Source organism: Acinetobacter sp. AG3, assembly GCF_022343575.1.
Classification (GTDB): domain Bacteria; phylum Pseudomonadota; class Gammaproteobacteria; order Pseudomonadales; family Moraxellaceae; genus Acinetobacter; species Acinetobacter guillouiae.
The window spans coordinates 1-922,746 of sequence record NZ_JAKQZD010000001.1 but is presented as its reverse complement, the minus strand read 5'-3'; the positions used below and the strand labels follow the sequence as shown (position 1 = coordinate 922,746).

The 922,746-nt window shown below is 39.0% G+C and carries 851 protein-coding genes, 32 tRNA genes, 12 rRNA genes, 3 pseudogenes and 2 riboswitches (1 of these 900 only partly in view); of the genes and pseudogenes, 312 read left to right on the top strand and 586 right to left on the bottom strand.

The genetic code is table 11. From position 1 onward, the window contains the following. A protein-coding gene (locus tag L3V46_RS04490) for a sulfite exporter TauE/SafE family protein (protein ID WP_239045022.1) crosses the window boundary here: on the top strand, positions 1 to 728 show its 3' portion. 4 nt of this gene lie to the left of the window's left edge; only the last 728 of its 732 coding nucleotides appear in the window; the start codon falls outside the window, past its left edge; its stop codon occupies positions 726 to 728. 144 nt (positions 729 to 872) lie between these two features. Then, positions 873 to 1,214 (top strand): hypothetical protein, encoded by a 342-nt coding sequence (locus L3V46_RS04485; RefSeq protein WP_004723637.1) that lies wholly within the window; start codon positions 873 to 875, stop codon positions 1,212 to 1,214. A gap of 300 nt (positions 1,215 to 1,514) precedes the next feature. On the opposite strand, the gene L3V46_RS04480 is transcribed toward L3V46_RS04485, so the two are convergent. The 5 genes from L3V46_RS04480 to L3V46_RS04460 all read right to left on the bottom strand — a co-directional run bounded on the left by L3V46_RS04480 (position 1,515) and on the right by L3V46_RS04460 (position 7,139). Beyond that, the gene (locus L3V46_RS04480) at positions 1,515 to 2,906 is read right to left on the bottom strand and encodes a cytosine permease (protein WP_239045021.1); all 1,392 of its coding nucleotides are present in this window, start codon (positions 2,904 to 2,906) and stop codon (positions 1,515 to 1,517) included. A 127-nt stretch (positions 2,907 to 3,033) separates the two neighbouring features. Beyond that, the gene (locus tag L3V46_RS04475; protein WP_239045020.1) at positions 3,034 to 4,041 is read right to left on the bottom strand and encodes a GTP-binding protein; all 1,008 of its coding nucleotides are present in this window, start codon (positions 4,039 to 4,041) and stop codon (positions 3,034 to 3,036) included. Between the two features lie 45 nt (positions 4,042 to 4,086). After that, positions 4,087 to 5,661 carry an amidohydrolase gene (locus tag L3V46_RS04470; RefSeq protein ID WP_239045019.1) on the bottom strand — a complete coding sequence of 525 codons (1,575 nt, stop codon included), beginning with the start codon at positions 5,659 to 5,661 and terminating at the stop codon, positions 4,087 to 4,089. Positions 5,662 to 6,015: 354 nt separating this feature from the next. Beyond that, positions 6,016 to 6,609: a 1-acyl-sn-glycerol-3-phosphate acyltransferase gene (locus L3V46_RS04465; RefSeq protein ID WP_004817539.1), complete on the bottom strand. Its 594-nt coding sequence runs from the start codon at positions 6,607 to 6,609 to the stop codon at positions 6,016 to 6,018. A gap of 176 nt (positions 6,610 to 6,785) precedes the next feature. Further along, the gene (locus L3V46_RS04460) at positions 6,786 to 7,139 is read right to left on the bottom strand and encodes a hypothetical protein (RefSeq protein WP_239045018.1); all 354 of its coding nucleotides are present in this window, start codon (positions 7,137 to 7,139) and stop codon (positions 6,786 to 6,788) included. Positions 7,140 to 7,315: 176 nt separating this feature from the next. On the opposite strand from L3V46_RS04460, the gene L3V46_RS04455 reads away from it, so the two are divergent. Then, complete coding sequence (locus tag L3V46_RS04455) at positions 7,316 to 7,807, top strand: copper resistance protein NlpE (protein ID WP_004817543.1); 492 nt, start codon at positions 7,316 to 7,318, stop codon at positions 7,805 to 7,807. A 73-nt stretch (positions 7,808 to 7,880) separates the two neighbouring features. On the opposite strand, the gene rhtC is transcribed toward L3V46_RS04455, so the two are convergent. Beyond that, on the bottom strand, positions 7,881 to 8,501 hold the full coding sequence (gene rhtC / locus L3V46_RS04450; RefSeq protein WP_004817545.1) for a threonine export protein RhtC: 621 nt from the start codon (positions 8,499 to 8,501) through the stop codon (positions 7,881 to 7,883). 219 nt (positions 8,502 to 8,720) lie between these two features. On the opposite strand from rhtC, the gene L3V46_RS04445 reads away from it, so the two are divergent. Beyond that, on the top strand, positions 8,721 to 9,263 hold the full coding sequence (locus tag L3V46_RS04445) for a hypothetical protein (RefSeq protein WP_239045017.1): 543 nt from the start codon (positions 8,721 to 8,723) through the stop codon (positions 9,261 to 9,263). Between the two features lie 36 nt (positions 9,264 to 9,299). On the opposite strand, the gene L3V46_RS04440 is transcribed toward L3V46_RS04445, so the two are convergent. Beyond that, positions 9,300 to 12,422: a DNA translocase FtsK gene (locus tag L3V46_RS04440; protein WP_239045016.1), complete on the bottom strand. Its 3,123-nt coding sequence runs from the start codon at positions 12,420 to 12,422 to the stop codon at positions 9,300 to 9,302. Positions 12,423 to 12,734: 312 nt separating this feature from the next. Between L3V46_RS04440 and trxB the strand changes: the two genes are divergently transcribed. The 4 genes from trxB to L3V46_RS04420 all read left to right on the top strand — a co-directional run bounded on the left by trxB (position 12,735) and on the right by L3V46_RS04420 (position 16,988). After that, a complete protein-coding gene (gene trxB / locus L3V46_RS04435) occupies positions 12,735 to 13,688 on the top strand; it encodes a thioredoxin-disulfide reductase (protein WP_004723647.1) in 954 nt (317 codons plus the stop codon). A gap of 110 nt (positions 13,689 to 13,798) precedes the next feature. Beyond that, positions 13,799 to 15,349, top strand: coding sequence for a class I SAM-dependent methyltransferase (locus tag L3V46_RS04430; protein ID WP_234623079.1), 1,551 nt, complete (start codon positions 13,799 to 13,801; stop codon positions 15,347 to 15,349). Between the two features lie 68 nt (positions 15,350 to 15,417). Continuing rightward, a complete protein-coding gene (aat, locus tag L3V46_RS04425) occupies positions 15,418 to 16,149 on the top strand; it encodes a leucyl/phenylalanyl-tRNA--protein transferase (RefSeq protein WP_239045015.1) in 732 nt (243 codons plus the stop codon). Positions 16,150 to 16,172: 23 nt separating this feature from the next. Further along, positions 16,173 to 16,988, top strand: a complete 816-nt coding sequence (locus L3V46_RS04420) for an arginyltransferase (protein WP_004723650.1) — start codon at positions 16,173 to 16,175, stop codon at positions 16,986 to 16,988. 38 nt (positions 16,989 to 17,026) lie between these two features. On the opposite strand, the gene rimI is transcribed toward L3V46_RS04420, so the two are convergent. The 7 genes from rimI to L3V46_RS04385 all read right to left on the bottom strand — a co-directional run bounded on the left by rimI (position 17,027) and on the right by L3V46_RS04385 (position 24,961). Continuing rightward, the gene (gene rimI / locus L3V46_RS04415; RefSeq protein WP_239045014.1) at positions 17,027 to 17,485 is read right to left on the bottom strand and encodes a ribosomal protein S18-alanine N-acetyltransferase; all 459 of its coding nucleotides are present in this window, start codon (positions 17,483 to 17,485) and stop codon (positions 17,027 to 17,029) included. Between the two features lie 110 nt (positions 17,486 to 17,595). Then, positions 17,596 to 18,477 carry a metal-dependent hydrolase gene (locus tag L3V46_RS04410; RefSeq protein WP_239045013.1) on the bottom strand — a complete coding sequence of 294 codons (882 nt, stop codon included), beginning with the start codon at positions 18,475 to 18,477 and terminating at the stop codon, positions 17,596 to 17,598. Between the two features lie 220 nt (positions 18,478 to 18,697). After that, on the bottom strand, positions 18,698 to 19,888 hold the full coding sequence (tuf, locus tag L3V46_RS04405) for an elongation factor Tu (RefSeq protein WP_004723653.1): 1,191 nt from the start codon (positions 19,886 to 19,888) through the stop codon (positions 18,698 to 18,700). A gap of 93 nt (positions 19,889 to 19,981) precedes the next feature. Then, the gene (fusA, locus tag L3V46_RS04400) at positions 19,982 to 22,120 is read right to left on the bottom strand and encodes an elongation factor G (protein ID WP_004723654.1); all 2,139 of its coding nucleotides are present in this window, start codon (positions 22,118 to 22,120) and stop codon (positions 19,982 to 19,984) included. A gap of 187 nt (positions 22,121 to 22,307) precedes the next feature. Next, positions 22,308 to 22,778: a 30S ribosomal protein S7 gene (gene rpsG / locus L3V46_RS04395; RefSeq protein WP_004655203.1), complete on the bottom strand. Its 471-nt coding sequence runs from the start codon at positions 22,776 to 22,778 to the stop codon at positions 22,308 to 22,310. Between the two features lie 179 nt (positions 22,779 to 22,957). After that, a complete protein-coding gene (rpsL, locus tag L3V46_RS04390) occupies positions 22,958 to 23,332 on the bottom strand; it encodes a 30S ribosomal protein S12 (RefSeq protein WP_004648013.1) in 375 nt (124 codons plus the stop codon). A 147-nt stretch (positions 23,333 to 23,479) separates the two neighbouring features. After that, positions 23,480 to 24,961: an EcsC family protein gene (locus L3V46_RS04385; protein WP_239045012.1), complete on the bottom strand. Its 1,482-nt coding sequence runs from the start codon at positions 24,959 to 24,961 to the stop codon at positions 23,480 to 23,482. Positions 24,962 to 25,274: 313 nt separating this feature from the next. Between L3V46_RS04385 and L3V46_RS04380 the strand changes: the two genes are divergently transcribed. From L3V46_RS04380 to hemJ, 7 genes are all read left to right on the top strand, one after another. Beyond that, on the top strand, positions 25,275 to 26,366 hold the full coding sequence (locus L3V46_RS04380; protein WP_004817563.1) for an AAA family ATPase: 1,092 nt from the start codon (positions 25,275 to 25,277) through the stop codon (positions 26,364 to 26,366). 2 nt (positions 26,367 to 26,368) lie between these two features. Beyond that, positions 26,369 to 28,996 (top strand): DUF5682 family protein, encoded by a 2,628-nt coding sequence (locus L3V46_RS04375; protein ID WP_239045011.1) that lies wholly within the window; start codon positions 26,369 to 26,371, stop codon positions 28,994 to 28,996. After that, positions 28,993 to 30,177, top strand: coding sequence for a VWA domain-containing protein (locus L3V46_RS04370; protein WP_151956472.1), 1,185 nt, complete (start codon positions 28,993 to 28,995; stop codon positions 30,175 to 30,177). The genes L3V46_RS04375 and L3V46_RS04370 overlap by 4 nt, the downstream gene beginning before the upstream one ends. Beyond that, positions 30,174 to 32,327 carry a hypothetical protein gene (locus L3V46_RS04365; RefSeq protein WP_239045010.1) on the top strand — a complete coding sequence of 718 codons (2,154 nt, stop codon included), beginning with the start codon at positions 30,174 to 30,176 and terminating at the stop codon, positions 32,325 to 32,327. The genes L3V46_RS04370 and L3V46_RS04365 overlap by 4 nt, the downstream gene beginning before the upstream one ends. Positions 32,328 to 32,456: 129 nt before the next feature. After that, positions 32,457 to 36,299, top strand: coding sequence for a DUF4132 domain-containing protein (locus L3V46_RS04360; protein WP_239045009.1), 3,843 nt, complete (start codon positions 32,457 to 32,459; stop codon positions 36,297 to 36,299). A gap of 448 nt (positions 36,300 to 36,747) precedes the next feature. Then, positions 36,748 to 37,980, top strand: a complete 1,233-nt coding sequence (locus L3V46_RS04355) for a beta-ketoacyl synthase N-terminal-like domain-containing protein (protein WP_004723663.1) — start codon at positions 36,748 to 36,750, stop codon at positions 37,978 to 37,980. 81 nt (positions 37,981 to 38,061) lie between these two features. Further along, positions 38,062 to 38,514 (top strand): protoporphyrinogen oxidase HemJ, encoded by a 453-nt coding sequence (hemJ, locus tag L3V46_RS04350; RefSeq protein ID WP_004723664.1) that lies wholly within the window; start codon positions 38,062 to 38,064, stop codon positions 38,512 to 38,514. A 34-nt stretch (positions 38,515 to 38,548) separates the two neighbouring features. On the opposite strand, the gene L3V46_RS04345 is transcribed toward hemJ, so the two are convergent. The 6 genes from L3V46_RS04345 to L3V46_RS04320 form a co-directional block, all read right to left on the bottom strand. After that, complete coding sequence (locus tag L3V46_RS04345) at positions 38,549 to 39,070, bottom strand: SMI1/KNR4 family protein (protein ID WP_239045008.1); 522 nt, start codon at positions 39,068 to 39,070, stop codon at positions 38,549 to 38,551. Between the two features lie 5 nt (positions 39,071 to 39,075). Next, positions 39,076 to 40,185 carry an acyltransferase gene (locus tag L3V46_RS04340; RefSeq protein WP_239045007.1) on the bottom strand — a complete coding sequence of 370 codons (1,110 nt, stop codon included), beginning with the start codon at positions 40,183 to 40,185 and terminating at the stop codon, positions 39,076 to 39,078. Positions 40,186 to 40,437: 252 nt separating this feature from the next. Next, positions 40,438 to 41,868 carry an amino acid permease gene (locus tag L3V46_RS04335; RefSeq protein WP_239045006.1) on the bottom strand — a complete coding sequence of 477 codons (1,431 nt, stop codon included), beginning with the start codon at positions 41,866 to 41,868 and terminating at the stop codon, positions 40,438 to 40,440. 185 nt (positions 41,869 to 42,053) lie between these two features. Continuing rightward, positions 42,054 to 42,425, bottom strand: a complete 372-nt coding sequence (locus tag L3V46_RS04330; protein WP_004723667.1) for a RidA family protein — start codon at positions 42,423 to 42,425, stop codon at positions 42,054 to 42,056. Between the two features lie 10 nt (positions 42,426 to 42,435). Further along, positions 42,436 to 43,560: an alanine racemase gene (alr, locus tag L3V46_RS04325; protein WP_239045005.1), complete on the bottom strand. Its 1,125-nt coding sequence runs from the start codon at positions 43,558 to 43,560 to the stop codon at positions 42,436 to 42,438. A gap of 84 nt (positions 43,561 to 43,644) precedes the next feature. Further along, positions 43,645 to 44,904: a D-amino acid dehydrogenase gene (locus L3V46_RS04320; RefSeq protein WP_004723669.1), complete on the bottom strand. Its 1,260-nt coding sequence runs from the start codon at positions 44,902 to 44,904 to the stop codon at positions 43,645 to 43,647. A gap of 139 nt (positions 44,905 to 45,043) precedes the next feature. Here L3V46_RS04320 and L3V46_RS04315 point away from each other — a divergent pair, with 139 nt between their 5' ends. Further along, complete coding sequence (locus L3V46_RS04315; protein ID WP_004723670.1) at positions 45,044 to 45,508, top strand: Lrp/AsnC ligand binding domain-containing protein; 465 nt, start codon at positions 45,044 to 45,046, stop codon at positions 45,506 to 45,508. Positions 45,509 to 45,841: 333 nt separating this feature from the next. On the opposite strand, the gene L3V46_RS04310 is transcribed toward L3V46_RS04315, so the two are convergent. Next, the gene (locus L3V46_RS04310; protein WP_239045004.1) at positions 45,842 to 46,486 is read right to left on the bottom strand and encodes an HAD-IA family hydrolase; all 645 of its coding nucleotides are present in this window, start codon (positions 46,484 to 46,486) and stop codon (positions 45,842 to 45,844) included. Between the two features lie 105 nt (positions 46,487 to 46,591). Between L3V46_RS04310 and L3V46_RS04305 the strand changes: the two genes are divergently transcribed. Together L3V46_RS04305 and L3V46_RS04300 are read left to right on the top strand one after the other, a co-directional pair. Next, positions 46,592 to 47,359 (top strand): hydroxymethylpyrimidine/phosphomethylpyrimidine kinase, encoded by a 768-nt coding sequence (locus tag L3V46_RS04305; protein WP_004723672.1) that lies wholly within the window; start codon positions 46,592 to 46,594, stop codon positions 47,357 to 47,359. Between the two features lie 104 nt (positions 47,360 to 47,463). After that, entirely contained in the window at positions 47,464 to 48,012 is a 549-nt protein-coding gene (locus L3V46_RS04300) for a hypothetical protein (RefSeq protein ID WP_239045003.1), read from the top strand. Positions 48,013 to 48,120: 108 nt separating this feature from the next. Here the strand turns inward: L3V46_RS04300 and L3V46_RS04295 are convergent, their stop codons facing one another. The 4 genes from L3V46_RS04295 to L3V46_RS04280 all read right to left on the bottom strand — a co-directional run bounded on the left by L3V46_RS04295 (position 48,121) and on the right by L3V46_RS04280 (position 50,076). Continuing rightward, positions 48,121 to 48,777 carry a nuclease-related domain-containing protein gene (locus L3V46_RS04295; protein WP_239045002.1) on the bottom strand — a complete coding sequence of 219 codons (657 nt, stop codon included), beginning with the start codon at positions 48,775 to 48,777 and terminating at the stop codon, positions 48,121 to 48,123. Positions 48,778 to 48,812: 35 nt separating this feature from the next. Further along, positions 48,813 to 49,295 carry a methylated-DNA--[protein]-cysteine S-methyltransferase gene (locus tag L3V46_RS04290; RefSeq protein WP_239045001.1) on the bottom strand — a complete coding sequence of 161 codons (483 nt, stop codon included), beginning with the start codon at positions 49,293 to 49,295 and terminating at the stop codon, positions 48,813 to 48,815. 36 nt (positions 49,296 to 49,331) lie between these two features. Beyond that, positions 49,332 to 49,649, bottom strand: coding sequence for a quaternary ammonium compound efflux SMR transporter SugE (gene sugE, locus L3V46_RS04285; RefSeq protein WP_239045000.1), 318 nt, complete (start codon positions 49,647 to 49,649; stop codon positions 49,332 to 49,334). Between the two features lie 109 nt (positions 49,650 to 49,758). Beyond that, positions 49,759 to 50,076 carry a multidrug efflux SMR transporter gene (locus L3V46_RS04280; protein ID WP_004723678.1) on the bottom strand — a complete coding sequence of 106 codons (318 nt, stop codon included), beginning with the start codon at positions 50,074 to 50,076 and terminating at the stop codon, positions 49,759 to 49,761. Positions 50,077 to 50,294: 218 nt separating this feature from the next. Between L3V46_RS04280 and L3V46_RS04275 the strand changes: the two genes are divergently transcribed. Next, positions 50,295 to 50,786 (top strand): hypothetical protein, encoded by a 492-nt coding sequence (locus L3V46_RS04275; protein ID WP_034617607.1) that lies wholly within the window; start codon positions 50,295 to 50,297, stop codon positions 50,784 to 50,786. Between the two features lie 50 nt (positions 50,787 to 50,836). On the opposite strand, the gene L3V46_RS04270 is transcribed toward L3V46_RS04275, so the two are convergent. The 13 genes from L3V46_RS04270 to L3V46_RS04210 form a co-directional block, all read right to left on the bottom strand. After that, positions 50,837 to 51,763: a copper resistance protein B gene (locus L3V46_RS04270; RefSeq protein WP_239044999.1), complete on the bottom strand. Its 927-nt coding sequence runs from the start codon at positions 51,761 to 51,763 to the stop codon at positions 50,837 to 50,839. Further along, positions 51,750 to 53,768 (bottom strand): multicopper oxidase domain-containing protein, encoded by a 2,019-nt coding sequence (locus L3V46_RS04265; RefSeq protein WP_239044998.1) that lies wholly within the window; start codon positions 53,766 to 53,768, stop codon positions 51,750 to 51,752. Before L3V46_RS04265 ends, L3V46_RS04270 begins: the two co-directional genes overlap by 14 nt. 55 nt (positions 53,769 to 53,823) lie before the next feature. Next, the gene (locus L3V46_RS04260; RefSeq protein ID WP_239044997.1) at positions 53,824 to 54,234 is read right to left on the bottom strand and encodes a hypothetical protein; all 411 of its coding nucleotides are present in this window, start codon (positions 54,232 to 54,234) and stop codon (positions 53,824 to 53,826) included. Between the two features lie 409 nt (positions 54,235 to 54,643). Beyond that, on the bottom strand, positions 54,644 to 55,330 hold the full coding sequence (rpe, locus tag L3V46_RS04255) for a ribulose-phosphate 3-epimerase (RefSeq protein ID WP_034613857.1): 687 nt from the start codon (positions 55,328 to 55,330) through the stop codon (positions 54,644 to 54,646). Positions 55,331 to 55,605: 275 nt separating this feature from the next. Continuing rightward, complete coding sequence (locus L3V46_RS04250; RefSeq protein WP_096735028.1) at positions 55,606 to 56,730, bottom strand: M48 family metallopeptidase; 1,125 nt, start codon at positions 56,728 to 56,730, stop codon at positions 55,606 to 55,608. A gap of 20 nt (positions 56,731 to 56,750) precedes the next feature. Next, positions 56,751 to 57,857, bottom strand: a complete 1,107-nt coding sequence (locus tag L3V46_RS04245; RefSeq protein WP_004723692.1) for a YjgN family protein — start codon at positions 57,855 to 57,857, stop codon at positions 56,751 to 56,753. Positions 57,858 to 58,016: 159 nt separating this feature from the next. Beyond that, positions 58,017 to 58,853: an S-formylglutathione hydrolase gene (fghA, locus tag L3V46_RS04240; RefSeq protein WP_239044996.1), complete on the bottom strand. Its 837-nt coding sequence runs from the start codon at positions 58,851 to 58,853 to the stop codon at positions 58,017 to 58,019. A gap of 122 nt (positions 58,854 to 58,975) precedes the next feature. Then, entirely contained in the window at positions 58,976 to 60,394 is a 1,419-nt protein-coding gene (locus L3V46_RS04235) for a C13 family peptidase (RefSeq protein WP_151956456.1), read from the bottom strand. A 121-nt stretch (positions 60,395 to 60,515) separates the two neighbouring features. Further along, positions 60,516 to 61,322 (bottom strand): class I SAM-dependent methyltransferase, encoded by an 807-nt coding sequence (locus L3V46_RS04230; protein WP_239046747.1) that lies wholly within the window; start codon positions 61,320 to 61,322, stop codon positions 60,516 to 60,518. Between the two features lie 5 nt (positions 61,323 to 61,327). Beyond that, positions 61,328 to 62,152, bottom strand: coding sequence for an undecaprenyl-diphosphate phosphatase (locus L3V46_RS04225; RefSeq protein WP_004817618.1), 825 nt, complete (start codon positions 62,150 to 62,152; stop codon positions 61,328 to 61,330). Positions 62,153 to 62,184: 32 nt separating this feature from the next. Beyond that, positions 62,185 to 62,850 carry a tRNA (adenosine(37)-N6)-threonylcarbamoyltransferase complex dimerization subunit type 1 TsaB gene (tsaB, locus tag L3V46_RS04220; RefSeq protein ID WP_004817620.1) on the bottom strand — a complete coding sequence of 222 codons (666 nt, stop codon included), beginning with the start codon at positions 62,848 to 62,850 and terminating at the stop codon, positions 62,185 to 62,187. Between the two features lie 168 nt (positions 62,851 to 63,018). After that, entirely contained in the window at positions 63,019 to 63,552 is a 534-nt protein-coding gene (locus L3V46_RS04215; RefSeq protein WP_239044995.1) for a gamma carbonic anhydrase family protein, read from the bottom strand. Positions 63,553 to 63,611: 59 nt separating this feature from the next. Then, entirely contained in the window at positions 63,612 to 64,226 is a 615-nt protein-coding gene (locus L3V46_RS04210) for a CoA pyrophosphatase (protein ID WP_004817626.1), read from the bottom strand. Between the two features lie 125 nt (positions 64,227 to 64,351). On the opposite strand from L3V46_RS04210, the gene L3V46_RS04205 reads away from it, so the two are divergent. Further along, entirely contained in the window at positions 64,352 to 64,900 is a 549-nt protein-coding gene (locus tag L3V46_RS04205; protein ID WP_034613876.1) for an NUDIX hydrolase, read from the top strand. Between the two features lie 105 nt (positions 64,901 to 65,005). Here L3V46_RS04205 and L3V46_RS04200 read toward each other — a convergent pair whose 3' ends face one another. The 6 genes from L3V46_RS04200 to L3V46_RS04175 all read right to left on the bottom strand — a co-directional run bounded on the left by L3V46_RS04200 (position 65,006) and on the right by L3V46_RS04175 (position 73,180). Beyond that, positions 65,006 to 66,952 (bottom strand): hypothetical protein, encoded by a 1,947-nt coding sequence (locus L3V46_RS04200; RefSeq protein ID WP_096735031.1) that lies wholly within the window; start codon positions 66,950 to 66,952, stop codon positions 65,006 to 65,008. Positions 66,953 to 66,962: 10 nt separating this feature from the next. After that, the gene (gene filE, locus L3V46_RS04195; protein WP_239044994.1) at positions 66,963 to 68,252 is read right to left on the bottom strand and encodes a putative pilus assembly protein FilE; all 1,290 of its coding nucleotides are present in this window, start codon (positions 68,250 to 68,252) and stop codon (positions 66,963 to 66,965) included. Further along, positions 68,252 to 69,916, bottom strand: coding sequence for an outer membrane protein transport protein (locus L3V46_RS04190; protein ID WP_004817633.1), 1,665 nt, complete (start codon positions 69,914 to 69,916; stop codon positions 68,252 to 68,254). Before L3V46_RS04190 ends, filE begins: the two co-directional genes overlap by 1 nt. Before the next feature lie 13 nt (positions 69,917 to 69,929). After that, positions 69,930 to 71,156 carry a hypothetical protein gene (locus tag L3V46_RS04185; protein ID WP_004723711.1) on the bottom strand — a complete coding sequence of 409 codons (1,227 nt, stop codon included), beginning with the start codon at positions 71,154 to 71,156 and terminating at the stop codon, positions 69,930 to 69,932. Positions 71,157 to 71,210: 54 nt separating this feature from the next. Beyond that, positions 71,211 to 72,044 carry a C39 family peptidase gene (locus L3V46_RS04180; RefSeq protein WP_034613839.1) on the bottom strand — a complete coding sequence of 278 codons (834 nt, stop codon included), beginning with the start codon at positions 72,042 to 72,044 and terminating at the stop codon, positions 71,211 to 71,213. 209 nt (positions 72,045 to 72,253) lie between these two features. Beyond that, on the bottom strand, positions 72,254 to 73,180 hold the full coding sequence (locus L3V46_RS04175) for a DUF6160 family protein (RefSeq protein ID WP_239044993.1): 927 nt from the start codon (positions 73,178 to 73,180) through the stop codon (positions 72,254 to 72,256). A gap of 264 nt (positions 73,181 to 73,444) precedes the next feature. On the opposite strand from L3V46_RS04175, the gene L3V46_RS04170 reads away from it, so the two are divergent. Further along, on the top strand, positions 73,445 to 74,788 hold the full coding sequence (locus tag L3V46_RS04170) for an anthranilate synthase component I family protein (RefSeq protein WP_239044992.1): 1,344 nt from the start codon (positions 73,445 to 73,447) through the stop codon (positions 74,786 to 74,788). Here L3V46_RS04170 and hisC read toward each other — a convergent pair. The 8 genes from hisC to L3V46_RS04130 all read right to left on the bottom strand — a co-directional run bounded on the left by hisC (position 74,785) and on the right by L3V46_RS04130 (position 82,577). Beyond that, positions 74,785 to 75,882 (bottom strand): histidinol-phosphate transaminase, encoded by a 1,098-nt coding sequence (gene hisC / locus L3V46_RS04165; RefSeq protein WP_004817640.1) that lies wholly within the window; start codon positions 75,880 to 75,882, stop codon positions 74,785 to 74,787. The two genes, L3V46_RS04170 and hisC, sit on opposite strands and share 4 nt — an antisense overlap. Before the next feature lie 175 nt (positions 75,883 to 76,057). Then, entirely contained in the window at positions 76,058 to 77,359 is a 1,302-nt protein-coding gene (gene hisD / locus L3V46_RS04160; RefSeq protein WP_167321150.1) for a histidinol dehydrogenase, read from the bottom strand. A gap of 128 nt (positions 77,360 to 77,487) precedes the next feature. Continuing rightward, a complete protein-coding gene (locus L3V46_RS04155; protein ID WP_239044991.1) occupies positions 77,488 to 78,150 on the bottom strand; it encodes a DUF4272 domain-containing protein in 663 nt (220 codons plus the stop codon). A gap of 102 nt (positions 78,151 to 78,252) precedes the next feature. Continuing rightward, positions 78,253 to 78,948 (bottom strand): ATP phosphoribosyltransferase, encoded by a 696-nt coding sequence (gene hisG, locus L3V46_RS04150; protein WP_004723724.1) that lies wholly within the window; start codon positions 78,946 to 78,948, stop codon positions 78,253 to 78,255. A gap of 4 nt (positions 78,949 to 78,952) precedes the next feature. Next, complete coding sequence (gene murA, locus L3V46_RS04145) at positions 78,953 to 80,212, bottom strand: UDP-N-acetylglucosamine 1-carboxyvinyltransferase (RefSeq protein ID WP_004817645.1); 1,260 nt, start codon at positions 80,210 to 80,212, stop codon at positions 78,953 to 78,955. Between the two features lie 6 nt (positions 80,213 to 80,218). Beyond that, entirely contained in the window at positions 80,219 to 80,470 is a 252-nt protein-coding gene (ibaG, locus tag L3V46_RS04140) for a BolA family iron metabolism protein IbaG (RefSeq protein WP_004723729.1), read from the bottom strand. Positions 80,471 to 80,607: 137 nt separating this feature from the next. Next, positions 80,608 to 80,949, bottom strand: coding sequence for a ribosome-associated translation inhibitor RaiA (gene raiA / locus L3V46_RS04135; protein ID WP_034613825.1), 342 nt, complete (start codon positions 80,947 to 80,949; stop codon positions 80,608 to 80,610). Between the two features lie 179 nt (positions 80,950 to 81,128). Continuing rightward, the gene (locus L3V46_RS04130; RefSeq protein ID WP_034613871.1) at positions 81,129 to 82,577 is read right to left on the bottom strand and encodes an RNA polymerase factor sigma-54; all 1,449 of its coding nucleotides are present in this window, start codon (positions 82,575 to 82,577) and stop codon (positions 81,129 to 81,131) included. A gap of 523 nt (positions 82,578 to 83,100) precedes the next feature. Here L3V46_RS04130 and L3V46_RS04125 point away from each other — a divergent pair. The 4 genes from L3V46_RS04125 (at position 83,101) to L3V46_RS04110 (ending at position 86,383) form a co-directional block, all read left to right on the top strand. After that, positions 83,101 to 84,012 carry an amino acid ABC transporter substrate-binding protein gene (locus tag L3V46_RS04125; protein ID WP_239044990.1) on the top strand — a complete coding sequence of 304 codons (912 nt, stop codon included), beginning with the start codon at positions 83,101 to 83,103 and terminating at the stop codon, positions 84,010 to 84,012. A 91-nt stretch (positions 84,013 to 84,103) separates the two neighbouring features. Further along, positions 84,104 to 84,946 (top strand): amino acid ABC transporter permease, encoded by an 843-nt coding sequence (locus L3V46_RS04120; RefSeq protein WP_004817649.1) that lies wholly within the window; start codon positions 84,104 to 84,106, stop codon positions 84,944 to 84,946. Positions 84,947 to 84,948: 2 nt separating this feature from the next. Then, positions 84,949 to 85,626: an amino acid ABC transporter permease gene (locus tag L3V46_RS04115; RefSeq protein WP_004723739.1), complete on the top strand. Its 678-nt coding sequence runs from the start codon at positions 84,949 to 84,951 to the stop codon at positions 85,624 to 85,626. 13 nt (positions 85,627 to 85,639) lie between these two features. Next, positions 85,640 to 86,383, top strand: a complete 744-nt coding sequence (locus tag L3V46_RS04110) for an amino acid ABC transporter ATP-binding protein (protein WP_004723740.1) — start codon at positions 85,640 to 85,642, stop codon at positions 86,381 to 86,383. 79 nt (positions 86,384 to 86,462) lie between these two features. On the opposite strand, the gene L3V46_RS04105 is transcribed toward L3V46_RS04110, so the two are convergent. The 4 genes from L3V46_RS04105 to L3V46_RS04090 form a co-directional block, all read right to left on the bottom strand. After that, positions 86,463 to 87,137 (bottom strand): DUF799 domain-containing protein, encoded by a 675-nt coding sequence (locus L3V46_RS04105; RefSeq protein ID WP_239044989.1) that lies wholly within the window; start codon positions 87,135 to 87,137, stop codon positions 86,463 to 86,465. After that, entirely contained in the window at positions 87,134 to 87,511 is a 378-nt protein-coding gene (locus tag L3V46_RS04100) for a DUF4810 domain-containing protein (RefSeq protein WP_034613811.1), read from the bottom strand. The genes L3V46_RS04105 and L3V46_RS04100 overlap by 4 nt, the downstream gene beginning before the upstream one ends. A gap of 10 nt (positions 87,512 to 87,521) precedes the next feature. Continuing rightward, positions 87,522 to 88,193: a CsgG/HfaB family protein gene (locus tag L3V46_RS04095; RefSeq protein ID WP_034613806.1), complete on the bottom strand. Its 672-nt coding sequence runs from the start codon at positions 88,191 to 88,193 to the stop codon at positions 87,522 to 87,524. A gap of 132 nt (positions 88,194 to 88,325) precedes the next feature. Then, positions 88,326 to 88,949 carry a LysE family translocator gene (locus L3V46_RS04090; RefSeq protein ID WP_034613803.1) on the bottom strand — a complete coding sequence of 208 codons (624 nt, stop codon included), beginning with the start codon at positions 88,947 to 88,949 and terminating at the stop codon, positions 88,326 to 88,328. A 398-nt stretch (positions 88,950 to 89,347) separates the two neighbouring features. Between L3V46_RS04090 and L3V46_RS04085 the strand changes: the two genes are divergently transcribed. Then, positions 89,348 to 90,967, top strand: a complete 1,620-nt coding sequence (locus L3V46_RS04085) for an oleate hydratase (RefSeq protein WP_239044988.1) — start codon at positions 89,348 to 89,350, stop codon at positions 90,965 to 90,967. An 89-nt stretch (positions 90,968 to 91,056) separates the two neighbouring features. Here the strand turns inward: L3V46_RS04085 and L3V46_RS04080 are convergent, their stop codons facing one another. From L3V46_RS04080 to L3V46_RS04060, 5 genes are all read right to left on the bottom strand, one after another. Beyond that, positions 91,057 to 91,230: an NF038215 family lipoprotein gene (locus tag L3V46_RS04080; protein ID WP_004817658.1), complete on the bottom strand. Its 174-nt coding sequence runs from the start codon at positions 91,228 to 91,230 to the stop codon at positions 91,057 to 91,059. Between the two features lie 104 nt (positions 91,231 to 91,334). Further along, complete coding sequence (locus L3V46_RS04075; protein ID WP_343212681.1) at positions 91,335 to 91,898, bottom strand: hypothetical protein; 564 nt, start codon at positions 91,896 to 91,898, stop codon at positions 91,335 to 91,337. Positions 91,899 to 91,955: 57 nt separating this feature from the next. Continuing rightward, the gene (locus tag L3V46_RS04070) at positions 91,956 to 92,717 is read right to left on the bottom strand and encodes a class I SAM-dependent methyltransferase (RefSeq protein WP_004817661.1); all 762 of its coding nucleotides are present in this window, start codon (positions 92,715 to 92,717) and stop codon (positions 91,956 to 91,958) included. Between the two features lie 99 nt (positions 92,718 to 92,816). Next, positions 92,817 to 93,452 carry a hypothetical protein gene (locus L3V46_RS04065; protein WP_239044986.1) on the bottom strand — a complete coding sequence of 212 codons (636 nt, stop codon included), beginning with the start codon at positions 93,450 to 93,452 and terminating at the stop codon, positions 92,817 to 92,819. 71 nt (positions 93,453 to 93,523) lie between these two features. Then, positions 93,524 to 94,195 carry a D-Ala-D-Ala carboxypeptidase family metallohydrolase gene (locus L3V46_RS04060; protein WP_239044985.1) on the bottom strand — a complete coding sequence of 224 codons (672 nt, stop codon included), beginning with the start codon at positions 94,193 to 94,195 and terminating at the stop codon, positions 93,524 to 93,526. Positions 94,196 to 94,404: 209 nt separating this feature from the next. Between L3V46_RS04060 and L3V46_RS04055 the strand changes: the two genes are divergently transcribed. From L3V46_RS04055 to L3V46_RS04035, 5 genes are all read left to right on the top strand, one after another. After that, positions 94,405 to 94,953, top strand: coding sequence for a TetR/AcrR family transcriptional regulator (locus L3V46_RS04055; protein WP_239044984.1), 549 nt, complete (start codon positions 94,405 to 94,407; stop codon positions 94,951 to 94,953). A gap of 11 nt (positions 94,954 to 94,964) precedes the next feature. After that, the gene (locus tag L3V46_RS04050) at positions 94,965 to 96,617 is read left to right on the top strand and encodes an MFS transporter (RefSeq protein ID WP_004817668.1); all 1,653 of its coding nucleotides are present in this window, start codon (positions 94,965 to 94,967) and stop codon (positions 96,615 to 96,617) included. 75 nt (positions 96,618 to 96,692) lie between these two features. After that, entirely contained in the window at positions 96,693 to 97,820 is a 1,128-nt protein-coding gene (locus L3V46_RS04045) for an HlyD family secretion protein (protein WP_239044983.1), read from the top strand. A 161-nt stretch (positions 97,821 to 97,981) separates the two neighbouring features. Continuing rightward, entirely contained in the window at positions 97,982 to 98,845 is an 864-nt protein-coding gene (locus tag L3V46_RS04040; RefSeq protein ID WP_239044982.1) for a pyridoxal-phosphate dependent enzyme, read from the top strand. A gap of 80 nt (positions 98,846 to 98,925) precedes the next feature. Then, a complete protein-coding gene (locus L3V46_RS04035; protein ID WP_239044981.1) occupies positions 98,926 to 100,125 on the top strand; it encodes an NAD(P)/FAD-dependent oxidoreductase in 1,200 nt (399 codons plus the stop codon). A 26-nt stretch (positions 100,126 to 100,151) separates the two neighbouring features. Here L3V46_RS04035 and L3V46_RS04030 read toward each other — a convergent pair whose 3' ends face one another. From L3V46_RS04030 to L3V46_RS04020, 3 genes are all read right to left on the bottom strand, one after another. After that, entirely contained in the window at positions 100,152 to 100,304 is a 153-nt protein-coding gene (locus L3V46_RS04030; RefSeq protein WP_004723764.1) for a hypothetical protein, read from the bottom strand. 145 nt (positions 100,305 to 100,449) lie between these two features. Further along, positions 100,450 to 100,614 carry a hypothetical protein gene (locus tag L3V46_RS04025; protein ID WP_004723765.1) on the bottom strand — a complete coding sequence of 55 codons (165 nt, stop codon included), beginning with the start codon at positions 100,612 to 100,614 and terminating at the stop codon, positions 100,450 to 100,452. An 83-nt stretch (positions 100,615 to 100,697) separates the two neighbouring features. After that, a complete protein-coding gene (locus tag L3V46_RS04020) occupies positions 100,698 to 102,320 on the bottom strand; it encodes a mechanosensitive ion channel (RefSeq protein WP_239044980.1) in 1,623 nt (540 codons plus the stop codon). A 534-nt stretch (positions 102,321 to 102,854) separates the two neighbouring features. Between L3V46_RS04020 and L3V46_RS04010 the strand changes: the two genes are divergently transcribed. Then, on the top strand, positions 102,855 to 103,277 hold the full coding sequence (locus L3V46_RS04010) for a hypothetical protein (RefSeq protein ID WP_004817681.1): 423 nt from the start codon (positions 102,855 to 102,857) through the stop codon (positions 103,275 to 103,277). 108 nt (positions 103,278 to 103,385) lie between these two features. On the opposite strand, the gene L3V46_RS04005 is transcribed toward L3V46_RS04010, so the two are convergent. Together L3V46_RS04005 and L3V46_RS04000 are read right to left on the bottom strand one after the other, a co-directional pair. Continuing rightward, positions 103,386 to 103,835 carry an ABZJ_00895 family protein gene (locus L3V46_RS04005; protein WP_034613776.1) on the bottom strand — a complete coding sequence of 150 codons (450 nt, stop codon included), beginning with the start codon at positions 103,833 to 103,835 and terminating at the stop codon, positions 103,386 to 103,388. A 478-nt stretch (positions 103,836 to 104,313) separates the two neighbouring features. Next, positions 104,314 to 105,525 (bottom strand): multidrug effflux MFS transporter, encoded by a 1,212-nt coding sequence (locus L3V46_RS04000; protein ID WP_004817686.1) that lies wholly within the window; start codon positions 105,523 to 105,525, stop codon positions 104,314 to 104,316. A 146-nt stretch (positions 105,526 to 105,671) separates the two neighbouring features. Between L3V46_RS04000 and yccS the strand changes: the two genes are divergently transcribed. The 4 genes from yccS to L3V46_RS03980 all read left to right on the top strand — a co-directional run bounded on the left by yccS (position 105,672) and on the right by L3V46_RS03980 (position 112,218). Then, the gene (gene yccS, locus L3V46_RS03995; RefSeq protein ID WP_081401510.1) at positions 105,672 to 107,846 is read left to right on the top strand and encodes a YccS family putative transporter; all 2,175 of its coding nucleotides are present in this window, start codon (positions 105,672 to 105,674) and stop codon (positions 107,844 to 107,846) included. A 99-nt stretch (positions 107,847 to 107,945) separates the two neighbouring features. After that, the gene (locus tag L3V46_RS03990) at positions 107,946 to 108,506 is read left to right on the top strand and encodes a YcxB family protein (protein ID WP_004817689.1); all 561 of its coding nucleotides are present in this window, start codon (positions 107,946 to 107,948) and stop codon (positions 108,504 to 108,506) included. A 159-nt stretch (positions 108,507 to 108,665) separates the two neighbouring features. After that, positions 108,666 to 111,308: a PepSY domain-containing protein gene (locus L3V46_RS03985; RefSeq protein ID WP_239044979.1), complete on the top strand. Its 2,643-nt coding sequence runs from the start codon at positions 108,666 to 108,668 to the stop codon at positions 111,306 to 111,308. Positions 111,309 to 111,432: 124 nt separating this feature from the next. Continuing rightward, positions 111,433 to 112,218: a YdcF family protein gene (locus tag L3V46_RS03980; protein WP_239044978.1), complete on the top strand. Its 786-nt coding sequence runs from the start codon at positions 111,433 to 111,435 to the stop codon at positions 112,216 to 112,218. 33 nt (positions 112,219 to 112,251) lie between these two features. Here the strand turns inward: L3V46_RS03980 and L3V46_RS03975 are convergent, their stop codons facing one another. The 10 genes from L3V46_RS03975 to L3V46_RS03930 form a co-directional block, all read right to left on the bottom strand. Beyond that, a complete protein-coding gene (locus L3V46_RS03975; RefSeq protein WP_239044977.1) occupies positions 112,252 to 112,719 on the bottom strand; it encodes a DUF2750 domain-containing protein in 468 nt (155 codons plus the stop codon). A 75-nt stretch (positions 112,720 to 112,794) separates the two neighbouring features. After that, a tRNA-Val gene (locus tag L3V46_RS03970) sits at positions 112,795 to 112,870 on the bottom strand. A 184-nt stretch (positions 112,871 to 113,054) separates the two neighbouring features. Continuing rightward, positions 113,055 to 113,131 (bottom strand) — tRNA-Asp (locus L3V46_RS03965). Between the two features lie 8 nt (positions 113,132 to 113,139). Beyond that, a tRNA-Val gene (locus L3V46_RS03960) sits at positions 113,140 to 113,215 on the bottom strand. Between the two features lie 107 nt (positions 113,216 to 113,322). Continuing rightward, a tRNA-Asp gene (locus L3V46_RS03955) sits at positions 113,323 to 113,399 on the bottom strand. A gap of 8 nt (positions 113,400 to 113,407) precedes the next feature. Continuing rightward, positions 113,408 to 113,483 (bottom strand) — tRNA-Val (locus L3V46_RS03950). 72 nt (positions 113,484 to 113,555) lie between these two features. Continuing rightward, positions 113,556 to 113,632 (bottom strand) — tRNA-Asp (locus tag L3V46_RS03945). Between the two features lie 44 nt (positions 113,633 to 113,676). Next, a tRNA-Asp gene (locus L3V46_RS03940) sits at positions 113,677 to 113,753 on the bottom strand. Between the two features lie 23 nt (positions 113,754 to 113,776). After that, positions 113,777 to 113,852 (bottom strand) — tRNA-Val (locus tag L3V46_RS03935). A 282-nt stretch (positions 113,853 to 114,134) separates the two neighbouring features. Further along, positions 114,135 to 114,533 (bottom strand): YbaN family protein, encoded by a 399-nt coding sequence (locus L3V46_RS03930; RefSeq protein ID WP_239044976.1) that lies wholly within the window; start codon positions 114,531 to 114,533, stop codon positions 114,135 to 114,137. Between the two features lie 226 nt (positions 114,534 to 114,759). Here L3V46_RS03930 and L3V46_RS03925 point away from each other — a divergent pair, with 226 nt between their 5' ends. The 3 genes from L3V46_RS03925 (at position 114,760) to dapE (ending at position 117,151) form a co-directional block, all read left to right on the top strand. Further along, complete coding sequence (locus tag L3V46_RS03925) at positions 114,760 to 115,605, top strand: DUF1853 family protein (RefSeq protein ID WP_239044975.1); 846 nt, start codon at positions 114,760 to 114,762, stop codon at positions 115,603 to 115,605. 115 nt (positions 115,606 to 115,720) lie between these two features. Further along, positions 115,721 to 115,861 (top strand): entericidin A/B family lipoprotein, encoded by a 141-nt coding sequence (locus L3V46_RS03920; RefSeq protein WP_004723791.1) that lies wholly within the window; start codon positions 115,721 to 115,723, stop codon positions 115,859 to 115,861. A gap of 156 nt (positions 115,862 to 116,017) precedes the next feature. After that, a complete protein-coding gene (dapE, locus tag L3V46_RS03915; RefSeq protein WP_004723792.1) occupies positions 116,018 to 117,151 on the top strand; it encodes a succinyl-diaminopimelate desuccinylase in 1,134 nt (377 codons plus the stop codon). 84 nt (positions 117,152 to 117,235) lie between these two features. Here the strand turns inward: dapE and L3V46_RS03910 are convergent, their stop codons facing one another. The 6 genes from L3V46_RS03910 to pilG form a co-directional block, all read right to left on the bottom strand. Then, positions 117,236 to 117,700, bottom strand: coding sequence for a hypothetical protein (locus L3V46_RS03910; RefSeq protein ID WP_004723795.1), 465 nt, complete (start codon positions 117,698 to 117,700; stop codon positions 117,236 to 117,238). A gap of 8 nt (positions 117,701 to 117,708) precedes the next feature. Further along, positions 117,709 to 122,235 carry an Hpt domain-containing protein gene (locus L3V46_RS03905; RefSeq protein ID WP_239044974.1) on the bottom strand — a complete coding sequence of 1,509 codons (4,527 nt, stop codon included), beginning with the start codon at positions 122,233 to 122,235 and terminating at the stop codon, positions 117,709 to 117,711. Positions 122,236 to 122,380: 145 nt separating this feature from the next. Next, entirely contained in the window at positions 122,381 to 124,450 is a 2,070-nt protein-coding gene (locus tag L3V46_RS03900; protein ID WP_004817697.1) for a methyl-accepting chemotaxis protein, read from the bottom strand. Between the two features lie 42 nt (positions 124,451 to 124,492). Next, positions 124,493 to 125,029 carry a chemotaxis protein CheW gene (locus L3V46_RS03895; RefSeq protein WP_004723799.1) on the bottom strand — a complete coding sequence of 179 codons (537 nt, stop codon included), beginning with the start codon at positions 125,027 to 125,029 and terminating at the stop codon, positions 124,493 to 124,495. A gap of 3 nt (positions 125,030 to 125,032) precedes the next feature. Then, positions 125,033 to 125,401: a response regulator gene (locus L3V46_RS03890; protein ID WP_004723801.1), complete on the bottom strand. Its 369-nt coding sequence runs from the start codon at positions 125,399 to 125,401 to the stop codon at positions 125,033 to 125,035. 25 nt (positions 125,402 to 125,426) lie between these two features. Continuing rightward, entirely contained in the window at positions 125,427 to 125,810 is a 384-nt protein-coding gene (gene pilG, locus L3V46_RS03885; protein WP_004723803.1) for a twitching motility response regulator PilG, read from the bottom strand. Positions 125,811 to 126,094: 284 nt separating this feature from the next. On the opposite strand from pilG, the gene L3V46_RS03880 reads away from it, so the two are divergent. Further along, positions 126,095 to 126,736 carry a hypothetical protein gene (locus tag L3V46_RS03880; protein ID WP_004723804.1) on the top strand — a complete coding sequence of 214 codons (642 nt, stop codon included), beginning with the start codon at positions 126,095 to 126,097 and terminating at the stop codon, positions 126,734 to 126,736. A 249-nt stretch (positions 126,737 to 126,985) separates the two neighbouring features. After that, entirely contained in the window at positions 126,986 to 128,701 is a 1,716-nt protein-coding gene (locus L3V46_RS03875; RefSeq protein WP_239044973.1) for a proline--tRNA ligase, read from the top strand. Between the two features lie 97 nt (positions 128,702 to 128,798). On the opposite strand, the gene L3V46_RS03870 is transcribed toward L3V46_RS03875, so the two are convergent. The 5 genes from L3V46_RS03870 to L3V46_RS03850 form a co-directional block, all read right to left on the bottom strand. Next, the gene (locus L3V46_RS03870) at positions 128,799 to 129,758 is read right to left on the bottom strand and encodes a DUF6160 family protein (RefSeq protein WP_239044972.1); all 960 of its coding nucleotides are present in this window, start codon (positions 129,756 to 129,758) and stop codon (positions 128,799 to 128,801) included. Positions 129,759 to 129,853: 95 nt separating this feature from the next. After that, on the bottom strand, positions 129,854 to 132,343 hold the full coding sequence (locus L3V46_RS03865) for a DUF6160 family protein (protein ID WP_239044971.1): 2,490 nt from the start codon (positions 132,341 to 132,343) through the stop codon (positions 129,854 to 129,856). Positions 132,344 to 132,364: 21 nt separating this feature from the next. After that, complete coding sequence (locus tag L3V46_RS03860) at positions 132,365 to 133,117, bottom strand: DUF6160 family protein (RefSeq protein ID WP_004817710.1); 753 nt, start codon at positions 133,115 to 133,117, stop codon at positions 132,365 to 132,367. A gap of 16 nt (positions 133,118 to 133,133) precedes the next feature. Further along, a complete protein-coding gene (locus L3V46_RS03855; RefSeq protein ID WP_096735066.1) occupies positions 133,134 to 134,690 on the bottom strand; it encodes a hypothetical protein in 1,557 nt (518 codons plus the stop codon). A 261-nt stretch (positions 134,691 to 134,951) separates the two neighbouring features. Then, positions 134,952 to 136,343, bottom strand: coding sequence for a hypothetical protein (locus L3V46_RS03850; RefSeq protein ID WP_239044970.1), 1,392 nt, complete (start codon positions 136,341 to 136,343; stop codon positions 134,952 to 134,954). A gap of 458 nt (positions 136,344 to 136,801) precedes the next feature. On the opposite strand from L3V46_RS03850, the gene L3V46_RS03845 reads away from it, so the two are divergent. Next, entirely contained in the window at positions 136,802 to 137,611 is an 810-nt protein-coding gene (locus L3V46_RS03845) for a DUF4882 family protein (protein ID WP_239044969.1), read from the top strand. A gap of 105 nt (positions 137,612 to 137,716) precedes the next feature. Here L3V46_RS03845 and L3V46_RS03840 read toward each other — a convergent pair whose 3' ends face one another. The 3 genes from L3V46_RS03840 to L3V46_RS03830 all read right to left on the bottom strand — a co-directional run bounded on the left by L3V46_RS03840 (position 137,717) and on the right by L3V46_RS03830 (position 140,743). After that, positions 137,717 to 139,096 (bottom strand): hypothetical protein, encoded by a 1,380-nt coding sequence (locus L3V46_RS03840; RefSeq protein ID WP_239044968.1) that lies wholly within the window; start codon positions 139,094 to 139,096, stop codon positions 137,717 to 137,719. Positions 139,097 to 139,440: 344 nt separating this feature from the next. Beyond that, positions 139,441 to 140,010: a dCTP deaminase gene (dcd, locus tag L3V46_RS03835; protein WP_004723815.1), complete on the bottom strand. Its 570-nt coding sequence runs from the start codon at positions 140,008 to 140,010 to the stop codon at positions 139,441 to 139,443. Between the two features lie 139 nt (positions 140,011 to 140,149). Beyond that, positions 140,150 to 140,743 (bottom strand): LysE family translocator, encoded by a 594-nt coding sequence (locus L3V46_RS03830; protein ID WP_004723817.1) that lies wholly within the window; start codon positions 140,741 to 140,743, stop codon positions 140,150 to 140,152. A 456-nt stretch (positions 140,744 to 141,199) separates the two neighbouring features. Here L3V46_RS03830 and L3V46_RS03825 point away from each other — a divergent pair, with 456 nt between their 5' ends. Continuing rightward, positions 141,200 to 141,751: a DUF2062 domain-containing protein gene (locus tag L3V46_RS03825; protein WP_239044967.1), complete on the top strand. Its 552-nt coding sequence runs from the start codon at positions 141,200 to 141,202 to the stop codon at positions 141,749 to 141,751. A 28-nt stretch (positions 141,752 to 141,779) separates the two neighbouring features. Here the strand turns inward: L3V46_RS03825 and L3V46_RS03820 are convergent, their stop codons facing one another. Both L3V46_RS03820 and apbC read right to left on the bottom strand, forming a co-directional pair. Further along, positions 141,780 to 142,658 carry a 5'-methylthioadenosine/S-adenosylhomocysteine nucleosidase gene (locus L3V46_RS03820; protein WP_239044966.1) on the bottom strand — a complete coding sequence of 293 codons (879 nt, stop codon included), beginning with the start codon at positions 142,656 to 142,658 and terminating at the stop codon, positions 141,780 to 141,782. 345 nt (positions 142,659 to 143,003) lie between these two features. Further along, positions 143,004 to 144,254 (bottom strand): iron-sulfur cluster carrier protein ApbC, encoded by a 1,251-nt coding sequence (gene apbC, locus L3V46_RS03815; RefSeq protein ID WP_004723826.1) that lies wholly within the window; start codon positions 144,252 to 144,254, stop codon positions 143,004 to 143,006. A gap of 589 nt (positions 144,255 to 144,843) precedes the next feature. Between apbC and L3V46_RS03810 the strand changes: the two genes are divergently transcribed. Next, positions 144,844 to 145,143: a hypothetical protein gene (locus L3V46_RS03810; RefSeq protein WP_239044965.1), complete on the top strand. Its 300-nt coding sequence runs from the start codon at positions 144,844 to 144,846 to the stop codon at positions 145,141 to 145,143. A 48-nt stretch (positions 145,144 to 145,191) separates the two neighbouring features. On the opposite strand, the gene L3V46_RS03805 is transcribed toward L3V46_RS03810, so the two are convergent. Further along, positions 145,192 to 145,380 (bottom strand): hypothetical protein, encoded by a 189-nt coding sequence (locus L3V46_RS03805; protein ID WP_004723829.1) that lies wholly within the window; start codon positions 145,378 to 145,380, stop codon positions 145,192 to 145,194. Between the two features lie 193 nt (positions 145,381 to 145,573). Here L3V46_RS03805 and L3V46_RS03800 point away from each other — a divergent pair, with 193 nt between their 5' ends. Beyond that, positions 145,574 to 145,792: a DUF6500 family protein gene (locus tag L3V46_RS03800; protein ID WP_239044964.1), complete on the top strand. Its 219-nt coding sequence runs from the start codon at positions 145,574 to 145,576 to the stop codon at positions 145,790 to 145,792. Between the two features lie 4 nt (positions 145,793 to 145,796). Here L3V46_RS03800 and L3V46_RS03795 read toward each other — a convergent pair whose 3' ends face one another. The 3 genes from L3V46_RS03795 to L3V46_RS03785 all read right to left on the bottom strand — a co-directional run bounded on the left by L3V46_RS03795 (position 145,797) and on the right by L3V46_RS03785 (position 147,547). After that, positions 145,797 to 146,099 carry a putative quinol monooxygenase gene (locus L3V46_RS03795; protein WP_239044963.1) on the bottom strand — a complete coding sequence of 101 codons (303 nt, stop codon included), beginning with the start codon at positions 146,097 to 146,099 and terminating at the stop codon, positions 145,797 to 145,799. Between the two features lie 50 nt (positions 146,100 to 146,149). Next, positions 146,150 to 146,644 (bottom strand): hypothetical protein, encoded by a 495-nt coding sequence (locus L3V46_RS03790; protein ID WP_239044962.1) that lies wholly within the window; start codon positions 146,642 to 146,644, stop codon positions 146,150 to 146,152. A 102-nt stretch (positions 146,645 to 146,746) separates the two neighbouring features. Continuing rightward, positions 146,747 to 147,547: a hypothetical protein gene (locus L3V46_RS03785; protein WP_004817729.1), complete on the bottom strand. Its 801-nt coding sequence runs from the start codon at positions 147,545 to 147,547 to the stop codon at positions 146,747 to 146,749. Positions 147,548 to 147,727: 180 nt separating this feature from the next. Between L3V46_RS03785 and metG the strand changes: the two genes are divergently transcribed. The 3 genes from metG (at position 147,728) to L3V46_RS03770 (ending at position 151,499) form a co-directional block, all read left to right on the top strand. Beyond that, positions 147,728 to 149,782 carry a methionine--tRNA ligase gene (metG, locus tag L3V46_RS03780; protein WP_239044961.1) on the top strand — a complete coding sequence of 685 codons (2,055 nt, stop codon included), beginning with the start codon at positions 147,728 to 147,730 and terminating at the stop codon, positions 149,780 to 149,782. A gap of 123 nt (positions 149,783 to 149,905) precedes the next feature. Further along, positions 149,906 to 150,379 carry a hypothetical protein gene (locus L3V46_RS03775; RefSeq protein WP_004817731.1) on the top strand — a complete coding sequence of 158 codons (474 nt, stop codon included), beginning with the start codon at positions 149,906 to 149,908 and terminating at the stop codon, positions 150,377 to 150,379. A 142-nt stretch (positions 150,380 to 150,521) separates the two neighbouring features. Further along, positions 150,522 to 151,499 carry an MBL fold metallo-hydrolase gene (locus L3V46_RS03770; protein WP_239044960.1) on the top strand — a complete coding sequence of 326 codons (978 nt, stop codon included), beginning with the start codon at positions 150,522 to 150,524 and terminating at the stop codon, positions 151,497 to 151,499. 166 nt (positions 151,500 to 151,665) lie between these two features. On the opposite strand, the gene rrf (L3V46_RS03765) is transcribed toward L3V46_RS03770, so the two are convergent. The 5 genes from rrf (L3V46_RS03765) to L3V46_RS03745 form a co-directional block, all read right to left on the bottom strand. Continuing rightward, a 5S ribosomal RNA gene (gene rrf / locus L3V46_RS03765) occupies positions 151,666 to 151,780 on the bottom strand. 167 nt (positions 151,781 to 151,947) lie between these two features. After that, positions 151,948 to 154,838: ribosomal RNA gene (locus L3V46_RS03760) — 23S ribosomal RNA — on the bottom strand. Positions 154,839 to 155,175: 337 nt separating this feature from the next. Further along, positions 155,176 to 155,251: transfer RNA gene (locus L3V46_RS03755), tRNA-Ala, on the bottom strand. Positions 155,252 to 155,295: 44 nt separating this feature from the next. Further along, positions 155,296 to 155,372, bottom strand: a tRNA-Ile gene (locus tag L3V46_RS03750). 59 nt (positions 155,373 to 155,431) lie between these two features. Further along, a 16S ribosomal RNA gene (locus tag L3V46_RS03745) occupies positions 155,432 to 156,970 on the bottom strand. The 16S, 23S and 5S rRNA genes sit together here with 2 tRNA genes alongside, the layout of an rRNA operon. A gap of 690 nt (positions 156,971 to 157,660) precedes the next feature. On the opposite strand from L3V46_RS03745, the gene L3V46_RS03740 reads away from it, so the two are divergent. From L3V46_RS03740 to L3V46_RS03730, 3 genes are read left to right on the top strand one after another with little or no spacing between them, the layout of a single operon-like run. Further along, the gene (locus L3V46_RS03740) at positions 157,661 to 158,068 is read left to right on the top strand and encodes a YfiR family protein (RefSeq protein WP_227504303.1); all 408 of its coding nucleotides are present in this window, start codon (positions 157,661 to 157,663) and stop codon (positions 158,066 to 158,068) included. Between the two features lie 4 nt (positions 158,069 to 158,072). Beyond that, on the top strand, positions 158,073 to 159,290 hold the full coding sequence (locus tag L3V46_RS03735) for a sensor domain-containing diguanylate cyclase (RefSeq protein ID WP_004723846.1): 1,218 nt from the start codon (positions 158,073 to 158,075) through the stop codon (positions 159,288 to 159,290). A 15-nt stretch (positions 159,291 to 159,305) separates the two neighbouring features. Then, entirely contained in the window at positions 159,306 to 159,785 is a 480-nt protein-coding gene (locus L3V46_RS03730) for an OmpA family protein (RefSeq protein WP_004723848.1), read from the top strand. 142 nt (positions 159,786 to 159,927) lie between these two features. On the opposite strand, the gene L3V46_RS03725 is transcribed toward L3V46_RS03730, so the two are convergent. The 13 genes from L3V46_RS03725 to L3V46_RS03665 all read right to left on the bottom strand — a co-directional run bounded on the left by L3V46_RS03725 (position 159,928) and on the right by L3V46_RS03665 (position 168,495). Continuing rightward, a tRNA-Pro gene (locus L3V46_RS03725) sits at positions 159,928 to 160,004 on the bottom strand. Between the two features lie 346 nt (positions 160,005 to 160,350). Further along, positions 160,351 to 161,511 carry a tyrosine-type recombinase/integrase gene (locus L3V46_RS03720; RefSeq protein WP_239044959.1) on the bottom strand — a complete coding sequence of 387 codons (1,161 nt, stop codon included), beginning with the start codon at positions 161,509 to 161,511 and terminating at the stop codon, positions 160,351 to 160,353. A gap of 87 nt (positions 161,512 to 161,598) precedes the next feature. After that, complete coding sequence (locus tag L3V46_RS03715; protein WP_239044958.1) at positions 161,599 to 162,372, bottom strand: exonuclease domain-containing protein; 774 nt, start codon at positions 162,370 to 162,372, stop codon at positions 161,599 to 161,601. Positions 162,373 to 162,382: 10 nt separating this feature from the next. Then, the gene (locus L3V46_RS03710; protein WP_239044957.1) at positions 162,383 to 162,628 is read right to left on the bottom strand and encodes a hypothetical protein; all 246 of its coding nucleotides are present in this window, start codon (positions 162,626 to 162,628) and stop codon (positions 162,383 to 162,385) included. Positions 162,629 to 162,713: 85 nt separating this feature from the next. Continuing rightward, complete coding sequence (locus L3V46_RS03705) at positions 162,714 to 163,334, bottom strand: hypothetical protein (protein ID WP_239044956.1); 621 nt, start codon at positions 163,332 to 163,334, stop codon at positions 162,714 to 162,716. A gap of 3 nt (positions 163,335 to 163,337) precedes the next feature. Then, positions 163,338 to 163,874, bottom strand: coding sequence for a hypothetical protein (locus tag L3V46_RS03700; RefSeq protein ID WP_239044955.1), 537 nt, complete (start codon positions 163,872 to 163,874; stop codon positions 163,338 to 163,340). A 65-nt stretch (positions 163,875 to 163,939) separates the two neighbouring features. Next, on the bottom strand, positions 163,940 to 164,527 hold the full coding sequence (locus tag L3V46_RS03695; protein ID WP_239044954.1) for an HNH endonuclease signature motif containing protein: 588 nt from the start codon (positions 164,525 to 164,527) through the stop codon (positions 163,940 to 163,942). Then, positions 164,511 to 164,768: a hypothetical protein gene (locus tag L3V46_RS03690; protein ID WP_119027370.1), complete on the bottom strand. Its 258-nt coding sequence runs from the start codon at positions 164,766 to 164,768 to the stop codon at positions 164,511 to 164,513. Before L3V46_RS03690 ends, L3V46_RS03695 begins: the two co-directional genes overlap by 17 nt. Positions 164,769 to 164,839: 71 nt before the next feature. Beyond that, on the bottom strand, positions 164,840 to 165,085 hold the full coding sequence (locus tag L3V46_RS03685) for a hypothetical protein (protein WP_239044953.1): 246 nt from the start codon (positions 165,083 to 165,085) through the stop codon (positions 164,840 to 164,842). Between the two features lie 22 nt (positions 165,086 to 165,107). Continuing rightward, entirely contained in the window at positions 165,108 to 167,867 is a 2,760-nt protein-coding gene (locus L3V46_RS03680; RefSeq protein ID WP_239044952.1) for a toprim domain-containing protein, read from the bottom strand. Between the two features lie 15 nt (positions 167,868 to 167,882). Continuing rightward, complete coding sequence (locus tag L3V46_RS03675; protein WP_005034027.1) at positions 167,883 to 168,062, bottom strand: hypothetical protein; 180 nt, start codon at positions 168,060 to 168,062, stop codon at positions 167,883 to 167,885. Positions 168,063 to 168,066: 4 nt separating this feature from the next. After that, a complete protein-coding gene (locus L3V46_RS03670) occupies positions 168,067 to 168,294 on the bottom strand; it encodes a hypothetical protein (RefSeq protein ID WP_005034030.1) in 228 nt (75 codons plus the stop codon). 3 nt (positions 168,295 to 168,297) lie between these two features. Beyond that, positions 168,298 to 168,495 (bottom strand): hypothetical protein, encoded by a 198-nt coding sequence (locus tag L3V46_RS03665; RefSeq protein ID WP_005034032.1) that lies wholly within the window; start codon positions 168,493 to 168,495, stop codon positions 168,298 to 168,300. Between the two features lie 83 nt (positions 168,496 to 168,578). Between L3V46_RS03665 and L3V46_RS03660 the strand changes: the two genes are divergently transcribed. After that, positions 168,579 to 168,926 carry a hypothetical protein gene (locus tag L3V46_RS03660; RefSeq protein WP_096911096.1) on the top strand — a complete coding sequence of 116 codons (348 nt, stop codon included), beginning with the start codon at positions 168,579 to 168,581 and terminating at the stop codon, positions 168,924 to 168,926. 48 nt (positions 168,927 to 168,974) lie between these two features. Here L3V46_RS03660 and L3V46_RS03655 read toward each other — a convergent pair whose 3' ends face one another. From L3V46_RS03655 to L3V46_RS03645, 3 genes are read right to left on the bottom strand one after another with little or no spacing between them, the layout of a single operon-like run. Then, a complete protein-coding gene (locus tag L3V46_RS03655; RefSeq protein WP_239044951.1) occupies positions 168,975 to 169,535 on the bottom strand; it encodes a hypothetical protein in 561 nt (186 codons plus the stop codon). Further along, positions 169,528 to 169,734, bottom strand: a complete 207-nt coding sequence (locus L3V46_RS03650; RefSeq protein ID WP_104795140.1) for a hypothetical protein — start codon at positions 169,732 to 169,734, stop codon at positions 169,528 to 169,530. The genes L3V46_RS03655 and L3V46_RS03650 overlap by 8 nt, the downstream gene beginning before the upstream one ends. A gap of 3 nt (positions 169,735 to 169,737) precedes the next feature. Continuing rightward, the gene (locus L3V46_RS03645; protein ID WP_239044950.1) at positions 169,738 to 169,935 is read right to left on the bottom strand and encodes a hypothetical protein; all 198 of its coding nucleotides are present in this window, start codon (positions 169,933 to 169,935) and stop codon (positions 169,738 to 169,740) included. A 319-nt stretch (positions 169,936 to 170,254) separates the two neighbouring features. Between L3V46_RS03645 and L3V46_RS03640 the strand changes: the two genes are divergently transcribed. Both L3V46_RS03640 and L3V46_RS03635 read left to right on the top strand, forming a co-directional pair. Beyond that, entirely contained in the window at positions 170,255 to 170,716 is a 462-nt protein-coding gene (locus L3V46_RS03640; protein WP_239044949.1) for a WYL domain-containing protein, read from the top strand. A gap of 58 nt (positions 170,717 to 170,774) precedes the next feature. After that, positions 170,775 to 171,482 carry a hypothetical protein gene (locus tag L3V46_RS03635; RefSeq protein ID WP_239044948.1) on the top strand — a complete coding sequence of 236 codons (708 nt, stop codon included), beginning with the start codon at positions 170,775 to 170,777 and terminating at the stop codon, positions 171,480 to 171,482. 62 nt (positions 171,483 to 171,544) lie between these two features. Here L3V46_RS03635 and L3V46_RS03630 read toward each other — a convergent pair whose 3' ends face one another. The 6 genes from L3V46_RS03630 to L3V46_RS03605 form a co-directional block, all read right to left on the bottom strand. Continuing rightward, positions 171,545 to 171,925, bottom strand: coding sequence for a hypothetical protein (locus L3V46_RS03630; protein WP_239044947.1), 381 nt, complete (start codon positions 171,923 to 171,925; stop codon positions 171,545 to 171,547). 106 nt (positions 171,926 to 172,031) lie between these two features. Next, entirely contained in the window at positions 172,032 to 172,475 is a 444-nt protein-coding gene (locus L3V46_RS03625; protein WP_239044946.1) for a hypothetical protein, read from the bottom strand. Between the two features lie 6 nt (positions 172,476 to 172,481). Next, positions 172,482 to 172,883: a hypothetical protein gene (locus L3V46_RS03620; RefSeq protein ID WP_239044945.1), complete on the bottom strand. Its 402-nt coding sequence runs from the start codon at positions 172,881 to 172,883 to the stop codon at positions 172,482 to 172,484. Positions 172,884 to 172,908: 25 nt separating this feature from the next. Next, complete coding sequence (locus L3V46_RS03615) at positions 172,909 to 173,175, bottom strand: hypothetical protein (protein ID WP_239044944.1); 267 nt, start codon at positions 173,173 to 173,175, stop codon at positions 172,909 to 172,911. Further along, positions 173,168 to 173,392 (bottom strand): hypothetical protein, encoded by a 225-nt coding sequence (locus L3V46_RS03610; RefSeq protein WP_239044943.1) that lies wholly within the window; start codon positions 173,390 to 173,392, stop codon positions 173,168 to 173,170. Before L3V46_RS03610 ends, L3V46_RS03615 begins: the two co-directional genes overlap by 8 nt. Positions 173,393 to 173,602: 210 nt before the next feature. Then, positions 173,603 to 173,884 (bottom strand): ogr/Delta-like zinc finger family protein, encoded by a 282-nt coding sequence (locus tag L3V46_RS03605; protein WP_096911102.1) that lies wholly within the window; start codon positions 173,882 to 173,884, stop codon positions 173,603 to 173,605. A gap of 104 nt (positions 173,885 to 173,988) precedes the next feature. On the opposite strand from L3V46_RS03605, the gene L3V46_RS03600 reads away from it, so the two are divergent. From L3V46_RS03600 to L3V46_RS03590, 3 genes are read left to right on the top strand one after another with little or no spacing between them, the layout of a single operon-like run. After that, complete coding sequence (locus tag L3V46_RS03600) at positions 173,989 to 174,195, top strand: Com family DNA-binding transcriptional regulator (RefSeq protein ID WP_016539462.1); 207 nt, start codon at positions 173,989 to 173,991, stop codon at positions 174,193 to 174,195. Then, positions 174,158 to 174,964, top strand: coding sequence for a Dam family site-specific DNA-(adenine-N6)-methyltransferase (locus tag L3V46_RS03595; RefSeq protein ID WP_239044942.1), 807 nt, complete (start codon positions 174,158 to 174,160; stop codon positions 174,962 to 174,964). Before L3V46_RS03600 ends, L3V46_RS03595 begins: the two co-directional genes overlap by 38 nt. A gap of 44 nt (positions 174,965 to 175,008) precedes the next feature. After that, the gene (locus L3V46_RS03590) at positions 175,009 to 175,197 is read left to right on the top strand and encodes a hypothetical protein (RefSeq protein WP_239044941.1); all 189 of its coding nucleotides are present in this window, start codon (positions 175,009 to 175,011) and stop codon (positions 175,195 to 175,197) included. 3 nt (positions 175,198 to 175,200) lie between these two features. Here the strand turns inward: L3V46_RS03590 and L3V46_RS03585 are convergent, their stop codons facing one another. From L3V46_RS03585 to L3V46_RS03470, 24 genes are all read right to left on the bottom strand, one after another. Then, the gene (locus L3V46_RS03585) at positions 175,201 to 176,466 is read right to left on the bottom strand and encodes a contractile injection system protein, VgrG/Pvc8 family (protein ID WP_239044940.1); all 1,266 of its coding nucleotides are present in this window, start codon (positions 176,464 to 176,466) and stop codon (positions 175,201 to 175,203) included. Then, the gene (locus L3V46_RS03580) at positions 176,467 to 176,892 is read right to left on the bottom strand and encodes a phage tail protein (protein WP_239044939.1); all 426 of its coding nucleotides are present in this window, start codon (positions 176,890 to 176,892) and stop codon (positions 176,467 to 176,469) included. A gap of 5 nt (positions 176,893 to 176,897) precedes the next feature. Beyond that, positions 176,898 to 179,675, bottom strand: a complete 2,778-nt coding sequence (locus tag L3V46_RS03575; RefSeq protein ID WP_239044938.1) for a phage tail tape measure protein — start codon at positions 179,673 to 179,675, stop codon at positions 176,898 to 176,900. Between the two features lie 6 nt (positions 179,676 to 179,681). Beyond that, positions 179,682 to 179,795, bottom strand: coding sequence for a GpE family phage tail protein (locus L3V46_RS03570; protein WP_104795128.1), 114 nt, complete (start codon positions 179,793 to 179,795; stop codon positions 179,682 to 179,684). Between the two features lie 8 nt (positions 179,796 to 179,803). Continuing rightward, on the bottom strand, positions 179,804 to 180,127 hold the full coding sequence (locus tag L3V46_RS03565) for a phage tail assembly protein (protein WP_104795127.1): 324 nt from the start codon (positions 180,125 to 180,127) through the stop codon (positions 179,804 to 179,806). A 72-nt stretch (positions 180,128 to 180,199) separates the two neighbouring features. Continuing rightward, positions 180,200 to 180,715 carry a phage major tail tube protein gene (locus tag L3V46_RS03560; RefSeq protein ID WP_096911109.1) on the bottom strand — a complete coding sequence of 172 codons (516 nt, stop codon included), beginning with the start codon at positions 180,713 to 180,715 and terminating at the stop codon, positions 180,200 to 180,202. A gap of 26 nt (positions 180,716 to 180,741) precedes the next feature. Further along, the gene (locus L3V46_RS03555; RefSeq protein WP_239044937.1) at positions 180,742 to 181,914 is read right to left on the bottom strand and encodes a phage tail sheath protein; all 1,173 of its coding nucleotides are present in this window, start codon (positions 181,912 to 181,914) and stop codon (positions 180,742 to 180,744) included. Between the two features lie 100 nt (positions 181,915 to 182,014). Next, positions 182,015 to 184,216: a phage tail protein gene (locus tag L3V46_RS03550; RefSeq protein WP_239044936.1), complete on the bottom strand. Its 2,202-nt coding sequence runs from the start codon at positions 184,214 to 184,216 to the stop codon at positions 182,015 to 182,017. A 12-nt stretch (positions 184,217 to 184,228) separates the two neighbouring features. Further along, entirely contained in the window at positions 184,229 to 184,834 is a 606-nt protein-coding gene (locus tag L3V46_RS03545) for a phage tail protein I (protein ID WP_239044935.1), read from the bottom strand. Next, positions 184,831 to 185,736 carry a baseplate J/gp47 family protein gene (locus L3V46_RS03540; protein WP_239044934.1) on the bottom strand — a complete coding sequence of 302 codons (906 nt, stop codon included), beginning with the start codon at positions 185,734 to 185,736 and terminating at the stop codon, positions 184,831 to 184,833. Before L3V46_RS03540 ends, L3V46_RS03545 begins: the two co-directional genes overlap by 4 nt. Continuing rightward, positions 185,733 to 186,080 (bottom strand): GPW/gp25 family protein, encoded by a 348-nt coding sequence (locus L3V46_RS03535; protein WP_104795122.1) that lies wholly within the window; start codon positions 186,078 to 186,080, stop codon positions 185,733 to 185,735. Before L3V46_RS03535 ends, L3V46_RS03540 begins: the two co-directional genes overlap by 4 nt. Next, a complete protein-coding gene (locus tag L3V46_RS03530; RefSeq protein WP_239044933.1) occupies positions 186,077 to 186,757 on the bottom strand; it encodes a phage baseplate assembly protein V in 681 nt (226 codons plus the stop codon). The genes L3V46_RS03535 and L3V46_RS03530 overlap by 4 nt, the downstream gene beginning before the upstream one ends. Positions 186,758 to 186,825: 68 nt before the next feature. Next, positions 186,826 to 187,272, bottom strand: coding sequence for a phage virion morphogenesis protein (locus tag L3V46_RS03525; RefSeq protein WP_239044932.1), 447 nt, complete (start codon positions 187,270 to 187,272; stop codon positions 186,826 to 186,828). Then, the gene (locus L3V46_RS03520; RefSeq protein ID WP_239044931.1) at positions 187,272 to 187,775 is read right to left on the bottom strand and encodes a phage tail protein; all 504 of its coding nucleotides are present in this window, start codon (positions 187,773 to 187,775) and stop codon (positions 187,272 to 187,274) included. The genes L3V46_RS03525 and L3V46_RS03520 overlap by 1 nt, the downstream gene beginning before the upstream one ends. Positions 187,776 to 187,892: 117 nt before the next feature. Further along, positions 187,893 to 188,309 (bottom strand): hypothetical protein, encoded by a 417-nt coding sequence (locus tag L3V46_RS03515; protein WP_239044930.1) that lies wholly within the window; start codon positions 188,307 to 188,309, stop codon positions 187,893 to 187,895. Continuing rightward, positions 188,306 to 189,139, bottom strand: coding sequence for an N-acetylmuramidase family protein (locus L3V46_RS03510; protein ID WP_239044929.1), 834 nt, complete (start codon positions 189,137 to 189,139; stop codon positions 188,306 to 188,308). The genes L3V46_RS03515 and L3V46_RS03510 overlap by 4 nt, the downstream gene beginning before the upstream one ends. Further along, on the bottom strand, positions 189,136 to 189,408 hold the full coding sequence (locus L3V46_RS03505) for a phage holin family protein (RefSeq protein ID WP_096911119.1): 273 nt from the start codon (positions 189,406 to 189,408) through the stop codon (positions 189,136 to 189,138). Before L3V46_RS03505 ends, L3V46_RS03510 begins: the two co-directional genes overlap by 4 nt. Further along, complete coding sequence (locus tag L3V46_RS03500; RefSeq protein WP_239044928.1) at positions 189,405 to 189,767, bottom strand: putative holin; 363 nt, start codon at positions 189,765 to 189,767, stop codon at positions 189,405 to 189,407. The genes L3V46_RS03505 and L3V46_RS03500 overlap by 4 nt, the downstream gene beginning before the upstream one ends. Positions 189,768 to 189,774: 7 nt before the next feature. Further along, entirely contained in the window at positions 189,775 to 189,987 is a 213-nt protein-coding gene (locus L3V46_RS03495) for a tail protein X (RefSeq protein ID WP_004723928.1), read from the bottom strand. 3 nt (positions 189,988 to 189,990) lie between these two features. Then, on the bottom strand, positions 189,991 to 190,224 hold the full coding sequence (locus tag L3V46_RS03490; protein WP_239044927.1) for a hypothetical protein: 234 nt from the start codon (positions 190,222 to 190,224) through the stop codon (positions 189,991 to 189,993). Beyond that, complete coding sequence (locus L3V46_RS03485) at positions 190,221 to 190,670, bottom strand: head completion/stabilization protein (RefSeq protein ID WP_239044926.1); 450 nt, start codon at positions 190,668 to 190,670, stop codon at positions 190,221 to 190,223. The genes L3V46_RS03490 and L3V46_RS03485 overlap by 4 nt, the downstream gene beginning before the upstream one ends. A gap of 115 nt (positions 190,671 to 190,785) precedes the next feature. Beyond that, positions 190,786 to 191,592 carry a phage terminase small subunit gene (gpM, locus tag L3V46_RS03480; protein WP_239044925.1) on the bottom strand — a complete coding sequence of 269 codons (807 nt, stop codon included), beginning with the start codon at positions 191,590 to 191,592 and terminating at the stop codon, positions 190,786 to 190,788. Positions 191,593 to 191,594: 2 nt separating this feature from the next. Further along, positions 191,595 to 192,599, bottom strand: coding sequence for a phage major capsid protein, P2 family (locus L3V46_RS03475; protein WP_151800860.1), 1,005 nt, complete (start codon positions 192,597 to 192,599; stop codon positions 191,595 to 191,597). Positions 192,600 to 192,631: 32 nt separating this feature from the next. Next, positions 192,632 to 193,474, bottom strand: a complete 843-nt coding sequence (locus L3V46_RS03470; protein ID WP_239044924.1) for a GPO family capsid scaffolding protein — start codon at positions 193,472 to 193,474, stop codon at positions 192,632 to 192,634. 187 nt (positions 193,475 to 193,661) lie between these two features. On the opposite strand from L3V46_RS03470, the gene L3V46_RS03465 reads away from it, so the two are divergent. Both L3V46_RS03465 and L3V46_RS03460 read left to right on the top strand, forming a co-directional pair. Then, the gene (locus L3V46_RS03465; RefSeq protein ID WP_239044923.1) at positions 193,662 to 195,431 is read left to right on the top strand and encodes a terminase family protein; all 1,770 of its coding nucleotides are present in this window, start codon (positions 193,662 to 193,664) and stop codon (positions 195,429 to 195,431) included. Further along, positions 195,428 to 196,492 (top strand): phage portal protein, encoded by a 1,065-nt coding sequence (locus tag L3V46_RS03460; protein WP_239044922.1) that lies wholly within the window; start codon positions 195,428 to 195,430, stop codon positions 196,490 to 196,492. The genes L3V46_RS03465 and L3V46_RS03460 overlap by 4 nt, the downstream gene beginning before the upstream one ends. A gap of 262 nt (positions 196,493 to 196,754) precedes the next feature. On the opposite strand, the gene L3V46_RS03455 is transcribed toward L3V46_RS03460, so the two are convergent. The 9 genes from L3V46_RS03455 to secA all read right to left on the bottom strand — a co-directional run bounded on the left by L3V46_RS03455 (position 196,755) and on the right by secA (position 204,029). Next, positions 196,755 to 197,027, bottom strand: a complete 273-nt coding sequence (locus tag L3V46_RS03455) for a hypothetical protein (protein ID WP_239044921.1) — start codon at positions 197,025 to 197,027, stop codon at positions 196,755 to 196,757. Positions 197,028 to 197,624: 597 nt separating this feature from the next. Further along, positions 197,625 to 197,701: transfer RNA gene (locus tag L3V46_RS03450), tRNA-Pro, on the bottom strand. A 23-nt stretch (positions 197,702 to 197,724) separates the two neighbouring features. After that, positions 197,725 to 197,800, bottom strand: a tRNA-His gene (locus L3V46_RS03445). A 41-nt stretch (positions 197,801 to 197,841) separates the two neighbouring features. Further along, positions 197,842 to 197,918, bottom strand: a tRNA-Arg gene (locus L3V46_RS03440). Positions 197,919 to 197,963: 45 nt separating this feature from the next. Then, a tRNA-Pro gene (locus L3V46_RS03435) sits at positions 197,964 to 198,040 on the bottom strand. Between the two features lie 152 nt (positions 198,041 to 198,192). Then, entirely contained in the window at positions 198,193 to 199,260 is a 1,068-nt protein-coding gene (nadA, locus tag L3V46_RS03430) for a quinolinate synthase NadA (protein ID WP_004817734.1), read from the bottom strand. 149 nt (positions 199,261 to 199,409) lie between these two features. Then, the gene (gene argJ / locus L3V46_RS03425) at positions 199,410 to 200,630 is read right to left on the bottom strand and encodes a bifunctional glutamate N-acetyltransferase/amino-acid acetyltransferase ArgJ (RefSeq protein ID WP_239044920.1); all 1,221 of its coding nucleotides are present in this window, start codon (positions 200,628 to 200,630) and stop codon (positions 199,410 to 199,412) included. Between the two features lie 169 nt (positions 200,631 to 200,799). Beyond that, positions 200,800 to 201,162: a hypothetical protein gene (locus L3V46_RS03420; protein WP_004817737.1), complete on the bottom strand. Its 363-nt coding sequence runs from the start codon at positions 201,160 to 201,162 to the stop codon at positions 200,800 to 200,802. A 149-nt stretch (positions 201,163 to 201,311) separates the two neighbouring features. Further along, complete coding sequence (gene secA / locus L3V46_RS03415) at positions 201,312 to 204,029, bottom strand: preprotein translocase subunit SecA (RefSeq protein WP_239044919.1); 2,718 nt, start codon at positions 204,027 to 204,029, stop codon at positions 201,312 to 201,314. A 336-nt stretch (positions 204,030 to 204,365) separates the two neighbouring features. On the opposite strand from secA, the gene L3V46_RS03410 reads away from it, so the two are divergent. Beyond that, positions 204,366 to 205,004, top strand: a complete 639-nt coding sequence (locus L3V46_RS03410; protein ID WP_239044918.1) for a peroxiredoxin — start codon at positions 204,366 to 204,368, stop codon at positions 205,002 to 205,004. A 215-nt stretch (positions 205,005 to 205,219) separates the two neighbouring features. Here L3V46_RS03410 and lysM read toward each other — a convergent pair whose 3' ends face one another. The 6 genes from lysM to L3V46_RS03380 all read right to left on the bottom strand — a co-directional run bounded on the left by lysM (position 205,220) and on the right by L3V46_RS03380 (position 209,024). Next, the gene (lysM, locus tag L3V46_RS03405) at positions 205,220 to 205,693 is read right to left on the bottom strand and encodes a peptidoglycan-binding protein LysM (RefSeq protein WP_056514030.1); all 474 of its coding nucleotides are present in this window, start codon (positions 205,691 to 205,693) and stop codon (positions 205,220 to 205,222) included. A gap of 300 nt (positions 205,694 to 205,993) precedes the next feature. Then, complete coding sequence (gene acpP, locus L3V46_RS03400) at positions 205,994 to 206,230, bottom strand: acyl carrier protein (protein WP_004723957.1); 237 nt, start codon at positions 206,228 to 206,230, stop codon at positions 205,994 to 205,996. A gap of 86 nt (positions 206,231 to 206,316) precedes the next feature. Next, positions 206,317 to 207,051 (bottom strand): 3-oxoacyl-ACP reductase FabG, encoded by a 735-nt coding sequence (gene fabG, locus L3V46_RS03395; RefSeq protein WP_004723960.1) that lies wholly within the window; start codon positions 207,049 to 207,051, stop codon positions 206,317 to 206,319. Further along, a complete protein-coding gene (gene fabD / locus L3V46_RS03390) occupies positions 207,048 to 208,034 on the bottom strand; it encodes an ACP S-malonyltransferase (RefSeq protein ID WP_239044917.1) in 987 nt (328 codons plus the stop codon). The genes fabG and fabD overlap by 4 nt, the downstream gene beginning before the upstream one ends. A 166-nt stretch (positions 208,035 to 208,200) precedes the next feature. Beyond that, positions 208,201 to 208,386, bottom strand: coding sequence for a 50S ribosomal protein L32 (gene rpmF, locus L3V46_RS03385; RefSeq protein WP_004723964.1), 186 nt, complete (start codon positions 208,384 to 208,386; stop codon positions 208,201 to 208,203). Positions 208,387 to 208,460: 74 nt separating this feature from the next. Beyond that, on the bottom strand, positions 208,461 to 209,024 hold the full coding sequence (locus tag L3V46_RS03380) for a YceD family protein (protein ID WP_004723966.1): 564 nt from the start codon (positions 209,022 to 209,024) through the stop codon (positions 208,461 to 208,463). 97 nt (positions 209,025 to 209,121) lie between these two features. Between L3V46_RS03380 and L3V46_RS03375 the strand changes: the two genes are divergently transcribed. The 6 genes from L3V46_RS03375 to L3V46_RS03350 all read left to right on the top strand — a co-directional run bounded on the left by L3V46_RS03375 (position 209,122) and on the right by L3V46_RS03350 (position 212,837). Next, the gene (locus L3V46_RS03375; RefSeq protein ID WP_239044916.1) at positions 209,122 to 209,784 is read left to right on the top strand and encodes an elongation factor P hydroxylase; all 663 of its coding nucleotides are present in this window, start codon (positions 209,122 to 209,124) and stop codon (positions 209,782 to 209,784) included. A gap of 84 nt (positions 209,785 to 209,868) precedes the next feature. Then, positions 209,869 to 210,486, top strand: a complete 618-nt coding sequence (locus L3V46_RS03370; protein ID WP_004817743.1) for an L-threonylcarbamoyladenylate synthase — start codon at positions 209,869 to 209,871, stop codon at positions 210,484 to 210,486. 66 nt (positions 210,487 to 210,552) lie between these two features. Beyond that, positions 210,553 to 210,819, top strand: coding sequence for a hypothetical protein (locus L3V46_RS03365; RefSeq protein WP_004817744.1), 267 nt, complete (start codon positions 210,553 to 210,555; stop codon positions 210,817 to 210,819). A 38-nt stretch (positions 210,820 to 210,857) separates the two neighbouring features. Continuing rightward, positions 210,858 to 211,313, top strand: coding sequence for a hypothetical protein (locus L3V46_RS03360; protein WP_239044915.1), 456 nt, complete (start codon positions 210,858 to 210,860; stop codon positions 211,311 to 211,313). A 107-nt stretch (positions 211,314 to 211,420) separates the two neighbouring features. Further along, entirely contained in the window at positions 211,421 to 212,239 is an 819-nt protein-coding gene (locus tag L3V46_RS03355; RefSeq protein WP_239044914.1) for an MBL fold metallo-hydrolase, read from the top strand. Continuing rightward, entirely contained in the window at positions 212,232 to 212,837 is a 606-nt protein-coding gene (locus L3V46_RS03350) for a dual specificity protein phosphatase family protein (RefSeq protein ID WP_004817748.1), read from the top strand. Before L3V46_RS03355 ends, L3V46_RS03350 begins: the two co-directional genes overlap by 8 nt. Before the next feature lie 10 nt (positions 212,838 to 212,847). On the opposite strand, the gene L3V46_RS03345 is transcribed toward L3V46_RS03350, so the two are convergent. From L3V46_RS03345 to trpA, 4 genes are read right to left on the bottom strand one after another with little or no spacing between them, the layout of a single operon-like run. Beyond that, positions 212,848 to 213,858, bottom strand: a complete 1,011-nt coding sequence (locus L3V46_RS03345) for an SPOR domain-containing protein (RefSeq protein WP_004817751.1) — start codon at positions 213,856 to 213,858, stop codon at positions 212,848 to 212,850. After that, entirely contained in the window at positions 213,849 to 215,138 is a 1,290-nt protein-coding gene (gene folC / locus L3V46_RS03340; protein WP_239044913.1) for a bifunctional tetrahydrofolate synthase/dihydrofolate synthase, read from the bottom strand. Before folC ends, L3V46_RS03345 begins: the two co-directional genes overlap by 10 nt. Continuing rightward, a complete protein-coding gene (gene accD, locus L3V46_RS03335) occupies positions 215,135 to 216,031 on the bottom strand; it encodes an acetyl-CoA carboxylase, carboxyltransferase subunit beta (RefSeq protein ID WP_004723984.1) in 897 nt (298 codons plus the stop codon). The genes folC and accD overlap by 4 nt, the downstream gene beginning before the upstream one ends. Beyond that, a complete protein-coding gene (trpA, locus tag L3V46_RS03330; RefSeq protein ID WP_239044912.1) occupies positions 216,028 to 216,831 on the bottom strand; it encodes a tryptophan synthase subunit alpha in 804 nt (267 codons plus the stop codon). The genes accD and trpA overlap by 4 nt, the downstream gene beginning before the upstream one ends. A 421-nt stretch (positions 216,832 to 217,252) precedes the next feature. Here trpA and L3V46_RS03325 point away from each other — a divergent pair, with 421 nt between their 5' ends. After that, complete coding sequence (locus L3V46_RS03325) at positions 217,253 to 218,584, top strand: Na+/H+ antiporter NhaC family protein (RefSeq protein ID WP_239044911.1); 1,332 nt, start codon at positions 217,253 to 217,255, stop codon at positions 218,582 to 218,584. A 161-nt stretch (positions 218,585 to 218,745) separates the two neighbouring features. Here the strand turns inward: L3V46_RS03325 and L3V46_RS03320 are convergent, their stop codons facing one another. Beyond that, positions 218,746 to 219,777 (bottom strand): AraC family transcriptional regulator, encoded by a 1,032-nt coding sequence (locus L3V46_RS03320; protein ID WP_239044910.1) that lies wholly within the window; start codon positions 219,775 to 219,777, stop codon positions 218,746 to 218,748. A 154-nt stretch (positions 219,778 to 219,931) separates the two neighbouring features. Here L3V46_RS03320 and L3V46_RS03315 point away from each other — a divergent pair, with 154 nt between their 5' ends. Next, positions 219,932 to 220,807: a metal-dependent hydrolase gene (locus tag L3V46_RS03315; RefSeq protein ID WP_004723993.1), complete on the top strand. Its 876-nt coding sequence runs from the start codon at positions 219,932 to 219,934 to the stop codon at positions 220,805 to 220,807. A gap of 71 nt (positions 220,808 to 220,878) precedes the next feature. After that, the gene (locus tag L3V46_RS03310) at positions 220,879 to 221,754 is read left to right on the top strand and encodes a metal-dependent hydrolase (protein WP_239044909.1); all 876 of its coding nucleotides are present in this window, start codon (positions 220,879 to 220,881) and stop codon (positions 221,752 to 221,754) included. A 29-nt stretch (positions 221,755 to 221,783) separates the two neighbouring features. Here L3V46_RS03310 and L3V46_RS03305 read toward each other — a convergent pair whose 3' ends face one another. From L3V46_RS03305 to L3V46_RS03275, 7 genes are all read right to left on the bottom strand, one after another. After that, positions 221,784 to 222,779: a DUF2804 domain-containing protein gene (locus L3V46_RS03305; protein WP_239044908.1), complete on the bottom strand. Its 996-nt coding sequence runs from the start codon at positions 222,777 to 222,779 to the stop codon at positions 221,784 to 221,786. Between the two features lie 213 nt (positions 222,780 to 222,992). Continuing rightward, complete coding sequence (locus tag L3V46_RS03300; protein WP_004817765.1) at positions 222,993 to 223,370, bottom strand: DUF805 domain-containing protein; 378 nt, start codon at positions 223,368 to 223,370, stop codon at positions 222,993 to 222,995. Positions 223,371 to 223,589: 219 nt separating this feature from the next. After that, the gene (locus L3V46_RS03295; RefSeq protein WP_239044907.1) at positions 223,590 to 225,722 is read right to left on the bottom strand and encodes a 3-hydroxyacyl-CoA dehydrogenase NAD-binding domain-containing protein; all 2,133 of its coding nucleotides are present in this window, start codon (positions 225,720 to 225,722) and stop codon (positions 223,590 to 223,592) included. 11 nt (positions 225,723 to 225,733) lie between these two features. Next, the gene (locus L3V46_RS03290) at positions 225,734 to 226,939 is read right to left on the bottom strand and encodes an acetyl-CoA C-acetyltransferase (RefSeq protein ID WP_004817769.1); all 1,206 of its coding nucleotides are present in this window, start codon (positions 226,937 to 226,939) and stop codon (positions 225,734 to 225,736) included. Positions 226,940 to 227,092: 153 nt separating this feature from the next. After that, positions 227,093 to 227,611, bottom strand: coding sequence for a GNAT family N-acetyltransferase (locus tag L3V46_RS03285; RefSeq protein ID WP_239044906.1), 519 nt, complete (start codon positions 227,609 to 227,611; stop codon positions 227,093 to 227,095). 123 nt (positions 227,612 to 227,734) lie between these two features. After that, positions 227,735 to 228,196, bottom strand: coding sequence for a GNAT family N-acetyltransferase (locus L3V46_RS03280; RefSeq protein WP_004817773.1), 462 nt, complete (start codon positions 228,194 to 228,196; stop codon positions 227,735 to 227,737). Positions 228,197 to 228,343: 147 nt separating this feature from the next. After that, on the bottom strand, positions 228,344 to 229,354 hold the full coding sequence (locus L3V46_RS03275; RefSeq protein ID WP_004724010.1) for an AraC family transcriptional regulator: 1,011 nt from the start codon (positions 229,352 to 229,354) through the stop codon (positions 228,344 to 228,346). A 211-nt stretch (positions 229,355 to 229,565) separates the two neighbouring features. Here L3V46_RS03275 and L3V46_RS03270 point away from each other — a divergent pair, with 211 nt between their 5' ends. The 3 genes from L3V46_RS03270 (at position 229,566) to L3V46_RS03260 (ending at position 234,857) form a co-directional block, all read left to right on the top strand. Next, on the top strand, positions 229,566 to 230,684 hold the full coding sequence (locus L3V46_RS03270; RefSeq protein WP_034614632.1) for a CaiB/BaiF CoA-transferase family protein: 1,119 nt from the start codon (positions 229,566 to 229,568) through the stop codon (positions 230,682 to 230,684). A 378-nt stretch (positions 230,685 to 231,062) separates the two neighbouring features. Continuing rightward, positions 231,063 to 232,316, top strand: coding sequence for a carbohydrate porin (locus L3V46_RS03265; RefSeq protein ID WP_239044905.1), 1,254 nt, complete (start codon positions 231,063 to 231,065; stop codon positions 232,314 to 232,316). 153 nt (positions 232,317 to 232,469) lie between these two features. Next, on the top strand, positions 232,470 to 234,857 hold the full coding sequence (locus tag L3V46_RS03260) for a glucose/quinate/shikimate family membrane-bound PQQ-dependent dehydrogenase (protein ID WP_004817779.1): 2,388 nt from the start codon (positions 232,470 to 232,472) through the stop codon (positions 234,855 to 234,857). 161 nt (positions 234,858 to 235,018) lie between these two features. Here L3V46_RS03260 and L3V46_RS03255 read toward each other — a convergent pair whose 3' ends face one another. The 11 genes from L3V46_RS03255 to L3V46_RS03205 form a co-directional block, all read right to left on the bottom strand. After that, positions 235,019 to 235,423, bottom strand: coding sequence for an NUDIX domain-containing protein (locus L3V46_RS03255; protein WP_004817781.1), 405 nt, complete (start codon positions 235,421 to 235,423; stop codon positions 235,019 to 235,021). Between the two features lie 22 nt (positions 235,424 to 235,445). Next, positions 235,446 to 236,615, bottom strand: coding sequence for a low temperature requirement protein A (locus tag L3V46_RS03250; RefSeq protein WP_004817783.1), 1,170 nt, complete (start codon positions 236,613 to 236,615; stop codon positions 235,446 to 235,448). A 177-nt stretch (positions 236,616 to 236,792) separates the two neighbouring features. Beyond that, positions 236,793 to 237,257 carry a nuclear transport factor 2 family protein gene (locus L3V46_RS03245; protein WP_004724016.1) on the bottom strand — a complete coding sequence of 155 codons (465 nt, stop codon included), beginning with the start codon at positions 237,255 to 237,257 and terminating at the stop codon, positions 236,793 to 236,795. Between the two features lie 723 nt (positions 237,258 to 237,980). After that, a complete protein-coding gene (locus L3V46_RS03240; RefSeq protein WP_004817785.1) occupies positions 237,981 to 238,322 on the bottom strand; it encodes a YegP family protein in 342 nt (113 codons plus the stop codon). 255 nt (positions 238,323 to 238,577) lie between these two features. After that, entirely contained in the window at positions 238,578 to 239,036 is a 459-nt protein-coding gene (locus L3V46_RS03235; RefSeq protein ID WP_004817787.1) for a hypothetical protein, read from the bottom strand. A 121-nt stretch (positions 239,037 to 239,157) separates the two neighbouring features. Beyond that, positions 239,158 to 239,802, bottom strand: a complete 645-nt coding sequence (gene bioD / locus L3V46_RS03230) for a dethiobiotin synthase (protein WP_004817788.1) — start codon at positions 239,800 to 239,802, stop codon at positions 239,158 to 239,160. After that, the gene (gene bioC / locus L3V46_RS03225; protein ID WP_004817790.1) at positions 239,799 to 240,575 is read right to left on the bottom strand and encodes a malonyl-ACP O-methyltransferase BioC; all 777 of its coding nucleotides are present in this window, start codon (positions 240,573 to 240,575) and stop codon (positions 239,799 to 239,801) included. Before bioC ends, bioD begins: the two co-directional genes overlap by 4 nt. Before the next feature lie 7 nt (positions 240,576 to 240,582). Then, a complete protein-coding gene (locus tag L3V46_RS03220; protein WP_004817791.1) occupies positions 240,583 to 241,752 on the bottom strand; it encodes an 8-amino-7-oxononanoate synthase in 1,170 nt (389 codons plus the stop codon). Further along, positions 241,749 to 243,083, bottom strand: a complete 1,335-nt coding sequence (gene bioA / locus L3V46_RS03215; RefSeq protein ID WP_004817793.1) for an adenosylmethionine--8-amino-7-oxononanoate transaminase — start codon at positions 243,081 to 243,083, stop codon at positions 241,749 to 241,751. The genes L3V46_RS03220 and bioA overlap by 4 nt, the downstream gene beginning before the upstream one ends. A 104-nt stretch (positions 243,084 to 243,187) precedes the next feature. Beyond that, positions 243,188 to 243,907 (bottom strand): YqiA/YcfP family alpha/beta fold hydrolase, encoded by a 720-nt coding sequence (locus L3V46_RS03210; RefSeq protein WP_004817795.1) that lies wholly within the window; start codon positions 243,905 to 243,907, stop codon positions 243,188 to 243,190. A gap of 73 nt (positions 243,908 to 243,980) precedes the next feature. Beyond that, positions 243,981 to 244,304 carry a DUF6176 family protein gene (locus L3V46_RS03205; protein WP_004817797.1) on the bottom strand — a complete coding sequence of 108 codons (324 nt, stop codon included), beginning with the start codon at positions 244,302 to 244,304 and terminating at the stop codon, positions 243,981 to 243,983. A gap of 134 nt (positions 244,305 to 244,438) precedes the next feature. On the opposite strand from L3V46_RS03205, the gene L3V46_RS03200 reads away from it, so the two are divergent. Beyond that, positions 244,439 to 245,011 carry a peroxiredoxin gene (locus tag L3V46_RS03200; RefSeq protein WP_096735106.1) on the top strand — a complete coding sequence of 191 codons (573 nt, stop codon included), beginning with the start codon at positions 244,439 to 244,441 and terminating at the stop codon, positions 245,009 to 245,011. A gap of 90 nt (positions 245,012 to 245,101) precedes the next feature. Here the strand turns inward: L3V46_RS03200 and bfr are convergent, their stop codons facing one another. Then, the gene (gene bfr / locus L3V46_RS03195; RefSeq protein WP_004724037.1) at positions 245,102 to 245,566 is read right to left on the bottom strand and encodes a bacterioferritin; all 465 of its coding nucleotides are present in this window, start codon (positions 245,564 to 245,566) and stop codon (positions 245,102 to 245,104) included. A gap of 386 nt (positions 245,567 to 245,952) precedes the next feature. Here bfr and L3V46_RS03190 point away from each other — a divergent pair, with 386 nt between their 5' ends. Then, complete coding sequence (locus L3V46_RS03190) at positions 245,953 to 247,017, top strand: aldehyde reductase (RefSeq protein ID WP_239044904.1); 1,065 nt, start codon at positions 245,953 to 245,955, stop codon at positions 247,015 to 247,017. An 89-nt stretch (positions 247,018 to 247,106) separates the two neighbouring features. On the opposite strand, the gene L3V46_RS03185 is transcribed toward L3V46_RS03190, so the two are convergent. From L3V46_RS03185 to L3V46_RS03160, 6 genes are all read right to left on the bottom strand, one after another. Next, positions 247,107 to 249,254 (bottom strand): TonB-dependent siderophore receptor, encoded by a 2,148-nt coding sequence (locus L3V46_RS03185; protein WP_239044903.1) that lies wholly within the window; start codon positions 249,252 to 249,254, stop codon positions 247,107 to 247,109. Positions 249,255 to 249,576: 322 nt separating this feature from the next. Beyond that, positions 249,577 to 251,607 carry an NAD-dependent DNA ligase LigA gene (ligA, locus tag L3V46_RS03180; protein WP_035370689.1) on the bottom strand — a complete coding sequence of 677 codons (2,031 nt, stop codon included), beginning with the start codon at positions 251,605 to 251,607 and terminating at the stop codon, positions 249,577 to 249,579. A 78-nt stretch (positions 251,608 to 251,685) separates the two neighbouring features. Beyond that, entirely contained in the window at positions 251,686 to 252,702 is a 1,017-nt protein-coding gene (locus L3V46_RS03175; protein WP_239044902.1) for a cell division protein ZipA C-terminal FtsZ-binding domain-containing protein, read from the bottom strand. 1 nt (position 252,703) lies between these two features. Beyond that, positions 252,704 to 256,156 carry a chromosome segregation protein SMC gene (smc, locus tag L3V46_RS03170; RefSeq protein WP_239044901.1) on the bottom strand — a complete coding sequence of 1,151 codons (3,453 nt, stop codon included), beginning with the start codon at positions 256,154 to 256,156 and terminating at the stop codon, positions 252,704 to 252,706. 13 nt (positions 256,157 to 256,169) lie between these two features. Then, the gene (locus tag L3V46_RS03165) at positions 256,170 to 256,865 is read right to left on the bottom strand and encodes a GntR family transcriptional regulator (protein ID WP_004724049.1); all 696 of its coding nucleotides are present in this window, start codon (positions 256,863 to 256,865) and stop codon (positions 256,170 to 256,172) included. 160 nt (positions 256,866 to 257,025) lie between these two features. Next, a complete protein-coding gene (locus L3V46_RS03160) occupies positions 257,026 to 257,829 on the bottom strand; it encodes a sulfite exporter TauE/SafE family protein (RefSeq protein WP_004724050.1) in 804 nt (267 codons plus the stop codon). A 30-nt stretch (positions 257,830 to 257,859) separates the two neighbouring features. Between L3V46_RS03160 and L3V46_RS03155 the strand changes: the two genes are divergently transcribed. The 3 genes from L3V46_RS03155 (at position 257,860) to L3V46_RS03145 (ending at position 260,407) form a co-directional block, all read left to right on the top strand. Then, complete coding sequence (locus tag L3V46_RS03155) at positions 257,860 to 258,615, top strand: biotin--[acetyl-CoA-carboxylase] ligase (protein WP_239044900.1); 756 nt, start codon at positions 257,860 to 257,862, stop codon at positions 258,613 to 258,615. A 302-nt stretch (positions 258,616 to 258,917) separates the two neighbouring features. Then, the gene (locus L3V46_RS03150) at positions 258,918 to 259,649 is read left to right on the top strand and encodes a type III pantothenate kinase (protein ID WP_239044899.1); all 732 of its coding nucleotides are present in this window, start codon (positions 258,918 to 258,920) and stop codon (positions 259,647 to 259,649) included. Positions 259,650 to 259,735: 86 nt separating this feature from the next. Beyond that, complete coding sequence (locus tag L3V46_RS03145; RefSeq protein WP_239044898.1) at positions 259,736 to 260,407, top strand: membrane-binding protein; 672 nt, start codon at positions 259,736 to 259,738, stop codon at positions 260,405 to 260,407. Between the two features lie 7 nt (positions 260,408 to 260,414). On the opposite strand, the gene L3V46_RS03140 is transcribed toward L3V46_RS03145, so the two are convergent. Beyond that, positions 260,415 to 261,020 (bottom strand): alpha/beta hydrolase, encoded by a 606-nt coding sequence (locus L3V46_RS03140; RefSeq protein WP_004817816.1) that lies wholly within the window; start codon positions 261,018 to 261,020, stop codon positions 260,415 to 260,417. A gap of 136 nt (positions 261,021 to 261,156) precedes the next feature. Beyond that, on the bottom strand, positions 261,157 to 262,563 hold the full coding sequence (gene ffh, locus L3V46_RS03135) for a signal recognition particle protein (protein WP_004817818.1): 1,407 nt from the start codon (positions 262,561 to 262,563) through the stop codon (positions 261,157 to 261,159). A 144-nt stretch (positions 262,564 to 262,707) separates the two neighbouring features. Between ffh and ccsA the strand changes: the two genes are divergently transcribed. Further along, complete coding sequence (gene ccsA / locus L3V46_RS03130; RefSeq protein WP_004724062.1) at positions 262,708 to 263,517, top strand: cytochrome c biogenesis protein CcsA; 810 nt, start codon at positions 262,708 to 262,710, stop codon at positions 263,515 to 263,517. A 106-nt stretch (positions 263,518 to 263,623) separates the two neighbouring features. Here the strand turns inward: ccsA and L3V46_RS03125 are convergent, their stop codons facing one another. Further along, positions 263,624 to 263,824 (bottom strand): hypothetical protein, encoded by a 201-nt coding sequence (locus L3V46_RS03125; protein ID WP_034615735.1) that lies wholly within the window; start codon positions 263,822 to 263,824, stop codon positions 263,624 to 263,626. Between the two features lies 1 nt (position 263,825). Then, positions 263,826 to 264,515 (bottom strand): hypothetical protein, encoded by a 690-nt coding sequence (locus L3V46_RS03120; protein ID WP_227504258.1) that lies wholly within the window; start codon positions 264,513 to 264,515, stop codon positions 263,826 to 263,828. 314 nt (positions 264,516 to 264,829) lie between these two features. Between L3V46_RS03120 and L3V46_RS03115 the strand changes: the two genes are divergently transcribed. Further along, a complete protein-coding gene (locus L3V46_RS03115; protein ID WP_205622318.1) occupies positions 264,830 to 265,765 on the top strand; it encodes a tRNA-dihydrouridine synthase in 936 nt (311 codons plus the stop codon). Here the strand turns inward: L3V46_RS03115 and L3V46_RS03110 are convergent. The 12 genes from L3V46_RS03110 to L3V46_RS03055 all read right to left on the bottom strand — a co-directional run bounded on the left by L3V46_RS03110 (position 265,762) and on the right by L3V46_RS03055 (position 276,570). Continuing rightward, positions 265,762 to 266,121: an SseB family protein gene (locus L3V46_RS03110; protein ID WP_239044897.1), complete on the bottom strand. Its 360-nt coding sequence runs from the start codon at positions 266,119 to 266,121 to the stop codon at positions 265,762 to 265,764. The two genes, L3V46_RS03115 and L3V46_RS03110, sit on opposite strands and share 4 nt — an antisense overlap. Positions 266,122 to 266,405: 284 nt before the next feature. Beyond that, positions 266,406 to 267,113: a hypothetical protein gene (locus L3V46_RS03105; protein ID WP_239044896.1), complete on the bottom strand. Its 708-nt coding sequence runs from the start codon at positions 267,111 to 267,113 to the stop codon at positions 266,406 to 266,408. A 119-nt stretch (positions 267,114 to 267,232) separates the two neighbouring features. After that, positions 267,233 to 267,916, bottom strand: a complete 684-nt coding sequence (locus L3V46_RS03100) for a hypothetical protein (protein ID WP_239044895.1) — start codon at positions 267,914 to 267,916, stop codon at positions 267,233 to 267,235. Positions 267,917 to 267,975: 59 nt separating this feature from the next. After that, a complete protein-coding gene (locus tag L3V46_RS03095; RefSeq protein ID WP_239044894.1) occupies positions 267,976 to 268,698 on the bottom strand; it encodes a hypothetical protein in 723 nt (240 codons plus the stop codon). Positions 268,699 to 268,729: 31 nt separating this feature from the next. Continuing rightward, on the bottom strand, positions 268,730 to 269,338 hold the full coding sequence (locus L3V46_RS03090) for a transporter (protein ID WP_239044893.1): 609 nt from the start codon (positions 269,336 to 269,338) through the stop codon (positions 268,730 to 268,732). A gap of 30 nt (positions 269,339 to 269,368) precedes the next feature. After that, entirely contained in the window at positions 269,369 to 270,163 is a 795-nt protein-coding gene (locus tag L3V46_RS03085; RefSeq protein WP_224964277.1) for a hypothetical protein, read from the bottom strand. 17 nt (positions 270,164 to 270,180) lie between these two features. Further along, positions 270,181 to 270,870 (bottom strand): hypothetical protein, encoded by a 690-nt coding sequence (locus L3V46_RS03080; protein ID WP_239044892.1) that lies wholly within the window; start codon positions 270,868 to 270,870, stop codon positions 270,181 to 270,183. A 45-nt stretch (positions 270,871 to 270,915) separates the two neighbouring features. Then, a protein-coding gene (locus L3V46_RS03075; protein WP_225367773.1) for an IS3 family transposase occupies positions 270,916 to 272,048 on the bottom strand; the annotation gives its coding sequence in 2 pieces (ribosomal slippage) (positions 270,916 to 271,796 and positions 271,796 to 272,048; 1,134 coding nt in all). 66 nt (positions 272,049 to 272,114) lie between these two features. Next, a complete protein-coding gene (locus L3V46_RS03070) occupies positions 272,115 to 272,777 on the bottom strand; it encodes a hypothetical protein (protein WP_239044891.1) in 663 nt (220 codons plus the stop codon). A gap of 1 nt (position 272,778) precedes the next feature. Next, entirely contained in the window at positions 272,779 to 273,384 is a 606-nt protein-coding gene (locus tag L3V46_RS03065; protein ID WP_239044890.1) for a hypothetical protein, read from the bottom strand. Then, positions 273,384 to 273,932, bottom strand: a complete 549-nt coding sequence (locus L3V46_RS03060) for a DUF4123 domain-containing protein (protein WP_239044889.1) — start codon at positions 273,930 to 273,932, stop codon at positions 273,384 to 273,386. The genes L3V46_RS03065 and L3V46_RS03060 overlap by 1 nt, the downstream gene beginning before the upstream one ends. A gap of 1 nt (position 273,933) precedes the next feature. Then, positions 273,934 to 276,570: a type VI secretion system Vgr family protein gene (locus L3V46_RS03055; protein ID WP_239044888.1), complete on the bottom strand. Its 2,637-nt coding sequence runs from the start codon at positions 276,568 to 276,570 to the stop codon at positions 273,934 to 273,936. Positions 276,571 to 276,995: 425 nt separating this feature from the next. Between L3V46_RS03055 and L3V46_RS03050 the strand changes: the two genes are divergently transcribed. Both L3V46_RS03050 and L3V46_RS03045 read left to right on the top strand, forming a co-directional pair. Continuing rightward, positions 276,996 to 277,262, top strand: coding sequence for a hypothetical protein (locus tag L3V46_RS03050; protein ID WP_004724087.1), 267 nt, complete (start codon positions 276,996 to 276,998; stop codon positions 277,260 to 277,262). A gap of 7 nt (positions 277,263 to 277,269) precedes the next feature. Further along, positions 277,270 to 278,133 carry a patatin family protein gene (locus tag L3V46_RS03045; RefSeq protein ID WP_239046746.1) on the top strand — a complete coding sequence of 288 codons (864 nt, stop codon included), beginning with the start codon at positions 277,270 to 277,272 and terminating at the stop codon, positions 278,131 to 278,133. Between the two features lie 19 nt (positions 278,134 to 278,152). Here L3V46_RS03045 and L3V46_RS03040 read toward each other — a convergent pair whose 3' ends face one another. The 5 genes from L3V46_RS03040 to L3V46_RS03020 form a co-directional block, all read right to left on the bottom strand. Beyond that, on the bottom strand, positions 278,153 to 278,530 hold the full coding sequence (locus L3V46_RS03040; protein WP_239044887.1) for a hypothetical protein: 378 nt from the start codon (positions 278,528 to 278,530) through the stop codon (positions 278,153 to 278,155). Next, on the bottom strand, positions 278,531 to 279,214 hold the full coding sequence (locus L3V46_RS03035; RefSeq protein ID WP_343212597.1) for a hypothetical protein: 684 nt from the start codon (positions 279,212 to 279,214) through the stop codon (positions 278,531 to 278,533). It abuts the gene before it with no gap. Beyond that, positions 279,211 to 279,870: an HAD family hydrolase gene (locus L3V46_RS03030; protein WP_239044885.1), complete on the bottom strand. Its 660-nt coding sequence runs from the start codon at positions 279,868 to 279,870 to the stop codon at positions 279,211 to 279,213. Before L3V46_RS03030 ends, L3V46_RS03035 begins: the two co-directional genes overlap by 4 nt. A gap of 76 nt (positions 279,871 to 279,946) precedes the next feature. Continuing rightward, positions 279,947 to 280,855 carry a pyridoxal-phosphate dependent enzyme gene (locus L3V46_RS03025; protein WP_239044884.1) on the bottom strand — a complete coding sequence of 303 codons (909 nt, stop codon included), beginning with the start codon at positions 280,853 to 280,855 and terminating at the stop codon, positions 279,947 to 279,949. A gap of 63 nt (positions 280,856 to 280,918) precedes the next feature. Then, a complete protein-coding gene (locus L3V46_RS03020) occupies positions 280,919 to 281,350 on the bottom strand; it encodes a GNAT family N-acetyltransferase (protein ID WP_239044883.1) in 432 nt (143 codons plus the stop codon). Between the two features lie 426 nt (positions 281,351 to 281,776). Between L3V46_RS03020 and L3V46_RS03015 the strand changes: the two genes are divergently transcribed. Continuing rightward, complete coding sequence (locus tag L3V46_RS03015; RefSeq protein WP_239044882.1) at positions 281,777 to 282,463, top strand: hypothetical protein; 687 nt, start codon at positions 281,777 to 281,779, stop codon at positions 282,461 to 282,463. A gap of 65 nt (positions 282,464 to 282,528) precedes the next feature. On the opposite strand, the gene L3V46_RS03010 is transcribed toward L3V46_RS03015, so the two are convergent. After that, the gene (locus L3V46_RS03010; protein WP_239044881.1) at positions 282,529 to 283,779 is read right to left on the bottom strand and encodes an SAM-dependent methyltransferase; all 1,251 of its coding nucleotides are present in this window, start codon (positions 283,777 to 283,779) and stop codon (positions 282,529 to 282,531) included. Between the two features lie 101 nt (positions 283,780 to 283,880). On the opposite strand from L3V46_RS03010, the gene L3V46_RS03005 reads away from it, so the two are divergent. Further along, on the top strand, positions 283,881 to 284,525 hold the full coding sequence (locus L3V46_RS03005) for a hemolysin III family protein (RefSeq protein WP_004817865.1): 645 nt from the start codon (positions 283,881 to 283,883) through the stop codon (positions 284,523 to 284,525). A gap of 137 nt (positions 284,526 to 284,662) precedes the next feature. After that, positions 284,663 to 285,973 carry an MFS transporter gene (locus tag L3V46_RS03000; protein WP_239044880.1) on the top strand — a complete coding sequence of 437 codons (1,311 nt, stop codon included), beginning with the start codon at positions 284,663 to 284,665 and terminating at the stop codon, positions 285,971 to 285,973. Between the two features lie 57 nt (positions 285,974 to 286,030). Here the strand turns inward: L3V46_RS03000 and L3V46_RS02995 are convergent, their stop codons facing one another. From L3V46_RS02995 to L3V46_RS02965, 7 genes are all read right to left on the bottom strand, one after another. Beyond that, the gene (locus tag L3V46_RS02995) at positions 286,031 to 286,696 is read right to left on the bottom strand and encodes an RluA family pseudouridine synthase (RefSeq protein ID WP_004724105.1); all 666 of its coding nucleotides are present in this window, start codon (positions 286,694 to 286,696) and stop codon (positions 286,031 to 286,033) included. Between the two features lie 157 nt (positions 286,697 to 286,853). Then, positions 286,854 to 288,794: an acetyl/propionyl/methylcrotonyl-CoA carboxylase subunit alpha gene (locus L3V46_RS02990; RefSeq protein WP_239044879.1), complete on the bottom strand. Its 1,941-nt coding sequence runs from the start codon at positions 288,792 to 288,794 to the stop codon at positions 286,854 to 286,856. A 94-nt stretch (positions 288,795 to 288,888) separates the two neighbouring features. Next, on the bottom strand, positions 288,889 to 289,722 hold the full coding sequence (locus tag L3V46_RS02985) for an enoyl-CoA hydratase-related protein (RefSeq protein WP_239044878.1): 834 nt from the start codon (positions 289,720 to 289,722) through the stop codon (positions 288,889 to 288,891). A gap of 14 nt (positions 289,723 to 289,736) precedes the next feature. Next, positions 289,737 to 290,894 (bottom strand): acyl-CoA dehydrogenase family protein, encoded by a 1,158-nt coding sequence (locus tag L3V46_RS02980; RefSeq protein WP_004817872.1) that lies wholly within the window; start codon positions 290,892 to 290,894, stop codon positions 289,737 to 289,739. A 106-nt stretch (positions 290,895 to 291,000) separates the two neighbouring features. Further along, on the bottom strand, positions 291,001 to 292,614 hold the full coding sequence (locus tag L3V46_RS02975; RefSeq protein ID WP_239044877.1) for a carboxyl transferase domain-containing protein: 1,614 nt from the start codon (positions 292,612 to 292,614) through the stop codon (positions 291,001 to 291,003). Continuing rightward, positions 292,611 to 293,522 carry an SDR family oxidoreductase gene (locus tag L3V46_RS02970; RefSeq protein ID WP_004817877.1) on the bottom strand — a complete coding sequence of 304 codons (912 nt, stop codon included), beginning with the start codon at positions 293,520 to 293,522 and terminating at the stop codon, positions 292,611 to 292,613. The genes L3V46_RS02975 and L3V46_RS02970 overlap by 4 nt, the downstream gene beginning before the upstream one ends. A 96-nt stretch (positions 293,523 to 293,618) precedes the next feature. Further along, complete coding sequence (locus L3V46_RS02965) at positions 293,619 to 295,409, bottom strand: acyclic terpene utilization AtuA family protein (RefSeq protein WP_239044876.1); 1,791 nt, start codon at positions 295,407 to 295,409, stop codon at positions 293,619 to 293,621. Positions 295,410 to 295,575: 166 nt separating this feature from the next. On the opposite strand from L3V46_RS02965, the gene L3V46_RS02960 reads away from it, so the two are divergent. Continuing rightward, a complete protein-coding gene (locus L3V46_RS02960) occupies positions 295,576 to 296,175 on the top strand; it encodes a TetR/AcrR family transcriptional regulator (RefSeq protein WP_004817882.1) in 600 nt (199 codons plus the stop codon). 137 nt (positions 296,176 to 296,312) lie between these two features. Here L3V46_RS02960 and L3V46_RS02955 read toward each other — a convergent pair whose 3' ends face one another. Both L3V46_RS02955 and L3V46_RS02950 read right to left on the bottom strand, forming a co-directional pair. Next, positions 296,313 to 297,482 (bottom strand): acyl-CoA dehydrogenase family protein, encoded by a 1,170-nt coding sequence (locus tag L3V46_RS02955; RefSeq protein ID WP_004817883.1) that lies wholly within the window; start codon positions 297,480 to 297,482, stop codon positions 296,313 to 296,315. Positions 297,483 to 297,554: 72 nt separating this feature from the next. Then, positions 297,555 to 298,719, bottom strand: a pseudogene (locus L3V46_RS02950) (acyl-CoA dehydrogenase family protein). Between the two features lie 194 nt (positions 298,720 to 298,913). On the opposite strand from L3V46_RS02950, the gene L3V46_RS02945 reads away from it, so the two are divergent. Beyond that, the gene (locus L3V46_RS02945; protein WP_239044875.1) at positions 298,914 to 302,270 is read left to right on the top strand and encodes a DEAD/DEAH box helicase; all 3,357 of its coding nucleotides are present in this window, start codon (positions 298,914 to 298,916) and stop codon (positions 302,268 to 302,270) included. A 154-nt stretch (positions 302,271 to 302,424) separates the two neighbouring features. Here the strand turns inward: L3V46_RS02945 and L3V46_RS02940 are convergent, their stop codons facing one another. From L3V46_RS02940 to L3V46_RS02915, 6 genes are all read right to left on the bottom strand, one after another. Then, positions 302,425 to 302,928: a DUF2004 domain-containing protein gene (locus L3V46_RS02940; RefSeq protein WP_239044874.1), complete on the bottom strand. Its 504-nt coding sequence runs from the start codon at positions 302,926 to 302,928 to the stop codon at positions 302,425 to 302,427. 178 nt (positions 302,929 to 303,106) lie between these two features. Further along, positions 303,107 to 303,221: ribosomal RNA gene (gene rrf, locus L3V46_RS02935) — 5S ribosomal RNA — on the bottom strand. Between the two features lie 167 nt (positions 303,222 to 303,388). After that, positions 303,389 to 306,279: ribosomal RNA gene (locus L3V46_RS02930) — 23S ribosomal RNA — on the bottom strand. Between the two features lie 337 nt (positions 306,280 to 306,616). Continuing rightward, positions 306,617 to 306,692: transfer RNA gene (locus L3V46_RS02925), tRNA-Ala, on the bottom strand. A gap of 44 nt (positions 306,693 to 306,736) precedes the next feature. Next, positions 306,737 to 306,813 (bottom strand) — tRNA-Ile (locus L3V46_RS02920). A 59-nt stretch (positions 306,814 to 306,872) separates the two neighbouring features. Further along, a 16S ribosomal RNA gene (locus L3V46_RS02915) occupies positions 306,873 to 308,411 on the bottom strand. A gap of 576 nt (positions 308,412 to 308,987) precedes the next feature. Here L3V46_RS02915 and L3V46_RS02910 point away from each other — a divergent pair. The 7 genes from L3V46_RS02910 to L3V46_RS02880 all read left to right on the top strand — a co-directional run bounded on the left by L3V46_RS02910 (position 308,988) and on the right by L3V46_RS02880 (position 314,571). Then, positions 308,988 to 309,941, top strand: coding sequence for a VacJ family lipoprotein (locus tag L3V46_RS02910; protein ID WP_004817058.1), 954 nt, complete (start codon positions 308,988 to 308,990; stop codon positions 309,939 to 309,941). A gap of 123 nt (positions 309,942 to 310,064) precedes the next feature. Beyond that, entirely contained in the window at positions 310,065 to 311,033 is a 969-nt protein-coding gene (gene gigA, locus L3V46_RS02905) for an RsbU family protein phosphatase GigA (RefSeq protein ID WP_004725998.1), read from the top strand. Positions 311,034 to 311,146: 113 nt separating this feature from the next. Continuing rightward, on the top strand, positions 311,147 to 311,671 hold the full coding sequence (gene gigB / locus L3V46_RS02900) for an anti-anti-sigma factor GigB (RefSeq protein ID WP_016539397.1): 525 nt from the start codon (positions 311,147 to 311,149) through the stop codon (positions 311,669 to 311,671). A 32-nt stretch (positions 311,672 to 311,703) separates the two neighbouring features. Then, positions 311,704 to 312,528, top strand: coding sequence for a carbon-nitrogen hydrolase family protein (locus tag L3V46_RS02895; RefSeq protein ID WP_034612444.1), 825 nt, complete (start codon positions 311,704 to 311,706; stop codon positions 312,526 to 312,528). An 87-nt stretch (positions 312,529 to 312,615) separates the two neighbouring features. Beyond that, positions 312,616 to 313,053, top strand: a complete 438-nt coding sequence (locus L3V46_RS02890; RefSeq protein WP_004817054.1) for a MarR family transcriptional regulator — start codon at positions 312,616 to 312,618, stop codon at positions 313,051 to 313,053. Positions 313,054 to 313,142: 89 nt separating this feature from the next. After that, entirely contained in the window at positions 313,143 to 313,568 is a 426-nt protein-coding gene (locus L3V46_RS02885; protein ID WP_004817050.1) for an organic hydroperoxide resistance protein, read from the top strand. Positions 313,569 to 313,722: 154 nt separating this feature from the next. Beyond that, on the top strand, positions 313,723 to 314,571 hold the full coding sequence (locus tag L3V46_RS02880) for a hypothetical protein (RefSeq protein WP_239044873.1): 849 nt from the start codon (positions 313,723 to 313,725) through the stop codon (positions 314,569 to 314,571). Positions 314,572 to 314,734: 163 nt separating this feature from the next. Here L3V46_RS02880 and gspE read toward each other — a convergent pair whose 3' ends face one another. After that, the gene (gene gspE, locus L3V46_RS02875) at positions 314,735 to 316,222 is read right to left on the bottom strand and encodes a type II secretion system ATPase GspE (RefSeq protein WP_004725986.1); all 1,488 of its coding nucleotides are present in this window, start codon (positions 316,220 to 316,222) and stop codon (positions 314,735 to 314,737) included. Between the two features lie 111 nt (positions 316,223 to 316,333). Between gspE and L3V46_RS02870 the strand changes: the two genes are divergently transcribed. From L3V46_RS02870 to L3V46_RS02855, 4 genes are all read left to right on the top strand, one after another. Beyond that, positions 316,334 to 317,155, top strand: coding sequence for a hypothetical protein (locus L3V46_RS02870; RefSeq protein WP_004725984.1), 822 nt, complete (start codon positions 316,334 to 316,336; stop codon positions 317,153 to 317,155). A gap of 14 nt (positions 317,156 to 317,169) precedes the next feature. Further along, complete coding sequence (locus L3V46_RS02865) at positions 317,170 to 318,105, top strand: mechanosensitive ion channel family protein (RefSeq protein ID WP_004725982.1); 936 nt, start codon at positions 317,170 to 317,172, stop codon at positions 318,103 to 318,105. Positions 318,106 to 318,248: 143 nt separating this feature from the next. Next, complete coding sequence (locus L3V46_RS02860; protein WP_034612428.1) at positions 318,249 to 318,689, top strand: VOC family protein; 441 nt, start codon at positions 318,249 to 318,251, stop codon at positions 318,687 to 318,689. A gap of 83 nt (positions 318,690 to 318,772) precedes the next feature. Beyond that, entirely contained in the window at positions 318,773 to 319,393 is a 621-nt protein-coding gene (locus tag L3V46_RS02855; RefSeq protein WP_096735148.1) for a rhomboid family intramembrane serine protease, read from the top strand. Here the strand turns inward: L3V46_RS02855 and L3V46_RS02850 are convergent. The 9 genes from L3V46_RS02850 to L3V46_RS02810 form a co-directional block, all read right to left on the bottom strand. Beyond that, on the bottom strand, positions 319,385 to 320,827 hold the full coding sequence (locus tag L3V46_RS02850; RefSeq protein ID WP_239044872.1) for a hypothetical protein: 1,443 nt from the start codon (positions 320,825 to 320,827) through the stop codon (positions 319,385 to 319,387). The genes L3V46_RS02855 and L3V46_RS02850 overlap by 9 nt on opposite strands. A gap of 201 nt (positions 320,828 to 321,028) precedes the next feature. Further along, positions 321,029 to 321,883, bottom strand: coding sequence for a 4,5-DOPA dioxygenase extradiol (gene ygiD, locus L3V46_RS02845; protein ID WP_239044871.1), 855 nt, complete (start codon positions 321,881 to 321,883; stop codon positions 321,029 to 321,031). 316 nt (positions 321,884 to 322,199) lie between these two features. After that, a complete protein-coding gene (locus tag L3V46_RS02840; protein ID WP_004817045.1) occupies positions 322,200 to 322,685 on the bottom strand; it encodes a DUF934 domain-containing protein in 486 nt (161 codons plus the stop codon). Beyond that, positions 322,678 to 324,321, bottom strand: a complete 1,644-nt coding sequence (locus L3V46_RS02835; RefSeq protein ID WP_004725972.1) for a nitrite/sulfite reductase — start codon at positions 324,319 to 324,321, stop codon at positions 322,678 to 322,680. Before L3V46_RS02835 ends, L3V46_RS02840 begins: the two co-directional genes overlap by 8 nt. A 342-nt stretch (positions 324,322 to 324,663) precedes the next feature. Next, on the bottom strand, positions 324,664 to 324,852 hold the full coding sequence (locus L3V46_RS02830) for a hypothetical protein (RefSeq protein WP_004817043.1): 189 nt from the start codon (positions 324,850 to 324,852) through the stop codon (positions 324,664 to 324,666). Between the two features lie 200 nt (positions 324,853 to 325,052). Next, positions 325,053 to 325,586, bottom strand: coding sequence for a DUF1543 domain-containing protein (locus L3V46_RS02825; RefSeq protein ID WP_239044870.1), 534 nt, complete (start codon positions 325,584 to 325,586; stop codon positions 325,053 to 325,055). A 9-nt stretch (positions 325,587 to 325,595) separates the two neighbouring features. Continuing rightward, positions 325,596 to 326,315 carry a type II CAAX endopeptidase family protein gene (locus tag L3V46_RS02820; protein WP_239044869.1) on the bottom strand — a complete coding sequence of 240 codons (720 nt, stop codon included), beginning with the start codon at positions 326,313 to 326,315 and terminating at the stop codon, positions 325,596 to 325,598. A gap of 153 nt (positions 326,316 to 326,468) precedes the next feature. Continuing rightward, positions 326,469 to 327,710, bottom strand: coding sequence for a tryptophan synthase subunit beta (gene trpB / locus L3V46_RS02815; RefSeq protein ID WP_239044868.1), 1,242 nt, complete (start codon positions 327,708 to 327,710; stop codon positions 326,469 to 326,471). Beyond that, positions 327,694 to 328,344 (bottom strand): phosphoribosylanthranilate isomerase, encoded by a 651-nt coding sequence (locus L3V46_RS02810; protein ID WP_004817040.1) that lies wholly within the window; start codon positions 328,342 to 328,344, stop codon positions 327,694 to 327,696. The genes trpB and L3V46_RS02810 overlap by 17 nt, the downstream gene beginning before the upstream one ends. A gap of 142 nt (positions 328,345 to 328,486) precedes the next feature. Then, positions 328,487 to 328,695: riboswitch (cobalamin riboswitch) on the top strand. A gap of 35 nt (positions 328,696 to 328,730) precedes the next feature. Here L3V46_RS02810 and L3V46_RS02805 point away from each other — a divergent pair. The 8 genes from L3V46_RS02805 to L3V46_RS02770 all read left to right on the top strand — a co-directional run bounded on the left by L3V46_RS02805 (position 328,731) and on the right by L3V46_RS02770 (position 336,781). Further along, positions 328,731 to 330,590, top strand: a complete 1,860-nt coding sequence (locus L3V46_RS02805) for a TonB-dependent receptor (protein ID WP_239044867.1) — start codon at positions 328,731 to 328,733, stop codon at positions 330,588 to 330,590. Between the two features lie 109 nt (positions 330,591 to 330,699). Next, a complete protein-coding gene (locus tag L3V46_RS02800) occupies positions 330,700 to 331,278 on the top strand; it encodes a cob(I)yrinic acid a,c-diamide adenosyltransferase (protein ID WP_034612401.1) in 579 nt (192 codons plus the stop codon). A 113-nt stretch (positions 331,279 to 331,391) separates the two neighbouring features. Continuing rightward, positions 331,392 to 332,114, top strand: a complete 723-nt coding sequence (locus L3V46_RS02795; RefSeq protein WP_239044866.1) for a glycerophosphodiester phosphodiesterase — start codon at positions 331,392 to 331,394, stop codon at positions 332,112 to 332,114. 359 nt (positions 332,115 to 332,473) lie between these two features. Then, positions 332,474 to 333,637 (top strand): acyl-CoA desaturase, encoded by a 1,164-nt coding sequence (locus L3V46_RS02790; protein ID WP_004725954.1) that lies wholly within the window; start codon positions 332,474 to 332,476, stop codon positions 333,635 to 333,637. Between the two features lie 95 nt (positions 333,638 to 333,732). Then, positions 333,733 to 334,062, top strand: a complete 330-nt coding sequence (locus L3V46_RS02785) for a DHCW motif cupin fold protein (RefSeq protein ID WP_004725953.1) — start codon at positions 333,733 to 333,735, stop codon at positions 334,060 to 334,062. Between the two features lie 77 nt (positions 334,063 to 334,139). Next, positions 334,140 to 335,597: a YdiU family protein gene (locus tag L3V46_RS02780; RefSeq protein ID WP_239044865.1), complete on the top strand. Its 1,458-nt coding sequence runs from the start codon at positions 334,140 to 334,142 to the stop codon at positions 335,595 to 335,597. Positions 335,598 to 335,776: 179 nt separating this feature from the next. Next, positions 335,777 to 336,376 (top strand): L,D-transpeptidase family protein, encoded by a 600-nt coding sequence (locus L3V46_RS02775; RefSeq protein ID WP_004817028.1) that lies wholly within the window; start codon positions 335,777 to 335,779, stop codon positions 336,374 to 336,376. Positions 336,377 to 336,400: 24 nt separating this feature from the next. Continuing rightward, positions 336,401 to 336,781, top strand: coding sequence for an MmcQ/YjbR family DNA-binding protein (locus tag L3V46_RS02770; RefSeq protein ID WP_239044864.1), 381 nt, complete (start codon positions 336,401 to 336,403; stop codon positions 336,779 to 336,781). A gap of 203 nt (positions 336,782 to 336,984) precedes the next feature. Here the strand turns inward: L3V46_RS02770 and L3V46_RS02765 are convergent, their stop codons facing one another. Together L3V46_RS02765 and baeS are read right to left on the bottom strand one after the other, a co-directional pair. Next, positions 336,985 to 337,671 carry a response regulator gene (locus L3V46_RS02765; protein WP_004725942.1) on the bottom strand — a complete coding sequence of 229 codons (687 nt, stop codon included), beginning with the start codon at positions 337,669 to 337,671 and terminating at the stop codon, positions 336,985 to 336,987. 15 nt (positions 337,672 to 337,686) lie between these two features. Further along, positions 337,687 to 339,429, bottom strand: a complete 1,743-nt coding sequence (gene baeS / locus L3V46_RS02760; RefSeq protein WP_239044863.1) for a sensor histidine kinase efflux regulator BaeS — start codon at positions 339,427 to 339,429, stop codon at positions 337,687 to 337,689. A 138-nt stretch (positions 339,430 to 339,567) separates the two neighbouring features. Here baeS and L3V46_RS02755 point away from each other — a divergent pair, with 138 nt between their 5' ends. Further along, the gene (locus L3V46_RS02755; RefSeq protein ID WP_239044862.1) at positions 339,568 to 340,188 is read left to right on the top strand and encodes a hypothetical protein; all 621 of its coding nucleotides are present in this window, start codon (positions 339,568 to 339,570) and stop codon (positions 340,186 to 340,188) included. Between the two features lie 73 nt (positions 340,189 to 340,261). Here L3V46_RS02755 and yjgA read toward each other — a convergent pair whose 3' ends face one another. From yjgA to mazG, 9 genes are all read right to left on the bottom strand, one after another. Then, a complete protein-coding gene (gene yjgA / locus L3V46_RS02750; protein WP_004725935.1) occupies positions 340,262 to 340,801 on the bottom strand; it encodes a ribosome biogenesis factor YjgA in 540 nt (179 codons plus the stop codon). Between the two features lie 2 nt (positions 340,802 to 340,803). After that, positions 340,804 to 341,073: an HPr family phosphocarrier protein gene (locus L3V46_RS02745; protein ID WP_004725933.1), complete on the bottom strand. Its 270-nt coding sequence runs from the start codon at positions 341,071 to 341,073 to the stop codon at positions 340,804 to 340,806. Continuing rightward, on the bottom strand, positions 341,070 to 341,921 hold the full coding sequence (gene rapZ, locus L3V46_RS02740; RefSeq protein ID WP_004725931.1) for an RNase adapter RapZ: 852 nt from the start codon (positions 341,919 to 341,921) through the stop codon (positions 341,070 to 341,072). Before rapZ ends, L3V46_RS02745 begins: the two co-directional genes overlap by 4 nt. A gap of 25 nt (positions 341,922 to 341,946) precedes the next feature. Continuing rightward, positions 341,947 to 342,792, bottom strand: a complete 846-nt coding sequence (gene panC / locus L3V46_RS02735; RefSeq protein ID WP_239044861.1) for a pantoate--beta-alanine ligase — start codon at positions 342,790 to 342,792, stop codon at positions 341,947 to 341,949. A gap of 2 nt (positions 342,793 to 342,794) precedes the next feature. Beyond that, positions 342,795 to 343,604 (bottom strand): 3-methyl-2-oxobutanoate hydroxymethyltransferase, encoded by an 810-nt coding sequence (gene panB / locus L3V46_RS02730; protein ID WP_239044860.1) that lies wholly within the window; start codon positions 343,602 to 343,604, stop codon positions 342,795 to 342,797. A gap of 46 nt (positions 343,605 to 343,650) precedes the next feature. Next, positions 343,651 to 344,136, bottom strand: coding sequence for a 2-amino-4-hydroxy-6-hydroxymethyldihydropteridine diphosphokinase (gene folK, locus L3V46_RS02725; RefSeq protein ID WP_096735161.1), 486 nt, complete (start codon positions 344,134 to 344,136; stop codon positions 343,651 to 343,653). After that, a complete protein-coding gene (gene pcnB, locus L3V46_RS02720) occupies positions 344,130 to 345,611 on the bottom strand; it encodes a polynucleotide adenylyltransferase PcnB (RefSeq protein WP_034612381.1) in 1,482 nt (493 codons plus the stop codon). Before pcnB ends, folK begins: the two co-directional genes overlap by 7 nt. Before the next feature lie 147 nt (positions 345,612 to 345,758). Next, positions 345,759 to 346,220, bottom strand: a complete 462-nt coding sequence (locus L3V46_RS02715; RefSeq protein WP_004817015.1) for a ComEA family DNA-binding protein — start codon at positions 346,218 to 346,220, stop codon at positions 345,759 to 345,761. Further along, the gene (gene mazG / locus L3V46_RS02710; RefSeq protein WP_034612378.1) at positions 346,213 to 346,992 is read right to left on the bottom strand and encodes a nucleoside triphosphate pyrophosphohydrolase; all 780 of its coding nucleotides are present in this window, start codon (positions 346,990 to 346,992) and stop codon (positions 346,213 to 346,215) included. Before mazG ends, L3V46_RS02715 begins: the two co-directional genes overlap by 8 nt. A 105-nt stretch (positions 346,993 to 347,097) precedes the next feature. Here mazG and L3V46_RS02705 point away from each other — a divergent pair, with 105 nt between their 5' ends. After that, a complete protein-coding gene (locus L3V46_RS02705) occupies positions 347,098 to 347,871 on the top strand; it encodes an SDR family oxidoreductase (RefSeq protein ID WP_034612375.1) in 774 nt (257 codons plus the stop codon). Between the two features lie 197 nt (positions 347,872 to 348,068). Next, positions 348,069 to 348,443 carry a hypothetical protein gene (locus tag L3V46_RS02700; RefSeq protein WP_034612372.1) on the top strand — a complete coding sequence of 125 codons (375 nt, stop codon included), beginning with the start codon at positions 348,069 to 348,071 and terminating at the stop codon, positions 348,441 to 348,443. 77 nt (positions 348,444 to 348,520) lie between these two features. On the opposite strand, the gene L3V46_RS02695 is transcribed toward L3V46_RS02700, so the two are convergent. The 4 genes from L3V46_RS02695 to cysM are packed head-to-tail and all read right to left on the bottom strand — an operon-like array spanning position 348,521 to position 354,059. Next, positions 348,521 to 350,827, bottom strand: a complete 2,307-nt coding sequence (locus L3V46_RS02695) for a bifunctional (p)ppGpp synthetase/guanosine-3',5'-bis(diphosphate) 3'-pyrophosphohydrolase (protein WP_004725915.1) — start codon at positions 350,825 to 350,827, stop codon at positions 348,521 to 348,523. 27 nt (positions 350,828 to 350,854) lie between these two features. Next, entirely contained in the window at positions 350,855 to 352,249 is a 1,395-nt protein-coding gene (gene rlmD, locus L3V46_RS02690) for a 23S rRNA (uracil(1939)-C(5))-methyltransferase RlmD (protein ID WP_239044859.1), read from the bottom strand. 8 nt (positions 352,250 to 352,257) lie between these two features. Next, on the bottom strand, positions 352,258 to 353,079 hold the full coding sequence (locus L3V46_RS02685; RefSeq protein ID WP_004817004.1) for a 3'-5' exonuclease: 822 nt from the start codon (positions 353,077 to 353,079) through the stop codon (positions 352,258 to 352,260). 59 nt (positions 353,080 to 353,138) lie between these two features. Further along, positions 353,139 to 354,059, bottom strand: coding sequence for a cysteine synthase CysM (gene cysM, locus L3V46_RS02680; RefSeq protein ID WP_239044858.1), 921 nt, complete (start codon positions 354,057 to 354,059; stop codon positions 353,139 to 353,141). A gap of 314 nt (positions 354,060 to 354,373) precedes the next feature. Between cysM and L3V46_RS02675 the strand changes: the two genes are divergently transcribed. The 5 genes from L3V46_RS02675 to rsfS all read left to right on the top strand — a co-directional run bounded on the left by L3V46_RS02675 (position 354,374) and on the right by rsfS (position 360,605). Beyond that, a complete protein-coding gene (locus tag L3V46_RS02675; protein WP_034612366.1) occupies positions 354,374 to 357,181 on the top strand; it encodes an ATP-binding protein in 2,808 nt (935 codons plus the stop codon). A 333-nt stretch (positions 357,182 to 357,514) separates the two neighbouring features. Continuing rightward, positions 357,515 to 358,303 (top strand): crotonase/enoyl-CoA hydratase family protein, encoded by a 789-nt coding sequence (locus tag L3V46_RS02670; protein ID WP_239044857.1) that lies wholly within the window; start codon positions 357,515 to 357,517, stop codon positions 358,301 to 358,303. Between the two features lie 36 nt (positions 358,304 to 358,339). After that, positions 358,340 to 359,215: an NAD(P)-dependent oxidoreductase gene (locus tag L3V46_RS02665; protein ID WP_239044856.1), complete on the top strand. Its 876-nt coding sequence runs from the start codon at positions 358,340 to 358,342 to the stop codon at positions 359,213 to 359,215. 91 nt (positions 359,216 to 359,306) lie between these two features. Then, positions 359,307 to 360,101 (top strand): TIM barrel protein, encoded by a 795-nt coding sequence (locus L3V46_RS02660; RefSeq protein WP_004725901.1) that lies wholly within the window; start codon positions 359,307 to 359,309, stop codon positions 360,099 to 360,101. A 102-nt stretch (positions 360,102 to 360,203) separates the two neighbouring features. Then, positions 360,204 to 360,605, top strand: a complete 402-nt coding sequence (gene rsfS / locus L3V46_RS02655) for a ribosome silencing factor (RefSeq protein ID WP_016539395.1) — start codon at positions 360,204 to 360,206, stop codon at positions 360,603 to 360,605. Positions 360,606 to 360,689: 84 nt separating this feature from the next. Here rsfS and L3V46_RS02650 read toward each other — a convergent pair whose 3' ends face one another. The 19 genes from L3V46_RS02650 to L3V46_RS02560 all read right to left on the bottom strand — a co-directional run bounded on the left by L3V46_RS02650 (position 360,690) and on the right by L3V46_RS02560 (position 380,176). Continuing rightward, positions 360,690 to 361,922, bottom strand: a complete 1,233-nt coding sequence (locus L3V46_RS02650; protein ID WP_239044855.1) for an ammonium transporter — start codon at positions 361,920 to 361,922, stop codon at positions 360,690 to 360,692. 380 nt (positions 361,923 to 362,302) lie between these two features. Continuing rightward, the gene (locus L3V46_RS02645; protein ID WP_239044854.1) at positions 362,303 to 362,974 is read right to left on the bottom strand and encodes a 4'-phosphopantetheinyl transferase superfamily protein; all 672 of its coding nucleotides are present in this window, start codon (positions 362,972 to 362,974) and stop codon (positions 362,303 to 362,305) included. A 59-nt stretch (positions 362,975 to 363,033) separates the two neighbouring features. Further along, positions 363,034 to 364,443: a ribosome biogenesis GTPase Der gene (der, locus tag L3V46_RS02640; RefSeq protein ID WP_004725892.1), complete on the bottom strand. Its 1,410-nt coding sequence runs from the start codon at positions 364,441 to 364,443 to the stop codon at positions 363,034 to 363,036. A gap of 200 nt (positions 364,444 to 364,643) precedes the next feature. After that, entirely contained in the window at positions 364,644 to 365,792 is a 1,149-nt protein-coding gene (gene bamB / locus L3V46_RS02635; protein WP_004725891.1) for an outer membrane protein assembly factor BamB, read from the bottom strand. Beyond that, positions 365,792 to 366,493, bottom strand: a complete 702-nt coding sequence (locus L3V46_RS02630) for a tetratricopeptide repeat protein (RefSeq protein WP_004816992.1) — start codon at positions 366,491 to 366,493, stop codon at positions 365,792 to 365,794. The genes bamB and L3V46_RS02630 overlap by 1 nt, the downstream gene beginning before the upstream one ends. 30 nt (positions 366,494 to 366,523) lie before the next feature. Further along, the gene (hisS, locus tag L3V46_RS02625) at positions 366,524 to 367,819 is read right to left on the bottom strand and encodes a histidine--tRNA ligase (protein WP_239044853.1); all 1,296 of its coding nucleotides are present in this window, start codon (positions 367,817 to 367,819) and stop codon (positions 366,524 to 366,526) included. Then, positions 367,816 to 368,931: a flavodoxin-dependent (E)-4-hydroxy-3-methylbut-2-enyl-diphosphate synthase gene (gene ispG, locus L3V46_RS02620; protein WP_004725885.1), complete on the bottom strand. Its 1,116-nt coding sequence runs from the start codon at positions 368,929 to 368,931 to the stop codon at positions 367,816 to 367,818. The genes hisS and ispG overlap by 4 nt, the downstream gene beginning before the upstream one ends. A 21-nt stretch (positions 368,932 to 368,952) precedes the next feature. Further along, a complete protein-coding gene (locus L3V46_RS02615; RefSeq protein ID WP_004816988.1) occupies positions 368,953 to 369,741 on the bottom strand; it encodes a helix-turn-helix domain-containing protein in 789 nt (262 codons plus the stop codon). Then, on the bottom strand, positions 369,732 to 370,535 hold the full coding sequence (gene pilW / locus L3V46_RS02610) for a type IV pilus biogenesis/stability protein PilW (RefSeq protein ID WP_239044852.1): 804 nt from the start codon (positions 370,533 to 370,535) through the stop codon (positions 369,732 to 369,734). Before pilW ends, L3V46_RS02615 begins: the two co-directional genes overlap by 10 nt. A 65-nt stretch (positions 370,536 to 370,600) precedes the next feature. Next, positions 370,601 to 371,845, bottom strand: a complete 1,245-nt coding sequence (gene rlmN, locus L3V46_RS02605; RefSeq protein WP_209828006.1) for a 23S rRNA (adenine(2503)-C(2))-methyltransferase RlmN — start codon at positions 371,843 to 371,845, stop codon at positions 370,601 to 370,603. Positions 371,846 to 372,023: 178 nt separating this feature from the next. Then, entirely contained in the window at positions 372,024 to 372,455 is a 432-nt protein-coding gene (gene ndk / locus L3V46_RS02600) for a nucleoside-diphosphate kinase (RefSeq protein ID WP_004725878.1), read from the bottom strand. A gap of 143 nt (positions 372,456 to 372,598) precedes the next feature. Then, positions 372,599 to 372,799 carry a Fe-S cluster assembly protein IscX gene (iscX, locus tag L3V46_RS02595; RefSeq protein ID WP_004725877.1) on the bottom strand — a complete coding sequence of 67 codons (201 nt, stop codon included), beginning with the start codon at positions 372,797 to 372,799 and terminating at the stop codon, positions 372,599 to 372,601. A 216-nt stretch (positions 372,800 to 373,015) separates the two neighbouring features. After that, positions 373,016 to 373,567, bottom strand: coding sequence for a phosphatase PAP2 family protein (locus L3V46_RS02590; protein ID WP_004725875.1), 552 nt, complete (start codon positions 373,565 to 373,567; stop codon positions 373,016 to 373,018). Positions 373,568 to 373,598: 31 nt separating this feature from the next. Then, positions 373,599 to 374,885 (bottom strand): glycosyltransferase family 1 protein, encoded by a 1,287-nt coding sequence (locus L3V46_RS02585; protein WP_239044851.1) that lies wholly within the window; start codon positions 374,883 to 374,885, stop codon positions 373,599 to 373,601. 87 nt (positions 374,886 to 374,972) lie between these two features. Then, a complete protein-coding gene (locus tag L3V46_RS02580; protein WP_239044850.1) occupies positions 374,973 to 375,803 on the bottom strand; it encodes a hypothetical protein in 831 nt (276 codons plus the stop codon). A gap of 106 nt (positions 375,804 to 375,909) precedes the next feature. Further along, the gene (locus L3V46_RS02575) at positions 375,910 to 376,707 is read right to left on the bottom strand and encodes a tetratricopeptide repeat protein (protein WP_239044849.1); all 798 of its coding nucleotides are present in this window, start codon (positions 376,705 to 376,707) and stop codon (positions 375,910 to 375,912) included. Between the two features lie 87 nt (positions 376,708 to 376,794). Further along, positions 376,795 to 377,811: a ketol-acid reductoisomerase gene (gene ilvC / locus L3V46_RS02570; RefSeq protein ID WP_004725869.1), complete on the bottom strand. Its 1,017-nt coding sequence runs from the start codon at positions 377,809 to 377,811 to the stop codon at positions 376,795 to 376,797. A 149-nt stretch (positions 377,812 to 377,960) separates the two neighbouring features. Next, positions 377,961 to 378,452, bottom strand: coding sequence for an acetolactate synthase small subunit (gene ilvN / locus L3V46_RS02565; protein ID WP_004725868.1), 492 nt, complete (start codon positions 378,450 to 378,452; stop codon positions 377,961 to 377,963). After that, the gene (locus L3V46_RS02560) at positions 378,449 to 380,176 is read right to left on the bottom strand and encodes an acetolactate synthase 3 large subunit (RefSeq protein WP_034612315.1); all 1,728 of its coding nucleotides are present in this window, start codon (positions 380,174 to 380,176) and stop codon (positions 378,449 to 378,451) included. The genes ilvN and L3V46_RS02560 overlap by 4 nt, the downstream gene beginning before the upstream one ends. 575 nt (positions 380,177 to 380,751) lie before the next feature. Between L3V46_RS02560 and L3V46_RS02555 the strand changes: the two genes are divergently transcribed. The 7 genes from L3V46_RS02555 to L3V46_RS02525 all read left to right on the top strand — a co-directional run bounded on the left by L3V46_RS02555 (position 380,752) and on the right by L3V46_RS02525 (position 390,538). Then, a complete protein-coding gene (locus L3V46_RS02555) occupies positions 380,752 to 381,147 on the top strand; it encodes a DUF4124 domain-containing protein (protein WP_239044848.1) in 396 nt (131 codons plus the stop codon). 115 nt (positions 381,148 to 381,262) lie between these two features. Further along, positions 381,263 to 383,899 (top strand): leucine--tRNA ligase, encoded by a 2,637-nt coding sequence (leuS, locus tag L3V46_RS02550; protein WP_239044847.1) that lies wholly within the window; start codon positions 381,263 to 381,265, stop codon positions 383,897 to 383,899. A 212-nt stretch (positions 383,900 to 384,111) separates the two neighbouring features. Further along, the gene (locus tag L3V46_RS02545; RefSeq protein WP_004725857.1) at positions 384,112 to 384,645 is read left to right on the top strand and encodes a hypothetical protein; all 534 of its coding nucleotides are present in this window, start codon (positions 384,112 to 384,114) and stop codon (positions 384,643 to 384,645) included. Between the two features lie 4 nt (positions 384,646 to 384,649). Then, positions 384,650 to 385,642 (top strand): DNA polymerase III subunit delta, encoded by a 993-nt coding sequence (gene holA, locus L3V46_RS02540; protein ID WP_239044846.1) that lies wholly within the window; start codon positions 384,650 to 384,652, stop codon positions 385,640 to 385,642. A gap of 111 nt (positions 385,643 to 385,753) precedes the next feature. Next, positions 385,754 to 387,118: a MacA family efflux pump subunit gene (locus tag L3V46_RS02535; RefSeq protein WP_239044845.1), complete on the top strand. Its 1,365-nt coding sequence runs from the start codon at positions 385,754 to 385,756 to the stop codon at positions 387,116 to 387,118. A 2-nt stretch (positions 387,119 to 387,120) separates the two neighbouring features. Beyond that, the gene (locus L3V46_RS02530; protein WP_239044844.1) at positions 387,121 to 389,112 is read left to right on the top strand and encodes a MacB family efflux pump subunit; all 1,992 of its coding nucleotides are present in this window, start codon (positions 387,121 to 387,123) and stop codon (positions 389,110 to 389,112) included. A 22-nt stretch (positions 389,113 to 389,134) separates the two neighbouring features. Next, the gene (locus tag L3V46_RS02525) at positions 389,135 to 390,538 is read left to right on the top strand and encodes an efflux transporter outer membrane subunit (RefSeq protein ID WP_096735183.1); all 1,404 of its coding nucleotides are present in this window, start codon (positions 389,135 to 389,137) and stop codon (positions 390,536 to 390,538) included. A gap of 36 nt (positions 390,539 to 390,574) precedes the next feature. Here L3V46_RS02525 and L3V46_RS02520 read toward each other — a convergent pair whose 3' ends face one another. The 9 genes from L3V46_RS02520 to orn form a co-directional block, all read right to left on the bottom strand. Beyond that, a complete protein-coding gene (locus L3V46_RS02520) occupies positions 390,575 to 391,633 on the bottom strand; it encodes a DUF6708 domain-containing protein (RefSeq protein WP_239044843.1) in 1,059 nt (352 codons plus the stop codon). Further along, complete coding sequence (locus tag L3V46_RS02515; RefSeq protein ID WP_239044842.1) at positions 391,630 to 392,625, bottom strand: DUF6708 domain-containing protein; 996 nt, start codon at positions 392,623 to 392,625, stop codon at positions 391,630 to 391,632. The genes L3V46_RS02520 and L3V46_RS02515 overlap by 4 nt, the downstream gene beginning before the upstream one ends. Before the next feature lie 94 nt (positions 392,626 to 392,719). Then, positions 392,720 to 393,718 (bottom strand): DUF6708 domain-containing protein, encoded by a 999-nt coding sequence (locus L3V46_RS02510; protein ID WP_239044841.1) that lies wholly within the window; start codon positions 393,716 to 393,718, stop codon positions 392,720 to 392,722. 17 nt (positions 393,719 to 393,735) lie between these two features. After that, entirely contained in the window at positions 393,736 to 396,735 is a 3,000-nt protein-coding gene (locus L3V46_RS02505) for a T6SS effector BTH_I2691 family protein (RefSeq protein WP_239044840.1), read from the bottom strand. Next, positions 396,725 to 397,582: a hypothetical protein gene (locus L3V46_RS02500; RefSeq protein ID WP_239044839.1), complete on the bottom strand. Its 858-nt coding sequence runs from the start codon at positions 397,580 to 397,582 to the stop codon at positions 396,725 to 396,727. Before L3V46_RS02500 ends, L3V46_RS02505 begins: the two co-directional genes overlap by 11 nt. After that, positions 397,582 to 400,209: a type VI secretion system Vgr family protein gene (locus L3V46_RS02495; protein WP_239044838.1), complete on the bottom strand. Its 2,628-nt coding sequence runs from the start codon at positions 400,207 to 400,209 to the stop codon at positions 397,582 to 397,584. The genes L3V46_RS02500 and L3V46_RS02495 overlap by 1 nt, the downstream gene beginning before the upstream one ends. 173 nt (positions 400,210 to 400,382) lie before the next feature. Then, on the bottom strand, positions 400,383 to 401,186 hold the full coding sequence (locus L3V46_RS02490) for an enoyl-ACP reductase (protein WP_004725837.1): 804 nt from the start codon (positions 401,184 to 401,186) through the stop codon (positions 400,383 to 400,385). Between the two features lie 160 nt (positions 401,187 to 401,346). Further along, positions 401,347 to 402,081 (bottom strand): Bax inhibitor-1/YccA family protein, encoded by a 735-nt coding sequence (locus L3V46_RS02485; protein WP_004816949.1) that lies wholly within the window; start codon positions 402,079 to 402,081, stop codon positions 401,347 to 401,349. 211 nt (positions 402,082 to 402,292) lie between these two features. Continuing rightward, entirely contained in the window at positions 402,293 to 402,850 is a 558-nt protein-coding gene (orn, locus tag L3V46_RS02480) for an oligoribonuclease (protein WP_004725833.1), read from the bottom strand. A 122-nt stretch (positions 402,851 to 402,972) separates the two neighbouring features. Between orn and rsgA the strand changes: the two genes are divergently transcribed. The 5 genes from rsgA (at position 402,973) to L3V46_RS02455 (ending at position 405,900) form a co-directional block, all read left to right on the top strand. Continuing rightward, positions 402,973 to 404,031: a small ribosomal subunit biogenesis GTPase RsgA gene (gene rsgA, locus L3V46_RS02475; RefSeq protein WP_004725830.1), complete on the top strand. Its 1,059-nt coding sequence runs from the start codon at positions 402,973 to 402,975 to the stop codon at positions 404,029 to 404,031. 91 nt (positions 404,032 to 404,122) lie between these two features. After that, positions 404,123 to 404,533, top strand: a complete 411-nt coding sequence (locus tag L3V46_RS02470) for a rhodanese-like domain-containing protein (protein ID WP_004725828.1) — start codon at positions 404,123 to 404,125, stop codon at positions 404,531 to 404,533. Positions 404,534 to 404,549: 16 nt separating this feature from the next. Further along, a complete protein-coding gene (grxC, locus tag L3V46_RS02465) occupies positions 404,550 to 404,807 on the top strand; it encodes a glutaredoxin 3 (RefSeq protein ID WP_004725827.1) in 258 nt (85 codons plus the stop codon). Between the two features lie 48 nt (positions 404,808 to 404,855). Next, a complete protein-coding gene (gene secB / locus L3V46_RS02460; protein ID WP_004725824.1) occupies positions 404,856 to 405,314 on the top strand; it encodes a protein-export chaperone SecB in 459 nt (152 codons plus the stop codon). 139 nt (positions 405,315 to 405,453) lie between these two features. After that, the gene (locus tag L3V46_RS02455) at positions 405,454 to 405,900 is read left to right on the top strand and encodes a DUF4184 family protein (RefSeq protein WP_239044837.1); all 447 of its coding nucleotides are present in this window, start codon (positions 405,454 to 405,456) and stop codon (positions 405,898 to 405,900) included. Between the two features lie 291 nt (positions 405,901 to 406,191). Here the strand turns inward: L3V46_RS02455 and L3V46_RS02450 are convergent, their stop codons facing one another. The 6 genes from L3V46_RS02450 to coaBC all read right to left on the bottom strand — a co-directional run bounded on the left by L3V46_RS02450 (position 406,192) and on the right by coaBC (position 410,567). Next, a complete protein-coding gene (locus L3V46_RS02450) occupies positions 406,192 to 406,803 on the bottom strand; it encodes an alpha-ketoglutarate-dependent dioxygenase AlkB (protein ID WP_239044836.1) in 612 nt (203 codons plus the stop codon). Continuing rightward, entirely contained in the window at positions 406,790 to 407,035 is a 246-nt protein-coding gene (locus L3V46_RS02445) for an Ada metal-binding domain-containing protein (protein WP_239046745.1), read from the bottom strand. The genes L3V46_RS02450 and L3V46_RS02445 overlap by 14 nt, the downstream gene beginning before the upstream one ends. Before the next feature lie 3 nt (positions 407,036 to 407,038). After that, the gene (locus L3V46_RS02440) at positions 407,039 to 407,776 is read right to left on the bottom strand and encodes a 2OG-Fe(II) oxygenase (RefSeq protein ID WP_239044835.1); all 738 of its coding nucleotides are present in this window, start codon (positions 407,774 to 407,776) and stop codon (positions 407,039 to 407,041) included. Beyond that, positions 407,763 to 408,602 carry a methylated-DNA--[protein]-cysteine S-methyltransferase gene (locus L3V46_RS02435; protein WP_239044834.1) on the bottom strand — a complete coding sequence of 280 codons (840 nt, stop codon included), beginning with the start codon at positions 408,600 to 408,602 and terminating at the stop codon, positions 407,763 to 407,765. Before L3V46_RS02435 ends, L3V46_RS02440 begins: the two co-directional genes overlap by 14 nt. 162 nt (positions 408,603 to 408,764) lie before the next feature. Beyond that, a complete protein-coding gene (locus L3V46_RS02430; protein ID WP_004725812.1) occupies positions 408,765 to 409,139 on the bottom strand; it encodes a cytochrome b562 in 375 nt (124 codons plus the stop codon). Between the two features lie 162 nt (positions 409,140 to 409,301). After that, a complete protein-coding gene (gene coaBC, locus L3V46_RS02425; RefSeq protein ID WP_004816940.1) occupies positions 409,302 to 410,567 on the bottom strand; it encodes a bifunctional phosphopantothenoylcysteine decarboxylase/phosphopantothenate--cysteine ligase CoaBC in 1,266 nt (421 codons plus the stop codon). A gap of 114 nt (positions 410,568 to 410,681) precedes the next feature. On the opposite strand from coaBC, the gene radC reads away from it, so the two are divergent. The 3 genes from radC (at position 410,682) to L3V46_RS02410 (ending at position 412,703) form a co-directional block, all read left to right on the top strand. Continuing rightward, the gene (gene radC / locus L3V46_RS02420; RefSeq protein WP_004725808.1) at positions 410,682 to 411,404 is read left to right on the top strand and encodes a DNA repair protein RadC; all 723 of its coding nucleotides are present in this window, start codon (positions 410,682 to 410,684) and stop codon (positions 411,402 to 411,404) included. A gap of 37 nt (positions 411,405 to 411,441) precedes the next feature. Next, on the top strand, positions 411,442 to 412,353 hold the full coding sequence (locus L3V46_RS02415; protein WP_004725806.1) for a bestrophin family protein: 912 nt from the start codon (positions 411,442 to 411,444) through the stop codon (positions 412,351 to 412,353). Positions 412,354 to 412,418: 65 nt separating this feature from the next. Beyond that, positions 412,419 to 412,703: an antibiotic biosynthesis monooxygenase gene (locus L3V46_RS02410; RefSeq protein ID WP_239044833.1), complete on the top strand. Its 285-nt coding sequence runs from the start codon at positions 412,419 to 412,421 to the stop codon at positions 412,701 to 412,703. An 87-nt stretch (positions 412,704 to 412,790) separates the two neighbouring features. Here the strand turns inward: L3V46_RS02410 and L3V46_RS02405 are convergent, their stop codons facing one another. Beyond that, positions 412,791 to 413,672, bottom strand: a complete 882-nt coding sequence (locus L3V46_RS02405) for a TonB family protein (RefSeq protein ID WP_239044832.1) — start codon at positions 413,670 to 413,672, stop codon at positions 412,791 to 412,793. A 232-nt stretch (positions 413,673 to 413,904) separates the two neighbouring features. Between L3V46_RS02405 and L3V46_RS02400 the strand changes: the two genes are divergently transcribed. The 5 genes from L3V46_RS02400 (at position 413,905) to L3V46_RS02380 (ending at position 417,722) form a co-directional block, all read left to right on the top strand. Continuing rightward, entirely contained in the window at positions 413,905 to 414,585 is a 681-nt protein-coding gene (locus L3V46_RS02400; protein ID WP_239044831.1) for a hypothetical protein, read from the top strand. Positions 414,586 to 414,735: 150 nt separating this feature from the next. Next, positions 414,736 to 415,443, top strand: a complete 708-nt coding sequence (locus L3V46_RS02395; RefSeq protein WP_239044830.1) for a DUF3108 domain-containing protein — start codon at positions 414,736 to 414,738, stop codon at positions 415,441 to 415,443. A 103-nt stretch (positions 415,444 to 415,546) separates the two neighbouring features. Then, on the top strand, positions 415,547 to 416,122 hold the full coding sequence (locus L3V46_RS02390; RefSeq protein WP_004725796.1) for a xanthine phosphoribosyltransferase: 576 nt from the start codon (positions 415,547 to 415,549) through the stop codon (positions 416,120 to 416,122). 153 nt (positions 416,123 to 416,275) lie between these two features. Then, positions 416,276 to 417,136 carry an acyl-CoA thioesterase II gene (locus tag L3V46_RS02385; RefSeq protein WP_239044829.1) on the top strand — a complete coding sequence of 287 codons (861 nt, stop codon included), beginning with the start codon at positions 416,276 to 416,278 and terminating at the stop codon, positions 417,134 to 417,136. A gap of 223 nt (positions 417,137 to 417,359) precedes the next feature. Beyond that, positions 417,360 to 417,722 carry a hypothetical protein gene (locus tag L3V46_RS02380; protein ID WP_004725792.1) on the top strand — a complete coding sequence of 121 codons (363 nt, stop codon included), beginning with the start codon at positions 417,360 to 417,362 and terminating at the stop codon, positions 417,720 to 417,722. Between the two features lie 109 nt (positions 417,723 to 417,831). Here the strand turns inward: L3V46_RS02380 and wrbA are convergent, their stop codons facing one another. Continuing rightward, the gene (wrbA, locus tag L3V46_RS02375) at positions 417,832 to 418,425 is read right to left on the bottom strand and encodes an NAD(P)H:quinone oxidoreductase (protein ID WP_096735197.1); all 594 of its coding nucleotides are present in this window, start codon (positions 418,423 to 418,425) and stop codon (positions 417,832 to 417,834) included. Between the two features lie 120 nt (positions 418,426 to 418,545). Here wrbA and L3V46_RS02370 point away from each other — a divergent pair, with 120 nt between their 5' ends. After that, a complete protein-coding gene (locus L3V46_RS02370; RefSeq protein WP_004816923.1) occupies positions 418,546 to 419,790 on the top strand; it encodes a YihY family inner membrane protein in 1,245 nt (414 codons plus the stop codon). A gap of 211 nt (positions 419,791 to 420,001) precedes the next feature. Then, on the top strand, positions 420,002 to 420,802 hold the full coding sequence (locus L3V46_RS02365) for a helix-turn-helix transcriptional regulator (RefSeq protein WP_239044828.1): 801 nt from the start codon (positions 420,002 to 420,004) through the stop codon (positions 420,800 to 420,802). Between the two features lie 375 nt (positions 420,803 to 421,177). On the opposite strand, the gene L3V46_RS02360 is transcribed toward L3V46_RS02365, so the two are convergent. Together L3V46_RS02360 and L3V46_RS02355 are read right to left on the bottom strand one after the other, a co-directional pair. Further along, entirely contained in the window at positions 421,178 to 421,816 is a 639-nt protein-coding gene (locus L3V46_RS02360; protein WP_239044827.1) for a fumarylacetoacetate hydrolase family protein, read from the bottom strand. 47 nt (positions 421,817 to 421,863) lie between these two features. Then, complete coding sequence (locus tag L3V46_RS02355; protein WP_004816919.1) at positions 421,864 to 422,364, bottom strand: YcxB family protein; 501 nt, start codon at positions 422,362 to 422,364, stop codon at positions 421,864 to 421,866. A gap of 189 nt (positions 422,365 to 422,553) precedes the next feature. Between L3V46_RS02355 and L3V46_RS02350 the strand changes: the two genes are divergently transcribed. Then, positions 422,554 to 423,843, top strand: a complete 1,290-nt coding sequence (locus L3V46_RS02350) for an SRPBCC family protein (protein WP_239044826.1) — start codon at positions 422,554 to 422,556, stop codon at positions 423,841 to 423,843. Between the two features lie 25 nt (positions 423,844 to 423,868). On the opposite strand, the gene L3V46_RS02345 is transcribed toward L3V46_RS02350, so the two are convergent. The 3 genes from L3V46_RS02345 to L3V46_RS02335 form a co-directional block, all read right to left on the bottom strand. Continuing rightward, positions 423,869 to 424,654 carry a hypothetical protein gene (locus L3V46_RS02345; RefSeq protein WP_239044825.1) on the bottom strand — a complete coding sequence of 262 codons (786 nt, stop codon included), beginning with the start codon at positions 424,652 to 424,654 and terminating at the stop codon, positions 423,869 to 423,871. Between the two features lie 97 nt (positions 424,655 to 424,751). Next, positions 424,752 to 424,828, bottom strand: a tRNA-Arg gene (locus L3V46_RS02340). Between the two features lie 130 nt (positions 424,829 to 424,958). After that, complete coding sequence (locus L3V46_RS02335) at positions 424,959 to 426,218, bottom strand: MFS transporter (RefSeq protein ID WP_239044824.1); 1,260 nt, start codon at positions 426,216 to 426,218, stop codon at positions 424,959 to 424,961. A 108-nt stretch (positions 426,219 to 426,326) separates the two neighbouring features. Between L3V46_RS02335 and L3V46_RS02330 the strand changes: the two genes are divergently transcribed. Continuing rightward, positions 426,327 to 426,764 carry a helix-turn-helix domain-containing protein gene (locus L3V46_RS02330; protein ID WP_034618244.1) on the top strand — a complete coding sequence of 146 codons (438 nt, stop codon included), beginning with the start codon at positions 426,327 to 426,329 and terminating at the stop codon, positions 426,762 to 426,764. Positions 426,765 to 426,833: 69 nt separating this feature from the next. Here L3V46_RS02330 and L3V46_RS02325 read toward each other — a convergent pair whose 3' ends face one another. The 6 genes from L3V46_RS02325 to L3V46_RS02300 all read right to left on the bottom strand — a co-directional run bounded on the left by L3V46_RS02325 (position 426,834) and on the right by L3V46_RS02300 (position 431,187). Continuing rightward, positions 426,834 to 427,697: a cysteine ABC transporter substrate-binding protein gene (locus L3V46_RS02325; protein WP_239044823.1), complete on the bottom strand. Its 864-nt coding sequence runs from the start codon at positions 427,695 to 427,697 to the stop codon at positions 426,834 to 426,836. 73 nt (positions 427,698 to 427,770) lie between these two features. Further along, the gene (locus L3V46_RS02320; protein ID WP_239044822.1) at positions 427,771 to 428,673 is read right to left on the bottom strand and encodes a cysteine ABC transporter substrate-binding protein; all 903 of its coding nucleotides are present in this window, start codon (positions 428,671 to 428,673) and stop codon (positions 427,771 to 427,773) included. A 65-nt stretch (positions 428,674 to 428,738) separates the two neighbouring features. After that, positions 428,739 to 429,470, bottom strand: coding sequence for an amino acid ABC transporter ATP-binding protein (locus tag L3V46_RS02315; protein ID WP_004725765.1), 732 nt, complete (start codon positions 429,468 to 429,470; stop codon positions 428,739 to 428,741). A gap of 2 nt (positions 429,471 to 429,472) precedes the next feature. Beyond that, positions 429,473 to 430,138, bottom strand: a complete 666-nt coding sequence (locus L3V46_RS02310; protein ID WP_239044821.1) for an amino acid ABC transporter permease — start codon at positions 430,136 to 430,138, stop codon at positions 429,473 to 429,475. Then, complete coding sequence (locus L3V46_RS02305; RefSeq protein ID WP_004816902.1) at positions 430,128 to 430,787, bottom strand: amino acid ABC transporter permease; 660 nt, start codon at positions 430,785 to 430,787, stop codon at positions 430,128 to 430,130. Before L3V46_RS02305 ends, L3V46_RS02310 begins: the two co-directional genes overlap by 11 nt. 202 nt (positions 430,788 to 430,989) lie before the next feature. Further along, positions 430,990 to 431,187, bottom strand: coding sequence for a hypothetical protein (locus tag L3V46_RS02300; RefSeq protein ID WP_004816901.1), 198 nt, complete (start codon positions 431,185 to 431,187; stop codon positions 430,990 to 430,992). A gap of 198 nt (positions 431,188 to 431,385) precedes the next feature. Between L3V46_RS02300 and L3V46_RS02295 the strand changes: the two genes are divergently transcribed. Then, positions 431,386 to 432,336: a hypothetical protein gene (locus tag L3V46_RS02295; protein WP_239044820.1), complete on the top strand. Its 951-nt coding sequence runs from the start codon at positions 431,386 to 431,388 to the stop codon at positions 432,334 to 432,336. A gap of 61 nt (positions 432,337 to 432,397) precedes the next feature. Here L3V46_RS02295 and L3V46_RS02290 read toward each other — a convergent pair. The 3 genes from L3V46_RS02290 to L3V46_RS02280 form a co-directional block, all read right to left on the bottom strand. After that, positions 432,398 to 432,474 (bottom strand) — tRNA-Arg (locus L3V46_RS02290). Between the two features lie 47 nt (positions 432,475 to 432,521). After that, positions 432,522 to 432,598 (bottom strand) — tRNA-Arg (locus tag L3V46_RS02285). A 15-nt stretch (positions 432,599 to 432,613) separates the two neighbouring features. Continuing rightward, positions 432,614 to 432,703: transfer RNA gene (locus tag L3V46_RS02280), tRNA-Ser, on the bottom strand. Positions 432,704 to 432,967: 264 nt separating this feature from the next. On the opposite strand from L3V46_RS02280, the gene rnr reads away from it, so the two are divergent. From rnr to L3V46_RS02255, 5 genes are all read left to right on the top strand, one after another. Beyond that, entirely contained in the window at positions 432,968 to 435,418 is a 2,451-nt protein-coding gene (gene rnr, locus L3V46_RS02275) for a ribonuclease R (protein WP_178283395.1), read from the top strand. Positions 435,419 to 435,575: 157 nt separating this feature from the next. Next, on the top strand, positions 435,576 to 436,211 hold the full coding sequence (locus tag L3V46_RS02270; RefSeq protein ID WP_239044819.1) for a hypothetical protein: 636 nt from the start codon (positions 435,576 to 435,578) through the stop codon (positions 436,209 to 436,211). Positions 436,212 to 436,303: 92 nt separating this feature from the next. Beyond that, complete coding sequence (locus L3V46_RS02265) at positions 436,304 to 438,331, top strand: M3 family metallopeptidase (RefSeq protein ID WP_239044818.1); 2,028 nt, start codon at positions 436,304 to 436,306, stop codon at positions 438,329 to 438,331. A gap of 54 nt (positions 438,332 to 438,385) precedes the next feature. Continuing rightward, the gene (locus L3V46_RS02260; RefSeq protein ID WP_171066870.1) at positions 438,386 to 438,595 is read left to right on the top strand and encodes a YheV family putative zinc ribbon protein; all 210 of its coding nucleotides are present in this window, start codon (positions 438,386 to 438,388) and stop codon (positions 438,593 to 438,595) included. Positions 438,596 to 438,610: 15 nt separating this feature from the next. Continuing rightward, on the top strand, positions 438,611 to 439,054 hold the full coding sequence (locus L3V46_RS02255; RefSeq protein ID WP_004816886.1) for a hypothetical protein: 444 nt from the start codon (positions 438,611 to 438,613) through the stop codon (positions 439,052 to 439,054). Positions 439,055 to 439,154: 100 nt separating this feature from the next. Here L3V46_RS02255 and L3V46_RS02250 read toward each other — a convergent pair whose 3' ends face one another. After that, positions 439,155 to 440,075, bottom strand: a complete 921-nt coding sequence (locus L3V46_RS02250) for a DMT family transporter (protein WP_034614348.1) — start codon at positions 440,073 to 440,075, stop codon at positions 439,155 to 439,157. A gap of 164 nt (positions 440,076 to 440,239) precedes the next feature. Between L3V46_RS02250 and L3V46_RS02245 the strand changes: the two genes are divergently transcribed. Further along, positions 440,240 to 441,019 (top strand): helix-turn-helix transcriptional regulator, encoded by a 780-nt coding sequence (locus tag L3V46_RS02245; RefSeq protein WP_239044817.1) that lies wholly within the window; start codon positions 440,240 to 440,242, stop codon positions 441,017 to 441,019. Between the two features lie 59 nt (positions 441,020 to 441,078). On the opposite strand, the gene L3V46_RS02240 is transcribed toward L3V46_RS02245, so the two are convergent. From L3V46_RS02240 to L3V46_RS02215, 6 genes are all read right to left on the bottom strand, one after another. Continuing rightward, the gene (locus L3V46_RS02240) at positions 441,079 to 443,277 is read right to left on the bottom strand and encodes a TRAP transporter large permease subunit (protein ID WP_004816882.1); all 2,199 of its coding nucleotides are present in this window, start codon (positions 443,275 to 443,277) and stop codon (positions 441,079 to 441,081) included. 416 nt (positions 443,278 to 443,693) lie between these two features. After that, the gene (gene rrtA / locus L3V46_RS02235; RefSeq protein WP_239044816.1) at positions 443,694 to 444,266 is read right to left on the bottom strand and encodes a rhombosortase; all 573 of its coding nucleotides are present in this window, start codon (positions 444,264 to 444,266) and stop codon (positions 443,694 to 443,696) included. 66 nt (positions 444,267 to 444,332) lie between these two features. Further along, the gene (locus L3V46_RS02230) at positions 444,333 to 445,421 is read right to left on the bottom strand and encodes a hypothetical protein (RefSeq protein ID WP_034614362.1); all 1,089 of its coding nucleotides are present in this window, start codon (positions 445,419 to 445,421) and stop codon (positions 444,333 to 444,335) included. Positions 445,422 to 445,641: 220 nt separating this feature from the next. Next, positions 445,642 to 445,803, bottom strand: a complete 162-nt coding sequence (locus L3V46_RS02225; RefSeq protein ID WP_004725737.1) for a hypothetical protein — start codon at positions 445,801 to 445,803, stop codon at positions 445,642 to 445,644. A 202-nt stretch (positions 445,804 to 446,005) separates the two neighbouring features. Then, a complete protein-coding gene (locus L3V46_RS02220) occupies positions 446,006 to 446,233 on the bottom strand; it encodes a hypothetical protein (protein WP_004725735.1) in 228 nt (75 codons plus the stop codon). A 163-nt stretch (positions 446,234 to 446,396) separates the two neighbouring features. Continuing rightward, complete coding sequence (locus L3V46_RS02215; RefSeq protein ID WP_004816878.1) at positions 446,397 to 446,654, bottom strand: succinate dehydrogenase assembly factor 2; 258 nt, start codon at positions 446,652 to 446,654, stop codon at positions 446,397 to 446,399. 180 nt (positions 446,655 to 446,834) lie between these two features. On the opposite strand from L3V46_RS02215, the gene L3V46_RS02210 reads away from it, so the two are divergent. Beyond that, positions 446,835 to 448,007 (top strand): acyl-CoA dehydrogenase family protein, encoded by a 1,173-nt coding sequence (locus L3V46_RS02210; protein WP_239044815.1) that lies wholly within the window; start codon positions 446,835 to 446,837, stop codon positions 448,005 to 448,007. Positions 448,008 to 448,169: 162 nt separating this feature from the next. Here L3V46_RS02210 and L3V46_RS02205 read toward each other — a convergent pair whose 3' ends face one another. From L3V46_RS02205 to L3V46_RS02060, 30 genes and pseudogenes are all read right to left on the bottom strand, one after another. Beyond that, positions 448,170 to 449,660: an NAD(P)/FAD-dependent oxidoreductase gene (locus tag L3V46_RS02205; protein WP_004725729.1), complete on the bottom strand. Its 1,491-nt coding sequence runs from the start codon at positions 449,658 to 449,660 to the stop codon at positions 448,170 to 448,172. 199 nt (positions 449,661 to 449,859) lie between these two features. Further along, positions 449,860 to 450,225, bottom strand: coding sequence for a 50S ribosomal protein L17 (rplQ, locus tag L3V46_RS02200; protein ID WP_004281488.1), 366 nt, complete (start codon positions 450,223 to 450,225; stop codon positions 449,860 to 449,862). 18 nt (positions 450,226 to 450,243) lie between these two features. Then, entirely contained in the window at positions 450,244 to 451,251 is a 1,008-nt protein-coding gene (gene rpoA / locus L3V46_RS02195) for a DNA-directed RNA polymerase subunit alpha (protein WP_004816876.1), read from the bottom strand. Positions 451,252 to 451,268: 17 nt separating this feature from the next. Further along, the gene (gene rpsD / locus L3V46_RS02190) at positions 451,269 to 451,892 is read right to left on the bottom strand and encodes a 30S ribosomal protein S4 (RefSeq protein ID WP_004725725.1); all 624 of its coding nucleotides are present in this window, start codon (positions 451,890 to 451,892) and stop codon (positions 451,269 to 451,271) included. Between the two features lie 12 nt (positions 451,893 to 451,904). Then, a complete protein-coding gene (rpsK, locus tag L3V46_RS02185; protein ID WP_001040166.1) occupies positions 451,905 to 452,291 on the bottom strand; it encodes a 30S ribosomal protein S11 in 387 nt (128 codons plus the stop codon). 19 nt (positions 452,292 to 452,310) lie between these two features. Beyond that, complete coding sequence (gene rpsM, locus L3V46_RS02180) at positions 452,311 to 452,667, bottom strand: 30S ribosomal protein S13 (protein WP_004725722.1); 357 nt, start codon at positions 452,665 to 452,667, stop codon at positions 452,311 to 452,313. Positions 452,668 to 452,774: 107 nt separating this feature from the next. Next, entirely contained in the window at positions 452,775 to 452,891 is a 117-nt protein-coding gene (gene rpmJ / locus L3V46_RS02175; RefSeq protein ID WP_000867907.1) for a 50S ribosomal protein L36, read from the bottom strand. Between the two features lie 21 nt (positions 452,892 to 452,912). Beyond that, a complete protein-coding gene (gene secY / locus L3V46_RS02170) occupies positions 452,913 to 454,232 on the bottom strand; it encodes a preprotein translocase subunit SecY (RefSeq protein ID WP_171066869.1) in 1,320 nt (439 codons plus the stop codon). 45 nt (positions 454,233 to 454,277) lie between these two features. Next, a complete protein-coding gene (rplO, locus tag L3V46_RS02165; RefSeq protein ID WP_004725719.1) occupies positions 454,278 to 454,718 on the bottom strand; it encodes a 50S ribosomal protein L15 in 441 nt (146 codons plus the stop codon). 3 nt (positions 454,719 to 454,721) lie between these two features. Then, positions 454,722 to 454,898, bottom strand: coding sequence for a 50S ribosomal protein L30 (gene rpmD, locus L3V46_RS02160; RefSeq protein ID WP_004725717.1), 177 nt, complete (start codon positions 454,896 to 454,898; stop codon positions 454,722 to 454,724). 6 nt (positions 454,899 to 454,904) lie between these two features. Then, positions 454,905 to 455,402, bottom strand: coding sequence for a 30S ribosomal protein S5 (gene rpsE, locus L3V46_RS02155; protein WP_004725715.1), 498 nt, complete (start codon positions 455,400 to 455,402; stop codon positions 454,905 to 454,907). A gap of 2 nt (positions 455,403 to 455,404) precedes the next feature. Next, positions 455,405 to 455,755, bottom strand: a complete 351-nt coding sequence (gene rplR, locus L3V46_RS02150) for a 50S ribosomal protein L18 (RefSeq protein WP_004725713.1) — start codon at positions 455,753 to 455,755, stop codon at positions 455,405 to 455,407. Positions 455,756 to 455,769: 14 nt separating this feature from the next. After that, positions 455,770 to 456,303 carry a 50S ribosomal protein L6 gene (gene rplF, locus L3V46_RS02145; protein WP_004725711.1) on the bottom strand — a complete coding sequence of 178 codons (534 nt, stop codon included), beginning with the start codon at positions 456,301 to 456,303 and terminating at the stop codon, positions 455,770 to 455,772. A gap of 13 nt (positions 456,304 to 456,316) precedes the next feature. Next, positions 456,317 to 456,712 (bottom strand): 30S ribosomal protein S8, encoded by a 396-nt coding sequence (gene rpsH / locus L3V46_RS02140; RefSeq protein ID WP_004725709.1) that lies wholly within the window; start codon positions 456,710 to 456,712, stop codon positions 456,317 to 456,319. 13 nt (positions 456,713 to 456,725) lie between these two features. Beyond that, a complete protein-coding gene (rpsN, locus tag L3V46_RS02135) occupies positions 456,726 to 457,031 on the bottom strand; it encodes a 30S ribosomal protein S14 (protein WP_004725707.1) in 306 nt (101 codons plus the stop codon). 9 nt (positions 457,032 to 457,040) lie between these two features. Further along, positions 457,041 to 457,577, bottom strand: a complete 537-nt coding sequence (rplE, locus tag L3V46_RS02130; RefSeq protein WP_004725705.1) for a 50S ribosomal protein L5 — start codon at positions 457,575 to 457,577, stop codon at positions 457,041 to 457,043. Between the two features lie 16 nt (positions 457,578 to 457,593). Further along, positions 457,594 to 457,911: a 50S ribosomal protein L24 gene (gene rplX / locus L3V46_RS02125; RefSeq protein WP_004725703.1), complete on the bottom strand. Its 318-nt coding sequence runs from the start codon at positions 457,909 to 457,911 to the stop codon at positions 457,594 to 457,596. An 11-nt stretch (positions 457,912 to 457,922) separates the two neighbouring features. After that, a complete protein-coding gene (rplN, locus tag L3V46_RS02120) occupies positions 457,923 to 458,291 on the bottom strand; it encodes a 50S ribosomal protein L14 (RefSeq protein WP_004725701.1) in 369 nt (122 codons plus the stop codon). A 92-nt stretch (positions 458,292 to 458,383) separates the two neighbouring features. Continuing rightward, a complete protein-coding gene (rpsQ, locus tag L3V46_RS02115; protein ID WP_004725698.1) occupies positions 458,384 to 458,641 on the bottom strand; it encodes a 30S ribosomal protein S17 in 258 nt (85 codons plus the stop codon). Further along, positions 458,638 to 458,835 carry a 50S ribosomal protein L29 gene (gene rpmC, locus L3V46_RS02110; RefSeq protein ID WP_004725696.1) on the bottom strand — a complete coding sequence of 66 codons (198 nt, stop codon included), beginning with the start codon at positions 458,833 to 458,835 and terminating at the stop codon, positions 458,638 to 458,640. The genes rpsQ and rpmC overlap by 4 nt, the downstream gene beginning before the upstream one ends. After that, complete coding sequence (gene rplP / locus L3V46_RS02105) at positions 458,835 to 459,248, bottom strand: 50S ribosomal protein L16 (protein ID WP_004725694.1); 414 nt, start codon at positions 459,246 to 459,248, stop codon at positions 458,835 to 458,837. Before rplP ends, rpmC begins: the two co-directional genes overlap by 1 nt. Further along, positions 459,188 to 460,004 (bottom strand): annotated as a pseudogene (rpsC, locus tag L3V46_RS02100) (30S ribosomal protein S3). The gene rplP and the pseudogene rpsC overlap by 61 nt, the downstream one beginning before the upstream one ends. A 1-nt stretch (position 460,005) precedes the next feature. Next, a complete protein-coding gene (rplV, locus tag L3V46_RS02095; protein WP_004816873.1) occupies positions 460,006 to 460,335 on the bottom strand; it encodes a 50S ribosomal protein L22 in 330 nt (109 codons plus the stop codon). 9 nt (positions 460,336 to 460,344) lie between these two features. Further along, positions 460,345 to 460,620 (bottom strand): 30S ribosomal protein S19, encoded by a 276-nt coding sequence (rpsS, locus tag L3V46_RS02090; protein WP_004281508.1) that lies wholly within the window; start codon positions 460,618 to 460,620, stop codon positions 460,345 to 460,347. 19 nt (positions 460,621 to 460,639) lie between these two features. Beyond that, on the bottom strand, positions 460,640 to 461,464 hold the full coding sequence (gene rplB, locus L3V46_RS02085) for a 50S ribosomal protein L2 (protein ID WP_004725686.1): 825 nt from the start codon (positions 461,462 to 461,464) through the stop codon (positions 460,640 to 460,642). 11 nt (positions 461,465 to 461,475) lie between these two features. Continuing rightward, on the bottom strand, positions 461,476 to 461,796 hold the full coding sequence (gene rplW / locus L3V46_RS02080) for a 50S ribosomal protein L23 (protein ID WP_004725684.1): 321 nt from the start codon (positions 461,794 to 461,796) through the stop codon (positions 461,476 to 461,478). Then, positions 461,793 to 462,395 (bottom strand): 50S ribosomal protein L4, encoded by a 603-nt coding sequence (gene rplD, locus L3V46_RS02075; protein ID WP_004816870.1) that lies wholly within the window; start codon positions 462,393 to 462,395, stop codon positions 461,793 to 461,795. The genes rplW and rplD overlap by 4 nt, the downstream gene beginning before the upstream one ends. 11 nt (positions 462,396 to 462,406) lie before the next feature. Beyond that, complete coding sequence (gene rplC / locus L3V46_RS02070) at positions 462,407 to 463,045, bottom strand: 50S ribosomal protein L3 (RefSeq protein WP_004816868.1); 639 nt, start codon at positions 463,043 to 463,045, stop codon at positions 462,407 to 462,409. Between the two features lie 61 nt (positions 463,046 to 463,106). Next, complete coding sequence (gene rpsJ / locus L3V46_RS02065) at positions 463,107 to 463,418, bottom strand: 30S ribosomal protein S10 (RefSeq protein WP_004725677.1); 312 nt, start codon at positions 463,416 to 463,418, stop codon at positions 463,107 to 463,109. A gap of 274 nt (positions 463,419 to 463,692) precedes the next feature. Continuing rightward, on the bottom strand, positions 463,693 to 464,418 hold the full coding sequence (locus L3V46_RS02060; protein WP_004725673.1) for a type 1 glutamine amidotransferase: 726 nt from the start codon (positions 464,416 to 464,418) through the stop codon (positions 463,693 to 463,695). Between the two features lie 180 nt (positions 464,419 to 464,598). Here L3V46_RS02060 and L3V46_RS02055 point away from each other — a divergent pair, with 180 nt between their 5' ends. From L3V46_RS02055 to L3V46_RS02030, 6 genes are all read left to right on the top strand, one after another. Beyond that, entirely contained in the window at positions 464,599 to 465,789 is a 1,191-nt protein-coding gene (locus L3V46_RS02055) for a PLP-dependent transferase (RefSeq protein ID WP_239044814.1), read from the top strand. Positions 465,790 to 466,093: 304 nt separating this feature from the next. Beyond that, positions 466,094 to 467,653, top strand: coding sequence for a helicase HerA-like domain-containing protein (locus L3V46_RS02050; RefSeq protein WP_239044813.1), 1,560 nt, complete (start codon positions 466,094 to 466,096; stop codon positions 467,651 to 467,653). A 319-nt stretch (positions 467,654 to 467,972) separates the two neighbouring features. Further along, the gene (hmpA, locus tag L3V46_RS02045; RefSeq protein WP_239044812.1) at positions 467,973 to 469,181 is read left to right on the top strand and encodes an NO-inducible flavohemoprotein; all 1,209 of its coding nucleotides are present in this window, start codon (positions 467,973 to 467,975) and stop codon (positions 469,179 to 469,181) included. Positions 469,182 to 469,275: 94 nt separating this feature from the next. Beyond that, on the top strand, positions 469,276 to 469,719 hold the full coding sequence (locus L3V46_RS02040; RefSeq protein WP_004725666.1) for an Rrf2 family transcriptional regulator: 444 nt from the start codon (positions 469,276 to 469,278) through the stop codon (positions 469,717 to 469,719). A 123-nt stretch (positions 469,720 to 469,842) separates the two neighbouring features. Further along, positions 469,843 to 470,700, top strand: a complete 858-nt coding sequence (yihA, locus tag L3V46_RS02035; protein ID WP_004816856.1) for a ribosome biogenesis GTP-binding protein YihA/YsxC — start codon at positions 469,843 to 469,845, stop codon at positions 470,698 to 470,700. A 136-nt stretch (positions 470,701 to 470,836) separates the two neighbouring features. After that, positions 470,837 to 471,784, top strand: a complete 948-nt coding sequence (locus L3V46_RS02030) for a metal-dependent hydrolase (protein WP_056512178.1) — start codon at positions 470,837 to 470,839, stop codon at positions 471,782 to 471,784. A gap of 100 nt (positions 471,785 to 471,884) precedes the next feature. Here the strand turns inward: L3V46_RS02030 and L3V46_RS02025 are convergent, their stop codons facing one another. Then, the gene (locus L3V46_RS02025; protein ID WP_004725660.1) at positions 471,885 to 473,123 is read right to left on the bottom strand and encodes a dicarboxylate/amino acid:cation symporter; all 1,239 of its coding nucleotides are present in this window, start codon (positions 473,121 to 473,123) and stop codon (positions 471,885 to 471,887) included. A 152-nt stretch (positions 473,124 to 473,275) separates the two neighbouring features. Continuing rightward, entirely contained in the window at positions 473,276 to 474,151 is an 876-nt protein-coding gene (locus L3V46_RS02020) for an acyl-CoA thioesterase II (protein WP_004816853.1), read from the bottom strand. 295 nt (positions 474,152 to 474,446) lie between these two features. Between L3V46_RS02020 and plsB the strand changes: the two genes are divergently transcribed. After that, complete coding sequence (plsB, locus tag L3V46_RS02015) at positions 474,447 to 477,032, top strand: glycerol-3-phosphate 1-O-acyltransferase PlsB (RefSeq protein ID WP_004816852.1); 2,586 nt, start codon at positions 474,447 to 474,449, stop codon at positions 477,030 to 477,032. A 190-nt stretch (positions 477,033 to 477,222) separates the two neighbouring features. On the opposite strand, the gene L3V46_RS02010 is transcribed toward plsB, so the two are convergent. Next, the gene (locus L3V46_RS02010; protein ID WP_239044811.1) at positions 477,223 to 478,047 is read right to left on the bottom strand and encodes an NAD-dependent epimerase/dehydratase family protein; all 825 of its coding nucleotides are present in this window, start codon (positions 478,045 to 478,047) and stop codon (positions 477,223 to 477,225) included. A gap of 59 nt (positions 478,048 to 478,106) precedes the next feature. On the opposite strand from L3V46_RS02010, the gene recG reads away from it, so the two are divergent. Further along, entirely contained in the window at positions 478,107 to 480,152 is a 2,046-nt protein-coding gene (gene recG / locus L3V46_RS02005; protein WP_209827912.1) for an ATP-dependent DNA helicase RecG, read from the top strand. A gap of 220 nt (positions 480,153 to 480,372) precedes the next feature. After that, positions 480,373 to 481,002, top strand: coding sequence for a phosphoribosyltransferase family protein (locus tag L3V46_RS02000; protein ID WP_239044810.1), 630 nt, complete (start codon positions 480,373 to 480,375; stop codon positions 481,000 to 481,002). Positions 481,003 to 481,054: 52 nt separating this feature from the next. Here the strand turns inward: L3V46_RS02000 and L3V46_RS01995 are convergent, their stop codons facing one another. Both L3V46_RS01995 and L3V46_RS01990 read right to left on the bottom strand, forming a co-directional pair. Further along, positions 481,055 to 481,453: an NUDIX domain-containing protein gene (locus L3V46_RS01995; protein WP_209827906.1), complete on the bottom strand. Its 399-nt coding sequence runs from the start codon at positions 481,451 to 481,453 to the stop codon at positions 481,055 to 481,057. A gap of 77 nt (positions 481,454 to 481,530) precedes the next feature. Then, positions 481,531 to 482,148, bottom strand: coding sequence for a TIGR00730 family Rossman fold protein (locus tag L3V46_RS01990; RefSeq protein WP_004816846.1), 618 nt, complete (start codon positions 482,146 to 482,148; stop codon positions 481,531 to 481,533). A 158-nt stretch (positions 482,149 to 482,306) separates the two neighbouring features. On the opposite strand from L3V46_RS01990, the gene L3V46_RS01985 reads away from it, so the two are divergent. Then, on the top strand, positions 482,307 to 483,320 hold the full coding sequence (locus L3V46_RS01985) for a magnesium and cobalt transport protein CorA (RefSeq protein WP_004816845.1): 1,014 nt from the start codon (positions 482,307 to 482,309) through the stop codon (positions 483,318 to 483,320). 115 nt (positions 483,321 to 483,435) lie between these two features. On the opposite strand, the gene L3V46_RS01980 is transcribed toward L3V46_RS01985, so the two are convergent. From L3V46_RS01980 to dxs, 8 genes are all read right to left on the bottom strand, one after another. After that, on the bottom strand, positions 483,436 to 483,723 hold the full coding sequence (locus tag L3V46_RS01980) for a toluene tolerance protein (protein WP_034614405.1): 288 nt from the start codon (positions 483,721 to 483,723) through the stop codon (positions 483,436 to 483,438). A gap of 27 nt (positions 483,724 to 483,750) precedes the next feature. Further along, positions 483,751 to 484,371 carry an ABC transporter substrate-binding protein gene (locus L3V46_RS01975; RefSeq protein WP_004816842.1) on the bottom strand — a complete coding sequence of 207 codons (621 nt, stop codon included), beginning with the start codon at positions 484,369 to 484,371 and terminating at the stop codon, positions 483,751 to 483,753. A 21-nt stretch (positions 484,372 to 484,392) separates the two neighbouring features. Next, positions 484,393 to 485,070, bottom strand: coding sequence for an outer membrane lipid asymmetry maintenance protein MlaD (locus tag L3V46_RS01970; RefSeq protein WP_004816841.1), 678 nt, complete (start codon positions 485,068 to 485,070; stop codon positions 484,393 to 484,395). Further along, on the bottom strand, positions 485,070 to 485,849 hold the full coding sequence (gene mlaE / locus L3V46_RS01965) for a lipid asymmetry maintenance ABC transporter permease subunit MlaE (protein WP_239044809.1): 780 nt from the start codon (positions 485,847 to 485,849) through the stop codon (positions 485,070 to 485,072). The genes L3V46_RS01970 and mlaE overlap by 1 nt, the downstream gene beginning before the upstream one ends. Further along, complete coding sequence (locus L3V46_RS01960) at positions 485,846 to 486,664, bottom strand: ABC transporter ATP-binding protein (RefSeq protein ID WP_004725631.1); 819 nt, start codon at positions 486,662 to 486,664, stop codon at positions 485,846 to 485,848. Before L3V46_RS01960 ends, mlaE begins: the two co-directional genes overlap by 4 nt. A 411-nt stretch (positions 486,665 to 487,075) precedes the next feature. After that, positions 487,076 to 489,013 (bottom strand): DEAD/DEAH box helicase, encoded by a 1,938-nt coding sequence (locus L3V46_RS01955; RefSeq protein ID WP_096735225.1) that lies wholly within the window; start codon positions 489,011 to 489,013, stop codon positions 487,076 to 487,078. A 657-nt stretch (positions 489,014 to 489,670) separates the two neighbouring features. Beyond that, positions 489,671 to 490,501, bottom strand: coding sequence for an inositol monophosphatase family protein (locus tag L3V46_RS01950; RefSeq protein ID WP_239044808.1), 831 nt, complete (start codon positions 490,499 to 490,501; stop codon positions 489,671 to 489,673). A 130-nt stretch (positions 490,502 to 490,631) separates the two neighbouring features. Beyond that, complete coding sequence (gene dxs / locus L3V46_RS01945) at positions 490,632 to 492,536, bottom strand: 1-deoxy-D-xylulose-5-phosphate synthase (RefSeq protein WP_239044807.1); 1,905 nt, start codon at positions 492,534 to 492,536, stop codon at positions 490,632 to 490,634. A gap of 315 nt (positions 492,537 to 492,851) precedes the next feature. Here dxs and ribA point away from each other — a divergent pair, with 315 nt between their 5' ends. Continuing rightward, positions 492,852 to 493,454: a GTP cyclohydrolase II gene (gene ribA, locus L3V46_RS01940; RefSeq protein ID WP_016539373.1), complete on the top strand. Its 603-nt coding sequence runs from the start codon at positions 492,852 to 492,854 to the stop codon at positions 493,452 to 493,454. A 35-nt stretch (positions 493,455 to 493,489) separates the two neighbouring features. Next, positions 493,490 to 493,951, top strand: coding sequence for a DUF4844 domain-containing protein (locus L3V46_RS01935; protein ID WP_239044806.1), 462 nt, complete (start codon positions 493,490 to 493,492; stop codon positions 493,949 to 493,951). 211 nt (positions 493,952 to 494,162) lie between these two features. Here the strand turns inward: L3V46_RS01935 and hemN are convergent, their stop codons facing one another. Next, positions 494,163 to 495,527 (bottom strand): oxygen-independent coproporphyrinogen III oxidase, encoded by a 1,365-nt coding sequence (hemN, locus tag L3V46_RS01930; protein ID WP_239044805.1) that lies wholly within the window; start codon positions 495,525 to 495,527, stop codon positions 494,163 to 494,165. A gap of 274 nt (positions 495,528 to 495,801) precedes the next feature. On the opposite strand from hemN, the gene hemF reads away from it, so the two are divergent. Next, complete coding sequence (gene hemF / locus L3V46_RS01925; protein WP_239044804.1) at positions 495,802 to 496,743, top strand: oxygen-dependent coproporphyrinogen oxidase; 942 nt, start codon at positions 495,802 to 495,804, stop codon at positions 496,741 to 496,743. A gap of 282 nt (positions 496,744 to 497,025) precedes the next feature. Here hemF and L3V46_RS01920 read toward each other — a convergent pair whose 3' ends face one another. Beyond that, a complete protein-coding gene (locus L3V46_RS01920; RefSeq protein ID WP_035370575.1) occupies positions 497,026 to 497,235 on the bottom strand; it encodes a hypothetical protein in 210 nt (69 codons plus the stop codon). Positions 497,236 to 497,416: 181 nt separating this feature from the next. On the opposite strand from L3V46_RS01920, the gene aroE reads away from it, so the two are divergent. Continuing rightward, on the top strand, positions 497,417 to 498,205 hold the full coding sequence (gene aroE, locus L3V46_RS01915; RefSeq protein WP_239044803.1) for a shikimate dehydrogenase: 789 nt from the start codon (positions 497,417 to 497,419) through the stop codon (positions 498,203 to 498,205). Between the two features lie 78 nt (positions 498,206 to 498,283). On the opposite strand, the gene L3V46_RS01910 is transcribed toward aroE, so the two are convergent. Continuing rightward, positions 498,284 to 500,689 (bottom strand): hypothetical protein, encoded by a 2,406-nt coding sequence (locus L3V46_RS01910; RefSeq protein ID WP_239044802.1) that lies wholly within the window; start codon positions 500,687 to 500,689, stop codon positions 498,284 to 498,286. Between the two features lie 233 nt (positions 500,690 to 500,922). Here L3V46_RS01910 and L3V46_RS01905 point away from each other — a divergent pair, with 233 nt between their 5' ends. Beyond that, a complete protein-coding gene (locus L3V46_RS01905) occupies positions 500,923 to 502,746 on the top strand; it encodes an acyl-CoA dehydrogenase C-terminal domain-containing protein (RefSeq protein WP_239044801.1) in 1,824 nt (607 codons plus the stop codon). Positions 502,747 to 502,956: 210 nt separating this feature from the next. On the opposite strand, the gene L3V46_RS01900 is transcribed toward L3V46_RS01905, so the two are convergent. Both L3V46_RS01900 and hemW read right to left on the bottom strand, forming a co-directional pair. Continuing rightward, positions 502,957 to 503,442, bottom strand: a complete 486-nt coding sequence (locus L3V46_RS01900) for a hypothetical protein (RefSeq protein ID WP_239044800.1) — start codon at positions 503,440 to 503,442, stop codon at positions 502,957 to 502,959. 76 nt (positions 503,443 to 503,518) lie between these two features. Then, positions 503,519 to 504,673, bottom strand: a complete 1,155-nt coding sequence (gene hemW / locus L3V46_RS01895) for a radical SAM family heme chaperone HemW (RefSeq protein WP_275424467.1) — start codon at positions 504,671 to 504,673, stop codon at positions 503,519 to 503,521. 118 nt (positions 504,674 to 504,791) lie between these two features. Between hemW and L3V46_RS01890 the strand changes: the two genes are divergently transcribed. Together L3V46_RS01890 and L3V46_RS01885 are read left to right on the top strand one after the other, a co-directional pair. Beyond that, positions 504,792 to 505,253, top strand: coding sequence for a DMT family transporter (locus L3V46_RS01890; RefSeq protein ID WP_239044799.1), 462 nt, complete (start codon positions 504,792 to 504,794; stop codon positions 505,251 to 505,253). Between the two features lie 40 nt (positions 505,254 to 505,293). Further along, positions 505,294 to 506,649 (top strand): MATE family efflux transporter, encoded by a 1,356-nt coding sequence (locus tag L3V46_RS01885; protein WP_004816810.1) that lies wholly within the window; start codon positions 505,294 to 505,296, stop codon positions 506,647 to 506,649. 83 nt (positions 506,650 to 506,732) lie between these two features. On the opposite strand, the gene L3V46_RS01880 is transcribed toward L3V46_RS01885, so the two are convergent. Continuing rightward, positions 506,733 to 506,948 carry a DUF1737 domain-containing protein gene (locus tag L3V46_RS01880; protein ID WP_004816808.1) on the bottom strand — a complete coding sequence of 72 codons (216 nt, stop codon included), beginning with the start codon at positions 506,946 to 506,948 and terminating at the stop codon, positions 506,733 to 506,735. Positions 506,949 to 507,148: 200 nt separating this feature from the next. On the opposite strand from L3V46_RS01880, the gene L3V46_RS01875 reads away from it, so the two are divergent. Together L3V46_RS01875 and L3V46_RS01870 are read left to right on the top strand one after the other, a co-directional pair. Continuing rightward, positions 507,149 to 508,447: an AarF/ABC1/UbiB kinase family protein gene (locus tag L3V46_RS01875; protein ID WP_004816806.1), complete on the top strand. Its 1,299-nt coding sequence runs from the start codon at positions 507,149 to 507,151 to the stop codon at positions 508,445 to 508,447. 293 nt (positions 508,448 to 508,740) lie between these two features. Beyond that, the gene (locus tag L3V46_RS01870; protein ID WP_004816804.1) at positions 508,741 to 508,989 is read left to right on the top strand and encodes a type B 50S ribosomal protein L31; all 249 of its coding nucleotides are present in this window, start codon (positions 508,741 to 508,743) and stop codon (positions 508,987 to 508,989) included. 69 nt (positions 508,990 to 509,058) lie between these two features. On the opposite strand, the gene crcB is transcribed toward L3V46_RS01870, so the two are convergent. Beyond that, a complete protein-coding gene (crcB, locus tag L3V46_RS01865) occupies positions 509,059 to 509,439 on the bottom strand; it encodes a fluoride efflux transporter CrcB (RefSeq protein ID WP_209827892.1) in 381 nt (126 codons plus the stop codon). A 124-nt stretch (positions 509,440 to 509,563) separates the two neighbouring features. After that, complete coding sequence (locus L3V46_RS01860) at positions 509,564 to 510,412, bottom strand: DUF2071 domain-containing protein (RefSeq protein ID WP_209827890.1); 849 nt, start codon at positions 510,410 to 510,412, stop codon at positions 509,564 to 509,566. A 145-nt stretch (positions 510,413 to 510,557) separates the two neighbouring features. On the opposite strand from L3V46_RS01860, the gene L3V46_RS01855 reads away from it, so the two are divergent. Beyond that, a complete protein-coding gene (locus tag L3V46_RS01855) occupies positions 510,558 to 510,890 on the top strand; it encodes a HopJ type III effector protein (RefSeq protein ID WP_239044798.1) in 333 nt (110 codons plus the stop codon). Between the two features lie 47 nt (positions 510,891 to 510,937). On the opposite strand, the gene L3V46_RS01850 is transcribed toward L3V46_RS01855, so the two are convergent. The 3 genes from L3V46_RS01850 to L3V46_RS01840 all read right to left on the bottom strand — a co-directional run bounded on the left by L3V46_RS01850 (position 510,938) and on the right by L3V46_RS01840 (position 513,304). Continuing rightward, the gene (locus L3V46_RS01850; RefSeq protein WP_004816796.1) at positions 510,938 to 511,348 is read right to left on the bottom strand and encodes a GFA family protein; all 411 of its coding nucleotides are present in this window, start codon (positions 511,346 to 511,348) and stop codon (positions 510,938 to 510,940) included. Positions 511,349 to 511,446: 98 nt separating this feature from the next. After that, positions 511,447 to 512,652, bottom strand: a complete 1,206-nt coding sequence (locus tag L3V46_RS01845; RefSeq protein WP_004816794.1) for a TIGR03862 family flavoprotein — start codon at positions 512,650 to 512,652, stop codon at positions 511,447 to 511,449. Beyond that, a complete protein-coding gene (locus L3V46_RS01840; protein ID WP_171066867.1) occupies positions 512,642 to 513,304 on the bottom strand; it encodes an SAM-dependent methyltransferase in 663 nt (220 codons plus the stop codon). The genes L3V46_RS01845 and L3V46_RS01840 overlap by 11 nt, the downstream gene beginning before the upstream one ends. Before the next feature lie 75 nt (positions 513,305 to 513,379). Between L3V46_RS01840 and L3V46_RS01835 the strand changes: the two genes are divergently transcribed. Then, positions 513,380 to 513,547, top strand: a complete 168-nt coding sequence (locus L3V46_RS01835; protein ID WP_004816790.1) for a DNA gyrase inhibitor YacG — start codon at positions 513,380 to 513,382, stop codon at positions 513,545 to 513,547. Between the two features lie 808 nt (positions 513,548 to 514,355). On the opposite strand, the gene L3V46_RS01830 is transcribed toward L3V46_RS01835, so the two are convergent. The 5 genes from L3V46_RS01830 to L3V46_RS01810 form a co-directional block, all read right to left on the bottom strand. Then, positions 514,356 to 515,000 (bottom strand): MBL fold metallo-hydrolase, encoded by a 645-nt coding sequence (locus tag L3V46_RS01830; RefSeq protein WP_239044797.1) that lies wholly within the window; start codon positions 514,998 to 515,000, stop codon positions 514,356 to 514,358. 20 nt (positions 515,001 to 515,020) lie between these two features. After that, on the bottom strand, positions 515,021 to 516,031 hold the full coding sequence (gene hemH, locus L3V46_RS01825) for a ferrochelatase (RefSeq protein ID WP_034616443.1): 1,011 nt from the start codon (positions 516,029 to 516,031) through the stop codon (positions 515,021 to 515,023). A 99-nt stretch (positions 516,032 to 516,130) separates the two neighbouring features. Beyond that, positions 516,131 to 517,147: a DUF4062 domain-containing protein gene (locus L3V46_RS01820; RefSeq protein WP_096735246.1), complete on the bottom strand. Its 1,017-nt coding sequence runs from the start codon at positions 517,145 to 517,147 to the stop codon at positions 516,131 to 516,133. Positions 517,148 to 517,254: 107 nt separating this feature from the next. Beyond that, entirely contained in the window at positions 517,255 to 518,133 is an 879-nt protein-coding gene (murI, locus tag L3V46_RS01815) for a glutamate racemase (RefSeq protein WP_035370572.1), read from the bottom strand. 46 nt (positions 518,134 to 518,179) lie between these two features. Next, positions 518,180 to 518,791: a DUF1285 domain-containing protein gene (locus tag L3V46_RS01810; RefSeq protein ID WP_004816777.1), complete on the bottom strand. Its 612-nt coding sequence runs from the start codon at positions 518,789 to 518,791 to the stop codon at positions 518,180 to 518,182. Positions 518,792 to 518,994: 203 nt separating this feature from the next. Between L3V46_RS01810 and L3V46_RS01805 the strand changes: the two genes are divergently transcribed. Beyond that, positions 518,995 to 520,707, top strand: coding sequence for an electron transfer flavoprotein-ubiquinone oxidoreductase (locus tag L3V46_RS01805; protein ID WP_004725573.1), 1,713 nt, complete (start codon positions 518,995 to 518,997; stop codon positions 520,705 to 520,707). Between the two features lie 125 nt (positions 520,708 to 520,832). Here the strand turns inward: L3V46_RS01805 and L3V46_RS01800 are convergent, their stop codons facing one another. The 6 genes from L3V46_RS01800 to tusA all read right to left on the bottom strand — a co-directional run bounded on the left by L3V46_RS01800 (position 520,833) and on the right by tusA (position 527,003). Then, positions 520,833 to 521,231, bottom strand: coding sequence for a hypothetical protein (locus L3V46_RS01800; protein ID WP_239044796.1), 399 nt, complete (start codon positions 521,229 to 521,231; stop codon positions 520,833 to 520,835). 53 nt (positions 521,232 to 521,284) lie between these two features. Beyond that, the gene (locus tag L3V46_RS01795; RefSeq protein WP_239044795.1) at positions 521,285 to 521,623 is read right to left on the bottom strand and encodes a hypothetical protein; all 339 of its coding nucleotides are present in this window, start codon (positions 521,621 to 521,623) and stop codon (positions 521,285 to 521,287) included. Between the two features lie 399 nt (positions 521,624 to 522,022). After that, positions 522,023 to 522,385: a hypothetical protein gene (locus L3V46_RS01790; RefSeq protein WP_227504302.1), complete on the bottom strand. Its 363-nt coding sequence runs from the start codon at positions 522,383 to 522,385 to the stop codon at positions 522,023 to 522,025. A gap of 7 nt (positions 522,386 to 522,392) precedes the next feature. After that, entirely contained in the window at positions 522,393 to 523,691 is a 1,299-nt protein-coding gene (locus L3V46_RS01785; RefSeq protein WP_239044794.1) for a hypothetical protein, read from the bottom strand. Beyond that, positions 523,684 to 526,503 (bottom strand): type VI secretion system Vgr family protein, encoded by a 2,820-nt coding sequence (locus tag L3V46_RS01780; protein WP_239044793.1) that lies wholly within the window; start codon positions 526,501 to 526,503, stop codon positions 523,684 to 523,686. The genes L3V46_RS01785 and L3V46_RS01780 overlap by 8 nt, the downstream gene beginning before the upstream one ends. A 242-nt stretch (positions 526,504 to 526,745) precedes the next feature. Then, entirely contained in the window at positions 526,746 to 527,003 is a 258-nt protein-coding gene (gene tusA, locus L3V46_RS01775; protein WP_004725563.1) for a sulfurtransferase TusA, read from the bottom strand. Positions 527,004 to 527,196: 193 nt separating this feature from the next. Here tusA and L3V46_RS01770 point away from each other — a divergent pair, with 193 nt between their 5' ends. Then, on the top strand, positions 527,197 to 528,036 hold the full coding sequence (locus L3V46_RS01770; RefSeq protein WP_004816763.1) for a CBS domain-containing protein: 840 nt from the start codon (positions 527,197 to 527,199) through the stop codon (positions 528,034 to 528,036). After that, on the top strand, positions 528,033 to 529,592 hold the full coding sequence (gene lnt, locus L3V46_RS01765; protein WP_004725558.1) for an apolipoprotein N-acyltransferase: 1,560 nt from the start codon (positions 528,033 to 528,035) through the stop codon (positions 529,590 to 529,592). The genes L3V46_RS01770 and lnt overlap by 4 nt, the downstream gene beginning before the upstream one ends. Positions 529,593 to 529,659: 67 nt before the next feature. On the opposite strand, the gene L3V46_RS01760 is transcribed toward lnt, so the two are convergent. After that, on the bottom strand, positions 529,660 to 529,998 hold the full coding sequence (locus L3V46_RS01760) for a tRNA-binding protein (protein ID WP_004725556.1): 339 nt from the start codon (positions 529,996 to 529,998) through the stop codon (positions 529,660 to 529,662). A 350-nt stretch (positions 529,999 to 530,348) separates the two neighbouring features. On the opposite strand from L3V46_RS01760, the gene L3V46_RS01755 reads away from it, so the two are divergent. Beyond that, positions 530,349 to 530,612 (top strand): DUF2798 domain-containing protein, encoded by a 264-nt coding sequence (locus L3V46_RS01755; protein WP_239044792.1) that lies wholly within the window; start codon positions 530,349 to 530,351, stop codon positions 530,610 to 530,612. Positions 530,613 to 530,689: 77 nt separating this feature from the next. Here the strand turns inward: L3V46_RS01755 and L3V46_RS01750 are convergent, their stop codons facing one another. The 3 genes from L3V46_RS01750 to gspF all read right to left on the bottom strand — a co-directional run bounded on the left by L3V46_RS01750 (position 530,690) and on the right by gspF (position 532,989). Continuing rightward, positions 530,690 to 531,025, bottom strand: coding sequence for a hypothetical protein (locus tag L3V46_RS01750; RefSeq protein ID WP_004725552.1), 336 nt, complete (start codon positions 531,023 to 531,025; stop codon positions 530,690 to 530,692). 281 nt (positions 531,026 to 531,306) lie between these two features. After that, positions 531,307 to 531,744 carry a type II secretion system major pseudopilin GspG gene (gene gspG / locus L3V46_RS01745; protein ID WP_004816754.1) on the bottom strand — a complete coding sequence of 146 codons (438 nt, stop codon included), beginning with the start codon at positions 531,742 to 531,744 and terminating at the stop codon, positions 531,307 to 531,309. A gap of 39 nt (positions 531,745 to 531,783) precedes the next feature. Then, on the bottom strand, positions 531,784 to 532,989 hold the full coding sequence (gene gspF, locus L3V46_RS01740) for a type II secretion system inner membrane protein GspF (RefSeq protein ID WP_239044791.1): 1,206 nt from the start codon (positions 532,987 to 532,989) through the stop codon (positions 531,784 to 531,786). Positions 532,990 to 533,157: 168 nt separating this feature from the next. Here gspF and L3V46_RS01735 point away from each other — a divergent pair, with 168 nt between their 5' ends. The 6 genes from L3V46_RS01735 (at position 533,158) to L3V46_RS01710 (ending at position 540,605) form a co-directional block, all read left to right on the top strand. Continuing rightward, complete coding sequence (locus L3V46_RS01735) at positions 533,158 to 535,386, top strand: primosomal protein N' (protein WP_239044790.1); 2,229 nt, start codon at positions 533,158 to 533,160, stop codon at positions 535,384 to 535,386. A 277-nt stretch (positions 535,387 to 535,663) separates the two neighbouring features. Further along, a complete protein-coding gene (locus tag L3V46_RS01730) occupies positions 535,664 to 537,559 on the top strand; it encodes a monovalent cation:proton antiporter-2 (CPA2) family protein (RefSeq protein ID WP_239044789.1) in 1,896 nt (631 codons plus the stop codon). A gap of 83 nt (positions 537,560 to 537,642) precedes the next feature. After that, positions 537,643 to 538,518 (top strand): Hsp33 family molecular chaperone HslO, encoded by an 876-nt coding sequence (locus tag L3V46_RS01725; protein WP_004725526.1) that lies wholly within the window; start codon positions 537,643 to 537,645, stop codon positions 538,516 to 538,518. Between the two features lie 346 nt (positions 538,519 to 538,864). Then, the gene (locus tag L3V46_RS01720) at positions 538,865 to 539,833 is read left to right on the top strand and encodes a DnaJ C-terminal domain-containing protein (RefSeq protein ID WP_239044788.1); all 969 of its coding nucleotides are present in this window, start codon (positions 538,865 to 538,867) and stop codon (positions 539,831 to 539,833) included. Between the two features lie 41 nt (positions 539,834 to 539,874). Next, the gene (locus L3V46_RS01715; protein ID WP_004725521.1) at positions 539,875 to 540,213 is read left to right on the top strand and encodes a chaperone modulator CbpM; all 339 of its coding nucleotides are present in this window, start codon (positions 539,875 to 539,877) and stop codon (positions 540,211 to 540,213) included. 122 nt (positions 540,214 to 540,335) lie between these two features. Beyond that, complete coding sequence (locus L3V46_RS01710) at positions 540,336 to 540,605, top strand: DUF465 domain-containing protein (RefSeq protein WP_004725519.1); 270 nt, start codon at positions 540,336 to 540,338, stop codon at positions 540,603 to 540,605. Between the two features lie 7 nt (positions 540,606 to 540,612). Here L3V46_RS01710 and L3V46_RS01705 read toward each other — a convergent pair whose 3' ends face one another. The 3 genes from L3V46_RS01705 to rpsO form a co-directional block, all read right to left on the bottom strand. Further along, positions 540,613 to 541,836, bottom strand: a complete 1,224-nt coding sequence (locus L3V46_RS01705; protein WP_239046743.1) for a magnesium transporter CorA family protein — start codon at positions 541,834 to 541,836, stop codon at positions 540,613 to 540,615. A gap of 148 nt (positions 541,837 to 541,984) precedes the next feature. Next, a complete protein-coding gene (gene pnp / locus L3V46_RS01700; RefSeq protein WP_171066865.1) occupies positions 541,985 to 544,072 on the bottom strand; it encodes a polyribonucleotide nucleotidyltransferase in 2,088 nt (695 codons plus the stop codon). Positions 544,073 to 544,327: 255 nt separating this feature from the next. Next, on the bottom strand, positions 544,328 to 544,597 hold the full coding sequence (rpsO, locus tag L3V46_RS01695; protein WP_004725514.1) for a 30S ribosomal protein S15: 270 nt from the start codon (positions 544,595 to 544,597) through the stop codon (positions 544,328 to 544,330). Between the two features lie 269 nt (positions 544,598 to 544,866). Here rpsO and L3V46_RS01690 point away from each other — a divergent pair, with 269 nt between their 5' ends. Then, positions 544,867 to 546,165 (top strand): serine hydrolase, encoded by a 1,299-nt coding sequence (locus L3V46_RS01690; protein ID WP_239044787.1) that lies wholly within the window; start codon positions 544,867 to 544,869, stop codon positions 546,163 to 546,165. Between the two features lie 634 nt (positions 546,166 to 546,799). On the opposite strand, the gene recD is transcribed toward L3V46_RS01690, so the two are convergent. The 3 genes from recD to L3V46_RS01675 all read right to left on the bottom strand — a co-directional run bounded on the left by recD (position 546,800) and on the right by L3V46_RS01675 (position 556,242). Beyond that, positions 546,800 to 548,575 carry an exodeoxyribonuclease V subunit alpha gene (gene recD, locus L3V46_RS01685; RefSeq protein ID WP_239046742.1) on the bottom strand — a complete coding sequence of 592 codons (1,776 nt, stop codon included), beginning with the start codon at positions 548,573 to 548,575 and terminating at the stop codon, positions 546,800 to 546,802. 96 nt (positions 548,576 to 548,671) lie between these two features. Then, positions 548,672 to 552,460 (bottom strand): UvrD-helicase domain-containing protein, encoded by a 3,789-nt coding sequence (locus tag L3V46_RS01680; RefSeq protein WP_239044786.1) that lies wholly within the window; start codon positions 552,458 to 552,460, stop codon positions 548,672 to 548,674. Positions 552,461 to 552,462: 2 nt separating this feature from the next. Then, on the bottom strand, positions 552,463 to 556,242 hold the full coding sequence (locus tag L3V46_RS01675; protein ID WP_239044785.1) for an exodeoxyribonuclease V subunit gamma: 3,780 nt from the start codon (positions 556,240 to 556,242) through the stop codon (positions 552,463 to 552,465). Positions 556,243 to 556,426: 184 nt separating this feature from the next. Between L3V46_RS01675 and L3V46_RS01670 the strand changes: the two genes are divergently transcribed. Continuing rightward, the gene (locus L3V46_RS01670) at positions 556,427 to 556,933 is read left to right on the top strand and encodes a hypothetical protein (RefSeq protein WP_004725502.1); all 507 of its coding nucleotides are present in this window, start codon (positions 556,427 to 556,429) and stop codon (positions 556,931 to 556,933) included. Positions 556,934 to 557,004: 71 nt separating this feature from the next. Here L3V46_RS01670 and L3V46_RS01665 read toward each other — a convergent pair whose 3' ends face one another. From L3V46_RS01665 to L3V46_RS01635, 7 genes are all read right to left on the bottom strand, one after another. Further along, positions 557,005 to 557,709 carry a nitroreductase gene (locus L3V46_RS01665; RefSeq protein ID WP_239044784.1) on the bottom strand — a complete coding sequence of 235 codons (705 nt, stop codon included), beginning with the start codon at positions 557,707 to 557,709 and terminating at the stop codon, positions 557,005 to 557,007. Positions 557,710 to 557,730: 21 nt separating this feature from the next. Beyond that, positions 557,731 to 558,921: a hypothetical protein gene (locus L3V46_RS01660; protein ID WP_035370606.1), complete on the bottom strand. Its 1,191-nt coding sequence runs from the start codon at positions 558,919 to 558,921 to the stop codon at positions 557,731 to 557,733. Positions 558,922 to 558,977: 56 nt separating this feature from the next. Beyond that, complete coding sequence (locus L3V46_RS01655; RefSeq protein WP_004816727.1) at positions 558,978 to 560,294, bottom strand: MFS transporter; 1,317 nt, start codon at positions 560,292 to 560,294, stop codon at positions 558,978 to 558,980. 185 nt (positions 560,295 to 560,479) lie between these two features. After that, a complete protein-coding gene (locus L3V46_RS01650) occupies positions 560,480 to 561,118 on the bottom strand; it encodes an isochorismatase family protein (protein WP_239044783.1) in 639 nt (212 codons plus the stop codon). A gap of 10 nt (positions 561,119 to 561,128) precedes the next feature. Continuing rightward, positions 561,129 to 561,884, bottom strand: a complete 756-nt coding sequence (locus L3V46_RS01645) for an Asp/Glu racemase (protein WP_151801332.1) — start codon at positions 561,882 to 561,884, stop codon at positions 561,129 to 561,131. A gap of 12 nt (positions 561,885 to 561,896) precedes the next feature. Next, positions 561,897 to 562,703, bottom strand: a complete 807-nt coding sequence (locus tag L3V46_RS01640; RefSeq protein ID WP_239044782.1) for an alpha/beta hydrolase — start codon at positions 562,701 to 562,703, stop codon at positions 561,897 to 561,899. Beyond that, positions 562,700 to 563,842, bottom strand: coding sequence for an FAD-dependent monooxygenase (locus L3V46_RS01635; protein WP_239044781.1), 1,143 nt, complete (start codon positions 563,840 to 563,842; stop codon positions 562,700 to 562,702). Before L3V46_RS01635 ends, L3V46_RS01640 begins: the two co-directional genes overlap by 4 nt. Positions 563,843 to 564,071: 229 nt before the next feature. Between L3V46_RS01635 and L3V46_RS01630 the strand changes: the two genes are divergently transcribed. Both L3V46_RS01630 and L3V46_RS01625 read left to right on the top strand, forming a co-directional pair. Beyond that, the gene (locus L3V46_RS01630; RefSeq protein ID WP_096735266.1) at positions 564,072 to 565,109 is read left to right on the top strand and encodes a 2,5-dihydroxypyridine 5,6-dioxygenase; all 1,038 of its coding nucleotides are present in this window, start codon (positions 564,072 to 564,074) and stop codon (positions 565,107 to 565,109) included. A 183-nt stretch (positions 565,110 to 565,292) separates the two neighbouring features. Beyond that, positions 565,293 to 565,727: a MarR family winged helix-turn-helix transcriptional regulator gene (locus tag L3V46_RS01625; RefSeq protein ID WP_056517415.1), complete on the top strand. Its 435-nt coding sequence runs from the start codon at positions 565,293 to 565,295 to the stop codon at positions 565,725 to 565,727. A gap of 56 nt (positions 565,728 to 565,783) precedes the next feature. Here the strand turns inward: L3V46_RS01625 and L3V46_RS01620 are convergent, their stop codons facing one another. Continuing rightward, a complete protein-coding gene (locus L3V46_RS01620) occupies positions 565,784 to 566,662 on the bottom strand; it encodes a hypothetical protein (RefSeq protein ID WP_239044780.1) in 879 nt (292 codons plus the stop codon). A gap of 22 nt (positions 566,663 to 566,684) precedes the next feature. Beyond that, on the bottom strand, positions 566,685 to 568,103 hold the full coding sequence (locus L3V46_RS01615; protein ID WP_239044779.1) for a phosphate--AMP phosphotransferase: 1,419 nt from the start codon (positions 568,101 to 568,103) through the stop codon (positions 566,685 to 566,687). A 199-nt stretch (positions 568,104 to 568,302) separates the two neighbouring features. On the opposite strand from L3V46_RS01615, the gene L3V46_RS01610 reads away from it, so the two are divergent. The 7 genes from L3V46_RS01610 (at position 568,303) to hisIE (ending at position 576,184) form a co-directional block, all read left to right on the top strand. Beyond that, positions 568,303 to 569,010 carry a hypothetical protein gene (locus L3V46_RS01610; RefSeq protein ID WP_239044778.1) on the top strand — a complete coding sequence of 236 codons (708 nt, stop codon included), beginning with the start codon at positions 568,303 to 568,305 and terminating at the stop codon, positions 569,008 to 569,010. Between the two features lie 152 nt (positions 569,011 to 569,162). After that, positions 569,163 to 570,107 carry a bifunctional demethylmenaquinone methyltransferase/2-methoxy-6-polyprenyl-1,4-benzoquinol methylase UbiE gene (gene ubiE, locus L3V46_RS01605; RefSeq protein ID WP_239044777.1) on the top strand — a complete coding sequence of 315 codons (945 nt, stop codon included), beginning with the start codon at positions 569,163 to 569,165 and terminating at the stop codon, positions 570,105 to 570,107. Positions 570,108 to 570,139: 32 nt separating this feature from the next. Beyond that, complete coding sequence (locus tag L3V46_RS01600; protein WP_239044776.1) at positions 570,140 to 570,811, top strand: hypothetical protein; 672 nt, start codon at positions 570,140 to 570,142, stop codon at positions 570,809 to 570,811. Positions 570,812 to 570,814: 3 nt separating this feature from the next. Further along, positions 570,815 to 572,434 carry an AarF/UbiB family protein gene (locus tag L3V46_RS01595; protein ID WP_239044775.1) on the top strand — a complete coding sequence of 540 codons (1,620 nt, stop codon included), beginning with the start codon at positions 570,815 to 570,817 and terminating at the stop codon, positions 572,432 to 572,434. Between the two features lie 128 nt (positions 572,435 to 572,562). Continuing rightward, a complete protein-coding gene (locus tag L3V46_RS01590; protein WP_239044774.1) occupies positions 572,563 to 573,645 on the top strand; it encodes a patatin-like phospholipase family protein in 1,083 nt (360 codons plus the stop codon). Between the two features lie 297 nt (positions 573,646 to 573,942). Then, positions 573,943 to 575,232: an NAD(P)/FAD-dependent oxidoreductase gene (locus tag L3V46_RS01585; protein WP_239044773.1), complete on the top strand. Its 1,290-nt coding sequence runs from the start codon at positions 573,943 to 573,945 to the stop codon at positions 575,230 to 575,232. 166 nt (positions 575,233 to 575,398) lie between these two features. Next, positions 575,399 to 576,184 (top strand): bifunctional phosphoribosyl-AMP cyclohydrolase/phosphoribosyl-ATP diphosphatase HisIE, encoded by a 786-nt coding sequence (gene hisIE, locus L3V46_RS01580; protein WP_004816700.1) that lies wholly within the window; start codon positions 575,399 to 575,401, stop codon positions 576,182 to 576,184. A 59-nt stretch (positions 576,185 to 576,243) separates the two neighbouring features. On the opposite strand, the gene L3V46_RS01575 is transcribed toward hisIE, so the two are convergent. Next, complete coding sequence (locus tag L3V46_RS01575) at positions 576,244 to 578,238, bottom strand: alkaline phosphatase PhoX (protein ID WP_239044772.1); 1,995 nt, start codon at positions 578,236 to 578,238, stop codon at positions 576,244 to 576,246. 261 nt (positions 578,239 to 578,499) lie between these two features. On the opposite strand from L3V46_RS01575, the gene L3V46_RS01570 reads away from it, so the two are divergent. The 9 genes from L3V46_RS01570 (at position 578,500) to L3V46_RS01530 (ending at position 589,467) form a co-directional block, all read left to right on the top strand. Beyond that, entirely contained in the window at positions 578,500 to 579,993 is a 1,494-nt protein-coding gene (locus L3V46_RS01570; protein ID WP_004725463.1) for a UvrD-helicase domain-containing protein, read from the top strand. 91 nt (positions 579,994 to 580,084) lie between these two features. Continuing rightward, the gene (locus tag L3V46_RS01565; RefSeq protein WP_239044771.1) at positions 580,085 to 581,458 is read left to right on the top strand and encodes an AAA family ATPase; all 1,374 of its coding nucleotides are present in this window, start codon (positions 580,085 to 580,087) and stop codon (positions 581,456 to 581,458) included. Positions 581,459 to 581,908: 450 nt separating this feature from the next. Next, entirely contained in the window at positions 581,909 to 584,746 is a 2,838-nt protein-coding gene (locus L3V46_RS01560) for a monovalent cation/H+ antiporter subunit A (protein ID WP_004816694.1), read from the top strand. A 3-nt stretch (positions 584,747 to 584,749) separates the two neighbouring features. After that, entirely contained in the window at positions 584,750 to 585,115 is a 366-nt protein-coding gene (locus L3V46_RS01555; protein WP_004725457.1) for a Na+/H+ antiporter subunit C, read from the top strand. Beyond that, a complete protein-coding gene (locus L3V46_RS01550) occupies positions 585,115 to 586,917 on the top strand; it encodes a monovalent cation/H+ antiporter subunit D (protein WP_239044770.1) in 1,803 nt (600 codons plus the stop codon). Before L3V46_RS01555 ends, L3V46_RS01550 begins: the two co-directional genes overlap by 1 nt. Beyond that, positions 586,918 to 587,439 carry a Na+/H+ antiporter subunit E gene (locus tag L3V46_RS01545; protein WP_239044769.1) on the top strand — a complete coding sequence of 174 codons (522 nt, stop codon included), beginning with the start codon at positions 586,918 to 586,920 and terminating at the stop codon, positions 587,437 to 587,439. Continuing rightward, positions 587,436 to 587,711: a monovalent cation/H+ antiporter subunit F gene (locus L3V46_RS01540; RefSeq protein ID WP_004725452.1), complete on the top strand. Its 276-nt coding sequence runs from the start codon at positions 587,436 to 587,438 to the stop codon at positions 587,709 to 587,711. Before L3V46_RS01545 ends, L3V46_RS01540 begins: the two co-directional genes overlap by 4 nt. 23 nt (positions 587,712 to 587,734) lie before the next feature. Next, entirely contained in the window at positions 587,735 to 588,115 is a 381-nt protein-coding gene (locus tag L3V46_RS01535; protein ID WP_034615073.1) for a Na+/H+ antiporter subunit G, read from the top strand. Positions 588,116 to 588,840: 725 nt separating this feature from the next. Beyond that, positions 588,841 to 589,467 carry a riboflavin synthase subunit alpha gene (locus tag L3V46_RS01530; protein ID WP_239044768.1) on the top strand — a complete coding sequence of 209 codons (627 nt, stop codon included), beginning with the start codon at positions 588,841 to 588,843 and terminating at the stop codon, positions 589,465 to 589,467. Between the two features lie 44 nt (positions 589,468 to 589,511). Here the strand turns inward: L3V46_RS01530 and L3V46_RS01525 are convergent, their stop codons facing one another. Next, positions 589,512 to 590,402, bottom strand: coding sequence for a metal-dependent hydrolase (locus L3V46_RS01525; RefSeq protein WP_004725446.1), 891 nt, complete (start codon positions 590,400 to 590,402; stop codon positions 589,512 to 589,514). A 573-nt stretch (positions 590,403 to 590,975) separates the two neighbouring features. After that, on the bottom strand, positions 590,976 to 591,329 hold the full coding sequence (locus L3V46_RS01520; RefSeq protein WP_239044767.1) for a helix-turn-helix domain-containing protein: 354 nt from the start codon (positions 591,327 to 591,329) through the stop codon (positions 590,976 to 590,978). A gap of 90 nt (positions 591,330 to 591,419) precedes the next feature. On the opposite strand from L3V46_RS01520, the gene L3V46_RS01515 reads away from it, so the two are divergent. Beyond that, positions 591,420 to 591,968 (top strand): NAD(P)H-dependent oxidoreductase, encoded by a 549-nt coding sequence (locus L3V46_RS01515; RefSeq protein WP_239044766.1) that lies wholly within the window; start codon positions 591,420 to 591,422, stop codon positions 591,966 to 591,968. A 73-nt stretch (positions 591,969 to 592,041) separates the two neighbouring features. Here the strand turns inward: L3V46_RS01515 and L3V46_RS01510 are convergent, their stop codons facing one another. From L3V46_RS01510 to L3V46_RS01465, 10 genes are all read right to left on the bottom strand, one after another. After that, positions 592,042 to 593,463, bottom strand: a complete 1,422-nt coding sequence (locus L3V46_RS01510) for an FAD-dependent oxidoreductase (protein ID WP_004725441.1) — start codon at positions 593,461 to 593,463, stop codon at positions 592,042 to 592,044. A 90-nt stretch (positions 593,464 to 593,553) separates the two neighbouring features. Further along, positions 593,554 to 598,029, bottom strand: coding sequence for a glutamate synthase large subunit (gene gltB / locus L3V46_RS01505; RefSeq protein WP_239044765.1), 4,476 nt, complete (start codon positions 598,027 to 598,029; stop codon positions 593,554 to 593,556). 425 nt (positions 598,030 to 598,454) lie between these two features. Continuing rightward, the gene (locus L3V46_RS01500) at positions 598,455 to 599,318 is read right to left on the bottom strand and encodes a hypothetical protein (RefSeq protein ID WP_239044764.1); all 864 of its coding nucleotides are present in this window, start codon (positions 599,316 to 599,318) and stop codon (positions 598,455 to 598,457) included. Positions 599,319 to 599,334: 16 nt separating this feature from the next. Next, complete coding sequence (aroB, locus tag L3V46_RS01495; protein ID WP_239044763.1) at positions 599,335 to 600,414, bottom strand: 3-dehydroquinate synthase; 1,080 nt, start codon at positions 600,412 to 600,414, stop codon at positions 599,335 to 599,337. Between the two features lie 36 nt (positions 600,415 to 600,450). Then, entirely contained in the window at positions 600,451 to 600,993 is a 543-nt protein-coding gene (aroK, locus tag L3V46_RS01490) for a shikimate kinase AroK (protein ID WP_004725433.1), read from the bottom strand. A 36-nt stretch (positions 600,994 to 601,029) separates the two neighbouring features. Beyond that, entirely contained in the window at positions 601,030 to 603,207 is a 2,178-nt protein-coding gene (locus tag L3V46_RS01485; protein ID WP_239044762.1) for a type IV pilus secretin PilQ family protein, read from the bottom strand. 20 nt (positions 603,208 to 603,227) lie between these two features. Beyond that, complete coding sequence (locus tag L3V46_RS01480; protein ID WP_096735283.1) at positions 603,228 to 603,758, bottom strand: pilus assembly protein PilP; 531 nt, start codon at positions 603,756 to 603,758, stop codon at positions 603,228 to 603,230. After that, on the bottom strand, positions 603,755 to 604,504 hold the full coding sequence (gene pilO / locus L3V46_RS01475) for a type 4a pilus biogenesis protein PilO (RefSeq protein ID WP_004816666.1): 750 nt from the start codon (positions 604,502 to 604,504) through the stop codon (positions 603,755 to 603,757). The genes L3V46_RS01480 and pilO overlap by 4 nt, the downstream gene beginning before the upstream one ends. Next, complete coding sequence (locus L3V46_RS01470; protein WP_239044761.1) at positions 604,501 to 605,142, bottom strand: PilN domain-containing protein; 642 nt, start codon at positions 605,140 to 605,142, stop codon at positions 604,501 to 604,503. Before L3V46_RS01470 ends, pilO begins: the two co-directional genes overlap by 4 nt. Beyond that, positions 605,142 to 606,200, bottom strand: a complete 1,059-nt coding sequence (locus L3V46_RS01465) for a pilus assembly protein PilM (RefSeq protein ID WP_239044760.1) — start codon at positions 606,198 to 606,200, stop codon at positions 605,142 to 605,144. The genes L3V46_RS01470 and L3V46_RS01465 overlap by 1 nt, the downstream gene beginning before the upstream one ends. 163 nt (positions 606,201 to 606,363) lie before the next feature. Here L3V46_RS01465 and ponA point away from each other — a divergent pair, with 163 nt between their 5' ends. Continuing rightward, on the top strand, positions 606,364 to 608,904 hold the full coding sequence (gene ponA / locus L3V46_RS01460; protein ID WP_239044759.1) for a penicillin-binding protein PBP1a: 2,541 nt from the start codon (positions 606,364 to 606,366) through the stop codon (positions 608,902 to 608,904). A gap of 326 nt (positions 608,905 to 609,230) precedes the next feature. Here ponA and L3V46_RS01455 read toward each other — a convergent pair whose 3' ends face one another. The 10 genes from L3V46_RS01455 to L3V46_RS01410 all read right to left on the bottom strand — a co-directional run bounded on the left by L3V46_RS01455 (position 609,231) and on the right by L3V46_RS01410 (position 620,213). Beyond that, complete coding sequence (locus tag L3V46_RS01455) at positions 609,231 to 610,034, bottom strand: putative RNA methyltransferase (protein ID WP_239044758.1); 804 nt, start codon at positions 610,032 to 610,034, stop codon at positions 609,231 to 609,233. 71 nt (positions 610,035 to 610,105) lie between these two features. After that, positions 610,106 to 611,224 carry a phospho-N-acetylmuramoyl-pentapeptide-transferase gene (mraY, locus tag L3V46_RS01450; protein ID WP_004725416.1) on the bottom strand — a complete coding sequence of 373 codons (1,119 nt, stop codon included), beginning with the start codon at positions 611,222 to 611,224 and terminating at the stop codon, positions 610,106 to 610,108. After that, positions 611,224 to 612,633 (bottom strand): UDP-N-acetylmuramoyl-tripeptide--D-alanyl-D-alanine ligase, encoded by a 1,410-nt coding sequence (murF, locus tag L3V46_RS01445; RefSeq protein WP_239044757.1) that lies wholly within the window; start codon positions 612,631 to 612,633, stop codon positions 611,224 to 611,226. The genes mraY and murF overlap by 1 nt, the downstream gene beginning before the upstream one ends. A gap of 9 nt (positions 612,634 to 612,642) precedes the next feature. Next, entirely contained in the window at positions 612,643 to 614,139 is a 1,497-nt protein-coding gene (locus L3V46_RS01440; protein ID WP_239046741.1) for a UDP-N-acetylmuramoyl-L-alanyl-D-glutamate--2,6-diaminopimelate ligase, read from the bottom strand. Positions 614,140 to 614,146: 7 nt separating this feature from the next. Continuing rightward, positions 614,147 to 615,982, bottom strand: a complete 1,836-nt coding sequence (ftsI, locus tag L3V46_RS01435; RefSeq protein ID WP_004816649.1) for a penicillin-binding protein PBP3 — start codon at positions 615,980 to 615,982, stop codon at positions 614,147 to 614,149. A gap of 9 nt (positions 615,983 to 615,991) precedes the next feature. Beyond that, positions 615,992 to 616,324, bottom strand: a complete 333-nt coding sequence (ftsL, locus tag L3V46_RS01430) for a cell division protein FtsL (RefSeq protein ID WP_034615065.1) — start codon at positions 616,322 to 616,324, stop codon at positions 615,992 to 615,994. Then, positions 616,321 to 617,247: a 16S rRNA (cytosine(1402)-N(4))-methyltransferase RsmH gene (gene rsmH / locus L3V46_RS01425; protein WP_034615067.1), complete on the bottom strand. Its 927-nt coding sequence runs from the start codon at positions 617,245 to 617,247 to the stop codon at positions 616,321 to 616,323. Before rsmH ends, ftsL begins: the two co-directional genes overlap by 4 nt. Before the next feature lie 173 nt (positions 617,248 to 617,420). Beyond that, on the bottom strand, positions 617,421 to 617,855 hold the full coding sequence (locus L3V46_RS01420; RefSeq protein ID WP_239044756.1) for a GNAT family N-acetyltransferase: 435 nt from the start codon (positions 617,853 to 617,855) through the stop codon (positions 617,421 to 617,423). Between the two features lie 101 nt (positions 617,856 to 617,956). Beyond that, positions 617,957 to 618,973 carry a sulfate ABC transporter substrate-binding protein gene (locus L3V46_RS01415; protein WP_004816643.1) on the bottom strand — a complete coding sequence of 339 codons (1,017 nt, stop codon included), beginning with the start codon at positions 618,971 to 618,973 and terminating at the stop codon, positions 617,957 to 617,959. A 247-nt stretch (positions 618,974 to 619,220) separates the two neighbouring features. Beyond that, on the bottom strand, positions 619,221 to 620,213 hold the full coding sequence (locus L3V46_RS01410; RefSeq protein ID WP_239044755.1) for a sulfate ABC transporter substrate-binding protein: 993 nt from the start codon (positions 620,211 to 620,213) through the stop codon (positions 619,221 to 619,223). Positions 620,214 to 620,576: 363 nt separating this feature from the next. On the opposite strand from L3V46_RS01410, the gene L3V46_RS01405 reads away from it, so the two are divergent. The 5 genes from L3V46_RS01405 to L3V46_RS01385 all read left to right on the top strand — a co-directional run bounded on the left by L3V46_RS01405 (position 620,577) and on the right by L3V46_RS01385 (position 623,265). Continuing rightward, complete coding sequence (locus L3V46_RS01405; RefSeq protein ID WP_004725398.1) at positions 620,577 to 620,888, top strand: hypothetical protein; 312 nt, start codon at positions 620,577 to 620,579, stop codon at positions 620,886 to 620,888. A gap of 138 nt (positions 620,889 to 621,026) precedes the next feature. Further along, the gene (gltX, locus tag L3V46_RS01400) at positions 621,027 to 622,535 is read left to right on the top strand and encodes a glutamate--tRNA ligase (protein WP_209827843.1); all 1,509 of its coding nucleotides are present in this window, start codon (positions 621,027 to 621,029) and stop codon (positions 622,533 to 622,535) included. Positions 622,536 to 622,593: 58 nt separating this feature from the next. Further along, positions 622,594 to 622,669, top strand: a tRNA-Ala gene (locus L3V46_RS01395). Between the two features lie 26 nt (positions 622,670 to 622,695). Then, a tRNA-Glu gene (locus L3V46_RS01390) sits at positions 622,696 to 622,771 on the top strand. Positions 622,772 to 622,923: 152 nt separating this feature from the next. Next, entirely contained in the window at positions 622,924 to 623,265 is a 342-nt protein-coding gene (locus tag L3V46_RS01385) for a hypothetical protein (RefSeq protein WP_004725393.1), read from the top strand. A 40-nt stretch (positions 623,266 to 623,305) separates the two neighbouring features. Here L3V46_RS01385 and L3V46_RS01380 read toward each other — a convergent pair whose 3' ends face one another. After that, complete coding sequence (locus tag L3V46_RS01380) at positions 623,306 to 624,274, bottom strand: cation diffusion facilitator family transporter (RefSeq protein WP_239044754.1); 969 nt, start codon at positions 624,272 to 624,274, stop codon at positions 623,306 to 623,308. A 152-nt stretch (positions 624,275 to 624,426) separates the two neighbouring features. On the opposite strand from L3V46_RS01380, the gene L3V46_RS01375 reads away from it, so the two are divergent. Next, positions 624,427 to 625,227: a DUF4198 domain-containing protein gene (locus L3V46_RS01375; RefSeq protein WP_209827839.1), complete on the top strand. Its 801-nt coding sequence runs from the start codon at positions 624,427 to 624,429 to the stop codon at positions 625,225 to 625,227. A gap of 72 nt (positions 625,228 to 625,299) precedes the next feature. Here the strand turns inward: L3V46_RS01375 and L3V46_RS01370 are convergent, their stop codons facing one another. The 4 genes from L3V46_RS01370 to L3V46_RS01355 are packed head-to-tail and all read right to left on the bottom strand — an operon-like array spanning position 625,300 to position 631,686. Then, positions 625,300 to 628,491 carry a CusA/CzcA family heavy metal efflux RND transporter gene (locus tag L3V46_RS01370; protein ID WP_239044753.1) on the bottom strand — a complete coding sequence of 1,064 codons (3,192 nt, stop codon included), beginning with the start codon at positions 628,489 to 628,491 and terminating at the stop codon, positions 625,300 to 625,302. Then, positions 628,481 to 629,785 (bottom strand): efflux RND transporter periplasmic adaptor subunit, encoded by a 1,305-nt coding sequence (locus L3V46_RS01365; RefSeq protein ID WP_239044752.1) that lies wholly within the window; start codon positions 629,783 to 629,785, stop codon positions 628,481 to 628,483. Before L3V46_RS01365 ends, L3V46_RS01370 begins: the two co-directional genes overlap by 11 nt. A 1-nt stretch (position 629,786) precedes the next feature. Beyond that, complete coding sequence (locus L3V46_RS01360; RefSeq protein WP_239044751.1) at positions 629,787 to 631,151, bottom strand: TolC family protein; 1,365 nt, start codon at positions 631,149 to 631,151, stop codon at positions 629,787 to 629,789. 58 nt (positions 631,152 to 631,209) lie between these two features. Further along, on the bottom strand, positions 631,210 to 631,686 hold the full coding sequence (locus L3V46_RS01355; protein ID WP_239044750.1) for a cation transporter: 477 nt from the start codon (positions 631,684 to 631,686) through the stop codon (positions 631,210 to 631,212). A 267-nt stretch (positions 631,687 to 631,953) separates the two neighbouring features. On the opposite strand from L3V46_RS01355, the gene L3V46_RS01350 reads away from it, so the two are divergent. From L3V46_RS01350 to L3V46_RS01335, 4 genes are all read left to right on the top strand, one after another. Next, positions 631,954 to 632,307, top strand: coding sequence for an SEL1-like repeat protein (locus L3V46_RS01350; protein ID WP_004816626.1), 354 nt, complete (start codon positions 631,954 to 631,956; stop codon positions 632,305 to 632,307). Positions 632,308 to 632,665: 358 nt separating this feature from the next. Then, positions 632,666 to 633,553 carry an SDR family NAD(P)-dependent oxidoreductase gene (locus L3V46_RS01345; RefSeq protein WP_239044749.1) on the top strand — a complete coding sequence of 296 codons (888 nt, stop codon included), beginning with the start codon at positions 632,666 to 632,668 and terminating at the stop codon, positions 633,551 to 633,553. Between the two features lie 212 nt (positions 633,554 to 633,765). Beyond that, positions 633,766 to 634,692: a DUF2167 domain-containing protein gene (locus L3V46_RS01340; protein WP_096735299.1), complete on the top strand. Its 927-nt coding sequence runs from the start codon at positions 633,766 to 633,768 to the stop codon at positions 634,690 to 634,692. Further along, positions 634,692 to 635,435, top strand: a complete 744-nt coding sequence (locus tag L3V46_RS01335) for a hypothetical protein (protein ID WP_239044748.1) — start codon at positions 634,692 to 634,694, stop codon at positions 635,433 to 635,435. The genes L3V46_RS01340 and L3V46_RS01335 overlap by 1 nt, the downstream gene beginning before the upstream one ends. A 29-nt stretch (positions 635,436 to 635,464) precedes the next feature. Here the strand turns inward: L3V46_RS01335 and L3V46_RS01330 are convergent, their stop codons facing one another. Next, entirely contained in the window at positions 635,465 to 636,382 is a 918-nt protein-coding gene (locus L3V46_RS01330) for a LysR family transcriptional regulator (protein ID WP_239044747.1), read from the bottom strand. A gap of 105 nt (positions 636,383 to 636,487) precedes the next feature. Between L3V46_RS01330 and L3V46_RS01325 the strand changes: the two genes are divergently transcribed. After that, positions 636,488 to 637,243 (top strand): SDR family oxidoreductase, encoded by a 756-nt coding sequence (locus L3V46_RS01325; RefSeq protein WP_209827822.1) that lies wholly within the window; start codon positions 636,488 to 636,490, stop codon positions 637,241 to 637,243. 38 nt (positions 637,244 to 637,281) lie between these two features. Here the strand turns inward: L3V46_RS01325 and L3V46_RS01320 are convergent, their stop codons facing one another. After that, entirely contained in the window at positions 637,282 to 638,373 is a 1,092-nt protein-coding gene (locus tag L3V46_RS01320; RefSeq protein ID WP_239044746.1) for an SDR family oxidoreductase, read from the bottom strand. A gap of 99 nt (positions 638,374 to 638,472) precedes the next feature. Here L3V46_RS01320 and L3V46_RS01315 point away from each other — a divergent pair, with 99 nt between their 5' ends. Then, positions 638,473 to 638,850, top strand: a complete 378-nt coding sequence (locus tag L3V46_RS01315) for a MerR family transcriptional regulator (RefSeq protein ID WP_209827819.1) — start codon at positions 638,473 to 638,475, stop codon at positions 638,848 to 638,850. 50 nt (positions 638,851 to 638,900) lie between these two features. Here the strand turns inward: L3V46_RS01315 and L3V46_RS01310 are convergent, their stop codons facing one another. After that, positions 638,901 to 641,273: a Tex family protein gene (locus L3V46_RS01310; RefSeq protein ID WP_239044745.1), complete on the bottom strand. Its 2,373-nt coding sequence runs from the start codon at positions 641,271 to 641,273 to the stop codon at positions 638,901 to 638,903. Between the two features lie 108 nt (positions 641,274 to 641,381). Next, a complete protein-coding gene (locus tag L3V46_RS01305) occupies positions 641,382 to 641,801 on the bottom strand; it encodes a carboxypeptidase regulatory-like domain-containing protein (RefSeq protein WP_239044744.1) in 420 nt (139 codons plus the stop codon). Between the two features lie 183 nt (positions 641,802 to 641,984). On the opposite strand from L3V46_RS01305, the gene ompR reads away from it, so the two are divergent. The 3 genes from ompR to L3V46_RS01290 all read left to right on the top strand — a co-directional run bounded on the left by ompR (position 641,985) and on the right by L3V46_RS01290 (position 646,317). Then, positions 641,985 to 642,749 carry a two-component system response regulator OmpR gene (gene ompR / locus L3V46_RS01300; RefSeq protein ID WP_004816610.1) on the top strand — a complete coding sequence of 255 codons (765 nt, stop codon included), beginning with the start codon at positions 641,985 to 641,987 and terminating at the stop codon, positions 642,747 to 642,749. A gap of 378 nt (positions 642,750 to 643,127) precedes the next feature. Next, positions 643,128 to 644,588 carry an ATP-binding protein gene (locus L3V46_RS01295; RefSeq protein ID WP_239044743.1) on the top strand — a complete coding sequence of 487 codons (1,461 nt, stop codon included), beginning with the start codon at positions 643,128 to 643,130 and terminating at the stop codon, positions 644,586 to 644,588. A gap of 205 nt (positions 644,589 to 644,793) precedes the next feature. Continuing rightward, entirely contained in the window at positions 644,794 to 646,317 is a 1,524-nt protein-coding gene (locus L3V46_RS01290) for an acetyl-CoA hydrolase/transferase family protein (protein ID WP_004816606.1), read from the top strand. Positions 646,318 to 646,422: 105 nt separating this feature from the next. Here the strand turns inward: L3V46_RS01290 and L3V46_RS01285 are convergent, their stop codons facing one another. Then, the gene (locus tag L3V46_RS01285) at positions 646,423 to 648,069 is read right to left on the bottom strand and encodes a GMC family oxidoreductase N-terminal domain-containing protein (protein ID WP_239044742.1); all 1,647 of its coding nucleotides are present in this window, start codon (positions 648,067 to 648,069) and stop codon (positions 646,423 to 646,425) included. Positions 648,070 to 648,282: 213 nt separating this feature from the next. On the opposite strand from L3V46_RS01285, the gene L3V46_RS01280 reads away from it, so the two are divergent. After that, on the top strand, positions 648,283 to 648,702 hold the full coding sequence (locus L3V46_RS01280) for a GNAT family acetyltransferase (protein ID WP_034616847.1): 420 nt from the start codon (positions 648,283 to 648,285) through the stop codon (positions 648,700 to 648,702). A 45-nt stretch (positions 648,703 to 648,747) separates the two neighbouring features. Here L3V46_RS01280 and L3V46_RS01275 read toward each other — a convergent pair whose 3' ends face one another. From L3V46_RS01275 to L3V46_RS01255, 5 genes are all read right to left on the bottom strand, one after another. Further along, positions 648,748 to 650,019 (bottom strand): outer membrane protein transport protein, encoded by a 1,272-nt coding sequence (locus tag L3V46_RS01275; protein ID WP_034616851.1) that lies wholly within the window; start codon positions 650,017 to 650,019, stop codon positions 648,748 to 648,750. Positions 650,020 to 650,104: 85 nt separating this feature from the next. Continuing rightward, positions 650,105 to 650,866: a class I SAM-dependent methyltransferase gene (locus tag L3V46_RS01270; RefSeq protein ID WP_004816598.1), complete on the bottom strand. Its 762-nt coding sequence runs from the start codon at positions 650,864 to 650,866 to the stop codon at positions 650,105 to 650,107. A 201-nt stretch (positions 650,867 to 651,067) separates the two neighbouring features. After that, positions 651,068 to 651,143, bottom strand: a tRNA-Phe gene (locus L3V46_RS01265). Between the two features lie 132 nt (positions 651,144 to 651,275). Further along, positions 651,276 to 651,351: transfer RNA gene (locus tag L3V46_RS01260), tRNA-Phe, on the bottom strand. Positions 651,352 to 651,700: 349 nt separating this feature from the next. Next, a complete protein-coding gene (locus L3V46_RS01255; RefSeq protein ID WP_004816597.1) occupies positions 651,701 to 652,078 on the bottom strand; it encodes a GNAT family N-acetyltransferase in 378 nt (125 codons plus the stop codon). A 102-nt stretch (positions 652,079 to 652,180) separates the two neighbouring features. Between L3V46_RS01255 and hisB the strand changes: the two genes are divergently transcribed. The 3 genes from hisB to L3V46_RS01240 all read left to right on the top strand — a co-directional run bounded on the left by hisB (position 652,181) and on the right by L3V46_RS01240 (position 654,121). Further along, positions 652,181 to 652,774, top strand: coding sequence for an imidazoleglycerol-phosphate dehydratase HisB (gene hisB / locus L3V46_RS01250; RefSeq protein ID WP_004725347.1), 594 nt, complete (start codon positions 652,181 to 652,183; stop codon positions 652,772 to 652,774). Continuing rightward, on the top strand, positions 652,774 to 653,391 hold the full coding sequence (gene hisH / locus L3V46_RS01245) for an imidazole glycerol phosphate synthase subunit HisH (RefSeq protein WP_239044741.1): 618 nt from the start codon (positions 652,774 to 652,776) through the stop codon (positions 653,389 to 653,391). Before hisB ends, hisH begins: the two co-directional genes overlap by 1 nt. A gap of 193 nt (positions 653,392 to 653,584) precedes the next feature. Next, a complete protein-coding gene (locus tag L3V46_RS01240; protein ID WP_239044740.1) occupies positions 653,585 to 654,121 on the top strand; it encodes a DUF805 domain-containing protein in 537 nt (178 codons plus the stop codon). A gap of 41 nt (positions 654,122 to 654,162) precedes the next feature. Here L3V46_RS01240 and L3V46_RS01235 read toward each other — a convergent pair whose 3' ends face one another. Beyond that, a complete protein-coding gene (locus L3V46_RS01235) occupies positions 654,163 to 654,564 on the bottom strand; it encodes a transcriptional regulator (RefSeq protein WP_239044739.1) in 402 nt (133 codons plus the stop codon). A gap of 124 nt (positions 654,565 to 654,688) precedes the next feature. Between L3V46_RS01235 and L3V46_RS01230 the strand changes: the two genes are divergently transcribed. Next, positions 654,689 to 655,351 carry a 3'-5' exonuclease gene (locus tag L3V46_RS01230; protein ID WP_004816590.1) on the top strand — a complete coding sequence of 221 codons (663 nt, stop codon included), beginning with the start codon at positions 654,689 to 654,691 and terminating at the stop codon, positions 655,349 to 655,351. A gap of 77 nt (positions 655,352 to 655,428) precedes the next feature. Further along, complete coding sequence (gene hisA / locus L3V46_RS01225; RefSeq protein WP_004725338.1) at positions 655,429 to 656,160, top strand: 1-(5-phosphoribosyl)-5-[(5-phosphoribosylamino)methylideneamino]imidazole-4-carboxamide isomerase; 732 nt, start codon at positions 655,429 to 655,431, stop codon at positions 656,158 to 656,160. A gap of 89 nt (positions 656,161 to 656,249) precedes the next feature. Here hisA and L3V46_RS01220 read toward each other — a convergent pair whose 3' ends face one another. Beyond that, on the bottom strand, positions 656,250 to 656,543 hold the full coding sequence (locus tag L3V46_RS01220; protein WP_004725336.1) for an antibiotic biosynthesis monooxygenase: 294 nt from the start codon (positions 656,541 to 656,543) through the stop codon (positions 656,250 to 656,252). Between the two features lie 152 nt (positions 656,544 to 656,695). On the opposite strand from L3V46_RS01220, the gene L3V46_RS01215 reads away from it, so the two are divergent. Continuing rightward, positions 656,696 to 657,631 carry a DMT family transporter gene (locus L3V46_RS01215; RefSeq protein WP_239044738.1) on the top strand — a complete coding sequence of 312 codons (936 nt, stop codon included), beginning with the start codon at positions 656,696 to 656,698 and terminating at the stop codon, positions 657,629 to 657,631. A gap of 83 nt (positions 657,632 to 657,714) precedes the next feature. Here L3V46_RS01215 and L3V46_RS01210 read toward each other — a convergent pair whose 3' ends face one another. Genes L3V46_RS01210 through L3V46_RS01200 form a run of 3 tightly spaced genes read right to left on the bottom strand, consistent with a single transcriptional unit; the run spans position 657,715 to position 659,749 of the window. Then, the gene (locus tag L3V46_RS01210; protein ID WP_096735313.1) at positions 657,715 to 658,107 is read right to left on the bottom strand and encodes a hypothetical protein; all 393 of its coding nucleotides are present in this window, start codon (positions 658,105 to 658,107) and stop codon (positions 657,715 to 657,717) included. Positions 658,108 to 658,138: 31 nt separating this feature from the next. Beyond that, the gene (locus tag L3V46_RS01205) at positions 658,139 to 658,777 is read right to left on the bottom strand and encodes a DUF1294 domain-containing protein (RefSeq protein ID WP_239044737.1); all 639 of its coding nucleotides are present in this window, start codon (positions 658,775 to 658,777) and stop codon (positions 658,139 to 658,141) included. Between the two features lie 21 nt (positions 658,778 to 658,798). Beyond that, complete coding sequence (locus L3V46_RS01200; protein ID WP_239044736.1) at positions 658,799 to 659,749, bottom strand: homoserine kinase; 951 nt, start codon at positions 659,747 to 659,749, stop codon at positions 658,799 to 658,801. Positions 659,750 to 659,859: 110 nt separating this feature from the next. Between L3V46_RS01200 and hisF the strand changes: the two genes are divergently transcribed. Then, positions 659,860 to 660,621 (top strand): imidazole glycerol phosphate synthase subunit HisF, encoded by a 762-nt coding sequence (gene hisF, locus L3V46_RS01195; RefSeq protein ID WP_303576666.1) that lies wholly within the window; start codon positions 659,860 to 659,862, stop codon positions 660,619 to 660,621. Positions 660,622 to 661,207: 586 nt separating this feature from the next. Then, the gene (locus L3V46_RS01190; RefSeq protein WP_016539147.1) at positions 661,208 to 661,510 is read left to right on the top strand and encodes an SEL1-like repeat protein; all 303 of its coding nucleotides are present in this window, start codon (positions 661,208 to 661,210) and stop codon (positions 661,508 to 661,510) included. A gap of 46 nt (positions 661,511 to 661,556) precedes the next feature. Here L3V46_RS01190 and ettA read toward each other — a convergent pair whose 3' ends face one another. The 3 genes from ettA to L3V46_RS01175 all read right to left on the bottom strand — a co-directional run bounded on the left by ettA (position 661,557) and on the right by L3V46_RS01175 (position 665,915). Continuing rightward, the gene (gene ettA / locus L3V46_RS01185; RefSeq protein WP_004816581.1) at positions 661,557 to 663,218 is read right to left on the bottom strand and encodes an energy-dependent translational throttle protein EttA; all 1,662 of its coding nucleotides are present in this window, start codon (positions 663,216 to 663,218) and stop codon (positions 661,557 to 661,559) included. 180 nt (positions 663,219 to 663,398) lie between these two features. Further along, positions 663,399 to 664,271 (bottom strand): hypothetical protein, encoded by an 873-nt coding sequence (locus L3V46_RS01180; protein ID WP_239044735.1) that lies wholly within the window; start codon positions 664,269 to 664,271, stop codon positions 663,399 to 663,401. Between the two features lie 69 nt (positions 664,272 to 664,340). Further along, on the bottom strand, positions 664,341 to 665,915 hold the full coding sequence (locus L3V46_RS01175) for an esterase-like activity of phytase family protein (protein WP_239044734.1): 1,575 nt from the start codon (positions 665,913 to 665,915) through the stop codon (positions 664,341 to 664,343). Positions 665,916 to 666,156: 241 nt separating this feature from the next. On the opposite strand from L3V46_RS01175, the gene L3V46_RS01170 reads away from it, so the two are divergent. Continuing rightward, positions 666,157 to 667,434, top strand: coding sequence for an aminotransferase class I/II-fold pyridoxal phosphate-dependent enzyme (locus L3V46_RS01170; RefSeq protein ID WP_004725315.1), 1,278 nt, complete (start codon positions 666,157 to 666,159; stop codon positions 667,432 to 667,434). A gap of 73 nt (positions 667,435 to 667,507) precedes the next feature. Here the strand turns inward: L3V46_RS01170 and phoU are convergent, their stop codons facing one another. Beyond that, a complete protein-coding gene (gene phoU, locus L3V46_RS01165) occupies positions 667,508 to 668,230 on the bottom strand; it encodes a phosphate signaling complex protein PhoU (protein ID WP_004725313.1) in 723 nt (240 codons plus the stop codon). Between the two features lie 262 nt (positions 668,231 to 668,492). Here phoU and L3V46_RS01160 point away from each other — a divergent pair, with 262 nt between their 5' ends. The 8 genes from L3V46_RS01160 (at position 668,493) to L3V46_RS01125 (ending at position 676,685) form a co-directional block, all read left to right on the top strand. Further along, positions 668,493 to 669,698, top strand: coding sequence for a hypothetical protein (locus L3V46_RS01160; protein ID WP_239044733.1), 1,206 nt, complete (start codon positions 668,493 to 668,495; stop codon positions 669,696 to 669,698). A gap of 65 nt (positions 669,699 to 669,763) precedes the next feature. Further along, entirely contained in the window at positions 669,764 to 670,816 is a 1,053-nt protein-coding gene (locus tag L3V46_RS01155; RefSeq protein WP_239044732.1) for a hypothetical protein, read from the top strand. Positions 670,817 to 670,869: 53 nt separating this feature from the next. After that, positions 670,870 to 671,003, top strand: a riboswitch (TPP riboswitch). Between the two features lie 135 nt (positions 671,004 to 671,138). Continuing rightward, entirely contained in the window at positions 671,139 to 673,034 is a 1,896-nt protein-coding gene (thiC, locus tag L3V46_RS01150; RefSeq protein ID WP_239044731.1) for a phosphomethylpyrimidine synthase ThiC, read from the top strand. 75 nt (positions 673,035 to 673,109) lie between these two features. After that, entirely contained in the window at positions 673,110 to 673,730 is a 621-nt protein-coding gene (locus L3V46_RS01145) for an NUDIX domain-containing protein (protein ID WP_004816566.1), read from the top strand. A gap of 9 nt (positions 673,731 to 673,739) precedes the next feature. After that, entirely contained in the window at positions 673,740 to 674,549 is an 810-nt protein-coding gene (gene cpdA / locus L3V46_RS01140) for a 3',5'-cyclic-AMP phosphodiesterase (RefSeq protein ID WP_004816563.1), read from the top strand. A 208-nt stretch (positions 674,550 to 674,757) separates the two neighbouring features. Beyond that, entirely contained in the window at positions 674,758 to 675,285 is a 528-nt protein-coding gene (gene dksA / locus L3V46_RS01135) for an RNA polymerase-binding protein DksA (RefSeq protein WP_004725300.1), read from the top strand. A gap of 4 nt (positions 675,286 to 675,289) precedes the next feature. Beyond that, entirely contained in the window at positions 675,290 to 676,204 is a 915-nt protein-coding gene (gene gluQRS / locus L3V46_RS01130; protein ID WP_239044730.1) for a tRNA glutamyl-Q(34) synthetase GluQRS, read from the top strand. A gap of 55 nt (positions 676,205 to 676,259) precedes the next feature. Next, positions 676,260 to 676,685, top strand: coding sequence for a hypothetical protein (locus L3V46_RS01125; protein WP_239044729.1), 426 nt, complete (start codon positions 676,260 to 676,262; stop codon positions 676,683 to 676,685). 61 nt (positions 676,686 to 676,746) lie between these two features. On the opposite strand, the gene ftsW is transcribed toward L3V46_RS01125, so the two are convergent. The 9 genes from ftsW to glnK all read right to left on the bottom strand — a co-directional run bounded on the left by ftsW (position 676,747) and on the right by glnK (position 685,846). Continuing rightward, positions 676,747 to 677,943: a putative lipid II flippase FtsW gene (gene ftsW, locus L3V46_RS01120; protein WP_004725295.1), complete on the bottom strand. Its 1,197-nt coding sequence runs from the start codon at positions 677,941 to 677,943 to the stop codon at positions 676,747 to 676,749. A gap of 22 nt (positions 677,944 to 677,965) precedes the next feature. Next, positions 677,966 to 679,312, bottom strand: a complete 1,347-nt coding sequence (murD, locus tag L3V46_RS01115; protein ID WP_004816559.1) for a UDP-N-acetylmuramoyl-L-alanine--D-glutamate ligase — start codon at positions 679,310 to 679,312, stop codon at positions 677,966 to 677,968. Between the two features lie 259 nt (positions 679,313 to 679,571). Continuing rightward, positions 679,572 to 680,117, bottom strand: a complete 546-nt coding sequence (locus L3V46_RS01110; protein WP_004725292.1) for a VTT domain-containing protein — start codon at positions 680,115 to 680,117, stop codon at positions 679,572 to 679,574. Positions 680,118 to 680,226: 109 nt separating this feature from the next. Continuing rightward, complete coding sequence (locus tag L3V46_RS01105) at positions 680,227 to 680,886, bottom strand: riboflavin synthase (RefSeq protein WP_096735324.1); 660 nt, start codon at positions 680,884 to 680,886, stop codon at positions 680,227 to 680,229. Positions 680,887 to 680,977: 91 nt separating this feature from the next. Beyond that, the gene (locus L3V46_RS01100) at positions 680,978 to 682,282 is read right to left on the bottom strand and encodes a DNA adenine methylase (RefSeq protein ID WP_239044728.1); all 1,305 of its coding nucleotides are present in this window, start codon (positions 682,280 to 682,282) and stop codon (positions 680,978 to 680,980) included. Continuing rightward, entirely contained in the window at positions 682,279 to 683,391 is a 1,113-nt protein-coding gene (ribD, locus tag L3V46_RS01095) for a bifunctional diaminohydroxyphosphoribosylaminopyrimidine deaminase/5-amino-6-(5-phosphoribosylamino)uracil reductase RibD (protein ID WP_239044727.1), read from the bottom strand. The genes L3V46_RS01100 and ribD overlap by 4 nt, the downstream gene beginning before the upstream one ends. A gap of 33 nt (positions 683,392 to 683,424) precedes the next feature. Further along, entirely contained in the window at positions 683,425 to 683,889 is a 465-nt protein-coding gene (nrdR, locus tag L3V46_RS01090; RefSeq protein WP_004725286.1) for a transcriptional regulator NrdR, read from the bottom strand. A 144-nt stretch (positions 683,890 to 684,033) separates the two neighbouring features. Continuing rightward, on the bottom strand, positions 684,034 to 685,440 hold the full coding sequence (locus tag L3V46_RS01085) for an ammonium transporter (protein WP_004816553.1): 1,407 nt from the start codon (positions 685,438 to 685,440) through the stop codon (positions 684,034 to 684,036). 67 nt (positions 685,441 to 685,507) lie between these two features. Then, positions 685,508 to 685,846 (bottom strand): P-II family nitrogen regulator, encoded by a 339-nt coding sequence (glnK, locus tag L3V46_RS01080; RefSeq protein WP_004725283.1) that lies wholly within the window; start codon positions 685,844 to 685,846, stop codon positions 685,508 to 685,510. Positions 685,847 to 686,137: 291 nt separating this feature from the next. Between glnK and L3V46_RS01075 the strand changes: the two genes are divergently transcribed. The 3 genes from L3V46_RS01075 (at position 686,138) to L3V46_RS01065 (ending at position 688,467) form a co-directional block, all read left to right on the top strand. Next, complete coding sequence (locus L3V46_RS01075) at positions 686,138 to 686,365, top strand: accessory factor UbiK family protein (protein ID WP_239044726.1); 228 nt, start codon at positions 686,138 to 686,140, stop codon at positions 686,363 to 686,365. A gap of 71 nt (positions 686,366 to 686,436) precedes the next feature. Further along, on the top strand, positions 686,437 to 687,924 hold the full coding sequence (locus L3V46_RS01070; protein ID WP_239044725.1) for a YifB family Mg chelatase-like AAA ATPase: 1,488 nt from the start codon (positions 686,437 to 686,439) through the stop codon (positions 687,922 to 687,924). Positions 687,925 to 687,957: 33 nt separating this feature from the next. Further along, on the top strand, positions 687,958 to 688,467 hold the full coding sequence (locus L3V46_RS01065; RefSeq protein ID WP_239044724.1) for an N-acetyltransferase: 510 nt from the start codon (positions 687,958 to 687,960) through the stop codon (positions 688,465 to 688,467). A gap of 64 nt (positions 688,468 to 688,531) precedes the next feature. Here the strand turns inward: L3V46_RS01065 and L3V46_RS01060 are convergent, their stop codons facing one another. The 3 genes from L3V46_RS01060 to L3V46_RS01050 form a co-directional block, all read right to left on the bottom strand. Next, positions 688,532 to 689,302, bottom strand: coding sequence for a TorF family putative porin (locus L3V46_RS01060; protein WP_004816545.1), 771 nt, complete (start codon positions 689,300 to 689,302; stop codon positions 688,532 to 688,534). Next, positions 689,299 to 689,538, bottom strand: coding sequence for a hypothetical protein (locus L3V46_RS01055; protein ID WP_239044723.1), 240 nt, complete (start codon positions 689,536 to 689,538; stop codon positions 689,299 to 689,301). The genes L3V46_RS01060 and L3V46_RS01055 overlap by 4 nt, the downstream gene beginning before the upstream one ends. A gap of 263 nt (positions 689,539 to 689,801) precedes the next feature. Further along, on the bottom strand, positions 689,802 to 690,572 hold the full coding sequence (locus L3V46_RS01050; RefSeq protein ID WP_239044722.1) for a TorF family putative porin: 771 nt from the start codon (positions 690,570 to 690,572) through the stop codon (positions 689,802 to 689,804). A gap of 309 nt (positions 690,573 to 690,881) precedes the next feature. Between L3V46_RS01050 and L3V46_RS01045 the strand changes: the two genes are divergently transcribed. Beyond that, the gene (locus L3V46_RS01045) at positions 690,882 to 692,207 is read left to right on the top strand and encodes an OprD family outer membrane porin (protein ID WP_034612675.1); all 1,326 of its coding nucleotides are present in this window, start codon (positions 690,882 to 690,884) and stop codon (positions 692,205 to 692,207) included. 102 nt (positions 692,208 to 692,309) lie between these two features. Here the strand turns inward: L3V46_RS01045 and ppa are convergent, their stop codons facing one another. Both ppa and L3V46_RS01035 read right to left on the bottom strand, forming a co-directional pair. Further along, a complete protein-coding gene (gene ppa, locus L3V46_RS01040) occupies positions 692,310 to 692,834 on the bottom strand; it encodes an inorganic diphosphatase (RefSeq protein WP_004725270.1) in 525 nt (174 codons plus the stop codon). A 120-nt stretch (positions 692,835 to 692,954) separates the two neighbouring features. Next, positions 692,955 to 693,353: an MAPEG family protein gene (locus L3V46_RS01035; protein WP_004725268.1), complete on the bottom strand. Its 399-nt coding sequence runs from the start codon at positions 693,351 to 693,353 to the stop codon at positions 692,955 to 692,957. A gap of 106 nt (positions 693,354 to 693,459) precedes the next feature. On the opposite strand from L3V46_RS01035, the gene L3V46_RS01030 reads away from it, so the two are divergent. After that, a complete protein-coding gene (locus L3V46_RS01030) occupies positions 693,460 to 693,846 on the top strand; it encodes a hypothetical protein (protein WP_004816535.1) in 387 nt (128 codons plus the stop codon). Between the two features lie 84 nt (positions 693,847 to 693,930). Here the strand turns inward: L3V46_RS01030 and L3V46_RS01025 are convergent, their stop codons facing one another. The 8 genes from L3V46_RS01025 to L3V46_RS00990 form a co-directional block, all read right to left on the bottom strand. Continuing rightward, positions 693,931 to 695,604 (bottom strand): long-chain-fatty-acid--CoA ligase, encoded by a 1,674-nt coding sequence (locus L3V46_RS01025; protein ID WP_004816532.1) that lies wholly within the window; start codon positions 695,602 to 695,604, stop codon positions 693,931 to 693,933. A gap of 149 nt (positions 695,605 to 695,753) precedes the next feature. Next, entirely contained in the window at positions 695,754 to 697,973 is a 2,220-nt protein-coding gene (gene parC / locus L3V46_RS01020) for a DNA topoisomerase IV subunit A (protein WP_034612682.1), read from the bottom strand. A gap of 243 nt (positions 697,974 to 698,216) precedes the next feature. Continuing rightward, complete coding sequence (locus L3V46_RS01015; RefSeq protein ID WP_234624285.1) at positions 698,217 to 698,519, bottom strand: hypothetical protein; 303 nt, start codon at positions 698,517 to 698,519, stop codon at positions 698,217 to 698,219. Positions 698,520 to 698,703: 184 nt separating this feature from the next. Continuing rightward, positions 698,704 to 700,023, bottom strand: a complete 1,320-nt coding sequence (locus L3V46_RS01010; protein WP_004816527.1) for an MFS transporter — start codon at positions 700,021 to 700,023, stop codon at positions 698,704 to 698,706. A gap of 54 nt (positions 700,024 to 700,077) precedes the next feature. After that, a complete protein-coding gene (locus tag L3V46_RS01005) occupies positions 700,078 to 700,581 on the bottom strand; it encodes a GNAT family N-acetyltransferase (RefSeq protein ID WP_234624284.1) in 504 nt (167 codons plus the stop codon). A 61-nt stretch (positions 700,582 to 700,642) separates the two neighbouring features. Next, the gene (locus L3V46_RS01000; protein WP_004816523.1) at positions 700,643 to 701,287 is read right to left on the bottom strand and encodes a trimeric intracellular cation channel family protein; all 645 of its coding nucleotides are present in this window, start codon (positions 701,285 to 701,287) and stop codon (positions 700,643 to 700,645) included. A 61-nt stretch (positions 701,288 to 701,348) separates the two neighbouring features. Then, positions 701,349 to 701,816 (bottom strand): YchJ family protein, encoded by a 468-nt coding sequence (locus L3V46_RS00995; RefSeq protein ID WP_239044721.1) that lies wholly within the window; start codon positions 701,814 to 701,816, stop codon positions 701,349 to 701,351. A gap of 182 nt (positions 701,817 to 701,998) precedes the next feature. Further along, positions 701,999 to 703,582 (bottom strand): TerC family protein, encoded by a 1,584-nt coding sequence (locus L3V46_RS00990; RefSeq protein ID WP_004816521.1) that lies wholly within the window; start codon positions 703,580 to 703,582, stop codon positions 701,999 to 702,001. Between the two features lie 373 nt (positions 703,583 to 703,955). Between L3V46_RS00990 and L3V46_RS00985 the strand changes: the two genes are divergently transcribed. Then, positions 703,956 to 704,588, top strand: a complete 633-nt coding sequence (locus L3V46_RS00985) for a TIGR00730 family Rossman fold protein (RefSeq protein WP_004816519.1) — start codon at positions 703,956 to 703,958, stop codon at positions 704,586 to 704,588. Positions 704,589 to 704,699: 111 nt separating this feature from the next. Here L3V46_RS00985 and L3V46_RS00980 read toward each other — a convergent pair whose 3' ends face one another. Both L3V46_RS00980 and L3V46_RS00975 read right to left on the bottom strand, forming a co-directional pair. Next, positions 704,700 to 705,053 (bottom strand): GlpM family protein, encoded by a 354-nt coding sequence (locus L3V46_RS00980; protein ID WP_034612698.1) that lies wholly within the window; start codon positions 705,051 to 705,053, stop codon positions 704,700 to 704,702. 100 nt (positions 705,054 to 705,153) lie between these two features. Then, the gene (locus L3V46_RS00975) at positions 705,154 to 705,918 is read right to left on the bottom strand and encodes a hypothetical protein (RefSeq protein ID WP_239044720.1); all 765 of its coding nucleotides are present in this window, start codon (positions 705,916 to 705,918) and stop codon (positions 705,154 to 705,156) included. A gap of 478 nt (positions 705,919 to 706,396) precedes the next feature. Between L3V46_RS00975 and uvrA the strand changes: the two genes are divergently transcribed. Further along, complete coding sequence (gene uvrA / locus L3V46_RS00970; protein ID WP_004816511.1) at positions 706,397 to 709,228, top strand: excinuclease ABC subunit UvrA; 2,832 nt, start codon at positions 706,397 to 706,399, stop codon at positions 709,226 to 709,228. A 251-nt stretch (positions 709,229 to 709,479) separates the two neighbouring features. Beyond that, positions 709,480 to 710,049, top strand: a complete 570-nt coding sequence (locus L3V46_RS00965) for a hypothetical protein (protein ID WP_239044719.1) — start codon at positions 709,480 to 709,482, stop codon at positions 710,047 to 710,049. Between the two features lie 79 nt (positions 710,050 to 710,128). Here L3V46_RS00965 and L3V46_RS00960 read toward each other — a convergent pair whose 3' ends face one another. Both L3V46_RS00960 and blaOXA read right to left on the bottom strand, forming a co-directional pair. Beyond that, positions 710,129 to 711,841: a GGDEF domain-containing protein gene (locus L3V46_RS00960; RefSeq protein ID WP_034612708.1), complete on the bottom strand. Its 1,713-nt coding sequence runs from the start codon at positions 711,839 to 711,841 to the stop codon at positions 710,129 to 710,131. Between the two features lie 286 nt (positions 711,842 to 712,127). Further along, positions 712,128 to 712,973: pseudogene (gene blaOXA, locus L3V46_RS00955) on the bottom strand (OXA-274 family carbapenem-hydrolyzing class D beta-lactamase). An 879-nt stretch (positions 712,974 to 713,852) separates the two neighbouring features. Between blaOXA and omp33-36 the strand changes: the two are divergent. Beyond that, positions 713,853 to 714,737 (top strand): porin Omp33-36, encoded by an 885-nt coding sequence (gene omp33-36, locus L3V46_RS00950; protein ID WP_034612715.1) that lies wholly within the window; start codon positions 713,853 to 713,855, stop codon positions 714,735 to 714,737. Between the two features lie 75 nt (positions 714,738 to 714,812). Here omp33-36 and L3V46_RS00945 read toward each other — a convergent pair whose 3' ends face one another. The 4 genes from L3V46_RS00945 to L3V46_RS00930 form a co-directional block, all read right to left on the bottom strand. After that, entirely contained in the window at positions 714,813 to 716,780 is a 1,968-nt protein-coding gene (locus L3V46_RS00945; RefSeq protein WP_239044718.1) for a BCCT family transporter, read from the bottom strand. 167 nt (positions 716,781 to 716,947) lie between these two features. Further along, positions 716,948 to 717,628, bottom strand: coding sequence for an ion channel (locus L3V46_RS00940; RefSeq protein ID WP_105713783.1), 681 nt, complete (start codon positions 717,626 to 717,628; stop codon positions 716,948 to 716,950). A gap of 218 nt (positions 717,629 to 717,846) precedes the next feature. Continuing rightward, positions 717,847 to 719,562 carry a cation acetate symporter gene (locus L3V46_RS00935; RefSeq protein WP_004816490.1) on the bottom strand — a complete coding sequence of 572 codons (1,716 nt, stop codon included), beginning with the start codon at positions 719,560 to 719,562 and terminating at the stop codon, positions 717,847 to 717,849. 1 nt (position 719,563) lies between these two features. After that, the gene (locus L3V46_RS00930; protein ID WP_004725226.1) at positions 719,564 to 719,896 is read right to left on the bottom strand and encodes a DUF485 domain-containing protein; all 333 of its coding nucleotides are present in this window, start codon (positions 719,894 to 719,896) and stop codon (positions 719,564 to 719,566) included. 185 nt (positions 719,897 to 720,081) lie between these two features. Here L3V46_RS00930 and L3V46_RS00925 point away from each other — a divergent pair, with 185 nt between their 5' ends. Continuing rightward, on the top strand, positions 720,082 to 723,573 hold the full coding sequence (locus L3V46_RS00925) for a PAS domain-containing hybrid sensor histidine kinase/response regulator (protein WP_239044717.1): 3,492 nt from the start codon (positions 720,082 to 720,084) through the stop codon (positions 723,571 to 723,573). A 441-nt stretch (positions 723,574 to 724,014) separates the two neighbouring features. Then, complete coding sequence (locus tag L3V46_RS00920) at positions 724,015 to 724,782, top strand: hypothetical protein (protein WP_034612732.1); 768 nt, start codon at positions 724,015 to 724,017, stop codon at positions 724,780 to 724,782. A 278-nt stretch (positions 724,783 to 725,060) separates the two neighbouring features. On the opposite strand, the gene L3V46_RS00915 is transcribed toward L3V46_RS00920, so the two are convergent. The 9 genes from L3V46_RS00915 to L3V46_RS00875 form a co-directional block, all read right to left on the bottom strand. After that, positions 725,061 to 726,305, bottom strand: coding sequence for an esterase-like activity of phytase family protein (locus L3V46_RS00915; RefSeq protein WP_151803310.1), 1,245 nt, complete (start codon positions 726,303 to 726,305; stop codon positions 725,061 to 725,063). Between the two features lie 226 nt (positions 726,306 to 726,531). After that, a complete protein-coding gene (locus L3V46_RS00910; RefSeq protein WP_239044716.1) occupies positions 726,532 to 726,927 on the bottom strand; it encodes a tautomerase family protein in 396 nt (131 codons plus the stop codon). A 123-nt stretch (positions 726,928 to 727,050) separates the two neighbouring features. After that, positions 727,051 to 728,193, bottom strand: coding sequence for a PQQ-dependent sugar dehydrogenase (locus tag L3V46_RS00905; protein WP_239044715.1), 1,143 nt, complete (start codon positions 728,191 to 728,193; stop codon positions 727,051 to 727,053). A gap of 451 nt (positions 728,194 to 728,644) precedes the next feature. Next, a 5S ribosomal RNA gene (rrf, locus tag L3V46_RS00900) occupies positions 728,645 to 728,759 on the bottom strand. Between the two features lie 235 nt (positions 728,760 to 728,994). Beyond that, positions 728,995 to 731,885, bottom strand: a 23S ribosomal RNA gene (locus L3V46_RS00895). A 408-nt stretch (positions 731,886 to 732,293) separates the two neighbouring features. Then, a tRNA-Ala gene (locus L3V46_RS00890) sits at positions 732,294 to 732,369 on the bottom strand. A gap of 44 nt (positions 732,370 to 732,413) precedes the next feature. Next, positions 732,414 to 732,490 (bottom strand) — tRNA-Ile (locus L3V46_RS00885). 59 nt (positions 732,491 to 732,549) lie between these two features. Continuing rightward, a 16S ribosomal RNA gene (locus L3V46_RS00880) occupies positions 732,550 to 734,088 on the bottom strand. A gap of 851 nt (positions 734,089 to 734,939) precedes the next feature. Further along, positions 734,940 to 735,554, bottom strand: a complete 615-nt coding sequence (locus L3V46_RS00875; RefSeq protein WP_056518385.1) for a TetR/AcrR family transcriptional regulator — start codon at positions 735,552 to 735,554, stop codon at positions 734,940 to 734,942. 86 nt (positions 735,555 to 735,640) lie between these two features. Between L3V46_RS00875 and L3V46_RS00870 the strand changes: the two genes are divergently transcribed. After that, positions 735,641 to 736,849 carry an oxygenase MpaB family protein gene (locus L3V46_RS00870; RefSeq protein WP_239044714.1) on the top strand — a complete coding sequence of 403 codons (1,209 nt, stop codon included), beginning with the start codon at positions 735,641 to 735,643 and terminating at the stop codon, positions 736,847 to 736,849. 113 nt (positions 736,850 to 736,962) lie between these two features. Here L3V46_RS00870 and L3V46_RS00865 read toward each other — a convergent pair whose 3' ends face one another. The 4 genes from L3V46_RS00865 to def all read right to left on the bottom strand — a co-directional run bounded on the left by L3V46_RS00865 (position 736,963) and on the right by def (position 740,515). Next, positions 736,963 to 737,205 carry a DUF4199 domain-containing protein gene (locus tag L3V46_RS00865; RefSeq protein ID WP_239044713.1) on the bottom strand — a complete coding sequence of 81 codons (243 nt, stop codon included), beginning with the start codon at positions 737,203 to 737,205 and terminating at the stop codon, positions 736,963 to 736,965. Between the two features lie 42 nt (positions 737,206 to 737,247). Beyond that, positions 737,248 to 739,320 (bottom strand): TonB-dependent copper receptor, encoded by a 2,073-nt coding sequence (locus tag L3V46_RS00860; RefSeq protein WP_239044712.1) that lies wholly within the window; start codon positions 739,318 to 739,320, stop codon positions 737,248 to 737,250. A gap of 70 nt (positions 739,321 to 739,390) precedes the next feature. After that, a complete protein-coding gene (locus tag L3V46_RS00855; RefSeq protein WP_239044711.1) occupies positions 739,391 to 739,876 on the bottom strand; it encodes a DUF2946 domain-containing protein in 486 nt (161 codons plus the stop codon). Between the two features lie 108 nt (positions 739,877 to 739,984). Next, the gene (gene def, locus L3V46_RS00850) at positions 739,985 to 740,515 is read right to left on the bottom strand and encodes a peptide deformylase (RefSeq protein ID WP_004723400.1); all 531 of its coding nucleotides are present in this window, start codon (positions 740,513 to 740,515) and stop codon (positions 739,985 to 739,987) included. A 123-nt stretch (positions 740,516 to 740,638) separates the two neighbouring features. Here def and L3V46_RS00845 point away from each other — a divergent pair, with 123 nt between their 5' ends. Genes L3V46_RS00845 through L3V46_RS00835 form a run of 3 tightly spaced genes read left to right on the top strand, consistent with a single transcriptional unit; the run spans position 740,639 to position 743,557 of the window. Then, positions 740,639 to 741,790 (top strand): LysM peptidoglycan-binding domain-containing protein, encoded by a 1,152-nt coding sequence (locus L3V46_RS00845; protein ID WP_004823724.1) that lies wholly within the window; start codon positions 740,639 to 740,641, stop codon positions 741,788 to 741,790. A 23-nt stretch (positions 741,791 to 741,813) separates the two neighbouring features. Further along, on the top strand, positions 741,814 to 742,941 hold the full coding sequence (gene dprA / locus L3V46_RS00840) for a DNA-processing protein DprA (protein WP_239044710.1): 1,128 nt from the start codon (positions 741,814 to 741,816) through the stop codon (positions 742,939 to 742,941). A 46-nt stretch (positions 742,942 to 742,987) separates the two neighbouring features. Further along, positions 742,988 to 743,557 (top strand): Sua5/YciO/YrdC/YwlC family protein, encoded by a 570-nt coding sequence (locus L3V46_RS00835; protein ID WP_096735350.1) that lies wholly within the window; start codon positions 742,988 to 742,990, stop codon positions 743,555 to 743,557. A 425-nt stretch (positions 743,558 to 743,982) separates the two neighbouring features. On the opposite strand, the gene L3V46_RS00830 is transcribed toward L3V46_RS00835, so the two are convergent. Continuing rightward, the gene (locus L3V46_RS00830) at positions 743,983 to 744,876 is read right to left on the bottom strand and encodes a DMT family transporter (RefSeq protein WP_004823721.1); all 894 of its coding nucleotides are present in this window, start codon (positions 744,874 to 744,876) and stop codon (positions 743,983 to 743,985) included. A 142-nt stretch (positions 744,877 to 745,018) separates the two neighbouring features. Further along, on the bottom strand, positions 745,019 to 745,663 hold the full coding sequence (locus L3V46_RS00825; protein ID WP_004823720.1) for a TetR/AcrR family transcriptional regulator: 645 nt from the start codon (positions 745,661 to 745,663) through the stop codon (positions 745,019 to 745,021). Positions 745,664 to 745,812: 149 nt separating this feature from the next. Between L3V46_RS00825 and L3V46_RS00820 the strand changes: the two genes are divergently transcribed. From L3V46_RS00820 to L3V46_RS00800, 5 genes are all read left to right on the top strand, one after another. Beyond that, positions 745,813 to 747,051 carry an MFS transporter gene (locus tag L3V46_RS00820; protein WP_227515188.1) on the top strand — a complete coding sequence of 413 codons (1,239 nt, stop codon included), beginning with the start codon at positions 745,813 to 745,815 and terminating at the stop codon, positions 747,049 to 747,051. 12 nt (positions 747,052 to 747,063) lie between these two features. Next, positions 747,064 to 747,810: a helix-turn-helix domain-containing protein gene (locus L3V46_RS00815; RefSeq protein WP_239044709.1), complete on the top strand. Its 747-nt coding sequence runs from the start codon at positions 747,064 to 747,066 to the stop codon at positions 747,808 to 747,810. Positions 747,811 to 747,998: 188 nt separating this feature from the next. Continuing rightward, on the top strand, positions 747,999 to 748,523 hold the full coding sequence (locus L3V46_RS00810; RefSeq protein ID WP_004823717.1) for a hypothetical protein: 525 nt from the start codon (positions 747,999 to 748,001) through the stop codon (positions 748,521 to 748,523). Between the two features lie 154 nt (positions 748,524 to 748,677). After that, positions 748,678 to 749,223, top strand: a complete 546-nt coding sequence (locus L3V46_RS00805; protein ID WP_004723411.1) for a glutathione peroxidase — start codon at positions 748,678 to 748,680, stop codon at positions 749,221 to 749,223. A 280-nt stretch (positions 749,224 to 749,503) separates the two neighbouring features. Then, entirely contained in the window at positions 749,504 to 750,118 is a 615-nt protein-coding gene (locus L3V46_RS00800) for a hypothetical protein (protein WP_151956318.1), read from the top strand. Positions 750,119 to 750,133: 15 nt separating this feature from the next. Here L3V46_RS00800 and L3V46_RS00795 read toward each other — a convergent pair whose 3' ends face one another. Next, positions 750,134 to 750,604, bottom strand: a complete 471-nt coding sequence (locus L3V46_RS00795) for a hypothetical protein (protein ID WP_056518367.1) — start codon at positions 750,602 to 750,604, stop codon at positions 750,134 to 750,136. Between the two features lie 95 nt (positions 750,605 to 750,699). Between L3V46_RS00795 and L3V46_RS00790 the strand changes: the two genes are divergently transcribed. Further along, positions 750,700 to 751,137 (top strand): ATP-binding protein, encoded by a 438-nt coding sequence (locus L3V46_RS00790; RefSeq protein ID WP_034617225.1) that lies wholly within the window; start codon positions 750,700 to 750,702, stop codon positions 751,135 to 751,137. 8 nt (positions 751,138 to 751,145) lie between these two features. On the opposite strand, the gene L3V46_RS00785 is transcribed toward L3V46_RS00790, so the two are convergent. The 12 genes from L3V46_RS00785 to L3V46_RS00730 form a co-directional block, all read right to left on the bottom strand. Next, positions 751,146 to 751,445, bottom strand: a complete 300-nt coding sequence (locus L3V46_RS00785; RefSeq protein WP_239044708.1) for a hypothetical protein — start codon at positions 751,443 to 751,445, stop codon at positions 751,146 to 751,148. 145 nt (positions 751,446 to 751,590) lie between these two features. Next, positions 751,591 to 752,502: a P63C domain-containing protein gene (locus L3V46_RS00780; RefSeq protein ID WP_239044707.1), complete on the bottom strand. Its 912-nt coding sequence runs from the start codon at positions 752,500 to 752,502 to the stop codon at positions 751,591 to 751,593. A 169-nt stretch (positions 752,503 to 752,671) separates the two neighbouring features. Then, positions 752,672 to 753,091 (bottom strand): F0F1 ATP synthase subunit epsilon, encoded by a 420-nt coding sequence (locus L3V46_RS00775; protein ID WP_004823705.1) that lies wholly within the window; start codon positions 753,089 to 753,091, stop codon positions 752,672 to 752,674. A 27-nt stretch (positions 753,092 to 753,118) separates the two neighbouring features. Next, positions 753,119 to 754,513: a F0F1 ATP synthase subunit beta gene (gene atpD, locus L3V46_RS00770; RefSeq protein ID WP_004723420.1), complete on the bottom strand. Its 1,395-nt coding sequence runs from the start codon at positions 754,511 to 754,513 to the stop codon at positions 753,119 to 753,121. Between the two features lie 26 nt (positions 754,514 to 754,539). Then, the gene (gene atpG, locus L3V46_RS00765; RefSeq protein ID WP_004723421.1) at positions 754,540 to 755,409 is read right to left on the bottom strand and encodes a F0F1 ATP synthase subunit gamma; all 870 of its coding nucleotides are present in this window, start codon (positions 755,407 to 755,409) and stop codon (positions 754,540 to 754,542) included. Between the two features lie 88 nt (positions 755,410 to 755,497). After that, the gene (gene atpA, locus L3V46_RS00760; protein ID WP_004723422.1) at positions 755,498 to 757,042 is read right to left on the bottom strand and encodes a F0F1 ATP synthase subunit alpha; all 1,545 of its coding nucleotides are present in this window, start codon (positions 757,040 to 757,042) and stop codon (positions 755,498 to 755,500) included. 60 nt (positions 757,043 to 757,102) lie between these two features. Continuing rightward, positions 757,103 to 757,639, bottom strand: coding sequence for a F0F1 ATP synthase subunit delta (locus L3V46_RS00755; protein WP_004823704.1), 537 nt, complete (start codon positions 757,637 to 757,639; stop codon positions 757,103 to 757,105). A gap of 11 nt (positions 757,640 to 757,650) precedes the next feature. Next, positions 757,651 to 758,121, bottom strand: a complete 471-nt coding sequence (locus tag L3V46_RS00750; protein WP_004723424.1) for a F0F1 ATP synthase subunit B — start codon at positions 758,119 to 758,121, stop codon at positions 757,651 to 757,653. A 39-nt stretch (positions 758,122 to 758,160) separates the two neighbouring features. Continuing rightward, on the bottom strand, positions 758,161 to 758,406 hold the full coding sequence (gene atpE, locus L3V46_RS00745; RefSeq protein ID WP_000424060.1) for a F0F1 ATP synthase subunit C: 246 nt from the start codon (positions 758,404 to 758,406) through the stop codon (positions 758,161 to 758,163). A gap of 83 nt (positions 758,407 to 758,489) precedes the next feature. After that, positions 758,490 to 759,365 carry a F0F1 ATP synthase subunit A gene (atpB, locus tag L3V46_RS00740; RefSeq protein WP_004723427.1) on the bottom strand — a complete coding sequence of 292 codons (876 nt, stop codon included), beginning with the start codon at positions 759,363 to 759,365 and terminating at the stop codon, positions 758,490 to 758,492. 103 nt (positions 759,366 to 759,468) lie between these two features. Then, positions 759,469 to 759,867, bottom strand: coding sequence for an ATP synthase subunit I (locus L3V46_RS00735; RefSeq protein WP_004723429.1), 399 nt, complete (start codon positions 759,865 to 759,867; stop codon positions 759,469 to 759,471). A 171-nt stretch (positions 759,868 to 760,038) separates the two neighbouring features. Further along, positions 760,039 to 760,881 carry a zinc ABC transporter substrate-binding protein gene (locus L3V46_RS00730; protein ID WP_056518357.1) on the bottom strand — a complete coding sequence of 281 codons (843 nt, stop codon included), beginning with the start codon at positions 760,879 to 760,881 and terminating at the stop codon, positions 760,039 to 760,041. 138 nt (positions 760,882 to 761,019) lie between these two features. Here L3V46_RS00730 and L3V46_RS00725 point away from each other — a divergent pair, with 138 nt between their 5' ends. From L3V46_RS00725 to znuB, 3 genes are read left to right on the top strand one after another with little or no spacing between them, the layout of a single operon-like run. Next, on the top strand, positions 761,020 to 761,517 hold the full coding sequence (locus L3V46_RS00725) for a transcriptional repressor (protein ID WP_004723431.1): 498 nt from the start codon (positions 761,020 to 761,022) through the stop codon (positions 761,515 to 761,517). After that, a complete protein-coding gene (znuC, locus tag L3V46_RS00720; protein ID WP_056518356.1) occupies positions 761,490 to 762,290 on the top strand; it encodes a zinc ABC transporter ATP-binding protein ZnuC in 801 nt (266 codons plus the stop codon). Before L3V46_RS00725 ends, znuC begins: the two co-directional genes overlap by 28 nt. 3 nt (positions 762,291 to 762,293) lie before the next feature. Continuing rightward, a complete protein-coding gene (gene znuB, locus L3V46_RS00715) occupies positions 762,294 to 763,094 on the top strand; it encodes a zinc ABC transporter permease subunit ZnuB (RefSeq protein WP_056518353.1) in 801 nt (266 codons plus the stop codon). Positions 763,095 to 763,127: 33 nt separating this feature from the next. On the opposite strand, the gene L3V46_RS00710 is transcribed toward znuB, so the two are convergent. Then, positions 763,128 to 763,748 carry a LysE family translocator gene (locus L3V46_RS00710; RefSeq protein WP_239044706.1) on the bottom strand — a complete coding sequence of 207 codons (621 nt, stop codon included), beginning with the start codon at positions 763,746 to 763,748 and terminating at the stop codon, positions 763,128 to 763,130. Between the two features lie 72 nt (positions 763,749 to 763,820). Next, positions 763,821 to 764,441, bottom strand: coding sequence for a LysE family transporter (locus L3V46_RS00705; protein WP_004823696.1), 621 nt, complete (start codon positions 764,439 to 764,441; stop codon positions 763,821 to 763,823). 162 nt (positions 764,442 to 764,603) lie between these two features. On the opposite strand from L3V46_RS00705, the gene L3V46_RS00700 reads away from it, so the two are divergent. Continuing rightward, positions 764,604 to 765,524 carry a Dyp-type peroxidase gene (locus tag L3V46_RS00700; RefSeq protein ID WP_004823695.1) on the top strand — a complete coding sequence of 307 codons (921 nt, stop codon included), beginning with the start codon at positions 764,604 to 764,606 and terminating at the stop codon, positions 765,522 to 765,524. Between the two features lie 122 nt (positions 765,525 to 765,646). On the opposite strand, the gene L3V46_RS00695 is transcribed toward L3V46_RS00700, so the two are convergent. The 6 genes from L3V46_RS00695 to L3V46_RS00670 form a co-directional block, all read right to left on the bottom strand. After that, positions 765,647 to 766,078 carry a hypothetical protein gene (locus tag L3V46_RS00695; RefSeq protein WP_239044705.1) on the bottom strand — a complete coding sequence of 144 codons (432 nt, stop codon included), beginning with the start codon at positions 766,076 to 766,078 and terminating at the stop codon, positions 765,647 to 765,649. Then, positions 766,059 to 768,344 (bottom strand): glucosaminidase domain-containing protein, encoded by a 2,286-nt coding sequence (locus L3V46_RS00690; protein WP_239044704.1) that lies wholly within the window; start codon positions 768,342 to 768,344, stop codon positions 766,059 to 766,061. Before L3V46_RS00690 ends, L3V46_RS00695 begins: the two co-directional genes overlap by 20 nt. A 1-nt stretch (position 768,345) precedes the next feature. Continuing rightward, complete coding sequence (locus L3V46_RS00685) at positions 768,346 to 768,840, bottom strand: hypothetical protein (protein WP_239044703.1); 495 nt, start codon at positions 768,838 to 768,840, stop codon at positions 768,346 to 768,348. Then, positions 768,827 to 772,180, bottom strand: a complete 3,354-nt coding sequence (locus L3V46_RS00680; protein ID WP_239044702.1) for a type VI secretion system Vgr family protein — start codon at positions 772,178 to 772,180, stop codon at positions 768,827 to 768,829. The genes L3V46_RS00685 and L3V46_RS00680 overlap by 14 nt, the downstream gene beginning before the upstream one ends. A gap of 169 nt (positions 772,181 to 772,349) precedes the next feature. Beyond that, positions 772,350 to 773,078 carry an RND transporter gene (locus L3V46_RS00675; RefSeq protein ID WP_239044701.1) on the bottom strand — a complete coding sequence of 243 codons (729 nt, stop codon included), beginning with the start codon at positions 773,076 to 773,078 and terminating at the stop codon, positions 772,350 to 772,352. A gap of 248 nt (positions 773,079 to 773,326) precedes the next feature. Beyond that, a complete protein-coding gene (locus L3V46_RS00670; RefSeq protein ID WP_034614981.1) occupies positions 773,327 to 775,024 on the bottom strand; it encodes an NAD-dependent malic enzyme in 1,698 nt (565 codons plus the stop codon). Positions 775,025 to 775,348: 324 nt separating this feature from the next. On the opposite strand from L3V46_RS00670, the gene L3V46_RS00665 reads away from it, so the two are divergent. After that, positions 775,349 to 775,945 (top strand): hypothetical protein, encoded by a 597-nt coding sequence (locus L3V46_RS00665; protein ID WP_034614927.1) that lies wholly within the window; start codon positions 775,349 to 775,351, stop codon positions 775,943 to 775,945. A gap of 5 nt (positions 775,946 to 775,950) precedes the next feature. Here L3V46_RS00665 and L3V46_RS00660 read toward each other — a convergent pair whose 3' ends face one another. Then, positions 775,951 to 776,220 carry a DUF2798 domain-containing protein gene (locus L3V46_RS00660; protein WP_004723447.1) on the bottom strand — a complete coding sequence of 90 codons (270 nt, stop codon included), beginning with the start codon at positions 776,218 to 776,220 and terminating at the stop codon, positions 775,951 to 775,953. A gap of 58 nt (positions 776,221 to 776,278) precedes the next feature. Then, the gene (locus L3V46_RS00655) at positions 776,279 to 776,698 is read right to left on the bottom strand and encodes a hypothetical protein (protein ID WP_034614930.1); all 420 of its coding nucleotides are present in this window, start codon (positions 776,696 to 776,698) and stop codon (positions 776,279 to 776,281) included. A gap of 194 nt (positions 776,699 to 776,892) precedes the next feature. Between L3V46_RS00655 and argS the strand changes: the two genes are divergently transcribed. The 7 genes from argS (at position 776,893) to L3V46_RS00620 (ending at position 784,290) form a co-directional block, all read left to right on the top strand. Beyond that, positions 776,893 to 778,683 carry an arginine--tRNA ligase gene (gene argS / locus L3V46_RS00650; RefSeq protein ID WP_004823680.1) on the top strand — a complete coding sequence of 597 codons (1,791 nt, stop codon included), beginning with the start codon at positions 776,893 to 776,895 and terminating at the stop codon, positions 778,681 to 778,683. Between the two features lie 145 nt (positions 778,684 to 778,828). Beyond that, the gene (locus tag L3V46_RS00645) at positions 778,829 to 779,422 is read left to right on the top strand and encodes an SPOR domain-containing protein (protein WP_004723450.1); all 594 of its coding nucleotides are present in this window, start codon (positions 778,829 to 778,831) and stop codon (positions 779,420 to 779,422) included. A 445-nt stretch (positions 779,423 to 779,867) separates the two neighbouring features. After that, on the top strand, positions 779,868 to 780,587 hold the full coding sequence (gene creB, locus L3V46_RS00640; RefSeq protein WP_239044700.1) for a two-component system response regulator CreB: 720 nt from the start codon (positions 779,868 to 779,870) through the stop codon (positions 780,585 to 780,587). 3 nt (positions 780,588 to 780,590) lie between these two features. Next, positions 780,591 to 782,054: a two-component system sensor histidine kinase CreC gene (gene creC, locus L3V46_RS00635; RefSeq protein ID WP_239044699.1), complete on the top strand. Its 1,464-nt coding sequence runs from the start codon at positions 780,591 to 780,593 to the stop codon at positions 782,052 to 782,054. A 113-nt stretch (positions 782,055 to 782,167) separates the two neighbouring features. Beyond that, positions 782,168 to 783,580, top strand: a complete 1,413-nt coding sequence (gene creD / locus L3V46_RS00630; RefSeq protein ID WP_034614938.1) for a cell envelope integrity protein CreD — start codon at positions 782,168 to 782,170, stop codon at positions 783,578 to 783,580. Positions 783,581 to 783,649: 69 nt separating this feature from the next. Further along, a complete protein-coding gene (locus L3V46_RS00625) occupies positions 783,650 to 783,874 on the top strand; it encodes a hypothetical protein (protein ID WP_004823676.1) in 225 nt (74 codons plus the stop codon). A 59-nt stretch (positions 783,875 to 783,933) separates the two neighbouring features. Beyond that, the gene (locus L3V46_RS00620; RefSeq protein WP_004823675.1) at positions 783,934 to 784,290 is read left to right on the top strand and encodes a RidA family protein; all 357 of its coding nucleotides are present in this window, start codon (positions 783,934 to 783,936) and stop codon (positions 784,288 to 784,290) included. 60 nt (positions 784,291 to 784,350) lie between these two features. Here the strand turns inward: L3V46_RS00620 and L3V46_RS00615 are convergent, their stop codons facing one another. The 4 genes from L3V46_RS00615 to L3V46_RS00600 all read right to left on the bottom strand — a co-directional run bounded on the left by L3V46_RS00615 (position 784,351) and on the right by L3V46_RS00600 (position 790,088). Beyond that, entirely contained in the window at positions 784,351 to 784,875 is a 525-nt protein-coding gene (locus L3V46_RS00615; protein WP_004823674.1) for a DUF2726 domain-containing protein, read from the bottom strand. Between the two features lie 431 nt (positions 784,876 to 785,306). Continuing rightward, a complete protein-coding gene (locus tag L3V46_RS00610; RefSeq protein ID WP_239044698.1) occupies positions 785,307 to 787,712 on the bottom strand; it encodes a YgiQ family radical SAM protein in 2,406 nt (801 codons plus the stop codon). A gap of 266 nt (positions 787,713 to 787,978) precedes the next feature. Then, positions 787,979 to 789,199 carry an MFS transporter gene (locus L3V46_RS00605; protein ID WP_239044697.1) on the bottom strand — a complete coding sequence of 407 codons (1,221 nt, stop codon included), beginning with the start codon at positions 789,197 to 789,199 and terminating at the stop codon, positions 787,979 to 787,981. A gap of 235 nt (positions 789,200 to 789,434) precedes the next feature. Beyond that, complete coding sequence (locus L3V46_RS00600) at positions 789,435 to 790,088, bottom strand: response regulator transcription factor (protein ID WP_004823671.1); 654 nt, start codon at positions 790,086 to 790,088, stop codon at positions 789,435 to 789,437. Positions 790,089 to 790,466: 378 nt separating this feature from the next. Between L3V46_RS00600 and msuE the strand changes: the two genes are divergently transcribed. The 3 genes from msuE (at position 790,467) to ampC (ending at position 793,847) form a co-directional block, all read left to right on the top strand. Continuing rightward, positions 790,467 to 791,204, top strand: a complete 738-nt coding sequence (msuE, locus tag L3V46_RS00595; protein ID WP_004723461.1) for an FMN reductase — start codon at positions 790,467 to 790,469, stop codon at positions 791,202 to 791,204. A 46-nt stretch (positions 791,205 to 791,250) separates the two neighbouring features. Further along, complete coding sequence (gene sfnG / locus L3V46_RS00590; protein WP_034614949.1) at positions 791,251 to 792,369, top strand: dimethylsulfone monooxygenase SfnG; 1,119 nt, start codon at positions 791,251 to 791,253, stop codon at positions 792,367 to 792,369. Positions 792,370 to 792,671: 302 nt separating this feature from the next. Then, the gene (gene ampC, locus L3V46_RS00585) at positions 792,672 to 793,847 is read left to right on the top strand and encodes a class C beta-lactamase (protein WP_239044696.1); all 1,176 of its coding nucleotides are present in this window, start codon (positions 792,672 to 792,674) and stop codon (positions 793,845 to 793,847) included. A 228-nt stretch (positions 793,848 to 794,075) separates the two neighbouring features. On the opposite strand, the gene L3V46_RS00580 is transcribed toward ampC, so the two are convergent. Then, positions 794,076 to 795,260, bottom strand: coding sequence for an acyl-CoA dehydrogenase family protein (locus L3V46_RS00580; protein ID WP_239044695.1), 1,185 nt, complete (start codon positions 795,258 to 795,260; stop codon positions 794,076 to 794,078). Positions 795,261 to 795,429: 169 nt separating this feature from the next. Beyond that, positions 795,430 to 797,373 carry an acetate--CoA ligase gene (acs, locus tag L3V46_RS00575; RefSeq protein ID WP_096735376.1) on the bottom strand — a complete coding sequence of 648 codons (1,944 nt, stop codon included), beginning with the start codon at positions 797,371 to 797,373 and terminating at the stop codon, positions 795,430 to 795,432. A gap of 293 nt (positions 797,374 to 797,666) precedes the next feature. On the opposite strand from acs, the gene L3V46_RS00570 reads away from it, so the two are divergent. Both L3V46_RS00570 and L3V46_RS00565 read left to right on the top strand, forming a co-directional pair. After that, a complete protein-coding gene (locus tag L3V46_RS00570; protein ID WP_239044694.1) occupies positions 797,667 to 798,248 on the top strand; it encodes a DUF805 domain-containing protein in 582 nt (193 codons plus the stop codon). A gap of 464 nt (positions 798,249 to 798,712) precedes the next feature. After that, on the top strand, positions 798,713 to 799,690 hold the full coding sequence (locus L3V46_RS00565; protein WP_034614990.1) for a mechanosensitive ion channel family protein: 978 nt from the start codon (positions 798,713 to 798,715) through the stop codon (positions 799,688 to 799,690). Here L3V46_RS00565 and L3V46_RS00560 read toward each other — a convergent pair. From L3V46_RS00560 to prfB, 5 genes are all read right to left on the bottom strand, one after another. Further along, positions 799,673 to 800,386 carry a 16S rRNA (uracil(1498)-N(3))-methyltransferase gene (locus L3V46_RS00560; protein WP_056518309.1) on the bottom strand — a complete coding sequence of 238 codons (714 nt, stop codon included), beginning with the start codon at positions 800,384 to 800,386 and terminating at the stop codon, positions 799,673 to 799,675. The two genes, L3V46_RS00565 and L3V46_RS00560, sit on opposite strands and share 18 nt — an antisense overlap. A gap of 60 nt (positions 800,387 to 800,446) precedes the next feature. After that, the gene (locus L3V46_RS00555; RefSeq protein WP_239044693.1) at positions 800,447 to 801,727 is read right to left on the bottom strand and encodes a 3-deoxy-D-manno-octulosonic acid transferase; all 1,281 of its coding nucleotides are present in this window, start codon (positions 801,725 to 801,727) and stop codon (positions 800,447 to 800,449) included. A 351-nt stretch (positions 801,728 to 802,078) separates the two neighbouring features. Further along, the gene (locus L3V46_RS00550) at positions 802,079 to 803,137 is read right to left on the bottom strand and encodes an alkene reductase (protein ID WP_239044692.1); all 1,059 of its coding nucleotides are present in this window, start codon (positions 803,135 to 803,137) and stop codon (positions 802,079 to 802,081) included. A gap of 38 nt (positions 803,138 to 803,175) precedes the next feature. After that, positions 803,176 to 803,475, bottom strand: coding sequence for a helix-turn-helix transcriptional regulator (locus tag L3V46_RS00545; protein ID WP_034614967.1), 300 nt, complete (start codon positions 803,473 to 803,475; stop codon positions 803,176 to 803,178). A 140-nt stretch (positions 803,476 to 803,615) separates the two neighbouring features. Then, positions 803,616 to 804,711 (bottom strand): peptide chain release factor 2 gene (gene prfB / locus L3V46_RS00540; protein ID WP_096735380.1). Its coding sequence is split into 2 segments (ribosomal slippage): positions 803,616 to 804,638 and positions 804,640 to 804,711, totalling 1,095 coding nucleotides; the frame shifts between segments, so codons are not numbered across the junction. 175 nt (positions 804,712 to 804,886) lie between these two features. Between prfB and L3V46_RS00535 the strand changes: the two genes are divergently transcribed. After that, the gene (locus L3V46_RS00535) at positions 804,887 to 805,765 is read left to right on the top strand and encodes a putative porin (RefSeq protein ID WP_343212680.1); all 879 of its coding nucleotides are present in this window, start codon (positions 804,887 to 804,889) and stop codon (positions 805,763 to 805,765) included. Positions 805,766 to 806,065: 300 nt separating this feature from the next. Further along, on the top strand, positions 806,066 to 806,833 hold the full coding sequence (locus L3V46_RS00530) for a putative porin (protein ID WP_239044690.1): 768 nt from the start codon (positions 806,066 to 806,068) through the stop codon (positions 806,831 to 806,833). Positions 806,834 to 806,983: 150 nt separating this feature from the next. Here the strand turns inward: L3V46_RS00530 and L3V46_RS00525 are convergent, their stop codons facing one another. The 4 genes from L3V46_RS00525 to L3V46_RS00510 form a co-directional block, all read right to left on the bottom strand. Then, positions 806,984 to 807,904, bottom strand: coding sequence for a restriction endonuclease (locus tag L3V46_RS00525; RefSeq protein ID WP_239044689.1), 921 nt, complete (start codon positions 807,902 to 807,904; stop codon positions 806,984 to 806,986). A gap of 285 nt (positions 807,905 to 808,189) precedes the next feature. Further along, positions 808,190 to 809,758, bottom strand: a complete 1,569-nt coding sequence (guaA, locus tag L3V46_RS00520; protein ID WP_004823655.1) for a glutamine-hydrolyzing GMP synthase — start codon at positions 809,756 to 809,758, stop codon at positions 808,190 to 808,192. A 120-nt stretch (positions 809,759 to 809,878) separates the two neighbouring features. Further along, complete coding sequence (locus tag L3V46_RS00515) at positions 809,879 to 810,505, bottom strand: hypothetical protein (RefSeq protein WP_239044688.1); 627 nt, start codon at positions 810,503 to 810,505, stop codon at positions 809,879 to 809,881. A 124-nt stretch (positions 810,506 to 810,629) separates the two neighbouring features. After that, a complete protein-coding gene (locus L3V46_RS00510) occupies positions 810,630 to 811,046 on the bottom strand; it encodes a DoxX family protein (RefSeq protein ID WP_004723480.1) in 417 nt (138 codons plus the stop codon). Positions 811,047 to 811,242: 196 nt separating this feature from the next. Here L3V46_RS00510 and L3V46_RS00505 point away from each other — a divergent pair, with 196 nt between their 5' ends. Beyond that, entirely contained in the window at positions 811,243 to 811,893 is a 651-nt protein-coding gene (locus tag L3V46_RS00505) for a DedA family protein (RefSeq protein WP_004823651.1), read from the top strand. Positions 811,894 to 811,960: 67 nt separating this feature from the next. Here L3V46_RS00505 and L3V46_RS00500 read toward each other — a convergent pair whose 3' ends face one another. The 4 genes from L3V46_RS00500 to L3V46_RS00485 all read right to left on the bottom strand — a co-directional run bounded on the left by L3V46_RS00500 (position 811,961) and on the right by L3V46_RS00485 (position 814,028). Continuing rightward, positions 811,961 to 812,374: a hypothetical protein gene (locus L3V46_RS00500; protein WP_004823650.1), complete on the bottom strand. Its 414-nt coding sequence runs from the start codon at positions 812,372 to 812,374 to the stop codon at positions 811,961 to 811,963. 13 nt (positions 812,375 to 812,387) lie between these two features. Continuing rightward, on the bottom strand, positions 812,388 to 813,224 hold the full coding sequence (locus tag L3V46_RS00495; protein ID WP_239044687.1) for a ParA family protein: 837 nt from the start codon (positions 813,222 to 813,224) through the stop codon (positions 812,388 to 812,390). 85 nt (positions 813,225 to 813,309) lie between these two features. Continuing rightward, complete coding sequence (locus L3V46_RS00490; protein WP_239044686.1) at positions 813,310 to 813,702, bottom strand: SirB2 family protein; 393 nt, start codon at positions 813,700 to 813,702, stop codon at positions 813,310 to 813,312. A 17-nt stretch (positions 813,703 to 813,719) separates the two neighbouring features. After that, positions 813,720 to 814,028, bottom strand: a complete 309-nt coding sequence (locus L3V46_RS00485) for a BolA family protein (RefSeq protein WP_004723487.1) — start codon at positions 814,026 to 814,028, stop codon at positions 813,720 to 813,722. A 217-nt stretch (positions 814,029 to 814,245) separates the two neighbouring features. Between L3V46_RS00485 and L3V46_RS00480 the strand changes: the two genes are divergently transcribed. From L3V46_RS00480 to L3V46_RS00470, 3 genes are all read left to right on the top strand, one after another. Further along, positions 814,246 to 814,318 (top strand) — tRNA-Gly (locus L3V46_RS00480). 46 nt (positions 814,319 to 814,364) lie between these two features. Next, positions 814,365 to 814,440 (top strand) — tRNA-Gly (locus L3V46_RS00475). A 45-nt stretch (positions 814,441 to 814,485) separates the two neighbouring features. Beyond that, positions 814,486 to 814,561, top strand: a tRNA-Gly gene (locus L3V46_RS00470). A gap of 183 nt (positions 814,562 to 814,744) precedes the next feature. Here the strand turns inward: L3V46_RS00470 and L3V46_RS00465 are convergent. Genes L3V46_RS00465 through L3V46_RS00455 form a run of 3 tightly spaced genes read right to left on the bottom strand, consistent with a single transcriptional unit; the run spans position 814,745 to position 819,695 of the window. Beyond that, positions 814,745 to 816,001: an HlyD family type I secretion periplasmic adaptor subunit gene (locus L3V46_RS00465; RefSeq protein WP_239044685.1), complete on the bottom strand. Its 1,257-nt coding sequence runs from the start codon at positions 815,999 to 816,001 to the stop codon at positions 814,745 to 814,747. After that, entirely contained in the window at positions 815,998 to 818,133 is a 2,136-nt protein-coding gene (locus L3V46_RS00460) for a type I secretion system permease/ATPase (RefSeq protein ID WP_004723489.1), read from the bottom strand. Before L3V46_RS00460 ends, L3V46_RS00465 begins: the two co-directional genes overlap by 4 nt. Continuing rightward, positions 818,130 to 819,695, bottom strand: coding sequence for a TolC family protein (locus L3V46_RS00455; protein WP_239044684.1), 1,566 nt, complete (start codon positions 819,693 to 819,695; stop codon positions 818,130 to 818,132). Before L3V46_RS00455 ends, L3V46_RS00460 begins: the two co-directional genes overlap by 4 nt. A gap of 417 nt (positions 819,696 to 820,112) precedes the next feature. Between L3V46_RS00455 and L3V46_RS00450 the strand changes: the two genes are divergently transcribed. Then, positions 820,113 to 821,483, top strand: coding sequence for a phosphomannomutase CpsG (locus tag L3V46_RS00450; RefSeq protein ID WP_239044683.1), 1,371 nt, complete (start codon positions 820,113 to 820,115; stop codon positions 821,481 to 821,483). A 55-nt stretch (positions 821,484 to 821,538) separates the two neighbouring features. Here L3V46_RS00450 and galE read toward each other — a convergent pair whose 3' ends face one another. The 16 genes from galE to rfbB form a co-directional block, all read right to left on the bottom strand. After that, positions 821,539 to 822,558 carry a UDP-glucose 4-epimerase GalE gene (gene galE, locus L3V46_RS00445; RefSeq protein ID WP_239044682.1) on the bottom strand — a complete coding sequence of 340 codons (1,020 nt, stop codon included), beginning with the start codon at positions 822,556 to 822,558 and terminating at the stop codon, positions 821,539 to 821,541. Positions 822,559 to 822,575: 17 nt separating this feature from the next. After that, positions 822,576 to 824,237, bottom strand: coding sequence for a glucose-6-phosphate isomerase (gene pgi, locus L3V46_RS00440; protein ID WP_239044681.1), 1,662 nt, complete (start codon positions 824,235 to 824,237; stop codon positions 822,576 to 822,578). Beyond that, entirely contained in the window at positions 824,234 to 825,493 is a 1,260-nt protein-coding gene (locus L3V46_RS00435; RefSeq protein WP_239044680.1) for a nucleotide sugar dehydrogenase, read from the bottom strand. Before L3V46_RS00435 ends, pgi begins: the two co-directional genes overlap by 4 nt. A 14-nt stretch (positions 825,494 to 825,507) precedes the next feature. Then, a complete protein-coding gene (galU, locus tag L3V46_RS00430) occupies positions 825,508 to 826,383 on the bottom strand; it encodes a UTP--glucose-1-phosphate uridylyltransferase GalU (RefSeq protein WP_239044679.1) in 876 nt (291 codons plus the stop codon). Positions 826,384 to 826,407: 24 nt separating this feature from the next. Beyond that, on the bottom strand, positions 826,408 to 827,028 hold the full coding sequence (locus L3V46_RS00425; protein ID WP_004823639.1) for a sugar transferase: 621 nt from the start codon (positions 827,026 to 827,028) through the stop codon (positions 826,408 to 826,410). Between the two features lie 16 nt (positions 827,029 to 827,044). After that, positions 827,045 to 827,875 carry a glycosyltransferase gene (locus L3V46_RS00420; RefSeq protein WP_035371343.1) on the bottom strand — a complete coding sequence of 277 codons (831 nt, stop codon included), beginning with the start codon at positions 827,873 to 827,875 and terminating at the stop codon, positions 827,045 to 827,047. Between the two features lie 5 nt (positions 827,876 to 827,880). Next, positions 827,881 to 828,705 carry a beta-1,6-N-acetylglucosaminyltransferase gene (locus L3V46_RS00415; protein ID WP_004823636.1) on the bottom strand — a complete coding sequence of 275 codons (825 nt, stop codon included), beginning with the start codon at positions 828,703 to 828,705 and terminating at the stop codon, positions 827,881 to 827,883. Beyond that, positions 828,695 to 829,750, bottom strand: coding sequence for an EpsG family protein (locus L3V46_RS00410; RefSeq protein WP_004823635.1), 1,056 nt, complete (start codon positions 829,748 to 829,750; stop codon positions 828,695 to 828,697). The genes L3V46_RS00415 and L3V46_RS00410 overlap by 11 nt, the downstream gene beginning before the upstream one ends. 46 nt (positions 829,751 to 829,796) lie before the next feature. Further along, complete coding sequence (locus L3V46_RS00405) at positions 829,797 to 830,639, bottom strand: hypothetical protein (protein ID WP_004823634.1); 843 nt, start codon at positions 830,637 to 830,639, stop codon at positions 829,797 to 829,799. A gap of 108 nt (positions 830,640 to 830,747) precedes the next feature. After that, positions 830,748 to 831,803 carry a hypothetical protein gene (locus L3V46_RS00400; RefSeq protein WP_004823633.1) on the bottom strand — a complete coding sequence of 352 codons (1,056 nt, stop codon included), beginning with the start codon at positions 831,801 to 831,803 and terminating at the stop codon, positions 830,748 to 830,750. Positions 831,804 to 831,813: 10 nt separating this feature from the next. Further along, positions 831,814 to 832,950 (bottom strand): UDP-N-acetylglucosamine 2-epimerase (non-hydrolyzing), encoded by a 1,137-nt coding sequence (gene wecB, locus L3V46_RS00395; protein ID WP_004823631.1) that lies wholly within the window; start codon positions 832,948 to 832,950, stop codon positions 831,814 to 831,816. Further along, positions 832,947 to 834,209: a flippase gene (locus tag L3V46_RS00390; protein WP_239044678.1), complete on the bottom strand. Its 1,263-nt coding sequence runs from the start codon at positions 834,207 to 834,209 to the stop codon at positions 832,947 to 832,949. Before L3V46_RS00390 ends, wecB begins: the two co-directional genes overlap by 4 nt. A gap of 56 nt (positions 834,210 to 834,265) precedes the next feature. Next, positions 834,266 to 834,835, bottom strand: coding sequence for a dTDP-4-dehydrorhamnose 3,5-epimerase (gene rfbC, locus L3V46_RS00385; RefSeq protein WP_004823629.1), 570 nt, complete (start codon positions 834,833 to 834,835; stop codon positions 834,266 to 834,268). 66 nt (positions 834,836 to 834,901) lie between these two features. Continuing rightward, the gene (gene rfbA / locus L3V46_RS00380; RefSeq protein ID WP_004823628.1) at positions 834,902 to 835,804 is read right to left on the bottom strand and encodes a glucose-1-phosphate thymidylyltransferase RfbA; all 903 of its coding nucleotides are present in this window, start codon (positions 835,802 to 835,804) and stop codon (positions 834,902 to 834,904) included. Continuing rightward, positions 835,801 to 836,709: a dTDP-4-dehydrorhamnose reductase gene (gene rfbD, locus L3V46_RS00375; protein WP_035371330.1), complete on the bottom strand. Its 909-nt coding sequence runs from the start codon at positions 836,707 to 836,709 to the stop codon at positions 835,801 to 835,803. The genes rfbA and rfbD overlap by 4 nt, the downstream gene beginning before the upstream one ends. Positions 836,710 to 836,724: 15 nt before the next feature. Next, positions 836,725 to 837,795: a dTDP-glucose 4,6-dehydratase gene (gene rfbB / locus L3V46_RS00370; protein ID WP_239044677.1), complete on the bottom strand. Its 1,071-nt coding sequence runs from the start codon at positions 837,793 to 837,795 to the stop codon at positions 836,725 to 836,727. 397 nt (positions 837,796 to 838,192) lie between these two features. On the opposite strand from rfbB, the gene L3V46_RS00365 reads away from it, so the two are divergent. From L3V46_RS00365 to L3V46_RS00345, 5 genes are all read left to right on the top strand, one after another. Then, positions 838,193 to 839,293, top strand: a complete 1,101-nt coding sequence (locus L3V46_RS00365) for a polysaccharide biosynthesis/export family protein (RefSeq protein ID WP_239044676.1) — start codon at positions 838,193 to 838,195, stop codon at positions 839,291 to 839,293. 1 nt (position 839,294) lies between these two features. Continuing rightward, a complete protein-coding gene (locus L3V46_RS00360; protein WP_004823623.1) occupies positions 839,295 to 839,723 on the top strand; it encodes a low molecular weight protein-tyrosine-phosphatase in 429 nt (142 codons plus the stop codon). A 21-nt stretch (positions 839,724 to 839,744) separates the two neighbouring features. Beyond that, complete coding sequence (locus tag L3V46_RS00355) at positions 839,745 to 841,940, top strand: polysaccharide biosynthesis tyrosine autokinase (RefSeq protein ID WP_239044675.1); 2,196 nt, start codon at positions 839,745 to 839,747, stop codon at positions 841,938 to 841,940. Between the two features lie 191 nt (positions 841,941 to 842,131). Then, positions 842,132 to 842,839: an FKBP-type peptidyl-prolyl cis-trans isomerase gene (locus L3V46_RS00350; RefSeq protein ID WP_004723516.1), complete on the top strand. Its 708-nt coding sequence runs from the start codon at positions 842,132 to 842,134 to the stop codon at positions 842,837 to 842,839. A gap of 46 nt (positions 842,840 to 842,885) precedes the next feature. Then, complete coding sequence (locus tag L3V46_RS00345) at positions 842,886 to 843,575, top strand: FKBP-type peptidyl-prolyl cis-trans isomerase (RefSeq protein WP_034614777.1); 690 nt, start codon at positions 842,886 to 842,888, stop codon at positions 843,573 to 843,575. Between the two features lie 261 nt (positions 843,576 to 843,836). Here the strand turns inward: L3V46_RS00345 and murJ are convergent, their stop codons facing one another. After that, positions 843,837 to 845,387: a murein biosynthesis integral membrane protein MurJ gene (gene murJ / locus L3V46_RS00340; RefSeq protein WP_239044674.1), complete on the bottom strand. Its 1,551-nt coding sequence runs from the start codon at positions 845,385 to 845,387 to the stop codon at positions 843,837 to 843,839. 74 nt (positions 845,388 to 845,461) lie between these two features. Then, entirely contained in the window at positions 845,462 to 846,049 is a 588-nt protein-coding gene (gene ampD, locus L3V46_RS00335) for a 1,6-anhydro-N-acetylmuramyl-L-alanine amidase AmpD (RefSeq protein WP_004823619.1), read from the bottom strand. Positions 846,050 to 846,537: 488 nt separating this feature from the next. Between ampD and nadC the strand changes: the two genes are divergently transcribed. From nadC to L3V46_RS00320, 3 genes are all read left to right on the top strand, one after another. Beyond that, a complete protein-coding gene (gene nadC / locus L3V46_RS00330; protein WP_096735418.1) occupies positions 846,538 to 847,383 on the top strand; it encodes a carboxylating nicotinate-nucleotide diphosphorylase in 846 nt (281 codons plus the stop codon). Between the two features lie 152 nt (positions 847,384 to 847,535). Continuing rightward, the gene (locus tag L3V46_RS00325) at positions 847,536 to 848,699 is read left to right on the top strand and encodes a tetratricopeptide repeat protein (RefSeq protein WP_239044673.1); all 1,164 of its coding nucleotides are present in this window, start codon (positions 847,536 to 847,538) and stop codon (positions 848,697 to 848,699) included. 171 nt (positions 848,700 to 848,870) lie between these two features. Continuing rightward, a complete protein-coding gene (locus tag L3V46_RS00320) occupies positions 848,871 to 850,748 on the top strand; it encodes an alkaline phosphatase family protein (RefSeq protein WP_239044672.1) in 1,878 nt (625 codons plus the stop codon). Positions 850,749 to 850,762: 14 nt separating this feature from the next. On the opposite strand, the gene L3V46_RS00315 is transcribed toward L3V46_RS00320, so the two are convergent. The 7 genes from L3V46_RS00315 to L3V46_RS00290 form a co-directional block, all read right to left on the bottom strand. After that, complete coding sequence (locus L3V46_RS00315) at positions 850,763 to 850,927, bottom strand: hypothetical protein (RefSeq protein ID WP_234624139.1); 165 nt, start codon at positions 850,925 to 850,927, stop codon at positions 850,763 to 850,765. Between the two features lie 231 nt (positions 850,928 to 851,158). Next, complete coding sequence (locus tag L3V46_RS00310; RefSeq protein ID WP_239044671.1) at positions 851,159 to 853,339, bottom strand: phospholipase C, phosphocholine-specific; 2,181 nt, start codon at positions 853,337 to 853,339, stop codon at positions 851,159 to 851,161. 20 nt (positions 853,340 to 853,359) lie between these two features. Continuing rightward, the gene (locus tag L3V46_RS22825) at positions 853,360 to 853,488 is read right to left on the bottom strand and encodes a hypothetical protein (protein ID WP_262087376.1); all 129 of its coding nucleotides are present in this window, start codon (positions 853,486 to 853,488) and stop codon (positions 853,360 to 853,362) included. A 219-nt stretch (positions 853,489 to 853,707) separates the two neighbouring features. Next, positions 853,708 to 854,424, bottom strand: a complete 717-nt coding sequence (rph, locus tag L3V46_RS00305; RefSeq protein WP_004723527.1) for a ribonuclease PH — start codon at positions 854,422 to 854,424, stop codon at positions 853,708 to 853,710. A gap of 253 nt (positions 854,425 to 854,677) precedes the next feature. After that, positions 854,678 to 855,205: a hypothetical protein gene (locus L3V46_RS00300; protein ID WP_239046740.1), complete on the bottom strand. Its 528-nt coding sequence runs from the start codon at positions 855,203 to 855,205 to the stop codon at positions 854,678 to 854,680. 236 nt (positions 855,206 to 855,441) lie between these two features. Then, positions 855,442 to 856,575, bottom strand: a complete 1,134-nt coding sequence (locus tag L3V46_RS00295; protein ID WP_171066922.1) for an acyl-CoA desaturase — start codon at positions 856,573 to 856,575, stop codon at positions 855,442 to 855,444. 125 nt (positions 856,576 to 856,700) lie between these two features. Continuing rightward, positions 856,701 to 857,723 (bottom strand): ferredoxin reductase, encoded by a 1,023-nt coding sequence (locus L3V46_RS00290; RefSeq protein ID WP_239044670.1) that lies wholly within the window; start codon positions 857,721 to 857,723, stop codon positions 856,701 to 856,703. Positions 857,724 to 857,897: 174 nt separating this feature from the next. Here L3V46_RS00290 and L3V46_RS00285 point away from each other — a divergent pair, with 174 nt between their 5' ends. After that, the gene (locus L3V46_RS00285) at positions 857,898 to 858,542 is read left to right on the top strand and encodes a TetR family transcriptional regulator (RefSeq protein WP_096735426.1); all 645 of its coding nucleotides are present in this window, start codon (positions 857,898 to 857,900) and stop codon (positions 858,540 to 858,542) included. Between the two features lie 80 nt (positions 858,543 to 858,622). Here L3V46_RS00285 and L3V46_RS00280 read toward each other — a convergent pair whose 3' ends face one another. Then, positions 858,623 to 859,240: a thiol:disulfide interchange protein DsbA/DsbL gene (locus L3V46_RS00280; protein ID WP_004723532.1), complete on the bottom strand. Its 618-nt coding sequence runs from the start codon at positions 859,238 to 859,240 to the stop codon at positions 858,623 to 858,625. A gap of 229 nt (positions 859,241 to 859,469) precedes the next feature. Here L3V46_RS00280 and ubiG point away from each other — a divergent pair, with 229 nt between their 5' ends. From ubiG to L3V46_RS00210, 14 genes are all read left to right on the top strand, one after another. Next, positions 859,470 to 860,183 carry a bifunctional 2-polyprenyl-6-hydroxyphenol methylase/3-demethylubiquinol 3-O-methyltransferase UbiG gene (gene ubiG / locus L3V46_RS00275; RefSeq protein WP_004723533.1) on the top strand — a complete coding sequence of 238 codons (714 nt, stop codon included), beginning with the start codon at positions 859,470 to 859,472 and terminating at the stop codon, positions 860,181 to 860,183. Next, complete coding sequence (locus L3V46_RS00270; RefSeq protein ID WP_239044669.1) at positions 860,180 to 860,854, top strand: HAD-IA family hydrolase; 675 nt, start codon at positions 860,180 to 860,182, stop codon at positions 860,852 to 860,854. Before ubiG ends, L3V46_RS00270 begins: the two co-directional genes overlap by 4 nt. Before the next feature lie 261 nt (positions 860,855 to 861,115). Next, positions 861,116 to 861,862: a YciK family oxidoreductase gene (locus L3V46_RS00265; protein ID WP_004723535.1), complete on the top strand. Its 747-nt coding sequence runs from the start codon at positions 861,116 to 861,118 to the stop codon at positions 861,860 to 861,862. A 227-nt stretch (positions 861,863 to 862,089) separates the two neighbouring features. After that, positions 862,090 to 862,245, top strand: a complete 156-nt coding sequence (locus tag L3V46_RS00260; protein ID WP_167468963.1) for a hypothetical protein — start codon at positions 862,090 to 862,092, stop codon at positions 862,243 to 862,245. 281 nt (positions 862,246 to 862,526) lie between these two features. Further along, positions 862,527 to 862,928: an RcnB family protein gene (locus tag L3V46_RS00255; RefSeq protein WP_034614751.1), complete on the top strand. Its 402-nt coding sequence runs from the start codon at positions 862,527 to 862,529 to the stop codon at positions 862,926 to 862,928. Positions 862,929 to 863,135: 207 nt separating this feature from the next. Continuing rightward, a complete protein-coding gene (locus L3V46_RS00250; RefSeq protein WP_239044668.1) occupies positions 863,136 to 863,432 on the top strand; it encodes an RcnB family protein in 297 nt (98 codons plus the stop codon). A 192-nt stretch (positions 863,433 to 863,624) separates the two neighbouring features. Continuing rightward, the gene (locus L3V46_RS00245; RefSeq protein ID WP_239044667.1) at positions 863,625 to 863,987 is read left to right on the top strand and encodes an RcnB family protein; all 363 of its coding nucleotides are present in this window, start codon (positions 863,625 to 863,627) and stop codon (positions 863,985 to 863,987) included. Positions 863,988 to 864,730: 743 nt separating this feature from the next. Beyond that, the gene (gene argA / locus L3V46_RS00240) at positions 864,731 to 866,086 is read left to right on the top strand and encodes an amino-acid N-acetyltransferase (protein WP_239044666.1); all 1,356 of its coding nucleotides are present in this window, start codon (positions 864,731 to 864,733) and stop codon (positions 866,084 to 866,086) included. Positions 866,087 to 866,421: 335 nt separating this feature from the next. After that, a complete protein-coding gene (locus tag L3V46_RS00235) occupies positions 866,422 to 867,381 on the top strand; it encodes a sulfonate ABC transporter substrate-binding protein (protein WP_239044665.1) in 960 nt (319 codons plus the stop codon). A 94-nt stretch (positions 867,382 to 867,475) separates the two neighbouring features. After that, positions 867,476 to 868,408 carry a sulfonate ABC transporter substrate-binding protein gene (locus L3V46_RS00230; RefSeq protein ID WP_239046739.1) on the top strand — a complete coding sequence of 311 codons (933 nt, stop codon included), beginning with the start codon at positions 867,476 to 867,478 and terminating at the stop codon, positions 868,406 to 868,408. Positions 868,409 to 868,430: 22 nt separating this feature from the next. Continuing rightward, positions 868,431 to 869,600, top strand: a complete 1,170-nt coding sequence (ssuD, locus tag L3V46_RS00225; RefSeq protein WP_004723543.1) for an FMNH2-dependent alkanesulfonate monooxygenase — start codon at positions 868,431 to 868,433, stop codon at positions 869,598 to 869,600. Further along, the gene (gene ssuC, locus L3V46_RS00220; RefSeq protein ID WP_239044664.1) at positions 869,597 to 870,418 is read left to right on the top strand and encodes an aliphatic sulfonate ABC transporter permease SsuC; all 822 of its coding nucleotides are present in this window, start codon (positions 869,597 to 869,599) and stop codon (positions 870,416 to 870,418) included. Before ssuD ends, ssuC begins: the two co-directional genes overlap by 4 nt. 9 nt (positions 870,419 to 870,427) lie before the next feature. Next, the gene (locus L3V46_RS00215; RefSeq protein ID WP_105714168.1) at positions 870,428 to 871,225 is read left to right on the top strand and encodes an ATP-binding cassette domain-containing protein; all 798 of its coding nucleotides are present in this window, start codon (positions 870,428 to 870,430) and stop codon (positions 871,223 to 871,225) included. A gap of 850 nt (positions 871,226 to 872,075) precedes the next feature. Continuing rightward, complete coding sequence (locus L3V46_RS00210) at positions 872,076 to 872,690, top strand: TetR/AcrR family transcriptional regulator (protein WP_016539535.1); 615 nt, start codon at positions 872,076 to 872,078, stop codon at positions 872,688 to 872,690. 103 nt (positions 872,691 to 872,793) lie between these two features. Here L3V46_RS00210 and L3V46_RS00205 read toward each other — a convergent pair whose 3' ends face one another. Then, entirely contained in the window at positions 872,794 to 873,360 is a 567-nt protein-coding gene (locus L3V46_RS00205) for a 5'-nucleosidase (RefSeq protein ID WP_239044663.1), read from the bottom strand. A gap of 159 nt (positions 873,361 to 873,519) precedes the next feature. On the opposite strand from L3V46_RS00205, the gene L3V46_RS00200 reads away from it, so the two are divergent. Next, entirely contained in the window at positions 873,520 to 874,062 is a 543-nt protein-coding gene (locus L3V46_RS00200; RefSeq protein WP_004723548.1) for an NAD(P)H-dependent oxidoreductase, read from the top strand. 226 nt (positions 874,063 to 874,288) lie between these two features. Here L3V46_RS00200 and L3V46_RS00195 read toward each other — a convergent pair whose 3' ends face one another. The 12 genes from L3V46_RS00195 to L3V46_RS00140 all read right to left on the bottom strand — a co-directional run bounded on the left by L3V46_RS00195 (position 874,289) and on the right by L3V46_RS00140 (position 888,221). Then, positions 874,289 to 874,555, bottom strand: a complete 267-nt coding sequence (locus tag L3V46_RS00195; protein ID WP_004723549.1) for a PAAR domain-containing protein — start codon at positions 874,553 to 874,555, stop codon at positions 874,289 to 874,291. 38 nt (positions 874,556 to 874,593) lie between these two features. After that, positions 874,594 to 875,370, bottom strand: a complete 777-nt coding sequence (locus tag L3V46_RS00190) for an OmpA family protein (protein ID WP_004723550.1) — start codon at positions 875,368 to 875,370, stop codon at positions 874,594 to 874,596. Next, positions 875,363 to 876,322 carry a type VI secretion system-associated protein TagF gene (gene tagF / locus L3V46_RS00185; protein WP_004823596.1) on the bottom strand — a complete coding sequence of 320 codons (960 nt, stop codon included), beginning with the start codon at positions 876,320 to 876,322 and terminating at the stop codon, positions 875,363 to 875,365. Before tagF ends, L3V46_RS00190 begins: the two co-directional genes overlap by 8 nt. A 34-nt stretch (positions 876,323 to 876,356) precedes the next feature. Then, on the bottom strand, positions 876,357 to 880,259 hold the full coding sequence (gene tssM, locus L3V46_RS00180; protein WP_171066921.1) for a type VI secretion system membrane subunit TssM: 3,903 nt from the start codon (positions 880,257 to 880,259) through the stop codon (positions 876,357 to 876,359). 37 nt (positions 880,260 to 880,296) lie between these two features. Next, the gene (locus L3V46_RS00175) at positions 880,297 to 881,688 is read right to left on the bottom strand and encodes a hypothetical protein (protein WP_034617202.1); all 1,392 of its coding nucleotides are present in this window, start codon (positions 881,686 to 881,688) and stop codon (positions 880,297 to 880,299) included. After that, positions 881,689 to 882,681, bottom strand: a complete 993-nt coding sequence (tssG, locus tag L3V46_RS00170; protein ID WP_034617199.1) for a type VI secretion system baseplate subunit TssG — start codon at positions 882,679 to 882,681, stop codon at positions 881,689 to 881,691. Next, positions 882,645 to 884,453 (bottom strand): type VI secretion system baseplate subunit TssF, encoded by a 1,809-nt coding sequence (gene tssF, locus L3V46_RS00165; protein ID WP_004823592.1) that lies wholly within the window; start codon positions 884,451 to 884,453, stop codon positions 882,645 to 882,647. Before tssF ends, tssG begins: the two co-directional genes overlap by 37 nt. 17 nt (positions 884,454 to 884,470) lie before the next feature. Beyond that, positions 884,471 to 884,944 carry a type VI secretion system baseplate subunit TssE gene (gene tssE, locus L3V46_RS00160; RefSeq protein ID WP_004723556.1) on the bottom strand — a complete coding sequence of 158 codons (474 nt, stop codon included), beginning with the start codon at positions 884,942 to 884,944 and terminating at the stop codon, positions 884,471 to 884,473. Between the two features lie 63 nt (positions 884,945 to 885,007). Next, positions 885,008 to 885,511: a type VI secretion system tube protein Hcp gene (locus L3V46_RS00155; RefSeq protein ID WP_004723558.1), complete on the bottom strand. Its 504-nt coding sequence runs from the start codon at positions 885,509 to 885,511 to the stop codon at positions 885,008 to 885,010. A 46-nt stretch (positions 885,512 to 885,557) separates the two neighbouring features. Continuing rightward, positions 885,558 to 887,039 carry a type VI secretion system contractile sheath large subunit gene (gene tssC, locus L3V46_RS00150; protein ID WP_004823591.1) on the bottom strand — a complete coding sequence of 494 codons (1,482 nt, stop codon included), beginning with the start codon at positions 887,037 to 887,039 and terminating at the stop codon, positions 885,558 to 885,560. After that, positions 887,032 to 887,541 carry a type VI secretion system contractile sheath small subunit gene (tssB, locus tag L3V46_RS00145; protein WP_004723560.1) on the bottom strand — a complete coding sequence of 170 codons (510 nt, stop codon included), beginning with the start codon at positions 887,539 to 887,541 and terminating at the stop codon, positions 887,032 to 887,034. The genes tssC and tssB overlap by 8 nt, the downstream gene beginning before the upstream one ends. Before the next feature lie 29 nt (positions 887,542 to 887,570). Then, positions 887,571 to 888,221, bottom strand: coding sequence for a hypothetical protein (locus L3V46_RS00140; RefSeq protein WP_051671093.1), 651 nt, complete (start codon positions 888,219 to 888,221; stop codon positions 887,571 to 887,573). A 365-nt stretch (positions 888,222 to 888,586) separates the two neighbouring features. Here L3V46_RS00140 and tssH point away from each other — a divergent pair, with 365 nt between their 5' ends. The 6 genes from tssH to L3V46_RS00110 are packed head-to-tail and all read left to right on the top strand — an operon-like array spanning position 888,587 to position 896,150. Continuing rightward, the gene (gene tssH / locus L3V46_RS00135) at positions 888,587 to 891,259 is read left to right on the top strand and encodes a type VI secretion system ATPase TssH (protein WP_239044662.1); all 2,673 of its coding nucleotides are present in this window, start codon (positions 888,587 to 888,589) and stop codon (positions 891,257 to 891,259) included. A gap of 19 nt (positions 891,260 to 891,278) precedes the next feature. Next, on the top strand, positions 891,279 to 892,382 hold the full coding sequence (tssA, locus tag L3V46_RS00130; RefSeq protein WP_239044661.1) for a type VI secretion system protein TssA: 1,104 nt from the start codon (positions 891,279 to 891,281) through the stop codon (positions 892,380 to 892,382). 6 nt (positions 892,383 to 892,388) lie between these two features. Next, positions 892,389 to 893,753: a type VI secretion system baseplate subunit TssK gene (tssK, locus tag L3V46_RS00125; protein WP_004823587.1), complete on the top strand. Its 1,365-nt coding sequence runs from the start codon at positions 892,389 to 892,391 to the stop codon at positions 893,751 to 893,753. Positions 893,754 to 893,767: 14 nt separating this feature from the next. Then, positions 893,768 to 894,568 (top strand): type IVB secretion system protein IcmH/DotU, encoded by an 801-nt coding sequence (icmH, locus tag L3V46_RS00120; protein WP_004723567.1) that lies wholly within the window; start codon positions 893,768 to 893,770, stop codon positions 894,566 to 894,568. A gap of 11 nt (positions 894,569 to 894,579) precedes the next feature. Further along, complete coding sequence (locus tag L3V46_RS00115) at positions 894,580 to 895,170, top strand: hypothetical protein (RefSeq protein WP_239044660.1); 591 nt, start codon at positions 894,580 to 894,582, stop codon at positions 895,168 to 895,170. After that, on the top strand, positions 895,167 to 896,150 hold the full coding sequence (locus tag L3V46_RS00110; RefSeq protein WP_004823585.1) for a M15 family metallopeptidase: 984 nt from the start codon (positions 895,167 to 895,169) through the stop codon (positions 896,148 to 896,150). The genes L3V46_RS00115 and L3V46_RS00110 overlap by 4 nt, the downstream gene beginning before the upstream one ends. Before the next feature lie 266 nt (positions 896,151 to 896,416). On the opposite strand, the gene L3V46_RS00105 is transcribed toward L3V46_RS00110, so the two are convergent. The 8 genes from L3V46_RS00105 to L3V46_RS00070 form a co-directional block, all read right to left on the bottom strand. Continuing rightward, complete coding sequence (locus L3V46_RS00105) at positions 896,417 to 896,728, bottom strand: ankyrin repeat domain-containing protein (RefSeq protein WP_239044659.1); 312 nt, start codon at positions 896,726 to 896,728, stop codon at positions 896,417 to 896,419. A 185-nt stretch (positions 896,729 to 896,913) separates the two neighbouring features. Beyond that, a 5S ribosomal RNA gene (gene rrf, locus L3V46_RS00100) occupies positions 896,914 to 897,028 on the bottom strand. A 235-nt stretch (positions 897,029 to 897,263) separates the two neighbouring features. After that, positions 897,264 to 900,154 (bottom strand): 23S ribosomal RNA (locus L3V46_RS00095). 337 nt (positions 900,155 to 900,491) lie between these two features. Continuing rightward, positions 900,492 to 900,567, bottom strand: a tRNA-Ala gene (locus L3V46_RS00090). A gap of 72 nt (positions 900,568 to 900,639) precedes the next feature. Further along, a tRNA-Ile gene (locus L3V46_RS00085) sits at positions 900,640 to 900,716 on the bottom strand. A 59-nt stretch (positions 900,717 to 900,775) separates the two neighbouring features. Continuing rightward, positions 900,776 to 902,314 (bottom strand): 16S ribosomal RNA (locus tag L3V46_RS00080). Between the two features lie 424 nt (positions 902,315 to 902,738). Beyond that, positions 902,739 to 903,305: a peptidylprolyl isomerase gene (locus L3V46_RS00075; RefSeq protein ID WP_034613361.1), complete on the bottom strand. Its 567-nt coding sequence runs from the start codon at positions 903,303 to 903,305 to the stop codon at positions 902,739 to 902,741. A 301-nt stretch (positions 903,306 to 903,606) separates the two neighbouring features. Next, the gene (locus tag L3V46_RS00070) at positions 903,607 to 904,674 is read right to left on the bottom strand and encodes an alpha/beta hydrolase (RefSeq protein ID WP_004718910.1); all 1,068 of its coding nucleotides are present in this window, start codon (positions 904,672 to 904,674) and stop codon (positions 903,607 to 903,609) included. A gap of 202 nt (positions 904,675 to 904,876) precedes the next feature. Between L3V46_RS00070 and L3V46_RS00065 the strand changes: the two genes are divergently transcribed. From L3V46_RS00065 to erpA, 3 genes are all read left to right on the top strand, one after another. Continuing rightward, positions 904,877 to 905,341: a hypothetical protein gene (locus L3V46_RS00065; protein WP_239044658.1), complete on the top strand. Its 465-nt coding sequence runs from the start codon at positions 904,877 to 904,879 to the stop codon at positions 905,339 to 905,341. Between the two features lie 370 nt (positions 905,342 to 905,711). Further along, entirely contained in the window at positions 905,712 to 906,716 is a 1,005-nt protein-coding gene (locus tag L3V46_RS00060; RefSeq protein ID WP_004818193.1) for a putative solute-binding protein, read from the top strand. A gap of 129 nt (positions 906,717 to 906,845) precedes the next feature. Further along, on the top strand, positions 906,846 to 907,181 hold the full coding sequence (gene erpA, locus L3V46_RS00055) for an iron-sulfur cluster insertion protein ErpA (protein ID WP_004718915.1): 336 nt from the start codon (positions 906,846 to 906,848) through the stop codon (positions 907,179 to 907,181). Between the two features lie 70 nt (positions 907,182 to 907,251). Here the strand turns inward: erpA and L3V46_RS00050 are convergent, their stop codons facing one another. Continuing rightward, positions 907,252 to 908,094 carry an alpha/beta hydrolase gene (locus tag L3V46_RS00050; protein ID WP_034613356.1) on the bottom strand — a complete coding sequence of 281 codons (843 nt, stop codon included), beginning with the start codon at positions 908,092 to 908,094 and terminating at the stop codon, positions 907,252 to 907,254. Between the two features lie 287 nt (positions 908,095 to 908,381). Further along, positions 908,382 to 909,509: an anhydro-N-acetylmuramic acid kinase gene (locus L3V46_RS00045; protein ID WP_096732413.1), complete on the bottom strand. Its 1,128-nt coding sequence runs from the start codon at positions 909,507 to 909,509 to the stop codon at positions 908,382 to 908,384. An 82-nt stretch (positions 909,510 to 909,591) separates the two neighbouring features. Here L3V46_RS00045 and tyrS point away from each other — a divergent pair, with 82 nt between their 5' ends. Next, the gene (tyrS, locus tag L3V46_RS00040) at positions 909,592 to 910,806 is read left to right on the top strand and encodes a tyrosine--tRNA ligase (protein ID WP_239044657.1); all 1,215 of its coding nucleotides are present in this window, start codon (positions 909,592 to 909,594) and stop codon (positions 910,804 to 910,806) included. Between the two features lie 63 nt (positions 910,807 to 910,869). Here tyrS and L3V46_RS00035 read toward each other — a convergent pair whose 3' ends face one another. Further along, complete coding sequence (locus L3V46_RS00035) at positions 910,870 to 911,874, bottom strand: putative solute-binding protein (protein ID WP_004718922.1); 1,005 nt, start codon at positions 911,872 to 911,874, stop codon at positions 910,870 to 910,872. A 469-nt stretch (positions 911,875 to 912,343) separates the two neighbouring features. Between L3V46_RS00035 and L3V46_RS00030 the strand changes: the two genes are divergently transcribed. After that, a complete protein-coding gene (locus L3V46_RS00030; RefSeq protein WP_239044656.1) occupies positions 912,344 to 914,278 on the top strand; it encodes an ATP-binding cassette domain-containing protein in 1,935 nt (644 codons plus the stop codon). A 1,019-nt stretch (positions 914,279 to 915,297) separates the two neighbouring features. Continuing rightward, the gene (locus tag L3V46_RS00025; protein WP_004718925.1) at positions 915,298 to 916,305 is read left to right on the top strand and encodes a putative solute-binding protein; all 1,008 of its coding nucleotides are present in this window, start codon (positions 915,298 to 915,300) and stop codon (positions 916,303 to 916,305) included. 162 nt (positions 916,306 to 916,467) lie between these two features. Here L3V46_RS00025 and gyrB read toward each other — a convergent pair whose 3' ends face one another. The 4 genes from gyrB to dnaA all read right to left on the bottom strand — a co-directional run bounded on the left by gyrB (position 916,468) and on the right by dnaA (position 922,746). Continuing rightward, a complete protein-coding gene (gene gyrB / locus L3V46_RS00020) occupies positions 916,468 to 918,936 on the bottom strand; it encodes a DNA topoisomerase (ATP-hydrolyzing) subunit B (RefSeq protein ID WP_034613335.1) in 2,469 nt (822 codons plus the stop codon). A gap of 52 nt (positions 918,937 to 918,988) precedes the next feature. Next, on the bottom strand, positions 918,989 to 920,071 hold the full coding sequence (gene recF / locus L3V46_RS00015) for a DNA replication/repair protein RecF (protein ID WP_004718931.1): 1,083 nt from the start codon (positions 920,069 to 920,071) through the stop codon (positions 918,989 to 918,991). 24 nt (positions 920,072 to 920,095) lie between these two features. Beyond that, entirely contained in the window at positions 920,096 to 921,244 is a 1,149-nt protein-coding gene (gene dnaN, locus L3V46_RS00010) for a DNA polymerase III subunit beta (RefSeq protein WP_004718933.1), read from the bottom strand. A 110-nt stretch (positions 921,245 to 921,354) separates the two neighbouring features. Further along, on the bottom strand, positions 921,355 to 922,746 hold the full coding sequence (gene dnaA, locus L3V46_RS00005) for a chromosomal replication initiator protein DnaA (protein ID WP_096732407.1): 1,392 nt from the start codon (positions 922,744 to 922,746) through the stop codon (positions 921,355 to 921,357).

Below are 922,746 nucleotides of genomic sequence, written 5' to 3'. Positions count from 1 at the left end.
CTTGGTTTATTTTTATTCTCGGTGCCATGATTGCAGGCTTTGTCCAAGGTTTAACAGGTTTTGCCTTTGCCTTGATTGCGATGTCTTTTTGGATTTGGGTATTACCGCCACAGCTGGCAGCACCATTGGTGGTGTTTGCTTCTCTATGGAGCCATATCATTGCATTAGGGAAAGAACAAAAACATCAACTCCCGTTTTCCCTTGTTCTCCCTTATATCATTGCAGGATTGATCGGTGTACCTCTTGGTACCTATCTGTTACATCTCATTGATGGAAATACCTTTAAAACAATCCTTGGATTATTTTTAGTGATTTGGTGTCCGACCATGTTCTTTGCTCCTGTGTTTCCTCGTATTCAAGCATTGGGAAAACTTGCAGATGGAAGCATTGGTTTTATTGGTGGTATTTTAGGTGGTCTTGGTGGTTTTTGTGGCGCAGCACCATCAGCTTGGGTGATGCTTAAAAATCTGCCTAAACAACAACAACGTTATATTTTAAGACATTTTAATTTTGCGATTCAGTTGTTTACGATTATTATTTATCTCTGCCAAGGAACCATCCACAAGATCCATCTCCCCTATTTTGTACTGATCATTCTTACAGTGAGTATTCCAGCGCTGATTGGTGCGCAAATGTTTTATAAAATTTCAGAAAAACAATTTAAACAATTGGTGCTGAGTTTATTATTTGCCTCAGGTTGTTTTTTATTGCTGACATCATTGCTTTAGCAAAATAGAGAGAAAATTGAATAAATTTCGCTGGCTATTTATTCAGCATTTGGTCGCTAAAATGAAAACAATATCCGAGCGGCTCTATTTTTAATACCCGATTCATCCTACAATTCCGCCACTCATTTTTCTTAAATATCTGTGATGAAAAACTCATTTTTGTTAAGTGCCAGTATTCTCTTAACAGGATGTGTACTTGGCACATCTAGTGAAATTAAAACTGCGGAAAAACTACTCAGCCAATTTCAATGTAATAATATTGAAACAGCAGAATTGGCCCACAGTTCAATTAATACTTATCATGAACGCTCACTTGCGGTGAGTAAAGAAAAAGCCACTGAGTACGTCGATCGCTATAAATCTGGAGATGAATTATTTAAAATTCCTCTCGATGAAGTGGTTCAACAACAATACGATATTTATAAAACAGCCTGTGAATCCCTTGGCGGTGTGCAACGCTCAACAACAAGCAACGCTAAAAAATAAGCCGATTATTTTTGAATACTGCAAAACGTTTATGATCTTAAAAATATCGTGTTTTAAATGATTGTGTTTTAAAATCATAAACGTAAATCATGATGAGCAGCGTTCATTTTTAAAATTGCCTAGGCCCTCATCCTGTGCTACTGAATTTTTAAATACACCCCCTAGTGAAATATAGCGATCTCATCTCCAGATTTTATCTGATGATCAAACAGCCTTAGAAGCAGTAAAAATAGGCTGTAGCAAACCTAATATAGGCAAAGTGATATGATGGCTGCATCATCACAATAGCCGTGCCGTAATTTATTTTTTTGCCTTGTATGAATGGTCTTTGATACCAAAAATTTTGATCCCCATCAGATAAAAAATAGAGGTTAAAATTAGACCGACAACCCACGAAACATCTGCACCATCAAGCGCCTTGGCAATAGGACCTGTATACAAGTCTGTCGCAATAAAAGGCACTTGAACAATGACACCAAAAATATATGCAGAAACGGCCATAACGTTAAATTTTCCATAAATTCCCCCATCTTGGTGGAAAAACGAATCGACATCATATTCCCCATGACGAACCCAGTAATAATCAACCAAATTTACAGCCGTCCAAGGGATAAGTACGTAGATGAGCAAGAAAATAAAATTAATAAATATGGGCAGAAAATTACTGGATGCTTTGATTCCAATCCATAGCGCAATAGCAATTAACAAAAATGAAATCACAATTCGTCCCTTAGCCAATGGCATAAATGATGGAATAAATGTCTGGATAAAAGAAATTAAAGTCAGTACACCACAATATAAATTCATTGAATTGATCGCTGATATGGAAATGACCAGAATCAAAATAAACGCGCTCCCCATCTCAGGTACATAAGCGATCATCCCAGCGATAACATCTCCACCCGGTGTCACCAATCCTATAGTTACCCCTAAACACATTGGAATGATGGTACCCAATCCACATCCCCAATATGTCGCCCAGAACGCTGCCTTAGCGCCTGTTTCTTTTGGCAGATGACGAGTAGCATCAGAGACATAGGGTGCATATGCAATCTGCCACAGTGCAGCAATCGAAAGCGTAGCGAGAAAACCTGTAGCTGAAAAAGAATTACGCGCGAAAAAGTCTGAAGGTAAACCTTGAATAAAAAACACCCACACATATGCTGCCAAAAAAGCCAAACCAGAGATCACAAAAGTTATTTTTGTAAATAGATGAATTAATCGATAACCAACGATTGTGCCGATCACTGCAACGACACAAGTGAATAATATGCCGGATGACTGACTGAATGAGGGAATAAGCAAATTCATGGCTTGTCCAGCCAGCGTCGCATTTGAAGCTAGAAAGCCGACATACATGATGACCACGATTCCAAGGATTGGAAGCGCGCCATATGCACCAAACTGCCCTTTGGTTTGAATCATTTGAGGGACACCGAGATGCGGTCCTTGAGCGGCATGGAGTGCGGCAAAGATGCCACCAATAAGCGTCCCTAGAATAATACTTAAAATAGCAGAGACAAAAGATTGATGAAAAATGGTGACTGAAACTGATCCTGTCACAAACGTCAGTAGCATCAAATTTCCACCAAACCAAAGTGTGAATAGATCCCGAGCCTTACCGTATCGCGCATTTAATGGGATTTGCTGAATGGTATGTTGTTCAATCGAGTGAATATATTTGTCTTCCATGAGTGTCTCCTAATAGAGAAATCGTTAAAAAATTACGATCAACCAAATTGTTTTTTTAAGATGCAAATCCCCCTACGCTTAAATTGCGCAATTGAAAATGCTGAGGATTGTGGGTGCAGGCGTTCTGCTATGTGGTCATTGGCTCAAGCACAATGGCATCAAATAATGCTTGGATCTGTTGATGAATTTCCCCTTCAAAAATGACCACTATTCTCGATCTGTGGTCATCATCAGGCCACGCATTTAGGTAAGATTCGGGAAATAGATAATGTTGAACACCGTGTAATATCACCGGTCGTAACGACTCTTCCACCTGAATCAATCCTTTGATTCGGAGCAAGTTCACGCCATAAAGTCGTGCCAGCTTCTGAAGAAAATGGGTCACACGCGCCCAAGATAAAGCTTGGTTGGCATATAAACACAGTGTAAAAATATTATGATGCGGTGCGTTATTGAAAGCGTTTTGAGAATTTGTCTGATGTGTAAACCACTGCGTATCAGATAAATTACGTGTTACGGGATACTTTTCACGATCAAAAATCACTAAAGCAACAGCCGCCACATCCGCACCATCAATAATTTCAGCACTCGCATTCAGAGTACGGATGTGCTTGGTAAATGTTGTAAAGGCATGCGACAAATCTGTTTTAGTTAAAATGATTTTATCTGCAACAGCGATTTGACGTAGTCTCTCCGTCCTCTGATGCGGGACATTTAAGGACAATAATGTATCAACCGTAGCAATCACAGTTTGCACACTAAATAAAGTCGCGACACTTTCATCTGCTAGCAAAAGTTTAAGCAAGGGAATCGGGTCAGCCATACCTGTTGTTTCAACAATAACACGGTCAAAAACAGGAATTTCTCCTGCCTCAGCACGACAGTAAAGAAGTTTAAGCGTTTCTGAAAGTTCTGTTTTCATGCTACAACAGACACAACCGCTTTTTAGCAAGACAATGTCATCGTCAAGTCGACCTATCAATAAATGATCTAAGCCAACCTCACCTATTTCATTAATAATCACTGCCGTGTGTGCCATGCGATCATCCGCCAACAAACGATGCAGCAATGTTGTTTTACCACTCCCCAGAAAACCTGTCAGTAAGGTCACAGGAATACGTTTTATTCCGCTCATATATGTCTTCCCTTACGCACATAAACGATAATTTAACCCAGTAGATTAGTTAGCACGCTGAAACACATGCTGACCTTGTAATACTGTGGTGATGACTTGAGTCTCAGCAATTTCTTCAGGGCTTGATTCAAAAATATTACGATCCAAAACAATAAAGGTTGCTTCCTTACCCACTTCTAAACTCCCAGTACGATGGCTATGGCCAACAGCAATTGCGCCGTTCAACGTCATGATCCTGACTGCCACGTCCAAAGGCACACTTTCATCTCCGTGCTGCAAAATACCTGCCAGTGCAGGAAAGAGATTTGGCGTAGGTGGCAAAAGCCAATCTGTACCAATCGTCATGGTTGCACCAGCATCATACAAAGTTCGAAAATCATAGGCTTTGCCAAGCGCTTGCTGATATTCTGGGATATGCCAAATCGCGGGAGACATTTCAGCAATAATGTCTAATTCTGCAAAACGGCTACGATCTTTTGCAGAAACATAATGGGCATGTGCAATATCATGAAATTGTCCTGTTTGACGTTCAACATTGTTGGCATTTTCATAATTGTCTAAACCAATACGCACAGAACCATAACCCGTACAATGTGATTTAACGATCAAACCTTCTTCGGTCCATTCACGAATTTTTTCAGTGAGTTCATTGGAATCGAGAAGTAAATTGTAAGTAATAGGTTCATCTGAAATCGGATCTAAGGGCACATGGCTAAAGGTGGGTGCCATAGATGTACCATCTAGCATCACTTTGATTCCATTCACCATGACACGTTTTGACGCATATTGTGCTCGTTCTGCGATTACCCTTTCATCTTCTTCACGATCACTCAATGACATAATTTCTGCTTTCCAAGGAATATGACAAATCAAATCCAGTGTAAGCTCATCGTCATCATCCAAAGATTTAGCTGCTGTCAGAAATGACCTTGTTGCTGAAGCTTCCTGTGCCGAAGTAATACCATATTGATTACATATACTTGCCGCCATTTTAAGCGCGAACTTATTTTCCTCATCGGTCTCTGTGGGTGCGACCATATATAATTTTACCCATCCACCTTCACGCAAAATTCCAGTAGGTTCACCTGTTATAGGATCTTTTTCAATTTTTGCGCGGGTCGTACTCGGTGTATCACGCGTGATTCCTGCAAGATGTAGTGCTTGGCTGTTCGCCATGACGTTATGAAATGAAAAATCATGAATCACAATAGGTATGTTTGGAATGACTTGATCCAACCATTCTCGTGTCAGTAGCTCAGCAGTAAAAATCAATGGGTTATAGAGCCCGGCAAAAATCCATGTTCGTTTGGAGGCATATTTTTCCCAATATGCTTTGAGTTGCTGTGCCAATTCTTGCAAGGTTTGCGGATCATTTAATTGGCAAGAATATTCCAATCGAAGAAGTGCCGCTTTTAAAAGATGCGTGTGTGCATCATGGATACCAGGTATTACCAATTTCCCTTTTAAATCATATTTCTCAGCATCCGCTGCCAAACTCAGAATTTCATTCTGATCGCCAATCGCTAAAATTTTACCGTCTTTTACCCACATGGCTTCTGCCCAAGGTTGCAGTTGATTCACGGTATGAAATTTTGCATTGTAATAGACGCTATTATTCATCTTGTTATCCCTGTCTATGCCCAATAAATGTTGAATTTAACTTTTAGAATTATTTACACCATGGCTATAAGTTGTTTTCAACTTAAAGCCAATTTCAACAATTTATTTATATACGACATTTTAAAAAATTAAGTAATTCTTAAATAACGATGTAGATCTTTTGAATTATTAAAGTAGTATTTTAATTGAGCTAAAAAATAGGTTATTTATAAAATAATATGTCAATGTGCAGATGCTGTATCAGCTGAATAACAGCAAATATTTAACCCTAATAAAATATGGGAATGTGCCAAATCACTCTTCCCATATCAAAATTAAATTCATTGTATTTGAGTTTTCAAAGATGCTATCGAATCAAAACTCAGCTTCTGGAATAAATCGGGTATCTATACTAAATAAATCTGGATGCTTCGGATTGATCTGAGCATAAAACTCCATGATTTCAGCCATGTCCTGTTCATAATTTCCAGTTGGATAAACAATTTTACCAATCCCAGTTTTCTTGTTTTTATAATCCATATACGCCAGTGCTATAGGTACGCCAGCACTGGTGGCAACATGATAAAAGCCTGTTTTCCACTGTTCTTGCTTTGCACGCGTTCCCTCTGGCGTCACCAGCATCACCAATTTAGGATGGGTCTTAAACAGCTCACTCATCAGTTGAACCATACTTGGACGTTCCTCGCCATCCTGCTTGGGACGGCGATCAATCCCGATTCCACCCATAGCACGCACAAAGGGTCCAAAAGGCAATTTCATATAGCTGTCTTTAATGGTAATACGCACATGAACGCCCAAAGCTTTCAGCGCTAAACGTGCATAGAGTGCATCCCAATTACTGGTATGCGGCGCTGCAATCATGACACATTGGTCGATGTTTAAATCCCAATGGTTATCAATTTGCCATCCCATCCAGCCCAAACTTTGTTCAGCTAATTTTTCAAACACCTAGCACACCAAAACATAAAGAATTCGCGCTGGATTGTAACAACCAATAGATCAGATAAAAATCCACTTTGTATAGAAAACCAGCAATTAATATATAAGTGTATAAAATTAATTCATTGTAAAACTTGTCAGTAAATATTCAGTTTTGATTAAATTTTGCAATGAATTTGCATATATCAATTTTTCGTTTGGTTAAAATAGTTAATCCAATGTAATTCACGACAATGATTATCAAAATGAATTTTTTGTGGCTGAATATTCACATTTGACTGCTGGATGACCTGATATTCAATCCAGCTTTCTAGACAAGACTCCACTTCAAACAACTGATTGTCTTTTTCTATGGTTTGTTTCAATTGCGTGCCATCTGAAAATGTATAAATTTTGGTGGTCTGAGTGATCTCTATATCTTGCTCATAATTTTTTTCGCATTGCAAAATGACATTTTCAATTTTGATTTGATCATTGCTTTTTTGATTGTCGTTTTTTTCATTGTAAATACTAGCAACGTATTCAGCCAAATGAGACATAGATTGGAATACTTATAAATAGGACACTAAGAGAACACCTATAATAGCCTAACTTTTTAACATCGAACTACATTACTCAGCAATTTCTTACATAATTCACATTTTATATCAGAGAGATAATTTATATTCTGGATAAAATTATTCACATATAATTATTTATTCATTTGGGTTATGTTATGAAAAAAACACTCTTCGTCATGTCTATTTTAGCGCTGTCATTAAGCGCTTGTTCTAAACCGACTCATAATGCATCAGAGGATATCAAAGCAACAGCACAAACACAGGCTGCTGCATCGCATGAAGCAGCAAGCCCAACGATTGATTCAGAACATAATGCTCAAAATAGCTTGGATTGGGCTGGTGAATACAAAGGTTTACTTCCGTGTGCTGATTGCTCAGGAATCAAAACCAAACTCATCCTAAAATCAGATCACACGTATGAACTGACTGAAGAATATGAAGGGGTTAAAGGTGAAGGCAAAGAATTTAAAACTCAAGGTCATTTTAGTTTTGATGAATCTGGATCGATTATCGGTCTAGATAAAAATGCAGATAACCGCAAATACTTTGTTGGCGAAAATATCTTAGAGGCACGTAGTTTTGCGACGGGTGAAAAGATTGAAGGTCCAAATGCTGAACTTTATCAATTAACCAAAGACGTGGAATAATTTAAAAATATTTGCGAATAAGAGCATAAAAAACCTGCTTGAAGCAGGTTTTTTAAATTTTGGAGCATGCTTTTTAGCGATGGCCAATCAAATATGCACCAAAGAGCGTAAAGATCCCACCTGAGATACCATCAATCCATCTTGAGGCATTTTGGTAAGCGGCTTTAAAGCTGGGTAATGAAAATACAAAAGCAACAAAGCTAAACCAGATCAGCGTTTCCACGGAAACAATTATAAATAATAATGAATGCACACCATCTAAATGTGGATTGGCTAAAAACACTGAAAATACACTACCGAAATAAATCACCGCTTTCGGGTTTGATAAATTGGTTAAGAAACCTTTAAGAAAAAAACGTAAATTGCTTTGTGGTAATTCAAAATGATGCTGTGATAGATTCTCTTTCTTACTCAAAGCAGATCTAAGCATTTGGTAGCCTAACCAGCACAGATAAATCCCACCAACAACCAACATCACTTGCTTTAACCATGCCATTTTTTCAAAAATGATATTCAACCCAGCCAAAGCTAAAAAAGCCCAAAACATCACCCCTGCGGTAATCCCCAAAACCACAAAAATAGATTGCTTTCTTGAACGGCTAATTGCGGTTTGCGAGACTAGAAAGAAATCAGGGCCTGGTGTGATCAGGGCACAAAAATGAATAAAGATTAAGGTACATAATGCGATCAACATGGACTAGATTCCGTTCAGCGAGACAGATTTATATTAGTGTGAAAATTCATGTTTTTCCATCGATATCTGTACTTCAATAAAATCCTTTAGGCTGAACATCAATGAACCTATATCACAAGTAAAACATCAACGATCTTTTAAAAAGATCGTTTTGATTATTGGAGAAAATAATATTTTATCTTTATAATCAAAAATTAAAACGCGCTTAAAAAATAAATCATGCTTAATTCAGAAAAAGATTCAACCTCACCCATTGAGCAACTCCCACATCATCCTGTGGAAGTGCAGAAGATCATCAGCATCAATAAATTTATGCTCTTATGCTTTTTGACGATGGGTTTATATCTGATTTGGTGGATGTTTAAAGCGTGGCGTTTCTTTATGCAAAAAGACAAATTAGACATCATGCCAGCTTTTCGGGCAGTACTTTATATTTTTTTCCTTTATCCCTTGTTTAAAAAAATAAATAACTATGCCAAGCAACAAGGATATACAGAGAATTTTTCATCAGGCTGGATGTTTATAGGATTTATTGTTTTTTCAGTACTGATTAAACTGCCTGAACCTTATGATCTGATTACCGTATTGAATTTCATTTTTTTTATGCCTGCATTTAAGGCTCTCAATTTTGCTAAACAACAATCCAATCAATTTGTGGTCGTTGAACAAAAGAAATTTAGTAAAGCTCAAATGGTACTTATCGTGTTTTTTTCTATTTTTTGGTGCTTGTATTTACTCACTCTGTTTCTCAATCCTATATGATTACCATGAGCCTAAGCTCATGGTAATCTGTTTAAATTAGACCAAAATATCTCGCTTACCATTCGGTCCTTGTTCGCTGACAATACCCTGCTCCTGCATTTGATCAACAATACGGGCAGCACGGTTATAACCTAAGCTAAACTTACGTTGCAGTGAAGATACAGACACTTTACGTGTTTCTAAGACAAATGAAACACATTGGTCATAGAGTGCATCACGGTTCGGATCTCCATCACCATCTTCAAAACCACGCGTGGTCGGTTCTTCATCGAACGGTGTGAGAATTTCATCGACATAATTCGGTTCACCGCGTTCACGCCATGCGTCACAAATACGGTTGACTTCATCATCGGAAATAAATGCGCCATGTACACGCTCAGGATCAATTTTACCAGGACCGAGGAATAACATATCACCATGGCCCAAGAGATCCTCTGCACCACCACCATCCAAAATAGTACGCGAGTCAATTTTACTGTTTACACGTAATGCCACACGGGTTGGAATATTGGCTTTAATCAAACCAGTAATAACATCTACCGATGGACGTTGTGTTGCTAACAGTAAATGAATTCCTGCTGCACGAGATTTTTGTGCCAGACGGGTAATCATTTCTTCCGCTTTTTTACCCACTTGCATGATCATATCGGCAAATTCATCGGCAACAATCACAATCGAAGGCAATGGTTGCAAACGTGGCGCTCTGTCTTGTGTTGCAGAATCACTGGGTTTCCAAGTTGGATCAATAAGATCCTCACCATTTGCAATGGCTTCTTCCACTTTACGGTTATAGTCGGCTAATTTACGGATCTTTAAAAAAGACATCAGCTTATAACGACGTTCCATCTCATTGACACACCAATTCAAAGCACTGACAGCATCTTTCATGTCAGTCACAACAGGTGTCAATAAATGAGGAATATCATTGTAGTTCGCTAATTCCAATTGTTTTGGATCGATCAGAATCAAACGCAATTGATCAGGTGTATATTTCAACAACATCGACAAGATCATTGAGTTTACAGCAACCGATTTACCTGAACCTGTTGTCCCCGCAACCAACATATGTGGCGCTTTACCTAAGTCAGTGATCACAGGATTACCCGAAATGTCCTTACCCATTGCCATTGAAAGCAAACCATTTGGATCTTTAAAAACGGGGGTTTCCAACAATTCTATCAGGCGTACCATTTCACGACTGCTATTCGGTACTTCAATCCCGATATAAGGTTTACCGGGAATCACTTCGACTACACGTACAGATGCCATCGACATCGAACGCGCTAAATCTCGGGAAATATTGGTTACTTTAGAGGCTTTTACACCGGGTGCCAAATCTAACTCAAAACGTGTAACCACTGGCCCAGGTTGGGCTTCGATGACTTTGGCTTTGACGTTAAACTCTTGAAGTTTAATTTCTAACAGTTCAGATAAACGTGACAATTGTTCTGCGGTAAAGTTGACTTTTTTATTTGGATCGACTTTATCTAACAGTTCATAACCTGGCAATGTTGGTAAGTCTCGACGCTTATTTGCAACTTGCATTGCACGTGACATCGGACGACCAAATGCATCGGTTAATGGTGCATCCAAGTCGAAATCATCTTCAAGTTCTGCAAACTCACTTTGCAATTCGTCTTGAGGTTTACCCGCAGTTTCTTGCCAAGCATCTCTAAATGCATCTTTATCTGCAGCAATTAAAGACTTTTCTTCTTCACTGACCAAGGTTGATGCATTTAAATTGGTTTGAATATTGGCACGGGTAAATGGCGTAGATTGCGCATAATTACTGGTTGTACGAACATCTACAGATTGCTGATTTTGTTGGTACGCAGTTGGGCTTTCAGTAAGCTCTTCATCTGCAAGCGATGCCAGCTCATCTAATTCATTGGCTAAATTTTGTATTGCCACGCCTGAAGTTGCCGCTACTGCGACACCACTCGCAACGCTTTGCCCACCCTGAACAGCAGTATTTACATAACCAGCTTCAATATGAGTCTGCGCCGTAGGGGTATTAAATGGGCTATGGATATCTGTGGCAGTTTGTCCATTTGGTACAACTGACAACAATTCATCAAACACTTGGTCATCATCCCAATCAAGTGAAGATTTTTTATTGATCTGCACAGGATCAACATCATGTTGATGCGCACGTGGCAAATGATCTGCATATTTATCTTCAGTTTGATCTTCTGACGCTTTGATCAAGGCATCAATATCACGATTATGGTCTTGATCTTGGTGTAAGGCTTTCCATACTTCACCAGATGAAACAGTACGTTGACTGTCTTGTTCTAGACGATGTGCTTTTTCTAAAGTCCGCTCTAATTCCAAATCATCAATATCGTCTTGATCAAATTGAACATGATGTTGAGTTTTATTTTCTTGCTCAATCATGTCATCAAATAAGCGTTCAGCTGTTTGATTGTGTTTCGTATTTTTAACAACCAAATGCTCTTTTACTGGTGCCTGATCATCAGCTTCGACAAATTCAGCTTGAGCTGTTATTGGTTCAGCCTTATGCGTATGCGCATGATTTTTATTTTTCTGCGGAGATGTCAAATCAAAAGCAGATTCACTTTCAGGAACATTTTTATAAAATAAATCTTGTAAATAAGCAGGCGTGGCTTTCAGTGTTGCCCACGTTCTATTCCATTGAATACCAAATGCTAAGGTAAATAGAACAACAAGCAAGAGCAAAATAAATACAACTGCGCCATAAATACTCATCAGTTGAGATAGGCTTTCACCAAGCTCATAACCAATGATTCCGCCAGAAGCATTGGCTAATGTGTCTGCTGGTACATTCCAAAGCAAGTACAATAGGCTTGAGGTCGCAAGCAAAATAAAAAATTGCGCAGCATAACGAAACGGACGACTCACAAAACTTCGTGGCCACCACACTTGCACTGCTTCTATAAAAATAAATACAGGAATGAGTAAACTTGCCCAACCTAAAAAACCAAACAACAAATCAGCAATCCAAGCACCCGCTACACCACTGGCATTTGAAACCTGTTGTGTATCACTCGAAATATGCATCCAGCCTGGATCAAATGGAGTATATGTGACTGTTGCAAGGAACAGATATATCCCAAATGAAATCAAGAATATTGTTGTTAAAAAGCGCTGTGCATAAACATTTGACACCGCAGTCATATACTATCCTGTAACCAATTGTTCAAATTACTCTTTTCTGAAGCTTGATCAGCTTTCTTGAGAGAAGAAATTTTTATATTATGCACCTGTTCTTAAAAAAAAGATGCACTATTATTTACTTGTGTTGTAAAGCATTGTTAGAAATTTAAGCTTTTATTTCGATAAAAATGCCAAACAATATTATTTGATTATTCTATATAGCTCAATTCGATTTAGATGATCAATATTATCGACATTGAAGCCACACAACTTTGATAAAGTTTCACGTATAATTCAAACAATTTCTATATTTTTCATAAAAAAGGATGACTCATGAGCGCTCGTCACTCTCGGTTAATTATTTTAGGTTCTGGTCCTGCTGGTTATAGTGCTGCTGTTTACGCAGCGCGTGCAAATTTAAAACCAACCTTAATTGCAGGTATGCAACTCGGCGGTCAATTAACCACCACGACTGATGTTGAGAACTGGCCTGGCGATGCTGAAGGTTTAACAGGTCCAGCGTTAATGGATCGTATGCAAGCGCATGCTGAACGTTTTGGTACTGAGATTTTATACGATCATATCAATGAAGTTGATCTTCAGGTACGCCCTTTCGTGCTTAAAGGTGATATGGATGAGTACACTTGTGATGCCTTAATTATTGCAACAGGTGCAACAGCACAATATTTAGGGCTTGAGTCTGAACAGGCTTATATGGGTCAAGGTGTAAGTGCTTGCGCAACTTGTGATGGTTTCTTCTATAAAAACCAAAAAGTGATGGTTGTGGGTGGTGGTAACACTGCTGTTGAAGAAGCACTATATCTTTCCAATATCGCTTCACACGTTACCCTTGTTCACCGTCGTGACAAATTACGTTCGGAAAAAATCCTTCAAGACCATCTCAACGAAAAAGTTAAAGAAGGTAAAATTTCGATCATCTGGAACCATCAAGTTGATGAAGTTTTAGGTGACAGCAATTCTGGTGTGACCTCTGTACGTATTAAGTCTACCCAAGATGATTCAACTCAAGACGTTGACGTATCAGGTATGTTTGTGGCAATTGGTCACAAACCAAATACCGCAATGTTTGAAAATCAACTTGAACTGCGCAATGGCTATATTCAAGTACGCAGCGGTACTGCGGGCAATGCCACAGCAACATCTGTAGCGGGTGTATTTGCTGCGGGTGATGTTGCTGATGATGTTTATCGTCAAGCAATCACATCTGCAGGTTCAGGCTGTATGGCTGCACTTGACGCTGACCGCTATTTAGATGGCTTAGAATAATTGATTTATTTTGTGTAAAAACAAACCGCCTACATGGCGGTTTGTCTATTTTTGATTTATAAATAAACAAGAACAATGAGTTTAAATGAATACAAATTATAGGAAAAAACATGACAACAGCGTGGACCGATGGCTACCAGACCGAAGTAAATTACACCTATGGTTACTATAGAGACTTAAGCCCGAATTACCAAAAGTTTTGCTTATTACTCAATGGGGTTGATTGCCCACCTACCAATGAACGTCACAAACATTGTGAACTCGGCTTTGGTCAAGGTGTCAGTCTAAATATTCATGCTGCATCCAGTTTTGGTTTATTTTTTGGTACAGACTTTAACCCTGCTCATGCTGCCCATGCCAATGTCTTGGCTGAACAAAATCAAGTCCCGCATCACTTCTATGATGCAAGTTTTGAAGAGTTACTCAACAAAGACTTACCGATGTTTGACTCGATTAGTTTACATGGGATATGGAGTTGGATTAGCCACGAAAACCAACATATTATTTTGCAATTTATCCGAAAGTTTTTAAGTCCCAATGGGATTGTCTATATCAGCTATAACTGCTTGACCGGTTGGGCTGCCAATATGCCAGTCCGCGAGTTATTTCACAGTCATTTTAAATTTAATAGCACCAGTACCAACCCGCTACAAAAAGTAAATGATTCACTTAACTTTAGTGAAGAGCTGTTAGCGCAAAATCCCCTCTTTGCCCAAAGAAATCCAAATGCACTCAATAAAGTACAAGATTTAAAAAAACAAAATCCCAACTACTTGATCCACGAATACTTAAATCAAGATTGGCAGTGTTTTTCTTTTCAACAAGTGGTACGAATCTTAGAAGAAATTAAACTGACCTATGCGGGTTCAACAGATTTGAATTCGCATCTAGATAACATTAATTTTAGTGAGCAACATCAGCAATTTTTAAACACCATTGAACATCCAGTTTTTAAAGAGCAATGCCGTGATTATTTTGCCAACACACAATTTAGAAAAGACTTATATATCCGCGGGAAGAACACCTTAACTGCATTAGAAATTCAGCATCGCTTGAGAAATACAGCTTTTGTCTTATTAACTGCACCAGAAAAATTACCAAAAACAATTTCAGGATACTTAGGTGAGTTCGATTTAATCCAAGAGATTTATCAACCCCTCGGTGCTTATTTTAAACAATCTGACTATAAACCACAGACGATTGCAGAGCTTGAACAGGCCATCCCTAATATTACCTATTCTAAGCTACTCAATGCCTTGGTGATTTTATGTCACTTAGGTTTGGCACAACCTTGTCAGGCAGCTTCAAATCCAGATATGGTTGAACATGCTCAGAAATTAAATCGTTATTTCCTTGAGCAAGCCAGCTATCATACCAATTATCAAGTTTTGGCCTGCCCACTCACAGGGATTGGTATTCCAGCCGATCAGTTTACCCAACTCTTCTATCGCGCTCACTTTATCGATGGGCTAGACTCTGCCGCACAATTTGCACAATATGTTTGGGACGTGCTGACTCAATTAGGCTGGCTGGTATTGGATCAACAAGGCAATACCGTTTCGGATCCAAAAACCAGCCTTGAAGTCATTCAAGAGAAAGCCCAATTCTTTCTAGATAGTGACAAACTCAAAATTGCAAAACATTTGAAACTTTTTGCATAAGGTCTGTTTAGACATTTAATCACATGATCAGCTAAGATAAAGCTGATCTTTTTTATTGATGAATTCTCGTGAATCAACTCCCCCTTTCACAATTTATTTTTCCAGATCCAATAGAAGCTGATCCAGATGAACAAGGCTTGATTTGTATAGGCGCAGACTTAGCGCCTTCTACATTATTTGAAGCTTATACGCATGGTTTATTTCCATGGTTTTCCGAAGGTGAACCAATTTGTTGGTGGTGTCCAGAGCCCCGTTGCATCATTCGCCCTCAGGATTATCATCCAAGTAAATCACTACTGCGAAATATGAAAAAGTTTGATTATAAAATTACCATCAATCATGCTTTTGAACAGGTCATCCGTTCTTGTTCGCTCCCACGTAGCTATGCGGATGAAACGTGGATTTCTGAGGAGATTATTCACGGTTATTGCCAACTATTTGAAGCTGGTTATGCCTATAGTGTTGAAGTCTGGGATCAAGATAAAATTGTAGGTGGGCTGTATGGTGTGGCGATTGGCCATGGTTGTTTTGGTGAGTCGATGTTTAGCACTCAAACCGATGTTTCCAAAATGGCTTTTTACACACTGATGTTATTGGGCCGAGAAAATAATTTACCGTGGATTGACTGTCAGTTGGTCAATGATCACTTACTCAGCCTCGGTGCTTGTACACTTTCTCGCCATGAATACCTTAAATCGTTACAAGATGTAATAAAACAACCCTCTATAGATTGGAAAAGTTATCAAGAGCGTGTATTTTCAAGTAAAACAATAGCGATTTTATCGCGCTTAATGGAATGAAAATAAAAGGAGGGACATGATTTATGAATTCTTATCATCCTAAGTCCCTATTAAACGACTTACAGTACTATATTACACCACCGCATGATTGCAGTTATCTAGAAAATAAATCTGCCCGTATGGTGTTTCTCGACCCTGTACATCGTATTGATGTTGTCACACTTTCCGAATTATCGCGTGTAGGTTTTAGACGCAGTGGTGATTTTGTTTATCGCCCTGAATGCCATCTTTGCCGCCAATGCTTATCTTGTCGGGTGCCAGTGACTGAATTTAAAATGAGCAGTGCTCAGAAAAAAGCCTGGAAACGCAATCAAGATTTAACCGTTAAAATTATTTCGACCCAAGAGGCCACACAAACGCATTATCATCTGTACGAGCGTTATATTATTGAAAGACACGCCGATGGTGATATGTTCCCACCCAGTTATGACCAATTTGAAAAATTCCTGATTCACAGTTGTACCAACAGTTTTTTCCTTGAACTGTGGAAAGATGATCGTTTAATTAGTGTCTCTACCTGTGATCAATTGGATGATGGTGTTTCTGCGGTCTATACCTTCTTTGATCCAAATGAAAGTAAGCGTTCACTGGGGGTTTTTGCGATTCTCAAACAAATTGAATATGTAAAATCGTTGAATCTAGATTTTGTTTACCTCGGGTATTGGGTTCCACATGCTGAGAAAATGAATTACAAATCTCAATATGCACCATTTGAATTATTATTAGATGGACAATGGCGACGGATCAATCGTCACTTGGAAGCCAAAGAAATTCAAGAGTTAGGCGATATGTTGATGACCACCCTGCCCTCAGAATGGAATGAGCCGATTATCAAATAATCGGCTTTCGCTGTAAGCATTCTATAAATTATTAGAGCTTATTTAAATAACTTTGAAAAATCATCACTACAGGCTTTGACCATAATAATTGCATGTTCACGGCCGCCCTGTTGATTTGGATAATAATTTCTTCTTAAATCAATTTGATGAAAGTTGGCTTTTTCATACAGCGCAATCGCAGCTTTATTTGACTCACGCACTTCCAGAAAGATTTGTACTGGATTATTTTTTAATAATGCAATCGATTCATCTAACAGTTGATAGCCTAATCCTTTACCCTGCTGGCTCGGATGAATGGCCATAAGTAATAAATTGGCTTCATCTAAAACAGGTTGCAGAATACAAAAGCCCACCACTTGATGGTCTTGCTCAATCACCGTACTTAAATAACTTGTTATAGACTCTTCAAATTGACTTTTTTTCCAAGGATGACTTTGTACCAAGTCTTCAATTTGAGAAACAGCGTGCAGATCTGAAGATTGCATTAAACGAATCATCTGCGTTCATCAACTCAATATAAAAAATGAATTATAAGAAATTAAACCAATAAGTCTAATAAAAAAGAGCAACAATTGTTGCTCCTTAACCAAAATACTGACTTTAAGCGTTACAGCCCCAGTTTCGATTTCCATGTCTCAAGCAAACTCACTGTGTCGAGATCATTTGGATGAAAACCTGGCTTAAAGTATGCCAACATTTCTTTGGTCATTCCTGTGATAATGCCTTTAGATGGGCTATAAGCATATTTATAAATAATACCGAGCTCTTTTAGATTGAGCTTGCCATCTTCTTTTAATAAACGCACCACAAAAGAGGATTGCGCCATAAAGATGAGTACCATTGCAAAAACTAAAGCCGTGGTACGTAAGCCATAAGCCTTGATACCTTTACCAAACACTGCTTCATAGACATCATAAGCCACTGCTTTATGTTCATTTTCTTCAACAGCATGCCAATACCACATATACGACATGGTTGGATCAGTCATTAACTTTTGAATATGCCCATTGACCAGCAGTTGCGAAGCAATTGTTGCAGTAAAATGCTCTAATGCAGTGGTCGCAGTTAAATCCACCATTTCTTGAGTCATACCAAAAGGCCTGACTACACGTGCAAACCATTTACGTGCGCCTTGAATTAACACACCTGTTTCACGCTCGTATTTCTCAACATCATGACCAAACTTTTTTGCTGAAGCATTAAAGTTTTCATGCTCTTTGGTGTGCATGGCTTCTTGTCCAATAAAAGCACTGATCTCTTTTTGTAATGCTTCATTGTCCTTAATCGCAGGGTGATAACGTACTGCACGCACAGAATCGATAAAAAGTTTTTCACCATCTGGGAACAATGCTGACAATGCAGTCATGAAATGTGTAATACCCGCTGAACCACTTGCCCAATATTCAGGTACATCGTCAAAATTAAAATCCATACGACGTACAGGGAAAGACGCACCAGCACGGTTTGAAATATTCACTTTTGCATTCATTGCGATTCCTCCTATTAAGTGAGTTTCACTTAAATTCTTTATGTTTGTTTTTCTCTTTCTTTATATTACGTTTTTATGAAAGTTTAATAATTGCAGATTAGGTCACACAAATATCAGTTAAGGACAGCTTTTGATGGGTATTGTCTAACAATTTTTAGACGCTTTATTTTATCCATAAAAAAAGCGCCCCAAAGGAGCGCTCTTTTTACACAATCAGCGATTATGCAGTTACTTTAGCAACTACACCAGCACCAACTGTACGACCACCTTCACGGATCGCAAAACGTAGACCTGGGTCCATTGCGATTGGGTGAATTAGTTCTACTGACATTTCAACGTTGTCACCTGGCATAACCATTTCAACGCCGTCTTGTAATTGGATTGCGCCAGTTACGTCAGTTGTACGGAAGTAGAACTGTGGACGGTAACCGTTAAGGAACGGAGTATGACGACCACCTTCTTCTTTAGAAAGTACATATACTTCTGCGTCGAATTTAGTGTGCGGCTTGATTGTACCTGGTTTAGCAAGTACTTGACCACGTTGTACGTCTTCACGCTTAGTACCACGTAGAAGAACACCACAGTTCTCGCCCGCACGACCTTCGTCAAGAAGTTTACGGAACATTTCTACGCCAGTTACAGTTGTTTTAACTGTATCTTTGATACCAACGATTTCAACTTCTTCGCCGACTTTAACGATACCAGATTCTACACGACCTGTTACCACTGTACCACGACCAGAAATAGAGAATACATCTTCGATTGGCATCAAGAATGCTTTATCGATAGCACGTTCTGGTTCTGGAATATAAGAATCAAGCGCTTCAACAAGTGAAAGTACAGCTGATTCGCCATATTGACCAGCATCACCATTAAGTGCAGCAAGTGCTGAACCACGGATGATAGGTGTGTCATCACCTGGGAAGTCATAAGTAGAAAGAAGTTCACGAACTTCCATTTCTACCAATTCAAGTAATTCTTCGTCATCAACAAGGTCACACTTGTTAAGGAATACAAGAATATAAGGTACACCTACTTGGCGAGAAAGAAGGATGTGTTCACGAGTTTGTGGCATTGGACCATCAGTCGCAGCACATACAAGGATCGCACCGTCCATCTGAGCAGCACCAGTAATCATGTTTTTAACATAATCGGCGTGACCTGGGCAGTCTACGTGAGCGTAGTGACGAATTGGAGAATCGTATTCTACGTGTGAAGTATTAATTGTAATACCACGTGCTTTTTCTTCTGGTGCAGAATCGATTGCTGCGTAGTCTTTAGCTTCACCGCCGTAAGTTTTTGCACAAATTGTTGCAATTGCAGCAGTTAAAGTTGTTTTACCATGGTCGACGTGACCAATTGTACCCACGTTTACGTGTGGCTTATTACGTTCAAACTTAGCCTTAGCCATGAGAGCTTCCTTTTTAAACTACTCATGCAGGGTCACTGCATGAGCACTTGGTTTTTAACTATGAATTAGTTTGGGCTTATAGTAATCGAAAGATTACTCGTCGTCACCTTTTTTACCGCCAGACTGGAATTTAGAAATGATGCCTTCAGCCACGTTACGTGGAGTTTCAGCATATTTAGCAAATTCCATAGAATATGTCGCACGACCTTGAGACATAGAACGCATTTGAGTCGCGTAACCAAACATCTCAGCAAGTGGAACTTCAGCACGAATTGCTTTAGTACCGCCAGGTAAGTCGTCCATACCCTGAACCATACCACGACGACGGTTTAAGTCACCCATGATATCGCCCATGTAGTCTTCTGGAGTTTCTACTTCAACTTTCATGATTGGTTCAAGCAAGATAGGATCTGCTTTCATGAAACCATCACGGAATGCGTAAGAACCTGCCATTTTGAACGATAATTCGTCAGAATCGACATCATGGTAAGAACCATCAAATAATGTCGCTTTGATACCCACAACAGGGTAACCAGCCAATACACCATTCTTCATACGTTCTTGAATACCTTTGTCAACCGCACCGAAGAATTCTTTAGGTACTACACCACCTACAACTTCTTCAGCGAATTGGTATTCTTTACCAGCTTCTTCAACATCCATAGGCTCTAAACGAACATATACATGACCGAATTTACCTTTACCACCTGTTTGACGTACGAATTTACCTTCTTGCTCAACACTCTTTTTGATTGTTTCGCGGTAAGCAACCATTGGTTTACCAATGTTCGCTTCAACGTTAAATTCACGCTTCATACGGTCAACAAGGATGTCAAGGTGAAGCTCACCCATACCCGCAATAATCGTTTGACCAGATTCTTCGTCTGTGCGTACACGGAACGATGGATCTTCTTTAGCCAAACGACCAAGAGCGATAGACATTTTTTCTTGGTCAGCCTTAGTTTTCGGCTCAACAGCAAGAGAAATTACTGGCTCTGGGAATTCCATACGCTCTAGTGTAATGATGTTTTTCTCATCACAAAGCGTATCACCAGTTGTTACGTCTTTAAGACCTACACATGCAGCGATGTCACCAGCGCGAATTTCTTCAACGTCTTGACGATCATTTGCGTGCATTTGTACGATACGGCCAATACGTTCACGTTTAGACTTAACTGGGTTATATACTGGGTCGCCTTGTTTAAGAACACCAGAATAAACACGTACGAAAGTCAAGTTACCTACGAACTTATCGTTCATGATTTTGAACGCTAATGCAGAGAACGGAGCTTCATCAGATGCTTCACGAATCGCTTTAGTTTCAGCTTTGTCGTCAAGAATACCTTCGATAGGCTTAACTTCTGTAGGCGATGGTAAGAATTCAATTACAGCATCCAACATACGTTGAACACCTTTGTTTTTGAATGCTGTACCACAAAGCATTGGTTGGATTTCGCCAGCCAAAGTTTGCGTACGAATACCTGCAACGATGTCTTCTTTAGAAAGATCACCTTCTTCTAGGTATTTGTCCATCAACTCTTCAGATGCTTCTGCAGCAGCTTCAACCATATTGGTGCGCCATTCTTCAGCAGATGCTTGAAGATCAGCAGGAATATCACCATATTCGAACTGCATACCTTGAGAAGCTTCATCCCAAATGATTGCTTTCATTTCGATCAGGTCAACAACACCTTGGAAATTTTCTTCAGCACCAATTGGAATCACTACAGGTACAGGATGAGCACCTAAACGAGTACGCATTTGTTCAACAACACGGAAGAAGTTTGCACCAGTACGGTCCATCTTGTTCACGAATGCTAAACGAGGCACTTTATATTTATTTGCTTGACGCCATACAGTTTCTGACTGAGGTTGAACACCACCTACAGCACAGTAAACCATGCACGCACCGTCAAGAACACGCATAGAACGTTCAACTTCGATTGTGAAGTCTACGTGTCCCGGTGTATCAATTACGTTGATACGGTGTTCAGGGAACTGCTTGCCCATACCAGACCAGAAACAAGTCGTAGCAGCTGAAGTGATTGTAATACCACGTTCTTGCTCTTGTTCCATCCAGTCCATTGTTGCTGCACCGTCATGTACTTCACCAATTTTGTGAGATACACCTGTGTAGAACAAAATACGTTCAGTAGTTGTAGTTTTACCGGCATCAATGTGCGCAGAAATACCAATGTTACGATAACGAGAAATTGGGGTTTGACGAGCCATGATTTCTTGCATTCCTAAATTTTGTTGTTTAAAACAGGACGCATCAATGAAGCATTGATGCGTACGGATACTCGATACGTAATGGGCAACTTAAATACCCGCAAATCCCCCACTTTGGTAGAGGGCGATGTTAAATCGTGCTGCAGTACGCATGAGTATTCTCCTGATTAGGGACTGTTTTAGCCGCTTAGAAGCGGTAGTGAGAGAAGGCTTTGTTAGCTTCAGCCATACGGTGCACATCTTCACGTTTTTTGATCGCTGCGCCTTTACCTTCAGCTGCATCAAGCAACTCACCAGCAAGACGTAACGCCATAGTTTTTTCAGAACGCTTAGCAGCAGCATCTACCAACCAACGCATAGCTAGGGCAGTACGACGGGATGGGCGTACTTCCATAGGTACCTGATAAGTAGCACCACCAACACGGCGTGCTTTTACTTCGACCATAGGACGAACTTTTTCAAGAGTAGTCTCGAAAAATTCAACTGGGTCTACTTTATTTTTTTCTTGAACGCGGTCTAAAGCACCGTAAACGATACTTTCAGCAATAGACTTTTTACCATCTTGCATTACGTGGTTCATGAATTTAGCGATTGTTTGGCTACTGAACTTAGGATCCGGAAGGATTTCACGAGCAGCGACTACGCGACGTCTTGGCATTTTAATCTACCTATAAATATGACACTTCAGGTTTATCCAGCATCAGCACAAAGTGTCGTGTGCTATTCGCTGGCCTTACTACACGTCGCTTGAATTTCACAAAATTAATGCAGAAATCAGACAAGCGAGACGATAAAGGATTGCGGCTCTATATTCTTAAGAAGCTAATCTTTAACAGATTATTTCTTAGGACGTTTAGTACCGTATTTTGAACGAGACTGGTTACGATCTTTAACACCAGCACAGTCCAAAGAACCACGAACGGTATGGTAACGTACACCTGGTAAGTCTTTAACACGACCACCACGGATAAGAACAACACTGTGCTCTTGTAGGTTATGGCCTTCACCACCGATATAGCTAGAAACTTCGAAACCTGAAGTTAAGCGAACACGGCAAACTTTACGCATTGCTGAGTTAGGTTTTTTAGGTGTAGTTGTATAAACACGTGTACAAACACCACGACGTTGTGGACAAGCCTTCAACGCAGGAACTTTTGATTTTTCAATCAAAGTTGTGCGACCCTTACGGATCAACTGATTTGTTGTTGCCATATGGCAATTCTCCCGTTAATAAAAAGCCTCAAAAAATTACCACTTTTTGAGGGCATGCAATTGTAAGCCAAGAAGTAAAAATGGTCAACATTCAACATGGTGTCAAATATTGACCATTTCAAGCTTTGGCTAAATGAATGATTCAACTTACTCAGGCTTACTTTCTGATTTTGTTTCAGTAGCTTCTTGCGTTTTTTCAGACGCTTTTACCGTATTTTCTGTAGTCGCTTTGGCTTTTACCGGGGTACGCTTTTTTGTTACAGTTTTTGCAGTAGTCGATGTTTTCGCCACATCAGTTGCTTTCGCTGTAGTGGTCTCCACTGCTGCGACTTTCTTTTGCGCGGTACGTCGAGGTTTTACGGGTGTCGCTTTGTCTTGCTGTTGACTCGCATGTTTATCTTCAATGTGCGTTTCAGCCAGTTTTTGAATCCCCTGCTCAACTTCTTGCTCAGTATTGGAGACTTCAACAGCTTCACTGGTTTTTTCTTTCACTTCAACATGAGTAATTGCTTCATTTTCAACCTGAGGCTCGACTTTCTCAGCAAGCGTTTCTGCTTTGCTGGCTTCTAAAAGCAACGGATGCGCGTCTGAGATCAATTGACTAAATTTTTCATAAGCATCTAATACATCAATTTTTTCATCAGAATGCTGTAGCAGATATTGCCTTGCACCAGAAAATACGATTTGAGCTTTATCGGTAGCATCATCGACCAGTTTCCAGCTATATGCAGCACTAATGCCCATCGTGGCTAAGGGGGTAAGTCGTGTCAACAGGCTAAAATGTGGAAGATTATTCATCCATGGCAACTTAAATGTACCATCCTCATTTGCCACCCATTTTTTTAACAGCTCTATATCATTGCTTGAACCTAACAGTTGTTGCAATTGGCTCACATTGTGGGTTTGCAACACCCCTGCAAAAGTTCGTATTGCCGCCATCAATGCGTGTTTTTCAGCAACAGAGCCTAGATCAATTTGTTTAAAAATGTATTCAACAACAGCATGATCTTTTGCATTCAACTCAAAACCATGCGCTCGCCCAGTGTGATAAACACTTCGGAGTGCCAAAGCCAGTGAACTAGGTACATCAAGAATTGCGCCTAAGCCGCCAAACGCACCTGTCACTGTACCTTGAATTGCAGCAATAATTTTATTCTGATTCGCCAGCGCAGTACTGATCCGTTGTGAACGTTCAGGATCCTTGGCCAATTCTACCAAGCTTTTTGCACCCACTTCCTTTAGAACAGCTTCTACAGAAGTCAGTTCTGAAACAAACTCATTCAGCTTATCAAAAATAAAATCAGACAATTTATCGTTTAAATCTGGTGAAATAAACGAAGCGACATTATTGATTTTTTTATAATGTTTCCCCAAAAGCTGCCCGGTTACATTGGGGAGATGTTCCCGTAGCATTTGTTGAGGATTTTCATATTGTTTACCTTCAAAAGCACTCTTTTCTTGAGCAGTACCTTGTACAACGGATTCATCTTTAGGACTGTGGCTCAATTTACTCACGGTACCAGGAGCAACATGATTGATCACACTTAAGCCTGTTTCGCTTAACTTTTTGGCCACGCCAAAAGCATTTGAAATAAATCCGCCTGATTGTTTTTTATTAGAATTTGCCATGTGCACCCTCGTAACTGTGGTTTTTCAAACACTAAAGCTTGTATTAAATAGTTTCTCAACGCTTACATTAATGTACTGATTCACGAATCAATACAATCACTATTTCACAAAATTTCAATACAGATCATCATACTATACAATTATAAACAATCTAACCCTAGTTCACTTGCAATTACAGCACTCAATTTACTTAAAAATACTTTTTATAACAAACAGATGTCACAATTTGTCGCGAACAACTTATGTACCAGTGGTCATCTCAGCCTTTGCCAGTTATGATAGATTCATTGGATAAAATATATATAGAATCATTATGAAGCAAAATTTTCAAAATCAAATTAAGCACAGTTCAGAACAAAAATATCAAGCGGAACTAGAACGCTTAAAAGAACAAGATCAACATAGAAAGCCAGCAGGTTGGCAACTTTCTGCTTACGCTGTTCGCTCATTTATCTTGGGTGATGCCAAGCTGGATATTCAAAAAAAGTTTTATGGCGATGATGCTTTAGTTGACCGTGCCTTGGTTACGTTGATGGGCAATCAGGGTTTGATGCTGGTGGGTGAACCAGGTACAGCAAAATCGATGCTTTCAGAGCTATTTAGTGCTGCCATTTCAGCCAATTCTCAGCTCACAATTCAAGGGACAGCAGGGACAACCGAAGACCATATTAAATATTCTTGGAACTACGCACTCCTTTTATCGGAAGGACCAACAGATAAATCACTGATTCCCTCTCCGCTCTTCTATGCCATGAAAAACGGACAAATTGCCCGCTTTGAAGAAATCACCCGTTGTCCACCTGAAATTCAGGATGTGTTGGTGTCTTTACTGTCTGAGAAGCAAATGATGATCCCTGAAATGGGACAAGATTTTAGTTTGCAAGCGACACAAGGATTTAACATCATCGCAACAGCAAACTTGCGTGATCGTGGCGTACATGAAATGTCAGCAGCATTAAAGCGCCGCTTTAACTTTGAAACAGTAAAACCAATTCGTGATCAAAAATTTGAAATCGAACTGGTGGGATTACAACTTAAGAACCAGCTTGCTGATTTATACAGTGAAATCCAAGTTCGCCCAGAAGTTATCGAACTCTTGGTGACCATTTTCAATGAGCTCAGAACAGGACAAAGTCTGCAAGGCGCAACACTTAAAACGCCTGATGCTGTTATGTCTACGGCTGAAGCGGTCAATATTGCCCATGCGGCAGGTCTACAAGCCATTTATCTCAGTGATGGAAAATTAAAAGCAGAACACCTCGCACAACAATTGATTGGAGTTGTGTTTAAAGATAATCCAGATGACGCTAAACGCCTACGTTACTATCTGGATACTGTGGTGAAAGAGCGTGCACGTAAAGATGCCGACTGGAAAAGTTTCTATGACGCCAGTCGAGAGTTTTAATCATGCAGCTGCTGGATCGAAATAGAGATAGAGGTGAAATGCCTGAACGCTTAAAACAGGCATTTCACCTGAAACAGCAAATGGCAAAGCAAAACGTTTTTTTTGCGCCAATCCGTCATCATAGCCCCGCTTGTGCATACGCGCTAAAACAATATATCGATGAGCTGAAGCCCACACACATTTTAATCGAAGCACCAACAAGTTTTGAGTTTTTAATTGAAAGCTTACAGAACCAAGCCACTCAGCCTCCTGTGGCCATATTTGCACAAGCCCAACGCTCTTCAAATAAAACCTCACCCAAAAAAGGCGCTGCAAATAAAGAGAGTGCTGGTGAAGAACATGAAAGTGATGACGCGGTTCAACCAGAAATCTTTTCTGCCTACTTCCCTTTTTGTGAATACTCCCCTGAATGGGTCGCCATCCAACAGGCAAAACACATTCAAGCAGATGTTAAATTTATTGACTTGGATTGGGCAAAACAAAGTGCCTTAAAAACACAACAGTCCGATTTGGACTGGCAACAAAAAAGTTTGCTGTCTGAACGTTATTTTGCGCATAGCCAATATATCCAAAAACTTGCTGAAACCATGCATTGCCGAAATCACGATGAACTTTGGGATCATTTATTCGAGCTGCAAAATGTTGAACAACTGCAACATGCTCAAACTTTTTTTGATGATGTTTTTGCTTGGTGTTCATTGGCACGTTTGGATTATGAGCGTGAGGTACTTTTGCAAGATGCTTCATTACATCGTGAAGATGTGATGTGGAATTGCATCCAAGACAGTATTGATCCCAAGCATAAACTTTTGGTGATCACGGGTGGCTTTCATAGTCTTGCCTTAATTGAAAATCTAGCAGCCCCACAGCAAGCAGAACGTTTTATTGTCCAAGATCAAAAGCAAAACTGGCAAGAGCAAGCTTGGCTGATTCGCTATAGTTTCGATCGTTTAGATGCTTTAAATGGCTATGCTTCAGGTATGCCCTCTCCTGCATATTATCAACAACATTGGCAAAATTTAAAATCTGCAAACAACCCAACGGTTGAACAGACGCAACTGCAATTTTTTCAATATTTAAATGAGTTGTGCCATTTTTTAAACCAAGAAAATGCACTGGATGTAACGCCTTATATCGCACTAAAAAATACCGCTGAACTTGCTTGGCAATTGGCTTGCCTTCGAGGGCATTATCAACCGAGCCGTTATGACCTCCTCGATGCCTTACAATCCGCCTTAATCAAAGGGGAAATGGATGATGGACAACAGCATTTATTTACCCTGATTTTTCAGTTTTTAAGTGGGCAACAGCTTGGTAAGGTTGCTCAAAATCAGCACAGCCCTGCATTATTACAAAATACCTATCAACAGATTAAAGCTTATCGTTTCAATTTAAATGACACCATCTTACGCAATCGAAAACTCGATATTTATCGTAAACCTTTACATCAGGACATTAGCCAATATTTGCATTTACTGGAATTTGTCGGCTGTAATTTTGCTCAACGTATTTCAGGTCCAGATTTTGTACAAGGTGCCAGTCTGGATTTGCTGTTTGAGGAATGGCGTTATGCATGGACACCTAGTGTTGAAGCACGTTTGATTGAACTGGCAGAAATGGGCAATCAACTCGAACAAATTGCACTGCTTAAAATTATTAAACTACAGCAAGAAAATGAAGCAAAAGGTGTCGGGCAATCTGCCTTTGAAACTGCCAAATTGCTGGCTTTGGCGTGTCGCTTAGGATTAAAGCAACATTTAGAATTGCTCCGTCAACAACTCGATACTTTTTTAGAAAGCGATCAAAACCTTGCCTCAGTGATTGGTGCAGCACAGCAATTGTATTATTTGTGGCATGGCCACAAGCTGTTAAATTTACCCGAAACTATCGTGATACAAAGTTTAAGTTTTGCCGTCTATCAGGCCTGTTTTTTACTTGATCAAATTTACGATACCCATGAAGAAAAAATTGAACAAAATCTGAGTAACTTAAAAACCTTGCATGAGCTGATTTTAAATATCAAGCAACGAAATCTTTCACTACAGCATGCAGTTGTAACTGCACAAGATGTAGATTTACTGGAACTGATGTATAGCCAAATTGATCTGGCAAAAATTGATGAATTTCATCTTAGTTCACTCAAAGGTGCGCTGCATACTTTGCAGTTTTTAGACCATCAAATTGAGCAAAATCAGCTTCAACAACAATTACAACTGGCTTTTGCAGTGGGAAGTGATCCTGAAGATGCTGTGCAATACCTACATGGCATGTTTTTTATTGCGCCTGAAATCTTTGTGCAATCCAAGGTTGCAATTGATGCACTTCACCAATTGGTCAGTCATTGGACGGAAGATACCTTTATTCGGATTTTACCTGATTTACGCTATATCTTTAGTCAGCTCACCCCAAAGCAAAGCACCAAAGTATCGAAAATTATCGCAAAAACCACAGGACTTGGCGAGGATGTCATTCTCGATCAGGTACTCAGTCATATTGGGGAACAGGATGTATTCCAAGGCATACAACTTAACCAGCAACTGCAAAAAATATTTGAATATGATCACTTAGATCGCTGGGCAAGCAATCGCTCAAAACAACTCAATCCAGAACAACAAGGAGTGAATGAATGAGTCAATTACCTCCTGAACCAAATCTTGATGAAAACTCAGATACCCCCGCTTCTCTTGATGCAATGGATCAAGCACGCCGTTGGCGCTTGATGCTCGGTCGCTATGCCGACCAGAATTTATCAGCAGCGGCATTGTCAGGCGATCAACTAAAACTTGAGCGCAACCTCGATTATCTCTACCAAAATGAATATAAGCGTCGTGGCATCCAACAAGGGAAAAATCGCCATGGCGGTTTGGAAGCCTCGCAGCTTAACGCGATTAACTGGCTCAACCAAAGTCGAAAACTGTTCCCAAAATCGACCTTTGAACGTATGCAAAAACAAGCCATAGAACGCTATGAGTTAACTGAGTTATTTAAAAACCCAGAGCATGTAAGACAACTTGAACCCAACCCTGCAGTGGCTAAAGCTTTGCTGAGTATGCGTGGTCGTTTAAGCAATGAAATGAAAGATGCGATTCGAGAATTAATTCAAAAAGTCGTGGAAGAACTCTTACAAAAAATCCGCACACAATTTTTAAAAGCGCTACAAGGTCGTCGTAATCGTTTTAAGCGTTCACATCTTAAACAGGCACAAAACTTTGATTGGAAACGGACCATTCAAGCCAATCTCAAGAATTATCAGCCTGATTTACAAAAACTGATTATCCAAACCCCTTATTTTAATGCCCGTGTACAGAAACATTTGCCATGGGAAATTGTACTGTGTGTCGACCAAAGTGGCTCAATGATGGATTCGATCATGTATGCAGCAGTATGTGCCAGTATTTTGGCAGCCCTCCCTGCGGTCAATATGAGTCTGGTCCTGTTTGACACCCAAATTGTTGATTTAAGCCATTTGGCACATGACCCAGTTGAAGTCTTACTGACCATTCAACTCGGTGGCGGAACCAACATTGGTCAAGCTTTGCAATACTGTCAAAAAAAGATTAAACAACCCAATCGCAGTATTTTAGTCTTGATCAGTGACTTTGAAGAAGGTGCATCCGTTCAACAAATGCTCAACACCACCAGTCAACTCAACCAACAAGGCTGCAAACTGCTTGGGCTTGCGGCGCTGGATCAAGCAGCTAATCCTGTTTATGACATCAATATGGCACAAAAACTCCAAGAACGCGGTATGCAAATCGCAGCAATGACCCCTGAACATTTAGCGACATGGTTTGCAGAGGTGATGCAATGAGTTGGCATATTTATACCCAATACGATGAAGACAGCCTAACCATGCATAGCAATGCTGGTCTTCTACGTCGTGCCCGTAAAGCCTTAGATGCTGTTGAACTACTACAACAAGAGCACGATCAACTGGTATTTAAAGTCGAAGAATGTGAGGTTAAACTGCCCTTTGAAGGCATCACCAAAGCACTGTGTAATTGTTCAGCACAAGGCTGTTGTAAACATATTCTCAGCAGTATTTTATGGGTTCAGGAACATGAAACACTACTGGCTACCGCAAATAGCCCAAGTGAAAATAGCCCTAACAATAATCTAGAAAATGCAGTATCACTAACTCAACAGGAAACATCTCAACACGGTAAAATATCTGAGCAAGCCACAACGTCAGCCCTTGAAACTGTTTTAGAATTTGATCCAAGCAAAATCCAAAAACAAGCAGGCAAAGCCAATATTCGTTTGGCCTATGAATTTGTACAAAATTGGTTGCTGCAACCTGAATCCTGTCAAATTGATATTCAAGAACATAAAATCACTTTTCAAACCGATTTAAGTCCCAATCCAGTTGTTCTCTACCCCGCAACAGGGTTTGAAGGCATGTTGTCAGAAATTGCAGACAAACAAAAAGTTGCGGGGCATTTGGCATGTATTGCTTATTTATTTCTGAAAAATGCCCCTGAAAAATGGCAATGGTCAATTGATACAACAGCGCAACATCATCATCCTACACAGCAACTTTCGCCGGATGATCAGGTATTGATCCAAGAACTTAAAATCATTTGTCAAAACTTTATTCAGCAAGGTTTGTCACATCTGGCCAAAGAAATGGTCATGTCACTGCATATTTTAAATATGCAAGCACGCGCACAAAACTTACCACGTTTAGGGAGCTTATTGCGTGCCTTACATGGCTCAATGAAGCAGTTTTTGGAAGCAGATGTACAGGTTGATGAGCAGCAGATTTTTAATCAATTGGCACATTTGTATGCCTATTTGGCTGCACTGTCAGAAATCGAGCATTTAAATCCAGATGTTCAAGCCGAAGCATTGCGACAACTTCGTGGTGCTGTACAACGCGACTATCAACAAGAAAGCATAGCACATCTGATCCCGCTTGGTTGTGAATGGTGGAATACAGAGAGTGGTGCACATGGTCTAACAGTGTGCTTCTGGGATGCAAAAGAGCAACAACTCAAAGAAGTGACTCAGGCACGTGCCAATCATTTAGACCGTACCTTTGATATGCACAGTGCAGCCAATACTGGAATTTGGGGAAGTTCTCTCAGCTTTTTACTCCAACATCAACTTGAACTAACCCATGCAAAATCCAGTTCAGATACACAACTGAGTGCCAGCACAGATACTCGTTTTTTACCAAAAGGCTTGTTGAATGCACTCAGCCAATCTGACTTAGAACAGATGAATATTGGCATTTCAACATGGCAATCTTTACAGCAAATGCTTGTTCCGCATTCAAGCCTAGAACAGCTTAAATCACGTTATGTACTGCTTCGCCATAAAAGTATCACAGCGCCTGAACTCAACGAACTAGAGCAATACTTTGAATACCGTATTACTGACGATGAAAATAGAGCACTCAAGCTGGTCATTCCGATAGAACCAGAATACCGTGCACGAATTAAACATCTCACCCAACTGATTCATAATGAAAAAATTATCGCAACATTGGTGCGTATCGAAGCAACACAGCAACAGATTCAATTCATTCCATGTAGTGTGTTTTTAACAACGCCAAAAGGTTTAAAAATATTCAGTCTGGATTATGATCATCCTGTACAGAAGAAAAGTAGCTTGGTTGAGCTGATTACTGGTCGAATTGAAAAATTGCTCGAACAAAAAAAACAATGGAAACATCAGCAACATTTATCTGCATTAGACCTTTTGATCTTGGAATCACAAGCCTTGTTTGAATTCTATGCAAATACAGGTCGTTCAAAACTGGATATGGATGATCTGGTTAAACTGGATGATTTTGCTGAAAAGTTTGCAGATTTGGGTTTAAACTTTATTCAAAACTCACTCAAATCAGATTCCACACAGCACAATTTAGCCAGTCAGCTTTTAAAATGGCGACATGTTTTATTACAACTACAACGCCTAAATCATAGAATCGCTTTAGAAGGACAAGTTACGTCGTGATAAATTAAGCTTGCTATTTAAATTGATGATATTTTTCTATAATTTTAGTGAACTACCAAGCACAGTATTAAAGCCTAAAGTATTAGCGCCTATAGAAAAGCAACAGCGAGTTGCTCAAAAGGAATACAGATGTTAAATAAACTTTTTTCAAAAATTGAGTCGATGTTTTTAAAGCCTGAGGATAAGGCAGTGAAAACGCAACAAGCAGACTCAACCGCTGATCATGACCACATTCAAAAACATAACGAAGATCTAAAAAATAAAGTTGAAAAACTCTACCATATTTTCCAGCCTTTGGCCGCCATTGAAGACCAACTTGATCAAAATGTGGTTTTGTTTATTTTGGATGGAGAAAATCCAGAAATATTACTTAAATTACAGCAATACCCGAATGAAAAAGCACTGCTTTTACTGGGGAAGCCGGGTACCTATAGCTGGTATTGGCCTCAAAACAATCAATCACTGGATAAAAAAGAAAATAAGCTTGCTGAAGCAGCACTAAAACTACGCCGACGTTATTATGGTGAGATCTTTGAAAAATTAGAATTTGAACAAATCATTCGTTTTGCCAAAGTGCTTGAAGCGGCAACACAACAGAAAAATTTTACCAATATTTATGAAAAAGTGCCCGCTTGGTTTATTTATCTCACGGTAGATACATTTATTACCGCTTTTGATAGTCAGCATTTTAGCGAAGCAGATCCGAATAAATTGTTAAAGCAAAATTGGACTCAACAGAAACTATTTGATTTGCTTGAAAGTGATCAACAGGGTTTAGGCGATGAACTACTGCCTTATTTATTTGAACGCCAAAATATCGACAGTTATCATTCTAGTAAATTAGATAAAATATTATTACTCAAGGACACCCAAGATTTCATTTCAGCCCGATTAGATCAACTCAGAAAACTTATTCCAACACTGAGCATCATTGGACAAGAAAACTTTTTAGACTATATCGCCAAACAAACGACATTGATCAAACAAATCCCTGACTTGATTGTAAAACTTTCGGTAGGGAAATCTAAAACCATTCGTACTAAAGCCACCAGTTTATTGACGAATTTAAATCCAGAAGATAGCCAAAAATATTTAAATCAAAATCTATTGGAAGGTTCAAGTCAGGAACGTGGCTTTTCTGCAGATCTATTGGCACGTTTAGGTGCTGACAATCTAACTGTACTAGAACAAGCTTTTGCACAAGAAAAACAAAAATCTGTACAACAAATCTTACAAATGGCAATTCAGCGCTTAAGATCTGTTGATACTGCTCAATTACAGCAAGATTTTGAAGCACCAACCTTTCAACCGTTTGTTGAACAAAAAATTCCAGCAAGTTTTACCGAGGTTATTTTAGAAAATTATCAAGAAATTTTGGCTAAAGCTGAACAGAATGCTGCCGATGAAATTGAAGAGAATAAAACAGCAAGTTATAAAAGAACTTGGGCTCAAGATCATTTAAAGCAGCTTAAAAAAATCAATCATCAAACTTTAACGTCGATTGTTGACCAGCTGAACGGTGATGCATCTTTTAAAAATGTACACCAAGTTGAAAATATTATTACCCATAAAAATAAATATAAAAAATATCCTGAGTTTTCCATTAATCATGCCATGAGAATCATTGCGATACGCAATCGGAATTGGATTTATTGGCCTAATTTATTTGAAATGCTTAAACCTGAAGAATATGCCAATTATGAACTTCGCCATATCGTTCAGGCCTTAGCTGCGGCTAAATTTAATGATCCAAAACGTAGAGTGGCTCAAGGGATTCTAGCGGGATCATCCTATTATCAAAGTTTACAAGATCATATTTATGAAAAAGATAAAATTTGGCCATTTTTTGCGGAAAATCAAGAATATTTAACTGAAGCGCTGGGGCTTTCTCCATCTTTAGAAAAAAATGAATATCAAAGCTTTAACCCATCCGATGCCATCTTTGTACTTAAATGTTTCCCATCCTTACCAGTACAGTTTATTCCGCGCTTACTCGAATTTGCATTGGGTGAAAATAAGCGTTTGCGTTATGAAGCGCAAGAAACCTTACAGCACCTTCCTGACATTCATCAACGTGCCATCGAAGCCCTAGATTCGGGTAAACAAGACATTCGAATCACAGCAATTGAATGGCTAGCACGTCTACAAAATCAAGATGCAGTAAAACCACTGAATACTTTGCTGAATAAAGAGAAGAAAGAAATCGTTCGAGCTGCTCTTCTAACGGCATTGGAAAAGCTTGGACAGGATATTAGTGCTTATCTCAAACCAGAAGTGTTGCTAAAAGAAGCAGAAGACGGTTTAAAAGGCAAACTTTCAAGCAGTTTTACATGGTTTGATTTTGACACATTACCAAAAGTAAAATGGCAGAATGGTAAAGAGGTTGACCCTAGAATTATTAAATGGTGGGTGATATTGGCTGAAAAACTGAAAGAGCCTAGAGCCAATGCCTTATTACAACGCTATAGTGGCTTACTCGATCAAAAAGATCAGGTACAACTTGCCAATCATTTATTACACAGTTTTATTCATCAAGATACCTTACAAACACCATTGGATGAAGCAACGCAATATGCAACCACAGAAGCGCCTGGCCGTCTGAGTTCTTATCGGGATTCATACAAACGTTATGGTGAAAAATACCCTGAATATTATGCCAAATATGGCACCATCACCTTAGAAGAAGTGATTGAAGAGATTAAACGCGAACGTTTAGGACTTTATCTGGGTTCCGCGATTAAAAGTAAAGGTATGCTTTCACTGACCGCCAATGTACAAGGAAGTTTTGCAGTAAAGCAATTGCAGAACTATATGAAGCAACACTACCCTCGTCGCTCACAAATTGAAGCCATGATTAGTGCATTATCAATCAGTAATGACCCATTAATCATCCAACTGTTGCTTTCACTTTCACGTCGTTACCGTACTGCTTCAGTGCAAACACTTGCAAACACATTGGTTGCTGAGATTGCTGAACGTAATCAATGGACAAGTGATGAGCTGGCTGACCGTACTATTCCAACAGCAGGTTTAGATGAAAATGCTGTGTTACAACTGCAATATGGCTCACGTAACTTTAGCGCCATTGTCGATGATAAAGATAAGTTCATTCTTAAAAATGAAGAAGGTAAAGAAGTTAAAGCACTACCTGCTGCCCGCCAAAATGATGATGAAAGCCTGATCAAAGAAGCCAAAGCACTATTTAGCACCAGTAAAAAAGAGTTTAAACAAGTCGTTGATATGCAAACAGGTCGTTTGTATGAGGCGATGTGTAGCGAACGTCAGTGGAATGTTGCTGAGTGGCAAGAGTATATCTTTGCCCATCCGATTATGAGACGCTTAATCCAAAAGCTGATTTGGCTTGAGATCAAAACCAATGGCGAAAAAATCAGTTTTAGACCAAGTGATGATGGTGCATTACTGAATTTAGATGATGATGAAATCGAGCTGAGCATAGACAGCAAAATTCAAATTTCTCATGCTGTTTTGGTCGGTGAAAAAGAAGCCAAAGATTGGATTGCACACTTTAAAGACTATAAAGTGAAATTCTTATTTGAACAGATGACCCATCACCTGCCGAAGCTTGAAGACGATAATGTCACTGAAATTAAGGATCATAATGGCTGGCTTACAGACACATTTACCCTACGTGGTGTAGTGACAAAATTGGGCTATCAACGCGCCAGCATTGAAGATGGTGGTTCATTTGACCGCTATACCAAGCCGTATAAACAGTTGGGTATTGATGTAGAAATTACATTTAGCGGAAGTTATGTACCAGAGGAAAATATTCCAGCTGTACTTTATGAACTGACCTTTAGCAAAAAAGCCAGCCGCTCTTGGAATAACAATGAACTTCCACTTAAACAGATTCCACCAATTTTACTGGCTGAGAGTTATGCAGATTATTTAAAAGTTGCTGCATCGACATCAGGTTTTGATCCTGAATGGGAAAAGAAAACGCCTTGGTAATTCATAAAGACAAATAAATTTTGTTTAGGCTTGCAATAGGCTATAACAGTTGTATTGCAACCGATATGATTGGTCTTGATGGTCATCATATCGGTTATATGGATAATTCAACTCAGCAGGTAAAGAGAAGCCTTGTTCTACAATAGGGATAAAACACCATGCTTATCCCAGCAATTTAAAATTTATTTCAAAAATTAGTGCTTCAAACCATCTCAGGTAAGCCCTGCTTATGGATGGTTTTGCCTAATTGATGTAAATATCCATCATGAATTCATATTATTATAAAAATAATAAATATATTTATTTTCAGTTATTTAATTAACTTTTAAGCATACAATATATTGTTTTAAATGATGCACAAGAATCAATATCTTTCGCCATTGAACTAAAAAAGTAAACGCGTTTAAATGTAAACATTCATTCTGTATTCTAAAATAAAGGACTTTGCATGAACCGTCGTGTTGTCATCACTGGTATGGGCATTAACTCATGTATCGGTAATACATTGGAAGCTGTTAAGCACTCTTTGGAAAATGGTATTTCAGGGACACGTCATAATTCAACTTACGAAGAACTTAATTTTAAAAGTCATGTCAGTGCCGCAGCAGAACAAGATTTTGATGGTATTGACCGCAAACTCAAGCGCTTCATGGGCGTATGTGCAATGTATGCCTACAATTCAGCGCTTGCAGCCGTTGAACATGCTGGCCTAACACCAGAGCAATTGGGCGGTAATCCTCGTTACGGTATTGCAGGGGGTTCAGGTGGTAACTCAACTGCATCTGTTACAGAGATGGTTAAACTTTTAGAAGAGAAAGGTGCGCGTAAAATTGGCCCATTCTTCGTACCACGTAATATGTCAAACACCATTACTGCCAATGTCGGTGTTGCATTCAAATTACAAGGTGTTGCTCATTCAATCACCAGTGCTTGTGCAACTTCAGCTGATGCAATTGGCTATGCTTACAACCTAATCCAATTGGGTAAACAAGATTTAATGTTGGCAGGTGGCGGTGAAGAAGATCACTGGTCACAAAGCTTATTGTTTGATGCAATGGGCGCACTATGTTCTAAATATAATGATGCTCCAGAAACAGCGTCACGCCCATATTCAGCTGACCGTGACGGTTTTGTGATTGCGGGTGGTGGTGGTTTCGTTGTACTTGAATCACTTGAACATGCTCAAGCACGTGGTGCAAATATTCTTGCAGAAGTGGTTGCTTATGCTGCAAATTCGGATGGTGCAGATATGGTTGCACCATCGGGTGAAGGTGCGACCCGTTGTATTTTAATGGCTTTAGAAGAAGCTAAACAACATGGCGTAGATAAGGTTGACTATGTCAATACCCATGGTACTTCAACACCTGCTGGTGATGTGACTGAACTTCTTGCGATGGGCCGTGCATTTGGTGAAGGTAATGTTCCACCATTAAGCTCAACCAAGTCTATGACAGGTCATAGTCTGGGTGCTGCGGGCGTTCAAGAAGCCATTTATTCTGTATTGATGATGCAAAATGACTTTATCGCGCCAAACATCAATGTCACTGAACTTGATGAAGGCACAAAAGGTTATGACATCGTACTTGAAAAACGCGATACAAAATTGAATACTGTGATGAGTAACAGTTTCGGTTTTGGCGGTGTCAATGCTTGTCTCATTTTTAAAAAATGGGAAGGCTAAACAAAGAATTGTTGATCATTCAAATTTAAAATAAGTTTGGATGATCGACATCTCGCACACTGCCCTTAAAAGGGTAAATTGATGGATGCTCCTTCAGAAGCTTTCCTTTGGGTAAAAGCTTTACATATCATTGCAGTCGTGTGTTGGTTTGCAGCACTGTTTTATCTCCCGCGTTTGTTTGTCTACCATGCCATGAGCGATGACAATCTAAGTCATCAGCGTTTCGAGATCATGGAGCGTAAATTATATCGGGGCATTATGTGGCCTTCAATGATCGCAACATTAATCACTGCACATTTTCTCGTAGACTGGGGTGATGCAACACGTCATTACCATGAAGCTTTATGGTTTTATCTAAAAGTCGGTTTAGTTGGTCTTTTGGTGATTTACCACTTTGTTTGTGGCTATTACCGCAAAAAACTGATTGGCAATGCACATTATAAATCGCATAAGTTTTGGCGGTTTTTCAATGAGATGCCAACCCTGATTTTATTTGCAGTGGTGATTTTAGTGGTCGTTAAACCAACATTTTAACTTGTAGATAGAAACCTCCTAAATGGAGGTTTTTTTATACATCTCGATTGGGTAAAGGCGGATCATAAGCATCACCTAAATATTGAAAATCATCTTGTAACCAATACCAGTATTGCCCTTTATTCATATATAACTGATGTAAAAGCGCAGTAAAGTTCTGGGCAATAATAGGTGAATCACCAATCGTTGCATGGGTTTCAAAAAAGCTATCATAACATTGACCTCGTCTAGCTTGCCCCGTATCAATACTGATGTATTGACTCATTTCATCTACCTTTGCGATTAAAAACCAGTCATGACTGATATCATCATTTTCCAATTCCAAATCGGTTGATTCGTCTGAGAATAAATAAGTATTAATCGGTATAAATTGATGACTCGCGACGATTTCAATTGAATAAGCTTCTTGTGGAAAAAATTTTATTCCATTGGTTTCACGATAAAAGATCTTCACATCATCAGGAATATTTTGTGGCAAATTTTGTGCTAACTGTGCAGGATACACCTCACAGCTTGGATCTTGTTTTATGGTTTCTATTAACTGCAATATTTCCATTTTTATCACCCATTTTTAAGTAAAACTTGGCGTATTTTTCTGTTCATCGGTGTTGAATAATACTTTTCAATGGCCCAACTCAATACAAAAACAGCAATAAAATAAATTGGTAATAGCATTAATTTTTCTACAGCTAAGGTTTCTTTGGGAAAATAAAAAACTTTAAATAAACCCAAGATAATCAAATGAAACAAGTACATTTCATAACTACGTTGTCCAATCCACGCTACACCTTTTGACAATATAGAGCGAGATTCAGTATATGGGTTCTGAGCAAAACAGAAGATCAACATTGCTGACAATAGAGCAAAAATGCTGATTCCCCACGTACTAACCTCTTTGATTGGTGCATATAAATAAACAGCGGCCATAAACACGACAATGATTGGAACCACGATTCTTGAAACCTGTATTTTTTGACTCATCCGCTGAGTCATTAAAGCAGTTAAGCAACCCATCGCAATTCCATCAAAACTTGAGAAGTAATGATAAAGATAAGCCCCGCTTTCCTCGGCAAAATGTAATGAACGGAAATAAGGTGCATAAACGATGATTGCCAATAAAAATATAATAAAGCCTTTACCACGGCCTAATACAACACACAAAATCGGAAATACTAAATAAAAGACTTCCTCAACAGATAAAGACCACAACACGCCAAGTGCATAATTCACCCAGCCATTTTCAATGATCAGGATATTCATCCAAAAGGTAAAAGCAGAAAATACAGTTAAGCCGTAAGAAACTTCAATATCGTTTGGCGCTTGATTGATAAAGGGTTTTAACCCCATTGCACCCAGTGCCGTCACCAGCACCACCAGTAGTACCAAACAAGGCATAATTCGGGCAATACGGCGAATATAGAAATCTTTGAGTTTAATCTGCGCGAGTGTGCCACTTCTTTGTAAAGTATGCTGGGTGATTAAAAAACCTGAAATCACAAAAAATAAGGTCACACCATAATTACCATTGCGGGCAATTAAAGTACTTAAGCTTTCGCCAAAGATTTGTATACCTAGAAATGTGTCATGCAGTTTATAAGGAATATTAAAATGGTGGAGAAGTACCAATAAAATTGAAATTCCACGTAAGAGATCGATCTTGTTATTGCGCATATATGCTGTTGTTTAGCGTAAATGATGCTATTAAACGTGTTTTTTATTTTTATTTCAGTATTTTATTTTGAATAATTTGTTAAATTTTACATTGAATCTATGCAATCAATCACGGGGAAAACCAAAAAGTTAAGTATCTTATATTTAATCTAAGCGTTTAATTTTTAAATTTAATTTATATCAAAATCTTTCATATCATAGTTATTCAGGAGATGATCTAACATCATCTCCTGATCAATTGAATATTCAACATTAATGCTGTTGATTACGCTTTTTCATACGCGGTTTATACATCATTTGATAGGTCACCGCTAAAATAATGACCCACAATGGGCTGATGATTAAAGCTTTTAAAGTATCAGGCTCAAGACTTAAAATCACCAAAGTAAAGGCAAGGAAGATCAAAACAAGATAAGACATCCATACACCACCCGGCATTTTAAAGTTTGATTTCTCATGCAATTCTGGGCGTAATTTACGGTAGCGTATATAACACACCATAATAATACTCCAGATACTAATGAATAAAATCACACATAAAGAACTGGCTAAGGTAAATGCTTCAACGGTATTTGGAACAAAATATTGTAGTGCTGCACCTGCCATAATAAAGCCACAAGAGAACAATAAACCTTTTGCAGGAACGGCGCGTTTAGACAGCTCAGCCAACTTAGTCGGTGCTTGCCCTTCTTTAGCCAATCCAAACAACATACGACTGGTTGAAAATACACCACTGTTCATCGATGACATTACCGAGGATAAAACCACCAAGTTCATAATCACAGCAGCTGCACCAATACCAGCATGTAGGAACAATGTGACAAATGGACTTTGATCCGCAGGAATTTCATTCCAAGGGGTTACCGACATCACGATAAAGAGTGCCAATACATAGAACAAAATAATACGGGTCGGAATCGCATTGACCGCTTTAGGTAAGTTCTTTTCAGGATCTTTGGTTTCTGCCGCCATAGTACCGATCAGCTCGACACCGACAAAAGCAAACAAGGCAATTTGGAAACCTGCTAAAAAGCCACTTGCGCCTTTCGGGAACATGCCACCATGCGACCAGACATTGCTAAAGCTTGCAACTGAACCTGTTGGTGCTTGGAAATGGCTCAACACCATATAGCCACCAATAAGAATCAATCCGACAATGGCTAAAATTTTGATCAAAGCAAACCAAAACTCAATTTCACCAAACAACTTTACCGTGAGGAGATTAATACCCAATACCAAGAGTACGCATCCCGCACTAATTAAGGCTTGTCCCATGGGGGTAAAGGCGGTTCCGTCAGGAAGCCAAAAATTGAGATAATTGATAATTGCAGCCAAATCAGCAATACCCACTAAGATCCAACCGAGCCAGTATGACCAGCCAATATAATAGCCAGCACCCGGACCAATTAAGTCATGTGCCATATCAATAAAGGATTTGTAGTGCAGATTTGAAAGTAAAATTTCACCCAATGCGCGCATCAGGAAAAAGAACATTGCACCAATGATCATATAAATGATCAGAATTGAAGGGCCTGCAAGGGAAATGGTTTTCCCAGAACCCATAAATAAGCCTGTACCAATTGCACCACCAATCGCAATCAATTGTAGGTGACGATTGGATAATTTCCGTTGTAGCTCATTTGGCGACGATGGTACGTCATCTGAATGGCTTGAAGTTGTCATAAAAATATCCTTTTTGACAATTTTTTGGAGGTAAAACCCGCTTGTGGCATAAGAACATTCCCGTTCTATTGTTCTACCTAACGCGAACTGGGCCACATGGTTTACATGTGTCCAGCTTTAATTCGGGGCAAATACTGCTTTAATTATTGACAATAATCAATTCTACTTTATGACAAGAGATTAATTTATGCCTGCGCCGCAATAACTGCGATCTCAATCAACCAATCTGGATTAACCAAATCCGCTTGAATTGTTGCGCGAGATGGTGCAACACAGCCTTCTAACCAATCAATCCAAATTGTGTTAAAAGTTGCAAAATCATCCAAATTTTTGATGTAAACATGAGCAGACAATAAACGTGATTTATCAGTATTTGCCTCAAGCAATAACTGATCAATCGTTGCCAAGATTTCTTGAGTTTGACCAATAATATCCTGTTGGGTATTTTTAGGAACTTGACCAGACAAATAAACCACTTTATTGAAAATGGTGACTGCACTCATCACTTGATTGCTGTTGAGCTTTTGAATATCTGCGTGTTGAACGTTGTTTGACATGTTGATGTCCTTATTTTGAAATTTTAAAATTGACCCGTGCAGTTACACCACACATGAGCTCATAACCTACGGTTCCAGAACTTGCTGCAACTTCATCAATCGGCAGTACAGTTCCATTTGACGACTGTCCCCAAAGTACCACTTCACTTCCAACTCGCGCATCTGGGATATGGGTTAAATCAACCGCTAACATGTCCATGCTGACACGACCAATAGTTTGGGTTCGTACAGAATTAACCAATACGGGTGCATCCATAGAAATACGTTGGTAACCATCTGCATAACCACATGCCACGATTCCGATTTTCATGGCTTGGGTTGCCGTGAATTTAGATCCATACCCTACTGTTTCACTTGGCTGTAAATCTTGAATTGCGATGATTTCACTGCGTAAACTCATGCTTGGTTTAAGATTCCAATCTTGAATTGAATGTGTTGGATAGTCTGGAGAACTGCCGTACAGCATAATCCCGCTACGAATATAATCTGAACGTAAATCTTGTGAATGTCGGAGAATGGCCGCACTATTTGAAACTGAGCGCTCACCATCTAAATCTTGAATGGTTTGTTCAAAAATAGCCTGCTGATAGGCAATCCCAGATTGCCCCAAACGCTCACCATCTGCATCTGAAAAATGCATCATATGCGTGATAGATTTCACCACATCGAATTGCTTTAATCTTTGCCACATTGCCCGATACGCATCAGGTTTAAACCCAAGGCGATTCATTCCTGTATTCATTTTTAAAAATACATCGAATTGCGTCTGTGCTGGATTGTCTTTGAGAGATTGGCTTTGAAATTGTTCTAGCCAATTCACTTGATCTTCATTATGCAAGCTAAAACTTAATTGATACTTTTCACAATCCAATAAATCATCTGTTGAAAAAATGCCTTCTAAGAGCAGAATTGGACCAGTCCATCCCGATGTTCTTAGGCGTTTTGCTTCATCGATATCCAACAAAGCAAAACCATCTGCGGATTTGAATGCATCATAGACACGTTCAATACCGTGTCCATAAGCATTGGCCTTGACCACGGTAAAAACTTTACTTTGTGGCATAAATTGACGGGCGACATTCAGGTTATGCAGCAAAGCATCCTGATGAATGACGGCAGTAATTGGTCTAGGCATTTTATTCATCCCTGAATATGGATTGGCGTTGTAAATTATTTATCGCTAAACAATTTATTTATCACTGTTTTAATAAAGTGGCACTTAAGCAGCGTGTGGATAACGCTGAATAGATAAACCTTCGGTACTAATATCGGTTTGATGATTAAGTACCAAATCACTAATCAATTTTCCTGAACCACATGCCATCGTCCAGCCTAAAGTGCCATGTCCAGTATTGAGGAATAAGTTTTTAAAACGTGTTGCGCCAATAATTGGTGTGCTGTCTGGGGTCATTGGGCGAAGACCGGTCCAAAATGATGCTTGTGCCAAATCACCACCCGGGAATAAATCTTGGGTCACCATTTCCAATGTGCCACGGCGATCCGCATTTAAACCATGATTAAAACCGCTTAATTCTGCCATTCCACCAACACGAATACGTTGATCAAAACGAGTAATCGCGATTTTATAGGTTTCATCCAAAACTGTAGATTGTGGTGCAAATGTTGGATCAACAATTGGAATAGTTAAAGAATAACCCTTCACTGGGTAAACAGGTAAATTCAATTCCAGCGGCTTTAAGAAATCACGTGAATAGCTACCAAAAGCCAATACATAGCGATCAGCAGTTAACACTTCACCATTGACCACAACACCTTTGATTTCATCACCTTCAACCACCAATCTTTCAACATTTTGGTTGAATTTAAACTCGACACCTAAACCTTTGGCTAAATTGGCTAAAGCATTGGTAAATAAATAGCAGTCGCCAGTTTCATCATTTGGAAGATGTAAACCACCGACCAATTTATCTTTTGCATGTTCAAGTGCTGGTTCTACTTTAGCAAGATCATCTTTAAGCAATAACTCATGTGGAACACCACATTCTTTAAGTACAGCAATATCACGCTGAACCATTTCTAATTGAGCTTCATTACGGAAAACTTGCAATGTGCCTTTTGAACGGTTTTCGTATTCAATCCCAGTATCTTTACGTAATTCTCTTAAACAGTCACGACTATATTCTGCAACACGGGTCATACGTTCTTTGTTGATCGCATAACTTTCTGAGTTACAGTTTTTAAGCATTTGCGCCATCCACTGTAACTGCCACATACTGCCATCGATATTAATCGCGAGTGGTGCATGATGTTGAAACATCCACTTAACCGCTTTAAACGGAATACCGGGTGCAGCCCACGGTGTCGAATATCCTGGAGAAATTTGACCTGCATTACCAAAGCTGGTTTCTTCAGCTGGACCTGCTTGACGGTCTAAAACTGTAACTTGTGCTCCTTGCTGCGCGAGGTAATATGCACTTGCTACGCCAATCACACCACTACCTAATACTATTACACGCATTTCTTATCCTTTATGCATTTACTAGTTTATTTCACTAGTATATTTTTGGTTCAATAGTTTATTTCACTATTTTTAATGCTAAAATTTAGGTGTTTTAATTTATTGTCGTGAAAAATGATTAAAAAAAAGGGAATAATTGATGCGTAAATTAGACCGTATAGATCGAATGATTTTAGATATTCTTCAAAATGAGGGTCGAATTGCCATCAGCGAGTTGGCTTCACGGGTCAGTTTATCGACCACACCTTGTTCTGAACGCGTCAAACGTTTAGAGCGAGATGGTATTATTATGGGCTATCATGCACGTCTAAACCCGAAACACCTTGATCGCAACCTATTGGTTTTTCTAGAAATTAGCTTATCTGCAAAGTCTGGTGATGTGTTTGAACAAGTGGCTAAGGACTTAATGGAAATACCAGAAGTACAAGAGTGCCACCTTATTTCGGGAGATTTTGATTATTTAGTCAAAGCCCGATTAAAAGAAATGAGTGCTTATCGACGCTTACTTGGTGATTTACTTAAAAAACTTCCGTCTTCAGCCTCTTCACATAGCTATATTGTGATGGAAGAAATTAAGGAATCATTGTATTTGGATGTGCGTTAATTCCATCATTTTACCTTTAGATGGACTGACATGGGATGCATTGCAGATTTGAATATCTCCCCACCTTAAAGCCAAGCTTTACTGCAAGTGGATCGTAAATTGAGCGGTGATGGGTTTAAGCGTTTAATGCTTCCACATCATGCAATATCTCTATCCGATTGAGTGAATGACATTAAAAGATTACTGGGGATTTAGTCCCTGTTGAAATATGTGATTGCTACTAACTAACTATGTGATTACGCGTAAAATCCCCAACACATCGATAAAATATTCTCGGTTGGGGATGATTAAGGTGAATTGGAATTATCTCAAAAGTCTGAACTAAAAGCAGATTTAGAGCAGGTTTAACAATTCAGAGAACTTTGCAATTCTTGCTTTCGGCGCTGCTTCATCCAACTCTTGTTTTGAGCCATATCCATATTCTACCGCAATGGTTTCAATCGCATTTTTACGCGCACCAAAAATATCATGTTCCCGGTCTCCCACCATCAAACACTCTTCTGGATTTAATTTTTCTTTTTCAAGGATATAAGTGATTAACTCACCTTTATTGGTGCGCTCGCCATTTAACTCACTGCCATAGGGATAATCAAAATATTTTAATAAATCAAAATGATCTAAGATTTGACGTGCATAAACTTCAGGTTTTGCAGTGGCTAAAAACAGTCGATAGCCCTTACTTTTTAAGGCTTGCAAGGTTTGTGCAACATCATCAAAAACATGGTTTTCAAATAGTCCAGTTACAGCAAAACGTTCACGATAACCCAATAAAGCTTGTTCAGCTAAAATATCATTTGCTTCAACATTGAGTAGCTTTGCCAATGATGCCTTTAACGGTGGACCAATAATCCAGTCGATATTTTCACTGTCAGGAATCGGATGCCCAACCTTTGCAAGTCCATAACGTGCAGATGTCGTAATGCCTACTTTTGGGTCGGTTAATGTACCATCGAGATCAATTAAAATATTCTTTATCACCATCCAATCCTTTAAATCTGTGTTTGAAACAATTATCAAATTACTATCGAGTGTTCTCGTAAACTTGCCTATACTAACGTAAATTTGTGAATTAAGGACATCATCGTGCGCCCTACTGTACTTTGTTTTTCAGGTCTAGACCCTTCTGGTGGTGCTGGTATACAGGCTGATATTGAAGCGATTGGTCAAAGTGGCGCACATGCGGCAATTGCTTGTACAGCATTAACCATTCAAAACTCTCAACAAGTTTTTGGTTTTGAAGCCAGCTCCAAAGAACTACTGCTTGCTCAGGCCAATGCAGTTGTCGGTGATTTACCCATTAAAGCCATCAAATCGGGGATGTTAGGGACGACAGATAATATTGCTGCGCTGGCTGAGTTTTTACGTGAACATCCAGATTATCTATATGTACTTGATCCTGTTTTAGTGGCAAATAGTGGTGGCTCACTGGGTAATCAAGAGACCTTGGTTAAAGCCTTTATCGAACTGATTCCTCTGGCAACAATCATTACCCCAAATACTGTGGAATTACGTGCCTTAACAGCAGAACAAGACATAGAAAAAGCCACAGCCAAGCTGTTTGAAATGGGCGCACAAGCTGTTCTGGTAAAAGGTGGGCATGAAGATACCCCAGACTATATTCGCAACGCCTTGTATGTGAATGGTGAAATGATCGCTGAATCTAAATGTCCCCGTTTAGAAGGTGAATACCATGGTTCAGGTTGTTCATTGGCAAGCTTTATTGCAGGACGTTTAGCACTAGGAGATCCGCTTAAAATCGCGGTACAACATGCTGAAACATGGTTATTTGGTGTATTAAAAAATGCCGAAACACCGATTGAAGGTGGCCAAAAAATTCCAAAGCGCTTTTAAATGCTGAACATTGCTCTGCACTTTTGAAAATAGCATCCAAGTTTCACTAAACAGTTGAAACTTGGAAATCCCCTAAAACAATGGGAATGACAACGAGAATAACAATGCATAAAACACTCACGACAATAATGCTATCAAGTTTACTTTTAACCTCATTCGCCGCATTTGCTCAACCACAACAACAAACTGTAAATCACAATATTAACGATGTAGTGAATGGGCAAAAAACCCATTTTATTTTTAAAGATGGCGATGATGAATCAGGTCAACTCATCATTCAAACAGCGGCTAAACAGCAAGCATTTGATCTTGCAGAATTACCATTTGAACGAAAACGACAGATTCATTTTCAAGACTATAATTTTGATGGATATACCGATATTGCTGTGTCTACACCTGATATGGGAATGGGGGTTTATTCTATTTTTGATATTTTTCTCTACCGACCTAAAAGTAAAGATTATCAAGTATTGGACCAAGAAAAAATTGATTTTAGCCATGCACAATGTTCTGGATTGACGGATCTCAAACTGATTCCCCAGAAGAAACAAATGACCAGCTCATGTCGAGGTGGCGCAAGATGGTGGATCGACACTTACCAATTTAAAAATGGGCAATGGAAATGGTTAAAATCTAAAGCTGCGGATGAGTGATTTTTCCCCTCATCCTCTGCTGATCTTAATGCCACAGTTACAGCATACGGATCCAATCATACAAAAAATATAATTTAATCTGGACGATGTTGATTATGAGTAATATGTTCATTTCTCTGTATATTTATCTTTAAGGCTTTGTATATGTTGGCGATTGGTTTTCCACGACTTTTCTAAAATTTCTTTCTCTAGACGATACTGAATACGTTTTAATTTCATTGGAGAAATGTTGATTTGCTTAAATTGTTTGACATAATCTGTCCAACCTGCACCACGAAAGACATTGTTTGGCATTTGGGTTTTAAATTCGCAATCAGGCATAAAAACCACGATTGAATGGATCTGAGTGGAATCAACAATATCTGTAAGCACACTTTCTAAAACTTTTTGGTGCTTATAATTTTGATGTAATGGATTTGGGAACTTATAGCTCTTTTTATAAATCTTTTGTGTCCAAATCTTTTGACGCTCGCCACCAAATATCCAACCTTTATAATTCTTTGTTTCAATGACAAAAATACCACAAGGACTTAATAAAATATGATCTATTTGGGTGGTCTGATTTTGCTCATCAGGCAGCGTACAATCATTCAATAAAATATAATTTTCTTTGTCTAAATAGAGTTTTACATGGGTGCTGACAGCAAATTCACCTATTTTCCCTTTTAAAAAGGGCTTAAATAATTTAACCAGCGTAATCGCAACCAAAAGTAAAACGATCCAACCTAGATTTGATAACAATGGTGCAAAAATTTGTGCAATCATTTTAAATTGTAATGTAATAATGAATAGCGTTGAGTCTATGGCACTTGTTCAATTTTTAAAAGAATATCCTTATTATCCAACCCACCCGCAAAACCCACTAATTTACCATCAGCCCCGACCACACGATGACATGAGGCAATAATAGAGATCGGATTTTTACCATTCGCTGCGCCCACTGCCCGAACCGCTTTGACATTTCCAATCTGTTCTGCGATCTCTTTATAGCTCCGCGTTTCACCAAATGGAATCGTCAATAAAGCTTGCCAAACTTTCTGCTGAAACTCAGTCCCCGTAAAATCTAGCGGTAAATCGAACTGGGTTCTTTTCCCTTGAAAATACTCATTCAATTGTTTCGCCGTCTCCAACAAAACTGGATGTGTATTGTTTTTAATTAATTCAGCCAAACGAACCCGTTTAGGATTTTCATTTTCCCAAAGTACTGCAACCAAGGCATGATCATGGGCGACTAATTTTAATATCCCGACTGGGGAGCTCATTTCCATAAATGAAAGTTGCATGTCCTTATTCTCTTTCCAACTCAGCAACAGCTTAACTTAGCTTGAAGATAATTTCATCAAAATAAGACCTGAAATAATCAATACAGCAGCCAACATTCGCATCGCTGAAGCAGCTTCACCTAAAAATAAAATTCCGACGGCAAAAGAACCAATCGCACCAATCCCTGTCCACACGGTATAAGCTGTTCCAAGTGGTAATGTTTTCATTGCATAAGAAAGTAATGCAAAACTTGCAATCATAAAGATGATGGTCAAGATACTCGGTGTCAGCTTGGTAAACCCATCAGATACCTTCATAAAATATGCCCAAACCACCTCAAGCACACCCGCAACTGCCAATAAAACCCATGCCATTACACATTCACCATTTTCTATTGGGTGTTTCCACTATTGATTACACCATGAACTACACATAAAAAAAGTGCTACCTCCTACAGAAATAGCACTTAAATATTTCAATAAATTAAGACGAAGAAAGTTTCATTAAAACTAAGCCAGAAACAATCAGTACAGCAGCGAACATACGCATTGCTGTTGCAGGTTCGCCCAAAATAAAAATACCAACCAAGAATGAGCCTATCGCTCCAATCCCAGTCCAAATGGTATAAGCAGTTCCCAATGGCAAAGTACGCATCGCATATGCCAATAGACCAAAGCTTAAAATCATGAAAAATAAGGTGACAATACTTGGTGTAAGCTTTGTAAAACCTTCGGACAATTTCATGCTATATGCCCAAACGATTTCAAAGATACCTGCGAAAATAAGAAAAACCCAAGCCATGACCAGCTCCAAATTTAAATTAGAATCAGGCCGTCCTGACGATTTTTCTCAAATTGAGGGAGGTCGTTCCTCCTGAAGAAGCTTAATTATATCAACTCATGTTGAGGAATTTATTAAAATTTACAAAATTTGACCTTTTTTACATTTCGAATAATTTTTTTTCATGAGGCTTACTTTATGATCAAGCATGCTAAATATAAAAATCAGGGATCAAAACCATGAAACATGATTATTGGGGTGATATCCACCCGAGCTGGGCGGGGTTTAGTTCAGAAACATTTTTTTCACATTGTTTTTTTAATCAAAATGCTGATCGGGAGATTTTCTTAGGGGAAGAGTTTGATGAAGATGGCGATGAAATCGAAGAAGCGCCCAATCTTGATCAACTCAACGCTTTTGCAAAAACCTACCAATTATTTATCAATAGTATTGAACAACATATTCAGACCATTCAGCAACATGCTTTTGAACGCTATCAAAAGCTTTATGCACATTATTATGAAAATCCAGAAAAATCAGGTGAGGCTGCATTGAATATTCAGGATGTGGAATCTCATAATCCTTATATACAGACAATGTTAAATTTGCGTGTGAGTGCACCTGATACCTTAACCCTCTCTATTCACTATGATTTAGATACAGAGCATGGAATGGAATTTAAATTTGTAAATAACCAGCTTGAACGTGTTGCTGGCATTGCAGAAACGTAAAAGGTCACTCCCAAAGAAGTGACCTTTTGCTTTATATGAAAAATGAAAGCTTAGAATCTAAAACGCAGACCTGCACCATATAACCAACCTGATTCGGAGTCGGTTGCAGTTTGCCATGCTGTCTCTTTATTACCTTTAGAATATGCATAGGCCACACTTACATAAGGCATCACTTTTTTTGTGATTTCATAACGGGTTTCTAAACCTGTTTTAATACTGTTTAGACCTGTTTTTTGGGCATAGCGTGAATCATCGCTAAAGACCACATTTAAATCTAAATAAGGCTTTAAAATCAGCTTTTGTGTCAATAATAAATCACGTTCAGTTTCTAGGCTAAATGCAACCCGACTGTCCTGTCCGAAATACAGATAAGCATCTGTTTCAAAAAAGTACTGCGCCAAGCCGTGTAAACCCAAAGCTGCATCTACACGTTCCTGATCAGTGGTTCGTTCAGGATTATCACTGTAACGCACACCCGCCTGTACATCCCAAAAATCAGCAATGTTACGGCTATAGAGGGCACTTAGATCATATTCGATTTTGTCTGATTCAGCCTTACTGGAGCTCCCTTTAATGAATAACTTATTTTCATCAGTACCTATGCGTAACTCTAAAGATGAATCCAAAGTACCTTTTCCATCTTCATCCAGCATCCAAGCATTATCAATAGTCACTCGCTGATAAACCTGCGCACCATGTTCTTTACGATGATCATGGGTACTATGTGAAGCTATGCTTTCCTCTCCCGTAGTGGTTGTAAGCGCTTGATGCTGTGTATGATCTACAGCATTGCTTTGCTCATCCAACTGATTCATTTTTGAATGATCCATGCTTGAATGATCAGTCACGACAGCTGGGTCTGTCGCAATACTCGCATCACTTTGCATCTGATGCCCTTCATGGGCCAAAGCCAAACCACTCAGCATAAGTAATGAACTTACCAGAACTGATTTAGAAAAAAGATTAATGATTTGCATGTTCGTCTCCTTTCACTTCAGCCTTTTGAGTGGTATTTGTTGTTTGAACTGGCTGGGTGGACACTTTGCCATCACTCACATTGGCAACAATCAATTTATTCATCATCCCTGCACTCATGTGGTAGAGCAAATGACAATGGATTGCCCATTCACCCAATTCATCAGCGGTTAATAATGCTGTAACTGTTTTTGCAGGTGGTACAACAATGGTGTGTTTATTAGGCATATCCACAGCAGGCTGACCATTTTCCAATTGCATAAACATGCCGTGTAAATGCATTGGATGTGCCATCATACTGTCATTGATAAATTTAATTCGGATACGTTCGCCGTATTTCACTTTGAGTGGTTCAGCATCACTGAATTTTTTACCATTAATCGTCCAAACGTAGCGTTCCATGGTTCCGCCTAAACGAATTACCAATTCACTGGTGGCATCCCGAGTATCAGGTTGTGGGGTTAGTGATTTTAAATCACTGTATTGCAGTGCTTTATCTCCTTGAGGTGTCGATGCATTTGCCCAACCATAAACCACTTGATCATTTTTTTGCGCTGCCGATGAATTGCGATGCTGTGAATGATCCATACCCTGCATATCTTTCGCATTCATTTTTGAATGGTCCATACCTTGCATTTCGTTGGCATTCATTTTGGAATGATCCATACCCTGCATATCATTGGCACTCATTTTCGAGTGATCCATACCTTGCATAGCATCAGTATTCATTTTTGAATGGTCCATACCCTGCATATCATTCGCATTCATTTTTGAATGGTCCATACCTTGCATATCGTTGGCATTCATTTTTGAATGATCCATACCCTGCATATCGTTGGCATTCATTTTTGAATGGTCCATGCCTGACATATCACCCATACTCATCTTGGAGTGATCCATCCCTCCGCCACCATGACCTCCCATATCTTCCATAGTCAGCACAGCACGTGGACGAGCAGCAGGCATATGAATAGCAGCACTTTTTGCTGTTAATTCATTGTGGAGTGTTCCAATCGCAAATCCTGAACGGTCAATAGACTCTGCCTCAATCTGATAATGATTGGTTTTAGGTTCAACAATCACATCATAGGTTTCAGCAGTACCTATACGAAATTCATCCACAGCCACTGGCTTTACAGGCTGCCCATCGGCACTGACCACTGTCATTTTAAGCTGAGGGATACGTACATCAAAGAACGACATTGCCGATGCATTCACAAAGCGCAGTCGAACTTTTTCATTAGGCTTAAACAGACCCGTCCAATTTTGTTCAGGGGTTTTTCCGTTTACAAGAAAGGTATAACCTGTCACATCTGACATATCTGTTTTTAACATACGCATCTGATTCCACATTTTGCGATCAGACCACGTTGCTTTTAGACCATCACGTTGTAACTGTTTCCAAACATCCCCTAATGTTTCACGTCGATTTTGATAATATTCTGCGGAAACCTTTAGATTTTTTTGGATCTGGTCACTGGTTTGCTCATGAAAATCCGACAACATCACCACATAATCACGATCTGTGCGTTCATGCGCTGCCAGCGGTTTTTTATTCTTTGGATAAATCACTAAAGAACCATATAAACCATCCTGTTCTTGGCCTTTCGAATGGGCATGATACCAATAGGTTCCACTCTGACGAACTTTGAACTTATAGACAAATTCTTCGTTGGGTTTGATCCCGTTATAACCATTAAAGCCAGGTACACCATCCATAATGCCGGGCAATAATAGGCCATGCCAATGGATCGATGAATCCTGATTCTTTAAATTATTTTTAACACGAATCACCGCTTCATCACCTTCTTCAAATTCTAAAAGTGGTGCGGGAAACTGGCCATTTACAGTAATTCGTTTTACCGGTTTACCTGTTACATTGACGATTCCTTCATCAATGCTGAGTTGATATTCTTTGATTGCGGCAATTCCCCAAGTTGAGGAGACCAAGCACAATGTCGCAACCAAGCTTTGAGCTAATCGCTTTTGAGATAACTGAATAAACATAACTTAACCTAAATTTTAACAAGCAACTTTGAATAAAAAAGTGTCTAAAATCAGATTAAGCTTTTGGAGGACGTAAGATTTCTTGCCAATGCCCTGCGAGGTGCTGAGCTTGGTAATTGATTTGATAGGCTTGAGTATTGTGCAAATGATCGGGTGCAATCAATTTGGGAATATCAGGATTGAACCAAACCACTGAAGATTGGCATGAGAATGCAGCACAATCTGGGCATTTGCTCTGCTGCGTATCTTGAGATTGAACCTGTTGATTATGGCAATCTTTTAGATTTTGCAGCTGTTGCTCATGATTGAGATGCGAGTTTTGATCATTTTGTTTTTGTTGTATATCTGCACAGTGCTGTTTCATTTCTTGTACATCACTGTTTTTCATCATCGATTGATGTTCATCTAAAAGTGATGAGTTCATCATTTGCTCATGTTGCATCATATTTACAGATGCAATAGACACACTGCTCCAGCCTATGGCAAAAACCATAAGACAAACAAACCAAAACCGTTTGTGCAGTTGTCTAAACAAAACTAAAACCTATGTTTTAATCTATGATGAAGCTAAGAGCATAGCCAATAATGACGAGTTTGGCAAATATCGTGCGGAAAGATTGCCAATATCACTGAATAATTTTGCATCAACTGCACTTTGAATAAAAAATGAATAATTAAATCGATGAATAGCGGATGATTCTTATAACAAAAGAACCCGTTTGGGCTCTTTTTAAACAGAAATTGCATGTATGATAAACGATTGATCACCCTTTGATTAATCTATACCCAGCTTATCCATATGCTTATCAACATGGTTATCCATATAGTTATCATCAAAGTTATCCACAATTCACACAATACATTTGTGGAAAAGTTTAAGCCGAAACTTGCCCCACTTTTGCTAACTCAGCGCGCATTTCGTTAATCACAGCTTGATAATCAGGTTTACTAAAAATCGCCGAACCAGCAACAAACATATCAGCTCCTGCTTCAGCAATTTCACGGATATTTGCTGGGCCAACACCGCCATCAATTTCTAAACGAATGTCACGACCTGAAGCATCAATAATTTTACGCGCCTCACGTAATTTATCCAAAGTGGTAGGAATAAATTTTTGTCCGCCAAAGCCAGGGTTTACACTCATTAAAAGCACTTGATCTACTTTATCTAAAACATAGTCGAGATAATGCAAAGGTGTTGCTGGATTAAACACCAAACCTGCTTTAGCACCACCATCTTTAATCAATTGCAATGAACGGTCGATATGATGCGTTGCTTCAGGATGAAAAGTAATAATATCTGCGCCTGCTTCTAAGAAATCACCAATCATACGATCAACAGGTGAAACCATAAGATGCACATCAATCGGGGCTTTGATCCCATATTTCTTTAATGCCTTACATATACCCGCACCAAAAGTTAGGTTTGGCACATAGTGGTTATCCATGACATCAAAATGGACAACATCTGCACCAGCTGCCAATACATTTTCCACATCTTCACCCAGACGGGCAAAATCAGCAGATAAAATTGAAGGTGCAATCAGATATGGCTTGGACATGAAACAACCTGGCAAAGATAAAAATTTTTCCCATTATAACAAACTTACCCTATTGGGTTGTTTTAAAAAGCAACAGTTTTACTTATCTTGCTCATTTATCAGGTCATAGCAATCATCTGGTTGAATCAACGACTGTCTATTACTTGATGATATGGGTTTTAACGAATAATCTGATCTTTTGAGAACAATACAAAAATAAAGGGCTTCATTAAGCCCTAGATCCAGTCACCGCCACCTTGCACAATCTATAGATAAACATCGCTTATCTATACTGTTTAAGGTTTAGCCTGTTGTTTTTTCTCAAAATCACGAACCATTTTAATGCGTTCTTCAGTTGCAGGATGTGAAGACAAGGCATCAAAAATCTCTAAAGAGCTCTCTTTTTCACTAGACTCATTTTGAGGTTGTTTTTTATTTGGGTCAGCTTTTTTATCAGCTTCAGCCGTTTTGCCTGCCTGCTTTGGTTTTTCTTCCAGTGCAGTTTCATCACTTAAGCGTTGTAAGAAATTCGCAAAATGAGACACTTCAATGCCTTTACGATCCATCAATTTCAGCGCATACATATCCGCCTCAGCTTCAAATTTGCGTGAATAATTTGCACCAATCATCGCGGCAGGTAACGAGGTCAATAGGTCTGAGCTGTCTCCCGTCATGGCAATATACAACACACTCAACCCCAAACTGGTCAAGCCTTGTTGTAAGCTATGCCGTTCCACCAAATGCCCTTGCTCATGTGCCAATACACCTAAAATCTCTTGATCACTATGCGCCATTTCAATCAGTTCATCGGTGATAATAATCGTATTGTTAGGTAAAGCCACTGCATTAGCGCCCAATCGCCCACCTTCACGGAAGACCAATTTTGCTGGTCTGCCTTCAGCGATAGTACTTAGATATTGCTTGGAAATTTGATCTTTTTGACCTTGTGCCAAATGACTAGGATTAGTCCAATTGTTCAATACATATTTTTCTGCTTCATCGCCTAATTTATTCAAACTATTTTCAGGCAGCTGAAAAGCAACATAATGTGATGCTGCTGGAACACCCCATTTCACTAAAGCAAAAACAAAAGCCACCACAAAGATGATACTGAATACAATTAAACTTGGAGAACGTTCTAATTTCCAGATCGAATGCTGAACATTTTTAGTCCCAAAATTAAACCATTCTGGTAAAGCCCCCTGAAACTCAATCCTAGCGTCATCTTTAAGCTCAATCGCAGGATTTAATTGCCCCAGTGCGCCAATTAATTCCATATCGCGATATGCATAACGGCGTTGATGTTCTAAACGTTCACCATACTGAATCAGTACTTCGGACTCAGATTGAGCGGAAAGTTGGGCATGGTGTGGTTTAGACACCACACCATCATAGAAAATGACTTCTATTGGTCGTGACATAAATTATTCAACTCATATCATTATAAAGAAACATCAATGTCGAAGATGTCACTAATTTCTTCAGCTAAAGCACTTTGCTCTTGCTGTGCAAGATTCATCATTTGATCTGGATCATCATGCAAAATTAAACTCATCGAATCAACTTGATATTTGTGAATACGAATTGCCGCCCATGCAGACATTAAACCAATGCTTAGAATTTTAACCAGCCAATTTGATGCCACAATCCATGCATAACGCCATTGATTACAATCTGTTTTAAATTGGCTGCTTCCAACCGTTGTATTGTTCCATGTGGTAATAAAAATACGTGCTGCGATCAATGGATAAATAAACAACCCTGCCACAGCGTACATTGCAAAGACACCAAAGATAAAAAAGTTTGGCGTATACCCTGCAATAAAACCGATAATACCGAAATAAATAATGCCAAATGCCAGCATGATTCCAAAAGACATAAAAATTGGAATGTAAACTGCCGCCATATAAGCTGACCAATCAGCATTCAATTTAAAATCCAACTGCCCTGCATATAAATGATCGATGTAGTACTTCTTATACAACCAGATCGCAACAGGAGCAAATATCCCTAAACTAAAAATATAAATTAAGATACTGAGAAAAAAGACTTTATAGGATTCTTTTGTGGTTCCCGCAAAATAAAAGCGACTGTTTCCGAATTTACTGTTTCTTGCGGTAAAGCGCATTGTTGCCCGAATCAGCCACGGTACTGCTGCATACAGCACCACTAAACCAACCACCGTCGCAATCATGGAATACTGCGAGGAAATTGAAAAGGCAGCATAAATACCCAATGCAATCAAACGTCCAACTAAAATCTTGGTGGGGATACCAGTAAAGTCAAAACGTCTTTTAAAGAATTCAGTATTGCCATAAAAATAACGTAAACGACGTACTTTTGCCCAAGGCGCGTACAAACTTAAGGTAATGATGGTCAATAAGATATTCACAATCCATATACCAAAATATTCCATCGCATCACCGTGAAATTTAAAACGGTGAATTCTTGGATATTGCTGGTCTGCGGGCTGCTGTATTTCTGGTGGTGTAGCGCCTTTTTCCAAACTCAAATGACTCGGAAATGGAGGCGGTATTTGTTCTTGCATATTCTTCTCTTTATTCAAATTATTTGATGACAATCTAAAATGATATGAAATAAAAAACCTCAAAAAGCAGTTTATATTTTTTCTGCGCTGAAAGAAATAGAGTAAAAGCAAACAACGATTTACTTTTACTCAAAATCCAATTTTTGTTAGACGATTCAATTATTTTTGTAGTTGCAAGGCATGAAATTGTAAATGGTCATCAATAAAACTTTGAATGAAATAATAACCGTGATCATAACCTTCATGAAATCTTAATGTGAGTTTTTGCCCAACTTTATGACAGGCTTGTTGGTATTTCTCAGGGTTCAATTGGCTATAAAACTGATCTTTTATACCTTGATCGATAAGTACTTCGTCAAATAACTGACCTTTAGAAAGCAGTAATTGGGTCGCATCATGCTTTGCCCATTCAGACTGATCAGCGCCTAAATAATGTGAAAAGGCTTTTTCACCCCAAGGGCATTCTGTCGGTGCACAAATCGGTGCAAATGCTGATACTGATTTAAAATAATTTGGATATTTCCAAGCCAGTGTTAATGCCCCATGCCCGCCCATACTATGACCAAAGATTCCCACAGCTTCAGATTGAATCGGTAAGCTTTTTATTAGCAATGGATAAAGTTCATCTACAATATAACTTTCCATCTGAAAATGTTCAGCCCAAGGTGCTTGAGTTGCATTGAGATAGAATCCCGCACCCTGCCCCAAATCCCATGAATCGCCTTGTGCAACCTGTTCACCACGAGGTGATGTATCTGGTGCGATCAAAATTAGACCCAGCTGAGATGCTAAGCGCTGTGCATGCGCTTTGATAATAAAGGTTTCTTCCGTACAGGTCAGTCCCGCTAAATAGAATAATGCAGGACATTTCTGCCCTTTTAATGCTTGAGACGGAAGATATGTCGCAAACTTCGTTGCCCCTTTTAAATAATTTGACTGAATTTGATAAATTCTTTGTTCACCATCAAAACAGATATTTTTACTTAAAAGTTCCATCAGCGCATCGCTCCACATTTTGATCTTTAAATTGTTTAGGGCTACCGTCTTATAACATCAACAGATTCAACTCAATATAAATTAAAGCGCTTTTACTTTCGCATTTAAAGCGCCGTTATTTATCATGGCTTTTGTTGTGTATCCAGTTTTACATTTTGAGTTTGCGCAGTAGTAATAACGCCTTGTTGTGGAAATAAATGTTGTTCCAACTGCGGTAACATCATTTCCATATTTTTCCCAATCACCCATTGCGGTTCAGATGGATCAAAGCCTTGTGCATTTTCCCATTTCGCAACTGTTTCAGTCGCTTCTTTAAATGCAGCTTTGAGAGAACCTTGTTCACGCATTGCCTGATCAAAGAAAGCACGGCCAAAATAAGTATAATCAGCTTCATTTGAACAACCAAATGAGGCGCGATCTGCTGCAGAAGCAGTAATAATCAAGGTATCTGGTGATTGGAGTGCTGAAACAAAGCTGCCTGAATAACAGGCTGAAATTACGATCACTTTCCAACGAATACCTGATTTATCGAGGGTTTCTCTTAACCATTTTGGGTCAACATCATCCAAATTAATCGGTTCATTTTCGAGTTCAAAACGATTAGGCAAGCCATGAGAAGTCATATAAAGAAACAGTACATCACTTTCGCGATTCATCTGTTGGCCAATACGGCGTAAAGCCAGATCGATACTGGTTTTAGATGCAATAGGAGTGTCTTTAATACTTTGTGGGTTATTGACCAACTCAACAGAACGTCCAAAGGTTCCAAAACGGGTATCAAATTGTTCTTTAATTCGATCAATTTCAAATTTAAACACGTCTTGATAACTTGCACCAGCAACGCCTAAAAAATACCAATGCGTTTGTGCAAACTCGCCAAACTGCACCTGTTCCAAGGCTTTATTGAGTAAATGACTTTGTGCATAAAAAGCACTTTCGCTAATACTTGGCGGAACGTCTTCTACTTTCCAAATCGGCTGTTCCTTAATCGAAACCTGCCAAGTAAACAAAGTGGCTACAGTCGCAAACATGATCAAGGCACGTTCCCACCATGGCCATTGTAATTCTCTTGAAAATACCCACACTACAGCAAGGCTTTGCCAAATAAACAAAGCAAAAAACAGCAGTGGGATCACATCGTAAGTGAAATAAGGCAGCAGATCTTGATTGCCTAAATATTGCAGCAAACATTGAAACAACATGATGTGCGTATCAAGCACCAGCCATAACAGTGCTGGAACCAACATCAAACGCGGATTATTGGTCCGTTGTGATAGGAAAATCCCCACAATCAAGGCAATAAAAGGCCACAATGCGTAGCTGACTAGACCTTGTCGATTAAAAACACCACCATCACCAGCAACTAACCAGCTAAATAGTGTATTTGCACCTGCACCCAACAGTCCCCAAAAAATCAATTGAAGAATCGATGGACGAACAATTTGTAAAGACTTTCGCGAACCTAAGAATAACCAAATCCCTGCACGTTGGTTACTTTTCAAATCATGCCAAAAGTTAATCGAGGGTTTAAGATCTATCATAAAGATTCTGTTAAGGCAGTGGCTTCAATCAGCCTATCTAGTTTAGGCTTGGCTAAAAAATTATCAATGTTTGATTTAACTATATATCAATAATTCGACTATTATTGAAACAGTTACCAAATTACTCAATAAGATTGCTGTTAAAATAGGCATCAAAACGACAAGCATCACCTTGCCATTGATGATCGGTTGCCTGATCATTTAAAAATACAGCCAGTCTAGGACGTTTTACCACAACTCGCTTGGCAATTTTCCGTGCTAAGACTAAAAGATGATCGCCTAAATCCATTTCACCATCTTCAGGTAAAAGCATGTGTAATAGCTGCATTTGCTTTTTCACTTGTGCCTGTTTTTTAATGGCTTGCTGATTCTGATCCCGCTGCGGAAACATCGGATCTAAATAAACAACATCGACAATTTGATGCGTGATGATCAATTGTTGTAAATATTCAGCTGAATCAGAAAAAACCAAATCAATACGCTCAACAACTTTGGCTAAAAACGGATCGTTTTCCAGCTGTTTTTTTGAATCTTCCAGTAAGGTAAATAAAATTGGATGACGTTCAATCAGGGTTACTTTCGCCCCTAAGTGTGCCATCAATAATGCGTCATGTCCTAGACCAGCAGTTGCATCAATTAAATTGGGTTTTTCTGAAATATTACATGCCCGTGCAATCATTTCAGATTTTAAACTCGCACGTTTTAAACGTGGTATCTCAGCTTTCCAATCAGGCTGCATTTTCATGCCATTGGCACACAGGCTTAACCCTTGTTCATCAACACACAAGGCAAGTTCAGGATTCAGTCTTAAAAACCGTGCATTGAGTTTTTCAATCGTTGTAATGTTTACCACGACACCACGTAAAGAAAGCACAGTTTGGTAGGACTGTGCTTTCTCAAAAAATGTGGATTCAGTAAATAAGCGAATTTCGCTTACCATAATTTCCAACCTGTTAATGCAAACAATAAAATCAACAAACCTGAAGCAATACGATACCAAGCAAAGACCATGAAATCACGCTTAGAAACATAAGCCACCAAAACACGGATCAAAATTAAAGCAGAAACAAAAGAAACAATTAGCCCCACAAAGAATACGGTCCAATCTTGAGTTGTTTCATAAATATGGTAATTTTTAAAAAGATCTAATAAGCCTGCACCAACAATAACAGGTATACCGAGGAAGAACGAAAATTCGGTTGCAGCCTTACGCGATACACCCAGCATCATGCCACCAATAATGGTTGCACCTGAACGTGAAGTCCCTGGAATAAGCGCCAATACCTGAATTAAACCAATATAAATTGCTTCTTTAATCGAGATATTTTCCACTTCAACCGCATTGACTTTTGGTGGATTTTTTTCAACCCACCAAATGATTAAACCACCGACGATTAAACCAATCGCCACAGAAATATCATTAAACAACAACTCTTTTACGATATCACCAAAGGTTAAGCCAACCAGCATAATTGGAATAGAAGCTGCAATAATACTGACTCCAAGATGACGCCCTTTCGGCTCACCTGAAAATAGACCGATTGCTGCGCCCCAAAGCTTGCCCCAGTACTCATAAATCACCGCAGCGATTGCGCCCATTTGAATAGCAACGACAAATAAGTCACTCTTTTCTTTGGTCCAGAAATTCATGAGCTCAGATGCAAGAATTAAATGCCCTGTACTTGAGATAGGTAAGAATTCGGTAATACCTTCAACAATACCCATAATGGCTGCTTTGAGTAGCAGTAAAAGATCCATTGTGAAATCCTAAAAATTAAAGCGAAAAACGATTATGGTTTACCTTGTTCTGGAATTTTCTTCCATGCATTATCACGTAAATATACAGGTAAAGCTTGTTCTGCACTGAACCATTGCTTTTGCAGTGCATTTTGACGCGCAATTGTGGCGATATCATTGGCAGAAGCAGTAATCTGCTGAAACGCGATTGCCTCTACATTCACCAAAGCTGAACCTGAACCGATCAAGGTATATTTTTGATATTCTGCAGCGTGTTGATAGTCTAATAATTTTTCTTCGTCTACAAGTTGCATAATGTTATTTTGGTCAAGCTTAAAACTTGCCATATAAACTTCTTGCATACGTGCATCTAAAACTGCGGTGACTTCAGTCAATTGGGCTTGCTGATAAGCAGCTTGCGCCAACGCTTGCAAGGTTGAAACTGGAATCACAGGAATATCATTTGCCCAGGCTAAAGCTTGAGTCACTGCGGCATTGATACGTACACCACTAAATGAACCTGGCCCACGGCTAAATGCAATTGCAGTCAAGTCTTTACTGGAAATTTGATTTTGCTCAAAACCTTGCTCAATCATCGGCAAAATGGTTTGAGTTTGTGCTTTTGCTCGCGTATCAAGTTGAAAATAGAGTGTTTGAGTTTCATCAACAATCGAAACGGAACACTGCTCATTGGCAGTTTCCAATGCCAGCAATTTCATGCACAACCTTACTGTGTTAAAAATGCTGCCTATGATACTCCACTCATTTCAATAGCGCGAGGGCTTAGAGATAAAGCCTGCTAGATAAAATCCATTAGATCAAAATAATCCATAAAAATGCCAAGACATTGTGCTTGGCATTTAAGTGATAATTTTAAAACCACGACTTTAATCAAATTTAAATTCTTCTAAATCAATAAAATTCTTGTAATGGGCAGCATAGTGCAAGGCACTCATTTTTAATAAATTCTCCGCATTCTCATCCAAAGTTCGCACGACTTTACCCGGTGAACCCACGACCAAGGAATTATCGGGAATAACTTTACCTTCTGGAATCAAACTATTTGCACCGATGATACAATTTTTACCAATCACAGCATGATTTAAAACCACGGCATTAATACCAATTAGACTGTTATCGCCTATCGTACAACCATGCAACATGGCTTGATGCCCAATGGTTACATAATCACCAACGGTTAATTCAATCCCTGTATCTGTATGTAAAACGGCATTTTCTTGAACATTACTAAAATTCCCAATATGAATTTTGGCATTGTCAGCACGAATGACTGCACCAAACCAGACACTGACTTGTTGCCCCAGTTCGACCTGACCAATCACCGTCGCATTATCCGCAATCCAACCATCAAAAGGTGCATGCAACGCTTTTGGCGCAAAACCTTTAAATTTATACATCATGGTATTACATTCCTTTGAGATATTTTAAGAGCATTGGTTTTGATCATAGCTTTTCAGCATTATTTTTTATTGAATATCTGTGATTTAAAAGATGGCGAGTTCAATAAAAACGGCCAGTTTTTTTGATAGTCCAAACCATATTTAAATAACGAAATCAGAATTCTAGCGGTTAGCCCCCAAATGATTTCGTTTTCAATTCTTAGACTGGGAAAATACACCGACTGATGTGCCAAACGCACCTCATAAGGAATAGGCTGTGATTCCATCATTTTTTTAATCGGGGCATAGAATATACGATCAATTTCACTCGGCTGAGCAATCAACTGAATATCTGGAGGAATTAATCCAACTACAGGTTTTACCGTCAATCCACTTTTCGCCCGTTCCATGGGTAAATCACCAATCAGCTTGACATCAAAGGGATTGAGTGCGGTTTCTTCCCACGCTTCTCGCAAAGCCACAACAATATTACTGGTATCATTTGGATCACGTTTTCCACCTGGAAAGGAAACTTCTCCTGCATGATTTGATAAGTAGGCAGAGCGTCTCGTCAGTAAAATTTTAGGATCAGCTTCTTGAGTAATTGCAATCAGTACTGCGGCATTGGCCGGGTAGGTTCTTTTGCCAAAACGTAATCGATTTTGCAACACTTGGGTTAGCTCATCATCCTTCATTGATCTCACTCTATCTTTTTTGTTCTCGTTCTATCATATAGGAAATTTTATCGATAAGGCTATAAATGATGCGAAAGTAGAATTTTTCAGTTATGCTGAGTTATCTCACATTTTTAATGAAGCTTATGAGTTTTTGCAGTGCTTGTGGTCATCCAACCATAGAAAAAATTCCTTTAGGTGATCAAAAAATCCGTAAAGTTTGTACACACTGCGGCACCATTCATTATGTTAACCCTAAAGTGATTTGTGGCGCTTTGGCGATCTGGGAAAATAAAGTTTTACTATGTCGTCGTGCAATAGAACCACGTTATGGACTATGGACCTTACCTGCCGGTTATATGGAACTTTTTGAAACCATGGAACAAGGTGCAGCACGCGAAACACGTGAAGAATCTGAGGCTGAGGTTGAAATTGAACAACTTTACTGCATGTATAATATTCCACGGATTGGGCAAGTTTATGTTTTGTTTAAAACACAAATAAAAGATGGTGTATTTGGTGCTGGTGAAGAAACCATAGAAAGTCGTTTATTTGAAGAACATGAGATTCCTTGGAACGATTTAGCTTTCCCAAGTGTAGAGCGCACGTTAAGACATTATTTTGAAGACCGTAAAACCAATACCTTTCCAATGCATCTTGAAACATTAGGCACCCGATTAGATCAGACAGGATAATCACAAATAGATATTGCTTCGACCAATGGTTGAGCATTAAAAATATGAGCACAAAAAAGCCTCAATTCAAATCACTTGAATTGAGGCTTTTTTAATTAACATAAATTACTTGGTTTTAATGGTATAACACTGCGGTAAGCTTACAGTTAAAGTCCCTGATAAACGCTTTGCTAGCTCTTTTTGCTCAGGAGTGGTCTTGTCCTTATTGGCCTCTATATTGTTATAAACTGACTGATAAAATGCATGCAAATTTACCCATGTTGCAGTAATCGTCTTATCCCCATCCCAACTGGTAATATTGACACCATTGTTTGTATTTTGCTCATTGATTAATCGTTGTAGGTTTAAGCGTATACCGCCAGAGGAAACTGAAGCATTGGCTATTTCTTCTGCAGATGTACCACTGGTTGGTCGAACAACTAATGTTTCATTTAAACCGGCTAATGCACCATCAAGACTACCAAATACAGGATTGGCCAAAATCATACGAAGTGTAATCGACTTTTCAACATTACCATTTATATAAGCTGTACCCGTAGTACCAATACGATATTGTTGTACCCCTGTTTCTTTATCAACATAAGTGTTTGGATCTACATCAGCACATGTATCTGAATTTAACGCACTATTTTTACCTAAATTGGTGCGGATATCTCCATTTTCATCAATCACAATACCGAGTGTTTGGGTATTTGGATTAACTTCTTTGTTATCAAAAGCAAATGTAATATTTGCATACAGTGGGAAATAGTATTTTTCACCAGCTTTTACTGTATTTTTAGTGAGGAAAACTTTTCGATCTAAATAATTGGCAGGATTGGTTTTATAAATATCGATTCCACCAGAAAGCTGATCAGCATTTAAAGTTTGACGCCATTTCCCATATATCGTTGGATCCGCAGGTGCCGTGGTTGCACCCGTTGTTCGCTTATACATATATTCAGTACCAGCGACATTGGTGTTATTCAGCAAAGCGCCCTGAAAAATTTCAAGTTTATCCGTTGAACTTTGATCTTTTTTAAATACAAGTGGAGAGGTAATTTTACGGGTGAGTGGATTGATCCAACCTTGTTGACCATTTACATTGAGTTTTTGTGGAACAACCTGATTGAGCAATAAAAACTTTAACAGTGAATCAGCAATTGTACTGCCTTCTACTTTTTGAGGTACACCAACCCATTGCATTGCATAACCAGAGGTATAACCTTGACGGTCAGTGACTAAATACATATTGGCGATAGATTCATTCTTGGTGCTTAATTCACTTTTACCTGTGAAGCCTTGAATATCAACATTTGCACCACTGAAAATAAGGAAGTTTGTTGAATAAATATTTACCAATGATTGTTGAACCAAGCGTTGCGCAGTCGCGACTGCAGAAGCTTCATCGACCGCTTCAATATTGACCCACGGTTTTAATTTTTCAACATAGCTACCATTGATAAAATCAGCCACCCCAATATCTGCATTGACTGTTGTTAAATTATTTTTAATATTATCTGTTAACTCAAGGGGTTGTACATCGCCAACCTGATTGGCATCCTGCTCCAACCCAATCGCTTGGAAAACGCGAACCAATCCAACCATTACTTTAAATGTCTCATCACTCATGGTCATACTGGTTGGTTCTTTACCTGTCATGGCAGTTGCAATATCAATCAAACCAATTGCAGCAGGTTGACCACGCACTTTTAAAGGGCGTACTTTTGCTAAGTCAACATCACCTAAAACAATTTTTCTTTCTGATTGAGAACCTTTTATATAAAATTTTGCTTTATCGCCAATTAAACAGCCACCAAGTGCCAAACCACCTTCTAGTTTAGTCGCATAATGATTTCTGGTATCTGTACTACAATCAAAATTTAAACCATCCACTGGATAGTCAACATAAAAACCTAAACATTTTTCTGTAGAATCTGCATCACAACCATTTGAATAGGTTGGAATACCTTTATTTGGGTCTTCATTGACTGTTGCACTTTCACCACCGCACCCTGCGAGTGCTAGGCCTAAACTTGTTAAAACTAAAGGGGCGAATAATCTTTTTTTCATATCTTCATCCTTACTGAATTACACTCAGCTTAATTTGTCCATGATTTGTTAATTGCTTATTTTCCACATCTAATGCTGAGGATAATGGTGTTAAAAATAGATATACAGCTTGATCAGGTTTTCTTAAAACGCCTTCCATAGCCGCATATTGTAAATTATTGTCGTGGGATTCTTCATTTTTAAAACCACTTACACCTTCGAGGACACAACCTTGTCCATCTAAAAATACCACCAAAGGCCAATAATAACTTTGAAGCTTTGAAGAAGATGCATAAGATGTTAATAAAATATTTTGCACTTGAGAATCTAATTTCACGACTTCATAAGCAAAAGTCTCTTTGATTGGTGCAACTGGCCACAAGCCAACTTCTTGATTTTTTATGGATAAATCTTTTGCTTTAGTTATTTTTTTACCAGAAAAACACGCTTGTTCTAAATTATGAACAACCTCATCTTTAGGTAAACGAAAGTAGCTTGAAGATAAAACAACTGGTTTTTTTTCTTTCGATTCTGAATTGCCACGAATACTATTTAAAAGGCTCTTACTTAAACCTTTTTGCCGTTCGATGGTTTCATAACGACCATGCACTGCGCCGATCTCAGGCGTCATATAAAATCTTTTTTTACCTTCTAAATTGAATTCACGATCTTCTAAATACTCATTATTGACATATTGTTCACCATCAATAACTGTGAAATGCTGATCTTCTATCGTTTGAGTACTTTTGGGGGCAACTTCTTTATTGGTCTTGACCGCAGTTTGGTCTACTGGCGTTATTTTCTCTAGTTTCTCAACCTTATTGGTTTTTTGAGTAATATCAGCGGGCTGCTGTGGCGGTTTTTCTACAACAAGCTGAGGTACTATCGTCTGTGACGCTGGTGCTAAAGGCTGATCTGGTATCTGAACAGGGCTTTGAATTTTAGCTTTATGCTCCATTAAAGCGGATTGCCGTGCAGGCTGAGCAGTAGTAACCGCTAATGGCGTATTTTTAGGCGCCCTCTCTTTTTGACTTTGTTTAACGATGGCTGGAGCTTCTATTACTGGTACATTAGGCTTGGCAGCTTGAGTCTCTTGTATTTGTTTGACTTCTTGTATTGGTTTAACGTCTTGTACTGGTTTATTTTTTTGCTTTACATCTACTTTTGGAGCTGCTTCAGGTTTCTGAACAATCATCGGATGTCCATCAGGGCCAATAATTGTATAAAAATTGGCAGCATAAGAAATTGATGTGGCTAGACTAAAACTTAAAGCTAGCCACAAAGAAGTTACGACTGTTTTTTTTCCAACATTCAAACGCATTACCATCTCGTTCTGTAGTTAAGCCCTAGAATTGTAACTTTTGTATTGGTCTTTACATTTAAACCAGCATATGGGTTGAGTAACAAGTTATCCACCCCTGTTTTATTGGCCAAACTACTGCTATTTGCTGGAATATTATCTCGGCTACGCAAGAAACCGATCGATAAGTCAATATCACTATCTTCATCAAAACGATAACCTAAACCTAAACCAAATAATTGCGCATTGTTAATCGGCACCATGGTATTCCGTTTATCATCGGGGATCGCACTAGCACGAGGTTCATAACCAGCACGAAGTTTTAGACGATCATTTGCTGAATACTCAATACCAATTCCCCAGCTCCACGGTGATTGAAAGCCGAGTGGAAAAGCCAATGATGTATCTGTGACTTGATTGGATAATAATTTGGCAATTTTTAATGCTGAAATTTGTCGATCAAATTCAAATTGAAACTTTTCCCATGCTTTAAAGTCGGTCCAGCCCACATCAAAATTCACCTGTAAATCAGGTAAAATTTTATATTTTATACCGGTTTGAAAATGAGCAGGATATTCCAAATCCATTGAAATCAAACCTGATTCAGTTGGTGGAATATAGCCTGGAAAACCTAAAATCGCCGCAAGAATCTGACCTGTTGCTGAAGAGTTTAAGCCTTTTATAAGCTCGCGTGGTGCGTTGGCATTGTCGATAAAATATTTACCTTTCATACGCATTTTGGCGGAACTTTGATAGACCATACCAAAACCAAAGTTTTCCGTAGGCTCCCACATCAAACCTAAGTTATAACTTGGGCTTAAACTCTGCTCAAGACTGACCTGCATTTTCCCGAATTGACCAAATGGGTTCATACCCTCATCTGCATTACAAATACCAAATAATATAAGGTCAGTAATTACATTCGAGTTATTTCGGAAAGGCCCACAAACAGACTCATCAATCAATCGTAGAACACCGATCATTTCATTTGGAAATCGTAGATCAGTTTTTAATGCCATTGCGTTATATGACATCCCGATCGAAGCACCAATAGACAATTCATCGCTGACTTGGTATGCAATAGATGGAGACAAATAGGTTATACGCTCAATGGCAACTTGCTGCCCCATATAGTTACCTGGGTTACCATCCTCTGAGCCAAAACCTGCCACCATTGGTGCATATACAGCAGTTGCATAGGTCAATTTTGAACCTGGAGGATTATAAGAAATCCCTCCCGTTGGCGCTAACACTGGCCAGCCAGGTCCCAAATCCACGACTTTTTTTAGAATGGGAATATATAAACTTGCATACTCTACATCGCCACGCACTGAATCTTTATAATCTGTACAAAGCCCCGAAGGATTGTCTGGTGCATCATTACAGATCAATGGGTCATCAGAATAACCAAATACGTTATAACCAGGTGGCGCAGAAAATTCACGTTGTATATCAAAGTTTGCAACAATCCCTTGTACGTCAGTTTGTAAGCCTTTGAGTTTCGTTAATGCTGCGGGGTTAAAATGAATCGCACTAATTCCAGGTGGATCGGCAGTTACTGCATTCCCCATGGTTAGTGAGCGTATATCAACCGATAGGTTAAGTCCTAACGCTGCAAATACTTGAGTTGAACACCCTGTTAATAAAATCGCTGTAACTAATGGGCGCAAACGTATGTTTTTCATACTTTACACTCCTTTAGTTCGCTTTCTTCTTACCAAAGCCTAAAATATCCAATGGGAAAGATAGACCAAGCGAAATATCTGGTGAGTCTTCAGTTAAGCCGATCCCCAATGTACCATTGACAATCGTATCTGGATTGACACGCACCCCTAGAGCAATGGAAAACATCCCGCTAGATTGGTCAGCTGCTTTATATGAATCTGCAAGTCCCGCTGTAGGTCTATACTTAAACGAAGTATTCATATTAAATGATTGTTGGTATGACATGGTCATCGAAACATCATAGTTAAATGAATAAGCAAAACCAAAAGAGAAACCACCGGTCATACCAGGATCAAACTCTTCTAAAACGCGCTGATAGGTCTGATCACCACCTTGACCATTGGCATTGCCCCCACCACGCACTTGATTTAAGCCAGTTTCTTTAAATCCATAATTGGCAGAGACCGATGCAAACAGTACAACAGGATCGATATATTTACGGGTACTTGCGCCAACACCTACAGAATAATAGCCTTTACCCGTTGAAAGGTCTTTTTCTGGGTTTATCTCATATGGACTATCACCAGTCTTAGTAGATAAACTACCAAATAAAATAAGTGGTAAACGCCCTGCTTTCAGCGGGAACGGTTCCCAACGTGCACCAAAGTTAATATCCCCTAGGCCCGCAGCCGTGGCATCTTTTAAGCTATCTGATTTAGCAATAAATGGAATAGATGCGGTAAAGGTTAAATTATCACGTATCCCGTACTGTGCAGTAAAAGTATTACTAATGGTATGACTTGCATCTTCATCAACACGAAGTTGATAAGCTGTGCCTTCGTTAATTCCTAAATTTAATTGCGAATCACGATAGTAAGAATAATCTAAATCATAAAAAGTTGAGAACTCACCCTTTTTAATTAAAGAGTATTGACGTTCATTGGATGTAAAAACTTCTTGTAAATTGGTTTCTTGAGAAGCATCACCTTCTTTCTTCTGCAATGCTTCTGCAGCTTGTGTACCTGGTTTAGGTGCTAAAGATTTTGTTTCATCTTTATTAATTTTGACATCTTCTGTAGCCTGTGCAACATCTGCAACTGGAGCTGTTTGACTGCTGGTTGCAGAACTGGCATTGTCTGTACTCGCAGCCTGATCTGCTACTACATCCGCACTTGCCTCTGTTTCAGCTGCATATAAACTTCCAATTGCAAACTGAATACTCACTGCAAGTAAAGTCCGTTTCATCCATTGATTATTCATATTCTTCCTATTCCAAAAATTCCAATTCAGTTATGTAATTTTTTAATCCATCTTTTACTTACGTTTATAATAGAGTCGCATATAAGATGTAATTGGCTGATTGTATGTTGCAGACTTGGTATCTTGGTCAATCACCTTACGCATTGTCGAAGCCTTATCTGCTAATTTATTGGTATAATCTGTTGAATATTGCGCTTCAACTAAAGCATAACGGTTGATTGTTGCATCATCGACATGACGCATATCTGCATCTTGTAGTGCCAACAAGTTACGTTGTTGATCTTTTGGCGCATTGATCACAAATAAGGTGTTATTTTCCCAAATTTGCTTAAATCGCTCTTGATCAAAACTGATATTCCCCAAGGCTGGATCTGCCACATAAACACGACCATCTTTATAAGCTTTAAACACAACAAAATGTTTAAAACCCGCATAAGAAATTGGCACAATCACCGGTTGATTTTGATTGATTAAATCCGTGAACTCACCTCTATAGCCACCGCTTTCATATCCAATTGCAGCGACAAAACGCTTCATATCCAGCAATGAAAAACTTCGTCGCTCAATAATGCGGTTGTATTCTCCAAACCGTAATAAGCCTTCCATGGTTTGCTGTTCGGTTAAATTTGTCCCAACATAGCCATTTAACAATGTTGTTAACGCAGCAGAACCACAGCTATAGTCATATCCTTGACGTACGATGCCACGGAATTGGTTTTCTAAGGCGGGTTTAACATGCACCATTTCACGATGATTACGTGTAAATGATTTATCTCTGGAATCCGCAAGCTCAGTGTAGTAAATCGCATCCTTTGGCTTGGGCTTCACATCTAAGGCGTGGTTGGCAAAATAATACATTAATGCCGAACCTAAAGTAATTTCTATCATAATTTTAACTATCAAGTGTCGGCAGTATTTTGCCTAAAGTGCTGATTTTATTTTTAGAGTGAACACTCTACGTCCCTGTGATTATGAAGATAACGGTTTTTGAAAAAAAAAACAGTCTTTTTTTCAACTTTTGTCGCTTTTTCTCAGCTTTTTTGTAAAAAAAAGACGCATGCTTTGCATGCGTCTTTTTTAAGATTTTAATTCTAGGCTTAGTGACCAGAAATCGACAGTTTTACACCATTTGCTGTTGCTGAACCGCCATTAAAGAATTTCATGCCTGTAATCGCAACATCACCAATCGAACCCGAACCAGTTCCTGTACCAGCGGTTCCAGGCGTACCTGGAACAAAGCCATTACCACCACCCAATACAACTTTAGTTAGGTAAATATCTGTACCTGTTGTACTTTTCATTGCAGTTACAGCCAAACCTTTCGTTGTAACCGCAACATCAGCATCTAAAGCCAAATTAGCTGAACCACTGTCAGTCACTTTTATGCCACCCAGTACGATATAACCACCACCTGCTCCAGAAGCATCTTTCAAGGCCAAGTTACTGATTGATAAACCACCAATCATCGAACCATTCAGTTTAATCATTGCACCTTGAGGTGTATTACCCAATTGAATATTTGCAGTAGTAGAACCTACATTCACAGTCAAGCCACTTAAAATTTCAGCTGATCCAGCATCAGGTTTATATGCACCTGCTGAACCTGTAACATTATTCACTTCAATTTTGCCTAACTCAATTTTTAATGCATTAATTGCAGCAGCGACATTTAAGAATGGTGTACCAGTAGCACCGGCGGTAGCACTACCATCAGTATCAATAACCAAATCAGCTAAATTACCTGTACCGGTTTTAGTTACAACCACATTATTTAAAGTAATTGCACCTGCTTTGCCTGAACCACCAGAACCAGCAGTAACACCAGGAGTACCTGTAGCAGCTAAACCATCACCATCAAAAACATGTAGTTTTGCAATTTCAATTTTATCTGCATCGATACCAATACTGATACCATCCTGACCAGTCGTAGCACTTAGCGCAGCATCATCCATTGCTTGCATCGCCATTGCGTTTGAACTCATAGCCACTGCGGAAACTAAAGCAAGTTTAGTAAATAATTTCATAATCTGTACTCTCCCAAGAGCATTTTTTTTCATTTTTAACCACTCTCCATAGTTCCCTGTTGTTTTTAGTTGTTTTACAACTTAGAACACCAATCCTTGAGTAGTCCGTTTTGCCCTTTTAAATTAACGGTATGTTACTTTTTGTTCAACTGCTGTTTATCAAAAACCCAATTAAACCGATAAACGGTAAACACTTTTATAAGTGCTATTTTCAGGTAGAATAGTGCCTTACAAACCCTTTTTGCGCTTGAGTTAAACCTCCCTATGTTTCGGAAGTTATTAGATTTTCCATCAAATAGCACTGCAGATTTATTACACCGTCTTGACTCATTATTCGGTTGTATCTATTTAAAAAACGCGGGCGAAGACATTGTTGCTTTTTCACCTGAACAATACTGTATCTCAACCCAGCAACAACTTTATCGTTATACCAGAAATCATTTTACCCATTATCAAAAAGATAAAAGCGATCCTCATTTAAAACACTTCTTTAACTTCACCGCTCAATCAGCCCCGAAACAGCACAGTTTTCAGGGTGGATATATGGGTTTTATTGACTATAACTATGCCAGTCAGCAATATGTTGATGCTCAAAGCAAATCTCAGCCCAATTTTTACATGGGTATTTATAAAACATTTATCAAACAAGAAAATGAGCAATTCTTTTTTTATAGTTTAGAAGCCTGTGCAGAAGAGTTTTTCAACTTTATACAAGATTTATTAACCACACCAGTCACCCAGAATCAAAGCTTTAAACTTTTATCAAACTGTACTGCGACGTGGACAAAGCCACAATATGATCATGCATTTACACAAGTTCAAGAATATATTAAAGCGGGTGACTGCTATCAAATTAATTTAACTCAAGAATTCACTGCAAAAGCACACGGTTTACTTTTAGATACTGCCGAAAAGTTTTGGACACTCACAGATGCCCCCTATTCGGGTTATTTAAAAATCAATGATTTTGAATTACTGAGTTGCTCACCTGAGTTATTTATTGATTTCGAAGCTGAGCGTAAAATTATCACCAAACCCATTAAAGGGACAATGCCGCGTTATGACGATCCAACTTTAGATGAACAATCAAAAAATGCTTTGATTCAGTCTAAAAAAGATCAAGCAGAGAATGTCATGATTGTGGACTTATTACGCAATGATCTCAGTGTCTATGCTGAAACTGGCTCAGTAAAAACCCCAAAATTGTTTAATATTGAATCTTTTAACCAAGTACATCATATGGTGAGTGAGGTGACTGCCACCCTAAAACCAGATGTCAATCCATTTGATGTCTTATTTACAGCATTGCCGGGTGGTTCAATTACTGGTGCACCCAAAATTCGTGCGATGCAAATTATTGAAGAACTCGAAAGTGCACCAAGAGGTGCTTATTGTGGTTCAATGGGCTATTTTAATTTTGATGGAACCGGCTCTTGGAACATTTTGATTCGTTCAATTCAAAAATATCAAGATGAAGTGTCATTGTGGGCAGGCGGTGGAATTACTATTGCTTCAGATTGTGATGCAGAATATCAGGAATGTTTTGATAAAGTTGCTGCCATGCTTGATTTACTCAATACATGGCAGCAACCTCAACATGAATCCTAGACTAAAATCTCATGTTTTAACGTATCAACAAGGCGTTGATTTTGTTCATCTGTACCAATAGTAATACGTAAGAATTGATCAATACGTGGTTTATTAAAGTATCGAACAATAATGCCACGTTCACGCAACGCTTTCGCCAATTCACCAGCATCTTTTGAGGGTAAGCACGCAAAAATAAAGTTGGCTGAAGATGGTAATACTTTAAACCCAAGCGCCGCTAAATCTGCCACCAGTTTGTCACGACTCACAATGACTTTTTGACATTGTGCTACAAAGTATTCTTGATCTTCAAATGATGCGACAGCTGCAGCTATTGCAAAACGATCAATTGGATAGGAGTTAAAACTATTTTTAACAGCTTCCAATGCGGCAATCAAATGTGGCTGTGCAATTGCAAAACCAACGCGTAAACCCGCCAAAGAACGCGATTTTGAAGTCGTTTGGCAAACCACTAAGTTTTCGTACTTTTCAACCAGACTCACAGCTGACTCAGCACCAAAATCCACATATGCTTCATCAATCACAACCACCGAATCAGGATTGGCTTGCAGGACCTGTTCAATTGCCGACAGCCCCAATGCAATACTGGTTGGCGCATTGGGGTTGGTAATGATAATCCCACCATTCGGCTGTTTATAATCAGCCACGTCAATTTCAAAAGCATCATTTAACGGCAAGATTTTAGTTTGGGTTGAAATTCCAAAAAACTGACTATAAACAGGATAAAAGCTATAGGTAATATCTGGGTATAGAATCGGTTTATCTTGAACAAAAAATGCTTTAAAAATGTGGGCTAAAACCTCATCCGAACCATTACCAACAAAGACATTTGCGACATCTACATGTTGTTGTTTCGCAATCGCTTGTTTGAGTGCCGATGCATCTGGATCTGGATAAAGTCGCAATACATCTGCTGAATCTATAAGTACAGACTGAACCGCTGCAACCACTTTTGGCGATGGTGGATAAGGGTTTTCATTGGTATTCAGTTTTAATAAGTTTTGGATTTTAGGCTGCTCACCTGGGACATACGGTTCTAATTCACGTACTTCAGGGCTCCAAAAACGCATTTGCTCAGGGCTAATATTTGGCATTTTTATCTCGTATTTTTTCTCACTTGACTTACTTTATATAAGCGCTCTCACTATAGGAGAGGGTTTGGGTATTTCAATAGAATCCCCAAACTAAGTCAGTTAAATTTTTACACCCTCATCCACACCCCCTCCCTAAGGGAGAAGGATTTTTTACGGATACTGGGCCATTGGTGAATTACTGATAACGATATCTTGCTGATCGGGCATGCGCATCTAAATTTTCTTGTTGTGCAAGAATATCTGCGGCCTTGGCAAGCGATTTTACCCCTTGCTCAGAACACATAATCAAACTTGAACGTTTTTGAAAATCATAAACACCCAAAGGTGACGAAAAGCGTGCTGTACCAGAAGTAGGTAAGACATGATTAGGTCCTGCACAATAATCACCAATCGCTTCTGGTGTATAGCGCCCCATAAATATTGCACCTGCATGGCGAATACTTTCTGACATCTGCTCAGCGTCATCTAAGCACAATTCCAAATGCTCAGGCGCAACTTGATTAATCAAATCAATGGCTTCTTGGCGATCTTTAACCAAGACCAAAGCACCACGATTTGCTATCGAAGTTCGTGCAATTTCAGCTTTGGGTAGTGCAGCCAAATGTTCCTCAATGGCTTGCTCGACATCATTTAACAGCTGTTCATCTGGTGTAATAAAAATCGCTTGCGCAACCGTATCATGTTCAGCTTGTGACAAAACATCCATCGCTAACCATTTCGGGTCATTATGACCTTCTGCATAAACCAAAATTTCTGAAGGTCCTGCAATCATGTCAATACCGACTTGACCAAAAACAGCACGTTTTGCGGCAGCAACGAAACGGTTACCCGGTCCTGTAATTTTATCTACCGCTGGAATCGTTTCTGTTCCATAAGCCAGTGCGGCAACTGCTTGCGCACCGCCAATCGTAAACACACGACTTACACCTGCTAAATAAGCAGCTGCCAATACCAAAGGATTTAAATCACCATTTGGCGCAGGTACTACCATAATAATTTCTGCTACCCCAGCCACGTGCGCGGGTAAAGCATTCATCAACACAGAGGATGGATAAGAAGCCAAACCACCTGGAACGTAAATACCAACACGGTCTAAAGGGGTAACTTTTTGACCAAGGGTATTTCCTAATTCATCCACATAGGACCAACCGTCTTGTTTTTGAGCCTGATGGAATGAGCGAACCCGATTGGCCGCCATTTCCAAAGCTTCACGCACTTCTGAAGTTAACCCCTCAAATGCAACTTTAAGTTGCTCTTGTGTCAGTTCTAAATCTGAAAATTGATGCGCTGGATGTCGATCGAACTGTTGAGTGAGTTTAAGTACATGTGCATCGCCATGTTGACGCACATCTGCAATAATTTGGTCTACTGTTTTTAAAAGCTCAGGATCACTCACTGTTTCAAAAGCTAACAAGTCAGCAAAGACTTGTTTAAAGTTCTGCTCTTGAGTCGATAAACGTCGCATCAATTTACCCACAAGGTTGTTTAAGAAAGATTTAGTTTACCTTGTTTTGAGTATCTTGTGGGCAACATCACCGCAACATTTCAACTTACTTTAATAGGAAAGTTTGATTGCAAAAAACTTTTGACACAGCAAATTTTTATTTAGGTACTCACATCAGGATGATCCCAGTCACTATCAGCCTGAATCAGCCAGTTCAATGCACCATGCCTTTCCACAACAATAGATGAATTTAAATTTTCAGGTGCATCCTGTTGCTTTAAGCGCGCATTTACACATGCCCAATCATAACGATAGATTAAATCAGCCTGATCTAAAATTTCTTCGCTATCCCGCAACTGGACTTTTGCCATAAATTCAGCAAAGCTATCGCACGACGATACGGCTTGAATGGCAAAATCACAATCAACGATATCTGCTGGATAACTTAATTCATCCACAATCCCCAAAGCCCATAACAATACCCAATAGGCCTCATATTTCCACACCATATTGATGATATCTTGCGCTGAAGCCTCACGATTTAAAATTGCCTGTTCTTTCTCGGTTAAAGCATCTAGCACCTGCATTTTCTTCAAAATATCAAATACAAATAGCTGTGTTTCATCATCATATTGATCATTATTCAGATCACAAGCGACTTGAATCACCCACAAACAAGCAATCGCGCGTTTTGCAATCTGTTCTGCACTGCGCGCTTGCACGTCTTCAGCAGCTTCGATCACAGGTAACCAGTCAATATAAGGAATTGAATACTTTTTAAGTTTTAAAATAGATTGTTCTTTGCGCTGTTGATGTGTTTTCATAAACTCTTTTTTTTAAATCATGGATGGTTATTTTTTAACATAAATTGCATAAAAAAACCGCCTAAAATTAGACGGCATCTTTATAGAACAAACATGAATGAATTAATTGCTCTTTTGACGTTCTTCTACTGCTTTTTCAAGCTGAGTAAGAATTGGATTTAATAATGTTTGCTTACGCTTAAAGCTGGCTTTATTGACAATTAAACGTGAAGATACTTTACAGATTTCTTCCAAAGGCTCTAAGCCATTGGCACGCAAAGTATTCCCTGTATCTACCACATCGACAATATAATCACCCAAACCAACCAATGGGGCTAATTCCATTGAGCCGTAAAGCTTAATCACATCAACTTGCTCACCTAAGCTCGCATAATATTGACGGGTTAAATTTACATACTTGGTGGCAATTTTTAAACGTCCTTTAGGGCGAACCATACCGACTTTACCAGCTGTCATTAATTTACAGTTGGCAATCTTTAAATCCAATGGTTCATAGACATTTTGAGCGCCATGTTCCATCAACACATCTTTACCCGCTACACCAATATCCGCTGCGCCATTTTCCACATAGGTTGGCACATCAGAAGCACGTAAGATTAAAATACGAACGGATTTGTGTGTGGTTGGGAAAATTAACTTACGAGATTTATCAGGATCTTCCAATAAGTTAATTCCAGCAGTTTCAAGTAAAGGCAACGTTTCTTTTAAAATACGTCCTTTACTCAATGCCAAAGTTAAACCATGATCAAAATTGCCCATTACGTCAAAGTTTGGATCATCGTTTCTCATATCGCTCATTAACTTACTCGCTCACTCGCTTAATTTGGGCACCTAGACCTTGTAACTTTGCTTCGATATCTTCATAACCACGATCAATATGATAAATACGATCGATGATGGTTTCCCCTTCAGCAGCTAAAGCAGCCAAAACTAAAGAAAATGAAGCACGTAGGTCAGTTGCCATAACAGGTGCAGCAGATAATTTTTCCACACCTGTAACTACAGCATCATTGCCTTCAACCTGAATATTTGCGCCCATACGTGCTAATTCAGGTACATGCATAAAACGATTTTCAAAAATCGTTTCAGAAATTGTTGCAAAACCACGCCCAATGGCATTTACCGCCATGATCTGTGCTTGCATATCTGTTGGGAATTCTGGATGTGGCAAGGTACGGAAGCTGACAGCTTTCGGACGTTTCCCCAGCATGTCCAATTCGATCCAGTCTTCACCGCGTGTGACTTCTGCACCCATTTCTTCAAATTTATCTAAAACAGATTCAAGAAGATTTGGATCAGTATGTGTGGTTTTGACCTTACCGCCCGTTATAGCCGCCGCTGCTAAATATGAACCAGTTTCAATACGGTCAGCAACCACTGAATATTCACAGCCATGTAGACTTTCAACACCAGTGACCACCAAGGTATCTGTATCTAAACCTTCAATTTTTGCACCCATTTTAATAAGCATTAGTGCAAGGTCTGTAATTTCAGGTTCGCGCGCAGCATTACGGATTGTCGTTACACCCTCTGCCAATACTGCAGCAGTTAAAATATTTTCAGTTCCACCGACAGTCACCATATCAAAGATGACTTCACCACCTTTTAAACGGCCATCCACTTTAGCGTGAACATAACCTGCTTCGACCTCAATTTGTGCACCCAAAGCTTCTAAGGCTTTTAAATGCTGATCAACAGGGCGTGAACCAATTGCACACCCACCAGGAAGTGAAACTTTTGCACTACCATAGCGCGCCAACAGTGGCCCAAGCACCAAAATAGATGCGCGCATGGTTTTAACCAGTTCATAAGGCGCAAATTGATTATCCAGTGTAGAGGTATCTGCGATAACCGTTTCGCCCTCATAACTCATGGTGATACCTAAACCACCAATCAACTTAACTAAAGTGCGAACGTCTTTTAGATCTGGAACATTTTTTAATGTAATCGGTGTATCTGCAAGAATCATTGCAGCCAATAAAGGTAAAGCCGCATTTTTCGCACCAGAAATACGAACTTCACCTTCGAGTTTTACACCACCTTGAATGACAAATTTATCCATTGACGCTTAAGCTCCAAACATACTGGCTTTGCGCCATTCTTCTTTAGTCATTGCACGAATAGTTACCGCATGTACCTCACCACTGGCAATATAAGAATTAAGTGGCGCGTAAACAGCTTGTTGACGAGGAACAGGACGTTTCCCTTCAAACTGATTGTCGACAATACGAAGGTCAAATTTACCTGCTTGTCCACTGACAGCAACTTCAGCATCAGGAAAAGCTGCTTTTAAGATTTCAGTGAGCTGTTCACTATTCATTGCATCGACCTCTTATAGGACTGACAGTGTAAAAACGGGATATTTTACTATAACTCACCGAAATAATTCATTAACTCGTACAAAAAAATATAGATAAAAAAAAGAGGTCTTTTCAACCTCTTTTAAAAATATCAATTTTATGTCGCTAAAACTTCCATTGGTTGATAATCCAACTGCATTTTCCGATGCTTATCTAATTGCCTTTTTAATTTATCTGTCAATTTTGTAATCGCATTATACATATCATCAGCGCTCGCTTGGGCAAAAAGCTCTATCCCCGGCAAACGAACAATTGCCTCAGCAATATGATTTGCACTGCCTTTTTTTGATCTTTTATCCAATTGATGATCTTTACTCAGCTTGACCTGCATACTATTGACCTGATCAATATGCTTGGTCATCTGGGCAAATCGATCTCGAATATTTTCTTCTATTGCTGGTGTAATACTTAAGTGATGTCCACGGATTGTAATTTGCATAGCTTTATCCCTCTCCTTATATAGGAATATGAAAGTCATAACCCAAACGATCTCATGACAGCATTCACCAAGGAAAAAACTGTGCTCAATATCATGCAATCATTTAAGTTACTCCAAAAGACAAAAAGCGATTCATTATTTCGTCATAATGAACAATTAGAATAGCCACACTTTAAAATTTAGATCAACACTTTTCGGTCAGATGAAGACGGAATATGTAACGATTCACGATATTTTGCGACTGTCCGTCGTGCCACATCAATCCCCTCTTCTTTTAATAAATTAGCAATTGTATTGTCTGACAACGGCTTACGTGGGTTTTCATCTGCAACAAGCTTTTTGATTTTTGCTCGGATGGCTGTTGATGATGCTTCTCCTCCAGAAGTTGTTCCCACATGGCTCGAAAAGAAATATTTCAGCTCAAATAGACCACGAGGTGTCAGTAAAAACTTATTGGTGGTGACACGAGAAACTGTTGACTCATGTAATTCCACTTCTTCTGCAACATCTCGCAAAACCAAAGGTTTCATTCCTTCAGCACCGATTTCTAAAAACTCACGTTGATGTTGCACAATGCAACTTGCGACTTTTAATAAAGTTTTATGACGCTCATCGACACTTTTAATAAAGTTTTTCGCTTCAAGCATTTGATTGCGTAAATATTGGTTATCATCACTTTGATCAGCACGTTTAATCATGCCTGAATAAAATGAGTTAATTCGAAGTTTTGGTAAAATATCTGGGTTCAGTTGAACATACCAATGGTCATTTTTCTTGGACACCACCACATCTGGAATTTGATAATCTGATTCTTTTTGCTCAAATTCAGCACCTGGATAAGGTTTAAGGGTTTTCAATAAATCAATTGCTGACTTTAATAACTCAGCATTTAAACCCGTTTGCTTAATCAGTTTATTTAAGTCATTACTGACCAAAAGCTCATAATGTTTCAACAACATTAGCGCTTCTTTCCTAAACAGTGTGGTGGTAGCTAAAGCCTCAATTTGCACAAAAAGACATTCTGCAAGACTACGAGCACCAATACCAATCGGTTCTAAGCGTTGGATATGTTTTAAAACAACCAGAACCTCATCCTCTTCAACCTCAATGTCATAATCCATTTGTTGTAGTAGATGCTGTACTGAGCTGACAATTTCTTCAATATCGGCAGCCAAAAATCCTTTTTCATCTAAAGCATCGACAATGCAATACGCAATTAACTTATCCACTGGAGAAAAATGTAATAAATTGACTTGCCCCAACATATGTTCTTTTAATGAAGCTTCTGAATGACGATTGTCTTCACGATCCTCAAACTCAGGGCGCTCCATTGCAGTTGATTGATGGGTATAGACATCATCCCAATCTGTATCTACAGGCAGCTCATCGGGTAAATGGTTGGCATTTAAAGAATCTGAAAGCTCATATTCTTGTTGTTCTTGTTTTACATTTTCAGGGCTTTCATGTGTCTCTTCTTCAACTTTTTCAAGCAAAGGATTACTATCAAGTTGAATTTGAATTTCTTGTTCAAGCTCCAAACTCGATAATTGCAGTAATCGAATGGCTTGTTGCAGTTGTGGCGTAAGCGACAACGAATTTGCAACTTTTAATCCAACCGATAACTTCATACCCATAATTCCCACACTGTATTATTTCATTTCATCTTATGTGAATAAGCAATGCAAAATTCATGCCTATTGATTTTTTATATCACAGGAAATGGATTAGGACCAGTAAAAAAAATGAATACCTTACATAAAAATGTTTGTTATTTATCAATTAAAGATAAATTTTAATTATGACGTTTTTTTATTCAATTTTTTAAAAACACCTCTGATCCAGATCTGTTGAAATAGTCATCAATTATATAAATAGAGATTTAAAACCTATAAGCAAAAATAAATGGCTTTAGGGCTATTTATTTCAAAATATTTAAATAAAATAGGTTCCACTTTGTGAGACCAGTCACATTTCTACTTTGTGAAATTTATTATTTTTATCCTTTACTTATTGGAATAGTGAGTATAAAAATAATGATATAAAGAAATATGATGAATCGTAGTTTCAAGGAAAAGGTTTGGCACGATAACTGCTTAATTTTAGAAACGAGCGGCTTAAACTGCCAAAAAAATCATGTAATGGAGAACTCAAATGACACTATCTACAAAAACACTATCAAAAAAAGTTTTAACCACAGCGCTTGGTGTACTTATGGCTGGTGGTGCTTTTTCACAGGTTCAAGCAGCAGATACATTAGCAAAGATCAAACAATCAGGGAAAGTGATCATTGGTTACCGAGAGTCATCTGATCCGATTTCCTATGTGGTTGGTGGTAAACCAATGGGATATGCTGTCGATATTTGTAATAACTTTGCCAATGAGCTGAAAAAAACGCTTAAGATGCCAAATCTTAAAGTTGAATATAAAGCGGTTACCTCTTCTACGCGTATTCCAGAAATGCTGGCAGGTAATATTGATATGGAGTGTGGTACAACGACCAACTCTGTTCAACGCCAACAACAAGTGAGCTTCTCAACCAACTATTATGCAACCGAAGTACGCATGGCAGTTAAAGCCAATGCACCAATTAAAACAATTGCAGATTTAAATGGTAAAGCAGTTGTAACCACCCAAGGGACTACATCTGACAAATACATCAAAATGGGTGAGAAAGGCGAAAAAGTCAACGTAAACAACGTTTATGGTAAAGACCACTCAGACTCATTTGCCATGGTCGCTTCTGGCCGTGCTGCAGCATTTGTGATGGATGACAATATTCTTGCAGGGTTAATTGCAAAATCATCAAATCCAAAAGACTTTAAAATTGTAGGTCCAGTACTTTCTTCTGAGCCGTACGGCATTATGTTACCGAAAGGCGATGCAGCATATAAAGCAATCGCGGATAAAACAGTAACAACAATGTGGAAAAATGGTCAAATGGCGGCACTATATAAAAAATGGTTCCAGTCTCCAATCGCACCTAAAAATGTCAATTTAAATATGCCAATGAGCTCATCATATTTAAAGCTTAAAGCCAATCCTACGGATGCTGGTATCAACTAATAACGTAGTTTAAAACAACGGTTTATAGATCAGATTAGGTTTAAAGTCTGGTCTATAAATTTTTATAAAATTAAAAATACAAGGAGCACACATGTCCGTAGGCTCACTTAACTGGACAGCATATTGTCTCCCCTCGAATGAATATAGTCTTGATAAAGCTGCATGGGCTGAATCTGTCTGTAAAGCAATTGGTGGTGAAAGTTATTCCCCTGTTGCAGATGCACCAACCTGGCTACAACTCCTAGGCTCAGGTGTTTGGACTATGGTCTGGACCGCGATTGCTGCATTTTTCATTGCATTTCTTCTTGGTTCTCTGATCGGGATTTTACGTACACTACCCAATAAACCACTTTCATTTATTGGTACTTGTTACGTCGAACTTTTCCGAAATATCCCGCTGATCGTACAACTATTTTTCTGGGCATTCGTATTCCCGCAATTATTACCACTCAGCTTAAGTACTGGTAGTGGAGAGATGGTTAATGGTGGTTGGTGGCAAAATATTCTCAATGATAATCCCGCAGTGGTTGGGGTGTTTGCACTCGGTCTATATACCGCAGCACGTATTGCTGAACAAGTGCGCTCAGGCATTAATACGGTTTCAAATGGACAAAAAAATGCAGCTTTTGCAATTGGTTTAAATCAAAGCCAAAGCTATCGCTATGTCATTCTCCCTGTCGCTTATCGTATTGTCTGGCCAACACTTACCTCTGAAGCAATGAATATTTTCAAAAACTCTGCTGTACTTTATGCGCTGAGTGTTTTGAACTTCTTTGCTTATACCAAAACCATGCGTGAAGAAACATCGCAAGATATTGTTATTCTTATTCTTTCGACACCAGTTTACTTAGTCATTACCTATACCATTAAGTTGATCATGGCTTGGATTGAAAAACGTATGGCTGTTCCTGGTCTAGGCTCGGGGGGTAAATAGTCATGGATTTTAGTATTTTACAAAATCAAGATGTTATTCAAACGCTGATCGCAGGGTTTAAATTTACCGTTACGGTGACGATTTTATCAATTATTGGCGGGATTCTGATTGGCACACCTTTGGCCATGATGCGTTTATCCAACAATAAAGTTGCCAGTAATTTTGCTAAAGTTTATGTCGATTTCTTCCGTGGTGTACCACTGATTCAAGTGATCTTCATTTTCTATTTCTTATTGCCAAAGATTTTTGAGTTTCAGTCAGATACCTATTATGGTCCACTGTTTTCAAGTGTGGTGACCTTTGCAATTTTTGAAGCAGCATTCTTTTCAGAAATTGTCCGTTCAGGGATTCAGTCTGTTTCTAAAGGTCAGGTCAATGCAGGTTATGCACTTGGTTTCACCTATGGACAAACCATGTCCAATGTGGTGTTGCCACAAGCTTTTAGAAACATGCTACCTGTCATTTTGACTCAATCTATCGTACTTTTCCAAGATGTATCATTAGTTTATGTGATTAGTGCGCCAGACTTCTTGGGCAATGCCAATACCTTAGCAAATACCTACGGTGCTGAAACCAAAGCAACTTTCTACCTGATTGTAGCAGTTGTTTACTTCTGTATCTCCTTTGCGCTTTCACGACTTGTGAAGCGTTTACATCAAAAAATAGCAATAATTCGATAATTGGAGAATCAATATGCCAATGATAGAAATACAACATATCTCAAAATGGTATGGAGATTTTCAAGTTCTTACAGATTGCACCACTTCAATTGAAAAAGGTGAAGTTGTGGTGGTGTGTGGACCTTCAGGTTCTGGTAAATCTACACTGATTAAAACTGTAAATGCATTAGAACCGTTCCAAGAAGGCAATATTGTTGTTGATGGAACAGCGTTAAAAGACTCAAAAACTGATCTAGCAAAATTCCGTTCTCGTGTGGGAATGGTATTCCAACACTTTGAATTGTTCCCACATATGACTGTTTTGGATAATTTAACCATTGGGCAACTTAAGGTTTTAAATCGTTCTAAAGCAGAGGCGGAGAAAAAAGCGTTGCAATATTTAGATCGTGTTGGTCTGGCAGCTCACAAAAATAAGTTCCCAGGTCAACTGTCTGGTGGTCAGCAACAGCGTGTTGCGATTGCCCGTGGTCTGTGTATGGATCCAGTGTGCATGTTATTTGATGAACCTACTTCGGCATTAGACCCTGAAATGGTGGGTGAAGTGCTTGAAGTCATGAGTCAATTGGCAAAAGAAGGCATGACCATGATGTGTGTAACTCATGAGATGGGCTTTGCTCGTAAAGTCTCAAGCCGAGTTATTTTCATGGATCAAGGCAAGATTTTGGAAGACTGTGCAACAGATGACTTCTTTAATAAGCCGGATGAGCGTCATGAAAGAACCAAATTCTTCTTAGACAAGATTTCTATGGTGCACTAATCAGCAATATGCTTTAAACATAAAAACCCCAATTTTTAAATTGGGGTTTTTATTTGATGCTCGCAAACAGTACCAGTGCTTAAGGTTTCACCGCATTTTGGCTAAAGTTTGGAGATCGTGGTCCATATAACAGACCTTTTTGCTGATTTAGACTCGGTGAATATAATTGCGAGCTTACAGTACTGGATAAAGTATAGGCTTTGTCTGACAAATGATTGGATATTTGATCAACTAAAGCACCGACCAGCGCGCCAATCAAACCTGCATTGCTATTATCATTGGCTTGCTGAAGTCGCTGCTCACCTTGCCAGAGTAATGTTCCAGTTTGCAAATCTACAAGTTTGGCTTCTACTGAAACTGCAGCTACAGATTGAATCACCTGATATTTAGAACCATACTCTTTAACTTTAATATATAACGCAGCGTCTGCTCCGAAAATCTCTTTTAACTTTTGCGGAGGAATTGCTTGAGCATCAAATCCATTGGTGACCCCATTCTCTTTAAACATGGTGTCAACAACAGAAATTGGAAATACATAATAACCAGCCTCAGCCACAGGCAATGTTACTGTTGACCAATACCCATAGGTTGCACGCGTATCAGGAGACTCATTGATTGGAGGAAGTACCAAAATCGACTTAGGGATATGCTCACGATATGCTGCTAAATCACGATTCTGCTTAGGTGATACCGCACAACCGGTGAAAAGCATCATCAGTAAACCAAGTACCAATAATTGTTTCATATTTTTCATTTGGGATTTACCTCAGTCGATTGAATGGTCATTTTCTTCAATAAACGATCCATCAATACGGTTGACTCAGGATAAATTTGACGCTCTAACTCAAAATATTCAATTGCACGTGGGCCATTTTGAATATTCAGATTTAACAAGCCCAAATGCGCATATAAACCTGGTGGCACTGCGGCATTTTTTGCTTTTGCTTTCTCAACATCTTTTTCAAGCGCTAAAATTTGTTGCTGAGGCGAAGTTTTTTCTGGAACCGCCAGCATTAAATAGGTTTGTTGTGGATATCCGCCCCAGCTATATAAAGACTGTGGTCCAGATGCACACCCAAGCAAAGTTAACGTTGTAAAAAAACTTAAGAATAATAAAACCCGTTTCATTTATTCAAACCTATTGTACGGACCACTTGTTTGTTTGAATATCTGTGACAAGGTGATTAACCGCTTCGCGTACAGCCAGATCTAAAACCTTACCATTTAAGGTTGAGTCATAAGATGCTGTAGAACCAAAACCTAAAATTTCGCGTTCACTGAGCGCGTATTCACCTGCACCCTGCACAGAATGGACAACTTCTGCTGTTTTTACATCAACAACATTAATATTGACTTTTGCATAGGCAATTTGAGTTTTACCACGCCCTAATAGCCCAAACAATTGATGGTCACCCACTTCTTTGCGCCCAAATTCAGATACATCCCCAGTGAGCACATAACGTGCACCCTTAATGGATTGAGCTGCTTTACCAAAACCAGCCTCTTGTTGCAGCTCTGATAAATTGTCTCGATTTAAGACTGAAAAATATCCGGTTTGTTGCAAGTGCGTTTCTAAAATCGTTTTTGCTTGACCGCCTAAACGATCGACATTATCAGAGAAGATACCGCGCATATAACTTGAGCGGTTATCAAACTTACCAATCGAAACTGCTGTTTTCGCACCTGAATATTTTACCGCTGAAGTCACAGCAGCCACTTGAGGTGCTTGGATGGTTTTAGAGCTTTCAGTGGTAGAACAAGCAGTAAGTACCAAGCCATTTAAGGCAGCAATCAATAATATTTTTTTCAAAATTACATCTCTCTAAGGTCTAAACCATTATAATGAATAAATATATAACACAAACTAAACATACTGTTAATTAGTTTTTAACAAACAAGATCTACTGATAAAATCCATGACCATTTTTGCTTTTAAAAACAATCATTTCATACCAAAAATTAGCTTTAAACCAAGTAATGTCATGACACCGCCCGCGACTCGATCGAAGACTTTTTTAAACTTCAAATAAACACGGCGCGGCTTTTCCGCTGAAAGCGCAACAGCAACCAGTGAATACCAGCCTGCATCGATAAAGAAGCACAAGATAGGCAAAACAAAATAAAAATACGTTGGAATGTCTTTGGGTAAAAGCGCAGTAAAAATACTGGCTAAAATAATCGCAATTTTAGGATTACTTAACTGGGTAATTAAACCTAAACGAAACGCTTGTTGATAACTCATCACCGTGGATGAGTCAGATGCCTGCGCCATTGGATCTTTAGCATGCTTAATAATTTTATAAGCCAGCCAAAGTAAATACAGACCACCACAAATTTTTAAAGCTAAATATGCAGAAGGTACAGCCAATAAGATTGCTTGTAATCCCATTACAGCTAAAAAACCAAATAAAGCTGCGCCCGTGCCTGTCCCTAAAGCGGTAAACAAACCATGTTTACGAGAAATCGCAATTGAATTTTTAGCCACATAGACAAATGTAGGACCAGGGCTAATCGCACCTAGCATTAATGCCAATGCAATTGAACCTAAAATCAATAATGATTCCAAGAGACACCCCAACCCAGACTATTTTTAAGAATAGATATTTTACGCTACAACCGATTTTTGAAGATATAAAAATCTTTATTATTTCGCGATTACACTTTTATTCAATGCAAGTTCATCAAAATTTCAATCATAAATTTAAATACACTTGTGTATTATCACCACAAACAGAGCAAAAAATATTTTTAGAGTAAAAACTCAATAAAAAATTTATTTTTCAACATCTTAATTATATCAATAAAATCATCAAGGTATATAAAACATCCTAAAAACCCATAAAATAGACCACATAAATCACAAAAATTAACTTCCATTTTCATGTGTTTATAGGCTATAAAAAACCATAATAAAACTATGGTTTTAAATTATCCAAAATCAATATTTATACTCAGGGGTAAAAAATGCACAACAACAAAACCAACCGTTTAGATGCAAACCAAGCACATTTGTGGATCATTGGCGGTGGAATTGCTGGAATGGCAGCTGCTGCATTTGCTATACGTGATGCCAAAGTACCAGCTAAAAATATTCACATTCTCGAAGAGTTAGATGTCTCAGGTGGTTCAATGGATGGCGGTCACACGCCACATGCTGCACAAGCATGGGTTACCCGTGGTGGGCGGATGCTGACAGATGAAACATATTTATGTCTTTGGGACTTATTTTCGAGTATTCCATCCTTAGAAAATCCTGAAATTTCTGTTCGTGAAGAATGTCGTGAGTTCAATGAGCAAATCAAAACCCATGCACAAGCCCGTTTAATTGATGCGCAGCATGTGATTTCAGATGCCGCTAAACTGGGTTTAAATACACGCCATCGCGCGCAAATGTTACGCTTATTGGCGGCGAAAGAAGAAAAAATTGGCAGCCGCCGTATTGATGAATTTTTCGATGAGACCTTCTTTGAAACGAACTTTTGGCGTATGTGGCGTACGACATTTGCCTTCCAAAAATGGCACAGTGCAGCAGAACTTCGTCGCTATTTCTTACGTTTTATCCAAGAGTTACCACGTATTCATACCCTCGCTGGGGTAAAAAGAACCAAATACAACCAATATGATTCCATGATTTTGCCGCTACAACGTTGGTTGCTTGAACAAGGCGTAGATGTTCGTTTTGGCAATTATGTAACAGATGCAGACTTTCAAACCGATGAAGCAACCCTAGAACGTCGTGCAACACGCTTGTATGTCAACCTTCCTGAAGGTACTGAGCAAATCAACCTTCAAGAAAATGATCTTGCCATATTTACTTTAGGTTCAATTACAGCAGATTCCCGTTATGCTGGGAATGATGATGTTCCAGCGCTTATTCGTGATCGACTTGATCATGGTTGGACATTATGGGAAACCCTTGCGAAAAAAGCACCAGACTTTGGCCGACCAATGACCTTTTACGGCAACATTGATGAACATAAATGGGAGTCTTTTACACTCACCATGACAGATGATGTTCTGTTAAATCGCATCATTGATTACACAGGCAACCAGCCAGGTACTGGGGCACTGATGACTTGGTTTGAATCTGGCTGGCATTTATCGATTGTGGTGCCTGCTCAACCGCATTTTGCAAATTTACCAGAAGGCACCTTTACCCTCTGGGGCTATGGTTTCCAAATTGATCAAACAGGTGATTACATCAAAAAACCGATGTCACAAGCAACAGGCAACGAAATACTCACTGAACTGATTCTACAACTCGGCTTTGATGACATTCTTGAGCATGTTCTAGCAAACACCATTGTAACAACAGCTATGATGCCTTATGCATCGGCTTTATTTGCTTGCCGTAAGCCTGGTGACCGCCCACAGGTTATTCCACAAGGTGCAAAAAACTTCGCATTCTTGGGGCAATTTGTTGAAATTGAAGATGATGTGGTTTTTACTGTTGAATATTCTGTTCGTGGTGCCATGATTGCAATTTATGAGTTCTTTGGCGTAGAACGTGAAATTCCTGAGATCTATAATGGATTACTTGATCCTAAAGTCGGATTAAAAGCTTTAGAAACAGTTTTTCATTAATTCATTTAAAATCAACTGAGTTAAATTGAATTAAAACCAAACGAGTACATCCTCTCTTGATGCACTCGTTTTTATATTTTGAATAAAAATCAGGGTTGTGAATCCACTGAACGAGCACTGAGACGATAATCTTTTTCATACACAGGCATACCTGCGATATGGATTGAACGAACTTCAGTTTTTGTTGGTGTAGGTGGTTTCTTTTCACACCCAGCCAAAAATACTGCAAGTATTACACTCAAACTGATGGATAGCTTTTTCATGGCATCTCCTCCATTTTTTGTTTTATTTATAGTTCGAGCATAACAGTTCTGATTAAAAATACAGCTATTTTTTATTTCAAAAGGTGTCTATCTATAGAAAGTGGCTATACGTCACAAGCATGTATCATTAAAACAGCTTGATCTTCACCACTTTTATTTTTGTAACGGTAGTGAAAGCCACCATTTCCATCAAATTCCATGTCACTAAAATATTGAAAAGCATCTACGCTTACAGACTCAATTTTAGGGTGTTGCTCTGGTTGAAGTTGAATTTTGTTTAAAATTTTCGCGGTAAATACTTTTTGAAAAATAATCGTAGGCACATCTTTTAATTCAAATCGGGCAATACACCCAGTGTTTTCATCCACAGCAACAACGTTGTCTAAAGCCTGAATGATCCCCGCCTTCGAGATGAAAAGACTATGATGAACATTAAAGGTATAGCCATAGCTTAAATGCAAGAAATCCTCGGTTTGGTTTTCAACATTTAAACCACGCTCCCAGTCCATGACCAAGGGCAACTTATAATCATCGCCTTCATAGAGTACAAAATCACAATGATCATTTGCATCTTCATCGCATGTTTGCTGAATAACCGAAAATTGCCCTATCTTGGCCACTGTGCGATGAATCTGCTCGGCATAACCACTACTGGAATAAGCCATCATGCTAAATAATATCGGAACTATTGTATTGATTATTTTTTTTGGCATCAGATTTCTAAATCAAGTTTTACTCAATACCAAATATACAGCTTCACTGGTAAATGTACCATCTTGCTGAATCTGATAATACTGTTGTACTTGATCAGCAGCTTTGGACTGTAAATAGCGAATGGTATGGATACCCTCTACTGGTGTTTGCATACGCTCCACCCAACTTTGAAAATTTAACTGTAAACTTTGCTTTTCAATGGTTTCTACCTTAAAGCCTGCTTGTTCTACGATTTTTACCCATTCCGCCAAACTATAATTTCGAACATGGCTTGGATCACGAATGGTTTCTATGGTCTGAATAAAGGTGTCTAAAATTGGATTAGAATTGCCAATAATATCAAATAGGATCACTTTGCCATCAGCACGTAATACACGATAAATTTCATCAATCGCTTGAGTGATACTTTGCCAATGATGCGCAGAATAACGACTGATCACACAATCAAAATGCTCAACAGGAAAATCCAATTGCTCTGCCGCACCAACCTTCCCTATGACATGATCGAATCCCTTTTGTTGAGATTGCGTGGTCACAAGATTGACCATTTCAGGCGTAATATCATAGGCAATTACTTGCTCAGTGAATGCAGCAATCTGATACGTGACATGCCCACCACCGCAGCCTAGATCCAAAACTCGTTTGAATTGATGCTGTTGGATTAAATTTTGCATTTTTTCAAACTCAATGCCTTGTGCATGTACTTGGCTATTTAAGTATGCTTCTGATTTATTTTGATATTGTGCCTGATTAACTTGCTGTTGAGTGGTCATTGTCGTGTCCTTGTTGTCGAATAAAACGACAATAGACAATTCAATTCAAAAATAAAAATGATGAATTTTAATGAAATTAATAACTTTATTTTATTTATGTTAACTCATAATTACCCGATAATCAGACTGACAAGGGTTTTGAATGATAACATCCTGTACCCCCATCTCGTTTCCGACCTTAATATTATAGTTAAATGAAAAATCACCATTATCCTCAAAATTTGCCGTTGCAGGATAGTTCAGCTTTTTAAATTGCGGCACTTTGTTGTTGAGCACTAAACGTACCCGAAAATCAGGAATGCTATAAAATACCAATGAATTCGGCATATTTTTTAAATTCGATTCAAAAGTTACAAAACAACTTTGCTGCCCATTCATCGCAAGAAAACTGCCATAATCTTTTTGTTGGTTTTTATCATTAATCACAGTGAGATTATACTCACTTCCTGTTACCCCCAACAAAAAACCCATTAAATTTGGATTAAATTGATAAACATTTGCGGTTTTACTCCATTTTTCCATTAATACCTGCTTTTTTCCTTTAGCATCATAGAGTACATAGTCACAACTAGAACCATGCTGAGTGCAAGACTCTTTTTGAATTTTCAGTTTTCCTGCACGCCCCAATACTTCGTATTCAGGGTCAACTTCGACAGCAGCATCAGCTTGCGCAAAAGCAGAATAACTACTGAAAAAAGGCAGAGCAAATAAACAACCCTTTATTATTTTCAACATAAATAACGTTCCCAATATTTCAGCATTTTTTAATATAGATTCAAGTTCAATTCTTGCTCAAAAATACAATTTTAACTTTTTAAACACGGCGAACTTTTCGATTTAAAGTCCTTACCCCAAGTACGATATCCTTGGGTATCAATATGATAGCGATTATTACCATAAACGCCTAAACCCATTTTATAACTTTTGCCTTCCACTTGCCAAAAATGACACATTTTTTTAACTAATAATTCGCGATCTTTTTTAATGGTTTCTTTGGGTGATAGCACATGAAAATCAACTGCATAATTACTTAAATGCTTACTTTTTTCCGCCCCACCTATGCATTTATTTAATTCAGGGGCACGATAGATTGCTGAAATCGTATATGTTTTAAAATATTCATTTCGATTTAACTTTTCCACCAGTTGCAAACTACTCACCACATTTTTCCAAAAGGCTTTAGGTGGAATAGCAAAACGTTTTGAGTAACACTGCTCCGGCATATAGTTTCGGCTGGTTGTCAGCTCCATCAGACTAGGTGGATGTTTTAAATACTGCGACATAAACTGATAATAATCCGCCAATAATTGGGGGTCTTGTTGCGCCTTCCAAAGCTTGAATTGTTGTTCAATCAGTTGATCTGATGATTTTCTTGAAGATGCAGCTTGATCTGCTTTTTTCTCAGATGGCGTACAGGCATTTAACGCCAATACACCGATGCAGCAGATCGAAATAACAATATTTTTAAAAATTTTCACAATTTCAGCACACTTATTGTTTTATTTTAAAGGGTAAATATTTAGAAATCTAAACCTATTTATACGATTTATTAATCATTGACCTAAGTCATTCTAACCAATCTAATCAACTTTAAAGCTGCAATTTACAAAAATCCACAGAGTTAGCAATTTACAACGGACAAAAATGTCCGTTAAATATCAGAATAAAATTTAATGCAATTTCCCCTATGCGTATACGTCAAAAACAAGCGGCACAAAATCGCGAAGATTTGCTTAATGCTGCACTGAAAATATTCCGTAAACAAGGGATTCGTGCGCCATTACAGCTTGTGATTGATGAAGCTGGCGTTGGACGGGCAACCTTTTATCGTAATTTTAAAGATCGCCGTGAGTTGGTCATCGCCTTGATGGAACAAGCATTAACTCGTCTAGATGAACGGGCAAAAAGCTTTTCAGAATATCCTGATGGTTTGATTCGGTTAATTCGCAATCATGTCGAGAATCTACCTTATCTCACCGCCTTGATGGAATATTGGCGTGTGATTGATCGTAATGACCCAAGTATGGTGGATATTTATCAACGGCGTGACGCAATTCTTCAACCGCTGATTGATCAAGCCATTGCCCATCATATTTGCCGACCAGATCTTACCCCAAAAGATTATGCGCTAATTACCGGTATTCTAAGGGCTTCCTTTCAAGGGCTAACCGACGAAGAACAAGTTCAACTGGCCACACGTGCAGTTGACTTACTGATTGATGGCATCAAGGCGTAATTGAGGCACTTATGGATAAATCGCCACGTTTACTTGAACCTGCCCCAGATTGGACACCAGAAGAGCGTCCAACCTTACCAGGCTCGCCTGCGGCTATTGCACATCCAACACATAAAAAGCTGATTTATTTTTTTATTGGCCTGTTTGTTGCGATCTCAGGCAGTTTAAGTAATGGTTTTATTACTGCAAATTTACCACTTATTCAGGGTGAATACTCGCTAACGCCTTCAGAAGCTGCATGGATTCCCGCAGCTTATGTAATGGCAAATATTAGTTCCAACATGATTCTGTTTAAAGCTCGGCAACAATATGGGTTACGGCTTTTTTCTGAAATTGGTTTAGTGCTTTTTATTTGTGTGTTGGTGCTACATATCTTTGTGCATACCTTTGAAATGGCATTGTTTGTCCGTGTGATCAGCGGTTTGGTTGCCGCCCCCCTGAGTTCTTTAGGCATGTACTACATCATGCAGGCCTTTAAACGAGAAAACTTTGGGCGAGGAATTTATCTCGCGCTGGGCTTTCAACAATTGGGTATTCCACTAGCATGGATCATTTCCCCATCTCTGGTTGATGTAAATGACTGGATTGTGCTCTATACCTTTGAGCTGGGTTTAGCGATATGTTGTTTGGCAATGGTGGTTTCTTTAAAACTGCCACGTAGCTTAAGAATCGAAGTCTTTGAAAAACAGGATTTCTTCACTTTTGCCTTACTTGCACCCGGCTTTGCCTTGCTATGTATCGTCCTGACCCAAGGCCCAATCCTTTGGTGGTTTGAAGTCAAATGGTTAGGGTATGCCTTAATTGCTGGCTTCAGTCTTATTGTTATCGGACTGACTTATGAACATTACCGTGTCAATCCACTTATCATTACCCGTTGGCTAGGTTCAGCCACCACACTTAAATTTGTGTTTGGTGCATTGGCGATTCGTTTGCTTATGTCTGAGCAAAGTTACGCAGCCGTTAACTTTTTAAAGACCATGGGCATGGGACCTGATCAGTTCGTTACCTTGTATAGCGTGATTTTTCTTGGCATTGTGCTCGGCACCGTTTTTAGCGCCATGACCTTTAAAAGAGAACGCATCTCATGGCACTTGGTCGGTGCTGTGGTCTTGGTTCTTATTGCCTGCGCTTTAGACTATCACCTCACCAGTGATGTTCGACCTGAGAATTTTTACCGCAGCCAATTTATTGTTGGCTTTGCCAGTGGTATGTTTATCGGACCATTGTTGCTGACAGGGATTATTAATGCCTTACAAAAAGGCCCATCACACATGGTCACTTTTGTGGTGTTGTTCTCTGCAACACAAAGCTTTGGTGGTTTAATTGGAAATTCATTCTTTTCAACCTATCAACAATTACGCACCCAAAATTATCGGGCTGAAATTGTCAGTGACTTATCACCAACTGATCCATTGGTGGTGCAACGACTTGCGGCCTATCAGCAAGCAGCCAATAAATATACTTTAGATGCATCACTTGAACAGAACCAAGCTTATCGCAATTTAAACCAGATTGTGACACGAGAAGCACAAGTGCGTGCCTATAATGATGTGATTGCATTAAATGGAATTTTCGCCATTTTACTGTTGATTTGGAGTAGTTTTAATATTGCATGGACACGCTATCAACTCAAAAAACAGCAACAGGTCCTCAATAGCAGTTAGACAGATCTCAGGCTATTCCGAAATCAGATGATCCATAATGTCACGCTATGTATTAAAAAATATTTGAGAATTCTTATGTCGCAAGATCAAAAACCAACAGAGCAAGCAGCAGTTACACCACCACAAGCACCTGCAACAGCAGCAGCGCCATCACCATCCAGTAAGCTTATTCCAACAGCGAAAAGAACATTGCTGTTGATGCTCTTGGTCTTGTTGGTGGGGATTGCTGTGATTATGCGCGCATGGAAAATTGGCCCTTTTGATAGCAGCATAGAATCCACCGACAATAGTTATATCAAAGGCAGAACCACAGTTTTATCTTCTCAAATCAATGGTTATGTCAAAGATGTATTGGTGACTGATTTTGACCATGTCAAAAAGGGTCAGCCATTAATGCATATTGATACCACAACCTATGATCAGAAAGTGACTCAGGCTGAAGCAGGTGTTGATCAGGCCAATACTACTTTAGCCAATCAAACCCAAGCGATTGAACAACGCAAAGCAGATATTGTGGCTGCACAAGCCAAAGTTGAACAAGCCAAAGCAAGTTATGAACTTTCAACAGCACAACTCAATCGTTATCAACAATTAGGAAATACTGGCGCAACCTCTAAAACAGAACAAGACAAAGCGGCTGCGGATGTAAAAAATAATTTAGCCTTACTCAAACAAGCGGAAGCCAATGTATTGGTTGCTCAAGAAGCGTTAAAAACAGCTCAAGTGGCTCAATCGGGCTTAAAAGCACAAGTCACCAATGCCAAGGCACAATTTGATCAAGCGGTAACGACAAAAGACTATAGCGTGATTGCAGCACCGATGGATGGACAGTTGGGCGAAGTCACTCCTCGTGTGGGACAATATGTTGCAGCTGGCACCCAGTTAATGTATCTAATTCCGCAACAAACCTGGGTGATTGCCAATTTCAAAGAAACACAAATTGCTGATATGCACATCGGGCAAAAAGCAACATTTACGGTAGATGCTATGAAACATCAAAAATTTACTGGCCGTATTGAACAGATTTCACCTGCTGCTGGTGCTGAGTTTAGTGTGCTTAAGCCTGACAACACCACAGGTAATTTTACCAAGGTCGTACAGCGTATTTCTGTGCGGATTGCTATTGATCCCAATCAAAAAGGTTTAGAATTCTTACGACCGGGGATGTCTGTGGTGACTTCCGTCGATACCAGCACTCAATGATCCGCCTAAGTGAAAAGCTTGAGTTAAAACCTAGAAATTTATCCCCAATAATAGACATGAAACTCAATCAAACCTGTCTTGTTTTACAGGTTTGATTAGAATATCTTGAACAGGCTTAATTCAAAGCTACTCACACACACCCATTCAGTTAAAAAATCAGCATGTTTGATCATATTGCCCAAACTATTCCCTACCAAAGTTTAGATTTTGCTGGATCTGTTCAACTTACAGTTAAACGGCTTGATCTAATCCATCCACAAATTTCTGGCAATAAATTTTTTAAACTCAAATATAATTTGATTGAAGCACGTCAGCTTGGCCTAAAACAGATGCTGACTTTCGGTGGTGCGTATTCCAATCATATCGCTGCCACAGCCTATGCAGCACAGTTATTTGGATTTAAAAGCATCGGGATCATTCGGGGCGAGGAGTTAGCGCATAAACCGCTCAACCCTACTCTAACGACAGCACAGCAGTTGGGCATGCAGCTAGTTTTTGTTTCACGTGAAAAATATAGACAAAAAAATAATCATGACTGGATCGATGAATTAACACAACATTATCCAAACACTTATATTATTCCTGAAGGCGGAACCAATGAGCTTGCTATACAAGGTTGTCAGGAAATTTTAACGCCAGAAGATTTAAATTATTATGATGTAATTTGCTGTGCGGTAGGAACAGGTGGCACAATCACTGGGCTGATTAACGCCAGTTCACCACAGCAGGAAATTTTAGGTTTTTCAGCACTTAAAGGTGATTTTTTACAACAAGATGTCAGTCAACTCACCCATAAAAGCAATTGGAAAATACTGGATGATTATTGTTTTGGAGGCTATGCCAAAACCACTGCTGAATTACTTAGCTTTATAAACAACTTTGAGCAGCAATATCGCATTCCGCTTGAACAGATTTATACTGGGAAAATGTTTTATGGGATTTTTGATTTAATTTCAAAAGGTTACTTTAAAGAAAATGCAAAAATCTTGATCCTGCATAGTGGTGGCTTGCAAGGACGTAGCTAAACCCTACCTATTTATAATTGTCCTGAAAATTACTTTAAATTTGTCTATAATCCCCTGCTCAAAGTTTCCATGAGTGTGATATGTCTTCTAACCAATATGATGTGATTGTCCTCGGCGCAGGTGCTTCAGGTTTAATGCTTGCGGCAAAAGCAGCTGCCCGTGGTCGTAAAGTCTTAGTGGTTGAGAAAGCCAATAAAATTGGTAAAAAAATCCTCATGTCAGGTGGTGGTAAATGTAACTTCACCAATCTTTATGTTGAGCCTGAGAATTTTATTTCACATAACCCACATTTTGTCATCTCTGCCCTGACGCGTTATACCAATTGGGACTTTATTGGGATGGTCTGTGAATATGGCATTGACTATGAAGAACGCAAACATGGACAACTGTTTACCTTAAATGGCGCAAAAGAAATCTTAAGCATGCTGCTCAACGAATGTGAAAAAACACATCATGTTGAGATTAAAACCAGTTGTGAAGTCAAAGCGATTAACACGCTTGACGATCAGACTTTTCAAGTTGCCACCAATTTAGGCTATTTTCAGGCTGAATCTGTTGTTGTTGCATCAGGTGGCTTATCTATTCCAACATTGGGTGGCTCTGGCATCGGCTATGAAATTGCCAAACAATTTGGTCACCACATCTATCCTACACGCGCAGGTTTAGTTCCCTTCACTTTTTCAGATCAATTTAAAGAAGTTACCACTCGTTTAAGCGGCAATGCGGTTGAAGCAACACTATCTAACGAACTGATTGCATTTACTGAAGCATTGTTGTTTACACATCGTGGTTTAAGTGGTCCAAGCTCATTACAACTTTCAAATTATTGGAATGCAGGACAAGCATTCCATATTAACTTTTTACCAAGTCTTGAGCTGTTTGATTTTTTAAAGCGCAAAAAGCAAAGCCAGCCCAAGGTGTTAATCAGAACCTTACTGACTGAACTTTTACCGAAAAGTGTGGTGATTGAACTACAAAATCTCATTTGGTCCGAGTGGGCTGAAACGGCGATTGGGCAATTAAGTGATGAAAAACTTGAAACGATTGCCAATAAACTACAGCAATTTGAAGTCAAACCCTCTGGTACTGAAGGCTATCGGACTGCAGAAGTCACTTTAGGCGGTGTTGACACCACTGAAGTTTCATCAAAAACCATGGAAAGTAAAAAACAAAAAGGTTTATTTTTTATAGGTGAGATCTTAGATGTAACTGGTCATTTAGGCGGGTTTAATTTTCAGTGGGCATGGGCTTCAGCACATGCCGCTTCAGAATATGTATAATCTAAACTGATTAATAGATAGAAAGCTTATTCCAGATAATCTGTTTTAAATAAAATAAGTTGATTTTGGATTTGCTGCTTCTGGGTCACACGTTGAATCGCCAAATCCATCGACTTTAGATCATGGTTTTTTGCAAATAACGACTGATGAATTTTGTGTAAAAAATAGATGATCTTCATTTCAATTCCTTTGAAAATGATATTTATCAGATGAGTGAGTTTTATATTGCCTACATATTCACCCATTCAATCTAGACAATAAATCATCTGATGTCTATCTATTTTCTATAAAAAAACCGATAAAATTCATGCTTTGTAAACACAATCACTCTTGAGATTTGTTTTGAGATTCATGTTGTTGCTTAACAATTTCGGACGGTTGCTTTTTCGGTTTTGCAAACACAAATTTATAAGCACTTGCTAAAAAACCCACAGTGATTCCTGCAATCACAATGGGTGCAATGAAATTATTTGGCTTTTTCTTAGACATCTCTATTCCCTCTCACTTTTGACCTAAAAATAAAAAGATCGATCAAGCATCAATCCTGATCGATCTTTAAAAGAATTTAAATGTTAATTCGGGTCATCTTTGTCCTGTTTCAATGAATCAGTAAGTGACTTGTACTCATTTTCAATCGCAGGGGTATCCGCGGTTACTTGCGTAGCGTCTGTACCACTTGGCTGTGATGAATAAGTATTTTCTTGCTTTAATGGATTCGGTTGATTTGCCTCTTTCTTGGCTTTATCGATTAAATCCGTTAAAACGCGTTCTGCAGGTTGACGTCCACCTAGACCAAAGGCCAATGCAAAAGCAACTGCCACAGAACCCAAGGTTAAGCCAAAAGCAAGATTAACGATCGAATCGGCAATTCCCATGGCTTTTAAACCCATTGCAATCACCAGCCCCATGATCAAAACACGAACCAAGTTGCCTAACCATCTTGAACTATTGTACTCACCACGTTGCACCACATTCGCCACGATATTGGCCAACCAGAAACCGATCACCAAAATCACTGCGCCTAACAAAATGTTGGCACCAAAGTAAATAAACATTGAAATCAAATGACTAACTTGTTCAAAGCCCAGTCGATTTGCCGCTTCGGAAACAGCAAATAACATGGTAAAGAAAACAATCAGATAACCAATGATACAAGAAACTTTCGTGTCACCTAAAAAGCGTTGTAAATCTAATTTTGCAGGAATTTCATCAACACCCGTTCCAGCAACAACTTCTGAAACCAAACGCCCCACAAAACGAGACACCACATAGGCCACAATTAAAATTAATCCGGCTGCAATAATATGTGGAATTGCATACATGATTTCACCCAGCATTGCGGTTGCTGGTTGTGAAATAGCTTGTATACCAAGTGCTTCAAAAGCCACAATTAACGCAGTAATCATGACAATGGCAAAAACAAAAGAACCTAAAAACTTCGCTAAACCTTGGTTTGAGTTTTTAAATAGCCCTACTTTTTCAATTTGGGTTTGTAAATTTAGACTGTTGATTAAACCCTCAACAATCCCGCGCAGGATTTTTGCCAAGATATAACCGACAAAAACGATGACACCCGCAATGAAAATATTTGGTATATAAGAGACTGCCTCATTCAGCATGTTCTGCACTGGAAGCAATAAGCCTTGCAAACCTAAAATTGACAATACAATTGGTAAGAACAGCAATAAAATTAGCCAGTACACAATATCAGCGATATTCTGACTGATCGGACTGACCCCAACATCGGCACTTAATTTCTCATCAAGTTGAGTCCGATCCAAGGCTTTTTTCAAGCCGACTTTAACCAGATTTGCCACAATCCAGCCAATAAACCCAATGGCGACGGCAGCCAGTAATTGTGGAATAAACAATAAGAATTGCTGAATCATCAAACTAAATGGGCTGCTTACGCTGGTAAGATTCAGCACATTTAATGCACCAATCACCGCGATCACCATCACCACCCAAAAAACAATTCGAGAAACAATACTTTCAATATTTGAACGATGACCTGTTGCTGAAGACAATTTTGTATTTGTACCTAGTTTTTCTAGGATTTTTTTAATTCCTGCTGCAACAATCAGTGCAATAATCCATCCCACAATAAGGATGGCAACAGCGGCGAGAATCGGGTGAAATTGATCCCAATAATACATGGCATCAAATCTCCCCCTTGTTTGTAAAATTTCATTCATTTTTTATTTCCTCAAGTTATAGATTTATAACAATCTGAGCGTGCTCAAATGACTTTAAGCAACATTCTTTATTTGAATTGGATACTTGATGAATTACTCTTCTACTTTATCTATTGCTTATATAACGAGCAAATTTAACTGCATAAATACAACAAAAGCATGCAAAAATGAAAAACTCCAGCTTTGCAGCTAGAGTTTGTCTGATCAATATAATCTTTATAGATGATTATGGGATTAAACCCAGTCGGCGATCATGTAAACAAGCAAGGAAACAAGAAATAACCCCACAAGAATAAGCATATAAATGGGTAAGCGATTCTTATGCGTTATATCTTCAGTACTTGTTACATAAGATGGTTTATTGAAATCGTGTTTCATGACGTCCACCTCCATCGAATTGATGTATTTTTATACTAACAGGCTATTTATGATCTGTGTGTAAAAATATTTTAAGCAAAAGTAAATTTTAATTCGAGCAGTTCTTGAAAGATAAATGAGCTATAATATGTACCCCATTTTTTGGCTATTGTAGATATGGCTTATCAACGACAAAGTGTCGAGTTGGACTTGGACACTGATGTCACGCATCAATGCTTCACACATACATCAAGAGATGACCATCTCATTGGAATTATTGAATTTAATAAGCCTAGTTATATTCTAAAATGGGGCGATTTAGAGTATTTCCGTCGCCGTACAGATGAATTATCCGTTATGCCTTTCCCAGAATGTATCAATGCGATGATTATTGATATTCGCAATATTGTGCCATTTCTGGATAACGAAGTTCCAATCGTGCCATGGCGCTTACTTGAAGAAGACTGCCCGATACGACTTGTTGTGCCTCAAGATCGTTTAGAACATTATGCAGGGATCTTTGAACCAACGTGGTTAACCACAGACATTGAAATTGCCATTCAAGAATTACGCGAATTTATGGATATGTTCGTACACTAACAGCATATCCATAGCTTAAAAATAAAATTTATTTTTTGCTTATTTGTATTGACGCAGATTTCATCAATGACTTTTATTTCTCAAAGTAAAGTCAACAATTTAAACAGATCATTGACCAAACATTTTAGCCGCCATACGCTGTGCTTGCTTTCCATAAAACCAATAGGTAATTAAATATAAAGGGATTGCCAACATCAGCAACATGATCAATGCAGTGAGCAAAAATTGAGTATTTTGCAGATACATCACAAAAGTTTTCCACACGTCTGGATCATTCTGAGAAAAAAACCAAACACCCGCAAATACCCCAAGTAAATTATAGCCCCAAAATATTGCAGTATAACCAAGGGTCAGTTTTTTACGCTCTTGGTCTGTAGGCGCACGGCGTTGTTGCTTGAGAAAACGATATAACACGATAATCATCGCAATCAAATAAGGTATTGCGGTTAACACGCCAGCAATTTCATTGGGCAATAATGCAGCCAATACACCTGCAACCATGGTCAAGACTAAACAAAGCAGCAAAAACCACAAAAAATATTTGTTTAAAGACACCATGACGACAGCCTAGATTGCATAAAGAACAATATTATAATTTTTTTTCAACTTTTTTTCATTTTCTTGTCAACCAATTTGAAACTGTTGTCGTTATATAAGTATAAGGTCTGCAGCAACCAAATTGATTGCACGGCATCCGCAAAGAGATTTGGAGACCTTCTCTCAGAGAAACTAAAAACTTATGCTTCTTAAGATTCAACTTAGCAGCCTGAATCTTTATAACGAAGTATTTTGGCCGACGATTTACTCATCACTCGAATCGTCGGCTTTTGTTTTTCTGGTATTTGTGTTTTTATCATGTCTGCTTTGACCGCATGTATGAATATCGCGTACTTATTCTAACAATACAATCTCTTAGAACCTGTCAATTTCCTCATACTTGAATAAAAAATACAGATCGTCTTTGATTCGATAAAACAAAGCTCACTTTTGTCTTATAAATCAACAAAACGATCTCATGTTCAGTATCGGTATAAACTTAAATTTGTTTCATCTTGAACTGTTGAGCCACTTTTAAAATTGCCATAAACCCAGCCACAGTAAAAGCCAACATCAAAATTCCCATATTGAATAAATGATTCCATACAAGAAAATTCAATACCACACCGCCCAATAGACCACACGCAAATTGCATACTGCCCATAATTGCACTTGCAGTTCCTGCTCTTGAGCCTTGTTCAGACATCGCCAATGCCATCGCATTCGGTCCAGTAAAACCAATCCCTGAAACAGAGAAAAATAAACCTAACATGACAATCACCAATGGTGCATCAGACATGAAACCTGCGCTGACAATAATTAATGCGCCTGTGACTTGAATCAAACCACCAATTTTCAAGCGCAGGATCACCGAGAGTTTGTTGGCTAAACGCTTATTGATAGAAGACAGTAAAATGATACCAAAAGCATTAAAACCAAAGGCAATAGCAAACTGTTGCTGAGTTAAATGATAACCATCCATCAACACTGCTGCCGCGGAACTGATATAACAAAATAGTGCTGCGCCAGTAAAACAACCTGCCAACATTGGAAAGCGAAAGCTTCGATCTTTAAAAATACAAGCATATAAAATAAACACTTGTTTAAAGTTGAGATGCAGCCTGCGTTCTGGTGCGAGTGTTTCCTTAAATAAAAAGTGTACACAAAACAAGCAGAACAGACCAATCACAAACAAGGCGATAAAGACGCCTTGCCAACTAAAGAATTGTAGAATGGCGGCACCCAAAGTTGGAGCAAGAATCGGGGCAATCCCCATCACAATCATCATACTGGAAAAAGCTTGCGCTGAACCTTGCACATCTAAACGGTCTCGAATTGCAGCTCGTGCCATCACCACCCCCACACAGCCCCCTAAGGCTTGTAAAACACGTGCGGCAATCAACGACCAATGATCAGGTGCTAAAACACACAACAAGCTGGCAAAAGCAAACAAGGTCATACCAAAATAAAGCGGTTTCTTACGCCCGATACGGTCACTGATTGGACCATAAATCAATTGACCAACAGCAAGACCAAAAAAATACGCCGGCAAGGTATTAGCGATCTGCTGGGTTGTCACATTAAAGTCTTGCGCCATTTGTGGCAATGCTGGCAAATACATATCAATGGATAAGGGACCCAAAGAGGTAAATAAAGCCAAAAGCATAATCCAGCCCGTTGAATACTGCTGACCCACGTTTTTTTCAGACATAGATGGTTTATAATTTGATAAGGAATGTTGCAGACAAGTTTACACTGTCCATTGTATGATTTGTCACAAAGATAAGTGAAAAGCCATATAAGCCAAATCGCATTTCCCAAGTACATAACACCCTATTGATTTAACAAGGATTTCCTTTGAACACTTGGCTGTTAAAACTCAGAAAAGCAACCTACAACACAAGTTTCATGTATAACTTGAGAATGATCATTGCCTTTACAGGGACTGCATTTGTACCTTATCTGTTGGGACAGCAGTTAATGACCATTCCACTGACCTTAGGGGTGGTTGCAGCAGGTCTCAGTGATATAGACGATCGCTTCTCTGTACGTATCATGAATTTGATCTATACCTATATCGGATTCTTTATCACCGCTGCCTCAGTGAGCCTGCTCTTTCCATACCCTATTCTGTTTGCCTTAGGTTTGATTGTTTCTTGTATTGGTTGGATTTTATTGGGTTCTTTGGGACGTCGCTATGCCACCATTTCTTATGGCTGTTTGGTGGTCTCTGTGTATTCCATGCTTGGGGTGCATTTATTTGATCAATGGTATATCCAGCCAAGTCTATTGGTGATTGGTGCAATTTGGTATGGGCTTATTTCAACCATCAGTTTTTTACTGTTCCCGGTACGGCAAGTTCAAGACAAATTGTCTCAATGTTTTTCATCATTAGGTAATTTTCTGTTTTCCAAATCTAATTTGTTTGATGTCGATATGACACCGACCAGCTATCAAGACAGTATGATTAGTTTGTCTATGGAAAATGGACAGCTCATCAGCATTTTTAATGATATGCGTACTGCCTTGTTGACACGTTTAAAAGGTGACCGAGGACAACGTGATACGCGTCGTAGTTTACAATATTACTTTGTTGCACAAGATATTCATGAACGAGCCGATTCAGCACATATTGATTATCAAAAGCTGGCCAAAATGTTTGAACATAGCGATGTGTTATTTCGTTTTCAACGCATTTTAGCGCTGCAAGGCAAAGCCTGTAAGGATTTGAGTGATAGCATCTTACACCGCACCACCTACCAGCATAATGTCCGTTTTGAGCATGCTTTTAAAAACCTCAGATACTCGTTGGATAAACTTAAAAAAGAAGAAAATTATGACTTAATTTGGGTCAATTCACTGTTTGCGCTTTATCAAAACTTAAAGTCGATTGATGCCCAATTACAAAATCTCGAAACTGAACGACATATAAAATACGATCAAAGTAAAAATTTCGAAAACCAACTTAAAGATGATGACCTCAAAGGTTGGGATGATATTGTCATTCGAATCAAACAAAATTTAACCCCTGAGTCTGTACTTTTTAGACATGCAATTCGCGTTTCGATTGTTTTATTTATTGGCTATGTTTTTGTGCAACTCACCAATATTGAATACGGTTACTGGATTTTATTAACCGCGCTGTTTGTCAGCCAACCGAACTTTAATGCGACCAAACGACGTTTGAGATTACGGATTATTGGAACCTTAGGCGGCATTATTTTAGGTTATGCAATTTTGTATTTTGTGCCCTCTATTGAAGGACAACTCTTATTACTCGTACTTAGTGGTGTATTGTTTTTTGATTTACGCAGTAAACAATATGCCCAAGCCACTGCCTTTATTACCATCATGGCGCTGATCAATTTTAACTTGGATGGGCTTGGCTATGAGGCAGCGCTACCTCGTATGATTGATACAGTGATTGGCTGTGCCCTCGCCTGGTTCGGTGTCAGCTTTATTTTCCCTGACTGGAAGTTCCGTCGTTTACCCCGCACCATTCAACGTTCACTGGAAGCTCAATGCAATTATTTGGCCAATGTAGTCGCTCAATATCATCAGGGGCGCAATAATAGTTTAGAGTATCGAATTGTTCGTCGTGCTGCACATAATCGAGATGCAGATGTTGCCTCACTGATTTCAACCCTTGCCACTGAACCAGATTTTGACCCAAGTCAAAAAAGCTTAGCTTTTGAGTTCTTATGTTTAAATCATACCTTTCTTAGCTATATCGCAGCACTCGGTGCACATCGCGAGCAAGTGAAAGACCAACAAGTGCTTAATCTATTGGATCAAGCTTTAGATGATATCTCTGGGGCTTTATTACGGGATGAAATGCCTGATTTAACCGCGCATAATATGTTGAAAGCCATTCGTACCCGTTTAAGCCAATCCGAGTCAGAAGACTCTAAATCACTCATTATTCTTCAACAATTGTCATTAATGTTCAGTATTTTAAAGCAACTGAGTAGCTTGAAACAGAATTTAAGCCATGAACGAGATGATCAATCTACTGAATTGGCTTCTTTATAAATCTGCATCAAAATTGCATCGTTATTTGGTACAATAGGTGCACTAAATCTTGAGATTTAGTGCTAAACTCTGACTAGATTTACATACATTACTGACACTATGACTGCCAAGAATATTTACGCTTATACCTTACAACCTGTTCCGTACGAAGTTTCGGAAGCCGAACAACGCGGCGCTCAACTTGCAATTTGGCGTAGTACCAATAAAATTGGGATTAAAGCTTGGGCAATCATGGGTGTAGCAGTCATACTCTCATTACTTGGCATCGCTTTAATTAAAAACTATTCAACCATTATTTTTTGGGTGGTTCTTGCTGCAGTTGCCATCTATCTTTTGGTTCGCAAGTTCGGTCTTGAATGGTATGTAAAACGCAAGATGAATGAATTTCCAGTTCAGGAAATCAAAGGTGTAAAATTAGGTGTACAGCCAAGCGGTATTGTGATGCGTCAACAAATGGGTGTACAAGAAGGTGTTGGAACAGTGGCTTGGAAAGACATTTATGAATGGTACAACACCCCTGAATTCTTACTGGTAAACTTTAAAGTGAAAGGCCAACAAGGCGCATATATTCTACCTAAACGTATGGATAGCAAGAATTTTCCCTTTGAAACACTGCGTAAACATTTAAAAGAAGTTGTTGGTGAACCCAAGACACTTTAATTTAAAATTTTAAAAGGCCTCCATTTTTGGAGGTTTTTTTGTACTTCGCTATTTTAATAAAAATGATAATGAGAATAAATATTATCTGCAAAATTCATTATCTCTCCGATTTATTCAGCTATAATTTGCTATCAAAAATATTCTGCCCTTTGCATTGCCATGTTTAAAAAGACTTTTTTTCAAATTCACTGGTTTCTAGGGATTACAGCTGGTTTAATTCTCTCAATTATGGGAGTGACTGGTGCAATCTATTCTTATGAACAACCTATTCAAAGATGGTTAAACCCAGATAGCTACACGGTAAAAGTTGAAAATCAGGCAAAACTCACGCCTGCTGAAATTTATCAACATTTCCAAACCCAAAACCCTGAAATGAAGATCAACAGTATTACTATTGCGAAAGCTGCTGAAGAAGCTTCAAACATTAATATTGTCAAAGAAGGCGCACGTAGAGGTTATACCATGATGGTAAACCCTTACACGGCCGAAGTTCTTCCTGAAGTGAAAGGCAAAGATTTTTTTCAATTTATACAGCAATTACATCGTAACTTAACTGTGGGTGAAGTCGGTAAACAAATTACTGGTGCCAGTACCTTGATGTTAATTTTCTTTGTACTCAGTGGGCTCTATTTACGCTGGCCGAAAAAGCATTCTTTTAAACAATGGTTTGCCATTAAGCCTAAACTCAAAGGTCGTAATTTCCTTTGGGATCTACATGCTGTTGTCGGAACATGGGTAGTGATCTTTTATTTACTTTTAGCATGTACAGGACTGTATTGGTCGTATGACTGGTGGCGTAATGGTATGTTTAAAGTAATGGGGGTTGAACGACCTCAGCCTGAAATGCAAGCGGCACGCGGTGGAGAAGGTCAAGGACGTCAAGGGGCTTCTGGCAATCATCAACAACAACAACATGGCGAAAAGCAAAATCCAACGGCAGGTCATCAACAACCAGACCGTGAAAATAAGCATGAGAATAAAGAAGGTTTAAAACCAGAACAAATTCAACATATACTTACTCAAACATGGAATGGGTTTAATGCTCAAATTAAACGTGAATATTCGACCCTGACTGTTTCGATTCCTAAAAAGCCAGATGGTAAAGTTGAACTCACCTTTGTTGATGCTATTCCACAACATGAGCGTGCACGAAATAAAGCAACCTATAACTATCAAACTGCACAAATTGAAAAATTAGACTTATACGAAAGCAAACCACTCAATGAAAAAATCATGGGAAGTATGCTCCCTGTGCACCGTGGTAGTTTCTTTGGCCCAGTTTTTCAATTCATCGCAATGCTTGCAGCATTGGCAATGCCATTATTTTTTGTTACTGGATGGATGTTATATTTAAAACGTCGTAAGCAAAAGCGACTTACGCTTGCTGCAAAACAAGCGGGTTCAGCAATTCAAATTGATCCAAACGCAACACCTTGGTTAATTGCTTATGCCTCTCAAACAGGAATGTCTGAGCAATTGGCATGGCGCACCTCAACCAGTCTGCAAGAAGCCCATCAGCCAACAACAGTAAAAGCTGTACAACAACTCTCTGAAGATGATCTCAAGCAAGCCAAACAGATTCTCTTGATTGCAAGTACCTATGGTACAGGTGAAGCACCTGACTTAGCCTCGCACTTTGAGAAAAAGCTCATGGCTACATCATTGGATCTTTCGCATTTAAAATATGCGGTTTTAGCATTGGGTTCACAAGACTATCTTGAGACTTATTGTAGCTTTGGGTATCGCATAGATGCATGGTTAAAACATTCTGGTGCGCAACAATTGTTTGCTACACTTGAAGTCAACAATGGCAATAATGCAGATATCCAACATTGGAATGACGCTTTAGCAAAAGCCACAAAACTCGATCTACAAACAATGTCTATTGATAAAGTTTTTGATCAATGGCGTCTAACAAAACGAGAATTACTCAATCCAAACAGCTTAGGCGCACCCGCATTTAATCTTGAATTACAAGCCAGTTATGATACAGCATGGCAAGCAGGTGATATTGCTGAAATTCAAACGGGAAATAGTCCAGAACGTATTCAATTGTTCTTGGATAAATATCAAGTTCATGCAGAGACAAAAGTGGATTCACTCGAACAAAGCATTCAAGAAGCGCTTTGGAATCGCGATTTAACTGTTGCTATTGAACCTTTTGTCAATATGGAACACTTACTCGAGCAACTCCCTACGCTACCAACTCGTGAGTATTCGATTGCCAGTATTCCAAGTCAGCAAGTGTTGCGTTTGGTGGTTCGTCAGCAACAAAATCCTCAAGGTGAGCTTGGTCTCGGTTCTGGTTGGCTGACAGAACATGTGCAATTGCGTGATAAAATTGCGTTAAGAATTCGTAATAATGAATCTTTCCATTTAATTACCGATAACCGCCCGATTATCTGTATCGGAAATGGTACCGGGATTGCGGGATTAATGAGTTTGATTCATGCCCGTGTTCGTATGGACTATACTGAAAACTGGTTGATTTTTGGTGAACGCCAACAAGCAAACGATTATTTCTTTAAAGATACAATTCAAGCTTGGCAAAATACAGCAATGCTAAAACGTATTGATTTAGCTTTCTCTCGTGATCAAGCTGAAAAAATTTATGTACATCATAAACTGCGTGATCATGCCGAAGAGCTGATAAAATGGGTGGCCAATGATGCGGTGATCTATGTCTGTGGCAGTATCAATGGTATGGCAACTGATGTTGATCTCGCTTTAATTGATATCCTTGGAGAAGACACCGTTGAACAATTACGTTTAGATGGTCGTTATCGTCGTGATGTTTATTAGGGTCTATTGAATAAATTTACCCACCAAAACCGAGCTCAATTGCTCGGTTTTTTTTGATTCATATATAATAAATGCACAGATTTCGTTTAGAATTAGACTAATTTTTAATGATTTGTTTTCACCCATGTATAACAATAAACTCTTCCGCATTGTCTTTTTTTTGCTGGGATTTGTCTTATTCCTCGATGGATTTATTTTAATTTTATATAAAAAAATCCACTTAGGAACAATACTCCCTTTGCTGATTGGCTTAGTCTTTATCACTACAGCGCTATGGAGCCAACACATTCAGCAGTATTTGGCCCAACACTTAAAGTTAAAGAAAATCTGGCGCTTAGGATGGGTTCTATTTACACTTTGGTCAGTCAGCTTAATCGGCTTCTTTGGTTATATCCACTTAAAATCCCAACAAAATACAGCAGAAAATAATCTACAAGCCATTATTGTGTTAGGCAGTGGCATTACCCAAGGAAAAGCCTCACCGACCCTGGCAAAACGTTTAGATCAAGCCGGTGAAATTGCGAAACAACAATCACAAGCTTTGATCATTGTCAGTGGTGGTTTAGATTTTGGTGAAGAAAAACCTGAAGCAGAAATTATGTCGCAATATTTACAAGAGCATATGCAAATCCAAGCCAGTAGAATCCTACAAGAAAATAAAAGTACCAGTACTGACTTAAATCTAAAAAATAGCCAAGCGATTTTAAAAGCGCATGGTTTAACTTTAGACTCTAAAATTGCGATTGTGACCAGTGATTTTCACACCTTACGTGCCGCAGCAATCGCCAGAAAGCAAGGCTATCATAACTTCATTACTGTAGGTGCTGAAACTCCACTCACGACACGCTATAACGCATGGTTAAGAGAGTATTTTGCCTATATCAGCGGTTGGGTGCTCGGTGAATATTAAGACGCAGGACGCCATATCATTGTTTGTACAACGTTACTGATGTAAGCGAATTTTACGTGGTAACGGTAAGCGTTTATTGTTTTGAAATAACTCAGGTTGAGTCGTATACATCTGATATAAATAATTTTTGATATCGAGTAAAAATTTATTTGTCGAAACTAAAATATTTCGCCCTTCAGGGGTTAAATTTATAGAAATTGCGGTATTATTTTGTTTGATAAAAGGAATCATCTGTTCAATAAAAACAATGAGTTCAACTTCTTGTACTTCGTAACGGCTCCAGTTATCTTTAATCAGAAGTTGTGCCAAATTTTTACTTTGCCAAACAGCTAAAGACTGTTGCCCTGTCGGAGATGCGCACAAAGCCCAGCCATCATCATAAAGAACAAAAACCTTGGTTTGTGAAACAACCATTTCGACAAAATGTTTGTATTGGTCTAGGGTTTGGACTGAGTTTTTTTGAGTTGAAGACGCTGCTTTACGTTGATATGGATTTCGCATAGAAAATTTATTTTTAAAATACTTATGCTTATATATTATACAGAAGTTCTAAACAAATAACTAGATTGGAAAATGTGGTGGGCGCTGACGGGATCGAACCGCCGACATTCTGCTTGTAAGGCAGACGCTCTACCAACTGAGCTAAGCGCCCTGAGTGTGGATAAACAAAGTTGTTTACTCTGTTTGAACCTATAAGAAAATCGATGATTTAATCTTAAGTTCTATCCTAAAGATGGGGAGTAAGCGATATGAAGTCTATAATGTTTGATCTTTAAAAATCAAAAACTTCAAATTCTTACCATTCCAAATATCTTGATCTCAGGAAAAAAGATAAATGGCGCAGCGGACGGGACTCGAACCCGCGACCCTCGGCGTGACAGGCCGATATTCTAACCAACTGAACTACCGCTGCGTTGTATATGGTGGGCGCTGACGGGATCGAACCGCCGACATTCTGCTTGTAAGGCAGACGCTCTACCAACTGAGCTAAGCGCCCTGAGTGAGGATCATCACAATATTACTTTATCAGAACATAAAAGAAAACAATATTCCCTTTCAAATTCTTATACATCCAAATATCTTGATCTCAGGAAATAAGATAAATGGCGCAGCGGACGGGACTCGAACCCGCGACCCTCGGCGTGACAGGCCGATATTCTAACCAACTGAACTACCGCTGCATTGTATATGGTGGGCGCTGACGGGATCGAACCGCCGACATTCTGCTTGTAAGGCAGACGCTCTACCAACTGAGCTAAGCGCCCTAAACTAGAATAAATAAAAAACTATTTAGACTCTAATTCAGTATTACATGTCACTGCAAAATCATTCTAAAGTGGCGCAGCGGACGGGACTCGAACCCGCGACCCTCGGCGTGACAGGCCGATATTCTAACCAACTGAACTACCGCTGCACTTTAACAAATGAATTGCTATACACACGATGATTGAATTTAAGTGGCGCAGCGGACGGGACTCGAACCCGCGACCCTCGGCGTGACAGGCCGATATTCTAACCAACTGAACTACCGCTGCACTAAAAATTCAACGTTAAAGCTTGGTGGGCGCTGACGGGATCGAACCGCCGACATTCTGCTTGTAAGGCAGACGCTCTACCAACTGAGCTAAGCGCCCTAACGACTTCATCGTTTGTGAGGTGCATTATAGAGAATCTTTACTGAGTGTCAAACGCTTTTCTCGATGTTTTACCTATTTTAGGTTTGAGTGATTAAAAAATAGATCATTTTAGTTTAAATTGGTGTTTTTTGTTTATTATTTATCTATTTATAAAATATTCAAACCCATATTTTAATTAAATTGAGTAGATCATTTAATCAATATTTTAACACTATTATCTATTTGCTATAAACTTAATAAAATATTCCGCGTTTAATGATCAAAAACATCGAATGAAGGCTATTCGGATTTATCCATTTGATTCAGATCTTTTACAATAGGTTTTGGTTCAGGGCGCAACCAAAGCCAGATAGCCACAATTAACATGGTCACATCGGTAAAAATTTTCACAGCCAGTGGCGCATTGGTGAATAACATAATCACCCCACTGATCAACATCATAATACTGGCGATCCACTTTGCTTTACGTGGCACAGTCCCATTTTCACGCCAAGCACGAAGCGTTGCACCATATTTTGGATGATTGAGTAACCAAGCATCAACCTGTGGCCAACCTTTTGATGCCGCCCAAGCAGCCAAGATGAGGAAAACTGTCGTTGGCATTCCCGGTAATATTGCCCCAATAAACCCGAGTACAATAAAAACAATCACCAATGTTCGCCAAAACAAAACTTTCATAGATTAACTCAATCTGCCCATTCGACTAGTATACCGCCCAAATGATTTTGCCAGTATATTTTAAATCAATTGAAATCATTGTATTTTAAAATCACGGTGTTCATCATTTCCAATACTGCCAAATTGAGCTTGCATGTATATCCACTTATTTGCTTGAATCTCAACACACTAAAGACCTTTTCTTTAAAAATAAACTGAGTGAGTCCTCAGCTTAGGACAGCATACAATGACAGACTACTTTGAGCCTTGGTTAAAGTACAAACACCCGATTGTTCGTCAATTGGCTTTTTGCATTGCCAGTCCCAATATTATTCAGCATCTGCCTGATGAATTAGAAATTAAAAATCGTTTTGAACTACACGACACGGCGTTTTGGCAACAACAATATATAGATTTTCAAACACGCTTAGATCAACTCGATCACGACCCCACCCCACTCATTGAATTTGTACAACAGCTTAAAAGCACACGTTTAGGTTTACGTTTTGAATATTTATTTTGGTTCTGGTTACAAGATCAAGCCAATCAACACTATCAACTGATTCAGCATAGTATCCAAATCATTGAAGCAAAGAATACATTAGGCGAAATTGATTTCCTTGTTCGTAATCAGGCCACAAAACAGATCGAGCATTGGGAAGTTGCTTTAAAGTACTATTTAGGCGAATCAAACTTACACTTAAAGCATTGGTATGGTCTAAATCGTAGCGACACCCTTTTACGAAAACTAAATCATTTCTCAGAAAAACAATTTCAATTTACCCAGGCTTTAGATCTTAAAATTGAAAAGAAACTGGCTGTGATGAAAGGACAGCTTTATCTGCCTGACAATAAAGACGATGTTGCACCGCCCTCTTGGATCAACACGCAACGTCGATTGGGTCAATGGGGACATCACATTGCAAAAGATTTTTACCGTCTACAACGGCATGAATGGATTTGCCCATATCTAAGACAAAGCTCAGCTGCTGCCCAATTTTGGTGTAATGGTTTATATCATGATAAAAATAGCCTGCAATTTTATATGTACCGCCAAGCTCCTCTGGCGCTTTTCTTTGACATAAATGCTTAATTATTCACGTTTCTTATACATGGATTAACCAATCCACTCATAAAAACATAACGATATATTAACCCGATACTCGTATACTAAAATTCTAATTAACGCGTGAAACACGGAGATAGTAATGAAAAAAATTTTAGCAGTTTCAATGTTATTCGCTTTTGTTTTAGCTGGTTGCAACACATTTAAAGGTGTTGGTAAGGATGTATCTAAAGCGGGGGATGCTGTTACGAATTCTGCAGAAAAAGTTGAAAATAAATTGTAAGTATCAACTTCATTCTACAACATAAGCCTTATCTCAATAGATAAGGCTTTTTTAATGCCAATTTAAATAGTTTTATCCTTTCTCAAGCTTTAAGGTTTTCATTCGGTTTTATCTTCCTCTATTATATTGTTCAATTTACTTACTTGATCAATGTCCATGAATCATTCGGATACCTTAGAACTGAGTTTACAACTTCTTCGCCAGCCTTCTGTGACACCTATAGACCATACCTGCCAAACCATCATGGCAGATCGTCTGTCTGCTATTGGCTTTAATATTGAAAATATGCGTTTTGAGGATGTTGATAATCTTTGGGCAAGACGCGGAACGGCATCTCCAGTTTTCTGTTTTGCAGGTCATACCGATGTTGTGCCTACAGGTCATCTTGATGCATGGGAGTCTGATCCATTCCTTCCTGAAATTCGTGATGGCAAACTCTATGGTCGTGGCAGTGCTGATATGAAAACAGCATTGGCTGCAATGGTGGTTGCATCTGAACGTTTTGTAAAGAATCATCCCAACCATAAAGGTTCTATTGCTTTTTTAATCACATCTGATGAAGAAGGCCCTTCTATCAATGGTACGGTTAAAGTTGTCGAAACCTTAGAAGCACGTAATGAAAAAATGACATGGTGCCTTGTCGGTGAGCCTTCAAGTACAGATACGCTGGGCGATATCGTAAAAAATGGACGTCGTGGTTCATTAAATGCAGTGTTAACAGTAAAAGGGAAACAAGGCCATGTTGCCTACCCACATTTAGCCATCAACCCCATTCATACCGCGTCAAAAGCCTTAGCTGAACTCTGTGATACGGTATGGGACAATGGCAATGAATACTTCCCTGCGACTTCATTCCAAGTTTCCAATATTCAAGCAGGTACAGGCGCAACCAATGTTGTACCAGGCACGATGACCGTTACCTTTAACTTCCGTTACTCAACTGAAGTGACAGCAGATCAACTCAAATTACGTGTTCTTGAGATTTTAGATCGTCATCATGTTGATTATGATATTGAGTGGACCTTATCAGGTTTGCCCTTCTTAACCCCAGTCGGTGAATTGGTTAATGCTGCACGAACTGCAATTAAAAATGTGACAGGAACAGAGACAGAGCTTTCAACCAGTGGTGGAACTTCTGATGGTCGTTTTATTGCACCGACAGGCGCTCAAGTGCTTGAATTAGGTGTTTTAAACGCGACGATTCATCAAATTAATGAGCATGTGAATATTGCTGAATTAGAGCCTTTGGCTGAAATTTACGAACAAATCTTAGTCGAATTACTCGCTTAAGTTGAGCGATTCTCACTGAGTAACTGAGTAAAAAAGGACGCAAATGCGTCCTTTTTTACAGATAAGCTTTGAAAGCATTACAGATCAAGTCTTCTTTATCCCAATCTGTAACTGGATTTGATCCAAATCCGGCACATGATAAGTCTTATCGCCAATTTTCACATATTGTAAAATCGTCTTATCTTTGATGCTATCCTCTGCGTCAACCACCTCTGAAATCCGTAGCCGTATCGAACTTGGCATTTCATTGCACATCAAGGCAAAACGCTCATCTGCATCTTCCCCTTCAATGATCAGTGCGACACCCAAGGTCTTTTTAGGATCACTGACACTAAATGTCGGCAACTTCTTTTCATGCCATTCCACGACATTGACATAGGTTGGACTATTCTGAGCAGAAAGCACCACATTTTGGGGTAATAACATTGGCGCTTTATCATAACAATCAATAATATATGCATCAATAAACCCAGTAGACACCGTAATTAAATGCTGTAATTCCCGTGTGCTAATTTTATCAATTGCAGATTTTTCAATATTCTTTGTCATGAGCGTTCCTATTTAACCGTCAACAAAGCTTCAATATTTTCCAATAAATCAGCTTCTTGGAATGGTTTACCCATATAATTTGTCACACCTAAGCTAAATGCCCGTTCACGATGTTTTTCACCTGTTCGTGACGTAATCATGATGATTGGCAAATCGCGGTGAATTTCGTGATGGCGAACCAAGTTGGTGACTTCAAAACCATCCATTCGTGGCATTTCAATATCCAGCAACATCAAGTCTGGTTTGACATTTTCAAGTTGCTCAATCGCATCCACACCATCTTTCGCAGTAATTACATCAAAACCTTGGCGTTCAAGCAAACGTGAAGTGACCTTACGAACGGTAACTGAGTCATCCACAATCATAATCAAACGGCGTTGATCACGATGACGTTGTTTATCATGTTGAAGATGTTCTGCACTACCACGGGTAGATGCTTGAACTTGTCGTGCAATATTTTGCCCATCCAGAATCAAACACACCTGACCATCACCCAGAATAGTTGCACCCGCAATTGCATTGATGGTAGCAAACTGCTTACCAATCGGTTTAACCACAATTTGTGAACGCGAACCAATTAACTGATCAACCAGAATGGCAATCGATTGCCCCAAGCTTCCCTTGATCAACAACACTGGTAATGAATGTGCAAGCCCATGTAACCGTGGAGTGACTTGATTCGAGGTAAACTCCCCCAAATAACGTAGCTTATAGCTTTGGAAATCGATATCAAAATAGTCATTTTGAGTTTCAAAATATTCTTCCAAAGCGGCTGGGGAAATTCGAACAATACGATCAATTTGCGATAATGGAACTGCAAATTGCTGATCACCCACTTTCACCATCAAGGCATCGCTGACCGCAACTGTTGTAGGTACGGTAATCGTAAAGGTCGAACCATGCCCCAACTCAGAACTGACACTCACTTGACCACCAAGTGATTTAATTTCACTTTGCACAACATCCAAGCCAACACCACGCCCAGAGATTTGTGTCACTTGCTGTGCTGTACTAAAACCGGGATGGAAAATAAACTGTAGGATTTCCTCAGGTTCTAACTGTTGATCCGTTTTGATTAAACCTTTTTCGATTGCTTTATCACGAATAACTTTTGGATCAATTCCTTTACCATCATCTTTAAACGAGACAAGTACATCCGTACCTTGACGACTAATATTCAAATCAATTCGACCAGTCAACGCTTTGCCCGACTTCTGACGCTGTTCCGCATCTTCAATCCCGTGGTCAATCGCATTCCGCAACATATGCTCTAACGGTGAAACTAATTTTTCCAGAATATTACGATCCAACTCTCCTTCAGTATTATTGACTAAAAGCTCAGTGGGTTTATTCACGGTTGAAGAGGTCTGGCGAACCAAGCGCTGTAATCGAGGCAACAGTCTTGAGAATGGTACCAGACGAGTACGCATCAAGCTTTCCTGAATTTCAGCTTGAATACGAGATTGCTGAAGCAATAAACCTTCAGTATCACGAATCTTTTCAGCCAACGTGGTTTTAAAATCAACCAAGTCAGATGCAGATTCAGCCAACGATTTTGATAACTGGTTTAGAGATGAATATTGGTCCATTTCTAAAGGGTCAAAATCAGCATAACGAGCGCTTAAATCGCCATGTTTTGCAATGATTTGGCTTTCTAACTCGCCTTCCATACGGCGTAGCTGATCCGCCAAACGTTGAATAGCCAACTCCATATCAGTCAAAGTATTCCCTAACTGCCCCAAATCCATCTCAATACGTGAACGGTTGATCGCGTTTTCACCAGAAAGGTCGATCATTTTTTCAACCAAATCGGCAGAGATACGAATCATCTCATTGTTGGATTCAGTTTTTTGTGAAAGATCCCATTCACCCAACATTGACGGTGGCTCTGTACCATCCCCCTGAACAAACTCACTGATTGATTGCTCAAAGATTAAATTTGTTCGAGATAGTTTTTCTGGAAGCTGTGCGGATACATCAACATATTCAATACTATGTAAGCTCGATTTTAAGCCTTCAAAATTATCATAGTGATGTTTAAAGATTGCAGCATCTAGCCAGTGAAAGGTTTTTTCCAATAAACCATCATAAACATTCGAGTTAAAATTATGTAAACCAAATTGCTCAAATGCATTTTCTAATTCATATGCAATATCAGCCACTTCTTCCAATTTCACCATTTTTGCACCGCCTTTTAAGCTGTGTGCAATACGTTGTAATTGGAGTAGGAAACTACGGTTGCTACGCTGATCAAACCATTGAGATAAAATGCTCAAACCATCATCAATCAGCTCTCGTGCTTCTTCAATAAAGGTTTCTCGAGCAACAACTTCAACAGGATCTAAACCTGTATCTTGATTTGCATCTATAAATAATTGAGCATCATCAATTGCAGGTCGTTGATCTTGATCCAACGGTTCAGTTTCAAGCAGTTCTGGAGTTTGATCAATCGCTAAAACGATATCATCTACAACATATTCAAGTTCATGCAAATCTACTGCATCATGACTAAATTGTGGCTCAACCGCAGTTGATGCTTGAACAGCTTCAATCGGACCTTGCTGATCAATATTGTGTAAAACACTGAGAATATGAGTAGCTGGATAATCAATTGATTTTTCACGGATCAATTGAATACGATCTGCCACATCATCTTGAATTAAACGAATCGCTTGAATAATGTGTGGTTCTGCTTTGAGTTGACCTTTAATCACGCGTTCATAAATGGTTTCCAACTCATGCGCAATCAAACCAATATGGGTGGCTTGCACCATATTTGCACCACCTTTTAAGGTATGCAAATAACGCATCAAATTGTTTAACGCGGTTGTGTCATCAGGATGGCTTGACCAAGTATTTAAGTCATGGTCCATTCCAACCAACAATTCGTCGGCTTCTTCAATAAAAATGTCGAGAACATCAGCATCAAATTCACGTTGACTATGTTCTGAGTCAATATTCTGTTTATCCAGATTAATTTGCGTCAGTACATAGTTCCCTACTGATTCAACAGGGTTCGCTGCAATTGAGAGTGTATCTGGCTGCTGTTCAGTGTCTAGCGCAGTCCTTGTTTCAACAATTTGACCAGCAACACCAGTGTCTATTTCTTGGTGTAAATAGTCATGTAACTCAGCCAAAATCGCTTGTGTTGATTCATTAAGGCTGACTCTTTGTCCTGAGGCCAAAGTATCGAATAAATGAATAAATTCCTGATGGGCATTAGAAAACATTTCAAAAGCATAATCAGTATTTAATAAATCTGGCTTGCGAATAACTTGTTCATAACCATCTTTTAAAGCAAGACTAAAATCATGAATGCCTTGTGCAGCACGATTATTGGTATGATCTATCAACATCTGCGCTTGTTGAGCCAGTTGTTGGAAATATGCTGGATATTCAACTTGGGCACGCTTATCAAACTCAAACTCGGCATCAAGCAATAGATCGATCTCAAGATCAACCAATTGTGTGACTAAACCCGTTTGCGAATGTTGATATTGGTGTTGGAAATCGTAGCGTTCCCAAGCATCATTAAATTTTTGATAAATGGTTTGTAGCTCAACAGCTTGATTACCTTTCAGCTTTAAAACATAGAGATAATCACTGACAAATTCAGCATAGTAAGTCAGTAGCGCATTTTCATTTTTTGAGGACTCGGTATCTTCTTGAACCAATACTTTAAATAAATGCTCGACCTTACCACTTGCTTCAAAGACCTCATTGACATGCGCCATTGAAGAACTGCCACGCAAAGTATGCAAGGCACGAATCAAGCGATTATATTGATCAGGCGTATGTTCTTCTAAGTGCAAAAATTCTTTAATTGCCGCCAGATGCTCCTCTGACTCTTCAACAAAGATTTCCAAGGTTTCAGAGGTTAAACTATCATCTGCAACAGTCGATTCAACTACCACTTCTTCTTCAGTCGTATCTGTAGAGCCATCAGCAACGAGATCAACCACATGCGGAGTGGTCACAGAGGTTCCTGCTGCTGTTGCAGTATCTTCACCAATCTCCAAACCAGTAATGACATTTTCATTATCCAGTGTATTTGATAATGCCAATAACTCGTCTAAAGCAGGTTCTAAGCTTTGTTTCTGTTGTAGCTGTTGCCCCAAATACACCAAAGGTGCTAAATCTAAATGATGCGGTTTTCGATTTAAAAACTCTGAATAGAGTTTGAACTTATAAATATTAAATACTGCACTTACATAGTGTTGAATCTCGGAAGTAAGTTCCAGATTTTTCGTAATAATACGATTTAATGTATCTTCAACAGTCCAAGCAAGTTCACCAGAACGTTTAGCCCCCACCATACGCCCAGACCCCTTAAGCGTATGAAAATAACGGCGAATATTGACCAATTCGGTATCTTTAAACTCTTCGAGTTGCCATCGATCAAGAGAGGTTTGTAGCTGTTCAAAAATTTCTTCAAGTTCTTCTACAAAAATTTCTAAAATTTCCTCATCCTGACCAAGATACGCATCTTCAGGTAAAGTAACGTGTTCCACTAAATGTTTTAATATTTCTTTCATAGCTCAGGCTTCTATGTTAGTTCCCGTCTTTGGGACTAAAACCTTTCAAAATACAGTCAAGCTGAATGGCTTTAGAAGGCGTTCCATTCTGTGCAATAGCCACTTGTTACAGTCGATATTGCACATATATAAAGTATCAATCGTTTTAGTCAGGCAGTTTAAAGTCTGAAACTGATTGACGTAATGAATCCGCCATACTTGCCAATTCAGAAACCGAACGGGCTGTATCAAATGTTGCACCAGTGGTTTGTGAAGTAATTTCTTGTACGACATTCATCGTATTTGCAATATGACCTGCTGAAGCAGACTGCAATTTCGCCGACTCAGAAATACTTTCAATCAAACCAGCCAAGTTACTTGATACTGTTTGAATCTCACCCAAGGCAACACCCGCATCTTTTGCAAGATTCGCACCACGCACAACTTCCGAGGTGGTTTGTTCCATTGAAATTACGGCTTCGTTGGTATCGGTCTGAATGGTTTTAACCAGTGTTTCAATCTGTTTGGTTGCAGATGCTGAACGTTCAGCAAGACGCTGTACCTCGTCCGCAACCACGGCGAAACCACGACCCGCTTCACCTGCCATAGATGCCTGAATTGCTGCATTTAATGCCAAGATGTTGGTTTGGTCGGCAATATCATTAATCAGCGATACGATGTTACCAATCTCTTGAGAAGATTCACCCAAACGTTTAATACGCTTAGAAGTTTCTTGAATCTGCTCACGAATTGTATCCATACCTTCGATTGAACGGTTTACTACATCTGCACCATTTGATGCAATTTGTACGGAACGCTGTGCTACCTCTGCTGATTCAGCAGCATTTGCAGATACGTGGTCAATCGACTGTGCAATTTCATTAATCGCTGTTGATGCCCCTGCAATCTCTTGCGCCTGATGCTCAGAAGCTTCAGCCAACTGGTTAGTAATCTGTTGGGTATTCTGCGTATATTGTGCAACTTCTTGAGAAGTGTCATTAATTCGAGATACTAGGTCACGTAATTGGTCAATCGCAAAGTTAATCGAATCGGCAATTGCACCAGTGAAGTCTTCCGATACCGTTGCATACGAACTTAAATCACCATCTGCCAAATCAGCAATTTCATCAAGTAAACGTAAAATCGCATTCTGGTTACGGTCATACTCGTCTTGTAAACGTGTTACACGAACTTTATCTGACTCACTACGTAAACCAAGAAGTTTAAATACAGCAAATAAGAATGCGCCGAGCGCAAGAAGTAAAATCAATGCAGGTAAAATCGTACCCACACCAGTATTTACCGAAAGTCGATCCAAACCTTTTAATAAATTATCCGATTGCGCAAAGATGTCTGACGATGCCTGACGTACTTTAAAAATCTGATCAGAGTTCTTTAGTACAGAAGTTGATGCCAATTGCACAATTTCATTGTAATCCGCTTTAATACTTTCTAAAGACTCACGTAGTTCAGGTTTATCAATACGTGTTACACCTAAATCGGCACTCCCATTGAGTTGCGCATTTAAATACGTACCAAATGTTTCAGTATCCGCATTAAAGTCGTCTGCTGAAGCACGGGTATTATCCGAACCACTTAATACTGAACCAATAGAACGTAAAATACGTTCTGCAAGGAATACTTGGTTTTTCGCGATAACAACCTGAGTACTTGACATGTTGTCACGTGCCATTTGATCAACCATTGCGTTATATTCCGCCTGCATGCCCGGGATCACATCCGCAACAGCAATGTTGGTGTCATATAATTGGTTAATGATTTTTTGGTGTGTCGCAATCATGTCGATATCAGCAGAAACTTGTTTCCAAGTTTTTTCAACGCCTTCCACTTGTTTTGAAGACGCATGAATATCTTTGACGACATCTAAGTTTTCTTTAAATTTCTTTTGCGATGCAACTAAAGCATCAATTGAGTCTTTCGAACCCGATGCGGTGGCTTCAGTTGCTTGACGTGATAAGGTCTGTGATAAAAGTTTTAATTCACCCAAGCTACGAGTTAAGTCGTTATTTCGAGGAACTGTATAGAATAGAACCAAAAGCAAAATAATCGCAACGATGATGCTGGCAATTGCCATTTGAATAAATGGCTTTGATTTGTCGCTTTCCCCAAACAACTTAGCAAATTCATCAATTTTTGATTTGGTTTTGGTTAATACGCCTGAACTACTTTTTTGAGCAGTATCCCCTGTATTTTTCTTCTTTAGTTTAAAGCCCATTCAGCTTCTCCCGATTCGCTTAACTCTCATTAGGCGTCAAAGCTAGTTTATAAATTTTTCTGATGCATTCATGTATTGAGGATCATTTAACAAACGACTAAACAAGAATATATTCCAAGCCTGATTATGCTGCTGAAAATATCCCTGACAATAGGTTTGAAGGTTTTCTTCTAATTGATTGTTTTTAGAAAAAAAGCCTTTTTTATTAAAATGTTGAATCCCCAAAACCTGATCTACGATCAGACCAACATAGTGGTCATTATGACTAATACATAAGACTTTTTGAGTAGGTAGAAATTGGCTTCTTTGCCCCGTTAAATAAAAAGCCAAATCAGAAACTGACAATAACCGTCCGCGAATATTCGCTAAACCTCTCACCCATCCCTGAACATTGGGAACGGGTGTGTATTTTGGCGGATAAATAACTTCTGAAACCTCACCCAAAGGCGCAACAAAATATTGCCCCATCATTTCAAATGCAATGCCTGACCATCGGTTTACTTCATTTTCATTGTCAGCGTAATTTTTATTTCCTCGCTTAGACAATCGAAGTAATTCGATAAATCCATTTGCTGCCATACATTATCCTGCTTGTAGATGTTGCTTAATCGTACTGATCAGCTGATTCTCATCAATCGGTTTGGTTAAGTAGTCACAAGCCCCTTGACGTTTTCCCCAAACGCGGTCGGTTTCTTGATCTTTAGTACTTACAATCACAATTGGAATATGCTTGGTGGCTGCACCACGTGCGATCTGACGAGTCGCTTGGAAACCATTTACACCAGGCATAACAACATCCATTAACACAAGATCCGGCAATTCAGCTTGCGCCAGTGTAATACCATCTGCACCATTGGTTGCTTCAATCACTTCAAATCCATGCTTAGCTAGAATTTCTTTAAATCTAAACATTTCTGTTGGTGAATCATCAACTATTAAAATTTTTGTCATTATTTCCCCCAAATTAACCGTTCATTTAAGCAGTCACATGATTGCGAATAGCATTTAATAGTTCATCTTTACTAAATGGTTTTGTTAAATATTCATCTGAACCGACAACACGACCTTTTGCTTGATCAAATAAGCCATCTTTACTGGATAACATGATGACTGGAATATTTTGATAATTTTGGGAGTTTTTAATCAAAGCGCAGGTTTGATAGCCATCCAGACGAGGCATCATAATATCGACAAAAACAATATCTGGATTTGCTTCAGCAATTTTAGATAAGGCTTCAAAACCGTCTACAGCAGTGACAACTTCACAACCTTCTCTTTGTAATAATGTTTCAGCAGTACGACGAATGGTTTTAGAATCATCGATCACCATGACTTTTAGATTTTGAAATTTATCGTCCATTTAATGCCCCTTTCCGTAAGCTTGGAATGAATTGTGCTGTACAGATTTATTTTTACAATTAATCATGTTTTTTTAACATATATTAACTCACTTTATCAATGAACATTTCTTGTCGGAAATCTCACTTCAAACAGTAAAACACAGTAAAGCTCACATAAAAAAAAATATTCTGCTTTTTTTTAGAAGTTAATTGTTTATTAAAATTTTGTAACCACATAAAATGACCAAAGATAGTTTCAAAATCATATAACTTACATTGATTTTTTGGGGATGGTAGACTTTAAATGGATAGAATAATCTATTACCAAAATATAGCGTCAAAAACAAAAAAAATATGCAATACCGCCCTTTCAGTCAGCTTACTCATCTGTACTTTATCGGTCTATGCTGATACGCCTCAGGCTAAAGCGGTATGGTATCGATATTATGATAAAAATGGGGTGGCCAATATCAGCACCTCGGTTACACCAGCACACATAAAAAATGGTTATGAAGCGCTTGATCGCAACATGCAAGTGATCAAACGTAATCATGCTTATAATGTCGAAAAAGATTTACAGCAATCGACGTCACGCGCATCTGAAATGCGTAAATTAGAACAAGATGCGCGCTTAAAGCGTGCCTATGGCAACTCATCTGTCGCTGTCAACAAAAGAAATGAACTTCTAAGCAATATAAAACAACAAATAACACTACAAAACCAAACACTTAAACAACTTCAAAGTGATCGTATTATACTTAAAAGACAAGAAATGGAATACTACCGCAAAGGTAACTCTGTTCCTGTTACACTCAAAGATCGGATCAAATACAATTCTGAAAACATAGATAAAACTAAGAATTATATTGGAAGCCTACAAGACAACTACCGCAAGACACAAACCTACTATGATGATATTATTAACCGCCTTAAAAAACTTGAATAATCACCTTTTAATTCGGAATTCCTTGGCTCTATTATTGATAAAAACTTAACAAAACAATATAAATGATTTAAACAACCTTTCACGATATCGGCTAATTTCAAGTTAAAACCGAGCTCTGATCGTATCGTCAGTATAAGAATATAAAGTTTTCAATTTAAACAATCATTAAAAATGTTCAGCTTATTTTTTTATCGTATTTTTTTATCGTATAATCATTCCTTTAAATCTAAAAATTTTAGGACAGTTTCCATGCGCGCGAGTCGCTTTTTATTTGCAACGTTAAGAGAAACCCCAAACGATGCTGAAGTCATTTCACATCAGCTCATGTTACGTGCTGGGATGATCCGTAAATTGGCTTCAGGTTTATACACTTGGTTGCCGATGGGTGTACGTGTGCTCAATAAAGTTGAAGCGATTGTTCGTGAGGAAATGAATCGTGCAGGTTCTTTGGAAACATTAATGCCCGTGACGCAGCCGGCTTCACTATGGGAAGAATCTGGTCGTTATGTACAATACGGCCCAGAACTGTTGCGTTTTAAAGACCGCCATAGCAATGACTTTGTTCTTGGTCCGACACATGAAGAAGTCATTACGGATTTGGCTCGCAATGAATTAAAAAGTTATAAACAACTTCCAATGAATTTTTATCAAATTCAAACTAAGTTCCGTGATGAAATTCGTCCACGTTTCGGTGTGATGCGTTCGCGTGAATTTATTATGAAAGATGCTTATTCTTTTCATGTCGATCAAGCGTCATTACAAGAAACTTATGATGTTATGTACGACACCTATTGCCGAATTTTCACCCGCTTAGGTTTAAACTTCCGCCCTGTTCAAGCAGATACAGGATCGATTGGTGGTTCAGGTTCACATGAGTTTCACGTACTTGCATCAAGTGGTGAAGACGATATCGCTTTCTCAACTGAATCTGACTATGCGGCCAATGTTGAAATGGCTGAAGCAGTATTGACTGGTGAGCGCGCAGCACCTAGCCAAGATCTAAAAATTGTAGACACACCAAATCAAAAAACCATTGCTGATGTTTCTGCATTTTTAAATACAGATCCAGCGCAATCGGTAAAAGCCTTACTTGTACAAGGTATTGCTGATGAAAAGGGTCATGTTCCTGTAATCGCGTTATTCCTGCGTGGCGACCATGAGCTCAATGAAATTAAAGCTGAAAAGCATCCACTGATTGCCGCACCTTTAACATTTGCAACAGATGTTCAACTCAATGCTCTTGGCTTAACTGCGGGATTCTGTGGACCACAAGGACTGGTTGAGAAAGGCTTAACTGTGATTGTTGACCGTGCAGCCTCTGTGCTTTCAGATTTTGTTGCGGGTGCCAATGAAGTCGATAAGCATGCCACTGGTATCAACTGGGACCGTGATGCAACATTTACAGAAGTTTTTGACTTACGTAATGTGGTTGAAGGTGACCCATCTCCAGATGGTCAAGGCACGATTTTAATTAAACGTGGTATTGAAGTTGGTCATATTTTCCAATTGGGTACCAAATACTCAGAAGCACTCGGCTGTAAAGTTTTGGGTGATGACGGCAAACCATTAGTTGTGACAATGGGCTGTTATGGAATTGGTGTAACCCGTGTAGTTGCTTCCGCGATCGAACAAAACTTTGATGAGAAAGGTATTATTTGGCCATCTGCAATTGCCCCTTTCGAAGTTGCAATTGTACCAATGAATGCGCAAAAATCTCCACGTACGCTTGAAGCAGCTGAAGCACTTTATGCTGAATTACAAGCCGCAGGTTATGATGTATTACTGGATGATCGTAATGAGCGTCCTGGTGTTAAATTCTCTGACTTGGAATTAACAGGTATTCCTCACCGTATTGTCATTGGTGAAAAAGGCTTAGATGCAGGTACTTTTGAATACAAAGGGCGTAGAGATGCCGAATCTGTAAATTTAAGCAAAGATGAGTTATTGGCTAAATTAGTGAAGTAATTTTTCAATCGCATTAAAAAAGCCCTGAAATAAACTAAACCCTATAAGTCACACAACTTATAGGGTTTTTTATGCTTTGGTATTTTATATACCATCATTACAGACCATTAATTTTGACTTTTAAATCTGTAACTGATGTTCCAATTGCCCCAAAGTTCCCCATCGAGCCATTTTGCAGACCATTAAAAGTCCCTGCCGCACTTGCCCCACTCGTTCCCATAATCATCTGATTGATACCCAGATCAAACTTACTCGATTCACCCGTATTACCAAAGACAAAACCTGTTGGTTCAACGCCAGCATAGAAACCGTTTAATGAAAAACCATTAACCTTATCTGTTCCAGTTAATTGGAAGTTAAAATTTGCACCAATATCGCTATCATCAGATAAAAGTGCAATAGCACAGCCTGAGCCCGTACCACAAATCGATTGAATTGCCCCACCAAAAGCAATCATACGCCCTTGAGGTGCATTACCTAACTGTAAATTAATGGTGGGTTTGGCAGCAGCAAAGTTGATATCAAAACCATCATTCAGTTTTAAAAATTTAATGACATCGGATTTTTCACTGGTACCTGTAAAAATAGATTGATATCCAGCAGGCCCTGAAGATGAACTCGCTCCAGCCAAGTAAAGCGCAAATGGTGAAACTTTAATCCCGGTAATATTACTTGCAAAGCTCATTCCGATATTGGCAAAAGGTTTACCACTTGCTCCACCTGTAGCGCCCCCATCGGTATCCATGACTATATTCATCGTTGGGGTATTTGAAGCGCCTAGAAAAGTGATATCAACAGTTTGGTCAGCAAGCGTACCAGCACTTTTACCAGCAAGAACCAGCGATGCTTTATTTGCATCATTCACAGTTGAGCCTAACCCGTCACGATCAATAATTGAAATTTGATTGAGTTGAACTTTACTCAAATTTATACCAACATTTATCCCATCTTGCCCCGTTGTTTGGGAAAGACTTTGATCATCCATAGGTTCCATTGCCAGCGCAATTGGACTCAGTATCAATAATGATATACATCCTAGGTTTCTATTTTTTTTCATTATCCTAATCCTTAGGAAAATTTATATACTGCCTACCACATCACAGTCTAATCAGAAATTCTGTACGATAAAAGCACTAGCCGACCAATAACGCATTAATTCCGAGGAACAATGTTAAATTCACTGGTCAACCGACCTCCTGTCAACGCAATTTCACCTAAGCGTGCACCCGAAACTAAAGCCCCATTCATAGATGGAGGATAGAAGTTTAAATCTCTCGCTCTAAATACACCGCCGACTGACTGTGTTGGATTAAATTGTAAACTTGCATTAAATCCAACCTGACCAGTCCCACTCGTTGAGTTTTTACTGAGCACAATAGCATTGTTAAAGCGAATATCACCCGTCAAGTTATCTAAACCAAGTATAGAACCATTGACAGGATCACTAATCTGGATGGTGTTATTTGTAGCTGCTAATTTTAAATCACCGACCACAGTTAAACGATTGCCTGTACCATCCGCTTTCATTTCACTATTTGGAATAAGTGACAAATCCATATCACCACCAAAGCGAAGTTTTAGACCAAACAACACATCATCACTTTTGGCGAAATTATTGGAATCAGATGCTCCCTTATTGCCACAAGCGACGCTTGCTGTTGCAATACCACCTGCACATGATGCATAGGTTGTTCCAGGTAAATAACCTGCCGCAACTTCAGCCGCCATCACCACCAACATATTTTTTAAACTTAAATTTAAACTTCCGTTTTCCACCCCGATACTGCCATTGCCTTTCAGCAACATATCGATATTTCTTAAACCTAAATAATAGTCTTTAGAGGTACCGGCAATCGGAACACCTGCATCATTTTTTACTTGACCACCATCAATCACCAAAATCGAGGTTGTTTTATTGCCAAGCTTAGTTGTACCACTTTTATCCACCCCCTCTGTACTTAAACCTAAAGAAAAACCGAGTCTAGAGGTTTGCGTACCCGCTGTAGCTGCAACACTGCTTTTCGTACCATCTGCTGAATAATAATAAGCTTTATCAGCATCAACTGTTGTGCCATACATGGCTAAATTGGCATTTAAGTTATAAAAAGGTAAAGCCAACCCCCACTGATTATTTAAACCACTCTCGGTAAATAAATTACCAGCAGCAACACCAGCGGCAGTGGTAAATCGCCCTCGTCTAGAGATGGCTTGGAATTCCCCACCACGAATTGAAGCGACCACAGCATAAGGGCGATTACCCGCTGATAGGGTCGTATAAATATCTTGTTTATAATCACTTAAATTGGTTAAAGCTTGACCATTACCAAAACTTGAATTTTGGAAGGTTGTGTTTACCGGTATCGTAACTTGCTTAGAGTCGGTAAGGTTTAAAAAAACATTTCCTGTGTCAAAAGAAGCACGCGTTCCCTTCTGTAAACCGGTTAAATTACCAAACTCAAAACCGTAACTATTTAATCCAGCACCACCAATTTCCAAAGTTGTTGCATCGCCACCACCAGCAAGCATGGTGTCACCTTCTTTGGTGAAATCCGTCTTCATACGAAATGCGATACCTGAACCACCAACAATATCTTTTCCAGTGTCTGCACCACTCGAATTAACAGCAGAACCAATTAAACTACTGGCATTCTGTACACCACGAAATTGCAATGAACCATTCACCATACGCCCACTGGCACCTACGCGAATCAGCCCTTTAGCACCTGTTGGGGTATTATAACTATCGACATCATAAAGCGATGTAGGATTGATGCCTTTATTATTCACCATAATTTCAAGATTTAAACCCGCATTGGTTGTGGAAGTTCCATTTCCATAACTACCTGTGTTTATAAAACCCGCCTTTAATGAAGCTGGATCAACCACACGGGTTAAATCCACATAACCATAGTTCGTATCTGGTGCCTGATTTGCACCCGCAATATTACTTCCAGAATTCGTTTGTAATTTAAAGCCTTCAGCTGCATCGATAAACGCAAAACCTTTTCCTTTAAAGTTAAAGTTAAAGTTCTTTAAAATCAGTTGATTTAATTGATTTGTAGCACTGCTCTGGCCTAAATAGATGTTGGCATTTTGAAGCCCTAAAGTTAGCTCGACTTGATCTGTTTTACTTAAAAGCCCATTGCTTGTTTTTAATCCAATACTGGTATTTGAAGCCGTCTGCACCGCTAAATTACCCAACTTTGCACTACAACGCGCTCCACTTGGATCACTATCACAAACACGAAATGAATCGACAGTCATCAGCATAGGAGAGAGTGATAAATCTAAATTCACTCCAGTTTTGCCCGCAGCAGTTCCCATATTAAGCTTGATATCTGCTTTTAATGGATCTGTAGAAGTATTGCTCTGTTGTATTTTAACCGTATCTGCTGTTGCAACGAGCGCTTGACTGGTTGCATCTGCTTCTGCGCGACCCGCCTGATCTGTCCAGTATAATGTTTTAATATTGGCTTCTTTTAAACTTGCCTCTATATGTACGCCATCCTGGCCATTTACGTTTCTTAAATCGCTATCATCTAAAGCTTGTAATGCATAAACAGGTGCATGTATAGCCAACAAACTCAAAGCCAATGTATTTAAAATAAATCTTTTTCCATGTTGTTGTTTTTTAATGTTCATCCCTAAACCCTCAGATTTATTTTAGCAACGCTTATTCATTGTAGAATCACAACTAAACATCATCAGCTTGCCCTGCAGCACAAGATTACCGTTCATTTGTACACCCATAAAGCCTGTTTCTCGACCGACATCATAATTATTTGCCGTTGAGCCATTAGCACCCGTTGTTTGAGGTTTTGCTACATATTTATTGGCTTTTAAATAACCATACTGGCCTTCCGTTGCACCCGATGAATTTTCTGTAACTGTTCCATCTGGATTGGTCTTACTGGTGAAATCATCTTTTTCGATAGAAAGAGAGTTGAAGCCAAAATTACGAATTTGAATCGGTTGATTCGCATCAAAAGATAACTGAATTGCGGGCTTGATCATCTGCATAGCAGTGGTATTTTTATAGACCAAATCAACACCATCCAAACCCAATTTCTGAATATTAATTGTCCCTTGTACACCTTTAAAGACCACCCAAAGTTTATTCCCTTCAGTACTACTGGCTAACCCATTTGCATCAACATAGCGATTATTGACAGACAATGCCAAATGGCAAAATTGTAATTTCTCACAAATACCGCCAGTACCATTATCGAACTTATAAGCATTATTTGTGGTGTAATATGAATCACTTGCATTAATTTGATTCAGTACCAATTTTAAAGATAAATCGGCACCTGCTTGCCCTTCAACTTGCTGCATGTCTGAATCAGTTAAAGCCTCCATCGCTGCCAAATGAAAACTCACCAAACTGGTTAAAATAAGAAGTACTGTTTTTTTCATTATATTTCTTCCTATCCTATAGGCCTTTGGTGGTTATTTTCATATGCTGAATCAGCATTCCATCAATCAAGGCAGATCCTAAGTTATTCTGTGCATTTGAACTGGTGGCATTATTTAATTGATTAAATGAAACCCCTACAGCCCCTGCTGATTTATCTGCAAGTAAAGTCTTCCCTGCATCCATACTATAAACAGTCCCTATACTGATACTACTGTGTGTTGCTGAACTGCCTTGATAACCCGCAATTGAACTTGTGCCACAGTTATAAACATTACAAGTAGAGCCTGTATATGAAGTATCCGCCCCTGTATAATCCGTATAGATCTTCTTATAAATTGATTCTTTATTTGGGATCCTAGCCAGCTCTATACTAAAGTTTGTTCCATCAGATCCGAGAATCAAAGGCTGATATAATGAACCTAGCACCAAATTGGTATTCAAATTATAGATATAAATACCTTCTTTATCTGAAAAAGTCGGTGCTGTTCCGCCATTAATTGCTGGAGTCGATAAGATGTCTTGCGCTGCTGGAGTGGTACAACCATTCAAGTTACCAACTCCACATTCTTGAGTGCTAATCCTAAAAACATGGCTCATCAAATTCGCTGGAGCAGTCCATGAGTTTGCTGTAGATGTTCCCAATAATTTTGAACCATCACCACTATTTAATCGTATAACACCAGCCAAACCTAGAGTATTGTTATAAAAAGCACTCATACCACCCGTATTTGTAGCACCACCGAGCGTTTGGAATAATTGAATTTTACTGCCATTTAATCCAAAACCGTTAAAGATACCTTGCAAGCGAATACGATTTGCTCGCCCTGTTGCAGTGGTACTAAATCCCTCACCTAAATTAAATTGATTTGGATCTTTGTCTGCCTTACTTTGATCGCGTACAAAACCATCTGCCCAAAATGCAAGTTTAAGGTTATATGCATCTTCCCCACCGACATCATTAATAAAAGCGCTTGTCGTCACTGTTTTCTTATCGGCAGCAAATGAATATAAATTTTCATACAACGGCGCTTCAAAATTTAAATATGTCACAGAACCCGCACCTGCACCAAAGTCAGGTACATTAAGGTCTGTTTTTACATTGAATATCCAAGGGTTGGTTGCAGTTCCCCAGCTTTTAATCGCAGCATTCGCTACACCATTGGTTGATCCCGCATCCAATCTAAGATTGGCATTATTGCTGGCATTTTTAGACAACGCTAAACCATATAGATATAAATCAGCTTTCCCGACTGAATGGTCACTGGCATTCACAACACCATCTTTATTGGTATCTTGAACGATTGATGACAATGGTCCCACAGGAACATAATAGATATAGCCCGTGTCTAAATTACGATTTGTAAGCACAGTATCTTGAGTTTGGTTTACTCCAGCGCCCTGAAAAACCATATAAGTGTCTCTAGGCAATAAGGCAATACCTTCGCCTGTGGTATCACTTAACTTTTCATCAGACATTTCTTCGAGTGCGAAGCAAGATTGGCTTAAACATAAACCAATGAAACTCACCAAAACGGTTTTATGAAATTTTACCGTATAATTGAGTGTAGTCATCCACGACCTTCCTGTGTTATACGATGCTCCGCACCATATTTTATTTTATTTCTTTAATTTCCGACTTCAAACTGCACAAAAACACATATCCTTGTTTATACAGTTTTGTTATGTCTATCACACTTCATACTATGTAATTTTTTTAATTATGACAAAGTTTTTTTGGTTAAAATCTATCATTTCCGACAAATGAATCTTTTTAAGCAATAAACTCGCCATAAGGTTTAGCATAATTACTGCCAAAACATAATAAGCATTTGATTAACAGAACTTTAATGAGCCATAGCAGTTTGGAGTAAAATCCTGTTTAGCTAACTGTATATTATTTAATGGCATAGTTGCATGAGGCGCATTAATTAAATCAACAGTCCCAACAGGAACGGCTGTCCCTGCGAGGCAGTTCAAAGCCAAAAAACTACCACAATCAACAGGATGATCGGTTAAATACGCACCTACTTGATCCATGATCGCGTTTAATGTCGCTTTTGGAATATCAACCTTATCTGTTGGATCAATTTTACCAATATCAATTGGATTAGACAGCTCTAACCACCAACCCTTTTGAGCAACTGATTTATTTCCTGTCCACTGAATATCTTGCCCTTGCAGAGATAAAGAAGCGGGCGTCCCATTTAAACTGGCTTTATGAAAATAACCCAAATCTTCATTAATTGTTGCATCAACGATTAAGTTATTGATGCTTCCTGAAGTTGATTTATTATTGAGGGGAATGATTGCCAATGCTGTTGCACTAATTGTACCAGATAAATCAATTGTTCTAACATTTGCAGTGGCGTTTAAAATTGCGCTATTGATACGCTTACCAGTGATAACTTGTTGAGGAAGAACTAAGTCACCCTTTAAAATATTACTTCCAGTTGCTTGATCCCTCAAATTAAGGTCATAAGAAGTCGTAGAAAACCCAACTGATGCTCCAAATATAAGACAACAAGCCCTACCATTAATCGCATTATAACCATCAGATTGTCTTAACTGTGTTCTGGCTGCTTCTCCAGCAACATTACTCGTACCAAAACCATTGACCAATGCTGTTCCAGTCGTAGCAGCAACTTGCATATATCCACTTAAGGAGTTAATTCCATTTTTTGTACTACTATTTTCAGTACCAAACGTCAGCAGCCCCACTGCTTTTTCAGAACTTAAATTTATTCCCACGACTTGCCGTGTAGAGGCACTTCCAGGGTTTTTAATTGCAAATTGAATAAATGGATTGGTTAAAACAGCACTTGATCCTACACGAGCAGCTCGGTCAGAAGCACTATCTGTATTAGATGTTGCAGCGTTTCCCACACCACTCAAACCCAAGTTATCAATATCAATGTCGCAGTTCCCTGCGCCATTTACACCACCGCAACCTAACTGTAATTTTTTAATATTAGCATTTAATTCAAGTTCAGCTTCTAAACCTAATTTATAAAATCCAATACTTTTATCTCCACCTGTTCGTTTTGCTTCCATATTTGCTGAATCTGTAGGTGCAACATAAGTCAAACTCATTAAGGCTTGACCTGTCGTTTCAGAGAGTTGCTCATCAGACATACTTTTTAAAGTTGTAGACTGTGCATATACAGCAGACATTGCAAAGACACTGAATGAAAAAAGTGCTACACGCAAAGGCTTTATTTTAAGCATGAACATCTCCTTATCCTTAGATTATGTTCAAAATTGTGAGGCTCTACTGTTCCAATAACCAAACCTAATTTTAGATAAACTTCATAAAATCTAGGTGCTTACAACCATAAATGTATTTTAGTTTTCAATAGAGAAATATAATGTGATTAATCTATCATAATGTTTTTAAATATAGGTTAAATTTCCGACAAAATGACTGTAATTTTTGTTAATAAACCAAGATGCCAAATAGCATCAAAAAACATTAAAAATATTCCATAGCAATTATCAAGAATAAAAAACGATTTAAATTCAAATATAAAAAATCAAAGATAGATATAAAAATAGTTCAAACATTTTAATTAAAATGAATCCACTTAAATCAAGTATTTAAAATTTTTAAACCTTTTTATCGGATATTTTCACATCTATTCCATTTTAACTTTATAGTAAAATCTCAAAATAAAAAGGAATACACCATGAAAAGAATGATATTCGGTTTAATGATAAATTCAATCTGCATAAGCAGTTGGGCTGCATGTAGTTATAATTTTGATGCAACAACTGCTGAAATCCAACAGATGATTGGAAATCCTATTCCGCCTGCAAAAAAATTTCCCCACTTAAACGGAACAACTGCTAGTTTTCTACTTGAGAGCTCAGCATACCAATATCATGCAAGCACGTCTGCATTTGCACAATCTTATAAGAACTATATAAATGGAACAAATAACACAATTCTAGGTGATAAGAATTTATCAAGCACAGGAAAGTATGCAGTTGAGCTAAAGATTGATAACTTTGCAGATATCCCTACAGGATCTTATTCTGGAAATCAAAGTGGCGTATACACATTAGGATATAATTTTTTTGCTATCAAAAATGGAAACCTGAAGTATGGAGGCTTCGTATGGCTTACAAATTCAGATGATACGAAAACAAAAAAAGTCTACGTTAGTTTTTCTGATTTGGGTGCAGGCATTAATTATGAGAAAGAATTTGATATAGCTTACAGCTCTGCAAATAATTATAAAATTGGCCTTTATTTAGATCAAGATTCAAAACAAATTGGAATAAATTTAAATGGTATAGATAAAGGCTATATAAACAATACGCCATTATCAGACTCAGCTACTCAAATCAGTTTCCAAATGTTTGGTCTTGTTGGTGGTTATCCAACATCGCTAATAGGCACTTATCAACCAACAGAAACGCTTATCTTTGAGCGTAGCCAAATGACTTTAAACTATTCCTCCAACACCAAAGACATCTGCGGGAATACAATTTAAGGCATTAAAACCCACTTAGGTAGGTTTTAAAATTTTAAGATAGAAAGTTGATTCATCATTGGTATTAAATCTCTTTATTTTTAAGCCTCTAGAAGCCAATAAAAATTAACAGAATTTCAATGAACCATAGCAGTTGGGTGTGAAATCTTGTTTTTTTAACACTAAATCTTTAAGTGGCATTGAAGCTGCTGGAGCATTTGTTAAATCAACAGTTCCTACAGGAATCGAGCTTCCAAAGAGACAACTTAGTATCCCCCAAGACCCACAATTAATTTCATTTGCTGGTTTCGCCAAAAAGGTGTTAATTTGACCCAATGTTTCTACTAATGTTGGTAATTCAATATTAACTGCTTTACTTGGGGTGATATCACCAATATCGATTGGATTAGAAAACTCTAACCACCATCCTCTTGCTGCAACCGACTTATTTGCTGTCCATTGCAAATCTTGGGATTGAAGTGATAAAGAAGCAGGAGTTCCATTAAGACTAGCTTTATGAAAAAAATTTAAACCCTCATCAATTGTTGCATCTACTTTCAAATTTTTAATTGTCCCTGTCGTTTCTCTATCTAAATTAATAATCAATAAAGCATTAGCGACAATATTTCCAGAAATTGCAATATCATTAACCGTAGCATTTGCTTTTAAGATAGCTGAGCTAATACGTTTACCTGTAATATCTTGCTGAGGTAAATTTAATATACCATTTAATACATTACTTCCCGTAGCTGAATCTCTTAAATTTAAATTATAACTTTTTGTTGTAAAATTTACCCCTGAAGCTTTTCCTTTAATGGCAACGCCTGTATAACTTTGTGTTAAAGCACCTTTTGCAGCCTCTCCAGATACTAAACTGGTTCCAAAACCATTCACCTTAGCAAGACCACTGGTTGCAGCAACAGTCATAAAACCACTTAAAGTATTAATCCCATTTGGCGTATCACTGTTTTCCAAACCAAATGTAATTAAGCCCATGGCTTTTTCTGAACTTAAATTAATTCCTACAACTTCACGCGTGGATGCACTATCTGGATTTTTTATTGCAAACTGAATAAAAGGGTTGGTTAATACCGCACTTGATCCAACCCGGGCAGCTCGATCAGAATCACTACCTGTATTAGAAGATGCCGAATTACCTAAACCGCTCAAACTAATATTGTCGATATCAATATCACAAACCCCACTACGAATAGAATTGTTAACTCCTCCACAGCCTAATTGTAATTTCTTTATATTTACATTTAATTCTAAATCAGCCTCTAGGCCTAACTTGTAAAAGCCTATATTTTTTGCACCACCATCCCGTTTTGATTCTAAATTACTTGCATCTGTTGGTGATGTATAACTCAAACTCATGAGTGCTTGACCCGTCATTTCTGATAATTGTTCATCAGTCAGAGCTTGTAACGTTGCAGCTTGAGCAGTGCTGATCCCTAAACCACTCAGTATCAACAATACAACATTTAAATATTTTATCTGGAACATCCTATGCTTCCATCCTTAGCAAAGCTTGACCTTATTTTTTATACCGATGCTAAAGTACTATTCAAATTCTGAATAAATAAAACGATATAAATCACATTTTTATTTAACATCAACGTAATTTTATTTATACCATAGATTAAAATTCATACCGAATAAATTTTAAATTTTCCGATAAAAAACAATTATTTAAAATAAAATAACATCTCCCATTAGATATACTTAATGATAAGTTTAACGACCGCACTTACTCCAATAAAAATAGTGCCTAAATCATATTGTTACTCATGATAAATACATAAAAAAAGCAAGTGATTTACACTTGCTTCTTTCAGCTCATTTTTAATTTAAGCTTTAGGTAAGGTTACCCCAACCTGACCTTGGTATTTACCACCACGATCTTTATAAGAGGTTTCACAGACTTCATCAGATTCAAAAAACAGCATTTGAGCAACACCTTCACCGGCATAAATACGCGCAGGTAAATTCGTCGTATTTGAAAACTCTAATGTCACATGACCTTCCCACTCAGGTTCAAGTGGCGTTACATTTACAATAATCCCGCAACGTGCATAAGTCGATTTACCTAGGCAGATCGTCAAAACATTACGTGGAATACGGAAATATTCAACAGTACGTGCTAACGCAAATGAGTTTGGAGGGATGATACAAACATCAGATTCAATGTCGATAAAACTACGTTCATCGAAATTTTTAGGGTCGACAATGGCAGAGTGAACATTGGTAAAGACTTTAAACTCACGTGCACAACGTACGTCATAACCATAGCTAGATACGCCATAAGAAATTAGCTTTTCACCATGTTCATCATAACGCACTTGGTTTTCTGCATACGGTTCAATCATACCGTGCTTTTCGCTCATTTCACGAATCCAACGATCAGACTTAATTGCCATTTATCTCTATCCCAAAACTGTGCTATTTACTGCGCTGTACTTTAACTGAAATTGCTTTTGAAAGGAATGTTTATGACGAAATAGAGCAACCCAAGTCTGTAAGTAAACGTACAAACTTAAGTTTAACTATAATCGATTGTTAAAGGCTTAAAAGTGCTGAGTAGCTCAGTGGTACAGTAAAACTCACTAAAACTAAAGACGCAGTTCTTTGCATATTACGCTGATTGAGCCAAGTCACTTTATTACTGCAAATCACAGAACCAATAAATGTCCAAAAAAATGCAATCGGTACGATTAATAATAAAAACACCAACATATGTGAAGTATAAGCAGACGCATTTTGCCATACATGTGTTGGAAAAATTGCAGAAGCAAAGAGAAGTGCTTTCGGGTTTAAAAGGGTTGCAAAAAATAACTCACGCGCCCGAATTGTCGCATGATTAAAGTTTTCATCTCGATTTGCTGTACGCCATAATTTTAAAGCCAGGAATAAAATATAACCTGCGCTAAATAATTTAAGAATAACGGGTACACTTGGAAACTGTTTAGACACAGATCCAATAATTAATCCCCAAATGGTAATGGAGATAAGATAGCCAAGCGCTTCCGCTGGAATTAATGCAAGAGATTTTCGAATTCCAACTTGAATTCCAGAAGATGCTAAAAGCGTATTGGTTGGTCCTGGTGTCAAAAGAATCGTCACCACCAAGCCAATAAAAAACCATGAAATCATTAAATGACCTCATCAATGGATTGATCGCAGATTAAATCTTTTAAATTGAATTGGCAAAAAATTAATTGTAAGAGAACTTATTGAAGAACATTACCCTAAATAAAAATATATTTTATTTTCAATGCTTTGAAAACTTAAAATCAGATAAGAACTGCAAAGTCACTGATCGAAGAAATGCTGTTTTTATGTCCAAAATCAAACTTTAAAATCAATAATAATACCTTTTAAATCAGTAAGTTTATTCCCAAATAGCACACTGATTAGCGGTAAAATACCAAGTAGTTCCGTTAAAGGCCATCTTTGGTACGAATCAAGGACTTTTTAAGTAAATTTTCAGTTTTATTGACTATTCTTTATTCATATTTCTCTCTTACTCATTAGGTTTTTTGTCAGAAAGGTTGTCGTTTTTATCTACATTGATGCACAATAGTTACCTTTCTTGCATTTTCTACTTTTATGGCAAAGCATTTTTTTCAGTCTTGGCTCCCTAGTCCAGAGCGAGTCAACAATTTGAAATTCATGAAGATTTTTGGCGATAAAGCCTTAAGTCCTCAGCTTTGGTATGTCAATCGAAAATCGATTTCTAAAGCAATGTTTATTGGTACCTTTTGGGGCATCCTGCCTATTCCATTCCACACCTTATTGATTATTTTTTCAGTATTATTCTTTGAGGCAAACTTACCGATTGGTCTAATTTTAGCTTGGATCATGAATCCGTTAACCATTGTGCCAATTTTGATTTTTGCCTTTTGGATTGGTTCCAAAATTTATCATGTGCATATGATCAATAAGGAAATGTTGCTCGGTGTTTTCCATCAAATCATTCATTGGATCAAAAACTTTGGACATGGGCATATTGATTTTAGCCTAGCCAAAATTCTTGCAACCGGTTTGTTTATTGAAGCATTTATATTTGCATCACTGCTCTTTATTGTGACACGTATTTACTGGCGTTGGAGCGTGATTAAAAAGTGGAATAACCGTAAAAAACAGCCCAAAACTCTCTAAGCAAACTCCAATTTATTTTGATAAAAAATTACTTTAAAGCGGCTTGTTTAGCTTTCATATATTCAACAACCACATCTAAAACATAATGCTGGCACGCTTCTCCAGTACCTGGGTCATATGCGCCCCCGTTGGTAATATTGTTCGATAAAATACGAACACCAAGGAATGGTACTTTATATTGGCTGGCAATTTGTGCCACAGATGCCGCCTCCATTTCCTCTACAGAAGTGCCATAGTTTTTATGGAAAAATGCAATTCGGTCCAATTCATTGTTCCAAACATCTGCTGAACCAATAGTACCTTCAACCACACGGCCCTTGCTATAATTGGTTTTTGCACGCTGCGCTGCCAATAACAGATCTTTATCTGCTTCAAATTTACGAATCGCAATCGGTTCAGGATCAGACTCATCCGTAGGCAGCACATCAAAAGCTTCTGTCCATTCAAGAGAATTCGAACCCTCTCCAACCGCTTTTTTAGGTGTTCTAAATGCACCAATATTGGTGGTGTAACGACCTAAAACAATATCATAGACATTAAGATCAGGATCATGTCCACCTGATGTTCCTTGGTTAATAATCGCAATGGGTTTATAACGTTCAATCGCAATTGCTGTTGCGGCAGCAGAGTTGCTCATTCCCATTCTTGTTTTAGAGATAATCACTGGATAACCTTGATAGGTTCCTTTCCAAAACGTCCAACCACCGAACGTTTCGACTGTAGAATTGCTTAGTTTTGAGGCCATTTGCTCAGATTCTACAGGTAATGCACCTTGAATGATGATGGGTTGCAATGATTTTTGTGTCGTTGAATTAGAATTGGTTTTATCTGAATCACTATCATTACATGCAGCCAAGAACATCGAACTACAGATTCCCAAAGCACATAAGATTTTTTTTAATAGCATGGTCTACTCAATGGTTTAAATTAGAAATTATACCTAAGCAATGAATATACCAGTTGATCAATTTTCTATATTTTTATACAGATAGTTAAGAGAAGGCGATTTAAATTTTATTTTTTGAGTTGGGAATAACTTTAATTAACTTAACATCGTTTGTGGATCAACATCATTTGTACCATACCCTTCATATTTAGCATTAATTATTTGATTTTTGAGAATACTGAAAATGGGCAGTGCGTATAAAATCTTATTATCGAGTAAGTTTAAATATTTCATTGATCCATTCTCAATTATCCTCTCTTTAATTCAATGGTTAAAATAAAGAGAGGACGCTTGAGAGGTCAATTCTTAGAAAATTCTATGCGGATCTTTTTCGGCTTTAGGTAAAGCTTGTGCAATTTTTTCAGCAATAGCCATATAGTTTTCTGCAGCAACATCTCCTGCTATCACAGAAGGTTTACCAGCATCAGCATTTTCACGAATTTGAACATTTAGAGGCAATCGTCCCAACAACGGAATATTATATTGCTCAGACAATTGATCGCCGCCACCTGTACCAAAAATTTGTTCTTCATGACCACAGTTTGAGCAGATATGCGTCGACATATTTTCCACCACCCCCATAACTGGAATATGTACTTTATTAAACAGTTCAATTCCTTTCACAGCATCCATCAAGGCTACATTCTGAGGTGTTGTCACAATCACAGCGCCTGTTACAGGAATACGCTGGGCAAGGGTTAATTGAATATCACCAGTACCAGGTGGCATATCGATGACTAGAACGTCTAAATCAGGCCATAGCGCTTGATTAAACAGTTGCATTAATGCACCTGTGGCTTTTGCACCACGCCAAGCAACTGGTGTATTTTCTTTTCCAATCAAATGACCGATTGAAAGTACCGCCATACCATAAGCTTCTAATGGTACAAAATTTTCACCTTCTATTTTAGGTGTTTGTCCAGCATTACCCAGCATTGTTGGAATACTTGGACCATAGATATCAGCATCCAAAACCCCGACTTTTAAGCCTAATTTGTGCAAAGCCAATGCGATATTTACTGTGGTGGTTGATTTACCGACCCCACCTTTACCCGATGATATGAGGATCACATTTTGAATTCGAGGGTGTTTCGGAATATCTCGTTGTTGTGGTGCTGCTTTTTGAATTGGTGGATTATTAGGATCTTCTTGTGTATTTGCCATTTTAGCAGAAGCATCGACAACTGGAGGAAGATTAGGATGTTGCTCTTTGGGCTTTGAAGCACAACTATGCCCCGCTTTTCCATGCTGATCACTGCCACAACTCGAATCATGTTGAATTTTTTGTTGAATCACATGCAGATTCAACTCTTGAATACCGCACTTCTCCAATGCATCGGCGAGATCATCATGAATTTTTTGTAAATGATCTGCCTCTTCAGGATAAGTATTAATTGTCAGTTGTAATACTCGGCCTACAACATTCACTTGAGTAATACGATCTTTTAAGACATTTGAATTTGGCAAAATATAGTTTTGCAAAACAGATTGGACTTCTTCCTCTTTCACCTCCTGTGCAGGAGAAAAAACTGATTTAAGCGAAGAAAGCCACGACATAGATTTGCTCCAAATTTGCAAATACAATAAATACTGAGAACAGATAGTTTAACTGTAAAATGACCTGAGGTTAAGCAAACTTCTATTCAGCTTTTTGAATGTCGTTATTAATCCTACTTATTTAGTTGGTTTAGCATCCAAAATAATCCATTCAATCATTTTATCTCATTGTTCAGAATGAACTTTTAGTTTTTGCGATTTAGATTTCTATGACAAACGCCTTCTTAATAATTCCCATACAAATACTGGATAAAAAATAGCTATAGTCAGATTGGGTCAATAGGGTCTGTTGGCAATTCGTCTATGTTTGCGACTACGTGTGTTTTTTAGGCGATACTAGGCGCGAAATACGAAATTTAGTCATTCTAAATGAGTAGTTCGTAACGATGTAGCGGCAAAAAACACGCTAGTCCCGAAGGGTTGTGGTTAAAATTATCTCAGCCTGTGTTATGAAACTCGAAAATAGTCTCGCTATTCTCTTCGTTTCATGCCTTGCCTGCTCAATTTTAACCTACAACGCAAGCCATTTATGAAATGTCTACAGACCCTAACAACTTTGTGTAATTTTTGACAATAATAAGGTAGGTCTATGAAGTCTCTATTATTTTTAGTTTTTACTGTAATCATTTCGAGTTCAGCTTTTGCTGGAACATCTACAACTGCGGTGCGTACATCTTCAGGACAATTGGTTTCTGTAGGTGATAGTTTGACGGAAATGTCGACACGAATTGGTCAATCTCCAATTTCAATGAACACTTATGAACGTAAAGAAGGTAAAACGACGGTTACCGTATCCAACTATATCTATGAGATTGAGAATGTAACTTATACTTTTACGGTAGTGAATAATCAGATTCGTGAAATCGAGTGGATTCGTAAAGAACCTTAAGTAAAAAGTATCACTGAACAGCGTGGCGCTGTTCAGTGATTGTTCAAATTACTTTTCATCATCTTTTTTGTGCTTCAAATCATTTACAGCTTGCTCACCTTTAAGCAGCGTTTCTTTTGCTTTATGTTTGAGGTCATCTGCAACCTTTTCAGCACCTAATTTTGCTTCTTTGGCTTTTAACTTCACATCATCAATTACTTCAGAAGCTTTGTTTTTTAAATCGTCTAAATTTGTCATGATTTTCTTCCTATTTAATTAAGTCTCACCCTAGTTATAACAACTGAAACTCCATAAAATGTAAAAAGATGCATTTCTTTAACAATTCATACACAGTTTGTAGCGATGTGTTTTTTTGTTTCAAAATGAATAAAATAGCCTATTCTGATTGATTAAAAATCATTGAATTAAAACAAACACTGAGTCTTATCGAATGCAACACTTAATGAAAGAAAAAATTATCCGAGTCTGTAATGATAAAATTGCTAAAAAGGGAGATGATGTTGGTTTATCTTTTTATGCATTCTTTGCCAATAAAAATGATAACCCAGAAACCTTAATGCAAGTGGCAGAATGGTGGATTAAAACCCATCAGCTTGATCATTTTGAAAAGGCAATCAAAATTAAGAAAATGATTGAAGATGAATGCTAAATATTCATTTTTTAAACAATTCATCATAATGCTGCATATGGGTAAAAATTCCATCTTGTCTTCTATGTTGATCAATTTGCGGGACTAAATCCTGAAAATGGGAGGATTGAACATGGGCATCTAAAGCAGCTCGATCCACCCATTCCTCAATAAATACAAAATGCCCTGTATTGCATAAATCATGATATAAATCATAGGCAATACAGCCCGCTTCTCGTTTAGTTTGCTCAACTAATTGTTGATATAAAGGTAAAACTAAATCAATTTTATCCACTTGGATAAAGTCTTCGGCAATCAGTTTAAGCATAGGTAATTTCTTATTGATATCGAAGTTCGAACATAACATGAAACGCAAATTTAAACCCAATGATGTACTTGTTTTCTAAACATATTCTGCGCATTAAATTTTCTGCATAAAATGAAGTAAACTGCATTTCCGAGAACTAGACCGATACAAAACGGGAGCAATAGCAGTAAATAAACGAAGATTAAATAACTCAATGCCTCGATAAAGTTAGATAGAGCACCATCTAAACATAAAACTAAGAATAAAAAACTTAGCATCATGATAAAGATCAAAGTTATAGATTTTATAATCTGTGTTGTTTCGATGATTTTTTGAGGTACTTTAAATACTTTAAAAATAACTGTGTAACTAAAAAAACCGACCAGCAGTAAAAATGGAGTTAAATACAATACGACTTCCATGCCTCGGCTTGAAGTTCGTTCAGAAGCTGAAATAAATAAATCGCCCTGATAAAAATATAGAAAAAGACAAAATGGCACAACTAAACTAAGAACAGCCGCTAAACTTGCAAATGCTGAAGCAACAAATACATACCAAGACCGCATGATTTTCTCCTTCTTCGATCTTGGTGTTAGTTTCTAAAATTAAAATGTAGCGTGTTTGATTAGGATGTGAAGTTTAGGTGAAGAATCATCACGATTGGAACTTTATGATCGGACATTTCCCATAAAACTGACTGCCGCAAATAGCCAAATAAACAATACGAAACTGCGACCCTGATTAAAATGATTCAAATCCGTACCATGTAGAATGTTATGCCGTGTCATACTCACCGTTGAACTACTATCCATCTTATAAGCAGCCAACTCTAAAAAATAATGATTCAATTCATTGGCAATTTTAGCTTTATGCCACAAACTTTTAATCTCATGACCTTTTAACCCAGGAACGATTTTATAGACATCAATAAACTTGGTGTCCTGTTGTTTTAAATAACCATTTTGAACTAAAACAGCCGTTAACAAACCTTCCAATTGGGCATAAAGCAATGGAATACATCCCGCATACAACTCTAATTGATAGAGTTTAAAGCTTTGTTCTAACACAGCTTGGTATTGTGACTTCTGCTCACCCAGTGCTAATTGATCAAAAGCTTTAAACATCTCAGACTGAAAAAACGCACTGTTGATCACATCTAAAAGATTAAACTGAGCAATATCTTCAGCTTCGTGTATCAATTGCCAAAAATGCAATAGATTGAGAGCGTCATTGGCAATTTTAGCCCCCACAGGCTGATCCAATTGATTGGCTAAAACTTCAAAATAAGGCTCTTCTTGAGCAAACCCATTGAGTGTTTCAATAAGATACTGATGTTCATCTTCAGAAATATCTGCAAAATAGCGTTCAGCTTGTTTCAGAATATTTTTCTCAATCAGATTTTTACTATTTTGATTTTGTGGAATACGGGTTACAGGCTGGTCATCATCAAAATATTCATCATCAATCATAGATTTATTGCTCTTGGGAAATACACGAATACACCATTCTATAATAATGAATTGGCAGATATAAGAATATGCATAAAAATCTACATTTGAAAAGAATTCACCTATTCTGTTGTGCATCTTCATAGCAATTACGCTAAAATCAATGCCCTTGCATTAACTTTGAGAAAGAGAGTTATATCCGTGCGAAATATTTTAGTCACTAACGCCCTTCCATACGCAAATGGTCCTATTCATATGGGTCACCTACTCGGCTACATCCAAGCAGATATCTGGGTTCGTGCCATGCGTGCAATGGGTCATGACGTGACTTATGTCTGCGCGGATGATGCACACGGTACAGCAATCATGCTCCGTGCAGAAGCAAATGGGATTAGTCCAGAAGCGCAAATTGCCAATGTGCAAAAAGAGCATATCCGTGATTTTGATGGCTTTGGCGTACATTTCGATCACTATGATTCAACCAATAGCGATGAAAATAAAGCCCGTTCTGAGGAAATCTATATTAAAAACCGTGAGGCAGGCAATATTGCGATTCGTCCTGTTACTCAGTTGTTTGATCCTGAAAAAAGCATGTTCTTGTCAGACCGTTTCATTAAAGGCACTTGTCCAAAATGTAAAGCGGAAGATCAGTATGGCGACTCATGCGAAGTATGTGGTACGACCTATAATGCAACAGAGCTATTAAACCCACGCTCAACATTAAGTGGTGCGACACCTGTTGAAAAATCATCAGATCATTATTTCTTTAAACTCCCAAACTTTGCCGAATACTTGCAAAAATGGACGCGTGATGAAGGTCGTTTACCTGTTTCGATCGCAAATAAGTTAGATGAATGGTTTGAAAATGGTCTAAACGATTGGGATATCTCTCGTGATGCACCTTATTTCGGCTTTGAAATTCCAGATGCACCAAATAAATATTTCTATGTTTGGGTTGATGCTCCGATTGGCTATATGTCAAGTTTTGAAAATTACATCAAAACGAAGCGCCCAGAATTAAGCTTTGACGACTATTGGAAAAAAGATTCTAAAAATGAGGTCTATCACTTCATTGGTAAAGACATTGTATATTTCCATGCGTTGTTCTGGCCTGCAATGTTAGAAGGTGCAAATTACCGCACCCCTACAGGCCTATTCGTAAATGGTTTCTTGACTGTAAATGGTCAAAAAATGTCAAAATCGCGTGGCACATTTATTAAAGCTGAAACCTATCTGCAGCACTTAAATCCTGAATATTTACGTTATTACTTTGCTTCTAAACTCTCTGATAAGGTTGAAGATTCTGATTTGAATCTTGATGACTTTGTGCAAAAAGTAAATTCAGATTTAGTAGGAAAAGTTGTGAATATTGCCAGTCGTTGTGCAAAATTCATTAACAGCAATTTTAACAATAGCTTGTCTGCAACATGTGCTGAACCTGAGCTGGTTCAAAGTTTCATTGATGCGGGTGCTTCGATTGCTCAATCTTATGAAGCGCGTGAGTTTTCAACCGCTATACGTGAAATCATGGCACTTGCTGATCGTGCAAATCAGTATATTGATGAGAAAAAACCATGGGCTTTGGCAAAACAAGAAGGTCAGGAACAACAAGTTCATGATGTCTGCTCTGTTGGCATCAACCTATTCCGTCAATTGGCTGTTTACTTGGCACCGGTACTACCAACTTTGGCAACACAGGTTCAAGACTTCTTAAAACTTGAAAGTTTTGATTTTGCTTCAGGAAAAACGGTTTTAGTTGCGCATGAAATTGCTCAATTCCAGCCATTGATGCAACGTGTTGATCCAAAAGCAGTTGCTGCAATGGTTGATGCATCAAAAGAATCTTTAGCTGCTGCAACACCAGCGAAAGCAGAAAAGAAAACTGAAAAAACCAAAGAGAAAAAGCCTGAAGCCAAAGTGGGTGAAGCAGAAATCATTACGATCGATGACTTTATCAAAATCGACTTGCGTGTTGCTGAAGTCTTAGAAGCAGCAACAGTAGAAGGTTCTGATAAACTGCTTCAATTGACTCTAAATGTCGGCGAAGCTGAACCACGTAATGTATTCAGTGGGATCCGTGAGTTCTACAAACCTGAAGACTTAACTGGCAAATTGGTGGTTATGGTTGCAAACCTTGCGCCGCGTAAAATGCGTTTTGGTATTTCAAATGGTATGGTGCTTGCTGCTGGGAATGGTGATGGTGTTTGGGTGATTTCACCTGAATCTGGTGCGAAACCAGGTGATAAAGTTTCTTAATTATTGATTATCTCATCCGAGACGATCATAAATCACTAAAAGGCTTCTTCGAAAGTCTTTTTTTATGCTACTGTTTTACTACATTCACATTATAAAAATGAAAAAAAAGGGGCTCGCCTCAATATGGATATATCAAAGAATAACCAAGGAAAAATATCTGCATTTATCCTCTGTGGTCCACTCATTGGTACATTTATTATCACGATCACATTTCACAGCGGATTATTTTTTTATGATCCAATGCGGTTTTTAAAAGGACTCATTACACCATCTATTATATTTCCAATGATTGCTGCATCCATCTTGATTACTCCAATTGGTTATCTCTTAGGATGCATTCCAGTCATCATTACCAATCTCTTATTTAATCACTTTTTTGCAAGTAAATTAGCGTTAGCCTCTTGGCGTTATAGTTTAATCTATGGGTGTCTTTTAGGCTTTATGCTAGCCCCTTTTATTCTTATCATTGCTATAGTCACGCCTTTCCCTTTATTCACTTTTCTTTACCTCCAGTTTGTCCTTATACTACCAACAGCGCTGATTTGTACTTTTATTGAGTGGAAAAGAGCCAGAAATCGTCAGGATATCAATGAATGACCTCACATAGCTGATTCGATCATTGTGTATATTAATAAAAAATTCGCTTACAAAAGTCGATTTTTTTTCATATATAAAAAGCACCGTGATGAACCAATCCATGTTAAAAAATAATTCGTTAAATTAATTCTGATCAACTCCAATGAAAAAAACTGCCCTATCATTATCAGTCCTTTTATTCGGCTTATTCCCTCTTACATCACAAGCAGAAGTCACCAAAACATTACCGATCATTGAACAACAAGCGCAAGTAGCAGGGTTTTACCAACATCAGTTGGGCAATACACAAATTACCGCCTTGCTAGATGGCACCAACTTTATGTCTCCCACACTATTTAAGGATATTTCACAGGATAAGGTTCAAGAAATTTTAAAGAAATATCATGCAGATCAAGCCAAAGGTGTGCAAACATCGGTGAATGCATTTTTAGTTAACACAGGAAAATCATTGGTTTTGGTGGATAGCGGTACTGCAGATTGTTTCGGTGCGCATCTAGGCTCTGTATTAAAAAATCTCAAAGCTTCAGGTCATCAACCTGAACAAGTCAATACGATTTTACTGACACATTTACATCCTGATCATTCCTGTGGTGTCAGTAAAAATGGCATAGCAAACTACCCAAATGCCACCATCTATGTCTCTGAAGATGAAGCAAATTATTGGCTAAATCCGAAACAAGCTGAAAAAATAGCGCAAGATAAACGTGCCAATTACTTAGCAACTGTCGAAAAGATCAAAGCCGCCCTTGCACCCTATCAAGTTAAAAAACAGTTTAAAACATTTAAACTGGGTGACAACATCAGCGGATTTGAAGTGATCAGTACTGCTGGTCATACCCCAGGGCATTTTAGTTATAAACTAAAAACAACGGGTGAAGATATTATTTTTATTGGAGATATTGTCCACTCTCATACAGTACAATTCGATAAACCAGAAACAGCAATAGAATATGATATTGACCCGAAAACAGCTGTTCAAACCCGATTAAAGCAGTTTGCTGATTATGCAAAACATGGGCAAACCATCGCAGCACCTCATTTACCATTCCCAGGCATTGGACATATTTACTCAGCAGATGGGAAAAGCTATCAATGGATTCCTGTTCATTTTAAAGATTAATGATTTTATTGTTTAAGTAGAATCTTTCTAATGATTTTTAAAAGCTCCTGCTAAGGCTAGAGCTTTTATATTTCCTTTCGCAGTTTTCTTTTCATTTCGCTAATAAACACCACCCATAAAAAAACACCCCGCTCTCGTTAAAGAACGGGGTGTTTTTAGATTTAAAAGCTGGCGATGACTTACTCTCACATGGGTAACCCCACACTACCATCAGCGCTAAGAGGTTTCACTTCTGAGTTCGGGAAGGGATCAGGTGGTTCACTCTTGCTATTGTCGCCAGCAAACTGTTATGGACTTGTTCGGGTCTTATTTAAATGCCTTACTTCGTACCAAATGAGTTTAACAGAACATTTGAGTTGAATAGTTTAACTAGCTTTACAACTAAATCAAGTATGTTTGATCTTTTATGAATCAAATGATGCTTCATATACAACTGCTTGGGTGTTGTATAGTCAAGCCTCACGAGCAATTAGTATTGGTCAGCTTCATGCGTCACCGCACTTCCACATCCAACCTATCAACGTCGTAGTCTTCAACGGCTCTTTAGAGGACATAAAGTCCTAGGGAAATCTTATCTTGAGGTAGGCTTCCCGCTTAGATGCTTTCAGCGGTTATCCCTTCCGAACATAGCTACCCGGCGATGCGACTGGCGTCACAACCGGTACACCAGAGGTTCGTCCACTCTGGTCCTCTCGTACTAGGAGCAGATCCTCTCAAATTTCCAACGCCCACGGTAGATAGGGACCGAACTGTCTCACGACGTTCTAAACCCAGCTCGCGTACCTCTTTAAATGGCGAACAGCCATACCCTTGGGACCTGCTTCAGCCCCAGGATGAGATGAGCCGACATCGAGGTGCCAAACACCGCCGTCGATATGAACTCTTGGGCGGTATCAGCCTGTTATCCCCAGAGTACCTTTTATCCGTTGAGCGATGGCCCTTCCATACAGAACCACCGGATCACTAAGACCTACTTTCGTACCTGCTCGACTTGTGGGTCTCGCAGTTAAGCGCGCTTTTGCCTTTATACTCTACGCGTGATTTCCGACCACGCTGAGCGCACCTTCGTACTCCTCCGTTACTCTTTAGGAGGAGACCGCCCCAGTCAAACTACCCACCAGACATGGTCCTCGTCCCGGATAACGGGACAGAGTTAGAACCTCAATATTACCAGGGTGGTATTTCAAGGATGGCTCCATAGCAACTGGCGTCACTACTTCAAAGCCTCCCACCTATCCTACACAAGTAAGATCAAAGTTCAATGTCAAGCTGCAGTAAAGGTTCACGGGGTCTTTCCGTCTAGCCGCGGGTACACCGCATCTTCACGGCGATTTCGATTTCACTGAGCCTCTGCTGGAGACAGCGCCCCCATCATTATGCCATTCGTGCAGGTCGGAACTTACCCGACAAGGAATTTCGCTACCTTAGGACCGTTATAGTTACGGCCGCCGTTTACTGGGGCTTCGATCAAGAGCTTCGCTTACGCTAACCCCATCAATTAACCTTCCAGCACCGGGCAGGCATCACACCCTATACGTCCACTTTCGTGTTTGCAGAGTGCTATGTTTTTAATAAACAGTTGCAGGGGCCTGGTTTCTGTGGCTGCCAATAGCTCAAGGAGCAAGTCCTATCACCGTCAGCAGCGTACCTTCTCCCGAAGTTACGGTACCATTTTGCCTAGTTCCTTCAGCAGAGTTCTCTCAAGCGCTTTGGTCTACTCGACCTGACCACCTGTGTCGGTTTAGGGTACGATTCCTGTGTAACTGAAGCTTAGAGACTTTTCCTGGAAGCATAGTATCAGCCACTTCGCTAGTAAACTAGCTTGCTATCAGCTCTCAGCATAGAGCACCCCGGATTTGCCTAAGATGCATGCCTACTGCCTTTCACCTGGACAACCAACGCCAGGCTGACTTAACTTTCTCCGTCCTCTCATCGCATTACACAGAAGTATTGGAATATTAACCAATTTCCCATCGACTACGCCTCTCGGCCTCGCCTTAGGGGTCGACTCACCCAGCCCCGATTAACGTTGGACTGGAACCCTTGGTCTTTCAGCGAACGGGTTTTTCACCCGTTTTGTCGTTACTCACGTCAGCATTCGCACTTCTGATACCTCCAGCATACTTCTCAATACACCTTCATCGGCTTACAGAACGCTCCCCTACCACGTGCACATAGTGCACATCCGCAGCTTCGGCATATAGTTTTAGCCCCGTTACATCTTCCGCGCAGGCCGACTCGACTAGTGAGCTATTACGCTTTCTTTAAAGGGTGGCTGCTTCTAAGCCAACCTCCTAGCTGTCTATGCCTTCCCACATCGTTTCCCACTTAACTATAATTTGGGGGCCTTAGCTGGCGGTCTGGATTGTTTTCCTCTTGACTACGGACGTTAGCACCCGCAGTCTGTCTCCCGGATAGTACTCATAGGTATTCGGAGTTTGCATCGGTTTGGTAAGTCGGGATGACCCCCTAGCCGAAACAGTGCTCTACCCCCTATGGTATTCGTCCGAGGCGCTACCTAAATAGCTTTCGGGGAGAACCAGCTATCACCGAGTTTGATTAGCCTTTCACCCCTATCCACAAGTCATCCCCTGGCTTTTCAACGACAGTGGGTTCGGTCCTCCAGTTAGTGTTACCCAACCTTCAACCTGCTCATGGATAGATCACCCGGTTTCGGGTCTATACCCAGCAACTAAACGCCCTATTAAGACTCGATTTCTCTACGGCTCCCCTATACGGTTAACCTTGCTACTGAATATAAGTCGCTGACCCATTATACAAAAGGTACGCAGTCACCGAACAAGTCGGCTCCCACTGCTTGTATGCATGCGGTTTCAGGATCTATTTCACTCCCCTCACAGGGGTTCTTTTCGCCTTTCCCTCACGGTACTGGTTCACTATCGGTCAGTCAGGAGTATTTAGCCTTGGAGGATGGTCCCCCCATATTCAGACAAGGTTTCACGTGCCTCGCCCTACTCGTCATCATTATATGTGCCCTTTCGTGTACGGGACTATCACCCTCTACGGTAGCACTTCCCAGAGCTTTCCGCTAAAACACATATAACTTAATGGGCTGATCCCCGTTCGCTCGCCGCTACTGAGGGAATCTCAATTGATTTCTTTTCCTAAGGGTACTGAGATGTTTCACTTCCCCTCGTTCGCCTCGCATGACTATGTATTCATCATGCGATACCTACCTTATGGTAAGTGGGTTTCCCCATTCAGAAATCTCCGGATCACAGGATATTTGCCGCCTCCCCGAAGCTTATCGCAGGCTATTACGTCTTTCATCGCCTCTGACTGCCAAGGCATCCACCACATGCACTTAATTACTTGACTATACAACCCCAAACAGTCGTTAATCCCTACAAGGAGGATCAACAATGTGAACTTAATCACTTCTATTTGTTGCCTGTGAATTTAATCACTATACAGCTTCAATTTAATTCATATACCAAAACGCTTGATTCAGTTTTATCGCTAGTGCTCATTTCATTCAACATTAACAATTACTTGCTAACATCAACTAAAACGAGTTTAAACAATTATTTCAACTCAAATATATTCTGTTAATGATTCACTACCGCCTCGTCAGCGAGTAGTTAACTGTGATAAATCACAGAACTTAATAAGCTATCGGCTTACTAAGTTCTGTAATCACTTAGTCTTTAATTAGTGGTGGAGACTAACGGAGTCGAACCGTTGACCTCCTGCGTGCAAAGCAGGCGCTCTACCAACTAAGCTAAGTCCCCAGCTTAAGATCTTAATATATCTGCTCTTCTGTGTTCAGTAGACTTGGTGGGTCTGACAAGACTTGAACTTGTGACCCCACGCTTATCAAGCGTGTGCTCTAACCAACTGAGCTACAGACCCTCAGATACATCAATGAAGAACAACTTGTTGTGGATTCTTACCAATCGTCAATCTTTCGTTAAGGAGGTGATCCAGCCGCAGGTTCCCCTACGGCTACCTTGTTACGACTTCACCCCAGTCATCGGCCACACCGTGGTAAGCGTCCTCCTTACGGTTAGACTACCTACTTCTGGTGCAACAAACTCCCATGGTGTGACGGGCGGTGTGTACAAGGCCCGGGAACGTATTCACCGCGGCATTCTGATCCGCGATTACTAGCGATTCCGACTTCATGGAGTCGAGTTGCAGACTCCAATCCGGACTACGATCGGCTTTTTGAGATTAGCATCCTATCGCTAGGTAGCAACCCTTTGTACCGACCATTGTAGCACGTGTGTAGCCCTGGTCGTAAGGGCCATGATGACTTGACGTCGTCCCCGCCTTCCTCCAGTTTGTCACTGGCAGTATCCTTAAAGTTCCCACCCGAAGTGCTGGCAAATAAGGAAAAGGGTTGCGCTCGTTGCGGGACTTAACCCAACATCTCACGACACGAGCTGACGACAGCCATGCAGCACCTGTATGTAAGTTCCCGAAGGCACCAATCCATCTCTGGAAAGTTCTTACTATGTCAAGACCAGGTAAGGTTCTTCGCGTTGCATCGAATTAAACCACATGCTCCACCGCTTGTGCGGGCCCCCGTCAATTCATTTGAGTTTTAGTCTTGCGACCGTACTCCCCAGGCGGTCTACTTATCGCGTTAGCTGCGCCACTAAAGCCTCAAAGGCCCCAACGGCTAGTAGACATCGTTTACGGCATGGACTACCAGGGTATCTAATCCTGTTTGCTCCCCATGCTTTCGTACCTCAGCGTCAGTATTAGGCCAGATGGCTGCCTTCGCCATCGGTATTCCTCCAGATCTCTACGCATTTCACCGCTACACCTGGAATTCTACCATCCTCTCCCATACTCTAGCTTCCCAGTATCGAATGCAATTCCCAAGTTAAGCTCGGGGATTTCACATCCGACTTAAAAAGCCGCCTACGCACGCTTTACGCCCAGTAAATCCGATTAACGCTCGCACCCTCTGTATTACCGCGGCTGCTGGCACAGAGTTAGCCGGTGCTTATTCTGCGAGTAACGTCCACTCTTCTTGGGTATTAACCAAGAGAGCCTCCTCCTCGCTTAAAGTGCTTTACAACCATAAGGCCTTCTTCACACACGCGGCATGGCTGGATCAGGGTTCCCCCCATTGTCCAATATTCCCCACTGCTGCCTCCCGTAGGAGTCTGGGCCGTGTCTCAGTCCCAGTGTGGCGGATCATCCTCTCAGACCCGCTACAGATCGTCGCCTTGGTAGGCCTTTACCCCACCAACTAGCTAATCCGACTTAGGCTCATCTATTAACGCAAGGTCACAAGTGATCCCCTGCTTTCCCCCGTAGGGCGTATGCGGTATTAGCATCCCTTTCGAGATGTTGTCCCCCATTAATAGGCAGATTCCTAAGTATTACTCACCCGTCCGCCGCTAGGTCAGTTACCGAAGCAACATCCCCCGCTCGACTTGCATGTGTTAAGCCTGCCGCCAGCGTTCAATCTGAGCCATGATCAAACTCTTCAGTTAAAAATCATTAGTGACTTAAGGTCACAATTCTGACTCATCAATGTACTGACAAATTCTCTCAAATAAACTTCGAGTAATTTAAACCAATCAATCAATGATAATATTTCGATCAATCAATCAGTAAAAATCCACACAAGTTGTTCTTCATATTCTCTTAATGATCTTCTCAATGCTTCGTCAGCATCAAGCTAGGTCGGCTATACTACTCTCTATCTCTAAAAAGTCAATCAATAATGTTAATTATTTTTTCTAACAAACCCAACTCTAATCTCACCTTAAAATCTCAATTCGAAATCTTAACAACTTAATCAAGTGCCTGATTTATCAGAAGTTTTATTTAACATCACCGCCGATGGATGTGCATTCTACAGCATTCACTAACCAACACAACCCCTTTTTTTAAACTTTTTTATCAACTGGACATTTTTTCGACCAAAATAGCAAAAAAAGTCCATTTTTAGCTATTTTTTGCACCATTTTTTCTCATACTAATAAAGCAGAACATGTTTTTATTTAAATTTTAAGCTATTTATATTTGTTTTTTTTCTTTAAACTATTTGAAATAATTTTATCATTTAATAAATTAAGTCGAATATGGCCCGTTTTATAAATAGAAGAAGCTTCTGTTTAGGAATTTTGCTCTTTTGCTGCAACTATTCCTCAGCCAATTCGTCACATAATATTTTCATGATGACATTGTCGATATTAAGTTATGCAAAATGGAACACTCCGAATCCAGAATTATGCGTCGTTGATAATGCATCTTATGCAAACCAATTTTCTGCTTATATCAAATCAAATAAGTCTCCTTTTAATATAAGTGCGATACATTCCGCCGATCTAAAAAATCGTCATTGTGATGCGGTATTTTTTTCCAATACTTCAGCACAAACCGAACAGGCCCTTATTGGGAAATCATTAAATTCATCTATTTTATCGTTTAGCTCAAGTAATTCTGAATGTGAAATTGGCAGCGTTTTTTGCTTATCCACCAACAAAACAGGAAATACTATTTTTAAAGTGAATCTTGATAGTTTAGCTCAGTCTAAAATACATGTTGACCCACGTGTTTTATTGCTGGCAAAGAATTCGGATTAAAATAATGATGAATAAATTTTTTAAATCGAGTTCTCTACAAACATTGTTTCGTAAATCTCAATTTACGACCTTTGCAATCACTTTATTTATTAGTACGTCTACTTTTGTCACGATTTCAGTATTTACCGTTGAATCTTATGCGAAACAAAACCTATTATTAATCAGCCGCACCGTGTCTGAACGTGTTCAACCTGCGCTGGTGTTCTCTGATAGAATCGCGATTTCGCAGATTATCAATGAATACACCTTTCAACATTCAGTACGCCTGATTGAGGTTTATGATAATCAAGGTCATAAAGTTGCTGAAAGCTTAAAAAATGTTGAACACTATTCTTATATTCAAAACTTTTTTGATCATATCTTTTTAAAAGATTCCATCAAGTTAAACGTCCAACATCAAGGAAAGCTGGTTGGTCAAGTTGTGCTATATGGAAGTTCCAATGAAATTTTAATGTTTATTTTTAAAATTTTTACCGGCTTAGCGTTTGGCATGCTCTTTATGGTTTTTGCTGTATGGTGGTCAGTAAACTTAACCTATCGCCATATTATGGGTTCTTTTTTACCGATTATACAAATTGCACAACTCTTAAGAAATCAAAAGGCGTATAACTTAAGGTTTCCAAAAAGTGATGTAAAAGAATTTCAAGACTTAAACAGTGTGTTCAACCAACTCTTAGATGAAATTCAATCTTGGCATACCCATCTTCAAAATGAGAATAGTGAACTTTCTTATCAAGTTCAACATGATCATTTAACCGAATTACCTAATCGTAATTATTTTTATCAAGTGTTATGTAATTTATATGAAGACACCAATCAACGTGAAAATTTAGCTTTATTATTTATTGATAATAATAATTTTAAAGCTATTAATGATCAATATGGACATTTGGTCGGTGATGAAGTTTTAAAAGAAATGGCTTCGCGATTAAGACGCCATATTCGCCAAGATGATTTTGTCGCGCGTCTTGCAGGAGATGAGTTTGCAATTATTTTACGTTCCATTTCTAAAATTGAACACCTCATCTCTATTGCGGAAAATCTGATTAAATGTTGTGACGATCCTTTAATCTATAAAGGACAATCGATTTCTTTTAGCTTTAGTATCGGTATTGCTATCTCTAGCCAGGCCTCAAGCCCAGAAGACTTAATTTCTCAAGCAGATCAAGCCATGTACAAAGCAAAATCTTTACAGCATCATTGGTTTATTTACCATTCATAATATTAGGGGGTTTTTATGACTTTAAAAAACGTACAACTTTCTATTCTTGCAATACTCTGCCTAGCACTTACAGGTTGTATGAATCTAGGTGGGTTGAGCTATAAACAAGCTCGTGTACTTAAGAAAGAAGGTTTTGTATTAACGGATGAAGGTTGGAGTCTAGGTCTACCAGAACGTTTATTGTTTGGTTTTAATGAATCGAATATTAATACCGAACGTCAAACTGAATTGGTTCGTTTAGCCACGCAATTAAATAAATATCATCTCGATAAGCTTAAAATTGTAGGTCATACCGATAATATCGGAAATCCTGAATACAATTTAAAATTATCCAAAGAACGTGCTCAAAATGTTTCAAATATATTCATTGAGCAAAAATTTAATCCACAAAATATCCAAGTGATTGGAAAAGGGGCTGACCAGCCACTTAAATCAAATGATTCAGAAGAGAATAAAGCTGAAAACCGTCGTGTTGCAGTGATTATTATTCCTTGATAATCTTCTCTTTATTAAAAAAGATCTCTACGGAGATCTTTTTTTAGATCTATAGAATTTGACGCTTCGTTGACAAACACAAATTTCAGGCATAAAAAAACCGCCTTTAAGCGGATAATTTATATTTAAGCTGATGCTTAAATGGTCGGAGCAGTAGGATTCGAACCTACGACCCCCTGGTCCCAAACCAGGTGCACTACCAGGCTGTGCTATGCTCCGAATTTACAACAAACTTAAGGAATTGGGGTGAATGATGGGGCTCGAACCCAAGATAATTTGATTTCTATTCTCATATAAATTAATGATTTAAGTAATGATCGTTTGATAAAAATAGCTGATATGGGAATTATTTAGACTTATATCATTTCTTATGTTGTTTTATGGCCAAGCAACGACTAATTTCTTTGTTTATTAAAAATTTAGGCAAAATTGACCCAAATGACAAAATCATGTCTATACGCTTATATAGAGTAATGAAGTAATAAATAAAAAAAGTGCCCAATAAATTAGACACTTATATAAAATTTTAAATGTAATGTTTCGAGTAATGTTCAAGTAACCAAAATTACTGTCGTATGTAGTTATTAATCTTGGTCAAGTAGTCTGGAATATCTTCTGCAATCAACTTCCCATAATGCTTATAAATCATCGATGTATCACTATGTCCAAGCTGTTCTGCAATCCACTCTGGTGGAACTTGCCCAGATGATAAAAGCTGACTCGCAAACGTGTGTCGACCGTGGTTGATTCCTCGCCCTCTGACTTTTGCTTTTTTCAAATGCTTGTTCCATCTATATCTTAATTCATGATATTCAAAGGTGCTGTTTTGTTCCTCATTGATCCATACAAAACGCAATTTTTCTTGTTTGTACGTGCGATTGTCACGTTGTAAGACATCGACAACTTTTGGATAGCGATTGCCAGTTATCGCATATTGTTTTCTGAGTGCTGCAATCGCTGGCTCTAGTAACTTGATTTTACGGTTTCTTCTTCTGTTTTTGGTGACTTTATAGAAGCCTTTTACATAATTTCGCTTAATCGTGATGGTACCATTTTCAAGATCTATGTCCTCCCAAGCGATTGGGATCTGTTCTGAAATAGAAAATCCTGTCCAGAATAAGCAGGGCAATAAATTGCCGATGTCATAGTCTGTTTCAGTATTTAGGATCATTGAGATTTCAGTTTTTGTAAATGGATCTGGCTCAGTACCGTCTAATTGTTGAATAACGATTGGTTGAAATGGGTTATACGCAATCCTATTCTCTTGTCGCCATAATTCATGGATTGAAGCAAGTCTAGTGACAATTTCTCGGATGGTTTTTGGCGCAAGCCGGTCTTTGAGTTGGTTTATCCATTTTCGAACGATCGTTGTATCGATGTCTTTTGGATTTACTTTCGCCCAACGTGGGTAAACATGGGTTTTTATATTGCTTTCATAGCCGTCAAACGTGCTTGGGGCAACTTCTCTGCGTATAAGTTCTTTGTATTGTTCGATGTAATATGACATTTGGTTCTTTTTTAAATGCTTAGAGTTAGGGAAATGTTTGACCAAGTTAAATTGATCAAGTTGGATCTCTAACTTGATCAGATCCGCCAGTTTTTGCGCTCTATCGACATTTTCTGGCGTGTATGGCCAGTCTAAAGTTTCTTTTATTGATGCTTCATTTGGTACTGGTTTCATCCAGATCCGCATGCTTTTGCCACGTATTTCGAGTCCTGCAGACATAACTAGACCTACATTTAAGTATTTTAAAGTATTGTGGATATTTTAACGAAATGCACCTCCGATCGGAGGTGCATTAAAGGTGTGCAATTAGATGAAAGGTAATTCTTCGTTTTCGTTTATGCTACTGCGTGACAATAGCTCGTTTTCTAAAGATATACGGAGATAATTGTCGTTAGTCTTATTGAATAACGAATGTAAATCCCAATCGTCTAAATCTTGAATCGCCCACCCTCGATACTTTCCATAAAAAATATGCGTTGGATATCTTGCTTTCTCTGAAAATTCATACAACTCTTCAAAAGATGAAATCCCAGCTTCATGAATAATCGCAATAAGAACGGATATAGTTGTACGGCAATCATTTAAAGCTGAATGAGCGAACCGTAAATCATGTGCTGTCTTACCACGGTTTTTACTCACATAAAGTGCAACTGCAGAAAGGGTATGCGAATCTAAATTTGGCCAGAGAAAACGAGCCATCGCTAAGGTGCAAACTGCTTTGAATTCACCTGTCGCTATCCCTGCTCGATTGACTGCAGCAATATCGTAATCAATATTATGTCCAATCAAATACTTAATATTTAAATTTTTTGGAAATTTAAATGCTGTGTAAGGCAGGCATTTAACCAGATCTTCATCCACAATATGATGTACTGCCATTGCACCAAAACTAATGGGTTCACTTGGCTTATAGCGATCTTCAAATTGAAATGATCTTCCAATTAATAACTCTGGATACACCGTAAAACTTGGCGAAATCTTGGCTCTATCCATAAAGCTTATATCAATTGAAATGCCTGCAGCTTCAATGATATCGCCATGTAATTTATGTGTTTCAGTATCAAAAATTAATGCTGTCATTTTTACTGCCTCAAAATCTTATAGTTGAACCTTTTAACCAACTACTACATACAGCCCCGCTTATTCTTTCACCTTTTGAGTTTGTAGCTGAAAATTTGGTTGCAAAAGTATCGTCTTCAGAGCATGAAAAGAATGCTCGACCATGAGTTTGGATATCTGTATAGCCTGCAGCTTTTAATGCCTTTTCTGCATCTGTTGAAGATGAACAGCCAGAAATTAGTAAAACTGAGATGATTAAAATTTTTTTTCTTTTCATTGGTTTTCTCCAATCAAATAAATAAATGAGCTTATACAAATTGAGGCGATCAGGTTGATGAACATTGCGTTTTTAAAGTTAAAGTTCATGCTGATTGTTCCTGGTCTTCTTGGCGTTTTTCCTGAATGCATTCTTCTAAGTGTTGGATACATTCAGATTTAGAATTGAATGGACCTTGCCAACAGTCACCAAAGTGAATATCCCATTCGTTGAATTCGTTCAAAATCTGTACAGTGCCAAAAAATGGAACATCATGTGCAAACCAATTTTCATTATCGTCTGTACCAAATTTGATTTTAGAGTTTTGAGCGATCGCTTCAGCTTTATAAACACCTTCAGCATGCTTAATCAGGTTGGCTACAGGCGTTCCTTTCATGAACCATGTTTGACCGATCATGCAGTCATTTTGTAAGAGTGGATTAGATAACTCTTTGTTAATTTTTAGTAAATAGTCAATTTGAGCATACAAGTTGTGCCAATATTTTTCAGGATTTTTATCATGATCTTTGAGGACATCTTGAATTAACTTTTCAATATCTTCATCTGTCATAAATTCCTTATCCCCTTGGTCTTTTTGCTCCTGAAGTTGACGGTTTACTTCCGCACTTAACAACTGGAAAACTGAGGGGTGACCAATTTTTTCTCCGATAAGATATTTTAGTCTTTGATTTTCAGACTTTAAATCATTTAGTATTTTTTCTGACATTGTTTATCCCTCCAGTCCTTGTTCTTTTCGTGCTTTTTGTTCTTCATCATCATGAATAGCTTCAGCAATTTTTATGGCTTTTTCGGCAGCATCCACCATGTTTTTGGCTAAAATCCATTGAAGTCTAAAATACCCACCAAGGCTGTTAGATCTGTATTTTCCGTTTTCATCGAATTTGAAGTTATATGGAATTCTAGTTTCGAGTTTGATTAAAAATTCAAATTCACCGCATTGATTAACAATATCGTTCGCAACTTCCCCTGCATAATCTTCGATATGATCATTTTCTTTAATTTCTACCAATGTCGATTCAAGGGTTGGACATTGTTTTTTTAGATCCTCATTTTGCAAGTCTTCATAGGCATCACTCAAAAATTCTTGAAAGCTATCAGATACTCGTGTTGAGCTTGTAGCCAATAAAGTTGGAATATGTAAAATCGTTTCAAAAAATACATTTGAATTCCACATATCCTGAATTAGGTTACGTGGAAACTTTGAAATTTCTGCTTCTGTAGTTTGTACGTTAGAATCATGTTGCATTGTTTAGTCCTCCGACTGGGTGATGTAGCACATACAGAAGCGGCAACTTCTGTATGTGTGCTTGTTTAAATACGTTTTAACTCGGATCGTCTAGTGTTGAGCTGAGCCATCAACAGACAAGTTTCATTTGTTTCACTATTGGCTTTTTTTACATATAGTTTGCTGTAAGTTGCCATGTTGGCTTTGCTCATCAGCATTAGGTTTTCAATACGACAATCGGTTCGATCCATGTTTTTAAACGCAACAACGTAACCTTCAGGAATTTGACCCTTTTCTTTTTCCCAAATAATGCGATGCTTGTGCTTAAAAACACTTGGCTCTGCAGTTTTCACTAATACATAACCATCTTTGGAGCAAATACGTTCATATCCGATCGGTCGTGCATTCCATGTTGGTCTCCCTTTTTTAAAAGAAGTTTTGTTTGCACCGGTTAAGCCTTTGGTTCCTTTATTCGGTGGAATGTTTCCTTTTTCAAAACAACCTGTGCGACCTGTTTTCCACTTATTCCTAGTACAAAGTCCTTTGATCTGATCATAGGAAAAATCTGTCTGAAATTTTGCATTGATTGCCTCGGTTAATTCTTTCCGTGGCAAAGTACAATTTTCCTGAATAAAGACTAATTGCTCAGCCGTATAATTAATTGGCTTGGACATCTTTCATCTCCAAAGAACTGCTCAGTTCTGCTGGCTTTTGATCTCCTAACCCCTTATAAGTCGCGATCAATTTGACTGCTTCTAAATGGGTGTTGTGTGAATCTATAATTTGCTTACTGACATCAGTCATGGCTTTTGAACGATCCATTTCTTCTTTCAGCGCATCACCTTTTAAATTTTTGTCATTTAAGCGGCCTAGTTGCTCAAATAAATGCCGATTTAAATCACCTAGATTTGACATATTTTTTTCCTTAAAAAATGGGATTAGCCCCGTTGTACAGAAATGACTACTTCTGTATATGTGTTAAAAAATTAAAGACATTTAAATAAGTGGTTATAGAAACTATGACCTTTACGATCCAAGCCAAGTTTTTCAAATAATGAAAACAAGTTATCTGAATCGAGTTGATTTAATGCCCATGAGAAAGCTTCAAATTTATTTTCCATGAGAGCCAACCGATTAATTTTGTCTTGAACATATCCTTGATCGTTTGGGAATTTTTCACGTAATACCTCAATAATTTTTTGACTGACATAGTCAAGTTCTTTCTCTTCCATATTTGTATCCTCAGTTGTGGGATTAATCCCGTTGTGATGTTGGTTTTTCAAAGACCCAACAACGTTTTGATTTACCATCGATTTTGCTTGCAACCATTTTGTTGGCTTCAATAAAACGATAGTGAATACTGTGACGAAGTGCGTGTTGCAATTCGTTAAGATCTGGCAATGAATAACGATAATTGGCTGCAAGCTGATAAAGCTGAGCAAAATTAATCGCTACAAATTGCTGTGATTTCGCGTGATGATTGACATTGGATTCTTTATGTTCTGGAAGCTTGATTGCATCTTCCATTTCTTCGACCGTAGCCCAGAAGTTTTGCACGATAATTGGATCTGACTTAAGTACCTTGTCGCGGTTCATCGCCATTTCTAATAATTCGCCATGTACCTTTTTTTGCATATCAATTGAAATCAGGCTTTTGACTGTGCCGTGGGTATCTTTTTCAATAAGCACATGCATACATAACGCATCAAACAAAGACATGATCTGAGCATGGTTATGAATAACACGGGAACTTTTTATGCCGAATTTTTCATGATGTAAAAATTCATCATATTTCTGCATTCCCAAACGATAACTTTCTAATATTGCTTGTTCTTTTTCGACACAAAGTAGAATAAATTGGCTTATTTCTGACTGTTCATATTTTTCTAATCTTCGTGAGGCATAGAGACCTTTTTTAGACATTTGTTCTTTGGTGAATTTGTACTGAACAATACGTCCCATGACCGCTTCGGTCGATACAATTTCTGCGTTTTGGCTGATAACCAATGTGCCCATAAATGGTGGCTCATATGTTTCATTGCCTCCATTTTTTACACCCTTTGCACCCAATGAACCGTTGTCATACAAAGTTTTAAGCGCATTCCAGTCGAACTGTTTAACTACACCCTTATCACCTTCACGATCTGACTCAAGTAATACCATTGGCAAGTTTGATACTTGACGAAATGAACGAAGTAAGCCTGCCATTGAAGACTTCACTGGATCTGTTCCTTCATAGCCTGAACGCCCCAAAAGCTTCCAAAGGAAAACTAAGAGTGTGGACTTCCCTGTTCCTGGTTCTCCAACCAATTCTACAAATGGAAATGATTTGTCCATGCTTCGGATCTGCTGAGCAAATAAACTACCAAAAAATGCAGTCAGAGCTACCATGCCACGAACATCATATGAGTCGAGTAAATCCGTTACCCAAGAATGGCTGTAATCACCTAAATTTGAGTTGATATCCAGTTGGAATGGGGCACGAGCTTTTAAGTTAGTTTTGCGTGGCAGTTCGAAAAAATCTTCTTTGTTAATGTCAAATCGTCTGCCATTTTGAACTGCAACATCGCCTAAAACATAGGTTTTGTGCTCTTTGTGATAACCAACATAATTGATCAATTCAACACGACGGATATCACGTAATTCTCTTTTTAGGAATGCAATGAGTTGTTTACTGTTACCCTCATAAAATACACCGGGTGCAATATGAGTTAAGCGATCTCCAAAAGGTCCTGCCGATGTGATTTGAGATGAAGTAAAGGTATTTTTGATGCTTTGGCCACCGCGTGGGAAGTCAACTTTGAAATAGTATTCGGCTTCGTCGATTTCCTTTTGGTATTGGTAATACAAACCATGCGGACGACACTCCATCATAATTTCGACTGATGATGCATGTTCTAATGCTGAATCACGACGTTCTGCAATAAGTAAGTCTTTTTCTTCTTGTGCCCAGTCATCATTGTCATCTGTGCCATGTAAACCTTTCATATAATCGTCGTATTTGTCCATATCTAGCTTGAACCAATAGACTTGATTATTGAAGTCGAATGGGAATGACTTCACTCCTTTGTGCTTGTAGATAAGTATGCCTTTATCCACAGCATTTTCGGCTGTGATCAGTGCACCATAGTATTTATAGTTTTCAATGTCTGAAAATTTGAGTCGATCTTGTTTGTAGAGATCGTTCCAGTCCTGTTTTTTACGACCAAACGGTGGTAATGCAGCGGTACATTCAAAACCATCTGCCGTAGCTTTTTCAATGTTTTTTAATATGCCTGCATGCCCTGCAGGATCGTTATCTAAAGCCCAAACCAGTTTCGGTAATGGTTTTTCCTGCTCAGCACACTTCTCGGCAATATGGTTTAAGAATATAGATGGATAGTTGCCAGCAGAAAGTTGTGAAAATGAAGTGATATCTGATAACCAAAGTGCAATGGTGTCAAAGATTCCTTCTGTAATAAAAATTTCTTTTGAGTCGATATAGTTCGTGTTTGGTGTCGTCCAAGCATGTCCGCTTGATGACCATTTTTCTTTAAAATATGTTTTATGAAATACGCCTTGTTCGTCTAAAACACGTTCCCACCATCCTTCGTTGCCTTCTTCATCTGTTATGGGAAAGCGTAAAGTAATGGTCGACATTTTAGGATTATATTTGACACGGTTTTCCTGTGAATACAATCCCTTCAATGCTTCCAGTGGAAATCCACGACTTTCTAGTAAATAAGCATTTACGGTACGTAATGGATCTTCTGGAGTAGGTTCAAAGCGTTTTTCCCATTTTTCAAATAGGTCTGGGAATAAGTCACGAACATGGTTTTCATGTCCACATTCGTTTTTACGTGGGCAGAAAACGACCCACGGTTCTTCAGCATGTGCCCAAGCTGACGCTTCTTTATGACCACAGTCTGGACATCTGCCACGTAAAGTAAAACCCTTTGCACTCGGCTTACGTTTAAAGCCATAGACACTTGATAATCTTTCTTCAATTAAGATTTGTGTTTCTGGGAACATCATTTTCAATAAACTGCCTTAAAAATTGTGACGGTGGCTTTTAATTTCTTGTCCTGCAAGTTTTGCAAGTAGTTCCTGTATCCGTTGCTTGGCAAGGTACTCAAGGGTTTCTTCGATACTTTTAAAACCGAGTTCGGTTTGAACTTCCTGTACGATTTCTTTCTCTTTATCGCTTAATGCAATTTGCTGTTTTGGCATTTTTTCAGCTCCGAGAAAGGTGACCTTGTGCGCCTTTGGTTAAGTATTCATCTAGATTAAAATTGTCTATGTCTTCTGCAATGAGTGTTGCTAATGCTTGTTTCATTACAAGCTGACGCAAAATCACACCTGGTGGAAGTCCAGTCAGCTTTGAAACGGCAACGAATAATTGTGATTCGTCATCAGTTAGATTGACATTGAAACGATTGTCACGTTTTTGTTTTAAAGCCATGGGTTAGACCTCTTGTTGTATGTTGTTTTTGCCCAATGCGTAATAACGGGCAATAATGCCTGACTGACTGACACCCGTTTTCTTTCTTTCAGCTTCAATTTGTGCAGCTTCTTCTTTAGAAAGATAAACAACACAACGTACTCTGCCACCGTCTAGCTTTTCAGAACGTGTCGGATTAACAGGTGAATTATTTGTGCTCATACATTATCCTAGCGGTTATAGTGGTATGCTAAGGCACACTATAGCACAAATATTTAACCGTTCAATATTTTTAGGTGAAATTTATGTCCGATAATTTTGACGAGCAGTCAGCCGTCATCGCAGAACGTTTTAAAAATGAAATGTCAAAAAATAAATTTGCTGCGAAAACAACAAGTCGAGAAATAGGCGCGCATGAAAATACGTTGGGCAACTACATTCGTGGAAAAGTACCTGACCAATGGGTTTATTTGGCTAAATTGCATGAAAAAGGGATTGATATTCGTTATGTGATTCTGGGTATAGATCCCGACTATGCAGGTTTAACCAGTGAAGAAAGTTTGTTGTTGAAAGCTTATAGACAGCTTAGTCCTGAAGCTCAAACTGCACTGTTGGGTTTTACCAAAATTGTTGCTAAAGATTTGGAGAAATAATGGTACAGGACGTAAAAAAGCCCACTTTTTACGGTGGGCTTTTGCATTTTATTCTTCCAGTGAATACTGGACCATCTTCAATCTTTCCTCTATATCCATGAGTTTGTAAACTAAGTCATTTTGTTTATAGATGACATCTTTGTTCTCACTGCCTATTTCCAGTGAATTTCTCCAGATACGAATTGAACTTAAAGCCATGTCTAAATTTAATTCGGCATCGTTATCTATATGTTCCATATCTACCCCTTTGGCAATTTGGTTTAATTGAAATTGCCAAACGGTGACTTCCGTTTGATTCCAAATAGGGCTTGTTATGGTGTGTATACCATTGAATTTAGGATAAATTAAATCACTTAGCGAATCTTTTAGGGCGTGAATATCTATAACTTTATCTAAATGATCAGTTTTTGACAATTCAGCAAGTAAATCGTTGATTTGGTTAGGTGCTATGGATAGACAACCGTGTGCTGTGTCGTGGTTGAACATGATTTGTGAACGGACACAATGGTCAATCATGTTAAAAAACTGCTGACAGAGTAATTGGCTTTTGTCGTTAGATGCTTCGACCCGATCTGCGATCGGAACGTATGGGATGATGGATTCATTCATGATCAGACTCCCCATCCAGTTTATCTAATTCGGCAAGATGAGCAGTCCATTCTGCTTGTGTAATAAAGTCTGCCATGCTCATACATGAGATTACACCACGGGCATATGTACGATCGTGACGAGTGGATTTAGAAATCGAATTGTAAAACGCGAAGCAAGCTCTTTTTCTTTCTTCAATCGTTAAGTTCTGGGCTGTCATGGCTTATTCCCCAATAAATAATAATGAGAATGTAAGCACAAATGTACTGAGAATAAAGCTATTGGTCAGTAAGCTTTTGAAGAATTGTTGAGTTTTACGTTGTTTGAGGCGTTTTTCGTAAGCAACGATGTCGTAAATGGGGGTGTGTTCTTTTACTTGAATGATTGGCGCAGTTTTACGGACTTGAATTTGTCTTTTCATGACTAAAATTCCTTGTAGGTTTGGTATTGAACCTACCGCCATTCTTTCCACGGAATGGTGGCAGACCGAACAGGGGTGGAAATACCGTCCTACAAGTACGGCCAGCGCGAAGCTGCCCTGCCCGATCTACCATAACAAGTATAGCTGATCAGACATTTTTGGCACAAAAAAAGTCGCTTAAGCGACGATAATTTATGCGCTTGTAGGATATAAACAGGTTTCCACGCCTGCACTCAGATTTTGCTGAGTAAATACATGTTGCTCTATAGTGTGCTGTTATGTCAATATAGTGAGGTACTATTTTTGATAAATAATTAAAATGATTGAGATTTTATTCATTTGTCTTGTTGTGTGGATTATTTACGCATGGCGAACTGGAAAGTTTAAAAAAGAGTATCAGGATAAAAATAATGCTGAGCTAAAACAGGCTTGGACTGATTTAAAAAGTAGTTTTAAACAGAAAAACGATAAATCAGTTTTTATTTCAGAAAACAAGCGTGAAGATGGTTCGACTGACTTTGCCTTTGAAAAGAGCTTTCGGATAGCGTATAAATCAGCTGGTGATAAAATCACAGTACGTGATATTGATATAGTGGAATTACAGAAAAATAAATTTAATGATGAAACTTTTTATTATTTAGATGCTTATTGCTTTGAGGTCAAAGCGGACAGAAGTTTTCGAGTTGATCGAATTATAGAACTTTATGACTATCAGACTTCTTTTAAGTATTCAAATTATAATGAAATTTTAAAGTTTCTTCGCGGATTTGAAAATCTATGAATTTTACATTATTTATAGTGGTTTTTTATCTTTAACTTCATGAGTAAAAGGATTTATTGTGGCTGAACTATTTGCATTTTTGTTCTTAATTGGCTTAATCATTACCTGTGTTTTTTTGGCAAAGCCGAATCTGTCACAGTTTAAAAATAGACCTGCACTGACTCGTAAACAAATCGCTCTGTATGGTTTTGGCACATGCTTTGTGTTATTTGCATTGATTGGTGTTTTTGCGCCTAAGCCACCTGCTTCTACAACGGAAGTTGCGGAAAATATGAAAAATGAAACAGTTATTGTTGAGCCAAAAGCTGAAGAAAATGTACAAGAAAAAGAATTTGAGACGATTAAAGGTTATGACAAAAAAATTACTGCCGTCAGAACACATGGCGAAAATGTTTTAGAAATCGATTTGCCGGCAACAGACGCGTTTAGTGATGCTGGGTATCTTGATTATACGAGTCGTACTACAAGAGATATTTTGATTAAAATCTTAAATAATCCACCGAAGCAAAAAATTTCGATTATTCGATTTGTAGTTTTTGCTGATTTGACTGACCAATACAATAATAAGAAAAACGAGCCAATTTTTCAGTTGACCTATGATTACACTGAAATTCAAAAGATAAATATCAGTGATGGATATGTAGACCATAGATTGTTTTTGAACTTTGCGAAGTTTGGTCTGCGTAGTCCAGTTGCTCATGAAATGTTTGAGGACTGGTGTAGCAAGGGTGATAATGCGGAACGATCTGGACGTTTTTGTCAATAATCATCTATAATAAAAATTCAACCCGACAAGGCTATGCTTGCATCCTCAAACTGTCGGGTTTTTTATGCATCAATTTCCACTTCACGAATTTTGATTTCATACATATCCTTTGAATAGCCACTTATATTAAATTTCTTCCCGGTCTTTTGCTGAAACTGCTGATCTTTAGCTTCTGATAGTTCTAAAATATGTTCAGTATCTAAATAATAAAAATCCGATTCAGGCTGTAGAGAAATTGCAATTTGTTTGATTTTTTGGGCTTGTATTTGGCATGTCGTTCTATAGAAAGCATGAAAACCTGCTTCATACTGTTCAAAAGTTCCAACTTCATAAATGATTGTTGGTGCCTTGGAAAATTCACGATATGCAGCCAACCACATTTGTGGTACTTCTGCCCAGCTCATCAATTCTCGTGGTTCTTTAATGCCATGATATGCATTCATAAAACGTTCACGCCACCAATTGGATCTATAGCTGCTTCTACACAGTCCAGGCGGGCACATATCATCCCGGACATTTTTATAGAATAGTTCAAATAGTTGATCGGGGTTATGCATCACGCTGAATGATTCCTTTCGGTATAAATTGACCAAACTCTATGGGTTCAGGGTCAGGAAGCTGCAAAAATTGGCAGTGAAACTCCTCTGTAATCCATCTCGAGCAATCATCAAAACCTTGCAGTGATTCATCTTTTTTTAACCATTGAAGTTCATCTTTAATTATTCTAAAACGTGGTAATCGTTTAGGTTTAAATGACTTTTTATACAGTGCAAAGGATTGATAGCAGGCTTTACGGACATGACGCTTTGGAACTTTCGGGATATGTTTTGGGTTAAATGGGAAATCATTATTAATGTCGAAATTAAGTTCAGGAACAAAGTCTTTACATAAATTAAAGATAACGAAATTTCGTCCTGATCTCCGTCCACCCAAAATATACCACCCAGGAAAGTAAAATCTAAAAATGGGAGCTAGATGATTGATGTTTTTCATCTTAAATTAATCCCAACTTGAACTGGAAGATCCACTGTCACAACTGCTCGATGAGCTGTCACTCGAATATGAACTACCAGAGTCGTAAGATGATGAATGATGGGAAGTTGAAGCTGAACTTTCATGATGATGTGAAGAAGTTGCTTCGTTGTATGTAGGTCTACACGTATCATCGCTAGATGAAGTTAAAAATACTTGTTGTTGAAGTAATTGTTGGGCATTCATTTGTTGCTGTTGAAGATCAATTACAGCACTTGAATCCGAATCACGTCGAATAGTCTGATTTGTATTAATATTTGAAACTTGCGTCTTTGGATAAGTATAATTTTTCTTAGTCACCTGTTGTGGTTTACAATCATGATTGGAAAAGAACCAATAACGAGTACCACATAATTTACATTGAGCCATGTTACATCTCCTTAATAAGAGGGATTTATGGTGATAGAGTTGAAATATAAGTACCAGGTAATAACAGGCGGTTTTGTTTTTGATTTTTCTGTACAAAATGCTGTTTTAACTGATCAAGTGTGCTGAGTGTTTTGGACAGTGGAATAAAGCTCAATGTTGCACCCTGCTTATGAACCAATGTTTTGACTGAATAGTCAGGCTCTGATGCGAGATCAATTGATATATCCACGCTGATCGGTGTGCCGATATACTGATCATTTATATATAGAGCCATATTTTTTAATCTATGCATCTGATACTCCATTGAGTTGTTCAAACTCAGTCAACCAATCCAAACGGTTAAAACCGCCTTCGCCTAAATTTGGATAAATCCCTGCAATAAAAAAGCCCTGCTCTGTTTCAGACTTTTTAAATGTATGTGCAATGATGTTGACGTACACACAACGCAGGTTTTTCACCTGCTCATAGGCCTCATGTGCGATCGGATGATCTGGCGTGACGTTGATCATTTCTTATCTGCCTTGGTGACTTTGATAAATATGATCAATGCCAACATAAAACCAACTCCAAATATAAAACCTCGAATAAGCCATTCGAAAAATGCAAACCAATTAATTGAATAGTCAAAAATCATTTTTAAACCCTATAGTCCATAAACAAATTTAAAAAATAGATAACCGTTGATGAGCGTTCCTAGCTCGAAAGAAAATAATAAGAACTCAGCCATCGTTTTGATCTTCCATGTGTTCATCATTGGCAGCTTTCCGTTCTGCATTGATTTGATCTAGTGTTTGGAGCTGGATAATAGGATTGGGCGTAGCACTGGCTGAGATTTGATGTGTGATTTCAAAGTTTCCACCTGCAGAAAAACCACAGCAAAAATTACTACACTGCAAGCCCAAAGCACGAAGTAAAGGATGTTGTTGTCGGCTACTGCGGATATACATAGACGATCCGCAATGAGGGCATTTAAAATTAGGTCTTTTCACGAATCGTCCCATATAGAACAAATTTAAATATCATTATAAATAAAACGGTGAAATATTTGTTCTTTATCTCTAATTTTTATACTATTTGTTTGGTTTTTCTTATGTAGAAAAATTTCATGCAAAATGTGAAATGTAAGTGCTGTTTTAAGCTACTCGCTAAAATAGGCACATTTGATCATATAGAGATCAAATGTCCACGTTGTAAAACGTTAAATAACTTCCAGAGCACCCCGAGTGCCTTACCTGAACGCCAAAATGAGCGTCACATCGAAACAGGTAAGATCGATGAGCAACACTTCTGTAATACCGCAATACAATCCTAAAGGTCACAGTTTTTCTGGTTGGCTAGGTGGAAAATCTCAACTGGCTCGGACCATCATAGACATCATGCCCGAACATAAAACTTATGTTGAAGTGTTTGGTGGTGCAGGATGGGTACTGTTTAAAAAGACTGAATCGCCTGTTGAAGTGATCAATGACATCAATGACGATTTGATTAACTTATATCGTGTACTGAAATATCACTTTGATGCGTTTTTAACTGAGTTTGAAAATACTTTATTTTCACGAACTGTTTTTAATGAAATGCGTAAAAATGACCGTGGCTTGACTGATATCCAACGTGCTGCCAAGTTCTATTATTTATTACGTTCAGCTTTTGGATGTCAGTTGGACGGCTCGTTTAGTTATAGTCGTGACCGTAAAAGCCGTTTGAAACTCGGTGAGGATCTGCGCACACATCTGCAGCCGATTCACACCCGGTTGCAAAATGTGGTGATTGAAAATGCCAGTTATGACTATGTGCTTAAACGTGTTGATGGTCCTGATACATTATTCTACTTAGATCCACCGTACTGGGACTGTGAAAATGTGTATGGCAAAGGGATTTGGTCGAAACAGGACTTTTATGATTTGAAAAATTACCTGGACAAAATACAAGGTAAATTTATTCTCAGTTTGAATGATACCCCTGAAGTTCGGGAGCTGTTTCAAGATTATAAAATCCAACATAAGAAGATCCGTTGGTCTGTGAATAATAAGGCAGCACATGAAGATCATAATGGTAATGAGTTAATTATTACCAATTTTTGATATAAATCTGTTTTACACTGATCCCTCAATATGAGGGATTTTTGATGGCTGAAGAAAAATTAAAAAATGGTTGGGTACGGATAAGACAGAGTGATTCAAGAATGAATGATTTACCCTGCTTAAAAGATAATAAAGATAAGGTTGTCAAAGTATTTGGTTGGGATGGTATTGAGCTTCGCCATAATGCTGAAGCTCGCAGCGTTTTTTACAATAGTCAGTATTGGTACTATTAAAGGTCAGCTTGTCGTATTCTTTTCAGCTTGCATGGCTTTAAATTCTCTCGCTGCTGCAGTCGTTGCTGTCTGTTTGTTTTTATACAAATAGGTTAAACGCTTTGGTGTAGTTTGATCGCCCTGTGTAACCTTACCTGTGTTTTTTCCGTCTTTATAATACGCCAAAATCCCTGTGTAACTGCCTGAGTCGTCGTCCACCAGTTCAGATAAATCATCTGAATCGGGTAAATAGACTTCAAGTTCAACGTCCGTCACAAAACCACTGTCTGCAGATAATGTATGTACAACACGAGAACCGAGCCAAATAATATCGTCTATTTCTGACTTTAGGCCCATAAACTGTACCTGCATTTCAGGAATCAGGTCAGGTTTACCGTAGGCAAGTTTATAACTGAATGTTGCCGACTTAGATTTAATCCGATTGAACTCTGACTGTGCTACACGTTTAGCTGATTTTTCATCTCGTTGAATATTGCGCAGTTCACGGGTATTTTCATCAGACATACCGACTGTGACTTTTTGCCGTTCTGCTTTGTCATTATCATAATAAAAAACGGTGACCCCACTGACATCATCTGCACCATCGGTATCTGACCAACGATGTGAATCCCCCATATTACGTGTGATAAAAAATGTCGGTAAATCCAGTCCTGATATGGTTTTACCCTCACCTTTTGGCATGAATAACAGATAACCATTTTTAACTGTGGCAATCGCATCATGTTCATCAGCAATACGTGTAATGAGGTTTGCATCAGATTCATTTTGGTCAATATGTGCAAGTGTAATCTGTCCTAAACTATCATGAATAATGGCTTTGAGGCTTTGCTCACTTGCAATGGTTTGAATAATATCTGCAATGGTTTTGTTGTCAAAACTGCGCTCTTTTTTCTTTTTAAATGTGGCTTTTAAGTCTGCAGCTGCACCACGAATCGTAAGAACGTCGGGCACACCTGAATGCTCGCGCTCTTTGATCGTGTACTTGCCTTTGTAGATTAAACCTTCATTGCTCCAACCGATCCAAACTTCAATAATTGCGCCTTTGGGTGGGATACCGAGTGCCCCATCGTGATCGGAGAGTTCAATCTCTACGGTATCTGCTTCTATACCACGGTTATCCGTGATGTTCAGGCGCATTAAACGTGTTTGTACCAAATCGCCAATATCTACTCCATTCACCACGATTTTATAGAATGCATGCGGATAGCTGTCATCTAATTTTTTACTGATAAAATTGATAGCAGTACTCGCCATACCAAGCAATGACATTTAAAGAATACTCCCAACGATAGAGCCTAAAACATTGCCAACGAGCACGCCAGCAGTTTGAGTTTTAATTAATGTCAAATTGAAGTCAACTTTGCGCGCTTTACCATCTTTAAAAAAGTGTTCATATTCATCACCTAAACTTTTTAAAGCCCACAAGCCGTAAATCTTGCCAGTACCGTCGATCAATGGAAATGATTTGCCTGTGTCTCCCATTAATCTTAATGCTGTCAAAGATAACTGTGAGCCAAATTCAGGAACAATTGAGCAGTCTAAAGTTATTACATCTTCGCCTTTGCCTGTGAACTGATACGCAGGCATGTCACCAACACGATTATTGCTGACATGATTCCAATCTGTTTGACGTTGCAGTTTTTGGTATGTAGCAGTGGGTATGGAAAATACGAACATGCCATAAATCATCATCATTTTTATTATTCCTGGTCTTTATAACTGCTACGAACTCGTGCCATTTTTTCGCGTTCACGTTTGTTCAGCATGTTTTCGAGCATGCTTTGGATCTGTTGAATGTTTTGTCCGGGTGCGACATGCATTTGGATCGTCACTGTATCGCCTGCAACCTGTATTGCTGAATTTGATTGAGCTCTGACAGGTTGTGAAGTACGAATATTTGGGCGAGCAATATCAGTTTGCACAATTTTTTGATGAGTTTGATCGAGTGCTTTTATTGGTAGATCTGAAGCATTTTTCATACCTAATGCCAAGCCCTGCATGGTGTAATCACCAATACCCATAAACACTCGGCTCGGAGAGTGAATTTCTAGTCGTTTAGCTGCCCAGTCTGGCAACATACCTGTCACCATATTTATTGCTGATTTCAAAGCACCTAAGCTACTGATAATTCCATTTTTTAAACCGTCGATAATCATTCGACCAAATCCAGTAAATTTTGCAGGCAGATCTATGCCAAACCAGCTGAGCACTGATGCAAACGCTGAATAAAAAAGACCGAGTGGTGACCAGTTGACAATTAACGCGCTAATGCCTGCAATCCCACCACTAAATGCTGTTTTAATTTGGTTCCAAATGTTGGTAAAGAAAGTCAGTACTTTACCAAAATTGACCACGATAAAGCCGACAGTATTACCAATCGCTGTACCTACGATGGTAAACAATGCAATACCAAACTCAGTGATTTTAACGATTACTGAAACAAGCGTTGCTATGATAGTACCCAGTGCTATACCGAAACTTTTGCCATAACTTGTAGCATTTGACAGTTGTTGATTAGTCGCTTGAAATGGGCTAAATAACCCTGAAAGTGCTTCTTTAAGCAGATTGAAACCGACAACAACCATATCCCACACGGGTTTCAATGGCATAAGTGTAGTTTTAAGGGTAGCAAAAGTTGAACTCAGCGAAGCAAATAAAGGGGCAAATCCTTCTTTTAAACCGTCCCAAAACCCTACAAAAAATGCTTTGATTGGTGCCCAATATTTCCAAATGACAAATGCGACAGCAGCAATGCCTGCAATAATCCACGTCAATGGGTTGGTGAGTAAAGCAATCGACAGTGTACGTAAGCCTGTAATAAGTAATGGTAGGGCTTGTCGGCTAAGGAAAATAAAAGCTTGTCCTAATAAGCGTACACCTTTTGTGATCAATCCAAAGCGTGTTGGTAAACCGATACCAAATTTGTTGGCAACTTTGGTTGCAATCCACATAAATAATGCAAATTTAGTAATACCTGCAACCATGCTAAAGATGGTACCAAATAGTAAATTCCCTGTGTAACGTACACCCAGCATCGCGACTTTAAACATGAGCAGTTTCATTGCTAAGTTGCCAATCGTACGAACTAATTCAGGATTTGCATCTACCCAGACTTTGATTTTATCTATAAAAGCACCAAGACCTGTGACAAAACCACGAATATCTGTACCCAAAGCATTCAAAACAGAAATACTAAGATCCTGAATACTCCCACCAAGCTGCTCAATGTCGCCAGCCAAGTTATCTTTTAGAATTGCAGCTGCTCGTGCTGCTGCTCCTTCTGAATGTTCTAATTCTTTTGTGAGCTCTTTGATTTTATTTACAGTTTTACCAGAGTTTTTATCAAGTAATGCTGACTGATCAACTAAAACTGCAAATGCGGAAACAGCTTCTTGCCCAGCAATATCTTTAAAAATATCTAAACGCTCACCACTACCCATATTTTTGGTTGCTTTATTGACCTCTGCCAAAATATCGGACATATCTCGTAGGTTGCCGTTGTTATCTTTCGTCTCGATCTTGAGTTTGGCAAATGCTTTTGTGGCTTCTTTCGGAGGTCCTGCAAAACGGGTCATGATACTACGCAGCGATGTACCTGCTTGGGTATCCAAAATATTGTTGTTACCTAACAAACCAGTCATCGCAGTGGCTTGTTCTATGCTTGCTCCATAGGCTTTTGCAATCGGTGCAACATATTTCATAGTTTCACCTAAACCATCAACACTGGTTGCGGTAAGGTTTGTTCCTTTCAAAAATACGTCATTGACACGACCGATTTCGCTTGCAGCCAAACCAAATCCGTTGAGAGTACCTACTGCGATTTGAGCTGCACGTTCTAATTCGACTTTGCCTGCCTCTGCAAGCTGTAGTGTTCCACCAAGTGCTTTATGAATTTGATCTGCATTAAAGCCACCTGAACCTAATGCAAACTGTGCTTGAGCTGCTTCGCCTGGACTAAATGAAGATGCTGCACCCCATTTACGTGCATCTGCTGTCAGCTGCTGCATTGCTTTACTTTGTTTTTCGAGATCCAGAACAGATTGGACACCTGACATTTGCTTTTCAAAATCAACTGCAGGTTTTAGAAACTGATATAAGCCTGCGCCTGCAATTACCGAGTTCATAGCAAGGCTTTTAAACTCTTCGCGCATTTGTGCCCGATTGGCTTTGAGTGTATCTGACCAAGATTGGGTTTTATCACGTACTTTATCTATAACACTGGCAACACGGTCATAGCCATTGTGCATTGTATTTAAAGCACTGCTGTGTTGATTGGCGTCTGCTGATCCGACTTGAAGATTGCGTGAATACTGTTTAAATGAACGTCCACCATTAAGGCTTCGTTCCAGTCGATCGATAGAATGAGTAAGCCGATCGATAGATTGATTGGTGTTTTGTACATTTTGCTGAAACTGCCGTATTGGCTGTGTCGCTTTATCTACAAACTTGACAATAATACTGAGATCTAACTTACTCATGATTTTTTACTCGGTTTCTGTTCTTTTTCTTGCACGGTCTTCCCATGCCATGAGTTCTTCTAAACTAAATGAAGCGCAATCTTGCGGTGTCCAGTGAAAGATCACAGCAAGATTGGCAATAACATCATCTACGCTGTCGGGGAGCTGTTTGTTTTCTCCAAAAAATGAGTAATCCCTTCTGCAATTTTAAGGGTATCCATCAATTCCAATGCATAGACTTCTTGTTCAGTCATGGCAGGTAATGCAATGCGTGTAAGCAATACGGCTAAAGCATCGATTTCAAAATTGAGGACGCTTTTTAAACTTAAACCTCGACAATGACTTGTGTTCGGTTTAATCAAAGTAATTTCTTTGATAGTTGTTCCCTTACGATTAAAACCATCTTCAAGTTCAATGACTTTTGTATTGGCTTTAATTGTTTCTTGGTTTTGTGCTTGTTCTTGAGTTTGCATCGCAAATTCCTTAAATAAAAAGTTGAATTAAAAAAACCTTCTGCAGTACTGAACTACAGAAGGGGAGGAAAACTAGATACCAATGTTTTGACGGTGTTTTTCATACATATCGACACCATCAACTTTGAATACAATGCCTGGAATATCGATTTCAATCACGGCTTTGCCATCGATTGATAATTTGTAATATGACCAGACCGTTTTCATCGAAAGTTCAGTGTCATCACCGGGTTTTGAATTACCAAAGTCAATTTCTTCATGACGGCCACGCACGACCATTTCGAGTGCCGTAGTTTCTCCGGTGTCATCACGCTGATAGGATCCAGCGAAACGTAGACCAATTGCTCCAACAGTTGCAGCACCGTATTGCCCGATCACCAATGGGTCGATACCACCCAGTTTCCAAGCAAATTCGATCATGTCATCTGACATGCCTGCATCCCACTTAATACTGCCGTCCATACCACCGCCACGCCAAGCCTCCAACTTACGTCCGAGTTTTGGCAAAGTGACTTCACCTGTTTGGCCAAGGTATGAATTACCTTCATTAAACAGATTCATCATTTTTAATTTTTTAGGTAAAGCCATGTTGTTTTATCCTTTTTATTCTTCTGTTATGCCGTCATACGAGAAGCGAAATCAGCCAAATAGCGGTCTGTAATACGCTGACGTAAGGTAAGGTCTTCCAGTGGTGGTACTGGCGTAAAGTCATAATCAAGCAATAAACGACCTGATTTGAGTGACTCTTTTGAGTTAACTGAAGGATCGAACCAACATTCACCATCGATGATGTAGCCACCATTTTTTAAATCACGGAATTTGGCATTGATCCCTTCGACAATATCTTTGGCCAAAGATGGATGGAGATCTTTATCCACTGCCCATATGTGCCCTTCTGCCATCGTGTCGGCAAGAATTTGCGCTGTACGTGTATAGTTTTCAAAAGCAAAAAGCGGATCTGCTGAACATGTACGAGAACCCCAAAAACGGAATCCATCTTTTTGGATCAGCGTGGTGATTTCGTTACCATTGAGATAACCAGCATCGGTATCCATAGACTGCAATTGCCAAAAAATATCTTGGGAAATACCTGTGACACCGTTGACTGGAACGTTGGAAAGAGTTTTCTGCCAACCTGTGTCATTGTCGATTTTTGCACGTAGACCTAATGCTCGAGCAGTTGCATCGAATGTTGTAGTTTTTGAAGTCGCTGTGTCCCATCCCAAAAAGTCGGGATAAATCAGCATGGCTTCTCGTGCGCCAATTGCTTCGCGGTATGCAGCTGCTTCTTCTTTTGTTTCACAACCAAAACAAGATAGATAGTTAAATGCACGAAGTTTTTCAGCAATTGAGTTTAAAGCCGTTGCCACAGGTGCAGTATCTAGACCAGGAACACCCAAAATACGTGGACGTACTTTCAGGTTTTGCTCTGCTGCCAATAGGGCTTTCATACCTGTATAACGACCGTTTTCAACACCACCAATAATTGCTGAGTTTTGTTCAGCTTCAGTAGTTTTTTGGTCTACACGTACAATAACTGTGACTGCATTGGTTTGGTCTGCGATGGCTTGTAAAGAACGTGCAAGCGTTCCCTTTTCACCTGCTTTGTCCAAAGCCGTTTTGATATCTGTAGCAAGTACTGGAGTATTGAGTGGTAAAGCTGCTGCATCTGCATCTTCTGCAGTTGCAACCAATCCGATCACAGCAGTTGAAACTGTACGGATTGGTCGAGTGCCTTCATTGAGTTCAAGAACTCTGACACCGTGATGATATGAATCTGTAGCCATATAAAAAGCCTGTGATCTGTTGTTATGTTTTCAGATCACAGGCTTACAAATTGACTATATATTGTCAGTTAAATGCAGTTGTATTAAGGCTTTTTACAACTTAAATAATTAAATTAAATGCATAATCAAGTGAATACCAATCTGCAGCAGATTTTACATAAAGCCAACCATCAGTACCGACATACCCTAATAATTTGGTTGAATATTCTTTATTTGCAATAAAATCTACATATATTGTCGCAATTTCAGTTGGTGCAATTTCATTTTTTGAAATAGTCGAAACAATAATACCTACTTTTCTTTTTTCATCGTCGTCTACATAGCAAAAATAAGGCTGATTCGGGTCGAGTGAATTCGCACTTTGAATAATTAAGCGACTTGATTTTCCGACATAACATAATGCTTTGTATGATGTTGAAATATTTATAATGTGTTGTATTTGTCTGTTGATTTGATTGAATCTTGAATCTACAAATTTAGAAAAAAATGCTTTGTTATTTAGAATACTATGTATTGGCTTTTGATCTGATAGTCCATATTCTTGCTGTGGCAATGCACAACAGTCAAACTCTAAGACAGAAATATCATCTCGTGTGTATAGCTCATAATTTTTTCTTTGTGCAGTTGTCAAACTTGTAGCTGATTCAAGAAAATCGAATGCAACAAATTTAACGATCGAATATGACAAAGAAATTCTATTTACCGTTGCACTTGAATCTACTGCTTTTGCGCGCCAATCTTGTCCACCGATTTGCATTCCATAACTTCCAGAAAATGAGAATGCTTTTCCTCTGTGCCCCTCACTATTAAATTTTCCTGACACCCCTTTACAGTCTACAAATTCATAACAAGTTGCGCCAGATAAACCCTCTGTACCACACCCATCTGCACAACATTTTAGATCTGAATAAATAACTTTACTGAATAAGAACGCTCGACCTTTCGTCGCTGTTGCGTATAGCTGTCCACCACGAAGTGATGTTCCAACATCGAAGATATAGCCCAATGTTCCGCCATGGCACCAAAGTTGTCCAAAATTAGTCATCCAGCAATCATTAAAAATAAAATGAGTGTGGTTATATTCAGCGTATATGTCATCTACATAACCCATTGCTGATCTATGTCTGAGCCAACCTAAACTGTTTACAGCTTCAGTTTTATGTTTTAAAGACAAACCTTTCACTTCTTCTGATATTAAATATGCTGCACCTCCTTCAGGATTATCTGAACGAGGACTTGATACTAATACTGCATCTGCTGTTGAACTTGCTAAATATCCGCTGCCCAATGGATTTGTCGTTGTTTTAATAAGAATTGTTGCTTCACGACCTGCCCCAATGAGTTTGGGCGGAATAATATGTTTTGTTGATGTAATAATTACAGCATTTGATGTATAAAAGTTACCAACACCGATAGTAACTTTTTTAGCTTTAGTCGTTGTTGTTGCTTGAGCTGCAGTAAGTGCTGCATTAATTGCTGCATCATTGTATATATGCGTATCTGAAGGGAATGCCCCAAAAATTTCCGCAGGCACAGTTTCTTTTACATTTACAGCGATATAACAACCGTTACCAGTTGTTGTTTTTGTCTGTAAATATGTAGGTAATGCGCTGAATGATGCAGGAAACACAAGGTCAGGGTCAATAATTGTTCCGCCATTGTGCAAATTTTTAGCAGTGGTTTCACTATAACTATAGCGTAGACCGCCTGTATTTAAGTCTGGCCACCATGATTTTGTCTGAATCATTCGACCATTGATATGTTCAATTTGATTTAAATTACTCAGAGATTCAACTTTTTCAATTTTTGTTTGATCAGCATGTAAAATTGCTGCTTGCTTTGCTTCTTCAACACTTTGAATCGTTGCCATGACAACACTTGCATCAATTTTTAATTCAAAATTAGCAGTATTATCAATCTGTAAAACAATACGAATTGTTTTGATCTGCGCAGTACCTTGATCCGCTGAAGGTTTATATGTTGCAGGATAATTTGCGTATGCAACTAAAATATTTCCAGCATACAATCCTACTTCACGAATATTAAAGCCACCAACAGCACTCGGGATAACACCATCTGCTTCAAGCCAGTTGGCATTTTCTTTTGATGGAGCAAGTCTATTCAGTGGTGTTCGATACACTTCTTTAATAAGTTTTGTAAAGTCTGCATTTGGCGTTGGTACAATACCGTTTCCATCACCATACGCCATATGTGTTATGCCGAGCTTGGTTCCGTTTTGGATAGCTTCACGCAATAGTGCTAAACCTTGCGTTGTAAACAATGAATGATATTGTGCAGCCATATTTTTTATACTCTATTTAGGGTAAATACTTGTAATTTCATGCTCATAAAAAGCAAAGATTGGATAAATGAGGGAATTAGGATCATCCACTTTTGGATATATTGTGATGTCTTCGCCGCTATACATTGCAGCTGCAACATTGGTTTCACCTTCTACATTGATGACATTAATCTCAATGCCTTTTAGTTCACGTGTTAGTGGCTTTGCATCACGTAAAAGCTCGACCAATGTTTTATAAGTACGTTCAGACAATGCACGACCATTTGTTTCTACTGTGATTTGAAATGTTCCTGGTGCGTTCATTGGACTTTCTTGCCACCACTCATGCACAGTGAGTGAATATCCAAAGCTTTCAACGATTGAACGCAATGCGTAATTTGTTCCTTTATGCTGATGGACTTTGATCGAGTTTTTGATCTGTGCACGTTTAACTTCATCTGGCCAGTCGTCTTGCCAGCGATCTACCGAAAACTGCCAAGCCAAAATCGATAAAAAATCACTCGGTGCGTCATCTATACGAATCAAACTCGATAGATCTGCATTGAGTTCAGTCATTTGTGCCGAGGTTTCTACAATTTTATTTTCAAAATCTGTGGCATTTGGAGGAAGTAAGTTCATGTCTCATTCCTCACACTCAGTTTGATTTCAGTACAAAATGCTGCCTGAAAGTTATTGATATGAACTTCTTCAGTTGGGTGAACTAACTCAACACGTTCCACACCAGATACTTTTAATGCTGAATAAATATCTGAGAAGAATACGCCTTTACCAATACGCTTGGGCGTTTTGGCGTAGTTGTTAATGTTGGTAGTCGCAGCGGATAAAACTGAGTCTGTTTCAGGGACATTTTTGGTGACTAAAATCGCTTCAACAATGTAGTTTATAATTTCAGCGGACTGTACTAGAACACGGTCACCTGTTGGACGTTTCTTTTCAGCAGAAACCGAATTTAAAACGATATTATTCAGCTCTGGTGTAGATGCATTATTTGCGGTGTTATGTTGCAAAATGGTCAATAGCGCATGTGCTGGTGATGGTGAACTACATTTGACATCTGCGACACGACCATCGGCTGATAGTGTGTGATATTCATACGAAGATTCAGGTCCTGCTGTACTTAAAGCATCTAACTTTTTCTGAATACGATAACGGAAATTTTCATCGGTTTCATAAACAGCAGGTGCAGGAGGTGTGATTGAATTATCCGCAGGGGTAATAAGCAAACGTGAAACATCAAAATTTGCCCCCCAAACATCTAGATCGGCACCTTCTGCAAATGCCAACTGTGTTGCTAGTGCTTTTTTATTGATATGCGTCCGCAATACCATTTCACGATAGGCATTTTCTTGCAAATACTTGTGCAGAGGATCTGACTCACGTCCCAATAAAATCGTGATCGCTTCTTGTTCTTCTGGTGGGTAGAGCGATATTAAAAAAGCTTTACGTTCCACCAATATCTGTTCGTAATCAATTTCATCGACAAAGTTTGGTTTTGGCAATTGGCTAAAATCTACACTCATGCGCCTGCCCCCATGTTCAATGGAATTCTAAGATTCATTTGTTGACCTGTGATTTGAGAAAAACCTTCGATGTCGAATACTAATCCATTGCCTTTTACGCTCGACATATATATTTGACTGATGCTGATACGGTCTTCCCAGCGAGAAATGGCGGTATAGATTGCGCTGTAGCATTTCAATACCAATGCATCGTTAATCGGTTGATCAAGTAATTCAAAAATAAGCGAACCGTACTCGCGTCGCATAACACGAGATCCAATTGGTGTGGTGATGATGTCTTGTAATGATTGTTGGATAGACTGTTGTTCTGTTTGTAGACTGTGACCTGTATTTTTGTCGATCATGGTACAGGTTCTCCCGAAGTATCTCCACCTGACTTCACTCCAGAGGTTTTATGTGACTTCAATGAGATCGCACCTGCCGTTACATCTGCTTCGGTACTGAAACTGCCAGTTGAATGGCTACTGCCTTGTACCAGTTGACTGCCACCCACCGTATTATTTCCTGTCATGGCTGTACTGCCGTTGACTTGAACATTGCCATTGATGGTGGTATCACCATTGATCGTTGCCCCACCTGAAGTGGCGTTGACTGTTACACCTCCACTAGCATTTACTGTTACACCACCGTTTGCGGTTAAAACAGCAGTACCATTACTCGGCAGAATCACTTCGAGTGCATGAGCGTTAGTGTCATAAGAAATCATGCAACCATCAGAAAACATACGAATATTTTTATTTAAATCTTGAGAGAGCACTTGATTATCAGCATTGTTTAAGCCACCCAATACAATCCCAATTTCTAATACTCCGCATGGACTTAAAACTACGACTTCTTCATCAACCGATGGAGGATCGAAAGTTTTGTCATTGCCTGCACGTAAATTTAGATAACGAAGTGGTGCAGTGGTAATCTCGCCAATTTGGACGGTCACTGTCAGAAAGGGTTTTGTCGGTTCAACTGTCTTGATTTTTCCTAAACGAATTAGGTTTTCAAAACGTCGTAATAGGTCTGCACTCATGACTGCAATCGTGTTGCAGTCATTTTTTTATTGCATGTGGTGGCTGTTGTATTAACGCTTTTTACAAATCATTTTGAAATAAATTTAAATACTTCCGTTTCAATCATATCCATTTCTTCTGCGGTAAATCCTAAAAGTTCACGACTGGCATATTGCACAGTTGGTCCATCTTTTTCGACTTTGTCACGTAAACCGTACTGGTGAACTCGGGCAATAAATGCAACACGACCTGCAAAGCCAATGGCGATGCCTTGTGCTGTTCGCTCGAAACGCATGTATTTTGCATTTTTAATCAGATTGAACATTTTATTTTTGACTTTATTTTTCTTGTTCCGAAGGCGAAACTTTCTTGGAATATAAGCCGAACCATCTGGATTTTGTTGTTTTGTGATTCGGCTTTTTTGTGATGCTCTTAACTTCCGACCAATGTGCATTTCTAATTTACGTCGTTCTTGATCACTGAGTTGATTCAGCATGCTTCCTAAATGTTCGGTGAGTGCTTCAAGCTCTGCCATTAGAAATACTGTTCCTCTGGTTCTGCTGACTGCCACTCTGCCAAAGTTTGTCCTGTTTTACTGTCGATCATTTTAAACAGTTGCGATGGTAATGCTTTGTCATACTGTGACTCATCAGGAAATGAAACATTCAAAGTTCCGTCATCTTTCCGTTTGACAATTACTCGTTCTGTGAGTGGTAGAGTCAATGCTAAATCGACAGTACCGTTGTCTAAGACAACCGTTTCAAACTTAAAGGCATCTTTGCTTTTTTCTAAGTTGACTAATAATTCATGCTGATTGACACGTACCCAGTCGAGTAATGGAATCATGACTGCGTCTAAATCACCTGCGTACTCTGTCAGAATCAAATTCAGATCATAGACATATTCAAATGAAAGCCCGTTGGCCAGAGTACAACGGACGTTGCCTTTTTCGGTAAAAATCAGCATACGTTCAGGATCACGCTGTAATTCTTTAACTGCGTTAAGCATGTAGGTGCGTAGGCTTTCCAATTTTTTCATGGTTGTTCCTGAATTTTTATGACTGCATCTACTTGTGCAGCACAAAGTGAACGTGCCAATTCGGTTTGTTCTAGCGCAAAAACCAAGTCTTGATTGGTATTCAATACAAAAATGGGTTTAGTGCATGGACTGAGCACTGGATAGAGTTTTTGCACCTGGTGTTTTTTGGGTACTGTTGAACATGCCACGGATAGCGTCAGGCACAGGCTGACTAGCCCAATTTTTACTGTCTTGATCATGGGTAAATATCTCGTTCAGCGTAACTTTGCGCTGTTCATAATTACTCTGAAGCTCTGTTTGTATTTTTTGTAATTCTGCAATGGATCGGCTTTGCTCAAGTACTTGGGTACGGATTTTTTCAAGTGTTTGATCTTGGCTTTGCAGCTGCTGTTGTTTTTCTACAAGTTGTTGTTCTAACTGACCAATTTTTTGTTGAACATGGGTGTAATGTTTAAATGCTAAAAACAGCACAAAACATAAAAGCAAAGCCAATATTGGCTTTGCAAATGGACGTAGTACCGTTAAAGCGATCATGATGCTTTTTGCACTCCGTATATAGGTTCAAGATGTGCACGTTCCGCAAGGAATTTGGCTTCATAACCGAGTTTTTTATAGTTAGGACCGTTGTATAAACGGAAGACTGTGTCCCAATCTTCTTTTTGTAAAGCTGTCAGTAAACCCTTTTTGGTCTCAATGAAACGGATAAATGCTTCTAACTGTAAAGATTCACTGGTTTGCATTTGCTCAACAAAATCAAATACAGACTTGTAGCCAAGATCTTGCCAATTCTCTCCCATGATTTGGAACTGCCCCCATGAACATGACATAAGAGCTGCTTCTTCATGGATATTTTTAGCAAGTGACAAACGGGTATATTCAGCTTCATTGCCCTTGTAGCCACCAGTAGCGGTATTGACCAAATTTGGGAACTGTTTCATTTGCTCATTGGCAAAGGCTTTACCTTTGAATTTGACCAAATAGGCGTACATTTTGTGGCGTTCAAATAGAATCTTGGCTTTGCCATTTTTCAGAAAACCAACACCACGTGCTTCTGTTGCACCAAATGCTCGAATATTGAGTTCTGGTACATTGAGACGCAATGCAGCATTTTGGTAGTCAGAACCTTTTAGGAACTTGTCAGTACTGCCACCCATCAAAGCTGTACGGGTTTTATCACCGACTTTTCCATCATCAACTAAACCATGTTTACGTTGAAATTGAATCACGGCATATTCGGTATTTGTACCAAAATCGCCATCTGGATTCAGTATCTTTCCATCGGCTCCTTTATATCCCAGTGCAATGAGTTGTTTTTGGATAATAACAACAGCATCTCCTCGAGCACCAAATTTAATTAAACTCATGATGCACTCCAGATCAGTTTGGCCACATTACCTTTCGCTTTTATGATCAGCACGGCTAAGAGCACTGCAAAAACTGCATCCCATAAGGTCACGGGATCTTTGAAAAATAAAATATGTACGCTTTGCCCGATAAATGAGCCAATCAGAATGGCTGCAAGAATTGAGTAACCTTGGCGATGGCGTAAGCCTTCAGAATTAAAGCAAATGATTCGAAAACCGCAGATCATATATGCGATAAGTGCGACGAATTGAAATAATTGTTCCATCATGATGACCCTCCACCACGAAAAATTTTATTGATGATGTCTGTTAAGTTGGATTGATCGACCCACACCATGATTTTCAAAATGATGGGAAGTGAGAAGATGGCTGCGACCATGCCAGCTGTTGCGTCGTTGGCAATAAATGTTCGAGTTGTAATCTCAGGTGTAAGCAAATAACCAATTCCAGTTGCTAAAAGCATCGTCAGCATGCGTTGCAATGGTTTTAAATCTTTCTTAGTCGTAGCAAATAATGCCGCGCCAAAGACTGCACCCAACAATGCATTGCCGTTGATAAATGGTAAAAGTGATGCTGCACCGACTGTGATTGCGGTAGTAGCTGCTACTGTAGTTGTTGGTTCTGGCATCTTGTTATTAGTCCCATAGGTTTATGGTTTGTTTTGTTTGTTGTGGTGTTTCAATTTCTGGCAATGTGACTTGTGTCCCCATTGGAATAAATGGACCAAATTCAGCAAGTTTGGGATTGGCAGTTAAAACCATTTCGACCACGCCTGAGCTACGACCGTACTCGCGCCAACAGATCGCATCGACCGTGTCGTTCTGTAGAGCTGTGATGGTTTTAGCCATGAACTAATCCTTACAATCCAATACTTCTACAATTCGAATTTCACATTCATACGTCGTTGGATTAATCCCATTATTTTGAGTAAGAACACGTGCCTCAGGTTGAATTGCTTTAGATTGCAAATCCAAACCAAGTTCAGTAGCAATTCTTTCAAGTGCAAGTCGTTCTAACTCTTTCTGAGAAAAACGATAGAAATGAACCCGTTGATGTGTTTCCTTTGATGAAATATTCATTTTCATATCAACTCCACTACGGTGTGGTTTTCACCGAGCAACTGTTGAATTGCCCATTGTCGATTGCGTCGATAATCATCCACAGTACATTCCGCTTGCTCTGCTTTTTTCGCACCTGAATTGGAACTGTCATAATTGCGATAGTTCTCATTGACCTTGGCTGCGACACCATTGGCAATTGCGGAAAGATATAAATAATCGGTATCGGGTTTGCCATCGATGATGGTTTTGGATAAATCGGATAATTTGGCAACATTGGTTTGCAATGAAATAAGCAAACGATTCAGGTCGATGACTTCTTCAATGATGGTTTGTTTAAGTCGTTCGTTGGTGACAGCTCCGTCAATACGGACAATTTCTCGGATATGATCAAGACCAACACTCGGATAAAACGGGTCACTTTCGATGATGATTTGACTTGGTGTTGTATTGCCATTTGCGACGAATCCCATGCTGTCCCCTGCCGTCTGTTTTTGTTGAATTTAGTGCATGGGTGGGAACAATTCTCTAAGTGTGTATTACGATGTAATGACACCTAAATTGTTCGCCCATGCGGTGCGTGGGCACTTATTCAGTCGTTTTAAAAACCAAGGATCCTTGGTCATCTACGACTTGTGAACCATCACTATTCAGTAAAGGTTCAGGCTGTTTTGGTAAGCGATCTGCAAATTTATCAAGAAACTTCTTAGTTGCTTTCATTTCACCTAAAGCACCAGACTTTTCATCTAATTCAAAAGCAGACGTTAAATATGCTTCTGCTGATTGTGCATGTGCCAGATCCGCATCACTTGGTTCATCTTTACTCTGAATTAATTTGACTGTGGCTTTACCCAAAGCTAAATACAATTTGGCTTTGGCTTGGTTCGGCATATCCAATACTTTTGGATCTAGATCAGGATTTAGAATCAATCGTTCAACTTGTTCTAAAACTGAAATATCAACTGCAGCATCGGTTTTCAGTTGCTTTAAAAATGCTTCAGCAATGGTTTCAACCACATAAGTTGCTGTATTGCGCTTAAATGCATCTGGCATGATCATGTTATGACGTAAAGCGAACTCTGCTAATTCCAATGCTCTGGCATAATCACCGACATCGATACACCAAACCAAAATAGTCATAAAGACTTCATCTTGAATAGATTTATCAGCTTCAAAAATGCCTTCGATATATGGTAAATAATTTGGAAGTAAAGCTGTTTTTAAAACAACTTTAGCTGCGGTGGCTTGGATTTGTTTGAGACGTTGACGATCATTATTGAGTTGCACCATCTGCAACTCATAAGCCGTCATGTCTTGCATCGCGCCAAACTCAGCAACCGTTTCGGCTGCTTTTTTGGCTTGATGTTTTTGGAAATGTTGACGTGCTAGGGTCATAATTACACCAATTCGATTTTTTCAGCCATTGCAGCAAGACCCAAATCTTCGATGTAATAATCTTCGTTTGAAGATTCATAGTTTTCGATTTGGTCACGTTTTGGATTGTCGATGACAGTACGACGACGAGCACCTTCTTGAACATAAATTGAAAGGTTGTCAAAAGTTGTCACCAAAATGGCATCTTCTGGGAAGAACGGTACTGCATAAACAGGCAAATTACCCATACGCTTTTGGCTGATGATGATGTCAGCTGCCAATTTTTCCGTGTTTTCTTGTTCTTTGTTCACAATCGGAAAGTACTTATCTGCCAATGTCTTACGATTACACAGTACAACTAAATCTGGATTGTCCTGATGCACTTCATCAATCATTTCATTGGTCAGATCCATCACCAAAGCATCGACATTGTGATAATCACCTGTTGCACCGACGGTAATTTTTCCAACAACTTTACCTGATGACATCACACGTTCAGAATTTTCTTCACGCATCTTCTGCAACCAGCCTTTGTTTACATCTTGCAGTTTTGGATTTGCAATAATGTCAGTGGTCGTCGCAATAGAAGTACCATTGAAGCCAATCATGATACGGTCTAGACCTTGGCGTTTTTGAATTTGACCACTGAAACGAGCATAGAAATCTTTAAATTTTGCCCATTGATCTAGTTTTTGATATTTGATTGCTGTATCAAAATCAGTTTTACGACACATATAAAAACGCTCATCCATCGATGTTGGGTCTTTGGCTTGGCGATCTGTCGTGTCCGTATTTGTACGTGAGGCAATTGGACGTGAAATACCCAATCCAACTGCTGAACCTGACTGTTCTTGAACTAAGAAAATATTGATTTTCTGTAAAAATGCAGAAGATAACTGAATTTTATCTTCTAATTTCTGTTGAATCGTTGGTGCAACATTAAACTTTTCAGATACTTTGCTTACACCATTCAACTTGGCTAATTGAGTCATTGACTCATTGAATTTAAAACGTGTTTCTGGACGCATGTTAGATACTCTTTATATTTATAGTGATGGTTTTAGCAATCAACGGTTTCAGTGAAATTTGAATTTCCTGAAGTTGGACGTGGCTGTTGATCAGGCTCACCATCTAACTTGGTTTTAAACTCATTGAAATCTTTTTTCAGCTGCTCATGTTCTGTGTTTAACGTATTGAAATCATTTTCAAGTTTTGAAACCGTTTGACCTTGATTTGCAGTTTCAGTTGCGATTTCAACAATGGCTTGTTCTTGCTCAGAAAAGGATTCCGCAGACTTCTGTTCTGACTTTTGTTGTTTTGAGAACAGGTCTTTTACTTTTTGTACCAAGCCTGCGGAATATGATTGCTGTGTTTTGACTTCTTCAAATTCGAATTCCGTCTCTACTGCAGCAGTAAACAGATTTTCAGGACGTTGTTTTTTACTTGCCAAAGGATTGGATTTTGCTGTAGCAGCAAATTGCAAATATTCGGTACCCAATGATGCAGGTGAGTCTGTCACAGCCAAACCGATTAAGTATGCGGAACCTTTACCTGCAAAGTTTTCGTCTACCTCAATGGATGTATAGACTTTTTGCTTTTTCTGATTGAGATCAATCAAACTTTGAGTCGGTTCAATTTGGGCAAAAAGTGCGTCTTTTTCTTCACCATTGATTGTGACTCTTTCTGTTTTTAACGCAATGACATCGCCATAAGCACCAAAAACACCGTCAGGGAAGACTGAACGGAAGTGTTCAATATTGATACGAGCACCGTAGGTATTTGGGTCATAATTCTGCGCCATTTGGACGATCCATTCTGGCTGAATTTCACGACCATCTGTGGTATCCCCTGCCACGGCAATACGGAACCACTTCGATTTATATTTCTTATCTTCTTTGCTCATTTGCAAACCTATTCATAAAAAAATGGACGGATAAAAATCACGCTTTTGAATAGGTGCAGAATGGGCAATTATGCTCTAACCAAGCAATTAAACCCTTTTGTATTAAGCCTTTTTACAACTCACATGAACTGATTGTTAGATTTCTTACTGCCAATGTTCGCTTATAGAAAATAAGCAAAACATTGTAATGAATGACCTATCCCCCATCGCAAATCTGCACTTGATCATGGACAACAAGCTGAAAGGAAAGTTCCTTTATTGGCTTGGTTGGAAAATTGTCGATATAGCAGAAGTACTCGAAGAAAAAGAGCGGACAGTTCAGGCATGGAAAACACGGGATGAGTGGGAAAAAGAAAAACCTGAAAACCGTGTTGAATGTGCGCTGACTGTCCGTTTGATGCAACTTATTCTTAAAAACAAAAAAACATCTGGTGATCTTAAAGAAATTGATTTTTTGATGCGTCAATACAAAGAATTTGCGCGTATTGAAAAATATCGCTTGAATGGATCCGAAGCAGATCTCAATCCCAATATTCAACGTCGAAATACTGCTCCTCGTAAAAAAGTACCGAATCATTTTGATGAAGAACAAATCGAAGAAATGGTACTGGCATTTGAAGAACGGTTATTTGAGTACCAATGGACTTGGTACCGTGCAATGGATCAGCGTTCTAGAATGATCCTAAAAAGTCGTCAGATCGGTGCAACATATTATTTTGCATTTGAAGCACTAATCGACGCACTCAAAACAGGTCGAAATCAAATTTTCTTGTCAGCTTCTAAAGCCCAAGCACATATTTTTAAGCATTACATACGAACTTATGCAGAGGAAATCTGTGGTGTTGAACTTACTGGTGATCCTATTGTTTTATCTAATGGTGCTGAACTTCGGTTTTTAGGTACCAACTATAGAACGGCTCAAGGTCATCATGGAAATTTGTATTTTGATGAAATTTTCTGGACTCATGGTTTTGCTGAACTTGAGAAAGTTGCTTCAGCAATGGCAACACATGAGACATGGAGAAAAACTTATTTTTCAACACCGTCAACAATCACACATGAAGCCTATGAGTTTTGGACAGGTACTCGCTTCAATAAAGGTCGGGCTAAAGACCAGCAATTAAAAATTGATGTTAGTCATGATGCTTTAAAAGATGGGCGTGTTTGTGAAGATTTAATGTGGCGTCAGATTGTCACTGTAGAAGATGCAAAGGCAGGCGGATGTGATTTATTTAACATCGAACGACTCAAATTTGAATATGCGCCTGACGATTTTCAAAACTTGTTCATGTGTAAATTTGTCGATGATGGTCAGTCCATGTTTCCGCTTAGCATGTTGCAATGTTGCATGGTGGATACATTTGAAGTTTGGAATGATTTCAAACCACATCATGCAAGAGCTTTTGCAAATAGACCCGTGTGGGTCGGCTATGATCCTGCGAGAACAGGTGATAATGCAGGTTTAGTTGTTGTTGCCCCTCCTCTTGTTCCTGGTGGAAAATTCCGAGTTTTGGAATGTCACCAATTTAAAGGCGATGATTTTGCACAACAAGCAGAACATATCAAAAATATAACCCTACGTTATAACGTGGTTTATATCGGAATTGATACTACTGGTATGGGCTATGGTGTTGCAGAACTTGTACGCCAGTTTTTCCCTGCATTAACTACATTTAATTATTCCCCAGAAGTTAAATCTAATCTTGTTTATAAAACATTAGATGTCGTCAGAAATGGTCGTCTTGAGTATGACTCAGGCAATAAAGATTTAACTCAGTCATTAATGAGCATTAAAAAAACATTAACTGCTTCACAAAAACAAATCACATTTACAGCTGGGCGTTCGGATGATGTTGGTCATGCAGATCTCGCATGGGCACTCATGCATGCAATTTATAACGAACCACTCGCAGGTATTACAGAAACCAATTCTTCAATGATCGAGATTTATTCATGAAACCATTTTCTATTGCAAAAAACATTTTAAACAATGTGCTGGATTTACGACCTCATCCTAATAGACCAATGCATTCAAATCCTAGAACTGAGGCATTTACATTTGGAGATGCAATACCAATAACTGACGGCCATGATTTATCAAATTATATGGAGTGCTGGTTTAATGGCCGTTGGTATGAACCACAAGCCAATTTACATGGTTTATCAAAAACGGTAAAAGGCACACCATATTTAAGTAGTGCAATCAATTTTAAGAAGAATTATTTATCTAATTTATTTATTCCACATCCACATTTGAGTAAAAAAGATTTTGATCAAATCGCTTTGGATATTTTATGGAGTGGTAACTTTTACTTAGAAGATATTCGATCACGTTTGAATAATCGCATTCAGCTTAAAGCTGCTTTGTCGAAATACACACGAGTTGGTGATTTACCTGGTCAATATTTTTATTTGTCCAATGATCACAATGGTTATGTTGAACATGAATTTATGAATGGACGAGTGTTTCATGTTCGTGAAACAGATATTGATCAAGAAATTTATGGTGTGCCTGAATATTTATCAGCTCTGCAAAGTGCTTGGCTCAATGACTCAGCGACATTATTCCGTCGTAAATATTATAATAATGGATCTCATGCAGGATTTATTCTTTATGTGAATGATCCAGCTTCAGATCCAAATGACATTACGGCACTTAGAACAGCATTAAAAGAAAGTAAAGGACCAGGGAATTTTCGTAATTTATTCTACTACAGCCCAAATGGTAAGAAGGATGGTATTCAAGTCATCCCTACCTCAGAGATTGCAGCAAAGGATGATTTCGTAAGTATCAAAGGAACCAGTCGTGATGACATGCTTGCATCGATGCGAGTCTACCCACAGTTGCTTGGTATCATCCCATCGAATGCTGGTGGCTTTGGAGATATCAAGTCTGCATCTGAAGCTTATAATTTTAACGAGGGTGGACCATTGAAAGCCAAGATGTTACAGCTCAATGAACTGATTGGTGATGAAGTGATTAGGTTTAAAGAATTTGAGCTGATAACCACAAAATAACCATCATTTATGAATAAAGCCTGCGAAATGCAGGCTTTTTTTGTATTTATTGAAAATTCAAAGTTATTGAGAATTACTATCATTTATACTATTTCCATAGGCGCAGCCGCGCAGTTGCCCCACCCCACCTGCCCACTCTAAATGTGTCGAATTTACTACAGGCACAGGTCAAATCAAAAACAATGCCAAAGCACGTTGTTATTAGGATATTTCATTGCTTAGGCTAATTTTTAAATACTGCATTCCACTGCAAAAATTCAATTTAAGATAAATCCATTTGATGCCATCTTTTTTGGACTTCAGCCAGTACTTCTTCATTCGTTAATTTTGAAAATATATATACGAATTTAGATTCATTATTAAATCGGAATTTTTCCAAACGATAACGTTCATCATTACATATAACTGGAGATGTCGGAGGTCTCGGATCAAGACATAATTTTTTAGGCAGTGGCTCTAAAACAGGAATTAAAATATATGAATCAATATATGAAATTAATGTCCCATCATTTTTTCCACCAATACACATAATCATAGAATTACCTACTATTAGCCTTTTTGACAGTCTAACAAATATTTCACCGCAAAATCTTACGAACATTGAAGTTACCGAAAACATTGTAAAAGGTTAAAAATTGAGTCTTTTGGATGACCTAGCAATGATTTGAAGTAATAAAGTAATTTATATAATTAAGTTATTGAAATACAAGTGAAATATTTATTACATTTTTAAGTAATTTTTTGTAATATCTTAAGTAATTTTTTATAAGTATTTGATTTTATTAATACTGATTTAAATAATTTATCACATATTTATACAGTAACTTATTACCTATAAATTACTTAAATATTGCTTTCAAAAAACAAAGTAAGCTATTGAAATAAATAATATATTATTAAAATATTACTTTATTACTAAAAAAATTAGATACCCCAAACTTATTTTTATGTACATCAAAAACTATCAAATTGATGTTTTTTCAAACTGATTCAATTTTAAATCTGGGATTGACTTGGGAATATAAAATAGACATTAACGTTGTTAATTAAGAACACTCAAAATGAGTAATTATCTAATCTTTGCTTCTATAGAAAGATTTGACCATGAATATTGTTATTAAAATCAAGAAAATGGTCGGAGCAGTAGGATTCGAACCTACGACCCCCTGGTCCCAAACCAGGTGCACTACCAGGCTGTGCTATGCTCCGAATTTACAACAAACTCAAGGAATTGGGGTGAATGATGGGGCTCGAACCCACGACAACCGGAATCACAATCCGGGGCTCTACCAACTGAGCTACATCCACCGTCACATTAAGTTTTAGGATCTATAGTATCAAGCAACATATGGTGCGCCTGACAGGATTCGAACCTGTGACCATCCGCTTAGAAGGCGGATGCTCTATCCAACTGAGCTACAGGCGCATGACCAATGATACTAATATCACAGATTAACTTGCCTTGAAGAATTGGTCGGAGCAGTAGGATTCGAACCTACGACCCCCTGGTCCCAAACCAGGTGCACTACCAGGCTGTGCTATGCTCCGTTCATCTCAGCTTTTGTGTATCGCACATCGTGCGGTACGGTGTGCATTCTAGGCGCGACGCCACAAGACGTCAACACCTATCTTGAAAAAAAGTTAAAAAAACACGTCAAATGTATATTAATCAAACATTTCAGATGTTTTTTATACAATTTCTATCGTTTTAATTGAGCACTAAAGTTCAACATACGATCTAAAGGTAATTTAGCACGTTCAGCTAAAGCAGCATCTACGAATATTTCTTGATCGGCCTTTTGCAAAACTGCCAAAATACCATCTAATTCATTCATTGCCATCCACGGGCAATGCGCACAAGAACGACAAGTTGCACCCTCACCTGCTGTAGGTGCTTCAATCAAGGTCTTATGCGGTACAGCTTGTTGCATTTTATAGAAAATACCACGGTCTGTAGCCACAATTAGAGTGTCTTGTGGCAATGTTTGAGCTGCTTTGATCAGTTGTGATGTACTTCCCACCGCATCCGCAATATCAATCACGGATTCTGGTGACTCAGGATGTACCAATACAGCTGCATTCGGATACAGCGCTTTCATCTTTTCAATACCACGGGCACGAAACTCTTCATGCACGATACAAGCACCATCCCAAAGCAACATATCAGCACCGGTTTTCTTTTGAATATAACGGCCTAAATGTTGATCTGGTGCCCAAATAATTTTCTCGCCCAAACTGTCTAAATGTTCAATGATCTCTACAGCACAACTTGAAGTCACCACCCAATCTGCACGTGCTTTAACTGCTGCTGAGGTATTGGCATAGACCACAACAGTATGCTCAGGATGCGCATCACAAAATGCGGTAAACTCATCTACAGGACAACCGAGATCAAGCGAACAGGTTGCTTCCAAAGTTGGCATAAGGACTGTTTTTTCAGGAGAAAGAATTTTTGAGGTTTCTCCCATAAATTTAACCCCAGCGACCACCAGAGTAGATGCCTCATGATCACGTCCAAAACGTGCCATTTCTAAAGAATCAGAAACACAACCACCTGTCGCTTCCGCAAGTTCTTGTACATCTGGATCACAATAATAATGTGCCACCAAAACAGCATTGTTCTTTTGCAACTCAGCTTTAATTTGCGCAAACTTCTGCTGTTTTACCGCTGGACTCAGACTATTGTCCTTAGGTTCACCTAAACGATCTAAATGCGCTTGCACAACCGATTTTGCTTCGTTGGCAATTAAATTATTCGCATCATTCATAAGAGGTCTTCTCTTTCCTTGTCGCTGGCATCATGCTAGCGTTTATACACTTGTGAATTGATTGTACGGTTTAGCGCACATAAATTCACCACGAAAAATGTTTTGTTATAAAAAAGCCTCACGAATGAGGCTCCTTAAAAAATCAGTAGTTAAGAACGATAGTCCGCATTAATTTTCACATAATCATAGGATAGGTCACAGGTATAGACCGTATCTTTGGCCTGCCCTCGACCAAGGTTTACATGAATGGTCATTTCTGTCTGTGACATTACCCGTGCACCAGCTTCTTCGGTATAGTCTTCAGCAGCACCACCATCTTTACAAATTTGCACGTCGTCTAACCAGACTTGAATTTTTTCAACATCCAAATCTTTCACGCCAGCATAACCAATCGCAGCAAGGATACGCCCCCAGTTTGGATCAGACGCAAAAATTGCCGTTTTAACCAATGGTGAATGAGCAATGCTATAAGCAATATCGCAGCATTCTTGTGTGTCTTTTCCACCGTCAACCGTGATAGTAATGAATTTGGTCGCCCCTTCCCCATCACGAATAATCAGTTGCGCCAAACGCTTCATCACACGCGATATAACATCCAAAACCACAGTATAACGTGCATCATCTTCACTGCTAATTTCTACACCACCAGCCATTCCGGTTGCAGCAAAGATGCATGAATCATTGGTAGAAGTATCACCATCCACAGTAATCCGATTAAATGATTGGTCTGCGCTAATTTTTAACATTTTTTGCACAAGATTTCGTGCAATTGGCACATCGGTTGCAACAAAACTCAGCATGGTCGCCATATTGGGGCGAATCATGCCTGCACCTTTAGAAATCCCAGTCATTGTATACGTTATACCATCAAGCTCGAACTGTTCTGAGGCGCCTTTTGGTGTGGTATCCGTGGTCATGATCCCAGTCGCAGCGTCCGGCCATGAAGCGTCATTCAAACTATTTAGTGCAGGCTGTAAACCTTGCGTTAAACGCTCAATCGGCAGTTGTTCGCCAATGACCCCTGTAGAGAATGGCAATACCTCAAATTCTTCTACCTGCGCTAACTCAGCAAGCTTTAAACAGGTCAATTGTGCATTTTGCATACCCAATTTGCCTGTACCCGCATTAGCATTCCCAGTATTGATGACCAAATAGCGTGGATTAGCTTGTGCTAAATGCGCTTTCGACACATGAACTGGCGCTGCGCAAAATGCATTTTGGGTAAATACACCTGCAACATTGGTACCTTGTGCAAATTCAAAAATAACTAAATCTCGTCGATTTGGATAACGGACATACGCCTCAGCAGAGCCAATTTTTACACCTTGTACCACATGCATATGCGGCATAGACACGTCACCAACAGCCATTTTCAAATGTCCACATGAATTAGAATGAAAACACAGCTTATTAGAATTCTCTATAAAAATCGAGCTTATTAAAATGCTTATTTATTTTTACTATAAGAAAAGCTTATTCATTTGAATATAAAATAAAAAAGCCAGTAAATATACTGGCTTTCATTACATCAGCAACGTATTACTGTTGAACAGCAGTCGTGGTATCCGCAGCCAATAATGCTTGCTTTACTTTTTCTTGACTAGATACTGACAATGCTGGATTTGAAGCAACAACGCGATTAACCGTAGCAGGTGTTACCGCTGCAATCGCCGCAGTTTTTAAAATAATTGGGCGTCCGCCTGTATTACCTAAAGTATAACGAATACCAGTACGTGGACTGATTACAGTCGTGGTTTCATTTTTTACTTCTGCTTGGGCTGTCACTGCGCCTGTAGCAGCTTGTACTTTTTCCACTGTCGTCGTTTGTGGTGCCGTATCTGCAAATGCCAATGCTGGAACTGCTAAAGTTGCAACAAATAAAGGTTTTAATAATTTTTTCATTATCTTCCCAAAGATCTTTTCCAATTGAGCAACTTAATACCACTTAATCACATTTCCTGCAATAAAAATTAACGCATGGTAATAACTTGTAAAAAAAGCAGAACAATTGTTCTGCTTTTTTGTAACACTTTCAGGATCTATTCACTCAATTAGATTTTGCCGTGACATTGTTTGTATTTCAAACCTGAACCACAAGGACAAGGTGCATTACGGCTTTCTGGTGCTGCAATCTCATCACTATCCGTGAATTGTGCATCAACAATCTCATTACTGACTGTACCGCTTAGGCCATCCACTTCATCATGTGCGAAGTTAAGACGCATAGATTCAGCTTGAGCCTGTTGTTGAGCTTCCATTTCAGCAAGCTCTTCAGGTGTTGGGATATGCACACGAGAAATATCAGTAACCACGTCAGACTTAATCACACCCAGCATATTGACGAATAAATTGAAGGCTTCCTTCTTATATTCTTGTTCAGGGTTCTTTTGTGCATAACCACGTAAGTGAATCCCTTGACGCAAATAATCCATCGCAGCCAAATGGTCTTTCCAATGACGATCTAAAGACCCCAGCATGAAGTGACGTTCAAGTGTCGCAGCAGTATCATCGCCCATTTGTTCACGACGATTACGGTAACGCGTGACAATCTCATCAGAAATACGTTCAACCAAGGCTTCTTCATCAAGACGACGATCTTCTTCCAACCATTGATTTACAGGAAGATTAATGCCTAAGTCTTCATTCAATGCATTTTCAAGCCCTTGAATATCCCATTGATCATGGATTGATTCAGGTGGAATATAGGTTTCGATTAAGCCTTTTACGACTTCACGATGCATTTCTTCAATATAATCTTGAAGTGAGCTTTCTTCTAAAATTTCATCACGTTGAGAGTAAATAATTTTACGTTGTTCGTTATTTACATCATCGTATTTCAACAAGTTTTTACGAATGTCAAAGTTACGTGCTTCAACTTTGCGTTGTGCATTTTCAATAGAACGCGACACCATTTTATGCTCAATGGCTTCATTCTCTTGTAGTCCCATCGCACGCATCATTGCAACAACGCGATCACCCGCGAAAATACGCATCAAATCATCTTCTAATGACAAGAAGAAACGTGAAACACCTGGGTCACCTTGACGACCAGAACGACCACGCAACTGGTTATCAATACGACGTGATTCATGACGTTCAGAACCGATGATGTGTAAACCACCTGAACTTAACACCATTTCATTGTTTTGTTCCCATTCCGCTTTAAGACGAGCTTCATCTTCCGCAGTATGGTTTTCAATTTTGGCAAGTTTTGCTTTCCAGTTACCACCAAGCAAAATATCGGTACCACGACCTGCCATATTGGTTGCAATGGTCACTGCACGCGGTGAACCCGCTTGGGCAATAATGTCTGCTTCACGCTCATGTTGTTTAGCGTTCAAGACTTCGTGGGTAATACCCGCATCTCGTAACTTATCAGATAAAATTTCTGAAGCCTCAATGGTTGCAGTACCAATCAAGATAGGTGCAACACCTGCTTCATGAATTTTCTGAATTTCTTCAATAATTGCGTTGTATTTACCATTACGGTTTAAATAAATTAAATCGTTTTGGTCATTACGAATCATCGGACGATGGGTTGGAATAAGCACCACATCCAAACCATAAATTTCTTTCATTTCCGCAGCTTCAGTATCAGCAGTACCTGTCATACCTGAAAGCTTTTTGTATAAACGGAAATAGTTCTGGAATGTGGTTGTTGCTAAAGTTTGGTTTTCAGGTTGAACGTCTAACGCTTCTTTGGCTTCAACAGCTTGGTGCAAACCTTCAGACCAACGACGACCTGGCATGGTACGACCAGTATTCTCATCGACAATGATTACTTCACTATCATGTACGATGTAGTGAACATTGCGTTGATAAAGGAAATGTGCACGAATTGCAGCAGACACGTGATGAACCAGGTTTAGATTTGATGGTGAATATAAGCTTTCGCCTTCAGCCAACAAGCCCATTTTAATCAGTTCATCTTCAACAGTTTCATAACCGACTTCAGTCATTTCAACTTGGCGTTGCTTTTCATCAATCCAGAAATGACCGCCATCTGCGACTTTTTCTTCTTTTTGAGCATGCAACTTCGGTGGAATACTATTGATTGCAACATAAAGCTGTGATGAATCATCACTTTGACCCGAAATAATCAACGGTGTACGTGCTTCATCGATCAAGATCGAATCGACCTCATCGATAATCGCATAAATCAAACCACGTTGCTTTTTCTCTGCCATAGAGAAAACCATGTTATCGCGCAGATAATCGAAACCAAATTCATTATTGGTACCGTAAGTAATATCTGAACGATATGCCTCAGCTTTCTCTATTGGTGATTGCATCGAATAGATTACACCAACGCTTAAACCCAAGAACTCATAAAGCGGACGGTTTAATTCAGCATCACGTTGTGCCAAGTAATCGTTGACCGTGATGACATGAACACCTTGTTCACTAATTGCATTTAAATATACAGCCAAAGTACCCATCAGGGTTTTACCTTCACCTGTACGCATTTCTGCAATTTTTCCTTCATGCAAAGTAATACCACCAATGAGCTGCACATCATAATGACGCATACCCATGACACGTTTTGCTGCTTCACGACACACCGCAAACGCTTCTGGCATTAATTTATCTAGGCTTTCACCTTTCTTATATCTTTGTTTGAATTCTTCAGTTTTTGCAGATAAGTCTGCATCGCTGAGTGCAGATGTCGTCGGCTCGAGCGCATTGATCTTATCGACAATTTTACGCATACGTTTTAGTTCGCGCTCGTTTTTAGTACCGAAGATTCCTCCGATCAGACTTGCCAACATATAAACTCTCTAAATCTTTGTGAAATAAATTTTTCTCAGACGATATTATGGTGGTAGAAATTTGAAGTACAAGGGTTTTGCACAAATCCAATCAAAAAAATCTGACGATTAGTTCTAGCACGTATCAGCTAAGGCGCATTAATGTAGCAAATTTAACCGATATTTGCAGTGAGGTAGAGATCAATTCTATGTTTTTTTTCATATGCTTCTTTTATTAATATCTATTTTCTTCATAAAGAAATACAAAAACACTATTTTTAATTATAAAAAAACTGGGTAATAGTAGTTTGGACGAGCCAAATAACAAACAACATTTTTAGATATTGAGGTTTCAAAATGACTTTACGATTAGGTGACATTGCACCAGATTTCACTCAGGAAACTAGTGAAGGTCCAATTAAGTTTTATGATTACTTGGGCGACAGTTGGGGTGTTTTATTCTCACACCCTGCCGATTATACGCCAGTATGTACCACTGAGTTGGGCTATACCGCAAAATTAAAAGATGAGTTTGAACAGCGTGGGGTAAAAGCCATTGCCCTTTCAGTCGATGATGTTGAATCACATAAAGGTTGGATCAACGACATCAATGAAACACAAAATACCACTGTAAACTTTCCAATCATTGCAGACAAAGATCGCAAGGTGTCGACGCTGTATGATTTCATTCATCCAAATGCCAGTGAAACCCTCACCGTACGTTCTTTAGTTATTATTGATCCCCATAAGAAAGTTCGCTTAATCATTACCTACCCTGCATCAACTGGACGTAATTTTAAAGAAATTCTACGTGTGATTGATTCATTACAACTGACTGACAATTATAAAGTTGCCACTCCTGCAAACTGGCAAGATGGTGAAGATGTTGTTATCGTCCCGTCGATTAAAGATGAAGCGGAGCTTAAAGAACGCTTCCCAAAAGGTTATACGGCGGTTAAGCCTTATCTTCGTCTTACCCCACAACCTAATAAATAATATGCAATATTGAATTTTTTAGATTAGAGCTAACTAACTCCAAAAGATCACATCCAAGCTTGATGTGGTCTTTTTTTAAGATCCACTGATTGCAACGAAACACTTTTACCCTTCAAAACACGTCAAATAACAAAATACTAAAATAAAAACAAAATCATTTAAAAATAGAAAAGGCACCGAAGTGCCTTTTATGATCAAAGATCAGCGAACAAATGTTATGCAGGAATACGTAAAACTTGTCCTGGGAAAATATCATCCGCATTTTTTAACAATGGGCGGTTTGCTTCAAAAATTTTATTATATTGGTTGGCATCACCATAAAATTCTTTTGAAATTTTAGACAAATTATCGCCTGATTTAACCGTATAGAACTTACTTTCAGGCTCAGGTGTTGCCACTGTCATTTGATCATCAACTTGCGCCACATGGTCAATATTCCCCACAGCAAGAATGATTTTCTCTTTATCTGCCTGAGTTTGTACCTGACCGTGAATCGTGGCCAAATCAGAAGTACTATTATAACTTACAGAAAGCCCTGTTACTGGCAAGCCTAACGCTTTAATGTGCCCCAACAACTTATTGGCAATTTCTTGTGCAGATGGTTCTGCTGGCGTTGCTGGTGCCGCTTGTGGCTCAGCTGGTGCAGTATTTTTCTTGCCAATTCCTTTAATAAAATCAAAAAGACCCATATGTCGTACTCCATATCATTATTGAAAATTGTTTTACTGAGAATGTATTACTGTGAACTGTTATACAAATTTAAGAACTCTATTTTTATAGCGAAAAAGCATCAGGGTGTGCGTTGTCATTGGTGATAAAAAGGTAACGGTATGTAACCAATGCTTTTGATTTTAAACTTATTTCGTTGCTTTTTAGGTTAAGGCATTGCCAAGCATGCACGCACTCAACACAGCTAAATTCAGGCATAAAAAAACCACCTAAAGGTGGTCTTTTTACGTATAACAACAACGTGCTATACAATCAACACATTAACCAAGTTTTTTAGTTACATAGTCGATAGCTGATTGAACAGTTGTGATTTCGTTAGAATCTTCATCTGGAATAGTGATGTCGAAGTCATTTTCGAAAGACATAACAAGTTCTACTAGGTCTAGAGAATCAGCACCCAAATCATCCATGAAAGATGCTTCGTTTTTGATTTCTTCAGCTTTGATACCTAATTGTTCTGCAACAGCTTGTTTAATGCGTTGTTCGATATCGCTCACAGGAATTCTCCTCATTGCTTGTGGCGGCTTTTAATTGCCTGATAGTTTAATTGAATATTTACTTTTTTCAAAGTTTATACATCGCATTACGCCATGTATAAACCACCATTTACGTGTAATACTGTGCCTGTAATGTAACTGGCTTTGTCAGAAGCCAAAAAACTTACTGCATTTGCAATATCTTCTGGTTGACCAAATCGGTTTAACGCAACTTGATCACTCATTTTTTTACGAATATCTTCACTTAACTGCTCAGTCATTTCTGTTGCGATAAAACCAGGCGCAATACAGTTGACTGTAATCTGACGGCTTCCCATTTCTTTTGCAAGACTGCGACTGAAAGCTTCAATCCCTGCTTTTGCAGCAGAATAGTTGGCTTGTCCTGGGTTAGCAAAATGCGCAACAACAGAACTGATATTGATAATGCGTCCAAAGCGCGCTTTGGTCATGCCTTTCAATACACGTTTAGATAAGCGGAATACAGCTTTAAGATGAATATTGAGAATATCGTCCCAATCATCTTCAGACATACGTAACAATAAATTGTCTTTGGTAATCCCTGCATTATTCACGAGTATCATCACTGAACCATATTTTTGTTCAATGTCAGATACCAATGCATCAATTGCAGCACCATCACGTACATCAAGTAATGCACCTGCACCGTTTTCAGCAAAAACTGTTGAAAGTTTTTCTGCGCCCGCTGCTGATGTTGCCGTACCTACAACAAAATAACCGTCTTGAATCAATTGCTGAGCGATGGCAGCACCAATCCCTCGGCTCGCGCCTGTCACTAATGCGACTTTGCGTTCTTGTGTCATGCAATTTTCCCTTCAGCCACTAAGATAGCATTCAGTGCATCTTCCATACGACTTTGTGTATCGAGTGGAAATGCTTTTTCGATATTTGGTAAACGTTTTGCTAAATTCGCCAATACATTACCTGGACCACATTCAGCAACATACTGAATACCTTGGTCTTGGATGAATTGCATGGTTTTAGTCCACTGTACTGACTGATACAATTGCGCTGTTAACGCTAAGCGTAATTGGCTTGTATCTGTCGCGATTCCAGCATTGACATTTTGTATTACAGGAATGCTTGGTAGCTCAATGGCAGTTTGTTCCAAAGCTTCTGCAAACTGTTCGGCAGCAGGTTTCATTAGAGAACAATGTGATGGTACAGATACAGGTAATGCAATTGCTTTACCGCCGTTTTCTTTGGCAACGGTCATGACAGCTTCGACTAGAGTTTTATCACCAGCGATAACAACTTGGCCTTGTGCATTATAGTTTGCAGCTTCAACAGAACCACGGCCTTGCACATTGGCTTGCTCGCACAGTTCAAGTACTTTCGCGTCATCCAGACCGAGAATAGCCGCCATCGCGCCTTGCCCCTGAGGCACAGCACTTTGCATCAATTTACCGCGTAAATTTACCAACTTGACTGCATCTGCCAAAGTCATCGACTCTGCAGCAACTAAAGCACTGTATTCGCCTAATGAATGACCTGCGATGTATTTTGGCGCAACACCACCAAGATCTAACCATACACGCCATAAAGCAATACTTGCTGTCAATAAAACAGGTTGAGTATTTTCAGTTTGATCTAAACCTTCACCGCTTTGTGCAATGTGCCATAAATCAAAACCGATGGCATCTGATGCTTCAGTAAAGGTTTCTTGTACACCACTAAACTGTTCTGCAAGTTCAGCAAGCATACCCACTTTTTGTGAACCTTGACCTGGAAACAAAAATGCAGTTTTTGTTGCTTGAGCTGCTTGTTCGAGTCGTTTGGCAGACATATAAAAAGTCCCTTATTTAATCTTGATCGTTTCCGATGGCGCAATTTTACATTAAAAAAAAATTTATTTAATTGCGAAATACAACAAAAAACCCAGTCATTGAAAACAAAAAAAGGGAGCTTTCGCTCCCATTTTTTTACTAAGCTTGCGCTTAATAGTTCACCAATTATTCAGCATCAGCTGCTTTAGCGAATAATTGACGACCACGGTAGAAACCATCTTTAGTCACGTGGTGACGACGGTGAGTTTCACCAGTAGTTTGGTCTACAGTTAATGCATTCTCGGTTAAAGCGTCATGTGAACGGCGCATGTCACGGCGAGAGCGACTTTTACGGTTTTGCTGAACGGCCATGATGGCTCCTTACAAATCGAAAAAATGGATCAGAACAAATTCGGTTGTCTTAACTTAACAGTATAACACAAAATTTAGTTAAGTTTACCCTTCAAACCTGCCAAAACTTCAAACGGATTATCCCGTTTTTCTTCAACAGTGTCCTGAACGGCTGGTTGATGCTTATGTTCACAAGCGTCATGCTTAGGAGACAGAGGCATCAACAATAACAATTCATCTTCTAAAAGTGCAAGTAAATCAACAGTCGAAGGAGTATTGGTTAAATAATCCCCTTTAATTGTTGCTTCACTTTCACCTAGTACGATGAAATCAGCATCCTCATCCAAGCGCTCTATCAGTGACTCATCATCTATTAAAGCCAAATGGAAGTCAGAAACTAGTGTAATTTCAACAGAATCCAGACAACGCTGACATTCCATTGGAACTTTAGTATCTACATGACCATCTAGCCAAACAATACGATGATACGCATCCATTGATAGCTTACAGTCTATATTGATCAATTGATCATCAATTGATCCAACAGCTTCACGGGAAATACGAACAAAGCGAGACAATGGCAGGGTACCTGACCATGTAAAGCCTTGTTCAGCCCATTTAAACGGCTCTATCTGTGCCGGAAAGGTATTTGCTGACATAATTAAGGCGGCAATTCTACAAATTCATAGGTACTCTGTCAAAGATTAAGATACAATTTTGTACTTATTTAGACAGATCTCTTGAGTAATACAAGCCATGCATCAGTTGCAGCCGCAACCTGAAGTCACTACTTCATTACAATTCAATACGCATTCAACTTCTAAAAACACATTGCAAGCCGCCGATGTGCAACGCTTATCATGGGCTAACTTACAAACAGAAGTGCAACACGTTGATTGGCTTATCTTACACTTTAATCACTGGTTTTCCCACCTAAATGTGACGCTTGTTCGTGGTGATTTTGAACCAGAGTATTTCCCTGCTAGCGAACACAACCCTGCCCGTATTCAGTTTGCACATGGTTTTTTCAACAGCGCTCTTCATGAAATCAGTCATTGGAGCATTGCCGGAGAACAACGCCGTTTATTGCCTGATCTCGGTTATTGGTATGCACCCGATGGTCGTACAGCTGAACAACAAGCCTTATTTGAGCAGGTTGAAATCAAGCCTCAAGCCATTGAATGGTTATTTTCCAAAGCATTTGGACGAAAATTTCGAGTTTCGCTGGATAATCTGACTGGTGAAGGTGGTGACGGTTCGATATTTAAAGACAGTGTTTATGCACAAGTTCAGGATTTTTTTTCGGGTAAAGCCAAACTTCCACGCGATGCAAAACACTTCATTCAGTGTATTTGTCTATGTACTCGAGGTGGCAAAACATTACAAAGCACTGAATTTAATCGTAACGATCTTGATTAAACCCGTAATTTTTTTAAAACATTGATTGCAACGATTTACTTTCCCAAGTAATAATTGAATTAACAATAAATCAGGAGAATAAATATGCTGCATTTAAGAGTACATCCTGACAATCCTCAACCACGTTTAATCAGCCAAGCAGTCGAAAGAATTCGAGCAGGTGATGTTGTGGTTTACCCAACTGATGCAGCGTATGCAATCGGCTGTCAGATTGGAAATAAAAGTGCAATGGAGCGTATTGCTCAGATCCGCGGTCTAGGGGCAAAGCATCAATACGCGATTATCTGTGCAGATTTATCTGATATTGCAACCTATGCCAAAGTAGACAATGCAATGTATCGCCTACTTAAAGCCAATACCCCAGCCGTAACCACATATATTTTACCCGCAACCAGTGAAGTTCCGCGACGCTTGATGCATCCTAAGAAAAAAACCATCGGCTTACGTGTTCCAAGTAATCCCGTCTGTCAGATGCTATTAAAAGAGTTGGGAGAACCTTTACTGACCAGTACTTTGATTTTACCTGGTCAAGATGCACCAATGGATGATCCCTACGATATTGAACAATTATTGGAAAAACGTATTGATGTGTTTATTGACAGTGGTTTAGGGACCTTAACCACCACCAGTATCGTTGATTTATCAGGAGCGAACCCTGAAATTATCCGTCGTGGTGTAGGTGATGTAAGCGCTTTTGAATAAGCACCGAACTGCATTTAATCATTGATAAGTGATTAAAGAATCAAGGCTTGATAGAAGTAAGATGCGATGGATTTATTCACCACATTATTAAATATTAATAATGTACAAAATGATCAAATTTTATTTGTTGAAAAGCCTTGGACACCGGAATCACAAGTTACTGTGTTACATGTCTCTTTCGTTAAAAATCCCTTAGCAAAAAATTTTCAGTTCTTTTTAGCAGTCAATGAACTAAAACGCTTGGTCTTGCAGTTTGAAACTCGAAATGTTTGTTTAAGAGAGATGTGCTATTTAATTATCGAACATGCCCTTGAAAAAAATAAAATTATTTAACATCTTTAAGACTTAGATTAAAAAGACTTAGATTAAATATGAAAAAAATTCTTTATGTCTTGGTCATTATTCTTGGGCTAGTTATCAGTTATCCCTTTATTAAATCACCTAATGTTCATATTTATCGTGAACAGCATGAAATCATTTTAGAAAACATTTTCTTAGGTGAATATTATTTAGGTTTCAATAAGCTAAAAATTCAATCTATACAAAATCATACCCTTCTTTGTGAAATTGAACACCCCCACATACTTCACCCTGAAGATCGGCAACAGGTTAATACTCATCAAGTAAGCATTCATCAAGCAAATAATAAGCAACAGATCAGGCTCAAAAAAGGGATCAATGATGAACTGAGTATTTGGGGAAGTGCATTCCAACACCCCACAGCAAAACCGTGTTTATTAAAAAATGAAACTTATATTGTTTCAGTTTGGGGAAACAACGGCTCTGGTTTTTCAACACGTAAACGCTTAAAAATCACCATTCCATGAGCTGTGATTTGAGATCTATCAATTACACAACAATTATATTTTTAGATTGGTATTTTTCTCAATTCGGTTTATAAACAAAGCACAATCCTAAAAACAAATGCTTAATTATGATTTATAAGGTACATCATTTACATTGTGGAACCATGTGTCCGATGTGTGCACCACTATACGGACAAAAAGGTTTGTATGGCAAAATGGTGTGCCATTGCCTATTGATTGAAACAGACAAAGGTCTTGTATTGGTCGATACCGGTTTTGGGATGCAAGACTACCTACATCCGCAAACACGTTTAGGTAAAGCTTTTACTAAAATCAGTGGCATACAAGCTGATTTCAATCTCACAGCCATTTCTCAAATTCAACAATTGGGTTTTAAACCATCCGATGTTCAACATATTTTGGTCAGTCATTTAGACTTAGATCATGCAGGTGGTATTTCAGACTTTCCCAATGCCACGGTTCACATCTTATCCAGCGAGTTTAATGCAGCACAAAAACTTTCAGTCATGAATAAATTGCGTTATCGACAACAACAATTTAAAAATCATCGTTACTGGAATTTTCTTGAACCTAAAAAAGGCGAAGCATGGTTTAACTTCCAAAAAGTTCAAGGTTTTAATATTTTCAATGATGAAATTTTATTGATTCCTTTAGTCGGTCATACTGTAGGACATTGCGGTATAGCGATCAAACAACAAGATAGATGGTTATTGTTCTGTGGCGATGCTTATTTTAATCATCTAGAACTCAACCCTAAGAATAAATTACGCGCGCTCGACAAAATTGAATATCTCCTAGCGGAAGATAATACATTGCGCTTAAAAACATTATCACAACTGCAACAGCTTGCACAGAATGAAGCAAAAATTGAAATTATCTGTGCCCACGATCCTGTTGAACTAGACCGATATTTAAAACATGCTTAAATCTCAATTATTACGTTATACCACTATCTTCGCACTCAGCGTACAGCTTTCAGCCTGTATGACAACTGCTGCACTTCCAGATCATGAGCGCCCAAAACAATGGGGAACTATCGTAGCTCCACAGTATAATTTTTATCGGATCAGTGACACCGTTTTTCGTAGTGAACAACCCAGTGCTGAACTTATTCCTGAGTTAAAAACCAATCAAATTGATATGGTAATTAATTTAAGAAGTCGCAATAAAGATAAAACCGTCTTTTCAAAACAAAACTTTCAATTGGTTCATATCCCGATCAATACTTGGGCAATTGATCGTCATGATCTACTCAATGTCATGAAAACAATTCAAATCGCAAAAGCCCACAACCAGAAGGTTTTAATCCATTGCTATCATGGTTCTGATCGTACTGGGGCAAGTGTTGCAATGTACCGAATTATTTTTGAGAACTGGTCTGTGAATGATGCTTTAAATGAAATGAAGCATGGCGGTTATGGCTTTCATCCAATCTGGGGCAATATTGAAAAACTTTTTACCCCTGAAAATATAAAATGGATCCGTGAGCAGCTCGCGAATCCATCTTTAACCACAAATACCTAACTCATAGCGTTTAACGTCGATCTAGAGGTACCCACTCGATTACCCAAGCCGACTTCATGCCTAGACTCGCATCAGAATTGATCTTCTTACGTGCTGAATCCGCAGTCTCTCGATCTTTCGATGGTCCAACCATAATACGAATACCTTTTGAGGTTGGACTCTTAGTCACTTTGTAGCCCTTGGCACGTAGTTTAGCAGCGACAGCATCTGCATTGGCTTCATTGGCGGCAAGCGCAACTTGTACCATCCATTGCTTATCACCATTTTCAAGCAAATCACGTGCTTTTTCAGCTTCCGCTTTTTTCTTTGCTTCTTCTTGTGCTTTGTGTTTTTTATCCGCTTCTGCTTTCTTGTCTTCCGCTTGCTTTTTCTCAGCAGCAGCTTTCTTTTCAGCATCTAGCTTACGTTTTTCATCTGCTTTTTGTTGTTCTTCTAATTTACGTTTCTTTTCTTCAGCGACTTTTTTATCTGCTTCTGCGGTAGCTTGACGCTTCTGCTCAGCTAACTTTTTTTCAGCATCGGCTTTTTGCTTTAATTGAGCATTTTGCTGTTCAAGTTTTTTCTGCTCTGCTGCTTTCTGTTGTGCTTTGGCTTTTTCATCCTGTACCAGCTCAGGAGGAATATCAGCCCCTTCCTGTGCTGCCGCAGCAGCTGCACCACGTCTTGCATTTGCAGCAGCATACTCTTCAGCTGCTTTACGTGCAGCATCTGCTTCAGCCTGTTGTTGCGTCCGTAAAAAATCTGCTGCTTTTGCTTCTTGTTCAGCAACCGCTTTTTCACGGGCACGCTTCTGCTCTTCTAACAGACGTTTTTCAGTCGCAACATCGACAGTCAATGGCTGCAATTGTACAGGCTCACCTGCAGGTGTCGCTTTATTCTGCTGAGCTTGGCTTGTCGGCTGTGTCTCTACTTGGCTTTGGTGGATTTCTTCTTTACCTTTTAGAAGCAATGCCGCCAATAGAACACCACCACTTAATAAAACAACACCACCCATCCAGCGTTGTTTGTTATTCATTGACATTCGTCTAAATACTCCCAGACCGCTTCTAAGGTATGGAATGAACCACACACCAAAATCAGCTGATTATTATTGGTTTCTGCAAGCGCTGATTGAAATGCTGCTTGTACACAATCAAACTGTTCAACTGTCTCATGCTGTAAAGCAGTTTGTAATTGTTCCAATGATGCCGCACGAGGCACAGTTAATGGTGCAATTTTCCACTTTAATACAGTATTTTTCAACAACTTGACCACAGAATCTACATCTTTGTCGGACAACATTGAAAAAACAGAGACAACTTCTGTGTACTGTTTATTGTATTCTAGGAATTTTCGCAATTGCTTTAACAAAAATTCTACACCATGCGGATTGTGTCCCGCATCAAAAATTACTGTTTTATCGTGTATTTTTCTAATTTCAAAGCGCCCTGACAACTGTGCGTTCTGAATACCTTGCGAAATTGCCTGTTGTGAAACCGTTAAACCGCTTACCAAAATTGCAGCAACAGCCGCAGAAATATTTTCCAGTGCCAAGTGTCCCAAAGGAAGTTTTAAAGTCGTTCCTGAGCTTGCAAAATTCCAAGATTGGCCATCTTCTGAGTTATCATAAAAATAATCATGGTTTAACGCATATAGCGCAGCATTGGTTTCTTGTACTTTATGTTGTATCGCTTGTGGTATATCTTGTGCGCCGGCAAAAATGACAGGGATATTTGCTCGGATAATACCGGCTTTTTCAAAAGCTATTTTTTCAATCGTATCGCCAAGCCAATCGGTATGATCTAAACCAATATTGGTAATCACAGCCACATCTGGATCAATCACATTGACCACATCCAAACGACCACCAAGACCGACTTCAAGTACCCAAACATCACATTGTTTTTGTTTAAAAATAACAAATGCAGCCAAAGTCGTGGCTTCAAAAAAAGATAAAGATAAGTTACAAATACGGCGGGCTTGATCAACCGCAACAAAAGCATCAATCAAAGTTTGATCATTAACTTCTTGTCCAGCCAGCTTAACCCGTTCATTAAAACGATAAATATGTGGAGACTGGTATAAACCAACATTCAACCCTTGCGCATTCAAAATCGCAGCGAGAGTTGTTGTGGTTGAACCTTTGCCATTTGTTCCAGCAACGGTAATCACTTTGGCTTTAGGGTTAATCACCCCGAGTTGTTCTGCCACAGGAATCACGCGCTCTAAGCCTAAATCAATCCCTGTAACGTGAACATGGCTCCAATAATCGAGCCATGTTTGTAAATCATCAGTATTTAAAGGTGCTGTTTGGTTGTTCAAGGCAAATTCATCAGTTTCGCTACAATACGATATACAGTATCACGTAATGCGTGACGATGAACAATTTGATCGATTACACCATGATCAAGCAAAAATTCCGCACGTTGGAACGGTTCTTCCAGCTTCTCACGTACTGTTTGTTCAATCACACGTTTACCCGCGAAACCGATCATCGCTTTAGGTTCAGCAATATGTACATCACCTAACATCGCCAATGATGCTGTTACACCACCATACACTGGATGGGTTAATACCACGATATACGGAAGATGTGCATCTTTGATTTTTTGAATCGCCGCAGAGGTACGCGCCATTTGCATCAAAGACAACATGCCTTCCTGCATACGAGCACCACCTGAAGCAGCAAAACAAATCAGTGGTTGCTTGTCTTTAATCGCTTTTTCAGCAGCTTGTACAAAACGGTCACCGACCACAGTACCCATTGATCCAGCCATAAAGTCGAATTCAAATGCGCATGCAACCATTGCAATATTTTTAACTTGACCTTGCATCACCACAAGGGCTTCAGTTTCACCTGTTTTTTCCTGCGCTTCTTTAATACGCTCTGGATAAGGCTTGCTGTCTACAAAATGTAAAGGATCTTTTGCAGCAAATTCTTGACCAAGTTCAGTGGTCACATTATCAAAAAACCAATTTAAACGATCACGTGCTTTCATTTTCAAATGTTCATCACATGATGGACAAACATAAGCATTGAAAGACATTGCAGTACGAGTCACGAGTGCATGACATTCAGGGCACTCAATGGTTGGTTCTGTAAACGTCGCTTTGAGTGTTTGTTGTTGGTCAGGCATATGAATGCCTGGAACTGTACGATCTGTCCACGGCGTTGTTGCGCTGAGGATTTTCCCTGATTTCACTTCTTGATTCATACTAACTCATCGAGCGCGGCTCGAAGCTCCTTGACTTTATTCACTGCTGCTTCAACAGCTTGTTCTGGTGCAAGATTTGCAAATGGTTTGACAAAAGCACTTCCGACAATCACTGCATCAGCAACTTGACCTACTGCTTTTGCAGAAGCGGCATCACTAATCCCAAAACCTACCCCAACTGGAATATCGGTAAAGGTTTTGATTTTTTCAATACGTGCTGCAACTTCCGTTGTATCCAATGTTGCTGCACCCGTTACGCCTTTTAGAGACACATAGTAAATAAAGCCACTTGCTTGTTTCACTACATGCTGAATACGTTCATCGGTAGAGGTTGGTGCAAGCAAGAAGATTTGATCCATATTGTACTTTTGCAATACTTCATCTAAATCTTGTGCTTCTTCAGGTGGTAAATCCACAAGAAGTACGCCATCAACACCACAGTCATTCGCATAAGCCACAAACTTTTCATAACCAATCACTTCAACAGGGTTTAAATACCCCATTAAAACAACTGGCGTTGTTGTGTCTTTTTGGCGAAATTCTTTAACCATATTCAAGGCATCAAAGGTATTGGTACCCGCAGCTAAAGCGCGCTCTGCTGCAAGTGCAATCACTGGACCATCTGCCATAGGATCGGAAAATGGCAATCCAAGTTCAACTACGTCTACGCCTGCTGCAACCATTTGATGTAACAATGGTACGGTTACATGTGGTTGAGGATCACCCGCCATAACATAAGAAACCAAAGCCTTACGCTGTTGAGATTTAAGCTGTGCAAAACGAGCGGCTAAACGTGACATAGGATTGTACATTCCTTGAATTGTTCAAACTTGAGGAGTTTTTAGATCATTAAACACCAGTAAATAAATTCAAAATGGATTTATTTACGGTTTAATCATCCAAATGTATAAATACAAGACACTGCATTGTAACGCTATTTTTTACTCAAAGGATAGAGTCACATAGTCGCTCTCGCGTATCTTGTTTTATATCACAAATAATAAAACAACCCATGGATACATTTAGCGCTATTTTCAAGTTGAGGACAATGATCAAAGCTACCTATTTTCAAGCTTGTAAAAAAATATCATTATGAGTAAAAAATAAAGTTAAATCATCACTCTACAGCCAAACACCCTATCACCTACATCACTTAATTATTTTTCAGAAATTGCAAAAGCTGTTTATACTAGTCAGGATTCTGATTTTTTATCTCCTCTTATGACCACACATTCTCAGGCTAAAGTGCAAGCCAGCGTGCTTGCGCTCTTGCCGCTTATTGTTTTTTTAGCCATTTTTTTAGGCAGTGGTATTTATCACACGATCATTGGTACTGAGTTTGCTTTTTATCAAGTGAAAGCCCCTATTGCTGCTCTTCCTGCAATTATTTTAGCCATCCTGCTGTATAGAGGGAAAATCAATGCCGCTATAGAAACATTTTTGCATGGTGCAAGCCATCCCAATTTAATTTTGATGTTTATGGTCTTTATGCTTGCAGGTGCCTTTGCCAGCGTAACCAGTGCCATCGGTAGTGTGGACTCCACTGTTCAATTTGGTTTATCAATTATTCCATCTGAATTTGTCCTGCCGATGCTTTTCATCATTTCCGCCTTTATTGCCACGGCAATGGGAACATCGATGGGAACCATTGCTGCATGTGCGCCGATTGCTTTTGGTTTTTCTCAAGCAACGGATATTCAGCCCATTTATGCAATTGGTGCTGTGGTCAGTGGGGCAATGTTTGGTGATAACTTATCCATGATTTCAGACACCACCATTGCAGCAACTCGAAGTCTAAATGTAGAACTGCGTGACAAATTTCGAGTGAATATCTGGATTGCACTGCCTGCTGCGATTATCACTATATTGGTTTACATTTTGACCAGTCATCATGCACAAACTATTGAATATAAAAGTTATAACTTATGGCTTATTTTGCCTTATGTAATCGTGTTCTTTTTAGCATTTACACGTTTACATGTACTTGCAGTACTGACCATCGGAATAGTACTTTCGGGTTGTCTTGGCATCATTGAAAATCCTGAATTTACCCTACTTAAATACAATGCCGCTATTTATGATGGCTTTGTGGGTATGTTTGAGGTTGCCTTACTTTCTATGTTCTTAGGTGGTTTATCTGCGATTATGCAAAAAGAAGGCGGTTTAGAATGGTTAATTCAACGTATTTATGCCTTAACTCGTCGATTTAAAATCGGTCAACAACGTGCGGGAGAAATTGGAATTAGTTTCCTTGTGGTTTTCTCAAATGTGTTTGTCGCAAATAATACGGTTGCCATCATCTTATCTGGAGACATGGCACGAGAAGTTGCCAAAGAATATGCTGTTGATCCCAAACGGGCAGCCGCATTTATGGATATTTTCTCTTGTGTGGTTCAGGGCTTGATTCCATACGGTGCACAACTATTACTTGCATGCTCAATTGCCAAACTGTCCCCTGTTGAGCTGATTGGTTCGATTTACTATTGTTGGGTATTGGCAATATTTGCAGTCTTGGCAATCGTATTTAGATTTCCCAAGTTAAAGACAACTTGAAATCATGCTGAATCATGGTTTTAAAAAACCAATTCAACAATCAGATCAACCTGTGTTTTGCACATAAATTAAAAAATCACAATCGTACTAAGCACTTAGATAGCAGCGATACTATCTAAGTGTTTGGTTTTTAAAGTATACTTTCTTTACACTGTTTTTCACTATGACTTCAACTGTTGTTTTTTCTCGAGCAGGGTTTGCCCACTAAAGGCCTTATATGCTCTGGTTAAAGCTGACTGATCTGAATAACCTAACTGCATCGCTATTTCACTGAACGGCATGTGGCTTTCCAATAAAAACTCACAACGCTTCATCCGTTCAATCTCTACAATTTTTTTAAACGATGTCTGTAAGTCACTTAACTGTCGTTGTAAAGTCCGTGTGGATATATGAAGTTCTTGAGTAAGTTCTTCGATTTTTGGGGCGTGTTGTTTTAACTTTAAATATTCTGCCACAATCAAATGTAAGCGTTGAGCAATGGTTTCATAGCGAGGTTTAGACGCAATAGCCTCCTCTGCTTGTTTGACCAAAAGCTGCATTAAGGATGGATCTGCCTGTTGGATTTTTAAATTTAAACCTGCTGAGGCTAAGACAAAACTATATTGCGGTTGATGGAAAGAGACTTCACAGCCGTAGAACTTTTGATAATGATAGATTGCCATCTGTGGTGCATGAGCAAAATGCACCGCATGCAATGGAAATTGATTTGGCGGTACAATTTTACGCGCGAGATGCATCATTAACGCATTGGTAAATTCATTAATAAGAATATATTTTTCATGATGAAAGGGCCAAATTAAATGTACATATTCTCCCTTGAGCTGCATTTGCATTGGAATAACTTCGTCACCATCAATCACCAAACGGCTAAAGCGCATAATATTTTGTAAAGCTTCTGCCACGGTTGTACTTCGTGATGCCATATAGCCCAAAACACCAAAATGCTCAGGTCGCACATATTCTGCCATTTCAAAAACGATCTGAGGGCAATCTAGCGCTTGTTTGGTTTTTTCAATCAGTTGATGAAAGAAGAAATAGGAAGATTGTGTATCAATCGGCTGTGACAAAATTCCAATTAAATGTTTTTTTTCATCCACTTGTAAGAAATCAAGCGTCGCAAGATCAATCCCTCGTTCAGACAGATACATCTGCCAGAGATGAAAATAACCATTTGGGATCTGTAATTCCTGCATCGTCTTGCACTCTTTTTAATCCTTTAACTTAGAAAATTGACATTGCAAATTTTCATTTTGTCGTAAAATGTATAAAAAATGGCAATATCTGTCAAAACAAACTTGCAAAATCCCGACATACTGAAATCATCAACAGTGATGCAAGTAAAATAAAATGAATGCATTAGTTACATATCAGGTCGATCCAGTGGTTCGAACCAAGCTCAACTTTAAACTTGAGGAAGTGCCGCGCTTCTGGTTTGGTGGAGATCCATTCCGCACACGACTATTTGACGCACTCAGTCTGACCTTCCCAGATGGTGAACGCTATTTCATAGAAAGTGTCCGACTCTTCCGTGACAAAATCACCGATCCAGATTTACAACAACGTGTTGCTGATTTTATTCGTCAAGAAGCCCAACATGGTATTGCGCATGACAAAATGAATCAGGTTATGAAAGATCAAGGCATGCCTGTCGATCAATTTATCCAACTTTTAAGTAAGATTTTTAAATTTGAATTGAGCCAACGCTCGCCTCAATACAATATTGCGATGACAGCTGCTGCTGAACATCTCACCGCTTTGATGGCAGAAACATTTTACCGCCATAAAGCAACCTTATCTGAAGCACACCCTTATGTCCGGGCCTTACTGGCGTGGCATTCTATTGAAGAAATGGAACATCGAGATGTGGCCTTTGATGTGATGCAACAAGTCGGTGAGGTCCCTGACAACTTACGTCGATTTGCTTTAGCCTTTACCACCATAATGATGTTCAACTTTACCCTCTACCGTGCCAATATCATGCTTAAACATGATGGATTCAGCCGTATAGAACGTTTAAAAATGGCAACGCAAGGATTGCCTTGGTTCTTCGGTAAAAAAGGGATTTTATCTGCAATGAAAAATGAATATTTAGACTGGTTTAAAAAAGATTTTCATCCGAGCCAACACCCTGTAATTCGACAATATCAAGTTTGGGTCGATACGATGGCTGAAACCAATGATCCTATTCAAGCAGGTGAAGCATTTTGGCAGGCTGGACTATAGCTGTCTTGATATAAACCGATCAGTTCTATCCTGAATAGGGATTTGAACTGAATAATGCGAGAAATAAAACAATGAATGCATATGTAAAACACCAAGTTGATCCTGTGGTTCGCAGCAATTTAGATTTTAGATTGCATGAAGTTCCACGCTTTTGGTTTGATAATGACCCTTTTCGTACCCGTATGTTTGATGCGCTGAGTTTGACCTTTCCTGTAGGGGAAAGATATTTCATTCAAAGTGTTCGGGCACTGCGTGACAAAATCACCGATCCAGATTTACAGCAACGTGTCACGGATTTTATTCGACAGGAAGCACAGCACGGTATTGCACATGACAAAATGAATGAAGAAATGCTGCACCAAGGCATGCCTGTTGATCAGTTTGTAAAATTTATGGGTGCACATTTCGAGCATATACTGAAACATCGTTCCAAACAGTACAACATTGCCATGACTGCCGCAGCAGAACATCTTACCGCATTAATGGCAGAAACTTTTTACAGTAAACAAGAGACTTTAGCAGAGGTTCACCCTTTTGTACGTGCTCTATTTGCTTGGCATTCAATCGAAGAAATGGAACATCGAGATGTCGCTTTTGATGTCATGAAAGAGGTTGGAGAAGTTCCTGAAAACTTGCGTAAATTTGCGCTTGCCTTTGTCACTTTACAAATGTTTGGATTTACCTTTTACCGTGCCAATGTCATGCTCAAATACGATGGATTCAGTCGTTTGCAACGTGTTCAATTTGCACTCAAAGGTATTCCATGGTTTTTTGGCAAACACGGTAAATTATCAGCAATGCGTGAACAATACTTAGATTGGTTTAAGCCTGATTTTCATCCGAGCCAACACCCTGTGATTCGACAATATCAGGTTTGGGTCGATGTTTTGGCCGAAACCAATGATCCGATTCAAGCAGGTGAAGCATTTTGGAAGGCTGCTTTATAAGGTTAAAAAAGCTTTAAATAAGAACAGCCTTACCATTTCGCGTAATGCTGTTCCAACAAGCCATAGGCTTGATCTAACTGAATACACTCACCCACTTCAGATTCGACCGTACCACTAATGCGTGATTGCCATTGGCTAAACTGACTCCCCACCAAACGTAAATTTAAGTTTTCAAATCTCCGCCAGCCGGTTTCTACTGTCAGATTTAATTTCTGGTCTAAAGAGCGAATTGACCACAGGTTTGCATCTAACTTTTCAAACAGTACATCGGCAACTGCATATAGAACACCATTAACCCAAAGACAATTTTCATTGCCAAAACTCTCATTTACACCCGAAGCGAGGTTTAAGCCTATACGGTTTCCTTGCGTATCCCAAAAGTTACACGATAACCAAAACCATGCTGTTTCGGGTCTTAGAAATCCACAGGTATCATCGAGAGATGCCAATGTTTTTTCATTAAAATCTATACGCGCTTTATCTTTATTGATAAAAAAGCCTTCTACAGCCAAGGTGGTTTTCTTTTGCGTATAAGTCCAACCATTAATACCATTGGGACTGCATAAGCTTAAAGGTTCCGTTCCTGCACAAAAAATGCGGGCTTTTAACTGCTCTTCACCATTTCGAGTTGCCCGTATATAACGCACACCATTGGCATGTTGCATTTCAAATTCAAAAGGTGATTTATTAAAGTGACTTTGGCTATACAAAGGCTGCTCATCTAAGCTTGTCCCTCGCCCTAAGATCGTATTGGCATTCCATTCTAAAACTTCATTCGTTGAATGGTCATAGACATAAATAAAGCCGTGCCCAGCCCAACCAATATCGGCAATTGCGATACCGATAGAATAGTGTTCATGCTGGATACCACAAAATTTAAACTTTTTATATTTTAAATGTTTACGCCAACCTGTTAATACTTTGCCATACGGGGTTTTATAGATATATTGATTAACATTAATCTTACTTGGCACATCTTTAAAACGCCCATAACGGGGTTGACCATTGCTTTGTATTAAATCCATGTGAATTCCCAATCCTTTTATAAGGGAAGTATTAGACTTTAGTCGGTCCTTCGATTATTGCTATTTTTTCAAATTTAGCAACACCATCACACACCAAATCAATCCACTTTTATCATGATCTAACCTTTAGCGCATTCGTTCGACAGATAAAATATAACTTTGATTTAATTCATAAAAAATAGGGCGAATGCCCTATTTTTTAATCTGCAAAAATCACTTTGCAGGACCACCCCACTGATTTGTTTCAGGTTTGGTATCTGAAGCTAACCAGTAAATTAAAACAAAAGCGCCAAAAGGAACAAAAGCAATCAAGTACCACCAGCCTGTTCTTCCCGTATCATGTAAACGTCGAGCAGCAGCTGAAATTGAAGGCACGATCAGCGCTAATGCACTAATAAAATACAATACAGATGGTTTCTTAAAAATGATTGAGTCAATAATTGCTGCAATGATCAGCACAGCAAACTGTACCAATACAAAGAACCAATATTCTTTACGGCGAGCACGCCCAGAAAAATTGGCATAATTACTTAAACATTTTTTAAACCAATCAATCGCATTATATTGATCTTCGGTTTTATTTTGTGACATTGCTTTTCTCTCTTTATTTTATAAGTGTTACTGACATTTTTTGTACTAAAGCTGTAGCCAGATATTAACTGGTTTTGCATATTTTTCATACACTTTTATTCTGTAAAAAGCAAAATCTATTCGAAAAAAGAAAGAGGTCCTTGACCTCTTTCTGTACAAATCATTGTCTAATCTATACTTGAGACATTCATCTGCAATTTTTAAAACAATATATAAAAATCAGATAATCTTTCCATGTGGAATTTGATCAATTAACTTTTGCGGTGCTTTAAAACGTTCGCCATATTTTGCTTCAAGCGAGTTCGCTCGAAGCAAAGCTTTTTCTAAACCATACTGATTTAAGAATTGAATCGCACCACCCGTCCACGGTGCAAAGCCAATACCAAAAATTGAACCGATATTGGCATCAATCACAGATTCCAAGACATGTTCTTCATAACAACGTAAGGTATCTAAAGCCTGAACAAATAGGAAACGGTCAATCATTTCTTGTTCAGAAATATCAACATCTTTCTTCCAGTGGCTCAAGCCATCCCAAAGATGCTTTTTGCCACCTTCAGGATACTCATAGAAACCAGCACCCGCAGCCTTGCCTTTACGTTCAAAGGTGTGAATCATGGTTTCAATAACATCATCAGCACCTGAAAGCGGTAAATCCTTACCTTCAGCCTGAAGGGCTTTACGAGTTTCTTTGGCCACATGCTCAGAAAGCGTTAATGCCACTTCATCTTGAATCGCCAATGGGCCAACAGGCATACCTGCTTTTAGTGCTGCCATCTCAATACGTGCAGGATGTACACCCTCGTGCAATAAGCGTAGACCTTCTTGCACAAATGTACCAAACACACGGCTGGTGAAGAAACCACGGCTATCATTAACCACAATTGGTGTTTTGCCAATTTGTTGCACATAGTCATAGGCTTTTGCTAAGGTTTCAGCAGAGGTATTTTTACCTTTGATGATTTCAACCAATTGCATTTTATCGACAGGACTAAAGAAATGTAGACCAATAAAATGCGTATCATCTTTAGAGGCTTTGGCTAAACCCGTGATCGGTAATGTTGATGTATTTGACGCCATGACACCATTATTGGCAAGAAATTGTTCCGCTTCTTGAGTCACTTTGGCTTTTAATTCTTGATTTTCAAATACAGCTTCGATAATCAAATCACAGCCTTTTAAGTCTTCTGCAGATGCTGTTGCGGTAATCAAACTTAAAACTTGATCACGCTTTTCCGCGCTCATACGACCTTGCGAAACACGTTTATCCAATAGTTTTTGACTATAAGCTTTACCCTTTTCAGCATTTTCCACAGAGACATCTTTTAGCACAACTTGAATGCCTTTGATTGCTGTCGAATATGCAATACCTGCGCCCATCATGCCTGCACCAAGTACACCCACTTTGGTCGCTTGCCACTTGGCAATGTTTTTAGGACGACTTGCACCTGCTTTAATTGCATTCAAACCATGCCAGAATGTTCCAATCATATTCTTGGCAACTTGCCCTGTTGCAAGATAAGTGAAGTAACGGCCCTCTATACGGAAAGCGGTATCTACATCAACTTGGGCACCTTCAACCGCAGCAGCCATGATCGCTTCAGGCGCTGGATAACAGCCCTTGGTTTTATCACGCAGCATTGCAGGTGCAATTGCCAGAATCTGAGCAACTGCAGGTGTTTTAGGATCGCCACCCGGAATTTTATAACCTTTCACATCATAAGGCTGTTGAGATTTTGGATTGGCTTTAATCCAAGCAATCGCTTTGTCCAGCATGTCTTGCTCGCTATCCGCAAGCTCATTGACCAAACCTAGAGACTTGGCTTTATCTACCCCAAATTGCTTACCTTCCATAAGGAATGGGAATGCATTTTGTAAACCCAGCAGGCGTACCATACGCACCACACCACCACCACCGGGAAGTAAGCCCAGTGTTACTTCTGGCAAACCTAATTTGGTTTTAGGGTCATTTAAAGCAATACGATAATGACAACTTAAAGCAATTTCCCAACCACCACCTAGCGCTGTGCCATTAATTGCCGCAACCACAGGAACACCTAAGGTATCAATCGTACGAAGATCACCTTTTAGCTTGGTAGTCATATTAAAGAATTCAGTGGCATGTTCTGGCGTTGCCTCAATCAACTCATCCAAATCACCGCCAGCAAAAAAAGTTTTTTTCGCAGAACGATAAATCACACCCTTTAAATCTGTTTCAGATTTAAGTTTAGACACAACATTTTCTAAAGCCACACGAAAATCGGCATTCATGGTATTTGCAGACTGGTTTGGAGAATCCATCGTTAAAATAACAATGCCATCCGCATTTTTTTCATATTGAATTGCACTCATTATTTTTCTCCTTATACCAACTCAATAATGGTCGCAATACCCATGCCACCACCTACACACAATGTTGCTAGACCACGTTTTTTACCCTGACGTTCTAATTCATCAAGCAGCGTACCAAGAATCATTGCCCCTGTTGCGCCCAATGGATGCCCCATTGCAATCGCGCCCCCATTTACATTGACTTTTTCAGCTGGAACTTTAAGTTCAGTCATAAAACGCATCACCACAGATGCAAAGGCTTCATTTACTTCAAAGAGATCAATATCATCTATGCTGAGACCTGCTTTTGCCAGTGCTTTACGCGCAGCAGGTGCAGGACCTGTGAGCATAATGGTTGGATCTGTTCCAACCAATGCTGTTGCTAACACTTTTGCACGAGGTTTTAAACCTTGCTCTTTGACTGCTTTTTCAGAAGCAATGAGTACTACGGCAGCACCATCTACGATGCCTGATGAGTTTCCAGCATGATGTACATGGTTAATTTTTTGTGCTTCTGGATATTGTTGTAATGCAATCGCATCAAAGCCCATTCCACCCATCATTTCAAAACTTGGATTAAGTTTTGCCAAGCCTTCAGCAGTTGTACTTGGTTTAATGAATTCATCTTTTTCAAGAATCGTAACACCAGCTTTATCTTTCACTGCAACCACGGACTGATCAAAGCGTCCCGCTGCCTGTGCAGCAGCAGCTTTACGTTGTGAGTTGGCAGCAAACTCATCCACATCTGTACGACTATAACCGTCGAGCGTAGCAATTAAGTCCGCGCCAATCCCTTGAGGAACAAAATGTGATTTTAAATTTGTTTCAGGATCCAGTGCCCAAGGCCCACCATCAGAACCCATTGGAATACGTGACATAGACTCTACGCCGCCAGCAACAACAATGTCTTCCCAGCCTGAACGTACTTTTTGTGCAGCCATATTGACGGCTTCAAGACCTGAAGCACAGAAACGGTTGATTTGCACACCGGCAACATCATTGTCCCAACCTGCCGCAATTGCAGCAGTTTTAGCAATATCACCGCCTTGATCGGCAATTGGTGTTACACAACCCAGTACGATATCGTCTACTTTTGAAGTATCAAGCTGATGACGATCTTTCAATTCATTGAGCAATGTGGTTAATAATGTAATTGGTTTCACTTCATACAGTGAACCATCTTTTTTTCCTTTTCCGCGTGGTGTGCGAATGGCATCAATGATGTAAGCCTCGCTCATAGCTGTTCCTTCTTATGACTTCTAGGTTGTTATCTGCTTTGAGTGTACGTTATAAAGTTGAGAGTTCAATGACGAGAACGAAATAGTCAGTTGATATTTTTTGTCAATTGGCTGGTTCGTTCTGAATGGGAAAACGAAAACAAATCACGTATTTCAATTAAGTGCCAATCTCATTGCACATCTGCTGTTACGAGAAAAACCACATGCAACTTCATGCTCAAGTTTATGCTCAAGATAGAGAGGCATCTCAAGCGCATTGATCTTTTCAAAGCCTAATTTTTCATAAAATGGTCGATTCCAAATCACATCATGAAAGGTGGTTAAGGTCACAGCATCACAGCCCTCTCCCTGAGCAGTAGCAATCACATATTCAATCAATTGCCGACCAATCCCTTGTTTTTGAAATGCAGCACTCACATCTAACTCGATAATATATAAATCAAGCGCTTGTCTTTCTGCATATAAAAAACCTGTAGCTTGATTCTTTTGATTAATCGCGACAAATGCATAAGCAGAAGAAATCAATTGTAAGTGATCTTGTGCTGACAATACGGGGCTTTCAACCAGCCAAGATAACTCGGGAATACTTGAAAATGCTTGTGTAGCAGATTTTTCTATTTCGATCAGTTGCGCTATATCTGAGGGATCAATTTTTCTAATCAAACATGTCATCTATATATCCAGTCAAAAATATTTTAAATAGCATCTAACGACTTAGCTCAAACCTAAAATAAGCAGGTCCGATATTCTCTTTTTTCACAATCATCACAATCATAGCGAAGATTATTCAATGCGCTATTGAGTGGATAAATCTAAATGATAGAACTGATTGAAATCAGACTCTTGATATTCTGAAAAAGAAGCACCTTTGATAAAGCCAAATTTTTTATACAAGCAAATTGCAGGTTCAAAAGATGAGTGTGTTCCCGTTTCCAAACTCAATTTTTGGTATTCACGTTGTTGTGCAATCAATAAAAGATGTTTCAGCATTTCTGTTGCAGCACCTTTACGTAAATGTTTGGGATGTGTCCGCATAGACTTTAATTCAGCATGTGTAGATGACAACTCTTGAATTGCACCACAAGCTAAAAGTTCATTTTGTTCCCAAAGGGTAAAAAAGCTAATTTCGGGTTGTTGTAACGCAGTTAGATCTAATGCAAAACTATGCTCAATCGGTGAGTTTTCATGCATACCATGTAAATGAATTCTGAGTAAATCTTGTACTTGCACATCATCAAACTCAGCAAGTCTAATCATTTTTTAACACCCTATTCTTGAAAATTCTTTCGCTTTATCGCTTATATCTTACAAGAAATTTTAGCTGAAATGATTAGGCATAAAAAAGCCCAAGTATCACTTGGGCTTAGGATCAGCAAAAATACTTTTAAATTCATCTATGTCGAATTAATGATAACCATGCAATTGACGATAAAGCCCTGGGGTAACCCCTGTCCATTTTTTAAATGCACGATGGAAGGTACTGGTTTCACTAAAGCCCACTTGTTGTGCTACATCTTCCAAGGTTAAATCAGGATTTAACAACAAATGAATTGCAGCATCTCGACGCAAGGCATCTTTAACACCTTGGTAACTTTTACCTTCCGCTGCCAAGCGGCGGCGCAAGGTTTGTGGTGATAAATACAACATTGAAGCCACATCATTTAAGGTTGGCATTTCTTCACCAATTTGACTCTTTAAGACTTCACGAATACGCGAAGTTAAAGAATTGGTATTTTTGAATTTCACCAAAAGCTGAGCAGGCGCAGCTTTTAAAAACTCTTCTAAACTTGCTTCATCCTGACGAATCGGTAAATCCAAATAGTCAGCGGCAAAAGTAATTTCAGTACGTGGCATATCAAATTGCATCACAGGTGCAAAGAACAGCGCATCATACTCATCTGCATGATTTGGACGCGGGTAACCAAAGTGTACCCGTTCTAAAGGAATACGTCGTTCAATTAACCATGAAGCTAAACCATGCCAAATCATCAACATACTTTCAGTAATAAAATGATCAGGATCCATAGTTTTTGGAATCAATGGCACTAAACGCGCTTCATGTTTATCACGTTCAACCGCGACCGACCATTCGTCCCCAAATAATTTATAAAATTGTGATGATAACTCTAAAGCATCACCCAAAGTTTTAGCGTGGATAATCAATTGGCACATGATGGCAAAAGATCCCAAACGACGAGGTTGGATATCAAAGCCAACATGTTCATCTTGGGTCACCATCCACAGCATTTTCACAAAACGTGTATATTGCTCTGGTGAAATACGTGCTTTAGGTTGGCGAAGTAATTCTGCTTCTATGCCAACATGTGAAAGTAAGGTGTCAACGTCCATTCCTAGACGCTTCACACCTGTTAAGGCGGCATTCACAAAATGGATACTGATCGTATCACGACTCATGGTAAATCCTTCACTCTCTTTGATGTTCACTAACAATTGACCTAAATGACGCTAAAAAATGTTTTATTGGCGATTTACAACAGTGCAGATCACCTTTTTACATCATAAATTGCCGAAATGATCAAGGTAAATGGCTGAACATGACATTGTTTTGTTAATTTTATATTTCTATTATGGGTGTAAAATCAAGACAGTATTGGTAAAAACAATTATGACAACAGCTTTAAAGGGATTGAAAGTACTCGATTTTTCCACTTTATTACCCGGTCCATTTGCAACTTTATACCTTGCAGACCTAGGTGCAGAAGTGATCCATATTGAATCGCCAACGCGTCCAGATCTGGTGCGCTTGTTCCCGCCTTATGCCAATGGACAAGCGACTTCACACAGTTATCTCAACCGAAATAAACAATCCGTCACTTTAGATTTAAAAGATCCTGCCAGCATTGAACAAGTTAAACAGAAGATTTCTGAGTTTGATATTGTCGTTGAACAATTTCGTCCGGGGGTAATGCAACGTTTGGGTTTGGATTATCAAACATTGGCTGAAATTAACCCACGTTTAATTTACTGTTCAATTACGGGTTATGGCCAAACAGGCTCATATAAAGATAAAGCTGGACATGATATTAACTATATTGCCCTGTCTGGTATCGCGGGACACTGTGGTCGCCAAGACAGTGGACCACCGCCGATGGGGATTCAAATCGCAGATGTGGCAGGTGGTTCCTTACATGCTGTCATCGGTATTCTTGCTGCTGTAGTTGAACGCCAAAATAGTGGCCTGGGACAATATATTGATATTTCCATGACCGATTGTGTGGTTGGACTCAATAATATGGCAGCCGCAGCCAGTTTGGCTGGTGGTCAACAGCAGCAACGTGAATCAGAACAACTTAATGGCGGGACCTTTTATGATTATTATGAAACGGCCGATGCTCGTTACTTATCTATTGGTAGCTTAGAGCCACAATTTATGACTGGACTGGCAAGCGCGTTAGAATTGCCAATCCTTCTACAAAAAGGTGCTTCTTTCGATACTGAAGATCGTCAAATGGTCAAGCAAGCGATTCGAGATAAAATTAAAAGTAAAAATCTGGCTGAATGGAATCAACTGTTTGAACAACTGGACGTTTGCGTAGAACCGGTACTGAGTTTAGATGAAGCACTGCAATCCCAAATTTCTCAACAACGTAATTGGGTGGTCAATGTGCCATTGAAGCCTAATTCTGATCAAACTGAACCTCAGTTAGCCTGTCCAATTAAGTTTTCAAGATCACAAATGCAATATCACTATATTGGCCAACAACTGGGTGAAGGGACATGGTAATTGCCCATTTAATACAACACAATTCAAGTTAAATAAAATTACAATTCTGTCATCTTCTTTACAATTTGTATAATTTGTAACCTCAGCATCCTGTGTAATCTTAATTCTAAATAGGTTACACAGGTAAGCTGATCTTTTCAGATCAATTTTAATCCATGGTTTTTTAATTAATTTTTAAATAAAATTTAGTGGTTTAAAAACAATAGATTAAATTGACCAAAAACAGCCATAAAGCAAATATTCATTTATTAAAAAATTATCACCATGAGATAAAATACTCACATTAATTACAATTAAAAGTCAAAAATAATAGATTTTTATACAAATATGAGAGTATTATAAATAATTAGTTACAAAGTGTTATCAAGGTCACCAAATATGAATAAATCTAAAGGTCACTTTTATTGGGCTATCAGCTTATTATCTTTATGTAGTTCTTTTCAAAGTGCTCATGCAGCTCAAGCATTTAATGCAGAAAGCCCATGGATGTTTGGTGATTGGAACGGAAAAAGAACCGAGCTCCAACAAAAAGGTTATGACTTCAGCTTCGGCTATACCGGCGAATTAGCCACCTTATTAGATTCAAAAAACCATTCGAGCCATGGCACTGAGTATGCAGATCAGTTTGCGATTGGTAGTCATATAGACTTGGAAAAAGTGCTTGGATGGAAAGACACTGAAGCCCAAATCACCATCACTGAACGTAATGGTCGTTCATTGTCGCAAACCTCTGATGCCCTTGCAGGACAACTCAGTTCAACCCAAGAAGTTTGGGGCCGTGGTCAAACTTGGCGCTTAACTGATTTTTGGATTAAGAAAAAATTCTTTGATCAAAAACTAGATATTAAAGTGGGCCGTTTTGGCGAAGGCGAGGATTTTAACAGCTTTGACTGTGATTTTCAAAACCTTGCACTTTGTGGCTCTCAAGTGGGTAACTGGGTAGGCGACCAATGGTATAACTGGCCTGTTAGCCAATGGGCTGCGCGGGTTAAATATAACATCCAACCTGATTTATATGCTCAAGTCGGTGCTTATGAATACAATCCTGAAAACTTAGAACGTGGCAAGGGGTTTAACTTAAGTACAGACGGTTCACGTGGTGCAATTATTCCTGCGGAAGTGGTTTGGCAACCAAAACTCAGTGCTGCAAAATTACCAGGCGAATATCGTTTGGGCTATTACTACAGTACTGTCGATGCACAACGCATTAAAAATCCGAATGAAACAGATCATAAACAAGGTGGATGGCTGGTTGCCAAGCAGCAACTTACAGCACATCACGGTGATGCACGTCGTGGCTTAACGGGTTTCATTAATTTAACCCTTCATGACTCAGACACAAACACTGTCGACAATATGCAAAATATTGGATTGGTCTATAAAGGTCCTTTCGATGCGCGTCCTCAAGATGATGTCGCCATTGGTTTTTCTCGTATCAGCATCAACAATGATGTGAACAACACTCAAATTCGTCAACAAGATGAAGAGTACAACACTGAAATTTACTACGGTGTACATGCAACAAATTGGCTGACGATCCGTCCAAATGTGCAATATATTCGCCATGTTGGTGCATATAAAGATGGTGAAAATGCATGGGTTGGCGGTATTAAATTCCAAACTGCATTCTAGTGTTATAGATCATAAATATTTCGATGCCATTTTAACCCTTTCTCTCCCCTCGCATCGAAATATTTAAAATCTAAAAATTTAAACAATGTGCTTCATCAATCCTCAATGGAAAGGTAAAGCGTAAAAAATTAATCAAATAGATAGGTGGTCAATATGCAAACTCCATCTTCAGGACTCAGAACCCTAACAGTTGTGATTGCAATTGTTTTCGGTGTAGTTCTATTAGGCGGCGGAGTATGGCTGGCAGTACTGGGTGGGTCTTGGTACTACATCATTGCCGGGATACTTTTCATTGCAACAGCAATCTTATTACGCAAATTAAATAGTTCTGCTTTATACGTTTATGCAGCATTAGTACTCGGCACAGTTGTCTGGGGACTATGGGAAGTCGGTTCAGACTTCTTCGCGCTTGCACCGCGTTTAGATATTTTAGGTGTGTTTGGCTTATGGCTACTCATTCCAGCAGTAACACGTGGTTTCGATGCCAAAGGTGCTAAAATTGCACTTTCAGGTACATTGGCGATCACCATTGCGGTTATGGCTTATTCTATCTTTAATGATCCACAAGAAATTCGTGGGACTTTAACCAGTAAACAGCCAACGCCAGCAGCGATTGACGGTATTGCGGATGCAGACTGGCCGGCTTATGGTCGGACTCAATCCGGTTTACGTTATTCTCCGTTGAACCAAATCAACTCAGAGAACGTTAAAGATCTTAAAGTTGCTTGGACCTATCGTACAGGTGAATTCAAAACTGAAAATGATTCAGGCGAAACAACCAATCAGGTCACACCGATTAAAATCGGGAATAACATGTACCTGTGTACTACCCATCAAAAATTGGTTTCTCTTGATCCTTCTACAGGTAAAGAGAAATGGGTATTTGATCCAAAACTCAAAGCTGATAATACCTTCCAACATTTAACTTGTCGTGGTGTTTCTTATTACGATGCAGATAATACCGTTGGTTTCGCAGCAAGTTTACAAGCGAAAAAATCTTCGTCTACCGAATGCCCGCGTAAAGTTATTTTACCAGTCAATGATGGTCGTATCGTTGCGGTAAATGCTGAAACAGGTAAAGCATGTTCTGACTTCGGTCATAACGGTGAAGTTGATTTACAAAAGGACATGCCATTCCCTTATCCGGGTGGTTATATTCCAACATCACCACCTGTAGTCACAGGCACCACAATTATCATTGGTGGTTCAACGACAGATAACTATTCTACTCAAGAGCCTTCTGGTGTTATCCGTGGTTATGATGTAAATACAGGTGCATTGCTTTGGGTATTTGACACAGGTGCTGAAAATCCAAATCAGATTCCGGGTCCTGGTCAGAAATATGTCCAAAACTCACCGAATGCATGGGCTCCACTTGCATATGATGCAAAACTCGATATCGTTTATGTACCAACAGGTGTAGGTACGCCAGATATTTGGGGGGGTAACCGCACAAAACTGCATGAACGTTATGCAAACTCTATGTTAGCAATCAATGCAACAACGGGTAAATTGATTTGGAACTTCCAAACAACTCACCATGATTTATGGGATATGGATGTACCATCACAACCAACCTTAGCGGATATCAAAGATAAAACTGGGCAAACTGTTCCAGCAATCTATGTATTGACTAAAACAGGTAATGCCTTTGTTTTAGATCGCCGTAACGGTAAAGCTATTGTACCGATTAACGAACGTCCAGTACCACAAAGTGTAAAACGTGGTCCGCAAACTAAAGGTGAATTCTATTCTCCAACACAACCGTTCTCAGACTTTAACTTAGCACCTCAAGAAAAATTAACGGATAAACAAATGTGGGGCGCAACCATGTTTGACCAGTTAATTTGTCGTGTGTCATTCCACAAGTTAAATTATGACGGTATTTATACCCCACCTTCAGAAAACGGAACTTTAGTTTTCCCTGGTAACTTGGGTGTATTTGAATGGGGTGGTTTATCACTTAACCCTGATCGTCAAATCGCAGTTATGAATCCAATTGGCCTACCTTTTGTCAGTCGATTGATTCCTGCTGATCCGAACCGTAAACAAACAGCCAAAGGTGCAGGTACAGAAGCGGGTGTTCAACCTATGTATGGCGTTCCTTACGGTGTTGAAATCAGTGCATTCCTTTCACCATTTGGCTTACCATGTAAACAACCTGCATGGGGTTATGTTGCTGGTGTAGATTTGAAAACGCATGATGTTGCTTGGAAACGTCGTATTGGTACAATTCGTGACAGTATGCCGGGTATTCCATTGCCACCATTTAAAATGGGTGTGCCAATGTTAGGTGGTTCGATCTCAACTGCGGGTAATGTGATGTTCATTGGTGCGACTCAAGATGATTACATCCGAGCAATCAATGTCAGCAATGGTGATGAGCTGTGGAAAGGTCGTCTACCTGCGGGTGGGCAAGCAACACCGATGACCTATGAAAGCAATGGTAAACAATACGTTGTGATCATGGCGGGTGGTCACGGTTCATTTGGTACCAAAATGGGTGACTCAATCGTTGCTTATGCATTACCAGATAAATAATCTTAAATTGAGATAAATAAAAAACAGGTCTTAATGACCTGTTTTTTATTGCTTTATCTAAACCTATACCCTTGTATAAAAGTGCATCTGCTTTTGGATGAGGCGGATATTCTCTTCCCTGTTTGATCGCGATCTCCTTATCGCTACACGATAACCAATCCTTAAAATGCCCTACTCTTTACCTGACCATCAAAATGAAAACAATCTTCAATACGAATTTTTTGCACAGCTGAAAGTTGCTCAAAATCGAACCATCGATACTCAGAATGCTCATCACTTAAATTGATTGGTTGATCGTTCTGCAATGTACACCTAAACATAAATGCGTGGGAATTTACTGCAGAATGATAATAAACCCCTGATAAATATTCGATCAAAACTTCGCAGCCTAATTCTTCTTGGCACTCACGAATCAGCGCCTCATGCACTGTTTCACCTTGATCCAATCCACCACCTGGTAAACCCCATGCACAATCAGCATAAGTCGCTTTCAATAACAGGACTTGTCGATTTTCATTAAAAATCACAGCGTGCGAACTCAAACGATAAAAATCATGAAATCCCATTGCTCAAAACCCACTTAATTGATTATCTTGCCAAATAACATTTTGAAAAAATTAAACGTAGCGCATAAACAATTGCCATAACAAAAACAGCATAACCCACTTGGGTAAAGATCATCGGAATACAGAGTACGATGGCGGCTGTAATTGGATAAAACCATTTCTTAATCCCTGAAAGATGGTGAATTTCCTGTAGTAACCAAAGGCTCGCAGTATAGACAATCAAAGAGATTGCAACAAAATAACTAACGATGTCAGCCGAGATCTCAGCCTTATGCGTCACCACATCCACCGCAGCAGCTAAACCCGCACCAAGGGCAGCAATACTCACGAAAATAAAAAAGTGACCATAGCCCCATGAAAATGCACGTTTACGACTATTGAGTCGTTCAGCCACATCATGATCGAAATATGCCCACCACATGGTAAACATAATCAATAAGCCACCAATGGTCAAAAAGATTAATTCTTGGCTTAACAACTGATTGTTTAATGCATCAGAAATTGCAGCAAAACTTCCAATGATCGATTCACCAAGGACAATGATGGTGAGTAAGGCATAACGCTCAGAAATATGATGTGGATGCCATGGCGTCATGTTATGTGCTTCCGCAAAGATCGGCACACTCAGTTCAGCGATAACCAAGAGTAGAAATAAATAAATGGTGAAATTAATCGGGGTAAAGTGAAAAAGTAACCAGCCAATCTGTACGATGATAATACCAGCCGCATATCTCACCGCTGTTTGTTTACGCTCAGGATCATTTTTGGCAACACGAAACCATTGTGTAACGAGTCCCAAACGCATGATGACATAACCAATAATGATCACGTCAAAATCTTGTTGCTGAAACGCAAACGGGATCCCTGCTGCAATCACAAGTGAACCAATAATCTGCACAAAGGTCATGATTCGATAAAATACATCATCATTGTCATAGGCAGATGCAAACCAGCTAAAGTTCATCCATGCCCACCACAATGCAAAGAACACCATAAAATAAAGTGTTAAGCCATGTGATAAATGATTTTCGATAATACTATGGTGTAATTGTTGTCCTGCGGTCGCAATGGCGACCACAAAAATCAAATCAAATAACAATTCTAATGAGGTTGCGGCGCGATGTGGTTCGTGCGGATTTCGTGGTGCAAGTGGCTTTAACCACCCGTATTTTACAAATAATGAATTTGGCATTATTTTCACATTATTGAGATTATTATCATGATTTTTTCAAAACTCCATCTTTCATTCAAGTAAAAAACTGAGTTCTTTTGACAATTTTGTTAATGATCTAACATCGATCTCGCTAATTTAAAAATGCACAAATAAAAAGCCCAATCAAAGGGCTTAATAACAAACAAATCTAGCTTGCTAAACCACTAATTTCAATTTAGCAATATCCTTGATCACGATCGCTTTACCCGTGCTCATATCAATCGGCATCGAAATATGTTGATGTACGACTAACCATTGATCACCTTTCTTTTTCAGGCACAATGTTGTTCGACACCATGGCATCTGCAGCTTATCTTTAAGCACAGAATTTTCCACTTTTGAATGGCAATGCAATACAGCTAAATCGTTTGACGCATAGATTTTCATATTGCGACGCACAATTTGCACATTCTCACTAAAATATGGACTGAACTTCTCCCATTCTTTCTTGTACGCATCGATACCGTCTAATTGTATACTCACATCAAACATATTGATATCATCCGCACATTGATCTAATAGATGATCAATTTTATTACCAAGAACAGCAGCATCCCATAATTCAATTTGAGATATTATCTCGTCGGCAATTTTCACATTACCATCGATTGCTATTTTCATCATAAAACCTCATTATTCTTATTTGTGATGAATTTAACACTTAATAAGTATTATGTGAAGTGTTTTGTTTATTTTTTCATATCTAATCAATTTAAATCAAAATAATCACTGTTCATTAATCTGATTTAAGCAGTTTATAAAACCAACCGTATTCTGCTTAGATATTAACCAAAACCTTTCACAAAAATAAATCACTCAATAATACAAATAGATATAAAAAATTTGTACTTCAGCATAAAAAGCTTATTCTTAATTTAGTTAATAATTCTTCAATAATTTATTAACCAAATTTAATAATCTTTTTAATTAATGTTGAAGCTGTTATTAAATAATCATTCTCCTTTTATTTAATATTGAAGTTAGCCTAACATATTTAAACTTTAAAAAATCTTTAAAAAAATCATAAATGACTATGAGAAAAAATCATACTACCCTTCCAATATAAGAAGAAACTCAAAACTGAAGATATAAATAGATAATCTAAACTGATATCCAACTCAAGTTTATATATTGCGCTTGGAGTGATTATTCTATACAACTTAATAATATATATTTTTATGGTTTAATTTCTATGTTTTAAAACCCTTTGCAAGCATTCAAATATTAGAATTTTATTACCATAAATAAATACTTATTTTTTATCATTTGTTTTTTAGATTCAAAAAAAAGCATGTCATTGCAATGACATGCTTTTGCTGTTTGCTTTGGATTGTTTTGCTTGATTTAGGCTTGTTCTGTTAAATCTTTTATTTTGTCTGAAGGGCCATTTTTCTTCACAGACTCAATCCCATTATCGCGAGCAGCATCACCTGAATAGAATTGACTTGTTCCGATAATTTGATGATTCGCCGCTTTTAAGTTGAAATAAGGCTTACCATTTTTCGCTTCTAAACGATCATAACGTGCATCATCTGGGCTATTTTTTTGCACAGAGGCAATACCATTTTGTGCAGAAGCTTTTGCTTTATAGAGCTCACTGGTGAGAATAATTTCGCCATTTCCTGCTTTTAATACAAAGCGATATTGACCATCTTTAGCTTGACTAATTTCATACCATCCTGACATGGTTCACCTCTTCATTATTTTCGGTTTATTTTATTTCACAGCGCTTGTTGGACATAAATTACGCTACTGATATGAAATATAAATGACTTTTCATGTTAAAAAAAGATTAATTTGTTATAACTTTATTGTTTATGTAACGCCGCAGAGTGACATCGCTCAAATTAGCACAATGCTTTTATTATTAAGTCACAATAAAGTTTAAAGCCATTAAAAAAAATGACTTTAAATTTAGATTCTGCATTTAGTCACTAACGATCAGCGATCAAAAAAACCTGTGCTGGTATAACCTGGATAGACTGTTTTCATTAAACGCTCAATTTCCGAATCATTGCCACGTAAAAAACTTTCCAAACAATCCCGAAATACCGCAAAAGGAAGGTCATCGTTATCAAAACTGGGCATCTCTTCAGATTTAAACAAACCAAAAAAATGCGATTTTTGTTGTTTTTGATAGAGTTCAGCATGTGCATTAAAGTTATATTGATTGCGACTATAAACCACAAATAGTCCGCCGAACTTACGTCCAGTTTGAATATGTTCAATTTGAAAAAATGGAAAATCACCGTGGTGCTCCTCCATGTATCCCCAGACGACTTGTTGCATCCAATCAATCTGATCAAAACGACTTAAAATTTGCGTTGCTGCATTACTTTCAAAATCAAGAGAAGTTATTTCAAGCTCTTTAAATAACTCAATTCGAATTTTAAAACTCATCAGGATTACCTTTTATACACGTCGCTTATTTAAAGCATTCAGATTTTTTAAAAGCGACAAGAAAACAGCAGGCTCGGAACACTATGAATCAGCTGTTTCAGCACTCAATTCGATGAACAAACTAACAGATTACTGGAATATCAATCCATGCACTGTTCGGAAAATGTTTCACCAAATAATGCTTTAAAAATTCTGCGGTATCTTTTGAAATCAGTTCATCTTGAGATTCATCATTTAAATTATAAGCAAGTGCATAAAGCTCAAGCCCACGACTTTTTAAAGCCTCTAAACTTAAAATCGTATGATTAATACTGCCCAAACGCCCTGAGCTGACTAAAATCACAGGAAGCTTTTTCTGGGCCACATAATCAATTGAAAGTAAGCTGGTGGTTAGGGGTACCATCAATCCACCTGCACCCTCTAACAGAACAACATCATACGTTTCAGCCAGTTGTTGAGTAGCATCTGCAATTTTTTCAAAATCAATCTCACGCCCATCAATTTTGCTGGCTAAATGAGGCGATGCAGGATAGCTAAAGATTTCAGGCATGGTGAGCTTGGTTTCATCCTCTGGAAACCAGCCCATTCCCATAATTTCACGATGTTGTTCGATATCTTCTGAAATATCGGTATTACCCGTTTGGATTAATTTCTGCGTAATGGTTTTTTGACCTTGCTCATTCCATAGTTTGGCTAAATACCCGGTGGTATAGGTTTTGCCAATTCCAGTATCTATTCCACTGATAAAGTAAACTGATCCAGTCATGACATTCTCCGCAAAATACAATAAATAGGATGATAAGTCAGTGAGTAGCGTATATTTCCTGACTGATCAGCCTGTGAAAACTGTTGATAGTGATGATAAAAATCGGCGAGACTCTGCTTTGTCCATCTAAAGCCAGATGCTGTCGCAGTCACTCCTGTGGCTTTTAAATGCTGCAAAATATATTTGGGATGAGAAAAATTGAGATGCTCAATTTGCTCTGAAATATGTAGAATTTCAAAACCATTTCGCTTTAATTGTTGTTGCAGATCGTCAAGGGATAGGTAATTCAGACCTTGCCCTGTTAAGCTTTTAATTTCCTGTAAATTATGCTGTCCAAAAGTTGAAAAACAAAAATACGCATTAGGATTTAAATGATGAAAGGCCTGTTGAAAAATACCATTTAAATCACTCATCCATTGTAAAACGGAACTTGAGCTAATTAAGTCTAAATGTTTTGGAAATTCAAGCTGTTCTATATCGCCAATCCGATATTCAATCGGTTTATCCGCAGGGAAATGCTGCTGAACTTCGGGGTATAGATCATTTAAAATCAAATGTTTAATTTGCAAATTTTGCAGTAAAAGCTCAGTTAAGTTTCCAGAACCACAACCGATTTCAAACACATTTTCATAGTGTGCTGGGCAATATTCGCTTATTAAATTAAACAGTTGTTGTGCAATATTTTTTTGTACGACCGCATGTTCAGTATAGCTCTGCCCTGCCTGAGCAAAACGCAAGGCAATCTGTGATTTATCAATTTCTGGATGTTTCACATTCAACTCACAACAACGGAATTAGCTGATCTAGATCAGCTTGGGTGATTTGAGCAGTTAAACAGATACGTAACCGTGAGCTGTGTTGCGGTACAGTCGGGGGACGTACAGGCATAATATAAAATCCTGCATCTTGTAATGCTTTGGCCTTTTCAACCGTTTTAATCGAGTCACCTACAATGACCGGAACAATATGTGATGTTGATGGGCACTCAAAACCTTTGCTTTGAACAGCCTGTTGTAGATACTGACTTGTAGATTGCAAATATTGGCGGCGCTGATCTAAGCCTAAAACTTTCTGAAAAACAAAGTTTGTCCATGCCATACATATTGGCGGTTGTGCAGTACTGAAAATCAATGGGCGCATCGCATTAATCAAATAATCGCGAATCACCGCATGACAAATTAAATAACCACCAACTGAAGCGATTGCCTTACCAAAAGTCCCAACGAGCAGATCAATATCATCAATCACCGCATATTGTTCAGCACAACCTAAGCCCTGCGCACCACGTACTCCAATTGCATGTGCTTCGTCTACATAGAGCATGACTTTGCAAAACTGTTGCTTAATACTCACCAATGCTGCTAAGTCCGTTTCATCACCATCCATACTAAAAATCGACTCAGTCACGACAATAATGCGCTCGAAAGCCTCATCTGCATGATATTTTTGTAAAAGCTGAGTCAAATGATTTAAATCATTATGACGATAACGTACATATTTGGCTGAGGATAAACGGATCCCATCAATCATACTGGCATGAATCAATTTATCTGCCAGAATCAGCGTTTTACTGTCTGCAAGTGCAGGTAAAATACCAATATTCATATGATAGCCGCTGTTAAATAACAATGCCGCCCGACCATGAAAAGCCTGAGTTAAACTATTTTCAAGCAGTTCATATTCTGGAAAATGTCCAGTCAACAAGCGTGAAGACGAAGAACTCATTCGTCGTTGATCATTGGGTGTTTCATCAAAAAACTGTTCACGTAATGTGAGATCTGATGCCAATCCTAAATAATCATTTGAAGCCAAATTGAGCATTTGATGCTGATCAAGGCGAATATAACGACCTTGTTGAACATTCGAACGAAATTGGCGTAAATTGCCTTGCTGTTTAAGCACGTCAAGCTGCTGTGAAAAATGTTCAAGATGGGTATTGATCAAGCTCATGTGCTTTGCTCCATAGCCTTGACCACCTCAACCAATTGCTCCAGTAAGGTTTTTAATTCTTGTGCTGTGATGATATATGGAGGCATCACATAGACCAATTTACCAAATGGTCGTATCCAGATACCACGACGTACAAACTCCTGCTGTAAGGTTTTCATATCAACATTCACAGTCAATTCAACCACCCCTATCGCACCAAGAACTCGCACATCATGAACATGATTAAGGGACTGTAAGGGCTGTAAAGCATGTCTAAGCTGAGCTTCAATTCGTTGAATATTGCTCTGCCAATCTTGAGAAATTAATAATTGTGTACTTTTGACAGCAACGGCGCATGCCAAGGGATTTGCCATAAAGGTTGGGCCATGCATAAACACACCCGCTTCACCCTGACTTATCATTTCAGCAATATGTGTGGTGGTTAATGTCGCAGAAAGCGTCATATAGCCACCGGTTAAACCTTTACCGATACACATAATGTCAGGCTCAACTTGTGCATGCTCCCATGCAAATAGTTTCCCTGTACGCCCAAAACCCGTAGCGATTTCGTCAAAAATCAGCAAAACATTGTATTTTTCGCAAAGTCGTTTGGCTTGACGCAAATATTCAGGATGGTAAAAACGCATCCCTCCCGCACCTTGTACAATCGGCTCAAGAATTAAACCTGCAATCGTTGCATGCTGTTCAGCCAAGCTTTTCTCAAGTTCAGCAATGTCACTTTGATCCCATTGCTCATAAAATCCGACTTGAGGGGCTGGAACAAATAAGCGATTGGGCAAACTTGAACCAAAAATTTGATGCATGCCCGTTACAGGGTCACAGACAGACATTGCATTCCAAGTATCGCCATGATAGCCAGATCGAGGGGTAACAAAATTAGTTTTCTCTGTATAGCCCTGTGAAGACCAAAACTGTACCGCCATCTTCAATGCCACTTCTACAGCGACAGAACCAGAATCGGCAAAAAACACTTTATCTAAATGAGGCGGGGTCAGTTGAACCAGTAATTTTCCAAGCTGGATCGCTGGATCATGGGTAAATCCACCAAACATGATATGCGACATATTCTGTAGCTGATCTGTCACTGCTTGATTCAACTCTGGATGATTATAACCGTGAATCGCACACCACCATGAAGACATCCCATCTATCAATTGACGACCATCTTCAAGTTCGATGGTCGCAGCATAGGCTTTTTTAACCTTAAAAGTCGGTAAGGGATTGGTCATAGAGGTATATGGATGCCAAATATGTTGCCGATCAAAGTCCAGATCATCTAACTCTGATTGTTCAAGATCAACATCATCAAACCCATTGTTTAAATCGGTCATCCGTTCACTCCATGTGCATTACAATTACAGCAAAAAACAGTTTAGCGATGTTAAACCTGCACGCAATAAAAATAAATTGCGAGATTCACCACTGATCCATAGATTTATTCTATTTTTTGTAAATATTGGCAGATTTTGTCACTTAGACTTAAAAAATCAAAAACTGGAACGCCATGTGAACCATTTACCAGCTCGACATCTAAAAACTTTGCTGTGAAATTTTTAAATTTCTCATAGACTTTGTGACTAACTAAGAAATCCTGTTGAGCAAATATATGATACTGTTTGCCGGCATAGTTATTTAAGATCGCGACATTATTTAATTGCTCAAGACACGCCAGCCCCTGTTTTAATAATTCTAAATTTTGCGGCTGAATCAAACTTTGCAAATGTACAAAATCTTCTCGCGTGGTTGCGGAGCCCTGACAAACCATAAAACCAAATTTCTTTAATGTCGCAATCGCATCATGTTCAAAGGACTGTTTAAAGTTGTGAAAGGTTGTTTGGCTCATTGCCGTTTGCCACTCAGCATTTGCGACGAAACAAGGATTTGAAGCCAGTGTAATCAAGACTTTTTGTTGTTGGTATTGCTGTTTAATTTGCTCGACCAGCAAGCTTGCCAATTGCCCCCCTAAAGACCAACCACAAATCACATCAAAATCTTTGGCTTGCTCCACCTGCTGTTGTAAAACACTTTGATCCAGCGCATTAAAGATATTGATCAATACAACTTCATGGCCTTGTTGTTGTAAAGCCTGTTGTAAAGCATTGAGTAGTTTGGTTCCACCGCCCCAACCTGTGATCAGCAAAATACGTTGATTCAATTTAAGCCACTATAAAACAATAACGATGTTTTATTAGATCATGCTTAAAATTGAACGACAATCGGACTTCTAACTATTTCTGATGGTGTAAATCGACCAATAAGCTGGCTGGAATCACTTTTTGCCAAGTGCGTTTAAATTGCTGATGTACTTGATCAATTGCAAACTGACTTTTTCTCGAAATTTCATGTGCTTTTGCAATATCATCTGCCCGTGTATAAGCAATCAAATAATCTAGTCCATCCAGTTCCACATGGAACCATGATTCAACATGCACACCTTCAGCCTGAAGTGTTTCAATTGCCTCATGCTTACGCCTATTCAATTGATTTTGCCATGCGACAACATCGTCCATCACCGCTACTTTTAGTTGAATCAATACTGCACCAACGTCCATAATTTTACGTTCTATTTATTCTAAACGGTCTTGCATCATAAATGGCATGTGAACAATTGCAAACATTTTACATACCGCCAAAACCTTAAAATTTGCTAAGATCAAATCAGGATCAATTTAGGAAAGTGTTTGTCATGAAACTATCACGACTGTTCAGTATTAGCTTACTTTCCGTTTCAGCTTTATGCATATTGAACACGGCCAGCCATGCGGAAAGCTCTATTCTCTCCAAACTGGATTCCAACCAAAAGCAATGGGTAGGTAAGCCTGCACCAAGTTTTAAACTACAAGATCAAAATTCAAAATGGCACGAACTGAGTCAATATAAAGGTAAATGGGTTGTTCTCTACTTTTACCCAAAAGATGATTCACCTGGCTGTACACAAGAGGCCAATCAATTTAAATCACTCTACCCACAATTTATAAAAAATAATGCGGTGGTGCTTGGTGTCAGTTTGGATGATGTGCAATCACATCAAAAGTTCTCTGAAAAGCTGGGACTAAATTTCCCAATTCTTGCCGATAGCAATCATCAACTCGCAGACCAATTTGGAATCATCCGAAACTTGGGCATTGCTAAAATAGCAAAACGAGAAACTTTTTTGATTGATCCACAAGGAACGATTGTGTATCACTATAGCAGTGTAAATACCCAAACACATGCCGATCAAGTCTTAGCGGATATTCAGAAGTTTTCAAAAAAATAACGACTGAAGCATTAAAAAAGCCTTTAGATGAATGTCTAAAGGCTTTTTTAATCTAAAACATCTCACCTTAAGCAAGACGCTTAGTGTGTCTTACATTTGAGATTGAATATAATTCTGTAAACCAATTAATTCGATCAAACCTAATTGTTTTTCAAGCCAGTAAGTATGATCTTCTTCAGTATCGTTCATTTGTTGACGAAGCATATCACGGGTCACGTAATCGCCTTTTTCTTCACATAGCTTTACGCCTTGCGCCAATTTTTCACGTACATGATATTCCAATGCCAAATCGGCTTTTAAACAGGTTACAACATCTTCACCTGTAACAATATCGTCACGCTTCATGTTCGGCGTACCTTCAAGGAAAAGTACACGGCGAATTAAAGCGTCTGCATGTGAAGCTTCTTCTTGCATTTCATGATCAATACGTTCATAAATTTTGCTTAAGCCCCAATCTTCATACATACGCGAATGAATAAGATACTGATCACGAGCAGCCAGTTCGCCACCGATCAACATATTTAGATAGTCTATGACTTCTGGATTGCCACGCATTTCAATTACTCCACATTCTTTTGCAATAGTATGGACAAATTTTACCAGTTTTGCAAAAGACAAAATGTGTAAGTTTATGATTTTTATAAAATTAAAATGATAAACATACGCATTTGCAATTTGAATAAGTATTTTTTCATATAAAAAATAACCGCTTACAAAATTTCATTGATGGTTTATTGGTGATTTTTCATCAAAATTCAAAATGATTTATTTTGTAACCATTAAAAATGCTTCTTATTCCCCTTCATTATTCCATTTTCTGTTCATTTTCAATGACAGAACCCTCACTTTATCTTCTTGGCTTTTTTTAATGCTAATATTTCAAGACAATTTTAACTTTAATATTTATGATATTGAATATTAACAATTAGCAGGAAAAAATAATGTCTCAGGGAAACACATCAGCGCCTATTCTAGTTACAGGTGCAACAGGCTATATCGCCAGTTGGGTGATTCAAAAATTACTTGAGCAAGGTTATACCGTTCATGCCACTGTACGTGATCTCAATAAGAAACAAAGCTTTGCACATTTAGAGAAAATCGCACAAGCCAGCTCTGGCACACTAAAACTATTTAAAGCCAACCTTTTAGAAAATGGTTCTTTTGATGAAGCCATGCAAGGCTGTGAAGTTGTGTTGCATATGGCTTCACCATTTGTTGTGACCAATTATAAAGATGCCGTTAAAGATATTATTGAACCTGCAATTTTAGGCACGGAAAATGTCTTAAATAGTGTCAATAAAACAGATTCTGTCAAACGAGTCATTGTGACTTCAAGTATCGCGTCTACTTATGGCGATGCAATTGATATTTTAAAAACGCAGCATAATCAGTTTGATGAATCTCATTGGAATACCACCAGTTCAACCACGCACCAACCGTACCCTTATTCGAAAGTTATGGCAGAGCGTAAAGCATGGGAAATGGCAGAAGCACAAAATCGTTGGACGCTGATCTGTGTTAATCCTGCATTGGTACTTGGCCCATCACTGACCGCAAATACACAGTCAGGGAGCGTAGAAGTCTTAGAGCAATTTGCCAACGGCATGACCTTACTCGGTGTCCCACCGATGTGGAATGGTATTGTAGATGTTCGTGATGTTGCTGATGCGCATATTTTGGCAGCATTCAAAGAAAATGCATCTGGACGTTACATTATTAGTGGCGGCTCACTCAGCCTTTTGGAAATGGGTAAAATTTTACGTCAAAATTTTGGACAAAAATTTCCTTTTCCGCGTAACCAAGTCCCGAAAAAAGCATTTAAATTTATTGGACCTGTATTTGGCTATTCGCGTGATTTTATTGAAAAGAATATGGGCTACCCTATCTTTTTTAATGCTGATAAAAGCAAACAGGAACTGGGGATGAGTTATCGTAATATTGAAACCAGTTTAGTCGAGCATTTCCAGCAGCTTCTTGATGACGGTGTGGTGAAGAAATATATTTAAGAACAGCTCAACTAATTCTTAAAGCCAAAAAGCCTTTTTCAAATATGAAAAAGGCTTTTTGGCTTATAGCGTTCAATATCAGCTAAGGCTTAGAAATCAAAAGTCACACCGACTTTATAAGTTCGTGCACCACCGACTAAAGCATAGTTTGAATTAAATACACCTTCCCAATATTTTTTATTGGCAACATTATCAACATTGGCAAGGAATGTGGTATTTACCCCACCAAGTTTGGTTTTATAGCGAGCGCCTAAGTCAACAATCGTATAGTCTGGTAATTCTAGCGTATTCTCTTCATTCAAATATTGCTCACTTACATAACTTACACGGGTATTGACATGCAGCCCCTCAACCTTAGGAATGGCATAATCAAGCCCTAAAGAAGCAGTAAAATCGGGTACACCATACACTTTATTACCTTCGAAAGCGGCCTTCGCTGATTTCACATATTCAGCATCGATATAGGCCAAATTCCCCATCACAGATAAAGTATCTGTAACATTGCCAGAGAATGACCATTCCACCCCACGAGAACGCGTTTCAGCATCATCGTTGACTTTATTACTTATGCTGTCCAGATAAGCCTCAGGCTTTTTAATCTGATAAAGCGCCAGAGTATTTAACCACGAACCCAACTGATATTTTGCACCTAACTCATATTGCTTGGTTTGATAAGGTGCAAGTGTCTCACCTCTATTTGTCGCAGTTGGATAGGTCGTTTCTGAGACAGTAATCCCTTCAGCTAAGCCCTCGACATAGCTTGCATAAAAAGATAAATCCTCACCAAATGGTTTGACAACAATCCCCAAACTTGGTGATAACTTATCTGCACTATAAGTTGATTTTTTGACAAGATTCTTAGTATCGATATCTTGATAACGTCCACCTAAAATCAGTTGTAATTTATCATCCAACATTGAAAGCTGATCCGTTAAGGTATAACTCACATACTCATTATCACCATAAGGAACAATTTCTGGATAGGTTGTTGGCATTGTTCCTGTATTTGATGGATCATATAAATTGGTCGTAAACCCCGAACTGGTTGCGGATTTATGTTGTGAATATTTGCGGGTTAAATAGTCAGTACGCAATCCCAAAGTATGCTTGATCGCACCTGTATCAAATTTTGCTTCAAAGCCTGCATTAGCAGCAGTATTATGTTCTTTTGATCCCACTCGATAATATTGTGAGGTTGCATTTCCATTTAAATTATTGACAATCATACGTGTGCCAAAAAGGTGACCATCATATGATTTTTCTACATATCCAACGCCTGCAAATGCTTTTAAATCAGGGGTAAATTTATATTCACCGGATAAGCCTACAAATTGGCTGTTGGTATTGCCTTCTAAGTTTGAAAAGTAGTTTAAATCCCCTTTAGGTGCTGCAAGTACATAATTAACACTGCCCTTGCCACCCATGGCGACCATTGCAGGTGAACCGCCTTTACGATTTCCTTTGACCGCATAAGCATCTAAATTAATCTTTAGTTTATCCGTGGTGTAATCCGCAGCAATTGCCCCTAGAGCTTGACGATCATTCATTCCATCAATGATATGTTCGCCATCTGCATAAGCGCCATTCACACGTACACCAAACTCTTTGTTCTCACCAAAACGACGAGATACATCAAAGCCTGATTGATAATATCCTTCATCTTGAAACGATGCAGAAACTCGGGTGAGTTCTTGATCTGCCCGTTTAGAATGCCCCATCACAATCCCGCCCACACTGCCTGTAGGAGCAACACCTGCAACCAATGCATTTGGACCTTTAAGCACAGTCACTGACTCTAAAAATTCCGTAGGCATCCGACCATAAGGTGCAACACCATAAAAGCCGTTATAATTTAGATCCTCATGATTGACATCGAAACCACGGATTTTAAAGTTTTCATTTAAATGCCCTTGATTGGTTGTGGTTCGAATACTGGCATCATTTTTTAACACCTCCCCCGCCGTGTTTGCTTGTTGATTTTCAATCAATTGTGCTGAATAAGAGGTGATACTAAACGGCGTATCTATAATTTTCTTATTTCCCAATGGCCCTAAATCTGTATTTTTTTGCAAAGCACCGTTGGCAAATGTTGGTTTTTCTTGTTCTTTTTCAGCAGCGACTTTAATCGTAGGCAAAGCAGTAGTTTCATCATTTGCCCAAATTGTTTGTGTAAGTCCCCCACCAAAAAGCACGATAGAAATAGAATTGACTAGAAATGTTTGAGAAAAATTTTTCATATAAATAATAAGACACTTTTTAAATGATAATGATTATTATATAGACTTTCACTATTGTTAAGAATTGTAATTTCTCATCTAAACTTAAGTTTAATGGAAAATTCTAATAAATAAGAATTATTATCATATAGCGTACTAATGATAGAGCAAGCAATCTTGCGAAATACAATCGCTAAAATACAGTGCGAAAAATTCTATTAAAAAATGACGACTTGTTGATTTGCTATCGCATCAATCTTGAAATGATGATTTTAATTTTTGAAAACTGTAAAGATACAACAACTGTATCTTTACAGTAATTTTAGAGTTAATTTAAACGAATCTATGCCTGTCCATACTCAGCCATTAATGCTAAAAACTCCTGCTCATTCAGTACAGCGACACCCAGTTTCTCTGCTTTTTCAAGCTTAGAACCCGCTTTTTCACCCGCAACCACACATTTGGTTTTGCTCGATACACTGCCACTGACACGCGCACCAAGTGCTTGTAGCATTTGGGTCGCATCATCACGCCCCATGGTTGCCAATGTACCTGTGATCACCCAACTCTCACCATTTAAAGGCTGACGGGTGGGTGCAACTGGTGCATCCCAATGGATCCCAGCTGCAAGCAAACGATCAATCACTTCAAGGTTATGTGGGGCTTGGAAAAAATCAACAATCCACTCAGCGGTAATATCACCAACATCTGGAGTTTTCTTCAATGCTTCAAGATCAGCATGACGAATCGCATCCAGCGTCTGGAAAGTGTTGGCGAGCATACGTGCAGTCGTCTCGCCTACACCACGAATACCCAAGGCATAAATAAATGCAGCAAGTGTGGTTTTCTTACTGTTCTCAATCGCATCCAATAAATTTTGGACAGATTTTTCACCCATTTTTTCAATGGTCAGTAACTGTTCACGATGCTCATGTAAATGGTAAATATCCGCGACATCTTTTAACAGATCAAGATGTAACAGTGACTCTACCCAACGATCACCGAGACCTTCAATATCCATCGCTTTACGTGAAACAAAGTGGCGAATGGCTTCAATACGTTGTGCAGAACAATATAAACCACCCGAACAACGTGCCAAAGCCTCACCTTCTGGCATTACGACAGGAGAAGAACATACTGGACAATTTTCAGGTAAATGTACTTCTGTCACGTCATTTGGACGGAATTCTAACCATACTTTTTCAACTTTGGGAATCACATCACCGCTACGATAGACACTGACCGTATCGCCAATACGAACGTCCAGACGGTGAATTTCACCAATATTGTGCAAAGTCACATTAGAAACCGTTACACCACCCACAGCCACAGGATTTAAGCGTGCTACAGGGGTTAAAGTCCCAGTACGTCCAACTTGCCAATCAATATTTTCAACCGTTGTTAAGGCTGCAACTGCGGGAAACTTATACGCCGTTGCCCAACGCGGTTCACGACTTAAAAAGCCCAGCTTTTGTTGTTGTTGAAGATCATCAACTTTGATCACCATGCCATCAATTTCAACCGCTAAATTCGGGCGCTCTTGGTTGATTTGCTGATATTTTTCTTGTACTTCTTGAATACTTTCACAAATAAAATGACGTTCACCCACAGCAAAGCCAAAGTTAGTCAACCATTCAAGACTCGCTGACATCGACTCAATGCCATGATGCGGCTCACATTGTGCAATACCATAAGCATAGAATGCCAAAGGGCGAGATGCTGCAATACTTGGATCAAGTTGACGTAAACTACCTGCCGCAGCATTTCGAGGATTGGCAAAGGTCTTCTCACCCTTCGCTTCATTTTCAGCATTGAGTCGTTCGAAGCCTGCTTTTGGCATCAATACTTCACCACGAACTTCCAACAAGCGTGGCACTGCCACTTTATCCGAAGACAAGACTTTCGGTAAATTACGAATGGTTTTTACATTTTGCGTAATCACTTCGCCTGTTTCACCATCGCCACGGGTTACGCCACGGGTCAATACACCATTTTCATACCAGAGCGAAATCGCCAATCCGTCAAATTTTAGCTCGACATCATATTGAATCTTTTGATTGGGCAATCGTTCTTCGATACGGCGGGCAAAGGCAAATAACTCGTCCTGATTAAATACATTACCCAAGGACAGCATCGGTACAGTATGGGTAATGGTTTCAAATTTAGACAGCGGTTTTCCGCCTACTTTATTGATTGGACTATCTGCCTGAACCAATTCTGGGTGTTGTTGCTCTAGAGCTTTGAGTTGGTGAAATAACTGATCATATTCACTGTCTTCAATACTCGGCTGATCCATCACATAATAAGCATGATTATGTTTTGCAATGAGTTGAATCAATTGACGCATTTGCGTCACGACAGGATTATTTTCCATAAATTTTTTCACCATAAAAAGGCGGAATACTCCGCCTAAAATTCTGAATACCAATTATAAAGTAAATATGACGTTATGCTAAGCGTCATGCCCTGAGCGATAATCGATCGCTTTATGGCGCCAATGCTCTTTCAGTTGTGGGGTAAATTCAAGATTGTTTTCATCATAGACCGTACCGTCTATTTCACGGGCAATTAAGCCAGCAATACTGACCATGGTATCAAAGCCTTTTTGCACATCTGAATGAGGAAGTGCCAAGAAGAAAGCCAAACCTTGAACTTGTTCAGTCGATAAGGTTTCTAAATCAAAACCATCTGGACCATTGTCGGTGACACGTAATACAGAAAACAGTAAATGGCTTTCTTCCTCTGGATTCTCATAACGATGGAAGCAAGAGAGTTCACCAAAACGTAAACCATATTTGAGCAACATTTTTAAGGTTTTATCCCCAGATAGTGCTTTACGTGGATTCGGATAAACATTCAGCGCAATAATGGTTTCAGCCGTAGACAATACGCTTTCATCATCATATTTTTGTTGCTCATTTAAATGAACATCTAAAATACTACTTTCCTCATCAAACTCTTTGATTTCAGCTGTTTCAACATTGGCATTAAACTGAAACGCGTCCTCTTTGTCCTGACTGACTACGACTTTGGCAGAATCGTTAGTTTGAGTCGTCGGTTCTGTTTGCACATCAAGTGCTTTTACAGACTCTGTTGCGGATTCAGTGCTTGCCACTGTTTCCGTCTTTTCAGTTTGTTGTGTAATTGCGGCATGCTCAAGCTCAATTGACTGAACAACATTCGACTCCGCTGCTACATCCTCAATCTTTTGCTGTTTTTCATCTGCAACTTCGACCGAGTCTAAAGCCGTTAAATTCGGTTCAACACGCACTTGCTCTTGAGACTCACGGTCTGTTCGCAATTGATCTCGTACATGACGAGGAATTACCGGTTGTTTACAGTCTTCATTGATATGCAATTCAGACTCTAAAGAAGGTGCGGCATCATTGGGCTTTCGTAGCACCATCCTTAAACCCACCAGAATGATGATTACTGCAACAACAATTCCAATAATTGTGGTGACTTCCATACTACGACTCCGCGGCTAAACCGTATTCTCTTGCCTCTTCCAAATTCACAGTGACGAGCTTTGATGTGCCCGGTTCAGGCATCGTCACACCCAGCAAATCGGTTGCCATCGTCATTGCAACTTTATTATGTGTAATGTAAATGAATTGGACTTGATCAGAAAGCTCTTTTACTAAATTACAAAAACGACCAACGTTAGCATCGTCTAAAGGTGCATCAACTTCATCCAAAACACAGAAAGGTGCAGGATTCAAACGAAAAATAGCAAATACCAAAGCCAATGCCGTTAATGCTTTTTCACCACCAGATAACAAAGCCAATGAACTATTTTTCTTGCCGGGTGGGCGTGCCATCAACTTCACGCCAGACTGCCAGTCATCTTCAAGACTTAAACTGGCTTCACCACCATTAAAGACTTTTGGAAATAATACTTTTAATTCAGCATTAACCTGATCAAAAGTCCCCATAAATAATTTTTTAGTTTCTTGGTCAATGGTCTTCATGGCATCTTTCAATTGCCCAACCGTATTTTCCAAGTCTTGCATCTGATGGGTTAGATCTTCAAAGCGCTTAGAAACTTCTTCATATTCTGCTGAAGCGGCTAAATTGACCGCGCCTAATTTTTCAAACTGACGCTGTGCTTTCTCAAATTTTTCTTGATGTACAGGTAAATCAATCAACACGCCTTGCTTAACTTCAGCATTCATCTCTTTAAGTTGATCGGAATAATGCTGTAAATCTGATTTTGCCGATTGCCAAGCCAAACGTCGCTCTTCCAGTTTTGTACGCAATTGCTCATCATTTTGCTGATGCAAATGGCGCATTTCTGTCAGTTGTTGCTGTTTGGATTGAATATTATTCAATTCAACTTGCCACTCACTCCAAGTTTTTTGCAGTTTTTCAGTTTGTTGTGCCTGCTCAGCATATTGCGATTCTAGACTCGGCAATTCCAATTGAATTGGATCTACAAACTTCTTGGCTTGCTTCATTTGCGCAATAATTTGTTGATATTGCGTTTTAGAGAAGGATAGGTCTTTGTCTAATAATTCAATTTGCTGTTTATTTTGTTCAGCTAGACGACGTGTAGTTTCAGAATCTTGCTGCTTAAGCTGTAATTGCTGTTGCTGTTCTTCAACCTGCTCATTGAGCTCATCCAACTTGAATTGCAAGGTTTTAAACTCAGGAAGATTTTGTTCAAGCTTGAAGATGACCGAGTGCATATCGATTTCAAGATCATCTTTCTGCATTGCATCTTCTTCAAGTTGCTCATCTAACTGTTGCAATTGACTATTCAGCTGAACTTTCTGCAACTCAAATGCTTGTGAAGCACTTTGCTGCTTAGCAATTTGCACATCAAACTGTTGTAGCTGTTTTTGCAGATGTTTTAGCGTGTCTTGCTCTGTTTGGATCTGTTTTTGCAGGTCCAACAATTGCTGATTTAAACTCGGCAATACAGTTTCAGCTTCAATCAACTGTGGTTGTAGCTGCGCAAGTTGTGTTTCAATTTCTTCAAGGCGAATACGATGACTGAGTGCACCCTGTGCGGCTTGGCTCGACTCATCAAAGAACAGACCAATCACCCAATCTTGACCGATATGATAACCATCCAGCGTCAATATGCTTTGTCCTGCTTTTAACTGTGCTTGTACAGCTAAAGCTTGAGCAAGGTTTTCAATTACAGCGACTTGATTCCACAATGAATACTGTGGAGATTCAATCCAATCTGCTAAACATGCCAATCCATTCAATTGAATTTTATCTTGCGAGCTTGCTGCTTTAAGCTGACGTGCCACACTTTCTGCAAAATCAGCAGCTTGATCAACAATATGGGCTGACAACCATTTGGCTAAAAACTTTTCAACCAGCGGTGCATGTGTTTTGCCTTGTGCATTCAGCGTTAATACCTGCATCAATTGCACCGTATCAGCCTTGCTATTTACAGCACTTTTCGCCATTAATTGGGTGAGGTTTTTCTGTTCAGATTGCAACACTTGTACATCAGATTTTAAAGCTGAAATCTGAGTTTTTTGCTGACTAATGCTTTCCTGTAGTTGTTCAAACTGCTGCTTTGCTTGATTAATTTTTTGTTCTAATTCAACAATCGCAGCTTGGATTGCTATTTTATCTTGCTCAAGTTGTTGAACATCTTCAGTTTGAAATTGACTTTGAACCTGAACGGCTTGGGTTTTTAAGGTGTCTTTTTGCTGTTCAATACGCGCAACATTTTTTGCAAGTTGTTCAATTTGCGCCTGCATTTGTGCTTTTTGCTGCTGTTGCTTTTCAACTTGAACTTTGACCTGTTCATACTGTTGTTGTGCTTGCAATTGCTGCGCTTTTAAATCGGTAAAGGCTTGGCTACGTTGTTGTGTTTCAGACTCAGCATGTTGTAAATGTTCAGTCTGCTGCTCCAATTGACTGTGCAGGGTTTCCAATTGCAATTCCATCAACTGAATCTTTTCTTTGGTTTGAGCTTTTTGCTGTTCAAAATTACCCAAAGCTTCTGAGTTCTGTTGAAATAAACTTTGTTTCTGTTCCAAAGTCATTTTCAACTCAGAGAGTTTTTTCTCAGCTTGTTGCCACTCATTTTGCAAAGGCGTGGACTGTTGAATCAAACGTTGGAACAACTCATTGGTTGAAGTCAGATCATGTTCCAAAGTACTCATGTCAGAGCGCACCAGTTTAAAGTGCTCTCCCAATTCGTTCATTTCAACCGTATATTGTTCTTGCAAACGAGAACTACGATCACACTGGAAAGATAGAATTTCAATCTTTAACGTACGAATTTCAGTTTCTAAAGTCTTATATTGAACCGCAGTTTCAGACTGGCGTTTTAAGGTTTTAAGCTGTGATTTGAGTTCTGAAGCAATATCTTCGAGACGGTCTAAGTTCTGCGTGGTATGTTCTAAGTGTTGTAGTGTTTCACGACGACGAGCCTGATAACGAGAAACCCCAGCAGCCTCTTCAAGAAAGATACGCATTTCTTCAGGTTTGGCATCAACCAAGCGGTTAATCATTCCCTGTTCGATGATTGCGTAGGAACGAGGACCTAAACCTGTACCCAAGAAAATGTCGGTAATATCACGACGTCGGCACTTCGTCCCATTGAGAAAGTATTCAGATTTTCCATCACGATTCACCTGACGGCGAACAGCAAGTTCAGTATACGCGTTATAAGCCCCACCTAATTTTCCATAGGTGTTCTCAAAGCGCAGTTCTACACTTGCCATACCTACAGGTTTACGTTTTGCCGTTCCTGTAAAAATAACATCCTGCATACTGCCACCACGGAGCTGGCGCGCACTGGATTCCCCCATCACCCAACGGATCGCGTCAATCACATTGGATTTACCACAACCATTAGGACCTACCACCGCTGTACGGTTATCTTTGAATTGTAGTGTTGTACTATCGGCAAAAGATTTGAAGCCTGAAAGTTTTAAGCTGCTTAAACGCATAATGTCCTAGTAATTACCGACGCGATCTCCGCGCCCAAGCGAGTTCGATTTGTTTCATCCGTGTCAGAGATTCCAACACCAGATTACGTAAGTGTCGACAAAAATCTTCCATAAATAAAGTAGCTTGTTGTGATTTTCGGATTAAAATTGCGTCAATCACCAACTTAAGCAATTCTAAAGCTTCTTGAAGCTCGCGTCTTGAAGTATTTAAGGTTAAAAAATAACTTCTTCGTAGGGAGGGTAACAACTCTTTATAAAATTTCATCAGGTAGGGATTCCCAACCATGTCCTGTTGTCCTGATAAAAATTGAAATATGCCATCATAAAACTTTTCAGTATTGCCTTGCTTCACCTGCTCAACCAAATGATTCATCATCTGCTGAATCGCTTCAGCTTCATGATTGCGCCATGTTTCACTCATACGTTGCACGATTTGACCTAATAACAATGCGCTAGTATCGAACAATGCACGGACTTGTTGTGCTGACATTTCTGAGACAATTGCACCACGACGAGGATAAATTTCAATCAGATGGGTTCTTTCTAAAAGCAAAAGGGCTTCGCGTACCGAGCCACGACTGACATCCAGTTCTTTGGCAATACGTAGTTCTTGTATTCTTTCCCCTTCAACCAACTCGCCACTAATAATTTGTTCACTAATATGTTTGGCAATCTGTTCTGAAAGGCTATCCACTTCTTCCGAATGCATATAATTCCTATCTTGGTTTATTATTCTTTACTTGGACAATGTCAATTGTCATTATTTTAGTTGTACCTGATTTAATTCAATTGAAACCATGACATTGTCCGACAATTTTAATGTATTTTAAGTCAACTCAGTGTTTAGAAAAAGTACCATTGATCGGAATCTACTTAGTAATACCTTGATAAATAAAATAAAGACCGACCACTGTAAGTAAGCATGCAAAGCATTTTTTCAACATCGCTGGAGAAAGTGCGTGCGCCACCTTTGCGCCAAATTTGGCAGTGATAAAACTCATTACACTGATCCCAATAAAGGCATAGATATGCACATAACCAATTGAATTTTTAATTTCGGTTGGTTCTTGTGCACCAAAGAACATAAAACCGAGCGCACCCGCAATTGCGATCGGTAGACCACAAGCTGCTGATGTTGCAACGGCTTTTTGCATCACCACACCATTTTTGTTGAGATAGGGAACGGTCAGACTTCCGCCACCAATACCAAAAATTGCCGATGCAACTCCAATTCCCCCACCAGCCAGCATTTGCATAGGTGCAGTTGGTAATTGTTTAGATTCATCGACTTTGACATTGGCTCCCTTAAACATTTTAAATGCCACCCAAATTGCAAAAGCACCAATAATCAGCTGTAAATGCTGACCTGATAAAATATCTGCAATGCCAGCACCAATAAATGAGCCAATCACCAAACCTGGGGCTAAGTTTTTAAAAACATTCCAAAGTACTGCACCTTTTTTATGATGCGCTGTTACGGAACTAATTGAAGTTACAATAATTGTTGCAAGTGAAGTTCCCAATGCCATGTGCATAATGACCGAAGGATCATAGCCCATTTTGGTAAAGACCACATAGAGAATTGGTACAATAATTAAGCCACCACCAACACCAAATAGTCCTGCGGCAAATCCTGCGATTGCACCAATACCTAAATATATGATTAACTCCATAAATGTTCCTTCACTCTTCTCAGATTCAACATGGATTTAGAGACTCGTCATCTTAGACAACTTCTTACACAAGCAAATGAACTCCCTGAAGTGCTGCTTTTAAAGCAGACGACAGCATCGACCAATGATGATGTGCGTGAAATTGCGCTCAGCGGCGTCAAGACAGTTTTGGTCTGTAGTGAAACTCAGACTCAAGGACGAGGTCAGCACCAACGGGAATGGGTTTCGCCAATTGGTAACATTTATTTAAGCACATTGCTTGAAACTCGAACAGCCTTAGATGGGCGTTTAGCATTGGAAATTGCTTTAAATATCTTACAAATGCCAACACTTAAGAATTTACCAGCATTACAAATTAAATGGCCCAATGACCTATATAGCCCTCAAGGAAAGTGGGGCGGAATTTTGGTTGAGCCCATTTCACCACATCAAGCCATTGTTGGAATCGGGATCAACTTATTTCCGATCCCCAAAGAAAATGTGACCCAACAAGCCACCTCAGTAATGCAATTAGGCCTACAATTTCCAAATCGAATCCAAATCATTGCAGAAATGTATTTGGCAATTCAACAAGCTGGACAATGGTTTGATCATGGTTGTTATAACCTTGCAGCACGATTTAATCACTATGCTGCCTTTATGGATCAACAGGTTCATTTTGAACAAATTCAAAATTCAATTGAAGGTATTTTCAAAGGAATTTCTGATGATGGCGCACTGAATTTATTGACAGCTCAAGGCTTAGTCAATGTCTATCAAGGGCGTTTACGCTTAGCTGAAGCATAAATAACGATGTGATCTATTGTCTAAAATGAGATGGATTGATCAGATGTATCGTGAAAAAGTGATCGGCAATTATTTAAAACAGGGCTTTTTTCGCTATACATTTCGCTATATATTGCGCAGTAATCGTATTGATCCAAAGATCATAGCAAACAGTTACTAACAGTACGGAACAACGTTCAGCAAAATGAACCGCAGGTTATTTGCCCTATTTGATTGATCAGATTGAGATGTTCTCTAAGTCGTTCAATATTTTCAAATAAAATAATTATGCAGATTGTGTTCAGTTTCAATTAGGCAAAATCATGAAAGCACTTTGGTTAGATATTGGAAATACCCGTCTAAAATATTGGATTACTGAAAATAATCAAATTATCCAAAAGGCAGCAGAATTACATCTCCAATCCCCTGCGGATCTGCTACTGGGTTTAATTCAACATTTCCGTGGTTTAGGCTTAGACAAAATTGGAATTTCCTCAGTCCAAGATAAAAAGAACAACGAACGCATTGTCCAGATTTTAAAATTACTCGATATTCCGGTAACTTTTGCCAAAGTGCATGCTGAATATGCAGGATTACGTTGTGGCTATGACCATATAGAACAACTTGGGATCGATCGTTGGTTACAAGTTTTGGCAGTGGCGAAAGCTGATGATGACTTGTGTGTGATTAGCTGCGGCACAGCTTTAACAATTGATTTAACCCAAGGTTTACAACATTTAGGCGGTTATATTCTGCCTAACCTCTATTTACAACGTGATTCTTTAATTCAAAAAACCAAAGGTATTAAAATTCCAGATGCGGCTTTTTCAGAGCTAAGTCCTGGTCGGAACACCATAGATGCAGTACATCATGGCATTTTCTTGGGGCTGTTAAGCACCATTGAAAAAGTGCTTGAGCAACAACCACGCAAGCTTATTTTAACAGGTGGTGATGCCAATCTATTTGCACAATTTCTAGAGAAATATCAACCAAGAATTGAATCAGATTTATTACTCAAAGGCTTACAGTTCTATATAGATCGACAAACCGCTTAAACCTAAATACAATTTAATGGAAGATCAGCAATCTTCCATTTTTAATAAATAAACACAACCATAAACACGATAAAAGAGCAATCATTATGAAAACGATACCCTTACTGCTTAGTGCCTGTTTAATGAGCTTCACAATGGTGGGTTGTACCAGTTTACAAACCACGCACTCACCTTCAACAACCATGGCAACAACTGAACCCGTTATTGCTTACTTTGCTCCAGATGCAGGTGAAGAAGCCTGTGGGTGCGGCTTAGTCATGGATCAGGGTTATTCACTCACACCTGTAGAAAATGGATATTTCAGAAAATTATTAGGTCGTGATAAAGATGGCCGTTTCTTAGTTCAGGACTTCTATCAAAATAGTCGTAAAAAACAATCTGACCCATTTTGGATTAAAGCCCCTCAAGGCTTAAATAGCTTTGATAGTAAATATGTCGACGGTGAAGTTGTGGGCTATTTTGAAAATGGAAAAGTCAGCTTTAAATCGACCAGCCAAGACCAGAGATCAGTTGGAAAAACTGAAACATACTATTCAAATGGTCAACTTGGGCTACAGGAAGAATATTCAGATGATCAGCCCATCGTTCAAAAGGTATGGTATGAAGATGGCAAACCTGCAGCTGAACTAAAATTAAGCCCAAGTGAAGATTATTCGATTCTGGACAGTAAAGTTTGGGATCAACAAGGCAATTTGATTCAAGATGAGCAACACGCTCAGGAGATTCTTGACGAGCTTTATCAAAAGCTCAATCAATAAAACAGCATCACGATAAAATCGAATATGCAGCCTGAGTACCAGTTTGAGATTCAGGTTGTAATAAAACTGCTAACTTTTCCCAAAGTACAGTTAAGCTGGTATAGCCCTCTGTTGCCATAAAATGCCCTGCACCTTTCACTTCAATCATTTGTGAATTCAGCGAATAACCCAATTGAATACTGACAGGCGCTGGCACAAAAGGATCATTGTTGGAGAAAAAGATAAAGCGATTCAGAATATTCATTCTGAGCAGCGCATCATCGACCCGAGCGTGTTGTAAAAATAAATTAAGTTCAGGTAAAACGGCTAAGTTTTTACTGAATCCCGCAACCAAAAACAAAGCACCTAATTTTCGCCCCAATAATTCACTTGAAAGAAAATCCAGACTGGCAATCCCTCCTAAGCCATGTGCCACAATGATGGTATCGTCATTGAGTGACTTAATTTGCTGCGTAATATTATGCTTCCACAGCTCATATTGGGGCTGCTCTGGATGTTCTAGATCAATCACTTCACATGCATGCCCTGTAGACAATACTTGTTGCTTTAGCCACGGATACCAATGATGTTCAGGGGAGTCTTTATAACCGTGTACGATAAATACTTTTTTCATAAATCAACTTCTTATCAATTATTGTTTAAATCATATTCAAATAATGGGCTCAGAATATCTAAACAGCCAACAAAAGTATGTTATTTTTATTTAACAAAAAAGCGCCCTAAGGCGCTTTTTATAAAAAAAATGAGACTTATTTTTTATCATTATTACCAAACAATGGTCCCATACCGCCACCACCGCCAAACTGTTTTTGCATTCCGCCCAATGAGCGCATCATTTTTGCCATACCCGATGGATTAGCAAACTTCTTCATCATTTTCGCCATTTGCGCATGTTGTTTGATCAGTTTATTGACTTCAACCACATCCATACCACAGCCTGCTGCAATACGCTTTTTACGGCTCGGATTCATTAAGTCTGGGTTACGACGTTCTTTAATGGTCATCGATTGAATAATCGCTTCCATCTTTTTCACTTGCTTTTCAGGATTTGCTTGTGCAATCGCATCTTGAATGCCTGAATTGCTCATGCCAGGCAACTTATCCAAGAAGCCCATCATACCGCCCATTTTGTTCATCTGTTCAAATTGCATCAGCATGTCTTCAAAGTTGAAGCTCCCGCCTTTCTGCAATTTTTTCGCCATTTTTTCGGCTTTTTCTTTGTCGATTTTACGTTCAACTTCTTCGACTAAAGAAAGTACGTCACCCATACCTAAGATACGTTGTGCAACACGCTCAGGATGGAATGGCTCTAAGGCATCGAGTTTTTCACCCATACCCAAGAATTTAATTGGCTTACCGGTAATCGCACGTACCGAAAGCGCCGCACCACCACGTGCATCACCATCGGTTTTGGTGAGGATAACACCCGTTAATGGTAATGCATCATTGAAAGCTTTAGCGGTATTTGCCGCATCCTGACCTGTCATTGCATCAACGACAAATAGGGTTTCTGTTGGGCCAATTGCAGCGTGTAATGCTTTAATTTCGTCCATCATGTCATCATCGACATGCAAACGACCTGCTGTATCGACAATCAAAACATCGTTAAAATTAATTTTGGCTTGACCAATTGCACGTTGTGCAATTTTAATCGGATCTTCAGAAGCGTCCGATTCAATAAAATCAACACCCACTTCAGCAGCAACTGTTTGCAGTTGCTTGATCGCAGCTGGACGGTAAACATCGGCAGAAACCATCGCCACTTTTTTCTTTTGACGTTCTTTTAAGAAACGCCCAAGTTTTGCAGCTGTCGTGGTTTTACCAGCACCTTGTAAACCTGCGAGAAGAATCACAACAGGTGGTTTTGCAGCTAAGTCTAGGCTTTCGTTTGCCTCACCCATCATTTTGGTGAGTTCGTCATACACAATTTTAACGAAAGCTTGACCTGGTGAAAGCTGAGTCATGACTTCTTGACCCAATGCTTCTTCCTTAACTTTCGCAATAAACTCACGAGTTACAGGCAAAGCAACATCGGCTTCAAGAAGTGCCATACGCACTTCACGTAAGGTATCTTTAATATTATCTTCGGTTAGCTGCCCAGAGCCAGTAACATTTCTGAGACTCTGCGTGAGTCGTTCTGTTAAGGTATCAAACATTGCAAAATCCGCTTAAAATAGCTAGTAGCAAAAAAATCTTTCTTAAAATAGAAAATTTATGCTCAAGATGCTATAGGATACTGTAGTTCACATGGAATTTATATCTTATAACATGAATATTCATCATCCTGAAAAAGGTTTGACATGATTAGCCTACCCTTGGTTTATACGATTTTAGCATTAATTGCCTATACCTCTTCATTTTGGTATTTGTTCATGCACTTAATGGCTAAACGTTCCGCAAACCCTTGGTTTATTGGCATCATGTCAGGTTTAGGGCTGATATTACATGCAAGTGTACTGCATAACGACATACTTACACCACTAGGGATTAATTACGACGTCTTTAACTTGATGTCTTTTACCTCTGCGTTAATGTTGGTTCTAAGTATGCTTTATAGTACCTATCGTCCTGTTCTTTCACTAAATTTGATTGGAATTCCTGTTGCCGCCTTTGGTTTGATTCTCGGTTTTTGTTTTAGTAAACCAGATCAATTTATTGAACAGCATTCTATCGGTTTAGACATCCATATCATTCTGTCTTTATCTGCTTATGCCGTTTTACTCATGGCAACCATACAAGCCGTTTTGATTTGGTTTCAAAACCGCGAACTCAAAAAGAAACAAAAAAAACGTATTTGGGTCAACTTCTTACCGTCATATCAAGCCATGGAATCCTTACTTTTTGATATGCTCATTACTGGTTTTGTTTTATTAACTGTCGCCCTATGTTTTGGTTTCTTTACCATTGATGACTTCTTTGCACAGCACCTAGCACATAAGACTGTGTTTAGTATTGTGTCTTGGTTTGTTTACGGTGCGTTGTTAATTGGTCACTATAAGTTTGGCTGGCGTGGTCAAAAAGCCATTCGCTTTACCATGATTGGATTCTTTTTATTGGCAGTTGGCTTTATTGGCTCTAAATTTGTTTTGGAAATGATTTTACATCGCTAAATTATGTACTAATTTTACTGAATGCTTTCTAAATTTATTTGTAATAAGTAACTTGAATAAAATCAGCCTTATTTTCTTTTATTATAAAGAAAATAAGGCATAAGTCTTAAGGAACCATTATTTTAACATCTACACGTTTTTCTTTAGAAACCATTCCTTCTTCAGTTTTTAATGTGATTGTCGTTTTATCCCATTCTTCAATAATTGCAACAATTAGATAGGTATCTTTAATACGCCAATATAAAAAAGTTTTTGGAGGCGTCATTAAATAATCTAACAGTTCATTTGTTAAGGCTTCTGCTTTCATTTTATTTCCCCTCTATTTTTAGCTTAATTTCCTTATTTAACTCATTATCACAATTATTCGGCTGATCTTTATTTTTCTCCGCATCAACTGAACATGTATGATAGTTTTTTGCTATACCAACTAAGCTTACTCCAAGTAAAGATTTTCTATTATTTTCAACAATTTCTGGTCTCAAAACTAAGGCCTGAGTTGCTAACTGATTTGCTTCTGCTGTTGCTTTCTCCTTATCGGCGACCTTATCCACAATATTTAAAATGCCTTTAAAAAATTCTTCCTGAGCAGTAAAAGTACCATTTGCTGAACTTAAACATACTTGATACATTAAATCGCGAGCTAATAACACTGCGGAAGATCGGCCATTCAATTGTAGAACAGCTGTTGATGAATTAATGTTACCTTCTCCTCCTATATCTTGTTTCAATACTCCTCCTGAATCAGCCAGCTTTGCAGTTAGATTTCCTTTTGACCCAAAAGAATCTGATCTAGCGACATCTGGCATAGGCTGGTCACAAGTATAAATTTTTCCGTCTGAAGCTGTAATACTACGTGACAAACGTATATCTATCGGAATACTCATCGTTTTAACATTAGGATTCTTTGTATCAGTTACAACTAAAGCTCTTTTTTGAGTCACTAAGTTAGTACATCCTGTTAGAAAAAAAAATCCACATAAATATATTAAATACTTCATAATAATCCCTTCTTATTACTTCATTATATAAATACGCTTTTAAAAATTATTTTAATTACTGACCTCCTTTTTTATTATTTAATTACATTTTAAAATTTATTTTTTTAAATATAAACATTAAAAATAAAGTTATTTTTAACAAAAAAATTTCAAAAAACTTTACTATTATAGTATTTTCTTATTTATAGCGAACAAGTTCTAAATGTAGAAAAAAATATTTTTCATTAACTTAATCCATTATACTTTAATTAATTTACTAGACATCTAATTAAAAAAACCGTATAACGCTTTTTTTACTTCATCAGGTAACAACTGTGAAACTTATACTCGCCCCAATGGAAGGCTTAACCGACCCTATCATGCGTGACGTTCTCACACATGTCGGTAGCTTTGACTGGTGCGTGACTGAGTTTATCCGTGTAACGGATTCGGTCTTACCTGACCATGTTTATCATAGTTATTGTCCAGAATTAAACAATCAAGGCAAGACAGCTGCTGGCACACCAGTACATGTTCAGTTTTTAGGAAATAATCCTGAAATGCTCGCAGCCAATGCGGTACGCGCTGCTGAATTAGGTGCTCCTGCAATCGATATGAATTTTGGTTGCCCTGCCAAAACAGTAAACCGTCATAGAGGCGGTTCAGTACTTCTCGATGAGCCTGAGGTTGTACATGAGTTGGTCAAGGCTGTACGTGATGCTGTACCCAATCACATCCCTGTATCTGCAAAAATGCGTTTAGGTTATATGGATCGAAATTTTACCCTTGAAAATGCGCATGCCATTGAAGATGCTGGCGCAGCTTGGGTCACAGTCCATGCTCGGACCAAAGCTGATGGGTACACCCCACCAGCATTTTGGGATCAGCTACAGCCGATTCGTGAAGCACTCAAGATCAATGTGATTGCCAATGGTGAAATCTGGACCAATGCTGATGCGAAGCAATGCCAACTTGAATCAGGCTGTCAAGATTTGATGATTGGTCGTGGTGCTGTGACTACACCAGATCTCACACAGTGCATTCGTAAAAATACGGATGAACCACTTATCACTTGGTCTGAACTATTAAATTTACAAATTCGTTTTTTAAATGGCCCATATAAAAAAGAGCTGAACATGGTCGGCCGTTATAAACAATGGATTGGGATGATGTCTAAGCATTACCCTGAAGCCAAAGCCTTATGGGATGAAATCAAACGATTAAAAAAAATTGATGAAGTGCTGGAGAAATTGAATCCTGCACATTTTTAAATTGCTTCATCAATCTCTAAAATTGCTTTAATTTCTTCAGGTTGAAATTCTTTTGATAATTCAGAAGTTGGATTCAATACCAATGTTGCCCCCTGAGTCATTTCAAAAAACTGCCGTGTATTTAAAGTGATATATTCAGCATCGACTCCAATATCATTTTGAATGGTTTCTAGTTCTATGAAGAATGGTATTGCTTGATCACCTTCTGGTGTTTCTAAAATACGGAATTGAATTTTTTTATGCTGATCTTGTGCTCCTAAACAATAAATATCCGATGCTAAAAGCAGATCGATAAAATCAGGGATCAATTCATAGTTTTCTTGAGTGTTGATAAAGAGTTGTTGTAAATTTTGCATGTTGTTGATTGTCTATTTTTTGGTATCATTAATATAGCTTATTCACGGTAGATATGGAATTGACCTGAGTGCTCAATTGGATATCCTAAAGCTTCGAATTTTAAATTATCAAGATTTAAGTTATTGAATTTAAATTATTATAAAAGCTTTAATCTCGTTTAGGAAACTATATTCATAAAGCATCTACTGCTGAGGGGATACGAAATCACCATCACTATTAGTTTTTCTATAATCACCACAGGATGCCAGAAAAGGGACTAAGCAAAAAATCCAAACAAAGAATTTCACAAATTACATTTTTGAGGAATTCCTTTGCTTTGGTAAATATTGAAATAAGTATTATTCTTTGTGAGTTCAGTATTTAATTCTAACCAATAATCCTTAACATTTACTCTCGTCGTCACTAAAAATTCACAATACTCATTCACATTATTTTTTATATTTAAAATATGTTGCTTCATGAGTGAAACATACACCTCTTTTGATTTCCTCTCATCAATCACATTCAAAGCAGAAATAAAACTTGTGGGAACAATCGGATCTGTATTCATTTTTTTAAATCTTTTCCCATTGTATTCAACACTTAACCCTAGACGAATACTTTTGAGTTGATTAAATTTAGAGTTCGCTGCATAAATCTCAGAAAAGAGATCAGGTGTTTGACTGCTATTATTAAAAAAATAAATTTTCTTGGTCGTCAATCCATAGGCTAACACTTCATAGCGTTTACTATTCGAGACTGTATCCCTATTGATATAACCTTTTTTTTCAAGGTTCTTTATTATTTCACCTAAATCTACAGACATTGCTTTTAAATTAAGCTGGTTTACTGGTGCAAATCTTGAATAATTTATTTCAGAAGATAAAGCCGATATTTCTTTATCTTCAAAATTAAAAATTCGATTTTCTACATTCGCTCCAAAGCTATAGGATGTCATAGAAAAACTTATCAGGAATACAGTTTTAAGTTTAATAATATAATGATTTTTCATAATTTTTATCTGCCAATTTTGTATAGCATACAGTATAAGCACAGCTATTGACTTGACCCTTCTCTACAAACCATTCTGGTCAGATTCCAAGATAGCTTAAACAGCAAACATATAGAAAACTAATATATTGATGTTTCATATTTTTTATCCGTTTTCTTTGTAAAATAAATAAAAAAATTCAAACTATTATATTTCCTATTTTTAATTTGTTTTCCATCAGCTTCCAAAACAATGTGCATATCATTTACATTCCATTCTTCCACTTCAGGCTCATTTGAATTACTACATTTTAGTTTTTTTATAAAAGTACTAACTTTACTATTCAAATCTTCCCCACCCACGTTATCACCACTTACCACATAAATCTGATCTTTAACCATAGATACAATTTTTTCTTCTAATTGCTCACTATAAGGAACATAGTTATCACTACTAAAAAATATATGATTACCCTTTAAGTTACTATTAGCTGAAAGACGGGAAATGTAATCAAAATTCTTCTTCACATTATTATTAACAGTACCATCACTAAAACCTTTTTCAGGAGAAAAACTATCTATAACCTTTAACACCATGTAATTGCTATTTAATTTTTTATATCTGTTAATTATTTCTTTTTGATCATAATTTAAAAAAATTCTATTTTCATCTACAAAACTAGAAATATTTTTTCCAACTTTAACATCATAACCATCTTCACTATTTGTTTTTTCATCAGCCTCTACATTACACTTCGTCTTATTAAAGTCAAATGAACAAGCTGATAGATGTATTAAAGCTATCACCAAAATGAAAGATTTCATAACACCACCATCTCTAACAACCTAAAAAATAATCATAACTGATGTCAAAATCATTAAGATTAATGTTTGAATATTGAAAAAAGTGATAATTCCAAATCTTTATATTCATTGTATTTTTTAGTTTTGCAATCGATATCTTTAATTTCCCCACTAGCAACTTTAGCTGCAATAAATTTTTTATTAATTGTAGATACTTCATATACAACTTCATTCTCATCAAAAGAACCTGAATATATACCAGTTCGAGGATTAAATTTACCATCCTTAATATTGTTAATTAAATTACTTAAAACTTTGTCATAGATTAATTCAGAATCGGTATCACTTACTGCAGAAATCACATCTATAAGTGCACTTTTTATAAGTTTCCCTTTAAAAATTTGGGGATCAGATCTAACTTCAAAATTAATATATTTAACATAAGTGCCTGCTGAAATAATTAGAATTTTGCCTACTACATCGTAGTTATCATCAACAATATCGATATAACCTTGATTTTCATATACATTCATATTATTCAAGGAAGTAGATTTTTGAATTTTATTATAAAAATCACTAACCTTTATTCCTAAGTTTTTTTCTATAGGACTCTCCATTGAACTTTCAAATGGTAAATATTTATTTATATCCAAACTAACATTAGGCTCAGGAGTAAGGCAAAATTTATTTATTGCCTCATCAGTTTTACTACGTGAATAAATTAGGTTTTCATCACAGCCAACGATAAAAAATAAAATTAAAGCCAAATGATATTTTTTATAATTAATTTTTATAAATATCATTATTTAAGCTCCTATTTAAATTAAAAATTTTCTACTTCTTGTAAATATGAAATTGACCTTTTTCAGATTTAATATTACATGAAATTTCATAAATAATTCCATTTTCCCCATGCGATGTATTGGTTAAAGAATCTTCATTATTTTTTTTAGTAAAATCAAATTTAAAAAAACTATTTTCTAAATTATTATTTTGAAATATTTTTAATATTTTCCTTATTCTATCTATATCTATTGAGCTGATTGATGAACACATAGAAAAATCATAATCTATTGATTTCACCTTACCATTTGATGGGTTCGGATTAATTGTTAACATGGCTTCATTTTCAAAATCTATATAGTTTGAATTATCTTTATCTTTAAAATTATACTCTTTTAAAACCTCAGAATTTAAAATACCGTTATTTAACAACACGACACCAAAATCTCCATAATTTAAAAATTCTAAATCTCTTAATTTTTCATATGGAATTTTATAGTAGGGTGAATTAAATTCATCTGGTGTACAATCCGCATTAGCGCATGGGTCATTTACTCTGTTTTCACTTGCCTCCATACTCTCAAAATTAATATCAGATTTATTCTTAGAAACATAAAATACAAGAGAAACAAAAAGTAGTACTAAAATTATTTTTTTCATTCCAACCTTTTTTCGTTATTGACTAATGTATTAATCACTAGCATTTACTTTTGGCACACCATTACTCTTATAAATATAAAAGGCAGTATAATTATTTGTTTGATCAGTATTAAACTCAAACCAAAAACCTGAAACTTCAATTCTATTTGTGACTAAAAATTTTCCATACTTATGTACTCTATTCTCAATATCTGTTATGTGCTCTTGCAATAGTTTTTCGTAAACATCCATTAAATTTTTTTCATTCAATTCTAAAATATTTGTAAAGATCATTGGAACTTCTGGGTCCAAATTAATTTTCTTATATCTTCCAGTAACTTCATCATAATCATGACCTAAATAGATTACTATTTTACGTTGAGACTTAAGATTCTCTCCAGTTGAATATATTGTAGATGAGATTTCAGGTAGTTCGTCACCACGACCAAAAAAGAAGATCTTATTTATACCATATGAATTTGGTTCAATTTCATAACGTTTCTTACTCAAGGGAGCATTTTCCTTATGCTCAATGTATCCTGATTTTAAAATTTCATTTTTAATTCTATAAAAATCAATAGAAATAGCTTCCAATTTAAGCTGATTCACAGGGGCATTTTTACTAAAATCCACTTCTGGGGCTATTAGAGGTTCACTATTATTTTTAAAAATATAATATTCCTTACTCCTTTCAATATTTTTCTCTTTTTTTACATTAAAATTTTCAGAACCACTATCACTTCCCAATGATTTTTTATCATTTAAATTATCAACACTAGAGTTACAAGCAACCATAAAACTATTAAAAAGCACAACTATAATAGTAAAAACAATATTATGATTCATATTTTTCTCACCTATTTCTAAATCATACTTTTATCTTGACGCATAATATCCCATTGCCATTTATAGAAAGTAAATGGTCTTTTTATTTTTTTATCATGAAATTTATTTGGCTGACCTGCACCATCACTCCAATAGTCCATAAAATTTTCTGTATATCCTTGATAAAAAGTATGTTTTGCTAAATTACCTGTCTGAAAGGTGTGAGGTAATGAAAAAGAATGACCTAATTCATGAGGATAAGAATGTGCATGATTCAAATTTGACTTAAAAACAACAACCATATCGCCCCATACATAGCCATCTAATGTACAAACACCACCTGAAACTGTTTGCTTTGTAGTAAGAAATACAAATGTTTTTTTGCTATTTGAAGTTCCATTACCGTTAAGGTCTATTCCACCATTGACCTGTATTGGACCATATTTATTATATAATTCTCGCAATGCTCTTGCAAAATCTGATGCTGGTGTCGTATATGTTGAACTCTGGATAATATTAACTAAAGGATCTGATTGATATTTTGTTAAATCAAATATTGTTTCTCTTTTTATTTCTGCACGAATTAAAGCTTGATTAAATGATATACGTTTTATTAAATGTTCATATGCATCAACACGATCTGGTAAAACAGGTTTTCCACCTCTATACTCAGTAACTACTGGTATTAATATGATATCAGCATGCTTTATAAAGAGGTGGTCCCACATGTTTGAACAACTAAAAGCTTATTTATAAGTGATACTCTGCTCTAGTTAAGCTACCTTATTTTGTTGTGGTAGCTGGTCATAGTAAAACTCATCTGGAGTCATTTTGTCCAGACTCGAATGAGGTCGTTTCAAATTATAAAATTCAAAATATGCGTTTAATTGCTTCTTCGCATCCAAAACATTGCTGTAGGCTTTGAGATACACCTCTTCATATTTAACGCTCCGCCATAATCGTTCAACCATCACATTATCAACCCATCGACCTTTACCATCCATGCTGATTTGGATGTCATTTGATTTCAATACATCAATAAATGCATCACTGGTAAACTGACTGCCTTGGTCTGTATTAAATATTTCAGGTCGACCATATTTTTCAATAGCTTCATTTAATGTTTCTATGCAAAATGTAACCTCCATACTAATCGATACTCTATGCGCAAGTACCTTGCGGCTATGCCAATCAATCACAGCACATAAATAAACAAAGCCTTTTGCCATAGGGATATACGTTATATCCGTAGACCACACTTGATTACTGCGCTGAATAGCCAATCCTTTGAGCAGATATGGATATTTGCGGTGAGCTTGATTAGCCTGGCTTAAATTTGGTTTGCAATATAACGCATTAATGCCCATTTTCTTCATTAAAGTACGTGTATGACGTCGTCCTATATGATGTCCTTGACGATTCAACAAATCACGCATCATACGGCTACCTGCAAAAGGGTATTGCATATGTAACTCATCCATACACCGCATCAGCTTCAGATCTGATGCACTCACAGGTTTTGGGCGATAGTAATAACAACCACGGGAGACTTTCAGCAGCTGAGCTTGCTTAGATACTGAAATCTGAAGTGAGTCATCGATTAACTTTTGTGGTTGAAGCGGCCCAGTTTCTTCAACACACCTTCTAAAAAATCAATTTCTAATGCCTGCTCACCGATTTTTGCATGTAGTTTTTTTAGATCGATGGGTGGTTCTGTTGGAGCTTTTGATTGATCGAAAGCTTGCGAGGAAGCTGAAATCAGTTGATTTTTCCAGTCGATAATTTGGTTTTGATGAACATCAAATTCAGCACTCAATTCAGCAAGTGTTTTTTCTGCTTTAATCGCAGCAAGTGCTACCTTAGCTTTAAAATCATTTGAATGATTTCTTCTTGGTCTACGTGCCATAAAATACTCCATATATTGATGTTTATAACATCATTTGGGGAGCAAAATATCACTTATAAGTGTTGTTCAAATTTCCTGATCCACCTCTATAATATCATTCTTATAAAGCATTAACTTTCCAACTTCAAATTTCACGCTTCCTTTCTTTGCAAATACCTTAACCTCTTCGTGATTATTTAACCATCCACCTTCACACTTAATTAAAATACTACGAGCTAAATGATAAAATTGTTTTGTTCCATCCGAATCTAATATTTTTTTTCTTAGTGCATTTACTAGAGGAATATTCTTAGGTGAAATTTGAATAAATTTATTTTCACATTGAAAAATTAACTCAGTTCCATCGTTGCTTAAGGGCTCTATTTCTTCTATGTATAAATCTAATTTTACCCCGTCTTTTGTCATTGTTGAGATATGAGGGCTATTAGAACCATTAATATAAGAGAATAAACTCAACCATGCAGGAAAATACTCTTTCCCATAGGGCGCTATTGGATTCTTAACATCAGTTTTATATTCATTTTTTAACTTGACTATATCAAAACATAGTGCCTTTTTAACATTACCAGCTTTTGCAATATGCTTATTAGCAGTAACATAATCTTCTCTTAACCAATCAAACCCATAATTACCACTATAGTCTTGAGGTCTACGAAAATGAACTAAAAATTTTTTTAAACACGTTGCACATGAAGTGCCCGCTGTAGGACTTGCACCACCAACACCCATCTTAAGCCTCCAAATTAATCAAATTTTTTATAAAAACGTTATGATGAAATTCTTTTCCCAATACATACTCTTTATATGATTGGATATCATTGGAATAATTTTCTTGAAGTGAACTCAATGAATCTTTTTGTTTTAAAAACTCTATTTTTTCTGGATAAATAATTGAAAGGTTTTCTTGAAGATTGGAATGACTAAAACTCTGATTTAACTGGTCTATTGCTTTAAAAACAAATTTAAAATCATGCCCTAAAACCACACTTTTATAGCTTTCCAAAAGTGTATAAAAAGCATCTACATAAGATACTTGCTCCGCAATATTGTAATGCTGCATTTCATTTTGGAGCCAAAGATATTGCGGATCATTTGGATAATCTATTCCCAAATAAACATGGCTCTTCACCATATATTTGAGTGTATAAATTTGATTGATGCCTTTTTCAATATATAGATTGATCAGGCTTTGGACAGGTTCTAATAGCTGATCAAATTGCCCATTCAGTTTAAGGGCTGGGTTTTCTTTTATAATTTCATAGACAAGGTCATATAAAAATTCTTTATTTTGCTCAACATCTAATTCATATAATTTTTCTTGGCTGAGTATGAACATTATGCATTCTCCAATACCATTAATTGATTAGAATCTACATCCTGATAATTTCGAATTGAAATGATCCATTTTGTAATACCCTCAAAAAACTCATCTTCTTGTTGATCTGTCAGTATTTTATGAATTTTTTTAACAATTCTTGGATCAAACCATCTAAATAATTTTTGTGTACCATCAGGAAATTCTACTGTGAGATAGCGTTTCATTTTTTTAACAAACTGAGTCAGATCCAATGAACTGAATACCAGATTTAAAGCCTGTTCATCTTTCCATGTTTGATAAATAAAGCTAAGCCCTTCTTCTTCGAGCACCTCTAAATCATTGATTAAAACAAGTACAGGGGCAACTTCAAAAGGTGCATTGCCCTCCGTTGTTCCTGAGAATAATGAATAAAACTCTAGCCTTGCGTCATTTCGCCATGTATTGATAAAGTGCAAAGTTTGATCTAAAACTTGCGCTGCATCCAAGATTAAATACATGTTCAAATCATGTTGATCATCTTCGATACAGCTTTTTATATTTTTAAATGGAACAATTTTTCTTTTCATTTTATTTATCAACAAATGCCATTCCAAACTTTGCTGCATCCAACAAACAAGGCTTACAAATATTTTCATAGAATGATGGAAGTGAATAATCGACTTTTGCTCCACCAATAAAACTATGTTGCCCTGCCTTCACTTCGAACTTAGCAGCTGTGGTCACAAATACACCTGAACCATTAATTTTTAATTGAGAGCCACCAGATGTGATAATAATTTCTTTGAGACTTTTTAGCTCAATCATCTCCTCAGTTGAAATGATTTGAATACCTTTACGTGCAATCAAATCAGCACCATTGCTTTGTGCTTGGATCTCAACCTTACCTTTTCCAGCAAAAAGTCTTGCACCTTCTTGTGCTGCAAAAAGACTAATCTTTGATTGTGCATGTGCAACTAAATTCTTTTGCGTACTCAGGTTGATACTGTCACCTGCTGTATAACTGATTTGTTTATCCGCAGAAAGATGTAAGTCTTCATTGCTTGCCAATGCGATTGAATTCGGTGCAGCTAAAATCATCAAAGCTTGTTTAAATGCATCCGCTTTGTCTTTTTCACCTTTTTCGATTTGATCAAGAAATTGCTTGAGATTTTCCAATACATCCAGTGGATCAGTTTGCTGATTCTTAGCAACTTCACTTAAGGCTTTAGAATTATTTAGGCTGCTTTCTAACTGACTTTTCGCAGCGGTTGCATCAAGGTGATTGCCTGAAGCTGAATCTTGGCTATAGGTACTCAGCAATAGGCCTTGCCCTGCACGCACTGCACCCCATTGGTCTGTTCTTAGTTCAAAGCCTTCACCTCGTCCCTCACTGGTATCAGTTTCTTTGGGATGACTTAGATTACCAAGGTTAAGTTGACTCGCACCGTGACTGCTTTGTAGCTGGCTGCTGATTTGGTCTGTGGTATCGTCAAATCTAAGCTGGCCATAGCCACTGCCTTTAACTTCTCGACTTTTGATCCCTGCTAGTTTTTTAGTATCAGGCAATTGGCCTTTGTCATCAAATTTCGTTGGGCTACGTTGCGCTTCATGGATACGTCCCACCACAAATGGTCGATCGATATTACCATCAAAGAAATCTATCACGACAATCTCACCAATCCTCGGTAAGAACCGCGCACCATAGCCTTCACCTGCCCACGGGGTCAGTACATCCACCCAAGCGGAATCAGTGTCGTTGTCATTGCTCCCTGCACCACCATCATGACTGTGGTCTTCATTGCGAGTAAATAGGAAGCGAACTTTAATACGTCCCCATTCATCGACATGAATTTCCTCTCCACTTGGCCCAACCACTTTGGCTCGTTGTGGATGGGTACTTGGACGGTGTTGTAGTGGGTGGTATTCCGGAACAGTCGTGATATTACGGCGTTGTAGCACCAATTGATTGGCTTGGCGCTCTGGGTTATTTGAGTCTACATTTGAATTGACCCAATTGCTCTGTTGGAGCAAGCGATTGATTTGTTCGCTCAGGTCTTTGGGTAAGTTGTTCTGGTTATAGAATGTCTTTGACGTGATCAGAAACTCTTTGTCTGAGCCACTGTGTTGGTCTATTTCTGGGTGTTCGTTTAATTCAAACCAGTAACCTACTTGCGCATCACGTACAGTGGAGTTGGCAACAAATTGTTTGGATTGAGCATCATAGTAATGACTGAGGTTTTGGTTAATCTTTTCAATCTGATTGTTATTTGACGCGGTTGCTTGATCTTCACCATTCAGGTCTTGAATCCAAGCTGGACTAATATGCCAAGCCTGTTCTAAACCGAGGCTGGCATTATTCTGGTTTTGACTGTGTTGGTGTTTGCTTTGAACACTACCTGCACCCTCTTCTTGCTCTAAAACATCTGCTTGCCAGCGTTGTACGTGGACAGCGGTGGGTTGTAAACTACGTTGCCCGATAAAGCTGGTGATGCTGTCTTGTTGTTCTGTGGCACTGCTACGATGGAAGCGAATCGTTCTTCGTTCTAGCGCTTTGTATTCGCTATTGTCATCCACCAAGCGCAGTTTTTGCGGCTGAATTTGAGTCGCAGAACTAGGCACAATCAATTGTGCTTCATCAATCAACCAGTTGATCCCTTCACTGCGCATCAAGCGGGTTAAAAATGCATAGTCGCTTTCGTTACTCTGCATAATGAATGGTCGGATATCGTAATCTTTTTTAAGACCACTTTTATCGAGACTTAGACTCGATGCAAAGAGTGGGCTTTTGTCTTGCCATTCTTTAAATAGCGTTTCTATGACTTGCACAACCGACTTATTCATAAACACTCGGCTGTTACGGCGTTTATGCCACAATGAAGTGGCATCTTCGAGTTTGAGTTTATATAGCGTTAGTGCGCCATCACTTTGCCCTTGTGCAGCCTCAGTAATCACCCCTGTGCTACGAAACAGTTGTCCCTGATCTGTGACTTGATCAATCGCCACTTGGCTACCGATAAATTGTTTAAGTGGAATCACAGCCGAAGTGGCAAGGCAAATCAGTTCAATAGACACACCTTGGTTTAGACCATGTTGTCCATCGATACGTTGTAAGAAGACTTGGTTGTTTAAGTCTGTATTGCTAAATTGGATATGCAAAGCTCGTTTTTGTGCGTTTAGTCCAAGCTGATCCAATATTTTATAAATGCTATTTACTAAGCTGTTCATTTTAATAATTTATTCGTTTTAATTGCCTCTATTATAAATTAATTCTAAAATTTTTCTATTTAAAAAAACAATTTCATTACTAAAAACACTTAAATTCAAATAGATTTTTTGATTAATTGTTGAAAAATTAAATAAATAATCTCACTAAAAATGTAGTTTAAATATTCATATATTTCTAATAAATCAACATTATTCATTTCCACAAACATCTAAAATAAAGCTCAAAATAATCTTGTTTATATGCTTGATTTCAATTTTAATCTCAGCCTGCTTGTTATGTCTGATATGTATTCAATACTGATCAATTCATGTTGGGTTTATATACATAAGCCTCATTTAATTTATGTCTTTTATAGCAATGCCAACTTTACAACTGCTTTATGTTATAAAATAGCTACACATTTCATTCTTTTAGGAATTTTCCTATGAACGATGTTAACTCTCCCAAAAAACCGTTGTGGAAATCTAAAGCAGTAATTTTCGCAACAATCTTTAGCTGTTTATTCCTTGTATTCTTCTATATGGCTGTAACCAATGAACCAGATTATATGCCGAGTCAGCAAAATAAGCAGATAGCGACGCCTCAGACGGAGAATACCGATACAGCACCTCCACATGACACACAGCAAATGTCGAATGATGAAATGAAAAACATGCCACACAACTCAGCTCAGCCAGAACATGCAAACTAAACAATCTATGATCAATGATTCACGTAATGCGCTTGTCGTAGAAGGTGGTGGTATGCGTGGGGCTTTTACCTGCGGTGTACTTGACGCTTTCCTACAACAAAATTTTAACCCTTTTGATCTTTTTGTTGGAGTGTCTTCTGGTTCAACAAACCTCGCCAATTACCTTGCTCGACAACAAGGTCGCAATATCGAACTCTATTTAGACCACTCACTTCGACCTGAATTTATTCGTTATGCTCGCTTTTTTAAAGGTGGGGATTTACTGGATATGCAGTGGATGTGGAATATTGTCGAGAAAGAGAATCCTCTAGATCAACAGGCATTATTTAGTCAAAATCCTGACTTTTATATGGTGTTGACTCATGCTCGTACAGGTTATCCTGAATATTTACGTGCTGGGAAAGACAATATTATTGATGGATTACGTGCTTCTAGTTCTATTCCCTATCTAACACGACAGGCTGTAGAAATTTTTGGAGAGCCTTATTTTGATGGCGGTGTCGCAGATGCCCTCCCTGTTCAATGGGCAGCGCAACAAGCAAATATTCAAAATCTCTTGGTGATTCGTACCCGTACACAAAACTACTTTAAAGCTAGCAGTAAAGCCGATCAATTCTTGGCAAAATATTTGCTTAATCAACATACTGGCTTTGCAGATAGTCTTAAAAAGCGTTGTACTCGTTATAACCAAACTGTCGATTTTATCCGCCAAAATACGCAACAAAGCATTTTGGAAGTCTGCCCACCTGACAATAAAAAATTAGCAGGCCGTTTATGTAAAGATAAACGAAAATTGCAATATACCTATGAAGTTGGCTTAGAAAGCGGACAAAAAGCCATAGAAGACTGGAGCAACCTACACAAAGGCTAAAAGCGAAACTCCCAACAGACTAATTTTTTAGCTTGTATTGCGTGACATATCCTTGTTGTGGAAAAGCATCCTGAGTGATGCTTTCTACTTGTACAACTTGCCCTTTGACCAAACTGGTCAAAGGTGGCTGTTCAATCGTAATTCGCATGCGTTGATTGACCAATGATTGACATCCACTATCAGCTCTTCCATTTTTTTCAGCTTTTAATATTTTGATATACATCGTCAATTTACTTTTTTCAAACTCACCTTGTGGCCAATTGATTGCCATCGTCATGGTTGAAGTTTCTTCTAAGACTTTAACCGTTAAGAGACATTTATTGAGATAAGATGCCCAAGTCAAATTGGGTACAATAAGCCCCATCATCAAAAAAATACCGAGTATTGCACGTTTCATTTACTGATCCTTTTTCCAAAACTTCCATGACTTTTCAGGGCAAGTATAAAGCTTGTCAGAAACAGGGATTTGATCATTGGTTTTGAGATCAAATATTTGAAATTGGCATTGGTTATTTTGATATTTACCTAAAATTTCATAATCGTGTCCAGCCTGTGGTCTGAACGAAGCCACAGCATCCACACATTGATCAATCACTTGTGCTTTTGTCCGAGATGAATCAGTCGCTCCAAATACAAAACCATATAAATTCACAGGTTGGTCGGCATTTAAAATAAACTCTTTATAAGAGATCAGTTGGTAAGTTCGCATAGCATTGCTTTCAGCTTCTTTCTGAATCGCACTACGAGGCATCCCTTCTTCGATATTAAAGGTGATTCTGGCATACGCTTTTAGCGCAGATAATGCACCATTTCCACTTAAGTAATCCCGTATCCCAGCTTTTCTTCCTGCACAATCAAATGAATGTTGAATTAAAGTTTTTGTCGCACCCTTTCGATAGACCCGAATCCGTGACTGTGTCGCTGGATCATAAGTTTTTGGCTTTGTTTCTACCTGCAACTCATAGGCTAACGGTTGTTGTTTATCTGTTTCGGCTTGTGCAAATACACTGAATTGAGATACAACTCCAAATAAAAATAAAACCTGAAACTTTACCATGCCGTGCTTATATAATCTTTTCATTTTATTTTTAAAATACTAAGTATGTCTTGAAAATACTTTACACGATGATCGGCCTGTGTCGATGTTACTTTTTGTTGAGGGTCAAATAAGATCGTTTTCATGCCCAACGCTTTTGCACCGCAAATGTCTGCTACCTCATTGTCGCCAACAAAAATGCAGTGCTGAGGAATAACACCAAGCTGCAGACATGCCAATTGGAAAATTTCTGGATGAGGCTTTCGCAGTCCAACAGCTTCTGACACAATCACACTCGAAAAATACTCATTTAAACCTAAGGCTTTGAAATTATCTTCCTGAAAAGGTGTCTTTCCATTAGAGATTAATCCAAGAGAAAAATTTGCCTTAAACAAGCTATAGATAACCAGATCAACATCGCTAAAGCTCCGACAAAATTTATTAAAGTCTAGAATATAATTCTCTAATAGCGCTTGTGTCGAATAGTTAGATATTTGAAACTCTTGAATAAGTTGAGCATATACCTGATCTTTCCATACAGAACCATTGTTATCCAACTCAATAAAACGCTGAATAAATTGTGGTTTCTGTTGAATCGTAACCAGCTCGAAGAAATTTACCTGCCAATTTAAAAAAGCCTTTAGGGAGGAGGTGCGATCAAGTAAGGTTTGATCTAAATCAAAAAGTACAACTTGAATCATCTCTCCATCCTCTAAATCGAAAAGACTTGCTAAAGGATCAATAGATTATGATCATTAATTGTCTATTCAGTCCGATCTATCCATTGAATGCTTGTAGTGTTTCTAGGGTAATCCCTGCGCCACCACATACAATCACCAAGACCTGATCAGCGGGTTTAAATTGAATCGCCTGATCATAAAGCACTGATAATGTTGCACCACATGCTGGCTCAACCAAAATACGATGATCATCTACAAATTTTAAACAGGCATCTACAGTGTCTTGATCTGAAACCACCAAACTACGAACCTCAAGTTCTTGGCTCACTTCAAATGCATTTTGACAGACTTTTTTTGCTGCAAGTGTTGTTGCTATACCACTCACTTGATCCAATTCAACATGTTGTTTAGCGACAATCGAAGCATGTAAGGATGCTGTACCTTTTGTTTCAACCGCATAAATTGGAATGTGGGCTAAACCATGTTTCTTTAATCCTGCTGCCACACCTGAAAGTAAACTTCCGCCCCCCACAGATAAGACCACCGCATCTGGAGTAACACCTTCTGCAATGACTTCATCAATCATCGGGATAATGCCTTCCCATAACAGTGGATGATCAAAAGGATGAATAAATACATCATGCTGTGTTAATAAGGACTGCGCTAAAGCATTGGCTTCAGTCCATGAAGCGCCATGTACAATAACTTCTGCACCTTGCTGGGCAATTAATTCTCTCGCACGTTGTGCTGTGGTTTCAGGAACAACGACGGTCACAGGAACACCTAGTTGTCGACCTGTATAAGCAACAGCTAAGCCTGCATTGCCACCCGATGAACTGATAAAACGTTGAGCACCTTGTTCAAAATATTTTTGACAGGCATGGCTAATGCCTCGTTGTTTAAATGATGCCGACGGTTGTAAGGCTTCCATTTTTAACCACACATGACATTGATTCAGTTGGCTTAAAACTAAAGATTGAATTAACGGGGTTTTTATACTGAGCATGGGCAAATCGATTCTCTTGGTTTATTTCAATCTTGGTTTATTTCAATGTGGGTTTATTTCAATTCAGTCATTTTTTAAACTTAACCACATATCGATATGTGGAATCTCACAATCTAAATATTCTTCACCCTGTACCTGAAAGCCTAAGTTTTCATAGAAGCGCGTTGCATAGACTTGAGCAGATAATTGAAGAAATGCTCTATTTTGCTGTTTTGCTACTTGAATAATCTGTTGCATAAGCAGTTTACCAATCCCCTCACCTCGATATTGTTGCAACACAGCAACTCGACCAATACTGTTATTTTCCAATAACCGCGCTGTAGCAATGGCTTGATCTTGCGCATATACAACAAAATGTAATGAAATGGCATCCTGCTCATCCCATTCATCTGCTTCACTGATGTGTTGTTCTTCAATAAAAACCATGCTTCGAATCAATTTCGCATCATGTTGAAGCTGACTCCATAGCCCAGATTGAATGACAAATTGGCTCATTATTTAAATCCTAATGGTTGAGAAATTGATCCTTCATTCTTGCAATTATGTTAGGGTCTGCTGACAATTCGTCTACGTTTGCGACTACGTGTGTTTTTTAGGTGATACTAGGCACGAAATACGAAATTTAGTTATTCTAAATGAGTAGTTCGTAACAACGTAGCGGCAAAAAACACGCTAGTCCCCCGCTGCGCCTTGCGCTGCAAACAAAGCAGTGCTTTGTTCTTGCTCAGGGTTGTGGCTAAAATTATCTCAGCCTACGTTATGAAACTCGAAAATAGTCTCGCTATTCTCTTCGTTTCATGCCTTGTCTGCTCAATTTTAACCTACAACGCAAGCCATTTATGAAATGTCAACAGACCCTCATGTAATGCACAGTGACAATGCGTTCACTTTCACCAACTTAACTAAACTTGTAGAATAATTATGTTTCTAAATCATAAATTTAAAGTATTTATTTATAGCGCAATTTTACTGACGACTCAAAGTATTTATGCAAAAACATCCGAGCTAGATCGTGTGAACATTATCTCAAAAAGCATGATTGGATTATTTTCTCAAGACCCAAATCAAGATCAGCTTAATTTAAAAATGAGTGCCGCAATTGCAGGTATCTCAGAAGCTGAAGCTAAAAAAAACCGCGATGAAAGTGGCGAAAAACAAGCCACTGCATCTGAAAAGATGGTGGAAATACTCAAAGAACAATTTAATGCCAGCGATTTTAAAATTGTTGCGCCAGCATTTGAGCGCCAAATGAAAGCTCAAAGTGCTGCATATCAGAGCTGTAAACAGGATGGTAAAATTATTGAAAATAGTCAAAGTTTTCAAGTACCGTTAACCTGTAAAGTCCCTGTGCTTAATTTAGACAATGTTCAAATGCCTGAACGTGGTAACAAAGAAAGTGATGCGCAATTTGCAGCTAAAGCAACAGACTTTCTGACAGAACTACTGATTAAAGCCCCAACAGAAACATTAAAAACCAGTATCTTGATTCATAAAATGGGTGAACAATTGATTCCAGAAATGGATGATCCGCAATATTTCCCAGATACGATTTCTCAAAAAACCACGGGCTCAAGCGAAGCTGAGCTTGATGAAATGAATCAGCAATAAAATAATTTATCTAAATAGTAGCAAGAGAGAAAGCAGTTAAACCTGCGTTCTCTCCTCACAACGCGCTAGCACTTAGCGCCAATGTCTTGCTGGTCCCACTGATCATTCAATAATAATTCTAAGGATTGTTTTTGAATCCCATACATCTCTTTTAAAGCACGAATTTGATCTAAGACTGTTTGATCAGGTGCAGTGAAATCTTTACGCTTGGTTGCCAAAATCATTTTGTTTTTACTCGTATGTTCTAATGCCACAAATTCAAAGACTTTGGTCTCATAACCATACGCTTTCAGCAACAGAGCTCGAATGGTATCTGTCAGCATTTCAGCTTGTTGTCCTGCATGAATACCGAATTGCAACATCGGTTGTAACACTTGTGGACTATTCAATTGTGGGCGTAATTCTTTATGGCAACAAGGTGCACACATAATCATTTGAGCGTTTAAACGAATACCTGTATGTATCGCAAAATCTGTCGCAACATCACACGCATGTAAGGCGATCATAATATCCAAATGGGATGGATGATACGTTCTCACATCACCTTGGAAAAAATCCAATTGAGTAAAATCAGACTTTTGCGCAACCTCTTGGCAAAATTTCACCATTTTGTCATTCAGCTCAACACCCGTTACAAATGGAGTTTGATGTTGTTTTGCCAAATAATCATATAAAGCAAACGTTAAATAGCCTTTTCCTGAACCAAAATCGACAATTTTTAAAGCCTGATCTTTGGTTTTTCCATCATGCGCTAAAGTCTCTGGTTGTTGAATATGCACCAAAGCACCTGAAAAGATTTCAACAAATTTGTTAATCTGCTTCCACTTACGTGCCATGCTTGGAATAATCTGTGCATTGGCATCGGTAATGCCGAGCGGTTGGAGGAAATAACTTTCTTGGTCGACAAAACGATGTTTTGTACGATCATGCCCTTGTTGTTGATTTTTAGCGGTTTTATCCAGCTTATTTTTACTGACGGTCAGCAAGACTTTCTTTTTATTTTTCTTCAGCTGCGTTTCAGCCTCATGGGTAAATAAATTGGCTTGTTTACAATCCTCTGCCAGCCCCTGAATCGTGGTTAACGCATGGGTAAGTGGATAGTTTTTAGTAATATCATTGGTTTTATAACGATATAGACAGCTTAGAACCGTTTCATTCTGTAGCTGAATGACGCGAAAGGTCATTTTCTCTAAATCAACCAATTCTCCTTTATACTGACTTAAAATCAAACGATCTAAGCTTTGATTATCAATAGCTTGCTGTACGCTATCAAAAAATTGTTGTTCCTGAACAGATAAGCTTGCCACATTGGACATAATCAAAACTCGTATTAATTAAGTTACCTATTTTAAGACGTCTTACTTTAAAGGTAAAACTCCATTACTATACAGTTGTATTTTTAGGATAATAAGATCCAATGTCGACAGATAAATTGATTCACATCTATGCACCACAAGAAGAACGTATTAATGCGTTGAGTCATGCATTCGGTGCAATTTTGGCTGCTATAGCGACTGTTTTGATGCTGATTAAAGGCAACTATCTGCATGGATGGCAATTTTTTGGATTGCTTGTCTATGGTCTAAGCATGATTTTACTGTTTTCCAGTTCAGCAATTTATCATTTTTCTGTCGATGAAAAGAAACGCCAATGGTATAAGAAGCTGGATCATACCGCGATTTATTATTTAATTGCGGGAACCTATACGCCCTTTTTGGCAATTGCCATCCCAACAGCAAAAGCACATTATTTATTGATTGCACTTTGGGTCATCGCAGCCATTGGAACACTATTCAAGTTAATATTCATTCATCGTTTTGAAAAAATTTCACTGATTGCTTATTTGGTCATGGGTTGGCTTGCCGTGCTTGTAATGGATGATATGCAACAGTTTTTAAAACCAGAAGCATTAAAATTATTGGTCATTGGTGGTTTAGCATATACAATAGGCGCATTGTTTTATGCCTTAAAAAGAGTAAGATACACTCATGCTATTTGGCATATATTTGTTTTGGTCGGTGCAGGATCACATTTCCTTGCAATCTATCTTTACGTCATTTAATTCATAGACACTCAAAATTCAGTGACCCTGATGGAGTGAATTTGGGTTGATCTCGTTGTTTTTTTAAGAAATTACGCCTTTTTTAAAAAGATTACGCTTTAAAGACTCGTTTTACTTTTAAAAGTGTAAGGTTCACCATGGCGTCATTATCTACTGCTACTCCAGAAATTCAAACAAATTCAAAGACTCGTGTTCTTTTCGCAAGTCTTGTAGGTACAACAATCGAATTCTTCGATTTTTATATCTATGCAACTGCTGCAGTCCTCATTTTTCCACATCTGTTCTTCCCAGCAAGTACAGATCCGATGACGGCAACAATTCAATCACTCGCAACATTTGCCATCGCATTTATTGCCCGCCCTATTGGCGCAGCAATCTTTGGTCACTTAGGTGATCGTATTGGTCGTAAAGCAACTCTCGTCGCGGCTTTATTGACCATGGGTGTTTCAACAGTATGTATTGGTCTACTTCCAACCTATGCACAGATTGGTATCGTTGCACCGCTATTACTTGCACTTTGTCGTTTAGGTCAAGGCTTAGGTCTCGGTGGTGAATGGTCTGGTGCAGTCTTGCTTGCAACTGAAAATGCACCTGAAGGCAAACGTGCTTGGTATGGGATGTTCCCGCAACTGGGCGCACCGATCGGTTTTATCTTGGCAACGGGTTCATTCCTTGGTCTTGGTGCATTGATGTCTGAAGCAGACTTTATGCAATGGGGCTGGCGTATTCCATTCCTTGCAAGTGCTGCATTGGTGATTGTGGGTTTATATATTCGCTTAAAATTGCATGAAACCCCAGCGTTCCAGAAAGTATTAGACAAACAAAAAGAAGTTAATGTTCCATTTAAAGAAGTTGTGACCAAACATTATAAAATGCTCTTCCTCGGCACAATTGCTGCGGTATGTACATTCGTGGTGTTCTATCTCACAACAGTATTTGCACTCAACTGGGGAACCAAACAACTGGGTTACTCACGTGCAGAATTCTTAGAGATGCAACTGGTCGCAACACTGTGTTTTGCTGCTTTTATTCCGCTTTCTGCTGTATTTGCTGAGAAGTTTGGGCGTAAGGCAACCTCTATTGGGGTATGTATTGCCTCTGCACTTTTTGGTTTAGTATTTGCCAGTATGCTTGAGTCTGGCAGTACCGTAATTGTGTTCTTGTTCTTATGTGTAGGTTTAGCATTGATGGGAATGACATATGGTCCAATTGGTACGGTCTTGTCTGAAATTTTCCCGATTGCTGTACGTTATACAGGCTCTGCATTAACCTTTAACTTGGCAGGTATTTTGGGCGCATCTTTTGCACCTCTGATCGCCACTGAACTTGCAACCAAATATGGCTTACAAGCGGTGGGTTACTACTTGACAGCAGCATCCATTCTTTCACTGTTGGCATTCTTGGCCATTCGTGAAACAAAACATGATGATGTTAACAACCAAGTTTAATCCCCTCTCTATGAGCAAAGCCTGCAATTTTGCAGGCTTTTTTGATTTAGCGAAATGCTAAAACTCAGGCTCAGATACAATCTCAACCAGTAAATTATTAAAAGGCTGCATAAAAGATAAATAGCTTGCATGCAATGCCATACGCGCTAAGTCGGTGTTAAACGGCGTAGGATGATAAAGCTTATCGCGCATAATCGGATGCCCAATATATTGCATATGCACCCGTAATTGATGAGAACGTCCTGTAATCGGTGTAAGTAGCACCCGACTTACATCCTTTTCAGCATCATAGCTTACAGATTCAAATAAAGTTTGAGCGGGTTTGCCTAACTCAAAATGCACAATCTGGCGTGGACGATTTTCCCAATCGGTAATCAAAGGTACATCCACACGACCATTGCTATTGATTTGCCCTTGCACCAAAGCAATATAATTTTTTTTAACAGTTCTCGCTTGAAACATTTTACTTGCTGCAACTTCCGCATCACGATGTTTGGCGAACAACAGAATGCCCGAGGTTGCCATATCCAAACGATGGGTAATCTTGGCATTTGGATATATTGCTAATACTCGAAAATAAGCGCTGTCGTGATGTTCAGGCAAACGCCCCGGAACTGAAAGTAACCCTGCGGGTTTATTGATGGCAACAAAGTCATTATCTTCAAAAATAATGTCAAGTGGATCTAAAGGAGGCTGATAAACAAAGCCATCATCAATCGGCATGTGGATCGCATATTGAGAAGAATTGCCGAAAAATAACAATAGACTAAAAAGCTGTCAAGCATGTACATGCTTTATTATTTTCAGCAATCAAAAAAACTCCAATACACAAGAATATTGAAGTTTTTAAGTCCCTATACAATGCGCTTGATCTGATCAATCAAGCCTGAATATTCAATACCAACTGACGTTTCTTTACCTGTTGTCCAACTTGCCCAATAATCTCATTCACGACCCCATCAACATCAGACTTAATCTGTTGCTGAATCTTCATCGCTTCTAAAATCAACAAAGTTTGACCTTTAGTCACGGTATCACCCGCATTTACCAAGATATTGATAATCGCACCATCCATTGGTGCACGAATGTTACCATCGCCTGCGACATCGGAAGTTTCAGGTGCTGCATAGGTGATATTTTCAATGCTGATATTGCCATTTACCGCATCTAAATACAGCTGATTTCCATCTAAGACATAGTCAATCGAACGGCGTACACCATCCACCTCATAAATGAATTTTTCTGCTTGCTGTTCAATAATGCTGATCCCAAGTGTCTGCCCACAAATTTCAACGCTCACTTGGTTTTGATCACGTTTCACTAAAAGCTGTAATAACTGATCATCATGTTTGAGTTTTAAAGGTAAAGATAACGCAATTCCGGTATTCCAACTGCTTTGACTGGAAGCATTGGTCAACAGTGCCGCAGCAACAGCTAGGTGTTCTAAGCCCAAAGCCTGTTTATGTAAACTGGCATCTGTTTGGAAGTGCTCTTGAATAAAGGCAGTATTGGTGTCGCCTTTGACAATAATAGGGTGTCTAAGTAAATTCACTAAAAACTGCTTATTACTATTTACCCCCAACAATACACAATCATCTACAGCACGCGCCAAGAGCCGAATGGCATCCTGACGGGTTTGACCATATGCAATGACTTTTGCCACCATTGGGTCGTAAAATGGACTAATTTCATCCTGTTGCAACAAACCATGATCAATTCGAACATTGGGTAAATCAGCAGCTTGCCAGCGCTGTATTTGACCTGTCTGTGGCAAGAAGTCTTGGCGTGGGTCTTCTGCATATAAGCGAACTTCTATCGCATGCCCTGACAAGGTCAGTTCAGACTGTTGTAAGGGCAAGGTTTCACCATTGGCCACACGCAGTTGCCATTCCACCAGATCTAAACCCGTGATCAGCTCTGTTACTGGATGCTCAACTTGCAAACGTGTATTCATTTCGAGGAAATAAAACTCACCTGATTGATCCAATAAAAACTCAACCGTTCCTGCACCGACATAATCACATGATTTCGCGGCTGCAACTGCAGCCTCACCCATTTGTTGGCGTAAGCTTTCAGTCATCACTGGGCATGGAGCTTCCTCAACCACTTTTTGATGACGACGCTGTATCGAACAATCACGCTCAAATAAATACACATAATTGCCGTGGGTATCGCCAAACACCTGTATCTCAACATGGCGTGGAGCAATCACAGCTTTTTCAAGAATCAGCTCACCTGAACCAAAGGCATTTTCTGCTTCAGAACGCGCTGTTTTTAAGGCTTCAACAATATCAGCAGATTGCTGTACCAGACGCATACCGCGCCCACCACCACCTGCTGAAGCTTTGACCATCAGTGGATAACCAATTTTATTGGCTTGTTGTTCTAAATAATCTATATCTTGCTGATCACCTTCATAGCCCGGCACACATGGTACACCCGCCTGAATCATGGCAATTTTTGACAAGCGTTTACTGCCCATCAATTCAATTGCGGGTGCAGGCGGGCCAATAAAAGTAATTCCATTTTTCACACAAGCAGCTGCAAAATCGGTATTTTCAGAAAGGAAACCATAACCGGGATGAACAGCATCAGCCCCCGTTTTTTTACATGCGTCGATAATATTTTGAATAGATAGATAGGACGCTGAAACTTTTGAAGCACCAATATATACAGCCTCATCTGCATGCTGTACATGACGCGCATAACGATCTGCATCTGAATAGACAGCCACAGTCTGATAGCCCATTGCTTTTGCTGTTTTCATCACGCGAACAGCAATTTCACCACGATTCGCCACCAATATTTTTGAAAATGCCATTCTCGTTTTCCCTATTTTTGGTTTTATATTCACTTGATTATATTGGTTGAATCACACCGATCTCAATCAAGATCAGTGATCCGCATTGTCAGACTTATGCATCAAACCAATTTGGATGACGCTTTTGGATAAAGGCCATTGTGCCTTCTATACCTTCTTCGCCCCCCACAGCATTGGCAAATTGCTGTGCGGCATCATCCAATAAAGGCGTCAAAGCTTCATTTAAAGTACGGTGCAATAAAGCTTTGGTCACACGAGATGCTTGTGGGGCAGTACGTTTAATCTGCTGAATGGTTTCGATCAATAAAACTTCCAGTGCTTTTTCATTCTCAACCACTTCATGTACAACACCAACCTTCAATGCGGTATGCCCCTCAAAACGTGCGCCAAGTAAAGCCAAACGGCGCGCTTGAGTTAAGCCAATTCGCTTTACCACAAATGGGGCAATCTGGGCGGGAATAACCCCCAATCCTGTTTCAGGTAAACCAAATTTGGCATCGGCAAGGCTGATTGCAATATCTGAAACACATGCCAAGCCAAAACCACCACCCAATACCGCACCTTCTAAAACCGCGACAACAGTTTGTGGCGCTTGATCCACTTGCTCCAGCATATGTCCAAATTGACGATTGAAATCAACATAAGGCTGATTAGAACCAACACTGGTTGCCTCACCACGCAGTTGAGCCATATCTTTAATGTCGCCGCCTGCACAAAAATGTCCATCTTTGCCACGTAAAATGACTGCACGAATAGTTATGTCATCTTGAATCATTTTAAACACCTGTTGAATCGCTTTGACCATATTCAAACTCATGGCATTGCGACTCTCAGGTCGATTGAGCCATAGAGTTAAAATGCTGCCCTCTTGCTCAAGCTCAATACTGCGATCAAATTGTTGTGTTGTTAGAGATTGCGAAAGTGCCATATTTATTCTCCTTGTTATTGACGTTTAGATGGAAGGATGTCCATCAACTTACAAATAATTCCAAGCATAATTTCATCTGCACCGCCACCAATCGAACCTAAACGGCCATCACGATACAGCTGAGAAGCGGGGTTATCCCACATAAAACCATTTCCACCCCAGAACTGTAAGCAACTGTCTGCAACTTCTCGCGTCAAACGACCTGCTTTAAGTTTTGCCATAGAGGCAATTTCTGTTGCATTCCCGCCGTCAATGTGGATTTCACAAGCACGATAGGTTAAGGCACGTAAAGCTTCCACTTCGGTCATCAACTCCGCAAAACGAAAATGTACATATTGGTTGTTAATCAACGGTTGTCCAAAGGTGCTTCGTTCTTTGGTATATTGAATCGTTTGTTGAATCACATTTTCCAAACCACCAATTGCATTAGCAGCCGCCCACATTCGTTCTTCTTGGAACTGCATCATTTGCATCATAAAGCCCATACCTTCTGCACCCACCAAGTAGCGTTGTGGTACACGAACATTGTCAAAATAGACTTCTGCTGTCGTGGTTGAACGCATTCCAAGTTTATTAAGGGGTTCAGAGAAAGAGATGCCTGCGGATTTTGCAGGAACAATAATCATGGACTTATTGACATGCGGTTTATCATCAGAGGTATTGGCCAATAAGCAAAAAAAGTCAGCTTGTAGGGAGTTAGTAATCCACATTTTGCTGCCATTAATCACATAATCATCACCCTGTTTTTTTGCGGTGGTTTTGATGGCTGCGACGTCTGAACCTGCATGTACTTCCGATACAGCAATCGAAGCGACATATTCACCCGCAATTGCAGGTGTTAAAAATTCATCCCGTAACTCTTGACTACCAAAGCGTGCCAAGGCTGGTGTTGCCATATCCGTTTGCACACCAATCGCCAAAGGTACACCACCACAGGCGGCTCGCCCTAATTCTTCTGCAACCACAAGGTTATAAGAATAATCTAAACCTAATCCGCCATTTTCTTCAGGCTTACAAATCCCCAGCAAACCTAAATCCGACAGTTTTTTAAACACATCATGAATAGGAAATCGCCCTTCAGCTTCCCATGTCGGAATATAAGGATTGAGTTCAGTCTCAACAAACTGACGTGTGGTACGGCGTAGTGCTTCATGCTCTGTTGTAAATTTCATTGTTTTTTTCCTTAAATTTAATCTTCTCTAACTCGCTTTAATAAAGCGGAGAACACCTCACTTTTAAAAGATGAGGAACGATGAGTTTTGCAAAGGGCGAGGACTTTTAAAGCCTCGATACACCAAATCGTATTGGATTTAGTTTGCGATGTTCTGCTTCATAAATTGTTTCTAGTAAGAAGATCAGGACTTTGCGTGTATCACGCGGATCGATAATGCCATCATCATGCAACATGGCCGTATTAAATAAGGCGGTTGACTGCTGTTCTAATTTTGCTGCTGTACTTTGCTCTAAGAAATCCAGCATCTGCTCGTTAGGCTCCATCCCTGAAGCTTTTTGTTTTCCTTCCGCTACGATACGTAATACCTTGCCTGCCTGAGCTGAACCCATCACTGCCACATGCGAATTTGGCCATGCAAAAATAAATTGCGGTGACAATGGACGTCCACACATCGCGTAATTGCCCGCACCATAAGAACCAGCCACAACGATCGAAATTTTCGGTACAGTGGTATTGGCAACGGCCTGAATCAATTTTGAACCATGCTTAATAATGCCGTTCTGTTCAGCATCAGTTCCGACCATAAAGCCAGTGGTGTTATGTAAAAACAGTAAGGGGCGTTTGGTCTGTTCACAGAGGTGAATGAATTGTGCAGCCTTGGTCGCGCCTTGTGGGGTAATCGGTCCATTGTTGGTGATAATTCCGATATGTAATCCACCAATTTTTGCCCAGCCACACACGGTCAATGCATCATATTCTTGTTTTACTTCAAAAAATTCAGAGTCATCAACAATTCGTGCAATCACATCTTTCATGTCAAAAGGCTGCTTCGGACTTGCAGGAATAATCCCTAACAGCTCCTCGGCAGGATAACGTGGCTCTTTATAGCTTAAGTTTAACTTTTGAGTTTGCTCTTTCCAGTTAAGATGCTCAAAAACATCACGGGCAATACGAATCCCATCGGCATCATTCTCGGCTAAAAATTCTGCTGTTCCAGCAACTTGTGCATGCATTTCTGCACCACCGAGTTCCTCTGCTGTTGCCACTTCTCCGGTTGCCGCCAAAAGTAAAGGTGGCCCTGCGAGTAACATCTCAGTTTGCTTACGAACTGCAATCACATAATCAGATAGACCCGGTTGATACGCTCCACCGGCTGTTGCATTGCCATGTACCACGGAGACTTGGGGTAAACCTGCGGCAGACAGTCGTGCCTGATTGGCAAAGGTCATTCCACCATAAGTAAATACTTCAGCAGCGTAATTTAAGTTGGCCCCCCCACTTTCGGTAAGGGTCAGCATCGGTAATTTCTGTTCAAAAGCAATCGCCTGCAAACGTAAGGTTTTTTGTACCCCCATCGGCGACATTGTTCCGCCTTTGATTGCACTGTTACTTGCTGAAATCAGACAACGAACACCGCTGACAAAACCGATCCCTGAAATAATTCCACCACCTGCATCTGAACCATCTTTATCATCATGCATGGCATAACCCACCAAGCCACACAGTTCTACAAATGGTGAATCAGCATCAAGAGCTAAACGGACACGTTCATGCGGTAAAATTTTACCTTTCTTGTCAAATTTGGGTTTGGCTGCATATGATTTTTCAATATTCTTATTTTGTACTGCACGCACTTCGGCAATTTGAGCAAGTAATGCCTGCTTGTTCTGTTCAAATTGCTCACTGCCAACTGCAATTTCGGATTGGAGAACAGTCATGAATTTTCTCCTGTCTGCTGGTTATTGGTTTGATCACTCAATTGTTGTTTTAATACATCTGGAATAAAGGCACGATGGAAGCCATTAAACGACTCACTATTTGAAGCATCTGCCAATGGATACATTCGAGTGCCTAAGGACGCAGCGCCATCAATACGAATCGTCATGCCAGAAATAAAACCTGCTGCTTCTGAAAGCAAATAGCAGATCGCTGAAGAAATTTCAGACTCTGTCCCCATCCGTTTCAATGGTACATTCCCCGCCAAACTTGGAATGATAAATTTGGCAAAATCACCGGTGTAATTATCCATTCCTGAAGAAACAACCCAACCAGGTGCAACACAGTTAACACGTACCCCAGAACGTCCCCATTCCACCGCTGCTGTTTTGGTTAAATTATCTACCCCAGCACGGGCTGCACCAGAGTGTCCCATCCCCGGCATGCCACCCCACATATCGGCTGCCATATTGACAATACTGCCACCATGTTTTGCCATCCACTGGTTATAGGCTTCTTTCATTAAGTAGAAAGTTGAATGCAGATTGTTCCGTACCACAGCATCAAAACCGTTGGCAGAAATGCCTTCTAAATTTGAGGGAAACTGACCGCCAGCGTTATTGACAAGCCCATCAAGTCTGCCAAATTTTTCAATCACTTCAGCAATCATCTCTTTCACGTTGTGTTCTTCGCGATTATCACAAACGATAAAATGAACTTTGCCACCATCTTCGATGATTTCTTTGCTGACATTTTCCAGCTTTTCAATTTTCCGCCCTGTAATCACCACTTGAGCCCCTAAAGCAGCCAGTTCATGAGCAGTACAGCGTCCTATACCCGAACCACCACCGGTCACAATGATGACTTGGTCCTGAAAAGCATCCGATCTAAATATTGAGTGATAATGCATTTTTATATCCAAATTGTTGTCTTTTAACTTGCTTAAATCCCGCTCCAAGCTCCCTTTTAAAAAGCGAGGAATTCACCCCACGTTCGTAAACAAGGATTAGAAGGACTTTAAACTCGCTGGGATTTTGACTGGCATATCTAAAAGCTGCTGAGCAAAAGCTTTACCTTGTGGATCAATACGTAAACTGGCAATTCCTCCACCACCTAAGGCATTTTCCAGCATAAAATTTAAGGCATTAAACCCTGTGATTTCATAACGAATCACTTTAGACTTTTCAGGGTCTAAAACATGCTGCATATATTCTTTGACCTTTTCCTCAGTCAAATTGGCGCGAATCCAAGGTAGATATTCAGGCTGACGTGCGATCACTCCAATATTGCTGTGATTGCCTTTATCGCCACTCCGAGCATGGGCAATTTCAACTAAAGGAACTACAATCTCCTGACCCGTAAATTGAGCCACCTCACCCACTGCAACAACATCAAAAGATTGATCTGAGCAACCTGATGGAATCGGTATATTTTGACGCTGACCATTGATGTCGATCGCAACACTTAGTTTTGATTTATCCACTAAAAACGAGAACAACTTAATCACAGGGGAAGCTTTGGGACGCCCCCCAACAATTCCAGCCAATGCAGGTGCCATTCCGGTAGATGCTTGGGCAATTTCAGAAGCAAAGAACATACATGCTTCTTTAAGCATGTGCTTTACAGCGATTTTGACAACTACTTCTCGACTATTGATCTGCTGTGCATTTGCGCCATAAGTACTTTCAATACCCAATATTTCAACTGATTTTTCTAAGAATGGCGGAACTGAACGTAATGCTAAAACACGCTCACATTTAGTTAATATTGCATCTGCAATTACTTGGGCTTTTTCAGGAGCTTCGCGTCCTGCTATCAGGAAACTCACCAAAACACGATAACCATCGGGATAGGTTGCACTGACTTTATATTGTTGTGTTGGTGCTCTACCTTTTGCGCCAATCACTAAAACTCGATCTTTACCCACCTGTTCTAATTTCACTTGGCTAAAATCTGCTGTGACATCGGGCAGTAAATACGCTTGCGGATTGCCAATTTCATAGACAACTTGTTCAGCAACAGTTGCAACCGAAACCAGTCCACCGGTTCCTTTGGGTTTAGTCACAATAAATGATGCATCTGCTTTCACTTCAACAATTGGAAACCCCATATTGTCAAAGCCTTGTACTAAGCGCCAATCGGTGAAATTGCCACCTGTACATTGTGCACCACACTCAATGATATGCCCTGCTAAAGCGCCTTGGGACAGCTTGTCATAATCCTCTAAGGACCATTGATATTCATGCAACAAAGGTGCAAGCACCACTGCTGAATCCACCACTCGCCCAGTGATGATAATATCTGCACCTTGATCAAGTGCGTCTCGAATTGGAACAGCTCCTAGATATGCATTACAACTGGCTAATTGGCTAGGCAAATCTTCGCCACTAAACATCTCTTTAATATTTTGCGTGTTTAATTCGGCTTGTTGTGGCATTAGGTCATCCCCTAATACCACTGCAATTTTTAAATCCAATCCTTGTGCTTCAAGCACTTTCTGCAAGGCATCACGACATGCCAATGGATTGACACCACCAGCATTGCTAATCACTTTTATTTTTTTATCACTGATTTTTTTAAGCAGCGGTGTCATCACCCGACTGACAAAATCCAAAGCATAACCATGTTCTGGATTGGTCATCATCGCTTTTGCCATGATAGACATGGTGATTTCTGAAAGGTAATCAAAAACCAAATAATTGATGTCAGACAAATGTACCAACTGAAATGCTGCGGTATTGGTGTCCCCCCAGAAACCTGAAGCACATCCAATTTTCACAATACGCTGATCTTCCATTTTCACACCTATCTTGTTTTCATTGTTCTGAATAAAATTTATACATCAATCTACCAAGCAAGCGCTTGGTTTGTAAAGGGCAAAATGTTATCCTGAATTGGCAAATGTGCTAAAACACGTTTTAAACAATGAATAATTTGCTTAACTTTATGGAAAAAATGATCCGATGATTGCTCACTCAATCGATGATATCCAACCAATCGCATGTTTTGATGACAGCCCTAAAGGTCGTTTATTACTTGGTGCTGCTTATTTATTTCATAAGCAAGGTTATGCCAAAACCACAGTTCGTGAGTTAGCAAATTTTATTGGAATTCAATCGGGTAGCTTATTTCATCATTTTAAAAGCAAGGATGATATTCTTGCCAATGTCATGCATGAAACCATTATTTACAATCATGCCCGTATGCTTGATGCAATCCAAAAATCGGATGATGCTGAACAACAGTTAAAACACTTGATCAAAGCTGAGTTAATTTCGATTACTGGAGATACCGGTTCAGCCATGGCTGTTTTAGTTTATGAATGGTTTGCATTGTCGAAACAACGACAAGATGAACTTCTTAAACTACGAAATGATTATGAGGATATCTGGTTCGCTGTGATTGAGAAATTGCGCGACCTCGGTAAAATTCAGCATGATGCTTTTATTTGGCGCCGTTTATTGGGCGGTGCGATTGCTTGGACCGTCACTTGGTATAATCCCAATGGTAAAATGAGCTTAGATGAACTGACTGAAATCGTTTTAGAAATGGCTTTGAAATGAGCGCAATTTATCTTCGCAAGCCTCATATTTCAGATAAAGACTCCTTAAATTGACAATAACCCTAGGCCTCTAGCGCACCTATGGTTATTTTTAGCAGAAACCAGCATTGTAAGTTTTTATTATTCCCAAATGAGTGATCAAAACCCCAACTGCTTACTAATCAAATCTTTCATGATTTCTTCAGCACCGCCACCGATCATATTTACTTTGACTTCACGATAAATACGCTCGGATTTAGTCCCTCGCATAAAGCCCATGCCACCTAGAGTCTGCACTGCTGCATCTGCACAGAACTGCATGGTTTGGGTTGCGATATTCTTTGACATACAAATTTGTGCAATTAAATCACTGCCCTGTAGTTCAGCTTGCCCCATACGATAAGCAGTATCTTCCAATAATGCCCGTGTTGTGGTTAAACGCGTTGCCATATCAACCAACTTATGTCGTACCACTTGATGATCAACTAAGCGTTTTCCAAAAGTCTTCCGCGCTTTAGACCATTCTAAAGCCTCTTGATAACAGACCAAGGCATAACCATAGGCCATAGAAGCCAACCAAAAGCGTTCCATATTGAAGTTTTTCATAATGACCTTAAAGCCAGCATTTTCTTCACCAAGAAGATTTTCTACAGGAACTTTGACTTGGTCAAAATGCAAATGAGCAGTATCCGATGCCCACCAGCCCATTTTCTTTAAAGGTGATTTAGTGATGCCATCACTATGTGCATCAACCAATAACATCGAAATACCACTCGCACCTTTATTTTCAGGATCGGTTCTCACCGCTACCGTATAATAATCTGCGCGCATACCTGAAGTAATAAAGGTTTTTTCACCACTGACCAAATAAAAATCACCTTCGCGGATTGCTTTGGTTTGTAATGCAGCAACATCAGAACCGCCGCTTGGTTCAGTAATCGCAAGTGCAGAAATTTTTTCGCCTGAAATAATTTGTGGCATCACCTTGTCACGAATATGCGGCTGGGCAAAATGATGAATTGGTGGTGTACCAATGGTATGAATCATCAAAGAAATATGTACGCCACCAGAGCCTGCTTTGGCTGTTTCAACTGCGGCTAAGAATACATGAAATGCATCTGCATCTGAGATTCCTCCATGCTCATCATCAAAGCCTAAACCCAATAGACCAATTGCAGCAGCCTTTTGATAAAGCGCACGAGGAAAAGTTTCAGCCTCATCCCATTCATTGACAAAAGGAGAAATCTCTTTTTCAACAAATTTCTTCACACTGTCTGCAAATGCACGATGCTCAGCGGTGTAGTAAATCGGATTATTTAAATGATCCATATCTTGTTGTTCCCTGCTTATTTTTATTGCGATTTATTGTGTACAGTTCTAGTTTAATCCATTCTCGATATTCTAATAGCCCAATTGACGACTCGCGAGGTCTTTCATAATTTCTTCCGCCCCACCACCAATCATATTGACTTTAACATCACGGTAAATCCGTTCAGACTTGGTGCCTCGCATAAAGCCCATGCCCCCTAAAGTTTGTACAGCTGCATCGGCACAAAATTGCATAGTTTGAGTGGCCACATTTTTAAGCATACAGATTTGCGCAATCAACTCATTGCCCTGCATTTCAGGCTTCCCTAAGCGATAAGCAGTATCCTCCAACAAAGCAAGTGTTGTGGTTAAGCGAGTCGCCATATCGACTAATTTATGCCGAACCACTTGATGATCAACTAAACGTTTACCAAAGGTTTTTCGTTCTTGTGCCCATTCCAATGCTTCTTCATAACAGGCTAATGCAAAACCATAACTACTGGCAGCAAGAAAAAACCGCTCCATATTGAAGTTATTCATAATCACAAGGAAACCCATATTTTCTGCCCCCAACAAATTACTTGCAGGAACACGAACTTGATCAAAATGGAGATGAGCTGTATCCGAAGCCCACCATCCCATTTTTGTCGAGTTTTGATTTGCTTATGCCGTCACTATGAGCATCCATCAATAACATCGAGATACCATTCGGGCCTTTGGCATCAGGATCTGTACGTACCGCAACGGTATAATAATCCGCACGAATGCCCGATGTAATAAAGGTTTTTTCTCCACTGACAATATAGTCTTGACCATCCCGTACAGCTTTGGTTTTAAGTGCTGCTACATCAGAACCACCCGTGGGTTCAGTAATCGCCAACGCTGAAATTTTTTCGCCTGCCAAGATTTGAGTCAGTACAGTTTGTTTAATCTCATCTGAAGCAAAATGATTGATCGGAGGTGCGCCAATCGAGTGTGACAATAAGGAAGCACATAAACCACCTGAACCTGTTTTAGCTAACTCAATCGAAGACAACAACACATGAAAAGCATCGGTTTCTGGAATTCCCCCATAGTTTTCGTCAAAACCTATCCCCAATAAGCCGATATCTGCGGCTTTTTTATAAAGTTCTTTTGGAAAGGTCTCTGCCTCTTCCCATTGATTGATATGTGGCATTATTTCTTTTTGAACAAACTTTCGAATGGAATCTGCAAATGCAAAATGCTGATCTGTATAGTAAATTGGATTATGCTTCATCTTGATTTGCTTCCCAGCATTATTTTGAAAAACTTATACTGACAGATTTTATTTAATTTAAAGTTGCAGAAACGATCAATTTGTATTTAAAAACATGTCATTTTTGATCAAAACTCATATATTAATTTCAGATTCATGATCAAAAATCCGTTACACTGTTAGTAATTTCCTTTTAATTTTTAGCTCTATAAATAATGGCGACATTGAATCAATTTTTATCACGTTTTAACCCTGCAACCATTCAAAGAAGCTTGAGTTATGTCAAAAAAATTGATCTAAAATCCTTAGAGGTCTATCCTGATCGGGATAATTTAGTCATCGAAGCACAAATTCAGGGAACGGATTATTATGAAACGGCTGTTATCTATAATCCTTTAACAAATAAAATTGTGGATACCGACTGTAGTTGCCCTGTTGGTTACGATTGTAAGCATTCGGCTGCACTTGCACGTTATTTTTATGATCAACAGCTTTCCAACCCAGCCGCACGTCAAAAACTAAACCCATTAGACCAGGCTCAAACCACAACAAATAGTTCTACCCACACCACGGCAAAAGCTTGGCTCGCTCAATTTAAACAACAATTGGCACAAGTTCAACGCACTGAAACGCCAGTACAGCACCAACTTATTTATATTTTCCAACCAAAAAATAACACCGCCAAATTACAACTTAGTGTTTTTAAAGTTCGTCGTAACAAAGATGGAAAAATTAGAGATACCGCGCTCTATACCAGCTATGACAATGTATTAAATGAACGTCTTAAAGTGAGCAAAGAAGAAAAGAAAATCTTTAGTCATTTGTATTTTTTCGCTAAGCTAAATTTTAGCGATGTTCATTTCTATCCTGCGTCATGGGATATTTCAGGAATCTATCAAGAACATCTAAGAACGGCTATTCAAAGTAGCGCTTGTTACGCACTTGATGTACAAAGATTACCTTTAACATGGTCTGATCAAGCTTATAAAATTGAATTCAACTGGCAAACACGTACAGAACAACAAACAGAGAAACTTAAAGCACAATTTTTTGATGAAAATCATCTAGAAATTCCACCTGACCATGCTGAACAAATTTATATTATTCATTCTCATCCATTAAGTTATCTCGATACCCTTAAAAACCAAGTCGGTGTACTTGAGTCTTTATATTCTAGTGAAATGATCGAAGAATTGCTAAATATGCCACAAATGCCTGTGGAATTAATGGCTGAATTTGAGCAAGTGATTCAACCCTATGCACTTTTTGAAGATTTACCTCAAGCGCCATTTACACAAAGTATAGAAATATTAAAAGGCAAACCCACACCTATTTTACGTTTTGGAACACATCCGCAATATGATCGTCTTGGTCATATGCATCATTATGCAATTGCTGAAATTGAATTTGAATACTCAGCTGGACGAATTAAAGCGGGTTTCCCTGATGACAGTTTCATTATCAATATTGATGAAAAAGCGGTTCGCCAACAACGCGATTTAGTTGCTGAAAAGAAACATATTGATGAATTAATTCATTCAGTTAAATCCATGCAACGGATTAGCAAGCTACCAAAAAGCAAACGCCCCGCTTTTGATGACATCACTGAAAACTCAATTGTTTATGCAGATCCCATGGCTTGGGTTGAGCAGCTGGTTCCTGAAAATAAAATCGAAGGTCTCGGCTGGAAAGTTGAACATACCCTAGATAGTCAGTTCAATTTAAGTGCAACACAAAACCTGCAACTCTCATTAAATGAATCTGAAAAAAAACAAGACTGGTTTAATGTCGGTGCGACGATTCAGGATATGAATGGCAACACCTATAACCTGATTGATCTTCTTGGCTATGCGATACAGCATAATCCACATCTTTTAGAAGATGACTATATTGAAAAAATGGACAGTGACAGCTTCTTAATTGTTCATTTAAAAGAAGCTCAAACACAACTGGCGCTTAGAAAGCAAGAAATTAAGCCCATTCTGATCTATTTAAAAGAAATTTTACGACATCCTGAATCTGCAACATTAGATCAATACGATGCCGCTCAATTCTTAGATTTACAGCATCATTTGGGCATGCCTTGGCGCACCAACGAACGCCTGAAAATATTTGCTGAAAAGCTTCAAAATAGTTATCAAGATCAAATCTGTACACCACAAGGCTTCCAAGGCGAACTACGCCCATATCAACAACAAGGTTTAGCATGGCTACAGTTTTTACGTGAAACTGAACATGGCGGTATCCTTGCCGATGATATGGGACTCGGTAAAACAGCACAAACACTTGCGCATATTCTATTAGAAAAGCAGGCAGGCCGATTAAATCAACGCCCAGCCTTGATTATTGCACCAACCTCTTTAATGCATAACTGGCGTAAAGAAGCTGAGAAATTCACCCCTGAATTAAAAGTTTTGGTCTTACAAGGACATGATCGAGTCGAGCATTTTCAAGAGATTAAAAACGTAGATATTGTGTTGAGTACCTACCCGCTTTTGGGCCGTGATGAAGAATTTTTACTGCCCTATCAATATCATTTATTGATTTTGGATGAAGCGCAAAACATTAAAAACCCTCGGGCCAAAGCCTCTCAAGTGGTACGACAAATCAAAGCAAAACATCGTCTATGCTTAACTGGTACACCGATGGAAAACCATTTGGGTGAGTTATGGTCATTGTTCCATTTCTTGATGCCTGGTTTTTTATATAGTCAGGAATTGTTTAATAAAAAATATCGCAATCCTATCGAGAAACATGCAGATCTTCAGGTTAAAACCAAACTCATTTCTCGTATTAAACCGTTTATGTTGCGTCGTTTAAAAACAGAGGTGGCGAAAGAGCTTCCTGAAAAAACCACGATTGAAGTCAATATTGATATGAACGAACAGCAATCTAAGCTCTACGAAGCTGTTCGTGCAACAATGCAAAAGAATATTCGTGAGTTGATTGCAGCGAAAGGCTTCCATCGTAGCCAGATTCAAATTTTAAGTGCATTACTTAAACTTCGACAAGTTTGCTGCCATCCAAGCCTTTTACAGCTTGATCAAGTCAAAAATCAAAATGTTGAATCAGCAAAATTAGATCATTTATTGGAAATGGTTCAAGATATGGTTGAGGAAGGACGTAAGATTTTAATCTTCTCTCAATTCACCACGATGCTACAACTCATTGAAGAGCATTTAAAAACCTTAAATATCCGAAATGTAAAACTTACTGGACAAACCAAGAAACGTGATGAAGTGATCACCGCATTCCAAGCAGGCGATATTCCTGTTTTCCTCATCAGCTTAAAGGCAGGCGGTGTAGGGCTTAATCTCACTGCTGCTGATACTGTGATTCATTATGATCCTTGGTGGAACCCAGCGGCTGAAGATCAAGCGTCTGATCGTGCATGGCGTATTGGTCAAGATAAACCTGTATTTGTTTATAAGTTGATTACCAACCAAAGTATTGAAGAAAAGATTTTAGCCTTACAGAAAAATAAAGCTGATCTTGCCAAATCTATTCTAAGTATTGATCATGAAAATGAAGTGAAATTGTCTGAAGATGATGTCATGAGTTTATTGGATTGAAACTTTAAAGATAAGGTGTGAAATTTAACAAAAGTTAGATCTAACGCATCAATACAAAGAAACCCCGTCATCTTGATGGGTTTTTGTTTTTTATACCTACATTGTTTTAGAATCTATAGACTTCTAAATACAGCTGCTTCACTTTACTGCATCGTTAGCTTTCCCAACTTAAATGATCCAAATTACCGTGATCATCTGTTTTAACGACGATTAACTGATCAGTTAAGTCTCTATTTGTAGTGTAATCAAAGACAGCAAAATACGATGTATCATACTTTCCATCTGGATAAAGCCCAACTCTTGTTAAATATAATTTGGTTAAAAACTGCTGTGCTTTATCTATTGGATTAGAAATCCCAATTTTTTCTAAGAAATCCTCGCCTAATTCTTCAATATGAAAATCCACATATTCTTTAACAGTCCCTTCCTTTTCATTTTCAAAATCTTGTTGAATATAATCTTGGTTTTTTTGATCAAATTTTTCTATATTTTCAATAAAAGACTTAACTCGTTGAAAAGTTTCTACATCCAAAGTGTTCGCTTCAAAATTTAAATCAACTTGAACGGCTTTGCCATTAAGCTCAAGATCAACTTGGTAATATTCTTCTAGTGATTCTAATTGCAGTGTTCCAAAATGCGGCAAGGTGTATTCTGGCATTTTTTATATTCCTATATTTTTTACATATTAGATAAAGCAATTAATTTATCATTTAATGATAAAAAATTCTTGGTCTAGATTTTATATTTATGTCTTTAAAAATAATAAAACACTTAAAATAATACACATAAAAAAACACCCCGCTCTCGTTAAAGAACGGGGTGTTTTTAGATTTAAAAGCTGGCGATGACTTACTCTCACATGGGTAACCCCACACTACCATCAGCGCTAAGAGGTTTCACTTCTGAGTTCGGGAAGGGATCAGGTGGTTCACTCTTGCTATTGTCGCCAGCAAACTGTTATGGACTTGTTCGGGTCTTATTTAAATGCCTTACTTCGTACCAAATGAGTTTAACAGAACATTTGAGTTGAATAGTTTAACTAGCTTTACAACTAAATCAAGTATGTTTGATCTTTTATGAATCAAATGATGCTTCATATACAACTGCTTGGGTGTTGTATAGTCAAGCCTCACGAGCAATTAGTATTGGTCAGCTTCATGCGTCACCGCACTTCCACATCCAACCTATCAACGTCGTAGTCTTCAACGGCTCTTTAGAGGACATAAAGTCCTAGGGAAATCTTATCTTGAGGTAGGCTTCCCGCTTAGATGCTTTCAGCGGTTATCCCTTCCGAACATAGCTACCCGGCGATGCGACTGGCGTCACAACCGGTACACCAGAGGTTCGTCCACTCTGGTCCTCTCGTACTAGGAGCAGATCCTCTCAAATTTCCAACGCCCACGGTAGATAGGGACCGAACTGTCTCACGACGTTCTAAACCCAGCTCGCGTACCTCTTTAAATGGCGAACAGCCATACCCTTGGGACCTGCTTCAGCCCCAGGATGAGATGAGCCGACATCGAGGTGCCAAACACCGCCGTCGATATGAACTCTTGGGCGGTATCAGCCTGTTATCCCCAGAGTACCTTTTATCCGTTGAGCGATGGCCCTTCCATACAGAACCACCGGATCACTAAGACCTACTTTCGTACCTGCTCGACTTGTGGGTCTCGCAGTTAAGCGCGCTTTTGCCTTTATACTCTACGCGTGATTTCCGACCACGCTGAGCGCACCTTCGTACTCCTCCGTTACTCTTTAGGAGGAGACCGCCCCAGTCAAACTACCCACCAGACATGGTCCTCGTCCCGGATAACGGGACAGAGTTAGAACCTCAATATTACCAGGGTGGTATTTCAAGGATGGCTCCATAGCAACTGGCGTCACTACTTCAAAGCCTCCCACCTATCCTACACAAGTAAGATCAAAGTTCAATGTCAAGCTGCAGTAAAGGTTCACGGGGTCTTTCCGTCTAGCCGCGGGTACACCGCATCTTCACGGCGATTTCGATTTCACTGAGCCTCTGCTGGAGACAGCGCCCCCATCATTATGCCATTCGTGCAGGTCGGAACTTACCCGACAAGGAATTTCGCTACCTTAGGACCGTTATAGTTACGGCCGCCGTTTACTGGGGCTTCGATCAAGAGCTTCGCTTACGCTAACCCCATCAATTAACCTTCCAGCACCGGGCAGGCATCACACCCTATACGTCCACTTTCGTGTTTGCAGAGTGCTATGTTTTTAATAAACAGTTGCAGGGGCCTGGTTTCTGTGGCTGCCAATAGCTCAAGGAGCAAGTCCTATCACCGTCAGCAGCGTACCTTCTCCCGAAGTTACGGTACCATTTTGCCTAGTTCCTTCAGCAGAGTTCTCTCAAGCGCTTTGGTCTACTCGACCTGACCACCTGTGTCGGTTTAGGGTACGATTCCTGTGTAACTGAAGCTTAGAGACTTTTCCTGGAAGCATAGTATCAGCCACTTCGCTAGTAAACTAGCTTGCTATCAGCTCTCAGCATAGAGCACCCCGGATTTGCCTAAGATGCATGCCTACTGCCTTTCACCTGGACAACCAACGCCAGGCTGACTTAACTTTCTCCGTCCTCTCATCGCATTACACAGAAGTATTGGAATATTAACCAATTTCCCATCGACTACGCCTCTCGGCCTCGCCTTAGGGGTCGACTCACCCAGCCCCGATTAACGTTGGACTGGAACCCTTGGTCTTTCAGCGAACGGGTTTTTCACCCGTTTTGTCGTTACTCACGTCAGCATTCGCACTTCTGATACCTCCAGCATACTTCTCAATACACCTTCATCGGCTTACAGAACGCTCCCCTACCACGTGCACATAGTGCACATCCGCAGCTTCGGCATATAGTTTTAGCCCCGTTACATCTTCCGCGCAGGCCGACTCGACTAGTGAGCTATTACGCTTTCTTTAAAGGGTGGCTGCTTCTAAGCCAACCTCCTAGCTGTCTATGCCTTCCCACATCGTTTCCCACTTAACTATAATTTGGGGGCCTTAGCTGGCGGTCTGGATTGTTTTCCTCTTGACTACGGACGTTAGCACCCGCAGTCTGTCTCCCGGATAGTACTCATAGGTATTCGGAGTTTGCATCGGTTTGGTAAGTCGGGATGACCCCCTAGCCGAAACAGTGCTCTACCCCCTATGGTATTCGTCCGAGGCGCTACCTAAATAGCTTTCGGGGAGAACCAGCTATCACCGAGTTTGATTAGCCTTTCACCCCTATCCACAAGTCATCCCCTGGCTTTTCAACGACAGTGGGTTCGGTCCTCCAGTTAGTGTTACCCAACCTTCAACCTGCTCATGGATAGATCACCCGGTTTCGGGTCTATACCCAGCAACTAAACGCCCTATTAAGACTCGATTTCTCTACGGCTCCCCTATACGGTTAACCTTGCTACTGAATATAAGTCGCTGACCCATTATACAAAAGGTACGCAGTCACCGAACAAGTCGGCTCCCACTGCTTGTATGCATGCGGTTTCAGGATCTATTTCACTCCCCTCACAGGGGTTCTTTTCGCCTTTCCCTCACGGTACTGGTTCACTATCGGTCAGTCAGGAGTATTTAGCCTTGGAGGATGGTCCCCCCATATTCAGACAAGGTTTCACGTGCCTCGCCCTACTCGTCATCATTATATGTGCCCTTTCGTGTACGGGACTATCACCCTCTACGGTAGCACTTCCCAGAGCTTTCCGCTAAAACACATATAACTTAATGGGCTGATCCCCGTTCGCTCGCCGCTACTGAGGGAATCTCAATTGATTTCTTTTCCTAAGGGTACTGAGATGTTTCACTTCCCCTCGTTCGCCTCGCATGACTATGTATTCATCATGCGATACCTACCTTATGGTAAGTGGGTTTCCCCATTCAGAAATCTCCGGATCACAGGATATTTGCCGCCTCCCCGAAGCTTATCGCAGGCTATTACGTCTTTCATCGCCTCTGACTGCCAAGGCATCCACCACATGCACTTAATTACTTGACTATACAACCCCAAACAGTCGTTAATCCCTACAAGGAGGATCAACAATGTGAACTTAATCACTTCTATTTGTTGCCTGTGAATTTAATCACTATACAGCTTCAATTTAATTCATATACCAAAACGCTTGATTCAGTTTTATCGCTAGTGCTCATTTCATTCAACATTAACAATTACTTGCTAACATCAACTAAAACGAGTTTAAACAATTATTTCAACTCAAATATATTCTGTTAATGATTCACTACCGCCTCGTCAGCGAGTAGTTAACTGTGATAAATCACAGAACTTAATAAGCTATCGGCTTACTAAGTTCTGTAATCACTTAGTCTTTAATTAGTGGTGGAGACTAACGGAGTCGAACCGTTGACCTCCTGCGTGCAAAGCAGGCGCTCTACCAACTAAGCTAAGTCCCCAGCTTAAGATCTTAATATATCTGCTCTTCTGTGTTCAGTAGACTTGGTGGGTCTGACAAGACTTGAACTTGTGACCCCACGCTTATCAAGCGTGTGCTCTAACCAACTGAGCTACAGACCCTCAGATACATCAATGAAGAACAACTTGTTGTGGATTCTTACCAATCGTCAATCTTTCGTTAAGGAGGTGATCCAGCCGCAGGTTCCCCTACGGCTACCTTGTTACGACTTCACCCCAGTCATCGGCCACACCGTGGTAAGCGTCCTCCTTACGGTTAGACTACCTACTTCTGGTGCAACAAACTCCCATGGTGTGACGGGCGGTGTGTACAAGGCCCGGGAACGTATTCACCGCGGCATTCTGATCCGCGATTACTAGCGATTCCGACTTCATGGAGTCGAGTTGCAGACTCCAATCCGGACTACGATCGGCTTTTTGAGATTAGCATCCTATCGCTAGGTAGCAACCCTTTGTACCGACCATTGTAGCACGTGTGTAGCCCTGGTCGTAAGGGCCATGATGACTTGACGTCGTCCCCGCCTTCCTCCAGTTTGTCACTGGCAGTATCCTTAAAGTTCCCACCCGAAGTGCTGGCAAATAAGGAAAAGGGTTGCGCTCGTTGCGGGACTTAACCCAACATCTCACGACACGAGCTGACGACAGCCATGCAGCACCTGTATGTAAGTTCCCGAAGGCACCAATCCATCTCTGGAAAGTTCTTACTATGTCAAGACCAGGTAAGGTTCTTCGCGTTGCATCGAATTAAACCACATGCTCCACCGCTTGTGCGGGCCCCCGTCAATTCATTTGAGTTTTAGTCTTGCGACCGTACTCCCCAGGCGGTCTACTTATCGCGTTAGCTGCGCCACTAAAGCCTCAAAGGCCCCAACGGCTAGTAGACATCGTTTACGGCATGGACTACCAGGGTATCTAATCCTGTTTGCTCCCCATGCTTTCGTACCTCAGCGTCAGTATTAGGCCAGATGGCTGCCTTCGCCATCGGTATTCCTCCAGATCTCTACGCATTTCACCGCTACACCTGGAATTCTACCATCCTCTCCCATACTCTAGCTTCCCAGTATCGAATGCAATTCCCAAGTTAAGCTCGGGGATTTCACATCCGACTTAAAAAGCCGCCTACGCACGCTTTACGCCCAGTAAATCCGATTAACGCTCGCACCCTCTGTATTACCGCGGCTGCTGGCACAGAGTTAGCCGGTGCTTATTCTGCGAGTAACGTCCACTCTTCTTGGGTATTAACCAAGAGAGCCTCCTCCTCGCTTAAAGTGCTTTACAACCATAAGGCCTTCTTCACACACGCGGCATGGCTGGATCAGGGTTCCCCCCATTGTCCAATATTCCCCACTGCTGCCTCCCGTAGGAGTCTGGGCCGTGTCTCAGTCCCAGTGTGGCGGATCATCCTCTCAGACCCGCTACAGATCGTCGCCTTGGTAGGCCTTTACCCCACCAACTAGCTAATCCGACTTAGGCTCATCTATTAACGCAAGGTCACAAGTGATCCCCTGCTTTCCCCCGTAGGGCGTATGCGGTATTAGCATCCCTTTCGAGATGTTGTCCCCCATTAATAGGCAGATTCCTAAGTATTACTCACCCGTCCGCCGCTAGGTCAGTTACCGAAGCAACATCCCCCGCTCGACTTGCATGTGTTAAGCCTGCCGCCAGCGTTCAATCTGAGCCATGATCAAACTCTTCAGTTAAAAATCATTAGTGACTTAAGGTCACAATTCTGACTCATCAATGTACTGACAAATTCTCTCAAATAAACTTCGAGTAATTTAAACCAATCAATCAATGATAATATTTCGATCAATCAATCAGTAAAAATCCACACAAGTTGTTCTTCATATTCTCTTAATGATCTTCTCAATGCTTCGTCAGCATCAAGCTAGGTCGGCTATACTACTCTCTATCTCTAAAAAGTCAATCAATAATGTTAATTATTTTTTCCAACAAACCCAACTCTAATCTCACCTTAAAATCTCAATTCGAAATCTTAACAACTTAATCAAGTGCCTGATTTATCAGAAGTTTTATTTAACATCACCGCCGATGGATGTGCATTCTACAGCATTCCCAATCCAACACAACCCCTTTTTTTAATTATTTTAATTGTTCGAACAAATAATGTTCGTTTATCATATTTATTCACACTTTTTAATCAAATTTGCTTTAATACATATGCAATAACTACTGTTAGAATACGATTATGAAGTCTTTAATATAGCTATATCGTTATCGACTACTTTTACTTTAAGAATATTTCAAGGAATTCTATGCGTCCTTATCATGTACTTTGGGCTTGTTTACTTAGCATTGGTCTGACTAGCCATGTATTTGCTCAAGACGAATTATCTGCTCAAGAGAATTCGGACAATGCTGTTTCTACAAACTCTGATTCAGATGATAAGTCGTCTCAAGAGAATTCTTCAGCACTAGAAAACGAAGCAGCTTCTAAACACCCAAGAATTGAAGCCCTTAGAGAGCTTAAAAACATCACAAAAAATGACTTAAAAGTGAATGCCAATGCAGCACAACCAGATGCGGTAAAAGATCCACTACAACCATTGAACCGTGAAATTTATGCGTTTAATGATATGATCGACCGTAATGTTGCTCGACCTATTGCTGTTCAGTACAAAGCAAAAGTGCCTGGTGATGTACGTTCTTCATATAGTTTATTTCGTAAAAATCTGAGTGAACCATGGAATGCGGTCAACCAACTTGCTCAAGGGCGTTTTAGTCGTGCAGCCAAGTCTCTAGGTCGTTTTACCATTAACACCGTCAGCTCTTTAGGTTTAGCTGATCCTGCAACTCGCTTAGGTTTAGCAACTGAAGAAGAAAGCTTGGGTACCACATTAGGTTACTACGGTATTCCAAGTGGTCCTTATGTCATGCTGCCTATCTTAGGACCTAGCACACTTCGTCACTCAGTTGATTATGTTGCTGAAGGCTATGCCAATCCGCTTACCTATCCAATGGATAACAACCATCAAACAGGTTTAATCTGGGGTAACCGTGCATTAGGTGGGATTAATACCCGTTCTAAACTTCTAGATGTTGAAAGTGTATTGCAAGGTGATCGTTACTCAGCAATTCGCGATATCTATTTACAACGTTTAGCATTCCAAATTGCTGAGAAAAAAGGTCGTGGACAGGAAGCTGTCGCATTTGTAGATGATGATGAGGACGACAGCAATCATCCTACTGATACAAACGCAGACAAATAACCACAATATTTTGTTAAACTTATTTGCTAGTAATTCATATGGTTTTACTAGCATTGTGGTGTCATCTATAGTAAATCTACTGGATAATGCTTTTATACCGATTAAGGATCATTCATTTCTTCTATGTATTTCATTCAACCCAGTCGCCAAATTTCAAGCTTAGAACAAGTATTAGATACGCTTCCTAGCTTGCAGATGATTACCATTGAAGACATTCATCGTTATGATCCAACAATTATTGCAATTGCAGACGTCCACGATTTTTTACAATACCAATGGGCTTTACCTACCATTGTCATTGCACAAGAAAATGAAGGAAGCGAACTTTCTCAAGCATGGGAACTTGGTGCCCTTGCTGGTTGGATCTGGACCAAGCTTCCAGCCAATCTTGAAGATTCTTTATTAAAAATTGATGCGCAATATAAACGTAATCAAGATAGCCGTGACCTACCTTCTGCCGCAGAACTACAAAAGAAACTTCTTCCAAATCCAATTGAATTGCAAAACTATAAAGTTGAAACGCTTTTCCAGCCTTCTGCGTATTTGTCTGGTGACTGGTATGACTACTGGAAAATCAGTGATAAAGAAATCATGTTCTATTTGGCCGATGTATCGGGTCATGGGGTAACCAGCTCTTTACTGACATCTTGGATGGCTGCCTTTCATGGTCGCTCGAAAACACCAAGAGAATTGATTAAAAAACTCAATGGTATGCTGGTTCAAGAAAACATTGAAAAACACATCACAATGTTAGCTGGCATTCTAAATCTAGAAACGCATGCTTTAAAATGGTCAAGTGCGGGCCATTACCCTCCCCCCATCATTTTTGAACCCAACCAAGCCCCTCGTGTCTTGAATACCAGCAGTTTTCCTTTAGGACTCACAGAAGACTTAGAGGTTGAAGAATTCCAATGTACCTTAACCAAGCATGCGCGGTTCATTATTTGTTCTGATGGTGCCCTTGAACCATTCTCTGGTGGTTTGAATGAACAGTTCTCACAATTGGTCTATCATTTGCAAAATCAATCATTCCGCGCACCAGAACATGTAGCAGATGACATTGCAATCCTCAGTCTCCGCAGAATGAATTAACAATATAATCAAATACATATAATAAATTAGACTAATAACCTATACGCAAACGCTTGAGTATAGACTTGCGCTATGTGATAATTTTCCTATCCTTCTCTGCAAATGGCATTTATATGTCAACAGGTCATGTTGAATATGCAAGCTTGAATGGAACGCATATTTTCAAACTTATTGGTGAAGTGCGAGCCCAATCTTGTATTAGTTTAGACAAACTTTTGGCAAGGATTGAACAACAGAAAAACGTCATTGGCGCAATTGTTGATTTAACCCAAACCACATTTATTGATAGTACAGTTCTTGGAATACTTGCCAAGCTTGGCTTAAAGTTGAAACAAGTACACCACATCCAAGCGGTGATGCTGTCCACAAATCCAGATATTACCACTCTAGCCAATAGCATGGGCTTAGGGCAGGTTTTTGTCATTTTAAATTACTGTGGTGACCCTCAAGTGTGCACCAATGCTTTGATTGACGATAATGTTAATCACAGCACAATGCTGTGTACCGTTCTCGATGCACACAAAACATTAATGAAGCTCAATGAAAACAACCAAAATATGTTCGAGCCATTAGTTAAACAACTTGAAAAGCAGCAAGATACAATGGAATGTGTGTCTTCAAACCAGCAAAACGCTTAATAATTTCAAAATTGCTTTATCAGGGATAGCCCATGACTTTACTTTCCGTTGTTCAAATGAACTCTCAAAATGACATTGAAGCAAACTTCAGTGTGATTGAGTCGTTGATACAACAAAGTAAAGCTGATGGTGCTTCTTTGATTGTGTTTCCTGAAAATTTTGTCTGCTTTGCCGCAGGTAAACAACGGGAAACTGCTGCACGTTTTGAAGAAATTCAAAAGCGTTTAGAAAACTTAGCACATCATTATCAAATATGGATTGTTGCAGGGACCTTACCTTGCCCTTTCCGCCCAGATGGTTCAATTATTGCTGACGGTCGAGTTCGTACTGTCAGCCTATGTATCAGTCCAGAAGGCACTGAAGCACGTTATGACAAAATTCACTTATTTGATGTGCAAGTGGGTGATGCTGTTGGTGGGTATCAAGAATCTCAGTTTTTTGAACCAGGCAGTGATATTGTTGTCGCGAAAACACCTTTTGGACAAATCGGTTTGATGGTTTGCTACGACTTACGCTTTCCAGAACTTGCTCTCACCTTGAGAGCGCAAGGTGCAAATATTTTGACTGCACCAGCTGCATTTACCTATACCACAGGTCAAATGCATTGGCAGTTATTACTTCAAGCACGTGCGATGGACAGCCAATGTCATGTTTTAGGTGCAGCACAACAAGGTTGGCATGGTGAAAAACGTCAAACCTGGGGACATGCTGGTGCAACCAATAGTCGTGGGCAGATTTTAGCGATTACAGATGCAGAAGGCGCGCAATTGATGACGGTTCCTTTTGATTTGAATGAGCAGCGCTCAATTCGTGAATCAATGCCTTTAATGCAACATCGCAAATTGATGTCATTCTAAGCCTGTATTGCCATTAATGACTTTTATTTCCTGAACAAGACAAAACAACGTTATACTTGTGAGGCGTAATATCTTCACGAGACAAGCATGCAACAAGACTATTCAAACTTAAATCTTGATCATCAACTCTGCTTTCTTGTTTACTCTACAAACTTAGCATTAAATCAACTTTATCGTAAATTACTCACACCACTAGGACTGACCTATCCACAGTATTTAGTTATGTTAGTACTTTGGGAAAAAGATGGTCTAACTGTGTCTGAAATTGGTGAAAAACTCTTTTTAGAATCATCTACCTTGACCCCCTTACTCAAAAAATTACAAAGTAATGGTATTGTTAACCGCGAACGTTCTACGAAAGATGAACGTCAAGTGATTATCAGCCTAACAGCTGCAGGTCATGCGCTAAAATTAAAAGCCGTGGATATTCCGTTACAAGTTGCTCAAGCCAGTGCCTGTGATTTAGACAGCATTACTCAATTGAAAGATCTTCTTTCAAATTTACGCGAAAACATTTCAAAATAAAGTTATCAAATTTTACACAAACGCTACTTGTTTAAATATTTATATCGTATACGATATAATTGAACGCAATCAAAAATGGATGATTTCCGATGTCTTTAGAAAAAGTGGTTTATACAGCACATGCAAAAGCAACTGGCGGTCGTGATGGTCGTGCAACATCATCAGACGGAATTTTAGATGTTAAATTAGCAGTGCCTAAAGAAATGGGTGGTGCTGGTGGCGGTACCAATCCTGAACAACTTTTTGCAGCAGGTTATTCTGCTTGCTTCCTTGGTGCGATGAAATTTGTTGCCAACCGTGATCATTTAAAAATTACCCCAGATGTTTATATCGAAGGTGATGTTGGTATTGGTCCAATCGCTACTGGTTTTGGTATTCAAGTGACTTTAAATATTCATTTAGAAGGTTTAGAGCAAGAAGAAGCACAAAAATTAGTAGATGCTGCACATATTGTTTGCCCATATTCAAATGCGACTCGTGGCAATATTGATGTGACATTAAATGTAATTGTTTAATGTTATGATAAAACCTACCTAGAAGTATAAATTTATTTTTAGGTAGGGGTAATTTACAAAGCTATTTAAATCAGTTTGAATTTTCACCCAAGTATATTTATTCGCTAAAAAAATGTTCTGTATAATTTTATGTATCTAAATCTTAGGGTAAACAATGGCACTTAGTATTAAAGATTTATATTTTAAAATATTAGACTTTGAAAAAATATTATACTTTGAAACAATATTAGACTTTAAAGCTGAAGATTTTTTTGAATCTGTAATTAAAAAATGGATTGTTGAAAATGACTATAAGAATTATATTTCGAATATATCCAACAAAATAAGTGGTAGAAAAAATGAATTATTGCAAGAAGATATTTGGGAGCTTTATGCATTATCTCGTGTATTAGACCTACTGACACTTCCTTTTCAAACTGACAATGATGCTGATGATTCTGATTGGAAAGGACCAAGAATTACAGTAGCGGAATACATTGAATTTAATAACCTTCTTGGTCTTGAAATAACTACACCCTTTTCATTCAAACCTTTTAATTGTGAAATAATAGAAGCACAAATAGGAATGAATGATTTCGAAATTATTGAGTGTAACTTTCCTGCTGTAAAACTAAATAATTTAATGATAAAAAAAGCTGGTGTGAAAATTTTACTCAATCCAGATAAATTCAATTTAAACTTAATAAACAAGGCTTCAATTTATTGGGCATTCAGACGTAAAAATAGAAAATACTTTGACTTATCTCAAGGATGGGGAAGTAATTCACAATGGAGAACCGATTTAAGATTAGATATTGAAACAGAAAACTCTTACATCTATAACGTAACAGGGAGATTTAACCTAAACTCCCCAACAATAGAACTCACGGAAGAGTTAAATCAACAAGACTTAGAACTAAATGAGGCAGTGGAGTTAACTGTTTTTAGGCATTTTATGAAATGTACAAAAGATGATTCTGATCTATTTCCATATTATTTTAGATTTGAAGAACAAAAAAGTTAACAGAACAAAGATGATTTTCATTTAGAGATGACGAAAATCCAAACATAAATTTCCATACCCTAAATAAATACTTATCAAAAAAAGCTGCTTTAGCTAAATATCTATTTTGATAAACGATTATTAAGGGCTAGGAAATAACATATAAACTATTAAAGAATCAGGCTTACTCAGCCGCTTCATTGGTTACCCGTAAAACTTCTTCCATTGTGGTTTTACCCGCCAATACTTTACGTAAACCATCATCTCGAATTGAACCTGCATCTTTACGTGCATATTCTTCAAGCTCATATTCTGCTGCATTACCATGAATCAAACGGCGCATCTGCTCATCAATCGGTACAATTTCATAAATCGCAGTACGTCCTGTAAAGCCGGTATGGGAACAAAAATCACAACCATTCGGCACAGGCAGTTTTAAATTCGATTCCAAACTCACAGGTTTAAATACATCTTTTTCAAAGTCATCTGCTTCACGCCATGTATGACAATGAGAACATAATGTCCGAACTAAACGCTGGGCAATTACCCCAATCAATGAACTGGATAATAAGAAGGGTTCAATTCCCATATCTTTTAAACGGGTCACAGCACCAATTGCCGTATTGGTATGTAGTGTAGATAAAACCAAGTGACCTGTTAAAGACGCTTGAACTGCGATTTCAGCCGTTTCCAAATCACGAATCTCACCCACCATCACCACATCTGGATCTTGACGAAGCATGGCTTTTAACGCACGGGCAAAGGTCATATCCACTTTGGTATTCACTTGAGTCTGCCCAATCCCTTCAAGTTGATACTCAATTGGATCTTCAGCAGTGAGGATATTTTTAGAACCATCATTCAAATCAGAAAGCGCGGCATACAAAGTCGTGGTTTTACCGGAACCTGTAGGGCCAGTGACTAGAATAATGCCATGTGGACGATGAACCAATTGGGTTAAACGCTCATAGTCAGGCTTCATTAAACCCAAATGAGTCATGTTGAGTCGACCCGCTTGTTTATCCAACAAACGCATAACGACACGTTCACCATGCGACGATGGCAAGGTCGAAACACGGACATCCACCTCACGTCCTGCAAGACGTAAAGAAATACGACCATCTTGTGGAATACGTTTTTCTGCAATATCGAGTTTTGCCATGACTTTAATACGCGATACCAACAATGGCGCAAGTTCACGACGAGGCTGTACGATTTCACGCAATTGCCCATCTACCCGTAAGCGAACAGATAATTTCTTTTCAAAAGCTTCAATATGAATATCAGAAGCCCCGACTCGAATCGCTTCAGATAATAAAGCATTGATGAGTCGCACGATTGGAGCATCATCTTCCTGATCCATCAAATCTTCAGTTTCAGGAATCTGATCGGCCAGACTCAATAGATCAGGGTGATCTTCAAGACCAGCGGCAACCTGTTGCGATTCGCCCGTTTCACCAGCATAGCTTGAACTGAGCATGTGATTAAACTCAGTTTCATTACATAATTGATGTTGTGCTGTACGACCGAGATAGCGGCGGGCTTCCTGAATCGCAATTTGTGCGGTATCCTGACGGCGAACAATAAAAACTTGATCACCTTCATAACGCAACAGCACTCCATGCCGTTTTGCAAAACTATATGGTATTTGTAATTGTTTGAGAACTTGCATTACAACTTATATTAATGATTTAAATTGCTTTGAGTGTACTCTATGCTCATGACAGCGTGAAGTCTGTTTGTTAAAGATTTGATGATGATTTTATGAATGGGATAAACACATTTGTCTAAGAAGAAAGAACATCTGGAACCAGAACTCCCTGATTTAAAGTGGTGGGGAGAACAACTGTTTGAATTGAACCAATCCAAAGCATGGCAATTTGGTTCTATGATGATGCGCATTACTCGCGGTTTACAAGAATGGCGCTTGGAATATTATCGTCCAAAATTCCAATATGACTATGAGCAGCAATGGCATAAAATCCATGATGTAAACTTTGGTTTTCCTGAACCTGTACATGTTGAACGCTATATGTTTCGCGAGACCCATAAAGCATTTCAACTTATGCCCCGTTTAGCCGATCGCTCTGTGGTGATTCGTCCTGTCGATCCAATTTATATTCCGGCAGGCCAACGCGGCACACTCTATATCAGTACACCACTGTGGATTTCAGGTTTTGTGCAAGCCCAAAAAGAACCCTTATTTGATATTCCTGTAATTTTACCTAAGGATACATGGTTTGGCCCTGATCACCGCACAGGTGAAATGTGTTATGCCACCTCAGTCGATGGTCGTACCGAATTAAATTTATTACGTCCACGTGCCTTTCGTGCAGTAACACCGATTGATTTCCACAATGTCAGTAGTCATCAGCTTCGATTTGACCGTATGAATGTGCCTGTTCCTGCACTGCCTTTATTTTATAGTGAAAGCACAGGACGTTTATGGACATCACAAATCAAGGTTGTTTATGAAGGCAATGATCGCCCTGCCCGTGTAAGAATTGAAAATCGTACACCACCTTTGGCCGGCGAAGTGATTTATGTGCATCCACCACGCTCACCAGGCGGCGCTTTGTTCAATATGTTTGATTCATTTTTCTAAGGGATGAGGTAAAAATGGCTGAATCCAATATTCCCAAAGACATTGCCAATAGCCTAAAAGGCATCTTTACCAATGTAAATGTCGACCGCTTAAGTGAAATTGCTGTTGCTCTGATCCTCTGCTTTGTGGGTTTTGTGCTGGCACGTGTCATTTCCAATACCTTTATCCGTACCATCGGTGCGCGCTTTAATGCGCATCAACGATTGGTTTGGCGTAGAGGTATTTTTTATTTTATTTTCTTACTGTTTGTGATTGCCAGCTTAAAAGAAGCGGGCTTTAAACTCAGCGTATTTTTAGGCGCAGCAGGGATTTTAACTGTTGCATTGGGTTTTGCCTCACAAACTTCTGCATCGAACTTAATTAGTGGTTTATTTTTAATTGGTGAAGGTTCCTTCGAAGTTGGCGATACGATTCAAATCACCCTGATTCGTGGACATACCATTGAAGGTGAAGTGATTTCGATTGACTTACTTTCAGTGAAACTTTTGACCATGGACAATGTCTATGTGCGCCTTCCCAATGAGCAATTGATTCGCGCCCCCGTACATAACCTATCAAAATTCCCGATACGGCGATTGTCGATTACAGTTGCAATTAACTTCAATGAAAATATCAATAAAGTCCGTGAAGTTTTAATTGATGTTGCCAACGATTACCCATTAGTTCTAGCAGATCCTAAACCACGTGTGACTGTTTCAGCCTTTGGAGAATCCTCCATTGAAATTTTATTTGCACTGTGGTGTATGCAAGCAAACTACTTACAAGTTAAAGATGAAATTCATGAGTTAATCCGCAATCGTTTTGTGGAAAATCAGATTGAAATCCCTGTACCAAAAATTGGCTTTGTAGATCGTCCAAATCCAAATGAAGTTCTTCAAAATGAAGATATTGACGGTTACGCCAATAAACAGGATTTAAAATTAGAGCAACAACAAGATAAACAGCTTTAAGCAGATCAAAGCGATAATCTAGAAAACAAGCGTCCCTCATTTATGATTGAGGGATTTTTATTTTCAATTACAAAATATTCATCAAGTTTTAAACCGTGAGCTGATAAATTAATCACTTCAAAACAACAAAATGGACAATCACAATGCAACTCAATCACTATTTAAACTTTGAAGGCCAGACCGAAGCTGCTTTTAATTTTTATAAATCTGTTTTTGGCGGTGAATTTTCATTTTTAAAACGCTATTCCGAACTGCCCGATGTCCAAGTGCCAGACCAAGAGAAAAACTATATTTTACATGTTTCTCTGCCGATTAATGAATTTACTGTATTGATGGGTTCAGACACCAGCGAGCAGTTCTGTGCACCTAATAGTGCGCCATTTAGCAAAGGCACCAACCATTATATTTCGATCAACTTAGAAGCTCACGAAGCGAATGAAGCTCAGCGATTATTTACAGCACTCTCTGCCAATGGTCATATTGAAATGGCACTAGAACCTACATTTTGGGGTGCTTTATATGGTGCTTTCACCGATCAGTTTGGTATTCGCTGGATGGTGAACTGCCAACTGAATGAAGGATAATGAATAGAATATTGCGATAGCCTATTGATTGACAATGATATAGGTTATATTGCTATTACGATAACAACCTCATTTATAACAATATGATCACTGGTCTTACCCATACCCTTCTGATTATTTTAATCACACTTGCGATTTCTTTCATTGCTTGGCAGCAACGCAATGTAATGAATCGTTTGATTTTCAATGTTTCAGCGATTAAGCATGGTCAATATGATCGCTTTTTAACCCATGGTTTTATCCATAAAGATGGTATGCATTTATTTTTCAATATGTTTACCTTGTACTTCTTTGGACGAAATGTTGAATGGTTTTTCCGTGATTACTTAAGTGGTATGGGCTTTGTCTTATTTTATTGTAGCGCCATCATCATTGCTGCGATTCCCAGCTATTTGCATAATCGAACCCTAAATTCATACCGAAGTTTAGGGGCTTCGGGTGCAGTCAATGCAGTGTTATTTAGTGCGATTCTGTTTAACCCTTGGAGCATGATTTATATCTATATTTTACCTGTACCCGCAATTATTTTTGGGACAATTTATTTATGCTATAGCCTGTATGCAATCCGTTCAGGACATTCGCCATTAATCGACCACCGCGCGCATATTACTGGTGCAATCTATGGTTTCTTATTTCCTTTACTATTAGAACCATCATTAGCTACAGCGTTTTTCTATAAATTTATTAATTCACCGTTATTCTAGATAAGGTCTTAATAGAACTATAATGTTTTGATCGTCAAAGATATCTGGATATAACTGTGTAAAATCAGGTAATCGACTACGCATTTCAATTTTTTGTGATTCTGTCCACTGTACGCCATATATTGCATATTTCAAATTTTGTAAATTTTGGCGAACATAAGAACCTAACAGCTGTTGGTCTTCGATTGTTTCAATATAGTCATGTTGTTTAACATACCAATATAGTTGATCCGCAAAATTACTGCCGTTAACCAATTCCAGCCGTTGATGGAAACTGATTCCATCATCGATGAATGACGAATAGTGAATAAGCTCATCTAGACTAGGTTTTTCACTCAAGTATTTTTTTGCTTTTGACAAGTGATAGAAATGTAATTTCCGCCCCATTTTTCGACAAAAACTAAAATATTGATCTATTTCAATATACTTTTGTTTTAATGCTAAAGATAAGATTGAATCTACAATTAAGGGTTGATTGACTTGCTCAATAATCGTATAAAATTCAGTTAGATCACCTTTTAATAACATCCATTGATGTGCACGAATCCTTACCTCAAATGTAGATAACTGCTCAACTGGGTGTGCCTTAAAATACATTTCAAAATTAAAGTTTTTTGATCTTAAAGCAAAATAGGCATAATCCATAATCGTAAGAAATTTACTATGCCAAAATAAGATTAAATCATCTGTAGTGAGTACATCTTTCTGGTATAAAAAATCAAATAAACGATATTGCACATCTCTATTGGAACTCTGCTTCAATTGATACAGAACTTCTTCATCAGTTTTGTGTTGAATCAACTGCTTGAGCCAAAAAGCTCGGATATGTTGATCTTTGGCTAATCCACAGAATTGAAGTAACTCGTATTCTTCTATCCATTGATATTGAAGAATAAATTTTAATAAAATACGAGGAAGTTTACCTTGTTTATTTATTAAAGTTTCTGAGAGGTAAACTCTATTGCTCGCTACTTCCGATAGCAATAACTTTAACGAATCACTATCTGTTCGATCTCGATTTTGCAACATTGAAATTTCAAAAAAATAATTACTACAAAGCTGAGAAAATTCAGGTCGTTGACTCCAACGCACAATATGTTCTGCAGCCAAATGACGATTTACTTCAACATAATCACTAAGGCGATACAATAAATGTGGAAAAAGCTCTGGTTCAAAACATTGTTGAAGCTTTTTCAACATTTTCTGTCTTGTGTAACCATCATAACTTTTTAGTTTTAATAATGAATTTTCAAAGTCTGTAAGCTCTTTTCCATTAAACCTATATGTATAATCATCTATATCTGGACTGCTTTGAGTATTTTGAACAACAGACTGAGTTACCGTATTTACAATAACTTTCTGCTGATTTTCTTCAATTTTTACAGGAGGCAAAGATTGAGACTGTTTAAAAAAAATTTTGAAAAATTGCCACATAAATAATGTATTAAATAATAATTTAAGTTAGTAATAACACAGATTTAAGTACAAATTCCACATAACGCTTTAATATTCAAAAATTAAGTAGTCATCTTAAAAGAATTCTATCTTGAGAGAATAAATATGACTAACTCAATTTCACCAATACTATAAAAGCTGAATCCTTAGACCCAACTTTTATATTCTTAACATTTGAAATTAATGTTGATCAAGTCGAAATGAGGTCATAGTTAATGAACCAGCAACGGCTTGATCATTAAAAATATGTAACTCATCTTTCTCTTCCTGCAAACCTAATGCGTATAACATTGGATAATAATGATCAGGTGTGGGGATCGACAATAAAAACTCAGCACCTTGCTTTTGCCAGTCAATTAAAGCTTGATGATTATGCGTCGCTAAGAAGTTTTTCATCTTTGCATCAGCTTCTAAAGCCCAATCATAACCATAATGGTCATCAAATTTATCAAAGGCAATTTTGCTTAGGTTATGTACGAGATTACCACTGGCAACAATCAATACCCCTTTACGACGTAACTGCGCCAATTGTTTAGCCAAGTCATAATGATATTGAGCACCTTGACTATAGTCGACACTCAATTGAACAACAGGAATATTGGCTTGTGGAAATACATGACATAATACCCCCCATGTTCCGTGATCTAATCCCCAACTATGATCATGATGAACCTCTATACTGTGAATTGCTTCAGTTGTTGTCTCAACCAAAGCTTTATTTCCAGTTGCAGGATATTGCACATCAAACAATGCTTGAGGGAAACGACCAAAATCATGAATGGTTTTCGGTTGTTGCATTGCAGTGACAGCTGTACCACCTTGGGTAAGCCAATGTGCAGAAATACATAAAATTGCTGTCGGTTGTGTGCCCATTTCAGCGCCAATACGATTCCATGAACGAGTAAAATCATTGGTTTGAATTGCATTCATGGGTGAGCCATGACCCAAAAATAGTACAGGCATGACTTCAGTATTGGGTAAAGTTGCGTTCCAGCCTTTGAGTAGAGATAAGTCACCCATTGTTTGATTTAACATTTCATCCACCATGAATCATCTTTATTTGATTATGTGGTGTTTAATGCTGTAGATATATAGACTTTTCCAGCCTACAACATTGCAAAAATGCAACGATGATTTTTTGTAGATACTTTTAAGTAGAGAAAGTTTTACGACCTAATGATGTTATGTTGAATCAATGTTGATTTGGGCACGATACAAATAAAGCCGAATACTGATTTATATCGTTGATATCATATTCACAATAAGCAATGGCTACACCAGCTTTAACTTGAGAACAATAAAAAGCCGAACTTTCGTTCGGCTTTCATTTCAAAATCAGTACTTAAAACAATCAAGCACCTGTTTGATAATGCGCTTTTGGTACAGCTGTAGATGCTTGGTAAGGGTGCGTAAAATCACCTAAACCTGCTGCTGCCTCATGGATATCTTTACCTTCTTTTACAACAAAAGTATCGAAACCAGAGCGCTTCATATAGTTCAAGACATCTTTAAACACATCGCCTGTTGCACGAAGATCGCCTGCGTAGCCTTGGCGACGTAACAACGCAGCAAAGGAATAACCACGACCATCATTAAAACCTGCAAAATCAATAAAGATCGCATCTAACTGATCTAATGGAAACGCATTGGTTTCAGGTGAAGCATCTACGGTAAGAAATAGTGCTTTTTTCCCCGTCACATTCGCAAGCTGGTCCAACTGCTCAACAGTCAACAACACATCACCTTGTGGCAATACACCATCTTCAGCAATGATTTGATAGGTATTGTCTGCAACAGTGCCATCTTTAGAGAGGACTTGAAGTGCGGTATTAAGCATATGCGCGCTCCTTAAAAGGTTGAATACCCACTCGACGATAAGTTTCAATAAATTCTTCACCTTCGTTACGAAGATCAAGATAAGTATTTAAAATTTCATCAATAATGTCAGGTACAGATTCTGCTGCAAATGATGGTCCTAAAATATCACCAATTGAAGCATCATGGTCTGCATTTCCACCTAAGGTAATTTGATAGAATTCAGCACCTTTTTTGTCCACACCCAAAATACCGATGTTGCCGACATGGTGATGACCACAAGCATTCATACAACCTGAAATGTTCAAGTCAATATGGCCTAAGTTATAGACTGTATCTAAATCATCAAAACGGCGTGTAATGGCTTCAGAAATTGGAATAGATTTCGCATTTGCCAATGAACAGAAGTCACCACCTGGGCAGCAAATGATATCAGTAATAAAACCAATATGTGCACGAGCAAGATTATTCTTTTCAAGCGTTTGCCACAATTCAAATAAATCTTTCTGTGGTACATCAACCAATGAAATATTTTGTTCGTGAGTGGTCCGTAATTCACCAAATGTATATTTGTCTGCAAGATCTGCAATCAAATTCATTTCTTCAACAGTCATATCACCTGGTGCAATACCCGCACGTTTCAGTGAAATAGTGACAATACGATAGCCTGCAACTTTATGTGCATTGGTATTGATATTGAACCACTGTTTAAACTTTGGATATTCAGCAAATAAGCCACTGAAATCTTCATCTGCATAATTTTGATAATCAAACGGCATAAACTCTTCGTCTAATTTTTGCAAAATTTCAGGTTGAACTTTCAAGGTTTTAATTGTTTCAGCAAATTCAGCTTCAACTTTTTCAGCAAAAACTTGTGGTGTTAATGCTTTAACCAAAATTTTAATACGAGCTTTATATTTATTGTCACGGCGACCATGCAAGTTATAAACACGCAGAACCGCTTCTAAATAAGCAATTAAATCTTCACGTGGCAACCATTCACGAATCATAGAACCAATGATAGGTGTACGGCCTAGACCACCACCCACTTTGATTTTATAACCCAACTCACCCGCTTCATTACGAGTTAAATACACCCCAATGTCATGGAATGAAGTTGCTGCACGATCAATTTCTTCAAGTGCAGAAACTGCAATTTTGAACTTACGTGGTAAAAATGCAAACTCAGGATGGAATGTAGACCACTGACGAATCAATTCACACGTCGGGCGTGGATCTGCAATTTCCCCAGCAACAACACCAGCGTATTGGTCAGTTGTGGTATTACGGATACAGTTTCCTGAAGTTTGAATCGCATGCATCTGAACAGAAGCTAAACCTTCTAGCATATCAGGCACATTTTCTAGCGCAGGCCAGTTAAACTGAATGTTCTGACGTGTCGAAACGTGTGCATAACCACGGTCATATTCTTTGGCCAACTCTGAAACTTTACGTAATTGTTTAGAGTTCATTAAACCGTAGGGTACAGCAATACGTAGCATTGGCGCATAACGCTGTACGTATAAACCATTTTGTAATCGTAATGGACGATACTCATCTTCAGTGAGTTTTCCAGCTAAATAACGTTCCGTTTGATCACGGAATTGTGCAACACGTTCATTGATCAGTTGCTGATCGAAATCAGTATATAAATACATGGCGTACAGCTAGTAGTTTCATTATAACGATGCACAATATAACGAGTATTGATCTATCAAAGAAATGCTTTTTTTCCATATTTTATAGCGGTTTTATTGATAAGCATTGTGCAAAGATCGAATTGGCAATGCTTTACGGGCAAAGCATGCTTTTATTACGTTATGGATGTTTTTCTTCATTGCTTATCTTTATTTTAGATAATAAAAAAGAGCATATCGAATATGCCCTCTCTTTGATCACAGCTATCATCTCAATACTAAACTTATTCAACCCTGTAGCTTATTTATCTTATACAGGATTGATTAAGATCAATGCCCAAAGCTGGGTTTACCAATTTTGAATTAATCCTCTGGTTTCTGCTGCTCATCACTATTTTCTAGTTTGTCTTCGGCAATTTTTGCGGCTTCATAACCTGCAAATGCGCCAGCTGCTTTTTCTAGAAAGCCAGCATCAGGGTCTAACTTATCGACACTTTGCTCAGCAATCACTGCACCTGCAATTTTACCTAACTCGTCTAATAAACCGCTCATTGATCACACTCCGCAGTGTTTTGTTTGAGTTTTTAATTTATGCAAACTTGTTGAAAACATTGCGAAGATTCTGTTGTTTCAATGACTAGATTATGAGAGAGCAATGCAATGATTGATGTCAATTTTTTAAAATTAAGATCCGCTTAATCTTTTAAGGCTGCAATACAGCGCCCTTTTTAAGCAGATCAAGCGATGACAACTCAGATGGTCAAATAGGTATTCTCCCAAACACTTTGGTCAAGCTCTGTATGAGAATCAGCATTCAAATCTTCTTCAACCAATTGCACATAACGGCCATATACCTGATCTATCGCCAGACAATCATCTACCTCTAAAACTCGATCAGTGTGTGGTTTTTGCCAATGCCCTGCAAAATACTGTTTACCCTTGGCTTTCGCTTCAATCGCATCTTGAGCAACAATCAGGATATAGCGGTGTAACTCACCAAACTCATTTGCATCATAGCCGCCTAAATTAATCAGCCAAAGCTTCTGATCTGATGCATTCGGTTGCGCATCAGTAAAATGTATTTGATATTTCTTATTTTCAAACACTAAAGTATTTAATTTTTGCCATGCGTCGATGTGTAAACCCTGTTGCTCACCAAACCATGCATTTTTTAATTGAGGATAAACCTCTTCAAGCGAATCGCCCACGGCAAGAACTACATCATGAACTTCAACATTGGCACGTGCATGACGACCACCCAACATAACGATAAATAAACTAGACATATTCAGTCACTAAGTTAATGTTTGAACAAGTTTTAATAATAAAATCCCACCCACAGATAATACGGCATTGTTCAAAAAATGAATGAGTAATACATGCCAAATATTGCGTGTCCACAAATAGATCAGGTTTAAAAATAAACCTGCACTCATAAAACTGATTGTTGCAATTAAATTTCCGTCAAAATTATGATAATGGATCAGACCAAATAATATAGAGTTCAATATAATCAGTACAATGCGCCATAACCACGGTTGGATAAATAACTTTTGCAATAAAGTATAGCGAAACACAATATCTTCTAAAAGCGCAGTAAATAGTGGACCCAAGCTAATGATCAACAGACTGAGAAAAGGAATATGTTCAGGATCAATCAGGTCTTTTTCTTGTGTACTCGGCCCGAGGGGTAAAAGCTGACGTGTCAGCGAGATCACCACTTGTAGCACGATTGCACTAACCACCACCAAGACACTTGAGCGCCAAAAGGCCTGTTTATACTTTTGCCAATGCGTAAGCAACATTTCCTTATATAAGTAGCACACTAAAATAAACAGCACGCCTCTTAAAATGGTATCGCCCAGACTAACAGCTATCGAGATTCCAAATACTTTTTCTAAAATAAAGCCATTTAAAATAATTAAAGGGATGATACAAATCGCAAATGTGTCTTTCCATCCCCAGACAATTTTTTCAGGAAAAGGTTCAGCTCGAACCCGTTGTAAAAAATGCATATAAAAAAATTAACCGATTATTTTCATTAAATTTTGGGTAATTTAGCTCATGATTTCCATTTGCTTTTTGTAGAGTTTCCCCATGATCCTGTCTAATCCAGAAATAAAAAAGCCTCTATAAAAGAGGCTTTTTTATTAATCGAGTGAGATGAATTACATCTCAACCATTTCAACACCATCAATACGTGCAACAGTCATTAAATCTTTATCACCACGACCCGATACCGTCGCAATAATAATTTGATCCTTCGACATTGTTGGCGCAAGTTTAGTCACATAGGCCATTGCATGTGAACTTTCCAATGCAGGAATAATCCCTTCAATATGAGTCAAATCACGGAAGCCTTGAAGTGCTTCTGTATCATTAATTGGCACATAATTCACACGATGCATGTCTTTTAGGAAACTATGTTCAGGCCCCACACCAGGATAATCCAAGCCTGCTGAGATTGAATGTGTTTCAATAATCTGGCCTTGCTCATCAGACATTAAATAAGTACGGTTGCCATGTAAAACACCAACATGGCCTGCATTTAATGGTGCTGAATGCTTCCCTGTTTCAATGCCTAAACCTGCGGCTTCAACACCGTACATTTTGACGTCTTGATCATTTAAGAATGGATAGAACAAGCCCATTGCATTTGAACCACCGCCGACACAAGCAACCAAAGCATCTGGTAAACGACCTGCTTGCTCTTGAATTTGTTTACGTGCTTCACGACCAATGATCGATTGGAAATCACGTACCAATTGTGGATATGGGTGCGGACCTGCAACTGTACCAATCACGTAGTAAGTCGAATCTACATTGGTTACCCAATCACGCATCGCTTCGTTCATGGCATCTTTTAATGTTTTAGAACCACTTTCTACAGGTACAACTGTTGCACCAAGCAAGCGCATACGGTAGACATTCATGGCCTGACGTTTTACGTCTTCAGCACCCATGAATACCACACACTCAAGACCTAAACGCGCGGCAATTGTTGCAGTTGCCACACCATGTTGACCTGCACCCGTTTCCGCAATAATACGTTTTTTGCCAGAAAGCTTCGCAAGTAGCGCCTGACCAATGGTGTTATTGACCTTATGTGAGCCTGTATGATTTAAGTCTTCACGTTTAAGATAAATTTGCGCACCACCCAACTCTTTCGACCATCGCTCAGCATAGTAAAGCGGACTAGGACGTCCGACATAATAAGCGAGATCACGGTCGAATTCTGCCAGAAACTGCGCATCATCTTTCATACGGAAATAGAGTTTCTCTAAATCCTCTAAAGCTACCATTAAAGTTTCTGACACAAAACGTCCGCCATGGATACCGAAATGCCCGTTTTGATCTGGGAATTGGGTATAGTCAATCACACTATTTTGTTGATTACTTTGCTGATCCACGTTGGACTCCTTGCATAAATCGTTCTACGAGTTGTTGGTCTTTGATACCTTTTGCGGATTCTACGCCTCCGCTGACATCGACTGCATACGCTTGAGTCGTTTGTATAGCGTCTTCAATATTTTCAGGTTTTAAACCACCTGCCAAAATTAAAGCAATATCGAGTTTAGGGAATTGAGACCAGTCAAAACTGTGTCCAGTCCCTCCTTTCAGTTCAGGATGCCATGCATCTAAAAGCATAGCACTCGCACCAGCCTGTTGGTATTGCTGAATTGTCGTAATAATATCTGAATTTTTTGCATCAGGTTTAATCTGAATCGCTTTGTACCAACGGCGCTTATTATACTGTGCGATCTGCTGACATTGTTGTGCAGTTTCATCACCATGAAACTGAATAATATCCAAAGGCACGTGTTCTAATACTTGTGCAATGTCTTGTGCACTGGCATTAACAAATAATCCAACAATGTTGATATACGGTGGAATAAGTTGTGCCAATTGCTGAGCCAATTCAATCGTGACATAACGTGGACTAGGTTCATAAAACACAAAACCAATCGCATCCACACCTGCTTGTACAGCAGCTTGAATATCCTGTGGTCGTGTAATCCCACAAATTTTGGCACGGGTACGCATAGCTTTGAACTCGAATTTGTTCAGACCAAACTGATTTTTTCAGTATTTTAAGCAAATCATTGTAAAGCAAATTTATTCACTTGCGTTAAAGTTCTATAGGATTATCTGTTTTACATTGTTTATACACTAAACAAACTTTATACTGCACACAAATGCAACAAGTCTAGCTTAAGGCTTTGGGAAGTTGGTGAAAATCCAACACTGCCCCCGCAACGGTAAAATGAAAATATTATTCTTTAATAAGTCAAAAGACTTACACCACTGCAATGTTTTGTGGGAAGGTGGAATAATCTGAATCGCTTTAGGTTCTATATTTAAGTCCGGATACCAGCTTGTTGTGCCCTTAAACTCAATCGTTCACGGGGAGTGAATGTATGGAGCATATCATGTCTGTTATTTTTAAACCTACTGCACTTGTAGGTGCTGTCGCTATTGCGATGGGGTTATCTTCTACTGCTTTTGCAGATACTTCTTCAAATTCAGAAGCAAATTCGAAACTCGATACAATCGTTGTCACAGCATCTCGTACTGAGCAAAAAATCAGTGAAGTTCCTGCTCGAATCAATATTATTGAGCCGAAGACTCTTGAACAATCACCAATTGCATCTTTACCACAACTGTTACAAACAGATGCATCAATCAATATGGTACAAACTGGTGGTTATGGACAAGCTGCATCAATTTTCTTACGTGGTACAGATTCTGACCATACTTTACTTCTAAGAGATGGTGTTCGCTTAAACTCAAATACTGCTGGCTCTGCATCTTTACCTTTTATTGATACAACAGATATTAAACAAATTGAAGTATTGAAAGGACCTGCATCAGTTTTATATGGTGCTGATGCGATTGGTGGTGTAATACAATTGATTTCCAAAACACCTGAAAAAACGGGTGCTTTTGTTACTGGTGAAATGGGTGAAAATAACACCTATAAAGCAGTAATTGGTGCTGATCTTGCTCAAGATGGTTTTTATGCTCAAGTTCGTGGACAACGCCTAGAAACTGATGGTACGCCTGTAACAGATGCAAAAAACAACAAGAAAGCAAGTTTTGATCAAAAAGGCTATAGTGCAAAAGTTGGTGTTGAGAAAGAGCGCTATGCAGCCTCAGTCAATTACAGTGAAAATCAAGGTTATAGTGATTATGACAATTACGGTAATCTCGTTTCTCAAGATTTTAAAAATGAAATCATTAATGTAAAAGGTCGAGTCGATATTTTAGATAATGTCGCACTTCATGCACGACTTTCGCAATTTAAAGACAATATTGAGCAAAATAGTTCTTCAGATTATGTACATAGTACAACCAAAGAAGCTGAGCTCTATACAAAATGGCAAATGACACCTACTCAAAACATTTTATTCGGTTCAACCTTTAAAGATATTAAAGGTGATGTTTATTCGAAAAATTTGTTTGGCGGACAAGATGTTAAATACAAAGAATCTGTAGATACTATTGGCTATTTTGCACAGCATCAATATCAACACAATGGTCTAGAAACTCAAGTTGGTATTCGTGTGGAAGACAACGATAAATTTGGTACACACACAGTTGGTCAAGGTGCTGTCCGTTATCAAGTTTTACCACTTACGAGCATTTATGCAAATGTCGGATCAGCTTTCCGCGCACCAACAACCAACGATTTATATGCAATTTCTTGGGGAGCAAATCCTGATTTAAAACCAGAAGAAAGCTTTTCTTATGAAATCGGCGTTGATCAAAAACTTAATTATAATATTGATTTAGTCTTATCTGTATATCGCAATAAAGTAGACAACCTGATTAATTATCAGGCGGGTAAATTAGTTAACGTAAATAAAGCAACCTTTACTGGCGGTGAAGCTTCATTTAAATGGCAACAAGATGAACTCTTTTTAACTACAACTTATGCTTATGTTCAAGCAAAAGATGATGAAACTAAAAAAGATTTAACTCGCCGACCACGCCAAAGTTTAACTCTAACTACAGGTTGGGATGATGGCGTATATGGTGTTTCTGCATCTGTCGTCGCAAAATCTAATTCAAAAGATTTTGCAGATTACCCATCGACTACACCAACCACAACGCCGGGTTATGTTAGTACTAATGTCAATGCTTACTGGCAAGCAACTCCAATGATTAAACTCTTTACCAATATTGAAAACATTGGTGATGTTAATTATAAGACAGCATACAACGGTAATGGTGTTTACTACATCAACGGTGGTCGTCTTGCATCTGCTGGGGTAACTTTCCGCTACTAAAAGCGACACCCAAAAAAAATATCTAAAACAGCGCAGTTTATGGATAATGTTTTGACCGACATTATCCTTTTTTATTCTTTATCTTTACATTTTTATCTAGGACAAAATTATGGGACATCGTTTAAGTAAAATTTATACCCGTACAGGCGATTCAGGCACCACAGGATTAGGAGATGGTTCTCGCGTAGCGAAAGATGACTTACGTATTAACGCTCTCGGTGATGTAGACGAACTAAATTCTATTGTTGGTGTATTACGTTCACAAATTTCAATGAGTAACATCGTCGATAAAGCCCATTGGGATAAATCACTGAGCTTGATTCAACACTGGCTATTTGATTTAGGTGGTGAAGTCTGTATTCCTAACTACAACTTGCTCCAACCTGTTTGTGTTGAATTTCTTGAAAAGGAAATCGACAAAATGAATGAAGACTTACCAATGCTCAAAGACTTTATTCTACCCTCTGGAACTTTAGCATGTAGTTATGCACATCAAGCACGTGCTGTATGTCGTCGAGCAGAACGCAGCTTAATGACTGTACACAGTCGTGATCAAAATATTCAAGCAACTGCTCTACAATTAATTAACAGATTATCCGACTGGTTTTTTGTTGCTTCACGCACCTTACAACGCGCAGAAGGCGGTAGTGAAGTGCTTTGGCAAAAGAACATCAATGACACGATTTAACGATAAATCACTGTCTAAAAGTAATTTTTTAACAGTATGATAAAATCAAGTTATTGCTAAAAGTAAGACTTAAACGATTACTAGACATATGAAAATGAGTATGTGAGTTCATTATGAGAATTATCGGACATCGTGGCGCGCGTGGTGAAGCACCTGAAAATACCTTAGCTGGATTTCAATATATTCACGATTTAGGTATCCGTGCAGTTGAATTCGATGTTCGACAACTAAAAGATGATGAACTCATTATCATGCATGACGATAATTTTTTAAGAACAACTGGAATAGATCAAGCACTGTATGATTTAAACAGCGCTGAATTAGCGGCCTATAACCAAGCCAATATCTGGATGGATTGGGAAAAACAAATTACCCCAACCTTAAGCCAAAGCCTAAATATTATGCAGGACTTTGAGCATATTGAAGTTGAAGTGAAAGCTGTAGAAACATTGCAACACGCTGAAAAACTCATCATCGAATTACAAAAACAACTGCAAGGTTTTGAAAATGTTGCAGTGATTACCAGTTTTGATTTAAAAATACATCAAGCCTTACAACAGCAAAACTCAAGTTTTAAACGTGGTCTACTGATTGAAGATGACATCCAACAACGTGCGATCGAACAGGCATTACAACTGGGATGCTGCCAGATTGGATGGATGAATCAATTGGCAACAGATGAGCTCATTCAAGCAACTCAGCGTGTAGATTTGGACATCAGTGTTTGGACCGTCAATGATATTGAGCGCGCTAAGCATTTAAGAGATTTGGGGATCAATGGATTAATTACTGATTTCCCCAAAATGATGCAGCTTGCCTTAGCACAAATTCAATAACTCAAACGCCCTTAATAACACAATAAAGTAGAATTTTATTTTGAACTTTAGAGAGTCCCAAAATTAAAATTTAACTTGAGAATCAATTGTCTAACCCCCTAAAAATCAAATTGGATAAGGCAGAAAAATTCTTACACTATTTTGACATTTAAATACGACGTTTTAACCATTCATTTTTTTCGATCAAACCGCTAGAATTCATGTTTTATTCTGTTACTGTTTTATACAATACAGATGTACACTAATACTAGTGAACACATGTTCGCCCATGATAATATCTGTGAAAGTATAGCCTAGAAAAATGCTGAAGCTATGCGTTTAACTTTACCTGATTAAGGTTCTTAGGAGTGCTGTTGGAGATGAATGCTCCCCTACCCAAAGCCCCAATAAATTGGATCGGTGTTTTTGCCTTGGTGTTTTTACCCCTTGTGGCAGTAATTGCGATCCCTTTATATGCCTACCACCATGATTTTAGTGCGGCAGCTTGGATTAGTTTATTCGTTTTACTCGGTCTCAGTAGTTTAGGTATTACTGCAGGTTATCATCGCTTGTGGGCACATCGTGCATACGAAGCGACTTTACCACTTAAAATCATTTTGATGATCATGGGAACTTTTGCTGTTCAAAACAGTATTTTGTTCTGGGCTTCTGGTCACCGCACACATCACCGCCATGTGGATGATGTGGATCAAGATCCGTATTCGATTAACAATGGTTTTTGGTACGCTCATATCGGCTGGATGTTACGTAATTATCCTGCTGCTGAATCAAATTATAAAAATGCACCTGATTTGTTGAATGACAAAGTGGTTATGTTCCAAGACAAGTATTATGTTCCACTTGTGATTGCTGTACATGCTGCGATTTTAGTTCCACTGGGTTGGGCTGTAGGTGACATGTGGGGCGTATTACTCTTAGGTGGTTTGCTCCGTTTAATCATTAGCCATCATGTAACATTCTTCATCAACTCACTCTGCCATATGTGGGGCAAACGTCCTTATACTGACGAAAATACTGCACGTGATAACTTTGTTCTTGCCATTGCAACTTGGGGCGAGGGTTATCATAACTATCACCATATTTTCCAATACGATTATCGTAATGGGGTGAAATGGTGGCAATATGATCCAACAAAATGGTTGATTTGGTCGTGCTCTAAAATCGGTTTAGCCAAGAACCTACGTCGTATCCCAAGCTTCAATATCAAAAAAGCGGAATTGGCGATGAGATTTAAATATGCTGAACAGGATTTAGCGATTTATGGTCATAACGTCAATGCAGATATTATCGCGATGAAACAAAAAGTATCGCAAGAATATGAAGCGTTCACCAATACGTTAAATGATTGGGCTGCGTTAAAAGAACAAGAGCTACAAGCGAAAAAAGCATCTGTTGCTGAAAAGATCCACCAAATGGATGTCAAACTCAAAGTTGATTTCCAATTGGTCGAACAGAAACTTGCTTTCCATCGTGAACGCTTAGAAACATTGATGCGTGGAATCAAAAAGAACGTTGTTTCTTAAATTCTCAATACACATCAAAAGCAAAGCTCCGAAAGGGGCTTTTCTTTTATCCATTTTTACAGACATTCATACTGAGAATATTGAGAGAAAATAATATGCAAATTAATAACATCCCCTTTGGCATTACCAACTGGGCAGAAGTTCCAACAACGCGCCATGAGGGTGAGCAAGGCTTTGCACTTTGGCGCACACAGCAATTTGACAATATTCGAGTGCGAATGGTCGAATATTCTGTCGATTATTTGGCTGACCACTGGTGTTTAAAAGGTCATATCCTGTTTTGCTTGGAAGGTGAATTGCACACTGAACTTGATGATGGGCGTACCTTTACCTTAAAAGCAGGGATGAGTTATCAAGTTGCAGATCAAGCTGAAGCGCATCGTTCTTCTACCGCATTTGGTGCAAAGCTATTTATTGTCGACTAAAACAGTCGACATTATCTCAACAGCTTAAAACTTTGCTATATTGAGAGGGACAAGTGAAACCATTGTGACCGATCGCTATGCAATTTGCCCCACGTTATCCATCTCTCGATTCAAAGCTCTATCATGAGCAAATGCCTAGTCCACTGAAAGGTGCAAAGCCTGGGCATTTTAATGCTGCGCTTGCGGATGAATTACAATGGTCTGAAGATGAAAAAGCCCAATGGGTCGAGATTTGTAGCGGACAAAAAACCTTTGCTGAATTTCATCCCCTTGCCATGGTTTATGCAGGGCATCAATTTGGACAATGGGCAGGTCAATTGGGTGATGGGCGTGGCCTATTGATAGCGCAAATTTTAAATCGACAAGGTCAAACCATTGACCTACATTTAAAAGGTGCAGGCTCAACCCCATACTCTCGTATGGGAGACGGACGTGCTGTATTACGCTCTGTAATTCGTGAATATCTAGCGGGTCACGCACTCAATGCACTGGGGGTTGCTTCAAGCAATTCCGTAGGCTTTACTTCTTCAACCCAAGGCGTACAACGAGAAAAACTTGAACTTGGTGCAATGATGTTACGCACTTCGGATTGCCACATCCGTTTAGGGCATTTTGAATGGATCAATCAATATCAGCCTGAGTTACTCTCTGAATTTACCCAAAAATGTATTGAATGGCACTATCCACAATGTTTGAGTGCTGAACAGCAAAAGTTTGAAGACACTGTTTTAGCATTTGCAACGCAAGTGATCCAAAACACCGCTGTCATGATCGCAAAATGGCAATTGGTAGGTTTTGCGCATGGAGTTATGAATACGGATAATCTCAATATTACAGGTTCTACCCTTGATTTTGGCCCTTATGGTTTTATGGAGCGTTTCCGTCCCAATTGGATCAACAATCATAGTGATTACAATGGCCGTTATACCTACCAAAACCAACCGAGTATTGCACATTGGAACTTATGGAATTGGTTAAACAATTTAATTCCACTGGCACAAGCAGAAAATAAAGAACAATTTAAGCAAGACCTCGTCGAATGTTTAGAGCATTTTGAACCGACCTTTCTAGAACATTATACCCATGGGCTATGCCAAAAACTTGGACTACCTGCCTTCCATAAAGATAGTTTTGATTGTGGTATGGCATTTTTAAGAATTCTACAAAGTGAGCAACTCGACTATACCGACAGTTTTCTTCGCTTACAGAATAAAGAATACGAAGCTATTAAAGATGATTGCCTAGATCGCTTTCAATTTGAAAACTTCTTGACGCAATATCACAGTATTCGTGAGCAGCAAGAGATTGATGTACTTGATGCAGAAATGAAAAAGGCCAATCCAGTCTATATTTTAAGAAATCATATGCTACAAACAGCCATTGAACAGGCTGAACGTGATGATTTTTCTGAGGTTGATCGTCTATTTAAATTGCTTAGTCATCCCTTTACCAAACAAACGGATTTAGAAACAGCCAAAGATTTAGCGCCTTTACCGAGCGACGTTCCTGAAGTGATGGTGAGTTGTTCGTCTTGATCAAATAAATTGCCGAATCACTTTCTTTGATCTGACCCATCATAGTTACCCACAATTTCTGTGGATAAACTTGTGTTTATCCACAGGATAAATCCACAATCACAAATTAACTACAGCTTTTGTCTTTAGAATGAATAAAATTTAGGCAATACAGGGTTTTACAACATTAGTATTCTAAAATGAATAAAAAATACCTCATTCCATGCTTGATTCTTTTGGCTATAGCTATAGCAAGTGTCTGGACTTATCAAAAATATAATCAATTTATTCCAACCGCAAATGCTGCCATACATGTGCAGAATTTATCTGAGCAAGAGATTCAACGTCTTCGTCAAAACACGCCAATCACCGAAGTTAAAGTTTATAAATCGGATCGTATTGTTAAACTCATGCATCATGATCAGGACATACGAACATATCCAATGCGCTTAGGCTTTGATCCTATTGGACATAAAGTTAAAGAAGGTGATGGAAAAACCCCTGAAGGTCGTTATATTCTAGATTGGCGGAATCCCAATAGTGCATTTTATAAATCGCTGCATGTGTCCTATCCAAACCAACAGGATAAATCTAAAGCCAACCAACTTGGTGTTTCTCCTGGTGGCGACATTATGATTCATGGTTCAGCAACACGCTCACAAGTGGAAAAGCTGCCTAGTTTAATGACCTACTTACCTAGAAATGACTGGACATGGGGGTGTATTGCCGTTAGAAATATAGACATGGATGAAATTTGGAAGCTGGTCGATGATGGAACAGTGATTAGCATTTATTCATAAAGAATATTTTAAAAAGAGACAATGATGACTGGTGAAGAAATCCGAACTTTAGCATTTAAGATTGCATCAGATTTACCTAAATCCGAACTTGACTATCCCTTTGGTGAGGATGTTCCTGTTTTTAAAGTGATGGGAAAAATGTTTATGTTAGGCTCTGAACTGCATGGCAAAAAACTGATTAATTTAAAAGTTGAACCTGATCATGGCGAAATGTTGAGAGATCTCTACCCCTCGATTCAGGTGGGCTACCATATGAATAAACGTCATTGGATTTCAATTTATGAGGGCGAGCAAATCAGTGCTGATCTTATTCAAGACTTGGTTGAAGGCTCTTATGAGCTTGTGAGCAAGAGCCTGACCAAAGCCCAAAAGCAGGTATTGGCGGTTTATCAACACATTAAATAATTAGCGGGCTTTGGAACACACATTAGATCAACAGACCTAAGCTCTATCTATCCACAATTCAGTCAAAATCAGAATGTATCAATAAACATAAAGTTATATGTTTATTTTTCAAACATAACTTTTTACATTTATAAACATTTACCCACAATATCTGTGGATAAACCTGTGTTTATCCACAATGATGAACTTAAAATGTCGAAAACTTAATCTTCTGGATATTCAAAACGGTAGCCTACGCCATAAACAGCTTGTACCCATTCATGACGATTTCCGGTTTCCGCTGCTTCAGATATTTTACGGCGTAAGTTCTTGATATGACTATCAATAACACGGTCAGCAACATCAAAACTATCTGGGTTAATATGGTCTAAAAGTTGCGCTCTAGAATAGACTTGTCCCAAATGTTCGAGGAAAAGCTCTAAAAGGCGGAATTCAGTTGGCGTTAAATTCAACGATTTTTGTTGATACCAGATACGTTGTTGTGCTTTATCAATACGAAATAAGTCATTGGCTTCAGGTTCAGCTTTACGTTCTAAACGGCGTAATACCGCTTGTACACGTGCCACCAACTCTTTCGGGCTAAAAGGTTTACAGACATAGTCATCTGCTCCCATATTTAAACCCAAGACACGATCGATTTCTTCAGTTCGTGCAGTCACCATGATAATCGGTAAGTCGGTTTGCTCACGTACTTTACGGCAAATGGTCAAACCATCCATACGCGGGACCATCAAATCCAACACCATTAAACTTGGCTTGCGTTGCAGGAAGCTGTCATAAGCTTCTTGACCATCATGAAACATACTGACTTCAAAGCCTGCTGCTTCTAGATAATCCCGCACCAATTGCGCAAGTTCAACTTCATCCTCTACCAGCATGATATGCTTCATGTTGTACTATTCCTTTTAAACTTTAGTATGTTTTGAAAATGTCAGTTTGCAACGCAAACCACCTAATGGCGAATGATCAAAAGTAAGCTGACCACCGAGTGTTTGTGCAATTTTACCTGATAAAGCCAAGCCCAATCCTGTACCACCCGTACTACGTGTACGTGAATTATCCACACGATAGAAACGTTCGCCCAAGTGTGCAATCTGTTCATCACTCAGACCCAATGGGCTATCATCGACGATCACACTCCAAGAATCTGCATCTTGCTCTGTATGCACTTGGACTTCACCACCTGCCTCAGTATAGCGAATACTATTTCCAAGTAAGTTGACCATAATTTGCTTAAAGCGATCTATATCTAATTGTAATTTCGCTCCCTCACCTGTGGCAGAAATTGTTAAATCAGCCTGTTCAAATTTAGGTTTAAAATTCTCTATTTCTTGTAAAACCACCGACCAAGGATCAATTTCTGCAAAGTAGCATTTTAATTGTTGTGCTTCAGCTTGCGCCAAATCGGCTAAATCCTGTGTCAACTTTTTCAAGCTCGTAACCTGACGTAACATCGCTTCAAAATGTTCAGGCGTCGGCTTGCGAATCCCATCTTGCATGGCTTCAATCTGTGCTTGTAATACTGCTAATGGCGTTTTTAATTCATGTGAAGTATCTGCAACCCACTGACGGCGTGATGTTTCATGCTGGTCAAGAATGACGGCCAACTGATTTAACTCTGTCGACAAGTCTCCTAATTCATCATTGCGGTTAATCAGCACTTGATGCTGGTAGTTACCTTTGGTTAATTCGCGAGTTGCGTTCAATAAACGTTGAATCGGTGTTTTAAAATAAGTCGCCAATAACAATGCGGCAACCAAGCTGGATAAGAAGGTGAAGATATAAATCAGCACTAAATAACGCTTTTGATTACTAAAGAAGTTAATACTCAGCGCATCATCCTGATCTAAAACTGGTTTTAAACCCAAGTAACCGACCACTTCGTCATTGACTAAAATCGGACGATAAGACACCTGATCATCTGACGGTTCACCTAAAATAAACTGTTGTTTTGCATCGTACAAAGAAAGTCGTGAACTCAGCCCCAAACGGTCAGGCAATGACACAAATATCTTTTTGCCATTCTGCGGATTTACCGTTCGCATCGAATCTCGCGTTGGCGCTTCTTTCGCTGCAGAAGCTGGTGCTTCGTGTCCTGCTGAAAGATGACCTTTATCTTTACCTATAGGCGGTTTATTTCCTTTACGATCTGAGGGTCTATATAAGTTTTGATTTGAACTAAGCGGAAATTTCAAACCTTCAAAAGGTTGATAAGCTGAGGGTAAATTTTCTTCGAGAATTTTCAGTTCTTCTTTATCCAGTTGAGACTTATGAACTGCACCGTCCGTTTGTCCCAAAGTCGCCACCATTGTATGTTCTTTAAAGTAGCGTTGCTGTAAAGCGATATCATACTGACGACGTAGCCACCAGCGTGATAATTTATCATAATCATCAGGCGCAGCATCACCTTCAATTTGCAAAATCTGTGCTTGAACCGCGTTACCCCAGTCTTGATAGACCCCATATACATCTGCCAAGTTTTCGATCAGATGATCAAGTTTCTGCATTTCAACATCTGCAACATATCTGGCAAAGTTCTTTTGCATGGTCCAATGTAAGACACCCAAGCTCACTGTGGTAATGACTAAAGTTGTCAATAAAACGGTCAGAAATAAGCGTAATGCAATGGGAACTCGACGTATTTTCAAAACTGGTCTCACGTTTTTCTTCTCATTTCAACATTGTACCCAACAGTTGCTCAAAATTCTCTCCATTGTTTCTACATCATTATTATTTAATCTTTACTGTATCAACAGAACATCAAAATATTCATTGGAGTAGTAACAATGAAAGCAATGACAAAAATCGCACTGGTATCAGCAAGCATTTTAACTGCGGGGGCTTTAACAGCCTGCCAATCCAATCCTGGTCCTAAAGACGGTCCAGATGGCCGCCCAATGATGCATGGTGAACATCATAAAATGTCACCAGAACAACGTGAAGAAATGAAACAGAAGCGTGCTCAACATAAAGCGTTACGCCAACAAATGCAAAAAGCCTGTGATGGCAAAGCAATTGGTCAAACGGTTCAGGTGACAGCAGGTCAGCAAAATATTAATGGTACATGTAATATCGTATTCAAGCCTGATCACAAGGCGATGAAAGAGATGAAACAAGATTTCCGTCGAGATGGAGAACAACGTGGCCATATGATGCGTCATGATGGGCCACGTATGAAAGACATGACCGAAGAACAACGTGCTCAAATTAAGCAAGAATTTGCACAAAAACGTGCAGAACGTAAAGCACAGTGGGATGCGATTCAAAAATCATGTGCAGGCCAAACTGATGGCAAAGCAATCCAAGTAAAAATGGGTGATAAAATCATCGATGGTAAATGTGTTGTTAAATTCCAACCAGAATTTAAAGCAGGCGAAAACATGCCCATGATGCCATCAAAAGTTTAATTCATATCTCGGCTAAATATAAAAAACGACCCAAAAGGGTCGTTTTTTATTTGTCACGATCATTTATTTGAGTTTACTTGGAATTATCCGAAATCAAAGCCACTTGTTGGGCATAATTTAATAACTTAAGTTTAGAAGCCGCTAATTCTTCAGCAGTGGCTTGACGGGTGATATCCCGATGAATGCGCAATACATGCTGACGTAAAGAATGACTTTCTGCAGCATTATAAGATTTACAGAATTCTTTAATTGCAGGATCACGCTGTTCAATCATTCGATCAACCCAACGATCCAATTGCGCCAACTTTTTAATCCCTTGTTTAGGGGTTAAATAAGACAAAATGATAGCTTCATCTTCATTACGCAAAAGCTTACCAATCCGTTGAAATTGACGGCGACGTGCTTCAAAAGATGTGATCAATTGCACATCAAGCAAAGCCTCAATCAACCGATCTTCAACAGGTAAAGATTCAATTTGTTTCTTCGACAACTCTGCGAGTTGTTCACCTAAAGCAGCCATACGTTGTACAGCTTTTTTCTGTTCGGTTTTACTTGCACGCCCTTCTAAAGACTCAAAATCATCTTCAGTAAAACGTTGCGGACGACGTGCCACGATTATTCTGCCTCGTAAAATTTATCTGCGAACAGTGCTTGAACTTCAGACAAAGCTTTTTCTTCATCTGCACCATCAATCACTAGACGCAAGGTGGTTCCTTTACCCGCTCCGAGCATAAGTAAAGAAAGGATATTCTTGGCATCGACTAACTTGTCACCCTTACCAATTTGAATAGAGCATTTAAATTTAGTCGTGACTTCGATTAGTTTTCCAGATGCACGCGCATGTAATCCTAATTTATTAATTACGTCAACAGTTGTGTCAATCATGACCAGTGCTTCATTTCTCTATGTAATACCTGAATAGTCCATTTCGACTCAAGAGCCTTTTTCAACCTATCCACAATATAAACCGAACGATGTTGCCCCCCCGTACAGCCAATTGACACTGTAATATAGTGACGATGACCTTCCGAAAAAGCAGGCAACCACTTATTTAAAAACTGATAGATGTCTTGATACATCTCATTTGCTTGCTCGCTGGCTTCTAAAAATTTACGTACTGGTTCATCTAAACCCGAATATTTACGTAACTCTAAATCCCAATGTGGATTCGGCAAATGCCTTACATCAAAAACAAAATCTGCATCTAATGGAATACCATGTTTATAACCAAAAGATTGCAAAATTAAAATGAGTTTATCGGACTGTCCCAGTTTGGACAATAAGGTATCTTTTAAATCGTGTACACTTTTATCCGTTGTATCGATATGTACTGTTGCTCGCAGTTGAATCGGGAGCAATAAATTTTTTTCTTCTTGAATACATTCATTCAAACTTTGGAAGCGGTTTGACAAAGGATGTGGACGTCGCGATGCGCTAAAACGTGAAATCAACTCCTGATCACGCGTCGTTAAATAAATAACGTCTACGCTGCCATGTTTCTGTAACTGTTGAAAAACCTGATCAAAACCTTGTAAATCTTCTTTGGCACTTCGAACATCGACACCGAGTGCCAATAACTCTAAATTGTTTTCTCTATCCAGCTTTTCAACGATTTCAGGAAGCAATGCCAAAGGCAAATTATCGATACAGTAATAACCCAAATCTTCAAGCACCTGCAAAGCAGATGATTTACCTGAACCAGACTGTCCTGTTACGATAAGTATGCGCTTCATGGCATGGCGATCCTAAAAGCAAAGTTTATGTAAAATGTTTTACTTGTAAATTGTCAATCAGACGAGTCTTGCCTAATTTCGCTGCAACAAACAATACAACATCTTGGTCGAATTGTTCAACTTTTTGCAACGCTGGGCTACGTGCTTCGACATAATCCACAATCAATCCTGCATCATTTAAACTTTCACGAATTTGTGCCAAGACATCTACAAGTGCTTTACCTGCATGTAAATCTTGTTCAGCAGTCGTTAAGCTCTTAAAAATAACAGGAGCTGTTTGACGATCTTGTTCAGATAAGTAACCATTACGAGAACTTAAGGCCAAACCATCTTCAGCACGTGCAATTGGCACACCAATCACTTCAATTGGCATATTCAAATCACGAACAACCTGCTTAATCACAGCCAATTGTTGATAATCTTTCTGTCCAAAAAATGCAAAGTTCGGCTGTACAATATTAAACAATTTGGTAACAACGACAGCGACTCCATCAAAATGACCGGGACGTTGTAAACCGCACAAATCATTGGTAATTTCGCCCACACTAATATTGGTTAAGCGTGGGAATTTACCATACATTTGTTCCACAGAAGGTGCAAAAACAATGTCGCAACCCACTTCAGCAAGTAAATTACTGTCTTGCTCAAGTGTACGAGGATAATTATCAAAATCTTCATTCGGTCCAAATTGGATTGGATTCACGAAAATACTGACCACCACCACATCACATAATTTACGCGCTTCACGAACCAGGTTTAAGTGGCCTTGATGTAGATTTCCCATCGTCGGTACAAAACCAATGATTTTACGTGCCGATCGAGCAGGTTGAAGTGATGCTGTTAATCCTTGAATGGTCGTTTCTGTTTTCATGTTTACAGCTCTACTTGGAAAGTATGTTCTTTGGCAGGGAATGATTGCTCTTGTACAGCAACATGATATGCCTTAAATGCATCCACGATTGCAGTTTCCCCTGCTTGTTCTTTCATAAAATTACGTACAAAACGTGCCACTTTACCAAACGTCAAACCAAGCATATCTTGCACCACAAGTACTTGACCATCGGTATCTGCACCAGCACCAATGCCAATCACAGGAACGTGTGGGAACAATTCAGCAATTTCTTTACCCATCTGTGCCGGAACACATTCAAGCAATAACACAGCGGCACCTGCATCAACTACAGCTTTACAGTCCGCAATCAGTTGATCTGCTGATTCTCGCGTTTTCGCTTGTAATTTATAACCACCAAAAACATGCACCGATTGTGGTGTTAAACCCAAATGTACACAAACAGGAATACCATTTCGTGTCAAAACTTCTACAGTTTCAGCCAGCCACTCACCGCCCTCAATTTTCACCATTTGAGCGCCCGCTTGCATCACGGTTTTTGAATTGAGCAACGCATCATTGAGCGTGGCATAACTCATAAAGGGTAAATCACACAGGACAAACGCATGTTGATTTGCACGACGCACAGCCGCAGTATGATAAGCCATATCTGCAACAGTCACAGGCAAGGTAGAATCATGCCCTTGGATTGTCATCCCTAAAGAGTCACCAATCAAAATGGTGTCAATCTCAGCAACTTCCATACCTTTTGCCATACTTGCATCATAGCAAGTTAAGCATGAAAATTTACGTCCCTGAGTTTTGAATTGTCTTAAATCACTTAGGCTAATCATGACGATATTCCTCTATCAATGAGAGTTCCTCTGCCCATTCAATCCTTTAATCAGCCCATGACTGATCTGCTAAAACACGAAGGGTTGAATGTTGCACGAAATCTAACTTTTGCAATGATTGTCCATTGACTTGGAGCTCAGGATCGAGATCCAACAATGGAATCACCACAAAATCACGCTCTAAAATACCGATATGCGGTACTGTGAGCCGCTCATTTATAATGTTTTTTTCAGCATAAAGCAAAAGATCTAGATCTAAAGTACGCTCACCCCAGCGGCGTAACCGTACTCGACCTGATTCATTTTCAATACGTTGCAGTTCATCCAGCAAGGCCAAAGGCGCTAAATCGGTGTGTAATTCTGCAACTGCATTGTGATAATTTGGCTGATCTTGAGGCCCCATCGGCGGGCTTTGATACAGCTTTGAAACGATAACAACACCTAAGTTTCTGAGTTTTTCTACAGCTTCCCGTAAAATTTGCTCAGAATCACCTAAATTACTGCCTAAACCAATATAGGTTTTAATCATGATTGGGTCGGTCCAAAAATCACACTGCTTAAATCACGTTGTACGCGTCTACGCTTGGTAATTGGATGATCCGCTGTGATCTCGCCTTTGTTTACTGCTGTTCGAGCATCATTTCTACTTCTAAAATCTTGAGATGATGTTGAATTTGGCTTAGTCCGCGAACGACGGCTACGAGATTCTTGTTCTTTCACCAATGGTTCAATTTGCGTGGAAGCTGCTGCTTTTACATCTTCAACAGGGGCAACTTCAGCAAGTTTCTTACGACTCTTAGCACGCTGACGATTATAGCTGCCAATTGCACGCTCTTTCTCATCAGTCGACATGTCTTGGTAAGCTTCCCACCATGCACCCATGCCATTGGTAGAAGCATCACCTGACTTCTCTCTCAACAACAAGAAGTCAAATCCTGCACGGAAACGTGCATGACCCGAAAGCGCTTCAATCTGTTGTGGTTTCGGGTTAAGCAAACGGCTTTGCATTTCCCAGACTTCACGAATAAAGGTTTCGGCAAAACGAGGAATAATGGTTCGTGTCGCTTGACGTTTTAACACATCTAAGCCTGCTTGAGCTCGTGCTTCTGCAGCAACTACACCTTTAGCATGGTAGAAATCACAACGCGCTAAGAAATTATTCCAGAGCAATACCGCATAGAAAAATGCAGGATTAATGGTTTTACCCATTTGAATCCGTTGATCGGTATTTTTCGCTGCACGCTCTATAAATTGGGTAATCTCAGGGCTAATATCAGCAAATAATTGCTTCCAAATACCAAATTCAATCAACATCGGCATCACACGATGCAAATGCCCCATGGTGAATAATTTTTGCGACTCATCATATAAACGATGCGGAGAAACATCACGCAGCAATTGCGTCATTTCTTGGGTAAAAACGTCTAATATTTTAGGATCTATACTAAAATTTAACTTCGCAGCAAAACGTAATGTACGCAACATCCGTACTGGATCTTCTTCAAAACGAAGTGCTGGATCACCCAATAGTCTTAAAGTTTTAGTTTTTATATCATCAATAGCATGACAAAAATCGAGCACTTCCCCTTTTCGAGGTTGGTAATACATGGCATTGATGGAAAAATCACGTCGAGCAAAATCTTGCTCTATTGTTCCCCAATTGTTGTCACGTAAAATCATCCCTTGTGCAGAGGTAATGGCTTTTTTCGGTGGGGCACGGAATGTCGCCACCTCAATCAATTCACGACCTGAGTACACATGTGCCAATTCAAAACGTCGCCCAATAATTCGGCAACGACGACCAAATACCTCTTTCACCTGTGAAGGTGTTGCATTGGTCACAGCATCGTAGTCTTTCGGATTTAAGCCAAGCATTAAATCACGTACACCACCACCGACTATATAAGCTTCATAGCCAGCTTTAGTTAAAGAATCAATAACATCTAAAATGGAGGAAGGTAATTGAGCGGTGGATAACCCACACTTTGACGCACGCAAAGTTTGCAAAAGACACTGTCTCCTACGTCAGGACGTAAAAATCATAATTGTGCTAATGATATCGCTTACACAGCTAAAGGGCAATTTGATTCTCGCAAACTTCACTTGAATTTATGGACTATTGATAATTCGTCGATCTACAGGCTGTTAAACCCATCATAAACTCAGCCGTGCTCTATTCTGCTCGAAAAGTTTCTCGCCAATCCCTTTGACCTTTTTTAAGTCATCGATACTTTTAAATCCGCCATTCTGATTACGATAAGCAATAATCGCCTGTGCTTTCTTTGCCCCCACACCCGTGAGCTGTTGTAATTGTTCAGCATTTGCAGAATTTAAACTGACTTTTAAAGCTGAGCTGTTTGAAGACTGGGCAGATGATGAAGGGCCTTTGTGACTACTGTTCGATGGCGATTTTTGGCTATTCGGTCGTGAAAGATAGTATTGATCGTCGACTTTTTTTAATTGTGCATCATGGGCCTGTTGTTGTGCTTTCCAGTTGAGATAAGCTTGATCAAACTGTTGTGCATACAAGCTCAAGGAGCAACTCAAAAGCACCAATAAAAAAGACGATTTAATTAGTTTTACTACACGATTAAAATAAAAATGCTGATTACTCATTGCTAACCTGTGATTTTAATTGTTGCTTTGCCTGATCCCAAAGAAGATCCATTTCTTCTAAAGACACATCTTCTAATCTTTTATTTTTAAAATTGATTTGATCTTCAATATAAGCAAAGCGAGATTTAAATTTATAAATGGTTCCTAACAGCGCCATCTCACTTGAAATGCCTAGTTTACGCCCTACATTGATTAAAGAAAATAAACAATCACCAAATTCATCCATAATTTCATCAGGTTTTTCCGATTGCAGCGCCTCTTCAAACTCTGCCAGTTCTTCTTTGACTTTATCGTAGGCCTGCGCCACATCAGGAAAATCAAAGCCTACTTTTGCGACATTTTTTTGAATGTTTTCTGCCTGAGATAAAGCGGGACCATGTTTTACCGCATCTAATCGAGATTGAGTTTTGCCCTGTTTTTCTTGTTGTTTAATTTCCTGCCACAACACCGACACTTGTTCAGGCGTTAAATTATCAAATTGTTGTTTTTGGAAAACATGTGGATGGCGTCGGATCAATTTTTGACAAAGTACATCGACAACATCGTTAAAATCAAAAGCCCCCTGCTCACTGTACATCTGTGATTGAAAAACCACTTGTAGCAATAAATCACCTAATTCATTTTTAATTTCATCTATATCACCAGAACGTACTGCTTCTTCTACCTCATATGCTTCTTCAATCGCATAGCGCGTTAAACTTTCAGGTGTCTGTTCACGATCCCAAGGGCATTCTGCACGTAATTGTTTCATGATGGCGAATAGCTGTTGCATTTTATGTCCTTTAAGATCAATAACAAATGACTGCACAACACTTGTTGTTATGCATGTTTTATGTTCAACTCTTTGCAATCAAAATAAACTAAAAAGGATGCTGCAATGAGTCAAAGCATATTCATTAGTGGTGCTGCGCAAGGGATTGGGGCTGCGATTGCACGTCTATTCTACCAACAAGGTTATCAAGTTGGTATTTATGATATCAATGAAGCGCAGGCTCAAATTTTAGCAGATCAATTGGGTGACAATGCCAAAGCGGGCAAATTAGATGTGAGCGATTATGCACAATGGCAAACCGCGCTTAAAGAATTTTCTCAATGGGCAAATGGCCTCAACATTTTAGTCAATAATGCTGGGATTCTTTATTCTGGAGATTTTGAAAAAACTCAGATTAGTGACCATCACCGCACAATCAATATCAATGTCAATGGCGTTTTAAATGGCTGTCATGCCGCACTTCCTTATCTGAAAGAAGCAAAATTTGCGCGTATCATCAATCTTTCCTCAGCATCAGCCATTTATGGACAAGCAGACTTAGTCTCTTATTCTGCCAGTAAATTTGCCGTACGCGGTATTACAGAAGGGCTAGATATCGAATGGCAAAAATACGGCATTCGTGTACTGGATGTGATGCCGCTTTTTGTCCAAACAGCGATGGTGACAGACATGGATGCAGGCGCGATTCAAAACATTGGGGTCAGTCTCACACCCCAAGATGTTGCCGAACAAGTGTTTGGCTTAGTCAAAGCCAAAGGAAGCATCTTAACGGCTACGCATACGCCTGTGGGATTGAAAACCAAAATTATGTTCCAACTCTCTGCAATCAGCCCCCAGTTTGTCAATCGTTTAGCCAATTTACTGCTCACCAAAAAGTAATTTTTGCTCGCCTGTAGGTCATAAAACAATTATGGCTTATAGGCTTAAGTCATTTATATTGATATAAAAATATTTTAGATTTTGATTGTAATGCCGCCTTATGGAAAGCGCCTATTTCGCTTCCTGACAGCTTTGTAATTTTTGTTTTTGTTATTTTAATTTATAGTTTTGTTTCCAATGTGCAAATGGAATAAACAATGAAAAAAACACTCCTAACAATAACCATACTTGTATCAAGCACAATCCTAACTGCTGCCCCACTGAGCACTACTGAACTAAAAAGTATGGACTGTGCCGCGCTTGCTGTTGAAAAAGCCAATGCAAGCCGCGTGCTCTCCACTTCTGAAACCAAGGCAACAGGCAAAACCATTAGTAAATGGGCGGGTCTTGCAAGTAGTGCTTTAAATGCTTTTGGTGGGGGCTCTGATACAGCATCCAAAGCTGGAGGCTTTGCCAATAAGGTCTCGACTGAGTCAGATCCTGGTCAAGTCGATACTCAACTTATGACTGATGCTCAAGCCAACATAGAAAATATCGCCATTTACCAAAACTCAAAAAAATGTAGCGTGTAATTTTTATCGAGTGATTTCAAATCAAAAAACCTGCATTGTGCAGGTTTTTTTGAAATACATGAGGTCAGAACAGCGAACTAATTGCCTTGAACCAAGCGTCGAGCACTTATAATGCCAGGCTGTTGTTCCAATCTTGCCAAGAGGCGAGACAATTGCGCCAAGCCTTTCACTTCAATCAACAATTTCATATTGGCAATACCATCTGCTTCAGAAATCGTATTCACCTGACGGATATTGATCTGATCTGAAAAAATCACTTGGGTCAAATCTTTTAACAAACCACGGCGATCATACGCTTCCACCACAATTTGCACACTTTGCCCACGTGTCGGTTGCATCTCCCAATCCGCTTCAACCGCACGATCAGGTTCTAACTTGATCATGCGCATATAATCTGGGCATGCAACCTTGTGAATACTAACACCACGATTCAATGTGATATATCCAGCAATCGATTCACCATGAACAGGCTGACAACATTGTGCAATATGTAATTCAACATTGTCCAAACCATCAATTAAAATTCCATGCGCCGACAAGGTATGACTTGCGCGTGGATTTAATGTTGGTTTTAAAACCAGCTCTGGTTCATCCTGATCTAAGTGCATGTGGCGATTGACTTGATTGATCAAGGCATGCAGGCTAATTTCCCCACTCACCAATGACACCAAGATGTCATCCCCAGTTTTCACATTGAAATGATTACAATAATCACTTAAATCAATACTTTTCGGATGAATCGCTAAACGTGAAAGTTCTTTATTGAGTAGCTCACGCCCAACTTCCAAATTTTTACTGCGATCTTGTTGTCTAAACCAGTGGCGCAACTTGTCACGCGCACGTGCTGTTTTAATATAACCCAAAGAGTTAACCAACCAATCACGATTGGGTTCACGATCTTTCTTGGTTAAAATCTCAACCTGTTCGCCTGTTTTTAAGGTATAGGTTAACGGCACATAGCGTTGGTTGACCCGTGATGCATAGCACTTATTGCCGACTTCGGTATGCACATGATAAGCAAAATCAAGCACTGTCGATCCGCGTGGTAGTTCTTTAATATCCCCATCACGGCTAAACACATAGATTTTTTCAAAACCTTCAAAATCTTGAATTTGTTCAAAATCTTCTGTTTCATCTTCATTGGGATGCGCACTGGTTTCGGTACGTTCTTGATAATGTTCAAGCACTGCACGTAAAGAATGCAAACGATGATTAAATGAATAGTCGGTGGTTTTCGAGCCTTCTTTATAATTGAAGTGTGAACACACGCCCAACTCGGCTTCTTCATGCATTTCTTTGGTTCGGATCTGGATTTCCAAAGATTTATTTTCTGCAATCACCGCAGTATGCAAAGAGCGATAACCGTTGGCTTTTGGGTTGGTAATATAGTCATCGAACTGATGAGGAATATGACGCCAAATTTGATGCACAATGCCTAAAGCGTGATAACACTCTGCGACAGATTTAACCAAAACCCGTAACGCGCGAATATCATAAAGCTGATCAAAACTTAGATTTTTACTCTTCATTTTGCGGTAGATCGAATAAATATGTTTGACCCGACCTGATATTTCGGCCTCAATATCATGCCCAGCCAGCTCATTCTTGAGTTTATCTACCACAAACTGAATATATTGTTCACGCTCTAGACGCTTTTCATTGAGTAAAGAAGCAATCTCTTTATAACGTTCTGGTGCCAAATAACGGAAAGCAAGATCTTCGAGTTCCCATTTTAATTGGGCAATGCCTAAACGATGCGCCAAAGGCGAATAGATGGTGAGAATTTCTCGTGCAACACGCTCTTGACGTTCTTTTGAAGAATGCGCCAATTCACGTAAAGCAAAGGTCCGTTCAGCCAGTTTAATCAAGACCACACGAACATCTTCTGTCACAGAAATCAACATCTTATAGATGCCTGTCAGATGTTCACGCTGATTATTATTAAAGTGATCTTCTAAACGTTTATTCTTTTCAATCAGTTCAGAAAGTTTACCCATCGCCAAAGTGCCTTTGACAAGGTTGTAAACCTGCTCACCGCATTGCTGCTGTATTTCCTCTAAGGTGGTGAGATCTTCACGCACACTACGATAAAGCACAGCTGCTGCCAGCGTATCTTCATCAACATGTAAATGCGCGAGAATATCGGCCATCCCAATGCCTGTTGCAAAGGTATTGGTTCTGGAATTTACTGTGGTCGCCAATTCTTTTTGTAATACTAATTGCGCGACTTCTTCTAACTGCTTAAGTTCAGCACCGTCTAAAATTCCACGCACTCGATCTAGCCAAGTTGCTAGAGCCTGTTGCGCTTCATCGGCATGTTCTACAGTCGCTTCCTCTGATAGCTCATTGAGCTGATCAGGAAGTTGCTCACGTACTGTGACCATACCCTACTCCTCTAACTCTATATTTCATTATAAATCGTTTATCTCTAATTTCTTTTCAAACAAAGCAATCGATTCTACATGCCCTGTGTGCGTAAACATGTCCATCACACCGGCTTTAGTGAGCTGATAACCATGTTCTACCAAAATTCCAGCATCTCTGGCCAATGTTGCTGGATTACACGACACATAAACGATTCTTTGCGCACCAAATTTGGGCAAATAATGCATAACTTGTTCTGCACCCGCACGAGGAGGGTCAATCAATAATGCATCAAATCCTTGATTTGCCCAAGAATAATGCGAAAAGTCTTTTGTTAAATCTTGTGAATAGAATTTAACATTGCTTATGCGATTGTTCAGTGCATTTTCTGTACCACGCTTCACCATCGCTTCGCTACCTTCAACAGCAATGACTTTTCCTGTAGCACCCACACGTTGAGCGAGCGGCAGAGAAAAATTCCCCAATCCACAAAATAAATCCAAAACAGTTTCACCTGCTTTCAACTCAAGCAAATCACATGCCAAATTAACCATCTGTGGATTTACAGTGGGATTCACTTGGGTAAAATCTGTTGGATTAAACGCAAACTCGATATCAAAATCTTTTAAACGGTAATGCAAATGCATGTCTGCCTGAGCATCATCTAGCCGTTGTACACTTTCCACACCCGCAGGTTGCAAATACAACTGCCACTGTTTCTGTAACGCATATTGTTGCAATAGGTTGACATCATGGGCTTTTAATTTTTCAGTATGGCGAACCAATAATGAAATTTCGCTATCGCCTTTGGCTAATTCTATATGACCAATGCTGCTTTTGCCTTTTAGACTTTCGAGTAATGCCTTGATTTCAGGTAAGGCTTGATCTAATTCAATATCTAAAATTTTACAGGTTTCAATTGCAGTTAAGTGATTGCTCTGTGCTTCACGGAAACCCATCAATAATTTATTTTGTTTAGCTAAATAACGCACCCCTATTCGGGCTTTATGCCGATAGTCGGTACGCGTTGAACGCAATGGCGCTAACCACTGTTCAGGTACTAAGCCTGCAAAGTGGCTGAGATGTGACTTTAAAACATCTTGTTTTAAGCGAATTTGCTCATCTGGATGAATATGTTGCATATTGCATCCACCGCAAGTACCAAAATGTGGGCAGATCGGTTGAATACGATGTGGATTTGGCTCACTGAGTAATTCAATACTGTCCGCTTCTTCAAGTTTGGATACTTGACGCGTCACTTGAGCTTTTACAATTTCACCAGGCAGTGCATAGCGAATAAAAACTTTTTTACCCTGCTTTTCACTTGGATGATTGAGTTCTGTTCCATAATGCGCAATCCCTCGCCCTTCGTGTGACAATCTTTCAACTTTAAAAATATATTGTGGAAGCTGAGATGGTCGAGGTTTGGCTCTATGTTTCAAAGGGATACCTAATCGGGTGTGGAGGAAAAATCTGCTTGAGTAAATTCAGTTCGCTGTGAGGTTTCACGCCAAACATTTAAAAACTCATGTTGTTGAGCTTGTCCTTGCAAATAATGAATCGAGGCTTGAATCCATAAACGGTGATCTTGCAAAGAAATCTGACCTTTAAGCAAAGCCCATCTTAAAAAAATCAACCATGTATTTAAAACATCACCTTCGCAATAGCTGGTGAGTTTCAACCATTGCTGTGTATTCACATATTCGGGAACAAAATAACCTGAAATACCACGTTTACCTGGATAACCCAATAAATGCGCAACATCATCCAATTTCTGGAAATGACGTCCATTAAACATCGCCATGACATCCATTAAGTCGACATGACGGTTGTGGTATCTGTTCTGATAGTTATTATACCTTTTTTGTGTGTCAATCTCACCTTGATCGAACAAACTTGGGGCAGATAGTCCATGATACATGGCACGGAATAAAATCACAGGCAAATCAAACTGTGAGCCATTCCAGCTCACGAGTGTTGGATGTCTTTTATCAAAGATAGATAAAAATTTTTGTAAAATTTCAGTTTCAGTATAGTGCTCTCGACTAAATGAAAACAGTTTCATCACACCATTTTCATCAATCCACAATCCTGAAATACAGACAATTTCATGTAAAGCCAAGCGCTGAAAATCCATCCCCGATTCTTGACGGCGTAGTTTTGCCAACGCCTGTTCTAAATCGTCCTGTGGTAAATCCAAGCCATATAAATGCGCCCCTGACTTAAGATCGGTCAGGGTTTCGATATCAAAAACTAAAACTGGAAGACGCATAAAAGCTTTACTCAATACTCAAGTTTACCATCATGAAGCAATTTATGACTTCGAAGCAACTATTCTTGATCCTCAACAGAGAACAAACCTGTAGAAAGATAACGATCACCTCTGTCACAGACAATACATACAATCACTGCGTCTGGATTTTGTTCAGCAATTTTAACCGATGCCCATACAGCACCACCTGAAGAGGTCCCAGCACTAATGCCTTCTTGACGTGCTAAACGGCGTGCGGTTTTTTCTGCTTCAATTTGCGGAATATCCATGATCTGATCGACACGGCTTGGATCAAAAATAGTCGGTAAGTATTCTTGAGGCCAACGACGAATACCCGCAATATTTGAACCTTCTGAAGGTTGTAATCCGATAATTTGAATATCTGGATTTTGTTCTTTTAAATATTTAGAGATCCCCATGATCGTGCCCGTTGTGCCCATAGAGCTCACGAAATGGGTGATTTTCCCTGCGGTTTGTTGCCAAATTTCAGGACCTGTGGTCAGGTAGTGTGCTTCTACATTGTCTGGGTTGCCAAACTGATTTAATACTAAACCTAGGCCTTCACTTTGCATTTGCAAAGCCATATCACGCGCAACTTCCATATTGGTTGCTTCGATCAATTCAGCACCATAGGCACGCATTGCATCTTTACGTTCTTGGCTAGAGTTCCCCGGCATGATCAATTTCATTTTATAACCACGCATTGCGGCGACCATTGCCAACGCAATCCCAGTATTTCCACTCGTCGCCTCGATCAACGTATCGCCCGGCTTAATTTGACCACGCTGTTCAGCTTTCATGATCATATTATATGCAGGACGATCTTTGACAGAACCAGCAGGATTATTGCCTTCTAGCTTTGCCAATACTGTTGCTTGAGTATGACTTGCCAAACGTTGTAAACGCACCAAAGGAGTTTTTCCTACATAGTGATCTAACAAAAATTCGTCGGCTAAGAAATCAGGTTGTGTGTGACTCATCGGTTGCACCTATATCGAGGTGGGCATATTGTATGAAAAAAAGAAACATACTGCACATCTTTCCGCTTCATTTTGCTTGGAATGATCAAACTAAATTCATATATATCAACACACCCAAGTAGGAGCATGATTTTCTTTATTGAATAAAATTAAATACATATAAAAAAATAAACTTTACTTAGAATTAGAAGTGATAAAGTTATCTATAAAACAGCATAACTCATTTTCAATTCACAAGATTTTTAGTCATATTGTCATGCAGGATGATTAAAGCATGTTAATATCTTTGCCATGGGCAATGAGTTGCTGGAACAATGTCGAATTTCAATAAAAAACTCTTTAAACGCTTAAAACTCAATCACGCTTATGGTCAACTTATTGCGTTAATTTTCGTGCCAATTATGATTTTGGCATGTGTTGGAACAGCACTGGTTCTTTCTGAAACATCAGCTGCGGCCAAGTCTAAACAGCGCTTCCAAGCCATCGCGATATTGAGCCGTTACCAATATACTGCTGAGCAACTCACCGCAGTCATGGAACAAGATCCAATTCAACACGCCAAAGCTGAAAGCATTTTACAAAAAATGTTTAACGAAAAGCATTTACTCAGCGCAGCGATTTTAGATGAAAATAATGTTAATCATTTAAGTGTAGGCTACCAAAATCAACGTGCTTGGCCAAAAATTCCAAAATCAGGCACTTTCTTTGGACCAATTCAAAATAAGTACAACAATATTTATGGGATTAAACTAAACCCCACCAAATCTGCTGAAAATATGTGGTTGGTGATTGAACTTGATAATCAACCTTTAGAAATTTCACATTATCGTGTCATGATCGTATTGATTACGACTGCCTTATTAACGCTCTTGTTGCTTCTATTGTGTCTAAACTTCTATTCAAGACGCTGGATTGCACCGATGTACGAAATTCGGATGCAATTGCAACGCTTAAATGCAGATACGCTTGATCAACATATGGTGATCAACAGTACTGGGGAACTGCGCTTATTACAGCGTGATATTGCCAATGTGGTGAAACGGCTACATTTCAGCTTCCTTGAGCTAAAAGAACATACGGAACAAACAGAAGATGACTTACGTCGTACATTAGACACCTTAGAAGTCCAAAACATTACCTATAAACAAGCCCGTGATCAGGCGATTTCATCCAATCAGGCGAAGTCGGTCTTCCTTGCCAATATCAGTCATGAATTACGTACCCCATTAAATAGTATTGATGGCTTTATTCATTTGATGTTGCGCCAAGACAATTTAAGCAATGATCAAAGTTTATATTTACAGACCATCCGTAAGTCTTCTGCACATTTATTGGCATTGATTAATGATGTACTCGATTTCTCGAAAATTGATGCAGGTAAATTAGAACTCGAAACCGCACCTTTTGATCTTGAAGAAGCAATTTTCGATGTGATGGATATGCTCTCGCCATTGGCAGCGCAAAAGCATATCGAGATGGCATTCTATTTTGCAGACAATGTGCCTAAACATGTCATTGGCGATGCCTTACGCTTTAAACAGGTGCTGACCAATCTTATTTCCAATGCGATTAAATTCACCCCTGATGGTGAAATTATTGTTCGTGCGCGGATGGAACACGATGATATCGGGCAATGTTTGCTGCACTTTAGTGTACAAGACAGTGGTATTGGTTTAAGTGGTACCGATCGTAAACGACTATTTGAATCATTCTCTCAAGGTGATGCTTCTGTCACTCGCCAATTCGGTGGTACAGGACTCGGTTTAGCCATTTCCAAGCAACTTGTACATTTGATGCATGGTCAAATTGGCTTTGAAGATAACCAAGAACGCGCACCCACAGAAAAAGGTTCAACCTTCTGGTTTACCGCTATGTTAACGGTAAATGAAGATGAAGAAATTGTTCATCCATCATTTAAAAACTTAAATGTGGTGTCTTTCTTGGCACACCCTGCAACCGCCAACGTATTGCGTCATTACTTAGAAGACTATCAAGTTCAGCACACCGAAGCACAATCGATTTTAGATCTGTTTAGCCGACTAAATAGCTTAGAAAAAAATACTGAAAATACATGGTTGATCGTTGATCACAGTGGAGATACCGAAGCCTTACTTAAAGAAATTCGTGGTCGTTATCAAGGTCATTTGGCGGTATATGGCTATCAAATGTCACTTGATCCAAATATGTTGACTGAATATAAAGCGCGTCCATTGTATCAACCACTGAGCCGTAGTTCAGTGATTCAACTATTAAGTAATCAGCCTGTTTTTGAACAAGAACATCATAAAGACTTTAAAGGGCAAGATTTACACGTTTTAGCAGTAGATGATCATTTACCGAATTTGATCGTACTAGAAGCGCTATTAGGCGAGCTAAATGTAAAAACCACCAAAGCTCTCAGTGGTCAAGAAGCCTTAACCATTATTCAACAAGGGGTTGAACAAGGCGCAAAACCATTTGATCTTATCTTTATGGATATTCAAATGCCAGTCATGTCTGGGATAGATACCACACGGGCAATTCGCTCGCTGGAATCTACCTTAGATGGTATGCGAATGCCGATTATTGCATTGACAGCTCACGCATTGGCTGATGAGAAGCAAAAACTACTCAAAGTGGGTATGGATGACTATGTAACCAAGCCGATCCAGATTGAACAAATTATTCAAATTCTCACCAATTGGACAAGCGATAAATTTATTCAACATCAACAGCCTATCGAAAATACAGTATATATCGAGGCGCTGGATGCTTATATTCTAGATTGGAAACAAAGCCTTGCTTTAGCAGCCAATAAAGAAGATCTTGCACAAGATTTGTTAAAAATGCTAGTCGACAGCTTCCCAACAGAGCTGGCTGAAATTGAGCAACTCATTGAGCTTGAGGACTTCCCACAATTAGAACATGTCTTACATCGCTTATATGGTGCTACCCGTTATGTCGGTACACCAAAATTGCAACGTATTACAGGTGATTTTGAACAATTCATTTCCATGCTACGTAAAGAGCGTCGCAAAGCAGATGAAGCATTTATCCAAGACGTGATGAAACGCTTTGATGAGCTTCAATTGGCGATTCATGAAGTTGAAACAGCTGCACAGCAGATTTTACCCGTTTCATAAATACAGTGCAGTTCTAGCCGATTCAGCGCTATAAACGCTTTTCTTATCGCGTTTTAAGCTGTTTTTAAATCCGCAGGATAAAACCCAAATTGACTCTAAGTTTTATCCTGCGTATGGTTTCTATTATTTCTTTAAAACAGCATGAATTAGAACAATCATTTTATTGCAATCATCTTTTTAAAGATCCAATAAAATGATACAAGTCACTATTGCAATCCTGTTTTGGCTTTACTACCCAATTGGCACATCAACACAGTTTCGGTGACTCTACTGTCATGTAACTATTCAATTCACATGCTATGCTGATGACCAAGGAAAAAATGAGTCAAGATCATGGCACTACTACATATAGAAAAAAACAATGGTATCGCAATAGTTTCATTAAATCGTCCAGATAAACGCAATGCCATGAGTTTTGCTTTACTCCGTGAACTGGTAAGCGCCGCACAACAGATTAAAAAAGACCGCAGTATTCGTGTGGTGATTCTGACGGGTGAAGCCAATGTATTTAGTGCAGGTATTGACCTTGCTGACTTAAATAGCCCTAAAAATACAGCTTTTGCTGCTTGGGAACTGATTAAACCCGGTCAAAGCCTATTCCAAAAAGCATTTTTAATCTGGCAAGAACTACCTGTCCCTGTCATTGCAGCAATTGAAGGTTTCTGCTTTGGTGCTGGGATGCAACTTGCATTGGCTGCAGATATTCGTATTGCACACCCAGAGACTAAAATGTCAATCATGGAAAGCCGTTGGGGGCTTGTGCCTGACATGGGCTTAACCCGTTCAATCAAGGGCGTGATTGGTATTGATTTAGCCAAAGAGCTTACCCTCACTGCACGTATTTTTGATGGCAATTATGCCAAAGACATTGGTTTGGTGACGCATGTAGACGACTCACCGTTGGCAAAAGCTCAAGCCATTGCAGAGGAGATGCTACAACGCTCGCCAGATGCGCTGATGGCTGCTAAACGTGTTTTAGATGCGATGGAACATCAACCTCAGAAATCTTTACGTTTAGAGAAGATTTGGCAGTTAAAATTACTCTTGGGTAAAAATAGTCAAATTGCACGTAAAAAGGATAAAAATCCTGAGTTAAAATTTTTACCGCGCCAATATAAATAATCTAAAACTATTATTGAAAGCTTTTTGAGTTATACAATGAATTTTGATCGTAACAGTAAAATTGCATTTTTAGGGATGGGATTAATGGGCAGCCGTATGGCAACCCGATTAATCCAAGCAGGCTTGCATGTTGCTGTCTGGAACAGAACCGCATCTGCTTGTGACGCCCTTATTGATCTAGGCGCTCACCCATTACAGCTTGAGAATATTGCAGAATATCCGATTATTCTCAGCTGCCTTGCTGATGATAACGCTGTACAGCTGGTTTATGAGCACATTGAACCCTATTTACAAGCCAAGCAAGTGATTGTGGATTTCTCCAGTTTATCTGTGGATAAAACCAAGCAACTGGCGGAAAGCGCAACAACAAAACAGGTGATTTGGATTGACTCACCTGTTTCAGGTGGAACAGCAGGCGCTGAAAATGGCACGCTGGTTATTTTTGCTGGGGGCAATGCTGAGGTGATCCAAGCACTGAGCCTTGTTTACAATATCCTGTCACAGCGTGTCACACGTATGGGTGAAACAGGTACTGGACAAGCCACTAAAATCTGTAACCAACTTATCGTTGCTGCCAATAGCACCTTGATCGCGGAAGCTGTTGCGCTTGCCAGTAAAGCAGGTGTAGATACAACCCTATTGGCGCCGGCTTTGGCTGGTGGTTTTGCCGACTCAAAACCTTTCCAAATTTTAGCCCCACGCATGGCAACACATACTTTTGAGCCAGTACAATGGAAAGTACAAACGCTTTCTAAAGACTTAAATAATGCCATTCAACTTGCACAAAAATTTGATTTAGAAATCCCTGTGGCTCAACGTGCACTTGGGCAATTACAAAGCCATCAAAACAACGGATTTGCTGAGTCGGATTTAGCCACAGTCATTCATCAAGTAGAAAATAAATCGGGTTAAAATACACGGAACTACACATAAATAAGTTGAAAAATAATCTATTGCCTACTACATTGAAGATGAGAGTCCCAATATAGCAAGGAGCGTTCTTATGACTAAACTCGCAGTAAACCTATCTTTGATTTTTACTGAAGTGCCGCTCATTGAACGCTTTGCTTTGGCACATCTTCATGGCTTCCACAATGTAGAAATTCAATTTCCGTATGAATTAAGCATTGAAGAGATTCAAGCGCAACTTGAACAATATGACCTCAGCCTTTGCCTGATCAACGTTCCCGCCGGTGACTTGATGCAAGGTGGAAACGGACTTGCTGGTGTGCCTGGTCAAGAACTGGCATTTCATCAAGCCTTGGAACTTGCAATTGAATATGCAGAAGCGCTCAATGTTCCAAACGTCAATATTTTGGCAGGTAAACAACCACAAGATGCCGACTTACTCCCCTGTTTAAACACCTTAGCAAACAATTTAAAACTGGCTTGTCATCTGCTCTCTAATCGTGATATTCAGCCTGTATTTGAAATGATCAATGGTACAGACATGCCACGTTTCTTGGTTCAAAATATTGCACAAGGCCAAGAAATGTTAGAAGCAGTACAGCATCCTGCATTAAAAATGCAATTTGACTGTTACCACATGGCGATGATGGGCGAAGATGTACTGGCAGCCTTACAAGAAAATATTGATTGGATTGGGCATATCCAATTTGCAGACTGCCCTGGACGTCATGAACCAGATACCGCACAAATTGATTATTCTGCAATTTTTTCATGGTTAAAACAAAGCGCCTATACGGGCTTTATTGCAGCAGAATACAAGCCACAATCGCATTCAAATCAGTCATTTGCATGGAAAGAAAAATATTTTTCCAACAACCATAGCTATTAAATAGGTGTTTACTTAGGCAAACGGTTGCATTGTATAATTTGTATTTTTTAGACAAAAGCGCTATATTAGAAGATGAGATATTTTCTGGAAAATATACCTTATATGAATTTAGAACCATCGCCCAGCGCTTCTAATTCTCACGAACTTGCAATGAACACTCAAAATCAAGACGTACAGACTTGTTTAAAAGTCGTACAAGAAGCTCTACTTGATGTAAAAGCCAAAGATATTATTCAACTTGATGTCAGCGCTATTAGCAACGTTTCAGATGCAATTGTCATCGCGAGCGGGACATCAACACGCCATGTTAAAGCACTTGCTGACAATGTCGCTGAAGAAGCACGTAAAGCAGGCTTTCGCCCAATTGGTGTTGAAGGTGAACGAGACGCTGAATGGATCCTTATCGATTTAGGATTTGTAGTCGTACATGTGATGCTACCAACAGCACGTAAATTTTATGATCTGGAAAGTTTATGGCGTGCGACACCTGAAAGTGTTGCCTAACTTTTAATACAGAACTTAAATATGAAAAAAGCGACTTTATGTCGCTTTTTTTAGTGCTTGGCTTTTTTCAAAGCTTTTAAGTACTCAATTTTTTAACGACTTAATTGAGTATGCATTACGCAGTTTACAAATCAGTTTAAATACTAAGAATGCAACGCCAAAACTCCACACAAAATTTACCGCAATCCCAATACTTTGATCGATAACACTGGCTTTGTTGGCTAAATTAATCACGGGGTTATCTGTCAAAGAAACAGCCAGTGTGCCCCATGCTCCACAAATACCATGTACCACAACAACTTCACGAATATGCTTAGAATCAATCCAATAGGTCAATAAACGGGGTAAATAGATTGTGAATAATCCTGAAACCAAACCAATAATCAATGCCGATGACAAATTCACTAAACCACAACTTGCCGTGATCGCCACCAAGCCACCCAAAGCACCTTTAATCATTTCAACCCATGAAATAATTTTATTGTTGAGTACCAAGGAAAAAATCAAAGGTGCAATCATTGCCCCAAAGAGTGCAGCAAAGGCATTGACGACAATGACTCCAATATCCGCATAGAGTGCTGAGATATAAACTACATTTAGACCTGACCATGCCAGCCAAAGAATAAAGCCTGCCAATGCCAAAGATAAGATTTTATAATCTTCAAAGATTAAGTCTTTTTTTAAGATTTCTTGTCGGTCTTGAGGTTTTAAAGTTAAGTAGCCCGCCAAAACAATCCATGCTGCGGTGGAATGCACCACTGTTGAACCCGCGAAATCAATAAATCCTAACTCTTTTAACCAGCCTTTACCGAATAAGATATTTCCCCAAGTCCAGCTACTAAAGAAAGGAAAGATCACACCTGCGATCATTAAACCAGTTATCCAGTTGACAAATAAGGGAACTTTACTCGGAATCACTCGCCCAACCACAGTGGTGATTGTGGTGGCCATTAGGGTATAAAAAAATAATAAATTCCAATGCCAGCCATGCAGCATGCCATTCATATATTTTTCGGAGCTGGCATCTCCTGCAAGAAGAATTTTTGCGCAGAAGAAACCAAAAATAAGCGTTCCTAAAACTGCTGAAACATAATTGACCAATAATGCGGAAATTGACTTATAGGTATTTTCATATCCGCCTTCAACTACAGCAAAACCAGCTTGCATCAGAATGACAAATATTCCACCAAAGAATAAAAGCTCGTAGTTGGTAATGAGATTAAAAGCAGCAAGATCACTTTCTAAACTTGAAGCAAAACTAAAATTTGGATAAAAAAATATGATGCAAATTAAGCTGATGAAGTATTTAAATCGCACTATATAATTAATCCTAACCTATCGCTTTTTCATCGCTTTAAATTCACAATAATTAGTATTTTCGCTACTTAATTATCATTTAATTTATCAAGTATAGAGAATTTCATGGAGAAATAAACTAATTTTTATGTAAAAAATATAGCTTACAAAGTACACACGACGAGCAAGATTGTTTGATCGTGATCGAGTACTATTTATTTTTATTTAAAGATAAGCAGCTTACATTTAACTGGTTTTATTAAACAATGCCGATTTGCAATACAGGTGGCTTGATGTTGAAAATTTCAACACTTAGATGTATAGATGCCACACTCTAATATGGAATAACGTTGTTGCAATTTATGTGTTATGCAGAATGAAAACGTCTATACAATCTTTAATTAACCATGTTGAATAATTTGAATCTGTGGAAATGCAAAGCCCTTACAGGATAATTCAGAACGCCATGCCACCGTCAGCATAACTCGGCTCAGCTGGAGATTTTGATAGGCAAAACTGCCCAATAACGGATGCGTAGAGATCCCACCATCATTCATCATATGCACTCCAGTATTTAGCTCATTTAGACTCAAACGAATCCCTAAGCCTGATGCTTTTAAAATCGCCTCTTTTGTGGTCCACACCTTAAACCAAAAAGTAGGATCAAAGTCTAACGCTTGCCAAGCCTGATATTCTTGGGGATGAAAAGCATGTTTAGCTAAAGCCTCAAAGCGCACCTTTCGATCTAAGTCCTCAACATCCACACCCAAATCTTGGATCTGCTGGCTACTCGCCAAAGCATAATGGTGCTGGCTATGTGAATGATTCACGTGAAACTTTGGATAATCAATTAAATAGGGTTTACCAAAATCTGTTTTTTCAAAAGAGTGGTTACTAATTTCAACTGAAAAAATATCGGACAATAATTGGTTTCTATATTGATAAATCGCCTGTTTCAGTTCTTGGATCTGCCCCTTTCGATCGCTCGAATGGTAACTCGGAAGAATATTTTGAATAGAATTAACATCCAATTGAATAATACGATTCACAATCCATTCCCAAACATTTTTCATTATCTTAAATCAAAAAAACCCAAAGATCACTTTGGGTTTTGGTGTGTTCAACGCTAAATTTAGCTTCTAAATTTCTTTTCAGCCTTTTTAAATTTCTGTACATAACGACGACGACGTGCTGCAACACGCTCATCAATTTGAGATTTACGGCCTTCAAATGGATTTTCAGCTGTTTTAAAGTCAACGCGAACTGGTGTACCTTCAAGGTTATACACTTTACGGAAGACATTTTCTAAATAACGACGATAGTCCGCAGGCGTCTTATCCACCTTATTGCCATGAATCACAATCGTTGGTGGGTTTTGTCCACCCATGTGGGCATAACGCATCTTAATACGTTTACCACTGATCATTGGCGGTTGATGTGCTTCAGTTGCATCATTCAAAATCTGAGTTAATTTTGCAGGTGAAACTTTTAAGTGTGATGAATCATAAGCACGGTGAATGGTTGGATACATCTCACCTACACCTGTTCCATGCAAAGCAGAAATCAAATGTACTTTTGCCCAAGGAATAAAGTCAAAACGACGATCAACATCCAATTTACATTGTTTGCGATCATACTCTGTCATGTTGTCCCATTTGTTAATGGCGATCACCATGGCACGACCAGCTTCAAGTGCATAACCGATCAAATGTAGATCTTGTTCAACCACACCTTCACGTGCATCTAAAACTACCACGATGACATGTGCATCTTTAATCGCTTGTAGCGTTTTAACGATTGAGAATTTCTCAATCATTTCATCAACTTTACCTTTACGACGTACACCAGCAGTGTCGATCAAGGTATATTGACGACCATCACGCTCAAACGGAATATAAATCGAGTCACGGGTTGTACCCGGTTGGTCAAATGCAACAACGCGATCTTCACCTAACAAACGGTTAACCAAAGTAGATTTACCGACATTTGGGCGACCAATAATTGCTAAGCGTAAACCTGTTGCCTTATCGTGTTCTTCTGGGTTTTCATCTTCAGGGACATCCACCAAGATATCCTCAAGCATTTGTTGAACACCACGACCATGACTTGCCGCAACTTGTAAGGGTTCACCCATACCAAGTTTATAAAATTCAACTAATGCAGCTTCAGCATGTACACCATCGACTTTGTTGGCAACCAAGTAAACCTTTTTACCAAGTGTACGCAACTCACGGGCAATCTGCTCATCAGAAGCCAATAGACCAGCACGTGCATCGACAACAAAAACAATGATATCGGCTTCATTAATCGCAGTTTTTGATTGCTCTGCCATATATGAGTCGATACCACCTTCATTTTCACCGATACCCCCAGTATCAACGACAATGAACGATTTATTTTCATAAGTTGCATCACCATATTTACGATCTCGGGTAAGACCAGCAAAATCAGCAACGAGTGCATCACGGCTCTTGGTAATCTGGTTGAATAACGTTGATTTGCCGACGTTTGGACGACCAATGAGCGCAATTACGGGTTTCATAAAATAACCTTTATTCAAGATCAGCCAGTATGACTGGTCTGAACATCAGAAATGTATAGGAAGAAGAATAGGAAAAACCTAAAATAAAAACACGGGGTATTGATTTTCAATCACCCCGTGTATGGAATTCATACGGATTGCTCTATTTTAACACAAGACTAAAAAAATAGAGAATCCTAATCGTGTCTGTTGATTAACTGTTAACGACTTTGCCAGATACTCATTGCACCTTTGCGTGTCGAAACATAAACTTGATTATCAATCACTCTCAACGTACGTACTTCACCACTGGTTTTAGCACGACCTAACGTTGTTCCTGTATTTGGATCAATTTGATGTAAATAACCATCTAAATCACCCACAACAAGATTTGAACCGAGCAATACAGGATTGCTTAAGTTACGGTTGAGCAGTTGCTCATTTTTCCAAAGCTGCTGACCTGTAATCAAGTCATACGCAATAATTTGACCATCGGTTTGCGATACGATGACTTTACCATCGGTCACTTCTGGACGGTTGATACTGCTTGAATTTTCACTCCACAAAACACGTTGTGAAGCCAAATCTAGAACAGTGACTTGACCTTGGAAACTCGTTGTAACCACATATTGTCCTGAAACAACAGGCTCACTGTCCACATCAATCAAACGCTGAATATCAGAACGACCTTCAGATACTGCAACACGACGTTGCAAACGCGGCACACCTGCAAGGCTATCTATTGCAAAAATATAGCCAGTAGAAGTGCCGATAAGCACAGTACGTGGATCTAGACTAACTGGAGTAGCTTGACCTCTTAAGCTAAATGAAGCGCTTGGTAATTTATAAGTCCACGCTTGCTGACCTGTCGCAACATCTAAGGCATAAACCGTACCGTCATTTGCAACCACAATCACACGACCAGATTGAATCAAAGCAGAACTGATAATTGCACCCGACAATTGCGCAGACCATTTGGTCGCACCCGTTGCTTGGTCTAATGCAAAAACATGGCCTTTTTGATTACCAACAATCACCACACCATCTGCTGCTTCAACACCAGAACTTAAGCCGTCTTTAGTAACTTTAGCATTCCATAAGCGCTGTTTGCCTTTATAGGCAGCCACTTCGCCTTTTGGATCTAAGGCAAACACAACACCATTGTCTGTATCTAAACGTAGACGTAATGCATCTTCACTACTGGTCGAAGAGACACTGGTCGAAAATACTTGAACCAAGCTCGAAGCTTGTGCAACTTTAGGCAGTGGATTAGGCTTAATCTTCACTTCTTTCGTCTTATTACTTGAACAGCCGATTAAAGCGATTGATAAGATTGCTAAAGCAAAAGGTATTTTAAAATTTCTATCCATTAAGACTCATCCACTTGTGTTGCTAAGATTGGGCGTTCAAGATCAGGATCTTCTACTAATACGCCAACACTTTCGAGTTTAATTTGTAAAATTTGACGTTCTTGTTTACGCTCAACGACCGCATTCCATGCTGCTTGATACGATTTTTTTGCATTTTCAGTGTCATTTTTTGCCACATAAATATCACCTTTTAACTCATCAGCACTTGCCTGAAAAGCAGGATCATTCACAGCTGACAAGGTTTTCAAGGCTTCATCAAACTTCTTTTGCGCCAATTGTGCATCAGCAAGTTTGATTTTTACAACTTGTAACAAACCAGCGTCTTTAATTTTAGAATTTTCAACTTTTTTCAGTTCACGCTCAGCCAATGCATAGTCATTTTTATCATAGGCAACTTTTGCCATGACAATTTGAGCTTGAATTGCATGAACAGAATCTGGATTGTCTTTGACAATTTTATCTGCTGACGCGACTAAGGCAGCAGTGACTTTAGCATCACCATTGGCTGCTCGCGCCTCATCCATCAATTGCTGAACTTTGGCTGTTTCATTTTGATTTTCAGCCAAAGTTTTCTTTTGCCAATATTCCCAACCGAAAAAGGCAATCAATGCAATGAGGACACCTGTCACCATAGCCGAGCCATATTTCTTAAAAAATGACTTCACACTATCCAGTTGCTCATCATCAGTCATTGCACTCATTTGACTCCCCTTTTCCTTATGATTATCGGCTTATTTTGACGAAAATTTTTCAATGAAAAAAGGCACAATTTCAGTGGCCTTAATTTCATATTGTTCTGCTGTCGCAAGTTCTTTGACTAAAACTTGCTGCGCTACAGCCTCACGCCCACCAAAGATCAAAGCATAGATGGCACCCGATTGGTCTGCCTTCTTCATTTGACTCTTCATTGAACCCTGTGAACCTGTTTTCAAACGAATTGTACTATTTACAGCTTCAAGTTGATCACGAATTTGTTCAGCCAATACCAAAGCCTGACCTTGTGTTGCAGGATCTGACAGCAAGAATAACTCACATTCACGCACAGGTGTATTGTCTTCAACTTGTTCAAGAAGCAATAATAAACGTTCCATGCCCATGGCAAAACCAACTGCTGGTACAGATTGATCAGGCTTACCTTTCAGCTGTCCAACCAAACCATCATAACGACCACCCGCACACACCGTTCCTTGAGAACCTAAATGTGTCGTTGTCCATTCAAAAACAGTTTTGTTGTAATAGTCTAAACCACGGACTAGTTTTTGATTGATGACAAACTCAATACCTGCATCAGTTAGATACTGTTGCAATTGAGCAAAATGATTCAAACTGTCTTCTTTTAAGAAATCATGCAACTTAGGGGCATTTACAAGAATTTGCTGAGTTCGTGCATCTTTCGAATCTAAAATTCGCAATGGATTGGTGGTTAAACGACGTTGCGAATCTTCATCCAAATCAGCGTGATGCGCTGTAAGAAATTCAACCAATGCAGCACGATACTCTGCACGTTCATCAGACTCGCCCAAGGTATTTAGCTCAAGTTGAACTTTATCTGCAACACCCATGCGTTTCCATAAACGCGCAGTCATGAGAATCAGTTCAGCATCTTGATCAGGTGTCGCTACACCAAAAGTTTCTACACCAAATTGGTGAAACTGGCGATAACGACCTTTTTGTGGTTTTTCATAGCGGAACATTGGGCCAACATACCAAACACGTGGATTTGCACCACGGAGTAAGTTATGTTCCAACATTGCACGTACACAACCTGCTGTGCCTTCTGGACGCAAAGTTAAAGATTCAGGTGGATTACCCTTATCAAAGAAAGTGTACATTTCTTTTTCAACGATATCAGTTGCATCACCAATTGAACGCTTAAACAGATTGGTATGTTCAACCACCGGCAAACGGATTTGCTGATAACCGTATGCATCCATAAGCGATGCTAAATGCTGCTCAAGACGTCTCCACGCAGGTGTTTGCGATGGGAGAAAGTCATTAAAACCTTTAATTGCGACAATTGAACTCATGATGAACTACGAATAATCTCTTTAGCTTTAGCTTTTTCAAGCTCTTGAACACGTTGACGAACCATGCTTTCGATTTCATCAACCAACTGATTTGTATCTATTAAGTGACTCTTTTCGCCATTACGATACACGAGTGAGCGCGGACTTGCACCGACTATACCAATATCAGCTTCTTTTGCTTCACCCGGACCGTTGACTTTACAACCAATGACAGACACATCCATTGGTGTACGAATATCTTCTAAACGCTCCTCTAAAGCCTGCATCACTTTGATCACGTTAAATTCCTGACGTGAACAGCTTGGACAAGCAATAAAGTTAATCCCATTTGAACGAAGGCTTAGGGATTTTAAAATATCAAAACCAATTTTTACTTCTTCTTCAGGCTCAGCCGCCAATGAAATACGCATGGTGTCACCAATGCCATCCAACAGCAAACCACCTAAAGCAATCGCAGATTTCACTGAACCCGTACGATAAATCCCTGCTTCGGTTACACCTAAATGTAATGGATTATCAATTTGTGCAGATAATAAACGATAAGCATCCATTGTTAAAAATACATTTGATGCTTTTACTGAAATTTTAAACTCATGGAAGTTTAAACGATCCAATATGTCGATATGACGCATTGCAGATTCAAGTAATGCCTGACCTGTCGGCTCACCATATTTCTTTTGGATATCTTTTTCTAAAGATCCAGCATTGACACCAATACGCATAGAAATATCGTGATGACGTGCAGCAGCAACCACTTCACGAATCTTGGCTTCAGAACCAATATTCCCGGGGTTGATCCGCAAACAGTCTGCACCCATGTCTGCAACTTTCAATGCGATTTTATAATCGAAATGAATATCTGCAACCAATGGTACCGTGACACGTTTACGAATTTCACCAAAAGCTTCAGCAGCTTCCATAGTCGGTACCGATACCCGCATAATGTCCGCACCAACATCTGCACAGCGTTGAATCTGCGCAACTGTTGCATCGACATCACAGGTTTCAGTATTGGTCATACTTTGAATACTGATCGGTGCATCACCACCGACATACACTGAACCTACACGTATTTTACGTGTAGGACGGCGCTTGATTGGATTCTCAATCATGATCTTATCTACTCTTGCCCATTAACGTGACAAACGGAATTCTGCTTTTCCGTTCACTGTATATGGAGACAATGAAATCTGTTCATTATTAAGGCTTAATGACACAGCAGTTGCATCATCGAGACGAATTTGGAATGGTGATTGGCCATTAACGGTTAAAGCAGCCGACTGGCGACCAGTCGCCAAAACTTTTCCTGTACTATCTACAATATGTACAGAAGTTGGATGACTGAAATTCAATACCATTTGATCACCTGAAGTCGCAGTTGCATTGTTTAAATTCAACACTTCTACTTCTGAGGCTTGTGGTTTGGCATCGACATCAGCGCTTTTACCCGATGTCATTTTTTGAATTCCAGCAATCACAGCCCAAATCACCGCAAGCGCAACAATGGCAATTAAAATTCGCTTTAACCATTTTTTATTACGATCACTGTTTGATCCAGGCAATTTCCCCATAATCTTGATTGGGGAGTTGTTCAATGCATGGTTTGGCAAAAGCCCAGTATCATTTTGATAAATTTCATCAAAGCGTTGAATGATTACCGTTGCATCAACACCTAGAAACTTGGCATATGAACGATAATAACCTTTAATAAAGGTTGCTTCTGGCAAAGACTTATATTCATCTTGTTCCAATGCTTGTAAGGTTTTTACAGGCATTTTTAGTTCGTTTGCAACATCTTGAATGTCTAGGTTTTTGGAGACTCGAATTTGACGCAAATACTCACCTGGACGTTGAACATTTCCTAAGCCATTAGATGCTACGTTTGAACCTGTAGGTTGCTGTGAATTAGGATTTACTTCCATACGGCCTCAGTACTGTACTGTAATTGCAGATAACGTTGATATTCTTTACTGTCCGGGAACAATGCACGCAGTTGGTTGACCAACACTTGCATTCCCATCTGATCATTATTGGCACGTGCAATACGTAAACCAATCCAAAGCGCTCTCGCACCCTGTTTGTCCTGACCTACTAAACGAACATATTGCTCATAGAGTTGACTTGCTTGCGCACTTTTTTGTTGCAAATAGAAAATTTCTGATAACTCTACCAAAGAAATAATCGAATCGCGATTGACTTGTAAAGCTTGTTTGAATGCTTTTTCAGCATTTACCACATCACCGATTTTTAAGTAAACCCGACCTAAATTTTCTAAAGCCTTGTAACGTTGATCATAGCCAAGCGCAGCACCAGCTATACTCAATTGTTCAATCGCGTCATTATAGCGCTCAGTAACAAATAAATATGTTCCATAATTATTACGAGCTTGTGCATTTTTTGAGTCACTGGAAATTGCACGCTTAAAATAGCCGTCTGCTTTTTCCATACTAATCTTACTGCCTTCTTGTTGCAGTAAGACACCCATCATCATATTTGCCGCAGAATCACGTGAATCAGTTTCTAAAGCTTGGTCTAGTGCGCGTTTTGCAGCATCTAAATCACCTGTACGAATATATTCAGCAGCAAGCTGAGTACGTACTTTAACGGCTTTTTCAGGATCTTTTTTTATTATTGTGTCTGAATTTGTCGTTTGACAACCCTGTACGACCAATGCAGATAAACCAATTGCCAATATTACAACTGCTTTTTGATACATCGATTTTCTCAAAGTCAGCCCCTGATTATTTGTTGATATAAATGTATGTCTACAAATCTTTAAGCTTATGAACGAATAATCTCACCACGTTCAGCAACTTTCTTTTTCCACTGCTCTGCACGACGGGTACGATCTGCCACTTGCCCGACCAATTGCCCACATGCTGCATCAATATCATCACCACGTGTCTGACGAATCGTACACACAAAACCTGCATCAGACAAAGTTTTTTGGAAAGAAATAATACGATTTCGACTTGAACGGCCATACGGCGCATGCGGAAATGGATTAAATGGAATTAAATTAATTTTACTTGGTAAGTTTTTCAGTAACTTAATCATTTGTTGTGCATGTTCAGGATGATCATTCACCCCTTCCAACATCACATATTCAATAGTGACATGTTTACGAGAGCTTTCATTACCATCTTTGGCAATATAGCGCTGACATGCAGCAATCAATTGTGCTAATGGATATTTTTTATTAATCGGCACCAATTCATTACGTAACTCATCATTTGGCGCATGTAAAGAAATCGCCAAAGCCACATCTATATCTTGTGCCAATTGGTCGATTTTCGGTACAACACCTGATGTTGATAATGTAACACGACGTTTAGACATGCCATAAGCAAAGTCATCTAACATGATATTCATTGAGCTTAATACAGCATCATAGTTGAGTAATGGCTCACCCATTCCCATCATCACCACATTGGTCACCGAGCGCTCACGTTCAGCAACAGGTACTTCTTCCATATAAGAATAGTTGGCCACCCATAACTGTCCAATGATCTCGTCAGGGGTTAAATCACGCTGAAAGCCTTGCTTTCCTGTTGAACAGAATGAGCAATCTAAAGCACAACCCACTTGTGATGAAATACACAGTGTTTTACGTGAACCTGTTTTATCTTCTGCTGGAATCAATACCGTTTCAACCAAAGAGCCCGCACCATCACCCACACGGAATACCCACTTACGGGTTCCATCTTTCGAATAGTTACGATGCACCACTTCTGGTGCTTTGATTTCACAAATTCTTTCTAGTTTTTCACGCAACTTTCCTGAAATATTGGTCATTTCAGCAAAATCAGTGATAAAAAATTGATGCATCCATTTCATTACCTGCCCAGCACGGAATTTTTTCTCGCCGATTTCTTCGAAGAATTTTTCCAATTGCGGACGTGACATGCCAAGTAAATTCACTTTCTGCACATTTGCAGTCTGAATACGATCAGCCTGTGCAGATTTTGATGATGCAGGCTGCTGTTCATCTAGATTTAACGATGAAGCGACAACTTCAGAATTCATGGGGATTACCTAAATCATGCCGTAGTAATAAAACATATTGACCAATATTTAGCCAAATAAAGCAACAAAAATAAAAAAACCAGACAAGTAGTATATCACCTATCTGGTTTCGGGTCTGTTATCAATTCATAAATCGGAGATTTATTCGTGTAGAAAAAGAGACCCTAGATACGTCGAATTAACGAGTACGTGGGCAAACTTCAGTTTGAGCGAAGAAGTAATTTACTTCACGGTCAGCAGATGCAACTGAGTCAGAACCATGCGCAGCATTTTCATCGATGCTTACAGCGAAATCTGCACGGATTGTACCAGGAGCAGCTTCTTTAGGGTTTGTAGCACCAAGAATTTCACGGTGAGCAAGAACTGCGTTTTCACCTTCAAGAACAGATACTACAACTGGACCAGAAGTCATGAATGCAACAAGGTCACCAAAGAAACCACGTTCTTTATGCTCAGCATAGAAACCTTCAGCTTCTGCTTTAGAAAGGTGTTTCATTTTAGTCGCAACGATTTTAAGACCAGCTTTTTCGAAACGAGCAAAGATGTCACCAATGTGGTTTTTAGCAACTGCATCTGGTTTTACGATAGATAAAGTACGTTCAATAGCCATGAGTGGCTCCTTTAGTCAAATTGACACGAAAATTTGGGCGCATTATACCGAATAATGAACAATTTTCTGCTTTTAATCTGTAAAAAATTTGGATTTTTCGATGCGCTGTGACGTTTAGCATCATTCAGCAACATCTCAAGCCATTAATTCGCTTCATCAATCCATGCCATTTGAATGGCTTCTAACAGACCTTCAGTCGATTTGGTTGGATCATCACTAAATTCTGGCAATGCACAAATCCATGCATGCATATCGGTAAAACGCACCCATTGTGGATCCACATCTGGATGCGCTTCACTGAGTTCAATCGCGATATCAATTGTATCTGTCCAACGTAAGCCCATATCAGGTCTTCCTTTGCTCAATTTAATTCTGCTACTGTATCAAATCTCAATTCATTCAGAAATAAATCATTCTAGACATTTACAAGATTCACCACGGATTCAAGCGTTTAATTTACAAAACGGATGAATCAAGCAATTATTCAAAATTAAAACCTTGATGATCAAAATCATCAGATTCTTTAAAAATAAAATTACAGACCAGCAGTAAGTAAACCATCATAACATCACTCCTAAATATGGTGCGCTTAACACAATCAAACTCGCGACACTTGCACCAATCAGTGCGCCAACAATGACATCGCTTGGATAATGCAGGCCTAAAACCATCCGAGATAACGCCACAAGAATGGTAAAAGGCATCATAATGAACAACATAACCGGTTGAATATAGCCAAACACAATTGTGACCATGACCGCATGTAACGTATGACCTGACGGAAAGCTAAAATGATCCAATGGTCGTTCACCCAGAATAATGACTTGATGAACTTGATAAGGTCGTGGTCGCACTGTTTTATGTTTTAAGAACTTATAAATTCCTGTTCCTAAAAGTCCCATAACAACAACATAAAGAAGTTGCAGACCATAGATCCAGCTCTTTTGTAGCCAAATCAGAACCAACATTGCGCACCAGAAAGGACCATCTCCCAAACGGCTCACAGTTTTAAAGAACGTCGCAATACTTTGGGTATGCGATAAATTATTGAGATATAAACAACCTCTAAGGTCGAGATCGAGCATTTTTATTTTGGTATTTTTAAAATTCATTTTCCACTCTCCTCTCATTATTTGAGATGAACTAGGTCAGTCGTTTTGCATACTGCGTTACCTGGTATAGTGCTTCTTCGAATTGTTGTACGGGATGTTGCCATCCGATGCTTTGCACATCATGCATCGCTTGTTGCCCGAAACGTTTGAGTGTGCTGTTATCTGGCATATCTAATACATGTTGAGTGAATTGCTTGATGTCTCCAATTGGACATAACCAGCCATTCTGCGCATGTCTGCCATGAAGTTGAGCGCAGGCATAGTCATAAGCAATAATCGGTAAACCACTCGCCATCGCTTCGATAACGACATTCCCAAAGGTTTCTACCTGACTTGCAAAAACAAAAACATTTGCACTCGCATAGGCTTCAGCAAGTTGTGTGCCAGTTAGACTGCCCATAAAAATCACATGTTCAGCACCCGGCATTTTTTCTAAACGACCACGATCTGGACCATGCCCTACCAGCACCAACTTTACTTTTCGTTGTGCTTGTTGCCGCAGTTCAGAATAGGCATCAATCACCACATTGACTTCTTTTTCAGAAGACAAACGCCCAACATAGATCAAGACTGTGGTGTCTTCATCTGCACCCCACTGTTGTCTCAACTGTTCAGAGTAGCGTTGTGATGAAAAGCGTTCTGTATCAATTCCTCGCCCAACCACAACCAATGGACAGGTCACACCAAACTCACGTAATGCCTGTTCTGTATCACGGCTTGGCACACAAGTCAGTTGCGTTGCGTTATGGAACCATCGCAAATAACTTTGAATCGGTTTGACCAAGAACGCTAAATCAAAAAAGCGGCTAAACTCTTGGAATTGTGAATGAAAACCACTTGATACCGGAATTCGTCGTGTCTTTGCCGCATGCAGCGCAGTAAAGCCTAAAGGCCCTTCAGTCACGATATGTACCACATCAGGTAAAAATGCCGAAATCGCTTGAGAGACTTTTAGAAATTGGGGCCAGCCAAACTTCATGTCTGGATATTTCGGAATTGATTGCCCAGTCACCAAGCACTCTTTATTCGGGCTAAAGTCTTGACATTGGGTCTTTTGTGCAGGGCGAATTAGTAATATTTTATGGCCTTGGTTCTGCAAGCCTTTACACAGTTGCATTAAAGACAAAGCAACACCATTGATTTCTGGTGGCCATGTTTCAGTCACGATTGCAATTTTTAGTCGAGGTCGGGATAAGTCACGAATAAGATGGTCTTTATTCGTATCGATTTTTTTCTTGTTTGGATTAAAATAAAATTTAAAGTTATCGGGAAAATCTTGTTGTTTAAATTGCAAGGTGTTCGCGTACGGTTTATTCATACGATACCTAATCTCTTCATTTTTGAATAGATTAGGCTAAGTTTTTGACATTTTAATGATTATTTAATGACAGTTTTTTGACCATTATCAGTTTTCACCAGAAATACGATTTAACAAACCATTTTGAACTTGATAAAGCTGTCCATTACCAAAATCAATTTGTTGTTTTTCACCATGTAAACTTGGGAAACCAACAATTTTTTCAAGTTGCGGAGAACGTTGAAATTGTTGTGTTTTTGGATTGTACATCCAGTAAATATAGCGTTTATCATCGACTGTACGACCTTGTGACAAGTCCGACACAATGACATCATAATAACCATCAAAATTGATATCCATATAGCCAATACTGTTTGGATAACCAGTAAAACCTGTCAAGCTCTGTACCACTGTATTGTTGGTTTTATTTAACACATCAACACGTTTTAAGGTTTTTCCATAAGGGCTATTGGCATCATCTTGAGCATAAAATTTAAAGATAAAAACGGGTTTATTGCTGACTTTAAAAGCAGGCTCAAACTGTATCGACTGCCAAGCTGTATTTGGTTTCTTTAACAATGATGCTTTAAACACGCCTGTATTTGCATTTAATAGGCCAGTTAATTGATCACTACCATTTGCCAAAGGATCTGATTGAGCAGTGATCGACTTTAAATCCAACTGATCAGCTTTTTGTGTCCCTTTAAAATCTGTTGTTGTGCCGTCCATTAAATCCGTCAGCACACCATGCGGATGGGCAATCCCCGCATAAAGGTTCATAAAGTATCGACCTTCACTCGACTTAAGCATACGTTGCATCGATACGCGTACACCACTCAACGGTTTTAGCGCAGTGTTGCTCGAAGTGGACTGCGTTTCAGCAAAACTAAAGCATGAAATAGACAAAGTCGTCATTGCGATGAGAAGTTTAGATTTCATGCTTGAATACCACGTTTAACCAGAATCAATAATGTGTAATTTATCACAAAATAAATTTTTATTAGTTAAAAATTGCTACCCTAAAGATGATTTTAAAAAGTGCGATTTAAACGCGACCAATTGGCTGTTTGGCAACATGACCTTTTTTCTTTAACTCCTCAATATACTTTAATTCATTACGCGCTTTTGCGTCCGAGGGATCAACCTTTAAAACCTTATTAAAATATTGAGTAGCTTCATCCAGTTGATTTAATTCAATCAAACTCACCCCTAAACTGCGTCTTACGCTCTGTTGAATCGCCAATCTTTTTTCTTCAGGCTCAAGCAAATACAGATGCTGTTCAGCAGCTTTATAGCTTTGCAATGAGGCTTGCCACTGTTTTTGTGCTTGCTGAATAAAGCCTGCCTCTTTTAAATACACACTATTAAAAGGTGATAGTGTTAAAGCACTTTGTAACATTACTTGAGCATTCTTTAAATCATTCAGTTCAATAAAGGCATAAGCGGCTTGAAAATATAAGTCCGCCCAACAACTTGAAAAAACTCGAATATTTTTTTGCTTTCCTATATCAAGCATCAGGTATAGCAAGGTTTCAGCAGTGCCATTGGCTGCATAGAGAGTATCGTGGCTATTGTTTTGGTATTTTTCAAAATACTGAATTGCAGTCTGTAATGCTGCGATGGCCTGTTGTGGATGCCCCGCATTTAAAGACTGCTTGGCTTTTTCTAAAGCATTGTACGCAATCTTTTCATCGAGTACTTTATTTTGGGTATTTTGAACTTGATCATAATTCTGCCTAGATTTTTGCATAGAATCATCTACGCTCGCATTCTGCGCATATACGGGATATATAGCACTACAGCCAAACATACTAATGCTGACTAAATATGTTTTTAATGTCATGTTATTTTCTGCTTTATTATTAACTTTAGCTAAAATATAACATAAAAAAGCCCACTCAAAAGAGTGGGCTTTGATAAAAACTAAAAATTAGTTCTTTTCTTTATCTACGATTTTGTTGGCTTGAATCCAAGGCATCATCGCGCGTAATTTACCGCCAGTCACTTCAATACCGTGAGCTGCGTTTTGACGGCGACGAGCTGTCATAGATGGATAGTTCAATGCACCCTCTTGGATGAACATTTTCGCATATTCACCTGATTGGATACGTTTAAGTGCATTACGCATCGCTTCACGTGATTGCTCGTTGATCACTTCAACGCCAGTCACATATTCACCGTATTCAGCATTGTTAGATACTGAATAGTTCATGTCCGCAATACCGCCTTCAAACATTAAATCAACGATTAATTTAAGTTCGTGCAAGCATTCGAAATAAGCCATTTCAGGTGCATAACCCGCTTCAACAAGCGTTTCATAACCCATTTTAACCAATTCTACAGCACCACCACAAAGTACTGCTTGCTCACCAAATAAGTCAGTTTCAGTTTCTTCACGGAATGAAGTTTCGATGATACCTGTACGACCACCACCTACACCTGAAGCGTAAGAAAGTGCAACGTTACGTGCATTACCAGAAGCATCTTGATGAATCGCGATAAGATCAGGTACACCTGAACCACGTTGGAATTCTGAACGTACAGTATGACCTGGTGCTTTTGGTGCAACCATGATCACGTCTAAATCTTTACGTGGAACAACTTGGTTATAAAGTACAGCGAAACCATGTGCAAATGCTAAAGTCGCACCTTCTTTGATGTTTGGTTCGATCACGTCACGATAAAGCTGTGATTGAAACTCATCTGGTGTCAAGATCATCACTAAATCAGCTTGAGCAACAGCAGCTGGAACTTCAGCAACTTTAAGGCCTGCATTTTCAGCTTTTTTCCAAGAAGTAGAACCAGCACGTAAACCAACAGTAACGTCTACACCTGAGTCTTGAAGGTTTTGCGCGTGAGCATGACCTTGTGAACCATAACCAATGATCGCTACTTTTTTACCTTGGATGATAGATAAGTCGCAGTCTTTATCATAAAAAATTTGCATTGCTGTCTCCGCTAAAATGCTGTGTTTCCTCTTCCTATCCTGAAGATTATTGTTTTGAATCTTCTAGTCTAAGTCCCTCTCCTATTGCGAGGAGAGGTTATACATGAGGGAATAAAAAATCAAATAATTAATTACTGGTTGAGGTGCAACTAGAGTGAAAGAACCTTTTCACCACGAGCAATACCAGATACACCAGAACGAACAACTTCTAAAATTGTGTTTTCTGCAAGTGCATCAATAAAGCCATCAATTTTTTCAGTTGTACCCGCAATCTGAATGGTATAAGTCGTTGGAGTAACATCAACCACTTGAGCACGAAAGATATCCGCTGTGCGCTTAATTTCAGCACGTGCAGAACCCAATGCTTTGACTTTAATCAGCATCAGTTCACGCTCAATGTGTGCGCCTTCTGACAAATCAACCACTTTAACCACTTCGACCAACTTATTCAGCTGTTTGGTGATTTGCTCAATTTTATGGTCATCACCATAAGTGGTTAATGTCAAACGTGACATGGTTGGATCTTCAGTTGGTGCGACATTTAAAGTTTCAATGTTATAACCACGTTGAGAGAACAACCCCACTAAACGAGAAAGCGCACCAGCTTCGTTTTCAACGAGTACAGAAATAATATGTCTCATTCAGTACGCTCCCCTTTAGACAACCACATATCTTGCATAGATTGACCTGCAATAAGCATCGGATATACATGCTCGGTACGATCAACCATCACGTTAATGAATACACATTTATCGTTAATCGCCATTGCTTCTTTAAGCTTAGATTCAAGCTCATCCGCATGGTCAATCTGGATACCTACATGGCCGTAAGCTTCCATCAATTTTGGAAAATCGGGTAATGACTCAACATAAGAACTTGAATGACGTCCTTCATAGTTCATATCTTGCCATTGTTTTACCATCCCCAAAGCACGGTTGTTCAAGCACAGAATTTTCACATTTAAGCCATATTGCTTACATGTAGAAAGCTCTTGGATACACATCTGAATCGATGCTTCACCTGTGATACACACCACTTGTTGATCTGGGAATGCAAGCTTCGCAGCCATGGCATAAGGTAAACCCACACCCATTGTGCCTAGACCACCTGAGTTGATCCATTGACGTGGACGTTTGTATTTGTAATACATCGCACCAAACATTTGATGCTGACCAACGTCAGAAGTAATGATCGCTTCACCATTGGTTACTTTGTCTAATACTTCAACCACTTGTTGTGGTTTCATCACACCATTTTCACCTGGCGCATAACGCAAACCATGTACTTTGCGCCATTCGTTGATTTGTGACCACCATGCCGAGATATCTTCAGGGTTTGGTTTAGAAACATTCATTTGTTTCAATTGAACCAACATCTCTTGAAGTACTGGCTCTACCGCACCCACAATTGGGATATGCGCCATAATGGTTTTTGAAATCGTCGCTGGGTCGATATCAATATGAATCACTTTCGCGTTGGTACAGAACTTCGCTGGATTATTGGTTACACGGTCATCAAAACGCGCACCGATCGCCAAGATAACATCAGCATTATGCATACTCATATTGGCTTCGTATGTACCATGCATACCCAACATACCCAAGAATTGCTCATCATCGCCTGGGAACGCACCCAAACCCATCAGCGTATTGGTCACTGGGTAATTCAATAAATGCGCCAATTCAGTCAGTAATGCAGAAGCATTGCCTTGAACAACACCACCACCCGTATAAATCACAGGGCGTTTGGCATTAATCAGCTCATCAATGGCTTTACGAATTTGACCTGAATGACCGCGGTGAGGTGGCTGATAAGAGCGCATCTTCACTTTTTCAGGATATTCATAAGCAAACTTGTCGACAGGATTGGTAACATCCTTCGGAATATCAACCACAACAGGACCCGGACGACCTGAAGCAGCAATATAAAATGCTTTTTTAATAACGGCAGGAATTTCACTTGCATGACGCACTTGAAAACTATGTTTTACGATCGGACGAGAAATACCGACCATATCTGTTTCTTGGAATGCATCTTCACCAATAAGATGGCTGGCAACCTGTCCAGACAAAATCACCATTGGGATTGAGTCCATATAGGCTGTAGCGATTGGTGTTACAGTGTTGGTTGCGCCAGGTCCAGAAGTGACCAGCACTACACCTGTTTTACCCGTCACACGTGAGTAAGCATCTGCCATATGACCAGCAGCTTGCTCATGACGTACGAGGTAATGATTGATTTTATCTTGTTTAAATAGCGCATCATAAATATGTAATACTGCGCCGCCTGGATATCCAAAAACATGTTCAACGCCTTCGTCCGCCAATGCACGAACGAGCATTTCACCACCAGATAAAAGTTCCAACGTATTCACCCTAATCTTTATTCCACAGCGCTATGGGAGACACAGGCCGTGTTTCATTCATTGATTGTGCGCTCTGTTATAGCACACATATTTACTAGTTTTTGCAGCAATAAAAAAATAAATCGTCACGCAGCTGTTTGAGCTGTATGAATCACTGAAATATGTTGGGATAAACATGCTTCGGTAGAGTCATTTTCTCGGCTTAGAGAAAATGTTATTGCTTGCTTTGATATTTTTACTCGAAGGGTGATCGAAAAAAACATCTGAAACTAAAGCAAGCATTTTTGTAGTTTTAGCGAACAAAGTCAAGGTTTCTATCAGGCTTTTTATTGTTTATTTACCAAGCGTTTATTTTTAAAACTATTCCTTTTTTTTGGTTGTCTTATAAATAAAATTTTCAAAGACTTATAAGCCAATAAAATTGCAAAAGAATTATTTAAAATTTTATTTTTCTGTATAAAATAAATACGATTTTTAAAATACCCAGATCAAGCGAAAACAATCCGATGTATATTAGATAGCAGAATGATTTTTCGTTTTCATCTGAATAAAAAATGACTCAAAGGTTTTATAAAATGAAACAACGTCAACGCTTTGCACACACGGCTTTTGTATCGACAATTTTTGCCTTATTCTCTGTGGTTGGGGTCAGCGCCAGTCATGCAAAACAGTATTATAAATGGGTAGACAGCAAAGGCTCTACCCATTACACCACCACACCGCCGCCGAAGAATGCGCGTAGCCAAAGCAAGGTGAATACTTATGGCTATCATGGAGATTCGACACCCACCAACCCAACGCCAACAGCTCAGCCGCATACACCACAAAATCAGCCTCAAAATGGGCAACCACAAGGTACTCAACCGGTAACCCCAGCACCAGTGGTTAACCCACCGAATATACAACAGCCCAATGTCGCACCACAAAATGGGCAAAATACACCTATTAGTGTTGCCCCAGTCAATAATTAAATTAAAAGTAAAATCACAAGTTTTTCAGATTTAAAAGCGCGCAAAATTCACTTTTTGATGGATTTTGCGCTATGCTGTGTGCACAGTTTTTTAACCATTATTCTCAAATACATTTATGACTACTCATATTGACCCTGAATATCAAGCAAATGCGATTGAGCCTCAAGTCCAAAAAGACTGGGAAGATCGCAAATCGTTTAAAGTTGCCGACACTGTAGAAGGTCCACGTCGTTATATCCTCTCGATGTTCCCTTACCCAAGCGGCAAACTGCATATGGGTCATGTGCGTAATTATACTATTGGTGATGTGATCAGCCGTTTTCACCGTCTCAAAGGTGAAACTGTGCTACAACCGATGGGTTGGGATGCTTTCGGCTTACCTGCTGAAAATGCAGCGATTGCCCATCAAGTTGCGCCAGCAAAGTGGACCTTTGAAAACATTGCATATATGCGCGATCAATTGAAGAAACTTGGTCTATCTGTCGACTGGGATCGCGAATTTGCCACCTGTACACCAGAGTATTACCACTGGGAACAATGGTTATTTGTACAGCTCTATAAAAAAGGCTTGATCTATCGCAAGCTGTCTACAGTGAACTGGGATCCTGTAGACCAAACTGTTCTTGCAAATGAACAAGTTGAAAATGGACGTGGTTGGCGTTCAGGTGCATTGGTAGAAAAACGTGATATTCCAATGTATTACTTCCGAATTACCGATTATGCACAAGAATTATTAGACGATTTAGATACCTTAAAAGACGGTTGGCCACAACAAGTTTTAACCATGCAACGCAATTGGATTGGTCGTTCAACGGGTATGGACATTACCTTCCCGTCGGCAAATCCTGAAGTTTATGCAGATGGTTTAACGGTTTATACCACACGTGCCGATACCTTGATGGGGGTAACTTATGTTGCGGTTGCAGCTGAACATCCTCTAGCGCTCAAAGCTGCTGCGATTCAATCTGAAGCAGGCAAGCCAGAACTTGCTGCCTTTATTGAAGAATGTCGTATGGGTTCTGTTGCAGAAGCGGATCTTGCGACTGCTGAGAAAAAAGGCATGGCAACAGGTTTATCTGTTAAACACCCTGTTACGGGTCAAGATATCCCTGTTTGGATCGCAAACTATGTATTGATGTCATATGGTTCAGGCGCGGTGATGGCCGTTCCAGCACATGATGAACGTGATTTTGAATTTGCCAATAAATTCAACTTACCAATCAAACAAGTCATTGATGCCAAAGGCTCAGATGATGCTGAATACTCTGCGTCTGAATGGCAGGAATGGTACGGTTCTAAAGAAGGTAAATTGGTCAATTCGTCTGAATTTGACGGTTTAGACTTCCAAGCTGCTTTTGATGCATTCCTAAGCAAATTAGAACCACAAGGTCTTGCCAGCGCTAAAGTTCAATTCCGTTTACGTGACTGGGGGGTTTCTCGTCAACGTTACTGGGGTTGTCCAATTCCGATGATCAACTGTGATAAGTGTGGTCAAGTCACTGTTCCAGAAGATCAACTGCCTGTTGTTCTTCCAACAGATGTGGTTCCAGATGGTTCAGGTAATCCTTTAAATAAAATGCCTGAATTCTATCAAACAAAATGTCCAAGCTGTGGTGGTGATGCACGTCGTGAAACCGATACTTTGGATACCTTTGTAGAATCATCTTGGTATTATGCACGTTATGCTTCTCCTGATTTCACGGGTGGTTTAGTTAAACCTGAAGCTGCAAAATCTTGGTTGCCTGTAAACCAATATATTGGTGGTGTAGAGCATGCCATCCTACATTTACTTTATGCACGTTTCTTCCATAAACTTATGCGTGATGAGGGTGTGGTACAAGGCAATGAACCATTTACCAACTTATTGACTCAAGGTATGGTTTTAGCGGATACCTTCTATCGTGAAGCGGAAAGTGGCAAAAAAACTTGGTTTAATCCTGCGGATATTGAGTTAGAAAAAGACGAGAAAGGTCGTGTACTTTCTGCTAAATATTCAGGTGACGGTCAAGACGTTGTGGTTGGTGGTCAAGAGAAAATGTCGAAATCGAAGAATAACGGTATCGACCCACAAGCGATTATTGACCAGTACGGCGCGGATACCGCACGTGTATTTATGATGTTTGCTGCACCACCAGATCAATCTTTAGAATGGTCTGATGCGGGTGTCGAAGGCGCAAACCGTTTCTTAAAACGTGTATGGCGTTTAGTTGCAGGCTTCCTTGAAAAAGGCAACCATGCAACAGCAATTGATGCTTCGAAACTTTCCACTGAAGCACAAGACCTGCGTCGTAAAACCCATGAAACGATTCAAAAAGTGGGTGATGACATCGAACGTCGTCATGCATTCAATACTGCGATTGCAGCTTTGATGGAATTACTCAATGCCAGCAATAAGTTTGAAGCAAAAGATGACAACGATGTTGCTGTAGCACGTGAAGCGATTACCACTTTATTGACTTTACTTGCACCATTTGCACCACACTTAAGTCAGACCTTATTGACTGAGTTTGATATCGATTTAACTTCGGTACTGTTCCCTACGGTTGATGAGTCTGCATTAACACGTAATACACAAACCATCGTAGTTCAAGTCAATGGTAAGCTTCGTGGCAAATTAGAAGTCTCTGTCGATGCATCGAAAGATGAATTATTGGCATTGGCTAAAGCATTACCTGAGGTTCAGCAATTCTTAACCGGTCCAACCAAGAAAGAAATTGTAGTTCCAAATAAGCTTGTGAATTTGGTGGTTTAAAAAGCTTTTAAGCCTCCCTTTCTAAAAGGGAGGTTTGGAGGGATTTTATGAAAAAAATCTCCCCTAACCCCTCTTTAAAAAGAGGGGGACTAAATGCAATAAACAAAACCCAAACAAAGCCCGTTGTCATTCAACGGGCTTTGATTCTAAAATGGCGTGAATTTATAAAGATTAAATATTCCATATCCAATGGAATTTCATGAGGACAAAGCATGCATTTAGTTCAACGTGTTGCTGCAGTTGTATTAACTTTGGGTCTGAGTGCGGGCTTAGTAGGTTGTGGCTTTCATTTAAAGGGCACCAATGCCCAAGCAACGCCTTTGGTTTACACCAAATTACAACTGGTGTTACCAGCGAATACTGAAGATCTTGAAAAGAAACTCAGTGTTTATTTAACGGCAACAGGTGTCCAACTGAGTAATTCAAGTGACGCTTATGTATTACGAGTATTAGACTATAAACCTGTTCGTCATGAGTTAAATGGTAAATTGGTAGAAACACTACTCCGTCTAAGTGTTACTTTCCAGATTGAAGATAAACAAGGGAATCCGATTACTGAACCTCGGACCTTAAATGCATCTCGTAGTTATCAATATGATGTTGCAACGGTCAACACAGATGATCAACAATATAAATATCTGAGCCAAATTTTGATTGATGACATTGCACAACAAATGTCACGTCAAATTGCAGCCAATCGCTTACCTAAAGCACGTACTCTTTCGACCCAACCTGTAGCGCAATAATTCTATGAAACTTGACTATTTACAAGCCCTTAAACGTGTTGATGAAGCGCGAGGTGTTTGGATTTTACATGGTCAAGAACCACTTCTAGAACAAAACCTACTCGATGCTTTAAGAAAAAGCTGGGCAAAACATGAAGTAGAAAGACAACGCTATGATCTCAATAGCGTTTCCGACTGGAAAAATGTCTTTAATGCTTTGAATAGCTTATCTTTATTTTCTCAAAATCTGGCACTTGAAGTCCATGGTAATATCAAACCCGATGCCAATGGACTCAAACAACTCAAACACTATATTCAGCATAATGAACACAACTTGCTTGTGATCATTATGCCCAAACAAGACTCAAGTAGTCTAAAGTCAAGTTTCTTTCAAACCGTTGAAGCCAATGGTGTTGTGATTGCTTTAACCGCAAATTATCCGCAAGACCGTCAACGAATATTGTCAATCGAAGCAGATCAGCTCGGTGTCCAGTTAAATCAAGATGCCTGGATCTGGCTTGAGCAACATCATGAACATAATCTTTTGGCTGCCAAAAATAGCCTAATGCGTGTTGCCGACACCTTCCCAGATCAAAAGCAGATTTCAATTGAACATTTACAAGAATGTTTACAGGATCAATCACGTTATAGCACCTTTGATTTAAGTGATGCATTGATTGCTGGAAACTTGGCACTTTCGATTAAAATTTTCCAATATCTTGTAGAGTCAGGCGAACCCAACAGTTTAATTTTATGGACAATTAGTAAAGAAATGCGTCTTTTGATGCAATTGTATGAACAACCACAAAATGCCTTACAGCTCGGCATCTGGAAAGCCAAGATTTCGTTGTATCAACAAGCACTTAGACGCTTAAATCCACATTCATTTTTAACTTGGCCACAACTGTTATTGCGTGTAGATGCTGCAATCAAAGGACTCAGCAAAGAAAGTCCAGAACATATCATTCAACAATGTATTGCTGAGTTATGTGGAAAAACTTTATTTATCAATGCTTAGGTAAATATTATACAGAATAATTCTCATTTCCATTTATTTTAAAAAATTCACGCTTTATCCTTATTTAATCATTATAATTTGATCAATTTTTCTCTCAGCCCAATTATCGCTATGCCAAAAATAAAACCAGCCAAAGCCATTCTTATAGCGGTTTGTCTTGCCATCATTGCCGCAATCGCATGGTACGTATTAAAGCCTAAAAATACACAACCGCAGTATATAACCTCAGAAGTCAGACGTGGTGATATTGAAGATGCAGTTCTTGCAACAGGTGATTTAGAAGCAACCAAGATGGTGAGCGTTGGTGCGCAGGTTTCAGGTCAAGTTAAAAAAATGTACGTCAAGCTGGGTGACCAAGTTAAACAAGGTCAACTGATTGCACAAATTGATTCAGTGCGTCAAAGCAACGATTTAAAAACGGCTGAAGCCAATATTAAAAATCAACAGGCTCAGTTGACAACCAAACAGGCGACTTTAGCCAAAGCTGAGGCAGAATATAACCGCCAAAAAAATATGTTTGCACAAGATGCAACCTCTAAAGCAGATTATGACAGTGCCTTAGCCGCATTTAAAACAGCACAAGCTGATATTGCTTCGATGAATGCACAAATTGAACAATCCAAGCTTACACTTGCAACATCACAAGAAAACTTAGGCTATACCCGTATTGTTGCACCTATGGATGGTACCGTGGTAGCCATTGTGACCGAAGAAGGTCAAACGGTAAACGCCAACCAAAGTGCACCAACTATTGTGAAACTTGCAAAATTGGACACCATGACCATCAAGGCACAAGTGTCTGAAGCAGATGTCATGAAAGTTCAAGAAGGTCAAAAAGTTTATTTCACTACACTGGGTGATAGTGAGAAAAAACGCTATGCAACACTGCGTCAAGTAGAGCCAGCACCAGAATCAATTAATACTGAAACATCAAGCAACTCATCTTCATCATCAACAAGTACAGCGATTTATTATAATGCCCTATTCGATGTACCAAACGATGACGGTAAACTCCGAATTGATATGACCGCACAAGTATATATCATTCTGGCTGAAGCCAAAAATGCACTGACTGTTCCTGCTGCGGCATTACAGTCTTCAAACCGCCCACAACGTGCCAATAAATCCGCAAATGGCGCATCTGGTGCAAATTCAACTCGTTCAGCATCTGCACCTCAAGGTCAAGCAAATAAAAATGGACAAAATGCTGCTGATCGCCCAGAACGCCTTGAACTCACCGCAGATGAAAAGACTTTGATTGATCAGGGTAAAGCTTCGGTTTCGATTGTTCGTGTTTTACAGGCAGATGGTAGTGCTCAACGTAAACAAGTTTTAATTGGTTTAAATAACCGTGTAACCGCCCAAGTACTGCGTGGCCTCAATGAAGGTGATCAAGTTGTACTAGCAGATGGTTCAGATACATCCAATGACTCTGCAAAACGAAGCAATAAAAACAGTGGCCCAATGAGACTCTAAGCATGGATCAGAACAATCATCAGATCAAACCTCTACTTGAGGTCAATAATCTGATTCGTGAGTTCCCTGCGGGTGAATCCACTATTCAGATTTTAAAGAGTATTAACCTTAAAATTTACCCCGGCGAACTGGTTGCTATTGTTGGGCAATCTGGTTCGGGTAAATCGACATTGATGAATATCTTGGGCTGTCTTGATCAACCCACATCAGGTAGTTATCAAGTCAATGGACGTGAAACAGGTCAACTTGAACCCGATGAGCTCGCGCAATTACGCCGTGAATATTTTGGCTTTATTTTCCAGCGCTATCACTTATTGGGTGATTTAAATGCCGCAGGAAACGTTGAAGTCCCAGCGATTTATGCTGGTATGGATCCGAGTGTGCGTCAAAAGCGCTCACATGAAATCTTGACTGACTTAGGACTCGGTGAAAAAACTGAAAACCGTCCAAATCAGCTTTCGGGTGGACAACAACAGCGGGTTTCGATTGCCCGTGCTTTGATGAATGGTGGTGATGTCATCCTTGCGGATGAGCCAACTGGTGCACTAGATAAGCACAGTGGTGTTGAGGTTATGCGTATTTTACGTGAGCTCAATGCTAAAGGGCATACCATTATTCTGGTTACCCATGATATGAATGTGGCAAAAAATGCGACACGTATCATTGAAATCAGTGATGGTAACATCATCGCGGATAAGCCAAATGTTCCCGAACATGATGATGAGATTGATGTTGTTGTCGATCCAGAACCTAAGTCGAATCGTAAAAAGTCATCTAAATGGCGTTCTGCATTGGATCGTTTTGCAGAAGCCTTCCGTATGGCCTTGCTGGCAATGAATGCCCACCGTATGCGTACCTTTTTAACCATGCTGGGTATTATTATCGGGATTGCATCTGTGGTCTCGGTGGTGGCTTTGGGCAATGGCTCACAAAAGCAGATTCTTGATAACATCAGCAGTTTAGGCACCAATACCATTACCGTCTTTCAAGGACGTGGCTTTGGTGATAACTCGAAAACAGCACAGTTTAAAACCTTGGTTCCAGCAGATGCTGAAGCACTCTCAGAGCAACCTTATGTCGAAGCAGTCAGTCCAACAGTCAATAGTAGCGTAACAGCACGTTTTAAAGACACCGAAGCTTCTGCAACCGTCAATGGTGTCAGTGCTGATTTCTTCTATGTGCGTGGTATGACCTTTAAATCTGGGCAAGCTTTTGATAAAAACAGTATCACTGGGCGAGCGCAGGATGTGGTGATTGATGCCAATACTGAAAAGACTTTCTTTGCAGATGGCACTAACCCTGTAGGTCAAGTGCTGTTATTGGGGAGTGTTCCAAGCCGAATCATTGGTGTGATTGATGCACAGCAAGGCTTTATGGGCAACTCAGACAGTCTCAATGTTTATCTGCCTTATTCAACTGTCATGAGCCGAATGTTAGGACAATCCAATGTTCGTAGCATCATCGTACGTATTAAAGATGAATATCCAACTGCGGTTGCTGAAAATGCCATTTTAAGTTTGTTGGAACAACGTCATGGCGCACAAGATGTCTTTACTCAAAACTCTGACAGTATTCGTCAAACCATTGAACAGACCACACAAACTATGACTTTATTGGTTTCAGCTATTGCGGTGATTTCACTGGTTGTCGGTGGTATTGGGGTAATGAACATCATGTTGGTGTCGGTGACTGAGCGTACCCAAGAAATCGGTGTGCGTATGGCTGTAGGTGCTCGGCAAAGTGACATTCTGCAACAGTTCCTGATCGAAGCTGTTTTGGTGTGTATTTTGGGCGGTATCTTAGGGGTTCTGCTCTCTTTAGGCATTGGACAGTTGATTGGACATATTGCCAAAGGCAGTTTCCAAATGGCGTATTCAAGCACCTCTATCATTGCGGCATTTGTATGTTCAACCTTGATTGGTGTGGTATTTGGATTTATCCCAGCTCGCAATGCAGCACAGCTCAATCCTGTTGATGCACTTTCGCGTGAATAACCGAAGAATAAGGAAATTATTAATGCAAATGAATTTAAGCAAACTTGCAAGCGCCTTGATTCTTGGGAGTTCATTGGTCGGTTGTGCGGCTGTGGTTAAAACCCCATACGAGGCCCCTGCTGTGCAAATTCCAAATGGTTTTGTTTATGACAATGCAAAATCTAAACACGTTCAGGCAGATTTATATGCAGATCAGTGGTGGACCTTATTTGGTGATGCTCAGTTAAATCAACTGGTCAATCAAGTGATTCAACGCAATGCTGATTTAGCTGTTGCAGGGATTAACTTACAAACAGCCCGTTTAAGAGCTGGCTTAGCGCGAGACCAACAAGGGCCTCGTGTTAATTCTGGAGTATCTACAGGCCATAGCTTTGACCTTCATTCAGGTGATGATGCTGCCAAAGGTCTATCTCTCAGTGCGGGTGTCAGTTATGAAGTGGATTTGTTTGGAAAATTAGCACGTCAAACGGAAGCATCGAAGTGGGAATCTTTAGCCACTGAACAAGACTTACAAGCGACTGGGCAGACCTTAATTGCCACAACCGCAAATTTATATTGGCAATTGGGTTATTTAAATGAACGTTACAGCTCTGCCCAACAAAGCCTAGCTGCTACTCAAAAAACCTTTGAATTGGTGCGTACTCAATATCGCGCTGGCGCTGTTTCAGGACTAGATTTGACCCAAGCTGAGCAATCGGTACAAAGCCAAAAAGCCAGTTTAAGTCAGATTGAACAGCAACGTGTTGAAACACGTACCGCTTTGGCCGTGTTATTACAAATACCTGTGCAACAGTTAAATATTCAAGAACCACAGCAATTACCGCAGATCAGTCTACCCAATATCTCAGCGGGTTTACCGGCAGATATCTTGTCGCGCCGTCCTGATTTAAAAGCAGCCGAATTGCGTTTACGTGAATCTTTGGCGACCAAAGATGCCACCAAAGCCAGCTATTATCCTTCAATCAGTTTGACGGGGAATTTAGGTTCAACCAGCACATCATTGACAAATTTATTGAAAAATCCTGCCCTGACTTTAGGCGCAAGCTTAAGCCTGCCGTTTTTGCAATATAATGATATGCAAAAGAATTTAAAAATCAGTGAACTTGACTATGAAAAAGCCATTGTTCAATATCGCAATACCTTGTACCAAGCTTTTGCAGATACTGAAAATGCATTGTCGAATCGTACTGAGCTAGATAAACAAGTCGCCTTTCAACAAAAGAACTTGGAACTTGCGGAAAAAACAGAACGTTTGACCAATGTACGTTATCGTAATGGTGCAATTGCTTTAAAAAATGTTTTGGATGCCCAAGAAACCACACGTAGTGCTCGTTTGTCTTTAGTCCAAGCCAAGCAAAGCCAATACAATGCTTATGTCACTTTGATGCAAGCTTTGGGTGGCAGTCCGATTAAGCAATTACCTTAAGAATGTGTTGAGATAAGAAAGCCCTGAGGGGCTTTTTTATTTGATTATTTTTCCAAATGTATCAAGTTGGTATGTTGTCGAAGCATCAACAATATAGGGATCTTTAGTATCAACCTGACATTCATTTTCCACATTCTGAGGCCATTTAGGTTGTTTATCCGCACGAATAAATTTGTTCCGAGTATTCCCTAAAATTTTGATCATTGCTCGTGAGTAGAATGATCGAATTTCACTTTGATAATCTAAAGCAACGATTTCCTTACTAGTTTCTAAAGACTCAGGGTGTGCTTCGATATTTAGACAATAACTTAACTTTTCAGCGGGTAGGCGATGAATTACACCTGCTACCTTTTTATTAAAATAAAGTTTCTCAGGTCCATTATTCATATATTCTTTGATAAATTCCCATATCTCCAGTGTCTCTTGTTTTTTATTCTTACTGAGTGCAAAGGCAAAGGTATAAACTATCAAATCTTTGTTATCCTTGATAAACCCTTTGACTTCCCAAAAAGTACCCTCATATCCACCAAGTCGACTATTTAAAATAAAGTCAATTTTATTCCAATCACCTATGAATATTTGGCCACTTACATCATAAACATAGACTTTTTGATTTATTCTGTTGAATCGGATTGGATAATAGTTATAGCCTAATTTTTCATACTTTTTAAAATTCTGAAAGCCTTTATAAAAAACATAAAGAATACAAAAAAATAAAATATGCATTGGAGAAAAAACTACTATAAAAGCTAATAAACTTTCATCATCACGAATTACTGTAATATAAAAAAATATAAGCCAAACAATTAAAATAACCGGAACTGCTACAAAAAAAACACCGAGCAAATTAAAATAAGAATTCCCCTTTAAGAAAAAGCTATTATTCACACATTCCATATAGGTAGAATTCATTTTTATAAAATTATAGCTATGAGAAATATTTGATTTATAAGTGGCTCTTTTGGAAAGAATGTTGTCCTTTTCTTTTGGGGTTAGATGTCTATCATTCTTATAAACTGGGTATTGTAAAGTGCCATTTAGCATAGTTAACCTATTAATATAATTAAAGATAGAAGCGCTTACGCGCTTTATCATTTATCTTTCATCTCAAACATACTAAATTCAAAGTTGTCTTTAAAGCTAATTTCCTCTGGTCGTTCTTTTTCCATTTTATTTTTAAGGATGACCTCTTTATGCCATATAGGTAGAGGCTTTATATTAAGCAATATTCGTCTTGCAATAAAATTACACACGTCAAAAGGATAGGAAAATAAAGCAGGAACCCAGTTATCATGATAAATGATTCGAAATGACTTCCATGTATCTCGATAACTTTCTTTTGCACCAATGACCTGCTGACAAAATGTCAATTGAGTAAAAGGGTCTATCGTTCCATACATCGGATTAGGCTTGGGATACAATTCGTCTGGTCCTTTATGCATAAAATGACAAATAAATGACCATAAGCCTTGGGTATTACCCCAACCAATCATAGGAAAGCCAATGACAAAACTATGTTTTAACAGACCATGTTCAACAATATGCGCTCTCAGTTCTCTTAAGGTAAATCCAGAAAGCCCAAAGCTTGTACCCATCACATAAACAACATCTTTCCAATCTCGTTCTATATACTCAGCATCAGTTAAATAAAAAAATACTTTGCCTGTTTTTCGGTTAAATAAAATCGGTTTACAAATAGATTTTTTATGATCATGCTTAAAGTATGGTCTCAAAAAACCATATAATGTAAAAAACAATAAGAATAAATAAACAGATATAACAAATATATATTTATAAATCCCTTCACTATAAAATGGTTTGATCAACATATACATTAAACAACCAATTAAAAAAAGAACTAAAGGTGATATAAAAACAAACATACTAAGTGATTTACCCAATCTTGCATAAGATTGATCGATCAGTTCAATATAATCATCATTCATTCTTAGAAAAGACCAGTTATGATTGCGTTTAAATTCATCATGAGGATTTAAAAGTACATCACCTTTATCTAATTTTGAAAAAGGTATGTTTTCTTTAAACACATCATAACCAAACACATGTTTTTTAATTTTACTTTTCATCATGCAACCATTTTACTGATGCTTCCAAATATCAAACTCTCAAAAAAATAATTTTCTTTTTAATTCCAAAAAATCAAAGCGCTTGCGCGCTTTATCATTTATCTTTCATCTCAAACATACTAAATTCAAAGTTGTCTTTAAAACTAATTTCCTCTGGACGTTGTTGTTCCATTTTATTTTTAAGGATAACCTCTTTATGCCATACAGGTAGAGGCTTTATATTGAGCAATATTCGTCTTGCAATAAAATTACCAAGATCAAAAGGGAAGGAAAATAAAGCAGGAACCCAGTTATCATGATAAATGATTCGAAATGACTTCCATGTATCTCGATAACTTTCTTTTGCTCCAATGACCTGTTGACAAAACGTTAACTGCGTAAACGGGTCTATTGTTCCATACATTGGGTTAGGCTTTGGATACAATTCTGCTGGTCCTTTATGCATAAAATGGCATATAAATGACCATAAACCTTGGGTACGGAATATACCCATCATTGGGAAGCCAATAACAAAAGTATGTTTTAAAATACCTTCTTCAACGATATGCGCTCTAAGCTCTCTTAAAGGTGCACCTGAAAGACCAAAGCTATTCCCCATCACATAAACAACATCCTTCCAATCTCGCTCGATATACTCAGCATCAGTTAAATAAAAAAATACTTTACCTGTTTTTCGGTTAAACAAGATCGGTTTACATAATGGTTTCTTATAATCATATTTATAAAAAGGACGAAAAAAAACAAAAAAGCAAAACCATATTATAAAAACAACAGAAGTTACAATCAAGAAAGTTATAAATATTGAATCATTACTATCACCACCAAGAGTAAAATATAAGTATAAAAAATATAATGCAATTAACATAAGTGGAATTACAAATATAAATGGGCTTAAGCCTTTTCCAAGTCTTGCATATGACTGATCTATAAGTTCTATATAATCATCATTCATTCTTAGAAAAGACCAGTTATGATTACGTTTAAACTCATCATGAGGATTTAAAAGTACATCACCTTCATCTAATTTGGAAAAAGGTATGTTTTTTTTAAATACATCATAACCAAACACATGTTTTTTAATTTTACTTTTCATAAGAGAGCCATTATAAATTATTTGTTTGCAGGGGGTACAATCGTCTTTAACTGATCTGTTTGCTCGAAGATATCGCTAAATCTTTTCTTTTCAGTATTGGTCGATAGTAGGCATCGTTGAATCCATATTTGAATATTGTTCTCTTTTACAAAATAGGCAATTAAAGAAAGAATAATCCCTACAGCAATTGCTATCCATCCTAATGGATTTAGTAAGAAAATGGCTATAGAACCACCGATAACGAAAACTCCGCTTAAACCCAACACAATTCCAAATGATTTCTCACCATTACTGGCAGCCATATATCCATTATATACGTCAAATCCACCAAAAATTAATCCTGCAAATAATCCAAAACCTCGCCATACCAACCCTTTTACACTGTTTTTATTTGATGTCGTTAATTCAAGAATAAAACTATTCATTGACTTTAACAGCCGAGATTTTGACGTGATTTTATCACTTGAATTCAACAGTGCGCCCACTGCTTCTACAGTCGACATGGTTAGACCAATCACAGCAGCACTTCTGCGACCAACTTTTTCATATTTATTGTCAAAACTTTGACTAAAAACAGTACAAATTGCCCAGCCTTGTAAACCAACAATTGCGACTTTAATCATAAAGAATTTATAATAATCTGAGCTCGGGCTTGGCTCTATAACATCTTCAGCAATAACACTGACATTCATCGTACTTTGTTTTTTTAATAACTCAGCATGCTTTTTTACAGCTTCTCTAAAGTTTTTTGGTAAATTTCTCTCAAACTCAGGATTTACTTCTAAACGTGGCACATCTATATATTTTAGATGTTTGTATTTGTCATATAGATAGTTCCAATCACTATTTTTTATGACATTGCCTAGACCATTATCTTTACCCACAATATTTTGATGTGATCTATAATAATTTCGCATTTTCGTGTTGAAATCGCTTTTGTTCGTAAAAGTAATTCGCTCAGACTTGATTTCAGACAAACTAAACATTGAAATCATTAAAGGCTGGAATGGATGAGCAGCTAAAGCATTCGGGGCAGATAGCCCTGTGATATTTAAAAAGGCTTTGCTGATATTCGTCAACAATGTAAATTTTAATTCTTCCGTTCGAGCTGTACTTAAAAAGCCATGAAAGGAATTAATGAAATCCCCAAAAGGCTGTGTAGCAAAAGCTCCATTTAAATTAGTCAGCGACCATTTATTAATTTGTTCATTTAACTTTTGACGAAGTCCATTTGAATTTAAAGCAAGAAAATTTAAAAAGTAATTGTTAGGATCTCGCGTGTTGTATAAGTATTGCCCCATGTATTTATTCATTTTTGGACATAATTTGCTACTTTCTAAAACTAGATTGACACACATGCCAAGAGAAACACCATCAACTAAATTATCTTTTTCTTGGTTAAAGAAAAAATGATCCGCAATTATGCTTTCTTTAAGAAACTCTTGACCTATTCCATCCAATTCATCCGCATAGGCTGTCTGCTGTTGCTTTTTCTGCTTAAGCGTGGCTAAACCCGCACTAAATCTATTTGAATCAATATATTGAATATATTTTGTATTCCATTCTTTATTTTTTCCTATTTGTTCTGCTGCTTTGTGCGCTCGCTCCTCGGCATTGAGTTCTTCTGTTGATTTTTTCTCATTCCACCTCTCCTCAAGGACCTCACCATAAATTGCTCCAGGACCATTAATCATACGATTAAGCTCTTTAGCTTCTTCTTTTCGTTTTAATTCTTCATTGGTAAAGTAAGGATAATCATTAATCCCAAAGTTATTTTTTAACACTTCTAATGTGTTAACAGTTTTTTCATCATCAGTATAATCTTCGTCACTCATCATTTGATTTGCGACTTGAGCTGAAATATCCATCACTACGCCAACAGGGTCATCAATCGCAAATACAGCTCCAAAAAGTATTCTTGCTTTTGCATCATTTGATAAAGCCTCGGTGAGCTCCTCTTTGCTATGCTCTTTAAGAAATGAATCATTCATATTTGAATCTGCGAATAGCGCATATTCCATGTTATTTAGTTTTACTTGATTAATCTCTCGATTTTCATTCATTATGTATTCAAGTATATCTTTAGGTGTCTTCCCTGACAGATAGGAAAAATACTCTGAATATGAAAATAAATCTTTTGATATATTATTTTTTAATAGACTGTTTTCTAAAATCCCTTCACCTTTTTCACCCGACTTCCATATTGTTATATAATCTGCACAAAAATTCTCAATTCCCGCCTTCATTGGGAATGTGCCTTTTTCGTATTGTCCTGCAATAAATTTTTTTACGTCAAATTTATCCATATATTTTTCGTAAAATTCAGGTGACTTGTTTCTCAGCTTCGTTGCTTTGCTCCATGCGTTTTCAGAATATTTTAAATATACAAAAGAGGCTTCATTGGGTTTGGGTACAACGATCGTTAAAGCATTTGCTCTATGCTTAATATTCATGCAAGGCTCATCACCCTGCTCCATTAAAACTAAGGGTCTAGATGAGTAATCTTGATCATAATTTGATTCATTAATACGCTTTAAAAATCCCTTTTCAGAAATTTTATATTCTTGCCATTGGTTTAAGTGTTTTAGGAAAACATATAAAAAACCTTTTCTTAAAGTACTCCCTTTAAAACCATACTGTTCCATTGATGTTTCAGTTTTGTGTTTAGGATAACTATAACTACCCTTTGTGGCTGTTACCCTAATCGTATTCAGAGACCCAACTGGTGCTTCAAGATTATTTTCTGAATCATGACTAGATGTTTCTAAAGCTGACGTGGCTGTTGAAGCTTGCGGACTAGGTGGCTTATAGGAGTTAATAAAATCAAACTTGGTTTCTTCTAAACCCGATAAATATTCTTTGATATCTGATTTTATATCCTCTATTTCATACAATTCACTTTGATTTTCAGCCATATCAAGTGGAATATTTGTACCTGTTGATGAAAATATATAGCGATTCACAAAAATCTTTAAGCCAATATCTCTTTTACAAAAATCACAACTCTTAGAATCCATACATCACCTTATTTTTTAAATTTTCATCATCAATATTTTGTTTTTTAAAAAAATCATCCCACTCAGACGTTGAAAGCTGTTTGCTTGCCTGTTCATAGCCTTTGGGACTTTCTGTTAAACGTTGAAAAAAGTGGGTTTCAAGAAAGCTTTCACCGATTAAATCTGCATGAAAAATGGATGCTACAGCATCATCCTTGGTCAAAATCCCTTTATTTTTTATTAAGTCTGCATAATTAAAAATCTGACTAACTTTTAAAAAGTATGCTGGCAGGTCGTCAGTCTTGAATTTTAACTTTTCAAATACTCTGTTGTTTACACTGATTTTGTCCAATAAATCATGATCAGGCTGTTGAATAAAATCCCCCTCAGATCCAGCGTCAAAGCACAATGTTTCATTTAAGAAATTAAATTCAATATTTTTAAAATATTTATTGATCCATAAAAAATCCTGACTCTCAAAATAATTGAGTAACATCCAAATTTTCGGATCAAAAAACCGATACAAATACTTCTTAGCGCCTATTTCATAGACTAAATTTTGTTTTAAGTGATCAACAATATCAGGTTCTCGAGTTGGAACACTTTTAAACGTCATTAGAAAAAAAGGTGAAAGCCCCGCTTTGATCTGATTTTGATCATGTTGCTTTATTTCATCGACAAGCGAAGCATCAACTGAATTTAAGCGCAATAAATACGGAAAAACATGCTGTACATTCTTCGCATAATCAGGTGCTAAAGACTTAAGTTGAGCTTCCACATCATAAAAATATTGCGCATTTAGATTCGGGTCAATAATGACGTAATCATACTCAATCACTTCTTTTGGATGTATAGCCTCTAATAACATTATGAAAGCTCCACAGAAGCATCACCTTTTGCCGCAGCACCAGAAACACGCATTTCACAAATAGGAAGTTGAGGAATGTCTGAATTAATCTTCGCACCACTGGTAAACTTCTGTTGCCCTGACTTCACCTGAAACAAACCACCTGTTGTTGAAAATACCCCTGAACCATTAATCTTTAATTCAGAACCATCACCAATCAACTTAATCTCTTTCGGACTGATGATATAAACCGCGTCTTCGGTCGAAATGATTTGAATACCTTTGCGTGCAATCACATCTGCACCACCATCTTGAGCTTGAAGTTCAACTTTGCCTTTTCCAGCAAATAACCTTGCCCCTTCCTGTGCCGCAAAAAGACTGATCTTAGCACTGGCATGCCCAATCAAAGCCTTTTGTGTACTTAGGTTGATACTGTCGCCTGCGGTATGACTGATTTGCCCATCTGCTGAAAGATGAATATCTTCGTTACTGGCAAGCGCAATCGAATTAGGGGAAGCCAACATCATCACCGCAGACTTAAATGCATTTGCTTTTTTCGGATCTTGTTGGTCTAGTGTATTGATAAACCCTTTTATTCTTTCCAACACCTCCAAAGGATCAGTTTGCTGATTCTTGGCAACTTCACTTAAGGCTTTAGAGTTATTTAGGCTGCTTTTTAACTGACTTTTCGCTGCTGTTGCATCGAGATGATTGCCCGAGGCTGAATCTTGAGCATAGGTACTCAGCAATAGACCTTGCCCAGCTCGTAACGCTCCCCATTGGTCTGTTCTTAGTTCAAAGCCTTGGCCTCGTCCTTCACTCTTATCAGTTTCTTTAGGATGACTCAGATTACCTAGGTTAAGTTGACTCGTGCCGTGACTGCTTTGTAGCTGGCTGCTGATTTGGTCTGTGGTATCGTCAAATCTAAGCTGGCCATAGCCACTGCCTTTAACTTCTCGACTTTTGATCCCTGCTAGTTTTTTAGTATCAGGCAATTGGCCTTTGTCATCAAATTTCGTTGGGCTACGTTGCGCTTCATGGATACGTCCCACCACAAATGGTCGATCGATATTACCATCAAAGAAATCTATCACGACAATCTCACCAATCCTCGGTAAGAACCGCGCACCATAGCCTTCACCTGCCCACGGGGTCAGTACATCCACCCAAGCGGAATCAGTGTCGTTGTCATTGCTCCCTGCACCACCATCATGACTGTGGTCTTCATTGCGAGTAAATAGGAAGCGAACTTTAATACGTCCCCATTCATCGACATGAATTTCCTCTCCACTTGGCCCAACCACTTTGGCTCGTTGTGGATGGGTACTTGGACGGTGTTGTAGTGGGTGGTATTCCGGAACAGTCGTGATATTACGGCGTTGTAGCACCAATTGATTGGCTTGGCGCTCTGGGTTATTTGAGTCTACATTTGAATTGACCCAATTGCTCTGTTGGAGCAAGCGATTGATTTGTTCGCTCAGGTCTTTGGGTAAGTTGTTCTGGTTATAGAATGTCTTTGACGTGATCAGAAACTCTTTGTCTGAGCCACTGTGTTGGTCTATTTCTGGGTGTTCGTTTAATTCAAACCAGTAACCTACTTGCGCATCACGTACAGTGGAGTTGGCAACAAATTGTTTGGATTGAGCATCATAGTAATGACTGAGGTTTTGGTTAATCTTTTCAATCTGATTGTTATTTGACGCGGTTGCTTGATCTTCACCATTCAGGTCTTGAATCCAAGCTGGACTAATATGCCAAGCCTGTTCTAAACCGAGGCTGGCATTATTCTGGTTTTGACTGTGTTGGTGTTTGCTTTGAACACTACCTGCACCCTCTTCTTGCTCTAAAACATCTGCTTGCCAGCGTTGTACGTGGACAGCGGTGGGTTGTAAACTACGTTGCCCGATAAAGCTGGTGATGCTGTCTTGTTGTTCTGTGGCACTGCTACGATGGAAGCGAATCGTTCTTCGTTCTAGCGCTTTGTATTCGCTATTGTCATCCACCAAGCGCAGTTTTTGCGGCTGAATTTGAGTCGCAGAACTAGGCACAATCAATTGTGCTTCATCAATCAACCAGTTGATCCCTTCACTGCGCATCAAGCGGGTTAAAAATGCATAGTCGCTTTCGTTACTCTGCATAATGAATGGTCGGATATCGTAATCTTTTTTAAGACCACTTTTATCGAGACTTAGACTCGATGCAAAGAGTGGGCTTTTGTCTTGCCATTCTTTAAATAGCGTTTCTATGACTTGCACAACCGACTTATTCATAAACACTCGGCTGTTACGGCGTTTATGCCACAATGAAGTGGCATCTTCGAGTTTGAGTTTATATAGCGTCAGCGCACCATCACTTTGCCCTTGTGCGGCCTCAGTAATCACCCCTGTGCTACGAAACAGTTGTCCATGATCTGTGACTTGATCGATGGCCACTTGGCTACCGATGAATTGTTTAAGCGGAATCACAGCCGAAGTGGCAAGACAAATCAGTTCAACAGACACACCTTGGTTTAAACCATGTTGTCCATCAATACGTTGTAAGAAGACTTGGTTGTTTAAGTCTGTATTGCTAAATTGGATATGCAAAGCTCGTTTTTGCGCAGTCAATCCAAGGTGTTGCAGAGCCGAAAATATATTGGCAAAATTCATTTTCTTATCAAACTTAAAATAATATTAATATTTATGAATATTTAATCAAAAAAAACGATTGAATCCTAGTTTATTGATCGGTTAATTTTTTAAAATTTGTAAAAAAATCTCAACATTAAATGCTTAATGTTGAGATTTATGCTTTTAATTCAAATTGTTATATAGATTAAATGCTATTCACTGTCCATCATTGACTGGCTCATACCGACCGTATTAAAACCAGCATCAACATATAGAATTTCACCAGTGATCCCATTTGCCCAAGGTGAGCATAGGAATAAGGCTGCATTACCTACGTCTTCAATCGTAACATTACGTTTTAACGGTGCAATTTTTTCATTGGCATCTAACATTTTACGGAAAGATTTAATCCCAGATGCCGCTAAAGTACGGATTGGACCTGCTGAAATTGCATTTACACGGATACCCTCAGCACCTAAGCTTGATGCTAAATAACGTACCCCTGCTTCCAAAGATGCTTTCGCCATACCCATAACATTATAGTTTGGCATAACAGACTCTGAACCTTGGTAAGTTAAAGTCAATAAACAGCCTTGGCGAGCCAACAATAAAGGTTTTGCTGCACGTGCCATAGCAACAAAACTATAAGCGCTGATGTCATGAGCAATTTTAAAACCTTCCCGATCTGTGACGTCCGTGAAATCACCATCAAGTGTATGCGCAGGTGCAAAGCCGATTGAATGTACAACACCATCCAAACCATCCCAATGCTTTGCTAATTCAGCAAATGCATGGTCAATTTCAGCATCCACAGCAACATCACAAGGGAAAACTAAAGTAGAACCGAATTGTTCTGCAAAATCATCTACACGTTTTTTTAGTTTATCGTTTGGATAAGTAAATGCGAGTTCTGCACCTTCACGATGTAATGCCTGAGCAATACCAAATGCAATGGATAATTTACTTGCAATTCCCGCGATTAAAAAGCGTTTACCTGCCAATAGTCCTTGTGCCATGAAATTCTCACCTGATCAATTTTGTAAGCATAATGCCAAGTCTTGACCCATAACTAAATTGCATAATGCATCTTTTTTTAAAAGTTTACTAAAAACATAAAAAAAGCGCACCGAATCGAGTGCGCCTTTTCAAATCTATCAATCTATATAAAGGGAATGATTAATCATCACCTTGCAACAAGCTCAATAAACGTAAGAATGAATAGTACATCCATACCAATGTTGCCAATAAAGCGATACCACATAACCATTCATAAGCTTTCGGTGCACGTTGTGCAGCAGCAGATTCAATCAAATCGAAATCAAGAATCAGGTTCAATGATGCGATCACTGCAACAAATGCAGCAAAACCAATACCTAAAATACTGCTTTCAAATAAGAATGGAATACTTGAACCAAAAGCCAAACGCATAATGAACTGCACTACAAAAACCAATGCAATTGCGATAGATGCTGAAATCACAATAGATTTAAATTTTTCAGTTGCACGAATAATTTGGAACTTATATAAACCAAACATCACTAAAGTTGTGATAAATGTAGCTAAAAGTGCTTGTAATGGTACGCCCGGAAACTTCAGTTGGAAGATCACTGAAACACCACCCAAAAATGCACCTTCAAAGAACGCATAAGGAATAGCTAAAACACGTGCCGTATTCGGCTTAAATGTAGCAACCAATCCCAGAATCAAACCACCAATTGCACCGACCATTGCAGCAGCATAGGCAATTCCAACATTCATTGTGGTAAAGCTATAGAAAAAAATTCCAACACCGAGTATGGCCGCAATAACAGTCAATAAAACTGATTTTTGAATTGCGCCTTGTACGGTCATTGGCTGTTCATAATCTGCATACGTTTCCGCACGCGTTAAAATTGGGTTATTACTTTGCATAGTCAATCTCTTTGTAATAATTCAAATATATATAAGGATATTAAAACGTTTTTTATGCAAACAATTTGAACTGCTTGCTATTTTTTGTAACGAGTTGTCAGAGGACATCAGCTTTAGTATAGCTTAAAAAACCAAAATGCATAGTAAAAAAAGAGGCTAAAAAGCCTCTTGTTTCAATCTGATATGTAATGAGATTTAACCACTCAGATGATTAATCTTGATTGGCAATAAAGAAATACTGACGATAATATTTAAGTTCAGCAATCGAATCGCGGATATCGTCCATTGCCAAATGTGAAGCATTTTTCTTTAAACCGCTCATAATTTCAGGTCTCCAGCGTTTTGCTAACTCTTTCACTGAAGACACGTCCAAATTACGATAATGGAAGAATTGTTCAAGCTCAGGCATTAAACGGTGCATAAAACGGCGATCTTGGCAGATTGAATTACCACACATTGGCGAAGTTTTAGGATTAATCCATTTCTTCAAAAATTCTAAGGTTTGCTGCTCTGCATCTTGCGCTGTGAGTTTACTACGACGTACCCGTTCAATCAGACCTGACTGACCGTGTTGTTTGGTGTTCCACTCATCCATTGCATTGAGGATAACATCTGATTGATGCACTGCGAGCACAGGGCCTTCCGCCAAAATGTTCAAATGATCATCTGTTACAATTGTCGCAATTTCAATGATCTTGTCATTATCTGTATCTAAACCTGTCATCTCTAGGTCGATCCAAATTAAGCGGGTATCCGGAGTGCTGCTCATATAGTGCAATCTTATTAGGCCAATAAAAAATGAATAGTAGCAAATTTCTTGCATCTTCGCTGTAATTCATTCGCCTGTCATGGTATTTTTGCCTTCTCATTTTTAAGGTTTTTAGGATATGAATGGCTTTAATTCGTAAACGTCGTTTAACTGAACAGCAGCAACGCCGCATTCAGAAACAACATAAAACACGTCAAGAAGAAATCGACACGTCCAATGACCTTGAAGGTCTTGTTGTTCAGCATTATGGACGACAACTCGAAGTACAAGCCCTTTCTGTTCCTACTCAACATCCGCAAAAACCCATCGTCAATGAAGGTGATCCAGAACCCTTTTGGAAACCGATTGAATTAGGCAGTGTCTGGCGCTGTCATACACGAACCAATTTAGAGCTGTTAGTGACAGGCGATAAAGTTCAGTGGCAAGCAGATCCAAATACAGGCTTAGGCATCATCACTGCCATTCATCCAAGGACATCGTTGTTAACACGTCCCGATCGTTATCATAAAGTTAAACCTGTCGCAGCCAATATCAGTTTAATCGTCATTGTCTTTGCAACTCTGCCTGAGCCAGCACCCACGCTGATTGATCGCTATTTAGTGGCATGTGCAGATGCGGATATTCCAGTCCTTTTGGTGTTAAACAAATCAGATTTACTCAAAGAAAATGATCCTATTTTAGATCTCATTAAAGAATATCAAGACTTGGGCTATGAAGTACTGATCACTCAGTCTGAAGGTGATATTAGCGAATTAAAGCAACGACTGGACAACGAAACTGTTGCTTTCGTTGGACAATCAGGTGTCGGCAAAAGTACCCTGATTAATGTCATCGTTCCTGATGCAGAACAGAAGACCAATATTATTTCTGAAAACTCGGCACTCGGACAACATACAACCACCTCTACCCGTTTGATTCGTTTTGGTGAAAATGGTGCTTTGATTGACTCGCCCGGCATCCGTGAATTTGGGCTTTGGCATTTGAGCCTAGAAAAGATTGATGCAGGCTTTCCTGAAATCTCTAACTTGATTGGACATTGCCAATATCGTAATTGCACCCACACACATGAGAAACAGTGCGCAATTAAAAAAGCGGTAGAAAATGGTGAAATTCTAGCCAGACGACATGAAAGTTATTTACGTTTAATTGAAGAAATCACTGATGCGCAACAAAAAAATTAAATTTCTTCTTTGAGAACCTTGAAGCGGTGATTTTGATCACCATATATATACGCTATACTCGACGCAATTTTTGATTGTAATTAGGTGACTTGTGGAACGTTGGTTTGAGTTTATGGGGAATCACCCCTTCTTATTTGGTATTTTAGGGGTACTGGCGATCTTGTTCTTTATTTTTGAAGGACAACGCAGTGGTCGTAAGATTTCACCACAATCACTTGGTATTTTAGTGAAGGCTAAAAATGCGATGTTGATTGATTTACGCGATGCTAAAGATTTCCGTGAAGGTCATGTGAGTGGCAGCCGCAACATTCCATACAGTCAAATTGCCAGTCACATTGAAGAGTTAAAAACTGCTGACCGTCCTTTAGTATTTATCTGTAACTTAGGTCAAGTTGCAGGAAGTGCTTTACAACAAGTCGGCCATGCAGACAGCTATCGTCTTGATGGTGGTATCAGTAACTGGAAAGCCCAAGGCTTGCCATTAGTTAAAGCTAAAAAATAAGCTTAAGGAGCTCAACATGACTGCTGAAGTAAAAGTATATTCAACAACTTTTTGCCCATACTGTGTACGTGCGAAATCTCTACTTGAGCGTAAAGGTGTTGCTTTTACCGAAATCAATCTCGATGAAGAAGCACCTGAAGTTAAGACTGAGCTGATCCAGAAAACTCGACACCGTACAGTGCCACAAATTTTTATTAATAATGAATTTATCGGTGGTTTTGACCAGCTTTATGCTTTAGAAAAAGCCGGCAAACTCGATGAGTTACTTGGTTAATCCACAACTTAATTAATGAATCACTTCTTAAAATTTAAGGAATAAAGAATGAGTGAAGAACAACAAGCTCAACCACAACTTGCTTTAGAACGTATTTATACAAAAGACATTTCTTTTGAAGTACCTGGGGCTCAAGTTTTTACCAAAGAATGGCAACCTGAATTAAACATCAACTTGTCTTCTGCTGCTGAAAAAGTGGATGCAACCCACTTTGAAGTGTCTTTAAAAGTTGTTGTGCAAGCGAACAATGCTGGCGATACAGCATTTATCGTCGATGTAACACAATCAGGTATTTTCTTGATTGATGGTATTGAAGAAGACCGTCTTCCATACATCTTAGGTGCTTACTGCCCGAACATTTTGTTCCCATTCTTGCGTGAAGCAGTTAATGATCTTGTAACGAAAGGTAGCTTCCCTCAATTACTTCTTACGCCAATCAATTTTGATGCAGAGTTTGAAGCAAATATGGAACGTGCCCAAGGCGCTGCTGCTGAAGGCCAAGCTTAATTTCTCAATAATTAAGTTTAAAAGACCGCACTATGCGGTCTTTTTTATATTTGATCAGATAAAAATCACCCAAACTTCACAACTGTGGGTGATGCAATTTTTTATAATTTAAACATCACAATAAGCATGAACAATAACAATGCCATTTACTCCCTTACATTTGGGCTTAGGCGCAAGCTGTAAAGCCATTGCAAATAAAAAATTTAGCTTGTTAATTTTCTCTGGTGTTCAGGTTTTGATGGATATAGAACCTCTATTTGGCATCATTCGAGACTGGACCACACTCCATTTATATACCCATAATTTACTTGGTGCTTTGTTGATTGCTTTGCTTGCAGTCCCCATAGGTAAAGTAATGAGTGAGTTTTGCTTACGCAACTTATTCAAACAAGCAAACTGGCAGATCACATGGCAAGTGGCGACAGTCAGTGCTTTGGTCGGGAGTTTTAGTCATGTTTTTTTAGATGCGTTGATGCATGCAGATATGTATCCCTTTTATCCACTAAGTTATTCTCAAGTTTTACTCAACATGATTCCCTACAATTTTATTTTTTATGGAAGTTTAGGGTCTGTTGACATTTCATAAATGGCTTGCGTTGTAGGCTAAAATTGAGCAGGCAAGGCAGGAAACGAAGAGAATAGCGAGACTATTTTCGAGTTTCATAACGTAGGCTGAGATAATTTTAGCCACAACCCTTCGGGACTAGTGTGTTTTTTGCCGCTACTTCGTTACGAACTACTCATTTAGAATGACTAAATTTCGTATTTCGTGCCTAGTATCGTCTAAAAAACACACGTAGTCGCAAACATAGACGAATTGTCAACAGACCCTGGCTTTATTTTTGCCGCAATTGTTTGGCTTATTCGTGAGAAAAAATCATGATTCATCGATTGTTCTAAAGGTTAGATTAATCCGAGCCGTATGCACTTTCTTTGTTGGGGCTAAGCGGTGCAACCAATATGTTTGTGTGGTGTCTTTCATGACCAGCAAACTGCCATTTTCGAGAAAAACCTCAATCTTTTCTTGGCTATTTTTATGTTTAAAGGCAAATTTTCGAACCGCGCCTAGGCTTAAAGATGCAATTGCACCATTCTTTTTTAGATCTGTTTCACCATCACTGTGCCATGCCATACCCTCTTCACCGGTATGGTAAAGATTCAGCAAACAAGAATTAAATGTTTCCCCCGTGATCAATTCAATCTGTTTTTTCAGTTCGAGTAATTCTTCAGTCCATGGCAAGGCATATTTGGAGCTATTTGAATAAGTGTATTCAAAAGCGCGATCTCCATACCAAGCCACTTTCCGTTTGGTGATAATCTTTTTGCCAAAAATAATCGCTTGGTCATTTTGCCATTCAATATGCGTTAGCAATTGCTCAAAATAATCATTGGCGATGGCTTCATCCATGATTTTTCCGAAATAATTCACTGTTCCATCTTGTGGAAGCAAGTTCTCATGGGGATCGGTTAGAAACTCAAGTTGTTGCATTTTTCCATTTCACATAGGTTGATTTCATACAATGTCCACACGGGCGAAATTGCAATGCCAAGGCTTCGGCTTCACTACTAAAGAACACCCGATTGGCTTTTAACATACGCTTGCCCGAACCACAGTTTAAACGTCCATAAATTTTTAGCTTTTGGTTGCCTGCAAATAAAATTTCAGCATTCCTGATTTTTCGATATAACGCCAAACGCTCAATGTCATCATGCTTAATCATCATTTAACTCACAGCATCATGAAAAATAATCCCCAATGTATAACGCTCCCCTGTACGCACCTGACTGACAGCATGCTTCATATTGACTCGATAATAGCCATGAGTGCTTTCCTTCGGTCTAAACTGCGTGGTGAAAATTAACACATCCCCTTGATCAGGTTGTAAAACAATGGCTTTTGACTGTGCTCGTGGTACTTGCTCAGTCAACACCAACTCACCACCGGTAAAATCGCTATTGGCTTGACTAAGAACAAATACCATTTGGATCGGAAAATAGACCTCGCCATATAGATCTTGATGTAAGGTATTAAACCCATCTTGCTGATAGTGCAAAATCAAAACAGTGGCCTTATTTTGACCCGCTTGTTGGCATTGTTGTAAAAATTCAAGATGTGAATCTGGATATTGTCGATCCAACTTTAAAGCATCAGACCAAGCATTGGCGATAGGAACCAGATACGGATAAAACTGAGTTCGAAGCTGTTGAAGCAAGTTTGGTAATGGATAATTAAAATATTTATACTCGCCATATCCAAAACGATGTTGCTGCATATTGACGGTTTTTCGATACAGTTGTTGATGGTTGTAATGACTTTTGATCAATTCACACAATTCATCAGATAAAAAGTCTTTAAGGATTGAGTAGCCTTGCATATGCATCTGAGCACGGATTGACTCCCAATCTAAACCCTCAATTTTATTGAGCAACGCTGTTGCTTGTTGTGAATTAAACACTGGCATGTACTTGTACACCTTCCCAGCCAATCATTGCGGCTTTACGTGTTTTACCCCAATGATATTCACCTAAAACACCTGTCGCTTGAATCACACGATGACATGGAATTAAAAAAGCCACTGGATTATTGCCAATCGCAGTACCGACTGCACGGGAAGCTTTTGGATTTCCAATCTGTTCTGCAAGGTCTGCATAGGTCGCCAATTGTCCCATCGGGATTTTAAGCAAACTTTCCCAAACTTTAAGCTGAAAATCAGTACCTTTTAGATGCAGCTTAATTTGGCTCCATGGTTTTTGTTCAGATGAGAAAATGGCCAAAGCATGTTCATGCAAGGCATCTGCTTGCTGATAAAATCTTGCTTTAGGAAATTTTTCAACGAGTGCGCTATAAGCATCTTGCGCATGCTCCACAAAAGACATAAAGCAAATCCCTTTGGCTGTTGAAGCCACTAAAATCATTCCAAAGCGTGTTTCAGCATACTGGTAGTGGATGGTTAAGTTTTCCCCACCACTTTTGTATTCAGCAGGTGTCATCCCTTCAATTTGTATAAATAGATCATGCAAACGACTGGTGCTCGATAGTCCTGTGTCATAAGTCGCATCAAATATCGAATGCTCTTGGTTTAACAAGTTTTTTGCATGTTCAATACTAATATATTGCAAGAACTTCTTCGGACTGGTTCCAGCCCATTCTGTAAATAAACGTTGAAAATGTGCAGGGCTTAAATGAATATGCGCAGCCACCTCATCTAAATTCGGTTGTGCTTTAAAATTGTGTTTAATGTATTCAATGGCTTTTGCAATACGTTCAAACTGATGGTGCTGTTGCATCGCATTTCTCCTCACTTTTCTCCATCTAACTTAACAGTTGTTATGCAATGAGCAAATCCGAATCATGCTGAGTTTAGTGATTCAATATCGTTTAAAAATCTCCTCACAATAAAAAACCGTTAGTCATTAAAACTAACGGCTTTGTGCTTTCAAATGAATCGATTACTGATAGATCTTATGCCCTTGATCACGTATTTCAGCAATTTTCTTGCCTTCCATTTTGGCATGATCTAAATGACCGCCTTTGACTAGCGCTTGAGTCTTATCAATTTGCGCAATCAATTGATCATATAACTGAGTCGAAGTCGGAGCACTGGCATCACCACGACCTTTAAGTTTGACTTTTTTAGCGTCTGTTGCAGCAGCACGCATATTATCTAAAGCTTTATTTGCTTCAGCAGCATTATTGGTTTGATTAAATGCTTTATAGTTTTTACCTAATGCCTGCATATTTTGTTGTAGCGTTGCAGCAAAAGTCATTGAGCTGAAACCTAAAGCAGAAATCATCATGACGGTGGCTAAAGTTTTTTTGATCATTATGATCTTCCTTAAAACTGTGGCTATTGTTGGGTGTAAAAAAGCCCATTGTGGCTATTGTCCATTTCCAAGATTAAACATAGTTTAAAAGCACAAAAAATAGCAAATAAAAATGCAACGAATTCGTTGCATTTTTATATTCAGAAATAATCAGAGAAAGGCTTAAATTGGTTCAATCTCATGGTGTAAGGCATCGTGGATCGCTTCAACCAATTGTTGTGCAATCTCTTGTTTCGAGGCTTTTTCTAAATCACGCTTTTCCATCTGGTACTGTTCTGCAAAAAACACGGTCATCGCATTTTGATCAGAAGCAAAACCAATATCAGCACGCGAGACATCATTGCAGGCAATCATATCGAGTTTTTTGGCAACCAGTTTTCCTGCTGCATATTCCTCTACATTACGGGTTTCTGCCGCAAAACCCACCATAAATGGGCGCTTTGACTGCTGTGCAATGGTCGCCACAATATCGGGGTTTTTTACCAATGAAACATTCAGCTCATCACCCGCTTTCTTGATCTTATGTTCTGCAACTTCTGCCACACGATAGTCAGCGACAGCCGCAGTTGCAATAAACACGTCACAGCCTTCCTCAAGCTGATGCATGCTTTCATCAAGCATTTTTATTGCAGAAGAAACATTGATACGACGCACACCATTCGGGGTATCTAAACTGACTGGACCAGCCAATAGCGTCACTTTTGCCCCTGCTGAATAACAGGCTGCCGCAATAGCAAAGCCCATTTTCCCTGTACTATGATTGGAAATATAACGTACAGGATCAATCGCTTCACGTGTTGGTCCCGCAGTAATCACCACACGTTTTCCAGCAAGCAAGCCAAACTTCTCAGCAATCGCACGTTGTGCTTGATGGAAGTAATTTTTAACTTGTTCGGCTAAATCTTCAGGTTCAGGCATACGCCCTAAACCGACATCACCACAAGCTTGCGAACCTGCTTCAGGCATAATCACATGTACGCCATCTTCAACTAAGGTATTTAGATTACGTTGTGTCGGCTTAGCTGCCCACATTTGCTGATTCATCGCAGGCGCAACCCAAACAGGTGCTTTGGTTGCCAAATACAAAGTACTGAGCAAGTCGTCAGCCAAACCCGCGGCGAACTTTGCGATGGTGTCACAACTTGCAGGTGCAACTAAAATCAAATCGGCCCAACGCGCCAATTCAATATGCCCCATTCCCGCTTCTGCTTCAGGGTCTAATAACTCAGTATGAACAGGATTGCCGGATAAGGCCTGAAAAGTTAAAGGGGTAATAAATGCCTGTGCACCTTTGGTCATTACCACGCGTACATTAAAGCCATAATCCTTTAAACGACGTACCAGGATTGCACTTTTATAGGCGGCAATACCGCCTGTTACAGCGAGGATAATATTTTTATTAGAAAATACACTGAGATCAAAACTCACTATCAGGCTACCTTTCAGTTGCAGTGGCGCTCACAATATCATTAAATAGTCTATCTCCCAAGTCATTCAAGGGAGAAAAATCAGAAGTAAAATAATTTTAAAATGTGAAAAATAATGAATCATTCAATCAAACAATGGCCTGAACAAGAACGTCCACGTGAAAGATTACTCTTACAAGGGGCGCACAGCTTATCTGATGCAGAATTACTGGCGATTTTTCTACGTTCAGGCTCAAAACAACACTCTGCTGTTGAATTAGCACGCTTACTCATTCAACATTTTGGTCATTTAAATGCTGTATTTGATTCGTCTTTAGATGATTTAAAACAGTTTCATGGCATTGGCGAAAGCAAGTATTCACAACTCATGGCAGTAAAAGAACTGGGACGGCGTTACTTGAAACATCAACTAAACCAAGGTTTAGACTTGAGTCGTTCTGATTTAATCCGAGATTATTTACGTTATGAATTGATCGGAGAATCTCAAGAAGTCTTTGCCGTACTCTGTTTAGACAGCCAGTTACGTAAATTGAGTTTTAAAAAACTATTTTATGGTTCAATCAATTACTGCAATATTTCCATCAATCAATTATTACGATATGTCATACAAAAACATGCGACTTTTATCGTTATTGCTCATAATCACCCTAAAGGTTTTGCCAAGCCTTCACGTGAAGATTACGATTTAACTCAAGAAATATTAAAAGCCTGTCAACTGCTTGAAATAGAATTATTGGATCATATGATCATTGCTGCTGAGCAAAGCTACTCCTTTGCTGAACACGGACTCATCAAACCCAAAACTTTCCCTACAAATGTGATTGACAAGCACCTTTGAAGCGGTGAAGATCACTAAAAAATATAGATTTAAAAGTATGATTGTCCGCGATCAAAACGACACCCTTAAAATATTACTCTCTTGGCGTGGTACAATTTTACCCAAAGTGCTGCCACCGCTTGGTTTTGTGATGCTGATTTCTGCAATTGTGGGTGGCATTGAGTATACCAATTTATATCGTTTTCCTGAATTACCCTTGGTTGGCTTTACCCTGATTGGTGTGGTGCTTTCTATTTTTCTAGGCTTTAAAAATACCGCCTGTTATGACCGTTGGTGGGAAGCGCGTAAACTTTGGGGAATGCTGATCGCCAATGCACGTCACTTTGACCGTGATTGTCGTATATTCCCTCAAGGGCGTCGTGAACGGATCATTCAACATGTGATTGTATTTGCAAACTTATTAAGAGATCGTCTGAGGCATCAAACAGCAAATCCAGATGCGCTGGTGGAAACCAGTGGTATGAGTCAACAGGCACTGACACAGTTGTATCAACAAACCAATGCGCCGCAATACACGCTGAGTTTGATCCAATGGGAATTGATGCAAGCGCTCAAAGAAGGCGAAATTTCCGACATTATCTATACCCAATTAAATGAACATGTAAATGAGCTCAGTTTGGTACAAACCGGTTGTGACCGTATTGCAACCACACCTTTGCCTTTTGCTTATTCAGTTTTATTGAATCGTACAGTCTATTTTTTCTGCTTTATGTTGCCCTTTAGCTTAGGTTCATTACTGGGCTTAGCAACACCTTTGCTGGTGGGTATTTTAGCCTATACTTTTCTGGGGCTAGATGCGTTAAGTACCGAGATAGAAGAACCTTTTGGTACACAAAGTAATGATTTACCTTTAGATTCGATGGTGAGAATGATTGAAATTGAATTATTGGGAACTCTTGGGAAACCAACTCCTCCACCAATTCAAGCCCATGATCACAATTTACTTTAATACATCAGTTTCTGATTTTATTGCCCTTTTTAAAGAGAAGTTAAAGTAACGGCCGAGCACTGAAAATGAAATATGTGGTTATCTTTAAGGCACAGATCAATACGCTTGATCAACAGTATTTTCAAACTGCACAACTTTTACGAGAGAAAGCATTGAGCCAGTTTAACTGTCAAAAATTTGAGTCTCTTTGTGAAAATGATTTTGAAATTGCACTTTCTTATTGGAATACACTTGAAGATATCCAGGCTTGGCATAAAGATGCAGAACATCAAGCAGCTCAACGAATTGGTAAACAACAGTGGTATAAAAAATTTAGTGTTGAGATTTGCCAAATTCAAAAAAGCTATTAACTCTAGATCACTTAAAAATCGGTCTATTTATGAAGGTAGATACTAAAAAATAGAATCAAGATAATCCCATTCAATCTGGTTCAGTTTCTAACGCACTTCAAATTCAGATTCTGCTGGGTCAAAACGCCAAGTGCGTACAATCCGCAGTTCAGAAATATCTTTCATTTTTGAATCAAAACGTCCAAAAGGTGCCCCTTTACGCACTGAGTTTTTGGCAGCTTCATCGAGGATTGAATGGCCTGAGCTTTCAATCAATCGTATAGCACGAATCCCACCCTCATTATTGAGAATGACCATTAAACGGACCTCACCCGAAAGACGCTGCTGTTTGGCAAGATCTGGGTAATATCGGTTTCCGTACATCTCAACTTTTTCACGAAATTTATCTAAATATCCAGCAGATGCATCTTGTTTGGCTTGAATACCATCTAATGTTTTAATTTTTTGTTGTTTACTAAAATTTTGTTGTTTCTGTAAATATTGAGCTTCTAAACTCGCCACCATTGCCGTTTTAGCCTGCATCTGGCTCTGCAACTCTTCCATGGCCTTTTTACGATCGTTTTGTTCGGCCTGCTTTTGCCAGCTAAGAACCGTCATTAATACTTTTTCTTCGAATTTCAATTCTCGTTTTTGCTGTATTTGTTCTAAAGCTTCCAGTTGCTGATCACCCGCACTCTTGTCTTCTGCTTGCGCTGGCATATCACTTGAAATACGATGCTCTTTACGGAATGTTCCAGAACCATGCTGATTTGCTTGCGCTAAAAAATCTGCATCTTTAACTTCATCTTCACTTGGGCGAATACTGATTGCGATTTCTTTTGTGCTGGTATTATTTTCTTGTGGCATTCCAAATTGAACAGATAAAAAAAGTACATGTGCAATGACAGCTGCAGAAACAGCTCCAACAAATAATGCGTCTTGCCACCAATACTCAGAATGCTGTGTATTGGCAAATAATTTTTTTATCATGACATTAATCCGACAAAATTCCCCAATCGCCAAATTTAAAATTTATTAAAATAAGTTTAACTTTACATTATTCACAAACTTTGTGACTTATTTAGTAAAAGTAAAAACGTAATTTTAAAACACTCAAAATGGTGCAATGTTTTTTGTTAAACTGCAATCGTTAGACTTGTATTTTTTTAATAATCGACAAGTTTATCGCCTTAAAAAATGATGATGATTTGGGACAATACTTATGCCGACGCTACTTTCTAACATTGTTAAACGTATTCGACAAGTATACCAAAAAGCAGAAGGTTTTATAGAAGAAGAACGCGAGTTTCCAGTATCACAAGTATTTTTAAATGCGACCTTTAAACGCTTTGTCACCGACAACGTCAAAATTTTAGAAGATTTACATGCCGACCTACATGATGATTGGTTAAAACTTTATGCCACACTCAATGTCAAAGGCATGCATTTGGTTCTTTCTGTGGATCTTAAGTTAGTTCAAATGGAACTCAACAAAGATATGCAGTTGATTGTTTTTGAACAAATCAGCAACACCCAAGTGATCGAAGCCAGCTATCCCAGTGTTTGGTATAAGATGGGCGTAAATACTGCTTTATTCTTCTATCAAAAGGTACTGAAAAAAGATCCTTTAGGAATGATCCTAGAAAAATTTAATGTCATTACCGTAAAAGATGAATTACTTCACTTAGATCTGAATCGTTGGTTAGGAAAAAATCGTTCTATTATGGACACATTAAACAAAGTCCATGTGAACCATGCAGAATTACGTGAAACTGAGTTGGTGGTGATTGGTAATGTAAACCTAACCGCTTTATTGAGTAAATTTAGAGAAGATAAAGACCCAGACTGGGACGAAGATGATTATCTTGAAACTGAAGTTACACCGATTGAGCAAAAGAGTTAAGTCTCAAATTGCAGATTAGACTTCAAGTTATCGCAATCAAAATGTATACATAAATTCACAGGATTAGCAATAAAGTGAATATTTTCTCTTTAATTACACCGCATAATAGGTGTCATATCCAAAAATACTTTTAAATGCATAGGACATTTAATGATGGCAAAAACGTTATTTAAAACATTAAGTATCGCAACTGGTGTTTCAACTGCAATGTTATTGGTTGGATTTTCAAGCAATGCTCTTGCCATGAGTCCGTTCCAAGCAAGCTACCAGTTTGCCTATAATGGTAAAAACTTAGGTACTGCGACCCGTACATTGAGTCAAAGTGGCAATAACTGGACCTATGTATTTGCAGCAAAAGCAGCAGCAATTGCTTCTGCAAGTGAAACAAGCCGTTTTAGCTTTAGCAATGGTCAAATTAACTCAAGTAGTTTTAGTCGTACCAGTAAAGTGTTGGTACATAATGACACCATGACCATTAACTTTAATCCAAACAGCAAAACCATTAACACCAAGAAAAAAGATCAGGCACGTTCTTTCCCATGGAAAGCAGGTGCTTTAGATGAGTTAAATGCTGAATTACAAGTACGTGAAGACTTAAAAGGTGCAGGTCTAAAATCAAGTTATTTGATTGCAGATGCAAAAGGTTTAGATGCGCGTCGCTTTGTTAAACAAGGCACAGAGTCAATTAAAACCTCTGCGGGAACCTATAACACGGTCAAAGTTGTACTCACCCATGACAATGGTGAAAAGAGTTCAATTTTCTGGTTAGCGCCTCAATTAGACTATTTACCCGTGAAAATGTCACATGTTGATGGTAAAACATCTTATAACCTAACCTTGACCAGTTACAAAAAGTAAGACATTTTTCACCTTTTGATCAATTTCAGCTTGCATTTTTTTTAGTGCTTTTTAAAATACGCCTTTGCTTTAAAAAGCACCTTGCCTCTAGAGGATTCTCCCTGTGCACGCACTAGAACAGAAAATCTTAGCTGAAGGTATCGTTCTATCTGATCAAGTTCTGAAAGTCGATTCTTTCTTAAATCACCAAATTGACCCTGTGATGATGCAGCTCATCGGTCAAGAGTTTGCTCGTCTTTTTAAAGATGCCGGCATTACCAAAATCATCACAATTGAAGCATCAGGCATTGCGCCTGCTGTGATGGCTGGTTTGGAACTTGGTGTACCCGTTATTTTTGCACGTAAATATCAGTCTTTAACCCTTAAAGATGATTTATATCGTTCAAAAGTATTCTCTTTTACCAAGCAAATTGAAAGCACCATTGCGATTTCTAAGAAACATATTAGCAAAGGCGATAAAGCTTTGGTTATTGATGATTTCTTAGCCAATGGTCAAGCCGCTTTAGGTCTTGCTGACTTGATTCATCAAGCGGATGCAGAAGTTGTGGGTATTGGGATTGTGATTGAAAAATCTTTCCAACCAGGCCGTCAATTGTTATTAGATAAAGGCTACCGTGTTGAATCTTTGGCACGTGTTGAATCTTTGGCAAACGGTACGGTTAGCTTTGTAGAAGAATAAGCTGGTCTTACTTCAAAAGTTTTCATTAAAAAGAGTGCCTTAGGCGCTCTTTTTTTTTGCTTTTTGATCAGTAGCATCTTTGTTTTGCCTTTTATTTTGATCAAGCCCTCAGCTATATTGTGTAAATAAAGAGATAACTCAGGTAAATAATAAATGAGATCAATCACTCAAAAATTAGTTGATCTACTCGACGTACAACAATTGGATGATGGTCTATTTCAAGGGCAAAACACACGTTTATTTGGATCACACCTTGTCGGTGGGCAATTGGTGGCACAAGCATTGATTGCCGCATCAAAAACCACCAATCGACCAGCACATTCATTACATGCTTATTTTATTCGCAGTGGTCGCACAGATATTCCGATTTCATATAAAGTTGAAAATTTAAGAGATGGCAAAAGTTTTTCGACTCGCCAAGTCCATGCTTGGCAAAACGGCCATATTATATTTTCGGCCATGGTTTCATTTGCCAATATTGAAGAGGGTTTAGAAAATCAGATTGAACCGCCTCTCTACCCTTCGCCAGATGAACTGATCCCAGAACAACAACTTAAACAAATGATTTATGAGGATGTTCCTGAACCTGCACGCGCAATATTTATGCGTCAATTTTTGATCAACATCCATCCTGTACAGCCATTCAATCCATTTAAACCGATAAAATTAGACACAAATTATGCTGAATATTTTCAAACCTTTGAAACGATTCCCACTCAACAAGATACACCCATGATGCACCAAGCCATTGCTGCATATTATTCTGACTATAACCTACTGACGGTTTCACTTAGACCGCATGGTGTCAGCTATGCGAACGGCGGTGTGCGTAGTGCAAGTTTAGACCATAGCATTTATTTTCATACAGATTTTAGAGTAGATGAATGGCTACTTTATGATATGAATGCCACAGTATCTAGCCAATCCAGAGGGCTTAATTTCGGGCGGATGTGGCAAGATGGTCGATTGGTGTGTAGCGTTAATCAGGAAAGTTTAATGCGACTGAAGCAATAACAAAATGTTTCTATAAACTTGTATCAATCATTCTAGCGATTACATTCACACAAAATATAAAGACTGATCACGGTATTCAGTTACAATCAAAATCATGTCATATCCCTGACATGATTGTAACGATAGCGATAAGCATGACAAAAATGCCAGTAGTGAACGTGAATATAACGCTTAACCATAACTTAATGAAGACAAATGGACTTTGTTGAGTGAGTAAAAATCAATGACTGATGAACAAACAGTAAAGTGCCCAAAGTGTGGCGCTACAGACTTAGAACGCCGTGACCATGAACAACTTTTAGGCAAAGCAGGCAGTGTATTATTGACTTCTGCGGGTGCAGCAGCAGGAACTGTAGGTGGCGCTGCCTCTGGTGCTTCTATTGGTGCGGCTATCGGAACGGTTGCAGGTCCTTTAGGCGTTATTGTCGGTGGAACTGTAGGAACCTTCGTAGGCGCAATCAGTGTTGGAATTACAGGTGGATTTCTAGGAAATCGCTTTGGTAAACGAGCTGGCGTGATTGTTGACCAAAATATCTTTTTTGATTACCAATGTAAAAAATGTAACCATCGTTTTAATTTAAAATAACAAAATATAAAATATCAATATGATAAAGAACTTCTCTTTTTATCCATTAGACGCCAGATAAAAGAGAAGTCTTTGAATTATTATCTAGATCTCACAAGAGCATCAAAAATTATGGGTTTAACTTTTTAACCATTTCACCTAGACGTTTGCCCTGTTCTGCACATAAAGCTTTTTCATCGGAACTTAAGTTTTGGTCATGACGTGGTCCACTGACATGACTGACTCCATACGGCGTACCGCCTGATTTGGTATTGGATAAGGCAGGATTGGCATTGGTCAGCCCCATGATCATCATGCCATGATGAAACAATGGCGGTAACATCGTTAATAATGTACTTTCCTGCCCACCATGCATTGACCCTGACGCGGTAAATACACAAGCAGGTTTATCGTGTAATGCACCATTTAGCCAAAGGCTGGTGGTTTGATCCCAAAAGTATTTCATTTCAGATGCCATATTGCCAAAACGTGTTGGTGAACCTAAAGCCAATCCTGCACAATTTTGTAAATCATCCAATGTACAATAAATATCGCCATGTTCTGGAATACTGGCTTCCGCTTCTTTCACTACAGTGGAAAGATTAGGCACAGTGCGAATTTTTACTGCGACACCCGCTGCTTCTACCCCGTTGGCAATCAAGTGTGCCATCTCTTTGGTAGATCCATATTTACTGTAATAGAGTACGAGAACATAAGCTTGCATAGAGATTTCTTGATTTCAACATAAGAAAATAAAACTATACGGTATTTTTCTGCTTTTTTGGGTAAGCTAGACAATGAAAATGCAAGATATGCCGAAAAATAATTGAGATCAAAGATATATATGCTTGAATTACTTAAAAAACTCCCCTTCTATGAAAAAACTTGGTTTCAATTCATTCTTTTTGTACTTGGTCGTTTTGAAGCAGATCGTTGTCGTGAACAAGCGGGATCGCTGACCTATACGACATTATTTGCTGTTGTTCCAATGTTGACTGTTTTCTTGGTTATTATCTCATCAATCAAAGCCTTAGAGCCTGCTAGACAGCAACTCCAGCAAATGATTTATAGTAATTTCTTGCCAAAAACCAGCATTGCTTTTGATAAGGCTTTTAATGTCTTTACAGAGAATTCAAGTAATTTAACTGTTATTGGTGTGCTGTTTTTATTTATTACCACAGTACTGATGCTTACCAGTATTGAAACGGTTTTTAATCGGATTTGGCGTGTTCAAGAAACGCGTAATGGCATCATTGGCTTTATGCGTTATTGGACCATTATTTCTTTAGGCCCGATTTTATTGGGGAGTGCCTTTGTCATTTCATCAACATTGGCCTCTATGAATGTTTTAAGTAATAACTTTGCTGGTTATGAAGTTGATGGTACAGCGTTATTTGGGGTCATTTCGTTTGCACTGACCACTTTAGGCTTTTTCATTCTATATTGGACGATTCCAAATCGTAGTATTCCTGTTAGAGCGGCGGCGATTGCAGGTCTTTTTGGTGCGATTGCATTTGAGCTACTTAAAAACCTATTTGGTTTTGTTATGGCGAATTTCACCAGCTATACCCTTGTTTATGGTGCTTTTGCTGCTGTACCTATTTTCCTATTGTGGATCTTTTTATCGTGGAATATCGTCTTATTGGGTGTGGAAATCAGTTATGCCCTTACCGCATTTCATACAGGTAAAATCCAGACCCGCCATCCTGTGTTGATGATGCTCGATATTCTGGAATTATTTTATAAAAAACAAAAAACGGGTGAAGTGGTAACTGATGCAGAAGCATTAAATATTTTAGGTCGTGGTGAAATTGGACGTTGGCCAGTTTATATCCAACTTCTAGAAAAACAGAATTTGGTTAAATGCACTGACAATAATGAATATGTGCTGGTCAGAAATTTAGATGAAATTGATTTCTGGTCATTCTATACATCATTACCTTATACCCTGCCTCGTCGTCATGATGTTGAACATGTACATGATGATGATGTTTGGATGAAGCATATTGGTCCAACTTTAATTGAATCCGATGAATATTTGGCAGCTAAATTATCGATTCCGCTTTCAACCATTTTGGATGATAAGTAATTTTAACCCAGCTAGATAAACAACCTCCCTTTCCAAGCAGTGCCCATTGGAAAGGGAGGTGATATTGCTTTTTTGATGAATCGTTATAATTTCGCAATAGCCAAAACCACTGCATAAAGCGGATAAAAGACACCTCAATGGTATGAACCTGTCTTTTTTATAGGATATAATTCAAAGTAGACAAAAGATCTTTTATTCAGGCAATCTTTGCATGACGATAACAAAAACCAGCGATAAAAATATACTGACTCAACTCAGTAGCAATGATGAAATTGTTGCACCGCTGTGGCTTATTTTTCGACATGATCCTGCGCTGTCGGTTTATCCTGAACATGGACATGCTTGGGGCGAATTTATTTATGCCTTTAATGGGGTGATGGAAGTCAATATTGATCAAATTAATTATATTACGCCACCTCCATATGGAGTTTGGTTACCGCCAAATACGCAACATAGTGGTTTGAATCGGACTCCTGTTTCCCATGCAACTTTGTATATCCACCAATCGTTATGTAGTGCCTTACCTCAACAAGCAGGGATTCTTTTAACCTCACCCTTGGTTTCAGCGATTTTACAGCACATCAAACAACACCCAATGCAAGCATCTGAGCCTGAATATTTGCGACTATTACAGGTGTTACTTGATCAGTTACAACATGCTGAGTTAATCGGTAGTTATTTACCCCATACCAATCATGCTGCCTTAAAACAAGTTTTGGATTTTTTACATGCCCACCCTGCTGATCACAGCACCCTAGAAGCTTTAGCCCAACGGATTAATATGACTGAACGTACCTTGGCAAGACTGAGTCAAAAAGAGCTGGCTATGTCACTCAATGAATGGCGACAACGGCTTAAAGTCATGAAAGCGATGTCTATGCTCAATGAGGGAAAAACGGTTGAAAGCATTGCACTGGATTTAGGTTATGCCAATGCTTCTGCTTTTATCAATATGTTTAAACGTTGGATGATGCGGACCCCAGATCAGTTTAGAAAATTGTTGCATCACTAAACCTCCTTTTTAAATTTTGAGTAGATGAAGTGGAATGATCTAAATATTGATAATCAATAATCTTCCCGACCAATCTATATGTCGATCTAAAAATGCATGGGCTGAATTTAATTTTAGTTTATGTGGGAATTCACCAAAGTCATCCATTGGTAATTTTATTAAGACGAACCAATTGGCGATTTTAATACGATTCAAACAACAGCTAAAAAAATAGCAATACTGTAAATTTTAACTGGCTGTAAATTTCAACGGATAAATCAAGCAGGATATATCGCAAAAGTTAGCGATAATTGTTGTTGTATAAAACTGTAGATAATAAAAAACCCAATGCGTATTGATTATAAATAAACACTGGGTTGCTTGCATTTTAAGTGCTTATTTTACAAAAGTTTTCCAAACAAAATCTTGGCTTTGACCATGTAGAGTCATAGTCAATTGATCACCAGAAGCCAATGCTGCAACACCTGCTGGTGTCCCTGTCATCACCACATCCCCTGGTTCTAAAGAGAATACTTGGCAGATGTCTGCAAGTAAGTAAGCAATATCAAAAATCAATAAAGCAGTATCGCCTTTTTGTCGAACTTCATCATTTACCGCAAATTCAAAAGTAACAGCCGACCAATCTTTAATCTCATCCACACTGACCCAATCTGCCAGTACACATGAGCCATCAAAAGCTTTTGAACGCTCCCAAGGCTGGCCTTTGCCCTTTAAGTCATCTTGGAGATCACGTAAAGTTAAATCTAAGCCTAAAGTCACCGCACCAATCGCATCCAATACTTTATCTAAATTGGTTTCGCCCTTAAGTGACTTGTCGATACGTAACGTCAGTTCACACTCATGGTGGCAATTTCCCCACGCCTCATTCCAAGAAATACCGTCTTGCAATGAAATCAAACTACTGGGCGGCTTGATAAATAAGACTGGACGATCTGGAATTGCGTTACCTAATTCTGCTGCATGCGCTGCATAACTACGACCGACACATACAATTTTAGATGGACGTGTACTCATATTGTTCCCTTCTTATTGATCAGCGTTAAAAACTTTATAATTCCAAATTACTTTTTAAAAGTATTGATAAAAATCGTTTGATCTGCGGGTGTCGCAAATGCTCGTTTAGGCACAATCACCACAGTACGATTTTTTAATTCAATCATATAGGTAAGCTTGCCTTCTGCAAATTTATCTACATCTGAATAATGATGAACTTGCTTTGGACGACCACTACTGAATAATTCCATATAGTCTTGAAATAATTCAATACCTTGTTCGCTTTTACCAAATTGATATTTAACGAATTGGCGTTTAAACATCATCGGTAAAAACCAATACCGCATCAGCATTTGCAGAATTAAGAAAAAAGCACCTAAGCAAACATAATATTTACCCACACCCTCTAAACCGAGGTAAATCCCCCAAACCATGATTCCGATGCTGACCAAAGGCGTGAGAAATTGGCTAATTTGCTTTTTACCAAAAGTTGCCAGTTTAAAACCGTCTTGAGATTCTTCTAAATTAAGATAATAACGTGCAGATAATGCAGGCTGGGTGTCTGACATAGTTGCTTCAATACAAATATTTTACGATGCCAAGATATTACACTAGATTTTTCCAGCGAGATGCGGATTTTCATCTTGTTTTACAGAACACCTCTATTTTTTAAAAGTGAATCCTTTTAGGGTCTTTCATACAAATGGTTTTTATAAAAACAAAAGATTGCCACTTATCAAGGCGCAAAAGGAATTGTGATGAAAGTTTTTTATTTAAATATCAGTCTCGTACTCTTAATCGGTATCAGTCAAATCAGTTTCGCGAAATTGGTCACTTGGAGCGATAATATTCCCAGCGCGTTAAAGCCATTTGACAATAATGCCCAGCAAATTGCGGCAATTGCTCAAGACAATATCTTAATTTATGCCCATCCAGCGACCAAGACGTCGCTACCGACATTCAGTAAACAGCCTCAACCTATAGCTAAATTTTCAACAGCAGCCATTGTTGTGCCTGTAAGTAGCCAAGAAGTGGCTAAAACCTTAAGCAATTACACGCAATATGTTGGGTTATTCCCGACTTTAAAATCAGCAAAAGTCATCGAAACAGCAGGACCTGTCAGTCAATTAAAATATCGTATTTCCATCCCGACACCGATACCTGTATTGAATTTTAATGAAGATGTGGTGATGCAACATCAAATTGGACAAAATAGCATTTCAACCATGGTGATTGATGGCCCAATTCCTTATGCATTAGGGAAATTTGAATGGTTCAATTTAGCTGACAACAAAACCTTAGTGACCCTGACACAATGGGGCGATTTAAACCAACCGCAAGGTTTCCTATTTAAGAAAATTTTAAATGCTTTCCCTGAAGTAAAACTGGCGATTCCAAATGGTTCGAGCGCCTTTGTTTTAGAAGCACTCAAAAATAAATATACGACTAAAAAAGTGACGGCATTAAATGCAGGGCAACTACCTAGCCCACAATTAAATACAGCTCAAATCAATAAAATTGTTCAGGTCAGTGCCAACGCGCAACAGCCCGTCAGTATTGTACTTAATCCTGTCACTGTACCTTATACCCATGGTCGTGAAGTTTTACGTTTTACCACAAGCTATCAATATTTAAATGCCACCCCGCAACAATTACAACGTTGGACACAACCCTTATCCTATAAAGAAATTTTTCCAAAACAAATCAAAAGCATTAAAACCACAGCGATCAACACACAAGGACAAGATGCAGACTTTAAAGTCAGTGTCGGATTGGGGGTTATTAGTATCCCTTTTGATTTTAAAATGCGTTTTAGCTATCCCAAAGCCACTGAAAATAACTTCTATGCCAATGGCGGTGATTTACGTTATCTCAAAGGTCAAATTCAATTTTTACCCCAAGGCAATAACACCTTACTCAAAATGACCACCACCATCAAAATTGATGAAAAAGCACCATTCCTACTCAAAGCAGCACGCAGTTTACCCTACCATGAAATGTTACCTGCACTGGGTGCAAATGCAATTTTTGCTCAAAAAGTAAAGTAGTGCTGATTGAACTTTTAAAACTCAATTAATCAGCCAGATGTTTAATTGTTGTACCAATATTAAATAGGAAATATAACGGGATTGCGACCAGATCACCGACTAAAGTGACTGGGGTTAAGGCGATTTTCTGCAACAATGTTTTAGAATGTAGTGAGTATTTGGTTTTTCCTTGTGTATACATTTCAATCGTATAATTTTGACTAAAGTTTTGAAATTTCATATTTTTAATTTCAGCGTTTAAACCCACAACACGCCCAACCAATCCAATTTTTCTTTGATAAAATTCAGAGTTTTCCTGACCATACTCGTACTGACTCAGTCCAAGTCGAGATAACTTATTTTCTTCCAGTCGAGTTAAATTGTTTTTTGCATAATACAGTTCAATATCACCGCTAAATTGAGCTGCTTGTGGATTTTTTTGATCATCGCTTTCAGGCATTAAAGACAAGCTAAAATGCTTGTCACTCGGACGGACAGGTTTGATCCGCCAATACTTGGGGTCTAAATCAGATTGAATGGTCTCTAAAATTTCCTTATTTCCAATATCAATCATATACGCATATTTTTGCCCAACCACGATTAAGGAGCGATCTACATTGTTTCTATCATGGCTATTTTTTGAGGAAGCATTTTCTGTTAAATAGGCAAAACCGACAATTTGATCCTGATCTACAATCACACGATCTGCATGGGTTGAAACCACTTTACCCGTCGCCAACCTGCCAGAATCACTGTTATTCCACAGAATGGCGGTACATCCGATCATTTGACTGATGACCAGCACGATAAACAATGAGAAATATTTATGCATGAAAGATTGGCCTTATTTTTATTATCTCGCTCATTGTGCCATTTTTTAGGCACAAAAAAACCGCAATAAAGCGGTTTTTTTAAATATTTTATCAAGTTGGTGCGCTCAGAGAGATTCGAACTCCCGACCCCTTAGTTCGTAGCCAAGTGCTCTATCCAGCTGAGCTATGAGCGCGACGTCTTGATGGGACGCATTATACGCCTTTTCATTTTTTTGTTAAGGATTATTTCAATAGTTAAACACCAAGTGTTTAGTATTTGGGCTATTTATCTTTAAATCGACAAAAAACCTAGGATTTATGCATTTATTCACTGCTTGCATGGTGTTTCATTTGAAATTGAATTAAATATTTTTCAGTAAACAACCAAAATAAATAGCCAATTACACTCAATAGGATCCCAGCAGCACACACGGCATACCATCCCCAATGTCCATAGAGTGTTGTTGCCAGTAATGATCCCACAGCACTGCCCAATGCATAAAACAACATATAAGCACTAACCAATCGCCCATGTAATCGAATATCCGCTTGGAAGATCAGACTTTGATTAATCACATGGACTGATTGAATGGCTACATCCAATAAAATAATCGCTAAAATAAAAACCCAAATTGAAAAATATAAGCAGGTTAAAATGCCCCAAGCTCCGATCAGTAATAGAAACGCATATTGTGTAACACGCTGCGCATAGCCTCGATCAGCCAACCCACCAACACGGATTGCCATAACTGCACCGATAGCACCAATGATGCCTAAAAAACCAATCAAGCTATGTGAATATTCAAAAGGCTGAACAGATAAAGGAAATACCAACGCATTCCAAAACAGATTTAAATTGACGAAAATGATGAAAGCAAGTACGCCTCTAATCTGTAACACTCTATTTTTAAACAATTGTTCAAACAATGAAAAGATTATCTGGGAATAAGTGAATTGCTGAGTAGGATCTTTTTCGATACGGATAACAGCTAAGTATTTCCATAAAAACACACTGATCATACTCATACATAGTACTGAGAATATATATACCCCTTGCCATCCAAACCAATCCGCTAAACTACCAGACAGTACCCGAGATAAAAGTATGCCAATCAACACACCAGCTTGAACTGTACCCACGATTTTGCCGCGTTCATCAGCAGCTGCCAAAACTGATGCATAAACTATTAAGCCTTGAGTCATCGCTGTGCCCAACATGCCCACAATCAGCATACTCAATAACAACGTGAAAATATGATCTGAAAAAACCAACGAGATTAAAGCGAGACATAAAATGATGGACTGAAACAACATCAAAGATTTTCGTGGTAATAAATCGCCTAAAGGCACAATAAAAATTAATGCAATGATTGATCCCACTTGAGTCAATGAAACAACTAACCCCGCCCACGAATAATCTAATTTAAAATCTTGGGCGATCAGATCCAGCAATGGCTGTGCATAATAAACATTTGCAACACTCAATCCAGCAGCACACGCCAACAGCATCACCAATGCTGGAGAAAGATGGGATCTCTGCTGTTCTCTTGTTTTATTGCGCTGAAGATGAGCTGTTTTATTCATTTTGCACCAATCTGGTTTTAATTTGCAACCAGATTAAATTACGCAATCTTGTTTTAAATTGCAACTAGATTTATAGTCTTATTTTTAAGATGAAAGATGGAACAGCTGATGAATCAAGACACATATGAAGCTTGCCCAGTTGCGCGGTCAGTGCAATTAATTGGAGATCGTTGGGCTTTATTGATCATTCGCGAAGCTTTTGATGGGGTAAAACGATTTAGTGATTTTCAAAAAAATTTAAATGTCGCCAAAAATATTTTATCTGATCGTTTGGCTAAACTTATTGATGCTCAAATTCTAAAGAACCAACCTGCTTCTAATGGCTCAGCCTATTTGGAATATGTGCTCACTGAACAAGGTTATGCACTGTTCCCGATCATCGTGGCATTACGTCAATGGGGTGAGCAATTTTTATTCGCTGAGGATCAACCACATTCTATTTTACTTGAGAAAAATACAGGTGATGAATTGGCACTTATGCAACCTATGACAAAAAAAGGAAAACATCTACTTGCACAAGAGACCTTTGTGAAAAAGATCAATTAAATGCAAATCATGTTTTCCCAGTTAAAGTCGATGATATTTTTTAAAGAGCAAACTTAAGTTTTAAGGGTTTTACTCAACCAATAAATCTTTTGGATTAATGCTATCACCGTAGACAGGTTTTAACGTCTTTTCATAGGCTTGCTGGATAACCCCTGCTTTAGATAATTTTTCTAAGTCTTGATTCAACCAATCCAATAATTCTTTATCGCCTTTTTTGACTGCAGGTGCAATTAAATCATGCTGACCTAAGCTGGTAATACCCACGGTATAATTTGGGTTCTCTTTTGCCCAAGCCAGTACCAATAAATTGTCATGTGCCAAAGCCACACCACGTCCATCTTTCAGCGCATCAAAGGTCTCTGTATTCTGCTCGTACTTTTGTAATTTAATTTCAGGATGTGATTTGCTAAAGAATGAGTCTGCTGTCGTGCCTTTATTGACCAATAAAATTTGATCTTTAAGCTGTGCAATATCTGTAATCGGCTTGGCTTTAGGTGATACAACGCCCAAAGAAACCTTTAAATAAGGCTTGGCAAAATCGACAACTTCCTTACGTTCAGGTGTCACGGTGAAATTGGCAAAAATAATATCCACCTTATTGGCTTTGAGGTACTCCACACGATTGGCAGCTTCCGTTAAAACAAATTGAACTTTGTTTTCATCTCCCAATAGGTCTTTGGCAACATGCTTAGCAATTTCCACATCAAAACCTTGGTTTTTACCTTGTGCGTCTAAGTAACCAAAAGGCGGCTTATCACTAAACACCCCGATACGAACCACACCATTTTTCTTAATTTGCTCGATACTTGAGCTGGTTTTTTCAGGTTCAGTAGCTTTTTCAGTTGTTGGCGCGTTTTTATTACACGCCGCTAACCCTAAGCTAAGCACTGAGGCTGCAAGTAGATGAGTCAGCTGTTTTATTGATATATTCATTTAATTTTCCTCTGATCTATTTTCATATTTAAACGATGATTTCTTTTCGTAGTTAAACGCTTTAATGCAATTTTTATTTCGGTGTCACATCCAAAAAGACTTGAGCATCCACAGTTCCACCGTAGACAGGCTTTAAGGTCTGATCATAAATCTTCTGAATTTCACCTGTTTTTTGTAAGCTTGAAATTTCAGTATTGAGCCAATTTAAAAGTTGGCTATTGCCCTTTTTCACTGCAGGTGCAATAAAGTCTTGATTACCAATTTGTTGAATTCCCGCCGTAAATGTTGGATTCTCAGCTGCCCATGCCAAGGCATAAGTACTGTCTTGAGAAATTGCATCACCACGACCATCTTTCAAGGCATTAAAGGCATCGGTATTTTGTTCAAACTTTAATAAATTAATTTTTGGGTAATTCTTAGTGAAATAAATATCTGATGTCGAGCCTTTATTGACGATCAAGGTTTTGCCTTCAAGCTGCTGAATATCTGTAATCGTCTTGGCTTTAGGCGATACGATGCCTAAAGCGGCCTTTAAATACGGTTGAGCAAAATCAACCACTTGTTTACGTTCAGGAGTGACTGAAAAGCTGGCAAATACCGCATCTGCTTTACCCGATTTTAAAAACTCCACACGGTTAGCAGCTTCAGTCACCACAAATTCAACTTTATTTTCATCCCCAAGCAAATCTTTGGTCACTCTTTTTGCTAAAGCGATATCAAAACCTTGTGGTTTACCTGCACTGTCCACATAACCAAATGGTGGATTATCTGCAAAAACAGCAACACGGAACACGCCCTGCTTTTTAATCTGATCTAAAGATTGATCATTCTGGGTATTTTGCTCCGCTGATGCATTTGGTTCAGTTGGCTGACTACATGCGCTCAACATTCCCATACATAAGGCCATACTCAATGTTCGAACAATGTTGGAAATATTAAAAAAAATCGATGGTTGAGTTAAATAAGATAAAGCCATACATCCTCATTTTTATAGATCATTCTGTGTTGCTATTAGGGTGAATATTGATGTCTAAATTACTGTTAGTAATTCAACATATTTAAAAAGGCTTTTGCCCGTTCAGTCTGTGGATGCTCAAAAAATTGTTCAGGTGTGGCTTGCTCAATAATTTTGCCTTTATCCATAAAAATAATTCGGTCTGCGACTTTTCTGGCAAAAGACATTTCATGAGTCACGATCAACATGGTCATCCCTTCATGCGCAAGTTTTAAAACCACATCTAATACTTCACGGACCATTTCAGGGTCTAAAGCAGCAGTAATTTCATCTAGCAGAATCACTTGAGGCTGCATCACCAATGAACGCACAATTGCGATACGTTGCTTTTGCCCACCAGATAACTGTCGCGGATAATCTCGCTTACGATCGTATAAACCGACACGTTTCAATAATTCGTCTGCGACTTTCTCAGCTTCAGCTCTTGTTCGTTTTTGAACTTTTAAAGGGCCTAATAAAATGTTATCAATCACATTCATATGCCCAAAAAGTTCATAGTTTTGAAACACCATGCCAATTTTTTGACGTACATCCACCCATGCTAAATCTTTGCCCAATACACCTGAGCCAGCTAAATTGATTGTGCCACCCTGAATTTTTTCCAAGCCATTGATACAACGCAACAATGTGCTTTTTCCACATCCCGATGGACCAAGGATCACCACGACTTCACCCTGTTTTACGTCCAAATCTATGCCTTGTAAAATATGACTTTCTGCAAATGATTTCTGTAAATGTTGTATAGATAACAAAGTCATGATTACTCCCAAACTTTTTCTAAATGCGTCGCTAAACGGGATAAGGGATAGCAAATGATGAAATATAAAATAAAGATCAAACCATAAATCCAAAGAGATGCATTCGGAACAATTAACAGCGAATTTTCAATAATTTGCTGTCCAACTTTAATCACTTCGACCACGCCAATCAGCACTGCCAAGGAGCTGGTTTTAATCATACGCGTGAATAAATTGATTGCGCCCGGTGTGACTCTTTTTAAACTCTGCGGGAAAATCACATAGCCCAAAGTTTGCATAGGACTCAGGCCAAGTGCATGTGCAGAATCGCGTTGATGTTGATCTATCGATGTGATGGCAGCACGGACTAAATCGCCTATTTCAGCTGTGCCCCACAATACAAAAACCACAATACATACCAGTACCGCTGAGAGCTGCCAGTTAAACCATGTTGCAAAGCCAAAATAGAAAACAAACAATAAAACCAGAATTGGAATAATCCGAATCGCTTCTAAATACAATCGACACAAACTTTTAATCAGTAAATTTTTTGATGTCATAATGACACCGAAAATCGTGCCAAAAATTGCTGAAAAAAATACTGATATAAAGGCAATTTTTGCAGTAACCCACAGCCCTTCCAGTAATCGTGCAAGGTGGCTGGGTTGAAACAAATAATCAAATTCCATGGCTCACCTTCCGACTGCGGTATTCCAGATAACTGGTGAGAATAGACACAGGCAATAAAATAATCAGATAAGACATGATCAAGAGAAACAATGCTTCTGTGGTTTTATAATCCATACCAATTAAGTCTTTGGTGACAAACAATAGTTCCACCACTGCGATGGCACTCACCACAGAACTTTCTTTAATCAGAAATAAACAATTTGCACCAATTGCAGGAATTGAAATTGCTAGAGCTTGAGGGAAGATCACATATTGAAAAACTTGTAGAGGATTCAGTCCAATACTTTCACCAGAATCAATTTGCCCTTTGGCCACAGCTTGTAAACCCGCACGAAAGGCTTCAGCCATATAGCTTCCACCTAGAAAAGTTAGACCAATGACCCCACAGCTAAATCCATCAATTTTAATCCCCAGTTTTGGTAAACCGTAATAGAGGAAAAATAGCTGAATCAATAAGGGTGTATTGCGTGATAATTCAATGTAAATTTTGGCAATTTTGTCAAAGACCCGTACCCGATAGGTAATGAGAATACTGCAAATTAAACCAACCAATATTGCGAGAATAATACTGATGATTGAGATTTTGAGTGTGGTCACCATTGCCGAAGCAAACTGTGGCATCACACTGTAGATATATTGCCAATTCAAAGAAATCGTCCAAAATAATTATTTTATTGTTACGCTCTAAAGCAGAAAAAATGATTTGGAACTATCTTACAGTGAGAATTTTTTCTAAATAAATATGATTATCAGATAAGCTTTTCTATAAAAATAATGCTGGATAATGCTTACTTTTTGCGGTGAAAAAAATAAGCGTAGTTAAAATTGAACAGTCATCAGCCCGAAGCAATTATTCGGCATTCACCACGTCTAACAATTCCATACATTCAGCACAGAAGATGACAGATTCATTTTCTAAACTTTGGATTTGCAGTTCATAGACAAAACCTGTCAGCGTGCGATTACAGCCATCACACTGTTGCAGGTTGAAATGGCAAATAAAATCAACATGCTGGTAAATATAATATCCATCTGTATATTTCTTCATGTTCTTCTTTCTAAAGCTTCGGCTATTTTATTATTTTAAAGTTTTTAGCTCTAGAATAGATGTTGCAATCCTTACTCTGCGACAAGAATAGACGTGCAAAAAATAATAAAATTCATTTTATTTAAATTCCACATCAATCAATCCTGTACTATTATTTCATAAATATTCCTATAAAAATTCAGATGATAAAAGGAAACAATGGGACATTACTCAACACTTTTAATTTCATCCGATCTCGATAGAACCACGGGTGAAATGGATGAAAATGAAACCTATCAAGAAGTTAAATACTCGATTCCATTATTTTGGTTGGCCTTATTTAAAGTTGAAGACATTACCACTCTTCAAGATCAAGACGGCTTAACTTATTACGTCTTTCGGGCAACGATCTTAAAAAGCTGTGAAACGTTTAAATCCAGACTCAATATATGGTCAGCACTCTATAATGATGAAAAAGTAGCCATTTTAGCGCAATCATTTTTACAATATTTACAACGTACTCCAACATTTTCAGTCGAGCTTAATATTACCGATATTATGGCAATGATGATTGATCCATTTAGCCTAGAAGCTAACAATGAAATGGCGGATATGATCCATTTCATCGAAGAAAAACATCGAGATCCCAAAAGTCCATCACCATCCAAATATTGGCTGCCAAAATCTTTTGAACTTAAAACACCCCAAAATCGATATTTAGATATTGATGGTTTTGGAGAGTCTTTACTGCCCTGTTTTGAGGTGGATAGATGGTTAAATAATCATGAAAAGACACCACAGCCTGTTAAAAATAAACCCAATGCGTCTTTTGATGAGGTCCATTTTTATCGAATGCTGTTGTCCAAAGCTGAAATCTCGCCAAACAGTTCATTTGGCTTTAAACATCGATTTTTATTTCTGACGCAAATTAAAAATAAGGCATTACGCAAATGGCTTTTTCAAGTATTCTTCTTTAATGAAATACTATTTTTCTGTTTATTGTGGCTTAGTCTAAGCTTAATTAGCATCTTTTTTCTTTTTAAAATTAGAACTTTTTCCTATTTAGAGATCACTGGCATTATTATTGGGCTTATTGCATTTAGCTATTTTATTTTTCGAAAAATAGCCAAGAGAATTAATATATTCAACCAACTAAAATCACCGGCCTAAAATCATCGATCTAAATTTCAGGCACAAAAAAACCGCAACGTATGCGGTTAATTCTTCAAGTTGGTGCGCTCAGAGAGATTCGAACTCCCGACCCCTTAGTTCGTAGCCAAGTGCTCTATCCAGCTGAGCTATGAGCGCAATACTTGTGTTGCCAAAAGGCATTCGTTACATCATGATTAACTTATTGGTGCGCTCAGAGAGATTCGAACTCCCGACCCCTTAGTTCGTAGCCAAGTGCTCTATCCAGCTGAGCTATGAGCGCGTCATAAGTAATCGTTGGCGGTGAGAGAGGGATTCGAACCCTCGATACAGTTACCCGTATGCATCCTTAGCAGGGATGTGGTTTCAGCCACTCACCCATCTCACCGTAACGAGCCGCCATAATACAAACTAAAACCCGATTCGGCAAGTGATGACATTAAAAAAAATAGAGAAATTTACTCAATTAAATACTTTTTAAGCGATTTTCATCATTTTGTTGTTTTTTTATGCTGCAAAATAATCACAATCTACAAATACCAAGAAAAATTCTCTAAAAACTAAATTAAAAACACAATATTGCAATCAATTACGTGCAGTATTCCACGCTATGTCTTATGCTAATCATATCTTCTGACTAGAAACCAAATACATCATGAAAAATTGGGTCGATCCTGAAGCCAAAGCTGAAGCTGAGCGTTACGACAATCCCATTCCAAGTCGTACCCTTATCTTAGAAATCATTGAACGAAAACAAGAAGCATTGTCACATGCAGATCTTGTTGAACTGCTTGAAATTGTCGATCAAAAAAGTATAGATGCGCTCAGCCATCGTTTAAGTGCAATGGTCCGTGATGGTCAGTTGATGAAAGATGGTTTTAAATATCAGCTGATGGCAGATCAACCTACCCTAGACGCTACTGTTTATGTCAACGCTAAAGGTTTAGGCGTTGCAAGCTTAGATGGGAAGAAAGATGAATTCCTTCTCCCTGAGCGCGAATTACGTCAAGTCTTCCATGGTGACCGCGTTAAAGTCCAACAAACTTCTGTAGATCGTAAAGGTAAAGCTTGGGGCTATATTACCGAAGTGACTCAACGTCGAGTTAAACAACTGATTGGTAAAGTTGCAGAATTTGAAGGTGAATACTTTATTCAACCTGCACCTCCCAATGCACATCAACCCATAACTTTAGAAAAAGAACTGATTGAACATGCCAAAGCCAAAGTCGGCGATGCATTACGTGTTGAAATTGATGACTATCCAACACGAGATGAATTTGCGACAGGTCATGTGATTCAATCAATGGCGGATAAAGCTGATACTGAAATCATTATCCCACAAACCATTTTAGAATATGGTTTACCTTATGAGTTCCCAGAAGAAGTCATCAAAGAAGCTGAAGCATTTAAAGAACCTTCTGCAAAAGATCGTCAAGGCCGTATAGATTTACGAGATTTGCCTTTAGTCACCATTGATGGTGAAGACGCACGTGACTTCGATGATGCAGTCTATGCGGAAAAACGTCCTGGTGGTGGCTATCGTGTCGTTGTCGCGATTGCAGATGTCAGTCATTATGTCCGTGTTGGTAAACCTTTAGATGATGAAGCGCAAGAACGTGGTACATCAGTGTATTTCCCACACTATGTATTACCAATGTTGCCTGAAGCACTTTCAAATGGCTTATGTTCTTTAAATCCACATGTTGACCGTTTATGTATGGTGTGTGATTTAAATTTAAGTCGTGCTGGTAAAGTGACTAAATTTGAATTTTATCCGTCAGTGATGCATTCAAAAGCACGTTTAACCTATACCCAAGTTGCACAATATTTGGATGGCGACAGCAATGCAATTCCTGAAGATCGTGATGTCCGTAAGTCAGTCAATACGCTCTACCAATTGTATGAAACTTTAAAAGGTTTACGTGCACAACGTCATGCAATGGAATTTGAAACCGTTGAAACCTACATGACTTTTGATGAATTGGGTGGAATTAAAGAAATTTTACCGCGTTCACGTAATGTTGCGCATAAGCTTATTGAAGAATGTATGTTGCTTGCTAACGTTGCAGCAGCGGAATATTGCTTAAAAAATGAAGTTCCAATGTTGTACCGTGTGCATGAAGCACCAGAGTTTTCACGCATTCAAAAAGTAAAAGACTTTGTGAAATTATTGGGCTTTAAATTCCCTGACCAACCGACACAAGCCGATTATCAAACGGTGATTGAAGCAACCAAAGATCGTATTGATGCACCGAGTATTCATGCGGTGTTATTACGTTCAATGATGCAAGCCTACTATGGTCCAAAAAATGTGGGGCACTATGGCTTGGCTTATGAAGCATATACCCATTTCACTTCACCAATTCGTCGCTACCCTGACCTGCTATTACATCGTGCGATTAAAGCCAGTTTAACCAACAAAAAGTATCCACTTTCAGGTGCGGCGTTAGAAGATGCGGGTGAACATTTCTCTGCAACTGAACGTCGTGCAGATGAAGCCTCGCGTTCGGTTACTTCATGGCTGAAATGTCACTATATGCAGCAACATTTAGGCGAAGAATTTGTTGGTGTGATCAGTGCAACCGCTGAATTTGGTTTATTTGTAACCCTAAAAGACTTATATGTGGACGGTATGATTCACGTGAGTCAATTGGGCGATGACTACTTTGTTTATGACCAAGTTAGTCAAAATTTAGTTGGTCAAAATCGTGGTCAAGCCTTTGGCTTGGGTGACGAAGTCAAAATTAAAGTTGCTGGGGTTAACCTAGAAGAACGTAAGATTGATTTTGAATTGTTACAACAACTGTCGCATGCGGGCCGTGTAATCCGTAGTCGTGCACCACGTGTTGCAAAACCCGTTGCCAAAGAAGAAGTTTTTTCTGAACGTCCTGTCAAAGTTAAATCTGAATCTGACAGTGGGAATGCCAGCGAAGATGGGGAACGTCCCATTCGAAAGAAAAAGCCCAAAGGAAAACCCAGCTCTTACAATAAAAAACCTGGAAAAAGTGCTGCAACTCAGCCTGAAACAAAGGCTAAAGATAAAGTGAAGAAAAAGGCTAAAGCAAAAAAGAAAAAGTCGAACGCAAAAGCAAAGACTGAGTAATTTTACTTACCACAAAATCAGAGAGCTTCGGCTCTCTTTTTTATCATTAAAATTTTAAATTTGAATACGTCTAAAAATACTTTTCTTGTACCCTCATAGAGTCTTCCTTGTTTTATAATGCATGCATAACGACTCAAATAACTCTAGAAATAACAGCATGAAAATTAAAAATATACTATCCCTCTCAATACTGCTACTCAGCTGTGTAGCTTCTGCTGAAACCATCACCTTTAAAACCCAAACTATTCCCCCCCAATATACGAATTTTTCAGGAAATATTCCCTTTATCCAAGGCAAAGGTTTTGAAAAAATCAACCAACAGATCAAACACGAACTTTTGGCAGATGATGCTACACGTATCGACTTTAGTTCAGGAAAGATCTATCAGGATCAAAACTATTTAAGTGTTTATACCCATTTAGAAATTGAAGGCGGACAAAGCTATTATCGTGAAAAGTATTATGTGATCGATTTAAAAAATAAACAGTTCGCAACATTGTCCCAAATACTACAAAAATATCAATTGTCTGCAGCACAAATCTCAAATGAAATTGCTCAGCAACTTGACCCATGTATTGAAAATAAAACAGCAACGCTTTCTAAAACGTCTAATGACTGTGATAGCGCAGATCTGCAATACCTATACCGATACTATGCTGAAGATCGAAATTTTATTGCGCTAAAAAATGCAAATGGCTTTTATCTTAAAAAAGATATTTTGGGCATCAGTTTTGATGCGGGCGCATATTCTATCCCTTTTGAATACAACCTCAAAACCAAACAAGTCCATTAACATCTGTGTTAATTTTATTGTCACACCTTGATTTCCCCTGCCAGAAGCCCTACATCTATCTATAACTTAAGAAATGATTTGGCATAAAGCTCATGACACTAGAACAGGCAACGTTGCCAGTACCGCAATTTGATCAAATTAGTTTAGATCAACTCAAACAAAATATTGAAAAAGCCATCCAAGACGGTCAAAACTTTTTAAATGACTTGGTCCAAGTCCCTGAAAGCATTCAACAACAACTTGCAGTGATCGAAAATGTAGATTCACTTGAAAATAACATGAGTGAATCTTGGGGAATTTTGTCACACCTCAACGCAGTGATGAATAACACTGAAACGCGTGAAGTCTATCAAGCCTTATTGCCAGGTCTAAGTGAATACTACACCCAGATCGGTCAACACGTTGCTTTGTTCCAAACTTATCAAAATGTTTATGATCATGCGATTTTTAGCGACTTGCCAACGGCGCAACAAAGTGCAATTAAGCTGGCTTTACGTGATTTTAAACTTTCAGGTGTTGCCCTCGAAGGTGAGGCTAAAAAACGCTATGCAGAAATTTCAGCACGATTATCCCAATTGTCTTCTGATTTTTCTAATCATGTTTTGGATTCAACCCAAGCCTATAGCAAAACTTTAACCACGGATCAGCTTAAAGGTCTACCGCAAGGCAGTATTGAATTACTCAAACAATATGGTCAACAACGCGAACTAGATCAGCCTGTTGCTACCTTAGATATTCCATCTTATTTGGCCATCATGACCTATGCAGAAGATCGCGCGCTCCGTGAAGAAATCTATCACGCTTATGTTACACGCGCCTCAGATCAAGCCAGCGATACGCAATTTGACAATGCACCCGTGATGGTTGAAATCCTCAGCTTACGTCAGGAAATGGCCAAGCTTTTAGGTTTTGACAATTTTGCAGAATACTCACTTGCTTCAAAAATGGCACCCGATGTGGCCACTGTTGATCAATTTCTGGTTGATTTAGCAGAGCATGCACGTACACCTGCATTAAAAGAAATCGAAGAACTCAAAGCCATTGCCAAACAAGATGGCATAGATGAGCTAAAACCTTGGGACAGCGGTTATTATTCTGAAAAACTAAAAGTTCAACAGTTCAACCTTTCTCAGGAAGATTTAAAACCATACTTCCCTGCGCCTAAAGTGATTCAAGGCTTATTTAATGTGGTCAATCGTTTATATGGAATTCAAGTCATTGAACGCCAAGCACCACTTTGGCATACAGATGCTCATTATTATGAACTAGAAGACCAAGGCACTGTGATTGGTGGTTTTTACTTTGACCTCTATGCACGTAACGGTAAACGTGGTGGTGCATGGATGAGTGGTTTCCGCTCGCGTATGCAAACCGAAACGGGGTTACAAAAACCAATCTGCTATATGGTTGGGAACTTTACCCCACCTGTCGGTGATCAGCCTGCCCTATTAACGCATGATGAAGTCAATACCTTATTCCATGAGTTTGGTCATGGCTTACACCATATGTTGACCGAAGTAGACAATATTGCAGTTGCTGGAACACACGGCGTTGCATGGGATGCCGTGGAGTTACCTAGCCAGTTTATGGAATTTTGGACATGGGATACGGAAAGCTTGGCTTTAATCAGTGAACATATTGAATCTAAAGACTCACTTCCTGAGCATCTTTTAAAAGCATTACTCGATGCTCGTTTCTTCCAGTCAGGTATGCAAACTTTACGACAAATTGAGTTTGCACTGTTCGATTTAACCATTCATAAACTTACACCTGCACTAAATGCCGAACAAATCCAAGCAACTTTAGATGATATTCGCCAGAAGTATGCAGTTTTAGCAACAGCACCTTATAACCGCTTCCAAAATGGTTTTAGCCATATTTTTGCGGGCGGTTATGCTGCGGGTTATTATTCTTATAAATGGGCAGAAGTTTTAGCAAGTGATGCTTTTGACCGCTTTGAACATGAAGGTGTGTTTAATACCCAAACTGGACAAGAATTCCGTAAGGCAATCCTTGCAGTTGGCGGAAAAGATACAGCACTTGATGCATTTATCAATTTCCGGGGTCGTGAACCTAAAATAGATGCATTATTACGTCATCAAGGTTGGACGAATAGCTAAAAAAACGCTTAAACTAACGGCCAAAATTGTTTAAAGTGTGGTGGGTGTATGAATATTAGACGTCGTTTCATTGCTGGTGCAAAATGTCCAAAATGTGAAGCGATGGATCGTATTGTTATGCTCACCCAAGGCGATGCTGAATGGATTGAATGCATCGAGTGTGGATATTCTGAAAATCGCCCTACCCATGTAGATGCGCCTGAAGAACCTGCTATACCTGATGAAATTGGGGTCATTCAATTCAAGCCTCGCTCTTCAAAATAGATCGGACCGAATAAAATGCATATAGAACAAAGAAACAATTCAAAATTAATGTGGATTATTGCAGGCGGGTTGGGGGCAGTTATCGTTTTAATTGCTATTTTTTTCTGGTTAAACAACACCTCTGAAAGCACCCAAATCAATGAGCCATTGAATCAGACTACACCTGCTGCGAAGAAAGTGGAAGCAACGGCACCCCCTGTGGCAACGCCTGTTGAACAAAGTGCAGCCTCAGAGACTGCCAATGTAGAGTTGGTCAAAGCATCCATTTTAAAAGATAAAATTCCTGAAAATGCCAGTTTAGCGAAAGAAGAAGTGGCTAAACTAGAAGACATCCAAAAACAACTCGATGATCAGCAACAAAACCTCAAATCACAACATGCTGATGCGGATCAATTGATTAAACTTAAGGAAGAACAAATCAAGCTACTTCAACAGCAAATGGCCGCACAAAATCAATAATTTTTGATCATGTGCAAAAATAACGATCTGCTATTAGAAAGCCTTAACCTCTTTATAAGTTAAGGCTTTTTTCAATTTGAACAATAGTCATTTCAATATTTTAAAGTGAGTCCAATGATTGCTGTGTTGATTTTTTCCATTGGATTGGCTTTTGGATAATTTGCGCCAATAAAATTCCACAGAGTGTTAAACCACCACCAACCAAATGAAAAACTTGTAAATGTTCACCCAAGAGCACCACGGCAATTAAAGCTGTAAACACAGGCAATAAATTCATAAAAATACTATTTTTATTGGGCCCCAAATGTCTTACACCTTCAATCCATAAATAAGACAATAAAATTGATGAGAAAATACTGGCGTACAAAATCAAAGGAATGGTCTGTTGATTCAGTTGCATTTGCGATGCAGGTAAAAAGATAAAAAACGGCAAAACATATAAGATGGCAAAGCTCGACATCACAAAATTCGATTGCCATGCAGGGATCGGCATTTTCCAACGTTTTAACAGCACACCATATAAGGCGTAGCCGATTGCGGCAAGTAACATCAAGCCATCGCCAAGATGCATACCTTGGCTAAAAACTTGAGCAATATGCCCATGACTCAATAAATACAAGATACCATAGAATGATAAGAAGCCTCCGATCACTAAGCCATAGCTAATCTGATCCTTTAAAATCCATGTACTTAAAATAATCGTCAATAATGGAATCAATGCCGTCACAATCGCCATATTGGTCGCTGTTGTGGTTGTCGCTGCTTGATAAGACAAAAATTGGAATAAGGATACAGAAAGAAATCCACCTAAAGCCAAATGTTTCCAATACTGGCGAATAATATGGCGATTTTTCCACGTGGGAATCAATACAAAAGTACTCATCACAGCGAGCGCAAAAACCAAACGATAAAATGTAATCGCCACAGGTGAAATTGCATGACTTGCCATTTTAGACACAATCACATTTCCAGCCCAAAATAAAATGGCAAACAATGGATAGAAATAAGCTTTTTGAAACATGCTGCTCTGCCTATACAGAAAGATTCAACCATGTTAAAAAATAATCATTTTGTATTTGTACGACAAAATGACAATAACTATCGCAAAAAGGACATTATGCTTGAGGACTAAGCCAATTCCACGAATATATGATTGGCAGTGCCGTATTGATTGAGGAGTAAATCGTGGGGAATAATTATGATCATGGATTTTTAGATTATCCAATTTATGCCTTTACTGAAAATTATTCCCATGGGCATATTGAAGATTGGCATAGCCATGAGCGTATCCAACTGATTCATACGCTTTCTGGGGTTATCCGTATTCAAACGACAGAAGGAACATGGGTCACGCCACCGGGACGCGGTGTATGGATTCCAGCATATAAGGCTCATGCCTTACTGATCAGTGGTGATGTGCAAGCTTATGGTGTATTTATTCAGCCAGACGCACGTTTAAAATTAGTCAATGAATGTCGTGTTGTCACGATATCGCCCCTGCTAAAAGAGCTTATTCGCTCCGCGATGCAGATTCAAACCACGATCCATCCTCAAAGTCGTGAAGCACGATTACTTGAACTGATTTTAGATGAGTTGGAGCTTCTCCCTGTTCTACCATTTAACTTACCTGAGCCACAAAATATTAAATTGCAAAAGCTTTGTGCTGAAATCAAACTTGATCTTAGCCATACATGGACACTCGAACACGCAGCCCAATTTTTACATGTTAGTCCGAAAACCCTCACTCGACATTTTCAGAAAGAAACCACTATGCATTTTAGTCATTGGGTACGGCAGGCAAGGCTGATGCAAGCCATGACTGATTTGGCAATGAATAAATCTATTTTCAACGTTGCGCTGGATCTGGGTTATGACAGTGCCAGTGCCTTTAGTGCCATGTTTAAACGTGAAACCAGTTTGACGCCGAGTGAGTACATTCAGCAGTTTCAATTTGAAGATCACTAAATCTATTCAAAATCCACAGACAGAAAAAAAGCGCCCGAAGGCGCTTTTTAGACATTCAATTATTTACTGGCATACCAGTCAAACAGGTTAAACATGTACGGCGCATAGGTCACAATCACCAATGCTGAGAACAGCACCACGATTGGTAAGATCCAACGCTCATAACGATAGTAGAAGCTTGTATATTTGGCTTTTGCCTCTGCATCGGCGGCGGCAACCTCTGCATCACCGACCGAGAGCCTCGTCAGCAAATGGTTGAGCGCAACAGGTGGCGTAACATAACCAAACTCAAATGCAACCAGTACAATCATCCAGAAGTGAATCGGATGAATACCATTTTCAAATGCAACTGGCGCAATCGTTGCAGCAACAAGAATCACCGCACCAAATGGATCTGTTGTCATACCAATTAATGCAAGTAACAATGCCATAAAGCCGAGTGTTACCAAGATACTACCCAGATGCGTTGGAACCATGGTCACGATCTCACTACGTTCAATCAGACCACCAACACTTGCAGACAATGCCATTAAGATAATTAACGCACCAATATGACCAACACTTTCCGATGTTGCAAAACGAATTGCGCTACGGAAGCCACGTTTTGTTTCAGCGGTATCGCCATGCTCACGTAAGTATTCAGAATTTTTTTCATGCTCTAGAGCAAGCGCTTTATTTGGGTTTTCTGGTATCGGTAATTTATTACCAAATAACTTATCAAATAAAATAAATGCCAATAGCATGATTGGAAGAATTACAGGTGCAGTAAATTCATCCATTTTCGTGTCCAGACCAAACTGATAGAAGCCAATCACGACAGCAACAATCAAGATATATGGAAGCACTGGAACGAAAGCACGCAACATACCAGGGACAGCGGTTTTCGGTGAGTTAATACGGAACTTATTCTCAGCAAGGAATAACGACACCCCTAAGAAAATAAATGCGGTTAACCAGAATACATAAATACCATGATTAAATAACTCGTCTGAAGTTACATGACGGCTATCCAGCATTGAAATTAAGATCACCAAGAGACACGGACGTAGTACAACACCCAGCGAACCTGACATTGCTGAAACCGCAAGTGCATATTGACGACGAGCACCTGAATTCCACACTTCTTTATAGATAATTGCACCAGCAGCAACAACGAAGATTCCCGAAGCACCTGTATATGCGGTTGGAATTGCAGCACCAATCAAAATGATCCACGTCAACGTTTCAGGCGCTAAGTTCCAAGGACGAAGAATCGCCAAGAAAAGATCCATCACACGTGTTTGGGTCAATAACATACCCGCCCAAATAAACAGTGCTAAGTTAAGGAAGATATTTGAAAATTCAGTCAACAAGCCAAGGTAAATACCTTGCCCCATTGGGTAGTCCATAAAGAAAGTAAACGCAATACCTGTCACAATTGCCATAAAGGCATATAAAGGTATGCTCAGCAGCGCAAGGCCAAATTTACCGCCTTCTTCAGCATTTTCTGGTGTACGGAATAATTTAAACAGGCTGATGACTGTTAAGACCACAAACAGAATCATCCATAGCCAATAGACTCCAATCGTTTCAAGGGTCGATTCAACACCAGAATTGAGTACTGAACGATATTGGCTAATGACCGAGAAGCTCAGTAAGGCATTCCCCAGTACCATCGCAATGTTATAGACTTTAAAATCAAGCTTAGTACGCGCTGGACGTAGCCCAATATGATGCATCTTCAATGATGCTGTAATTGCAGCAATCACGACCATCAAAATCAGGATGAGTACACGATGTTCAGAGCCCCATTTCAATATCCAGAAGAAACCCGTTTCCATCGAACGATATGAACGAAGGGATGGATGATCTTCCATATGTTTGATCGATTTATCATAGAACGCATATTTCTGTTCACAATCCGTTTGAGCTGAAACGAATGAAGCGCGAACATCTGCTTCTGGTGTTAAACCAAAAAATGCCGCATCAGGATCACTGGCTTCCTGTTGCATTTTTTCTTTAACAAGCTTATCGATATCTACATTGCGGTCACATGAAGGTTTGTTGGGCTCAGCACGTAAAAAGGAATATTGCATTCCTATTTTTTCGTCTCCATATAGGCGTTCACCTAAACGAAGCATTTGCCCATGAATCATATCCCCTGTCCCAATGATCAAGGTCAGGAGAAGCAGAATAAGGATGGAAAAGGTTGAGAACCACTCATTCCAGAGATAACTGAGTAGACCTAATCCCGATCTATTATTTACAGGTTCTTGCATTGTTATTCCAGTTTTTATAACCAGTGTACAATCGCTTGCACAGCTTATCTTTTATTATTAGGTGAGAGGTAAAATCCTTTACCAATACCCATTCCTATCATCACCACTCAAATTTGCCTTAATTTTCCTAAGAAAAACATGACAAAGATTAATTTTTTTGGCGAGCTTTTTGTCAACTCATCTATAGTCTTATCATTAAATGTGAAAAAACAACTCAGTACTTATATTTTTTACAACTAAAATAGATGTAACATTCACATAATTAACCACAAATGAGAATCACTATCCATTCATTACAAAGCATTTATTCAAATTTATTTTTTAAATATTTTTACAATGCTATGTGCTTAACCTCATCAAAATAATGAAATTTTATAAAATAATATTTCATACAAATAATAGCGTTGATTCACTTTCTATTTGGTGACATTAAGTCGAAAAATTAAGCTCAAAATGGCACAAATACTTCCAAAAATCACCCCAAGCAAATGCGCCTGTATTAAAACAGGATGACCTATTAATTGTTCAGTTTGTAGTGCACCAAAAAAATGTTCCCATGTGATTTTGCCGAGGATGCATAACAATACAATAAAGGCAAAATTTCGTTCTGGCTTTTCTTTTAAACTGACGATTGCACAAAATACAAACAGACCATGAAGAATCCCAGACAAACCTGCATAAGCAAAAATATGAGGATAAATCAGATAAAAACAGAGACTGAGTAAAGGCGGTAAAATAAGCAATAAAGCAATAAAAACTTGCTTTTTAATGTTTGGAAATAAAAAGGGTAAACAGGCCAAAGCCACAACATTTAAAACATAATGAATCCATCCCACATGAACCCAATGCCCTGTCCACCAACGCCAAGGCTGGCTTAAAAAAACATCATGCTGATAAATGAAATGATTTTGAAAAAGCTGAAGAATTGCAAAAAAAATGATACAGGTTGCAATAAACAATATATTTTTATCTAACTTGTGTTGTTCCATGCTACACCATAAAAAAAGAAGAGCTGTCGCTCTTCCTCAATTCTAACCAATTCATGCAATTGAATACTATGGATTTGCTGCAGGTTCGTCAGCTGAAGCACTTGGCTCTTCAGTCGGTGCAGGTAAATCATTAAACAATTCATCATCACCCGTAGATGCTTGTTCATCCCAGAATGTGGTCATTCCATCATCTGCTGCACGAACACCAGTATGTTCAGTCCAATAACGATCGGCAATACCTTGAACCATTTGACCGGCCATACCATCTAACAATCTAAATTCAGGGTTTACTGGCTTATCATCTGCACGCGATGCGGCATAGGCTTTTAACGCCGCTCTTAATTTAGCATCGTCACCACTGGCTTGTGCTGCAACAGCATTCATTGCAAATGCTAGACGAACACCTTTCTGTTCTGCGATTTGCATTGATTGTTGTAAGGTCTGGGTTGGATCAGGCTTACCATCTCCTGCACCTGGTAACAATATCCAAATCACTGCACGGGTCGCCATTGGCGCACCCCAGAATTTGTTATTGTCTAGACATGCCATACCACGTTCAACAATCGCAGCAATATCTTTCGGTACATTGACTGCACCACCAGAGTTAATGTCATTGGTCATCGCTTGCAAACCGCTGAGCATACCAATTAAATAGATGGTTTGATCTAAGTCCTTACGCATGGTTGGACAAGAATCACCTAAAGTATATTTATATTTTGCCTGCCAACGTTCTGCAAATAATTGATAACCCGTGTATTGACGTTCTGCGGCAAGGGCTGCCCAACGTTTTTGTTCTATACGAGCATCTTGCGCTTCAGTCACTTTACCGTCTTTTGAAGCACGTAAATATCTGAGTTCTGCATCCAAAGCACGATTTTCTGCACACATCCCCGCAGCTGAATATAACAATACCGCCATACGGGTGGGGTCGGCCCCCATATCTTTTGTTGCCATAATCGCTGGCGTTAATGCATTGCCTGAGTTGCACGCCATATCTGTATCATTGCCCGCCAAAATGGGTGGGACGATATGTTTTTCACTAAAGCCAAGCGCAACATTGGCACCTGATTTTACAACATATGAACAACCTGATAACACAGATGAGGCAACAACAGCGGTCAGCATCAATTGACCAAGCTTGTGGACCTTAGACATACTTCCTGTCCTCTATATAATTGTGTTTATATCCCTTTTAAAATAACAATATCAGATGCAATCTCTGAATAACAGAGTAATAGCTCTAATTTCATCTGAAGAATTTGCCACAATATAGAAAGTATTCAATTGACCTAATCTGGTTTTTATACAAATTTTAAGCAAAAAAAAGTAGCATTGCGACGGTTCAGCACATGCTACTTGTTAAAAGGTAAACTCTTTAAGAGAGTTTATTGGTTTTAAGTCTTTTAAATTTGCTACCGTTAACACTGTTAGCGTTAGCTTTCTCAATCTGTTCCCTCAGCATAGTTCCTAGTCTTCCAAATATAATTGCAAAAACAATTGCAACCACTAAGAACCAAAACGTATGAATTTCACCCATTTGGAAATTCCTCCTCGCTGTTGGTAGTTTTAATTTACATGCAAGATCAGATTTTTACAGAGATAATTGTCCGACAATTTTACAATTGCGCTATTTTGTATATATTTGGTCTAACAATGGATATTAAATAAGCAAAAATACAAATAAGATTTTGTTTTATTTAGATTAAATTTAGATTAGATTTTTTATATTTGTTAGACAATTAACTTAATTTGACCCGAGATTTTAAAGATTTCCACTGTATTTTGCTCACCTGATCTTGCCAAATAATTAAACTTTTATTGTTTTTCTCACAAAAATACACTGCGATATAAAATCGATGATCAATCATTTGCTGAATTTGTACATGATGAATTTGATTGGAATCCTCATATTGTAGGGTCCATTGATCTAAATCAAAATGTTCTAAACTTCGGACTTGTGGACGCATTCTAAATATTTTTAGACTGAAGCATGCCAACAACAGCAGTAATCCACTTATCCATACAGTGATAATCGAGTACAGCACTATAAAAATAATTGTTAAACACAAAAGCTGAAAACCCAGTGCAATACGACTGGGTTTGAATTGATATCGTTGGTGAGTTTTTAACTCATCCGTGGACATAATCTTTAAGTTTATTGATCAAGCTTCTGAGTTCAGGTCGAGGTGGCTCTGAAACTTCCATAAACCAATCCAATAAATCTGGGTCTTCCTGATCAACTAACTCTTTAAACAAGGCTTTTTCCTGCGCACTTGCTGCTAAGTAATATTGTTTTACGTATGGGTCAAAATATACATCAATCTCTTTTAAACCGCGACGAGCACGATAAATCACTTTACGTTCTTCTAAAGTAAGTTCTTCTGACATCATTTTCCCCCAATGGTTAATTCTGACTTAGTTTACCCGATTCCCGATCAATTTCTCGCTAAATTCTTCTAAATGACCAAATTCATCATTTAAAAATGAGTTTTGAGCATTCATCTCATTGCGACAAATAAGCAATTCACATAATTTCAACTCACTAAAACTCATATGGATATTATAAAAATGCAATCAGGTGCTATCCGACCTTTAACCAATATGTTGCCTCGTAAATTGTTTAATTCCGATCACGATGCTTTTCGTGAAACAGTACGTAAATTTTATGAAAAAGAAGTTGTGCCAAATATTGCTAAATATGAACAGCAACAACATGTAGATCGCGATTTATGGAACAAAGCAGGTGAAATGGGTCTACTCTGTGCGACTATGCCTGAAGAATATGGTGGCTATGGCGTAGATCGCCTCTACAGTATGATTCTGATTGAAGAACAAGCCTATGCAATGGATTCTTCTACAGGTTTTTCTTTGCACTCGGATATTGTTGCCAACTACATCAACAACTTTGGTAATGAAGAGCAGAAAAAACATTGGATTGCTAAAATGGCTTCTGGAGAAACCGTCACAGCCATTGCGATGACAGAACCAGGAACAGGCTCAGACCTACAAGGTGTTCGCACCACCGCTGTTTTAGATGGGGATGAATATGTAATCAATGGTTCTAAAATCTTTATTACCAATGGTTATCTATGTGATATGGCAATTGTGGTATGTAAAACAGGCAGTTCAGAGAAAGGTTCTGCCAACCTATCTTTGATTATCGTTGAAGCTGACCGTGCTGGCTTTAGCAAAGGCAAACCACTCAATAAAATTGGTATGAAAGGACAAGATACTTGCGAATTGTTCTTTGAAGATGTTCGTGTACCAAAAGAAAATTTATTGGGTATGGAAGGCATGGGTTTTATCATGCTGATGAAAGAGTTGGCATGGGAACGTATGCTGGTCGCGATTATCTGCCAAGCAGGCGCAGAAGCAGCGTTGGCACACACCGTTCAATATACCAAAGACCGTAAAGCGTTTGGTAAACCGATCGGTGCTTTTCAAAATACACGCTTTAAACTTGCTGAAATGCGCACAGAAATTGATTTCTGCCGTGCTTACCTCGATCGTTGTATGGAATTACAACTTGAAGGCATCTTAGGTGTTGATGCTGCAGCTGCTGCAAAATACAAAATTTCAGAAGTATTCTCTAATGTGGTTGATGAATGCCTTCAATTACATGGTGGTTATGGTTATATGCTGGAATATCCAATTGCACGCGCTTATATCGATAATCGGGCAAATCGTATTTATGCAGGTACAAACGAGATTATGAAAGAACTGATTTCCCGTTCTTTATAATTTATCCAATTAATATTAAAGGAGCTTTGGCTCCTTTTTCTATCACCAAGCATTCTTTTTAAATCAATTTTTATGTCGCAATAAAAAAGGAGCTTACGCTCCTTGTTTATTTCATAGCTTGTTTATTTTGCTATTTCTTAGTTTGGTTGCTTCTAGGTTTGATTAAGAAACCAGTTTAGGCTTTTTTGCGAGTTGTGCTTCACGCTTATGAAATTTTAAAACACCATCTTCAAACTTGGCATTTTTAAGTTCTTTACGATCTGCTAAATAGTTATTCGACACTTTCCAAGGTGCATGCTTACCTTGTTTTGGCATCACATCCGCCGCACGAGCAATATAACCTGAGCTTAAACTGCCCATCACCGTATCTTCCATCAATTCAGTTGCATCACCTTGTGGAATAACTTCGTCATAGCCTTTCTTGTCCATATAGTTTACAAGACGGCAAATATACTCACCTGCAATATCAACTTTTAATGTCCATGATGCGTTGATATAACCAATGATCATTGCCATATTTGGCACATCGCTAACCATCACACCCTGATACAGCATGTGTTGAGACGTATTCATTGGTTTATTATCAATTGTAGCTTTGATACCACCCAAGATTTGGATTTCTAAACCTGTTGCTGAAACGATGATATCCGCATCTAAATGCTTACCAGATTTTAATTGGATACCTGTTGCGGTAATTTTCTCAATTTGATCTGTTTCAACGCTGGCTTTACCAGAACGTAAAATTTTAAATAAGTCACCATCTGGCACAACACATAACCGCTGATCCCACGGATTATATGTTGGGGTAAAGTGTTTCATATCCACTTTACCTTTTAATTGCATTTCAATCGATTTGAGTAAGAACTTACGCAGTAATTTCGGTTGTTTTTGTGCAAGTGCATAGATACCGCGTTGCATACCAATATTGCGTGCACGGGTTAACTTATATGCCACATCTTCAGGTAAAACCTTACGCATTTTGTCATAAACAAAGTCAATAGATGGGATTGAAGCAATATAGGTTGGTGAACGTTGCAACATGGTCACATGCCCTGCTCCACCTTTTGACATCGCAGGCACTAAGGTAATAGCTGTTGCACCACTACCAATAATCACTACTTTTTTACCCGTATAATCTAAGTTTTCAGGCCAAAATTGTGGGTTAATAAATTCGCCTTTAAAATCATTTTTACCTGGATAATCAGGTTGATAACCTTGGTCATAATTATAATAACCCGTACATCCGATTACAAAGTTTGCAACCCACGTATTGAGTTTTTGATTTTCATCTTCAATTTGTACGACCCATTTTTTAATTGATGAATCATAATTTGCAGTACGTACACGCTGATTAAAATGAATTTTATCTTTTAATTTAAATTCATCGACAACTTCAGCAACATAGCCTTTAATCGAAGCGCCATCTGCCAAGACATTGGCTTTTTGCCATGGTTTAAAATTAAACCCAAAAGTAGACATATCTGAATCGGAACGGATACCCGGATATTTAAATAAATCCCAAGTACCACCGAAGCTCTCACGACGCTCAATAATTTCAAATGAACGTTGTGGTGAGTGTTTTGAAAGATGCGCAGCTACACCAATACCAGAGATACCTGCACCAACGATAAGAATATCAACTTGCTTTTCCATGTTGTTTTTATAACCTTTTTAAGAGTACTTTTTTATTAAAGCACAAATCTGACAATACGCAATGTCAAGTTTGCATTTTTCTGACGAAATTTAAGTCAATTTGGGACAAAACCATAAATTGTCCAACAAAAAGGCATAAAAAAAGGCCGGTGAAACACCGACCTTTTTCGAACAACCGATTGTTCTGTGACGTGAGTAATTAGTTTACTTCACGATCCACAAGTTCTACATAAGCCATCGGTGCAGCATCACCTGCACGGAAACCAGCTTTAAGAACACGTAGATAACCGCCGTTACGTTCTTTGTAACGAGGGCCAAGAACGGTAAATAATTTACCAACTGTTGCTGCTGAACGAGTACGAGCAAACGCCAAACGACGGTTTGCTACAGTATCGTTTTTAGCTAAAGTGATTAAAGGCTCAGCTACACGACGTAACTCTTTTGCTTTAGGCACAGTAGTTTTAATTAACTCATGCTCAAACAAAGAATTAGCCATGTTTTGAAACATCGCTTTACGATGGCTGCTGGTACGGCCTAATTTCACACCACTATTACGATGACGCATGGTGATAGTCCTACTTAATTAACGGCTACGATAGGCGAAACGATCGTCCATACGGAGACTAGCTGGTGGCCAGTTCTCTAAACGCATGCCGAGCTGTAAGCCCTTAGAAGCCAGAACATCTTTGATCTCAGTAAGCGATTTTTTACCAAGGTTAGGAGTTTTAAGCAACTCAACCTCAGTACGCTGTACTAGATCACCAATGTAGTAAATATTTTCTGCTTTCAAACAGTTAGCAGAACGAACAGTAAGCTCTAGATCATCAACTGGACGAAGCAAGATTGGATCAACTTCTTCACGTGGCTCTTGAGCAACTGGAGCTTGATCTTTCTGAAGATCAACAAAAATTGCAATTTGTTGTTGCAAGATTGTTGCCGCTTTGCGGATAGCTTCTTCAGGATCTACAGTTCCATTCGTTTCAAGATCAATGACGAGCTTATCAAGGTCAGTACGTTGTTCTACACGAGCATTTTCAACTGTGTAAGACACACGTTTAATCGGGCTATAAGAAGCATCTAACTGTAGACGACCTACAGGACGCGTTTCGCCTTCAGGGAAACGTGAGTCAGAAGTTTCATAACCACGACCTTGAGAAACTTTCAAGCGCATTTTTAATGAGCCTGAAGCACTTAAAGTACCAATCAGATGTTCAGGGTTAACCACTTCAACATTATGTGGTAAACGAAGGTCAGCAGCAGTTACATCGCCAGGACCTTGTTTTTCCAATGTCAAATATGCTTCGTTTTGATCGAACAGCTTAATAGACAATCCTTTTAGGTTCAGCAAGAGCTCGACGATGTCCTGCTGCAAGCCTTCTAAAGTACTGTACTCGTGCTCGACACCCTCTATCTCTACTTCAACCACGGCTGCGCCAGGTAAAGAAGACAAAAGGATGCGACGTAAAGCATTACCAAGAGTATGACCAAAGCCACGCTCTAATGGTTCAAGAATCACTTTTGCCGAGGTCCCGCTTGCCGCTTCGACCTTGATCGCTTGCGGAGTTAGAAACTCGTTTGCAGTACGCGTCATTATTGCTACCTCAAGGATTATTTAGAATACAATTCTACAATCAAGCTTTCGTTGATTTCAGCAGGTAAATCAGAACGATCTGGTGCAGCTTTAAATGTACCTTCAAGTTTTGAATGATCTACTTCAATCCAAGCAGCTGTTCCACGTTGAGCAGCTAATTCAATTGCGTTTTTGATACGTAATTGTTGTTTAGCGCTTTCGTGAACTGCAATCACGTCGCCCGCTTTAACTTGGATAGACGCGATGTTAACACGACGACCATTTAAAGTGATTGAACGGTGAGATACCAGCTGACGAGCTTCTGCACGTGTAGAACCAAAACCCATGCGATAAACAACGTTATCGAGGCGGCTTTCAAGCAATTTCAACAAGTTTTCACCTGTTGCGCCTTTAACACGAGCAGCTTCTTTGTAGTAGTTACTAAATTGACGCTCTAAAACACCGTACATACGACGTACTTTTTGTTTTTCACGTAATTGTAGTGAATACTCTGATTGTTTAGCACGGCTTTGGCCATGTTGACCAGGAGCTTTAGCAGATTTTTTTGTTTTGACGTCAAATGGTTTAACGCCAGATTTTAATTGCAGGTCTGTCCCTTCGCGGCGAGAGAGTTTGCATTTTGGACCAATATAACGAGCCATGAATGTTTCTCCTTACACGCGACGTTTTTTAGGTGGACGGCAACCGTTGTGCGGAATCGGTGTCACATCGGTAATGCTGTTAATTTTATAACCCACTGCACCTAATGCACGAACCGCAGATTCACGACCTGGACCAGGACCTTTTACAAGGACGTCCAAGTTTTTCAAACCGTAATCTAAAGCAGCTTTACCAGCAACTTCAGCAGCTACCTGAGCAGCAAACGGAGTTGATTTACGTGATCCACGGAAGCCTTGTCCACCTGAAGTAGCCCAAGCCAATGCATTACCTTGACGATCAGTAATCGTAACAATGGTGTTATTAAAAGAAGCGTGAATGTGTGCAACACCTTCAGAGACGGTACGAGTGACCTTCTTGCGTGTGCGAGTATCTTTAGCCATCTTTTAGCTTCCAGAAATCTTATTTCTTAATAGGTTTGCGCGGACCTTTACGGGTACGTGCGTTAGTTTTGGTGCGTTGTCCGCGAACAGGCAAGCTGCGACGATGACGAAGACCGCGGTAGCAGCCTAAATCCATTAAACGTTTAATGTTCATGGAAATTTCGCGACGTAAGTCACCTTCGGTCGGAACCTTAGCAACTTCTGCACGAATCGCATCAAGCTGAGCATCATCTAATTCACGAATTTTAGTAGTAGTCGTAATACCTGCAGCAGCTAAAATGTTTTTAGCTGTGTGGCGGCCAATACCAAAAATATACGTGAGAGAGATAACAGCATGCTTGTTATCCGGAATGTTTACACCGGCAATACGAGCCATTCAAATTTCTCCAAAAAGGCAGTAGAGATAATCAACCGCCCCACAAAAATCTTGAGGGGCGGATAATAACCTAATTAGCCTACTGAAATCAACAGGTCTTAATTAAATTAACCTTGACGCTGCTTATGACGAGGTTCTGCGCTGCAAATTACGCGAATAACCCCATTACGACGGATAACTTTACAGCTACCACAAATTTTCTTTACAGAAGCTTGTACTTTCATGATGAAACCTTCTAAGTGCGCTTATCCCTTAGGATGAGCAGTCGTTTTTCTCATTAACGATTGATCGTCATACTGATGTGATGTCAAATGGGCTTGAAGCTGAGCCATAAAGTCCATAACAACAACAACTACGATAAGTAATGAGGTACCACCCAAATGGAATGGAATACCAAAAGAACTTTGTAAAATCATCGGCATTAAACAGATGACTGTAATGTAGATTGCACCAATAAACGTCAAACGATTAAGAATATGATCTAAGTAACGAGCAGTTTGCTCACCTGGGCGAATACCAGGTACATAAGCTCCACTGCGTTTCAAGTTCTCTGATACTTCTTTCGGGCTAAAAACAAGCGCCGTATAGAAATAACAGAAAAAGATAATTAACGCACCGAAGAGCACTAAATACAACGGTTGTCCAGGCGATAATACCAATGCCAAATCTTGTAGGCTACGTTTTACAATTCCTGCATTTGGATCAGCACTGCCTAACCATTGACCTAAACTTGCAGGGAACAACAATAACGAACTTGCGAAAATTGCTGGAATAACCCCTGCCATGTTGATCTTCAATGGCAAATGCGTTTGCTGTGCAGTGAATACACGACGACCTTGCTGTTTTTGAGCATAGTTCACAGGTATACGACGTTGAGCTTTTTCAATAAACACAATCGCTGCTAAAACAGCAACTGATAGCAATCCAAAGATAGCCAAACCAATTAAACTTGATTGGCCATTATCTACCGAAGTAAATGCTTGAATCACTAAGTTTGGTAAACCAGCAACAATACCTGCAAAGATAATCATTGAGATACCGTTACCAACACCACGTTCAGTAATTTGCTCACCTAACCACATTAAGAACATGGTACCTGCAACTAACGATGTTAGCGCTGGAATGTAAAAAGCCAGTCCCGAAGTCAAAGTAATACCTTGACTGATTAGACCAGCACACATCCCGATACCTTGGACTAATGCGAGTAAAAGGGTGCCGTAACGCGTATATTGATTAATCTTACGCTTACCTTGCTCGCCTTCTTTCTTCAATGCTTCTAACGAAGGCACCACGGTCGACATCAACTGCACAATAATAGATGCAGAAATGTACGGCATGATACCTAACGCCAGAATGGACATTCGTTCTAATGCTCCACCCGAGAACATGTTAAACAAACCTAAAAAAGTACCTTCATTAGCTTTGAAAAAACGTTCTAGAGCAACATTATCAATACCTGGCAGCGGAATATGCGCTCCTAGTCGAAAGACTACCAATGCACCAATCAAGAACATTAATCGGCGAATAATTTCACGATATTTCACATGAAATGGTTGACCTTTCATCATGTTAACATGACCTGAAGAACTAGGAGACATAGTCACTCGCGATTACTCCTCGACTTTACCGCCAGCAGCTTCAAGAGCAGCTTTAGCGCCTTTAGTCAATGCAACACCTTGAACAGTGAATGCACGAGTGATTTCACCAGAAAGAACAACACGAGCACGCAACATATCTTTACGTACAACATTCGCAGCTTTCAAAGTTTCAAGTGAAATAATATCACCTTCAACTTTAGCAAGTTCAGACAAACGTACTTCAGCAGTTTTCAAAGCCAATTGGCTTGTGAAACCGAATTTAGGTAAACGACGATATAACGCAGTTTGACCACCTTCAAAGCCTGGACGAACGCCACCACTTTTACGTGATTTCTGACCTTTGACACCACGGCCACCAGTCTTACCGACACCAGAACCGATACCACGGCCTAAACGACGATTATCACGTTTTGCACCTTCAGCAGGTGCAAGCTCATTTAAACGCAGAGTCATGGCTTATTCCTCTACACTAACCATATAGTAGACTTTGTTGATCATACCACGGTTAGAAGGTGTATCTATTACTTCTACTGTATGACCAATACGACGCAGACCTAAACCTTGTAGGCAAAGTTTGTGATTTTTCAAACGATGCGAAGAAGATTTAGTCTGGGTAACTTTAATCGTTTTCATGATTGATTACCCTAAAATTTGTTCTACTGAAAGACCACGTTTAGCAGCAACTTTCTCAGGAGACGTCATATCACGTAAACCATTAAAAGTTGCATTTACAACGTTAGCCGCGTTAGTAGAACCATAACATTTCGTCAATACGTTACGTACACCAGCAGCTTCTAAAACTGCGCGCATAGAACCACCAGCGATTACGCCAGTACCTTCAGATGCAGGTTGCATGTAAACACGGCTAGCGCCATGACGAGCATGAATAGGATGTTGTACAGTACCATCAACAAGATCAACAGTGATCATGTTGCGGCGTGCAGCTTCAAGTGCTTTAGAAATAGCAGCTGGAACTTCACGCGCTTTACCGCGACCAAAACCTACACGACCATTACCATCACCCACAACAGTTAATGCTGTGAAAGAGAAGATACGACCACCCTTAACAACTTTGGCTACACGATCAACGGCAACCAGCTTTTCAACAAGACCTTCGTTTTGTTCAACTTTAGCCATGATTAGAACTCCAAGCCGTTTTCACGAGCAGCATCAGCCAAGGCTTTGATACGACCATGATATTTAAAACCAGAACGGTCAAATGCAACTTTAGTTACACCAGCAGCCTTTGCACGTTCTGCGATTAAAGCACCTACTTTAGTAGCTGAATCTACATTACCTGTAGTTCCGCTACGTAAAGATGCATCCAAAGTAGAAGCTTGCGCTAATACTTTGCCACCATCTGCAGAAATAACTTGAGCATAGATGTGACGCGGCGTGCGGTTTACACACAAGCGAGTCGCACCCAATGCACGAATGTGCAAGCGTGTGCTTTTCGCACGACGCAAACGGGATTGTTTCTTTTCGTTCATAAGAACCTCGCGCCTTATTTCTTCTTAGCTTCTTTACGAAGAACAACTTCGTCAGAATAGCGAACACCTTTACCTTTATACGGCTCTGGTGGACGATAACCACGGATTTCTGCAGCAACTTGACCTAACAATTGCTTGTTAGCTGATTTCAAAATGATTTCAGTAGCAGTCGGAGTTTCAGCAGTTACACCTTCAGGAAGAGCGTAATCAATCGGGTGAGAATAACCAAGGTTAAGGTTCACAACTGTACCTTTAACCGCAGCTTTATAACCAACACCGATAAGTTGTAACTTACGTTCGAAGCCTTCATTAACACCTTTTACAAGGTTATTAAGAACAGCGCGAGCAGTACCAGCTTGCATCCAAGAATCGCGAGATTCTTTAACTGGAGCAATATGAAGTTGACCTTCTTCCTGTTTAAGCTCGACCAGCGCATGCAGGTTGAAAGACAACGTACCTTTGCTGCCTTTCACTTCGACCTGCCGGCCGTTCTGAGTAACTGCTACACCGTTAGGTACAGTTACTGGGGCTTTAGCCACACGAGACATGAGGAATCACCTATTAAGAAACAAAAGCAATAACTTCACCACCAACGCCTGCAGCACGTGCAGCGCGATCAGTCATGATGCCTTTGCTTGTAGAAACAATTGCAATACCTAAACCTTGCTTAACGCTCGGAAGTGCATCTTTACCGCGATACTGACGTAGACCTGGACGGCTTACGCGTTTCACAGTTTCGATAACTGGTTTGCCTTCAAAATATTTTAAAGTAATTGTCAAAGTAGCTTTGCCTTCAAGATCAGCAACTTCTACATTTGAAATGTAACCTTCTTGTTGAAGTACGTTTGCAATTGCAACTTTCAACTTAGAATTAGGCATAGAAACAGTTTGTTTCTTTGCCATTTGTGCGTTACGAACACGTGTTAGCATGTCGGCAACGGTATCTTGCATACTCATTTATAGTCGCTCCTTACCAGCTTGCCTTAACAACGCCCGGTACATCACCCTGCATTACTGTGTCACGTAATTTGTTACGGCTTAAGCCGAACTTACGGAAGTAACCATGAGGACGACCAGTTAAACCACAACGGTTACGAAGACGTACTGGAGACGCATTACGTGGTAATGCTTGTAACTTCATCATCGCTTCGAAACGTTCTTCATCAGATGCATTTACGTTTGCAATCGTAGCTTTTAATTCAGCACGTTTTGCAGCGTATTTAGCAACTGTAGTTTCGCGTTTCAATTCGCGATTAATCATACTTTTCTTAGCCATATCGACCTCTTATTTGAACGGGAAGCCGAATGCACGGATTAGCGCACGGCCTTCGTCATCAGTACGAGCAGTCGTAGTGATAGTAATATCCATACCACGAATACGATCGATCTTATCAAAATCGATTTCAGGGAACATAATTTGTTCCTTGAGACCCATTGAATAATTACCACGACCATCGAATGATTTCGCAGAAAAACCGCGGAAGTCACGAATACGAGGGATAGCGATAGAGATCAAACGGTCTAAGAATTCGTACATTTGTTCGCCGCGTAAAGTTACTTTACAACCAATCGGCCAACCATCACGGATTTTAAAACCAGCGATTGATTTGCGCGCTAATGTAAGAACTGGTTTTTGACCAGCAATAGCTTGCATATCCGCCAAAGCGCCATCTAACAATTTCTTGTCAGCTGAAGCTGCACCAACACCCATGTTGATGGTGATTTTAGTAATGCGAGGAATTTCCATCACATTGCCCAAACCAAGTTCTTCTTTCAACTTAGCTCGGATTTCGTCGTTATAACGTGTTTTAAGTCTGGCCATAGCCTAGTTCAACCTATTACTTCGCTACCGCCACTGATTCACCATTTGATTTGTAAACGCGAGTTTTCACGCCTTCAATCACTTGGTAACCAACACGGTCAGCCTTTTGGGTTGCAGCATTAAAAACTGCCACGTTTGAAATATGAAGCGAAGCTTCTTGTGTAACAATAGCGCCTTCAGCACCTGTTGCACGGTTCGGCTTTTGATGCTTCTTAACTAAATTAAGGCCTTCAACCTTAACTTGGTCATTTGAAACAGACAAAACAGTACCCTGTTTGCCTTTTTCTTTACCTGCGATCACAATTACTTGATCGCCTTTTCTAATCTTAGCCATGATTGCCTCTATTATAGAACTTCAGGAGCCAATGAAATGATTTTCATGAACTGTTCAGTACGAAGTTCACGAGTCACTGGTCCGAAAATACGAGTGGCAATCGGAGCCTTGTTGTTGTTCAAGATAACTGCAGCATTATCATCGAAACGGATCACAGAACCGTCTGGACGACGAATACCGAATTTAGTACGAACTACAACTGCATTCATCACGTCACCTTTTTTAACACGGCCACGCGGAATTGCTTCTTTTACAGTAACTTTAATAATGTCGCCAACAGAAGCATAACGACGATGTGAACCACCAAGTACTTTAATACATTGTACGCGGCGAGCACCACTGTTGTCTGCTACGTCTAGCATACTTTCGGTCTGAATCATTGCCCTACTCCAAAACCGAGCATCACCGGTCGCAATTTCGAAAGGCTCAAAGAGTACTCGAAATTGACCGATGATGCAACAAGAACGTCTAATTACTCAGCAGCTGCTTCAATAACTTCCACTAAAGTCCAAGCTTTAGTTTTTGAAATTGGGCGGCTTTCTTTAATGGTTACAACATCGCCAGTTTTAGCAGTGTTGTTCTCATCATGAGCGTGTAATTTTGTTGAACGGCGGATTGATTTGCCATACAACGGGTGTTGAACGCGGCGTTCAATAAGTACAACAATAGACTTGTCCATTTTGTCACTTACTACTTTGCCTGTTAACGTGCGAACTGTTTGCTCACTCATTGTGCGTTCCCCTGTTTTTCGGTAAGGAGGGTCTTGATACGAGCAATAGTCTTACGAGTTAACGCAACTTCATGCGATTTACCCAATTGACCAGTTGCTTTCGCCATACGAAGACGGAATTGGTTAAGCTGTTGCTCATCAAGCAAAGCTGCCAACTCTTCTACCGATTTTTCACGTAGATCTTTAGTTTTCATTACATCACCGTCTTAGTAACGATAGTGGTTTTAAATGGAAGCTTAGCAGCTGCAAGCGTAAACGCTTCGCGTGCCAATTCTTCACTAACACCATCCATTTCGTACAAGATCTTACCTGGTTTGATTTGGCAAACCCAGTATTCCACAGAACCTTTACCTTTACCCATACGAACTTCTAATGGTTTTTCAGTAATTGGTTTGTCTGGGAAAACACGGATAAAGATCTTACCACCACGTTTAACACGACGGCTAATTGTACGACGCGCAGCTTCGATTTGACGAGCAGTCATTTGACCACGCTCAACAGATTTAAGTGCGATTGTACCGAAAGATACTGTGCTACCACGATGCGCTAGACCAGTGTTACGGCCTTTTTGCACCTTACGGAATTTAGTACGTTTAGGTTGCAACATGGATTATTCTCCTTTTTCAGCAGAACGATCATTGCGACGACCACGACGCTCTTGACCTTCACCACGACCGCGACCGCGTTTAGCTGGACGTTCTTCAGCAGGAGCAGGGTTCATGACTTGTTTCATGCCACCTAAGATCTCGCCACGGAAAATCCAAACTTTAACACCAATCGTACCGTAAGTAGTTTCAGCGCGCATAGTTGCATAGTCGATGTCAGCACGAAGTGTATGTAAAGGTACACGACCTTCACGATACCATTCAGTACGTGCAATTTCTGCACCACCTAAACGACCAGAAACTTCAACTTTGATACCTTTAGCACCAGCACGCATAGTGTTTTGAACCGCACGCTTCATAGCACGACGGAACATTACACGTTTCTCTAATTGTGAAGCAATTGCTTCAGCAACTAAACGAGCGTCTAAGTCTGGGCGATCGATTTCGTTGATGCTTACTTGCGCTGGAACACCCATAATCTTGGTAAGTTCACGCTGTAATTTCTCAATGTCTTCGCCTTTTTTACCGATAACGATACCTGGACGAGCAGTGCTAATTGTTACTTTAGCAGCGCCTGTAGGACGTTCGATAAGAATATTGCTGATCATCGCGCTTTTAAGTTTTTTAGTTAAAAACTCACGAACTTGAAGATCTTTAAGCAAGTATTCAGCGTATTGTTTCGGACTCGCATACCAGTTGGCGTTATGACGTTTTACAACACCAAGGCGGATACCGATTGGATGAACCTTCTGACCCATATCAAACCCCTACCTTAACGGTAATGTGACAAGTACGCTTAGTAATACGATCTGCACGGCCTTTAGCACGTGGCATAATACGTTTAAGGCTAGTGCCTTCATCAACGTAAATCGTAGTAACCTTAAGGTCGTCTACATCTAAACTGTTATTGTGTTCAGCGTTTGCAATTGCAGATTCCAATGCTTTTTTCACTACAACTGCAGCTTTTTTGTTGCTGAAGTTTAAGATATTAAGCGCGTGAGCAATAGATTTGCCACGGATTAGGTCTGCAACCAAACGAGTTTTTTGTGCCGAGATAGCGGCACCGCGTAATTTAGCAGTAACTTCCATCATAGCACCTTAACGTTTAGACTTCTTGTCAACACCGTGACCACGATAGGTACGAGTTGGCGCGAATTCACCGAGTTTGTGACCAACCATATGTTCAGATACGATCACTGGAACATGGTTACGACCATTATGTACAGAAATTGTTAAACCAACAAAATCCGGGAGGATCATCGAACGACGCGACCAAGTTTTGATCGGCTTACGGTTATTAGCCGCGATAGCCGCTTCAACCTTAGCGAACAAGTGCGCATCGACGAATGGGCCTTTTTTCAGAGAACGAGGCATTGTCAGATTCCTTTACTTGTTACTTAACGCGACGGTCGCGAATGATCATCTTAGTCGTACGCTTATTGGTACGAGTTTTGTACCCTTTAGCTTTTTGACCCCATGGGCTTACAGGTTGAATACCTTTGTTACGCCCTTCACCACCACCATGTGGATGGTCAACTGGGTTCATCGCCATACCACGAACGGTAGGACGAACACCACGCCAGCGTGCAGCACCTGCTTTACCAAGTGAACGAAGGTTGCTTTCTGAGTTAGATACTTCACCTAACACAGCGCGACATTCAACGTGTACTTTACGCATTTCGCCTGAACGAAGACGAATGATTGCGTAAGAACCGTCACGACCCAACAACTGAGCAGAAGTACCAGCAGAACGCACTAATTGTGCACCTTTACCGATTTTAAGCTCAATGTTATGTAATGTAGAACCGATAGGCATATTACGAAGCGGTAAGCAGTTACCTGGACGAATTGGAGCATCGTTACCAGATTGTACTTTATCGCCAGCACGTAAGCCTTTAGCAGCAATAATATAACGACGCTCACCGTCAGCATATTTCAATAAAGCAATATGTGATGTACGGTTAGGATCGTATTCAATACGTTCAACTACAGCAGGGATGCCGTCTTTGTTACGTTTGAAGTCAACGATACGGTAGTTTTGTTTATGACCACCACCAACGTGACGAGTTGTAATGTGACCGTTATTATTACGACCACCAGTACGTTTTTTAGCTTCAACCAACGGTGCATAAGGCGCGCCTTTGTGAAGATGATTATGAACCACCTTCTCTACAAAGCGACGTCCTGGAGACGTTGGCTTACATTTTTGAATTGGCATAATTTTCGTCCTTATTCCGCTGTGCTTTCAGCGGTATCGCCCAAGTCAGCCATTTCAACATCTTGGCCAGCTTTCAGGGTGACGTATGCTTTTTTAACATCAGAACGACGTCCTAATGTTTTACCAAAGCGTTTAGTCTTACCTTTAGTGATAGTCGTGTTAACTTTAACAACTTCTACACCAAATAATTGCTCTACTGCTTTTTTGATTTCAAGTTTGTTTGCATCGATAGCAACTTTAAAAACTTGAACACCAGCAGTTTCGCCTAGAACTTGTGCTTTTTCTGAAAAAACAGGCCCTTTTAGGACTTGATAGATACGTTCGTTGTTCATCCGAGTTCTACCTCAATCTTCTTAGCAGCCGCAACAGACATAACAACTTTATCAAACGCGATCAAGCCAACAGGATCGATCCCAGCAGCATCAACCACATCAACGTGTGGAAGGTTACGAGCAGCTAAATATAGATTTTCATCTACAGCTTCAGTAACGATTAATGCGCGAGTAGCGTTCAAGCCGTTTAGTTTTGCAAGCAATTCTTTAGTTTTTGGAGCTTCAACTGCAAACTCTTCAACCAATACAAGACGATCTTGGCGAACAAGTTCAGCTAAGATACATTGCATTGCACCGCGGTACATTTTGCGGTTTACTTTTTGAGACCAATCTTGTGGACGAGCAGCAAAAGTTTTACCACCACCAACCCAGATTGGGCTACGAATAGAACCAGCACGAGCGCGGCCAGTACCTTTTTGACGGAATGGTTTTTTACCACCGCCAGAAACGTCTGCACGTGACTTCTGAGCTTTAGAGCCTTGACGACCACCAGCTAAATAAGCTGTAACAACTTGGTGTACAAGAGCTTCATTAAATTCACGTCCGAAAGCAACTTCAGACAATTCAACAGCAGAGCCGGAAACAGTTTTTAAATTCACGTTATTTCCCCTCAGGCCTTGATCGTAGGACGAACGATAACGTCGCCACCAGTAGCACCAGGAATCGCACCTTTAACAACAAGAACTGAACGTTCTGCGTCGATAGATACAATTTCAAGACCTTGTACAGTTACGCGATCATCACCTAAGTGACCAGGCATTTTTTTGCCTTTGAACACGCGACCAGGAGTCTGGTTTTGACCTGTAGAACCAATTACACGGTGAGATACTGAGTTACCATGTGTAGCATCTTGCGTACGGAAGTTCCAACGCTTAACACCACCCTGGAAGCCTTTACCTTTTGATTGACCAGTAACGTCAACAACTTGACCTACTGCGAACAAATCAACACCGATAGTGCCACCAACTTCACGACCTTCAAGATCAGCTTCTGCAACGCGGAATTCTTTAACTAAACGACCAGCAGCAACACCAGCTTTCGCAAAGTGACCTTTCTGAGCATTTGTTACGCGAGATTCGCGACGTTCACCAGTAGTGATTTGAATCGCTTGATAACCATCAGTTTCAAGCGTTTTGATTTGAGTGATACGGTTAGGATCAACCTCAATCACTGTTACAGGCACAGAAACACCAGCATCTGTAAAGATACGTGTCATACCGCACTTGCGACCGACTAAACCAATAGCCATGTGCATAAACCTCTAAAAAAGCGGCCTAATTAACTTATAGAGCGTTAATTAACCGAAAGCCTTAACCCAATGCGATCTGAACATCAACACCAGCTGCAAGATCCAACTTCATCAACGCATCTACAGTTTTATCTGTAGGTTGAACGATGTCGATCAAACGTTTATATGTGCGGATTTCATATTGGTCACGCGCATCTTTGTTCACGTGTGGTGATGTTAAAACGTTAAAACGTTCGATGCGAGTAGGCATCGGAATTGGACCACACACTTGTGCGCCAGTACGTTTTGCTGTTTCTACGATCTCTTGAGAAGATTGATCAATTAAACGATGATCAAAAGACTTAAGACGGATACGAATTCTCTGGTTAGACATACCAGTTAACTCCAAGCCAAATATATAAAGAATCACCCTTGACGCATCTCACCCCACTAAATAAGGTAAGTGTCAAAGGCAGTGAAAATCACTAAGGTCGTGATCGATGCCACGACTGTAACGATCTGAATGACTTTCTTCGCCATTCACCCCACCATATCGGAGGGTCGCTCATTATAACGATTGTTTAACACTTAAGCAAACTTATTTGGACATTTTTACCTTTTTTTGAGTAATTAATTATAAATAAAGCGCTTATTATTTAAACACCAGCTTAAACCCTTAAAACGTAGTCAATCGCATGATTGAGCAACTGATTCCCAATCACATAATCCGTTTGTTGCGATTTTTTTAGCTTCAATAATGATTGACTGTGTACTCCACTAAACACCATATCTTCTTCTTCATGCTCAATGAAGATTTTTAGGCTATGCGGGGTGATTTCTGGATGGAACTGAAACCCCAATACATTTTTACCAATCTGATAAAGTTGGTTGGGACATGCTGGATTCTCCGCCAAACGAATTGCGCCTTTAGGAATATCAAAGGTCTCACTATGCCATTGCATGACATTGACCCGCTCAGGCAATTGGAAATAACCTTCTGGCACATGGTTGCTTTTATTGACCAAGGTCCAGCCAATCTCTTGCACAGTATTACGCCGAACATTGGCACCTAGAGCATTGGCTATCAACTGCCCACCCAAACACAACCCGATTGCGGGCTTTTCCGAAGCCAAATAACGGCGAATCCATCGTTTTTCGACCTTTAACCAAGGATAGTTGGCTTCATCATTTACACTCATTTCCCCACCCATAATGATGAGTAAATCCACATCATTGACATGCGGTAAAGCTTCTATTTCTAATTGTGAATCTGTGGGTAAAGCAAAAAATTCTGTTGCAGTAATTTCTGCGCCCATTGCTTTTAAATACTCATAACAGCTACCAAAGCCTTCACCTGCAATATGCTGAAAATAATGCACTTTAAGTTTTTTCATGTTATCACCTATTCTTGTTGTATCAATTACGCTACAAACCACAAAACATAGTTGGATAAATGCAAAAATGAAGCCAATATCAATTTTATTTATTATTTTTCACAATTTATTGCTTTTCGTCACTGAGCGATTATGTTTTGCTTACTTTAGTCCGGCTATTAACAAAAATTGAGTATTCCTGTGAAACAAAAACCAGTTACTGCTTTAATTCATTCTTCTCGTAAAGCACCACAATATATAAATACAATACAGCCTCCCCTATTTCGTGCGTCAACAATTATATTTGAAAATACCGATGCACTATTTAACCGCCATTGGACAGATCGTTATGACTATAGTTACGGCACACATGGCACGCCGACAACGTTTACCCTAGGTGATCACATTGCCCAAATTGAAGGTGGTGAATATTGCTTGCTTGCGCCCAGTGGTTTATCTGCAATTAATCTGGTCAATTCATGTTTTTTGAGTCATGGAGATGAAGTCTGGGTTGCAGACAATATCTATGGTCCCAACATGGAACATCTACGTCATCTTGAAAAAAGTTATGGCATTATCGTTCAAGTTTACAATCCTATCGATGCAGACACATTCCAACCCAATGAAAATGCCAAACTGATTTGGCTAGAAGCCGCAGGTTCAGTCACACTCGAATTTCCTGATTTGGTGAGTTTAGTCAAAAAAGCCAAAGCAAAAAATATCCTCACGGCTTTGGACAATACCTGGGGCGCTGGCCTAGCGTTTAATGCCTTTGATTTTAGTCATGAACATTTAAGTGTAGATATCAGCGTACACGCCTTAACCAAATACCCAAGTGGTGGTGGCGATATGTTAATGGGATCTGTTGTCACTCAAGATAAAGCTTTACATCATAAACTGTTCCGTATGCATGCCATCCAAGGTATCGCGATTTCGGGTGATGATGCCGCACAAGTACAGCGTAGTTTGGCCTCAATGCAAATTCGTTATGAGCATCAGTCTCAAAGTGCTTTAAAGATTTTAAATTGGTTAAAGAATCAAAATGCGTTTGCTCAAGTTTTACATCCTGCGGATTCTGACAATATAAGCCACACCTATTGGAACCAGACCTGTCAAACAGGACAAAGCGCTGGTCTTGTTAGTGTTATTTTTAAACCTGAGTTTGATATCAACAAAATCAGAAAGTTTTGTGATCATTTATCTTTATTTAAACTCGGTTTTAGTTGGGGTGGTCCTGTCAGCTTAGTCATGATTTATAATCTGACTGACATGCGTCATTTAGAACGCGCACATCTAGAGCAAGGTCTATTGGTTCGTTTCTGTATTGGCTTAGAGCATCCAGACGATTTAATCCAAGATATTCAAAACGCACTTCAAGCCATTCAAGCTTAATATTTCAACTCAGCAGGCTTAATACATAATATCTGGGTCTTTGCTATATCAAATGATGGCAAGGGCCTTACACTCACCTCTAAACACGATTAAGCACAGAGGTCATTCAGCGAAAAGTACATTTAGCTTTTACTTATTCCCTGTGCATTTCAAGACATAATCCGCACTCCCCCTACATTCATATTCAACAATAAAAACAGATTTACAACATCATCATTTAATGCAATTTTGTATAACAACAATGATATAAATATTGAGTCAGATGAAGAATATCCAAACTCAAATTAAAGCTATAGGAATAACAATGGGCACACCAATCGTCATCGCAAAAAAAACTTCAGATACAACACAAGATATTGTATTACATTCACAATTTGCTAACCGTCATGGCTTAATTGCAGGCGCCACAGGGACAGGTAAAACCATTACCCTTAAAGTGCTTGCTGAAAGTTTTTCACGGATTGGTGTACCCGTATTTCTTGCCGATGCCAAAGGGGATGTTTCCAGTATAGCCAAAGCAGGTTCAACCAATCCTAAATTTGAAGAACGCATTAAAAGCTTAGGGATAGACAGTGTTCCTTTTGCTGCGTCACCGACTATTTTTTGGGATTTATTTGGTGAGCAAGGACATCCGATCCGTACCACAATCTCTGAAATTGGCCCACTATTACTTTCGCAAATGCTGAATTTGAATGACACTCAAGAAGGTGTGCTTTCAGCGGTGTTCCGTGTTGCAGATGATCAAGGCTTACTGTTAATTGATTTTAAAGATTTAAAAGCCATGCTGACCTATGTCAGTGAAAATGCGGCAGCTTTAAAAGCAGAATACGGCAATCTCTCACCAGCAAGTTTAGGTGCTATTCAGCGCAATCTATTGTCCTTAGGTGATCAGGGCGGTCAACGTTTCTTTGGTGAGCCAAGTCTTGATATTATGGATTTTATCCAAACTGATGCCAATGGACATGGTTATATCAACCTATTGGCTGCGGATAAGCTGATGAACACACCAAAGCTCTATGCAACCTTCCTGCTGTGGATGCTTTCAGAATTATTTGAAAAGCTACCTGAAGTCGGTGACTTAGATAAGCCAAAATTGGTGTTCTTTTTTGATGAAGCGCATTTGCTCTTTGATAATGCCAGCCCAGCTTTACAAGAAAAAATTCAACAAGTGGTCCGTCTAATTCGCTCTAAAGGTGTCGGAATTTATTTCATCTCACAAAGCCCATTAGATATTCCAGAAAATGTTTTAGGACAACTGGGCAACCGTGTACAACATGCCTTACGCGCGTTTACCCCTAAAGATCAAAAAGCAGTAAAAACTGCTGCTGATACTTTCCGCGCTAATCCAGAGTTTAAAGTAGATCAAGCAATTACAGAACTGGCTGTCGGTGAAGCGCTTATTAGTTGCCTAGATGAACAAGGTACACCTCAAGTGGTTGAACGAGCGATGGTGATGCCACCCTACTCATCATTTAGCCCAATTACTTTAGATGAACGAAAAGCCTTGATGGCACAAAGTATTGTTGCGGGTGTTTATGACAATGAAGTGGATCGTGATAGCGCTTATGAAATGCTACAACGTAAAGTTTCTGATAGCTCACAACAACAGGTGGCTTTTGATGCAGTGGCTCAACAAGCCAAGCAATTAGAAGAGCTCACCAAGCAACAACAGACCATCGATAAACAACAAGCCAAAGAGCAAGAACGCTTAGAAAAAGAGGAAGCAAAAGCTGCAGCTGCACGTGCCAAACTGACTCAAGATGTGATCGGAACTTTTGCTAAAAGCGCCGCAAGAACCTTAGGCGGTCCTACAGGGCAAAAACTGGTCCGCGGTTTGTTAGGTTCATTATTTGGTGGGCGTTGATTCGTTTAAACACAAATATGAGGAGCGTTAGCGCTCCTTTTTTATTCTCCATTTTTATAGCTTATCTTCTTACTTATGTTTTTATTCGCTTATCCCGCTTATCAAGCCCGCTAAACATATCTAAAAGTATATCTAAAAACTTATTCAAAAAAATCATCTAAAAAACTTAAAAATAAATTCAAATATTTCAATCAATAAAGCTTAAATTCAAACTAAACCATAATTATTTTATGTGTTTTTCTTAAAGGTGTATTGCAAATACATTTTATAAGGTATATTTTAAATACATCTTATAAATGACAGCCAAGAGAGATCAACAATGACTCCGCAGCAAATTGACCTTGTAAAAGCAACAGTTCCTGTTCTTCGCGAAAATGGTGTAGCACTTACCGGTTATTTTTATAATCGCATGCTCGGCAATAATCCTGAATTAAAAGAAACCTTTAACATGGGGCATCAACGCAGTGGTGCTCAGGCGCAAGCCTTGGCTGGTGCTGTTTTAGCATATGCTGAAAATATTGAAGATCCTTCAGTACTTTTGCCTGTGGTTGAACTGATTGCCCATAAACATGTCAGTCTGAATATTCAAGCACCTGATTACAACATTGTCGGTGAAAACCTATTACATTCAATTAGTGAAGTATTAACTATTTCGATGGAAGATCCATTAATTGACGCATGGGCTGCAGCTTATGGGCAATTGGCCGATCTATTTATCAGTACTGAAAAAGCGATTTATGAACAGCACCAACAAACTCAAGGCAGCTGGTTAGGCTGGCGTAAATTTAAAATCGCTAAAAAAGTGAATGAAAGTGAAGAAATTACCTCTTTCTATCTTGCACCAGTCGATGGTGGCGCATTACCTAAATATGAAGCGGGTCAATATATTTCAGTGCGCGTATTTGTTGAAGCATTAGGCTTAAAACAACCACGTCAATACACGCTATCGACAAGCCCACAAGCAGACTATTTACGTATTTCAGTTAAACGTGAAGATGAAAAAGGTGATTTGGCAAGTGGTTGGGTATCAAATACTTTACATGGCTTAGCTGAAGGTTCAGAAATTGAAGTGTCTGCTCCAACAGGTAACTTCTACCTGATTGATAGTAGCAAACGTAATGTCTTCATTAGTGCGGGTGTAGGTTTAACCCCAATGATTGCAATGCTTAACCAATTGGTGACTTTAGACATGCCTCAACCGGCTAGCTTTATCCATGCATGTCGCAGTAGCCAAGTACATGCGATGAAACAACATATCCAAGAGCAAAAAACTAAATTCCCACGTCTCAGTACATTTACAGCTTATGAGTTCCCACATAGCGGTGATGTTATAGGTGAGGACTATGATGTGGCTGGTCGTTTAGACTTAGCAACGCTTGATACAGCATTACTCCCAGCCCATGCTGATTATTATCTTTGTGGCCCAATACCATTTATGCAACAACAACACCAAGCATTGGTGGCTCGTGGTATTAAACCTGAACAAATTCATAGTGAAGCGTTTGGTACGGGTGGTGCAGGTATCTAAATCTCCATCCGTTCTTTATAAGGCTGGTCTATGATAGACTGGCCTTATTTATTTCAGGATGAGATACATCTTTACCCATAGATGAGCAGCCTACATGCAACTAAATAAATTTACCGACTATGCCCTGCGCATCTTAATGTACATCGCGCCTCCAAAAGATGTGCCTTATACAATTGCCGAAATTGCAGAAGATTTACATGTTTCAGAAAATCACTTGGTCAAAATTGTGCATTTTATGGGAAAACAAGGTTGGTTGATTACCACACGAGGTAAAGGCGGTGGTTTGCGCTTAAACCCAGATATCTTAGAATTTCGCTTAGGATATATTGTACGAATTCTCCAACGTGATGCACAAATTGTAGAGTGCAATACGCCACCTTGTGTACTACGTCCACGCTGCGGCTTAAAGGGTATTTTAGATCAAGCCGTTGAACAGTTTTATCAAAGCCTAGATCACTATACTGTTGCCGATGTTCTCAATGCGCCACCACAACATCCAAAGATCGTAAACTCGCCTATTCCCAATCTCAATGTTTAAGTCACAAAAGCTCATCGCCCAGCATCTCAATAACCAATATCTCAGTTAACACGATCAAAATTCGCTTGAATCACCGACTTCCTTTATAATGCACTTTGTTTATCCGTTTATTGAAGTTGAAATATGCATCGCAGCAGTGGAAAGTCTAAAAATAGTAAGACCTCAAGCGCCCCTAAACAAAAAATCAGTTATGAAAAAAAGGCTGATCCTGCGATTTCAGAATACTCAACTTCATCTTTGAACTGGTTGCGTAAAGCTGAATTTCTGATGAGTGCACCTAAACTGAATCTTTGTGTAGAAGACACCGGTTATGAAGTTGCCTTTGCAGGCCGTTCAAATGCAGGAAAATCAAGTGCTATCAATGCATTGACCAATCAAAAGCAATTGGCCCGCGCGTCGAAAAGACCTGGCCGTACGCAAATGATTAACTTTTTTAGTTTAGGTAATCCAGATCAACGCCTTGTCGATCTACCAGGTTATGGTTATGCAGCTGTACCTGAAGCAATGAAAATTGTCTGGCAAAAAGAACTTGAAAATTATTTGATTCATCGCAAAAGTTTACAAGGTCTGGTTTTGCTCATGGATATTCGCCACCCTTTGCAACACTTCGATGTGATGATGTTGGAATGGGCATATTCACGTCACTTGTTTGTGCATGTACTGTTGACTAAATCCGACAAACTCAACCGTGGCCCTGCCAGTAAAGTATTGTTAGATGTACAACAACAATTGAAGAAAATGAAGTTGAATTTTTCAATACAACTGTTTTCATCACTCAACAAACAAGGTCTAGAAGAACTCGCGTCAATTATGGCAGGTCGCTTAAACTACACCTTAGACAAAACTTTAGATTTTGATATTGATGCAATTCCTGAAGCCACTGAAGATGATTTGGATGATGAGTTCATTGATCAAGACCAAGAATCCGAATTCAATAGTGAAAATATTGATGGAAATGTAGATGAAAATCCGCAGGCATAAATAAAAAAGTCTTGTCTAACAAAATTCATCACATATTGATACTGGAATGTCCTAAATTGCTAATAACTATTTAGGACATTTTTTTATACTTGAATAATAAAGTGTGAAATCACCAAAGAAAAATTAGGACACTGTGATGAAGTTACTCGCTAAATTAAAGAACAGTCGGATTGGATCGTCTATTCAGTACCACATCAAACCACGTAAAGTGAAATTTGAATGGCAAGATACCCCTGTCGATTGGATTCCAAATCAGCCATTTGTCAGCTACTTTATCAATGAAATTAACAATATTCTTCCAGCAGGTGAATTTTGGTTTTGCCGTTTATACAATCGTGTTTTACCCAAAATCACAGATGAAAAATTGGCTGAAGATGTTCGTGCCTTTATCCGCCAAGAAGCGATGCATGCTCAAGCACATGCTTCAGCAAATAAAGAATACTTAACTGTGCGTAATATTGATATTCAACGTAATCTTGAAATTATGGATTTCTTGTTTGGCAAATTACTCGCAGATCAACCACTCGGCTTTAAAGTACCCAAAGTCCTTGATCATCAATGGGATTTGTTCCGTTTAGGTATCGTCGCCACTGTTGAACATATGACTTGTGTCTTGGGTAAATACGCCCTTTACAATAAAAAATGGGCGGAATTGGGTGCAGATCCAAATATGCTTGATTTAGTCAAATGGCATGGTGCCGAAGAGATTGAACACCGTACAGTGGCTTTTGATCTGTATCGTCATTTGGGTGGTGGTTATATTTCTCGTTATTATCAAAGTGTTATCGTGATTGCCGCTGTATTGGGCTTATGGGTTGATGGTGCTGCACATATCATGGGGCAAGACCCACGTTATGCAGATAAAAAACCTGCTTTCTATAAGCCTTGGATTTGGCGTGAATGGGCGAGTATCGCACAATCAGATAATCGCTTAATGCCACATCCATTATGGTTGGTTTCACAGCAATTGGGCTATTTAATGCCTTGGTATGATCCAGTACATGAAGCTAAAACAGAAGATGCAATTGCTTATTTGGATCAATCTCCTGCAGCAAAACGTGCATTGCCTAGAGTTGCAGCATAATAACTGTTAAAACTAATCAATACTGAAATCAAATCAAAAAAGCAGGATTTAGATCCTGCTTTTTTGGGTCAATCTTTTAGAACAAGATCCTAACCATAGACTAAGTTGGACTTTCCATATCTTTGGTGTTTCGGTCAACAACCACACTAATCATCATATCCCCTTGTACATTCACTACAGTACGTACAGTATCGAGAATACGGTCAATTGGCAGAAGAATCGCAATTGCTTCCGCTGGTAATCCCACAGATTGTAGCACCATAATCATGGTGACCATGCCCGCACTTGGAATACCCGGCGCACCCAATGAAGCAATCATCGCAGTCAGACAGACAATTACTTGTTGGGTAATTGATAACTCTAAACCCATTAAATTGGCAATAAAAAGCGCTGCTGCTGCTTCATAAAGTGCTGTTCCATCCATGTTTAACTGAGAACCGAAAGGAATCACAAAACCTGCAATTTGTGGGCGCACGCCTAAATTTTCTTGAGTACACTTTAAACTCAAAGGCATGGTTGCAGAACTTGAACTGGTTGCAAATGCTGTAATTAATGCTGCACGCGTTCCTTTAAAAAAGGTAATCGGATCCATTTTCCCAAAGATCCATAACAACAATGGCAGAACCACAACACCATGAAATATGGTGGTTCCTGTAACAACAATAGCAAACTCAGCAAGACGGCTTAAAATAGAGATGTCTTCTGTTGCAATCAGCTTTGCCATTAATGCAAAAATACCAATTGGCGCAACTTTCATCACCCAACCAACCAACATCATCATGATGTCAAAAAACTGACGTGCCAGTTGTTTGATTGAATTAAAACGCTCTCCACCATGTACCAGTGCCAAACCCAATAACAAAGCAAACAGCACCACTGCCAAAACATTACCATCACTAAATGCTTTAAATGGATTGATGAGGGTATTTTGAATAAAATTGGTTAAAAACGAGCTGGGTGTCAGTGAATCTGGGCTTTTATGTTGATTCATTGCATCTTGAAACATTGCAATGTCCACACCTTGTCCCACATTGAATAGATGTGTCGAGGCTAAACCGAGGATAAGTGCCAATGTCGTTGTGGTTACACAACAAGCCAAGGTTATTTTCCAAACTCGACTGAGTTGACTGCCCGCTTCTAAGTTTGAAACACCCACCAAGATTGAACTAAAAATAAGTGGAACCAAAAGCATTTTTAATAAACCAATAAAAATACTACTGGCGATGCTCAAACCATAAATGCTGGCATCTAAAAATTGAGTATTAGGAAATTGATTTAATAAAAATCCAAATGCCACACCAAGAATGGCTGCAATAAAAATTTGGGTGTTTAAACTCATCTTCGCTGACTATTATAAATATTTACACGTTGAACTATGCCATTGAAGTTATTTAGAATCGAGCATTTTTTTGTCACAAGCTCTGCTAAAAAATAGAAAAGCCATCATAGATGATGGCTGAGTTTCACGATTAGCATATCAATGCAAAAGTATTATTGAGTTTCGATTTCACGTACTCGCATCAAGCCTTCTTGAACGGTACTACACACCAATTCGCCATTTTGCCACATACGACCAAAATTCAGACCACGTGAATTTGCACTGACGGTTGCATCCATATCATAAAGCATCCAATCATCTGCTTTTACTGGTTTATGGAAATAGATCGTATGATCGATACTGGCACATTGTAAACTTGGCGAGAGGTAATTGAGACCATGTGGGCGCAAAGCAGTCATCATCAAGGTATAGTCCGAATAAAACGCAACAATTGCTTGATTTAAGGAGATATCATCCGCCTGCTCTGCGGCTAATGGCTCATGCGTACGCAAGTAATGTGCATAAGACGGTGCTTCAGGTTGTGGTTGAAATGGATTGGTCACATTGATCGGACGAATTTCTACCTGACGTGGACGCATAAACGCAGCGCGAATATTTTCCGGGATAAAACTGATTAAATTTTCTTTAAGCTCTTGCTCTGCTTTTAATTCATCAGGTGCTGGATATTCTGGTTCAGCAATTTGATAATTCAAGCCTTCTTCTGGTGTTGCAAATGATACCATCGCAGAAAAAATGGTACGTCCATGCTGGATTGCACGTACTTGGCGACTTAAGAAGCTTTTGCCATCACGTAACCGATCAACCTCATAAATGATTGGGGCATTGATATCCCCACCATATAGGAAGTACGCATGTAAAGAATGTACGGGGCGATCAGCGGTGTATGATGCTGCCCGCAGTGCTTGTCCTAAAACTTGCCCACCAAAAACACGCTTACCAACTAAATTTCGACTTTGACCACGAAAAATATGTTCTTCAAGTTTTTCAAGGGTTAAAAGCTCTACAAGCTCTTGGGTTAAAGCATTCATAAGTGACCTTTCTATATACTGAATACTGACTTTATTCCAATGGATAGAACAAAGTATCCATATTTTAGAGATTTAACTCTATTTTGCCATAAGTCCTGAGAGAAACATTAAATTTTCATAAACTGTATTGTCACTTCTCTTGTGCTGATGGATTGTTTAAAATACGTTTTTTAACGATAAAATCTGACAAGCGACCCGCAGTTTGTCAGAAAATGACATACTGTTCTGTGCTTTAATTACAGAAAATATTTTTTATCCGCTTTATTGCGTGATTCACCATTGGCTAGGAGTATTTATGTCCAAGAGTGGCTTTGGTCAAATGTATCGTCGACTTTCGAGTAAAATACTTGACCTTGTGGTAACACCACATGTTCTTGGAGAGGTTCCTACAGAAGCTCAACCTTTAGACCCTTCAACTGAAAATTCTGAACTCATTCAGCCCACAACTCAAAAAGTTGTCTGTTATGTTCTACAGAATTACTCACGAAGTAATGCTTTAGTTGTTGATGGTGAAACACGTCGTTTGCAGCTTCCTCCTGCACTTGACCCATTAATGATTGGCAATAGTCGCGAAAAAGCTGCGATTTTATTTTTACAACACCAAGACGAAAACAATTATTTTAATCCGCCTACGCATGCTTATCCGCCGCGTTTAGTTAGACTGATTGAATCACTTGATCAAAATGCTGATTTAGATATTGAATTGATCCCTGTTACAGTACTGTGGGGACGTTCACCAGATAAAGAAGACTCTTGGTTTAAGCTGTTATTTACTGACACTTGGGCAACGCCAAGTAAAGTTAAACAGTTGATGAACATTGGTTTACATGGTCGACAGTCATTCCTTGAATTCCATGAAGCGCAATCACTTAGAGCATTGGTGGATCATGCGAAAATTGCTCATCCCAATATTTCACCAGCCACTTATATTGTCAACCAATTAAATGACTACTTAGATCGTCAGCGTGAGGTCATTCTCGGTCCAGATTTATCTGATCGCCGTAATGTCATGCAATCACTGATTAAAGCCCCTGATGTACAGGATGCAATTCGTAAAGAAAGTATTCGCTCAAAAATCAGCATGATTGATGCTGAACATAAAGCAATTGGTTTTGTAAATGAAATTGCATCCGACTATTCTGCATCGGCTGTACGCTTTGCAGATATGGCATTGACTCGTCTATGGACACAACTTTATGACGGCGTTGAAGTACATAACTTCAATACTGTGCGCGAGTTAGTCAAAGACTATGAAGTGATTTATACGCCTTGTCACCGTAGCCATATCGATTACTTGTTATTGTCTTATGTGATTTATAAACGTGGTTTGATGGTGCCGTATATTGCTGCCGGCGATAACCTTAACATGCCATTTGTCGGTCAATTACTGCGTGGAGGCGGTGCATTCTTTATCCGTCGTTCATTCCGCGGCAATGCACTTTATACATCGGTATTTAAAGAATATTTATTTAGCATCCTGTCTAGAAACACACCTCTTGAATACTTTATTGAAGGTGGTCGTTCTCGAACTGGACGTTTGTTACCACCAAAAACTGGCATGCTCGCAATGACGGTACATGGTCATTTGCGCGGCCGTGCCAAACCGATTGTCTTTATCCCAACCTATGTCGGTTATGAGCGCTTGATGGAAGGCGCAACTTATGTGGGCGAAATGAATGGTAAGCCAAAAGAAGCTGAATCCATTTGGGGAATCTTGCAAACCCTGAAAAAAATTGAGCGTATTTTTGGTAAAGTGCATGTCAATTTTGGTGAACCTGTTTTCTTAGATGACTTACTCAAAGCACATGGCGCTGATCAAATCACCATTGAACATAATGATGATCCAATCCCGCAAGAAGTCTCAGATGCAGTAACCAGCTCGGCAAATGCGATTCTGGAAAATATCAACCGTGCTGTGGTGATCAACCCTGTTTCTTTATTGTCACTGATTTTATTGGCAACTCCAAAACACACACTTGATGAAGAAATCTGCATTAAACAGCTTGATACATATCGCAAGTTATTAACCGCAAATCCTTATGACAGCCGTACTCAGGTCACACCATTGTCAGGCAAAGAAATCATTGCCTATGGTATGAAGCTGAAATTGATTAAACGTGTTCAACACGTCCTTGGCGATATTATTGCCATTGAAGACAATCAAGCCATTTTACTGACTTACTTCCGCAATAACATTTTGCATGCCTTTGTTTTACCGTCGTTGGTTGCGGCATTGGTCGAACATAATGGCAAGATCAGTAAGTCTGATTTACTTAATGTGATTCGTACCCTTTATCCATTCTTAAAAGCAGAGTTGTTCTTAAAATGGAAAGATAGTGAAATCAAGGCTCAAGTGACTGAATATGTCGATGCTTTGGCTCAAGCAAATTTAATTTTTGTCGATGATGAAGATTTTATTTTCAGCCCTGCGCCAAACTCAGAAGACCATAATCAATTGGCTGTTTTGGCTGCTCCAGTACGTCAAAGTCTTGAACGTTATTACATGACACTGGCTTTAATTACTCAACGTGGCTCTGGAAATATCTCGATTCGCCAAGTCGAAGAATTAAGTCACTTGGTTGGGCAACGCTTATCTGTATTGTATGAGTTCAACTCACCTGAGTTCTTTGATAAAGCGTTATTCCAAAGTTTTATGAAAGTCTTGACTGAACAAGGCTATATCAAAACCAATGAAGACCATGCCATTGTTTTTGATGAGCAGTTTAGAAATGTTGCGCAATATGCCAATTTGGTGCTTGATGATGTAACTTTGCAAATGCTGCACCATATCACCTCATTTACAGATGAGGAGTTAAAAGAAGCTTTAGATGCTTTAGCCGCTCAACAAGCCAAGAAGCGTTTAAAACGGAAGAAAAAATAAAAGCTTTAAAGTGCCTTTTTCCTTTGGGAGAAGGTTGGGATGATTACCTCTCCCTAACCCTCTCCTGCAAGGAGAGGGAACTTCTCAAGACCTCTATAATGAACAATACTGAATCAACCCATTTTAATATCTAACAATTTTTAGTTTATTTCCAAACTTATCTAAAACGTAAAATGATCCTTAAAAATAGCTAGTATATTTTAAGGTTTAAATTCTTCTGATAATCAAGATAACAGTTTTGATGTACCCACTTAAATTCTGTTGCAAGCATCCTCTCCGCAAAAATTTGCTTCCCTGTTTGATTGGAACTTTCCAAAACCAAGTGCGATAAATTCAACTGTTGTTGGAACCATAAAATTATTTCATGCAATGGTAGCGGTTGATTATTTGTACAAATATATGATTTTTCTGGATGTTCCACGTGAAGCAAATGTGCTAAGAAATCTGCAAGGTCATCTATATGGATTCGATTTGACCAATGAAGATTGGGATAGCTGTGTGTGGTTTCTGCAAGTTTAACCATACGAGCAACGGATGTACCATAAACCCCAGTTGGGCGCACAATCACACATTTAGATGGATAAGCCTGTTGCCATCGCTGTTCCATTGCCAATAACAATTGACCCTGTCGATCACTTGGAATAGGCACTGACTCATCATCAATACGTTCACCATGGTTTTCCCCATAAACACGTGTCGATGAAACCACAATAACTCTTTTGAGCGGATGGTCTTTTAAAGCCCTCACAATCGGCTGCACCGAGTCGACATAGGTTTGTTGATAATTTTCGATAGCACTTAGCGGAGAATTTCGAGATGGTGCGAGCAATACATACACCACATCGACAGGCTGAATTTGCGCTAAATCGAGTTGTTGAATGTCTTGAATCAAATGTTGTGCGAAATCATCATCTTTCGCACTGCGGCTAACTGTGGTAATTTGGTGATCTTGCTGAAATAATTGTTTGGCAACACGTTGCGATGTTTTACCATAACCAATAAATAGAATATGCATTACACGACCTATTCTTCGAAACCGATTTTCAAAATCAATCAAACTTAAGTTGAGGGGACATGGCTGCCGTCCATCAATTGCAAGGGGTTGGCAATGCCGCCGCTGCTTTACTTGAAAAACTAAATATTTTCACCACAGATGATTTGCTGTTTCATTTGCCACGTGATTATGAAGATCGTAGCACGATCATTCCCATGAACCAATTACAAGTCGGTCGTAGTTATCTCATGGAAGGCGTGGTCAGATCAATCGATATGCCACCCGGTAAACGCAAGTCGATGGCGATTTTATTGCAAGATGATTTTGGCAAAGTTACTTTACGCTTCTATCATATCTATAAAGCCCTCACAGATCGTGCTAAAGCAGGTAATCGTTTAAGAATTTTTGGAGAAGTCCGTGTTGGGGCTCGTGGTCTGGAGCTTTATCATCCTGAGATCCAGTTAATTACCGAACATACAGCGCTCCCTAAAACCCAACTAACAGCAATTTACCCTGCCACCGAAGGCTTAACTCAACCCAAATTACGCGAATATGTTAAGCAAGCTTTAAACCAGCACGCTGATGCTTTACCTGAGTTATTACCTGAAAAATTCACCAATGGTTATGCGCTTAAACAGGCATTGGAGTATATTCATCACCCTCCTGTAAATGCCAATATGCTGCAACTTTCACAAGGTTCTCACCCTGCTCAACAACGTTTAATTTTTGAAGAATTGGTTGCACATCAAATCAGCCTATTAACCCGACGTGCTTATATTCAACAAATTGCAGCGCCAGCATTTTCAACCAGTAAAAAATTTGCAAAAGCCTTATTGGCAAGCTTACCTTTTGAAATGACCAATGCACAAAAACGTGTATCAAACGAAATTGCCAAAGATTTAAAACAAAACAAACCTATGTTGCGACTGGTTCAGGGTGATGTAGGTGCAGGTAAAACATTGGTTGCAGGTGTTGCGGCTTGTCATATTTTGGAAGAAGGTTGGCAAGTGGCGCTGATGGCACCGACTGAAATTTTAGCTGAACAGCACTATATCAATTTTAAGAAATGGTTCGAGCCACTCGGTTTAAATGTGTCATGGCTTTCAGGCAAACAAAAAGGCAAAGCACGCGCTGCGGCTGAACAAACCATTAAAGATGGAACTGCCAATATTGTGGTGGGTACCCATGCTTTATTTCAGGACAATGTTGAATTTTCCAAACTTGGTCTCGTGATTATTGATGAACAACATCGTTTCGGGGTAGATCAACGGCTAGCTTTACGTAATAAAGGCGTGGATAACACCACGCCACACCAACTGGTCATGACGGCAACACCAATCCCTCGTACACTGGCAATGTCTGCATATGGTGACCTAGATACTTCAGTGATTGATGAATTGCCTCCTGGGCGTACTCCCATTCAAACAGTCACGATTCCACTTGATAGACGCGAAGAAGTGTTGAATCGTATCACCACCAACTGTGCTGAGGGTAAACAGGCCTATTGGGTCTGTACTCTGGTCGAACAATCTGAAACTCTCGATGCTCAAGCCGCAGAAGCCACCTATCAAGAGATTAAAGATCGCTTTCCACAGATTAATATTGGCTTAGTCCATGGAAAAATGAAAGCCGATGAGAAGCAACGGGTCATGCAACAATTCAAAGACAATGAATTGCAACTGCTGATTGCAACGACAGTGATTGAAGTCGGGGTCGATGTTCCAAACGCTTCCATTATGGTGATTGAAAATGCTGAACGCTTAGGTCTGTCTCAGTTGCATCAATTACGTGGTCGGGTCGGTCGTGGTGCAACCGCAAGTTTCTGCGCCCTACTCTATAAACATCCTTTATCACAAAATGGCCAAGAACGTTTACGCATCATGCGTGAAACCAATGACGGTTTTATCATTGCAGAAAAAGACTTAGAAATTCGAGGACCGGGTGAATTACTGGGCACAAAGCAAACAGGAGATTTGGGTTTCCGTGTCGCCAAGCTAGAACGAGATGATCATTTACTTAATCAAGCACATTATGTTGCCAGTCAAGTACTAAAAGATGATCCAGAAAATGCTGAAGCTTTATTAAAACGCTGGCTACCAGAAGCACCGAGATATGCCTATGTCTAAACATGTATTTAAAATATCCATGCATAAACATCATAGCTTAGATATTTGATTCATTCAGTTTAACGATGCTTATCAAAATCTATAACCACAAATGATGACATGGAGGTTGTCATAACATGGTGATATGAAGATTAAGCGATATAAAGCTTAATAAAAATCTGCTATTGATCTATTCAGCACACTATGCGAAATTAATCCCAAATAAAAAATAGAACAGAGCATGCTCCAATTTATCAATCAACTTCTCCATAAAAGCGTACAAAGCCTTTCCCCTTGCCTGCTTTGTGGAATAGATCGACAACAACAGCATTCTCTTTGTAACACATGTTGGAACGAACTTCCTTGGTATAAGCAGCATATAGAACGGCATCAACACCAGATTGTTTGTGCTTACCGTTACGACTTCCCAATTGATCGCATCATCCAAGTCTATAAATATGAACAACAACTGCAATATCAGACACTATTGGCACAAAGTTTATTGAATTTAAGCCTACCTAAAATTCAAGCCATTGTTCCTATGCCAATTTCTACTGCTCGTTTAAAAGAACGTGGCTACAATCAAATGCTGATTATCGCCAAAATCATGGCAAGGCAATTAAATATCCCAGTATGGCAACCCGTGATTCGAGAAGCACAACATTCACAAAAAGGTTTAAGTAGAATTGAGCGCTTAGAAAATATTGAATATCAATTTAAAATGATCAAAACAGAAAAAAGAAAATATAAAAAAGTACTGATTATTGATGATGTCGTGACCACAGGCAGTTCAATTCATGCTTTAACCCATGCTTTAGAAAACTTGGGCTGCCAGCAGATTTATAGCGTCTGCATTGCCGCAGCTCAATAAATTTTCATCATCGCTCAGCGATACATACATTGTGAAGCAAACATAGCAAAAATTATGAATGGATTAAATTTGCTTTACACCATGGGATCACGATCTCTTTGGTCAATGGCGCTAAAAGCGTTTGCGCATCATCCAAATCAATCCATTTCATTTCAGCAATTTCTGCATTGATTTTTGGTGTTTGTTCTAGGTCGACTAGATAGAGATAACTCACCAATTGAAAGTCTGCTTCATTGGCCGCTTTTGTTTCAAAACGCCCAATAAACTGAGTAATCTCGGCTTGAACACTAATTTCTTCTAAAATCTCACGCAACATGGTCTGCTCAGGTGGTTCATTGGGTTCTAGCTTTCCACCAACCTGCATAAAAAATTGTGTATTTTGCTTTCTCACCAAAAGCAATTGATTTTTATCATTCAAAATCACAGCTGCCGCGACAGTAATTACATTCATAAGATTTAAAAATAGAATAAAAACACAATATATTGTGACAGCAATAAATTTAAAAACAATATATTGTGTTTTAGTTTTTAACCAAATGTGCGATCTGCTTGATCTAATTTAACCAATTCTTCGCGCTCTTTTACACCCCATTTTGGTTCTGGTGCTTGATAGTGACTAAACTGGGTTAGAATTTCTTCGATCGAAGCAGAATCAATCAACTGATCTGTAAAACGCGCTTTAGAAAAACCTTTGTCTGTCGTGAGTTGAATAAATTTCAATAAATCATCATAAAAACCTTCAACATTTAAAAATGCACAAGGTTTTAAATGAATTCCCAATTGTGCCCACGTCCATTGCTCAAAAATCTCTTCAATGGTTCCTGCACCACCAGGCAATGCAATAAAGCCATCGGAAAGTTCAGACATTTTTGTTTTACGTTCATGCATATTTTTAACAATATACAGCTCAGTCAAATCTGGATGGGCCAATTCACGATCGACCAAACCCTGAGGGATCACACCAATCACTTTGCCTCCTGCTGCCAAAGCACTGTCAGCAACAATGCCCATTAAGCCTGAACGACCACCACCATAGACCAAAGTTTTCCCTTGCTTGGCGATTGTTTCACCAGTCAGCTCTGCTACATCAGCAAAAATTTGATCCGTACCTAACGATGAACCACAAAAAATAGCAATAGAATTCATAAATTTAACCTAACTTTAATTTTGTCATGCTAAAAATGCAGACGGCCAATCAAGATTTTTTTTACAAAACAGCAATGTAATGAGTGTTTTTCCTAAAATCCTTGTCTAAAATACACACATCAAATTGACACCACACTGCGCAAGGGAGAAAAGACATAATGCTTGAAGCCTTTTACGCCACTGAGCGCGGTAGCTTAGAAGATGCAACAATTAATGGTGGATTCGACCTACATCCTGAATTGGTATGGGTTGACCTCATTGCACCTTCACAAGAAGAACAAGAATGGGTTTTAGATGCTTATCAGCAAAATTTACCAACTCTTAAATCTTTAGAAGACATTTCATCCTCTGCACGATTCTACCGTGATGATGATGGGATTCTACATATCAGTACTTATTTTTTAACAAAAAATAAAAATTACCAAGTTGAAGGCGATCCCGAAGATACTTCAAACATGCTTGCCAATGTGCAGACGGTTGCGTTCATTTTGCATAAAGACCGCTTATTTACCTTGCGTGGTGAAAAGCTGGTTGCCTTTCGTGCCTTTCGCGCACGCGCACGCCGTAATGACTATGAAATTGAATACAAAGATCCGACATGGATTCTTTTAGGTTTATTAGAAGCAAAACTGGATGAGCTTGCGGATATCTTGGAAGATATCCACAAAGACTTAGAGTTATATTCCACAGAAGTCCTCAACGTGCGTCATCGTGAAATGATTTTAGACTTAGATGACATGATTACTCGTCTAGCACAAAAGGAAGATATGCTTGGAAAAGCGCAACTCTGTCTGATTGACTTACGTCGTGTTTTGACCTTTTTGTCTCGTCCTCGCGCATTGGGGAGCCATATCTATGATGCTGATATTCGAGAGTTGAGTGAGGATGTACGCTCCCTTGTAGAACATGATGCGTTCTTGTTCCAAAAAGTACGATTCTTGCTTGATACCACCTCTGGATTTATTAACACTGAACAGAACGATACCATTCGTCGCTTCTCCATCTTACCCAGTATGCTTGCGCCACCGATGTTGATTGCCAGTATTTATGGGATGAACACTGAGATTCTGCCTTTTGCCCATGGCCACTGGAGCTTTTATGTGGTGATTAGCATCTTAATTGCTTTCTTTGTGGGGCCTTTGGCTTACTTTAGATGGAAGAAATGGATTTAAATACTCCATTCCCCTTATTGGATTGAGTTGAGATTTAGCACTGCTCAATGCAGAAAGAAAAATGAGTCAATAAAAAAGCACCTTTAGGTGCTTTTTTACATCAATATTGCATATGCTAAATTAATTTCAAGTCATCTTGCAAATGGCAAGCTTGAATAATTTTCATCATCTTTTCAGGCACTGCCTTAAACTGCAGCCCCTGAAGATTTGGTGTTTGACGTAACCACTGCACAAACACAGATAAAGCAAGGGTACTGCCATGTTCAAGCTGTGATAGATTCACAGTTATTGGAAAATTTTTCTCATTTTGAATCACTCTCAAACCATTTAAATAATAGCTTTCAGCATTCTCGTAAGCAATTTTACCGCTAACATATAATTCCTGATTTTTAAATTCAATCACTCGCTTGCACCTATCTATGTTATGAGCTTACTTCTTAACAGCAGCGTCTGCATCAGGCTTGAATGTTGCAATTGCTTTGTCAATATTACCGCCGTTACGTTGCACGTTCGCAGCAAATTGGTTACGGAATTGCAAACCTAGATCGATACCAGACACATTCAAATTACGCACTTTCCATTGGCTACCTGCATCAGACAACTGGAAAGATACAGGGATCTTTTCACCATTGTTATTGAAGTCTAAAGTAACGACAGGAAACTTGCTGTTGGTTGCCTTATACGGACGCATTGAATACGATTGATTTGAATACTTCGCAAATGCGCTACCATAATTCTCAATCAACGTATTACGGAAGTTTTGTTCAAATTGCGCACGTTGAGCAGGGGTACTGCTATTTGCATAAGTTCCCATCACAATACGTGTAAACGCTTGACCATCGACATAAGGATCAAGGTTTTGGCGAACAATCGCTTTAACAGTAGCAGGGTTTTGCAATTTACCTTGATCTGCTTTTAAGCGCGAAATCAGGCCATCAGCAACACGTTTAACAAATACTGGTGGTGCTTCTGCTGGAGCAGCTTGAGCTGCAGTCGCCACCATAGTTGCCAAAATAGTTGCAGTAAAAGTTTGTTTTAACAGCATGTTCATTTTCAATAACTCCTCTAATGCCTATTCAACAAATGAAGTTTGAGCATCAGTTGTTTCAGTGGATGCAGATGCATCTTTAGCTTCCGATGTGCCAGTTGATGATTTTCCTGCACCACCCGTAATAAATTTGGTAATCAAATCTTCTAGATCCATCGTACCTTGGGTGTTTTCAATGCTTTCACCACGTTTAATGTAGTTAATGCCGCCACCTGGTACGATTTTCAAATATTTTTCGCCTAAAAGACCATTGGTTGCGACCATTATGTAAGCATCTTCATCAATATTTGTGATGGATTTCATGTTACCTAACAGTTGCGTTTCCATTTCTTTTTGTTTCTCAGGTGTCGCAGCCTGATAATCAGCACTGTAGTGTAAATCACCTAGCGCATTTTCTTTTACTTTCTTCAACTGTTCTGCATTGAAGGTGGTCAATGAACCATCCAAATCGAATTTAACCGTTGCATGACGTGTCACAGGATCAAGTGTAATTGCATCAACTTGTCCAATTTTAACACCGCTCATGGTCACTTTGGCACGCGGTTTTAAACCATTCACATTGTCGAATGTTGCAGTCATTTCATAACTGTCTTTTAAGTTTGTACCGACCAAACCACTCACTTTCATGGCTAAAAAGAATAGAGCAAGACCAAAAATGATGACAAAAATACCGACGGTCAGCTCACTAGCACGTGATTTCATTAAACACCTCCGAACATGACCGCAGTCAACACGAAATCAAAACCTAAAACACATAACGATGAATACACAACAGTACGTGTCGTAGATGTTGCGATACCTTCAGATGTTGGTTCACAAGCATAACCTTGATACACCGCAATCCAAGTACAAATTAAAGCAAATACTAAACTTTTAATGATGGTCCCGTTAAACACATCTTTCATAAACTGAGTGCTACTCAGAATACCACTCCAGTACGAGCCTTCATCTGCGCCGAGAAAATCTACACCGACCATTTTGCCACCCATAATACCAATCGCAGCAAAGATCAGAGACAGCATCGGCAAACTGACAATACCAGCCCATAAACGTGGAGAAATCACACGCTTTAACGGATCAACACCAATCATTTCCATACTGGATAATTGTTCAGTTGCCTTCATTAGGCCAATTTCAGCAGTCAAAGCAGAGCCAGCACGACCAGCAAAAAGCAAGGCAGCCACAACAGGCGCAAGTTCACGCAACAAGGTTAAAGCCACAGCTGCGCCCAACATGGCTTCACTACCAAAAGTGACCAAGATGTTATACATCTGCAAACCGAGTACTGCACCGATGAACAGCCCAGATACAGCAATGATCAATAAAGACAGTACGCCTACTCGATACATCTGATAAATGAAAAGTTTTACACCAAGTATTGTTGGCAAAGAGAATAAAATGCGCAACAACATGAGCATTGCAACACCAATGCCCTGAACACGTTCTAGAACGCGTCTACCCAATAAGGCAATAGCATTCATGAACTAACCTCATTACTTAAATAGGCTTGATGACTAAATTGATAATCAACAGGACCTTCAACCGAACCTGTTAAGAATTGCTGTACAAATGGAGAAGCGTGTTGTTGCAATTGCTCAGGTGTCCCCTCGCCTTGCACCTTACCTTCAGCCACAACATAAATATAGTCAGCAATTGATAATGTTTCATCAACATCATGTGAAACAATAATTGTTGTTAGATCTAAAGCGTCACGTAATGATCGAATTAATCGAGTCAAAACCCCCATCACGATCGGATCTTGCCCAGCAAAAGGTTCGTCATACATAATCAAGTCTGGGTCAAGCGCAATCGCACGAGCAAGCGCCACGCGTCGATTCATCCCGCCAGAAAGTTCTGCGGGCATCAACTTTTCAGCACCACGCAAACCAACCGACTCTAATTTTAGTGCCACCAACTCAGCAATTAAATTTTCTGGTAATTTTGTATGTGCGCGAATTGGAAAAGCAACATTTTCATAGACGGTCATGTCGGTAAATAACGCACCACTCTGAAATAACATCCCCATACGCGCACGTGCAGCAAAAAGCTCATTACGTGACATCGAAGCAATGTTTTTCCCATCAAGTCGTACTTCACCAGCATCTGGGCTAAGCTGACCACCAATGAGCCGTAACAAGGTTGTTTTACCTGTTCCAGATGGTCCCATGATTGCGGTAATTTGCCCACGACGAATCTGCAAACTCACATTATCGTAGATAACGCGTTCACCTCGGTTAAAACTTAAATTTTTGACTTCAATTAAAGCTTCAGCTTCGGAATGACTGTGTTTATTCATAGCTGAACTTTTTCCTGCATTTATCAGCCCACATACTATACTCTTAAATATCTATATGTTTTGTAATTAAAAGATAATAAAAAATCATAAAGAATATTCATCTTTATAAACAATGTTTGTTGGGCTATTTTTTAGTTTTTTACTTTTAAATTTTATTTAATGAGCAAATAGATTATCTAAAAAGCAGGCTATAAAAAAAGTACCCAACATTTGAGATCAATAAAAGTGAGAACATATATAACATAATTACCTCAAAGAAATCATCAACTTTATTAGATTCAATTTTTCATAAGTTAAGTCTAACTGTTTTATTAAATAAATTGAACTATGTCACACTTTATTCTACCAAATACTTTTCAACTTGCAATAAAAAACCAGCCTGAAGGCTGGTTTTTTATTAAAAATATCTAATTAATCGTTGAATTTGCGACGCGGACGGTCTGCATTGAATTCACGTTTTGGACGATCTTCACCACCAAATTCACGCTTAGGACGATCATCACCGCCAAACGCACGTTTAGGACGATCTGAATTAAATTCACGCTTAGGACGGTCTTCGCCACCGAATGTACGCTTAGGACGATCATCACCGAAAGAACGTTGTGGACGGTCACCGAAACCACCTTCACGACGTGGTGGACGATCACCAAAATCACGCTTAGGACGATCTGCAAAACTGCCTTCACGACGTGGTTTGTAATCTACGCTGTTACCACGGTTGTCATCATTCGAGTTAAAACGAGGTTTATCGTTAAAACCGCCTTCACGACGTGGACGATCAGAGTTGAAATCACGCTTAGGACGATCTTCACCACCGAATGAACGTTGTGGACGGTCACCGAAGCCACCTTCACGACGTGGTGGACGATCACCAAAATCACGCTTAGGACGATCTTCGCCACCGAATGAACGTTGTGGACGATCACCAAAACCACCTTCACGGCGTGGTGGACGATCACCAAAATCACGCTTAGGACGGTCATCACCATAAGATGGACGATCACCACGTGGTTTGTCATCGAAGCTACGGCGTGGACGATCATCACCGCCTTCACGACGTTTGAAGTTTGATTCACCTTCAAAACGACGACCACCGCCGAAACCGCCACGACCGCCTTCACGACGACCGCCACCGTTACTACGACCACGACCGCCACCATCACGACTACCGCGAGCTGGAGGTGGAGATGGCTCTAAACCTTCGATTTCAGAAACACTTAAACGCGCTTCTAAATAATCCTCTAAAGCACGGATTTTACCGCGTTCACGGTAAGTTGCTAAAGTGATTGCTTTACCAGTACGACCCGCACGACCTGTACGACCAATACGATGCACATAATCTTCATTCTTCATTGGAAGACCGAAGTTAATTACGTGAGAGATTGTTGGTACGTCAAGACCACGAGCAGCTACGTCTGTAGCAACAAGAATTTTTGCACGACCTTCACGGATACTGCGTAAACGACGGTTACGTACAGTTTGTGGCATAGCACCATGAAGCGCAACAACTGAAAGACCAGCTTCTGCAAGCTCTTCAGCAAGCATATCTGTATCTTCTTGAGTTGAAGCAAATACAACTGCTTGATCTACGTCTTCTTCATTTAACCAATGGGTAAGCAATTTTTTCTTATGCTCAAAGCCATCAGTCCAATGTAAAGTTTGGGTAATATCAGTATTTGTTGAATGACCTGTTTCAATTGCAATACGTTCAGGTTCGTTCATCATGCGTTCAGCAAGATTAATGATACGTGGTGCAAATGTTGCAGAGAACATTAATGTTTGTTTACGATTTAAAGCTAAATCGCTGATAGCTTCTAGGTCTTCAGAGAAACCTAAGTCAAGCATACGGTCAGCTTCATCGACGATTAAAGCATCAACTAAATCAAGTTTAATTTGACGACGGTTTACAAGATCAAGTAAACGACCTGGAGTCGCAACAACAACTTGTGCACCTTTTAATTGTTGGATTTGCTTACCAAAAGGCATACCACCCATGATTGCTGCAACACGTACACCTTTCATATGGCGTACAAATGCAATCGCATCTTGACATACTTGTTGTGCAAGTTCACGAGTAGGTGAAATCACCAAGATATTTGGTTGAGTTACTGCTTTCATACGATCTTTAAATGGTACAAAAGTATCTTGACCAGCTAAAGCGTTTAACGTAGGGAGTAAGAATGCAGCAGTTTTACCAGAACCAGTTTGGCTTGATACTAGAAGGTCTTTTCCTTCTAAAGCCGCTGGAATAGATAGTTCTTGAACAGGAGTCGGCGTAGTAAAACCAAGACTCTCGAGTGCTTTCTGTAGCGACTCGTCTAATGAAAATTCAGCAAAAGTTTTGCTCATAGAGATATTCACCCTAATGTGGGTGCTCCATTAATATATGGTCTGATGGACATCGGCAAAAAGCGGCACAGCAATAATCGCTGAAAATATAGAATCAGCGGCGATCCGAGAACGACGATGCGTATAACGCACATTTGATAACAGCCGCAACCTGAAGGAATCGCTTAAGCGATTGGGTGGGGCGCGAAATATTGTCCTCTCTTTGGACCGGACGCGCATACACAATATAGAAGAGAAATGTTCAGGTAATGAACGAAATTTAGTGCGTGCGCAGAGTATAGCAGAATTTATAATAATGTCACGAAGTTTTATTGTTTTTTCCTGTATTGTATTAAGTCATTCATTATCTTCAGGAATTAAATAAAAAACTTGATCTACAGCTAAACTTTCATCCTCAAGAATATCTGCTACAGCTCCCCCCTAAACACTCAACGGTAAACTCGCTTAGAATAATCGTATTGGATTGCCAATGATATGTGCTCTTAACTTCCCCAATAAGTTGTATTATTTTTATATCAGTACTATTCGCTAGGTCTTACAATCACCAATGTTCAAACGACGATATTCAGTATTGCTAGTATCGCATTAAATCGCAACGCATAAAAAAGCCCTCATAACGATGAAGGCTTTTTAAAACTCAATCTACACAAGTATAAATTACTTCGCAGCTTCACCCCAAGCAGGAACAACAACTTGCATCAATGGTTTTAACATTTTCATAGAACACGCAATCACTTGACCATTTTCCATAGAATCTGAACCACCACGAGCATCAACGACAGTACCACCCGCTTCTTTCACCATAAGCTCGCCTGCTGCGATATCCCAAGGTTTTAAACCGAGTTCAAAATAACCATCTAAACGACCAGCTGCAACATAAGCCAAGTCCAATGCAGCAGAACCCGCACGACGATATTGTGCGCCAGCTTCAGTTACATTTAATAATGATTCAAAATGGTTTTTTGCATAAGAAACAATCTCACCATTACGTTTAGCGCGGTAAGCATGGCCTACACCCATAAAGGTATTTTCAAGACTGTCTTTAACATTCACACGAATACGACGTTGATTCAACATTGCGCCACGACCACGGCTTGCAGAGAATAGCTCATCTTTCACAGGGTCATAAATAACACCGTGTTGAGTTACACCTTTATGTTGAACTGCAATAGATACACAGAAATGTGGGAAAGCATTGATAAAGTTTAAAGTACCATCAAGAGGATCAATCACCCAACACCAATCGGCATCGTGACCTTTACCTTCTTGTAGTCCAAACTCTTCACCAAGGAAGCTGTGATTTTTATAACTTTTACGAAGCGTATCAATAGTCAACTGCTCGATATAACGATCTACACGAGTCACTGGACCATCAATACCTTTTTCTTCGACTTGTAGATCGAGTTTATGACGATTTTGATGCGCTTTTAAAAGCTCTTGACCAACTAACTGAGCCGCACGCGCAGCCATCACCACCATAGGTTCCATTGAACACCCACTACAAATTTGAAGATACTGATAAAGAATAATGCATAAAAGCGCCGACATTTTAGCAAATATCGGCGCTTTTTGGGAAATTTTGTTGCTAAAATTTTACAACTTTAACTTTTACATGAGCTTAAACGTGTTGTACCAGCTTTAACCAAGCCTGTTCAATTGAGTTTTGAATACCTTTTACATCTAAACCACAGTCTTGGAGCATTTCAGAATGGCTTGCTTGTGCGAGGAATTCATCAGGTAAACCTAGGTTTAAAATTGGCTTCACAATTTGCTCCTGTGCCAAGAACTCATTGACCGCACTACCCGCACCCGCCATCACCGCATGTTCTTCAACAGTTACAAATAAGTGAGTTTTGTCTGCCAAATCACGAATAATTTGTTCATCCAATGGTTTCACAAAACGCATATTGATCACACGAATTGCAATATCCAACTTTGGTGCCAGCTGTTTTGCTGATTCAAGCGCAGGTTGAACACGACTACCAAAGGCCAAAATCGTGATACCTTCTTCGTGTTCAGTATTGAGTTCTAACAATACTTCAGCTTTACCAATTTCCAGCTCAATCAACTGTTGTTGAATTTCTACACCTAAACCGTTACCGCGTGGATAACGTACTGCAGTTGGGCCTTTGTATAGATATGCTGTATGCAGCATTTGACGACATTCGTTTTCATCTTTTGGCGCCATGATCACCATATTGGGTACGGTACGCATATAAGCATAGTCATACGCACCAGCATGCGTAGGGCCGTCTTCGCCGACTAAGCCTGCACGATCAATACCAAAGGTCACATCAAGATTTTGTAAAGCAACATCATGAATCAGCTGGTCATAACCGCGTTGTAGGAAGGTTGAATAAATCGCCACAACTGGCTTCAATCCTTCACACGCCATACCCGCAGCTAATGTCACGGCATGCTGTTCTGCAATGGCAACATCAAAGTAACGCTCTGGAAATTGTTTAGCAAACTGCACCATGCCTGAGCCTTCACACATGGCAGGCGTAATTGCGAGTAATCTGTCGTCTTGTGCAGCTTCATCACAAAGCCATTGCCCAAATACATCTGAATATTTTGGCGCTACATTTTTAGTTGCTGAAGCATTAATTTTGCCAATCGCATGATATTTAATTTGATCCGCTTCAGCAGGTGCAAAACCCTTACCTTTCACGGTATAGACATGGATCAGGCGTGGCCCTTTACGCTTTTTCAGCGCATTAAAGACTTGTACCAGTTGCTCCACATCATGGCCATCAAATGGGCCAAAATAATCAAAACCAATGGCTTTAAATAGATTATCCGCAGCATCAGTCGCAGATTGATGTAAACGAGAGTTGTAGTTCCATTCAGGGCAATCCTGTACAAAAGCTTGCCCTTCTTCATCAATATTGATGAATTGCCCTTGTTCCCAAATTGCAGCTAAATGCTTAGCAAAACCACCCGTGCTACATGAAATCGACATATCATTGTCATTGAGTACCACCATCAAATCAGCATTATGCGCCACTGCATCATTCATGGCTTCAAATGCCATTCCAGCAGTCATCGCACCATCACCAACGATAGCAACAACTTCACAAGGGTCTTTTTGATAACGACGTGCCAAGGCCATACCCAAGCCAGCAGAAATTGCAGTCGATGAATGTCCTACACCAAAGGTATCAAATTCAGATTCATCACGCGCTGGAAAAGCCGCCAATCCATCTTTAGAACGGATGGTCATCAATTGCTCACGGCGTCCTGTAAGGACTTTATGTGGATACGCCTGATGGCCCACATCCCAAACTAAACGATCCCGTGGAGTTTCAAAACAATAGTGTAAGGCAACTGTTAATTCTATAACGCCAAGGTTTGCACCAAAATGCCCGCCACTTTGTCCAGCAGCATACAAAATAAATTGACGCAATTCGTCTGCGACCTGCGGCAATTGGCTTTGCTCAAACTGACGTAATTGTTGAGGATGATTAATTTCATTCAACAAAGGCGTAACAGGACGATGACTAGGTATTTCGGTATACAACATATGTGGCAAAGCCTTCTAAAGCCTGGCAAATCTAGCTAGGTAAACGGGTTAGCATGATTGTGAGAACCAATGATATCACATTCAATCAGCCACATTTATAATGATGCGTCATTGGAACTTCCAAGTCAGCAAGTGTGCTCTTGGTGTCAATTATCATGAATAATCTATCTATATATCAACTATTATCGTGTGCTTTATACAAAAAAGAAATTTTTATAGCAATGTTATCTATAAAAACATGCTTTACAAACCTACCAATGTCCAAGCATTACGCTATACTTTAGCCAATTTCTAAACAAATAGATGGAAGATTCTGTGTCAATAGAGTTTGTTGCCACTTCAAAATTACCCACTGCTTATGGTGATTTTAAAATTTCTGTATTTCAAGATCCACAAACAGGTGAAGAGCATGTTGCTCTTTCTAAGGGTTTAGAAATCGCGCCTACAAACCCCGTTTTAGTTCGTATTCATTCAGAATGTTTAACTGGCGATGCCTTTGGTTCATTAAAATGTGACTGTGGCCCTCAATTGCACAACACCATGAAAATGATGAATGATGCAGGCCAAGGTGTGATTTTATATTTGCGCCAAGAAGGTCGTGGTATTGGTTTGACCAATAAAATCCGTGCTTATGCTTTGCAAGATCAAGGGCATGATACCGTTGATGCAAATTTATTGTTAAACCTACCTGCTGATGCACGTAAATATGATATGTGTAGCATCATGCTCGATCATTTACAGGTTAAACAAGTCAGGCTAATTACCAACAATCCATTAAAATTAAAAGCTTTAACAGATTTAGGTATTGATGTATTAGACCGTGTACCGTTGACAGTGGGCTTAAATAAGTTCAATGAAGATTATTTAAAAACCAAACATGATCGTATGTCACATATGTATGAGAAAGATGATTTTTAAATAATCACTAAGTTAAATAATAGGAGACTGAACTAATGAAATTAAGCTCAACCTTATTTGCAATCAGTCTCCTTTTACTCAGCACATATTGTCAGGCATCTGATTCAAAAACCCAATCTGCAACCATTCAACAATTAAGACAGTTTCAACAACAAGACCATTTCTTGCCCGATAATTTTTTATATACGGGAATCAAAAATCCTCAATTAAAGCAAAAACTCAATCAAAATATAGCCGATACAAGTCAAGCTTTTATTAAACTTTATGAGAGTCATACACCGCCCTCTAAAAAACAATTACTTAAAACTCTTGCTGATGGCATCAATCAAATTGACCCATACAGCCTAGATACAGATGATAGAGAACAAGTTGCTGTTAGCTATGAAAAATTTTTAGATATTATTGGCCTAGAAAGCTCAGATGGTATTTTAAATACTTGGGTATATGGTGAAGTCATTAATAAGTTAATTGAACAAAAGAAATCAGTAAAACCATAACCTCTCTTATTAATTCACTAATTTTTATAAATAAAACATCAAGAAAGGTTTTGCTATCGCGGATGGCGACAGGGATGTCGCCGTTGGGCAAGGGTGACAGGAGTCCCCTTTGCCCAACAAAGGATTTTTGTTTCTTTTCATCCCTGAAAAGAAAGGAATCATCTACACTTCTTCATCTAAATTTTTAAATACAATATTTTGTAAAATATAATCAAATCGTCATCGAGAAAATTTGCGTTTCAGGCTTTCTACGCTTTAAATGCAAATCAAACGCCATACAAATATTACGGACAAAAGGCTTCCCTTGCTCCGTGATCACAATCCGATCCGCTTCAATGTTCAATAAACCATCATGCTGCATTTCAACAAGCTGTTGAATCACATCACCACGCTCAGCAAAATCCATCGTTTGATCTGACCAAGAGGTTTGAAAGGTACACATCAAATTCAAAATATGCTGACGAATCTTTAAATCTTCGACACTTAGCACATGCCCTTTCACCACAGGAATTTCATCATTTTCAAGACAAGTGTAATAGGCATCCAGATTTTTTTCATTCTGTGCAAAGCTATACCAACTGTCACTGATTGAAGATAGGCCCAATCCGATCATGACTTGTGTTTTTGATGAGGTATAGCCCATAAAATTACGATGCAAAGTACCTGCATGAAATGCTTGATACATCTCATCTCGATCTAAAGCAAAATGATCCATCCCAATCTCATGATAACCATGCGCTAAAAGTTGCTTTTTCCCTTCCTCATACAGTGTTCGCTTCATCCCATCTTTAGGTACATCATGATCTTTAAACCCACGCTGGCCATTGCCCTTAATCCAAGGCACATGCGCATAACTATAAAAAGCCAAGCGATCTGGCATTAACATATTAGTCAAATCAATGGTATGCAACACATCTGCTAAATTTTGAAATGGCAAACCAAAAACCAGATCATGTGAAATCGATGTATAACCAATCTCTCTTGCCCATTGCGTCACTCTTTCTACATGTTCAAAAGGTTGCACACGATGAATAGCTTTCTGAACAGTCGCATTATAGTCTTGCACCCCATAGCTGACACGGCGAAAACCAAGCTCATACAAGGCTTGTAAATGATCTCGCGTGGTATTATTGGGATGCCCTTCAAAACTAAATTCATAACCATCTGCAATATTGGCTTTGGCTAAAATACCTTGAATTAATTGTTGTAAATGCTCAACTGAAAAAAATGTTGGTGTCCCGCCACCCAAATGGATTTCTTTAATGATGGGTCTGTCTGCTAACAACTGACAATATAAGTCCCATTCTTTTAAAACGGCTTGAATATAGGGTTGTTCAACATCATGCCGTTTCGTGACTTTTTTATGGCATCCGCAAAATGTACATAGACTTTCACAAAATGGTAAATGAATATAAAGACTGATGCCTTCAACGTGATTAGACTCATCAAAAGAGCGCTTTAAGGTCTGTTTCCATTGTTGCAGCGAAAATGATGCCTCCTCCCAATATGGAACCGTTGGATAACTGGTATAACGGGGTCCAGCAACATTGTATTTTTGAATCAAAGAACAACTCATATTCACTGCTCGATACGCAATTAACATTCAGAATGCAATAAACCCAAAAATTGAATCTATCCTCAATACATTGTGCTGAGCTTAAGGATAGATTTCAACCTAGCGAATTGCTCGGGATTGCCTAGCATGTATCCGTGATACCCACAGATTTTTTAGGCTCATTCGATTCATTCACACCATGTTCAAAACATGTCTTTATAATGACTTGGTTTTGTTTTTTTAGCATTTTATGTTTTGATGTAGAAAATTTTTCAATTCTCCTTCGAGGATGATCATGCAAAACCCGACTTCTGCAGATATTCAACGTGTTCGTGATTTCCTGACAGATTTACAAGCTCGAATCTGCTCTGCCCTAGAGCAACAAGAACAAATAGGCCACGGCACTGCAACATTTGAAATTGATGACTGGCAACGCCCTGAAGGAGGTGGTGGTCGTTCACGTGTTCTACAAAATGGTACTGTGATCGAAAAAGGCGGGGTGATGTTTTCTCACATCAACATTTCCAAACTGCCAGCTTCAGCAACAGAACGCCATCCGGCAATCGCTGGAGCCAAAGCACAAGCTTTGGGAGTTTCTTTGGTCATTCACCCAACAAATCCCAATGTTCCCACATCTCACGCCAATGTACGACTATTTGTTGCAGAACCCGAAGGGCAAGCACCAATTTGGTGGTTTGGTGGGGGTTTTGACCTCACACCTTTTTACCCCAATGATGAAGACGTTTTATCTTGGCACCAAACAGCATTCGACCTGTGCGCACCGTTTGGTGAAGAAATTTATGCTGAACATAAACAATGGTGTGATGATTACTTCTATTTAAAACATCGTGATGAACAACGTGGTATTGGTGGTTTGTTTTTTGATGATTTAAATCAATGGGATTTTGAAAAATGCTTTGAATATATCCAAGCGGTCGCAAATGGTTATTTAAATGCTATTTTGCCTATTTTTCAAAGAAATCAGGATAAACCATTTACACCAGCCCAACGAGACTTCCAATTGTATCGTCGCGGTCGCTATGTTGAATATAATTTGGTTTATGATCGTGGCACCTTATTTGGCTTACAAACTGGTGGTCGAATTGAATCTATTCTGGTCAGTATGCCACCGCTTGCAGCATGGTCTTATCGCCCAGAATGGGATGAAAACAGCCCAGAAAAACGTCTCACTGCTCATTATTTAAAACCTAAAGATTGGTTGTCGATATTAAAATAATCTCTCGCCATTTAGGTTTCATCGTGACCAAGCTATCTTGCATTCAAGATAGCTTTTTAACCTTTACCGATGAATCCTTCTGAGAAGATAGCGCTTGAAAGATTTACTCACAATTAAAATGAGAATAATTCACGATAAGGACACTTTTTTAATTTAATATATGCTCAAACCTGACTAAGATACCAACCTTAAAATTTCCTTAATTTTTTGATAAAGTCTTAGCGTTTAAAGATTATTATAGCGGTAGAAACCAGAGGTAGGTATGAGGAATTTATTAGAAAATCACAAGGTTACACTTTCATTCAGTATTTTATTTTTATTAGCATGTTCCATTTCAACCACCATTATCTCTAACAACCATCTCTCTGACAGCATCTCAATTACTTCTAGTGTTGTTTTATCTGCTGGCTTTCTTGTTGTTTTTGCTATGATTTTTCTTGACTTCTTAGAGTCAGTTTGCAATCCATAAGCATCTTTTTTAAAGCACAACATTTCCCCAAAAACCTTCCTCTTAAAAACCAGCTTTAGCGCGATTAAAAAAGCGCTCTAAATCATCAATTTATTCAAATTTTAGCATAAGCTAAACCGCATATAGTTTGGTTGTATCATCCATTTTCACGTATATTGTCGACATTCTCTAAAAATCAACACAATCAATACTTGGACATTTGGCATGAGTAAACTATTCGCAGTCATTGGAAATCCGATTGAACACTCTCGTTCACCTGAACTACACCATGCCTTTGCAGAAAAGACTGGTATTGATCTCAACTATGTAAAACGTCTTGCCCCACTCGATGGCTTTACTGCAAGTGTAACTGAATTCTTTGCTCACAATGGCGTAGGTATGAATGTTACTGTGCCATTTAAAGAACAAGCTTTTGCCTTATGCCAACAACTGACAGAACGTGCAAAAATCGCCAAGGCGGTCAATACGCTTTGGATGGAAAACGGTGTATTGCATGGTGACAATACAGATGGACAAGGTTTAGTCGATGCGATTAAAGCATTAGACTGGACTTTAGAAAACACAGATATTTTGATTATTGGAGCGGGTGGTGCAACTCGCGGCGTGGTTTACCCTCTGGTAAAAGCGGGGGCTAAAAAAATTGTGATTGCCAACCGTACCCGTTCACGTGCAGAACAATTGGTGGCCGATTTACAAAGCGCTGTTCCTGAAGCAAAACTTTCCGCTTGTAGCCTAGATGAATTAGATGGGCAATTTGATCTTGTTATCAATGCGACTTCGGCAAGCTTAACGGGTGATGCACTGATTCTTCCTGAAACCTTAACCTTTCACCATGCTTATGAAATGGCCTATGGCAAACCTTCAAGTTTTATCGATCAAGCCAAAGCGCGTCAGGTTCCAAGCTCAGAAGGCTTCGGTATGTTGGTTGGGCAAGCCATCGAAGCCTTTTATATTTGGAATGGGGTTCGTCCAAATTTAAAAGATTTTCTTTAATCATGGATGTATCTTTGTTTAAAAAATCCATAAAAAAAGAACCTCAATTGAGGTTCTTTTTAACCAAACCAAGACCAATCACTTTAACTTGGCATCACTCAAGATCTGATAGGTTTGCTTAAATAAATCATAATCAATAAATTCAGTCGCGTCTTGATCTAAGCCAGCAACAACTTGATCGTTAAATTTATTGCGTTTAAACGCAGTATAAGACTTGGCTAAAATCTTCGCTGTTTTGATAAAATCAGCGCGTTGCCCTTTTTCAATCTCATTTTCTGCTTCAAACTTCTGCATATAATATTGCGCAAAAACGGCTTCAGTGGTTTTGTATTTCTTGACTAAATTCTGAATTTCTAAAACACTTTGCTTATCTTTCCAGACTTTAGCCACGATCTCATCAACAGCATTTCCAAGTCCATCATCATATTGGTGGTCATCTTCCAAATGATGCTTTTTCTGTAAAGCTTGGACCTGTTTTAAAGCCTGACCTTTCGGATTGTAAATCTCTTCATCAGAATAAGAATAAGCGTAGACTGCCGCAATTTCCTGTAAATCTTGAGCAGAATATTGTTTGATTAGCTCAGGTTTTTCTGCAGTCAGTTTGGCAATAAATACGGCTTTATAGGTTTTTTCATAAGAACCCGTTTGTGCATACACTTGTTCAGCCAACTGTGCTAAACGCTCGTCTAAAGTTAAATATTTTTGTTCTGAACGACTGCCTGTATCACCTGAAACACCCGCAATACCACCTACAGCTTGCTCCATAATACTGCCTTTAAAGATGTCTTTAAATGGTTTGGCTTGCTGTAAAACACTCTGGTCGATCTTGCTGGCATTTCCATAATTAAGGAATTGCATATCCATCTTAACATTCAGCTTACGATCTAATTTATCAAAATCCACACCCAAATCATAATCTGCTTTTACCGCCCGGCCTTTGTTATCTAAAGACAGATCAACGCTTAAAGGATTACGTTTATTTTTAGGCGGCAAACTGGCTTCAACTTCAGTATGATGTTGATTCCACAATTGTTTAAATTGTTGAGCATCAACCAACTGGTCTTTCGCATAGCCTGTAAAGGTTTTGACAAGCGCTGCATTACTTTGCTGCTGTAAAGCTTTACTGGCTGAAGATGCATCATCCTTTGCTTCAGCACTTAAAACATCAATTTCATAATGATACTGACAATATTCCACATCACCAAAACGTGGATGAGCTTTTGCTTTTGTTAAGTCTTCACATTGTTGTTCAGTTAAAATTTTCTGACGCTCTGCTGATGCTTCTGCAGACTCAGCTTCAACATTGTCATCTTCCTGCTCAGCAGCATCGGAAGCTTGGCTAGTGGCATAGTCTTCATCATCTTCAACTGCTTTTTTAGCCGCGTCTTGTGCATCTGCATAAACAGCGTCCACCTCTTCTTCAGACGCTTCATGAGATTGACGATTGACTGCACTATAAAGTTGATACATGGCGCTAGCGGCATCAGCCACTCCCGCATCATCAGTATTGATCCCCGCTGAGGCTTCTTCTACTGCTTTCATTGCAGCTTGTGCCGCTTCGTTAGCAGCATCACTTGATTGATTTTCTCCAGTAGTATCTAAGAGTTTTGCAATATTTGTAGGACTCAATCCAAGCACTGAATTCATGAAATATTGACGATTCACTGTAGAATACAATTGCCCTTGCAAAAACATTTCTTCAATGCTGGTATTTAAGCGGATTTTTTCAACCACACCCGCTTGCTTCTCAGCTGAACTCACCGCAAGACTTTCAATTTGATTCGGAGAAGCGATCAAATAAGAGGTTGCGCCTGATTGTTTAAGGAACTCAACTAAGGCTTTTCCATTTACTTTGGCAATATCATCTTTGTATTTAGAAAAATCATAATAGGCATATTTATCCTGATCTTGTGAATTGGCCAAATAAGGCATTAAAGAAAAAATATGGGTATAGAATTTATAATTATTCAGATCCAACACTGTAGGAACACGCATTTCCACAGAGAGGTTGGGTTTTTTATACTGTGTCTCTAAGTTAAATGATGCCATTTTCTGACGATAATTTACCGTTCCATCATAACGAATCTGCAAATCATTCACGATATTTTGTACAACATCTGCGCCCATACCAGCAAAGCGACTAAAATACTTTGAGTCCTGTTTAGCAATTGCTTGATAAAGGTCTTTTTTTTGCGCATCGGTTAACTTGATTTTTTGATCTTTCAGGTATTGATTGACCTTTTTTTCAATTGTAGGATCTAATTGCTTTGTATCAGCTGTGTTGGCTTTCTGAACACTATCAAGTCGAACCTTGACTTGTCCACGGTAATCAAAATTTGGATATTCATATAAGGCATTAAAGCCTTGAATTGCACGTTGCGGAGCGTCTTGATCTGCATTTAAAGCATTGCTTTTAATCACATGTGTAGAACATGCTGATAAACTCAAACCCAATAGACACAATGTTAATTTTTTTAAATGCATGATAGATCTACCCACTTGAATATTATAATGACAATAAAAATAACAATGAAACAATAAAAAACAAAGTGTACAAGACTATCAAAAAATCAACAAATTCACATGTGCTTTTTCTACCAAATTCGCATTTCTGACAATTTTTTTAGAGAGTCTTATCAATGTAATTCCCATATGATTATGAATAATGAAGCTATAGATTGAAAATCCAAAACTATTTTTAAATTAGGATTAAACACATGCCAGCATATAAAGCGCCGCTCCGTGACATACGTTTTTTAATGAATGAAGTTTTTGACTATTCTGCACATTATAAAACACTATCAATTGGCGAAAATGCCGATGCTGATACTGTCGATATGATTTTAGAAGGTGCTGCAGATTTTTGTGAAAATGTACTTTCTCCACTGAATCAATCTGGTGACGAAGAAGGTTGTCATTTTAAAGATGGTGAAGTTACGACACCAAAAGGCTTTAAAGAAGCTTATAACCAATTTATTCAAGGTGGCTGGCAAGGTCTGTCTTATCCTGAAGAGTTTGGTGGTCAAGGTTTGCCGATGTCATTAAACCTGATCAAATCTGAAATGATGGGGACTGCAAACTGGTCATTCACCATGTATCCAGGTTTGAGCATGGGATGTATGAATACCATCCTGCAATTTGGTACAGACGAACAAAAAAATACCTATATGCCACACCTGACTGCGGGTACATGGTCAGGAACAATGTGTCTGACTGAACCACAATGTGGTACAGACTTAGGTCAAGTAAAAACTAAGGCTGAACCTAATGCTGATGGTACTTATGCAATTACAGGGACAAAAATCTTCATCTCTGCCGGTGAACATGATTTAACTGAAAACATTATCCATATCGTTCTTGCGCGTCTTCCAGATGCACCAGCAGGTACTAAAGGTATTTCATTGTTTATTGTGCCTAAATTCATCCCTACAACTGAAGGTACAGTGGGTGAACGTAATCCTGTGACTTGTGGTTCTATTGAACACAAAATGGGGATTCGTGCATCTGCAACTGCAGTATTGAACTTTGATGGCGCAACAGGTTATCTGATTGGTGAAGTGAATAAAGGCTTACATGCAATGTTCACCTTCATGAACACAGCACGTATTGGTACTGCTGTACAAGGCCTTGCTCACGCGGAATTATCATTCCAAGGTGCTTTACCATACGCAAAAGACCGTATGTCTATGCGTGCTCTATCTGGTAAAAAAGATCCAGATAAAGTGGCTGATGCAATCATTCACCATGCCGATGTACGTCGTATGCTTTTGACTCAAAAAGCATTTGCAGAAGGCGGTCGTGCCATGATTTATCATGCAGCTCAGCTTGCAGATAAAATGACTGATGCAATGTTACAAGGTGATCAAGCAAAATTTGAAGAATATGATGATAAGCTTGGTTTCTATACCCCGATTCTCAAAGGTTTCTTGACAGAAATGGGACTTGAATCTGCGAATTTGGGTATGCAAGTGTTCGGTGGTCATGGCTATATCAAAGAGCATGGCATGGAACAAATTGCACGTGATGCGCGTATCGCGACTTTGTACGAAGGTACAACAGGTATTCAAGCACTGGATTTAATTGGTCGTAAAGTGCTGCTTTCATCTAAAGGTAAAGTGGTTCGTGAATATACCGCTGAAATCTTGAAATTCTGTGGTCAACATGCACGTAACAAATATATGCGTCGTTTTGCCTGGGATTTAACCAAGATCTGTGCGCAATGGAATGCTTTGACTGTTCGTATCATGCTTGCAGCTCGTAAAGACCGTGAAATCGTATCGTCTGCTTCTGTCGATTTCTTAATGTTCTCTGGTTATGCAATGATGGCTTACTACTGGGCGCAACAAGCAGCAGTCGCTTCTGAAAAATTAGCGTCTGGTAATGGTGCGGAAGTTCCTGAGTTCTATAAAGCAAAAATCAAACTTGCAGATTTCTACTTTGAACAATTATTACCACGTTCACAAGGTCATGCTGAGTCTATGGTGAATCCATCTCGTACCATGATGGCACTTGATGCAGAACATTTTAGTTTTGATTACTAAAATTTAAGATTTCTGAAAAAACAAAGAGCGCTACGGCGCTCTTTGTTTTTAAGATATAACAGTGCAAGCTGCACTACAGTGATATTCATTCACTTTTATCGAAATCACAGTCTTAAAAACCCGTAACTTAAAGATGCCCTTAAGCAATCGCTTTAATGCTTTTAAAAATTGATCTGTTTAAAAGCCAACAGAAAATTCTGTCATCCCCTACTATTGAGTTTTAGATGCAGGTTGAGTAATGGTTTTAAGCAACTTAAATCGTTTTTTTTCGAGCACATAAAAACGTGTAGTCACTTGATCCACTGTATAGTTTTGATCCATATGCTCTTCTTGTGTGACTAAGAGACGGCTGTTTGGACGTGTTGCAATCACATCTTCAGTCCGTTCCTCACCACCAAAACCGTCCGCTAAAAGCTGCCCCGTACGTTTATTGACAAAAGAATAGACTCTACATCCCCCGCCACAACCCCACATGGTGGTGACATATTCACCGGCAAAATCTGGTTTTTGTGTTAATGCTTCTCTCAGTCGAGTGCGGAACATATTGGCACTTGGATCTGAAAGATCAAGTTTCGCGGTCTTGCCTGTATACACAGCCTTCACAGGATAGTCACTAAATTGAGGGACAACGTTTTTTGCATATGCCAGTGATAGGCTTGCCACAGCAAATAACATACTGATTAGAAACTTATTCATTGTGATGACCTTAACTTTTAATAGATTATTGTTTTAAGTCAAATCATAACAAAAGCTAAATTGTTGTGCTGTAGATTTATAGAAACTCTTCCAGCACAGAATTTAAAAATACATGACCTTGCGCTGTACATGCCAACTGTGTGTCATCATTTAACATCAATTTACGCTGTTTTAATGAACCAATCACCTGATCTAAATCAGACAAATTCAATCCTGTACGTTCAGGATACATTTGCGCATGAACACCCTCATTTAAACGTAAAGCATTCATCATAAATTCAAAAGGCATGTCTTGTTTTTCAATACGTTTAAATTGCAAATGTTCAGCCGGCACTTTGGCTAAGTAGTCTTTAGGCAAACGGGTTTTTTGAAAACGGTATACGCCATCCGCTTGGGTAATTTTGCCATGTGCCCCTGCCCCAATCGCTAAATAATCGCCAAATTGCCAATAATTTAAATTATGTGATGACGGTTTTTCTTTCCGCCATGCAGACACTTCATAATTGATAAAGCCATTGGCCTTTAAATATTGCTCACCCTGTTCTTGGATGATTTCCAGAACATCATCTACAGGCAAAATAGGCTGAGTGCGGAAAAAAACCGTATTCGGTTCAATGGTCAATTGATACCATGAAATATGGGTTGCCCCATTTTCGACTGCAAGTTTTAAGTCATATAAGGCTTGTTCTAAAGTCTGTTCTGGCAAACCATGCATCAAATCTACGTTGACGCGTTGAAAACCCGCTTGTTTGGCATGTTGAATGGCGGAAACAGCATCATCATTGGAATGGATACGCCCCAGCTTTGTTAAATGATCAGGATTAAAACTTTGCACCCCAAGCGATAAACGATTAATTCCAACATCTAAATAGTCAGCAAATGGATCATGTTCAACCGTCCCTGGATTGGCTTCCAAAGTAATTTCACAATCCTGCTCAAACGGGACTAAAGCTTTTAGCTGGGTAAAAAGCCACTGATAACCTTGTGCGGAAATCAATGACGGGGTTCCACCGCCAATAAACACACTATGAATTTTACGTCCCTGAGCAAAATCCACTTGGGTTTTAAAATCTTCAACCAGTGCCAATAAATATTCTTGCTCTAAATCTAAAGACAGCTTCCCATCGGGTACAGCATGTGAGTTAAAGTCACAATACGGACACTTACGGACACACCACGGCATATGGATATAAAGCGACAAAGGTATATTTTGAGGTGTTAAATCAGTCAAAGAAGGCTCAGAACAAGTTTAGAGAGTGATTATTTTAACATGACTTCTACCATCCGATTAGAACAAGTCATCAATTTGCTTTAGACTGAACATTAACAATAAAAGTAGATGAAGAAGAATGCTGAAATTATCGAGTCAATTATTGTTCCTTTTACCACTCACCATGGGTATTGGCATTGCCATGACCTTTCAAACCGCCATCAATACTCAATTGCGCGAATATCTGCATTCTCCATTACAAGCTGCCCTTTTGTCCTTTTTAGTTGGTACACTATTGCTCGCTATTTTGGTGATTGTGCAAGCTGAACAAAGAACAACCCTTTCAAGTTTAGCAGTGATACCTTGGTATCTTTGGCTAGGTGGCTGCTTAGGTGTTTATGCAATCAGTATGAGCATTTATACTGCACCAAAACTGGGTTTTTTAACCCTGTCAGGCTTAATTATTTTTGGACAAATTGCAATGTCGATGATCGTTGACCAATTTGGACTACTGGGTACAGATAAAACGCCAGTAAACTGGCAACGTCTTTTAGGTGGCGTGGTGATTTTTATAGGTGTGCTTCTCACTCTACAACGCTAACCAATCTATTTTCTAAGCACATTTAAAACGAGTATTTACTGTGTCTGCATCGATAAAAGCCACAACTACCCGCTTTGAATTAAAGCAACTTTTTAACTTAATGCTCCCAATTTTAATCACTCAGTTTGCTGCAGCAGGCTTTGGATTGATTGATACCATTATGGCTGGGCATATGTCTCCCGAAGATCTTGCCGCAATTGCTGTTGGTGTAGGTTTATGGATTCCAGTTATGCTGCTGTTTAGTGGCATCATGATCGCAACCACGCCTTTAGTGGCAGAAGCCAATGGCGCACGCACCCCAGAAAACATCCCTTCGATTGTTCGTCAGTCTTTATGGGTTGCCTTATTGCTGGGTATTATTGGCATGCTGGTTTTACAGATCATTCCTTTATTGTTGCCTTTGGTTGGTGTGCCTGAATCTTTATTGCCTAAAGCCAGTTTGTTTTTACATGCAATTGCTTTTGGGATGCCTGCTTTTACCATGTATTCAACATTGCGGGGCTATTCAGAAGCTTTAGGCTACCCTCGTCCTGTCACAGTGATTAGCCTTGTTGCGCTTGTGGTACAAATTCCGCTGAACTTTATTTTTATGTATGGAATTGGGCCTATTCCACACTTGGGAAGTGCTGGCTGTGGTTTTGCAACAGCCTTGTTGCAGTGGATCATGTTCATCACGATTAGCATTTATATTTTAAAAGCCAAACGCTACCAAGCCACACAACCCTTAAATATGTTTGAGAAAATAGACCGCGTACTGATTAAACGTATCCTCAAACTGGGGTTACCGATTGGTTTGGCGATTTTCTTTGAGGTCAGTATTTTTAGTACAGGTGCAATTGTACTCAGTCCGCTTGGTGAAGTTACTGTTGCAGCACATCAAATTGCCTTATCTATCACATCGCAATTGTTTATGATTCCGATGTCATTGGCTTTAGCTCTGACCATTCGTACAGGGACTTATTATGGCGAAAAGAATTGGTATGCGATGCGAAAAGTCCAGAAAGTTGGATTAATGACCAGTACCTTATTTGCCTGTATCACAATGTTACTGCTGTTGATTTTACGCCCTCAAATTGTGTCTGTTTATACCAGTGACTATGATGTTTCCCAAGCAGCGATATATTTAATTTTATTTGCAATTGGCTACCAACTTATGGATGCATGGCAAGTCAGTGCTGCGGGTTGTTTACGTGGAATGCAAGATACCAAAGGCCCAATGTGGATCACTATGTTGGCCTACTGGATCATCGCTTTCCCTGTTGGGATTTATTTGGCTCGCCATACCGATATGGGCGCCGCTGGGGTATGGACAGGACTGATCATTGGACTGACCATCGCCTGTGTTTTATTATTAACGCGTCTGTATATGAACAATAAAAGGTTGAGTCAGGCTTAAATTAAAAACGCTTATATTGAATGCGTTTATCTAAAAATAATGCTGTTTAAATACAGCATTATTTTTTATAAGTGTACTTTATTTTATTCAGATTGAAGCTGATAGGCTTGCTGAAACTTTTCAGACATCTCAGATTCATTGCCAACCTCTTTTACGATGGCTTGCCCCACAATGACATCAATTCCATTAAACGTCATCGTTGGAGAACCATATAACTCATAGCCGTCATTTAAAGCTTTACTGACCCGTGCACAGAAATTCACATCATCCTTACCAGTTAAATAACGATAAACTTTCATGATCCAACAACGATTAAAATATTGAAGAATATTTTAATCCAAAAGCACTGAGAAGAAACCGATAGCATGCTGGATATTTTAAGATTTAAAATAGCCAAGTAGAAACAAACGCTTAACAAATTAGAGTAGGCAGTTTAACAATAGTCGCCTATGATCAAAATGAATTAAACGTTTAATCCCAATTAAAAGGATGGTTACGAATGTCGAAAAGTACCAGTACCCCAGGTCGCCGCTTTATGAAACTTGCGAGTATGACTGCAAGTATCGCGACGAAAACGGTATCAAATTCAATTCGTAACTTTAATGCGGATGAAGAACAAAAAAATGAAGCCCGCAGTAAGCTGTTCCAAGATATTGGTGTTCAAATTGCAGATACCTTAGGAGAAATGAAAGGTGCTGTGATGAAAGTTGGTCAAATCGCCTCGCAATATAAAGATATCTTTCCACCTGAAGTCGCACGAGCAATTGCTAAATTGCAACGTCAAGCACCTGCAATGCCATTTGCTGAAATTAAACAACAAGTAGAACGCGAGCTAGGCAAACCGATTGATCAAACCTTTCTGCATTTTGATGAACAACCTTTCGCAGCAGCATCTATTGGTCAAGTCCACAAAGCCATGTTAAAAAATGGCACTGAAGTTGTGGTCAAAGTACAATATCCTGGGGTAGATGAAGCATGTGAAAGTGACTTAAAACAGGTTCGTTTGGCATTACGCTTAATGGGTGTTTTAAAAGTAGATAAAAAATTACAAGATCGTTTATTTAAAGAAATTCAAGACAGCTTACATGAAGAACTCAATTACGAAATTGAGGCACAAAACTTACAAGTTTTTAGAACATTCCATCAAGCTTTGGACACAAAAATTATTATTCCCAAAGTGTTTACAGACTATTCGAGTCGTCGCATCTTAACCCTAAGCCTTGAAAAAGGTGAAAGTATTGAAACTGCAAGTACTTGGGATTTATCTGTGCGCAATGAAATTGGTCGACGCTTAATCTTGGCATTGGGCCAACAGATTTTCTTCTTAAAACGTTTCCATTGTGACCCTCATCCTGGCAACTTTGCTTTCCGTGAAGATGGCAGTGTAATCATTTACGATTTTGGCGGTGTAAAAACCTTATCCAATGAAATCATTACTCATTTTAAAGCCTTGGTCAGAGCTGCACGAAAACAAGATATTGTGACGATTGAAGAGCATTTAACCGTTTTAGATGCACTGGCTGAAAAAGGTAAATTTCCAGTCGAATTGTATGAGGCATGGCTTGAAATTTTATTACGACCGCTGACTACACATTATGATTTTGCTGAAAATTCAGCACATCATGATGGCATCAAACTGGTGAAAAAATCATTGAAGTATTGGGATGTATTTAAACCATCGCCAGATACTTTAATGGTAAATCGTACGATTTCAGGACAATACTGGAATCTGATTCAACTTAAAGTCCATGATAATTTAAAAGATCTCTTTGAAGAGTTGGTGCCTTTACAAGACTAAGTTTTCTTGATGGTTTTTATTGAAGTCGATTGCATCCAGTTCTTTTAAAAGTAACATAATCAATGCATTCATTTTAAAAATTTCGTTATACGCTTCATCTAATTTTAAGGATAGAGCTTTACATTAAACTTATATTTGAAGTCTAAGCCAGATCCTCCTGCTCAGGCTTCTTTTTTTATCTCACTTTTTTCAAATCCGCTAGACAACACGAATACCCATCAAATGAAGTACTTTACAAATTAAATGTAATATTATAACATTACACTATGTTTAAATAATTAGAGGTTAAAACCATGCGCCAAGGTATCCACCCAGAATATCGTCAAGTGTTATTTCATGACACCAATGCCAATGCATACTTTGTTATTGGTAGCACGATCAAGACAACAAATACCAAAGAATATGAAGGCACACAATATCCTTATGTCACACTCGATATATCCAGTGCTTCACATCCTTTCTATACAGGTGAAATTCGTCAGGCAAGCAATGAAGGTCGTATTGCCAACTTCAATAAGCGCTTTGCCCGTTTTAAACGTTAATTGAACTGTATGTTGTGTCTAAGCCTAAGCTTCCCTCAGCTTAGGCTTTTTCATTTTGAATATTGCACATTATTTTGTGGATAAAAGCATTTGAAAAATATAAAAGCCAATCGCTAAACAGATCACACCAATAATCACACTAGAAACGGTATAAGCCAAAGCGATTGGAAACTGTCCCTGCCGAATCAGCTGGAATGTTTCCAGACCAAAACTGGAAAAAGTTGTAAAACCACCGAGGATTCCAACCATTAAAAATAATCGAGTTTCATTCTGTAAAATAGGATAGCGCTGGGTAAAAGCAAAAAAAATCCCAGCCAAGAAACAGCCCAAGATATTGATCGACCATGTTGTCCAAGGGAATAGGCTATGTGGTTTAGAAATAATAAACCCTGCACCATAACGTAAACTTGCACCAATTGCCCCACCGCATGCGACCAATAGCCAATTCATGTTTAGATATCCTTAAAACTTTTTAAAAAACGCATTTACCACCATCCGATTTTTTACAGCTCAGCTTGTTTATAAGCAGCTTGTGTATAAGCGGATAGTTATCCACAGATTAACATGGAGAAGCTTAACGATCTAATTTAAGTGGCAACTCATTTCTGACATAAAAGTCCAAAGTTGGCACAACAAATGCAAATACATCTTGTTCACGAACATCCCATTGTTGTAACAATGGACAAGCAATATTAAGCACTTGCGCAGGCAGAACCTGACTAAAATCAAAAGGCATTTCAATATCCCCTTGTGATAGTTTTTCAGGTTGATCGACCCATTCTACCCATGCATGGTCTTGTTCAGCCAGATATTGAATGGCCTCATCCCATGAAGAGAATAAATTTTGCCACGCTTCAGGCAAGCGCGGATCTGTATTGATTTGAACCGTGCTAGACAATTGATAAACTGGATCAAGTTCAAGCTCTGTTTGAATCAGCTGTTCAGAGACTTGATGAACAAATTTCTTTGCATATTGTGCTGGCATCGCATCACTTGCCAAACGCCCACTCAAAACATAAAGCTGCTGGTCAATCACAACTTGCTCGAAAATCACCGTTTTATCCTGTTGTGTAGGGGCAATATAAAAGCGCCAATTGCTTTGTTTCGGTGATGGCATCAATTTACGTAATGGACCTAAAAAAGAAAAACCAAAATGTTCATGCTGATATGTCAGTATGGTAAAAATCGTTTTCCCTTGCTTTTCCCATAACTGAATAGGCTGTGGATAGCGTGAACGAACTTGATCTATATCCACCAACCACGACAAATACACAATATTCTTGACCTGACTTTGTAGCTGTAGAAAAGGAATAAAACCCATCAAGATACGGCGTAGTTTTAATAATAATGGGCGTTCAGCAAAAAGACCGATCAGGCTCAAAATAAAGTTTGAATCTTTATTTTTAATATTATGACGATTCATACCGACCTATTTTTATGAATTTCGATGCTGTTATTTTAGCAAATATGGTTAAAGAATGGCCCATCTCAAAATATTAAATAGCATTACTGAATTATTTAACCATAGGCTATGATATTGGCACGATTTAACACGGAATTTTCACATCATGGCTCAAGAATTATTGAAACAACTTCAAGCAGGCGATGCAAAATTTGCAGATGTCATCAGTCATATCGAAGCTCGTTATACCCACACCCCGACTGCATTTCAAAATGGTCAACAGCATAATGCTGCCACAGAGAACCAAGGCAGTGCCAAAGTTTTTTCTTTTGCGCAATTAAATGATTTAGATCAACAACAAACACTGAATCTATTTGCAGAGCATTATGCTGCTGTTTTGGCAACGCCTGATGCAACAGACCATCAGAACATTCGCCAGTTTATGCAAAATGGCTGGAATGGCATCAAATTTGAAGACGATGCTTTAACAGCAAAATAACAACAATACAATTAAGTTAGGGATCTATTCGATCCCTTTCTACACGATTATGGACGCTCATCATATTGAGGTAAACCGTCACAAATCGTATCCCACTCTGCTTTATAAGCAGTAAAAATATGCATTGTCGGCTTCTGTTCTAAAGCTGTATCTAAAGTTCCAATTCTTAAACGATAGGTATCTGGTGTCTCTGCTTTAATACTGATGATCGGTGAGCCACATTCTTGGCAGAAACAACGTGTTGTTGTTGCTGTCGATGCAAATTTTTTCAGTAGTTCCTCACCTTTGGTGATTTTAAAATCTGCTTTTTGAATTGGCGCATTGGTCGCAAATGCTGTGCCATTGGCTTTACGACAACGTTGGCAATGACACTCGATCACCGCTCCAATTTCACCATGAATCTCATAGTGAATACCGTCACACAAACAACTTCCTGTATATATTTTTTCAGCAGACATTGAGAAAATCTCCCTATTTCAAAGGCTATTGGCAATAGCATCAAACTAGCATAAAAGTCGCGTTTTTAATCAAAACACCATCATTTTTTTGCCTAATCTCATCTACTGAGATATTGATGTACACCCTCACCTGCAGCACGCCCTGTCGCAAAACATGCCGTCAACAAATATCCTCCTGTCGGGGCATCCCAGTCCAGCATTTCACCACAGCAAAATACAGAGGGATTGGATTTTAGTTGTAAATGCTGTGTTAATACGGCTTGCTTTACACCACCAGCACAGCTGATCGCTTCTTCAATCGGACGAAACCCCTCAAGCTCAATTTTTAAATGCTTCATCTGTTGTGCGAGTTTTTCAGGAATGTTCCATACTGATTTATCTACCAATTCACGAATCAGATTGGCTTTGGCAACATCTAAACCTGCCTTGCGCCAAATATTGGTACTGGATTGCTTTTTGGACGACTGTAATTTCTGAGTAAGCTGTTGAACAGTTTGATCAGGTAACAAGTCCAGATAAATCGACATCGGTTGATTGTGCTGTACCAACTGACGTAATAATCGCCCCTGCTTATAGATGAGACCACTTTCTAGTCCATAATGGGTAATCACAATATCACCTTGTGTCTTTGCAGAATTTTCCACCCAAGCGTCTACACGTTTAAGAGGCTGACCAAAGACTGGTTGCATATAATTCGACCATGCCCGAACCACACCGGCATTACTCGCTTGAAACGCTTCAATTTCAGAAGCAGACAACCACTTTTGCCATGCACCATCACTGCCTAAACGTGACCATGACACAGCACCACAAGCCAGAATAATCGCATCAAAATTCAAAAGCTGTGCTTGATTGTTTCTTAGATCAAAAATTTCGAGTTGTTGCTGCTTTAAATCTATTATTTGATGACGATAATGAAATTGAACGTGCTGCGCTGCCAAATGCTTTAACCAAGCACGTAACAAAGGCGCGGCCTTCATTTCTACAGGAAAAATTCGCCCTGAACTACCCACATAGGATTCAATCCCTAAACCATGCATCCAACTTTGAATCCACGTCGCATCCCACTTTTCAACCCAAGGTCTTAACCATTCCACATGATCATAACGTTGAATAAATTGTTCAAATGCTTCTGCATGGGAAATATTCAGCCCCGTCTTTCCAGCCATCAAAAATTTACGTGCAGCAGAAGGTTTCTGTTCAAAAACATGAACGTCATAATCAGTTGTAGACTGACTTAAAACATCTGCAGCCATTAAACCTGCTGGCCCTGCCCCGATGATGGCAATTTTCTTAATTGGCATCAGACAGCTCTGATAAGTTTTCAACGCTTTGACCCTGACGTGGTCCAACCTCATCAAAACGGGTTTGATAGTGTTCAGGTTTAGCAATAATCAATTGCTGACACAATTCACCACGTTCTAAATATTTAATTTCAAAATGCGTACGTGCTGAATCTGATGCAATCGTTTGTTTTTCATAAGGCAGCTTCCAAATATCTTTTAGTTGCTGTTCTGCTTCAGCAATATATTCAGGAATATTACTGGCTAAAGTGATACTGCCATTTGGAGATAATCTGGAAAGCAAAAATTCAAAAAAAGGCATATTTAACCAGCGTTGCGCAGGATTATGCGGTTCTGGATTTGGATAGAGAATAAAAAACTGTTGTACCTGATTGGGATAAAGTGCATGCACCACCCATGGCAATGCATCAGCATGAATAGGGGTTAAATTTGTTTGACCTTCTAACTGATGCTGTTTTTGCATGGCAATAAATTTTTCACGGGTTCTTTCTATCGCAATCAATTTCAGTTCAGGGTGCTGTTCAGAAAAGAGCAAGGCATGTTTGCCCTTTCCTGCCCCAATTTCTACACAAATTGGGTTATTTTCAATACATTGAAAATCACGAGGAGCATGCATACGCTGTGCTTGAAATTGACGAATCGACATAATCAGATCAAACTAACAAGAAATCGTTCACAAGTTTAACAACTCTTTACGGTTTTTGCTTTTTTAAATGAGGATTTCCAAATGTCTAAAACTTTTCCTTGCCCTCGCTGCGGTGAACCTTCTACATGGGAAGGCAACGAATTTCGTCCATTTTGCTCTGAGCGTTGTAAACTGATCGATTTAGGTGCATGGGCCAATGGAGATTATACCTTACCTACAGAAGATGCCCCGCAAGCTGAGGATTCCTAAGCTTTCCTAGATTTTTATCATTTTACTGGCTGATCTTGAACTTACTTAATTATCACAATACACTAAAGAAACTTTATATTAAAACTTCACAGTAAGCATTCATTTTTCATAAGACTTTGGATCTGCTACCACAGGTTTATTTCATACTTTAAACATAATAAAAGTTTGATTAGTTTTCAGCCATGATAAAACAAGGAGCATTTAAATGTTTATAGGTTTAAAAATATTTATCACTATTTTATTGATTTTATGTGCATTTTTTACTTTTATTGGAGTATATGCACTCGATTTTTCTTTCATCGCAATTGGAATTCTATTTGCAATAGTCATCTTATTAATCAAATTGGAAATGGTAAAGTAGCGGTGATTTAAATCAATTTAACACTATTATTAAACTATTTTATAGATCTCTTTCATAAATCAAAAAATGATCATATTGAGCGAATCATATGGGTATTGAAAGTTCCTTCTCCCTTTGGGAGAAGGCTAGGATGAGGGGGATTTTATGTTGATTTATAGTTTTAAAAAGGACTTATGAAAGAAGTCTAATTTTAATTTTCTCATTCTCCACGCATATTATTTCAATGATGAGATGAATGACTTTTGCAGGAGTTATTTAAAGATGAGCATAAACAGCATTGTTTTATGAACTGTTTTCACTCAGATCATTCACGTTACTATTACAGATTCTTACTAAATGTTGAATCATTAATAAAATATACATTTAAAACAGAAATGGTGAGTAAAACATTGATTACTTCACCATTTTTCATTTCTTATTTTTACTATAAAGCCAGACAGCGAATACTTAACCCGCTTTACTTGCTACAAAAAGATTGTGTTGCTTTTCAAAACCAATGGTACTCATTGGACCATGCCCTGAAATAAATTGAGTTTCATCAGGTAGGGTAAAGCATTCACGCTGAATTGAATCTAAGAGCTGTTGATGGTTGCCTTTTGGAAAGTCAGTACGGCCAATTGAACCTTTAAACAGCACATCTCCTGTCCAAAGCACACCATATTTGGCATTGTAAAAAATGACGTGACCTGGTGTATGTCCTGGTGCAAAACGCACTTCAAACTCTTCATCCCCTAAGCTTAACTTTTCGCCACCCTCTAACCATTGATTGACATGAACAGGCTCAGGAATTGGAAATCCATAACGGGCAGATACGTCTTGAATCATTTCTAACCAAAACAGGTCTTCTTTATGCGGACCAATCACAGGCACATTCCATTCTTTGACCAATGCACCTACTGCACCAGCATGATCCAAATGACCATGTGTTAACCACAATGCTTTGACTGTCAGTCCTAATGCTTCAACTTCTTGTTTTAATTTCTCAGGCTCACCACCAGCATCAATCAATACCGCTTCTTTGGTTTCCGAATCCCAAACAATAGAACAATTTTGGGCGAATGCAGTAACGGGTACAATCTTGACTTGTAACATGATAATTTTCCTAAAAAACCCTATACCTGTAAATGAAACTTGAGTGTATTCAATTGAGTCTGTAAAAGTTGCTCAAATAAGTCAATATGATCCGCACGGCTATTTAATGCAGGAATGTAAGCATAGTGTTGACCACCTGCTTTTAAAAACAATTCAGCATTTTGAATCGCCAGCTCTTCCAAGGTTTCTAAACAATCTGCCGAAAATGCAGGGCTCAGCACTTGAACAGATTCAACACCTTGCGCTGCCCACTCTTGCAATAGTTGATCGGTATACGGTTTTACCCATTCTTGTTTTCCAAAACGGGATTGGAAACTGATCGCCCATTGGTCGTCTTTTAAATCTAATGCCTGTGCTACCTTAAGTGCAGTGATACGACAACGCTCTGCATAAGGATCGCCTTTATCTGCATAAGGCTGTGGGATCCCATGAAAAGACATCAACAGTTTAGCGGCTTGTCCATATTGCTGCTGATAGTCACGCACACTGTTGGCTAAGGCCTGAATATAAAGTGGGTGTTGATAATAATCTCGAATAAAACTTAAACCCGGAATATTGCGTTGCTTTAACAACCATTGTGCAACGGCATCATATAAAGGGGCGGTTGATGTTGCCGAGTACTGTGGAAATAACGGAAAAAGAATAATATGGTCATACTGCTTGTTTTTCGCATCATTCAATACAGCATCGATACCCGGTCGCCCATAGGTCATTGCTGGCACAATCTCTAAATCTAAATCAGCATTGGTACTTATTAATTTTTTTTGTAGTGATTCAACTTGTTCAAATAGAATTTCACGCATCGGTGAATCATTTGACCAGACTTGTGCATAAGCTTCGGCAACACGCTTTGGTCGAAAAGGCAGAACAAATGCATTTAAAATAATTGCCCATAAAATTTTGGGAATTTCGATGACGCGCTGATCTGATAAAAACTGCTTTAAAAAAGCTCGAACAGCTGGAGCTGTAGGCGCATCTGGTGTCCCTAAATTAGCAATAATAATCAGGACTTTAGGTTTAGATAAAGACATTTTCACCCGATTTACAGAATAGTTTATCTCGAATGATCAGCTTAACAGAGTCTTTATCTAAACAAAATTTTTTATCTTAACTCACTCAATTTATTTGATTTAAAAAATTGACGAACGACTGCTAATACGTTGTGAACTTTCAAGCAGTTTCACGCATTTATCCGTCATCTGCCAGAGCATACGCTGACGATCATCACGCCCCACAGGGATGATCCATTCATTTTGACGGACTTGCTGCTTAATCGTATGCAATGAACGCACATTAATCTGCGCTCTAGATACAGCATGAGCACGTGGCATCACCACTTGCGCATCGGTTAAACCCGTATTATTCAAATATTCGTTTAAGACTTTAGAGAAAAAATCCTCAGACGTCGGTTGTCTAAATTCAACTGATAAGATTTTCAATAACTCTGCCCATGTCATCTCACGCGCTGGCGATAACTCTTTAAAATTACCATCTTGATAGGCATGCATTCGATAATCAAAATTAAACACTTCATGTAATGAAACTTTGGGTAAAGTTAAAAATGGATCTGCTTCTTTTTTTCCTTGCTCTACGGAAACATGTGCCAACTTTGCTTTTAAACGATCAATCTCATCTTGTAAGACTTGAATATTCTGAGGTCTGACCCATCCTACAACAGGATAGCGCTCTAGCATTTGTGGCATATATGAACGTACTGCAAGTTCTAAATCGCGTAAAGTTCGATAAGTAACGACTTGCTCAACTTCTTTTTGTAGTTGATGTCTAAATTCATTAAACTTTTCTTTTAGCAGTGTACTTTCTTCTTTTAAATGCGGTTCACGAAATTCAGGACTCTCATGCATAAATACAATAATTGGTTTCTGTTTGGTCACCGCATAAATATATTCAAGATGTAGATAACTCACCCCTGAAACAGATTGTTCACCGTACTGACTCCCCAACAACAATAAAACGTAATCACAGTCATCTATCTGACGACGTGCAAATGCGGTACTTAATGGTGTCCGTTGTTCTAATCCCCAAGAAAAAAACCCCATCCCTATAAGGGTTTGTGACACGACCATCCGTTCTGGCTGCATTTCTTTGCCAGATGTTGTAATAAAAACTTGATACCGTTTATCGAGCATAGGTTAACCCATTCTTGTCACACCCTACTTAAATCCATCCATGAGCTTTAAGTTGGATATGCCCTACACTTATGAAAATATATTAAATCTGTTCAATATTGAAAGAATTAGCCGAGTTTTTCAACAATATTTTCTACAGACCATGTAATTTTTGGTTGTATGAGATGTTTGATGACATTTTCTAATTGTTTTGCATTTCCCCCACTCACAAAACATTGTAAACGCACCCCTTTTTCTTGCAAGCTACTTGATATTAACTCATTTTTTAACAATATACGCGCCGTTTGTCGTGCAACCGCTAATCCAGAATCAATTAAGTTAAGCTGAGGGCCGTATAATTCTTGAATACTTTGTTTTAAGTAAGGGTAATGGGTGCAGCCCAACACCAAATAATCTGAACCTTTGGCAATGACTGGATCTAAAACCTTTTGCAGGCTATGTTTGCATTCCAAACTGTTATAACGTCCAGATTCAATCAAGGGAACCAGTTCAAGATTGGTAATCGTCAGTACTTCAACATTGGCAGGTTCTGCAAAACGCTGCATCACATCTTTGATCAATTTTCCACGAAAAGTGGCAGGTGTAGCCAAAACGGAAACCACTTTAGACTGGGTTTGTAGCACTGCTGGCTTTAAAGCAGGCACCAGCCCAACAATAGGAAAGTTTTCACCATAATGATCACGTAAATAATCAAGACTAAATGCTGAAGCGGTATTACATGCCACAACTGCGATTTTACAACCTTGACGATATAACCACTCGATTGCTTGTGCAGTTAATTCACGAATATTTTGATCCGTCCGTGGGCCATAAGGGACATGTGCAGTATCGGCATAATAAACAATACGTTCATTTGGCAAATAATTGGCAATTTCCTGTGCAATAGAAAGCCCACCGATACCTGAATCAAAAATACCAATCGGGGCATCTGCCAAGGCTTTTGGCATTGGATTTTCTAGAGGAGAGAGAGGAAGAATCGCGCTCATTTGATCCACTATTGGCATACGGTAAAATAATTAACAAGATTAAACCTCAAGTCCCTAATTGCAAGTGAAAATCACCACTTTCTAAAGATAAAATGGTATCTCCTTGTTCATTTTCAAGCAATTTCCCATATTCAATCAGATGAAAAAAAGCAGAACGTTGAATCAAGGCATTTATCCCAAAACGAATATGTACATAAGGTCTTAACTCACCTTGATATTCACGCATAAAAATAGGGTGTTCTGGATCAATCAGTGTAATGTCTTGATTGGTGGTGGTAACTTGTAAATAGACCTGTCCATCGAGATTCACCTGATCAACTTGATTGACCAATAAAGGTTCATCCTCAACTTGAATTTCAATCTGTTCAACTGGGGTTTTTAAATAGAACTTTCCGTCTTCTTTCCAAAGTACTTTTGTAAACAGGTCTAAAAGCGCTTGGCGTTTGATCAATTGACCTTCGTGCCACCATTCTCCATTGGCTTTTACCGTCAAATCCATTTTGCCACAATGCTTTGGCTGCCACTGCTCTAAAGGGGGTATTGACCTTTTGTGACCCGCCTGTACATCTTTTAAGTATTGTGCAATGCTCATTAAGTTTTTATTATCAGAATCTGGCTGATTTTGAGCCGCTGATGTTGAATTATTTTGATTTACCATGGTTTATGCCTTGCTGACTTAAAAATAATACGACTCAGCCAATTGGCTAGATTAGGGTTTCTAACTATACTAGCGCAAAATATATTATTGGTACGAGCGTTAATTCGTATCACGGAATTTTTAGAACACTCATGGCAGCACCGATTTATTAATTCCCAATAAATGCTCACGGTTGCCACCCTTAGAAATATGAGGAGTCCTACATGGAACACATCGAACGCGAATCGATGGAGTTTGACGTAGTGATCGTAGGCGCAGGCCCTGCGGGTCTTTCTGCTGCGATTAAAATTCGTCAATTAGCTCTTGAAAACAATCTTCCAGACCTTTCCGTCTGTGTGGTTGAAAAAGGCTCTGAAGTTGGTGCGCATATCCTTTCTGGTGCTGTACTTGAACCTCGTGCAATCAATGAACTTTTCCCTGACTGGAAAGAACAAGGTGCGCCTTTAAATGTACCTGTGACTGAGGACAAAACTTATTTCCTCATGTCTGCTGAAAAGTCACAAGAAGCACCACATTGGATGGTGCCTAAAACCATGCACAATGATGGTAACTATGTTATTTCATTGGGTAATGTCGTGCGTTGGTTAGGTCAAAAAGCGGAAGAGTTAGAAGTTTCTATCTTCCCTGGCTTTGCTGCCTCAGAAATCCTTTATCATGAAGATGGTTCTGTAAAAGGCATCCAAACTGGTGATATGGGTATTGGTAAAGATGGTGAACCGACGCATAACTTTACCCCTGGCTATGAACTTCATGCAAAATACACAATTTTTGCAGAAGGTTGCCGTGGACACCTTGGTAAACGTCTGATTGCAAAATACAACTTAGATCAAGATGCTGATCCGCAACATTACGGTATCGGGATCAAAGAACTTTGGGAAATTGACCCTGCTAAACATAAACCAGGTTTAGTGATGCATGGTTCAGGCTGGCCTTTGGCAGAAACAGGTTCTTCAGGCGGCTGGTGGTTATATCACGCTGAAAACAACCAAGTGACCTTGGGGATGATTGTCGATTTATCTTATGAAAATCCACACATGTACCCTTTTGCTGAAATGCAACGTTGGAAAACACATCCACTGATCAAGCAATATCTTGAAGGCGGTAAGCGTATTTCTTATGGCGCACGTGCAGTTGTTAAAGGCGGTCTAAACTCTCTACCTAAACTGACCTTCCCAGGCGGTTGCTTAATTGGTGATGATGCAGGTTTCTTAAACTTTGCTAAAATCAAAGGCTCTCATACTGCGATGAAATCGGGTATGTTGTGTGGTGAAGCTGTATTTGAAGCAATTCAAGCAGGTCATGAGAAAGGTGGTGATTTAGCGGTTGCGCGTGTCGCTGAAGGCGAAGATTTCTTTGCTAAAGAATTGACTGCATATACGGACAAATTCAACAACAGTTGGTTAAAAGAAGAGTTACATCGTTCACGTAACTTTGGCCCAGCGATGCATAAATTCGGTTTATGGATGGGTGGTGCATTTAACTTTATCGATCAAAATATCTTTAAAGTGCCATTTACCCTACATGACCTTGCACCTGACTTTAGTGCATTAAAAACTGTAGATGCTGCGACATTTAAACCGACCTATCCAAAGCCAGACGGTAAATTAACCTTTGATCGTTTATCTTCTGTATTTGTATCGAATACCGTACATGAAGAGAATCAGCCAGCTCACTTAAAGCTGACCGATGCTTCTATTCCAGTCAATGTCAACTTACCAAAATGGGATGAGCCTGCTCAACGCTACTGCCCTGCTGGTGTTTACGAGATTATGGAAAATGATGATGGTTCTAAGCGCTTCCAGATTAATGCTGCAAACTGTGTTCACTGTAAGACTTGCGATATTAAAGATCCATCTCAGAACATCACTTGGGTAACTCCTGAGGGTGGCGGTGGTCCAAACTACCCGAATATGTAAATCAACAAACCCGCTTCGGCGGGTTTTTTAATTTAATATCGTTAGAGCGATGTCAAACCTAATAATTTTTAAGTTTGCTTACATAGATGTAGATTATTAAAACGATGATTTATATCTATGTCTTTCTATTTTAAAAAATCCCAAACATTTGGGTTGTGATATTCTTTTTTAATATCATAACCTAGTTTTTCCATTTTAACTTCTGTACTTTGTCTCTCTCTTTCCCACTTATTTAAATCTTTACTCAATAACACTTTCCAATCTTTATCTCTAATTTTCTCATCATATTGATAAAAATAGTGAGAAAAAAAAGTAATAAAATCCAAGTGAATTTTTACTTCATCAATAGATTCGCGAAAATTTATCGTTAATATGACATTATTTTTATAAAATCTAAGAGGCTGGCGTTTTAACGCACTCGAATACTTCTCCCATTTTTCCTCACTATCCAAATAAAACCCATCCAAACTCCCCTGATAGTTAGGTATTTTATTATTGGCTTCAAATGATTGTTTTCCAAACACTCTCGGTTCAGACTCGAAGTAAAAGACTTTCCAACCATTTTTATTTAATTGCTTTACAATTTTCTCATAAGAAAAAAATTATTTTTTTCATTAATTTTTTTAGATTTTATATTACTAATATCAAAACCTATATCTGTAACGTCTTGTTTTGGATAGTTATCATCTGAGAAAAAAACCAAATTTTCTAAATTATTAAAAACTAAAACTGTGTGGTCATATCCATCTTTTAAATTTAATTTTAGTTTACTTTCTTCATTTACATTTAATTTTGGTCGTATAAATCCAACACTTGCACCTAAACTATATTGTGAAAAAAACTTAGCATTACTATTAATTAAATTTTCACTAGGGTTGCCAGCCACAACGCCAATAATATAATCAGATTCATTCATTTCTTGTTCATTTTTACTCATCGTCTCAGATGACGAATTACAAGCTACCAAACTCGATAACAATGTGATTACCAAAAATCGAATAATTTTCTTTAAAATCATCCTGTATCTCGACTTTAATTATTAGATTTTTCAGTCATTTTAGCCTTACTAATACAACTAAATTATTTTCAATACAACCATAGAATTTTCATACAGCATACTAAAAAATATTAATAAATACACATGACGGCTTTATCTTCACTAATTGAATAACTTGGCTTTAGAAAACCATATAAATCAATTGTATACTTAAAAATGTTTCCCTTTATCCAATAATTAATAGTGACTTGATTTAAACAACCATATTAAGATTATTTAAACAAAAATACATTACTTAAAAAACCTACTTAATTTTATTTACTGCAAAACAATCAAATCATATTTTTTTCTAAAATTAATATTACCACCATATGCATTTCTAGTCTGCCCCTCTAATATAATTTCATATTTTCCATTTTTAATGGGGGTCCCTTTAACTTCAATTGTATTATCACTATAAGGAGGCTCTCCAACACCAGTATTTAAAACCAAACCAGAATCATTAGTGATATTGCTATCAACAAATAAGTCATCAACCAATATAACTTTCTCAATTTCAATTTTAACGTTATAAGGTTTTCCTACTGAAGCTTTTGGCAAATTATCAGGTGTTATAGTCGGAGTATTACTACAGCCTAATATAAAAAAAGCTGACAATAAAAGTAAATATATATTTTTCATAAATTTCCTAATTCAATGTCTTTTCAACAACAATAAACCAATATAAATTACTAGAAAAAAAACTCAGTTCTTGATCTTTAATTTTTTGATTACTTCCCCAAGTTGCACAATAAGCTGATACTATTTCACTATGTTGAGTTGAGGAAGTAATTAATTGTCCTTTTTTTGTTTTAATATTATCTGTAAATACAATCCAATGTGAAGGACCTCTAACTTTAAGTTTGCTAAATCGAGGAATTTCTGGCTGCCCTTCTACAATAGCACCCATTGTTAATGCTATCAAATAATGATTTTGCATCGAAAATGCATTTGCTTTTATTAAGCTATCAACACGGCTACTGTAATTTCTTTCAGTATATACTATTTTATAACCAATATTCTTTAACCAACGCTCCATATCTGATGGTAGAGTAAATGCCGTAAAACCATTAAAACTATCACCTACAATATTCTGACTTTCTGCTGTATTATAATCAAAAACTGAATTCTCTGAATCTCTCAAACTCCCCATTGTTATCCAATCTACTGGTGAAATTCTTGGATTTAATGTTATTTTATTATTAACACCTTTATTCTCCTTATAGAAACCATTCACTTTTCTAGCACCATCTAAAGAAGGTTTTATATTAAGATTATTAACCTTTACCTCACCCTTCTCCCATAACTCTTTTACTATTTTAGCATATATTTTCTTATTGCTATTTAAAACGCAATAAAAGAACGCAGCTGGCCCGCACAAATATGTACTGCGTTGATTTGGGTATGGATCTTTAATTCTACTATATAAACTAGTCTCAACACGTTCTTTAGTAAAAGGATCATTTGAATTACCGGGAGGGTATTTTTCTTCAATAAAAACCCTATTCGATGGTAGATTCACTTCCACAATATTTGGATTATTAGGTTGTGTCTGTTTCGTAACATTGTTTGTTTCTTTATATTTAACAATATCTAATTTAACATTATATCTATTTTGAGAGCTAAACTCTTCAATTCTGTTTGCACTCAAATATCTTTTAATAACATGAACTTCAGCACCACTCTTAGATATTCTAAATAAATCAAAAATTAAAATACATTCTTTTAGTTTAGCAGGATCATTGACAACTATTTTTAAAATGTGAGTTCTGAAATTCTTAGTTGACTTAATCAATAAATTTTTTGAATATGGTGATATTTTATTATTACTCTGGTCTAAATAATTAATATTTTTAACAGGATCATAAACTCGCAATGAATATCTCAAATCATTAATATCAACATTAGATTCCAAAGAAACATATGGATAAAAATCGTAATTAGCCATTATCTATCTCATCAATATTTATAAGCTCATCATTTATTAAATGTAAATCCACTTTTTCAGGTTGAATTGTTGTTATTGTTTTAGTATAGCCATTATCATCTGTTATGCCTTCTACCTTACTTCCATTCGCTAAGAAAAAGTAATACTTCATATTTCTCTTAATATTTCCATCATTATCTTTCACCAGCATTTTCAAATCATATGCATTTTTTTCACCTATTTTAGGTAAGCTGATGCTAGAACTAATAACTTTCGCACCACCCAAAAACTTATGTTGTCCAGCTTTGACTTCAAACTTACCCGCAGTGGTCGGTAAAACACCTGCACTACTAATTTCAACTTGAGAACCATCTGCAATCAAAATAATTTTCTTATCCGCTTTAATCTCGATTTTTTCTTCCGTCGAAATAATTTGAATACCTTTACGCGCAATCAAATCAGCACCATCGCCTTGTGCTTGGATTTCAACCTTACCTTTCCCTGCAAATAATCTTGCCCCTTCTTGTGCCGCAAAAAGACTGATCTTTGATTGCGCATGTGCAACTAAATTCTTTTGCGTACTCAGGTTGATACTATCACCCGCAGTTTCATAGATTTGTCGATCGGCAGAAAGATGTAGATCTTCATTAGTAGCAAGCGCAATCGAATTGGGTGAGGCCAATAACATGAGGGCTTGCTTAAAGGTATCTGCTTGATTTTTTGCTTCACTGGATTCGCCTTTTTCCAAATAAGAAATAAACGATTTCAAATGATCTAAATTTTCTAAAGGATCCGTTTGCTGATTCTTAGCAACTTCACTTAAGGCTTTAGAGTTATTTAGACTACTTTCTAACTGACTTTTCGCCGCAGTTGCATCAAGGTGATTGCCTGAAGCTGAATCTTGAGCATAGGTACTGAGTAGTAGACCCTGTCCTGCACGCACTGCACCCCATTGGTCTGTTCTTAGTTCAAAACCTTCGCCTCGTCCTTCACTGGTATCAGTTTCTTTAGGATGACTCAGGTTACCGAGGTTAAGTTGACTCGCACCGTGACTACTTTGTAGCTGGCTGCTGATCTGGTTGGTGGTATCGTCAAATTTCAGTTGGTTATAGCCATTGCCCTGATATTCCTTAGTTTTAATCCCTGCCAATTTCTTGGTATCGGGCAACTTGCCTTTGTCATCAAACTTGCTCAGGCTGCGTTGCGCTTCATGGATCCGCCCCACCACAAATGGTCGATCGATATTGCCATCAAAGAAATCTATCACGACAATCTCACCAATCCTCGGTAAGAACCGCGCACCATAGCCTTCACCTGCCCACGGGGTCAGTACATCCACCCAAGCGGAATCGGTGTCGTTGTCATTGCTCCCTGCACCACCATCATGACTGTGGTCTTCATTGCGGGTAAACAGGAAGCGAACTTTAATACGTCCCCATTCATCGACATGGATTTCTTCTCCACTTGGTCCAACCACTTTGGCACGTTGTGGATGGGTACTTGGACGGTGTTGTAGTGGGTGGTATTCAGGAACAGTGGTGATATTACGGCGTTGTAGCACCAATTGATTGGCTTGGCGTTCATCACTGTTGCTGTTGTCTGCTTTATTTTCGTTTACCCAGTTGCTTTGTTGGAGCAAGCGATTGATTTGTTCGTTCAGATCTTTAGGTAAGTTGTTCTGGTTATAGAATGTCTTTGAGGTGATCAGAAATTCTTTGTCTGAGCCACTGTGTTGATCTATTTCAGGGTGTTCGTTTAACTCAAACCAGTAGCCTACTTGAGCATCACGTACAGTGGAGTTGGCAACAAATTGCTTGGATTGAGCATCGTAATAATGGCTGAGGTTTTGGTTAATCTTTTCAATCTGATTGTTATTTGAAGCGGTTGCTTGGTCTTCACCATTCAAGTCTTGAATCCATGCTGGGCTGATATGCCAAGCCTGTTCTAAACCGAGACTGGCATTGTTTTGATTTTGACTATGTTGGTGTTTACTTTGAACACTGCCTGCGCCCTCTTCTTGTTCTAACACATCTGCTTGCCAGCGTTGTACATGGACAGCAGTGGGTTGTAAGCTACGTTGCCCAATAAAGCTGGTGATGCTGTCTTGTTGTTCTGTGGCACTGCTACGATGGAAGCGGATCTTTCTTCGTTCTAGTGCTTTGTATTCACTGTTATCATCCACCAAACGCAGTTTTTGTGGTTGAATTTGAGTCGCAGAACTAGGCACAATCAATTGCGCTTCATCAATCAGCCAGTTGATCCCTTCACTGCGCATCAAGCGGGTTAAAAATGCATAGTCGCTTTCGTTACTCTGCATAATGAATGGTCGGATATCGTAGTCTTTTTTAAGACCACTTTTATCCAGGCTTAGACTGGAGGCAAAGAGTGGGCTTTTGTCTTGCCATTCTTTAAAGAGGGTTTCTATGACTTGCACAACCGACTTATTCATAAACACTCGGCTGTTACGGCGTTTATACCACAGTGAAGTGGCATCTTCGAGTTTGAGTTTATATAGCGTTAGTGCACCATCACTTTGCCCTTGTGCGGCCTCAGTAATTACGCCTGTGCTACGAAACAGTTGTCCATGATCTGTGACTTGATCAATGGCCACTTGGCTACCAATGAATTGTTTAAGCGGAATCACAGCCGAGGTGGCAAGGCAAATCAGTTCAATAGACACACCTTGGTTTAGACCATGTTGTCCATCGATACGTTGTAAGAAGACTTGGTTGTTTAAGTCTGTATTGCTAAATTGGATATGCAAAGCTCGTTTTTGTGCGTTTAGTCCAAGCTGATCCAATATTTTATAAATGCTATTTACTAAGCTGTTCATTTGAATGAGTTAATTATTATTAAAAAATATGTTTAGATTATAATCATAAGTCAAAATTCTGTCATTTTTAATTTTGTAAAATGATTTAATATCCACAATATAATTATTAAAATTCAACAAATTGCATATAACATAAATTTATTAGCCATTAAAAACAGGCCAAATAAATTTCAATATTTTTAAATCAATAAAAGGGAAATCATTACATATAACATAGACTGATTTCCACCCATCATAATCTTTTAACCTTTCTTCACTAAATAGTGAAATTCCTTATTCCCGGCATCATCTAGTACTTCTTCTTGTAAAATCAACTCATGACCGAGATGCATACAAAATTTAGGAATGTCCCAAGAGGTTGAATTATCAGTTGCAAATACTTCAACGACATCACCTGATTTAGATTTACGAATTGCTTGATGCAACATCATTACAGGCTCAGGACAACGTAGTCCACGCGTGTTTAATTGAATGCTTGCTGTAGGCATCGGTTCAGACATTATCTATTCTCAAAAAGAAGCGAAATCAATCAATAATTTTAACACAAACTCAAATAATGAATAAGGCTTGCAATATATCTATAATATGACACATACATTCATCTATTTACCTTATTTAATAGATAGACATCTGTGTTTTCTTCGGTATGATAAAAAAACATTTACTAGATATTAAGCGTCTTTAGGAAAGATCATGCACGAGGAATCAGGCCCATCGTGGGGAATGCGTGGCTTACGCAAATGGTTAGGAACAGCGCCAGAAACCCGGGATGAACTGCTAAAATTAGTACAAGATTCACGTCGTTTTTTAGAACCCGATACTGTTGCAATGTTAGAAGGCGTATTAGACCTTCCTGCAACAAAAATCCGTGAAGTCATGACTCCGCGCACAGCGATGGTCAGTTTGCAAGAAGATGATCAACTTCTTGATATTTTAGATATTCTTATTGAATCTGCACATTCACGTTTCCCTGTTTTCTCTTCTGATCAGCCTGAAAACGTGGTGGGTATTTTACTTGCTAAAGATCTTTTACCCTTTTTAACTGATCGTTCATCTGTTGTCGATGTGCATGCGTTAATGCGTCAGCCATTATTTGTGCCAGAAAGTGCCCGTTCCGACCAAGTTTTGAGAATGTTAAAAAACACTCAAACCCATATTGCTATTGTGATTGATGAATATGGTTCAACAGCAGGTCTCGTCACTTTAGAAGATATTCTGGAAGAGATTGTTGGCGAAATTGAAGATGAGCATGATAACGTTGACGAAGAAGCGCAATTTATCATTCCAGATACAACCCATACCACAGCCAATACATGGATTGTGCAAGCACTTACACCAATCGAACATTTTAACAATGTTTTAGATGCTGAATTTCCTGACGATGAAGTAGAGACTATGGGCGGATTACTGCTTCAAGAAATTGGTCTAGTGAGTGATCTTCAAGGCCAAGTGGTTGAGCTTGAGGATTGGGAATTTACAATTATTGAAGCAGATGCACGCACTATTCATCTGATTCGAGCTGTACATAAATGAGAGCATACTTTGACAAGCTGTTAAATTCATCACAACAACAAAAACAGCTGCCCTTCATTTTCCCATTATTGATTTCGTTAATGTCAGGCGCAGTGTTCAGTTTAGCACTGGCGCCTTATTATTGGTGGTGGTTGGCAATTTTATCGCCTGCCCTGCTATATGCTTGCTTAAAAGGCCGTACACCACGCCAAGCATTTGCGATTGGCTTAAGCTATGGCTTTGGTCTATGGTTTGTTGGCGCATTCTGGCTCTATACATCGATTCATGTGTATGGAGATACCAATGCAGTATTAAGTGTCTTGATGATCGCCATCATGGCCATTGTCATGGGGCTTTTTACCGCAATTCAGACTTGGGTATATCGTAGATTCTTCCCTGAAACACCATTAACTTTCGCTCCTTTGTGGGTTATTTTTGAATGGTCGAAGACTTGGGTCTTTACGGGTTTTCCTTGGTTATTTGCAGGTTACGCATTTACTGAACGACTCTTAGATGGCTATGCTCCATTGTTTGGTGTGTTTGCAGTATCTTTTGTCGTGATTATCCTTGCTTGTGCATTGGTTGAAATTTTAAATAGAAAAGTCTTTTGGATCTTTCCTGCAATCATTTTAATCCTTGGCGCATGGGGCGCATCGTTTATCACTTTCGTACAACCGAAAGCAGAAAAGCCGCTCTCCGTTTCTTTGATTCAAGGCAATATTCCGCAAGATTTAAAATGGTTAACTGAATATCAGGTTAAAACCTTAGAAATTTACGTTAATTTAAGCCGTACTGAATGGGGGCGTGATCTGATTGTTTGGCCAGAATCCTCGATTCCACTGTTCCAAACAGATATTCAACAATTCTTGGATATGATGGATCAACAAGCCAAAAGTTCAGGCACAGCATGGGTAACGGGTATTCCTTATTGGGACTTAAAAGAATCACAGAAAAATGGCTATCCAATGTACTACAACAGTATGATGGCTTCTGGCGCAGATTCTTCAGGCTTATATAAAAAACAACGTCTGGTGCCTTTTGGTGAATATATTCCACTTTCAGGATTGTTGGCTTGGGTATTACCTGCACTACAAAATGATCCATCCATGAGTGGATTTTCCCAAGGTGCATCCAATCAAAAACCTTTTAATATTAAAGGACATGATTTGGCTGCAGCCATTTGTTATGAAGTGGCCTATCCGAATCTCACTCGACGTAATGCGATTAATAGTGACTTTTTAGTGACTGTTTCTAATGATGCGTGGTTCACTGGTACAGCAGGTCCATTACAACATCTTCAAATGGTACAAATGCGTGCTAAGGAAAATGGACGTTGGTTTATTCGTGCCACCAATACAGGTGTTACAGCTTTTATTGACCACAATGGGCATATTGTAAAACAAGCCCCTGTAGATCAAAAAGCTGTGCTTCGTGGTGATTTACCTGCCATGCAAGGTGAAACTTGGTACACCCGCTTTAGTGATTATCCTATTTTATTGCTCTCCCTATTGTTATTAATTTTAGGCTGGATCTATCGACCTAAAGCAGTCGATATTAGCTTTAAATCTAGACGTTAATGCTTGAATCCCTCATCTCTGGTTTAAGGAGATGAGGTCAGCTTCAACAAAGCGCTTGATTCAATGATTAAAGCAACTTTGTTCCCAATGGCACATTTGCATCAGGCACACACAACGTCACATGCCCATCTTGATTATGGAAACCCGTCACTAAACACTCTGATTGAATCGGTCCAATTTGTTTTTTTGGAAAGTTCACAACAGCAACCACAAGCTTCCCAATTAAATCTTCAGGTTGATACAGGTTGGTAATTTGCGCACTCGATTTCTTCACACCGAGTGCTTCGCCAAAATCAACATGCAAAATATAAGCAGGCTTACGCGCTTTCTCAAACACTTCTGCTTGAATAATTTTTCCTACCCGTAACTCTACTTTAAGAAAATCATTCCATTCTATTTGTTGCATTGCTGAGTCCTCGTATTTTTATCAGTTCATCTCAAGAGATAAAATCATTTTAGATAAATTTAAAGCGATCAACCTTATACAAAACAGACAAATGATCCTGTTAAAAAGACAATCATGTTCAATCCAGCCTCAATCCAAACCCTATCAAAACGAAATTGAAAATATTTTCGGCGCATTTTTTATTATATTTTTTTCAAGTTTATGCTAAATTATTTTCGCTGATCATAAAGCCGTAAACGTTTACGTCAATCAACGTGCCAACATATCTCCAACAAGGCTTGGGGCTATTTTTAATCAAAATTTTAATATTTTGGTGCGGCACTGGCGTTTGTTGGTTTACGGAGTAAAAAATGCAAAATTCTAAATCGTCTTATTTTAATTTTAAAAAGATTCCACATCGCTATGCAGCGATTGTTTTACCTTTGTTACTGTCTATTATCATGACATTTATTGTTTCAGGTATCAGTACATTCAGAAGCATGAGTTTTGAGAATTTTTCGCTATACACATGGCTTTCAGCTTGGGGGATTTCTTGGCTGATTGCCTTTCCAGTGTTACTGTTTATCTTACCTATTGTGCGCAAAATCACCATGAGCCTTGTTCAGCCAACTTAGTTGCAAACCTGAATCATTAAATCATCGTGCAAAAAAAAAACCGAGGATTATACCCTCGGTTTTCCATGATATTTCAACTAAAGTTGAGTCACCAAATAAGACATCATTGCAGCTAAAAATAACATTGGCACATAACGATATGAACGTACTAAATATTGTTCTAATAATGATGAGAATTCAGTTTTTAACTGAAATACTGTCAAATTTAAGGCATTATAAAAACTAATAATGGATAATGCACTAAATACGCTAATCGCCATAAAACCAATCATGATCTGGCTATTGGCATCGGCAACTTGCCAAATATTGAGAAAAAACTGGCTAATCGGTAATAGGCTCAAAATTAAAAGAACAGATTTGAGCATAGTCCAATGAAATTGGCTGATTTCATCTGGTAATAATAATGCTTTCATCTCATCCTCCTAAGCAATTCAGATTGCCCTGAGAACTATTATGCAAGCTTTTAATTAAATAAAAAGTCTATTTTTATACACAATTTAACTTTCTTGTAACTATTAAATATGGGAATAATTCTTATTATAACTCTCAAACATCGTTATTTTAAATAGTTGTTATATTTCAATAAATTAAATACACTTTAGCAAACAAGAAAGATTATCACTTCACTCAAGATTTATTAACTCGATTAAATGAAGTGATTAATCCCATAAATATTAACTTAAATAATCTTCAATTAAGGTTGGTAATAAATATCTGCATCATTTCCTTCACCACCTTGTTTACCATCGGCACCAAAAGAATATAAATCAAATTTACGACCTTCAGAACCAGGGATCACATATTGAATATCATTTTCCCAACTGTCTTTCGGATAACCACCTTTAACATAACCACCAGGTAACCAGTTTTTAGCCGTTGCAGGTTGATTTACAAGCGCGTCTAAACCACCATCTTGGCTTGTCGGATAACGCCCATTGTCCAGTTTATACTGGTCTAAAGCACCCGCTACACCTTTTAATGCAATTTTAGTGGTGTCAACTTTGGCTTTTTCACCACGTCCCATCACATTGGGTACGATCAATGCTGCAAGTACGCCTAAAATAACAATCACAACCATCACTTCAATTAAGGTAAAACCTGACTGACGAGTCCTATTCATCTTTCGTTGCATCTGCTTACTCTCTATATATTCTTTATAAAAATAATTGGCTTAAATCATATTGTTCATATTGACGATTGGCAACATGACAGCAATCACAATAACCAAAACAATACCAGCCATAAACACCAACATTAAAGGTTCCAGTAAAGCCAATAATGTTGAAATAAATGAGGATACTTCTCGATCCTGCATATCTGATGCACGGCTTAACATTCGATCTAACTCACCCGAAGCTTCACCGCTTTTAATCATTTGTACCATCATCGGTGGGAAATAACCACAACGCTCCAATTGTGTTGCAAGATTTCCACCTTCTGTGACTTTCTCTGCTGCAATATTAACAGCATCTCGTATCACCCAATTGCTACTCACCGCTGCTCCAATTTTTAAAGCATCGACCAATGGCACGCCTGATTGGGTAAGAATAGATAAGGTACTGGCAAAACGCGCTGCATTTATACCACGAGATAATTTACCAAATAATGGCAATCTGAGTGTTAAACGATCAAAAGCATAGTGCCCCGCAGAAGTTCGCAGGAATCGAATTAATAAAAAGATCCCAACCACACTAAACACCAGCATAAAGGGCCAAGCCTGCCGAATAATCTCACTGGCTTTCATTAAAGCCACAGTGATCCATGGCAAGGCTTGCTTACTTTGGTCAAAGGTTTTAACAATGTCTGGAACAACATACGTCATTAACCCCATCACAATCGCAAAAGACATAAACATCAAGATGATTGGATAGATCATCGCACCTTGAATTTTCTTTTGCATGGCAAAGCGGTTTTCGGTGTAATCAGATAATTGATCTAAAATTAAATCTAAATGTCCTGAACGTTCACCCGCAGCAACGGTCGCAATATACAAATCTGGAAAGCATCCTGTTTGTTGCATCGCTTGAGCCAAAGAGTGCCCTTCAAGCACTTTTGAACGTGCCGAAAGTAACAGATTTTGTACATGCACTTTTTCACTTTGTTTGGCAACTGCTCGTAATGCTTCCTCTAAAGGAATCGCAGCAGCGACCAAAACAGAAAGTTGACGTGTCATTAAGGCCAGATCATAAGCCGAGAATTTACGTTGAAAAAATCCTGAACTTTTATTTTTATCTTTTTGTTCAACAGCATCCACCGTGACAGGAATCAATTCCTTGTCCCGTAGTTGTTGTCGAATCTGGCGTGCGGAATCTCCTTCTAACACGCCTTTTTGCTGCTTTCCTGAAGCATCAATTGCAGTAAATTGATATGCTGGCATTATTATGCTCTAGTTTTCCAAAATTTTTTGATTACGCTGTTGCGTCATACCCTATAAATCATTCATATTCATGTTTATAGATGACTGTTACACTCTAACACAAGCCGAATCTGGACATGAAACAATTTCATCACAGCCTCACTAAATTAATGAGTCACTAAATTAAAAATGTCGAATACCCTTGCTACGCCACAGACGATTTATCGTATTCAAGTTGCTGTTCCAGTCTATTTGAATGACTGCTTTGATTACCAAGTCACCGCTGAACAATATGCGCAAGCTGAAGTCGGTGCGCGTGTTGCAGTGTCTTTTGGCAGACAAAATCTGATTGGTGTTATTGTTAAGAAAGTACCGATTGATGAACCTGTGGATTCTCATTTTAAACTCAAAGCCATTACTGAACTGTTAGATGAACAGGCCATTCTAGACAGTAAAGTTTTAAGTTTATTGACATGGTCATCACAATATTATCAATTTCCTATCGGCGAAGTGATTCAAACGGCGTTACCTACCTTATTACGCCAAGGTAAACCTTATAATTTATTGGCACGTATCTGGAAACTTTTAGACTTACATGCCGAAGACAAAGTTAAGCGTTCTGAAAAACAACAAGAAGCCTATAAAATTTTAAAGCTACACCCGAAAGGGACACAGGAAAATATTCTTAATTTAAGTGGTGTTGAAACAGCCACACTTAAAGTCCTTGAGAAAAAAGACATTGTTCGTTGTGATTTGGAACCACAAAATGTCACGCCAGAACCTGTGCAATTGGCACAGATGCCACTCACGCCAAATGACGATCAGAAGAAAGCCATTCAAGCGATTTTAAAAGCGCAGAAAAAATATCAAGCGTTTCTACTGGATGGTTTAACTGGGAGTGGTAAAACCGAAGTTTATTTGCAAGTGATGCATGAAGTACTTAAACAAGGCAAACAAGTCTTGGTTTTAGTGCCTGAAATCGGCTTAACTCCACAAACCATCAGCCGTTTTCAATCACGTTTTCATTGCAATATTGCCTTACTGCACTCAGGCTTAAATGACACTAAACGTTTACAAGCATGGCAGCATGCGCAAACGGGCAAAGCCTCTATTATTTTAGGCACACGTTCTGCAATTTATACACCTTTGCCACATTTGGGTTTGATTATTTTAGATGAAGAGCATGATCTTTCTTTTAAGCAACAAGAAGGCTTTCGTTATCATGCTCGCGATGTGGCCATGTATCGTGCACATTTAGAAAATTGCCCGATTATCTTAGGTTCTGCCACGCCTAGTATTGACAGTTATTATCTTGCTCGCCAAGAAAAGCTGACACGGATTGAGTTAAATCAACGTGCTGGTGCCGCAATCATGCCGAAAATGCATTTGATTGATTTAAAAGTGGCAAAAAAACAGCATGGCTTAAGTGATGTTTTGATTGCTGAAATCAAAAAACGTTTAGAGAAAAAAGAACAAGTTCTTATTTTTTTAAATCGCCGCGGCTATGCCCCTGTGCTTATCTGTGAAAGCTGTGGTTGGCAGGCCAATTGCCCCAATTGCGATGCTCACTTTACCCTACATTTAAAGCCTTATCAGCATTTACATTGTCATCATTGTGGCACGATTAATCGTATGCCTGATGCTTGCCCTCAATGCAATCAACAACAACAATTAAAGCCAATCGGCATGGGAACTGCCAAAGTTGAAGAAACTTTGAATGAGTTGTTCCCTCATTTTCCCGTTCTACGCGTAGACCGTGACTCAACCAGTCGGGTTGGCAGTTGGCAAAAGATTTATGATCAGATCCAGAAAAGTGAACCGACCATTTTACTTGGCACGCAAATGCTGGCAAAAGGACATCACTTTCCTTATGTCACCTTAGTGGCAATTTTGGATATCGATGCAGGTTTGTTGAGTGTGGATTTCCGCGCCACAGAACGTACTGCGCAATTGATTATTCAAGTTGCAGGCCGTGCGGGTCGTGGTGAAATGAAGGGTGAAGTCTATTTACAAACCCTAAGACCTGATCATCCGTTATTAAACACCTTGATTCATAATGACTATCGGACCTTTGCCAAACAAACCTTAAAAGATCGCCAAGCTGCACTGCTTCCACCTTTTCGTTATACAGCTTTGATTCGTTGTGATTCAAAACATCAGGAAGAAAATTTAAAGTTTTTGACTGAAATGACGCAGCTGCTTAGACAAACTGCCGAAGAGAATTTAATTGATATCTGGGGACCGATTCCAGCGCCAATGGAACGTAAAGCAGGGCGTTACCAAGCCCATGTGGTTTTGCTTTCTCAAGATCGGGCAAAAATGCATTTTTATATTCGTCAATGGTGGCAACAGCTGTTACATAGCAAACCTTCTACGATGAAAGTCACCATAGATGTTGATCCGCAAGAGTTGAGTTAAAGTCTTAATTTAGCTTATTGCTATACAAATCGAGAGAATGAACCGAGTCTCGATTAAACCGCTTCTGCATTTTGCATCGTTTAGCTATGCACAATGTAGGTACTACATGGCGATAAGCATGTCATCGTTAAGTGAGCCTATAGAACCACCCCCTTACCTCTCTCATCACTTTTAAATTTTTATTGGGTAAAAAGACAATTTCTTAATAAATATCTCCAAGTGAATCACAAAATCACGCTACAATTTCTAAAGAAAGAAAAAAACTTAAGGCAAGTGAATGTCACTGTTACTCCAAATCACCATCTTCCTTGGTGCAGCATTAATTCTGGTTCCTTTAGGGAAAAAACTCGGTATCGCCACCGTACTGGGTTACTTATTTACAGGAATACTTCTGGGTCCAAGCGCGTTTAACATCGCCAATGATCCGGAGGAAATCATGCACCTTGCCGAATTTGGGGTGATTTTACTGATGTTCCTGATTGGTTTAGAACTTCGACCACAGCGTTTATGGGAAATGCGCCAATCCATTTTTGTAATGGGAAGTTTACAGGTGGGGGTTACTGGGTTGGTGCTGATGGGAACTATCTATTTAATCTTTCAACAATCACTCCCTGCAAGTTTTGTGATTGGTTTTGCCTTAGCACTTTCTTCAACTGCCTTTGTTTTACAACTTTTAGAAGAAAAACAACAACTCAATACCACTCATGGTCAGCAATCCTTTTCGATTTTACTTTTTCAGGATATTGCTGCGATTCCATTACTTGCCATCATCCCTCTCTTAGCGGGCAGCGAATCGAGTCATCATGGCGTTGCTTACTTTGCTGCGATTATCGCCACGTTCACGGGTTTATTTCTGTTTAGCCGTTATGTGATGCGACCATTTTTCCGCTTTGTGGCAAAAAGTGGTGCAACAGAACTGATCACAGCCGTTGGCCTATTTATCGTGCTGGGTGTGGTGTTATTGATGGATACACTCGGGATCAGCACAACCTTAGGCGCTTTTTTAACAGGTGTACTTCTGGCTGACTCTGAATTCCGTCATGAGCTTGAAGCCAGTATTGCGCCCTTTAAAGGTTTATTGCTTGGTTTATTCTTTATGACGGTAGGAATGACCACACAAATCTCGTTAATTGCAGATATGCCATTACTGATTATTGGTGGCGCAGTCAGTTTAATTCTGATCAAAATGATCGTGATGACAGCCATTGCACGTTATAAAAAAATGAGTTGGACCAACAGTTTAATGGTCGCAACCTGTTTGGCCCAAGGGGGTGAGTTTGCCTTTGTGGTATTAAACGTGGCAAAAAGTGAAAAAGTACTGGCTGAAACAATCATGGAGCCCATCACCTTAATTGTGACCTTATCCATGGTACTGACCCCCATCTTCTTTTGGTTGGTAAGTACGCAAGTATTGCCCTTAATCAATAAAGACAGTGCACCGAAATACGATGAGATTCCCAACGAACACCCTGCTCTTATTGTTGCTGGTTTTGGTCGTGTAGGGCAAATTGTTGCTCGTTTGGCTCGTATCCGTCATTTTACCTTTACCGCCATTGATAATAATTTACAAAAAATTGATTTTGTTCGACGCTATGGTGGTACTTTGTATTATGGCGATGTGACTCAACCCGATTTACTCCGTGCAGCCGGAATTGAACAGGCCAAGGTTTTTGTATTGGCGATTGATAATGTTGAAGATTCAATGAATGTTGCGCGACATATTTTGCTCAATTATCCAAACCTTACCTTATTGGTTCGAGCACGAGATCGTTATCACATGCACCTCCTACGTGATGTCGGAGTTAAACATATTTGGCGTGAAACCTATTTAACCTCCTTGGGTATGGGTTATCGAGCATTGTGTGAACTGGGCATGAGCAAACAAGAGGCTTATGATAGTGTTGAGCTATTTAGAAACTACGATGAAGAACTGTTAACACGTCAACAGCGTATTTATACCGATGAGCAAAAGCTTTTTGAAAGTTATCGGGACTTTATTTCGGAGCTTGAGCACCTGTTTGAAAGCGATGCGCAAGTTGAAAACCACAATCCTGAACAATATAAAGATGTTCCAGATTTGGATGAATCAGGCTTAGAAAGGCCCACAGCAAAAGCTCAAACCACACATGCCAAGCATGATCGTATTAATATTATGCGTGATGACGAAAATTAACTTTAAGATGCAGCGTTTTTCAGGTGAAATAAACTTGTGATTTATAATATCGCCACCATCTAAACAGGGATTTGGAGAATTTTATGTCTGATTTACGTCAACGTTTTTATATTGAAGATAGCCCTGTACGTGGTGAAATTGTACATTTAGATACAGCACTACAAACGATTCTATCGCAGCGTAATTATGCGCCTGCTGTGCGCATTTTATTGGGTGAAATGTTGAGTGCAACAGCATTACTTGCAAGCACATTAAAAATTAAAGGACGTATTAGCTTACAAATTCAAGCACAAGGTACATTCAAATGGGCGATGGCTGAATGCAACCATTTAGGTGATGTACGTGCACTTGCAGATTATGAAGAAGATCCGCATTTTATGTTGAGTGAAGACAGCAGTACTGTGCTCAGCACGTTGCAACAACCTGTGTTATTTATCAATATTGAACCTGAATTTGGTGAGCGTTATCAAGGAATTGTGCCACTTGATCAACCAACGCTTGCGGCTTGTTTAATGCAGTATTATGACCTTTCTGCACAAATCCCAACACGTATTGTCTTGGCAAGTACCCATCACAATGCAGGCGGTTTACTGATTCAGTTATTACCTCGTAATAATGAAGAAGAACAGCAACGTGTAGATGAAGACTTATGGCCACGTTTGATTATGTTGACGCAGACCTTAAAGCCTGAAGAGTTGACGGATTTAACCGCACAAGAAATTCTTTATCGTTTATACAATGAAGAAGAAGTTCGTCTGCCAGACGTTGAACAGCTTCAATTCAACTGCACCTGTTCACGCGATAAATGCAAAAATGCATTGATCCAGATTGGTCTAGATGCAGTCAAAGAGACCCTAGAAATTCAAAATCCAATTGAAATGGATTGCCAATTTTGCAATAAAAAATATCAATTCACTGCAAAAGAAGCTTTGAATCTGTTTGGCGAGCATTTAAGTTAATCTATTAAGATCTGAATGGTTTAAATTTGCAAAAATTTAACTATCGATTTTTACCAAGAAAAGAGCAAATTCAGTTTGCTCTTTTTTTTCAATTAAAATTCAAAGCATAATCAACAAGTTTTATAAATTAAAGGGTTGAATAGCTCTTTGGAATTGTCATTTACTTAACCAAAGCACCAACCCGAACACACAAAGCCCATAGAACATGAAACACCACCTTTATCAGCATAAGCGGGCTTTTGCGCTAGATAAGTTTTGAAACAATAACCACACTAAGTTGCTCTTCCATCTGCAGCCAAAAAGGCATAAAACTAGAATAAAGTTAAACAAAATAATGACCTTAAGTATGGCAAAAAATTATTATGAAGATTTGGGTGTTTCTAGAAATGCGACACCAGACGAAATTAAGAAAGCTTATCGAAAACTCGCACGTAAATATCATCCTGACGTGAGTAAAGAAACCGATGCTGAAGCAAAAATGCAGACCATCAATGTCGCCTACGACACCTTAAGCAATGAAGAAAAGAAAAAGCAATACGATTTTGAACTCGATAACCCCTATGCCAATACAGGTGGATTTGGTGGGCAATCTACAGGTCAAAGTGGTTTTGATGGTAGCCAATTCCATCGTTCGTACAGTAGCAATGGTGGACAAGATTTTAGTGGTTTTGAAGATCTATTTGGACGTTTCGGTGGCGGTTTTGGCGGTGGACATCAACAAGATTTTGGGCAACGCGGCTCTCAGCAACAACGCAGCTATAAAGGTGAAGACCAACATGCCAGTATTGAAATTCCTGTAAGCATTGGTTATGAAGGCGCAACCCAGAGTATCACCTTACAAATCCCAACCTATAATGCCTATGGTGAACCCGAGGTACAACGGAAAACCCTCCAAGTTAAAATCCCCAAAGGCATGAAAGAAGGTCAGCAAATTCGCCTTGCAAAACAAGGGCAAGCTGGAATTAACGGTGGTGAAAATGGCGATCTTTATATTGAGATCCAATACCAAGACACTGACCGTATCCGTGTTGAAGGTGCTGATGTCTATTACACGGTTGATGTCACACCTTGGGAAGCAGCACTTGGTCAAAGTATTGAAATTGATACCCCAGCAGGTAAGGTAAAAGTTACTGTGCCACAAAATGCCAAACCCAATCAGCAACTCCGTTTAAAAGACAAAGGGATACCGCATAAAACCCCAGGTCATCTTTATTTGGTGATCAATATTGTTTATCCCAAAGCAACCACCGAAACACAGCAAAAAGCCTATCAACAATTTGCTGATGCTTTTACTGACTTTAATCCTCGTTCATAATTTTATAGATACCAACATAGCCTTGCTAAAGGAGAGCAATCATGACAACTATTCAATATCGTGAAATTGTCTATGACGGTTTCCATGATGCAGAAATCGTGGATGAAAACCTAAATCTAGATCTCAAGCACTTTGCTGAGGCATGCGGTCAAAGTCCGGATTGGATTTTGCAATTGCTTGAATATGAAATTTTACCTGCACGTCCTGAAGACCGTATTCATCAATTTTTTGGAGAAGATATCTCACGCGCACGTCGTGCCTATCGTTTACAACGTGACTTTGAAGCCAGTTTATCTGCCGTTGCAATGATGATGGATTTACTTGATGAAGTTCAACAATTGCGAAAACAAGTCAAACATCTTCACCTTCATACTCATTAATTCATTTCAAAATGTTAATGCCTAGTGACAGGTTAATATTTAACCTGTCATGATGGAGAACTTGTCTCTCCGTTTTTGTTTTTTCGTTTAGAATTTTCTGACAAAGAGGTTAATGAGCTCTGATGAATTCGAAAGTAATGAATAAAAAGTTGAAACACATGTTCCCAGAACACCGCGATCTCATGTGTAGTTTAAAACAAGAAGATCCGCATTTTGCTAAACTTTTGATTGACCACGATGAACTTGATCGTGAAATCAGTCACCTTGAGCTTGATCCACTCAATCATATTCATGAAAATATTGAGCAGCTCAAGCGCAAAAAATTAAGATTAAAAGATCAACTCTACTTAATTTTACAAAAGACAGCGCAGATAAATCCTCAACTAGAATAATGCTTAATTATTTCAGTTTTGTGATTTTTTCGACTTCTTTCATGGTTTGTTTGATCGGTTCATAATCTAAAAACCAGAGTAAATTGACGTGCTGATTTTTATGTTGTTGTGCCAACATATCAATCACACTTCGTTCACCACGCCCGACCAAATGACGGCGGTAAAAATAGACTAACAACCCAATCGTACAGCCCAACATCACACCCAGCATCACCCAGAAACCTATCGGACTGCGTAGACCTGGAATGAATTCAAAATTCATTCCATACACCCCTGTTAATAAGGTCAATGGCGCAAACACCGCAGTAATAATCGCAAGAATTCGCATATTCTCATTGGTTTGATTGGCGATTGCAGAAAAATGTAAATCAATCGCAGTTTGAATTGCGGTACTTAAACGTACTGTATATTTTTGAATACGCTCAACATGGCTAACCAGATCATCCACGCGAACCAGCATAATGTCCTGCTTCTCAGTGCGTTTTTTACCTTTTAAATGGGCATAATTTTCAACAATTTCATCTCGAAGTTCCTGCAAGGAATCTATTTGTTCTTCGCACAAATTTTCAATTTGCTGAAAAACCAGATTTTCCTGAAACAGTTGATGCCACTTGGTAAAGCGGCGATTGCCTTGCAAAAGTTCTTGTTGCCAAAATTCAACCCGACGAGACAAAGGATTACGTAAATCCAAATAGCCATCAATCATACTATTCAGCAAGCGCAGTGCTAAATCTAAAGGGGTAGTGGGTAATTTACGTGGTTTATTCTGTTCTTCTAAACTCTTATTCATGATATTGAAAATACGGGCAAGATAACTTTCAAAGGCATGGTTGCCCTTTTCATGAATAGTGATTAAAGCTTGTGAAGTAATAATAAAACTGACTGGTGAGGACGCCAAACCAAAAACACGATCATGCTGTTCAAGGGCATCTTCACCACTATCGATCTGATCATCTGGGGTAATTAATTTACGAAAAATCAATAAATCATAATCTTCCATTGCATCAAATGCGCATGGATGTTCGATATTTAAAATATCTCGAATATGGTATTCATTGAGGTGAATTTCAGTCAAATTATAGATTTCTTTTTGCCATAGTTCAGCACGATTGACCACATCTTCACGGGTACAATCCACCCAGACAAATTGCTGCTCTGCATTAAAAACAGGTTCTTTTTGTATACAGGTATAAGGTTCATCTGTGTGTTGAAAAAAATAAAAGCTTTGCATATTCACGATATTTTTGGTCTTTCTTGTTATGCATCATGCCATAAAAAAAGCCCTGAGCAAGCCAAAGTTGTAACTTTGGCGAAGCACAAGGCAGTCTTTTCTGTATTAAATTTTAATCAAACCCTAAAGGATTTAAACCTTGCAAATATTATGCTTGGTCTACATCTTTCATGGTTAATTTAATACGACCACGGTTGTCTACGTCAGCAACTTGAACTTTAACGTCTTGACCTTCAGCCAAGATATCAGTCACGTTTGCAACGCGTTCGTTTGAAATTTGCGAGATGTGAAGTAAACCATCTGTACCTGGCATAATATTTACAAACGCTCCAAATTCAACGATACGAATTACGCGACCAGCATAGATTTTACCTGGTTCAACTTCAGCAGTAAGCGCTTGGATTTTTGCAATCGCAGCTTGAGCAGCCGCTTTGGTTTCACCAAATACACGTACAGTACCGTTATCTTCGATATCAATCGCTGCTTTTGTTTCTTCTGTGATTTGACGGATTGTCGCACCACCTTTACCAATCACATCACGGATCTTATCAGGATTGATATTGATCACTTGGAATGTTGGCGCATGCATAGAAATTTCAGGACGTGCACGTGAAATCACTTGGTTCATTGCATTAAGAATATGCATACGACCTGCATACGCTTGATTCAACGCAACTTCCATAATTTCTTCTGTGATACCTTCGATTTTGATATCCATTTGAAGCGCAGTAATACCGTTTGCAGAACCAGCAACTTTAAAGTCCATATCACCTAAGTGATCTTCATCACCTAAGATGTCAGAAAGAACAGCAAAACGCTCACCTTCTTTTACTAGCCCCATTGCGATACCCGCAACTGGCGCTTTAAGAGGAACACCTGCATCCATAAGTGATAATGAAGCACCACATACAGAAGCCATTGAAGATGAACCATTTGATTCAGTAATGTCAGATACAATACGAATCACATACGGGAAGCGATCAGCTGGTGGAAGAACAGCTTGTACACCACGACGTGCTAAACGACCATGACCAATTTCACGACGCTTAGGACCAGATTCACGACCTGTTTCACCTACAGAATATGCAGGGAAGTTGTAATGCAACATGAAGTTGTCAGTTTTTGTACCAGACAAGGTATCAACCATCAACGCATCACGTGTATTACCCAAAGTCGTTGTAACCAACGCCTGAGTTTCACCACGTGTAAATAATGATGAACCATGAGCACGATCTAACACACCCACTTGTACGTCTAATCCACGAACAGTTTTAGTATCACGACCATCGATACGTGGTTTTCCTGAAAGGATGTTGTCACGCACAGTACGGTATTTAAGATCTTCAAATAATTCGTTTAAGTCATCTGCAATACCAGCTTCGTCATTTTCAGGAACGAATTGAGCAGTTGCTTCAGCTTGAAGGGCATCTAAAGCAGCATAACGGTCATGCTTAACAGCAATGGTATACGCTTCAGAGATTTTAGCTTCAAATGCGTCTTTTAATTTTGCACGAAGATCTTCGTTTTTAACTGGAGCAGTCCAAGTTGATTCTGTTGCACCAGCGGCAGCAGCAAACTCTTTAATGGCTTGGATTGCAATTTGCATTTCGTCATGACCGAAAAGCACAGCGCCTAACATTTGGTCTTCTGAAAGTTCTTTTGCTTCAGACTCAACCATCAATACTGCAGATTCTGTACCTGCAACGACAAGGTCAAGGTCAGATTGAGCAAGTTGTTCTAAATTTGGGTTAAGGACATATTCGCCATTGATCAAACCAACACGCGCACCACCGATTGGACCACGGAAAGGTGTACCTGCGATTGCAAGTGCAGCAGAAGTACCTAACATTGCAGCAATGTCAGCGTCCATAGTTTTGTCTGAAGACACAACTGTTGCAGTAACTTGGATCTCGTTGTAATACCCTTCTGGGAACAACGGACGAATTGGACGGTCAATTAAACGAGAAATTAAAGTTTCTGCTTCTGAAGCACGGCCTTCACGCTTACCATAACCACCTGGGATACGACCCGCAGCATATTGTTTTTCTTGATAGTTAACTGTAAGTGGGAAGAAGTCTTGACCCGCTTTAGCAGTAGGTTGTGCAACAACAGCAACCAGTACTGTTACGCCACCCATTGTAATAAGAACCGTGTTTGCTTGACGAGCAACACGACCTGTTTCTAGTACAACTTGATGTTGACCATATTGAAATTCTTTACGAATAACATTAAACATTGACATGTATTTTTGTTTCCTAATTTTATTCTAGTGGAGACCCCTAAGGTTTGGCATTCACATCAACCGCATAAATGACAAAGCTTAGAAGCCGACCTCACTAGACAATAAATCTTTAGTTAGACTAATTTTAAACACGAAGAAGGAGCGAATATTCGCCCCTTCCCTTTTATCCAGTAAATACTGGATAGACTTTAGTTTTCATCAGTACAGCATTCAGCATGCAATAATCCGAAAATAAAAGTTTAAATCGAATTAACGACGTAAACCTAAAGCAGCAATCAAATCGCTGTAACGAGTAGCATCTTTACCTTTAAGATAGTCAAGAAGCTTACGACGTTGGTTAACCATACGGATCAAACCACGACGGCTATGATGGTCGTGTTTGTGTTCTTTAAAGTGACCTTGCAAATCATTGATTTGAGCAGTCAATAAAGCAACTTGTACTTCAGGTGAACCAGTGTCATTTTCAGCACGAGCGAATTTTGCAACGATCTCTGCGCGATCTGCGTTTGTTAAAGCCATTCGATTTCTCCGAGATGCTTAATTTAAATATTTGATACAAATCAAATTGATTCTTCAAAATCAATTTAACTGCCGTGCATCACTACAGCAGTCGCCTATTTTAAAGGAAGTGGGGTGAGATTGCAAAAATATCGTACAACCATATCCCATAAGGCTTAATTACAAAACTATTGCATTTTTTTTACAAATCGCATGGCAATTGAGACACTGACATTATGCTCAACTCAGTTCACACTGCCGTGGAATAAAAATAATCATGGAAAAAGATTGTGAAATTGTTTTCAACCAATACCTGCTATGTACCCAAGGACTTAAGCAGTATCACGCAGCGCAAAAATGAAGTGTCTCCAGAACTGGGAGGGATGACCCAACAACAAATTGAAAAGATTTGGCAAAGTATTGAAAACCTGTATCAAACAGGCAACCATCCCCTGATCACCATATGCTTAAGACGCAAAGGCGAGATTATTCTCAATCGTAGTCTGGGTTATGCATCTGGTAATTCTGCCGATGGTCTGGCTTCAGATGCAGTACTTGCCAATCCAGACACCCCGATTTGCTTATTTTCAGCATCAAAAATAATTACAGCAATGTTGATTCACATGTTAGATGAAACAGGTGCAATCAATCTATTAGATCCGATCAGTTATTACATTCCTGAATATGCACAAAATGGCAAGCGCCGTGCCACAATTTTCCATTTATTGTCTCACCGTGGTGGAATTCCACGGATAGAAATGGAAGTCACCCCAGAACTGCTTTTTGACAAAGATCAAATTTTACAACACCTCTACGCTGCACAACCCATTTCACCTGCTGGTACACATTTGGCTTATCATGCTGTTACTGCGGGCTATATTTTAGGTGAATTGATTGAACGGGTAACAGGACAAGATATTCGTCAGTTTTTACATGAACATATTGAAAAACCGATGGATATGCAGTTTTTTAACTATGGCTTAAAACCAGAATATAGAGATCAAGTTGCTTTAAATTACCCGACTGGTGTACACCCTAAACTCGGTACAGACTTATATTTAAACCATGTGCTCGGTGGTGGCTTACAGCTTGCTGTCGATGTGACCAATGATCCACGTTTTATGGATACGGTATGCCCTGCGGGCAATATTTACACCAGTGCTGAACAAGCCAATCGCTTCTTTGAGATGTTATTGAATGGCGGTCAATATAATGGCAAGCAAATCATGAGTCCTGAAACGGTATTTCGTGCAACTTTGCCTACATCAACCACCAACATCGACCGAACCTTGCTTGCACCAATGCGCTATGCCTTAGGGCCTATGCTCGGCAGTAACCCAGTGGGTATATTTGGGCCAATGACGGGGCAAGCTTTTGGGCATTTAGGCTTTTCCAACATTCTCTGCTGGGCTGATCCAGAGCGTGATATTAGTGTCAGTATTTTAAATACAGGCAAAGCTGTGGTTGGAACACATATTCCTGCTCTGGCACAAACGCTTTATCAAATTTCTAGCCAGTGTCCTAAGATCCCTAAAACACAACGTCGAGCATTATTTGGTACAGATCGAACAGAAACCGAATTGGTTTAAATTGTCGGTTTAAACAGCGGTTTTGGTTTAAATGCAACAGATAAAATATGAAAAAGCCCTAAGATTACTCTTAGGGCTTTTCCTTTGCGCTGTAGTTTCTTGTTTAGTTATTGTGCTTATCTTATTTATAGTATTTGCTTGCACCCTAAGCAGTTTTTGTTTTTGTACATGACACTTATTTCACAACCATGTGACCAATTATGTCCTTATGTGACTTATTATGCCTGTGACAGACATTGAACAGAAGTCGCATTTACCGCAAGATTATGTGAGAAATAACGTACATAGAGGCAATGGTTGTAGCATTTAAAAAAACCTACTAAATTTAAATAATTTGATTCTCTTTGAAGTAAAAAATTCAGAATTTAATTTCAATAAAAAAGCCCTGTAGTCTCTCCCAAAACTACAAGGCTTAGCGGCTGTAAGTTTCCTCTTATCACTTACTTTCATGTAAGTTCGCAGTCTCACGACTTTAAATTGTTATTATTTTGCGATTTTACTCAACGATCCTTGCTGAGTTCTTTATGGCTTCATCATCTCAAAAAGTAACAAGAAGCTCTATGCGCAAATCTCTCGAATTCATGTAAGCAATTTCGTACATAGAGATAAACTATCAATAAAAACTACAAAATAACTATGCCGTGTTAATCATGCTAACCAATCCACTCATTCTGGTTGTGGCAGTGTCTAAAGCGTGGATAAATGCTTGTCGATCAACCAGTAAACTCACCACTGATTTGGCCCGTGTGATGGCGGTATAAATCAACTCTTGGCTCAACAAACGTGTTGCTGCAACATCCAAAACCACGGCGGTATGGGTGAATTCTGAACCCTGAGACTTATGGATGGTTAAAACAAAAGCGGTTTGCATCGATTTAGGCAAACGCGTTGCAGCAATCCATTTGTCTAAACTGGGGAAATAGACTTCAAATTGATCAGCGTGCTGGCGATGTTTTAGACAAATTCCAATATCTCCATTGGAAAGACCAAGTTGATAATCGTTATAGCTCATCATCACAGGGCGCCCAACATACCAGTCACCATAACGAGCCAATGTTGGAAGATATTCAAATAATGCTTTTTCCATTTCATGGTTTAAGCTATTCAATCCCAATGCACCATGCCGAACAGCCGTTAAAATACGATATAGGTCAAATGCTTGTGTCACCGCTTCAATCTGATGATGAGGCTCTTCGGCCATCAGATAGCTGTTTAAACTTTGAAAATAAGCTTGAAAACCTAAACTGAGTTTTTGGTAATACTGGATTAGATCTGCTGGCAAAATCTTTTCAGGCAGATATTCAAGCTGAATCACATCTTGCATATTTGCTTTGAGTTCAACTGGTTTAAGCGCACTCACCTCAACAATCTCTTGCTCAAAATTCGCCAATAATTCTGCACGGTCTATACTTTGATTTTTCTGTGATTGAATAAACTGTGCCATTTTTCCAATTAAGGCACCATCTTTAAAGCGTTGACTGGTCTGTAGATTGACCCGATTGTGCTGTAATGATTGTACATTCTGTAAATCTGCCAACACCGAACCGACATCCACTGAAGCCAACTGATTGGCATCACCCAAAAGAATTAAACGGCAATGTTCAGGAATCGCCTCAAACAACATCGTGGCTAAATTTAAATCTAGCATTGATGCTTCATCAACCACAACCACATCATAAGGCAATGGCTGTCGTAGATTAAAACGAGGAATATGCTGATTTCCCAAGCCCAATAACCGATGCAAGGTCATGGGATTAAATTGATGTTGGTTCAGTCCAAAACTGTGTAGTTTTGGATCACTCAATGATTTTTGTAATGCTTCCCCCATTCTCTGTGCGGCTTTGCCTGTCGGTGCAGCCATTGCAATACGAATATCAGGAATGGTTTGCTGCAATACTGCAATGATTCTAGCCAAGGTATAGGTTTTACCTGTACCTGGTCCGCCAGTAATAATATTAAAAGCATTGCCTGCCACCATAGTTAAGGCAGCTTTTTGATGTGGGTCGGTGAGAAGCTGATCAAATGCAACAACATCAACATGTTGAATCTTCTGCTGTTTTAACCGTGCCACTTGTATCGCCAAACGACGCTCAAGTTGCCAATAACGGTATAGATAAATCAAGCCATGCTGTTGCACAAATGGTGCAACCACTGTTTCAGCTAAACCATGTTCTACAATATCAGGTTCTTCAATATCATGCGCTACAATCAATGGCTTTAATAAGGCGGTGTTTTGCGCCTCTGCGGAGATACAGCTATCCCCTTGTGTGGTTGCCAATAAAATTTCTTGCACTAATTCAAGTGTCTGTTCATCTAATCCTGAAGCTGTGGAATACTGCGCTAAAATGTATTTACTCCATGTCTCAATCCATTGCGGGACTTGGCTTTCTAAATCCTGTTTATTTTCCACACGGTTATCCTCAGAGTTATCTACAAGGTTTTCAACAGAGTTATCCACAGAATAACTTATTGTTTGCAAAGATGTTCAAGCAACTATTCACACGATTCAACTGGATTTATCCTCAGTAAAATAGCCCAATATGGCATCAAGTCTTAAAATAAATTCCGTCGTGGGTCGCCAGAAGTAGTAACCTTGTCCACTTTGACCATTCATACCACGTAAATACAAATAGGTTGCGCCTCCCAGATCACGATCAATTTGATAATCTTCGAGCTGGATTTTCAAATAACGATGCAATGCCACCAAATACAAAGATGCCTGTAGCCAATAACTGGCATGCGACATGCTGTCCTGAACAGCTTCAAATGAATAACTTTGCTGATCTACACCCAAAAAATTACTTTTATAATCGGCGATATGATATTGCTGACCATCAAAAAACACCAAATCAATTGACCCATTTAAATAACGTGCTGAATTGGCATCTTTAAACTCAGGCATTGCAATGGCATGCTCATCAAACAATTGATGTATACGTTTAATTGCCAAAACTCGATCTGAAAGGGCCAGATAAAATGGAAACTCAGCTAAATGCTCATGTGGTTCAAGTTGCCCCATTTTAAAATGACTGAGAATCGGCGTAGATAAAACATCCTGTAGCCACTCAGCCATCCAATCAATCAGCGTATCTTCTACAGCCTGTTCTGTTTGAGAAACGCCCTCACTCGAATTGTCGTTGAGAAAAGCCTGCTGATATTTTTCCAGTAACTCCGTCCATAAACTTGAATAATCATTTTTAAAGCGACGACGTATTTCCAAACGCCAATAATGCGTATCTTTAAAATCAATATGCTCAAAAATTTCATGTAGGAAATTTCCTGCAATTGTACCCATTGGGAAATTGGCTTTGATCCATGCAAGCGGTTGACTAGGAACCACATCTGTAATGATTTCAACAATGGCTTGTTGAATTTCATCTTCTGCTCGATCCTGTTTTTGTTCAGAAACGGCCAAAGCATCCTGAATTTGTTGCCGAGTTAAATGCTGAGCCAAAGCACTAAAACTGGTTTTACCCCGTGGATAAAAACGTTGAGTAGGAAAGGCTTGTGCAAGTAAAGGCAATTGAACATCGCTCTTAGCCTTTTCTAAACGTGGTGGGCGTTCGGTCAATAAAGCTTGCATGGCAGTTCCAGCATGCTGAAACGTATTTGCGCCTTGACCGCGCCAAAATGCCAGTCCTGTTGTAGATTTTTCCTTTACATCACTCAGCATTGCATACACCCGATAACTGGCACGGGTCAATGCCACATACCACAACCGGTGATGTTCTGCTAAAGCGCGCTCATTGTGCTGCTCAATGTCTTTTTGATCAAGTAGATTGGCATCATTGATCGCCACCACACGCTGTTGTTCATTCTGTCCTGTTCGTACATTCAGCTGTTCAACCGTCGAGAAATTCAGCGTTTTATTGATCTCTTTAAAGTCTTTATCAGCGCCCAATAAAAACACAAACTTAAATTCAAGCCCTTTGGATTGGTGAATGGTCATCAACTGAACCCCTGCTTCATTGGACAGTTTCCGTTCCATCTCCCACTCTCTCTCCATCGGTGAAGTCAGTTGTTTTAAATACCAATGATAAAGATTTTGTGCACCTTGATAGTCTTCACTGTGCTGGCTCAATAACTCTGTTAAATGACGTAAATTCACCACCACACGTTCATTGTCACGACTTTGTTTTTCCACCAATTTTGTCCAGACAGAAAATTGGTTAAGCAGATATTGCCAAGCTGTTAAAAACCCTTGATTGAGCCACATCTCACGAATCTGATCGAACAGTTCAATATAGACACTCAAACCATCAGCATGCTGTTCCAAGGCAATCAATGCTTTTAGATCAAAGCCGATCAGGCGGCTTAACAAAGCTCGTTTTACTTTGGCTTCATGATAAGGATGCAAAATTGCAGCAAGCACAGCCCCAACATCACCTGCAATCTGACTTTCAAAGACACTTTTTTTCGAGGGGCGACTGGTTCGAATCCCTAAAAAATCCAGCGCGGATTGTGCTTTATCTAAGCCATCATGGTTTTTGGAGAGGATGGCGATATCATTTTCGTCTACTGCACGATGCACTGATTTTTCAATAAAATATAAACTGCCTTGAATACCCTGATTCAGTAGCTCGCGAATTTTCCATGCCACTTGTTCAGCTTCTTGATTTTTATCTTCAAGCTTGATCCACCTTAAAGGCTGTGGATTGACATGGCCTTGATCCAGTAAATCGGGATGCGGACGAGGACCAGCTTGTACTGGGGTATACCAGACCTGTTCACCAAAATCCATCTGGCGTTGAAATAAGGCATCAACCACTTCAACCAAAGGCTTGACTGAGCGATGATTAAAAATCAGATTATATTCATGCCCTGCTTTACCAAACACATCCTGATGTGCTTTTAAAAAGGTCAACATGTCCCCACCACGGAAACCATAAATTGCCTGTTTACGGTCTCCGACCATAATCATACAACCCTGTTTGACACGATTGGGATGCCGCCAAATTTGTGCCAACATATCATCTTGATCTTGGTTGGTGTCCTGAAATTCATCGACCAGAATCAGTGGATAACGCGCATGTACAAAGGTCGCAAAACGCTGGCCTTGTTCACCTTGCAAAGCCTCTGCAAGGGTACGAATTTGTTGTGCAAAGGTGGTTTCACCCTTTTGCTGTAACACTTGAGGTAAACGTGTTTTAACTTCTTTTGCCAAATAGTATTTTAAGAATGTATTGGTTCCAAGCAGTTGATTTTCATATATCTCAATCTGCGTATAAATACTGAGTAATTGTTGAATAAGCGTGTGTTGATAAAAATCGGATTGTACATTTTCAGGTGCCGCTTTTTTAAAAATTTGCTGCTCCCGAATCACCTTAATCAAGGTTGCAAAGTCGGACTTTTCAGCACTCAGCTTTGAACTTAAATAATGCTTATAGTCATGCTGTTGTAGGGTTTGAATAATTCGCGGCAAGCTCTTGGCAAAAATACGATTCAATCGATCATTTCTAAATTTTGTCCCATTCGCAAATTTATAAAACTCACCATCCAATAAATAATAACTTTGCAAAGTCTGCAATTGATCCAGTTGAATCTTGGCAAGCTGTTCAATCGCCTGTTGGAATAGCTGAACATCTGCATTGGAAAATTTAGGCTCAATAAAATTTGCCGAGGCAAAATTTAAGCTTTGTTCCACCGTTGCAACATAATAATCGACACCATGTAACTCGCCCGCAAACATCAAGCTATCCACAATATCTTGGGGCTGTTTTTGAATCCATGCACGAAGTACATCATGAATCAATTGCTGACTATAACTTTTCGCATCATCAGTAATTTCAGCCCGCTCAATTTTGCCACTTTCAAAAGCAAACTCACGCAGTAATTTCTGACTAAAACTGTCTAAAGTCCCGACAAAAAGTTCATCCAGTTGATCAATCACCAATTTCAAGCGTTCACAGGCATATGCAATCCGTGAGGCAAACATCTTTAACACTTTAGAAAATAATGGATCTGACTCTTGGGCTGCTTTGGTCAAGACTTGCGCTTCGGTTAATTCACGACATGAGTCAAAATAGCGGTATGTTTCCTGTAATCGTAAGCGAATACGTGTTTTCAATTCTGCCGCAGCTTTACGGGTAAATGTGGTTGCAATGACTTGGCTCGGTAAGTATTTTTCTAAAAAAATCCGCACCATCAAGCTTGAGAGCGTATAGGTTTTACCTGTACCTGCTGAAGCTTCGATCCAGTGCAATCCGGCAAATTGCATATCTTCAATCGGCTGAATCGAAACTTTTTTGGCTGTGCCGTTTTGTGCTGCCGGTAACTGTGAATTTACGGAAGTCATGTTTATTCCTCCGCAACAAATTGATGCTGATAAATCGGCTGATACAACGCATAGCCAAAATGATCACAGGCATGTTTTAACAATGCGGTCGCATCTTGTTCTTGCAAAATAAATTGCCAATCCCGATGCTTTTTACTCCATTCCATTTCAGTCAAATCATAAGGTAGAAACGCATCGCTTTTATTCCATTCATTTAAAAGATCTGCAAAGTTATCGATCAACATACTTTCCACATGATGTTGTGTATCCGCATTTAAACTACGTTCATTTAAACTATGTTCAGCTAAGCCAGCTTCAACCGTCCCGAGTGACCATTGCAACTGCTTATTATTTTCAGCGGGCTTTAATAACAAAGCAGCAGGTAGAACCAAAGGTTCCGATTGGGCATAGGCAAATGCTTTAAACCACGGCAATAAATATGCTTTCGCCTGTTCTGAACATAACCCAGTACTGATGATCGTGACATCACTAAATACCGCAATACGTTGTAGCGTTTTAGACTTTTCAGCATCGACATTTAAATAGCTTAACCAAAGTAAATATTCTAACCAAACTTTGGCACGACGTTTAGCACGACCGCTTGACGCATCCAAACTCACCCAATGCTGCCCTGCTTGCTGAGGTACTGTGATATTCATAACCAAACCAGCGTCAATTCGCCATTGCCGTTGCGTTGTCACCGTCACATCAGCAGCATAACGCTGTAACCGCTCTTTTAAACTGTCTTGCTCCGCCAAACTGATTTGCCATGCGCTGTGCTGGACCTTGCCAATCGGTAATTGATTTTGCAGTAATCCAATCTCTTGAGACCAAGAGTCTTCAGCAGAATGAGCCGATTGTTTCTGCAAGAAATCTCGAATCTGATAACGTGCCAAACCATCCAGAATTAAGGGTTCGTTCATTGCGGGAATATCTTCTGCGCGCAGATTCTCTACGCCTAAAGTTTTTAAATATAACTGTGCTGGGAAAGTGACATCTTGAATCCACTGTCGCGCATCCAAAACAGTGAGCTCATCTTGAACAACAGGATATTGTGTATTTGCCCAAGCCTCACGTTTAGCAAGTATTTCCGCTTGACGGATGTGTTGTGCAACATTGAACCATTGATCTTGAAAACGAAGCGGTGTGGTTGACTCAAAACCATTTGGATCAAAAGGTTGTAAGCTGTGAATATGATATAAAGACTGCAAATGTTCAGGGACTTGAATCCCCTTCAGCTCAATCATCTGATCAACAGGACTGATATCTTTATTGTCCCTAGATAATGCCGTTTCAGATTGGGCAATCAGGGCAATATGGTTGATCAATTCCTGTAACACGCTGGATGGCTCACGAACTTCACCATCACTCACATCAAAGCCATTATAGAATAACCATAGATTTTCCTGCGCCAATAACAAAGCATCGAGGAAAGCCCCTTGATCATCATCAAGACGGGAACGATCCCCCAATTGCGGCTTGAGAATTTGCATTAAATCAAAGGGCAAATGTACATTCCGATCTGGAAATTTACCCCCATCCAAATTTAACAGGACGATCAACTTATAAGGCAAAGGACGAATCTGGCCAATTTGGCTAAAGGTAATCTGACCTGTTGGTAAAGCCTGATCGATTTGGCCTTCTAATAAATTGTGAATTTCATTCAATAGATAAGGTAACGGTAAATAAATATTTTTAAGAATGGGTTGCGCATGTTCATCATAAAAACTGGCTAAAGTCAGCATACGCTCTTGTTTTTTGACAATTTCACGTACGACTTGTAACGACTCAACACCGGCTTGTTCAAACTCAATAATGTCTTGCATCAGCAGTTTTAACCACGCCTCAACATTGCATTTTAACGTGGTATTTTTTCCCAACTCATGCGCAATCATCCAGTCACGGCGCACATCAAAATCTTGATAAATCTGAATCAGTTTAGCCACTAACTCAAAATCACTTTGCAAAATTTGGACATAGCTTAGGGTATTTTCAAAAATCGTATGCTCTGGAATCGCAATACCTAAAGCCAAACGATCAAGAGCAAACTTAAAACTAAAACGGAAATCTTCATCATCCTGACTTAAAGATCGTCGTAAATGTTGTGCATCTAGACCACGTTTAAACCCAGCATTGATCAATAGCTCAATCATTCTTTCTGTATTTGAAATATCCAGAGCGTAACGTAATTGCGTGGCATTTAAACTTAACCAATCTGCAAAATCCTCAACGCTAAAACGACCTTCAACCAATTGAATCCGGCCTAAAACAGCACGCCAAGCATTATTGGCATCCAGTTGCGTTACACCAGCAATCTTCACTGGCAAATAAATACTGTCTTGGTTTGGTGTATGCGGAAATACACTGCGAATAAGCGGTTCAATTTGTTTTAGATCGGGCACTAACACCAAAACATCACTTGGGCGATGTGGTTGTTCAGTAGTGCTTTTCATCAGCCAAGCAACCAACTGGTCTTTTAACACTTCAAGCTGTCGTAAAGACGAATGACACACATGGATTTGAATTGAGTCATCCGTTTTGGCAATTGGATAAGCATGCGGTTCAGGCTCAACCAAATACAGAATATCTGATTGTAATTTGCTTAATAAATGAATCGGCTCTTCATCGACAAAGGCATCCACCCATTGCCCTTCTTCACCTGAAGACAGATTAGACAAGATCGAAAAGTGGTCACGGGCTTGTTTACCAAAACGGGTTAATAATGGATGTCGTGATTCACGAATTTCCGCATTAAAATTCAAAGTAAATTCATCAAAAAACTTTTGAATATCTGCATCGGTCGCTTTGGGATGCTTACTGACAAAACGCGCCTTTACCCGCAAATCATATTGTTTTTTCCAGTTTGGATCGACACTGTCAGCCCAATATTCTTGTGATGGGTTGTAATGTAAAATCACCACATCCAAATATTGTCCCAGTCGTCTTAAAAACTGTAATTGACTTGGTGGTAAATCCAATAAAGTAAAGATAATCAGCTGGCTGGGTAATTTCTTTAAGGCTTGAGAGCGTTGTACATCATCATCCATGATTTGCCAAAAATCATGATCAATACTTTGCATTTCAATAAAATCTTCATGAAATGTATGTTGCCACAACCAACGTTGCCAAGTTTCCAACTCTTGTGCTTGATTTAAAGTAAATGCTGAAATTTGTTGATTGGTTTTAAAGAATTGTTGTTCGAGGTCAAGTGCTTGACCACGTCCCCACTGCCCTAGCCAATTGCTTGGGCAACTACATGCTTGTCCATTGTTCTGTTGGCAACCGCGTTGACAGTCTCCACGATACAGCATGTAGTGACTGAACAATTTTGACACTTGTTCAGAGACCCAATACAACATACTTTGTTTTTTGAGTTGCTTCTCTAAACCTTGTTCCAGTTGCGAGGCTGCATCATAAATACGCTGGATAATGCCATGCAAAGGATGCTCTTGGGCTAAGCTATTTTCATCCTGCTCAATAAAACTTTTCAACGTTTGATAAATTCGCCACTTCATAATCAAACGCGGAATATTGGCTTTACGGACTTTGTCTTTGTCGTCTAAAACTTGCTGATAAGCAAACCACTGAAAACCACGAATACGTTGATGAAATTGACTGTTGGCACTGATGCCTTGTTGTTCAGCAATACGCTGGCTCAACCATTCTTGTACCGCAGGACTTGGGACAATAAAATGTTGTGTTTGCAAGACTGCAAAAGGATTCTTGGATGGCCGAATGGTATTTTGCAAAAGCCCTTGCACCAAAACATCAATGCGTTGGCTTTGAATCACATGAATGGCCATAATTCCTCAACTTTCAATCTTCTATTGTCTACGTTTATGCACAAAACATAAACATTCGCCACTATACAACAACACCATACTATGGCATTTTTAAAACATTATTTGGAAATAACTTCACAATTTCAAGCTTAAACATGCGTTTTCAAAAATATGAAAAAAAGCTTGAAAAAAAGGTAATTGTTTTATGAAAATTGATAAACTTCCAGACGCAATCGATCCAAGCTTAAACCTAGAACAAATTCGTGATGAATGCTTGGAGCAAGTGAAAAAGCGCTCTTATGTCTCTGCTGGTGTCGCAGTGATTCCTGTTCCGTTTTTAGATGTGGTGATTGATGTCGGGATGCTGTCGCTTCTGATTCCTGAAATCAATGCCCGCTTTGGTTTAGCACCAGATCAAATCAGTGTTTATGATCCTGCAACCAAGAAAATTCATTGGAATGAATTACGTAAACGTGGTTTTGAGTTTTCAGGCTTAGTGGTTGCGCGTACAGCGGTAAAGGCATCATTAAATAATATGGCGGCTAAAATCATTACCAAACAAGTGACCAAATTTATCCCACTGGGTGGCTCAATCATTGCAGCAAGTTTAGGCTATATTGTGATGAAAAAAGTTGCTGAAGCGCATGTAGATGAATGTTATAAATTAGCCAAAAATATTCAAAATAAACAAACGCAAAAGTTAGTGAGCTAAGCGCTGCTATACTTTAAGATCTATACTTAGTAAAACAAAGAGATATCATCTGATATCTCTTTGTTTTTTGTTCATTGTAAAAATACAGCAAATTCTTCAAGACTAAGTCGTGAGGGATGAAAAGAATTAATTTTTTCATTCATATCGGCATAGCCTAAAGACATGCCACAGACCAATTGTTCATCATCTGTAGCACCTAAAATTGGCATGATAATCTTGTGATAATCATTCCATGATGCTTGGGGACAGGTGTCTAAGCCCTGCGCTTTTGCAAGCAACATAATATTTTGCATCAACATGGCGATCGCCATTTTTGCGCCCACTTCTAATTGACGATGCGTGGTAAAAAATAAACCAACAGGCGCATCAAAAAACTTAAAATTTCGAAGGTGTTGCTGATGCATTTCCTGCCGTTGCTGTTTGCTAATCCCCAGTACAGCATACATCCCCCAACCATTCTCCTGTCTACGGCTAATATACGGTTCAAACCATTGCTCAGGATAATAAAGATAAGGGGCCGTAAATTCGCGTCTTGAACATTGACCAGAATAAATGGAATCCGCCGCTGCAATCACTTGTTGGCTAATCCTTAATTTGCTATTGCCCTGAACCACATAGACTTTCCACGGTTGTGTATTGGTTCCAGAAGGTGCGTAACTGGCTTTTCGCAGCAGATCCTGAATGATCTCAGGATCTACAGCCTGATTTGTAAATGCACGTACAGAATGTCGATTTAAAATCACTGCTTCGACCAGATTATTGGCTGTCAATTCCATTTATTCCCTCATAGGTCAAGACTAAAAGTTATATCCGACGTTGATATTCCACCTAAATTTCCAGTCATTGCTATAGTCTGAATTCGTCGAGGTATAGCCAGTTGAGTTTTTAGCCCCACCCAACACATTGACATTCTTCCCGACACTTCCGTCCACCCAAATTAAGAAAGGCATTGCATTAAACTGCACTCCAAAGGTGTCCATTTGCGAGCGATCCCAGCCGGCTTTGTCTTTCCATAACACACTATAATCATTATAGAATTTTACAGTTTTTAAATTCGGAAAATACTTGGTTTGCACAGGTTGGGTATAACCGATATTAAACGAACCAATCGTCCCTTCAGCTGCGACAAAATAAGCAGGTGTTATACCATTCGCTTGCATTAAAATTTGATCATTATTTAAACCCTCTGGGTTTTTTGCATCATATTTATAGCGAATCGCTGAAGTTTGCACATTCCATTTTTCGTAATTGTTTAAGCCATGGACTCCAAATGCATAATAATCGCCATTTTTATCCGTCGCTTTATTACGCAATTGTGAATATGCCCCACTCACACCAAACTCCTGTTTACCAAATTCCAAATCCATTTTATGGGCATAACGTAGATTGAGCTGATTTCTTTTTTCATTGAGATATTGCTGTTGGTGAGGCAGCACATTATCCAATTTATCCGCCGAACCTGACTCTGGCGAATAACGAATATTGCCTGGACTCATGATTGGCATATACGCCACGGTAAAATCATGTTTTGGCGAGGTATTTTTCCAACTCAATCCCGGCGCTACACTGTCGGCAAATCCTAAGAAAAATGGGATCGGGAAAGTCCATGCATGCTCTGGGAATGGATAAATTCCAAAAGGCTTATAAATAATTCCGGCCTGAAAATCATTATTGTCATCAGGCTTATACCCGACAAAACCATGTTCAACAGAACGTTTATGATCACTTTGGAAGGCATAACTTACATCCAAATAAAATTGGTCATATTTGCCCTTAATATTTAAACGGGCATTATCAAACAAAAACTTGCCATTATTGGGGCTTTCCCATCGCTCATCGCGATAATTGGTTCGGACAAAACCGCCTAATTTCAATTGTTTTAAACCATCTTCAGTTTCCCATTGGAACGGTGAAGGTTGTGCATTGGCATAGGCTTGAAATGAGATCAAACTCGATACAATTAATCCTAAATATTTAATTTTTAACATGAGAACCTCCTCAGCAATTTGTTCTCCCGAACGCATTGCCATTCAATTTTTTTAATTTATTTGTTTACTAATGTTTTAGGCAAAGACAGCACAATGAAGCAACTCAACAATAAACATGCTGAGAACACGATGAGTGCGCCTTCTGGTTTACCGGTAATCTGAATGGCATAACCCACCAAAGTGTTACTGACTAAGCCGGCAATGTTGGCAATAGAACATGCCAATGCAAACCCTGTCGCCGCCGCAGTTCCTGATAAAAAAGTTGCAGGAAGACTAAAAAACACGGGGATGGTGCCTGTGGTCGCAATCGCAGCAATCGAGAACAAAATCAAGGTCATGACAATATTGCTACTAAACATTGTGGTTAAAAACAGTGCGACTGCACCAAAAATAAATGGTACGACCATATGCCAACGACGCTCTCTATATTTATCTGAGCTCCGCCCAATGACCAACATTGCAATCAAACCAACAATACTTGGAATGGCAACCAGTAATCCGATATTTAATAGGTTGGCAACGCCTGTGGTTTTAATAAATGTCGGCAACCAAAAGCCCATAGAATAGGTACACAGCAACATCGAAAAATTAATTGCACCGAGTTTCAGGATATTGGTATTGAAAAATCCATCTTTAAAACTATGCTTTTGTTTGGCAGAGTCATTGCCTTCTAAATCTTTATTGAGATTTTTTTCAATGATTGATTTTTCAGCATCATTGAGCCATTTGGCTTTGGAAAAGTGATTCGGTAACATTTTAAATGTCAAAATACCCAAGATCACGCTTGGAAGTGCCTCTAAAAAGAACAACCATTGCCAACCTGCCCAGCCATAAACTTGATCAAAGGTCGTCATGATCCAACCTGATAGCGGACTACCAATAATCACCGCCAAAGGTAAACCGATCATAAATAAGGCAATGATCTTAGCGCGATAATATGTTGGGAACCATGTGGTTAAATAATACAAAACCCCGGGTAAAAAGCCTGCTTCCGCAGCACCGAGCAGAAACCGTAGCGCATAAAACTGCATCGGTGTGGTCACAAACATGGTTAAACCAGACAAAATCCCCCATGTAATCATAATCCGCGCAATCCAAATTTTTGCGCCGACCTTTTCCAGAACCAAGTTACTGGGTACTTCAAAAATAATATAGCCAACAAAGAAAAGTCCTGCGCCTAACCCAAACGCAGCCTCACTCAAGTTCACATCATTTAACATGTGTAATTTGGCAATCCCGACATTAATTCGGTCTAAATAGGCTGCGATATAACAGAAACACAGGAATGGAATCAGTTTCCAAATCACTTTTTTATAAACCTGAACCTCTTGTTCAGGGTAAATTTCTTGTGGTTTTACAACACTGGTAGACATATCTAACTCCTTTAGATCACAAACCAAGTGAGTTGTTTTTTTTGTAATACTTAGAACAAAATGAACAAAGCTTTTATGTCACCGATGATCTGCACATTCTCTTTTGTTTTAATGCATCACCAAAAACCATTCTATCCTTGGTTTTTTATTACCCTAACGTCCATAATTTTTAGTTGTATCAATCATCAATTTTTGTTTTGAGTGAAATAATTCAAGACCTCTTGTTTTGATACAACATCTCCATACTTACTATCGATATCAAACAGATTGGCTTCATGGGGTTCATGATGACGATCCCCAACACAGTCACGGATCACAATGGTTCTAAATCCATGTTGCACAGCATCTACGGCTGTTGCGCGAACACACCCACTGGTCGAACAACCCACAATAATCACGGTATCTATCGCCTCAGCGTTTAAAACCGATGACAAACTTGTTGCAAAAAAAGCACTTGCATAATTTTTAGTGATCACCAATTCAGTGTCGAGAGGTTGAACTTGTGGGCAAAATTGAGTGGCTGGATTATCCACCGTCATCGCTGCCATTACGGGTGATTTTTTTACCCACATTCCTCCGTCAATTTGGTTTTTAGCGTGATAAAGAATATTGGTGTGAATTACTAAAATATTCTGTTCACGTGCCAGTGCCAAAACCGCTTCGGTTTCTTGAACTGCAGTAATCACATCAGGCGCATATAAAGGCTCAGATGCCGTAATATAAGACTGGATAAAATCGACCAACAGCAGCACGGGTTTCTTGCCAAAACCAATTCGATTTCCCCACACGCCTTGGTAATTATCATTTAGGGATTGTTGATTCATTTCACACTCCTTATGCATATGCGCCAGAGAGCAATGCACCAGCACCCGGTACAATTGGCTCTAAATCCATTGCTTTAAGCATCTGATAGGTTGTTGCAATTGCTGCTGAAATCACGGGCTTACCCGTAAGTGCCTCAACTTTAGCGACTGCAGGAAGTGACTGCATTTGTACACATGCTGAAAGCACAATCACATCTGCATCTTGGTAATTCAGCTTCTGCACAATGTTGGGCAAATCAGCAGGGTCATGTTGCGCAACAGCAATGTTGTCAGCGATTTCTAAGGCCACATAATCGAGAATTTCAAAACCCTCTTCAGCAATGTAATTCACCACCAATTCGGTTAAGGGTTTCATATAGGGCGTAACAACAACAATTTTTTTCGCCTTCATCAGCTTCAAACAGTCAACCAAAGCCCCCGCACTGGTGACGACAGGTGCTGCTGCAGCATTATCAACCGTGACTTGATGGAGACGTTTTTCTGACTCACGGTGATAACCGATGCCCATGGACATAATCGCAACCAGACAGGCATATCCCAATACATCCACTTTGGCATCTGAAAGTTCTAAAGCACAACGGTCAGACTGTGCATCCATTGCCGCAAGCTCTTCTTTTTTGACATGTTTCATCCGCATACGGCTAGAATGAAAGGTAAATGTTTCAGGACGAATCAGTTGACGTGCTTTCAACATCGCTGGAATTTCAGTTTCCATCGTGGTATTGGAACTGGGTACGATTTGACCAATTTTATAAATTCGTTGCATGAGCATTCCTCCTTAAATAAGCCTCTGTCCTAAAAAATCTGAAAAGCCGGCTAAGAAACCATTTAAGTCATCCCAAGGAATCATATGCCCTGCATTTTCCACACGGCTCACCAAAATCCGTGAATTAAGCAATTGGATTTCTGCAATATCGCCTGCCGAGATCACATCGCCTTTGCCAGCCACCATTAATAAAGTTGGTACTTTGATTTTTGAGATATATTGATGAATATCAACATGATGAAAATCATGAAAAGACTTGATAACGGCTGGTAAATAACAACTATGTAGCCACTCTGCGCGCAATTGTCTTTGCGCTAAAGTCCAAGATGGGCAATATTGCTTCATGTCTTCTGCATTCATACCCTGAATAGATTGCTGAATAGAGTCGACATACCAAGATAATTGGCTCGGGTAAGCACGCCGTCCTGGACCTGAGACAGGAGGATCAATCAGCACAATTTTTTTTAAACCTTTGGGCTCAAACGCAGCACAACGAATCGCAAAACGCGCGCCCATCGAGTGCCCAACCAAATAATAAGATGCCAAGTCCAATTTTTTAACAAAATCTAGAATATCTTGCGCACAGGTATCGGTGTCATATTGCAGATGCTCTCCCGAAGAAGACAGCCCTCGGCCTCGAATATCCAAAACATAGACATCAAAAAATTGTGCTAATTTTTCCGCTACAAATCCCCAGGTAATGGCAGGACTGGTAATCCCGGGGATCAATACCAAAGGATGCCCTTTCCCACCATAACGAAGATAATGTAAACGGACTTGATTGACTGCCACATTTGACCCATACAGGAATTGACTCATACGGCCTCCTCCTCATTTAACGCTTGTGCATATACATCGTATCCATACACCCAAGCTGGATCTTCTTGGCTTTTTAAGAAGGTATTGGCATTGGAAACTTCTTGCACTCGACTGGCACGTTGTTTACGATTTTGTTCATATAATTTGAATGCCTCCTGATAGTGGTCCAAACCTGTTTGCAGCAAACAGCGCGTGAGCATTGCGGCATCTTCAATCGCCATACCTGCGCCTTGTGCCATATGCGGTTTCATGGGATGGCAAGCATCACCAAGCAACACCATACGGCCATTACTCCATATCGGTAACGGATTACGATTGTTTAATGGCCACTTGGTAATATCTTCACTGGCTTCAATCATGGCTAAGATGGTTGGATGAAAATCTTTAAATGTTTCAAATAGTTCTTGTTTTGAACAAGGCACAAAACTTTGCCCTTGGAAATCCCATGCTGGATGAGGCACACCTGTAACAAAGTAGTACTCATCACGTTCTTTGGTGGTGTAATAGGCCATCATATGGCGATCCTCATACCACCATTTGACACAATCGTCTAAATCAAATTGTTGTTTTAATTTCTCTAATTGTTCTCCTTTAATCATGGCACGGTGCGCAACCCAACCACTGTATAAAGGGGCTTCGGGTCCAAGAATGATTTCTCGAATTTTTGAGTTAATCCCATCAGCACCAATCACAATATCAACATCACTTACTGTGCCATCCTCAAAGCTTAGCGTTACTCCATCTAGCTTTTGAGTAACAGCACTTAAGCGCTTGGCAAAATGTAATTTGTCTTGCTGCAATGCTTCGATTTGTCGGGCATGCATATCACCACGATGGATCGTGATATAGGTTGCCCCATATCCAGTCAAACCAACATTGGACATATAGTCTGCAGTATTTCCATCACGGCTGACCCAATGCGTTGGATGACATCCCATGTCTTCCAAATCTTGCTCTAAACCCATTTCTCGAAAGATTTTCATAATGTTTGGGCCAATATGAATACCAGCACCTAAACGAGAAAATTCTGCTGCTTGTTCATAGACATCAACATCAAAACCCGCTCTCTGTAGTAGCAGCCCCATTGAAGCGCCACCAAGACCTGCACCAATCACTGCAATTTTTTTTGCTTTATTCATTGTTTACTCCATCAAACAAATTTTTCTTTTAATAGATATACCCCACGATAATATTAAAGTCTATACACTTTAAATTTACAAACAAATCCCAACCTATAAAATCAATTAAATATTTATTTATTATTAATAATTATTTAAATTACAATGATGTAATAAATGTACAATTTACTTTATCAAAGTGTATACTCTTTAAAAATACAAAAAACAGCGATGAAAAAGGAGCACCATCATGCCTGTAAATAGCACTGAACTGACCCAAATGTTTGAGCATGTTTTAACCTTATCCAAAATCGATGAAACACAAAGTGTGGCGATTTTAAAAAGTCATTATTCACATCAACAAACCGTTCAAGCCGCACTTGATGCAGCATGTCGGTTAAAAGCCAAAGTATTTATTTTAGAATTACCTTCATTTAATCATCCCCAAGCCATGGGGAACGATATGACCGCTTATTGTGGTGATACTGCGTTAACGGGTAATTTTGCTGCACAACAAGCACTTGAATCTGTCGACCTCATCATTGACACCATGATGTTGCTGCACTCACCAGAACAAGAACAGATTTTAAAAACCGGAACACGAATTTTACTGGCCGTGGAACCCCCAGAAATTCTCGCTCGTATGCTGCCCACACAAGAAGACAAACATCGGGTTCAAACTGCTGAAAAATACTTAAAGAAAGCGAAAAGTATGCATGTGACCTCAAAGGCAGGCACAGATTTTTATGCTCCGCTTGGGCAATACCCTGCTGTAACTGAATATGGCTTTGCTGACGAAGTTGGGCGTTGGGATCACTGGCCGAGTGGTTTCTTATTCACTTGGCCCAATGAAAATATGGCAGAAGGCATCTTGGTTTTAGATATTGGTGATATTTTATTACCCTTTAAAACCTATGCCCGTGAAAGAGTCACTTTAGAAATCGAAAAGGGGGTAATTACTCAAATTCATGGTGGATTTGAAGCAGAATATCTCCGTGATTATATGAAATATTTTAATGATCCAGAGGTGTATGGAATTTCACACATTGGTTGGGGCTTACAACCTCGAGCACAATGGACAGCGATGGGTTTGCATGATAAAAATGATGGCATGTGTATGGATGCACGTGCTTTTAATGGTAACTTTTTATTTTCAACGGGACCCAACACAGAAGTAGGTGGTAGCCGTAAGACACCATGTCATATGGATATTCCACTTCGAAATTGCACAGTGAAACTCGATGATTTAGTGGTTGTTGATCAAGGCGTTCCTATAGCGCTCAGCTAACGCGAAGAAACCAACTATTAAAATCAAATGTTTAATACATCCAACCAAAGCATAACGACCAAGTAGCATTATGGTCGTTATTTTTATGCAATCCTTTTATACTGGCCCTGTTAAAGTTTTTAAAAAACTTCAATATTTTAAATCTTCGGGCCTAATTTTCCTCACATGATAAAGAAGTCAAACATGAATGATGAATATGTAATTGAAGAACAAGTGGGATATTTACTTAGACGGACTTACTTTCATCATTTAACGATTTTTCAACAAAGTTTGGATGAAACTCGCCTCACTTCGGTTCAGTTCGCTGTACTTTATGCCATCAATAAATTAAAAGAATGTTCACAAAAAGAACTTGTTGAGGAAACTGGTATCGACCAAGCAACCATTCGTGGCATTATCCAGCGATTAAAAGACAAGCTTTTTATTTCACAAGATCCTGATCAACATGACAAACGCAAGGTGTTGATTCATATTACAGCATCGGGTATTCAAGAGCTTTCACAAGCGATTCCGATTGCTGCAAGCATTAGTGATTTAACCCTCGCTGCATTAAATCCCGCCGAAAAAATTGCTTTAAAATTTTTACTTAAAAAAATTCTGGGGCATCCATTAGATTAGGAGATTTTAAGCAATAGGCTTTCTCCATTAACAAAACATTATTTAAAAATAACCCTTTAAATTACAAATCGGTTTTTGATCCATGCCTCGACTTTTTTACGTTGAATCCCTTTCGTTACAGATAGATATGCAAACTTTTCGAAATTGAATTGTATATTTAAAAATTGCTCTATATGCGTCAAAAACAGGTTTAAATTCAACAAATCCACTGATGGAAATTTCATCTGATCGATATCAATTGTAAATGTACCGCTTTGTTTTAAAATGATCCTTTTTCTCTTTAAAGAAAAATCATTCATTATCTCGACCCTATAAGTATCATTCAATGCTTCAGGCGAATTTAATCTAATTTCTAATATATAACGACGGTTCTTTTCTTCATCAGTAAGTTCTCTTGGTGTCAACCATTCACCATCGGTTGTTAAAATAAATGAAATTGACCAATTGAATAGATCAACTGGATGAATATCTAATCGCTTCAATAATTGATAAGCAGGCAACTCGGGCAAGCGTTGATCATAATACTGTCGAATTTGCTCAACAGAAGGATGAGACGCCTCCAAGAAATTAAAAATTTCAAAAAGATTTGCTAAATACGCAGGCTGATGACGAATATTTTCTAAAATAAAATCATCAAAATATTGAATGACTTCAGGATTTTTAGAGAAACTCAATACAGCCCAGACGGCTCTTAAACTTCCGATATCATGATTGCTTAAATCATAAAGTTCATTGCTCAGTTGATATTTAGCTAAACAATTGAGTAAAAACTTATCTACTTCACTGGTAGAAAGTAGGTGTAATTTATGAACATTTTTACCATCAGGTAAATATGAATCATTGTCTAGTTTTCGAATCAACTGCTGAACTAACTTTTCACTCGGCTGAGTTAAGTGCTGTTTATGATCGAGCAAAATCTTGTGTAATGTTCTCATAGGAACCAACGCCTGATCATGTCTAATCCGCTTTTAACTGCTTTAAAATCGTTTTAAGGATTTGAATACGAGCCGTGTACTTATCATTGGTCGCAACCACATGCCACGGTGCATACTCAGTATCGGTTCGTTCAAACATATCCGCAGCCGCATTTAAATAATCGTCCCAATGTCCACGATTTCGCCAGTCATCAGGGGTAATTTTAAAGCGTTTATGCGGTGTTTGTTCACGTGCTTTAAAACGTGCTTCTTGTTCATCTTTGCTGATTGCCAACCAGAATTTAACTAACACGGTTTGATTATCCGTTAAATCTTTTTCAAAGCGATTAATTTCATCATAGGCACGTTGCCATTCCGCAGGCTTGGCAAAGCCTTCAATACGTTCAACCAATACTCGACCATACCAAGTACGATCAAAAATGCTGATCTTTTCCTCGGGTTGAATCTTGGTCCAAAACCGCCATAAATAGGGTCGACGCAATTCATACTGTTCTGGTGCAGCAATGGTATAAATCTCGTATTCACGTGGATCAAGATTTTTCACAATCCGCTTGATTGCCCCACCTTTACCAGCTGCATCCATGCCTTCAAAGGTTATGATGACATTGCGTGAATCATTGCGTAGCGCTTCCGATACTTTTTTGGTTAATTTTTTTAATTCAGCTTTATATTGGTCTTTATCCAGTTCTGCTGTCGCGGGTTGCAATAACGACTCAGGTACAGTCGCCTGTTTCCACTTGGTTCTCACTGCTGTTTTATGTCGAGGCAACTGCTTTAACGCTTGCAGAATATACTGTGCAAATTGTTGATCTCGGGCAACACAATCTTCGCAATCAATCACATACCAATCATCGGTAAAACGTTGACGTAATTTTTGCACAATATCGTATTGTTTTTTATTCCGCCAATCCAAACCCATTAACTTATGCCAACGCTGTTCAGACGCATCCATTGAATCTAAACGCTTTTGTAAGCTTTTCCACGGCAAATCAAACCAAATTTTGATCACATCAACATGATTATTTTTTAGGTCTTGTTCATAAGCACGCATATTTTCAATATAGGTATCGAACAAGGTTTCATCTAAGGGTTTAGAAACATGCATCGCTGTAGACAATAAGTCACTGTACCAATTGCCAAAAAACAACTGAATTTGCCCTTCTGATGGAATGTGCCGTGCATAAGGCTGCCAAAAACTTTGTTTACTACTAAATAAACTGGCTGGATCTGCTTTAACCCGTAAGTAACGAGGATCAACCCATTCACGTAATTGTTTAACCGCTTCCCCTTTCCCCGCAAGCTCGATACCACTGACTAAAATAACCAAGCTTTTGGCATTATTTTTATCTTTAGAATTCTTTAAGGCATATTGTGCCTCAATTAGATCAACGGATAACTCTTCTTCATCACGCAACGCAAACGCTAATTGTTCTTCAATCATCTGCTTCTCTATGGTCTGAAACTTCAATTGAGTATACCCATTCCCTAAAATAGAGTTATATTATTTTCTGTATAAAATCTTTGATATTGGCTATTTAAAAATCCACTGACCATATTTCTCTATTGTTTTTTAACTTTTGTCATAGTGATACGTGCCAACTGCCTTTATGCTGTTGCTAAACGAAATCTAGAGTTTTTATATGTCAAAACTTGCTGCACTTGATCAGCTTTTAGAACAATATCAACAATTGAGTTATCACACTGACCCAATTCTAGAAAAACGCCTGCATGAAGCGCAGGACTGGTTAAAAATGCGTATTGAAAAGACCCATCATGCGCTATTCAATCAAAAAGAAAATCAATTGATGGCAAAATATTTTATCAACCGCTTATATGGTGGACCTGAATTTGATGATTTGGCGATACAGATTGAACGTTTATTAAAATATGCACATAAAGCAGAAAAAATTCTCCCTGAAAATGCCATTAAGACCGGTTTAAAATCTGTTGGATTGGCGGTACTTGCTATGCAACTCGATGAACAAGTCGCGGCACAATTACTCAAGGATTACCCTGTTGATCAAGTGATTGATGATGAAATGATGCGACTGACCTTGCTGAAATTAGATCAAGCAGAAGCCCGTCAACAACAGCTGGGTTTATTGGATGATTTGGGTGGTGCACTAGACAAATACATGCGTTCATTCATTATGCATACTGCATTTAAAATGTGTAAAGGCACTGCAATAAAATATAAATTTGAATTGATGTATGACTTTATTGGCGAAGGTTTTATTGCGATGAAACCGATGAAATCCGCAGCTGATTTTATCCATGCATTTACCCTAAAAGAACGTAATATTGTCGAAAAAGTGCATGCTGGAGATCCCAATCCATTTCAAGATTAATTTAATTTTTGGCTGTATCAAACCGATCTCTAAGATCGGTTTTTGTATATTATTCATAACAATTTCATGATGAGGACTGCAAAATTATGCAGAATCTGTCATTATGCAGAGCAATATAAAATTTCCCATTTTTGTGTTCAGGAGTGACTCAAATGTCGAATGAAAACCAAAAGCCTATAGCCCCAGCTGAAATGGCAACGAATACAGACAAAGTGAGTCCATTTCTAACAGAACCATTACCGCAAGGTACTCCACAAGGTCAACAACAGTCCTTGCAGCAACAACTGGTAGATACGCCAGTTTCTGGGACTGTGCCAAAATACAACCTCCCCCGTGGTGCTAATACAGGTAATGTTGGCGCAACTACGCATTTCGGCTACAAAACTGTTAATAGTGAAGAAAAAGCGCAAAAAGTCGCTGAAGTCTTCCATTCTGTAGCAAGCAAATACGACATTATGAATGATTTAATGTCATTTGGTATTCATCGCCTCTGGAAACGTTTTGCGATCAATATGTCAGGTGTCCGTCGTGGTCAGCACGTGCTTGATATTGCAGGCGGTACAGGTGACTTAGCCAAAGTTTTCAGCCGTGAAGTTGGTCCAACAGGTCATGTGGTTTTATCCGATATTAACGAGTCCATGTTGAATGTTGGTCGTGATCGTTTGATTGATGCTGGCTGTACCAATGTTGATTTTGTATTGGCCAATGCTGAAACCTTAGAGCCATTTGCAGACAATAGTTTTGACTTGCTCACCATCAGCTTCGGTCTACGTAATGTGACTGATAAAGATGCTGCACTCCAAGCAATGTATCGTGTATTAAAGCCAGGTGGTCGTTTACTGATCCTTGAGTTCTCAAAACCAGTATTTGAACCATTTTCAAAGCTATATGATTTCTATTCATTCACCGCTTTACCATTTATGGGTAAAGTTGTTGCTAATGATGCGGAGAGTTATAAGTATTTGGCTGAATCTATTCGTATGCATCCAGACCAACGTACCTTAAAAGGTATGATGGAAAATGCTGGTTTCCAAAACTGTGATTACCACAATTTAACCGGTGGTATTGTGGCGGTACACCGTGGCTTTAAACTGTAATTTCCCCAAGATATAACAAGCAAGGTTGAATTATGTGGTCAATTCTGGCACTCGGTGCAGTTGAACGATTAATCAATCAGTTTATTAATTTGGATGCAATTACCCGCATCCAATTTAATCAGTTACAAGGCAAACTGTTACGTGTCGTGATGGATACGCCTCAGCTTTCTGTCGATGTTTACTTTGATCAAAATAAAATCCGTCTTGAACCGACTGTGACTGGTAAAAGCGAAACACCTTCAATTTTTGAACAACGTCCTTTTGACAAAAATGTTGCGATTGCAGAAGCCACAGCAATATTACATGTAAAGAATGTTGTTGAATTGGCTAAATTATTTGTTGCGGATGATATTGGCAATATTCCTCTACAAGGTGATTATCACCTGTTACAGGATATTCAAAATATTATCCAACAGCTTGAGCCTGATTTGGCAGCCCAGCTTAGCCCGTGGATTGGTCCTGCACTCGCGCATGAAATTGGCAAAATCCAACTGGCGCCAAAACATCTCAAACGCTCACTGCAAAGTCATTTATTTTTTGTAGAAGACTTTTTAAAAGAAGATACGGGTGTATTGGCTCCGCGTTGGCAAATGGATGATCTGCAACAAGATACCCGTCAACTGAACCAAAATATTGACCGACTTGAAGCAAAAATTCAGCAACTTCAATCTCACTTTACTCAAAATCAAGATCAGGTAATTTAATATATGATTCCGCATATTGCCCGTTTATTCGAACTTTGGCGCATCGCCGCGCACTATAGACTCGACACACTGGTCCCTGCGGAAGAATTACCTGAAAAAGCTCGGCATGCTTTAGCTTTAATTCGCTTACACCCTGCGGCATGGTCAAGCAAAGAACGTAAAAACCCACTCAAGCTTAAAGAAGCATTAGAAGAAATGGGGCCTTTAGCAATTAAGCTGGGGCAATTACTTTCCACGCGTCGTGATTTAATTCCACCTGAAATTTTACAGCAATTGGTTTTATTACAAGATCGGGTTAAACCCTTCGAGGTCAATATTGCAAAAGCGCGTATTGAGCAATCACTGAAAGCCAATATTTCTACAATTTTTGCCCGTTTTGATGAACAACCTTTGGCTGCTGCATCTATTGCACAAGTCCATACTGCTGCGCTCCATGATGGTCGTGAAGTGGTGGTGAAAGTCACTCGTCCAGATATTCGCAGTCAGATTCTACAGGATTTTGAAATTCTGCAATGGCTAGGAGCAAGCTTAGAAAAACGGCTTGAAGCAGCTCGTGCAGTGCATTTGTCTGAAATCATCCAGAATTATCGTCAAGTGATCTTAAATGAACTGGATCTTACACTAGAAGCAGACAATACCCGTCGTATGCGTCATTACTTCACGGGTTCAAGCATGATGTATGTGCCTGAAGTCTATATGGACAGCAAAGATGTTATGGTTGCTGAGCGGATCACAGGCGTTCCTATTTCGGATATTGAAACCTTTGAAAAGCTCGGAATGGATCGTAAAGATCTTGCTGAAAAGGGTTTAACGATTTTCTTTACACAAGTATTTCGTGACAATTTCTTCCATGCCGATATGCATCCCGGCAACGTATTTGTTGAAACATTAAATCCAAGCCACCCTCGTTATATTGCCCTTGACTGTGCAATTATGGGTGAGCTATCTAAACAAGATCAGATGACCGTTGCACGTATGTTGCTTGCGGTCATGAACAGCGACTTCTTACAACTGATTCAAATTGTGCATCAGGCGGGCTGGATTCCACCGGGTACCGATCAAGATGCGCTATCCCGTGAAATGCGTCGCACTGTTGGACCAATGGTTTCCAAACCGATGCATGAATTGGACTTTGCGGGTATCTTGATTCAAGTCATGGACATTGCGCGTCGTTTCCATTTAGAAATTCCACCACAATTGATGTTATTACTCAAAACACTGGTGCATGTGGAAGGTTTAGGTACCGATTTATATCCTGAACTCGACATTTGGAAACTGGCAAAACCGATTCTCACCGAATGGGTAAAAGCACAAATGAATCCTCAGAAAAACTTAAAAGAGTTAGGACAGAAAATTCCTGACTTACTTTTAGGCGCACAGGATTTCCCGACCTTGATGGTTGACAGCTTAAATGGTTTAAAAAATCAATCTGCATGGCATGCAAAACAACTGCATGAGTTGCAAATGATGCGTTTAGAAGTGGAACAGCAACAAAAACGTAGCTGGATTTTCGGCAGTATTATGGCGATTTTGCTCTCTATTGCGATCATTGCACCGTGGTATATTTCAATTGTTTTAATTGTCTTGTCCACTGTTTTAGCAGTTTGGCGGATTGCCAAATAAAGTGATTCAGCCTATTCAATGAATAGGCTTTTTGTCTATGACTGCTAAGTCACCGAGTGACAGCTCTCGCCATTGTTCAATCTATCACGCACTCTAAAATAAAAATATTCGTTTGAGTGAGTGAAATCATGACCCAAATTCTACAAAAACGCCCTGCAGCAATCACCTTACGTGCAGGCTCACTCGCCAAACAACACATACAACAAGAAGGCTTATCTGCACATCAAGTCGATATGATTCCCGGCGCAGCTGGCGGCCCCAAAGGCATTGGTTTAATGGGCTTGGATCAGGCGATTTTCGGTGATTTTCTACAGCGTGCCAAACAACGACGTTTTTTAATTGGTTCATCTGTTGGTGCATGGCGCTTTGCTGGAATTTTAGCGCAGGGTGAACAACTCGGTCCTGAGCGTTTGGCGGAGTTATATATCAACTTGCCCTTTCATAAAAAGATGACCATTGCAGAGATTGAGAAAATATCTCGCGAGATGCTGTACAGCATTTTAGACCAACACAGCCAAAAATTGGTCGAACATCCCGAATATCACCTTACGATTATCGCAGCCAAAGCAGAACATTTATTTCAAAGTGATCAAAAGTTTGCACTGTATAGCTCCTTACTCGGTATTATCGGCAGTAATGCAATTTCAAGAAACCATCTGAATAAATTTATGCAACGAGTCATCTGTCAGCCTGCTCAGTTCCCACAATTTAAAATTCAGGATGACGCTTTTAAAACCCATTATTTAAATTTTAATCAACACAATGTTGCGGATTGGCTGATGGCCTCAGGTTCGATTCCGGCAGTTACACCTGCGGTAAAAAATATTGCCGATGCGCCACAAGGCGCGTATCGAGATGGTGGTTTGATTGACTATCACATCGATTTGCCTTTTGAGAGTAAAGGGATTGTTTTATATCCACATTTTGCCGACAGCATTATCCCGGGCTGGTTTGACAAAATGTTTAAATCTCGCACAGCCAATCCTGCAAACCAAGCACGGACTTTACTGATCTCACCTTCTCAAGACTATTTAAAATCTTTACCTTTAGGACGTTTACCAGATCGTAAAGATTTTGTGATGAAAGGTCTGGATGATCAGAAGCGAAAACAATTGTGGAAGCAGTCTGTGGCAGAAAGTCAGCGACTAGGTGATGAATTTTTAGAAATGCTGGAGAAACAAAATTTTGCTGAAGTGATGCTAGATTTATAATTATTCTCCCCCATTGATCACCTCATCCAGCGATCAATAAATATGATTTTCAATAGCTTAAATACATAACAACAGTTTTCTCGATGACTTGAGATATCAGCCTGAGACATGAGCCAGTCATGGCTCAAGCTTTAAATCATGTATTTTTGTACTGAATTTAATCCGTATCTGGTCTCGCCTATAGGCGTTGATTCTTGGCTAAGATCAATCAGGGAATAAAGAGCTTGATTCAAATTACTGCTTGTTAATTCCCTGCTTTTTGTTAAATTTAAATCATTCAAAGCACTTACTCTAATAATGAATCAAACTAAAACGCCAAAATTTGCCATCGTCGGTGCAGGAACAGCAGGGCTTGCTGCAGCAATTTTACTCGCACAACAAAATATTCAGGTTACTATTTTTGAGAAAGTATCTGAGCTTGAACCTGTCGGTGCTGGCTTATTGCTTCAACCGTCTGGACTTGCAGTTTTTGAGCACTTAGGTGTGCTTGATGATGCGGTTAAACTTGGTGCAATGGTCACAGGCTTAGAGGGACAACTCGCCAATGGCTTTAAACTGGTAGATAGTCATTATGTCCAAGCCCATCCCGATTTTTATGGTTTAGGTATCCATCGAGCAAGCTTATGTCATGTTTTGCAAAATAAATGCCATGAATTTCCTGAACTGATCACTTGGCACATGAATGCCGATATTGAAAAACTTAAAGAATCAGCAGATGAAATCCGAGTTTTGGGTAAGATTAATGGTGAATGTTTTGATGAAGTCTTTGATAGCGTTATTGTTGCCAATGGTGCACGAAGCCAATTAAGACCGATCGAATGGGTTAAAATCGATCAAGCTTACCCTTGGGGCGCGAAATGGACCATTGTGCCTGAATGTTTGCAGCTTGATACTCAAATTTTGCATCAATTTTATGATCGCTCCAAGATCATGATGGGAATCTTACCTACAGGCGCAATTCCCACTCAGCCCAAGCAACGACTTTCCAGTATCTTCTGGAGTCTTCCAACCGATCAGCTTGGAAATTTCTTACCTCATCAACAAGCCCGTACAGAGTGGTTAAAAGCGCTATCCAAACGCTGGAAGCCCGCAGCAGAGTGGTTAGAGCAAGTGATCGCCAATCCTGAAGAAAAGCAACAATGGCTTTCTGCCCATTATCGTGATGTAGTGCTGTCTAAATTTGGGCAAGGACGTATCGGTATCATTGGAGACGCTGCACATGCCATGAGCCCGCAGCTTGGACAAGGTGCAAATATGGCGCTTTTAGATGCATGGGCTTTGGGACAAGCAGTTCAAGTTGCCCGAAACAATCAAACGATCGATTATGCAAAGCTATGGCAGTGCTATCATCAACATCGCAAAAGCTCATCCGCATTTTATCAATTTTTAAGCCGTTTACTCACGCCCCTTTACCAGTCTGATCTTTGGTGGGCAGGCGGTTTACGAGATCTAAGCTTCTCTTGGATGTACCGTATCCCTTATTTTCGTAAAGAAATGGCAATCACTGTGTCGGGATTAAAATCAGGTATGTTTACCCAAATGAAGTATGAAGATATTGCTCGATCATCCTTGGTAAGAGAAAAATAATGTGCACTCAAGTTACCCATTCTGTAATTTTAAAGTGTGAACAAGCGTTTTAATCTCGACTCAATCCATAATCAATATTTTCCTAAAATGCTGGAAATAACGTACACTATACAACCGCTACCATGTCAACGTAGCGCTCTTTCTTTTTATAACTTGGTGAAATCCTATGAACAATCTGCAATGGCTCGATGAAGTAAAATTTAACGAACAAGGACTTATTCCTGCTATTGCACAGCATCATCAAACTGGTCGCATTTTGATGGTGGCATGGATGAACCGTGAAGCATTACAACTGACTGCTGAAAAAATGCAGGGCGTTTATTTTTCTCGCTCACGAAATAAATTATGGTTTAAAGGTGAAGAGTCAGGCCATTTTCAAACCGTTTACGAAATCCGTTTAGACTGTGATGCAGATGTGATCGTCTTACAAATCGAACAGCATGGTGGAATCGCCTGCCATACAGGTCGAGAGTCTTGCTTCTATCGCAAGCTCACTGCAACGGGTTGGGAAATTGTCGATGCACAATTAAAAGATCCAAATGCAATATACGGTGAAAAACCTTCATCGAATCCACATACTATTGCCATGAATAGTTCCAATGCGCAGGCTGAACAGGTCGAAGTCTTGGGTTATTTAGGTAAAATGATGGCTGAACGTAAAGCAGCTGATCCAGATTCTTCTTATGTGGCAAAGCTTTACCATAAAGGTTTAAATAAAATCTTAGAGAAAATTGGTGAAGAAAGTATTGAAACCATCATTGCTGCTAAAGATTTTAAATCTGAAGCGTGTGAAGATCATAAAAATGATCTGATTTATGAAGTTGCAGATCTATGGTTCCATACCATTGTGATGCTTGGTTACTTTGAGTTGGATGTGCAATTGGTACTCAACGAACTTGCTCGTCGTCAAGGGCTTTCTGGCCTAGTTGAAAAAGCCAATCGAGATCATTAATTTGGTATTTATAAAAAAAAGCAGCGAAATATCGCTGCTTTTTTTATTCAAAATCGAAATTAAGAAGATTTTTTCTCAACCGAAGGTGCAATTGGGTCTGCTGTTAAATAGCCCACTGCAGCTGCAAAACGGTCTTTATAATTCGCACGAATCAAAGGATCCAAAGTTGCTTGAACCTTACTATGTAAAGAACCCCAATCCCCTGCATGCTGGAAGTTACTCATAATATAAGTCCAACCATTGATTGAATCGACTGCATGTAAACCTGTAGATTCAGCACCTGCTGGGCAAGAAAGAATACGATCTAATTTCTTGGTGTCTACGTTATACGCCCATAAGTAGTTATTCACATGGTTACCACTGTCTTCACCAATGAATAAGGTACGGAATGTTTCAGAGAACTTTAAGTTATCTGCACTTGCAATCGTATTTGGATCAGAAGTATTGCCGATATTTAACGGATCAGCAGAAGCATCAATATCTTTTCCAATTAAAAGCATGTGTGATTGGTATGGTACCCAGTCACTTTGAATAGCTTTACCAGATTTATCGCTCTTAGAACCTGCCATATCATGTGCAACAATACCACCAGCAGAAATCTTTTTCGCAAATCCTACATTATGTGACTCTAACCAAGCAGCATTACCTTTAATCATTGAATCTTGAATATTGGCAAGGGCTGAATATGCAACTTTGTCTTTAGCATTGACTGTTGTTCCTTCCATTTTGGTAAACGCCATACTACCGCCCATCAACGCTGCGTAGCGATGCGTTTCCAAGAATGCAGCTGCTTTTTCCATACCTGGTTTAACTTTCACCCACACTGTTTTCTTTTGCAGAATGATCTTGGTATAGCTTGCATCTTGTGGATCTTTATCTAAGCTTTCCATGATTTGACTTGGTTGAATATTTTGAACATTCACCAAATCTTCAATTTCTTGACTGGTTGCATGACCCAAGTTAATCCATTGAATTTGTGCAGTTGAGGTTTCATTCAACTCATTTAAATACTTCGCCACATATAATGTTCCAGCAGATAAATCTTTCTCTTTATCCGCAACAAACATAAACAAACCGCCATTGGTATAATCATCACCCATCAATGCAGTGCGATTATCAGGCATCACTTGAATCAACTCATGTGAGATACGACCCAAGCAATAGTGTTTTTTCACTGTGCCTGTACCATCTTTATTTACAGTGACTTCAGGTAAGTGACCATAATTATAAGGTTTTGCTGAAGTTTCATCACCATAGACATTTTTACTATAAGCCTTCATGGTGGTCATATCTGTACCTAAGCCTTGACCAAATGCATCTGGCTCATACTCTTCACTTGAAAGGTGTGTGCCCCAAGGTGATAAACTTGCACCACACGTGATCCATAAACCATGCGCTTTTGACATATCAACATTGTGATATTTCACAAAAGACAAATGACCTGTTTTAGGATCTTGGTCAAGTGAAATCACCCCAATTGGCGATGGCAACTTGCCATACATGTCATTACCCGCCAAATCACGTGTGGTATATTCAAATTGCACCACAGCAAATACAGGATTTCCTTTTACACCATCAATCTTGGCATCTTTAACAGTGAGCAAAGATGTTCCATCTGGACAATCTGAGAAGAATTGACGTGGCGAACCTGTAGAGTTATCCATGATTGGCTTATTATTAATATCATAATAACCACCAGCCAAGATCTTCCCACCTTTTCCATCATTGACCATATCGCCTGTTTGGAAGAAGGTTTTATAAGCAAGTTTGTAGTCAGTCTTGGTATTGTCATCCCAAGTTACAGCTAAACCAGAAGCAACTGTTGTTGTGGCCATTGCTGCTGCATTTGCTAATGTTGGTGCATCCATTGGTGTAAATGTTGCAGATTTTAATTTAGCTGGATTGATCGGTGGTTTAACTGCAGTATTTTTATCATCATCATTACAACCTGCAAGTGTGGCTGAAGTTGCCATTGCCCCAAGTGGAAGAAATGGAATGCTGGCTAACCAAGTAAGCACTTCACGGCGTGTATGTCGGCTGGCTGAATTTGTCATAACTTTATCCGAATATGTTTTAGAATTTTCCCGTGCTCAGTTTAGAAAGCAGTTATGACAATCTAGTTTCACTTTTAAGTCATTTTAAAGACAAAAGCCCCAATACCTCATATTATGATAAAAATGATCAGGATACGCTCCACAGATTCTTAGCACAGTCGTTTAAATAACATCTTGTTAGATTTCACCCTAGTGCTGAGCAATTTTTGCTATACTCTGTCCCATATTGAATTTTCAAGCTAATAAGATTTTATAAATACTGTGCCTTATTCTTTTACACCCACATCTGAGCAAAGCTTTGCAATCGCAGAAGCGAAAAAAGGACAATCATTTAAAGTGATTGCCTATGCTGGCACAGGTAAAACCACGACTTTACAGTTAATCAGTGATGCGATGACGGAGCGCCGTGGGATGTATTTGGCCTTTAATAAGGCAATTGCCACAGAAGCACAGAATAAATTTCATCAAAATGTAGATTGCCGCACCTTCCACTCTTTGGCGTTTCGTAGTGTGTCGCGTGGGGTAACCGATAAATTACGTCTGCCGCGTTTAAGTCCCAGTTTTATTGCCAAAGAATATCGCCTCGAACCGATTACGCTTAGACGTTTAATGGGCGGGCGTTATGAAAAATATGTGCTAATGCCCAGTCGTTTGGCGAGTTTAGTTGCCAATGCTGTAAGCTATTTCTGCTCGACCAGCTCACAATACCCAGCACCACGTCATATCCAAGCACCAAGTTGGCTGCATGCAGATGATATCGAGTCTTTACAAAAACATCTTTACCCTGCAGTAGAAAGACGTTGGTTAGAGTCGATTGATACCAATCATCAAGCAGGCATAGGGCATGATATTTATTTAAAACTCTGGGCATTATCAGATCCATTTATTCCAGCAGATTATGTACTCTTTGATGAAGCACAAGATGCTGATCCATTAATGCTTGGTATTTTATTGCGTCAGCGTAATACCCAAGTGATTTATGTCGGTGATGCCCATCAACAAATTTATGCATGGCGTGGTGCGGTCAATGCCATGCAACAAATGCCACTCCCTGAATCTCGTTTAACCACTTCATTCCGTTTTGGTGATGCGATTGCAGATGTGGCCAATCATTTGCTCGGTGCATTGGATGAAACTGTGCCTTTATTGGGCAATCCTGAAATGAAATCGAGTGTGGTCAATAAACCACATACTAAAATGCGTGATGCGATTTTATGTCGTACCAATGCACGTGCGATGGAGTTGCTTCTTTCTGGTCTCGTGCAAGGCGATAAGGTTGGACTACAAGCCGATCATGCAAAACTCAATCGTTTTGTTGATGCGGCAAGTTTGCTTAAACAAGGCAAACGTGTTGTGGATGTGCCTGAACTGGCTTGGTTTAACTCTTGGCATGATGTACATGAATACTGTGAAACCAATGACGGTAGTGATATCAAACCCTTAGTCAAATTGGTTGACGATCACGGTACGGAACCGCTCAAAAAAGCACTTGCTAAAATAACCCCAATAGAGCAAGCTGATTATGTGATTTCAACTGCACATAAGGCCAAAGGGCTAGAATGGAATCGTGTACATATCGAAGATGATTACCAATTTAAAATAAACGGTTTAGAACATAAAATCAGCGATGAAGAATTAAGACTGTTATATGTTGCCTGTACACGGGCGAAGGTTAGCTTAAATATTCATCACATCTATGATCTCGTGCAACAATTGAAAGTAAAAGCGCCATTTAAAAATAAAGCAACAGCATAAGGGTTTTGAGCAGTTCATCTGTATTAGCGAAAAAATCGCAAGGTGAAAATATCAACAGCTTTTATGCTGTCCGTCAATTTTCAGGTATCCTATGAAACTAGCAGCAATTCATTTTCGCCATACATACCATTTTGCTGATTTAAAAATAGACTTTAATTATAAAAACAAACCAATCAGTTTAATTGTTGGCGAACAAGCCAGTGGAAAAACGGCAATTATTAAAAATATTTACCAAGCTTTGACTTGGTTTCCTGCACGTCTAAAAGATTTGCGCACACCTGGTGTGGTGATGCTCGACCAAGACATTATGTTAGATCGAGTGCAATCCAAAATAGATGTTAAAATCAAATTTCCAATAGAGTTTGGTCAACTCGCAGAAAGCACTGCAACAGCAGAACAAGATCCGCAAACTTGTCATTGGCAATTATATAAAACCTTAAATAGTTCTGGTGTTGGTCTGAGCAAAGTTGACTTAGTACAACTCGAACAATTGGTAGAACGTTATAATCTGGTGCTCAAAAAAGATCCTGTTCAAGGCTTACCATTAATTGCCTACTACCCTGCTGAACGATTTGTAAATGAAGTGAATATTCTCAATAAAAATAATCCTATTATTTTACAAGCGCACAATGCCTATGAATTAGTACCGATTCCATATACCACCTTTGCACGATTTTTCGAATGGTTTCGAGAAATCAGTGATATCGAAAATGCACAAATCGCGCAACTTTTTCAAAGTGTTTTAGCGCAAAAAGAATCTTCAAATCAAAGTGATGAGGATTTTCAAAGTATTTTATTTCAAGCCCGTGCTCAATTACATGCACCCAGCTTAAAAGCCTTAAAGCAAAGCTTGAATATTGTCCTTCCTGAAGTCACAGATCTCTATTTAGAGTATCAGCCCAAATTACAACTGATGGTCACTTATAAAAATCAAAGTCTGACTTACTCACAACTGTCGAATACGGTTAAAAATTGGCTGGCCTTAGTCGGTGATTTGGTGCGTCGTATGTGCATACTCAATCCTTTAAGTCTTTATCCTTGTGAAGAAGGTGAAGGCATCTTACTGATTGATCAAATTGATGTTGATTTAGACCAATTTGGCCTTCAGTTAATTCTCGATCGTTTAAATCAAGCCTTTCCTCGTTTACAGATCATTGCTACAGCCAGTCATGAAGAGCTGCTTGAGCAAGCCGACGAATATCAATGTTTTAAACTGGACAATAAAAAGCTTTATGAAATTCAGAACAATAAAGTATGGCAAGAATACCAAGATATTTATGCAAACTTGCTCAAAGAAGTTCCCAAAAGCGCTGAACAGGATTTGCTTGAACCCGAACCCAATCTACCAGTAAATGTTCAACAGCTTTTTGAGCAGTTTAAACACCTGAGTGAAGAACAAAAGACCGAATTAAAACGTTTAATGCAGTCTGGTGATGACCAAACGTCACATAAGTTCTTATTATAGAAATACCTCAGCCTACACCCGTCAATAGCAGACAGTGAATGATCATCAATCGTATGACACTGTCTTTTATACTCCATTCTCAAATCATGAATATATTCACGTTCATATTCATTGTTCTATAAAATTCCAAACGCTCTAGATTGATGGTTACCGCATGATTTTCAAGCAGCAAAAAGTCACATGAAGCGTATAATTACAAATGTTTGCGTAAAAAACGACAAAATAAATTGATGTTATTCTACTCATGTAATAAGATGAAAAAATCAATTTAAATTAGATTTTTCAATGCAAATTGATTTTCTAATCGCTTTCTCAAGTTGCGCAACACAACTCATTTTTTAATTACTAATTTAATTCGGCTTTCAAGATTTAAGTTATTGGACTGTTCCTTGCATTCCTCAAATCCTTGAAAGATAAGATTCACATAGGTTTCACGACCTATTCACGACAATGGATACGCGTGTGCTTCCGATTATTATTCTTTTACCATTAATACTTGGCACTATCGTTGTTCTGTGGCTGAAGCAATTCTCTCGCGGGGTAACAGCCTTAGGGGCAATCGGGGTCAGTTTAAGCAGTTTTATCCTGCTGCTGACTCAAGCGAAAACAGTATTAAGTGGACAAGCCGTTTTAGAGCAGTGGCAATGGCTACCTCAAATTGGTATTGATTTTAGTTTCCGATTAGATGCTTTAAGTTTAATTTTTTCATTGCTGATCACGGGGATCGGCACACTGATTTATATCTATGCCTATTATTATCTAAACCCGAAAAATTCTCTGAGTAAGCTCTATGCATTGTTGATGCTGTTTATGGCCGCAATGTTGGGTATTTCCTTGTCGAATAACTTAATTATTTTATTGGTTTTTTGGGAACTAACCAGTATTTCATCATTCTTGTTAGTAGGCTATTGGAGTAACTACGACGCCGCGCAACGTGGTGCACGGATGGCGCTGACCATCACTGGTATGGGTGGCTTAGCCATGCTGGGTGGCTTTATTCTGATTGGTCAAATCGCAGGAACCTATCAAATTGACCAACTCACCATGATGGCGAGTACAATTCAAAATAGTGGTTTATTTGTTCCCGCTTTATTGTTGATTTTATTGGGTGCGTTTACTAAAAGTGCGCAATTCCCCTTCCATTTCTGGTTGCCTAATGCCATGGCAGCACCAACCCCTGTCTCAGCCTATCTGCATTCAGCAACTATGGTAAAAGCAGGGATTTTTCTGGTTGCACGCTTACTGCCAATCTTTGTTGGCTCGGCACTGTTCCATAATCTTGTCACCACAATTGGTCTGCTGACCTTATGTATGGCAGCATTTTTTGCCATCTTTAAAGAAGATTTAAAAGGCTTACTGGCTTATTCAACCATCAGTCATTTAGGTCTGATCATGTGCCTTTTGGGTATAGGCTCACCTTTAGCCGTGGCTGCTGCAGTTTTCCATATTATCAATCATGCAACCTTTAAAGCGGCATTATTTATGCTCGCTGGGATTATTGACCATGAATCTGGTACACGGGATTTAAGAAAGTTAAGTGGGCTTTGGCAACTTCTTCCATTTACAGCAACATTAACCATGATTACCGCTGCAAGTATGGCGGGTGTACCTTTGACCAATGGCTTTATCTCGAAAGAAATGTTCTTTACTGAGCTATTGGCAAACTTATCTGGTGGCTATGTTGTGTTGGCAGCAATTGTTGCGACATTGGCAGGTTTATTTGCAGTTGCTTACTCAGTTCGTCTAGTACATGGTGTATTTTTTGATGGTGATGTGGGGCGTGATGTTCCCAATAAAAATGCCCATGAGCCGCCAATCGGTATGCGAATTCCAGCAATCATATTGGCAACTTTATGTATTTTAGTGGGGATCATTCCTGCACTGCTGGTTGAAAACATTGTCAATGCCGGAACACGCGCATCAACACAAATTGCCAGTTTTGAAGGGGTTCATTTAGCCATCTGGCATGGTTTTAATTTACCGTTACTGATGAGTGCAATTGCCTTAATTGGTGGTGTGATTTTTTATTTCGCATTGGCCAAAGGCGGGCGAATTCGTGAAATTGATCTTGATCCACACTTAGGTCGTTTCCAAGGCAAATTATTATTTGAAGATTTCCTTAAAAATCTCCTGCTGATTTCACGCAAAATTAAGAAAAAAACTGAAACTGGCTCATTACAAAATTATTTATTGTGGATTTTGGCCTTAAGTATTGCCGTGGTTGCCACACCATTGATCAACCAAAATTTAACCACAGGAACACGGGAACTCACACATGCACCCTTCACTGCAATCGTGTTATGGCTGTTATTGTTCTCCGCCTGCTGGATGATGCTGTGGTTCCACCATGAACGTATCAAAGCGGTTCTGATTAGTGGTGCAATTGGTTTGGTCGTGACAATGATTTTCATCACGCTCTCTGCGCCAGACTTAGCACTGACACAAATTACTGTGGATGTTGTCACAACAGTTCTATTGTTGATGAGTTTATCACTGCTTCCTCAATTAACCCCTTATGAGTCCAGCCAAACCCGTCGTTGGCGTGATGCAGTCATTGCAATTGGTGGCGGTATTGGTATTGGTTGGATTACTTGGTTAATCATGACACGTGATCATAATTCGATTTCATGGTTCTTTGTTCAGCAGTCAATTCCGTTAGGCGGTGGCTCAAACATCGTCAATGTCATTCTGGTTGATTTCCGTGGTTTCGATACCTTTGGTGAAATAGCCGTATTGGGTATCGCAGCCATTGGTGCGCTGTGCATGATGGATGGGATGCGTGCTCATGGCACCACGATCACTCAAGGTCTGAGCTATCGTTTCAATCCATCGCCGCTGATGTTCCGTATGACGGCTTCATGGGTACTGCCAATCGCACTTGTGGTAAGTCTGTATATTTTCCTGCGAGGACATAATTATCCAGGTGGCGGCTTTATTGCAGGCTTAATTACCTCTATGGCATTGGTGATTCAATATATCGCGATTGGACAAGATCAGGCTGAAAAAATGCTGCGTGCTCAATCTGGTCGTTTATACGAAATCTGGATTGGTTTAGGGCTGATCATTGCTGGGCTTTCAGGTCTGGCTTCATGGTTCTGGGCGCGTCCATTTCTCACCAGTGCACATATTTATGTGGAATCAGGATTGTTTGGCAAATTCCATCTGGCCTCTGCTGCAGGATTTGACCTTGGCGTATATGTCACGGTTGTTGGTGCAGCCATGTTACTCATTTCTGTTTTAGGCGACTCTAGACATTCAAGCATGTCTGGTCCAGTACCCAAGGAGTAATGCATGATCAGTTTAGAATTTTTAATTGCATCTGCGATTGGATTATTGGTTGCCTCAGGAATTTATCTGATTCTTCGTGCACGTACCTTTCCAGTCGTTCTTGGATTAGCCATGATTGGCTATGCAGTCAATATCTTCCTGTTTTCGATGGGAAGAATACAAATCAGTTCACCTGCGATTTTAACCCAAGCCAGCAAAGTCACTGACCCTTTGCCTCAAGCTTTAGTGCTAACCGCAATTGTCATTGGCTTTGCAACGACTGCTTTTATCGTTCAATTGGCATTACGCAGTCGTTATGAGTCTGGGACAGACCATGTAGACACCAAAGAGGAACCGAGTAATTTTGACCCACGTGAGGATGAGCCATAATGACCAGCTTTTTAGATTTTTGGTATGCTCATTCTCCAATCCTGAGTATTTTAATTCCTGCATTTACAGGCTTTATGCTGATTTTATTAGGTAATCCTGGTTCAGGCGCTTTAAAACATGATTGGCGACAACCTTGGCGCCGTGGCATTAGCTTAATCTCGGTTATCCTTGGACTCGCCACTGCGATTGCTTACCTGATTCAAGCCAATACCGGGAAAATTTTTGTTTATCAACTTGCTGAATGGTCTGCACCATTTGGGATTGTCTTGGTACTGGATCGCTTATCGGCGTTAATGCTGGTTCTCACCTACACACTTGCCGCGCCTGTATTGTGGTTTGCCAGCAAAGAATGGGATGAACGTGGGCGTTATTTTCATGCCATGTTCCATCTTCTTTTAATGGGTCTGACTGGTGCATTCTTAACAGGTGACTTATTTAACCTGTTTGTATTCTTTGAAATATTACTGATGGCATCTTATGTCTTGCTGTTACATGGTCAAGGCAAAGCCCGTTTCCAATTAGGTATTCACTACGTCACCATCAACTTACTGGCTTCCGCCCTATTCCTCATCGGTTTAGGTATGATTTATGGCAGTGTGGGCAGTTTGAATATGGCCGATGTCGGTCGTTTATTACCGACCTTGGAACATGATCAACATCGTCTTGCTATAGCAGGTGGTTTGCTTCTATTTGTTGTATTTGGCATCAAAGCAGCCATGTTACCTGTGGGTTTCTGGTTGCCAAAAACCTATGCTGTTGCCGCGACACCTGTTGCTGCTATTTTCACCATCATGACCAAAGTGGGTGTGTATGCAATTTTACGGGTCAATGGTACTGTCTTTAATGATCAGCTTGGACAAACGATCTTTAGCAACTATTTATTGCCAATTGGTTTAATCACATCATTATATGGTGTGATCGGTGCACTGGCAGCTGAACGCTTACGCCGCTTCGTTGGCTTTATGGTGTTATCCTCAGTCGGAACGATTTTAGTTGCCATTGCCATGTTTAACACACCAGCATGGGCTGCTGGGTTGTACTACCTCGTTCACAGTACCATCATAGCCGCTTCGTTCTATTTGCTCTGTGGCTGGATTACCTCACAACGTGGTGCAATGAAAGATCATCTCAAAGTCGCACCAAAGATGAAGCAAGACAAAGTCATTGCCATGACGTTCTTTCTTATCGCTTTGATGATGGCAGGTTTGCCGCCATTTAGTGGTTTTTTAGGCAAAGTCTTAATCTTACAGGCAACTGCAAACTTGGCTGCACAAGGCTGGATTATTGCGATTATCTTGATTGTGAGTTTTTTAAGTATTCTGGCATTTACACGAGTCGGATTTATCCTGTTTTGGCGAGCGACGACACCTGAGGACAACCCGAAAGAAGAGGCTTATACAGCCTATCAGGACTTACCCGAGCAAGCTCCTGCACGCAATGACAAAAGCGTTTACCTGCTATTGGTAGGACTGATTGTCTATGTCGTTTGTGCTGCTCCAATTTTAAATTATGTTGAAAAAACAGCGCTGCAAGTTTCTGATGCATCACTTTATCAACAGCGTATTTTAAAATTGGATGGGCATGGTGAAACTATCAGTGTACAACCTTTCGATCCGCACTATGTACCTGAAACAAAATACAATGGTGAAATGGTTGATCCAAATGCACACTATATTCCCTATATCATTAGCCCAGAAACCCTAAAAGGCGAACATATCTCTGAATTTAAGCAACGCCAAATTCAGGGGCAAGAACAGCAACAACATGTTGAAAATGCTCAACTCAAGCCTATGGAGCAATAAATGCAAAATAAATCATTATTCGCTCGTATTTTACCGCATCCTTTTGTGTCGGTGATTGTGGCAATGAGTTGGCTCATGTTGAACCATAGTGCTGAAAGCTTTGATTTTGTTGTGGCAATCAGTTTGGGATTAATCATTCCTAAACTGATTCAACCCTTTATCATTCATACGCCCAATATTCATTGGAAAAGCGCCATTCAATTATTTTTTGTGGTGCTATGGGACATCGTCATCAGTAATATCAAAGTTGCTAAACAAGTCTTAGGCCCAACCAAAAATCTCACCCCGAAATGGTTTCGAGTTCCTTTGGAAACTGACCATGAACATGTCAATACGTTATTGGCGATGATCATTACCACGACCCCAGGTACAGTCAGTGCTGGGATTGATCAAGAACGTGGTGATATTTTGGTTCATGCACTAAGTTGTGATGATGTAGACGCAGAAATTCAAGCGATTAAAACCCGCTATGAAGTTCCGTTAATCGAAATCTTTGACCTGCAACGAGGAGCACGTTCATGAGTATTTTACCTTATGCACTTGGCATTTGCCTGCTCGCTGTGACCATCTCTATGTTGTTATGTTTGATTCGTTTGGTGATGGGCCCTTCTATCGTAGATCGATTATTGGCACTGGATACATTGTTTTTAAATGCAACCTGCTTAGTTGTCATTCTTGGCATTTATTGGGCAAGTACCTCAATGTTTGAAGGCGCATTATTGGTTGCAATGCTGGGCTTTGTTTCAACTGCTGCACTGGCTCGTTATTTTACAACGGGTCATGTGGTTGATTAAGGAGAAAGTACATGGAAAATAATATGCAAATAGTCATGGAAATCATCGTTTCATTCTTCTTGATTGTTGGTGCGTTTTTTACTTTGGTGGGTGGCATAGGTATGGTCAAATTACCAGACTTATTTATGCGTCTACATGCACCGACCAAATCCAGTACCTTGGGTTTAGGCAGCTTTTTAATCGCGGGAATGATTTACGCAGCATTTAACAGTCGTTTAGGTTTTGCAGAGTTATTGATCACACTGCTTGCCTTTATTACAGCTCCAGTATCGGCAAACTTAATTGCGCAGGCAGCAATTCATTTACGTCTACGTTCAACCTCTGGTGATGTACCTGAAGCGATTAATCGTCCTTTACCATGGCAACGTCAAAAGATCATAAAACAGTTTAAAGATAAGATTTAATTCATTTTCTGACTGATTGTTGATTGGTTGGTTGGTTGGCTAAATTAAATTGGACTGAGTCTAGGTACATACTGACTTAGTCCAATTTAAGCAACAATCAAGCTTAAATCGTCTGAAATACATTATCATCAAACTATAATCAACCTGTTAAAAAACGCATACACAAGAATATAATTTCTCTTGATTAATATTTCTAATTAAATCAATTGTATGGAAAAATAAATTGTTTGATTATAAAAAAGCTTGCAATGCCACACCTTACATTCAAAGTTTAAATACCATTGCGTAGGCGATGCCTCACTTTTCAGAGATGAAAAGATGACAAAAATCTTCTGCTGGGCGAGGGGTACGTCCTGTACCCCCGCCCAACGGCGACATCCATGTCGCCACACGGTAGAACAACCATCTATGATTCAAAAATACAAAAAATGAATTGATAACGAATAGTTTCTAAAGGTTCATGAATAATATAAATTTCTATTAAAATCAAAAATATGAATTAAATAATTTATGTAAAAATAGGTGGTTTGACTATATAAGCAATGATTTAGACTTTTCACTATAAAATAAGCCTGTGCAATCCTTACTACTATATTCATTCTCTTTTAAAAAATCATCTAAGTATGATGTTAGGCTCTTCTATACAACATAAATCTAAAATTCAGCCCTAGTCCTCTTCAATGAAATCTGTACAATAAAAATCAGCTAAATAAAAGAGATCAGCGATGTATACAGGTATCGTTCAAGGCTTAGAAAAAGTTGTAAACATCCAACAAGGTGATAATTTTACAACCCTTTATATTTCCAATGAAAATGGCTTTTTAAATGATGTTTTTATTGGCGCCAGTGTCGCAATCGATGGGACATGCTTAACCGCAACAAGTTTTGATGCTGTTGCAAATACAGCCTCATTTGATGTTTCAGCATTGACCACGTCTCTCACCACATTACAATTTTTAAAAATTGGTGATGAAGTCAATATCGAAAGATCTATCAAAGCTGGCATGGAAAACGGTGGGCATAATATTTTTGGGCATATCGAAGGTATGGCAACCATTAAAGATGTGGTTCATACCGGTGAAACACTACACATAGATATCGTTATTCCAGATGACAATATCAAATACTTCTTTAAAAAAGGCTTTATTGGACTGCAAGGTTGCAGCTTGACGGTCAATCGCGTGGACCGGAAAACCAATGAAATTTCAGTGGATTTAATCCCAGAAACCTTACGTTTGACCACATTTAAACATGTCCAAATTGGTGGCAAACTCAATTATGAAATTGACCAAATGACCCGCACTATGGTCGATACTTTAGAAAGTATCCATCAACGTCAGCAAGAAAACTAAAAGAGCCAATCATATAAATTGGCGCTTTGATCTAAAGCATTGTCTTAACTATATAACGGCAGATGAACTTCTTCTTGGAAACTTTCCATTCCATAATCATCTGCCAGCTTTTCTTTCCAGTACGCCACAATCTTCGAATAATCAATTTCATCAGGATGAAAGTCTGATTTGTAATAAGATAAATATTCAGGAATCAATGAAATCAGCATTTTAGAAATCATATATACCCCAAAGATATTTTGCGGCACTTTAGGTAAACTTTTTCTCCAGTCTTGCATAAACAAACGGGTAGCCGAATAAAACGTTAAACTTGCAAAACCCGTAGTCACATTACGCATCACTGTACGACGCGTACGATCATCTTTATAAATCGCCTGATATACATCAAATGCCACTGCACGATGCTCAATTTCTTCGATTGCATGCCACACCCAAAGTTTCACCGCATCATCATCCAGAGTGCTTAAAACTTCAGGATGACGAAGAATATAGCCACCCAATAAGGCAGTAAAATGCTCAAAAGCTGCGGTAACAGCAAGTTGTAATTTAGGATGTACACTTTTAATCAGTGCATCTCGACGCGCTAACCATGCTTGGAAACTGTCTAAGTTATAATCATCACGGCGCCATGCATCATTGAATTCTGTATGGGCTTTGGAGTGCATGGCTTCTTGACCAATAAATGCTGCAATTTGCGCTTGCAATTTTTCATCCGTGATTTTGTCACGTACATTACGCACACTATGTACAAAAAACTGCTCACCAATCGGAAATGTTGAAGAAAGTGCAGTCAATAAATGTGACATCACAGGAGAATTGGCAAAAAAATGTCTGCGAATTGCTTTGGGGTTAAAGCTTGGTTTACGGACTTTAATACCAATAGCTTTAGGACGATTTAAATATGATTTTTCTGCCGTCGCTTGAACTGTTGACATAAGGATAATCCTACATTTGTCTGAATTTAAGCTATATTGGCACAATCTCAATATTTGTATATTGCAGAATCATCCACACAGTTGACCTAAAATATCATTTTCAAGAAAACACATGGCTCAATTGAAAATCTAAAAAAATTAAAAATATAAGATATTGATAAAATTAAATTTATTAAAAACAAATATATCTCTTATCTTCACAAAAAAGTGCTTTATCGTTTACACAAAGCCTAAAATCGAAATTTATAAGCATGCTTTTATTGACTTAAATGACATTTTTCAATCAGGTTGAGTTGTGTTTTAATTTTTAAAACAATCACATAGGATCCATTCAAAATTAGAACTCAATTTATAAATATTTATGCTCGCAATGTCATCTAAACATTCAACAAAAAAACATGTGTTTTATAGAACCCAAACAAACAGGATTCGTCTAGTAACTTTTTTGTATTAAAAAAACAAACTATTGCTTTAGTGTGATTGGCAAATTTTATTGCTAAATTGCACTTTTCATCGCTTTTCCATAGTCGATTTGAGCATTAAAACTGCATCTTTCAACGCCTTCACTTTGAATCAGTTTTGCTCTGAGAAACCATGTGCCCAAGCAGATAAAGCGTCTAATACAGGAATAAATGTTTGACCAAATGCAGTTAATTCATACACCACTTTGACTGGAGGCTTGTCACCAAATACGGTTCTGGAAATAAAACCATTCTTTTCCAATTGCTTGAGTTGCAAACTTAAAGTCATTTCTGTGATATCTGGCATATCACGCTTAAGTTGATTAAAGCGTTTTGACTCCTCCTTTAGATAATAAAGAATCACGGTTTTCCATTTCCCACCGATTAAATCCATCACCATACTAATCGGGCAATGATAGGTCTTATCGTGAAACGTCACTTCACAAGTGTTTTGCTCAATATTCATTTTTCTGCCAGCTATCAAAATGGATAGTTATTGTACATAAAAACTATAATATTTATATTCACTATAATTTTTATAGTTGGAAAAACCAAGATGGCATTACTGATTTTAGCGCATCCCAGTTTTACTGAATCTGTCGCAAATAAAACCATTGTTGATGAATTATCACGAACTCAAGCTGATTTAGAAATTCGTCATATTCATGATTTATATCCAGATTATCAAATCGATATTGCTGCTGAACAAAGCGCGCTATTAAGACATGAGCTGATCATTTTACAATGCCCTATGTACTGGTTCAGTATACCTGCCATTTTAAAAATTTGGTTTGATCAGGTATTTACCTATCAATTCGCCTATGGTTCCAAAGGAGACAAGCTTAAACATAAAAAGCTTTTGCTGAGTATGACCATTGGCCAACCTGAGCAGAATTTTAGTACGGAACAACAGCATTCATTATTGGAGGGCTTTTTATCTCCAATTCAAAAATCAGCACTTTATACTGGAATGGAATATTTAAAACCCGTGTTCTTATATGATATTTCAACTGTTTTAGGACATACACATGCTGAAATCAGAACTCGAGCAAAACAACATAGCTTGAAGCTAAGTCATTATCTGCAAATGATTGACTCAGATTAATTTTTTGATTTTTTTGCATTAAAAAGCCCGCATGACTGCGGGCTCTTAAATAGATGTTATTTAATGTCTAAAATTAAACATCAAGATAATCCAAAATTCCTTCAGCAGCTTCACGGCCTTCCCAGATTGCAGTCACCACCAAATCAGAACCACGTACCATATCTCCGCCCGCAAAGATTTTTGGGTTAGAGGTTTGGAATTTGAATTGTTGTTTTTCAGCAGCAATGACTCGGCCAGAACCATCTAACCCAATATTTGCACCAGCAAACCATTCAGCTGGGCTGGTACGGAAACCAAAAGCCAGCAATACCGCATCTGCGGGTAAAACTTCTTCAGAGCCTGGAATCGGTTCAGGACTACGACGACCACGGCTATCTGGGTCACCCAGCTGGGTAGTCACAACTTTTACACCCGTCACTTTACCGTTTTCACCGACGATTTCGATTGGCTGACGGTTGAACTGGAAGTCCACCCCTTCTTCACGCGCATTCTTCACTTCACGACGTGAACCTGGCATATTTTCTTCATCACGACGGTAAGCACAGGTTACTGACTCTGCACCCTGACGGATTGAAGTACGGTTACAGTCCATTGCAGTATCACCACCGCCTAAAACGATGACTTTTTTGCCCTGAACACTGATGTATTCAGATGGATCTTTTTCCCAGCCTTGTGTACGGTTAACATTTGCAATCAAGAAATCCAGTGCATCATAAACACCATCAAAATCTTCACCTGCAAAGCCGCCTTTCATATAGGTATAGGTTCCCATACCCATAAATACAGCATCATAGTCAGCAAGCAATTGATCGATAGTGATATCTGTACCAATTTCAGTATTTAAGCGGAATTCAACACCCATACCGGTGAAAATTTCACGGCGGCGTTTCATCACATCTTTTTCCATTTTAAATTCTGGAATACCAAATGTAAGCAATCCACCAATTTCAGGACGCTTGTCAAATACAACAGGTTTTACTCCATTACGGACTAAAATATCTGCACAACCTAAGCCTGCTGGACCTGCACCAATAATGGCAACTTTTTTGTTGGTCCATTTTACCGATGACATATCTGGACGCCAGCCCAAAGCAAAGGCAGTATCGTTGATATATTTTTCGGCATTACCAATGGTCACAGCACCAAAACCATCATTCAGGGTACAAGCACCCTCACATAAACGGTCTTGTGGACATACCCGACCACATACTTCTGGCAAGGTATTAGTTTGATGGCAAAGCTCAGCCGCTTGGAAAATACGTCCTTCTGCAATCAGTTTTAACCAGTTTGGAATATAGTTATGTACAGGACATTTCCATTCACAATATGGGTTACCACAGCCTAAACAACGGTGGGTCTGGTTTGCTGCAACTTCCGCTGTAAAAGGTTTATAAATTTCCACAAACTCTGCTTTGCGGACATTAATATCTTTTTTCTCTGGATCTTGGCGTGCTACATCCAGAAATTGAAAGTCATTATTCAGGCGTTCAGCCATGTCTCTCTCCGTGGGTGAGCGTGGATAACTTCATTCGCTTGTGTATATCTGCGAAGTTATCCACACCTACCTAAAATTTGAGTAGTGGAATTATTGTGGATCTGCTTGAGTTGTTTTCAAAAGCGTTTGTAAATTAGCCGCTTTTGGTTTCACCAGCCAGAATTTACGGCTATAGAAATCAAACTCGTTGCGAATCTTGTACGCCCAAGCACTACCTGTTTCAGCAATGTGTTCATCTAAGATACGAAGTAAGAATTCTTGATGTTCTTCCATCGCTTCTGTAGAAATACGGTTTAATTCAATCAATTCGTGGTTGTAGTAATCAACAAAGTCGTTATCTAAGTCAAGTACATAAGCAAAACCACCGGTCATACCTGCACCAAAGTTGTGTCCAACTTTACCCAGTACAGTCACGATACCGCCTGTCATATATTCACAGCAATGGTCGCCGGCACCTTCAATGACCGCAAACGCGCCAGAGTTACGCACAGCAAAACGCTCGCCCGCAGTACCCGCAGCAAATAATTTACCGCCTGTCGCACCGTACAAACAGGTGTTGCCGATAATTGCTGTTTCTTGAGTTTGGAATGGTGAACCTTTTGGTGGGAAGATCGATACTCGACCACCTGCCATACCTTTACCCACATAGTCATTTGCATCACCTTCAAGGCTAATGTGCAAACCACCCGCATTCCAAACACCCAATGACTGACCCGCAGTTCCTTTTAAATTCACTTTAACAGGATGTGCTTCCATACTGAGGTTGCCATAACGTTTGGCAATTTCACCTGAAAGACGCGCACCAATTGAACGGTCACAGTTACCCACAGTAAAATGGAACTCACCACCAGTACTTGCTTCAATCGCAGGTAACATTTCTGCCACCATTTTCTCAGCAAGAATACCCTTATCAAATGGTTCATTGCCTTGTACTTGGCAATATTGCGCTTTGCCTTCCGCAGATGGGTGTGATTCTAACAATGCACTTAAATCTAAATGCGCATGTTTATCCGTTTCACCCGGCAACATCTCAAGTAGATCAGTACGACCGATCAAATCTTTCAATGATGCAACACCTAAAGCAGCCAACCATTCACGTGTTTCTTCCGCAATAAAGTGGAAGAAATTAATCAGCATTTCTGGCTCGCCAATATAATGCTCTTGACGTAAATGATCTTGCTGAGTTGCCACACCTGTTGCACAGTTATTTAAGTGACAAATACGTAGGTATTTACATCCAAGCGCGATCATTGGGGTAGAACCAAAACCAAAGCTCTCCGCACCTAAAATCGCAGCTTTAACCACATCTAAGCCTGTTTTCAAACCACCATCAGTTTGTACACGTACTTTACCACGCAGGTCATTGACACGAAGTGCTTGATGCGCTTCTGAAAGACCCAATTCCCATGGCGAACCCGCATGATGAATAGAGGATAAAGGTGAAGCCGCTGTACCGCCGTCATATCCAGAAATGGTAATGAAATCCGCATAGGCTTTTGCAACACCCGCTGCAATTGTTCCCACCCCAGGTTCTGAAACTAACTTCACAGACACCATGGCTTGGGGATTGACTTGCTTTAAGTCAAAGATGAGCTGTGATAAATCTTCAATAGAATAAATATCATGGTGTGGTGGTGGTGAAATCAAAGTCACCCCTGGAACCGAGTATCGTAAACGCGCAATTAAGCCATTCACTTTACCGCCCGGTAACTGACCGCCTTCACCTGGTTTTGCACCTTGTGCTACTTTGATCTGTAACACTTCAGCAGATGTTAAATATGCAGGTGTTACACCAAAACGACCTGAAGCAATTTGCTTAATTTTAGAGTTACGAATGGTGCCATAACGTGCAGGATCTTCACCGCCCTCACCCGAGTTCGAACGACCACCGATCGTATTCATTGCGATCGCAATAGCTTCATGTGCCTCTGGTGACAATGCACCTAAAGACATACCAGCAGAGTCAAAACGCGGCAGAATTTCTTCAACTGATTCAACTGCTTCTAATGGAATAGAATGATCAGTTTTGAGTTTTAATAAGTCACGAATCGTCGCAATTGGACGTGTGTTCACCAACTCTGCGTATTCTTTAAAGTCGGCATAATTGCCTGAACGCACTGATTTATGCAACGCATTGATCACATCAGGGTTAAATGCGTGGTATTCCTTATCAAAGACAAACTTGAGCAAACCACCTTGTTCAATTGGCTTACGTGCTTTCCAAGCAATATCTGCTAGTTTTTTTAAGTCATTTTCAAGGTCAATGAATGTTGCACCTTTAATACGGCTTGGCACACCTGTAAAGCACTTACTGACAACTTCTTCAGATAAGCCGACTGCTTCAAATAACTGTCCACCACGATAAGATGCGACTGTTGAAATCCCCATTTTTGAGAGGACTTTGAGTAAACCTTTATCAATACCTTTGCGGAAATTCGCTTGAGCATGAATTGGATCACCCAATAATTCACCTTTTGCAATCAAATCATTGATCACATCATAAGCCAAATAAGGGTAAATCGCAGTTGCACCAAAACCTAAGATCACGGCAAATTGATGCGCATCACGTGCAAGTGCAGTTTCAACAATGATGTTTGCATCGGTACGTAAACCAGCATTAATCAAGAAGTGATGAATTGCACCCGTCACCATTGCTGCATTTGCAGGTAAAAAGCCTTCACGGATTTTACGATCTGAAATGACCAATAAGGTTTTACCATCACGAATCGCCTGCGCTGCTTCTTCACAAATACGTGAAATTGCGGCTTCAAGACCTTCAGCTACAGGATAATTCAAATCGATATCTGCAATTTCGTAACCTTTACGACCAAGGGTACGAATCTGATGCATTTTAGAATTTGAAAGGACTGGGCTCGATACAATTAAACGATCTGCATGCTCTGGACCCTGTTCAAATACATTTTGCTCACGACCAAAGCAGGTTTCCAATGACATAACGATTGATTCACGTAATGGGTCAATCGGTGGATTGGTCACTTGCGCAAATTGTTGACGGAAATAATCTGTCACATGACGTACTTGACGAGACAATACCGCCATTGGTGTATCATCACCCATTGAACCGACAGCTTCCTGTCCACTTTCAGCGATTGGACGAAGCAGTTGATCACGCTCTTCAAATGTCACCATAAACATTTTTTGAGCCGCTTTAAGGTCATCACCTTTTAGGCCTTGATCACACAAATATTCTTCAAGCTCTGGACTACCTTGCAAGCGAACTGAGTTTTCACGTAACCATTCACGGTAAGGACGCATTTTTTTCAGATGATTGCTCACATCTTTGGTATCCAGCAATTTTCCAGTCAAGGTATCAATCACTAGGATTTGACCAGGACCTACACGACCTTTAGAGATCACATCTTCAGGTTCATAACCCCAGACACCAATTTCTGATGCCAAAGTGATATAACCATTCTTAGTGATCACCCAACGTGCAGGACGCAAGCCATTACGGTCTAGCATACAAATCGCATGACGACCATCTTGGATCACCAGACCCGCAGGACCATCCCAAGCCTCCATATGCTTAGAGTTGAATTCATAAAACGCGCGTAAATCCGCATCTAATGTTTCAACGTTTTGCCACGCTGGTGGAACAAGCATGCGTAATGCACGGAATAAATCCATCCCGCCACCCACAAGCAGCTCAAGCATATTGTCCATACTTGATGAGTCTGAGCCTGTACGGTTTACAATTGGACTCAGTTCAGTAATGCCTGGCAATAATGGGTTTTCAAATTTTGGTGTACGTGCCACTGCCCAGTTACGGTTTGCAGTAATGGTGTTAATCTCACCATTATGTGCCAAATAACGGAACGGCTGTGCCAATGGCCAACGGGGTAAAGTATTGGTCGAGAAACGTTGATGGAACACAACAATGTGTGAGTCCAAACGTTCATCAGCAAGGTCTGTATAGAATTCTGCAATATATGCAGGCATCATTAAGCCTTTATAGGTGATCACTGTAGAGCACAGTGTGGTCACATAAAAATAGGGATCAGCTGTTAATTGTTGTTCTGCACGACGACGTGCCATAAGTAACTTACGGTTAAATTCAACCTCAGTCACACCCATTGGACAATTGACAAAAATTTGTTCAAATGCAGGTAAAGACTGCATTGCGATTGAACCCAAGGCATCATTATTGGTTGGAACAACACGCCAACCAATCACACGACAGCCTTCTTCTTCAATTTCATGGGTTAGAATTTGCTTTGCATGGGCCGCAAGTGCTGGATCTAAATTTAAAAATATCGTCCCGACCGCAAAAATTTCACTCAGTGTAATGTCACTGATCTTTTTTGCTTCTTCACGGAAGAATGCTTTAGGCATAGCCAAGAGCAAGCCACAACCATCACCGGTCTTACCATCTGCGGCAATACCACCACGGTGCGTCATACAGCTTAGACTATGAATCGCGGTCTTGACTAAATCATGACTCGCATCACCCTGCATATGGGCAATCAAGCCGAAACCACAGTTATCTTTAAACTCATCCGGTTGGTATAAACCTTGAGCGGGAGCTACAGTGTTAGGCGATGGCATGTGCATAGCGTACCCTTCTTTCTACATAGGCCCATGAAAGGGCGAAAAACATTCGAACACTCAATTACGATTTTTAAGTATTTTCTTAACCCAAGTAAACCACTGAGTCAGAATCGAATACCAGTCTGTTTTTACTTTAATTGCAAGATTGTTTTACAACTTCCGCACTGAAATAAAGCACTCAATCAGACTTAAATCGCACACCAACTGAATCATTTCGCTCCAAAACAGGGACAATCAACTCAATTAGCGCAACAATAAAGCAAAAAATATGCCAAATTTTATTTTTGTTCACCAAATCACTAAAAGATAGTGAAATAAAGATATTCTTTAAAATTCTAAGCGTCTTATAAAGGCATTTATAGCACCATTTTTGTGCAAATTTAAAATTAAATAATTAATTCTGCTTCATTTTAGAGCTAATTTTAATTAAATGGATCACTGACTTCATGCTCAGCTGGCTTTTTATCAGCAGTAGCACTTGTTTCTTTATTGTTGCTTGAAGGCTGTGCACGAGATTGTGACTTTTGTACATCTACCACATTGCCAGATGCATCACGACGGGTAATTGTGGTTTTGGTGGTCTGGTTTGCAGGAGTTGAACCCGTTAAAGATGACAATGCTGATTTTGCTTGAGCCAATAGCGTTTCATCAACTACAGGTAAAGGTGCAGATTTTAATTTTACTTGATAGAGTTTATTTGCACTTGCCATTTCATCTGAGCCCAGATCATTAATTAAAGCACTATATTTTTCAAACTGGATCGCTTGAGGATGAATAGATGCAGGCAATTTTAGATTTAATTGTTGTAACTGGCTCTTGGCCTGATCATCACTTTTAAATAAACCATAGGCTAAAACATATTGCTCAGCTTGATCTTCACCACTTAAACGGAAATAAATAAAATTTTTACGATCCGCTTGTTTCTGTAAAAAGCCCAAGATGACATCTTCATCTGAGGTCTTAAATAGCTCTATGGTCCAAGCTTTCTTATTTTCTTGAAAAAATTTTGTACCACGAAATTCTGCATCATGGCTACCCGCAGTCACAATACGTGTGGTCATTTCAAGTGGACGTACTTCATCCATCAAAGCGCCTAAATGCGATGTTGCGGCAACTTTTTCAGGTTGAATTTGAACTTGGGACTCTTCAATCGGATTGACTACAGTGACCAGATCTTTGGTGTCGGTCACTGCCCAAAAAATCAGTGCCACCAAAAGACAGATTAATCCACCAACCAACCAAATATATTGTCGAATATTTTGCCAATTTGTACGAATTGCTGCCATTTGGAACTAACCTTTTCTATAACTGATTCGCGAGAATCGCTTGTTTCATCAACTCAACATCAAAATCTTTAGTGATGATGGCTTGGCCGAGTTGTTTTATCAATATTAAACGAAGTTGACCATTTAATACTTTTTTATCATGTGACATATATGCCAAAAATTCATCGAGCGGAATTTTAGGACATGCTACAGGTAATTGGGCACGTTGTATGATTTTTTTTGTACGTTCCAAATCATCGGATGAAATCCATCCCATACGCTGAGACAAATCAGCAGCCATCACCATACCCGTTGCAATTGCTTCCCCATGCAACCACACCCCATAACCGAGATACGATTCAATGGCATGACCAAAAGTATGGCCTAAATTCAATAAAGCACGTTCACCTTGCTCTTTCTCATCATTGGCCACAATTCTTGCTTTATGCGCACAAGAACGATAAACAGCTTCAGCCAATAATTCTGGATTTTGGGCAATCAGCCCATCCATATGCTCTTCTAACCATGCTAAAAAGTCAACATCACCCAGTAACGCATATTTAATCACCTCAGCCAAACCTGCTGAAAGCTCACGTTCAGGCAAGGTTTTGAGTTGTGCCATATCAGCCAAAACCACTTGAGGTTGCTGAAATGCACCAATCATATTCTTGCCTAAAGGGTGATTAATTCCGGTTTTCCCACCAACACTCGAATCCACTTGAGACAATAATGTGGTCGGAACTTGGATAAAATACACGCCTCGTTGGAAACAGGCGGAGGCAAAACCTGCCATATCACCAATCACCCCACCACCTAAAGCCAAAACCGTACAATCACGATTAAAACCAGCTTGGAGCAAAGCATCAAAAATCAAATTGAGGTGCTGGATATCTTTATATTTTTCACCATCAGGCAAAACACATGTTGTAACCTGCTTACCCAATTGTTGAATCGCCTCAACATAGTGCGACAAATACAAAGGTTGAACTGTGGTATTTGTAACAATCATCACTTGATGTCCCTGAATATAAGGTTCAAGTAATTCTTGAGGGTTCAAATGACTACCAATAAAGATTGGATAACGACGTTCACCCAGTTCAACATGTAAAGTTTGCATGATTCTGCCAAATAACAATGAATGATAATTTACTGACTAAATAATTTCTTTTGAAACGATCAGTTGCAATATTCTCAGCGCTAAATCTCGCGCAGCACCCTGATTGGTTTCAATAATATAATGTGCAACATCTCTATAAAGTGGATCTCGTGCTTTAAGTAGATCCTTTAACTTTTGCTCAGGATTCTCGACTTGTAATAAAGGACGATTTTTATCTCGATGTGTACGTAATAATTGGATTTCTACAGGGGTATATAAATAAATCACAATACCTCTATGCTTGAGATATTCTCGATTCATGGCTTGAGTGACAGCACCACCACCTGTTGCAACCACTAAATTTTTTTTTGATGTGAGTTCATCAATCACGATTGTTTCTCTTGTACGGAAACCTTGTTCGCCTTCTTTTTCAAAAATCCAAGGAATAGATGCCCCAGTTTTTCTTTCTATTTCATGATCGCTGTCTAAAAACTCACGACTTAACAGTTCCGCTAGATGCCGACCAACTGTTGTTTTTCCTGCTCCCATGGGCCCTACCAAATAAATATTTGGTAGGGTTTCCAACTCTTTGCTTGGCAAGGAGTCACCTATCGAATTGCTTTCATTGAAAGTATATTAATGATTTCTGGTACGACTGTCATTAACAATTCTTGGTGTCACAAAGATTAGTAACTCTCGTTTATTCTCTGTTTTGGCATCTTTACGGAACAATCGTCCTAAATAAGGAATATCGCCTAAAAATGGGACTTTAACTTGGTTCGTGGTATTTTCTTGTTCAAAAATGCCACCTAACACCACAGTTTCACCATTATCAACCAAGACATTGGTATTGATCTCATTTTTATTCAGAATGATTTCACCATTCGGTGCCACCCCACCACGTGCGTCACTGGTAATATTCAACTGCATTTGTACTTTCCCTTCCGGGGTAATACTTGGTGTAACATCCAAACTGAGTAGGGCATCTTTAAATGAGGTTGTCGCTGTAGCAGTACCACCTGCTGTTGAAGTGGTTTGATAAGGAATTTGTTGACCCGAAGCAACTTTGGCTTTTTGTTTATCTGCAGTCATTACTTTTGGCGTTGAAATCACTTCACCATAACCGTCAGATTGTAAAGCTGATAGTTCCAAATCCAACATAAAATCAGAAAGGCTAATTAAACCAAATGCAATTTTACTTGCGCCCGCAGTAGTCACACCAAGGTCTACGTTTAAATTATCAGGGCGAGTAATAGTATATTTACCTTCATCATCTGGATCACGTAAATCCCATAAAGTCTTATCACTACCACCGACCAATAGATCATTATTTCGTGTAATTCCTTGAGATAAAATCCCCCATTTTACCCCCATTTCTTTAGTAAAATCAGTGGTTGCACGGACAATACGCGCTTCAACCATGACTTGTTTTACTGAAATATCCAATAGGTCAATCATTTTTCGAACTTTATCAATATTATTAGCCGTATCGTTAATAATTAATGTATTTGTTCGTATATCTGCAACCGCACTTCCTCTTGAGCTGAGTAGGCTTTCTAAAGCTAAAGAATCTGTATTAGTGGTATTATTTGTCTGCGCACCTTTAGGATTTCTAGAGTCTTCGAGTAACTTTAGAACCTCAGCAACTTTTGCATAACTAAGTTGTATATATTCTGTTTGAATCGGTGCTAATTTTATGCTTTGTGCAATTGCTTTGGCTTCATCTTCTTCAGCTTTAATCAGCTCGGTGACAGGCGCAATCCAAATCACACTCCCATTACGACGCTTATCCAAATTCTTGGTTTTTAAAATGATATCTAAAGCCTGATCCCAAGGTACATCTTTTAAACGTAAAGTGATATTACCTTGAACTGAATCTGCAGCCACCATATTAATACTGGTAAAATCAGCAAGTAGTTGTAGCACACGGCGTACTTCGATATCTTGAAAATCCAGCGAGATTTTCTTACCGGTATAAGACTGACTTGAACTTGGGCGATTTACTTTATTTTCTACAGGACGCTTTAAACTCACGGTTAATTTATTTTCCGCTTGGAAGGCCATATACTCATAGCTACCAGCAGACTGAATGGTGATTACACCATTGGAACCGTCATTATAAGCATCCACAGAAGAAACTGGGGTTGCAAAATCATTGACATTTAAACGACGAATTAAATGTGCTGGAATTTTATTCCCTAAGGTTCGAATAACAACTTTACTGCCCTGTTGTTGTACATCTACTGGTGTATTTGCACCTGACAGATTTACAATAACTTGGCCCTCACCCGCATTGCCACGCTGAAAACCGATATCTGCGATGCCTTGATTTTGCTTATTCAGTATAGATGCAGATGATGCATAAGTCGGTAAAGCAGCAGCTTGATTGGCATTGTTAATCTTTAAAATAAAGGTATTCCCTTCAACACGCGTTGTAAAAGAACCACTATTTTTTAAATTTACTGTTAAGCGTGAACGTTGATCATCGGCCGCAATATCTACAGTCGACGCTTCTTCACTCGCCACAGCAATGGATGATTGATTGATCGTTTGCTTCGCCTGATCAAAGTCTAAAATCAGTCGAGATGGATTATCCAATTGATAGGCTTGAGGCTGTGGCGGTAAGCCATTAAACATCACACGAATTTCTGTACCTTGCCCCGGTATTTTCATCGGTACAATATTGGTCATGGTTGTTTGCGCTGCTGCAACCTGCATAATCGCAATTGACACTGCCGCCATAGTAAATTGACGAAGTTGACTATTCATAAACTTACCATCCCCGTTAAAGATATTTTTCAAACTCTTTTTCATTTTTATTCCTTTATTCCGTTTTAATCTATTGGACCGATTAGGACTAGACTCCGTGGTCTTTCTATATAACCGTCTCGACCATCTGGAACAATTTCCAATAAATCAATACGGGTCGGCGTAATTTCAATAATTCGCCCTTGATTCATACCCATGTAGTTGCCAAGTTGTACCCGCTCAATCTCACCATCAGGTGTTTGAATCAACCCCACTGTTTGCCCAACAGCTCCTTTCATACTTCCTTTCAGTGTTAACGATTCTAAAGGATAGCTTTCAAGCGGCTGTGGTTGTCTTGAAAAATTCGGGTAGACACGCTTGCCTGACATGATTTTCAATTCATTTGCCAATGAGCTTGGCAAAAATGGGCTGCGTAATTGTTGAGCTGAATAATTAAAGCTTGGTACAGGATTAAATACTGGTGCAGGTTCAATCGGCAATGGTTGCTGATTTCTAATATTTGCCATTTCTTGGTTAACGGCATCAATACGAGAATCGCACCCCACCAACAGCATTGCAAAAGAGATTCCACAAACTATTTTACTGAGCTGGTTCATTGTGGCTTCCCTCCTTGCTGAGGTGTCGTTGTCTTCTGTGCTACAGCATTCGCAGATTTATTAATCTTTTGCTCATCAGCACCAATATAACGATAGGTTTTTGCTTTAATTGTATAGTCAATCACTGGCACATCAGACTTATTATCTTGACTAGGTGTTCCTGTAATTGTGAAATCATGCAAAGTGACAATACGTGGTAAAGCAGCCAAACTACTGACAAAACTGCCAAATGAATGATAATCCCCTGTTGCATCAATCGAGATCGGCTGCTCAATAAAGAACTCCTGCTTCACTTCTGGTTCTAATTTGATATTTTTAAATTTCAAACCAGAACTTACCCCTGTCACGTTAATGTCTTCAACTAGACTCGGAATTTCAGTTTCTTTAGGAAGTTGCTCTAATTGCTGATTAAAATTTGCTTCCATTTGTTGCAATTGTGCTTGATATTGCTGCAAGTTTCTTAATTTAGAGTCTTTTTCTTTAAACTCAGTTAATAAATTTTGTTCAACTGTACGTGCTTGATCAATTGCATCTAATTTAGGTCTAATTGCTAAAAAATAGCCAATTGCACACACCAAAAAAAACAAGAATACCCAACAGGTGACTTTAACGGATAAAGGCCAACTGCCATAGTTATTCATATCCAAGGTATTGAACTGTTGAAAAAACTTCTCAACAGTCATCTTGTTCTTTTTTGGAGCATCATTTACAGATGATTCTAATTGCTCAAAATCTTCACGACTCATTTTGCACCCCCAGCAGCTGGAACTTGTCCAGCTTTCGTTGTATCCCCATCTGTAGTCGCTGCTATTTCACCGATATCTACAGTCACAACAAAACTTCCATATGATTCTTCTACACGAGGGATCATCGAAGTCTGCACTTTATTTTTATTTTCATCTGCAGCTAAGAATGAATTCATAAATGCATTTCGATACCATTCAGACGCCTCTAATCCACGCAACAATTCAGCAACTGTATTTGGACTTTCAGCTTTGCCCTCAATGGTAAATTTATCACCCACACGACTAAATTTTGTGATGTACATTTGTGCAGGGACAATTCGAACCAACTCATCAACGAGGCGAACAATCACAGGACGCTGACCTTGTAAGCCTTGGATCAGTTTCATACGTTCAATAATGGCATTACGACGTTCTTGTAAACCATCTAAAGTTTTTAATTGGGTATCTAAATTTTGATTGGTACTGGTCACCAATTGATTGGCTTGCTCCTGATCTTCTAACTTATGATCGAAATAGAACCACGCCAATAACACTGTCACTAAACCAATCAGTGCAACCCCAACACATATCGCAACGAATTGCTTCTTCTTCTGTTCTCTTAGCTCATCACGCCAAGGGAGTAAGTTAATCTTTGCCATTAATCAAAACTCCTCAAAGCCAAACCACATGCAACCATTAAAGAAGGTGCATCATTTTCTATTTTTTTTAAGTCAATTTGTGGTGAAAACCCCATTTGTAAGAAAGGATTTGCAATCGTGACGCGATAACCGAGTTTTTGTTGTAATAATTTTGCCAAACCAGGAATATTGGCATTACCACCCGCCAATAGAATATGGTCGATCTCGTTAAACTGAGAAGATGAAAAGAAGAACTGTAATGAACGAGCAGCTTGTTGTACAACTGCTTCTAAAAACGGCATCAAGACTTCTGTTTCAAAATCATCAGGTAAAGTCCGATCTTTTTTGGCACGACCAGCTTCGTCATAAGACAAACCATAACGGTTCTGTACATCTTGAGTCAGCTGCTTGCCACCAAAAACTTGCTCTCGGGTATAAATGATCTTGCCATTTTGCATCACAGACAAAGTGGTCATGGTATGACCAATATCTAGGATACCCACAAGATTTACACCAATTGGCAAGGTATCGGAAAAGACATCAAAAGCACGCTCAATTGCATAACTTTCTACATCTGCGATTTTAGGTGATAAGCTCGCGATTTCTAAAACTTCAACACGAGAATCGATATTCTCTGCACGTGTTGCAACAAGTAACACATTGACTCGATTTGGATTTGCCAGCTTATCTTTTAACACTTCAAAATCTAGACTGACTTCATCCAGTGGGAAAGGGATATATTGTTCAGCATCCATTCGAATCTGAACTTCTCTTTCCTCATCTGACATATCTGCATCCATTTCGATGATTTTGTGAATCACCATAGATGTAGGTACAGCAACCGCGACATTTTGCGATTGAGGATTGCCAATATTGACTGCTCTTTCCAACGCATCAGCAACTGCTTCAGGATTAAGAATGTTTTTCTCAACAACACTCCCATCCAGCAGTGGACTTAATCCATAACTTTCAACCCAGTAACGACCGTTCTTAACAGAGAGCTCTAAAATCTTTACAGTAGTAGAACTAATATCTACTCCTATTAACCCCTTATTTGGCTTACGATATAGTCTAAGCACGATTGATTTCCTATTATTTTTTTATCCCCAATAAATAACACAAACCGACTGCATTTGGTCTTAATTTTTTACAGATACAATATCCCATCTAACAATCCATCACATGAGAAGCTATACTGAACGCAATTAGTTTGCCATTAGCTATTATTAAAACTTACTTGTTATGAAAAAGCTATCTTGTTCAGGTTATATTCATCCCTTTTTTTTGCTGATTATCATTATTTTAGTCGCAATTCCGATGGGCTTTTATGGAATGTATCTATATATTGCCCCATCACTACCAGAAATGAGCTCTTTAAAAAAGGCGCCATTGCTTAAACCTTTGCAAGTTTATTCAGCAGATAATCAGCTGATCGCTGAATATGGTGGCAAGCTTTCGGTGCCTGTTGAGTACAATCAGATCCCGCCGCATTTCATTCATGCCTTCCTTGCTGCTGAAGATTCATCATTCTTCGAACATAGCGGGATTAGCTTTAAAGGCTTAGGGCGTGCCGTGAGTGAAAGTGTTACTGGGTCAAATGTACAAACAGGCGGCTCAACAATTACCATGCAGGTGGCTAAAAATTATTATCTATCCCCTGAACGAACACTTAAGCGCAAACTTACTGAAGTTTTTTTGGCACGTAAAATAGAACAAAATCTATCGAAAGAAGAAATTTTATCTTTATATGTCAATAAGATCTTTTTGGGTAAAAATGCCTATGGTATTGCTGCTGCTGCAAAAATTTATTATGACAAAAGCTTAGATCAACTCAGTGTCGCACAAATGGCGATGATTGCAGGCTTACCTAAAGCACCGTCAAAATACAATCCTGTAGTGAATCCTGAACGCGCCTTAGAACGCCGTAACTGGATTCTAGGTCGTATGTTACAACTCGGCTATCTTAAACAAGCAGAATACGAAAAAGCTGTCGCTGAACCAATTAACTTGAGTATGCCTGATCGCGGCTTAAGTAATCGATTTCCCTATGTAGGCGAAATGGTCCGCTCTGAACTAGTTGAAAAGTTTGGTGAACAAGCAATTGATTCGGGTTATAAAGTTTATACAACCGTAAACAGCCAACGCCAACAATATGCAGAAGATGCAGTACAAAAAGGCTTGGAAGATTATGATCGTCGTCATGGATGGCGTGGTGCTGAAGCACATGATAAACCTTTAAAACAATTCATCCCTTATGCCAATACCTACCCTGCAGAAGTCATCAAAGTAGGCAGCAATAGTTTTGATGCCAAAATGCAAGATGGTTCAACAGTGACTGTACCTTGGTCAGGTATGTCTTGGGCAAGAAAATATATCAATGCCAATGCCGTTGGTGGTGCACCAAGCCGTGCTTCGCAGATTGTAACTGTTAAAGATATTATCCGTTTACGTCCCAATGAAAATAAAACCGCGTGGTCATTGGTTCAAACCCCGAAAGCACAAGGTCAACTGATTGCAATCAACCCCAATGATGGTTCAATTGAAGCAGTGGTGGGTGGATACAACTTTTACCAATCTAAATTTAACCGCGCAATACAAGGCTGGCGCCAACCAGGTTCAACCATTAAGCCATTCATCTATGCACTGGCGCTTGAACGCGGTATGACTCCATACACCATGGTCAATGACAGTCCAATCACCATTGGTCGTTGGACACCTAAAAACTCTGATGGTCGTTATTTAGGCATGATTCCTTTGCGTCGTGCTTTATATTTATCACGTAATACCGTTTCTGTGCGCTTATTACAAAGCGTAGGTGTAGAACGTGCGCGCCAATTATTGATGGATTTTGGCCTACAAGAAGATCAAATCCCGCGTAATTTCACGATTGCGCTGGGTACCCCACAAGTACTTCCTGTTCAAATGGCAACAGGCTATGCCGCAATTGCCAATGGTGGATATCGCATTCAACCGCATTTCATCAGCCGTATTGAAGATGCTTATGGCAAAACCATTTATGAAGCAGCGCCTGAATATGCGTGTATTCCATGTATCAATCAAAAAGAAACTGTGGCCAATACTGCAACCACCCCTGATGACGAGGCCATTGAAGGTACAAACATTACAGTGGATGAGGTTCAAACCCCTTTAAGTAAAGAAGAACAAAGTAAATATCGTCAAGCACAACGGATTTTAAAATCACAATCTGCTTTTGATATGGCAAATATTCTTCGTGATGTGATTGTGCATGGTACTGGTCGTGCAGCACTTAAAATTGGTCGCGATGACATTGGCGGTAAAACAGGAACAACCAACGATGCGAAAGATGCGTGGTTTGCTGGCTTCAACGGCAAATTAGTTGCGATTGCTTGGGTCGGTTTTGACCAGCCTTCCACTCTCGGCCGTCGTGAATATGGTGGGATCGCAGCACTGCCAGTTTGGACTGGTTTTATGGGTAAAGCCTTAAAAGATACACCATCTGCTTGGGTACATTTTGACAAAAATGCCAAAGCACCAATTTCTCGTGAAGAACGTAATCAAACACAAGTTGAAGGTGCGACTCAAAACGAAGGCTATGGTTCATCACCACCTTTAGCACGTCCAATCTTTAAACCTGCGCCTGTTACACCATCACGTAATTCATCAAATGACTTTGAAGACTTGCCTGATGAAGGTACAGATCAACCGCTCAAACCGAACAAAGTAACACCGCCTGCAATGAATCAAGGCGGTGCGAAACGAGAAAGTGATTCTCTTGAGAATTTGATTAATGAAGTTCAATAATCTAGGGTCTGTTGACATTTCATAAATGGCTTGCGTTGTAGGTTAAAATTGAGCAGGCAAGGCATGAAACGAAGAGAATAGCGAGACTATTTTCGAGTTTCATAACGTAGACTGAGATAATTTTAGCCACAACCCTTCGGGACTAGCGTGTTTTTTGCCGCTACGTCGTTACGAACTACTCATTTAGAATGACTAAATTTCGTATCTCGTGCCTAGTATCGCCTAAAAAACACACGTAGTCGCAAACATAGACGAATTGTCGACAGACCCTTTATTTTATAAAAAATGCCATCAATTGATGGCATTTTTTATGGCTTAAATTTTTATTATTTTTTCTGAAAAATATAAATTTGAAAGGCTGCCTTTAACGTCGTTTTAACTTGTGCTTCCAAAACTAAACGCTTTTCAGGTTTTGCTTTATAAGCATAAAGGGTCATCGCAATCAGATTTTTGAGTTGTGCTTGATCCAACTCAAACGTTGTTTCGATAATCGGCTGCTCTATTAACTCAAAAGATGCTTGTAATTGCTCGACAAACTTTTGCGGTTCATGGGCTTTGACTTCATCAAACAGCCCCTCACGCATGGCATATAAATGCTCTGGTGCAGGTGTTACCACCATCAAATAGGCCTTTGGCTTAAGTACTCGGAGTATTTCTTCTTCTGGGATCGGGCTAAATAAGCTGGTACACAAATCAATCGAATGATCCAAAACAGGTAGCGTCGCTCCTGTCCCCACAATCCATGTCACATCTTTATTGAGTTTTGCAGCAACCTGAACTGCATTTTTTGCAATATCAACCCCAATACATTGTATCACTTGATGTTGCATTGCATCAGTATAGTAGCCTTCACCACAGCCGATATCCAGCAGGTTTTCAACCCGTAACTCACGAATTTTCTCAACCACGGCTTGCTGTAAAGGTGCATAAAATCCACCACTTAAAAATCCACGGCGTGCTTGTACAGATTCAGGGGTATCCCCTGGATTTTTACTATGCTTATGTTGTACTACATGTAAATTTACATAGCCTTGTTTTGCCACATCATAGCTATGATTATTTACACAGCGCCAAGTCCGATCCGATAGGCTCAATGCCTCACGACATACAGGGCACATCAACAAATTCATTGTATTCTCCAAAAGATATTTTTAGGCCATAAAAAAAGCCGGCAAATGCCGACTTTTCAAATCACTTTGGCTTAGCGTAATTTTAATGTCATTAGACCTAAAACTACCAGCATAATTGTGATAATCCAAAAACGGATCACCACTTGAGTCTCACGCCAGCCTTTTTTCTCATAATGATGATGCAACGGCGCCATAAGAAATACACGTTTATTGCGCATACGTAATGATCCGATTTGCAAGAATACCGAGATTGCTTCTACGACAAAGACCCCGCCCATAATTGCAAAGACGATCTCTTGACGAACCATTACCGCGATAGTGCCCAGCATTGCACCTAATGATAATGCACCAACATCTCCCATAAAGACTTGGGCAGGATGCGCGTTATACCAAAGAAATGCTAAGCCTGCCCCAATCATTGCAGCACAAATAATCACCAGCTCAGAGGTATATTTTACATAGGGAATATGTAAATAATTGGCAAAGCGTATATCACCTGCCAAGTATGCAAAAACACCTAAACCTGCGGCAACCAAAACAATCGGCATGATCGCCAGACCATCTAAACCATCTGTCAAATTCACTGCATTTGACCCACCATTAATTACCAGATAGGTAAAAATAATGAAGCCAATACCCAATGGAATTGAAGACAATGGAATACTCAGATTTTTAAAAAATGGTATCAATAAATCCAGCATATTCGCTGTATGTACAGGGCTGTCTTGCTGAGTTGCAATGATATACAACGCAATACCCGCCCCCAAAGAGCCAACCGAAGTCCAAAAGAATTTCTTCTTGGCAGGTAAACCCGCATTGTCTTTATAACGGACTTTAATCCAATCATCCGCCCAACCTACAGCACCAAAGATCACCATAACAGCCAAGACAATCCACACATAAGGATTGGATAAATCTGCCCAAAGCAAAGTACTGATCCCGATTGAAAGCAGAATTAAAATCCCGCCCATTGTTGGCGTACCCATTTTTTTGGCATGATTTTCAGGTGCATATGAACTGACAGCCTGACCATATTTGAGCGCTTGTAATTTACGGATCATGACTGGTCCCAAGGCCCAACCAATCGCAAGTGCAGTCAGTACACTGAGCAATGCTCGTAACGATAAGTATCGAACAACTTGGAACGCGTTCTCATAACCCGCCAAGTGTTGAAATAACCAATACAGCATTAAACTTTCTCCATCAAATCAGCCATCAACGTTTCCATATGGGTATAGCGAGAACCTTTAAACAGGAAACTCATGGACTGTGGTTGATGTGTTGCAATTAAACTTAACAATAAAGGTAAAGCTTGTTCTTGGCTAAGAAAAGCTTGTAATTTTTTACCATATTGAGTGCTTCGCGCACCTTCTTGTGTAGCAGGAGCAAACTCCCCTACCGCGACAACAAATTGGATTCCATCCACTGAAACTAGATCACGACCCAACATATAGTGTTGCTGCGCAGCAGTATCACCCAGTTCGCCAATATCGCCAATCACCATCACTTTGATCCCTTGCTGTTGCGCAAGTACCTCAGCTGCTGCACGCATTGAAGTTGGGTTGGCATTATAGGTATCATCAATAAATAAGTGCTTGTGCTGATGAATAAAATTCAAACGCCCTTTTGCACCTTGTGCCGACTCCAAGCCGATCACAATATCGTCTAAATCAACACCAATCGCCAAGGCAAATGCAGTCGCTGCTTCTGCATTATGGACATTATGTTCGCCTGCAAAAGGAAGATTGACTGTTCTTGCGCCTTGAGGTGTATTAAGGGTAAAGATTGCAGACTGTGCGTGTAATTGAACATCTGTCGCAAAGACTTCGCCACCCTGACCAAAACTTAACACTTGCTCAGTGTCTATCACTTGACGAATCGTATCGGTAAAATCATCCTGAGCAGGAACAATTGCTGTTCCAGCTTGATCAATATGACGGTAAATTTCAGATTTGGCACGGCAAATTCCATCACGTCCACCAAATTCGCCTAAATGTGCAGTTCCAATATTTAAAATACCGGCAACATGTGGCTGCACAAGATTTGAGGTGTAATCAATTTCACCTTGATGGCTTGCACCAAGTTCCATCACCGCATATTGATGCTCTGAACGCAGCTCCAATAACATCATTGGCACACCAAGATCATTATTTAAATTGCCACGTGTAATCAAGGTCGGGGCTAAACGTGAAAGAATACTCCCCAACATTTCTTTGGTGGTGGTCTTGCCACTACTGCCTGTAAGTGCAATCACTTTTAATTGTGGATGTTGAGCACGACGATACGCGCCTAAATGCCCCAATGCCAAACGTGTATCTGCCACGACAAGTTGACAGATATTTACATCAACAGGATGGCTCACGATGGCAATTTGGCAGCCATTCGCAGCCACTTGAGCAACAAAATCATGTGCATCAAAACGCTCACCTTTGAGCGCCAAAAAAGCATCACCTAATTCAGCATGACGTGAATCAGTCAAAATACGTTTAATTTCACCTTGTGGTGCTTGATCTAAATACCAATAACCTTGAGTTGCTTCAGCAAGTTGTGCTGCTGACCATGGCTCCAAAGGCACAGTACTGGTGGTAGAGGTGTGCATCTCTTATTCCTAATGAGCTGGATAAGCTGAATTGGGTTTATGGTGTTGTGCATCTATTGCCGATTGCACTTCAACGACATCGTCAAACCAATGACGAACACCATCAATTTCTTGATAATTTTCATGCCCTTTTCCGGCAATCACAACAATATCACCTGATTGGGCATGCTTTACTGCATATTTGATTGCTTCACGGCGATCACGAATTTCGTGAACCTCATGCTGGCTAAAATCAATTTCATGCTTCATATCGGCAAAAATTTGCTCAGGATTTTCTGTACGCGGATTATCTGATGTGATCATTACGGGATTGGCTTGTTCCAAAGCTGCTTTGGTCATCAATGGGCGTTTACCGCGATCTCGATCACCACCACAACCAAAGACAGCCCAAAGCTGATTTTCAACATGGCGTTTCAAGGTTTTCAAAACCTGAGTTAAAGCGTCTGGTGTATGTGCATAATCCACTACAAACAGACGATCCTGATCACGAATCACCTGCATACGTCCAGGTGCACCTTTTAAGTTGGGTACAGTTGCGATAAGTTGTTTTAAATCAAAACCTGCTTGTTCAGCAACAATTAAACTGGCCACCAAATTTTCAATATTAAAATGCCCAAGCAATGGGCTATTCACGGTAAATTCAGCTTTGGCTGTTTTGAGATGGAATGTTGCCCCATCTAAGCTATATTTAATCCCAAATACTTGGTAATCAGCCGCTTTAGAGGTTGAATAAGTCAATACTTTTGGGTGTGACAGATTGCTACTTGCCGCATTCATCATTAGATCTGCATGCGCATCGTCTATGTTAATTACTGCAACTTTTAACGCAGCAAATTTAAACAGTAACGCTTTCGCTTCAGCATAGGCTTCAAGCGTCCCATGATAATCCAAATGATCTCGACTTAGATTACTATATGCAGCAATCTCAATATCACAACCATTTAAACGACCTTGTTCCAAACCATGCGAGCTTGCCTCAATTGAAGCGAATTCAGCACCTTGCATAGCAAAATCATGCAGAAGATTTTGTAAATGCAACGCATCTAAAGTGGTATGCGAAGACGCTTCTAGGTTTGGCAAAATCCCGTTCCCCGTAGTTCCCATCACTGCACATTTTTTATTTTGTAATGCCAGTAATTCAGCAACAAGGCGTGAAATTGTGGTTTTACCATTGGTTCCCGTGACTGCAAGAATTCGCGCAGCTTTTACTGGGGATGTCGCTTGTAAATATTGTTTTTGCCATTGTCCCATCAACTGACGCACATCTGGGCAGATCAATGCAGATTCAAAGCCTAAATCTGTTTCACTAATAATGCCCAATGCGCCTTTGTCTAAAGCGATTTGAGCAAATTGTGCGGTTTTTTCTGGTTGCGAATAACTGGTCAAAGCAATAAAAATTTGCCCTTGTTGCACATAACGACTATCTAGAGAAAAGCCATTAAATGACTCAGACATCCAAGCCTTTGTATTATCAACTTTATAAATATCTTGAAAATTAATCATTATAGTTTACCTATGGCTTGGCCTTAGCCGTTTCAAGAGGTTTATCTAAAGGCACATTCATTAAACGTAAAGATTCTTGCATAATTCGAGCAAACACTGGAGCGGCGACCAAACCACCATAGTATTGTCCACGCGGATTTTCGACTACAACAATAACCGCCAAACGAGGATCACTAATCGGCGCCACACCGGCAAATAAAGCACGGTATTCAGTATTCGAATAACCTCTATGGTCAGGGCGCAACTTGTGTGCTGTACCTGTTTTACCACCCACGCGATAACCGGGAATATTGGCTTGTTTTGCAGTACCACCAGGCATCGTAACTTGCTCTAACATCAACAAAACTTCATCAGCAATTTTAGGTGCTAAAACCTGTTTACCTTTGGGCTGATCATTTAATTTATAGAGACTTAAAGGATATTCCACACCATGATTGGCCAACATTGCATAGCCTTGCGCCAACTGTAAAATCGTAGCATTTAGACCATAGCCATAAGCCATTGTACCAATTTGCGAAGAATTTAACTTTTCAGGTGGAAGCACTAAACCTCCACTCTCACCTGGGAATTTAACCGCCGAACGCTGTCCAAAACCGACCTTTCTAAAGAAGCTTGGCAAGGTTTCTTTTGGTAAAGACAAAGCAATTTTTGCCGAACCGACGTTCGAGGATTTAATGATCACACCAGTAACGGTCAACGAACCATAGTTATGCGTATCACGAATGGTATGGGAACCTAAACGCATCGAACCTGGGCTGGTACTAATCACCGAGTTTGGGGTATATTTGCCACTTTCCAAACCCGCTGCAATGGTAAAAGGTTTCATGGTTGAACCAGGTTCAAACATGTCAATTGCACCACGGTTACGCATGGCATCTTTATTACTTAAGCCATTTTTATCGTTGGGGTTATAAGAAGGCCAACTCGCCATAGCCAGAATTTCGCCCGTTTTTACATCCACAGCAATTGCAGAAGCAGAACGTGCATTATTGGCAACACCCACCGCAGTCAACTCACGATACATAATATATTGCAAACGTGAATCGATACTTAAGGTGATGTTCTCCCCTGCTTTCACTTCTTTTACAACTTCAGGGGTGGTAATACGGTTACCATGTTTATCACGAGAAATCTTTTGCTCACCATCTTCACCAGCCAGACGTGAGTTTAACTGCATCTCTAAACCTTCAATCCCCGTCCCTTCACTATTGGTGAGACCAATAATTTGCGCATTGGGTTGCGGCTGAGGATAATAACGTTTATAGGTTTTCTCGGCATAAACGCCAGCAAATTTATGTTGGGTAATAAAATCTGCTTGTGGTGGCGGAACTTCTTTTTTAAGTACCAAATAACGAGAACGTGGACGTTCATTTAAACGTTTTTTTAAGTCTGCACGATCAAGACCGACCGCATCAGCCAATTCATCTAAATTTAAATTCTCATCAGGCAATTGGCGTTTGAGTTTACGACTGTTGGGTGTCTTCTGTAATTCAGCCGTGATGGTATCAAACTGTTTTTTAGTCTCAAAATATTCACGTGGATCAATCACCACTTTCATGATTGGAGAACTGATTGCCAAAGGCACGCCATGACGATCACTAATCACACCACGCATGGCTTTTAATGTTTCAGAACGTAGAATGTTGGCATTGGCTTTATTTTGTAAAAAGTCTTTATTAATCACTTGCACATAAAATGCACGTCCGACCAAGCCGACAAAACATAAAAGCACCACGCCCCACATTAAATAGAAACGCCACATATCTATCGATACAGTACTTTTCTGGGTAATGGATGGCTGCTTTTTACGTGGCTGCCGAGTCGGTTTAGTTTGCTTATCTGCCATACAGATGCCTTACTTCTTCTGCTCTGATTCAGTTGGTAATGAAATGACAACTGTTTGCGCAGCTGGCGGTGAATACATTCTCAATTGTGTTACTGCACGTGTCCCTATTTGTGCAGTTGCACCAAATGTTTGTTGTTCAATGAGCAAACGTCCCCATTCCGCATTGATATCTTCACGTTCACGCATATAACTATTTAAATCACGAAAATCATGACGATAAGCAAAGACTTGCAACACCACCATAAAGGCACTGATCAACACTGCTATAACCAATACGCCATAAACAATCGCTTTTTTTATTGCCAGCTTATGACTTGATTCTTCTATAATTTCTTGTTTCATTCTGCGCCTTTTTGTTCTAAGCGTTCTGCAACTCGAAGCCAAGCACTACGTGAGCGAGGATTGGCTTTGACTTCTTCCTCACTGGCACGAACTCTGTCTACTTTTTTCAGTCGACGCGTATCTTGTACTTTTTGAGGTAATCCCCAGCCATTATCTTCTGGCAACGTTGATTCTTTTTGAATAAATTGTTTAATAATTCGGTCTTCAAGTGAATGGAAACTAATGACGGCCAAACGTGCATTTGATTTTAACAAATCTACAGCTTGAGGTAAAAAGGTATGTACGTCATCGAGTTCTTTATTAATTTCAATACGAATAGCTTGGAATGTCCGTGTCGCAGCATGTTTATTCTTTTCCCACTTAGGATGCGCAACTTTCACAATTTCCGCTAATTTTCCAGTGGTTTCAATATAACCTGCTTGCTTAATCGCACGTGCAATACGACGACTATAACGTTCCTCACCATATTGAAAAATCACATTGGCCAAATGTTCTTCGTCTACATCCACTAGCCAATCTGCGGCTGTTTGTCCTTGAGAATTATCCATACGCATATCAAGTGGTCCATCTTTCATAAAACTAAAACCACGGTCTGCTTGATCTAGCTGTGGTGATGACACCCCTAAATCTGCCATAATCCCATCGACTTGATAAATATCTAATTGATTTAATTCTTGTTGTAAATCTGCAAAACTGGCATGAATAATTTTAAAACGAGGATCTTCTTTTTCTAACTGATATGCCACTTCTAACGCTTGTGGATCTTTATCAAAAGCATAAACTTTTGAATGTTCATCTAATTTAGACAACAATAAACGGGTGTGTCCACCACGTCCAAATGTCCCATCCACGTAAATTCCTGTATTGCGATCTGCAAGTAAAGCATCGACAGTTTCATGTAGTAATACAGAAATATGAGACATAATTATGATTTCAGTTTAAGCAAAAAAAGTAACTGCACATTATTACCTTGTTTTGCCAAAGCTCCAAACGACTTTTTGTAGGGAAATATTACTTTTTATAGAGAAAACCGTTTTAAAATGCTTTTTATAAAAGTTCAGTACAAAAAATAGCTCATCCATCCTGCGACAAAGCGTTATCGTGTCTTGAGCATTTTTACATCACCATTGTCAAAATACGCTGAAACACGCCAACCTTGTCGGAGATAAAATTCAAAAGCACGACTTTTTTGATCGGTTTCCAAGCAAATTTCTTGAAAAGATTCAAATAATAAATCTTCTGCTTTTTTCAAAAGCGCAGTTCCGACACCTTTGGCTTCAAAATCAGGGTGGACAAACATGGCAAATACGCTACCGTCAGTTAAATCTGCGATCGAAAAACCACACACTTGATGCTGCATCTCCGCAAGCCAGACAGTCGAAGTATTTTGAATTAAATCCAATATTACCAACTCAGTGATACCCAGTTCAGTCAGTTGTTGTTTTGACAAATGGTTTTCTTTGACTGACGTTCGTATATCAAAAATAACATCAATATCATCTTTAGTGGCAAGTCTTAGCGTAATATCCATAGTTTAAATTGATTACTCACTTTGATATTAGTCTAACTGATTCATAACCGAATGAAAAAACCTCCTAAAAAGGAGGTTGATTCAATCAAAATAGTGGATGCTTAGCGCTTGCTATTATAAATCTGATCGAAAACACCGCCATTGGCAAAGTGAGTTTGCTGTGCTTTTGCCCAACCACCAAAGACTTCATCAATGGTAAAAGTTTTCAGTTCAGGAAATTGATTGGAATATTTAGCTAAGATTTTTGCATTGCGCGGGCGATAGAAATGACGTGCTGCCATATCTTGACCTATTGGAGAATACAAATAGTTAATATAACCCGTTGCTAACCATTTATTGCCATTCTTCTCTACTGTTTTATCAACAATTGCCACTGACGGTTCAGTCAAAATTGACATCGATGGATAGACTATATCAAATTTATTGCCAGATGCTTTCTTACTCACCATGGCTTCATTTTCCCACGTCAGTAAAACATCACCAATCCCACGTTCAGCAAATGTGGTCATCGATGCACGCGCAGCTGGATCCATAACTTTTACGTTATGGTACATTTTAGAAACAAACTCACGTGCTTTAGCATCATTACCACCCGGTTGTTTAAGTGCATAGCCCCAAGCTGAGAGATAGATCCAGCGTGGTAAACCACCCGTTTTAGGATTAGGGGTAATGATTTGTACACCAGGTTTGGTCAAATCTGTCCAATCCTTGATACCTTTGGGATTACCTTTACGTACTAAAAACACAACGGTAGACGTATACGGTGCTGAGTTATTTGGAAATTCTTTTTCCCAACCTGGGTTAATTTGACCTGATTTCACAATTTCATTGATATCATTGGCCAAAGCTAAGGTCACTACATCACCTTTTAAGCCATCAACCACGGCACGCGCTTGTTTTCCCGAACCACCATGCGATTGTTTAAAATCAACAGTCTTACCTGTACGAGATTTCCAGTAAGCGCCAAATGATTTATTAAACTCATCATAAAACTCACGCGTTGCATCATAAGACACATTTAAAAATTCACGGTCAGCAGCATAACTTGCTGTCGTTGCAACAGTTAATCCCGTCGCAATAACCACAGCACTCATCAGTGCTTTAAAATTAGTTTTCATATTATGAGTGCTAACATCGCTAAAATTATTCTAAATATATGAAATAAGCGAATAAACTTCAATCAAAAAGCGAAATACCCGCAAACTCAGCACAGATCAAAAATCAATCTATGGTTTTAATTGATGAAAGCGCTCAACATCGCTGTGGTTTATATTTTGTCTGTTTTATTTATTTCTTTATCACAAATGCATAAAGCTAAAAAAAGCCCCCTTTGATCAAAGAGGACTTGTTTGTATTTGATTCAAATTACTTTTCAGCCGTAAATTGATCGTAAATCCCCCCATTGGCAAAATGGGTTTTTTGCGCTTTTGCCCAACCGCCAAAAACTTGATCTATGGTAAAGAGTTTAATTTTTGGAAATTTTGCCGCATATTTGGCTGCAGCTTTGGCATTACGCGGACGGAAATTATATTTTGCTGCCAAGTCCTGCCCAACTGGTGAATAAAGATAATTTAAATAGCCTTTTGCTAAATTACGATTACCATCTTTATCAACCACTTTATCGACGATTGCGACTGAAGGCTCAGCTAGGATTGAAATGGATGGATAAATAATTTGATATTTATCTTTATCTGGACCAGACGTCGCCAAAATTGCTTCATTTTCCCAAGACAACAAAACATCGCCAATACCACGATCCGCAAATGTTGTGAGCGAGCCACGTGCGCCTGAATCTAACACTTTGACATTTTTATATATTTGTTTGACTAATTCACGCGCTTTTGCATCATTACCACCCGGTTGTTTTAATGCATAACCCCACGCTGATAAATAAATCCAGCGCGGCGCACCGCCTGTTTTAGGGTTTGGTGTAATAATTTCAACCCCAGGTTTTACCAGATCATTCCAATCTTTAATTGCTTTGGGATTGCCCTTACGCACTAAAAAAACAACGGTAGATGTGTAGGGTGCAGAATTATTTGGAAATTCTTTTTGCCAGCCTTTTTCAATCAAACCCGCATTGACAATTTCATCAATATCATTGGCCAAAGCCAGTGTCACCACATCTGCTTGTAAACCATCTACCACTGAACGTGCTTGCTTACCAGAACCACCATGAGACTGCTTAAATTCAATATCTTGGCCTGTTTTTGATTTCCAAAATTGACCAAAACTCTTGTTATATTCTTGATAAAATTCACGGGTAGGATCGTAAGATACATTTAAAAATTCTTTCGCTGCATAAGCATTCCCCGTGACGATTAAACTGATCGCACTTAAAAGCAGTAGTTTTTTCATTTCTTTCTCGGTTTTTAATGATTTAGAAGCACTATATTTTTATTATTTTAATTTAACAATCAATTACTTATAAATATTTAAACTATCTTATTCATAATTTAAGATATCTAAAAATGTGTATTACTCATGTAAATTATTTGGTATATTTTTTACACAATTTAACCTAAACTTGAATTCTTCACGATTCATCCACATTTATGTGTTATCAATTAAAATATTACATTTCGTTTCAATGATTGTTTTTTAAACATTTTTTGTGTAGTATTATTAAAAAATGTGACGTAGTTATGCTTTTTGTAAGTTGTTTTGCTACAATAACCATGTTCAAGAACAAAAATTTGACCATCAAGGGGAGCCGATGGAATGAATGATTCTTATTTAAAGATCTTGGGCTTAAGTCTAGGACTCGCAGTGATGGCACAGACAGGCCATACTGCTGCAATTAAAGATACGACCAAGCCAATACAATCGTTAATTGTTGTGGTAGATAAACAATCACCGATTGAAAAAGCGCTCAATCAACAAAAGCGTGGCGAGAATAAACTGATCTCAGATAAAGATCAGCTTAAAGTTTTAACGTCGATTAAAACCACAGCCTCACAAAACTTTTTAGCTGAACAACATCAGAAATTTTCTTGTTTTGTACAAGCTTTATTCCAACCGCATACTTTGTAAAAATTTGATTTAGAAAAATAAATTCTACGCTCCTCAAAAGAATTTAGAAGCCCAATCGTTTATTGGTGAATTAACCCTTAAGCAGTTGGGCTTTTTCGTTATAATAGTTTCAATTTACATTCTGAATAATATTTAGTTATGAAAGTCCGTACTCGTATTGCACCCTCTCCAACTGGTTTTCCGCATGTAGGCACTGCCTATATCGCCTTGTTTAATTTATGCTTTGCACAACAACATGGTGGCGAATTTATTCTTCGTATTGAAGATACCGACCAACTCCGCTCAACCCCTGAATCTGAAAAAATGATTTTAGATTCACTACGATGGTTAGGTTTAAATTGGTCAGAAGGGCCTGATATCGGCGGACCTCATGCTCCTTATCGCCAATCTGAGCGAATGGGAATCTATAAACAATATGCTTTAGAACTTGTTGAAAAGGGTCATGCCTTTTACTGTTTCGCAACGGCGGAAGAGCTTGATCAAATGCGTGCTGAACAACAAGCCCGTGGTGAAACCCCTGGTTATGACGGTCGTGGCTTAAAACTTTCCCCAGAAGAGGTACAACAGCGTTTGGCTGCGGGTGAAGCTCATGTGATCCGTATGAAAGTCCCTGAAGAAGGCGTTTGCCAATTCAATGACTTACTTCGTGGCGAAGTGGAGATCCCTTGGGCACAAGTCGACATGCAAATCCTACTCAAAACAGATGGTTTGCCAACTTATCATTTAGCCAATGTAGTCGATGACCATTTAATGGAAATCACCCATGTGATTCGTGGTGAAGAATGGATTCCATCTGCACCAAAACACCAGTTGCTCTACCAATATTTTGGTTGGGACATGCCAACATTGTGCCATATGCCATTGTTACGTAACCCAGACAAGTCAAAATTGTCTAAACGTAAAAATCCAACCTCAATCAACTACTACAAAGACATCGGTGTATTACCTGAAGCCTTACTGAACTATTTAGGCCGTATGGGTTGGTCAATGCCAGATGAAAGAGAAAAATTCTCTTTGGCTGAAATGATTGAACATTTTGATATCCAGCGTGTGTCTTTGGGTGGTCCAATTTTTGATGTTGAAAAACTAAACTGGCTCAATGGACAATGGATTAAAGCCCTCAGCCCTGCTGAACTGTTAAATACACTTTTGGCTTGGAAATCTGATCGCCAAACCCTAGAAGATATTGCTGCGGCCATTCAACCACGTATTAACTTACTGTCTGAAGCGGTAAATTGGGCTGGTTTTTACTTCAATCAATTCCCAACATTGACCAAAGAGCAATTTGTCAGCAAAAAGTTGACTGAAGAGCAAGTTCGTCAAAGCTTGCAATTTGCAATTTGGCGTTTAGAAAGCTTGTTTACTTGGAACAACGATACTGTAAGCCAAACCTTGATGGATTTGGCGAATCAAATGGAAATCAAACTCCGTGATTTCATGCCAGCATTCTTTATCGCAATTGCTGGTTCAACATCATCGACCCCTGTGATGCAATCGATGGTCACCATTGGCCCTGATTTAACCTTTGCCCGTTTACGTCATGCACTTGAAATTGTGGGTGGTCCGAGCAAAAAAGAAGCAAAAGTTTGGGAAAAACTGAACGAAAGCATCAAATTGCCGAAAAATGATGCAGTTGATGAAGCTTAATTAAATTTTCTGTTGACGTGTGAGCGCAATATCCCTAATATTGCGCTCACACAGACTGGGGGTTATAGCTCAGTTGGTAGAGCGCTACAATGGCATTGTAGAGGTCAGGAGTTCGATCCTCCTTGACTCCACCAAATGTTTTACCTGTGTTGCCTCACTTGTCCCTATCGTCTAGAGGCCTAGGACATCGCCCTTTCACGGCGGTAACCGGGGTTCGAATCCCCGTAGGGACGCCATATTCAAGATGGCGACATCTTTGTAAAAAACCCAAGCATAGTGACTTGGGTTTTTTATTGCCTAAATTTTGCTTTTAAGCTGCTATTCAGTCTTTTTTGCATTCTAAAATAGAACGATTAGAATATGCTTAGATTATAAATGTGGAGCCACCATGCAATACCAATGTCCAAAGTGCCAAAGTCGAAAAATCTTGCCCGTTACCCATGGGAATACACCTGCTGTACGTCCTGTTGTTCCAAAAAGCTTGGTATTTTTGATTCCATTACTGTTTATTTTGTTGTTATTGGTTGTCATTAGTATTGTGATGTGGATTTTCAGCAACGGCGCAGGTCAAACATTGCAAATTGCAACCGTCGTGGTCTTCATTGCAGCTGTGATTGCAGGGGTAATGTTTTGGCGTGATCTGCCTGATTTTAAAATCTCAATGCAGTCATTTATGCAAGCCAATAAAAGCTGGAAGTGCCGTGACTGTAATCATGAGTGGCAAATCTAATCCTTCAGCTTTGCCTGATGTTCAAATCAAACCATTCACCTTAATGTGAATGGTTTTTTGCTTCATCTGTATGTGTGCCATCATCAGCATTACTGTGATCATGCCCATCTGATTCATGTGAATGCACCATACACGCATTATCTTCAATTTGTAGCGTCATCTCAGTAATCCCATGTTGATGACTGAGCATTTCCATGACCTGTTGGTACAATTGATTCCGATCCGCTGCTGGTGCAAATAAATGCACTGTCAGATGGACATTTTTAGATGTAATGGCCCAGACCTTAAGTTGATGAATACTTTCCACACCTTCAACCGATAAAAGATCATTACGTAATTTTTCAATATCAATTTCCTCAGGCACACCTTCCAGTAAGATATTGATACTTTGTTTTAGCAAAACCCATGTTCGTGGTAAAACCCAAAAGCCGATGAGTACAGCAATAATCGTATCCACCCACATCCAGCCAGTGAAATAAATAATTGCGCCCCCAATAACCACACCCACTGAACCGAGTGCATCACTCAATACTTCCAGATAAGCACCTTTTATATTGAGACTTTCCTTTGAACTGGAGAATAAAATCTTCATTGAAATAAGGTTAATCACCAACCCAATAACCGCCACAACCATCATACCGACACTCTGAATTTCAGGAGGTTGGCTAAAGCGCTGATACGCCTCATAGAGAATATAAATTGCAACCACAAACAACATCATGGCATTAAACAACGCTGCTAAAATTTCAAAACGCTGATAGCCAAAGGTCCGTTTATCATCTGCGGGTAATTTACCAATTTTGATGGCAACCAATGCAATTGCCAATGCTGCGGCATCAGTAAACATATGTGCGGCATCGGACAATAAAGCCAAGCTTTGCGTCATGAAACCCGCAATCACTTCAACAATTAGAAAGGTACTGGTTAATGCCAATGCAAAGGTTAGTTTTTTTACATTTCCTTCTGTGACGACAGCATGACTATGGTCATGCCCTTGTTGCTCGCTCATGTTGATACCTCTGATTTTGCTTTATCAAAATATTGAATATTTTTTCTATTTATTATTGATAATAATAATTATTATCAATAATAAGGTTTCTTCTATATAATGGCGACTATATTTTCCACAGTTAAAATACCCCTGTTAATGGAATATCGACAATGAAAAAATACCTCTACCTTTCTGTACTTCTTTGCTCTTATAGTTATGCACATGAACCCTATGTTGCACCTCTGGGCTATAACACCACAAATACACAAATCCCAGTGATTGCATCCTATGCTGAAGAAGCACTGAATGCAGAACATGCCATGAAACAAACCGCGCTCAACGTGATTCAACCAGATCAGAGCAAGTTACAAGTTGAAGCTGCAAGCACTTTAAAATCGGCTACAGTGTTTGACTTAGCCTTACCACAAGCAGGCACCTATCACCTGTTCAGTAAAGCATCTTTCCCACTCAAATATGTCCAACATAATAAAGAATGGAAAATGCTTTTTGATGTCCCTGCTGAGAAAGCAGGTAAGATCGCTGAGCGCGAATATGTGATTCCTGCTGACTTTAAGAAACCGCCTGTACCGATCACCATTAACCGAGAATGGTCAATCCAAAGTTATATTTCTAAAGAAAAAACGTCACCTATTCAAAACAACACTGATGCTGCAATACAAGTCGAATTTAAAACCCATCCCAACAGTATTACTGCGCAGCAACCTGTGCAAATCTTGATTAAAAAATCAGGACAAGCACTCAAAAATGCCGAACTGCTCATCCGTGCTCAAGGGCAAACCGATAAACAAGCACAAAAAGTTCCAGTTGCTCAAGATGGTTCAGCAACAGTCACTTTTCCTTATTCAGGGCAATATCTGCTTGAAGTCAGTGAAGCATTTAACAAAACCACTCAACCTGTAAATCAAAATTACACCATCATTAGTTTAGGTGTATTGCCTATCAGTCAATAATAAACTGTCTATACAGTTTCAATGCCTCACCCTTCTTGGCTAAGAACGGTGAGGTTATTTTTAAATTAACGATCAACCATCCGTTTGTGCTTTAACTTTACATTCATTCATCCAACGATAAATCACTGGTAAAATCACCAAAGTCAGTAAGGTGGATGACATAATGCCGCCAATCACCACGGTTGCCAGTGGACGCTGAACTTCCGCACCTGTCCCTGTAGCCAACGCCATCGGCACAAAACCTAACGATGCCACACAAGCCGTCATCAATACGGGTCTTAAACGTAAAATTGCGCCTTGCCATGTGGCCTGATAAACATCGAGTTGTTGACGTAATTCCTTAATAAAGGTCAACATTACCAAACCATTTAATACCGCCACACCTGAGAGCGCGATAAAGCCCACACCTGCAGACATCGACAATGGTATACCGCGAAGCCACAGTGCAATCAAACCACCACACAGCGCAAATGGCACACCAGTAAACACCAGCAAACTTTCCTTAAAGTTATGGAAAACGGCCATCAACAACACAAAAATAGTTATCAGCGCCAGCGGAACGACCAGCTGCATACGTGCCTTCGCAGAGGTTAGGTTTTCAAACTGTCCGCCATAACTCAACCAATAACCCGCAGGCATTTCCTGCTTCGCCAAAGTCGATTGTAATTCGGTGACAAATGAGCCCAAATCGCGCCCTTCGACATTGGCAGTCACGACCACACGACGTTTACCATTTTCACGACTGACCTGATTAATACCGAGGATATTTTCAACTTTAGCCACATCCTGAAGTTGGATTAGACCTCCATTTGGCGTTTGAATAGGTAAAACGGCCAGATGCTCAGGTGTACGTTGAGCATCATCCAGACGAATCACAAAATCGAAACGGCGGTCACCTTGTAGGATTTGCCCAACATTCTGCCCACCAACACTGGTTGCCACCAAGTCTTGAATCGCCCTCACCGACAGACCATATTGCGCTGCCGCTGCTTTGTTCACTTCAACATTTAAAAGTGGTAGGCCGGAAGTCTGTTCCACATTGACGGCAGTTGCGCCAGTAATCCCTTTGATTTGTTGTGCAATCTTAGTGGCTTGCTGATTCAACACCTCCATATCATCGCCAAAAATCTTGATCCCCACATCACTTCGCACACCAGAAATTAATTCGTTGAAACGCAGCTCAATCGGTTGAGAAAACTCACTATTATTTCCGGGTAATGTACCAAGAAATGCAATCATACGTTGACGTAGCTCATCAATGGTTTGCTTTGGATTCTTCCATTCATCACGTGGCTTTAACAGCACCACAGCATCGGAAATATTAGGTGGCATGACATCTGTTGCCACTTCTGCCGTCCCTGTACGGGCAAATATAGCTTTGATTTCTGGAAATTCTTTGAGCAATAACTTTTCAGTATTCTCCTGCATACGTAAAGACTGCTCTAGGCCAGTACTTGGCGAACGCATTTGCTGCACTGCAAAATCGCCCTCACTCAAGGTCGGTGCAAACTCACTGCCAATTTGTGTGGCAAGCACGCCCGTTAAAAACAGAATACTCACCGCAAGGGTGACGACTAACATTCTAAAGTTATAGGCTAAATTGAGTAGTTTTTCATATTTTTGCTTTAACCACAGCATCCAGCGACTTTCTGTTTCTTTAACTTCACCATTAACAAATAAGGCCACTGCAGCAGGGACAAAAGTAACTGAAAGAATAATTGCGCCCACCAGTGCCAATACCACCGTCATAGCCATTGGGTGAAAGAGCTTCGCTTCAACACCAGACAGGGCGAAAATAGGTAAGTACACCACCAGAATAATTAATTGACCAAAGATTAAAGGACGACGTGCCTGTTTAGCCGCAAGAAAAACTTCTTTAAACCGTTCTGCTCGTGAGAGTAATCTGCCTTTTGCATGCTGTGCCTCTGCCAGTCGCCGAATACAGTTTTCAACAATAACAACCGCACCATCCACAATGATCCCGAAATCCAGTGCGCCTAAACTCATCAGATTGGCACTAATTTTCTGCTCAGCCATACCCGCCAAAGTAAACAGCATCGATAACGGAATCACACATGCAGTAATTAACGCTGCACGGAAATTACCGAGAAATAGGAACAAAATAACAATAACCAGAATTGCCCCTTCTACAAGGTTTTTCTGCACTGTACTAATCGCACGCTCGACCAAAGCTGTCCGGTCATATACGGTTTGAATCACAATACCTTTCGGTAAAGATTGCTGGACTTCCTTGATTTTGGCATCCACTGATTTCGCCACAGTACGGCTATTTTCACCCATCATCATCATGGCGATACCGAGTACTGTTTCCTCGCCATTGTAAGTTGCACCACCTGTACGTAGATCATGTCCAATCGAAACAGTCGCTACATCTGCAACTCGGATCGGAAAACCATTTTTATTGCCGATACTTACATTTTGAATATCTTCAATATTGTTCAAGGTTCCTGGGACACGTACTGTCAATTGCTGCCCATTGGTTTCAATAAAACCAGCACCACGGTTTTCATTATTTCCAGTTAAAGCGTTTTGTAGATCACTGACAGGGATTTGTAATTGTTGCAAACGATTTAAATCAGGTGTGACCACATAGGTTTTATTAAAGCCACCAATCGAGTTGACCTCTGCAACACCGGGAACCCGTTGTAGCTGTGGTCGTACAATCCAGTCCTGAATTTCACGTAAATCCATTGCGGTATAGGGTGTACCATCAGGTTTTTTCGCATTTGGCTCAGCCTTGATCACCCATTGATAAATCTCACCCAACCCTGTCGATACAGGGGACATTGTCGGTGCAATATCATCTGGCAGTTCGGTTTGGGCTTCTTGTAAGCGTTGATTAATCTGTTGTCGTGCCCAATAAATATCCGTCCCATCTTTAAAAATAATGGTCACTTGCGATAAACCATAACGGGAAATAGAACGAGTCAATTCTAGCTTGGGTAAACCCGCCATCGCAGTTTCGATGGGATAGGTAATCCTTTGTTCAACTTCTAATGCGGTAAAACCAGCCGCTTGGGTATTCACTTGCACTTGGGTATTGGTAATATCGGGTACAGCATCAATCGGTAATTTTTGATAACCGTAAATCCCCACGCCAATCCATGCCACAATAAACAGCATGACCCAAATGGCATTTTTAATCGAAAATTGAATCAGTCGATCAAATAATCCTTCAGGTTGAGGTAATGCTGAATCCGCATCGAGATCTAACTTAGAATCAGAAGAATCATTAATGCCCATGGCTCGCCTCTCCTTTTTCCAATTCAGATTTCAGCAAAAAGCTACCCTGAGCTGCATATTGCTGACCTTGAGTCAGACCAGACTTCACTTCAACCCACTGACCATCACCGGATACCTGACCCAGTACAACAGGCTGTGCAGTAAACTCGATTTTCTTGTCATGCTCACTGGAAACGAAAACAATATCCTTTCCTTCAACTTTCTGTATGGCACTTTTGAGTACACGCAATGCTTGAGCAGTGCCTTGCTGTTGTAACTGAACATTGACCATCAAATTCGGACGCAATTCAGCTGCATTTGACAACACTTTGGCACGCACTTGTAAACGCCCTGTCTGCACATCAGCTTCACTATTTAAACTTTGAATCTGCGCTTTAAAGGTATTCCCCGTTTGCAGCGACTTAAATTCAAGCTGTTGATTGGGTGCAATCGCTGAGAATTCAGAACTTGGTACAATAAATTCAAGCCATAGCTGATCCAGTTGATCAATGATAAATAACTGGCTAGCAAGCTGTACATTTTCACCCATGACCAAGTCTTTTTTACTGATAATGCCTGCAATTGGTGCTGTGAGAACATAACGACCATTACTGCTTGATGAGGCACCAAAAGCAGATAAACGAGATCTGGTGGCTTGTACCTGAATCTGTGCTTGCTTGTAAGCATTGTAAGCCCGTTGATAATCCTGCTTGGCAGAAATACCTTGTGACCATAACTGGCGCTCTCGTTCATAGTCCTGACGTGCCAGCTCTAAGCTTGTTTGTGCAACCTGTAAATTTGCCTGCTGATCAACCAAATCAGGCACCACCAAGGTCGCCAATGCCTGCCCTTTTTGCACACGCTGTCCCAACTCAACATTGACGGCAACCACCTGCCCACTAAATGCAGGTGATACATGTGCTTGACGATCGGTATTGACCATGACTTTTGCAGGATAAGAAGCCGATTTTATAACAGTCCCCATCTCTACTTTAGCAAGTTTGATTCCTTGTTCAGTGATCTGTTGCGCGGTCAAGCTAATGGCTTCAGCATCCTCTTTCTCGCCACCCTCTTCTTCACTGTGCTTCGCTTCTTCAGCACCGTCTTTGGTGGTTCCCTTAGCATTTTCTTCATGTGAATGCCCTTCTTCAGCATGCCCTGCTTCATTTTCACCAGCATCTTTGCTACTTGCTTTTTTAGATGAAAAGAACAAACCCATAGCAATAAGAGCAGTCATCACAATAGTAATGATGATCAGTAGGCGTTGAGAAATTTTGCCTTTCTGAAGTTTAAAAGATTTAAATTGATTCAGCATATTATTTTCCCCCACCCACGATTGGTAAAGCTTGTGTGTCCTGCCATAAACTCTGATTGATCTGTGCTAAAGCGTCTTTTGCCATGATTTGACTTGGTTCAATACCGAGACTCAGACTTTCCGCTTCAATGGCACGTTGCCAGCCATCTTTCAATAATTGCACTTTTCTCAAACGCACTTCTTGCAGCTGTAACGTTGCGAGTTGCACATCGTTAACGGCAAATTTACCGACAGTAAACCCCTGCAAAGTTTTACGTTGAACCTGAGCTGCAAGCGGAATCTGAGACTCATCGACTGCTTTAAACTGTACTTCCAGTCCTTGCAATTCAGTCAACAAGGTTCCCACCTGCAAAGCATTTTGGCGGAGATAAAATTCCTGTTGTCTACTGAGTAAATCCTGCTTTGCTTGCGCAATTTGCACACCATATTGCTGGCGGTTGAAAATATTCAATGGGATGGAAACCCCCACAACTAAAGCATTGTCAGTCGAGGTTTCAGGTGATCGAGTACGATTCACGCCTAAATTCACAGTTGGATTAGGCCGTGCCGAAGCTTTGAGTTGCGCCACTGTCGCTTTTGCTTGCAACACCTGTAACTGACGTGATTTTTCAAAAAGATTGTCCGCGAGATATTCTTGCACCTGTTGGTGTGTCGAAGACGGCCATAAGGATTGCGGATTTAAACCGATACGAATCGATTTATCAGCATCTCCCCAAAGATTGGACAATTGCTGCTTGGCAATTTGCACCTGCAAATCGGCTTGACGATATAAGCGAGCATTTTCTGCATGACTCAGTCTGGCACGATCTACATCAACCTGAGCCACACTCCCCGCTTGATAGCGCTTCTGAATCGCATTCAGATTTTCTTCACTGACGTTGAGCTGCTCTTGGACCACGTTGCGTTCTAACTCAAAAATCGCTAGCTGTGACCATTGGTATTTCACAGCCAATTCAAGTTGAGCCTGATAAATTCGCTGATTTAAGTCACTTTGATCTTTTGAAAGTTGTGCCAACCTCTGTGCTGACTTACGTTCACCAAAAATATCCAATCGTTGAGAAACACCAATTGAAAGCTCTTGATCTTGATTGGAACCAAAACCCGTTTGCGATACGGATAACTCTGGATTTGTCCACAGTTTTGCTTGTTTAATGTTCGCTGTTGCAATTTGCTGCTGCGTTTGCCAAACATTCTGCGTTTGCTGATATTGCTCAGTTTTTGCAATTGCCTGTTGTAAGGTTAATGCTTGAGATGTGTTGTCTGCCCAACTAAGAGATGAGATCACACTCAACATCAGTGCACTAAGCAAAGACGGCCTAAAACCAAATACAGGCTTTTGTACTAAATTACGTATTTCTTTTGACATAAAAATGCCCCACTAAATTAAACCATTAGCGGTGGGCAATCTTTTTGGCTACCCCACCTTATAGCGGGGATGAGAGAGGCGGAGGATTAGGCAAATATAGATCAGGTGACTGGTACAAATTATTCCAGCCAATAAAGCGAGATTCTGGGTAGCCTATAAACTTAGGCTGCGCTGTTTGTTGCTGATCATCAACCACAATAAAATGCGCAAAGGAAGGCAAATGGTCACGATGATCATCATTTATATGATTGAGGAAATCACTGGAACGCACATCATGTTGATGTGCTGATAATTGTTTGAATGCGGACGGATCTGAAATCGGTTTATCTATCCCATACACATCCAATAGCTGCGGATGCTGCTGCTGATCCTGAGTACAATCAGGTGCATTATGGTGTCCAAAATGCTGACTCATCAGGCTTTGCGATGGAAGTGTAGTGCTTTCATGATCACAAAAAGCTGCCGCTACATTCCAAAGACTTTGGAACATAAACAAACTAAGCAAGACTGTGATGAAAACACTTGAGCGTTTCACAGATTCTATCCGAAATCAAAAAACAACCTAAATATAGCAAATTTTCTCAATGTAATAAAATTACAGTGCGTGATTTAATCATTTAAATAAAAATTGTTGGTTTGTTAAATAATGTATTTTTTAACAAATGTGTAAAAATCGCAATTGACAAATTACATTTAACTATTTGCAAAGTGTAAAAAATCAGCTAGATTAATTATATCTAATCATTTTTTTGTGATTAGCAGTCTCTTTTACTTTGTTAATGGATTAGCAAGGAGGTTGTATATGTTGGTACATATTTTTAACCGTTTTTTAGGAGATTCAACATCTCGTCGAGCATTTGAACAGAATGCTTCCGAAGCTGCTCTCGAAAAAGCGCAAGCACATCATTTTGAAGATCAAAATCTAAGTTTAGATGAAATCGCAAATCGTAATGCTATGTGGTGCTATTTAAGAGCTGCTTTGCGTGGAGATCAAGAAGCTCAGTATAAAATGGGACTCAGCTACTTAAATGGACAACTTGGGCTAGACCGAAGTTATAGTCATGCAGAAAAGTGGCTTGAACAAGCTGCACATCAAGGTCATACCCACGCCAAAGAACAATTAAAAAAAGCATATGATGAGCTTGCTTTTTCATAAATCATGATAAAAATATTACATATATCCATCTATAAACAGAGTTGAAATCAACTCTGTTTACTTAAAAATATATTCAAATTTTCAAGTGAATTTATTTGGTTATGTTTTATACAGCAGGATTGATTTTTTGCTTTTAATACTCATTTTTATATGGTAAAAATCACGAAATAAGTAAAAATATAATAGAGTATTTACTCTAAAAATATTTTATAAATTCAGTCACTTAATACTAGTATTTTTATTTTTTTTGTATATTATTGCCTTCCAACAAAAGTGATCATCTTTTAAACAAAGACCCAATCACCCGAAACAAAAAAATACAGCATATATTTATGCCAGTAGAATCAGGAAAATAGCTATGAATCAAAAATTAGAGCAACTTTTTCAAAAAAAGGTTCAAGGTAAAATTGCACTAATCACAGGTGCATCTAGTGGTATCGGTTTAACGGTTGCAAAAAAACTCGCAGCGGCAGGCGCGCATGTACTTTTAGTGTCTCGTACTGAAGAAACATTGAAAGAAGTTCAAGCTGAAATTCAGGCTGAAGGTGGGCAGGCTGATATTTTCCCTTGCGACCTAAACGATATGGATGCTATTGATGAAGTGTCTAAACAAATCATTGCTTCTGTTGATCATATTGATATTTTGATCAATAACGCAGGTCGCTCGATTCGCCGCGCGGTACATGAATCTGTTGATCGTTTCCATGATTTTGAACGTACGATGCAGCTGAATTACTTTGGCGCAGTTCGTTTAGTTTTGAATATTTTACCGCAAATGATGGTTCGTAAAGACGGTCAAATTATCAATATCAGTTCAATTGGTGTGTTGGCAAACGCAACTCGCTTCTCTGCTTATGTTGCATCAAAAGCAGCATTGGATGCATTTAGCCGTTGTTTATCTGCGGAAGTGCATTCACATAAAATTGCAATTACTTCAGTTTATATGCCTTTAGTCCGCACGCCGATGATTGCACCGACTAAAATTTATAAATATGTGCCAACACTTTCACCTGAACAAGCAGCAGATTTAGTGGCTTATGCGATTGTGAAACGTCCGAAGAAAGTTGCGACAAACTTAGGCCGTTTAGCCTCTATTACGTATTCGATTGCACCTGGAATCAATAACAAATTAATGTCAATTGGCTTTAACTTGTTCCCAAGTTCGACTGCATCTGTGGGTGAGCCACAAAAATTAAATCTGATACAAAGAGCGTATGCACGTTTGTTCCCAGGTGAGCATTGGTAATTTAAGCCATTGAACGGATATTCAACTGAGTAGACTATCCGTTCAAATACAGACATTGAAAATCTTGAATAAATAAAATAATATTAGAAAAACTAAGCACTAAGAATAACTTCACGCATTCAATATTAAAGAAAAAATCATTGATTTTAAATTTAACAACACGAAGCTATTCAAATAATCAGAGACATAACCAATTAGAAAATGAGACCACCATGTTAAAAAAACAATTTAACTTAAAGCTTCAACCTGTTACCTATGCCGTTTTGCTTTGTCTAAGTTTAAGCACAAGTACACTCATACCTGTTTATAGTTATGCGGAAACGACCACAACAGAACAAAGCACGACACCTGACCAAAGTACACAAACCCAGCAAGAAAGCCCGTATTCCAAACTGAATTGGCAAATTGGACCCAAAAAGGAAAATCTTGCTGATGTCGCCACCCTAAACACAATTAAAGGTGATGGTTTTCTTGATATTTCAAATTCAGATAAATTTTTAGAGCTTACTGGTAATCTCACTTCAGGCAGTACCAATGTACTCGTCGCAGAGGATGATTCATGGTGGGCGACCTTTGACTTTGAACCGTCAGGCTACGTCAAAGATGATGAGAAAATTGATGCTGATGCATTGTTAAAAGAATTAAAATCTTATGATGAAGCAGCCAATGCTGAACGTGTGCGTTTAGGGCTTGATAAACTTTATACAGATAGTTGGGCTGTCCCTCCAAAATATGATCCTGTATCTAAACATCTTGAATGGGCATTAAAAGTCCGTGGTGAAGATAATATGGAAACCATAAACTATACTGTACGTTTGTTGGGACGCACGGGTGTGATGAGTGCAACCTTGGTATCGGATCCTGAAAATCTAGATAGAAATATTCAAGCCTTTAAAAACTCCATCAAAGGCTTCCAATATAACTCAGGCGAACGTTATACCGAATTCCAAGCAGGCGACAAAGTAGCAGAATATGGTCTAGCCGCTTTAGTGGTAGGTGGTGCTGCCGCAGTTGCGACTAAAAAAGGTTTTTGGGCGGTCATTGCTGCTTTCTTTGCAGCGACTTGGAAGTTTATCCTTGTTGGCGTTGCTGCTTGCATTGGTTTTATCGGGAAGATTTTTAAAAGAAATAAAGAATAATGATCGCATTTGATTATCTTATTATTTTGGGTTTAGTCGGATTTTATCTCTATGATTCGGCTAAACTTTGTTTCTATAATGAATTTTATCTTCTCAACGGTTTTACCGCAAAGTTTAAGTCACAGATGCTGGTCAATCATGTCAGCATCTTCAAAAAATTTCTGATTATTCCTCAGCCATTTTGCCCACATTATTTATGCTTTAAAGTTCGCTGGCAACTGACCCATCATCAAGATCACCAACAAGTTACTGACAACGAGATCGGGGCTATTCTAAATCTACAAAAGATCTTAAAACCGTTGCAGCCGATGATTTATTTAAATACAGTGTTAACACTGGTTTTATTACCTATTGCGTTGATTTATAAAAGCAGTTATCTATATTTAGCAATTTTAATCCTATGCATTTATGCGATTAACCTGATCAATATCACTTGGATTTTTGTTCGACGAAAACAACTATACTTGTCCAACTTAAAATTCAGCTATCTTTTCATCGATGCGCTACTTTGTCCGCCTTTTGCATTAAACCTCCTGCAAAAAATTAGTCTAAATTATGATTTTAAGACAGATGCAATTACCCTCTCTCAACATCTATTACAAGCAGATGATTTTCAAGCCTTGTTGTCTCAAACGATTGCGGATATTGAATTACTCAAAAATAATCATGACTCAGAACAAGTGGTCATTGAACAATTAACACTTAAACAAAACTACCTGACCAATCTATTAAGCCCACCTTGAGTACCGAAACTATTACTCAGCAACAATTTTCACGATTTAAACGACAACAGCTCAGTATGATTCGCAAGCTTCTGTTTCAATAAATTCTCTAACCAATCAATAAAGAATTGAAAATATACGGGTCGATATTTTCTTTCTAAAAAAAGAAAATTAATGGGTATTTTTAAGCATGCTTCTTGCTCAAATATTCGGGTTAATCTTTTGGTCTCGATAAACGGGATTGCATCAAAAGCTGGAATCTGGATAATCCCCAACCCTTGCAAGCCCGCATGTAAATAACTTTCGGTATCCTCAACTGAAAGTTGGTAAGGAAGTTTGATCTGGCTATCTTTAAATACCAGACTTCCAAAATCTGAATCCATATTTTTCATTTGATAACCGATCATAATATGTTGATTTAACGGCGCTGTTTCTAGAATATTCTCCAATGTATTTAAGTATTTTGGAGCAGCCACCGTATATAAATCAACCTCTGTGATGGGTCTCACAATTAGATTTTCATTCATCACATTTCCAACACGAAGCACACAATCTAGTCGTTGTTCAATTAAATCTGAATAATGATCGTGGCTATAAATTGAGACTTTAATATTGGGGTATTTTGCATAAAATTCATGCAGATGAGGGAGAAGATATTGGGTTGCAATTCTTAATGGTAAGCCAATTTTAACTTGCCCCTTATATTGACGGTTTTTTAATTTAAACTTATTCAGCCCTTCAGCCTGAAAAATCAATTGTTGAACTTCTTTAAGAAACTGAACCCCATCATTGGTTAAGTTAACTTTTCGCGTGGTCCGATTAAACAACAATACTTGATATTCTTTTTCTAAGCCTTGTATTGCATAGGTAATTGTTGAACGTGGCAGATCCAGCGCTTTAGCAACTTGGGCAAATGAATGCTTTTCTGCAACTAAACAAAAAATTTTTAGCCGTTCAATTTTATCCATTTATTATTCAATTTTTTCAAACAATCTATTCGATTCTAATCACTATTTAGAATAAAAAATAGCTTTTAGAATTTCAGCATCATTTATCGAAACTGGAAAATAACAATGGCACAGCACAATTTAAAAGACAAAACAGTGATTATTACAGGTGGTGCTAAAAACCTAGGTGGTCTGATCGCACGTAAATTTGCAGAACAAGGTGCAAATCTTGTCATTCACTACAACAGCCTAGAAACCCAAAAAGATGCAGAAGAAACACTCAAAGCCGTTGAACAACTTGGCGTTAATGCAACCTTGATACAAGCAGACCTCTCTAATATTCAAAATATCGAAACATTGTTCATCAAAGCCAAAGAAATCTTTGGTGGTGTCGATATCGCGATTAATACCGTAGGGCGAGTACTCAAAAAACCATTGATTGAAACAACTGAACAAGAGTTTGATTCGATGAATGACATTAACAATAAAATTGCCTATTTCTTCATTCAGTCTGCGGGTAAACATCTTAACAATGGTGGAAAAATTTGTTCTATCGTGACCAGCCTTTTAGCAGCCTATACAGGATTGTATTCAACCTATGAAGGCTTAAAAGCACCTGTGGAGCACTATACACGTGCAGCATCGAAAGAGTACGGCGATCGTGGTATTTCCGTCACTGCTGTTGCACCGGGTCCAATGGATACACCATTTTTCTATGGACAAGAAGCGCCTGAAGCGGTGGCCTATCATAAATCTGCCTCTGCACTGGGTGGTCTAACCAAGATTGAAGATATTGAACCTTTGGTACGCTTTTTAGTGACAGAGGGTTGGTGGATTACAGGTCAGACTATTTTTGCCAATGGTGGTTATACGACACGATAATCATAAATTGCCCATTTATTGAAATGGGCAATTTATTGCTAGATCTGATGATTCTGATCCACCCATTCTACAGTCAGTGCAATGCTCTGTTTAAGATTGGTTTCTGGTATTTGCCATTTCTGATTTAATGTTAAAAATTGATCCATATTTAATTGCTCAGTTCGGATGAAATTCAACATCTCAGCAGATAGATCCAGCTTTTGAGCAAGCCACTTCCATTTTAAAATCACTTTTAAAATGCTCAGCGAGACGAAATATTGCGGTGCTTTTAGATTTAATCTGTGAGCTGCATTATGAATAAGCGCTTGTAAAGAAATCTGAGTAGGATTGGCAATCAATATAGCTTGATGAATTGCAAGTTGATCCTGAGATGCTTTACATATCGCATTGACCAACATTGTCACGGAAACCAAAGGTAAATAATGCTGAGGGGTTGCAGGAATTGCGGTCATTTTACCCTGTTTAAGCTGAGTAATCAGGTGAGCAATTGGCTGGTTTTCTGCAATTTCACCAGAATTTTCATCCCCTACCACTGTTGCAGGATGAATCACTGTCCAGTCAATGTTCAACTGTTGAGCGCATTTCACCCATTCAAAATGAGCTTCAATTTTAGAAGCCTCATAAGCACCCAGTTTTTGGTACACCTGCCTCCAATTCGTACTCTCGATATTTTCTAAACAGACTCCAGCATCCTGTAAGTGCTGAGTGAGTGTCAACATATAGCCAGAAAGATGAATTGCCCGTTTCAATTGGCAATGTTCGTTCACACATTCAAGTAAATTGATTAAGCCCTTAACATTGACTTCCCTTGCCTGTTGTATTGAAAGGTTCCATGCAAATAATGCACTGGTATTAAATAAATAATTTACCTCAGCAAGCCGTTTCCAATCTTCAACTGAAATACCCAAATCAGGCAAGGTAACATCGCCTTGTAGACAGAATAATTTTTGATGGTTTATTCCTTGTTTTTCCAGCCACATTCTCAAACTCGGCTCTTGCTGATCGAGACGACGGCACAAGGCAAAAACTTGGTCATTGCTTTGAAGTAATCGCGCTACAAGAAATTTACCAATAAACCCTGTTGCACCAACCACCAAGGCAACTTTTTCTACACTTTGATTATTTTGCATCACTTTATACACCCTTTATATGCTCGCACTTAAGCTAAAGGATGGAGTACACTCCACAGTCAAGTGTTTCTTGCAAATACATAAAATTTGGAGCAAGTGATGTTAATCGGTGAATTATCAGAGCAATTAAATCTCAGTCGGGATACCATTCGTTTTTATGAAAAGCTTGATCTTATCCGCCCATTGACACGAAATAATGGTTATAAGGATTATTCAAAACAAGACTTACAGCAATTACAACTGATTCAAGTCGCTAAAAATTTAGGTTTTACTTTGGCTGAAATTAAACAGATTTTAGACTTGGTCAACGTCAATGAAATTCCAGCAGAACAATTTCATATGATTTTAAAAGACAAGCTCAGTGTCATTGGTGAAAAAATTCTCCAATTACAGAATATTCAGAATCTACTTGAAAGTCTTGTGGTTGGGGAAGCATGTCCATTTAAAAAAGATTGTGATCTTTCTGCAATTGTCTAATCTATAAAAAAAACCGCCTTACGGCGGTTTCTTTATTGAGAAATTAAGGCTTATTTAGACCCTTTAATCCCTGCTTGTAATAACAACGCACCTAAACCACCAATTTTGTTTTCTTGATGTTTAGCTGCTTGTGGTTTCTTGTCATGACGTGGTGCTTTGTCTTTATTGTCATGGTTTGGACGACCTTGTTGTGGACGTTTACCCTGAGGCTTACGCTCACCACGTTGTTCATTGTTATTGAACTCACGCTTTTGACGTGGTGCTTTAGCTGGTGCTTCCGAACCTTCTGGGCGCATCGATAAATTCACACGATTTCGCTCAGCATCTACAGTCAATACACGTACTTGTACGATTTGCCCTGGTTTCACCACTTTATGTGGATCAGAAACAAATTCATTGGCAAGTTCTGAAATATGTATTAGACCATCTTGATGTACACCAACATCGACGAATGCACCGAAGTTAGTCACATTGGTAATCACACCCTCAAGCTGCATTCCTTCAGTCAATTGACTGACTTCAGTGATATCTTCACGGAATTTTGCTGTACGGAATTCTGGACGAGGGTCACGACCTGGTTTTTCCAACTCGCTTAACACGTCTTGAATTGTGGGTAGACCAAATTTGTCGTCAGCAAAATCTTCTGCTTTCACTTGACGAATAATTTCAGTATTACCAATGATATCTTTCACTGTGGTCGCTTTTGCTTCAACAATTTTGTTGACCAAACCATACGATTCAGGGTGAACAGATGATGCATCTAAAGGTTCTGAACCATCTTGAATACGTAAGAAACCCGCAGCTTGCTCAAAGGTACGCTCGCCTAAACGTGGTACATTTTTCAATGCTTGACGATTGTCAAAACGACCATTTTCTTTACGATAATCTACAATTTGTTGCGCAATGGCTTTATTTAAACCTGCGATATAGCCCAAGATTGCTGGAGAGGCTGTATTTACATCTACACCTACCGCATTCACACAGTCTTCAACCACAGCATCCAATGTTTTTGCCAAATTGGTTTGATTCACATCATGCTGATATTGACCAACACCAATAGATTTAGGATCAATTTTTACCAGTTCAGCCAATGGATCTTGTAAGCGACGTGCAATTGAAACAGCGCCACGAATCGCAACATCAAGCTCAGGCAGTTCAGCAGAAGCCAATTCTGATGCGGAGTAAACAGATGCGCCCGCTTCACTTACTGAAACACGCGTTAATGTAAGATCCGCATTTTCAGCCATCATTTCTGCAACAACAGCTTCAGTTTCACGACTCGCAGTACCATTGCCAATCGCGATTAAATCCACATTAAATTCACGGCAAAGACGTGCAAGTTCAGCAATCGAGCCGGCTTTATCTTCTTTGGGTGCAAATGGATAAATCGTGCTATGTGCAAGCACATCGCCTGAATTTGAAACAACCGCCAGTTTCACCCCTGTACGAATACCAGGGTCAACACCTAAAGTTGTACGTGAACCTGCAGGTGCAGAAAGCAACAAATGACGTAAGTTTTCTGCAAACACGTCCATTGCTTCTGATTCAGCTGCAAGGCGCTTTTCAGTCAACAAAGAATGCTCAATCGTTGGGCGAATTTTACCTAACCAAAACAGCTTTGCGATTTGCTTTAAGAAATCTTGACGTGCTTGTGGTTGCACACTTTCAAGCGCGTATTCAGTTTCAATACGTGCAAGTGGTGCATGATCATCACCATCAACTTTAAGTCCCAATACATTTTCTTGGCGGCCACGTAGCATTGCCAATAAACGATGCGAAGGCACTTTATTTAAATTTTCAGAGAAATCAAAGTAATCACGGAATTTCTTACCAACTTCTTTTTTCTCATCAGACGCCACTAAACTTTTTAACACCGCTGTTTTGGCAAATGTTGATTTAAGTTCTGTGGTTAATGAAATATTTTGTGCCCAGTCATCAATGATGATGTGTTGAATCGCATCTAATTGGCTTTCAACATCTGGGTATTCTTCATGACTAAAACCAGCCAAAGCTTCAGTCGGATCAATTTGCTCTGCGATAATTTTCTCAGCAAATTCCCCTAATCCTGCTTCTCTTGCTTTGAATGATTTACTGGTACGTTTTGGACGGTACGGTGCGTAAAGTTCTTCTAATGCATTTTTTGTTTCAGCGCCATTGACCCGAGCAAGTAAGTCATCAGAGAGCTTATTTTGTTCTTTTAATGATTCGATTACTTTTTCACGGCGTTCAAATAAATCACGTAGATAAACAAGGCGTGTATCAAGTTGGCGTAATTGGATGTCGTCTAAGCCTTGCGTTACTTCTTTACGGTAACGTGCAATAAATGGAACACTAGAGCCTTCATCTATCAGTTTAATGGCAGCTTCTACTTGGTTTGGACGTACGGCAAGTTCACTTGCCAACTGCTGAACTAAGTCAGTCATCGTGTTTAATTCCACAAGGATAAGGACTAAAAGTTAGTGATTATAAAGACCAAGACCATAAAATCCACAATTGTTTTGCAAATTAGCAGTGAAAAAAGTGATAAAAGATCATTTTTCTTGAGTTTTTATAGTGCAATCGGGTATTTCATCCTGCTTTGCTGTATTTAAATTGCTTTGTAAAATAATTTTTCCAACTTTCCACTGTGCACCTTTGCGCTGTCCACCGCCATGAGAATTGAAATATTGCAAATCACACGGCTGATAACCCTGTTTACTTAGACGCTCTTGTACAAATATTGGTGGCGCTTCCATATACATGATTTCTTTCAGCAAAAATGCAGCATAGCGTCGCTCCTTGAGTCGAAAGTTGCCTTGCATATCGGTTTGCGTTTCACCGACTTGGACCTGACCAATCGGTTGGTCAAATTGGTCAATCACTTGTCCTGAGATTTCAGGTCTGGAAAGTCGGCTAATACATGCACTTAAAGCAAAACTTATTGCCAAAATACATAAAACTTTCATTTGCATATGGTATATCTTTTTATTTATAAACATAGAATCATCTCAAATCGTTATAGATGTTGTTTTTTGGTTTCAAAACAGCCTGAAAATTGTATTTTTGAGCAATTTGATACATAGTCTTAACAAGAGCTTAGGCAGTATACTGAGATTGACGAATATTTATAATTTACAACATTAAGGGAGTACATCATGAGTTTGGTTGTACCTGCTGAAAATACAGATATCGTACAAAACGAAACTGACCGTGTCGAACGCATTTTAGTGGTCGATGATGATGTGCGTTTACGTACCCTTTTACAGCGTTTCCTTGAAGATAAAGGCTTTGTGGTAAAAACGGCCCACGACGCAACGCAGATGGATCGCCTATTACAACGTGAGTTATTTTCACTCATCGTTTTAGACTTTATGCTTCCTGTAGAAGATGGTTTAAGTATTTGTAGACGTTTACGCTCATCAAATATAGATACACCTGTCATTATGCTGACCGCACGAGGCAGTGACTCTGACCGTATTGCTGGCTTAGAAGCTGGTGCGGATGATTATTTGCCAAAACCATTTAATCCAAATGAGTTATTAGCACGTATTCGTGCCGTACTGCGTCGTCAGGTTCGTGAAGTTCCAGGTGCACCAAGTCAAAACGTAGAAGTTGTGTCTTTCGGCCCTTGGTCTTTAGATTTATCAACACGTACCCTGACGCGTGAAGGGCAAGTGGTCACATTAACCACAGGTGAGTTTGCGGTCTTGAAGGCATTAGTTCAGCATCCACGTGAACCATTAACACGTGACAAGCTGATGAATCTTGCACGTGGTCGTGAATGGGGTGCTATGGAACGTTCAATCGATGTTCAAGTTTCTCGCTTACGTCGTCTGATTGAAGAAAACCCTGCACGTGCACGTTATATTCAAACAGTTTGGGGCGTAGGTTATGTGTTCGTTCCAGATGGTGCTGAATAAAATAGATCTTGATTCGATAGCATGAATCAGTTTCAAAAGTACTGGTCACATATTTGGTTTTGCATGTGACCAGTTTTTTTTTATCCATATTTATTCATCCAAAACAATAGTCTTGATGGTTTTGCCCTAGAGCGACGCTTTACTGATGATTTCACTGGTATTTTAAATATAAGCATATTTGGCGATTGTACAAAAAAGGTGTGATCTCAATGCCATGCGTCTCTTATTTTGTTGAGTTTAAATATTTTAAATCTGAGTATTTATGACCATAAATAAGTTAAAGCCGAGTAACCTAACATTTTTAATATTGCGATAAATCTGCCATCCTTTAAACTGAAATCCATAGATTAACAATATCGCACAGATTGGAATGCTCCTGTGAAATTAGAACCCATAGACCCACAAGAATTTACCGACTTTGTCAGCTACAAAGAACGCAAACGTACACCTTGGGAACGCTTCCTCGATAAAGTTAAACCGCGTTCGGCAGCAATGCGTACTACGGTATTGGTGGTATTCGTGGTGTTCTTTAGCCTATTTATGTCATTGTGGTTTTTTTGGAAAACACTTTATTTACCTGAAATTCAACAGCATGCACGTTTTTTGGCGGTTGAGCTGGAAATGGTTAATAATCCGCGCTTGCAGATTTACCATGATGAGATCCAACTCGATATTGACGAATGGTTAAAGCAACGGGTTGGGGTCGAATATGTTACAGATCCCAAAGAATACCCAAATGTAAAAGACAAAATTATTGCAGATTTCTTTACCAATCGTATTGAGAATCAGCTTGCAGAAGAATTAAAAATCAAAGATGTGACGGTTTATTTCCAGTTTAAACCCAGTCCGCGCATTTGGGTCCAGACTCCTGAAATGAATGGCAATTGGGTCCGTGAACCTCTGAATACCTATGCCAACTATAGTCCTGAACTCATTTTAGCTTGGTTATTGGGTATTCCACTGATTGCTGCGGCGATCATCCTGACACTGGTCAGACAGCTTAATCGCCCGTTACGTCGCTTACAACATGCTGCGAATAGCTACAGTAAAACAGGGAAAGCACCCTACTTGGAAACCAATCATGGACCACAAGAAATCCGTGAGGTAAACCAAGCTTTTAACCAGATGATCTATACACTTGAACAAACTGAACGTGATCGCCAAATCATGTTGGCAGGTATCTCGCATGATTTAAGAACACCGCTAACACGGATCCGTTTAAGTGCAGAGATGATGTCTGATGATGACTTCTTAAAAGAAGGTTTGATTTATGATGTCGATGATATGGATGCCATTTTAAGCCAGTTTATTTCCTATATGCGTGATGGCTCAGATGAAGAGCTTCAAGACACCAATATCAATGCTTTGCTACAAGAACTGATCATTCAGTTTAAACCCTTAGATATTCAGTTCACGCCGCAAGAATTACCCGTCATTACTGCTCGCTCACTGTCGTTAAAACGTTTGATTGGTAATCTCATCAACAATTCAAAACGCTATGGTGCAGAACCCATTGAACTCAGTGCTTTTGTAGAAGATGAGCATATTAAAATCTGTGTAGCAGACAATGGTGAAGGAATTCCCGAAGACCAAATTGAAGGACTTATGCAGCCTTTTGTCCGTGGTGATGCTGCACGTACAGTGCAAGGGAGTGGTTTAGGTTTGGCCATTGTCAAACGAATTGTTGATATTCATCAAGGTGAACTGTTGATTTCCAACCGTCCTGAAGGCGGGCTACAAGCCATCATTTCACTACCAACTTCAATAAAAGTTGAGGAAGAACCGACACCTACAAATCCAATTCAAAAAATCAAACAAAGTTTGAGTGATCACTTTTAGTGATTGCTCAATAAACCAACACTTAACTTTGTTTATTTAACAAACAGCTATCATTATTTTATTAATAAATAACAACTTAAAAACCATCACCAGAATTTATACCTGCATTTATTGAAAAAATTAGACCTTAGCATTAGAGGCATGCACAATTCAGTTTGAGGGCGGTACAATCCGTCTAGTTTTGAACAAGAATTGAGCGTAAACCATGTCTTTAGATCGTATTCGTTTAGCATCTCTCCATGACAAAGTCATGAGCGCAGAACAAGCTGCAACTTTTATCCAAGATGGGATGACTGTGGGGATGAGTGGATTTACTCGTGCAGGTGAAGCAAAAGCTGTACCTTTAGCGCTGGTAAAACAAGCCAAAGTGAATCCGTTGAAGATTACTTTAATCACAGGTGCAAGTTTAGGTAATGACCTAGACAAACAATTAACTGAAGCTGGTGTACTTGCGCGTCGTTTACCATTCCAAGTCGATAACACTTTACGTAAAGCCATCAACAACGGTGAAGTGATGTTCATCGATCAGCATTTGTCTGAAACTGTTGAGCAAATGCGTAACCTTCAGTTGAAAAAACCTGATGTTGCGGTGATTGAAGCGATTGCGATTACTGAAGATGGTGGCATCATTCCAACAACATCTGTGGGTAACTCTGCAAGCTTTGCAATTTTTGCTGAAAAAGTGATTGTTGAAATCAACACCAACTTAAGCCCTGCTTTTGAAGGCTTACACGATATTTATATCCCAACTTACCGTCCAACACGTCAAGCAATTCCTTTGACACATGTTGATCAACGTATTGGTACACCTGCAATTAATATTGATCCTGCAAAAATCGTGGGTATCGTAATTAACAACGAATATCATGACTCTCCATCAACAGTGACACTACCAGATGATGAAACTCAAGGTATTGCCAACCACTTAATCGCATTCTTTGAAAAAGAAGTTGAAGAAGGTCGTTTACCTTCGAATCTTGGTCCTTTACAAGCGGGCATCGGTTCGATTGCCAATGCGGTATTAACCGGTCTTAAAGATTCTAACTTTGAAGATTTGGTGATGTATTCAGAAGTACTGCAAGACTGTACTTTCGAATTGATTGATGCGGGTAAAATGAAGTTTGCTTCAGGTTCATCAATTACCCTTTCTGCTAAATATGGCGAAAAAGTATTTAACAACCTAGAACAATACAAAGACAAACTGGTTCTACGTCCACAAGAGATTTCAAACCATCCTGAATTGGTTCGCCGCTTAGGCATCATCGGGATCAATACTGCACTTGAGTTCGATATTTACGGCAACGTCAACTCGACCCATGTCTGCGGTACCAAGATGATGAATGGTATCGGTGGTTCAGGTGATTTCGCACGTAATGCACATTTAGCAATCTTCGTGACCAAATCAATTGCAAAAGGTGGCGACATCTCTTCTGTTGTTCCATTTGCTTCACATATCGACCATGCTGAGCATGATGTTGATATTCTTGTGACTGAACAAGGTCTTGCTGACTTACGTGGTTTAGCGCCTCGTGAACGTGCTCGTGCAGTCATCAATAACTGTGCTCACCCAATGTATCGTGATGCATTGAATGATTACTTTGATCGTGCATGTGAAAAAGGTGGTCAAACACCGCATATTCTTCGCGAAGCACTTTCTTGGCACTATAACTTTGAAGAAACAGGCCATATGCTTGCTTCTTTAGAAGATCAAGCTAAAAAATCTGCATAAGATTTTAAATCTGATGTAAAAAGTAAAAACGCCCTTCAGGGCGTTTTTTTATGGGCTTATTTGGGTTTGAATGCCCACCCACTGATTTTTTAAATATCTAAAGACTCAGATTGCAACACGCACTTTATCTTTCTTTTCAATAAACGCCACACCAGCTTGGTCCTGATTAATCATCTCAACCGCTTTCTCTGCAATCATAATTGCAGGGGCATTGGTATTGCCATTCACCACTTTTGGCATGATTGACGCATCGACCACACGCAGGTTTTGAATACCATAAACGCGTAACCGTGGATCAACCACAGCCATATCGTCTACCCCCATTTTACAACTTCCCACAGGGTGATAAACGGTATCTGAGCGATCTCTTAAAACTTGGCGAATGTCCTCATCTGTTTTTACCGTGGCTGTAAATAAATCTTCTTTAATCATGCTTTTAAAAGCATCAGATTGCATTAATTTCTGAGTAAGTTTAAAGCCTTTAACCATTTCTTCTAAATCAGATTCTTCACCATAAAAATTCGGATCAATCAATAAAGGATCATCGATACTTGACCCACTTATCTTAATCGACCCACGACTGACTGGATTTAAAAGGCAGACATGACAAGAAATACCATGCCCTGTGTGCATGGTTCGTGCATGGTTATCCACCAGTGCAATCACAAAATGTAATTGTAAATTCGGTAGACTTTGCTCATTTGAACTTTTAATAAAGCCGCCACATTCAGCAAAATTCGTAGTCAACAAACCACGGCGTTCTTTACGATAACGTCCAATTTGTTTAAATAAATCAATTGAACCTGGAATAGATAAGCCAAAGGTGCCTTGAATTTCACTGACTTTATAACCAAAAATAAAATCAGGATGATCGTGAAAATTTTTACCCACACCAGGCAAGTGTTGTTTTACCTCAATGCCGTGTTGCGCGAGTTCTTGTTGGTCGCCAACACCTGACAGCATCAGAATCTGTGGCGACTGCATCGCTCCCGCACTCAATAACACTTCTCGACGTGCAAAGATTTGTTTCAGCTGACCAGCCTGTTTGTATTCCACCCCAACAGCCACGCCATTTTCAATCAAGATTCGCTGAGTCTGTGCATGGGTTTCCACCGTTAAATTTTTACGATCTCGATGTGGAAATAAATAAGCCCGCGCGGAACTACAACGCTCCCCATTGATATGGGTCACTTGATAAACACCTAAACCTTCCTGCTCTTCTCCATTGAAGTCATCCAGAATTCGATAACCCTGCTCTTTGGCAGCTGCGATATATTTTTGCTGTAAGGGATTATCACTGCGTAAATCAATAACTGAAAGTGGTCCAGCATTGCCATGATATTGATTTTTAATTCTTTGGTTATTTTCAGACTTAATAAAATAAGGCAAGACCTCATCATATGACCAACCAGTATTGCCTAAGGCTGCCCAATCATCATAATCTTGTCGATGTCCACGGATATACACCATGGCATTAATTGCCGACGAACCACCTAAGCATTTTCCACGAGGCTGATAACCTTTACGACCATTTAAGCCCTTTTGCGGTACAGTTTCAAAGGCCCAGTTATTGATCTTGGTTGGAATGCTAATCACTGCTGCACAAGGAACTTCTACTTTCCAACCCTCTCCTGAGCCCCCAGCTTCAAGCAGACAAACAGAAACTTGCGGGTTTTCTGATAAACGCCCAGCCAACACACAGCCTGAGCTTCCACCACCGATAATAATATAATCAAATTCCTGTTTATTCACGTGAAGTTCCTTTTTTGTTTTAAATTATGCCTCCATTATTATGCACACTTTCAATCAATAAAAAATCACTATTCTCAGCCTATAACGTTTTTATAAGTTAACAAACTCAGCAAAAAGTATTTACGCATTGTCTAAAAAATAAACTTATCAACTGCGGTTTTTTATATTAATCTGCTGTAAAGATTGTTTTAAAAAACAAGAGATAAAAATTCTATGTTTATTATCAGACAGTTTCAGGAAACCGATTTAGACGAAGTCATCGCACTGTGGGAAGTCTGCGATTTAACCCGTCCTTGGAACAACCCAGAAATTGATATCTTCCGTAAAGTCGCACAAAAAGACGGATTGTTTCTATTGGCGGTCAAAGATGATCAATTGATCGCTACGGTTATGGGGGGCTATGATGGGCATCGGGGCTGGGTCAATTATCTTGCTGTCCATCCTCATGATCAACGTAATGGTGTTGCAACGGCATTGATACAACAACTTGAAAAGCGTTTAGTTGCATTAGGTTGCCCCAAACTGCAACTGTTAATCCGTAAGGATAATATTGATGTGCAAAGCTTTTATGAGCAACTCGGCTATGAAGAAATCGAAGTCGTGTGTTTGGGTAAACGTCTTATTTCAGATTAAAAATCTCTCGAATCCATCTGCTTTCATGGCGATTGACAGAAAAACTTAGAATTTATAGCCATACGACAGCCCTAAAATGTCCTGACTCATTTTGAGTTTCGCTTCACCCCCACCAAACGCAGGGGAAATTTTGCCTTTTACTTCATCTTCCAAGGCATGTGTATAGGCAATACTGATTTCTTGATGTTGATCGAGATTCCAAGTTGCACCCACGCTGAGGTGGTCTTGAATTACCCCAGGAGCAAGAATATTTAAAAACACTTCACTGTCTGGAATCGGTTGATCATTATGACTATAACCAGCTCTTAGTGTGAGTTTTGGATGGGCTTGATAAGACACACCCAGTTTATAGATATTGATATCATTCCAGCCAAATCCTGGCCCTTGTGATGTACCAAAAGCATGACCTTGTTGTAATTGTGCAAGATCAAAAGGATTTCCTACCGATTTCACATCCGAATAGTTAATTCGTTGTATATCCGCAGCCACTGTTAATTGAGGTGTGATGTTGACAGCTGCACCCACACCATAACTTTCAGGAACATCAAAGTCACCGCGTTCAGCAAATAACCCACGATATCGATCAAAGCGATCTGCATTAATTTTTGAAGAATAATTTGCGCCTAAGGTTAAACGTTGATCAAAGAATTTTCCAGCCCAACCAATACGTGCACCAATGCCAGTCGCAGAATCCTTACCACGATTGCTTAAATTTGAAGCATCGGCTGAAAATCCGCTAAACCCAGCAATTCCCCGTGCTTCAAAACGTTGATAGAGAATATTGGTTGCAATGCCGATAGATTGATTTTCTGCATATTTCCAAGCAACTGCTGGAGTAATGAAAACCTGGGTTAAATCCACTCCTGCTGTTCCACTGTTGCCAAATGCTGCAAATGGATTATTTTTATACCCCGTATTCATTCCTCCATTCCCATATATTGCTAAACCTAAAGCAACTTGGTCATTGATTTGATGGTTGAATGCAAGCTCTGGGAGTACAAAGTATTTGCGTCCATTGCCATCATATCGACCATTGGCGTTGGGGTAAGCTTGTGGCATTTGATTCGCGGTAATCTCAGCTGAACGATCAGGTGAAAACACGGTTGCACCCACATCTATACGATCACCAATCCAGCTTAAACCTGCTGGGTTATTGGTAATCGTTAATGCATCTTGAAATTGAGCGATTGAAGTCCCTGCATTGCCTTGGGCTTTTACCCCATAGCCATGCATAAAATAGCCTGTCGTTGCAAAAGCGGTAGAACTGAATGCCGATAGCCATACAGCAATGGATAATATTTTAACTGGAGCTTTCATGATTTATCTTACTTTTAAATAATATATAAGTAAGTATATTGTTAGCTATATCTGTTGTAATCGAAGATAAAATGCGATCCTTATTTTATTTGTGCATAAAGCATTTTTTCTTTGATTTTTTAATTTTACCCACTCTTAAAAAAACTGGGAATGTGATGGTCAAATCTGCAAGCTCGCTGGTTAATGCTTCAGCTAGATCAAGTAATGGATGATCCTGATTTCTTTCACAATAGTGTTTAATTGCAGACCAAGTAGATAAATACTTTAACAATTGTGCAGAGGACCACTGATACTGCATCTTAAACTCAGCAACGTTTATTTCATCAAAAGGAAAGGGAATGGTTTTATATTCTTCATCGATATAACGGCGCTCCGCATCCCAATAACCATCTAGTTTTTCAGCATATAAGTTTTGAATCATGGTATTGATGGCTGCATTTTCGACATGAATTAAGCCATAACCGATCACAGCAAGAATACCTTGTGGTTTTAATGTGCGTTCAACTTCTTTATAAAAACCATCAAAATCAAACCAATGAATAGCCTGAGCCACTGAAATCAAATCAAAACTCTGTGCTGTAAATGAAGTCTGTTCAGCAGACTGGACTTGATAGCTGACATTGTCGAAATAAGGCGCAAGGTTTAATTGTTTTTCGCTCATATCCGTTGCAACAACATGATCGAAATAGGGGCTGAGCAATTGAGTAAATTGACCTGAACCCGCACCACAATCCCAAGCAAAACCGCGCTCTGGAACATGATTTAAAATTTCCTGAACCACTTCTTGCGGATAACTCGGTCGAGCTTGCTGATAAAGCTGGCTGCCTGATGAAAATAAATCTTTCATTGTTCTTATAACAATCTATTTCACTTACCAAAGGTTTATCTTACGATATTTATAGTCCATAGCAAGATATTTTGTAAGACAATGGGTTCAATTTACGCATTCAAAATGACATGCTGTTTTAATGATGAACATCAATTTCTGAATTGAAAATAAAAAGCAGGCAATAAAAAACCCCAAACAATGTTTGATGTTTTTCAAATATGGTGGCGAGACCCAGGATCGAACTGGGGACACACGGATTTTCAATCCGTTGCTCTACCTACTGAGCTATCACGCCGATGCGGTGTATTAAGCCGTATCTCAGTTCAATAGTCAATAAAAATCATGACTTTTTTATTCAACCGAATATTTTTTACCCAAAAAAAATCCCTGATGGGATCAGGGATTGAAATCTCAAAGATTTTAAATATGGTGGCGAGACCCAGGATCGAACTGGGGACACACGGATTTTCAATCCGTTGCTCTACCTACTGAGCTATCACGCCGATGGGGCGTATTAAACAATTTAATGGTTTAGTCGTCAAGCGTTGAAATCACTAAAATCATTCAATAGTTTATTTTTACAACAAAAACCACCTATTTATTCTAAATAAGGCTGTTTTTTATACATTTTTCAGCTTTGGAACGCAAATTTTGGCACGCTTAATTTGCTGAGCGAAGGTACTCCTCCTTGCTTTAAGTTTTGCAAACTCGATTTAATTATTCCCCAAAGTGTTTTGCTCGTGACTGCAATATGCTACTGAGATCAGCTTAACTTTATAGTTATGGAAAAATAGCCAAATAAAAAAGCAACCGGATCAGGTTGCTTAAATTGGTCAAAGCTCCAAGATCATCTTAGATTTTACCTAAGTGAGCTAAACAACGATGGATTGCTCCACAGCCCGGCTCAAAGTTTTTAATGCCCTTTTCTTCCTCGATACGACAAACTTCTTCGACCAAACGCTCTGCAACACCACGTCCGCGGTTAGCAGGATGTACCACAATATTTTCCAAAGTCCGACTTTCACCTTGTCCCGTACACCATAACGCACCAATAATCTTTGTATTAAATTCTGCGACATAAAGTAAGGTATAATGAGCCAAGTTTTGCTCAAGTTGTTCTATGGCATCATGACCATCCCCAAACTCGGGACTGGTGTCATATAATCGCTCAAGCTGATCGCGAACTTCTTCATTTTCTAGTGAAGTTTTAGCATGTACGGTAATAGGCATTGATTAACCCTCCTGAGCAATCTAATATGCTGTCACTTTCGTCACAGCGAAATATCTTTACATCAAACTTTTAATTTTTGACGTTTTTTGAGGAACGTGTCTATGGCGCAACGTATCAGTGAAGTGGTAAGAAACACCAACGAAACTAAAATTCGAGTTCGTGTGAATCTTGATGGTACTGGTCAAGGCACGCTCAATACAGGTGTTCCCTTTTTAGACCATATGGTTGATCAAATCAAGCGTCATGGTTTATTTGACATCGATATTCATTGTGATGGCGACTTAGAAATCGATGATCACCATACTGTAGAAGACTGTGGAATCACACTAGGCCAAGCATTTGCGCAAGCACTCGGTGATAAAAAAGGCTTAAAACGTTATGGTCATTTCTATGCACCACTTGATGAAGCTTTAAGCCGTGTCGTGGTTGATTTATCAGGTCGCCCAGGTTTATGGATGGATATCCCATTTACACGCGCCCGTATCGGCAGTTTTGATGTGGATCTATTTTCCGAGTTTTTCCAAGGCTTTGTAAATCACGCTTTAATGACTTTGCACATTGACAATTTAAAAGGCAAAAATAGCCATCACCAAATTGAAAGTGTTTTTAAAGCATTTGCACGTGCGCTTCGCATGGCCTGTGAAGTTGATCCGCGTGCAGAAAATACTGTTGCATCGACGAAAGGAACCTTGTAATGACCCGTATTGCCCTTCTTGACTATGGCATGGGAAATCTTCATTCAGCAGCCAAAGCACTCGAACATGTTGGCGCAACTGTAGATGTCACAAATGATCCAAAATTAATCGCTCAGGCAGATAAAATCGTATTTCCGGGTGTAGGGGCAATGCGTGATTGTATGCAGGGGATGCATGAAGCAGGTATTGATGAGGTTGTGCGCCATGCTGCGTTTAATAAACCGATACTTGCCATTTGTGTTGGCATGCAAGCTTTGCTTGAATCGTCAGAAGAAAATGCAGGCACTCAAGCGCTGGGTATTTTTGAAGGTATGGTAAAACATTTTCCAGATATGGACGGCTTAAAAGTCCCTCATATGGGCTGGAACCAAGTCCATCAGGCAGATCCAAATCATCCAATGTGGAAAGATATTGATCAAGATAGCCGTTTTTACTTTGTACATAGCTATTATGTCGAACCCAAAGACCCGTCTCTTGTTGCTGCAACATGTGATTATGGTTTGCAGTTCTGTACGGCTATTCATAAAGAAAATTTATTTGCGACACAGTTCCATCCTGAAAAGAGCCATACAGCAGGTTTACAGTTACTGAAAAACTTTGTGGAATGGAAAATCTGATTCATTCAGGTCAATTTCATCCCGATTTATATCTCTAAAAATCAAGTCAATTGCAGTTGGCTTGATTTTTTTATTTTATTTGGACTTTATTTTTTATCGTCTGTTTATTATGATTCAACCAAATTGAATAAAAATCCAACAATTGATTTTAAAAATTGATTTAAAAACCTTAATTCATTCTAGGAACATAACAATGTCTTCTAATTTTCAAACCCATGATTCAGCTTTAAGTGCCAGTGGCCGTTTTGGTCGATTATCCTATTTGGGCTGGAATATGCTGTTGGGTCTATCTATGTTTGTACTGGGTATTATCGCTGCACTATTCATCCCAGCTTTAAGTAACTCCCCTTCAAATACGCTCATCTTTATTCTCGGCACAGTTGCGATTATTATTTATATCGCAGTGATCTACTTTAGCTTTATTTTTACAATTCGTCGCTTACATGACAAAAACCAAAGTGGTTGGTTATCTCTTCTTATGCTTTTACCTTTGGTGAATTTATTCTTTTTTGTTTATTTAAGCTGTGCAAAAGGAGATGCTGGGACAAATAACTATGGCGCACCTCGGATTACCCGTGGTTGGGAAAAAGTATTGGCTTGGATTTATATTGTGATCTTGCCAATCAGTATTCTAATCCTTGCAGTTACAGCAATCCCAGCATATCAAAGTTACCTTGACCAAGCGCAACAATTTCAGCAATATCAACAACAAATTAATCAATCTGAATAAATCAGCCGAAATAACCACCCTATTTTTATAAGGTGGTTATTTTACTCTTTGGTGACAAAACCACCTTCTAATGGCTCAACACTAATTTTAATATCCGCTTTTAAATTTAAAGCTGCATAACGGTCTTTAATTTCGTTGATCAACTGTTCCATGGTGACATGGCTTAAATCCAATTCAGACTCAGCATATGCTTTGGCCACCAGATCTGCTTTATCTTGCTGTTTAGATTCCATATTCCAGCGTTCAGTCATCCCAACTAAACGCGCCAATTCAATTAAGCTTTGCGCACTCGACGGTGTTGAGTTTTGCAACCATTTGGTCATGGTTCCTTTTGAAGTTTCCAGTACGTTAACAATATCACTGGCTTTTATATTTTTATCCTGAATTAATTGCTTTAAACGCTTGGCGCCTTCTATAAAAAGATCATCATCTTTTTCAACCATACAATTTATTCCTGTGTTTTTGACCCACAAAACTATCATCTTTTATTCAAAGTTTGTTATAACACAATATGGTTAATATTTTTAATGCTTAAACTGGTCGACTAAAATTTGTGAGCTTAAATTTGTGAATATTCAAACTCAGCAACTTCCTAGTAAAGAACAAATTCAGAGCTTTCCCCGTTTTCAAAATTTGCCTTTGAGTAACATTGTTGTGGTCAATAGCTTGCAACAATGCCAAGCAATTGAAGCAGAATTAAAAACGGCGCACATTTTTGGTTTCGATACCGAGTCAAAACCTACCTTTAATAAAGGTGAAATACAAACTGGCCCACATCTTATTCAACTGGCGACATTTGAAAAAGCCTATTTATTTCAAGTTTCAGCAGATATTTTGGCTTTTCTAGCGCCCTTTTTTGAAAACCCTGATCAGATTAAAGTCGGTTTTGGCTTAAAAAATGATGCACATTTATTTCGTAAAAAAGGCATGCAACTCAACAGTGTCATCGAACTTTCTAAATGCTTTTCGAGTTTTGGCTTCAATAATCCTTTAGGGATTAAAAATGCCATGGCATTGCTATTTCAAGTCAATTTCCCTAAAAGTAAATCAATTAGCACCTCAAATTGGGCACGTAAAATCCTCACAACGCCACAAATTGAATATGCAGCAGCCGATGCCTATGCTGCACTCTTAATTTTCGAAGCCTTACTGGATTTAGACTTAATACCTGACACGATCGCACATACTCAGCTTAAATTGAGCATTCGCGCCAATAAAAGCCTAAACTGACACTTAGAAATTGATCAAGTTTTTGCTAAGATGAAGATCAATAAATTCTTCATTGAGATTAAGCAAGGAGCGAAAGCATGCTGATCATCCCGGCAATTGACCTGAAAGATGGTAAATGTGTTCGTTTAAAACAAGGTCGTATGGAAGACGATACCGTATTTTCTGATGATCCTGTTGCAACAGCACAGCATTGGGTAAATGAAGGCGCTCGTCGTTTGCATTTGGTTGATTTGAATGGGGCTTTTGCTGGAACACCAATTCATAAACCTGTCGTTGAAGCAATTGCAAAAGCACAGCCTGAACTGCCAATCCAAATTGGCGGTGGTATTCGCTCTTTGGAAACAATCGAACATTATTTAGATGCGGGCGTTTCTTTTGTCATCATCGGGACCAAAGCAGTTCAAAATCCTGAATTTGTTGAAGAAGCCTGTAAGAAGTTTGCGGGACACATTATTGTCGGTATTGATGCGATCAATGGTATGGTTGCAACTGATGGCTGGGCAAATGTCACTGATGTAAAAGCCACTGATCTTGCAAAACGTTTTGCAGATGCCGGTGTATCGAGTATTGTTTATACCGATATCGCACGTGACGGTATGATGCAGGGTGTCAATGTTGAACAGACAGTAAATCTCGCACAATACTCAGGTCTTCCAGTGATCGCCTCAGGCGGTGTAACCAATCTGGATGATGTGCGTAATTTAAAAGGTAAGCCGGGTATTTTAGGTGCGATCACAGGTCGTGCAATTTATGAAGGCACACTAAACCTACGTGAAGCGCAGCTGTTATTGGATGAACAAGGCTTTTAAGTTCCCAGCCTAGATTGGATTAAAAAAGAGAACCGAGATGTTCTCTTTTTTATGCGTTAAACAAGGTATTTAAATCACTACATCCAGATTTAAACCAATGTATTTTCAAAATGTTGCATTTCAATTTTACTTGCTAAAAAGGGCTTCATTGCCGTAAACCACTGTTTAAATTCATCTGTTTTCATAAAAACATCTGTATGGGTTTTAAGATCAATCCAGTGAATTTGTAGTATGTATTTTTGATTGTCTTCTATACCACGAATCAATTTAAATTTTTCACAACCTTGGGCATTCCGGAATGTGTCTGATAATTCATAAAATTTCTTTTCAAAAGCCATTTGTTGACCATCAACAATATGAAATAAAGCTTGTTCGATCACCATGATTTATTTCTCTTTATCAAAATTTTAATTCAATATGCTAGCACGACTGCATGACAATTGAGTGATTTAAATACCCGATTACTCAGCTTAACATCTGCACAATACTGTGCTTTCGCGTAAAATAGCCCTGCTCTTCTACATTACTTTATTTTATGTCTTCCTCTGCCCTCGCTTTATTTTTAAAGTCCAGAACGCCTCAAATTGCACTGATTCTGATGACCATGATTTGGGGTGGTACATTTGTCATTGTACATTATGCCCTAAACTATAGTTCCCCTATGTTTTTTGTCGGTTGTCGTTTTGCTGCAGCGACTATTGCTGTTGGATTACTGTCTTATAAATATCTAAAAGGTATCAATTTAAAAGAACTCATCGCTGGTGCACTGATTGGCGGTATGATTGCCGCAGGGTATGGCTCGCAAACTGTCGGTATGCAAACCATCAGCAGCAGTGAGTCTGCCTTTTTAACAGCATTATATGTCCCCCTTGTACCGATTCTTATCTGGGTGATTTTTCGCAAAAGACCACATATCATGACTTGGCTCGGTGTTTTACTGGCATTTATCGGTTTAATTTTTTTGACAGGAAATGGTTTTCATCACATTGATTTAAATACAGGGCAAATCGTTACATTGGTTGGTTCGTTTGCAATTGCTATGGAGATTATTCTCATCGGGCACTTTGCAGGGAAGGTCAATATTCAGCGTGTAACGGTGATTCAGCTTGCCTTTGCTTCATTGATTTCATTTGCCAGTATGCCTTTTGTCGGTGAGCTGCATATTCCACCCTTTTCATGGCAATTGGTGATGCTTGCAGTTGGACTGGGCTTAACCAGTGCTTTATTACAATTGACGATGAATTGGGCACAACGCTCTGTCGATCCTTCTCAAGCGGCCGTGATTTATGCTGGCGAACCAGTTTGGGCAGCTTTATTTGGAAGAATTGCAGGTGAACGCTTGCCTTTGCTGGCTCTTTTTGGTGGTTTACTTGTGGTATTGGGGGTGATCATCAGTGAATGGAGACCCAAATTTTTATACACACGACAGCTTAAAGAAAATTCAGTTGAGATAGAAAAACAGCGTTCTTAATCAGAACGCTGTTTTCACTAAAATTACGCTTTGATCAAGCTGTATTGCTCGGCAACAAGATCCATCAAGCATTATTAATTCAGTTATATTGGTAAGGCTTGATCATCATTCAGCGCAATAATGCCTCGAATGGCGCGATAGACAATCCATATCCAAGAAATAAATAAAGTGGCAGCACAAAAAATCGTAGCACCCACGGCAACACCGGCAAAGGCATTGACATTATCCATGGTGAAAAATAGAAAAATAAACGGAATAAATGCAACTACCGTCCAGACTAAATACCACCAAAAAGTGCGAATTTGCCATCTAAAATGACTTTCGAAAATCGTACCACGGACTGAATTCAATTTTACATAATTGATAATCAATGCAATGATTGCAAGAATTCCCGCAGAAAAAATTGCAACAATATAAAGGATATATAAAATTAAAGTCAGAGATTTACTATTATTTGGATCAACATAATTATTCATTGTAAGCCCTTTTAAATTTGCTAACGCCCGTTTAAATCTTAAACATATTCAAAGGCGAAATTAACCATAAAATCAATAAAATATTAAAGAATATGGTACACAAATAAATCTTTTTAAAGGGTTGTTTTTGTGTTTTATGTCGTAAGCGTTGCTGTGCTAACCAAGCTGCAGGCCAACCACCTAAAAAAGCTAAAATATGCAGGGTATTTTCAGGAACACGACGCTGATTGCTCTGTGCGGCTTCTTTATCTTGTGCATAAAACCAATAGGTCATCACATTGATAATACTGACAAAAAGAATAAACATACCATTGAGCAAACCGCTTATGCTCAAGATTGCCAAAGCAATAATATAAACAGCGCACAGAATTTGCATCGGCTGTAATTTAGCCTGCTTTGTTGCATGCAACTGCTTGGCTTTAGCCGCTTGCTGGCTTGTCACTTTCGCCATTTGTGTGGCTTTTAAATACGTGACTTGTTTTGCTTTATAACGCCCTTGACCATCTAATTGCACCACATATTCAAGGGCACAGCCCACGATTGGGCGTGGCCCTTTTTGTGCAAAATCTTTGATGTGTAAAAATACGCGATCTTTTACACCATCATTTGGTTGAATAAAGCCATAGCCTTTATCATCGAACCATTCAACTAAACGACCTTGATCACGCATTTTATTTCCCACAAAAAACTATTAAGCAGTCACGAACTTTAATCTTTCAATCAACATATTACGCATTTCTTGCGGATTTTTCTGCAAAATATCATCACCTGTGCGTGCTTCAGCGGCATTCATCTGAGCGATTTGTAAACGCATCATCCAAAAGCGACCTGCGGCCATCGCCAAATATAACTCTAAACAAGCTCTTTCATCTTCAGTCAAAGGACGAATCGAAGTATATGCATTTAAGAAAGCCGTTGCTTTGGCTTCATTCAAAGCAACACTCGGATATTCTGTGCAAAAGTCATTTAAGGTAATCGCAATATCAAAAAGTAATTCATCTTGATTCATTTCATAAAAATCAAGAATGCCTTTTAACTCATCGCCTTCAAACAAAGTATTGTCACGGAACAAATCCGAATGAATAAAACCTTTCGGTCGATTTGGATACATCATGGTCAGTGCTTCATATAAACCTAAAAGGTTATTCAGCAAAGCACTATCCGCCACATCCAACGTTGGTTTAATTTGTTGAGCAACGTTATACCAATAGGCATGATCACGCGCCACTTGACGCTGTAATGGGAAGTCTTGTAACGCTACATGCATTTTGGCCTGTGCTACAGCAATTTGCTCAACTTGAGCGAGTGTAGAGGGCATGGGATGTTTACCTGACATCCGTGGCGCAATTTGTGCAGGCTTATCTTTTAAGCTATGAATCGACTGACCGCTATGTTTTAACGGAACAGGAACTGCCAAACCTTGTTGCCCCAAGTGTTCTAAGACAGGAATTAACTCCCCTGCTGCTTGTGCATCCATATTTTCAAATAATGTTAATACAAACTGTGTTCCATCAGCACAAATGATAAAATAGTTGGTATTTTGCACACCGCCTTGAATTGGTTTAAGTTCAACCACCTCTAATCCATAAGGTGCTGCAAAGTGCTGAACTTCTTTTAAACTCAAAGTGGTATAAACCGACATAGAAAACCTGCGAAAAAACTTACATAAGTTTGATAGAATAACCGCTTCGACTATCGAGGTGTAGCACCTAAGTCACGAACTTTCATAATCGCCTGTTATTTTTGGAAAAAATTATGCTCGCTAAACGTATTATTCCTTGCCTGGACGTAGATAATGGTCGTGTGGTGAAAGGTGTCCAGTTTCTGGATATCCGTGATGCAGGAGATCCTGTAGAAGTTGCCCGTCGTTATAATGAGCAAGGTGCAGATGAAATCACCTTTTTAGACATTACCGCAACATCAAATGGCCGAGATACCACTTACCGTACGGTTGAACGTATGGCTGAAAGTGTGTTTGTGCCACTTACAGTCGGTGGTGGTGTTCGTAAAGTTGAAGATATTCGTTTGTTATTAAATGCAGGCGCAGATAAAGTCAGCATCAACTCTGCTGCGGTATTTAATCCTGAGTTCGTTCAAGAAGCGTCTCAGCGCTTTGGTGCACAATGTATTGTTGTGGCAATCGATGCGAAAAGAACGGGTGAAAATAAATGGGAAATTTTCACCCATGGCGGCCGTAAACCGACAGGCATAGATGCGATTGAATGGGCGGTCAAAATGGCAGAATTCGGTGCAGGTGAATTGTTGGTTACCTCTATGGATGCAGATGGGACGAAAGCGGGTTATGACATTGGTCTAATGCGTCAAATCAATGATCGTGTCACCATTCCGACCATTGCATCAGGCGGTGTGGGTAATTTACAACATTTAGCAGATGGTATTTTAAAAGGTGGTGCCGATGCTGTATTGGCAGCCTCGATATTCCATTTTGGTCAATACTCTATTCCTGAAGCGAAACAATACCTTGCTGAACAAGGGATTGAGATGCGTCTTTAATTAATTGTGAGCGCACATATATAGAAGAATGTTATTTTGGCATTCTTTTATATATGCAATTGATTTAGTCTGATTCAAATAGCAAAAATTAAAATACCGAGAATTAAAACACCAAGATAAAACTGATAAACAATCCATATGATTTTAAATAGCTCCTCGTAGCTCATTTTATACAAAGTACCAAGCCTTAAACTCAATAGGCCTACTAGTTCATCAATCAAAAAACGATCATTTAGAGTGAATCATATTGGTATTGAAAGTCCCTTCTCCTTTTGGGAGAAGGCTAGGATGAGGGGGCTGTTTATTGATTTATGGTTTTAAAAAAATTTCAAAGAAGCCTACTGCCATCAAAAATTGAATAAATGATTAATCTCGAATCAGTTTAGCAATACTTTTATATGAAAAAAAATCATGGTTATTGGGATTACTTATTCTGATTATTTGCTTTAATCTTATAAGGGTAATTTCATAAAAATAAGCGTGAATCAATATGGATTTAATAAAAATAATACGGAAGCTCAACCAAATTGTCAGCCATAAATACCATTATTCCAGCCCCTATCATACATTTAAAATGTCTGAATCAATGCATACTTACCATCGCGCAACCAGTTATGAACATCTGGCGCTTAACCAGCGTGACCCTCTTGATTTAGATCAGCTGTTAAATGAAAAAATCCAAAAATATCAACGCAACGCGATTTGGTATTTTTTACATTCAGCACTTAAAGGATATAGCACGGCCCAATATAAATTAGGCATGATTTACCTACAAGGCCAGCTCGGCCTATCGCCAGATAAAAAGAATGCATACAAATGGTTGTTGCTTGCCGCCAATCAAGGTCATCTCGAAGCACAACACCAACTTTATCGGCTTTATTTACAATAAAAAAACCAGCTCGAAAGCTGGTTTTTTTGATCTACAAAATTAGTGACTAACCGCCAATTTTTTTGTATTTGGTACGTTTTTGCACAGCAGCATCACCCAAACGCGCTAAACGATATGCTTCATATTCAGCATAGTTACCTTCGTAGAATTCTGGCTGTTCATTTTCAAATGACAAGATATGTGTAGCAATACGGTCAAGGAACCAACGGTCATGCGATACCACCATGACAGTACCAGGGAATACAAGAATTGCATCCTCTAGCGCACGTAAAGTTTCAATATCCAAGTCGTTTGATGGCTCATCCAGTAAGATTACGTTGGCGCCCATCTGAAGGATCTTCGCAAGTTGTAAACGGTTACGTTCACCACCTGACAATTCACCAACACGTTTTTGCTGATCTTGACCTTTAAAGTTAAAGCGACCGATATAGGCACGAGATGCGATCTCGTATTCGCCAATTCTTAAGATATCTAAACCGCCAGAAACTTCTTCCCAAACTGTTTTATTGTTATCTAAAGTGTCACGAATCTGACCAACATAAGCAACTTTTACAGACTCACCCAATACAACTGTACCAGTATCTGGTTGCTGTTCGCCTGTCATCATACGGAATAAAGTGGTTTTACCCGCACCGTTTGGACCAACGATACCAACAATCGCAGTTGGTGGTACTGTGAACGATAAGTTTTCATAAAGTAGACGGCCATCAAACGATTTGCTGATGCCTTCAACTTCTACAACCTTATTCCCTAGGCGTGGACCAGGTGGAATATAGATTTCAGAGGTTTCATTACGTTGTTGGAACTCACGTGAGTTAAGCTCCTCAAAGCGCTCCATACGTGCTTTGTTTTTCTTTTGCTGACCTTTAGCATTTGAACGAACCCATTCCAATTCTTTTTTCAATGCTTTAGCAAAAGATTCTTCTTGTTTATTTTCCTGCTCTAAACGTGCATTCTTTTGTTCCAACCAAGAAGAATAGTTACCTTGGTAAGGAATACCATGTCCACGGTCAAGCTCAAGAATCCACTCTGCAACGTTATCCAAGAAATAACGATCATGGGTAATCGCAACGATTGTACCAGCAAAGTCTTTTAAGAAACGTTCTAACCAAGATACAGATTCTGCATCCAAATGGTTAGTCGGTTCGTCCAGCAATAACATGTCTGGTTTAGACAATAACAAACGACACAATGCTACACGACGACGTTCACCACCTGAAAGTAAGCTTACGTCAGAATCCCATGCTGGAAGATTCAATGCTGCTGCAGCTTGATCCATTTGGTTGCTAAGGTTGTGTGCATCCCAAGCATGAATAATTGCTTCTAATTTCTCTTGCTCTTTTGCAAGTGCATCAAAGTCAGCATCTTCAGCTGCATATTCAGCAAAAACTTCATCTAAACGTGCCAATGCATCTAATGGTTCACGTAAACCATCTTCAACGTTTCCACGCACATCTTTATTTGGATCTAATGGTGGTTCTTGCTCTAGATAACCGATTTTAATACCTGGTTGCGCACGAGCTTCACCTGAGAAATCTTTATCTACGCCAGCCATAATACGGAGTAGGGTAGATTTACCTGCACCGTTTAAACCAAGTACACCAATTTTTGCACCTGGGAAAAATGATAAAGAGATGTCTTTTAGGATTTCGCGCTTAGGCGGAACCATCTTCGACACACGGTTCATCGTGTAAATATATTGGGCCACGTAGGACTCCTCTATAATGAATAGAAATTCGCAAAATGCGAATAAATAAATACCGTCAATTATACGCTGAATTTATCTATTTTTGTTCAGATTTGTCCAATTGATTGAGATATTTTAAAAGCATCAAGAAAACATTTTTCCACACCGATAAACGTAATCAAATCGCGATCTCACACATGATCACGAACAAAAATCCGGCTGATACTGATATACAAATTGCGTCTTGGTTTGAGTTGAACTTGGTGCATTGTAGTTTGACAATGATTTCAAAGCAGAAAAACTAATAGCAGCACGTTGTACAACCTTATTGGTGTAATTTGCATTTGGGTCTTGGTACTTAAACGAGACTTCAACTACAGCAGGTTTTAATCCTGCATAAGGTGCTTGGGTATACCATAAACTCATATTTACCTCTGCATCAAACTCGCCTAAATCAATGTTGACCCCACGATAACTTCGTTCATAAAGAGTGAGTCCACCTACAGGTGATAACAGCTGATTATCACTGATGGCAAAGGTTTCTTTAAATTTTGGAAAATGCGTATGGATGTCTAAAAACTTATTGATTGTCCGTGTATTTGCCACTGTGGTGGATTTACTGGAACCCACCAAAAATCCTTGTGTTGCTGTTTGCGTGATATCATCTTCAAGCTTGGTTTTGGCTCCCGCAGTCGAGCTACTCAAATCGGCAAAATCAGACAGATAATGATCATAGCTTCTAAATTTAAGCGTTACTTCAGATGCTCCGTTTTCAATCCGTTCTCGAAAGCTATAGCCCATATTATTGAGTAGGCAACTGCTGGGTGAATCATAAAAATGTATTTGGCGTTGCTTGTCTAAGAACATCGTTCCTGAAACTGTACGGTTAATTTGTTGTGCAATAACCGTTTTGGCTTGTTGCATATAGCTATTTACGTTAGCGGACTCATTGGCATAGCTAAATTTGTCTGGCTGTAACAACAATTTATATTCACGCGATGTCACTTGCGGTACAGCCCAAGCAGTTGTAGTGATTAAACTTGTTAGAACGGTGAAAATGGCTATTTTTTTCATTGAGGAACCTATTATTTTTAAATGATGGTTATAGAAAAAGCCGCCTCTTGGGCGGCTGTTGTTATGCAATTATTGGCCTTTTAAATTCAATTTATCCATGATGTATAAGGTATTGATATCAATACGTGTACGTGCCGCATCCAGATACTTTGGCTCCATGCCTTTGGCATTATTCCAAAGCCCCATATCGTCATCATTTAAAATCCCAAGTGTCGTACTATTGATCAACCACAGACCTTCCATTTTATCATGTGGATATTTAACCGCTTTCCCCATATCCAGTACCAATGTTTTAGGTGCTGGAACAATATTAAATGCTTTTAAACCGTCCCAGCCTTTATCCAATTGGTATTCTTCTAAGGTCTTGCCCGCAATAGTTAAACCGAGCTTTTCATCTTGTTTGACATCATTTTGTGTTTGAATATCTTCTAAATTGGTGGCTTTGCTTAAATCAATACGATAGACATTTTTCATCACATTTGGCGTATCTTTATAAAACAATCCATCTCGTTCTAAAACCAGAAATTGTGTTGCACTGAGGGCAATAATGGCAGAGTTTGAATTTTCAGCTATCTCTTGCTGATATAAATATTGTGCGACTTTGCCTGTTTCAAGATTAATCGTCACAATACGCGTCAACATTGATTTATTGACATTTTTATTTGGTAAACTCATGGTCGATTGCATAATCCCAACCAAGGTTTTTTGGTCTGGGCTAATGGTTAAGCCTTCCATCCCTCGATTGGCACGGCGATAGCTAAACTCATTCGGCAAAGTCCAATTGTTGCGTTTATCAGCCTTAAATGGGTTGATACGCCCTATTTCTTTACCATTGGCATCATAATGCACAATATGCGGTCCATATTCATCGCTGACCCAGAACGTACCATCGTTAAGTGCAGTGAGCCCTTCACTATCCAAGCCATAATCATCCAATCGAATTGGATTATTCACCACATCGTATGGTTTGGTTGGATCTACAGTAATCACTTTCCCATTGACATCATACGGTGTTTCCCCTGTGCCGCCTAAAGCAGAAGTGTTGGGTAGTCCTGTGATGTCTTTTCCATTAATATCTTTTAAATTGATGGTTTTAATTAATTTCACAGTACCATTGTCTTGAACTTCAAATAAACCAATTTTCGGCACATAGTCTGGAATGGCGAAAACCTTACCAGCACCATATAATTTATCAGTAAAGTCTGCATTTGGCCCCCGATCGGTCAATGCATAGAATTGCTTTTTATTACTTGGATGTGCAGCAACATCAGAACCAAAACCACCCTGACGAATATCAAACGAGCTATCAATGGTCGTACCATTCGCAGAGTAACGTCCCAGTACGTTAAATGGCAATGCTACACCTTGTGCAAACAAATTGGGCTTACAACTGTTTTCGGTTTTAGTGATTTCACTGGCTTCAAGTTTGCCATTACCATTACGATCTAAACCGCTCTGAATACGTGTTCCCCCCATTACACAGGCTTCATCACCAAATGCCAATGTTATATTTTGGGTTAAGGTCTTCTGTGTTGTTGAATCTTGATCATCATCAGAACATGCGGTCAAACCCAGTAAACTACAGAGGACTAAAGTTAAAGTGCTTTTATGGCGGGTCAGTTTATTTATTGCTACTTTTTTCATTGTGTTTTTAATAACTGAATTTATGGAATTTGTTATGCTAGTTTCAGCAAATGACACCACAATGACAGCTCACAAACTCAGCGATATTCGGTCTATTTTTCCTCGCTGAAACTCAATTTATCTCGGGCTGCATTGTTGGCTTTATCTGTTTTTATGATTTTAAAATATATAAACCCTTGTTTACTTCATATATTTATTTGTTACACTCTATTGAAATTTAATAAAAAGTTGACGGAAGAACATGACATATAAAGACGAAACTCTTGCCATACATGCAGGCTATGAACCAGAAGCAACCACTAAAGCGGTCGCCGTTCCAATTTATCAGACTACCTCTTATGCCTTTGATAATACCCAACATGGTGCGGATTTATTTGACCTCAAAGTTCAGGGTAATATTTATACACGGATCATGAACCCAACGACCGCTGTGCTTGAGCAACGTCTGAGTGCGCTTGAAGGCGGTATTGGTGCTTTAGCATTGGCTTCGGGTATGTCTGCGATCACCTATTCTATCCAGACCATTGCAGAAGCGGGTGACAATATTGCATCGGTTTCAACACTCTATGGTGGAACATATAATTTATTTGCCCACACTTTGCCAAAACAAGGCATTGAAGTACGTTTCTTTGATTACCAAGATCCTGAAGCATTGCGCGGCTTGATTGATGAAAAAACCAAGTTGGTTTTCGTTGAGTCGATTGGCAATCCGCTGGGTAATATTATTGACCTAGATGCTATTGCTAAAATCGCACACGAATATGGTGTACCTGTGATTGTGGATAATACCGTTGCAACACCTGCCCTACTGAAACCTTTTGAACATGGTGCAGATATCGTGGTGCATTCATTGACCAAATATATTGGCGGTCATGGTAATTCGATTGGTGGCGCGATTGTCGATAGCGGTAAATTCCCTTGGGGCAAATATCCCGAGCGCTTCAAAGTCTTAAATACCCCTGATCCAAGTTATCATGGGGTGAACTATGTAGAAGCTTTAGGTGCTGCGGCATATATCGCCCGTGCACGTGTTGTTCCATTAAGAAATACAGGCGCAGCGATCAGCCCGCTCAGCGTATTCTTAATTTTACAAGGCTTAGAAACACTCAATTTGCGTATGGAACGCCATACTGAAAATGCACAAAAAGTTGCTGAATATTTACAGGCACATCCAAAAGTAAAATGGGTCAACTACGCTGGTTTAAAAGATCATCCACAACATGCTTTGGCACAAAAGTATGTCAAAGGTAAACCGTCTGCAATTCTGTCTTTTGGTGTTGAAGATGGTCGTGAAGGTGGCACCCGTTTTATCGATGCATTACAGCTGTTTACGCGTCTAGTGAATATTGGTGATGCAAAAAGTTTAGCCTGTCATCCAGCAACCACCACCCATCGTCAACTGAATGAAACAGAGCTAAAAGCAGCAGGCGTGAGTATTGATATGGTGCGTTTATCTGTGGGGATTGAACATATTGATGACTTGATTGCAGACTTAGAACAAGCACTTGCTCAAGTGTAATTTTCTTTTTGTGATCTTAAGTTTTCCAAATAAAAAGACCTGAATCATCAGGTCTTTTTATTTATAAATTCAATTATTTACCTTGAACTTTTTGTTCAATCTCTTCAACACTGGTATGTCGCGCATCAAAACCTTTTGCCATATAAATCACTTGTTCTGAGATATTACGTGCATGGTCACCAATCCGCTCCAGTGAACGCAATACCCACATCACATTGATGACACGACTAATATGACGTGGATCTTCGATCATGTAAGTCATCAGTGTACGTGTCGCGGATTGATATTCACGGTCAATATCGGCATCGGCCAACAAAACTTTTAATGCTTGTTCTGCATCCACACGCGCAAAAGCATCTAAAGCATCATGAATCATGACACGCACTTGATTGCCAATATGCCGTGTTTCCATATAGCCACGTGGCGATTCACCCTCTTCACATAAAGTCTGTGCAATACGGGCAATTTTTGCAGCTTCATCACCAATACGTTCTAAATCGGTATTGGCTTTACTCATGGCAATCACCATACGTAAGTCGATTGCAGCTGGATGACGACGCGCCAAAATCAAAGTCAGTGCTTCATCAATTTCTCGTTCATAACGATTGACTGTATTGTCTTGAAATTGAACATCAATCGCCATATTGGCATTGGTATCCAATAAAGCATGCACTGCATTTGCGACTTGTTGTTCTACCAAACCGCCCATGGTCATAAATTTGGTATTCACATCCTGTAAGTCCTCATTAAATTGAGAAGATATATGATGGTTTAATACAGGATTACTTGGGCTCAAGGTCAGATGCTCCACACGCAACAAAAACTATTTTTATGGGTTAATATTAAAGCATATTCATTATGAATGTTTTATGACAAGTATTTTTCTTTCAAATGAATTTCTCAATATCGCTCATTTCACTTCTGATCAAAGCAATTTAGAGTAAAGATACTACTACAATTTGCTGAATTTACATATGTCACTTTGCTGTGAGCATCCATTTATCGCAAATTCACGATGCTGTACTCAGGTTAATTTTTGCAGATCTTAAATCAGACACATGACTCAGTTTCTTGCAAAAAGTAACGTTTCATTATCACAAAACTACAAAATATTTCATTTATTTAGCCTCGATTCAGCGACAATGGCATCGAACAAAACTGAGCTTCTTTTAAATGCTGGTCGAATGAAATTTCCTCGCAATACCCTTCATTTTCTCATTTCAGGCATACTCGTTATCTTGAGTTGCATGGTGGTTATCGCGTGTCAAAAACCCACAACCGACATTGTCAAAGAATCCAAAGAAGCGCCACAAAAAGAAAATCCAATTCCTGATTTAACCCAAATTTGCCAAAATCTCAAAAATGAGATGCTGGCAATCAATGCAAAAAGAACCACGCTTGCGATAGAACAAGTCAATCAAGATATTCGTATGTGTTTGCCCTTGATGAAACCTGCGGAACAAATGGAATTGATGCATCAGTCGAAACGTATGTATCAACAATTTTTACAGATTGAGCGCACTTCAGAACAACAGCAAGCATTTGAAAACTATGCTTTAGATCAAGCTGCATACCCCACTATTCAACAGAGTAAATTTGAACAACTTAATCTGCGTGACCAATATTTATTACGTCACAAAGGCCAAGCGTATATTGAGCTGAGCGAACAAACAGATGATAAAATTGTCTATCGAAGAAGCCCGCAATATTTAGCAAAAGTTTTCGCGCCGTATCTGACTGCGCCTGAACAAGTTTTTATCGAAAATCTTGCACAACAAAATACCCAACCACTTTTTAAAAACCATAAACCCGATATTGAGGCTGAAGAAATTGCAAAAAGAGCTAAGTTTTGGCAAGAATATCTGCAAACTTATCCCAATAGCCCTTTTTTACATGATGCGCAGTTCTTAAAAAATGCCTATAGCAGTTTATTGTTTTTAGGCACTGAAGAAGCACCTATATCGAGCAGTTTTGAAAATCAAACTGATATCGATGCAGCCAGCTGGTTGGTGATTGAACGCTTGGCAAAATCCAATGATGGTGAGCTTTCAGCTCAGGCCAAGAAGTTTGTGCATTTTTTAGCGATGAGCAAAGAGCAAAGACAGCAAAAAATTCAAATTAGTGAAAAAGAACGCACTAAACTGGAAAATATCCCTCAATTATTGGCGCTGTCCCAGCTCAATCAATATCTAAATTTAAGCCCGATCGACTTTAAGCATGTTAAAAAAGATTGCTTTAGTGATGCGATTTGTTCTAACAGTTAGATGTTATTTTAGCTCAATTTTTATTATCCTTGTGACATTCAAAAATACACAACAACAGTCATACTATGAAAGCTTTAAAACAACATCTATCACTCACAACACTCTGCCTGTGTACCCTATTCAGCGCTTGCCAAAAGCACGAGAACAATCAAACAATTGAGACAACTAAAGCAGCTTCTAAAGCGACTCAGACCAGTACAGCTGAAATACCAGCACTTCCACAAGACTGTAACGAGATAGATACAAGCATCAAAAAATTAGAAAAAACGGTCATCGTTGAAGATTTAAATGACCTCAATCAATTACTAAAAAAATGCCTCGCATCTGCACCGTTAAAAACACGTTATCAATGGCAAGCAAAAATTGAAAACATTTATCAAAAACTCATTGCCGATGCCTCGCCTGAAGTCTTTCAATATATGACCGATACACTTGCAGACGGTCAGTCTATGACAGCTCAACAAAAACAAGAACTGTATAAAAAGTTAAAACCGCGTGAGAAATATTTAGTTGATCACGCAAAGGACTTATATTTAGCAAAATTTTATATCGGTGAAGGTGAATACACCTTTGTACAGCATCCACAATATGATCTGGATATTTTTGCACCCTATTTAGAAAAATCAGATCAGGTCTACTTTAAACAGATCCGTAAAGAATATACAGGTGCTAACTATATTATGGACGCAGGGCTAGCAATTAGTTTTGATGAAGTGGCCAATCGACTGTTATATTGGGAAAAATTCAATAAAGATTACCCCAACAACCATTTTAAACCTCAAGTCATAGAGAACATTGAACAATACCGTAGTGCACTTTTTCAAGGCGAGGATAACACCCGCACGCTCTGGTTCGATGACGATAAAATTGCAGATGAACAAGCAATCAAAGCGATTGAAAAAATTGCAAAAAGTAAAACTGCAAGTAGCCAAACTGCACAGAAATTTGTGAATTTAATCAACGCAAGTGAAAGGCTTTGGCAACAAATGCCAAAACCATCTAGACAGTATCCTGAAGATAACTCACCTGAACAGCAAGAGATCCGAGCACAACGTGAGGCATTTGAACAAAAAATTAAGAAATCTGTTGAGGAAATTCTGACTCAAAAAAATAATTGAAATTGATATCGGCATGCCAGCATATTTTTAATGAGAACATGCTAAGATTTAAACATCGCTTGACGGAGCGCGAGTAATTCCTCGCTGAGATTTAGTCAGTTTTGCATCTCCTTGCCAAAACTTAAACTAAAGTACCGTTGAACCTGATCAGGTTAAGACCTGCGTAGGAATCAAGCATCTAAAAACTGACAGCCCATAATTTATCTATTTTTTCGCAATAGCGCTTTATTCTGATGATGGATTTAGCAGATAAAATAGACTAAATTTGCCACCGTTTTTGGTCGTGCTTGATTCGTTGATGTCATTCATAAGGATCATTGTAATGAACCAATTAACGAATCTATCCCCTGCTGATCAATTGGCTCAACACGAGCAAGAAGCCAAAGATCTGACTCGAATTTTACCCGCATCTAAAAAAGTTTATATTCAAGGGTCACGCCCAGATATTCAAGTGCCGATGCGTGAAATTGAACTCACGGATACTCCGACAGGCCTTGGTGGTGAAAAAAATCCACCAATTATGGTCTATGATACTTCAGGTGTTTATACCGATCCCAACGTACACATTGATTTGAATAAAGGCTTACCCAATGTCCGTGAAACTTGGATTGAAGAACGTGCCGATACTGAGCATTTAGCCAGCTTAACCTCTAAATTTGGCCAAGAACGTCTAAAAGATATTCGTACTGCTGAAATCCGTTTTGCCCATATTCAAAAACCACGTCGTGCAAAAACAGGCAACAATGTCACACAAATGCATTATGCCAAACAAGGCATCATCACGCCTGAAATGGAATACATTGCGATTCGTGAAAATCAGCGACAGCATGAAGGTGTCGATATGCGCCAGCATGTAGGACAAAATTTTGGTGCACACAACCTCATGGAGATTACCCCTGAATTTGTGCGTAAAGAAGTCGCTGAAGGTCGTGCCATTATTCCAGCCAATATTAACCATCCTGAATGCGAACCCATGATCATTGGGCGTAATTTCTTGGTAAAAATCAATGCCAATATTGGCAACTCAGCTTTGGGTTCATCGATTGATGAAGAAGTGTCGAAAATGACTTGGGCAACCCGTTGGGGTGCTGACACCATCATGGACTTATCGACGGGTAAAAATATCCATGAAACCCGTGAATGGATTATCCGCAACTCACCAGTTCCAATTGGTACGGTACCAATTTATCAAGCACTTGAGAAAGTCGATGGTGTTGCTGAAGACCTGACATGGGAAATCTTTAAAGACACCCTGATTGAACAAGCTGAACAAGGTGTCGATTATTTCACCATTCACGCTGGGGTCTTATTACGTTATGTGCCGATGACAGCCAATCGTTTAACAGGGATTGTATCACGCGGTGGTTCGATCATGGCGCAATGGTGTTTGGCGCATCATGAAGAAAACTTCCTCTATACGCATTTTGATGAAATCTGCGAAATCATGAAAGCCTATGATGTGTCTTTCAGCTTAGGCGATGGTTTACGTCCGGGCTGTATTCAGGATGCCAATGATGAAGCGCAATTTTCCGAATTACGTACTTTAGGTGAACTGACTCATCGGGCATGGAAACATGATGTTCAGGTCATGATCGAAGGGCCAGGCCATGTGCCAATGCATATGGTCAAAGAAAATATGGACTTGCAACTTGAAGTTTGTCAGGAAGCACCTTTCTATACTCTTGGTCCGCTCACCACCGATATTGCTCCGGGCTATGACCATATTACCTCGGCAATTGGTGCAGCGATGATTGGTTGGTACGGCACTGCAATGTTGTGTTATGTGACTCCCAAAGAGCATTTGGGTCTGCCCAATAAGAAAGATGTTAAAGACGGGATTATCACCTATAAAATCGCAGCCCATGCAGCGGATTTAGCCAAAGGTCATCCGGGCGCACAAGTTCGTGACAATGCTTTATCTAAGGCACGCTTTGAGTTCCGTTGGGAAGATCAATTCAATCTCAGCTTAGATCCAGATACTGCTAGATCGATGCATGATGAGACTATGCCTAAAGAAGCACATAAGTCTGCGCACTTCTGTTCAATGTGCGGACCTAAGTTCTGCTCGATGAAAATCACCCAAAACGTGCGAGATTATGCACAAAATCAACAAAATGCAGCCCACCCTGTAAATAGCGAAACGCTTATAGAAGATGGTCTCAAAACCATGAAATCCGTTTATCAGGAACAAGGGCAAAAGTTGTACCATAAAGTGTAAAGATTAAAAAAAACTTTTGTCTTTCACTATTTCTCAGTTAGGATGAAGTGAATATGTTTCATCCTAACTGTGCACATGAACATCATTCAGCAAGCAACCTACACCCATAATGATGTAGAAATACAATCTCGTGAATATGCCTTTAAAGGTTTTGTTCAAGTCGAAAAAGTGAGCTTGCGACACCGATTATTTAATCAAACTGAATATACCTCAGCCATTCAACGTGAATTAATTCGCCGTAAAGAAGCTGCTGGTGTACTGATTTATAATGATCAACAACAAAAATTTGCATTGATTGAACAGTTTCGTGTAGGGGCAATTGATGATGAAATTTCACCTTGGCAACTCGAAATCATTGCAGGCGTACTTGATGGAGATGAATCTCCAGAAAGTTGCATTCGACGGGAAAGCATCGAAGAATCTGGATGTGAATTAAACCAAATCAAACACCTGTTTAGCTTCTATCCATCTGCTGGCGCATGTGATGAAATCTTTCATCTCTATGTAGCACAAGCCGCATTACCTGCTGAAGGTGGTGTGTTTGGTATGCCAGATGAAGGTGAAAATATCCAACTTCATATCATTGATTATTCAGATTTGAGTCTATTATTAAAAAGTAATCGTTTAAAAAATGCACCTGTGATTATGGCTTTGCAATGGCTACAACAGCACTTGCATGCATTTGAAGATGTCTAGGGGAAAGGCATGCAATCAGAGATATTGCCGCAAACAGATAAAGATAGAGTGATTATCCAAATCACAGATACACACCTGATGGATAAACCTGATGCAGAGTTTGTCGGGATTAATCCTGAAGAAAGCTTTCATGCCGTCATGGATGATATTCAGCAACGTTATAAAAATATCGATCTGATTTTACATACTGGTGATTTGGCTCAAGCTGCATTTCCAGAAACTTATGCGCGCTATTTAGAATATATGCAGCGTTTTGGTGTCGATTTTTACCAAATTCCGGGAAATCACGACAATATAAACTTGTTCCCGTTCCATTCGCCAGAACCTATTCCAGCAGTGATTGAGTTAGATCAATGGCGTATCATTTTGTTGAATAGTGCTGTGGGTGGACGTACCGATGGAAACATTCAAACAGAACAATTGGTCCATCTAAAACGGCTATTGGAACAATTGCGTGACAAGTTTATCCTTATCGCCTGTCATCACAATCCTTTTGATATGCATTCCAAATGGCTCGATCAACATAAGCTCAAAAATGCCGATGAATTAAAGGCCGTACTCGAACCCTTTGATAATATCAAAGCTGTGTTACATGGTCATGTCCATCAAGAATCCTATAACTTGTGGAATGGAATACAGTTTATTTCTACTCCTGCAACGTGTGTACAATTTAAACCCCTCAGCCAAGAGTTTTCATTTGATCCGATTGCACCTGGTTACCGTTGCTTACATTTAAAAGCCAATGGTGAATTTGAGACCTCTGTACACCGCTTGGATCACTTCAAAGTTACAATTAATGAAGAAATTTCAGGTTACTAGCTTTTCATTTTGGTTTTTTTCTATTAAGTTATTCGTCCAACGAGATATGCAGAAAGTCGAATTCAGGGTTAGGTGACTTTCATCTTGGTAAAAAAATCTATATGATGACGCCCCCGATAGATTCATTCTGTTGGTAGTGATAAAAATACTTGCATATCACCATATTTTTTGCGTATAGATAATACGTATATGATGAGGAATGCCCTTTATGGCGAATGACAACCAAAATCAAGTCTTGGAAGAACAAACAGCAATTGCAGATGATAAGTCTGTAAAGCGAGTGCGTAAAACCAAGCCGAAGACCAATGAAAACGGTACTACAGCAAGTCTATTCGGTATCGAGCCTTATCAGCCAAAGAAAAATGAAGAATACATGTCTGAGGGGCAACTCGAACATTTTCGTAAAATTTTGCTGGCATGGAAAGCAGAATTGATGTCGGAAGTGGATCGCACCCTAAATACAATGCAAGATGAATCTTCTTCTTTACCTGATGTAAATGACCGTGCGACGCAAGAAGAAGAGTTTGCCATCGAATTACGTACCCGTGACCGTGAACGTAAACTTATTCGTAAAATAGAGCAATCTATTGAAGCGATTAAAAATGATGACTATGGTTTCTGTGAAACTTGCGGTATCGAAATTGGTTTACGCCGTTTAGAAGCACGACCAACTGCAACTTTATGTATCGACTGTAAAACCCTTGCAGAGATCAAAGAGAAGCAAAATAACGGTTAATACTGTGTCAAATTCCTCCCCAACCCTCTCTTTTCCAAAGGGAGGGAGGAAGAGTACCGTATACAAAGGTCGGTTTGCACCCTCACCCACAGGGCCGTTACATTTTGGTTCCTTAGTGACCGCTGTCGCGAGCTATTGCGATGCGAAAGCGCATCATGGGCAATGGATCGTCCGTATCGAAGACACGGATATCCCTCGTATTTACCCAGATAGTGAACAGCATATTTTAAAATGCCTAGATGCTTTTGGCTTCCAATCCGATGCTGAAATCATTTATCAAAGACATCGCTTAGATATTTATCAATCTGTAATCGAACAACTCAAACAAAAACATTGCGTTTATGCCTGTGAATGTACTCGTAAAATATTAGGCTCAAATCATATCTATGCTGGCACCTGCCGAGACAAACAGCTCGACTTTCAAAACCAAGCCATTCGTGTAAAAGTTTCTGATCAAAACATTTGTTTCAATGACCGCTTACAAGGACAACATTGTGCCAACCTACAATACGATTTAGGTGACTTTGTACTGAAGCGTCGTGATGGCATTATCAATTATCAACTGGCAGTCGTTGTCGATGATTATTTACAAGAAATCAGCCATGTCGTGCGTGGTGCGGATTTATTGGACAATACTGAACGTCAAATTTGGCTAGGACAGCTTTTGGGTTATCCAGCTCTTGAATATATGCACTTACCCCTCGCCATGAATCATTTGGGGCAAAAACTCTCTAAACAAAACCTTGCGCAAGCGCTTGATCTCAAACATGCACCTGAATTGCTGTTACAAGCGATTATAGCACTTGGACAAGCTCCAGTAGACCTAGATCAGCCAGATCTCATGTTGGCTCAAGCTGTCGCTCAATGGGATATCTCTCGCATTCCTCAAGGGACAACGCTACAATCCATTTATCAGTAATCCCTGATTAAGCAACAATACCAACATAAGAATACCAACATCATTCAGGATTGAGATGAACCTTTTAAAAAATCTAATAACGCTGAGTTCTCTCATGCTCATGGGCCTTACACAGGTCTATGCGCAAATGGCAATTTTATGTATTTCCCCGATTTCTAAAACTGCTGTTGTTGATGAAATGAGTGGCGCACCACGTGAACAATGGGGTAAACCATTACCAACTTATTCAGTTCAAGTTGATCGCTCTGCAATCATCAAGGTCGATCACAAAACCCCAATCAAACTTAAATTTGCAAATACCCCAGGAAAACATCAGATCAAGATTTATGCCAATGGTGTATTGGAAACTTCGTTTTATTATTCCCCAACAGCGATAGATGTATTAGGACTGAGTGAGTCCGGTTATCAAACTTGGGATTGGGTAAAATTTAAGACCACTCAATCGGCATTAAAATATTGCAATACGCAAAATCCAAAATAAATTATCCATAAAAAAAGCCATTTGTGATCAAATGGCTTGTCTATTTAAGTGCAATAAAAAATTAAAAACTAGACTCTTCTCGCGCTGGATTGGCATCCTTGGTGGTTGCATCAATTTTGAGAATTAAACTGATCATCACCGCACACATAATTAAAGATGAACCACCATAACTAATAAATGGAAGCGTTAGCCCCTTGGTTGGCAACATGCCCATATTCATACCGGCATTCACCAAGATCTGTAATAAGAAAATTATACTGATCCCGTAAGCCAAATAGCCTGCGCGCAAATATTGATGATTGAGCGCACGCTGACCGATACGAATACAGCAAATCAACATCACAAACGAGAGTAGCAAAACGGTCGAAATACCAAAGAAACCGAATTCTTCACCTAAAATTGCCAACATAAAGTCAGTATGTGCTTCAGGCAGATAAGACATTTTTTGAATACTATGTCCTAAGCCCACCCCAAACCATTCACCACGACCAAAGGCCATCAAGGCATTCGACAATTGATAACCTGAGCCTAAAGGATCAGCCCAAGGGTTTGAAAATGACATTAAGCGTTCATAACGATATGGTTCAAACACGATTAAGGATACAAATGCCACCAGAATCGCACCAAATGCAAAGCCGAACTGGATCATGGGTGCGCCAGCCAAGAAGAACACACCCAGCATCGAAACAGCAATCACCACTGTTGCCCCTAAGTCAGGCTCTGCAATAATCAGTCCGACCGTCAGCAACATCACCACACCTAGACGTACCAAGCCCTTAATATTATTACGGACCTCTTCAGCACGACGAACCACATAGTCTGCGGTAAATATGGCCATCATCACCTTGGCGACTTCGGTTGCCTGCAAGGTAAATCCACCTACACGAATCCAACGTGTTGAACCATTGACCTCTGTACCCACCACTAAGACGGCGAGTAATAAAGCAATAGTGATCAACCACAATGGAAAGGTATTTTTAAACCAAAGGTTGAGTGAAACTCGATAGGTAATTGCGGCTGCAACAAAAGCCACCACGATCGAAATTGCATGACGAATCACATAGTGAAATTCGTTTTCATGCATTCGTTCGGCATAAGGCATTGAAGCCGAAGCCACCATCACCGTACCAATACACAACAATGAAATGACGCAAAATATCAGTACATTACGCGGTGTAATCTCTGCCGGCAATTTTGGCATCCAGCGATCATACACTTGGTGAATCTTACTTATAGTCGTCTGAGCTAACCCAGCCATACTTATTTCCTTATGATTCTTTTTAGTTTAGAGCATTTACATATTCAACAAAGCGATGACCACGCTCAGGATAGCCTGTAAACATATCAAAGCTTGCACATGCAGGTGATAATAGCACTACATCTTGCGCATGCGTATGTTGTTGACAAAGTTCTACAGCTTGTTGCAAAGATACTGCATGTAGCAGCGTTGTTGTCCCTGCAATGGCATTTTCAATGATTGAGCGATCTTCACCCATCAGTACCGCAACTTTGGCATATTTTTGCAGAGACTCACGTAGTGCAGTAAAGTCCTGCCCTTTGCCCTGACCACCCAAAATAATTGCAACCTGACCACCTTGGGCTTCAATTGCAGCACCTAAGCCGTCCAATGCTGCTAAAGTTGCACCGATATTGGTGCCTTTAGAATCATTATAATAACGAACACCATTCACTTCTTTAACGAATTCGCAACGGTGCTCTAAACCTTTAAAGGTTTTTAAGGTTTCAAGCATTTTGTCCATTGGTAAACCAATCGCTTCACCCAAAGCTAAACATGCCAAAGCATTGGCAACATTATGTGTTCCTTGGATATACATCTCTGAACTTTTAAGTAAACGCTCACGACCTCGCGCTAACCAAATCGTACCGTTATCTTCTCTTAGAATACCGTATTGTTTTAAATCAGGTGCATTGAGCCCAAAGCTTTGCATTGGTGTGACATCTGGCACCAATGGACGCGTCAATGAATCATCACGGTTATATACGACTTTTTTCACACCTTGGAAAATACGATGTTTTGCCGCATGGTAACCTGCCATATCCCCATGACGGTCCAAGTGATCTTCACTCATGTTCAAGACCACAGCCACTTCTGCATTTAAACTTGAGGTTGCTTCCAATTGAAAGCTGGAAAGTTCAAGGATATAAACGTCTGGATCATCATGGGTTAAATCCAAAGCTGGACGCCCCAAGTTACCCCCTACCGCAACCTTAACCCCTGCGTCTTGTGCCATTAAACCAATCAAAGTGGTCACGGTACTTTTTGCATTTGAACCAGTAATCGCCACAATCGGCTTATCTGTAGCACGGCGGAGAATTTGTATTTCACTGATGACGGGAATACCTTTTGCAATCGCAGCTTGAATTGCTGGCAACTGAGGATCTAACCCCGGGCTAATGACAATTTCTTCAGCTTGTAAAAGTAAATCTTGATCGAGTTGACCAAAGCTGGTTTGAACTGCTGCTGGAATTTGCTCATGTCCTGGTGGAACTTCACGAGAATCTGTGACTGCAACACGGTAGCCATTTTCATGAAGAAAATTTACGGCTGAAACGCCTGAAATTCCAAGCCCAGCCACAACTTTTAACCCACCACGTTGTATTAACATTTTTGCTCACCAGCATTAAGATTTTAAAACTTGCAAAATGTTAGCACTTTGGCGATTTGAAAGCTTTTTCTGTTTGCACTTTCTGGCTATTTTTTTGTGTCAGTGCGTAAAAATAGCAGCAGATTATTTTAATAAATACAGCTAATTTATTAAATAAAACCACTCGCGTTTTTATTCTATTCTCAATATAAATAAGCCGAATGTTGAGGATCAGCATTCGGCTTATTCATCAGGGCGGTTTATGACGGTTTGAATCTGATTAAAATGAATCGAGCAGCAAAGATAATAAATTGCCCGCGCCATAACCCGCACCAAGCAACAACGCAATCCAAATCCATCCGCCTAAAATGTTATACAACATGAATACTGGCATTTTCATATGCCCTGCACCCGCTGCAAAAGGAGCAAAAGAACGAACAAAAGGTACAAAACGGGCAACCAGAATGGTTTTCCCACCATGCTTTTCAAAATAATGGTTGGTCTTTTTAATATATTCAGGCTTAAACCAACGTGAATGCGCGTGGAAAAACTTAAAACCCAGCGCACGTCCCGTATAATAGTTCACCATATACCCCAAAATTGAAGCAATAATCAGCAACACACCCATATAGTGCAAATGCACAGATTCAGCGGTAGAACATAAAGCACCAACAGCGATCAATAAACTATCGCCTGGGAGAAAAAACATAAAGACTGAGCCAGTTTCTGCAAAAATGATTAGAAACAAAATGGCATAAATCCACAGCCCGTAATTTTCTAAAAAAGTGGGCAATAATTGTTCTAAATGCAATAAAAATTCAAGCAATACTCAACTCTCTTACAGAAGAATTCACGATATATTAGCCTAATTTAATCATGTATATATTAAAAGGCCTAAATAAATTAGGCTTTTTTTAATCGGGTTTGGTTTTTATTTACTTTAAAAAACCATTGGCTGCCAGAAATTCCATACTGAGTTTAGACTCTGCTTTTGGCTCAGCAGCTTTATCACCAAGCAACAATCTTTCAATATACCGTGCCAATACATCGACTTCTAAATTGACTTGAGAGCCCACTTTCCACGTTGCAATATTGGTCCGTTCAGCAGTATGTGGAATTAAATTTAAACTTAAGATATTTCCACGTAAATGATTGATGGTGAGGCTAATTCCATCTACAGTCACAGAACCTTTTTCAGCCAAATATTTAGCAATTTCAACAGGTGCAGTGACTTCGAAATACAGTGAGCGAGCATCTGAACGCACTACGGTGATTTCACCCACAGCATCGACATGTCCACTAACGATATGTCCACCGAAGCGTGTTGTTGGCAACATTGCTTTTTCTACATTGACCGCTTGCCCCGCTTTCCAACTCGCTAAAGTCGAACGATTTAAGCTCTCACGGGACACATCAGCAGCGTACCAGTTTTCACCCCAATCGATCACAGTTAAACAAATCCCATTGGTTGCAATAGAGTCGCCCAAATGTACATCAGACATATCCAAGTCTGTCTGAATACGTAAGCGCACATCACCGCCTACATTTTGTAAACTTTCGACTTTACCCAAACTTTCAATGATACCTGTGAACATAATTCTACCTACTGCTGCAGTGAGAGGAACTGATGAAGTTCAATCGTGTTTATTTTGCATTTGCCCATATTTTAAAGGCAAAGGTGCATTCTTACCATAAGGCCAGTTGTGTACTTACACCTGAGGTATCCACACCACCCAATTCTGCAAAATGATAGAGTTGACCTAACAGCTGACGCAATGGTGGTCCAGACTTAGCATGGGTATCGGTGATTACAATAAACTCAAGCACACGTGCGCGTTCAGACTGACGCTGTTTACTGACACGATAACGAGGCACATCCTGAGTCAATAAGGTGACTTTGCCACGTTTCAGATTGGCCGCCAATAAGTCTTTGGCCTCAATATTTCCATCGGTTGAGTAACTGGTGAGAATATAACGCGCATTAATAGTTTCCAACAAATTCTCATAAGCTTCTTGTGCATGCTTAGAAGAATTATAAGGACTTGGACGTTCTTTACGCCACGCACGGTCAATCCCACTTTTAAAACCTTTGGTATCTGGTGTCGGTAAATCAACTTGATCCCACAGTGTTAACGAGTTGAGTACATGATAATTACTACTATAAGCATGTTGGTTATACGGTGGATCTAGATAAGCCACATCAACTTCAAAACCACTCATTTGATTTGCCAAGTGCTGTGCATCTACACACCACACCTCTGCCATTGGGGTTTTCTGCTTATTCTGCCCGACTTCACTAAAGCGGCTCGGTGTAAGCCACAATATAGACTCAATCCGTTCCAACGCAGTTTGGGTTTTACCGCCCCAACCATGATGGAAGCTTTTAAATACACCGCTGGTATTACTGACAAAACTTGCTGAATAGAGCAAAGGTGCCAATAAGGCACTCATTTCTACATCGTCAATTGCACCCTGTGCTTGCCAAGTGGCAATTTGCTGACGAATTGCATCTATACGCATCCCATTACGGCGTTTAAAAAATAAACGGTCTCGTGCGGGGTCATAAATTTCATCATTCCGCGGACAAAGGTTATGCGTAACCCATCCTTTCACTTCAGGTAAACGGTTTAAATAATCGATGGCTTTTTGATACCCACCCAATTCTTTAAATGCAGGTGCATCTGTGCATGCCAAAATGGCATGATTTAATGCATGGCTATACGGTTCCCAATCATTGGCAATCACCCGATAGCCATTTTGACGGGCTAAACGTGAAACCACCCCACTGCCTGCAAAAAAATCGGCAAAAATCGGGGCGCGTTTACCCTTAGGATTCAAAGTACCTGTGATTTCAAGCGCTTCAAGAATCAGATGCAACAAACGACGTTTGTTTCCCAGATAGGGAACCAACTGATGAAAAAGATATTCATCTGTTGTACGCGCAGCATGACGACGTTTATGGTAAACCGATGATGTTGACTCTGGATTCATACTGACTCTTGTGAAGGGATAAGTCTTAAGCGAATGTCATCACCAAACTGATGAACATCTTGTAACTTAAAACGTAATTGTTGTGCCATCGTTTCAAATTCGGCATTGAACATGGCACGTGCTGATTGTCCTAAAAAGGTTGGCGCAACATAACTGATTAATTCATCCACCAGTTTTTCCTGCAAAAATGCAGTAGATAATGTCGCACCAGCCTCAACCAACACATCGTAAATTTGGAAATCTTTTAAAGTCGCAAGCAAATCTTTTAAAGATTGAACTTCTAATTGTACCACGCCCAGCTTGGCAAGTTCTTGACGAAATGGTCCCATGACCATCACTGTTTCAGGCGCGCTAAGAATTTGAGCATTGAGTGGCAAACGCCCTTGTCGGTCTAAAATCACCCGCTTAGGCTGGACAATCGTTGCAATATCAATATCACCCAATGAACGCACATTTAATTGAGGGTCATCTGCCAAAATGGTATCGATCCCGGTAATCACTGCACCTGAAATAGCCCGCCAATGCTGAACATCTTGACGTGATTCAGCCCCAGTGATCCATTTAGACTCACCAGACGCCATTGCTGTACGGCCATCTAAACTTGACGCAACCTTTAACCGTACATAAGGCACACCCGTTGCCATTGCTTTTAAAAAGCCTTGATTGAGTTGAGCCGCTTGTTGCTCACAAACCCCAGTTTCAACCTCAATCCCTGCCTGGCGTAAAATATCCACGCCTTTTCCCGCCACCAAAGGATTTGGATCAGCACATGCAACGACAACTTTGCTGACACCCGCTTCAACCAAGCCTTTAGCACAAGGTGGTGTACGGCCATAATGCGCACAAGGTTCCAAAGTGACATAAGCGGTTGCGCCCTTGGCAGACTCGCCTGCTTGACGCATGGCAAAAACTTCGGCGTGTGGCTGACCAGCTCTAGGATGAAAACCCTCTCCCACCCATTGCCCATCTTTTACAATGACACAACCGACGTTCGGGTTTGGTCGTGTGGAATATTGTCCAAGCTTCGCGAGCTCAATTGCTTTCTGCATCCAAACCTGATCTATGTTTACATAATCTTCGGGTTTAGAATTTGAATCAAACTCAGACATAAAATTCCTAATCAATAACGTTCAAAAATAAAATTAGTGGTCTTGCCCACGATCTTGCATTTGTTCAATTTGATGACGAAACGCATCAATATCTTGGAAATCCTGATACACCGATGCAAAACGCACATAAGCCACATGATCCAATGCAAACAAAGATTTCATGACAATTTCACCAATGGTGCGTGAACGTACATCACGTTCACCGAGGCGGCGAATTTGCAATTGAATATCACTAATGACGGTTTCAATCTGTTCTTGAGTCACCGGTCTTTTTTGTAAGGCGTGCATTAAAGAGCGTCGTAATTTTGCTTCGTCAAACGGTTCATTTTTACCATCTGACTTGGTCACGCGTGGCATGACCACTTCATAACTCTCAAATGTCGTAAAACGTTCGCCACAACTGATACATTCACGACGTCGACGAATCTGGCTACCTTCAGCGGCCAAACGAGAGTCGATTACTTTACTATCTGCAGCGTTGCAAAATGGACAATGCATAGTGGTTTTATTGAACAAAATTCATGATTTCAGCTAGTGTAGCAAAAAAACCTGATTTTGTTGAGCCTTTCGCAAGATATGGAAAAAAAACAGCCCTTACGGACTGTTTTATACTATATATAGTTATTATTCTAATTAGATTGATTATTCGATACGTTCGCCATGTTGGCTTAAATCGAGACCCATACGCTCATCATCAGATTCAACACGGATCCCAATCACAACATCGATAATTTTAAGTAAGATAAAGGTCACAACTGCTGAGTATGCGATTGTTGCTAACACACCTTCAACTTGTACCCATAATTGATGCATGACATCTGTCGGTGCTTTGTCGCCCATAATGAATGAGCTGGCAAATACAGCTGTTAAAATCGCACCAACAATACCGCCTACACCATGTAAACCAAATGCATCCAATGAGTCATCTGCTTTAAGGATACGTTTAAGACCAGAGATCCCCCAGAAGCACACCACACCACCGATTAAGCCCATGATCAACGCACCACTTACCGTCACAAAACCTGCCGCTGGCGTAATCACAACCAGACCAGCAACTGCACCCGATGCTGCACCCAATACTGAACCTTTACCACGAACAATTTTTTCAACCACTAACCAAGCAATTGCTGCCGCTGCGGCTGCGATTTGAGTTGTGACCAAAGCATACGCTGCTGAACCATTGGCACCTAAAGCAGAACCACCATTGAAACCAAACCAACCGACCCATACCAAGCTTGCACCCAATACAGTTAAGGTTAAGTTATGTGGTGCCATAGATTCTTTGCCTAAGCCCATACGTTTACCCAGTAAATACGCAGCAACTAGACCGGCAACACCCGAGTTAATATGAACAACAGTACCACCAGCAAAATCAAGTGCGCCATCATTCATTAACCAGCCACCACCCCATACCCAGTGTGCAATCGGTGCATAAACAATAATGACCCAAATCGTAATGAATGTGATCCAAGCACTAAATTTCATACGATCAGCCACAGAGCCACTGATAATGGCAACGGTAATAATCGCAAAAGTCATTTGGAAAATAACGAAAAGAATTTCTGGAATTGTGCCACTCAGCGCATCTGTTGTAATTCCAGATAACATGATTTTATCGAAACCACCAATAAAAGCGTTACCAGAACCAAATGCAAGTGAATAACCAATGACCACCCATACGATGCTGACCACTGCTGCGGCAGTAAAGCTTTGCGCCATGGTGGCAAGCACATTTTTCTTACGAACCATACCGCCGTAGAACAATGCTAAACCGGGAATTGTCATTAGCAATACAAGTGCTGTAGATACAAGAATCCACGCTGTATCACCTGTATTTAAAGTTGGTTTTTCTGCTTCTGCTGCTGGCGCAGCTGTGGCAGTCACCGTTTCAGGCGCAACGGTTGCCGATGTATCGGCGACTGTTGCAGTCACATCACTTGCCGTTGCAACAGCTGTAGATGCAGGCTCAGCTACGTTTTCTTCTGCCCACGCAACTGATCCGCCAAGAAGTGCGCCAGACAGGCTGAGCGCTAATAGCATTTTTTTCATTCGTATCCCCCAACCTAATTTTGTGAGTTATGTATTGATATACATAACCAGCAATCTTCGTGCCAAATTAAACAGCGTCTGGACCTGTTTCACCTGTACGAATACGAATTACTTGCTCTAAATTAGTCACGAAAATTTTTCCATCACCAATTTTGCCAGTGCTAGCAACGCGTGTAATAGATTCAATCACTGAATCTACCATGTCATCACTGATTGCGATTTCGATTTTCACTTTAGGCAGAAAATCAACAACATACTCAGCGCCACGATAAAGTTCAGTATGCCCCTTTTGACGACCAAAACCTTTAACTTCAGTTACGGTAATCCCTTGAACGCCTATATCAGACAGTGCTTCACGCACGTCATCTAATTTAAACGGTTTTACAATTGCAGTTACGAGCTTCATATTGTTTTCCTTCGGCTTATTTCACCAGTAAGGTTTTATGTTCAATTTTCATGCCAATCTTATTAATGGTTGGGGTGATTAATTCAATCAACATGCATTGCCTTTATAACCTATTGTATATACTTAGGTGAAGTTGCAACTTTAAAAAACACATAATATTGCGTGTTTTTTTAGATTTCATTGCTAAATTATAGGAGACATCATGCTTTACGCATCGGATAAAAAATTACTTAAATAAAATCAATACGCGATGTTACACTAGGCAAAGAACATTACTCATTTGGATTCCTCATGATTGAAACATTATTACAAGCAATTTTGGAACAGGTTGATCAGCCTAAAAAAGATATAGAACATAATTTACGTGCCTTGCTGAATGAAGCCATTTCTAAAATGGATATCGTTTCAAAAGACGAAATTGAACGTCAAAAAACTGCACTAAATAATGCCAATTTACGCTTGACCGATTTACAAGAACAGGTCAAAGCACTTGATGTGTTGATTCAGGATAAAAAATAAACTAAATTTGCACATTATTGGTGCAAAAAATATAATAATGATTAAAAATAAAGCAAAAGTGGAAAACAACAATGTCTTTAGCCAAAATTTATACCCGAGGTTTGCTCGGGCTGCATGCACCTTTAATTGAAGTTGAGGTCCATGTTAGTGCAGGGCTGCCTTCTTTAACAATTGTTGGCTTAGCTGAAGCAGCAGTTCGTGAAAGTAAGGATCGTGTTCGATCTGCCATTATTAATAGTGGTTATCAATTCCCTACCAAGCGCTTAACCATCAATCTCGCACCTGCGGATCTTCCTAAAGATGGCTCTCGTTTAGATCTGCCCATTGCACTCGGTATCTTGATTGCCACAGGGCAACTTCCTGAAAATGTCACAGATCATTTTGAGTTTATTGGTGAATTAGCACTGGATGGACACTTAAGACCAATTACAGGGACCTTAACCATTGCAATGGCATGTCAAATGGCCAAGCATCAATTGATGTTGCCACAGGAAAATGCTGCTGAAGCAGCGCAATTGCCTGAGTTTCAGGTATTTGCTGCACAGCACTTAAAACAAGTCTGTGAGCATTTCTTAAATCTACAAAAAATTGATGCAACTGCTCGGCAAAAAATACCGCAAGACAATACCTACAAATTTGATTTGGCAGATGTCAAAGGGCAATTACGCCCACGACGCGCTTTAGAAATTTCAGCAGCAGGTGGACATTCCCTTTTATTTAAAGGCCCACCGGGTACAGGTAAAACATTGTTAGCATCACGCTTACCGAGTATTTTGCCAGCCTTAAATCCACAAGAAAATCTTGAAGTTGCCAGTATTTATTCAATTGCCAAGACTAAGCACCATTTTGGACAGCGCCCATTTCGTGCCCCGCACCATACCGCGTCTGCAATCGCTCTTGTCGGTGGCGGTTCAAATCCAAAACCCGGAGAAATTACGCTGGCGCACTTAGGGGTGCTATTTTTAGACGAGCTGCCTGAGTTTGACAAAAAAGTGCTCGAAGTTTTAAGGCAACCGCTTGAATCTAAAGAAATCGTTATCTCTAGAGCATCACGCCAAATTACATTTCCCGCCAACTTTCAATTGATTGCAGCAATGAACCCCTGCCCTTGTGGTTATGCATTTAACCAAGACAGTCGCTGCCAATGTTCTGCTGAAGCAATTAAGCGCTATCAAAATCGAATTTCAGGTCCATTATTGGATCGCATTGATTTACATATCGATGTGCCACCATTAAAAGCCCAAGAATTACAGGATCAAACGCCTGTCGAAGATTCAGCAACTGTACGGGAACGGGTAATTGATGCGTGCGATTTTCAAATCCAAAGACAAGGCTATTTAAATCACAACTTATCGCCAAAAGACTTAGAAAAATATGTGATTTTAGATGAAACATCCAAGCAAATGCTGGAAATGGCACAACAACGTTTAAATTTATCCGCGCGGGCGTATCATCGAATTTTACGTGTTTCAAGGACCATTGCAGATTTGGCTCAAAGTAAGCAAATCCAAAGTACCCATTTAACCGAAGCCTTGTCATATCGGGGAACTCAATCTTAGAATCCAAACTATGACGTATAGAAGATAAATGACATGCTAAATTTAACCCTACGCAACGAACATGCAGACGACATTGAAAATATTTTCAATCTCACTCAACTGGCTTTTCTAAATGCAGCGCATACTGACCATACAGAACACTTGATCGTCAATGCACTCAGAGAGGCAAATCAATTAACCATTTCAGTTGTTGCTGAATGGGATCGACAGATTATTGGGCATGTGGCAATTTCACCTGTGGAGATTTCTTCTGGCGCACAACATTGGTATGGTTTAGGTCCAATTTCAGTTGCACCAGAATACCAACACCAAGGTGTGGGTAAGGCGTTAATACAACAGTCCTTACAGCAACTAAAACAACTTGGCGCTGCTGGGTGTGTGGTCCTTGGCGATCCTGCCTATTATTCCAAATTTGGCTTTCAACCGCATGACAGTTTGATCCTTGAAGGTGTGCCTGCTGAATATTTTCAAGCCCTTAGCTTTGACCAAAGCATTCCACAAGGAACGGTAAAATATCATCCAGCATTTGAAGTGAAAGCCTAATTTATTTCCAAATCGCAAAAAATAAAGGTGACTCAAGGTCACCTTTATAGATTTTAATTTGCGCTTAGAACGCTTTAGTTAAAGTAAACACCGCACCTGTTTCAACACCACGTTTCCCAGAATTAGTGAATCCATCAGTATCAATATTGGTTCCGACTGCTGCAAGTTCCGCTGTTACTCCTGGAATAGATTTAACTGCATAGTTCACCCCAACTTTCCAGTCGACATAATTGTCTTTACCATCAGGTAATGCTTTTTTATCCATTGTGGTATAGCCCACATTGGCAAGCCCACCAAACCCTGTATCACCAAATGGCGCTGAATAACCAACGTTAAAATTCCAACTGTTCCCACCAACTGCTGCCCAGTCATTGGTATAGTTCACATTGGTCAATAAACTACTGCCTTTAACCAAGACATCGGCAAATATTAATTTTGCATAAAACTCAGTCCAGTTAAAATCACTGCTTGCACTTGGATAATTATATTCAACAACACCAACATCCAAAGTCGGTTTAAAGGTTGGAGATAATGCCAATGCTGTTGTATAACCAATAGATGGATCTAATTCTAAATGTGGATCTGCCTCACCAAAATTTACATTTGAACCCCAAAGAGCCGCATATAAACCTGAACTATGCGACAAGGTAAAACCCGCTTGTACTGCTGGATCGTTATAATTTTGAGTCATACCGCGGAAACGATAGTCACTCGTTACGGCAGCACTACCTGAAAAGCTTAAACCTAATTTTGACAGTGCGTTGTCTTCCGCCATTGCCATTGTTGCTGTAGACGATAGAACTGCCAATGTTAGTGCTTTAGTTGAGAATTTCATCTTAAGTGCTCCCCCATCATACGATGTTTATTTGTTATGCTAAAATTTGATGAACTCCCTAAGCAATTAGCAATTGCCATGCCAAGATGAAACTCAAGCTTTTTGTAAAATTCAGAAATACGCAGTAATCTATTGATAATCAATATTTTAAAATTAAAATATTGTGGATAATTTTTTTTATTCTGCAATTGTTGAATACATGCTATTTCAAGCATCACTTGATGAAACTGATTCATACCGACCTACTTTAAACGTGGTTTTAATGCAAAGTAGTATGAAAAATCTAAGCGTAAATTTTCTATAATGTGCTTTATTGTTGTCATAAAAAGCATATAAATATTGCTTTAGGCTTTTTATATAGGATGATTTTAGGAGTGGATATTGTTTTTGCTCAGAAAAAGCACACAGTTTAAAAAATGCCTAAAAAAAGTGCATGTCCAATGTTCAGTCATACACTTAAATAAAATGAGTCAGCCTGAATGACTCACGCATATTCATGTTAAAAACTATAAGCTAAACCAAAGACCAGATTGTCCTTATACGCTTCACCTAAACGATCTTTACCGCCGATCACATAGTCTAATGAAGCAGCAACACCTGTATTGGCAATGGTTTTACTGACTCCCAAGCGCATTTCGCTCAATGCAAAATTCTGTTCGGTTTGCACAATACTGTCATCATGATGACTGTTATATAGAGATGCGCCAATAGAAGTGTTAAAAATAAAATCTTGAACCAAAGCATGACGGTAAGCAATGCTGAGATAAACATCGCCAGCATTGGCAGCGGATGCATCAGCTAACATCACTGAAGCACCCGCAGTTAGATTCTTATAACTTAGCTCAGCAGATAAATCGGTATAGGTGGTTTTACGATGATCAGCTTGATCGGCATAAACAGTACCGCCTTTATGATAAACATATGCAGTGGTTTTTAAGTTATAGCTCCAATTTTGCGCAATTTCCTGAGCATAAGCTAAATAAAAATTATTTTCAAAACCATGATTTTGCCTATCATCTGCGGGGTTATAGCTCAGTGTAGAACCCCAATACCCCACTGTGATGCCACTTTTATGTGCATAACTTAAACCGCCTTGCGCAGCAATATCATCATTTTCAACTCCACCTCGATAGATGTACTTGGATACCAGTCCCACATTTCCAGAGATCGTGCCATTTTTAACCAAGACATTTGATTCGTCAGCAAATGTAGGGCACGACGCGATACAAATAGGCATTGCCCATAACAGTTTAGAAATAAGTGAGTTCATGATGGCAAACAGGTGGGCGTATAAATAAAGGCGAATTTTACTGTGTTTTTAAATTTTTGGTAAAAAACATGGAGATAAATTCAGCATATTTTTTAATTTATTTTACATTTCACATAAAATCATCATTTTAATAAATCCTTAGAACTTTTTCTCATAAGTAAAGAAATTAATATTGCGTAAAAGATTACAGAAATGTAATATTTTTGATCAAAAGAGATTCCCTTTTTATAGATTAAATATACAATTCATCCACAATCTGTTCTGAATTCAATCAGTCAGTGCAATCTATTCTCGTTCACGAGGCAATTCATGTTGAATGCTCCAAAACTTACTTTAGCTGTATTAATTAACGCGGTTCTAATATCCCCTACATTTGCTAGCGAACAAAGTGAAGCAAAAGGGTTCGTTGAAGATGCCAAAGGTTCTGTATTGTTTCGTACAGGTTATATTCTTCGCGATAAAAAACATGGTATTGATGATCAAAGCTCATTTGCACAAACGGCAATTTTTGATTTAGATTCAGGCTTCACTCCAGGTATCGTCGGTTTTGGTGTTGGCGCAGTTGGTGATTTTTCTTTTAAAATCGGTCCAAATACTCATGCTGGCAATAATATGATTGCACTTAAAAATAATGGTGCAAGAGATGCAAATGGTCGAGTTGATCCTTATGATCAATGGACGCGTGGTGGTGCAAACGTAAAAGCTCGTTTCTCAAATACGACTGTACGTTATGGTACGCAAGTTTTAGATTTACCTGTACTGGCAAGTAATACAACACGTCTTGTTCCTGAATATTTTACAGGTACGTTATTAACCAGTCATGAAATTAAAAATTTAGAACTTGTTGCGGGTAAATTCACTAAAGACCAAATGTCTGATCAGATCAGTACTGATGGTAATAAATTAGATGATGCGATTGTTTGGGGTGCTAAATACAAATTTGATGACCAACTGAGTGCGTCTTATTATGGTTTAGATTCTAAAAATGCGTTAGAACGTCATTATATCAATGCAAATTATAAATACCCATTGGCAAATCAAAGTTCTTTAACTTTTGATTTCAGTGGTTATCACACCAAGTTTGATAAAAATGCCAATACCTATTCTGCAACAGGTCCTGTCGATGTGGATTATGCAAGCACAGGTAAAGCAGGCGTAGAAAAAACCAATAATATCTGGGCATTGTCTTCTACTTATAATCAAGGTCCGCACACTGTGATGTTGGCTTATCAACAAAATACAGGTGATGTGGGTTATGACTATGGTCAAAATGCTGACGGTTTCCAAAGTATTTATTTACCAAACTCTTATATGTCTGATTTTATTGGTAACCATGAAAAATCAGCACAAGTTCAATATAACCTAGACTTTAGCAATTATGGTGTTGCTGGCTTAAATTGGACCACAGCATTTGTTTATGGTTGGGATATTAAAGTCCGCAATGTAACTGATGATGCACAAGAACGTGAATTCTTTAATCAGGTGAAATACACCATGCAAAGTGGTTTTGCAAAAGATGCGAGCTTACGTCTACGTCACTCTTACTACCGTGCAAGTGAAGCGTATAATCCTGTCTATATTGGTGATACCAATGAATGGCGTATTTTCTTAGATATTCCTGTGAAATTTTTCTAATTTAGAATAAATCCACAGAAACAAAAAAACCTGCATTGAATGATGCAGGTTTTTTTATGGATTTGAACATTTTTCAATCTTCAAACCACGTTTTAATCAGGCTTATTTTGCAGCTTCGATTGCTTTTAAGACTTCAGCTTTTGCAACTTCTGAACTTTCCCAACCTGTCAATTTAACCCATTTACCAGGCTCTAAATCTTTGTAATGTGCAAAGAAATGTTCAATTTGATTCAATAATAAAGCAGGAAGATCTGAATATTCTTTCACATCTTTATAAAGCGGAGTCAATTTGTCATGTGGAACTGCGATCAGTTTCGCATCGATACCACCATCATCTTCCATGTTTAATTTACCAACAGGACGACAACGAATCACTGAACCATGTACCAATGGGTGTGGAGTTACAACCAATACGTCTAATGGGTCACCATCTTCAGACAATGTATTTGGTACATAACCATAGTTCGCTGGGTAGAACATTGCTGTACCCATGAAACGATCTACAAATAAAGCATCTGAATCTTTATCTACTTCATATTTAATCGGTGCAGCATTTGCTGGGATTTCGATAATTACGTAGATGTCATTTGGTGCGTCTTTACCAGCAGGAATATTGCTATAGCTCATAGGATACTCTTTCAAGTGAGGTCTTATTTAAAATCTTGTCGATTATAACGCTAAATCGCGCAAACAGATGCGGATTATACATTTTGCATCATCAAAATGAATGAATTTCATCAAAACTGTTTAGACGATGCGAATAACCAATAACAATAAAATAATTGGGCAAGCTAAGGACAAAGCCCAAATAATAGTACGTAGCGCTGAAATATTGGCCAGATAGCAAATTCCATAAATAATGCGTAACACGATATAGGCAATCCCTAACATCATAATCAGATGTTGTGATACCACCATATACTCTGCCATTAAAATCGCAGCAATAAATAAAGGTAAGCTCTCAAAACTATTCTGTTGTACTGCATTGGCACGTGCCGCCAAGCCCGTGGTTTTGGCTAAAAATTCACGTGGATTCTGATTATCAGCAGCTTTAAAACCACCAGACGCTTTCGCAATAATGGTAAAAACATAAGGAAGTAAACAGGCAATTAGAATTAAATATATGATGCCATCTATCCCAGACATGATTTTTTCTCATGAAGTGTTAATGCGAGTTATCATAGCATGGCATGAACAGAATATTTTTTGTTAAATGCAGAGTTTTGCAAAATTGTGTAGTGAGGACAATAACGTGCAACCAGATCAAAATGAATTGTTTGAGGTTTTAGAAAAGCAGCGCCATCAACAAGCGGAGATTGATCGTATTCTTAAAATTGTATTGCCAATTTTGGCTTTTCTCTTGTGCGTGATTTGTGCAAATTACAATTGGCAATCCACCTTGGGGACGCTTATTGTTTTGGTGGTGGCTTTTTTTGCCGTTGGTATAAAGCGTATGAATCTATACTTTTGGTTAGCTATTATTGTCGTATACTGTTTAATCGATATTTATTTTAGCTATGGCAGTATTCATCCTTCTGCACTGGGTCGTCAAATGGGCACGATGCTAACTTTTACAGCAATTGTTGGCTTAAGCCGCCCCTATATTGACGGTTGGTATATTCGTTCGCATAAAAAATAAAATCACCACATAAAGCGATCGATTGTTTTACCTCAAGCATAAAAAAGCGCCCTTGTTGGCGCTTTTTTATCTTTAACTTTTCAATTATTTACGTAAATCTTTACGTAGGATTTTACCTACATTTGATTTTGGTAAATCATCCATAAATTCAACATAACGCGGACGTTTATAACCAGTTAAGTTTTCTTTTGCATATTCAAGAACTTCTTCAGTGGTTAAAGACGGATCTTTTTTCACCACAAATAGTTTTGGCACTTCACCAGATTTTTCATCAGGTACACCAATTGCAGCCACTTCAAGCACTTTTGGATGTTGCGCAATCACTTCTTCAATTTCAGAAGGATAGACGTTAAAGCCTGATACTAAAATCATGTCTTTCTTACGATCGACAATTTTGAAATAACCGCGGGTATCCATGATCCCAATATCACCAGTACGGAAATAACCGTCAGCTGTCATGACTTTTGCAGTTTCATCTGGGCGATTCCAATAGCCTTTCATCACTTGAGGACCACGAATCGAGATTTCACCCTGCTCACCTTGTGACAAATGATTGCCATCATCATCTAAGATCGCAACATCAGTCAGTGGTAAAGGAATACCAATTGTACCGCTAAACTCAGTTGTTGCAGGTGGGTTTGCAGTCGCGACTGGAGACGTTTCAGATAAACCATAACCTTCAATAATGATGGTTCCAGTAACTTTTTTCCATTCTTCAGCGGTTGACGGTAACACGGCCATACCACCGCCCATCGCCATTTTTAACTTACTGAAGTCGAGCTGTCTAAATTCTTCATTATGTACCAACGCATTGAACAAAGTATTTACCGCAGGGAAGAAACCCGGTTGGTATTTACGTAATTCTTTAATCACCGCTGGTAAATCACGTGGATTCGGAATCAGAATATTTGCCTGACCTTTATACATACCATACATCGCACACACCATGAATGCGAAGATGTGATAAAGCGGTAAAGCACAGAAGATACGATCGTCTTTCGCGCCATCACCTTGACCAAATTTACTTTGGAAAATGCCATCACATTGCAGCAAGTTTGCCACTAAGTTACGGTGCGTCAGTTCCGCCCCTTTGGAAACACCCGTAGTACCGCCTGTGTACTGAAGTACAGCAGTATCACTGAGGGTCATGGTTGGACGTTTATAATTGCTTGGGCTTACTTTTGCCAATGCTGCATTAAACTTAATATGTCCTGGAATATTCCAGTCTGGAATTTGTTTACGCACTTTACGTAGAACAAAATTCACCAAAGTACCTTTTAAAGTACCCAACATATCGCCAACGGATGCAACAACAACATGTTTTACAGGTGTTTTGCCAATAATCGCTTGATAAACAGTCGCAAAGTTTTCAACAATGACTAAAGCTTCAGCGCCTGAGTCATTAAGTTGGTGTTCTAATTCACGTGCTGTATAAAGTGGATTCACATTCACAAGTACCAAACCTGCACGGAATACACCTAAAGCAACAACGGGATACTGAAGGACGTTAGGCATCATCACTGCGACACGTGAACCTTTTGCCAAACCTAAACTTTGCAAATAAGTCGCAAATTTACGGCTTGCCAATTCAAGGTCACTGAATGACATCACTTTATCCATGAAGATAAAGGCATCACGTGAACCAAATTTTTGGAAATTACGCTCAAAAATATCAATAAGAGAGCTATTTTCCTGTGGCAATTCTACTGTTTCTGGAATTCCAGTTTTTTGATATTCAGCGAACCAAACTTTTTCCATAATGCCATAATCTCCAATCAGTAATCCTTAGTTTTAAACTGTTTTTCTCAATATTGAACATAATTTTTTGGCTTCTTTGTGCTCAATATTGCATCCATTTTCACGAACACTTTGCATATATAACGTATTTCAATCCAAGGATGCTAGTTTTATCTTTGAATCAACAGTTTATTTGCTTTTTGATATCCGCGCGGTAACAACTGACCTTTTGATGCGCGTTTACCGATATATTTCTGTAAATCTTCCCCTTTTAATTTTAATTGTTGCTGCCCTGCAAGCACTTGTATTACTTCATCTAAATTCAAAGTTAACATAAACTGAACAGACTCATTAGTTTCAAGTTGTATCAACTTATTTCCTTTACCTTTATTCAGCGTTGGCAACTCAGATAATTCAATTAAAAGTAGCCGTCCTGCTGAGCTGAGTATAGCCAAATGAGTATGATTTTCAACGACTTCAATTGGCATTGCTGTCGCATTTTCAGCAACTGTCAGGAATGTTTTACCCGCTTTGGCATTGGTATCCAATTGTTTAGCTTGCGATTTAAAGCCATAACCTTTTGAACTTACAGCAACTATTTCTTTTTCTTCATCTTCAATCAGGACTTGCATAAAGCCCACACCATTGGCTGGAGAAAGTTTTGAACTCAACGGTTCTCCTAAACCACGCGCCGATGGCAAACTATTGATGGCCAAAGCATAACTTCGTCCAGTTTCATCTAAAATATATACTTTCTGATTGGACTTGCCTTGTGCTGAACTCAAGTACTGATCACCAGCACGGAAATTTAATTTTTCAACATCAATATCATGACCTTTGGCTGCACGAACCCAGCCTGCTTCAGAAAGGATCACTGTTACCGCTTCAGCTGGCATTAAATCTTGTTCGCTAATGGCTTGTGATTCTTCACGTTGCACAATCGGTGAACGACGATCATCACCAAACTTCTTCGCATCATCTTTAAGTTCTTCGATAATTAAAGATTTTAATGACTCTGGATTTGCAAGTTGTTCACGAATTACCGCTGCTCTGGCCTCGAGTTCCTCTTGCTCACGGCGCATTTCCATTTCTTCAAGTTTTGCCAAATGGCGTAACTTAAGCTCTAAAATTGCTTCTGCCTGAACTTCATCAATATTGAAACGCATCATCAATACGGGTTTAGGTTGATCTTCTTCGCGAATAATTTTGATCACTTCATCAATGTTCAAATACGCAATGATCAAACCACCAAGAATATGTAGGCGCTTTTCAATTTTATTCAGATGATATTGCAGACGACGTGTGACAGTACTCTTACGAATTTCAATCCATTCTAATAAAATGCGACGGATTGATTTAACTTGTGGACGACCATCAGCACCGATCATGTTCATATTGACACGATAGCTCGACTCTAAATCGGTTGTCGCAAACAAATGGCTCATGACTGCATCGGCATCGATACGGTTTGAACGTAATACAATCACCAAACGTGTTGGGTTTTTATGGTCTGATTCATCACGTAAGTCACTGACCAATGGCAGTTTTTTGGCTTGCATTTGATCTGCAATTTGCGTGATGACTTTTGAGCCAGAAACCTGATATGGCAGCTCAGTGATAATAATTTCATTTTTTTCAATGGTATATACGGCACGGGTACGATAGCTACCACGTCCAGTCATTTGAATTTTTAATAATTCATCACGTGGTGTAATAATTTCTGCTTTGGTCGGTAAGTCAGGTGCAGGAATATATTCTGCAATTTTTTCATCTGTTAAGTTTGGATTACGGATTAAAGCAATCGTACCTTTAACCACTTCACGTAAATTGTGTGGCGGAATATCCGTTGCCATTCCCACTGCAATACCAGTGGTACCATTGAGTAAAATATTTGGTACACGCGCTGGTAAATTGACAGGCTCTTTCATTGAACCATCAAAGTTATCTTGCCAATCACAGGTTCCTTGACCTAATTCAGAAAGCAACAAATCACTATAAGGTGAGAGTTTGGCTTCGGTATAACGCATGGCTGCGAATGATTTAGGATCATCAGGCGAACCCCAGTTCCCTTGCCCTTCAATAAATGGGTAACGGTAACTAAATGGCTGTGCCATCAACACCATAGCCTCATAACAGGCTGAGTCACCATGCGGATGGTATTTACCCAATACATCACCGACTGTACGCGCAGACTTTTTCGGCTTACCGCTTGGTTTTAATCCCAATTCGCTCATCGCATAAACGATACGGCGTTGTACAGGTTTTAAACCATCACTAATGTGTGGCAATGCACGATCCATAATCACGTACATGGCATAGTTGAGGTAAGCTTGTTCAGTAAATTCTGCTACGGAACGATTTTCTGTCGCATGATGCGCAAGGCTTGTCATAACAACCTTTTATCCTAAATAAGTGCGTTCTAAATAAATGTTTTGTATCTACGTTCTTATGCTAAGTCGCAGGGTCTGACTACACAAGTGCAAGTGTACCCTACAACGACAAATTGCGTCTTTAGATCTTTCTAATGACGTAAAATTATCCATTTTTTAAGAAATGAGCAACTTTTATTTAAACTGCTATTTTTAAATTGGGGTATGCGCTTTATTTCAAATGAAATTTATAAATGCTGAAACTTATTGAAGTGGTCCATTTCGCGTTTTTATAGAATGAATGCTCGAACTCAACAACCACCCGATCCCATATAGAAACAGTAAAGTAACAGGAACCACAAAACTGTACGCTTGCATCCAAGACAGCCGATCGAATAAAGGACCTAAACCAATTGCATTAAATGCCGACACTTGAAAACCTATCGGTAATTGTAAGAAAACAAAGTTTCCTTTGTTATCCGTCATTGGATCTAACGCGATATAAAGACAAAATGCGGTAAGCAAAAGATAAACAATACAAAAGCTTAATCCTATTTTACTTTTCATTATTTCGCCCTCAATACTGGTCTGATCTATTTGATAATATCGCTATGAATGATTGGTTTTTTTAATTTTAACGTTAGAGAAATTAAAATGGCTGAGAAGCAAGATTAACCCTATATCAGCCATTGTATACTTTTTCTTTGTTATCGTTTTTTAGCGCTATGTTTTTATATATTTCAATAAACCACTATAACCCAATCTCTTCTAAGGTCTTACCTTTGGTTTCTTCACCCAAGACCAAAACCACAGCTGCAACAGCGAAAAGTACAATCGTAAACATCATAAAGACGGAACTAAATCCATCACTTGCCACCATCATATGGGTTACCACCAACGGTGCGACAATTCCCCCCATACGACCGATTGCAGATGCCCAACCTGAGCCAAAAGCACGAATATTGGTTGGGTATTGTTCAGGCGTATAAGTATATAGCACCCCCCATGCACCCAAATTAAAGAACGACATTAAGCATCCCCACAACATAATCATATTGACTGAAGTCGCTTGACCAAAGAAATAAGCAGAAAGCGCACACATAGCAATAAAACCAGCGAGTGTTACTTTACGTCCAAGCTTTTCCACCAACCAAGCCGCAGCCACATAACCGGGTAATTGTGCCAAAATCATCCCGAGCACATATTCAAAAGACTGCACAATGGTATAGCCCTGCTTGACCAGCAAACTTGGTAACCAAGTAAAAATGCCATAATAAGAATAGACGATACCAAACCAAATCAACCACAGCATCAAAGTACGACGGGCAAAAGCACCTGACCAAAGCTGTGAAAATGAAATCGTTTGTTTTGCTGAAACAGGTTTGACTTCAATGGTTTCAATCACTTCTACCCCACACTGCCGTTCCAGTTTCTGTACCAGTGCATGGGCTTCTTCAATTCGTCCACGATTAATCAAATAAGGAACCGATTCAGGCACTTTTTTGAGAATCATAAAAACATAAATTGCAGGTAAACCACCAATCAAAAATGCTATATGCCAACCATAATCAGGAATTACAAAATAAGAAATAAGCGCAGCAACAAGCCAGCCAAGTCCCCAGAAACTTTCTAAAAGTACGATAAATCGACCACGTACTTGAGCAGGAATATATTCACTGACCAAAGTTACAGCCACAGGAAGTTGCCCACCCAGCCCTAATCCGACAATAAAACGGAACAGCAATAACCAAGTCAGATTCGGTGCAAAAGCACATAACGCGGTTGCAATGCTATAGGTCACCAAAGTAATCGCAAAGACTGTTCTACGACCAATTCGATCAGCCAAGCCACCAGAAAATACAGCACCAATTGCCATACCCACAAAGCCAATGGAGACCACCCAGCCTTTTTCAGTAGGGGTCATTTGCCATTCTTCCGCCATTTTGGTGAGAATAAAGGAGATCAGTCCTGTATCCATGGCATCAAACATCCAGCCCAACCCGATCACCCAGAGTAAGGTATAGTGAAATTTACCTATGGGTAAGCGTTGTACACGTGATACTAAATCCATAATGCACTCAACAAATATGTAAAAGCAGAAACAACTTTGGTTCGCTGTTTAATTTTAAAGACTGAACAGCAGAATTTCTCCTGCTAGTCCGTCAAAATCTTTAAACTCTTGAGAATGGAAACCATTGTTTATCAATATTTTTCTTGAAGCTATATTTTCAGGATCAATAATAGCCATGAGATCCTTTAAATATGCTTGTTGTTTTGCATGCTCAATTAAAAATGTAACAACCTGACTGGCAATACCTTTCCCCCAATATTCAGGTAAAAGCATATAACCCAATTCCGCAGTTGTTGCTGTTGGCTGATCCAACTCAAGTTTGGCTAAACCGATAAAGTCATTTGTTTGAGCATCAAGAATTTTATAATTTCCCAAGGCCACATCATAGGTATTCTTGGATAAAATCTTGGCAAATTCCGTATGCGCTTCCTCAAGCGTTAATGCTCGCTCGGTAATCATTTGCATGACTTTAATATTTTTGACCAATTCAAAATACACAGCAAAATCTAGCTCAGTAAATTTTTCAAGTTTAAGATTTTGCTGAATCAGATATGACATACCAAGCTCAAAGTTAAACGTAGCGATTCACAGTCAATAGCTGCTGTGCAAGCATCCATTCTTAGGACTCATCTTTAGAAGATGCCGATTGTTCATCATGATCTTTATAGATAAATTTCGGCATTTCCAAACCAAAATAAATCGCCACACAACGTAATGCAAAACCAAAAACTAAAGTAGAAACCACGGTAATTTCAAGCGATAAACCAAAATCTATACAGAACCAATAGAAAATCACCGCAACAAAGGAAATCGATGCATACAGTTCACGACGGAAGACCAGCGGAACATCATTACACAGAATATCCCGTAGAATACCGCCAGATACCCCTGTTAATACCCCAGCAACCGCGGAAACCACAAAACCATGCCCCATTTGCAAGGCAATTTGACAGCCAATAATGGTAAAACCAATTAAACCTAAAGCATCCAACAATAAGAAAATGGAATGTAAGTGCTTCATCCATTTGGCAATAATAATGGTGACAAAGGCAGCACAGCATGTCAGGACAAGGTATTCAGGATGTTTCACCCAAGTCAGTGGATAATGTCCAAGTAAAACATCTCGCACAGAACCGCCACCGAGTGCAGTGACACAGGCAATCAGTATCACCCCAAACCAGTCCATACTGCGTCGTCCTGCGGACAACGCTCCAGTCATGGCTTCTGCTGTAATGGCTATAATATAAATAATCGTCAGTAACATTGCCCTTCATCCACTGATGGGAAAAGATGCGCGCTATTTTAAGTCAAAAATGAACTAAAAGTTATAAAAATTGTGCGCAACATTGCTTAAATTTTTTGGCGGATCCACAAATACATGGCTGTTTCATGGTAATAGCCTGATCTGTGGTTGGATCTAAGAAATACCATACACCATCATGCTGCACAAAGTGTGAAACTTCATGGTGTATTTGAGCCTGCTGACCATCATGAAAATGTGCTTTAAATTCAACTTGAGCATGATTTTTATCGAGCTTTTCTTGGGCTTGCACCACTTCGAGACTGAGCCATTGATTGGCTTTACTCCAGTCTGAAATCGCTTTAACATCCAAAGCTTGCTGCTGTCCAAGCGCAGTGGTCTGAACAATATAATCAATCTCATGTTTGGCAAAAGCGCTATAACGCGAACGCATCAACTGTGCTGCTGTCTTGGCTTTGTTCTGACCCAAATGCAGCGGCTGACAGCATTCAGCATAAAGCGCTGAACCACATGGGCAGGATAGATTGGACATGAAAATACTCAAAATCTGAATAGGCTCAATGATAATCCAACCCAGCAGGAAATCGAAACCTATTCTTTCTATATGAATGATGTCATCTGGACATCATTTTAACGATATGGTTTAAATCATTATTTTCAAAAACAAAATAAAAAGAAGCCAGTCTTTCGACTGGCTTCATTACAGCAAATCCATTAGGACTCGGCATCTTTAGATTTTGTTAATGCCATAATATGCACCTTCTCAATCTTATGCCCATCCATCGTTACCACTTCAAACTCATAACCATCGACTTGAAGCTTTTGACCATTTTCAGGCAAACGCCCGAGATGGAACAGGATATAACCCGAAAGGGTCGAGTATTGTTCTGACTCATCGACTAAATCACGACCTAACAGCAAAGAAACATGACGAATATCGGTTGAACCTTCAAGGATCAACGAACCATCTTCAAGACTTTCCGCAGCAGCTTCTAGTTCATCTTCATCAGGGAACTCGCCTGCGATTGCTTCAAGCACATCAATCGGCGTTGCAATCCCTTCAATTGACCCATATTCATTTAATACAATCGCCATTTGTAAGGGTGCCTGACGAAGTTGTTCCATCACCATCAACACTTGCGCATTTTCATGCACAATCACAGGCTCGCGTAAGTGTTTTTCAAAATTTAAAACACCCGTTTCGATATAATCATTTAAAACTTTATGGGTTAAAACAATACCCGCGATATTATCCAATTCACCATGCGCCAAAATTAAACGTGAATGTGACATTGCCATCAAATTTTCTTTAATGCTGGCTTCGTCTTCATCCAAATCTAACCATTCTAGTTCAGGGCGCGGTGTCATGACCGATTTTACTGGACGTTCTGATAGTCCTAAGACCCCTTGAACCATAACACTATGGTAAGCGCCATTTTCATCATCAAAAATTTCATCTGCCAATGCTTGTGTTGCGATCACATCATCCGCTTTACCATTTTGACTATCGGCACTTTTGCCACCTAACATTTTCAATACTGCTGAAGCTGTACGGAAACGTAAGTCGGTCGTTGTCACCATTTTCTCTTGGTTTTTACGCATGGTTTGGTTCATAAACTCGATCAGCACCGAGAAACCAATCGCTGCATATAAGTAACCTTTTGGAATGTGATAACCAAAACCTTCAACGATCAATGAGAAACCAATCATCATCAAAAAGCCAAGACATAGAATCACGACTGTTGGGTGCTTATTGACAAAGTCCATCAAGGCTTTTGATGCCCACAGCATAATAGCTACGGCAATCACCACAGCGATCATCATCACTGAAAGTTCTTTCACCATTCCCACAGCGGTGATCACACTGTCTAGGGAGAATACTGCATCTAAAACAACAATTTGGACAATGACCATCCAAAATACAGCATGTACAGGATTTTCTTCTTTAAGATCCTGACCACCTTCAAGGCGTTCATGTAGTTCCATTGTGCCTTTAAACAATAAGAACACACCACCAAACAGCAAGATCAGATCACGCCCAGAAAAAGCATGCTCAAAGAGATGGAATAATGGTTCGGTTAATGTCACCACCCATGCAATGGATGCCAGTAACACCATTCGCATACAGAGGGCAAGTAAAAGCCCAATAATCCTTGCTTTATCACGTTGTTCTGGCGGAAGTTTTTCTGCCAAAATTGCAATAAATACAAGGTTATCAATACCCAAAACGATTTCTAAAACAACTAAAGTTGCAAGACCAACCCATGCAGAAGGATCAGACATCCACTCAAGTATCATTGATCTTGCTCCATTGAAAATGTGCAATAGCTATTTTCAGCATCTGAGAACTGTAAATTTCGGAATTGAGAAGAAAACTTTAGTGTATTTTGAACTATTATTTTGTCTAAAGATTGTGCATTTTCGGAGCGACTACAACCACTACCCATGATGATTCATTTGTTGATAAATAAGCGTTAATTATAGGCAATCCAGATAGGAATTTCATCTCATTTATCAGGATTTTTACTGATTTATCTAAAATTAAATACAAAATCAAAGTGATACAAATCATTGCAAAAGCGCCGATAACACAACATGTTTTTGTCACATTTCTTACTTAAAGTAGTAGAAATGTATAAGAACATGATAAGTTAAGGTGAAAAAATAAATTATGAATAGTGTATTGCCTGTAATGATGAATAAACCTTTCGAATTAGATCAACAACAACATAAAGCCACACAATGTTTAATCGCGCTCTATTGTGGCTCCCGACCTGGAAATAACCCCACCTATCGAGAAAAAGCCATCCAACTTGCCCAAGGCATCGCAGAACAAGGTTTTGGGATCGTCTATGGTGGCGCAAGTATTGGCTTAATGGGACAAGTTGCAGATACGGTCACGGAACATGGCGGTGATGTCGTTGGTGTTATTCCCGAATTTATGTTGGATTATGAAATTGCCCATAACCAATTAACAGAATTACATATTGTACAAAACATGCATGAACGTAAGGCTATGATGGCTGAACGCGCGAGTGCTTTTGTCGCTCTACCTGGTGGTTTTGGTACCTTTGAGGAAATTTTAGAAGTCGCGACATGGGGACAATTGAATCAACATCAAAAACCGATGATGTTATATAACGTCAATGGTTTCTATGACCATTTGATTGCGCAATTAGACCATGCTGTTATTGAAGGCTTTTTACCACCTCAGCATCGGGCAAAACTGATTGTGTGTAATCATGCAGATCAAATTTACAATGCCATTAAGAACCTAGAAAGCCCAAAACAATTTATTGTTTAAACAGCTGATTATTAAAATATATCCCTAAAAAATGAGCCTTGATCAAAGGCTCATTAACTTTACAATCCACTCAAAAGTATTCATTGCAACTCTTTTTATTGATTCAATAAATCATAAAACCGATCCATTCTGAAACAATTGCCATGCATAAATCAAAACAGCAGCAGCCACAATCCAGCATAACGTTGCAATCCCTAAACAAGACCACATCGAAAGCTTAGTTGCCAGTAAATAAACCGTGAACAAATAAATGAAATAAGGTATCAATGACCATAGCCCGAATAAAGCTGTTTGCTTTAAGGCTTCAGCACCTTTTTCCTGCGCCACAATCACATGTGCGATCAATGCAAATGTTGGAAAAAGTGGGACTAAACCTGCAATATAAAATGCCTTACTTTTTGAAAGGATTGAAATCAGCAAAACCACTGCTGCACCCAGAATACATTTCAAAAATAAAGACAACATCTAAAATTACTCAAACACATGATCAGTGCAAGAGTTTACGCCAAGCGTGTAAATTTGAAATCTAAAATATTAGAAATTTAATGCGCTATAAGTTAAAGCTTTAAAAAGCGCGTTTTAATTTGCCACGGTTAATAAACGCAACCAAACCCATGACAATCGCCATCACGATAAAAAAGATAAATTTTAGCTCACTTCTACTCAAGTGCGTCTCAGATTTATTCACCTCAGCTTGAGTAAAATCGGCTGATACTGGAGGCAAAGGAGAGGCATAAGTGGCTTGAATATTTTTAAAATGTAATTCACTGAGTTCAGCAGGCTTTTCACCTTTGCCCACCAAAACATAAGCCGCAACAATGTCAAAATCCAAAGGATTTTGAATGCCAAATTTCACTTTGGTGGGTTCATAAGTGTTGTATTCAGGGATCCAGTCATTCACTTGACTATAAATACGAATGCTATCTGTTTTTTCCAATATCGGATCTGTAATCAGCTGTTGTGAAGTATCTTCAATGAATGTGTTTAAGCCTTTGAATTGCTTAAATGAATATTGATTGGTTTGCATCAAATTTTCTGCAATCAGTGTTTGATATACAGCATGCTCACTGGGATTGGCTTTATTTAACAGGCCTTGATTGTCCATGACAAACTCAACTTTTGCAGTAAGTCCCGGATAATTTTGTCGTCCAACCAAATAAACCGCTGTCCAAATCTGATCCCCCGCTTGTACATCTTCTAATTCTAATTCGTACAATTGATTGGGTTTTAAATTTAACACTTGATCAAATAAAACTTGTGAAGTCTCGCCTGCCAAGACATTGCAAGAAAATGCAAAACAAATAACTGATATAATTTTTCGTATATTCATTTTCGAGCCCTCCACAAGTGCGATAGATATCACACATTTTATAATAAAAACAATGGTTAATCACAGAACCTTTGTCTAACAATTCTCTTTTTTAGATAAGTGGTTATTGATTGCATCACAGGACCAATCTTAAAGCTGATCTGGTTTATTCGTTCTACCCTATGCAATATCGCAATAAGTACTCAGAAATCAACACAGCATCAAAAGCTGACTGCATATCTCATTTTTCTTCAATAACTTATTTTAAATAAATTATAGCTTTGATTTTAAATTAGCTGAATGCGACCCTAAAAATTATTGAAAACTATCATAAATATATGAATATTATTATTTTATTCAAAAACTCAAACTCCATCACAGTTTTAAATGGTCAGTTACATGACACAATTTGTCGTTTAAAAACTATTTTTTACAGCTTGAACAAAATTAAATCGCTATCATATACCCCTTTAATTCGCATAATTTCGAGAAAGCTTTTATGAGTCAAAGTCATATCCGTATTCGAGGCGCACGTACCCATAATTTAAAAAATGTGTCACTCGATATTCCACGTGACAAGTTTGTGGTCATCACAGGACTCTCAGGCTCAGGGAAATCATCTCTGGCTTTCGATACCTTATATGCTGAGGGTCAGCGCCGTTATGTCGAATCTTTATCTGCGTATGCACGTCAGTTCCTTTCACAAATGGAAAAGCCTGAAGTTGATTCAATTGAAGGTTTAAGCCCTGCGATTGCGATTGAACAGAAATCTACCAGCCATAACCCCCGTTCAACCGTGGGAACCATTACTGAAATCTACGACTATTTACGTTTACTGTATGCACGTGTTGGCACACCCTACTGCCCAGAGCACGACTTGCCGATGGTTGCACAGACTGTTTCTGAAATGGTCGATGCAGTGAAAGGACTGGAAGAAGGCACAGCGTTGATGCTCCTTGCACCAGTTGTTCGTGAGCGTAAAGGTGAATACAGCAACCTGTTTGAGCAATTACAGAGCCAAGGTTTTGTCCGCGCGCGTGTGGATGGTGAAGTGATTGATATCGATACACCACCAGAACTCGATAAAAAGAAAAAACACACCATTGAAGTTGTGGTTGACCGTTTTAAAGTCCGTGATGACTTAGGTAACCGAATTGCCGAAAGCTTTGAAACTGCCTTACGTTTAGGCAGTGATCTGGCGATTTTATCGTGGATGGGTGGTGAACATCCTGACCGTGTATTTTCAGCAAAACATTCCTGCCCTGAATGTGACCGTGCTGTTGCTGAACTAGAGCCACGTCTGTTCTCGTTCAATAACCCATTTGGTGCCTGCCCTGTCTGCGACGGTTTAGGTACCCGTAGTCATTTCAGTGCTGAAAAACTGATTCCAAGCCCAGATGTTTCTATCAGCCAAGGTGCAATCCGTGGCTGGGACAGACAACGTCCATACTATTACAGCATGATTCAGAAAGTTGCAGATCATTTTGGGTTTTCGTTAGACACGCCTTGGAATGAACTCGACGCTGATACGAAAAAGAAATTTCTTTACGGTACAGGCAAAGAAAAAGTTGATCTTAGCTATATCGATGAGCGTGGTCGTAAACACAATCGTGTACAACCTTTTGAAGGCATTTTGCCTCATTTAGAACGTCGTTATCGTGAAACTGAATCTAATTATGTCCGTGATGATCTGGCGCAGTATTTATCCAATGCCGCTTGTGATGCTTGTGGCGGCTCACGTTTAAATGAAATTTCACGTCATGTCCGTGTTAAAGACAAAACCATTGCCCAAATTACCAAAATGTCGATTGGTGATGCTGAAAGCTACTATCAGGATTTAAATCTCGAAGGTGCTAAAGGTGAAATTGCCGATAAAATTTTTAAAGAAATTCGCGAGCGTTTGCACTTCCTTGTATCAGTCGGTTTAAATTATTTAAGCCTGTCTCGCTCTGCTGAAACACTCTCAGGTGGTGAAGCACAACGTATCCGCCTAGCCTCACAAATTGGTGCTGGTCTAATGGGGGTGATGTACGTTTTAGATGAGCCATCCATTGGTTTACACCAACGCGATAATGATCGTTTATTGGAAACACTGGTTCGTTTGCGTGATCTAGGTAATACCGTTTTAGTGGTTGAGCATGATGAAGATGCAATCCGTGCAGCCGACCATATTATTGATATCGGTCCGGGTGCTGGTGTGCATGGCGGTCATATCATTGCCGAAGGAACCTATGATGAACTTGCAGCCAATGAGAACTCTCTAACAGGAAAATACCTCTCTGGTAAGTTAAAAATTGCAGTGCCCAAAGAGCGAGTTAAACCGCCTAAGCCTGAAGAACAAATTAAACTGATGGGCGCATCAGGGCATAACTTACAAAATGTTGATTTGACGATTCCTTTAGGTGTAATGACTTGTGTGACAGGTGTTTCAGGTTCAGGTAAATCCACCTTAATTAACCGTACCCTGTTACCACTTGCAGCGACGCAATTAAATGGTGCAACCACCTTAACTGCTGAAAAGTTTGATTCGATTGATGGCTTACAATTCCTTGATAAAGTGGTAGACATTGACCAAAGTCCGATTGGGCGTACTCCACGTTCTAACCCAGCGACATATACTGGTTTGTTTACCCCGATTCGTGAATTGTTTGCGCAAACCCCTGAAGCTAAAGCCCGTGGTTATGCTGCAGGTCGTTTCTCATTTAACGTCAAAGGCGGGCGCTGTGAGGTGTGTGAGGGGGATGGTATGATCAAAGTTGCCATGCACTTCTTACCTGATATGTACGTGCCTTGTGATAACTGTCATGGTCAGCGTTATAACCGTGAAACCTTGGAAGTTGGTTATAAAGGCAAGAATATTTCTGACGTATTGGAAATGACCGTCGAAGATGCGATGCATTTCTTTGACGCAATCCCTGTGATTCACCGTCGTTTGGAAACCTTAAACCAAGTCGGGTTAGGCTATATCCGCTTAGGTCAATCTGCAACAACGCTATCTGGTGGTGAAGCGCAACGGGTCAAACTGGCACGTGAGCTGGCAAAACGTGATACAGGTAAAACCTTGTATGTACTGGATGAGCCAACCACTGGTTTGCATTTCCATGATATTGCCAAACTGCTCGATATTCTTCATGAACTACGCAATAAGGGCAATACCATTGTGGTGATTGAGCATAATCTCGATGTAATTAAGACGGCGGACTGGGTGATTGATTTAGGCCCTGAAGGTGGCGCAGGGGGTGGTCAGATTATTGCGGAAGGTACCCCAGAACAAGTGGTGAAATCTAAAGTTTCACATACAGCGAAGTTCTTAAAACCGTTGTTGAAGTAATTCCCTGCATCTTTCACTCCCTCCTTTAAATAAGGAGGGAGTTTCTCTCTTTATCCCATATGGATTAGGGGTAAATTAATCATCTAAGCTCGAAATTAAATAGTTCATATAATTTTTATAAAACTCAGATTCTCAGCCTTTCTCTTATATATTCCAACAATCATTGGCTTAATTTGAAGATTTGCTGAGCAAATTTTGCATTTCTAATTTAAACAAGGCAAGATCAATGCATAGCACAGGATATTTTCCTTATGAAGCTTCTTTACTTATGCTTTTTAGTCCCAAGTATCTGTTTACTCAGCAGTTGTAGCATAAACATTGCCGGTGGTAATGGCAGACCCGACAATCCTTATTTTATCACCACCCAACCCTTACTAATTAAAAAAATACAGCTTCCTGTTGGTTCTACTTTGACTTACGAAAAACAGGGCTTTAAAACCGGTAGACAAAGTCAGTTAATGAATGAAAGTCAACTGCAAACCATCTCAATGCCGCGTGGACAAACCATCACTTGGGGCGGTGTACCAATCAGTGCAATCAACAAATTCACCAACTCAGAAATGCGCGGCTTTAGCCTTAAAGCAGAATTTAAGCAGCTTGCTGCCAATCAAAACTCTGGCTTCTCCAAACAGTGGCAACGTTGTGGTGATGATCTGGGGATTGGTATTAAAAATACAGAGGATTGGTCTTTTAATCTCAATAATATTGTTGATGTAGAAAGCTGTAGTGTGCTGTATCAACGTCACTTTCAAGACAATGCCGAACAGCAACGATTTTTAAATCAATTGTATGCTGAGTTACGTAAAGTCACTGCAAAATAATTCAATATTCTTATCATTGAATACTGATGATAAATCAATATTTTCAAACCGATTAATCATCATCAAGATTCCAAGTCGATCATCCCACGACTTTATTTCGACCTTGTGCTTTGGCCTTAAATAGCGATGCATCTGCCCGATTAAATAAGGCTTCCCAACTTTCAGCCCCTGTTGCCACGCCAATACTGACAGAAACATTGAGCTGTTCGTTAGACATTGAACTGTTAAAATTTAACCGTGAGACATCAGCCAAAATGCTTTCAGAAATTTGCAACGCCCAATCCCATTGAATACGATCAATCAAAATCAAAAATTCATCGCCACCAAAACGTACAATCAAATCAGATTGCGCAATATTTGCTTTTAAACATCGAGCAATTTCAACAATAACCGAATCACCTAAAATATGCCCAAAGCGATCATTCACATATTTAAAATTATCAATATCCACCATGATCAAGGTCAACTCTTGAAACCGCTCGGTTTGTGTCGCAATATTTTTTAAATAAACATCTAAAGCCAATCGATTTGAAACACCGGTTAAACTGTCAGTGTTGGCACTATTTTGTAATTGAAATTCAAAAGCATCGCGTTGCTTGAGCATTTCTTTTAATTTATCAAGCGCATCAGTTAGGGTATGCACCTCTTTGGTTTGTATCGAAGCATCCCCTAGATAATCACGTTCTTGTACTTGTGACAGTTCCAAAATCATATTTCTTGCATATATTAAGGGTTCAAATAACTTTTTACGTGTATATAACATCGTAAAAACTGCGACCGACAATGACAAAAGAGAAATAAAGAGCGTGATAAAAAATTGACGTTGCTCCGATTCCATTCGATGACGTGCACTTAAGGCATGAGTTTCAAGTAGATATTTTTGTAAATTTACCACCGTGGTAAACTTATCCACGATTGCATCTGTCAGTTGGTTTGCCGTTAAAAAATAAGGCTGCTGATTTCTACTCTCTTGCACCAAACGATTTACGATGGGTAAGCCTTGGTCAATAAATTGAGTTTTCACCTGACCATATAAATAAAGATACTCAGGGGTTTTTAAAGACTCTATTTGCATGGTATCCATCAAACGCCATAAATATTTAACCTGTTCTTGCGTTTGTAATGAGCGTGCTTTGTTATATTCAGGCAGTGGTTCGGAAAAGCTCAGGGGTGCCATGATGTTAGACGCAACTCGTCCAGATTGATCTCGTAAATCAGCCAATATCAGCACAATTGAAGCATAATCCGTCACATCGCTATTATTCTTTTTTGAATGGTTAATTAATTGCTGCAACATGGCTCTACAACTGTCCCACGCCCGAAACATTCCCTGAATCACTTGATCCATTTGCACTGAATTACGTTCTTTTAATGGTAAGGCTAAATAAGCATCGACTTGTTTGCGGGCGATGTTCAAATCATGTCTTAACTGAACATCAACTTGATCCGCCAAACTGGTAAACCCCGCCTTGTTTAAGGTCTCGACGGTTAAATTAATCTGCTGATCTACGTCCTTACGATAGTCCTGCAATTCTTTTATTCTGTCTGGAAAATTTGCTGTCGTGCTCGACATTGCTTTATTTGTTGGCGCTCTTTCCCGTGAAATTTTATTGGATGTTTCAGCAAAAACTTGCAAGGCTTGAATATTGACTAAAGCTCGATTTGCTCGACTATACTCTCGATAATTACTGATGATTTGTGGAACAGCAATTAACAAAACAGACAAAATGATGACTGACATGAGGATAAGCAAACGCGTGCTTATTTGTTCTGATCTGAGTTCATGCACCATCACCATGGTCCTGTGGGAAGTTATATCGCAATAAAGCTAAAGAAATTTTGTTTATATTATAGAATATATACACATAAACTACTCCACATAATCAAGTTTAATCTACAGCGTTCAACGCCTTTATATTATCGTTTTTATAGATGAGTAATATTCAAAATTCACATTTTACATATAAATAGAATTTGCATAAAATTGGACTTAGATAGAAATTCTCATGATTTGAAAATTTACCTTTTTTATTGCCCAGTTTCCCCCAATAAACTGGGCATTTTTTTATCTACTGCATTTATCTCAAATAAAAGAATAAGCCTAATTTATCCAAGATACTTAATGTCAGTTGCTTGCGTTCAGCAGGATCATCCCCTGTCTGCATGTGCATGTTTAAAGCAAAAGCGGTGATCTGACCATTCGGCTGTTCCACCCATCCCGTATACCAACCCACTTGTGGCTCCACATCCATTCCCCATCCACTTTTGGCATAAAGCTTGGAATCACCCCGTCTTTCGACATAGAGCATATCTTTAACTTGTTGCTGTACAGCATCATCAAAAGGCAATGTTTTGTTTGCCAATTGAAAAGCAAATTTAGCTTCTTGCTCTGGGGTAATTTTCAATGGGCCGACTAGCCAGAAATTATCTACCTGTTGACCAATTTGTGTATTGCCAAAACCAACACGCTTGACTTCTTTACTCATCAAATCCAAGCCAATACGTCGTGCCAACTCCTGATATACAGGTACGGCTGAAGCCTGCATTGCTTGTGCCAAGGTCATATCTTTTTCCCATGCAGGAAAAGATCTTTTTTCTCCATTCCACTTAAATACTTCTGTATTCGTCGCTTTCGCATGTTGCAAACCAATTAAGGCATTCAACATTTTAAAAGTAGAGGCTGGAATATAGGCAGTCTTGGCTCTATTTAAATCATTCCCATAACGTTTAAATTGAGTTCCATCATAAGTCACAAAGACGGCTTGAGTTTGCGCATAATTAAACAACTACGGGATTTCACTTGTTCTTTGTGATGACGCTGGATCATGCAAATTGGCATTAGAAACACAACCTGAAAATGCCACACTACTCAGAATGATCAATACACTGCTTTTTATTTTAGATTTAAATCGGTAATTACTCATAAACTTTACTTAGGCATTGACTCAATCTGAAATAGTGTAGATGAGCCCATGAATTATTTTTTAAATTGAATGTAAGAAAATATTTACAGGTGCAATATATTGGTGCATAATGCACTTCATTAGGGCAATTTATTAATATTCCTCAGCAGAATTTATTGATTTGCTCCAGATTTTGGCGAAAAATCCCAGTTTTCTTTGAAAATTGGGATTTTTTTTGGCAAGAATCATGCCAACACAATTCATCTTTTGCTTAATTATGCTACATATTGGTGCAATACTTTTATTGTCTGTTTAATGCGATTTGCTTTGAATTTTTAAATAAAAAAAAGCCCAACCTTGGGGAAAGCTGGGCATATAAACTCAAAATCTCAAAAAAATTCATTTAAAATGAATGAACTTTATTGACTCATTATTCAAAATATCTTTTACTTTGTAAAACCTATTAAATTGATCGGATATAAATAAATTATCGTTTTTATGAATAATTGAGAATAAAACAACAATATTCACATGAAATGATTATACAATCACAAATTAATTCTAAAAATAAGCAGAATTTAATGACATTTTCTTGACATTGATCGCAAAACAACCATCGGTAATATCGATCAAAAAACACAAATAAACAATAAAACAAATGTATTAATTTAACAATTTGATATCTGTTTTATATGAAATAAAACTTTTGTCTGAATTTAGTCTGTTGTTCTAATTAAGTTTTTTTCCAGGTTGACGTAAAGCTATTTAAATGTACGTTTTTTAAACAATGTAAATTTCATGTATCTACTTTGTAAACAGTGGCCTTAAACGTCATTGACTTAATATCTTGTTACAATACAATGCCGTCTGTTTCACCAATTTCTCCTATTGGAAAAGATTATGAAAAAACTCGGTTTAGCCACTGCTTTATTATTAGCCATGACCGGCGCTCAAGCATACCAATTTGAAATTCAAGGTCAATCAGAGTATATCGATACAACTGAAAATGACAAAGATTTCACTGGTGGTTTGCAAGGTACTTACTACTTCAAAAATGTTGACTCTTCAAAAGGTCCATTGGCTGAAGCAGCGTTCTTAAACCAAGCATCAAATGTTTCTTTAGCATATAACTATGGCGAATTAGACGCTGGTGTAGTTGCACATAACTACGGCGCTAAAGCTGAACTTTATGTTCCTACTCCATATGTACCTGCATACGCAAGTGCTTCTTATAGCCACACAATTCTTGACGGTAAAAATGGCTTGCCAAATGATCAAGGCGATCGTTTTGCATTAGAAGTGGGTGCTCTTCCTACTCAAAACTTCTTAGTTGCTGTTGGTTATACTAACGTTGCTGACCAAGTTGCTTTAGATGCATTCAATGTTATGGGTAACGGCGTTGCTAAAGCGACTGCTGAAGCTGCAACAATTGGTGAAGACCAAGACGCAATCACTGCACGTGCTAAATACGTTGGCGGTATTGACGGTACAAATATGTCTTTAGCGTTTGAATCAGGCATCATCTATGGTGATGCGACTGCATACCAGTTCAAAACTGATTTCTATTTGAACCCACAATTAAGCGTTGGTGCTTCTTACGCAGCGTCTAGCTACGAAGGTACGCCTGATTCAGCTTGGGGTGCAAACGTAAACTACTTCATCACTCCTGCGATTGCAGTTGGTGCAAGCTACGTAAATGCAAACTACGAAAACAATAAAGGCCAAGCAATTTCGTATGTTGGTGATACGCAAACTGTTGGCTTAAACGCTAAATTCCGTTTCTAAGTTGCTTAGAAATTGAATCAAAAAAAGGACTCATACGAGTCCTTTTTTATTGCCTTTGTTTTTTAAATAAACAACTTAGTTTCTCAGTACATTTAAGAAATGTAGATGGCGTTCATATTGGTCAATGATGTCTTGAATCAAGTCTTCTTGCGTCCACTCCATCACATCATAGTTTTGACCACCTTCTCTTAAAAATATTTCTGCTTGATAAAAATCATCGGTTTCCTGATGTTCTTCATTCATCATAAAGCTTGGCGCAACCATTTTGCGTGCAATGACTTTATAGATAAAATTGAACTCATCATGATGATCCACACTCAGTTGAACACCGTCTTCGGTTTCTTTAATCACCACATTTAAATCACGGCGTTTAAACTCAAAACGAATACTTTCAAAAGCCTTAATCACATCAACCTGAATATAATGTTGTACTTCAGCCAACGTATGCGGATAGTGCATGATTAAGCCCAAACGTTGCTGCCAACTACGTGGGTTTTGCACAGCTCTCGGCGTGATTCTTGCCACTTGTAAAGCCTGCATTTTGGTGACATCTAAGCGCAATGCTTTGACTAAGCCCCAACACAACAACAGCATAATAAAGGTGAATGGTAAGGCACTCATCATGGTGGCCGATTGTAGTGCGCCTAGCCCACCAACCATTAATAGAATGATCGACAAGACCGCCATTAAAACAGTCCAGAACAAGCGTTGCCATATCGGCGAATTTTCTGTTTTCGCAGTGAGATAATCGGTCACCAATGCACCAGAATCTGCGGAGGTAACAAAGAACAACACCACCAGCAGTGTCGCAATAAGACTAAACACACCTGAAAAAGGCAGATGGGTTAAAAATTCAAACAATGCAACTGATGAATCTTTTTGTACCGCAGAAATTAGCCCAACCTGCCCTTGTTCCATGATACTGAACAAGGCAGCATTGCCAATAAAACCCATCCAGATCAAGGTAAAGCCTGTCGGAATAAGCAGTACCCCAACAATAAACTCTCGAATGGTTCGACCTTTTGAAACACGCGCAATAAACATACCAACAAATGGTGACCAAGAAATCCACCATGCCCAATACATGATGGTCCAACCACCAATCCAGCCATTTGATTGATAAGCATATAAATTAAAGGTCATGCTAAACAAATTCGAAATATATTGTCCAGCGTTTTGAATGGTTGCTTGTAGGATATAAATACTGGAACTGGCGAGGAATACAAAGCCTAACAATACCAAAGCTAAAATCAGATTCAGTTCAGAGAGTCGTTTAATTCCTTTGTCTAATCCGAGGAAAACCGACAACGAAGCCAGCGTACTCACCACAATAATCAAAAAGATTTGGGTGCTAATATTACTTTCCCAGCCAAATAAATAATTTAAGCCAGAGTTAATTTGCGTTACCCCAAATCCTAACGTGGTAGCCACACCAAATACCGTACCAATGGTGGCAAAAGTATCGACCGCATCTCCGATTGGGCCATGAATTCGTTGACCAATAATCGGAAACAAACCCGAACGAACTTTGAGTGGCAAGTTATAGCGAAAAGCAAAATAAGCCAGCGTTAAGCCAACAACTGCATAGATAGCCCAAGCATGTAAGCCCCAATGGAAAAAGGTAATTCTCATTGCTTCTTGGGCAGATTCAATGGTTTGTGGATCACCAGCAGGTGGATTGACATAATGCATGACAGGTTCTGCAACACTGAAGAACATTAACCCGATCCCCATACCCGCAGTAAATAGCATGGCAAACCATGACCCATTACTATACTCAGGCTGGCTATGATCAGGTCCAAGCTTGATTTTACCCATGTCAGAAAAGGCAATAAAAATCAGCACAATTAAAAATATTGCGACAGATAAAACATAGAACCAACTAAATGAATCGGTGATCCAGCGATTCATCCTTTGAGTAATCAGTTCAAAGGCATTTGGTGCAAAGACAACAACGGCTAAAAAAAGCGCAATAATTCCAACAGTGCTCAAGAAAACTTTTGGATTGACATTGTCAAACCAAGTGATTTTTTTGGAAGGCATATTTCCCCCAGGTTTTTATACTCAATGGACAGACTTTTTAAAGTCAAAAAAAGGCATTCACAGGTGTGAAAAAAGACGAATCCTGTAGAACAGCGATTGGATTCAGGCCACATTATAATTTAAATTAACATTTTCAACAATTTACTAAATGTAACAAGATCATTAGTTCATGATTTTGGTTTATTTTCAATATATTGCAGGGCAATCATCCGTGAGACGATCAGGGCAAAATACATCACGCCACAGAACATTTGCAACATTGAAATCACCCGTGCAGCAGGCGCAACAGGAATCAAATCGGACAATCCTGTTGCCGATTGCAGACTAAAACTAATGAACAATAAATCCAGCCAAGATTGGTAGTCTGCAACATGATTTGGGTTTTGAAAGCTCTGTGGAACCATCAATTGACAGATACTGTATAAGAAGGCAAATCCCCATGCGATCAGGGTAAATACCGCACCCGCAGCAAACAGTTCATCTTTGGTTAAATAACGATCTGCAAACATATAGCGAATTAGGCCATATGCTGCACAAAAATAAGCAGCTGCTTCAAATGAATGTGCAAAGATTTGCAAGGTAACAGAATGAAAACCGATCAGCATCAGAAAGGACAGTACAAATGCCCCCGTGACAAAGGTTAAGCCCAACAGTGTAAATGTCGGTGTTTGTCGAATCACTTTGGCAATAATCAGTAATGCAGAGACACCGAGTAACCAAGTTAAAATTTGATAACTTCTGCTGGCATTGGTATAGACAGATAAAACTAAAATAAGCAGTTGGACCAACAATAACCATGCTGACGGTAATTGTTTAAAACCTTTCCAAAATTCGATCATTGAACGCATATTTTCTGATTCTGATTGTTCTTTTAAACATTCAAATTAACATATTCATTGGGTTTCTTAAATCCTTTCAATTTTTCGTGATCATTCAACTGATCAATCAGCATAAAACAAGCTTTATATCGCTTAAAAGCTCAAACTGGGATGATGGAGTTCTGGTTTTGCATCACCCATAAAAAAACACCTTCGTGAAGGTGTTTTTTAGGCTGATCTCAAATCACTTAGTGATCTGAAGCACCAGAGATACCAATACCTGTTTGTGAACGTACAAACTGTGCATCAAATGCTTTACGCTCTGCTTCTGCACGTGCAGATTTATCTGTCACAGAGAACAACCAGCAGCAGATGAATGCTAATGGCATAGCAAAGATTGCAGGACCATTGAATGAGTTGATCGGAGTATCAGAGATTTTTAAAGTGTCTACCCAAACTGCTTTAGACAAGATAATTAAAGTCACCGCTGTCACTAGACCGACAACACCACCTACAACAGCACCACGTGTAGTTAATCCTTTCCAGAACATTGAAAGAACCAATACTGGGAAGTTTGCACACGCCGCTACAGAGAATGCTAAACCCACCATGAAGGCAACGTTTTGTTTCTCGAACAAAATACCTAAGATCATCGCAAAGATCGCAAGACCAAGTGTTGCAATCTTCGACATACGTAATTCAGATTCAGGGGTTGTTTGACCTTTTTTCAATACGTTTGCGTACAAGTCATGTGAAATTGCTGAAGCACCTGACAATGTCAAACCTGCAACTACCGCAAGAATCGTTGCGAATGCAACTGCTGAAATAAAGCCCATGAACAGATCGCCACCCACTGCATCTGCAAGGTGTACCGCTGCCATGTTGTTACCGCCAACTAATTCTAGTTTGCCAGTCACAGCCATTTTAGCAACATCAATAAATTGTGGGTTGTTTGATACGAAAAGGATCGCACCGAAACCGATAATGAAGGTTAATAAGTAGAAGTAACCAATGAAGCCTGTTGCAACAACCACAGATTTACGAGCTTCTTTAGCATCTTTAACTGTAAAGAAACGCATAAGAATGTGTGGTAAACCTGCTGTACCAAACATGAGTGCTAAACCAAGTGACAAAGCATCGAGTGGGTTTTTCGCCAAACTGCCTGGTCCCATAATTTTGGTTGCATCATCAAGACTGACATCATGTACTTTTGCAAATACATCAATAGACTGTCTGAACATTTCAGAGAAGCTATAACCGACAGAATGCATCACCATGAACGCCATGAATGTTGCACCTGAAAGTAACATCACTGCTTTAATGATCTGTACCCAAGTTGTTGCCAACATGCCACCGAAGATCACGTAAGCCATCATCAGAAGGCCAACAATCACAACTGCGATGTTATAGTTCAAACCAAATAACAGTTTGATCAGCTGACCTGCACCCACCATTTGAGCAATCAAATAGAAAGCCACAACTACAAGCGAACTGATTGCTGCAAGTGTACGTACTGGTTTTTCTTCTAAACGGAACGAAACCACGTCAGACAGGTTATATTTACCTAAGTTACGTAGGCGCTCAGCAACCAAGAACAATACGATTGGCCAGCCAACCATGAAACCCAGTGAATAAAGCAAGCCATCAAAGCCTGAGCTAAACACCAATGCAGAAATACCCAAGAACGATGCAGCAGACATATAGTCACCTGCAATCGCTAAACCATTTTGGAAACCAGAGATACCACCACCAGCGGTATAGAAGTCTGCAGTATTGGTGGTTTGTTTTGCAGCCCATTTAGTAATAAATAAGGTTAAACCAACAAAAATTGCAAACATAATGATTGCATGCCAGTTGGTCGCTTGCTGCTGAGCTTCACCTAAATCTGGGCCTGCTTGTGCAACAGTAGAAAGCAGTGCAGTAGATGCAAGAGCTGCTTTAGTCTTTAAAGAGTTCCATTTCATCTTAGTGCAGTCCTTTTTCGTGGGCGATTGCTTCGACTTCTTTCATTGCATCTGCATTCAATTGATCCAATTTATTGTTGGCAATATATGAGTACACACCACACAATACGAAAGATAAAACAATAATTCCTAGACCTAAAGGAATTCCCCAAGTGGTGATGCCACCACTAAATGAACTCATTAAAAATTCTTTGTTATAGCCAACTAAAAGCATAAATCCAACATAAACGAACAACATAATTGCAGTTAATGTCCAGCTTAATTTACTTTTTTTAGCAACCATTTCCTTGAATTTTGGATTTTGTAGAATCGCCTCTACCTGTCTCTCATCCATAACCATGCTCCTTGATAAGCGACCAGAACGCTGGTTGCTTTTTTTAGTCTTTTTTTACATGGTCAAAATTAACAATATTGTGGGGTTCTCGTAACTTAGACTTTGGTCGTTAAATTTTGAGCAAAATAAACGAGACAGTTCATGTATGCGCTATTATAGGCATAGCTTTTTATACTGTAGTCCTTATGAACAGTTGGTTAATTATAGGGGTTCTGGCCCTTTACATCCTCATTCTATTCGTTTGCGCCTTCTTTGGTGAGAAGCATGCGAGTCGATTAAGCACGCGCGGCAGGATGCTTCTCTTTAGTCTAACATTGGGCGTATATTGCTCATCTTGGACGTTTTATGGAGCAACAGGTGCTGCAGTACGTGAGGGGATTATTTTCCTGCCGATTTATTTAGGACCTTTATTATTTGTCTGGCTGGGTTATGACATTTGGCGCCGTTTAGGCCGCGTTCGACAACATCATGCGATTTCTTCGATTGCCGACTTTGTCGCAGCACGTTATGGTAAAAGTGGAACATTAGCGTCCTTAGTGACTATCTTAGCTGTAATCGCCATCATTCCTTACTTAGCACTACAATTACGCGCCATTGCGCTTAGCGCTTCCGTCATGCTCGATCACAATACCCAAGTGGTCTCCACCACCACCAATGGTGTGCTTGGTCTTACCGCTGTATTGGCGATCTTGGCCATGATGTTTGGCACAAGACAAATTGCCAATACCGAACAACATGGCGGTTTAATGCTTGCAGTTGCTTTTGAATCATTTGTAAAACTTTTTGCCCTGCTCTGCGTGGCATTTTTCTTTATTTTTGATCATCCACAAAATATTGTACAAATCTCACAGGATGTGCAAAAAACTTTTCATGAAGTACAACTGTTTGGTGTGCCAGATACCTTCTGGGTTCAAACATTACTCGCTTCATTGGCGATTATCTGTTTACCGCGTCAGTTCCATGTGGCCGTGGTTGAATTACGCGATGAAAAACATATTCGTGGCGCAAGACGGTGGTTTGCGGCATATTTGATTCTGACCATTATTGCCATTATTCCAATCGCCAGTTGGGCACTGCATGCAGCACCTAAGTATCTGACCATTCCTGATGTTGCAGTACTCTCTTTACCGATTAGTTATAACCAAGACTGGTTATCTTTACTGGCATTTTTAGGCGGTTTTTCAGCATCAACAGGTATGCTATTAGTCTCTTCTGTGGCACTGTCCATCATGCTCAGTAATGACTTGATTATGCCTTCTCTATGGAAGTTTGGCATTCTTTCTCGTCATGACAAACGCTTACCACAGGTACTTAAATTTACCCGTCGTGTGTGTATTTTAGCGGTAATGTTACTCGGATTTTTATTCTTCCACTTCTTTAATGATATTGACCAATTATCTACCTTCGGACTATTGGCTTTTAGTGCGGTTGCACAATTTTCACCGGCTTTAATTGGTGGTTTATACTGGCGTGGCGGAAGTCGCCAAGGGGTTTATGCAGGCTTGGTTGTAGGCTTTATCCTTTGGTCATATACCTTATTATTGCCAACGATTTTACGTAGCTTACCTGTTGAATATAGCCAGTTTGCACATCAATTTTTGATGTTTGGACCTTTAAATATTGAATGGTTAAGACCAGAAGCCTTATTTGGTTTTGAATCTTTTGCCCCGCTTACCCATGGTGTAATCTGGGCACTTGGTTTAAATATTACCTTATATATTTGGGTCTCTCGTATTTATCGTCCTAGTATTGCTGAACAAATACAGGCAGAAAGCTTTTTCTATTATGAAACCAAGCCCTTACCTGCACAAAATACCTCTACCGATATTAATTATTTACACCATGATGTCGCTAAACTTAAAGTTGGTGATCTGATTGCACTAGCCAAACGGATTACTGGTGAAGGGCCAGCAACCCATGCCTTTCAGCAATTTTGTACCATGAACAATGTGGTGCTCAATGAAAATAGCAGTGCCAATGGGATGTGGTGGCGGTTCACTGAACAATACCTCGCAGGCACAATCGGGGCAGCCTCTGCACGGACATTGCTCACCACGGCTATGGTCAATAATGGCTTGGCATTGGGCCAAGTGGCAAATATTCTCGACCAAGCGTCACAATGGCAACGCTTTAACCAAAATCTTATCATGACCATGATTGACCACATGACCCAAGGCGTGAGTGTGGTTGATGAAAACATGTGTTTGGTCGCGTGGAACAATCAATATTTAAAGCTGTTTGATTATCCAAAAGATTTAGTCTATGTCGGCTGCCCAATTGCCGATTTGATTCGTTATAACGCAGAGCGTGGCGAATGTGGTCCAGGCTCGGTAGAAGAACATGTACGTAAGCGAATTCATTGGATGAAAGTTGGTAGCGCACATGAGTTTGAACGGATTCGTAAAGATGGTCGTGTGATTCAAATGCGTGGTAATCCCATTGAAGGTGGTGGTTTTGTTACGACCTTTGCAGACATTACTGCATTCCGTGAAAATGAAGCGGTACTTGAAGCACGCGTGTCTGATCGTACCCAACAGCTTGCAAATGCCTTATCTGAACAACAACTGGCACGTGAGCAAGCCGACAAAGCCAATATGTCAAAAAGTCGCTTTATTGCAGCAGCCAGTCACGATTTACTTCAACCGATGCATGCAGCACGCTTATTCAGTACTGCTTTAGAACAAAGCGTACAATCGGATGAAGATCGTAAAACCTTACAACAACTTGATCGTGCCTTACATGGTGCCGAAAGCATGTTGTCTGCCCTTTTGGATATTGCACGGCTGGAAGGTGGTTCAATCCAACCGAAACGCCAAGCTTATCCACTGCATGATTTATTAAGTGATTTAGAACTGCAATTTAAATCAATCGCCGCACAACGTAATATCCAATTGCGTGTCCATGATGCTCAATTCTGGATTGATACCGACCCACAATGGATCCGTCGTATCATCCAAAACTTTGTCAGCAATGCCTTACGTTATACTGCTCGTGGACGTGTGATTGTTGGTGTATTACGCGCGTCTAATCGGCCAAATCATATCCGTATCGGTGTCTGGGATACCGGCCCAGGGATTGCAGAAGAACAACGCATTAAGCTGTTTCAAGAATTTGAGCGTTGTGGACATACCTCACCATGGGGTGAGCAAGGTCTAGGACTTGGTCTGGCAATCGTCCAACGTATGACCAGTTTGCTTGATTATCCTGTGCATGTTTACTCCGAACTAGGTAAAGGCTCATGCTTTATGATTGATGTGCCAATGGTAGCAGCACCTAAACTGGTTTCATCACCTGTACAAGCGGTACCATTAAAAGCCAAAGCCTATAAAATCTTGTGTTTGGACAATGATGATACGATTTTGGAGGGTATGGCAACGCTACTGACCAAATGGGGTTATCAAGTCTTTAAAGCCACTGAACCTGAACAAGCTTTGGAAATTATTCAAAAAGAAAATATTCAAGTCTGGTTGGTTGATCAGCATTTAAATCACGGCAAAATTGGCTTAGATTTTATTGTCGAAAACCGTCAGGAAAATGTTCCTTCAGCACTGATTACTGCAGATTCTGATCCTGAATTACCAGAGCGTGTTAAAGACCTCAATGTGGTGTTGTTGAAGAAACCATTGAAGCCCGCTTCTCTACGTACATGGTTATCTGGCTTGAAGATTTCTAAATAATCTTCTACTACGTTCAACCCTTTTCAGTTTATTGATCACGTTCTTCTTTAATGTTTTGAAACATTTACAACCTCTAGACCATTGCGTTCTAGAGGTTTTGTAACGCAATTTTTTAAGTGGAATAGCAATTTTTTTTAAGCTTTGTGCAAAAGCATTCAAAAAAAAGCAAAACTCGAACCCATTTATTGACTAAAAACTTCAAAGCCTTCTTTTCTATGGCAAATAACATCAAAATAGTAAATATACACTTGTATAGTTAGTTACAATTTTCTATTTATATGATTTTAAAAAATAAAAAACTACTTTTCACCCTGTCTACAACTTTAGTCGTATTCCTATTGCATCTCAGATAAATCAAAAATTACTTCAAGACAAAACTACGCTCATGTTTAGGAAAACAAAAACAGCGTTTGAATTCAATTTTAAATAGGATTTTTAACCATGAATATTTCAGAAACTGTTCCACATGGGCTACACCAAGCTCAACAATTTCATCGTCAATATGGTGCAAATGCAATCCTGCCTGAAATTGATTGGCAAGATCTGTTTAAACACAGCAAACTCCACGACACACAAATACAAGCACTCAACACGATTTATCAAGCAGCTGTGCCTTTAGCACTTCAAGTGTTTGAGGAATTAAAATTTGATGTATTTACCCCTGTTGCTTATCATCCTCAAGGCTTAGGTCTGTTTGATAAATTAGCGCAACAAGAAGAAAAACTGGTTCAACGTCTCGAAGATGAATGCGAATGCTTAAATGATGAAGTTCGTCATCAAGTGTGGAGCATGTTACTGCGTGGCGGTGCGGTACTGGTCTTTAAAGCATGGTTAGGTAAAGTAAAAACCGGTGAAAATATCTTAGATATGACCCAATTTGATGAATTATCAGATTTGCTTTTTATCAAAACCTCACCAACAACATTGGCAGCTCGTTTAAAAATCGATGCACATGCGGATTACGACCATGTTTTCCTGATGTATGGCAATGATGTGTTCCTAGACCGTTTTAATAGCTTAGAAGCAGCTGCTTTATTTGTAGATTTAGGTGTTTATGATGCAGCATTCTTAAGCCTACGTGATGACCGAGTTGCAGATTACCTAAAATCTAAAGGCTATGTCACCCATGAACAAATTGAAGATTTAAAATGTGCTTTAAATCCATTGGGCTGCCCTGATCAAGTTTCGAAACAAGACTGTTTAGCTTAATCCTCATGCTTGAATGATGTATAAAGAAAGCCAGTCAATTGACTGGCTTTCTGCGATTTAGCTTAAAGATTACTTCGCACTTTAAAATAATAATATCTGCTCAGCTAATTTAAGGTATGTACTGGTGCTTTACCCTCAATAAAAAGTCAGGTATTTCACTTAATATTGATCAGTTTAAGTTTTAATCCTCCCCAGCCCTCCTTTTAAAAAGGAGGGCGTTTTCCCTTGCTAAGATTAATTTAGCTTCGGGTCGTGGAGGCTAAGCATTTTATCGTGTATTAATACAATGCTTTAGGCAATTTAATCTGAATAATTTCATTATCATCCGCACGCTTTGCATTTCGTCCTGATGAACCTGGAAAGTTATTGTCATTTAAAACAGTTAAGGTATTTTTATTTTCAATAATCACATCTTCAATGGTTTCAAATGGAAAAGCAAAAGTTGTTGCTGTACCAATATCTCCATCTCGCGCTGTCCCATATAAATTATTCGGGTTGGCGATATTCATAAGATCAACTAAGTCAGAACGTTTTACCGCTTTACCAGAATCCCCTAATTCAATTTGAATCAGCTTCTTATAACCATCTAACTTGTTTTGACTCGCATCACGCTCAATGATAATGCCAGACTTATCATCAAACATTTGGAAGTCACCAATATTGGTCGCCTTGGCATTTAAGGTAAAATAATAATATCGCCCAGTATACGCTTTCTTCTTCACATCAAATTGTGAGATAAGCAACTGTTGTGTGGTCTCGCCTTTTAACGGTTTTTCTAACAAAGGATATAAATATTGACCATCCTTAGACAATGCCATTCCTTCAAAGCCACCGCTTTGCTGAACCAAAGGCTCTACATAATTTATGTTGGCTTTATTGAATTGATTTTGCGGAGAACGCAATTCCACACCAGCTTTCAATGGATGAGGTAATGCAATCGGCGCATCAAGCAGTATTCCATCTTTATCAAAATGCAGTAAATATGGTCCAAACTCATCCCCAATCCAATAAGTACCATCCGCAGTACGTTGAATCGATTCAGGATCAAAATCCGCCCCAGTGAGTAAACGATCTGTGCTGTTTTGATTGATGATTGAAAATGGTATTAATTTATTGGGATCACGAAGCTGAATAAAGCTCATCACTTGAACTTTTGCAGATCCTGCCGATTTCGTCCGAAAATCAGGTTTTACTTGATAAACACGGAGTAAAAAGTCAGATGAATTGTCTTGTGTACCAAAGCCATTGTCTGCCATGACCATATAAGTGCCATCACCGTTCTTTACAGCACCCGAAAAGCCTTGAACTGGCTGACCTTTAAAAGGTGGGAATATGCCATTGGCGCCCTTTACAAAGGCACCTGAGTTTGGACCAGCTGCATAAGTTTCGACATCAAGTTTGGCAAATGAAACCAAGGTCGGTACAGTGACAGATGGTTCAAATGAGAAATCATTGTCATCATCATTGCATGCGGTTAAAGCCAATACGCCTAACGCTAAAACAGAATAAGCAATTTTTTTCATAAAGGTCTTTTTTATTGATTTAAATGAGCTTTATTAGAAACCAATAGCATGACATTTTGAGGTCATTTCAATGACAATATTGCGTCAGTTTGATGATACGTAGTATGCTTCACGCAGCATATACTCCACCTTATAAGTGCGCATCAGCTGAATTAACATATTGAATTTAAATAATATTATCAACGGAGTAATCTATTCCATCTACTTTGATTCATATTAGGTTGAGCTAGACTTGAATATCGAAACCCAAATCCACATCACAGGCAGCTTGACCACCACGGATTCCCCAATTTTCAGCGGGAATTTCTCTTAATAAAATTTTGATATGATCTTTGGGAATCCCTAATACAGATAGATTCTCTACAATACTGCGATACAAATTTCGCTTGGTATCCAGTGTACGCCCAGCAAAACAATCAATACGAATCAGGGTAAATTTTTCAGGATAAAGCTTATTCGGTGGACATTGAAAGCGATGTGGTTCATGTACCAATAAACGAATATCACGATCATATTCAGGAATTTTAAAAGCGCTCACCAATGCTTGATGAACTGCATCGATTAAGTCCACTTCTTGTGCTACAGAATATTGATATCTAATTTCAATTGTAGTTGCTGGCATTATTGTTCTCGATTTATATTATTTTAAATCGAGAGAATAGCATAATTTATAGACAATCCTAACAATTCAGCTGCTTCCACATCTTTTCAATAATATAATAATCCATTGAATTAAATTAATTTTTTACTTAGGTAACAATCTTAATAGCCCCGCATTTTTCCCATCCTCCAAAACCCAAATCGAACCATTATGGGCGGGATGGATATCTCGAATGCGTTGCTGCATGTTTAAACGCTGTACCTCACGAACAGGCTTCGATTCAGTATCAACTACAATAATCGCCTCTGAAGATAACCCACCAATCAAGGCTTTATGATTCCATTTCGGGAATAATTCATCTTGATAAAAGACCAAACTGGAGGGTGATATTACTGGTGTCCAACTGATTTCTGGCGCCTTAAATTCAGGACGCGTCGCATGATCTGGAATCGATTTTCCTGAATAATGATCACCATTGGAAACAATCGGATAACCATAATTTTCGCCCTTCTTAATCAGATTTAACTCATCTCCTCCTTTAGGCCCCATTTCAACCACCCACAATTGATCCTTCGCATCAAAAGCCATACCTAATGGGTTACGATGACCCAACGACCACACTTGTTTTGCGATCTCACCTTGTTGAGTAAATGGATGATCTGCAACAACAGTACCATCATCATTCAGTCTTAAAACTTTTCCTAAGTTTGAATTCATATCTTGAGCAGGATCAAATTTTTGGCGTTCACCAGAACTAATCCAGAGCTTGCCATCCTTTGCAAAAATCATTCGATGTGCATAATGCCCTTGCCCTGAAACCTTAGGAACTTGTTCCCATATTCTTTTTATATTGCGGATTTGAGGATTTTTTTCTTGTAGATTTAATTCACCACGAATCACAACCGCACCATATCCCCCTTTTCCTGTTTCGGCATAACTTAAATAAATTTGATGATTGTTTGCAAAATCAGGATGTAGAACAATATCGCCCAAGCCCCCTTGCCCACCATAAGCCACTTCGGGAACTCCTAAAATTTCTATACTTTTTAATGTGGAAGGATCAAACAGTTTTAACTTCCCTTTCCTTTCGCTAATCAGTAAACGACCATCAGCCAACTCAGCCATTGCCCAAGGTTCATCAAATGTCGCTACTTTTTGGATCTGATAGCTCTGGTTAATCAAAGAATTAGCCGTAGTGGTTTGATTATTTTGAGCATTACATGCACTCAACAAGCTACAGCTGAGCAATAGGGGTAAATAGATTAAGCACTGTCGAAAAGCCTTCATTTTAGATTCCCTCAATATTGTTATGACTTATCGATTTATTTTAAACAAAAGTATCCATCTCACCATTTCATATTGGTAACTGAGCGAATTGGGTCTTAATTTTTAATTGGATCATCTTGTAAGCTTTAACCTACAACAATCGCAGTGATTAGCGAATATACTGACTTAGGCATTGCGCTTATGATAGCAAACATAAAGAGACAGGAAGTCTCATTGAGAATAAGAAAACACACAGGACGTGAGATTCGACAGGAGTCAAATCTAACACACCAATACGAAGAAAACCCCATCAGGATGATGGGGTTTTCTTTTTACATCTACAAAAATCTATTTATTTTCAGTTGCTTATGCACTTAAATTCTTCTACAGATTTCTTTTCATTTCGCTAATAAACACCACACATAAAAAAACACCCCGCTCTCGTTAAAGATCGGGGTGTTTTAGATTTAAAAGCTGGCGATGACTTACTCTCACATGGGTAACCCCACACTACCATCAGCGCTAAGAGGTTTCACTTCTGAGTTCGGGAAGGGATCAGGTGGTTCACTCTTGCTATTGTCGCCAGCAAACTGTTATGGACTTGTTCGGGTCTTATTTAAATGCCTTACTTCGTACCAAATGAGTTTAACAGAACATTTGAGTTGATTTTAACATAAAGCATAGCTTTATGTCTTGCGCTCGGACAAACATAATTAATGTTTGTTTATTCCTCGCTCATGTAACTAGCTTTACAACTAAATCAAGTATGTTTGATCTTTTATGAATCAAATGATGCTTCATATACAACTGCTTGGGTGTTGTATAGTCAAGCCTCACGAGCAATTAGTATTGGTCAGCTTCATGCGTCACCGCACTTCCACATCCAACCTATCAACGTCGTAGTCTTCAACGGCTCTTTAGAGGACATAAAGTCCTAGGGAAATCTTATCTTGAGGTAGGCTTCCCGCTTAGATGCTTTCAGCGGTTATCCCTTCCGAACATAGCTACCCGGCGATGCGACTGGCGTCACAACCGGTACACCAGAGGTTCGTCCACTCTGGTCCTCTCGTACTAGGAGCAGATCCTCTCAAATTTCCAACGCCCACGGTAGATAGGGACCGAACTGTCTCACGACGTTCTAAACCCAGCTCGCGTACCTCTTTAAATGGCGAACAGCCATACCCTTGGGACCTGCTTCAGCCCCAGGATGAGATGAGCCGACATCGAGGTGCCAAACACCGCCGTCGATATGAACTCTTGGGCGGTATCAGCCTGTTATCCCCAGAGTACCTTTTATCCGTTGAGCGATGGCCCTTCCATACAGAACCACCGGATCACTAAGACCTACTTTCGTACCTGCTCGACTTGTGGGTCTCGCAGTTAAGCGCGCTTTTGCCTTTATACTCTACGCGTGATTTCCGACCACGCTGAGCGCACCTTCGTACTCCTCCGTTACTCTTTAGGAGGAGACCGCCCCAGTCAAACTACCCACCAGACATGGTCCTCGTCCCGGATAACGGGACAGAGTTAGAACCTCAATATTACCAGGGTGGTATTTCAAGGATGGCTCCATAGCAACTGGCGTCACTACTTCAAAGCCTCCCACCTATCCTACACAAGTAAGATCAAAGTTCAATGTCAAGCTGCAGTAAAGGTTCACGGGGTCTTTCCGTCTAGCCGCGGGTACACCGCATCTTCACGGCGATTTCGATTTCACTGAGCCTCTGCTGGAGACAGCGCCCCCATCATTATGCCATTCGTGCAGGTCGGAACTTACCCGACAAGGAATTTCGCTACCTTAGGACCGTTATAGTTACGGCCGCCGTTTACTGGGGCTTCGATCAAGAGCTTCGCTTACGCTAACCCCATCAATTAACCTTCCAGCACCGGGCAGGCATCACACCCTATACGTCCACTTTCGTGTTTGCAGAGTGCTATGTTTTTAATAAACAGTTGCAGGGGCCTGGTTTCTGTGGCTGCCAATAGCTCAAGGAGCAAGTCCTATCACCGTCAGCAGCGTACCTTCTCCCGAAGTTACGGTACCATTTTGCCTAGTTCCTTCAGCAGAGTTCTCTCAAGCGCTTTGGTCTACTCGACCTGACCACCTGTGTCGGTTTAGGGTACGATTCCTGTGTAACTGAAGCTTAGAGACTTTTCCTGGAAGCATAGTATCAGCCACTTCGCTAGTAAACTAGCTTGCTATCAGCTCTCAGCATAGAGCACCCCGGATTTGCCTAAGATGCATGCCTACTGCCTTTCACCTGGACAACCAACGCCAGGCTGACTTAACTTTCTCCGTCCTCTCATCGCATTACACAGAAGTATTGGAATATTAACCAATTTCCCATCGACTACGCCTCTCGGCCTCGCCTTAGGGGTCGACTCACCCAGCCCCGATTAACGTTGGACTGGAACCCTTGGTCTTTCAGCGAACGGGTTTTTCACCCGTTTTGTCGTTACTCACGTCAGCATTCGCACTTCTGATACCTCCAGCATACTTCTCAATACACCTTCATCGGCTTACAGAACGCTCCCCTACCACGTGCACATAGTGCACATCCGCAGCTTCGGCATATAGTTTTAGCCCCGTTACATCTTCCGCGCAGGCCGACTCGACTAGTGAGCTATTACGCTTTCTTTAAAGGGTGGCTGCTTCTAAGCCAACCTCCTAGCTGTCTATGCCTTCCCACATCGTTTCCCACTTAACTATAATTTGGGGGCCTTAGCTGGCGGTCTGGATTGTTTTCCTCTTGACTACGGACGTTAGCACCCGCAGTCTGTCTCCCGGATAGTACTCATAGGTATTCGGAGTTTGCATCGGTTTGGTAAGTCGGGATGACCCCCTAGCCGAAACAGTGCTCTACCCCCTATGGTATTCGTCCGAGGCGCTACCTAAATAGCTTTCGGGGAGAACCAGCTATCACCGAGTTTGATTAGCCTTTCACCCCTATCCACAAGTCATCCCCTGGCTTTTCAACGACAGTGGGTTCGGTCCTCCAGTTAGTGTTACCCAACCTTCAACCTGCTCATGGATAGATCACCCGGTTTCGGGTCTATACCCAGCAACTAAACGCCCTATTAAGACTCGATTTCTCTACGGCTCCCCTATACGGTTAACCTTGCTACTGAATATAAGTCGCTGACCCATTATACAAAAGGTACGCAGTCACCGAACAAGTCGGCTCCCACTGCTTGTATGCATGCGGTTTCAGGATCTATTTCACTCCCCTCACAGGGGTTCTTTTCGCCTTTCCCTCACGGTACTGGTTCACTATCGGTCAGTCAGGAGTATTTAGCCTTGGAGGATGGTCCCCCCATATTCAGACAAGGTTTCACGTGCCTCGCCCTACTCGTCATCATTATATGTGCCCTTTCGTGTACGGGACTATCACCCTCTACGGTAGCACTTCCCAGAGCTTTCCGCTAAAACACATATAACTTAATGGGCTGATCCCCGTTCGCTCGCCGCTACTGAGGGAATCTCAATTGATTTCTTTTCCTAAGGGTACTGAGATGTTTCACTTCCCCTCGTTCGCCTCGCATGACTATGTATTCATCATGCGATACCTACCTTATGGTAAGTGGGTTTCCCCATTCAGAAATCTCCGGATCACAGGATATTTGCCGCCTCCCCGAAGCTTATCGCAGGCTATTACGTCTTTCATCGCCTCTGACTGCCAAGGCATCCACCACATGCACTTAATTACTTGACTATACAACCCCAAACAGTCGTTAATCCCTACAAGGAGGATCAACAATGTGAACTTAATCACTTCTATTTGTTGCCTGTGAACTTAATCACCATACAGCTTCAATTTAATTCATATACCAAAACGCTTGATTCAGTTTTATCGCTAGTGCTCATTTCATTCAACATTAACAATTACTTGCTAACATCAACTAAAACGAGTTTAAACAATTATTTCAACTCAAATATATTCTGTTAATGATTCACTACCGCCTCGTCAGCGAGTAGTTAACTGTGATAAATCACAGAAGTTAATAAACTCAATGTTCATTAAATTCTATAATCAATCTTATCTTTCAAATGGGTGCCTGCGCGAAGCATAGCTTCTTGCTTAAATTTTCGGACAAAGCGTTGCTTTGTTTTTCCTCAAATTTGGTGGAGACTAACGGAGTCGAACCGTTGACCTCCTGCGTGCAAAGCAGGCGCTCTACCAACTAAGCTAAGTCCCCAGCTTAAGATCTTAATATATCTGCTCTTCTGTGTTCAGTAGACTTGGTGGGTCTGACAAGACTTGAACTTGTGACCCCACGCTTATCAAGCGTGTGCTCTAACCAACTGAGCTACAGACCCTCAGATACATCAATGAAGAACAACTTGTTGTGGATTCTTACCAATCGTCAATCTTTCGTTAAGGAGGTGATCCAGCCGCAGGTTCCCCTACGGCTACCTTGTTACGACTTCACCCCAGTCATCGGCCACACCGTGGTAAGCGTCCTCCTTACGGTTAGACTACCTACTTCTGGTGCAACAAACTCCCATGGTGTGACGGGCGGTGTGTACAAGGCCCGGGAACGTATTCACCGCGGCATTCTGATCCGCGATTACTAGCGATTCCGACTTCATGGAGTCGAGTTGCAGACTCCAATCCGGACTACGATCGGCTTTTTGAGATTAGCATCCTATCGCTAGGTAGCAACCCTTTGTACCGACCATTGTAGCACGTGTGTAGCCCTGGTCGTAAGGGCCATGATGACTTGACGTCGTCCCCGCCTTCCTCCAGTTTGTCACTGGCAGTATCCTTAAAGTTCCCACCCGAAGTGCTGGCAAATAAGGAAAAGGGTTGCGCTCGTTGCGGGACTTAACCCAACATCTCACGACACGAGCTGACGACAGCCATGCAGCACCTGTATGTAAGTTCCCGAAGGCACCAATCCATCTCTGGAAAGTTCTTACTATGTCAAGACCAGGTAAGGTTCTTCGCGTTGCATCGAATTAAACCACATGCTCCACCGCTTGTGCGGGCCCCCGTCAATTCATTTGAGTTTTAGTCTTGCGACCGTACTCCCCAGGCGGTCTACTTATCGCGTTAGCTGCGCCACTAAAGCCTCAAAGGCCCCAACGGCTAGTAGACATCGTTTACGGCATGGACTACCAGGGTATCTAATCCTGTTTGCTCCCCATGCTTTCGTACCTCAGCGTCAGTATTAGGCCAGATGGCTGCCTTCGCCATCGGTATTCCTCCAGATCTCTACGCATTTCACCGCTACACCTGGAATTCTACCATCCTCTCCCATACTCTAGCTTCCCAGTATCGAATGCAATTCCCAAGTTAAGCTCGGGGATTTCACATCCGACTTAAAAAGCCGCCTACGCACGCTTTACGCCCAGTAAATCCGATTAACGCTCGCACCCTCTGTATTACCGCGGCTGCTGGCACAGAGTTAGCCGGTGCTTATTCTGCGAGTAACGTCCACTCTTCTTGGGTATTAACCAAGAGAGCCTCCTCCTCGCTTAAAGTGCTTTACAACCATAAGGCCTTCTTCACACACGCGGCATGGCTGGATCAGGGTTCCCCCCATTGTCCAATATTCCCCACTGCTGCCTCCCGTAGGAGTCTGGGCCGTGTCTCAGTCCCAGTGTGGCGGATCATCCTCTCAGACCCGCTACAGATCGTCGCCTTGGTAGGCCTTTACCCCACCAACTAGCTAATCCGACTTAGGCTCATCTATTAACGCAAGGTCACAAGTGATCCCCTGCTTTCCCCCGTAGGGCGTATGCGGTATTAGCATCCCTTTCGAGATGTTGTCCCCCATTAATAGGCAGATTCCTAAGTATTACTCACCCGTCCGCCGCTAGGTCAGTTACCGAAGCAACATCCCCCGCTCGACTTGCATGTGTTAAGCCTGCCGCCAGCGTTCAATCTGAGCCATGATCAAACTCTTCAGTTAAAAATCATTAGTGACTTAAGGTCACAATTCTGGCTCATCAATGTACTGACAAATTCTCTCAAATAAACTTCGAGTAATTTAAACCAATCAATCAATGATAATATTTCGATCAATCAATCAGTAAAAATCCACACAAGTTGTTCTTCATATTCTCTTAATGATCTTCTCAATGCTTCGTCAGCATCAAGCTAGGTCGGCTATACTACTCTCTATCTCTAAAAAGTCAATCAATAATGTTAATTATTTTTTCTAACAAACCCAACTCAAATCTCATCTTAAAATCTCAATTCGAAATCTTAACAACTTAATCAAGTGCCTGATTTATCAGAAGTTTTATTTAACATCACCGCCGATGGATGTGCATTCTACAGCATTCCTTACCCAACACAACCCCTTTTTTTAATTATTTTTCATTTTATCTATCACTTGCTTATTTATTCTTCTAAAACAGCACTTTTTCTTTAAAAATCTGCTTTTTTGCATAAAAACACAGCAATAAAAAACCAATACCCCCATCATACATTTGCTAAAACAAGTAAAACGGCCTCTTGTATGCCCTTAGCATTGTTATAAATGCAATTTAATAGAGATACGGCGATTAAAATCTATATAAGGAGATAGATCAGTTTTATCATTGAATAGAAGCATCGAACGATTCCCGATAAAGAGATCAATATCTTGTCCTAACTCAAACAATACTTAGACTCGCTAAAACCAACGCTATAAAACTCACTCTATAAAACCAACTCTATAAAATCGGGTTCTATAAAACCAAGCGTTATTTGTATTTGGATGTATGTCTATATCAGTCGAGTACAATCTATGGATCCCTACCACCATTAAAGACTATCTTAAAGCGGATTAGGGCTGGCGCCTTGCTCTAGATAAGCCAAGATCATCAAAGTTAATTCTTTTTTTAGCTGCTGTTCTGAAATTAGAAAATTATTATGACTGACATAACGCATCATGGTAAAAAGCGTACTATTGATAATCACAAAGGATTTATTTTTAAGTACTTCAAAACTCCAATGATTAAAAAAACGGCTAAACACATACAATCCCACTTCATAGAAATGCTTTTCTAGTACTTTTGCCGCTTCTGAGTTGTTATAGCCATGCCAATGTTTAAGCACTTCAATAAAAAAGCCACCATCGGCTTTCATCATGTCAAAACCGAATTGAAGACTAAGTGGAATGATTTCTTCTAAGCTCAATTCTTCTTGGCTAATCGCAATCTGTTTCAACGCAAGCCCCAGCTGCTCACTTTTACGACTTAAAAGCTCCTGAATAATTTCTTCTTTATTGCCAAAATACTGATAGATAGAACCAACACTGACACCTGATTTTTCTGAAATTTTGGGTGTAGTGACGTTGATTAAGCCATATTCAGCAACACATAATTGAGTTGCTTCTAAGATACTATCTACGACATTCCGAGCACGTTGTTGTTGTGGTTGTTTTCTCATCTTGCTGTTCACTCCAAAATGCGAATTGAATGCGAATAATTATTCATATTAGAGTTTGACTAAACAATAATCAGGTCGCGCTCAAAATGCAAACATTAATTAAGCCCCAACGCCTTGCCTCATTTGAGACCATGGCACGAACAAATATGAAGTCTAAGCTTTTTTATTATTTTACAGACCAGCAGTTACAACCCAGTTATGACGAATATCTTTCACTCAATCGTGCCTTACAGACTGGTGATATCGCGATGGACAAAGTTATGGATTGGGTGATGACCAATCCGAGACAAAATAGAAAACTTTTTGAAACAGCCTTGTATCAAGGTTTGGATAAACTTCCCAATGTAATCCCTGAATTAACTGATTTTTTTAAAATGGTTGAACAAGCACCGACTTGGCTCGATCCAGCTAAAATTGAAACTGCGATCAAATTTACCCATCGGTTAGGGACAAATGGTACTTTTATTTTACGCGATGTGGCTTTAATGACGGGTTATCAATACCCTGGTTTTAATCAACCGTTAATTATGACAGGTGCTTTACATAAATACGCGGGAAAACGCTTAGCTGAAACCCACAAATGGTGGCTTGATGTCAATCAACAAGAGAGCTTCTCTCGTTTTAACAATGGTTTTACTTCAACCATTTATGTGCGTTTTATTCATTCGTTGGTACGGCATCAACTCAATAAATCCAAAGACTGGGATAACGATATTTGGGGAGCACCGATCAACCAATACGATCAAGCCATGACCAACATTGCATTTAGTGCGGTGTTACTTCTCGGTGTCAGAGCCATTGGCATTTTTCCAAGCAAGACCGAATCAGAAGCCATCATGCATTTTTGGAAATATACGGGCTGGTTAATGGGAGTAGATGAAAAATGGCTAGTCAGCAAAGAGTCTGACGCATGGAAACTACTGCAATGGATGAATTATGCCCACCCTAAGGCCGACGAAAGTAGCAAAGCTTTAGCCATCAGCTTATCCAAAGAGCCTTTTGAACGACACTACAAACACTTCAATTCTTTTTTGCAGAAAAAAGCCTATCAAAATCACTTGGATATTACCCAGTTTTTTATTGGGCAACGTAAAATGAAAAACCTAGGACTCAAGCCACGTACTTTGGCTTGGTATCCGCTTTATTTAATTGCAAAAAATACCCTGCTCTACCGTAGTGCTAAGCATATCGACAAACTGGATCAATATTTACAACAGAATGGTCGTGCAGAACAAGAATATGCACTTGAGCTTTATCAAAATGCGGGGAAACAATTAGCGAGTATGCATCAGTAAGATCTACTGTCCAAACGTACTTCATCATTAAAAAAAACACAAAAAAATAAAGGGAAGCCAATTGGCCTCCCTTTGTTTTACATTACATGACTTCGCGTCACATTACCCATTGATCAATGAGAATGCTTTGCTTCGGAAGCTGAATGATCCATGTTTGGCATACTTTCATGACTCATCTTAGACATATCATGTTGCTGAGCTGCATTCTGTTTTTGGCTTGGCATATAGTCAGGCTCGTTGGTAATCGCCAAATAGAAGATTCCCATAAAAATACAGCTTAAAATAATTGCGATAATCAGCAATTTCCATCCCCAAAACGATTTTTCAGGTGACAACTTATTACTGTCATTACTCATAGAACATCCTCATATTTCTGTAAAAATTCAGTTTTAAATCAATTAAAATTTCATGCTAATACGAGCCCAATAATTACGCCCTGTATTATTAAATTGTTGAGTACCGACTTGACCATCCGCACCTACACCCAATTTGTTTAAATGCTCGGTATAGGTTTTATCTAAGACATTGTCGACACCAACAGCAAGATTTAGATCTTTTTGAATGTTATATGACGCATTCAATGCCAAGGTGGTAAAGCTTTTACTTTCACCAGTGTCATAACCGACAATATTACCTTGATTTAAGCTAATACGATCTTGTTTCGCCACAGCACGCCATAATAAACCTAAAGAATATTTATCTTGAACATAACGTAAATTCAAACGACCTTCTAAAGGTGCAATTTGCGGTAATGGTTTATGCGTATCGGTATTTTCGCCCCATGCATACATTGCACTTAAATCCGCTTGAATCGCATCAGTAAATTGATAACCGATCCCCGCTTCAGCACCCGCGATAGTTGCATCGACATTTTTTGCCCCAGCACTGAATGAAGAACCGTGATCATGCCCACCCATTCCAGCTTTTGGATGATTATGATAACTCAATAAAATAAAGTCATTAATCAGCCCTGCATATGCTGATGTCCATACACTCAATGCATCATGTTGGTATTGATAACCGAGATCCAACTGTAAAGTTTTTTCAGTGTTTAAATCATTAAACGTCGGTTTAGACATACCAGTATTACCATGTGCAGTACTGAATAGCTCCCAATAATCTGGAACACGTTCCACATAACCTAAACCAATATAAGATTTGGCATTATGCTCAGGATATTGATTTTCTAAACGAATAAATGCACTTGGTAAAGTTTCTTTACGTTGATCATTCAGTTTTAATGCATCAATTTTAACTTGATCAATTCGTGCACCTGTCACCAACTTATAAGCATCATTAAATTGATAGGTCATTTCTCCGAAAGCACCATAAGATTGGAAGCGCATATCCTCTCTAAATGCAACATTCATGGATGGCATGGTGGGTGATGACATACTGCCACCATGTTTGTTCAGCTGAGAATCCACCCCAGTAATTAAACTGAGCTTATCCCATTCACTGGTCATGGCTAAACGACTATTTAAAGTACGGCGTGTCACCTGCATTGCCATTGGATTCGACACCATTTGATGTGTATTCATATCATGTGTCATTGGTGGTGTACGTAAACTAAAGTTATCCATAATATGGTCGTTATAACTATAGTTCACTTGCCCTTCGAGCTTTTTAATCACAGGGCTTAAATTCTTCTTTTCAACACGTAAGCCTAGGCTTTCACGTGCAAATTGAGAACCATCCATGGTTCGGCCTGCGTATTCAGCCTCACCATCGGCTTTACCACCCGTCAGTTCAACCCATGTATCTTCATCGGGTGTCCAGCCTAATGCTAAATCGGTATTCCAGCGCTCCCAAGAAGAAGGCACTTTATTACCATCACCATCCTCATAGCTGTTTGACTCAGAACGATTGGCATTGATACGCATATATTTTTTACTGTCACCTACAGCAGCTTCAATGTTGTGATCCAAACGTCCAAAAGAACCGACTAAAACACTGGCTTGACCTTGATAATTTTTATCATCTGTTAAGGTTGGTTTTTGACGTTCAAAAATCACCGTGGCTGCTGAACCTGTATTGGCATATTGAACCGTCTGAGGTCCCTTTACCACCGAAATACGGTCAAAACTTTCAGGTTGAATATATGACGTAGGTGCATCCATGCGTGCAGGGCATGCACCTAGATTTTCGGTACCATCTGTTAAAATTTTAATCCGTGAACCAAACATGCCGCGGAATGTGACATCTCCATTGGTTCCACCGCTTTTAATCGAATTAAAGCCTGCAATACTTTGCAAATAATCAGCACCATCTGTGGCAGGTACAGGTTGAATCGGTTGTTTTGGATCAGCATGAATAATCAAACCATTGGCATCATTATTTAACTGTGCTGTAACCACGATTGGAGCAAGTTGAGATGTATGTTCCTGATCATGTGCAAACGTCGCTGTAGAATAACAAGCAACACAAACCGCAGCCGCTAAAGGCTGTAAAAAGAATTGAGGTTGAACCATTTTCTTTCTCTTAAATCATAAATTAAACAAGGCTGGAGTCAATGAAGACCCTAAAAATTAAGTTTTTGATTTATGCGAAAAGTGGCGGGGCTCGACCTTGGGGAAGTAAAAACAAACGTTGCAATACAAAATAGACATGTCGAAATGCTTTTTGAAATGCAACCAGTCGCACTTGAATACGATCTAATATTTCTTTGACTTCAAGTTCAGGAGGTAAAACCAGATTGCCATAGACTGTACAGTATTGGCACTGGTGACCCGCATCATGGTGATGTGAACTTGGTTGCTCTGGCGCTGCATGCTCAGCATGGGCCAACAGATGCTCATGACTGGCAGCTTCATGTGCAGAAGATGCAGATTGATGTTGATGATGGGTGCTATGTTGATGATGGGTGCTATGTTGATGCTTTTCGTAGAAATGACTTTGTACTAAAGCTTGAGTAATAGTTTCACAGACCGGCGCAATTTGATATTGCTTCGGTAGCAAAGGCTGTAAAAATACAGCAATCTGTAAAAAAACTGCGGTAAAACCGAGCAGTAAACCTATTCTCAACAAAACGTTCGTCTCAACATTTTTCGAGCCAGAGTATAACAAAGCCCAAACAAAATTGGGCTTTGTATTGCAGGAAAATTTTAAAAGTTTTTAAAATTCAACTAACTCAGATCAACGTTTTGCTGGAACTTTTTGCTTTTCACGCTGACGAACCACTTTTTCCACTTTTTCACGCGCACGTTGACGCTTTAAAGGGGATAAGTAATCCACAAATAATTTACCGTTTAAGTGATCCATTTCATGTTGAATACATACCGCCAATAGATCATCCGCTTCGACTTCAAAAGCTTGACCTTCAAGGTTAATTGCTTCAATTTTAACTCGTGACGGACGCTCAACTTTATCGTATATTTGAGGAACAGAAAGACAGCCTTCCTCATAAGATAAGGTTTCTTCTGTAAGCGGTGTTATTTTGGGGTTAATGAACACCATAGGTTGGTCTTTGTCTTCAGACAGATCCATTACGATAAGCTGAATATGCTGATCGACCTGTGTAGCAGCCAGACCAATACCTGGCGCTTCATACATGGTTTCAAACATGTCTGCTGCTAACTGGCGAATTTCATCAGTTACCACATCGACAGGTTTTGCAATGGTGCGTAAACGGGGATCAGGAAAACTTAAAATAGGTAATAAGGCCATACTGTACCCTCTGTTGCTATGCCATTGATCTTAAAACTAAATGAAGAATATGCTTCATTAAAAAAATGTGTGTAATATGCGTATTATAACGCATATAGAGACATAATTTTAGGAATTATGATAATGAAAAAGGTTTTAACTGGCATAACGAACTTTCATGCCAAGGGGTTCAAGAAACAATTACTTGCTGTCACACTATGTTTAAGTGCAGGATTCACTTACATGGAAATCACACACGCAAGTCCAAACACCAATCCGCCCGCACTTAAATCCAGTGCACCCAATGTCTATGTGGTGAAACGTGGTGATACTTTATGGGATATTGCAGGGAAATTTTTAAGCAAGCCTTGGCGCTGGCCTGAAATCTGGGCAAGCAATAAGCATGTTAAAAATCCACATTGGATTTATCCTGGCGATAAATTATTGTTGTGTACTTTAGATGGTCGCCCACTGATTGGTGTAGATGAAGGTGATGGTTGTGATGGAATTATTCGTCGTCATCAAGGTGGGACATCTTTACGCCCTCAAATACGCGTTGAATCCTTAAATAATGCGATTTCAGTGATTCCATTATCAGATATTCAACCATGGTTAGAACACAGTATTGTGGTCAATCCTGAATCTTTACAGAACATCCCTTATACCATCGGCGCTGCTGATAATCGTGTGATTACGGGTGCAGGACAAACCGTTTATGCGCGTGGAAATGGCTTAGTCGTGGGTCAACGTTATGGGATCTATCGTGAAGGCAAACCTTATACTTTCCTCAATGCTGAAGGCAAAAAGTTTAATGCGGGCATGGAGTTAACTGAGGTTGCTTCTGCAACTGCGGCGGCTGGTGAAAATGATGTCACCACCCTTGAGTTAACCAAAAGTTATAATGCTGAAGTGCGTAAAGGCGACTATGTCCTACCAAGCTATGATGCCGAATTGCCAAGTTTGTTCTATCCAACCACCACCAATGAAGTCACCAATGGCGGTAAAGTGGTTCGTGTACAAGGTTCAATTGGTACAGCAGCGCAATATAGTGTAGTCACCATTGACCGTGGGAGCTTACAAGGTGCTAAACCTGGACAGGTCTTTAGTATTTACCAACAAGGTGAAACAGTCCGTGACCCAAAAACCAAAGAGTCTGTGAAATTACCAAGTCAAAAAATTGGTACGCTGATGATCTTTAAGAGTTTTGATCACCTCAGCTATGCCTATATTTTGGAAAGTAATTTACCAATTAAAATGGGTGCTGAAATTAAACCGCCTGCAATTGCAGATAACTAAGTTTTTCATGATGTGATTTAAATATGTTGAAGCAGATATCCAATGACCAATATGATGCCATCAGACTTTGGTATTTGGTTCAACATTCGCTCAGCGCTTTTCGTAAATTAGAAACACACTTTGGTTCTATCACAAAAGCGCTGCAAGCTGAAAATTTAAACCGCTGGTCTGAAGCCAAAATTCATAAAAACCATCTTGAAAGAGCCAGTGAATTTTTCACTGCGCTTGGGCAATCCAAATTTCAAGTTTGCTTCGATAAAATTCAACAACATACAGATTTTATTCTTTTAGATACCGACCCTCATTATCCTCAACAACTGTTACCTTATCCTAATCATCCGCCAATTCTATTTGGTAAAGGTGCATTTCAGAATCTAAGTCAACCGCAAATCGCCATCGTGGGTAGCCGAAAGCCTAGTCCGCATGGCAAACAAGTGGCTTATGATTTTGCTTACTATTTGAGTGAAAAGGGCTTTTTTATTACCAGTGGCCTAGCACTGGGAATTGATGCCGCTGCACATATGGGTGGGCTAAAACACCATCGAACCATCGCGGTGATCGGCACAGGCTTAGATCTGGTTTATCCTAGTCAAAATAAACAGTTACAAGAACAAATTTTGCAGCATGCAGGAACAATCCTGACTGAATACCTACCAGAAACTCAGCCTATTCAGCGCAATTTCCCCTATCGAAATCGAATAGTCAGTGGTTTGAGCTTAGGTGTTGTTGTCGCAGAAGCCCAACTTGGTAGTGGTTCACTGATTACTGCACAAGCTGCCGCAGAACAAGGTAAAGTGATTTTTGCAATTCCGGGACATATTTATGGAGAGCATCATCAAGGATGTCATCAGCTCATTCGTGAAGGGGCCATTCTGGTTGATCATCCAGAACAGATTGTTGAAGATTTAGCACTTCCCACCCAATGGCATTGCGCACAACAGTCTGAATCACGCTCCCCAATGCCAGAAATTCCCGAACATTTATTTAAGCTATATCAGTTGCTGGATTGGATTGGGCAAGACTTAGATACGCTTGCTCAAAGCGCAAATTTAGACATTGCACAACTCACAAGCGATCTTATGGAATTAGAACTTTTGGGTCACTGTATTCAACAATCTGGGCTGTACTTACGTTGCCGAGTCAGTTATTAAGGTTCACAATAGTAGCTTATTCCACGAAATGGCAAGGTAAACATAGATGATTACAACCTCAGTTGCTGAAGCTGCACAAATTCTTCAACAAGGTAAAGTCTTGGCTTATCCAACAGAGGCAGTATGGGGTTTAGGCTGTGATCCGTTCAATGAACAGGCTTTTTTAGAAATTTTAAGGCTTAAACAACGCCCTATAGAGAAAGGCGTGATTTTATTGGCAGGACAGCTCTCACAAGTTGAGCATCTATTAACAGAAATTGACCCTATTATTCGTGAACAAATCATTCAATCATGGACGCAACGCTCTAGAACAGAACGGGCAACAACTTGGCTACTTCCAGCTGATGATAAAATTCCACAATGGATTAAAGGCCAGCATGCTCAGGTTGCAGTTCGTGTAACCAATCACCCTTTGTGCATTGCCTTATGTAATGCCTTTAATGGTTTTATTGTGTCGACCAGTGCAAATTCGGCAGGTTTAGAACCAGCAAGATCTTTACAACAAGCCAGTCAATATTTTGGTTCGGAATTGAATTATTTAAATGGTGATCTTGGTTTAAGTCGCGAGCCAAGCAAAATCATTGACGCATCTACAGCGCAAGTGATTCGCGCTTAAGCACTTTAAAATATTCACTCAATCATGAACTTAAATATTGCCAATAAAAAAGCAAAAAAAAAACTCAGCCACATATAGGGTTGGCTGAGTATAAAAAAGGATGCGTTAAACACATCCAGAGGGTATGAAAAATTCAGTGTAGAACAATTTAATTAAGAAATTCTTAATTCGCTACGATGAAAATATTATCCTATAAATTTTTTTTGAATACAAATATATTCTTCTGAGCAAGATCTGTTCATTTAAGTGAATTGAAAATAACTGGAATTTCAATAATAAAACTAAGTGTTTAAATTTGTTTTACTATTTGCATTTTTAACAGGTAAATCACTAATTAAAAAACAAATTTTGCTCAGATTTAATACTTTAAAAGGGTAAAAAATAAGTTTTTAAATGAACATTTTTTACCCAAAATACTTTGAATTTTAACTCAATAATGTACTTTTTTTGACACTAAGTGACTTTTTTTGTGCCAATGCAATTCCCACTAAAATAACAATACCACCAATCGTATGCGACATCGTCCAAGCCTCATGCAGCCAGAAGTAGGCAATGATTGCAGTAAATACTGGCATTAAATTCATAAAAATGCTGGTTCGATTTGGACCTAGATATTGTACAGCCATCATCCACAATAAAGGCGCAACAAGAGAAGGTAATATACCCGCATATAAAACGCTGGCAACATTGCCTTGGTTAATCGCATCAATGCCATAATAAAGCACAAATGGTAAATGGTAGACCAAGGTCAACGCAATTTGCACATAGAGGCTCAGCAGTAATGGAACTTTCAATTGCCATTTTTTTAGAAAGACCCCATAAAAAGCATAAAAGAACACGGCCAAGACCATGATCAAATCACCAGAGTGCCCTGCCAATTGAGTCAAGTTGCTAAAATCCCCTCGGCCAATCACATACAGCAAACCAAGAAAAGATAAGATACTGCCGACAACAGCAAAGCGATTGGGAATTTCACGTAAAATAAGAATCGAAACAAAAATGGTAAATACCGGAATAAAGGCGTTGATAATGCCCATATTGGTTGCTGTGGTGTAATGCGCTGCACTATAGGCCAAGCCTTGATACAAGAACATACCAAAAGCACTCAGCACCACAAATTGCATAAAATGTTGTTTAACCAAATGACGTTGCTTCCACACTTGGGGCAACATAAATGGAGTCAAAATAATAAATGCCACTAACCAGCGATAAAAGCTAATACTGACAGGTGAAATATAATCCGAAACATAACGTGTAACTGCAATATTCATTGACCAAATCAATACTGCAATGATCGGTAAACTGATTGCCCACCACATGGGTTTTGAATTGCTATACATAATTTTGACTGTCGAATAGGATCTGGAAATGATTATCGATGAAGTCGGAATAAATTTAAATATGGCATTTCAGACATCTATAGGGCTTTTCAGACAAATGCTATTTTATGCGTTTTTAAACTTAGAATAATTCCCAAGTTTTAATTGCCAAAGTCACCACACTTTGTAATTGTTCAGCACTAACCCCATCACGAGCTTGCATGGTTAAACCTTGAATCACCGTTGAATAATAATCTGTCATCGCTTGAATATTGGCATGTGGATTTAAGTCACCTTCTTTGACACCCTGTTGCAAACGTTGGTAGATATTTTCTTTGACTTGTTGTCTTTTCAGCAAGAGATCATGCTGAATCGGTGCATGTTCTTGTGAACAATTCATGGTTGCGGTAACCAACATACAACCTGTCGGTTTATTCTGTTGAACCAGTTTTTTGAGGTTTTCATACAAATAAATTTCAATGGCGATTTTTGCTGTTTTGGCTTGTTGAAAAATAACTTCCAAAGGACATGCCTCATGCTTTAAGTAGTATTCCAAACAGGCATGAAACAGCTGTGATTTATCACCAAAACTACTGTAGATACTGGGTGCAGTAAGATTTAAGGCTTTGGTTAAATCGCTCATCGATGTGGATTCATAGCCATATTCCCAGAACAACAACATGGCTTTTTGTAGCGCTTGTTGTTCATCAAAACATTTAGGACGACCACGCCCACGCTTAGGTGCTTGTTTTTCAGCGACTAAAGCATGTTTTTCAGAATCAGCCATAACTTTCACATATATTTTTATAACGAACATTATTAAATTAATTGACAACACAAAATTAATCAAATATTTTATTTTTATAACGATCGTTAATGAATTAAAAAATACCTCCATATGCTTTCGCTTTACAGCAGGAATATATCTTCATGAATATGATGCAATCAGAAGTTTCAGAACCACAGTCCTCTGAGATTCCCCCCAGTAGCCAAGGGAGCTGGTTGGCGCTATTAACCGTTGCAATTACTGCTTTTGCTTTGGTCACCAGTGAGTTTCTCCCAATTGGTGTCCTCAACGATATTTCCAGTGATTTGCATGTATCTGTCGGTACAGCAGGTTTGATGATCACCCTCCCAGGAATCATGGCCGCCATAGCAGCACCACTCCTTCCGGTTCTAGTCAAAAATTTAGATCGGCGTTACTTACTTCTGGCATTGTCTGCAACGATGGTGTTTGCCAATGCCATCACTGCAATTGCATCAACTTTTGAAATTTTATTGCTGAGCCGTTTTATTCTTGGATTTGCAATTGGTGGATTCTGGGCGACTGCGATTGCCTTAAGTGGCCGTTTAGCACCAAGCCATTTACCTATTGCGAAAGCAACAGCAACTGTCATGGCTGGGGTAACTTTAGCCACTGTTCTTGGTGTACCGATTGGGACATGGCTAAGTGATGCATATGGCTGGCGAACATCATTTGGAATTACCTCCGCCATCGGCTTCGTTGTTTTACTGTTGGGGATTAAATTTATCCCAAGTTTAAAACCAGAATCTGCCATTCATTTTAAAGACTTACCTGCATTGCTAAGAATCAGTAAAGCCAGACAAGGTTTGATTATTATTTTGTTGATTGGTTTAGCTCATTTTTCATCATATAGCTATCTAACACCTTTCTTTAAAAATTCAGCAGGCTTTGACAGCGCCACTATCAGTTCGCTACTGTTATTATTTGGTATCGCAGGTATCTTTGGTAATGCTTTTGCTGGTTATAGCGGTAATTTGAATGTGCGTTATACCTTTGCATTCGTTGCCATCTGTTTTGCGGTTGTATTCTTTGGCTTTCCTCTATTTGCAATTCATCCATCAGGCGCCTTTATTCTTACAGCGCTTTGGGGCTTTGCATTTGGTGCATTTCCAACCACTGCCAATATTTGGATGTTTTTACACGCCCCTCAAGCTGTAGAAAAAGGCATGCCGTTATTTGTTGGTTTCTTCCAAGTGATGATTGCAACAGGTGCATTAATCGGTGGCTATGTTGTTGACCATTTTAATGCCAACATTTTATTGTATAGTGTACTGAGTTTTATCCTTTTGGCCTTTATTTCAATCTTCACGCTGAGTCGTGGATTAAATAACCCCAAAGCTGAAAATACTGCCATTCAATGTGAGAGTTAAGTCTTTTCAACTATGTATTCAGCGCTGATTTCTGTAGAAGAATTTTTCTACCAAAAGCATGATGTAGTGACACCCCATTCAAATTTATGGGGTGATTTTAATTTGAGTTTAAATGGGACTTTAGAACTCAATGTTGCAGAACAAACCTATCTGTCTCCACCAAGTTATGGTTTGTGGATTCCGCCGCAAACCGAACATTGTTGTACAGCTGTGGATGATCAACTGACGCATTACATCTGTATCCGTATTCATCCTCAGCTTTGTCAAAGCTTATCCCAAAGCACAAAGACTTTAAGTATTCGCCCTTTTTTACGTCATACCATTGAAGAAGTTTTAGAGCAGCAGAAACAAGGGATTCCATCATCTCCCTATTATCAACACTTATTAGAACTGTTGGTCGATCAAATCCAAAATAGTGTGTGTTATGAGCATTATTTACCGCAAACCAACCATCCCATACTCAAGCCTATTCTTGAGCATTTGTCTGATACAACACGCTTCCCCCAAAGCCTTCAGGAAATTCTCGATACTTTTCAAATTACTGAACGGCATGCACTCAGACTGAGCCAAGAGCACCTTAAACTTTCGCTGTCTGAATGGCGTAATCGTGCCAAGATTATTTATGCAATTTCATTGATCCAACAAGGCGTTTCAATTAAAAAAATTAGCTTAGATCTCGGCTATCAACACACGTCTAGCTTCATTGAGTTTTTTAAACGCTATACCCATCAAACCCCAGCCCAAATGCGAAATCTTTAAGATTAGGACATTTTTCAAACAATCTATTTCCACTTTATTGATAAGTTTATATACAAAAATACTATAGAAAATTGCCTTAAAATTGTGCATTTTGCATCTTATGCTCTAGATTAAGCATATAACTTTTTGAATTTGTATATATTACCGTCAAATTCATAAGAATTTTTAATAATGAAGGGTTCGAATAAATGAAAAAATTACTACTAGCTACACTATGTGCTTCAGCGTTTGCTTTAACTGCATGTGATAAAAAACCAGCTGATTCAGCTTCAGGAACTGAGAGCAAACCTGCTGCAGCTGCGGTTTCTTTAAGTACCAACAATACTGCTGATATCAAAAGCGATTTAACTGCACTTCAAACAATGTCTACAGCGAAAGCTAAAGAAGCATTGAATTTCCAAACAGAAGTAATGCAAGCTGCACAAAAGGGTGATAAAGATGCACTGAAAGGTGTTGTCGATAAAATGAAAACTTATGTGGACGGTTTCAACAAAGATCTTGATGGTTTAGCGCTTAAAAGTACTGAAGTTGCATCTGTACGTGACAAAATGAAAGAGTCAAATAACCTAGGCGTTGAAATGTCTGAAGCTGGTTTAGCGACTTCACCAGATCCACAAAAAATCATGGAACTACAAAAGAAAGGTACTGAGTTACAACAAAGCCTGTTAACTGAAATGCAAGCACTTCAAGCCAAAGCAAACGCTGCACCATAATCGATTAAATTTGATGCAGTTTTTAAAAGCAGATCCTATGATCTGCTTTTTTATTACACTTATATACAAATGTAACTTGCTGAAATCTTGGAATATCGCTAAAACATTAGACATATTTCTAATCACTGTCTTTTGATTTTTAAGGATACCCCCTATGAGCAATTCCGTTTATGACATTCCAGTCAATACCATCAAAGGTGAAGCGACGACCTTGAATCAATATCAAGGTAAAGTTCTTTTAATCGTTAACGTTGCATCTAAATGTGGCCTTACTCCACAATATGAAGGTTTAGAAAAACTATATACTGAAAAGAAAGATCAAGGTTTAGAAATCCTCGGCTTTCCTGCAAATAACTTTCTTGCGCAAGAGCCAGGAACAAATGATGAAATCGAGCAATTTTGCTCTTTAACTTACAATGTCGACTTCCCGCTTTTTGCTAAAATTTCAGTTGCTGGTGATGATAAGCATCCACTTTATGACAGCTTAATTCATGCAATCCCTGAACGTATTGGTGAAGGTCCTTGGTGGAAAGACTTAGTCGATTATGGCTTAACACCAAACCCAAAACCTGAAGTCCTTTGGAACTTTGAAAAATTCTTAATCGGTAAAAATGGCGAAATCGTGGCACGTTTTGCACCAGATATCACTGCTGATGATCCACGAATTACATCTGCGATTGAAGCTGAATTAGCAAAATAAATCGAGCATTAAAAGCTCTATGCTTTAAATAAATTTTTATATTTTGCAGTTTTGATCGAAAATTTTATATTTTCGATCAAAACTGCCTCTAGCTTTATTCACAATTTAAAATTTCGACAACCGTCAATAGCGTGCTAAAAATACATTCTTTTTTGCTTTTGTTTGAGTAGAAATGAATCTCTAAAGTTACAGACTGTATGTCCTTTGCAACAATCCTCAATCTCTACACTTTTGCAAATTATAGTGAATTCATAACCGATTAAATTACTTTTGGACAACGATGAAAAAGCTTTTACAAGGTGCGGTTTTGCCTTTTGTTATTTTTATTTCTGGCATGTTACTACTAGGCTGTAATCAAGCAGCTGAACAATCACGTCAACAAGATGACGCTCAAGCGATTGAAACTGCGCAAATGAGTGAGAATACATCCGACTCAAATAATAATAATCAATCAACAGCAAAAAGTACTGAAGATTTAAAACAAGGCAATATGTTTTATATCGCACGTGATGTTGCCAACGTACAGCTGAAAACTGGTGACTATGTTGAAAAATTACAGCAAAGCCAATCTAATTTACAACAAGCGATACAATCACAAAATCAAGCTGAGCTGCAACAATCTGTCAAAACATTGACTCGTGAACTACAAGGCTTTAATACAGCATTGATTTCATTAGATTTAAAAAGCCAAGAGATTGATGGTATCCGCCAACAAGTGCTACAAGCCAATAAGCAAGTGCTTAACTCAGCACTGTTAAACGGTGATTTAGACATTTCAAAAGTTGATTTTAAGAAAATCGAACAACAAATGAATACCATCCAACTAGATATGCTTAAACTGGCAGGCATGATGATTCCTGGATCAAATACAGAGCAAGCCACTGAACAGAGTTAATTAGATTTGAACAGATCAGCCTTGGCTTGGCTTTGCGACATTACATGATCGATCTTGTCCTAGCGCGCGTTTAGCATCTAACTTAAAACGAGCTTGAGCAGACTTATAACTTGCGGGTAAAAATAGCGTTAAACGGGTTTTATTCTTTCCAATGGATTCCACCAAGGTTTTTGATAAATACGCCCCACCCTCTGTACGGGTAAACAAGGTTCCCATTTCTAAATCTCGTTCTAGCCGATTGTCGGTAAAGACAAAATCTTTTTCGCCAGTAAAGGCAACACATTGCCCATAGGCCATTTTCAAATTTTTAAATGCGACAACATAATCGATATCTAATTCTGTTTCTAAACCATTTCCCACTGAATTTGCCACCAAACTTGCTTCAGTGGGTGCATTTGGTGTAGTGACAAATTGACTTTGACATGCTGAAACAGCACTCAGTAGAAGTATTGAAAATAAATACCGACATTGAACTAATTTTTTCATTTTAAGTTTATTGGTTTTCTACAACAATGAATAGATTGTAGCAAAGTTCATGAACATGATTTAATAGCAGATTAAGCGTATTTTTGTAGTGTTTCATGCAACTGATTTTATTCACAGGCGTACAAGCTTCGGGTAAATCTACTTTTTATCAACAGTATTTTTACCATACACATCTACGTATCAATCTCGATATGCTAAAAACACGCCATCGTGAAAAGATACTGTTTGAAGCAGCTATAGCCTCTAAAACCAAAATCGTGATAGATAACACCAACATGAGCAAAGCCGATCGAGCCCGTTATATTCAACTTGCCAAAACTGCTGGCTTCGAGATCATTTCATATTATTTTGAAACGGATCTAGACAGCACTTTACAGCGCAATGCACAACGTGAGGGTAAAGCCAATATTGCTGAAAAAGGCGTCAAAGCCACCTTTTATAAATTAGAAGTCCCAAATCGTTCAGAAGGTTTTGATGCGCTGTTTAAAGTAAATATGATAGAAAATAATGGCTTTTCAATTACTCATAACTGAATAAAAATTTAATGTTGGGCCAACCGCCATGTTTTAAATGCGGTTTGCATCTGTTGTTGTATTTCTTTAGGTACCTTACGAGCTGCTATATTGGAAAAATCTCCACGATAGGTTTCAGCCACAATTGAATTTGCCAAATCTTCGATCGCAATTCGACCTTTGTTGTGATACGCCAGAATTTCTACTTCGGTTAAATAAATATCCCAACATGAAACAACAGAACTCATATCTACGGCAATGCTGAGATAGTAGTCATCTTGCGTTTGATAAAGTTCCCAAAAGTGCGCTTGCTGTTCGATGAGATTCATAAATTTTTATCAATTATTGATTATACATTTACATTATTTAAAGTTCGCTTATAAGTAAATTAAACTTTAGAAAATTTGTATGTTCTTAAGTGCATTTAGATCTTAACCATCTTTAAAAAGCCACTTTTCAGTGGCATATTTATTCTTAAAACTCTAAATCGATTTGATTTGTATTTTTCTTCTTTTTAGGATCACCAAATATTTCATAAAAGTTCCTTTTGAATTCATCAATATTTTTTGACAAACGCATTACAGGTAACATTTGTGTTATATGTTTTTCAAGATGTGGTACTCCTATATCACCTGTCAAAAACTGGTGGTGTCTTCTTGCCCGATTGCCTTTTTCATTTTTTGGATTTTTTATACGTAGTTGTTCTAAAACTCCTTCTGGCATGTAGTCATAAACATATTCATTAGTAAACTTACCCACATATTGTGGTCGTTTCAATGAAAGTGGATTATATTCCCAGCCATAAAGTCTAAAAATTTCTTGATAAAACCTTCTTGGGAATCTAGTTTGCCATTTTAAAAAATCTTCAGAAATATAAGCTTTTAGTAGTTTTTGTAATGCATCAGCTTCTCTATCTAATTGATAACCAGTTGCTTCATCAACTAATGCTGTTATACCAACTTTAGCTAAAGCTCTTATTATAATATGAGATTGTCTAATTATCTTTTCTTGACTATCTATTTCTTTACCTGCATCTTCTAAAGATAAATAAGCATCACAAACCTCTGGAATTAGTAAAGCATTATATCCAGTCTTAATTGCCCCGCTATCCGTATAATAATGGACAGGTTTAGCTAATTCTTTTAAATCATCATTTATATATGGTAATAAATTTTTCGCACCAATAATTGAAGGCAAGCCTTCTTGTCTTTTCTCTCCTTTTCTCGGTCTATCAAAAGCATCAAATAATGCTGTTTGCGTAATAATTCGGTCACCATTACTAAGAACTGCACAACTAATAAGTTTACCTCCTAAATCCAATTCGCCTTTATGAGTACATTCATATATTACTGGCACATTTTCATTATTACTTCCTATATTTTCCATAAAAACCTCAATCGATTAATTACCAAACAATGTCACTATATTGCATATATAAAATAAAACAAGTGACATTGTCACTTTTTTTTATTTTTATTAAAAATAAAGTGATCAAAAAATATAGAAATATAAAAAAACCACCCTCGCGGGTGGTTTTTCAATCTCAAACTGCGTCTTATAGCGCGCGGTTTTTGATTTTGCGGATGGTTTCCAACTGAGCAGCAGTTTCTGCAAGAGCAGCCAAAGCAGCAGCAGAGTCCAAATCGCTTTTTTGATTTGCAAGCAATTGTTCAGCATTTTTACGTGCTTCAAGAATTGCAGCTTCATCTAAGTTGTCAGCACGAACTGCAGTATCTGCAAGTACAGTAACAACATGCGGTTGAACTTCTAGAACACCACCAGATACATAGATTAACTCTTCTGTACCGTTTTCAAGCAGAACGCGAATTGCGCCCGGCTTGAGCAAAGTGACTAACGGAGCGTGACCAGGCATGATACCCAATTCACCGCCAGCACCTTTTGCGATAAGCATTGTCACAGTGCCTGAGTACAAAGACTCTTTAACACTTACAACATCACATTGCATAGTCGACATGTGAATCTCCTAAATTAGAGTTGCTAATTAAAGCTTCTCGGCTTTAGCGATCACTTCGTCAATACCACCAACCATATAGAACGCTTGTTCTGGGATGTGATCGTATTCACCAGCTAGAAGACCTTTAAAGCCACGAATTGTTTCTTTAAGTGGTACAAGTTTACCAGGAGCACCAGTAAACACTTCAGCTACGTGGAACGGTTGAGAGAAGAAACGTTGGATTTTACGCGCACGGTAAACAATCAACTTATCTTCTTCTGCTAACTCGTCCATACCCAAGATTGCGATGATGTCTTTAAGCTCTTTATAACGTTGCAATACGTTCTGTACAGAACGTGCAATTTCATAATGCTCAGCACCAACAACAAGTGGATCTAACTGACGTGAAGTAGAGTCAAGTGGATCGATCGCTGGGTAAATACCAGAAGATGCGATGTCACGGCTCAATACTACAGTTGCATCTAAGTGAGCAAATGTAGTTGCAGGCGATGGATCTGTTAAGTCATCGGCAGGTACATATACCGCTTGGATAGATGTAATCGAACCAGACTTAGTCGATGTAATACGTTCTTGAAGAACACCCATCTCTTCTGCAAGCGTCGGTTGGTAACCTACTGCAGATGGCATACGACCTAAAAGAGCAGATACTTCAGTACCAGCCAATGTGTAACGGTAAATGTTGTCAACGAACAACAATACGTCACGGCCTTTACCGTTTTCATCTTTCTCATCACGGAAGTATTCAGCCATGGTCAAACCAGTTAACGCTACGCGTAAACGGTTACCCGGTGGCTCATTCATCTGACCGTAGACCATTGCTACTTTGTCAAGAACGTTAGAATCTTTCATCTCGTGGTAGAAGTCATTACCTTCACGAGTACGCTCACCAACACCAGCAAACACAGATAAACCTGAGTGAGCTTTTGCGATGTTGTTGATCAATTCCATCATGTTTACAGTTTTACCAACACCGGCACCACCGAATAAACCAACTTTACCACCTTTAGCAAACGGGCAAAGTAAGTCAATGACTTTAATACCAGTTTCTAAAAGGTCAGTAGAAGCAGCTTGTTCAGCATAAGAAGGTGCTTGACGGTGAATCGGCAAACGCGCTTCAGTCGCAACTGGACCAGCTTCGTCGATTGGGCGACCAAGAACGTCCATGATACGACCTAAACATGCAGTACCTACAGGTACAGAAATAGGTGCACCAGTATTAGATACGTTTAGACCACGTTTAAGACCTTCTGTAGATCCCATTGCGATGGTACGAACTACACCATCACCAAGTTGTTGCTGAACTTCTAAAGTAGTTTCAGTACCGTCAACTTGGAGAGCGTCATAGATCTTAGGAACGCTATTGCGTTCAAACTCGACGTCGATAACCGCGCCGATGATCTGAATGATACGACCGCTACTCATTGCTGTCTCCTCAATTCAAAATAATGTTAAACGGCAGCGGCACCACCAACGATCTCAGAAATTTCCTGAGTAATCGCGGCTTGACGCAGCTTGTTATAAATGAGTTGTAGGCTCTTGATAAGATCACCTGCGTTGTCAGTTGCAGCTTTCATTGCAACCATACGAGCAGACTGCTCACATGCGATGTTTTCAATCACACCTTGATAAACCATAGACTCAATGTAACGAACCAATAAACCATTTAAAAGCTCTTCAGCTTCTGGTTCATATAGATAATCCCAACCATATTGGCGGTTAAGATCCTCGTCCGTATCAGCCGCAGCTAATGGAACAAGTTGTTCGATTTTTTGGTTTTGAGTCATGGCATTGACAAAGCCGTTTGACACAAGATAAATACGATCTAACTCGCCTTTATCAAATGCATCTAACATCACCTGTACAGAACCAGTTAACTGTTCAAGACTTGGAGCATCACCTACTTGCGTAGTTGCGCCAAGTACTTTACCGCCGTAGTTTTTAAAAAACGAAACCGCTTTTTGACCAATTAAAGCAAATTGAACTTCAATTGACTGCTCTTGTTGCTGTTGTACGTGTTTTACCACTTTTTTGAACAAGTTAATGTTCAAACCACCAGCAAGACCACGATCTGAAGAAACAATGATATAGCCAACGCGTTTTACAGGGCGTTCAACCATATAGCGATGTTTGTATTCAGGATTCGCTTGGACCAAATGAGCAATTACACGGTGCATATTTTCGGCATACGGACGGCCCTGAGCCATGCGCTCTTGCGCACGACGCATCTTAGAAGCTGCTACCATTTGCATCGCGCGAGTAATCTTTTGCGTGCTCTTGATACTAGCTACTTTGGCGCGAATTTCTTTTAAATTTGCCATACGCTTAACCTAGTATTCGAAAGCCCTTTCGAGCTTCCGAAGGTTGATCCGTGAACCAAACCATAACTAACAACAACATACATTGAAATTAGTAAGTTTGAGTCGCTTTAAAGCTTTCAATACCTGCTTTGATTGCAGCTTCGATGTCTTTGTCGTAGTTACCAGTTTCATCGATGTTTTGCATTAACGCAGCATGTTCTGAACGGAAGTAAGAAATTAACGCAGTATCAAAGTCTACGATTTTCTTCACTTCAACGTCAGCCATATAGCCTTCGTTAGATGCATAAATTGAAACAGCTTGGTCAGCAATTGAATATGGAGCATATTGTTTTTGCTTCATTAATTCAGTTACACGTTGACCATGTTCAAGTTGCTTACGAGTTGCTTCATCAAGGTCAGAAGCGAACTGAGCAAATGCTGCCAATTCACGGTATTGCGCCAAAGCAGTACGGATACCACCAGACAATTTTTTGATGATCTTCGTTTGAGCAGAACCACCAACACGCGATACAGAGATACCCGCGTTCACAGCAGGACGAATACCTGCGTTGAATAATGATGTTTCTAAGAAGATCTGACCATCAGTAATCGAAATTACGTTTGTCGGTACGAATGCAGATACGTCACCCGCTTGAGTTTCAATAATTGGCAATGCAGTTAATGAACCAGTTTGGCCTTTAACTTCACCATTAGTGAATTTCTCAACATAGTCAGCAGATACACGAGAAGCACGTTCAAGTAGACGTGAATGAAGATAGAACACGTCACCTGGGTAAGCTTCACGACCTGGTGGACGACGAAGAAGCAATGAAATTTGACGGTAAGCAACAGCTTGTTTAGACAAGTCATCATAAATGATAAGTGCGTCTTCACCGCGGTCACGGAAGTACTCGCCCATTGTACAACCAGCATATGGAGCAAGATACTGCATTGCTGCAGGATCAGCTGCAGCAGCTGCTACAACAGTTGTGTACGCCATAGCGCCAGTTTCTTCAAGCTTACGTACTACGTTTGCAATTGTTGATTGTTTTTGACCAATCGCAACGTATACACACTTAATGCCTGATTGTTTTTGAGCAATGATCGCATCGATCGCCATTGCTGTTTTACCAGTTTGACGGTCACCGATGATCAACTCACGCTGACCACGACCAACAGGGATCATTGTATCTACTGATTTATAACCAGTTTGTACAGGTTGATCCACTGATTGACGCCAAATTACACCTGGTGCTACTTTTTCAACAGCATCAGTAAGTTTTGCATCAATAGGGCCTTTACCATCAATCGGGTTACCCAAAGCATCTACTACACGGCCTAAAAGTTCTGGACCAACCGGAACTTCTAATACACGACCTGTGCAACGAGCTTTTTGACCTTCTTGAAGGCTTAAGTAGTTACCTAAGACAACGGCACCCACTGAATCCTGTTCTAGGTTCAGTGCCATACCAAATAAGCCGCCGTCGAATTCGATCATTTCACCGTACATTGCATCAGCAAGGCCGTGAATACGCACAATACCGTCGGAAACCATAACAATGGTCCCTTCGTTCTTAGCGGTCGCGCTGGTGTCCAGATCGCCGATACGCTGTTTAATGAGCGCACTGATCTCGGATGGATTCAGTTGTTGCATTGCGCTATACCTCAATCTTTTTAAAGTTCAGTCTTCTTTAAACGTAGTTATTTTTAACAATTACGCTAGAAGACGAGTCCGCATTTTTTCAAGCTTGCTAAGCGCAGAATCATCTATCACTTGGTCGCCTGCACGAATAACAACACCAGCAATCAATGCTGGATTTACTTCAACTGTAACTTTCACAGCGCTGTTCAAGCGTTTTTCTAACGCATGAGCCAACTTCTGTTCTTGTACTGAATCCAATGGAAAAGCGGATTCAATCACAACATCTACAGTGTTGTTATTTTGCGATTTGAGTTGCTCAAATTCTGTGTCAATTTCAGGTAACAATGCTAAACGGCCATTGTCTGCAAGAAGTGTCAAAAAGTTTGACACAGCCGCAGTTTGTTCATTACCTAAAACTTTCGCAAAAAGATCAACCTGCTCTGCAGGTGTCAACTCAGGGCGATTTAAATAAGCGGAGAATGCTTCATCTTGCACCGCAGCACTGAGCAGTTGTAATGCATTTGACCAAGCGTCAGTTGCATTTTGCTCAGATGCATAAGCAAATGCTGCTTTAGCGTATGGGCGTGCCAACGTCAAGAATTCAGCCATATTCGCCTCTCTTAAAGTTTAGCAGCCAGCTGATTCAGCATGGCATTATGAGCTTCTGCGTCAACTTGTTGGTTCAGAATTTTCTCTGCACCAGCAACTGCAAGAGCAGCAACTTGTTGACGTAATTCTTCACGAGCAGAATTGATGTCTTGGTCAACAGCATCTTTCGCTTGTTGACGAATACGCTCACCTTCAGCAGATGCTTGAGTACGCGCTTCTTCGACCAATTGTGCCGCACGACGGTTCGCTTGTTCGATCAATTGAGCCGCTTGTGCTTTCGCCGCATCAATTTCTTGCTTAACTTGTGCTTGTGCATCAGCAAGATCAGCTTTCGCTTTCTCTGCAGCATTTAAGCCATCAGCGATTTTACGCTGACGCTCACTAATCGCATTGATTAGTGGTGGCCATACAAACTTCATGCAGAATGCGACAAATATCGCAAATGCAATCGCTTGGCCAAACAATGTGAGGTTGATATTCATTGCAAATTCCTCAAATAGTGAATTTCGGAATTAAGCTGATTAACCTACAAATGGATTAGCGAAGATGAAGAACAAGCCAATACCAACACCGATCATAGGCACAGCATCAAGAAGACCTGCGATTAAGAACATACGAGTTTGAAGTTGTGGAGCCAATTCTGGTTGACGAGCAACAGCTTCAAGGAAACGGCCGCCTAAAAGACCAAAACCAATCGCAGTACCTAAAGCACCAAAAGCGATCAAGATAGCAGATGCAATTGCAACTAGACCTAAAGTGAGTTCCATGATAATTCCTCAGAGGTTAGGTTTATACCAAATTAAAGTAAAAAAATTATACCTAACCACCGGATGACAGTTAGGCAATACCATTAATGTTTTTCGCTTGCCATGCTCAAGTATACGATTGTTAGCATCATGAAAATGAAGGCTTGCAATGTAATAACAAGAATGTGGAAGATAGCCCAAGGCACAGACAACGCCCACTGGATCCAGAAAGGTAATAACGCGATAAGAATGAAGATTAACTCACCCGCATACATGTTACCGAATAATCGGAGTGCCAATGAAATTGGACGTGCAAGGAATGTTACTAATTCTAGAATTAAGTTCACTGGAATCAATAACGCTTTTGCAACTGGGTTACTTGGATTAAATGGGTTAAGTGCCAATTCACCAACGAAACCGCCGATGCCTTTTTCACGAATACTATAGAACAAGATCAACGCAAATACAGACAAAGACATACCAAGGGTAATGTTAGGGTCTGTAGATGGAACAACCTTGAAGTAAACGTGGTGAGGGTCCATACCAAATACGTTTGCACCAATCAATTGAGCTGTATACGGAATCCAGTCAACAGGAATTAAGTCCATCGCATTCATGAGGAAAATCCACACGAAAATGGTCAAGGCTAAAGGCGCAATTAAACGTGATTTACCATGAAACGTATCACGAACACTTGAGTCAACAAACTCGATAATCATTTCGATTGCAGACTGGAACTTGGTAGGAACACCAGAGTTTGCAGCTTTCGCTACGCACCAGAATATCAAACAGAAAATCACACCAAGGCCAATTGACCAACCCATTGAATCCAAGTGGATAGCAGTGAACCCCATCTGTTGAGCTTCTGCACCACTTTCAGCCAATTTCCAAGTACCATCTGGCATTTTGCCATAGGTCATATTGGTCAAGTGATGCTTGATATACTCGGTCGAAGTCAGGGCATGTTCTTCAGCAGCCATAAATCACACCTGGTCAATGTCAAATAATAAATAGAGTTAACGAATATCGCGTGCTGCATGATATCTCGTTAATCCCCAAAAAAATTTTCAATTTCTGCTGCGCTTATACTCGTTTTTGTTGTCGTGCTACCCAAAAAGGTGCAATCCACGACATCGCTTGAACGAGAATAAAACCACAAAACAATGCCACCGGAGATAACGGTTTGACATTGCATAAAATTAAAATGAAACCAACGATCACAATTGCAAATTTGCCCATTAAGCCTCTATACATGTTCGAAAGAACCTGTTTTGAAGCACGCGCCCCTGCTGCTCGAAACGACTGCCAAGAAAAATAACAACTGGCAAGCCAACATATCAGTGCACCTAACGCTGCACTCAGAGCCGCAGTCGAGTCTTTCAAGACCCACGCTACCAAGGCTGAAACAGGAATCATAAACGCTTGCAAATAGACCAAAGCTTTTGCTAATCGTCGGTCAATCAAGCGACTAGTTTGGCTCATTTTTTATCCACTCACAGCATAAATGCTTGACAAGTTTAGCTGATGATCGTTTTTAATCGCAGGCATTATAGAGTTACACCCCTGAACATGCAATCTTTTCCCGACCTTAGTCGTGTTTTTTTCGATATACAGGTTGCTTTGCATATGAACAATTGTTGATTAATTTTTGCATCATTTCCGTGCATTAAGTACGCAAGCTTGTGTTTGTTGAGCCAAAGTCTGCCATGCAACCACAAAATCTTGTTGTTTAGCCAAAGTTTCGTCTACCGCTTGAAATGAAATTTCACCCAATTTTCGGTACTGACTTGGACTTGCGCTACCTTCTGCCAGCAAGCACATTTTTTTGTAAGGTCTCGTGTCATTTAAAAACTTGATTTGAGTCACAGTCGGCGCAACATGCGGATCATCTGTCATCGCACCTGCAAATTTTAAGTTTAATGAACGCTCTAAATATTGGTAAGCATCATGATAAGCCCAGTATGGACGTGCGCTACCTGCACTGATACTTTTCTGTGAAACGCGCAGCATTTCACTGGCAAACTTCTTCGCATTATTCCAATATGCTGCTTTATTTTCTGGATGTTGTTGTGAACGTAAGGCTGCAATAAAGAAACCGATACGTACAGCATTATTTGGATCTAACCACACATGTGTATCAATCGTATCTTTCAGTGCAACACCTTTTGGACTTCTTAAAGGAAGTGCTTGGATAATGCCTGAATTGAGTATTGAAATCGCTTTCGCATTCTCGCCTAAAACCTTTTCCAAAGGCGCTTCATGTTCTTTTCCCAGCCAAATCACCAATGAAGCGTCCATAATCGTTTTGCGATTATCTGGTGTAAGTTGCACATCATGCCCCGTTTGATTTCCCAAAAGTAAAACAGGTTCTTCTATGCCTTCTGTTATTTCTTTTGCAATCAAATAAATAGGATGAGTTGACACCACTAAAGGCGCTTGAGCCCAAGTGACACTAATAAATAATGCACATAAGCAAAAGGCGATAATGCGATTCATGGGAGTGTATTACCAAAAAAAATTTATGTTATAGTATAACAGAAGTTAAAAAATACCTACGCCATTCGTAAGTTGATAGAGCTTCATGTTAATATTTGCGATTCTCTTCCATTCAAATAACAAGTTTTGAGGTCTGATATGAGCTTATGTTCACACGAGCAGCATGATACTTTGCATGGTGTACACGATCATCTCAATGTAGAAGCTCGTTTATCAGAAGCAGAAAGCCTTTGTGCAACCTCAGGTGCCCGTCTTACCCCTTTGCGTAAAGAAGTACTTGAATTAATTTTGAATGCCTCAGGTCCTGTAGGTGCTTATGATCTTTTAGCTAAGATGAAAGGTGCTGCAGAACGTCCAGCTGCACCACCTACTGTGTATAGAACCTTAGATTTTCTCTTAGAAAAAGGTTTTATTCATCGTTTAACCTCTATTAATGCTTATATCCCTTGTTGTCACCCACGTGAAGGACATCAAGCCGCATTTTTAATTTGCACTGAATGTCATACAGTGAAAGAAGCTTCAGCAAAAGGTTTGATTCAAGAATTAAACCACTTAGCCGCGTCAGATCACTTCAATGCACATCACAGTATTATTGAGATTTCAGGAATATGTCAGCAGTGCTCGAACAAAGCGTAAACTCCCCTCTCGTTCAACTGCAACAAATTAATGTCCGAATTGATGATCGTGACATTCTAAAAAATATAGATTTTTCATTACAAGAAAAAGAAATTGTCACGCTTATTGGCCCCAATGGCGCAGGTAAATCGACCCTGATCAAAGTATTACTGGGTATTTTAAAACCCAATGCGGGCAAAATTATCAGCCCAAAAAAAATTAAACTGGCATATGTACCACAAAAATTTAATCCCTCTCATAGTCTGCCTTTAAGAGTAAAAGATCTACTGGATCTTGAGAAATGTGATAAGGCTATTAAAGCTGAAATCATTCGAGATACAGGCATTGCCAAATTAGAGTATGCCAAAGTACAACAACTTTCAGGTGGTGAGCGTCAGCGGGTTTTATTGGCGCGTGCTTTATTACGCCAACCCGATATTTTAGTTTTAGATGAACCTATGCAAGGTTTAGATATCCAATCTGAAGCTGAACTGTATGAATATGTACGTAGCCTGCCACAACGTTATGGTTGTGCCATTTTAATTGTGTCTCATGATTTACAATGGGTAATGCAAGGCACTCAGCGAGTTGTCTGTTTAAATAAGCACATTTGCTGTAGTGGTTTACCTGACAGTATTCAGCAACATCCAGAGTATCAAGCTTTGTTTGGCGACACTTTTGGAAAATACCACGCTTTTTACCAACACCATCATGACCATTGTGCACATGGTGACTCTGCCAAGACTTGTGAACATGGTCCACACCCACACATTCACCCAGAACCGGAAGCTTAAACCATGATGGAATGGTTAGAATTACTATTACCTGCATGGATTATGGGAACACTTTTAGTGTTTCTAACAGCTCCGCTAGGTTGTTTGATGCTATGGCGTAGAATGTCTTTTTTTGCTGATACGATGGCACATGGTACCTTGCTGGGTGTCGCTTTAGCCGCTGTTTTAACTTTACCGCTTTGGGTCGGTGTTACCTTTACTGCGATCCTCTTAGTGGCGGTACTTTGGGTTCTACATGACCCGCGTTTACCCAACGACGCCTTACTTGCATTATGTGCTGCGACCTTACTTTGTTCTGGTCTATTGTTAATTCAACATTTACCCGCTTTACGTCCTGAATTATTAAGTTATTTATTTGGTGATTTATTAACAATTGAGTGGTCAGACCTACCTATTTTTGCAACTGTGATTATTGTTGCTTTAGCTGTCCTCTACCGTTACTGGCAAGCACAAATTCAAATTGCGATTGATCCTGATATTGCAGTCAGTGAAGGCGTAAACGCCAAATGGCAGCGCTTAATTTTTATGTTGTTATTGGCTTTATTCACCGTACTCGCTTTACGTGCCGTTGGTTCGTTATTGATGGGCGCATTATTGGTTATTCCAGCACTGGCTTCACGTCTTATTTCGCACTCACCGAAACAAATGGTGATAGGGGCGTTTGTAATTGCTCAAATTGGTGTGACTGTGGGGTTATGGTCAAGTGCAGCCCTGAACATCTCTACAGGGCTAAGCATCGTATTAACCATGTCTTTGCTGTTTGCTGTGATTTTCTGTGTAATGAAAGTAAGAAAGATGGCTTGATGGATCAATTCCATCTTTAGCCTCAATCAATATTTAAACCATGCTTTTTAACGAAACATATAATCCATATACAGCAATGACAATCAGAATTAATCCGCAAAGCCCTAATATTTTTGGATAAATTTGACTTTTAGAAAGCTTATTAAACGACAGATAGACCAAAGATAACGTGAGAAAATCTAAAATAATCCATGTCACAACTAAGATAACCAGACTGGTATTTATATCAGCATGAATATGAATAAACTGCGGAAAAAATGATGAAAAGAAAATGATATCTTTAGGATTTGAGATACCCACTAAAAAGCCTTTGCTGAGACCACCATCCACAGGCGACAACATCGTATTGAGTTGATGCTCCTGTTGGGATAACACTTCTTTTAGAATTCCATAACCTAGATAGGCAATATAAAGACATCCTAAAACTTTAATGATCAAGAAAAGGGTTTCATTGACACTAAACATGCCTTTTAAAATTAAAATAGAGGCTGTGATAAGTACCAAAGAAGCCAAATTTGTCCCAATAATGGTCAGTAAAGACTGTCGATAGCCACCTTTTAAACCTGCACTTGCAACCAAGATCATGACTGGACCAGGCGTTGCAATCATGATAATCACACTAATGGCATACAAATAAAATTCTAAATAATTCAAAGCATCCTCGGAACAATGGCTTATTTATATGGTCAAATCTCTAACACATAGCTCATTTAATCGCCTATGTTGTTATTGGTGCACCAAGCTTAATAAGCCAGCGGCACAACTAAACAATACAGCAAAGGTACGGTTCATATATTTTTGTTGTTTTGGTGATTTTAATAGTCTTAACACTTTGGCTGCCAATCCCGTATAACCAGCCATGACTATCAAGTCAATCGTGATCATGGTCACTGCCATAATCACATATTGAATCCATTGTGGTTTAGACAAGTCTAGAAATTGTGGCAAAACAGCAAGTAAAAAGACGATAGCTTTTGGATTACTGATATTGACAATAAAGCCATATAAGATCAGCTTGGGAATAGATTTTGTCGGTTGCTCAGTTGGGATATCTATCGACTGTGTTTTCGTCGTCCATTGTATGTAGGCTAAATACAGTAAATATAAAACCCCAAACCATTTCACCACGAAAAATGCCAGCGGTGTGGTTGCAAACAATACCCCAACCCCTGCTGCGACAATCGCAATTTGAACCAACAATGCCAGTTGTAAACCGATTGCATTCCAATAACCACGGCGAAAACCATAATTTAGACCGCTCGACATAGACGCGATCGCACCCGCACCAGGTGAAATACTGATCACCCAGCACGCCAACATATAGGCAAACCAGACTTGATACGACATAACAAAAGGATAAAAAACTTTTAACACGCTATTATAGCGGTTTTAAAACCATACATTTCGATTAATTTAATTGGTAAAAAATATAAGACTTTACTATTCAGCTGTTGCTTGATCATGCACAATAAGGGGATTGATAAATAAAAATTGAGGAGCCATCACCATATGACAGCCCAATCTGTAATTCTACCTTTACCTTCTAATCATGCTCGTTTCATTGTTTTAAATTTAAAAAATCTGTCTATTGATGGCTTAAAAGAACAACTCAATGCGTTGTTAAGTACACGTGATCGCCTAATCACTCAACATCCTGAAGCCGAAATCAAGACCTCAATCGCTTTTGGTCCTGAACTTTGGGCAAAACTTTATCACACAACTCCTGAAGGGTTTAAGCAGTTAGAACCAATTCAAGGCGCATTTGAGATGCCTGTGGTTCCTGCTGATGTTCTGATTCATATTGCGTCTGCACGTACAGATATTTGCTTTGCGCTTAGCCAATCCTTTTTTGATGGCATCCAAAATCAAGTTGAGGTTCTGGATGAACGGGTGTGCTTTCGTTATCTTGATGGTCGTGACCTGACTGGTTTTATTGATGGTACTGAAAATCCTCAATTCCCTGATGATCGTGCTGAGACTGCGTTATTAGGTGAAGATTCAGGTATTTTTGAAGATGGATCTTTTATTTTTGCACAACGTTATGTACACGAGCTTGAAAAGTGGAAACGTTTAAAAGTTGATGCACAGGAAAATGTGATTGGTCGTTCTAAATTAGAAAGTATAGAAATGGACGATGAACACAAACCTGAAAATGCCCATATTGCTCGTGTTGTCATTGAAGATAATGAAGGTGAAGAATTAGAAATCCTACGCCACTCTCTTCCTTATGGCGATGGTCAAGGCGAGCAAGGTCTATTTTTTATTGCCTATACCAAAGACTTAACCCGTATTGATCGTATGCTAGTCAATATGTTTGGTACTCAAGGCGATGGGATTCATGACCGCTTGCTGCACTTTGTAACACCTATGGATGGTGCTTATTTCTTTGCACCGAATGAAGAAGTGTTGGAAGAGATTTTGGAAGATTGAAAGAAAAGCTGACTTCGGTCAGCTTTTCTAGGTTAAAAAAATAAGAGATTAAGGTAATCTATATTTTAGTAATTATTGATATTTCTATATGTAACAAAATTACCATATAAACAAAGCAAAATTCACTTATAGAAACTATTATATTTTTCCTCTACATCAATTGCATTCACAAAAATTGGGGGAGATCCTTTTTTATAAAATACATATGACCAAGCAGGTATTTTATCTACTTTGATAAAATACTTTTTTGAGAAGTTAATCATTTTCACCTGACTAGAAAGAGTAACATTCTTAATTTTTTTGTTTGATAAAAATTCATCAGCATTTGCTATATAAAAATTAGAGTCATCAGCAACATCATAAAAACTATCACCTAGTTTTTTCTTGAGTGCATTAATTTTTCTATCCGATAATGGTGCATATATTATTATGTCTTTATCAACTAAAAAAGTATCCTTTTTAGTATTTGTATTTGCTGTAACACTAGAACTTAAGAATAAAATAAAACCAAAAAGCAAAATTACTTTTTTAAAACTATTGCTTAATTTCAACATGAAAACACCCATTTTCTACTAAAACTTTTTCTACACTATCATTACTTAATAGTGCATTTTTAAAGTTATTTTGATTGATAATATTACCCAAACTGATATCAAAAGTATTCTTTACCCGTGGGTCAGCTAAATGTTTAGAAACTGTTGATGGGCCTAATTCATTTATTCGTTTCTCCATCAAGCCTATTACTTGTTCTTTCGATAAATTTTTATTCTGATCATATACATCTAATACCCTTTGACCAGGTGCTTTATAAGTGCGCCTTTGTTCCGCCATACCCTTACTGATAATATTTTGATACATAATTCTGGCCTGGTCATAAGGCTTTCTAGCTGTACTTGTTATCATAATCTGTTTATTTGAAGACTTTGATGCTGCCATCTTTAAAATATTAATTGATTTTTGAGAAACAACTCTAGGGTCTGCATTTTTTCCATAACTTATTGTAACACTTGAATTACCTTCTAACTCAATTTCATTACTTTTTTGATCTTGTACAAGTTCCACGGTAAAAGCTTTAAATTCTTCTGAAATTATATGAGTAAAAAGAATATTACCATTAACATCAAAAATACTGACAGTTTTTCCAATAAATCCTTTATGTTTATTAAAGCCATCACCATTTTTCCCACTAGTATGAGCTCTATTTTTATTTTCATATTTAATAACATATGACAATCCGCTTTCTACTCTTCCTGTTTCTTTATTTTTTGTATAAATACCAAATTCCCCATCACGATTGATCATTTTAATTGGATGACCATTGCCCCCACGAATGTCAGCTTGACTAATAGGTGCTGTTTTATCTTCACTCACCTTTTGAGTTCTAGGTTCGGCTTTAGGTTGCTCTTCCGTTGTAGGTGTTGGTTTTTTCGTAGCTGTAAGCACATCTTGACGCTCATATTTTTCTCTTATGAGATAGGTATATTCAAGTATTTGTGAATCAAGCACCTTATCAGGCACCACTACATTCCCTTGAGGGAGAGTTAATTTGATTTTTAAGCCAGCCAGACCTGTCAATGAAATTAAGCCATTCCCATCTGTAACCTTAGGCTTTTGTTGCCCACGATAGTGCGAAATCACACGATAATTAGACATAACTTTAGATTTATCGTGATTAAACAGTTTGATTCGAATTTTGACTAAAGGTAATTTCACCACTTGAGTCTGTTCATTATTGACTACAAATTCAGTAACTTTTTGAGAGAAGTCCCCCTTAGCACTTCTTACAAAAACTTCAAGCTTCTGCCCCCTCTCTGCTGTAATTTTTTCTTCTCCCTGACCATTAAGCGTATGTTCTTTTAGATTATTTTTATAACGAATTGCATATTTTAAATCAGGTACTGCCTTAGAAGAATCTCCTTCAATAATTTTAATTTTAAAGCTTACATCATTACTTTGAGCTGTCGCTGTAGTTGTTGGAGCAGGTGACGGACGACTAGCAACATTCACCTCTTGCTGTTTAACGTTATTTACTGAAGGATTTCCTTGATGTTCTTCAAGTTTATCTGCAATAACAGTGGCACTTTGCTGTACTTTAATATTAATTGTGCCTTTAACCACAGGAATACGAGCAGGCACGATAATATTATTTTTTTTGAAGCTAATATTGCCTTGTGGTTTAACCACCATTCCAACAATCAACCCTTCTTGAGTCGTTTTCTTTTTTAAATAAGTCTCTCCATCTACTGAAATTTCCACTTCTTTATCACGATATTTATCACCATTTTCTTCTAAAATTGCTGCATTGACGATGTTGCAATATCCTTCTGACTCGGCAAGTGCTATCGCTCTACGGAACGTACGACCACGAGGAATTTCCAATAAATTATCAGCATATTTGGGGTTAGTGGCGAATTTTTTTGCTAACGCATATACTTCTTTTTCATGATTTCCTCTAACACCATCACTAAAATATTCTTTATAGAATGATTGATTGAGCAGCCAGACAAAACGATCTTCTAAGGATTCTACATAATCCACATATACACGAAAGTCCGCCTCTTCCATATAAACTTGACCTGTTTTAGCGTTAACTTCAGGTACTGTGAAACGTTTGACGGGCTTACCTTCCCATCCCCCCCCAGCTTTTTTAATATTGAATAAATTATTTGTACCTGGGAGTACTTTTTTCCCCCAACCTGTTTCTTCAATAAGCTGAGCCATTATCGTTTTCCAATGTACGCCATATCGAAACGCAATTTTTCGAACTGGGCAATACAGCTTGGCAGCAAAGTTCAGTTGATCCTCATAGGTATAGGCCATTTTATTTAACCTCGACTTGATATTTTTTCAACTTTTTCTGATCAATAATTAGACCATTATCAAGATTATTTTTTTCTGTGCATGACATATCTATATATTTTTGATGATTCTTAATCAAAAATTTTTGATTAATAGCACAACTCCAATCTTTGTTATAAATTTGATCTTTCAGTTTAGTTCCCTTTTGATCAAAGGTAGTTACATAAATAAGTGACTGTGCTAAAGATTCAACCGATGTAGTGGTTGTCTGAGACAACACATAGAATTTGTTATTACTATATAAACAATCATGAATAATCGTTTCATGAAATAATTTATTGATAAAAAATTCATTAAATTTTTTATCATTTCCAAACTGAATAAATGATTTATCTGCTGGAATTGAGTCATCAAATTTTTGCTTAAATTGACATAAATTACGCTGTTCATCATTTGCTGCAAATGAGTACATAGGTAGAATTAAGAATGGAAATAACAAAAATTTATACGATTTCATCATTCTCATCCTCATCCTCATCAAAACAATCACAACATACATGTTCATGTTCACTTTCATCCAAACTTGCAAATAAATCATCATCAGGTTCACATAGGCTAATGAATAATGTCCCTTGATCATTTTTTTGAGCATCCAGAAATTTAAATTCTATTTGATCAGACTCATCTGAAAATAAACGGTTTGTTCTAAACTCTTCATCAAGTTCACTCACATACTCAAGATTTTTTGTACGATTAATAAACTTATAAGCCAACTCAGTATTTAAAAGATTTTCTGGTATTAAATTTTTAAAATCGATACGTTTACTAAAAATTCCACTCTCAGGCATTTTCGGCAACTGCGCATTCACTGTTGCCCCACTGGTAAACAAATGTTGTCCTGACTTCACTTCAAATTTCCCGCCTGTCTTGATAAAAACACCACTACCATTAACAACCAACTGAGTACCACCCGCTTTTAGATCAATCTCTTTAGAGCTGGTTAACTCAATCTTATCTTCAGTCGCGATCAGTTTAATCACTTTCTTCGCAATGATTTCAATCAAGTCATCCTGTGCCTGAACTTTGATCGGACCCTTTGCAGCAAAAGCACTTAAACCTTTCTGCGCTGCAAACAAGCTGATCTTATCTTGTGCATGACCGACAATATTCTTCTGTGCACTCAAATTAATTGAGCCTTGGGCACTTTCAGCAATATCTTGTGAAGCTTGTAACACGATATCTTCTGGAGTTGTCAGCGCAATCCCATTAGGTGAAGCCAGTAACATCAATGCCTGACGAAAGATCTTACCTTGTTCTTGTTTGGCACTATCACCACTATTTTCTAAGTCTTTTGTATAACTTTCCATAAAGCCCTGTAAGGAGCCTAAAGCCTGCATCGGATTTACATCCAATTTACTGCCTTTATTAAAAGTTCCACAAACACTGGTTAAATCAAAATCCTTAATTTCAACATTGGCAATTACCTTACCCACGTCTTTTAAAGCACTTAATGGTTCTGAATCAAATTTATCTTTTAAACTGGTTAATTTACCTTTTAAAACATCCGAACCATGTTCTTCAATATTTTCGATAAAACTCTTTAAGTTCTCAATCGACTCTTTGGAATCATTAAAAAAGTCTTTAAATTCATCTACAATATTCTTGGTGTCTTTACCAAATTTCTGGATGTCCTCAATAAAATCACCACTGTTTTTCAGTGCTGAAATTGGATCGCTACCTACAGCATTTTTAAATAAACCCACGGTTGCCTGTAAAGCCTGATTTGCACCTTTTAGTTCTAAAGAATTAATCAGTTTCGGCAAACGATTGACAACATTCAAGGCATCTGTTTGTTGTTTGACTGCTATTTCACTCAGCACTTTCATACTTTCTGCACCTTGATTTAACAAGGACTGCGCTTGTGCTGCTTCTAAGTGGTCTGCAATCGCATTTTCTTGGGCATACGTCGTGATAAGCATGCCTTTGCCTGCACGCATGGCACCATAAGCATCGGTTCTTAACTCAAAACCTTCACCACGCCCATTGCTGGTTTCCTTATCTTTCGGATGGCTTAAGTTCCCAAGGTTAAGTTGTGTTGCTGCATGACTACTTTGTAGCTGCGTACTGATTTGGCCTGTTGTATCATCAAAGCGGAGTTGGTTAAAACCTGATCCACCCACTTCCGATGAGCGAATACCACTTAATTTTTTGGTATCAGGCAACTGGCCTTTGATATCAAACATAGTTTGATGACGTTCTGCTTCATGTAAACGTCCCATCACAAATGGACGGTCGACATTGCCATCAAAGAAATCAATAACTACGATTTCACCAATTCGTGGGTGGAATCTTGTGCCATAACCTTCTCCGGCCCAAGAGGTCAATACATCAACCCAAGCTGAGTCTGTATCATTGTCATTCGAGCCTGCACCACCATCATGACTATTGTCATCGGTACGGGTGAAGAGGAAACGAACTTTGATTCGCCCCCATTGATCGACATAAATCGTTTCGCCTTGCGGTCCAACCACTTTGGCACGTTGTGGAAATGCAGAAGGTCTATGCGCTAAAGGATTATACTCAGGAACGATCGGAATTCTACGGCGCACCAATGACAACTCATTGGCTTGACGCTGGTCTTTAATTAAATGGTTCCAGTAATTTAAATTAAGCAGCTTGGATAACTGATCTTGTAACTCTTTAGGTAAGTTATTTTGATTGTAAAAAGTCTTACCTAAGATTAAGAACTCACGATCCGAACCATCATGTTGATCAATTTCAGGATGTTCTCTTAGTTCAAACCAATAGCCAACTTGTGCATCGCGCACTGAACTGGTTGCGGTAAAATATTTGGACTGTAATTCTTGGTATTGTGTTAGTTGGGTATTTAATTTATCAACTTGAGCTGAACTGGAAACTGTGGTTTGGTCTTCGCCATTGAGATCACTGGTCCATGCAGGGCTAATCGTCCAAGCCTGCTCTAAACTTAAAGTTTCATTGTCTTGTTGATCACTATGTTGGTGATTGCTTAACTGACTATCACCTTGATCTTGTAAAAGGCTATCCGCTTGCCAACGCTGTACTTGTATTGCTGTTGATTGAATTGAGCGCTGGGCGATGAGGCTGGTGATCGTGTCAAAGCGTTCTGTTGCATGACTGCGATGGAAACGAATACTTCGTCTAGGCATTGCCTCATATTGCGTATTGTCATCAATCAGACGTAATTTCTGTGCCTGAATCTGCGTTGCCGAAATAGGCACAATGCGTACAGATTCATCAACTAACCAGTTAATACCTTCACTGCGCCACAAGCGAGTTAAAAACTCATAATCTGTTTCATTGGCTTGCATTACAAAAGGACGGATATCGTATTGTTTTTTTAAACCACTACTGTCCAGACTTAAACTGGCAGAAAATAAGGCGCTTTTCGCTTGCCACTCTTTAAATAAGATTTCCGATATTTCCAGAACACTTTTGTTCATAAAAACACGGCTATTACGACGCTTATGCCAAAGACTGGTTGCATCTTCAAGCGTTAATTTATAAACGCTTAACGCCCCATCACTCTGCCCTTGGCTTGCCCCTGTTACAATTCCAGTGGTTCGGTACAATTCACCAAAATCGGTGACTTGATCAACTGCAACCTGACACCCGATAAATTGTTTTAAAGCAATATGCGCATTGGTTGAAAGGCAGAGTAATTCTGCCTTTAAGCCTTGATTAATCTGTTGTTGCCCCTGAATGCATTGCAAGAATACACTGCTATTTAAGGCTTGATTTGAGAATTGAACGTGGATCGCTCGTGTTTGTAGTCCCAAGCCAAAGCTTTCAAGTAAGGTCGTAATATTTTTCAGCATTTTAGTTATTGATATTTAATTACAAGTATCGTCATTTTAATTAAAAATTCAAAAAAAGACACCGATAAATTGTTAAATTTTATTCCACAAGTACAATAAAAAATATTACTTAATTATGTAGAATATAAGGTTAAAATTAAATTTTAAAAGCTAACAGTGATTTTTCCATTTATTTTAGGTATTGCATTTGCATAAAACCTTCAGTGCAATCTAAAATAGAATTCTTCAAATTCTCACATTTTATCTTGTTGTTTTTTAATAACTTAAATTTAAAACCATTGCTCACTTGATGTCCTGATTTAAATCCTTTTGATGAAGCACCCCAAATAGTAGGATTATTCTGTTCATATATAGACTCAACCGTATACAAATTTAAAGAATCATCCCTAATAATTCTTTTTATATAGTTTTGATCTAATAATTTATAATCATATTCACCATTAGTGTTACTAGAGATACTCGTATAATTTAGCCTTACTATTGCAACTTCTTTTGTTACCTTATTAAAAATATAAAATTTCTTTAAGATATAAAAATCACCTCTTAAGATATTTTCTGTATATTGTACAAAGCCTATAAAATTTCGATCAGAAAAATAAGGTGAAATAATATATCGATTTAGCCCTGATAGTTTATTTCCATCTAAGCGATATAACTCATCACCTTTTTTCAAAATAAGACTATACGATTTTTGACCTTTATCCCCCTCACTTGAAGTATTTTCTTCTGTTAAGATCGTATAGTCCTTATCTATCTTTATTGACTGTCCTAATATACTAATACTCTTATAATCTTGATAAAGGTGACGACTAGAGTCATCATAAAGAATGACACTTTTCGCTAATAAAACAGTGGGTGCTAATAATATTAATAGTAAAAATATTCTTCTTAAATACATAGTTTAATCACTTTAAATTTCTTAATTCCAAATTACATTCAACTTAGTATCTCAGTACTGAAGATTTTATTAAAAATAAATAGTGTGAACCTTCTATCAACAATAATTTTCAAATCCTTATTAAGAGCATAGTAAAATCGCTCTGAATGTTATTTTTTAAAATTACATCAAAACTAAATTCGCTTGTACCATTTTATCTTACATAAAAAAAGGGCGTATAGCCCTTTCTTTACAACATCCAAAAAACTCTAGAACGGAACACGTTTGTAATCACGATATTCTGGTTTCCAGAAGTTCTGTTCAATACTTTCTAGCAATTGCTCATCACTGATCATCGGTGCCACACCATCTTGAATAGCGGCTTTAGCAACTTTAAATGCGATAATTTTAGATACTTGCTGCAATTCATTTAAATCAGGCAATAAATCTGCGTGGATATCTTGCAACTTCGGTGAACAATCAGCCAAAGCTGAACTAGAAGCCATCAGCATATTGTCTGTAACACGGGTTGCTTGAACTGCTACCACACCCAAACCAATACCAGGAAAGATATAAGAGTTATTGCACTGTGAAATCTGATAGGTTTCACCATGATAATTCACAGGGGTAAATGGGCTACCTGTCGCAATCAATGCTTTACCATCAGTCCATTGAATAATATCAGCTGGCACGGCTTCAACTCTTGAAGTTGGGTTGGATAAAGGCAATACAATCGGATATTCACAGTTTTCAGCCATCGTTTTAATGATTTCTTCTGTAAATAAACCCGGTTGACCGGATACCCCAATCAATACGGTTGGTTTGGCATTTTTCACAACATCAAGCAGTGAAATGATTTCCTCAGCATTGCCCCAATGTGCAACATCTTCAGGTTTCTGCGCAAGTTTACGTTGGAAATCTAATAAGTTTGGCTGATTTTCAGTGATTAAGCCAAAACGATCCACCATAAATACTTTGGCACGCGCTTCAGCATCCGTCAGGCCTTCAGCAACCATCTGTGCAATAATTTGTTCTGCAATACCACAACCTGCGGAACCAGCCCCTAAGAAAGTAATTTTCTGGTCTTTGAGCTGTTTACCTGCGGCTCTACTCGCAGCAATTAAAGTACCAACGCAGACTGCCGCTGTCCCTTGAATATCGTCATTAAAACAACAAATCTTATCACGGTATTTTTCAAGTAAAGGCATGGCATTTTTTTGTGCAAAATCTTCGAATTGAATCAATGCTTTTGGCCAACGACGTTTAACCGCTGCAATCACTTCATCGACAAATTCATAGTATTCATCCCCACTGACACGAGGTTGCGACCATCCCATATAAATCGGGTCATTCAATAATTGTTGATTATTGGTTCCCACATCTATGGTAATCGGCAATGTATAGGCTGGACTAATACCACCACATGCGGTGTAAAGAGACAGTTTTCCAATTGGAATACCCATGCCGCCAATACCTTGGTCGCCTAAACCAAGAATACGCTCACCATCTGTGATTACAATCACTTTGACGTTTTTACGGTTTACGTTGTGAATGATTTCATCAATGTATTTACGGTCAGGATAGGAAAGAAATACTCCACGATGACGGCGATAAATATCGGAGAAACGCTGACATGCTTCACCCACTGTCGGTGTATAGATAATCGGCATCATCTCACTTAAGTGGTTTTCAATCAGGTGGTAAAACAGCGTTTCATTGGTGTCTTGAATATTTCGTAAATAAATATGCTTATTGATCGCTTCACTGAAAGAACAGAACTGTTGGTATGAACGTTGACTTTGTTCCTCGATACTTTCGATCACATGAGGAATTAAACCGTGTAAGTTAAATTGAGTTCGTTCTTCTTCTGTGAAGGCTGAACCTTTATTTAATAAAGGCAGCTCTAATAAGGCATTACCTGCATAATGAATATATAGAGGATATTTTTTCAGGGTTTCCGTTGGCATTTCCATTCTCATTGAAGCAGACTGCCTGCTTCTATCTTTTGCTAAGCTACGACTTTGGTCTGATACAAGCTTAAGCCTATTTTTGACTAAATGGGTATTTAGATACGTGATAATGATATTCAAAGTATTTTACAGAATGATAAATTATTCTCAGTTTTGCGGATCAAATTCTCTTTTTTAAGCAATTTAATATTTTCCCCTAAAATAATGAGCCATGATCCCGCCATTAAAACTGCATATTTGTACGCAATTTTGACCAATCATTGATTTTTTTTCGGTTTAGATTTATTTTGTTTAAAATACGATGAAGCTAAACCAATAACAATGAACACAAAGATCTCTCTACTCCTTCTTAGCACAGTCATTGCATGTACTGGCTGCCAAACTGCAAAAAAAGTATCTTCTGGTGTTTCTAAAACCACTGAAAAAGTCAAAAATATGGTGGGCTTAGGCGAAACCAAAGTTCCAGAAGTTGATCAACAAGGCGTGGTTGATGTCAGTAAAGCCACCCTTGAAAAACTAGAACAAATGAAGATCAATATGCCCACTGGACAATGGGTCTATATTGAAAATGATCTTCAAGGTATTTACACCTTACAAAACAAATCCAGTGATGGAAACGTCCTATATTTGCGTTTGAATTGTAAGATTCCTTCGCAGAAGTCTGGTTTTACAATTGAAGATAAAGATGGCAAAGAGCTGCTTAAAGCACATGATGCGCAAACGGGTCAAGTTCAATTCTTAATCGACAATAACAACTATGGCAATCCATTTGACTTAGTCAATGCGAAAAAAATGCCGACATTTAAAACGGCACTGAGCAAAGCCAAAGTGATTAAAATCTTTAACAATTCCAAACTTTATACCTTTACAAATGGCCATGCTGAATTGCTTAGCAAGCCTGTCACATGTAAAGAGTAGATCCATTATTTAGGCATATCCACAAATACGGCGGTTAAACGTCGTACTAAGGGTAAAACAATCAGAACCACAGGATATGCCACAGCCCATGATACCATCCATGCAGCAAGCCATTTGACCCAAAATCCGTTAATCAAACCCACATTGATCAACATATTAATCAATGACACCATGCCACTCATTAAACAAGATAAGAACAACGGCATAATCCATGCTGCAAATTTTGCAGGGAGTTTTGGGATATTGCCAATAATTGTGGGAGGAGTATTTGACATATATCGCTCTAAATTTACCAACAGGACACATTTTATTCTTTTAATGGACCTGAAACAATTAATCCTTCCACATAACATCGGCCACATTTTGCCATTTGATTTGATTGGGCAAATTTAAAGGCTGATCATAGAGCTCAGATATCACATTGATTGCATCATCGAGTGAAATAATTGAATTTAAAGGGAGCCATGTGTCATCACCAACATCAAATAACGTTAAGTTCAGATCTTCATTGCAAGACAACCACGACTCACCTTGTTGGACAGTAGGGATATTTTTATCGTAACGCAAAATCAAGTGAGTCGTATCTACCCACCAAAACAATAAAATGATCTGACCTTGTTTTGGCATATCTAGCGCAAGATAACCTGAATTTGAATATTCCAAGTCTGTGGCCTGAATCTTCGCAAACAACTGTATAACTTGTTCTTTTTCTAAAATCTCATGATCGATTTGATCTAAAAAACTCACAAACATATTTTTTATCCTGTGATTAAAGCAGTGTAATCCGTCAAGTCCATTTGAAATCTAAATGCCAATACACAGTGAAATTGAGCATACCGACATTTTTCTTATCGAATAAGTTTTATTCTATACAAATGCATTCACCTAAAAGGCGCAAAATTTGCTATATTTAGCGTTTTTCTGCGACATTTATTTCTCTATAGATTATGAATACGGCCATACAAGCAGCTCTTGATCATGCAGTGCAATCCCTACAAGCTGAAGGGACTCTTCCATCTGACTGGAAAAACACGAGTGTTTTAACGCGAACTAAAGACCGAAGCCACGGTGATTTCGCATCAAACATTGCCATGATGGGCGCTAAAGTTGCTGGTATGAAACCACGTGATCTTGCAGAGAAAATTTTGGCAAATTTACCTGAAGTGGTTGATATTGCCAAAGCTGAAATTGCGGGTCCTGGTTTTATCAACTTCTTTTTAAATGCCGATCAACGCTTTACTGTGTTGGATCAGATCCAAGCACAAAAAGAACAATTTGGTAAAACCCAAGCAAATGCAGCCAAGAAAATTCAGGTTGAATTCGTTTCTGCAAACCCAACCTCTAGCCTGCATGTAGGTCATGGTCGTGGTGCCGCATATGGTATGACTGTTGCAAACTTACTTGAAGCAACAGGTGCCAAAGTTGAACGTGAATATTATGTCAATGATGCTGGCCGTCAAATGGACATCCTCGCCACATCAACTTATTTACGTTATTTAGAATTAAGCGGCCAAACTTTAGTTTTCCCTAAAAATGCTTATCAAGGTGATTACGTTAAGGAAATCGCCCAAGGTATCATCGACAAACATGCTGATGCTTATGTACGTAGTGTGGCTGATGTTTACAAAGATGTTCCAGAAGATGTGCAATATGCTGAAGAGCTTGATGCCGATGGCAATAAAGTGGTTATTTCAGGCGATAAAGAAAAGCACATTGATGGCTTAATTCACAACTCACAAGCTTTAGTGGGTGAAGGTTATCGTGTATTCCATCAAGCAGCTTTACATGCCATTTTAGATGACATTAAAGATGACCTTGGTGAGTTTGGCGTAACGTTTAATCACTGGTTTAGTGAAGCATCTTTGGCTGAAAAAATTGATGAAGCCTTACAAACATTAGACCAACGTGGTTTTCTTTATGAAAAAGATGGCAACATTTGGTTTAAATCAACTGAATTTGGCGATGAAAAAGACCGTGTAGTCAAACGTCGTAATGGACAAACCACGTACTTTGCCTCTGACATTGCCTATCATTTAAATAAATTACAACGTGGCTTTACTGACCTTGTTGATATTTGGGGTTCAGACCACCATGGCTATATTGCACGTGTTAAAGCTGCAATTGACGCGATGGGCTATGACTCATCTAAATTGACGGTACTTTTAGTGCAGTTCGTCAGCTTATGGCGTGGTGGTGAGATGGTCCAAATGTCATCTCGTTCAGGTCAATTCGTGACATTACGTGATCTTCGTAAAGAAGTCGGCAATGATGCAGCACGTTTTTATTATGTGATGCGTAAATCTGAACAGCACATTGATTTCGATTTAGATTTAGCGGTATCTCAAAGCAAAGACAATGCTGTGTATTATATTCAATATGCACATGCTCGTATTTGCCGTATGTTAGAAAAAGCAGCAACAACAAACATTCAATTTGATACTGAAAATGCACGTCAATTTGCTGCAAAATTAGAACTTGATGCTGAAACTGAAATTTTAGCGAAACTCGCGGCTTATCCTGAAGTCCTTATTCGCGCTGCAAATAATTATGAACCACATCAAGTTGGTAATTATTTGAAAGAACTTGCTGCTTTATTCCATGGTTGGTACAACGAAAATAAAGTATTGGGTGATGATGCGGAATTGACTCAAGCCCGTTTATTACTTTCAGCAAATATCAAACAAGTCTTACATAATGGTCTTGAATTATTGGGTGTATCTGCACCTGAAAGTATGTAAGTCAAGAATTGCTTTACATGTTCCCAAGACCAAGGTCTGGCTCAACGTAAGCATTGAAGTGTGTAATAAATCATTACTTTACATCGTGTTCAAGCAAAACTATGCTTGAACACGATCTAAGCAATACATAATAAGAGGGTTCCACGTGTTTGGAAAAACGCAACGCGGTGTTTCAGAAAGGCCAACCAAACCTAAACAACCATTGATTCCTAAATGGTTAGGGATGCTTGTCGTCATTTTAATCGTGTTAAGTTTTGGTGTCGCACTGATGCTCTGGAAACCGTGGGCGCCCGTCCAACCCAAAAACGAAATCACGTCTGAGCATTATCAAGAAGATACCAACAAAGACTATCGTTTTTATGATCTGTTACCACAACAACAGGTTACCCCTATTCCTGAACAAGCTGTTCCTGAAAGCAGAAATCAACAACAACCTGTAATTGTTGAAGCACCGTCTCAGTCTGAAAATGTGGATGTCGGTGTAAATGCTGAACGCACAACACCTGTTCAACCTGAATATATTCTTCAAGTTCGTAGTTATGATGATCCTGATGCTGCCGATGCACGTCGTGCTGAAATTATCTTAAATGGTTTATCTGCCGATGTGGTTCAAAGCACAGAAGCTGGAAAAACTTGGTATCGTGTGATTTCAGGCCCTTATGAATCACAAAATGCAGCAGTAATTGCCCAACAAACCTTACAACATAGCGGTATTGACTCTATTGTAGTTAAACGCTGAGCCAATTTTCAGGCATGGCCTGATCAATCAATCATAAAAACAGGATGCTTTGGCATCCTGTTTTATTCTTCAAAATCGTTTTTTAACCTTACTTAGATATGCGGACAAATTGAATACTTTTTACTCAAAAGAAATATAATTCGATAAAAATTTACCCAAATTGATCAAAATTAGAGTAATCTATTTTCCGCAATACATTACCCATGTCGTTGCCGAGATATCAAAAGTCACCAATACTTTTGATTTGCTGTCCTGTGATTGGCGTGACGATCAAATCCGAAGATTACAGGGCGCTCAGAAATTCACATGGGTAAAAGCCCACACCAATAGGCATTCAGCCAATTTCAAACAATAAAACAGTTCATCTAAACTTCACTGAAAATTCATTCGCCTAAGTATTTCAATTTGAGTACACTCCTATTGAGATCATGAGTTTTTAAATGCAATGAATAATAAAAAACATATTTTATGTGTAGAAGATGATGCTGCTATTCTTATGCCGTTACGTTACGCACTTGAACGAGAAGACTGGCAAGTGACTTGGGCCAACTCAGGTCTGCAAGCCATTGATTTTATTCAACATCAACCCTTTGATTTTATTATTTTAGATGTCGGATTACCTGATTTAAATGGTTTTGATGTCTGTAAAAAAATTCGTCTCTTTAATCACACACCCTTGCTATTTTTAACCGCACGAGATGACGAAATAGATCGTATTGTGGGCTTAGAAATTGGCGCAGATGACTACTGTACCAAGCCATTTAGTTCGCGTGAAATTGTGTCTCGGATTAAAGCCATTTGGCGCAGAATGGAGATACAGAATCAGTTACAGCACACCTCACAGCCAAATACACAGCTTTCTACAACGCCAGCTAAAGTTTGGCAATGCAATGATGAGGCTTTACAAATCCATTACTTAGGCACAATACTTCAGCTGACTCGCTATGAATATCGCTTACTTAAATTATTGATTCAACGCCCTGAACAGGTGTTTAGCCGTCAACAATTGATGGATCATGTATGGGAACACCCTGAACATAGTTTAGAAAGAACTGTCGATACCCATATCAAAAGTATTCGCAATAAACTCAAGCAGATCTCTCCTGAGCAAGACCCAATCGAAACCCATCGAGGTTTTGGCTATAGTTTAAAAAGGCAAGGCTAAACCATGTCCATTTTTATTCGTATTTGGTTCTTCTTTGGATTGATCATCTTGCTGGGTTTATGGTTTATGTCTTATACCTTCAATCAACAAGTAAAGCCCAATGTACGACAGGTCGTAGAAGATACTCTTGCGGAAAATGCTAATATTATCGCGATGTTAGTGGCTGAAGATGTCTATGAAAATAAAGTCAGTACCGTTCAGTTTGATGAAAAAATTCAAAAAGCACTGAATCGAAAACTCAATGCCACGATCTGGAAACATAATAAAAATGAGATCAATCAACAAATCTATATTACCGACAACAAAGGTATCGTCATTTATGACTCACAAGGTATCGCCACAGGACAAGATTACTCACGATGGAATGATGTTTACCTAACCTTAAAGGGAAAATACGGGGTTCGCTCTACACGCAGTTATGAAAAGGACAGCAATAGCAGCACCATGTTTATTGCAGCGCCAATCTATTATCAAGTTGGTCAACAACAGCAATTGATTGGCGTTGTCAGCATTGGAAAGCCCAATATTTCAGTACAGCCTTATATTCAGCGCGCTGAAAATCAGCTGATCCGACAAGCCGCTTGGATTACATTACTCAGTCTGTTTCTTGCCAGTTTGGTGGCCTATTGGCTAAAACACAGTATTGACCGTGTGCGTAAATACGCGCAGGCACTTGCCCCTGTCAATCAAACGCCCTATTTTCGTTCAGCAAAAGAACTCAATCAAGTTGCTCAAGCCGTTGAAAATATGCGAGAAAAACTCGAAGATCGTGCTTATGTAGAACACTATGTCAATACACTGACCCATGAACTCAAAAGCCCACTTACCGCAATTCAAGCCAGCGCAGAACTACTCAAAGAAGATTTACCATTAAATGATCAACAACAATTTGCCACGCATATTCATGAACAAAGCCAGCGCTTACGTAGCCTGATTGATCGGATGCTCTTATTGACCCGTCTGGAAAAATCTAAACATCAAATTGAAATGCAAAATTTCAATTTATCTGAACTGATTCAACACACTTTAGACCAGCATGCCAGTCAAATTCAGGCCAAAAAAATCCAGTGTTTACTGGATATTGAAGCCAATTGTATGGTTGGTGCAGATCGATTTTGGATTCAACAAACCCTTGCCAATATTTTAGATAATGCGCTGGACTTTTCTGCAGATTCAGCAAAAATCCTGATTCGGCTTCATCGTCAAACACACCAACAGGTAGAATTACAGGTTTTTAATGAGGGCGAATGGATTCCAGATTATGCACTTACGCAAGTGTTTGATACTTATTTTTCCTTGCCTCGTCCGATTAGCCAGCAACGCAGTTCTGGTATTGGACTGAGCATTGTTAAACAGGTCATTGAACAACACCATGGACAGATTCACATTGGCAATATTCAAGGAAATGAAATCACCATCTTACAACCCCACCAAAAAGGTGTATTGGTAAAAATTCAATTGCCTTAGCACGGCCAAACTTCACTTAAAATTCATATAAAAAACCGATACACCTCAAACAAAGCACATTGCTGTTTCGCACACTCAACACTGACAAAAAACAACGGCGAAGGAAAACAGCGATGCGCTCCAACTTTATTACATTCAAAATTATTGCAATCGCAATTTTAGTTGCCTTATTTTGGATAGGCTTACTCTTTATTACCAGTCTGGTCTCAGAACGACAAGATTATCAACGGGCATTTCTGAAAGAAATTGCACAAAACAATATTAGTCCTCAAACCGTGATTTCACCGTATATCCGTGTGCCCTACAATGAGCAAAAAAACTGCCTCGATGAAAAAAAGGTGGCCTATTTGTGTACTGAGGAACAATGGCTATATATCAGTGCTGACAGCACACAATGGTCATCCAACTTTAATGTTTCGGACAACACTTATAAACGTACCATCTATCGAGCAATTAGCTATACCGCCAATCTCATGGCCAAAGGCGTATTCCAAAAACCAACACTTGAAAAGAAAGATTACCAATGGGACCGAGCTGAAATTATCTTCCCTGTACATGATCCTCGTGGCTTAGATACACAACCGAGCTTAAACATGCTCAATAAAACTTATGCCTTTGAAATGAGTGCTCAAGGGAGTAACAGTTCTGGTTTTGATTTTATGTATATTTCTGCAAAAAAATATCCTGAATTAATCAATGCCATTCAAAATGGTTTTACTTTTGATTTAACCGCCAATATTACGGGTCTGGGGAAATTCACCCTGATCCCAACCAGTCGTAGCGTCACTTATCAGGCCAAAGGCAATTGGGCGGATACCAAATATTCAGGACAAAACTTACCTTTTGCAAAAACCAGTACACCACAACAATTCACCGCACAATGGAAAAATATTGCTCTAGGTCATCAAAACATCAGTAAATTGATTGATTGCGACAACAATGAGTGTATTCGCCAGTTTAGTAATGGCTATTTTACCCAAGAGCCAGCTTATATGGGTGAACCTAGTCAAAGTATTGGTTTATCAACAGAATTCCTAGAATCAGTCAATGTCTATACACAAACAGATCGTGCGATTAAATACGGTATCGTGATTATCATCATCACCTTTGCTTGTTTCTTTCTCTTTGAAGTGCTTAAAAGCTTACGGATTCACCCCATTCAATATTCTTTGGTGGCGATGGCTCAAGTGGTGTTCTTTGTTTTACTGCTTTCGATCAGTGAATACTATGCCTTTGCATGGGCTTATTTCGTTGCTGGAATTGCCTGTGTCGGGCTCATGAGCTGGTACTTATACTATGTGATGAAAGGTTTTAAAGCCGCTGGCCTATTTAGCATCATCCTGAGTTCACTTTATGCCGTGATGTATATGCTGTTGCAATCTTCAGGCAAAACCTTCCTAATTGGCTCTATCATTTCATTTGTTTTACTTGCTGTGGTGATGTTTATTACACGGCATATCGACTGGTATCAAATCAACAATAAGCCTGAACAAAAACTCAAATCCTATACACCTCCGCAAGCTTGATAACGGCACAGTGAATAGCTCAAAGCGATTCACTGGCTTTAAAATAGATTCTAAATGATAGGTATTTCAATGAATATTTCCATACTACAGGAGCAACAAAACTTTAAGCAGTTGCAACAACTTTGTCCTCTGCAATGTTCAATTGCATTTTGTTTAAATCAGTTACGTGGTGCGCAAATTCAATTTTTAAATTTAGGCAATTTCATTATTTGCCCAGAATATAACTGTTTGATTATTTTTAAGTATAAAATTCTCATTCGTATAGATAGATTCACCAACAAGCAACAAAGTTGATTTGCAGATTGTAAATCATGACGTAAAATTTAAAACATAAACAAACTTTGAGAATGATCATGACTGTACAACGTTTGCACGTAGAAAAACGCTTTTCTGAAATCGCAATTTCGGGAAATTTAGTTCACTTGGCGGGTCAATTGGCTACGGATTTAAGTTTGGATATCAAAGGGCAAACTCAACAAACCTTAGATATCATTGATCGTTTTCTTGCAGATGCGGGCACAGATAAAAAGCATATTATGTCTGTGATGATTTTTTTAAAAGATATTGAAAATGATTATGCAGGAATGAACGAAATCTGGGATACATGGTGTTCAGATATGCAAGCTCTGCCGAGAACTTGTGTAGAAGCAAAGCTTTATCGACCTGATGTTTTAGTTGAAATGACGGTTGTTGCGGTCAAACCAGAATAAACTCGTTATTTAATTTTTGGAAAGCGTAAAAAATGCATGTTTAAACATGCATTTTTTTGATTAGCTATATGCGCGATTTGAGTACAGATCAAACTTCCCCAGTACATGTTCCTCCAACATTTGCGAATGGTTCATTTCTGAAAATTCTGTTAAAAAATCTTCTCGCAAATCCTGATATTCTGGAATTCCCATATAACGAATCACGCGATAACCTGCCGACTGTAACAAAGCATCTTCATAGGTATTTTGATTCGAACGCTTAATCGCATTGGTATCATCTAAAGCAATCACAGCTAAAACTTTATAATCTTTGTCCAGCACAACAAAATTTGCAAACATTTGCTGATACTTACGACGTGTATGTAAATATTTTGTCGTTAACAAGGCATCAAAAGATACATGAGCCAAGATATTGGCTTCAGGTAAAATTTCTTTTAAACGCGTAAACGTAATTTGTTCATGTGAGTTAAATACTGCTCTTCTTCGTAAAGCACTATCTGCTTGTTGCTTATTTTTCAATCCTTTATAAGCAGCACCAATCACGACAGCAAGTAATATCAGACTCGCAACGATTATCATGTCCATTTTTCATTTCCTAATTCTTTATTATAATTTGGTCTACGACCAGTTCTTGTGTATCAAAGATACTATTTTTAATCAGTTCAATTTTGTAATATGCCAGACGCATTCTCATATTTGCTTTTTCAAAATAATCAAATAAATCACATTTTTAACTTATTTATTGAACTATTATTTGTTTTATTCACTTGGTATTTCAACCAAATGAATTGAATTGCACCTCATATATAGCGTGTATTGAATGCGAATACAACTGAATTTAATGAATCTTGCGTACTATTGTAGGACAAGGATATTCGAGAATTGTGTGTTTTTAGTACACTAAAGTTTTCAACAGTTTACAGAGAGTTATCCACAGTTGCGTATTTTTATTATTCAATTGCTGATTTAAGAAAGGATGCTTAGGCATCCTCTCTTATTACTATTTCAAACAGCACTTAAGCTCTACTTCTTGACTTAGACTTTGTTTTGCTATTTCCAGCAAATGGTTTTTTATCACCCGTTTCACGCGGCGGTAAACCTGTATGTTGCGTCAATATTTGACCACGTTCAGGGCGCTTTTTGGTATTGGAAGGACGCGATTGCGTTTTCGCCTGTGAGTTACGGCTATCCCCAGTACGCTTTTGCGAATCACCGTCTACAGTCGAGTTTTTCTTACGCGCAGATTGGTATTGTCCTTCTGTTCCTTGCGGTTGATAAGTTGGAATTAGATGATGCTTAGAATTACCAATCAAATCTACCCGGCCCATTTCACGTAATGCATCACGTAGTAATGGCCAGTTGTTTGGATCATGGTAACGTAAGAAGGCTTTGTGTAAACGACGACGCTTTTCACCTTTGACAATATCCACACTTTCGGTATAACGAGCCACTTTGGCCAACGGGTTTTTCCCCGTGTGATACATCGTGGTCGCTGTCGCCATTGGTGATGGATAAAAGGTTTGCACCTGATCGGCACGGAAGCCATTTTTCTTAAGCCAGATCGCAAGATTCATCATGTCATAATCCGTTGTTCCCGGATGCGCAGCGATAAAGTACGGGATTAAATACTGTTCTTTACCCGCTTCCTTACTAAAACGATCAAACATCTGTTTAAAGCGATCATAGGTTCCGATTCCCGGTTTCATCATCTTCGACAATGGACCTTTCTCGGTATGCTCTGGAGCAATTTTTAAATAACCGCCAACATGGTGTTGAACCAGTTCTTTGACATATTCAGGGTTCAATACCGCAAGGTCATAACGTAAGCCTGAACCAATCAGAATCTTTTTGATGCCTTTTAATGAACGTGCTTTGCGATAAAGTTGAGTAAGTGGCGCATGGTCAGTATGTAAATTTTGACATACACCTGGATACACACAAGAAGGTTTACGACAGTTCTTTTCAATCTCAGGATCTTTACACTGCAAGCGATACATGTTTGCAGTTGGGCCACCTAAATCTGAAATGATGCCTGTAAAACCTGGGGCTGTATCACGAATTTTTTCAACTTCACGTAAAATTGATTCTTCTGAACGGTTTTGAATAATACGACCTTCATGTTCGGTAATCGAACAGAATGTACAACCACCAAAACAACCACGCATGATATTTACAGAGAATTTGATCATATCAAATGCAGGGAAACGCGCTTCACCATAAGCTGGATGTGGTAAACGCGCATAAGGCAAGTCAAACACATAATCCATTTCTTCGGTGGTCAATGGAATCGGTGGTGCATTTAACCATACATCACGTTCACCATGCTTTTGTACCAATGCACGAGCATTCCCCGGATTGGTTTCAAGATGCAAGATGCGGTTGGTATGTGCATAAAGTACAGGATCCGTTGCCACTTCTTCAAAAGCAGGCAAACGAATCACAGCCAATTCACGCGGCGGTAATTTATGTTTAATTGCTTTAGATGTCGGCAATAAACGTACAATCTGGGTATTCTCATCCAGTTGATCACCTTCACGAACAACAGGATTTGCCACCAATTCTTTTTGGAAATTTTGATATTGGGTTAAAGAATTTCCTTTGCCTTGTTCAATTTCACAACCATCTAAATCTTCAGTCATTACATATGGATTGATGATTGGGTCAACACGACCAATCGCATCAACATCATTCGATGCAATTTCAACAAACTTGGCTTTAGAAACACGATTAATTTTATTGACGATGAATGCCGTACCACGAACATCGGTGATTTCATGAATTTTTTCGCCTTTGGCAAGACGATGCATAACTTCAACAACAGACCGTTCACCATTGCCATACATCAATAAATCCGCTTTGGAATCCATCAGCACTGAACGACGAACTTTGTCTGACCAGTAATCATAATGTGCAATACGGCGTAATGATGCTTCGATACCGCCCAATAATACGGGTACATCAGGAAATGCTTCACGGCAACGCTGACAATATACAGTTGCTGCACGGTCAGGACGTTTATTGGGTAGATTATCTGGTGAATATGCATCATCAGAACGGATTTTACGGTCAGCCGTATAGCGGTTGATCATAGAATCCATATTACCCGCGGTCACACCCCATGCAATATTCGGTTTGCCTAATACTTTAAATGCTTCGGCAGAAGTCCAATCTGGTTGTGCAATAATCCCGACACGAAAACCCTGTGCTTCAAGCGTTCGGCCAATAATTCCTGAACAGAACGATGGATGATCGATATAAGCGTCACCACATACCAGAATAAAGTCACAACTATCCCAACCGAGTTGATCCATCTCCTCACGTGACATTGGCAAAAATGGTGCTGGTTCAAAGCACGATGCCCAATATTTGTCATAATCAAACAACGCAGTAGGCGCTGTCTGAGCAGTATAAGCGGTCGACATGGTGAGTTTCTCGATTGGCAGTTGGCGATCGGGAGAGATCTAAAATGAAAGTTGATCATTTTACCATGAATTTTACTCATGTTGTTTGATTAAAAAGTAAACATTTCTTCTTATCTTCTATTTAGTCTGTTATTGATAGCTTTTTAAGATGTTAAAGGTATTCGTCATACGTTATAAAAGGAAAATTGACCTATCATGATGGATTGTTTAAAAGCGCAGAGAAATTGAATAGAAAAACTTATTTAACGCTATTTAGATGCAGCCGCTCATACTTTTGCCTGATCTTTATGCTGCGTTTGATTGAGTTTTAAAGCCACCAAGAGCCCGATACAAAGTACACAGGTCATCGTAACCGTTAGGCCAAACCATCCATATTTTTCCCAGACTAAACCACTACTGCTGCCCAAGAAACTTGAACCAAGATAATAACAAAATAGATAAAGCGAAGAGCCGACAGCGCGATACTGTAAGGATTGTACTGATACCCAACTGCTTGATGTGGAATGTGCGGCAAAAAATGAGAAAGTAAAAATCAATAGGCCAATCAAGATCACCCATAATGATGGAATCAGCATCATCCATAAACCCAAAATCATGCTTGAGAACATCACAATCAGCACTTTACCTCGTCCAAATTGACGACTCCAACTGGCTGCACGAGGTGAACTATAAATGCCAGATAAATAGGCAATCGAAATTAAACCAATCCATGTTTGTGACAATTCAAAAGGTTTTTCTAACAGATGATAACTCATGTAATTAAACACGGTCACAAAGCATCCCATCAGAATAAAACCTTCGACAAACAATAATCTGAGCTTTGGGTCAGAAAGATTTTTCTTAAAGGATTCGATAAAACGTGTGAATTGAATAGGATAAGATTTAAAGTGTTTAGAGGCAGGTAAGGCTATGTAAAATGTAATCGCGATCAATAAATTAAGTAGACCAATAATCATCGTCGCAGTTTGCCAAGAGATATAATCCAGCAATACCCCTGCAATCAAACGCCCGCCCATTCCCCCTATTGCTGTCCCTGAAATATACAGTCCCATGGCAAAGCCAACATCTTTTTGTGCAATTTCTTCACCGATATAGGTCATTGCGACAGAAGCAACACCACTGACAGCCAAGCCAATCATCATGCGTGTTGCAAGAAATATTTCCCAATACGGTAAAAACGAACTCAGCAATAACAAGCTTGCTGTGGAGAATAAAGAAATGGCCATGATCTGCTTACGACCATAACGATCTGAAATCAGTCCTGCAAAAAGAAGCCCTAAGGCTAAGGCAATGGTGGAAAATGAAAGCGGGAAACTACTATGGGTTGGCGTAACATGAAAAAAACTTGCCAAAAATGGCATCATCGGCTGAACACAGTACAACGATGAAAATACAGCAAAGCCAGCTAAAAACAATGAAAGTAAAATTGCGATAAAAGGCCGAGTGCCATACTCAATATAAGCTGTAGATTCAGGTGCTTCAGACATAATTATTCCTCATGTCCGTTCAGTATACGCCTATTTTTAACTCTTGATAAAAGCTAAAGTATTATTGCGGACTATGCCTTGATCATTCAAGTCAGATATGAATTTTAAATATTTGATTTAGAATAAAATTACATGAGGAAATGCAGAAATCAGAAAATAAAAAAGAGCGTATTTTTTAATACACTCTTCTCGTAATTTTTCAATATATTGAGGTTAAATTTAACCAGCAAAAATCTTAAACTTTTCGTTCTTCAATATTGAGTGCATTGATTGCGAGTACCGCTTGAGTACGGTTCTGTACACCTAATTTACGGAAAATTGCTGTCACATGCGCTTTAATGGTCGCTTCCGAAACATCAAGTTCATAAGCAATTTGCTTATTCAATAAACCTTCTGCAACCATCATCAATACACGGAACTGTTGAGGTGTTAACGATTGAATACGTTCAGCTAAAGCGGTTTCATCTGCGGCACGCGGATCAAAATTCATATTCGCTGCGGGTAAGTTTGGCGGTAACCAAATATCACCATCCAGCACTTGGCGAATTGCTTCCCCAATATGGCTTGGATGTGCAGATTTAGGAATATAGCCCATTGCGCCATGTGCAATTGCACGTTGAATAATGGACGCATCTTCATGAGCAGAAACCACAATAATAGGAAGTGCAGGATACTGTGCACGAACATGTACCAATGCAGAGAAACCCGATGCGCCTGGCAGATTTAAATCCAACAAGACGAGATCTGGTTCTGGACCATTTTCCAAACGCTCATAAAATTCATTAACAGCCGCAGTTTCACTAATTTGAGCCTGTGGCAAACTATAACGAACCGCCTGAATTAACGCATGGCGAAACAGTGGATGATCATCAACGATTAAAATATTCATAAGCGAAGCGAGAGATCTCTAGCGCAGTTATTTCATTCTAACCGCACTATTGCTATTTAGGATACGTAAATATTAACGAATTTTTGAATAATTTGTCGGCTTTAATTAAAATTCCCTACAATCTTTAGGTCATTTATCGAAATTAAGATTTGAATATCACTTTTAAATATAAAATAAACAGTTAAAAATGAATTACTTATTCATTTTAAGAATATTATTTAACTTCAAATACTTAAAAGACAAAATCGTGCATTATTCCATGTCTTTCCGGTTTATCTTAAAAACAGATAACCAATCTGTTTTTCATTATTTTACAGCGCTTCGTCAAATATAGATTAATGAATGGCATTCCGAGATTCAATTTATTAGGTTGCCAACATGTCTATTTATACTCAACAAAAACCATTAAATATTGTTGCTGTTTCAGGGGGATTAAATAACCCTTCAAAAACCGAAAGTTTAGTTCAAGCGATTTTAGATGAGCTGGGTCAGGCAACACCGATTCATGTTCATTTTATTAAATTCAGTGAAATAGGCCATTTGTTAGGGGGCGCAATTTATCGCAACCAACTGCCACAACGTGTTCAAGATGACTTAGCTGCCGTAGAAGCAGCAGATGCGCTCATCGTGGGAACACCTGTTTATCGTGCATCATTTACTGGTTTATTTAAACATTTCTTTGATTTTGTTGAACAAACAGCGCTAGTCGATGTTCCTGTATTGCTTGCTGCATCGGGTGGTAGTGACCGTCATGCTTTAGTTCTAGAACATCAGTTACGTCCATTATTTAGCTTCTTTCAAGCGCAAACGCTGCCTATTGGTGTCTATGCAACAGATCGTGACTTTACGCCTGAGTACACCATTAAAAGTGAACACATCCAAGACCGTATCACTTTAGCTGTCGCACGTGCATTGCCAATTTTAGAATGGGCGCCTGCAAAAGGTCAGCGAGCAGAAGTGGTGAAAGCCAAAACAGAACAAGCCAATCAAAATTTAGGCATCAACAAACAGATTGAGCAAGATGATGTGCTTCCTTCCGCGGCGATACCAGACTTGGATGCGGCAGAGTCTCGTCTACATGCAAAATCCAAAACACCACAATCACAGGTTGCTTAAGCGCAACCTTGTTATGAATAAATCATAAAAAATTGAGGGTTATGATATGTCACAGTTTTCATCGAATAATGGCCAAGCAATTCGATTTGCCTATTGGGTTCCCAATGTCAGTGGCGGCTTAGTGGTCAGTAATATTGAACAACGGACAGACTGGAGCTATGACTACAATGTCCGTTTGGCACAAGCTGCCGAAAAAAGTGGTTTTGAATATGCCCTCACCCAAATTCGTTTTACCGCAGGGTATGGCGCTGAAAATCAACATGAATCTGTGAGTTTTAGTCATGCACTTTTAGCCAAGACTGAAAAATTAAAAGTGATTGCAGCAATTCTTCCGGGACCATGGAAACCTGTTTTAGCCGCAAAACAGTTGGCGACCATTGACTATCTGACCAATGGGCGTATTGCGATTAACGTGGTAAGTGGTTGGTTCCGTGGCGAGTTTGATGCCATTGGTGAGCCATGGCCTGAACATGATGAACGCTATGTTCGTTCTGAAGAGTTTATTCGTACGTTAAAAGGTATTTGGACAACGGATAATTATAGCTTTGATGGTAAATATTATCAGTTTAAAGACTACACTTTAAAACCAAAGCCTTTGCAGAAACCCCATATTGAAGTATTCCAAGGGGGAAGTTCACGTGCTGCACGTGACATGGCTTCGCGTGTTTCGGATTGGTACTTTACCAATGGCAACACACCTGAGGAACTCAAAAAACAAATCGATGATATTCGTGAAAAAGCCAAGCTAAATAATCACTCAGTCAAAATTGGGGTCAATGCTTTCATCATTGCTCGTGATACTGAAGAAGAAGCAAAAGCGGTGTTGCAAGAGATTATCGACCAAGCCAATGTTGAAGCGGTCAATGCCTTTGGTGATGCAACCCGTGAGGCAGGTGCGGCATCTAAAGAAGGTGAAGGTAACTGGGCAAAATCAACATTTGAAGACTTGGTGCAATATAACGATGGCTTTAAAACTAATCTGATTGGTACACCACAACAAATTGCCGAACGTATTGTTGAGCTCAAAAATGTAGGGGTAGATCTGGTGTTATCTGGCTTTTTACATTTCATCGAAGAAGTTGAATATTTCGGTGAAAAGGTCTTGCCTTTGGTTCGTCAAATTGAAGAAGCGCAAAAAGATCAAATTACTGCAAAATCAGCTTAAGGTTTATCTCTTCATCGATGGTGCTGTGAAAACAACAATAAATAACTAAAACAGCTTTGCAGCTTTCCCTCTTGACTCGGCTTGAGGGATTTTTTTTAGAATAAATAAAAAGTATTTATAAAAATAGAATCGTATAAATCAGTACAATTATCCTTATATAAATTAACCTACTTTTGCTTTTTGTTTTATTGAATCATCGAGTGTATTTGTTCTATACATATACTCAACAACCGCAATCTTGGAAAAAATTTCTTTCAACTTTAAAATACGCCCTTTTTGTAGCATAGATGGAAAAAGTGGGCATGGTAGTTTTAAATAAAACAAAAACGATATTTTGCGTCCTCATCGGCAGTATGAGCTTGACGAGCTATGTAAACGCCAATGAGATACCTGCAACGTCTATAAAGGTTGAAACTGCGATGAATACTGCATTTCAGCCATTAATGAAAACTTATGCAGTGCCTGGTATGGCAATAGGTGTTTTGTATAACGGGAAAAGTTATGAAAAATACTACGGCGTACAATCACTTGCGAATGCGAAAGTCGTAAATAAAAATACCCTTTTTGAACTAGGCTCAGTCAGTAAAATATTTACTGCAACAGCAGGCACTTATACAGAAAATTTAGGCAAAATTTCTCTTCAAGACTATCCTGGTAAATATATACCTGCATTAAAAAACTCAGACATTAATCAAGTCACACTCTTAGAATTGGCCACCTACACCAGTGGTAATCTTCCATTGCAATTTCCTGATCAAATAAAAACAGATGCGCAAACACTTAAATATTTTCAAGATTGGAAAGTCAAAAACCCGATTGGTCAATTTCGACAATACTCTAATCCAAGCATAGGGCTATTCGGTGAAGCGACCGCTAAAGCCATGAACATGCCTTTTAGCGCTTTATTAGAGCAAGTGATTTTCCCCAAACTAGAACTCCAACATACTTATGTCCAAGTTCCTAAAGCACAACAAGGCAACTATGCTTTTGGTTATGATCAAAATAATCACCCGCTTCGGGTCACTGCTGGCGCTTTTGATGCGCAAGCCTATGGGGTGAAATCTAGCCTACCTGACATGCTACATTTTTTAAATTTAAACTTAAATCCAGATCAAGCCAAAGCAGCGATTAAACCTGCAATTCTAGCGACACATACCGGTTACTTTAAAATGGGTGGTATGACCCAAGCCCTTGGCTGGGAATCGTTCAGCTACCCAGCCACATTAAACACACTATTAGAAAGCAATTCTGATCGGGTTGTGATGCAATCTAACCCCGTTGAAAAAACCCTCGTGAAGACTGGTTCAAGAGTCTTTCATAAAACTGGCTCTACCAATGGTTTTGGGACCTATGTGATTTATATTCCACAAGAGAACTTTGGCTTGGTGATGTTAATGAATAAAAAAATTCCCAATGCTGAGCGAATTAAGGCAGCGTATGAAGTGCTCAATAGCTTAAAGCAAAAATCCCATCCTTGATGCTAAAACACGTCAGATCGGGCTAGGCTTTAGCTTTGTACTTTGTGCTTTGTGCTTTGTTAAATCATTCATACTGTATCTATTGCATGGCAACATAATTGTCGCTGTTGGTAGGGGTATAACAGCTACCCCTTATCCAACACAGATTTTTTCAATCTAAGATATGGCAATACCAACGCTAAAGCGCTAGGAATGAACGTCTATAAAATGTCATCGGTCGGCTTAGGTTCAAGCGTAAAAACTTGGATCAGGCACTTTCCCAGTCAATACCCATTCCCCTACTTCCTGATACTTATAATCAATCGGATCATGCAAAGTCTGAGTACGGACATTTCGCCAAAAACGATCTAAATTCAATTTGGCTGTTGTCGCTCTAGCACCCATTACTTGAAAAATATTCTGTGTTATAAACAGTGAGCTATTGGTTGCAGCAATTTTTGCAGTCGCAATGGCAATTGAGACTTCACCACGTTGTTCTGCTGTTAATTGCTCACCAATATTCCAAGCCGTTTGCAATGCTGCAATGGCTTTATCGGCAAGTAAACGTACACTTTCAAGCTGTACATAAAACTCAGCAAAATGCTTCTGGGTAAATGGATCATTCACCGCATTTTCAGCCAAAGACGTTGACCATGCTTTCTGACTTTGTATTGTTTGTCTTGCAAGGTCAAAGGCACCTTCAGCAACGCCTAAAAACAGATGCACAAAAATCAATTGCGCGATCAAAGGTCGTAAACTGGAGTAAGGTGTACTTAATGGTCCTGGATTTAACAATAACTCATCTTTGTGAATTTTGACCTGTTCAAAATGACTGGTTCCACTGTCCGTTTGACGCTGCCCCATATTATTCCAATCGCCTAAAAAACTGACCCCTTCTCGACGTGTTGGGATCACAGCTATCAGTAATTTTCCAGCATCATTAAAGCCCGAACAAAGCAGTATGTCTGAATCTATTGATCCTGAGCAAAAGCTTTTATCACCATGAAAAATAAAGTCGTTCTCAGCGAGTTGTTGTACCTTCGTGCGCTGATCTAAAGGATTTAACGTATTGCCCCAAAACAAGTTATTGCGGGCAGTGTGTTCAAACCATACCGAATATTGTTGAGGTTGAGCAAATAACTGTACGGTGGCGATTAATAAATGATGAAAGCCATATACATGTGCCAAGGAGCTATCGACTTGTGCAATACTTTGAATGGTCTGGAAAATTGTTTTCCAGTTCGCTCCTTGCCCGCCATATTGTTGTGGAATAGACAGTCCCAATAAGCCACTTTGACGAATCAAATCCCGTTCCAGCTTTGGATTACCACCTGCTTTATCACGCTCAGCAGCAGTCTGCGCAAATTGTTCTGCCAATTGCTTTGCCGTTGCTAAAGCAGAAAGGTTTACCTCCTGTTGAGGTGCATTCATCATATTTACTCTTATTCCCAGTGTCTTGAGCTTATCAAATCAAGTAAGATTTCCTTATCTCAATGCCTGCATTACTTATTCTGTAGTTTGAAAATCAATAACAAAAAAATACCGCTAGAATTTCTCTAACGGTATTCAACTTTTGGCTAGCAAAATCAAGAGACTTCAATCATTAAGAATTGGCCTTAACCTCCGTAATTAACTGATCTACCACACCTGGATCAGCCAAAGTAGAAGTATCGCCTAAACTATCTAGCTCATTGGCAGCAATTTTTCTCAAAATGCGTCGCATGATTTTTCCAGAACGGGTTTTTGGCAAAGCAGGTGCCCAATAAATTGCATCAGGTGTTGCCACAGGTCCCAGCACTTTACGTACCCAACTGACCAATTCTTTACGTAATTCTTCAGTTTCAGCTTCACCCGCCTGTAAGGTCACATAGGCCGCTATGCCTTGCCCTTTAATCTCATGTGGCATACCAACAACTGCAGATTCAGCGACTTTTGCATGCGCAACCAAGGCACTTTCAATTTCAGCAGTGCCCAAACGGTGGCCCGAAACATTCAGAACATCATCTACACGGCCTGTAATCCAGTAATAACCATCTTTATCACGACGCGCACCATCACCAGTAAAATAACTGCCTGGATAGGTCGAGAAATACGCTTCAATAAATCGCTCAGGATCGCCCCAAATGGTCCGCATTTGCCCCGGCCAAGAATTCTTAATAATCAAATTGCCTTCTGCTTCACCTTCGAGTTCTTGACCCTCAGCATCAACCAATGCCGGTTGTACGCCAAACAATGGACGAGTGGCCGAACCCGGTTTAAGTGGGGTTGCGCCCGGCAGTGGAGAAATTAAAATACCGCCTGTTTCAGTTTGCCACCATGTATCCACAATTGGACAACGGCTTTCACCCACAACGGTATAGTACCAATTCCATGCTTCTGGATTAATCGGCTCACCCACGGTACCCAATAGACGCAAACTGCTACGGTCACTTTCACGCACAAAAGCGTCACCCTCACGCATCATGGCGCGGATCGCTGTTGGTGCAGTATAGAGAATGGTAATGTTATGCTTATCTACAATATGCCCTGTGCGTGCCCATGTTGGATATTGTGGGATGCCTTCAGACATGACCGTGGTTGTACCATTGGATAATGGTCCATAAAGTACATAAGAATGCCCCGTAATCCAGCCCACATCTGCAGTACACCAAAATACATCATCTTGTTTAATATCAAAAACTTCACGGAAAGTTGAATTGACATAGGTTAAATACCCCCCCGTGGTATGTAACACCCCTTTAGGCTTTCCGGTTGACCCAGACGTATACAAAATAAATAGAGGATCTTCGGCATTCACCGGTTCTGGCGGACAGATATCTGTGACCGTCATAATTTCCATGTGGTACCACAGGTCACGCCCCTCCTGCATTGTTATTGGATGGCCTGTACGATGCACCACAATCATTTTTTCAACCGAAGTGGTTCCATCCAGCGCCAATGCGGCATCTACATTTTCTTTTAACGGAATCGTTTTACCACCACGCATACCTTGGTCAGCGGTAATCACCAATTTGGCTTGACTGTCATCTATCCGACTTGCCAATGAATCTGGAGAGAATCCACCAAATACCACACAATGCACTGCCCCTATTCGGGTACAGGCCAGCATGGCAATCGCCGCTTCAGGGATCATCGGCATATACAAAATGACTCGATCACCTTTCCCGATTCCATTTTTCTTTAAGACATTGGCAAAACGACACACTTCATCATGCAGTTCCTCAAAAGAAATGATTTTATGGCGAGATGGATGATCCCCCTCCCAAATAATTGCAGGTTTCAGTGGGTGCTCTTTTAAATGACGATCTAAACAGTTGGCACTGACATTCAGTTGCCCATCTGCAAACCATTCAATTTTAAAATTATCTTTGTCGTAGCTGGTGTTTTTTACTTGAGTAAATGGCTTAATCCAGTCCAATTTCTTTGCAGCTTCTGCCCAAAACTCATCTGGATGCTCTACTGACTGTTGATAACGATCGAAGTATTCTTGTTCATTGGTCCTTGCTGTTTTAACAAATTGTTCTGGAACTGGATAGATTTCATTCATATTCTGCTTCCTTGATTTGTCACCTCATCACGAGATGTATGCCTACGTTCTTGATTTTATTTGCTGCATGTGTTCAGTATTACGATAGCGCATTTCGGTTAACAATTGTGCTTTGGTCGTAGACACGAGGGTCACTTTAACCATCGGAAAATCTTAAGTCATTTGCCAAAATATTCGAATTTTCAATATCTATGGAGTTTTTTTGATCTTATAATTTGTATTCAGAAGTGCATATGGTTTTTTTCAGAAAAAAACATTTCCTTACCGAACTCATTCAACTGGACGCGATCGTCATGCAAATACAAGAATCGTCGACTTTTTTTTCAAAGCATCAAGTATCACCAGTAGATCATCCCCTTTCTACTCAAGGCCGCTTTAATCGTTTGAGTTATATTGCTTGGTTTGGATTTTTGCATCTCATTTTTACCATTGCATTGCTTGCCCTCGGTCTAGTCTTTGGCATTGTGAATTTACATTCACTGCAATTCAGCCAACATGCGATAAATTCGATTTCAGGATTAGGACAGTTCACTTACCTCGCACTCAGCTGTCTTTATTTATATGGAATGATGGTTGTGATTATTCGCAGGCTGCATGATCGTAATAAATCTGGTTGGTTTATTCTGTTATTGCTGATTCCCATTGTGCAATTCTTGATGCTACTGTATTTACTCTTTGCGCGTGGTTGTAATCTTGCCAATCGTTTTGGTCACCCACGTCCATCGACTTTTATTGAAAAATTAATGGCTTGGCTGATGCTAATCGGCTTTATCATCAGCTTATTGACCTCTGTAAGCGTAGTGTCATTTATGCTGGGAACTGGAGAAATTGAAAATCCAACAACAATCATTGAAAAAGGGACTAAATATTTTTAAGGATAATTGGGGTCTGTTGACAATTCGTCTATGTTTGCGACTACGTGTGTTTTTTAGGCGATACTAGACGCGAAATACGAAATTTAGTCATTCTAAATAAGTAGTTCGTAACGACGTAGCGGCAAAAAACACGCTAGTCCCCCGCTGCGCCTTGCGCTGCAAACAAAGCAGTGCTTTGTTCTTGCTCAGGGTTGTGGCTAAAATTATCTCAGCCTTCGTTATGAAACTCGAAAATAGTCTCGCTATTCTCTTCGTTTCATGCCTTGCCTGCTCAATTTTAACCTACAACGCAAGCCATTTATGAAATGCCTACAGACCCCATTCCTTGATGATGCATTAATATGAGTTGAATATTGATTCACAAATATTATTTTTATTTGTCCGTCATAAGAAAAACTGTAATCAAAGCTTAACTTATTTGAAATTTCAGGCAAAATATGCCAATTATTTTATTGGACATGATTGTGGCTGAAGAAGCAAATGCATTGAGTACCGTTGCGCAAGACACGACTCAATTGATCCATTCTGCAGGCGAAAAAACTGCACAAACAGTGATTCAACATACTGAAAAATATAAAGACGCATACTCAACCATCGACAAGTTTGTCGATGGTTTTTGGGAGCGTATGCCATATTTATGTATTGCGCTGATCGTCATCACTATTTTCTGGTTGCTGTCTAAGCTTTTTAAATTCTTTGTCCGTAGAACACTCGAAAACCGTACCTATACGCGCCAAAATTTAGTTCTGGTACTGAATCGTGTCGGCAGTACCGCAATTATCTTTTTTGGTTTCTTAATTGCCATGGTTATCGCAATTCCAGGCTTTACTCCTGCTCAACTGATGAGTGCTTTGGGGATTGGTTCGGTCGCGATTGGTTTTGCATTTAAAGATATTTTCCAAAATTTACTTTCTGGAATTTTGATTCTTTTGGGTGAACCGTTCAAGATTGGTGATGACATCATCGTCAACAATATGGAAGGTACTGTCGAAGACATTCAAATTCGTGCAACTTTTTTACGTTCCCCTGACGGGCGACGTATCGTGATTCCAAATGCAACTGTGTATACCAGTGCCGTGACGGTAAATACCGCTTACCAACGCCGTCGTTGTGAGTTTGTGGTTGGGATTGGTTATGAAGACGATGTACAGAAAGCCAAAGACATTATTCTTAAATTGCTTGATAAAGATCAACGTATTTTAAGCCAGCCGGGCTTTACTGTGAATGTTTCTGCTTTGGCGGATTTCTCTGTTAATTTAACCGTTCGTTGGTGGGTAGATACCACGCAAGTGGTTACAGCGGCTTCGATCAGTGAAATTCAAGAACGTGTGCTAGAAGCCTTTGCGGATAATAATATTTCGATTCCTTATCCTGTTCAGGAAGTCAAAGTCTACCGCGGTGATCCATCAGCGGATGACATCGAATCAGCTCGTGCTAAATAAGCGCCCCAATACATAAGGGATCGCGGTTTCAGTACGCAAAATACGGTTGCCTAAGCTCACTGCTTGGCAGCCGTTTTTTATCAGTAAATCTACCTCATAAGGTATAAAACCCCCTTCAGGTCCAATGATCACAGTACATGAATGATCGATAGCAAATGGCATTTTCTGTTCAGTATACGGATGCGCCACATAAGCAGGATTTTGTGGCGTAATGAAGCTAGGTAAGACATCTTCAACAAAAGGCTTAAAGCGTTTGTATAGCTCAATTTGGGGCGCGATGGTATCTCCCGCCTGCTCTAATCCCAAGGTGATGTAATGATCAATTTGCTGTAAAAAGGGGCTTTGCCAATAACTTTTATCGACCCGATAACTATGAATCAAAATTAATTTTTCGACCCCCAGTGTCACTGCATCCATAATTAAGCGGCGTAACACTTTGGGGCGAGGTAATGCCACAATTAAAGTCACAGGCAATTTTGCTGGAACAGGCTCTTCTTGAATCGGTCGAAGTAAAATCGTATGTTCTGAGATATCAACAATTTCAGTTAAATAACGACTGGCACCCCGAACACCAACCTTAAGCGTATCTCCGACTTTGGCAGCAAGATGCGTGTGCAAATGTTCAACTTGCCTTTTTGAACTGATTGTCCAAGTTTCAGCTTGTGTTTGACGAGGATCAAGAAGGACGATATTCATAAAAAATTCTAATTCGTTTCACTTTTAGCTGATGGTGTTGCTTCATCAGCAATATATAAATTATAAATACTGATCAATCACTGCAATATGTTTGTATAAAGAACCCTGATTACGCTTTAAGACATCAATCGCATGCTGGCTTAATTGCTGGGCAAAAGTTTGATCTTCCAAACAGCGCACCAACAACTGAACCACCTCATCAACAGTTTGCCCCACTTTTAAGGCATCTGCCTGTAAGAACTCATCCACAATGGCTTGAAAATTAAAATAATGCGGTCCAATCACGGTGGGTACATCTAAAACCATAGCTTCTAAAATATTATGCCCACCACCGGGTTCATTTAACGACCCGCCAACAAAACATGCTTGACTCAATGCATACCACAGCCACATTTCACCCATGCTGTCTGCCAAATAGACTTGGGTCTTTGACTCGATTGCTTGCTCTAAGCTACGGCGCTGTGTGGTTAAATTTAAACTTTGTGCAGCAGCAAAAACCTCATCAAAACGTTCAGGATGGCGCGGGACAACGATCAACAACCAATCTGGATATTGTTCTAAATAGGTTTTAAATGCGAGAAATAATTTTTCTTCTTCAGGTGCATGTGTACTGGCGATGGTAATGATTTTTCGATTTGCTAAGTTCCAGTCCTGCTGCAACTGTTGTGCTTTATGGATAAATTGTTCAGGTGCAGAAATATCAAATTTAATACTTCCAAGTACTTGTGTTTTATCTTGTGGCATACCCAGATCAATAAAGCGTTGCTGCGTTGCAATATCTTGCGCCAATAACTGATCTAATTTCTGTAGCATTGGACGGGTCAGGCTTGGAACTTTGGCATAGCCTTTGGCAGATTTTTCTGAAAGCCGTGCATTCACTAAAATACAAGGCACTTTAAACTGTTGAGCTAGGTCAATAAGATTTGGCCATAGTTCAGTTTCAACCAAAATCAGCAATTTGGGTTGGTATTTCTGATAAAAATCAGCAACTAAATAGCGCTGATCGGCAGGCAAATATACCGCTTGAAATAATGCTTGATAAGGTGCTTTTAAGAATAACGATTTGGCACGTGCTTGACCTGTTTTTGTTGTATTGGTGACTAAAACAGCATGGCCTGCTTTTAAATAATGTTCGATTAAAGGCTGAGCAGCATTGGTTTCTCCGACTGAAACACAATGAAACCAAATGGCATGCTGATTCTTTACATCTTGAAAGGGGCCAAAGCGCTCAAGACATTCTTGTTGGTATTCTGCGTTATCTTTCGCACGTTTTTTGATACGCCATTGATACAAAGGCTTAACGATTTTAAGTGCTGTGTTATACCAAAAAGGAGTAGCCAAACAGAATGTCTCAATATAGATGAATGGGCAAATATAACAGAGCCATATTCAGTTGTTAATGAATAATATTTAACGATTTGTTGTCAGCAAGATAGTCGATCGCATGCTAGAGCAAATCTGATCCATCAACCAGCAACAACGCTAGCAAAACTTGGCTTTACAGGGATGAAAAAACGCTTATTGGTTAAGAGGTCGTGTTGTACGCCTTAACCAATAGCGATATCCATGCCATCGTACAATAGATATGCCTTGTAAGATTCAACGATGCAAAAAGAAAACTGGTTAAATTTATCTGAGTTGTGGATGTGAATGGGTATTCCATTCACATCCAGAGAAAATACAGTCTTTGTTTTATCCCAAAGCAGGATAATCAATATAGCCTTCCGAAGTTTGTGAACCAATCATATTTTCAAACACCAATTCATTTAAAGGTGCGTCTTGAATTAAACGCTCATACAAATCAGGATTGGCAATATAAGCTTTACCGAAAGACACCGCATCTGCTTGACCTGATGCCAAGAGTTTGATGGCATCTTCACGGCTTAAACGCATATTGGCAATATATGGCACACCATTTGAACGTTGTTTCATATATTCGCTGATACTGTCATCGGCTAAATATTCACGTGTAAAGAAGAATGCAATTTTACGTTTACCTAATTGTTCCAAGACATAACCAAAGGTTTCACGTGGATCAGCATCCCCCATATCATGCTCATCGCCACGAGGCGCTAAATGTATGCCCACACGGCCTGCGCCCCATACTTCAATTAAAGCATCCATCACTTCAAGTAAAAGACGTGCGCGGTTTTCAACAGAACCACCATATTCATCTTCACGATGATTAGTTGAGCTTTGTAAGAACTGATCAATCAGGTAGCCATTGGCAGCATGTAATTCAACGCCATCAAAACCAGCCGCCTTGGCTTTAATTGCGGCCTGTTTAAACTGTTCGGTGATGGTATGAATTTCGGAGATTTCCAAAGGGCGTGGCACGACATAGTCACGTTTTGGACGTAATAAGCTGACTTGTCCTGCTTGTTGTATTGCACTTGCAGATACAGGCGTTTCACCATCGAGTAGATCTGGATGTGAGACACGTCCCACATGCCATAACTGCGCCACAATCAAACCACCTTGATCATGAACCGCTTGGGTTACAGACTTCCAACCTTCAACTTGTGCATCAGTAAATAGCCCTGGTGTATTTAAATAACCATTGGCTTGTTCAGAAATCACTGTTGCTTCAGTAATGATTAAACCCGCACTGGCACGCTGTGCATAGTGCTCAGCCATGATCGCTGTGGGTACCCGATCAGCGGTAGCACGGCTACGGGTTAAAGGCGCCATCACGACACGATTTTTTAAATGTAAATCGCCAAGTACAAGGGGAGAGTTAAGTTCAGCCATATTTGCCTCATCACTCGCTTTCTGATTGAAATCAGGCGTTAAAGCGAGTTTTGTAGATAATCAATATATTGCTGAATTAAAGCTTCATTACGCGAGAAATATGACCATTGACCATATTTCTCGGCCTGAATTAATCCTGACTGTTGCAAAACAGACAAATGATTTGACATCGTAGATTGAGAGACATTACCGAGCTTCTCGATATTCCCTGCGCACACACCACGACCAAAGCCACCGCACTGCTCTTCCGACAAATATTGTTGTGGCTTCTTAAGCCATTCCAAAATCTGTCGGCGAGTCGGATTCGCTAATGCTTTAGAAATTAAATCAATATCCATCTTAGACACATTCAATTCAGAGCAAAGCTCCATTCAGCATCTTTGCATCCAATATATCGCATTTTTTCGATTTTAATATCGATTTTTTTAGATATATTGCAAAAATACAGATAAAGCTTTGCTTTTGTTAAAAATTTAAATTAAAGACCTTGCTTTAAGCTGGCTTCAATAAATTTATCTAGATCGCCATCCAATACTGCACCCGTGTTCGAGTTCTCAACACCAGTACGCAAATCTTTAATACGAGAGTCATCCAGTACATATGAACGAATCTGACTGCCCCAGCCAATATCCGATTTTGAATCTTCAAGTGCTTGAGCAGCTTCATTACGTTTACTCATTTCCAATTCGTACAATTTTGCACGTAATTGTTTCCAAGCATGATCACGGTTTGCATGTTGTGAACGCTGGTTCTGACATGCCACCACAATCCCAGTTGGTGCGTGAGTCAAACGTACTGCTGAGTCAGTTTTGTTAATATGCTGACCGCCTGCACCAGATGCACGATATGTATCTGTACGCACGTCAGCAGGATTAATATCAATTTCAATATTATCGTCCACTTCAGGTGATACAAATACTGCCGAGAATGAGGTATGACGGCGATTACCTGAGTCAAATGGTGACTTACGCACTAAACGGTGTACGCCAGATTCGGTACGTAACCAACCATAAGCATACTCGCCTTCAACACGGATTGTTGCAGATTTAATCCCTGCAACATCACCATCTGATTCTTCCATCAATTCTGCTTTAAAGCCATGACGTTCGATCCAACGCATATACATACGTAACAGCATTGAAGCCCAATCTTGTGCTTCAGTACCGCCTGAACCAGCTTGAATTTCCACATAACATGGATTTGGGTCCATTGGATTACTAAACATACGACGGAATTCAAGTTTTGCTAACTCTTCTTCCGCTGCAGTCAATTCCGACTGAACATCTGCCAATAAGCTTTCATCATCTGCTTCAACAGCAAGATCAAGCATGGCTTGTGCATCATCAAGCTGTGTCGCCAAGCCTTCTAAAACGTTGATCACGTTTTCAAGCTCGCCTTTTTCTTTTGCCATCGCCTGAGCACGGCTTTGATCATTCCAGATCGCTGGATCTTCTAACTCGCGGAGAACCTCTTCTAAACGCTCTTTCTTTAGATCGTAGTCAAAGATACCCCCGTAGTGTTAGACCACGGTCATTTAAGTCTTTTAGCTGAACTAGATAAGGATTAATTTCCACGAGTTTTAATCTCACATTTGACGTCTTTTAATTCGCACGCATTCTACCACAGAGTGGAAAAAGTTGAGATATGGCATTTTTTAGACAACACAATTGACTACAGTGTAGTTTTTGTGAACAATGTTGTTGTTTTGTAACAAAGCTCTGACCTTACAACACCACAAAAAAATTTAGGATACTTATGAAACAATCTCTTTTATTTTTCGCTTTAACCGCAATCAGCTGTTCTAGTTTTGCCTACAATGTGCAATTTGATGCTGGGTTTAGATCTTTTGATCATGATAACAATTACATTGATCAAGACTATCAAGCCGATATTAAAGGCAAATACTATTTTGATCCTGTACAAATCAAAAACAACCCATTGAATGAGGCAGCATTTTTAGGCCGTAATAGCAATGTCTATGGTGGTTACGCTTATCGTACTATCGAAAGTCAGGACTACTTAACCTATGATCCTTTATCTACAAGCACATTTTATGAGCTTGCTCGAGCAAAAGATGAAAAAGATCTTCATTACTTTACAGGTGGCTTAGAATATTTTCATGAACAATTCTATCTCAATGGTGAAATTGGGCTTGGCATAGTCAAAATAAAAAGCAACATAGATTCAAATTATGGTTCAGTTCGTTATAAAAATGATTATAACGTCACCACTTATCGCGCATTGGTGGGCTATATGCCGATCAGCAATTTGCTCATTGCAGCAGGTGTCGATGGTTTCAGTGGTGATAAATATCTTGATGATGAAACGGATTTTGCCGCTAAAATTAAATATGTAATGCCAATTGGTCAAAATGGACATTATTTAAATCTTGAAGCGAATGGCGTGTTTGGCGATGAGAATAATGTTATCTTTGCTGCAGATTACTATTTGACCCATGCTTTCAGTATCGGCAGTGCATATAGTTTAAAAGATGATGATGAAAGCAATAATAATTTCCTCTGGTTCCGTAGCAAATACTTTGTGAATGAAAATGTTGCTATTGGTGCCGAAGCAGGTTTTAGCAGTGGTATGAATCTTTATAGTGTGAATGGAACTTTCCGTTTTTAAGTACTTAGAAAGCCAAAAAACTTTGAGGCATTTCATTTCTGAAATGCCTTTTTTATTACAAATTATGTCTAACTCTTACTCAAAGCGTACCAATATCCACACTATCTACACAATTTTAATAAAACAACACATAAGTTTTATGTATTTATTTTCAATAACTTAACCAAATATTGTTACATAAACTCACTAATATTACATTCCAGTTACTATAGCGTGGTTGACGATTTTTATATTTGCCCTAGACTCAAAATTGTAACCAAACATGTATAAATCAATCAATTCTTCATAGGGGCGAATTCCATGAAAAAATTAGCAATCGCATCTGCAATCTTTTCCGTAGCCGCTTTAACTGGCACTGCACATGCTTACCAAGCCGAAGTTGGTGGTTCATATACATATAATGATCCAGATAATTTTGATGCAACTCATAGCTTTGGTGTAGATGGTACTTATTATTTCAAACCAGTACAAACTCGTAATTCACCACTTAATGAGGCTGCATTCTTAGATCGCGCAAGTAATGTAAAAGCCAATGTAAATTATGCTAAAAATGATGGTGTAAAAGACAGCCAATATGGTGCAGGTCTTGAATACTATGTACCTAACTCAGACTTCTATGTAAGTGGTCGTGTAGGTCGTGATGAACTTGAAGTTGATAACACTAACATCGACAATAAAGTAACAACTTATGGCGCTGAAGTGGGTTATTTACCAGCTCCTGGTTTATTACTTGCACTTGGTGTAACGGGTTATGATGTTAAAAATGGTGATGACGGCGCAGACCCAACTGTACGTGCTAAATATGTAACCAAAGTAGGTCAATATGACGCTAACTTTGAAGCTTTTGGTGCATTCGGGGACTTGGATGAGTACAAAGTACGTGGTGACTTGTATTTAGATAAGACTTTAAGTGTAGGTGCTGACTACTACAACAATGATTTAACTGATCGTGATGAATGGGGTATTTCTGCGAAGAAATTCTTTAATCAAAACGTTAGCTTAGAAGGTCGTGTAGGTTTTGGTGAGAACTACAACACTTACGGCGTTCGTGCTGGATACCGTTTCTAAGTTTAAATCCATTTAGCAATCGCTCTTTTGGAGCAAAAAAAGCCAATCAATGCGTTGATTGGCTTTTTTATATGTGTATGCATCATTAATTAAATACGTTTTAATAAATTTGTAGTAAATGTCAGAATATTAAAATTCTTTTAAACACTTCTAAAAATTGTCTTCATCAAACCGATCTTGATCTATCTTATAAATATTAAAGCTTCTTTCAACCTGAACACCTAAACCAAATTCAATCATTAAAGAAGTCAATTTATCTCCATCAATTAAAACAATTCCCGATTTCTTTGCAGATTCAACAGCCTCTTTACTAAAATTTGAGGTCGTAATGAACACCCCTTTTTTAGCGACTTGATCTGCTAAAGCACCTTTAAATTGTTGAATATCTGGTCGTCCAACAGTGTTTTTCCAACGTTTGGCTTGAATATAAATTTTATCTAGACCTAAACGATCTTCACTAATAATTCCATCAATCCCGCCGTCACTTGTTTTACCAATGGCTTGTGCCGCATCTTGATGTGAACCGCCATAGCCCATAGCAACCAGTAAATCGACAACTAATCTTTCAAAAAAATATGGATTTTTTGTCTGAATCAAATTCAATAAATCATCTTTCAAATTGGTAAGTAGTATTTCATTAATTCTTTGTAATGATTCCTCAGGTGTTTCAATATCATCATTTTCTTCAATACAAATAATCTTTTCTTTATTCTGCCTTATTTTTGTTGGAACCTTGAACTCACGAAAACTTTCATAGCGCATTAAAAAATTATTATCTATTTTATCTAATACATTTAAATCTAATTTTTTCGCTTCTTCAGATAATTCACACATCCCCCAATCAGGCTGATTAACTAAACCTGCTTTAACCAAATATGTTTTGGCCCATCCCACACGATCATAAAAAACTGTTCTTTTCCCACTTGGAATCATTTGATTTAATTCATCCGTAGTCATATTTGATTGTTCTGCCAACAATTTACTAACTTGACTAATTTGGATGGCTTGCCCTTGCGTATTGAGGAGTTTCAATAGTGGTAGCATTAATTCCTGATGATTAGGCAAAGACATTCTATTTCTCTTAATATTTTTTGCTTTAAATAATTCAAGTATAAAAGAAAAAGAGCGCCTAAGCGCTCTTTTTAAAAGGAAATTTGGACAGAAATCCCTAACTGCCGCGAGCACAGCTCTTGGGGTAATTCAGGCAAGAAGCTTCATCTCTTAAAACCCTGCTGCCGCGGGCATAGCCCTTGGCGTAAAATCAGCAAAATGCGTTGCATTTTGAATCCCTGCTGCCGCGAGCATAGCTCTTGGCGTAAATTTGGCTAAAAGCTATCGCTTTTAGAAAGCCCAAATTTACTCCCATTCAATTGTTGCTGGTGGTTTAGAAGAAACGTCATACACCACACGAGAAACATCTTTAATTTCATTCATGATACGTGTCGAGATTTTATCCACCAACTCATATGGAAGGTGGGCAAAACGAGCTGTCATAAAGTCAACCGTTTCCACGGCACGAAGTGCAATGACCCATGCATAACGACGACCGTCACCTACGACACCCACCGATTTTACTGGTTGGAATACTGCAAATGCTTGAGCAGTTTTGTCATACCAACCACTTGCACGAAGCTCTTGCATAAAGATGTCATCAGCAAGACGAAGAATATCTGCATATTCTTTTTTCACTTCACCCAAGATACGCACGCCCAAACCTGGACCAGGGAATGGATGACGATAAAGCATTTCATGTGGTAAACCTAAAGTTGTACCTAAACGACGTACTTCATCTTTAAATAAATCACGGATTGGCTCAACCAATTCAAATGCTAAATCTTCAGGTAAACCACCCACGTTATGGTGTGATTTAATCACATGCGCTTTACCATTTTTAGTTGCCGCAGACTCAATCACGTCAGGGTAAATCGTACCTTGCGCAAGGAAGTTTACCCCATCAAGTTTACGCGCTTCTTCAGCAAAAACTTCGATAAATTCACGACCAATGATTTTACGTTTTTTCTCAGGATCAACTTCGCCTGCAAGTGCAGATAAGAAACGTTCTTCTGCATCAGCACGAATCACACGGATCCCCATGTTTTTCGCAAACATGTCCATCACTTGCTCACCTTCGTTTAAACGAAGTAAGCCATTGTCTACAAATACACAAGTCAGTTGGTCACCGATTGCTTTATGCAACAATGCTGCAACCACAGATGAGTCAACACCACCTGAAAGACCTAAAAGAACTTTTTGATCACCAATTTGTTCACGTAATTGTTCAACACGTAAATCAATAATGTTTTCAGAATTCCAAAGATTACGGCAACCACAAATGCTATGAACGAAGTTAGACAGTAACTCTGCGCCTTTGGCAGTATGTGTCACTTCTGGGTGGAATTGCACCCCGTAGAAACGACGCGTTTCATCACTCACTGCAGCAAATGGGCAGCTTGGTGTGCTTGCAGTCACTTTAAAGCCTGCTGGAATCGCAGAAACTTTGTCACCGTGGCTCATCCAAACATTGAGTTTGTCATCACCATCATTTAAATCACCAAGCAATTGATCACGTACTAAAACGTCAACTGCTGCATAACCAAATTCATGTACAGTCCCTGGCTCTACTTTACCGCCAAGTTGTTCTGACATGGTTTGCAGACCATAGCAGATCCCCAATACAGGTACACCCAAGTTGAACACAACTTCTGGCGCACGTGGACTACCTTCCTCATGCACACTTTCAGGACCACCAGATAAGATGATACCGTTCGGATTAAACGCGCGAATGTCTTCTTCAGACATATCAAAAGCATACATTTCAGAATATACACCAGCTTCACGTACACGGCGTGCAATAAGCTGGCTATATTGAGAACCGAAATCCAAGATAAGGATACGATCTTCAGTAATTTGAGTATTGGTAGTCATGAGTCAACAACTATGCAGGCAAACGAATATAAGCGCCATATTCTATCATTTTTATAAGCCATACGCACTCCATTCAATCAAGTTCCTTAGCTTTGTAAAAAATCATTTTAAATAATCAGCTTATAGGTTCATTTTGGCTTTAATGATGCCAATCAGTTCACTGGGGGTCATACAACGATTTAAAAAATCTTCTAAGGAGCCTTCGTCGGTCACTTCTGTAAAAAACACTTCATGATCTGTGCCAAATAATGTTGGATTTTCAGGGTCTGGATCAGACAAGCAGATATAATACCGATCAGGGAAGCTATAACGATAAAACAACTGTAGAAAATCAGGTTTTGGATTTTGGGTCAGCTGAATCACTGCTTTGAGATCAATATCATCCTCTAAAAAATCACGGTTCCATTCATCAAAATCAGCTGTACCAGCTTGATATGGAGTAAAGCGCACAGCTTGCCAAAAGGTTTGTCCACGCCCTTCTTCTGTTAAATGATAATACTCTTGAATCAGTTGATTAAAAAATCCATCTGGATTTAGATCTAGTTCGGCTTGATGTTGATCAATATAATCACCCAAGCCATAAATCGGTTCTTGATCATCGGCTGCCGCCCAAGGTGTATCCTGAGGCCGTTCATATAAAACGGTATTAAAGGTAATAGCGCATAGATCATCAACCCATGACACACCTTTGACTTGATCAATATTACCGCCCAGTGCTTTTATTCTGTCTAGAATTTCTTTTTTCATTGTTAAAACTGAATTGAATATTTTTAGATAGCATAAACCAATTGATCCATTTGAATAAGGCTAAATGAACACACAAAAAAACCAGATACAGATCTGGCTTTTCAAAGCTTTATTTATGTTTAAATTATTTTTCTATTAGATGATCAAGACTCAATTTCCCTGCACCATGCAACATCAAGAAAAACAAACCACCTGCCATTGCGAAGTTTTTCATAAAGTTAATTGCATCTGCTTCACCACCATGAAATAGGAATGCAGTAATCAAACTAAATACGCCCAAACCAAATGCTGCAAAGCGTGCCTGAAAACCAAATAACAATGCCAGACCACCACCGAACTCAACCAGAATGGTTAAAGGTAACATGGCACCTGGTACACCCATTGATTCCATATAACCGACAGTTGCGCTGTAAGCCGTGATTTTGCCCCAACCAGCAACAAGAAAGATATATGCCATAAGAATACGCGCAATCAATGCTATGCTCGCATTGGCGGTGGGTTGATTCACAATATTTTTAACAACAACATTTGGATTAAACATGGTGTGACCTAATTTGTATTTCGTTCTGAAGATGTATATATATTAATCACTAAACATTTCAAGTTAAATACTTAAAAACTAAACTCATCGTTGCAAATTAAGAACAATAATAAGTTTTAAAAAATTACTTTTTAATACTGACTTTCATAACTCACACTGCTAGGATTTGTGCACCAATTCGCATAGTTTCTGCCTTATGGATCTGATTGACTTTATTTTGCACGTAGACGAACACCTGTTTGAATTTATTAGAAATTATGGTATCTGGGTGTATGGAATTTTATTCCTGATTATTTTTGTTGAAACAGGTCTCGTGGTAATGCCATTCCTACCTGGGGATAGCTTACTTTTTGCTGCCGGCGCTTTAGCTGCTTCGACGGGTGCAATGGATCCTGTGGTTTTAATCACTCTGCTATTTATTGCAGCAGTGCTCGGTGATACTCTCAATTATCATATTGGGAAATATGTCGGACCGCGTGTTTTTGAAATTGATTCTAAATTTATCAACAAACAACACTTGCTAAAAACCTCACAGTTTTTTGAAAAGCATGGTGGAAAAACCATTATCTTTGCCCGTTTTATCCCTTTTGCCCGTACCTTTGCACCCTTTGTTGCAGGTGCAGGAAGCATGAATTATAAATATTTCTTAACCTATAATGCAGTCGGTGCAATTTGCTGGGTTGGCTCGTTTATTACCTTGGGTTATTTATTCGGTAATATGCCAATTGTGAAAGATAATTTCACCCATTTGGTTTTCGGTATCATTATTCTCAGTGTGTTACCTGGTGTGATTGGTTATATTCGTCATAAATTTTTTAATAAAAATAAAATGCCCAATAATCAATAAACAACATATTTAAAGATGATAAAAAAAGCCGATTTCTAAAATCGGCTTTTTTATAGGGTAAAACCCGTTATTTTTTAACTTCCTGACGTTTCGGGACGTAAGGGCAGTTCTTAAATTGAGCCGCCTGAGACAAGGCATCTTGCTCACCATACAGTCGGGAAAGCTCAGTATTTTTGGTATTTGAAGATTGCCCTAAGTTTACAGAAATACTTGGACCAATCCCCCACCCCCAGCCACCGCTGCCCCAACCACCACCAACACCTAATCCAACACCCACGCCTGTACGTTTCGCAGGTTGTACGCCATTATTAATGTATTGCTGAATACGATTAAATTCTGTCGTCAATTGCAAACAGTTCATCGCCTGATACTGGGTAGGCGATACATAAGTGGGTTTAACCGTCGTCGTACAAGCAGATACGACAAGCGCCGTTAAGGCAACGACTGATAATTTAACAGAAGTCATTTTCAATGATTTCATCACGATCTCGAAATTATTTTTTATCAATCTCATTGAACAATGATTGATAGGCTTGAGTCAATTTATGATCTGTAGCCAAATGAATTAATGGCAGATTTTTATGATGCGATTCTTTCATTAATACAGAAGGTGGCAACATATTATCTAAAACTGGCAGACCTTCATCTTTAAGCTGTTGTACCACTTCACGCGGTAATTTTGCCTGAGCTTGATATTGATTGACCACAATCCCTTCGATTTCAAGTCGATCATTATGATCATCTTGAGTTTCAATGACATTTTGAATAAGCGTCTGTAATGCACGTTTTGAAAATACATCACAATCAAACGGAATCAGAACACGATCCGCTGAGATCAGTGCCGATAAGGTAAAAAAGTTAAATGCTGGCGGTGTATCAATATAAATACGCTCATATTGACTGGTTAAGGTCTGAATCGCATCACGTAACTTATAAATTTTATGTTTTGATTCTAACGCATGTTCTAACTCGCCTAAGCTCGGGCTGGCGGGTAATACATCCAAATCTTTAAAAGGTGAACGATGAATATATTGCTCAAAACCTTTATTTTTTGTTTTTAAAAGGCTACCAATGGCATTGCCAATCAATCCTTTTTGTTGATGATTCCCAAGTACGTCATTAAAAAAGTTTTCAATATTCGGCTCTAATGCCGTTTTTTCAGCAGAATAGGTGGCGTCATCACCCAAAAGATATTGGCTAGAATTTGCTTGAGGATCTAAATCAATCACCAATGTTTTAAAACCTTGATACGCACTAATCGCAGCAAGATTCACCGTAATACTTGATTTTCCTACACCGCCTTTTTGGTTAAATACCACACGAGTTAGCATACAAGTTCCCTAAGCTATCATTATTTTTAAACTTGTATCTAGTTTAACCTAGACGCTATACAAGTGTGAAATTCATGTCTAACAATCAACTAAAAACTGGTTTAAGCACGACCAAAACTAAAGTTGCAAACAAAGCAATTCCACCAATCACTAAACCTGCTCTGCGTTGTGTTAAAAGAACGGTATCATCCTTTTTATAGGCTTTTATTTGTGAGGAAAGGAAAACCATAAACAAAATAATTTTCGCATAGAACCAAGGCTGCACTTTAAACTCATTCATAATCAATAAAGTTAGCCCTGTAAATATAACCACCGTGAGGGAAAGATGTTGCAAGGCAACAAAAGCCCCCCCCCCTTTAGGATTCGGCTGCTGGTTGTGTGTTCCAATAAATAATGTTGAAGCACGTAAAACAAAAACCAGGATTAATAACCCAACACTGGTCATATGAATGATTTTGATCAGTAAATGTGTATCCATTTTAATTACTCTGCACTTTATACTTTAGGTGCATGAGCGCAGTCTGGACTTGCTGGGGCTTGACCTTGCCACTCACTAGGAAGATAAGCATGGATGGCTAAGGCATGAATTTTTCCAGGGCTGAGTAAGGCCTTGGCTTCTGCGTACACTTTTTGGTGACGTTGTACCAAACGTAACCCTGCAAATTGTTCACTGACAATGATCACTTTAAAATGAGACTCTTTTCCAGGAAAATACCCGCCATGACCAGCAGACTCATTGATCACTTCTAAATGTGATGGCTCAAGTTGATTTAAACTTTCAATCAATTGTTGTTCTAAACTCATACTGATTCCTTAGAGATCGATCAATGGGTGAATGACATAGTATAGCGGATTCTTTGAGCATCGCTGTGTGTTCAGCAAAGCTTTTGCTGTTCGATTTGATTTTTTTAAATTGAATTTTGAAGTTTTTTCATAAAAATGTCTTTATTTTATGCAATTAGTGTTTTCCTTTGCAGAAAAATCTTGACCCTACCATCTGTTGATGTATTATACACCGCATGCGGGAATAGCTCAGTTGGTAGAGCATAACCTTGCCAAGGTTGGGGTCGGGAGTTCGAGTCTCCTTTCCCGCTCAAATTTTTTTATTCAGTTTTTTATTTAAAAAATTGGACAGACTCCGCGGGAATAGCTCAGTTGGTAGAGCATAACCTTGCCAAGGTTGGGGTCGGGAGTTCGAGTCTCCTTTCCCGCTCCAAAATTTTTTTATTCAGTTTTTTATTTAAAAAATTGGACAGACTCCGCGGGAATAGCTCAGTTGGTAGAGCATAACCTTGCCAAGGTTGGGGTCGGGAGTTCGAGTCTCCTTTCCCGCTCCAAATTTAAAAAGCCCTGATCGAAAGATTGGGGCTTTTTTTGCATTATTGGTTTATAAATCATCAAAATATACTTACACACTTTATGCTGTATTCACTCAATCAGCGTGTTGATCACAAAACTGTAAAAGCACAAAAAAAACCAATCCGAAGATTGGTTTTTAAAATAATCATCATATGATGCAATTATCGCTCTCTTAACGCCTCTTTGGCTTTATTAAACGGTTTCAATAAGTATTCAATAATTGTTTTTTGACCAGTACGAATATCTACCGTTGCCACCATACCTGGCGTTATTGAGAAAGATTTCCCTGCCTTATTGGTCAGCTTATCTTTATCTGTCCGAATATAGACTCGATAGTAAAACTGATCTTGTTTAACCTCATCGCGGATGGTATCAGGAGAAATCACCGTTACTTTCCCTTCCAAGCCACCATAAATTGAATAATCATATGCTGTGATTTTTACCAATGCAGGTTGACCCGGATGAATAAACGCAATATCTCGCGGCGAAATACGCGCTTCAATCAATAACTGCTCATCAATCGGTACAATGGTCATCAATTTACCATTCTGTGGAATAACCCCACCAATGGTTGTCACCGCAATTTCTTTTACCACACCACGTACAGGTGCTTTAAAAGTAGAGCGTTTCACCGAATCATTACGACCAGCAACAACTTGCTGTAATGATTGGATATCGGCATTGGCTTTTGCCAATTCTTCACGTGACTTTACATAGTAGTCATTACGCTTGTCGTTAATTTGATTTTCAAAATTATTGATATCTCGTTTTAAACGCAACACTTCAACCTCAGAAGCAGCACCTTTCGCCACCAAAGGTTGTGTCATTTGTAATTCATTTTGGACCAAAGACAATGCATGTTTTAAACCAGTAATTGACTCGTCCAAATTTGCGCGACGCGAAGTATATAGTGCAGTTTCCTCTCTCACCAAAGCAGGCACGGCCAAAACCTGTTTTGGAAACTTGATTGCGGTACCATTCACCTCAGCCTCTAAACGTGCTGCCGTAGCCAGTGTCGCAAGTAATTTCATTTGGCTTTCACCGACTTGGGACTCGAATCGAGTAGGGTCTATTTGTGCAAGCGTCTGCCCTTTTTGGATAATATCGCCCTCTTTAACATCCAAACTGGTCAACACACCACCATCTAAAGATTGAATCGTCTGTTCTTTGGATGACGGAACAACTTTACCTGTTCCAGTAGAAACTTCTTCCAATTTGAATAAGCAGGCCCAAATCAAGAAAGCCAGCAAACCGATGGCAACAATCCAAATAATAAATGTGGATTTAGGTAATGGTGGTTCAGAGAACTTTAACGCAGAAGGATTGGTTGGCCGCTGTAAAACATTGGATTCATGATCAACTTGAGCAGGTTCAACCTCTTGAACTGTGATATTTGGGTCATTTTTTTCTTGACTCATGTTGAAGTCCCTCCTGCATTTGCCTGCTGTGCAGGATTTAGAATGGCATCACGCGGCCCATCTTTGATAATCTTCCCTTCATGCACAACGATAATACGATCAACAAGTTGCAAAACAGCAGGACGATGCGTCGCCACCACTAAAGTCCGATGACCTAACCATTCTTTTAAATGCTGTATCAATACTTTTTCAGAAACATCATCAATCGAAGCAGTCGGTTCATCCAACAACACAATATTTGGATTTCGGAGCAATAATCGTGTGAGTAACAGTGCTTGTTTTTGCCCTCCAGAGAATCCTACACCCCCTTCAAGAATAAGATGGTCCAGACCTTCCTTTTTTTGTTCCACGATTTCTAAAGCATTGGTGATTTGTAATGCACGGATAATTTCATCATTGCTTGCCAATGGTGCACCCAAGGTTAAATTTTCACGGATGGTCCCAAAAAACAGATGCGCATTTTGATTCAGTAATGCCATATCACGGCGAATATCGTCGGGATCAAGCAAAGATTGATCGACACCATCCAAACTGATCTTGCCTTGTACTGGCAATTGCATTCCTGAAAGTAATTGTAATAAACTGGATTTTCCTGCGCCATTGCGTCCAAGAATTGCAACTTTTTCACCTGCATGGATTTTTAACTGCGGAATGACTAAAGTTGGGCGTGGATCATCTTCGGTATATTTAAATACCACACCTTTAAAATCATAATCACCGGAGAGGACTTTACGCTGAATCAATTGTGCTCGATCAGGACGGTCTACCGGCTTTTGCATCAGCTCATCTAAACCATTTTTAGCCACTTTGGCTTGCTGCCAACGACCGAGTACCCCAGTAACTTGTGAAATCGGTGCAAGCATACGCGAAGATAAAATCGAACACGCCACCAAAGCCCCTGTGGTCATATCGCCTTTCATCACCGCAAAACAACCCACTAAAACCACAATTGCATAAGTCAGTCCTTGAATTTTTTGTGTCCAAGCATTTAACCATCCCACAATTTTACGTTGCCGCATACTGACATCTGCAGACACTTCATTCATGTGATTCCATTGATTTTGAAATCTAGCTTCAGCACGTAATAACTTAATATCCTCAATACCTTGAACCGCTTCGACCAAAATTGCGTTGCGAATTGCAGACTCTCGCATCCCTTCAGTGGCCAACTGAGCCAATTTTTTCTGCACCAAGAAGCCAGGAATAATCATCAATGGTACAACCAGTAACATCACCCAAAAGATGTTGCCCCCGATAATCCAAAAGATCGCTAAAAACAGGAAGAAAAACGGTAAGTCAGCAATTGCACTGATCGTTGTTGAGGTCACCAATTCACGAACGCCTTCAAGTTCACGAATCTGTGAGATAAACGAACCTGTTGAGCGGGCGCGATCTTTATTACGGATACGCAATGCATGACCAAAGACGCGGTCTGAAATCTTGAGATCTGCACGCTTACCAATAATGTCTGACAAATAAACCCGTGCAATGCGCAACACAAACTCAAAAACAGCTGCAATCAACACCCCACCCGCAAGCACCCACAAGGTTGGAATAGACTGAGAAGGCACAACTCGGTCATAGACTTGCATAGAGAAAATAATGGTCGCCAATGCCAGAATATTGGCAATCATTGAAGCAACCATGATGTCGGTATAACGTTTCCAATCTTTTAAAACGATGTCCCAGAACCAGCTTTTTTCATAAGGTTTGATATATTCATCAACACGTGCATCAGGAATCGATGTTTCTGGTCGAAAAATATAAACGCGACTGGCATTGGCTTGAAGTTCATGCAAATTAAAAGTTTGTGAAAGACCTTGATCACCACTTAACTGTAAGCTTGCATTGCCCTCATTGTCGACTTTCTCGATAACCGCAACTTGACCATTGTTAAATTCAACAACAACGGGCAATCGCCATGGATTCAGTACATCCGTGCTAAAGTCTGCTTTGCGAACATTTAAACCCACTTGACGGGTAATAATGGACAACATGTCGTCAATATTTGTGTATTTATTCCAATCCAGTTGCAGACGAATTTGTTCTTCAGCGGGTTGCATTCGATAATGCTGCGCAACCGTAATGATCGCTTGTAACCAGGGTTGATAATTTAATGTTTTTGTATTCATGGTTGAACTTCAAACCCCTGAATTTGAATGTTATTTAAATGATAAGCATTTCTACTTTTACCGGTTACCTTGATATACACCGCGATCGTGTCATAGATATCAAAGCGTGCCGCTTCCCTTTCTATTCTTGAACTTTGATAGGACTGTTCTGAACTTAATAAATCTAAGATCGAACGCTTGCCTAATTTATATTGTTCTTCATACAGCTCACGGGTTTTTGCTGTTGAGCGTTCCCGATCCAATAAAACCCAAATTTGCTTATCCGTGTTTTCAATACTTTCTCGCGCAATTTGTGTTTGATCCATAATATCTAGGTAAGTTGCATTCAACTTTGCTCGTGCAGCCTGTTCAGCAAAATTTGCAGCCTTGACTTGAGATCCCAGTGCGCCACCTTGATAAAAATTACTCGACATCTGCACGCCAACAGAACCATCGGTATCATTTTCTAAACCGGTATTTGGATTTTGACCATTCAATGCTTTGCTGACTGATCCCACCAATGAAATCGTTGGATAAGCACTCAATTGGGTTTGTTTTTTCTGACTCTGTGCAACATCAATCTCTGCTTTTGCTGCAATCATCGTGGGGATGGTATTCATTTCAGGATCATCATAAAGACCTGATTGTTTTACAAACTCATCAGGAATATTAAAATCCATTTGACTCACATCAAAACCCAATAATGTGCGTAATTTTTGTTCTTGTTGTTTTAAAAAGTTTTGCTGAGTAATTAAGTAAGAACGCGCATACTCAACATAGCTTTGTGCTTGTACAGGATCGGCATTGCTGCTAATTCCCGCATCTGCTCTTAAGCGTGCAATCTCATGTAAACGACTAACCCCATTAAATTGATCTTGCGCTATTTTGATAATATTGCGATAGCGCAGTAAGGATAAAATATCTCGTGCGGTTTGGGTCGATATATCATCAATACTGATTAATACATTGGCTTGTTCAACTGCCAATTTATTTTGTTGCGTGGTGACACTGGATTTTACTTTACCAAAGTCATAAAGCAGTTGATTGGCTTCAACTGAATACAATTGGCGACCTTTATCATTGGAGGTAAAATCACCTGTATTCATACCCGCTTTTAACTGTGGGTAATATTGCGCTTTTGCCACATCAATATTGGCATTTTGTCCTGCCAGTGTTGAAATTGTTTGAGCAATATTGGGGTTTCTTTTTACTGCAATCTGAATCGCATCTTCAAGGCTTAAGATTTTTGCTTGGTTTGAATACGCATGGGCTATTTGTGTTTGCGCTTGTTCTAAATATAAATTATTGAGCGAAGCCTTTTGTCCAGTATATGGCTTTACAACAGGGAGTTGATTCTGATTGCCTATATGGGCATCGGGTTGATATTTAAAATCGGTCAAATCCTTGAGCTGGACGGTTCTAAATGACTGATCATCCTTGGGTTTTATCAACCCTGCCACACCTTCTTTGATATTTTTTAAGTAGCTTGTTTCTTGTGTATAACCATTGTTCTGCAATAGAACCAATAAACTCACAGCACTCAAACTTTTTAACAATATAGTGGGCTTTTTTGCTATTAACATTCGCGAATGGCACCTAGAAAAGCTTTTAATTATCGGTATTGAATTATTTTGAATTATTTCCCTACCTCATTTCTATTCTACACATTATAAAACCTAATCAAATGCTTATTTTTACTTTTTAAAGTTAAATTTCTTTAATAAAATATTTTAAATTCAAATACTAACAGCGAAAAAATGTGAACATTATCACATGAATTATAAAATTCTACATAGATCATCTCAAAAGCTGTAAATCCACAATGTGCAAATTATCATGGATGAACAAACACCTTATTAAAATTGAGGTTTGGCGTAATCGAAACGTATGCAATTGTGTACTTCAAACTAAATTTACATCTTCCAATATAATTTCTTATACACTTTAAGGTTAAAATGATGTTTCACTACCAGCCAACCTTAAACAATATAAAGATGAACATGAATAAACTGACTTGTTTCAAAGCCTATGATATTCGAGGCAAACTTGGCACAGAGCTAAATGAAGAAATCGCTTATAAAGTAGGCCGTGCTTATGGTCAAATCTATCAACCCAAAACTGTTGTCATTGGTTGTGATGTCCGTTTAACCAGCGAAGACTTAAAACAAGCAACGATTCATGGTTTAAATGATGCTGGCGTAGATGTTCTTGATCTTGGCATGACGGGAACAGAAGAAGTTTACTTCGGTGCTTTTCATCTCGATGTTCAGGGCGGTATTGAAATCACAGCGAGCCATAATCCGATGGATTACAATGGTATGAAATTGGTTCGTGAAAATGCTCGACCAATCAGTGCAGATACAGGACTAAAAGATATCCAATCGTTGGCTGAATCGGAACAGTTCATTGAAGTTGAGAAAAAAGGCTCAACCCAAAAATATAATATCCTCCCTGAATTTATTGAACACCTACTCACCTATATTGATCCAAGCAAAATCCGCCCGCTTAAACTGGTGATGAATGCGGGCAATGGTGCAGCGGGTCATGTTGTTGACGCAATCGAAGAAAAATTCAAAGCGCTCAATATCCCAGTAGAATTTATTAAAATCCATAATCATCCAGATGGTACTTTCCCAAATGGTATTCCTAATCCGATCTTAGTGGAAAATCGAGATAGCACCCGCAATGCAGTTTTAATACATCATGCGGATATGGGAATTGCTTGGGATGGTGACTTTGACCGTTGTTTCTTATTTGACGAAAAAGGTCAATTTATTGAAGGCTATTATATAGTCGGATTATTAGCTCAAGCCTTCTTGTTAAAACAAGCCGGTGAAAAAATCGTACATGATCCTCGCTTAGTCTGGAATACACTGGATATCATTGAGCAGTATCAAGGGATTGCTGTTCAATCTAAATCTGGACATGCTTTTATTAAAGATGTGATGCGTGAACACAATGCAGCTTATGGCGGGGAAATGAGTGCACATCACTATTTCCGTGATTTTGCTTACTGTGACAGCGGGATGATCCCTTGGTTATTGGCGATTTTAGTGGTATCAGAAACTCAGCAATCGTTATCAAGTCTGGTCGAAGGGATGATTGAACGTTTCCCTTGCAGTGGTGAAATCAACTTTAAAGTCGAAGATACGCAAAAAACCATTCAAAAAATCTTCGATCATTTTGCTAATTTAAACCCTGCAATTGATCAAACAGACGGTGTTAGCCTTGATTTTGGTGCATGGCGTTTAAATGTGCGTGCATCAAATACCGAGCCATTATTACGCTTAAATATTGAAAGCCGTGCAGATAAAAATCCTAAACCAATGCAAGATTATGTAGATGAGTTAACTCAGTTGATTCAGGGTTAGTTTTAAATGGCGATAAAAAATAGGCGCTTAATGCGCCTATTTTTTACTGTTAAATTTATGCTTGATAGCCTGTTGGATTTTGTTTTTGCCAATTCCAACTGTCTGCCAACATATCTTCCAAAGTATATTTTGGCGTCCAACCTAATTCTTTAATTGCACGTACATTATTTGCAAATGAGGTTGCGACATCCCCCGAACGACGCGGTGCAATTTCATATGCAACAGAAACGCCATTCACCTGTTCGAAAGTGTTCTTCACTTCAAGTACAGATGAACCATTTCCTGTACCAATGTTCCAAGCACGGCAACCTTGAGCAGCTAAACGATTATTTAAAGCACATAAATGCGCATTGGCTAAGTCAACCACATGGATATAATCACGCACCCCTGTACCATCTACAGTGTCGTAATCATCACCATAAATCGAAAGTTTATCACGACGCCCAACAGCAACTTGAGTGACATAAGGCATTAAATTATTTGGAATACCTTGTGGGTCTTCTCCAATACGACCACTCTTATGTGCACCAACAGGATTAAAATAACGCAAGAGTGCAATCGACCAACGCTCATCCGCAATTGATAGCTTTTCCAACAATTGCTCAACGATTAACTTGGTATAACCATAGTTATTTGAAGGCATGCCTGTTGGCATATTTTCATCTAAAGGAGAAATATTCGCTTCATCATATACAGTTGCAGACGAGCTAAAAACTAAATTAAAAACACCCGCTCTTTGCATCGCTTGTGCCAATTGTACAGATCCCGCAATATTATGATCAAAGTAAGTTAGTGGAACTTGTTGACTTTCACCCACTGCTTTTAAACCTGCAAAATGAATCACAGCATCGATTTTATTGCTTGAAAAAACTTGATCTAAATCATTTTGATAACGAATGTCACCTTGAACAAATTTTAGTGTTTTCCCAGTCAGCTCTTGGACACGTTTTAATGATTCTTCTGAGCTATTTGATAGATTATCTAGAACAATAACCTCATGCCCAGCCTCAAGTAACTCCACACAGGTATGTGATCCAATATAACCTGCACCACCTGTTACTAAAATATTTGCCATAAATTTTTCCAGTATATCTACTCTTTACCCAGCAAGATCTTAATTAAACCTTGTGTTGAAGCATCTAGTTGAGACACGTCTTTTTCTTTACCATTGAGGATGGGGAGTAATTGGTTGGCAATTTCTTTGCCTTTTTCAACGCCCCATTGATCAAATGGATTAATATTCCAAATGACCGATTGCACAAACACTTTATGCTCATACAATGCGATCAGCATTCCTAAACTATATGGGCTTAGTTCTTGCAACAATAGCGTCGAGCTTGGTTGATTGCCTTCATACTGTTTATATACAGGTAAGTCTGATAATTCATTGGCATTTAATGCTGTGTTACCAAAAGCCAATAATCGCGACTGCGCCAAGCAATTGGATAAAGCCAAATGATGTTGCTCAATTAAGGATTCTGCACTTTCTGCATAGGTAAATTGATTCGAATTATAACGCTGTACTGGCGCAATAAAATCACAACTGACTGCATGCGTTCCTTGATGCAAGAGCTGATAAAAAGCATGTTGCGCATTTGGACCCACTTCGCCCCAAACAATTGGGCAGGTGTTTAAATCAACTTTTTGATTATTTCTTTGAATCGACTTTCCATTCGATTCCATCTCAAGTTGCTGTAAATAAGAAGCAAAATATTTTAGGCGGCCATCATAAGGCAATACCGCATGGGTCTGAATATTTAAAAAATTATTATTCCAGACTCCAAGTAAACCCATTAATACGGGAATATTTTGTTCAAATGACGCTTTCTGAAAATGCTGATCAATTGCATAAGCACCTGCAAGCAATTGTTTAAATCCATCAACACCAATCTGCAATGCAATCGGTAAACCAATACATGACCACAACGAGTAACGACCACCGACCCAATCCCAAAGTAAGAACTGGTTTTCTGGCGAAATACCCCATTCTGTCATTTTCTCAGGCTTGGTTGAAACCCCAATAAAATGATGTTGGATCACACTGTTTTGCGTACCCAAATCTTTTTCTAACCACTGACGAACTGTTTGAGCATTAGATAAAGTATCAATGGTTCCAAAAGACTTGGACGAAATAATAAATAAGGTGGTTTCAGGGCGTAATTGATGTAGTAAATCAGAAAGCTGACTACCATCCATAGTTGAAACGAAATGTACTTTTAATGGTTTAGCAGTACTGACTTTATAGTCTGATAAGGCATGACTTACCATCAACGGTCCTAAATCAGAACCACCTACACCAATATTGACTACATCTTGAATCACCTCACCTGTCGAACCACGACATTGTCCTGCATGGACTTTGTCAACAAGCTGATACATGCGATCTAATTGTTGATGTACCAATTCAGCCAGTTCAGGGTAATCTTGATCATGTTTCGGTAAGCGCAGTGCCCAATGCATTGCTGCTCGGTCTTCCGTATAATTGATCGATTCTTCAGTAAATAAACGTTTGATCCATTGCGTTAATTGTTTTGAATCTGCAAATTTAAACAGAGCATCACATGTATTTTGGTCAATACGATGTTTACTATAATCAAAACTCAGTTGATTAAAATGTACTGAGAACTTGTCAAAACGCTGTGGGTCTTGTTCAAATAAATCGGTTAAACGCAATTGCTGTTGTTCTGTAGCAAGATTTTGCAATCGTACTAAATGCTGCTCTCTTTGATCATTGCCTAATATAGAATTTTTCATACTCGCCCTACACCCTGATAAGCAAAACCTTGTGCTTTGACGAAATCTGGATCTAACATATTACGACCATCGAGAATCAAAGGATGGGCCATTTTCTGTAAAAGTTGTGAATAATCAGGACTCCAATATTGCTTCCAAGCCGTCAATAAACACAATGCATGTGCATTTTCTACGGCTTGGTATTGATCATGACATAAAATCAAATCAGCACGTTCGCCATAGAAGCTTGCTACTCGCTCTAAGGCTTGTGGATCGTGTAACTGTACAATTGCGCCTTGTGCCCAAAGCGCTGCAAGCATGGCATGAATTGGTGAGTTCTCAATACTCGAGGTATTTTCTTTAAAAGAAGCCCCCCAAATCGCCACAACTTTACCTGTTAACTGCCCTTGATAGTAATTCCAGAGTTTTCTAAATAAAATTTCTTTTTGTTGTTCATTGATATTCCAAACCTGATCCAGCAATTGACTTTTGATCCCTGAACCCGCCACTGTACCGGTTAAGGTTAAAATATCATGGGAGAAATTTTCTCCACCAAAACCAACACCTGCAGATAAATATGATGCCCCAATTCGACTATCAGATGCCAATCCCTGTTTAACATTATGAATATCAATACTTAATTTTTCAGCGACTTGTGCCATATCATTCATATAGCTGATTCGTGTAGCCAACATGCCTGAAATACTCAACTTGGTAAATTCAGCATCTAAAAATGGCATAAACAAATATTGATGTTTTAACTGAAAAAAGGGTCTTAATAATTCTTTGATAATCTGCTGTGTCGCAGATTGATCTACACCCACAATTACTTGCTTTAAGTCAATAAAACTTTGGATCGCATTACCTTCTTGAATGGTGTCTGGCAAATACGCCCAATGATCAGCCACTAAAATTTGTTTCAGTTCTTCAGTACCTTGCAAACCGAATGTAGAACCATTAATCATCAGCCTTGGATGAATAATAGGAAATCGTTTTAGTTCTTCAGCCAAGTGTTTGGCTTGATCAAATTCAGAAGGATTAAAACTAAATAAAAAAACTTCACTTTGTAATTGAAGTTGTTTTAACCCGACCAATTGAATTGAATTGTTCTTAATCTGTTTTTGAATGAGTTGATTTAGATCTTCATCTTGATAGTGTACTGAGGATTGATGATCAGCGCCTACTTGGGGGCACCAATACACGTGGTGCCCATATTCAGCAAACAAGCCAGCGAGTACGCCAGCTTGAAGTGTTGTGCCAAATACACAAATATTCATATCAGATCCAATTATTATAAATTCAATTCTTTGATGAGCAATTTAAATTCTTCACCCAACTTAGGATGCTCCACAGCATAGTGTAATACTGCTTTTAAATAACCAATTTTGCTACCACAGTCAAAGGTCTGACCTTTCATACGATACGCTTCGACATTTTCTAATTTTTGTAAAGCGGCAATGGCATCCGTTAATTGAATTTCATTACCCGCACCTTTAGGTGTCTGTTCTAGTAATTGCATAATTTTAGCAGGAAGCACATAACGTCCCACCACTGATAAATTTGAAGGCGCACTACCGACTGCAGGCTTTTCGACAATCCCTTTCATCACGATACTTTCACCCTCAACAGGTGAAGACGCAACATCTACAATACCATATTGATCCACAAGATCATCAGGAACAGCCTCTACCATAATTTGCGATGCTTTAGATGTATTAAAACGATGAATCATTCGCGCTAAATCATTTTCTGTACTTTTTTCTTTCACTAAAACATCTGGCAATAACACAGCAAAGTCATCATTTCCAATTACTGATTTCGCACATAAAACAGCATGACCTAAACCCAATGGTTGAGGCTGGCGTACACTCACTACACTGACATGTTTAGGTAAAATTTCAGTAATTTCTTTAAGTAGATCAATTTTTTTCTTATTTTCTAAGGTGGTTTCCAATTCAAAATTACGGTCAAAATAATTTTCTATAGATGCTTTAGAAGAATGCGTCACTAAAATGATTTGCTCGATTCCTGCAGCTACAGCTTCTTTAACAACATACTCAATTGCAGGACGATCTACAACAGTCACCATTTCTTTAGGAATTGATTTACTTGCTGGTAAGAAACGTGTCCCTAAACCGGCAACAGGTAAAATGGCTTTTTTGATCATAACTTAAAACTTCAATTTATTAATTTAAGACTTTACTTCATCATTTTTTGCATCTGATTCATTCCCTTTGAAAAGAGAAGGACCAACATGACCAGGCGCATTGATGCCTTCTCGATTTGTCATGACAGAAACTGTTTTAAACATAATTTTAAAATCAACCAATAGGCTTAGGTTATCGACATACCAAACGTCATACTTAAAACGTTCTTCATAGTCCAATTCATTACGACCGCTTATTTGTGCAAGACCCGTCATACCAGGACGGACTTCCAAACGACGTGCTTGTTCAGGTGAATAAAGCTCAACAAATTCTTTCAGCATTGGTCGTGGTCCAACTACACTCATATCACCTTTTAAAACATTGATCAGTTGTGGCATTTCATCCAAACTGGTTGAACGTAATTTTTGCCCAAAAGGCGTGATACGTTGCTCATCAGGTAAGGGATTACCATTCGCATCGTTGGCATCTTTCATTGAACGAAACTTCATCATTTTAAAAAGTTCACCGTTCTTTCCTGGTCGCTCTTGATAGAAGAATATAGGAGACCCTAAATTTTTGCGCACCTTATAAGCAACAAATAAAAAAATAGGCGACAAAATCATTAATGCCGTCAATGATATAACTATATCTACCAATCTTTTCATTACTTAATTTACCACTCTATTTTTTAACTTTTTTCCGCAGAAAAGTATTATAAAATTTTCCTAACAGTGAACTAGGTACCAACCTAAGTGCTGATCTTATTAGAAATAACATGTTAGCATGAATTGGATTTTGTAACTTAAGTTGTTTTTTTAAATTTAGTAATTGCTTTTCACTTTTAATATATTCTAACCCTTTACGACGTGCATGCATACCATTACCTACTCGTGCATAAAGAATGATATCAGACATATTGGCTACTTTATAGCCTGCACCAATAACTCGTAGCCAAAGATTATAGTCTTCCATAAATAAATGATGTTGATATCCACCTAATTCATTTATCACAGTTTTTTTATAAGCCACAGTCATATGATTGAATGGACAACGTTTCTGCGCAAATTGTCGAATTTCATCATTTGATGTTGGTACAGTTTTTAAAACTTGAGAATCACGTGGTTCATTTTCAAACTCTAAAACTTGTCCACCAAATAGCACAACATCTGGATTACACTCAATAAAAGCAACTTGTTTTTCAAAGCGATCTGGCGTACAAATATCATCGGTATCCATACGAAAAACCCATTCATTTGAACAATACTTTAAACCTTCGTTTAAAGCATTTCCAAGACCAATATTTTGTTCTAACGGAATAACTTTTAAATTTTCGCCAATTTTTCTCTGCCAAGATAAAACAATTTGACTTAACTGATCACCAATAGGCCCATCTAATACCAAAACTATTTCATTAGGATGAATTCTTTGATCATTCCATATACTTTGAAAACATTGATCCAATGCGGAAGGGTTTTCTTTATAATAAAGAGATAATAATATTGAAAATGACATCATATTTAATCAATACCTCTCATTTGTAAAAATTTTATAATATCATTAGGCAATACTTTTCTAGAAAACCAATATGATTTATTGTTGTTTTCTTTTAAAGTTTCAAAATTCAGAAAAATTGGACTTGAACCCTTTTGATACTTTTCATCAAAAACAATAAAGCGTTTATTTTCATTTGCCACCTTGTTCTTTAATCCATTTTTTAAAATTAGATATTGAAAAAAATGCTCATCAGGACAAAGTTTATTTTTAAAAAAATTTATTTCCTGATCAATATTAGAAAATATTATTATTTCTAAATCTGATCTAGAAATAGAAAACCATTGACTACCAAAATAGCATTTTTCAGAAGTCAGTAATAGCCTATCTAACAACTTATATAAAATAGTTAATGTTTTCCCAATTATATTTCTTTGAATCCTTGTACCAGCATGCATTGTATTAAAACGTACTCTATAACGATGCCTTGGTGACTCATAGCACTCTATATAGATTTTATTAATATCAAATTTAATTCTATCAAATGACTCAAAAATAACATCATCACCACTAATTAAATGAAAAAAACCATTTTTAGAGTCGTGTTTTAATGCAAATTTCATCAAATTCAATGTTGCTTGAACCATCGAAAAGCTTGCCCAATTCACATCAACTCTATTAGCATCATCAATAAAATAAACATTTTTTAATTCTTTACTTTTAATACAATTAATATCAATTTTTTTATCAACATGAACATAAAAATTACAATTTTTGTAATACTCAGCATAAGTATAAATATGATCAATAGACTTATGTGTTAATATTAAAAAACAGTGTTTATCCAACATATCTAATAACCTTAAAATAATCAGAAAAAACATAATCAAATTGATTGATGACAATTATAATTTGAAAAATCAGATAAATAACAAGTAAAAGCATATATCTTAAATCATTACTTTTCTTAGAAAATATAAAGGCAATCAGAAAAATTTCTGAAAACAGGAAAAATTCTGAAAGCCTAGTACTTAGTATTGCAAAATCATTAAAACCAATTCTAACACCTAATCCAACAGCATAAGAAATTAGTGAAAATAATAAAAAAGAATTAATTAGCTTTGAATTCTCATCATTAATATTAGACTTAAAATATTTTGAATAAAAAAATAAGAAAAATAAAAACAGAAAATAGAAGCGTAAAGAAGTTAATCGAAAAGGGCTTAGTACTTCGGAATAATCACTACCAGCATAAGATGCTAATCTTATAAAATAATTAGGAATAATCAATAAAACAGACTTACAAACTATCGCTACAGAAGAAATTACAACTATATATAATAAAATATTTTTTTTGTATTTTTCAAAAAAAGGTACTACAATATTATAAGCGAGAAAAAAAGCTATAAAAGCAAATGTTGATTGATGAAAAAAACAAGCTATTAAAAATAATAATATACTTAAAAAATACTTTTTATTGAAAAACAATAATGCTCCCAAAAAAACGAGAGCTGTTGCAAATCCTTGTCTAATTTGCATAAATTGTTGCATGAAAAAATAATAACTAAATATATATACTAGAAAAAAAATAAATGTATTAATTTTTAAAGTTATCGATATTTTATATATAGAATATAGAATAGTAAAAGAAATTATAAAAAATGCAATTTTATAATCATTAATAAAAAAAGATAGAATATAACTAAGATAGCCATATCCAATCTCCATCCCCGATTCAAGATAGAAATCACTAATTGAACTTAAGTTTAAATACTCTAAGTGTTCAAACACATATTTGTAATTATAAGTATCTCTCGTTCCACCTCGAAAAGTTACTATTAGTGCAATAGCAAAAAAAGCTATCAATAATATCCTATGCTTACGAATCACCAACATTCAGTCTTCTCAATTCATTTTCATTAAATACTATATCCTTCTAATACTACTTTTTAAATGCAAACACTTCAATATTTTTCTTCCTTTCAAAGTAGTTATGACTGTAATTTTTTAAAAGAATATTCATTTGATCAATGCTCGTTTGATTTGAATAAGTTTTACTTTGTGGTCTATAGCTATGATCTACAGCAATTTCATCAACGATACCTATTTTAAATTTATATTTTTCAGCAATTTTTGGCCAAATGTAATCTAAACCCCATCCCATCTCAGCGCCTACGGGAAACGGTAAAACATGTTGAAATATAGAAGAATGAAATGAGAAAATAGGACCAATTTCTACAAAATTAGTAACCCGTGCAACAGTATTCTTATTTTGTAAAACAATTTTATGAATATTAAAACTATGCCTTGTCCGAGAAGGTTGAGCTATTTTTAGATTATATCTATCTATTCTATCAATATACACATCTAAAAATTGATCGTGAACAACAATATCATCATCAGTGACTAACAAATAATCATAATTCTTTAAATTCATATCCGAAAGTATTTGATTTAAAAGTTTAAACTTAGGTGTTTTGTCTTTTAAATGTAAAATTGTATAGGGTTTCAGTTCTTCTGAAACTTCATTTCCACCTATTGCAATCCATTTTTGATCAACAATATGTTCATTTGATTTAGAAAATTGACCAATTAAATGAATTGCTTGATTTGGATAATCAGTTAAATAAATTCCAATGAGTAAAATTTTCTTTTTTCCTATAGATGGCTCTATAGTAAATTTTTTTGGAACTTCATTTTCCAAGAATTTTTTTTGCTTATTAATCCTATTCAAACTTAAAATAAAATGATGTACCTTATTAAACAACCTTACTGATAAACTCATAAAACCCACCTAACCTCATCTTTTAATATTAAAAAGATGAATTCAAATTATGCCATGATAGAAAAACCCTATACTATCATTTCCAAAAACTAGTATTTAAAAATGTTTTCAAGACATCTTTAAATATTTATCAATCTCTACTTTTAGATCGTAATCATTATTATCAAATATTTTTTGAATTACTTCTAGATTTCTCATGCTTTTTCGTAAAGGTAATTGATTATTTAACTCATTTAACTTGATATATTCATAGCCATAATCCTCAAAATCACCTATTTTTTCTGAAAGCACAATAGGAATGATACCATAGGTCAAATATTCAATAATTTTTGTCGGACAGGCAACTTGGTTCACTAAAATATCATCTCTTAAAACAAACCCATAATGGCTTTTTCGATAATAACTTTCCAATTCATTAGGCTTTACTGATTTTATCAACAATTGGCTAGCATCTATCTGAAAATATTTTACTTTATTTAAAATTTGTTCTGGCTCACCTGTTAATATTGTAAATCTAAATTTATTATCTAAATTATTCTTTATTGCTTCTAGCATAAGATCTATATTCTGCCAAATTTGCGCATTTCCACTATATATTATTTCTACTTTGTCAGATAAGGAATCATTATCATAAATTACTTTTTTCTTTAAATGGCTAGGAAGAATTGCATATACAATATATTGACACCCACTCGATGGATACTTTTTCTTATAATGCATCACCATTTTATTGGTCACAGCAATACACACGTTTACCTTTTTAAACAACATACGTTCTATAAATTCAGCGACTAATGTATGAATCTTCTTATTCTTCATCATTAACTCTTCAGGAACAACACCATGAAGATCTAAAACAAAGAATTTATTAAATATTAAAATAAAAAGAATAGTATATATTGCATTATAAATTGATTGTATATACACAAATGAACACTTATTAAAACAATTTAGTATAAAAAAAAAGTGCAATAGTATATTACAAGAAACTTCCATCCTTAAGTCGCTCTTCGAAACTTCTTTTTTCCAATTATGAAAAAAACTTATATCTAAATAAATTCTCTCATCTCTTTGATAAAACTGATCAATACTTGCTACTCTCTGAAAAAAGCCATCACGATATTCTGCTTCAGTTTGTGGAAATTTACTTAAAAATAATATCATTGTGCTAATCTCATTTACTTAAATCAGTATAGATTTCAACGATTCTAGAACATGAATTACCATCACCATATGGATTATGAGCACGAGCCATTTTTCCATATTCTTCATTATCATGAAGAAGTTTTTGTGCTTCATTCACTAAAGTTACTTTATCACAGCCTACCAATTTAACTGTACCAGCTTCGACTGCTTCTGGACGTTCAGTTGTATCACGCATTACCAGCACTGGTTTTCCAAGTGATGGAGCTTCCTCTTGAATGCCACCGCTATCCGTAATAATAAAATATGCTTGATTCATTAGAAAAATGAACTCTTCATACTGCAATGGTTCTATCAAATAAATATTTTCAATATCAGATAAAATTTTGTTGACAGGTTTTTGCACATTTGGATTTAAATGTACAGGATATACAATATCAACATTAGGGTTTTTCTGAGCTATTTCCTTTAAACCTTCGCATATATCAATAAACCCTTGACCAAAATTTTCACGCCTATGTCCTGTGACTAAAATAATCTTTCGTGTTTCATCTAGTCTGTATTGACTACAAATATTTGATTTAATTTTCTCCTTTAAAGTTGGTTGGTGCTCAATTCTTCGCAAAACATATTTCAAAGCATCAATAACAGTGTTTCCTGTCACATAAATGTTTTCAATTTTTTTTCCTTCTCCTAATAAATTATCTTTACTTTGTTGTGTGGGTGCAAAATGGTAATTTGATAAAACACCTGTAAGTTGACGATTTCCTTCCTCAGGCCATGGAGAATAAATATCAAAAGTTCTTAAACCAGCCTCAATATGGCCAACTTTAATCTTAGAGTAAAAAGCTGCCAAGCTAGCAGAAAATGTGGTAGAAGTATCGCCATGCACAAATACTATATCAGGTTTAAACTCAACCAAAACTCCTCTTATGCCTACTAAAACATTTGCTGTAATATCATATAGATCCTGCCCTGCTTTCATAATATTTAAATCGTACTCTGGAACGATATCAAAAATATCTAAGACTTGATCTAGCATTTGTCTATGCTGAGCAGTTACGCAGACCTTCGTTTCAAAATTATTATTTTTTTTGAACTCTTTAACTAATGGAGCCATTTTAATTGCTTCTGGACGGGTACCAAAAACAATGAGAATCTTTTTCATAATTTAAACCTAAAAATCAGTGCTAACATACAAATAGTTAGAAGTATTTCCCCAACAATCATTGCAACAAGCACACCATTGATCAATAAATGCGGAATTAATACTAAATTTAACAACACTGTAACCAGTCCAGCCACAACGAATGAAAATGTATAAAATTTATCTTTTCTTGAAGCAGATAAATATTGTATGCCAATAATGTTATTGATAACACCAAAAAACAACCATATCATCATAACTGCCAAGATGTAACTATAAGACGGAAAGGCACCACCATAAACAATAGTGATTATTTTTTCGGAAAAAATAGCAACTGTTGTTCCTATAAAAAACGCCATCCCCCCAATAATAAGTGCTATTTTTCTTATATATGATCTTGCTGTTTCTTCATACATAACCTTTCTACAACTTATGGGGTAAAGTGCTTGTGTAATCGGTGCAAATAAACCTACTACCGCTCTAAATAGTCTTTCTGCTGCCGAATAATATCCAACTACTGTATTTGTTGATACAAAAGATAGAATCACCGTTCCAGATGAAGTCAGTAAATTTCCAAGTACTGATGTATAAAATAAATTTGAGCCGCCTTTCAAATAACTAATCAAAATATGTATCTTTTGAATCTTGAATTTTATATCAAACCTTTTATAAACTAAAAATAAAGAGTAAATTCCTGCAAATATTGCTCCCAACGAAGTCAACAATGGGACCAATAAATAATCAGAACTTTGTTTAACTAATACAAAAATAGCAATTGTAAATAAAATTTTAGAAACTATATTAATAATAGTAATATAGCGCATTTGCTCTACACCCTGAAAAAACCATACAGGGAATAGAATTTGTCCAAGCACTGTTCCAAATGTCAAATAGTATAACCAAGGATCACTACTAAACTTTTTAAATAGTATAATTAAAAGAGTAAGTATAAAAAATGAAATGACAAAAAGTAAAAATTTAATGATCATTACTGAACTAAAAATTTCGCTTAACTTATCCTTATCATCACGATGAAGTGTAACTTCTCTTGTTGCAGTAAAGTTGAAACCATAATCTGTTAAAACAATAAAATAGCCTATAATAGCTGTCGCAAAAGCCAATAATCCAAACTTATCTGCACCTAAAACTCGTACAAGATAAGGTAGGCTAAGGAGTGGTAATATATAATTCATCCCCTGCAACATAGCTAAAGAAAAAAAGTTTCCCAAAAATCTTTTTTTCTCTTCGTTATCTATTAGTCTATTAAATTTTGCTAACAACTCTACTACTCACATTAAACTCTTTTACATTTAGAATACTTTAACGAGTAAAAAACTTAGTTTTTAAATATTTTCGCATCATTAAATCTAGGTGCTATAACATCCTTTTCACTTACCAAAACATTTTGAATATCATTTAATGGCCACTCAATTCCAATTGTTGGGTCATTCCACACAATTGCACCTTCACTTTCTTTGTGATAATAGTTCGTTGTCTTATATAAAAATTGAGTATTATCTTCCAGTGCCAAAAATCCGTGTGCAAAACCTTCAGGAATCCAAAATTGTTTATGATTTTGAGGTGAAAGCTCCACCCCAACCCACTGCCCATATGTTTCTGAATCTTCTCTTATATCAACAGCAACATCCCAAGCACGCCCTTGCACAACTCGAACCAACTTACCTTGTGCGAATGGATTTAATTGATAATGTAAGCCGCGCAAGACCCCCTTTTGCGAGTAAGAGTGATTGTCCTGAACAAATTGAGGAATATCTAACCCGCGTTGTAGAAGCGCTTGTTCGAAAGCATTTTGATTAAAACTCTCCATGAACCAACCGCGATCATCACCAAACACTTTAGGTTCAAATATTAAAAGACCTTTAATCTTTGTTTCAATTACATTCATTGGTTATATCTCTTTTTAGATTGCTAAGCTTAATGCAAAAAATTATGCTTTTAAGCTCAACATACTTCAAACATTTGATTTCTTTTGCTGTTCTTGATGCAATTTTAATAAATATTGACCATACCCTGTTTTCTTAAAGAAATTAGCTCTACCAAATAGCTGATCTGTATCAATCCAACCATTATTAAAGGCAATTTCTTCTAAACAAGCAATTTTCAAACCTTGTCGATGTTCAACTATTTGGACAAATTGACTTGCTTCCAATAATGAGTCATGTGTACCTGTATCCAGCCAAGCAAACCCACGACCAAGAAGTTCTACATTAAGCCCTTCTTGTTGCAAATAAACATTATTTACATCCGTAATTTCCAGTTCACCACGGTGTGATGGTTTTATATTTTTTGCAATTTCAATTACTCTATTATCATAAAAATAAAGTCCAGTTACTGCATAATTTGATTTCGGTTGTTCTGGCTTTTCTTCTATACTTATTGCTTTACCAGTTACATCAAAATCTACCACACCAAAACGTTCAGGATCATTGACATAATATCCAAACACAGTTGCACCAGTTTGCCGTTCAGAAGCTCGCTTTAACTGCACTCCAAAACTCTGTCCATAGAAAATATTGTCCCCCAAAATGAGGCATACGTTATCATCTCTAATAAACTCTTCACCTAAAATAAATGCCTGAGCTAGGCCATCAGGTGAAGGTTGTACTTTGTAAGACAGTTTCATCCCCAACTCTGCACCTGTACCTAATAATTTTTCAAAGTTAGGTAAATCTTCAGGGGTAGAAATAATCAAAACTTCATTGATTCCAGCCAACATCAAGACTGATAAAGGATAATAAATCATCGGCTTATCATAAATTGGGAGAAGTTGTTTTGATGTACCCATTGTAATTGGATACAAACGTGTTCCTGACCCACCAGCAAGAATAATACCTTTACGTTTTAATTGGCTCATTGAGTTATTTCCTCTAAAACTTGTGCTACACCCAGCTTCCAATCAGGTAGATGTATTTTAAAATTTGTTTGTAATTTATTGGTATTCAATCGTGAATTTAATGGGCGTTTTGCGGGTGTAGGATATGCTGTTGTTTTAATCGCATTGACTTTTTGAATTGCTAAGTTTTGATCTTTTTGCTTTGCTAACTCGAAAATAAACTGCGCATACTCATACCATGAGCACTCACCTAAAGCGGCAAGGTGATAATGCCCGCATAGTTCTTTTTGTTGTTCTAAAGAGCTAAGTGAATAAAATCTTAAAGCCTGAGAAGTAATATCTGCAATCAATGCAGCCCCTGTTGGCGCACCAATTTGATCATTGATAATACTTAATTCTTCACGATTCGATGCTAATTTCAGCATAGTTTTTATAAAATTATTACCATGTGACCCATAGACCCAACATGTTCTAAAGTTTATATAGGCACAGCGGCTTTGCTCTATTGCAACTTCACCTAATCGTTTAGTATAACCATAAAAATTTACTGGATCAGTCTGATCACTTTCAGACCAAGCTGTCTCACCTTCCCCATTAAATACATAATCTGTTGAATAATGAATAAGTAAACAATTCTGATCATTACAAATTTCTGCTAAATTCTTTACAGCTAAGTGATTAATTAAATCAGCATTTTCTTGATCAGATTCAGCCTTATCAACTGCTGTATATGCAGCGGCATTTACAACAACATTCGGCTTAACAGTTTCGATGAGATATTGAATATGGTCAAAATCGGCTAAATCGCCACTCAAATTATTTTCATTTACAGCACGATCAAGCGCGATAACACTGCCAAGTGGTTGTAAAGCTCGTTGTAATTCCCAACCAACCTGTCCATTTTTTCCAAGTAATAAAATCTTCATCATATTATTCAAAGCTTAAGCTTTTTCGGCTTGATATTGTTGTTGAACCCAATTTTTATATTCACCACTTTGAACGTTTTCAACCCACTCTTGATTGGCTAAATACCATTCCACAGTTTTACGAATCCCTGTATCAAATGTTTCTTCAGGCACCCATCCTAAATCTTTCTTGATCTTACTTGCATCAATCGCATAACGTAAATCATGCCCAGGACGATCTTTAACAAAAGTAATCAGTGTCTCGTAACTCTGCCCATTTAATTGTGGTTTTAACTCATCTAAAATTTTACAAATTGTTTTTACAACTTGTATATTTTGTTTTTCGTTATGCCCACCAATATTGTAAGTTTCGCCTACTACACCTTCCGTAACAACTTTATAAAGTGCGCGTGCATGATCTTCGACAAATAACCAATCACGGATTTGATCGCCTTTTCCATAGATAGGCAAAGGCTTAGCATCTAATGCATTTAAAATCACCAATGGAATTAATTTTTCAGGAAAATGATAAGGACCATAATTATTTGAACAATTGGTCACAATAGTAGGCAAACCATAAGTTCTTTGCCACGCTCGAACTAAATGATCTGAGCTGGCTTTACTTGCTGAATAAGGGGAGCTCGGTGCATAAGCTGTTGTTTCAGTAAACAGATCAGTAGTCCCGTCTAAATCACCATATACTTCATCAGTTGAAATATGGTGAAATCTAAATTGTTGTTTTTGCGGCTCACTGAGCGCTAACCAATATTTTCGAGCTACGTCCAATAAGGTATACGTACCCACAATATTAGTGTTAATAAACTCAGCAGGCCCATCGATTGAGCGATCCACATGTGACTCAGCAGCTAAATGCATCACCACATCAGGTTTAAACTCAGCAAAAATTTGAGTTAATTTTTCAGCATCACAAATGTCAATTTGCTTAAATTGGTAACGTGAATCTGGATCGACTTCTTTTAAAGACTCTAGATTGCCAGCATAAGTCAGCTTATCAATATTTAATACTTCATCCTTTGTATTTTTTATAATATATCGTACCACTGCTGATCCAATAAACCCTGCACCACCAGTAACCAAAACTCTCATACCCTAATCCTACAAATCATTTTTTAATAAATCTAATAGTTAAAATGTTCCAACAACAAGCTCATCAAAACACCAAAATCTTTTTTACATAAGGATAATTTCTATCCATTTTCATACTAAAAGATTATATCCAAACTCAAGCTAAAATTATATATTAAACGGCATCAAACAAAGCCAAATAATTTTGACTTTCATCACTGTTCAAATTCCTAATGAATTACTTTATTCTTTTTAAATTACAAAATCATTGAATAGATACAAGTCAACACACTTCTTTTTCGGTTTTAATACAATTACCCCTTAACAATAAGATACCCAACCTGACTTTTTTAGCTTACAATTCGCTTTCAAGATGAGATTCTAAGCAACAACGCAATATAAAATAAGGGTTTTGAATGTGAAGTATCCGTACACATCACTGTTTACAATTTTAGCGATTTCGATTTCGTTTTCTGGTTGTGCGATCACTTCAGGACTTCAAACCTATGATCTGCCTGAACAAGGTCAATATAGAACTGATCAAGGTGCCGAACTTTCCGTTGTACAACTGAATCAAAATAATATTCCAAATCTAAATACAACTAGCCAATTAAGTTCAAATAATCTTGTATCGTTATTCAATAGCTCACAAAATATTTATCGTTTAAGCGCTGGTGATGTTCTTTCAATTCAGCTTTGGGCGTATCCTGAAATTACCCCACCAATCCAAGATGCAACCAACATTAAAGCTGTTGGTTATCCCATTGATCCAAATGGTAATGTTCAATTACCTTTAGTGGGTTCAGTGCATATTGCAGGTAAAACTTTAGCCGAAACTAATCGTTTTTTACATAATCAATTTGCTAAATATCTAAAGCATCCTGATGTTGTAGTTCGAGTACTGTCTTATGAAGGTCGCCGCTATTTTGTCAATGGCCAAGTCATACGCAGCGGTCAATATACATTAAACGACCAACCGATCAGTATCTACACTGCCTTGGGTCAAGCGGGTGGTATAGACACTAAAACAGGTGATACGACCAACATTCAACTGATTAGAAATGGGCAAACTTATAATCTAAATACCATTCAGCTCGAAAAACAAGGATTCTCCTTACATCAACTATTAATCCAGCCTAATGACACCATTTTCGTTAATACCAAACAAGATCAAAAGCTCTATGTCATGGGTGAATCAAGTCGCAGCCAAGCCCTAACACTTCGCGACCAGGGTATGACCTTAAGTGATGTACTTGGTGAAAGTGAAGGCATCAATCCATATTCAGCAAGTGCTGCACGAATTTATGTGATGCGTACTGACCTTAGCACTAAGCAATCTACAATTTATCATCTTAATTTAAGTAGCTTAGGTAATTTAGCCTTAGCCAATCAATTTGCGATGAAAAAAAATGATATTGTCTATATTGATGCTACTGGTTTGACTCGTTGGCAACGTATTATGAATCAAGTAGTTCCCTTCTCAAGCGCTCTATACAGTTTTGATCAATTGGGTAAATAAGATGCAGATTCAAAACATATTAGTCGTCTGTGTTGGGAATATTTGTCGTAGCCCAATGGCGGAGTTCTTTTTAAAGCAAAGTTATCCCAAATTAAATATAGAATCAGCGGGACTTTCTGCGATGGTTGGGCATTCAGCTGATGATAAAGCAATTGCCTGTATGGATGCTTTAAATATTGATATGCGCTCCCATATTGCGCGACAAATTAATGCTGAATTGATTAAAAAAGCCGATCTGATTCTTGTGATGAGTAAAAATCAATCTCAACATATTGAGCAAAAATGGCCGTTTGCTAAAGGTAAAGTGTTTCGTTTAGGGCATTGGCAAAGTCAAAATGTGCCTGACCCATACCAACATGATCAAGCTTTTTTTGATGAAACGTGTAAAAATATTCAAGTTTATGCCAATGACTGGCAATCACATCTATAAATTTTAATTAGTTGTTTACTTATGAACCAAAATTCAAAAACTAATGATGATACGATTGACTTAAAAGAGTTATTTTTCTCTTTAATCGCTCAATGGAAAGTGATTGCGCTTTGTGTCATTTTAACTTTAATCTGTGCTCTACTTTATTTACGTGTAACATCACCGGTCTATTCTACTGATGCAATGGTTCAGGTAGAGGATGGTAAAAGTGCAGCTTCAGCCGCCCTTATGGGTGAACTCAAAGATGTTGCTGGTGGCTTGGGGCAAAAGTCCCCTGCTGATGCTGAAATTGAGATCTTAAATTCTAGACTTGTGCTTGGAAAAGTGATTAATAATTTGAATTTAAATATTCAAATTCAAGATAATGAAAATACTTTTTTACATAAGTTAATTTCCAAAGAAAAAACTCAGCTCAGTTATAGTGCTAAAGCAGTCGATTTTCGAAAAAATCAGTCTAGTTTTTCTATTTTAAAATTAAATATCCCTGAATATTACTATGATAAAAAGCTCATTTTAAAATTTATAGATAAAAAGCAATTTAGTTTAACTTATAAAGACCAAGTTGTATTTAAAGGTATATTCAACCAGCTCAATCAATCTCAAGATAATAAAGGCTTGTGGTCAGTTGAAATTAATAGCTTAAACCCTTTTCAGCAAGACTTTACCATCACTAAATTTGCACTACCTTCCGCTGTTAAACTCCTACAAGAAAATTATTCAGTTGCTGAAAAAGGCAAAATGACGGGGGTTATTGGTCTCAGTTATAGCGGAAATGATCAACAGCATATTACTCAAGTTCTCAATAATATTTTGAGCGTTTATCATGAACAGAACATTGAACGAAAAACCTTAGAGTCTAAACAAACATTAAATTTTCTTGATCAGCAACTGCCAGAGCTTAAACAGCAACTTGAAGAATCTGAGATTAAATTTAATAAATTCCGTGAACAATACAATACTGTTGATGTCACTCAAGAATCCGAGTTAATGCTAAAGCAAAATGTTGAATTGGAGAAAATGCGGATAGAGTTAAAGCAAAAACAAGCTGAATATTCTGCTAAATATACCCCTGATCATCCATTAATGACAGAGATCAACGCGCAACTCACTGCAATTGATAAAAAATCTACGGAACTTAACCAAGCCATTAGACGCTTACCTGAAACTCAACGCTTATATTTACAACTCTATCGCGATGTTAAAGTCAATACCGAACTCTATACCTCTCTATTAAACAGTTACCAGCAATTAAAAATTGTCAAAGCAGGTGAAATCGGTAATGTTCGTATCATTGATACTGCAGTAGAACCTGTTAAGCCGATTAAGCCAAGAAAATTGATTGTGTTAATTCTTTCCATTTTTCTAGGTGGCTTTATTGGAGTAATGATTGCATTACTCCGTAATATGCTTTCATCAGGGATTAAAGATTCAAGCCGAATTGAAAATGAACTTGATCTACCTGTCTATGCTACTGTGCCTCGCTCTCCGATTCAAGAAAGTCGTGTACAGTTACTGAAAAAGAAAAAGTCAATTCCGATTCTTGCGGCTAAAAATAGTGAAGATATTGCGATTGAAAGCTTGCGTAGTATTCGTACCACCATCCACTTTGCTTTAAATAATGCAAAAAATAATATTATTGCGATTTCAGGACCTGCTCCAGAAATTGGTAAATCTTTTATTTCGACCAATCTTGCCGCAATTTTTGCACAAGGGAATAAGAAAGTTTTGTTGATTGATGCCGATATACGCCGAGGGTATTTACATAAATATTTTAGTCATGACACTTCACCAGGTTTAACTGAGTATTTAGCAGGTCAAAGTTCGCTTGAGCAATGCATTGTTCATTCAAATACTGTAAATCATTTAGATTTTCTGCCACGCGGTAAAAACCATAGTCATGCTGCTGAAATGCTTAGTTCAGATCGTCTTAGCGAATTATTGGAACAGCTTTCCCAGCAATATGATCATATTATTATCGATACACCGCCTATCTTAGCAGTAACTGATGGCATCATCATTTCTCAATTTGCAGGTGTAAATCTTGTGGTTGCACGATATGCAAAAACACAGATGAAAGAACTCGAATTAACCATCAATCGCTTTGAACAGGCGGGAAGCAAAGTGAATGGTATTATTCTCAATGATGTTCAAGCAACTGCTGGAGGTAATTATGGCTATAATTATGCTTATGCCTACACCGTATCAAAAGATGACTGATATCAAATGAGTAGCAGAAAAGCCAGATTAAATCTGGCTTTTTTGTGTCAATTTTTTGATCAATTTAACTGTATATTTTTAGTTGTCGCCATCAGATAACTATATCGTTTATGATGAAGAAGTTATATGCTTGAGCAGATTATGCTAATGATCAAATTAGCCTCTTAAAAGATTAAAATTTGGAAATTTTTATGAGTAAAGCCTTACCCATCGCAATTGCTGTAATCTTAGGTGGTGCTGCACTTGTACCTGTTTATTATGCATCTCAACATCCTGCTGATGTAAACAGTCATTCAATGTCAAAAAATGCTAAACCTGTAGAAAAAATTAGTTATGCACTTGGTTATGAAGTTGCGAGCCAAACCCCACCTGAAGTCGATGTGAATACATTTATCAGCGGTATTCGTGATGGTCATGCTAAAAAACAACGTGCCTATACAGATGAAGAATTACAAGCTGCGTATGTTGACTTCCAAAAAGAAATGCAACAAAAGCAATTACAACAAAGCAAAGAAACAGCTTCATCAAATGACTCATTCTTAGCTGAAAATGCGAAAAAAGAAGGTGTTAAAACAACAGCTTCAGGATTGCAATATAAAATCACCAAAGAAGGTACAGGTAAACAGCCTGCTGCTACTTCACAAGTTACGGTACATTACAAAGGTCAGTTGTTAGATGGCAAGGTATTCGACAGTTCATATGATCGTGGTCAACCGGTTGAGTTCCCTTTAAACCAAGTGATTCCAGGTTGGACTGAAGGTTTACAGCTCATGAAGGAAGGCGGTAAAGCAACCTTATATATCCCTGCAAAATTGGCTTATGGTGAACAAGGTGTTCCTGGCACGATTCCTCCAAACAGCACTTTAATTTTTGATGTTGAACTTGTTAAAGTTAAATAACATTTAAGAAAAGGAGAGATTTACTCTCCTTTTTTGGATTTTAATTATGAAAAAAACACTTATTGTGCTTAGTCTTAGTATGCTGAGTAGCGCAGCTTTCTCAGCACCGATTAACAATAAAAGCTCCCAACAAGATCAACTGGGTTATAGCTATGGTTATGTCATGGGACGTACCAATGCTGACACCTTAAAACAAATTAATTTAAATGCCTTTATCCAAGGCATCAAAGAAGGTTCTACCGGTCAGAAAGCAAGCTTAACTGATGAAGAAATGGCAAAAGCACTTGCACAATATAAACAGCAAACCGAAGCAAAACAAATGCTAGAGTTTAAACAAGCTGCAGATGTAAATGCCAAACAAGGTGAAGCTTTTCTTGTAGAAAATGCGAAGAAAACAGGTGTAATTACTCGCCCAAGCGGTTTGCAGTATAGTGTTTTACAACAAGGTACTGGAAAATCACCCTCTGCAAAATCTAAAGTCTCTGTAAACTATGAAGGTCGTTTATTGGATGGCACTGTATTTGACAGTTCTTTTGCACGAAATGAAGCGGTAGAATTTCAAGTTAGCCAAGTGATTCAAGGTTGGACTGAAGGTTTACAACTGATGAAAGAAGGTGCGAAATATCGTTTCTTTATTCCAGCGAAACTTGCCTACGGCGAGATTGGTGCGGGTGATGCGATTGGCCCAAACAGCACATTAATTTTTGATGTAGAACTATTAAAAGTTTTACCTTAAGTTAAAGGTGAAATAGCTTTTAAAATAAAAACATCGCTCAATCGCGATGTTTTTTATACTCTAATAAAAAATCTTATCGCATTTCATAGACGTAAATTCATCCTTGGTCAAACTTACAGTACTGTATCTATATTTAGAATTTAAACTCTATCCCATACAATGGCGATATCCTTGTCACCATGCGCTAGATACATCACTTATGATTAAATGATGCTCAAAGTAAAAGCTGTCTCATTTATATGCTGTTGATTGGTCTTAATTTTAGTGCTTTAAATGTCTTGGTCTAAAACCTGCTGCAAGTAGAGCGATACCATAAGCCACAATACCGACCAAGCATAACCCAACAACTTCAAGAATTCGAAGCCATTGTGACGCTGTGCCATCATACCAAGTTAAAGCAAACCATAGCGCGCCAATCATCACAATATTGGCTATGGCAAATTGAACAAATAATTTTTTCCAGTGTGCACCAAAACGGAAAATATTTTTCTTATGTAAATAAAAATATAACATCCCAGCATTGACCAAGGCTGAGCCTGAAGAAGCAATGGCTAAGGCCATATGCTCTGCTTGCCAATCAATCAATTTAAAAATACCAATAAAGATAACGTTTAAAATCGCATTGGCTGCAACAGCCATTAAGCCGACGCGTACAGGTGTTTTGGTGTCCTGAATGGCATAAAAACCTGGTGCAAAGACTTTAATCAACATAAATGCCAGTACACCACCACTCATACATTGCAGTGCCATAGCTGTCATTTGCGTATCACGTGCATCAAAAGCACCATGCTGGAAAAGTGCTTGAATGATTGGTGTAGATAACATGAACAAAGCAATGCTGGCTGGCACACCCACCAAGACAATCACGCGTGCAGCCCAATCCAGCATTCTACGGAACTTGGCCTGATCTTGTTCTGCTTTACTCACGGAAAGGGACGGAAGAATCACGGTACCAATCGCAACACCAATCAATCCAAGTGGCAACTCGGTCATGCGTTCAGCACTATATAACCATGACACCGAACCATCTTGCATGAATGATGCCCAGATTGTATTTAACAATAAGTTAATCTGAGTGACTGATACTCCAAATAAAGCGGGCAACATCAGTTTTAGAATTCGATCTACACCCTCATGTTTAAAATCAACTTTAGGTGGAATCAGTAATTTTTTATTCCATAATTCAGGGATTTGAATGGCAAGTTGTAAAACCCCTGCCGCAACCACAGCCCATCCTAAAGCCATGATCGGTTGAGCCATATGCGGGGCTAACCACCAAGCACCAGCAATCATTGCCACGTTGAGTAAGACAGGCGAAAACGCTGGAGAAGCAAAAGACCCATAACTATTCAAAATACTGCTGGCAAATGCAGTCAACGACATAAACATCAGATAGGGAATCGTCAAACGAAACATATCTACAGCCAAATCAAATTTTGCGGGATCGTTATGAAAACCGGGTGCATAGACATACAAGATCACAGGTGCAATGATCATACTGATCAAGGTTAACAGTGACATCACCATTAACAGGCAGCCAAACACACGACTAATGAGAATCTGAACTTCCGCATGCATTTTTGTAGTTTTATATTCGGTGAGTACGGGAATAAAGGCTTGCGAAAAAGCCCCTTCTGCAAATAAACGCCTGAAAAAATTGGGAATACGAAAAGCAACCACAAAGGTGTCAAAATCCTTACCTGCCCCAAACACATTGAGCAAAACCATATCTCTGACTAAGCCCAAGACTCGTGACAACATGGTCATTGCACTGACAATAAAGGTGGATCGCCACAGCGCCATCGTATTCACCTAGTTAAAATAAAGTCGCTATTGTAATTAAATATTCTTAAAATTGCGTTGTTAAATCATAAACAGACGTTTATTTACTTCACTTGTTCTATCTTAATTTTTTTCTGATTCAAACTTTCTCTAAACTTCTGCCATTGAAAATGTGGTCCAGGATCAGTTTTACGTCCTGATGCAATATCAGAATGTCCTGTTAAATGATGATCTGTTTTTGGATAAGCGCGTTGCAAAGTGGCAACCACATCAACCAGTTGTTGATATTGGATCGCTTCAAAATCGCGATCATCACTTCCTTCAAGTTCAATCCCAATTGAATAGTCATTACACTCAACTTTACCCAGATAAGCTGAACGTCCGGCATGCCAAGCCCGATCATTAAAATTAACAAACTGGATAATTTCACCAGTTCTTAAAATCAATAAATGTGCAGAAACCTGCATACCCTCGATGGTTTGAAAATAAGGATGGACTGACCAATCCAGTTGATTTTGAAAAAACTGTTCAATATAACCACCACCAAATTGTGACGGTGGCAAACTAATATTGTGAATCACAATCAGCTGAATCTCTGTATTTTCAGGGCGTTGATTATAATTGGGAGATGGAACTTGTCTTGCGCCAATCAATTGACCATTCACGACCTGAAACTGTGGTGCAGATTGCATATCTTATTCCTACAGAATTTTTCTATTTTCAATAAAGCTGATTTTCAATATTTTAGTGTAGTCTCGGGGCTGTTGACAATTCGTCTATGTTTGCGGCGACGAGTATTTTTTAGGTGATACAAGGCACGAGATACGAAATTTAGTCATTCTAAATGATGAGAAACATCGTTTCGCAAGGTAACATGTAGCACCAAAAAATACTCTAGTCCTCAGCTTCGACTTTCACTGCGAATAAAGTAATGCTTTGTTCTTGTTCAGATTATGACTAAAATTATTTCAGTCTGTATTATGAAACTTAAAAATAGTCTCACTATTCTCATTCATGTTTTACGATGTATACGTCTCGTGCTTAATTTGGACCGACAACGCAAACTATTTATGAAATGTTAACAGATCCTTATCTGTATAAAATAAAAACTTCTTCAAACTTGCAACGACAGTGCTAATATATCGCTCAGTTTTTAAGGGTGACTAAAATAGGGATATCCATGAGCATACCTGAATCTTTGCTTGAACAATCTATTCAAATTAATATTCAACAAGCACTCCAAGAAGATATTGGCGATGCTGATATTACTGCCCTACTTACACCAGAAGATGAGCAAGCGACGGCTACGATCATTTCGCGTGAAGATATGGTCTTGGCGGGACAACCTTGGGTCGATGCACTGATCAAAGCGTATGATCCAAGCGTACAGATTACTTGGCTTAAAAATGATGGTGACTGGGTTAAAGCCAATGAAACCATTTATAAATTGGCAGGTTCTGCGCGTAGCTTGCTGACTGTTGAGCGTCCTGCATTAAACTTTGTGCAAACCCTGTCTGCAGTCGCAACCAAAACGGCTGAATATGTAAAATATCTAGAAGGTACAGCAACCAAATTATTAGATACACGCAAAACTTTGCCGGGTTTACGGATTGCACAAAAGTATGCAGTTGCTGTAGGTGGCGGGCAAAACCATCGCCTAGGTTTATTCGATGCGTTTTTAATTAAAGAAAATCACATCATGGCTGCAGGTGGTATTGCTCAAGCAATTGCCAAAGCGCATCAAATCGCACCAGGCAAGCCTGTTGAAGTCGAAGTTGAAACATGGGATGAACTGAATCAAGCACTTGAAGCCAAAGCCGATATCGTCATGCTAGATAATTTTAGCCAACAACAAATGATTGATGCAGTTAAACATGTTGCAGGGCGTTGTAAATTAGAAGCTTCTGGGAATATAACCCTTGAGAATTTAAGTCAAGTTGCACAAACAGGTGTTGACTATATTTCGATGGGTGTATTGACCAAAGATGTTAAAGCGATTGATTTATCTATGCGTTTTAATGCCTAATCACTCAATCATATTCGGTCATAAAGCAGTATCTATATACTGCTTTTTTTATTACAAAATATAACGATGAGTCAATAAATAATCAGCTAATTTTATGCAAAAGATCTTCTAAATAACAATCAAATTACGTGTACCAACAAAAGAGATAAACAATGAAAAAACATATTTTATATTCATCACTATTCACATTATCTATTCCGATCCTGAGCCATGCAGACACAGTCAATGTGCATGTGTTAAGTGCAACAGTCAAAGATCAAAATATTGCCAATGCTGAAGTAATTTTGCAAAAAAATGGTGAGCGCTCTGCCTCAAGTTCTACCAATACAAGCGGCCGAGCCTCAGTCAATAGTAACACTATAGACAGTTCAGATAATTTACTGATTATCAAAAAATCAGGTTATTCAACACTGGTTGCAAAATGTCCATGTGATGGCATGACCTACGCCTTAAGTCCTGTACTCAAAGATCTCAACAGTATGCGAATTGTACTGAATTGGGGGCAAAACCCTTTAGATCTCGATTCACACTTAAGCTATAAAAATCAGCATGTATATTGGGACAGTAAACAAGGTTTGGCTGCAAATCTGGATGTGGATGACACCGACTCTTATGGTCCAGAAACCGTCACTATCGATAAACGTTTAGAAGGCCAATATTATGTGTATTCAGTACATGACTTTTCTGATCGCACTCAACCAACTACGACCAATTTATCCAATAGCCAAGCCAAAGTCATGGTCTATGCAGGTGAATCACTGATTCGTTCTTATTATATTCCAACTGGTCAAACGGGTAATTTATGGACTGTATTCCGCATTAGCCCTGAAGGTGAAATTCAAGATATCAATCGTATTTCAGGAACCACGGTTAATGCAAGCCAAGTAGGTTCAACAGTATCAAATTATCAAAATCAAACCACTCGGGTAAATATTGTTCCTGTCTCAGCAGATGCGCAAAAACGAGCCAAGACACTTAATTTAAGTGCGGATAAAGCCTATCAAAACAACCAGATTGAACAAGCTGCGATGCTCTATCAACAGTCTATCGACTACAATCCAAATGTTGGCCAAACCTATAGTAATCTTGCTGTTGCTTATCAAAAGCTCAATCGTTCCTCAGAAGCTTTATGGGCAAATCAAAAAGCCATTGCTTTGGCGACCAATAACAATACCAAAGCTTACTCTCACTATAATATGGGTAAAATCTATGAAAATAATCAAGATTATGCCCAAGCTAAGCAACATTACCAATTAGCCAATCAATACAAACCAAGCGCGACTTATGATGAAGCAATACAACGTGTAAGCCAGTAAAAAAATTGCCCAAAGGATATCTACATTCTTTGGGCAAGTTTGATGCTTTAGTTTGCTATTTTTAATTGATTAGTTTTAATTTTGCTTACAAAACAAGCAGTTTTTACATAGAAAAGCCGTCTGAATAAGCCTATAATCTTTGGCTTCCAATACATTCCTGTAATTAGGCCAATGAAGACTTTGAAACAACAAGTTTTGTTTTTACTTGTCGCTTTTTTATCTGTATTTGCTTTTTTCTTATACCAAGAAGATATCACGCGTTTCTTTCAATTACGTGACATCTATCTAAAACCACGTCTGTATAAATATGGTTTTTCAATTCTCTTAAACTACGCCTTTATTAGTTTATTTTATTTAATCTTAAGAAAAACCTTTGCGACCATTTTACTCAGTCAATTTATTATTTTTTTACTGAGCTTTATCAATATTAAGAAAGAGCAATATCTTTCTGCAAGCTTGGTTCCTAGTGATTTTTTATTATTCAAAGAAACCTTTATCGCCTCTCCAATCATGCTCAAAATTGCAGTCTTTGCAGCAATTGCAGTGTTTATTGGACTATTTGTATTTCTCTATAAAAAAGAAAAATTAGGGACGAAGCCTCTTCTCCTGACAAACAGCATTTTATCTTTTGCCATCCTTGGTTTCTTTATCACTGCGAATTTTAAAAATAATTTTAGTGAAGCTTGTGCCAACGCAGCAAAAAACTCAATTTGCCAATATGCAAAATATCTACCCAATACCCGTAGCGACTGGATTGGTGATCATTTAACCATTAAATATTTAAGTTTTTCGACCTTCTTTTTTTCCAAAACGGTTGATGGGTTAAATAATAAAATTTTCCAAACACAAGTCATCCCTGAAGAAAAAGTTGCCGCTTTTTATCAACCGATGGCGTTTGAACATGATGAAAAATCTACATCGAATCTAGCATCAGATGATCCGTCACGACAAAAACAATTGCCAAATATCGTTTTTGTGATGAGCGAATCGCATTGGGATGCCAGAAAATTAGACAAAAGCATTCCACCTAACATCACCCCAACAATTGCTAAAAATCAAGTCTCTAGCTTATTGTCTCCAAGTTTTGGTGGAGGAACTGCTAATGTTGAGTTTGAAGTATTAACCAGTCTAAATACCTATTTAAATCATAATGAACTGGCTTATGTCTCAAAATTAAAACGTCCAACTTATTCATTACCGATGTATTTAAATACATTGGGTTATGAAACAACAGCAATGCATAATAATGGTAAATACTTTTATAACCGCAGCGCAGTTTATCAAAACCTAGGTTTTAACCGTTTTACTTCAATTGAAAATATGATCAACATGGCTGACCGTGCTAAATATATTAATGCTGCGGGTTGGGCTACTGATGATTTAATTTATAACAGCATTGAAAATCAGCTTAAAAATACTGATAAACCGCAATTTATCTATGCGATCAGTGTTGAGAATCATCCAATGTACAGTGATGATCGCTTTGGTAAAGACCATTTTAAAATCACTAAAGATGGTGTGAGTGAGAGGAGTAAACGCGCGCTGAATACTTATTTAACAGGCATGCAACGTGCTGACGATAAATTTAAAACCCTGATTGAGCATGTCAAACAGCTTGATCGCCCAACAATTGTGATTTTCTTTGGTGACCATTTACCCAACTTACAAAGCGTTTACGATGAGTATGGCTTCTTTAAATCAGAGCAAGAAAAAGCTGAGAAAAAAGATGTGCGCTTCTTTGAAACACCGCTTGCAGTTTGGGCAAACTTCCCCATTGATCAAAAGCAATTTAAAGGGCCTTTTGTGGCAGCACATTTCTTAGCACCCAAAGTATTAGAAGCTGCGCATATTCCCCTTTCACCTTACTATGCTTTTGTGAATAAAGTGAGCGCTTGTTATACGACCGTGCATCAGACAGGCACGCAAACGCAAAAATCTTGTGAATTTGATCAAACAGAGATTCTACAACAGTATAAAGACATGAATATGGATGTGTTAAATGGTAAGAATTTCACTTATCAGATGTTAAAATCTAAAGCTGAAAGCTAGTCCTGCCCAAATGATCAAGAAGATTCTCCAGAGTCTTCTTGATCATGCTGCTGTTCAGGATGTTGTTGCGGTTCATTATTTTTTGCGTCAAATTCTTTGCTTTCGAAATCTTCACGGCGTGGATCTCCAGCCATCAAAACAAAGGTAATCACGGCGAATAGAACAATGAGTATTTTCATAAGCCTGCCATTTGCTAAAGTTTGAAATATTCTAAATATCGGTTGATGAAAAGATTTGTAGAGTCTGTATACGAAACAAGGGATTTCAGCTGATTTATGTATCTATTGAAGTAAATAGATGATTGGAATCTTAATCATGTAAGTTTGCGCAAATGATGTGGTCTTCTATCAACTCAAAAATAAGGTGCAAAGCGCACCTTATTTAAATCATAGAAATTCAGCTATTTAAAATTAAGATTCTATAAATCCCATATAAGGGTCAGAAAATGAGTCTTTACCCGTTTCAATACGCCCAGCAAAACGGCGTTTAAAGGTGCTATCGCCCTCTATTGTTACAGTAAAATCATACCAACCACCGAAATCAGACATATTCCAATTCAACTCCTTTTCTGTAGAAGCCGTTTCGATATTCCATGTCTTATTGGGTAGATAAGCATTGGCTTTCACGGTCAATTTTGCTGTTTTCGCAGCGTCATTACGAACTTTTAAATAGAGTTTAGGATCACATTCTTCAACACATACACGCACTTCTGGCAATGCATCTATTTGTGCAGACTTGACTAAATCTCCTACAAAGCCACGATGGAAGCCATTTGGGCCCAACACCCATAAATCATATAGTCCATTTGAAGCTTTCCATACATCGTCCAATTGCTTACCAGCTTCAACCATATAACGACGAGGAATCGCATCTAAATTCAATTTGTCATAAACATGGAAAACTGCGGCGTGTGTTCCTGTATTGGAGAACATTAACTTCACCGTTTTTGTTGCCACATCAACTTTCGCACTACTATGTAAAATATAAGGCAATGCCCGAGACAATCGTGTTCCTAACTCTTGAACAGGATAGACCTGACTTAAAGGAAGGGAAACTGGCGGCAATAATGCTTGCGCATTACGAATCGCATCTGCATCATTCTTGGTTTTTTTACCTATCAAGTCCGAAATAGCGGTGGTATTTGGATTTTTAAAGTCAAAAGCTGTGGTTAAATCACCACATACAGCACGGCGATATGGACTAATATTCGGTTCTTGCACGCCAAAACGTTGCTCTAAGAAACGAATAACAGACGAATGATCAAAAACCTGTGAATTTACCCAACCACCACGGCTCCACGGAGAAATCACATACATAGGTACGCGTATTCCTGGACCATAGACTCCTACACCATTACTGACTTTAGGATCAGTAAAGTTAGGTTGCCCTGCTGAAGCTTTAGGATGCGTAGCGTATTCATATGAGATTTGTTCATCACTCAAAGTGGTTTTACCTTGCATTACACCTGAAGCATCTTTTGAAGGTGCGCTTGGTGATGGAACGTGGTCAAAAAAGCCATCATTTTCATCAAAGTTGACCAATAAAACCGTTTGACTCCAAATCGCAGGGTTTTCCGTTAAAGCGTTTAAAACTTCCTGAATATACCAAGCACCTTGTACAGGGCTTGATGGTCCTGGATGCTCACTATAGGCCGCAGGTGCAACCATCCAACTGACTTGAGGTAATTGACCTTTGGCAATATCATCTTTAAATGAAGCAAGAAATCCACCATCAGGCATCGTATTGGCAATCCCTTTATACAATGGTTGTGTTGCATCAATTGCGGGATCATAAGCAGGACACGTGCTGTCATTGTTTACAGGTTTACCGGATAATTCATTGGCACGGCGATACTGTTTAAAGCCCGCTAAAGGATTGTCGGTAAAGTTATCTGGCATATTTTGATAAACTTTCCACGTCACACCCGCTTGTTGTAGGCGCTCAGGATAGGTTGTCCAATCATAGCCTGTGCTTGATGCACCAATACTGTCCAAGTCATTGACGACACTGGCAACACCCGCAGCTTTAGGACCATTTGAACCTGTCCATAAGAACATACGATTCGAATTGGTTCCTGTATGCATTGCACAATGATATGCATCGCACAGAGTAAAGGCGTTGGCAAGTGAGAACTGAAATTCAACTTCTTTTTGTTTGTAATATCCCATAGATTGGGGTTGTTTATATTGCACCCAATTGCCCATACGGCCATGGTTCCAAGCAAATTGCCCATCTGTCCATGAGTGTGGCGTACCGCTAACACGTTGTGCATTGCCACGCGTGCTGTCTAAATGGTAGGGAAAGATTTTGTTCTTATCTTTATCGTATTGTTCCCAAATCTTACGGTTATCAGATAGCGGAATGGTAAAACGATCACCAAAGCCACGAACTCCTTTTAACGTTCCAAAATAATTATCAAACGAGCGATTTTCTTGCGTCAAAATGATGACATGTTTTACGTCTTTAATCGTGCCTGTTTCGACTTTGGCGTCAATGGCTAAGGCTTTTTGGATGCTGGCTGGAAAGCTGGCTAAAGCGGCTGTACCAAATATTGTTTTTGTTGAATTGACTAAAAAATCACGACGGTTCATCTCTATTTCCTTATTTTTTATTATGGTGCGCAATGTACTTTACAAGCAGCGGGTGGCTGTGGATTCGTCGTTGAGCTTTCATTATCATCATTACAAGCACTGAGTAAGACACTCAGACTGGTCACTAAAATCAGCAAAAAATTTCGCATTGTCCTATCCATGAAATAAAGGTAGGGATAGTCAATACAACTGGTATGACGCTAGAGTGAAGTTTTTATGGCAGTTTGATGAATATTTACTAAAATATGATAAATATCAAATATTTGTTTTAATTTATAAATAGACGACTTAGGTTAAAACCATTTTATGCAATAAAAAACGCATCCGAAGATGCGTTTTTTTTATAAAAATATATCAATATTTTAGAATTACCAACCAAGCGCTTCTTGTTGTTTTTTTACCAATTCCTGAATACCTTTTTCAGCCATTTCAAGCATTGCATTGGATTGAGCGCGGGTAAATGGTTTTTCTTCTGCAGTCCCTTGAATTTCAATAAACTCACCTGCTTGAGTCATCACCACATTCAAGTCAGTTTGACAGTTAGAATCTTCTTCATAACAAAGATCAAGCAATACTTCATCTTGATACATGCCGACAGAAATCGCAGCAACGAGACCTTTTAATGGATCATGCTTAATTTTCTTTTTCTCAAGAAGTACATTCATAGCATCAATTAATGCAACCGCAGCACCCGTAATTGCAGCAGTACGTGTACCACCATCTGCCTGAATCACATCACAGTCGATGGTAATGGTGTTTTCACCCAATTTTTTCAAATCCACCATTGCACGTAAGCTACGACCAATCAAACGTTGAATTTCTTGAGTACGACCAGATTGCTTACCGCGAGCAGCTTCACGGTCGCTACGTGTATGGGTAGAACGTGGCAACATACCGTATTCCGCAGTCACCCAGCCTTGGCCCTGACCTTTTAGGAAACGTGGCACTGAATTGTCAATACTTGCAGTACACAGCACTTTTGTATGACCAAATTCAACCAATACTGAACCTTCCGCATAACGGGTGTAGTTACGGGTAATTTTAACTTCACGTAATTGATCTAATGCACGTTGGTCGATACGCATAGCTTGTCCTTATGGGATTCAAAAAATATTGCGACTTATTATAACAGATCACAGAGCGATGGTTTTGTTACAAGATGGTGGTTTTTGAAATTGCTCGCTAAATCTATATGTGGCGACTTAAATAAACTTCTATACAAACAGATATACAAACCACGTTTTAAAATTTTCGAAATTTAGCTAAACATTTAAATGATGCTTATCAGCGTAAGCAACAACAACTTGTTGATATTTAAAGGCTGTATAAATGCATATATTAAAGGCTATCTTGATTCCAAGTTTTATCTAAGTCTTTTAGGTGGTTATACGCTTGTTCAAACTCAGTAAAACTGAATGTCAGAATGGGGATGGAACAAGGGTTTTCCCAAATAACAGATGTTATAACATCATGTATATATCCCCATGCTAGTCCAAACCGAATCCACTTGACTTCAGTTTGAGTAACGACTTGCTCTACCATGATGACACTACATCCAAGATCTAAATCATCGGGACAAACTAAAAGAGGAAAAACCGTTGAGACAGCACCATATTCAGAAAATTCAGGTTTAAGAAGCTTCCAAGCATTACTTAAGGCTTTATTATCTTCATAATCATATAGCCATCCTTGTGCTGGGACTAAATTATCTGCACGTTCAATGATATTAGTATTTCCGTGTATCCATATATTTAGCGGAATATTGTCAATTGCAAGAATAGGAAATGATTTTGAGTGACCATTTGCATCATGGACGCATCCGCTAATCGGATGTTCGCTTAAAAGGATGGCTGAAATGAAGTGCATATATTGATTAAGTACTTTCAAAAGATTCTAAAATCAACATAGCACAGCTTATACAAAAAATTAAAAATCACTGAATCTAAAAGATAATTTTAAAGACAATAAAAGAACCTTATTTAACTCAATAAGGTTCTTCTAACAATAATTGAGGATCTATTTTAAACAGCTATTACACCAGTTGAATGAAGCGAGATAAACACCTTAGCAACCCCAATCCTTACACATCGCAAAAACTTTATTTAAGCAAAAATACCCTTCAACTTTTGTAAAGACTGAGTAATAGTCATTGTTAAACTATTTGGCAAAGAACATTTGGCTAAACGCACCCATACACTGCCAAACTGTTTCAGGAAATCTGCTTCATTATAGTTAATGCCATATTCTGCACATAAAGCTCTAATTTTTGGAGCAGCTTCTGAATAACGATTGGCTGGCATATCAGGAAACAAATGATGCTCAATCTGATGACTTAAATTCCCACTCAAAATATGCAACCAGTCTGTTCCAGTAAAGTTACTAGAACCACGAATCTGACGTAAATACCACTCAGCACGGGTTTCATTTTCCACATTGTCAGCTTCAAAAGTCTCTGCATCTTCAGTGAAATGACCATTAAAAATCACCGCTGAAGACCACAAACTGCGGATCACATTGGCAATGGCATTCCCAGCTAAAACAGGTAAAGCATTGGGTCCTGCAATCACAGGAAAAAACACATAATCTTTTAGAATTTGACGGCGGGCTTTTTTACGAAATTTTGCCGCATCTGCCCAGACCTGTTTCCAGGTTTTTGTTTTATAGATCAGCGCATCTTCCAAATGTAGATTTTGTAAGCCAACATACCATTCAAAAAACACCATCAATTGAATCGCTAAAGGAATATTAAACAAAAAGCGCGGTTCCCATTTTTGTGATTCACTAACGCGGAGTAAACCATAACCCACATCATGATCTTTACCCACAATATTGGTATAGGTGTGATGTACATAATTATGTGTATATTTCCAATCATCACCTGTTGCCATGGTATCCCAGTCGTAGTTTGCACCATTCAAACTCGGATCATTTAACCAATCGAATTGACCATGCATAACATTATGACCCAGCTCCATATTTTCCACGATTTTGGAAATCCCCAACAATCCCGTGCCCACCACCCAAACAGGTGGAATCCATCCGCCAAACATCAACATAGCACGTGAAGCAATTTCACTATAACGAACAAAATTACGGATTTTATAAATATACTTGGCGTCTTGTTCACCTAAACTGTCCATGATTTCACGACGGATTTCATCAACACGGCGACCAAATTCTGCGGTTTGTTCTGGGTTTAAATGTTTCGATTTACTGTTTGGAAAAGTAACTGACATATTCATTGTCTTGCTCCTCAGCGCTTCATTTTTAGAAGCCTTAGCTGAATTTTGGGTACAACTTCCTACGCCTAGGTTCAACAGACCGAGAAGTTGTTTTAATTTATTGAAATGATTGTTTTAATTTACAGATTAATGACCACAGGGCTTATCGCTTGGCTGATACACAATTTGATCTGTGTATTTGAAGCATGGTCAATTTCACCTGTCAGCATATTTTTGGTCGAACCACTCACTTTGGTACAAGTACAGGTATTACAAATCCCCATACGACAACCATGAGTTGGCTTTAATCCCGCTTGTTCAGCACTTTCAAGTAGGTTTGATTTCGCAGCAAACTCTTGTTGTGAGCGTAAAAAAACAATCGGTTGTGCTTCTAGGCTTTCATCTACCGCAATCTGGAAATACTCTTGTTTCAAACGATCTGTGATATTCAAATCTTGAAAAATTTGATTGATGCTTTGCATCATTGCACGTGCACCACACGCATAGCTTTGACGCTGTTGGAAATCAGGAACCAAACTTTGCAATAACTCGATGGTTAAATGCTGCTTTTGTTGAGCGGTGTGAATATAGTGATAATTTAACAATGCGTGTTGCTGATAAAGCTGCTCTAGATCTGCATGAAAAGCCTCATCACGACTAAAATAAATTAAATCAATTGGACGATTTGAATCTTTAAGTGCTTCAAGCAACAAAGAATGGATTGCGGTAATTCCACTGCCTGACGCAATCAATAACAATGGCGATGCATCTTGAGCTAAAACAAAATCACCTTGAGCTTGTGACAGTTCTACAATGCTACCAAAAGCCATTTGGCTCAATGCATTGGAGACTTTACCCTGCTGTTTTACAGCAATGATCATATCGCCATTATTCAAAAATTTAACCACAGAATAACTGCGTTGTTGACGTACACCCGCAATTTCAACAGTTACAAGAACAGATTGTCCCGCTTTAAACTGCTGATGCTTAAAATTACGATTTGGACGTAATTGAATTTGATAAAAATCAGGGCTTAATGCACGAGTTTTAATAATCGTGGCTTTTACCTTTTTCCAAGCCCAAACAGGATTGATCTTTTCAGCGATAAAATCGACAAAATCCTCACGAACCCATTCTGGCTGATACTGCATATAGCTACTCATGTGACGTTCCTCTTTGTGCTTGCTATTTATTGAGTGAACAAACGTTCTTTTAGTGAACATATGTACACTATAATCATTTTTTAAATTCAGTCAACAGCTGTACACTGACATTCGTCGTTTAATTTGTTTTTATTTTTGATAGACTCATCACAACAAAAATCTTTGGATATCAGAATGTCGATACGCGATGAACGAAAACAACAAAGCCGTCAGGCTTTACTTGATGCTGCTTTAACCCTAAGCACATCGGGTCGTTCATTTTCGAGTATCAGTTTGCGAGAAGTTGCCCGTGAAGTCGGTTTGGTTCCAACAGCGTTTTATCGCCATTTCCAAGATATGGATGAATTGGGTAAAGAGCTGGTGGATCAAGTTGCGCTGTATTTAAAGAATGTCTTGCATCAATTAGGCAAAGGCCTAGCGCATCCTGAAGCAAAAACCAAAACCAGCATGGCGCTGTTTTTTGAGGCTGTAGACAGCAGTCCGCAACAATGGATTTTTATGATCGCGGAACGTTGGGGTGGTTCAGAGGTGGTGCGTAAAGCCATTGCTCGTGAAATTGACTTCCTAAATGATGATCTTGCCAACGCATTAAAAAAGTTTGAAGTTATCGCAAATTTTCATGATGAAAATGATTTAAAAGTGATCACCAATATTTTGATTAATTTATCTTTTACTTGGGCAATGTCATGGATCAACTTATCTCGCCAATACTCAGGCATCGAACTTGAGTTACAAAAAATGGTGCTTAAAAAACAATCGGTGACGCAAATCCGCTTAATTTTTAAAGGCATCGAAAATTGGGACCGAGATAGAGCTTAATTTATCTCCTAAACTCGTCTGTATATCACCAGCAATAAAAAAACCCGCAATTCAATTGCGGGTTTTAAAAACAGCAAAGCTTATTTGGCTTTACGTTCTTTATTGATCAGATAGTCAACAACTTGCGTCACTTTACCATCTTCACCTTGAACCACATATTTACCATTTACCACAACAGCAGGTACCCCTGAAAGCTGGTACTGTTGTGCCAATTGGTTTGATTCAGCAATTTTTGCAGTGATCGCAAAAGAACTATACATACTGTTAAATTTCGCCTCAGGCACACCGTACTGAGTAAAGAATTTAGCAAAAGCATCTTTTTGTAGAACTTGCTGATTACCTGCATGATTGGTATGGAATAAAGGCAAATGCGTACGTTTACGTACACCCAATGCTTCACTCACATAATATGCACGAGCACCTTGTTCCCATAATGGATTCATTGCTGCAGGTGTACGGATAAAGTTAACATCTTTAGGAATCTTCTTTAACCACGCTTGCATATGCGGTTCTAATGTAAAGCAGTGAGGGCATCCATACCAAAAAAACTCACGTACTTCAATTTTACCTGGAACTGAAACTTTTCCTGGGTTTTGCACCACGGTATAATCTTTACCTGCAACAAAATCGGCAGCCATGGCATTTACAGAAAACGCCATCACCATGGCAGTCATGCCACCTAAAATAAATTTTTTCATTGACTTTATTGTCCTCGTAGTCATCTCGTATAGCTTATGCATTCACTATAAAACAAATATGGGAAAATCGTTTTCCTTCTGTGAAGTTTTTTACACGATTCATCGCTTTTTCTGGATTTATGGTTACACTAGGGTCTGTTGATATTTCATAAATAGACGAAGTGTTAACAAACACTAGCATAACTGAACTTAATTTTTGATTAAAACAATTTACTTAGAGGTGCCCGGCATGTCGCAACTTAATGTTGATCCACAGGAAATTGCTAAATTTGAAGCACTTGCTGCTTTATGGTGGGATCAACACTCTGAGTTCAGACCTTTACATCAAATCAATCCACTGCGTTTAAATTGGGTTGATGAACATGCCAATGGTCTTACAGGCAAAAAAATTCTTGATGTGGGCTGTGGTGGCGGGATTTTGGCTGAAAGTATGGCACGTCGTGGTGCCGATGTTTTAGGTATCGACATGGGTGCAGCGCCATTAAATGTGGCTCGCTTACACGCTGAACAGGAAAATGTTCAAAATATTGAATATCGCCAAGTTCCTGTGGAACAACTCGCAGAAGAACAAGCTGGACAATACGATATTGTTACATGCATGGAAATGTTGGAACACGTTCCTGATCCAGCGTCTATCATCCAAGCGTGTCAAAAGTTAGTTAAACCAAATGGTCATGTGTTTTTCTCAACAATTAACCGTAATCCTAAGTCTTATTTATTCGCAATTATTGGTGCGGAATATGTATTACGTTTATTGAAAAAAGGCACCCATGATTATCATAAATTTATTAAACCGTCTGAACTTGCAGATGACATTCGTAACTCAGGTTTAAAACTTAAAGATATGACTGGCTTACACTACAATCCACTCACAAAGCATTACTGGCTTGCGCCCAATGTTGATGTGAATTACATGGTTTATACTGTGAATGAAGGTGTTTGATGCAAGCTGTTCTTTTTGATTTAGACGGGACACTGATTGATACGGCTGCGGATTTTATCCGTATTATTCAAAATATGTGTCGAGAAGAAGGACGTGCAGTGGTTGATGCGGATTTGATCCGCACTCAGGTGTCTGAAGGCGCTCGTGCAATGGTAAAACTGGTTTATCCAGAACTTGAAGTGGATGATCCAGTCTTTTTAGCGCATCGCCAACGCTTTTTAGATCAGTATGGTGATGACATTGCTGTAGACACAGATCTGTTTGCGGGTATGTATCCACTTTTGGCAGAGTTAGAAAGTCAACAGATCCCTTGGGGTATTGTGACCAATAAACCACGTTGGTTAAGTGAATCATTATTGAACGCATTGAACCTCACACAACGTTGCGCTGTTCTGGTCTGCCCTGAAGATGTCGCTCAGACCAAACCAGATCCTGAGCCAATGTATCTGGCGGCAAAGCAAATTGAGATTGCACCTGAACAATGTATCTATGTGGGTGATCATCCGCGCGATATTGATGCAGGACGTAATGCGCAAATGTATACAATCCTCGCAGCATATGGTTATTTACCATTACAGTACAAAGATAATTTAAATGCTTGGCAAGCTGACTGTATCGTAGAGAATGTCGATGAATTACATCAAGTTATTCGAAAACTTGTGAATAGTTAAAGCCCAAGAAAATCATTCAACTTACCCAACAACATGATAAATAACACTGAAACATCTTGAATATGATGTTTCAATGTTTTTATATAGAAGATAGCGCTGTTGGCACTTCGACTTGCTTTACGAGAAGCAGTACTTTTCTAACAAGGCAAAGTAAGACATATAAAATTTAATCATTCTAAATGATGAGAAACATTGTTTAATCGGGTAACGACATTGCGTCTAAAGCCTAAATGACATCATAACAACTATAGGAGGTCTCCCATGAAGTATTCAGAATATCAACCTCGCCCAGATTTATTGAAGGATAAAATTATCCTCATTACGGGTGCGGGAGACGGTATTGGACGTGCAGCTGCGCTCAGCTACGCCTTACACGGCGCAACAGTCGTGTTACATGGCCGCACGCTCAATAAACTTGAAGTCATTTATGATGAAATTGAATCACTTGGTGCCCCGCAACCTGCCATTCTTCCTTTGCAGCTTTCTACTGCCTCTTCACGTGACTATGAACTGCTCGTCGATACTCTAGAGCAACAATTTGGCCGCTTAGATGGTATTTTGCATAATGCCGGAATCTTAGGCGAGCGTGTTGAGTTGGCACATTATCCAGAAGAAGTCTGGGATGATGTTATGGCGGTGAATTTACGTGCACCCTTTGTGCTCACCCAAGAATTACTGCCTTTACTGGAAAAATCTGAAAATGCATCAGTCGTTTTCGCCAGCTCTGGTGTAGGACGCGAAGCACGTGCGCAATGGGGCGCTTACTCAGTTTCAAAGATTGCGATTGAAGCGGTTAGTAAAATATTTGCCAAAGAAAATACTTATCCAAATATTCGTTATAACTGTATCAACCCAGGTGGGACCCGTACCGCTATGCGTGCCAAAGCTTATCCTGATGAGGATCCAAAGGTTTTACCATCACCTGAAGCCATCATGCCTGCTTATCTCTACCTTATGGGAGATGATAGCCTTGCGTTGAATGGTGAGAGTATCGACGCACAAGATTAGGGTCTATTGACATCTCTCTTTCTCCACACTTTTCGAAGTGTGGAGAAAATCATAAGGGATTCTGTCATTTAAAATATTGGTCATAGAGTCAAAATAAAAATTTAATAAAAGCCCATATAAAAATCGTTTTACCCAATAAAAATGATAATTTTATTCAGTTTCTTAAATAACAACGCTTACTCTATAGTGGTACTCAAGTTAAGCAGATCAATTTGAGGCGTTTTTTTATGAAAGATTTAAAACATAAAGTAGAGATGATTCGTTCTATCGAACAATTACAGCTCCCAAATCAGTTTATTCAGGCCTTAGATGATGCCCATCAAGCTAAAGAGATGATCAAAGCAATCAATTGTTTAAAGCAGATGAATCAGCAGTGGTATTAATCATTCAGGCTCAATTTATAGCGGGGTCATCTCTCTAAGCCTGCATACAAGTTTATTTTCATAAATATTTACATTTTTTAGTCACATATTCCGCTAAAAAAAATTTGCTGCGATGCATTACAGCTCAAAGCTTTGCAATAACCCTTTTCACTTTTACATAAATATGTTTTTATTATGTCTGTCATTTTAAATGAAAAACTGAACTTTCTTCACAGTTTCTCTGCAATTTAGCAGTACAGTAGTGAGGTCAAAATAAACATATTGAATAAGCGAGGACGATTATGAAAAAGATTTTAGCGATCATCGCCATCTCTTTATCAACGCTGTTGACGGCTCAGATCAGCAGTGCAGGTCCTCATTTTGACGATGACAATGGTTTTGATCGTGGCAAAAGTGACCGTGGAGATCGTGGACGCAATCATCGTGATCGTGGTAATGACGATGACAACATTCAAGAACAACGTCGTGAACGTGAAGAACGTGGTGTAAAACGTTTGCAACAGCACAAATGGCAAATGGGTTATGTAATGCCACAGCATTATCGTGGTAATAGTTATAAAGTTGATTATAAAGAAGAAAATCTTCCAAAACCTTCACGTAATCAACAGTGGTATAAGATTAACAATGACTATATCTTGGTCGACTCAGACAATAATAATATTGTGAATATCCGAGGGATGTAGTTTTTAAATATTTTGGTTTCATAGGCTCAAACACCTTTTTGTTTGAGCTTTTTTTTGTCTAAATTTCAGCTTTTACAATCTGTTTTTAAAAAACGATAGAAACCTCCATAAAATTGACAATTAGATGATATTTCTCCATTTTTTATCTTAACTTAAATTGTAATTTGAATGATCGGATAAAGCATCCGTCTGAAAAGGTCGATTCAAATGAGAAAAGTTCTAAGCGCAATCACACTATCACTCAGTGCCTTAGTTGCTACTTCAGCAATGGCTGACTGGGATCATGGTCAAAATCATCGCCCTGTTGCATCACATGAAAAATTTGAATGGCGAGAAGGTGTCATTTTACCTGATCGTTACTATGACAATCGCTATTACGTAAATGATTATCATGCATACAAAAACCTGCATCAACCGGCTAAATTTGAACGCTGGTATAAAGTAGATGGTCATTATGTACTGGTTAATGAGCGCAATCATCATATTATCCGTGTGATTCGATAATATCCAAACTACATATTTACAGCCCAAATTCTTTTTTGGGCTTTTTTATTTATGAAAAGAAAAATCCCAATGGGTCTCTTCATCAAGTCTTCATACATTTCACAATTCACCTAAATCTTGCTCACCGTTTATCTCAAATTATTGAGTAATTTGATTAGATCAAAGGACAAAAGTTCAATTCAGGTGAATCAAATGAAAAATATCTTAACGACACTGGCTTTATCGATGAGTGCGCTGATTGCAACATCTGCGATGGCTGCACCGCATGATTATCATCGAAATGATCACAATCGCTATCAACAAAACCATTGGGATCATAAATATGACAATCGTTGGAATAACAACAACCATTATGGCAACCGGGTAAATTCGAGTCAGCGCTGGCGCTCTGGGCAATACTTCCCGACTCAATTCAATTCGTCGCGTTATCATGTCAATTATAAAAACTACCGCCAGTTACCTAAACCTGGAAGATATCAGCAATGGTATAAAGTAAATGGTGATTATGTGCTGGTAAATGAGCGAAATAATCGTATTATTCGTGTGATTGGTTAATGTCTATATTTTAACTTTTAAACCCAACTCAGCTTGGGTTTTTTCACATTTTGAGAATATGATTAAAATCTAATTGATTGGGCAAATAAATAAACTACATACTTTCATTTATATCTCCATAGTTTCTCTATATTTTACGATTAGATTTAATCTGAACTGGTTAATTATTGAATTAGCTAAAAAGGCAAATATCCTCAGTAAATTGTTCAAAATGAAAAGATTAGATTATGTCATTTCAATGAACAGTAATCCTTAAAATATTTGGTTTTTAACTCAATAATCCAATCTGAATCGCAACACTCATATGACCCTTTTGCACTCGTCCTCCCACGTTCGAGTGCTTTTTTTATTGATTAGGGTCTGTTGACATTTCATAAATGGCTTGCGTTGTAGAATAAAATTGAGCATGAGACGTATACGTCGTAAAGCAGGAAACGAAGGGAATAGCGAGACTATTTTCGAGTTTCATAACGCAGACTGAGATAATTTTAGCTACAATCTGAGCAAGAACAAAGCATTGCTTTGTTTGCAGCGCAAGGCGCAGCAGGGGGACTAGCGTGTTTTTTTGCCGCTACTTCGTTACGATCTACTCATTTAGAATGACTAAATTTCGTATTTCGTGCCTCGTATCACCTAAAAAACCGCATAGTCGCAAACATAGACGAATTGTCAGCAGACCCTATTATTCTTGCACTATTTTTGTTTAGAATCGCTGTATCGCAATCATCAATACTGAGATAGGCATGCAAACCGACAGTTTAGAAACAATACAAAGCACAACGCAAGAATACGTGCATTGGTTTCGTCACTCTGCACCCTATATCAATGCCCATCGTGGTAAAACTTTTGTATTGATGTTTGGTGGTGAAGCTGTTGAACATGAAAATTTTCAGCATATTATTCATGATATTGCGCTACTGCATTCATTGGGCATACGACTCATTTTAGTCCACGGCGCTCGCCCGCAAATTACGGCCAACTTGCTTCACAATAAAATTCAAAGCCCGATCCATATCAATCGTCGTGTCACCACACGTGAATCGCTGCCTTGTGTTATGAGTGCCGTTGGTTCGATTCGTCTACAAATCGAAGCATTATTGTCTATGGGGCTTGCCAATTCACCCATGTTTGGCGCACGCATTGATGTGGTCTCAGGTAATTTTGTCACAGCAAAGCCCTATGGCATTCGTGATGGTGTCGATTTCAAACTCACTGGCGAAGTCCGCACGATTGATACTGAAGCCATTCAAGGCCATTTAGGCAATCAAAATATTGTGTTACTTGGCCCTACAGGGTATTCCACCACGGGTGAAGTATTTAACTTACTTGCAGAAGAAGTTGCGACAAAAACGGCCATTCATATCAAAGCCGATAAATTGATTTTTTTAGGCAATCAACAAGGCTTAATGGATGAATATGGGCAATTGAGACGTGAAATTACCCCGCAGCAACTCGATAAGCATATTGAAAAATACCAAGATTCAAATTTTGAAATCGCTTTGCATTTGTACAATGCAAAAGAAGCCTCACTAAAAGGCGTAAATCGCGTTCATCTGCTTTCCTATAGCGATGATGGTGCATTGATTAAAGAGCTCTTCACCCGTGATGGACATGGCACCATGATCACCGATGCCCATTATGAAGAAGTTCGTATGGCAAATATTGGCGATGTTGGCGGTTTGATTAATCTATTACGCCCTTTGGAAGATGAAGGTATTTTAGTCTATCGCTCACGCGAACGTTTAGAAAATGAAATCGAAAAGTTTGCCGTCATTGAGCGAGATGGAACAATTCTCGCCTGTGCAGCGCTCTACCCGATTCCATCAACAGACAATGAAGTGCAATCGGCCGAAATTGCTTGTGTAGCCGTACACCCAAGCTATCGCAAATCTAATCGTGGTAGCCAAATTTTGCATTTCCTAGAAGAAAATGCACGTCAATTGGGTATTCAACAACTGTTTGTATTAACCACGCGTACCGCACACTGGTTCTTAGAACATGGATTTGAACTGTCCAATGTTGATGATTTACCCGAAGCCCGACAAGCGCTGTATAACTATCAACGTAATTCGATGGTGTTTAAAAAATCAATTGCTTAAAATTGATGAATTTTTTTATTCTCAATCAATTATCACATTTGCTGCTAAGCTTATCGCTATAGATTCCATCAAGCAGAATATTTTCTTATTCTTGAGGGTGGAATCTATATATGGCGATTGAATAATACAAATAACATCATAATTTTCAAATTCTTATAACATTATATTTTTATAGAATATCCACTTTATATTTCTCATTTATAGCTAAGCTTAGCAGTTAATTATTTATCTGTTTTTTTCATTAGCAATCACTAAAAACTTATTTTTTTGAAAATACAAAGCCTTTTAAGCTGATGCTCATGCCTTTTTCTGACTTTATAGGAGCATCGTGACTCATGGCGAGCTTATTTCAACCTTCGTGGAAAAAAATCACCCTTATAAGTGCTAGCCTTGCCACCATCATGATGCTTACTGGATGCTCAAAACCACAAGAAACCACAACCTTAAATATCGGTTTTCAAAAATATGGGGTCTTGCCCATTATCAAAGCACGTGGCGACTTAGATAAAGCCTTAAAGGAAAAAGGGGTAAATGTGAAATGGGTTGAATTCCCTGCTGGTCCTCAACTGCTAGAAGGTTTAAATGTCGGTAGTGTCGCCTTTGGTGAATCTGGGGAAGCACCGCCTATTTTCGCCCAAGCTGCAAACTCAAATCTGGTCTATGTTGCCAATCAACCTGCTGCACCTTTGGCTGAAGCCTTAATTGTGCCGAAAGATTCAGCCATTCAATCAGTCCAAGATTTAAAAGGTAAGCGTGTAGTTTTGAATAAAGGTTCAAATGTACATTATCTTTTACTCAAAGTTTTAGAAGCAAATCATTTAAAACTTGATGATATTCAAGTGGTCTACCTACCACCAGCTGATGCACGTGCTGCTTTTGAAAAAGGTGCTGTAGATGCTTGGGTCATTTGGGATCCGTTCTTTGCTGCTGCTGAAAAACAACTCAATGCCAAAGTCATTGCGACAGGTCAAAACTTGGTCAATAACCACCAATTCTATTTGGCTGATCGTAAGTTTGCTGAACAACATCCCGATGTTTTAAAAATTGTGGTCAATGAACTGAATACGACAACGCAGTGGGTGTCTCAACATCAAACCGATGCGGCAAAACTCTTAGAAAAACCGACAGGCTTACCGCTTGATATTTTGAATACCTCAATTTCTCGTATGGGTTTTGGTGTGACTCCAATTTCTAACGATGTGGTAAAGAAACAGCAAGATGTCGCAAATGCTTTTTATCAAAAAAAACTTATTCCCAATAAAATCAACATTCAAGCAGCTGTTTTAGCGAACTAATTTCGCCAACAGCGCCGTTAAAGAGGACATCAATATGACCCAGCAAATCTCGCAACACAATACAGCATCATGGTTCAATGCAACGACTCATGCCATGACCACGATGTTGATCTGTAGCGCAATGCTGGGTTCAGCCTCTGTATGGGCAATCGATCCAACGGTAAAAGAATTACGTATTGGTTTTCAAAAAAGTTCTATTAATTTTGCAATCGCCAAACAACAAAAGCTGTATGAGAAAGAATTCCCAAATGCCAAAATCACTTGGAATGAATTCCCTGCGGGCCCTCAAATTTTAGAAGCCCTTGCTGTAGGTTCGTTGGATGTTGGTGTCACTGGCGATACTCCACCAGTATATGCTCAAGCTGCGAATAAACCGCTGTACTACATTGCCTATGAAGCAGCCAAGCCGTTGGCTTCGGCAATTTTAGTGCCTAAAGATTCAAAAATCACCAAACTGAATGAGTTGAAAGGTAAACGTATTGCGTTGCAGAAAGGCTCAAGTGCGCATTATTTATTGGTACAAGCTGTCCGTAAAGCTGGTTTGCAATGGTCAGACATTCAACCAATTTGGTTAACCCCTGCTGATGCTCGTGCTGCATTTCAAAAAGGTGCTGTCGACGCTTGGGCGATTTGGGACCCATTCTTTGCTTCTGCTCAAGTCGAAGATCAGGCGCGTATCCTCGCTTCAGGGCAAGGTTTAAGTCCGAATTATACCTTCTATTTGGCATCGCCAGATTTTGTAAAAAAATATCCTCAAGCAGTTAAAGGCATTATCCAGCAAATTAATACTGCTGATAAATGGGTACAAGCCAATCGTGTCGCAACAGCGCAAACCATCGGGCAAAGCACTGGTTTAAAACCGAAAGTTAGTCAAACTTTTATTGAGCGACGCCCAAGACCTTCTGGTGCAGCACCGCTTTCAGCAAAAGTAATTGCAGATCAGCAACAGCTGGCCAATCGTTTTAGCGAACTCAAAATTATTCCAAACAGCATTGATATCAAACAAGCCGTTTGGACGGCGAAATAATATTTTTCTAAGGATGAATGAAATGAAAATCTTCTGGTTTATTCCTACTCACGGTGACAGTCGTTATTTAGGTACAAGCAAAGGCGCTCGCCAAGTTGACCATGCTTATATGAAACAAATTGCTGTAGCTGTGGATAATTTGGGCTATGAAGGTGTACTCATTCCCACGGGACGTTCATGTGAAGATCCATGGATTACTGCTGCGAGCCTGATTGATGCGACTAAAAATTTAAAATTCTTGGTTGCGTTACGTCCAGGCGTAACAACACCAGCGCTTGCAGCACGTATGGCTGCAACTTTTGATCGTCTATCCAATGGGCGGGTTTTACTCAACCTTGTTACAGGTGGTGATGAGCAAGAATTGAAAGGTGATGGCGTATACGAAGACCACGCTTCACGTTATAAAACAGCAGCTGAATACACCACGATTTGGCGTGAAATTTTAAAACGTTCACATACCGGTGAATCATTTACCTTCCATGGCGAACGTTTAAGTGTAGACGATGCCAAACTGCTTTATCCTCCGATTCAAGCACCTTACCCACCACTCTGGTTTGGGGGCTCTTCTGAAGATGCGATTGAATTGGCTGCTGAGCAAGTTGATACCTATTTGACTTGGGGCGAACCACCTGCTGCGGTCAAAGAAAAAATTGCTGTAGTAAAAGCAAAAGCCGATGCCAAAGGTCGTCAACTTAATTATGGTATTCGTTTACATGTTATTGTTCGCGAGACCAATGAGCAAGCATGGCAAGCCGCCAATGAACTGATCCAATATGTAGATGATGCGACGATCGCCGCTGCACAGAAAAAATTTAAGCAAATGGATTCCGTCGGTCAGCGCCGTATGGCTGAACTACATAATGGTGATCGTAGTAAGCTTGAAGTATCACCAAATCTTTGGGCAGGAGTTGGACTCGTTCGTGGTGGTGCAGGTACTGCTTTGGTTGGTGATCCACAGACTGTTGCAGATCGTATCCAAGAATATGCTGATTTAGGCATCAATACCTTTATTTTCTCAGGCTACCCACATTTAGAAGAATCCATTCGCTTTGCTGAACTGGTATTCCCATTACTGCCGTTGGAAACACGCAAGAAACTCACGCAACCTAATTTGACTGGACCATTTGGCGAAATCGTTGCCAATAACTACACCCCTGAAGAAAATAAAAAACCATTACAGGAGCCTGCATGAATGCCTTAATTAACAATGCTACTCCAGCCAAAAGCACTGCCGTTTCACGTGGAACGAAACAAATTGGGCAGCGTTTGCTGCCTTGGATTGTGCCGATTTTACTGATTGTCATTTGGCAAATTGCGTCTAAAACAGGATTGCTTGAAAGCCGTGTTTTACCTGCACCGACAGCGGTAGTCTCTGCATTTTGGACACTTTTAGTCAGCGGTGAGCTTTGGCAGCATGTCAAAGTCAGTGCTGGTCGTGCGCTACTTGGCCTCTTAGTCGGTGGTGGACTTGGCTTATTTTTGGGACTACTCAATGGTTCATCAAAAGTTGCATCCAACTTATTGGATACCACCTTGCAAATGATCCGAAATATTCCAGCATTGGCGCTGATTCCATTGGTTATTTTATGGTTTGGAATTGATGAGTCTGCAAAACTCTTTTTAGTGGCTGTCGGTGTGTTTTTCCCGATCTATATCAATACCTATCATGGGATTCGTTCAGTTGATCCTCAATTGATTGAAATGGGAAAAAGCTATGGGTTAAGCAGATGGCAATTGTATAAAGACATTATTTTACCGGGCGCAATGCCTTCAATTTTAGTGGGTTTACGCTTTTCACTGGGGTTGGTTTGGGTACTGCTGATTGTGGCAGAAACAATTTCCGCACAATCTGGAATTGGTTATATGACCATGAATGCGCGTGAGTTTTTACAAACAGATATCGTGCTAGTGGGTATCTTGCTGTATGCCCTTTTAGGCAAACTTGCCGATGTATTTGCACAATTTTTAGAAAAATACCTATTGCGTTGGCACGCAGGTTATCAAAAATAGGAGTCTGATATGACCGATTTAAGCATTAGCCAATATGCCAATGACTTGGTGGCACCAACCGAGATTGTTGAAGAACAACAAGCAAAAATTGGTGCAGAAATTTCGATCGAACAACTGCATAAATATTATGGCGAAGTTAAAGTTCTTGAGGACTTAGATTTAAACATTGAAGCTGGTGAATTCGTTGCAATTGTGGGACGTAGTGGTTGTGGTAAAAGTACCCTACTGCGTTTAATTGCCGATTTAGAACAACCCAGTTATGGTGAAATCAAATTTAAATCCTTATTAAATTTCCGTGAAGGGATTATTGCAGATGATATTCGGGTGATGTTCCAAGATCCACGCTTATTGCCATGGAAAAGTATTCTAAAAAATGTGCAATTGGGTCTAGCCAAAAACCAATTTTCTAAAGCTGAGCAATTATTAGAAAAGGTCGGATTAAAGGAGAAATCTGGACTTTGGCCATCACAGCTTTCTGGTGGACAACGTCAACGAACGGCGCTTGCTCGTGCTTTGTCACATACACCGCGGGTCTTATTACTGGATGAACCTTTAGGTGCTTTAGATGCATTGACGCGACTAGAAATGCAGAATTTAATTGAAAAGTTATGGTTAGAACAAGGCTTTACCACCATTCTGGTTACCCATGATGTCAGTGAAGCGGTTCAACTCGCCGATCGTATTATTCTTTTGGATAAAGGACATATTGCGCAACAGTTTCAAGTCGATTTACCACGTCCACGTCAAAAAGGTGTAGCATTTGCCGAACTTGAACAACAGGTACTCAGTGCTGTGCTTGCGACATGAACAGCAACAAAAGACCCTTTTGTTGGCAACGCAAGGTATTGTCGAGCAGAATATTTTTGTCTTTACATATTAGGGTTTGCTGACAATTCGTCTATGTTTGCGACTACGTGTATTTTTTAGTCGATACTAGGCGCGAAATACGAAATTTAGTCATTCTAAATGATGAGAAACATCGTTTCGCAAGGTAACGAAGTAGCGGCAAAAAACACACAAGTCCCCCCGCTGCGCCTTGCGCTGCAAACAAAGCAGTGCTTTGTTCTTGCTCAGGGTTGTGGCTAAAATTATCTCAGTCTTCGTTATGAAACTCGAAAATAGTCTCGCTATTCTCTTCGTTTCATGCCTTGCCTGCTCAATTTTAACCTACAACGCAAACCATTTATGAAATGCCAACAAACCCCAACCTTGCGGAACCATGTTGCTGATCTTGAATAATTAAATCGAATATTTTGTCGTTTTGATCGGATAGAAAATGTTCGCTGTCACAAATATGTTTAAGTTTTCAACTGTTTCTATTGATTAAAAATGAGCTGGGTATTTTAAAGCAAGTCAGTTTTCTTAAATGAAAATTAAATCATGTTATTTAAGATTATCTAATTTTTAAATTAACTCAAAAATTAACCTTATACTAAAAAATGTCACAAAATTTAAATATTAAGTCATAACTGACAGAATTTTAAAATAAGATTTGCTCCAGTTTAGTGCAAAATTAGATAATAGGGATCTACGATCGACTTAATAATAAAACTTCATCATTATTTATCAGAAATATACCAAAATAATGCTGCTTTCTGTGCACAAATCAAACATTTTACCGTACAATTTAATAATCAGTTTTTCGATTAAAGATGCGATGGAACAAAAAAAGAGTGCTCAAAAACGCCAGCAGCTGCTCAATGCTGCACTTGACGTATTTTCTGTCTATGGTTTCAACGGCGCAAGTCTAGATGAAATCGCTCAATTAGCAGATATGCATAAATCCAATATTTTCTACTACTATGAAAATAAAGAAGCCTTATATGTTGAAGTGCTAACGACAGTTATGCAGAAATGGTTAGCACCGTTGCAGTCGCTTGAGTCAGAATTGGAACCGACAGAGGCTTTGTCACATTACATCATGACCAAAATTGAAATCTCTAGAACTCAGCCTAAAGCTTCAAAACTTTTTGCATTAGAAGTGATTCAAGGCGCGCCACATATTTTACCGATCCTCAAAGGCCCGCTTAAAAAGCTCTTTAAACGCAAAGCCAAAGTGATTTTAAACTGGCAGGCGCAAGGTAAAATATCAGATCAAATCGATGCTGAATTGCTGATTATTAATATTTGGGCATTGACTCAAAATTATGCAGACTTTAGTACTCAAATCGAAATGGTGACTGGTAAAACTTTGCGTAATAAAAGTATGTGTCAACGCGCAATTGAACATACAATCCATATGACTTTATATGGTGTGTTACCGCGCAATTAATCATCCAATATACTTATTGGTTATTTTGGCAAACGGCCATAGAGTTCTATGGTCGCCAAGACTCAATTTTAAACTTTATATAATACTCAAACAAACTAAGTCTTTAATAAATAGACTGATATAGTTTTAACAACTTTTGCGCACCCAATAATAAATTATCTTCCCAATCTAAATGTGCGGTGTCATTTGCACCATCTGTAATGTATTTAATCGAAATGAAACGCACATCTAATTTTTTACAGACTTTAGCCAGTGCATAGCCTTCCATATCGACCAAGTTACAGCTCACTTTGGGTTGTCCTGTTTCAAAACTATCCCCAGTACCACAAACACCCTGCGCTAAATGTGGAAAATACGATTCTAAATGAATTTCGCCTGGAAAATGCTCATCCATTGGCGTAACGCCCACATCAAAACCGAGTGGGGAAACATCCATATCACGTTGCACAAAGGTTTTTACCTCAATCAACTCATGGGCATCGAAGAAAGAACTTCCTGCACTACCTAAATTCAGTATGGTTTTACAGCCGGTTTTTTGAATAACATCGAATGCCGTATAGGCTGCATTAATCTTGCCAATCCCGCTATAGTGGACAGTGATACCTGCTTCTTCAAATAACCCTTTAGATTCATTGGGTAAAGCCATAATCAGTGCAATGTCGTCTTTCATATCGATTCAGAATTAAAATTTTACTTATTAGAATGGAAATTCAAATCCTGATCAATCTTATTGTTAACTCAAAATTTTAAAATCATATACAAATCACTACTGTACCTATGACCTTGATTGCGCATAATGTTTTAATAGAAAAAATAGAGATGAAAATAAATGAATATCCAAATCATCGTGGGCAGTATTCGAGAAGGTCGTGTTGCCATTAAAGTCGCAGAATGGTTGCTTAAAGAAATCCAAAAACTCGACTTTAGTACCCTCAATGTTGAAATTGTAGATTTAAAAGAATGGGATTTACCTTTCTTTGCCGGGAAAAATTCACCCGCCTCAGGAATCTATGATCAGCCCAAACAGCAAGAATGGGCGAAAAAAGTTGCTTCTGGAGATGCGTTTATTTTCATTACCCCAGAATACAATCACGGCTATAGTCCTGTACTGAAAAATGCCATCGACTTCGTTTATAAAGAATGGCAAAGCAAACCTTCGGCTTTTGTCAGTTATGGCGGTACCAACGGTTCACGTTCAATTGATCAAATCAAACAAGTCTGTGCTTTTATTGGCATGATTGATTCTAATGCTGTCATTGAACTGCGAGATATTGGGCAACGTGGTAAGAGTGAAACCTTTGAGGGAAATGAGTTTGATAATAAAGCAGTCAAGTCTGTGGTAAACAAACTCATCCAATATGCCAATGTCTAAAATCACATTGTACGCTTTAGCTTACATCACTTGCATGCATTGACGGCTAGGGAAGTTGAAGCAAATCCCCTATTCTATAGTCATAGGGAACAGGAAGTTTCCCAGACATAAAACAATAATAATCGGTCTGTACATCAGGAAGTGAGGTAGAACAGGAGTTTACCTAGCGAACCAATACGAAAAAGCCCCGTCAGGATGATGGGGCTTTTTTTATAAGCTGAACTATTTAATTTTGCCCGACGGTTAATGACTGGTCACCAATACATTTACATCCGCAAGATAAAGGTGAATTATGCTGCGCAGCGGGCTTTCCCATCACCAACATATGATTATCACCAGCAACAATGCTGGCGACACATTTATGCTTGGGACAAGTCGCCTTATCGCCTACACATGCAATCGCTTTACCATCGATCAGAAAAGAAGACTGTGCAGAAATAATTTTTCCACCACCTGTCGTGGGTGACCCTAACGTGATATATGGAAGTGCCATAGTGCCTACCTTTTATTGTTTTGTTATGGAATAAAAATTTATAAAACATCGAACTCAATACGGCGGTTCTTTTTACGCCCATCTTCAGTTGCATTATCAGCAACCGGTTTGGTTGAACCCAGACCAGCTGTGCTTAAACGAGTCGGTGCAATGCCTTTCGTAGTTAAATACTGCTTCACCGCTTCAGCACGTTGCAAACTCAAATCCTGATTCTTCTGTGGATTACCTTGGCTGTCAGTATGCCCCACAATTTTAACATTTTTACCTTGGACTTTATTTAATGCAACCACCATCTCGTCTAAGATTTGTGTACCTGTTGCGGTAAGTACAGCTTTGCCAGATTCAAACTCAATAATTCGATTTTTTAGGGCATTATCAATCACAGATTGCTCAGCAGCATTCACTGAAATTTGAGAATTAAATCGATAAGGCGGCTGAACTAAGGATTGGAATAAACTGGTGGTTGGCTGAATATCAGTTTGCACACCCATTTTCCCAACCAATTCAACTTGCGTGCCTCGTACAGAGAGCTTACCTTGGCTAATCTTCTTTAAATCTGGGGTAATCACACGTGTAACCGAATCACTCCAGCCATTTGGTGCGGATACGGCTCGAATTTGGATTTTATCAACAACTTGATCATCGCCATAAACCGCTTTTAATTTCGCCAAGATTGCTTGTTTGGTCATGTCATTCGGCACAGCACCTTCAACCACAATCGGTGCAGCAAACACATTGAATGAACAAAATAAGCTAGAAATAAGCGCAAATTTTTTCAATATTTTGACTTGTTTATTTTTCATATCATTATTCATCTATAAATGTTTGTCTAAAAATTTTCATGCCTTGAACCAGACTCAATTGACGTTCGCATAAAGACTGTTCAAGCGCTGCTAGACCTGCATTCTGTTCCAAATAGGCATCAATCCATAGCGGTTTGACCAAAGATACCCAATGATCATTTTGCATATTTTGAGTGAAAATATTACTTAAAGCCGTGATATCTGCCCCTTGGAATCCAAATAATAAAATTGGAGACTCTTGGTGAAGAATACCAATTAAGATCTCTGTATTACTTTTTTCTAAAAAACGTCCGATTAAGTTGACCCAAAATGCGGCAATTTCATAGCAATAATTATGATTATTAATCGGTAAAATAAGCACCTTAGATAACTTACTGGTACCGTGTTTAAGCACAGGCTGTAGTAATAAGCCCAAACCCAACATACTTTGCGCCAACTCATACGGCGTGATCTTCATCATTTGTGCAAATGAATGCATGGTATGATTTTCAAAAAAGTCCTGCGTTTTTAATTCAGGCAAGACCTGTATTTCATGATCAATTTCACCCAGCTTATTGATCAATACTTCAGGATCACGAATGGTTCGGATGCTTCGATTTTTTTGAAATAAATCAATCAATACCGGTTTATATTTAAACGGCGCATAGAGTAAGTTTTGAAAAGGGTGGTCAACTTCTAATAACTGGCTTAAAACCATTGGAAATTGACGACCAGAACTGTCTTCACTGGTCACCATATTTGCCGCAAGAAACATTCTTTCCTTCGGGTTTGCGATAAAGAAGTCTAAAGGTGCTAATGATTCATAAGCTTGATTAAAATTTTCTTCTCGCATTGCAAGCTCTAAAGCTTCCGTAATCCATTGATCAATCACTTGAATCAATGAATATTGCCCTTTTGTTTTCAGAAAATCACCACGTGCGGGACATTTTCCATAATACAACGGTGTAGACTTTATCGTTTGCATACTTTAATCCCTCGCGTCAAATCGTTCCCTTTAATCATTGAGCCACTCCTTTTCCAGCAGCATTTGCCGCATTGCCAGCAGGTGCCGCAGTTGGGCTTGCTGGTGCAGTTGTCTGAGGCTTAGGTGCAGCTGCTGTCGGTGCAGTCGCACCGCCAAATGGTGAAGCCGCTGGTGAGTTTGCACTTACTGTAACAGGCGCTGCCTGTGCTGCAACAACCAATGGTGCTTTAGGACTTGTGACTCGATCAACCAGTTTTAATCCAACATAGCCACGATTAGAACCAATTGGATTTGAAGCATTACCACTAATTAAACGGAATTGAAGTTTCACAAACAAATCACTGTTTTGTTTGCTTGCCCATGTCATTTCAAAGCTTCCATTCAATGACTTACGTTGTGCACTATCAATTAATTTATTGATGCCGTATTCACCCGGCTCATCAAATATAGTATGGGTTTGCCCATCTAAATCGATTGCCGTAATCCGTGCTCCTGGTATTGCACCAGGATTTGGCCACATGAAATTAACCCATTGTTGGATGCCATTTTCATAAACCAAACGCTGCCCATCAATATCAATGGTATAGGACAATAATTTATTGTTAGGGATTGGATAGAATTGGAAATTTGACTGATTGGCTGCAACTGGAGCACCACCTGCTGCTCCCGCAGAAGCACCATTAATTGGGGTGGTATATTGCTCAAAATTCATCACGAATTCAGGATTTAAACCAATACCCATGTTTTTCCATGTCTTCGAGGACAACGTATAACCACGACGAATAACAAATGGATCAAGAGTTTCTTTTACAAATTTAGAAATGCTGCCGTTATCACCAAAAATTTGACTAATTTCACTACTGGTCGCTTGAATCGTTCCAGATGAGTTAAATGGTACTTTTTGCGAAAGTGTTTGGCTAAACGGTTGGAAAGCCTGCAAAGTCCAAAGTTTATTAATTTCGTCCTGTGCTGGGGTCAACAAACTGTCAAAAGATTGCGTTAATGGACTCACCAACAATTTTTGAACCATTTGCTGATCCAACTCACCCAAACCAACCGTCAATTTTTCATCGACGACTTTTTGAGTGGTGTTGAAAACTGAACTTTGATCATTAATAGTCAGTTTCGCTAAGGCCAAAGCACTTGGACCAAAGTCACCTGCACTGCGTAGATCATTCAGCTTACTTCTGACTTGCGCCATATTCTGTAAATAATCATCCAGCAGTGATTTGTTCTGTAAATCATCACGTTTACGGACCAATTGGTAGAATACTTGGAATTGTTGAGAAATCTGCCCTTGTGCTTGATTAGATGCACGTTGGATATCATCCGTTTTACCTTGACCTAAAACTTTACGCTTAAACCAAGCAATAAAGCCAGTTTGTGGTGCAGCAAGTTCAGCTTGAACAACTGGATTATCCCAACTGGTTTCTTTTGCAACACGGTCAATATAGGTACGGATTGGAGAGTTTTGTGGCTCACCCAACACATCCATGACCTTGGCTTGCTGAACAAAATCAGCACCTTTCGCATAATGGGTAGCATTAATAAACTTCTTCCATTCAGCTATATATTCTTGCTTATACAACTGGGTTAACTGTTTACGAATTTGGTCAGGGCTACCACTAAAAGTTAAATCATCGGACTGGGTACTATTCAACACCCAATCTTTGGTATCTGTTGGCTTATTCGCAGCTTCTTCAATCGCTTTATCGACATATTCATCCCATGCTTTTTGGGTAAATATACCAGGCAATGCATAACCACCGAGCATGACATTACGATTGGTTTCACCGACAATTTGCGCCACCGTCACCGCAGGGAATCGCACAGCCGCACGCATTTTAATTTCATTATAAACGCGATCACGTGCTGGCATTCCACGTACAACAGAGAGCAACACTTGACGGGTTTGATCGACCAATTGCGCATCAGACTCTAACACTGGAAACTTTTTATCATTGGCTAAAGTCATTGAGTAGCTCAATATTTTTTCAGCTTTTTGAATCATTTCTCCACGCGGCATTTGTCCACGATTGGTGTCTAACCATGAACGCCAGAAACGAGTGACTTGGTCACTTAAATGACTCGCATCCATATATTGTGGATTACTCATCATCAAATAGGCTTTTAACGCATTGTAGGCATCTTGTGGATTGGTATCGGAAGGTTCTGATGCAATCTGTGTCGAAGAAGCTTGTTTAATTTCTACATTGACATGATTTTGCTTAAGCGTCTGCTCATTGCCTTTTACACGTTGTAAATATTGCGCAATGTTTTGCTGGCTCGGCGCTAAAACAATCTGTTTCACCCCTTTTAAATATTCGGCTTTTAATTTTTCTTTTAAGTCATTGCCTTGATATAGACCAAACGAAAACTTCAACGGGCGATGCTGATCAAAATCATCCAATTGCTCTAAACGTTGTTGCAAAATCAGTAATGCATCGATTTGGGTTGAAAGCTCTTGACCTGAAGTTTGCTCCATTTGCACAACTTTATTTAAATCGGCCTGAACATCTGCGATCAATTGTTGGTTATTACGATAAGACCATACCCATAGACCCAAAATGATGGAAACACCCAATAATGATGCAATAAATGCCAAATAACGTTTACGTTTTGTGGTCGGGTTAATATGTTGTTTGACTAAGTTTTTATCTTTGAGAATGACTTCTGAAAATAGCCCTTTTAAGAAATAGCCATGATTCTGAGAAATTGAATTTTGTGGAATACCATGTTCGCTGTTGGGGATTTTAGTCAGCTGAAAATCATCAACAATCTGTTCAGTCATCGGGCTTTCTATCACGCCCTCTTGTAAAGCACTGGTAAAGTAAAAGCCACGGAAGACCGGTTTAAATTGATACGGATTTTCTTCAAATAAAGTACCAATAAACGTTTTTAATACAGGTTTTAAGGTCTTAAATTCAAGAGGGAAAGTCATCACACTTGGCGAAATATTTTGCGCATGACGGCGACTTAAATGGGTGGTACTGACCCCTTTTAATCCATCATATAAAATATTGTAGTGCTTCTCGAAATGTTCTACGGCATTCTGTGATGATTCAGAATCATAGGGTAAGGTCGCGCCCCACACTTGATCAAACTCAGCAGATTCATAACATTCAAAAAATTCGGTGAACCCTGCAATCAAATCCATTTTAGAAAAGACCAAATAAACAGGTGCAAAAATTTCTAAACGTTCAGTTAAGTCTTGAATACGCGCTCTTAAACTTTTCGCCAATTTGATCGATTTTTCAGGGCTTTGACTGACCAACTCAGCCACACTAACAATCACAATTAAGCCATTGATCGGTGCTTTAGAACGGTTCTTTTTCAGAATATTTAAAAAGCCTAACCATTCTGAATGGTCTTCAGAATATACAGAGTATCGACCAGCTGTATCCAGCAAGACCCCTTCTGTTGAGAAAAACCAATCGCAGTTTCGGGTACCACTGAGTCCTGAAGACACCACTTTTTGATGGGTCTCTTCAAAGGGAAATTTTAGTCCAGAATGGTAAATTGCCGAGCTTTTTCCCGCAGCAGGGTTACCAATCACCATATACCAAGGCAACTCATAGAGTGCCGCATTACCACTTTTATCACCCAATTTAGACTTACGAATCAATTGGATCGAATCTTTCATCTGCTGATTGATCAGATTTAATTCTTCTTTATCTTTTTGTTTTCCATATTCAGCAGTGGTGTCTTGTTGAATCGCTTCAGCCAATGCTTCACCTTGTTCTGCATGTTTACGGCGCTGGATCAACCAGTAGATGCCGTAAATCACCAATCCAAGAATGTAAGCTGCAACCATCATAAAGAAGTACTGACGCGGCACTACACTATACGAAGAAACGATCGCCACCAGAATCGAAAGCGCAATCACCAGTTTCGGGTTTGTGATGTACTGCCATGCATAGCTTAAAATTGTTTGTATCATTTTCTCTATTTCTTTCTAAATTTATCTGTAAGTTCTATGCAAACTCAGTCCCAACAAGCACTTGGGTTTGCTGATGTTCAGCACTATAAACATAACCGTACAACTCATCTTTAAAGTGCAAACTCAACATAAAACCAAAAACTTTGGCTAAGGGTTGGGTATGGCCTAGGCTATTTTTACTATAAAGATAATGATGCGCTTCAATCGCTGTTTCGGCAAAGTTTTGTTCAAGTTTCTTTAACAGCTTGATCTCTGCTGGGTCGTCTAAGACCAAGACAAAGGGCTGTTCTTGATCAAACTGTTCTGCTTGGTCTAAATTCAACTCTTTTAATGTTTTAGATGCCTGATCAGAATTTAAAGCAATTCGAATATACTTTATTGCTTGTAAATTTTGCAATTCGACCTGGGTATTTGTCATACAACAGGTACTGATATACTCAGATGGAATATATTTTTCAGTCATCCACGTCCGATCATCTATGGTTTCTTGATCAATTTCTGAATCTACTGCAATAAACAGTGATGCCTCAGCATCTAAGAGTTGGGTTCTTTTCAGCAACTTAATCCAATCTTTATATGCGGTTGTCTCACCCCAATAATGATATTCAGTGCCAAATTGCTGATCGAGAATGCCCAGCTCAGTAAGATAGTGGTGAACCAACTCTGAAGCTGAACTTTCATCCCAGCTATGGAATAAGTTTTCTGGCAAAATAACATGGATATTCAAACGATTAAGTCGCGGCACTGCTTCTGCGACCTGTTGTTCTATCGGCTCATCCTCATAGTCACGATGAGGGTCAATCCAAGCAGGATGCATACGATATTCATGTGCAAGTTTGGCATCATAAAAGAGCGCTGAGTTTTTTAGGTGCTCTGCAATTTGATACAACGTTTCAGTATTCTGTTCTAATTGCTGCTGAATTAATGCACTTATACGTTTTTGACGACTGGAAAGACTAGATGCCTCATCCTCTAACGGTTCTTCAATCTCTTGAACACGGAATGAAAGAATCGGTAAGCCATAGCCATTGACCAATTGCGAATCAAGTTCAGGACTTGCCACATCTTGAAGCTGATCAAGCTGTGCTTCATTTTCGCCTAAGGCACTTAAACTTGTCGCTGAATAAACTTTCAAGTCTACCCATTCAATTTTTTCTTCAACTTTAGCTTCAGTGGTTTGTTGTTGTTCTGAACGTTGTTCTGCCTCAATTCTTTGTTGTTCTTTCTTCTCTTGGCGGCTTTGATAAATCTTTTTGATCAACATTGGGCTTAGAATTAACAAAGTAATCGCCGCTGGAATCACCCCAAAGAAAATCAGAAAATCTTGCCCATTTGGGTCATATTTAATATCACGCCAATAAAACACCACGATTACCGAAACCAGTAATATTGTGCTGACTAAAGTTCCTAAAATTATTTTGATCACTTATGACACTCCAATCAGTGCATAACAGGTTTCATCATTGTCACTTTGAGTTTTTGGCATCACAAAAGCACCTTGTGCCAAACCGATTTGTGTTGTTGAGCTCAGTTGTAAAGGCTGGACTTCCTCTTTTGCCAAGACTAAACGTAGATCGACAAGTAAGGTGGGACTACACCAACTTTGCAGAATTTTCTTTAACTTCTTACTCAATTTTTTCTTGGGTAAAAATTCTAAATACTGTGCATGGCTCAATGGTCCAATTTGAATCTCAATTTTCCCATCAATTTGTCGGATCGTTTCTCCACAAAAAGTATTTACACCTAACAAAAAAGGCTGCTTGCCTCCCAAAGTAGTTTTCTGATCATCGCCGAGTTTAAACTTTTCGGTAATATATTCTTTGACTTCAACGTGTTGATTGAACACACAGGTCAGCATTGTCTTGAGTGCATGGGCGGTATTGTTTTGCCCCTGCATCAGCCCAGAAAACTCAGCAAAATAATCGTCTAGATCACTCTGTTGATGCTGTGTCCGAATATAACCATTTAATGCATGCAGGATTTCTAAGTAATTATTTTCTTTTTCAACTTCATAACGTACAGGCAGGTTATAACTTAAACTTGCTTCAACAAATTGAGCTGTAAGCTTATGATTAAATAAGCCTAAAAACTTTTGAACTTCAACACGCTGTTTACGCGGTGCTTGTTTCACTTTATTGGTATAGGTATACGGCATTGCGCCTTGCATACCGGTTAAACCGACAATCAAATTGGTAAGATGAATTTTTTCATCTTGTTGTTCGAGTAATTCAATTTCATGTTTTGGGAAGTTCAAATTTAATGAACTTTCAAAAAGAAAATCGTCAGACCAATTTTTTAAAACAGCGGTATTGGGCGCATGTCTAAATAATCGTGTGGTTTGGATAAATTCAAAAGCTGTAGGGGTTTTAAAAAGCTCATCAATTACAGAAGCTTCTTGCCACCAACGTTCTGTACGCATTGGTATAACTCCTGTTTTGTATTTAAATCTCGAACAAAAACGTCAACAAAACTGTTCATCTGTACTTTTAAGTTAAAGATATGACTGATCAATTCGCTGAAAATATATAAGCTATGCCCTCTAAAGACTTGGACATCCACATCCATTAAAACCTTGACCCCACGGACAAACATTGGAAAGGGTTTGGCTTCAACCAGTTTATTGGTGATTTCAAACTCAATTTTTTTTATTGCATCAATAATTAAATGATTTTCTTTAGATTTTGGTAAGTTATAAAGCTCTAATAATTCTTTAATATGGCTGACAGCATCACCCTTCATTAATGCTAAAGTATTTAATGAAAGATGCGAAATAATACGCCATTGTTCATTCTTATTTTTTTCAAATTGGAACGGTGCAGTAGGTCTTTTTAACACCAATGCACGACGAGCAACGGTACTGTCATTCAAATTCAAGACATTGTTTGACTGCCCCAAAGCTTCGTGCGGTAATTCACGATTGGAACATAACAATTTACAACTGACAAAATCAGACTTAATACTGTGTGGCTCTAATTGTTTAGAAATAATCGAATAACCCGTTTCGACATATTGATTTTGTAAAACGGTTGGATTTAATGCATAAAAAAACTGAATATCGTCACCGTGATAATGACTCATGGCAAAGAAAGGTAAAATTGGATAGACCACTTGATCTTGGTTGCTTTTTTCACGGATCAAATTCATTTCAACGATTGAATACACTTGATAGAACTCAGGATGATGTGCATCCGTCATCAAAGGATATTCTAAGTTTTTATGATTGATTTTTTGTGGCTCAGCTTGTTTCTCAAACAAATTGACGACAGGACTGGTAAATAACTTAAAATTTGCCACATTCAATTCTGAATAATTGCGAATAATGGCTTGGTCATTTAAATTCAGTTTTAAATGGATCTGCACTTCAAAACTTAGATTTTCTTCTTTTAATAATTTTAAAAAATCTAAATTCAAATTTAAATAACTAAATTTTTCAGGAAAACAGAAATATTCGATTAATAATCGATAGGCATGATGGGTATGTTGATCAACCGGCAATAAACTTTCATTTTCATCAAAGCCCATCACTTCAAACGGATTTTTTATCGCCACAACTTTATGATTGATACGCAGACTAAAACTGGTCTCTTTATGAAAAATATGATCCAAGACTTGCAAAGGAAAGTTTGAAATCGCATCCAAATAAATGGGCAGCTTTTCATTTTTCAACCAATTTTTAGCAGGGTTTAATAACTCAAATTTTAAATTTAATGTCGCATTTTGGTTTAAATGAATATGTGCACTAGGATTGGTTTGGAAACTCAGGCTTTCCAGTTGGATCGGCAGCAATTTAACTTCAGCACTGGTATTAAACTCACATTGGACACCTTTGAAACTTCTCGATTTTAAAGTGGTCCCTTTGGGAATAATGTGAACATCTGTCAACTGTTTTTGCTTGTTTAAGTCTTCAAAACTCACAACTGAACACGCCGGAAAATGGCGTAAATATTGAGGAAACATCACCTCAAATAAAGAACGTGTAAAGATGTCGTAACTATCAGCTAACTTTTTATCAATACGTGCGGCAATTAAAGAAAATGCCTGTATCAGGCGTTCAATATGTGGATCATCAATTTGTTCTTGATTTAAAGATAATCGTTGTGCAATTTTTGGGTATTTATCTGCAAAGGCACGCGACTGCTGTCCAAATTCTTGTAATTGCTTTTCATAATACGGTAAAAGTTCTTCTATCACGACATACCTACTTTATTTTAAGATCTGGCAGAAATCACATATTGCTGTGTTGTTGGCTTAAGTAAGGCATCAAAAATTACAGGTTCATAAAGTGGGTGGATATTTAAATAAGCTTGAATGCTTAAGCATAACGAACCAACATTTTGGTCATCTAACTGCATTTCTACTTTAATTTGTTTTAAGCGTGGTTCATGAGCAGCAATCGATTGTTCTATGGACTGGCAGATGGTATCTCGATCAGTTGGATTCGCTGTGGAAAGCCCAACAAAATCAATAATGCCAAATTGTACGATAGACTTTTTTACTAAAGGGAAATCATCGATTTCCAAATCTAGCTTGGCAATGCGTGTATTTAATAAGTCTTCTAAATCATGAGCAACAGACTCTCTTAACTCATGAATCGAAAGCCCTTTGATATAATCATCTTCAACAATTAAACGATCAAATAGTGTAGATCGAAATCCATATGGGTATAGTTGATCTAAATTCATAATGTATATTCTAATAATATGAAACAGATAGGGACCCGAGTCCCTATCTGTTCCAACAAACAATTAAGCAGCGTAAGATGCAGTATTGTTAGAAAGAGACCATTTCTTAGTAACGGCACCTTTAGCAGAACCGTTAATATCTTGTTGATTATAAGTCCACTCAACCGCAGCATATTTAAGACCAAATGCTTCAGTTGGAACACCTTCTTCATTTACCGTAGGCGTTACACTTGAAACAAGTACATGCTTAAGTTTGATTTGAAGGTACTTAATACGTTTGTCACCATTTGCACGGTAGAAGTCAATTTGAACTTCATCAAATGTATAACCCGCAGAACAAGCTTCCCAAAGTTTTGGACTAGTTGCATCCAAATCTTTAACAAAAAGCATATCTGAGTGTTCTACACGTTCAGCAGTATGACCACCAACGCTTGAAGAAGTCGCAGATTTCGGCTGGCGAATATTATGAGACCAAGAATTAACTTCTAGCCAATTTTTGTGCTCAGAATCACGTGACTCGCCATCAACCTTGTACTTGCCTTGAAATTGAACGTATATATCTTTCATTGGATTACCCTTATTTTTTAAAGTTATTATTTAGCCACGCTCTATTTTAATTCGAGGACTGAGGTAACTCAGTGACAAGTCGCAAAGAAACCGACAACTCATCTAGCTGGAAATGCGGTCTTAAGAAGACCACAGACTTGTAGTGCCCTGGCTCTGCAGGATTCTCTACAACTTTTACAGAAGCTTCACGCAATGGATACTGCGCTTTTGCTTCTTGTGAAGCACCATCATCAAGCAATACATATTGTGATAGCCATTCATTTAAAAATGCTTCTACATTACCCGCTGAAGCAAAGCTTCCGACTTTATCTCGCATCATTGCTTTTAAGTAATGTGCAATTCGAGAAACTGCCATGATGTATTGGATCTGGCTCGATAATGACGAGTTCGCATTTGCCGTATCACTGTCATATTTCTTCGGTTTTTGCGTAGACTGTGCACCAAAAAATGCTGCGTAATCTGTATTTTTACAATGAACAAGTGGAATAAAACCTAAGTCACTCAACTCTTTCTCACGACGGTCAGTGATCGCAATTTCAGTTGGGCACTTAAATACAACTTCACCATCATTGGTTTTGAAAGTATGTACTGGTAAGCCTTCGACCATACCACCACCTTCAACACCACGAATCGCAGCACACCAACCATGGAGGTCAAATGCATTGGTCAAACGAGTACCGAACGCATACGCGGCATTCATCCACAAATATTCATCATGGTTTTGCCCTGAAACTTCTTCCACAAAGTTAAAGCCTTCAGTCGCCCAACCTTCTTTTGGATCATAAGGCAAACGGCCTAAAACGCGTGGCATTGTCAACGCAACATAACGAGCGTCATCGCTTTCACGGAAAGAACGCCACTGTACATATTCTGCTGTTTCAAATACTTTTGAAACATCACGAGGACGATCAATATCTGTAAATGATTCAAGGCCTAACATATTACTGCTTGCTGCCGAAATAAACGGAGCATGTGCCGCTGCTGCAACATGTGAAATCTGTTCTAACAGATACATGTCTGAAGGAGTACGGTCAAATTCAAAATCACCGATCAATGTCGCGTAAGGTGCGCCACCGAATGAACCATATTCTTCTTCATAAACTTTTTTAAACAAGGTACTCTGATCGAAATCTGTCGCGCCTTGGAAATCTTTAACCAATTCTTTTTTCGTTGTATTTAACATACGAATTTTGATCAATGGATTTGAAGGTGACTCCTGACAGAAGTAATACAAACCACGCCAAGTCGATTCAATTTTCTGAAACTGCTCATTGTGCATGATTTTACTGAGCTGCTTTGAAATCAACGCATCTATTTCAGCAATACGCTTATCAATCGATAAAGACATATTTTCTGAAACAGTGATTGTTCCTGCCATCACTTCTTTGGCTAATTCACCAATCAAGCTTTTCGCACGGTCATGCTCTTCGTCATTACGTGCAATGCGGCTACGCTCCACAATAGAATCAAGTAAACTTACTTCTTCTACGGCTGCATCTTGCACAGTATTGGTTTGTAAATTACTCATTTTCAGGACCCGCCTCAGCGCTTAATTTACGAATCTGATCAGTATTTTGTAAGACTTCATCAAGTAAATCTTCCAAACGCTCACTATTTGAAATCTTGTTTCTCAAATCCGTTAAGCGTTCACGAGCTTCAACTAATTTTCTCAATGGTTCTACTTGTTGTACCACTTGTTCTGGTCTGAAATCTTCCATCGATTTAAAGGTTAAGTCGACCGACATACGCCCACCCTCTTCAGTCAGCGTATTTTCAACTTGATATGCGGCACGAGGAGACAACGACTCCATCACTTCATCAATGTTCTCTAAGTCGACATTGATAAATTTTTTATCTTTTAATTTGGTTTTTTCTAACTCAGAAGCAGCAGAAAAGTCACCTAAAACACCTACAACAAAAGGTAACTCTTTAATTTCTTTACCATCACCGACTTCAACATCATAAGTCAGTTGAACACGTGGTGGTCGGATTCGCTGTAATTTCTTCTGTACACTTTCACGTTTTGACATTTTTGTTATCCATTAATTTGGGCAATAAATTATGTTGGGAAATTAGGTCTCGCTGCTGGATTCGACGTTGCTGGCTTTGGTTTTGCAGGCGTCGCAGTAGGCTTTGTCGCTGGTTTTGCAGCAGGCGTTGAGCGTGTTGGTGTAGTACGGCTCTTCTGAGGGCGGCTTACCTTCTGAGGACGAGCACGCTCTACAACTGGGGCACTTTCCTGATTTTTTTCAACCAAAACTGCTGCTGGCATTGCTTGTCTAACTGCATCAGTAAAACTTTTCGCAACAGGATAGGTTTTATCCTCGGTCAAATATCTCATTTCACGCGTGCGCATTTTACTCAACGCGTCAGAAGCTAAGCCAATTCCTGCAAGGAATTTGACATCTGTTAATTCATTGCTTTGGATGTTTTGCGTTTCTAAATAATTGACAATTTGGATGGCTTTATCATTTTTCCCAATTTGCTGAAACTTTTCTGCCGCCGAGACCAACAGTTTGTTTTTATTGTCTTTATTTTTCTTATCACACAATTGTGAATAGACCGCCAACAACTCAGGATTGGTTTCTCCCTCGACCATTGGGTAATCTTTTATACAGGATCTTTTTAGTTTGATTTCATCATCCGCGTAGACCAATGTAGTCGCCAATGATGCTCCAAGAACTAAAATATATGGAATAAAATTCTTCAAAATCCAACCTCAATATTTACTTGATTCAGTTATTCAATAGATTTACTTTTGATGTTTTATAAATATGTATAATTAAGCAATTTCGTTAAAGACTTAAAAATAAGACTAAAAAAACGTGCTCTCGTCAAGTTAAATTTCGTATCAATATTTTAACCGTTTGATAAAAATGACTTTTTTAATTGGTTGTATAATATACATAATATCCTGTCTTCACAAAAGTTTTTTTTTATGTAAAATATTTCCAGTGATTTTTAAAAAATTATTAAATATTTGATTTCAATATACTAATTTTAATGCCAAATTTATAGGCTAGAAAATTTAGAATCTATTTGCCTAGAAATAAAGTTTTTTGAGAGAGACAGAAAATGACAGATCTAAAAGTTTTGATTAAAAAGTTATCAGCATCTTCACGTACATCTTTAGAACAATCCGCCAATTTATGTGTAAACCATCAAAATTTTGAAATCGAAATCGAACATTTTTTTGTCAAATTATTAGAACAACAATCCAATGATCTTGAACTTCTACTTAATAAATACAAAATTTCAAAAGATGCACTTTTAACGGATTTATTAGAGTGTATTTCTCAACTTCCTAAAGGAAATACCCGTACACCTATTTTTTCCAAATCAATTGTTAGACTTCTAGAGCAAGCTTGGTTACTTGCTTCGGCTGAACCAGATCCAATGATCCGAAGTGGTCATTTATTGATTGCGCTTTTAACAGCATCTGATCTTTATCAAATTGCCATTCGAGCATCGAGTTTATTTGATCTGTTTCCAATTGATACGATGAAGCATAAATTTTTGGAAATTTGTGTAAACAGCGCCGAAAATATTCCAACAAATTCTCAAGAACAAGAAGCTGAACTTAAGAATCAGCCAACAGACCATTCTGCTTCGAGCAAAAAGACACCTGCATTAGATCAGTTCACCATTAATTTGACTGAAAAAGCCCAAAAAGGTGGGATTGATCCAGTCATTGGTCGTGAATATGAAATCCGTTTAATGCTTGATATCTTAATGCGTCGTCGTCAAAACAACCCTATTTTAACGGGTGAACCTGGTGTGGGTAAAACCGCAGTTGTGGAAGGTCTGGCATTAAAAATTTCACAGAACCAAGTGCCAGATGCGTTAAAAAATGTCCAATTACACTCTTTGGATATGGGGCTGTTACAAGCAGGTGCAAGTGTTAAAGGTGAGTTTGAAAACCGCTTAAAACAAGTGATTCAAGAAGTACAACAGTCTTCTCATCCAATTATTTTGTTTATTGATGAAGCTCACACCATGATTGGTGCGGGCGGCCAAGCTGGGCAAAATGATGCTGCGAACTTATTAAAACCTGCACTTGCGCGCGGTGAATTACGCACAATTGCGGCAACAACTTGGGCTGAATATAAACAGTATTTTGAAAAAGATGCTGCTTTAAGTCGTCGTTTCCAAGTGGTCAAAGTAGAAGAGCCAACGGAAGAAGTCGCGATCGATATGCTACGTGCCATGATTCCAGTGATGGCCAATCACTTTAATTTACGTATTGATGATGAAGCGATTATCACCGCTGTTCATTCTTCACATCGTTATATTAGTGGACGCCAACTCCCGGATAAAGCCATTAGTGTGCTTGACACCGCTGCGGCTCGTGTTGCGCTAACCCAAAATGCTCAACCGGTCAAACTCGATCAACTTAAAGCACAACAACATAATTTAAATCTTGAATTCAATATTATTGAAAATGAACACCGCCACCAGCCAATTCATGAAGAACGTTTAGCTCAGTTAACATCATCATTGGAATTGCTTGATCAAGAAATTCAGCAAACAGAACAACAATGGCAAGCTGAATTGGCACTGATTCAAAAAATTCAAGCATTAGAAACTGCTGAACAGGCTGATTCGAACAAAGATGAGATCTTCAATACACGTACGCAGTTAGCTGAGCTACAAGGTCAGCAGCCATTGGTCTTTGAACGTGTAAATGCCCAAATTATTAATGAAATTATTTCAGACTGGACGGGTATTCCTGTTGGCAAAATGGTCAATGATGAAATTAAGCAAATTCTCAGTCTGGAAGAAAAACTTGAAAAACGAGTAATGGGACAAGATTATGCCCTACATCAGTTGGTTCAAGGTATTAAAACATCAAAAGCACGTTTAGAAGATCCAAATAAACCACAGGGTGTTTTCATGCTTGTTGGTCCAAGTGGTGTAGGTAAAACAGAAACTGCCTTAGCACTTGCCAATGAACTTTATGGTGGTGAGTCACATTTAATCACCATCAATATGTCTGAATACCAAGAGGCGCATACGGTTTCTTCACTTAAAGGCGCACCTCCAGGATATGTCGGGTATGGTCAAGGCGGTGTTTTGACTGAAGCCGTTCGACGTAATCCGTATAGCGTTGTGTTATTAGACGAGATTGAAAAAGCACACAGCGATGTCCAAGAACTGTTCTACCAAGTTTTTGACAAAGGTACGCTCGAAGATGGTGAAGGTCGTGTGATTGATTTTAAAAACACCACGATATTACTGACTTCAAATACGGGCTCAAATGCCATCATGCAGGCATGCCTAAATCAACCTGTCGAGGAATGGCCAAGTGCTGAAGAGCTGACTGAACAACTCAAACCAAGCTTATACAAACAATTTAAGCCGGCATTCTTAGGCCGTATGCGAATTGTCCCTTATTTCCCACTACATGATGATCTGTTAGTCAGAATTATTGAGCATAAACTAGGAAAAATTACAGCACGACTCGAAAAACAGTATGAAACCAAAGTGACATATAGCGATGATTTAATCGAATTAATTCTAAGTCGTTGTACTGAAGTTGATAGTGGCGCTCGTAATGTTGATAACATTTTAAATGCCTCCGTGTTACCTGCTTTGGCCACTGAAATATTGGTGGCTTTGGCTGAACAAAAAATACCAAAAGTCATTCATATTGATACGAAAGATGATGAAATCATTTACCTATTAGATCCACAAGCGAAGCCAGCAAAGAAAAAGTCGAGCAAAAAGTCAAAAGTTGTGGAAGCTTAAATATATACGAGTATAGAAAATGGATATAAATTTAGACGTCTTATTAGAGCCTATTTCTGATGCTCATCCGTGTGGAGAAGATTTATCTTTTTCCAATGAGTTTCACGAAATTAAAAAAGCACGTACCCATGATGATCCTTTATTAGACCAAGGTGATTGGATTTCTGAGCCAAAGCAAGCCGACTGGTCATTTGTTGCAGAAAAATCAATCCAATTACTCACGCAAAAAACCAAAGATATTCGTTTATTAACATGGCTTACTGAAGCTTGGACAAACCTCTATGGCTTTGAAGGTCTAATCAAAGGACTGGAACTGAGTCACCGTGTTTTAGAACAGTTCTGGTTAAAGATTCATCCTGAAATTGAAGATGACGACTTAGATCAACGCCTAGGCTTACTGCAAGGTTTTACCACCCAATTACCGAGCTTGGTAAAGAATGTTCCGCTCATCAACATTCAACCATTTTATTCACTTGCCCAATACGAAAAATTCTTACATTTACAGAATAATCGTCGTAAGCAAGCCGAAGATTCTGACAGTGTAGAAGCGTCCTTAGAATTAGATCAATTCAATCAGGCGCTATTCAACACCTCACGCACTTTTCAATATCAAAATTATCAGCAATTTCAAGAAATTTTGCAGCATTGGAATATTATCAAACAAACATTAGATGCACTGATGGAGTTGGAAGCACCAAGTTTTGCGAGTATCGATTCACAGTTTGAAAATATTCAAATGAATCTGAAAAAAATCTATAAAGCAGACTCATTTGGAAACAACACCAATACAGCTGCAGTTGAAGATACCCCAGCTCAAATGACAATGCCAGTAACAGAAACAACGCATTCAGCGCCAATTCCACAAGCGCAAACATTTCAACCGCAACCACAAAGCCATTTACAAAACCGTGAACAGGCAATGCGGGTTTTACAAGAGATTGCCGATTACTTTCAAACCAATGAGCCGCATAGTCCTGTGAGTTATATGCTGCAAAAAACAATTAAATGGAGCCAAATGCCTTTACATGAATGGTTAACTCAAGTCATTAAAAATGATAATCCCCTTGATTCTATTCAAGAATTATTGGGCGTAAACCAAAATAATGAACCTTCTGAATGGTAATCATCTATGTTTAAAGCAGAAAAAGTTCTTTGGGGTGAAGGTTTATTTTTAAGACCACAACACTTCCAATTACAAGATACGTATCAAGAACAACGACTTAACCACACCATTCGTTCAACGATTCCTTATCCTTATGGAATTAAAAATCTTCGATTTGACGAAACACAGCTGGGCACACATGTGCTTGCTTTAGAGCAAATTGATATGATTTGGCAGGATGGTGAAATTTACCAAGCGCCGGCCAAAGATCTGTTACCACAACCGATTTTATTGGATGAACTGAACTTGCGTGGGGAAATGTTAATCTACTTAGCATTGCCTATTTTACAACCGAATAAGAAGAACATCTCTGATGAACAGGATAAACAACCTGCTCGCTACCATTCATATCTGAATGAAACTCACGATCTTTTTACTGATGCATCCCCTGCTGAAATTACATTTCTTCGACGCCGAACTGAATTTAAACTTTTTGATGTTCAAGCAGATCCAAATCAAGATTTAGATGGTTTTTTATATCTTGCTATCGGAAAAATTCGACGTCATAGTTCAGGGAATTTTGAGATTGATTCAAAATATATCCCACCAATTTTACATATTCAGTCAAATGAAACCTTATTGGCAAATTTGAAGCGAACGTTGAACGTTGTTCGTGCCAAAATTAAAATGATTCAAACCAATAACCGTGAAAATGAACAAAAGCTCATAGAGTTTAGATCGGGTGATATTGTTTCATTCTGGTTGGTCAATGCACTAAATACTGCTCATGCGACCTTGAATCATCTGTTACAAAATCCACAGATTCACCCTGAAAAATTATTTTTTGAACTTTTGCGTTTAACGGGTTCATTGCTAACATTCTCGACCGCATACGAAGTTGAACATTTGCCACAATATCAACATCATAACTTGCAAGATAGCTTTAGCCAGCTTGATAAAATTTTACGCGAATTGCTCGACACGATTATTTCAAGTCGTTATATCAGTATTGCGCTAAAAGAAATTCGCCCATCTTATTGGGTCGGAAGCTTAGAAACAGATAAAATCACTAAAGAATCAAGACTTTATATCGCTGTTTCTAGTAGCATGATGCAAACCCATGAACTGATTCAAATTGTCCCACTGCGTTTCAAAGTCGGGAATACTGTCGATGTTGAACAACGTGTTGTTGCAGCACTTCCTGCAATCCCAATTCATCATTTAGTCCAAATTCCAACTGCTATCCCGGTACGTTCTGGTGTGAATTATTTTGAAATTGAACCACATCATGAAATGTATCAACGTATGCTTGATTCTGAAACCATCTGTATATATGTCCCTGCAGGTTTCCAAGATATCAGTATTGAATTAATTGCAGTGATGAATGGTTAAGCGAGGAGTATGTCATGAGCCAGAATAATATTGCCCCCTCACTGTTTGATGATGGACAAATTGGTGGAGGTTCTTTACCGCAACAATCCAAAATCACACAAGCAACCAATTTAGTCGATCTTCTACATGACGGATTTTATATTGTTTTCTTATTGAAGAATCAGTATGTGCCAGAAAATGCAAACGGCTTTAAAGACAAAATTTTAGATTTGTTGAATCGTTTTGAACACCAAGCAAAAAAACTGCAGTTTTCTCCTGAAGATATTCATGATGCAAAATATGCATATTGTGCCTTAATTGATGAAACCATTGTTACTCAACAAGATCCATCATTCTTTAACTTACAAAATCATTGGTTAATCAGTCCACTCCAATTAACTTTATTTGGTTCACAGCTTGCAGGTTATCGTTTCTTTGAGTTTCTCGAACTGATTCGTGCTCGTGGTAAAGAAAGATTGGCTTCTCTCGAAGTTTTTCATTATTGCTTATTGCTTGGATTCCAAGGTAAGTATCGTATTGAATCAATTGAAAGTTTAAATCATCTTGTGGCACGAGTCGGTGATGAAATCGATTATTTAAAAGGCAAAAAGACGGCCTTTTCTCCTTTTGCGGCTTTACCAGATCAAATCAAAAATATTATTCATAAAGAATTACCCTTTGTTTGGATTTTAATTTTCCTGTTGTTATTTGCTGTACTGGCTTTCGCTGGCCTAAAATTCATGTTGAATAAGACGGAAAATGCTTCTATTGCGAAATTTAATAATGTGATTTCTGCACCTGCTGAACAAGCACATATCACTATTCAATTGCCTTGACAGGTTGAATTATGACACAAGAAAAACAAACATCTATTCGTATATTACAAAGTAAACCCGCTAAAAAAACATTGGGGAAATCATCTGTTTTTCTACTTGGTTTAATTGCTGGGATGGTTATCTCTGCTATTTTCTTTTTTGTTTTTATCAATATCAACCCAACAGAAAATACCAGTACCAATACGGAGTCGGTTGCAACACAAGAACCTGAACTACGCGATGTGCATGCTGAAGAAACAGCAACCAATCATCACGATGAAAATGCTGGTGCATATAAGCAGCATATCAATGAAAAAGATTTCAATCAGATTTTTAAACATGAAAATAAGGTTGCTGCTCAGAAAAATCCAAATCCGAATGCCTCCCCGTTTGAACAAATGCTAAAACCAGAGGCGAAACCAGCAGTGCCACCGCCAGCCGCAACCAGACCACAAGCTGCAATAACCGCAAAACCAAAAGCGAAAGTAGAAGCAAAAGCAGAAACTGCGGCTAAACCTACTGAAAAAGAAGCCGCACCTAAAAAAGAGGAAGCGCAAGAAGCTTCCCCTGAAGGTACCGTGAAAATGACGATAGACCGTAAAGTCATAGAAAACAAACCATGATTTTGTTTGTTGTCATTTGTTTTATCTTTTTGGTGCTTGGTCTAACTTTTCTGATGTCTTATGAAATTAGACATAAAACTTTAGACTACCTTAAAGCACTTTTACCGCAAGGTAAGAGAAAGCTGGCTTCTGCAAAGCACTTTGCAGAACAAATGAATCAAGCAGCCTCAGCCAATCAAACCCAAACCCATTGGCATTTACAGCAATGGTGGATTTTGATTGCGGGTTTCTTTTTACTTTCCAGCATTCTTGTTTTTGCATTTACACGACCAATTGATCCGACAAAGGTTGAAGCAGAATATTTAAGAAAAACTGACCCTCAAATTTATGCGCTATTAAATGGTGAAGTTTTAACCCCTCCTCCAGCAGTGGATGAAAGCTTAATTGATGCTGCGATTGTTCAAGCACAGATATTGGAAAGAGAAAATCCTGTTCCAAATCATCAATTTCCGAGTGTAAATCCATCAGCTATAGATAATGAAGGGATTGGAGATCAACGTAGCAGCTTCGATACAGCAATGGTTGACCGTAAATGGGACAAAATGCATCCAAGTTATAAGCAGCGTTTACTCATGGTCTTTAAAATCATGAAAGAGCGCCATGGTTATGAAATGGTGCTTTTAGAAGGTTATCGTAGTCCAGAGCGTCAAACTCGTTTATCTGGCAACACAGCCACGACTTTAGCCAAAGCCTATCAAAGTTATCATCAATTTGGTTTAGCAGCCGATGTTGCCTTTAAACGAGATGGTAAAGTTGTTATTTCTGAACGAGATCCTTGGGCATGGAAAGGTTATCAATTATATGGGGTTGTTGCTGAATCTGTAGGTTTAACATGGGGTGGGCGTTGGACACGCATTCACGACTATGGTCATACTGAGTTCCGTATGCCAGGACTGCGTAAAAACCGTGAATCTGCTGAACGCTTGATTGCTGAAGCACAAGGCAAAGGACTTATGGCAAATAATATCGATGTAAATTAATTGCCATGTTGTCTGTGTAGGAAAATGCTTACAGCAATCACAGCGATTGTCATCTATACGATCAAAGCAGAGTCTTATATTCTATAGTTATAGGGAACAGGAAGTTTCCCAGACATAAAACAACAATAAAGCGTCTGAGCATCAGGAACGTGAGATTCGACAGGAGTCAGATCTAACACACCAATACGAAGAAAACCCCATCAGGATGATGGGGTTTTCTTTTTATATCTATAGAATATCTGATTCACATCATATTGTTTGAGAATCTATAAACCATTTAAATACGTAATAATCTGTTGATTTTCAGCCATTTCTGCAAGCTCTAATGCGGTAAATTGGCTTTTATAGTCTTTGTTTGCGCCTTTAGAAATCAATAATTTAACGATATCTAAATGATCATTTTCCGCCGCAGCTTGTAGCGCACTATAGCCCTCATCATCAGTTTGATTGACATCAACACATTGTGATAATAGTTGTTCGACCTGTTCAAACTCTCCTAAAGATGCAGCATACACCAGTTCAGGAAGATGTAATTCTTCATCATTATTAGGAAGCGGTGAGAATGAGTTAAGTTTCATAAGAAATACCAAATTTTTGTTCAATTATTATTTAGCTAAAAATTTTAAAGGTCAACAGTTCATTATTCAATGAACTCAGTGATCAATTAGCTTAATATAACTGGATCTGTTTCATTTCGCTAATCAACACCGCGCATAAAAAAACACCCCGCTCTCGTTAAAGAACGGGGTGTTTTAGATTTAAAAGCTGGCGATGACTTACTCTCACATGGGTAACCCCACACTACCATCAGCGCTAAGAGGTTTCACTTCTGAGTTCGGGAAGGGATCAGGTGGTTCACTCTTGCTATTGTCGCCAGCAAACTGTTATGGACTTGTTCGGGTCTTATTTAAATGCCTTACTTCGTACCAAATGAGTTTAACAGAACATTTGAGTTGATTTTAACATAAAGCATAGCTTTATGTCTTGCGCTCGGACAAACATAATTAATGTTTGTTTATTCCTCGCTCATGTAACTAGCTTTATAACTAAATCAAGTATGTTTGATCTTTTATGAATCAAATGATGCTTCATATACAACTGCTTGGGTGTTGTATAGTCAAGCCTCACGAGCAATTAGTATTGGTCAGCTTCATGCGTCACCGCACTTCCACATCCAACCTATCAACGTCGTAGTCTTCAACGGCTCTTTAGAGGACATAAAGTCCTAGGGAAATCTTATCTTGAGGTAGGCTTCCCGCTTAGATGCTTTCAGCGGTTATCCCTTCCGAACATAGCTACCCGGCGATGCGACTGGCGTCACAACCGGTACACCAGAGGTTCGTCCACTCTGGTCCTCTCGTACTAGGAGCAGATCCTCTCAAATTTCCAACGCCCACGGTAGATAGGGACCGAACTGTCTCACGACGTTCTAAACCCAGCTCGCGTACCTCTTTAAATGGCGAACAGCCATACCCTTGGGACCTGCTTCAGCCCCAGGATGAGATGAGCCGACATCGAGGTGCCAAACACCGCCGTCGATATGAACTCTTGGGCGGTATCAGCCTGTTATCCCCAGAGTACCTTTTATCCGTTGAGCGATGGCCCTTCCATACAGAACCACCGGATCACTAAGACCTACTTTCGTACCTGCTCGACTTGTGGGTCTCGCAGTTAAGCGCGCTTTTGCCTTTATACTCTACGCGTGATTTCCGACCACGCTGAGCGCACCTTCGTACTCCTCCGTTACTCTTTAGGAGGAGACCGCCCCAGTCAAACTACCCACCAGACATGGTCCTCGTCCCGGATAACGGGACAGAGTTAGAACCTCAATATTACCAGGGTGGTATTTCAAGGATGGCTCCATAGCAACTGGCGTCACTACTTCAAAGCCTCCCACCTATCCTACACAAGTAAGATCAAAGTTCAATGTCAAGCTGCAGTAAAGGTTCACGGGGTCTTTCCGTCTAGCCGCGGGTACACCGCATCTTCACGGCGATTTCGATTTCACTGAGCCTCTGCTGGAGACAGCGCCCCCATCATTATGCCATTCGTGCAGGTCGGAACTTACCCGACAAGGAATTTCGCTACCTTAGGACCGTTATAGTTACGGCCGCCGTTTACTGGGGCTTCGATCAAGAGCTTCGCTTACGCTAACCCCATCAATTAACCTTCCAGCACCGGGCAGGCATCACACCCTATACGTCCACTTTCGTGTTTGCAGAGTGCTATGTTTTTAATAAACAGTTGCAGGGGCCTGGTTTCTGTGGCTGCCAATAGCTCAAGGAGCAAGTCCTATCACCGTCAGCAGCGTACCTTCTCCCGAAGTTACGGTACCATTTTGCCTAGTTCCTTCAGCAGAGTTCTCTCAAGCGCTTTGGTCTACTCGACCTGACCACCTGTGTCGGTTTAGGGTACGATTCCTGTGTAACTGAAGCTTAGAGACTTTTCCTGGAAGCATAGTATCAGCCACTTCGCTAGTAAACTAGCTTGCTATCAGCTCTCAGCATAGAGCACCCCGGATTTGCCTAAGATGCATGCCTACTGCCTTTCACCTGGACAACCAACGCCAGGCTGACTTAACTTTCTCCGTCCTCTCATCGCATTACACAGAAGTATTGGAATATTAACCAATTTCCCATCGACTACGCCTCTCGGCCTCGCCTTAGGGGTCGACTCACCCAGCCCCGATTAACGTTGGACTGGAACCCTTGGTCTTTCAGCGAACGGGTTTTTCACCCGTTTTGTCGTTACTCACGTCAGCATTCGCACTTCTGATACCTCCAGCATACTTCTCAATACACCTTCATCGGCTTACAGAACGCTCCCCTACCACGTGCACATAGTGCACATCCGCAGCTTCGGCATATAGTTTTAGCCCCGTTACATCTTCCGCGCAGGCCGACTCGACTAGTGAGCTATTACGCTTTCTTTAAAGGGTGGCTGCTTCTAAGCCAACCTCCTAGCTGTCTATGCCTTCCCACATCGTTTCCCACTTAACTATAATTTGGGGGCCTTAGCTGGCGGTCTGGATTGTTTTCCTCTTGACTACGGACGTTAGCACCCGCAGTCTGTCTCCCGGATAGTACTCATAGGTATTCGGAGTTTGCATCGGTTTGGTAAGTCGGGATGACCCCCTAGCCGAAACAGTGCTCTACCCCCTATGGTATTCGTCCGAGGCGCTACCTAAATAGCTTTCGGGGAGAACCAGCTATCACCGAGTTTGATTAGCCTTTCACCCCTATCCACAAGTCATCCCCTGGCTTTTCAACGACAGTGGGTTCGGTCCTCCAGTTAGTGTTACCCAACCTTCAACCTGCTCATGGATAGATCACCCGGTTTCGGGTCTATACCCAGCAACTAAACGCCCTATTAAGACTCGATTTCTCTACGGCTCCCCTATACGGTTAACCTTGCTACTGAATATAAGTCGCTGACCCATTATACAAAAGGTACGCAGTCACCGAACAAGTCGGCTCCCACTGCTTGTATGCATGCGGTTTCAGGATCTATTTCACTCCCCTCACAGGGGTTCTTTTCGCCTTTCCCTCACGGTACTGGTTCACTATCGGTCAGTCAGGAGTATTTAGCCTTGGAGGATGGTCCCCCCATATTCAGACAAGGTTTCACGTGCCTCGCCCTACTCGTCATCATTATATGTGCCCTTTCGTGTACGGGACTATCACCCTCTACGGTAGCACTTCCCAGAGCTTTCCGCTAAAACACATATAACTTAATGGGCTGATCCCCGTTCGCTCGCCGCTACTGAGGGAATCTCAATTGATTTCTTTTCCTAAGGGTACTGAGATGTTTCACTTCCCCTCGTTCGCCTCGCATGACTATGTATTCATCATGCGATACCTACCTTATGGTAAGTGGGTTTCCCCATTCAGAAATCTCCGGATCACAGGATATTTGCCGCCTCCCCGAAGCTTATCGCAGGCTATTACGTCTTTCATCGCCTCTGACTGCCAAGGCATCCACCACATGCACTTAATTACTTGACTATACAACCCCAAACAGTCGTTAATCCCTACAAGGAGGATCAACAATGTGAACTTAATCACTTCTATTTGTTGCCTGTGAATTTAATCACTATACAGCTTCAATTTAATTCATATACCAAAACGCTTGATTCAGTTTTATCGCTAGTGCTCATTTCATTCAACATTAACAATTACTTGCTAACATCAACTAAAACGAGTTTAAACAATTATTTCAACTCAAATATATTCTGTTAATGATTCACTACCGCCTCGTCAGCGAGTAGTTAACTGTGATAAATCACAGAACTTAATAAGCTATCGGCTTACTAAGTTCTGTAATCACTTAGTCTTTAATTAGTGGTGGAGACTAACGGAGTCGAACCGTTGACCTCCTGCGTGCAAAGCAGGCGCTCTACCAACTAAGCTAAGTCCCCAGCTTAAGATCTTAATATATCTGATCTTCTGTAATTTGAACTTCAAATTCATTCAAACTCAATCAGTAGACTTGGTGGGTCTGACAAGACTTGAACTTGTGACCCCACGCTTATCAAGCGTGTGCTCTAACCAACTGAGCTACAGACCCTCAGATACATCAATGAAGAACAACTTGTTGTGGATTCTTACCAATCGTCAATCTTTCGTTAAGGAGGTGATCCAGCCGCAGGTTCCCCTACGGCTACCTTGTTACGACTTCACCCCAGTCATCGGCCACACCGTGGTAAGCGTCCTCCTTACGGTTAGACTACCTACTTCTGGTGCAACAAACTCCCATGGTGTGACGGGCGGTGTGTACAAGGCCCGGGAACGTATTCACCGCGGCATTCTGATCCGCGATTACTAGCGATTCCGACTTCATGGAGTCGAGTTGCAGACTCCAATCCGGACTACGATCGGCTTTTTGAGATTAGCATCCTATCGCTAGGTAGCAACCCTTTGTACCGACCATTGTAGCACGTGTGTAGCCCTGGTCGTAAGGGCCATGATGACTTGACGTCGTCCCCGCCTTCCTCCAGTTTGTCACTGGCAGTATCCTTAAAGTTCCCACCCGAAGTGCTGGCAAATAAGGAAAAGGGTTGCGCTCGTTGCGGGACTTAACCCAACATCTCACGACACGAGCTGACGACAGCCATGCAGCACCTGTATGTAAGTTCCCGAAGGCACCAATCCATCTCTGGAAAGTTCTTACTATGTCAAGACCAGGTAAGGTTCTTCGCGTTGCATCGAATTAAACCACATGCTCCACCGCTTGTGCGGGCCCCCGTCAATTCATTTGAGTTTTAGTCTTGCGACCGTACTCCCCAGGCGGTCTACTTATCGCGTTAGCTGCGCCACTAAAGCCTCAAAGGCCCCAACGGCTAGTAGACATCGTTTACGGCATGGACTACCAGGGTATCTAATCCTGTTTGCTCCCCATGCTTTCGTACCTCAGCGTCAGTATTAGGCCAGATGGCTGCCTTCGCCATCGGTATTCCTCCAGATCTCTACGCATTTCACCGCTACACCTGGAATTCTACCATCCTCTCCCATACTCTAGCTTCCCAGTATCGAATGCAATTCCCAAGTTAAGCTCGGGGATTTCACATCCGACTTAAAAAGCCGCCTACGCACGCTTTACGCCCAGTAAATCCGATTAACGCTCGCACCCTCTGTATTACCGCGGCTGCTGGCACAGAGTTAGCCGGTGCTTATTCTGCGAGTAACGTCCACTCTTCTTGGGTATTAACCAAGAGAGCCTCCTCCTCGCTTAAAGTGCTTTACAACCATAAGGCCTTCTTCACACACGCGGCATGGCTGGATCAGGGTTCCCCCCATTGTCCAATATTCCCCACTGCTGCCTCCCGTAGGAGTCTGGGCCGTGTCTCAGTCCCAGTGTGGCGGATCATCCTCTCAGACCCGCTACAGATCGTCGCCTTGGTAGGCCTTTACCCCACCAACTAGCTAATCCGACTTAGGCTCATCTATTAACGCAAGGTCACAAGTGATCCCCTGCTTTCCCCCGTAGGGCGTATGCGGTATTAGCATCCCTTTCGAGATGTTGTCCCCCATTAATAGGCAGATTCCTAAGTATTACTCACCCGTCCGCCGCTAGGTCAGTTACCGAAGCAACATCCCCCGCTCGACTTGCATGTGTTAAGCCTGCCGCCAGCGTTCAATCTGAGCCATGATCAAACTCTTCAGTTAAAAATCATTAGTGACTTAAGGTCACAATTCTGGCTCATCAATGTACTGACAAATTCTCTCAAATAAACTTCGAGTAATTTAAACCAATCAATCAATGATAATATTTCGATCAATCAATCAGTAAAAATCCACACAAGTTGTTCTTCATATTCTCTTAATGATTAATTTATCACTTCGTCAGTGATAAATAAGACGCAATAAACATTTAACAACTTAACCCTCTAAGCTAAGTTCGTTTGCTGTATCGCGTCGGGATGAGCTCATTATAGGGCAATTTCTTACACACGCAAGTGCTTTTAACTGATTGTTTTATTGAGTGTTGTATTTTTATGCACTGTTTTGGTTCATTTTTAGGCTTTTTGTCGCGTAAGCTTTTAATATTAAAGCAGAAATATGAACAAAATATTTCTGCTTTATTTTTTAACTATTTTTTCACATTTGTTTTTATTGTTTGAATACTGATGATTTTTACAGCTTGTTTAGGTACATCTTGGTGCATACCCACTGTTTGTGTTGGTGTCTGTACGATTTTATCGACGATATCCAGTCCTTGTGTCACCTTACCAAATACGGCGTACCCAGGGTTTCCAGCAGACTTATTTAAAAAGTCGTTATTTGCAACATTAATAAAGAATTGACTGGTTGCAGAGTTTGGCGCATTAGTCCGTGCCATAGCCAAAGTCCCACGAACGTTCTTTAAGCCATTGTTAGATTCATTCTGGATCGCTGGTTGAGTAGCCTTCTCTTTCATGTTGCTATCAAAGCCACCGCCTTGAATCATAAAACCAGGGATAACACGATGGAAAATGGTGCCGTTGTAAAATTGACTATTTACATAGCTCTTAAAATTTTTTACTGATATCGGTGCTTGATCATCATAAAGCTCTATATTGATGTTGCCTAAATTGGTTTTAATTTGCATATCTGTATTGGCGAACGCTTGATTCACTAAAACCACTAAAGCAAGACCGATGCCTATTTTTTTGATCATTCTCTTTTCCTTAAACATTTTAAATTAATAAGCCTCTCATAGTAGTCTGCTTTTATTCTGTTGAAAAATGACATTTAAACACGTTTACCAATACTCAACAGTATTCACGACTATATCTATATAGCTGTCATAAGCCTTATTGGTTGTTGAATATGTTGATGATGCTTTATCAACAAAAGAACTGTATGGATAAATCCGTGTGCTTAGCCTTTATAGAACAATTACTCTTATTTGATTATTTTTTAATCAGTCACTTTTGTTCCACGTGAAACAAAAGTGACTTGTACAAGTGGATATTATGTTATTGCTTATCCCAGAATTTACGGAACTCTTTACTCATCTCTATAACGTACTTTTTAGCTTTACGTGAAACAGGGGTTAAGTTAATAAATCCGTGGGTTTGATCTTCATAATCCTGATAATGAACCTTTACCCCATTTTGACGTAACTTATAAGCATAAATTTTACCTTCATCATGCAAAAGATCATGTCCAGCCGTTACTACAAATGCAGGGGCAAGTTTCTTTAACTGCCCATTGGTCGGTGAAATGATTGGATCATCCAATGCCATATTAAAACGTGTCGCATAATAGTCGGTCACATAATCAATATCTGAGCCTGTCAACACCAAGCCATCTTTATAAGCAAAGAAAGATGGATGTCGACTCTTAAAATCAACGGCAGGATAAATCAAGAACTGGGCTTGAGGCGCAAACACTGTATTGACTGTGCGTTGTGCAACAACAGCGCTAATATTTCCGCCCGCGCTATCTCCTGCAACCGCAATCCGGTTTTTGAGAATTTTAAATTGACGGCGATTTTGATACACCCAAGCCAAAGCATCTTCACAAGATTGAATTAAGTCACGTGGGCCAACCTCAGGTGCGAGTGGATATTCAATACTTAAAACCTGAACTTTTGCATGAGCAGCAATTAAGCGACACACTTCATCATGGGTGTCTACACTACCTACCACAAAACCACCGCCATGATAAAATACAATCATTGGCAATTTTTTATTTGGTGCAGGATGGTAATGGCGTGCATAGACGCTGCCACTTTGTAGCGGAAGACGAATATCTTCAACAAATTGGATATGGGTCGGTTTGTTTATAATAGATTGCATTTGTGATTCAAATTGCTTTCTAGAGCGCTCTACATCTGCGCCAATAAAACCCACTTTGCCCTGTTTAAGTTGAGCTGCCATCAAACATTTGGTGAAACTATCCAATTGAGGAAACTGGTACGGGTAACCCAATAACTTGGTTAATGACTCTTGAGCAAATGTAGGCAAACGATCTAAAGCCCTACCTGCCGAACCCTGCCCTTTTTCGACTAAATCATGAATACTACGTTGAAAAGCAACCATTACGATTCTTCCTTAAATGTTCAAATTCTTCATATTGTCTACATGATCAGGCATCGACTGACTATAATCTTATACAAGTCTCATCATCGATATACAAATATAATTTTTAAATACGCTAATCTGAGTTAAATGACTTGTCATTGACTATTTTGCTATATCTGAATTTTTTTTTGCTATTTTGCTTGTTAAATGGAGACAACTTATGGCTATAAAAGCATTAATTGTTTCATTCATAACATCTATTATTGCTGTTGGTTGTGTTGCATTTCCTGAAGATGGTTATGACTCTCGCGGCTATGGGCAACCCGTATATCGAGATTATGGCTATGGACAACGCTATGATCCAAGATATGACCGAAACAATGATCGCCAACGTTGGGAACGCGAGCGAGCTTATCGTTTACAACAAATGCGCATTGAACAAGAACGGCGCCAAAACAACTGGGATAAACAACGCTGGCAATATGAACAAGCCAAACGTGATCAAATGAAAAAGCAGCAATGGGAACAACATAGAAAAGATTGGAACAATAAATCAAATCGTGACCATCGCTGGGACAATAGACCTGATCAAAAACAGTGGCAACAGCGTGATCGTCAAAATCAACAACAGCAACGTGATAAAAGACGTGATGAGCGTAAAAACAGAGATCAAAACCAAGATTAATCTTCAAGAATCTGGGGCTAACCCAGATTCTTTTGTCTTTTTAGCAAACAATTTATTCATTTATAAAAGCAAAAGTAATGATTTTCCTCAGTAATTAATAGCTTCTGACATTTCTTCTTTGCTGAGGAAATTTTGTCATTTGGGTCATTGCGAACCGACTCATTTCAAGTAATGATTTCAATAACATCAATTCATAATTGAACTCGAACAATTGATTTGGAAAATCGATTGTTCAGAATAGATCATGTTGGGTTTAGCAATAAACGATTTTCTAAACTAGATACATTTTTGATGTCACAAAGTTCTATTGGTCGAAGCTCTTCGATTCAATTGAACATGAATAATATTGATCATGGAAAGGAAAAAAATAATGAAATGGTCTAATGCTCTCATTGCTGCTGCGGGTCTTTTGCTTGCAACATCTGCCACTCAAGCAAAACAAGTCATGTGTGTATTTGATTTAGTAGGCAAAAATGGTGATGTGTTTACCTTAATGAAAGATTATCAACTTGCAGCGAAAAACTGGGGTGCGGATCTGGAATTAAAAGTGAATTCAAATGAATCTGTTATTGCAGAAGATTTTAAAGCGGGTAAATGTGATGCTGTCAGTATCACAGGTATGCGTGGCCGCCAATTTAATAGTTTCACCGGTTCTTTAGATGCAATTGGTGCGATTCCAGATCTCAATCTCGCGGTAAAAGTCATGCAAGGCTTAGCAAATCCAAACTTTGCAAAATACATGACCAGCGGAAAATATGAAGTTGTTGGTGTTATTCCAGTAGGTGATGCTTTCCTGATGGTCAATGACCGCAATATCAATACCGTTGCAAAAGCAGCAGGTAAAAAAATTGCGGTACTCGACTATGACCAAGCACAAAAAATTATGGTTCAACAAATTGGTGCTCAAGCAGTTGCCGCGGATGTTACAAATTTTGGCAGTAAATTCAATAATGGTCAGGTTGATATTATTGGTGCACCTGCAGCGGTATTTAAACCTTTAGAGCTGCATAAGGGTTTAGGAACCAAAGGCGCTATTGTGAATTACCCACTGCTACAAGTCACAGGTAATATCATCATTCGTCCAGATAAATTCCCTGCTGGCTATGGTCAAAAATCTCGTGATTGGATTAAAACGCAATTGCCTCGTGCAAACACCATCATTGGAAAAATGAAAGCAGATATTCCAGCGAAATACTGGATGCAAGTTCCAGATGGTGATAAACCTGGTTATCAAAAACTCATGCGTGAATCTCGTATCAGCTTGACCAAACAAGGCGTTTATAACAAACAAATGATGAAAATCCTTTGGCAATTCCGTTGTAAAAATGATCCGAAAAACTTTGAATGTGCGCTACAAGATGAGAACTACAAATAATTCTAGATTAAATCCGATAAATTTAGTCTGAATTTACTTTAAAGTTCACTCACTGACCATATATTGAGTATGTTATACTGAATATATGGTCTTTTCATTTAAGCCATTTGAAATCTGAGGAACAATATCATGACCGCCCAAGCACTTGAGCTGACTGACAATGCTGCAAATAAAGTTCGCCAACTTCGTGATAGCGAAGGTAATCAAGATCTGATGTTACGTGTCTATGTAACGGGTGGCGGCTGTTCAGGATTTTCTTATGGTTTTAACTTTGCCGAAAGTATGAATGAAGATGATGCTGAATTTATAAATGGTGATGTAAAAATGTTGGTTGACTCGTTGAGTTATCAATATCTCGTCGGTTCTAAAGTTGACTATATTGAAGGCTTAGAAGGCTCACGTTTTATTGTAGAAAACCCGAATGCAACAACAACTTGCGGTTGCGGTTCATCATTCTCCATTTAATTCAAAGCATATTTTGAATCAAATCATGCCCTCTTCTTATGAGGGCATTTTTATGGTTGAGACATCAAGCTTAAATCGTTTCTAAAATATGTTGGCTCAATTGTTTTGCATTCTGCACTGGAATCCAATGCGTCGCATCCATCACAATTTCTTTATAAGCTGCTTTTACATAATGATGATTTAAGGCAACGCTTTTAGAACCGATCGCCGAGTCATGTTTGCCCCAAATAAATAAAGTCGGCACACAAACTGGTTGGGTTAAATTTTTATTTGAACTAAATGGAAGTCCCCGATACCAATTTAATGCAGAACTTAGACGCTTTTCCACCACGATGTCTTGTTGGAAATCTTCGAGTTGTTTTGCGGTCATTCCTGAATCTTTTAATAAACCTAGACCCAACTTCGGTAATTTCTCGAATAATAATTCTGGAATTTTAGGTAACTGGAATAAACCAATATAGTAAGATTTTAACAATTGATTACTGCTGAACATCGAACGCATAAATGCTGCTTTATGCGGTACAGAAATCGTAATCAAATGTTTTATTTTTTCAGGATAGCGTTGAGCAACATCCCAAGCCACTACAGCTCCCCAATCATGTCCAACTAAATAAACCTGTTGTTGAATCATATCGATTAAAGCATTTACATCTTCAACCAAAGTAGAACTTCTATAATCACGGCGGTTTTGCGGTTGTGCGCCTAAACTATAACCACGTTGATTAACAGCAAAAGTACGATAACCGTTTTGATTCAAGATCTCTGCAGTTTCTTGCCAGCTTTTATTGGTTTCAGGAAAACCATGTAACAAGACAAAAGGCTGTCCATCTAAAGGACCCGAATCTATCACATCAAAGCTGAAGCCTTCTCTTTGAAATGATTCTATGCGCTGTTTCTGTATCGCTAAGTTCATTGTGATCTCAGTTTTAATTTTTATTGATAGTGGAAGCTTATGCGCTATTTTTTAACAGCAGTAAAGGACAATCTCAGCGCTAAACAGGTCGATCATTGTTCTACAAAATATCTCAGGCTACTAAGCAAAAAATGAATTCTCTTTTTAAAGAACAATAATCCGTAGTCGTTATATATCAGCAAAATTTATCCCATTCTGGTTGCTTTCATTTGTTTTTACAGCGCTTTTGTTCTTGTGTAAATATTGATTACTAAGGTGTATCACTCACCTTAGCAATCATTTTATTTTTAAACTGCTGTAATCGTGCCTAAGATACGATAGCCTTTTGCCCCCGTAACAGCAGGTAGGTTGCCACTTAACTGTTGGTCAAAGCGCATGGCGAGCCATGCAAATGCAGTTGCCTCTACCCATGTCGGTGCTAAGCCCAATGCAGAAGTCGATTGTACAGACCAATTGTGCTTACGTAGACGCCAACGGAGTTGTTCAAGTAGATGTGAGTTATAAGCACCTCCACCGCAAACATAGACCTCACCCGTATCTAGAGGCGAACGATAAATGGCTTTCTTGATGGCACGTGTCGTGAGTTTCATCAACGTTGCCTGAATATTTTCAGGGGTATCTTCTAATTCATCATATTCTAAATCATTGCGCCAATCTAAAATCTGCTCATCTAACCATTCCAAGTTAAAGTCTTCACGCCCTGTACTTTTTGGAGGTTCTTTAGAGAAGTATTCATTTGATTGAAGGCGATCTAACAATGAACGTATCGGTTGACCATAAGCTGCCCAATTGCCATTTTCGTCATAAGGTTGCCCAGTATAACGATGACACCACGCATCCATAAGAATATTGGCAGGACCTGTATCAAAACCATAAACATTCTGCTCATCACCAGCAGGCAGCATGCTGACATTGGCAATCCCCCCTAAATTGAGAATCACTCGATGAATGGTTGAATGTTGGAATAAAGCTTGATGAAACGCTGGAACTAGAGGAGCACCCTGCCCACCTGCCGCCATATCACGACGACGAAAATCTGAAATCACAGGAATTTGAGTAATTTCCGTAATAATATTTGGATCACCAATTTGTAAAGTAAACCCGTGTTCTGGGCGATGCCGAATAGTTTGTCCATGACAACCAATCGCTTTAATTTGGCTTTTATCTAAATTATTTTCTTGTATAAGTTGGTTAATGCCATTGCCAATCATGGTTGCAAGAGCGACATCAGCCTTACCCATTCGATCGATTTCATTATCATCAGGTAAGGTCAATGCCATCAATTCATCGCGTAAATGAGGATCAAAAGCGACTGTAAGCGTGGCATGGATATGTAAAGGATCAAATGAAGCAGCAACAAAATCGACGCCATCCATGCTGGTTCCAGTCATTACGCCAATATAGATTGTTGTCATGAGATATTCTTCGCCTGCATTATGCTGAAAAAATGTTAGTATATCGCACAAATAGTCTAACTGAAGTATTTGGGTTTTTGTAATGTCAAATTTCCTGCCGGCTGAAGAACAACTTGCCCTCATTCGCCGAGGCACTCATGAAATTATTTCTGAAGAAGATCTTCTGAAGAAACTAAAAGAAAATCGTCCTTTAAAAATTAAAGCAGGATTTGATCCAACTGCCCCAGATTTACATTTGGGTCATACTGTTTTAATTAACAAATTAAAAGCGTTTCAAGATCTTGGTCATGATGTCACATTCTTGATTGGTGATTATACCGCCATGATTGGTGACCCAACAGGTAAGAGTGCGACTCGTCCACCGCTATCGCGTGAACAAGTTTTAGAAAATGCCAAAACATATCAAGAACAAGTGTTTAAAATTCTTGATCCAAATAAAACCAAAGTTCGTTTTAACTCTGAGTGGTTTGCAACAAAAACCGCTGCGGATTTGATTCAATTGGCTTCGCAGCAAACTGTTGCGCGTATGCTAGAACGTGATGACTTCACTAAACGCTATAATAGCCATCAACCGATTGCTATTCATGAGTTTTTATATCCTTTGGTTCAAGGTTACGACTCTATCGCGCTTGAAGCCGATGTTGAGCTTGGTGGTACAGACCAGACCTTTAACTTACTCATGGGGCGTACTCTTCAAGGTCGTTATGATCAAGAAGCGCAAGTATGTATTACCGTACCGATCCTAGAAGGATTGGATGGCGTTAATAAAATGTCGAAGTCTTTAGGCAACTATATTGGTGTATTTGATGCCCCTGGCGCAATGTACCAAAAAGTATTGTCTATGCCTGACAGCTTGATTGAACGCTATTTTGAATTACTCAGCTTTAAGTCTATGGACGAAATTGAAGTTCTTCTCAAAGAAATGGCTGAAGGTCGTAATCCGCAAGACATTAAGAAAATTCTTGCACTTGAGTTGGTTGAACGCTTCCATGGCGCAGAAGCTGCTGAACATGCACATAAAGGTGCGGGTAACTTAATCACAGAAGGCGAGCTACCTGAAGGTACGCCTGAAGTGACTATTTCTCGTGGTGAATACAATGGAGAAATCTCGATTGTGTCTATTCTACGTGCCGCAGGCTTAACCAAGAATTCAGCACAATCTAAAGATGCTGTTTCACGTGGAGCCGTAAAAGTAGATTGGGAAGTTGTGGATGCAAACTTCACTGTGAAAGAAAATGTCACTCTAGTCATTCAGGCAAGTAAAAAAGCCATTGCAAAAGTGACCTTTACCGATTAATCCCGTCTAAGCCAATAAAACCAGAAAAGCCATCAACATTGATGGCTTTTTTATTGAATAAATTTATTCACCTGCAAGTGAACATTCAAAGTTGGTGCGATCTACCGTACAGCGTGCTTTTTTCAGTACCGACATCATCACAGGATCGTACACCCCTCTTTTTGTTAACTCAATCCGCCCTTCTCGCAATAATTTCTGATAACGGAGTGCATCATCCTTAGATACATTTAATTTATATTTTGCTGGAATTTCAGCTTCCATTTTTTCTATTTTCTTAAATGAACTTGGTAACTGCTTCACAGCCCACTCACGTGACTTAATACCAAAACCTTCTGGAAACTGCTCAGGTTTAATAATTAAATCGGCAGTCACATTCACTACGGGATAAGTAAACATTGCACCATTGCTACCTAAACCTTTATAAATTTCCAATGGTTTATAGGCATAGGCTGGTGAAGCAATCGCATCCACTTCACCATCATTAAATTTTTTCACAAAATTAAAAATATCAGAAGGAACCCCGATTGCGCCTACACGTTCAACGGCAACCTTTTGTGCAAGATCATAATGCAGATAGGCAAACTTTTTACCTTTGCCCTTTTCTAAAGTATTCATTGCGCGATCTTTAACAAAGATATAAGCAATACCAATCGGGGTAATCATTGCCAATTCATATTTGACCCCATTTTTTTCAGAAACCAATCTTTTTGCATTGCGTTTATCCAAGGCATAGTTGATCGCTCTTCTGGCAATTTCATTGTTGGGAATTCCGCCCAAAGCATCAATAGAACCACCAAATTTATTGTATTCACGTGAACGCATCGTGGTCATTGCCGCGGCATCACATTTATTGGTTTTAAAATTTTTATCCACGGCTTCTTCTGACTGATACACGGTTAAATTAATATCAGCACCCCATGCTTTGGCTGCTAAAGCCCATTCTTCCATGAGTTTATAAGATTCACCCGCTTTACCCAGTAAATCAAACACACACACATTTTGTTTTGCCTGTAGCAGAGGTGAAAAAAAAACTGAAAAAACAATCGGTAAATATCCAATTTTATTCATCATCTAACGTCCATATTTTTATAAATAGATTTATCCTTGTAGATGTAAAAGCAATCCGAGTCTTTTACTTTAACTACACATTTTTAGGTGATACTGTGATTAATTCTACATAAATTGGATATTTTGTGTTAGTTTTTTAACCAACTTTTAGATGAAATAAAAAATTCAGGACAAAATTCTGATAAAAATAAGTGGCTGAGCTGATTTGATTGAGCGGTTTTTTTATTGAGTGGTTGTAAAATTAAAATATTCTAATGATTGCTGTTGGTTTGGGAGATATACACATTTTTTATTGAAGCATTCACAATAAAGCATTGTTTGTTTTTTTTGAATTGATCTTATTTACCCAATTTATTGTGCTTTTCACTCAAGAAAAGACATTTTGTCACTTCTTTTATCAAATACATTTTTTGAACTCTACCATTTATCCTTTACTATACCGCATCCGATATTCAATAGTCAGTTTCCTATGATTCAGTTAGACCAACTTTCAATTCGCCGTGGTGGACGCATTTTATTCCAAAAAGCGTCTATGCAACTTCATCCTGGTTGGAAAATTGGTTTAACAGGTGTAAATGGTGCGGGTAAATCCACATTGTTCTCAGCACTTTTGGGTGGAATGGAGTCAGACAGCGGTAGCTTAACCCGTCCAAATATATGGACCGTTGCCCATATGGCTCAGGAAATCAAAGCCTTAGATATGAAAGCTATTGATTTTGTGTTATCTGGCGATGAAGAATATTGGCTCATCCAAGACAAATTAAACCATTCTGAAGATTTGAGTAATGATGAGTTAGCACATTTATATAGCCGTTTTGAAGAAATTCATGGCTATACAGCTGCATCTAAAGCATCTCAACTGATGGCCGGTTTAGGTTTTTTTGAGCATCAATCAGAACTCTTGGTTTCAAGTTTCTCTGGTGGGTGGCGGATGCGTTTAAATCTTGCTCGCACCCTGATGAGTCGCTCAGACTTACTATTACTCGATGAACCAACCAACCATTTAGATTTAGATGCAATTTTATGGCTAGAAGATTGGCTCAAGGCATATGAAGGCACGCTCATTTTAATTTCACATGACCGCGATTTCTTAGATGCAATCACAGATCATATTTTACATATCGAAAATCAAGTACTGACTTTATATACCGGCAACTACTCTACTTTTGAAACCACACGTGCTGAGCGATTAGCACAACAACAACAAGCGTTTGAAAAGCAACAAGAAGCTAAAGCACACTTACAAAAATTTATTGACCGTTTTAAAGCCAAAGCGACTAAAGCACGACAAGCGCAAAGCCGTATTAAACAACTTGAACGTATGCAAGAACTTGCCCCTGCACATGTCGATAATCCATTTACCTTTAGTTTCCGTGAACCAAGCAAAATGAGTTCACCGCTGCTCACACTCGAACATGCAGATATTGGCTATGGCGATAAATTAATTGTCACCAATGTAAATTTACAGATTACACCAAGCAGTCGTATCGGTTTACTGGGAATGAATGGTGCAGGTAAATCGACCCTAATTAAATCTTTAGTCGGTGATTTACCGCTGATTCAAGGTTTACGTAAAGATTCTGAGTTACTCAATATTGGTTATTTTGCCCAGCACCAAATGGATGCTTTAGATGGCAATGCCAGCCCGATGTTACAACTTTCTCGCATCGCTGACCCAAAGATCAGTGAAGCAGCTTTACGCTCCTTTTTAGGAAGTTTTGGCTTTAGTGGTGAACGTATGGACACCCCAAGCGAAAGCTTCTCTGGCGGTGAACGTGCGCGTTTGGCTTTGGCTTTAATCGTCTGGCTGCGTCCAAATGTTTTAATTCTCGACGAACCGACAAACCATTTAGATTTAGATATGCGCCATGCACTTACGATGGCTTTACAGGATTTTGAAGGTGCTGTGGTTTTAGTTTCCCATGAACGTCAGCTGATCGCTTCAGTCTGTGATGAACTTATTTTGGTTCATGCAGGTCAAAGCAAGGAATTTGACGGGGATTTACAAGATTATGCAACGTGGTTACGTCAAGCACGTATCGATATGATCAAGAATGGACAACAGCCTAGCGCACCTGTTCAATCTCAGGTGGTTGAAAAGCCAACTATTTCAAAACTCGATAAAGAAGCACAACGTAAAGAAGCTGCTCGTCAACGTGAACTGAGCCGTCCTATTCGTAAAAATATCGAGAAAATTGAAAGCCAAATTGGAAAAATTCAACCTAGACTTGCAGAAATTGAAGCATTACTTGCAGACTCAGCCCTTTATGAGGCAAACCGTAAAGATGATTTACTCAAACTCATGAATGAACAGACAGAGTTAAAAGTAAAATTAGAACAAGCTGAAGAAAAAATGCTTGAACTGATGATGGAACTAGAAACATTAGAAAGCTCTTTCGATTAAAAGGCGCTTTTAATTAAAAAGTGCTTTTAAAGACAGTAAGCCCCTCAAATTAGCTAGAAATAGGCAAATGCCTTTTCTAGCTTTTTAATAAAATATAATTAAAAATCAATAAGTTAATTAATAAAACTATTTATTTAAAGTTTTAACCGCAATTTCATCGCCTTAACAAAATTTAAAGTTCTATACCTCTTCTCATAAATCATCAGTAATTCAATACATAGCCACGCTATGCAAACACGCTCAGGTATTGTTTCTCATTACTCTATATTCCCCCAGATCAAAAAGAAGGCTTTTTATCACAATAATCCAATAAAAATCATAAGCTTATTTTATTCAACATCCAAACCACATCCAACAGCCGCGTCCAAGCCTAAAAGCATCTTTAAATCGACAAAATACAATCATAACTTTTATTTATAATAGACAATTTCCACCGTGGAACATATTAGCACACCTAAATAATAGCAAAAAAGGCTTTAAAAAAGACAATTCATTTGAATTTAAAAATGTTTTTTATCAATTGCTTGTGGATAAGTTAAAATTTTAAAACAGTTCTTCTGACTCATTCTTTGAGAGCATTTTTTAATGATTTTGAAGTTTTATATGTGATTAAATCAGTCTGTATTGATCGAATTTAGGCTTAATTGCAAAGTTACCCACATACTTATCAACATTATTTTGGTTAATAATAGAACAAAATTCAAGTGCAAAATTTAACCGTTCGTCGCTTTTTATAATGAACATTCATCTAATTTTTTTGATTTCAGCAAAATTATTTAAAATTACATAGATCATGAATTTCGAACAATTTGTAATGAAAAAGCATAACTCAGACTTAAAAAACTGATTTACTTATAAAAAGATTGTCGATGAAATGAGAGTTAAGTCGCTAATTCACAATAATTGTCAAAAAAAAAATAATAAATGGAGTAAATGCTCTATTTTTTTCAAACAAAGCTGATTAATATTGCGCTTATGGAAAAGTTCCTAAAGATGGATAAATAGATAAGGACGAAAATATGAAAAAAATTGCATTCGCTATTGCTGCAACTTCAATCGTTGGATTTAGTTCAGCATCTCAAGCTGCGACAGATGTCTGCGTATTTGACTTATTAGGTAAGTCAGGTGAATCATTTCAAATGGCACAAGAATGGGCATTATCAGCAAAAAGCTGGGGCGCTGATATCAATCTCATTCCAAAACAAGATGAAGCTGTTGCAGATAACGACTTTAAAGCAGGCAAATGCGATGGCGTATTTATGACTGCAATGCGTGCGCGTCAATACAATAAATTTGTGGGTTCAATCGACTCTATTGGTGGTGTGCCAAGTAATGCGATAGCACAAAAAGCCATTACTTTTGCCTTAGATGCACGTAATGCTGCAAAAATGACCACAACCTTGGGTGGTAAAAAATACGAAGTTGCTGGTATTGCACCACTTGGTTCAGCATTTATTTTTGTACGTGATAAAAATATCAACTCGATTGAAAAAGCCGCTGGGAAAAAGTTTGCTGTGTTAAGCTATGACAGCGCTCAAAAAATTCTGGTACAACGTGTTGGTGCACAAGCAGTTCCTTCAGATATCACCAACTTTGTTGCAAAATTCAACAATGGTCAAGTTGATATGGTCGGTGCACCAGCTTATGCCTACAAACCGCTTGAAATTCAAAAAGGTTTAGGCGCAAATGGGGCAATGTTTAACTTCCCTGTATTACAAGTAACTGCTGACTTTGTCATCCGTCCTGAAAAGTTCCCTGCAGGTTTTGGTCAAAAATCTCGTGATTATTTTGTGAAAAACTTGCCAAAAAGCTTTGCTATGATTAATCGCTTAGAAGCGACTATTCCAGCAAAATACAAAATGAATTTAACCGCTGAAGATAAGCTGAAATATCAAAAATTAATGCGTGATGGCCGTTTAGAACTGACTAAACAAGGTATTTATGATGCAGGTATGATGTCTGTATTGAAAAAAGCACGTTGTTCAGTAGATAAAGCCAACTTTGAATGTACGCTAGGTGGTGAATAATACTTTAGCTGAAATAAGCTAAAGTCTACAAAAAAACCAGCTTTGATAAGCTGGTTTTTTTGTTTTAAATAGAAGCAGTCGCACTATCAAAATTAAAATAAGGGCTATAAAAAAGGGAATAAACCGAGGTTTATTCCCTTTTATTGATTAAAATGAGTTTAATTAAGCATCAATATCTGCATTTAATGCATTTTCTTCAATGAACGCACGACGTGGTTCTACATCATCGCCCATTAAACATGCAAACATACGATCGGCTTCAATCGCATCATCAATGGTCACTTGCAGCATATTACGGTTTTCAGGATCCATTGTGGTTTCCCAAAGCTGTTCAGCATTCATCTCACCCAAACCTTTATAACGTTGGATCATCATGCCGCGACGTGAATCTGTCAAAATGTGTTGCCAAACCTGATGGAAAGTCGAAACGTTGATTTTACGTTCGCCTTTTTGCAGATAAGCACCTTCTTCTAACAAGGTGAACCAGCTCTTCGAGTTTTGCAATAAACGCTTATATTCACCCGATGCCAATAAACCCGCATCTAATAAATAGCTATGCGGTAAATTGTGCACATAAATCGTTATACGCGGGAAATAAATCGTCGTTTTAAGCCCATCAGCAGTTTCTTTATCAAACGACTCCAAGCTCAACACTGGACGTAAACTTGGTTGCGTTGTTTCAATCGCAGCACGAAGTTTCTCACCCCATTGTTGTACATAATCTTGGTCATGATTTTGATCAAGTTTAAAATGCTCAAGACTCAATAAACCATCCAGCAAGGTCGCAGGATAACGTACGGTTAAACGCTGCAAACTCTTTTGGGAGGTTTGATAATCAGCAATCACTTTCTCTAATGCTACGCCACGAATTGCAGGCGCTTCAGCATTGACACGTAATTCAAGTTCATCAATCGCATTTGAAATCAAATAAGTTTCTAAAGCATCATTGTCTTTAATGTACTGCTCTTGCTTACCTTTTTTCAGTTTATACAGTGGTGGTTGTGCAATATAAATATAACCACGTTCCACAAGTTCTGGCATTTGACGGAAGAAGAAAGTCAAAAGCAGGGTACGAATGTGTGAACCATCCACGTCAGCATCGGTCATGATAATGATTTTATGATAACGCAACTTGTCTGGGTTATATTCTTCACGGCCAATACCACATCCTAATGCAGTAATCAGCGTACCCACTTCCTGAGATGAAATCATCTTATCGAAGCGTGCACGTTCCACATTCAGGATTTTACCTTTGAGCGGAAGAATGGCTTGCATTTTACGGTTACGGCCTTGTTTTGCAGAACCGCCCGCAGAGTCACCCTCGACTAAGTATAATTCTGAAAGTGCTGGATCTTTTTCCTGACAGTCTGCCAACTTACCTGGAAGACCGGCAATATCAAGCGCACTCTTACGACGTGTCATTTCACGTGCTTTACGCGCAGCATCACGCGCACGTGCAGCATCAATGATCTTGCCTGCAATAGATTTTGCAGCCTGAGGATTTTCTAATAAATACTCAGAAAAGGCTTTGTTCATTGCCTGCTCGACAGCAGGTTTAACTTCACTCGACACCAATTTTTCTTTGGTTTGAGATGAGAATTTAGGATCAGGTACTTTAACTGAAACAATTGCTGTTAAGCCTTCACGCGCATCATCACCAGTAACTGCAACTTTCTCTTTTTTGAGTAAGTTTTCATTTTCCATGTAGCTGTTTAAGCCACGTGTCAACGCTGCACGGAAACCAGCTAAATGCGTTCCACCATCTTTTTGTGGAATATTGTTGGTAAAGCAACGAACATTCTCTTGATAGGTATCATTCCATTGCAAAGCAACTTCAACACCTATGCCATTTTCAGCTTGAGTGGTGAAATGGAAGATTTCATTGAGATGGGTTTTACCTTGGTTAATATATTTTACAAACTCAGATAAACCACCTTCGTAATCGAAGACATGTTCTAAGGCAACACGTTCATCACGTAGGACAATACGAACACCCGCATTCAAGAATGAAAGTTCACGCAAGCGACGTGCCAAAATATCGACATTAAAAATCGTTTGGCTAAACGTTTCAGTACTTGGCCAGAAACGAACAATGGTCCCTGTGGTTTCGACATCACCCACAATTTTTAACGGATAAACCGGATCACCATGTTTATATTCTTGTTGATGAATATGACCAGCACGATGAATCGTAAGTTCAAGTTTGCTTGAAAGTGCATTAACTACAGATACACCTACGCCGTGCAAACCGCCTGAAACTTTATAGCTATTATCATCAAACTTACCACCTGCGTGCAGAATCGTAAGAATTACTTCTGCAGCAGAGACACCTTCTTCTGGGTGAATATCAGTTGGAATACCACGTCCATTATCTGCAACGCTGACTGACTCATCTTCATGAATCGTTACTAAAATTTCATCACAATGACCAGCTAAAGCTTCATCAATCGCGTTATCGACGACCTCAAATACCATATGGTGTAAGCCTGAACCATCATCAGTATCACCAATATACATACCTGGGCGTTTACGAACTGCATCTAGACCACGTAATACTTTGATACTAGAGGAATCATAAGCCTTTTCAATGGTTGGTTCTGTTTGAGAAGCTATTTGATCTTCTGAACTCATGGTTTCTCCCTAGTGAAAAATAGGTCTTTCCAAAATTGGCTAAAATCTAAAATCATGTTGCAACAACACTTACCTGACCTTGGTCAACATTGAATAACTGGTAGGAAATAGACAAATCATGTAAATGTTTTTTTACTGATTCATGGTCTAGTGTGGTAATAAAAACTTGACTACCAAGTTGGCTCAATCGCTCAATTAAACGTTGTTGTGCGCTTAAATCTAATTCTGCTGTCACATCATCTAATAATACCACAGTTTCTTTATTACAGGCATGTAACATGGCAATTTGTGATAGTTTTAAAGCCATTATCAATAACTTTTTCTGCCCTCTAGACAGTACCACATCCGCTTCGCCTAATGGGGTTTTTAATCGGATATCTGCACGATGCGGTCCATACTCGGTATAACGTCGATCAACATCTTTTTGGTGATATTGAATCAGGTCATTGGCCAAACCATGTTCCACATGGAACCCTGCACTATATTCCATTTCAATCTTTAAATCGGGTAGCAACTGCGCCAAATCTTCTTGCAAATATAGCTTCCATTGCTCAACAATCTCGACCCGTTGAGAATGCAACATTTCACCATAATCACTGAGCATTTTGTTCCACGGCTCTAAATCGAGCAAAGTTAGATTACGTTTGGTTTTAAGTAAGCTATTTCTTTGCTTTAAAGCGCGTGAATAATATTGCCACGCATGATAGAAATCTGGTTCCACGTGAAACATGAGCCAATCCAACAATTGGCGACGTGGTTTTGCCCCATGATCAATAATATCGGTACTTAATGGGTCAATCAGTTGCAAAGGTAAGATTTTGGCAAGCTGCCCTTGGGTTGCAACAGTATCACCATTGACTTTAATTAACTGCTCACCACTTTGCAGCTTTTGCATACCAATCTTTTCAGTCAAAGATTGGGCAAAAACAATGGCGTCTGATTGATTATTTTGAATGTAATTTTTAGGGATATGGGTTCGAAAAGATCGACCTGTTGCCAATAAATGAATGGCTTCTAAAATCGAAGTTTTGCCTGAACCATTTTGTCCATAAAAAACATTAAACGGTTGCAACTCATGCAGAGCAACCGTCTTGAGGTTTCGAACACGTTGTATATTTAAACGCGTAATATGCATGGCTATGATTTAAAAATAAATCAATTAAACACGCATCGGCATCACAACATAAGTTTGATTAGATTGGGTTGGATCTTGTACCAATACCGACTGATTCGCTTCCGACATGGTCATTGCGACATCATCACCATCTAAAACGCTTAATACATCTAAAATATATTGCGCATTAAACGACATTTCCATCGGCGCATTGGCATATTGAATAGCTAAATCTTCAATCGCTTCATCTTGCTCAGGGTTATTGGCACGTAATTGCAAAGAATCAGCATTAAAGTTTAAGAATACACCACGTAATTTTTCATTACTTAAAATCGCAACACGTTGTAAGGATTGCTTAAATACATCATGTGGAATATTTACAACTTTGTCACCGCCACGTGGAATCACACGACGATAATCAGGGAATTTCCCATCAATTAATTTTGTTGTGAAACGTACCGTAATATCGCCTTGTTCTTTGTCGCGGCTAGAGGTTTGAATGGTAACATTTAACAATTCACGACCAATTAACAAGGTCAGTTGCTCATCTTCGATACTTAAAAGACGTTGTAACTCACCGACTGCTTTACGTGGAACAATGGCTTGAACCAATTGTGCAGCGGTTGAAGACGCCAATGTTTCACACAATGCTAAACGGTGCCCATCGGTAGTGACTGCGCGTAATTGATTTTCATCAATTTCCAATAATGTACCTGTCAGATAAAAACGTACATCTTGCACAGCCATGGCAAATGAGGTTTTTTCAAATAAACGTTTTAATTCACGCTCAGTGACTTGAACTTGAGTGCCTTGGCTATTTTCATTGGTTAATAATGGATAATCTTCAGCAGGTAAGGTTCCTAAAACAAAGCGGCTGTTTCCAGATTTTAAAATACAGCGTTGATCTTCAGTGATCTGCAAATCAATCAAAGCTGCTGCTGGTAAAGATTTACAAATATCGACCAACTTACGTGCAGGAACTGTGGTTTCCCCTGCTTGTAAACATGCACCTTCAGCTAGAGTTGTACTTGCCACAAGCTCCACTTCCAAATCCGATCCTGTAATCGTAAGGGCTTGATTTGTAGCTTGAATTTTCACGTTTGAAAGAATGTTTAAAGTATGGCGACGTTCAACTGCTCCAACCACATGGGACAAAACATTAAGTAAGCTCTCTTTCGCGATTTTCAAACGCACGGTGGAATTCCTCTAACTAAATATGACAAAAATGTGGGTAATAAATTTTTTTTAATGACGTACTATGCGGCAGTTTATGCCGCATTGCAAGCGCATAATTTGTACAAATTTTAACTTTGTAACAGGCGCATGAGGTTTTTATAATCCTCATTAAAAATTGGATCTTCATCGCGTAAACTTTGCACTTTTTCACAGGCATGCATGACCGTACTGTGGTCACGACCGCCAAAAGCCATCCCAATTTCAGGGAAACTGTCTCCTGTAAGCTCACGCGCAAGCCCCATCGCCAACTGACGTGGTCGTGCGTAAATACGTGTGCGTTTTGGCCCCACCAATTCTTTCAATGGAATACGGAAGTATTCACTCACTACGCGTTGAATATTTTCAGTACTGATGGTACGGGCACGAATCGCCAAAACATCTTTCAATGATTCACGAACCACTTCTAGATCAATTGCAGACCCCTTAAAGCGTGAGATTGCCACAACTTTGTTTAAAGCGCCTTCAAGCTCTCGCACATTGGCAACAACCTGTTGTGCAATAAATAAAGCGCAATTTCGAGGCAGATCGATGCCACTGCTTTCGGCTTTTTTCAGCAAAATTTCGATACGTGTTTCAATATCTGGTGGTTCAACCCCAACCGATAGTCCCCATGAAAAACGCGAGACTAAACGCGGATCCAGTTCAGTTAATTCTTTTGGATAACGGTCAGAGGTCAAAATAATTTGTTTAGATTCATCCAATAAAGCATTGAATGTATAGAAAAATTCAACAAGACTGGCTTCTTTACCTGCCAACAAATGAATATCATCAACCAACAATAAATCTAAAGAACGGCAATTCTTTTTAAATTCTTCAACCTTGCCTTTTTGCAAAGAGCTGACAAAGTCTTGGACAAAGCTTTCCGCAGTCATATACATCACACGCGCATTTGGCTTTGCCTGTAATAAGGCATTCCCAACCGCTTGCATTAAATGCGTTTTACCTAAGCCTGTAGGGCCGTATAAAAAGAGTGGATTATGTTGAGATTCACCGAGTTGTGTTAAAACTTTGCGGCAAGTTTCAGCCGCCATTTGGTTTGAACGACCTTCAACAAATAAAGCAAAGTTAAATAATGGGTTAAGTTGTCGTTTCTTCACATTTTTTGCAGAAACAACTTCATATTCTTTGTCTTTTTTGGCTTTGATATGCTGTGTAGGCATCGGAGAACTTTCAAGTGCCGCCGTTGTGGTAGCAGGCTGTTCAGCAGCAGAAAGAATTGCACCAGGACGCGAGTCAACTAAAATTTCGACTTTACGAATACGACCTTCAGATAATTGTTCTGCCAAAATAGAAATCAGTTCTAAATGATGTTCTTGAATGTAGCGAGTCCAATATGGATTGGGTGCATACAGTTTTAAAGTATCTTCGACTTCTTCTGCAACCAAAGGACGAATCCACATGGCAAAGACATTATCAGAGAGCTCTTGTCGCAAGCGAGTTAAGCAGTCCGTCCAAAGCAT

Excerpts from the sequence above, each read along its gene's own strand:
- L3V46_RS03295 (WP_239044907.1), bottom strand. The coding sequence starts at position 225,722 with ATGAGTGCAATTCAATATGAAAAAAATGCGGATGGCATTGTTATTTTA.
- L3V46_RS02330 (WP_034618244.1), top strand. The coding sequence starts at position 426,327 with ATGAATCAAGACACATATGAAGCTTGCCCAGTTGCGCGGTCAGTGCAA.
- L3V46_RS01415 (WP_004816643.1), bottom strand. The coding sequence starts at position 618,973 with ATGAAAACTAATTTTAAAGCACTGATGAGTGCTGTGGTTATTGCGACG.
- L3V46_RS04180 (WP_034613839.1), bottom strand. The coding sequence starts at position 72,044 with ATGATAGAAATTACTTTAGGTTCGGCATTAATGTATTATTTTGCCAAC.
- L3V46_RS03310 (WP_239044909.1), top strand. The coding sequence starts at position 220,879 with ATGAATGCATATGTAAAACACCAAGTTGATCCTGTGGTTCGCAGCAAT.
- filE (WP_239044994.1), bottom strand. The coding sequence starts at position 68,252 with ATGCGTTTGAATGTTGGAAAAAAAACAGTCGTAACTTCTTTGTGGCTA.
- ribD (WP_239044727.1), bottom strand. The coding sequence starts at position 683,391 with ATGTCTGAGTTTGATTCAAATTCTAAACCCGAAGATTATGTAAACATA.
- rsfS (WP_016539395.1), top strand. The coding sequence starts at position 360,204 with ATGAATTTAGAACCATCGCCCAGCGCTTCTAATTCTCACGAACTTGCA.
- L3V46_RS04010 (WP_004817681.1), top strand. The coding sequence starts at position 102,855 with ATGGCTTATCAACGACAAAGTGTCGAGTTGGACTTGGACACTGATGTC.
- L3V46_RS01125 (WP_239044729.1), top strand. The coding sequence starts at position 676,260 with ATGAACCTTTTAAAAAATCTAATAACGCTGAGTTCTCTCATGCTCATG.
- L3V46_RS01615 (WP_239044779.1), bottom strand. The coding sequence starts at position 568,103 with ATGATTGAAGAACAATTAGCGTTTGCGTTGCGTGATGAAGAAGAGTTA.
- fabD (WP_239044917.1), bottom strand. The coding sequence starts at position 208,034 with ATGTCTGCCAAACGACTCGAACAAGCAGCTCAAGCAACAAAAACTGCA.
- L3V46_RS03460 (WP_239044922.1), top strand. The coding sequence starts at position 195,428 with ATGAAACCATTTTCTATTGCAAAAAACATTTTAAACAATGTGCTGGAT.
- L3V46_RS01325 (WP_209827822.1), top strand. The coding sequence starts at position 636,488 with ATGGCACAGCACAATTTAAAAGACAAAACAGTGATTATTACAGGTGGT.
- L3V46_RS00800 (WP_151956318.1), top strand. The coding sequence starts at position 749,504 with ATGAAAAAGCTTTTACAAGGTGCGGTTTTGCCTTTTGTTATTTTTATT.
- rplF (WP_004725711.1), bottom strand. The coding sequence starts at position 456,303 with ATGTCTCGTGTGGCTAAAGCCCCAGTAACTGTACCTAACGGTGTAGCA.
- ubiG (WP_004723533.1), top strand. The coding sequence starts at position 859,470 with ATGTCGCAACTTAATGTTGATCCACAGGAAATTGCTAAATTTGAAGCA.
- L3V46_RS03810 (WP_239044965.1), top strand. The coding sequence starts at position 144,844 with ATGAAGTCTCTATTATTTTTAGTTTTTACTGTAATCATTTCGAGTTCA.
- L3V46_RS01315 (WP_209827819.1), top strand. The coding sequence starts at position 638,473 with ATGTTAATCGGTGAATTATCAGAGCAATTAAATCTCAGTCGGGATACC.
- L3V46_RS03290 (WP_004817769.1), bottom strand. The coding sequence starts at position 226,939 with ATGAGCGAGGCTTACATCATTGATGCCATTCGCACACCACGCGGAAAA.
- tssC (WP_004823591.1), bottom strand. The coding sequence starts at position 887,039 with ATGAGTAATTTACAAACCAATACTGTGCAAGATGCAGCCGTAGAAGAA.
- L3V46_RS01655 (WP_004816727.1), bottom strand. The coding sequence starts at position 560,294 with ATGTCTACCAGTGTTGTAAAACCACAAGAAATTTACCCTGAACAAGAG.
- fusA (WP_004723654.1), bottom strand. The coding sequence starts at position 22,120 with ATGGCTCGTCAAACCCCAATTTCTCGTTATCGTAACATTGGTATTTCT.
- tssA (WP_239044661.1), top strand. The coding sequence starts at position 891,279 with ATGGATATAAATTTAGACGTCTTATTAGAGCCTATTTCTGATGCTCAT.
- L3V46_RS03375 (WP_239044916.1), top strand. The coding sequence starts at position 209,122 with ATGCATCAGTTGCAGCCGCAACCTGAAGTCACTACTTCATTACAATTC.
- L3V46_RS00920 (WP_034612732.1), top strand. The coding sequence starts at position 724,015 with ATGAATATTTCAGAAACTGTTCCACATGGGCTACACCAAGCTCAACAA.
- L3V46_RS00655 (WP_034614930.1), bottom strand. The coding sequence starts at position 776,698 with ATGTTTGTGAGTTTTTTAGATCAAATCGATCATGAGATTTTAGAAAAA.
- rpsE (WP_004725715.1), bottom strand. The coding sequence starts at position 455,402 with ATGGCTAAAGTTGAACAAAACGAAGGTCTTGTTGAAAAGCTGGTTGCC.
- atpA (WP_004723422.1), bottom strand. The coding sequence starts at position 757,042 with ATGCAACAACTGAATCCATCCGAGATCAGTGCGCTCATTAAACAGCGT.
- L3V46_RS03280 (WP_004817773.1), bottom strand. The coding sequence starts at position 228,196 with ATGATTAGACTTGCTGAGTTTGATGATGTGCAAGTACAAGATTTACTC.
- dnaA (WP_096732407.1), bottom strand. The coding sequence starts at position 922,746 with ATGCTTTGGACGGACTGCTTAACTCGCTTGCGACAAGAGCTCTCTGAT.
- L3V46_RS03145 (WP_239044898.1), top strand. The coding sequence starts at position 259,736 with ATGAAAACGATACCCTTACTGCTTAGTGCCTGTTTAATGAGCTTCACA.
- L3V46_RS00875 (WP_056518385.1), bottom strand. The coding sequence starts at position 735,554 with ATGAGAAAACAACCACAACAACAACGTGCTCGGAATGTCGTAGATAGT.
- L3V46_RS00610 (WP_239044698.1), bottom strand. The coding sequence starts at position 787,712 with ATGTCGACCGCTTATACTGCTCAGACAGCGCCTACTGCGTTGTTTGAT.
- secY (WP_171066869.1), bottom strand. The coding sequence starts at position 454,232 with ATGAAAGGTCAACCATTTCATGTGAAATATCGTGAAATTATTCGCCGA.
- mraY (WP_004725416.1), bottom strand. The coding sequence starts at position 611,224 with ATGCTGTATTGGTTATTTCAACACTTGGCGGGTTATGAGAACGCGTTC.
- L3V46_RS03470 (WP_239044924.1), bottom strand. The coding sequence starts at position 193,474 with ATGAGCAAAGAAGATAAGAAATATAAATCGAAGTGGTTCCGTATTGCC.
- accD (WP_004723984.1), bottom strand. The coding sequence starts at position 216,031 with ATGAATCAAGAAGTGAAATCAGGGAAAATCCTCAGCGCAACAACGCCG.
- L3V46_RS02860 (WP_034612428.1), top strand. The coding sequence starts at position 318,249 with ATGCAACTCAATCACTATTTAAACTTTGAAGGCCAGACCGAAGCTGCT.
- L3V46_RS04245 (WP_004723692.1), bottom strand. The coding sequence starts at position 57,857 with ATGCAAGAACAAATACCGCCTCCATTTCCGAGTCATTTGAGTTTGGAA.
- L3V46_RS02520 (WP_239044843.1), bottom strand. The coding sequence starts at position 391,633 with ATGATAAAGCGCGTAAGCGCTTCTATCTTTAATTATATTAATAGGTTA.
- L3V46_RS02385 (WP_239044829.1), top strand. The coding sequence starts at position 416,276 with ATGAGATCAATCACTCAAAAATTAGTTGATCTACTCGACGTACAACAA.
- L3V46_RS01340 (WP_096735299.1), top strand. The coding sequence starts at position 633,766 with ATGTTAAAAAAACAATTTAACTTAAAGCTTCAACCTGTTACCTATGCC.
- L3V46_RS01290 (WP_004816606.1), top strand. The coding sequence starts at position 644,794 with ATGTCTTTAGATCGTATTCGTTTAGCATCTCTCCATGACAAAGTCATG.
- L3V46_RS01360 (WP_239044751.1), bottom strand. The coding sequence starts at position 631,151 with ATGTCAAAAGAAATACGTAATTTAGTACAAAAGCCTGTATTTGGTTTT.
- L3V46_RS04070 (WP_004817661.1), bottom strand. The coding sequence starts at position 92,717 with ATGACCACTCAACAGCAAGTTAATCAGGCACAATATCAAAATAAATCA.
- L3V46_RS03160 (WP_004724050.1), bottom strand. The coding sequence starts at position 257,829 with ATGGAGTTAATCATATATTTAGGTATTGGTGCAATCGCAGGATTTGCC.
- L3V46_RS03840 (WP_239044968.1), bottom strand. The coding sequence starts at position 139,096 with ATGTTCCAGATAAAATATTTAAATGTTGTATTGTTGATACTGAGTGGT.
- L3V46_RS03985 (WP_239044979.1), top strand. The coding sequence starts at position 108,666 with ATGTTTAAAAAGACTTTTTTTCAAATTCACTGGTTTCTAGGGATTACA.
- L3V46_RS01105 (WP_096735324.1), bottom strand. The coding sequence starts at position 680,886 with ATGTTCACAGGTATCATTGAAAGTTTGGGTAAAGTCGAAAGTTTACAA.
- secA (WP_239044919.1), bottom strand. The coding sequence starts at position 204,029 with ATGTTGGCAAGTCTGATCGGAGGAATCTTCGGTACTAAAAACGAGCGC.
- L3V46_RS00065 (WP_239044658.1), top strand. The coding sequence starts at position 904,877 with ATGGCTATAAAAGCATTAATTGTTTCATTCATAACATCTATTATTGCT.
- L3V46_RS03585 (WP_239044940.1), bottom strand. The coding sequence starts at position 176,466 with ATGTCATTGCTTGGTATGGCGAGTACTGCTATCAATTTTATCAGTAAA.
- L3V46_RS02510 (WP_239044841.1), bottom strand. The coding sequence starts at position 393,718 with ATGAAAAGTAAAATTAAAAAACATGTGTTTGGTTATGATGTATTTAAA.
- lnt (WP_004725558.1), top strand. The coding sequence starts at position 528,033 with ATGAGAGCATACTTTGACAAGCTGTTAAATTCATCACAACAACAAAAA.
- L3V46_RS03370 (WP_004817743.1), top strand. The coding sequence starts at position 209,869 with ATGCTGCATTTAAGAGTACATCCTGACAATCCTCAACCACGTTTAATC.
- L3V46_RS04205 (WP_034613876.1), top strand. The coding sequence starts at position 64,352 with ATGAGTTTTTGCAGTGCTTGTGGTCATCCAACCATAGAAAAAATTCCT.
- L3V46_RS01950 (WP_239044808.1), bottom strand. The coding sequence starts at position 490,501 with ATGGAACCTATGGTGGTGATGGCTGCGCGTGCGGCTCAGTTAGTTGGT.
- L3V46_RS02645 (WP_239044854.1), bottom strand. The coding sequence starts at position 362,974 with ATGAAAAATGTTTGGGAATGGATTGTGAATCGTATTATTCAATTGGAT.
- L3V46_RS01995 (WP_209827906.1), bottom strand. The coding sequence starts at position 481,453 with ATGAATGTAATTACTGTCGCGGCAGCTGTGATTTTGAATGATAAAAAT.
- L3V46_RS01330 (WP_239044747.1), bottom strand. The coding sequence starts at position 636,382 with ATGGATAAAATTGAACGGCTAAAAATTTTTTGTTTAGTTGCAGAAAAG.
- L3V46_RS00295 (WP_171066922.1), bottom strand. The coding sequence starts at position 856,575 with ATGTCAGTTACTTTTCCAAACAGTAAATCGAAACATTTAAACCCAGAA.
- L3V46_RS00830 (WP_004823721.1), bottom strand. The coding sequence starts at position 744,876 with ATGTGGTGGGCAATCAGTTTACCGATCATTGCAGTATTGATTTGGTCA.
- L3V46_RS00695 (WP_239044705.1), bottom strand. The coding sequence starts at position 766,078 with ATGTTGAAATTAAGCAATAGTTTTAAAAAAGTAATTTTGCTTTTTGGT.
- L3V46_RS03875 (WP_239044973.1), top strand. The coding sequence starts at position 126,986 with ATGCGCGCGAGTCGCTTTTTATTTGCAACGTTAAGAGAAACCCCAAAC.
- hisH (WP_239044741.1), top strand. The coding sequence starts at position 652,774 with ATGACCCGTATTGCCCTTCTTGACTATGGCATGGGAAATCTTCATTCA.
- L3V46_RS01100 (WP_239044728.1), bottom strand. The coding sequence starts at position 682,282 with ATGAATCCAGAGTCAACATCATCGGTTTACCATAAACGTCGTCATGCT.
- gigA (WP_004725998.1), top strand. The coding sequence starts at position 310,065 with ATGTATTTCATTCAACCCAGTCGCCAAATTTCAAGCTTAGAACAAGTA.
- L3V46_RS00580 (WP_239044695.1), bottom strand. The coding sequence starts at position 795,260 with ATGATGAATGCACCTCAACAGGAGGTAAACCTTTCTGCTTTAGCAACG.
- L3V46_RS03535 (WP_104795122.1), bottom strand. The coding sequence starts at position 186,080 with ATGATCGACAAAAATACAGGTCACAGTCTACAAACAGAACAACAGTCT.
- L3V46_RS03025 (WP_239044884.1), bottom strand. The coding sequence starts at position 280,855 with ATGCTCAGTATAAAAACCCCGTTAATTCAATCTTTAGTTTTAAGCCAA.
- L3V46_RS01640 (WP_239044782.1), bottom strand. The coding sequence starts at position 562,703 with ATGAGTCAATTCCTGTATGGGTCAAATGTGGCAGTCAATCAAGTCCGT.
- L3V46_RS00465 (WP_239044685.1), bottom strand. The coding sequence starts at position 816,001 with ATGAGTCAAGAAAAAAATGACCCAAATATCACAGTTCAAGAGGTTGAA.
- L3V46_RS00310 (WP_239044671.1), bottom strand. The coding sequence starts at position 853,339 with ATGAACCGTCGTGATTTTTTAGTCAATTCAACAAAAACAATATTTGGT.
- rrtA (WP_239044816.1), bottom strand. The coding sequence starts at position 444,266 with ATGGAACAACACAAGTTAGATAAAAATATATTGTTTATTGCAACCTGT.
- L3V46_RS00660 (WP_004723447.1), bottom strand. The coding sequence starts at position 776,220 with ATGTCAAATACTCCTCCCACAATTATTGGCAATATCCCAAAACTCCCT.
- L3V46_RS00325 (WP_239044673.1), top strand. The coding sequence starts at position 847,536 with ATGAAAAAACATATTTTATATTCATCACTATTCACATTATCTATTCCG.
- rpmC (WP_004725696.1), bottom strand. The coding sequence starts at position 458,835 with ATGAAAACTAAAGATCTACGTGAAAAATCGGTAGAAGAGTTGGCAGCT.
- aroB (WP_239044763.1), bottom strand. The coding sequence starts at position 600,414 with ATGCAAACTTTACATGTTGAACTGGGTGAACGTCGTTATCCAATCTTT.
- L3V46_RS03155 (WP_239044900.1), top strand. The coding sequence starts at position 257,860 with ATGGATTTAGAGACTCGTCATCTTAGACAACTTCTTACACAAGCAAAT.
- L3V46_RS01405 (WP_004725398.1), top strand. The coding sequence starts at position 620,577 with ATGAATGATTCTTATTTAAAGATCTTGGGCTTAAGTCTAGGACTCGCA.
- L3V46_RS00435 (WP_239044680.1), bottom strand. The coding sequence starts at position 825,493 with ATGAATATTTGTGTATTTGGCACAACACTTCAAGCTGGCGTACTCGCT.
- L3V46_RS02615 (WP_004816988.1), bottom strand. The coding sequence starts at position 369,741 with ATGGAAGTAAATCCTAATTCACAGCAACCTACAGGTTCAAACGTAGCA.
- L3V46_RS00215 (WP_105714168.1), top strand. The coding sequence starts at position 870,428 with ATGACCGATTTAAGCATTAGCCAATATGCCAATGACTTGGTGGCACCA.
- L3V46_RS02985 (WP_239044878.1), bottom strand. The coding sequence starts at position 289,722 with ATGGCACTTTCGCAATCTCTAACAACACAACAATTTGATCGCAGTATT.
- L3V46_RS02745 (WP_004725933.1), bottom strand. The coding sequence starts at position 341,073 with ATGATTGACACAACTGTTGACGTAATTAATAAATTAGGATTACATGCG.
- L3V46_RS00600 (WP_004823671.1), bottom strand. The coding sequence starts at position 790,088 with ATGAATATTTTAATCGTTGATGATCATCCACTGTTTCGCCATGCGTTA.
- gspF (WP_239044791.1), bottom strand. The coding sequence starts at position 532,989 with ATGCCAGCATATCAATTTACTGCAATTGATGCTTCAGGAAAGCAGCAA.
- L3V46_RS03275 (WP_004724010.1), bottom strand. The coding sequence starts at position 229,354 with ATGAGTCGTGATACGATCAGTATCCATTTTGTGAATGCCGCCTTAACA.
- rfbD (WP_035371330.1), bottom strand. The coding sequence starts at position 836,709 with ATGAAGATTTTATTACTTGGAAAAAATGGACAGGTTGGTTGGGAATTA.
- hemN (WP_239044805.1), bottom strand. The coding sequence starts at position 495,527 with ATGAGTTGTTCTTTGATTCAAAAATACAATGTTGCTGGACCCCGTTAT.
- L3V46_RS00935 (WP_004816490.1), bottom strand. The coding sequence starts at position 719,562 with ATGAAATGGAACTCTTTAAAGACTAAAGCAGCTCTTGCATCTACTGCA.
- L3V46_RS03600 (WP_016539462.1), top strand. The coding sequence starts at position 173,989 with ATGCAAAATGTGAAATGTAAGTGCTGTTTTAAGCTACTCGCTAAAATA.
- L3V46_RS01750 (WP_004725552.1), bottom strand. The coding sequence starts at position 531,025 with ATGAAAGCATTATTATTACCAGATGAAATCAGCCAATTTCATTGGACT.
- L3V46_RS04005 (WP_034613776.1), bottom strand. The coding sequence starts at position 103,835 with ATGGTGTCTTTAAACAAATATTTTTTGTGGTTTTTGCTGCTTTGTTTA.
- L3V46_RS01480 (WP_096735283.1), bottom strand. The coding sequence starts at position 603,758 with ATGAACCAGCTCAGTAAAATAGTTTGTGGAATCTCTTTTGCAATGCTG.
- pilO (WP_004816666.1), bottom strand. The coding sequence starts at position 604,504 with ATGAGTCGTGAAGATTTTGAGCAATTAGAATCATCTGTAAATGATGCT.
- ppa (WP_004725270.1), bottom strand. The coding sequence starts at position 692,834 with ATGAGCTATAGCAATATTCCTGCTGGTAAAGACGCACCAAATGACATC.
- L3V46_RS04365 (WP_239045010.1), top strand. The coding sequence starts at position 30,174 with ATGAGTTGGCATATTTATACCCAATACGATGAAGACAGCCTAACCATG.
- L3V46_RS03240 (WP_004817785.1), bottom strand. The coding sequence starts at position 238,322 with ATGTCAGGATGGTATGAAATTAGTCAAGCTAAAGATGGTCAATATCGC.
- L3V46_RS03525 (WP_239044932.1), bottom strand. The coding sequence starts at position 187,272 with ATGGCAGAGCTTGAAGCACTCACCGAACATTTAGGAAGCATGCTGAAT.
- L3V46_RS03830 (WP_004723817.1), bottom strand. The coding sequence starts at position 140,743 with ATGATTTCATGGTTTTTTATTGGCTTGGTGGTGACGATTCTTTTGACA.
- L3V46_RS00690 (WP_239044704.1), bottom strand. The coding sequence starts at position 768,344 with ATGGCCTATACCTATGAGGATCAACTGAACTTTGCTGCCAAGCTGTAT.
- gyrB (WP_034613335.1), bottom strand. The coding sequence starts at position 918,936 with ATGAGTTCAGAAGATCAAATAGCTTCTCAAACAGAACCAACCATTGAA.
- L3V46_RS01075 (WP_239044726.1), top strand. The coding sequence starts at position 686,138 with ATGATTGAAACATTATTACAAGCAATTTTGGAACAGGTTGATCAGCCT.
- L3V46_RS01595 (WP_239044775.1), top strand. The coding sequence starts at position 570,815 with ATGATTCCGCATATTGCCCGTTTATTCGAACTTTGGCGCATCGCCGCG.
- L3V46_RS03545 (WP_239044935.1), bottom strand. The coding sequence starts at position 184,834 with ATGAACTTACTTCCTCCAAATGCCACAGATTTTGAAAATAAAATTGTA.
- L3V46_RS02855 (WP_096735148.1), top strand. The coding sequence starts at position 318,773 with ATGATCACTGGTCTTACCCATACCCTTCTGATTATTTTAATCACACTT.
- L3V46_RS02890 (WP_004817054.1), top strand. The coding sequence starts at position 312,616 with ATGCAACAAGACTATTCAAACTTAAATCTTGATCATCAACTCTGCTTT.
- tyrS (WP_239044657.1), top strand. The coding sequence starts at position 909,592 with ATGTCAAATTTCCTGCCGGCTGAAGAACAACTTGCCCTCATTCGCCGA.
- L3V46_RS01755 (WP_239044792.1), top strand. The coding sequence starts at position 530,349 with ATGCAAAATTCTAAATCGTCTTATTTTAATTTTAAAAAGATTCCACAT.
- L3V46_RS04360 (WP_239045009.1), top strand. The coding sequence starts at position 32,457 with ATGTTAAATAAACTTTTTTCAAAAATTGAGTCGATGTTTTTAAAGCCT.
- L3V46_RS00915 (WP_151803310.1), bottom strand. The coding sequence starts at position 726,305 with ATGAAAAAAATTGCTTATTCTGTTTTAGCGTTAGGCGTATTGGCTTTA.
- L3V46_RS04485 (WP_004723637.1), top strand. The coding sequence starts at position 873 with ATGAAAAACTCATTTTTGTTAAGTGCCAGTATTCTCTTAACAGGATGT.
- nrdR (WP_004725286.1), bottom strand. The coding sequence starts at position 683,889 with ATGCATTGTCCATTTTGCAACGCTGCAGATAGTAAAGTAATCGACTCT.
- L3V46_RS00605 (WP_239044697.1), bottom strand. The coding sequence starts at position 789,199 with ATGTCTGAAGCACCTGAATCTACAGCTTATATTGAGTATGGCACTCGG.
- L3V46_RS03595 (WP_239044942.1), top strand. The coding sequence starts at position 174,158 with ATGAGCAACACTTCTGTAATACCGCAATACAATCCTAAAGGTCACAGT.
- L3V46_RS00035 (WP_004718922.1), bottom strand. The coding sequence starts at position 911,874 with ATGAATAAAATTGGATATTTACCGATTGTTTTTTCAGTTTTTTTTTCA.
- L3V46_RS00290 (WP_239044670.1), bottom strand. The coding sequence starts at position 857,723 with ATGAGTAGCTATATGCAGTATCAGCCAGAATGGGTTCGTGAGGATTTT.
- znuB (WP_056518353.1), top strand. The coding sequence starts at position 762,294 with ATGATGGAATGGTTAGAATTACTATTACCTGCATGGATTATGGGAACA.
- L3V46_RS00045 (WP_096732413.1), bottom strand. The coding sequence starts at position 909,509 with ATGACAACAATCTATATTGGCGTAATGACTGGAACCAGCATGGATGGC.
- L3V46_RS01500 (WP_239044764.1), bottom strand. The coding sequence starts at position 599,318 with ATGGCAGCAATTCGTACAAATTGGCAAAATATTCGACAATATATTTGG.
- L3V46_RS03860 (WP_004817710.1), bottom strand. The coding sequence starts at position 133,117 with ATGAAAAAAACAGTACTTCTTATTTTAACCAGTTTGGTGAGTTTTCAT.
- L3V46_RS00420 (WP_035371343.1), bottom strand. The coding sequence starts at position 827,875 with ATGTCATTTTCAATATTATTATCTCTTTATTATAAAGAAAACCCTTCC.
- rpsJ (WP_004725677.1), bottom strand. The coding sequence starts at position 463,418 with ATGTCTAACCAGAGAATTCGTATCCGTCTTAAGTCTTTTGATCATCGT.
- L3V46_RS02505 (WP_239044840.1), bottom strand. The coding sequence starts at position 396,735 with ATGGATTCTAAGAGTTGTGATTTTTGTAAAAGAGATATTGGCTTAAAG.
- aroE (WP_239044803.1), top strand. The coding sequence starts at position 497,417 with ATGAGTAAACTATTCGCAGTCATTGGAAATCCGATTGAACACTCTCGT.
- L3V46_RS03515 (WP_239044930.1), bottom strand. The coding sequence starts at position 188,309 with ATGATCGCTTTAACGGTACTACGTCCATTTGCAAAGCCAATATTGGCT.
- rpoA (WP_004816876.1), bottom strand. The coding sequence starts at position 451,251 with ATGACGCGTACTGCAAACGAGTTTCTAACTCCGCAAGCGATCAAGGTC.
- tssG (WP_034617199.1), bottom strand. The coding sequence starts at position 882,681 with ATGCGTACAGAACGTTGGTGGCAAGAAGCTTCTGTAATTGATGAGCTT.
- thiC (WP_239044731.1), top strand. The coding sequence starts at position 671,139 with ATGAACCAATTAACGAATCTATCCCCTGCTGATCAATTGGCTCAACAC.
- L3V46_RS00550 (WP_239044692.1), bottom strand. The coding sequence starts at position 803,137 with ATGGCTGAACTTAACTCTCCCCTTGTACTTGGCGATTTACATTTAAAA.
- L3V46_RS01590 (WP_239044774.1), top strand. The coding sequence starts at position 572,563 with ATGACCCAAATTCTACAAAAACGCCCTGCAGCAATCACCTTACGTGCA.
- rplV (WP_004816873.1), bottom strand. The coding sequence starts at position 460,335 with ATGGAAGTTACTGCTAAATTACGCGGTGCCGCTATCTCGGCACAAAAA.
- rplR (WP_004725713.1), bottom strand. The coding sequence starts at position 455,755 with ATGAACGAAAAGAAACAATCCCGTTTGCGTCGTGCGAAAAGCACACGC.
- L3V46_RS00115 (WP_239044660.1), top strand. The coding sequence starts at position 894,580 with ATGACACAAGAAAAACAAACATCTATTCGTATATTACAAAGTAAACCC.
- L3V46_RS01785 (WP_239044794.1), bottom strand. The coding sequence starts at position 523,691 with ATGGCTAATTACGATTTTTATCCATATGTTTCTTTGGAATCTAATGTT.
- L3V46_RS02430 (WP_004725812.1), bottom strand. The coding sequence starts at position 409,139 with ATGATCAAAAAAACTTTAGCCACCGTCATGATGATTTCTGCTTTAGGT.
- L3V46_RS01420 (WP_239044756.1), bottom strand. The coding sequence starts at position 617,855 with ATGGATATTACGCTAAGACTTGCCACTAAAGATGATATTGATGTTATT.
- ssuD (WP_004723543.1), top strand. The coding sequence starts at position 868,431 with ATGAAAATCTTCTGGTTTATTCCTACTCACGGTGACAGTCGTTATTTA.
- rplN (WP_004725701.1), bottom strand. The coding sequence starts at position 458,291 with ATGATTCAGACCGAAAGTATGCTAGACGTAGCAGACAACAGTGGTGCT.
- L3V46_RS03235 (WP_004817787.1), bottom strand. The coding sequence starts at position 239,036 with ATGAGTTTTAAAATTCGAATTGAGTTATTTAAAGAGCTTGAAATAACT.
- L3V46_RS01795 (WP_239044795.1), bottom strand. The coding sequence starts at position 521,623 with ATGAATGAATCTGATTATATTATTGGCGTTGTGGCTGGCAACCCTAGT.
- L3V46_RS02020 (WP_004816853.1), bottom strand. The coding sequence starts at position 474,151 with ATGAATGCTTTAACCCAAGAGCTTGTAGAGCTTTTAACCCTTGAAAAA.
- L3V46_RS00780 (WP_239044707.1), bottom strand. The coding sequence starts at position 752,502 with ATGGAAAATATAGGAAGTAATAATGAAAATGTGCCAGTAATATATGAA.
- plsB (WP_004816852.1), top strand. The coding sequence starts at position 474,447 with ATGTCCAAGAGTGGCTTTGGTCAAATGTATCGTCGACTTTCGAGTAAA.
- rsgA (WP_004725830.1), top strand. The coding sequence starts at position 402,973 with ATGGCTTTAATTCGTAAACGTCGTTTAACTGAACAGCAGCAACGCCGC.
- L3V46_RS03730 (WP_004723848.1), top strand. The coding sequence starts at position 159,306 with ATGACTTTAAAAAACGTACAACTTTCTATTCTTGCAATACTCTGCCTA.
- L3V46_RS04050 (WP_004817668.1), top strand. The coding sequence starts at position 94,965 with ATGGATAAATCGCCACGTTTACTTGAACCTGCCCCAGATTGGACACCA.
- L3V46_RS04105 (WP_239044989.1), bottom strand. The coding sequence starts at position 87,137 with ATGAAAAATATGAAACAATTATTGGTACTTGGTTTACTGATGATGCTT.
- rpsH (WP_004725709.1), bottom strand. The coding sequence starts at position 456,712 with ATGAGTATGCAAGATACCGTTGCCGACATGCTAACACGTGTTCGTAAC.
- L3V46_RS00870 (WP_239044714.1), top strand. The coding sequence starts at position 735,641 with ATGCAAACATTAATTAAGCCCCAACGCCTTGCCTCATTTGAGACCATG.
- L3V46_RS03320 (WP_239044910.1), bottom strand. The coding sequence starts at position 219,777 with ATGCAGGAATTACAGATCCCAAATGGTTATTTTCATCTCTGGCAGATG.
- L3V46_RS02370 (WP_004816923.1), top strand. The coding sequence starts at position 418,546 with ATGCTTGAATTACTTAAAAAACTCCCCTTCTATGAAAAAACTTGGTTT.
- L3V46_RS00195 (WP_004723549.1), bottom strand. The coding sequence starts at position 874,555 with ATGGCACTTCCATATATCACGTTAGGGTCACCCACGACAGGTGGTGGA.
- L3V46_RS03055 (WP_239044888.1), bottom strand. The coding sequence starts at position 276,570 with ATGAACAGCTTAGTAAATAGCATTTATAAAATATTGGATCAGCTTGGA.
- panC (WP_239044861.1), bottom strand. The coding sequence starts at position 342,792 with ATGAAAACAGAAACGACCATTCAAGGATTAACAGCATCACTTCAACCT.
- L3V46_RS01065 (WP_239044724.1), top strand. The coding sequence starts at position 687,958 with ATGCTAAATTTAACCCTACGCAACGAACATGCAGACGACATTGAAAAT.
- L3V46_RS00995 (WP_239044721.1), bottom strand. The coding sequence starts at position 701,816 with ATGTCCAATCTATCCTGCCCATGTGGTTCAGCGCTTTATGCTGAATGC.
- sugE (WP_239045000.1), bottom strand. The coding sequence starts at position 49,649 with ATGGCATGGGTTTTATTGGCAGTTGCGGGTGTGCTTGAGGTGGTTTGG.
- dapE (WP_004723792.1), top strand. The coding sequence starts at position 116,018 with ATGAATCATTCGGATACCTTAGAACTGAGTTTACAACTTCTTCGCCAG.
- L3V46_RS00320 (WP_239044672.1), top strand. The coding sequence starts at position 848,871 with ATGAAGACTTTGAAACAACAAGTTTTGTTTTTACTTGTCGCTTTTTTA.
- L3V46_RS02685 (WP_004817004.1), bottom strand. The coding sequence starts at position 353,079 with ATGCGTCTTCCAGTTTTAGTTTTTGATATCGAAACCCTGACCGATCTT.
- L3V46_RS00155 (WP_004723558.1), bottom strand. The coding sequence starts at position 885,511 with ATGAAAGATATATACGTTCAATTTCAAGGCAAGTACAAGGTTGATGGC.
- L3V46_RS03555 (WP_239044937.1), bottom strand. The coding sequence starts at position 181,914 with ATGGCTACAGATTCATATCATCACGGTGTCAGAGTTCTTGAACTCAAT.
- rplP (WP_004725694.1), bottom strand. The coding sequence starts at position 459,248 with ATGTTGCAACCTAAACGTACTAAATTCCGTAAGGTGCAAAAAGGCCGT.
- L3V46_RS00560 (WP_056518309.1), bottom strand. The coding sequence starts at position 800,386 with ATGAATATCGTCCTTCTTGATCCTCGTCAAACACAAGCTGAAACTTGG.
- L3V46_RS04190 (WP_004817633.1), bottom strand. The coding sequence starts at position 69,916 with ATGAAAAACATACGTTTGCGCCCATTAGTTACAGCGATTTTATTAACA.
- rplO (WP_004725719.1), bottom strand. The coding sequence starts at position 454,718 with ATGACTCTGCGTTTAAATGAGCTTGCACCTGCTGAAGGTGCAAAACGT.
- L3V46_RS04110 (WP_004723740.1), top strand. The coding sequence starts at position 85,640 with ATGCCAATGATAGAAATACAACATATCTCAAAATGGTATGGAGATTTT.
- L3V46_RS04275 (WP_034617607.1), top strand. The coding sequence starts at position 50,295 with ATGAAACATGATTATTGGGGTGATATCCACCCGAGCTGGGCGGGGTTT.
- L3V46_RS01555 (WP_004725457.1), top strand. The coding sequence starts at position 584,750 with ATGATCAGTTTAGAATTTTTAATTGCATCTGCGATTGGATTATTGGTT.
- L3V46_RS02210 (WP_239044815.1), top strand. The coding sequence starts at position 446,835 with ATGCAATCAGGTGCTATCCGACCTTTAACCAATATGTTGCCTCGTAAA.
- L3V46_RS03865 (WP_239044971.1), bottom strand. The coding sequence starts at position 132,343 with ATGAACATTAAAAAACAACAACATGGAAAAAGATTTATTTTAAATACA.
- ygiD (WP_239044871.1), bottom strand. The coding sequence starts at position 321,883 with ATGTTAAATCAAACAATGGGTGACTTATCTCTACTCAAAGGCTGGAAC.
- pnp (WP_171066865.1), bottom strand. The coding sequence starts at position 544,072 with ATGTTTAATGTTATTCGTAAAGAATTTCAATATGGTCAACATCAAGTT.
- L3V46_RS02695 (WP_004725915.1), bottom strand. The coding sequence starts at position 350,827 with ATGGTCACAGTACGTGAGCAACTTCCTGATCAGCTCAATGAGCTATCA.
- L3V46_RS03000 (WP_239044880.1), top strand. The coding sequence starts at position 284,663 with ATGGCGTCATTATCTACTGCTACTCCAGAAATTCAAACAAATTCAAAG.
- hisS (WP_239044853.1), bottom strand. The coding sequence starts at position 367,819 with ATGAGTTCAATTGTCGCAATTAAAGGTTTTAATGACTTTCTCCCATCG.
- L3V46_RS01835 (WP_004816790.1), top strand. The coding sequence starts at position 513,380 with ATGTCTAAAACTTTTCCTTGCCCTCGCTGCGGTGAACCTTCTACATGG.
- L3V46_RS02525 (WP_096735183.1), top strand. The coding sequence starts at position 389,135 with ATGCAAATGAATTTAAGCAAACTTGCAAGCGCCTTGATTCTTGGGAGT.
- L3V46_RS01540 (WP_004725452.1), top strand. The coding sequence starts at position 587,436 with ATGAGTATTTTACCTTATGCACTTGGCATTTGCCTGCTCGCTGTGACC.
- L3V46_RS01990 (WP_004816846.1), bottom strand. The coding sequence starts at position 482,148 with ATGAATTCTATTGCTATTTTTTGTGGTTCATCGTTAGGTACGGATCAA.
- gspG (WP_004816754.1), bottom strand. The coding sequence starts at position 531,744 with ATGCAACGAAAGATGAATAGGACTCGTCAGTCAGGTTTTACCTTAATT.
- L3V46_RS03825 (WP_239044967.1), top strand. The coding sequence starts at position 141,200 with ATGGCAAAGCATTTTTTTCAGTCTTGGCTCCCTAGTCCAGAGCGAGTC.
- L3V46_RS00725 (WP_004723431.1), top strand. The coding sequence starts at position 761,020 with ATGAGCTTATGTTCACACGAGCAGCATGATACTTTGCATGGTGTACAC.
- grxC (WP_004725827.1), top strand. The coding sequence starts at position 404,550 with ATGACTGCTGAAGTAAAAGTATATTCAACAACTTTTTGCCCATACTGT.
- L3V46_RS01470 (WP_239044761.1), bottom strand. The coding sequence starts at position 605,142 with ATGGCAAAGATTAACTTACTCCCTTGGCGTGATGAGCTAAGAGAACAG.
- L3V46_RS01600 (WP_239044776.1), top strand. The coding sequence starts at position 570,140 with ATGTGGTCAATTCTGGCACTCGGTGCAGTTGAACGATTAATCAATCAG.
- L3V46_RS00975 (WP_239044720.1), bottom strand. The coding sequence starts at position 705,918 with ATGAATATACGAAAAATTATATCAGTTATTTGTTTTGCATTTTCTTGC.
- L3V46_RS04330 (WP_004723667.1), bottom strand. The coding sequence starts at position 42,425 with ATGTCAAACAACGTTCAACACGCAGATATTCAAAAGCTCAACAGCAAT.
- rimI (WP_239045014.1), bottom strand. The coding sequence starts at position 17,485 with ATGATTCGTTTAATGCAATCTTCAGATCTGCACGCTGTTTCTCAAATT.
- L3V46_RS03325 (WP_239044911.1), top strand. The coding sequence starts at position 217,253 with ATGACCACACATTCTCAGGCTAAAGTGCAAGCCAGCGTGCTTGCGCTC.
- L3V46_RS03620 (WP_239044945.1), bottom strand. The coding sequence starts at position 172,883 with ATGGCTCAATGTAAATTATGTGGTACTCGTTATTGGTTCTTTTCCAAT.
- L3V46_RS04265 (WP_239044998.1), bottom strand. The coding sequence starts at position 53,768 with ATGTTTATTCAGTTATCTCAAAAGCGATTAGCTCAAAGCTTGGTTGCG.
- L3V46_RS02410 (WP_239044833.1), top strand. The coding sequence starts at position 412,419 with ATGAAATATGTGGTTATCTTTAAGGCACAGATCAATACGCTTGATCAA.
- tsaB (WP_004817620.1), bottom strand. The coding sequence starts at position 62,850 with ATGAAATTGCTGGCATTGGAAACTGCCAATGAGCAGTGTTCCGTTTCG.
- L3V46_RS03365 (WP_004817744.1), top strand. The coding sequence starts at position 210,553 with ATGGATTTATTCACCACATTATTAAATATTAATAATGTACAAAATGAT.
- omp33-36 (WP_034612715.1), top strand. The coding sequence starts at position 713,853 with ATGAAAAAACTCGGTTTAGCCACTGCTTTATTATTAGCCATGACCGGC.
- L3V46_RS04470 (WP_239045019.1), bottom strand. The coding sequence starts at position 5,661 with ATGAATAATAGCGTCTATTACAATGCAAAATTTCATACCGTGAATCAA.
- L3V46_RS01770 (WP_004816763.1), top strand. The coding sequence starts at position 527,197 with ATGCACGAGGAATCAGGCCCATCGTGGGGAATGCGTGGCTTACGCAAA.
- L3V46_RS03410 (WP_239044918.1), top strand. The coding sequence starts at position 204,366 with ATGACTTTACGATTAGGTGACATTGCACCAGATTTCACTCAGGAAACT.
- panB (WP_239044860.1), bottom strand. The coding sequence starts at position 343,604 with ATGATTAGCCTAAGTGATTTAAGACAATTCAAAACTCAGGGACGTAAA.
- parC (WP_034612682.1), bottom strand. The coding sequence starts at position 697,973 with ATGACAAGCCTTGCGCATCATGCGACAGAAAATCGTTCCGTAGCAGAA.
- L3V46_RS00570 (WP_239044694.1), top strand. The coding sequence starts at position 797,667 with ATGCAAATACAAGAATCGTCGACTTTTTTTTCAAAGCATCAAGTATCA.
- mlaE (WP_239044809.1), bottom strand. The coding sequence starts at position 485,849 with ATGAATGCTATTGCCTTATTGGGTAGACGCGTTCTAGAACGTGTTCAG.
- L3V46_RS03455 (WP_239044921.1), bottom strand. The coding sequence starts at position 197,027 with ATGATTATGTGTATTGGTGGAAAAAATGATGGGACATTAATTTCATAT.
- L3V46_RS03855 (WP_096735066.1), bottom strand. The coding sequence starts at position 134,690 with ATGACTACACTCAATTATACGGTAAAATTTCATAAAACCGTTTTGGTG.
- L3V46_RS02940 (WP_239044874.1), bottom strand. The coding sequence starts at position 302,928 with ATGCCAGAATACACCTTGCCGCATTTTGGAACACTGCAATTAGAATCA.
- L3V46_RS01985 (WP_004816845.1), top strand. The coding sequence starts at position 482,307 with ATGCTTGAAGCCTTTTACGCCACTGAGCGCGGTAGCTTAGAAGATGCA.
- L3V46_RS01565 (WP_239044771.1), top strand. The coding sequence starts at position 580,085 with ATGAAACTAGCAGCAATTCATTTTCGCCATACATACCATTTTGCTGAT.
- L3V46_RS01270 (WP_004816598.1), bottom strand. The coding sequence starts at position 650,866 with ATGAAAGATTTATTTTCATCAGGCAGCCAGCTTTATCAGCAAGCTCGA.
- L3V46_RS00070 (WP_004718910.1), bottom strand. The coding sequence starts at position 904,674 with ATGGTTGCTTTTCAACGTAGTATTCATGATTTAGTCGAAAAAGGGCAG.
- rplQ (WP_004281488.1), bottom strand. The coding sequence starts at position 450,225 with ATGCGTCATCGTAATAGTGGTGTGAAATTAGGCCGTACCAGCAGCCAT.
- gpM (WP_239044925.1), bottom strand. The coding sequence starts at position 191,592 with ATGACCCTAGCACGTCAACATTTCCAAAAACATCAAGCCAAAAAAGCA.
- L3V46_RS00705 (WP_004823696.1), bottom strand. The coding sequence starts at position 764,441 with ATGTCGTATCAAGTCTGGTTTGCCTATATGTTGGCGTGCTGGGTGATC.
- L3V46_RS03105 (WP_239044896.1), bottom strand. The coding sequence starts at position 267,113 with ATGAAAAATCATTATATTATTAAACTTAAAACTGTATTCCTGATAAGT.
- L3V46_RS00835 (WP_096735350.1), top strand. The coding sequence starts at position 742,988 with ATGATTACAACCTCAGTTGCTGAAGCTGCACAAATTCTTCAACAAGGT.
- L3V46_RS03905 (WP_239044974.1), bottom strand. The coding sequence starts at position 122,235 with ATGAAAGAAATATTAAAACATTTAGTGGAACACGTTACTTTACCTGAA.
- L3V46_RS01905 (WP_239044801.1), top strand. The coding sequence starts at position 500,923 with ATGCCAGCATATAAAGCGCCGCTCCGTGACATACGTTTTTTAATGAAT.
- L3V46_RS00910 (WP_239044716.1), bottom strand. The coding sequence starts at position 726,927 with ATGCCAGCAACTACAATTGAAATTAGATATCAATATTCTGTAGCACAA.
- L3V46_RS04000 (WP_004817686.1), bottom strand. The coding sequence starts at position 105,525 with ATGTCTGAAAAAAACGTGGGTCAGCAGTATTCAACGGGCTGGATTATG.
- L3V46_RS01385 (WP_004725393.1), top strand. The coding sequence starts at position 622,924 with ATGCAATACCAATGTCCAAAGTGCCAAAGTCGAAAAATCTTGCCCGTT.
- dksA (WP_004725300.1), top strand. The coding sequence starts at position 674,758 with ATGGCGAATGACAACCAAAATCAAGTCTTGGAAGAACAAACAGCAATT.
- L3V46_RS03795 (WP_239044963.1), bottom strand. The coding sequence starts at position 146,099 with ATGCTTAAACTGATTGCCGAAGACTTTATCCAAGTGGATAAAATTGAT.
- L3V46_RS00490 (WP_239044686.1), bottom strand. The coding sequence starts at position 813,702 with ATGGATACACATTTACTGATCAAAATCATTCATATGACCAGTGTTGGG.
- L3V46_RS03485 (WP_239044926.1), bottom strand. The coding sequence starts at position 190,670 with ATGGGATTCGTCGCAAATGGCAATACAACACCAAGTCAAATCATCATC.
- L3V46_RS03045 (WP_239046746.1), top strand. The coding sequence starts at position 277,270 with ATGATCAATGATTCACGTAATGCGCTTGTCGTAGAAGGTGGTGGTATG.
- L3V46_RS04025 (WP_004723765.1), bottom strand. The coding sequence starts at position 100,614 with ATGTCTAAGAAAAAGCCAAATAATTTCATTGCACCCATTGTGATTGCA.
- L3V46_RS03805 (WP_004723829.1), bottom strand. The coding sequence starts at position 145,380 with ATGACAAATTTAGACGATTTAAAAAACAAAGCTTCTGAAGTAATTGAT.
- fghA (WP_239044996.1), bottom strand. The coding sequence starts at position 58,853 with ATGGAACTTTTAAGTAAAAATATCTGTTTTGATGGTGAACAAAGAATT.
- argJ (WP_239044920.1), bottom strand. The coding sequence starts at position 200,630 with ATGGCTGTTGGTGACGTGTCTATGCCGCATATGCATGTGGTACAAGGT.
- L3V46_RS04235 (WP_151956456.1), bottom strand. The coding sequence starts at position 60,394 with ATGATAGATCTTAAACCCTCGATTAACTTTTGGCATGATTTGAAAAGT.
- L3V46_RS00790 (WP_034617225.1), top strand. The coding sequence starts at position 750,700 with ATGCAACTGATTTTATTCACAGGCGTACAAGCTTCGGGTAAATCTACT.
- L3V46_RS00450 (WP_239044683.1), top strand. The coding sequence starts at position 820,113 with ATGAATAAACTGACTTGTTTCAAAGCCTATGATATTCGAGGCAAACTT.
- L3V46_RS02265 (WP_239044818.1), top strand. The coding sequence starts at position 436,304 with ATGACACTAGAACAGGCAACGTTGCCAGTACCGCAATTTGATCAAATT.
- L3V46_RS01160 (WP_239044733.1), top strand. The coding sequence starts at position 668,493 with ATGACTCAGTTTCTTGCAAAAAGTAACGTTTCATTATCACAAAACTAC.
- gspE (WP_004725986.1), bottom strand. The coding sequence starts at position 316,222 with ATGCAAGTTCTCAAACAATTACAAATACCATATAGTTTTGCAAAACGG.
- L3V46_RS00785 (WP_239044708.1), bottom strand. The coding sequence starts at position 751,445 with ATGAATCTCATCGAACAGCAAGCGCACTTTTGGGAACTTTATCAAACG.
- hemH (WP_034616443.1), bottom strand. The coding sequence starts at position 516,031 with ATGTCTTTATCTAAACCTAAAGTCCTGATTATTATTGCTAATTTAGGG.
- L3V46_RS02455 (WP_239044837.1), top strand. The coding sequence starts at position 405,454 with ATGCCATTTACTCCCTTACATTTGGGCTTAGGCGCAAGCTGTAAAGCC.
- L3V46_RS01650 (WP_239044783.1), bottom strand. The coding sequence starts at position 561,118 with ATGAATCAACAATCCCTAAATGATAATTACCAAGGCGTGTGGGGAAAT.
- L3V46_RS03590 (WP_239044941.1), top strand. The coding sequence starts at position 175,009 with ATGGCTGAAGAAAAATTAAAAAATGGTTGGGTACGGATAAGACAGAGT.
- L3V46_RS00860 (WP_239044712.1), bottom strand. The coding sequence starts at position 739,320 with ATGGTTCAACCTCAATTCTTTTTACAGCCTTTAGCGGCTGCGGTTTGT.
- L3V46_RS03015 (WP_239044882.1), top strand. The coding sequence starts at position 281,777 with ATGTTTCTAAATCATAAATTTAAAGTATTTATTTATAGCGCAATTTTA.
- L3V46_RS02360 (WP_239044827.1), bottom strand. The coding sequence starts at position 421,816 with ATGAGTACACGTCCATCTAAAATTGTATGTGTCGGTCGTAGTTATGCA.
- L3V46_RS03190 (WP_239044904.1), top strand. The coding sequence starts at position 245,953 with ATGTCTCAGGGAAACACATCAGCGCCTATTCTAGTTACAGGTGCAACA.
- L3V46_RS00360 (WP_004823623.1), top strand. The coding sequence starts at position 839,295 with ATGCAGATTCAAAACATATTAGTCGTCTGTGTTGGGAATATTTGTCGT.
- L3V46_RS00025 (WP_004718925.1), top strand. The coding sequence starts at position 915,298 with ATGAAAAAAATTGCATTCGCTATTGCTGCAACTTCAATCGTTGGATTT.
- L3V46_RS02485 (WP_004816949.1), bottom strand. The coding sequence starts at position 402,081 with ATGCAAAGTAATAACCCAATTTTAACGCGTGCGGAAACGTATGCAGAT.
- atpE (WP_000424060.1), bottom strand. The coding sequence starts at position 758,406 with ATGGAACTCACTTTAGGTCTAGTTGCAATTGCATCTGCTATCTTGATC.
- rplE (WP_004725705.1), bottom strand. The coding sequence starts at position 457,577 with ATGGCCAGACTTAAAACACGTTATAACGACGAAATCCGAGCTAAGTTG.
- L3V46_RS01780 (WP_239044793.1), bottom strand. The coding sequence starts at position 526,503 with ATGAACAGCTTAGTAAATAGCATTTATAAAATATTGGATCAGCTTGGA.
- L3V46_RS02700 (WP_034612372.1), top strand. The coding sequence starts at position 348,069 with ATGAAAAAAACACTCCTAACAATAACCATACTTGTATCAAGCACAATC.
- L3V46_RS00255 (WP_034614751.1), top strand. The coding sequence starts at position 862,527 with ATGAAAAAGATTTTAGCGATCATCGCCATCTCTTTATCAACGCTGTTG.
- L3V46_RS02350 (WP_239044826.1), top strand. The coding sequence starts at position 422,554 with ATGAAAGTTTTTTATTTAAATATCAGTCTCGTACTCTTAATCGGTATC.
- L3V46_RS04125 (WP_239044990.1), top strand. The coding sequence starts at position 83,101 with ATGACACTATCTACAAAAACACTATCAAAAAAAGTTTTAACCACAGCG.
- L3V46_RS00530 (WP_239044690.1), top strand. The coding sequence starts at position 806,066 with ATGAAAAAATTAGCAATCGCATCTGCAATCTTTTCCGTAGCCGCTTTA.
- L3V46_RS03610 (WP_239044943.1), bottom strand. The coding sequence starts at position 173,392 with ATGATCAACGTCACGCCAGATCATCCGATCGCACATGAGGCCTATGAG.
- radC (WP_004725808.1), top strand. The coding sequence starts at position 410,682 with ATGAATCATTCAATCAAACAATGGCCTGAACAAGAACGTCCACGTGAA.
- L3V46_RS00455 (WP_239044684.1), bottom strand. The coding sequence starts at position 819,695 with ATGTTAATAGCAAAAAAGCCCACTATATTGTTAAAAAGTTTGAGTGCT.
- L3V46_RS02790 (WP_004725954.1), top strand. The coding sequence starts at position 332,474 with ATGAATGCTCCCCTACCCAAAGCCCCAATAAATTGGATCGGTGTTTTT.
- L3V46_RS00205 (WP_239044663.1), bottom strand. The coding sequence starts at position 873,360 with ATGAAAGACGACATTGCACTGATTATGGCTTTACCCAATGAATCTAAA.
- L3V46_RS02580 (WP_239044850.1), bottom strand. The coding sequence starts at position 375,803 with ATGAAATCTAAACTTCTCATCGCAATGACGACTTTGTCTATTTCATGC.
- L3V46_RS02715 (WP_004817015.1), bottom strand. The coding sequence starts at position 346,220 with ATGAGTAATCAGCATTTTTATTTTAATCGTGTAGTAAAACTAATTAAA.
- tssE (WP_004723556.1), bottom strand. The coding sequence starts at position 884,944 with ATGAATTTAGATCAACTATACCCATATGGATTTCGATCTACACTATTT.
- L3V46_RS02955 (WP_004817883.1), bottom strand. The coding sequence starts at position 297,482 with ATGGATCATTTAAATAATCCGATTTACTACACCGCTGAGCATCGTGCA.
- L3V46_RS02010 (WP_239044811.1), bottom strand. The coding sequence starts at position 478,047 with ATGCATATTCTATTTATTGGTTATGGTAAAACATCGCAACGTGTTGCC.
- znuC (WP_056518356.1), top strand. The coding sequence starts at position 761,490 with ATGTCAGCAGTGCTCGAACAAAGCGTAAACTCCCCTCTCGTTCAACTG.
- L3V46_RS00625 (WP_004823676.1), top strand. The coding sequence starts at position 783,650 with ATGAATATTTCCATACTACAGGAGCAACAAAACTTTAAGCAGTTGCAA.
- L3V46_RS00210 (WP_016539535.1), top strand. The coding sequence starts at position 872,076 with ATGGAACAAAAAAAGAGTGCTCAAAAACGCCAGCAGCTGCTCAATGCT.
- L3V46_RS04355 (WP_004723663.1), top strand. The coding sequence starts at position 36,748 with ATGAACCGTCGTGTTGTCATCACTGGTATGGGCATTAACTCATGTATC.
- L3V46_RS01310 (WP_239044745.1), bottom strand. The coding sequence starts at position 641,273 with ATGACTGACTTAGTTCAGCAGTTGGCAAGTGAACTTGCCGTACGTCCA.
- L3V46_RS03150 (WP_239044899.1), top strand. The coding sequence starts at position 258,918 with ATGAAAGCACTTTGGTTAGATATTGGAAATACCCGTCTAAAATATTGG.
- gltB (WP_239044765.1), bottom strand. The coding sequence starts at position 598,029 with ATGCCATCGCCTAACACTGTAGCTCCCGCTCAAGGTTTATACCAACCG.
- L3V46_RS02040 (WP_004725666.1), top strand. The coding sequence starts at position 469,276 with ATGCAACTAAATAAATTTACCGACTATGCCCTGCGCATCTTAATGTAC.
- L3V46_RS02000 (WP_239044810.1), top strand. The coding sequence starts at position 480,373 with ATGCTCCAATTTATCAATCAACTTCTCCATAAAAGCGTACAAAGCCTT.
- ftsI (WP_004816649.1), bottom strand. The coding sequence starts at position 615,982 with ATGGCAGATAAGCAAACTAAACCGACTCGGCAGCCACGTAAAAAGCAG.
- L3V46_RS02830 (WP_004817043.1), bottom strand. The coding sequence starts at position 324,852 with ATGAGCGGTTTATTAGACGAGTTAGGTAAAATTGCAGGTGCAGTGATT.
- L3V46_RS04430 (WP_234623079.1), top strand. The coding sequence starts at position 13,799 with ATGACAACAGCGTGGACCGATGGCTACCAGACCGAAGTAAATTACACC.
- L3V46_RS03490 (WP_239044927.1), bottom strand. The coding sequence starts at position 190,224 with ATGAAAATGAATATTTCATCAAAGGAAACACATCAACGGGTTCATTTC.
- rpmJ (WP_000867907.1), bottom strand. The coding sequence starts at position 452,891 with ATGAAAGTACAAGCTTCTGTAAAGAAAATTTGTGGTAGCTGTAAAGTT.
- galE (WP_239044682.1), bottom strand. The coding sequence starts at position 822,558 with ATGGCAAATATTTTAGTAACAGGTGGTGCAGGTTATATTGGATCACAT.
- L3V46_RS01610 (WP_239044778.1), top strand. The coding sequence starts at position 568,303 with ATGTCAAAACTTGCTGCACTTGATCAGCTTTTAGAACAATATCAACAA.
- L3V46_RS01035 (WP_004725268.1), bottom strand. The coding sequence starts at position 693,353 with ATGTCTGGGATAGATGGCATCATATATTTAATTCTAATTGCCTGTTTA.
- L3V46_RS03980 (WP_239044978.1), top strand. The coding sequence starts at position 111,433 with ATGTATAACAATAAACTCTTCCGCATTGTCTTTTTTTTGCTGGGATTT.
- L3V46_RS02865 (WP_004725982.1), top strand. The coding sequence starts at position 317,170 with ATGGCTGAATCCAATATTCCCAAAGACATTGCCAATAGCCTAAAAGGC.
- L3V46_RS01920 (WP_035370575.1), bottom strand. The coding sequence starts at position 497,235 with ATGTTGTGCTTTAAAAAAGATGCTTATGGATTGCAAACTGACTCTAAG.
- L3V46_RS03200 (WP_096735106.1), top strand. The coding sequence starts at position 244,439 with ATGAAACTATCACGACTGTTCAGTATTAGCTTACTTTCCGTTTCAGCT.
- L3V46_RS01890 (WP_239044799.1), top strand. The coding sequence starts at position 504,792 with ATGCTGAAATTATCGAGTCAATTATTGTTCCTTTTACCACTCACCATG.
- L3V46_RS00930 (WP_004725226.1), bottom strand. The coding sequence starts at position 719,896 with ATGGATGAGAGACAGGTAGAGGCGATTCTACAAAATCCAAAATTCAAG.
- ndk (WP_004725878.1), bottom strand. The coding sequence starts at position 372,455 with ATGGCTATTGAACGTACTTTATCTATCGTAAAACCAGATGCAGTTGCT.
- L3V46_RS00795 (WP_056518367.1), bottom strand. The coding sequence starts at position 750,604 with ATGAAAAAATTAGTTCAATGTCGGTATTTATTTTCAATACTTCTACTG.
- L3V46_RS04215 (WP_239044995.1), bottom strand. The coding sequence starts at position 63,552 with ATGATGTATAAATTTAAAGGTTTTGCGCCAAAAGCGTTGCATGCACCT.
- L3V46_RS02050 (WP_239044813.1), top strand. The coding sequence starts at position 466,094 with ATGGGCACACCAATCGTCATCGCAAAAAAAACTTCAGATACAACACAA.
- L3V46_RS01710 (WP_004725519.1), top strand. The coding sequence starts at position 540,336 with ATGAATTCGAAAGTAATGAATAAAAAGTTGAAACACATGTTCCCAGAA.
- rplC (WP_004816868.1), bottom strand. The coding sequence starts at position 463,045 with ATGGCTATTGGTTTAGTCGGTCGCAAGTGCGGTATGACACGTATCTTT.
- hemF (WP_239044804.1), top strand. The coding sequence starts at position 495,802 with ATGCAAAACCCGACTTCTGCAGATATTCAACGTGTTCGTGATTTCCTG.
- pilW (WP_239044852.1), bottom strand. The coding sequence starts at position 370,535 with ATGTATCAAAAAGCAGTTGTAATATTGGCAATTGGTTTATCTGCATTG.
- L3V46_RS03705 (WP_239044956.1), bottom strand. The coding sequence starts at position 163,334 with ATGTCAGAAAAAATACTAAATGATTTAAAGTCTGAAAATCAAAGACTA.
- bioD (WP_004817788.1), bottom strand. The coding sequence starts at position 239,802 with ATGACTGGATCAGTTTACTTTATCAGTGGAATAGATACTGGAATTGGC.
- L3V46_RS02835 (WP_004725972.1), bottom strand. The coding sequence starts at position 324,321 with ATGTATTTATATACTGATTTCGATCAGCAACTGATCAATGAACGTGTT.
- rpsQ (WP_004725698.1), bottom strand. The coding sequence starts at position 458,641 with ATGAGTGAGCAAACAGTTCGCACGTTAACAGGCAAAGTAGTAAGTGAC.
- hisC (WP_004817640.1), bottom strand. The coding sequence starts at position 75,882 with ATGCCAAATATTAGCCCTGAGCAAATGCGTTTTTGGAGCCCTGAAGTA.
- L3V46_RS03245 (WP_004724016.1), bottom strand. The coding sequence starts at position 237,257 with ATGAAAATAGCAATCGATGGTAATGTGAAAATTGCCGACGAGATAATA.
- L3V46_RS04270 (WP_239044999.1), bottom strand. The coding sequence starts at position 51,763 with ATGCAAATCATTAATCTTTTTTCTAAATCAGTTCTGGTAAGTTCATTA.
- L3V46_RS03005 (WP_004817865.1), top strand. The coding sequence starts at position 283,881 with ATGTCGACAGATAAATTGATTCACATCTATGCACCACAAGAAGAACGT.
- L3V46_RS01665 (WP_239044784.1), bottom strand. The coding sequence starts at position 557,709 with ATGGAATTGACAGCCAATAATCTGGTCGAAGCAGTGATTTTAAATCGA.
- rfbB (WP_239044677.1), bottom strand. The coding sequence starts at position 837,795 with ATGAGAGTTTTGGTTACTGGTGGTGCAGGGTTTATTGGATCAGCAGTG.
- L3V46_RS03580 (WP_239044939.1), bottom strand. The coding sequence starts at position 176,892 with ATGATGATGATTTATGGCATGTTCGTATTTTCCATACCCACTGCTACA.
- nadC (WP_096735418.1), top strand. The coding sequence starts at position 846,538 with ATGAGCATACCTGAATCTTTGCTTGAACAATCTATTCAAATTAATATT.
- L3V46_RS00230 (WP_239046739.1), top strand. The coding sequence starts at position 867,476 with ATGACCACGATGTTGATCTGTAGCGCAATGCTGGGTTCAGCCTCTGTA.
- rpsL (WP_004648013.1), bottom strand. The coding sequence starts at position 23,332 with ATGGCAACAACAAATCAGTTGATCCGTAAGGGTCGCACAACTTTGATT.
- L3V46_RS03010 (WP_239044881.1), bottom strand. The coding sequence starts at position 283,779 with ATGTCCAATGTGGCAAGCTTATCTGTTCAGGAACAACAATTTTTTGAT.
- L3V46_RS03140 (WP_004817816.1), bottom strand. The coding sequence starts at position 261,020 with ATGAAAAAAGTATTTATCGTACACGGTTATAAAGACTCCCCTGAACAT.
- L3V46_RS04065 (WP_239044986.1), bottom strand. The coding sequence starts at position 93,452 with ATGTTGAAAATAATAAAGGGTTGTTTATTTGCTCTGCCTTTTTTCAGT.
- L3V46_RS03775 (WP_004817731.1), top strand. The coding sequence starts at position 149,906 with ATGGATATATCAAAGAATAACCAAGGAAAAATATCTGCATTTATCCTC.
- L3V46_RS01730 (WP_239044789.1), top strand. The coding sequence starts at position 535,664 with ATGTCACTGTTACTCCAAATCACCATCTTCCTTGGTGCAGCATTAATT.
- pgi (WP_239044681.1), bottom strand. The coding sequence starts at position 824,237 with ATGAAAAATTCTATATTAGGCAATGATCAAAGAGAGCAGCATTTAGTA.
- der (WP_004725892.1), bottom strand. The coding sequence starts at position 364,443 with ATGAAACCCGTAATTGCGCTCATTGGTCGTCCAAACGTCGGCAAATCA.
- apbC (WP_004723826.1), bottom strand. The coding sequence starts at position 144,254 with ATGTCGTGGCTTTCTTCGCTTAAATCAGTTTTTTCTCCTGCACAGGAG.
- L3V46_RS00990 (WP_004816521.1), bottom strand. The coding sequence starts at position 703,582 with ATGATACTTGAGTGGATGTCTGATCCTTCTGCATGGGTTGGTCTTGCA.
- L3V46_RS02755 (WP_239044862.1), top strand. The coding sequence starts at position 339,568 with ATGAAAGCAATGACAAAAATCGCACTGGTATCAGCAAGCATTTTAACT.
- L3V46_RS01975 (WP_004816842.1), bottom strand. The coding sequence starts at position 484,371 with ATGAACATGCTGTTAAAACAAACTTTTACTGCAACTATTTTGGCAACT.
- L3V46_RS01170 (WP_004725315.1), top strand. The coding sequence starts at position 666,157 with ATGACATATAAAGACGAAACTCTTGCCATACATGCAGGCTATGAACCA.
- L3V46_RS04295 (WP_239045002.1), bottom strand. The coding sequence starts at position 48,777 with ATGATTGCACAAATTTTTGCACCATTGTTATCAAATCTAGGTTGGATC.
- L3V46_RS02665 (WP_239044856.1), top strand. The coding sequence starts at position 358,340 with ATGAATTTTGATCGTAACAGTAAAATTGCATTTTTAGGGATGGGATTA.
- L3V46_RS03625 (WP_239044946.1), bottom strand. The coding sequence starts at position 172,475 with ATGAAAAACATCAATCATCTAGCTCCCATTTTTAGATTTTACTTTCCT.
- L3V46_RS00675 (WP_239044701.1), bottom strand. The coding sequence starts at position 773,078 with ATGTATTTAAGAAGAATATTTTTACTATTAATATTATTAGCACCCACT.
- L3V46_RS00515 (WP_239044688.1), bottom strand. The coding sequence starts at position 810,505 with ATGAAAAAAGAAATTCTAGACAGAATAAAAGCACTGGGCGGTAATATT.
- L3V46_RS01520 (WP_239044767.1), bottom strand. The coding sequence starts at position 591,329 with ATGAATATTGAGCAAAACACTTGTGAAGTGACGTTTCACGATAAGACC.
- tssB (WP_004723560.1), bottom strand. The coding sequence starts at position 887,541 with ATGTCAAAACGTGAAAGTGTACAGAAGAAATTACAGCGAATCCGACCA.
- L3V46_RS02895 (WP_034612444.1), top strand. The coding sequence starts at position 311,704 with ATGACTTTACTTTCCGTTGTTCAAATGAACTCTCAAAATGACATTGAA.
- L3V46_RS01510 (WP_004725441.1), bottom strand. The coding sequence starts at position 593,463 with ATGGCTGAACGCCTGAATAATGACTTTCAATTTCTGGATGTAGCACGC.
- L3V46_RS03270 (WP_034614632.1), top strand. The coding sequence starts at position 229,566 with ATGACAACAGCTTTAAAGGGATTGAAAGTACTCGATTTTTCCACTTTA.
- smc (WP_239044901.1), bottom strand. The coding sequence starts at position 256,156 with ATGCGTTTAAGCAGCTTAAAACTTTCAGGCTTCAAATCTTTTGCCGAT.
- L3V46_RS00815 (WP_239044709.1), top strand. The coding sequence starts at position 747,064 with ATGTATTCAGCGCTGATTTCTGTAGAAGAATTTTTCTACCAAAAGCAT.
- creB (WP_239044700.1), top strand. The coding sequence starts at position 779,868 with ATGAATAATAAAAAACATATTTTATGTGTAGAAGATGATGCTGCTATT.
- L3V46_RS00260 (WP_167468963.1), top strand. The coding sequence starts at position 862,090 with ATGAAAGATTTAAAACATAAAGTAGAGATGATTCGTTCTATCGAACAA.
- L3V46_RS01255 (WP_004816597.1), bottom strand. The coding sequence starts at position 652,078 with ATGCCTATTACCGTACATGCTAAAACTTCACTAGAAAATGAAGAAGTT.
- L3V46_RS01870 (WP_004816804.1), top strand. The coding sequence starts at position 508,741 with ATGCGCCAAGGTATCCACCCAGAATATCGTCAAGTGTTATTTCATGAC.
- L3V46_RS00940 (WP_105713783.1), bottom strand. The coding sequence starts at position 717,628 with ATGCGTTCAATGATCGAATTTTGGAAAGGTTTTAAACAATTACCGTCA.
- tuf (WP_004723653.1), bottom strand. The coding sequence starts at position 19,888 with ATGGCTAAGGCTAAGTTTGAACGTAATAAGCCACACGTAAACGTGGGT.
- cpdA (WP_004816563.1), top strand. The coding sequence starts at position 673,740 with ATGCAATCAGAGATATTGCCGCAAACAGATAAAGATAGAGTGATTATC.
- L3V46_RS01850 (WP_004816796.1), bottom strand. The coding sequence starts at position 511,348 with ATGTCTGCTGAAAAAATATATACAGGAAGTTGTTTGTGTGACGGTATT.
- rpsM (WP_004725722.1), bottom strand. The coding sequence starts at position 452,667 with ATGGCTCGTATTGCCGGTGTAAACATTCCGGATAACAAGCATGCTGTT.
- L3V46_RS03250 (WP_004817783.1), bottom strand. The coding sequence starts at position 236,615 with ATGCCAAATTCATTATTTGTAAAATACGGGTGGTTAAAGCCACTTGCA.
- L3V46_RS04075 (WP_343212681.1), bottom strand. The coding sequence starts at position 91,898 with ATGATGGCTTATTCCAGTAGTGGTTATGCCGAGCAGATTCATCGCACA.
- L3V46_RS01015 (WP_234624285.1), bottom strand. The coding sequence starts at position 698,519 with ATGAAAAGTAAAATAGGATTAAGCTTTTGTATTGTTTATCTTTTGCTT.
- L3V46_RS03565 (WP_104795127.1), bottom strand. The coding sequence starts at position 180,127 with ATGCAAACTCAAGAACAAGCACAAAACCAAGAAACAATTAAAGCCAAT.
- L3V46_RS01575 (WP_239044772.1), bottom strand. The coding sequence starts at position 578,238 with ATGACAAATTCAGCCAGCCGACATACACGCCGTGAAGTGCTTACTTGG.
- hmpA (WP_239044812.1), top strand. The coding sequence starts at position 467,973 with ATGACTCCGCAGCAAATTGACCTTGTAAAAGCAACAGTTCCTGTTCTT.
- L3V46_RS04410 (WP_239045013.1), bottom strand. The coding sequence starts at position 18,477 with ATGAATGCAAAAGTGAATATTTCAAACCGTGCTGGTGCGTCTTTCCCT.
- nadA (WP_004817734.1), bottom strand. The coding sequence starts at position 199,260 with ATGAATGATGCGAATAATTTAATTGCCAACGAAGCAAAATCGGTTGTG.
- ligA (WP_035370689.1), bottom strand. The coding sequence starts at position 251,607 with ATGGAAAATAATCCTGTCGTGACGCAAATGCGTCAATTGATTCAACTC.
- L3V46_RS00315 (WP_234624139.1), bottom strand. The coding sequence starts at position 850,927 with ATGAAAATACTCATTGTTCTATTCGCCGTGATTACCTTTGTTTTGATG.
- L3V46_RS00905 (WP_239044715.1), bottom strand. The coding sequence starts at position 728,193 with ATGAAGGCTTTTCGACAGTGCTTAATCTATTTACCCCTATTGCTCAGC.
- L3V46_RS01210 (WP_096735313.1), bottom strand. The coding sequence starts at position 658,107 with ATGAATAATTATGTTGATCCAAATAATAGTAAATCTCTGACTTTAATT.
- L3V46_RS03640 (WP_239044949.1), top strand. The coding sequence starts at position 170,255 with ATGATTGAGATTTTATTCATTTGTCTTGTTGTGTGGATTATTTACGCA.
- L3V46_RS03920 (WP_004723791.1), top strand. The coding sequence starts at position 115,721 with ATGAAAAAAATTTTAGCAGTTTCAATGTTATTCGCTTTTGTTTTAGCT.
- hisG (WP_004723724.1), bottom strand. The coding sequence starts at position 78,948 with ATGAGCGATATGAGAAACGATGATCCAAACTTTGACGTAATGGGCAAT.
- L3V46_RS03220 (WP_004817791.1), bottom strand. The coding sequence starts at position 241,752 with ATGAGCTTGATCAATACCCATCTTGAACATTTTTCACAGCAGCTTGAC.
- L3V46_RS03685 (WP_239044953.1), bottom strand. The coding sequence starts at position 165,085 with ATGGAAGAGAAAGAACTTGACTATGTCAGTCAAAAAATTATTGAGGTA.
- L3V46_RS00405 (WP_004823634.1), bottom strand. The coding sequence starts at position 830,639 with ATGAGTTTATCAGTAAGGTTGTTTAATAAGGTACATCATTTTATTTTA.
- L3V46_RS01645 (WP_151801332.1), bottom strand. The coding sequence starts at position 561,884 with ATGCAACGAATTTATAAAATTGGTCAAATCGTACCCAGTTCCAATACC.
- dxs (WP_239044807.1), bottom strand. The coding sequence starts at position 492,536 with ATGTTGTATACCGAAATACCTAGTCATCGTCCTGTTACGCCTTTGTTG.
- rsmH (WP_034615067.1), bottom strand. The coding sequence starts at position 617,247 with ATGTCTCATATTTCTGTATTACTACATGAAACTGTCGATGCTTTACTT.
- L3V46_RS02320 (WP_239044822.1), bottom strand. The coding sequence starts at position 428,673 with ATGGCTTTATCTTATTTAACTCAACCATCGATTTTTTTTAATATTTCC.
- rplW (WP_004725684.1), bottom strand. The coding sequence starts at position 461,796 with ATGAACAACGAACGTATCTATCAAGTCCTAAAAGGGCCTGTTTTTTCA.
- L3V46_RS03990 (WP_004817689.1), top strand. The coding sequence starts at position 107,946 with ATGACTGCCAAGAATATTTACGCTTATACCTTACAACCTGTTCCGTAC.
- L3V46_RS03205 (WP_004817797.1), bottom strand. The coding sequence starts at position 244,304 with ATGGACGTTGGTGCAGTATTGATTCAACTAAAAGTAGCGGTGATGGAC.
- L3V46_RS02535 (WP_239044845.1), top strand. The coding sequence starts at position 385,754 with ATGCCAAAAATAAAACCAGCCAAAGCCATTCTTATAGCGGTTTGTCTT.
- L3V46_RS02965 (WP_239044876.1), bottom strand. The coding sequence starts at position 295,409 with ATGGAAGATCAGCGTATTGTGAAAATTGGATGTGCTTCAGGTTTCTGG.
- L3V46_RS04055 (WP_239044984.1), top strand. The coding sequence starts at position 94,405 with ATGCGTATACGTCAAAAACAAGCGGCACAAAATCGCGAAGATTTGCTT.
- L3V46_RS04290 (WP_239045001.1), bottom strand. The coding sequence starts at position 49,295 with ATGCAACTTTCATTTATGGAAATGAGCTCCCCAGTCGGGATATTAAAA.
- L3V46_RS02335 (WP_239044824.1), bottom strand. The coding sequence starts at position 426,218 with ATGAATAAAACAGCTCATCTTCAGCGCAATAAAACAAGAGAACAGCAG.
- L3V46_RS00345 (WP_034614777.1), top strand. The coding sequence starts at position 842,886 with ATGAAAAAAACACTTATTGTGCTTAGTCTTAGTATGCTGAGTAGCGCA.
- L3V46_RS00965 (WP_239044719.1), top strand. The coding sequence starts at position 709,480 with ATGAAGCTTCTTTACTTATGCTTTTTAGTCCCAAGTATCTGTTTACTC.
- L3V46_RS03770 (WP_239044960.1), top strand. The coding sequence starts at position 150,522 with ATGAAAAAAACTGCCCTATCATTATCAGTCCTTTTATTCGGCTTATTC.
- L3V46_RS01630 (WP_096735266.1), top strand. The coding sequence starts at position 564,072 with ATGCCTGTAAATAGCACTGAACTGACCCAAATGTTTGAGCATGTTTTA.
- L3V46_RS04320 (WP_004723669.1), bottom strand. The coding sequence starts at position 44,904 with ATGCGTGTAATAGTATTAGGTAGTGGTGTGATTGGCGTAGCAAGTGCA.
- wecB (WP_004823631.1), bottom strand. The coding sequence starts at position 832,950 with ATGAAAAAGATTCTCATTGTTTTTGGTACCCGTCCAGAAGCAATTAAA.
- L3V46_RS04475 (WP_239045020.1), bottom strand. The coding sequence starts at position 4,041 with ATGAGCGGAATAAAACGTATTCCTGTGACCTTACTGACAGGTTTTCTG.
- L3V46_RS03645 (WP_239044950.1), bottom strand. The coding sequence starts at position 169,935 with ATGAAAAGACAAATTCAAGTCCGTAAAACTGCGCCAATCATTCAAGTA.
- lysM (WP_056514030.1), bottom strand. The coding sequence starts at position 205,693 with ATGGGTCTTTTTGATTTTATTAAAGGAATTGGCAAGAAAAATACTGCA.
- guaA (WP_004823655.1), bottom strand. The coding sequence starts at position 809,758 with ATGACTACCAATACTCAAATTACTGAAGATCGTATCCTTATCTTGGAT.
- L3V46_RS03255 (WP_004817781.1), bottom strand. The coding sequence starts at position 235,423 with ATGGGATTTCATGATTTTTATCGTTTGAGTTCGCACGCTGTGATTTTT.
- L3V46_RS03520 (WP_239044931.1), bottom strand. The coding sequence starts at position 187,775 with ATGAAAAAATTGGAAAGCCTACGCACCTACATGCTTAACGCAGTTAAA.
- icmH (WP_004723567.1), top strand. The coding sequence starts at position 893,768 with ATGAGCCAGAATAATATTGCCCCCTCACTGTTTGATGATGGACAAATT.
- L3V46_RS02515 (WP_239044842.1), bottom strand. The coding sequence starts at position 392,625 with ATGAAAAGTAAAATTAAAAAACATGTGTTTGGTTATGATGTGTTTAAA.
- L3V46_RS00615 (WP_004823674.1), bottom strand. The coding sequence starts at position 784,875 with ATGGACATGATAATCGTTGCGAGTCTGATATTACTTGCTGTCGTGATT.
- L3V46_RS00400 (WP_004823633.1), bottom strand. The coding sequence starts at position 831,803 with ATGATATTATTTTTAAGTAAATTTCCACAAACTGAAGCAGAATATCGT.
- murI (WP_035370572.1), bottom strand. The coding sequence starts at position 518,133 with ATGAGCGCGATTCTTCCTCTCTCTCCTCTAGAAAATCCAATGCCAAAA.
- L3V46_RS02800 (WP_034612401.1), top strand. The coding sequence starts at position 330,700 with ATGGGACATCGTTTAAGTAAAATTTATACCCGTACAGGCGATTCAGGC.
- L3V46_RS01530 (WP_239044768.1), top strand. The coding sequence starts at position 588,841 with ATGTATACAGGTATCGTTCAAGGCTTAGAAAAAGTTGTAAACATCCAA.
- L3V46_RS04080 (WP_004817658.1), bottom strand. The coding sequence starts at position 91,230 with ATGAAAAAGCTATCCATCAGTTTGAGTGTAATACTTGCAGTATTTTTG.
- L3V46_RS04210 (WP_004817626.1), bottom strand. The coding sequence starts at position 64,226 with ATGAAGGATGATGAGCTAACCCAAGTGTTGCAAAATCGATTACGTTTT.
- L3V46_RS02030 (WP_056512178.1), top strand. The coding sequence starts at position 470,837 with ATGAAGTTACTCGCTAAATTAAAGAACAGTCGGATTGGATCGTCTATT.
- ponA (WP_239044759.1), top strand. The coding sequence starts at position 606,364 with ATGAAAAAGCTATCTTGTTCAGGTTATATTCATCCCTTTTTTTTGCTG.
- L3V46_RS01280 (WP_034616847.1), top strand. The coding sequence starts at position 648,283 with ATGTTTATTATCAGACAGTTTCAGGAAACCGATTTAGACGAAGTCATC.
- L3V46_RS04460 (WP_239045018.1), bottom strand. The coding sequence starts at position 7,139 with ATGTCTCATTTGGCTGAATACGTTGCTAGTATTTACAATGAAAAAAAC.
- L3V46_RS01855 (WP_239044798.1), top strand. The coding sequence starts at position 510,558 with ATGGCTCAAGAATTATTGAAACAACTTCAAGCAGGCGATGCAAAATTT.
- L3V46_RS00825 (WP_004823720.1), bottom strand. The coding sequence starts at position 745,663 with ATGGCTGATTCTGAAAAACATGCTTTAGTCGCTGAAAAACAAGCACCT.
- L3V46_RS02325 (WP_239044823.1), bottom strand. The coding sequence starts at position 427,697 with ATGAATATATCAATAAAACAGCTGACTCATCTACTTGCAGCCTCAGTG.
- L3V46_RS03870 (WP_239044972.1), bottom strand. The coding sequence starts at position 129,758 with ATGAAAAAAAATAGAAACCTAGGATGTATATCATTATTGATACTGAGT.
- L3V46_RS02810 (WP_004817040.1), bottom strand. The coding sequence starts at position 328,344 with ATGCGTACCCGTGCCAAAATTTGTGGGATTACACGACCACAGGATATT.
- L3V46_RS01735 (WP_239044790.1), top strand. The coding sequence starts at position 533,158 with ATGTCGAATACCCTTGCTACGCCACAGACGATTTATCGTATTCAAGTT.
- L3V46_RS02590 (WP_004725875.1), bottom strand. The coding sequence starts at position 373,567 with ATGAATTTTAAAAATACCAAAATAAAAATGCTCGATCTCGACCTTAGA.
- L3V46_RS02500 (WP_239044839.1), bottom strand. The coding sequence starts at position 397,582 with ATGTTATTAGAGGCTATACATCCAAAAGAAGTGATTGAGTATGATTAC.
- L3V46_RS04250 (WP_096735028.1), bottom strand. The coding sequence starts at position 56,730 with ATGTCACGACCAATAGAAGTCATTTTCTATGATGGTGTGGTGTCTAAA.
- rpmD (WP_004725717.1), bottom strand. The coding sequence starts at position 454,898 with ATGAAAACGATTAAAGTTACCCAGACTAAATCTTCTTCGCATCGTTTG.
- recF (WP_004718931.1), bottom strand. The coding sequence starts at position 920,071 with ATGCATATTACGCGTTTAAATATACAACGTGTTCGAAACCTCAAGACG.
- hisB (WP_004725347.1), top strand. The coding sequence starts at position 652,181 with ATGGCGCAACGTATCAGTGAAGTGGTAAGAAACACCAACGAAACTAAA.
- rhtC (WP_004817545.1), bottom strand. The coding sequence starts at position 8,501 with ATGTTGATCGCATTATGTACCTTAATCTTTATTCATTTTTGTGCCCTG.
- rpe (WP_034613857.1), bottom strand. The coding sequence starts at position 55,330 with ATGTCCAAGCCATATCTGATTGCACCTTCAATTTTATCTGCTGATTTT.
- L3V46_RS04120 (WP_004817649.1), top strand. The coding sequence starts at position 84,104 with ATGTCCGTAGGCTCACTTAACTGGACAGCATATTGTCTCCCCTCGAAT.
- L3V46_RS01935 (WP_239044806.1), top strand. The coding sequence starts at position 493,490 with ATGAAATTAAGCTCAACCTTATTTGCAATCAGTCTCCTTTTACTCAGC.
- L3V46_RS01970 (WP_004816841.1), bottom strand. The coding sequence starts at position 485,070 with ATGAAATCACGTGCTAGTGAGCTGACCGTCGGTATTTTTGTCATCATT.
- L3V46_RS03900 (WP_004817697.1), bottom strand. The coding sequence starts at position 124,450 with ATGGGCTTTAAACTAAAGAAGAAAAATACAGGGGATACTGCTCAAAAA.
- bfr (WP_004724037.1), bottom strand. The coding sequence starts at position 245,566 with ATGCGTGGCAATCCAGAAGTCATAGACTATCTAAATATGTTGATCGGT.
- L3V46_RS00810 (WP_004823717.1), top strand. The coding sequence starts at position 747,999 with ATGAAAAAATTACTACTAGCTACACTATGTGCTTCAGCGTTTGCTTTA.
- L3V46_RS02405 (WP_239044832.1), bottom strand. The coding sequence starts at position 413,672 with ATGATAAAAAAATTATTTGCCAATACACAGCATTCTGAGTATTGGTGG.
- L3V46_RS04420 (WP_004723650.1), top strand. The coding sequence starts at position 16,173 with ATGAATTCTTATCATCCTAAGTCCCTATTAAACGACTTACAGTACTAT.
- L3V46_RS01200 (WP_239044736.1), bottom strand. The coding sequence starts at position 659,749 with ATGTCGGTTTATACCACTTTGAGTTTAAAAGAAGTTCAGCACTTTGCA.
- L3V46_RS01560 (WP_004816694.1), top strand. The coding sequence starts at position 581,909 with ATGGATACGCGTGTGCTTCCGATTATTATTCTTTTACCATTAATACTT.
- L3V46_RS03715 (WP_239044958.1), bottom strand. The coding sequence starts at position 162,372 with ATGACAGCATTAATTTTTGATACTGAAACACATAAATTACATGGCGAT.
- L3V46_RS02435 (WP_239044834.1), bottom strand. The coding sequence starts at position 408,602 with ATGCAACAGCACCATCAGTTTGAACGTATTGCAAAAGCCATTGAATAC.
- L3V46_RS01240 (WP_239044740.1), top strand. The coding sequence starts at position 653,585 with ATGTCTTCTAATTTTCAAACCCATGATTCAGCTTTAAGTGCCAGTGGC.
- L3V46_RS01635 (WP_239044781.1), bottom strand. The coding sequence starts at position 563,842 with ATGAATAAAGCAAAAAAAATTGCAGTGATTGGTGCAGGTCTTGGTGGC.
- L3V46_RS01535 (WP_034615073.1), top strand. The coding sequence starts at position 587,735 with ATGCAAATAGTCATGGAAATCATCGTTTCATTCTTCTTGATTGTTGGT.
- L3V46_RS04035 (WP_239044981.1), top strand. The coding sequence starts at position 98,926 with ATGTCTTCTAACCAATATGATGTGATTGTCCTCGGCGCAGGTGCTTCA.
- L3V46_RS03880 (WP_004723804.1), top strand. The coding sequence starts at position 126,095 with ATGGATAGAATAATCTATTACCAAAATATAGCGTCAAAAACAAAAAAA.
- L3V46_RS01235 (WP_239044739.1), bottom strand. The coding sequence starts at position 654,564 with ATGGTTGAAAAAGATGATGATCTTTTTATAGAAGGCGCCAAGCGTTTA.
- L3V46_RS02885 (WP_004817050.1), top strand. The coding sequence starts at position 313,143 with ATGTCTTTAGAAAAAGTGGTTTATACAGCACATGCAAAAGCAACTGGC.
- creC (WP_239044699.1), top strand. The coding sequence starts at position 780,591 with ATGTCCATTTTTATTCGTATTTGGTTCTTCTTTGGATTGATCATCTTG.
- erpA (WP_004718915.1), top strand. The coding sequence starts at position 906,846 with ATGACCGCCCAAGCACTTGAGCTGACTGACAATGCTGCAAATAAAGTT.
- raiA (WP_034613825.1), bottom strand. The coding sequence starts at position 80,949 with ATGCAAATTACAATCCGTGGACATCACTTAAGTATTACACCAGCAATA.
- L3V46_RS02060 (WP_004725673.1), bottom strand. The coding sequence starts at position 464,418 with ATGAAAAAACTTAAAGTGCATTATTTTCAGCATATTGCAGGTGAAGGC.
- def (WP_004723400.1), bottom strand. The coding sequence starts at position 740,515 with ATGGCCTTATTACCTATTTTAAGTTTTCCTGATCCCCGTTTACGCACC.
- atpG (WP_004723421.1), bottom strand. The coding sequence starts at position 755,409 with ATGGCAAATTTAAAAGAAATTCGCGCCAAAGTAGCTAGTATCAAGAGC.
- L3V46_RS01880 (WP_004816808.1), bottom strand. The coding sequence starts at position 506,948 with ATGAAAGTTTATCGTTATTTAACTGGTAAGGATGATGTGAATTTCTGT.
- ccsA (WP_004724062.1), top strand. The coding sequence starts at position 262,708 with ATGATTAGCCTACCCTTGGTTTATACGATTTTAGCATTAATTGCCTAT.
- L3V46_RS02225 (WP_004725737.1), bottom strand. The coding sequence starts at position 445,803 with ATGGGTGAAATTCATACGTTTTGGTTCTTAGTGGTTGCAATTGTTTTT.
- ilvN (WP_004725868.1), bottom strand. The coding sequence starts at position 378,452 with ATGAGACATATTATTTCTGTACTCGTTGAAAACGAAGCTGGTGCGCTT.
- tusA (WP_004725563.1), bottom strand. The coding sequence starts at position 527,003 with ATGTCTGAACCGATGCCTACAGCAAGCATTCAATTAAACACGCGTGGA.
- L3V46_RS02440 (WP_239044835.1), bottom strand. The coding sequence starts at position 407,776 with ATGCCAGTGTTTAATTCACAACAAGCAACAGCGTTGCTCAATAAAATT.
- L3V46_RS04130 (WP_034613871.1), bottom strand. The coding sequence starts at position 82,577 with ATGAAGTTATCGGTTGGATTAAAAGTTGCAAATTCGTTGTCGCTTACG.
- L3V46_RS04045 (WP_239044983.1), top strand. The coding sequence starts at position 96,693 with ATGTCGCAAGATCAAAAACCAACAGAGCAAGCAGCAGTTACACCACCA.
- L3V46_RS02785 (WP_004725953.1), top strand. The coding sequence starts at position 333,733 with ATGCAAATTAATAACATCCCCTTTGGCATTACCAACTGGGCAGAAGTT.
- L3V46_RS02780 (WP_239044865.1), top strand. The coding sequence starts at position 334,140 with ATGCAATTTGCCCCACGTTATCCATCTCTCGATTCAAAGCTCTATCAT.
- L3V46_RS03690 (WP_119027370.1), bottom strand. The coding sequence starts at position 164,768 with ATGTCAAATCTAGGTGATTTAAATCGGCATTTATTTGAGCAACTAGGC.
- L3V46_RS04100 (WP_034613811.1), bottom strand. The coding sequence starts at position 87,511 with ATGAAACGGGTTTTATTATTCTTAAGTTTTTTTACAACGTTAACTTTG.
- L3V46_RS00425 (WP_004823639.1), bottom strand. The coding sequence starts at position 827,028 with ATGAAAAGATTGGTAGATATAGTTATATCATTGACGGCATTAATGATT.
- L3V46_RS03285 (WP_239044906.1), bottom strand. The coding sequence starts at position 227,611 with ATGACATGTTTGATTAGAAAAATTGATCCCTCAGATATAGCGCAACTG.
- L3V46_RS02310 (WP_239044821.1), bottom strand. The coding sequence starts at position 430,138 with ATGGAATTTGATTATTTGTTTCAACCCAGCCACCTTGCACGATTACTG.
- rapZ (WP_004725931.1), bottom strand. The coding sequence starts at position 341,921 with ATGAAGCGCATACTTATCGTAACAGGACAGTCTGGTTCAGGTAAATCA.
- L3V46_RS03495 (WP_004723928.1), bottom strand. The coding sequence starts at position 189,987 with ATGGCTAAAACCATCACAGCTCTACAGAACGACACGGTCGATGCGATC.
- L3V46_RS02255 (WP_004816886.1), top strand. The coding sequence starts at position 438,611 with ATGCATATAGAACAAAGAAACAATTCAAAATTAATGTGGATTATTGCA.
- ftsW (WP_004725295.1), bottom strand. The coding sequence starts at position 677,943 with ATGGCTGGGTTAGCTCAGACGACTATAAGTAAGATTCACCAAGTGTAT.
- L3V46_RS02990 (WP_239044879.1), bottom strand. The coding sequence starts at position 288,794 with ATGGCATTTTCAAAAATATTGGTGGCGAATCGTGGTGAAATTGCTGTT.
- L3V46_RS00620 (WP_004823675.1), top strand. The coding sequence starts at position 783,934 with ATGACTGTACAACGTTTGCACGTAGAAAAACGCTTTTCTGAAATCGCA.
- L3V46_RS00415 (WP_004823636.1), bottom strand. The coding sequence starts at position 828,705 with ATGTTGGATAAACACTGTTTTTTAATATTAACACATAAGTCTATTGAT.
- L3V46_RS03040 (WP_239044887.1), bottom strand. The coding sequence starts at position 278,530 with ATGAAACGTGCAATACTCGGTATTTTTTTGATGATGGGGCTTATTGTA.
- L3V46_RS01725 (WP_004725526.1), top strand. The coding sequence starts at position 537,643 with ATGTCTGATTTACGTCAACGTTTTTATATTGAAGATAGCCCTGTACGT.
- L3V46_RS02805 (WP_239044867.1), top strand. The coding sequence starts at position 328,731 with ATGTCTGTTATTTTTAAACCTACTGCACTTGTAGGTGCTGTCGCTATT.
- L3V46_RS02025 (WP_004725660.1), bottom strand. The coding sequence starts at position 473,123 with ATGAGTTTAAACACCCAAATTTTTATTGCAGCCATTCTTGGTGTGGCA.
- L3V46_RS01380 (WP_239044754.1), bottom strand. The coding sequence starts at position 624,274 with ATGAGCGAGCAACAAGGGCATGACCATAGTCATGCTGTCGTCACAGAA.
- L3V46_RS00280 (WP_004723532.1), bottom strand. The coding sequence starts at position 859,240 with ATGAAAAAATTTATTTTAGGTGGCATGACTGCCATGGTGATGGCGTTT.
- L3V46_RS04480 (WP_239045021.1), bottom strand. The coding sequence starts at position 2,906 with ATGGAAGACAAATATATTCACTCGATTGAACAACATACCATTCAGCAA.
- L3V46_RS00250 (WP_239044668.1), top strand. The coding sequence starts at position 863,136 with ATGAGAAAAGTTCTAAGCGCAATCACACTATCACTCAGTGCCTTAGTT.
- L3V46_RS03910 (WP_004723795.1), bottom strand. The coding sequence starts at position 117,700 with ATGACAAAGAATATTGAAAAATCTGCAATTGATAAAATTAGCACACGG.
- L3V46_RS04280 (WP_004723678.1), bottom strand. The coding sequence starts at position 50,076 with ATGGCTTGGGTTTTTCTTATTTTCGCAGGTATCTTTGAAATCGTTTGG.
- L3V46_RS03675 (WP_005034027.1), bottom strand. The coding sequence starts at position 168,062 with ATGCCAAAACAGCAAATTGCATTAAGCGATAAAGAGAAAGAAATCGTA.
- L3V46_RS03350 (WP_004817748.1), top strand. The coding sequence starts at position 212,232 with ATGCTTAAATCTCAATTATTACGTTATACCACTATCTTCGCACTCAGC.
- L3V46_RS03120 (WP_227504258.1), bottom strand. The coding sequence starts at position 264,515 with ATGAAGTATTTAATATATTTATGTGGATTTTTTTTTCTAACAGGATGT.
- L3V46_RS00865 (WP_239044713.1), bottom strand. The coding sequence starts at position 737,205 with ATGAGTAATGACAGTAATAAGTTGTCACCTGAAAAATCGTTTTGGGGA.
- L3V46_RS04440 (WP_239045016.1), bottom strand. The coding sequence starts at position 12,422 with ATGACTGCGGTGTCAAATGTTTATGCACAGCGCTTTTTAACAACAATA.
- L3V46_RS01370 (WP_239044753.1), bottom strand. The coding sequence starts at position 628,491 with ATGGGCATTAATGATTCTTCTGATTCTAAGTTAGATCTCGATGCGGAT.
- L3V46_RS01275 (WP_034616851.1), bottom strand. The coding sequence starts at position 650,019 with ATGAAAGCTCCAGTTAAAATATTATCCATTGCTGTATGGCTATCGGCA.
- L3V46_RS02850 (WP_239044872.1), bottom strand. The coding sequence starts at position 320,827 with ATGTGGCAATTTTTCAAAATTTTTTTTAAACAGTCTCAATCTTTGCCT.
- L3V46_RS00960 (WP_034612708.1), bottom strand. The coding sequence starts at position 711,841 with ATGGTGCATGAACTCAGATCAGAACAAATAAGCACGCGTTTGCTTATC.
- L3V46_RS03695 (WP_239044954.1), bottom strand. The coding sequence starts at position 164,527 with ATGTCCAAGCCAATTAATTATACGGCTGAGCAATTAGTCTTTATTCAG.
- rpsN (WP_004725707.1), bottom strand. The coding sequence starts at position 457,031 with ATGGCTAAGAAAAGTATGATTAATCGCGAATTGAAACGCGAAACTACA.
- L3V46_RS01155 (WP_239044732.1), top strand. The coding sequence starts at position 669,764 with ATGAAAGCTTTAAAACAACATCTATCACTCACAACACTCTGCCTGTGT.
- L3V46_RS01585 (WP_239044773.1), top strand. The coding sequence starts at position 573,943 with ATGAATCAAACTAAAACGCCAAAATTTGCCATCGTCGGTGCAGGAACA.
- rplB (WP_004725686.1), bottom strand. The coding sequence starts at position 461,464 with ATGCCAATTCAAAAATGTAAGCCAACGTCTCCAGGACGTCGCTTTGTA.
- L3V46_RS04200 (WP_096735031.1), bottom strand. The coding sequence starts at position 66,952 with ATGAAAAAAAGATTATTCGCCCCTTTAGTTTTAACAAGTTTAGGCCTA.
- L3V46_RS03790 (WP_239044962.1), bottom strand. The coding sequence starts at position 146,644 with ATGCGGTCTTGGTATGTATTTGTTGCTTCAGCATTTGCAAGTTTAGCG.
- L3V46_RS01820 (WP_096735246.1), bottom strand. The coding sequence starts at position 517,147 with ATGCTCGATAAACGGTATCAAGTTTTTATTACAACATCTGGCAAAGAA.
- L3V46_RS01220 (WP_004725336.1), bottom strand. The coding sequence starts at position 656,543 with ATGGTGATCGAACAAGCTTTATTTCATATTGTTGATGGTCAACAAATG.
- murA (WP_004817645.1), bottom strand. The coding sequence starts at position 80,212 with ATGGATAAATTTGTCATTCAAGGTGGTGTAAAACTCGAAGGTGAAGTT.
- L3V46_RS00410 (WP_004823635.1), bottom strand. The coding sequence starts at position 829,750 with ATGTTGGTGATTCGTAAGCATAGGATATTATTGATAGCTTTTTTTGCT.
- L3V46_RS03660 (WP_096911096.1), top strand. The coding sequence starts at position 168,579 with ATGTCCGATAATTTTGACGAGCAGTCAGCCGTCATCGCAGAACGTTTT.
- L3V46_RS03650 (WP_104795140.1), bottom strand. The coding sequence starts at position 169,734 with ATGACAGCCCAGAACTTAACGATTGAAGAAAGAAAAAGAGCTTGCTTC.
- L3V46_RS04300 (WP_239045003.1), top strand. The coding sequence starts at position 47,464 with ATGCATAAAACACTCACGACAATAATGCTATCAAGTTTACTTTTAACC.
- L3V46_RS00510 (WP_004723480.1), bottom strand. The coding sequence starts at position 811,046 with ATGTTTAATCCAAATGTTGTTGTTAAAAATATTGTGAATCAACCCACC.
- L3V46_RS03165 (WP_004724049.1), bottom strand. The coding sequence starts at position 256,865 with ATGCATTCGGAAGAAGTGGATAGCCTTTCAGAACAGATTGCCAAACAT.
- L3V46_RS03110 (WP_239044897.1), bottom strand. The coding sequence starts at position 266,121 with ATGCAAAATTTACAACAACTCTTTATCAACACTCAAGAAAACTATGAA.
- rph (WP_004723527.1), bottom strand. The coding sequence starts at position 854,424 with ATGCGTATCGACCAACGTGCATTAGATCAATTACGTGAAGTTAAAATT.
- L3V46_RS00665 (WP_034614927.1), top strand. The coding sequence starts at position 775,349 with ATGAACACAAAGATCTCTCTACTCCTTCTTAGCACAGTCATTGCATGT.
- L3V46_RS01350 (WP_004816626.1), top strand. The coding sequence starts at position 631,954 with ATGTTGGTACATATTTTTAACCGTTTTTTAGGAGATTCAACATCTCGT.
- gltX (WP_209827843.1), top strand. The coding sequence starts at position 621,027 with ATGAAAGTCCGTACTCGTATTGCACCCTCTCCAACTGGTTTTCCGCAT.
- L3V46_RS02960 (WP_004817882.1), top strand. The coding sequence starts at position 295,576 with ATGATTGCTCACTCAATCGATGATATCCAACCAATCGCATGTTTTGAT.
- msuE (WP_004723461.1), top strand. The coding sequence starts at position 790,467 with ATGTCTATTTATACTCAACAAAAACCATTAAATATTGTTGCTGTTTCA.
- L3V46_RS00485 (WP_004723487.1), bottom strand. The coding sequence starts at position 814,028 with ATGAGTTTAGAACAACAATTGATTGAAAGTTTAAATCAACTTGAGCCA.
- L3V46_RS01145 (WP_004816566.1), top strand. The coding sequence starts at position 673,110 with ATGAACATCATTCAGCAAGCAACCTACACCCATAATGATGTAGAAATA.
- L3V46_RS02355 (WP_004816919.1), bottom strand. The coding sequence starts at position 422,364 with ATGTCAGACACCCAGCCTGCATTATCTGCACGTTATTATCTTAATTTA.
- ampD (WP_004823619.1), bottom strand. The coding sequence starts at position 846,049 with ATGCAATCTGCACCACAGTTTCAGGTCGTGAATGGTCAATTGATTGGC.
- L3V46_RS02400 (WP_239044831.1), top strand. The coding sequence starts at position 413,905 with ATGCCGACGCTACTTTCTAACATTGTTAAACGTATTCGACAAGTATAC.
- L3V46_RS02910 (WP_004817058.1), top strand. The coding sequence starts at position 308,988 with ATGCGTCCTTATCATGTACTTTGGGCTTGTTTACTTAGCATTGGTCTG.
- L3V46_RS01910 (WP_239044802.1), bottom strand. The coding sequence starts at position 500,689 with ATGCATTTAAAAAAATTAACATTGTGTCTATTGGGTTTGAGTTTATCA.
- L3V46_RS00925 (WP_239044717.1), top strand. The coding sequence starts at position 720,082 with ATGAACAGTTGGTTAATTATAGGGGTTCTGGCCCTTTACATCCTCATT.
- L3V46_RS03080 (WP_239044892.1), bottom strand. The coding sequence starts at position 270,870 with ATGTGGGACCACCTCTTTATAAAGCATGCTGATATCATATTAATACCA.
- L3V46_RS04155 (WP_239044991.1), bottom strand. The coding sequence starts at position 78,150 with ATGAAAACACATCAACAGCGCAAAGAACAATCTATTTTAAAACTTAAA.
- ompR (WP_004816610.1), top strand. The coding sequence starts at position 641,985 with ATGAGTTTGGTTGTACCTGCTGAAAATACAGATATCGTACAAAACGAA.
- L3V46_RS00685 (WP_239044703.1), bottom strand. The coding sequence starts at position 768,840 with ATGAAATCGTATAAATTTTTGTTATTTCCATTCTTAATTCTACCTATG.
- L3V46_RS03020 (WP_239044883.1), bottom strand. The coding sequence starts at position 281,350 with ATGAGCCAATTTGTCATTCAATCTGGGCTATGGAGTCAGCTTCAACAT.
- L3V46_RS00355 (WP_239044675.1), top strand. The coding sequence starts at position 839,745 with ATGAACCAAAATTCAAAAACTAATGATGATACGATTGACTTAAAAGAG.
- L3V46_RS04335 (WP_239045006.1), bottom strand. The coding sequence starts at position 41,868 with ATGACAACTTCAAGCCATTCAGATGACGTACCATCGTCGCCAAATGAG.
- L3V46_RS03300 (WP_004817765.1), bottom strand. The coding sequence starts at position 223,370 with ATGTCACAAAATAAAACCGAAGATCAATATAATGCGATTGATTGGTTT.
- L3V46_RS01365 (WP_239044752.1), bottom strand. The coding sequence starts at position 629,785 with ATGCTGAATCAATTTAAATCTTTTAAACTTCAGAAAGGCAAAATTTCT.
- L3V46_RS00525 (WP_239044689.1), bottom strand. The coding sequence starts at position 807,904 with ATGTCTTTGCCTAATCATCAGGAATTAATGCTACCACTATTGAAACTC.
- wrbA (WP_096735197.1), bottom strand. The coding sequence starts at position 418,425 with ATGCAAGCTTATGTTCTCGTACTCTATTACAGTAAATATGGATCTACC.
- L3V46_RS03560 (WP_096911109.1), bottom strand. The coding sequence starts at position 180,715 with ATGGCTTTACCTAAAAAATTAAAAATGATGAATCTGTTTAATGAAGGT.
- L3V46_RS03895 (WP_004723799.1), bottom strand. The coding sequence starts at position 125,029 with ATGGCAGCAAATGGATTTATCGAATTACTTCGATTGTCTAAGCGAGGA.
- rfbC (WP_004823629.1), bottom strand. The coding sequence starts at position 834,835 with ATGAATGTAATTGAAACAAAGATTAAAGGTCTTTTAATATTTGAACCT.
- L3V46_RS01190 (WP_016539147.1), top strand. The coding sequence starts at position 661,208 with ATGCATACTTACCATCGCGCAACCAGTTATGAACATCTGGCGCTTAAC.
- L3V46_RS00680 (WP_239044702.1), bottom strand. The coding sequence starts at position 772,180 with ATGCTGAAAAATATTACGACCTTACTTGAAAGCTTTGGCTTGGGACTA.
- L3V46_RS00980 (WP_034612698.1), bottom strand. The coding sequence starts at position 705,053 with ATGTTGTCTTTATTTTTGAAATGTATTCTGGGTGCAGCAGTGGTTTTG.
- tagF (WP_004823596.1), bottom strand. The coding sequence starts at position 876,322 with ATGCAAACGATAAAGTCTACACCGTTGTATTATGGAAAATGTCCCGCA.
- recG (WP_209827912.1), top strand. The coding sequence starts at position 478,107 with ATGGCTGCCGTCCATCAATTGCAAGGGGTTGGCAATGCCGCCGCTGCT.
- L3V46_RS04225 (WP_004817618.1), bottom strand. The coding sequence starts at position 62,152 with ATGGATCTTTTACTGCTACTCAAAGCAGCCATTATGGGTATTGTTGAA.
- fabG (WP_004723960.1), bottom strand. The coding sequence starts at position 207,051 with ATGACACAAGAACGCAAAGTCGCATTAGTGACAGGCGCGAGCCGAGGG.
- pilG (WP_004723803.1), bottom strand. The coding sequence starts at position 125,810 with ATGGACGATAAATTTCAAAATCTAAAAGTCATGGTGATCGATGATTCT.
- L3V46_RS01550 (WP_239044770.1), top strand. The coding sequence starts at position 585,115 with ATGACCAGCTTTTTAGATTTTTGGTATGCTCATTCTCCAATCCTGAGT.
- trpA (WP_239044912.1), bottom strand. The coding sequence starts at position 216,831 with ATGTCACGTTTAGCCGCTCGTTTTGCACAGCTTAAATCTCAACAGCGT.
- L3V46_RS01010 (WP_004816527.1), bottom strand. The coding sequence starts at position 700,023 with ATGGATTTAGTATCACGTGTACAACGCTTACCCATAGGTAAATTTCAC.
- L3V46_RS01410 (WP_239044755.1), bottom strand. The coding sequence starts at position 620,213 with ATGAAAAAACTACTGCTTTTAAGTGCGATCAGTTTAATCGTCACGGGG.
- L3V46_RS02300 (WP_004816901.1), bottom strand. The coding sequence starts at position 431,187 with ATGAAGAAATATACAGATGGATATTATATTTACCAGCATGTTGATTTT.
- L3V46_RS01305 (WP_239044744.1), bottom strand. The coding sequence starts at position 641,801 with ATGCAAATGAAAGTTTTATGTATTTTGGCAATAAGTTTTGCTTTAAGT.
- L3V46_RS01670 (WP_004725502.1), top strand. The coding sequence starts at position 556,427 with ATGAAAATTGATAAACTTCCAGACGCAATCGATCCAAGCTTAAACCTA.
- L3V46_RS01900 (WP_239044800.1), bottom strand. The coding sequence starts at position 503,442 with ATGAATAAGTTTCTAATCAGTATGTTATTTGCTGTGGCAAGCCTATCA.
- L3V46_RS02765 (WP_004725942.1), bottom strand. The coding sequence starts at position 337,671 with ATGAAGCATATCATGCTGGTAGAGGATGAAGTTGAACTTGCGCAATTG.
- L3V46_RS04020 (WP_239044980.1), bottom strand. The coding sequence starts at position 102,320 with ATGAATGAAATTTTACAAACAAGGGGGAGATTTGATGCCATGTATTAT.
- L3V46_RS00200 (WP_004723548.1), top strand. The coding sequence starts at position 873,520 with ATGAATATCCAAATCATCGTGGGCAGTATTCGAGAAGGTCGTGTTGCC.
- ispG (WP_004725885.1), bottom strand. The coding sequence starts at position 368,931 with ATGATTGAGAATCCAATCAAGCGCCGTCCTACACGTAAAATACGTGTA.
- alr (WP_239045005.1), bottom strand. The coding sequence starts at position 43,560 with ATGCCTAGACCAATTACTGCCGTCATTCATCAGGATGCTTTGCTGCAT.
- L3V46_RS02820 (WP_239044869.1), bottom strand. The coding sequence starts at position 326,315 with ATGCATTTTTTACAACGGGTTCGAGCTGAACCTTTTCCTGAAAAAATT.
- L3V46_RS02240 (WP_004816882.1), bottom strand. The coding sequence starts at position 443,277 with ATGCAAGAACCTGTAAATAATAGATCGGGATTAGGTCTACTCAGTTAT.
- L3V46_RS01805 (WP_004725573.1), top strand. The coding sequence starts at position 518,995 with ATGGAACACATCGAACGCGAATCGATGGAGTTTGACGTAGTGATCGTA.
- uvrA (WP_004816511.1), top strand. The coding sequence starts at position 706,397 with ATGAGTCAAAGTCATATCCGTATTCGAGGCGCACGTACCCATAATTTA.
- L3V46_RS01790 (WP_227504302.1), bottom strand. The coding sequence starts at position 522,385 with ATGAAAAATATATATTTACTTTTATTGTCAGCTTTTTTTATATTAGGC.
- L3V46_RS02840 (WP_004817045.1), bottom strand. The coding sequence starts at position 322,685 with ATGCTTAATACCGCACTTCAAGTCCTCTCTAAAGATGGCACTGTTGCA.
- L3V46_RS01335 (WP_239044748.1), top strand. The coding sequence starts at position 634,692 with ATGATCGCATTTGATTATCTTATTATTTTGGGTTTAGTCGGATTTTAT.
- L3V46_RS03265 (WP_239044905.1), top strand. The coding sequence starts at position 231,063 with ATGAATAAATCTAAAGGTCACTTTTATTGGGCTATCAGCTTATTATCT.
- hemJ (WP_004723664.1), top strand. The coding sequence starts at position 38,062 with ATGGATGCTCCTTCAGAAGCTTTCCTTTGGGTAAAAGCTTTACATATC.
- L3V46_RS04445 (WP_239045017.1), top strand. The coding sequence starts at position 8,721 with ATGCTTAATTCAGAAAAAGATTCAACCTCACCCATTGAGCAACTCCCA.
- L3V46_RS01055 (WP_239044723.1), bottom strand. The coding sequence starts at position 689,538 with ATGAATCAGTTTCATCAAGTGATGCTTGAAATAGCATGTATTCAACAA.
- creD (WP_034614938.1), top strand. The coding sequence starts at position 782,168 with ATGCGCTCCAACTTTATTACATTCAAAATTATTGCAATCGCAATTTTA.
- L3V46_RS04375 (WP_239045011.1), top strand. The coding sequence starts at position 26,369 with ATGCAGCTGCTGGATCGAAATAGAGATAGAGGTGAAATGCCTGAACGC.
- L3V46_RS02670 (WP_239044857.1), top strand. The coding sequence starts at position 357,515 with ATGGCACTACTACATATAGAAAAAAACAATGGTATCGCAATAGTTTCA.
- L3V46_RS03065 (WP_239044890.1), bottom strand. The coding sequence starts at position 273,384 with ATGTTCATACTCAGCCAAGAAAAATTATATGAATTAGATGTTGAGCAA.
- L3V46_RS03700 (WP_239044955.1), bottom strand. The coding sequence starts at position 163,874 with ATGCAACATGATTCTAACGTACAAACTACAGAAGCAGAAATTTCAAAG.
- rpsG (WP_004655203.1), bottom strand. The coding sequence starts at position 22,778 with ATGCCAAGACGTCGCGTAGTCGCTGCTCGTGAAATCCTTCCGGATCCT.
- dcd (WP_004723815.1), bottom strand. The coding sequence starts at position 140,010 with ATGGCAATTAAGTCTGATCGTTGGATTCGTGAAATGAGCGAAAAGCAC.
- L3V46_RS01320 (WP_239044746.1), bottom strand. The coding sequence starts at position 638,373 with ATGCAAAATAATCAAAGTGTAGAAAAAGTTGCCTTGGTGGTTGGTGCA.
- L3V46_RS01375 (WP_209827839.1), top strand. The coding sequence starts at position 624,427 with ATGAAAAAATACCTCTACCTTTCTGTACTTCTTTGCTCTTATAGTTAT.
- mazG (WP_034612378.1), bottom strand. The coding sequence starts at position 346,992 with ATGCAACAGCTATTCGCCATCATGAAACAATTACGTGCAGAATGCCCT.
- L3V46_RS04385 (WP_239045012.1), bottom strand. The coding sequence starts at position 24,961 with ATGGCAAATTCTAATAAAAAACAATCAGGCGGATTTATTTCAAATGCT.
- L3V46_RS02555 (WP_239044848.1), top strand. The coding sequence starts at position 380,752 with ATGAAACAACGTCAACGCTTTGCACACACGGCTTTTGTATCGACAATT.
- rpsO (WP_004725514.1), bottom strand. The coding sequence starts at position 544,597 with ATGGCTTTAACAAACGCAGATCGCGCAGAGATCGTTGCAAAATTCGCT.
- L3V46_RS01720 (WP_239044788.1), top strand. The coding sequence starts at position 538,865 with ATGGCAAAAAATTATTATGAAGATTTGGGTGTTTCTAGAAATGCGACA.
- L3V46_RS00985 (WP_004816519.1), top strand. The coding sequence starts at position 703,956 with ATGAATAGTGTATTGCCTGTAATGATGAATAAACCTTTCGAATTAGAT.
- L3V46_RS02315 (WP_004725765.1), bottom strand. The coding sequence starts at position 429,470 with ATGACTTTGTTATCTATACAACATTTACAGAAATCATTTGCAGAAAGT.
- L3V46_RS03420 (WP_004817737.1), bottom strand. The coding sequence starts at position 201,162 with ATGAAAAAATTATTAAAACCTTTATTTGTTGCAACTTTAGCAGTTCCA.
- L3V46_RS01715 (WP_004725521.1), top strand. The coding sequence starts at position 539,875 with ATGACAACTATTCAATATCGTGAAATTGTCTATGACGGTTTCCATGAT.
- L3V46_RS00245 (WP_239044667.1), top strand. The coding sequence starts at position 863,625 with ATGAAAAATATCTTAACGACACTGGCTTTATCGATGAGTGCGCTGATT.
- ssuC (WP_239044664.1), top strand. The coding sequence starts at position 869,597 with ATGAATGCCTTAATTAACAATGCTACTCCAGCCAAAAGCACTGCCGTT.
- L3V46_RS03655 (WP_239044951.1), bottom strand. The coding sequence starts at position 169,535 with ATGAATGAATCCATCATCCCATACGTTCCGATCGCAGATCGGGTCGAA.
- L3V46_RS00110 (WP_004823585.1), top strand. The coding sequence starts at position 895,167 with ATGATTTTGTTTGTTGTCATTTGTTTTATCTTTTTGGTGCTTGGTCTA.
- L3V46_RS04380 (WP_004817563.1), top strand. The coding sequence starts at position 25,275 with ATGAAGCAAAATTTTCAAAATCAAATTAAGCACAGTTCAGAACAAAAA.
- dprA (WP_239044710.1), top strand. The coding sequence starts at position 741,814 with ATGTTGAAGCAGATATCCAATGACCAATATGATGCCATCAGACTTTGG.
- L3V46_RS03510 (WP_239044929.1), bottom strand. The coding sequence starts at position 189,139 with ATGAGTTTAATTAAATTTGGTGCTCGAGGAGATGCTGTTGTTATTATC.
- L3V46_RS03845 (WP_239044969.1), top strand. The coding sequence starts at position 136,802 with ATGAAAAGAATGATATTCGGTTTAATGATAAATTCAATCTGCATAAGC.
- L3V46_RS00075 (WP_034613361.1), bottom strand. The coding sequence starts at position 903,305 with ATGATCAAAAAAATAGGCATCGGTCTTGCTTTAGTGGTTTTAGTGAAT.
- argS (WP_004823680.1), top strand. The coding sequence starts at position 776,893 with ATGAATACGGCCATACAAGCAGCTCTTGATCATGCAGTGCAATCCCTA.
- L3V46_RS02490 (WP_004725837.1), bottom strand. The coding sequence starts at position 401,186 with ATGGCACAAGGACTATTGGCAGGTAAACGCTTTTTAATCGCGGGAATT.
- L3V46_RS03630 (WP_239044947.1), bottom strand. The coding sequence starts at position 171,925 with ATGAATGCATATCATGGCATTAAAGAACCACGAGAATTGATGAGCTGG.
- murD (WP_004816559.1), bottom strand. The coding sequence starts at position 679,312 with ATGTTAATACAACGTGGTGGGTTAAAAGTTGTGGCTGGGCTTGGAATT.
- bioA (WP_004817793.1), bottom strand. The coding sequence starts at position 243,083 with ATGACCGATTTAAACAATGGGTTTGATGATGTTGATCTTGAACAATCA.
- L3V46_RS00300 (WP_239046740.1), bottom strand. The coding sequence starts at position 855,205 with ATGCACTTCATTTCAGCCATCCTTTTAAGCGAACATCCGATTAGCGGA.
- L3V46_RS02770 (WP_239044864.1), top strand. The coding sequence starts at position 336,401 with ATGACTGGTGAAGAAATCCGAACTTTAGCATTTAAGATTGCATCAGAT.
- L3V46_RS02825 (WP_239044870.1), bottom strand. The coding sequence starts at position 325,586 with ATGTCTAGTTTATTTATCGTTATGTTGGGTGGTCGTCATGCACGTGCC.
- tssH (WP_239044662.1), top strand. The coding sequence starts at position 888,587 with ATGACAGATCTAAAAGTTTTGATTAAAAAGTTATCAGCATCTTCACGT.
- L3V46_RS03890 (WP_004723801.1), bottom strand. The coding sequence starts at position 125,401 with ATGACAAAAATTTTAATAGTTGATGATTCACCAACAGAAATGTTTAGA.
- L3V46_RS01955 (WP_096735225.1), bottom strand. The coding sequence starts at position 489,013 with ATGAGCAAAACTTTTGCTGAATTTTCATTAGACGAGTCGCTACAGAAA.
- L3V46_RS03665 (WP_005034032.1), bottom strand. The coding sequence starts at position 168,495 with ATGAGCACAAATAATTCACCTGTTAATCCGACACGTTCTGAAAAGCTA.
- L3V46_RS03175 (WP_239044902.1), bottom strand. The coding sequence starts at position 252,702 with ATGGAAGTCACCACAATTATTGGAATTGTTGTTGCAGTAATCATCATT.
- L3V46_RS02530 (WP_239044844.1), top strand. The coding sequence starts at position 387,121 with ATGGATCAGAACAATCATCAGATCAAACCTCTACTTGAGGTCAATAAT.
- L3V46_RS02295 (WP_239044820.1), top strand. The coding sequence starts at position 431,386 with ATGGGACATTACTCAACACTTTTAATTTCATCCGATCTCGATAGAACC.
- L3V46_RS01660 (WP_035370606.1), bottom strand. The coding sequence starts at position 558,921 with ATGTTAAAAATTAAATATTTAGGATTAATTGTATCGAGTTTGATCTCA.
- L3V46_RS01085 (WP_004816553.1), bottom strand. The coding sequence starts at position 685,440 with ATGAAAAAAATGCTATTAGCGCTCAGCCTGTCTGGCGCACTTCTTGGC.
- L3V46_RS01760 (WP_004725556.1), bottom strand. The coding sequence starts at position 529,998 with ATGCAACAAATAGAATGGAATGATTTTCTTAAAGTAGAGTTACGGGTA.
- L3V46_RS01050 (WP_239044722.1), bottom strand. The coding sequence starts at position 690,572 with ATGAACTCACTTATTTCTAAACTGTTATGGGCAATGCCTATTTGTATC.
- holA (WP_239044846.1), top strand. The coding sequence starts at position 384,650 with ATGAAACTTGACTATTTACAAGCCCTTAAACGTGTTGATGAAGCGCGA.
- L3V46_RS03710 (WP_239044957.1), bottom strand. The coding sequence starts at position 162,628 with ATGAAAAGAAAAAAAATTTTAATCATCTCAGTTTTACTAATTTCTGGC.
- L3V46_RS02205 (WP_004725729.1), bottom strand. The coding sequence starts at position 449,660 with ATGGAAAAGCAAGTTGATATTCTTATCGTTGGTGCAGGTATCTCTGGT.
- L3V46_RS03930 (WP_239044976.1), bottom strand. The coding sequence starts at position 114,533 with ATGAAAGTTTTGTTTTGGCGAACATTGGTGATTGTTTTTATTGTACTC.
- L3V46_RS03575 (WP_239044938.1), bottom strand. The coding sequence starts at position 179,675 with ATGAGTAAGTTAGATCTCAGTATTATTGTCAAGTTTGTAGATAAAGCG.
- L3V46_RS00350 (WP_004723516.1), top strand. The coding sequence starts at position 842,132 with ATGAGTAAAGCCTTACCCATCGCAATTGCTGTAATCTTAGGTGGTGCT.
- L3V46_RS02345 (WP_239044825.1), bottom strand. The coding sequence starts at position 424,654 with ATGCATAAATATTTCTCATTGTTTATCGTGCTGGTCATCAGTCAAATG.
- L3V46_RS02545 (WP_004725857.1), top strand. The coding sequence starts at position 384,112 with ATGCATTTAGTTCAACGTGTTGCTGCAGTTGTATTAACTTTGGGTCTG.
- L3V46_RS03100 (WP_239044895.1), bottom strand. The coding sequence starts at position 267,916 with ATGAAATCTTTCATTTTGGTGATAGCTTTAATACATCTATCAGCTTGT.
- L3V46_RS04170 (WP_239044992.1), top strand. The coding sequence starts at position 73,445 with ATGTTTCGGAAGTTATTAGATTTTCCATCAAATAGCACTGCAGATTTA.
- L3V46_RS02380 (WP_004725792.1), top strand. The coding sequence starts at position 417,360 with ATGACTGATGAACAAACAGTAAAGTGCCCAAAGTGTGGCGCTACAGAC.
- L3V46_RS00730 (WP_056518357.1), bottom strand. The coding sequence starts at position 760,881 with ATGAATCGCATTATCGCCTTTTGCTTATGTGCATTATTTATTAGTGTC.
- L3V46_RS22825 (WP_262087376.1), bottom strand. The coding sequence starts at position 853,488 with ATGCGAAATTTTTTGCTGATTTTAGTGACCAGTCTGAGTGTCTTACTC.
- L3V46_RS03360 (WP_239044915.1), top strand. The coding sequence starts at position 210,858 with ATGAAAAAAATTCTTTATGTCTTGGTCATTATTCTTGGGCTAGTTATC.
- L3V46_RS01005 (WP_234624284.1), bottom strand. The coding sequence starts at position 700,581 with ATGTCATATCTGATTCAGCAAAATCTTAAACTTGAAAAATTTACTGAG.
- L3V46_RS03030 (WP_239044885.1), bottom strand. The coding sequence starts at position 279,870 with ATGATTCAAGTTGTACTTTTTGATTTAGATCAAACCTTACTTGATCGC.
- L3V46_RS03465 (WP_239044923.1), top strand. The coding sequence starts at position 193,662 with ATGAATGACCTATCCCCCATCGCAAATCTGCACTTGATCATGGACAAC.
- L3V46_RS00190 (WP_004723550.1), bottom strand. The coding sequence starts at position 875,370 with ATGAATAATGATATGAAAAATAAACAAGTCAAAATATTGAAAAAATTT.
- yihA (WP_004816856.1), top strand. The coding sequence starts at position 469,843 with ATGCATCGCAGCAGTGGAAAGTCTAAAAATAGTAAGACCTCAAGCGCC.
- L3V46_RS03475 (WP_151800860.1), bottom strand. The coding sequence starts at position 192,599 with ATGCGTCCAGAAACACGTTTTAAATTCAATGAGTCAATGACTCAATTA.
- L3V46_RS00030 (WP_239044656.1), top strand. The coding sequence starts at position 912,344 with ATGATTCAGTTAGACCAACTTTCAATTCGCCGTGGTGGACGCATTTTA.
- L3V46_RS04340 (WP_239045007.1), bottom strand. The coding sequence starts at position 40,185 with ATGCGCAATAACAAGATCGATCTCTTACGTGGAATTTCAATTTTATTG.
- L3V46_RS00755 (WP_004823704.1), bottom strand. The coding sequence starts at position 757,639 with ATGGCTGAATTCTTGACGTTGGCACGCCCATACGCTAAAGCAGCATTT.
- L3V46_RS01545 (WP_239044769.1), top strand. The coding sequence starts at position 586,918 with ATGCAAAATAAATCATTATTCGCTCGTATTTTACCGCATCCTTTTGTG.
- L3V46_RS03720 (WP_239044959.1), bottom strand. The coding sequence starts at position 161,511 with ATGTCTGCAGGACTCGAAATACGTGGCAAAAGCATGCGGATCTGGATG.
- L3V46_RS02970 (WP_004817877.1), bottom strand. The coding sequence starts at position 293,522 with ATGCATTATCACTCAATATTTAGATCGGATGCTTTTCAGGACCAAGTC.
- L3V46_RS02705 (WP_034612375.1), top strand. The coding sequence starts at position 347,098 with ATGAGTCAAAGCATATTCATTAGTGGTGCTGCGCAAGGGATTGGGGCT.
- L3V46_RS02660 (WP_004725901.1), top strand. The coding sequence starts at position 359,307 with ATGACTAAACTCGCAGTAAACCTATCTTTGATTTTTACTGAAGTGCCG.
- L3V46_RS03185 (WP_239044903.1), bottom strand. The coding sequence starts at position 249,254 with ATGAAAAATTTTTCTCAAACATTTCTAGTCAATTCTATTTCTATCGTG.
- L3V46_RS01025 (WP_004816532.1), bottom strand. The coding sequence starts at position 695,604 with ATGGAAAAAGTTTGGTTCGCTGAATATCAAAAAACTGGAATTCCAGAA.
- L3V46_RS00735 (WP_004723429.1), bottom strand. The coding sequence starts at position 759,867 with ATGAGCCAAACTAGTCGCTTGATTGACCGACGATTAGCAAAAGCTTTG.
- ibaG (WP_004723729.1), bottom strand. The coding sequence starts at position 80,470 with ATGAATAGTGAACAGCTCACTGAAATCTTAAAAGCAGCTTTTCCTGAT.
- L3V46_RS03680 (WP_239044952.1), bottom strand. The coding sequence starts at position 167,867 with ATGATGTTCCCAGAAACACAAATCTTAATTGAAGAAAGATTATCAAGT.
- L3V46_RS03315 (WP_004723993.1), top strand. The coding sequence starts at position 219,932 with ATGAATGCATTAGTTACATATCAGGTCGATCCAGTGGTTCGAACCAAG.
- L3V46_RS03125 (WP_034615735.1), bottom strand. The coding sequence starts at position 263,824 with ATGAAAGCAGAAGCCTTAACAAATGAACTGTTAGATTATTTAATGACG.
- crcB (WP_209827892.1), bottom strand. The coding sequence starts at position 509,439 with ATGAATTGGCTATTGGTCGCATGCGGTGGGGCAATTGGTGCAAGTTTA.
- ffh (WP_004817818.1), bottom strand. The coding sequence starts at position 262,563 with ATGTTTGATACCTTAACAGAACGACTCACGCAGAGTCTCAGAAATGTT.
- secB (WP_004725824.1), top strand. The coding sequence starts at position 404,856 with ATGAGTGAAGAACAACAAGCTCAACCACAACTTGCTTTAGAACGTATT.
- L3V46_RS00750 (WP_004723424.1), bottom strand. The coding sequence starts at position 758,121 with ATGAATATCAACCTCACATTGTTTGGCCAAGCGATTGCATTTGCGATA.
- L3V46_RS04085 (WP_239044988.1), top strand. The coding sequence starts at position 89,348 with ATGCACAACAACAAAACCAACCGTTTAGATGCAAACCAAGCACATTTG.
- L3V46_RS02230 (WP_034614362.1), bottom strand. The coding sequence starts at position 445,421 with ATGTCTAAGGTCCACAAGCTTGGTCAATTGATGCTGACCGCTGTTGTT.
- L3V46_RS03305 (WP_239044908.1), bottom strand. The coding sequence starts at position 222,779 with ATGGATTTAATACAAAGCAATGGTCAACCCCGTTATGGGCGTTTTAAA.
- ilvC (WP_004725869.1), bottom strand. The coding sequence starts at position 377,811 with ATGCAAATTTTTTATGATAAAGACTGCGACTTATCTATCATCCAAGGT.
- L3V46_RS02365 (WP_239044828.1), top strand. The coding sequence starts at position 420,002 with ATGACGATAACAAAAACCAGCGATAAAAATATACTGACTCAACTCAGT.
- L3V46_RS02980 (WP_004817872.1), bottom strand. The coding sequence starts at position 290,894 with ATGAAATTTACAACAGAGCATGAAGCACTACGCCGTACCACACGTCAG.
- L3V46_RS02630 (WP_004816992.1), bottom strand. The coding sequence starts at position 366,493 with ATGAGTGCAATGACTGATGATGAGCAACTGGATAGTGTGAAGTCATTT.
- L3V46_RS00505 (WP_004823651.1), top strand. The coding sequence starts at position 811,243 with ATGGATCTGATTGACTTTATTTTGCACGTAGACGAACACCTGTTTGAA.
- L3V46_RS03090 (WP_239044893.1), bottom strand. The coding sequence starts at position 269,338 with ATGAAAAAAATAATTTTAGTACTACTTTTTGTTTCTCTTGTATTTTAT.
- L3V46_RS00265 (WP_004723535.1), top strand. The coding sequence starts at position 861,116 with ATGAAGTATTCAGAATATCAACCTCGCCCAGATTTATTGAAGGATAAA.
- L3V46_RS01515 (WP_239044766.1), top strand. The coding sequence starts at position 591,420 with ATGGCATTACTGATTTTAGCGCATCCCAGTTTTACTGAATCTGTCGCA.
- argA (WP_239044666.1), top strand. The coding sequence starts at position 864,731 with ATGCAAACCGACAGTTTAGAAACAATACAAAGCACAACGCAAGAATAC.
- L3V46_RS01680 (WP_239044786.1), bottom strand. The coding sequence starts at position 552,460 with ATGACTTCCGTAAATTCACAGTTACCGGCAGCACAAAACGGCACAGCC.
- L3V46_RS00820 (WP_227515188.1), top strand. The coding sequence starts at position 745,813 with ATGATGCAATCAGAAGTTTCAGAACCACAGTCCTCTGAGATTCCCCCC.
- L3V46_RS02775 (WP_004817028.1), top strand. The coding sequence starts at position 335,777 with ATGAATAAAAAATACCTCATTCCATGCTTGATTCTTTTGGCTATAGCT.
- L3V46_RS02575 (WP_239044849.1), bottom strand. The coding sequence starts at position 376,707 with ATGACATTAAAAACATATTTAGTCAGCATTAGTATGTTTGGCTGTAGT.
- L3V46_RS00285 (WP_096735426.1), top strand. The coding sequence starts at position 857,898 with ATGTCGATACGCGATGAACGAAAACAACAAAGCCGTCAGGCTTTACTT.
- L3V46_RS01070 (WP_239044725.1), top strand. The coding sequence starts at position 686,437 with ATGTCTTTAGCCAAAATTTATACCCGAGGTTTGCTCGGGCTGCATGCA.
- L3V46_RS01205 (WP_239044737.1), bottom strand. The coding sequence starts at position 658,777 with ATGCGTGATCAAGGTCGTTTAGTTGAATGGTTCGATGATAAAGGCTAT.
- L3V46_RS02795 (WP_239044866.1), top strand. The coding sequence starts at position 331,392 with ATGAGAATTATCGGACATCGTGGCGCGCGTGGTGAAGCACCTGAAAAT.
- L3V46_RS02415 (WP_004725806.1), top strand. The coding sequence starts at position 411,442 with ATGATTGTCCGCGATCAAAACGACACCCTTAAAATATTACTCTCTTGG.
- L3V46_RS03085 (WP_224964277.1), bottom strand. The coding sequence starts at position 270,163 with ATGAATCATAATATTGTTTTTACTATTATAGTTGTGCTTTTTAATAGT.
- L3V46_RS00845 (WP_004823724.1), top strand. The coding sequence starts at position 740,639 with ATGAAAAAGGTTTTAACTGGCATAACGAACTTTCATGCCAAGGGGTTC.
- L3V46_RS00495 (WP_239044687.1), bottom strand. The coding sequence starts at position 813,224 with ATGCTAACTCGTGTGGTATTTAACCAAAAAGGCGGTGTAGGAAAATCA.
- L3V46_RS00460 (WP_004723489.1), bottom strand. The coding sequence starts at position 818,133 with ATGAATACAAAAACATTAAATTATCAACCCTGGTTACAAGCGATCATT.
- L3V46_RS00050 (WP_034613356.1), bottom strand. The coding sequence starts at position 908,094 with ATGAACTTAGCGATACAGAAACAGCGCATAGAATCATTTCAAAGAGAA.
- L3V46_RS01045 (WP_034612675.1), top strand. The coding sequence starts at position 690,882 with ATGTTGAATGCTCCAAAACTTACTTTAGCTGTATTAATTAACGCGGTT.
- rplX (WP_004725703.1), bottom strand. The coding sequence starts at position 457,911 with ATGGCTAAGATTAGAAAAGGCGATCAAGTAATTGTGATCGCAGGTAAA.
- ubiE (WP_239044777.1), top strand. The coding sequence starts at position 569,163 with ATGTCGAATGAAAACCAAAAGCCTATAGCCCCAGCTGAAATGGCAACG.
- L3V46_RS03550 (WP_239044936.1), bottom strand. The coding sequence starts at position 184,216 with ATGGCTGCACAATATCATTCATTGTTTACAACGCAAGGTTTAGCACTA.
- L3V46_RS03380 (WP_004723966.1), bottom strand. The coding sequence starts at position 209,024 with ATGTCAGCAAATACCTTTCCGGCACAGATAGAGCCGTTTAAATGGGCT.
- L3V46_RS04115 (WP_004723739.1), top strand. The coding sequence starts at position 84,949 with ATGGATTTTAGTATTTTACAAAATCAAGATGTTATTCAAACGCTGATC.
- L3V46_RS01625 (WP_056517415.1), top strand. The coding sequence starts at position 565,293 with ATGAATGATGAATATGTAATTGAAGAACAAGTGGGATATTTACTTAGA.
- L3V46_RS03615 (WP_239044944.1), bottom strand. The coding sequence starts at position 173,175 with ATGCATAGATTAAAAAATATGGCTCTATATATAAATGATCAGTATATC.
- L3V46_RS01000 (WP_004816523.1), bottom strand. The coding sequence starts at position 701,287 with ATGTTACTGACGATTATTTATATTATAGCCATTACAGCAGAAGCCATG.
- L3V46_RS03070 (WP_239044891.1), bottom strand. The coding sequence starts at position 272,777 with ATGGGTGTTGGTGGTGCAAGTCCTACAGCGGGCACTTCATGTGCAACG.
- L3V46_RS04345 (WP_239045008.1), bottom strand. The coding sequence starts at position 39,070 with ATGGAAATATTGCAGTTAATAGAAACCATAAAACAAGATCCAAGCTGT.
- L3V46_RS01455 (WP_239044758.1), bottom strand. The coding sequence starts at position 610,034 with ATGAATTTGTTGATGTGCCCTGTATGTCGTGAGGCATTGAGCCTATCG.
- L3V46_RS03800 (WP_239044964.1), top strand. The coding sequence starts at position 145,574 with ATGCAACACTTAATGAAAGAAAAAATTATCCGAGTCTGTAATGATAAA.
- galU (WP_239044679.1), bottom strand. The coding sequence starts at position 826,383 with ATGATCAAAAAAGCCATTTTACCTGTTGCCGGTTTAGGGACACGTTTC.
- L3V46_RS03260 (WP_004817779.1), top strand. The coding sequence starts at position 232,470 with ATGCAAACTCCATCTTCAGGACTCAGAACCCTAACAGTTGTGATTGCA.
- tssK (WP_004823587.1), top strand. The coding sequence starts at position 892,389 with ATGTTTAAAGCAGAAAAAGTTCTTTGGGGTGAAGGTTTATTTTTAAGA.
- L3V46_RS01705 (WP_239046743.1), bottom strand. The coding sequence starts at position 541,836 with ATGCAAAGCTTTTATTTTTTTCAACACACAGATGAACCTTATACCTGT.
- L3V46_RS04185 (WP_004723711.1), bottom strand. The coding sequence starts at position 71,156 with ATGAATAATCAATGGATGAAACGGACTTTACTTGCAGTGAGTATTCAG.
- L3V46_RS00805 (WP_004723411.1), top strand. The coding sequence starts at position 748,678 with ATGAGCAATTCCGTTTATGACATTCCAGTCAATACCATCAAAGGTGAA.
- L3V46_RS03035 (WP_343212597.1), bottom strand. The coding sequence starts at position 279,214 with ATGAAAAGATTATATAAGCACGGCATGGTAAAGTTTCAGGTTTTATTT.
- rpmF (WP_004723964.1), bottom strand. The coding sequence starts at position 208,386 with ATGGCCGTTCAGCAAAACCGTAAAAGTCGCTCTCGCCGTGACATGCGC.
- rpsD (WP_004725725.1), bottom strand. The coding sequence starts at position 451,892 with ATGGCTCGTTATATTGGTCCAAAATGCAAACTCTCTCGCCGCGAAGGG.
- L3V46_RS01180 (WP_239044735.1), bottom strand. The coding sequence starts at position 664,271 with ATGAAAAAAATAGCCATTTTCACCGTTCTAACAAGTTTAATCACTACA.
- L3V46_RS00775 (WP_004823705.1), bottom strand. The coding sequence starts at position 753,091 with ATGTCGACTATGCAATGTGATGTTGTAAGTGTTAAAGAGTCTTTGTAC.
- L3V46_RS01060 (WP_004816545.1), bottom strand. The coding sequence starts at position 689,302 with ATGAAATTCTCAACTAAAGCACTAACATTGGCAGTTCTATCGTCTACA.
- L3V46_RS03605 (WP_096911102.1), bottom strand. The coding sequence starts at position 173,884 with ATGGGACGATTCGTGAAAAGACCTAATTTTAAATGCCCTCATTGCGGA.
- L3V46_RS00545 (WP_034614967.1), bottom strand. The coding sequence starts at position 803,475 with ATGGATATTGATTTAATTTCTAAAGCATTAGCGAATCCGACTCGCCGA.
- L3V46_RS01525 (WP_004725446.1), bottom strand. The coding sequence starts at position 590,402 with ATGTCAACAGTTCAAGCGACGGCAGAAAAATCATATTTAAATCGTCCT.
- hisA (WP_004725338.1), top strand. The coding sequence starts at position 655,429 with ATGCTGATCATCCCGGCAATTGACCTGAAAGATGGTAAATGTGTTCGT.
- L3V46_RS01875 (WP_004816806.1), top strand. The coding sequence starts at position 507,149 with ATGTCGAAAAGTACCAGTACCCCAGGTCGCCGCTTTATGAAACTTGCG.
- L3V46_RS03735 (WP_004723846.1), top strand. The coding sequence starts at position 158,073 with ATGATGAATAAATTTTTTAAATCGAGTTCTCTACAAACATTGTTTCGT.
- murF (WP_239044757.1), bottom strand. The coding sequence starts at position 612,633 with ATGCACACCTCTACCACCAGTACTGTGCCTTTGGAGCCATGGTCAGCA.
- L3V46_RS00945 (WP_239044718.1), bottom strand. The coding sequence starts at position 716,780 with ATGCCTTCCAAAAAAATCACTTGGTTTGACAATGTCAATCCAAAAGTT.
- bamB (WP_004725891.1), bottom strand. The coding sequence starts at position 365,792 with ATGGATAGAAATTTTAAAATACCTTTTGCTTTAGCAATCTTATCAATC.
- L3V46_RS02215 (WP_004816878.1), bottom strand. The coding sequence starts at position 446,654 with ATGTCAGAAGAACTTACTTTAGAAGAACGTAAAGTGATTTATCGTGCT.
- L3V46_RS02450 (WP_239044836.1), bottom strand. The coding sequence starts at position 406,803 with ATGCAACAACTTGAGTTTCTAACCGATCCCCATGAGAACTTGCTTCCA.
- L3V46_RS02585 (WP_239044851.1), bottom strand. The coding sequence starts at position 374,885 with ATGAATAAACCGTACGCGAACACCTTGCAATTTAAACAACAAGATTTT.
- L3V46_RS01845 (WP_004816794.1), bottom strand. The coding sequence starts at position 512,652 with ATGCCAATTAAGAAAATTGCCATCATCGGGGCAGGGCCAGCAGGTTTA.
- L3V46_RS02445 (WP_239046745.1), bottom strand. The coding sequence starts at position 407,035 with ATGATTAAGCATGATGACATTGAGCGTTTGGCGTTATATCGAAAAATC.
- L3V46_RS03505 (WP_096911119.1), bottom strand. The coding sequence starts at position 189,408 with ATGATGGAACAATTATTTCAATTCGTCGCACTTATCGCATATATGATC.
- rpsS (WP_004281508.1), bottom strand. The coding sequence starts at position 460,620 with ATGCCTCGTTCTCTGAAAAAAGGCCCATTCGTCGATGCGCACTTGTTC.
- sfnG (WP_034614949.1), top strand. The coding sequence starts at position 791,251 with ATGTCACAGTTTTCATCGAATAATGGCCAAGCAATTCGATTTGCCTAT.
- L3V46_RS02270 (WP_239044819.1), top strand. The coding sequence starts at position 435,576 with ATGAAAATTAAAAATATACTATCCCTCTCAATACTGCTACTCAGCTGT.
- orn (WP_004725833.1), bottom strand. The coding sequence starts at position 402,850 with ATGAGCAGCACTCCGGATACCCGCTTAATTTGGATCGACCTAGAGATG.
- L3V46_RS03820 (WP_239044966.1), bottom strand. The coding sequence starts at position 142,658 with ATGCTATTAAAAAAAATCTTATGTGCTTTGGGAATCTGTAGTTCGATG.
- L3V46_RS02995 (WP_004724105.1), bottom strand. The coding sequence starts at position 286,696 with ATGCCGATTGATGATGGCTTTGTTTATCAGCCTCCTTTAGATCCACTT.
- L3V46_RS00235 (WP_239044665.1), top strand. The coding sequence starts at position 866,422 with ATGGCGAGCTTATTTCAACCTTCGTGGAAAAAAATCACCCTTATAAGT.
- L3V46_RS03050 (WP_004724087.1), top strand. The coding sequence starts at position 276,996 with ATGAACGATGTTAACTCTCCCAAAAAACCGTTGTGGAAATCTAAAGCA.
- rlmN (WP_209828006.1), bottom strand. The coding sequence starts at position 371,845 with ATGAATTCTGAAGTTGTCGCTTCATCGTTAAATCTAGATGAACAGCAG.
- L3V46_RS02250 (WP_034614348.1), bottom strand. The coding sequence starts at position 440,075 with ATGTTTCAAAAAGCTTATTTCTATCCATTGTTTGCCATTTTATTTTGG.
- rfbA (WP_004823628.1), bottom strand. The coding sequence starts at position 835,804 with ATGAGCCAATTAAAACGTAAAGGTATTATTCTTGCTGGTGGGTCAGGA.
- L3V46_RS03785 (WP_004817729.1), bottom strand. The coding sequence starts at position 147,547 with ATGATTGATGATGAATATTTTGATGATGACCAGCCTGTAACCCGTATT.
- L3V46_RS02675 (WP_034612366.1), top strand. The coding sequence starts at position 354,374 with ATGTCGAATTTCAATAAAAAACTCTTTAAACGCTTAAAACTCAATCAC.
- L3V46_RS02495 (WP_239044838.1), bottom strand. The coding sequence starts at position 400,209 with ATGAATTTTGCCAATATATTTTCGGCTCTGCAACACCTTGGATTGACT.
- L3V46_RS03345 (WP_004817751.1), bottom strand. The coding sequence starts at position 213,858 with ATGTCAATGAATAACAAACAACGCTGGATGGGTGGTGTTGTTTTATTA.
- L3V46_RS04315 (WP_004723670.1), top strand. The coding sequence starts at position 45,044 with ATGCGTAAATTAGACCGTATAGATCGAATGATTTTAGATATTCTTCAA.
- L3V46_RS00700 (WP_004823695.1), top strand. The coding sequence starts at position 764,604 with ATGACAGCCCAATCTGTAATTCTACCTTTACCTTCTAATCATGCTCGT.
- L3V46_RS01810 (WP_004816777.1), bottom strand. The coding sequence starts at position 518,791 with ATGGTAAATCAAAATAATTCAACATCAGCGGCTCAAAATCAGCCAGAT.
- L3V46_RS02220 (WP_004725735.1), bottom strand. The coding sequence starts at position 446,233 with ATGCGTCCACAAGTCCGAAGTTTAGAACATTTTGATTTAGATCAATGG.
- L3V46_RS03925 (WP_239044975.1), top strand. The coding sequence starts at position 114,760 with ATGACAGACTACTTTGAGCCTTGGTTAAAGTACAAACACCCGATTGTT.
- L3V46_RS03740 (WP_227504303.1), top strand. The coding sequence starts at position 157,661 with ATGACATTGTCGATATTAAGTTATGCAAAATGGAACACTCCGAATCCA.
- acs (WP_096735376.1), bottom strand. The coding sequence starts at position 797,373 with ATGAATGAAATCTATCCAGTTCCAGAACAATTTGTTAAAACAGCAAGG.
- L3V46_RS01215 (WP_239044738.1), top strand. The coding sequence starts at position 656,696 with ATGTCTTCCTCTGCCCTCGCTTTATTTTTAAAGTCCAGAACGCCTCAA.
- L3V46_RS00105 (WP_239044659.1), bottom strand. The coding sequence starts at position 896,728 with ATGAAACTTAACTCATTCTCACCGCTTCCTAATAATGATGAAGAATTA.
- L3V46_RS03975 (WP_239044977.1), bottom strand. The coding sequence starts at position 112,719 with ATGCGAAATCCATATCAACGTAAAGCAGCGTCTTCAACTCAAAAAAAC.
- L3V46_RS03095 (WP_239044894.1), bottom strand. The coding sequence starts at position 268,698 with ATGATATTTATAAAAATTAATTATAAAAAATATCATTTGGCTTTAATT.
- L3V46_RS01960 (WP_004725631.1), bottom strand. The coding sequence starts at position 486,664 with ATGAATAAACACAGTCATTCCGAAGCTGAAGCTTTAATTGAAGTCAAA.
- atpB (WP_004723427.1), bottom strand. The coding sequence starts at position 759,365 with ATGGCTGCTGAAGAACATGCCCTGACTTCGACCGAGTATATCAAGCAT.
- L3V46_RS04175 (WP_239044993.1), bottom strand. The coding sequence starts at position 73,180 with ATGAAATTATTTACTAAACTTGCTTTAGTTTCCGCAGTGGCTATGAGT.
- L3V46_RS03530 (WP_239044933.1), bottom strand. The coding sequence starts at position 186,757 with ATGAGTGCAGACCTATTACGACGTTTTGAAAACCTAATTCGTTTAGGA.
- L3V46_RS02945 (WP_239044875.1), top strand. The coding sequence starts at position 298,914 with ATGGCGACATTGAATCAATTTTTATCACGTTTTAACCCTGCAACCATT.
- L3V46_RS04370 (WP_151956472.1), top strand. The coding sequence starts at position 28,993 with ATGAGTCAATTACCTCCTGAACCAAATCTTGATGAAAACTCAGATACC.
- L3V46_RS03355 (WP_239044914.1), top strand. The coding sequence starts at position 211,421 with ATGATTTATAAGGTACATCATTTACATTGTGGAACCATGTGTCCGATG.
- L3V46_RS04030 (WP_004723764.1), bottom strand. The coding sequence starts at position 100,304 with ATGAAGATCATCTATTTTTTACACAAAATTCATCAGTCGTTATTTGCA.
- hisIE (WP_004816700.1), top strand. The coding sequence starts at position 575,399 with ATGAACAATCTGCAATGGCTCGATGAAGTAAAATTTAACGAACAAGGA.
- leuS (WP_239044847.1), top strand. The coding sequence starts at position 381,263 with ATGACTACTCATATTGACCCTGAATATCAAGCAAATGCGATTGAGCCT.
- trxB (WP_004723647.1), top strand. The coding sequence starts at position 12,735 with ATGAGCGCTCGTCACTCTCGGTTAATTATTTTAGGTTCTGGTCCTGCT.
- L3V46_RS02880 (WP_239044873.1), top strand. The coding sequence starts at position 313,723 with ATGGCACTTAGTATTAAAGATTTATATTTTAAAATATTAGACTTTGAA.
- L3V46_RS03850 (WP_239044970.1), bottom strand. The coding sequence starts at position 136,343 with ATGCTTAAAATAAAGCCTTTGCGTGTAGCACTTTTTTCATTCAGTGTC.
- ampC (WP_239044696.1), top strand. The coding sequence starts at position 792,672 with ATGGTAGTTTTAAATAAAACAAAAACGATATTTTGCGTCCTCATCGGC.
- L3V46_RS03670 (WP_005034030.1), bottom strand. The coding sequence starts at position 168,294 with ATGGCTTTAAAACAAAAACGTGACAATCGTTTCAATGTCAATCTAACT.
- L3V46_RS03060 (WP_239044889.1), bottom strand. The coding sequence starts at position 273,932 with ATGAAAAGAAAAATTGTTCCATTTAAAAATATAAAAAGCTGTATCGAA.
- atpD (WP_004723420.1), bottom strand. The coding sequence starts at position 754,513 with ATGAGTAGCGGTCGTATCATTCAGATCATCGGCGCGGTTATCGACGTC.
- L3V46_RS00060 (WP_004818193.1), top strand. The coding sequence starts at position 905,712 with ATGAAATGGTCTAATGCTCTCATTGCTGCTGCGGGTCTTTTGCTTGCA.
- L3V46_RS03540 (WP_239044934.1), bottom strand. The coding sequence starts at position 185,736 with ATGAGTGTAGATTTTAGCCAATTGCCAAAACCAAACTTTGTCGATGAA.
- L3V46_RS04040 (WP_239044982.1), top strand. The coding sequence starts at position 97,982 with ATGTTTGATCATATTGCCCAAACTATTCCCTACCAAAGTTTAGATTTT.
- L3V46_RS01620 (WP_239044780.1), bottom strand. The coding sequence starts at position 566,662 with ATGAGAACATTACACAAGATTTTGCTCGATCATAAACAGCACTTAACT.
- gigB (WP_016539397.1), top strand. The coding sequence starts at position 311,147 with ATGTCAACAGGTCATGTTGAATATGCAAGCTTGAATGGAACGCATATT.
- rpsK (WP_001040166.1), bottom strand. The coding sequence starts at position 452,291 with ATGGCTAAAGATACTCGCACACGCAAGAAGGTCACTCGTACCGTCTCT.
- L3V46_RS01860 (WP_209827890.1), bottom strand. The coding sequence starts at position 510,412 with ATGAATCGTCATAATATTAAAAATAAAGATTCAAACTTTATTTTGAGC.
- iscX (WP_004725877.1), bottom strand. The coding sequence starts at position 372,799 with ATGGGCTTACGTTGGACAGATACAATTGATATCGCGATTGAACTCAGT.
- L3V46_RS02975 (WP_239044877.1), bottom strand. The coding sequence starts at position 292,614 with ATGACTGTTCTCCAATCCGAAATTGCAGTTGGCAGTGAGCAATTTGAA.
- cysM (WP_239044858.1), bottom strand. The coding sequence starts at position 354,059 with ATGAGTCACACACAACCTGATTTCTTAGCCGACGAATTTTTGTTAGAT.
- L3V46_RS02395 (WP_239044830.1), top strand. The coding sequence starts at position 414,736 with ATGATGGCAAAAACGTTATTTAAAACATTAAGTATCGCAACTGGTGTT.
- ftsL (WP_034615065.1), bottom strand. The coding sequence starts at position 616,324 with ATGAAACAAGAAATTATAGAAGAATCAAGTCATAAGCTGGCAATAAAA.
- glnK (WP_004725283.1), bottom strand. The coding sequence starts at position 685,846 with ATGAAGCTCGTAACTGCAATTGTAAAACCGTTTAAATTAGATGACGTG.
- L3V46_RS04455 (WP_004817543.1), top strand. The coding sequence starts at position 7,316 with ATGAAAAAAACACTCTTCGTCATGTCTATTTTAGCGCTGTCATTAAGC.
- L3V46_RS00500 (WP_004823650.1), bottom strand. The coding sequence starts at position 812,374 with ATGAAATCATTGAAAATGACTTCTGTTAAATTATCAGTCGTTGCCTTA.
- L3V46_RS01830 (WP_239044797.1), bottom strand. The coding sequence starts at position 515,000 with ATGTTACAAGTCAAGATTGTACCCGTTACTGCATTCGCCCAAAATTGT.
- L3V46_RS03500 (WP_239044928.1), bottom strand. The coding sequence starts at position 189,767 with ATGCCAGAACCAACAACTACAGTAGCAGCTACTACCGCAATCACAGTC.
- L3V46_RS01675 (WP_239044785.1), bottom strand. The coding sequence starts at position 556,242 with ATGGCCATTCATGTGATTCAAAGCCAACGCATTGATGTTTTGGTGCAA.
- L3V46_RS01175 (WP_239044734.1), bottom strand. The coding sequence starts at position 665,915 with ATGAAAAAAGTAGCAATAAATAAACTGACCCGCCATAAAAGCACTTTA.
- L3V46_RS01345 (WP_239044749.1), top strand. The coding sequence starts at position 632,666 with ATGAATCAAAAATTAGAGCAACTTTTTCAAAAAAAGGTTCAAGGTAAA.
- L3V46_RS00670 (WP_034614981.1), bottom strand. The coding sequence starts at position 775,024 with ATGCCAACGGAAACCCTGAAAAAATATCCTCTATATATTCATTATGCA.
- L3V46_RS01485 (WP_239044762.1), bottom strand. The coding sequence starts at position 603,207 with ATGAAAAAGAGTTTGAAAAATATCTTTAACGGGGATGGTAAGTTTATG.